This window comes from Pseudomonas sp. OE 28.3, assembly GCF_014268205.2.
In the GTDB taxonomy this organism is placed as follows: domain Bacteria; phylum Pseudomonadota; class Gammaproteobacteria; order Pseudomonadales; family Pseudomonadaceae; genus Aquipseudomonas; species Aquipseudomonas edaphica.
Genome location: NZ_CP077082.1, coordinates 4,749,638 through 5,672,383 on the forward strand (window position 1 = coordinate 4,749,638; position 922,746 = coordinate 5,672,383).

At 59.8% G+C, this 922,746-nt stretch carries 833 protein-coding genes, 9 tRNA genes, 3 rRNA genes, 1 other RNA gene, 3 pseudogenes and 2 riboswitches (1 of these 851 running past the window's edge); of the genes and pseudogenes, 355 read left to right on the top strand and 494 right to left on the bottom strand.

The features are described from left to right. Positions 1–988: the 5' portion of a PLP-dependent aminotransferase family protein gene (locus HU759_RS21245; RefSeq protein ID WP_099548915.1), read on the bottom strand. The gene continues 179 nt to the left of window position 1, outside the view; only the first 988 of its 1,167 coding nucleotides appear in the window; it begins with the start codon at positions 986–988; the stop codon falls past the left edge of the window. Positions 989–1,069: 81 nt separating this feature from the next. Here HU759_RS21245 and HU759_RS21250 point away from each other — a divergent pair, with 81 nt between their 5' ends. From HU759_RS21250 to HU759_RS21260, 3 genes are all read left to right on the top strand, one after another. Continuing rightward, entirely contained in the window at positions 1,070–1,504 is a 435-nt protein-coding gene (locus tag HU759_RS21250; protein WP_170037784.1) for a MarR family transcriptional regulator, read from the top strand. Between the two features lie 385 nt (positions 1,505–1,889). Continuing rightward, positions 1,890–3,236, top strand: a complete 1,347-nt coding sequence (locus HU759_RS21255; protein WP_017137842.1) for an NCS2 family permease — start codon at positions 1,890–1,892, stop codon at positions 3,234–3,236. A gap of 65 nt (positions 3,237–3,301) precedes the next feature. Next, a complete protein-coding gene (locus HU759_RS21260; protein WP_170037782.1) occupies positions 3,302–3,928 on the top strand; it encodes a LysE family translocator in 627 nt (208 codons plus the stop codon). Here the strand turns inward: HU759_RS21260 and HU759_RS21265 are convergent. Together HU759_RS21265 and uraH are read right to left on the bottom strand one after the other, a co-directional pair. Beyond that, complete coding sequence (locus HU759_RS21265) at positions 3,918–9,152, bottom strand: DUF6543 domain-containing protein (RefSeq protein WP_186617762.1); 5,235 nt, start codon at positions 9,150–9,152, stop codon at positions 3,918–3,920. The genes HU759_RS21260 and HU759_RS21265 overlap by 11 nt on opposite strands. A 163-nt stretch (positions 9,153–9,315) precedes the next feature. Further along, positions 9,316–9,669, bottom strand: a complete 354-nt coding sequence (gene uraH / locus HU759_RS21270; protein ID WP_169984794.1) for a hydroxyisourate hydrolase — start codon at positions 9,667–9,669, stop codon at positions 9,316–9,318. Positions 9,670–10,059: 390 nt separating this feature from the next. On the opposite strand from uraH, the gene puuE reads away from it, so the two are divergent. The 8 genes from puuE to HU759_RS21310 all read left to right on the top strand — a co-directional run bounded on the left by puuE (position 10,060) and on the right by HU759_RS21310 (position 17,276). Continuing rightward, positions 10,060–10,986, top strand: a complete 927-nt coding sequence (gene puuE / locus HU759_RS21275; protein ID WP_186617760.1) for an allantoinase PuuE — start codon at positions 10,060–10,062, stop codon at positions 10,984–10,986. Then, positions 10,983–11,498 (top strand): 2-oxo-4-hydroxy-4-carboxy-5-ureidoimidazoline decarboxylase, encoded by a 516-nt coding sequence (gene uraD / locus HU759_RS21280; RefSeq protein WP_017137847.1) that lies wholly within the window; start codon positions 10,983–10,985, stop codon positions 11,496–11,498. The genes puuE and uraD overlap by 4 nt, the downstream gene beginning before the upstream one ends. A 41-nt stretch (positions 11,499–11,539) precedes the next feature. Then, the gene (alc, locus tag HU759_RS21285; protein WP_017137848.1) at positions 11,540–12,535 is read left to right on the top strand and encodes an allantoicase; all 996 of its coding nucleotides are present in this window, start codon (positions 11,540–11,542) and stop codon (positions 12,533–12,535) included. A gap of 127 nt (positions 12,536–12,662) precedes the next feature. Beyond that, complete coding sequence (locus HU759_RS21290) at positions 12,663–13,166, top strand: ureidoglycolate lyase (RefSeq protein WP_017137849.1); 504 nt, start codon at positions 12,663–12,665, stop codon at positions 13,164–13,166. Positions 13,167–13,217: 51 nt separating this feature from the next. Next, a complete protein-coding gene (locus tag HU759_RS21295) occupies positions 13,218–14,516 on the top strand; it encodes a urate hydroxylase PuuD (protein WP_017137850.1) in 1,299 nt (432 codons plus the stop codon). A 181-nt stretch (positions 14,517–14,697) separates the two neighbouring features. Continuing rightward, a complete protein-coding gene (locus tag HU759_RS21300) occupies positions 14,698–16,044 on the top strand; it encodes a nucleobase:cation symporter-2 family protein (RefSeq protein ID WP_186617758.1) in 1,347 nt (448 codons plus the stop codon). 53 nt (positions 16,045–16,097) lie between these two features. Then, positions 16,098–16,475, top strand: coding sequence for a hypothetical protein (locus tag HU759_RS21305; protein WP_157786505.1), 378 nt, complete (start codon positions 16,098–16,100; stop codon positions 16,473–16,475). 15 nt (positions 16,476–16,490) lie between these two features. Continuing rightward, positions 16,491–17,276: an outer membrane protein OmpK gene (locus HU759_RS21310; protein WP_017137852.1), complete on the top strand. Its 786-nt coding sequence runs from the start codon at positions 16,491–16,493 to the stop codon at positions 17,274–17,276. Between the two features lie 109 nt (positions 17,277–17,385). Here HU759_RS21310 and HU759_RS21315 read toward each other — a convergent pair whose 3' ends face one another. Together HU759_RS21315 and HU759_RS21320 are read right to left on the bottom strand one after the other, a co-directional pair. After that, positions 17,386–18,516, bottom strand: coding sequence for a patatin-like phospholipase family protein (locus tag HU759_RS21315; RefSeq protein ID WP_017137853.1), 1,131 nt, complete (start codon positions 18,514–18,516; stop codon positions 17,386–17,388). A gap of 30 nt (positions 18,517–18,546) precedes the next feature. After that, the gene (locus HU759_RS21320) at positions 18,547–19,482 is read right to left on the bottom strand and encodes a lipid A biosynthesis lauroyl acyltransferase (RefSeq protein ID WP_017137854.1); all 936 of its coding nucleotides are present in this window, start codon (positions 19,480–19,482) and stop codon (positions 18,547–18,549) included. Positions 19,483–19,600: 118 nt separating this feature from the next. Between HU759_RS21320 and minC the strand changes: the two genes are divergently transcribed. The 8 genes from minC (at position 19,601) to HU759_RS21360 (ending at position 27,813) form a co-directional block, all read left to right on the top strand. Next, positions 19,601–20,338: a septum site-determining protein MinC gene (gene minC / locus HU759_RS21325; RefSeq protein ID WP_017137855.1), complete on the top strand. Its 738-nt coding sequence runs from the start codon at positions 19,601–19,603 to the stop codon at positions 20,336–20,338. Positions 20,339–20,538: 200 nt separating this feature from the next. Next, positions 20,539–21,351, top strand: coding sequence for a septum site-determining protein MinD (gene minD / locus HU759_RS21330; protein ID WP_003209098.1), 813 nt, complete (start codon positions 20,539–20,541; stop codon positions 21,349–21,351). 3 nt (positions 21,352–21,354) lie between these two features. Continuing rightward, on the top strand, positions 21,355–21,609 hold the full coding sequence (gene minE / locus HU759_RS21335) for a cell division topological specificity factor MinE (RefSeq protein ID WP_003175252.1): 255 nt from the start codon (positions 21,355–21,357) through the stop codon (positions 21,607–21,609). A 95-nt stretch (positions 21,610–21,704) separates the two neighbouring features. Continuing rightward, entirely contained in the window at positions 21,705–22,340 is a 636-nt protein-coding gene (locus HU759_RS21340; protein ID WP_099487231.1) for an RluA family pseudouridine synthase, read from the top strand. Positions 22,341–22,536: 196 nt separating this feature from the next. Beyond that, a complete protein-coding gene (locus tag HU759_RS21345; protein ID WP_017137857.1) occupies positions 22,537–23,826 on the top strand; it encodes a M18 family aminopeptidase in 1,290 nt (429 codons plus the stop codon). 209 nt (positions 23,827–24,035) lie between these two features. Continuing rightward, positions 24,036–24,212, top strand: coding sequence for a hypothetical protein (locus HU759_RS21350; RefSeq protein ID WP_017137858.1), 177 nt, complete (start codon positions 24,036–24,038; stop codon positions 24,210–24,212). A gap of 72 nt (positions 24,213–24,284) precedes the next feature. Then, positions 24,285–26,450: a mechanosensitive ion channel domain-containing protein gene (locus HU759_RS21355; protein ID WP_017137859.1), complete on the top strand. Its 2,166-nt coding sequence runs from the start codon at positions 24,285–24,287 to the stop codon at positions 26,448–26,450. 16 nt (positions 26,451–26,466) lie between these two features. Further along, entirely contained in the window at positions 26,467–27,813 is a 1,347-nt protein-coding gene (locus tag HU759_RS21360; protein ID WP_170037774.1) for an amidohydrolase, read from the top strand. A 149-nt stretch (positions 27,814–27,962) separates the two neighbouring features. Here HU759_RS21360 and HU759_RS21365 read toward each other — a convergent pair whose 3' ends face one another. The 6 genes from HU759_RS21365 to HU759_RS21390 form a co-directional block, all read right to left on the bottom strand. Further along, positions 27,963–28,187 carry an MbtH family protein gene (locus tag HU759_RS21365; protein ID WP_056861093.1) on the bottom strand — a complete coding sequence of 75 codons (225 nt, stop codon included), beginning with the start codon at positions 28,185–28,187 and terminating at the stop codon, positions 27,963–27,965. 82 nt (positions 28,188–28,269) lie between these two features. Continuing rightward, complete coding sequence (locus tag HU759_RS21370; protein ID WP_186617756.1) at positions 28,270–29,664, bottom strand: aspartate aminotransferase family protein; 1,395 nt, start codon at positions 29,662–29,664, stop codon at positions 28,270–28,272. A 941-nt stretch (positions 29,665–30,605) separates the two neighbouring features. Then, a complete protein-coding gene (locus tag HU759_RS21375; RefSeq protein ID WP_170040993.1) occupies positions 30,606–31,913 on the bottom strand; it encodes an IS4 family transposase in 1,308 nt (435 codons plus the stop codon). 178 nt (positions 31,914–32,091) lie between these two features. Then, the gene (locus HU759_RS21380; RefSeq protein WP_017134989.1) at positions 32,092–32,859 is read right to left on the bottom strand and encodes an N-acetylmuramoyl-L-alanine amidase; all 768 of its coding nucleotides are present in this window, start codon (positions 32,857–32,859) and stop codon (positions 32,092–32,094) included. A gap of 123 nt (positions 32,860–32,982) precedes the next feature. After that, on the bottom strand, positions 32,983–34,305 hold the full coding sequence (locus HU759_RS21385; protein WP_017134988.1) for an ATP-binding protein: 1,323 nt from the start codon (positions 34,303–34,305) through the stop codon (positions 32,983–32,985). Next, a complete protein-coding gene (locus tag HU759_RS21390; protein ID WP_017134987.1) occupies positions 34,305–34,985 on the bottom strand; it encodes a response regulator transcription factor in 681 nt (226 codons plus the stop codon). The genes HU759_RS21385 and HU759_RS21390 overlap by 1 nt, the downstream gene beginning before the upstream one ends. 163 nt (positions 34,986–35,148) lie before the next feature. On the opposite strand from HU759_RS21390, the gene dsbD reads away from it, so the two are divergent. From dsbD to HU759_RS21410, 4 genes and pseudogenes are all read left to right on the top strand, one after another. After that, positions 35,149–36,876, top strand: coding sequence for a protein-disulfide reductase DsbD (gene dsbD / locus HU759_RS21395; protein WP_186617140.1), 1,728 nt, complete (start codon positions 35,149–35,151; stop codon positions 36,874–36,876). After that, the gene (locus tag HU759_RS21400; RefSeq protein ID WP_017134985.1) at positions 36,876–37,727 is read left to right on the top strand and encodes a TlpA disulfide reductase family protein; all 852 of its coding nucleotides are present in this window, start codon (positions 36,876–36,878) and stop codon (positions 37,725–37,727) included. The genes dsbD and HU759_RS21400 overlap by 1 nt, the downstream gene beginning before the upstream one ends. Next, a complete protein-coding gene (dsbG, locus tag HU759_RS21405; RefSeq protein ID WP_017134984.1) occupies positions 37,703–38,464 on the top strand; it encodes a thiol:disulfide interchange protein DsbG in 762 nt (253 codons plus the stop codon). Before HU759_RS21400 ends, dsbG begins: the two co-directional genes overlap by 25 nt. Before the next feature lie 143 nt (positions 38,465–38,607). Continuing rightward, positions 38,608–38,688 (top strand): annotated as a pseudogene (locus tag HU759_RS21410) (thiol:disulfide interchange protein DsbG); the annotation flags it as partial. Positions 38,689–38,805: 117 nt separating this feature from the next. On the opposite strand, the gene HU759_RS21415 reads toward HU759_RS21410, so the two are convergent. Further along, on the bottom strand, positions 38,806–51,696 hold the full coding sequence (locus tag HU759_RS21415) for a non-ribosomal peptide synthetase (protein WP_186617142.1): 12,891 nt from the start codon (positions 51,694–51,696) through the stop codon (positions 38,806–38,808). A 51-nt stretch (positions 51,697–51,747) separates the two neighbouring features. Next, complete coding sequence (locus HU759_RS21420) at positions 51,748–52,500, bottom strand: thioesterase (protein WP_186617145.1); 753 nt, start codon at positions 52,498–52,500, stop codon at positions 51,748–51,750. A gap of 300 nt (positions 52,501–52,800) precedes the next feature. On the opposite strand from HU759_RS21420, the gene HU759_RS21425 reads away from it, so the two are divergent. Further along, the gene (locus tag HU759_RS21425; RefSeq protein WP_005789991.1) at positions 52,801–53,352 is read left to right on the top strand and encodes an RNA polymerase factor sigma-70; all 552 of its coding nucleotides are present in this window, start codon (positions 52,801–52,803) and stop codon (positions 53,350–53,352) included. 224 nt (positions 53,353–53,576) lie between these two features. On the opposite strand, the gene HU759_RS21430 is transcribed toward HU759_RS21425, so the two are convergent. Both HU759_RS21430 and HU759_RS21435 read right to left on the bottom strand, forming a co-directional pair. Then, a complete protein-coding gene (locus tag HU759_RS21430; protein ID WP_017134981.1) occupies positions 53,577–54,365 on the bottom strand; it encodes a transporter substrate-binding domain-containing protein in 789 nt (262 codons plus the stop codon). Between the two features lie 93 nt (positions 54,366–54,458). Beyond that, positions 54,459–55,082, bottom strand: coding sequence for a TetR/AcrR family transcriptional regulator (locus HU759_RS21435; protein WP_186617147.1), 624 nt, complete (start codon positions 55,080–55,082; stop codon positions 54,459–54,461). 153 nt (positions 55,083–55,235) lie between these two features. On the opposite strand from HU759_RS21435, the gene HU759_RS21440 reads away from it, so the two are divergent. The 8 genes from HU759_RS21440 to HU759_RS21475 all read left to right on the top strand — a co-directional run bounded on the left by HU759_RS21440 (position 55,236) and on the right by HU759_RS21475 (position 64,508). After that, positions 55,236–57,014, top strand: coding sequence for an acyclic terpene utilization AtuA family protein (locus tag HU759_RS21440; protein ID WP_186617148.1), 1,779 nt, complete (start codon positions 55,236–55,238; stop codon positions 57,012–57,014). A 12-nt stretch (positions 57,015–57,026) separates the two neighbouring features. Beyond that, the gene (locus HU759_RS21445; protein WP_017134978.1) at positions 57,027–57,899 is read left to right on the top strand and encodes an SDR family oxidoreductase; all 873 of its coding nucleotides are present in this window, start codon (positions 57,027–57,029) and stop codon (positions 57,897–57,899) included. 3 nt (positions 57,900–57,902) lie between these two features. Continuing rightward, complete coding sequence (gene atuC, locus HU759_RS21450) at positions 57,903–59,516, top strand: geranyl-CoA carboxylase subunit beta (protein WP_170040651.1); 1,614 nt, start codon at positions 57,903–57,905, stop codon at positions 59,514–59,516. A 68-nt stretch (positions 59,517–59,584) separates the two neighbouring features. Continuing rightward, positions 59,585–60,742 (top strand): citronellyl-CoA dehydrogenase, encoded by a 1,158-nt coding sequence (atuD, locus tag HU759_RS21455; RefSeq protein WP_017134976.1) that lies wholly within the window; start codon positions 59,585–59,587, stop codon positions 60,740–60,742. Further along, entirely contained in the window at positions 60,739–61,500 is a 762-nt protein-coding gene (locus tag HU759_RS21460; RefSeq protein WP_138448967.1) for an enoyl-CoA hydratase-related protein, read from the top strand. Before atuD ends, HU759_RS21460 begins: the two co-directional genes overlap by 4 nt. Positions 61,501–61,626: 126 nt before the next feature. Beyond that, complete coding sequence (locus HU759_RS21465) at positions 61,627–63,543, top strand: acetyl/propionyl/methylcrotonyl-CoA carboxylase subunit alpha (RefSeq protein WP_170040650.1); 1,917 nt, start codon at positions 61,627–61,629, stop codon at positions 63,541–63,543. A gap of 74 nt (positions 63,544–63,617) precedes the next feature. Next, the gene (locus tag HU759_RS21470) at positions 63,618–64,160 is read left to right on the top strand and encodes an exonuclease domain-containing protein (RefSeq protein WP_017134973.1); all 543 of its coding nucleotides are present in this window, start codon (positions 63,618–63,620) and stop codon (positions 64,158–64,160) included. Positions 64,161–64,223: 63 nt separating this feature from the next. Further along, the gene (locus HU759_RS21475; protein WP_010566373.1) at positions 64,224–64,508 is read left to right on the top strand and encodes a pyrimidine/purine nucleoside phosphorylase; all 285 of its coding nucleotides are present in this window, start codon (positions 64,224–64,226) and stop codon (positions 64,506–64,508) included. 48 nt (positions 64,509–64,556) lie between these two features. Here HU759_RS21475 and HU759_RS21480 read toward each other — a convergent pair whose 3' ends face one another. After that, on the bottom strand, positions 64,557–65,363 hold the full coding sequence (locus HU759_RS21480) for an MOSC domain-containing protein (protein ID WP_170040649.1): 807 nt from the start codon (positions 65,361–65,363) through the stop codon (positions 64,557–64,559). 296 nt (positions 65,364–65,659) lie between these two features. After that, a complete protein-coding gene (locus HU759_RS21485; RefSeq protein WP_017134971.1) occupies positions 65,660–66,595 on the bottom strand; it encodes a chemotaxis protein CheV in 936 nt (311 codons plus the stop codon). 535 nt (positions 66,596–67,130) lie between these two features. Here HU759_RS21485 and HU759_RS21490 point away from each other — a divergent pair. From HU759_RS21490 to HU759_RS21500, 3 genes are all read left to right on the top strand, one after another. Next, on the top strand, positions 67,131–67,580 hold the full coding sequence (locus tag HU759_RS21490; protein WP_169984806.1) for a hypothetical protein: 450 nt from the start codon (positions 67,131–67,133) through the stop codon (positions 67,578–67,580). 380 nt (positions 67,581–67,960) lie between these two features. Next, positions 67,961–68,854: a sensor histidine kinase gene (locus HU759_RS21495; RefSeq protein ID WP_026013517.1), complete on the top strand. Its 894-nt coding sequence runs from the start codon at positions 67,961–67,963 to the stop codon at positions 68,852–68,854. Then, complete coding sequence (locus HU759_RS21500) at positions 68,851–69,510, top strand: response regulator transcription factor (RefSeq protein WP_017134968.1); 660 nt, start codon at positions 68,851–68,853, stop codon at positions 69,508–69,510. The genes HU759_RS21495 and HU759_RS21500 overlap by 4 nt, the downstream gene beginning before the upstream one ends. Here the strand turns inward: HU759_RS21500 and yegS are convergent. After that, positions 69,469–70,389, bottom strand: a complete 921-nt coding sequence (yegS, locus tag HU759_RS21505) for a lipid kinase YegS (protein WP_170040648.1) — start codon at positions 70,387–70,389, stop codon at positions 69,469–69,471. The genes HU759_RS21500 and yegS overlap by 42 nt on opposite strands. Before the next feature lie 199 nt (positions 70,390–70,588). On the opposite strand from yegS, the gene soxC reads away from it, so the two are divergent. Together soxC and HU759_RS21515 are read left to right on the top strand one after the other, a co-directional pair. Beyond that, positions 70,589–71,881, top strand: coding sequence for a sulfite dehydrogenase (soxC, locus tag HU759_RS21510; RefSeq protein WP_170040647.1), 1,293 nt, complete (start codon positions 70,589–70,591; stop codon positions 71,879–71,881). Then, entirely contained in the window at positions 71,868–72,452 is a 585-nt protein-coding gene (locus HU759_RS21515; RefSeq protein ID WP_170040646.1) for a cytochrome c, read from the top strand. Before soxC ends, HU759_RS21515 begins: the two co-directional genes overlap by 14 nt. Before the next feature lie 239 nt (positions 72,453–72,691). Here the strand turns inward: HU759_RS21515 and HU759_RS21520 are convergent, their stop codons facing one another. From HU759_RS21520 to flhA, 14 genes are all read right to left on the bottom strand, one after another. After that, entirely contained in the window at positions 72,692–73,084 is a 393-nt protein-coding gene (locus tag HU759_RS21520) for a DUF2802 domain-containing protein (RefSeq protein WP_017134964.1), read from the bottom strand. After that, a complete protein-coding gene (locus HU759_RS21525) occupies positions 73,085–73,567 on the bottom strand; it encodes a chemotaxis protein CheW (RefSeq protein ID WP_017134963.1) in 483 nt (160 codons plus the stop codon). A 62-nt stretch (positions 73,568–73,629) separates the two neighbouring features. Continuing rightward, positions 73,630–74,415, bottom strand: coding sequence for a CheW domain-containing protein (locus tag HU759_RS21530; protein WP_099548890.1), 786 nt, complete (start codon positions 74,413–74,415; stop codon positions 73,630–73,632). After that, positions 74,415–75,203 carry a ParA family protein gene (locus tag HU759_RS21535; RefSeq protein WP_017134961.1) on the bottom strand — a complete coding sequence of 263 codons (789 nt, stop codon included), beginning with the start codon at positions 75,201–75,203 and terminating at the stop codon, positions 74,415–74,417. Before HU759_RS21535 ends, HU759_RS21530 begins: the two co-directional genes overlap by 1 nt. 51 nt (positions 75,204–75,254) lie before the next feature. Continuing rightward, a complete protein-coding gene (gene motD, locus HU759_RS21540; RefSeq protein WP_017134960.1) occupies positions 75,255–76,142 on the bottom strand; it encodes a flagellar motor protein MotD in 888 nt (295 codons plus the stop codon). Positions 76,143–76,380: 238 nt separating this feature from the next. Further along, positions 76,381–77,121, bottom strand: coding sequence for a flagellar motor protein (locus tag HU759_RS21545; RefSeq protein ID WP_005790033.1), 741 nt, complete (start codon positions 77,119–77,121; stop codon positions 76,381–76,383). After that, on the bottom strand, positions 77,121–78,260 hold the full coding sequence (locus HU759_RS21550) for a chemotaxis response regulator protein-glutamate methylesterase (RefSeq protein WP_186617150.1): 1,140 nt from the start codon (positions 78,258–78,260) through the stop codon (positions 77,121–77,123). Before HU759_RS21550 ends, HU759_RS21545 begins: the two co-directional genes overlap by 1 nt. Before the next feature lie 47 nt (positions 78,261–78,307). Then, a complete protein-coding gene (locus HU759_RS21555) occupies positions 78,308–80,533 on the bottom strand; it encodes a chemotaxis protein CheA (protein WP_170040644.1) in 2,226 nt (741 codons plus the stop codon). A gap of 11 nt (positions 80,534–80,544) precedes the next feature. Further along, positions 80,545–81,333, bottom strand: coding sequence for a protein phosphatase CheZ (locus HU759_RS21560; protein ID WP_170040643.1), 789 nt, complete (start codon positions 81,331–81,333; stop codon positions 80,545–80,547). 18 nt (positions 81,334–81,351) lie between these two features. Further along, positions 81,352–81,726, bottom strand: a complete 375-nt coding sequence (locus tag HU759_RS21565) for a chemotaxis response regulator CheY (protein WP_003192908.1) — start codon at positions 81,724–81,726, stop codon at positions 81,352–81,354. Between the two features lie 168 nt (positions 81,727–81,894). Next, positions 81,895–82,635, bottom strand: coding sequence for an RNA polymerase sigma factor FliA (fliA, locus tag HU759_RS21570; protein ID WP_017134957.1), 741 nt, complete (start codon positions 82,633–82,635; stop codon positions 81,895–81,897). Then, positions 82,632–83,465: a flagellar synthesis regulator FleN gene (gene fleN, locus HU759_RS21575; protein ID WP_003192912.1), complete on the bottom strand. Its 834-nt coding sequence runs from the start codon at positions 83,463–83,465 to the stop codon at positions 82,632–82,634. Before fleN ends, fliA begins: the two co-directional genes overlap by 4 nt. 105 nt (positions 83,466–83,570) lie before the next feature. Beyond that, positions 83,571–84,887 (bottom strand): flagellar biosynthesis protein FlhF, encoded by a 1,317-nt coding sequence (flhF, locus tag HU759_RS21580; protein ID WP_017134956.1) that lies wholly within the window; start codon positions 84,885–84,887, stop codon positions 83,571–83,573. A gap of 11 nt (positions 84,888–84,898) precedes the next feature. Then, entirely contained in the window at positions 84,899–87,013 is a 2,115-nt protein-coding gene (flhA, locus tag HU759_RS21585; RefSeq protein ID WP_032865399.1) for a flagellar biosynthesis protein FlhA, read from the bottom strand. A 958-nt stretch (positions 87,014–87,971) separates the two neighbouring features. On the opposite strand from flhA, the gene HU759_RS21590 reads away from it, so the two are divergent. Further along, positions 87,972–88,229 carry a DUF6124 family protein gene (locus tag HU759_RS21590; protein ID WP_099486872.1) on the top strand — a complete coding sequence of 86 codons (258 nt, stop codon included), beginning with the start codon at positions 87,972–87,974 and terminating at the stop codon, positions 88,227–88,229. A 135-nt stretch (positions 88,230–88,364) separates the two neighbouring features. Here HU759_RS21590 and HU759_RS21595 read toward each other — a convergent pair whose 3' ends face one another. From HU759_RS21595 to HU759_RS21785, 39 genes are all read right to left on the bottom strand, one after another. Continuing rightward, positions 88,365–88,568 carry a cold-shock protein gene (locus HU759_RS21595; protein ID WP_099548885.1) on the bottom strand — a complete coding sequence of 68 codons (204 nt, stop codon included), beginning with the start codon at positions 88,566–88,568 and terminating at the stop codon, positions 88,365–88,367. Between the two features lie 383 nt (positions 88,569–88,951). Then, positions 88,952–89,113 (bottom strand): cold-shock protein, encoded by a 162-nt coding sequence (locus HU759_RS21600; protein ID WP_186617152.1) that lies wholly within the window; start codon positions 89,111–89,113, stop codon positions 88,952–88,954. 272 nt (positions 89,114–89,385) lie between these two features. Continuing rightward, positions 89,386–90,693 (bottom strand): type II toxin-antitoxin system HipA family toxin, encoded by a 1,308-nt coding sequence (locus HU759_RS21605; RefSeq protein WP_186617153.1) that lies wholly within the window; start codon positions 90,691–90,693, stop codon positions 89,386–89,388. After that, positions 90,690–90,986: a helix-turn-helix transcriptional regulator gene (locus HU759_RS21610; RefSeq protein WP_099548883.1), complete on the bottom strand. Its 297-nt coding sequence runs from the start codon at positions 90,984–90,986 to the stop codon at positions 90,690–90,692. The genes HU759_RS21605 and HU759_RS21610 overlap by 4 nt, the downstream gene beginning before the upstream one ends. Before the next feature lie 354 nt (positions 90,987–91,340). Next, positions 91,341–92,477 (bottom strand): flagellar biosynthesis protein FlhB, encoded by a 1,137-nt coding sequence (gene flhB, locus HU759_RS21615; RefSeq protein WP_056859763.1) that lies wholly within the window; start codon positions 92,475–92,477, stop codon positions 91,341–91,343. Positions 92,478–92,480: 3 nt separating this feature from the next. Then, positions 92,481–93,266, bottom strand: coding sequence for a flagellar biosynthetic protein FliR (fliR, locus tag HU759_RS21620; protein WP_099548882.1), 786 nt, complete (start codon positions 93,264–93,266; stop codon positions 92,481–92,483). A 3-nt stretch (positions 93,267–93,269) separates the two neighbouring features. Continuing rightward, a complete protein-coding gene (fliQ, locus tag HU759_RS21625) occupies positions 93,270–93,539 on the bottom strand; it encodes a flagellar biosynthesis protein FliQ (RefSeq protein WP_003214552.1) in 270 nt (89 codons plus the stop codon). A 4-nt stretch (positions 93,540–93,543) separates the two neighbouring features. After that, entirely contained in the window at positions 93,544–94,287 is a 744-nt protein-coding gene (gene fliP, locus HU759_RS21630; RefSeq protein WP_056859761.1) for a flagellar type III secretion system pore protein FliP, read from the bottom strand. Continuing rightward, a complete protein-coding gene (fliO, locus tag HU759_RS21635) occupies positions 94,287–94,727 on the bottom strand; it encodes a flagellar biosynthetic protein FliO (RefSeq protein ID WP_170040638.1) in 441 nt (146 codons plus the stop codon). The genes fliP and fliO overlap by 1 nt, the downstream gene beginning before the upstream one ends. A gap of 1 nt (position 94,728) precedes the next feature. Beyond that, on the bottom strand, positions 94,729–95,196 hold the full coding sequence (fliN, locus tag HU759_RS21640) for a flagellar motor switch protein FliN (protein ID WP_017134946.1): 468 nt from the start codon (positions 95,194–95,196) through the stop codon (positions 94,729–94,731). A gap of 45 nt (positions 95,197–95,241) precedes the next feature. Further along, positions 95,242–96,210, bottom strand: coding sequence for a flagellar motor switch protein FliM (gene fliM / locus HU759_RS21645; RefSeq protein WP_010166091.1), 969 nt, complete (start codon positions 96,208–96,210; stop codon positions 95,242–95,244). Positions 96,211–96,219: 9 nt separating this feature from the next. Further along, complete coding sequence (gene fliL / locus HU759_RS21650; RefSeq protein WP_017134945.1) at positions 96,220–96,723, bottom strand: flagellar basal body-associated protein FliL; 504 nt, start codon at positions 96,721–96,723, stop codon at positions 96,220–96,222. 222 nt (positions 96,724–96,945) lie between these two features. Beyond that, positions 96,946–98,286 (bottom strand): flagellar hook-length control protein FliK, encoded by a 1,341-nt coding sequence (locus HU759_RS21655; RefSeq protein ID WP_170040637.1) that lies wholly within the window; start codon positions 98,284–98,286, stop codon positions 96,946–96,948. Positions 98,287–98,504: 218 nt separating this feature from the next. Continuing rightward, positions 98,505–98,849, bottom strand: a complete 345-nt coding sequence (locus HU759_RS21660) for an Hpt domain-containing protein (protein WP_099548879.1) — start codon at positions 98,847–98,849, stop codon at positions 98,505–98,507. 30 nt (positions 98,850–98,879) lie between these two features. Beyond that, a complete protein-coding gene (locus HU759_RS21665; protein WP_170040636.1) occupies positions 98,880–100,598 on the bottom strand; it encodes a fused response regulator/phosphatase in 1,719 nt (572 codons plus the stop codon). Beyond that, positions 100,595–100,900 carry an STAS domain-containing protein gene (locus tag HU759_RS21670; protein ID WP_017134941.1) on the bottom strand — a complete coding sequence of 102 codons (306 nt, stop codon included), beginning with the start codon at positions 100,898–100,900 and terminating at the stop codon, positions 100,595–100,597. The genes HU759_RS21665 and HU759_RS21670 overlap by 4 nt, the downstream gene beginning before the upstream one ends. Before the next feature lie 215 nt (positions 100,901–101,115). Next, positions 101,116–101,565 (bottom strand): flagellar export protein FliJ, encoded by a 450-nt coding sequence (gene fliJ / locus HU759_RS21675; RefSeq protein ID WP_016972024.1) that lies wholly within the window; start codon positions 101,563–101,565, stop codon positions 101,116–101,118. 3 nt (positions 101,566–101,568) lie between these two features. Next, a complete protein-coding gene (gene fliI, locus HU759_RS21680; protein ID WP_017134940.1) occupies positions 101,569–102,927 on the bottom strand; it encodes a flagellar protein export ATPase FliI in 1,359 nt (452 codons plus the stop codon). Beyond that, positions 102,917–103,681, bottom strand: coding sequence for a flagellar assembly protein FliH (gene fliH, locus HU759_RS21685; protein WP_170040635.1), 765 nt, complete (start codon positions 103,679–103,681; stop codon positions 102,917–102,919). Before fliH ends, fliI begins: the two co-directional genes overlap by 11 nt. 10 nt (positions 103,682–103,691) lie before the next feature. Then, on the bottom strand, positions 103,692–104,711 hold the full coding sequence (gene fliG / locus HU759_RS21690; RefSeq protein ID WP_010208743.1) for a flagellar motor switch protein FliG: 1,020 nt from the start codon (positions 104,709–104,711) through the stop codon (positions 103,692–103,694). Next, positions 104,704–106,479 (bottom strand): flagellar basal-body MS-ring/collar protein FliF, encoded by a 1,776-nt coding sequence (gene fliF, locus HU759_RS21695; protein ID WP_017134938.1) that lies wholly within the window; start codon positions 106,477–106,479, stop codon positions 104,704–104,706. The genes fliG and fliF overlap by 8 nt, the downstream gene beginning before the upstream one ends. A 16-nt stretch (positions 106,480–106,495) precedes the next feature. Further along, a complete protein-coding gene (fliE, locus tag HU759_RS21700) occupies positions 106,496–106,825 on the bottom strand; it encodes a flagellar hook-basal body complex protein FliE (protein ID WP_016972029.1) in 330 nt (109 codons plus the stop codon). 131 nt (positions 106,826–106,956) lie between these two features. Next, positions 106,957–108,336, bottom strand: a complete 1,380-nt coding sequence (locus HU759_RS21705; RefSeq protein WP_170040634.1) for a sigma-54 dependent transcriptional regulator — start codon at positions 108,334–108,336, stop codon at positions 106,957–106,959. A 7-nt stretch (positions 108,337–108,343) separates the two neighbouring features. After that, a complete protein-coding gene (locus HU759_RS21710) occupies positions 108,344–109,555 on the bottom strand; it encodes an ATP-binding protein (RefSeq protein ID WP_099549001.1) in 1,212 nt (403 codons plus the stop codon). Between the two features lie 110 nt (positions 109,556–109,665). After that, on the bottom strand, positions 109,666–111,141 hold the full coding sequence (locus HU759_RS21715; protein ID WP_017134934.1) for a sigma-54 dependent transcriptional regulator: 1,476 nt from the start codon (positions 111,139–111,141) through the stop codon (positions 109,666–109,668). Between the two features lie 169 nt (positions 111,142–111,310). After that, complete coding sequence (gene fliT, locus HU759_RS21720; RefSeq protein ID WP_170040633.1) at positions 111,311–111,607, bottom strand: flagellar protein FliT; 297 nt, start codon at positions 111,605–111,607, stop codon at positions 111,311–111,313. Positions 111,608–111,632: 25 nt separating this feature from the next. Further along, positions 111,633–112,037: a flagellar export chaperone FliS gene (gene fliS / locus HU759_RS21725; RefSeq protein ID WP_138452693.1), complete on the bottom strand. Its 405-nt coding sequence runs from the start codon at positions 112,035–112,037 to the stop codon at positions 111,633–111,635. A 139-nt stretch (positions 112,038–112,176) separates the two neighbouring features. Further along, positions 112,177–113,583 carry a flagellar filament capping protein FliD gene (gene fliD / locus HU759_RS21730; RefSeq protein ID WP_170040632.1) on the bottom strand — a complete coding sequence of 469 codons (1,407 nt, stop codon included), beginning with the start codon at positions 113,581–113,583 and terminating at the stop codon, positions 112,177–112,179. An 81-nt stretch (positions 113,584–113,664) separates the two neighbouring features. Then, complete coding sequence (locus tag HU759_RS21735; RefSeq protein ID WP_170040631.1) at positions 113,665–114,015, bottom strand: flagellar protein FlaG; 351 nt, start codon at positions 114,013–114,015, stop codon at positions 113,665–113,667. Between the two features lie 74 nt (positions 114,016–114,089). Further along, positions 114,090–115,508, bottom strand: coding sequence for a flagellin (locus tag HU759_RS21740; protein ID WP_170040630.1), 1,419 nt, complete (start codon positions 115,506–115,508; stop codon positions 114,090–114,092). A 285-nt stretch (positions 115,509–115,793) separates the two neighbouring features. Next, positions 115,794–116,723 carry a ketoacyl-ACP synthase III gene (locus HU759_RS21745; protein WP_170040629.1) on the bottom strand — a complete coding sequence of 310 codons (930 nt, stop codon included), beginning with the start codon at positions 116,721–116,723 and terminating at the stop codon, positions 115,794–115,796. Between the two features lie 279 nt (positions 116,724–117,002). Further along, positions 117,003–118,604: a flagellar hook-associated protein 3 gene (locus tag HU759_RS21750; RefSeq protein ID WP_170040628.1), complete on the bottom strand. Its 1,602-nt coding sequence runs from the start codon at positions 118,602–118,604 to the stop codon at positions 117,003–117,005. Positions 118,605–118,618: 14 nt separating this feature from the next. Next, complete coding sequence (gene flgK / locus HU759_RS21755; RefSeq protein ID WP_170040627.1) at positions 118,619–120,664, bottom strand: flagellar hook-associated protein FlgK; 2,046 nt, start codon at positions 120,662–120,664, stop codon at positions 118,619–118,621. A 10-nt stretch (positions 120,665–120,674) separates the two neighbouring features. Further along, on the bottom strand, positions 120,675–121,946 hold the full coding sequence (flgJ, locus tag HU759_RS21760) for a flagellar assembly peptidoglycan hydrolase FlgJ (RefSeq protein ID WP_170040626.1): 1,272 nt from the start codon (positions 121,944–121,946) through the stop codon (positions 120,675–120,677). 4 nt (positions 121,947–121,950) lie between these two features. Then, positions 121,951–123,039, bottom strand: a complete 1,089-nt coding sequence (locus HU759_RS21765) for a flagellar basal body P-ring protein FlgI (RefSeq protein WP_225933067.1) — start codon at positions 123,037–123,039, stop codon at positions 121,951–121,953. A gap of 27 nt (positions 123,040–123,066) precedes the next feature. Further along, positions 123,067–123,762 carry a flagellar basal body L-ring protein FlgH gene (flgH, locus tag HU759_RS21770; RefSeq protein WP_017134923.1) on the bottom strand — a complete coding sequence of 232 codons (696 nt, stop codon included), beginning with the start codon at positions 123,760–123,762 and terminating at the stop codon, positions 123,067–123,069. Positions 123,763–123,815: 53 nt separating this feature from the next. Further along, a complete protein-coding gene (gene flgG / locus HU759_RS21775) occupies positions 123,816–124,601 on the bottom strand; it encodes a flagellar basal-body rod protein FlgG (RefSeq protein WP_170040625.1) in 786 nt (261 codons plus the stop codon). Positions 124,602–124,668: 67 nt separating this feature from the next. Continuing rightward, positions 124,669–125,409: a flagellar basal body rod protein FlgF gene (locus HU759_RS21780; RefSeq protein WP_017134921.1), complete on the bottom strand. Its 741-nt coding sequence runs from the start codon at positions 125,407–125,409 to the stop codon at positions 124,669–124,671. Between the two features lie 306 nt (positions 125,410–125,715). Then, a complete protein-coding gene (locus tag HU759_RS21785) occupies positions 125,716–127,281 on the bottom strand; it encodes a sigma-54-dependent phenylalanine hydroxylase transcriptional regulator PhhR (protein WP_017134920.1) in 1,566 nt (521 codons plus the stop codon). A gap of 257 nt (positions 127,282–127,538) precedes the next feature. Here HU759_RS21785 and phhA point away from each other — a divergent pair, with 257 nt between their 5' ends. The 3 genes from phhA to HU759_RS21800 all read left to right on the top strand — a co-directional run bounded on the left by phhA (position 127,539) and on the right by HU759_RS21800 (position 129,992). Further along, positions 127,539–128,345 (top strand): phenylalanine 4-monooxygenase, encoded by an 807-nt coding sequence (gene phhA, locus HU759_RS21790; protein WP_017134919.1) that lies wholly within the window; start codon positions 127,539–127,541, stop codon positions 128,343–128,345. Between the two features lie 97 nt (positions 128,346–128,442). Then, positions 128,443–128,799 (top strand): 4a-hydroxytetrahydrobiopterin dehydratase, encoded by a 357-nt coding sequence (locus HU759_RS21795; protein WP_017134918.1) that lies wholly within the window; start codon positions 128,443–128,445, stop codon positions 128,797–128,799. Then, positions 128,799–129,992: an amino acid aminotransferase gene (locus HU759_RS21800; RefSeq protein ID WP_170040624.1), complete on the top strand. Its 1,194-nt coding sequence runs from the start codon at positions 128,799–128,801 to the stop codon at positions 129,990–129,992. Before HU759_RS21795 ends, HU759_RS21800 begins: the two co-directional genes overlap by 1 nt. Before the next feature lie 130 nt (positions 129,993–130,122). On the opposite strand, the gene HU759_RS21805 is transcribed toward HU759_RS21800, so the two are convergent. Then, on the bottom strand, positions 130,123–130,932 hold the full coding sequence (locus HU759_RS21805; RefSeq protein ID WP_017134916.1) for a UDP-2,3-diacylglucosamine diphosphatase: 810 nt from the start codon (positions 130,930–130,932) through the stop codon (positions 130,123–130,125). Positions 130,933–131,069: 137 nt separating this feature from the next. Between HU759_RS21805 and HU759_RS21810 the strand changes: the two genes are divergently transcribed. Both HU759_RS21810 and HU759_RS21815 read left to right on the top strand, forming a co-directional pair. Beyond that, entirely contained in the window at positions 131,070–131,819 is a 750-nt protein-coding gene (locus tag HU759_RS21810; protein WP_169984830.1) for an AraC family transcriptional regulator, read from the top strand. Between the two features lie 276 nt (positions 131,820–132,095). Then, positions 132,096–132,980 carry a DMT family transporter gene (locus HU759_RS21815; protein WP_170040623.1) on the top strand — a complete coding sequence of 295 codons (885 nt, stop codon included), beginning with the start codon at positions 132,096–132,098 and terminating at the stop codon, positions 132,978–132,980. A 3-nt stretch (positions 132,981–132,983) separates the two neighbouring features. Here HU759_RS21815 and HU759_RS21820 read toward each other — a convergent pair whose 3' ends face one another. Further along, the gene (locus HU759_RS21820) at positions 132,984–133,271 is read right to left on the bottom strand and encodes a SelT/SelW/SelH family protein (RefSeq protein ID WP_099548866.1); all 288 of its coding nucleotides are present in this window, start codon (positions 133,269–133,271) and stop codon (positions 132,984–132,986) included. Between the two features lie 84 nt (positions 133,272–133,355). On the opposite strand from HU759_RS21820, the gene HU759_RS21825 reads away from it, so the two are divergent. After that, positions 133,356–135,545, top strand: coding sequence for a patatin-like phospholipase family protein (locus tag HU759_RS21825; protein ID WP_099548865.1), 2,190 nt, complete (start codon positions 133,356–133,358; stop codon positions 135,543–135,545). 150 nt (positions 135,546–135,695) lie between these two features. On the opposite strand, the gene HU759_RS21830 is transcribed toward HU759_RS21825, so the two are convergent. Together HU759_RS21830 and recQ are read right to left on the bottom strand one after the other, a co-directional pair. Further along, positions 135,696–136,130 (bottom strand): MarR family transcriptional regulator, encoded by a 435-nt coding sequence (locus tag HU759_RS21830; protein ID WP_017134911.1) that lies wholly within the window; start codon positions 136,128–136,130, stop codon positions 135,696–135,698. 121 nt (positions 136,131–136,251) lie between these two features. After that, positions 136,252–138,381, bottom strand: coding sequence for a DNA helicase RecQ (gene recQ, locus HU759_RS21835; protein ID WP_017134910.1), 2,130 nt, complete (start codon positions 138,379–138,381; stop codon positions 136,252–136,254). A 276-nt stretch (positions 138,382–138,657) separates the two neighbouring features. Between recQ and HU759_RS21840 the strand changes: the two genes are divergently transcribed. From HU759_RS21840 to HU759_RS21850, 3 genes are all read left to right on the top strand, one after another. After that, a complete protein-coding gene (locus tag HU759_RS21840; RefSeq protein WP_017134909.1) occupies positions 138,658–139,245 on the top strand; it encodes a YecA family protein in 588 nt (195 codons plus the stop codon). An 11-nt stretch (positions 139,246–139,256) separates the two neighbouring features. After that, a complete protein-coding gene (locus tag HU759_RS21845; RefSeq protein ID WP_169984834.1) occupies positions 139,257–139,649 on the top strand; it encodes a YbaN family protein in 393 nt (130 codons plus the stop codon). 119 nt (positions 139,650–139,768) lie between these two features. Further along, a complete protein-coding gene (locus tag HU759_RS21850; protein WP_017134907.1) occupies positions 139,769–143,239 on the top strand; it encodes a PAS domain-containing hybrid sensor histidine kinase/response regulator in 3,471 nt (1,156 codons plus the stop codon). A gap of 35 nt (positions 143,240–143,274) precedes the next feature. Here HU759_RS21850 and rmuC read toward each other — a convergent pair whose 3' ends face one another. Continuing rightward, positions 143,275–144,639, bottom strand: coding sequence for a DNA recombination protein RmuC (rmuC, locus tag HU759_RS21855; RefSeq protein ID WP_163005473.1), 1,365 nt, complete (start codon positions 144,637–144,639; stop codon positions 143,275–143,277). Positions 144,640–144,814: 175 nt separating this feature from the next. Next, positions 144,815–145,138: a hypothetical protein gene (locus HU759_RS21860; RefSeq protein ID WP_099548863.1), complete on the bottom strand. Its 324-nt coding sequence runs from the start codon at positions 145,136–145,138 to the stop codon at positions 144,815–144,817. 473 nt (positions 145,139–145,611) lie between these two features. On the opposite strand from HU759_RS21860, the gene HU759_RS21865 reads away from it, so the two are divergent. The 4 genes from HU759_RS21865 to HU759_RS21880 all read left to right on the top strand — a co-directional run bounded on the left by HU759_RS21865 (position 145,612) and on the right by HU759_RS21880 (position 148,762). After that, on the top strand, positions 145,612–145,917 hold the full coding sequence (locus HU759_RS21865; RefSeq protein ID WP_170039146.1) for a hypothetical protein: 306 nt from the start codon (positions 145,612–145,614) through the stop codon (positions 145,915–145,917). Positions 145,918–146,357: 440 nt separating this feature from the next. After that, positions 146,358–146,582: a hypothetical protein gene (locus HU759_RS21870; RefSeq protein WP_005790139.1), complete on the top strand. Its 225-nt coding sequence runs from the start codon at positions 146,358–146,360 to the stop codon at positions 146,580–146,582. A 276-nt stretch (positions 146,583–146,858) separates the two neighbouring features. Continuing rightward, on the top strand, positions 146,859–147,341 hold the full coding sequence (locus tag HU759_RS21875; protein WP_017134903.1) for a hypothetical protein: 483 nt from the start codon (positions 146,859–146,861) through the stop codon (positions 147,339–147,341). A 146-nt stretch (positions 147,342–147,487) separates the two neighbouring features. Next, positions 147,488–148,762 carry an outer membrane protein transport protein gene (locus HU759_RS21880; RefSeq protein ID WP_017134902.1) on the top strand — a complete coding sequence of 425 codons (1,275 nt, stop codon included), beginning with the start codon at positions 147,488–147,490 and terminating at the stop codon, positions 148,760–148,762. 88 nt (positions 148,763–148,850) lie between these two features. On the opposite strand, the gene HU759_RS21885 is transcribed toward HU759_RS21880, so the two are convergent. The 13 genes from HU759_RS21885 to cobO form a co-directional block, all read right to left on the bottom strand. Next, a complete protein-coding gene (locus HU759_RS21885; RefSeq protein ID WP_170039148.1) occupies positions 148,851–149,399 on the bottom strand; it encodes a redoxin domain-containing protein in 549 nt (182 codons plus the stop codon). A 149-nt stretch (positions 149,400–149,548) separates the two neighbouring features. Continuing rightward, positions 149,549–150,748 carry an MFS transporter gene (locus tag HU759_RS21890; protein ID WP_169985254.1) on the bottom strand — a complete coding sequence of 400 codons (1,200 nt, stop codon included), beginning with the start codon at positions 150,746–150,748 and terminating at the stop codon, positions 149,549–149,551. A gap of 64 nt (positions 150,749–150,812) precedes the next feature. Further along, positions 150,813–151,217, bottom strand: coding sequence for a MarR family transcriptional regulator (locus tag HU759_RS21895; protein WP_017134898.1), 405 nt, complete (start codon positions 151,215–151,217; stop codon positions 150,813–150,815). A 42-nt stretch (positions 151,218–151,259) separates the two neighbouring features. Then, on the bottom strand, positions 151,260–151,988 hold the full coding sequence (locus HU759_RS21900; RefSeq protein WP_170039150.1) for an adenosylcobinamide-GDP ribazoletransferase: 729 nt from the start codon (positions 151,986–151,988) through the stop codon (positions 151,260–151,262). A 2-nt stretch (positions 151,989–151,990) separates the two neighbouring features. Then, positions 151,991–152,566: an alpha-ribazole phosphatase family protein gene (cobC, locus tag HU759_RS21905; RefSeq protein WP_170039152.1), complete on the bottom strand. Its 576-nt coding sequence runs from the start codon at positions 152,564–152,566 to the stop codon at positions 151,991–151,993. Next, entirely contained in the window at positions 152,563–153,618 is a 1,056-nt protein-coding gene (gene cobT, locus HU759_RS21910; RefSeq protein WP_017134895.1) for a nicotinate-nucleotide--dimethylbenzimidazole phosphoribosyltransferase, read from the bottom strand. The genes cobC and cobT overlap by 4 nt, the downstream gene beginning before the upstream one ends. Continuing rightward, a complete protein-coding gene (gene cobU / locus HU759_RS21915; RefSeq protein ID WP_177034580.1) occupies positions 153,615–154,136 on the bottom strand; it encodes a bifunctional adenosylcobinamide kinase/adenosylcobinamide-phosphate guanylyltransferase in 522 nt (173 codons plus the stop codon). Before cobU ends, cobT begins: the two co-directional genes overlap by 4 nt. Before the next feature lie 394 nt (positions 154,137–154,530). After that, the gene (locus HU759_RS21920) at positions 154,531–155,982 is read right to left on the bottom strand and encodes a cobyric acid synthase (protein WP_177034267.1); all 1,452 of its coding nucleotides are present in this window, start codon (positions 155,980–155,982) and stop codon (positions 154,531–154,533) included. Then, entirely contained in the window at positions 155,979–156,968 is a 990-nt protein-coding gene (cobD, locus tag HU759_RS21925) for a threonine-phosphate decarboxylase CobD (RefSeq protein WP_017134892.1), read from the bottom strand. The genes HU759_RS21920 and cobD overlap by 4 nt, the downstream gene beginning before the upstream one ends. Further along, positions 156,961–157,869 carry an adenosylcobinamide-phosphate synthase CbiB gene (gene cbiB / locus HU759_RS21930; protein ID WP_138449009.1) on the bottom strand — a complete coding sequence of 303 codons (909 nt, stop codon included), beginning with the start codon at positions 157,867–157,869 and terminating at the stop codon, positions 156,961–156,963. Before cbiB ends, cobD begins: the two co-directional genes overlap by 8 nt. Continuing rightward, positions 157,866–158,516, bottom strand: coding sequence for a 5,6-dimethylbenzimidazole synthase (gene bluB, locus HU759_RS21935; protein WP_017134890.1), 651 nt, complete (start codon positions 158,514–158,516; stop codon positions 157,866–157,868). The genes cbiB and bluB overlap by 4 nt, the downstream gene beginning before the upstream one ends. Next, entirely contained in the window at positions 158,513–159,910 is a 1,398-nt protein-coding gene (locus HU759_RS21940; protein WP_186617154.1) for a cobyrinate a,c-diamide synthase, read from the bottom strand. The genes bluB and HU759_RS21940 overlap by 4 nt, the downstream gene beginning before the upstream one ends. Further along, positions 159,907–160,518, bottom strand: a complete 612-nt coding sequence (gene cobO, locus HU759_RS21945) for a cob(I)yrinic acid a,c-diamide adenosyltransferase (RefSeq protein ID WP_010208674.1) — start codon at positions 160,516–160,518, stop codon at positions 159,907–159,909. Before cobO ends, HU759_RS21940 begins: the two co-directional genes overlap by 4 nt. 77 nt (positions 160,519–160,595) lie before the next feature. After that, a riboswitch (cobalamin riboswitch) is annotated at positions 160,596–160,847 on the bottom strand. 99 nt (positions 160,848–160,946) lie between these two features. Here cobO and HU759_RS21950 point away from each other — a divergent pair. Then, complete coding sequence (locus HU759_RS21950; protein ID WP_186617155.1) at positions 160,947–162,260, top strand: sorbosone dehydrogenase family protein; 1,314 nt, start codon at positions 160,947–160,949, stop codon at positions 162,258–162,260. A 138-nt stretch (positions 162,261–162,398) separates the two neighbouring features. On the opposite strand, the gene HU759_RS21955 is transcribed toward HU759_RS21950, so the two are convergent. The 5 genes from HU759_RS21955 to HU759_RS21975 all read right to left on the bottom strand — a co-directional run bounded on the left by HU759_RS21955 (position 162,399) and on the right by HU759_RS21975 (position 167,016). Continuing rightward, positions 162,399–162,938, bottom strand: coding sequence for a C40 family peptidase (locus HU759_RS21955; RefSeq protein WP_017134887.1), 540 nt, complete (start codon positions 162,936–162,938; stop codon positions 162,399–162,401). A 144-nt stretch (positions 162,939–163,082) separates the two neighbouring features. Then, positions 163,083–163,727 (bottom strand): NlpC/P60 family protein, encoded by a 645-nt coding sequence (locus tag HU759_RS21960; RefSeq protein ID WP_017134885.1) that lies wholly within the window; start codon positions 163,725–163,727, stop codon positions 163,083–163,085. A 213-nt stretch (positions 163,728–163,940) separates the two neighbouring features. Continuing rightward, a complete protein-coding gene (gene hda, locus HU759_RS21965; RefSeq protein WP_017134884.1) occupies positions 163,941–164,645 on the bottom strand; it encodes a DnaA regulatory inactivator Hda in 705 nt (234 codons plus the stop codon). Between the two features lie 203 nt (positions 164,646–164,848). Next, the gene (locus HU759_RS21970) at positions 164,849–165,922 is read right to left on the bottom strand and encodes an AI-2E family transporter (protein ID WP_026013513.1); all 1,074 of its coding nucleotides are present in this window, start codon (positions 165,920–165,922) and stop codon (positions 164,849–164,851) included. 53 nt (positions 165,923–165,975) lie between these two features. Beyond that, entirely contained in the window at positions 165,976–167,016 is a 1,041-nt protein-coding gene (locus HU759_RS21975) for a DUF2066 domain-containing protein (RefSeq protein WP_017134882.1), read from the bottom strand. A 355-nt stretch (positions 167,017–167,371) separates the two neighbouring features. Here HU759_RS21975 and purM point away from each other — a divergent pair, with 355 nt between their 5' ends. From purM to HU759_RS22010, 7 genes are all read left to right on the top strand, one after another. After that, positions 167,372–168,430 carry a phosphoribosylformylglycinamidine cyclo-ligase gene (gene purM, locus HU759_RS21980; protein WP_017134881.1) on the top strand — a complete coding sequence of 353 codons (1,059 nt, stop codon included), beginning with the start codon at positions 167,372–167,374 and terminating at the stop codon, positions 168,428–168,430. After that, the gene (gene purN, locus HU759_RS21985; protein ID WP_017134880.1) at positions 168,430–169,080 is read left to right on the top strand and encodes a phosphoribosylglycinamide formyltransferase; all 651 of its coding nucleotides are present in this window, start codon (positions 168,430–168,432) and stop codon (positions 169,078–169,080) included. The genes purM and purN overlap by 1 nt, the downstream gene beginning before the upstream one ends. Before the next feature lie 8 nt (positions 169,081–169,088). Further along, positions 169,089–169,802, top strand: a complete 714-nt coding sequence (locus HU759_RS21990) for a DUF3108 domain-containing protein (RefSeq protein ID WP_138449002.1) — start codon at positions 169,089–169,091, stop codon at positions 169,800–169,802. A 376-nt stretch (positions 169,803–170,178) separates the two neighbouring features. After that, the gene (locus HU759_RS21995) at positions 170,179–170,367 is read left to right on the top strand and encodes a hypothetical protein (RefSeq protein ID WP_017134878.1); all 189 of its coding nucleotides are present in this window, start codon (positions 170,179–170,181) and stop codon (positions 170,365–170,367) included. Positions 170,368–170,751: 384 nt separating this feature from the next. Then, complete coding sequence (locus HU759_RS22000; protein ID WP_186617156.1) at positions 170,752–172,677, top strand: IucA/IucC family protein; 1,926 nt, start codon at positions 170,752–170,754, stop codon at positions 172,675–172,677. Then, positions 172,667–173,893, top strand: coding sequence for an MFS transporter (locus HU759_RS22005; protein WP_099548855.1), 1,227 nt, complete (start codon positions 172,667–172,669; stop codon positions 173,891–173,893). The genes HU759_RS22000 and HU759_RS22005 overlap by 11 nt, the downstream gene beginning before the upstream one ends. Further along, positions 173,890–176,010 carry a TonB-dependent receptor gene (locus tag HU759_RS22010; RefSeq protein WP_138448996.1) on the top strand — a complete coding sequence of 707 codons (2,121 nt, stop codon included), beginning with the start codon at positions 173,890–173,892 and terminating at the stop codon, positions 176,008–176,010. Before HU759_RS22005 ends, HU759_RS22010 begins: the two co-directional genes overlap by 4 nt. A 67-nt stretch (positions 176,011–176,077) precedes the next feature. Here the strand turns inward: HU759_RS22010 and HU759_RS22015 are convergent, their stop codons facing one another. The 8 genes from HU759_RS22015 to HU759_RS22050 form a co-directional block, all read right to left on the bottom strand. Beyond that, positions 176,078–176,623 (bottom strand): DUF2058 domain-containing protein, encoded by a 546-nt coding sequence (locus tag HU759_RS22015; RefSeq protein ID WP_017134874.1) that lies wholly within the window; start codon positions 176,621–176,623, stop codon positions 176,078–176,080. Positions 176,624–176,648: 25 nt separating this feature from the next. Next, on the bottom strand, positions 176,649–177,482 hold the full coding sequence (gene mazG, locus HU759_RS22020) for a nucleoside triphosphate pyrophosphohydrolase (protein ID WP_017134873.1): 834 nt from the start codon (positions 177,480–177,482) through the stop codon (positions 176,649–176,651). A gap of 161 nt (positions 177,483–177,643) precedes the next feature. Then, on the bottom strand, positions 177,644–179,887 hold the full coding sequence (gene relA / locus HU759_RS22025; RefSeq protein WP_017134872.1) for a GTP diphosphokinase: 2,244 nt from the start codon (positions 179,885–179,887) through the stop codon (positions 177,644–177,646). A gap of 152 nt (positions 179,888–180,039) precedes the next feature. After that, positions 180,040–181,392, bottom strand: coding sequence for a 23S rRNA (uracil(1939)-C(5))-methyltransferase RlmD (gene rlmD, locus HU759_RS22030; RefSeq protein ID WP_176991403.1), 1,353 nt, complete (start codon positions 181,390–181,392; stop codon positions 180,040–180,042). Continuing rightward, a complete protein-coding gene (cysM, locus tag HU759_RS22035) occupies positions 181,392–182,294 on the bottom strand; it encodes a cysteine synthase CysM (RefSeq protein WP_017134870.1) in 903 nt (300 codons plus the stop codon). Before cysM ends, rlmD begins: the two co-directional genes overlap by 1 nt. Before the next feature lie 105 nt (positions 182,295–182,399). Continuing rightward, a complete protein-coding gene (locus HU759_RS22040) occupies positions 182,400–188,357 on the bottom strand; it encodes an NEL-type E3 ubiquitin ligase domain-containing protein (protein WP_225933008.1) in 5,958 nt (1,985 codons plus the stop codon). Positions 188,358–188,455: 98 nt separating this feature from the next. Further along, the gene (locus HU759_RS22045) at positions 188,456–189,055 is read right to left on the bottom strand and encodes a DTW domain-containing protein (protein ID WP_017134868.1); all 600 of its coding nucleotides are present in this window, start codon (positions 189,053–189,055) and stop codon (positions 188,456–188,458) included. Between the two features lie 6 nt (positions 189,056–189,061). After that, a complete protein-coding gene (locus tag HU759_RS22050) occupies positions 189,062–189,955 on the bottom strand; it encodes a LysR family transcriptional regulator (protein ID WP_017134867.1) in 894 nt (297 codons plus the stop codon). Positions 189,956–190,184: 229 nt separating this feature from the next. Here HU759_RS22050 and speB point away from each other — a divergent pair, with 229 nt between their 5' ends. The 4 genes from speB to HU759_RS22070 are packed head-to-tail and all read left to right on the top strand — an operon-like array spanning position 190,185 to position 194,571. Next, the gene (gene speB, locus HU759_RS22055) at positions 190,185–191,135 is read left to right on the top strand and encodes an agmatinase (protein ID WP_017134866.1); all 951 of its coding nucleotides are present in this window, start codon (positions 190,185–190,187) and stop codon (positions 191,133–191,135) included. Next, entirely contained in the window at positions 191,135–191,554 is a 420-nt protein-coding gene (locus HU759_RS22060; RefSeq protein WP_170039182.1) for a nuclear transport factor 2 family protein, read from the top strand. Before speB ends, HU759_RS22060 begins: the two co-directional genes overlap by 1 nt. A 21-nt stretch (positions 191,555–191,575) precedes the next feature. Beyond that, positions 191,576–193,159, top strand: coding sequence for a cytosine permease (locus HU759_RS22065; RefSeq protein ID WP_170039184.1), 1,584 nt, complete (start codon positions 191,576–191,578; stop codon positions 193,157–193,159). Positions 193,160–193,188: 29 nt separating this feature from the next. After that, the gene (locus HU759_RS22070; protein ID WP_017134863.1) at positions 193,189–194,571 is read left to right on the top strand and encodes a sodium:solute symporter; all 1,383 of its coding nucleotides are present in this window, start codon (positions 193,189–193,191) and stop codon (positions 194,569–194,571) included. A gap of 196 nt (positions 194,572–194,767) precedes the next feature. Here the strand turns inward: HU759_RS22070 and HU759_RS29995 are convergent, their stop codons facing one another. Together HU759_RS29995 and HU759_RS22075 are read right to left on the bottom strand one after the other, a co-directional pair. Then, a complete protein-coding gene (locus HU759_RS29995) occupies positions 194,768–194,890 on the bottom strand; it encodes a PA1414 family protein (protein ID WP_017134862.1) in 123 nt (40 codons plus the stop codon). A gap of 142 nt (positions 194,891–195,032) precedes the next feature. Further along, positions 195,033–195,926, bottom strand: coding sequence for a LysR family transcriptional regulator (locus HU759_RS22075; protein WP_186617159.1), 894 nt, complete (start codon positions 195,924–195,926; stop codon positions 195,033–195,035). Between the two features lie 104 nt (positions 195,927–196,030). Here HU759_RS22075 and HU759_RS22080 point away from each other — a divergent pair, with 104 nt between their 5' ends. After that, entirely contained in the window at positions 196,031–197,230 is a 1,200-nt protein-coding gene (locus tag HU759_RS22080; RefSeq protein WP_186617161.1) for an MFS transporter, read from the top strand. Here the strand turns inward: HU759_RS22080 and HU759_RS22085 are convergent. The 3 genes from HU759_RS22085 to HU759_RS22095 all read right to left on the bottom strand — a co-directional run bounded on the left by HU759_RS22085 (position 197,142) and on the right by HU759_RS22095 (position 200,070). Beyond that, on the bottom strand, positions 197,142–198,584 hold the full coding sequence (locus HU759_RS22085) for an NCS1 family nucleobase:cation symporter-1 (protein ID WP_017134859.1): 1,443 nt from the start codon (positions 198,582–198,584) through the stop codon (positions 197,142–197,144). The two genes, HU759_RS22080 and HU759_RS22085, sit on opposite strands and share 89 nt — an antisense overlap. Before the next feature lie 198 nt (positions 198,585–198,782). Further along, on the bottom strand, positions 198,783–199,181 hold the full coding sequence (locus tag HU759_RS22090; protein WP_017134858.1) for a DUF2177 family protein: 399 nt from the start codon (positions 199,179–199,181) through the stop codon (positions 198,783–198,785). 52 nt (positions 199,182–199,233) lie between these two features. Next, positions 199,234–200,070 carry a S1-like domain-containing RNA-binding protein gene (locus HU759_RS22095; protein ID WP_017134857.1) on the bottom strand — a complete coding sequence of 279 codons (837 nt, stop codon included), beginning with the start codon at positions 200,068–200,070 and terminating at the stop codon, positions 199,234–199,236. Between the two features lie 324 nt (positions 200,071–200,394). Here HU759_RS22095 and HU759_RS22100 point away from each other — a divergent pair, with 324 nt between their 5' ends. The 3 genes from HU759_RS22100 (at position 200,395) to HU759_RS22110 (ending at position 202,437) form a co-directional block, all read left to right on the top strand. After that, entirely contained in the window at positions 200,395–200,574 is a 180-nt protein-coding gene (locus HU759_RS22100) for a hypothetical protein (RefSeq protein WP_003193095.1), read from the top strand. 207 nt (positions 200,575–200,781) lie between these two features. After that, a complete protein-coding gene (locus HU759_RS22105; protein WP_186617163.1) occupies positions 200,782–201,504 on the top strand; it encodes a TorF family putative porin in 723 nt (240 codons plus the stop codon). A 66-nt stretch (positions 201,505–201,570) separates the two neighbouring features. Further along, positions 201,571–202,437, top strand: a complete 867-nt coding sequence (locus tag HU759_RS22110; RefSeq protein WP_186617165.1) for a DUF6279 family lipoprotein — start codon at positions 201,571–201,573, stop codon at positions 202,435–202,437. Positions 202,438–202,552: 115 nt separating this feature from the next. Here HU759_RS22110 and HU759_RS22115 read toward each other — a convergent pair whose 3' ends face one another. After that, entirely contained in the window at positions 202,553–202,942 is a 390-nt protein-coding gene (locus HU759_RS22115) for a transcriptional regulator (protein WP_186617167.1), read from the bottom strand. A gap of 155 nt (positions 202,943–203,097) precedes the next feature. Between HU759_RS22115 and HU759_RS22120 the strand changes: the two genes are divergently transcribed. After that, a complete protein-coding gene (locus tag HU759_RS22120; protein ID WP_017134853.1) occupies positions 203,098–203,373 on the top strand; it encodes a hypothetical protein in 276 nt (91 codons plus the stop codon). Positions 203,374–203,487: 114 nt separating this feature from the next. On the opposite strand, the gene HU759_RS22125 is transcribed toward HU759_RS22120, so the two are convergent. Then, the gene (locus HU759_RS22125) at positions 203,488–204,834 is read right to left on the bottom strand and encodes a DEAD/DEAH box helicase (protein WP_026013512.1); all 1,347 of its coding nucleotides are present in this window, start codon (positions 204,832–204,834) and stop codon (positions 203,488–203,490) included. Between the two features lie 193 nt (positions 204,835–205,027). Between HU759_RS22125 and HU759_RS22130 the strand changes: the two genes are divergently transcribed. Continuing rightward, a complete protein-coding gene (locus HU759_RS22130; RefSeq protein ID WP_138453987.1) occupies positions 205,028–206,326 on the top strand; it encodes a mechanosensitive ion channel family protein in 1,299 nt (432 codons plus the stop codon). 104 nt (positions 206,327–206,430) lie between these two features. On the opposite strand, the gene HU759_RS22135 is transcribed toward HU759_RS22130, so the two are convergent. The 3 genes from HU759_RS22135 to HU759_RS22145 all read right to left on the bottom strand — a co-directional run bounded on the left by HU759_RS22135 (position 206,431) and on the right by HU759_RS22145 (position 208,566). Further along, positions 206,431–207,297, bottom strand: a complete 867-nt coding sequence (locus HU759_RS22135) for a carboxylate/amino acid/amine transporter (RefSeq protein ID WP_017134850.1) — start codon at positions 207,295–207,297, stop codon at positions 206,431–206,433. A 203-nt stretch (positions 207,298–207,500) separates the two neighbouring features. Next, positions 207,501–208,100 (bottom strand): FMN-dependent NADH-azoreductase, encoded by a 600-nt coding sequence (locus HU759_RS22140; protein ID WP_017134849.1) that lies wholly within the window; start codon positions 208,098–208,100, stop codon positions 207,501–207,503. 151 nt (positions 208,101–208,251) lie between these two features. Then, positions 208,252–208,566 carry a 3-phosphoglycerate kinase gene (locus HU759_RS22145; protein WP_138454187.1) on the bottom strand — a complete coding sequence of 105 codons (315 nt, stop codon included), beginning with the start codon at positions 208,564–208,566 and terminating at the stop codon, positions 208,252–208,254. 49 nt (positions 208,567–208,615) lie between these two features. On the opposite strand from HU759_RS22145, the gene HU759_RS22150 reads away from it, so the two are divergent. From HU759_RS22150 to aqpZ, 5 genes are all read left to right on the top strand, one after another. After that, positions 208,616–209,539 carry a LysR family transcriptional regulator gene (locus HU759_RS22150; RefSeq protein ID WP_017134847.1) on the top strand — a complete coding sequence of 308 codons (924 nt, stop codon included), beginning with the start codon at positions 208,616–208,618 and terminating at the stop codon, positions 209,537–209,539. Positions 209,540–209,553: 14 nt separating this feature from the next. Next, entirely contained in the window at positions 209,554–210,357 is an 804-nt protein-coding gene (locus tag HU759_RS22155; RefSeq protein WP_017134846.1) for an alpha/beta hydrolase, read from the top strand. A gap of 3 nt (positions 210,358–210,360) precedes the next feature. Beyond that, on the top strand, positions 210,361–210,924 hold the full coding sequence (locus HU759_RS22160) for a peptidylprolyl isomerase A (protein WP_016979352.1): 564 nt from the start codon (positions 210,361–210,363) through the stop codon (positions 210,922–210,924). A gap of 82 nt (positions 210,925–211,006) precedes the next feature. Continuing rightward, a complete protein-coding gene (locus tag HU759_RS22165) occupies positions 211,007–212,839 on the top strand; it encodes an ABC transporter ATP-binding protein (RefSeq protein WP_017134845.1) in 1,833 nt (610 codons plus the stop codon). A gap of 281 nt (positions 212,840–213,120) precedes the next feature. After that, positions 213,121–213,822 carry an aquaporin Z gene (gene aqpZ / locus HU759_RS22170; protein ID WP_186617169.1) on the top strand — a complete coding sequence of 234 codons (702 nt, stop codon included), beginning with the start codon at positions 213,121–213,123 and terminating at the stop codon, positions 213,820–213,822. Positions 213,823–213,833: 11 nt separating this feature from the next. On the opposite strand, the gene HU759_RS22175 is transcribed toward aqpZ, so the two are convergent. Further along, complete coding sequence (locus HU759_RS22175; protein ID WP_186617171.1) at positions 213,834–214,958, bottom strand: GNAT family N-acetyltransferase; 1,125 nt, start codon at positions 214,956–214,958, stop codon at positions 213,834–213,836. 282 nt (positions 214,959–215,240) lie between these two features. Here HU759_RS22175 and HU759_RS22180 point away from each other — a divergent pair, with 282 nt between their 5' ends. Then, on the top strand, positions 215,241–216,563 hold the full coding sequence (locus HU759_RS22180) for a putative porin (protein WP_017134842.1): 1,323 nt from the start codon (positions 215,241–215,243) through the stop codon (positions 216,561–216,563). Positions 216,564–216,683: 120 nt separating this feature from the next. On the opposite strand, the gene HU759_RS22185 is transcribed toward HU759_RS22180, so the two are convergent. From HU759_RS22185 to aceK, 5 genes are all read right to left on the bottom strand, one after another. Continuing rightward, complete coding sequence (locus tag HU759_RS22185; protein ID WP_017134841.1) at positions 216,684–216,917, bottom strand: zf-HC2 domain-containing protein; 234 nt, start codon at positions 216,915–216,917, stop codon at positions 216,684–216,686. Next, positions 216,911–217,525: an RNA polymerase sigma factor gene (locus HU759_RS22190; RefSeq protein WP_016973332.1), complete on the bottom strand. Its 615-nt coding sequence runs from the start codon at positions 217,523–217,525 to the stop codon at positions 216,911–216,913. Before HU759_RS22190 ends, HU759_RS22185 begins: the two co-directional genes overlap by 7 nt. Positions 217,526–217,649: 124 nt before the next feature. Then, the gene (locus tag HU759_RS22195) at positions 217,650–218,771 is read right to left on the bottom strand and encodes a beta-ketoacyl-ACP synthase III (RefSeq protein WP_099548843.1); all 1,122 of its coding nucleotides are present in this window, start codon (positions 218,769–218,771) and stop codon (positions 217,650–217,652) included. A gap of 334 nt (positions 218,772–219,105) precedes the next feature. Next, positions 219,106–223,017 carry an ATP-dependent RNA helicase HrpA gene (hrpA, locus tag HU759_RS22200; RefSeq protein ID WP_186617173.1) on the bottom strand — a complete coding sequence of 1,304 codons (3,912 nt, stop codon included), beginning with the start codon at positions 223,015–223,017 and terminating at the stop codon, positions 219,106–219,108. Positions 223,018–223,338: 321 nt separating this feature from the next. Beyond that, entirely contained in the window at positions 223,339–225,048 is a 1,710-nt protein-coding gene (gene aceK, locus HU759_RS22205) for a bifunctional isocitrate dehydrogenase kinase/phosphatase (protein WP_186617175.1), read from the bottom strand. Positions 225,049–225,435: 387 nt separating this feature from the next. On the opposite strand from aceK, the gene HU759_RS22210 reads away from it, so the two are divergent. Then, positions 225,436–227,061, top strand: a complete 1,626-nt coding sequence (locus HU759_RS22210; protein ID WP_186617177.1) for a methyl-accepting chemotaxis protein — start codon at positions 225,436–225,438, stop codon at positions 227,059–227,061. A gap of 64 nt (positions 227,062–227,125) precedes the next feature. After that, complete coding sequence (locus tag HU759_RS22215) at positions 227,126–228,022, top strand: DMT family transporter (RefSeq protein ID WP_186617179.1); 897 nt, start codon at positions 227,126–227,128, stop codon at positions 228,020–228,022. Between the two features lie 60 nt (positions 228,023–228,082). Here HU759_RS22215 and rfbC read toward each other — a convergent pair whose 3' ends face one another. The 4 genes from rfbC to HU759_RS22235 all read right to left on the bottom strand — a co-directional run bounded on the left by rfbC (position 228,083) and on the right by HU759_RS22235 (position 231,936). After that, entirely contained in the window at positions 228,083–228,628 is a 546-nt protein-coding gene (gene rfbC / locus HU759_RS22220; protein ID WP_170039198.1) for a dTDP-4-dehydrorhamnose 3,5-epimerase, read from the bottom strand. 96 nt (positions 228,629–228,724) lie between these two features. Then, complete coding sequence (gene rfbA, locus HU759_RS22225) at positions 228,725–229,609, bottom strand: glucose-1-phosphate thymidylyltransferase RfbA (RefSeq protein WP_099548837.1); 885 nt, start codon at positions 229,607–229,609, stop codon at positions 228,725–228,727. Positions 229,610–229,611: 2 nt separating this feature from the next. Next, positions 229,612–230,508, bottom strand: a complete 897-nt coding sequence (gene rfbD, locus HU759_RS22230; protein WP_099548836.1) for a dTDP-4-dehydrorhamnose reductase — start codon at positions 230,506–230,508, stop codon at positions 229,612–229,614. 567 nt (positions 230,509–231,075) lie between these two features. Continuing rightward, a complete protein-coding gene (locus HU759_RS22235) occupies positions 231,076–231,936 on the bottom strand; it encodes a DMT family transporter (RefSeq protein WP_170039200.1) in 861 nt (286 codons plus the stop codon). A 411-nt stretch (positions 231,937–232,347) separates the two neighbouring features. On the opposite strand from HU759_RS22235, the gene HU759_RS22240 reads away from it, so the two are divergent. Then, positions 232,348–233,136 (top strand): CPBP family intramembrane glutamic endopeptidase, encoded by a 789-nt coding sequence (locus HU759_RS22240; RefSeq protein ID WP_170039202.1) that lies wholly within the window; start codon positions 232,348–232,350, stop codon positions 233,134–233,136. Here the strand turns inward: HU759_RS22240 and HU759_RS22245 are convergent. From HU759_RS22245 to HU759_RS22315, 15 genes are all read right to left on the bottom strand, one after another. Continuing rightward, entirely contained in the window at positions 233,110–234,351 is a 1,242-nt protein-coding gene (locus tag HU759_RS22245; protein WP_170039204.1) for a glycosyltransferase family 4 protein, read from the bottom strand. The two genes, HU759_RS22240 and HU759_RS22245, sit on opposite strands and share 27 nt — an antisense overlap. After that, positions 234,348–235,370, bottom strand: coding sequence for a glycosyltransferase (locus tag HU759_RS22250; RefSeq protein ID WP_170039206.1), 1,023 nt, complete (start codon positions 235,368–235,370; stop codon positions 234,348–234,350). The genes HU759_RS22245 and HU759_RS22250 overlap by 4 nt, the downstream gene beginning before the upstream one ends. After that, complete coding sequence (locus tag HU759_RS22255) at positions 235,367–236,398, bottom strand: glycosyltransferase (RefSeq protein WP_170039208.1); 1,032 nt, start codon at positions 236,396–236,398, stop codon at positions 235,367–235,369. Before HU759_RS22255 ends, HU759_RS22250 begins: the two co-directional genes overlap by 4 nt. A gap of 9 nt (positions 236,399–236,407) precedes the next feature. Then, entirely contained in the window at positions 236,408–237,415 is a 1,008-nt protein-coding gene (locus HU759_RS22260) for a lysylphosphatidylglycerol synthase transmembrane domain-containing protein (protein WP_170039210.1), read from the bottom strand. 193 nt (positions 237,416–237,608) lie between these two features. After that, positions 237,609–240,047: a hypothetical protein gene (locus HU759_RS22265; protein WP_186617181.1), complete on the bottom strand. Its 2,439-nt coding sequence runs from the start codon at positions 240,045–240,047 to the stop codon at positions 237,609–237,611. A gap of 30 nt (positions 240,048–240,077) precedes the next feature. Next, positions 240,078–240,881: a glycosyltransferase family 2 protein gene (locus HU759_RS22270; RefSeq protein WP_170039214.1), complete on the bottom strand. Its 804-nt coding sequence runs from the start codon at positions 240,879–240,881 to the stop codon at positions 240,078–240,080. Positions 240,882–240,932: 51 nt separating this feature from the next. Continuing rightward, positions 240,933–241,976 (bottom strand): acyltransferase family protein, encoded by a 1,044-nt coding sequence (locus tag HU759_RS22275; RefSeq protein ID WP_170039216.1) that lies wholly within the window; start codon positions 241,974–241,976, stop codon positions 240,933–240,935. A 7-nt stretch (positions 241,977–241,983) separates the two neighbouring features. Beyond that, on the bottom strand, positions 241,984–243,363 hold the full coding sequence (locus tag HU759_RS22280; RefSeq protein WP_170039218.1) for an ABC transporter ATP-binding protein: 1,380 nt from the start codon (positions 243,361–243,363) through the stop codon (positions 241,984–241,986). Positions 243,364–243,371: 8 nt separating this feature from the next. Next, positions 243,372–244,169, bottom strand: a complete 798-nt coding sequence (locus tag HU759_RS22285; protein ID WP_170039220.1) for an ABC transporter permease — start codon at positions 244,167–244,169, stop codon at positions 243,372–243,374. After that, positions 244,166–245,389, bottom strand: a complete 1,224-nt coding sequence (locus tag HU759_RS22290; RefSeq protein ID WP_170039222.1) for a glycosyltransferase — start codon at positions 245,387–245,389, stop codon at positions 244,166–244,168. The genes HU759_RS22285 and HU759_RS22290 overlap by 4 nt, the downstream gene beginning before the upstream one ends. After that, the gene (locus HU759_RS22295) at positions 245,386–246,600 is read right to left on the bottom strand and encodes a glycosyltransferase family 4 protein (protein ID WP_170039224.1); all 1,215 of its coding nucleotides are present in this window, start codon (positions 246,598–246,600) and stop codon (positions 245,386–245,388) included. Before HU759_RS22295 ends, HU759_RS22290 begins: the two co-directional genes overlap by 4 nt. Next, positions 246,597–248,222, bottom strand: coding sequence for a class I SAM-dependent methyltransferase (locus tag HU759_RS22300; protein ID WP_170039226.1), 1,626 nt, complete (start codon positions 248,220–248,222; stop codon positions 246,597–246,599). The genes HU759_RS22295 and HU759_RS22300 overlap by 4 nt, the downstream gene beginning before the upstream one ends. Before the next feature lie 40 nt (positions 248,223–248,262). Then, entirely contained in the window at positions 248,263–249,384 is a 1,122-nt protein-coding gene (gene wecB, locus HU759_RS22305) for a UDP-N-acetylglucosamine 2-epimerase (non-hydrolyzing) (protein ID WP_170039228.1), read from the bottom strand. Then, positions 249,377–250,387, bottom strand: coding sequence for a polysaccharide biosynthesis protein (locus tag HU759_RS22310; RefSeq protein WP_170039230.1), 1,011 nt, complete (start codon positions 250,385–250,387; stop codon positions 249,377–249,379). The genes wecB and HU759_RS22310 overlap by 8 nt, the downstream gene beginning before the upstream one ends. A gap of 17 nt (positions 250,388–250,404) precedes the next feature. Then, entirely contained in the window at positions 250,405–251,259 is an 855-nt protein-coding gene (locus tag HU759_RS22315) for an SDR family oxidoreductase (RefSeq protein WP_170039232.1), read from the bottom strand. Between the two features lie 474 nt (positions 251,260–251,733). Between HU759_RS22315 and HU759_RS22320 the strand changes: the two genes are divergently transcribed. Next, a complete protein-coding gene (locus HU759_RS22320) occupies positions 251,734–253,299 on the top strand; it encodes a PAS domain-containing methyl-accepting chemotaxis protein (protein WP_056861515.1) in 1,566 nt (521 codons plus the stop codon). Positions 253,300–253,383: 84 nt separating this feature from the next. Here HU759_RS22320 and HU759_RS22325 read toward each other — a convergent pair whose 3' ends face one another. Further along, positions 253,384–254,076: an alpha/beta family hydrolase gene (locus HU759_RS22325; RefSeq protein ID WP_017134816.1), complete on the bottom strand. Its 693-nt coding sequence runs from the start codon at positions 254,074–254,076 to the stop codon at positions 253,384–253,386. A 79-nt stretch (positions 254,077–254,155) separates the two neighbouring features. Here HU759_RS22325 and ccoN (HU759_RS22330) point away from each other — a divergent pair, with 79 nt between their 5' ends. From ccoN (HU759_RS22330) to hemN, 16 genes are all read left to right on the top strand, one after another. After that, positions 254,156–255,580: a cytochrome-c oxidase, cbb3-type subunit I gene (gene ccoN / locus HU759_RS22330; protein ID WP_099548824.1), complete on the top strand. Its 1,425-nt coding sequence runs from the start codon at positions 254,156–254,158 to the stop codon at positions 255,578–255,580. 10 nt (positions 255,581–255,590) lie between these two features. After that, positions 255,591–256,199, top strand: coding sequence for a cytochrome-c oxidase, cbb3-type subunit II (gene ccoO, locus HU759_RS22335; protein WP_017134815.1), 609 nt, complete (start codon positions 255,591–255,593; stop codon positions 256,197–256,199). 3 nt (positions 256,200–256,202) lie between these two features. After that, positions 256,203–256,403 carry a cbb3-type cytochrome c oxidase subunit 3 gene (locus HU759_RS22340; protein WP_017134814.1) on the top strand — a complete coding sequence of 67 codons (201 nt, stop codon included), beginning with the start codon at positions 256,203–256,205 and terminating at the stop codon, positions 256,401–256,403. After that, on the top strand, positions 256,400–257,347 hold the full coding sequence (ccoP, locus tag HU759_RS22345; protein WP_170039234.1) for a cytochrome-c oxidase, cbb3-type subunit III: 948 nt from the start codon (positions 256,400–256,402) through the stop codon (positions 257,345–257,347). Before HU759_RS22340 ends, ccoP (HU759_RS22345) begins: the two co-directional genes overlap by 4 nt. A gap of 448 nt (positions 257,348–257,795) precedes the next feature. Beyond that, on the top strand, positions 257,796–259,238 hold the full coding sequence (ccoN, locus tag HU759_RS22350; protein ID WP_170039236.1) for a cytochrome-c oxidase, cbb3-type subunit I: 1,443 nt from the start codon (positions 257,796–257,798) through the stop codon (positions 259,236–259,238). Continuing rightward, entirely contained in the window at positions 259,238–259,846 is a 609-nt protein-coding gene (gene ccoO, locus HU759_RS22355; protein WP_053257425.1) for a cytochrome-c oxidase, cbb3-type subunit II, read from the top strand. The genes ccoN (HU759_RS22350) and ccoO (HU759_RS22355) overlap by 1 nt, the downstream gene beginning before the upstream one ends. A gap of 5 nt (positions 259,847–259,851) precedes the next feature. Then, positions 259,852–260,037 (top strand): cbb3-type cytochrome c oxidase subunit 3, encoded by a 186-nt coding sequence (locus tag HU759_RS22360; RefSeq protein ID WP_186617183.1) that lies wholly within the window; start codon positions 259,852–259,854, stop codon positions 260,035–260,037. After that, complete coding sequence (gene ccoP / locus HU759_RS22365) at positions 260,034–261,011, top strand: cytochrome-c oxidase, cbb3-type subunit III (RefSeq protein ID WP_017134812.1); 978 nt, start codon at positions 260,034–260,036, stop codon at positions 261,009–261,011. The genes HU759_RS22360 and ccoP (HU759_RS22365) overlap by 4 nt, the downstream gene beginning before the upstream one ends. A 169-nt stretch (positions 261,012–261,180) precedes the next feature. Then, on the top strand, positions 261,181–261,435 hold the full coding sequence (locus HU759_RS22370) for a type II toxin-antitoxin system Phd/YefM family antitoxin (RefSeq protein WP_017134811.1): 255 nt from the start codon (positions 261,181–261,183) through the stop codon (positions 261,433–261,435). After that, entirely contained in the window at positions 261,435–261,845 is a 411-nt protein-coding gene (locus HU759_RS22375; RefSeq protein WP_169984890.1) for a type II toxin-antitoxin system VapC family toxin, read from the top strand. The genes HU759_RS22370 and HU759_RS22375 overlap by 1 nt, the downstream gene beginning before the upstream one ends. 207 nt (positions 261,846–262,052) lie before the next feature. Further along, on the top strand, positions 262,053–263,468 hold the full coding sequence (ccoG, locus tag HU759_RS22380) for a cytochrome c oxidase accessory protein CcoG (RefSeq protein ID WP_017134809.1): 1,416 nt from the start codon (positions 262,053–262,055) through the stop codon (positions 263,466–263,468). 17 nt (positions 263,469–263,485) lie between these two features. After that, positions 263,486–264,025: a FixH family protein gene (locus HU759_RS22385; RefSeq protein ID WP_017134808.1), complete on the top strand. Its 540-nt coding sequence runs from the start codon at positions 263,486–263,488 to the stop codon at positions 264,023–264,025. 114 nt (positions 264,026–264,139) lie between these two features. Continuing rightward, a complete protein-coding gene (locus HU759_RS22390; protein WP_186617185.1) occupies positions 264,140–266,590 on the top strand; it encodes a heavy metal translocating P-type ATPase in 2,451 nt (816 codons plus the stop codon). Positions 266,591–266,612: 22 nt separating this feature from the next. Then, entirely contained in the window at positions 266,613–266,825 is a 213-nt protein-coding gene (gene ccoS / locus HU759_RS22395) for a cbb3-type cytochrome oxidase assembly protein CcoS (protein WP_017134806.1), read from the top strand. Then, entirely contained in the window at positions 266,818–267,501 is a 684-nt protein-coding gene (locus HU759_RS22400) for a sulfite exporter TauE/SafE family protein (RefSeq protein WP_017134805.1), read from the top strand. The genes ccoS and HU759_RS22400 overlap by 8 nt, the downstream gene beginning before the upstream one ends. Before the next feature lie 103 nt (positions 267,502–267,604). After that, on the top strand, positions 267,605–268,987 hold the full coding sequence (gene hemN, locus HU759_RS22405) for an oxygen-independent coproporphyrinogen III oxidase (protein WP_186617187.1): 1,383 nt from the start codon (positions 267,605–267,607) through the stop codon (positions 268,985–268,987). Between the two features lie 6 nt (positions 268,988–268,993). On the opposite strand, the gene HU759_RS22410 is transcribed toward hemN, so the two are convergent. Next, positions 268,994–269,467 (bottom strand): hypothetical protein, encoded by a 474-nt coding sequence (locus HU759_RS22410; protein WP_170039244.1) that lies wholly within the window; start codon positions 269,465–269,467, stop codon positions 268,994–268,996. A gap of 153 nt (positions 269,468–269,620) precedes the next feature. Here HU759_RS22410 and fnr point away from each other — a divergent pair, with 153 nt between their 5' ends. Both fnr and HU759_RS22420 read left to right on the top strand, forming a co-directional pair. Further along, a complete protein-coding gene (fnr, locus tag HU759_RS22415; RefSeq protein ID WP_056861531.1) occupies positions 269,621–270,355 on the top strand; it encodes a fumarate/nitrate reduction transcriptional regulator Fnr in 735 nt (244 codons plus the stop codon). Between the two features lie 81 nt (positions 270,356–270,436). After that, positions 270,437–270,985, top strand: a complete 549-nt coding sequence (locus HU759_RS22420) for an adenine phosphoribosyltransferase (RefSeq protein ID WP_017134800.1) — start codon at positions 270,437–270,439, stop codon at positions 270,983–270,985. A 110-nt stretch (positions 270,986–271,095) separates the two neighbouring features. Here the strand turns inward: HU759_RS22420 and HU759_RS22425 are convergent, their stop codons facing one another. From HU759_RS22425 to dnaX, 5 genes are all read right to left on the bottom strand, one after another. Next, the gene (locus HU759_RS22425) at positions 271,096–272,244 is read right to left on the bottom strand and encodes an acyl-CoA dehydrogenase family protein (protein WP_170039246.1); all 1,149 of its coding nucleotides are present in this window, start codon (positions 272,242–272,244) and stop codon (positions 271,096–271,098) included. Positions 272,245–272,416: 172 nt separating this feature from the next. Then, complete coding sequence (gene recR / locus HU759_RS22430) at positions 272,417–273,019, bottom strand: recombination mediator RecR (protein ID WP_170039248.1); 603 nt, start codon at positions 273,017–273,019, stop codon at positions 272,417–272,419. 66 nt (positions 273,020–273,085) lie between these two features. Then, entirely contained in the window at positions 273,086–274,120 is a 1,035-nt protein-coding gene (locus HU759_RS22435; protein ID WP_017134797.1) for an NADP-dependent oxidoreductase, read from the bottom strand. Positions 274,121–274,252: 132 nt separating this feature from the next. Then, positions 274,253–274,591 carry a YbaB/EbfC family nucleoid-associated protein gene (locus tag HU759_RS22440; protein ID WP_003175481.1) on the bottom strand — a complete coding sequence of 113 codons (339 nt, stop codon included), beginning with the start codon at positions 274,589–274,591 and terminating at the stop codon, positions 274,253–274,255. Between the two features lie 46 nt (positions 274,592–274,637). Then, complete coding sequence (gene dnaX, locus HU759_RS22445; RefSeq protein WP_017134796.1) at positions 274,638–276,728, bottom strand: DNA polymerase III subunit gamma/tau; 2,091 nt, start codon at positions 276,726–276,728, stop codon at positions 274,638–274,640. A gap of 133 nt (positions 276,729–276,861) precedes the next feature. Here dnaX and HU759_RS22450 point away from each other — a divergent pair, with 133 nt between their 5' ends. Next, positions 276,862–277,638 (top strand): amino acid ABC transporter substrate-binding protein, encoded by a 777-nt coding sequence (locus HU759_RS22450; protein WP_186617190.1) that lies wholly within the window; start codon positions 276,862–276,864, stop codon positions 277,636–277,638. Between the two features lie 54 nt (positions 277,639–277,692). Continuing rightward, positions 277,693–278,064 (top strand): VOC family protein, encoded by a 372-nt coding sequence (locus HU759_RS22455; protein WP_169984917.1) that lies wholly within the window; start codon positions 277,693–277,695, stop codon positions 278,062–278,064. Here the strand turns inward: HU759_RS22455 and HU759_RS22460 are convergent. Next, positions 277,978–278,937: a DMT family transporter gene (locus tag HU759_RS22460; RefSeq protein ID WP_186617192.1), complete on the bottom strand. Its 960-nt coding sequence runs from the start codon at positions 278,935–278,937 to the stop codon at positions 277,978–277,980. The two genes, HU759_RS22455 and HU759_RS22460, sit on opposite strands and share 87 nt — an antisense overlap. A 102-nt stretch (positions 278,938–279,039) precedes the next feature. On the opposite strand from HU759_RS22460, the gene HU759_RS22465 reads away from it, so the two are divergent. Next, positions 279,040–279,903: a LysR substrate-binding domain-containing protein gene (locus HU759_RS22465; protein ID WP_017134792.1), complete on the top strand. Its 864-nt coding sequence runs from the start codon at positions 279,040–279,042 to the stop codon at positions 279,901–279,903. Here the strand turns inward: HU759_RS22465 and HU759_RS22470 are convergent. From HU759_RS22470 to HU759_RS22480, 3 genes are all read right to left on the bottom strand, one after another. Beyond that, positions 279,900–280,493, bottom strand: a complete 594-nt coding sequence (locus tag HU759_RS22470; protein ID WP_017134791.1) for a hypothetical protein — start codon at positions 280,491–280,493, stop codon at positions 279,900–279,902. The genes HU759_RS22465 and HU759_RS22470 overlap by 4 nt on opposite strands. A gap of 1 nt (position 280,494) precedes the next feature. Next, positions 280,495–281,541: an N-acetylmuramidase family protein gene (locus HU759_RS22475; protein WP_186617194.1), complete on the bottom strand. Its 1,047-nt coding sequence runs from the start codon at positions 281,539–281,541 to the stop codon at positions 280,495–280,497. 156 nt (positions 281,542–281,697) lie between these two features. After that, positions 281,698–282,627 carry an N-acetylmuramidase family protein gene (locus tag HU759_RS22480; protein ID WP_186617196.1) on the bottom strand — a complete coding sequence of 310 codons (930 nt, stop codon included), beginning with the start codon at positions 282,625–282,627 and terminating at the stop codon, positions 281,698–281,700. Here HU759_RS22480 and HU759_RS22485 point away from each other — a divergent pair. After that, on the top strand, positions 282,626–282,793 hold the full coding sequence (locus tag HU759_RS22485; RefSeq protein ID WP_017134788.1) for a hypothetical protein: 168 nt from the start codon (positions 282,626–282,628) through the stop codon (positions 282,791–282,793). The two genes, HU759_RS22480 and HU759_RS22485, sit on opposite strands and share 2 nt — an antisense overlap. 41 nt (positions 282,794–282,834) lie before the next feature. Here the strand turns inward: HU759_RS22485 and ffs are convergent. The 6 genes from ffs to HU759_RS22515 form a co-directional block, all read right to left on the bottom strand. After that, positions 282,835–282,931, bottom strand: an RNA gene (gene ffs / locus HU759_RS22490) — signal recognition particle sRNA small type. Between the two features lie 240 nt (positions 282,932–283,171). After that, positions 283,172–284,338: a putative zinc-binding metallopeptidase gene (locus HU759_RS22495; protein WP_186617198.1), complete on the bottom strand. Its 1,167-nt coding sequence runs from the start codon at positions 284,336–284,338 to the stop codon at positions 283,172–283,174. A 161-nt stretch (positions 284,339–284,499) separates the two neighbouring features. Next, complete coding sequence (gene ligA, locus HU759_RS22500; protein WP_099548813.1) at positions 284,500–286,857, bottom strand: NAD-dependent DNA ligase LigA; 2,358 nt, start codon at positions 286,855–286,857, stop codon at positions 284,500–284,502. A gap of 87 nt (positions 286,858–286,944) precedes the next feature. Then, positions 286,945–287,814 (bottom strand): cell division protein ZipA, encoded by an 870-nt coding sequence (gene zipA, locus HU759_RS22505; RefSeq protein WP_017134785.1) that lies wholly within the window; start codon positions 287,812–287,814, stop codon positions 286,945–286,947. A gap of 284 nt (positions 287,815–288,098) precedes the next feature. Then, a complete protein-coding gene (gene smc / locus HU759_RS22510) occupies positions 288,099–291,587 on the bottom strand; it encodes a chromosome segregation protein SMC (protein WP_186617200.1) in 3,489 nt (1,162 codons plus the stop codon). A gap of 2 nt (positions 291,588–291,589) precedes the next feature. Then, a complete protein-coding gene (locus HU759_RS22515; RefSeq protein WP_186617202.1) occupies positions 291,590–292,249 on the bottom strand; it encodes a GntR family transcriptional regulator in 660 nt (219 codons plus the stop codon). A 280-nt stretch (positions 292,250–292,529) separates the two neighbouring features. On the opposite strand from HU759_RS22515, the gene xdhA reads away from it, so the two are divergent. From xdhA to guaD, 4 genes are all read left to right on the top strand, one after another. Beyond that, positions 292,530–293,978, top strand: a complete 1,449-nt coding sequence (gene xdhA, locus HU759_RS22520; RefSeq protein WP_186617203.1) for a xanthine dehydrogenase small subunit — start codon at positions 292,530–292,532, stop codon at positions 293,976–293,978. After that, complete coding sequence (xdhB, locus tag HU759_RS22525) at positions 293,971–296,358, top strand: xanthine dehydrogenase molybdopterin binding subunit (protein ID WP_186617204.1); 2,388 nt, start codon at positions 293,971–293,973, stop codon at positions 296,356–296,358. Before xdhA ends, xdhB begins: the two co-directional genes overlap by 8 nt. Before the next feature lie 120 nt (positions 296,359–296,478). Continuing rightward, positions 296,479–297,318: a xanthine dehydrogenase accessory protein XdhC gene (gene xdhC / locus HU759_RS22530; RefSeq protein ID WP_017134780.1), complete on the top strand. Its 840-nt coding sequence runs from the start codon at positions 296,479–296,481 to the stop codon at positions 297,316–297,318. A 15-nt stretch (positions 297,319–297,333) separates the two neighbouring features. Continuing rightward, entirely contained in the window at positions 297,334–298,638 is a 1,305-nt protein-coding gene (guaD, locus tag HU759_RS22535) for a guanine deaminase (protein WP_169984950.1), read from the top strand. A 171-nt stretch (positions 298,639–298,809) separates the two neighbouring features. Here guaD and HU759_RS22540 read toward each other — a convergent pair whose 3' ends face one another. Next, positions 298,810–299,574: a GntR family transcriptional regulator gene (locus HU759_RS22540; RefSeq protein WP_017134778.1), complete on the bottom strand. Its 765-nt coding sequence runs from the start codon at positions 299,572–299,574 to the stop codon at positions 298,810–298,812. A 215-nt stretch (positions 299,575–299,789) separates the two neighbouring features. Between HU759_RS22540 and HU759_RS22545 the strand changes: the two genes are divergently transcribed. Continuing rightward, positions 299,790–300,980 (top strand): benzoate/H(+) symporter BenE family transporter, encoded by a 1,191-nt coding sequence (locus HU759_RS22545; RefSeq protein ID WP_017134777.1) that lies wholly within the window; start codon positions 299,790–299,792, stop codon positions 300,978–300,980. Between the two features lie 36 nt (positions 300,981–301,016). On the opposite strand, the gene HU759_RS22550 is transcribed toward HU759_RS22545, so the two are convergent. Beyond that, complete coding sequence (locus tag HU759_RS22550) at positions 301,017–301,361, bottom strand: YggL family protein (protein ID WP_017134776.1); 345 nt, start codon at positions 301,359–301,361, stop codon at positions 301,017–301,019. Positions 301,362–301,597: 236 nt separating this feature from the next. On the opposite strand from HU759_RS22550, the gene dacB reads away from it, so the two are divergent. Next, positions 301,598–303,058, top strand: coding sequence for a D-alanyl-D-alanine carboxypeptidase/D-alanyl-D-alanine-endopeptidase (gene dacB, locus HU759_RS22555; RefSeq protein WP_017134775.1), 1,461 nt, complete (start codon positions 301,598–301,600; stop codon positions 303,056–303,058). 119 nt (positions 303,059–303,177) lie between these two features. Next, on the top strand, positions 303,178–304,347 hold the full coding sequence (locus HU759_RS22560) for an IS4 family transposase (RefSeq protein WP_099549335.1): 1,170 nt from the start codon (positions 303,178–303,180) through the stop codon (positions 304,345–304,347). A 118-nt stretch (positions 304,348–304,465) separates the two neighbouring features. Here HU759_RS22560 and HU759_RS22565 read toward each other — a convergent pair whose 3' ends face one another. Together HU759_RS22565 and rlmKL are read right to left on the bottom strand one after the other, a co-directional pair. Further along, on the bottom strand, positions 304,466–306,850 hold the full coding sequence (locus HU759_RS22565; RefSeq protein WP_186617542.1) for a diguanylate cyclase: 2,385 nt from the start codon (positions 306,848–306,850) through the stop codon (positions 304,466–304,468). 151 nt (positions 306,851–307,001) lie between these two features. Beyond that, positions 307,002–309,266 (bottom strand): bifunctional 23S rRNA (guanine(2069)-N(7))-methyltransferase RlmK/23S rRNA (guanine(2445)-N(2))-methyltransferase RlmL, encoded by a 2,265-nt coding sequence (gene rlmKL / locus HU759_RS22570; RefSeq protein ID WP_017134773.1) that lies wholly within the window; start codon positions 309,264–309,266, stop codon positions 307,002–307,004. A gap of 532 nt (positions 309,267–309,798) precedes the next feature. Between rlmKL and HU759_RS22575 the strand changes: the two genes are divergently transcribed. Next, positions 309,799–310,014: a ribosome modulation factor gene (locus HU759_RS22575; protein ID WP_002553055.1), complete on the top strand. Its 216-nt coding sequence runs from the start codon at positions 309,799–309,801 to the stop codon at positions 310,012–310,014. A 266-nt stretch (positions 310,015–310,280) separates the two neighbouring features. Here HU759_RS22575 and HU759_RS22580 read toward each other — a convergent pair whose 3' ends face one another. From HU759_RS22580 to sctC, 4 genes are all read right to left on the bottom strand, one after another. After that, on the bottom strand, positions 310,281–311,300 hold the full coding sequence (locus tag HU759_RS22580; RefSeq protein WP_017134772.1) for a quinone-dependent dihydroorotate dehydrogenase: 1,020 nt from the start codon (positions 311,298–311,300) through the stop codon (positions 310,281–310,283). Between the two features lie 85 nt (positions 311,301–311,385). Further along, complete coding sequence (locus HU759_RS22585; RefSeq protein ID WP_099548806.1) at positions 311,386–311,841, bottom strand: transglycosylase SLT domain-containing protein; 456 nt, start codon at positions 311,839–311,841, stop codon at positions 311,386–311,388. Continuing rightward, positions 311,834–312,235 carry a winged helix-turn-helix domain-containing protein gene (locus HU759_RS22590; protein WP_017134770.1) on the bottom strand — a complete coding sequence of 134 codons (402 nt, stop codon included), beginning with the start codon at positions 312,233–312,235 and terminating at the stop codon, positions 311,834–311,836. Before HU759_RS22590 ends, HU759_RS22585 begins: the two co-directional genes overlap by 8 nt. Before the next feature lie 206 nt (positions 312,236–312,441). Beyond that, positions 312,442–313,899, bottom strand: coding sequence for a type III secretion system outer membrane ring subunit SctC (gene sctC / locus HU759_RS22595; protein WP_099548804.1), 1,458 nt, complete (start codon positions 313,897–313,899; stop codon positions 312,442–312,444). Between the two features lie 288 nt (positions 313,900–314,187). Between sctC and HU759_RS22600 the strand changes: the two genes are divergently transcribed. The 8 genes from HU759_RS22600 to cobA all read left to right on the top strand — a co-directional run bounded on the left by HU759_RS22600 (position 314,188) and on the right by cobA (position 325,529). Next, entirely contained in the window at positions 314,188–315,414 is a 1,227-nt protein-coding gene (locus tag HU759_RS22600) for a CmpA/NrtA family ABC transporter substrate-binding protein (RefSeq protein WP_017134768.1), read from the top strand. A 13-nt stretch (positions 315,415–315,427) separates the two neighbouring features. Next, positions 315,428–316,003 (top strand): ANTAR domain-containing protein, encoded by a 576-nt coding sequence (locus tag HU759_RS22605; RefSeq protein WP_053257467.1) that lies wholly within the window; start codon positions 315,428–315,430, stop codon positions 316,001–316,003. Between the two features lie 183 nt (positions 316,004–316,186). Then, positions 316,187–317,398, top strand: a complete 1,212-nt coding sequence (locus HU759_RS22610) for a nitrate/nitrite transporter (protein ID WP_058422064.1) — start codon at positions 316,187–316,189, stop codon at positions 317,396–317,398. After that, positions 317,398–319,068: a bifunctional protein-serine/threonine kinase/phosphatase gene (locus tag HU759_RS22615; RefSeq protein ID WP_138451665.1), complete on the top strand. Its 1,671-nt coding sequence runs from the start codon at positions 317,398–317,400 to the stop codon at positions 319,066–319,068. The genes HU759_RS22610 and HU759_RS22615 overlap by 1 nt, the downstream gene beginning before the upstream one ends. A 231-nt stretch (positions 319,069–319,299) precedes the next feature. After that, the gene (gene nirB / locus HU759_RS22620) at positions 319,300–321,753 is read left to right on the top strand and encodes a nitrite reductase large subunit NirB (protein ID WP_017134765.1); all 2,454 of its coding nucleotides are present in this window, start codon (positions 319,300–319,302) and stop codon (positions 321,751–321,753) included. Continuing rightward, entirely contained in the window at positions 321,750–322,067 is a 318-nt protein-coding gene (gene nirD / locus HU759_RS22625; protein ID WP_017134764.1) for a nitrite reductase small subunit NirD, read from the top strand. Before nirB ends, nirD begins: the two co-directional genes overlap by 4 nt. Then, the gene (locus HU759_RS22630) at positions 322,067–324,775 is read left to right on the top strand and encodes a nitrate reductase (protein ID WP_186617540.1); all 2,709 of its coding nucleotides are present in this window, start codon (positions 322,067–322,069) and stop codon (positions 324,773–324,775) included. Before nirD ends, HU759_RS22630 begins: the two co-directional genes overlap by 1 nt. A gap of 10 nt (positions 324,776–324,785) precedes the next feature. Then, the gene (gene cobA, locus HU759_RS22635) at positions 324,786–325,529 is read left to right on the top strand and encodes a uroporphyrinogen-III C-methyltransferase (RefSeq protein ID WP_099548799.1); all 744 of its coding nucleotides are present in this window, start codon (positions 324,786–324,788) and stop codon (positions 325,527–325,529) included. 60 nt (positions 325,530–325,589) lie between these two features. On the opposite strand, the gene HU759_RS22640 is transcribed toward cobA, so the two are convergent. From HU759_RS22640 to ppsA, 8 genes are all read right to left on the bottom strand, one after another. Then, entirely contained in the window at positions 325,590–326,570 is a 981-nt protein-coding gene (locus HU759_RS22640; RefSeq protein ID WP_017134761.1) for an OmpA family protein, read from the bottom strand. Between the two features lie 107 nt (positions 326,571–326,677). Further along, the gene (sigX, locus tag HU759_RS22645; protein WP_017134760.1) at positions 326,678–327,268 is read right to left on the bottom strand and encodes an RNA polymerase sigma factor SigX; all 591 of its coding nucleotides are present in this window, start codon (positions 327,266–327,268) and stop codon (positions 326,678–326,680) included. Between the two features lie 87 nt (positions 327,269–327,355). Beyond that, a complete protein-coding gene (locus tag HU759_RS22650) occupies positions 327,356–328,180 on the bottom strand; it encodes a mechanosensitive ion channel domain-containing protein (protein ID WP_003193288.1) in 825 nt (274 codons plus the stop codon). Between the two features lie 2 nt (positions 328,181–328,182). After that, positions 328,183–328,428, bottom strand: coding sequence for a hypothetical protein (locus HU759_RS22655; RefSeq protein ID WP_005790375.1), 246 nt, complete (start codon positions 328,426–328,428; stop codon positions 328,183–328,185). Positions 328,429–328,514: 86 nt separating this feature from the next. Further along, positions 328,515–329,510 carry a zinc transporter ZntB gene (locus tag HU759_RS22660; protein ID WP_186617538.1) on the bottom strand — a complete coding sequence of 332 codons (996 nt, stop codon included), beginning with the start codon at positions 329,508–329,510 and terminating at the stop codon, positions 328,515–328,517. 25 nt (positions 329,511–329,535) lie between these two features. Next, on the bottom strand, positions 329,536–330,024 hold the full coding sequence (gene rraA, locus HU759_RS22665; RefSeq protein ID WP_186617545.1) for a ribonuclease E activity regulator RraA: 489 nt from the start codon (positions 330,022–330,024) through the stop codon (positions 329,536–329,538). Between the two features lie 234 nt (positions 330,025–330,258). Further along, positions 330,259–331,248, bottom strand: coding sequence for an alpha/beta fold hydrolase (locus tag HU759_RS22670; RefSeq protein ID WP_017134757.1), 990 nt, complete (start codon positions 331,246–331,248; stop codon positions 330,259–330,261). Positions 331,249–331,354: 106 nt separating this feature from the next. Next, the gene (gene ppsA, locus HU759_RS22675) at positions 331,355–333,730 is read right to left on the bottom strand and encodes a phosphoenolpyruvate synthase (protein WP_017134756.1); all 2,376 of its coding nucleotides are present in this window, start codon (positions 333,728–333,730) and stop codon (positions 331,355–331,357) included. A 178-nt stretch (positions 333,731–333,908) separates the two neighbouring features. On the opposite strand from ppsA, the gene HU759_RS22680 reads away from it, so the two are divergent. Beyond that, positions 333,909–334,727, top strand: a complete 819-nt coding sequence (locus HU759_RS22680; RefSeq protein WP_003193298.1) for a pyruvate, water dikinase regulatory protein — start codon at positions 333,909–333,911, stop codon at positions 334,725–334,727. 178 nt (positions 334,728–334,905) lie between these two features. On the opposite strand, the gene HU759_RS22685 is transcribed toward HU759_RS22680, so the two are convergent. Further along, complete coding sequence (locus HU759_RS22685; RefSeq protein WP_186617536.1) at positions 334,906–336,330, bottom strand: PLP-dependent aminotransferase family protein; 1,425 nt, start codon at positions 336,328–336,330, stop codon at positions 334,906–334,908. 160 nt (positions 336,331–336,490) lie between these two features. Here HU759_RS22685 and HU759_RS22690 point away from each other — a divergent pair, with 160 nt between their 5' ends. Genes HU759_RS22690 through HU759_RS22710 form a run of 5 tightly spaced genes read left to right on the top strand, consistent with a single transcriptional unit; the run spans position 336,491 to position 341,976 of the window. Continuing rightward, on the top strand, positions 336,491–337,384 hold the full coding sequence (locus tag HU759_RS22690) for an EamA family transporter (protein WP_017134754.1): 894 nt from the start codon (positions 336,491–336,493) through the stop codon (positions 337,382–337,384). A 35-nt stretch (positions 337,385–337,419) separates the two neighbouring features. Further along, positions 337,420–339,282: a molybdopterin-synthase adenylyltransferase MoeB gene (gene moeB, locus HU759_RS22695; RefSeq protein WP_186617534.1), complete on the top strand. Its 1,863-nt coding sequence runs from the start codon at positions 337,420–337,422 to the stop codon at positions 339,280–339,282. Positions 339,283–339,297: 15 nt separating this feature from the next. Continuing rightward, entirely contained in the window at positions 339,298–340,212 is a 915-nt protein-coding gene (locus HU759_RS22700) for a cysteine synthase family protein (protein ID WP_017134752.1), read from the top strand. A gap of 37 nt (positions 340,213–340,249) precedes the next feature. Then, entirely contained in the window at positions 340,250–341,242 is a 993-nt protein-coding gene (locus HU759_RS22705) for a serine O-acetyltransferase (protein WP_017134751.1), read from the top strand. Positions 341,243–341,244: 2 nt separating this feature from the next. Next, positions 341,245–341,976 (top strand): alanyl-tRNA editing protein, encoded by a 732-nt coding sequence (locus HU759_RS22710; protein WP_099548796.1) that lies wholly within the window; start codon positions 341,245–341,247, stop codon positions 341,974–341,976. Positions 341,977–342,038: 62 nt separating this feature from the next. Here the strand turns inward: HU759_RS22710 and HU759_RS22715 are convergent, their stop codons facing one another. Beyond that, the gene (locus HU759_RS22715; protein ID WP_186617532.1) at positions 342,039–342,887 is read right to left on the bottom strand and encodes a hypothetical protein; all 849 of its coding nucleotides are present in this window, start codon (positions 342,885–342,887) and stop codon (positions 342,039–342,041) included. 390 nt (positions 342,888–343,277) lie between these two features. Between HU759_RS22715 and HU759_RS22720 the strand changes: the two genes are divergently transcribed. Beyond that, positions 343,278–345,023, top strand: coding sequence for an ABC transporter permease subunit (locus HU759_RS22720; protein ID WP_099548794.1), 1,746 nt, complete (start codon positions 343,278–343,280; stop codon positions 345,021–345,023). Positions 345,024–345,037: 14 nt separating this feature from the next. Next, positions 345,038–346,360, top strand: coding sequence for a nitrate/sulfonate/bicarbonate ABC transporter ATP-binding protein (locus tag HU759_RS22725; protein ID WP_017134747.1), 1,323 nt, complete (start codon positions 345,038–345,040; stop codon positions 346,358–346,360). Between the two features lie 144 nt (positions 346,361–346,504). On the opposite strand, the gene prpD is transcribed toward HU759_RS22725, so the two are convergent. The 6 genes from prpD to HU759_RS22755 form a co-directional block, all read right to left on the bottom strand. Then, a complete protein-coding gene (prpD, locus tag HU759_RS22730; RefSeq protein WP_186617531.1) occupies positions 346,505–347,989 on the bottom strand; it encodes a 2-methylcitrate dehydratase in 1,485 nt (494 codons plus the stop codon). 200 nt (positions 347,990–348,189) lie between these two features. Continuing rightward, complete coding sequence (gene prpF / locus HU759_RS22735) at positions 348,190–349,380, bottom strand: 2-methylaconitate cis-trans isomerase PrpF (RefSeq protein WP_186617530.1); 1,191 nt, start codon at positions 349,378–349,380, stop codon at positions 348,190–348,192. Between the two features lie 10 nt (positions 349,381–349,390). After that, positions 349,391–351,985, bottom strand: a complete 2,595-nt coding sequence (gene acnD, locus HU759_RS22740; protein WP_186617529.1) for a Fe/S-dependent 2-methylisocitrate dehydratase AcnD — start codon at positions 351,983–351,985, stop codon at positions 349,391–349,393. A 183-nt stretch (positions 351,986–352,168) separates the two neighbouring features. Continuing rightward, the gene (prpC, locus tag HU759_RS22745) at positions 352,169–353,296 is read right to left on the bottom strand and encodes a 2-methylcitrate synthase (RefSeq protein WP_017134743.1); all 1,128 of its coding nucleotides are present in this window, start codon (positions 353,294–353,296) and stop codon (positions 352,169–352,171) included. A gap of 42 nt (positions 353,297–353,338) precedes the next feature. Beyond that, positions 353,339–354,232, bottom strand: coding sequence for a methylisocitrate lyase (prpB, locus tag HU759_RS22750; protein WP_017134742.1), 894 nt, complete (start codon positions 354,230–354,232; stop codon positions 353,339–353,341). Beyond that, complete coding sequence (locus HU759_RS22755) at positions 354,229–354,942, bottom strand: GntR family transcriptional regulator (protein WP_017134741.1); 714 nt, start codon at positions 354,940–354,942, stop codon at positions 354,229–354,231. Before HU759_RS22755 ends, prpB begins: the two co-directional genes overlap by 4 nt. Before the next feature lie 272 nt (positions 354,943–355,214). Here HU759_RS22755 and HU759_RS22760 point away from each other — a divergent pair, with 272 nt between their 5' ends. The 6 genes from HU759_RS22760 to HU759_RS22785 all read left to right on the top strand — a co-directional run bounded on the left by HU759_RS22760 (position 355,215) and on the right by HU759_RS22785 (position 360,680). Further along, positions 355,215–355,748 carry an ATP-dependent zinc protease gene (locus HU759_RS22760; RefSeq protein WP_017134740.1) on the top strand — a complete coding sequence of 178 codons (534 nt, stop codon included), beginning with the start codon at positions 355,215–355,217 and terminating at the stop codon, positions 355,746–355,748. Positions 355,749–355,753: 5 nt separating this feature from the next. Further along, positions 355,754–357,286, top strand: a complete 1,533-nt coding sequence (locus HU759_RS22765; protein WP_017134739.1) for an inactive transglutaminase family protein — start codon at positions 355,754–355,756, stop codon at positions 357,284–357,286. After that, positions 357,286–358,272: an alpha-L-glutamate ligase-like protein gene (locus tag HU759_RS22770; protein WP_017134738.1), complete on the top strand. Its 987-nt coding sequence runs from the start codon at positions 357,286–357,288 to the stop codon at positions 358,270–358,272. The genes HU759_RS22765 and HU759_RS22770 overlap by 1 nt, the downstream gene beginning before the upstream one ends. 179 nt (positions 358,273–358,451) lie before the next feature. After that, positions 358,452–359,795, top strand: coding sequence for an aminodeoxychorismate synthase component I (gene pabB, locus HU759_RS22775; protein WP_017134737.1), 1,344 nt, complete (start codon positions 358,452–358,454; stop codon positions 359,793–359,795). Between the two features lie 226 nt (positions 359,796–360,021). Further along, positions 360,022–360,324: a type II toxin-antitoxin system HigB family toxin gene (locus tag HU759_RS22780; protein WP_017134736.1), complete on the top strand. Its 303-nt coding sequence runs from the start codon at positions 360,022–360,024 to the stop codon at positions 360,322–360,324. After that, positions 360,324–360,680, top strand: a complete 357-nt coding sequence (locus tag HU759_RS22785) for a transcriptional regulator (protein WP_099548788.1) — start codon at positions 360,324–360,326, stop codon at positions 360,678–360,680. Before HU759_RS22780 ends, HU759_RS22785 begins: the two co-directional genes overlap by 1 nt. Positions 360,681–360,789: 109 nt before the next feature. Here the strand turns inward: HU759_RS22785 and thrH are convergent, their stop codons facing one another. Next, positions 360,790–361,407: a bifunctional phosphoserine phosphatase/homoserine phosphotransferase ThrH gene (gene thrH / locus HU759_RS22790; RefSeq protein ID WP_017134734.1), complete on the bottom strand. Its 618-nt coding sequence runs from the start codon at positions 361,405–361,407 to the stop codon at positions 360,790–360,792. 151 nt (positions 361,408–361,558) lie between these two features. Here thrH and HU759_RS22795 point away from each other — a divergent pair, with 151 nt between their 5' ends. The 3 genes from HU759_RS22795 (at position 361,559) to HU759_RS22805 (ending at position 365,026) form a co-directional block, all read left to right on the top strand. Further along, entirely contained in the window at positions 361,559–362,293 is a 735-nt protein-coding gene (locus HU759_RS22795) for a phosphoadenylyl-sulfate reductase (protein WP_017134733.1), read from the top strand. A 467-nt stretch (positions 362,294–362,760) separates the two neighbouring features. Beyond that, the gene (locus tag HU759_RS22800; RefSeq protein ID WP_099548787.1) at positions 362,761–364,290 is read left to right on the top strand and encodes an NCS1 family nucleobase:cation symporter-1; all 1,530 of its coding nucleotides are present in this window, start codon (positions 362,761–362,763) and stop codon (positions 364,288–364,290) included. A 13-nt stretch (positions 364,291–364,303) separates the two neighbouring features. After that, positions 364,304–365,026 (top strand): aspartate/glutamate racemase family protein, encoded by a 723-nt coding sequence (locus tag HU759_RS22805; RefSeq protein WP_099548786.1) that lies wholly within the window; start codon positions 364,304–364,306, stop codon positions 365,024–365,026. Between the two features lie 201 nt (positions 365,027–365,227). On the opposite strand, the gene HU759_RS22810 is transcribed toward HU759_RS22805, so the two are convergent. Further along, the gene (locus HU759_RS22810; RefSeq protein ID WP_186617528.1) at positions 365,228–366,151 is read right to left on the bottom strand and encodes a LysR family transcriptional regulator; all 924 of its coding nucleotides are present in this window, start codon (positions 366,149–366,151) and stop codon (positions 365,228–365,230) included. Between the two features lie 105 nt (positions 366,152–366,256). Between HU759_RS22810 and HU759_RS22815 the strand changes: the two genes are divergently transcribed. Then, entirely contained in the window at positions 366,257–367,003 is a 747-nt protein-coding gene (locus HU759_RS22815; RefSeq protein ID WP_169984990.1) for a 3-oxoacyl-ACP reductase family protein, read from the top strand. A gap of 90 nt (positions 367,004–367,093) precedes the next feature. On the opposite strand, the gene HU759_RS22820 is transcribed toward HU759_RS22815, so the two are convergent. Continuing rightward, entirely contained in the window at positions 367,094–367,783 is a 690-nt protein-coding gene (locus tag HU759_RS22820) for an HAD-IA family hydrolase (RefSeq protein ID WP_169984992.1), read from the bottom strand. 221 nt (positions 367,784–368,004) lie between these two features. On the opposite strand from HU759_RS22820, the gene HU759_RS22825 reads away from it, so the two are divergent. Then, complete coding sequence (locus HU759_RS22825) at positions 368,005–368,388, top strand: DUF2784 domain-containing protein (RefSeq protein ID WP_176991429.1); 384 nt, start codon at positions 368,005–368,007, stop codon at positions 368,386–368,388. Here HU759_RS22825 and HU759_RS22830 read toward each other — a convergent pair. Continuing rightward, a complete protein-coding gene (locus HU759_RS22830; RefSeq protein ID WP_169984996.1) occupies positions 368,348–369,316 on the bottom strand; it encodes an NAD-dependent epimerase/dehydratase family protein in 969 nt (322 codons plus the stop codon). The genes HU759_RS22825 and HU759_RS22830 overlap by 41 nt on opposite strands. 93 nt (positions 369,317–369,409) lie before the next feature. On the opposite strand from HU759_RS22830, the gene HU759_RS22835 reads away from it, so the two are divergent. From HU759_RS22835 to HU759_RS22860, 6 genes are all read left to right on the top strand, one after another. Continuing rightward, positions 369,410–370,294: a LysR family transcriptional regulator gene (locus HU759_RS22835; RefSeq protein ID WP_169984998.1), complete on the top strand. Its 885-nt coding sequence runs from the start codon at positions 369,410–369,412 to the stop codon at positions 370,292–370,294. 54 nt (positions 370,295–370,348) lie between these two features. Beyond that, complete coding sequence (locus HU759_RS22840) at positions 370,349–370,927, top strand: DUF4337 domain-containing protein (RefSeq protein ID WP_017134636.1); 579 nt, start codon at positions 370,349–370,351, stop codon at positions 370,925–370,927. Positions 370,928–371,057: 130 nt separating this feature from the next. Continuing rightward, positions 371,058–371,717 carry a M24 family metallopeptidase gene (locus tag HU759_RS22845; protein WP_099548781.1) on the top strand — a complete coding sequence of 220 codons (660 nt, stop codon included), beginning with the start codon at positions 371,058–371,060 and terminating at the stop codon, positions 371,715–371,717. Between the two features lie 9 nt (positions 371,718–371,726). Then, entirely contained in the window at positions 371,727–372,080 is a 354-nt protein-coding gene (locus HU759_RS22850) for a gamma-glutamylcyclotransferase family protein (protein WP_099548780.1), read from the top strand. A 102-nt stretch (positions 372,081–372,182) separates the two neighbouring features. Next, positions 372,183–372,518: a hypothetical protein gene (locus tag HU759_RS22855; protein WP_017138311.1), complete on the top strand. Its 336-nt coding sequence runs from the start codon at positions 372,183–372,185 to the stop codon at positions 372,516–372,518. A gap of 68 nt (positions 372,519–372,586) precedes the next feature. Then, on the top strand, positions 372,587–373,627 hold the full coding sequence (locus HU759_RS22860; RefSeq protein ID WP_176991431.1) for a DMT family transporter: 1,041 nt from the start codon (positions 372,587–372,589) through the stop codon (positions 373,625–373,627). Between the two features lie 69 nt (positions 373,628–373,696). Here HU759_RS22860 and HU759_RS22865 read toward each other — a convergent pair whose 3' ends face one another. Beyond that, positions 373,697–374,155, bottom strand: a complete 459-nt coding sequence (locus HU759_RS22865; RefSeq protein WP_186617527.1) for a DUF2442 domain-containing protein — start codon at positions 374,153–374,155, stop codon at positions 373,697–373,699. Between the two features lie 563 nt (positions 374,156–374,718). Between HU759_RS22865 and HU759_RS22875 the strand changes: the two genes are divergently transcribed. After that, positions 374,719–374,988 carry a hypothetical protein gene (locus tag HU759_RS22875; protein ID WP_017138315.1) on the top strand — a complete coding sequence of 90 codons (270 nt, stop codon included), beginning with the start codon at positions 374,719–374,721 and terminating at the stop codon, positions 374,986–374,988. 124 nt (positions 374,989–375,112) lie between these two features. Here the strand turns inward: HU759_RS22875 and HU759_RS22880 are convergent, their stop codons facing one another. The 6 genes from HU759_RS22880 to HU759_RS22905 form a co-directional block, all read right to left on the bottom strand. Continuing rightward, a complete protein-coding gene (locus HU759_RS22880) occupies positions 375,113–376,015 on the bottom strand; it encodes a LysR family transcriptional regulator (RefSeq protein WP_026013790.1) in 903 nt (300 codons plus the stop codon). 35 nt (positions 376,016–376,050) lie between these two features. Continuing rightward, positions 376,051–376,785 (bottom strand): isochorismatase family protein, encoded by a 735-nt coding sequence (locus tag HU759_RS22885; RefSeq protein WP_186617526.1) that lies wholly within the window; start codon positions 376,783–376,785, stop codon positions 376,051–376,053. 49 nt (positions 376,786–376,834) lie between these two features. Then, positions 376,835–377,455 (bottom strand): isochorismatase family protein, encoded by a 621-nt coding sequence (locus HU759_RS22890; protein ID WP_169985008.1) that lies wholly within the window; start codon positions 377,453–377,455, stop codon positions 376,835–376,837. A 487-nt stretch (positions 377,456–377,942) separates the two neighbouring features. After that, a complete protein-coding gene (locus HU759_RS22895; protein WP_186617525.1) occupies positions 377,943–378,809 on the bottom strand; it encodes a patatin-like phospholipase family protein in 867 nt (288 codons plus the stop codon). A 76-nt stretch (positions 378,810–378,885) separates the two neighbouring features. Beyond that, a complete protein-coding gene (locus tag HU759_RS22900; protein ID WP_169985012.1) occupies positions 378,886–379,491 on the bottom strand; it encodes an RNA polymerase sigma factor in 606 nt (201 codons plus the stop codon). Positions 379,492–379,933: 442 nt separating this feature from the next. Further along, positions 379,934–380,023, bottom strand: a tRNA-Ser gene (locus tag HU759_RS22905). A 336-nt stretch (positions 380,024–380,359) separates the two neighbouring features. Between HU759_RS22905 and HU759_RS22910 the strand changes: the two genes are divergently transcribed. The 3 genes from HU759_RS22910 to HU759_RS22920 all read left to right on the top strand — a co-directional run bounded on the left by HU759_RS22910 (position 380,360) and on the right by HU759_RS22920 (position 383,327). Next, positions 380,360–381,052, top strand: coding sequence for a crotonase/enoyl-CoA hydratase family protein (locus HU759_RS22910; protein ID WP_017138321.1), 693 nt, complete (start codon positions 380,360–380,362; stop codon positions 381,050–381,052). Positions 381,053–381,480: 428 nt separating this feature from the next. Then, positions 381,481–382,221, top strand: a complete 741-nt coding sequence (locus HU759_RS22915; protein WP_017138322.1) for a 1-acylglycerol-3-phosphate O-acyltransferase — start codon at positions 381,481–381,483, stop codon at positions 382,219–382,221. A 134-nt stretch (positions 382,222–382,355) separates the two neighbouring features. After that, positions 382,356–383,327: a magnesium and cobalt transport protein CorA gene (locus HU759_RS22920; protein ID WP_099548771.1), complete on the top strand. Its 972-nt coding sequence runs from the start codon at positions 382,356–382,358 to the stop codon at positions 383,325–383,327. On the opposite strand, the gene HU759_RS22925 is transcribed toward HU759_RS22920, so the two are convergent. The 3 genes from HU759_RS22925 to HU759_RS22935 form a co-directional block, all read right to left on the bottom strand. Beyond that, positions 383,324–384,049, bottom strand: coding sequence for an amidotransferase (locus HU759_RS22925; RefSeq protein WP_017138323.1), 726 nt, complete (start codon positions 384,047–384,049; stop codon positions 383,324–383,326). The genes HU759_RS22920 and HU759_RS22925 overlap by 4 nt on opposite strands. Positions 384,050–384,264: 215 nt before the next feature. Continuing rightward, positions 384,265–386,412, bottom strand: a complete 2,148-nt coding sequence (locus tag HU759_RS22930; protein ID WP_169985018.1) for a 3-hydroxyacyl-CoA dehydrogenase NAD-binding domain-containing protein — start codon at positions 386,410–386,412, stop codon at positions 384,265–384,267. Positions 386,413–386,428: 16 nt separating this feature from the next. Continuing rightward, positions 386,429–387,634, bottom strand: a complete 1,206-nt coding sequence (locus HU759_RS22935; protein ID WP_017138325.1) for an acetyl-CoA C-acetyltransferase — start codon at positions 387,632–387,634, stop codon at positions 386,429–386,431. Between the two features lie 648 nt (positions 387,635–388,282). On the opposite strand from HU759_RS22935, the gene HU759_RS22940 reads away from it, so the two are divergent. Next, on the top strand, positions 388,283–389,089 hold the full coding sequence (locus tag HU759_RS22940) for a cytochrome c (protein ID WP_017138326.1): 807 nt from the start codon (positions 388,283–388,285) through the stop codon (positions 389,087–389,089). 121 nt (positions 389,090–389,210) lie between these two features. Here HU759_RS22940 and HU759_RS22945 read toward each other — a convergent pair whose 3' ends face one another. From HU759_RS22945 to HU759_RS23010, 14 genes are all read right to left on the bottom strand, one after another. Then, a complete protein-coding gene (locus HU759_RS22945; RefSeq protein ID WP_170040894.1) occupies positions 389,211–390,014 on the bottom strand; it encodes a transglutaminase family protein in 804 nt (267 codons plus the stop codon). Then, positions 390,011–390,961, bottom strand: a complete 951-nt coding sequence (locus HU759_RS22950) for an alpha-E domain-containing protein (RefSeq protein ID WP_017138328.1) — start codon at positions 390,959–390,961, stop codon at positions 390,011–390,013. The genes HU759_RS22945 and HU759_RS22950 overlap by 4 nt, the downstream gene beginning before the upstream one ends. 3 nt (positions 390,962–390,964) lie before the next feature. After that, positions 390,965–392,374 carry a circularly permuted type 2 ATP-grasp protein gene (locus HU759_RS22955; RefSeq protein WP_017138329.1) on the bottom strand — a complete coding sequence of 470 codons (1,410 nt, stop codon included), beginning with the start codon at positions 392,372–392,374 and terminating at the stop codon, positions 390,965–390,967. A gap of 414 nt (positions 392,375–392,788) precedes the next feature. Then, a complete protein-coding gene (locus HU759_RS22960) occupies positions 392,789–393,130 on the bottom strand; it encodes a ribonuclease E inhibitor RraB (protein WP_003193463.1) in 342 nt (113 codons plus the stop codon). A gap of 213 nt (positions 393,131–393,343) precedes the next feature. Then, positions 393,344–393,580 carry a hypothetical protein gene (locus tag HU759_RS22965; protein WP_026013791.1) on the bottom strand — a complete coding sequence of 79 codons (237 nt, stop codon included), beginning with the start codon at positions 393,578–393,580 and terminating at the stop codon, positions 393,344–393,346. A gap of 103 nt (positions 393,581–393,683) precedes the next feature. Further along, the gene (locus HU759_RS22970) at positions 393,684–394,289 is read right to left on the bottom strand and encodes an START domain-containing protein (RefSeq protein WP_099548766.1); all 606 of its coding nucleotides are present in this window, start codon (positions 394,287–394,289) and stop codon (positions 393,684–393,686) included. A 41-nt stretch (positions 394,290–394,330) separates the two neighbouring features. Further along, positions 394,331–394,585, bottom strand: a complete 255-nt coding sequence (locus HU759_RS22975; RefSeq protein WP_017138333.1) for a YkgJ family cysteine cluster protein — start codon at positions 394,583–394,585, stop codon at positions 394,331–394,333. A gap of 161 nt (positions 394,586–394,746) precedes the next feature. Continuing rightward, entirely contained in the window at positions 394,747–395,238 is a 492-nt protein-coding gene (locus HU759_RS22980) for a hypothetical protein (RefSeq protein ID WP_017138334.1), read from the bottom strand. 115 nt (positions 395,239–395,353) lie between these two features. Then, complete coding sequence (locus HU759_RS22985; protein ID WP_017138335.1) at positions 395,354–396,793, bottom strand: PLP-dependent aminotransferase family protein; 1,440 nt, start codon at positions 396,791–396,793, stop codon at positions 395,354–395,356. Between the two features lie 285 nt (positions 396,794–397,078). Beyond that, positions 397,079–397,894 carry an OmpA family protein gene (locus HU759_RS22990; protein ID WP_017138336.1) on the bottom strand — a complete coding sequence of 272 codons (816 nt, stop codon included), beginning with the start codon at positions 397,892–397,894 and terminating at the stop codon, positions 397,079–397,081. Further along, complete coding sequence (locus tag HU759_RS22995; RefSeq protein WP_017138337.1) at positions 397,891–398,253, bottom strand: DUF4398 domain-containing protein; 363 nt, start codon at positions 398,251–398,253, stop codon at positions 397,891–397,893. The genes HU759_RS22990 and HU759_RS22995 overlap by 4 nt, the downstream gene beginning before the upstream one ends. 9 nt (positions 398,254–398,262) lie before the next feature. Next, the gene (locus HU759_RS23000) at positions 398,263–399,084 is read right to left on the bottom strand and encodes a transporter substrate-binding domain-containing protein (RefSeq protein WP_186617523.1); all 822 of its coding nucleotides are present in this window, start codon (positions 399,082–399,084) and stop codon (positions 398,263–398,265) included. A gap of 83 nt (positions 399,085–399,167) precedes the next feature. Next, positions 399,168–400,097, bottom strand: coding sequence for an FAD-binding protein (locus HU759_RS23005; protein WP_138453881.1), 930 nt, complete (start codon positions 400,095–400,097; stop codon positions 399,168–399,170). 2 nt (positions 400,098–400,099) lie between these two features. After that, positions 400,100–400,849, bottom strand: a complete 750-nt coding sequence (locus tag HU759_RS23010; RefSeq protein WP_017138339.1) for an electron transfer flavoprotein subunit beta/FixA family protein — start codon at positions 400,847–400,849, stop codon at positions 400,100–400,102. Positions 400,850–401,356: 507 nt separating this feature from the next. On the opposite strand from HU759_RS23010, the gene HU759_RS23015 reads away from it, so the two are divergent. Further along, the gene (locus HU759_RS23015) at positions 401,357–403,021 is read left to right on the top strand and encodes an electron transfer flavoprotein-ubiquinone oxidoreductase (RefSeq protein ID WP_017138340.1); all 1,665 of its coding nucleotides are present in this window, start codon (positions 401,357–401,359) and stop codon (positions 403,019–403,021) included. A gap of 114 nt (positions 403,022–403,135) precedes the next feature. On the opposite strand, the gene HU759_RS23020 is transcribed toward HU759_RS23015, so the two are convergent. Next, positions 403,136–404,029: an AraC family transcriptional regulator gene (locus HU759_RS23020; protein WP_170040892.1), complete on the bottom strand. Its 894-nt coding sequence runs from the start codon at positions 404,027–404,029 to the stop codon at positions 403,136–403,138. A 181-nt stretch (positions 404,030–404,210) separates the two neighbouring features. Between HU759_RS23020 and HU759_RS23025 the strand changes: the two genes are divergently transcribed. Further along, complete coding sequence (locus HU759_RS23025; protein ID WP_017138342.1) at positions 404,211–405,263, top strand: NAD(P)-dependent alcohol dehydrogenase; 1,053 nt, start codon at positions 404,211–404,213, stop codon at positions 405,261–405,263. Here the strand turns inward: HU759_RS23025 and HU759_RS23030 are convergent, their stop codons facing one another. The 6 genes from HU759_RS23030 to HU759_RS23055 all read right to left on the bottom strand — a co-directional run bounded on the left by HU759_RS23030 (position 405,264) and on the right by HU759_RS23055 (position 411,306). Then, entirely contained in the window at positions 405,264–406,067 is an 804-nt protein-coding gene (locus HU759_RS23030; protein WP_017138343.1) for an IclR family transcriptional regulator, read from the bottom strand. It lies immediately after the preceding gene. Between the two features lie 186 nt (positions 406,068–406,253). After that, on the bottom strand, positions 406,254–407,219 hold the full coding sequence (araH, locus tag HU759_RS23035; protein WP_017138344.1) for an L-arabinose ABC transporter permease AraH: 966 nt from the start codon (positions 407,217–407,219) through the stop codon (positions 406,254–406,256). A gap of 19 nt (positions 407,220–407,238) precedes the next feature. Next, complete coding sequence (gene araG / locus HU759_RS23040) at positions 407,239–408,738, bottom strand: L-arabinose ABC transporter ATP-binding protein AraG (protein WP_032865806.1); 1,500 nt, start codon at positions 408,736–408,738, stop codon at positions 407,239–407,241. Next, the gene (locus tag HU759_RS23045; protein WP_176991441.1) at positions 408,735–409,715 is read right to left on the bottom strand and encodes a substrate-binding domain-containing protein; all 981 of its coding nucleotides are present in this window, start codon (positions 409,713–409,715) and stop codon (positions 408,735–408,737) included. Before HU759_RS23045 ends, araG begins: the two co-directional genes overlap by 4 nt. A 22-nt stretch (positions 409,716–409,737) precedes the next feature. Then, positions 409,738–410,559, bottom strand: a complete 822-nt coding sequence (locus HU759_RS23050; RefSeq protein WP_099548761.1) for an SDR family oxidoreductase — start codon at positions 410,557–410,559, stop codon at positions 409,738–409,740. 267 nt (positions 410,560–410,826) lie between these two features. Continuing rightward, positions 410,827–411,306: a GNAT family N-acetyltransferase gene (locus HU759_RS23055; RefSeq protein WP_026013792.1), complete on the bottom strand. Its 480-nt coding sequence runs from the start codon at positions 411,304–411,306 to the stop codon at positions 410,827–410,829. Between the two features lie 203 nt (positions 411,307–411,509). On the opposite strand from HU759_RS23055, the gene HU759_RS23060 reads away from it, so the two are divergent. From HU759_RS23060 to HU759_RS23070, 3 genes are all read left to right on the top strand, one after another. Further along, positions 411,510–412,706: an MFS transporter gene (locus tag HU759_RS23060; protein ID WP_099548760.1), complete on the top strand. Its 1,197-nt coding sequence runs from the start codon at positions 411,510–411,512 to the stop codon at positions 412,704–412,706. A gap of 86 nt (positions 412,707–412,792) precedes the next feature. After that, complete coding sequence (locus tag HU759_RS23065; protein ID WP_170040891.1) at positions 412,793–413,119, top strand: hypothetical protein; 327 nt, start codon at positions 412,793–412,795, stop codon at positions 413,117–413,119. A gap of 51 nt (positions 413,120–413,170) precedes the next feature. Beyond that, a complete protein-coding gene (locus HU759_RS23070; RefSeq protein WP_017138351.1) occupies positions 413,171–413,437 on the top strand; it encodes a hypothetical protein in 267 nt (88 codons plus the stop codon). A 132-nt stretch (positions 413,438–413,569) separates the two neighbouring features. Here HU759_RS23070 and HU759_RS23075 read toward each other — a convergent pair whose 3' ends face one another. The 21 genes from HU759_RS23075 to HU759_RS23175 all read right to left on the bottom strand — a co-directional run bounded on the left by HU759_RS23075 (position 413,570) and on the right by HU759_RS23175 (position 432,104). Then, the gene (locus HU759_RS23075; protein WP_017138352.1) at positions 413,570–414,298 is read right to left on the bottom strand and encodes a class I SAM-dependent methyltransferase; all 729 of its coding nucleotides are present in this window, start codon (positions 414,296–414,298) and stop codon (positions 413,570–413,572) included. Between the two features lie 25 nt (positions 414,299–414,323). Continuing rightward, a complete protein-coding gene (locus HU759_RS23080; RefSeq protein WP_186617521.1) occupies positions 414,324–415,241 on the bottom strand; it encodes a PfkB family carbohydrate kinase in 918 nt (305 codons plus the stop codon). Further along, positions 415,234–416,700: a cytosine permease gene (locus HU759_RS23085; RefSeq protein WP_017138354.1), complete on the bottom strand. Its 1,467-nt coding sequence runs from the start codon at positions 416,698–416,700 to the stop codon at positions 415,234–415,236. The genes HU759_RS23080 and HU759_RS23085 overlap by 8 nt, the downstream gene beginning before the upstream one ends. Before the next feature lie 193 nt (positions 416,701–416,893). Beyond that, positions 416,894–417,895, bottom strand: coding sequence for an ADP-ribosylglycohydrolase family protein (locus tag HU759_RS23090; RefSeq protein ID WP_099548160.1), 1,002 nt, complete (start codon positions 417,893–417,895; stop codon positions 416,894–416,896). Further along, complete coding sequence (locus HU759_RS23095) at positions 417,892–418,605, bottom strand: GntR family transcriptional regulator (protein ID WP_017138356.1); 714 nt, start codon at positions 418,603–418,605, stop codon at positions 417,892–417,894. The genes HU759_RS23090 and HU759_RS23095 overlap by 4 nt, the downstream gene beginning before the upstream one ends. 70 nt (positions 418,606–418,675) lie before the next feature. After that, positions 418,676–419,236 carry a DUF1285 domain-containing protein gene (locus HU759_RS23100; RefSeq protein WP_186617519.1) on the bottom strand — a complete coding sequence of 187 codons (561 nt, stop codon included), beginning with the start codon at positions 419,234–419,236 and terminating at the stop codon, positions 418,676–418,678. 19 nt (positions 419,237–419,255) lie between these two features. Continuing rightward, positions 419,256–419,861 (bottom strand): DUF4823 domain-containing protein, encoded by a 606-nt coding sequence (locus HU759_RS23105; RefSeq protein WP_017138358.1) that lies wholly within the window; start codon positions 419,859–419,861, stop codon positions 419,256–419,258. Positions 419,862–420,070: 209 nt separating this feature from the next. Then, positions 420,071–421,039 (bottom strand): radical SAM protein, encoded by a 969-nt coding sequence (locus HU759_RS23110; protein ID WP_186617517.1) that lies wholly within the window; start codon positions 421,037–421,039, stop codon positions 420,071–420,073. A gap of 140 nt (positions 421,040–421,179) precedes the next feature. Then, positions 421,180–421,848, bottom strand: coding sequence for a TetR/AcrR family transcriptional regulator (locus HU759_RS23115; RefSeq protein WP_017138360.1), 669 nt, complete (start codon positions 421,846–421,848; stop codon positions 421,180–421,182). 446 nt (positions 421,849–422,294) lie between these two features. Beyond that, the gene (locus tag HU759_RS23120; protein ID WP_138449119.1) at positions 422,295–423,080 is read right to left on the bottom strand and encodes a TatD family hydrolase; all 786 of its coding nucleotides are present in this window, start codon (positions 423,078–423,080) and stop codon (positions 422,295–422,297) included. Between the two features lie 63 nt (positions 423,081–423,143). Beyond that, positions 423,144–424,133, bottom strand: a complete 990-nt coding sequence (locus HU759_RS23125) for a DNA polymerase III subunit delta' (RefSeq protein ID WP_186617516.1) — start codon at positions 424,131–424,133, stop codon at positions 423,144–423,146. Continuing rightward, positions 424,126–424,758, bottom strand: a complete 633-nt coding sequence (gene tmk / locus HU759_RS23130) for a dTMP kinase (protein WP_017138363.1) — start codon at positions 424,756–424,758, stop codon at positions 424,126–424,128. Before tmk ends, HU759_RS23125 begins: the two co-directional genes overlap by 8 nt. A gap of 19 nt (positions 424,759–424,777) precedes the next feature. After that, on the bottom strand, positions 424,778–425,914 hold the full coding sequence (mltG, locus tag HU759_RS23135) for an endolytic transglycosylase MltG (protein ID WP_099548163.1): 1,137 nt from the start codon (positions 425,912–425,914) through the stop codon (positions 424,778–424,780). Position 425,915: 1 nt separating this feature from the next. Beyond that, a complete protein-coding gene (pabC, locus tag HU759_RS23140; protein WP_186617515.1) occupies positions 425,916–426,731 on the bottom strand; it encodes an aminodeoxychorismate lyase in 816 nt (271 codons plus the stop codon). After that, positions 426,731–427,975: a beta-ketoacyl-ACP synthase II gene (gene fabF, locus HU759_RS23145; protein WP_017138365.1), complete on the bottom strand. Its 1,245-nt coding sequence runs from the start codon at positions 427,973–427,975 to the stop codon at positions 426,731–426,733. Before fabF ends, pabC begins: the two co-directional genes overlap by 1 nt. Before the next feature lie 128 nt (positions 427,976–428,103). After that, entirely contained in the window at positions 428,104–428,340 is a 237-nt protein-coding gene (acpP, locus tag HU759_RS23150) for an acyl carrier protein (protein WP_016973676.1), read from the bottom strand. Between the two features lie 192 nt (positions 428,341–428,532). After that, positions 428,533–429,276: a 3-oxoacyl-ACP reductase FabG gene (gene fabG, locus HU759_RS23155; RefSeq protein WP_015885432.1), complete on the bottom strand. Its 744-nt coding sequence runs from the start codon at positions 429,274–429,276 to the stop codon at positions 428,533–428,535. A 21-nt stretch (positions 429,277–429,297) separates the two neighbouring features. Continuing rightward, positions 429,298–430,236: an ACP S-malonyltransferase gene (gene fabD / locus HU759_RS23160; protein ID WP_099548165.1), complete on the bottom strand. Its 939-nt coding sequence runs from the start codon at positions 430,234–430,236 to the stop codon at positions 429,298–429,300. 126 nt (positions 430,237–430,362) lie between these two features. Next, entirely contained in the window at positions 430,363–431,373 is a 1,011-nt protein-coding gene (gene plsX / locus HU759_RS23165) for a phosphate acyltransferase PlsX (RefSeq protein ID WP_186617514.1), read from the bottom strand. 4 nt (positions 431,374–431,377) lie between these two features. Next, positions 431,378–431,560, bottom strand: coding sequence for a 50S ribosomal protein L32 (gene rpmF, locus HU759_RS23170; protein ID WP_004371305.1), 183 nt, complete (start codon positions 431,558–431,560; stop codon positions 431,378–431,380). Positions 431,561–431,573: 13 nt separating this feature from the next. Then, positions 431,574–432,104 carry a YceD family protein gene (locus tag HU759_RS23175; protein ID WP_186617513.1) on the bottom strand — a complete coding sequence of 177 codons (531 nt, stop codon included), beginning with the start codon at positions 432,102–432,104 and terminating at the stop codon, positions 431,574–431,576. Between the two features lie 105 nt (positions 432,105–432,209). Between HU759_RS23175 and HU759_RS23180 the strand changes: the two genes are divergently transcribed. After that, a complete protein-coding gene (locus HU759_RS23180) occupies positions 432,210–432,788 on the top strand; it encodes a nucleoside triphosphate pyrophosphatase (protein ID WP_017138368.1) in 579 nt (192 codons plus the stop codon). A gap of 133 nt (positions 432,789–432,921) precedes the next feature. On the opposite strand, the gene HU759_RS23185 is transcribed toward HU759_RS23180, so the two are convergent. Genes HU759_RS23185 through rluC form a run of 3 tightly spaced genes read right to left on the bottom strand, consistent with a single transcriptional unit; the run spans position 432,922 to position 435,535 of the window. Next, a complete protein-coding gene (locus tag HU759_RS23185; protein ID WP_017138369.1) occupies positions 432,922–433,905 on the bottom strand; it encodes a S49 family peptidase in 984 nt (327 codons plus the stop codon). A gap of 24 nt (positions 433,906–433,929) precedes the next feature. Beyond that, entirely contained in the window at positions 433,930–434,589 is a 660-nt protein-coding gene (locus HU759_RS23190; protein ID WP_017138370.1) for an HAD-IA family hydrolase, read from the bottom strand. Further along, entirely contained in the window at positions 434,576–435,535 is a 960-nt protein-coding gene (rluC, locus tag HU759_RS23195) for a 23S rRNA pseudouridine(955/2504/2580) synthase RluC (protein ID WP_056861649.1), read from the bottom strand. The genes HU759_RS23190 and rluC overlap by 14 nt, the downstream gene beginning before the upstream one ends. A gap of 756 nt (positions 435,536–436,291) precedes the next feature. On the opposite strand from rluC, the gene rne reads away from it, so the two are divergent. After that, the gene (gene rne, locus HU759_RS23200; protein ID WP_186617512.1) at positions 436,292–439,468 is read left to right on the top strand and encodes a ribonuclease E; all 3,177 of its coding nucleotides are present in this window, start codon (positions 436,292–436,294) and stop codon (positions 439,466–439,468) included. Between the two features lie 173 nt (positions 439,469–439,641). Here rne and HU759_RS23205 read toward each other — a convergent pair whose 3' ends face one another. The 3 genes from HU759_RS23205 to HU759_RS23215 form a co-directional block, all read right to left on the bottom strand. Then, entirely contained in the window at positions 439,642–440,229 is a 588-nt protein-coding gene (locus tag HU759_RS23205; RefSeq protein WP_186617511.1) for a nucleotidyltransferase family protein, read from the bottom strand. Further along, entirely contained in the window at positions 440,229–441,215 is a 987-nt protein-coding gene (locus HU759_RS23210; RefSeq protein ID WP_017138373.1) for an XdhC family protein, read from the bottom strand. Before HU759_RS23210 ends, HU759_RS23205 begins: the two co-directional genes overlap by 1 nt. A gap of 138 nt (positions 441,216–441,353) precedes the next feature. Further along, positions 441,354–442,685, bottom strand: a complete 1,332-nt coding sequence (locus tag HU759_RS23215) for a dicarboxylate/amino acid:cation symporter (RefSeq protein WP_017138374.1) — start codon at positions 442,683–442,685, stop codon at positions 441,354–441,356. A gap of 339 nt (positions 442,686–443,024) precedes the next feature. Here HU759_RS23215 and HU759_RS23220 point away from each other — a divergent pair, with 339 nt between their 5' ends. Then, a complete protein-coding gene (locus HU759_RS23220) occupies positions 443,025–444,023 on the top strand; it encodes an AraC family transcriptional regulator (protein WP_017138375.1) in 999 nt (332 codons plus the stop codon). A gap of 361 nt (positions 444,024–444,384) precedes the next feature. Here the strand turns inward: HU759_RS23220 and HU759_RS23225 are convergent, their stop codons facing one another. From HU759_RS23225 to HU759_RS23235, 3 genes are read right to left on the bottom strand one after another with little or no spacing between them, the layout of a single operon-like run. Then, positions 444,385–445,731 carry an ATP-binding protein gene (locus HU759_RS23225; protein ID WP_058420767.1) on the bottom strand — a complete coding sequence of 449 codons (1,347 nt, stop codon included), beginning with the start codon at positions 445,729–445,731 and terminating at the stop codon, positions 444,385–444,387. Beyond that, complete coding sequence (locus HU759_RS23230; RefSeq protein WP_017138377.1) at positions 445,728–446,405, bottom strand: response regulator; 678 nt, start codon at positions 446,403–446,405, stop codon at positions 445,728–445,730. The genes HU759_RS23225 and HU759_RS23230 overlap by 4 nt, the downstream gene beginning before the upstream one ends. Before the next feature lie 18 nt (positions 446,406–446,423). Beyond that, positions 446,424–446,732, bottom strand: a complete 309-nt coding sequence (locus HU759_RS23235) for a hypothetical protein (RefSeq protein ID WP_017138378.1) — start codon at positions 446,730–446,732, stop codon at positions 446,424–446,426. Positions 446,733–446,870: 138 nt separating this feature from the next. Between HU759_RS23235 and HU759_RS23240 the strand changes: the two genes are divergently transcribed. Continuing rightward, positions 446,871–447,587, top strand: a complete 717-nt coding sequence (locus HU759_RS23240) for a 4'-phosphopantetheinyl transferase superfamily protein (RefSeq protein WP_186617509.1) — start codon at positions 446,871–446,873, stop codon at positions 447,585–447,587. Between the two features lie 89 nt (positions 447,588–447,676). Here HU759_RS23240 and HU759_RS23245 read toward each other — a convergent pair whose 3' ends face one another. Then, positions 447,677–449,287 (bottom strand): ATP-binding protein, encoded by a 1,611-nt coding sequence (locus tag HU759_RS23245; protein WP_017138380.1) that lies wholly within the window; start codon positions 449,285–449,287, stop codon positions 447,677–447,679. Next, entirely contained in the window at positions 449,284–450,009 is a 726-nt protein-coding gene (locus HU759_RS23250) for a response regulator (RefSeq protein WP_138451494.1), read from the bottom strand. Before HU759_RS23250 ends, HU759_RS23245 begins: the two co-directional genes overlap by 4 nt. A gap of 716 nt (positions 450,010–450,725) precedes the next feature. Between HU759_RS23250 and HU759_RS23255 the strand changes: the two genes are divergently transcribed. After that, positions 450,726–453,620 (top strand): ribonucleoside-diphosphate reductase subunit alpha, encoded by a 2,895-nt coding sequence (locus HU759_RS23255; RefSeq protein ID WP_099548171.1) that lies wholly within the window; start codon positions 450,726–450,728, stop codon positions 453,618–453,620. An 85-nt stretch (positions 453,621–453,705) separates the two neighbouring features. Here the strand turns inward: HU759_RS23255 and HU759_RS23260 are convergent, their stop codons facing one another. From HU759_RS23260 to flgB, 5 genes are all read right to left on the bottom strand, one after another. Further along, positions 453,706–454,635: a hypothetical protein gene (locus HU759_RS23260; RefSeq protein ID WP_225933069.1), complete on the bottom strand. Its 930-nt coding sequence runs from the start codon at positions 454,633–454,635 to the stop codon at positions 453,706–453,708. Between the two features lie 327 nt (positions 454,636–454,962). Next, positions 454,963–456,273, bottom strand: a complete 1,311-nt coding sequence (gene flgE / locus HU759_RS23265; RefSeq protein WP_017138383.1) for a flagellar hook protein FlgE — start codon at positions 456,271–456,273, stop codon at positions 454,963–454,965. A gap of 31 nt (positions 456,274–456,304) precedes the next feature. Continuing rightward, positions 456,305–457,036 (bottom strand): flagellar hook assembly protein FlgD, encoded by a 732-nt coding sequence (gene flgD, locus HU759_RS23270; protein ID WP_017138384.1) that lies wholly within the window; start codon positions 457,034–457,036, stop codon positions 456,305–456,307. Between the two features lie 16 nt (positions 457,037–457,052). Next, entirely contained in the window at positions 457,053–457,505 is a 453-nt protein-coding gene (gene flgC / locus HU759_RS23275; RefSeq protein ID WP_017138385.1) for a flagellar basal body rod protein FlgC, read from the bottom strand. A 3-nt stretch (positions 457,506–457,508) separates the two neighbouring features. Continuing rightward, positions 457,509–457,916, bottom strand: coding sequence for a flagellar basal body rod protein FlgB (flgB, locus tag HU759_RS23280; RefSeq protein WP_003214246.1), 408 nt, complete (start codon positions 457,914–457,916; stop codon positions 457,509–457,511). 325 nt (positions 457,917–458,241) lie between these two features. Here flgB and HU759_RS23285 point away from each other — a divergent pair, with 325 nt between their 5' ends. After that, positions 458,242–459,021 carry a hypothetical protein gene (locus HU759_RS23285; RefSeq protein WP_170039839.1) on the top strand — a complete coding sequence of 260 codons (780 nt, stop codon included), beginning with the start codon at positions 458,242–458,244 and terminating at the stop codon, positions 459,019–459,021. 89 nt (positions 459,022–459,110) lie between these two features. Here the strand turns inward: HU759_RS23285 and cheR are convergent, their stop codons facing one another. Both cheR and HU759_RS23295 read right to left on the bottom strand, forming a co-directional pair. Next, positions 459,111–459,938 carry a protein-glutamate O-methyltransferase CheR gene (gene cheR / locus HU759_RS23290; RefSeq protein WP_017138387.1) on the bottom strand — a complete coding sequence of 276 codons (828 nt, stop codon included), beginning with the start codon at positions 459,936–459,938 and terminating at the stop codon, positions 459,111–459,113. Between the two features lie 44 nt (positions 459,939–459,982). Beyond that, positions 459,983–460,915, bottom strand: coding sequence for a chemotaxis protein CheV (locus HU759_RS23295; protein ID WP_017138388.1), 933 nt, complete (start codon positions 460,913–460,915; stop codon positions 459,983–459,985). A 95-nt stretch (positions 460,916–461,010) separates the two neighbouring features. Between HU759_RS23295 and flgA the strand changes: the two genes are divergently transcribed. From flgA to HU759_RS23315, 4 genes are all read left to right on the top strand, one after another. Further along, positions 461,011–461,769, top strand: a complete 759-nt coding sequence (flgA, locus tag HU759_RS23300; protein ID WP_026013793.1) for a flagellar basal body P-ring formation chaperone FlgA — start codon at positions 461,011–461,013, stop codon at positions 461,767–461,769. Positions 461,770–461,928: 159 nt separating this feature from the next. After that, complete coding sequence (gene flgM, locus HU759_RS23305) at positions 461,929–462,255, top strand: flagellar biosynthesis anti-sigma factor FlgM (protein ID WP_138452185.1); 327 nt, start codon at positions 461,929–461,931, stop codon at positions 462,253–462,255. Positions 462,256–462,303: 48 nt separating this feature from the next. Continuing rightward, the gene (locus HU759_RS23310; protein WP_170039837.1) at positions 462,304–462,774 is read left to right on the top strand and encodes a flagellar protein FlgN; all 471 of its coding nucleotides are present in this window, start codon (positions 462,304–462,306) and stop codon (positions 462,772–462,774) included. Between the two features lie 96 nt (positions 462,775–462,870). Further along, the gene (locus tag HU759_RS23315) at positions 462,871–463,620 is read left to right on the top strand and encodes a flagellar brake protein (RefSeq protein ID WP_170039835.1); all 750 of its coding nucleotides are present in this window, start codon (positions 462,871–462,873) and stop codon (positions 463,618–463,620) included. Between the two features lie 61 nt (positions 463,621–463,681). Here the strand turns inward: HU759_RS23315 and HU759_RS23320 are convergent, their stop codons facing one another. Continuing rightward, positions 463,682–465,073, bottom strand: a complete 1,392-nt coding sequence (locus tag HU759_RS23320) for an MFS transporter (protein WP_017138393.1) — start codon at positions 465,071–465,073, stop codon at positions 463,682–463,684. A 282-nt stretch (positions 465,074–465,355) separates the two neighbouring features. After that, positions 465,356–465,432 (bottom strand) — tRNA-Arg (locus HU759_RS23325). 325 nt (positions 465,433–465,757) lie between these two features. Here HU759_RS23325 and HU759_RS23330 point away from each other — a divergent pair. From HU759_RS23330 to HU759_RS23340, 3 genes are all read left to right on the top strand, one after another. Then, positions 465,758–465,985 carry a hypothetical protein gene (locus HU759_RS23330; RefSeq protein ID WP_099548206.1) on the top strand — a complete coding sequence of 76 codons (228 nt, stop codon included), beginning with the start codon at positions 465,758–465,760 and terminating at the stop codon, positions 465,983–465,985. Positions 465,986–465,996: 11 nt separating this feature from the next. Continuing rightward, positions 465,997–466,176 carry a PA3371 family protein gene (locus tag HU759_RS23335; protein WP_170039824.1) on the top strand — a complete coding sequence of 60 codons (180 nt, stop codon included), beginning with the start codon at positions 465,997–465,999 and terminating at the stop codon, positions 466,174–466,176. A 392-nt stretch (positions 466,177–466,568) separates the two neighbouring features. Beyond that, complete coding sequence (locus tag HU759_RS23340; RefSeq protein WP_003193592.1) at positions 466,569–466,895, top strand: Arc family DNA-binding protein; 327 nt, start codon at positions 466,569–466,571, stop codon at positions 466,893–466,895. Between the two features lie 123 nt (positions 466,896–467,018). On the opposite strand, the gene mgtE is transcribed toward HU759_RS23340, so the two are convergent. The 8 genes from mgtE to ltaE all read right to left on the bottom strand — a co-directional run bounded on the left by mgtE (position 467,019) and on the right by ltaE (position 474,759). After that, entirely contained in the window at positions 467,019–468,461 is a 1,443-nt protein-coding gene (gene mgtE / locus HU759_RS23345) for a magnesium transporter (protein WP_017138415.1), read from the bottom strand. Between the two features lie 339 nt (positions 468,462–468,800). Then, a tRNA-Arg gene (locus tag HU759_RS23350) sits at positions 468,801–468,877 on the bottom strand. 72 nt (positions 468,878–468,949) lie between these two features. Then, positions 468,950–469,026 (bottom strand) — tRNA-Arg (locus tag HU759_RS23355). Positions 469,027–469,134: 108 nt separating this feature from the next. Continuing rightward, positions 469,135–469,225: transfer RNA gene (locus tag HU759_RS23360), tRNA-Ser, on the bottom strand. 62 nt (positions 469,226–469,287) lie between these two features. Next, positions 469,288–469,476 (bottom strand): carbon storage regulator CsrA, encoded by a 189-nt coding sequence (csrA, locus tag HU759_RS23365; RefSeq protein WP_003175645.1) that lies wholly within the window; start codon positions 469,474–469,476, stop codon positions 469,288–469,290. A gap of 174 nt (positions 469,477–469,650) precedes the next feature. Next, the gene (locus HU759_RS23370; RefSeq protein WP_017138417.1) at positions 469,651–470,892 is read right to left on the bottom strand and encodes an aspartate kinase; all 1,242 of its coding nucleotides are present in this window, start codon (positions 470,890–470,892) and stop codon (positions 469,651–469,653) included. 97 nt (positions 470,893–470,989) lie between these two features. Then, a complete protein-coding gene (gene alaS / locus HU759_RS23375; protein WP_138450939.1) occupies positions 470,990–473,608 on the bottom strand; it encodes an alanine--tRNA ligase in 2,619 nt (872 codons plus the stop codon). 146 nt (positions 473,609–473,754) lie between these two features. Next, the gene (gene ltaE, locus HU759_RS23380) at positions 473,755–474,759 is read right to left on the bottom strand and encodes a low-specificity L-threonine aldolase (protein WP_138450940.1); all 1,005 of its coding nucleotides are present in this window, start codon (positions 474,757–474,759) and stop codon (positions 473,755–473,757) included. Between the two features lie 182 nt (positions 474,760–474,941). After that, positions 474,942–475,111: riboswitch (FMN riboswitch) on the top strand. Between the two features lie 114 nt (positions 475,112–475,225). On the opposite strand from ltaE, the gene HU759_RS23385 reads away from it, so the two are divergent. After that, complete coding sequence (locus HU759_RS23385) at positions 475,226–475,735, top strand: 6,7-dimethyl-8-ribityllumazine synthase (RefSeq protein ID WP_003233516.1); 510 nt, start codon at positions 475,226–475,228, stop codon at positions 475,733–475,735. Positions 475,736–475,901: 166 nt separating this feature from the next. On the opposite strand, the gene astE is transcribed toward HU759_RS23385, so the two are convergent. The 7 genes from astE to HU759_RS23420 all read right to left on the bottom strand — a co-directional run bounded on the left by astE (position 475,902) and on the right by HU759_RS23420 (position 483,773). Next, positions 475,902–476,906: a succinylglutamate desuccinylase gene (astE, locus tag HU759_RS23390; protein WP_170039822.1), complete on the bottom strand. Its 1,005-nt coding sequence runs from the start codon at positions 476,904–476,906 to the stop codon at positions 475,902–475,904. Positions 476,907–476,917: 11 nt separating this feature from the next. Then, positions 476,918–477,208: a hypothetical protein gene (locus HU759_RS23395; protein ID WP_003214319.1), complete on the bottom strand. Its 291-nt coding sequence runs from the start codon at positions 477,206–477,208 to the stop codon at positions 476,918–476,920. 37 nt (positions 477,209–477,245) lie between these two features. Continuing rightward, positions 477,246–478,592, bottom strand: a complete 1,347-nt coding sequence (astB, locus tag HU759_RS23400) for an N-succinylarginine dihydrolase (RefSeq protein ID WP_170039820.1) — start codon at positions 478,590–478,592, stop codon at positions 477,246–477,248. Positions 478,593–478,745: 153 nt separating this feature from the next. After that, a complete protein-coding gene (gene astD, locus HU759_RS23405) occupies positions 478,746–480,215 on the bottom strand; it encodes a succinylglutamate-semialdehyde dehydrogenase (protein ID WP_170039867.1) in 1,470 nt (489 codons plus the stop codon). Then, the gene (gene astA / locus HU759_RS23410) at positions 480,212–481,237 is read right to left on the bottom strand and encodes an arginine N-succinyltransferase (RefSeq protein WP_017138423.1); all 1,026 of its coding nucleotides are present in this window, start codon (positions 481,235–481,237) and stop codon (positions 480,212–480,214) included. The genes astD and astA overlap by 4 nt, the downstream gene beginning before the upstream one ends. Positions 481,238–481,286: 49 nt before the next feature. Then, positions 481,287–482,306 carry an arginine/ornithine succinyltransferase subunit alpha gene (gene aruF, locus HU759_RS23415; protein WP_017138424.1) on the bottom strand — a complete coding sequence of 340 codons (1,020 nt, stop codon included), beginning with the start codon at positions 482,304–482,306 and terminating at the stop codon, positions 481,287–481,289. A 246-nt stretch (positions 482,307–482,552) separates the two neighbouring features. Next, on the bottom strand, positions 482,553–483,773 hold the full coding sequence (locus HU759_RS23420; RefSeq protein ID WP_017138425.1) for an aspartate aminotransferase family protein: 1,221 nt from the start codon (positions 483,771–483,773) through the stop codon (positions 482,553–482,555). A gap of 299 nt (positions 483,774–484,072) precedes the next feature. Between HU759_RS23420 and HU759_RS23425 the strand changes: the two genes are divergently transcribed. Continuing rightward, positions 484,073–489,109 (top strand): leucine-rich repeat domain-containing protein, encoded by a 5,037-nt coding sequence (locus HU759_RS23425; protein WP_170039818.1) that lies wholly within the window; start codon positions 484,073–484,075, stop codon positions 489,107–489,109. A 7-nt stretch (positions 489,110–489,116) separates the two neighbouring features. On the opposite strand, the gene HU759_RS23430 is transcribed toward HU759_RS23425, so the two are convergent. The 7 genes from HU759_RS23430 to acs form a co-directional block, all read right to left on the bottom strand. Beyond that, positions 489,117–490,097, bottom strand: a complete 981-nt coding sequence (locus HU759_RS23430; RefSeq protein ID WP_017138427.1) for a GlxA family transcriptional regulator — start codon at positions 490,095–490,097, stop codon at positions 489,117–489,119. 245 nt (positions 490,098–490,342) lie between these two features. Beyond that, positions 490,343–491,107 (bottom strand): ATP-binding cassette domain-containing protein, encoded by a 765-nt coding sequence (locus HU759_RS23435; RefSeq protein WP_003214336.1) that lies wholly within the window; start codon positions 491,105–491,107, stop codon positions 490,343–490,345. A 27-nt stretch (positions 491,108–491,134) separates the two neighbouring features. Continuing rightward, positions 491,135–492,247, bottom strand: coding sequence for a succinylglutamate desuccinylase/aspartoacylase family protein (locus tag HU759_RS23440; protein ID WP_186617507.1), 1,113 nt, complete (start codon positions 492,245–492,247; stop codon positions 491,135–491,137). A gap of 1 nt (position 492,248) precedes the next feature. Beyond that, the gene (locus HU759_RS23445) at positions 492,249–492,947 is read right to left on the bottom strand and encodes an ABC transporter permease (RefSeq protein ID WP_017138430.1); all 699 of its coding nucleotides are present in this window, start codon (positions 492,945–492,947) and stop codon (positions 492,249–492,251) included. After that, a complete protein-coding gene (locus HU759_RS23450; protein WP_017138431.1) occupies positions 492,944–493,633 on the bottom strand; it encodes an ABC transporter permease in 690 nt (229 codons plus the stop codon). The genes HU759_RS23445 and HU759_RS23450 overlap by 4 nt, the downstream gene beginning before the upstream one ends. A 92-nt stretch (positions 493,634–493,725) precedes the next feature. Next, positions 493,726–494,511 carry an ABC transporter substrate-binding protein gene (locus HU759_RS23455; protein ID WP_065929365.1) on the bottom strand — a complete coding sequence of 262 codons (786 nt, stop codon included), beginning with the start codon at positions 494,509–494,511 and terminating at the stop codon, positions 493,726–493,728. Between the two features lie 769 nt (positions 494,512–495,280). Continuing rightward, positions 495,281–497,236 carry an acetate--CoA ligase gene (acs, locus tag HU759_RS23460; protein WP_056861684.1) on the bottom strand — a complete coding sequence of 652 codons (1,956 nt, stop codon included), beginning with the start codon at positions 497,234–497,236 and terminating at the stop codon, positions 495,281–495,283. A gap of 397 nt (positions 497,237–497,633) precedes the next feature. Here acs and HU759_RS23465 point away from each other — a divergent pair, with 397 nt between their 5' ends. From HU759_RS23465 to HU759_RS23485, 5 genes are all read left to right on the top strand, one after another. Then, a complete protein-coding gene (locus HU759_RS23465) occupies positions 497,634–497,903 on the top strand; it encodes a DUF2790 domain-containing protein (protein ID WP_017138434.1) in 270 nt (89 codons plus the stop codon). Positions 497,904–498,479: 576 nt separating this feature from the next. Then, positions 498,480–499,730, top strand: a complete 1,251-nt coding sequence (locus tag HU759_RS23470) for a ribonucleotide-diphosphate reductase subunit beta (RefSeq protein ID WP_017134657.1) — start codon at positions 498,480–498,482, stop codon at positions 499,728–499,730. Between the two features lie 358 nt (positions 499,731–500,088). Next, on the top strand, positions 500,089–500,625 hold the full coding sequence (locus HU759_RS23475; protein WP_186618151.1) for a Bro-N domain-containing protein: 537 nt from the start codon (positions 500,089–500,091) through the stop codon (positions 500,623–500,625). A 99-nt stretch (positions 500,626–500,724) separates the two neighbouring features. Next, on the top strand, positions 500,725–501,438 hold the full coding sequence (locus tag HU759_RS23480; protein WP_186618118.1) for an HNH endonuclease signature motif containing protein: 714 nt from the start codon (positions 500,725–500,727) through the stop codon (positions 501,436–501,438). Between the two features lie 71 nt (positions 501,439–501,509). Continuing rightward, positions 501,510–502,154 carry an HAD-IB family hydrolase gene (locus tag HU759_RS23485; protein ID WP_099550488.1) on the top strand — a complete coding sequence of 215 codons (645 nt, stop codon included), beginning with the start codon at positions 501,510–501,512 and terminating at the stop codon, positions 502,152–502,154. Between the two features lie 126 nt (positions 502,155–502,280). On the opposite strand, the gene vapC is transcribed toward HU759_RS23485, so the two are convergent. The 3 genes from vapC to HU759_RS23500 all read right to left on the bottom strand — a co-directional run bounded on the left by vapC (position 502,281) and on the right by HU759_RS23500 (position 504,154). Continuing rightward, the gene (vapC, locus tag HU759_RS23490; RefSeq protein WP_186618120.1) at positions 502,281–502,679 is read right to left on the bottom strand and encodes a tRNA(fMet)-specific endonuclease VapC; all 399 of its coding nucleotides are present in this window, start codon (positions 502,677–502,679) and stop codon (positions 502,281–502,283) included. Further along, positions 502,679–502,909, bottom strand: a complete 231-nt coding sequence (gene vapB, locus HU759_RS23495; protein ID WP_017134652.1) for a type II toxin-antitoxin system VapB family antitoxin — start codon at positions 502,907–502,909, stop codon at positions 502,679–502,681. The genes vapC and vapB overlap by 1 nt, the downstream gene beginning before the upstream one ends. A 285-nt stretch (positions 502,910–503,194) precedes the next feature. Then, positions 503,195–504,154, bottom strand: coding sequence for a LysR family transcriptional regulator (locus tag HU759_RS23500; RefSeq protein WP_186618122.1), 960 nt, complete (start codon positions 504,152–504,154; stop codon positions 503,195–503,197). Between the two features lie 193 nt (positions 504,155–504,347). On the opposite strand from HU759_RS23500, the gene argH reads away from it, so the two are divergent. From argH to HU759_RS23530, 6 genes are all read left to right on the top strand, one after another. Further along, positions 504,348–505,775 (top strand): argininosuccinate lyase, encoded by a 1,428-nt coding sequence (gene argH, locus HU759_RS23505; protein WP_186618123.1) that lies wholly within the window; start codon positions 504,348–504,350, stop codon positions 505,773–505,775. A 158-nt stretch (positions 505,776–505,933) separates the two neighbouring features. Beyond that, positions 505,934–506,812 (top strand): amino acid ABC transporter permease, encoded by an 879-nt coding sequence (locus HU759_RS23510; RefSeq protein WP_017134649.1) that lies wholly within the window; start codon positions 505,934–505,936, stop codon positions 506,810–506,812. A gap of 24 nt (positions 506,813–506,836) precedes the next feature. Then, positions 506,837–507,601 carry an amino acid ABC transporter ATP-binding protein gene (locus HU759_RS23515; RefSeq protein ID WP_017134648.1) on the top strand — a complete coding sequence of 255 codons (765 nt, stop codon included), beginning with the start codon at positions 506,837–506,839 and terminating at the stop codon, positions 507,599–507,601. Between the two features lie 25 nt (positions 507,602–507,626). Beyond that, entirely contained in the window at positions 507,627–508,448 is an 822-nt protein-coding gene (locus HU759_RS23520; RefSeq protein WP_017134647.1) for an ABC transporter substrate-binding protein, read from the top strand. 204 nt (positions 508,449–508,652) lie between these two features. After that, entirely contained in the window at positions 508,653–509,828 is a 1,176-nt protein-coding gene (locus tag HU759_RS23525) for an MFS transporter (RefSeq protein WP_058422241.1), read from the top strand. A gap of 94 nt (positions 509,829–509,922) precedes the next feature. Beyond that, positions 509,923–510,876, top strand: coding sequence for a hypothetical protein (locus HU759_RS23530; protein ID WP_186618125.1), 954 nt, complete (start codon positions 509,923–509,925; stop codon positions 510,874–510,876). Here the strand turns inward: HU759_RS23530 and HU759_RS23535 are convergent. Beyond that, the gene (locus HU759_RS23535) at positions 510,873–511,538 is read right to left on the bottom strand and encodes a hypothetical protein (RefSeq protein ID WP_186618127.1); all 666 of its coding nucleotides are present in this window, start codon (positions 511,536–511,538) and stop codon (positions 510,873–510,875) included. The genes HU759_RS23530 and HU759_RS23535 overlap by 4 nt on opposite strands. A 43-nt stretch (positions 511,539–511,581) precedes the next feature. Next, the gene (locus tag HU759_RS23540) at positions 511,582–511,944 is read right to left on the bottom strand and encodes a hypothetical protein (protein WP_017137865.1); all 363 of its coding nucleotides are present in this window, start codon (positions 511,942–511,944) and stop codon (positions 511,582–511,584) included. Positions 511,945–512,133: 189 nt separating this feature from the next. Between HU759_RS23540 and HU759_RS23545 the strand changes: the two genes are divergently transcribed. Then, complete coding sequence (locus tag HU759_RS23545; protein WP_186618129.1) at positions 512,134–512,520, top strand: XRE family transcriptional regulator; 387 nt, start codon at positions 512,134–512,136, stop codon at positions 512,518–512,520. On the opposite strand, the gene HU759_RS23550 is transcribed toward HU759_RS23545, so the two are convergent. From HU759_RS23550 to HU759_RS23565, 4 genes are all read right to left on the bottom strand, one after another. Continuing rightward, complete coding sequence (locus HU759_RS23550) at positions 512,450–513,007, bottom strand: AAA family ATPase (protein ID WP_099550481.1); 558 nt, start codon at positions 513,005–513,007, stop codon at positions 512,450–512,452. The two genes, HU759_RS23545 and HU759_RS23550, sit on opposite strands and share 71 nt — an antisense overlap. Before the next feature lie 58 nt (positions 513,008–513,065). Next, positions 513,066–514,580 (bottom strand): amidase family protein, encoded by a 1,515-nt coding sequence (locus tag HU759_RS23555; RefSeq protein ID WP_186618131.1) that lies wholly within the window; start codon positions 514,578–514,580, stop codon positions 513,066–513,068. 125 nt (positions 514,581–514,705) lie between these two features. Next, positions 514,706–515,164, bottom strand: a complete 459-nt coding sequence (locus HU759_RS29925) for a hypothetical protein (RefSeq protein WP_017137869.1) — start codon at positions 515,162–515,164, stop codon at positions 514,706–514,708. 389 nt (positions 515,165–515,553) lie between these two features. After that, the gene (locus HU759_RS23565; RefSeq protein WP_099550478.1) at positions 515,554–516,612 is read right to left on the bottom strand and encodes an MBL fold metallo-hydrolase; all 1,059 of its coding nucleotides are present in this window, start codon (positions 516,610–516,612) and stop codon (positions 515,554–515,556) included. Between the two features lie 140 nt (positions 516,613–516,752). On the opposite strand from HU759_RS23565, the gene HU759_RS23570 reads away from it, so the two are divergent. The 4 genes from HU759_RS23570 to HU759_RS23585 all read left to right on the top strand — a co-directional run bounded on the left by HU759_RS23570 (position 516,753) and on the right by HU759_RS23585 (position 520,806). Next, entirely contained in the window at positions 516,753–517,379 is a 627-nt protein-coding gene (locus HU759_RS23570; RefSeq protein ID WP_099550477.1) for a TetR/AcrR family transcriptional regulator, read from the top strand. Positions 517,380–517,569: 190 nt separating this feature from the next. After that, on the top strand, positions 517,570–518,628 hold the full coding sequence (locus HU759_RS23575; protein WP_017137872.1) for a diguanylate cyclase: 1,059 nt from the start codon (positions 517,570–517,572) through the stop codon (positions 518,626–518,628). 263 nt (positions 518,629–518,891) lie between these two features. Further along, positions 518,892–520,211: a PAS domain-containing methyl-accepting chemotaxis protein gene (locus HU759_RS23580; protein WP_017137873.1), complete on the top strand. Its 1,320-nt coding sequence runs from the start codon at positions 518,892–518,894 to the stop codon at positions 520,209–520,211. 76 nt (positions 520,212–520,287) lie between these two features. Further along, on the top strand, positions 520,288–520,806 hold the full coding sequence (locus HU759_RS23585) for a DUF1003 domain-containing protein (protein ID WP_099550475.1): 519 nt from the start codon (positions 520,288–520,290) through the stop codon (positions 520,804–520,806). Positions 520,807–521,010: 204 nt separating this feature from the next. Here HU759_RS23585 and HU759_RS23590 read toward each other — a convergent pair whose 3' ends face one another. Then, positions 521,011–521,889, bottom strand: a complete 879-nt coding sequence (locus HU759_RS23590) for a LysR family transcriptional regulator (protein ID WP_017137875.1) — start codon at positions 521,887–521,889, stop codon at positions 521,011–521,013. Between the two features lie 80 nt (positions 521,890–521,969). Between HU759_RS23590 and HU759_RS23595 the strand changes: the two genes are divergently transcribed. After that, complete coding sequence (locus HU759_RS23595; protein WP_099550473.1) at positions 521,970–522,677, top strand: CTP synthase; 708 nt, start codon at positions 521,970–521,972, stop codon at positions 522,675–522,677. Then, positions 522,674–522,994 carry an antibiotic biosynthesis monooxygenase gene (locus HU759_RS23600; RefSeq protein ID WP_186618133.1) on the top strand — a complete coding sequence of 107 codons (321 nt, stop codon included), beginning with the start codon at positions 522,674–522,676 and terminating at the stop codon, positions 522,992–522,994. Before HU759_RS23595 ends, HU759_RS23600 begins: the two co-directional genes overlap by 4 nt. A gap of 206 nt (positions 522,995–523,200) precedes the next feature. Here the strand turns inward: HU759_RS23600 and HU759_RS23605 are convergent, their stop codons facing one another. Further along, positions 523,201–523,524: a DUF2025 family protein gene (locus tag HU759_RS23605; protein ID WP_017137878.1), complete on the bottom strand. Its 324-nt coding sequence runs from the start codon at positions 523,522–523,524 to the stop codon at positions 523,201–523,203. Between the two features lie 232 nt (positions 523,525–523,756). Here HU759_RS23605 and HU759_RS23610 point away from each other — a divergent pair, with 232 nt between their 5' ends. The 4 genes from HU759_RS23610 (at position 523,757) to HU759_RS23625 (ending at position 528,623) form a co-directional block, all read left to right on the top strand. Then, on the top strand, positions 523,757–524,884 hold the full coding sequence (locus HU759_RS23610; protein ID WP_017137879.1) for a glycerophosphodiester phosphodiesterase: 1,128 nt from the start codon (positions 523,757–523,759) through the stop codon (positions 524,882–524,884). 96 nt (positions 524,885–524,980) lie between these two features. Continuing rightward, positions 524,981–525,286 carry a PepSY domain-containing protein gene (locus HU759_RS23615; protein ID WP_017137880.1) on the top strand — a complete coding sequence of 102 codons (306 nt, stop codon included), beginning with the start codon at positions 524,981–524,983 and terminating at the stop codon, positions 525,284–525,286. 228 nt (positions 525,287–525,514) lie between these two features. Next, positions 525,515–526,537, top strand: coding sequence for a transporter (locus HU759_RS23620; protein ID WP_017137881.1), 1,023 nt, complete (start codon positions 525,515–525,517; stop codon positions 526,535–526,537). Between the two features lie 469 nt (positions 526,538–527,006). Further along, entirely contained in the window at positions 527,007–528,623 is a 1,617-nt protein-coding gene (locus tag HU759_RS23625; RefSeq protein ID WP_017137882.1) for an inorganic phosphate transporter, read from the top strand. Between the two features lie 123 nt (positions 528,624–528,746). Here the strand turns inward: HU759_RS23625 and HU759_RS23630 are convergent, their stop codons facing one another. From HU759_RS23630 to HU759_RS23640, 3 genes are all read right to left on the bottom strand, one after another. Continuing rightward, positions 528,747–529,721 carry a biotin-dependent carboxyltransferase family protein gene (locus HU759_RS23630; protein WP_186618135.1) on the bottom strand — a complete coding sequence of 325 codons (975 nt, stop codon included), beginning with the start codon at positions 529,719–529,721 and terminating at the stop codon, positions 528,747–528,749. Then, the gene (locus HU759_RS23635) at positions 529,718–530,596 is read right to left on the bottom strand and encodes an allophanate hydrolase subunit 1 (protein WP_017137884.1); all 879 of its coding nucleotides are present in this window, start codon (positions 530,594–530,596) and stop codon (positions 529,718–529,720) included. Before HU759_RS23635 ends, HU759_RS23630 begins: the two co-directional genes overlap by 4 nt. A gap of 268 nt (positions 530,597–530,864) precedes the next feature. Then, positions 530,865–531,650, bottom strand: coding sequence for a 5-oxoprolinase subunit PxpA (locus tag HU759_RS23640; RefSeq protein WP_170039788.1), 786 nt, complete (start codon positions 531,648–531,650; stop codon positions 530,865–530,867). A 618-nt stretch (positions 531,651–532,268) separates the two neighbouring features. On the opposite strand from HU759_RS23640, the gene HU759_RS23645 reads away from it, so the two are divergent. Continuing rightward, positions 532,269–533,186 (top strand): LysR family transcriptional regulator, encoded by a 918-nt coding sequence (locus HU759_RS23645; protein WP_017137886.1) that lies wholly within the window; start codon positions 532,269–532,271, stop codon positions 533,184–533,186. Here HU759_RS23645 and HU759_RS23650 read toward each other — a convergent pair. Continuing rightward, positions 533,183–534,079, bottom strand: coding sequence for a LysR family transcriptional regulator (locus HU759_RS23650; RefSeq protein WP_017137887.1), 897 nt, complete (start codon positions 534,077–534,079; stop codon positions 533,183–533,185). The two genes, HU759_RS23645 and HU759_RS23650, sit on opposite strands and share 4 nt — an antisense overlap. Positions 534,080–534,185: 106 nt before the next feature. On the opposite strand from HU759_RS23650, the gene HU759_RS23655 reads away from it, so the two are divergent. Together HU759_RS23655 and HU759_RS23660 are read left to right on the top strand one after the other, a co-directional pair. Beyond that, positions 534,186–534,944: an SDR family oxidoreductase gene (locus tag HU759_RS23655; RefSeq protein ID WP_017137888.1), complete on the top strand. Its 759-nt coding sequence runs from the start codon at positions 534,186–534,188 to the stop codon at positions 534,942–534,944. A 50-nt stretch (positions 534,945–534,994) separates the two neighbouring features. Further along, positions 534,995–535,900 carry a LysR family transcriptional regulator gene (locus tag HU759_RS23660; protein ID WP_186618137.1) on the top strand — a complete coding sequence of 302 codons (906 nt, stop codon included), beginning with the start codon at positions 534,995–534,997 and terminating at the stop codon, positions 535,898–535,900. Here the strand turns inward: HU759_RS23660 and HU759_RS23665 are convergent. Beyond that, the gene (locus tag HU759_RS23665) at positions 535,887–536,327 is read right to left on the bottom strand and encodes a multidrug/biocide efflux PACE transporter (protein WP_017137890.1); all 441 of its coding nucleotides are present in this window, start codon (positions 536,325–536,327) and stop codon (positions 535,887–535,889) included. The two genes, HU759_RS23660 and HU759_RS23665, sit on opposite strands and share 14 nt — an antisense overlap. 88 nt (positions 536,328–536,415) lie before the next feature. Between HU759_RS23665 and HU759_RS23670 the strand changes: the two genes are divergently transcribed. Beyond that, positions 536,416–537,270, top strand: coding sequence for a LysR family transcriptional regulator (locus HU759_RS23670; RefSeq protein ID WP_099550467.1), 855 nt, complete (start codon positions 536,416–536,418; stop codon positions 537,268–537,270). A gap of 123 nt (positions 537,271–537,393) precedes the next feature. Here the strand turns inward: HU759_RS23670 and HU759_RS23675 are convergent, their stop codons facing one another. The 4 genes from HU759_RS23675 to HU759_RS23690 are packed head-to-tail and all read right to left on the bottom strand — an operon-like array spanning position 537,394 to position 539,933. Next, entirely contained in the window at positions 537,394–538,617 is a 1,224-nt protein-coding gene (locus HU759_RS23675) for an RNA polymerase sigma factor (protein WP_186618139.1), read from the bottom strand. Beyond that, a complete protein-coding gene (locus tag HU759_RS23680; RefSeq protein ID WP_186618140.1) occupies positions 538,614–539,090 on the bottom strand; it encodes an SRPBCC family protein in 477 nt (158 codons plus the stop codon). The genes HU759_RS23675 and HU759_RS23680 overlap by 4 nt, the downstream gene beginning before the upstream one ends. 36 nt (positions 539,091–539,126) lie before the next feature. Then, the gene (locus tag HU759_RS23685; RefSeq protein ID WP_017135434.1) at positions 539,127–539,471 is read right to left on the bottom strand and encodes a YciI family protein; all 345 of its coding nucleotides are present in this window, start codon (positions 539,469–539,471) and stop codon (positions 539,127–539,129) included. Between the two features lie 42 nt (positions 539,472–539,513). After that, a complete protein-coding gene (locus HU759_RS23690) occupies positions 539,514–539,933 on the bottom strand; it encodes a nuclear transport factor 2 family protein (protein ID WP_169985084.1) in 420 nt (139 codons plus the stop codon). Between the two features lie 148 nt (positions 539,934–540,081). Between HU759_RS23690 and HU759_RS23695 the strand changes: the two genes are divergently transcribed. Genes HU759_RS23695 through HU759_RS23710 form a run of 4 tightly spaced genes read left to right on the top strand, consistent with a single transcriptional unit; the run spans position 540,082 to position 542,740 of the window. After that, on the top strand, positions 540,082–540,600 hold the full coding sequence (locus HU759_RS23695; RefSeq protein ID WP_186618141.1) for a GNAT family N-acetyltransferase: 519 nt from the start codon (positions 540,082–540,084) through the stop codon (positions 540,598–540,600). Between the two features lie 42 nt (positions 540,601–540,642). Continuing rightward, positions 540,643–540,897: a helix-turn-helix domain-containing protein gene (locus HU759_RS23700; RefSeq protein ID WP_017135431.1), complete on the top strand. Its 255-nt coding sequence runs from the start codon at positions 540,643–540,645 to the stop codon at positions 540,895–540,897. Further along, on the top strand, positions 540,890–542,098 hold the full coding sequence (locus HU759_RS23705) for a type II toxin-antitoxin system HipA family toxin (protein ID WP_026013559.1): 1,209 nt from the start codon (positions 540,890–540,892) through the stop codon (positions 542,096–542,098). The genes HU759_RS23700 and HU759_RS23705 overlap by 8 nt, the downstream gene beginning before the upstream one ends. Before the next feature lie 36 nt (positions 542,099–542,134). After that, a complete protein-coding gene (locus tag HU759_RS23710; protein WP_017135429.1) occupies positions 542,135–542,740 on the top strand; it encodes a pyridoxamine 5'-phosphate oxidase family protein in 606 nt (201 codons plus the stop codon). Between the two features lie 43 nt (positions 542,741–542,783). Here HU759_RS23710 and HU759_RS23715 read toward each other — a convergent pair whose 3' ends face one another. Further along, entirely contained in the window at positions 542,784–543,266 is a 483-nt protein-coding gene (locus tag HU759_RS23715) for a GyrI-like domain-containing protein (RefSeq protein WP_017135428.1), read from the bottom strand. 195 nt (positions 543,267–543,461) lie between these two features. Between HU759_RS23715 and alaC the strand changes: the two genes are divergently transcribed. After that, entirely contained in the window at positions 543,462–544,661 is a 1,200-nt protein-coding gene (gene alaC / locus HU759_RS23720) for an alanine transaminase (protein ID WP_017135427.1), read from the top strand. Between the two features lie 139 nt (positions 544,662–544,800). Here alaC and HU759_RS23725 read toward each other — a convergent pair whose 3' ends face one another. Then, on the bottom strand, positions 544,801–546,153 hold the full coding sequence (locus HU759_RS23725) for a GntP family permease (protein ID WP_056859617.1): 1,353 nt from the start codon (positions 546,151–546,153) through the stop codon (positions 544,801–544,803). Positions 546,154–546,237: 84 nt separating this feature from the next. Beyond that, complete coding sequence (locus HU759_RS23730) at positions 546,238–546,771, bottom strand: gluconokinase (protein ID WP_169985094.1); 534 nt, start codon at positions 546,769–546,771, stop codon at positions 546,238–546,240. Positions 546,772–546,982: 211 nt separating this feature from the next. Between HU759_RS23730 and HU759_RS23735 the strand changes: the two genes are divergently transcribed. The 6 genes from HU759_RS23735 (at position 546,983) to HU759_RS23760 (ending at position 552,215) form a co-directional block, all read left to right on the top strand. Further along, positions 546,983–548,014, top strand: a complete 1,032-nt coding sequence (locus tag HU759_RS23735) for a LacI family DNA-binding transcriptional regulator (protein ID WP_186618152.1) — start codon at positions 546,983–546,985, stop codon at positions 548,012–548,014. Positions 548,015–548,338: 324 nt separating this feature from the next. Next, positions 548,339–548,578 (top strand): DUF6124 family protein, encoded by a 240-nt coding sequence (locus HU759_RS23740; RefSeq protein WP_099550463.1) that lies wholly within the window; start codon positions 548,339–548,341, stop codon positions 548,576–548,578. Positions 548,579–548,767: 189 nt separating this feature from the next. Further along, positions 548,768–549,400 carry a glutathione S-transferase gene (locus HU759_RS23745; protein ID WP_138452083.1) on the top strand — a complete coding sequence of 211 codons (633 nt, stop codon included), beginning with the start codon at positions 548,768–548,770 and terminating at the stop codon, positions 549,398–549,400. Positions 549,401–549,414: 14 nt separating this feature from the next. Then, positions 549,415–550,152 carry an NAD(P)-dependent oxidoreductase gene (locus tag HU759_RS23750; protein ID WP_138452085.1) on the top strand — a complete coding sequence of 246 codons (738 nt, stop codon included), beginning with the start codon at positions 549,415–549,417 and terminating at the stop codon, positions 550,150–550,152. 9 nt (positions 550,153–550,161) lie between these two features. Beyond that, entirely contained in the window at positions 550,162–551,571 is a 1,410-nt protein-coding gene (locus HU759_RS23755) for an MFS transporter (RefSeq protein ID WP_017139211.1), read from the top strand. A gap of 134 nt (positions 551,572–551,705) precedes the next feature. Beyond that, positions 551,706–552,215 (top strand): hypothetical protein, encoded by a 510-nt coding sequence (locus HU759_RS23760; protein ID WP_017139210.1) that lies wholly within the window; start codon positions 551,706–551,708, stop codon positions 552,213–552,215. 143 nt (positions 552,216–552,358) lie between these two features. Here HU759_RS23760 and HU759_RS23765 read toward each other — a convergent pair whose 3' ends face one another. Together HU759_RS23765 and HU759_RS23770 are read right to left on the bottom strand one after the other, a co-directional pair. Further along, positions 552,359–553,678 (bottom strand): PAS domain-containing methyl-accepting chemotaxis protein, encoded by a 1,320-nt coding sequence (locus HU759_RS23765; RefSeq protein ID WP_170039776.1) that lies wholly within the window; start codon positions 553,676–553,678, stop codon positions 552,359–552,361. 167 nt (positions 553,679–553,845) lie between these two features. Continuing rightward, complete coding sequence (locus tag HU759_RS23770) at positions 553,846–554,715, bottom strand: LysR family transcriptional regulator (RefSeq protein WP_099550462.1); 870 nt, start codon at positions 554,713–554,715, stop codon at positions 553,846–553,848. A 96-nt stretch (positions 554,716–554,811) separates the two neighbouring features. On the opposite strand from HU759_RS23770, the gene gstA reads away from it, so the two are divergent. Next, positions 554,812–555,414 carry a glutathione transferase GstA gene (gene gstA, locus HU759_RS23775; RefSeq protein ID WP_169985103.1) on the top strand — a complete coding sequence of 201 codons (603 nt, stop codon included), beginning with the start codon at positions 554,812–554,814 and terminating at the stop codon, positions 555,412–555,414. Between the two features lie 114 nt (positions 555,415–555,528). Here the strand turns inward: gstA and HU759_RS23780 are convergent, their stop codons facing one another. The 5 genes from HU759_RS23780 to HU759_RS23800 all read right to left on the bottom strand — a co-directional run bounded on the left by HU759_RS23780 (position 555,529) and on the right by HU759_RS23800 (position 560,177). Then, complete coding sequence (locus HU759_RS23780) at positions 555,529–556,464, bottom strand: aliphatic sulfonate ABC transporter substrate-binding protein (RefSeq protein WP_017139207.1); 936 nt, start codon at positions 556,462–556,464, stop codon at positions 555,529–555,531. A gap of 127 nt (positions 556,465–556,591) precedes the next feature. After that, positions 556,592–557,605 (bottom strand): ABC transporter substrate-binding protein, encoded by a 1,014-nt coding sequence (locus HU759_RS23785; RefSeq protein WP_186618142.1) that lies wholly within the window; start codon positions 557,603–557,605, stop codon positions 556,592–556,594. A 133-nt stretch (positions 557,606–557,738) separates the two neighbouring features. Further along, a complete protein-coding gene (locus HU759_RS23790) occupies positions 557,739–558,284 on the bottom strand; it encodes a sigma-70 family RNA polymerase sigma factor (RefSeq protein WP_186618143.1) in 546 nt (181 codons plus the stop codon). Positions 558,285–558,446: 162 nt separating this feature from the next. Beyond that, positions 558,447–559,238 (bottom strand): PhnD/SsuA/transferrin family substrate-binding protein, encoded by a 792-nt coding sequence (locus HU759_RS23795; RefSeq protein WP_186618144.1) that lies wholly within the window; start codon positions 559,236–559,238, stop codon positions 558,447–558,449. Positions 559,239–559,247: 9 nt separating this feature from the next. Continuing rightward, positions 559,248–560,177 carry a fatty acid desaturase gene (locus HU759_RS23800; RefSeq protein ID WP_017139203.1) on the bottom strand — a complete coding sequence of 310 codons (930 nt, stop codon included), beginning with the start codon at positions 560,175–560,177 and terminating at the stop codon, positions 559,248–559,250. A gap of 301 nt (positions 560,178–560,478) precedes the next feature. Between HU759_RS23800 and HU759_RS23805 the strand changes: the two genes are divergently transcribed. Together HU759_RS23805 and HU759_RS23810 are read left to right on the top strand one after the other, a co-directional pair. Next, positions 560,479–560,916, top strand: coding sequence for a GNAT family N-acetyltransferase (locus HU759_RS23805; RefSeq protein ID WP_017139201.1), 438 nt, complete (start codon positions 560,479–560,481; stop codon positions 560,914–560,916). 59 nt (positions 560,917–560,975) lie between these two features. Then, positions 560,976–561,794, top strand: coding sequence for a class I SAM-dependent methyltransferase (locus HU759_RS23810; protein WP_017139200.1), 819 nt, complete (start codon positions 560,976–560,978; stop codon positions 561,792–561,794). Between the two features lie 167 nt (positions 561,795–561,961). Here HU759_RS23810 and def read toward each other — a convergent pair whose 3' ends face one another. From def to HU759_RS23825, 3 genes are all read right to left on the bottom strand, one after another. Next, entirely contained in the window at positions 561,962–562,501 is a 540-nt protein-coding gene (def, locus tag HU759_RS23815) for a peptide deformylase (RefSeq protein ID WP_017139199.1), read from the bottom strand. A 3-nt stretch (positions 562,502–562,504) separates the two neighbouring features. Next, positions 562,505–563,455, bottom strand: coding sequence for a YihY/virulence factor BrkB family protein (locus HU759_RS23820; RefSeq protein ID WP_017139198.1), 951 nt, complete (start codon positions 563,453–563,455; stop codon positions 562,505–562,507). 179 nt (positions 563,456–563,634) lie between these two features. Continuing rightward, complete coding sequence (locus tag HU759_RS23825; RefSeq protein ID WP_017139197.1) at positions 563,635–563,820, bottom strand: CsbD family protein; 186 nt, start codon at positions 563,818–563,820, stop codon at positions 563,635–563,637. A 199-nt stretch (positions 563,821–564,019) separates the two neighbouring features. Between HU759_RS23825 and HU759_RS23830 the strand changes: the two genes are divergently transcribed. Beyond that, positions 564,020–564,397 carry a hypothetical protein gene (locus HU759_RS23830; protein ID WP_017139196.1) on the top strand — a complete coding sequence of 126 codons (378 nt, stop codon included), beginning with the start codon at positions 564,020–564,022 and terminating at the stop codon, positions 564,395–564,397. Between the two features lie 164 nt (positions 564,398–564,561). Here the strand turns inward: HU759_RS23830 and fadD1 are convergent, their stop codons facing one another. Both fadD1 and fadD2 read right to left on the bottom strand, forming a co-directional pair. After that, a complete protein-coding gene (gene fadD1 / locus HU759_RS23835; RefSeq protein ID WP_176991480.1) occupies positions 564,562–566,253 on the bottom strand; it encodes a long-chain-fatty-acid--CoA ligase FadD1 in 1,692 nt (563 codons plus the stop codon). Between the two features lie 383 nt (positions 566,254–566,636). Then, entirely contained in the window at positions 566,637–568,325 is a 1,689-nt protein-coding gene (fadD2, locus tag HU759_RS23840) for a long-chain-fatty-acid--CoA ligase FadD2 (RefSeq protein ID WP_017139194.1), read from the bottom strand. Between the two features lie 210 nt (positions 568,326–568,535). Between fadD2 and HU759_RS23845 the strand changes: the two genes are divergently transcribed. Both HU759_RS23845 and HU759_RS23850 read left to right on the top strand, forming a co-directional pair. Then, positions 568,536–569,480 (top strand): alpha/beta hydrolase, encoded by a 945-nt coding sequence (locus HU759_RS23845; protein ID WP_099550453.1) that lies wholly within the window; start codon positions 568,536–568,538, stop codon positions 569,478–569,480. 58 nt (positions 569,481–569,538) lie between these two features. After that, positions 569,539–570,009 (top strand): MaoC family dehydratase, encoded by a 471-nt coding sequence (locus HU759_RS23850; RefSeq protein WP_003175719.1) that lies wholly within the window; start codon positions 569,539–569,541, stop codon positions 570,007–570,009. A 148-nt stretch (positions 570,010–570,157) separates the two neighbouring features. On the opposite strand, the gene HU759_RS23855 is transcribed toward HU759_RS23850, so the two are convergent. Further along, the gene (locus HU759_RS23855; protein ID WP_017139192.1) at positions 570,158–570,625 is read right to left on the bottom strand and encodes a PA2169 family four-helix-bundle protein; all 468 of its coding nucleotides are present in this window, start codon (positions 570,623–570,625) and stop codon (positions 570,158–570,160) included. Between the two features lie 204 nt (positions 570,626–570,829). Here HU759_RS23855 and HU759_RS23860 point away from each other — a divergent pair, with 204 nt between their 5' ends. Together HU759_RS23860 and HU759_RS23865 are read left to right on the top strand one after the other, a co-directional pair. Beyond that, positions 570,830–571,066: a DUF3820 family protein gene (locus HU759_RS23860; protein ID WP_186618145.1), complete on the top strand. Its 237-nt coding sequence runs from the start codon at positions 570,830–570,832 to the stop codon at positions 571,064–571,066. Positions 571,067–571,077: 11 nt separating this feature from the next. After that, on the top strand, positions 571,078–572,253 hold the full coding sequence (locus HU759_RS23865; protein WP_177033302.1) for an aminotransferase class V-fold PLP-dependent enzyme: 1,176 nt from the start codon (positions 571,078–571,080) through the stop codon (positions 572,251–572,253). Positions 572,254–572,455: 202 nt separating this feature from the next. Here the strand turns inward: HU759_RS23865 and HU759_RS23870 are convergent, their stop codons facing one another. Genes HU759_RS23870 through zwf form a run of 3 tightly spaced genes read right to left on the bottom strand, consistent with a single transcriptional unit; the run spans position 572,456 to position 575,305 of the window. Beyond that, complete coding sequence (locus tag HU759_RS23870; RefSeq protein WP_026013852.1) at positions 572,456–573,121, bottom strand: bifunctional 4-hydroxy-2-oxoglutarate aldolase/2-dehydro-3-deoxy-phosphogluconate aldolase; 666 nt, start codon at positions 573,119–573,121, stop codon at positions 572,456–572,458. Between the two features lie 17 nt (positions 573,122–573,138). Next, positions 573,139–573,852 (bottom strand): 6-phosphogluconolactonase, encoded by a 714-nt coding sequence (gene pgl, locus HU759_RS23875; protein WP_026013851.1) that lies wholly within the window; start codon positions 573,850–573,852, stop codon positions 573,139–573,141. Beyond that, complete coding sequence (gene zwf, locus HU759_RS23880; protein WP_099550450.1) at positions 573,839–575,305, bottom strand: glucose-6-phosphate dehydrogenase; 1,467 nt, start codon at positions 575,303–575,305, stop codon at positions 573,839–573,841. Before zwf ends, pgl begins: the two co-directional genes overlap by 14 nt. A 219-nt stretch (positions 575,306–575,524) precedes the next feature. Between zwf and HU759_RS23885 the strand changes: the two genes are divergently transcribed. Further along, positions 575,525–576,385, top strand: a complete 861-nt coding sequence (locus HU759_RS23885; protein WP_169985276.1) for a MurR/RpiR family transcriptional regulator — start codon at positions 575,525–575,527, stop codon at positions 576,383–576,385. Between the two features lie 130 nt (positions 576,386–576,515). On the opposite strand, the gene HU759_RS23890 is transcribed toward HU759_RS23885, so the two are convergent. The 10 genes from HU759_RS23890 to HU759_RS23935 form a co-directional block, all read right to left on the bottom strand. Then, the gene (locus HU759_RS23890; RefSeq protein ID WP_017139187.1) at positions 576,516–577,361 is read right to left on the bottom strand and encodes a D-hexose-6-phosphate mutarotase; all 846 of its coding nucleotides are present in this window, start codon (positions 577,359–577,361) and stop codon (positions 576,516–576,518) included. A 218-nt stretch (positions 577,362–577,579) separates the two neighbouring features. Continuing rightward, the gene (locus HU759_RS23895) at positions 577,580–578,926 is read right to left on the bottom strand and encodes a carbohydrate porin (RefSeq protein ID WP_017139186.1); all 1,347 of its coding nucleotides are present in this window, start codon (positions 578,924–578,926) and stop codon (positions 577,580–577,582) included. A gap of 86 nt (positions 578,927–579,012) precedes the next feature. Further along, a complete protein-coding gene (ugpC, locus tag HU759_RS23900) occupies positions 579,013–580,173 on the bottom strand; it encodes a sn-glycerol-3-phosphate ABC transporter ATP-binding protein UgpC (protein ID WP_017139185.1) in 1,161 nt (386 codons plus the stop codon). 2 nt (positions 580,174–580,175) lie between these two features. After that, complete coding sequence (locus HU759_RS23905) at positions 580,176–581,021, bottom strand: carbohydrate ABC transporter permease (RefSeq protein ID WP_017139184.1); 846 nt, start codon at positions 581,019–581,021, stop codon at positions 580,176–580,178. Further along, complete coding sequence (locus HU759_RS23910) at positions 581,014–581,922, bottom strand: sugar ABC transporter permease (RefSeq protein WP_017139183.1); 909 nt, start codon at positions 581,920–581,922, stop codon at positions 581,014–581,016. The genes HU759_RS23905 and HU759_RS23910 overlap by 8 nt, the downstream gene beginning before the upstream one ends. A gap of 92 nt (positions 581,923–582,014) precedes the next feature. After that, positions 582,015–583,301: an ABC transporter substrate-binding protein gene (locus HU759_RS23915; protein ID WP_017139182.1), complete on the bottom strand. Its 1,287-nt coding sequence runs from the start codon at positions 583,299–583,301 to the stop codon at positions 582,015–582,017. Between the two features lie 104 nt (positions 583,302–583,405). After that, positions 583,406–584,665 carry an AGE family epimerase/isomerase gene (locus HU759_RS23920; protein WP_186618146.1) on the bottom strand — a complete coding sequence of 420 codons (1,260 nt, stop codon included), beginning with the start codon at positions 584,663–584,665 and terminating at the stop codon, positions 583,406–583,408. 254 nt (positions 584,666–584,919) lie between these two features. Then, entirely contained in the window at positions 584,920–585,744 is an 825-nt protein-coding gene (locus HU759_RS23925) for an ATPase (protein ID WP_186618148.1), read from the bottom strand. Between the two features lie 127 nt (positions 585,745–585,871). Beyond that, positions 585,872–586,870, bottom strand: coding sequence for an NAD(P)-dependent oxidoreductase (locus tag HU759_RS23930; protein ID WP_099550447.1), 999 nt, complete (start codon positions 586,868–586,870; stop codon positions 585,872–585,874). A gap of 52 nt (positions 586,871–586,922) precedes the next feature. Beyond that, positions 586,923–587,816 (bottom strand): LysR family transcriptional regulator ArgP, encoded by an 894-nt coding sequence (locus HU759_RS23935; RefSeq protein ID WP_017139179.1) that lies wholly within the window; start codon positions 587,814–587,816, stop codon positions 586,923–586,925. A gap of 99 nt (positions 587,817–587,915) precedes the next feature. On the opposite strand from HU759_RS23935, the gene HU759_RS23940 reads away from it, so the two are divergent. The 7 genes from HU759_RS23940 to HU759_RS23970 all read left to right on the top strand — a co-directional run bounded on the left by HU759_RS23940 (position 587,916) and on the right by HU759_RS23970 (position 595,511). After that, positions 587,916–588,317 (top strand): ACT domain-containing protein, encoded by a 402-nt coding sequence (locus HU759_RS23940; protein ID WP_017139178.1) that lies wholly within the window; start codon positions 587,916–587,918, stop codon positions 588,315–588,317. A gap of 5 nt (positions 588,318–588,322) precedes the next feature. Next, positions 588,323–588,925, top strand: a complete 603-nt coding sequence (locus HU759_RS23945) for a LysE/ArgO family amino acid transporter (protein ID WP_099550497.1) — start codon at positions 588,323–588,325, stop codon at positions 588,923–588,925. Between the two features lie 175 nt (positions 588,926–589,100). Continuing rightward, positions 589,101–589,697, top strand: coding sequence for a Fe-Mn family superoxide dismutase (locus HU759_RS23950; protein ID WP_003212997.1), 597 nt, complete (start codon positions 589,101–589,103; stop codon positions 589,695–589,697). Positions 589,698–589,856: 159 nt separating this feature from the next. Continuing rightward, complete coding sequence (locus tag HU759_RS23955; protein ID WP_099550444.1) at positions 589,857–590,084, top strand: hypothetical protein; 228 nt, start codon at positions 589,857–589,859, stop codon at positions 590,082–590,084. 211 nt (positions 590,085–590,295) lie between these two features. After that, complete coding sequence (locus tag HU759_RS23960) at positions 590,296–592,347, top strand: GGDEF domain-containing phosphodiesterase (protein ID WP_017139175.1); 2,052 nt, start codon at positions 590,296–590,298, stop codon at positions 592,345–592,347. Between the two features lie 127 nt (positions 592,348–592,474). Continuing rightward, positions 592,475–593,809, top strand: a complete 1,335-nt coding sequence (locus tag HU759_RS23965; RefSeq protein ID WP_186618149.1) for an imelysin family protein — start codon at positions 592,475–592,477, stop codon at positions 593,807–593,809. Between the two features lie 247 nt (positions 593,810–594,056). Then, positions 594,057–595,511, top strand: coding sequence for a TrkH family potassium uptake protein (locus HU759_RS23970; RefSeq protein ID WP_017139173.1), 1,455 nt, complete (start codon positions 594,057–594,059; stop codon positions 595,509–595,511). On the opposite strand, the gene HU759_RS23975 is transcribed toward HU759_RS23970, so the two are convergent. Continuing rightward, entirely contained in the window at positions 595,468–596,526 is a 1,059-nt protein-coding gene (locus tag HU759_RS23975) for an AraC family transcriptional regulator (RefSeq protein ID WP_017139172.1), read from the bottom strand. The genes HU759_RS23970 and HU759_RS23975 overlap by 44 nt on opposite strands. Positions 596,527–596,687: 161 nt before the next feature. On the opposite strand from HU759_RS23975, the gene HU759_RS23980 reads away from it, so the two are divergent. Continuing rightward, complete coding sequence (locus tag HU759_RS23980) at positions 596,688–596,999, top strand: DUF962 domain-containing protein (RefSeq protein ID WP_186618154.1); 312 nt, start codon at positions 596,688–596,690, stop codon at positions 596,997–596,999. Between the two features lie 44 nt (positions 597,000–597,043). Here the strand turns inward: HU759_RS23980 and HU759_RS23985 are convergent, their stop codons facing one another. Then, positions 597,044–597,388, bottom strand: coding sequence for a hypothetical protein (locus HU759_RS23985; RefSeq protein ID WP_217858167.1), 345 nt, complete (start codon positions 597,386–597,388; stop codon positions 597,044–597,046). 195 nt (positions 597,389–597,583) lie between these two features. On the opposite strand from HU759_RS23985, the gene HU759_RS23990 reads away from it, so the two are divergent. Together HU759_RS23990 and HU759_RS23995 are read left to right on the top strand one after the other, a co-directional pair. Beyond that, the gene (locus HU759_RS23990) at positions 597,584–597,766 is read left to right on the top strand and encodes a hypothetical protein (RefSeq protein ID WP_017139170.1); all 183 of its coding nucleotides are present in this window, start codon (positions 597,584–597,586) and stop codon (positions 597,764–597,766) included. A 103-nt stretch (positions 597,767–597,869) separates the two neighbouring features. Next, positions 597,870–599,066 (top strand): MFS transporter, encoded by a 1,197-nt coding sequence (locus HU759_RS23995; RefSeq protein WP_099549416.1) that lies wholly within the window; start codon positions 597,870–597,872, stop codon positions 599,064–599,066. Here HU759_RS23995 and arfB read toward each other — a convergent pair. Continuing rightward, a complete protein-coding gene (arfB, locus tag HU759_RS24000) occupies positions 599,063–599,476 on the bottom strand; it encodes an alternative ribosome rescue aminoacyl-tRNA hydrolase ArfB (RefSeq protein ID WP_017139168.1) in 414 nt (137 codons plus the stop codon). The two genes, HU759_RS23995 and arfB, sit on opposite strands and share 4 nt — an antisense overlap. A gap of 57 nt (positions 599,477–599,533) precedes the next feature. Between arfB and HU759_RS24005 the strand changes: the two genes are divergently transcribed. After that, positions 599,534–599,911 (top strand): cytochrome c, encoded by a 378-nt coding sequence (locus tag HU759_RS24005; protein WP_138453797.1) that lies wholly within the window; start codon positions 599,534–599,536, stop codon positions 599,909–599,911. Positions 599,912–599,970: 59 nt separating this feature from the next. On the opposite strand, the gene HU759_RS24010 is transcribed toward HU759_RS24005, so the two are convergent. After that, positions 599,971–601,392, bottom strand: coding sequence for an amino acid permease (locus tag HU759_RS24010; RefSeq protein ID WP_017139166.1), 1,422 nt, complete (start codon positions 601,390–601,392; stop codon positions 599,971–599,973). Between the two features lie 647 nt (positions 601,393–602,039). Between HU759_RS24010 and HU759_RS24015 the strand changes: the two genes are divergently transcribed. Further along, positions 602,040–602,177 (top strand): hypothetical protein, encoded by a 138-nt coding sequence (locus tag HU759_RS24015; protein WP_003175756.1) that lies wholly within the window; start codon positions 602,040–602,042, stop codon positions 602,175–602,177. 73 nt (positions 602,178–602,250) lie between these two features. Then, positions 602,251–603,210 (top strand): hypothetical protein, encoded by a 960-nt coding sequence (locus HU759_RS24020; RefSeq protein WP_017139165.1) that lies wholly within the window; start codon positions 602,251–602,253, stop codon positions 603,208–603,210. Positions 603,211–603,403: 193 nt separating this feature from the next. Here the strand turns inward: HU759_RS24020 and rluB are convergent, their stop codons facing one another. The 6 genes from rluB to HU759_RS24050 form a co-directional block, all read right to left on the bottom strand. Continuing rightward, positions 603,404–604,627 (bottom strand): 23S rRNA pseudouridine(2605) synthase RluB, encoded by a 1,224-nt coding sequence (gene rluB / locus HU759_RS24025; protein WP_017139164.1) that lies wholly within the window; start codon positions 604,625–604,627, stop codon positions 603,404–603,406. Positions 604,628–604,771: 144 nt separating this feature from the next. Then, entirely contained in the window at positions 604,772–604,963 is a 192-nt protein-coding gene (locus tag HU759_RS24030) for a DUF1289 domain-containing protein (protein ID WP_138454185.1), read from the bottom strand. Positions 604,964–605,105: 142 nt separating this feature from the next. Continuing rightward, positions 605,106–606,044 (bottom strand): SMC-Scp complex subunit ScpB, encoded by a 939-nt coding sequence (gene scpB / locus HU759_RS24035; RefSeq protein WP_170039873.1) that lies wholly within the window; start codon positions 606,042–606,044, stop codon positions 605,106–605,108. A gap of 12 nt (positions 606,045–606,056) precedes the next feature. Beyond that, the gene (locus HU759_RS24040; protein ID WP_169875663.1) at positions 606,057–606,755 is read right to left on the bottom strand and encodes a ScpA family protein; all 699 of its coding nucleotides are present in this window, start codon (positions 606,753–606,755) and stop codon (positions 606,057–606,059) included. A gap of 120 nt (positions 606,756–606,875) precedes the next feature. After that, positions 606,876–607,505 (bottom strand): L-threonylcarbamoyladenylate synthase, encoded by a 630-nt coding sequence (locus HU759_RS24045; protein ID WP_017139161.1) that lies wholly within the window; start codon positions 607,503–607,505, stop codon positions 606,876–606,878. A gap of 13 nt (positions 607,506–607,518) precedes the next feature. Further along, entirely contained in the window at positions 607,519–608,382 is an 864-nt protein-coding gene (locus HU759_RS24050; protein WP_017139160.1) for a PHP domain-containing protein, read from the bottom strand. An 87-nt stretch (positions 608,383–608,469) separates the two neighbouring features. Here HU759_RS24050 and HU759_RS24055 point away from each other — a divergent pair, with 87 nt between their 5' ends. The 7 genes from HU759_RS24055 to HU759_RS24085 all read left to right on the top strand — a co-directional run bounded on the left by HU759_RS24055 (position 608,470) and on the right by HU759_RS24085 (position 614,201). Continuing rightward, positions 608,470–609,066: a septation protein A gene (locus HU759_RS24055; protein WP_099549410.1), complete on the top strand. Its 597-nt coding sequence runs from the start codon at positions 608,470–608,472 to the stop codon at positions 609,064–609,066. 1 nt (position 609,067) lies between these two features. Beyond that, positions 609,068–609,367 carry a YciI family protein gene (locus HU759_RS24060; RefSeq protein ID WP_099486469.1) on the top strand — a complete coding sequence of 100 codons (300 nt, stop codon included), beginning with the start codon at positions 609,068–609,070 and terminating at the stop codon, positions 609,365–609,367. A gap of 107 nt (positions 609,368–609,474) precedes the next feature. Further along, positions 609,475–609,882: a translation initiation factor 2 gene (locus HU759_RS24065; protein WP_099549409.1), complete on the top strand. Its 408-nt coding sequence runs from the start codon at positions 609,475–609,477 to the stop codon at positions 609,880–609,882. 7 nt (positions 609,883–609,889) lie between these two features. Beyond that, complete coding sequence (locus HU759_RS24070) at positions 609,890–610,567, top strand: response regulator transcription factor (RefSeq protein ID WP_017139157.1); 678 nt, start codon at positions 609,890–609,892, stop codon at positions 610,565–610,567. Between the two features lie 368 nt (positions 610,568–610,935). Further along, positions 610,936–611,400, top strand: coding sequence for an LTXXQ domain-containing protein (locus HU759_RS24075; RefSeq protein ID WP_017139156.1), 465 nt, complete (start codon positions 610,936–610,938; stop codon positions 611,398–611,400). 67 nt (positions 611,401–611,467) lie between these two features. Beyond that, the gene (locus HU759_RS24080; protein WP_177033312.1) at positions 611,468–612,811 is read left to right on the top strand and encodes a HAMP domain-containing sensor histidine kinase; all 1,344 of its coding nucleotides are present in this window, start codon (positions 611,468–611,470) and stop codon (positions 612,809–612,811) included. A 40-nt stretch (positions 612,812–612,851) separates the two neighbouring features. Continuing rightward, the gene (locus HU759_RS24085; protein WP_170039875.1) at positions 612,852–614,201 is read left to right on the top strand and encodes a CoA transferase; all 1,350 of its coding nucleotides are present in this window, start codon (positions 612,852–612,854) and stop codon (positions 614,199–614,201) included. A gap of 327 nt (positions 614,202–614,528) precedes the next feature. Here HU759_RS24085 and HU759_RS24090 read toward each other — a convergent pair whose 3' ends face one another. Beyond that, positions 614,529–615,392, bottom strand: coding sequence for a DNA-3-methyladenine glycosylase (locus HU759_RS24090; RefSeq protein ID WP_170039877.1), 864 nt, complete (start codon positions 615,390–615,392; stop codon positions 614,529–614,531). Continuing rightward, complete coding sequence (gene arcD / locus HU759_RS24095; protein WP_170039879.1) at positions 615,389–616,816, bottom strand: arginine-ornithine antiporter; 1,428 nt, start codon at positions 616,814–616,816, stop codon at positions 615,389–615,391. The genes HU759_RS24090 and arcD (HU759_RS24095) overlap by 4 nt, the downstream gene beginning before the upstream one ends. 446 nt (positions 616,817–617,262) lie before the next feature. Between arcD (HU759_RS24095) and arcD (HU759_RS24100) the strand changes: the two genes are divergently transcribed. The 12 genes from arcD (HU759_RS24100) to HU759_RS24155 all read left to right on the top strand — a co-directional run bounded on the left by arcD (HU759_RS24100) (position 617,263) and on the right by HU759_RS24155 (position 631,695). Then, on the top strand, positions 617,263–618,690 hold the full coding sequence (gene arcD, locus HU759_RS24100; protein ID WP_017139152.1) for an arginine-ornithine antiporter: 1,428 nt from the start codon (positions 617,263–617,265) through the stop codon (positions 618,688–618,690). A 24-nt stretch (positions 618,691–618,714) separates the two neighbouring features. Beyond that, entirely contained in the window at positions 618,715–619,971 is a 1,257-nt protein-coding gene (gene arcA / locus HU759_RS24105; protein ID WP_058422253.1) for an arginine deiminase, read from the top strand. A 69-nt stretch (positions 619,972–620,040) separates the two neighbouring features. Beyond that, positions 620,041–621,051, top strand: coding sequence for an ornithine carbamoyltransferase (locus tag HU759_RS24110; protein ID WP_170039881.1), 1,011 nt, complete (start codon positions 620,041–620,043; stop codon positions 621,049–621,051). Between the two features lie 135 nt (positions 621,052–621,186). Next, entirely contained in the window at positions 621,187–622,116 is a 930-nt protein-coding gene (gene arcC, locus HU759_RS24115) for a carbamate kinase (RefSeq protein WP_099486455.1), read from the top strand. Between the two features lie 18 nt (positions 622,117–622,134). Then, positions 622,135–622,497, top strand: coding sequence for a DUF5064 family protein (locus tag HU759_RS24120; RefSeq protein WP_138453701.1), 363 nt, complete (start codon positions 622,135–622,137; stop codon positions 622,495–622,497). 183 nt (positions 622,498–622,680) lie between these two features. Then, the gene (locus tag HU759_RS24125; RefSeq protein WP_017139148.1) at positions 622,681–624,189 is read left to right on the top strand and encodes a sigma-54-dependent transcriptional regulator; all 1,509 of its coding nucleotides are present in this window, start codon (positions 622,681–622,683) and stop codon (positions 624,187–624,189) included. Between the two features lie 361 nt (positions 624,190–624,550). Beyond that, a complete protein-coding gene (gene gcvH, locus HU759_RS24130; RefSeq protein WP_099549403.1) occupies positions 624,551–624,934 on the top strand; it encodes a glycine cleavage system protein GcvH in 384 nt (127 codons plus the stop codon). A 10-nt stretch (positions 624,935–624,944) separates the two neighbouring features. Next, the gene (gcvP, locus tag HU759_RS24135) at positions 624,945–627,782 is read left to right on the top strand and encodes an aminomethyl-transferring glycine dehydrogenase (RefSeq protein WP_170039885.1); all 2,838 of its coding nucleotides are present in this window, start codon (positions 624,945–624,947) and stop codon (positions 627,780–627,782) included. A 185-nt stretch (positions 627,783–627,967) separates the two neighbouring features. Further along, positions 627,968–629,344 carry an L-serine ammonia-lyase gene (locus HU759_RS24140; RefSeq protein ID WP_170039887.1) on the top strand — a complete coding sequence of 459 codons (1,377 nt, stop codon included), beginning with the start codon at positions 627,968–627,970 and terminating at the stop codon, positions 629,342–629,344. 39 nt (positions 629,345–629,383) lie between these two features. After that, on the top strand, positions 629,384–630,508 hold the full coding sequence (gene gcvT / locus HU759_RS24145; RefSeq protein WP_170039889.1) for a glycine cleavage system aminomethyltransferase GcvT: 1,125 nt from the start codon (positions 629,384–629,386) through the stop codon (positions 630,506–630,508). 391 nt (positions 630,509–630,899) lie between these two features. Further along, entirely contained in the window at positions 630,900–631,112 is a 213-nt protein-coding gene (locus HU759_RS24150) for a cold-shock protein (RefSeq protein WP_017139143.1), read from the top strand. 94 nt (positions 631,113–631,206) lie between these two features. Further along, the gene (locus HU759_RS24155; RefSeq protein WP_099549400.1) at positions 631,207–631,695 is read left to right on the top strand and encodes an RDD family protein; all 489 of its coding nucleotides are present in this window, start codon (positions 631,207–631,209) and stop codon (positions 631,693–631,695) included. A gap of 136 nt (positions 631,696–631,831) precedes the next feature. On the opposite strand, the gene nadA is transcribed toward HU759_RS24155, so the two are convergent. From nadA to HU759_RS24170, 3 genes and pseudogenes are all read right to left on the bottom strand, one after another. Then, entirely contained in the window at positions 631,832–632,890 is a 1,059-nt protein-coding gene (gene nadA / locus HU759_RS24160; protein WP_017139141.1) for a quinolinate synthase NadA, read from the bottom strand. A 237-nt stretch (positions 632,891–633,127) separates the two neighbouring features. Then, positions 633,128–633,493 (bottom strand): annotated as a pseudogene (locus HU759_RS24165) (lactate dehydrogenase); the annotation flags it as partial. A 12-nt stretch (positions 633,494–633,505) separates the two neighbouring features. Continuing rightward, positions 633,506–634,792 (bottom strand): outer membrane protein transport protein, encoded by a 1,287-nt coding sequence (locus HU759_RS24170; protein ID WP_017139139.1) that lies wholly within the window; start codon positions 634,790–634,792, stop codon positions 633,506–633,508. Between the two features lie 568 nt (positions 634,793–635,360). On the opposite strand from HU759_RS24170, the gene HU759_RS24175 reads away from it, so the two are divergent. From HU759_RS24175 to pstB, 6 genes are all read left to right on the top strand, one after another. Continuing rightward, on the top strand, positions 635,361–637,049 hold the full coding sequence (locus tag HU759_RS24175; RefSeq protein WP_186354765.1) for a ShlB/FhaC/HecB family hemolysin secretion/activation protein: 1,689 nt from the start codon (positions 635,361–635,363) through the stop codon (positions 637,047–637,049). Positions 637,050–637,196: 147 nt separating this feature from the next. Further along, positions 637,197–642,116: a hemagglutinin repeat-containing protein gene (locus HU759_RS24180; RefSeq protein WP_170039893.1), complete on the top strand. Its 4,920-nt coding sequence runs from the start codon at positions 637,197–637,199 to the stop codon at positions 642,114–642,116. A gap of 172 nt (positions 642,117–642,288) precedes the next feature. Further along, positions 642,289–643,305 (top strand): phosphate ABC transporter substrate-binding protein PstS, encoded by a 1,017-nt coding sequence (pstS, locus tag HU759_RS24185; RefSeq protein WP_017139136.1) that lies wholly within the window; start codon positions 642,289–642,291, stop codon positions 643,303–643,305. A gap of 55 nt (positions 643,306–643,360) precedes the next feature. Next, the gene (gene pstC, locus HU759_RS24190; protein ID WP_017139135.1) at positions 643,361–644,356 is read left to right on the top strand and encodes a phosphate ABC transporter permease subunit PstC; all 996 of its coding nucleotides are present in this window, start codon (positions 643,361–643,363) and stop codon (positions 644,354–644,356) included. After that, positions 644,353–645,225 carry a phosphate ABC transporter permease PstA gene (gene pstA / locus HU759_RS24195; protein ID WP_017139134.1) on the top strand — a complete coding sequence of 291 codons (873 nt, stop codon included), beginning with the start codon at positions 644,353–644,355 and terminating at the stop codon, positions 645,223–645,225. The genes pstC and pstA overlap by 4 nt, the downstream gene beginning before the upstream one ends. Beyond that, positions 645,225–646,004 (top strand): phosphate ABC transporter ATP-binding protein PstB, encoded by a 780-nt coding sequence (gene pstB / locus HU759_RS24200; protein WP_017139133.1) that lies wholly within the window; start codon positions 645,225–645,227, stop codon positions 646,002–646,004. Before pstA ends, pstB begins: the two co-directional genes overlap by 1 nt. Positions 646,005–646,122: 118 nt before the next feature. On the opposite strand, the gene HU759_RS24205 is transcribed toward pstB, so the two are convergent. From HU759_RS24205 to HU759_RS24290, 18 genes are all read right to left on the bottom strand, one after another. Next, a tRNA-Lys gene (locus HU759_RS24205) sits at positions 646,123–646,198 on the bottom strand. A gap of 63 nt (positions 646,199–646,261) precedes the next feature. After that, positions 646,262–646,939 (bottom strand): 7-cyano-7-deazaguanine synthase QueC, encoded by a 678-nt coding sequence (gene queC / locus HU759_RS24210; RefSeq protein ID WP_099549396.1) that lies wholly within the window; start codon positions 646,937–646,939, stop codon positions 646,262–646,264. A 1-nt stretch (position 646,940) separates the two neighbouring features. Next, complete coding sequence (gene queE, locus HU759_RS24215; protein WP_017139819.1) at positions 646,941–647,588, bottom strand: 7-carboxy-7-deazaguanine synthase QueE; 648 nt, start codon at positions 647,586–647,588, stop codon at positions 646,941–646,943. A 164-nt stretch (positions 647,589–647,752) separates the two neighbouring features. Then, positions 647,753–648,586, bottom strand: a complete 834-nt coding sequence (ybgF, locus tag HU759_RS24220; RefSeq protein ID WP_017139818.1) for a tol-pal system protein YbgF — start codon at positions 648,584–648,586, stop codon at positions 647,753–647,755. Positions 648,587–648,592: 6 nt separating this feature from the next. Beyond that, a complete protein-coding gene (gene pal / locus HU759_RS24225) occupies positions 648,593–649,093 on the bottom strand; it encodes a peptidoglycan-associated lipoprotein Pal (protein WP_003193861.1) in 501 nt (166 codons plus the stop codon). A gap of 55 nt (positions 649,094–649,148) precedes the next feature. Then, complete coding sequence (gene tolB / locus HU759_RS24230) at positions 649,149–650,429, bottom strand: Tol-Pal system beta propeller repeat protein TolB (RefSeq protein WP_032865998.1); 1,281 nt, start codon at positions 650,427–650,429, stop codon at positions 649,149–649,151. 17 nt (positions 650,430–650,446) lie between these two features. Then, the gene (tolA, locus tag HU759_RS24235; protein WP_017139816.1) at positions 650,447–651,520 is read right to left on the bottom strand and encodes a cell envelope integrity protein TolA; all 1,074 of its coding nucleotides are present in this window, start codon (positions 651,518–651,520) and stop codon (positions 650,447–650,449) included. Continuing rightward, the gene (tolR, locus tag HU759_RS24240; protein WP_161630238.1) at positions 651,520–651,972 is read right to left on the bottom strand and encodes a protein TolR; all 453 of its coding nucleotides are present in this window, start codon (positions 651,970–651,972) and stop codon (positions 651,520–651,522) included. Before tolR ends, tolA begins: the two co-directional genes overlap by 1 nt. Positions 651,973–651,995: 23 nt before the next feature. Continuing rightward, on the bottom strand, positions 651,996–652,691 hold the full coding sequence (tolQ, locus tag HU759_RS24245; protein ID WP_003209819.1) for a protein TolQ: 696 nt from the start codon (positions 652,689–652,691) through the stop codon (positions 651,996–651,998). 1 nt (position 652,692) lies between these two features. Continuing rightward, positions 652,693–653,148, bottom strand: a complete 456-nt coding sequence (gene ybgC / locus HU759_RS24250) for a tol-pal system-associated acyl-CoA thioesterase (protein WP_186617261.1) — start codon at positions 653,146–653,148, stop codon at positions 652,693–652,695. 139 nt (positions 653,149–653,287) lie between these two features. Then, positions 653,288–654,346, bottom strand: coding sequence for a Holliday junction branch migration DNA helicase RuvB (ruvB, locus tag HU759_RS24255; protein WP_017139814.1), 1,059 nt, complete (start codon positions 654,344–654,346; stop codon positions 653,288–653,290). Then, on the bottom strand, positions 654,347–654,958 hold the full coding sequence (gene ruvA, locus HU759_RS24260; RefSeq protein WP_056858571.1) for a Holliday junction branch migration protein RuvA: 612 nt from the start codon (positions 654,956–654,958) through the stop codon (positions 654,347–654,349). 67 nt (positions 654,959–655,025) lie between these two features. Next, positions 655,026–655,550, bottom strand: a complete 525-nt coding sequence (ruvC, locus tag HU759_RS24265) for a crossover junction endodeoxyribonuclease RuvC (RefSeq protein WP_024077147.1) — start codon at positions 655,548–655,550, stop codon at positions 655,026–655,028. 155 nt (positions 655,551–655,705) lie between these two features. Then, positions 655,706–656,452: a YebC/PmpR family DNA-binding transcriptional regulator gene (locus tag HU759_RS24270; RefSeq protein WP_138451547.1), complete on the bottom strand. Its 747-nt coding sequence runs from the start codon at positions 656,450–656,452 to the stop codon at positions 655,706–655,708. Between the two features lie 136 nt (positions 656,453–656,588). Next, positions 656,589–658,364, bottom strand: a complete 1,776-nt coding sequence (gene aspS / locus HU759_RS24275) for an aspartate--tRNA ligase (RefSeq protein WP_017139809.1) — start codon at positions 658,362–658,364, stop codon at positions 656,589–656,591. 107 nt (positions 658,365–658,471) lie between these two features. Continuing rightward, positions 658,472–658,693 carry a zinc ribbon domain-containing protein gene (locus tag HU759_RS24280; RefSeq protein WP_017139808.1) on the bottom strand — a complete coding sequence of 74 codons (222 nt, stop codon included), beginning with the start codon at positions 658,691–658,693 and terminating at the stop codon, positions 658,472–658,474. A 168-nt stretch (positions 658,694–658,861) separates the two neighbouring features. After that, on the bottom strand, positions 658,862–659,203 hold the full coding sequence (locus tag HU759_RS24285; protein WP_017139807.1) for a ribbon-helix-helix domain-containing protein: 342 nt from the start codon (positions 659,201–659,203) through the stop codon (positions 658,862–658,864). A 180-nt stretch (positions 659,204–659,383) separates the two neighbouring features. Continuing rightward, positions 659,384–659,857 (bottom strand): Dps family protein, encoded by a 474-nt coding sequence (locus tag HU759_RS24290; protein WP_003193874.1) that lies wholly within the window; start codon positions 659,855–659,857, stop codon positions 659,384–659,386. Between the two features lie 432 nt (positions 659,858–660,289). On the opposite strand from HU759_RS24290, the gene HU759_RS30025 reads away from it, so the two are divergent. After that, complete coding sequence (locus HU759_RS30025) at positions 660,290–660,892, top strand: cold-shock protein (RefSeq protein ID WP_003193875.1); 603 nt, start codon at positions 660,290–660,292, stop codon at positions 660,890–660,892. A gap of 85 nt (positions 660,893–660,977) precedes the next feature. On the opposite strand, the gene HU759_RS24300 is transcribed toward HU759_RS30025, so the two are convergent. Together HU759_RS24300 and HU759_RS24305 are read right to left on the bottom strand one after the other, a co-directional pair. After that, on the bottom strand, positions 660,978–661,184 hold the full coding sequence (locus tag HU759_RS24300; protein WP_017139805.1) for a SlyX family protein: 207 nt from the start codon (positions 661,182–661,184) through the stop codon (positions 660,978–660,980). 3 nt (positions 661,185–661,187) lie between these two features. Further along, on the bottom strand, positions 661,188–661,613 hold the full coding sequence (locus HU759_RS24305; RefSeq protein WP_138454013.1) for an HIT domain-containing protein: 426 nt from the start codon (positions 661,611–661,613) through the stop codon (positions 661,188–661,190). 741 nt (positions 661,614–662,354) lie between these two features. On the opposite strand from HU759_RS24305, the gene HU759_RS24310 reads away from it, so the two are divergent. Next, complete coding sequence (locus tag HU759_RS24310) at positions 662,355–663,653, top strand: OprD family porin (protein WP_017139803.1); 1,299 nt, start codon at positions 662,355–662,357, stop codon at positions 663,651–663,653. A 190-nt stretch (positions 663,654–663,843) separates the two neighbouring features. Here HU759_RS24310 and HU759_RS24315 read toward each other — a convergent pair whose 3' ends face one another. After that, complete coding sequence (locus HU759_RS24315) at positions 663,844–664,686, bottom strand: mechanosensitive ion channel family protein (RefSeq protein WP_099549392.1); 843 nt, start codon at positions 664,684–664,686, stop codon at positions 663,844–663,846. 136 nt (positions 664,687–664,822) lie between these two features. Continuing rightward, positions 664,823–665,308, bottom strand: a complete 486-nt coding sequence (locus HU759_RS24320) for a YajQ family cyclic di-GMP-binding protein (RefSeq protein WP_003209785.1) — start codon at positions 665,306–665,308, stop codon at positions 664,823–664,825. Between the two features lie 123 nt (positions 665,309–665,431). On the opposite strand from HU759_RS24320, the gene HU759_RS24325 reads away from it, so the two are divergent. From HU759_RS24325 to HU759_RS24335, 3 genes are read left to right on the top strand one after another with little or no spacing between them, the layout of a single operon-like run. After that, the gene (locus HU759_RS24325; RefSeq protein WP_186617263.1) at positions 665,432–666,349 is read left to right on the top strand and encodes a putative 2-dehydropantoate 2-reductase; all 918 of its coding nucleotides are present in this window, start codon (positions 665,432–665,434) and stop codon (positions 666,347–666,349) included. Positions 666,350–666,395: 46 nt separating this feature from the next. After that, positions 666,396–668,432 carry an ATP-binding protein gene (locus HU759_RS24330; protein WP_017139800.1) on the top strand — a complete coding sequence of 679 codons (2,037 nt, stop codon included), beginning with the start codon at positions 666,396–666,398 and terminating at the stop codon, positions 668,430–668,432. Positions 668,433–668,434: 2 nt separating this feature from the next. Further along, positions 668,435–669,013 carry a cob(I)yrinic acid a,c-diamide adenosyltransferase gene (locus HU759_RS24335; protein WP_017139799.1) on the top strand — a complete coding sequence of 193 codons (579 nt, stop codon included), beginning with the start codon at positions 668,435–668,437 and terminating at the stop codon, positions 669,011–669,013. A 108-nt stretch (positions 669,014–669,121) separates the two neighbouring features. Here the strand turns inward: HU759_RS24335 and HU759_RS24340 are convergent, their stop codons facing one another. The 3 genes from HU759_RS24340 to secA form a co-directional block, all read right to left on the bottom strand. Beyond that, entirely contained in the window at positions 669,122–670,066 is a 945-nt protein-coding gene (locus HU759_RS24340; protein ID WP_099549389.1) for a Nudix family hydrolase, read from the bottom strand. Between the two features lie 19 nt (positions 670,067–670,085). Beyond that, entirely contained in the window at positions 670,086–671,303 is a 1,218-nt protein-coding gene (gene argJ, locus HU759_RS24345; protein WP_186617265.1) for a bifunctional glutamate N-acetyltransferase/amino-acid acetyltransferase ArgJ, read from the bottom strand. Between the two features lie 124 nt (positions 671,304–671,427). Continuing rightward, the gene (gene secA, locus HU759_RS24350) at positions 671,428–674,163 is read right to left on the bottom strand and encodes a preprotein translocase subunit SecA (RefSeq protein WP_186617266.1); all 2,736 of its coding nucleotides are present in this window, start codon (positions 674,161–674,163) and stop codon (positions 671,428–671,430) included. A 305-nt stretch (positions 674,164–674,468) separates the two neighbouring features. Between secA and HU759_RS24355 the strand changes: the two genes are divergently transcribed. Further along, positions 674,469–674,924: a DciA family protein gene (locus HU759_RS24355; protein WP_017139795.1), complete on the top strand. Its 456-nt coding sequence runs from the start codon at positions 674,469–674,471 to the stop codon at positions 674,922–674,924. 4 nt (positions 674,925–674,928) lie between these two features. Here the strand turns inward: HU759_RS24355 and HU759_RS24360 are convergent, their stop codons facing one another. Continuing rightward, the gene (locus tag HU759_RS24360; RefSeq protein WP_017139794.1) at positions 674,929–676,407 is read right to left on the bottom strand and encodes a helicase HerA-like domain-containing protein; all 1,479 of its coding nucleotides are present in this window, start codon (positions 676,405–676,407) and stop codon (positions 674,929–674,931) included. A gap of 204 nt (positions 676,408–676,611) precedes the next feature. Between HU759_RS24360 and HU759_RS24365 the strand changes: the two genes are divergently transcribed. Then, positions 676,612–678,501: a methyl-accepting chemotaxis protein gene (locus HU759_RS24365; protein ID WP_017139793.1), complete on the top strand. Its 1,890-nt coding sequence runs from the start codon at positions 676,612–676,614 to the stop codon at positions 678,499–678,501. A gap of 35 nt (positions 678,502–678,536) precedes the next feature. Here the strand turns inward: HU759_RS24365 and HU759_RS24370 are convergent, their stop codons facing one another. Both HU759_RS24370 and purU read right to left on the bottom strand, forming a co-directional pair. After that, on the bottom strand, positions 678,537–678,707 hold the full coding sequence (locus HU759_RS24370; RefSeq protein WP_017139792.1) for a hypothetical protein: 171 nt from the start codon (positions 678,705–678,707) through the stop codon (positions 678,537–678,539). 84 nt (positions 678,708–678,791) lie between these two features. Next, positions 678,792–679,640 carry a formyltetrahydrofolate deformylase gene (gene purU / locus HU759_RS24375; protein ID WP_017139791.1) on the bottom strand — a complete coding sequence of 283 codons (849 nt, stop codon included), beginning with the start codon at positions 679,638–679,640 and terminating at the stop codon, positions 678,792–678,794. 346 nt (positions 679,641–679,986) lie between these two features. Between purU and mvaT the strand changes: the two genes are divergently transcribed. Continuing rightward, the gene (gene mvaT / locus HU759_RS24380) at positions 679,987–680,361 is read left to right on the top strand and encodes a histone-like nucleoid-structuring protein MvaT (protein ID WP_005790963.1); all 375 of its coding nucleotides are present in this window, start codon (positions 679,987–679,989) and stop codon (positions 680,359–680,361) included. Positions 680,362–680,451: 90 nt separating this feature from the next. Here the strand turns inward: mvaT and sbcB are convergent, their stop codons facing one another. Further along, positions 680,452–681,879: an exodeoxyribonuclease I gene (sbcB, locus tag HU759_RS24385; RefSeq protein ID WP_099549385.1), complete on the bottom strand. Its 1,428-nt coding sequence runs from the start codon at positions 681,877–681,879 to the stop codon at positions 680,452–680,454. 165 nt (positions 681,880–682,044) lie between these two features. Between sbcB and HU759_RS24390 the strand changes: the two genes are divergently transcribed. Genes HU759_RS24390 through HU759_RS24415 form a run of 6 tightly spaced genes read left to right on the top strand, consistent with a single transcriptional unit; the run spans position 682,045 to position 688,712 of the window. Continuing rightward, complete coding sequence (locus HU759_RS24390) at positions 682,045–682,737, top strand: RDD family protein (protein WP_017139789.1); 693 nt, start codon at positions 682,045–682,047, stop codon at positions 682,735–682,737. Next, positions 682,734–683,714: a stage II sporulation protein M gene (locus HU759_RS24395; protein ID WP_017139788.1), complete on the top strand. Its 981-nt coding sequence runs from the start codon at positions 682,734–682,736 to the stop codon at positions 683,712–683,714. The genes HU759_RS24390 and HU759_RS24395 overlap by 4 nt, the downstream gene beginning before the upstream one ends. Next, positions 683,701–685,227 (top strand): DUF4129 domain-containing protein, encoded by a 1,527-nt coding sequence (locus HU759_RS24400; RefSeq protein ID WP_169985153.1) that lies wholly within the window; start codon positions 683,701–683,703, stop codon positions 685,225–685,227. Before HU759_RS24395 ends, HU759_RS24400 begins: the two co-directional genes overlap by 14 nt. Next, positions 685,224–686,381: a DUF4350 domain-containing protein gene (locus tag HU759_RS24405; protein WP_099549382.1), complete on the top strand. Its 1,158-nt coding sequence runs from the start codon at positions 685,224–685,226 to the stop codon at positions 686,379–686,381. The genes HU759_RS24400 and HU759_RS24405 overlap by 4 nt, the downstream gene beginning before the upstream one ends. Then, positions 686,378–687,373, top strand: a complete 996-nt coding sequence (locus HU759_RS24410) for a MoxR family ATPase (RefSeq protein WP_186617268.1) — start codon at positions 686,378–686,380, stop codon at positions 687,371–687,373. The genes HU759_RS24405 and HU759_RS24410 overlap by 4 nt, the downstream gene beginning before the upstream one ends. A 7-nt stretch (positions 687,374–687,380) precedes the next feature. Next, positions 687,381–688,712 carry a DUF58 domain-containing protein gene (locus HU759_RS24415; RefSeq protein WP_186617270.1) on the top strand — a complete coding sequence of 444 codons (1,332 nt, stop codon included), beginning with the start codon at positions 687,381–687,383 and terminating at the stop codon, positions 688,710–688,712. Between the two features lie 62 nt (positions 688,713–688,774). Here HU759_RS24415 and HU759_RS24420 read toward each other — a convergent pair whose 3' ends face one another. Then, a complete protein-coding gene (locus HU759_RS24420) occupies positions 688,775–689,134 on the bottom strand; it encodes a PilZ domain-containing protein (protein WP_026013902.1) in 360 nt (119 codons plus the stop codon). Between the two features lie 226 nt (positions 689,135–689,360). After that, positions 689,361–689,735, bottom strand: coding sequence for a hypothetical protein (locus HU759_RS24425; RefSeq protein WP_017139782.1), 375 nt, complete (start codon positions 689,733–689,735; stop codon positions 689,361–689,363). A gap of 175 nt (positions 689,736–689,910) precedes the next feature. On the opposite strand from HU759_RS24425, the gene pyk reads away from it, so the two are divergent. After that, positions 689,911–691,362 (top strand): pyruvate kinase, encoded by a 1,452-nt coding sequence (pyk, locus tag HU759_RS24430; protein WP_017139781.1) that lies wholly within the window; start codon positions 689,911–689,913, stop codon positions 691,360–691,362. Positions 691,363–691,523: 161 nt separating this feature from the next. On the opposite strand, the gene HU759_RS24435 is transcribed toward pyk, so the two are convergent. Next, entirely contained in the window at positions 691,524–692,273 is a 750-nt protein-coding gene (locus tag HU759_RS24435) for an enoyl-CoA hydratase-related protein (protein ID WP_099549379.1), read from the bottom strand. A gap of 30 nt (positions 692,274–692,303) precedes the next feature. Then, positions 692,304–693,236, bottom strand: a complete 933-nt coding sequence (locus tag HU759_RS24440; RefSeq protein WP_099549378.1) for an iron-sulfur-binding ferredoxin reductase — start codon at positions 693,234–693,236, stop codon at positions 692,304–692,306. Positions 693,237–693,453: 217 nt separating this feature from the next. Here HU759_RS24440 and HU759_RS24445 point away from each other — a divergent pair, with 217 nt between their 5' ends. From HU759_RS24445 to HU759_RS24460, 4 genes are all read left to right on the top strand, one after another. After that, a complete protein-coding gene (locus HU759_RS24445; RefSeq protein ID WP_010208051.1) occupies positions 693,454–694,977 on the top strand; it encodes a fumarate hydratase in 1,524 nt (507 codons plus the stop codon). A gap of 175 nt (positions 694,978–695,152) precedes the next feature. After that, a complete protein-coding gene (locus tag HU759_RS24450) occupies positions 695,153–696,919 on the top strand; it encodes an ATP-binding protein (protein WP_017139779.1) in 1,767 nt (588 codons plus the stop codon). Further along, positions 696,913–698,238: a sigma-54 dependent transcriptional regulator gene (locus HU759_RS24455; RefSeq protein ID WP_099549377.1), complete on the top strand. Its 1,326-nt coding sequence runs from the start codon at positions 696,913–696,915 to the stop codon at positions 698,236–698,238. The genes HU759_RS24450 and HU759_RS24455 overlap by 7 nt, the downstream gene beginning before the upstream one ends. A gap of 277 nt (positions 698,239–698,515) precedes the next feature. Continuing rightward, positions 698,516–699,835 (top strand): MFS transporter, encoded by a 1,320-nt coding sequence (locus HU759_RS24460; RefSeq protein WP_017139777.1) that lies wholly within the window; start codon positions 698,516–698,518, stop codon positions 699,833–699,835. Between the two features lie 55 nt (positions 699,836–699,890). Here HU759_RS24460 and HU759_RS24465 read toward each other — a convergent pair whose 3' ends face one another. Further along, the gene (locus HU759_RS24465) at positions 699,891–700,646 is read right to left on the bottom strand and encodes a hypothetical protein (protein WP_099549376.1); all 756 of its coding nucleotides are present in this window, start codon (positions 700,644–700,646) and stop codon (positions 699,891–699,893) included. A gap of 192 nt (positions 700,647–700,838) precedes the next feature. On the opposite strand from HU759_RS24465, the gene HU759_RS24470 reads away from it, so the two are divergent. Beyond that, the gene (locus HU759_RS24470; protein WP_099549418.1) at positions 700,839–701,459 is read left to right on the top strand and encodes a flavin reductase family protein; all 621 of its coding nucleotides are present in this window, start codon (positions 700,839–700,841) and stop codon (positions 701,457–701,459) included. Positions 701,460–701,615: 156 nt separating this feature from the next. On the opposite strand, the gene HU759_RS24475 is transcribed toward HU759_RS24470, so the two are convergent. Both HU759_RS24475 and HU759_RS24480 read right to left on the bottom strand, forming a co-directional pair. Further along, entirely contained in the window at positions 701,616–701,897 is a 282-nt protein-coding gene (locus HU759_RS24475; protein ID WP_017139774.1) for a hypothetical protein, read from the bottom strand. 8 nt (positions 701,898–701,905) lie between these two features. Further along, on the bottom strand, positions 701,906–702,247 hold the full coding sequence (locus tag HU759_RS24480; RefSeq protein ID WP_017139773.1) for an antibiotic biosynthesis monooxygenase family protein: 342 nt from the start codon (positions 702,245–702,247) through the stop codon (positions 701,906–701,908). 328 nt (positions 702,248–702,575) lie between these two features. On the opposite strand from HU759_RS24480, the gene HU759_RS24485 reads away from it, so the two are divergent. Beyond that, a complete protein-coding gene (locus tag HU759_RS24485; RefSeq protein WP_017139772.1) occupies positions 702,576–703,505 on the top strand; it encodes an AraC family transcriptional regulator in 930 nt (309 codons plus the stop codon). Positions 703,506–703,625: 120 nt separating this feature from the next. Here the strand turns inward: HU759_RS24485 and HU759_RS24490 are convergent, their stop codons facing one another. From HU759_RS24490 to edd, 4 genes are all read right to left on the bottom strand, one after another. After that, positions 703,626–705,095, bottom strand: coding sequence for an ATP-binding protein (locus HU759_RS24490; RefSeq protein ID WP_017139771.1), 1,470 nt, complete (start codon positions 705,093–705,095; stop codon positions 703,626–703,628). Beyond that, complete coding sequence (locus HU759_RS24495) at positions 705,085–705,819, bottom strand: response regulator transcription factor (RefSeq protein WP_017139770.1); 735 nt, start codon at positions 705,817–705,819, stop codon at positions 705,085–705,087. The genes HU759_RS24490 and HU759_RS24495 overlap by 11 nt, the downstream gene beginning before the upstream one ends. A gap of 152 nt (positions 705,820–705,971) precedes the next feature. Next, positions 705,972–706,928 (bottom strand): glucokinase, encoded by a 957-nt coding sequence (locus HU759_RS24500; protein ID WP_017139769.1) that lies wholly within the window; start codon positions 706,926–706,928, stop codon positions 705,972–705,974. Next, positions 706,925–708,751 (bottom strand): phosphogluconate dehydratase, encoded by a 1,827-nt coding sequence (gene edd, locus HU759_RS24505; protein ID WP_017139768.1) that lies wholly within the window; start codon positions 708,749–708,751, stop codon positions 706,925–706,927. Before edd ends, HU759_RS24500 begins: the two co-directional genes overlap by 4 nt. Positions 708,752–708,972: 221 nt before the next feature. On the opposite strand from edd, the gene gap reads away from it, so the two are divergent. The 7 genes from gap (at position 708,973) to HU759_RS24540 (ending at position 718,064) form a co-directional block, all read left to right on the top strand. Next, on the top strand, positions 708,973–709,974 hold the full coding sequence (gene gap / locus HU759_RS24510) for a type I glyceraldehyde-3-phosphate dehydrogenase (protein WP_017139767.1): 1,002 nt from the start codon (positions 708,973–708,975) through the stop codon (positions 709,972–709,974). A gap of 225 nt (positions 709,975–710,199) precedes the next feature. Further along, a complete protein-coding gene (locus HU759_RS24515; RefSeq protein WP_056858662.1) occupies positions 710,200–710,718 on the top strand; it encodes a sigma-70 family RNA polymerase sigma factor in 519 nt (172 codons plus the stop codon). 74 nt (positions 710,719–710,792) lie between these two features. After that, positions 710,793–711,761, top strand: a complete 969-nt coding sequence (locus tag HU759_RS24520; RefSeq protein ID WP_186617272.1) for a FecR domain-containing protein — start codon at positions 710,793–710,795, stop codon at positions 711,759–711,761. A gap of 115 nt (positions 711,762–711,876) precedes the next feature. Then, positions 711,877–714,441 carry a TonB-dependent receptor gene (locus HU759_RS24525; RefSeq protein WP_186617274.1) on the top strand — a complete coding sequence of 855 codons (2,565 nt, stop codon included), beginning with the start codon at positions 711,877–711,879 and terminating at the stop codon, positions 714,439–714,441. Positions 714,442–714,576: 135 nt separating this feature from the next. Beyond that, a complete protein-coding gene (locus HU759_RS24530; protein ID WP_176992098.1) occupies positions 714,577–715,185 on the top strand; it encodes a biliverdin-producing heme oxygenase in 609 nt (202 codons plus the stop codon). Positions 715,186–715,384: 199 nt separating this feature from the next. Further along, positions 715,385–715,786, top strand: coding sequence for a YbaN family protein (locus HU759_RS24535; protein ID WP_017139762.1), 402 nt, complete (start codon positions 715,385–715,387; stop codon positions 715,784–715,786). 139 nt (positions 715,787–715,925) lie between these two features. Beyond that, the gene (locus tag HU759_RS24540) at positions 715,926–718,064 is read left to right on the top strand and encodes a methyl-accepting chemotaxis protein (RefSeq protein ID WP_186617276.1); all 2,139 of its coding nucleotides are present in this window, start codon (positions 715,926–715,928) and stop codon (positions 718,062–718,064) included. 119 nt (positions 718,065–718,183) lie between these two features. Here HU759_RS24540 and HU759_RS24545 read toward each other — a convergent pair whose 3' ends face one another. After that, the gene (locus HU759_RS24545) at positions 718,184–718,747 is read right to left on the bottom strand and encodes an NAD(P)H nitroreductase (RefSeq protein ID WP_186617278.1); all 564 of its coding nucleotides are present in this window, start codon (positions 718,745–718,747) and stop codon (positions 718,184–718,186) included. Positions 718,748–718,887: 140 nt separating this feature from the next. Between HU759_RS24545 and HU759_RS24550 the strand changes: the two genes are divergently transcribed. Genes HU759_RS24550 through HU759_RS24560 form a run of 3 tightly spaced genes read left to right on the top strand, consistent with a single transcriptional unit; the run spans position 718,888 to position 722,514 of the window. Further along, positions 718,888–720,315 carry a di-heme oxidoredictase family protein gene (locus tag HU759_RS24550; RefSeq protein ID WP_186617279.1) on the top strand — a complete coding sequence of 476 codons (1,428 nt, stop codon included), beginning with the start codon at positions 718,888–718,890 and terminating at the stop codon, positions 720,313–720,315. A 31-nt stretch (positions 720,316–720,346) separates the two neighbouring features. Further along, on the top strand, positions 720,347–721,411 hold the full coding sequence (locus HU759_RS24555; RefSeq protein WP_017139758.1) for an imelysin family protein: 1,065 nt from the start codon (positions 720,347–720,349) through the stop codon (positions 721,409–721,411). Between the two features lie 2 nt (positions 721,412–721,413). Further along, complete coding sequence (locus tag HU759_RS24560) at positions 721,414–722,514, top strand: DUF1513 domain-containing protein (RefSeq protein WP_026013899.1); 1,101 nt, start codon at positions 721,414–721,416, stop codon at positions 722,512–722,514. 53 nt (positions 722,515–722,567) lie between these two features. Here HU759_RS24560 and HU759_RS24565 read toward each other — a convergent pair whose 3' ends face one another. From HU759_RS24565 to colR, 5 genes are all read right to left on the bottom strand, one after another. Then, on the bottom strand, positions 722,568–722,795 hold the full coding sequence (locus HU759_RS24565; protein ID WP_017139756.1) for a hypothetical protein: 228 nt from the start codon (positions 722,793–722,795) through the stop codon (positions 722,568–722,570). Continuing rightward, the gene (locus HU759_RS24570; protein ID WP_017139755.1) at positions 722,792–723,511 is read right to left on the bottom strand and encodes a lipopolysaccharide kinase InaA family protein; all 720 of its coding nucleotides are present in this window, start codon (positions 723,509–723,511) and stop codon (positions 722,792–722,794) included. The genes HU759_RS24565 and HU759_RS24570 overlap by 4 nt, the downstream gene beginning before the upstream one ends. A 4-nt stretch (positions 723,512–723,515) precedes the next feature. Beyond that, positions 723,516–724,196, bottom strand: coding sequence for a class I SAM-dependent methyltransferase (locus tag HU759_RS24575; RefSeq protein WP_017139754.1), 681 nt, complete (start codon positions 724,194–724,196; stop codon positions 723,516–723,518). A 189-nt stretch (positions 724,197–724,385) separates the two neighbouring features. After that, positions 724,386–725,666 carry a HAMP domain-containing sensor histidine kinase gene (locus HU759_RS24580; protein WP_017139753.1) on the bottom strand — a complete coding sequence of 427 codons (1,281 nt, stop codon included), beginning with the start codon at positions 725,664–725,666 and terminating at the stop codon, positions 724,386–724,388. Next, positions 725,656–726,339 (bottom strand): two-component system response regulator ColR, encoded by a 684-nt coding sequence (gene colR / locus HU759_RS24585; protein WP_003175870.1) that lies wholly within the window; start codon positions 726,337–726,339, stop codon positions 725,656–725,658. Before colR ends, HU759_RS24580 begins: the two co-directional genes overlap by 11 nt. 200 nt (positions 726,340–726,539) lie before the next feature. Here colR and HU759_RS24590 point away from each other — a divergent pair, with 200 nt between their 5' ends. The 4 genes from HU759_RS24590 (at position 726,540) to HU759_RS24605 (ending at position 731,249) form a co-directional block, all read left to right on the top strand. Then, a complete protein-coding gene (locus tag HU759_RS24590) occupies positions 726,540–728,489 on the top strand; it encodes an LTA synthase family protein (RefSeq protein WP_186617281.1) in 1,950 nt (649 codons plus the stop codon). Between the two features lie 77 nt (positions 728,490–728,566). Next, positions 728,567–729,262: a response regulator transcription factor gene (locus HU759_RS24595; RefSeq protein ID WP_017139751.1), complete on the top strand. Its 696-nt coding sequence runs from the start codon at positions 728,567–728,569 to the stop codon at positions 729,260–729,262. After that, complete coding sequence (locus HU759_RS24600; RefSeq protein ID WP_017139750.1) at positions 729,255–730,550, top strand: ATP-binding protein; 1,296 nt, start codon at positions 729,255–729,257, stop codon at positions 730,548–730,550. The genes HU759_RS24595 and HU759_RS24600 overlap by 8 nt, the downstream gene beginning before the upstream one ends. 321 nt (positions 730,551–730,871) lie before the next feature. Further along, entirely contained in the window at positions 730,872–731,249 is a 378-nt protein-coding gene (locus tag HU759_RS24605) for a hypothetical protein (RefSeq protein ID WP_143521861.1), read from the top strand. 194 nt (positions 731,250–731,443) lie between these two features. Here HU759_RS24605 and groL read toward each other — a convergent pair whose 3' ends face one another. The 5 genes from groL to HU759_RS24630 form a co-directional block, all read right to left on the bottom strand. After that, complete coding sequence (gene groL, locus HU759_RS24610) at positions 731,444–733,090, bottom strand: chaperonin GroEL (protein ID WP_017139749.1); 1,647 nt, start codon at positions 733,088–733,090, stop codon at positions 731,444–731,446. A gap of 49 nt (positions 733,091–733,139) precedes the next feature. Then, entirely contained in the window at positions 733,140–733,436 is a 297-nt protein-coding gene (locus HU759_RS24615) for a co-chaperone GroES (protein WP_017139748.1), read from the bottom strand. Between the two features lie 247 nt (positions 733,437–733,683). Next, complete coding sequence (locus HU759_RS24620) at positions 733,684–734,160, bottom strand: FxsA family protein (protein WP_016975517.1); 477 nt, start codon at positions 734,158–734,160, stop codon at positions 733,684–733,686. A gap of 66 nt (positions 734,161–734,226) precedes the next feature. Then, complete coding sequence (locus tag HU759_RS24625; protein ID WP_138813989.1) at positions 734,227–734,958, bottom strand: HugZ family protein; 732 nt, start codon at positions 734,956–734,958, stop codon at positions 734,227–734,229. A 125-nt stretch (positions 734,959–735,083) separates the two neighbouring features. After that, on the bottom strand, positions 735,084–736,091 hold the full coding sequence (locus tag HU759_RS24630; RefSeq protein WP_017139746.1) for a DUF481 domain-containing protein: 1,008 nt from the start codon (positions 736,089–736,091) through the stop codon (positions 735,084–735,086). Positions 736,092–736,239: 148 nt separating this feature from the next. Here HU759_RS24630 and HU759_RS24635 point away from each other — a divergent pair, with 148 nt between their 5' ends. The 4 genes from HU759_RS24635 (at position 736,240) to HU759_RS24650 (ending at position 741,140) form a co-directional block, all read left to right on the top strand. Beyond that, a complete protein-coding gene (locus HU759_RS24635; protein ID WP_099549362.1) occupies positions 736,240–736,602 on the top strand; it encodes an MGMT family protein in 363 nt (120 codons plus the stop codon). A 43-nt stretch (positions 736,603–736,645) separates the two neighbouring features. Further along, on the top strand, positions 736,646–738,178 hold the full coding sequence (locus tag HU759_RS24640; RefSeq protein ID WP_017139744.1) for an AmpG family muropeptide MFS transporter: 1,533 nt from the start codon (positions 736,646–736,648) through the stop codon (positions 738,176–738,178). Between the two features lie 272 nt (positions 738,179–738,450). Next, entirely contained in the window at positions 738,451–740,166 is a 1,716-nt protein-coding gene (locus tag HU759_RS24645) for a proline--tRNA ligase (RefSeq protein ID WP_017139743.1), read from the top strand. Positions 740,167–740,186: 20 nt separating this feature from the next. Further along, positions 740,187–741,140 (top strand): hypothetical protein, encoded by a 954-nt coding sequence (locus HU759_RS24650; RefSeq protein WP_169985188.1) that lies wholly within the window; start codon positions 740,187–740,189, stop codon positions 741,138–741,140. Between the two features lie 132 nt (positions 741,141–741,272). On the opposite strand, the gene dinB is transcribed toward HU759_RS24650, so the two are convergent. Continuing rightward, complete coding sequence (dinB, locus tag HU759_RS24655; protein WP_099549358.1) at positions 741,273–742,331, bottom strand: DNA polymerase IV; 1,059 nt, start codon at positions 742,329–742,331, stop codon at positions 741,273–741,275. Positions 742,332–742,611: 280 nt separating this feature from the next. Here dinB and HU759_RS24660 point away from each other — a divergent pair. The 4 genes from HU759_RS24660 (at position 742,612) to HU759_RS24675 (ending at position 747,180) form a co-directional block, all read left to right on the top strand. Then, a tRNA-Met gene (locus HU759_RS24660) sits at positions 742,612–742,688 on the top strand. Between the two features lie 207 nt (positions 742,689–742,895). Then, positions 742,896–742,972 (top strand) — tRNA-Met (locus HU759_RS24665). Between the two features lie 279 nt (positions 742,973–743,251). Next, positions 743,252–745,894, top strand: coding sequence for a bifunctional lysylphosphatidylglycerol flippase/synthetase MprF (gene mprF, locus HU759_RS24670; RefSeq protein WP_017139740.1), 2,643 nt, complete (start codon positions 743,252–743,254; stop codon positions 745,892–745,894). Continuing rightward, positions 745,894–747,180: a virulence factor family protein gene (locus tag HU759_RS24675; protein ID WP_186617284.1), complete on the top strand. Its 1,287-nt coding sequence runs from the start codon at positions 745,894–745,896 to the stop codon at positions 747,178–747,180. The genes mprF and HU759_RS24675 overlap by 1 nt, the downstream gene beginning before the upstream one ends. Before the next feature lie 163 nt (positions 747,181–747,343). On the opposite strand, the gene recJ is transcribed toward HU759_RS24675, so the two are convergent. Next, a complete protein-coding gene (gene recJ / locus HU759_RS24680) occupies positions 747,344–749,053 on the bottom strand; it encodes a single-stranded-DNA-specific exonuclease RecJ (RefSeq protein WP_017139738.1) in 1,710 nt (569 codons plus the stop codon). A gap of 126 nt (positions 749,054–749,179) precedes the next feature. Then, positions 749,180–749,722 carry a YaeQ family protein gene (locus tag HU759_RS24685; protein WP_099549357.1) on the bottom strand — a complete coding sequence of 181 codons (543 nt, stop codon included), beginning with the start codon at positions 749,720–749,722 and terminating at the stop codon, positions 749,180–749,182. Between the two features lie 148 nt (positions 749,723–749,870). Between HU759_RS24685 and HU759_RS24690 the strand changes: the two genes are divergently transcribed. Together HU759_RS24690 and HU759_RS24695 are read left to right on the top strand one after the other, a co-directional pair. Further along, a complete protein-coding gene (locus HU759_RS24690) occupies positions 749,871–751,070 on the top strand; it encodes a CaiB/BaiF CoA-transferase family protein (protein WP_099549356.1) in 1,200 nt (399 codons plus the stop codon). Next, on the top strand, positions 751,070–751,942 hold the full coding sequence (locus HU759_RS24695) for a TIGR02285 family protein (RefSeq protein WP_017139735.1): 873 nt from the start codon (positions 751,070–751,072) through the stop codon (positions 751,940–751,942). The genes HU759_RS24690 and HU759_RS24695 overlap by 1 nt, the downstream gene beginning before the upstream one ends. 196 nt (positions 751,943–752,138) lie before the next feature. Here the strand turns inward: HU759_RS24695 and HU759_RS24700 are convergent, their stop codons facing one another. Further along, positions 752,139–752,423: a DUF3509 domain-containing protein gene (locus HU759_RS24700; protein WP_026013896.1), complete on the bottom strand. Its 285-nt coding sequence runs from the start codon at positions 752,421–752,423 to the stop codon at positions 752,139–752,141. A gap of 207 nt (positions 752,424–752,630) precedes the next feature. Here HU759_RS24700 and HU759_RS24705 point away from each other — a divergent pair, with 207 nt between their 5' ends. After that, on the top strand, positions 752,631–753,293 hold the full coding sequence (locus HU759_RS24705; protein WP_177033341.1) for a response regulator transcription factor: 663 nt from the start codon (positions 752,631–752,633) through the stop codon (positions 753,291–753,293). On the opposite strand, the gene HU759_RS24710 is transcribed toward HU759_RS24705, so the two are convergent. From HU759_RS24710 to xerD, 6 genes are all read right to left on the bottom strand, one after another. After that, a complete protein-coding gene (locus HU759_RS24710; RefSeq protein ID WP_138449277.1) occupies positions 753,262–754,506 on the bottom strand; it encodes an EAL domain-containing response regulator in 1,245 nt (414 codons plus the stop codon). The genes HU759_RS24705 and HU759_RS24710 overlap by 32 nt on opposite strands. A gap of 335 nt (positions 754,507–754,841) precedes the next feature. Then, entirely contained in the window at positions 754,842–758,420 is a 3,579-nt protein-coding gene (locus HU759_RS24715; protein WP_186617286.1) for a transporter substrate-binding domain-containing protein, read from the bottom strand. A gap of 111 nt (positions 758,421–758,531) precedes the next feature. Next, positions 758,532–759,941, bottom strand: coding sequence for a threonine synthase (gene thrC, locus HU759_RS24720; protein WP_186617287.1), 1,410 nt, complete (start codon positions 759,939–759,941; stop codon positions 758,532–758,534). A 66-nt stretch (positions 759,942–760,007) separates the two neighbouring features. Then, the gene (locus tag HU759_RS24725; protein WP_017139729.1) at positions 760,008–761,312 is read right to left on the bottom strand and encodes a homoserine dehydrogenase; all 1,305 of its coding nucleotides are present in this window, start codon (positions 761,310–761,312) and stop codon (positions 760,008–760,010) included. Between the two features lie 129 nt (positions 761,313–761,441). After that, complete coding sequence (locus tag HU759_RS24730) at positions 761,442–762,173, bottom strand: thioredoxin fold domain-containing protein (RefSeq protein ID WP_017139728.1); 732 nt, start codon at positions 762,171–762,173, stop codon at positions 761,442–761,444. 140 nt (positions 762,174–762,313) lie between these two features. Further along, positions 762,314–763,210, bottom strand: a complete 897-nt coding sequence (xerD, locus tag HU759_RS24735) for a site-specific tyrosine recombinase XerD (protein ID WP_138449283.1) — start codon at positions 763,208–763,210, stop codon at positions 762,314–762,316. Positions 763,211–763,317: 107 nt separating this feature from the next. Here xerD and HU759_RS24740 point away from each other — a divergent pair, with 107 nt between their 5' ends. Continuing rightward, positions 763,318–765,126, top strand: a complete 1,809-nt coding sequence (locus tag HU759_RS24740) for a sodium:proton antiporter (RefSeq protein ID WP_186617289.1) — start codon at positions 763,318–763,320, stop codon at positions 765,124–765,126. Between the two features lies 1 nt (position 765,127). Here the strand turns inward: HU759_RS24740 and HU759_RS24745 are convergent, their stop codons facing one another. The 6 genes from HU759_RS24745 to ffh all read right to left on the bottom strand — a co-directional run bounded on the left by HU759_RS24745 (position 765,128) and on the right by ffh (position 769,197). Further along, positions 765,128–765,541 (bottom strand): acyl-CoA thioesterase, encoded by a 414-nt coding sequence (locus tag HU759_RS24745; RefSeq protein ID WP_003193963.1) that lies wholly within the window; start codon positions 765,539–765,541, stop codon positions 765,128–765,130. Positions 765,542–765,623: 82 nt separating this feature from the next. After that, positions 765,624–765,974: a 50S ribosomal protein L19 gene (gene rplS / locus HU759_RS24750; protein ID WP_003175895.1), complete on the bottom strand. Its 351-nt coding sequence runs from the start codon at positions 765,972–765,974 to the stop codon at positions 765,624–765,626. A gap of 45 nt (positions 765,975–766,019) precedes the next feature. Further along, positions 766,020–766,793 carry a tRNA (guanosine(37)-N1)-methyltransferase TrmD gene (gene trmD, locus HU759_RS24755; RefSeq protein WP_170875847.1) on the bottom strand — a complete coding sequence of 258 codons (774 nt, stop codon included), beginning with the start codon at positions 766,791–766,793 and terminating at the stop codon, positions 766,020–766,022. Beyond that, positions 766,775–767,311, bottom strand: a complete 537-nt coding sequence (rimM, locus tag HU759_RS24760) for a ribosome maturation factor RimM (RefSeq protein ID WP_003175898.1) — start codon at positions 767,309–767,311, stop codon at positions 766,775–766,777. The genes trmD and rimM overlap by 19 nt, the downstream gene beginning before the upstream one ends. Positions 767,312–767,316: 5 nt before the next feature. Beyond that, positions 767,317–767,568, bottom strand: coding sequence for a 30S ribosomal protein S16 (gene rpsP / locus HU759_RS24765; RefSeq protein ID WP_003175899.1), 252 nt, complete (start codon positions 767,566–767,568; stop codon positions 767,317–767,319). A gap of 252 nt (positions 767,569–767,820) precedes the next feature. After that, a complete protein-coding gene (gene ffh, locus HU759_RS24770; protein WP_017139724.1) occupies positions 767,821–769,197 on the bottom strand; it encodes a signal recognition particle protein in 1,377 nt (458 codons plus the stop codon). A 242-nt stretch (positions 769,198–769,439) separates the two neighbouring features. Here ffh and ccsA point away from each other — a divergent pair, with 242 nt between their 5' ends. The 3 genes from ccsA to HU759_RS24785 all read left to right on the top strand — a co-directional run bounded on the left by ccsA (position 769,440) and on the right by HU759_RS24785 (position 773,184). Next, positions 769,440–770,243 (top strand): cytochrome c biogenesis protein CcsA, encoded by an 804-nt coding sequence (gene ccsA / locus HU759_RS24775; RefSeq protein WP_169985211.1) that lies wholly within the window; start codon positions 769,440–769,442, stop codon positions 770,241–770,243. Between the two features lie 12 nt (positions 770,244–770,255). Beyond that, positions 770,256–771,494, top strand: coding sequence for a transporter associated domain-containing protein (locus tag HU759_RS24780; RefSeq protein ID WP_099549349.1), 1,239 nt, complete (start codon positions 770,256–770,258; stop codon positions 771,492–771,494). Between the two features lie 379 nt (positions 771,495–771,873). Next, the gene (locus HU759_RS24785) at positions 771,874–773,184 is read left to right on the top strand and encodes an MFS transporter (RefSeq protein ID WP_017139721.1); all 1,311 of its coding nucleotides are present in this window, start codon (positions 771,874–771,876) and stop codon (positions 773,182–773,184) included. Positions 773,185–773,304: 120 nt separating this feature from the next. On the opposite strand, the gene purT is transcribed toward HU759_RS24785, so the two are convergent. The 5 genes from purT to HU759_RS24810 all read right to left on the bottom strand — a co-directional run bounded on the left by purT (position 773,305) and on the right by HU759_RS24810 (position 776,563). After that, positions 773,305–774,486, bottom strand: coding sequence for a formate-dependent phosphoribosylglycinamide formyltransferase (gene purT, locus HU759_RS24790; RefSeq protein ID WP_138449464.1), 1,182 nt, complete (start codon positions 774,484–774,486; stop codon positions 773,305–773,307). Positions 774,487–774,555: 69 nt separating this feature from the next. Beyond that, positions 774,556–775,023, bottom strand: a complete 468-nt coding sequence (locus HU759_RS24795; protein ID WP_056858699.1) for a VUT family protein — start codon at positions 775,021–775,023, stop codon at positions 774,556–774,558. A 165-nt stretch (positions 775,024–775,188) separates the two neighbouring features. Further along, a complete protein-coding gene (locus HU759_RS24800; protein ID WP_090368760.1) occupies positions 775,189–775,404 on the bottom strand; it encodes a DUF1289 domain-containing protein in 216 nt (71 codons plus the stop codon). After that, positions 775,401–775,925, bottom strand: coding sequence for a gamma carbonic anhydrase family protein (locus tag HU759_RS24805; RefSeq protein ID WP_017139717.1), 525 nt, complete (start codon positions 775,923–775,925; stop codon positions 775,401–775,403). Before HU759_RS24805 ends, HU759_RS24800 begins: the two co-directional genes overlap by 4 nt. 35 nt (positions 775,926–775,960) lie before the next feature. Further along, positions 775,961–776,563, bottom strand: coding sequence for a CoA pyrophosphatase (locus tag HU759_RS24810; protein ID WP_017139716.1), 603 nt, complete (start codon positions 776,561–776,563; stop codon positions 775,961–775,963). 146 nt (positions 776,564–776,709) lie between these two features. Between HU759_RS24810 and HU759_RS24815 the strand changes: the two genes are divergently transcribed. The 7 genes from HU759_RS24815 to nagE all read left to right on the top strand — a co-directional run bounded on the left by HU759_RS24815 (position 776,710) and on the right by nagE (position 785,211). After that, positions 776,710–777,258, top strand: coding sequence for an NUDIX hydrolase (locus tag HU759_RS24815; protein WP_017139715.1), 549 nt, complete (start codon positions 776,710–776,712; stop codon positions 777,256–777,258). A gap of 36 nt (positions 777,259–777,294) precedes the next feature. Then, complete coding sequence (locus tag HU759_RS24820) at positions 777,295–777,798, top strand: L,D-transpeptidase family protein (protein ID WP_099485500.1); 504 nt, start codon at positions 777,295–777,297, stop codon at positions 777,796–777,798. A 270-nt stretch (positions 777,799–778,068) separates the two neighbouring features. Beyond that, positions 778,069–778,827 (top strand): GntR family transcriptional regulator, encoded by a 759-nt coding sequence (locus tag HU759_RS24825; RefSeq protein ID WP_099549346.1) that lies wholly within the window; start codon positions 778,069–778,071, stop codon positions 778,825–778,827. Between the two features lie 10 nt (positions 778,828–778,837). After that, positions 778,838–779,944: an N-acetylglucosamine-6-phosphate deacetylase gene (gene nagA / locus HU759_RS24830; protein WP_176992090.1), complete on the top strand. Its 1,107-nt coding sequence runs from the start codon at positions 778,838–778,840 to the stop codon at positions 779,942–779,944. Further along, positions 779,925–780,947: an SIS domain-containing protein gene (locus tag HU759_RS24835; protein ID WP_138449458.1), complete on the top strand. Its 1,023-nt coding sequence runs from the start codon at positions 779,925–779,927 to the stop codon at positions 780,945–780,947. Before nagA ends, HU759_RS24835 begins: the two co-directional genes overlap by 20 nt. A 29-nt stretch (positions 780,948–780,976) precedes the next feature. Then, the gene (gene ptsP, locus HU759_RS24840) at positions 780,977–783,487 is read left to right on the top strand and encodes a phosphoenolpyruvate--protein phosphotransferase (RefSeq protein ID WP_186617291.1); all 2,511 of its coding nucleotides are present in this window, start codon (positions 780,977–780,979) and stop codon (positions 783,485–783,487) included. A 26-nt stretch (positions 783,488–783,513) separates the two neighbouring features. After that, positions 783,514–785,211, top strand: a complete 1,698-nt coding sequence (nagE, locus tag HU759_RS24845) for an N-acetylglucosamine-specific PTS transporter subunit IIBC (RefSeq protein ID WP_138449454.1) — start codon at positions 783,514–783,516, stop codon at positions 785,209–785,211. A gap of 170 nt (positions 785,212–785,381) precedes the next feature. Here nagE and HU759_RS24850 read toward each other — a convergent pair whose 3' ends face one another. The 3 genes from HU759_RS24850 to purL all read right to left on the bottom strand — a co-directional run bounded on the left by HU759_RS24850 (position 785,382) and on the right by purL (position 790,321). After that, positions 785,382–785,645 carry a DUF6124 family protein gene (locus HU759_RS24850; protein ID WP_170040770.1) on the bottom strand — a complete coding sequence of 88 codons (264 nt, stop codon included), beginning with the start codon at positions 785,643–785,645 and terminating at the stop codon, positions 785,382–785,384. Between the two features lie 463 nt (positions 785,646–786,108). Beyond that, positions 786,109–786,420 carry an NGG1p interacting factor NIF3 gene (locus HU759_RS24855; RefSeq protein ID WP_106578295.1) on the bottom strand — a complete coding sequence of 104 codons (312 nt, stop codon included), beginning with the start codon at positions 786,418–786,420 and terminating at the stop codon, positions 786,109–786,111. Positions 786,421–786,424: 4 nt separating this feature from the next. After that, positions 786,425–790,321, bottom strand: a complete 3,897-nt coding sequence (gene purL / locus HU759_RS24860) for a phosphoribosylformylglycinamidine synthase (RefSeq protein ID WP_138449448.1) — start codon at positions 790,319–790,321, stop codon at positions 786,425–786,427. 287 nt (positions 790,322–790,608) lie between these two features. Between purL and mltF the strand changes: the two genes are divergently transcribed. Then, positions 790,609–792,069: a membrane-bound lytic murein transglycosylase MltF gene (gene mltF / locus HU759_RS24865; protein ID WP_186617293.1), complete on the top strand. Its 1,461-nt coding sequence runs from the start codon at positions 790,609–790,611 to the stop codon at positions 792,067–792,069. Positions 792,070–792,205: 136 nt separating this feature from the next. On the opposite strand, the gene HU759_RS24870 is transcribed toward mltF, so the two are convergent. The 5 genes from HU759_RS24870 to treP form a co-directional block, all read right to left on the bottom strand. Then, positions 792,206–792,484 carry a PTS transporter subunit EIIB gene (locus HU759_RS24870; RefSeq protein WP_186617295.1) on the bottom strand — a complete coding sequence of 93 codons (279 nt, stop codon included), beginning with the start codon at positions 792,482–792,484 and terminating at the stop codon, positions 792,206–792,208. A 2-nt stretch (positions 792,485–792,486) separates the two neighbouring features. Beyond that, positions 792,487–795,018: a phosphoenolpyruvate--protein phosphotransferase gene (ptsP, locus tag HU759_RS24875; RefSeq protein ID WP_186617297.1), complete on the bottom strand. Its 2,532-nt coding sequence runs from the start codon at positions 795,016–795,018 to the stop codon at positions 792,487–792,489. A gap of 165 nt (positions 795,019–795,183) precedes the next feature. Beyond that, complete coding sequence (locus tag HU759_RS24880) at positions 795,184–796,404, bottom strand: carbohydrate porin (protein WP_169985223.1); 1,221 nt, start codon at positions 796,402–796,404, stop codon at positions 795,184–795,186. A gap of 75 nt (positions 796,405–796,479) precedes the next feature. Further along, complete coding sequence (gene treC, locus HU759_RS24885; protein WP_186617299.1) at positions 796,480–798,126, bottom strand: alpha,alpha-phosphotrehalase; 1,647 nt, start codon at positions 798,124–798,126, stop codon at positions 796,480–796,482. 124 nt (positions 798,127–798,250) lie between these two features. Continuing rightward, the gene (treP, locus tag HU759_RS24890) at positions 798,251–799,693 is read right to left on the bottom strand and encodes a PTS system trehalose-specific EIIBC component (RefSeq protein WP_017139698.1); all 1,443 of its coding nucleotides are present in this window, start codon (positions 799,691–799,693) and stop codon (positions 798,251–798,253) included. A gap of 251 nt (positions 799,694–799,944) precedes the next feature. Between treP and treR the strand changes: the two genes are divergently transcribed. Then, positions 799,945–800,649, top strand: coding sequence for a trehalose operon repressor (gene treR / locus HU759_RS24895; protein ID WP_017139697.1), 705 nt, complete (start codon positions 799,945–799,947; stop codon positions 800,647–800,649). 205 nt (positions 800,650–800,854) lie between these two features. On the opposite strand, the gene guaA is transcribed toward treR, so the two are convergent. The 4 genes from guaA to HU759_RS24915 all read right to left on the bottom strand — a co-directional run bounded on the left by guaA (position 800,855) and on the right by HU759_RS24915 (position 805,686). Beyond that, on the bottom strand, positions 800,855–802,432 hold the full coding sequence (gene guaA / locus HU759_RS24900) for a glutamine-hydrolyzing GMP synthase (protein WP_017134673.1): 1,578 nt from the start codon (positions 802,430–802,432) through the stop codon (positions 800,855–800,857). A gap of 81 nt (positions 802,433–802,513) precedes the next feature. After that, a complete protein-coding gene (guaB, locus tag HU759_RS24905; RefSeq protein ID WP_016977684.1) occupies positions 802,514–803,983 on the bottom strand; it encodes an IMP dehydrogenase in 1,470 nt (489 codons plus the stop codon). Between the two features lie 242 nt (positions 803,984–804,225). Further along, complete coding sequence (locus HU759_RS24910) at positions 804,226–804,774, bottom strand: hypothetical protein (RefSeq protein WP_015885727.1); 549 nt, start codon at positions 804,772–804,774, stop codon at positions 804,226–804,228. Positions 804,775–804,918: 144 nt separating this feature from the next. Then, positions 804,919–805,686: a sulfite exporter TauE/SafE family protein gene (locus HU759_RS24915; protein WP_017134676.1), complete on the bottom strand. Its 768-nt coding sequence runs from the start codon at positions 805,684–805,686 to the stop codon at positions 804,919–804,921. Between the two features lie 99 nt (positions 805,687–805,785). On the opposite strand from HU759_RS24915, the gene HU759_RS24920 reads away from it, so the two are divergent. The 4 genes from HU759_RS24920 (at position 805,786) to leuA (ending at position 811,254) form a co-directional block, all read left to right on the top strand. Continuing rightward, a complete protein-coding gene (locus tag HU759_RS24920; RefSeq protein WP_186617301.1) occupies positions 805,786–806,676 on the top strand; it encodes a LysR family transcriptional regulator in 891 nt (296 codons plus the stop codon). A 30-nt stretch (positions 806,677–806,706) separates the two neighbouring features. Continuing rightward, the gene (gene xseA, locus HU759_RS24925) at positions 806,707–808,086 is read left to right on the top strand and encodes an exodeoxyribonuclease VII large subunit (RefSeq protein ID WP_065874534.1); all 1,380 of its coding nucleotides are present in this window, start codon (positions 806,707–806,709) and stop codon (positions 808,084–808,086) included. Between the two features lie 3 nt (positions 808,087–808,089). After that, positions 808,090–808,911 carry a peptidoglycan DD-metalloendopeptidase family protein gene (locus HU759_RS24930; RefSeq protein ID WP_170040763.1) on the top strand — a complete coding sequence of 274 codons (822 nt, stop codon included), beginning with the start codon at positions 808,090–808,092 and terminating at the stop codon, positions 808,909–808,911. 663 nt (positions 808,912–809,574) lie between these two features. Continuing rightward, positions 809,575–811,254: a 2-isopropylmalate synthase gene (gene leuA / locus HU759_RS24935; protein ID WP_017138560.1), complete on the top strand. Its 1,680-nt coding sequence runs from the start codon at positions 809,575–809,577 to the stop codon at positions 811,252–811,254. Positions 811,255–811,502: 248 nt separating this feature from the next. Here the strand turns inward: leuA and HU759_RS24940 are convergent, their stop codons facing one another. The 21 genes from HU759_RS24940 to trmJ all read right to left on the bottom strand — a co-directional run bounded on the left by HU759_RS24940 (position 811,503) and on the right by trmJ (position 830,346). Beyond that, positions 811,503–812,294, bottom strand: coding sequence for an amidohydrolase (locus HU759_RS24940; RefSeq protein ID WP_186617303.1), 792 nt, complete (start codon positions 812,292–812,294; stop codon positions 811,503–811,505). Beyond that, positions 812,282–813,430 (bottom strand): pyridoxal phosphate-dependent aminotransferase, encoded by a 1,149-nt coding sequence (locus HU759_RS24945; RefSeq protein WP_186617305.1) that lies wholly within the window; start codon positions 813,428–813,430, stop codon positions 812,282–812,284. The genes HU759_RS24940 and HU759_RS24945 overlap by 13 nt, the downstream gene beginning before the upstream one ends. Before the next feature lie 133 nt (positions 813,431–813,563). Continuing rightward, complete coding sequence (gene der, locus HU759_RS24950; protein ID WP_053135513.1) at positions 813,564–815,033, bottom strand: ribosome biogenesis GTPase Der; 1,470 nt, start codon at positions 815,031–815,033, stop codon at positions 813,564–813,566. Positions 815,034–815,168: 135 nt separating this feature from the next. Next, positions 815,169–816,320, bottom strand: coding sequence for an outer membrane protein assembly factor BamB (gene bamB, locus HU759_RS24955; protein WP_186617307.1), 1,152 nt, complete (start codon positions 816,318–816,320; stop codon positions 815,169–815,171). Then, the gene (locus HU759_RS24960) at positions 816,313–816,954 is read right to left on the bottom strand and encodes a tetratricopeptide repeat protein (protein ID WP_017135953.1); all 642 of its coding nucleotides are present in this window, start codon (positions 816,952–816,954) and stop codon (positions 816,313–816,315) included. The genes bamB and HU759_RS24960 overlap by 8 nt, the downstream gene beginning before the upstream one ends. Positions 816,955–816,995: 41 nt before the next feature. Next, the gene (gene hisS, locus HU759_RS24965; protein ID WP_017135952.1) at positions 816,996–818,285 is read right to left on the bottom strand and encodes a histidine--tRNA ligase; all 1,290 of its coding nucleotides are present in this window, start codon (positions 818,283–818,285) and stop codon (positions 816,996–816,998) included. A 21-nt stretch (positions 818,286–818,306) separates the two neighbouring features. Beyond that, a complete protein-coding gene (gene ispG / locus HU759_RS24970; protein WP_056858733.1) occupies positions 818,307–819,416 on the bottom strand; it encodes a flavodoxin-dependent (E)-4-hydroxy-3-methylbut-2-enyl-diphosphate synthase in 1,110 nt (369 codons plus the stop codon). Positions 819,417–819,418: 2 nt separating this feature from the next. Beyond that, on the bottom strand, positions 819,419–820,420 hold the full coding sequence (locus HU759_RS24975; protein ID WP_099550105.1) for a RodZ family helix-turn-helix domain-containing protein: 1,002 nt from the start codon (positions 820,418–820,420) through the stop codon (positions 819,419–819,421). Further along, entirely contained in the window at positions 820,420–821,178 is a 759-nt protein-coding gene (pilW, locus tag HU759_RS24980; protein WP_017135949.1) for a type IV pilus biogenesis/stability protein PilW, read from the bottom strand. The genes HU759_RS24975 and pilW overlap by 1 nt, the downstream gene beginning before the upstream one ends. 12 nt (positions 821,179–821,190) lie before the next feature. Continuing rightward, positions 821,191–822,339, bottom strand: coding sequence for a 23S rRNA (adenine(2503)-C(2))-methyltransferase RlmN (rlmN, locus tag HU759_RS24985; RefSeq protein WP_017135948.1), 1,149 nt, complete (start codon positions 822,337–822,339; stop codon positions 821,191–821,193). A gap of 29 nt (positions 822,340–822,368) precedes the next feature. Next, complete coding sequence (ndk, locus tag HU759_RS24990; protein ID WP_003175956.1) at positions 822,369–822,794, bottom strand: nucleoside-diphosphate kinase; 426 nt, start codon at positions 822,792–822,794, stop codon at positions 822,369–822,371. A 92-nt stretch (positions 822,795–822,886) separates the two neighbouring features. Further along, positions 822,887–823,090 carry a Fe-S cluster assembly protein IscX gene (gene iscX, locus HU759_RS24995; protein WP_017135947.1) on the bottom strand — a complete coding sequence of 68 codons (204 nt, stop codon included), beginning with the start codon at positions 823,088–823,090 and terminating at the stop codon, positions 822,887–822,889. A 14-nt stretch (positions 823,091–823,104) separates the two neighbouring features. Further along, positions 823,105–823,446: an ISC system 2Fe-2S type ferredoxin gene (gene fdx / locus HU759_RS25000; RefSeq protein WP_015885743.1), complete on the bottom strand. Its 342-nt coding sequence runs from the start codon at positions 823,444–823,446 to the stop codon at positions 823,105–823,107. Positions 823,447–823,449: 3 nt separating this feature from the next. After that, positions 823,450–825,312: a Fe-S protein assembly chaperone HscA gene (gene hscA, locus HU759_RS25005; protein ID WP_186617309.1), complete on the bottom strand. Its 1,863-nt coding sequence runs from the start codon at positions 825,310–825,312 to the stop codon at positions 823,450–823,452. A gap of 51 nt (positions 825,313–825,363) precedes the next feature. Beyond that, complete coding sequence (hscB, locus tag HU759_RS25010; RefSeq protein ID WP_017135945.1) at positions 825,364–825,885, bottom strand: co-chaperone HscB; 522 nt, start codon at positions 825,883–825,885, stop codon at positions 825,364–825,366. A gap of 8 nt (positions 825,886–825,893) precedes the next feature. Continuing rightward, positions 825,894–826,217, bottom strand: a complete 324-nt coding sequence (gene iscA / locus HU759_RS25015; RefSeq protein ID WP_003209680.1) for an iron-sulfur cluster assembly protein IscA — start codon at positions 826,215–826,217, stop codon at positions 825,894–825,896. Positions 826,218–826,245: 28 nt separating this feature from the next. Beyond that, entirely contained in the window at positions 826,246–826,632 is a 387-nt protein-coding gene (gene iscU / locus HU759_RS25020; protein WP_003175965.1) for a Fe-S cluster assembly scaffold IscU, read from the bottom strand. Between the two features lie 99 nt (positions 826,633–826,731). Further along, a complete protein-coding gene (locus tag HU759_RS25025; RefSeq protein WP_017135944.1) occupies positions 826,732–827,946 on the bottom strand; it encodes an IscS subfamily cysteine desulfurase in 1,215 nt (404 codons plus the stop codon). 50 nt (positions 827,947–827,996) lie between these two features. Next, entirely contained in the window at positions 827,997–828,488 is a 492-nt protein-coding gene (gene iscR / locus HU759_RS25030; protein ID WP_003194020.1) for a Fe-S cluster assembly transcriptional regulator IscR, read from the bottom strand. A gap of 299 nt (positions 828,489–828,787) precedes the next feature. Further along, positions 828,788–829,573 carry a serine O-acetyltransferase gene (cysE, locus tag HU759_RS25035; RefSeq protein ID WP_017135943.1) on the bottom strand — a complete coding sequence of 262 codons (786 nt, stop codon included), beginning with the start codon at positions 829,571–829,573 and terminating at the stop codon, positions 828,788–828,790. 2 nt (positions 829,574–829,575) lie between these two features. Further along, positions 829,576–830,346, bottom strand: a complete 771-nt coding sequence (trmJ, locus tag HU759_RS25040; protein WP_003210307.1) for a tRNA (cytosine(32)/uridine(32)-2'-O)-methyltransferase TrmJ — start codon at positions 830,344–830,346, stop codon at positions 829,576–829,578. Positions 830,347–830,491: 145 nt separating this feature from the next. Here trmJ and suhB point away from each other — a divergent pair, with 145 nt between their 5' ends. Continuing rightward, positions 830,492–831,307: an inositol-phosphate phosphatase gene (gene suhB / locus HU759_RS25045; protein ID WP_003175971.1), complete on the top strand. Its 816-nt coding sequence runs from the start codon at positions 830,492–830,494 to the stop codon at positions 831,305–831,307. 188 nt (positions 831,308–831,495) lie between these two features. On the opposite strand, the gene HU759_RS25050 is transcribed toward suhB, so the two are convergent. The 6 genes from HU759_RS25050 to queA all read right to left on the bottom strand — a co-directional run bounded on the left by HU759_RS25050 (position 831,496) and on the right by queA (position 837,587). Beyond that, the gene (locus HU759_RS25050; protein ID WP_017135941.1) at positions 831,496–832,038 is read right to left on the bottom strand and encodes a glycine zipper 2TM domain-containing protein; all 543 of its coding nucleotides are present in this window, start codon (positions 832,036–832,038) and stop codon (positions 831,496–831,498) included. 123 nt (positions 832,039–832,161) lie between these two features. Further along, entirely contained in the window at positions 832,162–833,076 is a 915-nt protein-coding gene (gene secF, locus HU759_RS25055; RefSeq protein WP_017135940.1) for a protein translocase subunit SecF, read from the bottom strand. A gap of 9 nt (positions 833,077–833,085) precedes the next feature. Beyond that, a complete protein-coding gene (secD, locus tag HU759_RS25060) occupies positions 833,086–834,957 on the bottom strand; it encodes a protein translocase subunit SecD (protein WP_017135939.1) in 1,872 nt (623 codons plus the stop codon). Between the two features lie 62 nt (positions 834,958–835,019). After that, positions 835,020–835,358, bottom strand: a complete 339-nt coding sequence (gene yajC, locus HU759_RS25065; protein ID WP_003175975.1) for a preprotein translocase subunit YajC — start codon at positions 835,356–835,358, stop codon at positions 835,020–835,022. Between the two features lie 43 nt (positions 835,359–835,401). Further along, entirely contained in the window at positions 835,402–836,517 is a 1,116-nt protein-coding gene (tgt, locus tag HU759_RS25070) for a tRNA guanosine(34) transglycosylase Tgt (RefSeq protein WP_003175976.1), read from the bottom strand. 5 nt (positions 836,518–836,522) lie between these two features. Beyond that, positions 836,523–837,587, bottom strand: coding sequence for a tRNA preQ1(34) S-adenosylmethionine ribosyltransferase-isomerase QueA (gene queA / locus HU759_RS25075; protein ID WP_138453875.1), 1,065 nt, complete (start codon positions 837,585–837,587; stop codon positions 836,523–836,525). A 108-nt stretch (positions 837,588–837,695) separates the two neighbouring features. Between queA and HU759_RS25080 the strand changes: the two genes are divergently transcribed. Continuing rightward, positions 837,696–837,780: transfer RNA gene (locus tag HU759_RS25080), tRNA-Leu, on the top strand. A 446-nt stretch (positions 837,781–838,226) separates the two neighbouring features. On the opposite strand, the gene rrf is transcribed toward HU759_RS25080, so the two are convergent. The 3 genes from rrf to HU759_RS25095 all read right to left on the bottom strand — a co-directional run bounded on the left by rrf (position 838,227) and on the right by HU759_RS25095 (position 843,200). Then, a 5S ribosomal RNA gene (rrf, locus tag HU759_RS25085) occupies positions 838,227–838,342 on the bottom strand. A 151-nt stretch (positions 838,343–838,493) separates the two neighbouring features. After that, a 23S ribosomal RNA gene (locus HU759_RS25090) occupies positions 838,494–841,385 on the bottom strand. A gap of 278 nt (positions 841,386–841,663) precedes the next feature. Then, positions 841,664–843,200, bottom strand: a 16S ribosomal RNA gene (locus HU759_RS25095). Together the 16S, 23S and 5S rRNA genes form the textbook arrangement of a ribosomal RNA operon. Positions 843,201–843,850: 650 nt before the next feature. Between HU759_RS25095 and HU759_RS25100 the strand changes: the two genes are divergently transcribed. Further along, complete coding sequence (locus HU759_RS25100) at positions 843,851–844,180, top strand: hypothetical protein (RefSeq protein WP_099489620.1); 330 nt, start codon at positions 843,851–843,853, stop codon at positions 844,178–844,180. A 199-nt stretch (positions 844,181–844,379) separates the two neighbouring features. Here the strand turns inward: HU759_RS25100 and HU759_RS25105 are convergent, their stop codons facing one another. From HU759_RS25105 to HU759_RS25125, 5 genes are all read right to left on the bottom strand, one after another. After that, positions 844,380–845,030, bottom strand: a complete 651-nt coding sequence (locus tag HU759_RS25105) for a glutathione S-transferase (protein WP_099549468.1) — start codon at positions 845,028–845,030, stop codon at positions 844,380–844,382. A 47-nt stretch (positions 845,031–845,077) separates the two neighbouring features. After that, complete coding sequence (locus HU759_RS25110) at positions 845,078–845,713, bottom strand: LysE family translocator (protein ID WP_186618493.1); 636 nt, start codon at positions 845,711–845,713, stop codon at positions 845,078–845,080. 535 nt (positions 845,714–846,248) lie between these two features. After that, the gene (locus tag HU759_RS25115; RefSeq protein WP_017135426.1) at positions 846,249–846,557 is read right to left on the bottom strand and encodes a DUF3077 domain-containing protein; all 309 of its coding nucleotides are present in this window, start codon (positions 846,555–846,557) and stop codon (positions 846,249–846,251) included. A 408-nt stretch (positions 846,558–846,965) separates the two neighbouring features. Further along, the gene (locus HU759_RS25120; protein ID WP_099549466.1) at positions 846,966–847,541 is read right to left on the bottom strand and encodes a PIN domain-containing protein; all 576 of its coding nucleotides are present in this window, start codon (positions 847,539–847,541) and stop codon (positions 846,966–846,968) included. Then, positions 847,538–848,008 (bottom strand): helix-turn-helix domain-containing protein, encoded by a 471-nt coding sequence (locus HU759_RS25125; RefSeq protein WP_017135424.1) that lies wholly within the window; start codon positions 848,006–848,008, stop codon positions 847,538–847,540. Before HU759_RS25125 ends, HU759_RS25120 begins: the two co-directional genes overlap by 4 nt. A 191-nt stretch (positions 848,009–848,199) precedes the next feature. On the opposite strand from HU759_RS25125, the gene HU759_RS25130 reads away from it, so the two are divergent. Together HU759_RS25130 and HU759_RS25135 are read left to right on the top strand one after the other, a co-directional pair. Next, positions 848,200–849,354, top strand: coding sequence for an S-type pyocin domain-containing protein (locus HU759_RS25130; RefSeq protein ID WP_170040551.1), 1,155 nt, complete (start codon positions 848,200–848,202; stop codon positions 849,352–849,354). A gap of 6 nt (positions 849,355–849,360) precedes the next feature. Further along, positions 849,361–849,618, top strand: coding sequence for a colicin E3-like toxin immunity protein (locus HU759_RS25135; RefSeq protein ID WP_169988399.1), 258 nt, complete (start codon positions 849,361–849,363; stop codon positions 849,616–849,618). Positions 849,619–849,815: 197 nt separating this feature from the next. Here HU759_RS25135 and HU759_RS25140 read toward each other — a convergent pair whose 3' ends face one another. Together HU759_RS25140 and HU759_RS25145 are read right to left on the bottom strand one after the other, a co-directional pair. After that, the gene (locus tag HU759_RS25140; protein ID WP_186618081.1) at positions 849,816–851,189 is read right to left on the bottom strand and encodes an ATP-binding protein; all 1,374 of its coding nucleotides are present in this window, start codon (positions 851,187–851,189) and stop codon (positions 849,816–849,818) included. After that, on the bottom strand, positions 851,186–851,848 hold the full coding sequence (locus HU759_RS25145) for a response regulator (protein WP_017135419.1): 663 nt from the start codon (positions 851,846–851,848) through the stop codon (positions 851,186–851,188). Before HU759_RS25145 ends, HU759_RS25140 begins: the two co-directional genes overlap by 4 nt. A gap of 218 nt (positions 851,849–852,066) precedes the next feature. On the opposite strand from HU759_RS25145, the gene HU759_RS25150 reads away from it, so the two are divergent. From HU759_RS25150 to HU759_RS25160, 3 genes are all read left to right on the top strand, one after another. After that, complete coding sequence (locus HU759_RS25150) at positions 852,067–853,335, top strand: sialidase family protein (RefSeq protein ID WP_186618079.1); 1,269 nt, start codon at positions 852,067–852,069, stop codon at positions 853,333–853,335. Next, positions 853,335–853,946, top strand: a complete 612-nt coding sequence (locus HU759_RS25155) for a hypothetical protein (protein WP_186618077.1) — start codon at positions 853,335–853,337, stop codon at positions 853,944–853,946. Before HU759_RS25150 ends, HU759_RS25155 begins: the two co-directional genes overlap by 1 nt. A 72-nt stretch (positions 853,947–854,018) precedes the next feature. Next, the gene (locus tag HU759_RS25160; RefSeq protein ID WP_169988403.1) at positions 854,019–856,040 is read left to right on the top strand and encodes an LTA synthase family protein; all 2,022 of its coding nucleotides are present in this window, start codon (positions 854,019–854,021) and stop codon (positions 856,038–856,040) included. Here the strand turns inward: HU759_RS25160 and HU759_RS25165 are convergent, their stop codons facing one another. Next, positions 856,041–856,415 (bottom strand): cytochrome c family protein, encoded by a 375-nt coding sequence (locus tag HU759_RS25165; RefSeq protein ID WP_169988406.1) that lies wholly within the window; start codon positions 856,413–856,415, stop codon positions 856,041–856,043. Between the two features lie 181 nt (positions 856,416–856,596). Here HU759_RS25165 and HU759_RS25170 point away from each other — a divergent pair, with 181 nt between their 5' ends. The 8 genes from HU759_RS25170 (at position 856,597) to HU759_RS25205 (ending at position 864,414) form a co-directional block, all read left to right on the top strand. After that, the gene (locus tag HU759_RS25170) at positions 856,597–856,977 is read left to right on the top strand and encodes a response regulator (RefSeq protein WP_017135414.1); all 381 of its coding nucleotides are present in this window, start codon (positions 856,597–856,599) and stop codon (positions 856,975–856,977) included. A gap of 194 nt (positions 856,978–857,171) precedes the next feature. Further along, positions 857,172–857,786: a biliverdin-producing heme oxygenase gene (locus HU759_RS25175; RefSeq protein WP_169988409.1), complete on the top strand. Its 615-nt coding sequence runs from the start codon at positions 857,172–857,174 to the stop codon at positions 857,784–857,786. Further along, on the top strand, positions 857,783–860,011 hold the full coding sequence (locus HU759_RS25180; protein WP_169988411.1) for an ATP-binding protein: 2,229 nt from the start codon (positions 857,783–857,785) through the stop codon (positions 860,009–860,011). The genes HU759_RS25175 and HU759_RS25180 overlap by 4 nt, the downstream gene beginning before the upstream one ends. A gap of 142 nt (positions 860,012–860,153) precedes the next feature. Next, on the top strand, positions 860,154–860,351 hold the full coding sequence (locus HU759_RS25185; protein ID WP_017135411.1) for a hypothetical protein: 198 nt from the start codon (positions 860,154–860,156) through the stop codon (positions 860,349–860,351). A 108-nt stretch (positions 860,352–860,459) separates the two neighbouring features. Further along, the gene (locus tag HU759_RS25190) at positions 860,460–862,358 is read left to right on the top strand and encodes an alkaline phosphatase D family protein (RefSeq protein WP_017135410.1); all 1,899 of its coding nucleotides are present in this window, start codon (positions 860,460–860,462) and stop codon (positions 862,356–862,358) included. 191 nt (positions 862,359–862,549) lie between these two features. Further along, a complete protein-coding gene (locus HU759_RS25195) occupies positions 862,550–862,891 on the top strand; it encodes a type II toxin-antitoxin system RelE/ParE family toxin (RefSeq protein WP_017135409.1) in 342 nt (113 codons plus the stop codon). Between the two features lie 10 nt (positions 862,892–862,901). Continuing rightward, a complete protein-coding gene (locus HU759_RS25200) occupies positions 862,902–863,210 on the top strand; it encodes an XRE family transcriptional regulator (protein ID WP_186618076.1) in 309 nt (102 codons plus the stop codon). 190 nt (positions 863,211–863,400) lie between these two features. Next, positions 863,401–864,414 carry a sensor domain-containing diguanylate cyclase gene (locus tag HU759_RS25205; RefSeq protein ID WP_186618075.1) on the top strand — a complete coding sequence of 338 codons (1,014 nt, stop codon included), beginning with the start codon at positions 863,401–863,403 and terminating at the stop codon, positions 864,412–864,414. A gap of 227 nt (positions 864,415–864,641) precedes the next feature. Here the strand turns inward: HU759_RS25205 and HU759_RS25210 are convergent, their stop codons facing one another. After that, the gene (locus HU759_RS25210; protein WP_026013555.1) at positions 864,642–865,658 is read right to left on the bottom strand and encodes an amino acid ABC transporter substrate-binding protein; all 1,017 of its coding nucleotides are present in this window, start codon (positions 865,656–865,658) and stop codon (positions 864,642–864,644) included. Positions 865,659–865,881: 223 nt separating this feature from the next. Here HU759_RS25210 and HU759_RS25215 point away from each other — a divergent pair, with 223 nt between their 5' ends. Further along, positions 865,882–867,132 (top strand): aspartate aminotransferase family protein, encoded by a 1,251-nt coding sequence (locus tag HU759_RS25215; protein WP_186618072.1) that lies wholly within the window; start codon positions 865,882–865,884, stop codon positions 867,130–867,132. Here HU759_RS25215 and HU759_RS25220 read toward each other — a convergent pair. Next, positions 867,129–869,144 (bottom strand): c-type cytochrome, encoded by a 2,016-nt coding sequence (locus HU759_RS25220; protein ID WP_186618071.1) that lies wholly within the window; start codon positions 869,142–869,144, stop codon positions 867,129–867,131. The genes HU759_RS25215 and HU759_RS25220 overlap by 4 nt on opposite strands. A gap of 199 nt (positions 869,145–869,343) precedes the next feature. Between HU759_RS25220 and HU759_RS25225 the strand changes: the two genes are divergently transcribed. Continuing rightward, entirely contained in the window at positions 869,344–869,847 is a 504-nt protein-coding gene (locus tag HU759_RS25225; RefSeq protein WP_170040532.1) for a DUF6622 family protein, read from the top strand. A gap of 70 nt (positions 869,848–869,917) precedes the next feature. Further along, positions 869,918–870,637 carry a hypothetical protein gene (locus tag HU759_RS25230; RefSeq protein ID WP_186618070.1) on the top strand — a complete coding sequence of 240 codons (720 nt, stop codon included), beginning with the start codon at positions 869,918–869,920 and terminating at the stop codon, positions 870,635–870,637. Positions 870,638–870,754: 117 nt separating this feature from the next. Here HU759_RS25230 and HU759_RS25235 read toward each other — a convergent pair whose 3' ends face one another. Together HU759_RS25235 and HU759_RS25240 are read right to left on the bottom strand one after the other, a co-directional pair. Then, positions 870,755–871,834: a pyridoxal phosphate-dependent aminotransferase gene (locus HU759_RS25235; protein WP_170040530.1), complete on the bottom strand. Its 1,080-nt coding sequence runs from the start codon at positions 871,832–871,834 to the stop codon at positions 870,755–870,757. Positions 871,835–871,930: 96 nt separating this feature from the next. After that, positions 871,931–873,286, bottom strand: coding sequence for a serine hydroxymethyltransferase (locus tag HU759_RS25240; protein ID WP_170040528.1), 1,356 nt, complete (start codon positions 873,284–873,286; stop codon positions 871,931–871,933). Between the two features lie 274 nt (positions 873,287–873,560). Between HU759_RS25240 and HU759_RS25245 the strand changes: the two genes are divergently transcribed. Continuing rightward, positions 873,561–874,166: a helix-turn-helix transcriptional regulator gene (locus HU759_RS25245; RefSeq protein ID WP_170040526.1), complete on the top strand. Its 606-nt coding sequence runs from the start codon at positions 873,561–873,563 to the stop codon at positions 874,164–874,166. Further along, positions 874,153–875,031, top strand: a complete 879-nt coding sequence (locus HU759_RS25250; RefSeq protein WP_138450517.1) for a queuosine precursor transporter — start codon at positions 874,153–874,155, stop codon at positions 875,029–875,031. The genes HU759_RS25245 and HU759_RS25250 overlap by 14 nt, the downstream gene beginning before the upstream one ends. A 128-nt stretch (positions 875,032–875,159) precedes the next feature. Here HU759_RS25250 and queC (HU759_RS25255) read toward each other — a convergent pair whose 3' ends face one another. The 6 genes from queC (HU759_RS25255) to cyoA form a co-directional block, all read right to left on the bottom strand. After that, a complete protein-coding gene (gene queC, locus HU759_RS25255; protein ID WP_186618069.1) occupies positions 875,160–875,858 on the bottom strand; it encodes a 7-cyano-7-deazaguanine synthase QueC in 699 nt (232 codons plus the stop codon). Positions 875,859–875,961: 103 nt separating this feature from the next. Beyond that, the gene (gene cyoE, locus HU759_RS25260) at positions 875,962–876,849 is read right to left on the bottom strand and encodes a heme o synthase (protein ID WP_017135069.1); all 888 of its coding nucleotides are present in this window, start codon (positions 876,847–876,849) and stop codon (positions 875,962–875,964) included. Positions 876,850–876,860: 11 nt separating this feature from the next. Beyond that, positions 876,861–877,202 carry a cytochrome o ubiquinol oxidase subunit IV gene (cyoD, locus tag HU759_RS25265; protein WP_010206434.1) on the bottom strand — a complete coding sequence of 114 codons (342 nt, stop codon included), beginning with the start codon at positions 877,200–877,202 and terminating at the stop codon, positions 876,861–876,863. Further along, entirely contained in the window at positions 877,202–877,828 is a 627-nt protein-coding gene (locus HU759_RS25270; RefSeq protein ID WP_010206435.1) for a cytochrome o ubiquinol oxidase subunit III, read from the bottom strand. The genes cyoD and HU759_RS25270 overlap by 1 nt, the downstream gene beginning before the upstream one ends. A gap of 3 nt (positions 877,829–877,831) precedes the next feature. Next, positions 877,832–879,850: a cytochrome o ubiquinol oxidase subunit I gene (gene cyoB, locus HU759_RS25275; RefSeq protein WP_017135070.1), complete on the bottom strand. Its 2,019-nt coding sequence runs from the start codon at positions 879,848–879,850 to the stop codon at positions 877,832–877,834. Between the two features lie 3 nt (positions 879,851–879,853). Further along, entirely contained in the window at positions 879,854–880,795 is a 942-nt protein-coding gene (cyoA, locus tag HU759_RS25280; protein ID WP_026013527.1) for a ubiquinol oxidase subunit II, read from the bottom strand. A gap of 27 nt (positions 880,796–880,822) precedes the next feature. Between cyoA and HU759_RS30050 the strand changes: the two are divergent. Next, positions 880,823–881,114: pseudogene (locus HU759_RS30050) on the top strand (hypothetical protein). Between the two features lie 474 nt (positions 881,115–881,588). On the opposite strand, the gene HU759_RS25285 reads toward HU759_RS30050, so the two are convergent. Further along, positions 881,589–882,095, bottom strand: a complete 507-nt coding sequence (locus HU759_RS25285) for a disulfide bond formation protein B (protein ID WP_017135072.1) — start codon at positions 882,093–882,095, stop codon at positions 881,589–881,591. 300 nt (positions 882,096–882,395) lie between these two features. Continuing rightward, on the bottom strand, positions 882,396–883,577 hold the full coding sequence (hmpA, locus tag HU759_RS25290; protein WP_186618068.1) for an NO-inducible flavohemoprotein: 1,182 nt from the start codon (positions 883,575–883,577) through the stop codon (positions 882,396–882,398). A 147-nt stretch (positions 883,578–883,724) separates the two neighbouring features. Here hmpA and norR point away from each other — a divergent pair, with 147 nt between their 5' ends. After that, positions 883,725–885,269 carry a nitric oxide reductase transcriptional regulator NorR gene (gene norR / locus HU759_RS25295; protein WP_186618067.1) on the top strand — a complete coding sequence of 515 codons (1,545 nt, stop codon included), beginning with the start codon at positions 883,725–883,727 and terminating at the stop codon, positions 885,267–885,269. 95 nt (positions 885,270–885,364) lie between these two features. Here the strand turns inward: norR and HU759_RS25300 are convergent, their stop codons facing one another. Continuing rightward, a complete protein-coding gene (locus HU759_RS25300; protein ID WP_186618066.1) occupies positions 885,365–886,267 on the bottom strand; it encodes a DMT family transporter in 903 nt (300 codons plus the stop codon). Positions 886,268–886,404: 137 nt separating this feature from the next. Between HU759_RS25300 and HU759_RS25305 the strand changes: the two genes are divergently transcribed. Continuing rightward, the gene (locus HU759_RS25305; RefSeq protein ID WP_138453523.1) at positions 886,405–887,280 is read left to right on the top strand and encodes an AraC family transcriptional regulator; all 876 of its coding nucleotides are present in this window, start codon (positions 886,405–886,407) and stop codon (positions 887,278–887,280) included. Here the strand turns inward: HU759_RS25305 and HU759_RS25310 are convergent. The 7 genes from HU759_RS25310 to HU759_RS25340 all read right to left on the bottom strand — a co-directional run bounded on the left by HU759_RS25310 (position 887,277) and on the right by HU759_RS25340 (position 897,173). Continuing rightward, on the bottom strand, positions 887,277–889,772 hold the full coding sequence (locus tag HU759_RS25310) for a LuxR C-terminal-related transcriptional regulator (protein ID WP_186618064.1): 2,496 nt from the start codon (positions 889,770–889,772) through the stop codon (positions 887,277–887,279). The two genes, HU759_RS25305 and HU759_RS25310, sit on opposite strands and share 4 nt — an antisense overlap. 241 nt (positions 889,773–890,013) lie before the next feature. Next, the gene (locus tag HU759_RS25315) at positions 890,014–891,372 is read right to left on the bottom strand and encodes a DUF1329 domain-containing protein (RefSeq protein WP_017135078.1); all 1,359 of its coding nucleotides are present in this window, start codon (positions 891,370–891,372) and stop codon (positions 890,014–890,016) included. 26 nt (positions 891,373–891,398) lie between these two features. Continuing rightward, a complete protein-coding gene (locus HU759_RS25320) occupies positions 891,399–893,189 on the bottom strand; it encodes a DUF1302 domain-containing protein (protein ID WP_099549448.1) in 1,791 nt (596 codons plus the stop codon). Between the two features lie 482 nt (positions 893,190–893,671). Next, positions 893,672–894,583: an SDR family oxidoreductase gene (locus tag HU759_RS25325; RefSeq protein ID WP_017135080.1), complete on the bottom strand. Its 912-nt coding sequence runs from the start codon at positions 894,581–894,583 to the stop codon at positions 893,672–893,674. Between the two features lie 173 nt (positions 894,584–894,756). Further along, complete coding sequence (locus HU759_RS25330) at positions 894,757–895,659, bottom strand: alpha/beta hydrolase (RefSeq protein WP_176992546.1); 903 nt, start codon at positions 895,657–895,659, stop codon at positions 894,757–894,759. Next, positions 895,659–896,441, bottom strand: coding sequence for a class II aldolase/adducin family protein (locus HU759_RS25335; RefSeq protein WP_017135082.1), 783 nt, complete (start codon positions 896,439–896,441; stop codon positions 895,659–895,661). Before HU759_RS25335 ends, HU759_RS25330 begins: the two co-directional genes overlap by 1 nt. Before the next feature lie 276 nt (positions 896,442–896,717). After that, the gene (locus tag HU759_RS25340) at positions 896,718–897,173 is read right to left on the bottom strand and encodes a flavodoxin (protein ID WP_099549446.1); all 456 of its coding nucleotides are present in this window, start codon (positions 897,171–897,173) and stop codon (positions 896,718–896,720) included. Between the two features lie 129 nt (positions 897,174–897,302). Between HU759_RS25340 and HU759_RS25345 the strand changes: the two genes are divergently transcribed. After that, entirely contained in the window at positions 897,303–897,770 is a 468-nt protein-coding gene (locus HU759_RS25345; RefSeq protein ID WP_017135085.1) for a PAS domain-containing protein, read from the top strand. 58 nt (positions 897,771–897,828) lie between these two features. Continuing rightward, a complete protein-coding gene (locus HU759_RS25350; RefSeq protein ID WP_017135086.1) occupies positions 897,829–898,434 on the top strand; it encodes a hypothetical protein in 606 nt (201 codons plus the stop codon). A gap of 2 nt (positions 898,435–898,436) precedes the next feature. Here HU759_RS25350 and HU759_RS25355 read toward each other — a convergent pair whose 3' ends face one another. After that, positions 898,437–899,396, bottom strand: a complete 960-nt coding sequence (locus tag HU759_RS25355) for a MerR family transcriptional regulator (protein ID WP_176992544.1) — start codon at positions 899,394–899,396, stop codon at positions 898,437–898,439. A gap of 211 nt (positions 899,397–899,607) precedes the next feature. Between HU759_RS25355 and HU759_RS25360 the strand changes: the two genes are divergently transcribed. Genes HU759_RS25360 through HU759_RS25385 form a run of 6 tightly spaced genes read left to right on the top strand, consistent with a single transcriptional unit; the run spans position 899,608 to position 902,532 of the window. Beyond that, the gene (locus HU759_RS25360; RefSeq protein ID WP_099549444.1) at positions 899,608–900,165 is read left to right on the top strand and encodes an antibiotic biosynthesis monooxygenase; all 558 of its coding nucleotides are present in this window, start codon (positions 899,608–899,610) and stop codon (positions 900,163–900,165) included. Between the two features lie 57 nt (positions 900,166–900,222). Next, complete coding sequence (folM, locus tag HU759_RS25365) at positions 900,223–900,933, top strand: dihydromonapterin reductase (RefSeq protein WP_099549443.1); 711 nt, start codon at positions 900,223–900,225, stop codon at positions 900,931–900,933. 20 nt (positions 900,934–900,953) lie between these two features. Further along, the gene (gene folE, locus HU759_RS25370; protein WP_017135090.1) at positions 900,954–901,514 is read left to right on the top strand and encodes a GTP cyclohydrolase I FolE; all 561 of its coding nucleotides are present in this window, start codon (positions 900,954–900,956) and stop codon (positions 901,512–901,514) included. Between the two features lie 2 nt (positions 901,515–901,516). Continuing rightward, positions 901,517–901,888: a dihydroneopterin triphosphate 2'-epimerase gene (gene folX / locus HU759_RS25375; protein WP_017135091.1), complete on the top strand. Its 372-nt coding sequence runs from the start codon at positions 901,517–901,519 to the stop codon at positions 901,886–901,888. Positions 901,889–901,904: 16 nt separating this feature from the next. Further along, positions 901,905–902,201: a DUF1244 domain-containing protein gene (locus tag HU759_RS25380; protein ID WP_017135092.1), complete on the top strand. Its 297-nt coding sequence runs from the start codon at positions 901,905–901,907 to the stop codon at positions 902,199–902,201. Further along, the gene (locus HU759_RS25385) at positions 902,194–902,532 is read left to right on the top strand and encodes a HopJ type III effector protein (RefSeq protein WP_017135093.1); all 339 of its coding nucleotides are present in this window, start codon (positions 902,194–902,196) and stop codon (positions 902,530–902,532) included. Before HU759_RS25380 ends, HU759_RS25385 begins: the two co-directional genes overlap by 8 nt. 188 nt (positions 902,533–902,720) lie before the next feature. On the opposite strand, the gene trxB is transcribed toward HU759_RS25385, so the two are convergent. Beyond that, the gene (gene trxB, locus HU759_RS25390) at positions 902,721–903,683 is read right to left on the bottom strand and encodes a thioredoxin-disulfide reductase (protein WP_017137935.1); all 963 of its coding nucleotides are present in this window, start codon (positions 903,681–903,683) and stop codon (positions 902,721–902,723) included. 292 nt (positions 903,684–903,975) lie between these two features. Between trxB and cysZ the strand changes: the two genes are divergently transcribed. Both cysZ and HU759_RS25400 read left to right on the top strand, forming a co-directional pair. Beyond that, positions 903,976–904,740: a sulfate transporter CysZ gene (gene cysZ, locus HU759_RS25395; RefSeq protein WP_017137936.1), complete on the top strand. Its 765-nt coding sequence runs from the start codon at positions 903,976–903,978 to the stop codon at positions 904,738–904,740. 54 nt (positions 904,741–904,794) lie between these two features. After that, entirely contained in the window at positions 904,795–905,973 is a 1,179-nt protein-coding gene (locus tag HU759_RS25400) for a glycosyltransferase family 1 protein (protein ID WP_186618083.1), read from the top strand. A gap of 107 nt (positions 905,974–906,080) precedes the next feature. On the opposite strand, the gene HU759_RS25405 is transcribed toward HU759_RS25400, so the two are convergent. The 7 genes from HU759_RS25405 to rplU all read right to left on the bottom strand — a co-directional run bounded on the left by HU759_RS25405 (position 906,081) and on the right by rplU (position 911,666). After that, positions 906,081–907,184, bottom strand: a complete 1,104-nt coding sequence (locus tag HU759_RS25405) for an NADH:flavin oxidoreductase (protein ID WP_017137938.1) — start codon at positions 907,182–907,184, stop codon at positions 906,081–906,083. A 165-nt stretch (positions 907,185–907,349) separates the two neighbouring features. Further along, positions 907,350–907,832 (bottom strand): glutathione peroxidase, encoded by a 483-nt coding sequence (locus tag HU759_RS25410; RefSeq protein ID WP_017137939.1) that lies wholly within the window; start codon positions 907,830–907,832, stop codon positions 907,350–907,352. Positions 907,833–907,933: 101 nt separating this feature from the next. Then, entirely contained in the window at positions 907,934–908,398 is a 465-nt protein-coding gene (locus HU759_RS25415; protein ID WP_186618062.1) for a CreA family protein, read from the bottom strand. Positions 908,399–908,414: 16 nt separating this feature from the next. Beyond that, on the bottom strand, positions 908,415–909,533 hold the full coding sequence (proB, locus tag HU759_RS25420) for a glutamate 5-kinase (protein WP_026013771.1): 1,119 nt from the start codon (positions 909,531–909,533) through the stop codon (positions 908,415–908,417). 109 nt (positions 909,534–909,642) lie between these two features. Further along, on the bottom strand, positions 909,643–910,866 hold the full coding sequence (cgtA, locus tag HU759_RS25425) for an Obg family GTPase CgtA (protein WP_016976186.1): 1,224 nt from the start codon (positions 910,864–910,866) through the stop codon (positions 909,643–909,645). A gap of 193 nt (positions 910,867–911,059) precedes the next feature. After that, positions 911,060–911,317, bottom strand: coding sequence for a 50S ribosomal protein L27 (gene rpmA, locus HU759_RS25430; RefSeq protein ID WP_003176049.1), 258 nt, complete (start codon positions 911,315–911,317; stop codon positions 911,060–911,062). Positions 911,318–911,351: 34 nt separating this feature from the next. After that, positions 911,352–911,666 (bottom strand): 50S ribosomal protein L21, encoded by a 315-nt coding sequence (rplU, locus tag HU759_RS25435; protein ID WP_007950961.1) that lies wholly within the window; start codon positions 911,664–911,666, stop codon positions 911,352–911,354. Positions 911,667–911,905: 239 nt separating this feature from the next. On the opposite strand from rplU, the gene HU759_RS25440 reads away from it, so the two are divergent. From HU759_RS25440 to HU759_RS25450, 3 genes are all read left to right on the top strand, one after another. Further along, a complete protein-coding gene (locus HU759_RS25440) occupies positions 911,906–912,874 on the top strand; it encodes a polyprenyl synthetase family protein (RefSeq protein WP_099549439.1) in 969 nt (322 codons plus the stop codon). A 227-nt stretch (positions 912,875–913,101) separates the two neighbouring features. Next, positions 913,102–913,443, top strand: a complete 342-nt coding sequence (locus tag HU759_RS25445) for a zinc ribbon domain-containing protein YjdM (protein WP_003230858.1) — start codon at positions 913,102–913,104, stop codon at positions 913,441–913,443. A 159-nt stretch (positions 913,444–913,602) separates the two neighbouring features. Next, a complete protein-coding gene (locus HU759_RS25450; RefSeq protein ID WP_003194088.1) occupies positions 913,603–913,860 on the top strand; it encodes a hypothetical protein in 258 nt (85 codons plus the stop codon). Positions 913,861–914,051: 191 nt separating this feature from the next. On the opposite strand, the gene HU759_RS25455 is transcribed toward HU759_RS25450, so the two are convergent. Both HU759_RS25455 and HU759_RS25460 read right to left on the bottom strand, forming a co-directional pair. Then, on the bottom strand, positions 914,052–914,669 hold the full coding sequence (locus HU759_RS25455) for an FKBP-type peptidyl-prolyl cis-trans isomerase (protein ID WP_017137944.1): 618 nt from the start codon (positions 914,667–914,669) through the stop codon (positions 914,052–914,054). Between the two features lie 104 nt (positions 914,670–914,773). Next, positions 914,774–915,997 (bottom strand): OprD family porin, encoded by a 1,224-nt coding sequence (locus tag HU759_RS25460; RefSeq protein ID WP_186618060.1) that lies wholly within the window; start codon positions 915,995–915,997, stop codon positions 914,774–914,776. A gap of 185 nt (positions 915,998–916,182) precedes the next feature. Here HU759_RS25460 and HU759_RS25465 point away from each other — a divergent pair, with 185 nt between their 5' ends. From HU759_RS25465 to HU759_RS25480, 4 genes are all read left to right on the top strand, one after another. Further along, positions 916,183–917,079, top strand: coding sequence for a LysR family transcriptional regulator (locus HU759_RS25465; RefSeq protein ID WP_170040502.1), 897 nt, complete (start codon positions 916,183–916,185; stop codon positions 917,077–917,079). 109 nt (positions 917,080–917,188) lie between these two features. Continuing rightward, positions 917,189–918,616, top strand: a complete 1,428-nt coding sequence (locus HU759_RS25470; protein WP_138451939.1) for an AbgT family transporter — start codon at positions 917,189–917,191, stop codon at positions 918,614–918,616. 19 nt (positions 918,617–918,635) lie between these two features. Further along, positions 918,636–920,462, top strand: a complete 1,827-nt coding sequence (locus tag HU759_RS25475) for a CocE/NonD family hydrolase (RefSeq protein ID WP_138451941.1) — start codon at positions 918,636–918,638, stop codon at positions 920,460–920,462. A 175-nt stretch (positions 920,463–920,637) separates the two neighbouring features. Further along, positions 920,638–922,557: a methyl-accepting chemotaxis protein gene (locus HU759_RS25480; protein ID WP_170040499.1), complete on the top strand. Its 1,920-nt coding sequence runs from the start codon at positions 920,638–920,640 to the stop codon at positions 922,555–922,557. Positions 922,558–922,746: the final 189 nt, after the last annotated feature.

A 922,746-nucleotide genomic window follows, 5' to 3' on the forward strand; every position in this document is an offset into this window, starting at 1 on the left:
CCAACAAGGTGCGGGTGTCGAGGGGTTGTTTCAAGGTCAGCCAGAAGAATAATCCACCTTGAGGCACTTGCCAGTCGGCCAGGTCGCCAAAGTGGCGCTCCAGAGCCGACTGAAAGGCATCGCGACGCTCGCGGTAAAAGTCGCGTAACTGCGCCAGGTGTTGCTGGTATTTTTGCGTGCCGATCCACTGCATCGCTTGCCACTGGCCGATGCGGTTGGTGTGCAGGTCGGCCGATTGCTTGAGCTTGAGCAGGTGCGGGAACAAATCCTCGCTGGCGATCAGGTAACCGACGCGCAACCCCGGCAACAGGGTCTTGGAGACAGTGCCGGTGTAGATCCAGCTGGCTTTTTTCAACCGCCCGGCGATGGGCTGCGCACTGGCGCCGTCGAATGTCAGCTCGCGGTAGGGCTCGTCTTCGATCAGGGTTACGCCGAATTCATCGAGCAAGGCGGCCACGGCTGCGCGCTTGGCCTCGCTGTAGCGCACGGCCGAGGGGTTCTGGAAGGTCGGGATGAGGTAGATGAACGCCGGGTGATGGCGTTCGAGGCTGGCGCGCAGGGCAGCCAGGTTCGGGCCGTCGGCCTCCAGTTGCACGGTGAGGCAATCGGCGCCGAACAGTTGGAAAATCTGCAAGGCGGCCAGGTAGGTCGGGCCTTCCAGCAAGACTTCAGTGCCCTTGTCGATGTACAGCTTGGCCGCCAGGTCGAGGGTTTGCTGGGAGCCGCTGACCACCAGCACCTGACTGGCCTGGCACGGTAAGCCCAAGGCGCGGGCCTCGGCGGCGAGCAGTTCACGCAATTGCGGCTCGCCTTCGCTCATACCGTATTGGCCGATGTTCAGTGGCAGTTCATCCCAATTCAGTACCGGCAACATGGCTTCGGCGGGCAGGCCACCGGCGAACGACATCACTTGCGGGCGCTGGGCCGCCGCAAGAATTTCACGGATCAAGGAGCTTTTGAGGCGCGTAACACGTTCAGAGAAGGCCATAGGGTCACCGGTAGCGAAGTCGGGGGCAAATACGTCAAACTGGTTGACCGAAATTACGACGACTCGCGTGGATACGTCAATATGCTTGACCTTAAAAACCAGGGCAGCCAACAACAAGCCATGGAAGCCTTTTTCTTCGGCTACCAGGCTTTTACCGCCAAGGCCGACGAAATGCTCGAGCGCCGCGGCCTGAGCCGCGTGCATCAGCGCATCGTATTTTTTATCGCGCGTTACCCCGCCTTGAGCGTGAAGCAGCTGCTGGAGTTGCTTGGGGTGAGCAAGCAGGCGCTGAACATGCCATTGCGCCAATTGCAGGAAATGCACTTGGTCGACAGCGTTGCCTCCGAGGCCGACAAGCGCAAACGCCTGTTGGAACTGACGGAAGAAGGCCAACGTTTTGAGCAGTCACTACGCCGCGAGCAGGTGAAGCTGTTGCAGCGTGCGTTCAGTGAAGCCGGTGAAGACGCCGTGGCAGGCTGGCTAGCCGTGAACCAGGCCCTCGCCGGCCAACTTTAACCCCATGCCGAGCGAGCTTGTTGTGGCGAGCAGGCTTGCCCTGCGTTGGGACGCGAAGCGGCCCTGAGACAGTCATCGCGGGGCTTCAGCGAGAATCCATTGGCAGGTTTGGGGGCCGCTACGCAGCCCAACGCAGGGCAAGCCTGCTCGCCACAACAACTTTGCCCTGCGCAACCCGATAAATCGCGCCGGCATCAGCCTTTCATCCCCTTTCGCAAACAAAATAGAAAACATTATTTGCTTTATTTGTATACAAAAGCATAATTCGCTTCGTGCGAGTTCCTGACCTATTGGTCAACAAAACCCGCCAGTACCTCAAAGCGCTGCTGCCCACCTCTGTGACCGGCGCTGGAAATAACAATAAAACTCTTGAGGAGTACTTGCTGTGGATAGCCAAAAAACCGAAGCCCCTACGCTGGACCTCGCCCCACCGCAAGGCGGCTGGCTGGAACGCCTGTTCAAACTGCGCTTGCATGGCACCACAGTGAGAACCGAACTGATTGCCGGCCTCACCACCTTTATCACCATGGCCTATATCATCTTCGTCAACCCCAACATCATGGCCGACGCCGGTATCGATCACGGTGCGGCGTTCGTCGCTACCTGCATCGCTGCGGCGCTGGGCTGCCTGCTGATGGGGCTGTACGCCAACTGGCCGGTGGGTTTGGCGCCGGGCATGGGCCTGAATGCGTTTTTCACCTACACCGTGGTCGGCACCATGGGCTACCACTGGGAAACCGCGCTGGGCGCAGTGTTTATTTCCGGCGTGCTGTTCATGGGCCTCACGCTGTCACGCGTGCGTGAATGGCTGCTCAACAGCATCCCTGTGAGCTTGCGTCATGCCATGGGCGCAGGCGTCGGTTTGTTCCTTGGGGTGATCGGCCTGAAGACCGCCGGTATCATCGTCGACAGCCCGGCCACCTTGATCAAGCTCGGTTCGCTGCACGAGCCTGCGCCCTTGCTGGCGGCCGTGTGCTTCCTGTTGATTGCGATCCTCAGCTATCACCGGGTATTCGGCGCGATCCTGATCAGCATCATCGCCGTGACCCTCGCCGGGTGGGGCCTGGGCCTGGTGCACTACAACGGTATTCTCTCAACCCCACCGAGCCTGGCGCCGACATGGATGGCCATGGACATAAAAGGTGTATTCAATGTAAGCATGATAAGCGTGGTATTTGCTTTTCTTTTTGTACACATGTTCGACACCGCGGGTACACTGATGGGCGTCGCGCAACGGGCCGGACTGGTCAACGCCGACGGCAAGATCGATAACCTGTCCCGTGCGCTGAAGGCCGACAGTGCCTCCAGCGTATTTGGCGCCATGGTCGGTGTGCCGCCGGTGACCAGCTATGTGGAAAGCGCGGCGGGTGTGGCCGCAGGTGGTCGCACCGGGCTGACCGCCGTAACCGTGGGCATCCTGTTCGTGGCCGCGATGTTTTTTGCGCCACTGGCGGGAATGATTCCGGCGTATGCCACCGCCGGCGCGCTGATTTACGTGGCGATGCTGATGATGGCGAGCATGGCCCATATCAACTGGGATGAGGCCACCGACAGCATTCCGGCGATTGTCACCGCGATCATGATGCCGTTGACCTTCTCGGTCGCCGACGGGATTGCCTTGGGCTTTATCACTTACGTGGCGCTCAAGGCAGGCACCGGCAAGTACCGTGAGATTTCTGTCAGCCTGTGGGTGCTGTGCGCGATCTTTATCGCCAAGTTCATCTTCCTGTAGTTCGGGAACGGCTGAAAAACCGCCTCACCTTCGGGTGGGGCTTTTGCATAGAGGGAGAAATGTAGATGAACCTGGATACCTGGCTGTTGTTCAGTGGTGCGGCACTGGTGGTGATCCTGATCCCCGGGCCGTTGTCGCTGTTGATGATCAGCAACAGCCTCAACTACGGCCTGCGCCGTTCGTACCCGGCGTTCCTGGGCGGAGTGTTTGCCTCGATCTGCCTGTTGAGCGCCTCGGCTCTGGGCCTGGGCGCATTGTTGCTGGCCTCCGAGCAGTTGTTCAGCGCCTTGAAAATCATCGGCGCGCTGTACCTGTTCTATCTGGCCTGGCAGAGCTGGCAGCAATCTCGCCTGCCAACCCATGGCGCCGAGGTACCGCAGGCGCCGGCGGTGCCGCGTTTTCGCGCACTGTTCGGCCGGGCCTTTGTGCTCGGCGCCAGCAACCCCAAGGACATCCTGTTCTTCGCCGCCTTCCTGCCGCAGTTCCTCAGTAGCGAGCAGCCGTTTCTGCCGCAACTGCTGATCATGATCGCGACCTGGACCGTACTCGACTTGCTCTGCAAGCTGGCTTACGGCCTCGGCGCCCACGGTGCCGCGCGCTACCTGCGCAGCGGCGCGGGCCAGAGCTGGTTCAATCGCGTCAGTGCCACGCTATTTGGCGGGGCGGCAACCGCAGCGCTGCTCAAGGGTTAAACGGCGCGACTTTGGCAAAATACACACTGGCGGGCTCTCCATAACGAACTTGCCACTGAATGCCTGCAACGATCCGAACCAGACGGTTTTGTGTCATGGCTTGATCAATGGCGGCAAACTCCGCCGAGAATGGCGACTGCGAACCGATACGCTCGCGAAACCAAGCCTCGGAGAGCTGCGGGGCCACCCTGGAACGCAGGCTGACGTTGCGATTATCGACCCAATTATTCAGCACAAAGTAAACCGAACTCGAATGCGGATGGGTGCAGTAAAAGTCCCTCGTACTGGCCCCGCCATGCCGCCTTGGAATGCTCCTGACGGTGAATCCATATCTTTCGAGTATCTGCCTGACAGCTGTGTGAACAGCTCGCGAACGAAGTACGCCGTTGCCGCGGCTGCGCCTGAGCAACGAGGGATCAAGGTGTAAGGGCGGCGTGAAATCCAGCCGCGTGCCTCCCGGCGCTACCCCATCGATCCCTATGTTAATGGTGAGGGCACCCGGCTCGCCCGCAGGCCGTAGCATTCTCAGCAGATCGGGCAGGCGGTCCGGGTTTCCCGGGGCCGTCCAACGGTCGAGTGTCGCCCTGATATTGAGTAAGTGCGTGGCCGTCACCCTGGGGCCGGTGTCCGCCAACTCAGTGAGCCGGTCGGCGACAAACCGCTTGCTGCCCGGGGTCATAGCAGGAAAAGCCCGCCCCACCGTGACGTCCAGGCGTTCATTAAACAGCACTTGATGGGGCGTCCACAGCCCATTGGCACCCAGGGTCGCCGGTATCGGCTGCTCAGCAGCAGCCACGCCCAGCCAGCGCTCTATATCCACGGATGCCCTGAACGAAACATCCTGGTTTCTCATTATAAAGACGATGCTCGAAGACGACGCGCTTGTACCCTGGGGCAACAACCGATAGTAATCAGGCCCTAGTCGCAAGAGATCAAAGGCCGCCGCACCCGGCGTTGCTGCCACCCGGTATATATTGCGGCCCAGGGGCGGTACTTCGATCAGTGCGTCACTGCGCCGAAACCCCCACGCCTGCCAGGAACTGGTGGGCACAGGCAACGCGCGCAAGTTCGCTTCCAGGCCCGTACGCGAAGGCGGTGACCAATCCGCTGCGCTCCTGGTGGGCGCCCAAGGTTGCCATACGCCTGAACTCGGCCCGGGCACCGGTGCATCGGCCCCTAACTGCCACTCGTGGGGCTGCTCGATGTTTAAAATCAGTTCATCTTGCCCTTCTCCCTGGCTCTTTTTCAGTCGCAGTCCCCATTCGTTCTCACGCTGATATACCGGGTAAATATCTTTACCCTCACGAATAAACTGCCGGCCATCTTTCGCGTACCGCCCTTTAGCGCCCGGCCCCGCCAATTCAATGGCCCCATCCAGTCCATCAGGGGACTGGAAGTGTTCCAGCAGGTGACGTGGCTTGATCGGTGACGGTTTCAGGCCTGCGCGGGTACCGAGCGTGACCCCTTGATGGCGATGCAAGCGGCCTAAAGCGACACGCGACACGCGCGCGCCTTTCGCGGAAGGACCAAAGGATGTCAGCACGTCGAAGAACGCAAGCATCGTCAAGAACGCCACATCCACAGCATCATGGGCAGACCCGCTGTAATGATAGCGCCGCGCTGCAAGCAGCATTTCATACAGGCTGATGCCAACACCCAGTACCGGGACAAAGCCCAGCAGCCCGCGAATCGTCGCGTCGTGCTGCTCCCCCAAACGCTGCTCGCGGTATTGCTCCAGCGCCTGGGAAGACTGGGATTGGGCTTGGGTACGCCGTTGCAGATCGAACACCTTGGCGTGGGCCAACAACGCCATGGCATTGCCACAGGTGGTGGGCGCAGCCGCTAACCAATGTTCAGGCTGCGACTCGATTTGCTCCTTGATCAATGCCTCGATGCTTTCATTGTCCACCGCCGGTTTTTTGTGCGGGGCCAAAAAAAACTCCACAAGCATGGCAACAAAACGATATAGACCGGGTTGACCCGGCTCAAGCGAATGAGGCCTGCGGGGTTGCACCCCTGGGTCTTTATCGGGGTAGCCGGCCAGCGCCTGCGCCTCCCAGCCTGGCGCCACCTGGCGCGCCAACGCCTTCTGGTTTTCGGGGAGTGCGCCGATAAGATTCAACGCCTTTTCTGCTTCGTCCAGGCTGGCATACGCAACAATCACCCGGCTTGCCGCAGCCATGGGCCAATACACCACACAGAGCTTTGATAACTTGTCATGAATGAACAATAAGCCAGCAATGTGCCGATCATGTTCTGGGGTGGCGTCCATCAGGCGCAGAACCGCCAACTCTACGTCGAACCCATCTTTTTTCAGGTCACTTGCCGACCCAGCGGCCATCGCCAGGGTAAACAGACGCTGCGCTTTATCACTCAAACCTTGCTGGACCGCAGAGTACAGCTGCATCTGAGCGCGTTGTCGCAAAGCCCTATAGACCAAAGCCTGTGAGAGCCCAGGAGACGTGGCCGGAGTAGACGTCGGCGGATAAAATGCCTTGAGGATCCGCTTGTCGTACTCGCCCCCAAGATCGAGCGATGACAGGGTGTTGATCAGGTAACGCACGCTCAAGCGCTCTTTCCAGGCGGGGTCCAGCCAGCGTGCGCGATTCAATCGCCAGCGGGTCCAGGGTGCCTTGGGGTCGAGGTTATGCAACGCCAATTGCAGCAGGCTGAAAGTGGTGCGCTGCGAGCTGACGACCTTTTTTGTATCGCGATCGCCTATCGCGCACTGACTCGACCAGCCACACAATTGGGAGCTGACATCATCGGGCAAATCTATCAGGGGTTTGTCGATATCCAGTTGCGGGTAAAACCCGTCCCGAGTCAATCGCGCAATCAAGCCATTGCGGGCGAATGACTCCAAGTCCGGTAAGTCCCGCCACAGTTTGTTCTCCACCGCAAAGGCATTCATCAGGTAACGGCGTGACAATCGTTTGTAGTGTCTTCGACTACCGGTTGAGGCAATGCCCAACCACGAGGGGAGTTTTTTCGCCTGAGTGGCTGCCATCTGCAACAGGTTGATATTGGCCAAGGCCAGTGTGCGAGCATCATTGGCGGGTACTTGCAGGCACTCGAACAACTCCTGGGCCAGTAACATTCGGCTCAACTGCGGATCGCTCACCTCACTGAACAACCGAACACCCCTGCCCACACGTTTGTTCAACGCCGCGTAACGTTGCATTAGCTTAATGAACAAGTCTTTGAGCATCGTGCGCTTGATGGCCTCGTAACTCACTACCAATGGCGCATCCTTGGGCAACGCCTGGACCCAGCCCCGCGCAGCCACACGGTGATCACGCTCGATGCAGCGCCACAACACGGAGCCATCGCGGCTTTTCAGGCTGGCTTGAAGCCCCTTGGCGAACGCGTTCACGTTGTCAAAGGGCACAAGCCCGCCATACAGACCCGTCACGTATAACAATACTGAGTGTGGGCCACTCGGGTGAGCCAGGGCCTGGTGGGTGGTCACGAGCAGAGCCCCCAGCAGCGGGTACAACTGGCCGGACTCACTGCCGACCGTTACTTGCAATACACAGGTATCAGCAGCACTGTCGCCAGGCACCCAAGACTCACTCAATACCGTATTCAATCGCTCCAGATGCACGGAAGGCATCAGGTTCAACTGTTGCTGCATCTGGGCTTCCAGAAGCAAAGCCCGGCGCAGGGCAGTCCCCACCAATGAGCCGCGATTAGACGTGCCCAAAGGCTGTTCAAGCCAGAACGCCTTTTCAAACATGCGCTCGTGCGGGGCACGGGCCAATTGACTCACGGTGCTCACTTGTTCCTGCCATCGCTGATCGAGGTTCAAAAAGTCTTGATAGGGTGCAGTGCTTTTGCCCACATCCGTCGGATCCAGCAGGGCCATCAAGCCTTTTTCGTAACGTTTGAGTTGCGCTTCACGGGTCTTGAGGGCGAGGTCCGGCGTCAAACTTGCACACACAATCTCACCGCTGCGGCGCTGATGATCCCACTCCGGCAAGGCGTCCAGGCTGTTTCCCAGCAGGAGGCTGCATGCCAGCCGGCGACGGCCTTTTTCGATGAATTTGAGGAAGCGTTTCATCTCAGGAGCGTTGAATTGCCCCACACCTTGAACGCCCACAGCCGCAGGGTTGATTGACAATGCACAGGCCACCTCGTTATCCCACTGCGCCTCCAGCAGCTCGGTCGCACTGGCAAGCAACACGTCTTCCTGGTGTACACCAATAAGCTGAAGGGTAAACGCCTGAGGCGTAACACTGGGTGTGTTACACAGCTCATGCCAACGGCGCAGTGGCAAACACTGCCATAGCACCTGGCTCAAAGGGCCGTTGACCAGCGCAGGCAGATCACATTGCATTCGATACCAGGAACTGAACTCGTAAAACTCACGAATCAGACCCGGCAGATAAATCACATGGGGCGTGTCCCCCGCGATGTCATCACGATAAATATGCAAAGCGCCCGGAACAGGAACCAGTGCCCGATTTGTGCCAGGCCACGCCACCCTGCTCACTTGAATATTCGCCCACTCACCTGCGGCGCGACGGCGCGCATCGGCACCGGGGATCTCCATGACTTTACGGACCATGGCATAGCCGCGGTCCGAGAGCTGGTAAACGCGATGGGCCAGCAGTGCATGCTCGGCGAACAAGGATTTTCGTAACTGGACCCAACGCTGCTTGCGCGTCAGCCAGGAGCCATAGGCCAGTTGCTGCCAATAGTCTCGTTCAGCCTTCTCAACCTGACCGAGCAGCGCCAACCCCTTCACACGTACCAACGCATCCCAAGCGGTAAACGGCAACGTCCGTGCCGGTTCGTCCTTGATACGCAATGTAGTGAACTGGTTAATGTCCAGCGGCACATCCGGATCAATGAGAAGTGCCAAGCCTTTTTCGGTCAGGCTGTAGACCTTCTGGGGCAAAGGCGGCGGCCGGAACTCGGTAAACAACAGCGTATCGGGGTCCAGCGCAAAGGCCTTGCGTAATGCGCCCCGGATAATGCCCAAGACTCTCGGCGCACGCCCAATCAAGTCTTTTAGGAGTTTTACCGCCTCTCTGGCCCTGGCTTGGGCTTCGTACAGGCGATTGATTTCAAGACTGGGCTGCGTGACCGCGTTAAGCCGTCGGGTCAGGAGTGTGCGAATCGCCGCATCACGCTGCGCGTCCGAGGTTTGCGGGTCATCAAAATTAAGCGTTTGCGCCGCAGCAGCCTCAGCGGCCAACCAGGCGGTGGTGTCGGTACTCATGGCGGACTGTTCCATACAGAAAAGCCGAGCCTAGGTACCTCGACCGCCCCAGGTGCGTTACATACTTGGGCGGCCCGTGAGCCATTCAGAATAAAAAAAGCCCGCAGTGTGGGCGGGCAAAAAACCAACGAAGAGCTTTGGGGGTGTGAAGCGAGGTGACGACTCAGCTACCGCGATAGGTGGAGTAGCTGTAAGGCGAAATCAGTAAAGGCACATGGTAGTGATCCTGTTCGGCGCTGATGCCAAAACGCAGCACGACGACGTCGAGAAACGCCGGTTCCGGCAATTGCACACCACGAGCGCGGTAGTAGTCGCCGGCGCTGAATTGCAGTTGGTAAACACCACTGCGGTAGTCGTCACCTTGCAGCAGCGGCGCATCGCAACGGCCGTCGCTGTTGGTGGTGGCAGTGGCAACCCGTTCCAGCTGCGCGCCGTCGACGCGGTACAGCTCGACCTTGATATCGCTACCGGGGCAGCCGTGTGCGGCGTCCAAAACGTGTGTGGTCAAACGTCCCATGGCGTCTTCGCGCCTCCTGAAGTCAGTAAAAGAGAAACCTGCACTTTTTCAGGGCATCGAAAAAGCCGGCGATGGCTGATTAAGACACTTTTTAAAAAAATTGTACACAATAAAAATCACAAAGCTTTGGATCTTCCCGTCGGTATTGCTCGATGAGTCAATTCGTGAGTAAACCTTGCTTTTAAACGACCTTTTGTCCATTAACTGACCAGTCAGGCAAGTTTCTTGCTACAGCATCTGAACCCGGCGATGCAGAAAAAATGCAGAAATGTAGGCTTACAAAGTGACAGATAAGTTGTATACAATCACTCATCGCTGTGACGCCACCCAGTCTTTTCACTGCCCGGCCGCCACACACACTTGCTATCACGAACAAGAAGGAAGACTGCAGTGAGCGCTGACTACCCACGCGACCTGATCGGTTACGGCAGTAACCCTCCTCACCCCCACTGGCCGGGCAAGGCACGCATTGCGCTGTCGTTCGTACTCAACTACGAAGAAGGCGGTGAGCGCAACATTTTGCACGGTGATAAAGAGTCCGAAGCCTTCCTCTCGGAAATGGTCTCGGCCCAGCCGCTGCAAGGCGCCCGCAACATGAGCATGGAGTCGCTGTACGAGTACGGCAGCCGTGCGGGTGTGTGGCGCATCCTCAAGCTGTTTAAAGAATTCGATATCCCGCTGACCATCTTCGCCGTCGCCATGGCCGCCCAGCGCCACCCGAATGTGATCCGCGCAATGGTCGACGCCGGCCACGAGATCTGCAGCCACGGCTACCGCTGGATCGACTACCAGTACATGGACGAGGCCCAGGAGCGCGAGCACATGCTCGAAGCCATCCGCATCCTCACCGAACTGACCGGCGAGCGCCCATTGGGTTGGTACACCGGCCGCACTGGCCCCAATACGCGTCGGCTGGTGATGGAGGAAGGCGGTTTCCTGTACGACTGCGACACCTATGACGACGACCTGCCCTACTGGGAGCCGAACAACCCGACCGGCAAGCCGCATTTGGTGATCCCTTATACCCTGGACACCAACGACATGCGCTTCACCCAGGTGCAGGGTTTCAACAAGGGCGATGACTTTTTCGAGTACCTCAAGGACGCGTTCGACGTGTTGTATGCCGAAGGGGCCGAGGCGCCGAAGATGCTTTCCATCGGCCTGCACTGCCGCCTGATCGGCCGCCCTGCACGCCTGGCTTCGTTGAAACGGTTTATCGAATACGCCAAAGGCCATGAACAGGTGTGGTTCACCCGTCGCGTTGACATCGCCCGTCACTGGCACGAAACCCACCCGCACACGGGAGCGGCGAAATGACTGCGTTCCAGACCCTGAAGCCATCGACCCTGAGCCGCGATGAATTTGTCGCCGCTTTCGCCGATATCTACGAACACTCGCCATGGGTGGCCGAAAAGGCCTTCGACCTGGGCCAGGACAGCTCGGTCGACCAGATCGAAACCCTGCACCAGCGCATGAGCGATATCCTGTTAAGCGCCGATCATGCCAGCCAGCTGGCGCTGATCAACGCTCACCCGGACCTGGCCGGCAAAGCTGCCGTCCAGGGCCAACTGACCCAAGCCAGCACCGATGAGCAAGCTGGCGCGGGGATTCACCAATGCACGGCCGAAGAGTTCTCGCGCTTCACCGAGCTGAACGATGCCTACAAGGCCAAGTTCAAGTTTCCCTTCATCATGGCGGTAAAAGGCAGCAACCGGCATCAGATCCTCGCTGCGTTCGAAACGCGCATTCACAATTCGGCAGACGCCGAGTTCAAATGCGCGCTGGCCGAGATCAACAAGATCGCGTTGTTCCGTTTACTGACCCTCTAACAGACCATCCCCAGCCACTCTATCTAAGGCAGACAAGAAGAATGAAAGCTTACGCCGTACCTTTCGAAAAGTTCGTCAACCTGGCCGATGCCCGCCTGGGCACCAAGATCATCTCGGTGACCGATGACTGGTTCGCTGACGCCAACCGCCTGTTCCAGCCGACCCCGGCCGTGTGGAAGGAGGGCGTTTTCGATGACAACGGCAAGTGGATGGACGGCTGGGAGTCACGCCGCAAGCGCTTCGAAGGCTACGACAGCGCGGTGATCCGCCTCGGCGTACCCGGCTCGATCAAGGGCGTGGACATCGACACTTCATTCTTCACCGGCAACTTCCCGCCATCGGCCTCCCTGGAAGCCTGCTTCCTGGCCTCGGGCGAGCCGGACGCCAACACCCAGTGGGTGGAAGTGCTGTCGGCCGTGGAGCTGCAAGGCAACAGCCACCACTACCACGAGATCAACAACGACCAGGCGTTCAGCCACCTGCGTTTCAACATCTACCCGGACGGCGGTGTGGCCCGTCTGCGTGTGTACGGCGTGCCGTTCCGCGACTGGTCCTCGGTGGGCGACAACGAACAGGTCGACCTGGCAGCGGCCCTCAACGGCGGTCGCGCCCTGGCGTGCTCCGACGAACACTTCGGCCGCATGAGCAACATCCTCAACCCGGGCCGTGGCATCAACATGGGCGACGGCTGGGAAACCGCCCGTCGTCGTACGCCAGGCAATGACTGGGTGATCGTCGCCCTGGGCCACCCCGGCGAGATCGAGAAAATCGTGGTCGACACCCTGCACTTCAAGGGCAACTACCCGGACACTTGCTCGATCCAGGGCGCGTTCGTGAAGGGCGGCACCGACAGCCAGATCGAAACCCAATCGCTGTTCTGGCGCGAGCTGCTGCCGGCGCAGAAACTGGAAATGCACGCTGAACACACGTTTGCCGAGCAGATCAAGGCACTGGGGCCGATTACCCACATCCGCCTGAACGTGTTCCCGGATGGTGGTGTGAGCCGCCTGCGGGTCCTCGGTAAAGTCGCTAAATAAGCGGTGAGCCCATCGCAGGCAAGCCAGCTCCCACATTTGAATGTATTCACAGATCAAAATGTGGGAGCCGGGCTTGCCCGCGATAGCAATAGAACAAACAACACAGAATCCGGATAAGAAGACAGCCATGCGCACACTAGTGATCGAACCCCTGACCAAAGAAGCCTTCGCCCCTTTCGGAGACGTTATCGAAACCGATGGCAGCGATCACTTCATGATCAATAACGGGTCGACCATGCGCTTTCATAAACTGGCGACGGTTGAAACCGCCACGCCAGAAGACAACGCAATCATCAGCATCTTCCGCGCCGATGCGCAGGACATGCCGCTGACCGTGTGTATGCTGGAAAGACACCCGCTGGGCAGCCAGGCCTTCATCCCGCTGCTCGGCAACCCCTTTCTGATCGTGGTCGCGCCACTTGGCGATGAACCTGTATCGGGCTTGGTCCGCGCCTTCGTCACCAACGGCAGGCAGGGCATTAATTACCATCGCGGCGTCTGGCACCACCCGGTGCTGACGATCGAAAAGCGGGATGACTTCCTGGTGGTTGATCGCAGTGGCACAGGCAATAACTGCGATGAGCATTTTTTCAAAGAGGATGAGCGGTTGATCCTCGCCCCCCACCAATAAGAGAAGGTCTGATCACCCGACAACAAGGGTGACAGGCGAGAGGTAAAGACTGTGGAAGCACATTTGATGGAATGGCTGAACCTTAGCGTGCGCTGGGTTCACATGATCACTGGCGTCGCGTGGATCGGCGCTTCCTTCTATTTTGTCTGGCTGGAAAACAACCTTAATCGCGTCAACCCCAAAGACGGCCTGGCCGGTGACTTATGGGCGATTCACGGTGGCGGTATCTACCACCTGGAAAAATACAAACTGGCCCCGCCGACCATGCCGGACAACCTGCATTGGTTCAAATGGGAAGCCTATTTCACCTGGATGTCGGGCATCGCGCTGCTGTGCGTAGTGTTCTACGCCAACCCGACCTTGTACCTGCTGGCCCCGGGTAGCAGCCTCAGTGGCCCCGAAGGCGTACTGCTGGGCATTGGCTCACTGTTCGTCGGCTGGTTCATCTATTCCTTTCTGTGCGATTCGGCGCTGGGCAAACGCCCTGCCCTGCTCGGCTTTATCCTGTTTGTACTGTTGATTGCGGCCGCTTACGGCTTCAGCAAGGTCTTCAGCGGTCGCGGTGCTTACCTGCACGTAGGCGCGGTGATCGGCACCATCATGGTCGGTAACGTATTTCGCATCATCATGCCCGCCCAGCGCGCGCTGGTAGCGGCCATCGCCGAGAACCGCACACCTGACCCGGCGCTGCCGGCCAAGGGTCTGCTGCGTTCGCGTCACAACAACTACTTCACCTTGCCGGTGCTGTTCATCATGATCAGCAACCACTTCCCGAGCACCTACGGCAGCCAATACAACTGGCTGATCCTGGCGGGTATCGCGGTGGCAGCGGTGTTGGTGCGTCACTACTTCAACACACGGCATAACAGCCAGAAGTATGCGTGGACGTTGCCGGTGGGCGCATTGGCGATGATTTGCCTGGCGTATGTGACCGGTCCTAAACCTGTTTCGACTGCACCTGACGTGGCCAAGGCACCCGCGGCCATCGAGTACCAGCCATTGCCGGAAACCGCATTGGGCGGTGGCTTGAAACCTGCTGCGCCAGCCGCACCCGCTGCAGAACCTGCTGCGGCACCGGCCCAGGCGACGATTGATTTCGACAAGGTGCATGGCGTGATCCAGGAACGCTGCGCCGTGTGCCATTCGGCCAAGCCCACCAGCCCGCTGTTCAGCACCGCCCCAGCCGGCGTGATGTTCGATACCCCGGCGCAGATCCAGCAGCAGGCGGCGCGTATTCAAGCGCAGGCCGTGGCCAGCCAGATCATGCCGCTGGGCAACATCACCCAGATGACCCAGCAGGAGCGGGATTTGATTGGCACCTGGATCAACCAGGGGGCGCGCACTAACTGACAGCCTGAGTAACACAAATCCAAAATGTGGGAGCTGGCTTGCCTGCGATAGCGGTGCATCAGCCACCAGATGAGTTGCTGAGCCACCGCCATCGCAGGCAAGCCAGCTCCCACAGGGATTTGTGGTGATTTACAGAGTGCGTTCCAAACAACACAACAATAAAAAAGATCCGAGGTGTTGCATGACCGAGTTAGTCGAACCGCAGATTCCCGCCGCACCCGCCATGGTGCGGCTGCCCCTCTTGCAACTGATTCTGGTAGGCCTGCAACACGTCTTGCTGATGTACGGCGGCGCCGTCGCCGTACCCCTGATCATTGGCCAGGCCGCAGGCTTGAGCCGTGAAGAAATCGCCTTTCTGATCAACGCCGATCTGCTCGTGGCGGGCATTGCCACCATGGTGCAGTCATTCGGCATCGGCCCGGTGGGCATTCGCATGCCGGTGATGATGGGCGCCAGTTTCGCCGCCGTCGGCAGCATGGTGGCCATGGCTGGCATGCCTGGCATCGGCCTGCAGGGCATCTTCGGCGCGACCATCGCTGCCGGTTTTTTTGGCATGCTGATCGCGCCGTTCATGTCCAAGGTCGTGCGGTTTTTCCCGCCCTTGGTGACCGGCACCGTGATCACTGCCATCGGCCTGTCGCTGTTCCCCGTGGCCGTGAACTGGGCCGGTGGCGGCAGTGCCGCCGCCACCTTCGGCTCGCCGGTTTACCTGGCGATTGCCGCGCTGGTACTGGCCACCATCTTACTGATCAACCGTTTCATGCGCGGCTTCTGGGTAAATATCTCGGTGCTGATCGGCATGGCGCTCGGCTATGGCTTGTGCGGCCTGCTCGGCATGGTCGACCTCGGCGGCCTGTCCCAGGCACCGTGGGTGCAAGTGGTGACGCCACTGCATTTCGGCATGCCCAAGTTCGAGTTGGCACCGATCCTGTCGATGTGCCTGGTGGCGGTGATCATCTTCGTCGAGTCCACCGGGATGTTTCTTGCGCTGGGCAAAATCACCGGCCAGGAGGTCACGCCAAGGATGCTGCGCCGTGGCCTGTTGTGTGACGCTGGCGCCTCATTTTTCGCCGGTTTCTTCAATACGTTTACTCACTCCTCATTCGCCCAGAATATCGGCCTGGTGCAGATGACCGGCGTGCGTTGCCGCTCGGTGACGATCATGGCCGGGGCGTTCCTGATTGTGCTGAGCCTGCTGCCCAAAGCCGCCTTTTTGGTGGCATCGATTCCACCGGCAGTATTGGGCGGCGCCGCCATTGCCATGTTCGGCATGGTCGCGGCGACGGGCATCAAGATCCTGCAGGAGGCCGACATTGCCGACCGCCGCAACCAGTTGCTGGTGGCAGTCAGCATCGGCATGGGCCTGATCCCGGTGGTGCGCCCGGAATTCTTCGCGCAATTGCCCCTGTGGATGAGTCCGATTACCCACAGTGGAATCGCCATGGCCACCCTCAGCGCCTTGTCGCTGAACATCCTGTTCAACATCCTCGGCGGTTCGGAACGCCCCGCGGTCGCCCACACGCATTGATTTGGCCTGTTAGCAAACAACAACAAAAATAATAACCAACAGGAAATACCCACATGCACCCTATTCACCTGGGGCCGGCCACAAGCCGCGCCCCATTCTCGCCCCCTGCGCTCTCTAACAGCGCACTTGAGCCAAGGCCTGGGAGCCAGTATTCTCCGCGCCCGCTCGAATCGACTCAAAAAAAAACAGCGAATGTAAAAGCTGACTGCAGGGCCAACTTATCCTGGCCCAATGTCTGCGGCCAACGTGCAGAAAAAAACCTCCGGATTCGACTGCATCAAGTGCAGCCGAAGGCCTTTTATTGGCTTTTTAAACACCTTGGCGCAGCTCTTGCTAAAAGCATTAAAGCTGACCAAACAGACGATTTTTGCAGCGAACCAAAAGGCGCCACACCAGAGCGCCTGCGTAGAAAAACAACCATAAAACTTTGACTCGGGAGCAACCGAATGAAACCTATGTTCAAAGGCCTGATGCTGGCAGGATCCCTGCTGGCCGGCGGCCAAGCCGTGGCAGGCGATTTGTTGCAGTGGCAGAACAACAGCCTGACGTACCTGTGGGGCAAGAACTTCACCGTTAACCCGCAGATCCAGCAAACCGTCACCTTCGAGCACGCCGATGCGTGGAAGTACGGCGACAACTTCCTGTTCGTCGACCGCATCTTTTACAACGGCAAGGAAGACGGCAACGTCGGCCCAAGCACCTACTACGGCGAGTTCAGCCCACGGTTGTCGTTCGGCAAGATCTTCGACAAAGACCTCTCGTTCGGCCCGATCAAAGATGTGCTGCTGGCCTTCACTTACGAGTTCGGCGAAGGCGATAACGAGTCGTACCTGCTGGGCCCGGGCTTTGACCTGAACATCCCTGGCTTCGACTACTTCCAGTTGAACTTCTACCAGCGCCAGACCGAAGGCAACCGCCCGGGCGATGGCGTGTGGCAGATCACGCCGGTGTGGTCGTACACCATTCCCGTGGGCAACTCCAACGTGCTGATCGACGGCTTCATGGACTGGGTGGTGGACAACGACAGGAACGCCCGTGGCACTTACCACGCCAACCTGCACTTCAACCCACAGGTCAAGTACGACTTGGGCAAGGCGCTGCATTGGGGCGAGAAGCAGCTGTATGTCGGCTTCGAATATGACTACTGGAAGAACAAGTACGGGATCGAAGATTCCGGCGCGTTCAAGACTAACCAGGACACGGCGAGCTTCCTGGTCAAGTATCACTTCTGATTGAGCAACACCAATCCCCTGTGGGAGCTGGCTTGCCTGCGATAGCGATCTGTCAGCCAACATAGTTGGCACAGGAATACCGCTATCGCAGGCAAGCCAGCTCCCACATTTAGTTCACTGTCAGCCCAAGGAATTTGGACAATTCCTCGCGCTTGGCAAGTGCGTCCTTGCGCCCCAGCTCAATCAACTCGCTGCAATACCCCGCCTCGAACAACAAGTAACTCAACACCCCCGCCCCACTGGTCTTGGTCGCCCCCGGACCGCGCAAGAACAGACGCAACGCCGCCGGCAATTCCTGCCGATGCCGCGCCGCGATTTCATCGATCGGCTGGCTGGGCGCAATCACCAGCACCTCTACCGGCGCCAGCCCCGGCGCAACATGGCTGAATTGGTTCAGACGCTCCAACAGCTCAATATCGCTTTCCAGGCTGTCAATAAACGTGCTGTTAAGCATATGCCCACCAATCTGCGCCAAGGTCGGCTCCTGGCCAGTGTAAGTACGTTGCACCGAAGGTTCATTGCCACGCGGGTTGCCGCTCACGCCCACCACCAGCACCCGGCTGGCACCCAGGTGCAAGGCCGGGCTGATGGGCGCGGATTGGCGCACGGCACCGTCACCAAAATATTCCTGGTCGAGTTTGACCGGCGCAAACAGCAAGGGGATCGCGGAGCTGGCCAGCAAGTGCTCAACTGTCAGTTGGGTCGGCACACCGATGCGCCGATGGCGCAGCCAGGCATCGATCTTACCGCCGCCCTGATAGAAGGTCACCGCTTGCCCGGACTCATAACCAAAGGCCGTGACCGCGACTGCATGCAGATGCTTGTTGCGGATCGCCTCATCAATGCCGTGCAGGTGCAGTTTGTCGTTGAGCAAGTCGCGCAACGGCGCACTGTTGAGCAACGCCACCGGCACCTGGGCACCCAGGCCCAACAGGCTATGGATAAAGAAACGGCTGGCCTGGTGCACCACGCCCGGCCAATCGCTGCGCAGCACCAGATGGCTGCGAAAGCCCTGCCAGAAGGCGGTAAGGCGTTGGATGGCCGCAGTGAAATCCGTGGCGCCACTGGCCAGGCTCACCGCATTGATCGCGCCGGCGGAGGTGCCGACAATCACCGGAAAAGGATTCGGCGCCCCCGGCGGCAGCAACTCGGCAATCGCCGCCAGTACGCCCACCTGATACGCCGCTCGCGCCCCGCCACCGGAAAGAATCAAGCCTGTGACCGGTTCAGCTGGGCGCATTGCGTCACTCCATAGCGGAAAAAGTGCGGGTTACCGGCGGCGCGGTTCGTACAGCTTAGCCTCGCCGGGCGGGCGGCTCTTGAAGCGCCGGTGCGTCCACAGGTACTGCTCGGGGCATTCGCGCACCGAGGCTTCGACCCACTGGTTGATGCGCAGGCAGTCAACCTCGTCGCTCTCACCGGGGAAGTCGGTCAGCGGCGGGTGGATCACCAGGCGATAACCGCTGCCATCGGCCAGGCGCTCCTGGGTGAAGGGCATCACCAGCGCCTTGCCCAGCCGCGCAAACTTGCTGGTGGCGGTCACGGTAGCGGCCTGGATGCCGAACAGCGGAACAAAAATGCTTTGCTTGGCGCCGTAGTCTTGATCCGGCGCATACCAGATGGCGCGGCCCGAACGCAGCAGCTTGAGCATGCCGCGCACGTCGTCGCGCTCTACCGCCAGGGAATCGAGGTTGTGCCGCTCACGGCCACGGCGCTGGATGAAGTCGAACAGCGGGTTGCCGTGCTCGCGGTACATGCCATCAATGGTGTGCTTCTGCCCGAGCAGGGCCGCGCCAATTTCCAGGGTGGTGAAGTGCAACGCCATCAGGATCACACCCTTGCCATCCAGATGCGCCTGCTTCAAATGCTCAAGCCCTTCGACATGGGCCAGGCGTGCCAGGCGCGATTTGGGCCACCACCAGCTCATGGCCATCTCGAAGAAGGCGATGCCGGTGGACGCGAAGTTTTCCTTGAGCAGCCGTTTACGCTCCTTGGCGGATTTTTCCGGGAAGCACAGCTCGAGGTTGCGCGCGGCGATGCGGCGGCGATCAGCAGCCACACGGTACATGCCGGCACCAAGTAATCGACCAATGGTCAGCAATGCACGGTAGGGCAACTGGGTAATCAGCCACAGCAGGCCGAGTCCCAGCCATAACAGCCAAAAGCGCGGGTGAAAAAATACAGCTCGAAAACGCGGGCGATCCATTACAGATTCCGGTAAAGACAAGGGCCGCGCATTCTACAACGTTCGACTCGGCTTGCGGCCCGTGGTTGTTATCGTTATAAGTCTCGACACTTTTCGTGACAAGCCGCTTTTGCCGACCATGAGCCAAACCGAACCGCTAGACCAAGATCCCGTGTTCCAGCTGAAAGGCAGCATGCTCGCCATCACCGTGCTGGAACTGGCCCGCAACGACCTCGACGCCCTGGACCGCCAGCTCGCCGCCAAGGTCGCCCTGGCGCCGAACTTCTTCAACAATGCCCCGCTGGTACTGGCCCTGGACAAACTCCCGGCCGGCCAAGGCGCGATTGATTTGCCCGGCTTGATGCGCGTCTGCCGCTCCCACGGCTTGCGCACCCTGGCCATACGCGCCAGCCGTATCGAAGACATTGCCGCGGCCATCGCAATTGAACTGCCCGTATTGCCACCCTCCGGTGCCCGCGAGCGCCCGCTCGAACCGCTGGAAGGTGAAGTGAAGAAAAAACCGGAAAAACCGCCGGAACCTGCGGTCAAGCCTACAAAGATCATCACCTCCCCCGTACGCGGCGGGCAGCAGATTTACGCCCAGGGTGGCGATCTGGTGGTGATCTCCTCGGTTAGCCCCGGGGCGGAACTTCTGGCCGATGGCAACATCCATGTATACGGCCCTATGCGCGGACGTGCCCTCGCCGGCATCAAGGGCGATACCAAGGCGCGGATTTTTTGCCAGCAGTTGAGCGCTGAGCTAGTGTCCATCGCAGGCCAGTACAAGGTTTCAGAAGATTTGCGCCGTGATCCGCTGTGGGGGGCCGGGGTGCAGGTCAGCCTGTCGGGCGATGTGTTGAACATCATCCGTCTTTAACGGATACTGCCGCATTTTCCAAGCATCTCTAGACTCTGATAGCAAAGCGAAACCGGCAAGACTTGTGTAGGAATAATTGGAAGTTGGCGTTTCCCTGCGGAAATCACATCTTTTTCCTACAAAGGCTGTCCGCCTGCAGCGAGTTCCAAGAGATGTTTTTCAGGGGCTGAAAAGTCCTTTTTCCTTAGGGGTGAAACACCTTGGCCAAGATTCTCGTGGTTACATCCGGCAAGGGTGGTGTGGGTAAGACCACCACCAGCGCCGCTATCGGTACCGGCCTCGCTCTGCGCGGCCACAAAACAGTCATCGTCGACTTCGACGTCGGTTTGCGTAACCTCGACCTGATCATGGGCTGCGAACGCCGCGTGGTGTACGACTTCGTCAACGTGGTGAACGGCGAAGCCAACCTGCAACAGGCCCTGATCAAGGACAAGCGCCTTGAGAACCTGTACGTGCTGGCCGCCAGCCAGACCCGTGACAAAGACGCGCTGACCAAAGAAGGCGTAGGCAAAGTCCTGGCCGAGCTTAAAGAAACCTTCGAATACGTGGTGTGCGACTCGCCGGCCGGTATCGAAACCGGTGCTCACCTGGCGATGTACTTTGCCGATGAAGCCATCGTCGTCACCAACCCGGAAGTCTCCTCGGTACGTGACTCGGACCGCATGCTCGGCCTGTTGGCCAGCAAGTCCCAGCGTGCCGAAAAAGGTGAAGACCCGATCAAGGAGCACTTGCTGCTCACCCGTTACAACCCTGAGCGCGTCAGCAACGGCGAAATGCTCGGCGTTGAAGACGTGAAGGAAATCCTCGCAGTGACCCTGCTGGGCGTGATCCCCGAATCCCAGGCGGTCCTCAAGGCTTCCAACCAAGGTGTTCCGGTGATTCTTGACGACCAGAGCGACGCCGGCCAGGCGTACAGCGATGCAGTTGATCGCTTGCTGGGCAAGACCGTGGAACATCGCTTCCTCGATGTTAAGAAGAAGGGATTCTTCGAGCGTATCTTTGGAGGCAACTAAATAATGAAATTTCTCGACTTCTTTCGCGCCAACAAAAAGCCAAGTACCGCGTCGGTAGCGAAAGAGCGTCTACAGATCATCGTGGCGCACGAACGCGGCCAACGCAGTACCCCGGACTACCTGCCAGCCTTGCAGAAGGAACTGGTCGAGGTGATCCGCAAGTACGTCAATATCGGCAACGATGACGTGCATGTCGCCCTGGAAAACGACGGCAGCTGCTCGATTCTGGAACTCAATATCACCCTGCCTGATCGTTAATCGAAAAGGCGGCCGCCACGGCGGCTCGATCACCTTGATCCCGTTTGGGAACCGGGTGGCCGAGCCGCCGTTGGCGTTTGTTACGAGGCTGTTTAATGCCGCTGTCCACTATTCATATCCTGCATCAGGACGCCGCCGTCCTGGTGGTGAACAAGCCGACCCTGTTGCTCTCGGTGCCTGGCCGCGCCGATGACAACAAAGACTGCCTGATCACCCGCCTGCAGGAAAACGGCTACCCCGAAGCCCGCATCGTGCATCGCCTGGACTGGGAAACCTCGGGGATCATCCTGCTCGCGCGGGACGCCGACAGTCACCGCGAACTGTCGCGGCAGTTTCATGACCGCGAAACCGAAAAAGCCTACACCGCCTTGGCCTGGGGCCAGCCGGAGCTGGACAGCGGCAGCATTGACCTGCCTTTGCGCTACGACCCGCCGACCAAGCCGCGCCACGTAGTCGACTATGAGTTTGGCAAAAACGCACTGACCTTCTGGAAAGTGCTGGAGCGTTGTGGCGATTGGTGCCGCGTGGAACTCACGCCGATCACCGGGCGTTCGCACCAGTTGCGGGTGCATATGCTGTCGATCGGCCATCCGCTGCTCGGTGATGGCTTGTACGCCCATGAACAAGCCCTGGCCGCCTGGCCACGCCTGTGCCTGCATGCGAGCATGTTGAGCTTTACGCACCCGCAAAGCGGCGAGCGGCTGCGCTTTGAGTGCCCCGCCCCCTTCTAAACTGAAAACACAGTCAAATGTGGGAGCTGGCTTGCCTGCGATAGCGATCTGTCTGTGCCAAATATATTGGCTTACACACCGCTATCGCAGGCAAGCCAGCTCCCACATTGGCCTTGCAGGGTTTTCAAGAGAGTAGCTTCACTTCAAATGTGGAGCCAATACGGTAAACTCCGCGCATTGCTGTCTGGAGCTATTTATGCGCGAAGCGTTGAATCAAGGCCTGATCGACTTCCTCAAGGCCTCCCCTACTCCTTTTCATGCCACTGCCGCCCTCGCCCAGCGCCTGGAAGCGGCCGGTTACCAGCGTCTCGACGAGCGTGAAACCTGGGCCACCGAGGCCAACGGGCGCTATTACGTCACCCGTAACGATTCCTCGATCATCGCCTTCAAGCTCGGTAAGCATTCGCCGCTGCAAGACGGTATCCGCATGGTCGGCGCCCACACCGACAGCCCGTGCCTGCGGGTCAAACCCCAGCCGGAGCTGCAACGCCAGGGCTTCTGGCAGTTGGGCGTGGAAGTCTACGGCGGCGCGCTGCTGGCGCCGTGGTTCGACCGCGACCTGTCGCTGGCCGGCCGCGTGACCTTCCGCCGCGACGGCAAGGTCGAGAGCCAACTGATCGACTTCAAGTTGCCGATTGCCATCATCCCCAACCTGGCTATTCACCTGAACCGTGAAGCCAACCAGGGCTGGGCGATCAATGCACAGACCGAGCTGCCGCCGATCCTTGCGCAGTTTGCCGGTGACGAGCGGGTGGACTTCCGCGCCGTGCTCACTGAGCAGCTCGCCCGCGAACACGGCCTCAACGCTGATGTAGTACTCGACTACGAGTTGAGCTTCTACGATACGCAAAGCGCTGCGGTGATCGGCCTCAATGGCGACTTCATCGCCGGTGCGCGCCTCGACAACCTGTTGTCGTGCTACGCCGGCCTGCAAGCCTTGCTCACCAGCGAAAACGACGAAACCTGCGTGCTGGTGTGCAACGACCACGAAGAAGTCGGCTCCTGTTCGGCCTGCGGCGCGGATGGCCCGATGCTGGAACAGACCCTGCGCCGTCTTCTACCGGAAGGTGAGGAATTCGTACGCACCATTCAGAAATCACTGTTGGTCTCGGCAGACAATGCCCACGGCGTGCACCCTAACTACGCCGAGAAACACGACGCCAACCACGGCCCCAAACTCAACGCCGGCCCGGTGATCAAGGTCAACAGCAACCAGCGCTACGCCACCAACAGCGAAACCGCCGGGTTCTTCCGCCACCTGTGCATGGCCCAGGAAGTGCCGGTGCAGAGCTTTGTAGTGCGCAGCGACATGGGCTGCGGCTCGACCATCGGCCCGATCACCGCCAGCCACCTGGGCGTGCGCACCGTGGATATCGGCTTGCCGACGTTTGCCATGCACTCGATTCGTGAGCTGTGTGGCAGCCATGATCTGGCGCACCTGGTGAAGGTGTTGGGTGCGTTTTATGCGAGCCGCGATTTGCCCTGACCTCAGGGGCTGAATGCGGTCAAAACTGTGGGAGCGGGCTTGCTCGCGAAAGCGGAGTGTCAGTCAATTCATCTGTAACTGGCACACCGCATTCGCGAGCAAGCCCGCTCCCACAGTTGGTTTTGCATAAACCTGACCCATATCACTCCAACTTCCCACAATCCGACCTAGACTTGTCAGTATTCCCACTCCGACAAGGCCGTCGCCCCATGATCTCCATGTCTTCGTTCCACGCCATGCTCATTCCCATTATCATCGGCATGATCCTGCTCGCGACCGGTTTCAACTTTCGCGACAAGCCGGTGGGTGTGTTTGGTATGTGGGTCGGTATGCTGTTGATCCTCGGCACTGTGGTTTACAAGATCCTTGCCAAACTGGCGGAATAACAAATGCACTCGCATTGGGCATAGCGGCCTCGTACACTCGGTCAATTCGTCGTTTTCAAGGTTGACCGCCTCGTGCTTTCCCGTCTCTTTGCCCTGCCCTGCTATTTTCTGATCGCCCTGCTCACGCTGCTGCCCCTTGCGCCAGCGCAAGCCGTGAGCCTGCCCGGCCTGCTGGGCAGCACCAACAAGACCCAGCCTCAGGCCGATGTGCCGCTGGGCCAGTCGCTGGACGAGGTGATCAAGACCCTGGAAAACGACCAGCAGCGCACCCAACTGCTGAGCGACCTGAAGAAGCTGCGCGAAGCCACGCAAAAAGCCCAGCCCGCTGCCGAACAAGGCGTGCTCGGCTTGATCGGCAGCACCCTGGCCGAGCTTGAAGCCCAATTTTCCGGGGCCGACAGCCCGTTGGGGCGCTGGTCCAACGAGATCGACCTGGCCCAGGAAGAACTCACGGCACTGATGCTGCCGGCCACCGAATGGCTGCCGATCATTTTTGGTTTTGCCGTGATCCTGGCAGTGTGGAGCCTGCTGGCCGCCGCGCTGATCTGGCTCAGCCACCGTGTGCGTGAACGTTTCGGCCTGCCCGAAGAACTGCCGCAACACCCGCGTACCTGGGACATGGTGCGCTTCGCCCTGCGTAAACTGGGGCCGTGGCTGATTGCGTTGATCATCACGGTTTACCTCAGCTATGCACTGCCTTCGTCCCTGGGCAAATCCCTGGCGATGGTGCTGGCTTATGCGCTGGTGATCGGCACGTGTTTCTCGGCGATCTGCGTGATTGCCTTCTCGGTTCTCGACGGCCCACACCGTCACCGGGCCTTGTATATCCTACGCCACCAGGCCTTCCGTCCGCTGTGGTGGATCGGCAGTTTTGCCGCCTTCGGTGAAGCCTTGAGCGACCCAAGGCTGGTTGCGGCGCTTGGCCAGCATCTGGCCCACACCGCCGCGACCGTCGCCAATGTGATGGCCGCGCTGTCCACCGGCGTGTTTATCCTGCGCTTCCGCCGCCCGATCGCGCACCTGATCCGCAACCAACCGCTGTCGCGCCGCCTTACACGCCGCGCCCTCACCGACACGCTCTCGATCATCGGCTCCTTCTGGTACATCCCGGCGTTGTTGCTGGTGGGCATCTCGCTGTTCGCCACCTTCCTGTCGGCCGGCGACACCAGCACCGCGCTGCGCCAGTCGCTGCTGTGCACGGTATTGCTGGTGTTGTGCATGGTGATCAACGGGCTGGTGCGCCGCCATGCGCTCAAGCCGCAACGTGGGCACAAGCGCCACGCGCTGTACTCCGAGCGCCTGAAAAGCTTCGTCTACACCCTGGCCCATCTGGTGGTGTGGCTGGTATTCATCGAGCTGGGCCTGCGCGTGTGGGGCCTGTCGATGATTCGCTTCACCGAAGGTGACGGCCATGAAGTCAGCGTCAAGCTGTTCGGCCTGGGCGGCACGCTGCTGTTTGCCTGGCTGATCTGGATCCTCAGCGACACCGCGATCCACCATGCCCTCACCCGCTCGCGCAAAGGCCTGGCCAATGCGCGTGCGCAGACCATGATGCCGCTGATCCGCAACGTGCTGTTCGTGACCATTTTTATCATCGCCGCCATCGTCGCCCTGGCGAACATGGGCATGAACGTCACGCCGCTGCTGGCCGGTGCCGGTGTGATCGGTATCGCCATCGGTTTTGGCGCACAGTCGCTGGTCGCGGACTTGATCACCGGCCTGTTCATCATCATCGAAGACTCCCTGGCGATTGATGACTACGTGGATGTCGGCGGCCACCTCGGCACTGTCGAAGGCCTGACCATCCGCACCGTGCGCCTGCGCGACATCGACGGCATCGTGCACACCATCCCGTTCAGTGAAATCAAGAGCATCAAGAACTACTCGCGGGAGTTCGGCTACGCGATCTTCCGGGTGGCGATCCCCTTCAACATGGAGATCGACGACGCCATCAAGCTGATGCGCGATGTCGGCCAGAAAATGCGCAACGACCCGCTGCAACGCCGCAATATCTGGTCGCCGCTGGAGATTCAAGGTGTGGAAAGCTTTGAGTCCGGCAGCGCGATCCTGCGGGCGCGCTTCAAGACCGCGCCGATCAAGCAGTGGGAAGTGTCGCGGGCGTTCAACCTGTCACTCAAGCGTCATCTGGATGAAGCCGGGCTGGACCTGGCAACACCGCGCTTGAGCGTGCAGGTGGTGACCGCCGGTACGGTGCAGGAGAAAGATCAACAACAATAAACAAGGAGAGGTCTGTATGCGTTTAAACGGTCTGACACACCAATGGGTTTTCGGCATGCTGTGCGGGCTCGCCAGCAGCGCGGTGATTGCCGCCAGCAGCGGCCAGGATGCTGCCCGGGAAGAAATCGCCGCCCAGGCCAAAATCCTCGAACCGGCGTTGCTGGAAACCCGCCGCGATATTCACGCCCACCCCGAGTTGGGCAATACCGAAACCCGCACCGCCGAACTGGTCGCCAAACAACTGCGCGACCTGGGCCTTGACGTCAAAACCGGCGTGGCCCGCACCGGCGTGGTCGCCATTTTGAAAGGCGGTCTACCCGGCCCGACCGTGGCCCTGCGTGCCGACATGGATGCGCTGCCGGTCAAGGAAGTCGCCGACCTGCCCTTCGCCTCCAAAGCCAAAGGCACTTACCTGGGCAAGGAAGTCGACGTGATGCACGCCTGCGGCCACGATGCTCACACGGCAATCCTACTGAGCACCGCGAAAATCCTCAGCGGCATGCGTGAGCGCCTGCCCGGCACCGTGGTGTTTTATTTCCAGCCGGCCGAAGAAGGCCCGAGCGACTTTATCCCCGACGGCAAAAACACCTGGGGCGCGAAAATGATGGTGCAGGAAGGTGTGATGAAAACGCCCAAGCCGGACGCGGTGTTCGGCCTGCATGTCTGGGCCGGTGTGCCTGCCGGGCAGATCGCCTATCGGCCTGGCCCGACCCTGGCCAGCTCCGATGACCTGCGCATCAAGATCCTCGGCAAACAGACCCACGCCGGCCGCCCGTGGGACGGCATCGACCCGATCACCGTCGGCGCGCAGACCATTGTCGGTTTGCAGACCGTGGTGAGTCGGCGCACCGACATCTCGTCGTTTCCGTCGGTGGTGAGCATCGGCACCATCAACGGCGGCACCCGCTACAACATCATCCCCGAGTCGGTGGACATGAGTGGCACCATCCGTTCCTACGACTACGGTATTCGCCAGAAACTGCACGCGGACGTGCGCCAGACGGTGGAGAAAATCGCCGAAAGCGGTGGCGCCAAGGCCGAAGTCACGATCATCGAAAAATACGACCCGACCATCAACAACCCGGCACTCACCGAAAAAATGCTGCCAAGCCTGCGTTGGGCGGCCAAGGATGATGTGGTGCAAGGCCCACTGGTGGGCGGCGCCGAGGACTTCTCGTTTTACGCCAAGGAAGCGCCGGGGTTGTTTGTGTTTCTGGGGGTGACGCCGAGGGATCAGGACATGAGCAAAGCGGCGCCGAACCATAATCCGGGGTTCTTTGTGGATGAGTCGGCGTTGGTGGTGGGGGTGCGGACGCTGGCGTCGTTGGCGACGGATTATCTGTATACCAACACAAAGCAGTAGCGAAGCGCTTACTGTGGCGAGCGAGCTTGCTCGCGCTGGACCGGGCTGGCGCTCCAGTGCGAAGCGCTCGCGTTTTTTGGGGCTGCTCCGCAGCCCAGCGGGAGCAAGCTCCCTCGCCACAGAAAGCCCGCTCACAGTGCTCCGACGTGTCAGCCAGCCAGCGCAGCGCCATCCATCTTCTGGCGCAGGCTCAACGGGCGCATGTCGGTCCAGACTTCTTCGATGTAAGCCAGGCACTCTTTCTTCATGCCGCTCTTGCCCACGGTGCGCCAGCCTTCGGGCACCACTTTGTAGTCGGGCCAGATGGAATACTGTTCTTCGTGGTTGACCACTACCTGAAACAGGATGTCGTCGCGGTCAAATACTGAGGTCATTGCTGTTCTCCATCGCAAAAAAACTGGCTGCGCACCACGCGCAGCGCTGATATCTGTAGAAACGTACCAGGCCCGCTAAAAATTAGAGGCTGGCGACGGCTGCCGCCAAGGCGCGCCCGAAGATCTCGGCCACGCGGTCGACTTCGGCGGCGGTGATCACCAGCGGCGGCAGGAAGCGCACCACGCTGCCGTGCCGGCCGCCCAGCTCCAGGATCAGGCCACGCTTGAGGCATTCGCGCTGCACCAGCGGTGCCAGTTGGCGATGCACCGGCGGGTGGCCCTGGATATCGGGCGTGCCGTTGGGGTCTACCAGCTCAACGCCCAGCATCAGCCCACGCCCACGAATATCGCCCAGGTGCGGGAAGTCGCGCTGCAGGATGCGCAGGTGCTCAGCCAGGCGCTCGCCCATGGCCGCCGCGTGGCCGGCCAGGTCGTGTTCCTTGAGGTAGCGCATCACCGCCGAGCCCGCCGCCATCGCCATTTGATTACCCCGGAACGTTCCGGCATGCGCGCCCGGCAACCAGGTGTCGAGCCAGTCGCGATACACCACCACCGCCAGCGGCAAGCTACCGCCAATGGCCTTGGACATCACCACAACATCCGGGATGATGCCGGCGTGTTCAAAGGCAAACATCTTGCCGGTACGACCGAAACCGCTCTGGATTTCATCCACGATCAAGGCCACTCCGGCCTGCTCGGTGATGCGTCGCAGGCCGCGCAACCAGTCGAGATCGGCCGGGATCACACCGCCCTCGCCCTGCACCACCTCGACAATCACCGCCGCCGGCAACAGCACGCCGGCTTCCGGGTCGTTGAGCAGGTTTTCCAGGTAATGCAGGTTGACCCGCACGCCTTCTGCGCCGCCCAGCCCGAATGGGCAGCGGTAGTCATAGGGGTACGGCAAGAATTGCACGCCATTACCCAGCAGAGCGCCCAAGGGTTTTTTCGGCCCCAGGCTGCCCATCAGGCTCAGCGCGCCCTGGCTCATGCCGTGGTAACCGCCCTGGAACGACAGCACCGTGCTGCGACCCGTGGCAGTGCGCACCAGCTTCAGCGCGGCTTCCACCGCGTCAGTGCCGGTGGGGCCGCAAAACTGGATTTTCGCTTCTTGCGCAAGCTTTGCCGGCAGCAGGCCGAACAGGTCCTGGACGAACTGGTCCTTGACCGGCGTAGTGAGGTCGAGCGTATGCAGTGGCAGCTCGTCACTCAGCACCTGCTGGATGGCTGCGATCACCACCGGGTGGTTGTGACCGAGCGCCAAGGTGCCTGCACCGGCGAGGCAGTCGATGAAGCTGCGACCTTCGACGTCTTCCACGTAGATGCCCTTGGCCCGCTTGAGCGCCAGCGGGATACGCCGAGGGTAGCTGCGGGCATTGGATTCCTGCTGACGCTGGCGGGCCAGCAGTGGGGTTTCTTCGAAGTGGTAGAGCGTTTCCACCGGTGGTGCGTCTTCGATACGGCTGGTAGCGACTGACATCTCTCGATCCCTCAATACGCGGGTGGGGTGACCAAACGGGCGATCCGCGTATGTGCGGATTTCATGTTCTGGAGACGCACCAGCGCTGGGGGGATTTAGGGGGGTTGTGGTTTTTTGATGGGGGGCATATCCGTTTTTTAGGTAACGGCGGCCTAGGGTTCCGCCCTTACGGCGGGTCACTTTTGCAAGGACCGGAATGCCGGCCCAGTCAAAAGTAACCAAAAGGTCCTCGCCCCAACACTCGGTGCCTCGCTATGGCTCGGCATGCCCGCAATCCGACAGGGATTTGGGGGGCCGCCGCGATGGGCCATCCTTGGCCCAGCGCGGCTAAACCGGCATCCCTGCCGGTTTACCCCCCAAATCCCTGTCAGATTCCGGCCATCGTGTTTGACGGGGCGATTTCAGATCAAGATCAAAAGCGCAGATCAAAAGACCGCTGACTTCGTCATCGAAAAGGATGTAAGGGCCAGAGCAACAGCAACAGCAAAGCCATGCTCGGTCTAATGTGGGAGCTGGCTTGCCTGCGATGGCATCAACTCGGTGTGCCTGATGTACCGAGGTGTCTGAATCGCAGGCAAGCCAGCTCCCACAGAAAAGCAGCTCTTCAGTGTATGCGGACCCGCTTTTGCTTTTGATTCAACCACTCAGGTCGGCTTTCAGGCCGCCGTGCTGTAGATCTTGATCTTGATCTGAGGCGCCCCGTTAACCACGATGGCCGAACGCAGGCTTGAATCCGTGGGTAACCCGGCAGGACGCCGGGTTACCCACGGATTCAAGCCGGAGTGAGGGCACACCGAGCCCAAGCGAGGTGCCGAGTGGTGGGGCACAGACCTTTTGGTTACTTTTGGCTGGGCCGGCATTCCGGGCGTTTGCCAAAAGTGACCCGCTGTAAGAGCCATGCCTTTCAAGGTCTATGTTTAAGAGTCCGTTTAACGTCATGTTTAGGCCTGTTTATCCGCCTTGGCAGCCTTAAGCACCCGAGCTGTTGAGACATGCGCCCGTGCCGCCTTACCTTCCAGCCACTCCTTGGGTTTAGCGACTTTGGCGCCGCGAGGGCTCTTTGCGACGGACTTGGGTTTGATCAACCTCGCCAGGGCCAGTAATCGCTCTGCCAGCCCTTGCGAGGTCTTTTCAAGGGGGAAATTTTCCGCAGGCAATGCGATCTGCAAACCCTGATAATCACTGCGAACATGCACCGCCAAGTGGAAAATCGAAGCTTCCCAACCCTCTGGCTGTGTTTCCCGGTGCGCCTGCTCAACACTACGTTTGAGAACCGATAAAACGTTGTAAGCCAGCACCGCCGAGGCAAAGCCCAGCAGCGCGGCTTTCGGGCTGCCAAAGCTTGTGATTTCACTCTCCAGTACCGATTCAAGGCGTTGGAACATGCCTTCAATACTCCAGCGACGACGGTACAAATCAGCTATCTGTTGAGCACTGATGGTGTCGGGCAAATTGCTCCAGAACCACATCACCACATCACCTGAGTCATTCGCTGTTTGCAGGCTCAATTCAACGCGTCTCCAGCGGCGGCCACTGGTCACTTCGATGATTTGTTCGCGAACGGTGCCGCTATCGACTGCTCCTGAATCTTGCCACTCACTTTCTTGGACGAGTCGTGGATGTTTGCTGGGTTGGCGAACGATGAACGAAGCCCCCGTGTCCTCGCAGGCTTGCAAGACGGGCAGCGTGCAATAGAGCCGGTCAGCCATCCACAACTGGCCCGCGCATGCGCGGGCCAGTAGCGGTAAAACACTGACTCGCTCACTGGCGTAGGCATCTTCCCACGGCTGAAGATCAACGACTAAATCCAGATCCGGATCGTAGGCAACTACTGAAAATCCTGGGCGTGCTGCGCCGCGCTCATTGCGCAGAGCACCTAGACGTTTTTCAGTGGCCGGCAGATGGTTGCCATCAACAATACGCAACTGCCAACCGGGAAGGATCGATGAATGGCCAAGCGTTTCTACGGTCGGTATCAAACGCTCGGCACTGCCCGAAATGAGGGCGCGCAGAAGCTCGGGTTCGGTTCGCTTGATCTTGTCATAGAGGGCTGCAAGGCTGACCGAAAGGCCCTCCATCTTGCGCGCCGCCGCGTGTAATGACGGCCTCAAGCCCAATGAAACAAGGGACATCAGCTCAACAACGGTTGAAAACAAAAGCTCACGGGAGTACTGACGCTGGCGATGATCATCGAACACCTTGTCTACCCACTTGGCATCTACGGCCTGCTCCAAGACCAGCTTGGTCATGACACTGGCTGGTGCTTGTTTTTCAAACCGTTCTAAAACCTTTTCCCACATAGCTTCGTCGTCCTGACTGAATTGATTAGGGGATTTTAAACCAAGACCTTGAAAGGCATGGCTGTAAGAGCGGAACCATAAGCGGCCGTTACCGCAGCAACGGATATGTACCCCACCAAACAACCACTCAAATCCCTCGATAGCGATCATTCAACGCATACAAAATCGCACACGTCTCCCCATCCAGCACCCCGCAATAATCGCGCGGCCGAAAGTGCATCTGGAACGCCCGCGTCCTCCATTCAAACGCCTGCCGGTTCCAGGCCGGTTTATACCCGCACCGCTGAAATGCCCGCTCCACCTCTACTTCCGGCGGCAACCCAAGACAAAACCGTCGCTGGTACATCCTGCGCGTAGTCTCATCAAACCAGGCGCCGATCCCGGCCTCGAACAAGTACCGCCAAGGCAACCGAGGCCCCGGATCACTCTTGCGCCAATACGCCACATCCGAATGCCCGAGCACATCCAGAGGCCCCACCTGCGGATAACGCCCAAGCATGTCGCGAACCAACGCGATCAACGTATCAACCTGCTCCCGGCCATATTCGGGGAAGGTAAAGACCCCGGCATCATCGCGCGCCAAATTGACGATCTCGATGCCGATCGCACGGCTGTTGAGGTTATCCAGCCCGCCCCAATGGCTAACCCCGGCATGCCAGGCCCGTTTGTCCTCGTCCACCAGGCGAAACACCCGCAGTTCGTCATAACCGGCAGCGCCATAGCTGGGCTCATCAGGGTCAGGAAGCAAATAGTGAGCGCTGACGCCACCTTGTGTCAGGGTACGCAAAGACGACGCAAAGGGCGCCGCGGTGTAATGCAGGATCACCTGCCGCACAGCCTCGCCATTGCGTTGATTAAAATCTTTAGCGGGGAAACTGCTGTCGATCACCAACATAAGAACCGTCCTTTTCAATACAGGCTGAGTCATTCAGCCCGTTCAAACGCAAAAAAATTACCGCCATCCTGAAGGGATCAATGTCAGGCGGGCGGTAATTATTCAGTGCTTGAAGAAAAGTCCTCAGCGTCGCAACGGCATCCCCAGATCGACCCGCAGGCCATCCGGTTGGCTGTCGAATTTCAGCGAGCAGGAGCAGCGCTGCACGATGGCCTGCACGATCGCCAGGCCCAAGCCACAACCCTCGCTGCTGCCATTGCGCCAGAAACGTTGGGTCAGGTATTGCAAGTCTTCGGCAGAAATCTGCTTGCCATGGTCGCGCACGCGAAATACCACGGTGTCGGCGCTGGTGAACACGCTCAGCTCAACGCGAGTGTCACCCGGCGTATGGCGCAGCGCGTTATCCAACAGGTTACGCAAGGCCGCTACCGCCAGGGCCACCGGCATTTCCACCGGCGCTTGCGTGAGGTTGTCCGCCAGGATCAGGTCGATGCGGCGGTTATCGCCGGCATTGGCATCCTGAATCGCCAGCCGCGCCACTTGTTCGGCGCTTGATTGCAAGCCATCGTCAAACGACAAGCTGCCCTCGACCCGCGCCAGCAGCAGCAATTGCTCCAGGGTGCGATGCAAGCGGTCGGCGCCCTCTTCGGCGTGGGCCAGGGACTGGTCGCGGGCGGCGCCGTCGGTCATGCGGGCCACTTGCAGGTGGGTCTTGATCGCCGTCAACGGGCTGCGCAGTTCGTGGGCGGCATCGCCGGTGAGTCGGCGCTCGCGCTCGATGGTCTTGGCAATGCGCTGCAACAGTTGGTTCTGGGTGTCGAGCAGCGGCTTCAACTCGCTGGGCAGTGGGTGAATCTGCAGCGGTTCGAGGGAGTCGGCACTGCGGCGCATCAGGGCATCGCGCATGCGGTTAAGTGGCAACAGGCTTTGCCCGATGCCCAGCCACAACAGGCACAGGCAGCCCAGCAGGGCTACGCCCACCGGCACCGAGGCCGCCAGCAGGATCGACAGGTTCAGCGCCTCACGCTCCACCTGGCGGTCAGCGGTGGTGATCAGCAGGTCACCACGGGACAACGTGAAGCTGCGCCAGCCCACACCGTCGATAATCTGGTCGCGAAAGCCACTTTTGCGCGACTCCAGGCCTTCATCCGGGGTCATGTGGCTGCGCGCCAGGATTTCCCCGCGCAGGGAGCTGACCTGGCAGGCCATGCCGCCTGGCACGTTCAGTTGTTCAGTGCGCAAATGCGTAGGCGCGCCGCTCACACTGGCCAGGCCCGGCATCTGCTCGGTCAGCCCGGCCACCATGCGCGCCGATGCCACCAGACGCTGGTCGAGGGAAAACATCATCTGGTTGCGCAGATCGTTGAGCATCCAGGCGGCTGCCAGAATCCAGATCAGCACAAAAGCGGCGCCCAACTTGAACGTCAGGCGCAGGCGCAAACTCATCACGACGCGTCCTCTCCCCCATCCGCCGTGCCCAGGCGATAACCCAGGCCGCGCACGGTTTCAACGATGCCGTTGCCCAATTTGCGCCGCAGGTGGTGGATGTGCACGTTGAGAGCGTTGCTTTCCAGTTCGTCGTTGAAGCCGTAGACGCTGTCTTTAAGCTGTTCGCTGGACAGCACACGGCCCTTGTTATGCAACAGGGCTTGCAACAAGGCTTGCTCGCGGCGCGACAGGTCGACCGGCTGGCCAGCCAGGAAGGTTTCGCGGCTGCTGGGGTCGTAGGCCAGTTGGCCATGTTCGATCAGGTTGACCCGGCGCCCCGCCACGCGGCGCAACAGGGTTTGCAGGCGTGCGGCAAGTTCACGCAGGTCGAAGGGTTTGAGCAGGTAGTCGTCGGCACCGGCTTGCAGGCCGTCGACACGGTTGGTGACTGAATCGCGCGCGGTAAGGATCAGCACCGGGATTTCCAGGCCCTGGCTGCGCTGTTGTTGCAACAACTTGAGGCCGTCTTCATCGGGCAGGCCAAGGTCGAGCACCATGATGTCGAACGTGGCGGCCTTGAGCATCGCGCGTGCAGCGGCGGCCGAGGCCACGCGCTCGACGGTAAAACCCTGGGCGCCAAGCCCGGCCACGATGCCGCTGGCGATCAGTTCGTCGTCTTCACAGACCAGTACGTGCATGGTTAACCCTTCATGAAAGATGGGGGAATTAAAGGTTGGGCGGATTAAGCGCCGATTATGCCGTGAAAACCGGCAGGCTCAGTTTAGAATAGCGCCCGGTTAATCATCGGTTAATCAACGCCACACATTGTGTGCCTAACTTGCATCAAACTAAGGCTTGACCATGCGGTATCTGTTTACCTTTCTGCTGGTGTTATTCGCAGGGCTCGCCCAGGCCGCGCCGGGCAATCCATTCGAGAGCAAACCCGACTTCCTGCCGGTGGGCAAAGCGTTCACCTTTACCTCCGAGCGTCTTGAAAGCGGCGAAACCCAGCTGTTTTGGCAGATTGCCGATGGTTATTACCTTTATCAGCAACGCATGAAGTTCGACGGGCTGGCGGAAAAACCCGTGCTGCCGCAAGGCGAAGCCCACAGCGATGAATTCTTCGGCGAACAGCAAGTGTACCGCCAGGGCCTGGAAGTGAAGGTCCCGGCGGGCGCCACCGGCCAGCTCAAGCTCGGCTGGCAGGGCTGCGCCGATGCCGGCCTGTGCTACCCGCCGCAATCGATCACTGTAGACCTGGGCGGCAACCCGGCTGTTGCGGCGACCGCACAAGCCCAGGACCAAAGCCTGGCCAGCGGCCTGCAACAGCGCAGCCTGGGTTGGAGCCTGCTGGTGTTCTTCGGCCTGGGCCTGCTGCTGGCATTTGCCCCGTGCTCGCTGCCGATGCTGCCGATCCTCGCGGGTTTGGTGGTCGGCAGCGGCGCCAGCCCCCGCCGTGGCTTTGCCCTGGCCAGCAGCTATGTGGTGTGCATGGCGCTGGTGTATGCGGCGCTCGGCGTACTGGCCGCGCTGCTGGGCGGCAACCTTGCCGCCCTCCTGCAAACGCCGTGGATCCTTGGCAGCTTCGCCGCGCTGTTTGTGATCCTGGCCCTACCGATGTTCGGCTTCTTTGAACTGCAACTGCCGACCTTCCTGCGTGATCGCCTGGACAACGTCAGCCGCCAGCAAAGCGGTGGCAGCCTGGTCGGCGCCGGTATTCTCGGTGCGCTGTCCGGCCTGTTGGTCGGCCCGTGCATGACCGCGCCACTGGCGGGTGCCCTGCTGTATATCGCCCAGAGCGGCAACGCGCTGCACGGCGGCCTGATCCTGTTCGCCATGGGCATCGGCATCGGTATTCCGCTGTTGCTGCTGGTGACCGTAGGCAACCGTTTCCTGCCCAAGCCGGGCACCTGGATGAACGTGCTCAAGGGCATCTTCGGCTTCCTGTTCCTCGGCACTGCCGTGCTGATGATCCGCCCGGTGGTCGGCGAAAGCCTGTGGCTCGGCCTGTGGGGCGCCTTGGCGCTGGTGATGGCCTACTGCGGCTGGACACTTGCCCGCGAATACGGGCTGGCGGCCAAGGTATTCGGCGCCGGCTCGCTGGTGCTGGGCCTGTGGGGCGCGCTGCTGGTAGTGGGCGCGGCCGGTGGCAGTGACGACCTGTGGCAACCGTTGAAGGTTTACAGCGGCTCCAAGGTTGGCGCTGCACCCAGCGCCCACGATGCGTTCATGACCATCAACGACCCAGCCGTGCTGCAAAGCCAGCTCGACAGCGCCAAGGCCCAGGGCCAGTGGGTGCTGGTGGACTACTACGCCGACTGGTGCGTGTCATGCAAGATCATGGAAAAACAAGTTTTCGGCCAACCCCAGGTGATGGACGCGCTTAAAGACGTGCGCCTGTTGCGCCTGGACGTCACCGCCGACAACGCCGCCAGCCGCGAGCTGCTCGGGCGCTACAAGGTGCCGGGGCCACCGAGCTTCGTGTGGATCGGCCCGGACGGTGAAGAACGTCGCGCCCAACGCATCACCGGCGAAGTGGATGCCGCCGCCTTCCTGCAACGCTGGACGCAAACCCGAGACGCGCGCTGATGCTGACCCTGACCATCGGTACGTTCGCCATCGCCCTGAATCACATCCTGCTGATCAGCGCGCTGATTCTCGCCACGCTGGTGGGTTGGCGCGTGGCCAAGCGTGGCGGTGAAAACCCCGAATCGGTGCTGTTCAGCCTGTTTTTGCTGGGCATGCTGGTGGCACGCTTAAGCTTTGTACTGATGTACTGGAGCGACTACAGCCACGACCCATTGCAGATAGTCGACCTGCGCGACGGCGGCTTCCTGCCCTGGCCCGGCGTGATTGCACTGGTGCTGGGCGCCGTGTTCTACGGCTGGCGCCGTCCGGCCATGCGCACACCGCTGAGTGCCGGGGTAGTCACGGGCCTGGTGTTCTGGGGCCTGACCAGTGTGTCCCTGAGCCTCTACGACAAGGGCGCACAATTGCCGGACATTACCTTGCGCAACGCCAATGGCGACGTGGTGCAACTGGCCGACTACAAAGGCGGGCCGCTGGTGATCAACCTCTGGGCCACCTGGTGCCCGCCGTGCCGCCGTGAAATGCCGGTGCTGGAGCGTGCGCAACACCAACGCCCGGACGTGACCTTCCTGTTCGTCAACCAGGCCGAAAGCATGCAAAGCGTCAGCACCTTTCTCGCCACCCAGGGCCTGACCCTCGACAACGTGCTGTTTGATGCGAGTGGCCGCCTTGGCCAGGCCGTGGGTTCGATGGCCTTGCCGACAACCCTGTTCTACCAAGCCGATGGGCGCCTGATCAACAGCCACCTGGGCGAGTTGTCCCAGGCCAGCCTGGCCCGTGCCATGGAACCCTTCGACACTGCCCCTGCTGCCACAAGGAAACCGACATGCCAAGACTCCGCCACCTGCTGACCCTGCTGCCGCTGACGCTTGCGGCCACACTGGCCCAGGCCGAAGACTGGCCGGCGCCGATCAAACAGATCGAAGCCAAGGGTGCCAAGATCCTCGGCAAGTTCGACGCGCCCAGCGGCCTCACCGGCTACGCCGCGCAATACCAGAACCGTGGCATGGCGCTGTACCTGACCGCGGACGGCAAAAGTGTGCTGGCCGGCAACCTGTACGACGCCCAAGGCAATGACCTGAGCAACGCGCCACTGGAGAAACTGGTGTACGCGCCGATGGCCAAGGAAGTCTGGGCCAAGATGGAACACAGCAACTGGATCCAGGACGGCGACAAAAACGCGCCGCGCACCGTCTACCTGTTCAGTGACCCCAACTGCCCGTACTGCAACATGTTCTGGGAACAGGCACGCCCGTGGGTCAAGGCCGGCAAGGTGCAATTGCGCCACATCATGGTCGGCATCATTCGCGAAGACAGCCCAGGCAAATCCGCCGCGCTGCTGGCCGCCAAAGACCCGCAAAAAGCCCTGGAAGAACACGAAGCCGCCGGCAAGGGCAGCAAATTGCAGGCATTGGACAAGATTCCGGCGGATATCGAAGCCAAGCTCGATGCCAACATGAAGTTGATGGAAGAGCTGGAACTGTCGGCAACGCCAGCGATTTTCTATCTGGATGACAAGGGTGGCTTGCAGCAACAGCAAGGCGCGCCGTCGCCGGACAAGCTGGTGAAGATTCTCGGCCCTAAATAGCCCATCAGATCGCTCCCTACGCTCTGCGTGGGAATGCCTCAGGTGACGCTCTGCGTCACGCTTTGGGACGCAGAGCGTCCTGGGCTGCATTCCCACGCAGAGCGTGGGAACGATCAGTGACGCAGAGCGTGGGAACGATCAGTCTGGATGACAAGGGTGGCTTGCAGCAACAGCAAGGCGCGCCGTCGCCGGATAAGCTGGTGAAGATTCTCGGCCCTAAATAGCCCATCAGATCGTTCCCTACGCTCTGCGTGGGAATGCCTCAGGTGACGCTCTGCGTCACGCTTTGGGACGCAGAGCGTCCTGGGCTGCATTCACACGCAGAGCGTGGGAACGATCAGTTACAAACCCTCCAGCTCCGCCATCAGATCACTCAACCGATCGACCTTCTCTGCACTGATCTCATTGGCCGCCAGGCCGTCGATATACTCGGCCAACTCCGCCACCGTGCTGCATTCGAACATCGCCCGCAGCGGCACATCCCGTTGCAGGGTTTTCTGCACCCGCGAAGCAATCTGCGTGGCCAGCAATGAATGCCCCCCCAGCTCGAAGAAGTTGTCCTGCACGCCTACCCTTTCGACCTTCAACACCTCAGCCCAAATCGCTGCCAGGGTAGCTTCCAGTTCGTTGCGTGGCGCCAGGTAATCCTGACTGTGCAACTGGCCAATCTCCAGGGCCGGCAGAGCGTTGCGGTCCAGCTTGCCGTTGGCGTTCAGCGGCAGGCGGTCAAGCCATAACCAGTGCAGCGGCACCATGTATTCCGGCAGCTCCGCGCGCAGGCGTTGCTTGATGCGGTCCAGGCGCTCGCCTGGATTCAGCGCTGCATCCGTCGCCACCAGGTAACCCACCAAATGCTTGCCGTTGACGCCTTCCTGCACACCCACCGCCGCATCCCGCACATCCGGCTGCTCATGCAGGCGCGCTTCGATTTCACCCAGTTCGATGCGGTAACCACGAATCTTCACCTGATGGTCGATACGCCCGACATATTCCAGCACACCATCACTGCGCCGACGCGCCAGGTCGCCGGTGCGGTATAGCCGCTCGCCCGGCGCGCCGAACGGGTTCGGCACAAACACCTGGGCGGTGCGCAATGGGTCGCTGACATAACCACGCCCTACGCCCCTGCCTGCCACACACAACTCGCCCACCGCACCTTGCGGCACCAGCGCCAGCGCACCATCAAGCAGGTACAAGCGGTTGTTGTCGGTTGGCGTGCCAATCGGCAGGTACGTGCCACGGGTCGACGCCAGGTCAACGCGGAAGAACGCCACATCATCCGAGCACTCCGCCGGGCCATAAGCGTTGACCAAGCCGATCTCGGGGTAACGCAGCAACCACTGGTGCGCCAGCTCCGGCGGCATGGCTTCACCCGTCGGCAGCATCCAGCGCAAGTCGTCCAGGCTCATGCGTTCTTGAGCGAGCATGCCCTGGATCAGCGACGGCACGCTCTCCAGCACGGTAATACCTTGGGCCTGCACGTGCGCCAACAAACCCTGCGGGTCATGGGCGATGGTGTTCGGCACAATATCCACCCGCGCGCCAAACAGCGGCGCGGTGAGGAACTGCCACACAGAAATATCGAAACTCTGCGAAGCGGTCTGCGCGATCACATCTGTCTCGCTCAGTTGCAGATACGGCACCTTGCTCAACTGGTTATTGAGCATGCCGCGCTGTTCCACCATCACACCTTTGGGCAAACCCGTGGAGCCGGAGGTGTAGATCACATAGGCGAGGTTATCCGGCGCGCTGTAGATGCCGGGGTTTTCGCCACGGCCGGGCACTTCTTCCCATACCAGCAACTGGCAGTCAGTGCCGTCCAGCAATTCAATCGCCTGCTCGCGGCACGCCTCGGTGCACACCAGCAACGGTGTGCGGCTCAGGTCGATGATGCGGTTCAGCCGCTGGCTTGGCAGGCCTGGGTCCAGCGGCAGGTAACCGGCACCGGCCTTGAAGCTGCCGATGATCATGCCGAGCAAATCCAGGTTACGCTCGGCCAGCAGCGCCACCGGCTGATCCAGCCCGACACCGGCCTCGATCAGCGCGTAGCCCAGGCCGTTGCTGCGGCGGTTCAATTCATCGTAGGTCCATTGCTGGTCGAGGCAACTGGCGGCGATGCGCTGCGGATGTTGCGCCACCTGCACTTCGAACAACTCGACATAGCTGCGTTCCAGCGGGTAGTCATGCTCACTCTGGTTACAGCCGTCGACCAGAAACGCCCGCTCCTGCTCGCCGATCAGCGGCAAGTCCGCCATGTCGCCATGGAAGCCCTGCACCAACGCCAGCAGCAGGCGCTTGAACTCGCCCAGCATGCCTTGCACGGTGGTTTCATCGAAATAGCGCTGGTCGTAGGACAGGTGCAAGCCGAGGTCATCGCCCGGATAACACACGGCCGTCAGCGGGAAGTTGGTGTGGGTGCGGCCGGAGTCCGAGGTGGCATTCAGGCTTTGCGCACGGTCCAGCACCGAGACTTCCACCGGTGCGTTTTCAAACACGAACAGGCTGTCGAACAGCGGCTGGCCTTTAGGCAATTCGCTGTGTTCCTGGATAGTCACCAGCGGCAGGTATTCGTATTCGCGCAGTTGCATATTGCTGTCGAGCAAGCCGCTCAGCCACTGACGCACACTGCAAGTCTGGTCGTCTTCCGGCAGTTTTACCCGCAGCGCGATGCTGTTGATGAACAGGCCGACAGTGCGTTGCATCTCGGGCATCTCCACCGGCCGCCCGGCGACGGTGACGCCAAACAGCACATCACGATCACCGCTCAAACGCCGCAGCACCAAGGCCCACGCCGCTTGAGCGAAGGTGTTGACGGTGAGTTGATGGGCCTGGGCCAATTCGCGCAATTGCGCACCGTCGCGGGCATCCAGGCGGGTGTAGCAATCGCCTACCACCATGCCGCCGCTGTGGCCTGCGTGTTCACGCAGGAATGGCCGGTCGCTCGGGATCGGCGTGGTGCGCTCGAACCCTTGCAGGTTCTGTTGCCACCACTGGCGCGCTTCATTGAGGTTCTGGCGTTGCAGCCAGGCGATGTAATCGCGGTAGCGCGGCGGCGTGGCCAATTGTGTATCGCGGCCCTCGCCCAAGGCCATGTAGATGTCGAAGAAATCATTCATCAGCAACGAGCGGCACCAGGCATCGATCAGGATGTGGTGGTTGCTCATCATGAACCAGTAGCGCGCCTCGCCCACGCGGATCAGCCGCAGGTGGAACGGCGCCTGGTTGAGCAGATCAAAACCGGCCTCGCGCTCGGCCTTGAGCAAGGCTTGCAGGCGCGGCTCCTGCTCGGATTCGGGGTCATGGCTCCAATCCAGATACTCAATCGGCGTGCTGCCCGGCTTGTGGATCACCTGCAGCATGTCCTCGCCGACGTTCCAGCAGAACGACGCACGCAAGGCTTCATGCCGGGCGATCACCGCCTGCCAGGCCTGGGCGAAACGCTCGGGGTAGAGGGCGCTGTTGATGCGGTAGCGGTCCTGCATGTAGTAGAGGCCGGTGCCCGGCTCCAGCAAGGTGTGCAGCAGCAGGCCTTCCTGCATTGGCGTCAGCGGGTAGACGTCTTCGATGACGTTGGCCGGCACCGGCAGGCTGTCGAGCTGCGATTGAGTCAGGTGCGCCAACGGGAAGTCGGACGGCGTAAGGCCACCCGCCTCGTCGTTGAGGCAATGCGCGATCAGGCTTTGCAGCTCGCTCAAGTACCCATCCGCCAGTTCACGGATGGTCTGTGGGTCATGGCGCTCACGGCTGAAGGTCCAGCGCAGCAGCAACTCACCGCCGTACACCTGGCTGTCGACACTCAGCTCGTTGGGCAGCGGCGCATCCGTGTCGTGGGCCAGGCCCGCCGATTCATCCAGCGGGTGGAACAGTGCATCGGCGCCGAAGCTCTGGTCGAACTGGCCGAGGTAGTTGAAGGTGATCTGCGCCGTTGGCAATGCGGCCATGGCCTGTTTGCACTGATCGTCCGCCAGGTAACGCAGCACGCCATAACCCAGGCCTTTGTGCGGCACGCCGCGCAGTTGTTCCTTGATGGCCTTGATCGAGTCGCCCTGCCCGGCTTGCGGTGTCAGGCGCAACGGGTAAGCACTGGTGAACCAGCCGACGCTGCGGGTCAGGTCGATTTCATCGAACAGGGTTTCACGGCCATGGCCTTCCAGTTGAATCAAGGTCGAGGCGTGCCCCGTCCAGCGGCACAGCACGCGGGCCAACGCCGTCAGCAGCAGGTCGTTGACTTGGGTGCGATACGCGCTCGGCGCTTGTTGCAGCAACTGCCGCGTGTGTTCGACACCCAGGCGCACGCTGACGGTTTCAGCCTCGCGGTTGCGCAGTGAACCCTGTGGACGCTCCACCGGCAACGCCACTGCCGGACCGGCCAGTTGCTCTTGCCACAGGCTCAATTCTTCGCGCAGGGACTCGCTACCGGCATAAGCGCGCAAGCGCGCAGCCCAATCGCGCAATGCGCTGGTCTTGGCCGGCAGGCTGACGGACTGGCCGTCGCTCAACTGGCGGTAAACCGTTTGCAGGTCCTCCAGCAGTACGCGCCACGACACGCCGTCTACCACCAGGTGATGAATCACGATCAGCAGGCGTTGCTGGCCTTGCGGGCCGTCCACCAGCAAGGCGCGCAACAGCGGGCCATGCTCAAGGTCGAGGCTGCGTTGGGTGTCAGTGAACAGCTCAGTGCAGGCCTGCATATCGCGCACTTGCGCCTGCATCAGCACACCGCCTTGGGGCACGGCCAGGTGCTCGGCATGCCAGTGTGCGTCGCGCGTGGAGAAGCTCAGGCGCAAGGCGTCGTGATGCTCCAGCACCGCCAGCAGTGCTTGCTCCAGGCGATGGGGCTCCAGCAATTGCAGCGGCTTGAGCAGCAATGCCTGGTTCCAGTGCTGACGGTTGGGGATCTCGGTATCAAAGAACCAATGCTGGATCGGCGTCAGGCCCGAGCTGCCGGTGAGCAGCCCCTGCTCGGCTGTCACTTGCTCGGAGCGCGTAGCCACGGCGGCCAGGGTTTGCACGGTCTGGTGCTGGAACAAATCCCGTGGGCTGAAATGAATCCCGGCCTGCCGCGCACGGCTGACCACCTGGATCGACAGGATCGAGTCACCGCCCAATTCAAAGAAGTTATCGTCCAGGCCGACTTGCTGCACGTTCAATACCGCGCACCAAATGGCCGCCAGGTTTTGCTCCAGCTCATTGCGTGGCGCCACATAGGTTTGGCGATTGGCCGCAGGATCCGGCTGCGGCAAGGCGCGGCGGTCGAGCTTGCCGTTGGCGGTCAGCGGCATGCTGTCGAGCACGATCAGGTGCGCGGGCACCATGTAGTCCGGCAGTTGCGCCTTGAGGTGCGCCTTGAGTGCATCACGCAAGGTGGCAGGGTCGGCGTCGCTGACCAGATACGCCGCCAGCTGTTTACCACTGGGTGAATCCAGCGCCAGCACCACTGCTTCGCGCACGGCTGCGTGCTCCAGCAAGCGCGTTTCGATTTCACCCAGCTCGATGCGGAAACCGCGAATCTTCACTTGATGGTCGATACGGCCCAGGTACTCCACCAACCCATCGGCGCGTTGGCGCACCAGGTCGCCGGTGCGGTACAAACGGCCGCCATCGGCAGCAAACGGATCAGCGACAAACCGCTCGGCCGTCATGCCAGGACGTTCGTGATAACCCTGGGCCAGACCGGCGCCGCCCACATACAACTCACCCGTCGCGCCTTGGGGCACCAGCGCCAGATCGGCGTCGAGAATGTAGGCCACGCGAGCGCCGATGATGCTGCCGATCGGCACGCTGGCGGCGCCTTCTTCCAACACGTGCGGCGCCAGGCTGGCCAGCGGCATCACCACGGTTTCGGTCGGGCCATAGGCGTTGAAAAATAGCTCGGGCTGGAACGCCGCACGAATCCGCTGCAAGTGTTCGCCGGTCAGCGCCTCGCCGCCGGTGATGCACATGCGCACCGGCAAAGTCTGTTGCCGGGTCGCCAGCCATTGCGCCAATTGGCTGCCGTAGCTTGGCGTGAAGCCGAGGATAGTGATGCCATGGGCGCGGATCAGCGCGCAGATTTCTTCGGCATCCCATTGGCCTTGGGCGCGCAACACCACCTGCGCACCGCTGAGCAGCGGCACCAGTAGACGCTCGGTGGCGGCGTCGAAGTTGATGGAGTAGAAGTGCAGCTCGCAATCATCCGCGCGCATGCCAAAGCGCTCGATCACCGCCTGGCAATGCATGGCGATTTCACCGTGGGACACCACCACGCCCTTCGGCTTGCCCGTGGAGCCGGAGGTGTAGATCAGGTACGCCTGATGTTGCGGCAGGCTGATAAAGGGCGGCTCGGCGGCAGGGTAATTGGCCAACACCGGCAAGTCATCTTCCAGGCACCAGCACGCGACCGTCGCCGGCAATTCGCCAAGGGCTTCGAACATCGCCGCATCACTGAGCAGCAGGCCGATGCCACTGTCTTCGATCATGTAGTGCAGGCGGTCGAGCGGGTATTCCGGGTCCAGCGGCACATAAGCGCCGCCGGCCTTGAGGATCGCCAGCAGGCCGATGACCATTTCCAGCGAGCGCGGCAGCGCCAGGCCGACCCGCACCTGCGGGCCAACGCCGCGCTCACGCAGCATCCACGCCAGGCGGTTGGCGCGTTCATCCAGTTCGCGATAACTGAGCGTGACCCCGGCAAAGGTCAACGCCGCTGCATCGGGGCGCGCCAATGCTTGTTGGCTGAACAGCGGGTGAATGCACTGATCCAGTCGGTGTTCACCCGCCTCGATACCCAGGCTGCTCTGTAAGGCGCGCTGCTCAGTGGCGGTCAGCAAGGGCAACTCGCTCAGACGCTGTTGCGGGTTGGCGATCAACGCTTCCAACAGGTTTTGCCAATGTGCGGCCATCCGCGCAATACGCGGCTGGTCGAACAAGTCGGTGCTGTAGGTCAGGCAGCAACCCAGCCGATGGTCGAGGTCGGTGACTTCCAGGTTGAGGTCGAACTTGGTCGCCCGCGCATCGTTGACCAGGTATTCGACGGTCATGCCCGCCAGTTGGCGGCTCTGCTGGAACTCCCAGCGCTGCACGTTGCACATCACCTGGAACAGCGGGTTATACGCCGCGCTGCGCGGTGGCTGCAGGGCTTCCACCAGATGATCGAATGGCAGGTCCTGGTGCGACTGGCCTTCGATCACGGTATGGCGCACCTGCTCGAACAACTCGGCCACATTCATCTGCCCATTGAGCTGGCAACGCAGCACCTGGGTGTTGAGGAATGCGCCGATCAGCCCTTCGCTTTCCGGGCGAATGCGGTTGGCCACTGGCGCGCCGATGCGCAGGTCGGTCTGGCCGCTGTAGCGGTAGAGCAGCACCGCCAGGGTGGCGGTCATGGTCATGAACAACGTCAGGCCACGTTCGGCGTTAAAGGCGCGCACGCGAGCGGCCAAGTCATCGCTCAGGTCAAAGCGGTACAGCTCGCCCTGATGGCTTTGCACCGGCGGCCGTGGGCGGTCGGCGGGCAGTTCGAGCAAAGGATGCTCATGGCCCAGTTGCGCAGTCCAGTAGTCCAGTTGGCGTTGGCGCTCGCCAGCCTCCAGCCACTGGCGCTGCCACACGCTGTAGTCGAGGTATTGCACCGCCAGCGGCGCCAGCGGCGAGTCGCGTTCGTCGATAAACGCCTCGTACAGCGCGCCGAGCTCACGGGCGAAGATGTCCATGGCCCAGCCTTCGGTGACGATATGGTGCAGGGTCAGCACGAAGTAGTGCTCTTGCTCGCCGGCCTTGACCACGCAGGCCCGCAACAGCGGCCCGGTTTCCAGGTTGAACGGCGTGTGAGCTTCCTGATCGGCGAAATCTTGCAGGCGCTGCTGACGCTCGGTTTCATTGAGCGCGGAGAAATCCTGCCAGCCCATGCGCATGCCGGTTTGCGGCGAAACCTTTTGGTACGCCACGCCATCGACGCTCGGGAAGGTGGTGCGCAGGGTTTCGTGACGCATGATCAAGGCTTGCAACGCCGCCTCAAAACGCCCCACATCCAGCACGCCGCGCAGACGCGCCATGCCGCCGACGTTGTAGGCCGGGCTGTTGGGTTCCATCTGCCAGAGGAACCACATGCGCTGCTGGGAATAGGACAGCGGCACCGGCGCGCTGCGGTCGACCCGGGCGATAGCGGTTTGCTGATTGCGTTGGCCCGAAGCCTGGATCGCGCCCACTTGCTCGGCAAACGCACCCAGCTCGCTGGCTTCGAACAAGCTGCGCAACGGCAACTCGACGTCGCAGGCCTGGCGGGTGCGGGAGATGATTTGCGTGGCCAGCAACGAGTGGCCGCCGAGGGCAAAAAAGTCGTCGCGCAGGCCGATACGTGGCAAGCCCAGCACTTCGCGCCAGATCGCGGCAATCTGCTGCTGCAACGGCGTTGCAGGCTCGATGTGCTCGCGGGTTTGCCACACAGGCTCTGGTAATGCGCGGCGGTCGAGTTTGCCGCTGGGGCTCAGGGGCATGGCGTCCAGACGCATCAGCAAGGTGGGCACCATGTACTCCGGCAGCTCGGCGGCCAGGGCGGTTTTTACCTCCTGCTCGGTAAGCTTCGCAGGCGCGGTGTAGTAACCGATCAACTGCGCATCACGCACCAGCACCACGGCTTGGGCGATGCCGTCCAGCGCCAGCATCCGTGCTTCGATTTCTTCCGGCTCCACACGGAACCCACGCAGCTTGACCTGTTGATCAAGGCGGCCGAGGTATTCGAGTACACCCTCGGCGCTCCAACGCACACGGTCACCGGTGCGGTACAGGCGTGTGCCGGGTGCGCCCAACGGGTCAGCCACAAAACGCTCGGCGGTCAGCCCGGCGCGGCCAAGATAGCCGCGCGCCAGGCCGATGCCGCCGATGCACAGTTCGCCCGGCACACCGGCCGGTAATGGGTTGAGTTGCTCATCCAGCACGCGGCAGATCACATTGCCCAGCGGCCGGCCGATGGGCGAGCGTTCGCCATCCGCAACCTGGCAATGCCAGTGGGTCACGTTGATCGCGGTTTCAGTCGGGCCGTACCGGTTGTGCAGTTGCACCGCCGGCAGCTGCGCCAATACGCGGTTACGCAGCTCGGCAGGCAAGGCTTCACCGCCGGAGAACAGACGCCGCAGGCTGGTGCACTCAGTCACCAACGGCTCATCGATAAACAGCTGCAGCAGCGGCGGCACAAAGTGCAGCGTGGTCACGCCGTGTTCCTGTACCAGCTGCGCAATGCGGTGCGGATCGCGATGTTCGCCAGGGCCGGCCAGCACCAGGCGGCAGCCGCTGATCAGTGGCCAGAAGCACTCCCACACCGATACGTCAAAGCTGATCGGCGCCTTTTGCATCAGCACATCGGTGTCGTTGAGTTGATAGGTGGCCTGCATCCACTGCAAGCGCTCGGCCAGGGCCGCATGGGTATTGCCCACGCCTTTGGGCTGGCCGGTGGAGCCGGAGGTGTAGATGACGTAGGCGAGGTTGTCGCCATTCAAGTGCAGGCCCGGCGCCTGGGTCGGCCAGCTGTCCAGGTGCAAGCTGTCCATGGCGATCACGCACACGCCTTCGGTGGCCGGCAGCAGTTCAAGCAGTGAGGTTTGGCTCAGCAGCAGGTGCACGCCGCTGTCCTTGAGCATGTAGGCCAGGCGGTCGGCGGGGTAATCCGGATCGAGCGGCACATAGGCGCCACCGGCCTTGATGATTGCCAGCAGACCGATCAGCAATTGCGGCGAACGCTCGGCGGCGATGGCCACGCACACATCCGGGCCGACGCCCTTGTCACGCAGGTAGTGGGCCAGGCGGTTGGCCTGGGTGTGCAGTTGGGCGAAGGTCAGGCTGCCGCCTTGCCAGACCAGTGCGGTGTTGTCAGAGATCTGTTGGCTGAGCAGCTCGGGCAGCCACTGCCGGGCCGGGGCACACGGGGCTTCGCTCCATGGCTGCTGCTCGTCTGTGTGCATCAGCTTGAGGTCGCCGATGGCGTGCTCCGGCTGCTCGCACACCGCGTGCAGCAGGTTGATGAAGTGCTCGGCGAGGCGCTGGATGGTCGCGCTGTCGAACAGCTCATCGGCGTAGTCGAACGCCAGGCTCAAACGCCCGTTGCGGTCTTCTTCAGTGTGCAGTTGCAGGTCGAACTTGGCTTCGCGACTGTGCCATGGCAGCTCATCGGCAAGCATGCCCGGCAAGCGGCGCAAGGCGCTCAAGTCGCGCTGCTGGTGGTTGAACATAACCTGGAACAGGCCTTGTTCGCGGGCCTGGGGGAAGGCTTCCAGCAATTGTTCGAAGGGCAGGTCCTGGTGAGCCTGGGCGCCCAGCGCAGCCTGGCGCGTGGCAGCCAACAGCTGATTGAATGGCAGGCGCCCGTCCAGCTCAACGCGCAACACCAAGGTGTTGATGAAGAAGCCAATCAGGCCTTGGGTTTCCTGGCGTGGGCGGTTGGCGTTGGGCACGCCGATGCGAATATCGCGCTGGCCGCTGTAGCGGTAGAGCAGGCTCTGGAACGCCGCCAGCAACAGCATGAACGGTGTGGACTCATGGGCTTGAGCGGCCTGGCGAATGGCTTCGCTGAGCGCTGCGTTCAAGCGCACGCTATGGCGCGAGGCACTGTGGGTGTGCTGCGCAGAGCGTGGATGGTCGGTGGCCAGGCTCAGGGCCGGGTGCTCATCACCCAGTTGCGCCTGCCAATAGGCCAATTGCCGCGGGCCTTCGCCTTCGGCCAGCCATTGACGCTGCCAACTGCCGTAGTCGGCGTATTGCAGGGCCAGTGGCGGCAGTTCCAGGGTTCGGCCTTGGGTTGCGGCGGCATACAAACGCGAGAATTCGTCGATCAGAATGTTCAGCGACCAACCGTCGGCGATGATGTGATGCAAGGTCACCAGCAGTTGGTGATCTTCATCGTCCAGGCGCACCAGCGTCACCCACAGCAACGGGCCTTTTTCCAGGTCGAACTGGGTGCGCGCTTCGTCTTCACGGATCTGCTGCGCGCGGGCTTCGCGTTCGGCGCTTGGCAGGTCGCTGAGGTCGATCACTTGCAGCTCGAAACCGGTGTTGGCCTCGACGCGCTGGAAGGCTTGGCCATCGCGTTCATAGAAGCGCGTGCGCAGGGCTTCGTGGCGCTGGATCAACTGCTGGAAGCTCGTGCGCACGGCATCTTCGTCCAGCTCGCCGCGCAACCGCAGGGCGCCGGGGATGGTGTAGGCGCTGCTGTGCGGGTCCAGTTGCCAGGTGATCCACAGGCGGTTCTGTGCCAGTGATTGCGGCAAGTCTGCCTGGCGTGACAAGGCCTGGATCGCGCCTTGGGCAATGCCGCCGTCTTGCTGCAATTGCGCCACATTGGCGGCGAACGCCGAAAGCGTCGGCGCCTCGAACAGCAGGCGCAGGTTCAACTCCAGGCCCAGGCTTTCACGCAGGCGCGCGACCACCTGGGTGGCGGTGATGGAGTTGCCGCCGAGCAGGAAGAAGTGGTCATCGGCCGCCACGGTTGCGACCTGCAACTGCTCGCACCAGATCGCTGCAATCTGTTTTTGCAGCTCGGATTCAAGCAGCGCATCACTGGCCTGGGCTTGCAGACTCGGGAACTGCGCATAGCTGTCGAGGCTGCCATCGGCATAACGAAGCGCGCACGCCGAACGCTGCACCTTGCCGCTGGAGGTCTTGGGCAAGCCACCGGGGTTGAGCAACACCACCACGCTCGGGGCTTCTTGATAGGCCTCGGCCACCGCCTGGCGAATCGCCTTGATCAAGGCCTCCGGCGGCAGGATTTTCTGCACGCTGCGGCTGATTTCTGCGGCGATACCGATGCCTTCCAGGCCTTGGTGATTCACGGCAAACGCCGCTACCCGACCCTTGCGCACCACTTCGACTTCGCGCTCGACGGTCTGCTCGATGTCCTGCGGATACAGGTTGTGGCCGCGCACGATCAGCAGGTCTTTGAGGCGACCGGTGATGTACACCTCGCCGTCGCGGATAAAGCCCAGGTCGCCGGTGCGCAGCCAGGTGCGCCCCGCGTGTTGTACAAAGGTTTTGGCGCTGGCCTCGGGGTTGCGCCAGTAGCCGTGGGCGATGCTGGGGCCGGCGGCCCAGAGTTCGCCGACACGGTTGTCGGGCAATTCGGTGAGGGTGTGCGGATCGGCGATCAGCACCGCGTGTTCCGGCTGGCTCGTGCCGCAACTCATGATCGCGCTGCCCTGCCCCGGTTCAGCGCGGTTGGCGGCCAGCGCCTGTTCATCCACACGCAACGCGGGGATGCCTTGACCACGGGTGCCACCGGCGACAAACAACGTCGCCTCGGCCAGCCCGTAGGAGGCGAAGAAATTATTCGAGGTGAAACCACAAACGGCAAACTTCTCGGCGAAACGTTCCAGGGTGTCGAGGCGGATCGGCTCGGAGCCCGAATACGCCACGCGCCATTTGCTCAAGTCCAGGCGTTCCAGCGCGGTTTCACTGACCCGCTCGCTGCACAGGCGATAGGTGAAATCCGGCCCGCCACTGATGGTGCCTCCGTATTCGCTGATCGCTTCCAGCCAGCGCAATGGGCGGCCGAGGAAGTACGCCGGCGACATCAACACACAGGGCACGCCACTGAAGATCGGTTGCAGCAAGCCGCCGATCAGGCCCATGTCGTGGTACAGCGGCAGCCAGCTGACGATTACATCATCCGGGTGCAGATCAATGCCGAAGCCGCGACGGATCAGCACTTCGTTGGCCACCAGGTTGCCGTGGCTGACTTGCACGCCCTTGGGTAGCGCGGTGGAGCCGGAGGTGTATTGCAGGAAGGCGATGTCGTCCGCTTGCAGTTCGGGTTCAACCCAATTGCCGGCGGTCTGCAGGGTATCGACGCTCAATACCGGCGGCGCGTTCTCGATCTGCGCCAGGCCGTCGGCGAGGCTGGCGATGGTCAGCAGCAGGCGCGGCTCGGCATCGCTGATGATCGACAGCAGCCGCTCCTGATGATGGCGCTTGGTCGACTCCGGCGGATAGGCCGGCACCGCGATGACCCCGGCGTACAGGCAACCAAAGAACGCCGCGACGTAATCCGGGCCGCTGGGGAACAACAGCACCGCACGGTCGCCCAATGCCGCATTGGCCTGCAAGGCGGCGGCGATGGTGCGGGCGCGCTGGTCTAGGTCGCGGTAACTGAGCACAACGCTGTCTGCGGCGGATTCGGCAAGGAAGCGCAGGGCCACCTGGTCCGGGGTCTGCGCGGCGCGGTGTTGAAGGGACTGGACCAGGGTGCGGGGAAGTTCGAAGGCGTCCATCATGGGGTTCCTGCCTGAAATCGGCTTACGGGAAAATCGGGAATTAGGGCCGTGCTAAACGGCAGCCAGTTGGCGCGCCGCATCATTGCGCCAGCGGGCCAGGTGCTCGTCGGCATAGCGACGCAGGCAGCGCAGCACCGCGCTTTCGTGCTGCACGAGGAAGAAGTGGTGGCCGTCGAACATATCCAGGGAGAAGCCGCTGGCGGCATCCAGTTGCCAGTCGAGCAACTGGTCGGCGCGCACACTGTCCTGCTTGCCGCCAAACACATGGATCGGCATGCCCAGTGGCGCGCGCTCGCCATAGATGAAGCTGCCGCACAACAGGAAGTCGGCGCGCAGAATCGGCAGCATCAACTGCATCAATTCCGGGTTGGCCAGCGCCTCTTCGGCGGTGCCCTGCAGTTCGCGCAGGCGGGCGATCAGTTGTTCATCGGTCTTTTCGATGGCGTATTCGCTCACATCGCGGCGCGCCGGGCCGGCGGTACCGGAAGCAAATAACGCCAGCGGCGCAGGCAGATTGCGTGCTTTCAATGCATGCGCCAGTTCAAATGCCAGCAGGCCGCCCAGGCTGTGGCCGAACAAGGCATAGGGGATGCCCAGGTCACGACCGATCTCGTCGGCAAGCTGCGCGGCCAAGGTTTTGATATCGCGCTGCAACGGCTCATTCATGCGCATGCCGCGACCCGGCAATTCCAGCGGGCACACCTGCAACCAGTCAGGCAGAGCCCGGCGCCAGCGTGCATAGACCATCGCGCTGGCCCCCGAATAGGGCAGGCAGAACAGGCGCAATCGCGTGGAAACGCTCATTGATCGCGGTCTCCAAACTGAAAAACGCTGCCTGCACGATAAAAACCCATTTCGCCCTCCTGCGGGTGCTGATCCTTGGCCGTTGGCTAACGGGCCTGTCACCCAGAAGAACGGACGGCCCGGGCAAATAATTAGTCGCCGGGAGCGAGGGAGGCGTAGTTCACAGCGAACAAGAAAGCATAAGATTAGTTCGTCTTCTCATTTGACAATCATTATCATTAAGCATAATTTGTTGCCCGATGTGTAGGAGGCCTCAGCAAGGACGCCCTCCCCTAACTCTTTCGCGACAAGGTGATTTCCATGACGGAACAAGTATCCACAGGCAGGTGCGACTCACCCCTTTTGCAGGCATTCGTCGACAATCGACTTATTTTGGTGAAGATCGCCGCCCGGATTACCGGTTGCCGCTCGCGCGCCGAAGACGTCGTGCAGGACGCCTACTTTCGGCTGCAATCAGCGCCGACCATCACCTCGTCGTTCAAGGCTCAATTGAGTTATCTGTTCCAGATCGTGCGCAACCTGGCGATCGACCACTACCGCAAGCAGGCCCTGGAGCTCAAATATTCGGGGACGGAAGAGGAAGGCTTGAATGTGGTCATTCACGGCGCTTCACCGGAAACTTCGCATATCAACTTCAACACCCTGGAAAACATCGCTGACGCCCTGACGGAGTTGCCCCAGCGCACCCGCTATGCGTTCGAGATGTACCGCCTGCACGGCGTGCCGCAAAAGGACATCGCCAAGGAGCTGGGCGTTTCCCCAACCCTGGTGAACTTCATGATTCGCGATGCGCTGGTGCATTGCCGCAAGGTGTCGGGCAGCCATAGCGATACGTTTGCGCGCAGGGTGTGAAGCTGTAGAGATATGTGGCGAGCAGGCTTGCCCTGCGCTGGGGCGCGAAGCGGCCCTAAAACCGGACACTCGGTCCTAATTGGAAGAGCGCGGTGGCCTTACTGGGGCCGCTTCGCAGCCCAACGCAGGGCAAGCCTGCTCGCCACAACAAGCCTGCTCGCCACAGCAAGCCTGCTTGCCACAACAAGCCAGGTGACCACAACAGGCCTGCTCAACGCAGATAATCAGGGCACCGGCCTCACATCAATGCGATACGGCTCGAAGATCTTCAACATCTCCCCGCTCTCACGCAGGTGCTTGAGCAGCTCGGCGAACGCCGCGCCGGTGATCGGCGCTTTGGGCCGTACCAGCGCGTAGTGGTGATACACCTGGTCAATCCGCTCCGAGACCAGGAACTGCCCGGCCATGTCCGCATTACGCACCATGAAGTCGCTCAGGTACGAACGCGTGACCAGCGCAATATCGGCACGCCCGCGCGCCACCATCAGCAGGTTGCTGTCATGGGAGTAGGTCAATGTGGCGTTGAAGTGTTCGGCCATGTTCTTGGGGTCGGGGTTGAAACCGGCAAAGGCGTAGTGATAACCGCTGAACACTGCAAGGCGCTTACCGGCGAGGTCGGTGAAATAGCTTTGGTCGCGGCCGGGCTTACGTTGGGCGACGAAGATTTCTGCATCTTCCAACCCCATGTCGACACTGGTGTGGGAAATATCCTGCCAACCCCAGTCGGGGTTTTCGAAGATGGCCATGTCGACCCGACCTTGCTCGAAATCACGAAAGCGCCGTGGAATCGACGTCGGCACCAACACAAACTGGTAGTCGGTTTGCGCAGCGTTCAGGGCTTCGACCAGTTGCGGCAACAAACCGGTATCGGCGCCCTGCTCGGGCCGAACGGTGTAGGGCGGGAAGTGCGCGGCGCCGATCCTGACCAATTGCGCGGCCGACGCCGGCAGCCACCACGCGGTGCCCAGTGCCCATATAGTCAGTCCTGCAGCCAGCCGCCATGGCGAAAACATTGAGGCACACACCGTTTAACACTCTGATGGCAATAAGCTAGGCGTTTTTGTCAGGGGAGACAACTTTCCGTCGGCAAATTAATAGCTTGCGCCTCAATCAGCTTTAAGCACCATCAACAGCGCCTCCTCGGCCAACTGCTCGAGGGTCAGGCTGCCTTCGGCGCGAAACCAGGTGGTGGTCCAGGACAAGGCGCCGGTCAGGAAGCGTCGAGTGATAAACACATCGCCCCTGATGTAACCCGCCGTCTTGGCCTCGCCCAGCACCTGCAGCCAGATGTCCTCATACACATCGCGCAGCGCCAGCACCTGAGCCTGGCCTTCAGCCGACAGCGAACGCCATTCATAGACCAGCACTGCCATCGCCTCGCCACTGCCGCCCATGATCGACTGCAACTCGCAGCGGATCAGCGCCAGCACGCGCTCACGCACGTTGCTGGCCTCTTCAAGTGATGCGCGCATCATCGCGGTGTTGTAGTGGATGGTTTCCTCCATCACGGCACGCAGGATCTCGTCCTTGCTCTTGAAGTGATGAAAGATACTGCCGGACTGAATACCCACGGCACTCGCTAGGTCACGCACGGTCGTGCGCTCGAAACCCTTGTTGCGAAACAGGTGAGCCGCGATTTGCAGCAACTTGCCCCGGGCACTGCCGGGGTCGGTCAACTGGCCGCCGTCGACCATGGTGCGCATCACCCGCAGGGCTTTTTGCTCATCCATGCTGCTCTCCTTCATCTCTACTGACGTCTTGGGCGGCAATTTAGGCCGTGGCCGCCAGCCAAGCAAGCGCTTGGGCAAAACTTATATCAACCGTTTACAAACCAAGCGCTTGCTTGGTAGTCTCGACACCAGCCATCGGAGGAAGGATTTCTCATGAGCAAGACGGTTCGTATCGGCTGCGCCAGCGCCTTCTGGGGCGACACCTGCACGGCCGCCGCCCAATTGGTGCACGGCGGCGCCCTGGATTACCTGGTGTTCGACTACCTGGCGGAAGTCACCATGTCGATCCTTGCCGGTGCGCGGATGAAAGATCCCCAGGCCGGTTACGCCACCGATTTCGTCGAGGTGCTCACGCCGTTGCTGGGGGAGATCCAGCGCCAGGGCATCCGTGTGATCAGCAACGCCGGCGGCATCCACCCGCACGCCTGCGCCGCCGCCCTGCAAGCGGCCTGCGACAAGGCCAGTGTGCCGCTGAAAATCGCCGTACTGCTGGGCGACGACCTGCAACCCCAACTCAAGCAATTGCACAACATTACCGATATGTTCAACGACGCGCCCCTGCCGCCAGTGTGCGTCTCGGCCAATGCCTACCTCGGCGCACCCGGCATTGCTCAGGCACTGGCGCTGGGCGCCGATATTGTGATTACCGGGCGCGTGGTCGACAGCGCCGTGGTCAGCGCCGCCTTGGTGCATGAATTCAACTGGTCGTGGCAGGACTACGACCGCCTCGCTCAAGCCGCGCTCGCCGGGCATATCATCGAATGCGGCGCGCAGTGCAGCGGCGGTAACTTCACTGATTGGCGTGATGTACCGGACTACGAGCACATCGGCTTTCCCATCGTCGAAGTCAGCACCGACGGCCAATTTACCGTGAATAAAGTCGCCGGCACCGGTGGGCTGATCAGCGAACTCAGCGTGGCCGAACAGTTGCTGTATGAAATCGGCGACCCGCGCGCGTATTTACTGCCCGAAGTGATCTGCGATTTCAGCCAGGTCAAGCTGCAGCAGCAAGGCCAAAACTGCGTGCGCCTGCACGGCGCCAAGGGTTTACCGCCCACCGACCAGTACAAGGTCAGCGCCACTTACCCCGACGGTTTCCGCTGCACCGCCAGCTGCCTGATCGCCGGGATCGACGCGGTGGCCAAGGCCGAGCGAGTCAGCCAGGCGATCATCAACAAGACCTCGGAACTGTTCAGCCAACGCGGCTGGGCGCCTTACACCGAGGTAAACATTGAACTGCTCGGCAGCGAAGCCACCTACGGTGCCCACGCCCAGCGCCAGGATTGCCGCGAGGTGGTGGTGAAATTGGCGGTACGCCACCCCAGCAAGCAGGCCTTGGTGCTGTTCGCCCGCGAGATCGCCCAGGCGGCGACCGGCATGGCACCCGGCTTGACCGGCATTGTCGGCGGGCGACCGACCGTGTACCCGCTGATCCGGCTGTTTTCATTCCTGATCGACAAATCATCCTGCGCACCGCAGGTCGACTTCCAAGGCGCGCGTCACGCCGTTGCATTGCCTTCATCAGCGCCGATGCGCACACCCGCCGCGCCGATTGATCCACCCAAACCCGAAGGCCGCGCGGACGCCAGTGTGCCCCTGGTGAAACTGGCCGTGGCGCGCTCCGGCGACAAGGGCAACCACAGCAATATCGGCGTAATCGCCCGCCACCCCGACTACCTGCCTTGGATCGCCGAAGCGCTGACCCCGGAGGTGATCGTCGACTGGATGAGCCACGTGCTCGACCCACTTCACGGCCGTGTCGAGCGCTGGTACTTGCCCGGCAGCCACAGCTTGAATTTCCTGCTGGAAAACGCCTTGGGCGGCGGCGGCATCGCCAGCCTGCGCATCGACCCGCAAGGCAAGGCCTTCGCCCAACAGTTGCTGGAAATCCCCATCGCCGTGCCGCAACACATAGCCGATCAACTCTCCTAAAGGACCGTCGCCGTGGCCTTCGACTCGATCTTCAAAGCCGACCTGTTCCAGGGGCAAACCGTGATAGTCACCGGCGGCGGCAGTGGCATTGGCCGCTGCACCGCCCATGAACTGGCGGCCCTTGGTGCCAGTGTGATACTGGTGGGGCGCAAGCCGCAAAAGCTGCAACAGGTGGCCGCCGAAATCGCCGAAGACGGCGGCACCGCGCATTGGCAGGCCTGTGATATTCGCGATGAAGAAGCAGTGACAGCGCTGGTCACGCAGATCATCCGCGAGCATGGGCCGATCCATGGGTTGGTGAACAACGCCGGCGGTCAATACCCGTCGCCACTGGCTTCGATCAATCAAAAAGGCTTTGAAACCGTACTGCGCACCAACCTGGTCGGCGGTTTCCTGATGGCCCGTGAAGTGTTCAACCAGTCGATGAACAAGCACGGCGGCGCCATCGTCAACATGCTCGCCGACATGTGGGGCGGCATGCCCGGCATGGGCCACTCGGGTGCTGCACGCTCAGGCATGGACAACTTTACCAAGACCGCCGCTTTCGAATGGGGTTACGCCGGTGTACGCGTCAACGCCGTGGCGCCGGGCTGGATTGCGTCCAGCGGCATGGACACCTACGAAGGCGCGTTCAAGGCAGTGATCCCCACCCTGCGTGAGCACGTGCCGCTCAAGCGCATCGGCACCGAATCGGAAGTCAGCGCGGCCATCGTGTTTTTGCTCAGCCCCGCCGCCGCGTTTATCAGCGGTAGCACCTTGCGCATCGACGGCGCTGCCAGCCTGGGCAGCCGCGCCTGGCCGCTGCACAAGGCGCAGCCGCCGAGCGAGCCGTTCAACGGTTTCCACCGCGCCTATTTACCCGATGTGCTGAAGACGGAGCACTGAACCATGCCGGTGATTGAAAGCCTGATCGACGCCCACAGCCCACAGTTCGCGCACAACCGTGAAGCCATGCTGGCAAGCATCCAACAGTTGCGCCAACTGGAGCACAACCTGCTCGCCAAAGCACAGGAAGCCAAACCCAAGTTCGACAAACGCGGCCAGTTGTTGCCCCGCGAGCGCCTCAACCTGCTGCTGGACCCCGGCGCGCCGTTTCTGGAATTGGCCAGCCTGGCCGGCTACAAACTCCACGATGACAAAGACGGCAGCGCGGCCGGAGGCGGCTTGATCGCCGGTATCGGCTACGTCAGCGGCGTACGCATGCTGGTGGTGGCCAACAACAGCGCGATCAAGGGCGGCACCATTTCGCCGTCCGGCCTGAAAAAATCCCTGCGTCTGCAACAGATCGCCATGGAAAACAAACTGCCGGTGGTGACCCTGGCGGAAAGCGGCGGTGCCAACCTCAATTACGCCGCCGAGATTTTCGTCGAAGGCGCACGCAGCTTCGCCAACCAGGCGCGCATGTCGGCCATGGGCTTGCCGCAGATCACCGTGGTACACGGCTCGGCCACGGCGGGCGGCGCGTATCAACCGGGGCTGTCGGATTACGTGGTGGTGGTGCGCGGCAAGGCCAAGCTGTTTTTGGCCGGGCCGCCGCTGCTCAAGGCCGCCACCGGCGAAGTCGCGACTGATGAAGAGCTGGGCGGCGCCGAGATGCACGCGCAAACCGCCGGCACGGCCGAGTACCTGGCGGAAAACGATGCCGATGGCGTGCGCATCGTGCGCGAAATCGTCAGCCTGCTGCCGTGGGATGATCGCCTGCCACCCGCTCCACAACGGGCTTACAAGGACCCGCTGTATCCTATCGACGAGTTGCTGGGGTTGATCCCCGATGACCCGAAAAAACCCTACGACGTGCGCGAAATCCTCGCACGCCTGGCCGACGGCTCGCACTTTCTGGAGTTCAAAGGCGAGTTCGACGCCCACACCGTCTGCGGCCACTTGCATATCCAGGGCCGCGCCGTCGGTGTGATCGGCAACAACGGCCCCATTACGCCCAAGGGCGCGAGCAAGGCGGCGCAATTTATCCAACTGTGCGACCAGAGCCGCACGCCGCTGCTGTTCCTGCACAACACCACCGGCTTTATGGTCGGCACCGAATCGGAGCAACAAGGCGTGATCAAGCACGGCGCGAAGATGATTCAGGCGGTGGCCAATGCGCGGGTGCCTAAACTCACGGTGGTGGTCGGCGGCTCTTATGGCGCGGGCAACTATGCAATGTGCGGCCGTGGCCTGGACCCGCGTTTTATCTTCGCCTGGCCCAACAGCCGCACGGCGGTGATGGGCGGCGCGCAAGCGGGCAAGGTGCTGCGCATCGTGACTGAGGCCAAGCAATTGAAGGACGGTCTGGTGCCCGACCCCAAGGTGCTGGACATGCTCGAACAGGTCACCGCGCAGAAACTCGACAGCCAGTCCACCGCCCTCTATGGCAGCGCCAACCTGTGGGACGACGGGCTGATAGATCCACGCGATACCCGCACGCTATTGGGGTTCTTGCTGGATATCTGCCACGAGGCCGAGGTGCGCCAACTGCAGCCCAACAGCTTTGGTGTAGCGCGCTGATCGTGCCCACGCTCCGCGTGGTAACGCAGCCAAGGACGCTCCGCGTCCCAATAAGGAGAACAACAACAATGATCTTCACCCAGGAACACCAGGAACTGCGCCGCACCGTGCGTGCCTTCGTCGACCGCGAGATCAACCCGCACGTGGACGAGTGGGAAAAAGCCGGGCGTTTTCCCATTCACGAAATTTTCCGCAAGGCCGGCGACCTCGGCCTGCTGGGCATTTCCAAGCCGGAACAATTCGGCGGCATGGGCCTGGACTACAGCTACTCCATTGTCGCCGCTGAAGAATTTGGCACCATCCGTTGCGGCGGCATCCCCATGTCCATCGGCGTGCAAACCGACATGTGCACGCCCGCCCTCGCCCGCTTCGGCTCCGATGAACTGCGCGACGAATTCCTGCGCCCGGCCATCAGCGGCGAGCAAGTGGGTTGCATCGGCGTCTCGGAAACCGGCGCCGGCTCCGACGTGGCGGGGCTTAAAACCCACGCGCGCAAGGACGGCGGCGACTACGTGATCAACGGCAGCAAAATGTGGATCACCAACTCGCCCAGCGCCGACTTTATCTGCCTGCTGGCCAACACCTCCGACGACAAGCCGCATATCAACAAATCATTGATCATGGTGCCAATGACCACCCCAGGCATCAGCGTCAGCCCGCCGCTGGAAAAGCTCGGCATGCACAGCTCCGAGACCGCCCAAGTATTTTTCGACGGTGTGCGCGTGCCGCAACGCAACCGCATCGGCCACGAAGGCGCAGGGTTCATGATGCAAATGCTGCAGTTCCAGGAAGAACGCCTGTTCGGCGCAGCCAATATGATCAAGGGCCTGGAGCATTGCATCGACAGCACCATCGAATACTGCAAAGAGCGCCAGACCTTCGGCAAGGCGCTGATCGACAACCAGGTGATCCACTTTCGCCTGGCCGAGCTGTCCACCGAAATCGAATGCCTGCGCGCGCTGGTCTACCAGGCCACCGAGCAATACATCAAAGGCCAGGATGTGACACGCCTGGCCTCCATGGCCAAACTCAAGGCCGGGCGCCTGGGCCGTGAGGTCAGCGACAGCTGCCTGCAATACTGGGGCGGCATGGGCTTTATGTGGGACAACCCGGTGGCCCGCGCCTACCGTGACGTGCGGTTGGTATCGATTGGCGGCGGCGCCGACGAAATCATGCTGGGCATCATCTGCAAATTGATGGGCACCCTGCCCGGGAAAAAATCATGAACACCCTGCTGCTCGAGCCGCACAACGGCGTGCTGCACATCACCCTTAACCGCCCCGCCAGCCGCAATGCGATGAGCCTGGAGATGGTCAACGAACTGCGGTCGGTATTGGCACAATTGGACAGCCAGGTGCGCGCCGTGGTGATCAGCGGCGCCGGTGGGCACTTCTGTGCCGGGGCGGATGTGAAAGACATGGTCATGGCGGGCGGGCAGTTGCCGGCGCTGAACCGCGCCTTCGGCACCCTGCTGCAAGCCGTCGAAGCCGTGCCGCAAGTGGTGATCGTGGTGCTGCAAGGCGCGGTGCTGGGCGGCGGCTTTGGGCTGGCGTGCGTGAGTGATATCGCGATTGCCGACCACCAGGCGCAGTTCGGGTTACCTGAGACCAGCCTGGGCTTGTTGCCGGCGCAGATTGCGCCGTTTGTGGTCAAGCGCATTGGCTTGACCCAGGCACGCCGACTGGCGCTGACGGCGGCGCGCTTTGATGGGGTTGAGGCTGAGCGGTTGGGCGTGGTGCATTACGTCGAGCGCGATGCACAAGCCTTGGCGGAACGATTGGATGAGGTGCTGGGGCAGGTGTTGCGCTGTGCGCCGGGGGCGAATGCGCGGACTAAAGCGCTGTTGCTCGCCAGTGTGGAACAGCCGGTCGGCCCGCTGTTGGATCAGGCCGCAGAATGGTTTGCCGAGGCGGTGACGAGTGAGGAAGGGATTGAGGGGACGCAGGCGTTTGTGCAGAAGCGTAAGCCTGGGTGGTCTCGATGACGCCATCGCAGGCAAGCCAGCTCCCACAAGGGGAATGCATTTCAAACTGTGGGAGCTGGCTTGTCGGGTCGCCGCATCGCTGCGATAGGGGCCGAACATTCACCCAATGTGCCAAGGGATAAACCCATGCCTGCATTCACCAAAATCCTGATCGCCAACCGCGGCGAAATCGCCTGCCGCATACAGCGCACCGCCCAAACCCTGGGCTACCGCACCGTCGCCGTCTTCAGCGACGCCGACGCCCAGGCCCTGCACGTGCAAATGGCCGACGAAGCCGTCCACATCGGCCCCGCGCCGGTTAACCAGTCGTACCTCAACATCCCGGCCATCCTCGACGCCGCCAGACGCACAGGCGCCGACGCCATCCACCCCGGCTACGGCTTCCTCTCCGAAAACGCTGGATTCGCCCAAGCCTGCCTGGACGCCGGCCTCACCTTCATCGGCCCCAGCGTTGCCGCCATCGAGCTGATGGGCAGCAAACGCCAGTCCAAACTCGCCATGCTCGACGCGGGTGTGCCGTGCATCGCCGGTTACCAAGGCAATGCCCAGGATGACGCGACCTTGCAGCAAGAAGCCAACCGTATCGGCTACCCGCTGATGATCAAAGCCAGTGCCGGCGGTGGCGGGCGTGGCATGCGCCTGGTCCACGACGGCAGCCAACTGCTCGATCAACTGCGTACCGCACGCTCCGAAGCCCTCAACGCGTTTGGCAGCGACGAACTGATCCTCGAACAAGCTTTGATCGACCCGCGCCACGTTGAAATCCAACTGTTCGGCGACAGCCACAGCAACCTCATTTACCTGGGCGAACGCGACTGCTCGATCCAGCGCCGCCACCAGAAAGTCATCGAAGAAGCGCCCTGCCCGGTGATGACACCTGCGCTGCGCCAGGCCATGGGCGAAGCTGCGCTGAAGGCTGGGCGTGCGGTCAATTACGTCGGCGCCGGCACCGTCGAATTTTTGCTCGACCGCAACGGCCACTTCTACTTCCTGGAGATGAACACCCGCCTGCAAGTGGAGCACCCGGTCACCGAACTGATCACGGGGTTGGACTTGGTTGAGTTGCAACTGAACATCGCCGCTGGCGAACCGCTGCCCTTGCAACAGGCCGACGTGACCCTGACCGGCCACGCCATGGAAGTGCGCCTGTACGCCGAAGACCCGGCCCAGGGCTTTTTGCCGCAAACCGGCGATGTGCTGCGCTGGGAGCCGGCTGCCCAGGTACGCATCGACCACGGCGTGCTCGAGGGCCAGCGCATCAGCCCGTTCTATGACGCCATGCTGGGCAAAATCATCGCCCACGGCGCCACCCGCGAAGAGGCCCGGCGCAAATTGCTGCGCGCAGTGCAAGACACCGTGTTACTGGGCGTCACCACCAACCAGGGTTTGCTGGTGGACCTGCTCGGGCAAGCGGACTTTATCGCAGGCGAGTTCAGTACCGGGTTTATCGCCAAACACTTCAATGACATCCCACGTCACGCCGCGACAAAGGAGCAGGTCGCGCTGGCCGCCGCACTGTTTTACCAACACAGCGCCAACACCCACCGCCAAGGCTTGTCGGGATGGCGCAACAAGGCCGCCTGGCGCTATCGCCTGGCGGTGAACGACGAGGTGCAGGACCTCGACGTCAACGTATTGGACGGCAACCATCTGCAAGCCAACGGCATCGAGATCCATGACCTGACCACCGACGGCCGCTGGGCCACACTGGTGATCGACGGTATTCGCCGTCGCCTGCCCTACCATCTGGACGACACTCAGCTCTGGCTGCCGGGCGTGAAGATCATCAACCGCACCCAACACGTCGCCAGCCGCCAGGCCGACGCCAGCACCGGCATCGTCAAGGCACCGATGGACGGCGCGATTGTCGATATCCGCGTGAGCGCCGGTGAAAGCGTCAGCAAAGGCCAACTGCTGCTGGTGCTCGAAGCCATGAAAATGGAACATCCGCTGACGGCCGGCATCGACGGTGTGATCAAGGGTGTGCAGGTCGTCGCAGGTGATCAAGTGCGCAATCGCCAGGTTTTGCTGGAGATCGAATAACACCCTAGGCGGAACTACACGGCCCAGCTACGCTCTATCCCCATCAGGAAAGGACGAGTACGGGAACCTGCACGATGCCCCATTGGCTGATTATTGACCTTGAAGCCACAACGGATGAAGGCGGCTGGCCCGTGACGGAGATGGAAGTCATCGAGATCGGCGCCAGCCTCGTGAACCGCCAGGGCCGCGAACTGGATCACTTCCAGCGCTTTGTGCGGCCGCTGCGTCGCCCCTTGCTGACGCCGTTCTGTCGCCAACTCACGCATATCACCCAGGCCAACATCGACGCGGCGGCGCCGATCACCGAGGTGTGGCCCTTGTTTGAGCGTTGGCTGGGCCAACATCAAGCGCGCCTGGAAGGCTGGGCCAGCTGGGGCGACTACGACCGCGCGCAGCTTGAACTTGAATGGCAACGCCATGGCCTGACCAGCGCGCTCGCCCAGACCGCGCATGTGAACCTCAAGCAGCGTTTCGCCAAGGCCCGGCGGCTGGACAAGCCCTTGGGGCTCAACGGTGCGCTGCAATTGGCGGGGATGCAGTTCCATGGCCAGCAACATCGGGCATTGGAAGACGCGCGCAACACCGCACGCCTGCTGCCGTTGATTTTGCCGGTCTAGGCAGCACCCCCGGCCTTGGGCATACTGGCCGACCTTTCCAGACCCTTTTCCGAGGATTCACCCATGTTCAAAGTCAACGAGTACTTCGACGGCACCGTCAAGTCGATCGCTTTCGGCACCGCAGAGGGCCCTGCGACCATCGGCGTGATGGCACCGGGTGAATACGAATTCGGCACCGCCCAGCGTGAAATCATGCACGTGGTGTCCGGCGCCCTGTCCGTCAAGCTGCCAGACGCCAACGCCTGGGAAACCTTCGCCGCCGGCAGCCAGTTCAACGTGCCGGCCAACAGCAAGTTCCAACTGAAGGTTGCCGTAGACACCGCTTACCTGTGCGAATACCGCGGCTAAGGGTTACAGCGCAAAAAAAATGCCCGTCTCGCAGGAGACGGGCATTTTTTATTCCAGGATCGTCACGGGCATTCCGACGGCTAATTCACCGCTGCCATCGTTGACCAGGTTCTGGCCGAACATCACGTCACCGCCCTGCTCACGGTAGGTCTTGAGTGTCGCCAGCGGCTCACGGTCGGCGCTGCGCTCGCCGCTGGCCGGGTCGATGGTGGTGAGGATGCAGCGCGAGCACGACTTGACCACGCGAAACTCCACGTCGCCGATACGCAGGCGTTTCCAACCGTCTTCGGCGAAGGCCTCGCTGCCTTCAATCACTAGATTGGGACGGAAACGCAGCATTTCCATCGGCCGGCCGATGCGCTGGGACAAGTCGTCCAACGAGGCTTGGCCGATCAGCAGCAAGGGGAAACCATCGGCAAAACCGACCTGATCGTCGTCCTTGCCATAACCGGCCTCGGTAGTACGTGCACGTGCCAGCGGCACCTGCACCAGCCGCGTGGGCTTGCCGATAAAGTCGCTGACCCAGGCCGCCGCCGCATCGCCGGCATCCGGCACACGCAGTGTGTCGCGCCATATCGTCACGCCGCGCAACTCGGCATCGCTGCCCGGCAGCGCCACGTCCAGCGTGGCAAAGCCAGGCGAATTCAGGGTCAGGCCACCGGCGCTGTTCCACAACGCCGACAACTGGCTCATCTTCGCCACCGCCCGCTGGGTCAGGAATCGGCCACTGGCTTCGTCCACCAGCATCCAGCGTCGATCCCCATCCAGCCCGAGTTTATCCAGGCCGATGTGCTGCAAGGCTTCGGCCTTGCCGGACTTCAAGGGGTAACGGTACAGCGCGCTGAGACGAAGCATGGGCCTGCATTCCTGAGGGGGACAAAGCGCCACCCTATAGGACGGGACTTCCAGAATCAAAGGTCGCTGGAGCTCTTGTGACCGGTAAGCTTACTGTGGCGAGCAGGCTTGCCCTGCGTTGGGGGGCGAAGCGGCCCTGAAACCAGGCGCTTTGGTTTTGCCTGAGGTTACGCGGTGTGTTTATTGGGGCTGCTTCGCAGCCCAACGCAGGGCAAGCCTGCTCGCCACAACAAGCCTGCTTGCCACAACAAGCCTGCCTGCCATCACGAGACTGCCTGCCACAATAGGCCGCCTGCTCAGGCGGGCACTTCGTCCAACATCAAGCGTTGGCGCACCACATCCACCAGCTTGTCGGGCTGGAATTTGGACAGGAAGTTGTCGCAACCGACCTTTTTGACCATTGAGTCGTTGAAGCTGCCCGACAGCGAGGTGTGCAGCACCACATAAAGGCCACGCAGGCGCGGGTCGTTGCGGATTTCGGTGGTCAGGCGGTAGCCGTCCATCTCGGGCATTTCGGCGTCGGTGAAGATCATCAGCAATTTGTCGGTCATGACCTGGCCGCTGTCGGCCCAGGCCTTGAGCATGTTCAGCGCCTTGAGGCCGTCGCTGGCAATGTGCATCTTCACGCCGAGTTGCCCCAGGGTGTCGCGCAGTTGCGAGAGGGCCACGTTGGAATCGTCCACCAGCAGCACTTCGCGGCCACGGGCGCGTTCCAGCACCGGGTCTTCGAGTTTTTCCCGCGAGACTTTGGCGTTGTACGGCACGATTTCGGCGAGGACTTTTTCCACGTCGATGATTTCCACCAATTGGTCATCGACCTTGCTGATGGCCGTGAGGTAATGCTGGCGCCCGGCGCTGGCCGGTGGCGGCAGGATGGCTTCCCAGTTCATGTTGACGATGCGGTCCACACCGCCCACCAGGAAGGCCTGCACCGAACGGTTGTACTCGGTGACGATAATCGTGCTGTTCGGCCCCGGCACCAGCGGGCGCATGCCGATGGCCTGTGACAGGTCAATGACCGGCAGGGTCTGGCCACGCAGGTTGACCACGCCGCATACAAACGGGTGACGCTGGGGCATCAGGGTCAACTTGGGCAGTTGCAGGACTTCCTGAACCTTGAACACGTTGATCGCAAACAATTGCCGCCCGGCCAGGCGAAACATGAGGATCTCCAGGCGATTCTCACCCACCAGTTGCGTGCGTTGATCTACCGTGTCGAGAATGCCGGCCATTAAAAGCTCCTGATGTGGGATTGTGCAGCTCACTTAAGGGTGGTTATCGGCGGCAAGCGCCAGACCTTGACCCCGGTAAAATGCCATGTAAATACATTGATGTCACACTGACATCATGGTTTACTGCAATCCGCTCTCCAGACGGCAGTACAGCGACCTTGCGCGACATTCAAATCGACGTAGGGTTCCGCTGTGTAAGGGATTCCCCTATGCACAATCAGGCCCGACCTGATATTCGCGATATCTAATAGCCATTAATGTGACGCCATTCTCATTGCATGAATGGAGTCAGGCTTTTGTTTGCCATCCCAAGCCCTCGGCCCACAGGTCTTCCAGACTTATACGTGGCGGCAACCAAAGTTGTGCAAATGACCCGAATGACCAGGGCCTTCCACGGCTACTCTGATCATTCAAGTAACGGTCCTACTGAAATTTCAGAAGCAGGCTACAGATCTCAGTCATATTTCAGCGGTAGTTTTACGCCATTCACCCGGTGCGACATCTCATCACCCGACCTTATGTTGCGGAGACTTGCATGATGAATAGCGCAAACGAATGGCAGACTGCACTTCCCGAGTTTCTGCTGGAAGCCGAAAAGCTTTTGGCCAAGTCAGAAGAGTGCCTGCACCATTTACATCTGATTCGCAACGACAGCGATGCCATCGACTGCATGAAAACCAGCCTGGCCAAGCTGGCGGAAAAAGCCGAAGGCCTGGCCCTGCAGGCGATCAGCGAGTTTTCCCGACATATCCAATACCTGATCGCCAACGCCGCAAGCCCCATGGAGCTGCACGACCAGGCGCTGAGTGCCCTGCATGACTGCCTGACGCTGCTGGCCTGGCAACTGGAGCTGATCGACATCCGCACCGGCGAACTGACGCTGGATGACAGCGAACAAACCACACTGATCGCGACCGTCACTTTGCAGATCCCGCAGAAAGACTTCACGCATAAACCACAACAGCGCGTACATCACGCGTCCTGAGTACTGACAGGTCGTATTTGATCGTCGAGTTATCTAAAAACGACCGTACATTCAACGGTCGACAATGATGCGTGGGCGATATATATCAATTAGCCATCAACGCAATATCGATACAAACAAACCAAATTAATATAACTATGCTGAGTAAACCGCTGGCTCTTTGAACTACGGAGTCAGGTTCCTCGGCGTTTGGCGCAGATTAGGCGGCACCGGGTAAGGCGCCAGGCGACCGACGGTAATAGTGGTGGTACTATGCCCCGTTCGAAGTGACTCAACTTCATCATGTATAAAAAAACGTTCCAGCACCGTATTCCACACAGAGCCCTGTCAGCCGCAGTGACCGGTCTTCCCGCAGCGAACCTTCATTGGCTCCATCCGCTATGTACGCCAGCCTAAAGTCACTCATCGCAAGGTCCGTGTCCCGCAGCAATGCTCGCCGCCTGGCCCTCGCCCTGTGCCTTTGCTCGCTGTTGGTCAGTCTGTGGGCCTACACACGCTCAGCGCCCCTGCCTTTGTTGATAGTGCTGCTCAACCTGGCCACCCTGGTGGTGGTGGGGCTGCAGCAGTGGCGCTCGCGCAAGTCGATAAAATTCCAGCCGCAGGAACTGGCCGACCGCCTGCTACAGGTCCAGGAAAACGAACGCCACCGCCTCAGCCGCGAACTGCATGACGATATCGGCCAACTGCTGACCGCCGCCAAACTGCAAAGCGAATGGCTCAAGCGTCGCCTGCCCGACGACCTGCAAAGCCAATGCACGGTGTTATGCAATACCTTGAACGAAACCCTGGCCAAAGTGCGCGACGTGTCCGCCATCCTCAACCCCCGCCAGTTGGCCAGCCTGGGCCTTGAGGCGAGCCTGCGCGCGCACTTGCTCAAGACCCTGGAAAACACCTCGGTGCACTGGAGCCTGGAATGCCAGCAGCGCCTGACCGGCATCCCGGAAGAAATGGCCGTGGCCGCCTTTCGCATCACCCAGGAAGCGGTGACCAATATGTTGCGCCATGCCCAGGCGCAGAATTTGCTGGTACGCCTGCAACGCCTGCCCGAAGGCCTGTCGCTGATGATCTGCGATGACGGCCTGGGCTTTTCACCGGCGACCAACCCAGGCCTTGAAGGCCAACGAGGCATGGCCGGCATGACCGAGCGCATCGACCAACTGGGCGGTGCATTGTCTGTCAGCAGCCAGCCAGGCAAAGGCACACGCATCGACGCGCTTTTTCCCTGGGCGCCCCGCGCCCTCGAACGGGCCAATTCCCCTAAGGTTCTCGAGTGACTTGCAACTTACTCCTGGTGGATGACCACGCACTGATCCGGGCCGGCGTACGCGCGCTGATCCAGGATATCCAAGGCTACAGCGTGATCGGCGAGGCCAGCGATGGCGCGCAATTGCTGGAGACATTCAGCGCGCTGCAGCCAGATATCGTGCTGCTCGACCTGTCGATGAAATACACCGGCGGCCTCGACGCCCTTCAGCAACTCAAGGCGGCCTACCCCAAAAGCAAGGTGCTGATCCTGTCGATGCACACCGACCCGGAGCTGATCATGCGCGCGCTGGAGTCCGGCGCCCATGGCTACCTGCTCAAGGACACCACCGCCAGCGAGCTGGAACATGCCCTGCTGGCCTTGCGTAACAACGAGCGCTACCTGAGCCCTGCGATTGCCCACACGGTGATCAACCAGGCGCTGATCCGCAGCCAGGGGCCTGTCTCCTCCGCCGCCGACAGCCATAACCTTACGGCGCGCCAGCTGGAGATCCTGCGTTTGATCGTGCGCGGCAAGTCCACCCGGGAAATCGCCCATGGCCTGGGCTTGAGTATCAAGACAGTGGAAGCGCATCGCTCGCAGATCATGAAACGCCTGCAGATCTTCGACGTGGCGGGCCTGGTGTTATTCGCCGTTCGTGAGCAGATCATCAGCCTGGACGACTAACGGCGAGCCCAGCGGCAAGTGCACGCGCAGGGCCTTGGGCAGCGCGGAAAAACGCAGGTCATCGCCTTTCAATGGCTCGCCATCAAGGTTGATATACAGCCCTTCGGCCACTTTGATCTCGACCCATGGCAGGCGCGCGCGCACAAACATATTGTCCAGGCCCCAGCCGTCACTCATCAGGGTCATCAGCGTGCCGACCACTTCCTGGGGCGCCGGCAAAATACTGATATCAAGCAAGCCATCATCGGCCAGCGCGCCAGGGCACAGCACATGCCCACCGCCCGCCTGGCGGCCGTTGCCGATGCCCAGTGCAAGCAAATCGCCCTTCCAGTGAAAGCCCGGCCCTTCCAGCTCGCCATACGCCGCCTTCAACTCGCTGAAACGCGACAGCCCGGTGAACAGATACGCCGCGCCGCCCAGCACTTTTTTCAGGTCTTCAGAGGTATTGGCGGTGACCTGGCTACCAAAGCCGCCGGTGGCCATATTGAGGAACATCTGCCCACCGGCCTGACCGAGGTCGATGGCCCTGGGCGGCACATCCAGCAGCGCCAGCGCGCGTTCAGGCTCCAGCGGCACACCGGCGGCGCGGGCAAAGTCGTTGGCGGTGCCCAGCGGCATCAACACCAGGCTGGCGTCGGTCTTGGCCAAGGCCATGGCCTCGGCTACATCACGCAACGTGCCGTCGCCACCACCGGCGATCAAGTGGGTATAACCGTCGGCCAAGGCTTCATTGACCAGGCGCTGGGCATCGCCGCCCTCCCACGTCACCCGTACCGCCAGCTCCCAACCCTGCTCGCGCCGGGCCTGCACGGCAGCGCGCACGTCCTCATTGAGGGCTTGCTTGCCGTGCAGGATCAACAGTGCTTTGGGGGTGGTCATGGGGGCATTCTCCTGGGTTCAAGGGTTCCTGAAGGATGTGGACCTTTGAGGAGAAGAAAAAAGCCATCTGCTTGAAAATTAATTCGTCGCCGGGTTACATCAATTTCAAAGCCTGCGATTAAAAACCGACTACATTAAAACCAATGGTGCAGCGTTAACCGCTGGCGAGTCGCCAAAATTTTTGCTCAGGAGAGCCAGAATGAAAGACGACTCAACAGACGATAAACCCGCAATCGCCGCGCCCCTGGCTCGCCGGGACTTCCTCGGCAAAACCAGCCTGCTGGTTGGCAGCGCCGCGCTCGGGGTTGCTTTTGGCCCGTTGGCGCGCGCGGCACAGTCTCCCGGATCAGCCGAGGAACAACTGGAAGTGCCGGCCTGGACAAAAACCTTGGGCGGTCCCACCGGTGTGCCTTACGGTAAACCGTCCAGCTTTGAGACGGATGCGGTGCGCAATCTCTACCCCGGGCTTACCGAGCGCATGTCGGCTTACAGTACTTCGCCCCTGCAGGAACTGGACGGCATCATTACGCCCAACGGGCTGTTTTTTGAACGCCATCACGCCGGCGTGCCAGCGATTGACCCGGCCAGGCACTTCCTGGTGATTCATGGGCTGACCGACACAGCCTTGCTGTTCACCCTCGATGAGCTACGCCAGTTTCCCGCCGTCTCGCGCATCCACTTCATCGAATGCTCGGGCAACCCTTCATTCCTGCCGCCCTGGGGCAAAACCGCCGCTGAAGTCGCGGGCCTGGTCAGCTGTGCCGAGTGGATCGGCGTGCCGCTGAAAACCTTGCTGCACGCGGCTGGCCTTAAGCCAGGGGCGAAATGGGTTGTGGCTGAAGGCGCCGATGGCGCCGCCATGACCCGCAGCCTGCCGCTCGAAAAATGCCTGGATGACGTGTTGGTCGCCTACAGCCAAAACGGCGAAAGGCTGCGCCCCGAGCAAGGTTACCCCCTGCGTCTTATCGTTCCGGGTTATGAAGGCAATACCCACATCAAGTGGCTGCGCCGCCTGCATGTCACCGATGCCCCGGCGTACAGCCGTGAAGAAACGGCCAAATACACCGACTTGATGCCAGATGGGCGAGCCAGGAAGTTCTCCTTCGTGATGGAGTGCAAGTCACTCATCACGGCCCCGTCCGGCACCCAGACACTCACCCGCAAAGGCCCGCATGAAATACGCGGGATCGCCTGGAGCGGCAACGGAAAAATCACCCGCGTGGACGTGTCCGTCGACGGCGGGAACAACTGGTATGCGGCCACGCTGCAGGAGCCGGTGCTGAACAAATGCCTGACGGTGTTTCGCGCGCCCTTCCAATGGCTGGGCAAAGAAATGCTCATCATGAGCCGCGCCATCGACGAGACCGGCTACGTGCAACCCAGCCTGGAACAATTGAAAGCCGTGCGCGGGGACTTCTCGTTCTACCACAACAATGCAATCCAGCCCTGGCGCATCAACGCCAATGGGGAGGTGAGCAATGGCCGTGCATAACCTTACCGCCATGGCATTGGGGCTACTGAGCATGGGCGTGGTCGCATGCGCATCGACGGCTGCGCAATCCGGCTTGGGGCAGCCGGTGACAGAGCACTACATCGCCCGCTGGGACATCGACGTCGCTCCCGATGGCAAGAGCCTGCCCGCCGGACAAGGCACGGTCATGGAAGGCGAAAAGGTCTATCAAACCAGCTGCCTTGGCTGCCACGGCGCCAACCTGGAGGGCGGCACTGGCCCGGCACTAATGGGCGGCGCAGGCTCGCTCCCCACATCCAAACCGGTCAAAACTGTCGGCAGTTATTGGCCCTACGCAACCACCCTGTTCGACTATGTCAGGCGCACCATGCCCTTCCAGCAACCACAGTCGTTGAGCAATGATCAGGTGTACGCAGTGGTGGGTTATATCCTCAACAAAAACGAGATAGTGGAAGCGAACGCCACGGTGGATGCTGCCACCCTCACTCATCTGAAAATGCCCAATCGCGACGGCTTCTACGTCGACGACAGGCCGGATGTGCGTGTGGAGCCTTGCTATAAGGAATGTATCGGCAGCCCGAAAGCACATTGATGCGCTTTTGATCCAACCACTCCGGTCGGCTTTCGATCTCAAGCGCAGATCAAAAGACCGCTGATTTCGCCAGCGAAAAGGATGTAATGGCCAGAGCAACAGAACAATACTCGGTCAACTGTGGGAGCTGGCTTGCCTGCGATGCAGGCACTTGGGTACATCAGGTACACCGAGTTGATGCCATCGCAGGCAAGCCAGCTCCCACATTTCGACCGCGGTGTCTCAGAGGATCGCCGCAATCAGCTCTTGTGCAACTTGCTCATCAACTGCGCCTCAGCCTGGGTCAACCCACACGACTGCGTCAGCTCATCCACCGTCGCCCCCATGCCGACCAATTTGGCCGCCTGGGCAAACGACAGGCTTGAAGGATCACGCTGCTCGATCTGCGCCAACTTATCCGGCAACGGCCCAAGAATCGCGCGCAGTTCATGCACTTCATCCCCGACCTTCACCGCACTCTGCTGGAAGTGATCCACACGCTTGACCAAATCCAGAATCCGTCGGTCACGCACAGCATCGCGCTCGGCCTGCTGCACGGCCAGCTCCCGTTGCTGGCGCATATAGCGCAGCAGGAATGCCAACGTCCCGGCCCACAACAGGGCCAGGACAATCACCGCCGCATCAAGGAACAATCAGATGCTCTCCAGTTCCGACCATTCTTCTTCGCTCATCATCTTGTCCAACTCAACCAGAATCAACAGCTCGTTGTTCTTGTTGCACACGCCCTGGATGAACTTGGCCGACTCTTCGTTACCGACGTTCGGCGCGGTTTCCACTTCCGATTGGCGCAGGTAAACCACTTCAGCCACGCTGTCGACCATGATACCGACCACTTGCTTGTCGGCTTCGATGATCACGATACGCGTGTTGTCGTTGACTTCAGTAGGCATCAGGCCAAAACGCTGGCGGGTATCGATCACCGTCACCACGTTGCCACGCAGGTTGATGATGCCCAACACGTAGCTCGGCGCGCCTGGAACCGGGGCGATTTCGGTGTAGCGCAGCACTTCCTGCACGCGCATCACGTTAATGCCGTAGGTTTCATTGTCCAGTTTGAAGGTAACCCATTGCAGGATCGGATCATCCAAACCTTGTGCGGATGCTGACTTGTTCATACCCCTGACCCCTTCAGTGTGTGCTTCTTCGACCGCGCAACCGCACGGCCCTTATTGTTCAATCAACTGCGTTTGTTCTGTGGCATCGTCTTGACCGCCCCACTGGCGATCAACTCGGCCAGTTCGGCGACGTCGAGCAACGCGCACATATGTTCAATCACGGTGCCCGCCAGCCAAGGCCGCTGGCCCCGGTGGCTGCGCCACTTGATTTCATTCGGGTCCAGGCGCAACGAGCGGCTGACTTGATGCACCGCCAGCCCCCACTCGTAGCCCTGCACCGAGATCACGTATTGCAAGCCCTGGCGAAAATCATCGCGGTAGCGGTCGGGCATCACCCAGCGCGCCGTATCCAGCACCTTGAGGTTGCCGGCCTGGCTGGGCAGGATGCCGAGGAACCACTCCGGTTGCCCGAACAGCGGCGTCAGCTCCTGGCCTTCCAGCGAGTAGATCGACCCCAGGCACACCAGCGGCACCGCCAGGGTCAACCCGGCGACGTCGAACAGCAGGCACTCGAACGGCTCGGCCGCCCACGATGGGCGACCGTCACCCGTGACCGGCGGCGGCGTGATGCTCGGCGGCAGGTGCACATCGACCACCGGTTCAACCACCACGGGCGTGACCACCACGGGCGCAGGCACAATCGGCACCACCACGTGGGCATCACGAGCCTGTTCTTCCAGCACCGCTAACTGAAATTCATCCAGGGTGCTTTCGGGTTCGACTACGGCCGGTTCAAGGACCAGAATCGGCTCAGGCAATTCTTCTGCCGTCGCATCCTGCAACAAGGCGTCCAGGTAGGATTCCAGTGCCAGTTGCGGCCGGGTCTTAAGCTCAACGGGACGGTTCATCACGCCACCTGCGCCACAAGTTGCTGGGACAGCAGATGTTTAAGCAACGCACGGTAAGCCAGTACGCCACGGCTTTTGCCGTCGAACTGCGACGGCGTGAGCCCGGCGCGGCTGGCGTCACGCAAGCGCGTGTCCACCGGAATGTAGCCGTTCCAGATCGTTTCCGGGTAAGCATCGCGCAACACCCGCAAGGTGCCCAGCGACGCTTGGGTACGACGGTCGAACAGTGTAGGCACGATGCTGAACGGCAGCGCCTGTTTGCGCGAACGGTTGATCATCGCCAAGGTGCTGACCATACGCTCCAGGCCTTTGACCGCCAGGTGTTCGGTCTGTACCGGGATCACCAACTGCTGGCTGGCCGCCAAGGCATTGACCATCAGCACGCCCAGCAACGGTGGGCTGTCGATGATCGCGTAGTCGAAGTCCTGCCACAGTTGCGCCAGGGTCTTGGCGATCACCAGGCCCAGGCCGCTCTGCCCCGGCGACTGGCGCTCAAGGGTCGCCAGCGCGGTACTCGACGGCAACAGCGAAATGCTCTCGTTGCTGGTGGGCAGCAGCAATTGCCCGGGCAAATCTGCCGGTACGCTGCCCTTGTGCAGGAACAGGTCGTAACAGCTGTGCTCCAGCGCATCCGGGTCATAGCCGAAATAACTGGTCATCGAGCCGTGCGGGTCCAGGTCGACCACGACCACACGCTTGCCCGCCTCGGCCAGCAAGCCGGCCAAGGCGATGGACGTGGTGGTCTTGCCGACTCCACCCTTTTGATTGGCAACTGCCCAGACTCTCATTCAGTTGGTTCCTCCCGGTAGGCTAAGGCGCGACCGAGACATTACATAACATTATTGAGCCGGTGACGGAGAATTGACGGCGCTCTGACGAACCGGCGGCTTAACGGTTGGCGGTGCAGTTTGTGTGCCAGCCCGCTTCAAGGCTGCATCCGGTGTTGCGTTGGCAGTACCGGTGCCGGTCAGGCTGCGGCGCACATCCAGGTTACGTGACACCACCAGCACCACACGGCGGTTGCGCGCGCGGCCTTCGGCAGTGGCGTTATTGGCCACCGGTTGGAACTCACCGTAACCCACCGACGCCAGGCGCCCAGGGTTCACGCCCTGCATCGCGAGCATGCGCACGATGCTTGAGGCCCGTGCCGATGACAGCTCCCAATTGGTCGGGTATTGCGCGGTGCTGATCGGGAAATTATCGGTAAAGCCTTCGACGTGGATCGGGTTCTCAAACGGTTTGAGAATCGCCGCCACCTTGTCGATGATGGTAAACGCCTGATCGCTCGGCAACGCATCGGCGCTGGCGAACAGCAGGCTCGAATTAAGCTCGATCTCCACCCACAACTCATTACCGCGCACGGTCATCTGGTTGGATTTGATCAAGTCGCCAAACGCGGCACTGATGTCATCGGCGATGCTTTTGAGCGGGTCGCTGGTGCCACCGATGCCGGCGGCGGTTTCGTCACTGTCATTGACCAGCGGCTTGGCCGGCGTCACGGTCTTGGGCCGCTCCTCGCCAATCGGGATCGGCTTGAGCGAGCGGTCGGTGTCGTTGAATACGCCCACCAGCGCCTGGGAAATAATCTTGTACTTGCCCTCGTTGATCGACGAGATGGAGTACATCACCACAAAAAACGCGAACAGCAAGGTGATGAAGTCGGCGTAGGACACCAGCCAGCGTTCATGGTTGACGTGCTCTTCAGGCTCGCGGCGACGACGGCTCACAGGCAGATACCTCCCTGACCCCTATTGAGCGCTTCACTGTGGCCCGCTTCACTGTGGCGAGCGAGCTTGCTCGCGCTGGGGCGCGAAGCGGCCCCACTCCAGGCAATGTGTTTGTTCAGGCAGGTTGCGGTGTATGGTTTTGGGGCTGCTTCGCAGCCCAGCGTGAGCAAGCTCACTCGCCACAACAAGTTCGCTCGCCACATAACGCTCACTGGCCACAGGTCGATGTGCATGGGCATTAATCCATGAAGCCCTGGAGCTTCAATTCGATGGAGCGCGGGTTCTCGCCCTCGGCAATCGACAAGATGCCTTCCAGCAGCATTTCGCGGTAACGCGATTGGCGCATGGCGATCGACTTGAGCTTGCTGGCCACCGGCAACAACACCAGGTTGGCACTCGCCACGCCGTAAATGGTGGCGACAAACGCCACGGCAATGCCGCTGCCCAGTTGCGACGGGTCGGCCAGGTTGCCCATCACGTGGATCAGGCCCATCACGGCACCGATGATGCCGATGGTCGGCGCGTAGCCGCCCATGCTTTCAAAGACTTTGGCGGCGTTGATGTCGCGGCTTTCCTGGGTGTAGAAATCCACCTCAAGGATGCTGCGAATCGCCTCGGGTTCGGCGCCGTCGACCAGCAATTGCAGGCCTTTGCGTGCATAGCTGTCGGGCTCGGCATCGGCCACGCCTTCCAGGCCCAGCAGGCCTTCCTTGCGCGCGGTGAGGCTCCAGTTGACCACACGGTCGATGCCGCCGGGCAGGTCCACGCGCGGCGGGAAGATAATCCACACCAGAATCTGCATGGCGCGCTTGAACGAACTCAGCGGCGACTGCAACAGCGCCGCGCCCACAGTACCGCCAATCACGATCAGCGCCGCCGGGCCATTGGCCAAGGCGCCGAGGTGGCCGCCTTCCAGGTAGTTGCCGCCGATAATCGCGACAAACGCCATGGTGATGCCAATCAGGCTCAAGACATCCATCAGAGGCAGGCCTCCACCAGATGTTTGCCAATGTCGTCCAGACTATAAACCGCGTCAGCCAGGTCCGCCTTGACGATGGCCATGGGCATGCCATAAATCACGCAGCTGGCTTCGTCCTGCGCCCAGATCGCGCTGCCACCCTGCTTGAGCAGGCGTGCGCCTTCACGGCCGTCGGCGCCCATGCCGGTGAGTACCACCGCCAGAACTTTGTCGCCGTAGGACTTGGCCGCCGAGCCGAAGGTGATATCCACGCACGGCTTGTAGTTCAAGCGCTCGTCGCCCGGCAGGATTTTGATCGCGCCACGGCCGTCGACCATCATCTGCTTGCCGCCCGGTGCCAGCAGCGCCAGGCCAGGTCGCAGGATGTCACCATCCTCGGCCTCCTTGACGCTGATGCGGCACAGCTTGTCGAGGCGCTCGGCGAAGGCCTTGGTGAAGGCGGCGGGCATGTGCTGGATCAACACGATCGGCGCCGGGAAGTTAGCCGGCAGTTGAGTCAACACGCGTTGCAAGGCCACCGGGCCGCCAGTGGATGTACCAATGGCGACCAGCTTGTAGGCTTTGCGCTTGGGCGCAGGCGAATGCGCGCTCGGTGCCGGGGCCCGCACCGGCGCCACTGCGGGCCGGGCTATCGGGGCCGGGGCCGGGCGAGCAAACGTCGAGGTGCTCGGCGTCGGCGCGGCAACTGGCGCAGGCGCAGGCGCAGGCGCAGGCGCAGGCGCACTGAACAGGCTGCGACGGTTACTGCGCGAAATGCTGTGCACCTTCTCGCACAGCATCTGCTTGACCTTGTCGGGGTTGCGCGAGATGTCTTCGAAATTCTTCGGCAGGAAGTCCACCGCACCCGCGTCCAGCGCGTCGAGGGTCACCCGGGCGCCTTCGTGGGTCAGCGAGGAGAACATCAACACCGGGGTCGGGCAGCGCTGCATGATGTGCCGGACTGCGGTGATGCCATCCATCATCGGCATCTCGTAGTCCATGGTGATCACGTCCGGTTTCAACGCAATGGCTTGATCAATCGCCTCTTTGCCGTTGGTGGCCGTGCCGACCACCTGGATGGTTGGATCGGCGGAAAGAATTTCCGAGACGCGGCGGCGGAAGAAACCCGAATCGTCCACCACCAGGACCTTGACTGCCATAAACACTCCGTTAGGCGGGGCGGGCAAACCGCCCTGCCCCGCCAGAATCAAATACGCCGTGCGGCGTAACGCTTGAGCATGCTCGGAACATCGAGAATCAGCGCGATCCGACCGTCACCGGTGATGGTCGCACCCGACATGCCCGGGGTTCCCTGCAGCATTTTGCCCAAAGGCTTGATGACCACTTCTTCCTGGCCCACCAGTTGATCGACCACAAAGCCAATGCGCTGGGTGCCCACGGACAGAATCACCACATGGCCTTCGCGCTGCTCTTCATGCTTGGCCGAAGCCACCAGCCAGCGCTTGAGGTAGAACAGTGGCAACGCCTTGTCGCGCACGATCACCACTTCCTGGCCGTCCACCACGTTGGTGCGTGACAGGTCGAGGTGGAAGATCTCGTTGACGTTGACCAGCGGGAAGGCGAACGCCTGGTTGCCCAGCATCACCATCAGGGTCGGCATGATCGCCAAGGTCAACGGCACCTTGATCACGATCTTGGAGCCCTGGCCCTTGGTCGAGTAGATGTTGATCGAGCCGTTGAGCTGGCTGATCTTGGTCTTCACCACGTCCATGCCCACGCCACGGCCGGACACATCGGAAATCTCGGTTTTGGTCGAGAAGCCCGGCGCGAAGATCAGGTTGTAGCATTCGGTGTCGGTCAGGCGGTCGGCGGCGTCCTTGTCCATCACGCCGCGCTTGACCGCGATATTACGCAGAATCGCCGGATCCATGCCTTTGCCGTCATCGGTAATCGACAGCAGGATATGGTCGCCTTCCTGCTCGGCCGCCAGAATCACCTTGCCGTTACGCGACTTGCCCGAGGCTTCGCGTTCTTCCGGGGTTTCGACGCCATGGTCGACGGCGTTGCGCACCAAGTGGACCAGCGGGTCGGCCAGGGCCTCGACAAGGTTTTTGTCGAGGTCGGTTTCTTCACCCACCAGTTCCAGGTTGATTTCTTTCTTGAGCTGGCGCGCGAGGTCGCGAACCAGGCGCGGGAAACGGCCGAAGACTTTCTTGATCGGCTGCATGCGCGTTTTCATTACGGCGGTCTGCAAGTCTGCGGTGACCACGTCGAGGTTCGACACGGCCTTTTGCATGGCTTCATCGCCGCTGTTCAGGCCCAGGCGCACCAGGCGGTTACGCACCAGCACCAGTTCGCCGACCATGTTCATGATGTCGTCCAGGCGCGCGGTATCAACCCGCACGGTGGTTTCGGCTTCACTGGCAGGCTTTTCGGCTACCGGCGCCGCTGCGGCACGCGCAGGTGCGGCAGCCGGTGCCGGTGCGGGCTTGGCAGCCACAGGCGCGGCGGCTTTGGCAGGCGCAGGTTTGGCAGCCACAGGCGTTGCAGTCGCTGCTGCAGCCGGGGCCACTTCAGAGAACTTGCCTTTGCCATGCAACTCGTCGAGCAGCGCTTCGAATTCGTGATCGGAGATCAGGCCGTCAGTGGCAGGCTCAACGCTGGCAGGCGCAGCGCTGGCGGCAGGTGCGGCCGCGATGGCGGCGACTTCCGGCAAGGCTTCGGCAGCAAACGTGCCCTTGCCATGCAATTGGTCGAGCAGTGCTTCGAATTCGTCGTCGGTAATGTCGGTGGCGCTTGTAGATGTGGCAGACGCAGCAGGCGCTGCCGACTCAGCAGCAGGTGCCACGGCGTCCGGCGCAAACTGGCCTTTACCGTGCAACTGGTCGAGCAGGGATTCGAACTCTGCGTCGGTAATGTCTTCGCTGGTCGGCACGGCAGGCGCAGCCACCGCTTGCGGTGCTTCAGCTTCGGCTTTCACCGCGCTCAGGGAGTTGAGCAGCTGTTCGAACTCGCTGTCGGTCACATCCGGCTCGGCTTCAACCTCAGGCTCAGGCGCGGCGACCGGCGCAACCGAGGTATCGGCAGGTTCGGCCAGGCGTGCCAGCGCAGCCAGCAACTCCGGCGTGGCAGCCGTGATCGGCGCACGTTCACGCACCTCGCTGAACATGCCGTTGACCGCATCCAATGCTTCGAGAATCACGTCCATCAGTTCCGAGTCGACGTGACGCTCACCCTTGCGCAGGATGTCGAACACGTTCTCGGCGATGTGACAGCACTCCACCAGCTCATGGAGCTGGAGGAAGCCGGCGCCCCCTTTTACAGTGTGAAAACCGCGAAAAATTGCATTGAGCAGGTTCGCATCATCCGGTCGGCTTTCCAGCTCGACCAGTTGTTCGGACAGTTGCTCTAAAATTTCGCCGGCCTCTACAAGGAAATCCTGAAGGATTTCTTCATCGGCGCCGAAGCTCATGTGGGTGCTCCTTAGAAGCCTAAACTGGATAACAGGTCATCTACGTCATCCTGACCTGACACAACGTCTTCACGTTTATCGGCATGAATCTGCGGACCTTCACCCTTGGCGAGATGTTTTTGTGGATCTTTTTCCGAGAGGATCGCTGCGCGGTCATGTTCGATGCCGGCAAAACGGTCGACCTGGCCGGCCATCAGCACCAATTTGAGCAAGTTGCTTTCCACTTCGGTGACCAGTTGGGTCACGCGCTTGATCACTTGACCGGTGAGGTCCTGGTAATCCTGGGCCAGCAGAATGTCATTGAGGTTGCTGGCCACCGTGCGGTTTTCCTTTTCGGTGCGCGACAGAAAGCCCTCGACCCGACGCGCCAACTCACGAAACTCCTCAGCCCCCACTTCCCGGCGCATGAAGCGGCCCCAGTCAACGCTGAGCGCCTGAGCTTCGGTGGCCATGCCATTGACCAAGGGCGTGGCGTTTTCCACCAGGTCCATGGTGCGGTTGGCCGCCGCCTCAGTCAGCCGGACCACATAGGACAGGCGTTCGGTGGCATCGGTGATCTGCGAGATTTCTTCGGCCTGGGGCATGTGCGGGTCAATCTGAAAATTGACGATTGCACTGTGCAGCTCGCGTGTGAGCTTGCCCACTTCCTGATACAGGCCGCGGTCACGGGTCTGGTTAAGCTCATGGATCAACTGCACCGCGTCGCCGAACTGGCCTTTTTCAAGGCTGTCGACCAACTGGTGAGCATGCTTTTTCAGGGTCGATTCAAAATCGCCCTGTGACGTTTCTTTATGCTCCATAGCTCCCCCGTGGTGACATCAGCCGTGGATGCGTTCGAAGATTTTTTCGATCTTCTCTTTCAAGGCCAATGCAGTGAATGGCTTGACCACGTAACCGTTAACCCCGGCCTGGGCGGCTTCGATGATCTGTTCACGCTTGGCTTCGGCGGTCACCATCAACACAGGCAAGCTGCGCAGTTTTTCATCGGCGCGCACGTGACGCAGCAAGTCGATACCGGTCATGCCCGGCATGTTCCAGTCGGTTACCAGAAAGTCGATGCTCCCGCTGTTGAGGATCGGAATCGCCGTCAGGCCGTCATCCGCCTCGACCGTGTTGGTGAACCCAAGGTCACGCAACAGGTTTTTTATGATCCGCCGCATCGTTGAGAAGTCATCAACGATGAGGATTTTCATGTTCTTGTCCAATTCGACCTCCAAGCAGTCTTAAACGCGCCCAGCACCTGGACGCGCCATTTCAATCAACAGGCGTTACACAAAAAGGACTGCCCAGGGCACCACGGCACGAACCCGCAAAAGCGTAGAGCCTTTGCGGTAGCGTCTGCAGTGTCCCCACACTGCCTGTCAGCGCGCGCGCCACTCTCCCAATCGCCCCCGCAAGCGGGCGGCGCACTGGCTATGCAGCTGGCTGACACGCGATTCGCTGACCCCCAGGACCTCACCGATTTCCTTGAGGTTCAGCTCTTCGTCGTAGTACAGCGCCAACACCAGTCGCTCACGCTCCGGCAAATTGGCAATCGCCTCCGCCAACGCGCTCTGGAAACGTTCGTCTTCCAGGTCGCGCGACGGTTCCAGATGTGCACTCGCGCCGTCCTCGTGCAGCCCTTCGTGTTCGCCGTCCTGCAAAAGGTCGTCGAAACTGAACAGGCGGCTGCCCAAGGTATCGTTCAAAATCCCGTAGTAATCGTCGAGACTCAATTGGAGTTCGGCCGCAACTTCATGATCTTTAGCGTCACGACCGGTTTTTGCTTCAATTGCACGAATTGCGTCACTGACCATACGCGTATTGCGGTGTACCGAACGCGGCGCCCAATCCCCTTTACGCACTTCATCGAGCATCGCACCGCGTATGCGAATACCCGCATACGTCTCGAAACTCGCGCCCTTGCTCGCGTCGTATTTTGTCGACACTTCGAGCAGGCCGATCATGCCGGCCTGGATCAAGTCCTCAACCTGCACACTGGCAGGCAGGCGTGCCAGCAAGTGATAGGCAATGCGCTTGACCAAGGGCGCATAGCGCTCGATCAGTTCGCCCTGACTGTCACGTGCCGACTTTTTGTAAAGGTTGTAGCCGCTGGATGTCATAGCACAGGTCCCGCGCTCGTCTGATGCACCAATCGCTCGACGAAAAACTCCAGATGCCCCCGAGGGTTGGCAGGCAACGGCCAAGTATCGACCTTCTGAGCAATAGCCTTGAACGCCAATGCGCACTTCGAACGAGGGAACGCTTCATAGACTGCACGCTGCTTTTGCACAGCCTTGCGCACACACTCGTCATAAGGAACTGCGCCCACGTATTGTAAGGCGACATCGAGGAAGCGATCCGTGACCTTGGTCAACTTGGCAAACAGATTTCGCCCTTCCTGCGGGCTTTGGGCCATGTTGGCCAGCACGCGGAAGCGGTTCATGCCGTAGTCACGGTTAAGCAGTTTGATCAGGGCATAGGCGTCGGTGATCGACGTGGGTTCGTCGCACACCACCAGCAGCACTTCTTGCGCGGCGCGCACGAAGCTGACCACGGACTCGCCGATCCCGGCGGCGGTGTCGATCACCAGCACATCGAGGTTGTCGCCGATGTCGCTGAACGCCTGAATCAGGCCGGCATGCTGCGCCGGGCTCAGGTGCACCATGCTCTGGGTGCCTGAGGCAGCCGGCACGATGCGAATGCCACCGGGGCCTTGCAGCAGCACATCGCGCAGCTCACAACGGCCTTCGATCACATCGGCAAGGGTGTGTTTGGGTGTCAGCCCCAGCAGAACGTCCACGTTCGCCAGGCCCAGGTCAGCATCCAGCAGCATGACGCGACGGCCAAGCTCTGCCAGGGCCAGGGACAAATTCACTGACACGTTAGTTTTCCCGACGCCACCTTTGCCGCCGGTCACCGCGATCACCTGTACGGGATGCATGCTGCCCATTTTATTTCTTTACCTTGTCTTGCTTAGACGCAGGCTACATGGCTTGGCCGCGTGAATCGCTTGCAGACCATCGATGTAGATACATTTCACGGTGTTCATCCTGCCTCACCCCACCCGCTTAGCCGGGTTGTGGTAAAGGTCGGCGAACATATCGGCCATCGCTTCCTCGCTAGGCTCTTCTTGCATTTGCACGCTGACAGCACGGCTGACCAACTGATGACGGCGCGGCAGATGCAAATCATCCGGGATCCGCGGCCCGTCGGTCAGGTAGGCAACCGGTAACTCATGACTGATAGCCAGGCTCAACACCTCGCCCAGGCTCGCAGTTTCGTCGAGCTTGGTGAGAATGCAACCGGCCAGGCCACAGCGTTTGTAGCTGTGGTAGGCAGCGGTAAGAACCTGTTTCTGGCTGGTGGTTGCAAGCACCAGGTAATTTTTCGACTTGATGCCACGCCCGGCCAGGCTTTCAAGCTGCATGCGCAGTGCCGGGTCGCTGGCTTGCAGGCCGGCCGTGTCGATCAACACCACGCGCTTGCGCAGCAGTGGGTCGAGTGCATTGGCCAGCGACTGGCCCGGGTCGACGTGGGTCACCGTCACATTGAGGATGCGGCCCAAGGTCTTGAGCTGCTCCTGGGCGCCGATGCGATAGCTGTCCATGCTCACCAGCGCGATGTTCTGCGCGCCGTACTTGAGCACATAACGCGCGGCCAGCTTGGCCAGGGTGGTGGTCTTGCCCATGCCGGCGGGGCCGACCATGGCAATCACACCGCCCTCTTCCAGCGGTTCGATTTCCGGCGTGGCGATCATGCGCGCCAGGTGCGCCAGCAACATGCGCCAGGCTTGGCGCGGTTCTTCGACTTCAGCCGTCAGTGCAAGCAAATCGCGCGACAACGGGCCGGACAGGCCGATGCGTTGCAGGCGACGCCACAGGTTGGCCTGGTGCGGTTTACTGCCTTGCAGCTGCGTCCACGCCAACGAGCCCAGCTGCACTTCGAGCAGCTCACGCAGGCCATTGAGTTCAAAACGCATCGAGTCGAGCGCGCGCTGGTCGACAGCGGCGGCCGGGGCTGGCGCTGCAGGACGAGGCGGTTCTTTGAAGGTCGGTTCTACCAACGGCTCGGCGGCGGTCAGCGGCAGGCCGGCGAACAATTGGCGATTGGTGCTGGCATCGCTGTCGCCACGCATGCTCAATTCAGCCTGGGCCGAGACAATGCGCGAAGCGGTCTTGCGCAGTTCGTCTTCGAGTTCCATGTTCGGCACGCGCGGCGCCAGCGCCGACGGGGTGTAATCCAGGGCAGCCGTCAGCTCGACACCGCCGGCAATGCGACGGTTTCCAATAATCGCGGCATCGGCGCCCAGCTCATCACGTACCAGTTTCATGGCCTGACGCATATCGGCGGCGAAAAAACGCTTAACTTGCATAACCCACTACCTCAGCCGTTGGGCCCTACTGTCGCGACGATAGTCACTTGCTTATTGTCAGGAATTTCCTGATAAGCCAAAACGTGCAAATTCGGAACTGCCAGGCGACCAAACCGCGACAACATCGCTCGAACCGGGCCTGCCACCAGCAGAATCACCGGGTGGCCCGCCATTTCCTGACGCTGGGCGGCTTCGATCAACGAACGCTGCAGTTTCTCAGCCATGCTTGGCTCCAGCAGAACGCCCTCTTCCTGGCCAAGTCCGGCCTTCTGAATACTATTGAGCAATATTTGTTCCAACCTTGGTTCCAAGGTGATCACAGGCAGCTCAGACTCAATACCTACAATGCTTTGCACGATGGCGCGGGACAACCCGACACGCACCGCGGCCACCAAAGCGGCAGTATCTTGACTCTTGGCGGCATTGTTGGCGATGGCCTCGGCAATGCTGCGAATGTCGCGCACCGGCACCTGTTCGGCGAGCAAGGCTTGCAGCACCTTGAGCAACTGCGACAGCGACAGCACGCCGGGTACCAGTTCTTCGGCCAGTTTCGGCGAGGCTTTGGCCAGCAAACCCATCAATTGCTGGACTTCCTCGTGGCCGATCAGCTCATGGGAGTGCTTGTAGAGGATCTGGTTGAGGTGGGTGGCGACCACGGTGCTGGCGTCGACCACGGTGTAACCGAGCGATTGTGCCTGGCTGCGCTGGCTGACTTCGATCCATACCGCTTCCAGGCCAAAAGCCGGATCTTTGGCGGTAATGCCATTAAGCGTGCCGAACACCTGGCCAGGGTTGATCGCCAACTCACGATCCGGGTAGATCTCGGCTTCGGCCAGGATCACGCCCATCAGGGTCAGGCGGTAGGCGCTGGGGGCCAAATCAAGGTTGTCGCGGATGTGCACGGTGGGCATCAAGAAGCCCAGGTCCTGGGACAGCTTCTTGCGCACACCCTTGATCCGCGCGAGCAGTTGGCCACCCTGGTTGCGGTCCACCAGCGGAATCAGGCGGTAGCCGACTTCCAGGCCGATCATGTCGATCGGGGTCACGTCATCCCAGCCCAGCTCCTTGGTTTCCTGGGCGCGGGCCGGGGATGGCAGCAAGTCTTGCTGGCGGGCGATTTCCTGCTGGGCCTGGACCTTGACCGCATTTTGCTTGCGCCAGAACAGGTAGGCACCACCGGCGGCCATGGCCGCCATGCTCAGGAACGACACGTGCGGCATGCCCGGCACGATGCCCATGATCGCCATGATGCCGGCGGCTACGGCCAGCGCCTTGGGCGAGGCGAACATCTGGCGGCTGATCTGCTTGCCCATGTCTTCGGAGCCCGAAGCACGGGTGACCATGATGGCTGCAGCTGTGGATAACAACAGTGATGGCAATTGCGCCACTAAACCGTCACCAATGGTCAGCAAGGCGTAGACCTTGCCCGCATCGCCGAAGGTCATGCCGTGCTGGAAGATCCCGACCGCGATGCCACCGATCAGGTTGATAAACAGGATCAGCAGACCGGCGATGGCGTCGCCGCGCACGAATTTACTCGCGCCGTCCATGGAGCCATAGAATTCGGCTTCCTGGGCGACTTCCAGGCGGCGGGATTTGGCTTGGTTCTGGTCGATCAGGCCGGCGTTGAGGTCGGCGTCGATCGCCATTTGCTTACCGGGCATGGCGTCGAGGGTAAACCGCGCGCTCACCTCGGAAATCCGCCCGGCGCCCTTGGTCACCACCACGAAGTTGATGATCATCAAAATCGCGAACACCACGATACCAACCACATAGTTACCGCCGATCACCACCTCACCAAAGGCCTGGATCACCTTACCGGCGGCGGCGTGGCCGTCCTGGCCGTGGAGCATCACCACCCGCGTGGATGCCACGTTCAGCGCCAGGCGCAGCAGGGTCGCGATCAGCAAAATGGTCGGGAATACGGCGAAATCCAGCGGCCGCAGGGCATACACGCAGACCAGCAGCACCACCACCGACAGCGCAATGTTGAAGGTGAAAAACACGTCGAGCAGGAACGGCGGCATTGGCAACATCATCATTGCCAGCATCACCAGCAACAACAACGGCACACCCAGGTTGCCCCGCGACAAATCAGTCAGGGTGCCACGGGCCGTGTTGAGCATTTGAGAGCGATCTACCACCGGTATTCCTCGTGTTCCTTGAAGCAAAGTTTTGACGCGGGAGAGCGTCCTGGAGGCGGTATTGCAAGAAGCCTTCCAACTTTGGTTTCAGGGCGACGATCGTCGAGTGGTCACCGGTTCAACTGTGGGAGCTGGATGGGGGGGTGATGATCGTTCCCACGCGCAGCAAAGGAATGCAGCCAGGGACGCTCCGCGTCCCGACTTGAGCCCGGCGCAACGTTGACGCAGAGCGTCACGGGAGGCATTCCCACGCGGGAGCGTGGGAACGATCTTCAGCGGGCTTGCTCGCGAAGGCGGTGGTTCAGTTAGAACAGTTTTGGCTGACACACCGCTTTCGCGAGCAAGCCCGCTCCCACAGCTGAATGGGGGTGTACCTGTTGTAAAGATCGTTCCCACGCTCTGCGTGGGAATGCAGCCAGGGACGCTCCGCGTCCCGACTTGAGCCTTGCGCAACGGTGACGCAGAGCGTCACAGGAGGCATTCCCACGCGGGAGCGTGGGAACGATCTTCAACCGGTTCCAGTGTGGGAGCTGGCTTGCCTGCGATTGCGGTGGGTCAGGCACTGAAGGGCCAGCCATGAGTCAGCCATCGCAGGCAAGCCAGCTCCCACAGTTGGATGGGTGTGTACCTGTTGTTACTGAGGAAATTTCCGACAAGGTTTTCGGGTTGCCCCTAGGAACCGGGCTCCCTAGTCTCCGTACACCGCTGCAAATGCAGTGGTCGGGCGTCGCGGCCCGGTTTACTACGGAGTAAAAGCACCATCTCCCTTTCAGTCGACGCTTTTTTATCGTCTACTGTGCGGCGCTATGGCGGCTGTGCGCGGGATACCTTCGGGTATGCCGGGTTGCTCCTAGACCGGTCCGCGAACCTGCGTACAGCTGCCACCTTCAATCGCGTCGCGGCGATCAGTGGCGGCTCCACTTTCGCAAGGAGCTTCACAATGATCAAACCCACCCCAAATCCCCCACCCAGCGTAATCCTCACCCTTATCGACGGCATCAGCACCGAAGACCTGCTGGTCAACCTCACCGAAAACCTGGCATCCGCCCACGCCCTGACCTGCGACTTCGCCTTTGACCTGGAAGGAACACAGCGAGAAGGTGCGCTGGGTATTGCGCAGTTGATTGAGGTGGGACGGTTGTTGGCTGAGCGACTGCTGGATGACAGAGCGCCGTCACCAGAGGCAGAACCTGCCTGAATGATCGTGATGATCGTTCCCACGCTCTGCGTGGGAATGCAGCCAGGGACGCTCCGCGTCCCGACTTGAGCCTTGCGCAACGGTGACGCAGAGCGTCACAGGAGGCATTCCCACGCGGGAGCGTGGGAACGATCTTCATAAGGGTTGGATGTTGGACGCTTGCTTGCCTTTGGGCCCTGTCGTTACGTCATAGCTGACTTTTTGGTTCTCTTGCAGAGATTTGAACCCAGCACTCTGAATCGCTGAAAAATGCGCAAAAAGATCCTCGCTACCATCATCTGGAGTAATAAAACCGAACCCTTTTGTTTCGTTAAACCACTTCACAGTACCCGTCGCCATAACCCTTCTCCTGACATTGCGCGCAAAAAATCCCGCTAGATAAGCCTGATACAAAACGCAAACACACCCTTTGGCCGGTGAATCCTGGCGAACTGTACCCGCTGACCTTCTCTCCACCGGGTACACGCTGAACTCAAGCGGTCCAAACACACCGGTTCATCATCGCCATCCAACGCAATCAGCCCTTCACCGGTCTTGCGGTTATAAACCTTGATCGTCCCCGTCACCGCTTCCATCACCCTTCCCCTGCATCTCGTTACTACTTGCGTACAGTGCCTGGCACCATCAAACCGCGAGAACGCAGAGCTGACTACTGTCAGAGTTGACAGGTAGACGGGGATTAACGACCAGTGGTAGTGATTGTTTGCTGAGCAGGCGGGGGGTTATTTTCTTCGTTTGCGGGATTTGCGCGCCTTGGGCGGCGCATCGATTTCGCTGCAGGGATTGCCCGTTGCCTGAACGGGTACTGCATTGCCTTCGCGGTCGCGGGCGACAAAACCAATGCCCTTGACGGCGTCAAACCACCTGACCGTAGCCCTGTCCATGACCGCTCTCCCGAGCCGCGCATGACGGCGCACCTCGCCGCTCTATGTAACAGTGAAGGCGGTGCAATGGATACTGTCAAAGTTGACAGGTAACGCTGAACTTTAGACAGATGGCAGCGCTGGTTGTTATGCCGCCAAGGGCTCCGCCCGCCGTGCCTGCTCCGCAGCCAGTCCGGCAAGTTCGGACAAGAGAGCAACCGAAGGGGTTGCCCAAGCAGGGTGCGGAGCTTCAAGGCTGGTGTTCAAACGTTCCGATGCTCATCTACGAGGTGTCAGCGCTTGGTAGGTCGTATCAGTTTGAAGTAGTCATGGTCTTGTTCCAGAACAGCTTTGTAACCGGCGCCTGCTTTGAGGGGAATCCTTACACTTTTGAAAATGTCATCCCATTGGGCAAATGCGGCTAGCGTTTGCTCAATGTAGTCGTTCGGCTTGAGGTACTTGTAGTCTGCGCACAGCTCCTGAATCAGCCTCCGGGTTGCCTTCCCTCGACCGTTATATGCCGTTGTGTGTTCACCCCGAGCCTCCGAGAAAGTCAGGTCGTATGCCGGCGCGAGCGTCCACCTTGCTTCGTCGCCAGGCTTCTCTGGCTCACGCCCGATGAACGCGAAGTTCTTGGTGTGATCGTCGTAGTTGTGAAACAGTGCATTGAAAACCATCACCCTGGCCATTTTTTCGACCTCTGCGGCACTACGCGTCAGCATGTTTGTGAGCTTCAGTAGCCCGCTGTAGTCCATGGATGGCAGTTTGTACGCAGCGTACATAAGCGCAGAAACCGTGATCATGTGAAGCTTTTTATCGCGCTGCCGGTCAAAGCGCTTTGTTGCGAAGAAGCCCTCGCGACTACCGTCATGCATGGTCATGTTCAGGACAGTCGACTCAGCCATTTCGACACCTGCGTCCCTGGCCATCAGGTAGTAAGCATACTCAATTGCGCCGGTTTCAACCGGCTCATCTGGCGCCCTGAATTTGACTATCCAGTGATCATAGCCCGGCAGAATTGGCCCAAAAGCGGACGTTGCATGCTGCCCATCAGGAGACATTGCGACAATCGCTTTAGGGCGGGCACCACCAGGCGATCCCCCTGCAAGCCTGAGCTTGGTAAGCACTGCCGAAGTGTCTCCTGACAGGACTTCCACGGAATTCTCGAAGAGCTCTGCAAGGTTAATTGTCCCCCTCAGCTCTCCTCTTTCCGCTTTTGGATGGTACTCAAACGCTCCCATGGCTCTGTCGCCCATGTAAGCGAGCCGATCCAGGGCAGTAACTGTGTAAGCAGTTCCCTCACCGAATGTGGCATTAAGGAATCTGTCCATCAGCAGCATGCCCCAGCCGTCTGGAAGAGAGTCCGCAAAGGGGCCGTGCAATCCTTCGAACAGTTCAGGAGCACGAGCAAGCTGGGGTTTGTCGTCAAACTTCATCGTGAACGGCGACAGGTTGAAGCCTGTAGCGAGCCATACCGGGTCGTAAGTGAAAAAAATCCCAACCCCCTCCTCCCTGTACAGATCACCGACTTTCACACCGCTTTTGGTGACCTCAAGGGATTCGAAACGCTTCAGCTTCGGATAATCCTGGCGCGGTTTCATTTAGAACCCCGTTTGCGCTTTGAGTTTTTCAGCTCTGTGAGGGAGTTCGGCTGCGAAGGTTTAAACAGAGTCGTTAGCGGAGTCAGCTCATCGAGCGCGGTGGCGAGCAGAATCATCGATTCGAGAGTAATAGAACCTGCAGTCTCGAACCGCTGGATCGACGACTCCGATACCCCTGAAAGCTCTGCCAAGGTCTTCCTCGTGAGGTTTTTCGATAGCCGTAGCTTTTTTGCATTTTTCCCCACATCGCGAGCGATCTCTGCGGGGGAGCTGAGCAAATGCATGAAGGACATGGCAGGCCTCGTTTAATTTTTCCTAATGGCTAAATCTGACTTATTAATGGCATAAAATCAGCATTATTAGTCAGTTTTGACCATTATAGTGCTATTGGCGTGCGCGAGGAAAAATCATATACCTTGCTAACAGTCAGATATGACTATTTATATGGAAAAATTCGCTTTAATAGGTCAGTTATGACTAATTATATCTTCCATGCGCACAACTCAAACTTTGGTTGTCCGTGAGGCTCCGTATCCATTGGGGTTTAGATCATGCGCCGAACGGCGCGCTGCAAGCTCGGCGCACGGGCAGGAAAAAACGCGAGGTCGGAGCCGGGCTTGCCTGCGATGGCGTCGGTGCAGGACGAATCAGGAATCGCGGCGCAGCTCCGGCGGAATCGGCAGGTCCTTGAGCGGGTCGGGCCGCTTGCCCTTGCCCGCGCGGTATTGGCGGATCTGGTACACGTAGGCCAATACCTGCGCCACGGCCAGGTACAGGCCAGCGGGGATCTCCTGGTCGAGGTCGGTAGAGTAGAAGATCGACCGCGCCAGCTCCGGCGATTCCAGCAGCAGAATGTCGTTGGCCACGGCGATTTCGCGAATCTTCAGCGCGGTAAAGTCGCTGCCCTTGGCCAGCAACATCGGCGCGCCGCCCTTCTCCGGGTCGTACTTGAGCGCCACGGCGTAGTGGGTCGGGTTGGTGATGACCACGTCGGCATCCGGCACTGCCGCCATCATCTTGCGCTGGGACATTTCGCGCTGCAGTTGGCGAATCCGCTGTTTGACCTCGGGGCGGCCTTCCTGGTCTTTGTGTTCGTCACGCACTTCCTGCTTGGTCATCAGCAGTTTCTTGTGGCTTTCCCACAGCTGAATCGGCGCGTCCACGGCGGCGATGATGATCAGCCCGCAGGCCATCCACAGCGCACTCCAGCCCACCACCTGCACACTGTGAATAATTGCGGATTCCAGCGGCTCATGGGCAATGCGCAGCAAATCGTCGATGTCGGAGGACAACACCGTCAGCGCCACAAACAGGATCAGGATGAATTTCGCCAGCGCCTTGAGCAGTTCCACCAGCGCCTTGGTGGAAAACATACGCTTAAGCCCAGGCCCAGGGTTCATGCGGCTGAACTTGGGCGCCATGCTGCCGGCGGCAAACAGCCAGCCGCCGAGGGACACCGGCCCGATCAGCGCCGCCAGCAACAGGGTGATAAGCACCGGCTGCACCGCCAGAATCGCGATCTTGCCCGAGTGCAACAGGTACTGGCCCATGGCGCCGGGGCTCAGCAGCACTTCGCGCGGCAGCGAAAAGTTGAGCTTCATCAACTCCATCAGGTCCAGCGCCAGGCCACCGCCGTAGATCAGCAGGCCCCCGGCACCGGCGAGCATCACCGCCAGGGTATTGAGTTCTTTGGAGCGGGCAATCTCGCCCTTTTCCCTGGAGTCCTTTTTACGTTTCTCCGTGGGGTCTTCTGTTTTGTCCTGGCCACTCTCGCTCTCGGCCATGTCTCAACGCGCCCGTGCCAGATCACGTAAAAACTGCAAGGCGTCGGTGGCCAGCGGTTGATACTGATTGAGAATGTCGGCCATGCCGATCCAGAAAATCCCCATGCCCAACACCAGGGTCAGCGGGAAACCAATCGAGAAAATGTTCAGCTGCGGCGCCGCGCGAGTCATCACGCCAAACGCGATGTTGACCACCAGCAGCGCAGTAATCGCCGGCAACACCAGCAACAACGAGGCGCCCAATACCCAACTCATGCGGCCGACCAATTCCCAGAAGTGATTGACCACCAGCCCCGAGCCCACCGGCAAGGTGGTGAAGCTTTCGGTCATGACCTCGAACACCACCAGATGGCCGTTCATCGCCAGGAAAATCAAGGTCACCAGCATGGTCAGGAACTGCCCGATCACTGCCACCGACACGCCGTTGGTAGGGTCGACCATGGACGCGAAGCCCATGCCCATCTGGATCGAGATGATTTGCCCGGCGATTACAAAGGCCTGGAAGAACAACGTCAGCGAGAAGCCCATCAGCGCGCCGATCAATATCTGCTCGGCAATCAGCAACAACGCACTGAGGTCCAGGGCATTCACCGGCGGCATCGGCGGCAAGCCGGGCACGATGACGATGGTAATGGCGAAGGCAAAATACAGGCGGATGCGCCTCGGCACCAAGGTAGTCCCGAACACCGGCATGGTCATCAGCACTGCCGTGACGCGAAACATCGGCAAAATGAAAGACGCCACCCAGGTGCTGATCTGGGTGTCGGTCAAGGCCAGCACAGATTGCATCGGTCAGCCGATCAACTGCGGAATACTGCCGTACAGCTGCAGGATGTATTCCATAAAGGTTTGCACCAGCCACGGGCCGGCGACGATCAGGGTGATCAGCATCACCAGCAAACGCGGGAGGAAGCTCAAGGTTTGTTCGTTGATCTGGGTCGCGGCCTGGAACATCGCCACCAGCAGGCCCACCAACAGGCTCGGCACCACCAGCACGGCGACCATCATGGTGGTCAGCCACAGCGCTTCACGGAACAGGTCGACCGCTACTTCTGGCGTCATGTCACTACACCCCGCCGAAACTGCTGGCCAGGGTGCCGATAATCAGCGCCCAGCCGTCCACCAGCACAAACAGCATGATCTTGAACGGCAACGAAATAATCAGCGGCGACAGCATCATCATCCCCATGGCCATCAGCACGCTCGCCACCACCAGGTCGATGATCAGGAACGGGATAAAGATCATGAAGCCGATCTGGAACGCGGTTTTCAATTCGGAAGTGACGAAGGCCGGCACCAGGATGGTCAACGGCGCCTGATCCGGTGTGGCAATGTCGGTGCGCTTGGACAGGCGCATAAACAGCTCCAGGTCGCTGGAACGGGTTTGCGAGAGCATGAAGTCCTTGATCGGACCCTGGGCCTTGTCTATCGCGTCCTGAGCCGAGAGTTTCTCCGCCAGATAGGGCTGCAAGGCTTGCTGGTTCACCTTGTCGAACACCGGCGCCATGATGAACAAGGTCAAGAACAGCGCCATGCCGGTGAGGATCTGGTTCGACGGTGTCTGCTGCAGGCCCAGGGCCTGACGCAAAATCGAGAACACGATGATGATCCGCGTAAAGCTGGTCATCAGCATGACAAACGCCGGGATAAAACTCAGCGCAGTCATGATCAGCAAAATCTGCAGGCTGACCGAGTATTCCTGGGCGCCGGCCGCGTTGGTGCCCAGGGTGATCGCCGGGATCGACAACGGGTCGGCTGCCAACGCCAGCGGCGCGGCCAGCAACAGCATGAGCGTCAATAAAACGCGCATTACTTCTTATCCTTCTGATCCTTGCCCAGCAACTCCATCAGGCGCTGGGCGAATTCCGGCGTGGCGGTCTCGGTCCTGGTTGCTTCCACCGGCGTCTTGAGTACGTGCAACGGGGTGATGCGGCCGGGCGTGATACCCAGCAGGATTTGCTCTTCGCCCACCTGCACCAGCACCAGCCGATCACGCGGGCCGAGGGCGCGCGAGCCGATCATCTCGATCACCTGGGCATTGCCCGGCCCGATGCGCTGCACGCGGCGCATCAGCCAGGCGAGCACGAAGATCAGACCGACTACCAGCAACAATCCAAGCACCAGCTGGGTCAACTGGCCGCCGATACCACTGCTGACCACAGGTGCCGCAGCCGCCGCTTGGGCGACCGGCTCAGCCGCCAGGGCGCTCAATGGCAGCGCCAGAAACAGTCCCGCCATCGAATACTTCATCTCAGCGCAACTTCTTGATGCGTTCGCTTGGGCTGATCACGTCCGTCAGGCGGATGCCGAACTTCTCGTTGACCACCACCACCTCGCCATGGGCGATCAGGGTGCCGTTGACCAGCACGTCCAGCGGCTCACCGGCCAGGCGGTCGAGCTCGATCACCGAACCCTGGTTGAGTTGCAGCAGGTTGCGGATGTTGATTTCGGTGCTGCCGACTTCCATGGAGATCGACACCGGAATGTCGAGAATCACATCCAGGTTCGGGCCGTCGAGGGTCACCGGGTCGTTGTTTTTCGGCACGCTGCCGAATTCTTCCATCGGCAGGCGTTTGCCGGCCGGCGCCATGGCGGCGTCGGCGGCCAGCAGCGCGTCGATGTCGTCCTGGCCGACATCGCCGGTTTCTTCCAGGGCCGCAGCCCATTCGTCAGCCAGGGCCTGGTCTTCGGCGGAAGTGTTTTCGTGTTCGGTAGCCATTACATGTCCTCGGCGCAGCAAAAATTCATCGATAGAAGGGGCAGATCAGCGACGGTTGATCGGTTCGATCACTTGCAACGCCAGGTTGCCCTTGTGGGAACCGAGCTTGACCTTGAACGACGGCACGCCATTGGCGCGCATGATCAGCTCTTCCGGCAACTCCACGGGGATCACGTCCCCCGGTTGCATGTGCAAAATATCGCGCAAACGCAGCTGGCGACGGGCCACAGTGGCGCTCAAAGGCACGTCGACGTCCAGCAGGTCTTCGCGCAGGGCCTTGACCCAGCGTTCGTCCTGGTCGTCAAGGTCGGACTGGAAACCGGCGTCGAGCATTTCGCGCACCGGCTCGATCATCGAGTACGGCATGGTCACGTGCAGGTCGCCGCCACCACCATCAAGCTCGATGTGGAAGGTGGAGACCACAATGGCTTCGCTGGGGCCGACGATGTTGGCCATGGCTGGGTTCACTTCCGAGTTGATGTACTCGAAATTGACTTCCATGATCGCCTGCCAGGCTTCCTTCAAGTCGATGAAGGCTTGCTCCAGCACCATGCGCACCACACGCAATTCGGTAGGGGTGAATTCACGCCCTTCGATCTTGGCGTGGCGGCCGTCGCCGCCGAAGAAGTTGTCCACCAGCTTGAACACCAGCTTGGCGTCGAGGATGAACAGCGCGGTACCGCGCAACGGTTTGATCTTGACCAGGTTGAGGCTGGTGGGCACATACAGCGAATGCACGTACTCACCGAACTTCATCACCTGCACGCCGCCCACCGCTACGTCTGCCGAGCGGCGCAGCATGTTGAACATGCTGATACGGGTGTAACGGGCGAAACGCTCATTGATCATCTCCAGGGTCGGCATGCGCCCACGGACGATGCGATCCTGGCTGGTGAGGTCATAACTTTTGACGCTGCCGGGTTCGGCAGCCATTTCGGTCTGTACCAGACCATCGTCGACGCCATGCAACAGCGCGTCGATTTCATCCTGGGACAGCAGGTCTTGCACGGCCATGTCGTGATCCTACTGCAATACGAAGTTAGTGAAGAGCGCCTGCTCGACCACGACTTTGCCGAGCTCTTTCTGGGCCACTTCCTGCACGCTGGCAGTGACCTTCTGGCGCAGCATTTCCTGGCCGACCGGGGTGGCCAGGCTGTCGAAGCTCTGCCCGGAGAACAGCATCACCAGGTTGTTGCGGATCACCGGCATATGCACTTTAAGCGCATCCAGGTCCGCCTGGTTACGCGCCAGCAAGGTGATGCTCACCTGCAGGTAGCGTTGGCGACCGTTCTGATTGTAGTTGGCGACAAAGGCCGGCAGCATCGGCTCGAAGATTGCCGGTTGCTTGACGTTAGTGGCGGTTTCGGCGGCGGGAGCCGGTTTGCTCGCGCTGCTGTGCATGATGTACCACGTGCCGCCAATCGAGGCGCCAATGGCCAGGAGCAGGCCCAGCACAATCAGCAGGATCAGCTTGAGCTTGCCTTTGCCTGCGGGTGGGGTTGCTGCTGCGTCGTCACTCTTCGCCATGCCAATAATCCGTCACTATTCGGGGATTCATAGATCTACGGGAAGGCAAGAGCAAGTGTTATGCCAGAGTTGTCTGACTAACCGGGGAACGGCGAACACCCAAAATCAAATGTGGGAGCTGGCTTGCCTGCGATAGCGGTGGATCAGCTCACATCTCTGTGCCTGATACAGCGCCATCGCAGGCAAGCCAGCTCCCACATTGACCGCGTTTTTTGGCTCAAGTCAGGCGTAGTAATCGACGGCGCTGGAGCCGATCACGGTCTGGCTCACCGGCGCGACCGCCGCCGCCACTTCAGCAGCGTCACCCGCATCGCCGCCATCACCACGCCCACCACTGCCGCTTATGCCGCGGGCCTGATTCTGCTGCTGTTGCTCCTGGCCCTGACCCTGCCAGCCACGCGACTGGTCGGAGACGTTGACGTCGACCTGCCCCATGCCTTGCTGGGCAAACATCTCGCGCAAACGGCCGGACTGGCTTTCCAGCGCTTCACGTACCACGGCGTGGCCGCTCATGAAGTTGACCTGGGCTTGCTGGTCGGCGGTCATATTGACCTTGATATCCAGGCGCCCCAGTTCAGCCGGTTGCAACTGAATCTCCGCCGACTTGAGGTTGGCGCTGGACAGGTACATCACGCGGTTGACCACCTCTTCGGTCCAGCCGCTCTGGTGCATGGCCAATGGCGCATTGGCCACGGGCGGCAAGGCGTTCGCGGTTTTCGGCGTGGCAGCCTGGGTCAGCGCGGCCAGGCGGTTGGCGAAATCATCCACCCGCGTGTCGCTGCCGGCGTCTTTCAAATCCTTGAGGCCACCTTCGATCAGCCCACTGAAGGCCTTGTCGCCGCCCTGGTCAGTGCTGTCTTTGGTGGCTTGCTGGTCGACCATACTGGCAAGACCTGCGGCAAAGTTCTGCGCGGCGGTTGGCTGGTCCTGAGTGGAGGTCGGCGCGGCTTTCTGAGGCGTCTGGCTGCTGGCCGACACATGGCCGCCCTGCTCCATGGCCAAGCGCACGGCCGGCATCGAATCCAGCGGATCGGCTTCGGGGTCGAAGGCCGGTTGCTTGGCGTCATCGGTGCCTGCAAGCGGCGCCGCGACCACCGGCTGGGCCGTGTCGTCATGGGTGGCTACCGGCGCGGGCGTTGGCACCGGAACAGGCACTGGCGTAACAACGGCGACCAATGCCGGGTCGACCACCGGATCAGCCGGGGGCTGCTGCGCCAGGGCCGGGTCGGCGGACTTGTCGTCATCACTGCTGGCGCTGTCGTCGGCCTTGGCCGGCTTGGCAGGCAAGGGATTGCCGCTATCGGCAACCGCTGGCGTACTGGCGGCAGGCTTGTCGTTGCTGGCAACCGGCTTGGTATTGGCGTCCGCAGGCTTGTCACGCGAGATTTTGACCGGAGTGTCATTGGTCTTCAGCGTGGGCTTGGGGCTTTGGTTGGCAAACACTTGAGCGAAACCAGGGCCCTTGTCCCGTGGGTCCGCGGCCGCTACAGGCGGTGTGGCGGCCGGCGCTTGAGGCTTGGCCGCGGGGGCAGCCTGAAGGAGCGAATTGGGGGCGACTGGCATAGGTAAAGGTCTCCACTGCACTGGGGGTCGGGGATGCAGTATTGGGAGGTAGAGCAAGAGTTGGGCCAGGTTTGGTTTTTTGACGGTAGATCCATTGTGCTCTGTGGGAGCTGGCTTGCCTGCGATGCAGACACCTCGGTGTATCAGGCAAAACCAGTCGATGCCATCGCAGGCAAGCCAGCTCCCACATTTGGCCGAGACCGGCTTGGCGACTCAATTCAAAGCTGAAAGCGCTGCCTTTCCGACTCATACAGCGGCCGCACCAACGCAAACTCATGATCAATCTGATCAACCAGCGCACCCAAGTCCGCCGACAACTCGACGGACTCCACCTCCAGCCGCTGACACAACTGCGCCAACCGCACCGCCCCAAGGTTGCCACTGCTGCCCTTGAAGCTATGGGCAATCCGGCCCAACGCCTTGGCGTCACCACGCGACTTGCGCAACGCATCGATACGCTTTTGCGAATCGTCCAGAAAGGTATCCAGCAATTTCGGATATTCGCTTTCCATCACTTCCTGCAGGCCCGTCAGCACATCAGGGTCCAGATGAATCTCAAGCACTTGTTCGCTCCTTGATCAAGAATCGGCGGATTATGCCAGAGCCCCCCAGCAAAACTCCACGCACACACTGCGCCCGCCATCGGTCCAGCGTACATCGCTGCTCAGTTGCCGTACCAGGCTCAGCCCCCGGCCAGACAAACGGTCGATATCCAGCGGCCGCGCCAGCACCTGTTCCACGTCAAACCCTGGGCCACTGTCTTCGATGCGCAGCGTCATTTTGCCGCCCGTGGCAGTCGGCAACACCTGCACATGTACCCGCACGTAACCGCTGTTCAACTGCGTCAGGCGCTCGTTGCGCTGGCGGTAATACTCGGAAAATCCTTGGGCATCGCGCTTGAGTCGCGAATCCAGGCCCAGCACGCCATGCTCCAGCGCATTGGAATACAACTCGGCCATCACGCTGTACAGCGCGCCGCTTTGCCCACGCAGGCCATGAATCTCCAGCAGCAATTGCAACAGGTACGGCAACGGGTTGTAGCTTTTGAGCGTTCGCGCACGAAACTCGAAGCTCACCGACCAATCCAACGGGCACGACTGGCCACTGTCGGCATACAGCGGCTCAGCCGCCCGCGACGGCTGGCCAGGCTGCAAGGTGATCTCCACCATGCTGACATCATCGCGCGCCTCACCCCGGAACGCCGCCAGGGCCTGCTCAATCTCCTCAAACAAGCGGTCGGGCTTGCGATTGCTGGCAAATACCTGCTGCAAACGCGCCGCGCCAAATAACTGTTCACTGGCGTTGGCGGTATCCAGCACCCCATCGGACAACAAGAACACCCGGTCGCCCAAGGCCATGGGCCAGACTTCGGTACTGTCATCAAACGCCTGTGCCGAAAGCACACCCAGCGGCAGGTGCCGGGATAACAAAGGCGTACGCTTGCCGGTGGCGATCTCATGCACATAGCCGTCGGGCATGCCGCCGTTCCATACCTCCACCACGCGCCGCTGGGTACTCAGGCACACCAGCGTGGCGCAGCAGAACATGTCCACCGGCAAGATGCGCTTGAGCTTGGCATTCATCTCGCGCAGGGTCTGCGCCAGGCCGTAACCCTTGGCGGTCATGCCGTAGAAGACTTCCGCCAGCGGCATGGCGCCCACTGCGGCCGGCAGGCCATGGCCGGTGAAGTCACCGAGCAGCACATGCATGTCGCCGGACGGCGTGTACGCCGCCAACAACAGGTCGCCGTTGAACAGCGCATAGGGCGATTGCAGGTAACGAATGTTCGGCGCCGCATTGATGCAACCCGAATGCGCTACCTTGTCGAACACCGCCTTGGCCGCGCGTTGCTCATGCAACAGGTAATCGTGGTGCCGGGCGATCTGGTCGCGCTGGCGCAGCACCGTGGCCTGCAGGCGCCGCAGACGGTCCATGGCATTGATCTTGGCGGCCAGGATCAGCGGGTTGTAGGGTTTGGGCAGGAAATCATCGCCACCGGCATCCAGGCATTGGGCCAGGGCTTCGCTTTCGCGCAGCGAGGTGAGGAAGATGATCGGCACCAGCGCCTCACCCGCCAACTGTTTGATCCGCCGCGCCGCTTCAAAACCGTCCATCACCGGCATAAGGGCGTCCATCAACACCAGTTGCGGGCGCTCGCGGGTAAACACCTCGACGGCTTGCGCGCCATTGGTGGCGGTGAGCACCTGGTGGCCCTGACGCCGAATGATGGTCGACAGCAACAATAAATCGGCGGCGCTGTCTTCGGCGATCAGGATCGTCAGTGGTTCAAGGACCGGGGCCAAGGTGCTCAACTGATGTCGAACAGTTTGTCGAAGTTGGAGATGCCGAGGATCTTGCGCACATCGGAGTTGCTGTTGATGACCTGCACTTCGGCCTCATCGCCACCGGCATGGTCCCGCAGCAGCAGGAGCATGCCGAGCGCCGAGCTGTCCAGATAGGTGGCTTCTTTCAGATCTACCACGTAGATGTCGGGCACCTTGTAGAACCGCTCGTAGGCATCGCGAAAGGTCTGGTGGCTTCCGAAATCGAATCGGCCTCTTACTTTAATCGTCAACTTCGTCCCATCCAGGGATACTTCTGACTCGACTGACATGTGACTGCTTCCTTGTCATTGGCAATGTGCAACAAGGTTTAGCAGCTGAACCGGATCTGGGCAACACCGAGCACTCAATGTGGGAGCTGGCTTGCCTGCGATGCAGGCGACGAGGTGTATCAGTGATACAGCGGTGATGCTATCGCAGGCAAGCCAGCTCCCACCTAAGCCAGCACCCACACAGCCCGGCTCCCACAGTAGGCAAGTGGAAACTGTTAGTACTGTGACTGGCGGGGAAGGCGTTGTGACAGCTCATCGAGCAGCTTCTGCTCACGCTTGTCCTCAATCGCCCGCGCTTCGTCGATATAACGCTGCACCAGCTTGCGCAAGCCTTCAACGCGGGCAAACGCCGCCTGCCAACTTTCACGGGCTTTATCAAGATTGTTCTGGTGCCAGGCCAGGCTCTGGCGCTGCTGGCCCACAGCGGTTTCCAACTGGTTAAGAAAGCCCTGGTAGCCCATCAACCACTGTCCGGACACACCCTTGCTGCCACGCTCGATCCACTGCTGCTGGTATTCGCCGCGAAAGCGCTCCAGGTCGCCCAGCTTGCTTTCCGCCAGGCGCACCTGCCCCTGGAAGTAACCCAGGCGTTGCACGGCGGTTTTTTCGGCCTTTTCGGCCATGTCCACCACTGGGGCCAGGCGTGAAGAACGGGTGCTGGCCATGGCTTAACCGCCCGGCGCCGGAGCGAAGATCGAGCCCAGGTGAGCTTCGCTTTCGCCCATGCTGATCTTGTCGTTGAGCCCCTGGCGCAGGTAGCTCACCAGTTGCGGTTGCAGCGCGATGGCCAGGTCGGTTTCGCGATCACCACCGGCCACGTAGGCGCCGACGCTGATCAGGTCGCGGCTCTGCTGGTAGCGCGACCACAGTTGTTTGAAGTGCTGCGCACGCGCCATGTGCTCGGGCGTGACCACCGCCGGCATCACCCGGCTGATCGAAGCTTCGATGTCGATGGCCGGGTAGTGCCCTTCCTCGGCCAGGCGCCGCGACAGCACGATGTGGCCATCGAGCACGCCCCGCGCCGAGTCGGCAATCGGGTCTTGCTGGTCATCGCCTTCGGACAACACGGTGTAGAACGCGGTGATCGAACCACCACCGGCCTCGGCATTACCGGCGCGCTCCACCAGCTTGGGCAGCTTGGCGAACACTGAAGGCGGGTAGCCTTTGGTGGCGGGCGGTTCGCCGATGGCCAAGGCGATTTCCCGCTGGGCCTGGGCGAAACGTGTGAGCGAGTCCATCAGCAACAGGACATTCTTGCCCTTGTCGCGAAAATATTCGGCGATACGCGTGCAGTACATGGCGGCGCGCAGGCGCATCAGCGGCGCATCGTCCGCAGGCGACGCGACTACCACCGAGCGTTTGAGGCCTTCTTCACCGAGGCTGTGCTCGATGAACTCTTTCACTTCACGGCCGCGCTCGCCGATCAGCCCGACCACAATAATGTCGGCCTCGGTAAAACGCGTCATCATGCCCAGCAACACCGACTTACCCACGCCCGTACCGGCAAACAGGCCCAGACGCTGGCCGCGACCGACCGTCAATAAACCGTTGATGCTGCGTATGCCCACGTCCAGCGGCACACTAATGGGGTTGCGGTTGAGCGGGTTGATGGTCGGGCCGTCCATCGGCACCCAGTCTTCGGCCTTCATGCCGCCCTTGCCGTCGAGTGCGCGGCCGGCGCCATCGAGCACGCGGCCGAGCATGCTCATGCCCATCGGCAGGCGGCCGGTGTCGGCCAACGGCACCACGCGGGCGCCAGGGGCGATGCCCGCCAGGCTGCCGACCGGCATGAGGAAAATCTTGCTGCCGGAAAAGCCCATCACCTCGGCTTCGACCTGCACCGGGTGGTAGCTGTCGTCGTTGATCACCAGGCAGCGGCTGCCCATGGCGGCGCGCAGGCCTTCGGCTTCGAGGGTCAGGCCGACCATGCGCAGCAGGCGCCCTTCGAGGATCGGCTGGCCGGGCAACTCCGTGGCCTCGGCGTAGCCACCCAGGCGCTTGGCGAAGCTGGTGCGATCAAGGCGCATCGGTGGCGTCCAGATCAACGCTCAGGTCAGGTTCGGCGGGGTTCAACACCTGCTCATGCACCTGATCCAACAGCTTGGCCATGATCTGGCTGATGCGGGTTTCCACCGTGGCATCGATGCGGCTGTGTTCGGTTTCCACGCGGCAACCACCGGGCAACAACGCCGCGTCCTCGACGATGCGCCAGGTTTCTTCATGGCGCTCGCGCAGGGCTTTGACCTGTTCGAAATCCTGCGGGTTGATGTACAGGCGCACATTGCCCACGCCCAACGGCAGCAGCTTGAGGGCTTCGCGCATGACGCTTTCGATATGGCTGGAATCGAGCACCAGCTCGCGCTGGATGACTTGCCGGGCAATGTGCTCGACCAGGCCGACCATGGCTTTTTCGATCTGCGAGTCCTGCTCGGCAATCGGGTCGAACAGCGTACCCATCAGCCGCTCAAGGCTGGCGAGTTTGACGCCGAGCGCCTCTTCGGCTTCCTGGCGTACTTTGAGGGTAGTGCTGCGAAAGCCGTCTTTTTCGCCGGCCGCAAAGCCTTCGTTGTAGGCTTCCTGGCGGATGGCTTCCAACTCTTCAAGGGTCAGTGGCTGGACTTCATCCAGTGGCACTTCTTCCATCTCTACCGGCGTTTCAACCAACGGCTCGGGCTCAGGTTCCGGCACATGTGGATCGAAGCTGGGCAGCGACCAGATGTCGAACCCGCCGACATCCCGCGCGCGAATCAGATCGCTGGGCGTCTCATCTTTGTTCGACATGGGACGCGCCTTAGATCATTTCTTCGCCGCCCTTCCCACCGAGAACGATTTCTCCGGCTTCGGCCATACGGCGGGCAATGGTGAGGATTTCTTTCTGCGCGGTTTCGACGTCGCTGACGCGCACCGGGCCTTTGGCTTCGAGGTCGTCGCGCAACAGTTCGGACGCACGCTTGGACATGTTCTTGAAAATCTTCTCTTTGACGTTTTCGTCCGAGCCTTTGAGGGCCAGCACCAGCACGTCGGAGGAGACTTCGCGCAGCAACGCCTGGATGCCACGGTCATCGACATCGGAGAGGTTGTTGAACACGAACATGAGGTCTTCGATCTGGCCGGACAGGGTGTCGTCGATCTCGCGGATCGAGTCCATCAACTGGCCTTCGACCGAGCTGTCGAGGAAGTTCATGATGTCGGCCGCACGCTTGATGCCGCCCAAGGTGGTGCGCGAAGCGTTCGAGTTGCCAGAGAACTGCTTCTCCAGAATCGTGTTGAGTTCTTTCAGGGCTGCCGGCTGCACGGTGTTCAGCGACGACACGCGCAGAATGATATCCAGGCGTACTTTATGGTCGAAGTGGCCGAGCACTTCACCGGCCTGGTCCGGGTCGAGGTAAGCGACGACGATGGCCTGGATCTGCGGGTGCTCGTAGCGGATCACGTCGGCCACCGCGCGCGGCTCCATCCACTTGAGGCTGTCCAGGCCACTGGTGTTGCCACCCAGCAGGATGCGGTCGATCAGGCCGTTGGCCTTGTCTTCGCCAAGTGCCGAGGTGAGCATCTTGCGGATATAGCTGTCGGAGCCGACGCCCAGGCTGGTCTGGTCGCCGACGATCTCGACGAACTCACTCATCACCTGCTCGACTTGCTCGCGGTGCACATTGCGCATCTGCGCCATGGCCACGCCCACGCGCTGGACCTCTTTAGGCCCCATGTGGCGCAGCACTTGGGCAGCGTCGGTTTCACCCAGGGACAGCAACAGGACTGCGGCTTTGTCGACCTTGGTGAGCTTGGCAACAGCGGCTCGATTATCACTCATCTGCGTTGATCCACTCTTTCACGACCTGGGCCACACGGCCCGGGTCTTCTGCTACCAGACTCTTGATTGCGTTCAGCTGAGCGTCATAGCCTTCGCTCGGGCTTGGCAACAGGATGCTTTGCGGGCCGCCGAGGCTGACGCGGTCGTTGGCCAGTTCGCCGTCCAGGCCGCCCATGCCACCCAACTCGACGTCGCCACCGGCCAAGGCCAGCTGTTTCTTGCCGTTGCCGGTGATGTTGTTGAGCACCGGACGCAGCACGCCGAACACCAGCACCAGAATGAACAACACACCCAGCACTTGTTTAACGATGTCCCAGAACCACGGCTGCGTGTAGAACGCAGGGTCGGCGATCACTTCGGCGCGCTCGGCGGAGAACGGCATGTTGATCACGCTGACGCTGTCACCCCGGCTGGCGTCGAAGCCGACGGCGTCCTGCACCAGGCGCGTGAAACGGGCCAACTCATCAGTGCTCCAAGGCGCACGGGTGACGGCGCCGTCAGCCGGGTTGACCTTGACCTGATCATCGACCACTACCGACACCGACAGGCGATTGATCTTGCCCTGCTGCTGCTTGGTGTGGCTGATGGAACGGTCGAGTTCGAAGTTCTTGGTCGACTGGTTACGCTTGTCCGCCGGGTACGGCGCGAGCATCGGCTGGCCGGTGGCCGGGTCCATGATCTGCTGGCCGTTGGCGTCCAACAATGGCTGCCCAGGCTGGATCGCGCCAGCCGTAGCGGCCGCGCCACCGGTGGTTTGTGGTGCAGTCGCCGGAGCCGGTGGCTGGTTGCTCAGGGCACCCGGCACACCTTGCGGGCCATTGCTGGCGGTGCGTTGTTCGCTGGTGGACTGCTCGCTGCGCAGCGCCGGTTGGTCGGGGTTGAACTGTTCGGAGGTCGACTCGACCGCGCTGAAATCCACGTCGGCGGACACTTCAGCCTTGTAGCGATCGTTGCCCAACACCGGTTGCAGGATGTTGTGCACGCGTTGGGTCAGCATGCTTTCCATGCGACGGCTGTAGTCGAACTGCTTGCCGGCCTGGGTCAGCGCGGAGTTCTCGGCCTGGTCAGACAGCAGGTTGCCCTTCTGGTCGACCACGGTGATTTGCGACTTGCTCAATTCGGGAACGCTGGTGGCCACCAGGTTGATGATCGCCAGTACCTGGCCAGGCTCCAGGGAGCGGCCGGAAAACAGTTCAACCAATACCGAGGCACTGGGCTTGCGTTCGTCACGCACGAACACCGAGCTTTTCGGGATCGCCAGGTGCACGCGGGCGCCCTTGACGTTGTTCAGGCTGCTGATGGTGCGCGCCAGCTCGCCTTCCAGGCCACGACGGTAGCGGGTGGCCTCCATGAACTGGCTGGTGCCCAGGCCCTGGTCCTTGTCGAGGATTTCAAAACCGATATTGCTGTCGGACGGCGTTACGCCGGCCGCAGCCAGCTTCATGCGCGCACGGGCCACGTCATCAGCCTTGACCAGCAAGGCGCCGGAGTTGGGCTCCACGGTGTAGGCGATGTCGGCGGCGGCCAGGGTTTCCATGATCTGCTTGGAATCCATGCCGGCCAGGCTGCCGTACAGCGGGCGGTAATCAGGTTGTTGCGACCACAACACCACGGCAAAACCAATCGCCACACTGGCGGCCAGGCCGACCATCAGGCCCACCTGACGCAGCATGGTCATTTCCGAGAGGTTTTCCAGGAACGACAGGCCAAACAGCGGCGGCTTGCCGTCTGCCTTGGCGGGTACGTTGTCGGAGACTGCTTCTGCCATGACTTAAATCTCGTCCTTAAACCGGCATCTGCATGATGTCTTGATAAGCCTGAACCAGCTTGTTACGCACTTGGGTCAAGGCTTGAAAGGAAACGCTGGCCTTTTGCGAGGCGACCATCACATCGGTGAGGTCCACGCCGCTCTTGCCGATCTCGAAGGCGGTGGCCAACTGATTGGAGGCTTGCTGGGTGTCGCTGACTTTGTTGATTGCCTGACCGAGCATGTCGGCAAAACTGCTTTGGCCCAATTCCGGCGCTGGCGCGACGGATTTCGGTTGAGCCATGGCATCCATTTGCATGGAGCGCATATCCAACATCAACCGATTGAACTCAATACCCTGGCTCATGACCTTCTCTCTCCGACGACCCGCAATTTTTTGACACTACGCAGCGGTTACTACGGGTGGTAGCAACAAGGGTGCCAGCTCCGTGGCAATTCGTAAGAAAAGGCGACAAACCCTGTCAGCCCAAGAATTTTTCACGTGGCGAAAAGGTAGGCTTCCACGTCCATCCCGGCGTCGCGCATCTGTGCCAGCTTGTAGCGCAGGGTGCGCGGGCTGATGCCCAGGCGCTCAGCGGCCTCTTTGCGGCGGCCGCGCTCGGCACGCAAGGTGTCGATGATCATCTGGAATTCGCGGCGGCGCAGGTCGTCGCCCAGGGCACCGCCGGACTCGGTTTCGGCAGCCGCCACAGGTGCGGGCGCCAGGCTCGGCAACGGCGCGCTGCCATTGCCCATGGCCAGGCAGAAGTCTTGCGGCTGGATCAAGCCGCCCTGCTGCAAAATCAGCGCGCGCTGGATGGCGTTGTCCAATTCGCGCACGTTGCCGGGCCATGGGTAGCTGATCAGGCAAGCCTGGGCCTCAGCCGACAACCGCGCCTGGGCGTGCTTCATTTTTTTGACGTGGTTGTTCAGCAGGCGCTCGGCCAGCGGGATGATATCCGCCGGGCGCTCGCGCAACGGGCGCCAGGCCAGCGGGAATACGGATAGCCGGTAGAACAGGTCTTCACGAAAGCGCCCCGCCGCCACTTCGCCCGCGAGGTCGCGGTTGGTGGTGGCAACCACGCGGATATCCAGCTGGATCGGCTTGCGTGCGCCCACACGCTCAACCTCACGCTCCTGCAACACCCGCAGCAGCTTGGCTTGCAGGCCCAGGGGCATTTCCGAGATTTCGTCGAGCAGGATGGTGCCGCCGTCGGCCTGTTCGAACTTGCCGGCCTGGGCCGCGATGGCGCCGGTGAACGAGCCTTTTTCATGGCCGAACAAGGTGGCTTCAAGCATGTTGTCGGGGATGGCCGCGCAGTTGATCGCGATAAAGGGTTGTTTGGCGCGGCTCGATTGCTGGTGGATATACCGCGCCAGCACTTCTTTACCGGTGCCGGACTCGCCGGAGATCAGCACGGTGGAATCGCTACGCGCCACACGCGCTGCCAGTTCCAGCAACTGTGCGCTGGCCGGCTCAAAGGCAATCGGGCCTTCGCCGTCGGCATTCGAAACAACGCCGAGTGCATGCCGGGCAACCAGTTCGATCAGGGCTTTAGGCTCAAAGGGTTTGACCAGGTAATCCGCCGCGCCCTGGCGCATGGCGTCCACCGCCCGCTCCACGGCGCCATGGGCGGTCATCAGCAGCACCGGCAACTGCGGCTGGCGCGCGCGCAGCAGGCCGAGCAACTGGTGGCCGTCCATGCCGGGCATGTTGACGTCACTGACCACCAGGCTGAAAGATTCCTGCTCAACCGCCTCCAAGGCTTCCTCGGCAGAACCGACCGCCCGGTAGTCATGGCCCGCCAACAGCAGCGTGTCAGCCAATGCTTCACGCAGGGCGCGATCGTCTTCGACCAATAAAACCTTGATAGCCATAGTCCTTTTACTCCGCGCTTGCCGTGCTGGAAAACAGCGGCAAGGTCATCAATGCACAGGTGCCACGCCCCAACCGGGAGTGCAGCTGCAATTCTCCCTGATGCGCGCGTGCCACGGCCTTGACCACGGTCAGGCCGAGGCCAGTGCCGTTGGTCTTGGTGGTAAAAAACGGTTCGCCCAAGCGTTGCAGCACACACGGCTCAATGCCGCTGCCGCTGTCGCTGATACACAGGCGCAGGGTTTGCTCGCGGGTGTACAGGTGCACCTTGAGCCGCGCCCCGGGCAGGCTTGCCTGGGTGGCGTTTTCGATCAGGTTGAGCAAAGCGCCGACCAGGGTGTCGCGGTTGCACAGCAACTCGCCCTGGTGGCTGTCGCACTGCCAACGCACCTGGGCGTCCTGGATATGGGTGGCCGCCGCCGCTTGCAGCGACTGCATCAACATAGCCGGCGTAACGCGGTCGGTCAGCGGCAATTCGCCGCGGGCAAACACCAGCATGTCGCGCACCTGGTGCTCCAACTCATGCAGGCGCTCTTTAAGGCGGCCAGCAAAACGTTGGTGGGTGGCGGCCGGCAATTGCTCATCAGTCAAATGACTGGCGTAGATCAGCGCCGCCGACAACGGCGTGCGGATCTGATGCGCCAAAGAAGCAACCATCCGCCCCAACGACGACAAGCGCTCATGGCGCGCCAGTTGGTCTTGCAGGTGACGGGTTTCCGTCAGGTCGTTGAGCAGCACCAGTTGGCCAGGCTCGGCGTCCAGGGAACGGGTGGCGATGGACAGACGGCGGCCGTCCTTGAGGGAGATTTCGTGGCCGTCGTCTTCACGGGGGGCGAAGCAACGGGCGATGACTTCCCGCCATAACTCGCCTTCCAGCGGCAGGCCGAGCATGTCGACGGCAGCCGGGTTGGCTTCACGCACGCGGCCCTGATCATCAATGACGATCACGCCACCGGGCAGCAGCGACAGCAGGTTTTGCAGACGGTTGGCCAGGCGCTCTTTCTCGGCCAGCTCTTGCATGCGCTGGGCACTGACCACCGCCAGTTCGCCTTTAAGCTCGGAAACCCGCGCCTCCAGCAAGCTGTAAGAGTCAGTCAGTTGGCTCGACATCTGGCTGAACTGCGAGAACGCCTGCTCAAGACCCTGCCGGGTAAGCGGCTCTGCAGACGGAACGAGCCCCGGGATAGCAGGGGCTGTAGAAAGTTGGGCGGCGTGGGGCATCATGCTCTCTCGCTTGGCTGACCGTCAGTTAAACGGAACGTTGCGAGGGCTATAGCAATACCCGTGCCGAAAAAAAACTACTGATATTTCAGTAGCTTAAAAAACAGGCGTCAATCATCCGCCTGTTCATCACCTTCCCGGCGGCTCATACCGTACTTGCGCATCTTCTCAACCAAGGTGGTTCGACGGATACGCAAGCGCTCGGCGGCACGGGCGACAATGCCGTTGGCATCGTCCAGCGCCTGCTGGATCAGGCCTTGTTCGAGGCTACCGAGGTAGTCCTTCAAGTCCAGGCCTTCGGGCGGCAGCATGGCGGTGGAGCCGAAGTCCGGCGTGTGGCCGTTGATGGCCACGCGCTCTTCGAGGTCGGTGCGCAGGCTGTCGACCAGTTGCTCGTCTTCGTCGTCGACGTAGCGAAATTTCTTCGGCAACTCGACCACGCCGATCACACCGTAGGGGTGCATGATCGCCATGCGCTCCACCAGGTTGGCCAGCTCACGCACGTTGCCCGGCCAGCCGTGGCGGCACAGGGACATGATCGCGGCGGAGTTGAAGCGAATCGAACCGCGCTTTTCGTGCTCCATGCGCGAGATCAACTCGTTCATCAGCAACGGGATGTCTTCCACGCGTTCGCGCAGCGGGGCCATCTCGATGGGGAATACGTTGAGGCGGTAGTACAGGTCTTCGCGGAAGCTGCCGACCTCGATCATGCTTTCGAGGTTTTTGTGGGTGGCCGCGATGATGCGCACGTCGACGCTCTGGGTCTTGTTGCTGCCCACGCGCTCGAAGGTGCGTTCCTGCAACACGCGCAACAGCTTGACCTGCATCGGCAGCGGCATGTCGCCGATTTCGTCGAGGAACAAGGTGCCGCCGTTGGCTAGCTCAAAACGCCCGGCACGGCTGGTGATCGCCCCGGTAAAGGCGCCCTTCTCGTGGCCGAACAGTTCGCTTTCGAGCAGCTCTGCCGGGATCGCCCCGCAGTTGACCGGCACGAAAGGCCCGTCGCGGCGCTTGGAGTGGTAGTGCAGGTTGCGGGCGACCACTTCCTTGCCGGTGCCGGATTCGCCAAGGATCAGCACGCTGGCGTCGGTGTCAGCGACTTGCTGCATCATCTGGCGCACGTGCTGGATCGCACGGCTGGTGCCGACGAGGCTGCGGAACAGGTTGGGTTCACGGTGACGGCCGCGCTCGCGGGCCTGGTCGTACATCTCGCGATAGACCTGGGCACGGTGCAGCGAATCGAGCAATTTGCTGTAGCTGGGCGGCATTTCCAGGGTTGAAAGCACGCGGCGGCGCTGGTCTTCCGGCAGGTCCACGGAAGAAATATCGCCCATCAGCAACACCGGAAGGAACTCATCCCAGGTCGACAGTGTCTTTAACAGGCCCAAAATGGCGCCAGGAGCATTTACCGTCCCGATCAGCACACAGATAACTTCACGGCTCGACGACAAAGAGCTGACCGCCTGCTGCCAGTCATGGCTGCCGCAGGGTAAATTTTCTTCACCGAGAAAATTTAAAATCACCGCTAAATCGCGGCGGCGGACGCTATCGTCATCAATCAGCAGAATTTTGGTTTCACGCCACATGCAATAGCAACTTCCCTAGTAAAACTTCCTGCCCCAGAGTGAGGGCAATCGAGACGCCTGTAGGACTTCATACCTTACTGACGCCTGAAATCTGAAAACAGCACTAGTTAAGTCAAAAATACGAGCACAGTCAAATATATGACGCGCTGTTCGGATTAACTGAGCCAGTTCAGCCGAACAGATGGTAAACCTTTGACGCACTTTGCGCGCGGTTGATCTGCGACATCTCTTCGAAAATCGCCTGGCGCTCGCCGGTCGTCACTTCCAGCAACTGCTGATACACCGCCAGCAGGCTTTCCAGCTTTTCCCGCAGTGCATCCTCGTCCACCGGCGCTTCGCTGAGCACTTCATCGATGACGTTGCGGCAGCCCATATCCAGTTCACCAATGGCGTCCCAGTTGCGCTCCGCCAACGCGCCGATCAGCGCTTCACGGGTTTCATCAATGCGTTGCAGTGCGTGGCTCATGACGTATTCCTCAAGGCCGTTGGCCTTATTGTGCAGCACCTTGTGGCTCAGCGATGGCATCCCAGCCTTCTTTTACGGTAATCAGCAAACGGGCGACTTCGTCGATCATGTCGGCGTCGTTATGCAGGTTGGCTTCCATCAAACGGTTTGTCATGTACACATACAAGCCTTCCAATTGCTGGACGTATTCCTTGTTATCGCTTTTTTCCGCATTCAGGCCATCACGAAGGCCGATCAGGATATCGGTGGCCTTGCCCAGCATCAGGCCTTTCTGAGCGACGTCGCCACGCGCCAGCGCGCCTTTGGCTTGGGCCATACGGTCCAGGCCACCTTCCATCAGCATCTGCACCAGGCGATGCGGGCTGGCCTCAGAGATTTGGGCATGGGAATTGACCTTCTGGTATTGGCGAAGGGCTCTCATGGGATTCATGTTTCTACCTCGTGACAGGCAACAGCGAGAAGGTTTTCAGTAACCAATATGTCGACTGGGTCGCAAAAAACTTTAACCCGCCGGTCTCAGAAAGAACAAAGCCCAGGTCAACGGACCCGGGCTTTTTTTATGCGATCAATCAGCTGCTGCTGCTTTTCGAATTACTGATCGCATTGAGCGTGCCGAGAATGCTGTTGCTCTGCTGGCGCAACTGCGCCACCAGGGTATCCATGGCCGTGTACTTGCGGGTCAAGGCGTCTTGCATCGTCGTCAGACGCTCATCCAGATCGGTCTGCTGCTTGGTCAGATCTTTCAGGCTGTCGGCCAACGACGTCGTGCGTGTCGCCAGAATCCCGGTGGTGGGCTTGGCGTAGGAGTCGGTCGCGGCCGTCAAGCGTGCGAGCAGACCGGTCTTGCCGCTGAAGATACTGTTGATATCGGCGGCATTGGTCAGCACCGCCTTGTCCCACTGCTTGCTGTCGATGCTCAGCGCGCCTGTATCCTGGTCGGTGGTGACACCAAATTGCGCCAGGGACTTGATGGTACCGTTGCCGGAGAGTGAGTTGAACTCGTTACGGATCGCCGCCTGCAAGGTGCGCATGGTCGAGTCGCCGGTCAGGGTCGCGGCAATGGAGTTACCGGCAGCATCTTTGGTGACCTTGGTCTCGGCGTTCATGGCCTTGAGCAGGGCGTTATAAGTGTCGACGAAGCCCTTGACCCCGGACTTGAGCGCGGTGGTGCTGGTGGTGACCGAAATGGTCATGGCCGTACGTGGCGCGTCTTTAGTCTGATCGTTGGCCGTGACCGTAGGCGACAGCGACAGCAATTTAATGCTCACCCCACTCACCGCATCCGTGATGCTGTTGGATTTGGACTCCGCCGCAATACCATCAATGGTGTACTTGGCGTTCTGAGGCGGGCTGACTACCGTGTAGCCGGTATCAATCCCAGAGTTGCCCGACATCGTCAGGTCCGAACCAACCCCGCCATTGGTGGAGGTCAGAATAAGACGCGAACCCGTGGAGTCTGTGAGGATGTTGGCACTCAAGCCGGCGGTGCCGAACGTGGTGTTGATCGAATCACGCACCTGTTGCAGCGTCGCGCCCGCCGGCACACTCAGGTCGAAGTTCTTGCCCGACTGCGAGATGGTCAGCGTTGTCGGCGTGGTGCCGGCGTTCACGACTGTCGACTGGCCACCGACAAACGTTTTGGTCGATAGCTTCGACGGTGTGGCCAGCTGGTTGACGATCAACGAAAAGCTACCGTTCGCAGCCCCCGGGTTAGCCGTCATGGTGGCGACCTTTTCATCCGAAGACGTACCGGTCAAGCCACTGAAGCTGTTATCGGTGCCCATGCTGGTCAGCGCACCACGGAAGGCGTCCAGGGCAGCCTGGATCTTGCCGATCGACGACAGCTGGGTAGTTGCCTTTTGCGATTGGGTGTTGATCTGCGCCTGTTTCGGCGCGCGCTCGGCATCCACCAGGGACTTCACAATCGCCTGGGTATCGAAGCCCGATCCCACGCCCGTAATCGTTGTACCCGCCATCATCTTTCTCCTGTTCCGGTGGCTGCCGTTATCTTGACGAACAACACTTCAAGTCGTAGCAGCAACAAATTTCATGCCAGCTTAAGCCTTGTCGTCAAACAACACGTGGCTGGCGCTGGACAAGCTTTGCGCCAGCTTCAAGGCAGTTTCCGAGGGAATCTGGCGGATCACTTCACCGGTGTCGGTGGCAATGACCTTGACCACAACCCTGTGGGTGGAATCATCAATAGAAAAATCCAGATTACGCTGGGCCGCTTGTACGAATTCTTTAATATCAGTGACCGCTTTTTCCAGATCGCCCTTTTGGGACGCGTCTGCGGTTGGCGCGGCCGGCTCAACCTTGCTCTTGTCTTTGTCAGCAACCACAGGTGCCGCACTGCCTTGAGTGGCCAGCGGCGGATAAGACAAGTTCAACTTTACATTCATGTCCATGCCCAATCTCCTCTGATTGGAAAAGACGAAAGGGCACGTAAACGCGCCCTTCCGTCAGTTACCAAGTGCCGTGATTACTGAAGCAGCTTCAGTACAGCGGATGGCAGCTGGTTAGCCTGCGACAGGATCGCAGTGGAAGCGGACTGCAGGGTTTGCTGCTTGGTCAGTTCAGCGGCTTCGGAAGCGAAGTCGACGTCCTGGATGGTGGAGCGAGCAGCGGTGCTGTTTTTCTGGATGTTGGACAGGTTATCCACAGTGCTGGTCAGACGGTTCTGTACCGCACCCAGGCCCGAACGGGAGCTGGAGATGGTAGCGATAGCCTGGTCGATCACGGACACAGCGTTCTGGGCCTTGGTGGCGTCAGTCACGTCGGTCTGCGATACGAGGGTCTTGGTCGAAGCAGCCGAAGTAGCGGCACCGAAGACATCGGTCACACCAGCACCTTCCAAGGAGTAACCCTTCGAGGAGTTCAAGTTCACAGCGCCGGTAGCGATTAGGCCGTCGGCCAGGGCAATACCAGTGCCGTAAGCGCCGGCACCGTTTTTAGTGGCAACAGTGATCGAACCGGCAGCAGTCGAAGAGCTGAAAGTCAGGTTTTCGCCGGTGTCGGATTTAACCGACAGGGTGCCTTTGGATTGGTCAAAGTTAACGCTGATACCCAGTTTGGCCGAGTTGGACTTCAGCTGTTCTGCCAGGCTGGCGGTGTCAGTCACGCCAACGAACGTAGTGGCTTGGCCGCCAACGGTCATGGTGAACGAAGCCGGAGCGGTAGCAGCAGCGCCGCCGACCACGAACTGTGCTTCGGTGCTGGCGGTAGCGCTCAGACCACCGATAGCACCGTTCAGCTGGGCAGCAATTTGTTGAGCAGAAGCTTTAGCACCGATAGTAACGGAGGCAGTCTGGCCGTTACCGGTTACGGCGATTGGGCCACCTGCAACTCCCGTAGTGCTCGGAGCGATGCCCAGGCTGCTGATCTGCTGCGAACCGATGTTGTTGGCTGCAACGTTGTCCAGGGACAGGTTGATGGTTTCGTTAGCGTTGGCGCCAACCTGGATAGCTTTGGTACCGTACGAACCGTCCAGCAGCTTCTGGCCACCGAAAGTAGTGGTTTGAGCGATACGGGTCAGTTCCGAAGTCAGAGCCTGGTATTCGTCGTTGTTCGACTTACGGTCGTCGGTGCTCAGGGAGCCGGTAGCCGAGGACAGAGCCAGGGTACGCATTTTTTGCAGAATGTCGGTCGAAGCCTGCATTGCGCCTTCAGCGGTCTGCGCGATGGAGATACCATCGTTGGCGTTCTTTACAGCTTGACCCAGGCCGTTGATCTGGCTGGTCATGCGGTTAGCGATACCGAGGCCGGCGGCGTCGTCTTTAGCGCTGTTGATACGCAGGCCGGAAGACAGGCGCTGCATGGAAGTGGCCAGGGCGCCGCCAGCTTTGTTCAGGTTGCCCTGAGTAGTGATCGAAGCAATGTTGGTGTTTACTGTTAAAGCCATGACGAAATCCTCGTTGGATGGATACTGCGGCTTCCGGCCCTGGCAACCGCCGGGTGTGGCCTGAGAACCTACGTAATAGTTATCGTCGTGGGAGCCGGTTGCTTGAGGGTTTTTTTGAAATTTTTTACTAGCCCTATGCCATCCCTTGCATTTCAAGGGTTTACGGTAGCTCAAAACCCCGGATTCATTGGCTTTTCTGGCGCCAAATAAAAAACGCCGATGATCGGTCGATCATCGGCGTTTTTTTATGAAGCGCTCGTAGAGCGCGTTCAGGCTATTAAAGCGTCACGGGCGATAGAGAATCGCCGAGCCCCAGGACAGGCCCACACCAAAGCCACTGATCGCCACGCGCTTCCAGGTCGCGCCCATCACGTGCTTCTCCAGCAGCAGTGGAATGCTTGACGACACGGTGTTACCGGTCTCGACCATGTCCTTGATGAACTTGTCCACCGGCGCATCTTCAAAACGCCGCGCCACGGCATCGACAATCGCCGCACTGCCTTGGTGAATGCAGAACGCATCGATGTCGTCAGCCTTGAGGTCGGACTCATTGAGCAACTCGTGCAAATGCGCCGGCACCTTTAGCAAGGCAAAGTTGAATACCTGGCGGCCATTCATAAAGAACACGCCGTCGCTGACCTTCAGGTGCGGTGCGCCGGAACCATCAGTGCCGAACTTGGACTTGCCCAGCAACCATGGCGCGTCTTCGCCCATCCAGGTGGCGGTGGCGGCGTCGCCGAACAACATGGTGGTGTTGCGATCTTCTGGGTCGACGATTTTCGAATACGGGTCGGCGGTGATCAGCAGTCCGTTTTTCAGGCCAGCGGCTTCCATGAAACCCTTCATCGCGTAAATGCCGTAGACATAGCCGGAGCAGCCCAGGGAAATATCGAAGGCGGCCACATGGGTCGGCAGGCCGAGCTTGTCCTGAACGATGGCGGCGGTGTGGGGCAGACCCTCTTCGTCGCCGTTCTGGGTCACGACGATCAGCGCGTCAATCGACTCACGCTTCAAATCCGGGTTGTTGGCAAACAAAGCGTTGACCGCCTCGACACACAGATCGGAGGTTTCCTGCGCGGCTTCCTTGCGCGGCAAGAACGCCGAACCGATCTTGCCAATGATGAATTCTTCATCCTTGGCGAATTTGGCACCCTGGGCGTAGTTATCGATCCCGTCTGCCGGCACGTAACTGGCGATGCTTTTTATGCCAATCATTGTGGCTTCCCAATACTAAATAGCTGGAGAACACCCCGCGAACGGTGTCGGGGGCGCTGACAATAAAGGGGATAACCCCACAAAAATCTCGCTGAAAGCCTGCGCGCAACGACCTGGCGACGACTTATCCTTTTCACACGATACAGTGAAGATGCGCTTTATGACTCACAGGTCACTCAATTTTGTGTGCTTTGTGCAAAACCTTCAAACAATTAAGCCGCACAAACGACAACGGCCCAGCCTGTTTCCAGGCTGGGCCGCTGCGTATTCGCGATGAATTTACATGCGGCTGAACAGGGTCAACTGGGAAATTTTCACGAAAGCCAGCTGCGACGCCTGCAGCATGGTTTGCTGCAACGTCAGGTTGATCGCCGCCTCACCCATGTCGATGTTGGCCAGATCACTCATGGTGCTGGTATTGGCCAAGCCAATACTGGTGTTTTCACCGGCCTGGATATCCAGGGCATTCTGCCGCGCACCGATGGAGCCGCGCACGTTATCGAGCTGGGTACGTGAATTGGCCAGGTTGCTGATCGATGCATCCAGGACATCCTTGAGCTTGATCGCCGCCGCCGGATTGTTGTCGGCAGGTTGCTCCAGTGCCTGACGCAACTGGCTGAGGGTATCCAGCGCGTTCTGGGTTTTCTTGGTACTGGCACCGACTGAGAACTGATCACCCGCCTGCGGTGGCCCGGCATTCACATCAAACGTCACCCCAGCCGCCGTGACCGTTGTACCGCCGCCGGTATCACCGGTGGCAATGGCCTTGCTGTCGGCCGAGTAAGGCTGGGCGTACACCTCGTAGGCGGTGGCGCTGGTGAACTTGATAACCGCGCCACTGTTGGCCGGGAACGTGCTGGCGTAGTCCGCCTGATTGGACACACGGGCACCGGTCAATTGTGCGGTGGAGGCATTGCTTGGCGTGCGCGAGACACTGAAGGTATCCGGCTTGGCTTCCAGGCTGAACGAACGATCCTTGACCAGTGCATCAGAGTTGGCGCCGGGCGCGACATCGCCCAGGTTCAACGTGATGTCGAACTTCACACCGCGCAACGCAACGCTGGTACTGCCTTCCTTGGTGGCATCGAACGTGCCGTTGCCCGGAATCTCGGACGTCACGTCGTTGCCGTCCTTGTCGGCCACTTTGTATTGCGTGCTGCTGGTAAAGGTCAGCTTGTAAGGCTGGCCATCGGCGAATTTCTTGGTGTAGTCGATGCCCGAAGTGACCAACCCGGCCGACAGCGCGACCTTGTTATCGTTGACCGTAGGCGGCACCGTCTGCGGCACCGGTGGCAGCCACGTGGCCTGGGTACGCCCAGAGTTTGCTGCGCCTTCCAGAATGGTCTTGCCGGTATCACCAGCACTGACATTCAGTGTATTGGAAACCTGCAGGCTCAGCGGCGTTTCATCGCCCTGATAGCTGTAGGTGCCATCGCTGTTACGCGAATACGGCGGGGTCTGGGACTTGGAGCCGGAGAACATATAGTTGCCGGACGAGTCTTTGCTGTTGAGCAGCCCCAGTACCTGATTTTCAATCGCGCCGATCTCGCTGGCGATAGACCGGCGATCAGCGTCGCTGATCGAACCACCGGCACGCAAGGCCAACTGGCTGGCGCGCTGCATGGCATCGTCGATCGAACTCAGTACGCTTTCTTCGTTGGTCAGGGAGTTCTTCAGGCTGGTGACGTTGCCGCTGAACTGGCCCAGCATGTCTTTTTGCTGTTGCAGCAACAACAAACGCGCCGCCGCTACCGGATCATCCGCGGCGGTTTGCACACGCACACCGGAGCTGGCCTGCTCCTGGGCCTTGACCACACTGGAGTAGTTATCTGAATACTTGGTGGAGCTGGTTTCAAAATATTGAGCAGTAGAAATACGCATCGTCCCAGGCTCCCTTAAAGACTATTGATCAATGTGCTGAAGGTTTCTTGCGCAGCCTTGATGATCTGCGACGACGCGGTGTAGTACTGCTGGAACTTGATCATGTTGCCCGCCTCTTCATCCAGGTTCACCTGGGACACTGAGTTGCGTGCGTCCTGGTTGGCCTTGAGCAACGCACCGGTAGCCGTGGTGTCGGTAATCGCCGACGCCGCCTTGGCCCCCACGGTCGATACCAGTCGGCTGTTGGCCGCCACCAGGCTCACACCGCCGCCGCTGCCGTCCGACAGACCGACTGTGGCTTTGGTCTGCAAGTCCAGCAGCGCTTGAGCATTGCGGTTGTCCGACTTGCCCGAAGCGTTGAAAGAGAACGTGGTGCTGTCGCCATCGGCCGGCGAGCCGCCCACGGTCGTATCAAACTTGAAGCTCTTGGCTGGCGATACCAACGCGCCGTTGGCATCACGCATCGGTACGTTGATGGTGATTTTGTTGCTTTGACCCGGAACGATAGTGCCGCTGCCGATCGGATTTCCCTGAGAATCGTTGAGCGTGTAGGCCTGCGTGCCATCAGCAGCCGGCTTGCCGAATACCATTTTCACCGGCATCGAATGTTCAATCCCGGTACGCAGTTGAGCGGTGTCCGCACCACCGTGAATGTCGATAGGCAAGGTCAGAGTCGGTGGCGTAAAGGTGCCGGTACCTTGATTGGTCTTGCTGCCCTCGCCCAGCAACGGCCCGGCGAATGCAATTTTATTGGCATCCGTCAGGTCTGTGCCGATATTGGTAGCGCCGTTGGCGGTCGGGCTGACTTTGAAACTGTCGCCAGCGCCCACCGGCCCTTTGCCGTCCAAGGCCAGGGTGAACCCGTCAATGACCGGCGGCGGCGTGGTAGTGGTGTCGAATGCGCCCATGGCTTTACCGTCGGAACGCATCACGGTGTAGTTACTGCCACTGGTGAAGGTGACTTTATAGTCGTATGTCGACAGCTTGCTGCTGTCTTTGATGCTCACATTCAGGTTGCCGGAACCGACGCTGTTGCCCGCCGCACCTTGGCTGCGTTGCGCAATGGCCGCCGCGCTGTTGATGTCCTTAAACAGCGACGTGCCGAAGTCACCGTTCAAATCCAGGCCCTGGCCCAATTGACTGTTGACGGTATCGGCAGTGGCAATCGCAATACGCCCCAGGTCGTTGATGGCGGGCATCAACGCATCGCTGCGATAACGCAGCAAGCCGCCAATGCTTCCGCCGCTGAGCACATTACCCAGGTCAATCGCCGTACCGCCGCCAGCGTTGAGCTGGATGGTGTACTGGCTCGGGTCGCTGGCGCTCGGCACCGCAGAAATGGTGTTGGACTGATCACCCAGCACCAGCGACTGGCCGGTGCCGGTGCTGACGCTGAACACGCCGTTCTTCTCGCTGGCAGTGACGCCCACCAATTCATTGAGCGAGCGCACGGCTTCATTACGAGCGTCCAGCAGGTTGGCCGGGGCACTGTTGCTTGACCCCTGGACCTGAGTGATCTGCTTGTTGAGCGAAGCAATCGAGGCAGTCAATTGGTTGACCTGATCACTCATAGTGCTCAACTGGCCGTTGATCGACTCTTTTTGCTGGTTCAACTGGTTGGAGATCGAGTTGAAACGGTTGCTCAGCGTCTGGGCGCTGGTCAACAGCACTTGTCGGGCAGACACGTCGCTCGGGTTGGCCGACGAGGTCTGTACTGCGGCGAAAAACGCACTCAGCACCGAGGACATGCCGGTGGTCTTGTCCGACAGGGTCTTATCAATCGCACTCGCCTGGCTTGAGTAGGCCTTAGCATCGTTATTGAGCGACGTGCTGTTTTGATAGGCCTGATCAAGGAACTCGTTGTAGACCCGGCGCACATCCGCCAGGGTCGTGCCGCTACCGATGAATACGCCGCCATACGGGTTGTTGGCGTTAGCATTCTGGGTGGTCTGCTGGCGCGAGTATCCCGGGGTATTGACGTTGGCAATGTTGTTACTCAAGACCGACAACGAGCCTTGAGCGGCATTGAGTCCTGACATCCCGATACTGAGCAAACTCATGGTTCAGACCTTATAAATGTGTGGTTGCGCCAGCGGCAGCGAAATTCTGGTAACTGTTCATCGTTTTGGCGATCTGCGAAATCTTGCTGGCGTAGTCCGGGTCGGTTGCATATCCGGCTTTTTGCAACTCGCGTACAAACTGTTCCGGGTTGTCGGCTGATTTCACAACTTCTTTATAGCGATCATTGCTTTGCAGCAATGTCACGAGGTCGTGGAAGCTGTCCTGGTAGGAGTTGTAGGAGCGAAATTGCGCCGTTTCCTTGACCATCGACCCATCACGAAACTCGCTGGTGATTGCACGCGCCTGGCCGCCCTGCCAGCTCTGCCCGGCCTTGATGCCGAACAGATTGTGGCTGCTGCTGCCGTCCTCGGCGCGCATCACCGATTTACCCCAGCCGGTTTCCAGCGCGGCCTGGGCCACCAGGTACTTGGGATCCACGCCGATGCGCGCGGCGGCCGCCTTGGCCATCGGCAGCATGGTGGCGACAAATTCATCCTGCGAGCTGAAGGCTTTTTTCGCCGGCGCCAGCGGTGGCTGGGCAATCGCTCGGCCATAAACCTGCATGCGCCCGCTCGGCACGGCAAAGTTGCGCGCGGTGCTGTTGACCACGTTATCGGTGGCGGCGCTGTTACGCAGTGGCGCACTCGCGGCCTGCGTGGCGGGCTGAGTGCTCGGCACGATGCCGGCCAGCAGGCGGTCGGTCAGCTTGCTCGGCAACGCCATGCGGCGCTGGTTCATCAGTTCCATGTCGTTGGTGTGCGCACTGGCGCCTTGCGGCTCTGCAACGCGGTAAGCCCACAACGGCCGCTGGCCATTGGAGCGCCCCAACGGGCCATTAGCCAGGGTGCCGGCGGCGATTTCAGTCGGCACATCAACCTTCTTGGCCTTGACCGGCTCGGCCGCCGCCGGGCCTTGCAAGGTCGAGGACTGCGCCTCGACCGGCTTGTTCTTCTGCATCTGGCGCATCAGCACGTCAGCCAAACCGATACCACCGCCTTCGCGGGACATCGAGACCGCCAACTGCTGGTCGTACATTTCCTGATACTGCTTGGCAGCCGGGGTGTTCAGCGGGTTGTCCTTGCCCAGCGCCTCGGTGGCCGAACGCATGGACTTGAGCATCTCGCTCAGGAACAGCGACTCGAACTCCTGCGCCACTTTGCGCATGTTGCCTTCGCTGTTCTTGTCGGCGCCGACCTTGAGCTGGTTCAGCCGGTTGAGGTCGGAGTAAGACCCCGAATCCGCCGTGCTGGTGAACCCGCTTTTGTGCATATCCATGGCCATGGCCTTAGATCACGATCAGGTCGGCTTGCAAGGCGCCGGCCTGTTTCAAAGCTTCGAGAATCGCCATCAAGTCGCCGGGCGCTGCGCCCACCTGGTTCACCGCGCGGACAATCTCATCCAGGGTAGTTCCGGGGCCGAACTTGAACATCGGCTTGGCTTCTTGCTGGGCATTGACCCGCGAGCGCGGTACCACTGCCGTCTGGCCATTGGACAGCGGCCCGGGCTGGCTGACGATCGGGTCTTCGGTGATGGTCACGGTCAGGCTGCCGTGGGTGACCGCCGCCGGCGAGACCTTGACGTTCTGGCCGATCACGATGGTGCCGGTGCGCGAGTTGATGATGACTTTGGCCACTGCCTGGCCCGGGTCGACTTCAAGGTTTTCCAGGATCGACAGGTAGTCGACACGCTGGCTTGGGTCGAGCGGCGCCGTCACACGGATCGAGCCGCCGTCGATGGCTTGTGCTACGCCAGGGCCGAGCATGTCGTTGATCTTGTCGACCACACGCTTGGCGGTGGTGAAGTCCGAACGGTTGAGGTTCAGGGTCAGGCTGTTGCCCTGGTTGAAACCGCTGGGCACGGTGCGTTCAACCGTGGCGCCGCCAGGAATGCGGCCGGCGGATGGCACGTTCACAGTGATTTTCGAGCCGTCACGGCCCTCGGCGTCAAAACCGCCGACCACCAGGTTGCCCTGGGCAATGGCGTAGACGTTGCCGTCGATACCTTTGAGCGGCGTCATCAGCAAGGTGCCGCCGCGCAGGCTTTTCGAGTTACCGATGGAGGACACGGTGATATCCACCACCTGGCCCGGCTTGGAGAACGCCGGCAAGTCGGCACTGATCGACACGGCCGCGACGTTCTTGAGCTGCACGTTGCCCGACCCAGGCGGCACCTTGATGCCGAACTGCGAGAGCATGTTGTTGAAGGTCTGCAGGGTGAACGGCGTCTGGGTGGTCTGGTCACCCGTACCGTTAAGCCCCACCACCAGCCCGTAGCCGATCAATTGGTTGGAGCGCACGCCGGAAATACTGGCGATGTCTTTCAACCGCTCGGCGTGTGCTCCTGCGCTCAAGGCCAGCAATAACGCGGCAGCCATCAGCTGTTTGAGGTTCAAAATGGCCACCTAGAAAGGGAACAGCGGGCTAAGGAAGAAACGGTCGAACCAGCCCGGCTGACTCGCATCAGCAAACGAACCCGTACCCGAGTAGGTAATGCGTGCATCGGCAATGCGCGTGGACGGCACGGTGTTGTCGGTGGAAATATCATCGGCACGCACCATGCCCGCGATACGCACCAGCTCGTCGCCGGTGTTGAGGGTCATCCACTTTTCACCGCGTACGGCGATGATGCCGTTGGGCAATACATCCGCCACCGTTACGGTGATCGAACCGGTCAGGCTGTTGCCCTGCCCCGCCGCGCTCTTGCCATTAGTGGCACGGTCGCCGCTGTAACCGGCGTTGAGGCTCAGGTCGCCATCGCCCAAAGGGTTATTGGTGGTCAGGCCGCCACCAAACAGCGAGGTCAGGCCGATGCCGGTCTTGCTGGTCTTGCCGATCTGCGAGTTGGCATTCTTGCTGGCCTGGGTCTTCTCGTTCAACGTGATAGTGATGATGTCACCCACACGGAAGGCCTTGCGGTCGCTGTACAGGTTCTGTTCGAAACCGGCCTGGTAAATCGAGCCATTGTTGGCCGCCGCCGGCAACGGCGTGCGCGGCAACACCGGCGCGTAGTACGGGTCATTGGGTTTTGGCGTCGGGGCGACACAGCCCGCGAGCACGGCGATCCCACTCAATGCCAGAACAGAAACATAGCGATTCATGACCCTTACCTCACGGTGTTGCAGGCGCCGCAAAAGGCGCCCCATAGACTTGATTACAGATTCTGCGTTACGAACGAAAGCATCTGGTCGGCGGTGGAAATCACCTTGGAGTTCATCTCGTAGGCGCGTTGGGTGGTGATCATGTTGACCATCTCCTCAACCGTGCTGACGTTGGAGGTTTCCAGGGTTTGCTGCAGGGTGGTACCGAAGCCGTTGAGACCTGGGGTGCCGATTTGCGGCGCGCCGCTGGAGGCTGTTTCCAGGAACAGGTTGTTACCCATGGCCTGCAGGCCGGCCGGGTTGATGAAGTCGGCGGTTTGCAGGTTGCCGATCACTTGCGACGCCGGGTTGCCGGCCACGGTGATAGACAGGGTGCCGTCGGTGCCGACGGTAAAGGTCTTGGCATCGGCTGGAACCACCACAGCCGGCTCCAGCGCGAAGCCGTTGGCGGTGACGATCTGGCCATTGGAGTCGAGGTGAAAAGTACCGTCACGGGTGTAGGAAGTAGTGCCATCCGGCTGCAGGATCTGGAAGAAACCCCGGCCGTTGATGGCCATGTCCAGCGGCTGGTTGGTTTGCTGCAGGTTACCGGCGCTGAAGTTCTTCTGGGTGCCGACGATCTGCACACCGGTACCCAGTTGCAGGCCCGACGGCAGTTCGCTGTCCTGGGTCGACTGGGCGCCTGGCTGGCGCTTGATCTGATAAAGCAAGTCCTGGAACTCGGCGCGATCACGTTTGAAACCCGTGGTCGACACGTTCGCCAAGTTGTTGGAAATGGTGGTCAGGTTGGTGTCCTGCGCGGCCAAACCTGTTTTGGCAACCCATAGAGCCGGAAGCATAGTGTTCTCCTTCGTGCGCCTGTTTGTTGGCGCTGTGCTGCAAAATTAGTCTTCAGTAAACCGGCAATCAGCTCATCGACAGAACGCGGGTCATGGCCTGGTCGTCTTCTTTAGCGCTGTTCATCATCTTGATGTGCAACTCGAACTGCTTGGAGAGCGACAGCACGGCGGTCATTTCTTCCACCGCATTGACGTTGCTCGCCTGCAGGAAACCCGAGGTCAGCCGCACGTTCGCGTCGGCCTGGGCCGGTTTGCCATCCTTGGTATGGATGGCGCCATCCAGGCCCTTGGTCATGTTCTTGAGGTCGGGCTGGACCAGCTTGATGCGGTCCACTTCAGCCATCACGCGCGGGCCTTCGCCCATGGCGCGGATGCTGATGGTGCCGTCGGCGCCCACTTCGATTTTCTGCTCGGGCGGCACGGCAATCGGGCCACCGTTGCCCATCACCGGCATGCCGTTGCCGGCACGCAACACGCCCAACGCATCCACATTCATGCTGGCGCTGCGCACGTAGGCTTCGCCGCCATCCGGGGTTTGCACGGCCATCCAGCCGTCACCGCTGACCGCCACATCGAGGTCGCGACCGGTTTCAATCATGGCGCCCTGGGAGAAGTCGGTGCCCGGCCGTTCGGTCATGGCAAATGCCCGCGCCGGAAAGCTGTCACCGAACACCGGCATCGAACGCGCCTGCTCCAGGTCCCGTTGGAAACCGTTGGTGGAAATGTTCGCCAGATTGTTGGCATGGGCCTTTTGCGCCAGTGCATTCTGGCTGGCGCCGGTCATTGCCACATAAAGGTACTTGTCCACGCTCTATCCTCTTTCTGACGGACGCTTGCCGCCCACCGTTGCTCTGATGAGGCTTAAGCAATTTGCGAACCAACTTTTGAAAATAGATTGAAGTCCATGTACGGCGGGGGTTTGCGGGCAGGCTTAGAGATTAGGTGGCAGGGATAGAGTCGAAAAAACGGCGGACTACTGCCGCCTGCGGCAAGCACCGGTCTTAAGGACGACAAAGATCAACTGTGGGAGCTGGCTTGCCTGCGATAGCGGTGTATCAGCGACACATGAGCCAACTGACCCACCGTCATCGCAGGCAAGCCAGCTCCCACAGGTTTAACCGCGTTCATTCTTCAGAATTTCGTAATCACGCAACTTATTCGCGATCGTGGTGTGCGACACGCCTAGGCGCTTACCCAACTGCCGACTGCTCGGGTGCTCGGCGTACAAAGCCTCCAGCACCGCCTTTTCAAACCGCCCAACGATGTTCTCCAACCCGCCTTCCAGGGAAAAATCCCCAAGGGGCTGGCGCACCCCATAATCCGGCAGGCGAATATGCTCAGCCTTGACCATGCCGCCGTCGCACAACGACACCGCCTGAAACAACACGTTTTCCAACTGCCGCACATTGCCCGGCCAATGGTAGTGACTGAGCCGGTCCATCGCCGCCGGCGCCAGCTTGGGCAGCGGGCAACCAATCTGTCGGCTGGCCTGGTCAAGAAAGTGCTCAACCAGCGGCGCCAGGCCATCCAGGCATTCACGCAGCGGCGGGATATGCAGCGACAGCACGTTGAGCCGGTGATACAGGTCCTGACGGAATTCGCCACGGGCGCAGAGTTCCGACAGGTCCACCTGGGTGGCACAGATCACCCGCACATCGAGGTACACCTCTTCATCACTGCCCACCCGGCGAAAGCAGCCGTCCTGCAAAAAGCGCAGCAATTTCACCTGCAAGCGTGCGCTCATTTCCCCCACGCCATCGAGAAACAACGTACCGCCCGCCGTCAGCTCCAGCAGGCCCAACTTGCCCTCGGCCCGCGCCCCTTCAAATGCGCCGGGGCCGTAGCCGAACAGCTCGGTCTCGGCCATCGACTCCGGCAGGCCCGCGCAATTGAGCGCCATCAAGGGCGATTGCCCGCGCGGACTGGCCAAGTGGCAAGCGCGTGCCAGCAACTCTTTGCCGGTGCCGGTTTCGCCTTCTATTAATAGCGGCGCATCCAGCGGCGCCATGCGCCGGGCTTCGCGCACCACCGCGGCCATGACCCTGGAGCTTTGGAAAATACTGTCGAAGCCGCGCAGCTCTTGCTTGCGCACATTGTAGATACGCTCGCCCACACGGTCGGCACGGTGCAGGGTCAGCACGGCACCGGCCATGGCCTCGCTGTCGTCGTGTTCGGAAGACTGCAGCGGCGCGATGTCCGCCAAAAACACGTCACCCTTGACCTTGACCCGCAAGCCGTTGATGCGCGATTTGCTCGCACGCACCAACTCCGGCAGGTCGAAATCCTCGGCATAACGCGACAGCGGAATGCCCGGCACCTCGTCCACCCGCACCCCGAGCAACTGCGCCGCCGCGCGGTTGGCGGCGACGATGGAGCCGCCCATATCAATCGACAACACCGGAAACTCCAGAGCGCCGAGCAGCGCATTGAGCTCCATATGCCGACGTTCGCTGGGCATCAGCCCTACCCTTTTAACGCCAAATACCCCGGCAATTGCTTCGAATTGCGGGCGCAGCGCCTGGAACTGCATGTTCACAAGGTTGGGGCAAAACAGGTAAATGGCGTTGCCATGTTCACCGCCTACCTCGCCTTTGGCGACGTTGACGCCGTATTCCACCAGCAGGTTGAGAATGTCCCGCAGGATGCCGATACGGTTCTGGCAGTGCACTTTAATACGCATGAAAAAGCCCAAATGGTGGGAAAGCGCCGGGTCTTTTTGCCGCTGGGCGCAGATAGTCGTCAAGATTATGTGACAGCTTGTGACCTTTTCCCAGCCCAAGACAACGAGAGGCCGGCATACCGTAACGAAAACTTTACGAATAACGGTAACTTTTCCTACGCGCAAGCACCGAAGCCCGATGGAATCCGTCGCCTTCCGCGTTATCAATAGGCTCATCGCAGGACATAACAAGAACGAATGCCTAGCAGGAGAGCCGTATGAAGCAGACGCACTACGTGGCCCGCGAGCCCGATGCGCAAGGTTTTATCCACTACCCGCCGGAAGAACACGCGGTGTGGAACACCCTGATCACGCGCCAATTGAAAGTGATCGAGGGGCGCGCCTGCCAGGAATACCTGGACGGCATCGACAAGCTCGGCCTGCCCCTGGACCGCATCCCGCAACTGGGTGAGATCAACAAGGTGTTGGCCGAAACCACCGGCTGGCAAGTTGCCCGCGTCCCCGCACTGATCCCCTTCCAGACCTTCTTTGAATTGCTCGCCAGCAAGCAATTTCCGGTGGCGACCTTTATTCGCACCCGCGAAGAACTGGACTACCTGCAAGAGCCGGATATTTTCCACGAGATCTTTGGCCACTGCCCGCTGCTGACCAACCCATGGTTTGCCGAGTTCACCCACACTTACGGCAAGCTCGGCCTCGCGGCCACCAAAGAGCAACGCGTGTACCTGGCGCGCCTGTACTGGATGACCATCGAATTCGGTTTGGTGGACACGCCGCAAGGTCGACGCATCTACGGTGGCGGCATCTTGTCGTCGCCTAAAGAAAGCGTGTATTGCCTGTCGGATGAACCCGAACACCAGGCCTTCGACCCGCTGGAAGCAATGCGTACGCCGTATCGCATCGACATCCTGCAACCGCTGTACTTCGTACTGCCCGAGCTTAAGCGCCTGTTTGAAGTGGCGCAGGAAGACATCATGGGCATGGTCGAGCGCGGTATGCAGTTGGGTCTGCATGCGCCGCTCTTCACCCCAAAGGCAGTGCCGCCCAAACCCGAAGCTGCTTGAACCTTACATTTTGAGGCCAGGTGAATCTGTTCCCTGGCCTCGCGTTGCTTTAGGGTAACGCCCACTGATCTCAATCTTTCGAATTCAGGACACCCCCATGACCACCTTGAACCAAGCCCACTGCGAAGCCTGCCGCGCCGATGCCCCACAAGTCAGCGACGAAGAGCTGCCGGTACTGATAAAGCAGATTCCCGACTGGAACATCGAAGTACGCGACGGCGTGATGCAGCTGGAAAAGGTTTTCCTGTTCAAGAACTTCAAGTTCGCCCTGGCCTTTACCAACGCCATGGGTGAAATCTCCGAAGCCGAAGGCCATCACCCGGGCCTGCTCACCGAGTGGGGCAAAGTCACCGTGACCTGGTGGAGCCACTCGATCAAAGGCCTGCACCGCAACGACTTCATCATGGCCGCGCGCACCGACGAAGTGGCCAAGGACGCCGAGGGCCGCAAGTAATGCATTTTGATGCCATTGGCCGCGTGCCCGGGGACCCGATCCTCGGGCTGATGGACCTGTATGCTCAGGACGCCAACCCGAACAAGTTCGACCTGGGCGTGGGTGTGTATAAGGACGACCAGGGCCTGACGCCGATTCCGCACTCGGTAAAACTGGCCGAACAGCGCCTGGTGGACACGCAAACCACCAAGACCTATATCGGCGGCCATGGCAATGCGGCCTTCGGTTCGCTGATCAGTGAGCTGGTGCTGGGCGCCGATTCAGCGCTGATTCGCGAACGTCGCGCCGGTGCTACGCAAACCCCTGGCGGCACCGGCGCACTACGCCTGAGTGCCGACTTTATCGCGCAAAACCTGCCCGACCGCGGCGTGTGGCTGAGCAACCCGACCTGGCCGATCCACGAAACCATCTTCGCCAAGGCCGGGCTCAAGGTCAGCCATTACCCGTATGTGGGCGCGGATAACCGCCTGGACGTGGCCGCGATGCTCGCAACACTGGCCACCGTGCCCACAGGCGACGTGGTGTTGTTGCATGCCTGCTGCCATAACCCGACCGGTTTTGACTTGTCCCAGGACGACTGGCGCCAGGTGTTGCACATCGTGCGCGAACGGCAATTGCTGCCATTGATCGACTTCGCCTACCAGGGCTTTGGCGACGGCCTGGAGCAGGACGCCTGGGCGGTACGGTTGTTTGCCGCCGAGCTGCCGGAAGTGCTGGTCACCAGTTCCTGCTCGAAGAACTTCGGCCTGTACAGCGACCGTGTCGGCGCGCTGATCGTGTGCGCGGCAGACGCCGAGAAGCTCACGGACGTGCGCAGCCAACTGGCGAATATCGCGCGCAACCTGTGGTCGACGCCGCCGGATCATGGCGCCGCAGTGGTAGCGACCATCCTGGGCGACGCCGAGCTGAAAAAGCGCTGGAGCGATGAAGTCGAGGCCATGCGTTCACGCATTGCCCAGCTGCGCTCCGGGCTGGTGGAGGCGCTGGCGCCCCACGGGCTGGCCGAGAAGTTTGCGCATATTGGTGCGCAGCGCGGGATGTTTTCCTATACCGGTTTGAGTGCTGAGCAGGTCAAGCAACTGCGCGAGAAGCACAGCGTGTATATGGTCAGTTCGGGGCGGGCGAATGTGGCGGGTATTGACGCGACACGCCTGGCATTACTGGCCGAGGCCATCGCCGACGTCTCGAAGTAACTGAAGAAATCCAATCAAATTGTGGGAGCTGGCTTGCCTGCGATTACGGTGTGTCAGTCACTGAATAAGTTGACTGAACAACCGCCATCGCAGGCAAGCCAGCTCCCACATTTTTGACCGTGCGAACCTTCTAGCCCGCAACCATCTCAGCTTTGAGCAGCGCCTCTTTAGCCTGCGCATCCGCCAACCGATACAACTCGATACTGCCATCCCAGTGCTCGATCAACGCGGTGCACGACTCCACCCAATCCCCGCAATTAAGGTAGTCCACCTCGCCCACCTTGCGAATCTCGGCATGGTGAATATGCCCGCACACCACACCATGCAACTCGCGCTTGGTCACTTCGTGGGCGATCGCCTCTTCGAAATCACTGATAAAACTCACCGCCGTCTTGACCTTGTGTTTCAGGTACGCCGACAGCGACCAGTAGCCATAGCCATACCGCGCACGCCAGTGATTGAGCCAGCGGTTGAGCGTGAGGGTGAACTCATAGGCCGAATCGCCCAGGAACGCCAGCCAACGGTGGTATCGGGTGATCACATCAAATTGATCACCATGAATCACCAGGAGATGGCGGCCATCGGCAGTGACGTGCACGGCCTCGTCCACCAGCTGGATATTGCCCAGGATCAGCTTGGAGTAGCGGCGCAGGAATTCGTCGTGGTTGCCGGTGACGTAGATCACCTCGGTGCCGCGCTTGGCCATGGTCAGCAGGCGGCGGATCACATTAGTATGAGCCTGAGGCCAGTACATGCCGCCGCGCATTTTCCAGCCGTCGATGATATCGCCGACCAGGTAGACCTTGTCGGCGTGGTAGCCCTTGAGGAACTGTGACAGGTGCTCGGCCTGGCAATCCCGGGTGCCCAAGTGCACGTCGGAGATCCACAGGGTACGAACCCGTTGTTTGCGGCTGGGTTTGGCGAACTCGGCACTGGTCATGGGCATCCCTCGACGGTGTTTTCGCGAGCTTGCGCCCAGGCGGTTAATAGCCCATGACAACTGTGCGTCAGTCTGATGACAGCGATCAAAGCCCTTGAAGCGTTGTAGACTGCAGGCCTGCTGCCCAGGAGACCGCGATGAGACCGACCCTCACGCTGCGCCACTACATTGAAGAGCCGCTCGCCCACAGCCATGACCACGCCCAACTGGTGTTCGGGTTGTCGGGGCATCTGGACCTGGAAGTCGATGGCCTGGGCAGCCAGGTGCACGCCAGCAGCGTGATGGTGCTGCCCTTCTCGGCCCACCATGCCTGCGGCAGTCGCGACGGCAGCCGCTGCCTGGTGCTGGATGTGCCCGACGAACATTGGGTGGCGCAGTCCTTGGGCGAGCACGCCGACACCAGTCGCCGCCTGCTCGATCAACCGGCGCGACTGACACTGGACGCCCGGCAAAGCCAGTTGGTGCAATGGCTGGCACACAGCCCGGTGGATGACCCGCTGATCGCCCAGCAAGGCGCGGTGTTGCTGCTGGCCAGTCTCAATCATCCGCTGGCCCAACCGCTACCGGGCAAGCGTTTGCCGTATGCCGCGTTCAATGCGCACATCGAACGCCATGCTGCGCACCCGTTGCAGGTGGCCGATCTGGCGCGTATTGCCGATCTCTCGGTAGCGCGCCTGCATGCGCGCTTTATGGCCGAGTGCGGGCAAACCCCCATGGACTACCTGCGCGGCCGTCGTCTGCACATGGCGCTGAAGCTCCTGCGCGAGACGCCACTGCCCGTTGGCGAAATTGCCGAGCGCGTCGGCTACGCCTCGCAAAGTGCCTTCTCTGCCGCCATGTTGCGTGAGTTTGGCGCCTCACCGGGCACCTTACGCCGCTCATCGTAATCATCAACGCTGACCGCCCAGGCGGCTGATCCCAACCGCGAACACCGTCACTGTGGCGAGCGGGCTTGCCCCGCGTTGGACTGCGCAGCAGTCCCATTTTTGGGGTCGCTTCGCAACCCAACGCAGGGCAAGCCTGCTCGCCACAGGTTATTCGTTGCCTAATGGGATGATTATGATGAGAGGCTGGCGCTAAGATTCGCGAGGTCCGCGACAGACACCGGCGCCCTCGAACCTCTAGACTGCGATTCTGTCACCCCCGTTGTTTCAAGGATCGCAATGACTCCCCGCTCAGCCCTTGGCGCCCTGCATATCGGCGCACTGATGTTTGGCCTCACTGGTGTTTTCGGCAAGCTGGCAGCCGCCTCGCCGGCCATCATCGTGTTTGGTCGCGCCGCCTTTGCCGTAATCGCCCTGGCGATCTTTGCGCGATTTGCCAGCAACACCACCTGGAAAACCCTGGAGATGCGCGACTGGCGTCGCCTCGTGGTCAGTGGCGTGCTGCTGGCGGCGCATTGGGTGACCTTCTTCATTGCCGTCAAAGTCGCCGGGGTGGCCGTCGCCACCCTTGGCTTCACCGCGTTCCCGGCCTTTACCGTGATGCTTGAAGGGCTGATCTTCCGTGAGCGCATTCGCGCCAACGAAGTGTTGCTGGTTGCGCTGGTCACGGTGGGCCTGGTGTTGGTCACGCCAGACTTCGACCTCGCCAGCCAAGCCACGGGCGGCCTGCTGTGGGGGATTCTCTCGGGCCTGTTGTTCTCGCTGCTGTCGCTGAACAACCGCGCCAGCTCCGGGCGCATTCCGGCGGTGCAGGCTGCGCTGTGCCAGAACGTGGTGGTCGCGGCGTGCCTGCTGCCAGTCGCAGCACCGGGCCTGGCGGATGTACGTGCGATTGACTGGCTGTGGATCGGTCTGCTCGGGGTGTTCTGCACCGGCCTGGCCCATAGCTTGTTTGTCGCCAGCCTCGCGGTGATCAAGGCGCGCACCGCGTCCGTGGTGTTCGCCATGGAGCCGGTCTATGGCATCACCGCGGCCTGGCTGCTGTTTGCCGAAACCCCGACCTTGCGCATGCTGCTGGGCGGCGCGCTGATCATTGTCGCCATCGTGCTCTCAGGCTTGATGGGCAGTGCCAGCCAGGCCAAACAGCCGGCAGCCACCGCGTAGCCTTCAGGCTTGGCGGTCGTTGTGCCCCAGGTCGCGCTGCGGGTCGATCTGGTCGCGCACGCGCTGCTTGAGTACCTTGGCCTCTGGAAAGCCGCCGTCGGCCTTGCGCTCCCAAATTTGCACACCGTCGCAGGTGATGCGAAACGCCCCGCCGGTGGCTGGCTCAAGCGCCACACGGCCCAAGTCATCGGCAAATGTACTCAACAATTCCTGGGCCAGCCACGCCGCGCGCAACAGCCATTGGCATTGGGTGCAATAGGTGATGACGATCTCGGGTTTGCTGGCAGACATAATTAGAGAAGTTCCTGACATATCGGGCACGGACGATCGAGTGACTATAATACCGGCCTTTATCGCCCAGCCTCGAGATTCATGATGCGCCGCCTGTTGTCCTGCCTGTTTCTGTGCCTGCTTCCCCTGATCGCCGATGCCGTCGAAAGCCCACGCCCCAAAATCGGCCTGGTGCTGTCCGGCGGTGCCGCCCGTGGCCTTGCGCATATTGGCGTGCTCAAGGCCCTGGAGGAGCAAGGTATCCATATCGATGCTATCGCCGGCACCAGCATGGGCGCGGTGATTGGCGGCCTGTACGCCTCGGGCTACAAGATCGATGAACTGGAAAAGCTCGCGCTCAATATCGACTGGCAGCAGGCATTGTCCGACGCCCCGCCGCGCGAAGATGTGCCGTTTCGGCGCAAACAGGATGACCGCGATTTCCTCGTCAAACAAAAACTCAGCTTTCGCGATGACGGCAGCCTTGGCCTGCCGCTCGGCGTGATCCAGGGCCAGAACCTGGCGCTGCTGCTGGAAAGCATGTTCGCCCACTCCAGCAATACGCGTAACTTCGACAAGCTGCCAATCCCGTTCCGCGCTGTGGCCACCGACATCACCACCGGCGAAAAAGTGGTGTTCAGCAAGGGTCACTTGCCCCAGGTGATCCGTGCGAGCATGTCGATCCCGGCAGTGTTCGCTCCGGTGGAACTGGACGGACGGCTGTTGGTGGACGGCGGCATGACCGACAACATCCCACTGGATGTGGCGCGCGAAATGGGCGTCGACATCGCTATCGTCGTGGACATCGGCACGCCGCTGCGCTCACGCAAGCAACTGGCGACGGTCGTGGACGTGCTCAACCAGTCCATCACCCTGATGACCCGGCGCAACTCAGAAGAACAACTCAAGGCCCTGCATCCCAAGGATGTGCTGATCCAGCCACCGCTGGCCGCCTACGGCGTGACGGACTTCGGCCGCGCCAAGGACATGATCGACGCCGGCTACCGCGCCACCCGCGCCCTCGACGTGCGCCTGGCGCATTTGCGCCCCGCCGAACCGATCGACCCGCAATTGGTTGAGGCCCGCACCCCGGGCGAACGCACGCCGGTGATCACCGCCATCAAGGTGGAGAACGACTCGAAAGTCAGTGACGACGTAATTCGCTACTACATCCGCCAAACCCTGGGCGAGCCGCTGAACCTGGGCCGCCTGCAAACCGACATGGGCACGTTGTACGGCCTGGATTACTTCGAGCAGGTGCAATACCGCGTGGTGAAAAAGGGCCAGGACAATACCCTGGTCATCAGCGCGCGCGGCAAACGCAGCGGCACCGACTATTTGCGCCTGGGCCTGAACCTGTCGGATGACATGCGCGGCGCCAGCGCTTACAACCTCGGCGCCAGTTACCGCATGAACGGCATCAACCGCCTTGGCGCCGAATGGCTGACGCGCGTGCAGATTGGTGATCGCCAAGAGCTGTACAGCGAGTTCTACCAGCCACTGGATGTGGGCTCGCGCTATTTCGTCGCGCCTTATATCAGTGCCCAGGCGCAGAACGTCGACCTGGTGCTGGACAGCGACCCTATCGCCGAATATCGCCTGGAGCGCTACGGTTTTGGTTTGAACGTGGGGCGCCAGATTGGCAATAGCGGCGAGATCCGCTTCGGCGTCGGTGAAGCCTGGGGCAAGGCAGATGTGCGTGTTGGCGAGCGCGACTTGCCGAGTGTGAGCTTCAATGAGGGTTTCTATGAGCTCAAGTACTCGTTCGATTCGCTGGATAACGTGTACTTCCCCCATACCGGCGAAGACATCGGCCTGGCCTTCCGAGAGTTCGAGCCCGGCCTGGGTTCGGACCAGCGCTACCGACAGTGGGAGTTCAAGCTGGACAAGGCCATGAGCCACGGCCCGGACACCTTGATACTCGGCGGTCGTTATGGGCGCACGCTGGATAAATCCGACGTGGTGGTTTCCAGCTTTCTGCTCGGCGGTGCGCGGCAATTATCAGGCTTTCGCGAAGACTCAATCTCGGGGCAGAACATCGCCCTGATGCGTGCTGTGTACTACCGCCGCCTGACGCCGCGCTCATACCTGCCGCTGGATTTCCCGCTGTACCTCGGCGCATCGGTGGAACGCGGCCGGGCGTGGAACAACGATAACCAGTTTGACAGCGGGTACATCAATGCCGCGAGTATTTTCCTCGGTTTTGATACGCCGTTAGGGCCGCTGAATTTCAGCTATGGGTTCAATGATGACAAGCAGCAGGCGGTGTACCTGAACCTGGGGCAGACGTTCTAGCTGGATGCCAGGCTACTGTGGCGAGGGAGCTTGCTCCCGCTGGGGTGCGAAGCGCCCCCAATGCGGTGAATGCGATCATTCAGGTGCAACGAGGTTGATGGCTTTGGGGCTGCTACGCAGCCCAGCGGGAGCAAGCTCCCTCGCCACACCTCAGGACTTTTCCAGGTTCGCCAGAATGTGCCCATGCACGCGCATGCACACGCGCAAATCTTCTTCATCCACGCCCACGAACAACTCATGGCGCAAGGCCGTGGCGATGGTTTCGATCTGATCAATCAACGGACGGGCGGTGTCGCACAACAGAATGCGTTTGGCGCGACGATCCTCCAGCACCGCCTGGCGCTGCACCAGGCCCTGGCCTTCAAGGCTGTCGAGCAGGCGCGCCAGGGTCGGACCTTCTACGCCGACGCTTTGCGCCAGTTCACGCTGGGTGGGCGCATCTACAAAACGGGCCAGGTGCAACAGCACCAGCCAACGCGCCTGGGACAAGCCCAGCCCCGCCAAACGGCGGTCGAGTTCGGCGCGCCAGCCTCGGGACATTTGCGCCAACTGCATGCCAAAGCGGTGTTGTTCGGTTAACGGCATAAAAAACTCATGATTTAGACTGAAAATAGAATGTGGCTAATTATTAGTCAGCTAAGCATGAGCCATGCCAGGAGGCAAGTGGTGCTATGTACTGATTCGTTACATTGTCGTAATTGGCACATTAAATTTCGAATTCAGACTGCAAAGCGGCACGTACGCAATACAAAACCCCCTCAGGAACACGCCCGGTAAACAGCGGTGCGATCTCCGTGACAGGTGGCAATTCGCCTTCTCCGTCGAGGAAGGCATCCTGGATTTCACCGAGCAAATCTTCCGGTAAATCAAGGGCCTGCTCCAACGACAACTGTTGCTTGCCGATGGATTCAGCCAGCAAGGTGTAGACGTTTTTTTCCGAGCATTGCAGCTGGCCGGCGATCTGGATCGGGGTCATGCCGGCACGTGCCAGGCTGATCAGTTCATGGCGGATGTCGGCGACTTCCTTGGGCGCCTCGGCCTGGCCGCCGAGCACCTCGAGGAAGGCCTGGCCGTAGCGTTCCAGCTTGCGCGCACCCACGCCGCTGACCTTGGCCATCTCGGCCATGCTGGTCGGTTGCTCGCGCAACATCTCCAGCAACGTGGAGTCGGGAAAGATGACGTAAGGCGGCACGCTGTGTTCCTGCGCCAGTTTGCGCCGCAGGGTGCGCAAGGCTTCCCACTGTTCGCGTTCTTCGCCACGCACCAATTGGCTGGCCGGGCTGGTGCTGCTGCTTTTTGCGGTGGTTTGCGGCTTAAGGTCGCGGCGCAGCTCCAGGCTCACCTCGCCCTTGAGCAATGGCCGGCAACTGTCGTTCAGGCGCAAGCCGCCGTAGCCTTCGATGTCGATGTCCACCAGGTTGCGCGCGACCATCTGCCGGAACAACGAACGCCATTCGCCTTCGGCGCGCGCCTTGCCGACGCCGTACACCGAGAGTTTTTCGTGGCCGAAGCTGCGCACTTTCTCGTTGTCCTTGCCCAGCAATACGTCCACCAGATGCCCCACGCCGTAGCGCTGGCCGGTACGGTAGATGGCCGACAACGCCTGGCGCGCCGGCTCGGTAGCGTCCCAGGTCTGTACGCCATCGGTGCAATTGTCACAGTGCCCGCATGGCTCGGGCATGTCCTCGTCGAAATACGCCAGCAGCGTCTGTCGGCGGCAGCGGGTCTCTTCGCACAGCGAGAGCATGGCATCGAGCTTGTGTTGTTCCAGGCGTTTGTGGCGCTCGTCGCCTTCGGAGTTCTGCAACATCTGCTTGAGCATCACCACGTCTTGCAGGCCGTAGACCATCCAGGCATCCGCCGGCAGGCCATCACGGCCGGCGCGACCGGTTTCCTGGTAGTAGGCCTCAAGGGACTTTGGCAGGTCCATGTGTGCAACAAAACGCACGTTGGATTTGTCGATGCCCATGCCGAACGCGATGGTGGCCACCATGATCAGGCCTTCCTCGTTGAGGAAGCGCTTCTGATGGGCAGAGCGCGTGTCATTGGGCAGCCCCGCGTGATACGGCAGCGCCGGGTAGCCTTGCTCGCAGAGAAACGCGGCCACTTCATCGACCTTCTTGCGCGACAGGCAATACACGATGCCTGCGTCGCTGCGCCGCTCGGACAGGAACGCCAGCAACTGCTTGCGCGGTTGTTCCTTGGGCACGATGCGGTAAAAAATATTCGGCCGGTCGAAGCTCGACAGAAAGCGCTCGGCGTTCTGCAGATGCAGGCGCTCGACGATTTCTTCGCGGGTGCGTTTGTCGGCGGTGGCGGTCAGGGCGATGCGCGGCACGTCGGGGAACAATTCCGCCAGTTGGCCCAGTTGCAGGTATTCGCGACGGAAATCGTGGCCCCATTGCGACACGCAGTGGGCTTCGTCGATGGCGAACAGCGCAATTTCCAGACTTTGCAGGAAGGCCAGCATGCGTGGCTGCACCAGCCGTTCTGGCGCCAGGTAGAGCATCTTCACTTCACCGCGCTTGATGCGCGCAGCCAGCTCGCGCTGCTGTTCGGCACTCAAGGTGGAGTTCAAGGCGGCGGCGGCGACACCGAGTTCTTCTAGGGTGGCGACCTGATCGTCCATCAACGCGATCAGCGGCGACACCACCACGGCCAAGCCATTGCGCAACAGCGCCGGCACCTGAAAGCACAGCGACTTGCCGCCGCCGGTAGGCATCAGGACCAGGGCATCACCGCCACTGGCCACGCGCTCAATGATCGCACCCTGGCGGCCACGAAAACTGTCGTAGCCGAAGATGTCCTTGAGGACGCGTTGAGCCTGTTCGAGCATGTAAAACTCCAAAATGGTGCCGAAATCCCTCTGTACAGGCTGGCCGAAAAAACACCGCTTCACGGGAAATAATCCGTAAGCGAAGTTTTCGCGGATTGGCGCTTGGCCTGCAGGGGCATCACAAAACGCGGCAGTATACCCGAGCGTTACCTGGCAAAGGGCGCCACTGACGAATAGTCACCCCGCTCCAGTACCCGGCAAATATGCCTTGCAGCTGGCCTGGACGCTCAAGAAAGCCTAGAATTGCGCATCGTTTATTCCCAAGGTAGCCCTTCAATGTCCTTCGCTGAGCAACTAACCCGCCTGCAAGCCTTCCTCGACGCCGATGAGCTGCATGACGAGGCGCTGGACTACGTGGCCGCTCACGGCTACCTGACCGCCCTGTCGATCTGCGCCGACGTCGTGCCCGACCGTGAATGGATCGACGCGCTGTTCGCCGAAGAACCGCACTACGCCGACGCCGCCCAACGCGAAGAAATCGAATCCACCCTGCTGGCCCTCAAGGCCCACATTGGTCGCCAACTGGCTTCCGATGAGGAATTCGAGCTGCCGTGCGAGCTGGACCTGGGCGAGGAGCCGGATGACTCCGACCTGCGCGGCTGGTGCATCGGCTTCATGGAAGGTGTGTTCCTGCGCGAAGCCGCCTGGTTCGAAACTGCCGAGGAAGAAGTCAGCGAAATGCTGCTGCCGATCATGGTCGGTTCGGGCCTGTTCGACGACCAGCCGGAATTCTCCGACATCGCCGCCGATGCCAACCTGATGGACGACATGATCGTACAGATCCCGGAAGCCCTCACCGCCTTGTACCTGCTGTGCAATGCGCCTGACGAAAAACCGGCGATCCTCAAGCCACGTCACCACTGAGTCGGTTGCCCATGACGCCCATGGGCAAGCGCTCACTGCTCCTGCGCTACGTGCTGCTGGCCATCGGCTGGCTGAGCGTAGCGCTGGGAGTGATCGGTATCTTCCTGCCGGTATTGCCGACCACGCCCTTCCTGCTACTCGCAGCCGCCTGCTTCGCCCGAAGCTCCCCGCGCTTCTACCAATGGCTGGTGGAACACCCGCGCCTGGGGCCGTGGATCAAAGACTATCTGGACGGCAATGGCATTCCGCTCAAGGGCAAGGTCTACGCCATCGGCCTGATGTGGCTGAGCATTGGTTTTTCCTGCTACCTGGTGCCGCTGCCTTGGGCACGTGGGTTTATGCTGACCAGTGCAGTGCTGGTGAGCATTTACATCTTGCGTCAGAAAACCCTGCCACCGCGTTGAACACGCGCTGCGACATTCGATCCCACACGACCTTGGTCGACACTGACTAACCCCCAGCATCATGCGAGACTGTCCCACCGGGCTCGGAATGCCCGGGTGTTCTTATGCTCGGAGTTACCATGACGCTGTCCAGCGGGCTGATCGCCGCCGTTGCCCTGGCCTATATGGCCATTATGTTTGCCATCGCCTTTTACGGTGATCGCCGCCACGCGCCGCTACCGCCACGAATACGTGCCTGGGTATACAGCCTGTCGCTGGCCGTTTACTGCACCAGTTGGACCTTCTTCGGCGCCGTAGGCCAGGCCGCCGAACAACTGTGGGCGTTTTTACCAATCTACCTGGGACCTGTCCTGCTGCTGGTGCTGGCACCTTGGGTGTTGCAGAAGATGATTCTGATCAGCAAACAGGAAAACATCACCTCCATTGCCGACTTTATCGCCGCACGCTACGGCAAATCCCAATCGTTGGCGGTGGTGGTGGCGCTGATCTGCCTGGTCGGCGTGCTGCCCTATATCGCTCTGCAACTCAAAGGCATCGTGCTGGGCGTGAACCTGTTGATCGGTTCCGGCCCCGACACCACCGGCACCCGCGCCCAGGACACCGCGTTGATCGTGTCGCTGGTATTGGCGCTGTTCACCATTGTGTTCGGTACCCGCAACCTCGATGCCACCGAACACCACCGTGGCATGGTGCTGGCGATCGCGTTTGAATCCCTGGTCAAGCTGTTCGCCTTTCTGGCGGTAGGCGCATTCGTGACCTTCGGCCTATACGATGGTTTTGGCGATCTGTTCAGCCAGGCCATGCTCGCCCCGCGCCTTGAAGAATACTGGACAGAAACCATTAACTGGCCATCGATGGTGGTGCAGACTGGCGTAGCGATGATGGCGATTATCTGCCTGCCCCGGCAGTTTCACGTCACCGTGGTAGAGAACATCGACCCGCAGGATTTACGCCTGGCCAAGTGGGTGTTCCCGGCGTACCTGATCCTCGCCGCGCTGTTCGTCATCCCTATCGCCCTCGGCGGCAAAATGCTCTTGCCCGCCTCGGTATTGCCGGACTCCTACGTGATCAGCCTGCCCATGGCCGAAGCGCACCCGGCCCTTGCAGTGCTGGCGTTTATCGGCGGCGCCTCGGCGGCCACCGGCATGGTGATTGTGGCGAGCATTGCCTTGTCGACCATGGTCTCCAACGACATGTTGCTGCCGTGGCTGTTGCGCCGCTCCAGCGCAGAGCGGCCGTTCGAAGTGTTCCGCCACTGGATGCTGTCGGTGCGCCGCGTCAGCATTGTGATCATCCTGTTGCTGGCCTACGTGAGTTACCGCCTGCTCGGCTCCAGCGCGAGCCTGGCAACCATCGGCCAGATCGCGTTCGCCGCCGTTACCCAACTGGCGCCAGCGATGCTTGGCGCGTTGTATTGGAAGCAGGCCAACCGACGAGGCGTATTTGCCGGCTTGGCGGCTGGCACTTTCTTGTGGTTCTACACCTTGGTCCTGCCGGTGACGGCGAAAAGCCTGGGGTGGTCGTTGAGCCTTTTCCCCGGCCTGACGTGGATGCATTCGCACCCCTTTGGTTTCACCGTCACCTCGTTAACCCTGGGTACTGTGTTTTCTCTTGCGGGCAATTTCACGCTGTTTGTGTGGGTCTCGATGCTGTCGCGCACACGGGTATCCGAGCATTGGCAGGCCGGGCGCTTTATCGGCCAGGAAATCAGCCAGCGCGCCAATGCGCGCTCGATGCTGTCGGTGCAAATCAGCGACCTGCTCAGCCTCGCGGCACGTTTTGTCGGCAAGGAACGCGCCGAGCAGAGCTTTATCCGATTTGCCTATCGCCAAGGCAAAGGTTTCAACCCCAACCAGAATGCCGATAACGACTGGATCGCCCACACCGAACGCCTGCTGGCCGGCGTGCTCGGCGCCTCTTCGACACGCGCAGTGGTAAAAGCCGCGATTGAAGGCCGGGAGATGCAGCTGGAGGACGTAGTACGCATCGCCGACGAAGCCTCCGAGGTGTTGCAATTCAACCGCGCATTACTGCAAGGCGCGATCGAAAACATCACCCAAGGCATCAGTGTGGTCGACCAGTCCCTCAAGCTGGTGGCCTGGAACCGCCGCTACCTGGAGCTGTTCAACTACCCTGAAGGCCTGATCAGCGTGGGCCGGCCGATTGCCGACATTATTCGCTACAACGCCGAGCGCGGCCTGTGTGGGCCGGGTGAGGCCCAGGTGCACGTAGCGCGCCGCCTGCATTGGATGCGCCAAGGCCGCGCGCACACCTCCGAACGTTTATTCCCGAATGGCCGCGTGATTGAGCTGATCGGCAACCCGATGCCCGGCGGTGGGTTTGTCATGAGTTTTACCGACATCACTGCGTTCCGGGAGGCCGAGCAGGCGCTGACCGAGGCCAACGAAGGCCTTGAGCAACGGGTGACCGAGCGTACCCATGAGCTTTCCCAGCTCAATGTCGCTTTGACCGACGCCAAGGGCGTGGCCGAATCCGCCAGCCAGTCGAAGACCCGCTTCCTTGCGGCTGTCAGCCACGACCTGATGCAACCCTTGAACGCTGCACGCCTGTTCTCCGCAGCCCTTTCCCACCAGCACGACGGCCTGTCTGCCGACGCGCGGCAATTGGTGCAACATTTGGACAGCTCGCTGCGCTCGGCCGAAGACTTGATCAGCGACTTGTTGGATATTTCACGCCTGGAAAACGGCAAGATCAACCCGCAGCGGCAGCCCTTTGTGCTCAACGAGCTGTTCGACACCCTCGGCGCCGAATTCAAGGCGCTGGCTCAGGAGCAGAACCTGCGCTTCCGCCTGCGCGGCAGCCGGTTGCGGATAGACAGTGACATCAAGTTGCTCAGGCGGATTCTGCAGAATTTTCTCACCAACGCGTTCCGCTATGCCGACGGCCCCGTGCTTTTGGGCGTGCGCAGGCGCAAGGACGAATTGTGCCTGGAAGTGTGGGACCGTGGCCCTGGCATCCCGCTGGATAAACAGAAGGTCATCTTTGAAGAGTTCAAGCGCCTGGACAGCCACCAGACCCGCGCCGAGAAGGGTCTGGGCCTGGGTTTGGCAATCGCTGACGGCCTGTGCCGCGTGCTCGGGCATACGTTGAGCGTGCGCTCGTGGCCGGGCAAAGGCAGCGTGTTCAGCGTGCGCGTGCCGCTGGCGCGTAACCAGGCCAGCCCGCAGGCCAAGATCGCGCCAGACAATGGGCTGCCATTAAGCGGCGCGCAGGTGCTGTGTGTGGATAACGAGGAAAGCATCCTGATCGGCATGCGCAGCCTGCTGACGCGCTGGGGCTGCGAAGTGTGGACGGCCACCGACCAGGCGCAGTGCGCGGCACTGCTGGCCGAGGGCGTGCGCCCGCAACTGGCGTTGGTGGATTACCACCTGGACCACGGCGAGACGGGCACGGAGCTGATGGGCTGGCTGCGGGCGCAGTTGGCAGAACCGATTCCCGGGGTGGTGATCAGTGCCGATGGGCGACCGGAGATGGTGGCCGAGGTGCATGCGGCAGGGTTGGATTACTTGGCCAAGCCGGTGAAGCCGGCGGCGTTGCGGGCGCTGTTGAGTCGGCATTTGCCGCTTTAAACAGAGTTTACTCGGCCCCACATTTTGGATTGCATTTACTCAGGCAGATGCGCCACACCGTCTGAATCGGTCATCGCCCGTTCAAGCAAATCCGCTGGCAGACTTTTACTCGCACGCGCACCCAGCAACCGCAATTGCTCGGTACGGCTGACCAGATTCCCACGCCCATCTGTCAGCTTGTTACGCGCCGCGCTGTAAGCCTTATCCAACTGTTGTAGGCGGTTGCCCACTTCATCCAGGTCCTGGATGAACAGCACGAATTTGTCGTACAGCCAGCCGGCCCGTTCGGCAATTTCCCGCGCATTCTGGCTTTGGCGCTCCTGCTTCCACAGGCTGTCGATCACTCGCAGGGTAGCCAGCAAGGTCGTGGGGCTGACAATCACGATATGGCGGTCAAACGCCTCCTGAAACAGGTTCGGCTCGGCCTGCAGGGCGGCGGAAAATGCGGCCTCGATGGGCACGAACAGCAACACGAAATCCAGGCTGTGCAGCCCTTCCAGACGCTTGTAATCCTTGCCGGCCAAGCCTTTGACGTGGTTACGCAGGGACAGCACATGCTGCTTGAGGGCCGCCTGGCCAATCACCTCATCATCTGCCGCGACGTATTGCTGATAGGCCGTGAGGCTGACCTTGGAGTCGACCACCACCTGCTTGTCGCCCGGCAACATGATCAGCACGTCCGGCTGGAAGCGCTCGCCGTCCGGCCCTTTGAGGCTCACCTGGGTCTGGTACTCGCGGCCCTTCTCCAGCCCGGCATGTTCCAGTACCCGCTCAAGAATCAGCTCGCCCCAGTTGCCCTGGGTCTTCTGGCCCTTGAGGGCACGGGTCAGGTTGGTGGCTTCGTCTGACAGGCGCAGGTTCAATTGCTGCAGACGCTCAAGCTCTTTAGCCAGGGAAAAACGCTCGCGGGCTTCGTTCTGATAGCTTTCTTCCACACGCTTTTCGAAGGACTGGATGCGTTCCTTCAGTGGGTCAAGCAACTGGCCCAGGCGTTCCTGGCTGGTTTCGGCGAAACGCTGCTCACGCTCATCGAAGATCTTCCCGGCCAGCTCGGCAAACTGCGCGCGCAACTCATCGCGCGAGCCTTGCAGGTCGGCGAGGCGTTGTTGATGACTGTCCTGTTGTTCACGCAATTCGGCGCGCAAGGCAGCTGACAGCGCATCGAGGCGGCGCAGCTCGGTTTCCTTGGCGCTGCGGTCGAGGTTCCAGGCATGGGCGGCATCGCGGGCGTTATCGCGGTCGATTTGCAGCAGTTCGACTTCGCGGCGCATGGCGGCCAGGTCGGCCTGTTTCGCGGCATTGGCCTGGCTGAGGTCGCTGATTTCATCGCGGCTGGCGTCCAGTTGCGCGGCTAGCCCTTCCTGGGCCAGTTGCGCGGTTGCCAGGCGCTCTTCGAGCAGCTCCCAACCGGTCATGCGCGCGGTCAGTCGACGTTGAATCTGCCAGCACAGGGCCAATAAAGGCACTGCTGCACCCGCCAGACCCAAGGCAATACTGGTCCAGTCAAAAACCATAGCCATTTCTGCCATCACCGAAAAGGAGCAAGGTTAACCAAGCATGGGGCTCGAGGACAGCTCAGTCTTCGACCTGCCCCAACTCGCGCAGGGCGCGGCGGTCGCCAGCGCGAGCCGCCAGGCGCAGCAGGTCGTGGCCAATGCGGCGGTCGCGGGCGTTGCCGCACTCGCGGCACATCAACTGGCCCAGCCGACTTTGAGCGGCGACCACGCCATCGCGGGCCGGCTGCTTGAGCAAGCGCCCGGCGAAGTGCTTGATGTTGGCGTTATGCCCCAGCCGCGGGCTGTCGAGCAGCCACAAGGCAACCTTCAACGAAAATCGCTTGGGTGTGGTAACAGTTTGAGGGGTATCGGTAACAGAGGGTGATACTGAGCGAAACTTCATAAAGCACTGTGGGACAGATTGGAAGGCGCGCCACTCTACTCTTTTTTTCGCGCAGGTAAAGCTGGATAAATCCTACACGCCCGTTCTAGAGCAAGCGCTCGGGACAATCCACAGAAGCTGTGGATAACTCAGTGGACAACCCACCTTGAACCCGCTCAAAGCCCCATGAAACGGGGGCCGCAGTCAAACTGACGATTTTTTCACCAATAAAAAAAAGCGATGTTTTTCATTGACTTAAATTTTCGTTGCAGGCAAACGACGGCACTTGCGGGCAGTTGACAGAGTGGTTACACACCGCGCAACGAATGTGCACAAGTACCCATCCACTGGTTATATCGCCGACACTTTTTGCTTCAATCTGTCCGAAAATGTTACCGCCACAGAGCAACCAGCCTGCAAAACAGAGCACTTTTCAAAACCGCCCGCGCTCGCCACACTGCTGCACCAACGATGTCACTCTCCTGTAGGCGCAGATGAAAGGAATCCTGTTGTTCGCCGTGTTGCTGCTCGCCATCTGCGCGACATCATTGGGAATCAATGCAGCTTTGCCCTCGCCTGACGGGGCGTTGTTTGCCATCGCCATCCTGTTATCAGCGGCCTTTACTGCGGTAAGCCTGTGCATCGAGCTGGGTGAAGGCCGGATCAATGACATGCGCGACGTGATGACGGTGATCGAAACCGGCCGCTCCTGGCGCCTGACCCTCGCGGCCTACGTGCTGGGCTGCTCGCTGGCGGCCGCCGTAACAGTGCTGGTCTATAGTGGCTTTCTAGGCAGCTGATAAAAGTTTTTTGCTCAGCCGCTTCCCTTCCCGGTTTCGATCCGTTACTATCCGCGGCGTTAGTACCAAGCTGAAAGTCAATTCTGGTCGAACAACTCCCCTGAACAACACGGGACCGACCACCTCGATGGTTTCCAGGTATCACTTGCGACGACACTGCCTTTGAACATGCAAAGGGTGCCGCGAAGTCTCAATACTCTGACCGAACCAACCTGCAAATTGATCAGGATCTTCACCCCGGGCCCAGAACCTTTGCCCCTGTTGTGCTGCCTGCCCTCCTAAGTACCTACCTGCCAGCCCAAGCGCGCCAACTTAATAGCGCTTCAAACTGGCTGCTTTGTTCCAGTCGGTTCTTCGTTTGATCAATGGTGATCAACGTTACTGGAACGTTTTAACGCTGCACGGTTCTTATCCGTGTCATTTGTAGGAACACCAATAATATGAACGCTCAAATCCACACTCAGGATGCCATTCGCACCCTCACCAACGCTTTTGCACCAATGAACTGCCTGATCATGGCCGCTCGCAAAGGCTGCTTCAGCTTCACCCTGGTCAACGAACACGGCATCGCTCGTCACAGCGAACGCCTGTACCCCGATCAATACTCCAGCGCAGAGCCGCTGCAGGCCGTGATCGAGCGTACCCGTCAGGCACTGACTGCCTGATCGACCCGAGTCGCTGAAACACAAAAACCCTGTTTAAAAAGCAGGGTTTTTTATTGCCTGAAATTCGGCATTGAAACATTTTCGCTAAGTTCAAATAGATATAAACGTTATAACTAAATGAAGAAGATGTTTTAAAAACAGTCCTTTACATCGTAAATATGACACTACACTTCAACTCAAGCGGCTTGATCCGCTTGCGACGGGCCTGAGATCCGATTCACAGCTGCCAAGCCCCCTCTCAGGCACCGTCGACCACTTTCATGGACCGAGGCTTGTATGGGTATCGCCGCCAGCGAATTGTGTCGTTATGTGATCCGGCCGACGTTGATTTACCTCGGCCGCCATAATGCGACAGCCGAAGCCCTGCTGCTGGGCATTGCTGCCAGCCAGTCGGAACTCGGCTCGGCCCTGCACGACCGTCGTGGCCACGGCCTGTACAGCATCACCGAACCGCGCCACCGCGCCCTTTGGGACCATTACCTGGCGCGCGACCCCGAGCGCGCCAGCCTGGTACGCGGCCTGGCCAGTCAGCACGCATTCCTCAGTGCGCCCCAGCTTGAGTTAACCGTCAATCTGCGTTACGCCACCGCCATCGCATGGCTGCTGGTGGAGCAGCACAGCCCTGCCCTGCCGCAGCCGGGCGATGTACTGGCAATGGCACGTATCTGGAAAGAAATTTTTCACCCACAAGGTCGGCTGCGGGACTTCACCCAAGCCTGGCAGACCTGTGTTTCACCCATGAATCAGGTCACTTGTTGACCAGGCGTTTTGCAAGATTCGGCTAAAAACCCCGATTTTGGTCGGATTGTCCTACAAAACCGCTCTATCTCCTGCATTACAGCCTATAGCGCTAACCTAAATTTATTGTTACTTTCCGCAGCGGTGATCACCACGGAGTTCTAATAATGAAAAAAGTAATGCTCAAGACCACACTTAGCCTCGCCGTTGCCATGGCCTCCACCCAACTGTTCGCGAGCGGCTTTGCCCTCAACGAGCAAAGCATCAGTGGGATGGGTACAGGTTTCGCCGGGCGCTCTTCATCTGCCGATGATGCAAGCACTGTCGCTGGCAACCCTGCCGGCATGTCACGCCTCAAGCGCGATCAAATCACTGCCGGTGTCGCAGCTATCGACGCCAAGACCGATATCAAAAACACCAGCGGTGGCCCACCCGGCAGCAGCAACGACGGTGACATGGTTCCTTTTACCAAAGTCCCGATGTTGTTTGCCGTGAAAAAAGCGACCGATGACCTGGCGTTCGGCCTGGGCGTGTATGCGCCGTTCGGCCTGATCACCAACTACGAAGACAGCTTCGGCGGCCGTTACTACGGCAAGAAGAGTGACGTTAAAGTCGTCACCCTCCAGCCGACTGTCAGCTACGCCTTCAACGAATACGTGTCCGTGGGTATCGGCCCGACGTTCAACAAGATCAGCGGTAACCTGACCTCGTCGACGCCGCTGGCGCAAACCTTCGGCCGCAATGATGGCCTGGTGGACATCAAGGGCGATGACACCGCATGGGGCTACAAAGTCGGTATCCTGGTGACGCCATGGGCTAGCACCAACATCGGCCTGACGTACACCTCCAAGGTTTCCTACAACCTGTCGGGTCACACCGATATTTCCGGCCGTGGTTTTGGTCCGTTCAACGGCGGGCGTTTTGACGCCAAGTTGAACATCACCACTCCAGAATCCTACGACATGTCCATCACCCACAAGCTGGATGACCAATGGACGTTGTATGCGGGTACCACATGGACCCGTTGGAGCCGCCTGAAAGAAATCACCGTCAACAACTCGGGCGTTTCGCCTGCACTGGGTGGCGCGGCTGGCCCGATCGGTCGCATCAACGAGCCACAGAACTGGCATGACACCTGGGCCTCGGCCATCGGTGCTTCGTTCCAGGTCAACAAACAGTGGGTACTGCGCACCGGTTTCTCTGTTGACCAATCGCCTACCAACAACACCGACCGTTCGGTGCGTATCCCGACTGGCGACCGTAAGGCTGTCAGCTTTGGTGCCGGCTTCAGCCCTACTGAAGACTGGACGATCGACGCTGCCGTCTCCTACCTGTGGGAAGAAGAAGTCAACGTCAACCGTACCGGCAAGGGCAACGCCTACAACGCCGAGTACAAAAACAGCGCTTGGGGTTACGGCCTGGGTGCGACTTACAAGTTCTGATTCACTGCGAGCCTGACCGGCTCGCCAGCTGAATCTAAAAAAGCCCCGCTCTCCTGCACAGGAGGCGGGGCTTTTTAATCGCCGACGATCAGGGTTTGGAAGCCAAGGCTTCTTCCACTGCCTTGATCAAGTCCGGGCTGTCCGGCTTGGTCAAACTGGAGAAGTTGGCAATTACCTTGCCTTGGCGGTCGACCACGTACTTGTAGAAATTCCATTTCGGCGCGCTGGTCTGCTGCGCCAGCACCTTGAACAGGTGTACCGCATCCGGTCCTTTGACTTTTTGCGGTTCGGTCATGGTGAAGGTCACGCCGTAATTCACGTAACAGACCTTGGCGGTCTCTTCACCGGTCTTGGCTTCCTGCTTGAAGTCATCGGACGGCACGCCAATCACTTCCAGCCCCTGGCCCTTGTAGCGCTGGTACAAGGCTTCGAGGCCTTTGAACTGTGGTGCGAACCCGCAGAAGCTGGCGGTGTTGACGATAACCAGGGGTTTGCCGGCAAAGCGATGGCACAAATCGATGGATTCCTTGGCGCGCAGCTTGGGCAATTGGCCCTCAAGCAACGGTGGGCAATCAGCGGCCATGGCAACACTGCCAATGGCCATCAGGACGGGTACTGCAAGCCAGTGCATCTGCATGTCGTGAGTCCTTAACATTTCCAGACCACGAACTTAACAGATCGACATACCCAGTTGCATCAACGCCAGCCCACCACGCTGCCAGCCCCACCAGGCCAGCAGCATCAGCACGACCAGCGCCGCTACCGTCAAACACCGTGCCGTCACACTCATGCCGCCTCCATCTGCGCCTGCAAGCGCGCCACCGGCCGCTCGCGCACCGGCCAGTTCAGCGCGGCGGCGAGCACGCTCAGCAGAATCGCCACCTGCCAGATCAAATCGTAGTTGCCGGTTCGATCATAGACCACCCCGCCCAACCAGCCGCCGAGGAACGACCCGATTTGGTGGAACAGGAACACGATCCCACCGAGCATCGAGAGGTTTCGCACACCAAACAAGGTTGCGACGGTGCCATTAGTCAGCGGCACCGTAGACAGCCACAAAAAGCCCATGGCCATGCCAAACAGGTAGGCCGTGATTTCGGTAACCGGCGCCCACAGGAACAACACAATGACGACCGCACGCAGCAGGTACAGGCCGGTAAGCAAGCGTGGCTTGGACATGCGCCCGCCGAGCCAGCCGGCGGTGTAGGTGCCGAATACATTAAACAGACCGATCAAGGCCAGCACCGTGGTGCCCACCGTGGCCGGCAAATGCTGATCGACCAAGTAGGCCGGCAGGTGCACGCCGATAAACACCACCTGGAAACCGCACACAAAAAAGCCGAATGCCAGCAACCAGAAGCCGGAATGGGAACAGGCTTCCTTCAAGGCTTCACGCAAGGTTTGCTGGCCAGTCACCACCGGCAGCGGCTTGTCCTTGAGCATCGCCACCAGCGGCAGAATCAGCGCCACCATCAGCCCCAGCGCCAACAAGGCGGCCGACCAGCCCAGCCAGCCGATCAAGCCCAATGTGCCGGGCACCATGGCGAACTGACCAAAAGAGCCTGCGGCGCTGGCGATGCCCATGGCCATGCTGCGTTTTTCCGGCGGTACGGTGCGGCCCACCACGCCGAGAATCACCGAAAACGAGGTGCCCGACAGGCCGATACCAATCAGCAAGCCGGCACTTAGTGACAATGACCACGCCGAATCGGACATGCCCATCAACACCAGGCCCACGGCGTACAGTACGCCGCCGACGAACACCGTTTTGGTCGCGCCGAAACGGTCGGCCAGGGCGCCGGTGAACGGCTGCGCAAGGCCCCAAATCAGATTCTGCAGCGCGATGGCGAAGGCAAACGTCTCGCGCCCCCAGCCAAATTCGTTGCTCATCGGCGCCAGGAACAGGCCGAAACCGTGCCGCACGCCCAAGGACAACGCCAGGATCAGCGCACTCCCCACAAGGATCCAACCACTGGTGCGCCACATCGAGGTCATGTTCTTATTCTCCGCTCGCGGGTATATACCCGCTTGTAATCGAACAAACCCGCGCTCAGGCGAGTTCATCCAGCAAGGCCAGCAAGGTTTCGCGCTTTTCGGCGCCTAACTGATCAATCAATTTTTGCTGCGCCGCTTCCCACGCCGGCAACGCCGCAGCCAGCCGTTCTTCGCCGGCTTGCGTCAACAGCACCAGGCGGTTGCGCAAGTCATCACCCTCGACCAACTGCACCAGGCCTTCGCCTTCCAGCACCCGCAAGTTGCGCCCCAAGGTGCTGCGATCCAGGCCCATGGCGTCGGCCAGGCTGGAAATGCTCGGTTGGTCGAGACGCTGCAAGTTGCACAGCAAAGAATACTGGGCGACGTTGATCCCGAAGCCGTCGAGAGCGCCGTCGTAATGCCTGCTGACGCCACGGGCGGCACGTCGCAGGTTGGTGCATAAACATTGGGAGGCAAGCATGGAACGTGTATATACCCGCGATTAAGGAAATGCAAGAAAGTGTTACAGAGCCAAACCGATCAACACCGCGACTTCCAGCAACTCCAGGAGTGCGCCAGCTGTGTCGCCGGTGGTGCCACCCAGCCGGTTGACCATCAATTGGCGCAGGCCGATAAAACACAGCGCCGCCAGCAGAACAGCCATGCCGCCGCTGAAACCGCCGATCAGGATGCAGGCCAGGCCACTGAGGATCAGCACCTGTTGGCCGACAACCCGCGGTAAATGGTCCGACAGCGCCTGACCCAAACCGCCTGCACGCACATAGCGCGTTGTAAGGAACAGCGCCAGCATCGACGCCCGCCCGATCAATGGCGCCAGGATCAATGCCGCGCCATTACGTTGCTCGATCAACGCCACCAGCGCGGTGAACTTGAGCAACAGCACCAAGCCCAGGGTAACCACCGCAATCGGCCCGCTGCGCGGGTCTTTCATGATGGTCAGGGTGCGCTCGCGGTCGCCGAAGCCACCGAGCCAGGCATCGGCGCTGTCCGCCAGGCCGTCCAGGTGCAGGCCACCGCTAAGCAACACCCACGCGGTCAGCAATAAGGCGGCATGCAGCAACAACGGCGCGCCCATCAATACGCTGTTCAGCGCCCATAACAGCACGCCGAACAACAGCCCGACCACAGGATAAAACAGCAGCGAACGCCCCAACTCTTGTGGCTGCGGCATGCCCGGCAAACAAATCGGCAGGCTGCTGAGAAATTGCAGGGCGATCCAGAATGGCAGCATCGTCAGGTTCCTTCTTTCAACACACCATCGGCAGCCACGTGCAGGCTGAACAGCCCACCATGGCCGACCTCGACATTCAACAACTGCTCGCGCGGCAAACCTCGCGCTCGCGCCAATAGCAGACGCATCACGCCACCGTGGCTGATCAGCAACACGCGCTCACCAGCATAAGCCTGGTGCAAGCGCGAGACGGCGCTGAGGACACGGTGTGAAAAGTCGCTGACCGGCTCACCCTCAGGGGGGGTGAAGCTGTAGGGATCGGCCCAGAACAGCCCCAACCCTTCAGCGTCGGTTTCCATCAGCGCCGCTGCGCTATGCCCTTCCCAGGCGCCGAAGTGCAATTCCTGCAGGTCTTTTTCCAGGTTCACCGGCACATCGAGGCGTGCGCCCAACTCTTGGGCGAACAGCGCGCAACGCTGCAGCGGCGAGCTGACCAGGCGGTCCCAAGGGCCCTGCTCTGCTACGGCGGCGCGCATCTGCGCCCAGCCCTTGTCGGTGAGCGCGTCGTCAAGGCTGCCGCGCAGACCGCCACCCAGCTCGGTTTCGCCGTGGCGCAGCAGGTCCAGGTGCAAGGTCATGCCGGGCGGTCTGCCACGGCCGCTTCGGCGAATGTCGCCATTTGCCCGTGCAGCGCACACGCAAGGCGCAGCAACGGCACCGCCAGCGCCGCACCACTGCCCTCGCCCAGGCGCAGGCCGAGTTGCAGCAAGGGTTCGGCGTTGAGGCTTTGCAGTACGTGACGATGGCCCGGCTCGGCGCCACCATGGCCGAATACCAGCCATTCTCGACACGCCGGGTTCAGGCGCGTGGCGACCAGTGCGGCGACGGTGCAGATAAACCCGTCCACCAGCACGACGATGCCTTCTTGTGCGCAGGCCAGATAGGCACCGACCAGCGCGGCAATTTCAAACCCGCCGAGGTTGAACAGGGTGTGCAATGCGTCATCGCGCTGTCCGGCATGCAGCGCCAGTGCGCGCTCGATAACTGCCACTTTGTGGCTGACGCCCTGGGCGTTCAAACCGGTGCCCGGGCCTGTAAGGTCGCTGACCTTGCAATCGAGCAGCGCACAGGCCAAGGCGCTGGCGGCGGTGGTATTACCGATGCCCATTTCACCGCCGATAAACAGCTGGGCGCCACCGGCCAAAGCGCGCCGAGCGCTATCGCGACCGGCTTGCAGCGCCAGGCAGCCCTGAGCTTCAGTCATGGCCGGGCCGTTGACGAAATTCGCCGTGCCCGCGCCGATGTTCAGGTGACGCACTCCGGGCAGGTTCAGCGAGGGCGTCACCGTGCCGAGGTCGACCACTTCCAGCTGCGCATCCAGCTGACGTGCCAACACACTGATGGCTGCGCCGCCAGTGACGAAGTTGTGCAGCATCTGCCCGGTCACTTCCTGGGGAAACGCCGACACGCCTTCTGCGACGACGCCATGGTCACCGGCAAAAATGGCGATCCACACCTGGTCCACCAACGGTTTGACCTGGCCTTGCAGGCCGGCCAGTTGCACCGCTACAGCTTCGAGCTGGCCGAGCGAACCGGCCGGTTTGGTCAGCTGTTGCTGGCGCGCCAGCGCTTGTTCGTACGCTGAGGCGTCGACAGCCTTACAAGGGTTGAGCCACCAGGTGTCAGTCATAACGCAGTACCTTTCAAAGTCAGGGGCAGGCCGGCAACCGTCAGGACAACACGCTGACACCGCTCGGCCAAGGCTTGATGCAGCCAACCGGCTTCATCCACATAGCGGCGAGTCAATTCGCCCAGCGGCACGACACCCATTCCGGTCTCGTTGCTGACAAAAATGATTTCACCCGGCAGTGCAGCCAGGGTTTGCAGCAATTGATCGCGCTCCAGCGCCAGGCGTGCCGGGTCTTCGAGCATCAGCAGGTTGGTGAGCCACAGGGTCAGGCAATCCACCAGCAGGCAGCGACCGGCGGCGGCGTTTTCGCGCAGTACGCGGGCCAGTTCGATGGGTTCTTCAATCAGGCCCCAATGATCGGGACGCCGCTCACGGTGATGCGCGACGCGCGCGCTCATCTCGCCATCCAGCGGCTGGCTGGTGGCGATGTAGATGACGGGCAAGGTGCTGTCGCTGGCGAGTTTTTCGGCCAGGCGGCTTTTGCCGGAGCGGGCACCGCCGAGGATTAATTGATGCATGGGGTGGCACCTTGTTCGGCGGGTGGACAGGTTGAAGTGTGCCGCGGCAAGTGGGGTGAGTCAGGTAGGCATGCAGTGGCTGAGCCATGGCCATCGCAGGCAAGCCAGCTCCCACTGAAAGGCAGATCTGCTTTTGATCTGGCGGTTGATCTGGCTTTTGATTTTGATCTCAGTCGCCCCGTTAAACCACGCTGGCCTGCGTTCGGGTACACCGAGCCCAGGCGAGGTGCCGAGTGGTGGGGCGAAGACTTTTTGGTTACTTTTGTGTCTTTACAAAAGTGACCCGCTGTAAGAGCGGAACCATAAGTGGCCGTTACCCAGCTGAGGGATATGTACACCGACAAACCGCCATCGCAGGCAAGCCAGCTCCCACATTTGGACTGGGTGTACACCGTCAGAGCCCGCATAGCTTGCGCAACAACGTGGTATCCAGGTGGTTCTCCACCAGGTCCGCCAAACGCTCGATATCGCGCTCGCGCAAGGCGTGGTAATCCACCTCCTGCACGTCCTGCAACCCAGCCCAGCGCAACAAGGCGCTGCACGCCGCGGGGCTTTCGAACAGGCCATGCAGGTAGGTGCCGAGAATCTGCCCGTCGGCACTCTGGGCGCCGTCACTGCGGCCGTCATCCAACCGCACGGCGGCGTTCGCCAGCGCTTCACCGCAAGTCACGCCGGCGTGGATCTCATAACCACTGACCTCGGCATCTTCCAGCAACAAGCGCCCACGCACATTGCGCAGCTGCTTCTCTTCCTCCAGCGTCGTACTGAACGCCAACAGCCCCAAGCCTTCACTGGAGCCAGCCGGCCCTTCCAGCCCGAGCGGGTCATGCAGCTGCTCGCCGAGCATCTGCAAGCCGCCGCAAATCCCCAGCACCTTGCCGCCATAACGCAAGTGCCGCGCCACGGCAGTGTCCCAGCCGTTGGCGCGCAAATAGGCCAAGTCACTGCGCACGCTTTTGGAGCCCGGCAGGATAATCAGGTCGGCAGGCGGAATCGGCTGGCCCGGCCCGACAAACTGCAAATCCACCTGCGGGTGCAGGCGCAGCGGGTCGAAATCGGTGTGGTTGCTGATGCGCGGCAATACCGGCACCACCACCTTGAGCACTTGGGCGGCCTTGTCGATCTGGCGCTGGTCGATGCCGTCTTCGGCTTCCAGGTGCAGGTCCATCACGTAGGGCAGTACGCCCACCACGGGCTTGCCGGTGCGCGCTTCCAACCAGTCGAGGCCAGGCTGCAGCAAGGCGATATCGCCGCGAAAACGGTTGATAATGAAGCCCTTGACCCGCGCCTGTTCGGTTGGCGAAAGCAATTCCAGAGTGCCGACCAGATGGGCGAACACGCCGCCGCGATTGATGTCGGCAATCAGTAGCACCGGGCAATCCACAGCCTCGGCAAAACCCATATTGGCAATGTCATTGGCGCGCAGATTGATCTCGGCGGGCGACCCCGCGCCTTCCACCATCACCACCGGGTAAGCCGCGCTCAGGCGTGTGTGAGAGGCCAGCACCGCCTGCATCGCGATAGCTTTATAGTCGTGATAGGCCACGGCGTTCATGCTGGTCACGGCGCGGCCATGGATGATGACTTGGGAGCCGGTGTCGCTGTTGGGTTTGAGCAGCACCGGGTTCATGTCAGTGTGTGGCGCCAGGTTGGCGGCCTGGGCTTGCACCGCCTGGGCGCGGCCGATCTCGCCACCTTCAGCGGTCACGGCACTGTTGAGCGCCATGTTCTGCGGCTTGAACGGCGCCACCGCGATGCCTTGGCGCACCAGCCAGCGACACAGCGCGGTCACCAGGGTACTTTTGCCCGCGTCGGAGGTGGTGCCTTGCACCATCAGCGTACTCATGGTGCTTCCTTGTAGACAGCCAGGGCTTCGTCGAGTCGCAGCCAATCTGCCTCGGTATCGGGCAAGCCAAAGCGCAGGCTGCTGTCGTGGACAAACAGGCGCAGCAGAATGCCGCGCTGGGCCATGAATTCATGCATGCGTTCGGCGTGCGGGGTGATCAGCCACTGGAACAGGGCGCAGCCACCGTGGGGTTGAAAGCCGTGGCGTTCGAGCAGGTCAAACAAGCGCCGGCCCGCTTCGACACAGCGCTCACGCTGACGAACCTGCCCGGCGGTATCACGCAGGCACACTTGCCCGAGCACGCGGGTCGGCCCGCTGACGGCCCACGGCCCAACCTGCTCGGCCAACAGCCGCAGCAACCGGCGCTCAGCCAGCACGAAGCCCAGGCGCACACCGGCCAGGCCGAAAAATTTGCCGAACGAGCGCAATACAATCAGGCCGACATGATGGGTGTGGCTGGCCAGGCTGAGCTCTGGTGTGACGTCCATGAATGCCTCGTCCACCACCAGCCAACCGCCGCGTTGGGCCAGCCGCGCGTGCCAGTCCAGCAGGCGTTGCGGGCTCAGGCTAAGGCCGGTGGGGTTGTTGGGGTTAACCACCACCAGCACGTCAAGGCTGTCGAGAAAGAAGTCGACTTCCTGCTCCTGCACTTCGCGCACCACATACCCGGCGCGGCGCCAGGCTTCGGCGTGCTCGGCGTAACAGGGCGACAACACGCCAACCTTGCCGGAGCGGCGCAGACGCGGCAGCAGCTGGATCGCGGCCTGGGAGCCCGGCACCGGCAGCAGGTGGGCGGCACCGTAATAGTCGCAGGCGGCCTTTTCCAGGCCGTCGTCGGCTTCCGGCAAACGCGCCCAGGCGCGCAGCGGGATGTCCGGGATCGACCAGGGCCAGGGCGCGAGGCCGCTGGACAGGTCAAGCCAATCGGCCTCGGCAATCCCGTATTCAATCACCGCCTTACGCAGGCGCCCACCGTGCTCAAGCATACAATTGCGCCCCCGCGCAGAGGATCAACAGCCATAACCAAACGCCACGCTGCACCAGTTGCCAGCCACGGTCGATGGCGTCGGCATCGGCGGCCGGGCCTTCGCCCAACTGCGGACGCTGATGCAGCTCGCCGTGATAGATCGCCGCGCCACCCAGCTCGACGCCCAGGGCGCCCGCCCCGGCCGCCATCACCGGACCCGCGTTGGGACTGTCCCAGGTGGGGCCTTGGGTGCGCCAGCATTTGAGCGCCAAGCGAGTTTTGCCTAAAACGGCGTAGGTCAGCGCCACCAGCCGTGCAGGAATATAGTTGAGTACATCGTCGATCCTGGCGGCTGCCCAGCCGAAGCGCTCGAAGCGTTCGTTGCGATAGCCCCACATGGCGTCGAGAGTGTTGCTCAGGCGGTACAGCACCACGCCCGGCACACCGGCGACCACAAACCAGAACAACGCGGCAAATACTGCGTCGCTGCCGTTCTCCAGCACTGACTCGGTGGCGGCGCGGGCGACTTCGGTGCTGTCCAGCTCGCTGGTCTGGCGGCTGACCAGATAACTCACGCGCTTGCGCGCTTCATCCAGGTCACCGCTGCGCAACGCCTGCGCAACCGGGATCACATGTTCACCCAGGCTGCGCATGCCCAGCGCCAGGTACAGCGCCAGGATTTCCAGGACCCAGCCGATATAGGGCGCCCACGATAACGCGGTCGCCAGCAGTGTCAGCGGCACCACGGCGATAAACCATGCGGTCACGCCGTGGCTGCGCCAGCCACGGCCACCGGTGTTGAAACGTTGCTCGATGCGCCCGGCGAAATTGCCGAACGCCACCAGCGGATGCCAGCGCCTGGGTTCACCCAGCAGCGCATCCAGCGCCACCGCAGCGACACACAGCAAGGCCACACTCATTGACTCACTCCCCACACATTCTCATACAACATGTCACTCAGCGGCCGTGGTTCGGTCCAGCCTTCGAGTTGCAACATCGGTGCCGGGTAGAACTCGGCCACCGGGCCCAGGCACAACACGGCCAGGGGTTTGGCGCCGGGCGGCAGGCCCAGCAGGTCGGCCAGGGCTTGTGGCTCGAACAGCGAGACCCAGCCCATACCAATGCCCTCGACACGGGCGGCCAGCCAGAGATTCTGGATCGCGCAGGACAGCGACGCCATGTCCATCTCCGGCAAGGTGCGCCGGCCAAAAATATGGCGCTCGCGGTCGTCCATCAACGCGGCCACCAATACTTCGGCGCAGTCGTGGATGCCTTCGACCTTGAGCTTCATGAATTCGTCGGAGCGCTCGCCCAGGGCTTCGGCGGTGCGCACGCGTTCTTCCTCCACCAATTGCTGAATATTCCCACGCAGTTGACGGTCGCTGATGCGGATAAACCGCCAGGGTTGCATCAAGCCCACGCTGGGCGCCTGGTGTGCGGCCTGGAGCAGGCGGTGCAGCAATTCGGGCGCGACCGTGCCGCCGGTGAAGTGGCGCATGTCGCGGCGTTCGGCGATGGCGCGGTAGACGGCTTGGCGGTCGGCTTGGGGATAGGCGTTGTTGGTCATGGCCCTATCGCGGGCAAGCCCGCTCCCACATTTGCAATGCATTCCCCTGTGGGAGCTGGCTTGTCGGGTCGCCGCATCGCTGCGATAGCGGTCTCAATGCTCGGCGCGAAGAGTGCGGCCACCGCCGTTGGATTCGACGGAAAATAAAAGTGCACATATGAAGCCGTCATCCGCCCCTGCCGATACACCGCCTCCGCCCCGCGCCCGCCATTGGGGCTCAGGCCGCGGGCAATCGGCTGCCATTCGGTGCTGGTCAGGGAATGGTGATAGGTATGGCCGCGCAGCACGCCTTCGGGCAACTCGACACTTTGCAGGGCCAGGGCGGCAAGTTTCTTTTGCATCACCGCATCGCCTTGCAGCAGGCCGACCAGTTCGGCACGGGCGCCGTCCACATCGGTGAGCGAATCCAGCAGGTAGAGCATGCCGCCACATTCAGCCAACAGTGGTTTGCCAGCCGCATGATGGGTGCGAATAGCCGCAAGCATCCGGGTGTTTTCAGACAGTGCCTGGTGATGCAATTCGGGATAGCCGCCGGGCAAGTACAGGCTGTCGGCGTCGGGCAATTGGTGATCATGGATCGGCGAGAAAAACTTCAGCTCAGCGCCCATTGCCCGCAACAGATCCAGGCTGGCGCCGTAGGTAAAAGCGAAGGCTTCATCACGGGCTACGGCAATACGCACACCGGCCAACAGCGGCTCAGCCTCAGTCAGTTGCGGCGCGGCGAACGTCACCGGCGGCGGCAGCGCCACTTCGCAGCTGCTGCCCAGCGCCTGGGCTGCGGCGTCCAGGCGCGCATCGAGGTCATTGAGTTCACTGGCTTGCACCAGGCCCAGGTGACGACTCGGTAATTCAATCCCCGTTTCACGGGACAACGCGCCATACCAGCGCAGGCCTTCGGTGAGGCTGCCCTCGAGCAGCTGCGCATGACGCAGGGTGCCAACGCGATTGGCCAGCACACCGGCGAATGGCAAGTCCGGCTGGTAGCGCGCCAGGCCCAAGGCCAAGGCACCAAAGGTCTGGGCCATGGCGGTGCCATCAATGACCCCGAGCACCGGCACACCAAAGTGCCGCGCCAGGTCGGCGCTCGACGGTGTGCCGTCAAACAGCCCCATTACGCCTTCGATGAGAATAAGGTCAGCCTCGCCGGCTGCTTCCCACAGCAAGCGGCGACTTTCTTGCTCGCCCACCATCCACATGTCCAACTGATACACCGGCGCACCGCTGGCGCGCTCGTGGATCATCGGGTCGAGAAAATCCGGCCCGCATTTGAACACGCGCACCTTGCGCCCCAGGTTGCGGTGCAAGCGGGCGAGCGCGGCGGTGACGGTGGTTTTGCCCTGGCCGGACGCCGGTGCGGCGATCAATACGGCTGGGCAATGACGGGGCTGATTCAAAGTTCGACGCCCTTCTGTGCCTTGATACCGGCTTGGAACGCGTGCTTGAGCATGCCCATTTCGGTGACGGTGTCGCCCATTTCGATCAGTTCAGGCTTGGCGCCACGGCCAGTCACCACAACGTGCTGCATGGGTGGGCGGGCCTGCAGGTCGCTGAGCACCTGGTCCAGATCGAGGTAGCCGTGCTTGAGGGCGATGTTCAACTCGTCCAGCACCACCAGGCCGATGGACGGGTCTTGCAGCAATTCGCGGGAAACTGCCCAGGCGGCTTCGGCGGCGGCGATGTCGCGCTGGCGGTCCTGGGTTTCCCAGGTGAAGCCTTCGCCCATTACATGGAAACGCACTTGCTCGGGGAAACGCCGGAAGAACAACTCTTCGCCGGTGCTGTTACGCCCCTTGATGAACTGCACCACGCCGCACTGCATGCCGTGGCCCATGGCGCGGGCGAGCATGCCGAATGCCGAGCTGCTTTTGCCTTTGCCGTTACCGGTCAGCACCAGCAGCAAGCCGCATTCGTTTGGGGAATTGGCGATACGCTCGTCGATCACGGCTTTTTTGCGCAGCATGCGCGCCAGGTGGCGTTCGTCGCGGTCGGGGGAATCAGTCATGGCAGCTCTCCGTTGGGGCTGGACAAAAACGGCGGGCAGGAAAAAGAAAAACAGACAGCCAAGCATCGCCCACCGTGATGCTGTTGGATGATCCAGGCCGGTCTCCGGGCTCATGAGTGGCGCTCTGCTGATAGCGCGAGCAGGCCAACGGCGCGCCTTCCCATATCACGCGGATACAGTGGCAAAAGGCACCGTTTTGACTCATTTACCGTTGCGGGGGCAGCGCCGGAATTGCGGCTGCGCTGTGTACAAACGCGCTCACTCACCGGCTTCCCTGTTTCACTCTGTCGGCACATGGGCCACAGAGCACCTGGAACAAGCCGCGAAGGTTAGTGGGTTGGGGGTGGAGCGTCAATTAAAGCTGGCCTTGCACTTGAACCATCCGACTGCCGCGCTTCTCTACCTTTACAGGTATTAAGGAGAAAACCATGTACAAAACCAGACTCGCCTTACTGATCATGCTGGCAGGCACCCTCGCCGCCTGCGGTGAAAGCTCTACCCTGCAGGTCTCGGACGGCACCGGGCCATCGCCCAACCTGCCGGAGCCGAACAAAACCCTGATCCCCACCGTAAACATCGCCCCGGCGATCGGCTGGCCGGAGGGTGCCAAGCCGACAGCCGCTGCCGGGACTCAAGTAGCGGCATTTGCCGAAGGCCTGGATCACCCGCGCTGGCTCTACGTTTTGCCTAACGGGGATGTGCTGGTAGCCGAAACCAATTCGCCACCCAAACCGGATGACGCCACGGGCATTCGTGGCTGGGTGATGGAGAAGGTCATGGGCCGCGCGGGCGCGGGCGTGCCGAGCCCGAACCGCATCACACTGCTGCGCGATGCCGACCATGATGGCGTGGCCGAGACGCGCACGGTGTTTCTGGAGAACCTCAATTCACCGTTTGGCATGACCCTGGTGGGTAACGACCTGTACGTCGCCGATTCGGACAAGCTGCTGCGCTTCCCTTACCAGCCGGGTGAAACCGCGATCAAGGAGGCCGGCACCAAGGTGGTCGACCTGCCGGGCGGCAGTATCAACCACCACTGGACCAAAAATGTGGTGGCCAGCAAGGACGGCAGCAAGTTGTATGTGAGTGTCGGCTCCAACAGCAATGTCGGTGAGAACGGCCTGGCGGCGGAGGAAGGCCGAGCGGCGATCTGGGAGGTCGACCGCGCCACGGGCCAGCACCGTATCTTTGCCTCCGGTTTGCGCAACCCCAATGGCATGGCCTGGGAACCGCAGAGCGGCAAGCTGTGGACGGCGGTCAACGAGCGCGATGAAATCGGCAGCGACCTGGTGCCGGACTACATCACCTCGGTCAAGGATGGCGCGTTTTATGGCTGGCCCTTCAGCTACTACGGCCAACATGTGGACGTGCGGGTCTCACCGCAAAACCCCGACCTGGTCGCCAAGGCCATCGCCCCGGACTATGCCGTGGGGCCGCATACCGCGTCCCTTGGGTTGACGTTTGCCGAGGGCAGTAAACTCCCGGCACAGTTCAGCAACGGCGCTTTTATTGGCCAGCATGGTTCGTGGAACCGCAAACCGCACAGTGGCTACAAGGTGATCTTCGTGCCGTTCGAGGGTGGGCAACCCAAGGGGCAGCCGGTGGACGTGCTGACCGGGTTTCTCAATAAAGACGAAAAAGCCATGGGCCGGCCGGTGGGCGTGGTGATTGATCAGCAAGGGGATTTGCTGGTGGCCGATGATGTGGGGAATAAGGTGTGGCGGGTGTCGGCGGTTAAGTAACTGCCTTGTATGGGGCCCATGTGGGAGCTGGCTTGCCTGCGATGGAATCGCCTCGGTTTAACTGACAGACCGAGCCGCCTGAATCGCAGGCAAGCCAGCTCCCACACAAGCCGGCTCAGACACTTGGGCCCGAGTGGCTTAAGGATTACGCGCCAGGCTTGCCGGCAACACGCGCTTGGCGCTCAGGTAGGCATTCTGCCAATAGGCCTTGGACAAGGTGTCCAACTTCACCGTACCGCCCGTTTGCGGGGCGTGTACGAATCGCCCTTCACCCACGTAGATACCTGCGTGACTTACTCGCGAGCCGCCGCCGGTGGCGAAGAAGATCAGGTCGCCGGTTTGCAGGTTGTTTTCGCTCACATCCTGAGCGCGCATCACGATCAGTTCGCGGGTGGTGCGCGGCAGGCTGATGCCGGCGGCGTCACGGTACACAAAGCCGATCAGGCCGCTGCAATCGAACCCGGAGTCCGGGGTGTTGCCGCCCCAACGGTAAGGCGTGCCGACCAGGCCCAGCGCACGGAAGAGCACGTCTTCGGCAGCTGGCGAGAAATTTTGGGTCGAATAGTTGAACACCGGCCTGGGCTTGACCGCGACAGGCGCAGGCGGCGGTGGACGGCTTGCGCAGGCGCTGAGGAGCGCGGCGCAAACAAGAAGAATGAGGCGGGCTGAGGTCGACATGGGCAGAACAATCCTGATCTGGATGCGGCTTTCGCTGCCGAACGCTGAAAACCAGAACGCGCAAGCAAAGCTCGCGCGAACGAATTACAACAATGTCCAGGGATTCTAGCGCTTACGCGTCAAACTTCAAGTATCACTTTAACTTTACTTACTAGCGGTAACCGTAGTCGGGGCCATGGCGAGGGCGCGCTTGGCTTCGATGAAGGTTTTGCTCCAGTAGCTGTCACCCAGGTTGTCGACTCGAACACCGCCACTGCGACGGCTGCTGGAGTGGATAAACTGGTTATCGCCCAAGTAGATACCGGCGTGGCTTACACGACCACGGCCTGCCGTACTAAAGAAAAGCAGATCACCGGGCTTGAGGTTGTTGCGTGCGACCAACGGTGCATCCACGTTGATCATTTCGCGTGTCGAGCGTGGCAAATTCATGCCGGCTTCTTCACGGAACAGGTAGCCGATAAAGCCGCTGCAGTCGAAACCGGCTTCAGAGGTACCGCCGAAACGGTAACGGGTACCGATCAGGGACATGCCGCGTTCGAGGATGCTGTCGGCCAGAACGGGAAGCTGGTAAGGCTTGTTGCCGGCGAAGGCAGCCAGTTCTTTCTCAGTAGCCTGCTCTTCTTTATAAAGAGCTTCTTCATAGACAGTAGAAGACTGCGCTGCAACGAACTTTGCCTGATTTTGAACCTGTGGTTTTTGCTGCTCAGCCACGTTTTGAGTGTGGGTGGCGCAACCAAACAACAGGGTAACGAGTGCGAGAGGCACGAGGGGTGCGAAGCGATTTAGCATGGGCACGACCGTGGCTGATGTGTAAAGAAGTCGAGACTATGCCCTCTATCACATCGATTTGCAAATTCAATCGTGATCTATGTGACTTCTGGTTTGGACTATGACATCTAAGCCCTTAACACCCTATTCATGCCTGTTGCGTGGCCAAACCGGCCCAAACGCAGGTTTTCTGGCGCCTGGAAGTTGCCGAAAACCCCACTGGACAAGGGCTGGCTACCAGCCGAGGGTTTCCTTGAGAAACGGAATGGTCAGCTTGCGCTGGGCCTGCAGCGAGGCCTGATCGAGCTGTTCGAGCAAATCGAACAACGCGCTCATGCTGCGGGTGCCACGGGTAAGGATAAAGTGCCCGACCTCATCGGTCAGGTGCAGGCCACGACGCGATGCACGCAATTGCAGGGCACGCAGCTTGTCTTCGTCGGAGAGTGGGCGCATTTGAAAGATGAGCGCCAGGGTCAGGCGTGACTTGAGATCAGCCAGTTTCACCGGCAGCTCACGTGGCGAGGTGGACGCAGCAATCAACAAGCGCCGGCCGCTGTCACGCAAGCGGTTGAACAGGTGAAACAGCGCCTCTTCCCAATCTGCCTTGCCGGCGATGGCCTGCAGGTCATCCAGACACACCAGTTCGTATTGCTCAAGGTGGTCGAAGATGCCGATGCCACGGTCCATCAGCTCAGCCAGCGGCAAGTAAACCGCCGGCTCGCCCATCTGCTCGAAGCGCAGGCACGCGGCCTGCAACAGGTGGGTACGCCCCACGCCGTGTTTGCCCCACAGATAGATCAGGCTTTCAGTCCACCCGGCGTCGGCTTCGCAGAGTCGCTCGACATAGCCGAGTGCAGCGGCATTGGCGCCTGGGTAGTAATTGATAAAGGTGGCGTCGTCACGCAGACGCACACCCAAGGGCAGCTGAATCGGTTTCATGCTGACTGAACGGCTCCAAACGAACCGTTAGTGGCCTCTGTGTAAAGTTTGCAAAGTTTATACCCGTGAAGCCGGGCGCACAATGCAGCAGACCACAAGCAAAATCAAAGGTTTGCGTTAACTTGGGGCGATTTGCGCAATTTGTTTGACACCCCGTCCCAGAAACAACAAACCCGGCTTAGGCCGGGTTTGTTGCGAAACGGTTACAGGTCCGGGTCTTCAACCCCGGTATACGCATCCGAATCCTTATATAGATCATGGACGTGACGCACCAACACCATGATCACCGCCGCCACCGGCAGCGCCAGCAAGATGCCAGTAAAGCCAAACAGCTCACCACCCGCCAGGATCGCAAAGATCACCGCTACCGGGTGCAAGCCAATGCGGTCACCCACCAGCAACGGCGTCAGCACCATGCCTTCCAAAGCCTGGCCGACCATGAATACCGCCACGATCCCAAGCATCGGGTACAGGTCGCCGCCAAACTGGAACAGCCCGGCCACCAGCGCGGCGCCGATGCCAATCACAAAGCCCATGTACGGCACGATGGCGGCCAAGCCGGCGATCAAGCCGATCAACAGTCCCAGCTCCAAACCAATCGCCATCAAGCCGGCGGCATAGATGATCCCCAGCGCCAGCATTACCAGCAACTGACCGCGTACAAACGCGCCGAGCACCTCGTGGCACTCTTGTGCCAGGGAAACGATGCGCTCTTCGTTATTGCGTGGCAGCAGGCTGCGGATCTTGGCCATCATGATGTCCCAGTCACGCAGCAGGTAGAACGCCACCACCGGGATCAGCACCAGGTTGGTCAGCCAGCCGATCAATGCAAGGCTGGAGGCCGTGGCCTGGCTGAGCACCACACCGACAATGTCGGTGGTCTGGCCCATATGCTCACTGATCGCGGCCTTGACCTTGTCGAACTTCCAGAAGCCATCCGCCAGCCCCAGCTTGGCCTGAGCCCACGGCATCGCAGTGTGCTGCAACCAGTCGAGCATTTGCGGCGCCAGCTCATAGAGACGGAACAGCTGCTTGGCCAGCATCGGCACCAACACCAACACCAGCACCGTGATGATCAATGTGAACAGCGCAAACACCGTCACCACACCCCAGGTGCGCGACATGCCGATTTTCTCCAGTCGATCCACCACGGGATCGAACAGGTAGGCGAGCAGCAACGCCACCAGGAACGGCGTCAGGATCGAATGCAGCAAGAACACAAAAACGCACAGCAGGACAACCCCACCAAGCCACACCCAACGACGCGTATCCGCCATAAACCACTCCATCTATCATTTGTTTCCTTCTATCTATATAGAAGGAAGATCACCTACCAACGAAAACGTAACTGCGCCTGGGGCTCCGGGGCAGCCGGCGGCTGCGTACCATCGGCCACCGGCGGTTGAACCGGCGCTTCGCCCGCAGGCACTTCCTGCAACTTGGCCAGGCTCAACTGAGTGCGCAACTGATCGGCACTGCCGTTGACCCGATACACAATGCGATTGCCATCCACCCGCTGTGGCTGAGCGCCAAAGGGTTCGAGCAGATGGCCCAAGGCGGCATAGCGCTCCAGATTCATGCCCTGCACTTCGAGCAGCTGTTCGGTGCTCACACCTGGTTTGACGGCAAAACGCGGTGCCAGTTTTTGACTGACCGCCAACATCACGGCATCGGCCACCGCGCCAGTGTCAGCGCCCTGGGCGGTGCCCTGCTCGCTTTTGTCGCCCAGCCACAGGCGCCATTTGGCCTGCCACTGGCTGCCTTCCTGGCGCGCGTGCACGGCCAGCAACGCGTCGGCGCCGTAGCGTTCGGAGGCGGCGCGCAAGGGCGTGGCATCGGCACTTTCCAGATTCGGTGCAGTGGCGACGACCTGCTCATCCAAGTCACCCAAGGGCAAACGCAACGGCAAGCCGCGGTGTTGCGCGGCACGACGCAGTGCACCGGCTATCGCCTGGCCATCACCGACCAGGCTGCTGCCGTCAGTAGAATCGTTGAGCCACCAGCCGAGGATCGACGGCCGATTGCTGCCCCAGATCGACAAGCCGGCCTCACGCAATGCGCGATCAGTGCTCACAGGGTCGAAGTCAACTTGCAGGCTTTCCGGCGGGCCGGCGTCGTAGCCGTATTGGCTGATGATTTGCTGCGGGTCTTTGCGGATCGCCGCCAGGCCTGGGCCATCGGCAGCCTTGGCATCGCCGGTCAGGCGGATCACCAGGGTTTGCACGGCGCGCTGGGTGGCCTGGTCACGCTCTTGGGGCGACTGGCTGGCAACCGGTTCAAGTACTTGATAAAGGCCATTGAGGGTTTCGGCATGACTCGCCAGGCTGACCAACGACAAGCAGCCTACAAAGAAGAAATTACACAGACGCATGGAAGATTCCCGAACGACAAATTTAGCGGCTGGAACAGACCGCGTGAACTCGGCTTGGCAAGGCTGTGACCACAGCAGCCGGTAAAACATTCACAGGGTCATGGCAGTTTTTGTACTGTCATAACGATAGCGGGTTAAAGGCTATACCTTAATACACGCCATTACCGGCACGTTTAGCATTTTTTTAACCGGCTTTTTTAACCTATATGGCCCTGCCCGTCGGCCCGAGGATGGCCGCTGCCCCTCAAGCCTGATAAAATCGCGCGCCTTCGCAGACCGTCAGCGGCTGGGCCTTTTACCAAAAGCGCCTGCCGGCTCGGTCGTTACCCAGAAATCCCCCCTAAAGGCCTGGATCATGAGCAAGCAACCCTCCCTGAGCTACAAGGACGCCGGTGTAGACATCGACGCCGGTGAAGCATTGGTCGAACGCATCAAGAGCGTCGCCAAGCGCACTGCGCGCCCCGAAGTCATGGGCGGCCTGGGCGGTTTTGGCGCCCTCTGCGAAATCCCGGCCGGCTACAAGCAGCCTGTGCTGGTGTCCGGCACCGACGGCGTGGGCACCAAGCTGCGCCTGGCGCTGAACTTGAACAAGCACGACACCATCGGTATTGACCTGGTTGCCATGTGCGTCAACGACCTGGTGGTGTGTGGCGCAGAGCCGCTGTTCTTCCTCGACTACTACGCCACCGGCAAGCTGAACGTGGACACCGCTGCTCAAGTGGTCACCGGCATCGGCGCCGGCTGCGAGCTGTCGGGTTGCTCTCTGGTCGGCGGCGAAACCGCTGAAATGCCAGGCATGTACGAAGGTGAAGACTACGACCTGGCCGGTTTCTGCGTCGGTGTTGTCGAAAAAGCTGAAATCATCGACGGTTCCAAAGTCGCAGCCGGTGACGCCCTGCTCGCCCTGCCATCGTCCGGCCCGCACTCCAACGGCTACTCGCTGATCCGCAAGATCATCGAAGTGTCCGGCGCCGACATCGAGAATACCCAGCTCGACGGCCAGCCGCTGACCGACCTGCTGATGGCCCCGACCCGCATCTACGTGAAGCCTTTGCTCAAGCTGATCAAGGACACCGGCGCCGTCAAAGCCATGGCCCACATCACCGGTGGTGGCCTGCTGGACAACATCCCGCGCGTGCTGCCTAAAGGCGCACAGGCGATTGTCGACGTGGCAAGCTGGACGCGTCCTGCCGTGTTCGACTGGCTGCAAGCGCAAGGCAATGTCAACGAAACCGAAATGCACCGCGTGCTGAACTGCGGCGTAGGCATGGTTATCTGCGTGGCTCAAGAGCACGTTGAAACCGCGCTGAACGTACTGCGTGAAGCGGGCGAGCAGCCTTGGGTTATCGGCCAGATCGCAACCGCTCCAGAAGGCGCGGCCCAGGTTGAACTGAAGAACCTCAAGGCTCACTGATGCCTGAGACCTGTGATGTCGTGGTGCTGCTCTCCGGCACCGGCAGTAACTTGCAGGCCCTGATCGACAGCACGCGCACCGGCGATAGCCCGGTGCGCATCGCTGCGGTGATCTCCAACCGCAGCGACGCCTACGGCCTGCAACGCGCCAGGGACGCGGGTATCGACACCCGCTCCCTGGATCACAAGGCTTTCGAAGGTCGCGAGGCCTTCGACAGCGCCTTGATCGAACTGATCGACGCCTTCAATCCCAAACTCGTGGTGCTTGCCGGTTTCATGCGCATCCTCAGCGCCGATTTCGTGCGGCACTACCAAGGGCGCCTGCTCAATATTCACCCGTCCCTGCTGCCCAAATACAAAGGGTTACACACACACCAACGCGCCCTTGAGGCCGGCGACACGGAGCATGGCTGCAGCGTGCACTTTGTCACCGAGGAACTCGATGGCGGGCCTCTGGTCGTACAGGCAGTGGTTCCGGTAGAGTCTGCAGATTCGGCGCAGACACTTGCGCAACGGGTTCACACCCAGGAACACAGGATTTACCCGCTGGCTGTTCGCTGGTTTGCCGAGGGACGATTGATTCTCGGCGAACAGGGTGCATTATTGGACGGTCAGTTACTCGCGGCCAGCGGCCACTTGATTCGAACCTAGGAGATTTTATGCGTCGCGCCCTGCTCTTCGCTTTTGCGCTGTTCGCCTTGCCCGCTGTGCAAGCAGCAGACCTTCACCCTTTCTCCGCCAGCTACACCGCCGACTGGAAGCAGTTGCCCATGAGCGGCTCGGCCGAGCGCAGCCTGGTCAAGAATGACAATGGCTCGTGGACCTTGAATTTCAAGGCGTCCATGATGATCGCCAGCCTCACCGAGACCAGCGTTATCCGTCTCGACAAAGATGCCCTGCAGCCCGTGAGCTACAGCTTCGAGCGTGGCGGCCTGGGCAAGTCGAAGAAGATCAACCTGGACTTCGACCAGACGGCCAAGAAAGTCACCGGCTTTGAAAACAAAGACCCGGTCAACGTCGCCCTGCAAAGCGGCATGCTCGACAAGTCGACTTACCAGTTGGCACTGCAACGCGATGTGGCGGCCGGCAAGAAGAGCATGAGCTACATCGTCGTTGAAGGCACCGACACCGACACCTACGACTTCCGCGTGATTGGCCCGGAAAAGGTCCAGACCAAGGTCGGCTCCATCGATGCGATCAAGGTTGAACGTGTACGTGACCCGACTCAAAGCAAGCGCATCACCCAGATGTGGTTTGCCAAGGACCTGGGCGGCATTTTGGTTGCCCTGCGCCAGGTGGAAACCGACGGCAAGGAATACAACATCATGCTGCAGGACGGTACCGTTGATGGCCAGGCTATCAAAGGTAGCTGATACCGTGATGTGATTAAAAAGAGCCTCGCTGAATGCGGGGCTTTTTTTCGCCTGGAGGTTTTGTGTTGAAACCACTACCGCTATCGCAGGCAAGCCAGCTCCCACAGGTGAATGCATTTCAAATGTGGGAGCTGGCTTGCCTGCGATGGCGGCTCAATGATCAACACAAGGCTCCAGCCGGTCGCAAACATGAAACTTTTGTCATAAAACTCAGCACCCTGCGACGCAATGTCGCGATTTGCGTGGCCTGCAGCACTGTTGCATTTCCTGCAATAAATAGTTGCGCGCAAAATCGGTTTACTTAGCAAGCTAACAAAACATATAAAAGAGACCTGCGACGACTTGCCGCAGATCAACCAGAGATTGGAGCAAGCAGATGACTGTAAAAGTAACTGAACGCGACGATGCACACATGTCCCACGAAGCACTGGGCCATGGGATTCACATCTGGGATGTACATCAACAAGACCAACTGGTCGGCATGTTCCACAACGAGAACGAAGCCCACAATTATAAAAACGAGCTCGAATCTCTTGAGATGAAACGCCAGGCTGAAGGCTCCTGAAACTCTGAAATCTGCCAGTCACCCAGCCCCACACAGCAGCTGGTGTGCCTACACACAAAAACCCCGCCTTTGAGCGGGGTTTTTCGTTTCTAACAGCCACCGTTTTCCTGTGTTCTGCCACGACCGCATGAAAGCAGATACACCCTACAGAACCCCAGGCTTCGTACTACAAGTCACCTCAAAGACACTGAACCAGCCTGACTTAGCCCCTTCAACCCTGATTCCAGACCTGCATGGTCGCTCTCTCCGGCTTCGAACCGCCCTCCTTTCGCCCCTGAATAATCGTTTCCGCAAAAAGCGTAACAACAAATAGACATTTGGTAATGATTCTCGATAGTATCCGTTCGCTTTTCACTCAGCCCTACGGATAAGGAGTTCGATTTGATGCACGGACAGGTCGCCACACCGGAAAAACTACTGCTGGAACGCTGGGGTGAAGCACTCTCCACTCGCCAATTCCTGGCTAAGCACGTCACGCTTGATGCCCTGATCGATACCCTCGCACCTGCCGCCGAACGCAGCTTCCAGCGCCTGATCCAAGCCCTGTTCCGTGAAGGCCTGCTCAACCCCACCACACGCACTTATGACGAACACAATCGCTGCTGGCTGGAGCTACCCGACCACACCCGCCTATGTTTTGATCACCTGCGCCCAGGCCGCATGGCCAGCTGGGATTTGCGCGGCACGGTGAGTGTCCTGCGCGCTGGCCAGCCCGAACAGAAAATCCGATTCCCCTCGCAGTTGCTGACATTACTCAACAGCAGCCTCGAATCATCTGCCGCCCCAGACGTCTTGAGCCGCCTCAACCGGGAGATAGACGACAGCTTTATCAACGATACGCTGTGCCTCGCCTTCCACGAGCAGTGGACCCTCGAGCTGCACGCCGCAATGGCCCCCGCGCATCAAAACAATTTGCTCAGCTACCTCAAGAACAACCCAAGCGTTTCCAACCCGACATCAGTACTCGAGCAGTGGGGCACCTTGGGCCATCCATGGCACCCCAACTACAAGACGAAGTTGGGCTTGGGTACAGAGCAGGTGATTGAATTCTCGCCGGAGTTCGAGGCGCGCTTTCCGGTATTACTCTGCGCGCTGCACCGCCAGTTCGCCCATGTCGAAAGCCTGGCCGGTACTGCAGATTACTGGCAGTGGTGGCAAAACCACTTCCCGCAGGCCGCCCGCCAACTGACAGCGCACTTAAGCGCTCAAGGCCTTGAGGCTGGCGACTACCTGCCGATGCCCGCTCACCCTTGGCAAGCTCGCCAAGAGCTGCCGCAACTGTTCGCCAATGAAATCGGTGACAGGCTGCTGGTGCTGACCGACATCGTCGCGTTCACCGCCCACCCCACCATGTCATTCAGGACCGTGTTGCCTGAAGGCCGGTGCGACGCGCCAATGGTTAAACTTCCCGTGTCGCTGCGCTTGACCAGTGTGCAGCGCACAGTGTCGCCACGCTCCGCGCGCATGGGGCCACGGATCAGCCATTTACTGCAAACCATCCTGGCACGCGAGCCACACATTCAAAAAATCCTGAGCATCGTGCCCGAACGACTCGGCGTGCATTTCCAACCACAACCTGCCAATGACGAGCACTCCCGGCACCTGGCCGTCCTGTACCGTGACAACCCGCAGAGCCTGCTCGAACCGGGCGAAATGGCCATTCCGGTAGGCAGCCTGTTTGCCATTGATCAGCATGGGCACCCCTTGCTCAAGCAGTGGGTACGCCTGAGCAAAGGCGCTGATGACGCGCAGGCCATGCAGGCGTTTTTTAAAGACTATGCATCGATTGCAGTGCCGGCACTGCTGGGCATGTACTTGCGTTATGGCGTGGCCTTCGAGGCCCATCAGCAGAACTCCTTTATGGTCATGGGCACAAACGGGCAAGCAAACCGCCTGTTGCTGCGTGATTTCGGTGATATCCGCATCGACCGCAAGACCTTGCATGCCCATGGCCTCGACATCGAACTGCACGACCCGAAGATGACCTTGTACGACGATGCCGGCTTCGTGCGCGACAAGTTGCTGCACACCGTGTTCATGTGCCACTTGGGCGAACTGGTATTGCTCAGTGCGCGCCATTTCGATATTCCGGAGGGGCTGCTGTGGGACGAGCTGTCAGCCCAGGTCCGCGAGTGTTTCGATGATTTGCGCAGCCAGGTCGAACCCCAACGTTGGCAGACCGAACGTGCCGCGCTGCTGGAGCAGGACTGGCCAGCCAAGTCGTTTATGCGCATGCGCCTGATGGAAAGCCACGCCGATATCGTCGGACGCCTGCCGAACCCGCTGAGCACTGCCGCCAATGTCGGCTAACAACACTGCATTGCGCCTGTTGGTGGTGATTCAGTTGGTGTCGATGGGCGCCATGGAGATGAGCGGCCCCTTCTGGCCGTTGCAGATCCAGAAACTGCTGGGCGTTGCCAACGCCCAGTACACCGGCCTGCTGTCGTCGCTGGTGTATGCCGGGCCGATGATGGCGGCGATGATCCTCACGCCAATGTGGGGGCGCCTGGGTGATCGTACCGGCCACAAGCCGATGATCATTCGCGCGCTGCTGGCCCTGGCGGTATGCCAGGCGCTGGCCGCTGTCACCACCGACCCGTGGCTGCTGGTGGTCATCCGCGTGGCGCAAGGTGCGCTGGCAGGTTTTATTGCAGCAGCCCAAGCCTATGCGCTGGCGTACTGCGCCGAAGGTGGGCGCGGGCACATTCTGGCGCGGTTGCAATCGGCCACCGCCGTGGGCTCGCTGGCCGGGCCGGTGCTGGGTGGCTGGCTGATGGATATTTCCGGTTTCGCGTTGCTGTGCTACAGCGCCACGGCGGTCTGCCTGCTGTGCGCGCTGATCAGCCTGTTTCTACCCAGCGATGCGCCGCGCTCAAGACCGGTACGCGCCTCAACGCCTACGGCACTGCCCAAAGGCTGGCTCGGCGCAATGCTCGCCATCATCGTGCTGATCCAGGCCGCCAAGATGATGCCCCAACCGTTTTATGCCCTGTACGTCGCCGATGTTCTACACGCTCCTGCCTGGCTGATCGGCGCCAGCTACGCCGCCAGCGCACTGACGCTCGCGCTGTCCGCGCCGCTGTGGGGCCGCCTGTTTGACCGACACCCCGCGGCGCAAACATTACGCATCATCGAATGGGTCACGTGGTTTTGCGCCTTGACGCTGGCCTTCACGGCGATGGCCGGCGAATGGCTGGGGTTCCTCGCCAGCCGGCTGCTGTGGGGCGTGTGGCAAGGCGCGCTGCTACCGGTCGCCTACACGTTGATCGCCAATACCGTCGCACCCAGCCAGCAGGGGTTTGCCTTGGGCCTGGGCAATAGCGCCGCAAAAGGTGGCGCGTTGTGCGGTGCACTGTTGGGTGGCGTCGGCATGGCAATGGTGGGCTTGGCGCACAGCTTTTGGCTGGTGGCACTGACCTATGCCTTGGCGGCCCTGGGTATCCGCGCCATCCGTTCGTTCACCCGAACACCTGAGACTACCGATTTTTCTGTCAATACTTCTAATAACTCAAAGGCAAGATCATGAACAAATCACAATGGGCCGTCCTGCTGCCCCTGCTCGGTTCGATAAGCGCGCCTGTCTGGGCCGATCAACCTGAAGACGCGCCAGCGGCGGCTACCAACCTGCAATTGCAGGCGACGGTCGTTTCGGCCACTCGCAGTGAAACCAGCATTGCCGCGATCCCAGGCTCGGTGCAGGTCATCGACGAAGCACAGATCCGCCAGCAGACAGCAGCAGGACGCCGGGTTGCCGATATCCTCGGGCAACTGGTCCCGGGCATAGCACCCTCCAGCGGTGGCATGAGCAACTTCGGCCAAACGCTGCGCGGGCGCAACACGCTGATCCTGATTGATGGCGTGTCCCAGAACGCCACGCGTGACAACTTCCGCCAGCTCAACAGCGTGGCACCGGAAAGCATCGAGCGCATCGAAGTGATTTCCGGCGCCAGCAGCGTCTACGGCGCCGGCGCCTCAGGCGGCATCATCAACATCATTACCAAGCGCAACAAAGGCGAAGACCTGGCCTTCAGCAGCAAGATCGGCATGACCGCCGGTAACAATTTCAGCCACAAGGGGTTTTCCTACGAAGCTTTCCAAAGTGCCACCGGCCGCAAAGGCCCGGTGGACTGGTACGTGTCGGGCAATACGGTGCAACGCAACGACCAGTTCGACGGTAACGGCAAACGCATTCCCCAGGACACTTCCCAGGGCAGCAACATGGACACCGACACCTACGACCTGCAAGGTCGCTTCGGCTACGAGCTGGATGACGACAAGAAGATCAGCCTGTCGCTGCAAGACTATAAAGATGAACAGGACACCCGCTACACCAAGAACCCACGCATCACCAGCACTGCCGTCGCGGTAAAAGGCCTGGACCTGGATGACCAACCCTTCACCCACAACCAGGCGGTCAACCTCAATTACGCCGACAAGGACTTCTACGGCCAGGGCTTGCAGGTCGAAAGTTATTGGCGGCGTGCCGACGCACTGTTCTTCCCCGACCTGTCTCGCGGCCGTGCCGGGGTGTCCGACAACAACAGTGTGCAAGACGTCTATGGTGTGCGGGCAGCGATTGATACACAAATGCCGGACATCGGCTCGGCGACCGGTAACCTGGTCTGGGGCGCCGACTATGACCATGAAACCTCGCGCCAACGCGGCGACCAATACCGGGTCAACGGCCTGAGCTATACCAAGACCGGCACCACCTTTGAGATGGGCCCGGACATCGCAACCGCCACCAAAGCCATTTTTGGCCAGCTGTCCTACGATATCGATGACTGGACCTTACGTGGCGGCATCCGTCGTGAGTGGATCGAAAGCGAAGTGTCCGACAGCATTGCCTACGGCGAGATCGTGCAGACCGGCAACCGCGCCACACTGCCGGGCGGCACCCTCAAATACGATGACACGCTCTACAACCTGGGTGCGGTGTACCACCTGAATGAAAACCAGGATGTGTTCGTCAATTTCAGCCAGGGGTTTTCCCTGCCGGATATCCAGCGCTTCCTGCGTGACGTCAACAGCAAGTACGACATCCAGGACCTGAACGCCCAAGCCCTCAAGGTCGACAGTTACGAGCTGGGCTGGCGTGGCAACTGGGACAAGTGGCTGGCCAACGTCACCGCGTATGAGAACACTTCGGACGTCACCCAGTTCTATGATGCCAATGACCGTGTGTTGCGCCTGATCAACCAGAAAGAGCGCGTGCGCGGCATCGAAACCAGCCTGACCTACAACGTCACCGATCAATGGTCGGTAGGCGGCACGTACGCCTACGCCAAAGGCGAGACCCAGCAAAACGGCAAATGGATCGACCTGCCCGCCACACGTATCTCGCCTGCCAAGACCACCGCCTTTGTCGGCTATGACCGTGGCGACTACAGCCTGCGCCTGCAAGGCATGCAACTGGCCGACTATGATGCCGCGGCCAAAGACAACAACGGCCGCGATATCAAAGGTTATACGCTGGTCGATCTGCTCGGTTCGGTCAGGTTGCCAGTCGGTCGCCTGGAAGGCGCGATCTACAACCTCAGTAACCGCAATTACCAGAACATGTTTGCCCAGGCCAACGCCCGTGCGCCGTACCCGAACGCTGAAGGGCGTACCTTCAGCGTGAGTTATGCAGTGGATTGGTGATCGGCTGAAGCTGCAGGTTAAAAACACAAACCCCGCCTTTTGAGCGGGGTTTGTTGTTTTTAACGCCTTACCACATCAGATCATCCGGGATCTGGTAGGCCGCGTATGGATCGTCCTCATCCGGCACCTGGCTTTCGGTGAGGATATTGAGCTGCACGATACGCTCTGGTGCGCGCTCCTGGATCTTCAGCGCCGCTTCACGCGGGATCACCTCGTAGCCGCCACCGTGGTGCACGATCGCCAGGGAGCCGTTGCTCAGTTTGTTGCGCATCAACGTGTTGACCGACAGGCGCTTGACCTTCTTGTCATCCACGAAGTTGTAGTAGTCCTCGGTAGTCAGCTTGGGCAGGCGCGAGGTTTCGATCAGTTGTTTAACCTGAGCCGTGCGGGCCTTGGCCTCGGCTTTTTCCTGCTGCTGGCGGTTCAGTTCCTGGTCGCGCTTGACCTTTTCGGCATGCGCTTCGGCGGCCAGGCGCGCCTGGGTGTCATCAGCCTCGATCTGGCCTTTGTGGACCAGGCGCTGCTGCTTCTGTTTGTCTTTGCCGACCTGCTTGGCCTGCTTTTGGTTGACCAGACCTGCTTTGAGCAACTGGTCGCGAAGGGAAAGGCTCATGGTGCTTACTCACTTAGGCAACTGCTCAACCGCAGCTGGACACATTCTTTTCCTGGCGTTTGGCTTCGCCCCACAGGGCGTCCAACTCTTCGAGGGTGCAATCTTCTATGGGTTTGTGCGTATCGCGCAATGCCTGTTCGATAAATCGGAAACGTCGTTCGAACTTGGCGTTGGCGCCACGCAGCGCGGTTTCCGGGTCGACCTTGAGGTGACGGGCCAGGTTGACCGCCGCAAACAACAGGTCACCGACCTCATCGGCGATCGCCACCGAATCGTTATCAGCCATGGCTTCGAGCACTTCATCCAGCTCTTCACGCACGTTGTCGACCACCGGCAAGGCAGCCGGCCAGTCGAAACCTACCTGGCTGGCGCGCTTTTGCAATTTGGCGGCGCGGGATAACGCGGGCAAGGCCGCAGGTACGTCATCGAGCAGGGACAATTGCTCGGGTGCGTCGGATTTTTCTGCGCGCTCCTCAGCCTTGATCTGCTCCCAGCGTTCTTTAACCTGTTCTTCGCTTAACTGGGGAATATCCAGCGGCGCGTACAAATCACCCGTCGGGAATACGTGCGGATGGCGACGAACCAGCTTGCGCGTAATGCTGTCGATTACCCCGGCAAACTCAAAGCGCCCTTCTTCCCGCGCCAGCTGGCTGTAATACACCACCTGGAACAACAGGTCGCCCAACTCGCCTTGCAGATGATCAAAGTCGCCGCGCTCGATGGCATCGGCAACCTCGTAGGCTTCTTCAAGGGTGTGCGGCACGATGGTCGCGTAGGTTTGCTTGATATCCCACGGGCACCCGTATTGCGGGTCGCGCAGGCGATTCATCAGGTGCAGCAGGTCTTCAAGTGAATACATCGGTCAATCTCTGCCCATTGTCTGGAACCGCTGAAGATCTAATGTGGGAGCTGGCTTGCCTGCGATAGCCTCGACTCGGTCTATCAGACAGACCGAGTCGCCTGCATCGCGGGCAAGCCCGGCTCCCACAGAAAGCAGCCCACAGATATTTTCAGACCGCATCAAGGTGTGCGATTACGCCGCGTCTCGATGATGTTCGGCAACTGGGAAATCCGCCCCAGCAACCGCCCCAACGCGTCCAGCCCCGGGATCTCGATGGTCAGGGACATCAACGCGGTGTTGTCCTCTTTGTTCGAGCGGGTGTTGACCGCCAGCACGTTGATGCGCTCGTTGAGCAGCACTTGCGACACGTCACGCAGCAAACCGGAACGGTCGTAGGCACGGATGATGATGTCCACCGGATACGTGAGCACCGGCACCGGGCCCCAACTGACCTGGATGATGCGCTCGGGCTCGCGCCCTCCCAGTTGCAGCACCGAGGCGCAATCCTGGCGGTGAATGCTCACGCCACGCCCCTGGGTGATGTAGCCGACGATGGCATCGCCCGGCAATGGCTGGCAGCAGCCGGCCATTTGCGTCATCAGGTTGCCCACGCCCTGGATCTGGATATCGCCGCGCTTGCCAGGCTTGTAGCCGGTGGCTTTGCGCGGAATCAGTTCCAACTGCTCGCTGCCGCGCTCCGGCTCGACCAGTTGCTGGGCCAGATTGACCAATTGCGCCAGGCGCAAGTCGCCAGCACCGAGGGCGGCGAACATGTCTTCGGCGATCTTCATGTTGGCTTTTTCGGCCAATTTGTCGAAGTCCACCTGTGGCAGGCCCAGGCGCGCCAATTCGCGTTCAAGCAAGGTCTTGCCGGCCGCGACGTTCTGGTCGCGTGCCTGCAACTTGAACCAGTGAACGATCTTCGCCCGCGCCCGCGATGTGGTGATGTAGCCCAGGTTCGGGTTCAGCCAGTCGCGGCTCGGCGTGCCGTGCTTGCTGGTGATGATCTCGACCTGTTCACCGGTTTGCAGGCTGTAGTTGAGCGGCACGATGCGCCCGTTGATCTTGGCGCCCCGGCAGTTGTGGCCGATTTCGGTGTGTACGCGATAGGCGAAGTCCAGCGGCGTGGCGCCCTTGGGCAAGTCGATGGCGTGGCCGTCGGGGGTGAAGATATAGACCCGGTCCGGCTCGATATCCACCCGCAGCTGCTCGGCCAGGCCGCCGATATCGCCCAGTTCTTCGTGCCATTCCAGCACTTGGCGCAACCAGGAGATCTTCTCTTCGTACTGGTTGGACCCGGCCTTGACGTCCGTGCCCTTGTAACGCCAGTGCGCGCAAACTCCAAGCTCGGCCTCTTCGTGCATGGCGTGGGTGCGGATCTGCACTTCCAGCACCTTGCCCTCAGGGCCGATCACGGCGGTGTGCAGCGAGCGATAGCCGTTTTCCTTGGGGTTGGCGATGTAGTCGTCGAATTCCTTGGGGATGTGCCGCCACAACGTGTGCACGATGCCCAGCGCGGTGTAGCAGTCGCGCATTTCCGGCACCAGTACGCGCACGGCGCGCACGTCGTAGATCTGGCTGAAGGCCAGGCCCTTGCGCTGCATTTTGCGCCAAATGGAATAGATGTGCTTGGCGCGGCCGCTGATGTCGGCGTCGACGCCGGTGGCTTGCAACTCGGAACGCAGCTGGCCCATCACGTCGGTGATAAAGCGCTCACGGTCGAGCCGCCGCTCGTGCAACAGCGTGGCAATTTGTTTGTATTGGTCGGGTTCGAGGTAGCGGAAGGACAAATCCTCCAGCTCCCACTTGATATGGCCGATGCCCAAGCGGTGCGCCAGCGGCGCGTAGATGTCGAACACCTCGCGGGCCACGCGGTTGCGCTTTTCGTCGTCGGCGGTCTTCACCGCACGGATCGCGCAGGTACGTTCGGCCAGCTTGATCAGCGCGACGCGCACGTCGTCGACCATGGCCACCAGCATTTTGCGCAGGTTTTCGACCTGGCCCTGGGTGCCCAGCACCATGGACTGACGCGGGCTGAGGCTGGCGCTGATGGCGGCCATGCGCAGCACGCCGTCGATCAGCTTGGCCACCACCGCGCCGAAACGCTGGCTGACCGTCGGCAACGGGATATGCCCTTCACGCACGCCACGATAAAGCACGGCGGCGATCAGCGAATCCTGGTCCAGCTTGAGATCGGCGAGGATCTCGGCGATTTCCAACCCGGTGCGAAAGCTTGAAGTGCCTTCGGCCCACAGGTTCTTGGCCGCATTGTCTTGCTGTTCAGACTCACGAGCGAACTCGCAGGCTGCTTTCAAGGCTTCACGGTCCAGTGCCGGGTCGACACTGACGGCATGATCCAGCCATGCCTCGAGATTGATACTGCCGTCGGTGTTGATCGGCTGGTGTGCTCTCACCTGTACCATCTTGCTTACCTTCCCTACGACGCACCTTGGATGCGCCAAAAATCATCGCTGACCTGCTGCGTAACCCTAGCGGTGCAACCATTAGGCTAGGTACCACTCCCTGACAGGTCACGGCCCAGGAGACGACAGGCCAGTCGGATTAAACGGGCATCCTAGCCCGCTTCAAATAACGCCATGGCCTCGACATGCGCTGTTTGCGGAAACATGTCGAGGATCCCGGCACGTTTTAGCCGGTAGCCTTGCTTGACCAACTCAACCGTGTCCCGCGCCAGCGTGGCCGGGTTGCAGGACACATACACCAAGCGCTTGGCCCCCAGGGTGGCGAGCTTGCGCACAACCTCCAGGGCACCGTCACGGGGTGGGTCCAAGAGTACCGCAGAAAAGCCCTGTTTGGCCCACTCCGCGTCGGTCAAAGGCTGGGACAGATCGGCCTGAAAAAACTGCACATTATGCAAATTGTTGCTGACGGCGTTCTGCGCCGCCCGCTCGACCATGGCTTGCACGCCCTCTACCGCCACCACTTCGCGCACCTGTTTGGCCAGTGGCAGGGCAAAGTTGCCCAGCCCGCAAAACAGGTCCAGCACCCGTTCTTCGGCCTTTGGCGCCAACCACTCCAGGGCCTGGGCGACCATCGCATCGTTGACTCCGGCGTTGACCTGGACAAAATCTCCCGGACGGTAAGCCAGTTCCAGATCCCACGCCGCCAGTCTAAAACCAAGCGCCTGACCCGGCTCTACCGGCTCCGGCTGGCCCTCGCCATGCAGCCACAATTGGGCGTCATGGAAGGTGCAAAATTCTTTCAATACCTGCAGGTCCGCTTCGGACAGCGGCGCCATGTGCCGCAGCAACACGGCAATCGACGAACCACTGAACAACTCCACATGCCCCAACGCCTGTGGTTTGCTCAGGCGGCGCAGCATGTTCGGCAAACGCTGCATGATCGGTTGCAAGGCTTGTACCAGCACCGGGCAATCATCGACAGCGACGATATCCTGGCTGGCCACGGCGCGAAAACCCACCTCAAGCTGTTTGGCCTTGGCATCCCAGCGCACCGCCACACGGGCGCGGCGACGGTAGCCGAACTCCGGCCCGCTCAACGGTGCCGCCCACTCTTGCGGTTCGACACCGGCCACACGGGTCAGTTGCTCGGCGAGCATGCGCTGTTTCAGGGCAAGTTGTTCGTCATGGGGCAGGTGCTGCACGCTGCAACCGCCACAGCGGCCGAAGTGCGCGCACGGTGCCGGGCGACGCAGCTCGCTGGCCTTGAACACACGCTCGGTACGCGCCTCGACGATTTTGCCGTGGGCGCCCAACACCCGCGCTTCGACTTCTTCGCCGGCCAGCGCGCCATTGACGAACCAGGTGCGGCCTTCAAAGAACACAATGCCGCGGCCATCGTTAGCCAGGCGTTCGATGGTCAGGCGTTGCTTCTTGCCCACCGGAATCTGCGGGGCGCGGCTGCCGCCCGTCGGCTGAAAGCGCAGGCCTCTCTCGTGCTTGGCCATCAGTTGGGTTCGTCGAAGATGCCGGTCGACAGGTAGCGGTCGCCTCGGTCACAGATGATCGCGACGATCACCGCGTTTTCAACTTCTTTGGACAGACGCAACATACCGGCCACAGCGCCACCGGAGGACACGCCACAGAAGATGCCTTCTTCACGCGCCAGACGGCGGGTGGTGTCTTCGGCTTCACGTTGGGCCATGTCGATGATGCGGTCCACGCGCGTCGCGTTGTAGATCTTGGGCAGGTACTCTTCAGGCCAACGACGGATACCGGGAATGGCCGCGCCTTCCATCGGTTGCAGGCCGACGATCTGGATCGCCGGGTTCTGCTCCTTGAGGTAGCGCGAGTTACCCATGATGGTGCCGGTGGTGCCCATGGAACTGACGAAATGGGTGATGCTGCCTTGGGTCTGGCGCCAGATTTCCGGGCCGGTGCTGGTGTAGTGTGCCTCGGGGTTATCGCCGTTGGCGAACTGGTCGAGCACCACGCCACGGCCTTCGGCGGCCATGCGCTCAGCGAGGTCACGCGCGCCTTCCATGCCTTCTTCCTGGGTGACCAGGATGAGTTGGGCGCCATAGGCGGTCATCGCCGCCTTGCGCTCGGCACTGCCGTTGTCGGGCATGATCAAGACCATCTTGTAACCCTTGATCGCCGCGGCCATGGCCAGGGCGATGCCGGTGTTACCCGAGGTGGCTTCGATCAGGGTGTCGCCCGGCTTGATCTGCCCACGCAACTCGGCGCGGGTGATCATCGACAACGCCGGGCGGTCCTTGACGGAACCGGCCGGGTTGTTGCCTTCGAGCTTGAGCAGCAAGGTATTGCTGGTTTCACCCGCCATGCGTTGCAAGCGGACCAGGGGCGTGTTGCCGACGCAATCGGCGATTGTAGGGTACTGCAAGGTCATGGCGTATTCGCAATCCAGACTGCGGGGGCGAACATCATACCGGGAAAGGCCGGCGGGCCATATCACGCAAAGTGTGGTGCTTATTCAATACAGATATAAGCGCAGTCAGTCGCTGCCGACAAATGCCGCCCATTCCTGCGCCGTCAACTGCAGAACGAGGTCATTCTTGGCTGAGAGCATTGCCACAGCAATCTCGCCCCCCTTGATAAAGTAAGCATTTTCGCTCAAATCCCCGACTTGGACTTGCTCTAAAGCCTGCTGATACCGCTCATCGTACGGGCTTCGCGCCGCCTCAAACATTAACGGGTATTTGAGCTCCAGAAACGTCACCCAATATTCTTTATCCTTGAGTAAATCCGGCCAATTGATTCGAGCCTCATCACGAATAATGGCCAGGCGATATTCATTCAACACCTGCGGATCAATTTCCACGACGGGTGTAGAAAAACGCATCGTGAGCGGCAGGGGTAGATTCAGATCCTGCGCCAAGGCGAGCCGACAACCCAGCAAGAACATACTGTGTTCAACGCCTGAATGGGCTGGAAAGTCTAAAGTGGCCCGCTGCTTGATGGACGCGATCCGATTAGATCCTCGGTAATAATTCAAAAAGTCTGCTGCCACGGCTTGACTGCCTGGTGCCAGCATCTGCAACGGCAACACTGCAAGTTCCAGATCATTCAGGCACAGCAGCCAGCCATCAGCCTGGGCCCGGATGTACTCCAAGGGCTGCTCAAACAAAACCCGTTCAATGTGTGTGTCATGGGTGGCGCAGTCAATCAATTGCCAGACTCTGCGGCTGATGTCCTCGCGCAATGCTCGATACTTGGCAGCTAAAAATGGCGGATAGGCGGCAAAAACCCCTAGCAGCACGCGAAAGTTCTGGGAATTACGATTCGCATCGATCAAAGACCAAAGCGCTCGACGTTGCGCTGTCTCGCCGGCGGGAATCGATATCAACCAGGGGTCAACGGAAGACAACACCGTGAGTGGAGCGTCCGACACGCCGAAATGAACATTCTGGTAACCCGGTCTTTGTTGGTATTGGCGGATTACCTCCAATGTGCTCGCAGCCAACTCGTTGCCCTGCAAATCCATTGCACGATGGACATTGAGGTTCAGGCCCAGATCCGTTTCGGTCAGTACATGAAGCTGATTGTCGCGCAGATCGAAGGTACTCAGACGTCGCAGAGTCACCGCGCCCCGGGGCAACTGATGGATGTGTGTATTCTTGAGGTTGAGGACTTCCAACGCCTTCAGACGATACAGGTTCAGCCGGCTGCCTTGCCCCAGAGGGTTATAGGACAGGTCCAGCCAGGTCAGGCGTGTCAACTCTTTCAGACCCAGAACATCCTGCAAATTGGGCCGAATACGATTGTTCGACAAATTCAGTTGCTGCAAATACCGCAGCTCTGACAACCCTTGAGGCACATGATCCAACAGGTTGCCATCAACAGAGAGACTGCGCAGAAACCCAAAGCACCGGAGGAACTCTGTCGGCAGTGTTTGCAACTGATTGTTCCTCAAGCTCAGCAGATCGACGTGGGAAAAGCTCGCAGTCGTCACAGGCAGGTCATTCAGGGCAAGGTCGTCGAGGTAAAGCTCATAGGGCATACCACGTACGGACTCCTGTCGGCTCCAGCAACGTCGAATACGTTCAGAGGCTTGAAGGTGTGCGCTCAAGTTCACACTATCGCCCAGCAAGCACCATCGCTCCAGGCTGGCATTCAAGGCCTCCTGTTCAGAAAAAAGTTGATTGATGGCGGACTGTCGCTCCGCGAAGGATTCCCCCAGGTTGAGGACTCTCTCACTCGCCTCTGCATCGGTCTTGGTCGGAAACAACTTGCGCCACTGCGCCACCTGCGCAGCCGCTACGCCACCTGAACCGCCATCGCCGCTCAGCGGATAACCAATACGCCCATCACTGAGCCGTTGCGGCGGGTTAAACCAGGGGCGTGGCTCCATACCGAGCAGCTTTTCAATATTAAACCGGGAGTCGCCGAGCGCTGGCTGGGTTTCCAGTCGCCGCGCAATCTCCTGTGTCAGTTCTTCAACACCCGTCACATGGGTGTAGCCCAAGGCCTGGCGCTCCGCCGTCGGCAGTGCATTTAACAAAACCACCAGAAACTCACCGTAGCCGCCTATCGGTTGGCGCCCGCCGTTGATTTGCACCGTGTACGCCTGGTACTGACCGTCCTGCACCTCCAACACACGCTTATGCGGCGAGTCAGTGGCGCCGATGCTGTCAATCAGACGCCCTCTTTCCCACACCTCGACCCGCAGGTTCTTTGGCCATCCATTGATGTCCGACAGTGTCCGCAGGATTAATTTCGCGCTGTCTTCATCACCGGTGATAGGCATATGTACCCCCTCCAAGGCGCGCGCCTTGCGCAGAGAATGCAACCACCAACGCACGAGTGGCGTAAGCGTCAACGGCACGCGACCGGCCTCCAGACTACTTCGCTCAGCAGGCGTGGACTGACTCACCAAGTCTTGGGCAATGACCGCAGTCAAACCGGGAAAATCGCGCTGCAGCACTTGCGCCAGAGGGTCGGACGACTGCGCGCTTTTATGACACAACGCCTTGAAAAAAAGCCGCTCCATCCTGGGTTTATTGGTCATAACCTTGGCCTCCAGCACGGACACCTGGTCCGCCCTGCTGACTCCGGCGCGCCCGACCAGTGCATCGGCATTGGCCGGCCCAATCTCTCCCAGCAGTTCATCAAGGAAATCGCGCCCCAACGCGGTGCCCTCAAGCGTCTCCATGCCTTCCAGGTGCGTCTTGAGCCGCTGATGAATCGTGAAGCGCTCGACGGTCTCTCTCAGGATAGCGGGAGGCCGTTCATTACGTGCGTGCATCCGGCGCAGGATGTCCGGCGTCACTCCACTTATCTGCTGGATCTGCACAATGGCATCCGGCGTCAACGCACGAAACGATGGCCCCAGGCGATAAAACGGCTTCTGCCCGTCCCAGGTCAGCGGGTTCTCCCATTCGTGGCGCCAGGCGCCCGCGCCATTGTGGGTCAGCACGGGTGCATAGGCCTGCTCCAGCAATGGGTGTTGAATACGCCAGGGGACCAGCCCTTGCCCCTGGATGACTTTGAAATAATTTCCCTCGATAAACACGAAGCGATCGTTGCCCGGGCTGTAAAGGCCGAGCGCGTCAGGCTCGGGCACCATATTTGGCGTCTCGACAACGCTGGCGTATTGCCCGATCTCACGGCGTGCCGGATAAAACCTGCCATCGGCCGTACGGTTATTGAGCAAGGCCTGGGCGACTGTGTGCCGGAACTGAGAGGCAGCGCCCTGCTCGTCCCACCCCAACCGTAACAGGTCGGTTTCAGAGATTTGGCTCACGACCGTTTGATATAAATCATCGGTTTCGGTCGACCTTGGTTTGGGGGATTGAATGTCAAACAACGAGAACTGTCCGCGCCCGTGATCGATCACGACGATGGTTTTGTCCAGCGGTCCCCGCGAAACATAAGGTATCGCTTGCGCTTCAGGGCTGATGACGAGTACCTGGCCGGTCAGGTCGCGCAGTGCTTGGACGGCAAACTCCGTAGCCCAGTTCTGAATATTCTGACTGAAGCGCCGAGGATGGAGTACGCCGTCAACCATGGTTTCTGCGCGTGCCACCTGACGGGCAGAGCGCAGCGCGGTGTAAAGCGCTTCGGGTTGCAGTTGCGATTGCAGGAGTTGTGCCTGCTGATGTTCCGACAACGGATTTCGGCGCAGCACTTCCAGCAACCGTGCCCGGCTCAATCCGGGGTGCAAGGTATGTAACTGCTCAATCACGGGGTGCGGCGGGGTAGCGCTGGCAACGCTGTCAGGCAGTAATCGAAGCACTGATGCTGGTGCGCCCGTGGCCGCGGATCGACTGGTATCGGCATACACCGTGAGTGCCTCAAACAGATCAATGCGCAACGCGTCGGCTTTATCGGCAAGTTGCTCGACCAACGTCGACCTGCGCGATAAAAAAACGTCGGGTAGCAAATCGACAATAGCCTGGGGCAAATGAGCGCTGATCCGGCGTGGCGTTGAATAAGCGAACAGTCCGCTTTCCAACACGGTGACCGTGACCACTGCCGTGGTCTTGTGATCCGCACGTTTGCTATAGCGCCGTACTTCCACGCCTTGCGGGTTTTGAATGCTCAAGGATGTGCTTTTCGGCCAATCCTTATGCTGGGTGAGTAGCGGAGCGAGAATCTCAACGGCACCGACCGCCTCGGGAAGGTTAGCGTCGGCCCCCTTGGCAGCCCAGTCGATCAGCTTGTCGACGTTAAACCGATTCACCGCCTCAACCAGCGATGCCGAGGGCGGTGCTCCATCCCATACCTGGTCCAGGTCGGCTCGCGAGCTATTACTGAGGCTGACGATCCGCTCTAACGTTTGTGTGGGTACGTCGGTGGCGCCCATCATTTTTTCAACCAGTTGGCCGCCTGTCTGACTCTTGCGCTCAGTGGTCGTCATCAGTCTGCTTTGCTGGGCCAGCCGGCTATACAACGCTTGATGCCGGCGCCTGACCGTCGGGGCCAAACGTCGGTGCAAAAACCTGCTGCTGAGCAAGTCAGCGATATCTATCGCCAATTGCACCAAGTTTGCGCGGCTATCCTCTTGCAGCGCCTGGAAAAATGTCAGCCCTATTGAAGTGAACAGGGCGAACGCTCTCAACCGCCCCAGGCCTTTCAAAGGCCCTGGCACCGGGATCAACAGCAGGTTGATGATTTCACCGAACAGCGTCTGGGAAAACTCAAGCAAGGTGGCCATGGCGCCCGGCGTTTCATGCGCCAATACCTTGAGGTTGGCTCGGCAACGCTCGATGTAAAAACGATAGAGGCTGACTGTCGGCGCGTTGTAAACGCTATCGCGCTTGTAGCCGATGTGGTTGACCTGGGTAAGCCTGCTTGCACGCCCGCACAACCGGTGTAAGAACTGCGCAAATGCATTGAGCTTCTCCGGCCTGCTTTCTTTCGCCGGCCTGGCGTTCAAGCGCGCGTAGTCGGACAGCGACATGGACTGATACAACCACCCCATTTCCTTTCGCGCATGAAACGCCTTGAAGCCGACATAAAATTCGTTGGCAGCCTCCGAAAACTTGTCGTAGTGCTTGAGGGCACCGCCAGGCCGGTCGGGGAAATAGCTGAACGCGCCTTTGCATCCTTTGACCGAGAAAATCACATAAGGAATGCTCAGGTAGTCACCTCTTGGCAGGTCCGTGTATACGCCAAGCAGGCCATAGCGTTCGGTCCCATTGATATTGTTCGGGCCATAGGGAATGAACAGTTTCACTTCTTGAGTGACATCCCAAGGCGACTCGCCTGACAACGCACCCACCACAGCGTGGTATTTTTCCCGGTCAACCCGGCTTCGGTCGGTGGTCCTCAAGGCCTCTATCAACGCGAATTCAAGTTCTGCAGTTGCCAGCGCCAACACCTGCGCCCCCAATAGCGTAGAGCTCTGCAGCGCGCTGTCCAGGCGCGTGCGCAATTGGGTGCCAAGATTGAGTTCGCGCACCAGCTCGATGAAATCCGCCGCGCTGATTCCGACATTCGAATCCAGATAGCTGGCCTCCTTCAGGCTGACATGCCCCGGAAAGCCCCACCCCGACAAACCGCTGTAGTTCATGCAGGCGGCCTCCCACAGGGTGACGCTGGACAGGCCCTCGCTGTCCACGCGGTCATCTATCGCGCGTGGAACTCGCAGGGTTGGGTTGTTTGGCGTCGATGTATCAGCCGGTTTCACATAGCGGGTATGGATACGCGCAACCTTGGGATCAACCTCTTTGCCGGCCAGCGCTTTCAGCCTTGCAGTCAGGCTCGCCAACAAGGTGGTTTCAAGGTCCGCGCCGAGTTGCTTGATAGCCGCTTCGAATGTGGTTTGTGCGCTGACGTAGGCCTTTTGCAAACGTATGTAGTCTTGCTGCTCTTGCTCATCAAGGCCGCCGAAAAAGCGCTCAAGTGTCTTGCGCAAAGGTAACAAGACGCGTGTTATGGACCACTCTGCGCCAGTCATCAACGGCCCTTGGGCTTGTTGTTCCTGGATATACGCAGACAACGTATCCATGGGTCGAAGTGGGAGTGTCTCTTCAGGCTCTGTCATTTTTCCCTCAAAGGGTGTGATAAATGACGAGCCTAATCAGCGGCGCTTACGCCAGGCGGTAGCTATGTAGCCTCTACGTGATTACGCTGGTAGACCGCCTCGCCCATGGCGGCAATCTGGCCTTCGATCAACGCATCGAAAGGCTTGAGCAACGCGTCAAATGAAGCCGGGGCTTCGAGTACCTGCAACGCTTGCACGATTGCTTCCACCGTCGACAAAGCGCCCGGGCCGGGTGCCTTGCGTAACCGATAACGCGACACGCGCTCGCCCGCCAGGGCCACGCGCGGCAAAGCCGCCAACAGCGGGTTGAGGTGCAGCAGCTTGCGCGCCTTGCGCCAAGTGCCATCGGGCACCACCAGCAACAGCGGTTGATCGCTCGGCGTATAGGTTTGCAACGGCTCAGCATCGTCCGCCGGGAACAGCAGGCGTGCCTGATAACCCGGCGGGCTCAACAGCATGGCCAGGTCATCAAACACCTCGCCCACCACCAACTGCGCATTGTTCAAGCCCAGTGCCGCCAAGCGCGCAGTATTGAGCGCGTGATTGACCTCACTCGGGTGCTGCAACAGCAAGATGCGTGTGCGGCTGTCGAGGCTGGGGATCAGCGCGCACAGACAGTGGGTAACGGGCCTGAGGCAGCGAGGGCATTGGGGTCTGGACATGGTTTATCAGGCCTGGTTGAGCTGCGCTTTGAGCAGATCGCGGAAAGTCTGGATCAGCGGTTCGCGACTGCGGCCACGGCGCATGATCATGGAAAACGGCGCCTGGTAGCCGAAGGTTGCCGGCAACAAAACGCGCAAGTCACCCTTGTCGGCCCAGGCCTGGGCGTAGTGCTCGGGCAGGTAGCCGATATAGGCGCCGGACAGCACCAGGATCAACTGGGCTTCCATACTTTCCACGGTGGCCGCGCTGTGTTTGAAACCATGCCGCGCCAGTTCGGCCTGGCTCCAATAGCCACGGCCGACCATGCGTTGCTGGGTGATCACTTGTTCGGGGATACGCCGCTCGTTGAACAGCGGGTGGCGCGTGCTGCAATACAGCCAGTGCTGTTCGCGATACAGCGGCATGTAGATCAGCCCGCTCATGCGGTTGGAGAACGCGCCGATGGCCAGGTCCAGGCGATTGTCCTGCACGCCCAGTTGCAGCTCGTAAGGGCTCATCACCGACAGATGCAGATGCACGGCCGGGTGTTCGAGGCTGTAGGCGCCGATCACTTCGGCGAACGGCAAGGCCTTGTCGCTGACGGTGGAGTCCAGCACGCCCAGCTTGAGGGTGCCGCGCAGCTCGCCTTTGAGGGCGGCGGCGTATTGCTCGAAGCCTTCGAGTTCACCTAAGAGACGCAAGGTTTCCTGATGGAACAGCTCGCCTTTGCTGGTCAGGCTGAATCCGCCCCGGCCGCGATGGCACAGCACCAGGCCCAAGGCCGATTCGAGTTGGCTCATGTAGGTGCTGATGGCCGACGTCGACAGGTTGAGTTCGTGCTGGGCATTGGCAAAACCCTGGTGGCGCACGACGCTGACGAAGATGCGCAGGAGTTTCAGGTCGGGCAAGGCGTTGGCCATTTGTTCTCCGCGGAACACAAAAATCCTGTGGGGGCTGGCTTGCCTGCGATAGCAACAGTGAAATCAACGCCGCCATCGCAGGCAAGCCAGCGCCCACATTTGGACCGAGTTTACCCCAAGCATTAGTTTAGAAAAATCTGAACTAAGTATTTGCCTCTGCCGATTCTTCCCGCCACGGGCTTTTCGCAGAATCGGCCCCTAATAAACAAAACAACGATGAGGCACTCCCGTGGACAAGATTTTCCACCAACCACTGGGCGGCAACGAAATGCCGCGCTTCGCCGGCATCGCCACCATGATGCGACTTCCCCACCTGCAAACGGCCAAAGGCCTGGACGCTGCCTTTATCGGCGTGCCTCTGGATATCGGCACGTCGCTGCGCGCCGGCACCCGCTTCGGGCCACGTGAAATCCGCGCTGAATCAGTGATGATCCGCCCTTACAACATGGCCACCGGCGCCGCACCGTTCGACTCGCTGTCGGTTGCCGACATTGGCGATGTGGCGATCAACACCTTCAACCTGCTCGACGCCGTGCGCATCATCGAAGAAGCCTACGACGAGATCCTTGAGCACGACGTGATCCCGATGACATTGGGCGGTGACCACACCATCACCCTGCCGATCCTGCGTGCTATCCACAAAAAGCACGGCAAGGTCGGGCTGGTGCACATCGATGCCCACGCTGACGTCAACGACCATATGTTCGGCGAGAAAATCGCCCACGGCACCACCTTCCGCCGCGCCGTGGAAGAAGGCCTGCTCGATTGCGATCGTGTTGTACAAATCGGCCTGCGTGCCCAGGGCTACACGGCCGAAGACTTCAACTGGAGCCGCAAACAGGGCTTCCGTGTGGTCCAGGCCGAAGAATGCTGGCACCACTCCCTCGCCCCCTTGATGGCCGAAGTGCGCGAAAAAGTCGGTGGCGGCCCGGTGTACCTGAGCTTTGATATCGACGGCATCGACCCCGCCTGGGCGCCCGGCACCGGCACACCGGAAATCGGCGGGCTGACCACTATTCAGGCGATCGAGATCATCCGTGGTTGCCAGGGCCTCGACCTGGTTGGTTGTGATCTGGTAGAAGTTTCGCCGCCTTACGACACCACCGGCAACACCTCGCTGCTCGGCGCCAACCTGCTGTACGAGATGCTCTGCGTACTGCCCGGCGTGGCGCACCGCTGATGAGCGCCCAAGAGGTGCTGAAAGCCGCCGCCGACCTGGTGGCGGCCTTCGCCGCTAATGACCGCGAGGCTTACTTTGGCGCGTTCACGGCCGATGCCAGCTTCGTGTTTTACACCCTGCCCCAGCCTCTGCTCAGTCGCGATGCCTACCAGGCGTTGTGGGACAGCTGGCGCGCGGACGAGGGGTTTGAAGTGCTGTCCTGCAGCTCAAGCAATGCCGTTGTCAGCCTGCAGGGTGACGCGGCGATTTTTATTCATGACGTGGCCACCGAGCTGCGCATGAACGGGGAGCAATTTTTTAGCCAGGAGCGCGAGACCATTGTCTTCAAACGGCAAGCGTCTCACCTAAAACAACAAGGCCTGTGGCTGGCCTGTCACGAACATTTGTCCGCTATGCCGGAAGGGCTGCCGCCCCCTTAGCCAATGTGATCGGAGCTGATCATGAATAATAAAAACAACGAAAACAGTATTCGCAGAATAGAAACCAACGGGGTCGAACAGATCCCGGACCACGAACGTACCGCCAGGCCCAAGGATCTGTTTCGCCTGATCTTCGGCGGTGCCAACACCTTTGCCACCGCCGTGCTGGGCTCGTTTCCGGTGCTGTTCGGTTTGTCGTTCCAGGCTGGGGTCTGGGCGATTGTGCTGGGCGTGTTGGTGGGCGCGCTGATCCTGGCGCCCATGGGCTTGTTCGGGCCGATCAATGGCACCAACAACGCCGTGTCTTCCGGCGCGCACTTTGGTGTGCATGGGCGGATTGTCGGCTCGTTTCTGTCGCTGCTGACGGCGATTGCCTTCTTCTCACTGTCGGTGTGGAGTTCGGGTGATGCGCTGGTCGGTGGTGCGAAACGCCTGATTGGCCTGCCGGAAACCGACCTGACGCTGGGCTTGGCTTACGGCCTGTTTGCCCTGCTGGTACTGACCGTGTGCATCTACGGCTTTCGCTTCATGCTGTGGGTCAACCGCATTGCGGTGTGGGCGGCGAGCCTGCTGTTTCTGCTGGGCATCTTCGCGTTCGCACCAGCGTTCGACAGCCACTTCGCCGGCACCGTCGCCATGGGCCAGGCTGGTTTCTGGGCTGCCTTCATCGGCTCGGCGCTGGTGGCCATGAGCAACCCGATTTCCTTCGGCGCGTTCCTGGGTGACTGGTCGCGCTACATCCCGCGTGAGACGCCGAAAATGCGCATCATGCTGGCGGTCGTGCTGGCGCAGATCGCCACCTTGATTCCGTTCCTGTTCGGCCTCGCCACCGCGACCATCGTGGCGATCAAGGCGCCGGACTATATCGCGGCCAACAACTATGTCGGCGGTTTGCTGGCCGTATCACCGAGCTGGTTCTTCCTGCCGGTGTGCCTGATCGCGGTGATCGGCGGCATGTCCACCGGCACCACCTCGCTGTATGGCACCGGGCTGGACATGTCCAGCGTGTTCCCGCGCTTGCTGTCGCGGGTCAAGGCCACGTTGCTGATCGGGGTGATGTCGATTGCCTTCATCTTTATCGGACGTTTCGCCGCCAACCTGGTGCAGAGCGTGTCGACCTTCGCCGTGCTGATCATCACCTGCACCACGCCGTGGATGGTGATGATGATCATCGGCCTGATCGTGCGCCGCGGTTTCTACTGCCCGGATGACTTGCAGGTGTTCACTCGCGGTGAGACCGGCGGGCGCTACTGGTTCAGCCACGGCTGGAACTGGCGCGGCCTGGGCGCCTGGGTCCCGAGCGCACTGGTGGGCCTGTGCTTCGTCAACCTGCCGGGGCAGTTTGTCGGGCCGCTGGGCAACCTGGCCGATGGCATCGATATCAGCCTGCCGGTGACGCTGGGGCTGGCGTCGGTGGTGTACCTGACCTTGCTTCGTGCGTTCCCGGAGCCGGCCGAAGTCTATGGCCCGGCCGTTGTGGCGAGGGAGCTTGCTCCCGATGGGGTGCGGAGCGGCCCTAAAAAAGCCGGCTCCAGCTTCGCTGTCGAACGGGAGCAAGCTCCCTCGCCACAGCAAGTGCCCTTCCTGCAGAAAACCTCTCAATAGCCTAAAAAAATAAACGGAGAACCGCCGTCATGGCTTTGGATTTATTCGTCGTACTCATCTACGCCGCCGGCATGCTCGTGCTCGGCTATTACGGCATGCGCCGTGCCAAGACCCACGAAGACTACCTGGTGGCCGGTCGTAACCTGGGCCCGTCGCTGTACATGGGCACCATGGCCGCCACCGTATTGGGCGGTGCATCCACCGTCGGCACCGTGCGCCTGGGTTATGTGCATGGCATTTCCGGCTTCTGGCTGTGCGCCGCACTGGGCGCAGGGATCATTGCGCTGAACCTGTTCCTGGCCAAGCCGCTGCTCAAGTTGAAGATCTTCACCGTCACCCAGGTGCTGGAAAAACGTTACAACCCGATGGCCCGCCAAGCGAGTGCGGTGATCATGCTGGCCTACGCGCTGATGATCGGCGTGACCTCGATCCTGGCCATCGGCACCGTGCTGCAAGTGCTGTTCGGCCTGCCGTTCTGGGTGTCGGTGCTGCTCGGCGGTGGCGTGGTGGTGGTGTATTCGACCATCGGCGGCATGTGGTCACTGACCCTTACCGATATCGTGCAGTTCGTGATCAAGACCGTCGGCCTGATGTTTATTCTGCTGCCGATCTGCCTGTACCGCGTCGGCGGCTGGGATCAACTGGTGGCCAAGCTGCCGGCGTCGAATTTCAGCTTCACCGAAATCGGCTGGGACACGATCATCACCTACTTCATGATCTACTTCTTCGGCATCCTGATCGGCCAGGACATCTGGCAACGCGTGTTCACCGCCCGTGACGAAAAAGTCGCCCAGTACGCAGGCACGTTCGCCGGTTTCTACTGCATCCTCTACGGCCTGGCCTGTGCCCTGATCGGCATGGCCGCGCATGTGCTGCTGCCGAACCTGGACAACGTCAACAACGCCTTCGCCGCCATCGTCAAAGCCTCGCTGCCAGACGGCATCCGTGGCCTGGTGATCGCCGCCGCACTGGCCGCGATGATGTCCACCGCCAGCGCCGGCCTGCTCGCCGCTTCCACCGTACTGACCGAAGACCTGCTGCCACGCCTGCGTGGCGGCAAGCAGTCGAGCCTGAGCATCAACCGTCTGTTTACGATGCTGACCGGTATCGCCGTGCTGGGTATCGCGCTGGTGGTCAACGACGTGATCAGCGCCCTGACCCTGGCCTACAACCTGCTGGTGGGCGGCATGCTGATCCCGCTGATGGGCGCAATTTTCTGGAAGCGCGCCACCACCTCCGGCGCCATTGCATCCATGACATTGGGCTTTGTGACGGCGCTGGTGTTTATGTTCAAAGACGGCTTGGACGCGAATACGCCGATCTACTACAGCCTGGCGGTTGGGCTGGTGAGTTTTGTATTGGTGAGCTTGTTGTCACGTCGGCCAGAGGCTTCGGTGGCCAGGGCCATTTGACAGGTAACAGGATTTAAAGCGGTTTCTTCAGCGGGCGCGACGTCGGATGTCGCGCCCGTTTTTTTGCCTTGCACAAAACGACTGTGGGAGCGGGCTTGCCCGCGATAACTGTGTGTCAGTCAACTTTAAATCGACTGATACACCGCTATCGCGGGCAAGCCCGCTCCCACATTCTAAAACCTGTTGCTAACTGAGCTTAGCGGCGACGCGGACGACGCTGCTCGTCATCCGTGCGAATCGGTATCGGCTGCAGTGGCGGTTCAATCAGGCCCAGCGCAACGCCGAGGTCGTGGAGCCAGTTTTGAATTTTCTCTTTCATGGTTGCCCCCTTTGAGGGTAATGCGGCTAGGCGGGAGTTCTGTCGCCTTTTCCTACAGTGATAGTAGCTCTAAGTCTTACGTAATGCTTGAACGAAACCACAACGAACTATTACAGGATTGATCTGAATCCTGACGGATCGTTCAAGCAATCGCGTGCGCGTCTTGCAGGAAATCGGCCTTGCCCTCTTGTTGCAGATCGATCCATGCATTGAGGTTAGCGCCGAGCATGCCCTTGCGCCACATTAACCAGGTAGTAGCAGTGGCAAAAGGCCCGGTCAACGGATGAACGGACACGCTGTCCTTGCCTGGCAGGCTGTCGAGCATCGATTCTGACATCAATGCCACGCCGGAACCGGCGATCACGCAGGCGAGCATGCCTTGGTAAGACTCGATCTCGATGGCACGCCCCATGGCCACACGCTCGTGGGAAAACCAGGTTTCCAGGCGCGCACGGTAGGCGCAACTGCGTCGGAAGGTGAACACCGAGCGGCCGGCGACGTCCTGGGGGCCACGCACGGGCGGGTGATCCGCCTCGCAAATGATCACCAGGCGCTCTTCGCACAGCGGCACGCCGTCCAGCGTCGCGATCGTTATCGGGCCATCCACAAAGGCCGCGTCCAGACGCCCGGTGATCAAGCCCTCTAGCAACTCGCCGCTGGGCGCCGATTGCACCTGGAGGTTCACCATCGGATACGCCTTGTGATAGCGCGCCAACAGTTTGGGCAAATGCACTGCGGCCGTGCTGTACATGCTGCCCAATACAAAATCGCCCGCCGGCTGCCCTCCTTGCACCGCGCCGTGGGCTTCATCATGCAGCGCCAGCAGTCGGGTGCTGTAGTCCAGCAACACTTTGCCTGCGGGAGAAAGCTGCAAGCGCTGGCGTTCGCGCACGAACAACTCGACGCCCAGTTGCTCCTCCATTTGCTTGAGCCGTGTCGACAGATTCGAGGGCACGCGATGCAGGCGCTCAGCCGCGCGGGTGATGGAGCCCTCTTCCGCCACGGCCTGGAAGATGCGCAATTGACTGAACTCCATACCTTTCTCCAAAACTGAACAAGTTACTCACTATTATTCATTTTTACAGAAAGTCAATCCGCTTTAGCCTACAGGTCATTCGCTTCCCCGTAGGAAACCTGCACATGTCACCGCTGATTCGCTTAACCGCCAGCTTTATCGCCCTGATGATGGCCATGGGCATTGGCCGCTTCGCCCTCACCCCGCAGATGCCGCATTTGCTCAGCGAGGGGCAGATTGACCTGACGGGCGCGGGCCTGATTGCCGCCGCCAACTACCTGGGCTATTTCGTCGGCGCGGTGGACTCGATCTTCGCCCGCAGCCATCACCACATAAAAGCGCGTTTGTATGGCGGGCTGTGGCTGTGCGTGCTGCTGACCCTGGGGTCGTACTGGGCGCATGGCTTCTGGCCGCATTTGCTGCTGCGCTTTGGTACCGGCGTGGCGAGCGCCTGGGCGCTGGTAATGATCACCAGTTTGAGCCAGCCGCTGGCGATTGCCGCCGGGCGTCCGCGTTTGGGGGCATTGGTGTTTGCCGGGCCGGGCTTGGGGATTCTGCTGACCGGGTTGCTGGCACTGGGCTCCAATCTACTGGGCGAAGACTCTGCGACCTTGTGGCTGGTCTATGGCGTAGTGGCATTGGTTATGTTGTTAGGCATTCTGCCCTTTTTACCGAAACCGACCGCCGCGGTGGCACATGCCACCCGCGCGGGCAGCAACGCCAGCATCGCGCACCTGTGCTGGATCTACTTCTTGTATGGCCTGGGCTACATCATCCCCGCAACCTTCTTGTCGCAGATGGCCAGCGCGCAGTTCCACGGCGCGTGGCAAGCCGACCTGTTCTGGCCGTGCTTTGGCCTGGCGGCGGCGCTGGGTGTGGTGGTGGCGAGCCTGCGTCGCAAGGACCCGGACACCACCCGCCGCTGGTTGATGACGACGTTATGGCTGCAAGCGGCCGGGGTATTCGCCTGCCTGCTGGGCAATAGCTGGGGCCTGGCCCTGGGAGTGCTGCTGTGCGGTGCGCCGTTCCTGGCCTGTATGCAGTTGGTGATGGCGCGTTTGCGCGAGGTGGCGCCCCACGGCTACCAGCGCAGCACCGGGTTGCTCACCGCCAGCTTTGCCATTGGCCAATTGTGCGGCCCGTTGCTGGCCTCGGTGAGCAGCCACCTGGGCGGTGGCCTGCAACCGGCCTTGGTCATTGCCGGTTGCGGCTTGGTGGTGGCGGGTGCGGTGTTGGTCAACCGGCAACCAGCGACGTCGGCGCACGAACCTGCTCGCGCCGCGCCAGCACCAGGAAAAACAGCCCTCCCAGGAAGCACCCGGTAAACCAGGCAAAGTTGGCCATGCCCTGCAACGCGGGCGTGAAGGTGATAGCGACGCCCACCAGCGTCGCAGGCACCAAGGCTTTGACGGCGGTCCAGTTCACGCCGCCGTCGTAGTAATAACGGCCGTTGGGGCTGTCGTCGAACAGGGCATCCACGTCGATTTTCTGCTTTTTGATCAGGTAAAAATCCACAATCAAAATCCCGAACAGCGGGCCGATAAACGCAGCGAGAATGTCCAGGGTGTAGTGGATCATCAGCGGGTTGTTGAACAGGTTCCACGGCGTGATAAAGATTGAGGCCACGGCCGCGATCATGCCACCTGCGCGCCAACTGATCTTGCTCGGCGCGACGTTGGCGAAATCAAACGCCGGTGACACGAAGTTGGCGACAATGTTGATGCCGATGGTGGCGGTCACGAAGGCAAAGGCGCCGAGCAGCACGGCCATGCTGTTGTCGATGCGCGAAACCGTAGCGATGGGGTCATGCAACATTTCGCCAAACACCGGCAAGGTGCCCGAAACGATGACGACAGTCACCAGCGAGAACGCCAGGAAATTAACCGGCAACCCCCAGAAATTGCCGCGTCGCACGTCGTGCATGCTGCGGCAGTAGCGGCTGAAATCACCGAAATTGAGCGTAGGCCCGGAGAAGTACGACACCACCAGCGCCGTCGCCACAATCACTTGGCCAAATGCCTGCCAGCCCGACAGGGATTTTTCCGCCAGGGTGAAACTGATGTTCGCCCAACCCGCCTTCCACACGATCCAGCCGGCCAGGGCAAACATTACCGCATAGACCACTGGCCCCGCCCAGTCGATAAAACGGCGGATGGACTCCATGCCGGCCCAGAATACGGCTGCCTGCAGCGTCCATAAGCTGAGGAAGCCAAACCAGCCCAGGTAAGACAGGCCCGCAAAGTGCGGCTCTGCATACACCGCCATCTGTGGGAAAAAGCGCAGCACTACGATAATCAAGGCACTCGACGCCAAGTACGTCTGGATGCCGTACCAGGCCACGGCGATCAAACCGCGAATCACCGCCGGAATATTCGCCCCAAACACGCCAAATGCCAGCCGGCAGATGACCGGGTATGGCACCGCCGCTTGCTGGCTCGGCTTGGCCACCAGGTTGGCAATCAACTGCACGATGCAAATGCCGGTGAGCAAGGCGATCAACACCTGCCAACTGGCCAACCCGAGGGCAAACAGGCTGGCGGCGAACACGTAGCCGCCGACGCTGTGCACGTCGCTCATCCAGAAGGCGAAAATGTTGTACCAGGTCCATTTCTGCGGCAGCGGCCCGAGGTCCTGGTTGTACAGGCGCGGGCTGTAGCCTTTGGGCAATTGTTCGGTCATCGCTTGGCTCCTCGAAATACCGGCCTGCGCTGCCGTAACGGTGTGCATACGGGAGGCGGCCTGGTTTGTATACGAGGTATTCAGCAGAATATGTGCCAATGGCACACAATCCCTCTGAAACGGTGTTCCAAAGAGATTTATGAAGGGTTGTTGGCGGGGGTTATGCTCAGCAACGGTGCACGTCAATCCTGTACACAATCAATGCCGCACCCGATGTGCACACAAATAGCCGACACTGCAACAGACGGCCGTCAGGAAGGTGCCCCAGGCCATGTCCATCAGTGCCAGTCCGGCTGACCAACCTTGCAATGTGGCCCAGTTGCTCAGGTCATACGTGCCGTAGGCCACCAGGCCGAGCAGAGCGCCAAGGCCTGCTGCACGTTGCCAGCTGCCGCTGGGCAAAACCACGAACACCACACAACCGAGGGCATACAGCAGATAAAACAGCACAGCAGGCAGCAAGCGAGGCTGATCAAGCATCAGCGAGCCGAGCAGGGATCTGTAGGTCTGGCCCATGAAAACGCCGAGCCAGAGGCCGTCGAGCACCAGAAACGCGAGTAAAGTGCCGAGGTAAGCGAAGCGTATTTTGCGGGTCATGGTTGCAGCCTCCATAGGCGCCGAGCGGCACCTACAGAAGAGCAAAACGCGATCAGCTTAGTTCAATGCGATCGGCGTGAATCACAATCTGGCCCTGCTTGTAGAGCGCACCAATGGCTTTCTTGAAGTTGCCTTTGCTGACACCGAACAAATTGCTGATCACCGCCGGGTCGCTCTTGTCGCTGACCGGCAGGGTGCCGTTGTTTTCACGCAACTTGGCGAGGATCTTCGAGTTCAGGCTCGAGGCCGCTTCCTGGCCAACCGGTTGCAGGCTCAGGCTGATGTTGCCATCGGCGCGAATCTCTTTAATGAAGCCTTTCTCTTCCTTGCCCGGGCGCAGGAACTTGAACACTTCGTTCTTGTGGATCAGGCCCCAGTGCTTGTTGTTGATGATCGCCTTGAAACCCATGTCGGTGGCTTCGGCCACCAGCAGGTCGACTTCCTGGCCCACCTGGTAGTTGGCAGGTGTCTTATCCAGGTAGCGGTCAAGTCGCGCGGTGGCGGTGATGCGTTTGGTGTGCTTGTCGAGGTAGACGTGCACCACGCAGTATTCACCTGCAGTCAGCTGGCGTTTTTCTTCCGAATACGGCAGCAACAGGTCTTTTGGCAAACCCCAGTCGAGGAATACGCCGATGCTGTTGACTTCGACGACTTTCAAACTGGCGAATTCGCCGACTTGAACTTTCGGCTTTTCAGTCGTCGCGATAAGTTTGTCATCGCTGTCCAGATAAATGAAAACGTTAAGCCAGTCTTCATCTTCACTGGGAATATCTTTGGGGATATACCGATTAGGCAAGAGGATTTCACCATCTTGCGCACCATCCAGGTACAAACCAAAGTTAGTGTGTTTAACCACTTGCAAGCTGTTGTAGCGCCCGACTAAAGCCATTTCCAGATACCTTCGTTACGTGGGCGGCATTCTACCCGAGTTGCGCCCGCCACGCGCGTGCGCCTGAAAAATCGCGGGCTGGCGTGGCCTCGTAATGGCACCGCCCCGCTCGTCTGATCAATCGATCGAATTTTACCCGCGGGCAGCAGCCGAATAAACCCTGTGGTTTCGAGTTAAAACAGTAAGTTAGGGGCTTATTTCAAGGTCAAATTTTGGCCGATTACATCGGCTTTGGTTATTCCCAGAGGATATTTGCCAAGCAATTGTCAAGTATTTCCTGTACGATGCCTGGCCAAGTTAATTTTCTACAGGTTAGTGGCCGCCATGCGCGTAAAAGCATCCAACAGCAAAGCAAAGCCAGCTCCCGCCGTTGAAACCAGCGAATCGATCAACAGCCAAATTGCTGCTTTCCTCAAGTCCGGCGGCGAAATCCAGCAAATTGCCAAGGGCGTGAGCGGCCAGACTTTCGGCCCGTCCAAGCAGATCAGCCTGGGCAAAAAGTAATACCCGCGCGTCGCATCTAGCTCCTAAGCGTCTTGCCTTCCAAGGCGCCAGGACTAGAGTCTGAAACACCCTCCTGCTACTTATCTTGATGTGCTAATCGACGAACGGGGCTCACCGCGAAGCATTCGCCGGTATGCTTGCACCCGTCTAGCACGGGCATCTGTCCGATTTTTTCATTACTGCTCCTCGCTTTTCATGGAGTGAAGCATGCTCAAGCCCTGCTTGTTTCTCATCGCAGCCCTTACAGCAAGCCCCCTCGCATACGCGCAGATTTTTCAGCGTGAACTGGGTGACTTCGACCTCAAATTAGGCACCACGCCCAGCCGCAGCATGGCCCAGGGTTTGGTCAAGCCCACCTCGCCGGGCAGCGATTCCTTCCACGGCGGCCTGGACCTGAGCCACGACAGCGGCCTGTATTTCGGCCAGTTTTCGCCCAATATGGGCCTGTCCTCGGCCAACAACCTTGAAGTCGACTCCTACATGGGCTTCAAGCGCCCCTTCGACCAGACCCTCGGCTACGAAGTCGGTATGATCCACTACAGCTACCCCAAGCTCAGTCCGCTCGACAGCCAGGAGTTCTACGGCGGCTTGAACCTGCTGGGCAATCGCTTCGGCGTGTCGTTCAGCAACGATCCGGATCGCCAGGACAGCACGCTGTTTGCCGACCTCGGCGGTACACAGCCCTTCGGCATCGGCGTCAGCATGAAGTACACCACTCACCAGCTCGGCACTCCAACTGCGGTGGAAGGCGGCACCATCAGCAGCTTCAGCGACTGGTCAGTGCAGTTCTCCCGCGCATGGAAAGGCGTTGACCTGGACCTGATCTATAGCGGCTCCAGCCTCAGCGGTGGAGACTGCTCGGCCTACTCCGGACACAATTCGCAATGCGACGGCCTGTTGACCTTGAAGGCCGCGCGGTCGTTTTATTGATGGGCTGAACTGTCGCGCCTCGCACAGGCTCACATGCATGAACCCTCCCTGCGAAAGGACACGCCCATGCTGCGTCGGCTCAAATTACTGGTGGTATTACTGACGTTGAGCCTGGTGCTCGCCGGCTGCAATCGCGTGGGCCTGGCCTACCGCAACCTTGATGTGATCATCCCCTGGACGCTCAACGACTACCTGGACATGAACGCAGGGCAAAAGAGCTGGTTCAATGACACACTCAAGGAACATCTGGCCTGGCACTGCACCACTCAACTGCCGGGCTACCTGGACTGGCTTGATCGCCTGCAACAAATGGTCGACAACAACCAGATCACCGACGCCGCGCTGCAAGCGCGCACCAGCGAAGCCAAGCAGGCGATCGCTGAAGTGGCCCGTGAGATCACCCCGTCAGCCATCCAGTTGCTGCAGGGCCTGGATGATCAACAAGTCAAAGACATGGGAGATGCGCTGGCCAAAGACCTGCGCAAGCGCCAGGACGAATACCTCAAACCGCCACTGGCTCAGCAGATCAAGGAGCGCGCCGAGCGCATGAGCAAACGCCTGGATGCGTGGATGGGGCCTTTGAGTCCCAGCCAGCAGAACCGAGTGACGGCGTGGTCAATCGCGCTGGGTGAACAGAATCAGGAATGGATCGGTAATCGCGCCCATTGGCAGGCGCAATTTATCGACGCCTTGCAGCAGCGTCACAGCGCTGACTTCCCACAGAAAATCCAACAGCTGCTGGTGGATCGCGAGAGCCTGTGGACCCCGCAATACCGCACCGCCTATGCACAGACCGAAGCCGCTGCCCGCGGCCTGATCATCGACCTGATGGCCGAAAGCACGGCGCAGCAGCGCCAGACACTCACACAAAAAATCGGCAAGGTTCGCAGTGACTTCCAGGCCCTCAAATGCCTCAAGGCAGCCTCGATTTAAAAATGTGGAAGCGGGCTTGCTCGCGAATGCGGTGAATCAGTCGATGAATCTATTGACTGACACACTGTATTCGCGAGCAAGCCCGCTCCCACATTTTGATTTGGGGTGTGCTCTTTCAGGCAATCTGCGCCTTGGAAGCCACCTCGGCGAACGTCGCCGGGTCCAGCGCGTCGGCCTGCTCGTCCAGCACCTGGCGCGGGTGGTCGTTGCCCGGAATTGAGCTGTCGATCAGGGCCAGCAACTGCGCGCCCAGCGCCGTGAGGATGAAGTTCTCACCATTGCCGCCCTCTTCTTCCGGGCGCGATTCAATGAAACCGCGTTTGAACAACAGCGCTTCGTAATCGGCGGCGGTCTTTTTCAACACGTCCAGGTTACCGGTGGATTCGCCCGCCGTGGCCTTCTCGGCGGCTTCCTGCTCGGCGTATTTGCGCGGCGCAAAGCTGCCTTCGCCGTTCTGCACTTCATGCAGTAGACGTTCGATCAGATCCCAGTTGTAAGTCGTCATCCTGATTACTCCCGCGGGCAGATTAAAAAGTGGCCCGTCATAGGTAGTGACATGACCTGACACTGGCCGTTCATCCCAATAGACGAGCGTCATTTCTCTGAACTTTCCAGACGTTCGCGCCCTCAACTGAACACCACTGCCAAGGAGGTCCGACCATGAAAACCCTGATGAACCTGGCCATCGCCGCCGCCCTGCTGAGCGCCCTGCCCGCCTGGGCCTGCACGCCGGAAGAGGCCACGGCCAAACGCGAACAACTGGCCAGGGAAGTGACCAAACTGACCCAGCAAAACCCGGCCAAGGCCAAGGAAATCAACGATGAGTTGCAACACATGAACCTGGAGACTGCCAGCGCGGATCTGCCAGACAAGTGCCAACTGATCGACCAGCGCCTCAAGGAGCTGGACGAGGCGGCCGCCAAAGCAAAGAATTAACCACCACAACGGGACGCGGAGCGCCCTTGGCGGCATTCCCACGCAGAGCGTAGGAACGATCAACTGAGGGCATAAAAAAACCGGACAGCGTCCGGTTTTTTTATATCAGCGGCCTTATTCGGCAGCTGGCGCTTCTGGCTTGCGGCGCTTGAGCGGCGCCATGCCGTCCTTGCTGACGAGCGACAGGTTGTCGGTCTTCGGCCGGTTGGCAATCTTGCGCTTGGTTGGCGACTTGGCGCCGGTTTTCTTCTTGTCACCCTTGGCGTCGGTCTTTTTCTTCTTCACGCCAACGGCTTTGCCCGACGCCTTGACCTTCTTCGGCCCGGTGTAGGTGCCTTTGACTTCCTTGATGGTGCGGCGCTCGAACGACTGCTTGAGGTAGCGTTCGATACTCGACATCAGGTTCCAGTCGCCGTGGCAGATCAGCGAGATCGCCAGACCATCATTGCCGGCACGCCCGGTCCGGCCAATACGGTGTACGTATTCGTCGCCGCTGCGCGGCATGTCGAAGTTGATGACCATGTCCAGGCCATCCACGTCCAGGCCTCGGGCGGCAACATCGGTGGCGACCAGGATCTTCACGCCGCCGGCCTTGAGGCGGTCGATGGCCAGCTTGCGGTCCTTCTGATCTTTTTCGCCGTGCAGCACGAACGCCTTGTATTCCTGAGCCACCAGGCGACCGTAGATACGGTCGGCTGCTGCACGGGTATTGGTGAAGACGATGGCCTTCTGATAGGTCTCGTTGGCCAATAACCAGTTCAGGATCTGTTCTTTGTGTACGTTGTGGTCGGCCATCACGATCTGCTGACGCGTGGTCGCGTTCAGGTCGCTGACGTTATTGACCTGCAAGTGCTCAGGGTTGTTCAGCACCTTGGCAACCATATCGCGCAGGGTCGAACCGCCGGTGGTGGCGGAGAACAGCATGGTCTGCTGGCGATTGACGCACTCGGCAACAAGACGCTGCACGTCATCGGCAAAGCCCATGTCGAGCATGCGGTCGGCTTCGTCGAGCACCAGCACTTCGACTTCCTTGAGGTCGAGGTTGCCGGCGTTGAGTTGCTCGATCATCCGGCCTGGGGTGCCGATCAGGATGTCGGGCACCTTGCGCAGCATGGCGGCCTGGACCTTGAAGTCTTCACCGCCGGTGATGATGCCGGACTTGATGAAGGTGAACTGCGAAAAGCGCTCCACTTCTTTCAAGGTCTGCTGGGCCAGTTCGCGGGTTGGCAGCAGGATCAGGGTCTTGATGCTCACGCGGACTTTGGCCGGGCCGATCAGGCGGTTCAGCACCGGCAGGACGAAAGCGGCGGTTTTACCGCTGCCGGTTTGTGCCGTCACCCGCAGGTCACGCCCTTGGAGCGCGAGCGGGATGGCCGCTGCTTGCACAGGCGTAGGCTCGACAAATTTAAGCTCGGCCACGGCTTTGAGCAGGCGTTCGTGCAGGGCGAATTGGGAAAACACGGGTGCTACCTCGAAGAAATACAAAATATCAGCTGCATAGGGTAACGGTTTCGGGCGCTCAAACCGAGTTTCTTTACGCGAACGAGGCTAATCAGCTGCTTTTTTGTCAGCAGATTTGTCCGCAAAACCAACTTTGTTGCACATAAATGCTCTAATCGACCCGTGTTGTCTTACAGAAGAATCGGTTTTACCCATGGATATCAAACAGCTCTGGCTCAACGTCCAAGACCTTTGGGGCGCCCTCGATGAACACCCGCTGCTGCATGCCAGCCTGGGTTTGCTGATACTGCTGGTAGTCGCCCTATTGGTCGGACGGGTAGCACGCTACCTCATCCTCCACGCCGTCAAACTGCTCGGCCGGCAACCGGCGCTGCACTGGCTCAATGACCTGCGGCATAACAAAGTCTTCCACCGCCTGGCGCAAATGACGCCCTCGCTGGTGATCCAGTTCGGCCTGTACCTGGTACCCGACCTGAGCAAGACCGCCACCCTGTTTATCGGCAATGTGGCGCTGGCGTTCACCATCCTGTTCATGACGCTGGCCGTGAGCGCCCTGCTCAACGCCTTGCTGGATATCTACGCGCGCACCGAACATGCCCGCACCCGCTCGATCAAGGGCTATGTGCAGTTGGCAAAGATGGTGCTGTTCGTGTTCGCCGCGATCATCATCGTCGCTACCTTGATCGACCGTTCGCCGCTGTTGCTGCTCTCGGGTCTGGGTGCAATGTCAGCGGTGATTTTGTTGGTGTACAAGGACACGCTGCTGTCGTTTGTGGCCAGCGTGCAGCTGACCAGCAACGACATGCTGCGGGTCGGCGACTGGATCGAGATGCCTCAGGTCGGCGCCGACGGTGACGTGGTGGATATCACCCTGCACACGGTCAAGGTGCAGAACTTCGACAAAACCATTGTCTCGATCCCCACTTGGCGCCTGATGTCCGAGTCGTTCAAAAACTGGCGCGGCATGCAGGCTTCCGGCGGGCGCCGCATCAAACGCAGCCTGTATATCGACGCCAGCGGCGTGCGCTTTTTGCGCGACGACGAAGAAGTGCGCATGACCCAGGTACACCTGCTCACCGACTACATCAGCCGCAAGCAGGCCGAACTCAAGGCCTGGAACGCAGCTCAGGGCCATAGTGCGCAACTGTCGGCCAACCGCCGCCGCATGACCAACCTCGGCACCTTCCGCGCCTACGCCCTGGCGTACCTGAAAAGCCACCCGGACATCCAGCCGAACATGACCTGCATGGTGCGCCAGATGCAAACCACCGCCCAAGGCGTGCCGCTGGAAATCTACTGCTTCACCCGCACCACGGCGTGGGCCGATTACGAGCGCATCCAGGGCGATATCTTTGATTATTTGCTGGCGGTGTTGCCGGAGTTTGGCTTGAGCCTGTATCAGCAGCCGAGTGGCAATGATTTGCGCGCGGGGATGGTGCCGGCGGTGTTGGGGGCCAGCCATTTGCCAGCCCTGGAAAACGAATCTGCCTGACGCCATCCATTCCCTGTGGGAGCGGGCTTGCCCGCGATAGCGGTGTATCAGTCGAAATATTTGCCGACTGACACCCCCTATCGCGGGCCGCTCCCACATCTGGATCAGCTTATGACCGGCACCTTGCGCACACCCAAGCGACTGATCCACACCGCCCCCAGAATCACCAAACCTCCCAAAGCCAAGCGCCCCAACGGCTCGTGCTGATTCCAGATCAGCAAGTTGAGCAACAACCCCACCGGCACATGCAGGTTGTTCATCACCGCCAATGTACCGCCGTTGACCAGGCAGGCGCCTTTGTTCCACCAGTACATGCCCAGCGCAGTGCTGACCAGCCCAAGGAACACCAGTACGCCCCATTGCAGCGGCGCTTCGGGCAAAAAGTTGCTTTTCCCGAACAGCAGAAATGCCGGCAGCACCACGATCAAGGCGCCCAGGTAGAAGTAGCCGAAGCGCCGGTAGTGCGGCAGGTCGCTCGGATAACGCGCCACCAGGTGCTTGTACATCACCTGCCCGGCGGCGTAGGTGAAGTTGGCCAGTTGCAGCAGCAAGAAGCCCATCAGGAAGTTCGGCGTGATCTGGTCGAAGCGAATCACCGCCGCGCCGCCCACGGCCACCAGCGCAGCAATCAGCGCCCAAGAGTTGAATCGGCGGTTAAGCGCGTCTTCGATCAGGGTCACGTGCAACGGCGTGAGGATGGTGAACAGCAACACTTCCGGCACCGTAAGTACGCGAAAGCTCAAGTAAAGGCATACATAGGTCACGCCGAACTGCAGCGCACCGATCAGCAACATGCCGCGCATGAAGGGTGGCGCCACCGAACGCCAACGGGTCAGCGGGATGAAGATCAACCCGGCCAATACCACGCGCACCAGCACGGCGAAGTAGCTGTCGACGTGACCGGCGAGGTATTCGCCGATCAAGCTGAAGGAAAATGCCTGAATCAGGGTGACAACCAGTAAGTAGCCCATGCGCGCCTCGTTTCGAATGGGCGGGACATTAAAGGTTTTCGCCGTTTACTGAAACTCAAGGCAAAAAAAACCCGACCTCGCTAAAGCGGCAGTCGGGCAGGAGCACTCAGGAGCAACAAGTGCAAAGGGAGGTTCGATACGCGTACTTGAAGGGTTTGCGTGGAGCGATATAAACACCACGCGATTATGTGACGATTAAAACGTCAGGCGACCTGTGCCAGCAGCGCTTTGGCGTGGTTGATGCCCTTCTCCTGGAAGTCACCGCTCAAGTTCACGCCTTCGGCATGAATGAAGGTGACGTCATGAATCCCGATAAAGGCCATGACCTGGCGCAGGTACGGCTCCTGATGGTCGGAGCTGGCGCCGGTGTGGATGCCACCGCGTGCGGTCAGCACAATAGCGCGCTTGCCGGTCAGCAAACCCTGCGGGCCGGTGGCGGTGTACTTGAAGGTCACACCGGCACGCAACACGTGGTCCAGCCAGGCTTTGAGGGTGCTGGGAATGGCGAAGTTGTACATCGGCGCGGCCATCACCAGCACATCGGCGGCGAGCAATTCGTCGGTCAGTTCGTTGGAGCGGTCCAGGGACGCCTGCTCGACGCGGCTGCGCTGGTCGGCGGGTTTCATCCAGCCGCCGAGCAGGTTGGCGTCCAGGTGCGGAACCGGGTTGAGGGCCACATCACGCACAGTGATCTGATCCGCCGGGTGGGCGGCCTGCCATTGGCTGATGAACTGTTGAGTCAGCTGGCGGGAGATCGAATCCTGCTGGCGGGCGCTGCTTTCGATGATCAGAACATTGGACATGGCTGGGTAGGCTCCATCTGTAAATGCTGTAAGACGATGGAGTGAAGATTAAACAGAGCCAATTCGATAAAAAAGCGTAAAAAACTGCTATAACCCATCTATAAATTTGTTTATAAGCGGAGTATTGCTGTGGGCATGCTCCGCTGCCGGTTTATTTTGGGGTGCAGGTCAGTGCGATACGCATTTTGATAATGGCGCGGCTGAAATTCACCGTGGTGTTGGTGGTTTTCCCCGCCGCAACTGTGACCTTGCGAGTACGCGGGGCTTCCGGGCCGTTGGTAAAACGCACCTTGCACTCCGCATCATTTGAGCCGTAATTGGTCAGTCGGATCGAACTAATATTGCTGTCGACATCCGAGGCGCTGTAATCGATCTTCACACCCTGAATGTCTTTCGTCACATCGGTGCTGAATGCAAACGCGCCCATCGGCAGCAGCGCCAGCAACACACAACAGAATTTTCTCATTCGGCAGTCTCCAATAAGGACCGCCAGCTTAGGACAAGAGGAGCTCATCTTGAAAGCGCCCCGCGTTACCCTCGATCAATGGCGCACGCTGCAGGCCGTGGTCGACCACGGCGGCTTCGCCCAGGCGGCTGAAGCACTGCACCGTTCGCAGTCCTCGGTGAGCTACACCGTGGCCCGCATGCAAGACCAGCTCGGCGTGCCATTGCTGCGCATCGATGGGCGCAAGGCCGTGCTCACCGAGGCCGGTGAAGTGCTGTTGCGCCGCTCGCGGCAACTGGTCAAAAACGCCAGCCAACTGGAAGACCTCGCCCATCATATGGAACAGGGCTGGGAAGCCGAAGTACGCCTGGTGGTGGACGCCGCCTACCCGAATGCACGCCTGGTGCGCGCGCTCACCGCCTTTATGCCGCAAAGCCGTGGCTGCCGCGTGCGCCTGCGTGAAGAAGTGCTGTCGGGCGTTGAAGAGCTGTTGATGGATGGCATGGCGGACCTGGCCATCAGCGGCTTCATCATTCCAGGCTACCTGGGCACCGAAATGAGCGACGTGGAATTTATCGCTGTGGCCCACCCCGACCACTCACTGCATCGCCTGAACCGCGAGTTGAGCTTCCAGGACCTGGAAAGCCAGATGCAAGTGGTGATCCGTGACTCTGGCCGCCAGCAGCCGCGCGACGTCGGCTGGCTCGGCGCCGAACAGCGCTGGACCGTCGGCAGCTTGCCCACCGCCGCCACCTTCGTCAGCAGCGGCCTGGGCTTCGCCTGGTTGCCCCGACACCTGATCGAACGCGAACTCAAGGATGGCCTGCTCAAGCAGCTGCCATTGGAAAAGGGCGGCAGCCGCAACCCGACGTTCTACCTGTACTCGAACAAAGACAAACCCCTGGGGCCGGCCACGCAGATTCTTATCGATTTGTTGCGCACCTTCGACACCGCTCCCCTGGACGCACCTTTCGCCGCCCCCCAGCAAGCCTGAAACGGAGTTCACCCATGGCCTGGTTCGACCACGAAGGCTGCAGCCTGCATTACGAGGAATACGGTCACGGCGCTCCGCTGATCCTGATCCACGGCCTGGGCTCCAGCAGCCAGGATTGGGAACTGCAGATTCCGGTCCTGGCCCGGCATTACCGCCTGATCGTGGTGGATATACGCGGTCACGGTCGCTCCGACAAACCCCGCGAACGCTACAGCATCCAGGGTTTTACCTTCGATCTGGTGGCGTTGATCGAACACCTGAACCTGCCGCCCGCCCATGTGGTGGGTTTATCCATGGGCGGCATGATCGCATTCCAGCTGGCCGTGGACGACCCCGCTCAGGTCAAGAGCCTGTGCATCGTCAACAGCGCGCCCGAGGTCAAGGTGCGCAGCGCCGATGATTACTGGCAATGGGCCAAGCGCTGGAGCCTGGCGCGCGTGCTTAGCCTTGCCACCATCGGCAAAGCGCTGGGCGATCGGCTGTTCCCCAAACCCGAGCAAGCCGACCTGCGGCGCAAAATGGCCGAACGCTGGGCAAAAAACGACAAACGTGCTTATCTCGCCAGCTTCGATGCGATTGTCGGCTGGGGCGTGCAGGAACAACTTTCCAGAATTACCTGTCCTACCCTGGTCATCAGCGCCGACCACGACTACACCCCCGTGGCGCAGAAAGAAAACTATGTAAAACTGCTGCCCGATGCGCGGCTGGTGGTAATCGAAGATTCCCGCCATGCCACGCCCTTGGATCAACCCGAAGTCTTTAACGCTACCTTGCTCGATTTTCTAAAGACAGTCGAAACCACTACCCAGGATCACTGACCCATGCTGAAAAAAATCGCCTTCTTTGCCGGCTCCGTATTGTTCGCAGCCAACCTGATGGCTGCTGAGCCTGCCAAGGCCCCTCACGTCCTGATCACCACCACCAATGGCGACATTGAAATCGAACTGGACCCGGTCAAGGCGCCGATCAGTACCAAGAACTTCCTGGCCTATGTCGACAAAGGCTTCTACACCAACACCATTTTCCACCGCGTGATCCCGGGTTTCATGGTCCAGGGCGGCGGTTTCACCGCGCAGATGTCGCAGAAGCCGACCGAAGCACCGATCAAGAACGAAGCCAGCAACGGCCTGCATAACGTTCGCGGCACCTTGTCGATGGCACGTACCAACGATCCAAATTCGGCCACCAGCCAATTCTTCATCAACGTGGCTGACAATGCCTTCCTCGACCCAGGCCGTGATGCGGGCTATGCCGTGTTCGCCAAAGTGGTTAAGGGCATGGACGTTGTCGACGTCATCGTCAACTCGCAAACCACTACCAAGCAAGGCATGCAGAACGTGCCAATCGATCCTGTTGTGATCAAGTCGGCCAAGCGCATCGACTGAGGTCCGCAGCAAGCTCCGCACGCGGCCCACAACGCCGCGTGCGCATTTGAAAGGAGAGCCCGCAACGCGGGCGTCAGACTGAATGCTCTATCGTCGCTTTGAACAACTGATCGACATTTTCCGCGACGCTCCCAGCGCCGCCCCTCCTGATAAAGTCCTGCCCTTCTACCTCTACTACCTGCGCCAGGTGTGGCCAAGTTTTGCCGCCTTGCTGGTGGTCGGCCTGATCGGCGCGTTGATCGAAGTGGCATTGTTCAGCTACCTGAGCCGCATTATCGATTTGGCCCAAGGCACGCCGCCCGCCAACTTCTTCCAGATTCACAGCGCCGAGCTGATCTGGATGGCCGTGGTTGCCCTGCTGCTGCGCCCGATCTTCAATGGCCTGCATGACTTACTGGTGCACCAGACCATCAACCCAGGCATGACCAGCCTGATCCGCTGGCAGAACCATAGCTACGTACTCAAGCAGAGCTTGAACTTCTTCCAGAACGATTTCGCCGGGCGCATTGCCCAGCGCATCATGCAAACCGGCAACTCCTTGCGCGATTCGGCAGTGGCGACCGCGGAAGCCATCTGGCACGTGTCGATCTACGCCATCAGCGCCCTGGTGCTGTTTGCCGAGGCGGACTGGCGCCTGATGATCCCGCTGATCACCTGGATCATTCTTTACAGCCTGGCGTTGCGTTACTTCGTGCCTCGCGTGAAAGAACGCTCGGTGATTTCCTCCGAGGCGCGCTCCAAATTGATGGGCCGCATTGTCGACGGCTACACCAACATCACCACCTTGAAGCTGTTCGCCCATACGCAAAATGAGCAGGAATACGCCAAGGAAGCGATCATCGAGCAGACCGAAAAAACCCAGTTGGCCGCACGCGTGCTCACCAGCATGGACGTGGTGATCTGCACCTTGAACGGCGTGCTGATCGTCACCACCACCGGCCTGGCGTTGTGGCTGTGGACGCAGTCACTGATTTCGGTGGGCGCCATCGCCCTCGCCACAGGCCTGGTGATCCGTATCGTCAACATGTCCGGCTGGATCATGTGGGTGGTCAACGGCATCTTCGAAAACATCGGCATGGTGCAGGACGGCCTGAAAACCATCGCTGCACCACTGGCAGTGACCGACCGCGACAATGCCCCGCGCCTGAACGTGCCGCACGGCGAAGTGCGTTTCGAGCAGGTGGATTTCCACTATGGCAAAAAGAGCGGGATCATTGGCGGCCTGAACCTTCAGATCAAGGCCGGTGAGAAAATCGGCCTGATCGGCCCCTCCGGCGCGGGCAAATCAACCCTGGTCAACTTGTTGCTGCGCCTGTACGACCTGCAAGGCGGGCGCATCCTGATCGACGGCCAGAACATCGCCGAAGTCGCCCAGGAGTCCTTGCGTGCACAGATCGGCATGATCACCCAGGACACCTCGCTGCTGCACCGCTCGATCCGTGACAACTTGCTGTACGGCAAGCCGGATGCCACCGATGAGGAACTCAACGCCGCCATCCACAAAGCCCGCGCCGATGAGTTCATCCCGCTGCTGTCGGATGCCGAAGGGCGCACAGGGCTGGATGCGCACGTGGGCGAGCGCGGGGTGAAACTCTCGGGCGGGCAACGTCAGCGCATTGCCATTGCGCGGGTGCTGCTCAAGGACGCGCCGCTTCTGATCATGGACGAGGCCACCTCGGCACTCGATTCGGAAGTGGAAGCGGCGATTCAGGAAAGCCTGGAGACCTTAATGCAAGGCAAGACGGTGATTGCGATTGCGCACCGGTTGTCGACCATTGCGCGCATGGACCGGCTGGTAGTGCTGGAGAAAGGCCAGATTGCCGAGACCGGCAGCCATGCCGAACTGCTGGCCCATGGCGGCTTGTATGCCAGGTTGTGGCAGCACCAAACGGGTGGGTTCGTCGGCATCGATTAAAAACACACCGCAAAACAGTGTGGGAGCTGGCTTGCCTGCGATAGCGCACTGTCAGTACCGAATTGGTTATCTGGCACACCGCAATCGCAGGCAAGCCAGCTCCCACCTTTAATCAGCGCCAAGCCCCTAATCCACGGGCCCCTGGCGCTTTTTTTATGGCCTGGATTTGTATCAAAAGCGTGCTGTAATCAGTGCAGTGCCTAGAGGGGCGCTGAAGTAAATCTGCAGGGAGCATCACTGATTTGCTGATTCGGTAGAGCTATCTATCAAGGACGTGTCGCATGTCTTTGTTCAAACGTTCAATCACAGAGGGGTTAGGTACGTTTTGGCTGGTGTTGGGCGGTTGCGGGAGTGCGGTGTTGGCCGCAGCGTTTCCCGCCGTCGGGATCGGGTTCCTCGGTGTGGCCCTGGCCTTCGGGCTGACGGTGCTGACCATGGCGTTTGCCATCGGGCATATCAGCGGGTGCCACCTCAACCCGGCAGTGTCAGTGGGGCTGGTTGTGGGCGGGCGGTTTCCGGCCAGGGAGTTACCGGCTTACATCGTCGCGCAGGTAATCGGCGCCACTGTCGCCGCTGCGCTGTTGTACTTCATTGCCAGTGGCAAGCCGGGGTTCGAACTGGCGTCGGGCCTGGCCTCCAACGGCTACGGCGAGCATTCGCCGGGTGACTACTCGATGGCTGCGGGGTTTGTCTGTGAGCTGGTGATGACGGCGATGTTCGTGCTGATCATCCTCGGCGCCACCGACCGTCGTGCTCCGCCGGGTCTTGCACCCATCGCCATCGGCCTGGCCTTGACCTTGATCCACTTGATCTCCATTCCCGTGACCAACACTTCGGTCAACCCGGCCCGCAGTACCGGCCCGGCCCTGATCGTCGGCGGATGGGCGATCCAGCAGTTGTGGATGTTCTGGCTGGCGCCGATCCTCGGTGCTGTAATCGGCGGCGTGACCTATCGATGGCTGGGCAAGGAGCAGCCAGCCTGAGGCAATCGGGTTCAGCCCTGCCGATAAGGCAGGGCTGCCCTTGCCTCTTCGGCATACGCCAGAATCCCAACCCGCTCGCGCTCCAGGAAGTCTTCCACGGCATTCTTCAAACCCGGATGGCGCAGGTAGTGCCATGACCGTGTGATCACCGGTTCAAAGCCGCGAATCAACTTGTGTTCGCCCTGGGCGCCGGCGTCAAAACGTTGCAGGCCGTGGGCGATGGCGTAGTCCATGCCTTGGTAGAAGCAGGTTTCGAAGTGCAGGCGGTCGAACTCCGCCAGGCAGCCCCAGTAGCGGCCATAGAAACTGTCGCCACCGATCAGGCTGAAGGCCATGGCCACCGGGCGTGCGCCTTGTTTGGCCAGCACCACGCGGATCGCCTCGGGCATGCGTTCGGCCAGCAGGCTGAAAAAGGCGCGGGTCAGGTAGGGTGACTGGCGACGCACCGCGTAGGTGTTGGCGTAACAGGCGTAGACAAAATCCCACTGCGCCTCGCTTAACTCGTGGCCTTGCAACCATTCAAAATTGATGCCCTGCCCCGCCACTTGCTCGCGCTCTTTGCGCATTTGTTTGCGCTTGCGTGAACTCAAGGCATCGAGGAAGTCCTGGAAGTCGCGATAGCCGCGGTTTTGCCAGTGGAACTGGCAGCCCAGGCGCTGCAACCAACCCGCCTGCCCAGCCAATGCGGCATCGGCCAACGGGTCGGTGAAGTTGATATGGGCACTGGAGAGCCCTTCGATTTCCAGATACCCGGGCAAGCTACCCAGCAGTTCAACCCCGTCCTCGGCATTCCTGGCCAACAAACGTGGGCCACTCACCGGACTGAACGGCACCGCCGTCAGCAACTTGGGGTAGTACTCGATGCCCGCGCGCGCGCACGCATCCGCCCAGCCGTGATCAAACACGTACTCGCCGTAGGAGTGCCACTTGCGGTAGCTGGGCAAGGCCGCCACCAGCCGCTCGCCTTCCCAATGCAGCAAATGCTCGGGCTGCCAACCGGACTGCGGGCCCAGGCTGGCGCTGTCTTCCAGGGCACTCAGAAAGGCGTGCCGCACAAAGGGTTGGGCCTGCGGCACCAGGGCATCCCAGACTTGCGGGGCGATTGCAGACAGCTTGTCCAGGCGTTGCAGCGGCATCGGCATCCTCACTGTTTCTTGGCGTGAAAGCCTGGCGAGTATCGCCTATCGCGGCGCCAGGCACACCTCGAAACGAGCGCGACAAACCTCGAAACAATTAGTTCCAGATTAAATAATTTGTCATCTAGGTGAAATCACTTAGCCACTACTCCGTCATAAACGATCGCGATACTGACGCCTGTTTTTAGAGCGCCTGGTTCTACCAGGCGGCTATTTTCCGTCCGTCATCGGTCGGTTGTGTCCTGGATGGTTTGCCATCCCTCCTCACTTTCGGAGATTGATATGCGTCTTGCTTCCACTAAAACTGCGGCGGCCCTGTGTGGCGGCCTGTTGCTGGCCCTGAGCGTTCCGGCCAGCGCTGCAGTCGACGCTAAATTGCTCGACATGCTCAAGGCCAACGGCCAGATCACCGCTGCGCAGTACACCGAACTGCAAACGGAATTAGCCAAGGACCAGAAAGAAAAGCAGATCGCACAGCAAGCTCAACAAGAGACCAACGAGCAGATCGCGGCCACCGCGAAAAAAACCAACGACCTCAGCGTCTTCGATCAGAAGCTGGCCTGGGCCGCACGCACTCAGCTCAAGGGTGATGTGCGCTTCCGTCAGGAAACCGTGAAGATCCAGGGCGAATCCAACAACGGCGGCCGCGACAAAGACCGTCAGCGCATCCGTGCCCGCCTGGGTGCCTACACCGAAATCAACTCCCAGGTCGACACCGGCATCCGCGTAGCCACCGGCAGCAGCGACGACGCGCGCTCCACCAACCAGGACCAGGACAACTACTTCGACAAGAAGTCGATCTGGCTGGACCTGGGCTACATCGACTACCACCCGGACCAGATCAAGAACCTGCACGTGATCGGCGGCAAGATGCTGCAGCCGTGGGTAAACATGGGCGACGTGATCTGGGATAGCGACATCAACCCTGAAGGCCTGGCCGTCACCTACAAGTACCCATTGGGCGGCAGCGCCGAGCTGTTCGGCAGCCTGGGTAACTACAACCTCAAGGACAACGTAGACGGCGACGGCGTGCAATTTCGCCACGACCTGCGCCTGACCTCCGGCCAGTTGGGCACGCGCTTCTCGCTCACCGACAACCTGAAAATGACCCTGGGCGGCAGCGTCTACGCCTACCAGAACGACAAGGACAGCCGCTGCACAACCACCACCACGCCATGCGCGCTGGCGGTCAACGGCAACTCGGCCAACAACGAATTCCGCCTGTATGAAGGCTTTGCCCAAGCCGACATCGGCGGCCTGGCCGTGCCTTTGGCGTTCTACGGCCAGTACGTGAAAAACAACGATGCGGTGACCGACCAGGACACCGCCTGGTTGATCGGTGCCAAATCCAAGGTGTTCGGTTTCAACCTGGACTACAACTACCGCGATACGCAACGTGATGCAGTGGTTGGCGCCTTCACCGATTCGGACTTCGCCAACGGCACCACCGGTTCGCGCGGTCACAAGCTCAAAGTCAGCTACGACATCGACAAGAACTTCGCCCTCGGCGCCACGTACTTCCTGACCAAGGCTGACTACGCCAGCCGCACGCAGCGTGATGCCAACACCAACACCTTGCAGTTGGATGCTGAAGCCAAGTTCTAAATGTGCATGCAATAACCCTTGGGCCAGGACGGCCCGAGGGGGTTTCAACAGCCTTGCGTGGGTGGGTCGATCCCCATCATCCGTTCGACTCACCCACGCGAGCCTGCCTCTTTCCCACCGTTACTGATCTTTGAGCCTTTCGGCCACCAGCCGATCAGCCAGTGCATCAGCGTCCTTTACCGGCTCCTCCGGCATGATCTTCAAAGTCGCCTGCATCAGGCGCATCTGACGAATAAATCGCCGGCAGTTGGGGCAGAACATCAAGTGATGACGCACCAGCAAACGCTCTCGAAAGGTCAATTGCCCATCGAGGTAGTCACTGGACCGCGCCACTTGTTCCTTACAGGTCAACATTCGCCCGTTTCCTCAAAATGCTCCACCGTGGCGAAGACTTTAAGCCGTGCTCGATGCAACAGCACACGGACATTGGAGAGCGAGAGGGTCAGAAGATTACAAATCTCCTCCAACTCCAGGCCCTGACGTTCACGCAACACCAATACGCTGCTTTGCAGCTCCGACAAGCTCAGGATTGTATGCTCCAGGCATTTGCGCAGTTCATCCTCGGTCAGCAAGGCTTCCGGGGTGTCCTGGTGCCAGGCGTAAGGCGCAACGGCCCAGTGGCCGTCGTCGGGGACGAAGCGGTCATCGCCAATGGTGCCGTGGGGCGAAGGCAAATCGTCGAGCAATACTTCCCGGCGATTCTGTTTGTAGCGGCCCTTGGCAGAATTGGCGGTGATGGTCAGCAGCCAGGTTTTGAGGCTGGAGCGCCCTTCGAACTTGGCCAGGTTACGCACCACTGACAACCAGGCGTCTTGCACCACTTCATCGGCGTGGCGCTGGCCGACAATGGCATAGGCTACCGCGCGCATTGCACTCTGGTAGGTGGTGACCAGTTCCTTGTAGGCCCGCTGCTCGCCCTTGAGCAGCCGTTCAAGCAGGTGCGCGTCGTCCGCTGCTGCCATTCAAACCTCGATCTTGCCTTGGAAATAGGATCAATGTGGGAGCTGGCTTGTCTGCGATGAAGGCACCTCGGTGGATCAGTCACACCACAGTGATGCCATCGCAGGCAAGCCAGCTCCCACAAGATTAGCGCTTGCGCAGGATCACGCTGCCGATCGAGTAACCCGCACCGAACGAGCTGAGCACTGCAACCGAGCCCTTGGGCAGATCGTCCTGATAGGTGTGAAACGCGATCACCGAGCCCGCCGAGCTGGTATTGGCGTATGTATCAAGGATCACCGGCGCTTCTTCCACCGAGGCTTCGCGGCCCAGCAGCTTCTTCACAATCAGGTGGTTCATGCTCAGGTTGGCCTGGTGCAGCCAGAAGCGCTTCACGTCGGTCACGCTCAGCTGGTTTTCTTGCAGGTGTACACCGATCAACTCGGCAACCATCGGGCAGACATCACGGAAGACTTTGCGGCCTTCCTGCACGAACAGCTTGTCCGGCGCGCCGATGCCTTCTTCGGCGGTACGGTTGAGGAAACCGAAGTTGTTACGGATGTTATTGGAAAACTTGGTCAGCAGCTTGGTGCTGACCACGTCGAACTGGTGCTCGGAGGTCGCCAGATCAGCACGCTCAAGAATCACCGCCGTGGCCGCATCACCGAAGATGAAATGGCTGTCGCGGTCGCGAAAATTCAAGTGGCCGGTGCAGACTTCCGGGTTGACCATCAGGATCGCCCGGGCCTGGCCCAGTTGGATGCTGTTGGCCGCGTTCTGGATGCCGAAGGTGGCCGAGGAACACGCCACGTTCATGTCGAAGCCGAAACCCTGGATGCCCAGGGCTTCCTGGACTTCAATGGCGATGGCCGGGTAGGCGCGCTGCAGGTTGGAGCAGGCGACGATCACGCCATCGATGTCGGCGGCGGTCTTGCCGGCGCGCTGCAGGGCTTGTTCGGCGGCGCCGACGGCCATCTGGCAGAGTACCGACCACTCGTCGTTGCTGCGCTCGGGCAGGCGCGGGGCCATGCGTTGTGGGTCAAGGATGCCGTCCTTGTCCATCACAAAGCGGCTCTTGATGCCCGACGCTTTCTCGATAAAGGCGGCGCTGGACTCGGTCAATGCCTGCACGTCACCGCGCTCAATGGCGGCAGCGTTGTCTGAATTGAACTGTTGCACGTAAGCATTGAAAGACTGCACCAGCTCTTCGTTGGAGATGCTGTTGGCCGGGGTGTACAGGCCAGTGCCGCTGATGACGACGTTATGCACGGTCGTTCCTCTAAATCTGTCAGGCAGAGAAGATATTGGTACCGTCGTACCAAACTTTAATTCGTTCGATACCCTCCAGCGGGCATCAAACTGGCAACGCTTTATCCCATCGCACCACAGTGTTTCGCGGCGTTACCGGTCTTTATGACTGCGAAGTTTGCCACAACCTCGCGCATTTGGCGCCATCCCCAGGATTAACCCCCGCAATCCACAGTGGGAGCTGGCTTGCCTGCGATGCAGACACTGCGGTGTATCAGCCAAACGGTGGTGATGCCATCGCAGGCAAGCCAGCTCCCACAGGGGTTGGGCGTTGACTGGAGGATCGAGGAAGAATTCAGGCCTCGACCAGGCTCCACTGTTTGCTCAAACGCTTATCGGAAATCGGCACCTTGGTGCCCAACTGCTGGGCAAACAGCGACACCCTGTATTCCTCCAACCACCAGCGGTAAAGCTCCAGCTGCGGGTCGCGCTTGCCTTCCTGGGCATGTTTGTTCAAACGGTTCTGGTACTGCGCCCACAGGCCGCCCAACTCCGAGCTCCAGACCCGATCTTTTTGCACCTGGCTTGGCAACTTCTCCAGGCGCAACTCGATGGCCTTGAGAAAGCGCGGCAATTCCTTGAACCACTGCGCCGGGGTTTCGCGCACAAAACCGGGATATACCAGGTTGCTGAGTTGCTGTTTGATGTCGTTCAACGCCACCGCCTGGGCCAGGTCGATCTTGCCTTTGAAGCGTTTCTGCAAGCCATGCCAGAGTTTCAGCACGTCCAGGGTCAAGCGCGCCAGGCGTTCGGCGTGTTCGGTCCAACTGCCGCGCTTGCGTTCGGCCAACGCAGCCAGACCCGCACCGTCACGCGGCAGGCTGGCTTCGCCTTCGAGCACGCAGGTGTCGAGGCTGGCCAACAGAATATCTTCCACCAGCGCATCAATGCGCCCCAGCTCGCGGTACATCAGGCCCAGCTCAGTCAACCCAGGCAATTTGCCGCGCAGGAATTTTGCCGGTTCCGCCAGTTGCTGCATGAGCAGGCGCTGCAAGGCGCGACGGTGCTGAAACTCGGCTTCGGCGGCAGTGGAGAAACGCCCTTCCTTGACCGTGCCGTTTTCTTCGACCAGTGCCGGATACACCGTCATCGACAGGCCAGCAATCTTTTGCTGGGTCTTTTCCGCCACGGCGGCAAACACCTTGGCTTCCACCGGCTGTTGGCTTTTCGCGGTTTGCGGTACAGCCAATGCGGCCTGGCTGGCCTCGGCGAAACGTGCGGTCAGCTCGGCCAGGTCGCGGCCTTCGCCCAGGAACTTGCCCTGGCCGTCAACCACCTCCAGGTTCATCTTCAGGTGGCTTTCCACCTGCTGCGCCGCCTCGGCCCAGGCTTCATCGCTGACCCGCGCGCCGGTCATGCGCAGCAATTCGCGGCCCAGCGCCTGGGGCAACGAGCCCTGGCCAAATTCGATACGTTGCAGGGCGGCCTTGACGAAATCCGGCACCGGCACAAAGTTCTTGCGCAGCGCCTTGGGCAAGTTGCGCACCAGCGCAATGCACTTGGCTTCGATCACACCCGGCACCAACCACTCCAGGCGCTCAGGCGGCAACGCCGGCAACAGCGGCGCCGGTACGCGCAGGGTTACGCCGTCGCGGGGGTGGTTGGGTTCAAAGTGGTAACTCAGGGCCAGTTCCAGGTCGCCCAGTTGCAGGGTGTCGGGGTAATGCGCGGCCGTGACTTCACTGGCCTCGCGGGCCAGCACGTCCTCTTCACGCATGATCAGCAGTTGCGGGTCTTTCTGGCTGTTGACCTTGTACCAACTGTCGAACGTGGCGGTCTGGTGGATCTCTGCCGGCAAGCGCGCGTCATAAAAGGCGTACAGGGTTTCTTCATCCGCCAGAATGTCGCGACGACGGGCCTTGGCCTCCAGTTCATCGAGCTGTTCCAGCAGTTGCTGGTTGGCCGTGAGGCACTTGGCGCGGGATTGAATCTCGCCGCGTACCAACCCTTCACGAATAAACAACTCGCGGGACACCACCGGGTCAATCGGCCCGTAATGTACCGGCCGGCGCCCGACCACAATCAGCCCGAACAGGGTGATCTGCTCAAACGCCACCACTTGGCCGCGCTTCTTTTCCCAGTGCGGTTCGAAGTGGTTTTTCTTGATCAGGTGCCCGGCCAGCGGCTCGATCCAGTCGGCGTCGATCTTGGCGACCATGCGCGCATACAGCTTGGTGGTTTCCACCAGTTCGGCGGTCATCAGCCATTGCGGACGTTTTTTGCCGATGCCCGAGGACGGGTGAATCCAGAAGCGCCGCTGCCGTGCGCCGAGGTAATCGCCGTCTTCGGTTTTTTGCCCGATCTGGCTGAGCAAACCGGACAGCACCGCCTTGTGCAGTTTCGCAAAGTCGGCCGGTTCCTTGTTGAGGGTCAGCTGCATATCGCGGCAGATCAGGCTCAACTGGCGATGGGAGTCACGCCACTCGCGCAGGCGCAGGTAATTCAGGAAGTTCTTGCGGCACCAGTTACGCAACGGGCTGGCGGTCAACGCCTGGCGCTGTTCTTCAAAGCCGCGCCACAGATTGACCAGCCCGGCGAAGTCCGAGTCTGCATCTTTCCACTGTGCGTGGGCCTGGTCGGCGGCTTGCTGGCGCTCCGGCGGACGCTCGCGAGGGTCCTGGATCGACATGGCACTGGCCACAATCAACACTTCCTGCAAACTGCCGAGCTTGGCCGCTTCGAGCAGCATGCGGCCCATGCGCGGGTCCACCGGCAAGCGCGCCAGTTGGCGGCCCAGCGGCGTGAGCTGGCTGTTGCGGTCGACTGCCGAGAGTTCTTGCAGCAGGTTGAAACCGTCGCTGATCGCCTTGCCATCCGGCGGTTCGATAAACGGGAAGTCGGTGATTTCGCCAAGGCGCAGGTGCAGCATCTGCAGGATCACCGCGGCGAGGTTGGTGCGCAGGATCTCCGGGTCGGTAAATTCCGGACGGCCGATAAAATCTTCTTCGCTGTACAAGCGAATGCAAATGCCCGGCTCAACCCGGCCGCAGCGGCCTTTACGCTGGTTGGCACTGGCCTGGGAAATCGCCTCGATCGGCAGGCGCTGCACCTTGGCGCGGTAGCTGTAGCGGCTGATGCGCGCGGTGCCGCTGTCGATCACATAACGGATGCCCGGCACGGTCAGCGAGGTTTCCGCAACGTTGGTCGCCAACACCACGCGGCGGCCTGGGTGGGACTGGAAAATCCGCTGCTGTTCGGCCGGCGACAGGCGCGCGTACAGCGGCAGAATTTCAGTGTGTTTGAGCTGGGCCTTGCGCAGCATGTCGGCGGCGTCGCGAATCTCGCGTTCGCCGGGCAAAAACACCAGCACATCGCCGGGGCTGCGGCGCTCACTGCGCTCATAGGCGGCAATTTCGTCGAGGGTGGCGAGAATCGCCTGGTCGACGGTCAAGTCATCCTCGACGCGGTTGCCCTCCTCGTCCTGCTCAAGCGTCAACGGGCGATACCAGGTGTCGACCGGGAAGGTGCGGCCCGAGACCTCGACAATCGGCGCATCGTCGAAGTGCTTGGAAAAGCGCTCCAGGTCGATGGTCGCCGAGGTGATGATGACTTTAAGGTCCGGGCGGCGCGGCAACAGGGTTTTCAGGTAACCGAGCAGGAAGTCGATGTTCAGGCTGCGTTCGTGGGCTTCGTCGACGATGATGGTGTCGTAGCGTTCCAGATAACGGTCGTTCTGGGTTTCCGCCAGCAAAATGCCGTCGGTCATCAGCTTGATCAGCGTGTTGGAATCGCTCTGGTCTTCGAAACGCACCTGATAGCCGACCAGCGCGCCCAATGGCGTAGCAAGCTCTTCGGCAACCCGGCTGGCGACGCTGCGCGCAGCAATCCGGCGCGGCTGGGTGTGGCCGATCAGGCCGTACTGGCCGCGCCCAATCTCCAGGCAGATCTTCGGCAACTGGGTGGTTTTACCCGAGCCGGTTTCGCCGGCAATGATCAGCACCTGATGCTTGTTTAGCGCCTCTTTGATCTCGTCACGCTTGGCCGCGATCGGCAGGCTGTCGTCATAGCGAATCACCGGCAGGCTGGCACGCCGCGCGGTGACTTGGGCGCAGGACGCCTGCATACGCGTGACCCACTGCGCCAGCTTCTCCTCGTCGGGCTTCTTGCGCAGCTCAAGCAACTGGCGCCGCAAGCGGTGGCGGTCGGCGAGCATGGCGTGGTCGAGGTTTTTGAGCAGTTGGTCGATAGCGGGCGCTTGGTCAGTCATCAGGTACTTTGCAGGTCGTCTATTTATGCACGGCCGGCAAGTGTGGCAGAAAAGCAGCTGATCTGGCAGACGGCTAAGTAAACCGGATCAAATGTGGGAGCAACTGTCTTAACCCACGCTCCTCTGTGGCGAGCAGGCTTGCCCTGCGTTGGGCTGCGCAGCAGCCCCATTGTAAACACCGAGATACTCCTGAAAGAACTCTGAGTCTGTTTTTGGGGCCGCTGCGCAGCCCAACGCAGGGCAAGCCTGCTCGCCACAACAGCCCACTTTGCACAGACGTTGTTAAATTGGAGCAAGCCTCCTCCCAAACGGTATATGCGTTTACAGCGGGTCTTTGCGCCGATACGGAAACACATCAATCACCTTGCCGGCGCGAATCGCTTCCTGCAGGCCTTTCCAGTAGTCGGCGTTGTACAACTCGCCATGCAACTCGTCGAACAGCTTGCGCTGGCCGGCGTCGGCGAACAGGAACGGCGGGAACTCTTCCGGGAACACGTCCAGCGGGCCGATGGAGTACCAGGGCTCCGAGGCCATTTCATCTTCAGGTGTGCGCGGTGCGGGGATGTGGCGGAAGTTGGCTTCGGTGAGAAAGCAGATCTCGTCATAGTCATAGAACACCACACGACCGTGGCGGGTGACGCCGAAGTTCTTCAGCAGCATGTCGCCGGGGAAGATGTTCGCCGCCGCCAGTTGCTTGATTGCCAGGCCATAGTCTTCCAGGGCTTCGCGCACCTGGGCGGGGTTGGCGTTGTCCAGGTAGAGGTTGAGCGGGGTCATGCGCCGCTCGGTCCAGCAGTGGCGAATCAGTACCGTATCGCCCTCCACTTGCACCGTGCCGGCGGCGACTTCCAGCAGTTCGGCCAGGCATTCGGGCTCGAATTTGCTCAAGGGAAAGCGGAAATCGGCGAACTCCTGGGTGTCGGCCATGCGCCCCACACGGTCAACACTTTTGACCAGCCGGTACTTCTCGATCACCGTGGCGCGGTTGACGTTCTTCGACGGCGAAAAACGGTCCTTGATGATCTTGAACACGGTGTTATAACCCGGCAGCGTAAACACACTCATAACCATGCCGCGCACGCCGGGCGCCATGATGAATTGATCATCGGTGGTCGCCAGGTGGTTGATCAACGCGCGGTAGAACTCCGACTTGCCGTGCTTGTAGAAACCGATCGAGGTGTACAGCTCGGCAATATGCTTGCCAGGCAGGATGCGCTTGAGAAAGCCGATAAACTCGGCCGGCACCGGCACATCGACCATGAAGTAGGAGCGCGTGAAGGAGAAGATGATCGACACATCGGCTTCGTCGGTGATCAGCGCATCGATCTGGATGCCGCGCCCTTCGCGGTGCAACAACGGAATCACCAGGGGCCATTGCTCGTCACGGGTAAAAATACGACCAACAAGGTAGGCGCCTTTATTCCGGTAAAGCACTGACGAAAACAGCTCGATGCTCAGCTGCGGGTCTTTGCACACCCAATCCGGCAGGTTTTCGCGCAACTGCGCCTGGAGGCGGCGCAGGTCGCCGTCGAGGTCGGCGTAGGCTTCGCTGAAGCGGTAATCGGCGAAGATCTGCGCCAGCGTCGCCGCCAGGTCGCCCGCAGGCTTATAGGTACGGGTTTGCGCCGCACGTGCCCGGCGCAGGCTGGGCCGCGTGGTGTGGATGAACATGCAACCGTCGCTGATCAGGTCATGGCTGAACAGCCCGCAAAAGATCGAGTTGTACCAGGTCTCGGACAGCTCATCGTCAAAACGCAGGTCGATCAGGCCGATGTACTCGCTTTTGACCAATGGCCACTCGTCCACTGCCAGCAACGCCGCCTCATCGAAGTGGGCACGCAGACGCGCCGTGACTTCAGCGACCTTCTCTTCATACAAATTGATCCGCGCCGCCGACGCCGCCTGCCCTTGTTGCCACTGAGCCTTTTCGAAACGCTCGCGAGCGCCGTCGGTGATCTGGCGAAAGTGCTCACGGTAATCGTCGAAGCCATCGAGGATCATGCGGGCAATGGCAGGGGCGGATGGCGACATGCGGGAAACCTCGAACGGGTATCTGGATGCCTGAGCTTAGCCAGTGAATCGAGGCAGGAGAAGGATGATTTGCACGGCCTGACTGTACAACATCATGCAATTTGTACATTTATTTTCAATTTTCACCAATCGACCGTACGGTCAGCAAAAACACTATAAAGTCGCGCCGCCCACCGCTACAGGCCTCGAGCTGCGGGGCTTGACGCTCGTTGCCAGGAAACCGCGCAAACCTGTGAATTCTCAACGTATGTAACACCCTTGATACCACTTAGGGGAAACCCCGATTACCACCTTGATGGCACTTTGATATATAGCGCGCCCTTCCCAACCTAACAAGGTCTGAAGACCGACAAGGGAACCGGTTCAAACCGCCTAAGGAGCACTAAGATGTCATTGAGGAATATGCCGATCGGTCTGCGCGCCAGCCTGAGTTTTGGGGTGTTGGCCAGCATGCTGGTGATCGTCGGAATGTTTGGCCTGGGGCAGATGGCCAAGCTGCGCGAAAGCGCGTTGGTGATTGAAGAATCGTGGATGCCGAGCATCGAGAACATCCACGACGCTGCCGCCTGCATCGCCAGCATCCGCCTGGAGTCGATGCGCATGGCGACCACTGACGAATCACGGATCCGCGACAACAGCAAAAGCCTGATCGCCAACCAGCGCAGCGAACTCAACACCCTGCTGGAGCACCACGCAGACCTGCTCAGCGGCGACGACGAACGCGCCATGCTCAAGCAGCTCAACATCAATGTGAACACTTACAACAGTATCGTCAGCCAGATGGTGGAGCTGGTCGACAAGGACCAGCAGCAAGACGCCATCGACCTGCTCAGCACGCGCCTCGGCCCGCAGGGCACGCTCCTGAATAAAAGCCTGGAGGACATGATTACCTTCAACCAGAAAGGCGTGGAAACCGCAGCAGACGCGGCGGCGCAGATGTATACCAGCGCACAGTGGGTGGTCGGCCTGATCATTGTGTGTGCGCTGATCGCGACCTTGTTGCTTGCCAGGCTGCTGACCCGCAGCATCACCGCCCCGCTGGGCCAGGCCCTGGCCGTGGCGCGCACCATTGCCGGTGGTGATTTGAGCCAGCCCGTCGTGGTCAAAGGCAGCGACGAACCGGCGCAACTGTTGACGGCCCTGGCCACCATGCAGGACCAGTTGCGCACCACCCTCCATGGCATCAGCGAGTCGGCGCAGCAACTGGCGTCCGCCGCCGAAGAGATGAGTTCGGTGATGGAGCAGAGCACCCGTGGCTTGCAAGCCCAGAACGATGAGATCGAACAGGCCGCCACCGCCGTCAACGAGATGAGCGCGGCGGTGGACGAAGTCGCGGCCAATGCGGTGTCCAGCGCCGAGGCATCCAAGGCCTCCGACGAAGACAGCAAGCACGGTCATTACCAGATCAGCGAAACCATCAGCTCGATCCAGAACCTGGTGGACGAAGTGCTCGGCGCCTCGAACAAGGCCGAAGGGTTGGCCGTGCAAGCCCAGAACATCAGCAAAGTGCTGGAAGTGATCCGCGGCATCGCTGGGCAAACCAACCTGCTGGCGCTTAACGCCGCCATCGAAGCCGCCCGCGCCGGCGAGGCCGGGCGCGGGTTTGCAGTAGTGGCCGACGAGGTGCGCTCGCTGGCGCAACGCACCCAGGACTCCACCGAAGAAATCGAGCAGATGATCAACGGCATCCAGCAAGGCACCCAAGGCACCGTCGAAGCGCTCAACAGCAGCGCCGAGCACGCCGGCCAGACCTTGCAGCGGGCCAACAACGCCGGCAGCGCCCTGGAAAAAATCACCGCCGCCATCTCGCAAATCAGTGAACGCAACCTGGTGATCGCCAGCGCCGCCGAGCAACAGGCGCTGGTGGCCCGCGATGTCGACCGCAGCCTGGTAAACATCCGCGACCTGTCGACCCAGACCGCCGCCGGTGCCACCCAGACCTCGGCGGCCAGCCACGAATTGTCGCGCCTGGCGGTGGACCTCAACGGCATGGTCACGCGGTTTGTCCTGTAATTAGCGATTGTGTCGTGCAGGCCACTGGGCAACACTCCCCGCCTTATTGATGTAGGAGTGTTCCGTGAGACCTGTCGACACCCTGTACCTGTTGGGGCTGGCTGCCATTTGGGGCGCGAGCTTCCTGTTCATGCGCATCATCGCGCCGGAAATCGGCACGGTGCCGACCGCGTTTTTTCGCGTGTCGATTGCGGCAGCCGGCCTGCTGGTAATCCTCACCGTGATGCGCGTGAACTGGGACTTCCAGGGCAAGTTCAAGACCGTGCTGCTGCTCGGCGTGATCAATTCCGGGATTCCCGCCACCATGTACTCCGTTGCGGCCCAGGTGCTGCCAGCGGGTTACTCGGCGATTTTCAACGCTACCACGCCGTTGATGGGCGTGTTGATCGGCGGGTTGTTCTTCAGTGAGCGCCTGACCCCTTCGAAAATCGCCGGTGTGTGTTTGGGCCTGTTCGGCGTAGGAGTCCTGACCCGTGCCGGGCCGGTAGCGTTTGATATGGACTTGTTGATGGGCGCACTGGCCTGCCTGCTGGCCACCACCTGCTACGGCTTTGCCGGTTTCCTCGCGCGACGCTGGCTCGATCAACGTGGCGGCCTGGACAGCCGGCTTGCGGCGTTGGGCAGCATGCTCGGCGCTACCCTTTTCTTACTGCCGTTCTTTGCCTACAGCGCCATCAGCCATCCACCAGCGAGCTGGGGTGGTTGGCAGGTATGGTCTTCGTTGCTGGGGTTGGGGCTGGTGTGTACGGCGTTTGCCTACATCCTGTACTTCCGTTTGCTGTCGTCCATTGGGCCGGTGAAGTCGATGACGGTGACGTTTATGATTCCGCCGTTTGGGGTGTTGTGGGGGGCGTTGTTGCTGGGGGAGCCGTTGTCGATGGCGCATTTGTATGGGGGGGTGTTGATTGGGGGGGCGTTGTGGTTGGTGTTGCGACCCGGAAAATTGGCGAAAGCGTTGTAGGAGATCGTGCCCAGCCCAGGACGGGTGTGGGCACGCTCAAGTGCCTGACAGGAAGGCCAACTAGGCGAAGGTTTCAGCCTCAGCAAAACGGGTGGCATTGGTATCTTTGGCCGACAGCGTAGGCGGCTCGGAAATCGGCCAATCGATAGCCACGTCGGCGTCATTCCAGGCAAGACTGCGCTCATGCTCTGGCGCCCAGAAATCGGTGGTTTTGTACAGAAACTCAGCACTTTCAGACAGCACTACGAAGCCGTGAGCGAAACCCTCGGGTATCCAAAGCTGGGCTCGGTTGTTCTCGCTGAGGTAAGTGCCCGCCCACTGGCCGAATGTGGGCGAGCTTTTACGCAGGTCCACTGCCACGTCAAAGACTTCTCCGCGTATCACACGCACCAGCTTTCCTTGGGCCTGCTTGATCTGATAATGCAGGCCGCGCAGCACGCCTTTTGCAGATTTTGAGTGGTTGTCCTGCACGAAGTGGACAGGTTTTCCGACAGCCTCCTCGAAAACCTTCTGATTGAAACTTTCGTAGAAAAACCCGCGCTCGTCCCCGAATACTTTCGGTTCAAACAGAATAACGTCCGGGATGGCGAGGGAAGTGGCTCTCATTTTTACGGTATCTCCAACATGTTATCGGGCCAGCTTGGCGGTGCCACGGATCGACCTTAAGGCAGCAACTGGGGATGCCGCGTTCCACTCAGGCCATCAAAAAATCTTGTCACTGAGCAATCGCTTGAGATATTGGCCATAGCCATTCTTGGAAAGCGGCACCGCAAGTTTCTCCAACTGTTCGGCGTCAATCCACTTCTGGCGAAACGCAATTTCTTCAGGGCAGGCAACTTTAAGCCCCTGACGATGCTCAAGCGTTGCAATGAAGTGGCTGGCCTGTAGCAGTGAGTCATGCGTGCCTGTATCCAGCCATGCGTAGCCACGACCCATAATCTCAACCGACAGCTTGCCCTTCTCCATATAGAGACGGTTGAGGTCGGTAATCTCGAGTTCGCCACGCGGCGACGGCTTGATGCTTTTAGCCATTTCAACCACGTCCTGGTCGTAGAAATACAGACCGGTAACCGCGTAGTTTGACTTGGGTTGCAGCGGCTTCTCTTCCAGGCTGATCGCTTTGCCCTCAGTATCGAACTCTACGACGCCATAACGCTCCGGATCGGTCACGTGATACGCGAAGACACTGGCGCCGTCCTGACGCAACATTGCGCTCTTGAGCAGCTCATTAAAATCATGACCGTGATAGATGTTGTCACCCAGCACCAGTGCAGACAGATCATTACCGATGAAGTCCTCACCGATGATGAACGCCTGCGCCAGGCCATCCGGAGACGCCTGTACAGCGTAGGAAATATTCAAACCCCAGTTGCTGCCATCGCCCAAAAGTTGCTCGAATCGCGGGGTGTCCTGTGGCGTGGAAATGATCAGAATGTCGCGAATACCCGCCAGCATCAACGTGGTCAGCGGGTAGTAGATCATCGGCTTGTCGTAAACCGGTAGCAACTGTTTGGAAATAGCCAAGGTTGCAGGGTGAAGGCGCGTGCCCGAACCGCCGGCCAAAATAATTCCTTTGCGTTTTAGCATAGTCATTTCTCTAGAATTTCTTTAAGCATCCGTGCCACACCGTCCTGCCATTCAGGCAGGCAAAGGGAGAAGGCATTCTGCAGTTTTTGAGTATTGAGTCGAGAGTTGCCAGGACGCTTGGCAGGCGTAGGATAAGCGGCCGTGGTTATCGCGCCGACGGATGCCGAAGCGACTTTGAGCTCCACACCTGCCGCCTGCGCCTGGTCGAGCACGAAACGGGCATACCGGTGCCAAGTGGTCTCACCGGCTGCCGCAAGATGGTAGATGCCTTGCAATTGAGGGTTCAAACGCACCGCACGGATAGCATGGGCGGTGACGTCCGCCAGCAGGTCCGCCCCGGTAGGGGCGCCAAATTGGTCGTTGATCACATTCAGGCTGTCACGTTCTGCTGCCAGGCGCAGCATGGTCTTGGCGAAGTTATTACCGCGCGCCGCATACACCCAACTGGTGCGCAAGATCAGGTACGTGCAGCCGGAGGCCTGGATCGCCTGCTCACCTTGCAGTTTGGTCGTGCCATAGACGCTCAGCGGGCCCGCTGGGTCGCTTTCCTGCCAAGGCGTATCACCCTGGCCGTCAAACACATAGTCCGTGGAGTAATGTACCAGCAAGGCATTCAGCTTTCGGGCTTCTGTTGCCAGCACCGCGGGGGCTTCAACATTCACGCGCAGCGCTTGGCCCGGCTCACTCTCGGCCTTGTCGACGGCGGTGTAAGCCGCTGCGTTGACGATTACGTCAGGCGCAAACCGCTGCACGGTAGCCGCCAGCCCTTGCAGATCGTTCAAGTCACCGCAGTAGTCCGGGCTTTTGGAGTGCAACGCCAGGACCTGCCCCAAAGGCGCCAAGCTACGTTGGAGTTCCCAGCCTACCTGGCCATTTTTGCCAAGCAGTAAGATTCTCATACAGAACGCTCGGAGTAGCGCTTCACTACCCGGCCCAATGCCACGTTTGCACCGATAAAGCCTGCACCGCCGGTTACTAAGATAGTCATTGAGTTAAATCTTTTCAGTAATGTCGCAAGGATGGGCCCGAAGTTTCCCATCAACGTCTGCCGATTCACACCCGCCAACCGAAACCCTAGCACTCGTCTGATAAAACCGCCTCGACGATTAACAGGCAAGCAACACGCTGAGTGAGCGCTTGAAACACGAAGAGGTCGGCGAAACGGGGAAAATTAGGCGTTGCACCAGCGAAACCGCCACTTTCAATACGACGAGAGTATAGAGACCGATTTTAAACAAATACGGCCTGCAACCACGACTTTGTCACTAGAGAGAAACCCTCGACCGAAGCCGGCAGCGTTGCTCAGCCAGCCGCCACCTGCAGACGCACCGATTACCCCATATAAAAATAACTTACACTCTAAAGGGCGGAATTATTACAGCATCGCCCTACAGGTACAACATGACCCTCTGATGCCCAAGGGGGCGTTTCGGCGTGCGATCTACCGCCCCCTTGGTGCTCACCTTCTAGTGTTTACGGAAGACAAACGCCAAGCCGATGATGATCAAAACCATCCCTAGCACACTCAATACCGCGAGCCGATTGCCAAAGATCAGATAGTCCATCACGGCCGTTACCGCCGGCACCAGGTAAAACAGGCTGGTGACATTTACCAGATTGCCTCGCGCAATCAGGCGGTACAGCAACAGCGTCGCCAGCAATGACACCACCAACCCCATCCACAACACTGGCAGGTAAAAGCCGGCGTTGTGTTCAAAGTGGAAGGGCTGGAATGGCACAAATACCGAGCACAGCAACAGCCCGGCCAGGTACTGCACCGGCAGCGTGCCCAAGGGGTTGTCAGTAATGCGCTTCTGCATGATGGAACCAAAGGTCATGCTCGCCAGCGCCAGCAGCCCGAACAGCATCCCTGCCAGAGACATGCCCGACAGCCCAATGCCCTGGTAGACCACCATGATCAACCCCGCCAACCCCAGCGTCAGGCCGAACATGCGGCTTAACGAACGCTGACGTTCCATCAGCACCACCGTCAGGATCGGCTGCACGCCCATGACGGTTGCCATCACGCCGGGCGTCACTTTGAGGTCTAGGGCCAGCAGATAGAAAATCTGATACGCCCCCAACAGCACCAGCCCGGTTGCCGCCGCATACAACATCGACTTGCCGGTGCGGGGTAGCTTCAGCTTGAGGATCGGCACCAAGATCACCAACCCTGCCAGGGCAATGGCAAAACGGATCAACAGAAAGGCAAAGGGCGAAGCATGGGCCAGGCCCAACTTGGAGAAAATCGCCCCGCTGCTCCACAGCAGGACAAACAGGCTCGTCGTGGCCGCCGCGGCCACGGATTGTTTCGAAAGAACAGACATGGTTACCACCTGTAATCAGGCAAAAAAGCCAATTCAGCTAAGGCTGAAACTCAGTAGGTTTTTCAGGCGGGCACAGGGGAACAGCTATTCGCTGATCAGCCCGAAATGCCAACACCCGGCGGTGATACGACTGCGTACACCGGCGTGCTACTGACAGGTGGGGGGTAGTGACTGATCTGCGCAGGCTGCTTGTTCCTGCACGGCACGACCACAGCGTTGACCGCTGAATCGACTACCGCTATGCGAGGGGAAGCTGGCATGGGCTGATCTTGTGTGAAGGGTTGAAGAGCGCTGACTATAACCAGCCGTCGACAGGTTTTGCAATCAGCTCTATTCGCGTGGAGGAGTTTTCACTTTGAAGCGTAGGCTCGGTCGTTATAATGCCGACCAGTTTTTATCCAAGGATTTCACATGCTCGCTCTGCCCTGGTTGTACCTGGCGCTTCTCTCCATTGGCTATGTACTGGCCTTGACCTATGGGCAACTCGGCGCGCTGGCGGCGGTGTCGGTCGCCCTGCTGCTGATCGCCGGCTACGCCGTGCGCCAGCAACGCACGCCGTGGGCGCGTTACCTCGGCCACGGGCTATTCATCGTATTGGCGCTGGGCCTGGCGATGCACTGGTTGCCGGGTTTCTACAATGGGCGCGGGATTGACCCGCAGCGCTTTACGCCCGACGCCGTACCGTTCTCGATGTACCTGAACCAGGACAAACCACTGATTGGCTTTTGGCTGTTGCTGGCCTGTCCTTGGATTGTGGTGCGACGCTCATTGCGCCTGACCATTTGCGTTGCAGCCTTAGCCTTGACCCTGACGGCCGTTGCAGCGCTAGGTGGAGCGGTGTTACTTGGGATTATCACCTCGGCACCCAAATGGCCGGAACAGATGTGGCTGTGGGTACTGAACAACCTGCTGCTGGTGACACTGGTGGAGGAAGCACTGTTTCGTGGCTACATTCAGGGAGGTCTAAGCCAACGCTTCAAAAACCTGCCATACGGCGAGAATCTCGCACTGCTACTGGCCTCGCTTTTGTTCGGTTTTGTGCACATTGGCGCAGGTTGGCAGTGGGCCCTTCTGGCGAGTATTGCAGGCATAGGCTACGGCCTTGCTTATCGTTTTGGGGGCCTGTGTGCTGCTATTGCTACCCACTTCGGCTTAAATCTGATCCACATTACTCTATTCACCTATCCGATGCTTAGCTGAAGAACGCTTCAAATCTTGAAAATGCTCTATCAGTTCAGCGGTCCTTGCCGGCAGGTGATAATGCTTCAGGAAGAACTCCCGCCCACTCTTCCCCATTGCTGCCAGGCGCGAAGGATCACTGTTGTATAGCTCCAGAACAGCATCCGCAAGACGCCCGGAATCTTCCGCCGGGGAGCTTAAACCCGCCTGTGCATCCAAGATAACCTGCGCCGTTTCCCCATTGCAGCTGGCAATAATAGGCTTGCCAGCTGCCAGATAACCCTGGACCTTACTTGGAATCGTCGCGGAAAGGACAGCATCACCCTTCAGCGTTACCAGCAACACCGAAGAGACCGTATAGATATCAGCGACTTCCTCAGGGGATATACGCCCCAGCAACTCCACATTTGTAACGCCCAAGTCTTGAATTGTTTGAGCAACAGCTTCCTCCGCACTACCACTTCCTACGACAAAGAACTTAATACCTTCGTGCTCACGCAAAAGGTAAGCGGCTTCTACAATAGTGTTACACGACTGAGCAGAACCTACATTACCCGCAAACACTACCGAAAAATGACGAAAAATCTCGTGCAATTTAGAGGATGCAGGGGGCGCGGTCCGGACTAACTCTTTAGACGAATTAGGCAGTAGCCTGATCTTGCTCCACTTCTTCGTGAGTCTTTGTACCGATGAGCGAAACCCCTCCGACTGAATCAAAATTGAATCCGAAAACCTGTAAATATAGCGTACAAAATACTCGACCAGTTTTAAAATCACTTTACTCTTAACAAATCCTGTAGCCAGCAAGGTCTCAGGCCAAATATCTTGCACCCAAACTGCTAGCGCGGCACGCTTGATGAATGAAACGTATACAGCCGGAAGTGCCTGAAGCAGAGGCGATGGGGCGTAGACAAAAACCACATCAAACTTTCTACCGCGTAACACCCAAGGGGCGAACAGGTAACCAGATACAATAAATGACAAATAATTCAGTGCCATGCCCTTTCCCGAGTTCTTACCTCGAGCGCGCAAAGGCAACCTGATTATTTCTACACCCTCATGGTGTTCAGTGTGAATCCCCATCGCGCGATATCCGGGAAAAATTTTTCCTTCAGGGTAGTTTGGCTTACCGGTCAGAACGGTAACGTCCACGCCCTGAGCCTGCAGCTCTTCTACCACATGATTGATATGAAAACTTTCCGGCCAAAAATATTGCGCCCACACTAAAACTTTCATTCTAATACTTCTCTTAAAAACACCTCTGGACCGAATATGGCTTGAGGCAAACTCACAATACCGAGATGACGTTTGACAGCACGCGCGATAGAAGTGGCTGAGTGAGGATCAAAAGTCTCCACAGGGTCAACAATATCTCTGACGTAGTCAAGCTCAGCGGCGATGATGGGCAGGCCCATTCGAGAAGCCTCGATCAGAGGCAACCCCAATGACTCGGTAAAAGAGGGGTAGATCAAGGCCCTTGCTTGAGCGTAAAGACTGCCAACCTCTGTTGATGTTAGTGAACCGAGATTAGTGACGTTTAACCCCCAGCGCTCTTTCAAGTCTGCAACCTGCGCAGCTAAGGGTGAATCCAGGGAAAGGGTAAGCGCCAGACTGGGGCGTATACCCTGCTCCGCCAACTGTGACCACCCGCGCAATAGCGATTCATGATTTTTATGAGGGTCTGCGCTAGCAACATAAACAAAATCAAAGCGCCGCTCTCTATCAGTGACAGCAGCAGACCTACTGGAGTTCGCAATATATGGACAAATCACAATGTTGGTATTAGGACCTAAATACGCGCGGGTTTGTTCCGCCATCGAAGGGCTTTGCACGATAAATTTATTGACCCGGTGCGCCAAGTTTTTTATCAAAAAACGTTCGACAGTTAGGCGTAGCCGGGTTCTCAACGAATAATTATGCAGGCGAGCGGTGGAAATCAGCAGTCTGTTCTGCAGGAATACCGTTATTTCGCCTTGACAGCGAAATAATGGGACCAAGCCGTTGAAACAAAGCACCGCGTCGCCTTTGGCAACATGCTGCTTAAGCCTGAACTCGGCAGCAAGCCTGGAAAAAAACGAGGGCCGTATTAAGTGTCGCTCAGCGGATGACGAGGGTATCAGGTGCGCAGCTCGAGTATCCAATTGCTCGAAATCCACACGACTATCTGCCGCAGAATAAAGCGCTTGCAGAAGCGTCAGTCCACCACCAACATGAATACCAGGTGCGTGTAAAAATAGTTTCCTTGGAGTGTTCAAAGAACCTTAAAACCTCTCTGGATTTCGCACAGACGACTATAGGCGCGGCGCACTCTTTGTTTAGTACGCGAGGACAATAATCTCAGTATGGTTTTCCTTAGAAAATAGGCGCAGCCAGCCTGACTGGTTACTGTAAGTATGCGAATAGAGGAAACGCCGCAACGCCTGGCCACACCAGCACAGTACTGTCCTGCGTCTATAAAGCCACGCCCCCTTAAGCTTGAGGCCAATATCAAATAACTACCACCCACTTCATGTGAAGTGGCTCCAGGCACCTCCAAATATGAAAGTTCCTTCACAAAAGCCAGGTATAATTCACTCGACTCTTTAAAGGCAAGTTCGACTTTGCTACGCGTATCCTGGCCAGCGTGGCTACGAGCACGAATAAGGACGGAGGGCATATGAATAAATGCAAAATGTTCTGCAGCACGAAACCATAAATCATAATCCTGCGTCGTCCGTAAGCCCTCACTAAACATTCCAACTTCCGCAAAAACACCTCGTGGTATCAGCAAACTGCAACCATGCAAGGCGCTACGTGCGGTCAGCCAATAGCGAAAGTACTCAGTCGGCACCCCTGGCATAAAAACGGAAATATCGTCTGCTTTCGCCTCGTCCGTGAAAATTGAATAATCAGAATAGATAACCGTTCGAGCAGTTTCGTATTTGTTCAAAAAACTGATCTGTTGGGCGATTTTTTGGGGGGTATAGAGGTCATCATGGCTTAACCAGGAAAAATACTCTCCTGCCATTTCACGTATCGCACAGTTCAATGCTGACGCGACACCACCATTAATCTTTTTTAAGTAACGGATGCGATCTCCAAACGAAAGGGCGACGCGCTCAGTCGCCCCGTCATCATGACTACCGTCGTTTACAACAATGACCTCTATATTCGAGTATGTTTGCCCCAGCGCACTCTCTATCGCTCCACCTAAAAAAGCCGACCCATTGAAAACCGGAATAACGATTGTCACCAACGGCGAGAAATCATCAACCGGTAATTCCTTCTCAGGAATCGAAAGCATCACAAACTCCTACGCGAGTTTTTCAGCACTCAAACTCTGTGTTTTCTCACGATGTTTCTTTGTGCTGTACAGTAGAGTCGCGACCATTCCAGGAATATTTACCACAAGCATGCCAACTCGAAAACAGAAGTAAATCGTCGCAAAGGGAGCAACCCTGCTAGCTAACTCGACGCACACTTTAGAAAACACAGACTCACCGACACCTAAACCACCTGGCGTTATAGGAATAACCGAGAATAAGTTCCCGAATACACCTGCAATGGCAGTCACTTCCGCATTCGCGGCGAACGGGAACATTGACGCTATTATCACCATTCCAATAATCACAATACCCGTCGCAGCCAACGAGGCGACCCAACAAAGCAACAACGTTGGCCAGGCACGGAAATACATGAGCAGCGTCAAACCGAACGGCTGAAGGTGATGTCGAATTTTTATCGGCAACCGATCAATAAGGGAAAACTTCAACGCAACAAAGACCCCCAAGACCAGCAGTATCAAACCCATGAAAGACAGTAATACCAGAACTCTTAGCAAACCAATATATTGAAGAAACTCTGAATCCGGAGATACGGCAGCAGGTAGAAAAACTGAAACCAGCATTGCGACAGACACCAAGCCTAACATAGCAAACACTCGGTCTGTGACGATTGAAATAAGCGCTGTCGACCGGCCACTTTCCAACAGCCGAAAGATCTGTACGCCCTTAACCGCGTCACCACCCGCCGCCCCTGGTAGCCAGGTGGAGAAAAAGCTCCCCATCAACTGCAGATTAAGCACCGTACTCAGTGGAATTATATTCTGTGTTGCCTTAAGCAATAGCCACCAGCGAAAGCCGCTAATCAAAATCCCTAAAAACAGGCAAATCAAGGCCGGAACAAAAAGATCGATATGATCGAACACTACTGTTATTGAACCAAAGTCCAACTGACCACTGTTCAGAAGCGCCACGACCAGCGCACCAGCAAGCAACAGTTTTATAATCAAAAAAACCTGGCTCTTTTTTATATAACGCATAATCCCCTACTCTTTAGCCTGTTTTTTTCTGAAATGCGCATTGGACTGTGGTTTTAAGCTCATATCATGCGCCGAAGCTATCAATACCGTCCATCCGCGATGCTAATGCCACCTTACCCGCCATCGCGGGCCCCTCACCGGAAACAGAATACACGCATAGGCTGGCCTCCGCTCCAGCCTAATACGCGCTTCGTCAGTGAAAAGCGGCCAAGCGCTCACGGAGTAACTCATCAGTGCGCTTACTGTATAACCCCAGCGAAATTAACAACAATACGATCAACAATGAACACCCCAGCGCCCATGACAAGCTTTTGGGTTGGTACTCCATCGTGATCGTGTAATGGCCAGGAGGAACAATGACGCCACGGAATGTGTTTTCGACCTTGATGATCGGCGCTTTCTTGCCATTCAACAGCGCGCTCCAGTTGGAGTGCCAGTTATCCGAAAGGAATACTAATGACTCTTCAGTCACATCACCACTGAGCACCACTTTGCTATTGCGGTAAGTCTCTATGACCGCTGGCACCAGCGTATTCCTGAAGCCAGGTGGCAGCTTCGCGCTGTTATTATCCGGTCGCTCCGCCATCCTGACCGAAAAAGCTCTCGGCAGCACCTTGGTGTTTTCCATGACAACAGTACGTAGACTTTCGTAAGCCTCGACGAACCCCACACGCTTCAACTCTTCCTTGTACGCCGAGTAAGCAACAGGTAACAGTACATATTTAACTCCCAACACGTCGACAGCCTCCCAATTGATGGAGTTCGCATTCGGCTTGTCCTGAATTAACATGAAGGTTGGAAAAGATCCTCGCGGCGCAAATCTAGCGTCATACCCAATCCGTTGAGTGTTAGCCAAGTTGAAGGTTGAATAGAAAAAATCATTGAATGCCGGCAGGTTTCCTTGGTTCATGGTCGACACTTCTTGAATCTGATAAGCAGAGCCTAGCTCAGGATCTAGACCACCTTGGCCAAAATTTAAGGTCCGGTAGTGACCGATATTATCTTTTACAAACTGTATGGCGACTGGCATTTTGTCAAATACATCGCTTCTTTCAAAGCGACTCATTTTCCCCCAACCCAACAGTTCAACAAATAACGTAATCAGCACCACCAGGAACACTGCACCCGAACACTTTGCCGTGCGCGGCACATACTTTAGAGTAAGTACAACGACACTCATTAACACGACCGTGGCAACGATGAAGTACAAGGAATTTGTTTTATACTCCAACGCAGGCGCGTGGAGTCCAAATAGATTGAACAAGTAGACTAGGGATGCAACGAGAATTGCCATAAACACTATATACGGCAGCAGATAGAAATCGCGCTGCTGTAAGTTATTAACGCCAAAACCCACCAGCACCACCATAGCAAGCATGATCACGGGCCACCAATACTGGCTCCCGATATTCCCAACGATAGGTAAGTATGAAAATAACCAGTGAATCCATACCGGATCAAACAGCCGTACCACGATAAACAAGCCGCCCAGCGCACAGAGCGATACCAGCCACTTGAAGTGCTTCAGGCGTGCCGAAAATGCACAGCTGGCCAAAGCGATGGCCACGACCCCACTGTGAAAAACGCTATTGCCGGTAATGGAGCCGGCGTCGTCCCAAAAAGCCGCTGCTGGCTCCATGGCGTTATACGATTCAAACAGATAGCTCGGGGTATAAAAGGACGCCAATGCGTTGGGAAAACGCAGCCCCCAGAATATCCTTTTCGAGTAATCGTCCAGCGTACCGAGACTTTTCAAGTTCTCTAGGAAGGGAAAGTATAACGGTGCCAGCAATAGGCCTGACGCCAACACGCTTGTCGCCAGAACAGCTAGAACAAAAAAGCCCTGCTTGACCGAATACTTACCCGTCTGGATGGAAGCTATCAGGCAGCCAACAACTATTAGCCCTATCGCCAGCAGCCCGGTAATAGTGGTCGGCATGAACGTGCATGAAAAGAACAACGCAAACGCCAGTACCGCCATACTCCAAGTCAATACCGAGAGACGATCAATTAGGACTAACGCGGTGTATAGACAGACTGGAATATAGAGATAGCTTTGAGTAACGTTTGAACCAAGGTTCGCAGTGATATAACCGTTGAGCAGGTAGAACGTCGCGGCGCTTGCAGCGGCGATAGAGGATAGCCCAAACACTTCCCGGACGGTGCGATAGATGAAGAACACCCCAAAATATAGGGCGATCATAATCGCAATGTTGAAGCTGAGAGAGCTGCCGCCGAATAACGCACTTACGACCGTCAACGCAGAAAACTTCTGATCAACAAGAGCCTCAGGGCCAAGCGCACCGGCAGCAGAATAAGGGTTCCAGTAAGGCGACTCACCGTTTCTCAAGGTATGGGCCATAAACTGGATCATAGGGTCAGACTGATAAGTCGCCCCACCGCTATCGTTATAGCCCCCCCACCAGTCCGTCCCCATTGGAATGGGGTAGACCGATTTTTTCTGCAACCCCATCACGGCACCTGTCACTTGATCCGTAAGACGCAGACTCGCACCATTGAACAAGACATCAGGGAAGGCGGCCAAGATGAGCAGCAAAGCGACCAGACAGGCTTCCAAAAGAGGCCGCTTCGGATACGATCGTGACACTTGATCACAAAATAAGTTAGACACGGCAGTTCCAAAAATACTTGTTAAAGAAAATTAGAACCAATAGACCAACTTAGTTTTGTGTAAAAACGCACGAATCAGGCAATAACCAAAACCCAACCCCTCTTTATGAAAGATAAACTTTGAAACGCCCCGCTCACGGACACCCTGTGCACCCGCGATGTATTTTACTTCGCCTCCCTTCAAGATCGACTTAAAGGTGATTTCCGGGCTGATGCTGAATCTGTTTTGGCTCAGGCCGACACCCAGTGTTTCTCTTCTACGAAACATCTTGAAGGCGTAAGTCGAGTCAGGAATATACTGACCCAGTGCCAGCTTGACGCCGATACGGAAGAAAAACTGGAAAAACTTATATTTAAATGGAATGGTACCGTCATCGCCCGACTGAATATAACGAGAGCACTGGGCCAAAATGGCACCCTTTTCCATCTCTTCATAAAGTGCTGGAATCAGGTGGATAGGATCTACCGCATCGGCTGAGACGAAAATGCAGTAACGGCCAATCCCGTGAGCGGCACCATATCGAACGACTGCCCCGTAGCCGCGACGATGAAGAGAGCGGCTGATAACGCGAACTGGCAAGTGATCTCGGTTTTGTTCGCTCCATGCAGAGGCCAGGCTATAGGTCTCATCATCGCTTTTGTCATCAACGACAATAATTTCGGTGGTGAATTCCTTGCCGCTCACAGCTTCTTTGACGCTGTCAAGAATCCCAACGATATTTTCTGCCTCATTCAGGCAGGGAATAACGATGGTCAAATCGATAGGATCTTCTTTTCGCGTGGGTACGTCGGCCGTCACGTCTTCGTGTGGTGCTGGATTAGTCTCAATGCTCATATATTTCCCCTTCCCCTAAAAGTGGTGCTTCAGTATATTTTTTGTTTTTTGTTAACCAACCAGTCTGGACGAATAAGGAACCAGACGGCTCAACGCGGCGATAATCAAACTAACTATAAATGCACTGAGCGATAAACTGATGATGCTGGCGAAGGCTGACATTGTTGACAGCGATAAGGTAAAGCCAAACATGCCGCCCTTGATAAGTTCAATGACCAGCAGATGCATAAAGTACACAGGGAACACCAGGCCCGACAAAAACGCCACAGGCTTTGCAAGCTCAGGCGAAAGGCGGATTTTCCCAATTAGCATGAAGGCCGCAACCGCCGCAATCATGACATTAGGGCTGAAATATTCCATCGCGGTTTCAACCGGGGTGGGTGATTTGGAGTTCAAGTACCAGCTGACTAAAAATGTCGTGACACTTGCCAGGACAAACACAATGCCGCTGTACCACGAGGACAGCTTCTTAACCGCCTCGGCGTGCGCCAGGTAGTAGCCGAGCAGGAAATAACCTGGCCAATGCAAGAAGTCAGTTAGTACTAGGTGGTTGAGTATCGGCTCATGATCATAAATCCTTACCGCATTCGCCAGAAACCAGATCCCGAAGAAGTAAGCGGCAAAATGCTTACTCGAAAGGATCGCTGCGGAAAGAGGCTGGAGAATAGGCAAAACGATGTAGATCCCTATGATCATATAAACGAACCACAGATGATACATAACCGGGCCGTTGAATGCCTGTAGCAGCGCCGATGGGATACTCAGCGGCAGCCCCTGCCAGTAGCAAATCCAGAAAACGTGCAGAACGCTCCAGAACGCCAGAGGCACTGCGACTTTCATTATACGGGACGCTACGCCTCTAAAAGCACCAGACGTCTCTCTCCCCAAGAGAAGTGCGCCAGAGAGCATCGCAAACAAGGGGACCGCCACTCGCGCAATGGAGTCAAGAGCGTTGGCAGTTAGAAAGTCCCCAAGACTTATGTTTCTATAGTTGTAGAATATCGGTGCTGAAACATGAATGATAACAACCCCCAGCATTGCAATCAGGCGGCATGAGTCTGCCCAAGCCAATCGCCCCATTTGTTGTTGTGTCATAGCCGTGCTAAACCCTTGAAGTAAGTATTATTTTGTCCAACGGTGCCCCAACAATCACACCGTCAATGCTTGAGGCAGCTACTTTAAACAGAACAGCATCGTGCATCCAATGCAACTGTACGTGCTCCTGCAAGGTTCCATTGGCAATAGCCGCGACAATCGAGTAATCCCCGATGGCCAAAATAGGTAACTTGAAGTGAAAGGCAGCTTCAATACGTTTGCCGGCCTCTACTCTTACGGGAGACTTTTTGTACGAGTGATAGGTGTTGCCCCCAATCAACGGTTGACCCAGACGGTCCTTTATCGTGAACCCCAAGATCGGAAGGTCGATGTCATGATTAGCTTTTGCCACGACCTTGACCACCACCTGTGCGCCGCCCTCACTGACGATCAAGGGATGGCCGGACTCATTGGTAAAGCTGACTTTCAGAATCTCCGCGCCCCCGGTTCCAAATGCTGACGACTGTTCATTGAAACCGAAGCACTCGATTTCTTGATCGCCTTTAGCAATTGACCCATCCGCGATGGAAACCACCTGCTGCTCGATAATGTCAAATTCGGGCTCTTGCTCGGTCGCCGCAACGGAATCGTCTGTCGTCACCGCCGCATCTGCAACAGTGGCAATTTCGGCCCCCGTGTGTTGCATGTATTGCTGAGCGAAGTAGTTTTCACACACTTCCTTGGCGCTACCGGCCTCACGAACAGCACCTCCCTCCAGCCATATCGCGTGATCACAGAATGCAGTGACCGCAGCCAAATCATGACTGACGAAGAGTATGGTGCCCTTCTCCTGAAACTGCCGAAGGAACCGCATGCACTTCTGTGCAAAGAAAGCATCCCCCACGGACAAAGCTTCATCGATAATCAGAATATCGGCATCAACGTGCGCAATCACCGAAAAAGCCAGACGTGCCTGCATGCCACTTGAATAGGCTTTGACCGGCTGGTCGATAAAATCCGCCAGCTCCGAAAAATCGACGATTTTCTGGAACCGCTCTTCAATGCATGACTTCTTCAGCTCGAACAGACTGGCATAGAGGTAAATATTTTCCCGGCCACTGAACTCAGGATTGAAGCCTGAACCCAGTTCAAGAACTGCTGCAACTTTCCCATTAACTTTTATTGAACCCTTGGTCGGCGTCAATGTGCCCGTCAACAATTGAAGCAGGGTACTTTTGCCTGCACCGTTACGACCAATAACACCGACAGACTGCCCTTTAAGTACTTCGAAGCTCACTTCCTTCAAGGCAAGAAAATCACGGTAGTAGTTGCGCTTCCACCCAAAAAAAATTTGCTTCAGACGATCGTGCGGTGAGTCATAGATATGGTAAGCCTTCTCAAGGTCTGAAACTTCGATGACGGGGAGGGCTTTGATTTCGCTGTTCATTTCAACACTCATAAAACATCCGAGAAGCCATGTCTGACCGACCTGAAGAAGCGAAGCCCCAGCGAACACACAAACAAGCTCACCGCGGTGTAGATCAACAGACCCCGAAAGTCAGGGATAACCCCATTGATCAATACCAGTCGACTTTGTTCTACGATGAACGTGAGGGGGTTGAGCATGATAATGTTGCTGGCCCACGCCGGCAGCTTGTCCAGCGGATACAGCACAGGAGAGAAAAACATCAATGCTTGCGTGACTACCACGGTCAGTTGGGCGATGTCTCTCAAGAAAACACCCAATGCGCTTAGGAACCAAGTGATACCCAGCAGGCACAGCACCATTGGGGCAATGACAAATGGCAGGAAGACGATGGTCCATTGCAGACTGCCATTTACCGCAAGCGCTATCGCCATCCAGGCAACGATGCTCAGCAACAATTGAAAGACGGCCGAGCCGATAGGCACCCACACTAACAACTCAACCGGAAAGACGACTTTCTTCACAAAGTTGGGGTTCTGCGTGATCAAGTTCGGTGCACGGTTTACGCACTCGGCAAAGAAATTGAATACGATCAACCCCGGAAACAGCATCAGCGCGAATCCGGTTATCCCATCGACACCCGGCCAGCGCGATGGGAGGAAATAACCGAACACCACGGCATACATCGCCAAGGTCAGCAGCGGCGTAATCAAGGGCCATAACACGCCCAGCAGTGCGCCTTTAAAGCGCATATCGATATCACGCTTGATTAACTGCTTAATGAGGTCAAAATGTCGTACATGCGCGGTCAGGATATGTTGATTCATGTAGCTAGCCCCGCCGCTGCCTTCGTATGGTCACCCAAAAACTCGAGCAACGACGTCTTCATTCGCTCTAGGGTGAAATCCCTCATGAAGCATGAATGCCCATTCGCTGCGTATCGCCCATAGGTCTCCTCATCCTGGATAACCTTCTCCAGGCACGCAACGATCGTGGCCGTGTCCAAGGATTGGCAGAGGTAACCTGCGTCGTTAGCCTCAACATATTTGGCAGGGGACGCATAGGCAGGCGCATGGCAGAACACCGGCCGCCCTGCTGCGAAATAGGAAACCAGTTTGGACGGGAAACTGTTACTCGACTCTTCTCGGTATTCCTCGGAAAACCAATAAGGCATGTACAGCAGATCCGAATCCGCCAACAAGCGGATGGTTTCTTCCTGGCTTCTCCATCCAAGATATTCAAAGTTGGATGGGCTCTGAGTAAATGCACTGAATCCCCCGCCCATTACCCGGACACGTATGCGCCGGCCGGCAACCGTCCAGTTGCACCCATTAAGCGCATATTGAAGACATTGCCATTCTGCCTGCGCATAAAACTGTCCGGCCATTGCGATAATGAACTCGTCGCGCACATGAGGACGCGCTGCGGGTTCAGTTGCCAACTCACGGGGTAAGCCCGCAATCACGGGAACGTTGGCGACGTTGTATTTGGCCGTGTAGTTCTCAGACATCGCCCAGGATGCGGTTGCGCAAGACGTACTGTGTTTAAGAACGTCGTCGAACTCCTTTTGAAGTCGGCGACGTGTAAACCCGTCAATGCGGTTCGCCTGCAACCACCAGCCAAACGGATCCCACACTTGGGTCAACAAAGGAACATTCAGCTTTTGCGTCAGCTGACGCGCGAGCCGAACCATGGTCTGCCCCTGAAGCACGACCCAAACCGCGTCTACCCGCTGGGCTTTAGCGAACTCAACGATTTTAGGCAGTAGATCGTTACGCACTCGGCCAGCCTGAAGCAGCTCGTAAGGAAACGCCGACAACACACCGGCTCTACGCGGAAGAACCCTGACCGACGCCTCCCGCGGTTTCGTCAATAGCAACCGCGGGACGTCGTCCAGTTCGGCCGGTATTTCCGGCTGCAGTGCAGGGTTGACCACAGCACAGATCGCAAGCTGGTCCTTGGGCAGAAAACTGACCAGGCGATCAAGCACCAGCCCCGCAGTGAAGTTCCGGCATGGCGGAATATCGGTTAAGAGCAGTAACTTCATTTAGCCGCGACCGTTTTGTAAACATCAGCCAGGCGTTGTGCGTATAGCTCATCACCGTAATGCTTTTCTGCAATTTCGCGACCTTTTCGCCCACGCTCAAGTCGCTCTTGCGGGTTATCGATCAAATGCTGGAGGGCTTCATAGAGCGCCGCCCCATCGTGCATGGGAACGGAAATACCGACGTCGGGAGCGAAGGTAACTTCAGGCAAGGAAGTGCCATCAAACACCACGACCGGTTTACCGCAGGCGAGCGCTTCGATGGCCATAACGCCAAACGCTTCGACGATGGAGGGCATCAGAAAAATATCCGAAGCCACAAACGCGTCGCGCGCCTCTTCCTCGTTATTGGTCCAGCCCAATTCGACCAACTGGAAACGATCAGAAAACCGCTCCATCAACCCTTTGCTATTGAGCGTGAGCAGGCAAATCGGTTGATCCGTTTTGATGCGTTCCAGCGCCTCGATAATATAAGGCAAGCCCTTGAACTGATTGTCGACTGCGCGGAAGCAGATAACCAAAGCGTCGTCAGGAATGCCAAAGCGTTTACGCGCATCCGGAGAGGCCGTCGGTGAAAAAAAGTTCAGATCCAAACCGAAGGGTACATGGTGGATGTCAACGTCCTCGAACAACGGAGACGCTTCGACCATGTCACGCATCCACTGCGAAGCCACAATCACATCAAACTTGGATTTTTTGTAAGAGCGTTTTTTGTAATTGAACAAAAACCGCGTGGTATCTCTGAGTAATGGAAAGTGAATATTCAAGTCTGGGCAACTGCCGCAGCCGGTCTTCCAGCGCTCACATTCAAAGGGATAGATGCAGTGCCCGGTCATCGCCCAAGGATCGTGCAAGGTCCATACAGTGGGCTTGCGCCGGGTGATTTCCGGAAGATGGGAAAGACTCATGTACCCCGAATGAATAATGTGCAAGTGCACGACATCCGCCTCTTTGAAAGCGGGCATCTTCATCATCTGCTTTGCATGCGGGTAGAACATAGACTGCGTTGAGGTAAGACGCTCAAAGCGGTTTACGATCCGATTTATTTTTCGAGTCTTATCGCCCTCGAACGTCAAAACTTCCGGATTCTGACTATCTTTCTCCCAAACGAGGTGCTGGGATTCAATATTATGCGTCTTTAATAAAGGGGTGATGGACAGTCCGTTAAAGCGCCGTCCTGGCGACTCATAGCCATTAACTTGCAGAATTTTCATTTACGGAACGAACCTAGTTTTAGGGCTACTTTCGAAATAAGACTATTAGAAATCAACGTTTCGCGATGAGCCAAAGCGACTTCCATCTCAGCCAGTTCTTTTTCTCGGACTGCAAGCCGCGCGTGCTCTTCTACAGCACCTACTTCACTTTGTCGAACTTGACTTTCCCGAACAGACAAAACGTTGTTCTGGTGAGCAATGTTCGCCTCATGCTCCACTGCACTTAACTCACGGGCCGTAAGCTGAGCCTCCTTCTCGGAAATACCCGCTTCGCGCCGAAGAATGTCTTGCTCACTGCTGGACATCTCCTGATTACGTCGAACTAGGTCCTCATGAATACCATTCAGGTTACTCTCGTGACCCAGCAACTGCGCTTCTTTCTCGGCAACCGCGGCTTCACGCCGCACCAGATCTTCCTGAATAGCATTCAGGTTGTTCTCGTGATTCAGCAACTGCGCTTCTTTCTCGACAACGGCCGCTTCACGTCTAGCGAGGTCTTCCTGAATGCCCTTCAAGTTGGACTCGAGAGCCACCAGCTGCACTTCTTTTTCAAAAACCTGAGCCTCACGGCGCTGAATACCGCCTTCCGCCTCTGCAACGACCACTTGACGGGGGTGCAGACCCGCCTCAATGCCTTCCAGATTGGCACCATGCTCAATCAGTTGCTGTTCTTTTTCTGCAATCGCGAGTTCACGCTCGACGAGGGCTGACTTGATGCCGTTGAGGTTCACCTCATGGTTGGCAAGCTGCGCCTCTTTTTCCGCGACCCATGCTTCACGCCGAAGAATATCTCCTTCTAAGTTTTTCAGGTTCGCGTGGTGATTTTCCAGCTGGGCTTCTTTTTCAACAAGCTGAGTTTGTTTCTGAAGCGACAGTAACTCGGCAGTCTGAATACTTGCCTCAAGTGATTCGATACCCAAATTTTGCAAAAATTCAGGTTTCCACGCTGGAACGGGAAATCCAATAAGCTCTTTTACCGGCTTCAGCTCCGCTGCACTGGAAATGCACACAATGGAGTTAGGCGGTTCTTCTTCATCGCGCGCCACCTTAGTTACACCGTCTAACCCTTCATAAAAAAACTCTTTATTAGGGTAAGCATCAAAATGCTCTTCTTTGATACGGTGTACAAGATGATGAATATTACCTTCCGACTCATTGAAAGGTACATTCACCATCAGCCGACGACGACACGCGATCCCCAGCGCGAAGTTTAAACCATTTTCGACGTGCTCAAGAGCGTGACGAGAAACCACGTAATCAAAGCCTTTGGACTGACTTACAAAGGCTTCAGCGTCGCAATTGATATAGTCGATATTGTTCGAACCATAATTATCTTTTGCGTACTGGATGGACTCAACACTTGGATCAATGCCGACAATCTTGACACCAAGAATAGTATCAAGCATGTAGGTGCCGTGACCGGTACCGCAGCCGATATCGAGCACGGTGATACCCGACTCTATCAGCGCCGGATTTTCCCGAATATCAGATTCAATGATGTCGCGAAAGAGCTGATAACTGCTTTTATGGCGAACAATCTCTGCACGGTCATGAGTCTCTCCTGGTACCAGACGCTCTCCTGCGTTATATATTGCGTCCAGCGTCTCAGTATCTGTACTCATATCAAATATCTCGCTGTTTTTTAGGTATATACGTTTCCAATCACTTGGACCAAACTGTCCTATTAATAAAGTCTACGTAGCTCATTACAACACGCAAAACTTTCTGTGAAACAATGCCACCCTCATAATCCGGAACGATGCGCGGCGCGACGGCGTCTTGGTGTTGGCTGGTGACGATACGAACGGCGTCAAGGACGCGTTCGGCTTTCAAACCGCTCATAATCAGCGTTCCCTGGTCCATACCTTCAGGACGCTCGTGAGCATTACGGATAGTGATGGCGGCCAGGTTCAGTAGAGACGCTTCTTCGGTGATCGTGCCGCTGTCTGACAACACACAAAACGCTTCCATCTGTAAACGGATGTAATCAAAGAATCCGAACGGTTTGAGAAACTGGATTCTCGCGTCCAACCCATCCATGCCCAGAGCCTCGAGACGCTGCCGAGTACGCGGGTGGGTGGAAACGATTACTGGTTTGTCATAGGCTTCAACCAGCGCCTGCAAGGTATTGAGCAGGTCCTGTAGGTTGGCAGGTGTATCAACGTTTTCTTCGCGGTGAGCGCTGACGATGAAGAACTCTTTAGGCTTCAATTCGAGTTTTTGCAAAATCTCGGACTTGGCAATCTTGGGCTTAAAGTACTCAAGCACTTCCTGCATATGGGAACCGGATTTAATAATACGGTCCGGCGGGATTCCCTCGTCCAGCAAGTAACGACGCGCGTGCTCCGTCAGAACAAGGTTGATATCGCTCAGGTGATCCAGGACTTTACGGTTCAGCTCTTCCGGTACACGTTGGTCGAAGCAGCGATTACCGGCTTCCATATGAAATACCGGAATCTTACGACGTTTGGCTGCAATGACCGACAGGCACGAATTAGTGTCACCGTACAACAGTAATGCGTCAGGCTTCTCGGCCTCCATCACTTCATCGGCTTTTTCAATGACGCGGGCAATGGTTTGTGCGGCGTTACTGCCAACCGCACCGAGGAAATAATCAGGCTTGCGAATATCCAGGTCATCAAAAAAAACCTGGTTCAACTCATAGTCAAAATTTTGCCCGGTGTGCACCAGGATGTGTTGAGTATGCTCATCAAACTCCGCAATCACCCGGGACATTTTGATCAACTCAGGACGCGTCCCGACAATGGTCATCACTTTAAGCATTGAGTTGCCCCTGAATGTACGGCAGTTTTAGAAGCAATTGTTTGACACCATCAACATTGAGCTGAACAGTGTTGTGAGACGTGTAGTCTTCGGAACCGGCAATACCCAGTTCACCCTCCACGACGAATTTAGCGTAGTTGAGATCCCGGTTATCGGCCGGAACGCGATAGTACTGGCCCATGTCTTCTGCTTTTGCCAGTTCCTCACGAGACACGAGCGACTCGTAAAGCTTCTCGCCATGACGTGTGCCGATGACGCGAATTTCGTTGGTTTTTTCGAACAGTTCCTTCAACGCTTGGGCAAGCACTTCAATTGTCGATGCCGGCGCCTTTTGAACAAAAATATCACCTTGGCGACCGTGCTCAAATGCGTGTAATACCAGGTCCACGGAATCCTCAAGAGACATCAGGAAACGGGTCATGGTCGGGTCAGTGATGGTAATCGACTTACCTTCTTTCAACTGCTCGATGAAAAGCGGTATCACAGAGCCTCGCGAGGCCATGACGTTGCCGTAGCGAGTGGCGCAGAACACCGTTTCGCCATTGCCCTGCATCCGCGCCTTGGCGACCATGAGTTTTTCCATCATGGCCTTGGAGATACCCATTGCATTGATTGGGTAAACCGCCTTGTCCGTACTCAGTACAATAACTCGGTCGACATTGTTATCAATGGCGGCCTTCATGACGTTTTCCGCACCCAAAACATTGGTGCGTATCGCTTCCATCGGGTAGAACTCGCAAGACGGCACTTGCTTGAGTGCTGCGGCGTGAAAGACATAATCGACGCCTTTCATCGCATCTCGAATGCTGTCGTAATTGCGCACGTCGCCGATATAAAACTTCAGCTTCGGATTATTCAACGCAATTCGCATATCTTCTTGTTTCTTTTCGTCACGACTGAAGATGCGAATTTCCTTCACATCCGTCTTGAGAAAACGATTCAAGACAGCATTACCGAACGAGCCTGTACCACCAGTGATCATCAAAACTTTGTTATCGAACATCGCCAGACACCTGAAATTTAATTGAAATCATGCATATACTTGACCAGCGCCGGCCACTCCGGGGCCACATAGCCTGTCGCCATTCGAAACCTACTCGAGTCCAGCGAGCGATCAATAGACAGCTCATCGGACGGTAGTATTTCGATATCTTTCCCATACACATCAGCAATTAATCCCAACAAGTCATACTTGTTGATCGGCTGAGCAGACACGTGATAGAGGCCGTGCAGCTCAGGATGAGGCAGCACATAGTCATTTATTAGCCTGGCGAGTTCCATCGTGGGCAAGCCGGAAAATATCGCCCGCGTAAAGCCCTTCACTTGACCCTCTTGAGCGAGGAACCACCCAACAAGGCTGCGGTTCCCGGACAACTCTTTACCGATGATCGAGGTGCGCAATGTAATCGCGTGGGGATAATCAACTTCGCCCAACAATTTGGAGCGACCGTACAGGTCATAGGCATCTGGAAAATCTGATTCGAGGTAGCCGCCCTTCGTGCCGGAAAAAACACAGTCAGTGCTCACATGTACCAGACGTGCATCAGTGGCTTTGCACAGGGCGGCCAATCGATGAGGTAGCAGTGTATTGATGGGAACGGCCAAGAGGGGGTCATTGGCATCGGCGAGCTGCTTTACCAAGCCTACACAGTTAACGACAACATCCGGCTGAATACTGCCGAATGCTTTTATAAGTGAATCGTGGCTTTCAACATCAACACCGAATACTAACTTCTCGGCCAACGCGGGCGAAAAGTGATTACGAGCACTTTCGCTACGCGCGGTACCAAAAACATTCAAACCAGGATTATCGGACAGCACGCGGTACACCGCGTTACCCAGCATCCCGGAAACGCCCAAAACCATAACTTTCATTGCTTCAACCTCCACTTCCCTGCTACTACAAAGCCGCTCACTCTCTAACGTGAACAGACACGTCTGTTGAAGCCTTCAAAGGTGTAACAAAAAACATCACTCCTAACGGACAACGCGCGATACACATTGTTCGCGTGACCGCCTGATGTTTTCTGCTCACCCCAAACCGCAAGCTTCGCGAGAGCCGATCCTCAGGCAAGGAGACTCCGAAATCGTCGCTACGACCGCAATCCATAAGGTTTTTTGGCGCTAGGCACCAACCCGCCTATGCTAAAGAAAATCTTACAATAATAAAACTAGAAACAAAAAAGACGAGCACGCCAGCGGCGGCGGAATAGCCTTTAGCCATCACCGCATGCGCCTGACGACTAGATCGGCGGTGCGGTGGGCCTACCTGCTAACTATTACAAAAATAGGCTAAATAAAGCCTCGCCACGGCCGATAACCCCTGAAAGCCTTGCGGATTGAACAACCATGCGTAATAACCAACCCGTTACCCAGCGCGAACGTACCTTCCCCGCTCAGCAACGGTTGATCTCCACCACAGACGCCAAAGGTGTAATCACCTACTGCAACGACGCTTTTGTCGAAATCAGTGGGTTCACCCGCGACGAACTGGTCCGAGCGCCGCACAACCTGGTGCGTCACCCGGATGTTCCGTCGGCTGTGTTCGCGCACATGTGGTCCACGCTCAAACAAGGCTTGCCATGGATGGGCATCGTCAAGAACCGCTGCAAGACCGGCGATCACTACTGGGTTAACGCCTATGTGACGCCGGTCTTCGACGGCAACCAGGTGATCGGCTACGAATCGGTGCGCATCAAGCCCACCGCCGAGCAGATCCGCCGGGCCGAAGCGCTCTATCAACGCATCAACCAGGGCAAGTCCGCCGTGCCGCAGCGCGACAAGTGGCTGCCGGTGTTGCAGGACTGGCTGCCGTTTATCCTGGTCAGCCAGCTGAGCTTTATGATTGGTGCATCGCTCAATTCCCACTGGGGTTTTGCCCTGGCGGCGGGCCTGTCGGTGCCACTGGGCCTGCTGGGCCTGAGCTGGCAGCAGCGCGGCCTCAAGCGTTTGCTGCGTTTGGCCGAGCAGACCACGTCTGACCCGTTGATCGCGCAGATGTACACCGACAGCCGAGGCGCGCAGGCGCGGCTGGAGATGTCGATTCTCAGCCAGGAAGCGCGGCTGAAGACCTGTCTGACACGCTTGCAAGACACGGCTGAACACCTGAACGACCAAGCGGCGCAGTCCAATACCTTGGCGCATAACAGTTCCAGCGGCCTGGAACGCCAGCGTGTAGAGACCGAACAAGTAGCCACGGCGGTCAACCAGATGGCAGCGACCACTCAGGAAGTCGCCAGCCATGTACAGCGCACGGCGGACGCCACCCAGGAAGCCAATCGCCTGACCGGTCGCGGCCGCGACATCGCCGGGGAAACCCGCGAGGCGATCCAGCGTCTGTCGGTGGCCGTGGGCGAGACGGGTGTGACCGTCACCCAACTGGCCAAGGACAGCGATGAAATCGGCGGTGTGGTCGATGTGATCAAAGGCATTGCCGACCAGACCAACCTGCTGGCACTGAACGCGGCCATCGAAGCGGCGCGCGCCGGTGAGATGGGCCGAGGTTTTGCGGTGGTGGCTGACGAAGTTCGCCAACTGGCGCAGCGCACTGCCGAGTCCACCGGGCAGATCCATACGCTGATCGCCAAGCTGCAACACACCGCAGCGGCGGCCGTGCAAACCATGGACGCCGGGCATCGCCAGGCCGAAGAAGGTGTGGCGCGGGTGATGGAGGCGGATCAGGCGCTGGTGGGCATCAGTGAGGCGGTGGCCAATATCACCGACATGACGACGCAAATCGCTGCCGCTACCGAAGAGCAAAGCGCAGTAGCCGAAGAGATCAGCCGTAACATCAGCACGATTGCGCTGTTGGCGGATCAGACCTCGGAACAGGCGATGAACTCGGCGCAGTTGAGTGAGGAGCTGACGCACACCGCCAATACCCAGTATTCGCTGGTAGAACGTTTTAACCGGTAAATCGCTATCGCAGGCAAGCCAGCTCCCACATTTGAAGGTATTCACAATTCAAAATGTGGGAGCTGGCTTGCCTGCGATGGGGCCCTAACAGGCGCCCAAAAACCCAGCCACCTTCACCGCAGCCGCCTCCAAATGCTGCTCATGACCAAACCCCGAAGCCTTCAACGGCTTCAAATCATGATCCCCCGCCACCAGCCACATCACCTCGATGCTCGGTGACAGCGCATACCCTTCCACCGCCGCCCGATTACCCAGCGCATCGCGCTCGCCCTGCACAATCAACGTCGGCGTCTTCAACCCGGCCAGATGTTCGACTCGAGGTTTTTCCGGCTTGCCCACCGCATAAAACGGATAACCCAAACACACCAGCGCGTCAGCCCCCAGCTCATCGGCCAACAAACTGGCCATGCGCCCCCCCATGGACTTGCCGCCAACCGCCAGCGTCCCAGCGACATGACGTCGCACCTCGGCATACACCTCGCGCCAGCATTCGAGCAGTTTCGGCGCCGGGTTCGGCGGGCGTTTACCGCCGTCCACGCGGCGTTGAGCCATGTACGGGAACTCGAAGCGCAACACGTTCACACCATGCCCGGCAAGGCGTGCAGCCATGTCGCCCATGAAGGCTGAGTCCATCGGTGCACCGGCGCCGTGGGCCAGGATCAGTGTCGCCGGCGCACGCGCGATAGACCCCGTCGCGGCATTCCACAACCAGCCATGTTCCCGTACACACTGCGCCCATTGATCCCCGTCAATACTGGCCTTGTGCTCTTTGCCCATGCTTGCCTCGCTTTTTAGTCTGCCTATAACTCCAGCCCAAGTGCCGCATTTGCTTGGGTTGAACCGTGGATGGGGAACCATGAACACTACTTTAAGTACCGCCTATAACTACAAGGTGGTCCGCCAATTCGCCATTATGACGGTGGTGTGGGGCATCGTCGGCATGGGGCTCGGGGTTTTTCTCGCCGCCCAATTGGTATGGCCTGCGCTCAACTTCGATTTACCCTGGACCAGCTTCGGCCGTTTGCGCCCGCTGCACACCAACGCAGTGATCTTTGCCTTTGGTGGCTGCGCACTGTTCGCCAGCTCGTTTTACTCGGTGCAACGCACCTGCCAAACCCAGCTGTTCGCGCCAAAAATCGCCGCGTTCTGCTTCTGGGGCTGGCAGCTTGTGATTGTGCTGGCCGCTATCAGCCTGCCACTGGGCTACACCACATCCAAGGAGTACGCCGAGCTGGAATGGCCGATCGCCATTCTTATCGCCGTGGTCTGGGTCGCCTACGGTGTGGTGTTCTTCGGCACGGTGATGAAGCGCAAGACCAAGCACATCTATGTCGGCAACTGGTTCTTCGGTGCGTTTATCATCACCGTGGCCATTCTGCACATCGTCAACCACGCGTCCCTGCCAGTGAGTTGGACCAAGTCCTACTCGGCCTATGGTGGTGCGACGGATGCGATGGTGCAGTGGTGGTACGGGCATAACGCGGTAGGCTTTTTCCTCACCGCAGGCTTCCTGGGGATGATGTACTACTTCGTACCCAAACAGGCCGAGCGTCCGGTGTATTCCTATCGCTTGTCCATCGTGCACTTCTGGGCGCTGATTACCCTGTACATCTGGGCCGGCCCCCACCACTTGCACTACACCGCGCTGCCGGACTGGGCACAGTCGCTGGGCATGGTGATGTCACTGGTACTGCTGGCACCCAGCTGGGGCGGCATGATCAACGGCATGATGACCCTCTCGGGCGCCTGGCATAAGTTGCGCAGCGACCCGATTCTGCGCTTCCTCGTGGTCTCCCTGGCCTTCTACGGCATGTCGACCTTCGAAGGGCCGATGATGGCCATCAAGACGGTCAACGCCCTCTCCCACTACACCGACTGGACCATCGGCCACGTACACGCCGGGGCGCTGGGTTGGGTAGCGATGATTTCCATCGGCGCGCTGTACCACATGATCCCGAAAGTCTTTGGCCGCGAGCAGATGTACAGCCTCGGCCTGATCAACGCGCACTTCTGGCTGGCCACCATCGGCACCGTGCTCTACATCGCTTCGATGTGGGTCAACGGCATCGCCCAGGGCCTGATGTGGCGTGCGGTCAACGAAGACGGCACCTTGACCTACTCCTTCGTCGAAACCCTGGTGGCCAGCCACCCTGGCTTCATCGTGCGGCTGGTGGGTGGTGCGATCTTCCTCAGCGGCATGTTGCTGATGGCTTACAACACCTGGCGCACCGTGCGTTCGGCGCAACCTGTCGAAGCCACTACCACTGCGCAGCTGGCCTGAGGAGTCGATGATGAAACACGAAACGATTGAAAAGAACGTCGGCCTGTTGATGCTGCTCATGGTGCTTGCCGTGAGCATCGGCGGCCTGACCCAGATCGTCCCGCTGTTCTTCCAGGACGTCACCAACAAACCGGTGGAAGGCATGAAGCCCTACACCGCGCTGCAGCTTGAAGGCCGCGACATCTACATCCGCGAAGGCTGTGTGCAGTGCCACTCGCAGATGATCCGCCCGTTCCGCGCCGAAACCGAGCGCTACGGCCACTACTCGGTAGCCGGTGAAAGCGTGTGGGACCACCCGTTCCTGTGGGGTTCCAAGCGCACCGGGCCGGACCTGGCACGCGTTGGCGCACGTTACTCGGACGACTGGCACCGCGCGCACTTGTACAACCCGCGCAACGTGGTGCCGGAGTCGAAAATGCCAGCCTACCCATGGCTGGTCACGGCCCCGGTCGACAGCAGCCACACCGAGACCAAGTTGAAGGTGATGCGCACCCTCGGCGTGCCGTACACCGACGACGACATCAGTGGCGCCGTCGCCAGCCTCAAGGGCAAGACCGAGATGGACGCGCTGGTTTCGTACCTGCAAGTGCTCGGCACTGCCATCAAGAGCAAGAGGTGAGCCATGGGATTTGAATTCGATGCGGGCACCATCCGCGGCCTTGGCACGCTGGTGGTCGCCATCGCCTTTATCGGCCTGTCGCTGTGGGTGTTCAACAACCGGCGCAATGCGGACTTCGAGCAGGCCCGCCTGCTCCCGTTTGCCGATGAACCTTCTCCATCCGACGCTCAAGAAGAGCCTGCAACAAGGAGCACCCGCCCATGACTACCTTCTGGAGTACATGGATCTGCGTACTGACCCTCGGCAGCCTGATCGGCCTGACCTGGCTACTGATCGGCACCCGCAAGGGCGAGACCAAGGGCAGCGTGGACCAGACCATGGGCCACGCCTTCGACGGTATCGAGGAATACGACAACCCGCTGCCCCAGTGGTGGTTCATGCTGTTCGCCGGAACCCTGGTGTTTGCCGTCGGCTACCTGATCCTCTACCCGGGCCTTGGCAACTGGAAAGGCGTGTTGCCGGGCTATGAAGACGGCTGGACCCAGACCAAGGAATGGGACAAGGAAATGGCCAAGGCTGATGCCAAGTTCGGGCCGATCTTCGCCAAATTCTCGGCCATGCCGGTGGAAGAAGTGGCCAAAGACCCGCAGGCGCTGAAAATGGGTGGGCGCCTGTTCGCCTCCAACTGCGCGGTGTGCCACGGCTCGGATGCCAAGGGCGCGTATGGTTTCCCGAATCTGGCGGACAACCTCTGGCGCTGGGGCGGCTCGGCTGAGGCGATTAAGGCCACGATCATGAGCGGGCGCCATGCGGCAATGCCGGCCTGGGGTGAAATCCTCGGTGAGGACGGCGTTAAGAACGTCGCCGCTTATGTGCGGCATGACCTGGCCAAGCTGCCATTGCCGGCTGACAACACGGCCGACCTGGTAGCCGGCCAAGCCGCGTTCAACACCACCTGCGTGGCGTGCCACGGCCCACAAGGCCACGGCATGGAGCCCATGGGCGCGCCGAACCTGACCGAGCCCGCCGGTTTCATCTACGGCACCAGCCTGGCCCAGTTGCAGCAGACCATCCGCCATGGTCGCCAAGGGCAGATGCCGGCGCAGGATGTATTGCAAGGCAATGACAAGGTGCACCTGCTGGCGGCCTATGTGTACAGCTTGTCCCACACCGCTGATGGCGCAACGCCAGAAAGCCAACCTGAGTAACTGCTGAATGCCTCCCCCTGATCAGGGGAGGCCCGCTTAACTGTGGCGAGGGAGCTTGCTCCCGCTGGGCTGCGAAGCGGCCCCAAAATCCTGGGAGCGCTACGCACTCCAGCGCGAGCAAGCTCCCTCGCCACAGGTTCACCTCGCGACCAAGTGTCGCACCCTTCCCAAGTCCAACTTTCCCCTCCTCACTTTCGGGTCTACGCTTGTTCCCACAGTGGACCAATCCTGGCCTACGCGACGGTATTCGTTGCGCCCCTGAAAATTCCTGTCCACTTGATCAGCTTTCCATTTCCGATTTTGTCCCTACGTAAAACATGGAAAGGGCGCAGAATCTGGCTCGGAACGCATTGATACAGGTCAGTCATTGCGTTGCAATGGCCCCTCGCTTTCTACATACTTGCGGCCGATTTTACCTATAAAAAAACCTAAACCGTGGAACCTTAGAATGAGCACAGCAATCAGTCCGACTGCTTATAACTATAAGGTCGTCCGCCAGTTCGCCATCATGACGGTGGTCTGGGGGATCCTTGGCATGGGGCTCGGGGTGTTTATCGCCTCGCAACTGGTGTGGCCGGAATTGAATTTCGGTTTGCCCTGGACGACCTTCGGCCGCCTGCGCCCGCTGCACACCAACCTGGTGATTTTCGCCTTCGGTGGTTGTGCGTTATTTGCCACTTCCTACTATGTCGTGCAGCGAACCTGCCAGACGCGACTGATCTCCGATGGCCTCGCCGCCTTCACCTTCTGGGGCTGGCAAGCCGTAATCCTCGGCGCCATCATCACCCTGCCGCTGGGCTACACCACCACCAAGGAATACGCCGAGCTGGAATGGCCGATCGCGATTTTGCTCGCCATCGTCTGGGTGACCTACGCCCTGGTGTTCTTCGGCACCATCGTCAAGCGCAAGACCAAGCACATCTATGTCGGTAACTGGTTCTACGGTGCCTTCATCCTGGTGACGGCGATGCTGCACATCGTCAACCACGCTTCCCTGCCGGTGAGCTGGTTCAAGTCCTACTCGGCCTATGCCGGGGCGACCGACGCGATGATTCAGTGGTGGTACGGCCACAACGCCGTGGGGTTCTTCCTCACCACCGGTTTCCTGGGGATGATGTACTACTTCGTGCCCAAGCAGGCCGAACGCCCGATCTACTCGTATCGCCTGTCCATCGTGCACTTCTGGGCGTTGATCACCCTGTACATCTGGGCCGGTCCTCACCACCTGCACTACACCGCGCTGCCGGATTGGGCGCAGTCGCTGGGCATGGCGATGTCGATCATCCTGCTGGCGCCAAGCTGGGGCGGCATGATCAACGGCATGATGACCCTGTCGGGCGCCTGGCATAAGCTGCGCACCGACCCGATCCTGCGTTTTCTGGTGGTGTCGCTGGCGTTCTACGGCATGTCGACCTTCGAAGGGCCGATGATGGCGATCAAGACCGTCAACTCCCTGTCCCACTACACCGACTGGACCATTGGCCATGTACACGCCGGCGCCCTCGGCTGGGTGGCGATGATCTCCATCGGCGCGCTGTACCACATGATCCCCAAACTGTTCGGCCGTGCGCAGATGCACAGTGTCGGGCTGATCAACACCCACTTCTGGCTGGCCACCATCGGCACCGTGCTCTACATCGCCTCGATGTGGGTCAACGGCATCACCCAGGGCCTGATGTGGCGTGCGATCAACGATGACGGCACCCTCACCTACTCCTTCGTCGAAGCGCTGCAAGCCAGCCACCCGGGCTACATCGTCCGCGCCATCGGTGGTGCGTTCTTTGCCAGCGGCATGCTGTTCATGGCCTACAACGTCTGGCGCACCGTGCGTGCTTCCGACCCGGTAGAAGCCGAAGCCGCCACCAAGATCGCCGTTGTGGGAGCTCACTGATGAAGCATGAAGTAGTCGAGAAGAACATCGGCCTGCTGGCCTTCTTCATGGTCATCGCCGTGAGCATCGGCGGCCTGACCCAGATCGTTCCGCTGTTTTTCCAGGACGTGACCAACAAACCCGTAGAAGGCATGAAGCCGCGCCCAGCGCTTGAAGTTGAAGGCCGTGACGTGTTCATCGCCAACGGCTGTGTGGGTTGCCATTCGCAAATGATCCGTCCGTTCCGTGCCGAAACCGAACGCTACGGCCACTACTCGGTTGCCGGGGAAAGCGTCTGGGACCACCCGTTCCTGTGGGGCTCCAAACGGACCGGCCCGGACCTGGCCCGTGTCGGTGGTCGTTACTCCGATGACTGGCAGCGTGCGCACTTGTACAACCCGCGCAACGTGGTGCCTGAGTCGAAAATGCCGGCGTACCCGTTCCTGGTGGAAAACAAGCTCGACGGCAAGGACACCGCCAAGAAACTCGAAGTCTTGCGCACCCTGGGCGTGCCCTACACCGATGAAGACATCGCCGGTGCAGCCGCTGCCGTGAAGGGCAAGACCGAAATGGACGCACTGGTGGCCTACCTGCAAGGCCTTGGCACCATCATCAAAAGCAAACGGTGATCTTCATGGATATCGGGATGATTCGTGGCCTGGGCACCGTTGTGGTGATGGTGGCCTTTGTCGGCCTGGCGCTGTGGGTGTTCAGCCCGCACCGCAAGTCGGAGTTTGACGACGCGACCATGCTGCCCTTTGCAGATGATCCCGAGGCCATCAAGCACGTCGAGCAAGCTTCTAGGAGTAACAAAGAATGACTACGTTCTGGAGTCTGTACGTCACAGTCCTCAGTCTGGGTACCATTTTCGCCCTGACCTGGCTGCTGCTGTCGACCCGCAAGGGCCAGCGCACCGAGCAGACGGACGAGACCGTCGGCCACTCGTTCGACGGCATCGAGGAGTACGACAACCCGCTGCCCAAATGGTGGTTCATGCTGTTTGTCGGCACCATCATCTTCGCCCTCGGCTACCTGGCGCTGTACCCCGGCCTTGGCAACTGGAAAGGCCTGCTGCCGGGCTATAACTACCTCGACAACGACAAGCAAACCCCTTTCGCCAACGGCCAGACCGGCTGGACCGGCGTGCACGAATGGGAAAAGGAAATGGCCAAATCGGACGCCAAGTTCGGCCCGATCTTCGCCAAATTCGCTGCAATGCCGATTGAAGACGTCGCCAAAGACCCGCAAGCCTTGAAGATGGGTGGCCGCCTGTTCGCCTCCAACTGCTCGGTGTGCCACGGCTCCGACGCCAAGGGCGCCTACGGCTTCCCTAACCTGACCGACGCCGACTGGCGCTGGGGCGGCGAACCAGCCACCATCAAGGAAACCATCATGAAAGGCCGCCATGCGGTGATGCCGGCCTGGGCCGATGTCATTGGCGAACAAGGCGTGGCCGACGTGGCGGGCTTTGTGGTGACTAACCTCGATGGCCGCAAACTGCCGGAAGGCGCCAAGGCCGACGTGGCCAACGGCGCGAAACTGTTCGCCGCCAACTGCGTGGCCTGCCACGGCCCGGCCGGTAAAGGCACGCCAGCAATGGGCGCGCCGGACCTGACCCACCCGGGTGCATTCATCTACGGCTCAAGCTTCGCGCAATTGCAGCAGACCATTCGTTATGGCCGTCAGGGCCAGATGCCGGCGCAGGAGTTGCTGCAAGGCAATGACAAGGTGCACTTGCTGGCAGCGTATGTTTACAGCCTGTCCCATGGGGATAAGCAGGCTGAGGAGCAGTAAGCTCTCGGCAAACGACAAAGCCCCGCAGTGCGGGGCTTTTTTATGCGGGGCTGGTTTTCTGCCGGGCTGGGGCGATTGCAGCGCATGACCATTCGGAACCTTGCACTTGCTGCGCGCCGACGCAAAGTAGTAACGTTACTACATTAAATTTGCCGAAGGGGAATACCCCATGACCATCACTACCATTTCCAGCCGTGAATTCAATCAAGACACAAGTGGTGCCAAAAAAGCCGCCAGTAAAGGTCCGGTTTTTATCACCGATCGCGGCAAGCCTGCCCATGTACTGCTAAGCATTGAGGACTACCAGAAACTGACAGGTTTGAACGTCGACATCGTTGACCTCTTGGTGATGCCGGAAGCGGCCGAAATCGACTTCGAAACCGAACGCGCCGTGATCACCCACCGACCTGTGGACCTCTCTTGATGTATCTACTCGACACCAACGTAATCTCCGAACTTCGCAAACCCCAGGCCGACGCTAGAGTAGTAGCCTGGGCAAAAAGTGTTATCGCTCCGCGCATGTTCATCTCGGCAATTACGCTGAAGGAATTGGAAACCAGTGTACTGCGCATGGAACGCCGAGACCCGGTTCAGGGGAAAGTGTTACGAACATGGCTCAAACTCCACGTGATGCCAGCGTTCGATGCCAGGATACTGCCGGTTGATGCCGCCGTTGCGCTGCGTTGTGCCGATCTGCATGTGCCGGACCAGGCCAACGAAAGTGACGCGTTGATTGCCGCAACGGCTCTGGTGCACGGGCTCACCGTGGTGACGCGCAACGTCAGTGACTTCATGTCCAGCGGTGTGCCTCTGATCAATCCATGGGACGAATGACCTGCCTACCGGCAAAAACCGGCCATACTTCACAAGTCAATTGATCCAGATCACGTACACCATCAATTGATTTCCCCCAACGCGACCAAAGGTCGCACCCTTTACACAGCACCGGAGGCGTATCATTACGCCACTGCAACACCCTGTTTTTGACCCCGGTTGGCACGTACTGGCCGAGGCAAATCTCCACCGCCGTGGGATGCAATGATGAGCAACCAGATACCGGTACATGACGTTACCCCGCCTGCCAAAAACGCCAGCAGCACTGTCGACCTCTACGCCTCGCGCGAGAAAATCTACACCCGCGCCTTTACCGGCCTGTTCCGCAACTTGCGCATGGTCGGTGGCGCCGCTCTGTTCTTGTTGTACTTCGGCACCGTGTGGCTGAACTGGGGTGGCCACCAGGCCGTCTGGTGGAACCTGCCGGAACGCAAATTCTTCATTTTTGGCGCCACTTTCTGGCCTCAGGATTTCATCCTGCTCTCGGGCATTCTTATTGTGGCGGCCTTTGGCCTGTTCTTTATCACCGTGTACGCCGGGCGCGTGTGGTGCGGTTATACCTGCCCGCAAAGCGTGTGGACATGGATCTTCATGTGGTGCGAGAAGGTCACCGAAGGCGACCGCAACCAGCGCATCAAGCTCGACAAGGCGCCGATGGGCGCGAACAAATTCCTGCGCAAGTTCAGCAAGCACACGCTGTGGCTGCTGATCGGCTTTGTCACCGGCATGACCTTCGTCGGCTACTTCTCGCCCATCCGCGAGCTGGTGTTCGACTTCTTCACCGGCCAAGCCGATGGCTGGTCGTATTTCTGGGTCGGGTTCTTCACCCTGGCCACCTACGGTAACGCCGGCTGGTTGCGCGAGCAGGTGTGCATCTACATGTGCCCGTATGCGCGTTTCCAGAGCGTGATGTTCGACAAAGACACCCTGATTGTTTCCTACGACCCGCGCCGTGGCGAAGTGCGTGGCCCGCGCAAAAAAGGCATCGACTACAAGGCCCAGGGGTTGGGCGATTGCATTGACTGCACGATGTGCGTGCAGGTGTGCCCCACCGGCATCGACATCCGTGACGGCCTGCAAATCGAGTGCATCGGTTGCGCCGCGTGTATCGACGCCTGCGACAACATCATGGACAAAATGGACTACCCGCGCGGCCTGATCAGCTACACCACCGAGCACAACCTGTCCGGGCAGAAAACCCATAAGTTGCGCCCGCGCCTGATCGGTTATGCCTTGGTGCTGCTGGCGATGATCGGCCTGTTGGCCGGCGCATTTTTCATGCGCTCGCTGGTGGGCTTCGACGTCAGCAAAGACCGCGTACTCTACCGCGAAAACGCCGAAGGGCGCATCGAAAACGTCTACAGCCTGAAAATCATGAACAAGGACCAGCGCGACCACACTTACGTGCTCGATGCCTCGGGCCTGCCGGATCTCAAGCTGCAAGGCCGACGCGAGATCAAGGTCGCCGCCGGGGAGATCTTCACGATGCCGGTAGAGCTGTCCAGCGCCCCTGAGCAACTGCCATCGAGCACCAACGAGGTGAAATTCATCCTCAAGGATGCCGACGACGACAGCGTCCACATTGAAGCCAAGAGCCGATTCATCGGCCCACAAGTCCGCTAATAACAGAGAGCACAACAATGCCCGCAGCTACTGCCGCAAGCCCTTGGTACAAGCACCTCTGGCCCTGGATCATCATTGGGATCCTGGCCTGCTCGGTGACCTTGACCTTGTCCATGGTGACCATTGCGGTGAAGAACCCGGACAACCTGGTCAACGACAACTACTACGAGGCCGGCAAAGGCATCAACCGCTCCCTGGACCGTGAGCGGCTGGCCCAGACCCTGCAACTGCGCGGCAAATTGCACTTGGACGAGTTGACCGGTGAAGTCGAGTTGCAACTGACGGGCTACAGCAACCCGAACACTCTGGAACTGAACCTGATTTCCCCGACCCAGCCGCAGAAGGATCGCAAGATCAACCTGACCCGCAGTGACAGCGAACCCGGCCGCTACATCGGCCAGGTCACCGACAAGGTAGAGGGTCGGCGCTTCGTGGAATTGCTCGGCGTGGAGGGCGACAAGACCTGGCGCCTGTTCGAAGAAGAAGAGGTCAGCCACGACAAGGACTTGCTGCTGGGTGATGAACCGTTGCAGGGTGCCGAAGACCTGAAAAAGTAAACACATGCGCTTCGCGCATCGCGGGCAAGCCCGCTCCCACAGTGGATCGCGGTCTCCTGTGGGAGCCGGGCTTGCCCGCGATGAGGCCCTCCCAGCCGATATAGATTTCACACCATGACCAGCCCAACCCCCTGCTACCACTGCGCCCTGCCCGTCCCGCCCGGCAGCCGGTTCACCGCCGAAATCCTCGGCGAGCGCCGCGAACTCTGCTGCCCGGGCTGTCAGGCAGTGGCCGAGGCGATTGTAGCCGGCGGGTTGCAAAGCTATTACCAGCACCGCAGCGAAGCCTCGGCCAACCCCGAGGCGCTGCCGGTGCAACTGGTCGACGAACTGGCGCTGTACGACCGCGCCGACGTGCAAAAACCCTTTGTGCGCCACGAAGGCGATCTGGCCGAAACCACCCTATTGATGGAAGGCATCAGCTGCGCGGCCTGTGGCTGGCTGATCGAAAAACACTTGCGCAGCCTGCCCGCCGTGGCCGAGGCGCGGCTGAACCTGTCCAACCATCGCCTGCACGTGCGCTGGGCCGATGGGCAATTGCCGTTGAGCCAGGTGCTCAGCGAACTGCGCCATATCGGCTACGCCGCCCACCCTTACCAGGCCGATCGCGCCGCCGAGCAATTGGCCAGCGAAAACCGCCGGGCCTTGCGCCAACTGGGCGTGGCGGGGTTGTTGTGGTTCCAGGCGATGATGGCGACCATGGCGACCTGGCCGGAATTCAATATTGACCTGAGCCCGGAGTTGCACGTGATCCTGCGGTGGGTGGCGATGTTTCTGACTACGCCCATCGTGTTCTACAGCTGTGCGCCGTTCTTCAAAGGCGCCCTGCGCGACCTGCGCACGCGCCACCTGACCATGGATGTGTCGGTGTCCCTGGCGATTGGCGGCGCGTACCTGGCGGGCATCTGGACCGCCATAACTGGCACTGGCGAGTTGTACTTCGACGCGGTGGGCATGTTCGCGCTGTTCCTGCTCGCCGGGCGCTACCTGGAGCGCCGGGCACGTGAGCGTACGGCCGCCGCCACCGCGCAGTTGGTCAACCTGCTGCCGGCGTCATGCTTACGCCTCAAAAGTGATGGTCAGAGCGAGCGCATCCTGCTCAGCGAACTGGCCGTAGGCGATCGCGTACTGGTGCATCCAGGCGCCGTGCTGCCGGCCGACGGCGTGATTCTCGACGGCCAGTCGAGCATTGACGAGTCCCTGCTCACCGGCGAATACCTGCCGCAGCCGCGCAACGTCGGCGACGCGGTTACCGCCGGCACGCTCAACGTCGAAGGCGCGCTGACCGTCGAGGTGCGCGCCTTGGGGCATGACACCCGCCTGTCTGCCATCGTGCGCCTGCTGGAACGTGCCCAGGCCGAGAAACCGCGCCTGGCGCAAATCGCCGACCGTGCTGCTCAATGGTTTCTGCTGTGCTCGCTGATCGCGGCCGCGCTGATCGGCCTGCTGTGGTGGGAACTGGACGCGTCACGCGCATTCTGGATTGTGCTGGCGATGCTGGTGGCAACCTGCCCTTGCGCGTTGTCGCTGGCGACACCGACCGCCCTCACCGCCGCCACCGGCACATTGCACAAACTCGGGCTGTTACTCACTCGTGGGCACGTGCTGGAAGGCTTGAACCAGATCGACACGGTGATTTTCGACAAGACCGGCACCCTGACCGAAGGCCGCCTGGCCCTGCGTGCCATCCGCCCGTTGGGCACGTTGAACAGCGACGACTGCCTGGGCCTCGCCGCCGCGCTGGAAAACCGCTCCGAGCACCCGATTGCCCGCGCCTTCGGGCGTGCGCCGCTGGCCGCTGAGGAAGTCCTGAGTTTCCCAGGCTTAGGCCTGGAAGGTCGTGTGGGCGAGCATCAATTGCGCATCGGCCAGCCGGGCTTTGTGTGCCAATTAAGCGGCTGCGCGATTCCCGCCTCGCCGGACGAAGCAGGCCAATGGTTGCTGCTGGGCGATCGTGAAGGCGCCCTCGCCTGGTTCGTGCTCGATGACCGCCTGCGCAGCGATGCGCCCGCCCTGCTGGCCGCGTGCAAAGCGCGAGGTTGGCGTACGCTGTTGCTGTCGGGTGACAGCTCGCCGATGGTCGCCAGTGTCGCGCTTGAGTTGGGGATTGACGAGGCCAAGGGCGGCTTGCGCCCCGACGACAAACTGCAGGTGCTGCACCAGTTGCACCAGCAAGGCCGCAAGGTGCTGATGCTTGGCGACGGCGTCAACGATGTGCCTGTGCTCGCCGCCGCCGATATCAGCGTGGCGATGGGCTCAGCCACCGACTTGGCAAAAACCAGTGCCGATGCCGTGCTGCTGTCCAACCGTCTCGACGCGCTGGTGCAGGCGTTTACCCTGGCGCGGCGCACGCGGCGGGTAATCATTGAAAACCTGCTGTGGGCCGGGCTGTACAATGGCCTTATGCTGCCGTTTGCCGCCCTCGGTTGGATCACCCCGATCTGGGCCGCGATCGGCATGTCCCTCAGCTCGTTGACCGTGGTGCTCAACGCCTTGCGCCTGACTCGCCTGCCGAGCACGCAGGCAAACAGTGCCACCTTAGTAACCCGCCCGCTGCCGGCTTGAGCCGCGTGGGCATGGAGTACCGATGCCAGCTCTCTACGTGATGATTCCGGCGGCGCTGCTGTTAGTCGGCGTGGCCATTTACATTTTCTTCTGGGCGGTGGACAGCGGCCAGTACGACGACCTCGACGGCCCGGCCCACAGCGTGCTGTTCGACGACCAGGACCCGAACCACCTGGCGGGCGTCGACGAAGCCAACCGGGCCGAGCAACCGCCCAAAGACCCACCCCATGCTTGAGTTGGCGCCATTGCTGGTCTCGGCCTTGATCCTCGGGCTACTGGGCGGCGGCCATTGCCTGGGCATGTGCGGCGGGCTGATGGGCGCGCTGACGCTGGCAATCCCCAAAGAACAACGCAGCCGCCGTTTTCGCCTGCTGCTCGCCTATAACCTGGGGCGCATCCTCAGCTACGCCGCTGCCGGGTTATTGATCGGCCTGGCCGGCTGGGCGGTGGCCAACAGCCCGGCGGCGATGTTCATGCGCGTGCTCGCCGGGTTGTTGCTGATCAGCATGGGTTTGTACCTGGCCGGTTGGTGGAGCGGCCTCACCCGTATCGAAAGCCTGGGGCGCGGCCTGTGGCGCTACGTACAGCCGGTCGCCAACCGTTTGCTGCCGGTATCCAGCCTGCCACGCGCATTGCTGCTGGGCGCGCTGTGGGGCTGGTTGCCGTGCGGGTTGGTCTACAGCACGCTGTTATGGGCGGCGAGCCAGGGTAATGCGCTGGACAGCGCAATGCTGATGCTCGCCTTTGGGCTTGGAACCTGGCCAGTACTGCTGGCGACTGGCTTGGCGGCGGAACGTGTCACGGCGGTGCTGCGCAAACGCAGCGTGCGTGTGGCCGGTGGCGTGCTGGTTATGCTCTTCGGCGTTTGGACGTTGCCAGGCCCGCATCAACACTGGCTAATGGGCCATTAAATCGCCATGTGGCATAGCGCCGCTCCCCGTTGATGCAAATCAAGATGGTACCTGCGGTGCGCCCCTAGACTCGGCTCACTAGCCAATCCCGGGGACCGCCCGCATGCTCGACGCCATTCGTTGGGACACAGATCTGATTCACCGCTACGACTTGGCGGGGCCGCGCTACACGTCCTACCCCACCGCCGTACAATTCGATAGCCAGGTCGGCACCTTCGACCTGCTCCACGCCCTGCGCGACAGCCGCAAGGCCGTACGGCCCTTGTCGCTGTATGTGCATGTGCCGTTCTGCGCAAACATTTGCTACTACTGCGCCTGCAACAAGGTCATCACCAAGGACCGTGGCCGAGCCCAGGCCTACCTGCAACGCCTGGAGCAGGAAATCCAGCTGGTCGCCTGTCACCTCGACCCGAAACAGCCCGTGGAACAGTTGCATTTCGGCGGCGGCACGCCGACTTTTCTCAGCCACGACGAACTGCGCCAGGTGATGACCCGCCTGCGCCAGCACTTCAATTTGCTCAATGATGATTCCGGCGACTACGGCATCGAGATCGACCCGCGTGAAGCCGACTGGGCGACCATGGGGCTGCTGCGCGAACTGGGCTTTAACCGCGTAAGCATCGGCCTGCAAGACCTTGATCCCGAGGTGCAGCGTGCGGTCAACCGCCTGCAAAGCCTGGAAGAAACCCGTGCGGTGATCGATGCGGCGCGCACCCTGCAATTTCGCTCGATCAATATTGATTTGATCTACGGCCTGCCCAAGCAGACGCCGCTGAATTTTGCGCGCACCGTCGAAGAGGTGATCAACCTGCAACCGGATCGCCTGTCGGTCTTCAACTACGCGCACCTGCCCGAGCGCTTTATGCCGCAGCGGCGCATTAATGCCGACGATTTGCCCTCGCCGGAAGAAAAACTGCTGATGCTGCAAACCACCATCGAGCAGTTGACCCGTGCCGGCTACCGCTACATCGGCATGGACCACTTTGCCCTGCCGGATGACGAACTGGCCGTGGCCCAGGAAGAAGGCACGCTGCAGCGTAACTTCCAGGGCTATACCACCCACGGGCATTGCGATTTGATTGGGCTGGGCGTGTCGGCGATCAGCCAGATCGGCGACCTGTATTGCCAGAACAGCAGTGACCTCAATCACTACCAGAACGCACTGGCCGGCGCGCAACTGGCCACCAGCCGTGGTCTGGTCTGCACCACGGATGATCGTTTGCGCCGGGAAGTGATTCAGCAGCTGATCTGCAATTTCAGCCTGGCATTCGAGCGGATCGAACAGGCTTTCAACATCGATTTTCGCGGCTATTTCGACGAACTCTGGCCACAGCTGGAGACAATGGCCGCCGACGGCCTGATCGAACTGGATGCCCACGGCATTCGCGTTTTACCGGCCGGGCGCTTGCTGGTGCGCTCGGTGTGCATGGTGTTCGATGCCTACCTGGAGCACCAGAACAGGCAGCGATTCTCGCGGGTGATCTAAGGGCAGCTACTTCATTGCCAGGGCAGCGGTCTTAGCTGCGTCGCTCGCGCTCATGTCTTTCATCGCCTTAGTCAAAGACGCCTGCATGCCAACCAAGCTGGCTTGTAAGGCGCTCAACGCACTTTGCAGACCGGAGAGGCGGGCTCGCATCTGATCAGGGCTGAGGTTTTTATCTGCCATCAGCGCAGCCATCTCAGCCTGCTTCTCGGCAATCTGCTTTTTGATCTCACGAATCATCTTCAGCAGATTCTTGACGTTATCCGCCAGGCCGCTGTCGTCGATATCGCTGTTGGAGGTTTTCTCATCCGCCGCAGCTTTCATCGCCGCGCCGGAAATTGTAACCGCCACACCTTCGACCGCCGCGGAATCGGCCTGCGGTGTCGAAGCGCTGTTGGTGTTGTCTGCCACCGCGTCCTTTTGGGGTTGTGGCGCAGCAGGAATACGAATACTTGAAGGATTGACACCCATGATGGAAGACATGGCTCTGGTCCACGGTTATTGAGTTGTGATCTTGTATCGACCCCGATACAAAAAGCTTTATATCTTTGCTGCTTTTTTGTACACGCTGGCCTCACAGTCCCCCGGTGCGTTACCCTTACGTCTTATGTGTGTTTTCCCACAAGGATTTAAGAAATGTCCGAGCCAGTTAAACTGCGCGCTCACAGCCAGGCTCACTGCAAGGATTGCAGCCTGGCCCCCCTCTGCCTGCCACTTTCGTTGAATTTGGAAGACATGGAAGCGCTGGACGAAATCGTTAAACGCGGCCGACCGCTGAAAAAAGGCGAGTTTCTGTTTCGCCAGGGCGACAAGTTCGATTCCGTTTATGCAGTACGTTCAGGCGCGTTGAAGACCTTCAGCCTTAGCGACGGCGGCGAAGAGCAGATCACCGGCTTCCACCTGCCCAGCGAACTGGTCGGGCTGTCTGGCATGGACACCGAGATTCACCCGGTGTCGGCCCAGGCCCTGGAGACGACCTCGGTGTGCGAAATCCCTTTCGAACGCCTGGATGAATTGGCCCTGCAGCTGCCGCAACTGCGCCGCCAATTGATGCGGGTGATGAGCCGCGAGATCCGTGACGACCAACAGATGATGTTGCTGCTGTCGAAGAAAACCGCCGACGAGCGCATCGCCACGTTTTTGGTCAACCTGTCGGCACGCTTCCGTGCCCGTGGGTTCTCGGCCAACCAGTTCCGCCTGAGCATGTCGCGCAACGAAATCGGCAATTACCTGGGCCTGGCGGTGGAAACCGTGTCCCGCGTGTTTACCCGTTTCCAGCAAAACGAACTGATTGCCGCCGAAGGCAAGGAAGTGCATATCCTCGACCCGATCCAGCTGTGCGCGCTGGCCGGGGGCTCGCTGGAAGTCTGAGGCAGACACTTGCGGCCGCGCCAATCGGCAGGGCCGCAGGTATACTTCGAGTCCGTTTTCCGCTCCCAGGACTCTTCGACGATGACCTTCGATTCGTTCGACATCAAATCCCTGATCCGCCCCGTCATCGACTTCCCCAAGCCTGGGGTGATCTTTCGTGACATTACCCCGCTGTTCCAATCGCCCCGCGCCCTGCGCCTGGTGGCCGACAGTTTTGCCCAGCGTTACGTCGAGGCCGACTTTACCCACATCGGCGCGATGGATGCCCGTGGCTTCCTGATCGGTTCGATCATCGCCTACCAATTGAACAAACCACTGATCCTGTTCCGCAAACAGGGCAAGCTGCCCGCTGACGTGCTGGCCGAGGGTTACCAGACCGAATACGGCGAAGCCTTTCTCGAAGTACACGCCGACAGCCTGTGTGACGGCGACTCGGTGCTGATGTTCGATGACCTGATCGCCACTGGCGGCACCTTGATTGCCGCGGCGAACCTGGTGCGACGTATGGGCGCGAAGATCTTCGAAGCGGCGGCGATCATTGATCTGCCTGAGCTGGGTGGTTCGCAACGCCTGCAGGATATGGGCATTCCGACGTTTTGCCTGACGCAGTTTGGGTTGACCGAAGTTTAAAAGTTGCCTGGGCCGGCGCTATCGCAGGCAAGCCAGCTCCCACATTTTGATTTGCATTCCAAGTGTGGGAGCGGGCTTGCTCGCGAAGAGGCCCTCAAGGACACCCCGCATCACAACCCCATCTGCTTGCTGATGATCTCGTTCATCACCTCACGCGTGCCCCCGCCGATAGACAGAATGCGGTTATCCCGATACAGCCGTTCCACCAGGCTGCCACGCATATAGCCCTGCCCACCCAGTATCTGCACCGCGTCATAGGTCACCCGATCAGCCGTATCAGTGGCCAGGTTCTTGGCCATGGAAATCTCCTTGATCACACTCTTGCCGGCCGCCATCTTCGCCGCCTGGCGGTAGGTGAACTCGCGGGAGACTTCCACTGCGGTGGCCATTTCCGCCAGCCGATGCTTGAGCACCTGGAATTTGCCGATGGGTTTGCCGAAGGCTTCGCGCTGGCTCGCCCACTTGAGGCTTTCTTCCAGGGCGAGCTGCGCAGTCATGTTCGCCATCAGCGCCAGCGCCAGGCGCTCGCTCTGGAAATTGCCCATGATGCAGGCAAAGCCCATGTTCTCGACGCCGATCAAGTTGCCTGCGGGCACGCGGCAATCGTCGAAGAACAACTCAGCCGTGTCCGACGCCCACCAGCCCATTTTCTTCAACGGTTGGCCGACGGTGAAACCTGGCGTCTGTTTTTCAATCAGCAACAGGCTGATACCGCCAAAGCCCGGCCCGCCGGTGCGTACGGCTACCGTATAGAAGTCGGCGCGGATGCCGCTGGTGATAAAGGTTTTGCTGCCGCTGACGCGATAAAAGTCGCCATCGCGAAGGGCGCGGGTTTGCAGGTTGGCTACATCGGAGCCGCCACCGGGCTCGGTGACGGCCAGGGCGATGATCTTCTCACCGGTCAGCACTTGAGGCGCAACGCGCTCACGCACCTCGGGGCGCGCCCATTTGACTACCGGCGGCAAGCCGATATCCAGCGAACCCAGGCCCGCGACCACGCCACCCGAACCGCAACGCATCAACTCTTCGCTGGCGGCGACCTTGGCGAACAGGTCGCCTTCATGGCTGCCGCCCAGGCTTTCGGGATAGCCGATGCCCAGGATCCCCGCCGCGCCCGCCTTGAGGTACAGCTCACGGGGAAAGCTCTCGCCCTCCTCCCATTGCTCGATGCCCGGCAACATCTCGCGCTCGACGAAACGGCGCACGCTGTCACGGACCAATTGGTGGCTGGGGTCGAAGTAGTCCTGATAGGCAGACATCGGCAAGCTCCACGGTGAGGTGGAGAGAACTTACCAAGCGCTTGCTTGGTTATCAAGATATCCCTGACAACACAAAACCACTGTGGGAGCTGGCTTGCCTGCGATAGCGGAGTGTCAGGCGACATCAATGCCACTGATCCACCGTTATCGCAGGCAAGCCAGCTCCCACATTTTAGAGCGTGATCGGCTTGCGACCGGCAAAAGAGTGCGCCAACGTGCCGCCATCCACCAATTCCAGCTCGCCACCCAACGGCACGCCATGGGCGATACGCGAGGTGATCAAGCCTTTGTTGGTCAGCAATTGGGCGATGTAATGCGCCGTCGCCTCGCCTTCCACCGTCGGGTTGGTTGCCAGGATCACCTCGGTAAACGTGCCCTGCTCTTCAATGCGCGTCACCAGTTGCGGAATGCCAATGGCTTCCGGCCCCAGGCCGTCCAGCGGCGAAAGATGCCCCTTGAGCACAAAGTAGCGCCCGCGATAGCCGGTCTGCTCGACGGCGTACACGTCCATCGGCCCTTCAACGACGCACAGTAAAGTGTCGTCGCGACGTGGGTCGGCGCATTGCGGGCACAGGTCTTCTTCGGTCAGGGTGCGGCACTGGCGGCAGTGGCCCACGCCGGTCATGGCCTGGCTCAAGGCCTGGGCCAACCGCGTGCCGCCGCTGCGATCACGCTCCAGCAGTTGCAGCGCCATACGCTGGGCGGTTTTCTGGCCCACACCCGGCAAAGTGCGCAGGGCGTCGATCAGTTGGCGAATCAGGGGGCTGAAGCTCATGGGCGAAGGGTCCGACAAAACAACGAGACGCGGTTTATACCCGCGCCTCGGATTAGCGTCAAATGCTCAATCCTGTGCGACGCGCACCACCAACTTGCCGAAGTTGCGCCCCTCGAGCAAACCGATAAAGGCTTCGGGTGCCTGTTCCAGGCCATCGACCACGTCTTCGCGGAACTTGATCTTGCCGTCGCGCACCCACGGCGCCATGGCGCTGAGGAATTCGGGCTGGCGATCGCCATAATCGTCGAACACGATAAAACCCTGGATGCGCACGCGCTTGGTCAACAAGGTACGTTGCAGTGCCGGCAGCCGATCAGGACCGCTGGGGGCTTCATGGGCGTTGTAACCGGCGATCAGGCCGCACAGCGGAATGCGTGCCTTGGGGTTGAGCAGCGGCAGCACGGCGTCGAAGACTTTGCCGCCGACGTTTTCAAAGTAGATATCCACGCCTTTGAAACAGGCCAACGCCAGCTCATGGGCAAAATCGGCGCTCTTGTGGTCGATACAGGCGTCAAAGCCCAGCTCATCGACCACGTAGCGGCACTTGTCCGCGCCGCCGGCAATACCCACCACGCGCAAACCCTTGAGCTTGGCCACCTGCCCGACCACCGAACCCACCGCGCCGGAGGCAGCCGCCACCACCAGGGTTTCGCCGGCCTTGGGCTGGCCGATATCCATCAGGCCCATGTACGCGGTCATGCCAGGCATACCCAATACACCCAGCGCCATCGAGGGGCTGGCCAGGCCTTTGGGCAGCGGGATCAGGTTGTTTCCGTCTGAGATGCTATGGCTCTGCCAGCCGGTGGAACCCACCACAAGATCACCCGCCGCGAATTTCGGGTTACGCGATTGCTCGATACGGCTGACAGCACCACCGGTCATCACTTCGTCGATTTCCACCGGAGCTGCGTAGGACGGCGCGTCACTCATGCGCCCACGCATGTAGGGATCGAGGGACAGGTACAGGGTTTTGAGCAGCACCTGGCCATCTGCCAATTCCGGCAGGTTCACGCGTTCCAGGCGAAAGTTTTCAGGTGTCGGCGCGCCTTGCGGGCGCGAGACCAGGACAATGCGCTGGTTAAGAATGGGTTCTTGAGGCATGAGGGGCTCCTTTAACGAATCTTTCGGTATAGGGTGCAGACCCTGCTTGCCATGCCAGGGTTCGATCGGATTAGCACAAACAAAAATGCCAGGCGCGATGCCTGGCATTTGAGTCTAGCTAACGCTGCACGATCAAAACGGCAGTTTCATGCCCGGCGGCAGTTGCATGCCAGCGGTCACGCCACCCATTTTTTCCTGGCTGTTGGCTTCGATCTTGCGCACGGCGTCGTTGACGGCCGCGGCGAACAGCGCTTCGAGCATTTCCAGGTCATCTTCGCCGACGCCAGGCAATACGCTTGGGTCGATGCTCACGCGCTTGATGTCGTGACGACCGGTCATCACCACGCTGACCATATCGCCACCGGCTTTACCGGTGACTTCGGCGTTGGCCAGTTCTTCCTGCATCTTGGCCATCTTTTCCTGCATCTGCTGCGCCTGCTTCATCAGGCCGGCCATGCCACCTTTCATCATGGGAATCACCTCAAAGTACGTGGATCAATCAATTAGTAGCCCGGTTTTATGACGCTTGGGGCACCGGGGCTTCGACAGGTTCAATAGTATCGTGACGCACCACCGCACCGAACTGTTGCATCAACTGTTGGATGAGCGGATCGCCATGGATCGAGTCTTCGGCCTCACGCTGACGGTTGATGCGCTTACGGGTCGCCGCCTGGGCCGGGGTTTCCTGCTCAGGCTTGATCAGTTCGATGGCGATGGTCAACGTGCGTTCATGGTACTGGTTGAGCGCATCGTTGAGTCGGCGTTGCTGAGTGGCGTTGAACAAGGCGCTGTGGGCCGGGTCCAGGTGCAACAGCCAGTGGTCGCCCTCGATGGAGATCAAGGTGCAGTTGGCGGCGATGCTGCCGGTCATGCCGGAGATCGGCAATTTCGGAAACAACTCCAACCATTGCAACGCCAGGCCAGTGGCCGGGGCCGCAGCGGGTTCCGCTTCGGGCTCGGGGGCCGGTTCGGCGGTGTGCTCGCTGGCCAGGTCGTCCAGGTAGCTGTAGGCCGAATCCATGTCCGGCTCGATGTAATCTTCGTCCAGCGGCGGCTCGTCATCGAGGTCGATACCCGGCGTAGCGGCGTCCACCTGCGCAACGGTCGGCTCGGGGACCGGCGCCGACACCCATTCCGGCGCGTCCGGCACCGCACTGTCCGGAGTCGGCGTGGGCATCGGCGTCAGCTCGGGCTGCTCGCCGGTGGTTTCCAGCACGGGCTCCACAGCAGGCACTTGCTCGACTTCAGGTTCAGGCTCAGGTTCAGCTTCTGCGTCGACCGGATCGTTCCAAGGCAGGTCAACCACCGGCGCGGGAGCAGGTTCAGGCTCAACCACGGGCGCAGGTTCGACCACCGGCGCGGCAACCGCAGGCTCGGGTGCTGGCGCAGGTGCAGGCGGCGCAGGTTCAGGTGCAGCAACTACTGGCGCGACTACCGCCGCGCCAGCCACTGGTTTGGCGGAATCAACTGTGGCCTGGCTGATCCCCACTGGCTTTAGCGGCTGTCTCGGTGCGTCCGCCGAGTCGGCGGGCCGGAAGGCCAGCATCCGCAGCAAGACCATTTCAAAGCCGCCACGCGGGTCTGGCGCCAAGGGCAAATCGCGGCGGCCGATCAGGCCCATCTGGTAGTAGAACTGTACATCTTCGGCTGGCAACGCCTGGGCCAGCGCCAATACGCGGTCGCGGTCGCCATGGCCGTTGTCGACACCTTCGGGCAACGCCTGGGCGATGGCCACGCGGTGCAGCACATTGAGGATTTCCGAGAGTACGCCGTTCCAGTCCGGGCCTTGCTCCGACAAGTGGCGCACGGCTTCGAGCAACGCCTTGGCGTCACCTTCGATCAGCGCGTGCAACACGTCGAACACCTGGCCGTGGTCCAGCGTGCCGAGCATGGCGCGTACATCCGCGGCCATGACCTTGCCTTCACCGAAGGCGATGGCCTGGTCGGTGAGGCTCATGGCGTCACGCATCGAACCATCGGCGGCGCGGCCGAGCAGCCACAACGCGTCGTCTTCGAACGGCACGTTCTCGACGCCGAGCACATGGGTCAAATGCTCGACCACGCGCTCGGGCGTCATGTTTTTCAGGGAGAACTGCAGGCACCGCGACAAAATCGTTGCAGGAAGTTTCTGCGGGTCGGTGGTGGCCAGGATGAACTTAACGTAGGGCGGCGGCTCTTCCAGGGTTTTCAACAGGGCGTTGAAGGAATGGCTGGAGAGCATGTGCACTTCGTCGATCAGGTAGACCTTGAAGCGCCCACGGCTCGGCGCGTACTGCACGTTGTCGAGCAGCTCGCGGGTGTCTTCGACCTTGGTGCGGCTCGCGGCATCGATCTCGATCAGGTCGACAAAACGCCCTTCGTCGATCTCGCGGCATACCGAACAGGTGCCACAAGGCGTCGACGTGATGCCGGTTTCACAGTTCAGGCACTTGGCAATAATGCGCGCGATAGTGGTCTTGCCGACCCCGCGAGTACCGGTGAACAGGTAGGCGTGGTGCAGCCGTTGGCTGTCCAAGGCATTGATCAGAGCCTTGAGCACATGGGTCTGGCCGACCATTTCGCGGAACGAGCGCGGGCGCCATTTACGTGCAAGAACCTGATAACTCATCGAAAACCGTCGCAACTGGGAAGCGGAAGCCGGTAATGCTAGCGGAGCAAGGGGGAAATTGCATCCGGCACGCTCGTCTAATCTGACTAAGCTTGCCTGACTGGCCCCACAAAGGCCTGAACCCGGAGAGTGTATGCGTGTAGTCCTGGGCGCTTTATGGATGATTTCCGTTGCTTGCCTGGCGGCGCCCGCACCGTTGCGTTTTTCGGTTTCCGACAGCTGGGCAATGCCCATGGCACAGATAGAGGGTGACCAGCCCACACAGGGCATTCTGTATGACTTGATGTTGAGCCTGGCCACCCAGGTCGGGCGGCCAGCCGAGTTCCACGTGCTGGCCCGGGCGCGACTCGCCGGTGCCATGGCACGCGCAGAGGTCGATGTGCGCTGCTATGTCGCCCAGGATTGGCTCGGCCAATTGTCCGGCGACTACAGCTGGAGCGTACCCTTGATGGTGCAGCGCAATGTGTTGGCCAGTGTCCACGCACCGCCCGTTCAGGTGGCCAGGTTGGCACCGCAGGCCATTGGCACGGTGCTCAACTACCGCTATGTCGTCCTCGAACCGCTGTTCGCCAGTGGCCAATTGACCCGCGACGATTCGCGCAGCGAGGAGTTGGTGCTGCACAAGCTGGTGGCCGCGCGTTTCGAATACGCCGTGATCAACGAATGGACCCTGGACCGTTTCAACCTGAAAGTGCCCCCAAGCCTGCGGCTGCACAACGTCGCGGTGATCGACGAACAAAACCTGGGCTGCATCGTGCGCAATGACCCGAGCGTGCCGGTGCAACGGATCTTGCGCACGCTGCTGCGGATGAAAATGTCGGGCGAGATCGATGACCTGATCAAACTGTACACCGGGGAGAACGCGCGACCGCTGCGCACTCCTGACAAGAACGCTCCTGACAAGAACTGACAGGGCCGTCCCCTAGACTGGGCTCACTTAACCGCCCGTAATCAAGGAGCCTGCATGCACACCGTCGCCCATTACTTCCTGCTCTACGTCGACAGCCCGGCCACCAGCGCCAACTTCTATAGCCGCCTGCTGGGCAAGCCGCCGGTGGAGCTGAACCCGACGTTCGCCCTGTTCATTCTCGACAACGGCGTCAAGCTGGGGCTGTGGTCGCGTCACACCGTAGAGCCTGCGGCTCAGTTTACCGGCGGAGGCGGTGAGGTAGGTTTTTCGCTGAGGGACCCAGCCGCCGTAGACGCCCTTTACGCTCAATGGGTAGAGCGCGGCGCGACCATCATTCAGTCACCGACCCACCTTGACTTCGGCTACACCTTTGTCGCCGAGGACCTCGACGGCCACCGGCTGCGCGCGTTCAGCCTGAGCGATTGAGCGCCAGCGCCCTTCAAGGCTGATGGCGGCGACACTGGCCAGCACGATCACCGCGCCCAATATCACTTGCAGGGCAATGTGCTCGCCCAGCAGCGTCGCCGCCATCAGCATGGCCACCGGCGGAATCAGGTACATCGCCACCGAGGCGCGGCTGACGTCCACGTGCTTGAGCACATAGCCCCAGGCCAGGTAGGCCAGGGCGCTGGGGAAAATCCCCAATACCAGCACCGACAGATTCTCCGGCATTGGCGCCTGGGCCACCGCAGCCGGCAAGCCCGGCAGGTTCACGCACAGCATCAAGGTGCCCGCCCACACCATGTAACACGCCATGGTCAGCGGGCTGTAGCGATGGGCGTAGTGTTTCTGGATGACGAAATACACGCTCCACGACACGGCTGCCAGCAAGATCAGCAAGCCGCGCGGGTCGATATCACCGACGCCATGATCACCCCAGATCACCACCAGCACACCCAGCAACCCGAGCAAGACGCAGCCCCAACGCCAGAGGCTGACCCGTTCCTTCAAACAGAAAAACGCGATCACCACACTGAACAGCGGCACCGACTGCGCCAGTACACTCGATGCCGCCGCCGTCACCCACTGTTGCCCGTAGTTGAGGCTGGTGTGGTGCAGGAACACGCCGAAAAAACCCAACACCAGCAACCACGGCAGATCCCGCACACGCGGGCGGCCGATGCCTACCGCCAGGGCGATGCCGCCCATGAACACCGAGGCGATCAGAAACCTCAGCAACGCCAACTGGCCAGGGCTGTAGCTGTGCAGCCCCATGTGCACGCCAATCGGCGAATAGGCCCAACAGAGAATCACGCCAGCGATGACTAGCGTAAGCTTTACGGGTGACGGGGCATTCATCGACGGCATCCAGATACTGAGAAGGAATACCGTCAGTCTTGAGCCGCGCAAGGCGCAGGACAATTAAGCGTTTCTGACTTCTGAAATCATTGGAACTGAGCAATGGAACTGGCCCAACTGAAAATGGTGCGCGCCGTGGCACAAACCGGCAGCGTGGCCCAGGCCGCGCTGCAACTGCACTGCGTGCCGTCCAACATCACCACGCGCATCAAGCAGCTGGAAAGCGAGTTGGGCACGCCGCTGTTTATTCGCGCAGGCCGTGGGCTGGCCATCAGTGCCGCCGGGGAAATCTTCCTCGATTACTGCGAGCGCATCCTGGCCCTGGTGGATGAGTCCAAACGCGCAGTGGATGCCAACGCCATCCCGCGCGGCACGCTGCGCATCGGTGCGGTGGAATCCAGCGCCAGCGGCCGCCTGCCGCCGCTGCTGGCCGAATACCACCGGCGCTACCCGGACGTCAGCCTGGAACTGGTCACCGGCGCCTGGGCGCAACTGCTCGACGACCTGCAACACCATCGCCTCGATGTGGCGCTGGTGGCCTCGGGCGGCAAGCGCGCCAAGCTCGAACACAGTGTGGTCTACAGCGAACGCCTGGTGCTGATCGCCAGCGCCTCCAGCGCGCCGATCAACAGTGCCGAAGACTTGGCAGGCCGCACCTTGCTGGTGTGGCCGCCCGGTTGTCCGTATCGCGCGGCGCTGGAGAACTGGATCAAACCGCACGCCTTCAAACCAAGCATCGCCAGCTATGCCAGTTGGGGCACCATCATTGGTTGCGTCAGTGCAGGGATTGGCGTGGCGTTGGCGCCGGAAGGCATCCTGGCCCGCTACGAGCAGGCCAATCAACTGGCCTCCTACCGGTTCGAGGAGTTGCAGGCCGTGGACAACCTGCTGTTCTGGCACACGGACACCCAGCGCCACCTGGCGCGGGATGCGTTTGCCGGGCTGCTGCGGGAGACGTTTGGCTAGTTGGCTTGCGGCGCCGCCAAGCGTGCGTACTGGTCCTGGCTGATCCAACCGGTGTAGGTATGGTCTTTGGCATTGGTGAACTCGACCTTGGCCCAGCCGTCCTTGAACGCCAGCACGCCGACCACATCGTCCTTGACGATATACGCGCGTTTGGCCGCTTCAGCGCCTGGTTTTTTCAGCAGGTAAGCCTTGTCGGCCGTCACGGTCACCAGGCCGATCCATTGCTTGCTGGCCGTTTGGGCCAGGTCCAGGCCGGTGGCGATTTCCGGCATCAGCACGCTGATGCAACCGGGATGCTCGCGCCCCTGCTCCACCGTCAAGGTCACGCCGTCGGAGGACGCTGCGACGCTGCCGGGATAGGCCTTGTCTAGCCAGGTGGTGAGCGCTTCGGGCTGGCCTTGCAGGTAAAACGTGCAGCTGCGGGTCACACCCTCGCCCAGTTCTTCTGCGTAGTAGCCTTCGACCTGATGCTCAGGGGTGACCGCCAGCATCAATCCCTCGTATTTGCCAGAATGCAGCTCAGCGGCACCTGCCAACGCGGGCACCAAGGCGCACAACGACAACACACTCATCGCTAGAAAACGGCTCATCTTATTTCTTCCCTTCCAATGCTTCGTAGGCCTTTTTGATACGGCTGTCGTAGTCGCCGTAATCCTTGCCGTTATAGTTACGCGCCATGGCCACGTAGTCTTTATCTTTCATGGCCTTGATCAGGGCCGGGCTCTGGCTGCAAAAACCGATAAACGCTTTTAATTGGTTACCGGCATTGATCTTCAGGGCGGCAGCAAACTCAAACACCGTCTTGTAACCGCAGGAGGTGTAGTTGAACCCCATTATTTGAAACATGCCCCACGACGCCGACATCAATGCCGCCTCCTGGTCCAGCGCAAACGCTGTGGCCATGGTCTCCCAGGCTTTGGTCTGGTCCTTGTTATTGACCTGCCACTGCGGCCCGGCCTTTCTCACGTAGATATAAGACAGCAACGGGTGCGCCTGATCGTAGATGTGCTTGGTGTACTTGCGAAACAAGTGGCCTTCAAAGGCAATCACCGGCAACTTGGCCGGCCCGAACCCGGAACGCCCGCCGGATTCGACCGTGGCGAAAGCCTTGATGATATTCACCGAAATGCCGCTGCCCAACTGGGTGGCAGCGCTTTGAAAGTCGGTATCGGTCAGCGTCATGCCACCATCGCACGTGGCCTGGAGCATCAACTGGCGGTTACGCCGCTCGGCCTCGATGGTCGCGCGCATGCGCTCCAGGTACACATTGACCGTGGCCTGTACCGCATCGCCGCCGTTATTGCCAAACGCGTTGAGAAAGCTCGGAATGCGCATCGTCGGAAACGCCTTCACCGGCACTTTGACCGCCTCTTCTATCAGGCTATTGAAGGTTCGACCGGTAGGGTCGATCACGCCATCAGGATGCGCATACTTGAGGTGCCGGAACTGATACTGGCTGATGCACTGCACCAATTGCCCATCGCACTTACCGTTTTCGGCCAGCGCAAAACCCATCTTGGGAATGATCAGATTAAATAGATACTGGATGCACTGAACATCGACGGGCAAGTTGCGCGCTTTACCCGGCGCGCCCACTGAAGCACTGATAAGACGGGGCAACCCTTGCAGGCTTTTCATCATGGACATCCTTGTTAGTTCAAGAAGTGATAGCACTTCAATATCAGCACCGCACACCTGTCACAACTTGAAACAAGTGGCTGGCGGAAACTAACAAGATGATTTTGGGTTGTCCAGTGGGCCACCTCAACGATGTGAGGCAGCCAGCAGGTGCGGCTATTTTTTCCGTTCCAGCGCCTCGAAGGCTTTTTGGATACGCCTGTCGTAGTCGCCATAGCTTGAGCCATTGTAATTGCGCGCCATGCCGGCAAAGTCCCTGCTTTTCATCGCTCTGAGCAAGGCCGGATTCTTGCGGCAAAAGCCGCAGAACGCCATCAATTGCTGGCCGGCGTTAAGCTTCAGTGCAGCCACAAACTCGAACACGTTCTTGTAGCCACAGGCAGCAAAATTAAAGCCCATGACCTGGAACATACCGTAGGACGCCGACATCAGCGCTGCTGCCTGGTCCAACGTATAAGCATCGACCAGAGTCCGCCACGCAATCGCCTGGGTTTTATTGTTGGCTTTCCATTGCGGGCCAGCATTGACCAAAAAGGGGTAGGACAAAAAGGGGTAGGTCCTGTCGTACTTATGTTGAGTGTACTTGCGAAAGATATGGCCCTCGAAGGCGATAACCGGCATGTTGGCCGGCCCGAACCCGGATCGCCCACCAGACTCAACGGCGGCGAACGCCTTGATCAGGTTCACCGAAATACCGTTGCCCAGCGCTGCAGCCGCGCGCTGAAAATCAGCCTCGGTCAGGGCGATTTGACCGTCACAGGTGGGCCTGGTGACTAACGACTGGTCGGGAAGAACAACGGCATTGGCTTTGCCTGCATCGTCGACCAGGCTATTGAACGTCCGACCGCCCGGGTCAATCACCCCATCAGGTTTGCTGACCTTGAGACGATTCGCCTGATAGTCGCTGATGCGCCGCAACAACAGCGGGCCGCACTTTCCGTCCTCCACAAGGCGCGAAGCGGATTCTGGCGTGATCAGATTAAACAGATGCTGAATAAAGCGAACATCAGCAAGCACATTCTGCGCCTTGCCTGGGGCGCCGACTGAAGCACTGAGCGTTCTGGGTAAAACGGGAAGGCTGGGCATGGCAATCATCCTTGTTGATCAAAGGAGTGCCATCACTTCTTTACTACTCCAGCACAGGGTCGCTTACAAGAATGACGCTAGCAGGCCGCTGAAAGTTTTCCAGCACAACGCCGTCATCGCTGCGCAAAAAATGGCAGATGGGCGATTAAAACAATGTTTGATTTGAAACAGGAAGGGTAGAAACAAAGGAGAGCGTTATGGAGGCAACCCCACCAGCCACACCCCGGCACACAATGTTCCCGCTGTGGCTGCTGCCTTCCGGCTCTGACCAGGTTCACGGGTAATCGTTGCGGGGGGACCGATGGGGTCACCATAACGACGCTGGCCTCTCGGCAAGCCGCGCCATTGTACCGATCTCATCGGAACTTACAACCGTTGTTCCGGATTAAAAATATGAAGGGGCTCAAGCACTTGTCCACAACCTCGATAACCTGCCAGAACCTTGTGGGAGCCGGGCTTGCCCGCGATTACGGTGTATCAGTTGGGGCATTCACTGGATGATGCACCGCAATCGCAGGCAAGCCAGCTCCCACATAGGGGTGGATTACTGTGCTTGTACGACTTCGTCGGCCCTGCCGCCCTCCTCCTGAATCACCAAGTGAATGAAGTGCAGCTTGGCGATCACCGCCGGCGGCAACACAAAGGGGTAGAAATCCGGCTGGCCCATGCTGCGCGACAGTTCGTTGAGCATGCCGGCCAGTTCGATCCAGGCGTTGACGAACGACAGGAAGGCCGGGCCGCCAGGGTGTTCGGGGTCGTAGAGCGTGGTCAACGGGAAGGGCTGGTAATCCAGGTCCATCTCGCGGGCACTCATGCCAAAGCCCAGTGCGGTGTCGACGGCGTCCATCATGTGCAGGTAGTGAGCCCAGGTTTCGGCCCAGTCTTCCCAGGGGTGCATGGTCGCGTAGGCGCTGACACAGGTTTGCTGCCAGTCGGCGCGCGGGCCGTTCTGGTAGTGCTGCTCGAGTGCCTCGGCGTAACTGGCGCGTTCGTCGCCGAACAGGCTACGAAACGATTCAAGCCAATGGCTGTTGGCAATCAGCCGATCCCAATAGTAGTGGCCGACTTCGTGGCGAAAGTGGCCGAGCAACGTGCGATACGGCTCGCGCATTTGCACACGGACTTTCTCGCGATGGGCGTCGTCCGCTTCCTTGATATCGAGGGTGATCAGGCCGTTGGCGTGGCCGGTGGTGGGTGCGTTGCCTTCAAGGTCAATGCCGACGAAATCGAAGGCCAGGCCGCTGTTCTCGTCAACACTTTTGGGCACCACTTGCAGGCCCAGGCTGATCAGTTGCGCCACCAACCGGCGCTTGGCGGTTTCGACTTTGCGCCAGCGTTCGGAGTTTTCCGGCACCGATAAGTCGGGAATAGTGCGGTTCAGGCTGCACGCGACGCACAGCGTTGCGGTGCTGTGGGCAGGAATCAGCCAGTTACAGGCGGCCGGGGTGTCGAGGTTGGCGCAGCGGCGGAAGGTGCCGGCGTCAAGGTTATCGTCCTGTAGCCATGTGCCATCGACTGGGCCGGGCTGTAGCGACGACAGCCGGCTTTGCTGGGGCTGATAGCCCAACAGCGCAGAACAGACCAGGCACTGGCTGTTGCGAAAGAACAGCGACTGGCCGCACCGGCACTGCCACACCTTGCTGCTGCGCGAGGATCCGGCCATGAACGGTGCGGCGATGCGCGTGCTGAGTTGCTCGAAGTAGCGGAACATGGCGATCTCTCCCTGGGTGACCAAGACTAGATCATTTACCGTGAAAGATCGTTCCCACGCTCTGCGTGGGAATGCCTGCGGTGACGCTCTGCGTCACGAGGTTCAAGAGCCGACGCAGAGCGTCCAGGGCTGCATTCCCACGCGGAGCGTGGGAACGATCGTCAGACGCTGATGTTGTGTCTGGCCAGGAAGGCGACGAAGGCCTCCTCGTCCAGCACCTTGAGGCCCAGCTCGGTGGCCTTGGCCAACTTGGAACCCGCGCCCGGCCCGGCAACCACGCAGTGAGTCTTGGCCGAGACGGAACCTGCCACCTTGGCGCCCAGGCTTTCGAGCTTGTCCTTGGCCACATCACGGCTCATCAGCTCAAGAGAGCCGGTCAGCACCCAGGTATGCCCCGCTTCCGGCAAGCCCTCGACGACCTTCTTCTCGCTCTGCCAGTGCATACCGAAGTCCTTGAGCTGCTGCTCGATGGCCAGGGCACGGTGGGCATTGTCCGGGTTATCAAAAAACTCGCGCACCGCCTTGGCCTGCTTCTCGGGCAACGCCTGGCGCATATCCAGCCAGTCGGCCTTGATTACGCCTTCGAGGCTTACGAACTTGTCGGCCAGTTTTTGCGCGGCGCCAGGCCCTACGCTGGGCACGTGCAGCTTGTCGAGCAGGCCGCCGAGGGTGGTGCTGGCGGCAAACTCGGCGCTCAGGTCGCCCTGATCCTGCAACTGCAGGCCGCATTCATCCGGCGACAGCAGCGCGCCAATCACCTCCTGGTTATGGCTGTCTTCAAAGAAGCTGTGAATCTCGTGGGCGACTTCAAGGCCCACGTCCGGCAAGTACGTCAGCACTTCCGGCAAGGCCTGCTGCACGCGCTCCAGGGACGCCAGCGAGCGCGCGAGCACCTTGGCCGTCTCTTCGCCCACGTCCGGAATGCCCAAGGCGTAGATAAACCGCGCCAGGGTTGGAGTCTTGCTGTTTTCGATGGCGGCAATCAGCTTCTTGCTGGAAATATCGGCAAAGCCTTCCAGGTCGATGATCTGCTCGTATTTGAGCTTGTAGAGGTCAGCCGGCGAGCCGATAAGCTTTTCATCCACCAACTGCTCGATGGTTTTGTCGCCCAGGCCGTCAATGTCCATGGCGCGGCGCGACACAAAATGGATGATCGCCTGCTTGAGCTGCGCGCCACAGGCCAGGCGCCCGACGCAGCGGTAAACCGCGCCTTCGCTGACGGTTTCCTTGCCCTTGCTGCGCTTGACCAGTTGCGTGCGCTCCACATGGGAGCCGCACACCGGGCAGCTTTGCGGAATGTGCACGGCGCGGGCGTTTTCCGGGCGGCGTTCGGTGACCACCGAGACGACTTGCGGGATCACATCACCGGCACGGCGAATGATCACAGTGTCGCCGATCATCAAGCCCAGGCGCGCCACTTCATCCATATTGTGCAAGGTTGCGTTGGACACCGTCACACCCGCGACCTTGACCGGCTTCAAGCGCGCCACCGGCGTTACAGCACCGGTGCGGCCGACCTGGAATTCCACATCGAGCAGCTCGGTCAGCTCTTCCATGGCCGGGAATTTATGCGCGATGGCCCAGCGTGGTTCGCGGGCGCGGAAGCCCAGCTCACGTTGGGAAGCAATGTTGTTGACCTTGAACACCACGCCGTCAATCTCGTACGGCAGGCTGTTACGCCGCTCGCCGATATCGCGGTAGTACGCCAGGCAATCCTGAATGCCCTTGGCCAGCTTCAGCTCATGGCTGATGGGCATGCCCCACTTCTGCAATTGCTGCAGGTTACCGATATGGGTGTCGCTGATGTCGGTAGTCACGCCGTAGCAGCAAAACTCCAGCGGGCGGCTGGCGGTGATCTTCGAGTCCAGCTGGCGCAAGCTGCCTGCGGCGGCATTACGCGGGTTGGCGAAGGTCTTGCCGCCCACTTCCAGTTGCGAGGCATTAAGGCGCTCGAAGCCAGCCTTGGACATGAACACTTCGCCGCGCACTTCCAGGGTCGCCGGCCAGCCGCTGCCGTGCAGTTTCAACGGGATATTGCGCACCGTGCGCACGTTGACGCTGATGTCTTCACCGGTGGTGCCATCGCCGCGCGTGGCACCGCGCACCAGCTCGCCGTCCTGATACAACAGGCTGACCGCCAGGCCATCGAGCTTGGGCTCGCAGCTGTATTCCACCGCTGCGCCGCCGCCAAACAGATCGCCCACCGGCAGGTCGAGACCTTCGGTAACCCGGCGATCAAATTCGAGCATGGTGGTTTCATCAAAGGCGTTGCCCAGGCTGAGCATCGGAATCTCGTGCTTGACCTGGGTGAACGCCGACAGCGCCGCACTGCCAACCCGCTGCGTCGGCGAATCACGCGTCACCAAATCCGGGTGCTCGGCTTCCAGAGCCTTTAGCTCATGGAATAACCGGTCGTACTCGGCGTCCGGAATGCTCGGCTCGTCGAGGACGTGGTAGCGGTAATTGTGCTGATCCAGTTCAGCGCGCAGTTCGAGAATGCGGGTGTGGGCGGCGGTCATGGGTGTTCTCTCATAAAGCAAAAGAGCAGCCGAAGCTGCTCAATATGTTAGTGCACGGATTCTACAGGCAACGCTTAAGATCGAACCTCAGCGTTTCTGTGTCAGGGCGCGACGCTCGAACTCGACGATGCGCTGACGGTAATGCTCGATGGTCTGGGCAGTGAGCACGCTGCGTTGGTCGTCCTTGAGCTCGCCGTTGAGCTCTTGGGACAGTTTGCGCGCAGCAGCCACCATCACGTCGAACGCTTGTTTCGGGTGACGCGGGCCTGGCAAACCGAGGAAGAAGCTCACCGCCGGGGTGCTGAACAAGTCGATATCGTCCAGATCGAAAGTGCCCGGCTTGACCGCGTTGGCCATGGAGAACAGCACTTCGCCGTTACCGGCCATGCTTTCGTGGCGGTGGAAAATATCCATCTCGCCAAAACGCAGGCCGCTTTCGAGGATATTCTGCAAGAGTGCCGGGCCTTTGAAGCCGGCGGCGTCGCGGCAGATCACGCTGATCACCAAGACTTCTTCGGCAGCCGGCTGGTCGTTGACCGATTGGCGCGGCGCACTGGATGCCTTGCCGATATTTTCATCCGGGAAATCGTCGTCGCGGCTGCTGAAGCTCGGGCCTTCATCGACGTCGAGGTTCAGGTCGCCCTGATGCGGCTCGGCGACGGCGGCACTGGCGCGCTTGCCACGCTTGGACGACGGTTCGCGGGCTTCACGCACCGGCGCACTCATCGACGGCAAGTCATGCTCGTCCAGTTGTGGTTCTTTATGGTTATCCAGCACACGAGGCGGCCCCAGCAGCTCGGCGCTGCCGTCGTCGTCGGGCAAGTTGGACAGGTTACGGTCCAAACGGAATTTGAGCTTGCCCTTGCCACCGCGCATGCGGCGCCAGCCATCAAAAAGAATACCGGCAATGACAATAATGCCGATGACGATCAGCCACTCGCGCAGACCGATTTCCATGTAATCCCGTGCCTCTAATAAAAAATGCTGAAAAATAAGGGGTTTAGCAACGTCCAAACCGCTTTAAAACGTGGCGCCAACTCTATGTTCTGACTGACGTTTTGCCCACGCATACGAGGAATTGACAATAAACTAGCACGACCTTCGATAACTTTACACAGTTGGCGCGAAATGTATCGGTTTGCCATCTTTCGGCGACATGGGAGATCTCTTACGCAAGCCGCCAACTGTGAGCTACACACTGCAAGCTATAGCCTCACACACTTGCAGCTTGCAACTCGCCGCTAGGCGTCCACCATCGCCATCGCTTCTTCGACATCCACCGCCACCAACCGCGAACAACCCGGCTCATGCATCGTCACGCCCATCAACTGATCGGCCATTTCCATGGCGATCTTGTTGTGGGTGATATAGATGAACTGCACGGTCTGGGACATCTCTTTAACCAATCGAGCGTAGCGTCCAACGTTAGCGTCATCCAGCGGCGCGTCAACTTCGTCGAGCATGCAAAACGGCGCCGGGTTCAACTTGAAGATCGCAAATACCAGGGCCAATGCCGTGAGTGCCTTTTCGCCACCGGACAACAAATGGATGGTGCTGTTCTTCTTGCCCGGGGGCCGCGCCATAATCGTCACCCCTGTATCGAGTAGATCTTCGCCCGTCAGTTCCAAGTAGGCGCTGCCGCCACCGAAAACTTTCGGGAATAACGCCTGTAAACCGCCATTAATCTGATCAAAGGTATCTTTGAAGCGATTACGGGTTTCCTTGTCGATCTTGCGGATCACGTTCTCCAGAGTGTCCAGCGCTTCGACCAGGTCGGCGTCTTGAGCATCCAGATAACGTTTACGCTCGGACTGTTGCTGGTATTCGTCGATGGCCGCCAAGTTGATCGCGCCCAGGCGCTGGATACGCGCGGCGATGCGCTCAAGTTCTTCTTCGGCGTCTTTTTCATTGGCCTGGGCGGTCAATGTATTGAGCACGCCGTGCAAGTCATAGCCGTCTTCGAGTAACTGGTCTTGCAGGGTTTTGCGGCGCACGGTCAGGGCTTGCCATTCCATGCGTTGCTGTTCGAGTTGGCCGCGAATCAGTTGGGATTGCTGCTCGGCCTGGGTCCGGCGTTTCTCGGCGTCTCGCAGTTCGCGGTCGGCGTCTTCCAGGGCGATTTGCGCGGTCTTGAGTTCTTCGTCAACGGTCATGCGCTTGTCGAGCAACTCTTCGAGCTTAAGGCGCAACTCTTCCAGCGGCGCCTCGCCCTCCTCCAGGTTGAGGCTCAGTTGCTCGCGCTTTTCGGTGAGGCGTTCGGACTGCATCTCCAAACGCTCAAGCGCCTGGCGCGTGGAGGTGTGCTGGGCCTGCAACGAGCCCAGGCGCACGGCCAATTGGTGGGCGTGATCCTTGTGCTGACGGGCTTCCTGGCGCACGCGATCGAGGCGCTCACGCAGGCTGTCGCGCTGGGCCAGCAGCAGTTCGCGCTGCTCGGTATCCAGCGCCATGCTGTCGAGGGCTTCCTGCAAGTGCAGGCGCGCTTCGCCGATCTGCTCGTGTTCGAGGGCGCGCTGCTCGCCCATCTCGGCCACTTCTTCGTCGAGGCGGGTGCGGCGCAGGGTCAGTTGCTCGGCCTTGGCCTTGCTCGCCGACAGCTGGGCTTTCAATTCGCCTTGCTGGCGCGCTTCGTCCTGCAAGAGGCGGCGCAGGTGTTCGCGGCCAGTCTCTTGTTGGCGCTGAGTGGCACGCAGGGTTTGCAGTTCGGTTTCCAGGCTTTCGAGGGTGGCCTCGCGTTCTTCGCGTTCGGCGCTCAGGTTGACGATTTCCTGGCCACGGGCCAATACGCCGCTCTCGGCCTCACTGGCGCGACGCACGCGCAGGAAGTGCCGGCCAACCCAGTAACCGTCTCGGCTGATCAGGCTTTCACCGGCGCCCAATTGGCCACGCTGGGACAAGGCTTGCTCCAATGATTCAACCGGTTTGACCTGGCCCAGCCACGGCGCCAGATCGATCGCGGCCTCAACCTTGTCGAGCAAACTGCCCGGCACTCGCGTGCCATCGACGGCGGGGCTGAGCAAACGCAAATCGCCCTGGGCAAAACCGGCCAGGTCGAAACCGCCAAAATCATCCACCAATACGGCTTGCAGGTCGGCACCTAACACGGTCTCGACCGCCAACTCCCAACCCGCTTCGACTTTTAAGCCTTCGGCCAGGCGCGGGCGCTCGGCCAGGTGTTGGTCACGCAGCCATTCGGCGGTGCCGGTGCCTGGGTCCAGCGCTGCCTGCTGCAAGGCTTCAAGCGACGCCAGGCGCCCGTTCAGCCGCTGCAAATCGCCCTGGGCCTGCTGCTGGGCCTGGGTCGCCTGTTGCAGTTGCTGACGCAATTGCTCCAGGCGCTCCACTTGCTGTTCTTCGCTGGCCTCGAGCTCTTCCAGGGTCATTTCGCTTTCGGCCAGTTGTTCGCTCAACGCCATGATCGCCGCGTCTTCCGGGTCGGCGGCGAGCAACGCGCGCTCCTCCTGCATGCGGCGCTGGCGCTCGGCCAGGCGCTCCATGCTGGTTTCCAGTTGCTGGATGCGCGATTGCTGCACCTCAGCCTGGCGGCGCGGCTCGGCGGATTGCAGGTTGAAAGCGTCCCACTGTTCCTGCCAGCCGTGCATGGTGGTTTCGGCTTCTTCCAGGGCGGCCGCGGCCTCTTCGGCGGCGGCGCTGGTGATTTCCTGCTCGGGCGTGAGCATGTCCAGCTCTTCGCCCAACGTCAGCAGCAGGGTGCGGTCGTGGCCCAGGTGCGACTCGGTTTCCAGCCGCGCGCGTTCGGCTTCTTTCAAATCGTCCTGCAACTGGCGCAGGCGCTGCTGGCCGTGCTGGATGCTCTGTTCGACCCGAGCAATATCGCCGCCTACCGAGTAGAACCGCCCCTGCACCAGATTGAAGCGCTCGGACAGGTCATGGTGACCGTCACGCAAGCGCTCGATGCTCGCGTCGGCATTACGCTGCTCGGCCACCAGCGCTTCGAAGCTGATTTCCTGGGTGCCAATGATCGCTTCGCGCTGGCCGACCTGATCATTCAGCGCCTGCCAGCGCAGGGCCGAGAGCTGCGCCTTGAGCTGGCGCTCTTCGCCCTTGTATTCCTGGTACTTCTCGGCGGCCTGGGCCTGACGGTGCAGGCGTTCCAGTTGACGCTCCAGCTCTTCACGCAGGTCGGTGAGGCGGGCAAGGTTTTCGTGGGTGCGGCGGATACGGTTTTCGGTCTCGCGACGGCGCTCCTTGTACTTGGAGATGCCGGCCGCTTCTTCGATAAAGTTACGCAGGTCTTCGGGCTTGGCTTCGATCAGCTTGGAGATCATGCCCTGCTCGATGATCGAGTAGCTGCGCGGGCCTAAGCCGGTGCCGAGGAAAATGTCGGTGATATCGCGTCGACGGCATTTGGTGCCGTTGAGGAAGTAACTGTTCTGGCTGTCGCGCGTCACTTTGCGGCGAATCGAGATTTCCGCGTAAGCGGCGTATTCGCCAACCAGGGTGCCGTCGGAGTTGTCGAACACCAGTTCGATGCTGGCCTGGCTCACCGGCTTGCGGCTGGTGGAGCCGTTGAAGATGACGTCGGTCATCGACTCGCCACGCAGGTTTTTTGCCGAGCTCTCGCCCATCACCCAACGTACGGCGTCGATGATGTTCGACTTGCCGCAGCCATTGGGCCCGACCACCGCCGCCATGTTACTGGGGAAGTTCACCGTGGTCGGGTCGACGAAGGATTTGAACCCCGCCAGTTTGATGCACTTGAGCCGCACGTTTAGGCGCCCGCCAACGCAGCGATGACCAACGAGCTGCTGCGCTCGCAGTAGGCCGACAGTACCTGGCGGATCTGCGGCAGATCACGGGCGAGCACCGCCGCGAGCAGCTGCTCGAACAGCGCCAGGTACTCACTCATCTCCGCCTTGCGCTGGTCCAGGGCCAGGTAATAGGCACGGTTCATCGCCGGCTGCAGGTTTTCGACGGTTTCCTGCAAGTACGGGTTGTTGGCGAAGGGGTACGCGGCGCGCATCACACTGAAGCTTTCTTCGACGAAGGCACGCACGTCCTCACGTTCGAAACTGGTCATCAGGCGTTGCTGGATCTGCAGGAACGGCGCCATGTCAGCCTGGACCTTCCAGCCCTCAGCCACCGAATTGCCGAGCAGGATGTACATCTCGCCCATCAGCGTGCACAGGCTCTGCACCTTGTGCGCGGTGAGTTCGGTGACGTGGGCGCCACGGCGCGGCAGGATCGCGATCAGGTGGCGGCGCTCGAGGATCAGCAAAGCTTCACGCACGGAGCCACGGCTGACATTGAGTGCCAGCGTGACTTTCTGTTCCTGGATCCGCTCCCCAGGCTTGAGATCGCCGCGAATGATACGTTCGGCGAGGTGGTGAGCAATTTGCTCGGCGAGACTGTCCGGCGCCTTGAACGTCATGTTTTCCCTTCAAAATCTTCTATCGGTACAAGCGCGGCAGTGTAGCGCATTGGCTGGCTGATGGCGCTACGCCCACAGGCGCGAATTTGGCATGAAATAAGCAGCGATGAAAAGCCAAAAGCCAGCAAAAACACCGGTTCCAGAAGACTGGACCATAATTAAAAGTGTTGCGATCGCAATTTCTTGACCTTCTGGTCAGAAAATCGTTGACCGAAAAGTCAGACATGACTAGATTCGGCGCAAAGCGGTTAACAACAATAATGAGTCTGCGAGGCCTTCCGTGATCCAGTTTTTACTTAACCAGGAACTCCGTAGCGAGCACGCCCTGGACCCCAACCTGACCGTGCTCAACTATTTGCGCGAGCATTTGGGCAAATCCGGCACCAAGGAAGGCTGCGCCAGCGGCGATTGCGGTGCATGCACCGTGGTGGTCGGCGAATTGCACACCGACACTCAAGGCGCGGAGCAGATCCGCTATCGCAGCCTCAATTCCTGCCTGACGTTTGTGTCGTCATTGCACGGCAAACAGCTGATCAGCGTCGAAGACCTCAAGCATCAAGGCCAACTGCACAGCGTGCAACAGGCCATGGTCGAGTGCCACGGCTCGCAATGCGGCTTTTGCACCCCAGGCTTTGTGATGTCGCTGTTTGCCCTGCAAAAGAACAGCGACGCCCCCGATAGCCAGAAAGCCCATGAAGCCCTGGCCGGTAACCTGTGCCGTTGCACCGGTTATCGACCGATCCTCGCCGCCGCCGAACAGGCCTGCTGCAACAAGCCGGCTGATCAGTTCGACAGCCGCCAGGCCGAGACCATCGCCCGGCTCAAAGCCATCGCGCCCACGCAAACCGGTGAACTCAACAGCGGCGACAAACGCTGCCTGGTGCCGCTCACCGTTGCCGACCTGGCCGACCTCTACGACGCCTACCCGCAGGCGCGTTTGCTGGCGGGCGGCACTGACCTGGCGCTGGAAGTCACGCAGTTTCACCGCGTGCTGCCGGTGATGATCTACGTGGGCAACATCGAAGAGATGAAACGCATCGAGTCGTTCGACGACCGCCTGGAAATCGGCGCGGCTACACCGCTGTCCGACTGCTACAGCGCGCTGCACCACGAATACCCGGACTTCGGCGATTTGCTGCACCGCTTCGCTTCGCTGCAAATCCGCAACCAGGGCACGCTGGGCGGCAATATCGGCAATGCGTCGCCCATCGGCGATTCGCCACCACTGCTGATCGCGCTCGGCGCGCAGATCGTGCTGTGCAAGGGCAACACCCGTCGCACCCTGGCGCTGGAAGATTACTTCATCGATTACCGTGTCACTGCGCGTCAGGACAGTGAGTTTATCGAGAAGATCATCGTGCCCAAGGGCCACGCGCTGTTCCGCGCCTACAAGGTTTCCAAGCGCCTGGACGATGATATTTCCGCCGTGTCCGCCGCCTTCAACCTGAAGCTCGACAACGGTGTGATCAGCGACGCCCGCGTGGCGTTTGGCGGCATGGCCGCCACGCCCAAGCGCGCGAAAAGCTGCGAAACCGTATTGGTGGGCGCCACCTGGAACGCCGCCACGGTGGAGAAAGCCTGCGCCGCCCTCGCCCAGGATTTCACCCCGCTGTCAGACTTCCGCGCCAGCAAGGAATACCGCCTGCTCAGCGCGCAGAACCTGCTGCGCAAATACTTCATCGAACTGCAAACACCGCACATCGAGACTCGGGTGACCGCTTATGTCTAACCATCACGCCGTCGTTAAAACTCAGGCCGAACTCGCCGAGCTGTTTGCCCAGGACCTGACCACCGGGGTCGGCCGCAGCGTCAAGCATGACAGCGCCGCCAAGCATGTCAGCGGTGAAGCGCAGTACATCGATGATCGCCTGGAATTTCCTAACCAGTTGCACCTGTACGCGCGTATGTCCGACCGCGCCCATGCGCGCATCATCAGCATCGACACCGCACCCTGCTACGCCTTTGACGGCGTGCGTATCGTCATCACCCATGAAGATGTGCCGGGCCTCAAAGACATTGGTCCATTGATGCCCGGCGACCCGTTACTGGCCATCGACACCGTGCAGTTTGTCGGCCAAGTGGTGCTGGCCGTGGCCGCCCGCGACCTGGAAACCGCGCGCAAAGCGGCCCTGGCGGCGGTGATCGAATACGAAGACCTGGAGCCGGTGCTGGACGTGGTCGAGGCCTTTCGCAAGAAGCACTTTGTGCTCGACAGCCACACCCACCAACGCGGTGATTCGGCGGGCGCACTGGCCACCGCGAAAAACCGTATCCAGGGCACCCTGCATATCGGCGGCCAGGAACACTTCTACCTGGAAACCCAGATTTCCTCGGTAATGCCCACCGAAGACGGCGGCATGATCGTCTACTGCTCCACGCAAAACCCCACCGAAGTGCAAAAGCTGGTGGCCGAAGTGCTCGACGTGTCGATGAATAAAATCGTCGTGGATATGCGCCGCATGGGCGGGGGTTTTGGCGGCAAGGAAACCCAGGCCGCCAGCCCCGCGTGCCTGTGCGCGGTGGTCGCGCACCTGACCGGCCAGCCGACCAAGATGCGCCTGCCGCGTGTCGAAGACATGCTGATGACCGGCAAGCGCCACCCGTTCTATATCGAATACGACGTGGGCTTTGACGACAACGGCCGCCTGCACGGCATCAATCTGGACCTGGCAGGTAACTGCGGCTGTTCGCCGGACCTGTCCAACTCGATTGTCGACCGCGCCATGTTCCACTCCGACAACTCGTATTACCTGGGCGACGCCACCGTCAACGGCCACCGCTGCAAGACCAACACCGCGTCCAACACAGCGTATCGCGGCTTTGGCGGCCCGCAAGGCATGGTGGCCATCGAAGAAGTCATGGACGCCATTGCGCGTCATCTGGCGCTGGACCCGTTGGCGGTGCGCAAGGCCAATTACTACGGCAAGACCGAGCGCAACGTCACCCACTACTACCAGACCGTCGAGCACAACATGCTCGAAGAAATGACCGCCGAGCTTGAAGCCAGCAGCCAGTACGCCGAGCGTCGCGAGGCGATCCGCCTGTACAACGCCCACAGCCCGATTCTGAAAAAAGGCCTGGCGCTGACGCCGGTGAAATTCGGTATTTCGTTTACCGCCAGTTTCCTCAACCAGGCTGGCGCGTTAATCCACATTTACACCGACGGCAGCATCCACCTGAACCACGGCGGCACCGAGATGGGCCAGGGCTTGAACATCAAGGTCGCGCAGGTGGTGGCTGAAATATTCCAGGTCGAGATCGACCGCGTGCAGATCACCGCCACCAACACCGACAAGGTGCCCAACACCTCGCCGACCGCCGCCTCCAGCGGTGCCGACTTGAACGGCAAGGCCGCGCAGAACGCTGCCGAAACCATCAAGCAGCGCCTGGTGGAATTTGCCGCGCGCAAGTACGACGTGAGTGAAGCGGACGTGGAGTTCCACAACGGCCATGTGCGCGTGCGCGATCAGATCCTGACCTTTGAGGCGTTGATCCAGCAGGCGTATTTCGCTCAGGTTTCGCTGTCGAGCACCGGCTTTTACAAAACCCCAAAAATCTTTTACGACCGCAGCCAGGCACGTGGCCGGCCGTTCTATTACTTCGCGTTCGGCGCGGCCTGCTGCGAAGTGATCGTCGACACCCTGACCGGCGAATACAAGATGTTGCGCACCGACATCCTCCACGATGTGGGCGCCTCGCTGAACCCGGCCATCGACATCGGCCAGGTCGAAGGCGGCTTTATCCAGGGCATGGGCTGGCTGACCATGGAAGAGCTGGTGTGGAACAACAAGGGCAAGCTGATGACCAACGGCCCGGCCAGCTACAAGATCCCGGCCGTGGCGGACATGCCACTGGATTTGCGTGTGAAGCTGGTGGAAAACCGCAAAAACCCGGAAGACACGGTGTTCCACTCCAAGGCCGTGGGCGAGCCGCCGTTTATGCTCGGGATTGCTTCTTGGTGTGCGATCAAGGATGCCGTGGCAAGTTTGGGTGACTATCGCCATCAGCCGAAGATTGATGCGCCGGCGACGCCGGAGCGAGTGTTGTGGGGCTGTGAGCAGATGCGGCAGTTGAGCGCTGCAAAAGCCGTTGAGACTGAACTGGCTTGATCGTTCCCACGCTCTGCGTGGGAATGCCGCCTTGGACGCTCTGCGTCCGCTGTTGTGACGCAGAGCGTCACGGTATGCATTCCCACGCGGAGCGTGGGAACGATCTGACTGGAGGTGACTATGAACAACTGGATCAGCGCCCTCGCCGACCTGCAGAACCAGGGTGAACCCTGCGTGCTGGTGACCATCATCGAAGAGCTCGGCTCCACGCCGCGCAATGCCGGCTCAAAAATGGTCATCAGCGCCGCGCACACCTTCGACACCATCGGCGGCGGGCACCTGGAATACAAGGCGATGCAGATCGCCCGTGACATGCTGGTGCGTGGCCAGCAGAACACCCATCTGGAGCGCTTCAGCCTCGGCGCCAGCCTGGGCCAGTGCTGCGGCGGCGTGACGGTGTTGCTGTTCGAACCCATGGGCCAGGTGCAGGCGCAGATCGCGGTATTTGGCGCCGGCCATGTCGGCCGCGCGCTGGTGCCGTTGTTGGCAAGCCTGCCGTGTCGGGTGCGCTGGATTGATTCGCGTGATCAGGAGTTTCCAGAACACATCCCTCAGGGCGTGCGTAAAATCATCAGCGAAGAGCCGGTCGACGAAATTGCCGACCTGCCGGTGGGCAGTTACTGCATCGTGATGACCCACAACCACGCGCTGGACCTGGAACTGACTGCCGCCCTGCTCAAGCGCAATGACTTTGCCTATTTCGGCCTGATCGGTTCAAAGACCAAGCGGGTCAAGTTCGAACACCGCCTGCGTGATCGCGGCTTCGACACCGCGCAACTGCAACGCATGCGCTGCCCCATGGGCCTCACCGAGGTAAAGGGCAAACTGCCGGTGGAGATCGCCATCTCCATCGCCGGTGAAATCATCGCCACCTATAACGCGAATTTCGGCCAGCACAGTGCGAGCGCCGAACCTATTGCCAAACTGCTGCCGGCCTCGCGTCGCAGCCAAGCTATCTAACACATTGAGATCACCATGCCTTTGACTCGCAAAGCCTACCGCGCCGCCATTTTGCACAGCATCGCCGACCCCGCCGAAGTGGGGATCGAAGCCTCTTATGAGTATTTCGAAGACGGCCTGCTGGTGATCGATAACGGCCAGATCAGCGCCCTGGGCCACGCCAGCGATTTGCTGCCAACCCTGCCCGCCGACATCGACGTGACCCATTATCAGGATGCGCTGATCACGCCCGGCCTGATCGACACCCATATCCACCTGCCGCAAACCGGCATGGTCGGTGCCTATGGCGAGCAGTTGCTGGATTGGCTCAACACCTACACCTTCCCGTGTGAAAGCCAGTTCGCCGACAAGGCCCACGCCGAGGAAGTCGCGGGTATCTTTATCAAGGAACTGCTGCGCAATGGCACCACCACGGCGTTGGTGTTCGGCAGTGTGCACCCGCAGTCGGTGAACGCGTTCTTTGAAGCCGCCGAGAAACTCGACCTGCGCATGATCGCCGGCAAGGTGATGATGGACCGCAACGCGCCGGACTACCTCACCGACACTGCCGAATCCGGCTATCAGGAAAGCAAGGCGCTTATCGAACGCTGGCACGGCAAGGGTCGCTTGCACTATGCCGTCACGCCACGTTTTGCGCCGACCAGCACCCCGGAACAACTGGCGCTGGCCGGGCAACTGCTGGGCGAATACCCGGACCTGTACATGCAGACGCACATCAGCGAGAACAAGCAGGAAGTCGAGTGGGTAAAAGCGCTGTTCCCGGAGCGCAACGGCTACCTGGACGTGTACGACCATTACAAGCTGCTGGGCGAGCGCTCGGTGTTTGCCCACGGCGTGCACCTGTGTGATGACGAGTGCGCACGGCTGGCGGAGACGGGTTCAGCCGTGGCGTTCTGCCCGACCTCGAACCTCTTCCTCGGCAGTGGCTTGTTCAACTTGCCGATGGCCGAGAAGCACAAGCTGAATGTCGGCCTGGGCACTGACGTGGGCGGTGGCACCAGCTTCTCGCTGCTGCAAACCCTGAACGAAGCCTACAAGGTCATGCAACTGCAGGGTGCGCGTTTGAGCCCGTTCAAGTCGCTGTACCTGGCCACCTTGGGCGGTGCGCGGGCACTGCGTCTGGAAGACAAGATCGGCACATTGCAGCCGGGCACGGATGCGGACTTTTTGGTGCTGGACTACAACGCTACGCCGCTGCTCAGCTATCGCTTGAAGCAGGCCAATAACATTGCCGAGACGTTGTTTGTGTTGATGACGTTGGGGGATGACCGGACGGTGTTGCAGACGTATGCAGCGGGTCAGTTGGTGCACCAGCGCTAATTTCAGCAACACCACAAAACAAATGTGGGAGCTGGGCTTGTGTGGGAGCTGGCTTGCCTGCGATAGCATCACCGCGGTGTACCTGATACACCTCGGTGCCTGCATCGCAGGCAAGCCAGCTCCCACACAAGCCCGGTTCCCACATTTTTAGTCCCAGGCGAACCTGGAACATTACAGTTTGACTGAAGAACGCCCTGGCTTCTTGGTCTGCAACAAATGCGAGAACACCGCGTGCAAATCATCCGACGCGCTTTCCTCGTCGAGGTTGAGCTTGCTGTCGATGTGATCCATATGGTGCATCATCAAATTCACTGCCAGCGTCGCGTCGCGTGCTTCGATCGCATCGATCAGTTGGGTGTGCTCATCGTAGGAACAGTGCGAGCGGTTGCCGCTTTCGTACTGGGCGATGATCAACGAGGTCTGCGACACCAGGCTGCGCTGGAAGCTGATCAGCGGTGCATTCTTCGCCGCTTCGGCGAGCTTCAAGTGGAATTCGCCGGAGAGGCGGATACCGGCACCGCGATCACCCCGTGAGAAGCTGTCGCGTTCGTCGTTGACCATCTGGCGCAACTCGGCCAGTTGCTCAGCCGTGGCGTGTTGCACCGCCAATTCAGTGATCGCCCGCTCGACCAGACGCCGGGCCAGAAACACCTGGCGCGCTTCTTCTACACTTGGGCTCGCCACTACCGCGCCACGATTGGGCCGCAGCAGTACCACGCCTTCATGGGCCAGGCGCGAGAGCGCGCGGCGGATGATGGTGCGGCTGACGCCGAAGATTTCGCCCAGTGCTTCTTCACTCAATTTGGTACCGGGCGCCAGGCGTTGTTCGAGGATCGCCTCGAAGATATGCGCGTAGACGATATCGTCCTGGGTTCCGCTGCGACCAGCCTTGCCGGCTCGCGGTTGTTTCTTGAGAGGTTGCAACTGTTCGTTCATGGGCACTCGGGGTTTGGAGAACGGCGGCGAATTAACGGTAATACGTCAACAGCGTGTTGCTGGCAAGTATCACCTAAAAACAGGGCACATTGTACACAACCCAGTGCGCCAACACACTGTACGGCTATTTGCGGCGGCGGCTGTATTGCAATGAGTGGTTACGTTTGAGTTTAGGCTTGAATTCGCTTTTTCCCAGGTAAAAGGAACACCTCTCCATGACCGACGCCACTCAAGCGCCCTTGCGCCCATTGGCCGACACTTCTGCGTCGGCCGTCGTCGCCGGCTTCATTGCCATGATGACCGGCTACACCAGTTCCCTGGTGCTGATGTTCCAGGCCGGCCAGGCAGCCGGTTTGACCACGGCGCAGATTTCTTCGTGGATCTGGGCGATCTCCATCGGCATGGCGGTGTGCAGCATCGGCCTGTCGTTGCGCTATCGCACGCCGATCACCATTGCCTGGTCCACGCCCGGCGCCGCGCTGCTGATCACAAGCCTGGGTGGTGTAAGTTACGGCGAGGCCATCGGCGCCTATATCACCTGCGCGGTGCTGGTCACGCTCTGCGGGCTGACCGGCAGCTTTGAAAAACTGGTCAAGCGCATCCCCGCCTCATTGGCGGCCGCCTTGCTGGCGGGGATTCTGTTCAAGATCGGCAGCGAGATTTTTGTCGCCGCGCAACATCGCACAGGCCTGGTGCTGGGGATGTTTTTCACCTATCTGATCATCAAGCGCCTGTCGCCGCGTTATGCAGTACTGGCCGCGCTGGTAATCGGCACCCTGTTGTCAGGGCTGATGGGTTTGCTGGACTTCAGCGGTTTCCACCTGGAAGTGGCAACACCGGTGTGGACCACGCCGCACTTCTCGCTGGCGGCGACCATCAGCATCGGTATCCCGTTGTTTGTGGTGGCAATGACCTCACAAAACATGCCCGGCGTCGCCGTGCTGCGCGCTGACGGCTATACCGTACCCGCCTCGCCGTTGATCACCGCAACAGGGCTGGCCTCGCTGGTGCTGGCGCCGTTTGGCTCCCACGGCATCAACCTGGCGGCCATCAGCGCGGCGATCTGCACCGGGCCACATGCCCATGAAGACCGCAACAAGCGCTACACCGCGGCCGTCTGGTGCGGGGTGTTCTACGGGATCGCCGGGGTGTTCGGCGCCACCTTGGCGGCGTTATTCGCAGCGTTGCCCAAGGAACTGGTGCTGTCGATTGCGGCCCTGGCGTTGTTTGGCTCGATCATCAATGGTTTGAGTATCGCCATGAATGAGCCCAAGGAGCGGGAAGCGGCGCTGATCACCTTTATGGTCACCGCGTCTGGCTTGACGCTGTTTTCCATCGGCTCGGCGTTCTGGGGGATTGTGGCGGGGGTGTTGACGCTGTTGATTCTGAATTGGCGCAAGGCATAAAAAAACGGCGACCCGAGGGTCGCCGTTTTTTTAGTATCACTTAGCCGCGTTGATCGGCTTTTCCGGATACCACACGTCCAGCAGTGGGCTGACTTCAGCGCTTTTCAGCTCGCTGCGGCCTTTGAGCCAGCTTTCAACAGCTGCGCGTTGCTCTTCGTTGACCGAGCCACGCTTCTGCAGGCAAACCAGACCGAAGTCATCGCCGCCGACATAGCCCAGACCATTGGCTTCCATGGCTTCTTTGATGAATGCTTCGAGGAAAGCATCGGTAGCTTCTTCACTCAGGTCTTCTTTGAAGTCCAGGTTCAGTTCGAAACCCAGCTCTTGAAATTCATCAACGCACAGTTTTTTGCGCAGACGCTGGGAACGGTTAGTCGCCATTGGAACAATCCTCTTAAGTAATAACGGCCGGCACTTTAGCAGTTTAAGCCGACCTTTGCCCGACTCTATGGGACGGGCGGCCATTGGTCTGCAAAAAAACCCGAAATACCCGCTATCGTTCAGCTACAACTGGATCCACCTTGGGGCATAATGCCGACACTTTCGTGACCAATGAGGGATTTTCTTCCATACCCCTCACCTTTTTCACCCTTCTCAGCAGTAGGGTTTTATTCCTTATGATCAACTCTTTTCGTTCAGTACTCTTTGCCGGTTTTCTTCTACCTCTGGCTTTTTCCGTCACCGCCGCGCCGATCAACAACAGCCTGCCGCCAAATGTTCAGCAGGCACTGCAGAAAGCCAAAATACCCAATACTTCGCTGTCGTTGGTGATGCTGCCCCTCACCGGGCCCGGCACGCCGACCGTGTTCAACGCTGATGTTTCGGTTAACCCGGCCTCCACCATGAAGCTGGTCACCACCTACGCAGCCCTGGAAATGCTCGGCCCCAACCACCAGTGGAAGACCGAGTTCTACACCGACGGCACCCTCAGCGGTGGCGTGTTACGCGGCAACCTCTACCTCAAGGGCGGCGGCGACCCCAAGCTGAATATGGAAAAACTCTGGCTGTTGATGCGCGACCTGCGCGCCAATGGCGTACAGCAAGTCACTGGCGACCTGGTGCTGGACCGCAGTTTCTTCAATCAACCGCAATTGCCTGAATTCAATGACGACGGCAACGACGAGAACAAGCCGTTCCTGGTCAAGCCGGACGCCCTGCTGGTCAACCTCAAGGCCCTGCGCTTTGTCACCCGCAATGACTCGGGCCGGGTGATCGTGTCGGTCGAGCCGCCGATTGCGAGCATCCGCATCGACAACCAGGTCAAAGTCTCCAACGCCAAGCAATGCACTGGCGATGTGCGCTACAGCCCGGTGACCGCCGCCGATGGCAGCGTGACCGTGACGGTCAGCGGCCAGTTGGGCGATGGGTGCAGCTCGCAGACCTACCTGTCGCTGCTCGACCACGCCACCTACACCGCCGGCGCCGTGCGTGCGATCTGGCAGGAGTTGGGCGGCACCATCCAGGGCCGTGATATCCAGGCACCAGTGCCCAAGGACGCTAAAGTGCTGGCTCGTGCGTTCTCGCCGGACCTGGCGGAAATCATCCGTGACATCAACAAATACAGTAACAACACCATGGCCCAGCAGTTGTTCCTGAGCCTGGGCGCGCAGTTCCGCAACGACGCCGATGGCGACGACGCCAAGGCCGCGCAACGCGTGGTGCGTCAGTGGCTGGCGAAAAAAGGCATCACCGCGCCGCACCTGGTGATGGAGAACGGCTCCGGCCTGTCCCGCGCCGAACGCGTCAGCGCCCGCGAAATGGCGGCCATGCTGCAAGCGGCGTGGAAAGGCCCGTACTCGGCGGAATACATCAGTTCGCTGCCGATTGCCGGCACCGACGGCACCATGCGCAAACGCCTGAAAACCACGGCTCTGCGCGGTGAGGCTCACGTCAAGACCGGCACCTTGAACACCGTGCGCGCCATTGCCGGGTTCAGCCGCGACAACAATGGCAACACCTGGGTGGTGGTGGCGATACTCAACGATTCGAAGCCATGGGGGGCTTCTTCGGTGCTCGATCAGGTGCTGCTGGACCTGTATCGCCAGCCGAAGCTGACAGCCGCAGCGCCCGTCTTGTAACTGATCGTTCCCATGCTCCGCGTCACTAGTGTCCGGTAAAAACCAAAGGGGGAGCTTGCTCCCCCTTGTTGTTCGCGACTGTCAGTCATAATCGGATTTTTCAGACTCGATTTTGACCCATGTTTACCAGTACCCGTTTAGCCCACCTACTCAGTGCGATCCCGCGCCAGTTCTTTCGGCAATCCACCGAAAAGCACCAGGCTGATCGCTACGTCAAACGCTGCACGAGCTGGCAATTGCTGGTGACACTGGTCAGCGGCCATATAACCCAAGCCTTAAGCCTGCGGTCCTTGGCCACTTTTTCCGAAACGCTAAGTCCGCATAGTTACCATCTTAAAGCGGGGCCCGTCGCCCGATCGACCCTGTCAGATGCCTTGAACAAGCGAAACTACCGGCCATTCCAGGATCTTTGCCAATTACTGTTGAGCGGCATCAGCCGCCAGCAGCGCAAAGAAGTCGGTGCCATGATTAGCCTGCTTGATTCCACGTCAATCACTTTGCGCGGACCTCACTTTGATGACTGGACAGCCTCCACGAAAACCCGCATCACGCAGGGCCTGAAAGTACATGTCGGACTAGATTTGGCGCAGTTGGCCCCGGTGTACGTCAACATCACTCCTGCCAACGTCAACGACCTGAGCGATGCGCTGGAAATGCCGATTCAGGTCGGCATGACGTATGTCTTTGACAAGGGATATTGCGATTACAACTGGTGGCACCAGTTGCAGACCAAAGGAGCCTTTTTCGTCACCCGCCTGAAAAAAAACGCCAATATCAAAGTGCTGCACAAGCACTCGATCGCAGCCGAGCAAAGCCCCGTCATGACCGACGAAGTCATCCTGTTCGGAAAAAAGCATCTAGGCGGCAAGCGTCTTAATGACTACCGAGAAACGCCGGCAAGACGCGTGGTGGTAGAACGCGAGGGACACGCCACGCCGTTAATCCTGGTGACCAATGACTTCGTAAGATCAGCCGAAGAAATCGCGGGATTGTACAAAGATCGCTGGAAGATCGAGCTGTTTTTCAAGTGGGTCAAGCAACATCTGAAACTCAAACGCTTCTACGCATTCTCTGAAAACGCCGTGCGTCTGCAGATTTACAGTGCCTTGATCAGCTACTTGTTATTGCACCTTTACCATCGTCGCTCAGAATTTACCGGTTCGTTGTTTGAGCTGACGGTTCGCATATCTCATGTCCTGCACGAACGGCCCGCGACGCCAGAATTGAGGGATCGACGAAGGCAGGAGCGAGAAAAGCTGAAGGCTGCCCAAGGCAGCCTTCAGCTATGAAACATGTTTACCGGACACTAGTGATGCTCCGCGTGGGAACGCAGCCTGGGACGCTCTGCGTCCCAAAGCGTGACGCAGAGCGTCACAAGAGGCATTCCCACGCAGAGCGTGGGAACGATCAGGCGCGCAAGCGCTCGGCCTCCACCCGGTCGCGGCCCGCCTGCTTGGCCGCATACACCGCCGAGTCCGCGCGCAGCAGCAGCCCGTCAATCCCTTCATCGATCCGCCAACTGGCCACACCGAAGCTGGCGGTCACCACGCCCACCACCTCCATCGGTTCGGTGCGCAGCGACTGCCACAACTCCATCGCCAGGCTATAAGCCTGCTCGGCATCGGTGTGCGGGCACAGCACCACAAACTCTTCGCCGCCCAGGCGACAGAACACATCCGTACGGCGCAGGCGCCGGCCGATGCGTTTGCACACTTCCTGCAACACCCCATCGCCCACCGCATGCCCGTGCTGGTCATTGATACGTTTGAAGTGATCAATATCGAGCATGATCAACGACAATGTGCCCTTGGTTCGGTTGAGCCGCAGCATCTCGGCCTTGAGGCGATCCTGAAAATAACGGCGGTTATGAATGCCCGTCAGCGAGTCGGTAATCGACAGCGCACGCAGCTCCTCTTCGACCCGCTTCAGATCGGAGATATCCGACACGTAGCCATGCCACAACGTGCCACCGCCGGTTAACTCCTCCGGCGTGGCTTCGCCGCGAATCCAGCGCAGGCCGCGTTGCGGCAACACCACCCGGTACTCTTCGCGCCAATGGCTCAACTGCAGCGCTGACAGACGAATCGAAAGGCGCACACGCTCCACGTCTTGCGGATGAATGCGTTCGAACACCTTGTCCGCGTCTTGCTGCAGTACGCCCGTGTCGATTTCATAGATATCGCGCATACCATCGCTGGCATAGATGAAACGCCCCTTCCCCTTGGGTTCGAGGGTGAACTGAAAAATCCCGCCAGGCACGTGGGCACTGAGCTTTTTGAGTAGTCGGTCGCGCGCGGCCAACGCCTCGTAGGCGCGTTTTTGTTCGGTCACATCCATGTAGATCGCCAGGTGCCCGATCCACAGGCCGTAGTCGTCCAGCAATACGGTGGTGAGCATATTCACCGTCAGGTAGCGGCCATCCTCGCGCAGTAATGTCCACTCGCGCGCCTCGTGCAGATTGTCCGGGCTTTCCACCAGCATCGCCTGGCTCGCCGGAATACGCTTGCCCAAGGCCACGCTCAAACTGGCCGCGCGCGCTTCGAGTTCCAGGGCCAGATGCAGGCTTTCCAAGGTCAGTCGCCCCACCACCGCCTCGGATTTGAACCCGAGCATTTTCTCGGCACCGGCATTGAAGGTGTTGATCACACCCCGCAGGTCAGTGGCAATGATCGCAACATGGGTGGCGGCGTTCAGCACACTGCGCAATTGCCCGTGGGCTGCGCGAAGCTCCTGCTCACGCAGGTGCAACTGCTGCGTGCGTTGTTCCACCAGCTTGAGCGCGCGCTGGCGCTGGCTGACCAACACATACAGCAACGCACTGAGCAGCAGGCTGAGGAGCACGCCCATGGCCAGTATGGTGTGCATCGACGAGTGATTGGCCTGGTCGAACACCTGGCTGGCGCGAACGCTCAAGGCATACACATGGTCGCCGAGGGTGAGACGACGCGTGGCAACAAGGCCGCTGTCGCCCACCGCGTTGCTGGACGCGTACAGCACGCGCTGCTGCGTGTCGGAAGTGTCGACGATCTGCATCACCAGGTTGTCGCGGCTGGGCTTGGGCAAACCATCGGCGACCAGTTGGCGCATGCTGATCACTGCCATCACATAACCATGGGGCTCGGTGTCGACGGGTTTGCTCACGGGCGCCACCAACAAGACGCCGGCGGCATAAGCCGGTTCTACGCCCACCAACTGCATGGGCTGGGACACCGCAGGCCGGCCGCTTTTCTGCACCCGCTCAAGCACCGAACGACGCAGTGGCTGGGCCAACAGATCGAACCCCAAGGGCGAACCCAGCAAGCTTTGGGTCTGGCTGTACAGCACCGGCACATACTCGTCGCGCTCGGGCGCCGGCGCCAGTTCACCCGAAGTGTTCAATTCTCTAATGGCGAAAGGTGTACCACGCTGACGCGAGATTTCCTGTTCAAAAGCGTTGCGCTGTTCGCGAAATATACGCGGCGCCCAGGCATAGGCGCGGGCGCGCAGAAGCAAAGGCTTGGCGAAACCATCGAACTCGGCGCGGGACACGTCACTGGAATTGACGAAGAAACGCTGCAGGCTGGCCAGGCGTTGCTCCTGGTCTTCGAACCGCTCCTGAAGGCGGGTGTAGCGCTCGTTGACCAATAACTGGAAACGCTGGCGCACTTGCTGTTTGTAGAGGTCGGCGGCCGCCCAGGCGACGATGACCGTCAGCGCTCCACCTGCCAATAACACCACCAATGCCACCAGCCAAGCCGACGCCTGCTCACTGATAAAGCCTAGTATTTTCGGGCGAACGGCTTGCATCGGCATAGGCAACACTCACAACGCCAGCGTGCGGGGGGTGTCACTTTGGCTAGGCGTTAAGTTATAACCATGAGGCCGGTGTTTGACCAGTGCAAAAAAGCCGCAAGCCCGGAATATTCCGGGCTTGCGGCTTTTTGGTGCAGCTTGAGTGTGGCGATCAGCGAGCGGTGATTTTCCAGGCCCGGTGAATCTTCGCGTTACGTGCGAAATCCGGGTCCAGGGTCTTGTCGCTGATTTCCTCGACCGCATAGCGCTCGCTGAGGTTGTCCTCCAGCACGAACTTGCGGAAGTTGTTCGAGAAGTACAGCACGCCGCCAGGGGCCAGGCGCGCCATGGCCAGGTCGAGCAACTGCACGTGGTCACGCTGTACGTCGAAGATGCCTTCCATGCGCTTGGAGTTGGAGAAGGTCGGCGGGTCGATGAAGATCAGGTCGAACTCATCACGGCTCGCCTCCAGCCAGGCCATCACATCACCTTGCTCCAGGCGGTTCTTGTCAGAGAAACCGTTAAGGGAGAAGTTGCGACGCGCCCAGTCCAGGTAAGTCTTGGACAAGTCGACGCTGGTGGTGCTGCGCGCGCCGCCCTTGGCTGCGTGCACACTCGCGGTGGCGGTGTAGCAATACAGGTTGAGGAAACGCTTGCCGGCCGCTTCCTTCTGGATGCGCATGCGCATCGGGCGATGGTCGAGGAACAGGCCGGTATCCAGATAGTCGGTGAGGTTGACCAGCAGCTTCACGCCGCCTTCGCTGACTTCGGTGAACTTGCCCTGAGCGCTTTGACGTTCGTACTGCTTGGTGCCGCTCTGACGTTCGCGACGCTTGACCACCACGCGGCTCTTGTCGACATTCAGCGCCTGGGGAATCGCGGCCAGCGCATCGAACATACGCGCAGAGGCTTTTTCCGGGTCGATGGATTTAGGCGCGGCATATTCCTGCACATGCACCCAATCGTGGTACAGGTCGATGGCCATGGAGTATTCCGGCATATCGGCGTCGTACACACGGTAGCAGTCAACACCTTCGCGCTTGGCCCATTTGCCCAACTGCTTGAGGTTCTTTTGCAGGCGGTTGGCGAACATCTGCCCGCCTTCGCTCAGGCGCGCCTGCTCAACCACCGGGGCTGGAGCCGGCTTGATCGGGTTGCCGTTCTTGTTGTACTGGCGCTCGACCGGCTCGGTCGGGGCTTGATCGTAAGCGGCTTGCTCACGCTCGGCCTGACGCTGCTCCGGGGTGCGGCGCTCGCCAGTGACGAACTGGTCCGGGTTGACCTTGATCAGCAGCAACTTGCACGGCAACGCGCCGTTCCAGAACGAATACTGTTTGTGGCTGCGGATGCCCATGCGCTTGCCCAGGTCCGGCGCGCCGGTGAACACCGCCGCTTCCCAGCCCATGCAGGCCTGGCGCAAGCGCTCGCCGAGGTTCTGGTAGAGGTACAACAGGCTGGCTTCGTCACCGAGGCGCTCGCCGTAGGGCGGGTTGCAGATCACCAGGCCTTTCTGGTTCTGGTCCGGGCGCGGCTCGAACGTGCCGACTTCGCCCTGGTACACCTTGATCCAGTGGCTTAAGCCTGCGCGTTCGATGTTGTTACGGGCGGGCTGGATCAGACGCGGGTCAGCCTCATAGCCACGCACCCACAATGGCGGCTTGTTCATGCCAATGGCAGCACGCTCGGTGGCCTCGGTGTGCAGCTTCTTCCACAGCGCCGGTACGTGACCGAGCCAGGTGGTGAAGCCCCACAGCTCACGATTGAGGTTGGGCGCCATGTCGGCGGCGATCATTGCGCCTTCCACCAGGAAGGTGCCCACGCCACACATCGGGTCCGTCAGCGCGCCGCCTTCGGCCGCAATACGCGGCCAGCCGGCGCGAATCAGGATCGCGGCTGCCAGGTTTTCCTTCAACGGTGCGGCGCCCTGCTGCAGGCGATAACCGCGCTGGTGCAGGCTGTGACCGGACAGGTCCAGGGAAAGGATGGCTTCGCCACGGTCCAGGCGCAGGTGAATGCGCAGGTCCGGGTTGATCTTGTCGATGGACGGGCGTTCGCCGGTCGGGGTGCGCAGTTTGTCGACAATCGCATCCTTGACCTTCAGCGCGCCGAAGTGGGTGTTGTCGATGCCCGAGCCGTGGCCACTGAATTCAACGGCCAGGGTGCCGTCCGGGACCATGTGGTCGGCCCATTCGATATCCAGCACGCCGTGGTAGAGGTCCTCGGCGTCCTTCATCGGGAAGCGCTTGAGCACCAGCAGCACGCGGTTGGCGAGGCGCGACCAGAGACACAGGCGGTAGGCGGTTTCCATGTCGGCCATGCCGCGCACGGCCGAGGTGTGCTCGCGGGCTTCCTCAAGGCCAAGCCCGACGGCTTCCTCGATCAGCAGGCCTTCGAGGCCCTTGGGGCAGGTGAGGAAGAGTTCAAAACGGTCCGACATGGGGCATTCCAGGCTTTTCAGCAATAAATGAACGGGCGACGCATCGCCGGCTCGGTTTTCAATCAAGCACTTTTCTTGAAGAGTGCTCGCGTGGCACGAATGTGCCGTTCCACCCCGGCTACCGGGCGTTTGAGCCTGAATTGCCGGGGCAGATAAATAAATCATCGCAACAAAAAGAAATATTCCGACCCTTCGTCGAATAATAACCGACTGCAACAGGCGGGCATTCTCACTAAAGGATTAAACCCATCCTCTATGCAGGGCACATCATAGCTGGGTTTGCCTATTAAATGGGGCGAAAAGCCATCCCAGCTTATGGCTATAGCATCGTTATCGTTACGTGCTTATGACAAAACGATCATTGAATCCATGTGACCTATTGGTTAGAACTCAACACAGGTTGGCGCCGTAACGACGCCGACACATAGGCTCGCCACGCCGGCAGCGAGCCCACCAACGGCAGGAAAACCCTGCCCGGCCCCACGCGGGGCCGAAGGATATCTAGACAGTCAACAAGTGAGGGAAACACCCTATGAGAAGACTTAAGCGTGATCCGTTGGAAAGAGCATTTTTACGCGGATATCAATATGGCGTTCATGGTAAATCCCGTGAGCTTTGCCCATTTACTCTACCGTCGGTACGCCAAGCCTGGATCAACGGCTGGCGAGAAGGACGCGGCGACAACTGGGACGGTATGACTGGCACTGCGGGAATCCACAGACTCAACGAACTTCACGCCGTCGGCTGACACGGGGCACTTAATCCGACAACCACCTTGAAGATTTTGTAACGACTTAACCACGCACGTCCTATCCGGGCGGCGGGCTTCGGCCCAGGGGGCTCCTTTTGGAGCCCTTTTTAATGCTCAGGAATTGGCTGATCGTTCCCACGCTCTGCGTGGGAACGCCTCCCAGGACGCTCCGCGTCCAACCTGAGGTCTTGCGCAACGGCGACGCAGAGCGTCACAGGATGCATTCCCACGCAGAGCGTGGGAACGATCTATTGGCTGATCTATCAGCGCAAAGCCGCGATGGCATCCACCGACTCGCGAATCAACGCCGGGCCTTTGTAGATAAAGCCGGAATAGAGTTGCACCAAGCTGGCGCCGGCAGCGATCTTCTCGGCTGCGTGCTTGCCTTCGGTGATGCCGCCCACGGCGATGATCGGCAAGCGCCCCGCCAGTTCAGCGGCCAGTACCTTGACGATATGGGTGCTCTGGTCCCGCACCGGCGCGCCCGACAGGCCGCCCGCTTCGTCACCATGCGCCAGCCCTTCAACGCCGACGCGGCTTAAGGTGGTGTTGGTAGCGATCACCGCATCCATGCCCGAATCCACCAGGGCCTGGGCGACCAGCACGGTTTCTTCATCGCTCATGTCCGGGGCAATCTTGATGGCCAACGGCACGCGCTTGCCATGGCGCACGGCCAGGTCTTCCTGGCGCTGGCGCAAGGCTTCGAGCAATTGCTTGAGGGAATCACCAAACTGCAGGCTGCGCAGGCCTGGCGTGTTGGGCGAACTGACGTTGACCGTGACGTAGCTGGCGTGGGCGTAGACCTTGTCCAGGCAGGTCAGGTAATCATCCACGGCGCGCTCGACCGGCGTGTCGAAGTTCTTGCCGATATTGATGCCGAGAATGCCTTTGTACTTCGCGGCTTGAACCCGCGACAGCAAGTTATCAACGCCCAGGTTGTTGAAGCCCATGCGATTGATGATTGCCTCGGCTTCGGGCAAACGGAAGATACGCGGCTTCGGGTTACCCGGTTGTGGCCGTGGCGTCACGGTGCCGATCTCGACAAAGCCGAAACCCAGTTGCGCAAAACCGTCGATGGCCGCGCCGTTCTTGTCCAGACCCGCAGCCAGCCCGACCGGGTTGGGAAAATCGAGCCCCATCACCGAAACCGGCATTTTTGCCGGTGCCTTGCATACCAGACCATTGAGCCCCAGGCGGCCACCGGCACCGATCAAGTCCAGGGACAGATCGTGGGAGGTTTCCGGGGAGAGTTTGAACAACAGCTGGCGGGCCAGGGTATACATGGGCGGGCTAGACTCGGATGGCGGCGAAAGGTGGCGCGATTATAGCCGGGGTGGCACGCCGGGTGCGAGGCGTGCCGTCCATTCGTCACTGGCGATGTGCAACCAACGCTTCATACTGCGCCCAGATTTTTTCTGCATAACGCAGGCGTAATGCCTCACGCTCGGGTGCCGGCCCGGCATTATAGGACCCCACGGCTGTCCAGTTGTAACCGAAGCGCTGGATGAAGTCGGCCAGGATCGAAGCCCCCACCTCGATCGATAAACACGGCTCAGTCAGCAACCTTTCCTCGGTAATCCCCTGCTTGGCCAGACGAGGCAAGTGCATGCTGTTGATCTGCATCAGGCCAATGTCTCGCGAACCATCGCTATTACCCGGGTTCATCGCGCCCGCGCGTGCGCCCGACTCCACCACAGCAATGGCTTTCAACAGCTCCGGCTCAATGTCATACCGGCCGGCGACTTCCTCCCAACAACTGGCCCAGGCCGGGTAGCTGCCCATCAGCAGGCACAGCAGCAAGCCTTTGCGCAAACGCTTAATCATGGTTCACCTGGCCACAGGCCGAACAGATGCGAGGCACACACGCCTGCCCGGGCAGCCGTTGGGTGTGTTGCCGAACGGTGACAGCACAGGTAAAGCGATACCCCCTGCCATAGATCGTCTTGATAAAGCCTTTGTCTTCTCTCAAGTGCTTGCGCAATTCATAGATACAACGGGTGAGCGACTCTTCCGCAACCTCGCCACGGGACCAGGCCTGCTCGAGTAAACGGTCCTTGGTCATCAGCACACCACCGGATGCCAACAGCAACCGCAGCACCTGCCACTCCTTGGGTGGCAGCTGAATATCCACACCCTCACCCGTTAACCGGCCATCAACATGCAAGGTCCATCCGGCAAAAAACCACGAGGCTGCCAGTTCTTCATTCGCGAGGGTCATATTCACCTCTGTACCTGATCTACTGACATTGATTACCTTGTTTCCAGAAACGGTCGATACGCCAACCCCGCGACTATAGAAAGTCGGCCCCTGAACAACGTTAGGGAAAAACCCATGTAATCGAAGCTTTGTGTGCGTATCGCGTAGGACTTTTCGCCATTACCGGCAAAAAACACTCAGGAAAGCGTTGATAGGCGTTCAGAAAGTTATTGGATGTCAGAGGTTTCGCGGTTTTCGCGCACAAATGCGCGTTGCACACGCTCATATTGACTTTGCGTCAGCGGCGGCGGCCCGATAGCACCCGCCAGCATCCGCGGCTCTGCGCCAACCGCCCGGGCCTGGATCACAAACAGCCGTACCTCGGCGCGCCGACCGGAACCCACGCCGCCCTCACGCTCAAACGCGCCCAGCCACAGTCGCTTGCCCTGAGGCACGCGCACCACCGTGTTGATTCCCACCCGCCCTACTGCCCCTACCGAGCCTGGCTCGAGTTTGCTGTCCAGTTGACGGCCATCCTCAAGGGTCAGCTGCATTTCAATCTGATTCGCTGCCGCAAAGCGTGGTAGCACGCTGGCTTCGGTGCCATACCCAACGGGCTCCCACTTGCCGCTGTCAGCACCAGGCTTGGGCAGGTAAAAAGTATGCTTGTCCTGGAAAACCGCTGGAACATTCTCTTGGGTAAGCAGCACGGGGAACGCGGTGATCCTGGCTTTGCGTCGCCGCTCAAGAACACCGAGCTGTGCCATCAAACGGCTGTCATCCAAGGGCTCCAGCACCCGCGTCACGGAGGCTCCGGTGCCGGTTTCCTGAGCCCAGGCCACGCCCATCTTGTCGAGTTCTCTACGGTCTACATCGATCTGCCACAGCGACACTTCGATTGGTCGCTTGGGCTTGTCCAACTCCGCCACCAGTTCCTCTATCACCTTGACCTGATCAGGCTTGCCCTTGATCAGCAAGCTGTTGGAGTCCGGGTAGGCCATCACCAACAGGCTCTTGTCAGCCAGCAAACCCGGAGGGCGCTGCCTGGCATCCTTCTGCTCGATAGCCAGCAGGTTCTCGATCATCGTGGCCATGCCCGGTACATTGACCTTGTCGTCACCCATGACGTACTGACGGTCTGCCACATGGGTGTTGAATACCTGCACCACACCGAAGGCCTGTTTACCGACACGCACTTCGGTGCGCGGCCTGTCCATCAGTTGGGCCAGGTGCAACACCTGGTTCACATAATTAGGTGGCCCGGACACATAGAACGTGCGCGCGCCGCTCTCTCTGAGCGGATAACGTGATTCATCAAGCCCCGAACGGCGCATGAACCCGCGCAACCTGTCGACCGGAATGTGCCGCAGCGCAACCGCCGAGCTTTTTGCTTCGCTGGCGTCATACAGGTAAAGCACCTGCCCGTCGCTGTACCAGATCAGGCCCTGCTGCTCGGCGACGGTCGCGAGGGTCTGCTGCGCAGCCTCCAGATCGAAGGTGCCGCAAATGCGTTTACGCGCCGCTTCGCGGCTGACAACGACGGGCACCCCCAAAGAATGCGACAACGCACTGAAAAAGGTATGCAGGCTTTCATCCCGGGCTTCGTAGCTTGCGCCCCAGGCGCAGGCATTGGCCCACAGCAACGCACCGCACAGCAGCCAGCGGCATAGCCAGGGAGAGCTCATCGGTGATAGCTCATCAGGGTCGGTGAATCGATAGGCAACTTGGGTGTTCCTGGCAGTCGGGCGCAAAGAAGCGGCCATACTGAAAGGCACTCGAGTTTCAATCTTGATGGAAAGGTGACGGCAGGCTCCATCCGCCTGCCCGTGGCATGTGCCTTGCTACGGACTCTGCATCAGAGCCCGCGCCAACGTCGGAGCAGGCTTACAGACAAAGGCGTCGTTACCCGGCAATGGCTTGTACTGCCATGCGAAGGAGCGATGCTTTTTTTTTGACAGAAAAGGTAGGTGTTGATGAACGACTCGGTCGGCAACAGCCCGGTGAACACCCCACTGGCGTGGGTCAACGGCAGTGACGCCCCGGAAAAGAGCAGCCTGGACCTGGGTTTCATGGCACTCACCGACTGCGCTTCATTGGTGGTCGCCGCCACCCAGGGATTTGCCCAACCCTACGGCCTGACGCTGAACCTCAAGCGCCAATCCTCCTGGGCCAGCCTGCGCGACAAACTGGTCAGCGGTGAACTGGACGCCGCCCACAGCCTGTACGGGTTGATCTATGCCGTACACCTGGGCATTGGCGGCGTGGCGCCCACCGACATGGCGGTACTGATGGGGCTCAACCAGAACGGCCAGAGCATCAACCTGTCCCACGGCCTGCAACAGCAGGGCGTGACCACTCCTGAGGCACTCGACCGCCACGTGCACCAAAGCCGAACAAAGCTGACGTTCGCCCAGACATTTCCCACAGGCACCCACGCCATGTGGCTGTATTACTGGCTGGCGAGCCAAGGCATTCACCCGTTGCAAGATGTAGACAGTGTGGTGGTGCCGCCACCGCAGATGATCGCGCACCTGCAAGCCGGGCGCATCGACGGTTTTTGTGTCGGTGAGCCCTGGTGCGCCAGCGCGGTCAAGCAAAACCAGGGGTTCACCCTGGCCACTACCCAGTCGATCTGGCCAAACCACCCAGAAAAAGTGCTCGGCTGCACCCAGGCGTTCGTCGATCAATACCCAAACACCGCCCGCGTACTGGTTATGGCGATCCTCGAGGCCAGCCGTTTTATCGAACAAAGCCAGGAAAACCGCCGCTCTACCGCACAACTGCTCAGCGCTCGCGAGTACCTCGATGCCCCGCTCGACTGCATCGAACCCCGCTTGCTGGGGGCTTATGACGACGGCCTCGGCAACCAGTGGCAAGACCCGCACGCCCTGCGCTTTTTTGCTGATGGCGAGGTGAACCTGCCGTACCTCTGCGATGGCATGTGGTTCATGACCCAGTTTCGACGTTGGGGCCTGCTGCGCGAAGACCCGGACTACCTGGGCGTGGCTCGCCAGGTGCAGCAACTGGACCTGTATCGCCAGGCCGCGACTGCCGTTGGCGTCCCGGCCAACGCCCAAGACATGCGCAGCAGCCTGTTGATCGACGGCAAGATCTGGGACGGCTCCGACCCCGCCGCCTACGCCCGCAGCTTCCGCCTGCATGCCCTGGCGGACCTTACCAGCCGCCAGGCACTGCGCTGACAGGACCACGACTATGTTACGAATCCTGTTGATCAACGACACCCCGCGCAAGGTCGGGCGCCTCAAAGCCGCTTTGACCGAGGCCGGTTTCGAGGTGATCGATGAGTCCGGCTTGACCATCGACTTGCCGGCGCGCGTCGAAACGGTGCGCCCGGACGTGATCCTGATCGATACTGAGTCACCCGGTCGCGATGTGATGGAGCAAGTGGTGCTGGTCAGCCGCGACCAGCCGCGACCAATCGTGATGTTCACCGATGAGCACGACCCGAACGTGATGCGCCAGGCGATCAAGTCCGGGGTCAGCGCCTACATCGTCGAAGGCATTCAGGCCCAGCGCCTGCAGCCGATTCTCGATGTGGCCATGGCCCGCTTTGAAAGCGACCAGGCCTTGCGCGCCCAGCTCCAGGCCCGTGACCAACAGTTGGCCGAGCGCAAGCGCATCGAGTTGGCCAAGGGCATGCTGATGAAAATGAAGCACTGCAATGAGGAAGAGGCCTACACCCTGATGCGCCGCCAGGCCATGAGCCGCCAGCAGAAATTGATCCAGGTGGCCGAGCAGATCATCGCCATGAGTGAGCTGCTCGGCTGAACTGGCGCAGCTCTTGCTAAGCACTTATTACAGGTAGCCAACGGCGGTTGCCCCTTCTACGACAAAGACGTCGCCCATCCGGTTTGCACTCGCGAACTCGATGGCGGCGTTTTTTTTCGTTTTGGCCCCGGCGATTGGGGCCAACAGGCCTTCTGACAAGACCCCCAACCGTTGAGGTGCGTGATGAAATCAAGCTTCTGGAAATCCGGGCACACCCCGACCCTGTTTGCCGCGTTCCTGTATTTCGACCTGAGCTTCATGGTCTGGTACCTGCTGGGGCCACTGGCGGTGCAGATTGCCGCCGACCTGCACCTGACCACCCAGCAACGCGGCCTGGTGGTGGCCACGCCAATCCTGGCAGGCGCGGTGCTGCGCTTTTTGATGGGCATGCTGGCCGACAAGCTGTCACCCAAGACCGCCGGGCTGATCGGCCAGGTGATTGTGATCGCCGCCCTGTTCGGCGCCTGGAAACTCGGCATCCATAGCTACGAGCAAGCGCTGTTGCTGGGCGTGTTCCTGGGCATGGCCGGTGCATCCTTTGCAGTCGCCCTGCCCTTGGCCTCCCAGTGGTATCCGGCTGAGCACCAAGGCAAGGCCATGGGTATCGCCGGCGCCGGCAACTCCGGCACCGTGTTTGCCGCCTTGCTGGCGCCGGTACTGGCCGCCGCATTTGGCTGGAGCAATGTGTTCGGCTTCGCGCTGATCCCGCTGGTGCTGACACTGATCGTGTTCGCGTGGCTCGCGCGCAATGCGCCCGAGCGCCCGAAAGCCAAGTCCATGGCCGACTATTTCAAAGCCCTGGGCGACCGCGACAGCTGGTGGTTCATGTTCTTCTACAGCGTGACGTTCGGCGGCTTTATCGGCCTGGCCAGCGCCCTGCCCGGCTACTTCAACGACCAGTACGGCCTGAGCCCGGTGACCGCCGGCTACTACACCGCCGCCTGTGTGTTTGGCGGCAGCTTGATGCGCCCATTGGGCGGCGCGCTGGCCGACCGCTTCGGTGGGATTCGCACCCTGCTCGGCATGTACGGCGTGGCAGCGATTTGCATCGCCGCCGTGGGTTTCAACCTGCCAAGTTCCTACGCCGCACTGGCGCTTTTCGTCTGCACCATGCTCGGCCTCGGTGCAGGTAATGGCGCGGTGTTCCAACTGGTGCCCCAGCGTTTTCGCCGCGAAATAGGCGTGATGACCGGCCTGATCGGCATGGCGGGCGGCATTGGCGGCTTTGCCCTGGCGGCAGGCATGGGCGCGATCAAACAGAGCACCGGCAGTTATCAGCTGGCCTTGTGGTTATTTGCCAGCCTTGGCGTGTTGGCCTGGTTCGGCCTGCACGGCGTCAAGCGTCGCTGGAGAACCACGTGGGGCTCGGCCGCCGTGACCGCCGCACGCGTCTGATGAGCCTGCAACTGAGCGTCGCCCAGGCCAGCGCCATCGGCCCGCGGGCAGAAAACCAGGACGCCCTGCGGGTGGTCACGCCCATGCCGGAACTGGCCGCAAGCAAGGGTTACCTGTGCGCCATCGCCGATGGCGTCAGCCAATGCGCCGACGGTGGCCTGGCCGCCCGTTCAACCTTGCAGGCGCTGGCCCTGGACTACTACGCCACGCCGCAAACCTGGGGCGTGGCCCAGGCACTGGAGCGACTGTTACTGGCACAGAACCGCTGGTTGCAGGCCAACGGCGGTGGCCAGCCGCTGCTGACCACCCTCAGCGCCCTGGTATTTCGCGGCCAACGCTTCACCCTGGCGCATGTGGGGGATTGCCGGGTGTATCGCTGGCTGGACGGCGAGTTGCAGCGCATCACGCAAGACCATGTGTGGGAACAACCGGGCATGCAGCATGTGCTCAAGCGCGCCCTCGGCCTGGATCAGCACCTGGTGCTGGACTTTCTCGACGGTGAACTGCGCGAAGGCGAGTGCTTCCTGCTGCTCAGCGATGGCGTGTGGGCCACGTTGGGCGACCACAGCATCAGCGCGATCCTGCGCGAACAAACCAATCTCGATGTGGCGGTGAACACGCTCGTCAGTGCCGCACACCTGGCCGCCAGCCAGGACAATGCCAGCGCGCTGCTGGTGCGTATCGACCAGCTAGGCGCCGCGACCCTGGGCGATGCGCTGGTGCAGTTGCAGCAATGGCCGCTGCCACCGCCCCTGAAGGCCGGGCAACGCTTTGAAGGCTGGCAGGTTGAAAGCCTGCTGGCGCAAAGCCGACAGTCATTGCTGTACCGCGTGCGCGATGCCCAGCAACAAGCTTGGCTGTTGAAAACCTTGCCGCTCAACCGCGACGATGACAACGACGCCGGCCAAGCCTTGCTGTCGGAAGAATGGTTTCTGCGACGAGTGGCCGGGCGCGCGTTTCCTGAAGTGCATGCGGCCAGTGGGCGTCAGCATTTGTACTACGTGATGCGTGAATATTCGGGGCAGACCCTCGCGCAGCTGTTCCAGCAACAAGGCCCGCTGCCCTTGGCGCAATGGCAGTCCATTGCCGAGCGTTTGCTGCGGGCAGTGGGCCTTCTGCATCGACGGCAGATCCTGCACCGTGACATCAAGCCGGAAAACCTGCTGCTGGGCGATGATGGCGAATTACGCGTGCTGGATTTCGGCCTGGCCTACTGCCCGGGGCTTTCCGAGGACCGCGCCCATTTGCTGCCCGGCACCCCAAGTTTTATCGCGCCCGAAGCCTTCAGTGGCGAACGTCCTACGCCGCAACAGGATTTATACAGTATCGGTGTCACGCTCTATTACCTGCTGACCGGGCATTACCCCTACGGTGAAATCGAAGCTTTCCAGCGGCCACGTTTCACCCAGCCCGTCAGCGCCAGTCGTTACCGCCCCGATTTACCGGACTGGTTGCCGTTGAGCCTGGAACGCGCTGTGGCCGCACAGCCCGCAGAACGTTATGAAACCGCCGAGGAATGGTTGCTGGTGCTGGAACAGGCCGACCGCCGTGAATTGAGCGTACGACCCAAACCGTTGCTGGAGCGCGAGCCGCTCAAGGTCTGGCAAACCCTGGCGACCGTCTCGCTGCTGGTCAATTTGGTGCTGCTGTACTGGCTGCTGCACCACTAGGGGGCGAATTTCCACGCAATATCGATGGGAATCCCAATAAAACGGGCGTCCGGCGACTTGGCACAACCGCTGCATTAGCTTCATCAACAACTCACATATAGCCGCCCCTTCAACGCCGAAGGGTTGAGCTTCCCGAGAGAACGGGACCGGACAAAGGTGTCCTCGCCAGGTAACTGGTGGGGGCGCCTTTTTTGTTTGCGCACGATTTGTCGAGCCATTGCGGAGAACGACATGAAAAAACTCAAACTGGTGATGATCGGCAACGGCATGGCCGGGGTTCGCACCCTTGAAGAATTGCTCAAGCTGAGCAGCGACCTGTACGACATCACGGTGTTCGGCGCCGAGCCCCACACCAACTACAACCGCATCCTGCTGTCACCGGTGCTGGCCGGCGAGCAGACCTTCGAAGAGATCGTGCTCAACGACCTCGACTGGTACCTGGACAACCACATCAAGCTGTTGCTCAACCGCAAAGTGGTGCAGATCGACCGTGTAAGACGCATCGTCATCGCTGAGGACGGCAGCGAGGCCGAGTACGATCGTCTGTTGATTGCCACCGGCTCGACGCCTTTTATCCTGCCAATCCCCGGCAATACCTTGCAGGGTGTGATCGGCTACCGCGACATCGCCGACACCCAGGCCATGATCGACACCGCCAGGACCCACAAGCACGCGGTGGTCATCGGCGGCGGCCTACTCGGCCTGGAAGCCGCCAACGGCCTGATGTTGCGCGGCATGCACGTGACCGTGGTGCACATCGGCGAATGGCTGCTGGAACGCCAGCTGGACAAGACCAGCGGCCAGTTGCTGCAAACCGAACTGGAAAGCCGTGGCCTGGTGTTTCGCCTGTGCGAGCAAACCCAGGCCCTGCACGACGCCGGCAATGGTCGTGTCGGCTCGGTGCAGTTCAAGAATGGCGACATCATCCCCGCCGACTTGGTGGTGATGGCCGCCGGCATCCGCCCCAACACCGAACTGGCAGAGAAATCCGGCATCCCCTGCAACCGAGGGATTCTGGTCAATGACACTCTGCAAACCTACGACCCGCGCATCTATGCCATCGGCGAGTGCGCCAGCCACCGTGGGATCGCCTACGGCCTGGTGGCGCCGCTGTTCGAACAGGCCAAGGTCTGCGCCAATCACCTGGCCCAGTTGGGCTTTGCCACTTACAAAGGCTCGGTGACCTCGACCAAGCTGAAGGTCACCGGTATCGACCTGTTTTCCGCCGGGGATTTCATGGGTGGCGAAGGCACTGAGACCATCACCCTCTCCGACCCGATTGGCGGCGTGTACAAGAAGCTGGTGATCAAGGACGACATCCTGGTTGGCGCGTGCCTGTACGGCGATACCGCCGACGGTGGTTGGTATTTCCGCCAGATCCGTGAGAACCACGCGATTGGCGAGATTCGTGATCACCTGATGTTTGGCGAAAATGCTTTAGGCGATGTCGGCCACCAAGGCCAGGACAAAGCCATGAGCATGGCAGACAACGCTGAAGTCTGCGGCTGCAACGGCGTGTGCAAAGGCACCATCGTCAAGGCGATTCAGGAACACGGGCTGTTCAGCGTTGACGATGTGAAGAAGCACACCAAAGCCGCCAGCTCCTGCGGATCCTGCGCCGGGCTGGTGGAACAGATCCTGATCAACACCGTGGGCGGCGCCGCCGACGTCAAACCCAAAAGCGAAAAAGCCATCTGCGGCTGCAGCGACCTCAACCATGGGCAAATCCGCCAGGCGATCCGCGACCAGCACCTGCTGACCATCGCCGGCACCATGAGCTACCTGAACTGGCGCACCCCCAACGGCTGCGCGACCTGCCGCCCGGCCCTGAACTATTACCTGATCTCCACCTGGCCCGGCGAGGCCAAGGACGACCCGCAATCGCGCCTGATCAACGAACGCGCCCACGCCAATATTCAGAAAGACGGCACCTACTCCGTAGTCCCACGGATGTGGGGCGGCGTGACCAATCCGTCGGAGTTGCGGCGCATTGCCGATGTGGCCGACAAGTACAACGTGCCAATGGTCAAGGTCACCGGTGGCCAGCGTATCGACCTGCTGGGCATCAAGAAACAGGATTTGCCCGGTGTGTGGAAGGACCTCGACATGCCCTCCGGCCACGCTTACGGCAAATCCATCCGCACCGTGAAGACTTGCGTGGGCAGCGAGTTCTGCCGCTTCGGCACGCAGAACTCCACGCAGTTGGGTATCGAGTTGGAGCACGACCTGTTCAATATGTGGTCGCCGCACAAGGTCAAGCTGGCGGTGTCCGGTTGCCCACGCAACTGCTCGGAAGCGGGCATCAAGGACGTCGGCATTATCGGCGTCGACTCCGGCTGGGAGATGTACATCGGCGGCAACGGCGGGATCAAGACCGAAGTCGCGGAGTTTTTCGTCAAGCTGAAAACTGCCGAAGAGGTGCGTGAATACAACGGCGCGTTCCTGCAGCTGTATCGCGAAGAGGCTTTCTACCTCGAGCGCACCGTGCATTACCTGCAACGGGTAGGCATGGAGCACATCAAGAAAGCCGTTCTGGAAGACCCGGCCCGGCGCCAGGCCCTCAACGAGCGCCTGCAATTCTCGCTGTCATTCGAACAAGACCCGTGGAAAGAACGCCTGGAACAGCCGCTGCTGAAAAAGGAATTCGAGGTCATCCCCGTCAAACAGCTGGAGGTGTCGGCATGAACTGGCTGGATATCTGCGCCCTCGATGAAATCAACGCCCTGGGCTCGCGCATCATCAATGGGCCAAAAGGCGATATTGCGATTTTTCGTACCAGTGACGATGAGGTTTTCGCTCTTGATGACCGCTGCCCACACAAAGGCGGGCCGCTGTCCCAAGGCTTGATCTACGGCAAGCGCGTGGCCTGCCCGCTGCACAATTGGCAGATCGACCTGGCGTCGGGTGAAGCCCAGGCGCCGGACATCGGCTGCGCCCATCATCACCCCGCCCGCGTAGAAAACGGCCGGGTGATGCTGGCCCTGCGGGACGCCGGTTGATGAACCGCCAGACCACCGCGTCCACCTGCTGTTACTGCGGCGTGGGTTGCGGCGTGCTGATCGAGCATGACGGGGTGCAGATCCTGGGTATGCAAGGCGACCCGAACCACCCGGCCAACTTCGGCAAGTTGTGCAGCAAGGGTTCGAGCCTGCACCTGACCGGCGACCTGACCGCCCGTGCCTTGTACCCGGAACTGCGCCTGGGCAAAGGCCTGTCCCGCGCCCGCACCGACTGGGACACCGCCCTGGACCACGCGGCCAACGTGTTCGCCGACACCCTTGCCGAACATGGACCGGACAGCGTGGCGTTTTACATCTCTGGCCAGTTGCTGACCGAGGACTACTACAGCTTCAACAAGCTGGCCCGCGCGCTGGTGGGCACCAACAATATCGATAGCAATTCGCGGCTGTGCATGTCTTCGGCAGTGGTCGGCTACAAGCGCAGCCTGGGCGCCGATGCGCCGCCGTGCAGCTATGAAGACCTGGAGGCAAGTGATTGCGTGATGATCGTCGGCAGCAACATGGCCTACGCCCATCCGGTATTGTTCCGACGTCTTGAGGAAGCCAAGGCGCGGCGCCCGCAGATGAAAGTGCTGGTGATCGACCCACGGCGCACAGACACTTGCGATTTGGCCGACCTGCACCTGGCGATCCTGCCGGGCACCGATGTGGCGCTGTTCCATGGGATCTTGCACCTGTTGCTGTGGGAAGACTGGATCGACCGCGACTTTATCCAAGCGCATACCGATGGGTTGCTCGAGTTGAAACGACTGGTGCATGACTACACGCCGCAGATGGTCACGCAGTTGTGCGGCATCAGCGTCGAGCAGTTGCGCGTGTGTGCAGAGTGGGTCGGCACCTCCGGCAGTTTTCTCTCGCTGTGGTGCATGGGGCTCAACCAGTCCACCGCCGGCAGCGCCAAAAACAGTGCGCTGATCAACCTGCACCTGGCCACCGGCACTATCGGTCGGCCGGGTTGCGGGCCGTTTTCCCTGACCGGCCAGCCAAATGCCATGGGCGGGCGCGAAACCGGCAGTTTGTCGAACCTGTTGCCGGGGCATCGCGAGGCGGCCAACCCTGAGCACAGGGCTGAAGTCGCGGCCTATTGGGGCGTTGAATCGTTGCCGGCGCCTACCGGGCTGACGGCTATCGAACTGTTCGAACAGATCCAGGCCGGCAAGATCAAGGCCGTGTGGATTGCCTGTACCAACCCCGCGCAATCCTTGCCGGACCAGAACAGCGTGCGTGCGGCATTAGCGGCCTGCCCGTTCGTGGTGTTGCAGGAGGCTTTTCGCACCACCGAAACCGCCGCCTACGCCGACCTGCTGTTACCCGCCGCCAGTTGGGGCGAGAAAGAAGGCACGGTGACCAATTCCGAACGGCGGATTTCCCACGTACGCCGCGCCATCGACCCACCCGGGGAAGCACGGCCGGACTGGGCGATTACCGTGGATTTCGCACAGCGCCTTGAGCAACGCTTGCGTCCGGGGTTGCCGAGTTTGTTCGCCTTCGAGCAACCGGCGCAGATCTTTGATGAGTACAAGATGTTGACCCGTAACCGCGACCTTGACCTGTCGGGAATCAGCCATGCTCTGCTCGATCAGCTCGGCCCGCAGCAATGGCCATTTCCCGTGGGCGCACAAGCGGGCACGCCGCGCCTGTACACCGAGGGTGTGTTCCCGACAGACAGCGGCCGCGCGCACTTTATCGCCGACCCTTACCGCGCCGCCAAAGAACAACGTGACGCGCGCTTCCCACTGACCCTGATCACCGGGCGCCTGCGCGATCAATGGCACGGCATGAGCCGCACCGGCACAGCCGCGCAGTTGTTCGGGCACGTCAATGAAGCACTGCTGAGCCTGCACCCGGATGAGCTGCGTCGGCACCGTTTCAAAGAGGGCGATCTGGTCAGCCTGAAAAGCCGTCGTGGCAGCGTGATTATCGCCGTCAGCAGCGATGACAGCGTGCGCCCGGGCCAGGCATTCCTGCCGATGCATTGGGGTGATCGCTTTCTCAAGGGCGGTGTTAATGCCCTTACCCAGCCGGCGTTCGACCCCTTGTCAAAACAGCCCGAACTCAAACACAGCGGCGTGCGCCTGGAGCCAGTGCAACTGCCGTGGCAGCTGTTCGCGCTGATCGAGGGAAATGTGCAGCAACACTTTGACGCCCTACGCCCGCTGTGTGAGGGCTTTGCCTACGTCAGCTTGAGCCTGACCGGGCGTGAACGGCCGGCTCTTCTGGTGCGCGCAGCCCATACCGAGGCGCCCGACTTGCAACTGTTAACCCGTATCGACGAACTGCTGGGCCTCAATGACGGTCCGGTCATGGCCTATGACGATCCGCGGCGTTCGATTGGCAAGCGGGTAAAAATCGAAAAAGGCCGCATCACCGCGCTGCGCCTGGCCGGCGAAACCCTGGCACGGCATTGGTTGCAGCGTTTGTGGCTGGAAGGCCGTGCCGACGATCAACTACGGCGCTGGCTGCTGGCGCCACTCAGTGCACCACCGGGCGGCGCGGCAGCCAGCAGTAAAATTTTGTGCAACTGCAAGAACGTCAGTGAAAGCGCGGTATGCGCCGGTATCGGCCGTGGCCTGGACCTGGACGGGCTTAAGCAGGAACTGGACTGCGGCACGCAGTGCGGCTCTTGTGTACCGGAAATCAAACGTCTTTTGGCCAGCACGTCGCTGCCAATCGCAATCAGTGTGTGAGGGGATAAACATGAGCGCAAAAGTCTGGCTGGTAGGCGCAGGCCCCGGTGATCCGGAGTTGTTAACCCTCAAGGCGGTACGCGCCCTGCACGCAGCCGATGTGGTGCTGATCGATGATTTGGTCAACCCGAGGGTGCTGGAGCACTGCCCGGACGCTCGGGTGATAACCGTGGGCAAGCGCGGCGGCTGCCGTTCGACACCCCAGGATTTTATCCACCGCCTGATGCTGCGCTATGCGCGCCAAGGCAAATGCGTGGTGCGACTTAAGGGCGGCGACCCGTGTATTTTCGGCCGGGGCGGCGAAGAAGCGCTGTGGTTGCGTGAACGCGGGGTTGAGGTGGAATTGGTCAACGGGATTACCGCGGGCCTGGCAGGTGCAACGAACTGCGATATTCCCCTGACGCTGCGCGGGGTCAGCCGCGGTGTGACGCTGGTCACGGCGCATACCCAGGACGACAGCAGCCTGAACTGGCGTGCCTTGGCCGAGGGCGGTACGACATTGGTGGTGTATATGGGCGTGGCGAAGCTGGAGGAGATTCGTCAGCAATTGCTGGAGGGCGCAATGGCAGCGGATACGCCGGTGGCGATGATCGAGAACGCATCATTGCCTCAGCAACGCGAGTGCCGCAGCACTCTGGCGCACATGCATACCGATGCACAGGTATTTGCTCTGAAAAGCCCTGCAATCCTGGTGATCGGCAGTGTTGCTGGCGCAGGGCAAGCCGCCTCTATTACTGTGTCAGCCAGCGCCTGAGGTAAATTTCAGGCAAAAAAAAGCCCGGCCTAAGCCGGGCTTTTTTCTACCACTCAGTAATTACTGAGCTTGAGCTTCAACCGACGCTTCTACGCGACGGTTAACAGCGCGACCAGCTTCAGTTGCGTTGTCAGCAACTGGGCGGGATTCGCCGTAACCTACCGCGGTGATGCGGCTAGGAGCAACGCCGTCTTTAACCAGGACTTGCTTAACAGCGTCAGCACGACGCTGGGACAGCTTCTGGTTGTAGGCGTCTGGACCGATGGAGTCAGTGTGACCAGCAACTTCTACGTTGGTAGCTGGGTACTGAGCCATGAAGTCGGCCAGGTTTTTCACGTCGCCGTAGCTGTTAGGCTTAACAACCGACTTGTCGAAGTCGAACTTAACGTCCAGCTCAACACGAACAACCTGAGCAACTGGAGCTTCTGGCTCTGGAGTTGGCTCTGGAGCTGGTGCTGGGGTAGGAGCTGGAGCAGCTGCGCCAGCGTTACCGCCGAAGTTCACACCCAGGCCGACCAGTGCGGAGTAGTCCCACTTGCCGTTGTCCAGTGCGTAGTCAGCTTCAACACCGGCACGAGCGTACACGTTGTTGGTGAAGTAGTACTTCACGCCAGCGCCGGCGATAGCCAGGGTGGACTGGTCGCGACCGCTGTGGCCGTCAGCTTTGACGTTGCCACGGCTTTGGTGGCCGAAACCGCCTTCTACGTATGGACGCAGGCTGTCAACGCCAGCCTGGCCGAAGTGGTACTGAGCAGTCAGGCTGCTAGTGTCGCCACCGATCTTCTGGCTGCCAGTACCGTCGTTCGAACGGGTGTGGTTGGTTTTGTCGTAGGACAGGTTCAACGACAGGTCGTCGGTCAGGAAGTAACCAATGCGAGCGCCTGGGTTGAAGCCGTCTTCGATGTGCTTAACGCTATCGTTGTACTGCTTCTTGTAGAACAGCTCGCCTTCAACTGCGCCTTGGCCTTGTGCCAGTGCGCCGAAAGAAGTAGCGGCAATAATAGAACCAATGGCAAAGCCCAAGGTGTTTTTCAGTTTCATCCGTTAAATCCCCATCTGGTGATTGTAAAGCAGTCCCACAAACCGGGGGACAACTCGGCGACAAGTCTAACAGAACTTGCCTACACGTAAGAGATATTTGCCACGCACTAAGTTTCAGTCTCGCCCGCAAATTTCTCACGTAATTTATCAAGAGCACGCTTGTAACGCATTTTTGTAGCACTCAAACCCATGTGCATGATGTCAGCAATTTCCTGAAACTCCAGCTCTGCGACAAATCGTAGCACCAGAATTTCCCGGTCAATCGGATTCACATGCACCAACCAGCGATCAAGTCCGGCCTTTTCCTCGGGTACCGGCGCCTTTTCTTCAGACGCTTCCTCAAGGGGGTCCAGACTTAAAGCGTCCATCAAGCGACGCTTTCGCCGTTCCTTACGATACTGCGTGATGCACTCGTTGTACGTGATGCTATAGAGCCATGTCTTGAACTTCGATTTGCCCTCGAAGTTCTTCAGGCCGTACAGCACCTTGAGCATCACTTCCTGACAGACATCATCCGCATCTCTATCGTTCCCTAAATACCTTGAACAAACGTTGAACAGAGTGCGTTGATACCTGCGCATCAATTCTTCGTACGCGCGTGTTACGTGAAACAGCTCCGTGTGCGAGCGCGCGACCAACTCCTCATCAGAGAGCTCACGGGGGTCATAGCGCGTGGACAGCGTTTGGGCTTTATTCAAAACAAGTCGTGCCGACAGTCAGGTCAATGTCCGCTACAGCCCGGTCTCCCGGGTTTGCGGCGGCGTACATTAGCAGGATTTGCCGGGTTAGCGGCTACTGACCTGCTGCTCGAGGAGAATCCGATTGGACAGCGATACCAGCTCACCGTCATCGGTCAGCACCGTCGTCTTGACCGTGCCGATCTCCTCGATTTGCCCTTCGACCTCGCCCACACGCACCTGTTGCCCAACCTGATACAGCTCACGCACATAGATTCCCGCAAGAATCTGACCGGCAATTTCCCGGCTTCCCAAACCCATGGCCAGCGCAACTGCCAGACCAACGGTAATCAAAACAATCACAATCACGTGGTTTAGAAGGTCAGTTTTGACCTCCAGCTGGCTGATCGCGACGGAAATACTGATGATGATCACCAGCCCCTGGGCAATTCGCCCCAGGCCCGCAGCATAGTCCAACCCCACGCCTTCAGCAGCACCGCGCACCAGCCCGTTGGCCAGTTGCGCCAGTAAAACACCTACCAGCAACACCAGCGCGCCGCCGAAAACCTTCGGCAAATACAGCGCCAGCATGTCGAGCGTAGCTGAAACTCGCTCAAGTCCAAGGGATTGAGCCGCAGAAACCAGAAAAATAAGCAGAACGAACCAATAAACGATCTTACCGATGAGGGTTGAGATCGGCACTTGCAGCCCCGCACGGCCCAGCAGCTTGGTCAGGCCGGTGCCCGCCATCAAGCGATCCAGACCCAATTTTGCGAGCAATTTGGACAGCAGGGTGTCGAGCAACTTGGCCACGACAAAGCCCAGCAACACCAAAACCAGAGCACCAAACAGGTTGGGAATGAAATTCGCCACCTTGGTCCACAATGCGGTCATCGCGGTGACCAGGCTCTGGGTCCAGAGATCAAGTTCCATATTCAATCAGCCTTATCAGCAGTGCGAGCAAGAGGTTTACGACGCGAAACCGGCGATACGTGGGCCGAACCATTGTTCAGGGCCATCATCAACGCCGGCAACCAACGACCCAGCAGACCGAACAGGTCACCCGCCCCTACCTGACGGTTGGCGGTTTTCAACACGCGGCCCAGGCATGCATCGTCATCACGGTTGGATGGCGACGCATTGAGCATGTCACGCAAAGACTGTTCGAACGGATCGTGCATAAAGACCTCTCGCAAGTGAGTTAAAAGACGAGGGTTAAATTCTTTGGGTCACATGTGCCCCTGCCTGTGTTCAGGTCATATTCAGGTCAAACCCAGCGCAATCGTCGAAATAGCCACCATTGACCGAGTGCTACCGAGACCATCAACAAGCAGGCAATCACGAATCCATAGGGGCTGGCAGAGAACGGAATCCCGCCCACATTTATACCCAGCAAACCGGTCAGAAAACTCATCGGCAGGAAGATCCCGGTGATGATCCCGAAGCGGTACATGGTGCGATTCATGCGTACGCTCAAGCGCCGGTCTTCGGCCTCAAGTACCAGCCCCACGCGCTCCCGGGTCAGTTCGAGCTCTTCCAGGTAGCGGGTCAGGCTGTTGTTCAATTCGTTCCAGTAGTCAGCATCGTCATCACAAAACCACGGCAATTTGATCCGCGTCAGCTGCGCAAAAATATCCCGCTGCGGCGCCAGGAAACGCTTCAATCCGGCAGCCCGTCGACGGATCTGCAAGACGTTGCCGTGCTCCGGGGTATACCGTTCGTCGGCATCGAGTTTTTCTTCCTCTAAATCGACGACTTCGGACAGGTCGGTGACCAGATCCTGCACTTTATGGGTCAGGTACTGCGCCATATAAAGGATGAGTTCAGAAGCGGTTTTTGGCCCTTTGCCCTCAGCCAGTTGCACCAGTAGCTCATCGGTAGCCCGCAATGGGCGCAAGCGCAGGGAAATCACGCGACTGGCTGCCGCGAAAATACGCACCGAGACCATGTCTTCCGGCTCGGCGCCAGGGTTGAGGTTGACTCCACGCAGAAACAACAGCAATTCGCTGTCCGGCAGCGGCAACAGGCGCGGTCGGGTGTTTTCCTCCAGCAACAAGTCGCAGGCAAATTCGCTCAAACCGCTGGATTTACGCAACCAGGTCTGGGTCTGTGGATGGCTGCGATCCCAATGCAGCCACAGGCTTTCCTGGGGCTGCAGCTGCAAATCATCGAGCTCAGTCCGGGCAATCGAACGCGCACCGCCTTTACCGTCCAGCACCAGGGCATGCACCAGCCCCCATTGCGCGTTTTCTTCCTCGAACATCCTCACCCCTTTCGGCTACTGCGGTTTATTCAGGCATTTTCAGCGGGCTTGGCGAAACGATCACGCCATTATTGTCGGCGTAGACGTACTCACCAGGGCGGAATGTCACGCTGGCAAACGTCACCACCACGTTCAGGTCGCCAATGCCGCGCTTGTCGGTCTTCATGGGGTGAGGCGCCAGCGCCTGCACCCCCAGGTCTGTCTGGGCGAGGACGTCGACATCACGCACACAACCGTAGATCACCAACCCTTCCCAACCATTTTTTGCAGCTTTCTCGGCGATCATGTCGCCCAGCAGCGCGCGACGCAGGGAACCGCCGCCGTCGACCACCAGCACTTTGCCGGCGCCTGGTTGGTCGGCCTGTTCCTTGACCAGCGAATTGTCTTCGAAGCACTTGATGGTGACGATTTCACCGCCAAAGGAGTCTCGGCCACCGAAATTACTGAACATCGGCTCAACTACCTGCACCAGCTCCGGGTAGGCGTCGCACAGATCGGGCGTCACGTAATGAATCATCGGGAAACTCCTGTCATCAAGGAAGAGGTCGAACATCCCACGGTGTACATCAGAAAAACGCGTCACAACGGTTGAAGTTTAAGCGCTCACCCATCAGCGGCGGCCATGATCAGACCCACGCCATCGCAACGCAATAGCGACTGCGCGACTGAATATGACCAGAAGCGTTTGACGCGTCATATCTTAGCCGCAACCTCTCTGGAGTGAAACGCCCTTGGCAGAGCGGTTATGCTAAACCGTTGCAGCTACCTGGGGCTCTGCTGCGAATAAAGGTGTCAGTGGATCTTTCAACCATTGCGCCATCAACGGCCACACTTCGGCCTGCGCGGCCTTGCTGACCAGCATCTCGACGTGCCCGAAATCCCCGCTGAAGCCTTGCTTGCGCCCCAGGCACAGGTATTGGCGGTGTTCAGAGCCAACTTGTTCGAACAACTTGCGACAAGCCCAGTCCGGGTCCTGTTGATCGCCAGCAGCGCTGACCGCCAGCAGCGGCACGTCGACATCGGCCAGGCCTTTCCACCAGTCCTGCTTGCCATCGCCAAAACGACCGAACAGGCCGTTCCAGCGCATGGCTTCGATCATCACGCCCGCCGGCTCGTCCTCGGGGCCGCGTTTGAGCCGTACACCGGATACTTCACCAAAGCGTTTCAAGAGCAAACGGCCGGTCCACTCCAGCGGCGGAATCTTCAACGGCCAGTGGGTGCGGCTGACCTGGCAGCCAAACAGGGCTACCGACGCCACGGCTGGCGCGCCAAGGTGCTGACCGCCCAAAGCCGCTGCCAAGGCAGTGCCGCCCAGGGAGTGGCCGATCCAGTGCGGGATTTGTGCGCTTTGCTCACGGACAAACGCGCCGATCGCCGGCAAATCGTAACGCGCATAATCGGCGACGCGGTTTCTGGCGTAATCCTGATTGCGCTTGGACAGGCCATGGCCGCGCATTTCCGGGATCCACACATCAAACCCCTGACGCGCCAGGTAAGCGCCCAGGCCGATACCTTTGGGCGAATACCAGAAGCGCCGATTGGAAAAACTGCCGTGCAATAAAATTACCGGCGTGCCCCGGTTTTCCGGGACATCTGCCAGGCCCAAACGGGTCACAGCCAGCTCAACGGTGCCGTCGGGGCTGTTGCCGGGTTTGAGGCGGTACACATCTTCACTCAGGTCGCCACGACGTTCAGCGCTGATCAAGGCGACGGGAAATAGGTTGCTGCTGCTTTGCATAATGCTCTTGCACAAAAAAGGGCGGCGTCCGGATGGAATTCCGCCCTGTACAGATAAGAATGCCGGTCACCCAGGCTGGGTGACCGGCACTTTTGACGTCACGCCCTTAAGCGGACGCTTGGCCTTCCGCCAGGAAGAACCAGGTTTCCAGCACGGAGTCGGGGTTCAGCGAGACGCTTTCGATACCCTGCTCCATCAGCCATTTGGCCAGGTCCGGGTGGTCGGAAGGGCCTTGGCCGCAGATACCGATGTACTTGCCGGCCTTGTTGCAGGCCTGAATGGCGTTGGCCAGCAGCTTCTTGACCGCAGGGTTACGCTCATCAAACAGGTGCGCGATGATCCCCGAGTCACGGTCCAGGCCCAGGGTCAACTGGGTCAGGTCGTTGGACCCGATGGAGAAGCCGTCGAAGAACTCCAGGAACTCCTCGGCCAGGATGGCGTTGGACGGCAGTTCGCACATCATGATCACGCGCAGGCCATTCTCGCCGCGGGACAAGCCGTTTTCAGCCAGCAGGTCGACGACTTGGCTCGCTTCGCCCAGGGTCCGTACAAACGGCACCATGATCTCGACGTTGGTCAGGCCCATCTCGTTGCGCACGCGCTTGAGGGCACGGCATTCGAGTTCGAAGCAGTCACGGAAGGCTTCGCTGATGTAACGCGAAGCACCACGAAAGCCCAGCATCGGGTTTTCTTCTTCGGGCTCGTAGAGCTTGCCGCCGATCAGGTTGGCGTACTCGTTGGACTTGAAGTCCGACAGGCGCACGATGACCTTTTTCGGGTAGAACGCCGCCGCCAGTGTGCTGATGCCTTCCACCAGCTTCTCGACGTAGAAACCCACTGGATCGTTGTAGCCGGCGATGCGCTTGTCGACGCTTTCCTTGATTTCCAGCGGCAGGCCGTCGTAATTCAACAGCGCCTTAGGGTGTACGCCGATCATGCGGTTGATGATGAACTCGAGGCGGGCCAAGCCCACACCGGCGTTCGGCAACTGCGCGAAATCGAACGCACGGTCGGGGTTGCCGACGTTCATCATGATCTTGAACGGCAGGTCCGGCATCGCATCGATGGAGTTTTGCTTGATATCGAAGCCCAGTTCACCTTCAAAGATGAAGCCAGTGTCGCCTTCGGCACAGGACACGGTCACACCCTGGCCGTCTTTCAACAGTTGGGTGGCGTTGCCGCAACCGACGACTGCGGGAATCCCCAACTCACGGGCAATGATCGCCGCGTGGCAGGTACGCCCGCCACGGTTGGTGACGATGGCGCTGGCGCGCTTCATCACTGGTTCCCAGTCCGGGTCGGTCATGTCGGAGACCAGCACGTCACCGGGCTGGACTTTGTCCATTTCAGACACGTCCTTGATGATCCGCACTTTGCCGGCGCCGATGCGCTGGCCGATGGCACGGCCTTCCACCAGCACAGTGCCGGTTTCTTTCAACAGGTAGCGTTCCATCACATTGGCCGAAGTGCGGCTCTTCACGGTTTCCGGACGCGCTTGCACGATGTACAGCTTGCCGTCGTCACCGTCCTTGGCCCACTCGATGTCCATCGGGCACTTGTAGTGCTTTTCGATGATCATCGCTTGTTTGGCCAGTTCGCTGACTTCAGCGTCGGTCAGGCAGAAACGCGCGCGTTCGGCCTTGTCGACTTCAACGGTTTTCACCGAGCGACCGGCCTTGGCCTCGTCGCCGTAGATCATCTTGATGGCCTTGCTGCCCAGGTTGCGGCGCAAGATGGCCGGGCGGCCGGCCTCAAGGGTGTGTTTGTGGACGTAGAACTCGTCCGGGTTAACCGCGCCTTGTACGACGGTTTCGCCCAGGCCGTAGGCGCCGGTGATAAACACCACGTCACGGAAACCGGATTCGGTGTCCAGGGTGAACATCACGCCGGCGGTGCCGGTTTCCGAACGCACCATGCGCTGCACACCGGCAGACAAGGCCACCAGCTTGTGGTCGAAACCCTGGTGTACGCGGTAGGAAATAGCGCGGTCATTGAACAGCGAGGCAAACACTTCCTTGGCGGCGCGGATCACGTTTTCAACGCCGCGGATGTTCAGGAAAGTTTCCTGCTGGCCAGCAAAAGAGGCGTCCGGCAAGTCTTCGGCGGTGGCCGAGGAGCGCACGGCAACTGCCATGTCCGGGTTGCCGGCCGACAGTACTGCGAAGGCGGTACGGATTTCTTCGTTGAGCTTCTCGGGGAACTCGGCGTCCATGATCCATTGGCGGATCTGGCTGCCGGTTTTCGCCAGGGCATTGACGTCATCAACGTCCAGGGCGTCCAGCGCGGCGTGGATCTGGGCGTTGAGGCCGCTCAGCTCGAGGAAATCGCGGTAAGCCTGGGCCGTGGTGGCGAAACCACCGGGCACCGACACACCAGCGCCTGCAAGATTACTGATCATCTCGCCGAGGGATGCGTTCTTGCCTCCCACATGCTCTACATCATGGACGCCGAGCTTATCGAGGGAAACTACGTACTCTACCAAGGTGATCTCTCCACTTTCTGTGTTGGAAAAGCTCAGGACGCCGGCGGCTCAGTAGGAGCAAACGCCAGCGCTTGTGGCCTGGACCTGGAAAATAAGTGAGAATGCGGCCCACTGCGGGACGGCAAAATCGCGCCTATCATATCCAAGATTCGCCATCAGCTTAAGGCCCAGGGCTCAAATGAAACGATCTGCTTTCTTTATCTCCGACGGCACCGGCATCACAGCCGAAACATTGGGTCAGAGCCTGCTCGCGCAGTTCGAAAACATTACCTTCGCCAAATTCACGCGGCCTTACATAGACAGCGTGGATAAAGCGCGGGCCATGGTACAACAAATCAATCTGGCGGCTGAAAAAGACGGTTTTCGCCCGATCATTTTCGACACCATCGTCAATCAAGACATTCGTGAGATCCTGGCAACCTCCAATGGTTTCATGATCGACATCTTCTCTACGTTCCTGGCGCCATTGGAACAGGAGCTGAGTGAACATTCCTCCTACTCCGTGGGCAAGTCCCATTCCATTGGCCACAACTCCAACTATATGGAGCGTATCGAGGCGGTGAACTTCGCCCTCGACAACGATGACGGCGCCCGCACCCACTACTATGACAAGGCTGACCTGATCCTGGTGGGCGTGTCTCGCTGCGGCAAGACCCCGACCTGCCTGTACATGGCCATGCAATTCGGTATCCGCGCAGCCAACTACCCGCTCACCGAAGACGACATGGAGCACCTGACGCTGCCTGCCGCCCTGCGTGCGCATTCGCACAAGCTGTTCGGCCTCACCATCGACCCGGACCGTCTTACCGCCATCCGCAACGAGCGCAAGCCCAACAGCCGCTACTCCAGCTATGCCCAGTGCGAGTTCGAGGTGCGCGAAGTGGAAAATCTATTCCGTCGCGAGAATATTGCGCACATCAATTCCACGCATTTTTCGGTGGAAGAGATTTCGGCGAAGATTCTGGTGGAAAAAGGTGTGGAGCGCCGCTTCAAATAGTGGGTGCCTGCACGGGCGCCATCGCAGGCAAGCCAGCTCCCACAAGGGAATGCATTCCAAATGGGGGAGATTCTGGTGGAGACCTGAACTGGCCCCAGCAAGCCAGCTCCCACAGGGGAATGCATTCCAAATGTGGGAGCTGGCTTGCCTGCGATGAACGATAACGCGGTAAACCTGCCTACAGCTGAAACCTGTCACCGCCCTGCCCCAGCGCGGTGGCCAGCGCATCAAAGCCCTCACGCAGCAACTGATCATCGCCTGACGTATTACAAATACTCGCCCGAATAAACTGCGGCACCGCCGTCTGCCCTACGGCAAATGCCTCAGCGGTGGCGATCAGGTAATTATTCTGCTTGAGCTCCGCCTCGATTTCCGACGCACGCCAGGGCTCCGGCACTTCAATCCAGAAGTGCGGGCTGTTGAGGTGAGTGCGGTATTCCAGCCCCACCAGCAGATCACGCACCAGAGCCTTGCGCCGGCTGATTTCGTTGATTTGCTGGCGCAGCAGGTATTCCGCCGTGCCGTTTTCGATCCATTGCGTCGCCAGCTCCAGCGTCACCGGCGTAGCCATCCAGCAGGTCGAGCGCAAGGCCGCCGAAATCCGGCTGACCAATGCCGGTGGCGCATGCACATACCCCACCCGCAGCCCGGCAGACACCGCCTTGCTCAGGCTGCTGATCAAAATCGTACGCTCGGGCGCGAAAAAGCTCAGCGGTGGCGGGCGATCTTCCACCAACACGCCGTGGGCTTCGTCTTCCAGAATCAACAGATTATGCTCGCGGCACACCTTGGCCAGCGCTTCCCGGCGTGCGACCGACAGCACGGCCGTGGTCGGGTTCTGGATCGTCGGGGTGCAGTACAGCGCCGAAACCCGGTGATTACGACAGACTTCATCCAGCGCACCCGGCAGCACGCCTTCGTCATCCATCTCCAGGCCGATCAGCCGTACACCGAGCATACGTGCGGCGGTGATAAGCCCTGGGTAAGTCAGTTGCTCAGTGACCACCGTATCCCCCGCCCGCAGCAACGCCATCATGGCGCAGAGCAGGCCATGCTGGCCGCCGTTGACGCAGATGACCTGCTCGGGAATCGGATGAAAATCGCTCTGCACCAGCCATTGCGCACCGGCCTCGCGGTAGCGCGGCAAACCGGCATCCGGCGTATAGGCGCTGATGTCCTGGAGGAATTTGGCGTTGGTCGACAAGGTTTGGAAGCTCTGGGCCAGAAACACCGTCTCTTGCCCGGGAATGTGCATATTGCGGCTCATGTCGAAGTACTGGCGCGGCTCTTCGCTGACGTTACGAAAGCCTTCATCACGCTGGCGCTCCATCCCACGCTTGCGCACGAAGGTGCCGTCACCGACACGCGCCACCACTAACCCCAGGCGTTCCAGCTCGCCGTAGGCTCGGCTGATGGTGCCGATGGTCACGCCAAGGTTATCGGAAAGAACCCGATGGGGCGGCAGTTTGCGCCCCGGCTCAATCAAGCCTTCAAGGATGCCCCGCTCCATCACATCGGACAGGCGTTTGTACTTGACGCCCTGACCGCTGGACAACCCCTCACGCATAATTGACACCATGTCAATATTTGTTTTGACAGCCATCATTCGCCCTAATAGTGTGCTTTTACGGGTTCAATCACCGGATGAAACAACTTAATACACAGTCAATATAGAGTTCAATTCCGGCTCAGGGAAGCAATAAACGATGCCAATGTCCGCCGTTCTTGAAAACACTACAAAAACAAAAAATCAGAAACAGTGGTTGGCCGGTCTGGTCACCAGCGTGATGTTTCTCATCGTGTGCCTGAGTTGGGGCACCACCTGGCTGGGCATCAAAATCGCCGTCGAAAGCGTGCCGCCGCTGACGTCCGCCGGGCTGCGCTTTCTGATCGCATTCCCGCTGTTCCTGTGTTTTGCCCTGGTGCGCCGCGAGCCGATCCTGTTCCCGCGCGAAAGCCGCTGGTTCTTCGTATTTGTGACCCTGTCGTACTTCAGCGTTCCCTATTACTTGCTCAACTACGGCGAGATGCATGTGTCGTCCGGCCTCACCGCGCTGCTGTTCAGCTGCATGCCGGTGTTCATCCTGATTTTTTCCGCGCTGTTTTTGCGCGAGCGCATCTACTTTTCCCAGGTGGTCGGCATCGGCATCGGTTTCGGCAGCCTCTACATGATCATCAAGAGCCAGGGCCTGCACCTGGACCACGCCGAATTCTTCGGCGTGCTGGCAATTCTGACCGCCGCGATCATGCATGCCTTGTGCTACGTCATCACCAAGCAAAAAGGCAGCGCCATCAGCGTGATTACCTACAACACATTGCCCATCGGCATCGCCGGGTTGATGCTGTTCGTGGCCGGCCTGTGGTTTGAAACACCGACGTTCGAAAACATCACCCTGCGTTCATGGAGTGCCTTGTTCTACTTGGGATTGGTCGCGTCGGTGGGCGGGTTTATCGTGTACTTCATGTTGCTCAAACGTTTGAGCCCGATCATTTTGTCATTCGTGTTCATCATCTTCCCGGTGTTCGCGGTGATCATCGGCGCCTGGTACGAGGGCGTGGAAATTTCCCGTGACCTGATGCTGTACTCGGCCATCCTGCTGGCCGGCTTTGCGATCACCAAGTTGCCAGTTGAAAAACTCCTGGCCAAGAAAAATTGACCCTTAAACCACAACTACAACAACGCGAGAGAAACATGGAAGTCCTCCGCCCCACCGCTCTGGAACAGATCTATGCCCATGCCAGCCGCAGCTACCCGGAAGAATGCTGCGGTTTTGTCTTCGCCGATGGCAGTGTGTACCTGGGCAACAATATCCAGAATGAGCTGCACCACAAGAACCCCGAGATGTACCCGCGCAGCGCGGCCAATGGCTATACCTTTTCGGTGGCCGACACCCTGCTGATGAACAAGGCGTTTCGCAGCGACAACCCGGTGGTGGTGATCTACCACTCCCACCCGGACGTCGGCGCCTATTTCAGTGATGAAGACCAGGACAAGGCACTGTTCCTGGGTGAGCCGATCCACCCCGTCAGCTACCTGGTGGTGGACGTGCGCCAGGGCCAGGCCCTGGGCTCAAAGCTGTTTGCCTGGGATGGCAAGCAATTCGCCCTTAAACCCTTCAACGACCTGCACACGGAGTTGTCCATGAACGCTGTCTCTTTCCCCGATATTCTGGTTCGCGTGGCCAAGCTGCCGGAATCGACCCTTGAGGGCACTGGATCGACATTGCGCGAAGTCATTGAAAACCTCTGCAGCAGCCACCCACAACTGCGCACGCACCTGTTTCATGAAAAGAACAACCAGCTCAAGGAACACTTCCTGTTCACCGCCGAGGAAGAACTGATCGGCGCCGATGAGCAGTTGCCGAAAAAAGCCAGGATCGAAGTGCTGCTGGCCACCTCCGGTGGCATGGACGTGGAGCAACTGAGCAACGAAGAAGTGCAGCGCTACGTACGCCACATCACCCTGCCCGGCGTCGGCAGGGAAGGCCAGTTGAACCTGAAAAAAGCCAAGGTATTGATCATCGGCACCGGCGGCCTGGGTTCGCCCATCAGCCTGTACCTCGCGGCAGCCGGCATCGGCACCCTGGGCCTGGTGGATTTCGATGTGGTCGAGAGCAGCAACCTGCAACGCCAGATCGTGCATGGCAACAGCACCCTGGGCATGCCCAAGGTCGAGTCGGCCAAGCGGCGGCTGCAAGACCTCAACAGCCATATCCAGATCAATGCCCACGACACTGCACTCAACGCCGACAATGCGTTGGAGCTGGTCGGCGCTTATGACCTGGTGATCGACGGCACTGACAACTTCGACACCCGCTACCTGGTCAACGATGCCTGCGTGCAACTGGGCAAGCCGTTGGTGTACGGCGCCATCTACCGCTTCGATGGGCAGATCAGCGTGCTCAACTACAAAGGCGGGCCGTGCTACCGCTGCCTGTTTCCTTCAGCACCGCCGGCCGAGTTGGCACCCAATTGCAGCGCCGGTGGCGTGATCGGTGTGCTGCCGGGTGTGGTCGGGATGATCCAGGCCACCGAAGCGATTAAATTACTCATCGGCATCGGCGAACCGCTGTCGGGCCGCCTGATGCGCTTCGACGCGCTGGCCATGAAGTTCAGCGAGATCCGCTTCAAACGCCGTGCCGACTGCCCATGCTGCTCAGACCTGCGCCACAGCGAAAGCGTCGCGCCAGCCGTTTGCGCGGACGCCCTCCCGAGCCAGCCCGCGCTGGCCGAGGAGCGCTACATCAAACCACGCGTGCTCAAGCAACTGCTCGAACACCCACGCAGCGCCGACGTGCTGCTGGATGTGCGCGACGCCAGCGAGCTGGAGGTGTGCAAATTGCCGGGCGTGGTGCATATCCCCCTGGCCGAACTGGATGGGCAGTTGGACAGCCTCAGCCGCGACAATACCCATTACCTGATCTGCTACGCCGGAACCCGCGCCGAGCAAGCGGCCGGCACCCTGCTGGCCGCCGGCTTCGCCAATACCAAAGTCCTGCAGGGCGGCATGAAACATTGGGTTCGCGACGTCGAACCCGACATGCCTTTGTACTGATCCGGGGGCTGAGCGATGTTGCATAACTCCATTCTCGACGTGATCGGCCATACGCCGATCGTGCGCCTGGCGCAGTTTTCCGAAGACCTCGGCATCGAGGTCTACGCCAAGCTCGAATCCCTCAACCCTGGCGGCAGCCACAAGGCGCGTATTGCCCTGGGCATGATCCTCGACGCAGAACGCCGAGGCGTGCTGATACGCAACTGCGGGCAAACCATCATCGAGCCCAGCGGCGGCAATACCGGCATTGGCCTGGTGATGGCCGGCAATGTGCTGGGCTACAAAGTGGTGCTGGTGATCCCTGACAACTACAGCCCCGAAAAACAGAAACTGCTGCGTTTATACGGCGCCAAGGTGGTGCTGTCGGACAGCCGTCTGGGCAACAACTCCCACGGCGAAAAGTGCATGGAACTGCAGTTGGAAAACCCCAACTTCGTGATGCTCAACCAGCAGCGTAATGGCGCCAACCCGCAGACTCACCGCGACACCACCGCACCGGAAATCCTCCGCGCGTTCGGCGAGCAGCGGGTGGACTACTTCGTCAGCGGCATCGGCACCGGTGGCCATATCACCGGCATCGGCGAAACCCTCAAGGCAGCCTGGCCCGCGATGCGCATCATGGGTGTGGAACCGGAAGAGTGCGACCTGCTCAAGGACCAGCACGCGCCGCACCATATTCAGGGCCTGTCGATCGGCTTGATCCCGAGCATTCTTAACGTGGGTGTACTGGACGGCATGCTCAAGGTCTCACGCCTGGCGTGCCTCGACATGATGAAACGCATCATGCGCACCGACGCCATCAGCTTGGGTTTGTCTTCGGCCGCCAACATGGTTGCCATTGCCCAACTCGCTCCCGAACTCCCGCCTGAAACGGTGGTGTTGACCATGGTCTACGACAATGCCGATAGCTACCTGCCCAATTTCGAATAATCGGTTTTTCAACCATCCAGACTGTGGGGGTGCCTCCATGGGGGGCTTTATCGACATGCAACAGCTGCACGATGAGTTGCTCACTCACCTCATCCAGACCCTGACGCCTGCGCAGATGAAGCAGTTGGAGCCGCATTTGGCGCCATTGATCCAGAATGCCGCCCAGGCCGTGGCAGAGGACTTGATTGCCTATGCCTATCGCGACCCTGCGTCCCGTGGGCGTGGCGAACTGATCCTGGAATCCTACGCGTCGTTCAAGGCGGTGCTGTTCTACCGGTTGGCACACTTGGTGTGGAATTTTCCCGACCCGGCCAACGGTGTGTTTTCACGCATGGCTCTCAAGCTCAGCAACCAGGGCAAAATCCTCTCCGGCGCCGAAATCCACCCCGCAGCCCGCATTGGCCGGCGCTTTGTGCTGGATCACGGCTTCGGCACCGTGATCGGCGAAACCTGCGAGATCGGTAATGATTGCTACATCCTCTGCGGCGTGACCCTCGGGGCCCGAGGCATTGCCAACAACCCGGACGGCAAACGCCACCCGCGCCTGGGCAATAACGTCGAGGTAGGCTCCGGCGCCCGTGTGCTGGGCTATGTGCTGATTGGCGACAACGTGTTTATCAGCCCTTCGTGTGTGATCACCCAGGATGTGCCGGCGGGCACCAAGGTCAAGGTGGTCAACCAGATCCAATTACAAAAGAATGCCGAATCGGATCACAGCAATTACCTGGGGGCTTTCGCGCTGGATGAGCGTTTGCACGTGGTCGGCGAAGTCAGCGCCAGCCACAAGGTCACGGTGCTGGATGCCGACTTTCACCCTTTGCAGGGGCTGCTGCTGGAGCCCACGGTGAAGGAGCGCCATCATTTGCAGTTTCGTCTGCGTCGCCTGGATACCGGCGACCATCTGCCACGCTTGCCGCTGAACCTGAAAGTCTGTGGCCCCGAATTTGAGATCACCCTGCTCTCCCCGCCTGGCTTGAGCGCAATGGTGCGTCACCTGCTGCAAGCCAGCCCACTGATCGTCGGAGGTTGAACATGTCCGTGCATACCATGGAAACCCTGGCGCTGTTTGACAGCGCGCCCTACCAGAACGCCTTCAGCGCCCGGGTGATTGCCGTCAGTGAACAGGGCATTGCCCTGGAACACACGCTGTTCTACCCCACCGGCGGTGGGCAACCGGGCGACACCGGGCACCTGACCCTGGCCGACGGTACGCGGGTCAATGTGACCGGCACCGTGCGCGACCCGGTGTTGCGCTCGATCATCTGGCACCAGGTTGAACACTGCCCCGAGCAATTGGCGGCGGGCGTGCAGGTGGATGCCGGCCTGGATTGGGAACGGCGCTACCAGCACATGAAGATGCACACCTGCCTGCACCTGCTGTGCTCGATCATTGATGCGCCCGTCACCGGCTGCAGCATCAGCGCAGACAAAGGCCGCCTGGATTTCGATTTACCGGAAATGACCCTCGACAAGGACAGCATCACCCGCGACCTTAATGCCTTGATCGAACAAGCCCATGCCGTGAAGACCCTGTCGATGCCCGCCTCGGAATACTCGACCCTGCTGCAGATCACCCGCACCCAGGCGGTGGCGCCACCGGTCATCCAGGGCTCGGTGCGGGTAATAGAAATCGCCGGGATCGATATCCAGCCGTGCGGTGGCACCCACGTGATCAATACCGAAGAAATCGGCCGGGTGTTCTGCGAAAAAATCGAGAAGAAGAGCAAGCATAACCGCCGGGTGATCCTGCGGTTTGAGGGCTAAAGTACGCGAGTCGGCCAAGCGTGGGCGCTGGAGACCCACGCTTGCCGAAGTGAAGCCAAGCCTTACTGCTTCGCCTCATCAAGGTGCTTTTTCAACACTTGAACCTGTTCCTCAAGCAATGAAATTTGTGTGCTGTAGTAGGACTTCATCTCAGCAATACCCGCTTCGATATTAGCGTTGTCCACCCTGAATTGATCAGCGGTGGGCAGTGCCTGCGTGGGTGACTCGTTGGTCGGATCTGCCGGCTCATCGCTGGTGGTCATAATGGACTTATCCGCTGGCGCCGTTGGCGCCTGGGTTTCAGGTTTGGTCATCGTCTTGACCTGCTCAGTCATACTTTTAAGCTCCTTGCCCAACGCTTCAAAGGCCTCTTTCATCCGCTGCATGAGCTCGCCGATATCATCGCGCAACTGCGTATTTAGCTTGAGCGCCTCCTCAAGCTCTTGATCCTGGGCAACTTCAGTTGTCCGAGCGTCTTGAATAACCTGCTTAACCGACTCTTGAGGTGTTTGAGGCAGTTCTACGGGGGCCTCGTCGGTGTCTTTGCATGGAGCACTCAGTTGCTCACGCAGTTCGACAATATCGTTTTTAAGATTGACGATTTTCTCCTGGCACTCGGTGATAAACGCCTTGAAGTCGATCAGGAGCTGGTTATTTTTACCCAACAACTCCAGGGTCTCAGCCTGTGGGCCGACCTTATGCAATTGCGGCTGGTTAACGAGGGTGTTGTGGCTCGAAAACTGACCGCGTTGCTCTGCCGTCACGGGCGGCCGAGGAGCTGCAGCATCGCCCTGTGTGTCGACACCCGTTGAGGTATCGGCCATGTTTTTCTGACGAAGGGGCTGCGAATATTGCGACGCCTCGTAGCCCGTTGGGTAGTTCGTTTGTGGCCGGGTATTTACGCTATTCATAGGGTGCTTTCTCAAATCCAGACAGTGCTGAGTTGTGGGTTGGCAGAGACTTGCTGCGGCAAGTGATCTGACCCATTGATTGGCATTTATCTGAAAGCGGTTCCCGGGATACAGGATGTGTGGGTAGCTAATTATGTCGGCAGCTCAATCAGTCTTTTCCTGAAGGTTGATCAACGCAGGCAAAACCGGTGCCCAAGCCGCAGTTCGTACAGGAAACTGACAGCAAATTTATGTGCTTGTAACATTCAGAAACGTACAATCCCGCCAGCAATGCATCGTTGCCCCTGACTCACGAAAACAGCGCCCGTCCTCCTCGGTGGGTCATTCGTGCAGCAGCTAAGCTCACTCCCATTACGCCCCTGAACCTGAACGCTGCAGGACTGAATGCCTATGAACAAAGTGTTCCGCGATTACCTGCCGGCATCCACCCTGCGCTTACTGCCCAACCGCTGGGACCTGGTCGCGCTGCCGCTGGTGATCGGCTTTCTGCTGTTTTTCTCCCTTACTGCGCGGGAAACCTGGGCGCCTATCGCCACGTTGCAAAGTGAAGTCATCTCCCTCGACCCGGCCAACCTGCCGGAATACGCGATGCGCACCACGATGCGCATGCTCGCGGCCATGGTCGCGGCGCTGGTTTTTACCCTGCTGTACGGCACCCTGGCCGCCAAAAGCCGACGTGCTGAAAAGCTGCTGGTGCCGGTGCTCGATATCCTGCAATCGGTGCCAGTGCTCGGCTACATCTCATTCACGGTGACGTTCTTCCTGCTGCTGTTCCCTGGACGCGTGCTCGGTGCCGAGCTCGCGGCGATCTTTGCGATCTTCACCAGCCAGGCCTGGAACATGACGTTCAGCTTCTATCAGTCGCTGCGCATGCTGCCCCACGATTTGGTAGAAGTGTCGACCAACCTGCGGCTTTCCGGCTGGCAGAAATTCTGGAAGCTCGATGTGCCGTTCGCCATGCCGGGGCTGGTGTGGAACATGATGATGAGCATGTCCGGCGGCTGGTTCTTCGTGGTCGCCTCCGAAGCCATCACCGTCGGCGACAAGACCATCACCCTGCCGGGCGTAGGTTCGTACCTGGCCTTGGCGATCGCCCAGAAAGACCTGCACGCCGTGGGTTACGTGATTTTGGCGATGATTGTGGTGATCCTGCTGTACGACCAGTTGCTGTTCCGCCCGTTGGTGGCCTGGGCTGACAAGTTCCGCATGGAAACCACCGCGTCCCAGGGCGCTGCGCCACAATCCTGGCTGCTGAACCTGATCCAGCGCACGCGCATCGTGCAACGCAGTCTGCGCCCTATTACCCGCACCTTCAGCCGGATCGGCAACAAACGCTTCAGCCTGGCGGGCGGTGCGCTCAAGGCGTTGCCGGCAGAAACACCGGCGGCGTCAAAAGTGATCGACTGGGTGTGGGGCACGTTGATTGCGTTGCTGGCCGCGTATGCGCTGTACCACATCGTGCAATACGTCGGCACCGAAGTGACCTTCGCCGAAGTCGGCCACGTGTTTGTACTGGGCCTGATCACCTTGCTACGCGTGGCCGGGCTGATTCTGATCGCCTCGCTGATCTGGGTGCCTTTAGGCGTAATGATCGGCTTGCGCCCTGCACTGGCGGAAAAAATCCAGCCGCTGGCACAGTTTCTCGCGGCTTTCCCGGCGAACCTGCTGTTCCCGGTGTTTGTGATCGTGATCCTGCACTACAACCTCAACCCGGATATCTGGCTGAGCCCGCTGATCGTGCTGGGCACCCAGTGGTACATCCTGTTCAACGTGATTGCCGGCGCCAGTGCCTTCCCCAATGACTTCAAGGAAGCCGCCGCCAACTTCCGCATCCGTGGCTGGCTGTGGTGGCGCAAGGTGATGCTGCCGGGGATCTTCCCCTATTACGTCACCGGCGCCATTACCGCCTCGGGCGGTGCCTGGAACGCCAGCATCGTGTCCGAGTACGTGTCCTGGGGCCAGGACAATGTGGTCGCCCATGGGCTGGGCGCCTACATCGCGCAAACCACCGCGGCCGGCGACTTCCCGAAAATTGCCCTGGGCGTGGTGGTGATGTCGATCTTCGTGGTGGCGTTCAACCGCGCAGTCTGGCGGCCGATGTACGCCATCGCTGAAAACAAACTTCGTCTGAATTGATGGGATTCGCCGTGATGACTACCTACACCGAAAACACTGCCGATACCCCGCAAATCTACTCGCTGAAAAACGTCAACCGGGTGTTCGGTAAAGGTAAAGACGAGCTGCAAGTGCTCAGCGGCGTCGACCTGAGCCTGCACGAAGGTGAGATCGTCGGCATGCTTGGCCGTTCCGGCTCGGGTAAATCCACCTTGCTGCGCATTATCGCCGGGCTGATCCAGCCATCCTCCGGCGAAGTCCGCTACAACGGCGCGCCGCTCAACGGCCCGGCCGAAGGTGTGGCCATGGTGTTCCAGACCTTTGCCCTGTTCCCCTGGCTTACCGTGCTGGAAAACGTCGAAGCCGGCCTGCAAGCCTTGCAAGTCGAGCGCAAGGAAACCCGCCGGCGCGCCTTGGCCGCCATCGACTTGATCGGCCTCGACGGGTTTGAAAACGCTTACCCGCGCGAACTCTCCGGCGGCATGCGCCAGCGCGTGGGGTTTGCCCGTGGCCTGGTGGTCAACCCGACGCTGTTGCTGATGGACGAGCCCTTCTCGGCCCTTGACGTGCTCACCGCCGAGACGTTGCGCACTGACTTGCTCGACCTGTGGAGCGGCAAACAGCTGCCGATCAAGTCGATCCTGATCGTGACCCACAACATCGAAGAAGCGGTGCTGATGTGCGACCGTATTCTGGTGCTGTCATCCAACCCCGGCCGCGTGGTCGCCGAGATCAAGGTGCCGTTCGCGCACCCGCGCAACCGCCTGGACCCTACGTTCCGGCAAATGGTCGACGACATCTACGCACTGATGACCGACCGACGCAGCGCCGATGCCAGCCGTGGCATACCCGAGCTGAAAATGGGCAGCCTGCTGCCGGAGGTATCCACCAACCTGATGGCCGGCCTGATCGAAACCCTGGCCGCCGAGCCTTACAACGGCCACGCCGGCTTACCGACCGTGGCCGAACGGCGCTTGCTGGAAGTCGATGACCTGTTCCCGGTGGCCGAGATGCTCGAGCATTTGGGTTTCGCTGAACTCAAGGGCGCGGACATCACCCTCACCGACGCCGGCAAGCTGTTCGCCGACTACGGCACGCAAGAGCGCAAAACCCTGTTCGCCGAGCACTTGATCAAACACGTGCCTCTGGCCGCGCGGATTCATCAGGTATTGCTTGAACGCAGCGGGCACCGTGCGCCACGGGTGCGTTTTGAGCAGGAGCTGGAAGACTCGATGACCGAAGCCTTTGTGGAGAAAACCCTGGAAAGCGTGGTGGCGTGGGGGCGTTATGCGGAGATTTTCTCCTATGACGACCATACCGAGACATTCAGCCTGGATGATGTGGAAGGCAGTATGTAATGGACCTAATGGGAGCTGGCTTTTGTGGGAGCTGGCTTGCCTGCGATGCAGGCGACTCGGTGTTTCTGAAGTACCGAGGTGATGCTATCGCAGGCAAGCCAGCTCCCACACAAGCTAGCTCCCCCGTTAGTTTTTTGGTGTTTGTCAGATCACAAACAGGTCCACAAACCGATTCACCGGCGTAGCCTCAAGCCGCGCCTGATCCTTGCACAACGCAAAAATCTCGCCACTGCGCTGCGCGGTAAACCGCGTGGCCAGGTTGGCTTTGAACTTGTCCTCCAGCAATGGAATGCCATCCACCCGACGGCGGCGATGCCCAATCGGGTATTCCACCGCGACTTGTTCAGTGTGGGTGCCATCCTTGAAAAACACCTGCACGGCATTGGCGATAGAGCGCTTGTCGGCCTCCAGGTATTCGCGGCTGTAGCGCAAGTCCTCAACGACCTCCATCTTTTCGCGCAGCTCATCGATGATCGGGTGCGCCGCGTGGAATTCATCCTCGTACTGCTCGGCCACCAGATTACCGAACGCCAACGGCACCGCAGTCATGTACTGCAGGCAGTGGTCGCGGTCGGCAGCGTTGGCCAGTTTCCCGACCTTGGAAATGATGCGAATCGCCGACTCGTGGGTGGTGATCACGATGCGTTCGATTTCATGCAGACGATCCTTGACCAACGGGTGCAAGGTCACCGCCGCTTCACAGGCTGTTTGCGCGTGAAACTCGGCCGGGAAGCTGATCTTGAACAGCACGTTTTCCATCACATAGGTGCCATAAGGCTGGGACAGGCTGAACGCACGCTTGTCCTCTGGCTTGAGCGCCAGGTCTTTATTGGTGTGGCTGAACAGCACGTCATAAAAACCCCATTGCGGCGCGCTCAGCACACCGGGGATGCCCATCTCGCCGCGCAGCGCGATATCCGCCAGGCGTACGCCACGGCTCGATGCATCCCCGGCCGCCCAGGATTTGCGCGAGCCGGCATTCGGCGCATGGCGATAGGTGCGCAGCGCCTGCCCATCGACAAACGCATGGGACAACGCCGACAGCAGCTGTTCACGGTTGGCGCCCATCAGCTTGGCGGTGACCGCCGTGGAGGCGACTTTCACCAGCAACACATGGTCGAGGCCGACGCGGTTGAAGGAATTTTCCAGGGCAATCACGCCCTGGATTTCGTGGGCCATGATCATCGATTCCAGCACCGCACGCACCGTCAGTGGCGCATCCCCATTCGCCACGCGTTTCTGCGACAGGTGATCGGCCACGGCGAGGATGCCGCCGAGGTTATCCGAAGGGTGGCCCCATTCGGCGGCGAGCCAAGTGTCGTTGTAGTCGAGCCAGCGCACGATGCAGCCGATATCCCAGGCGGCTTTGACCGGGTCCAGACGCAATGAAGTGCCCGGCACACGCGCGCCGAACGGCACGACGGTGCCTTCCACCAGCGGCCCCAGGTGCTTGGTGCACTCGGGGAAGCGCAGGGCCAGCAGGCCGCAACCGAGGGTGTCCATCAGGCAATTGCGTGCAGTGTCCAACGCGTCGCGGGAATCGATGCGGTAATTGAGGACGTAGTCGGCAATGTCCTGCAGGACCTGGTCGTAGTCGGGGCGGTTATTCTGGTCGACGTTGGCGCTCATGGCAGTACTCCAAAGTGGGTTGGGGTTAGTCCTCGGGCTTACGGTTATTGGAAAGCAGATCTTGGGTGTCTGCCTTGAAATAGAGAATCACCTGTGGGAGCCGGGCTTGCCCGCGATGGCATCACCTCGGTTCATCTGAAACACAGAGGTGATGCCATCGCAGGCAAGCCAGCTCCCACACAAGCCAGCTCCCGCAAGGGTTAGAACGCGTCGCCGGGCACGCGCACGAAGCCTTCCATCAACACCCGTGCGCTGCGGCTCATGATGGCTTTTTTTACTACCCATTCGCCGTTCACCTGGGTGGCTTCGGCACCGACGCGCAAGGTGCCGGACGGGTGCCCGAACCGCACCGCGTTGCGCTCGACACCACCGGCCGCGAGGTTGACCAGGGTGCCGGAAATCGCCGCCGCCGTGCCAATCGCCACCGCCGCCGTGCCCATCATCGCGTGGTGCAACTTGCCCATGGACAGTGCGCGCACCAGCAAATCCACATCACCGGCCTTGATTGCCTTGCCACTGGAGGCCACGTAATCCAAAGGTTTGGCCACAAACGCGACCTTCGGCGTGTGCTGGCGCTGGGCGGCTTCGTCCAAGTGTTTGATCAGGCCCATGCGCAACGCGCCATAGGCCCGCACGGTCTCGAACATTGCCAGGGCCTTCGGGTCGCTGTTGATCGCGCCTTGCAGCTCGGTGCCGGTGTAGCCGAGGTCTTGGGCGTTGATGAAAATCGTCGGGATACCGGCGTTGATCAGCGTCGCCTTGAAGGTGCCGACACCCGGTACTTCCAGGTCGTCGATCAGGTTGCCGGTGGGAAACATCGAGCCACCGCCGCCCTCTTCTTCCGCTGCCGGGTCCATGAACTCCAGCTGCACTTCGGCAGCCGGGAAGGTCACGCCGTCGAGCTCAAAGTCGCCGGTTTCCTGCACCGCGCCGTCGGTGATCGGCACGTGAGCGATGATGGTCTTGCCGATATTGGCCTGCCACACCCGCACCACCGCCACACCGTTATGCGGCACGCGGGCCGGGTCAACCAGGCCGGCGCTGATGGCAAACGAACCCACCGCCGCCGACAGGTTGCCGCAGTTGCCGCTCCAGTCGACAAACGGCTTGTCGATGGAGACCTGGCCAAACAGGTAATCCACGTCGTGATCGGCCCGGGTACTTTTGGCCAGGATCACGCTTTTGCTGGTGCTGGAGGTTGCACCGCCCATGCCGTCGATCTGCTTGTCGTAGGGGTCGGGGCTGCCGATGACCCGCAACAGCAAGGCGTCACGGGCGGCACCCGGCACCTGCGCCGACTCGGGCAGGTCCTTGAGGCTGAAAAACACGCCCTTGCTGGTGCCGCCACGCATGTAGGTGGCGGGGATCTTGATTTGCGCTGCGTGTGCCATGGTTATCCCCTTAAGCCGTCGCCGCCGATTCCAGGAAGTCCTGGGCAAACCGTTGCAACACGCCGCCCGCCTCGTAGATCGACACTTCTTCGGCGGTGTCCAGGCGGCACGTCACCGGCACTTCGACACGTTCGCCATTCTTGCGGTTGATCACCAGCGTCAGTTGCGCACGCGGGGTGCGTTGGCCGACCACGTCATAGGTTTCGCTGCCGTCGATCTTCAGTGTGTGGCGGTCGGTGCCCGGCAAAAATTCCAGCGGCAACACGCCCATGCCCACCAGGTTGGTACGGTGGATGCGCTCGAACCCTTCGGCGGCAATCGCCTCCACACCGGCCAGGCGTACGCCCTTGGCCGCCCAGTCGCGGGACGAGCCCTGGCCGTAGTCGGCGCCGGCGATAATGATCAGCGGCTGCTTGCGTTCCATGTAGGTTTCGATGGCTTCCCACATCCGCGTGACCTGGCCTTCGGGCTCGATACGCGCCAGGGAACCCTGCTTGACCTTGCCGTTTTCCACGACCATTTCGTTGAACAGCTTCGGGTTGGCGAAGGTTGCGCGCTGCGCGGTCAAGTGGTCGCCGCGATGGGTCGCGTAAGAGTTGAAGTCGACTTCCGGCAGGCCCATTTTCGCCAGGTATTCGCCGGCGGCGCTGTCGAGCATGATCGCGTTGGACGGCGACAGGTGGTCGGTGGTGATGTTGTCCGGCAGTACCGCCAGCGGGCGCATGCCCTTGAGCGGCCGCGCACCCGCCAACGCACCTTCCCAGTACGGTGGGCGACGGATGTAGGTGCTTTGCGGGCGCCAGTCGTACAGCGGCGCGACTTTGGGGCCAGTGTCTTCGTGGATCGCGAACATCGGGATGTAGACGGCGCGGAACTGCTCCGGTTTGACCGACGCCTTGACCACAGCGTCGATTTCTTCGTCGCTTGGCCAGATGTCTTTCAGGCGGATTTCCTTGCCGTCGGCATCCAGGCCCAGCACATCCTTTTCGATGTCGAAGCGGATGGTACCGGCAATCGCATAGGCCACCACCAACGGCGGCGAAGCCAGGAACGCTTGCTTGGCATACGGGTGAATACGCCCGTCGAAGTTGCGGTTACCCGACAGCACGGCAGTGGCGTACAGGTCGCGGTCGATGATTTCTTGTTGGATCACCGGGTCGAGCGCGCCGGACATGCCGTTGCAGGTGGTGCAGGCAAAGGCCACCACACCGAAGCCGAGTTTTTCCAGCTCATGGCCAAGGCTGGCTTCTTCCAGGTACATGGCCACGGTTTTCGAGCCCGGCGCCAGCGAGGATTTGACCCACGGTTTGCGCGTCAGTCCCAGCTGGTTGGCGTTACGTGCCAGCAAGCCTGCGGCAATCACGTTGCGCGGGTTGCTGGTGTTGGTGCAACTGGTAATGGCGGCGATGATCACCGCGCCGTCGGGCATTTGCCCCGGCACATCATCCCACTGACCGGAGATGCCTTGGGACGCCAGATCGCCGGTGGCAACACGCGCATGCGGGTTGCTCGGGCCGGCCATGTTACGCACGACGCTGGACAGGTCGAAGGTCAAGCCGCGCTCGTATTGCGCGCCCTTGAGGTCATCGGCCCACAGGCCGGTGTGGCGGGCGTATTGCTCGACCAACGTGACTTGTTCGTCTTCGCGGCCAGTGAGTTTCAGGTAGGCGATGGTTTGCTGGTCGATGTAGAACATCGCGGCGGTAGCGCCGTATTCCGGGGCCATGTTGGAGATGGTCGCGCGGTCGCCCAGTGTGAGTGCCGAAGCACCCTCGCCGAAGAACTCCAGCCACGCACCCACGACTTTCTGTTTACGCAGGAACTCGGTCAGCGCCAGCACCATGTCGGTGGCGGTGATGCCCGGTTGCAGCTTGCCCGTCAGCTCCACGCCGACACTTTCCGGCAGGCGCATCCACGAGGCGCGGCCGAGCATCACGCTCTCGGCTTCAAGGCCACCGACGCCGATGGCGATCACGCCCAGGGCATCCACGTGCGGGGTGTGGCTGTCGGTGCCGACGCAGGTATCGGGGAAGGCCACACCGTCACGCACCTGAATCACCGGGGACATTTTCTCCAGGTTGATCTGGTGCATGATGCCGTTGCCCGGCGGGATCACGTCGACGTTCTTGAAGGCCTTTTTGGTCCACTCGATAAAGTGAAAACGGTCTTCGTTGCGACGGTCTTCGATGGCGCGGTTTTTCTCGAATGCGTCCGGGTCAAAACCACCGGCTTCCACGGCCAGGGAGTGGTCGACGATCAGTTGGGTCGGCACCACCGGGTTGACCTGCGCCGGGTCACCGCCTTGCAGGGCGATCGCATCACGCAGGCCGGCAAGGTCGACCAACGCGGTCTGGCCGAGGATGTCATGGCACACCACACGCGCCGGGAACCATGGGAAGTCGAGGTCGCGTTTGCGTTCGATCAGTTGGCTCAGGGAAGCGTTGAGGGTGGCCGGGTCGCAGCGGCGTACCAGGTTTTCGGCGAGCACGCGCGAGGTGTACGGCAAGGTGGCATAGGCGCCGGGCGTGATTGCCTCGACAGCCGCGCGGGCGTCGAAGAAATCCAGGCGGCTGCCGGGCAGCGGTTTGCGAAATTCAGTGTTCATCGTCAGGACTCGGTCACGGTAGGTTCACAAGGCGAACTGTCGACACTGGCCTGGCTCTCTGTGGGAGCTGGCTTGCCTGCGATGGCATCACTGCGGTGTGACAGGTACACCAGGGTGATGCGATCGCAGGCAAGCCAGCTCCCACAGAAAAGCACATAGGCCAATGTGCCTGGTTCATGCCACTCAGCGACGTTCGATTGGCACGAACTTGCGCTGCTCAACGCCGATGTACTCGGCACTTGGACGGATGATGCGGTTGTTGGCGCGCTGCTCGAACACATGCGCAGCCCAGCCGGTCAGCCGCGAGCACACGAAGATCGGCGTGAACAGCTTGGTCGGGATGCCCATGAAGTGGTACGCCGAGGCATGGTAGAAGTCAGCATTGGGGAACAGCTTTTTCTGTTCCCACATGGTCTTGTCGATGGCTTCGGAGACCGGGAACAACACTTTATCGCCGACCTCATCCGCGAGTTTTTTCGCCCAGCCCTTGATCACTTCATTACGCGGGTCGCTGTCTTTGTAGATCGCGTGGCCAAAGCCCATGATCTTGTCTTTGCGCGCCAGCATGCCGAGGGTGCCTTCGACGGCTTCTTCGGCCGAACCGAAACGCTCGATCATCTCCATCGCGGCTTCGTTGGCGCCGCCATGCAACGGACCGCGCAGCGAGCCGATGGCGGCAGTCACGCAGGAATACAGGTCGGACAGGGTTGAAGCACACACGCGGGCGGTGAAGGTCGAGGCGTTGAATTCGTGCTCGGCGTAGAGGATCAGCGACACGTTCATGACTTTTTCATGCAACGCGCTGGGCTTCTTGCCATGCAGCAGGTGCAGGAAGTGGCCGCCGATGCTTGGCTCGTCGGTCACGCAGTCAATCTTCTTGCCGTCGTGGCTGAAGCGATACCAGTAGCACATGATTGCCGGGAAAGCGGCGAGCAGGCGGTCGGTGACATCGTGCTGCGCGCTGAAGTCTTTCTCGGGTTCGATATTGCCCAGGAACGAGCAACCGGTGCGCATCACGTCCATCGGGTGGGCGTCGGCAGGAATGCGTTCCAGCACTTCTTTAAGCGCTTGCGGCAGGTCGCGCAGTTTGCTGAGTTTGGCGCTGTAGGCAGCCAATTCGGTTTTGCTCGGCAACTCGCCGTAGAGCAGCAGGTAGGCGACCTCTTCAAATTGCGCATCGGCGGCCAGTTCACGCACGTCATAACCGCGATAGGTCAAGCCGGCACCGGCCTGGCCGACGGTGGACAGTGCAGTCTGCCCGGCCACCTGGCCACGCAGACCGGCACCACTCAGTACTTTTGCTTCAGCCATGGTTCTTCTCCAATTTTGTAGTTATTCAGGGAGGCGCGTTCGTTACTTTTTCGCGGCGAACAGCGCGTCGAGCTTCTGCTCGAAGGTGTGGTAGTCGATGCGATCGTAAAGCTCCATGCGGGTTTGCATGGTGTCGATGACGTTCTGTTGCGTACCGTCGCGACGAATCGCGGTGTAGACGTTCTCGGCAGCCTTGTTCATGGCGCGGAAAGCCGAGAGCGGGTACAGCACGATGGAAACATCGGCAGATTTCAGTTGATCGACTGTGTAGAGAGGGGTTGCACCGAACTCGGTGATGTTGGCCAGGATCGGGGCCTTTACCTTTGAGGCGAAGAGCTTGTACATCTCCAGCTCAGTGATGGCTTCCGGGAACACCATGTCGGCACCGGCTTCGATGCAGGCGGCGGCACGCTCCAGCGCCGACTCCAAACCTTCAACCGCCAGCGCGTCGGTGCGCGCCATGATCACGAAGCTGTCATCGGTGCGCGCGTCTACGGCGGCCTTGATGCGGTCGACCATTTCCTGCTGGGACACGATTTCTTTGTTCGGGCGATGCCCGCAACGCTTGGCGCCGACCTGGTCTTCGATATGGATGGCGGCGGCGCCGAACTTGATCATCGACTTGACGGTGCGCGCCACGTTAAAGGCCGAGGAGCCAAAACCGGTGTCGACGTCGACCAGCAGCGGCAGGTCGCACACGTCGGTGATGCGGCGTACGTCGGTGAGTACGTCGTCCAGGCCGGTGATGCCCAAGTCCGGCACGCCCAGGGAACCGGCAGCTACGCCGCCGCCTGACAGATAAATCGCCTTGAAACCGGCACGCTTGGCCAGCAGCGCGTGGTTGGCATTGATTGCGCCAACCACCTGCAAGGGCTGTTCGCTGGCAACGGCGTCACGAAAACGCTGGCCTGGAGTGGTTTTATTGTTGGAACTCATGACTCACCTCGTGATGAAGGAGCGCCGTCCGGGAAATGACGGGCAATATTGCGTTTGGAAGCGCCGATATGGCGGCGCATCAACAACTCGGCCAGTTCACCGTCGCGATCGGCAATCGCGTCAAGAATGCGGTGATGCTCGGCAAAAGCCTGGCGTGGACGATTCGGGGTGGCGGAGAACTGGATGCGGTACATACGCACCAATTGGTACAGCTCGCCGCAGAGCATTTGGGTAAGGGTGCGGTTACCGGCGCCTTGAATTATCCGGTAATGAAAATCGAAGTCGCCCTCCTGCTGGTAGTAGCCCAGGCCCGCCTGAAACGCTTCGTCGCGCTCATGGGTGTGCAACACCTGGCGCAGCTCTTCGATTTCGGCGTCGGTCATGCGCTCGGCGGCCAGGCGGCAGGCCATGCCTTCCAGGGACTCGCGGATTTCATACAGTTCGATCAGCTCGGCATGGCTCAAGGACACCACTCTTGCGCCCACATGAGGCACACGCACCAGCAGGCGCTGACCTTCGAGGCGGTGGATAGCCTCACGCAACGGGCCACGGCTGATGCCGTAGGTGCGCGCCAGTTCCGGTTCGGAGATCTTGCTGCCGGGAGCGATTTCACCCTTGACGATGGCGGCCTGGATACGCCGGAAGACGTTCTCTGACATGGTCTGGGAATCGTCTTGCGACACCACCGGAGTTTCCAGCTGATCCAGCATATTGTCGACACCTTTAAAAGCAATGTCGCAAAAACTAGCCAATCAAGCCTTATTAGTCAAAGAATAAATCCATATTGTCGACAATCGTCTAATAACCCTTGCCGCACCTTCGCTGGGCATGGCCGCCTGCCAGCGCTGGCGCCAGAAAAGCATCATGTTAGAATGCCCGCCGCTTTTGCCTGACATCACTTGATGAAACGGCGCACGAGGGAGTTTGCGCAGCAATGCCAGTCGCCTTGAATTGAACATCGCACTGCACCGCGTCAGGATCTATGAGACTCAAGCCCTTCCTTCTTATTTGCCTACTGTGCATACCTGGCCTTGGCGTTGCCGCCGAGAAGACCGTGTATGGCCTGAATGAATACGCCAAATTGGCCGGCATCGACCTGGAAGTCGCCGCCAAACTCGACACCGGCGCCAAGACTGCCTCGTTGAGCGCCCGCGATATCAAGCGTTTCAAGCGCGACGGCGAATCCTGGGTACGCTTTTATCTCGCCATCGACACCGCCCATTCCCACCCCATCGAACGCCCCCTGGCCCGCGTCAGCAAGATCAAGCGCCGCGCCGGTGACTACGACCCCGATGAGGACAAGAACTACACCGCCCGCCCAGTGATCTCCCTGGATATCTGCATGGGCACCGCTTTACGCAGCATCGAAGTGAACTTGACTGACCGCAGCGCCTTCCAATACCCGCTGCTGATCGGCTCCGAAGCGTTGAAACGCTTTGATGCGCTGGTCGACCCCAGTCTTAAATACGCAGCGGGCAAACCCGCCTGCGCCGCCGACGCTCATACCGCCGAGTAAACCGAATGCGCTCTCTGACCCTGCACCTGAGAATCCTGATCACCATCCTGGTGGTGTTGGGTATTTCGGTCACCGCCTATCAGATTTTCGTGCTGGGAATTCCCGTCACCGAAGACGCCACCGACGACCTGTGGAACATCGACGCCAAGGTCGAGTTCGTCGCCAACCCCAAGGACCCGGTGAAGATCTCGATGTTCGTGCCGCCCCTGAGCCGCGACTTCGTCAGTCTCAATGAAAGCTTTATTTCCAATAACTACGGCGTGAGCGTCAACCGCACCGACGGCAACCGCAAGGTCACCTGGTCGGCGCGCCGGGCCAAAGGCAAGCAGACCCTGTATTACCGCCTGGTGCTGACCAAGCGCTACAGCGGTGAAAAGGTCAAGGTCAAAGGCCCGACTTTTCGTGACAGCATCGCTGTGGAAGGCCCGGAAAAAATCGCCGCCGAAGCCCTGCTGGCGCCGATCCGCCAGCATTCGGCCGACGTCGAGACATTTATCACCGAGGCGATCAAGCGCACCAACAACCTCAACGACGACAATGTAAAGCTATTGCTGGCGGGCGACCCGTCCACGCCACACAAAGCCAAGATCGTCGAACTGTTGCTGTCCATCGCCCATGTGCCGGTGGAAAAAGTCCACACCATCCGGCTAGTCGCCGACCAGCCGCAAACTCCGGAACTGTGGCTGCGCAGCTTCAACGGCAATGACTGGCTGTACTTCAACCCGGAAACCGGCGAGCAAGGCCTGCCGTCCGACCGGCTGCTGTGGTGGACCGGCGATGAAAACCTGATCACGGTGGATGGCGGCAAGAAGGCCGCAGTGACCTTCAGCCTCAACAACAGCGAGATGAACGCGATTCGCCTGGCCAAGCTGACGGACGAAAACACCGACGCCAATTTCCTCGAATACTCGTTGTACGGCCTGCCGCTGCAAACCCAGCAAACCTTCATGATCATGGTAATGATCCCCATCGGCGTGCTGGTGATTCTGATCCTGCGCAACCTGATCGGCCTGCAAACCCTGGGCACCTTCACCCCGGTACTGATCGCCCTGGCGTTTCGCGAGACGCAATTGGGCTTCGGCATTGCGCTGTTTACTATCATCACCGCGCTGGGCCTGTCGCTCAGATCGTACCTGGAACACTTGAAGCTGCAGATGCTGCCGAGGCTCTCGGTGGTGCTGACCTTTGTGGTGGTGCTGATTGCGGCCATCAGCCTGTTCAGCCACAAGCTGGGCCTGGAACGCGGGTTGTCGGTAGCACTGTTCCCGATGGTGATTCTGACCATGACCATCGAGCGCCTGTCGATCACCTGGGAAGAACGTGGCGCCAACCATGCGTTGAAAGTGGCCGTGGGCACACTGTTCGCCGCCGCCCTGGCGCACATCATCATGAGCGTGCCGGAGCTGGTCTACTTTGTGTTCACCTTCCCGGCCATCCTGTTGATCCTGGTGGGTTTCATGCTGGCCATGGGTCGCTATCGCGGCTATCGCCTGACCGAGCTGGTGCGTTTCAAGGCCTTCCTCAAGGCTGATTCGTAATGTTCGGCTTCTGGAAAACCTGGAAGGCCCTCGAAGCACGAGGGATCATGGGCATCAACCGGCGTAACGCCGACTACGTGCTCAAGTACAACAAGCGCAGCCTGTACCCGATCGTGGATGACAAGATCATCACCAAGGAACGGGCGATTGCGGCGGGCATCCATGTGCCCGAGATGTACGGGATCATTTCCACCGAGAAGGAAATCGACAAGCTCGACGAGATCATCGGCGGGCGCAGCGACTTCGTGATCAAACCGGCCCAGGGTGCCGGCGGTGATGGCATCCTGGTGGTAGCCGACCGGTTTGAAGGGCGCTACCGCACGGTGTCCGGCAAGATCATCAGCCATGAAGAAATCGAGCACCAGATCTCCAGCATCCTCACCGGTTTGTACTCCCTGGGCGGCCACCGCGACCGCGCACTGATCGAATACCGCGTGGTGCCCGACCAGATCTTCAAGAGCATCAGCTACGAAGGCGTGCCGGATATCCGCATTATCGTGCTGATGGGCTACCCGGTGATGGCCATGCTGCGTCTGCCGACCCGCCAGTCCGGCGGCAAGGCCAACCTGCACCAGGGCGCGATTGGCGTGGGTGTGGACCTCGCCACCGGCCTGACACTGCGCGGCACCTGGCTGAACAACATCATCACCAAACACCCCGACACCACCAACGCGGTGGATGGCGTGCAACTGCCCAACTGGGACGGGTTCATGAAGCTCGCGGCCGGCTGCTATGAGCTGTGCGGGCTGGGCTATATCGGCGTGGACATGGTGCTGGACCAGGAAAAAGGTCCGTTGATCCTGGAGCTGAATGCGCGACCGGGGCTGAATATCCAGATCGCTAACGACTGCGGTTTGACGTTGCGTACCCATGCGGTTGAAGCGCGACTGGACGAACTCAAAGCGGCTGGCGTGACCGAAACTGCGGAAGAACGCGTGAAGTTTGTGCAGGAAATGTTTGGGCATATTCCTGCGGTAGAAGGCTGATGGCCTCATCGCAGGCAAGCCAGCTCCCACACGCGATCAACCAGTGGGCGCTGGCTTGCCTGCGATAGCTTTCTGACAAGCAACACCTCTATCCAGCTATCACCGACATCCCCTCTAGGACCAAACCCTTCAGGGGACTACAATCGCCACCCCCACGCCAACAGCTGATCCACCCTGCAATGTCGACCTGCTCCGTACACCCGATGCCCTACCGGGCCAACCCCGCCGACTACTTTGCGGCGATTCGTCATGCCCCTGGCGCAGTGCTGCTCGACAGTGGCCGCCCGGCTGCCGAACGCGGGCGTTATGACTTGCTCAGCGCCTGGCCGCGAGCGACATTGACGGTTGCGCCTGACGAAAGTGGCGGTGATTTCCTGCAACGCTTGCGGACCAACCTGACGCAGTTGGGCGAAGCGGATCTGCCTGCAGGTTATGCGCTGCCGTTTGCTGGCGGCCTGATTGGCTACTTGAGTTATGACTTTGGCCGGCACTTGGAGCAAATGCCTGATTGGGCTGTGGATGACCTGCACCTGCCGGATGCGCGCTTCGGGCTGTATGCCTGGGCGCTGATCAGCGATCACCAGGCACAGACCAGCCAGTTGGTCTTTCACCCCACGTTGGCCGACAGCGAACGGCTGCGGTTGGTCAACCTGTTCGGGCAACCTGCTGCTGAATCATCTGACACCTTCAAGCTCAACGGTCCCATGGCACCGGAGCTCACGCCCGAGGCCTACCGACAGGCCATCGCGCGTATTCAGGACTACATCCAGGCGGGCGACTGCTACCAGGTCAACTTTGCGCAACGTTTTCGCGCGCCCTGTAGCGGCGATCCCTGGGTGGCGTATTGCGCGTTGCGCGAGGCCTGCCCTACCCCGTTTTCCGGGTTTCAGAGCCTGCCCGATGACGGCGCGGTACTCAGTTTGTCGCCGGAACGATTCGTGCAGATCAGCAAACGCCAGGTCGAAACCCGCCCAATCAAAGGCACCCGCCCGCGGGGTTTGACGCCTGAAGAAGACGCCGCCAACGCCGCCGAACTTCTGGCCAGCGCCAAGGATCGCGCCGAAAACCTGATGATCGTCGACCTGCTGCGCAACGATCTCGGCCGCACTTGCCGCACCGGCTCGGTGAAAGTGCCGGAGTTGTTCAGCCTGGAAAGTTATCCCAATGTGCACCATTTGGTGAGCAGCGTGACGGGGGTGCTGGCCGACGACAAAGACGCCCTCGACCTGATCGCCGGCAGCTTCCCTGGCGGCTCCATCACCGGCGCGCCGAAGATTCGCGCAATGCAGATCATCGATGAGCTGGAGCCGACCCGACGCGGGTTGTACTGCGGCTCGCTGGTGTATCTGGATGTACGCGGCGAGATGGACAGCTCCATCGCCATCCGCAGTTTGCTGGTCAAGGATGGGCACGTGAACTGCTGGGGCGGTGGCGGGATCGTGGCGGATTCGGAGTGGGAGGCGGAGTATCAAGAGTCGCTGACCAAGGTGCGGGTCTTGTTACACACTTTGGAAAACCTGTAGCACCCCGCCTTTCCTGGCGCTCGTACGCGGCGCCCAGCGACAGAAAAAACTGAATCAGAACGGCTGTGGACGCAGTATGAGCGGGCGGATAGCGTCCGGCTCAGACCGTCCACCCGCCACCTGTGAAGGATCACATGAAGCGAATGCCTACTCGTCAGAAATTATTTCCGGGATTGCATCTCACACGAACCCCACCTAATATCTCCCAAATTGGGAGGGCGCAGCGATGCGGATAATCGCCCTCTCTACCTTAAGGACATTCTGGGAAAGCCATCGCGCTCATACCGATGCCAAAACACCGCTGGTCGAACTGTATCGCCATATGGAGAGGACCACTTACACAACGCCACAGGCACTCAAGGCAGAGCTTGGAACGGCGAGCATTCTCAAGGGCGGCAGAGTTGTTTTCAACGTGGGCGGCAACAAGTATCGAGTGATCATGGCGATCGACTATCAACGACAGCTGGGGTTCGTGCGTTTCGTGGGAACCCATATGCAGTACGACCAGATCAACGCGGAGACCGTGTGATGAACATCAAACCTATTCATTCCCAGGAAGACCTGACCGCTGCGCTTGCGCGTGTGGAGCAGCTCTGGGGCGCGGACATTGGCTCGCCAGAGGGTGACGAGCTGGAAATTCTTGCCGTGCTTATTGAGAAATACGAGGCGGAACACTTTCCCATGCCGCCTTCGGACCCAGTGGAGGCGATCAGATTTCGCATGGAGCAATTAGGCATGACTGCCCGTGATCTGGAGCCCTTTATCGGCACCAGTGGGCGGGTGTCAGAGGTGCTGAACCACAAGCGCAAGCTGAGCCTTTCGATGATCAAGCGGCTGCATGAAGGCTTGAGCATTCCATATGAGCGGTTACTGGCCGGGGTTTAAGCAATGGCCGCGCGGGCCTCATCGCGGGCAAGCCAGCTCCCACAGGTTGACCGCATTCAGTGTGGGAGCTGGCTTGCCTGCGATGGGGCCATCAACAGCGCTGAGTCACTTACAGGCTCAACTGCCGATTCGACGCCTTGATGAACGCTTTCTTCAAGTCCTCAAAGGTATGCACCGCCGGGAACTGCGGGAACTCGCGAATCACGTTTTCTGGAGCATGGAACAGAATCCCACGGTCAGCTTCACCCAGCATCGTGGTGTCGTTGTAGGAATCGCCAGCGGCGATCACGCGGTAGTAAAGGGTCTTGAACGCCAGCACGGATTGGCGCTTAGGGTCTTTCTGACGCAGTTGATAGCTCACCACTCGATCATTTTCATCAGTGATCAGGCGGTGGCACAACAAGGTCGGGAAACCCAGCTGGCGCATCAACGGCTGGGAGAATTCGTAGAAGGTGTCCGACAGAATCACCACCTGGAAGCGTTCGCGCAACCAGTTGACGAACTCGATGGCGCCGTCCAGCGGCTTGAGGGTCGCGATTACTTCCTGGATATCGGCGAGTTTGAGGCCATGCTCGTCAAGAATGCGCAGACGCTGCTTCATCAACACGTCGTAATCGGGAATGTCACGGGTGGTTGCCCGCAGGGATTCAATACCGGTTTTTTCGGCGAAGGCGATCCAGATTTCCGGAACCAGCACCCCTTCCAGGTCGAGACAGGCAATTTCCACAAGACACTCCTATTGGATGTTGTTAGTTGAGCGAGCAAAAGGACTGCCGAACTCTAGCGATTCAAGCGCGGCGCCGCAACGCAGAGCGGATTTTGATACCATCACTCCCCTATAGAGCGCTCAGCGCCACTGACCTGTAGGAACCGTCCTGATGAACCAAGCCTTCGACGTCGCTGAACTCGCCGCGACTTATGCCAACAAATCCGCTCAGGACATTCTCAAGCTGGCATTCAGCCAGTTTGGTGATGACCTGTGGATTTCCTTCAGCGGTGCCGAGGATGTGGTGCTGGTCGATATGGCTTGGAAGCTGAACAAGAACGTCAAGGTGTTCAGCCTCGACACCGGCCGTCTGCACCCGGAGACCTACCGGTTTATCGAGCAGGTGCGCGACTTCTACAAAATCGACATCGAGCTGATCTCGCCGGACCAGAGCAAGCTGGAACCCTTCGTCAAGGAAAAGGGCCTGTTCAGCTTCTATAAAGACGGCCATGGTGAATGCTGCGGCGTGCGCAAGATCGAACCGCTGCGGCGCAAACTGTCCGGCGTAAACGCCTGGGCCACCGGCCAACGGCGCGACCAAAGCCCCGGCACCCGCAGCCAGGTGGCGGCGCTGGAGATCGATACAGCGTTCTCCACCCCGGAGCGCACCCTGTACAAATTCAACCCGCTGGCGCAGATGACCAGCGAGGAAGTCTGGGGCTACATCCGCATGCTGGAGCTGCCCTACAACAGCCTGCATGAGCGCGGTTTTATCAGCATCGGCTGCGAGCCCTGCACCCGCCCGGTATTGCCTAACCAGCATGAGCGCGAAGGCCGCTGGTGGTGGGAAGAAGCCACGCAGAAGGAATGCGGGCTGCATGCCGGGAATATCATCAGCAAGGCTTGAGGGCTGACGCTGTAAAAATGTGGGAGCGGGCTTGCCCGCGATTGCGGTGGATCAGTCACTTATAAGTCGACTGAGAGGCCGCCTTCGCGGGCAAGCCCGCTCCCACATTTTGTTTTGGGCAGCCCCTAGAAATGTACACACTAATGTAACCATAAGTGCCATTTATGTGTGCAATCCGTATTCTCCCGCACCAAAACGTAACACTCATTTCCTAACGCTGCTTCCCTCTTAAATAAAGCGCCTCCCCACAAAAAATAAATACCTGTTCAATCGGTCAATTTATATTGCTTTTAATTCAGTAATTTATTCAACAGACCTATAAAAACGAAATTAACCCTGATTTTCATAGACCCAAAACTGGCACGCATGTGGCTTAAGGTGAATTGCTCTTTGTATACAATAAATACAAAACATACATACACTTTGCCATCTGCAGCGTTCCTGCAGATGCGCCGGAGCCTGCCGGAATGCGTACAAGCCTCTCGAATGACATCGCACTGGATCTGCCCTCCTCCGCCCTGAATCTCGAGGCCGCAAGCCCCGGCCCATTGGTGCTCAGCCCGCGCCTGCATAACAAGGACCTGGCTCCCACCAAAGCCGAAGGACGACGCTGGGGGCGCTACAGCATCTTCGCGTTGTGGACCAACGACGTGCACAACATCGCCAACTATTCGTTTGCCATCGGCCTGTATGCGCTGGGCCTCGGCGGCTGGCAGATTCTGCTGTCCCTGGGGATCGGCGCAGCGCTGGTGTATTTCTTCATGAACTTGTCGGGGTTTATGGGCCAGAAAACCGGCGTGCCGTTTCCGGTGATCAGTCGTATCAGTTTCGGCATCCATGGTGCGCAGATCCCGGCGTTGATCCGTGCGGTGATTGCGATTGCCTGGTTTGGTATCCAGACCTACCTGGCCTCGGTGGTTTTCCGTGTGTTGCTGTCGGCAATTCATCCAGGATTTTCCGACTATGACCACAACTCCATTCTCGGCCTGTCGACCTTGGGTTGGGCGTGTTTCATCACGATCTGGTTTGTGCAACTGGCGATCCTGGCGTACGGCATGGAAATGGTGCGCCGCTATGAAGCCTTCGCCGGGCCGGTGATTCTGGTGACCGTGGCTTCGCTGGCCGGTTGGATGTACTTCCAGGTCGGCGGCAATATTGCCTGGTCGATCCGCGAGCCTTTGAGCGGTGGCGAGATGTGGCGCAACATCTTTGCCGGTGGCGCGCTGTGGCTGAGCATCTATGGCACGCTGATCCTCAATTTTTGCGATTTCGCGCGCTCCTCGCCGTGCCGCAAGACCATCCTGGTCGGTAACTTCTGGGGTTTGCCGGTAAATATTCTGGTGTTTGCCGCGATCACCGTGTTGCTCTGCGGCGGGCAGTTCCAGCTCAATGGCCGGGTGATCGAAAGCCCGACCGAAATCATTGCGGCCATCCCCAATACCTTCTTCCTCGTGCTCGGCTGCCTGGCGTTCCTGATCGTTACCGTGGCGGTGAACATCATGGCCAACTTTGTCGCGCCAGCCTTTGTGCTCAGCAACCTGGCGCCCAAGTACCTGAACTTCCGGCGGGCCGGGCTGATCAGCGCCACCGTGGCGGTGCTGATCCTGCCGTGGAACCTCTACAACAGCCCGCTGGTGATCGTGTATTTCCTCTCCGGGCTGGGTGCGCTGCTGGGGCCGTTGTATGGGGTGATCATGGTCGATTATTGGCTGATCCGTAAAAGCCAGGTGGATGTACTGCAGCTGTATAGCGAAGACCCGAATGGCGTTTATTACTACAGCCGTGGGGTCAATTTACGCGCGGTCGCGGCGTTTATTCCTGCGGCAATCATCGCCATTCTGCTGGCACTGTTACCCGGTTTTGCCAGCGTCGCACCGTTTTCCTGGCTGTTTGGCGCCGGTATTGCAGGGCTGTTGTACTTGCTGATCGCCAAGCGCCAAACGTTCTACGCCGATGTCAGCGGCGAAAGCATTGCAGTCGATAACGCCAGTCATTAATCAAGGACATTCCATGCGCATCCTCGTGGTCAACGTCAACACCACCGCGTCAATCACCGACACCATCGCCCAGCAGGCGCGGGCTGTGGCTTCACCAGGCACCGAAATCGTCGGGCTTACCCCGTACTTTGGCGCCGAATCGGTGGAAGGCAACTTTGAAAGCTACCTGGCCGCCATCGCCGTGATGGACCGGGTGATGGCCTACGACCAACCGTTTGATGCGGTGATCCAGGCCGGCTACGGCGAACATGGCCGTGAAGGTTTGCAGGAATTGCTCAACGTGCCGGTGGTGGACATCACAGAAGCGGCGGCCAGCACGGCGATGTTTCTGGGCCATGCCTATTCGGTGGTCACCACCCTGGACCGCACCGTGCCGTTGATCGAAGACCGCCTGAAACTCGCAGGTCTCTATCAACGCTGCGCCTCGGTGCGCGCCAGCGGCATGGCGGTGCTGGAGCTGGAAGAAGACCCGCTGGCCGCCATGGAAGCCATCGTGCGCGAGGCGGAGCTGGCCATTCGCGACGACAAGGCCGAAGTGATCTGCCTGGGCTGCGGCGGCATGGCCGGGCTGGATGAGCAGATTCGCCAGCGTACCGGCGTGCCGGTGGTGGACGGCGTCACGGCGGCGGTCACCATTGCCGAATCGCTGGTGCGCCTGGGGTTGTCGACGTCGAAAATCAGGACTTATGCAACACCACGGCCGAAGAAGGTGATCGGCTGGCCAGGCCACCGCTGAAGGCATCCATATTCTCCTGTGGCGAGCAGGCTTGCCCTGCGTTGGGCTGCGCAGCGGCCCCAGTAAACACACTGAAGTTCCTTCTGAAAGTACTCAGCGCCTGGATTTGGGGCTGCTTCGCAGCCCAACGCAGGGCAAGCCTGCTCGCCACAACGGGCGCCTTACTACAGACGATGGCCGCGACTCGGTAGATGGTAGTGATCAAATCGCGCTGAACGCTTGCCCCAGTTTCTGCTCGGTAAACTGCTCGATGATGAAATCCACAAACGCCCGGGTCTTGCCGGGCAGTAGTTTGTGTTCGGCGTAGTAGATGGAGATGTTGCCGTCGTCGACATACCAATCGGGCAGTACGCGTACCAACTTACCGCTCGCCAGCCAAGGCACGGCAAACGGCATGCTCACCAGCGCAATGCCCAACCCCTGGTCTGCCGCGACGCAGGCCGCCTGGGAATCGCTCATGGTCATGCGCGCCTTGAGGTGCAACGGGCCGTGCTCGCCGTGGCGACCGGTCAGTTGCCAGGAACGCACACGGCCGGTTTGTGGCGAACGAATCAGGATGCCATCGCAGTGCTCAAGGTCTGCCGGCTGCACAACCTCCGCATGTGCCGTCAGGTAATCGGGCGAGGCCACCAGCACTCGATGCGCCGGCGCGAGCTTGCGTGCGACCACCCCCTGAGGCAGCTCAAACCCACCGCCCAGTGCGGCGTCAAAGCCCTGCCCAATCAGATCGACCTGACGGTTATCAAAATGCCAGTCGGGGCTGATACCCGGGAAGCGCTTCAGAAACTCGCCCAGCAACGGCACGATGTACAAACACCCCACCACCGTGCCCATGCTGACTTTCAAGGTGCCCACCGGCCGCCCTTCGGCGCTGGCCAAGTTAGCCACGGCATTCTGGATGGTGGTGAGGCTGGCGCTGACTTCTTCGAGAAACAGCTTGCCGGCTTCCGTCAGCGTCAGCCGCCGGGTGCTACGCTGAAACAGCCGAACACCCAGGCGTGCTTCCAGCTTGGCGACGCTTTTACCGACCGCCGCCGGGGTCAAACTCAGATGCCGGGCGGCTTCGGCAAAGCTGCCACCTTCGGCGCTGCGCACAAAACATTCGATACTGCCAAAGCTCTCCATATCGACCACTCTAAACTTTTGGTTTACACAGACTATAGCAATCACGGTCTACCGGCCTGGGTGGGTGAGGCCGATACTCGGTCCATCAACTACTTGGAGAACGACATGACCACACACAATCTCAGCGGCAAAGTTGCATTGATCCAGGGCGGTTCCCGCGGTATTGGCGCCGCCATCGTCAAACGCCTGGCAGCGCAAGGTGCAGCCGTTGCTTTTACCTACGTCAGCTCTGCCGCCAAGGCCGAGGCACTGCAAAACAGCGTGATCAGCGCAGGCGGCAAAGCCTTGGCCATTCAGGCCGACAGTGCCGATGCCACGGCGATTCGCAACGCCGTCAACGCCACCGTCGAAGCCTTTGGGCGCCTGGATATCCTGGTGAACAACGCCGGTGTGCTGGCCATCGCGCCACTGGAAGATTTCAAGCTGGAAGACTTCGACCAGACCCTGACGATCAATGTGCGCAGTGTATTTATCGCCACTCAGGAAGCGGCCAAACACATGGGTGAAGGCGGCCGCGTGATCAATATCGGCAGCACCAATGCCGAGCGCATGCCGTTTGGCGGTGGCGGGCCGTATGCGATGAGCAAGGCGGCGCTGGTGGGGCTGACCAAGGGCCTGGCACGGGATCTGGGACCGCGTGGCATCACCATTAACAATGTGCAGCCTGGGCCGGTGGATACCGATATGAACCCGGCAGACAGTGAGTTTGCAGCGAGTTTGATTGGCTTGATGGCGGTTGGGCGGTATGGGCAGGTCGAAGAGATTGCCAGCTTCGTGGCGTATCTGGCCGGTCCGGAGGCGGGCTACATCACGGGTGCGAGCTTGACCATTGATGGTGGTTTCAGCGCATAACCAAATGTGGGAGCTGGCTTGCCTGCGATGGCGATCTTGAGGACGCTATCGCAGGCAAGCCAGCTCCCACATTTTTTTGACCGTGTTGGGTCAGGACATTGGTGGCAAGCCGTAGGCCGCCAGGTCGAAGTCCGCCAGCTTGCGGATGATCTGGTCGGCATGCTGGTACTTGCTGTCGGCCATGGCTTCATCGGGCACGGCGATGGCGGTCATGTGGGCAGCCTTGGCGGCGGTCACGCCAAACGGCGAGTCTTCAAACACCAGGCAATCCTCGGGCGCGACACCCAAGCGGCGGGCGGCAGTGAGGAAGATATCCGGCGCGGGCTTGGCGGCACCCACTTCTGGGTCATCGGCGGTGACGATCGTGCCGAACAAGCCAAACCACTCACGGTGCAAGGTGGTCTTGTGGCCAAACGAATTGCGCGACGAACTGGTGCCCACGGCAATCGGGATGTTGTGCGCCTTCAAATGTCGCACCAGCGCTTCGGCACCCGGCATGCCCAAGGCCTTGGGGAAACGCTCGCTCATCAGCGGTTCGCGAATCAGCAGAAACTCTGCCGGGGTGATCGGCAAGTCCAGCGCCTTCACCACATATTCAGCCAGGTCCTGAGCGCCCCGGCCGATGATGTGCTGCTTGATGCCCCAGTCGTAGGTGCGGCCGTAGCGTTCGGCGATAATCTGTGTGACTTCGGTGTAGATACCTTCAGTGTCCAGCAACAACCCGTCCATATCGAAAATCACGGCCTTGATCGGACCGACTGGAGTACGCGGTACATTCATCGCAACAGCACCTTGGGGAAGGACTAAAAGGTTTCAGCACAATAGCGGCCTACAGCGTAGGTAAGCAACCTTGGCGGCCCTCCACCCTGCGGCGCTATTCAAGGTGCCCACAATGCGCTGTACTTGTATGACTTCAACCGCAGCAACACACCGAAAAAGCTGCGCGTGTTTATCGACTACCTGCAAACTCACCTCCAGCCTTGATAAAAGCGAACCTCTTCATGCTCTATCGCATTGCCGCCGACAGCCTGGTGCTGTTCCACCTGTGTTTTATCCTGTTCGTGCTGTTTGGCGGGTTGCTGGCCCTCAAGTGGCGGCCGGTGATGTGGCTGCACCTGCCCGCCGCGGCCTGGGGCGTGGCAGTGGAAGTGTTCCACCTGCCCTGCCCGCTGACCCGCTGGGAGAACCTGCTGCGCCACCTCGCCGGGCAGGACGGTTATGGCGGCGGTTTTATCGAGCATTACATTCTTACGCTGATCTACCCGGACGGGCTGACCCCACAGATTCAACTGGGGCTGGGCGCCGTGGTGTTGCTGATCAACAGTGCGGTGTATGTACGCTTGATCAGACAGCGTCAGGCAAACACCCCAGACCGAGCAACGTAGCTTCCACCGCCTGCTCCAGCGGCGTGTGCGGCTCGCGCCCCAAAGCCGCGACCAAGCGCGTGTTTTCCAGACGCAATGGGGTTTGCCACAGGTAACGCATCTCCTGCATTTCGCGAAGGGTGACGACAAAGGGCGCGGCCACTTTCAGCAACCACCATGGGAAACGACCTACGCGTGGTTGCTGGCCCGTCCTGCGCAACACCTCCTGCTGGATCGCCTGGGTCATCTGCGTGCCATCCGTGTCCATATGCCCGGCCATATGAAAGCGCGCAAAAGCCTCCAGGGTTGACCGGCGTTCAAGCAACTCGACCATGGTGCGCGCCACATCCGGCAAATAAGCCCATTGATGCGCCACACCCGGTGCGCCCGGATAACTGATGGCGTGTACCGGTTTACCGGGTTTGATCAAGCCTTGGGCAAACCAGTTGTTGGCCACCCGAGCGCCGAAAAAATCCCCGGCGCGCACAATCAACACACGGGCGCCACGGCGGGACGCCTGTTCCAGACGCTGCTCGAGTTGTACGCGGATAGCCCCCTTGCGCGTTTGCGGGTGCTGCGGCGAATCTTCATACAGCACCGGAAACACATCCGGCCCGAAGTTGTAGACCGTGCCCGGCAACACAATCGTCGCGCCCTCGGCGATGGCCGCCGCAATGCTGTTGTCGATCATCGGCATGACCAGCTCAGCCCAATTGCGGTAACCCGGTGGGTTGACGGCATGTACGATCACCGCACAACCACGGGCCGCGGCGCGTACCTCATCACGGTTGAGCGCGTCGCCCTCGATCCAGGAAAAGTCGGCATTCGCGCGGCGCGCCTTGCCCACATCCCGCGTCAGTGCACACACCTCCCAGCCTGCCGCGTGCAGTTGCCGCGCCACTTCACCGCCGATCCCGCCGGTTGCCCCCAGTACCAGAACCTTGCTCATGACCTTCTCCTGCATTAGTTGGTGAGGCCATTGTGTGTGCAGCCTTGCTATAGATAAATTGCCCAAGACCATCCAGCCGCTATACATTTATGCATGGCATCGACTATTGGATGGGAGCTTTACCGGTCGTTCCTTGGCGTACTCAAGGAGGGATCGTTATCGGGTGCCGCGCGGCAGCTCGGTATCACACAGCCTACGGTGGGCCGGCACATCGCGGCGCTCGAAGCCGAACTGGGCGTGGTGCTGTTTACCCGTTCGCCTGCCGGGCTGTTGCCGACGGCGGTGGCCCACACCTTGCGCGCCCATGCCGAAACCATGGAACGCACTGCCGCGGCCCTGGAGCGCGCCGCGTCTGCCCACGGCGATGAAGTGCGCGGGGTGGTGCGGGTGTCGGCCAGCGAGGTGGTCGGCGTGGAAGTACTGCCGCCGATCATCACCCAATTGCGCCGCGAGCACCCGCACTTGCGGGTTGAACTGGTGCTGACCAACCGCCTCAGCGACCTGCTGCAATTGGAGGCCGACATCGCCGTGCGGATGGTCCGCCCCAGCCAGGAGCAACTGCTGGCGCAGCGCGTCGGCCTGATCGAAGTGGGACTGCACGCCCGCGACGATTACCTGCAACTGCAGGGCGCCCCTTTGCAGATGCAAGACCTGGCTGGCCATTCAGTGATCGGCTTCGACCAGGAAAACGCGTTTATCCGCAGCCTGGCGATCAAGGGCTTTGAACGCAGCGCCTTCGCCATCAGCAGCGACAGCGACCTGGCGCAATTGGCGCTGATCCGCGCCGGTGCCGGTATCGGCGGCTGCCAGGTGCAACTGGCCAAGCGCGACCCGCGTTTGCGCCGGGTACTGCCCGATGGCTTTGCGCTCAAATTGGACACCTGGGTGACCATGCACGAAGACCTGCGCAACAGCCCGCGCTGCCGGGTGACATTCGACGCGCTGGTGCAAGGTTTGCAGCGTTACGTACAGGATTGAGACAGCTTCACTGGTAAAGAATCAGTCTCCCTCAGTCCCTTCATAGACGCCCCCATGTCCGAAGCCTTCGAAGTCCCCAGCCCCCACGAAAAACACATCGAACACACCACCGAACATGCGCACGGGCGCGGTGACAATTTCGCCAGCCGCATCGCCGTAATGACCGCGTTGATGGCCACCCTGGGTGCCATGCTCAGCTACCAGGCCGGCTCCACCGAAAGCGAAGCGGCCATGGACAAGAACAACGCCGCCATCATCAAGACCGAAGCCGCCAACCAGTGGAACTACTACCAGGCCAAATCCAGCCGCCAGAACCTGGCGGAGCTGGCCACGCATATTCCGGGTGTAGATGCCGCGCATTACAAGGACGAAATCGAGCGCTACAAGGGCCAGAAGGAGGAGGTGCGCAAACAGGCCGAGAAGCTTGAGGCGACATCCAAGGAATGGGACCAGAAATCCGAAGAGGCACTGCACCAGCATCACCGCTGGGCGCAGGCAATGACCGCGATTCAGATCGCGATTTCGTTGGCGGCGATTACGTTGTTGACGCGTAAAGAGTGGCTCAAGCGCCTGTCCTACACCGCAGGTGGAGTGGCGATGGTGCTGGGTAGCCTGGCCTGGCTGCACCTCTGACAGCATGTGGGAGCTGGCTTGCCTGCTCCCACATTTGATCTGTGGTGTTTTAACGGTTGGGTTCCATCTCGGCATCGCTATATAGTAAAACGCATAACGACCAGCACAGCCTGACTGCGAGGGAACACCGGTGACTGCACAACCCAAAGAAGCCGTGGGCGCCGCCTACAGCATCGACGCCATGCGCTACGCCCAAGCCATGACCTGGCAAGCCATCGAACACCTCGCCCAACGCATCCGCCCCGGCATGCTTGAATCCGAGGCTCGCGAGCTGGGCAAACAGGTACTCACTGAGCTCGACATGCAACGCATCTGGCACCCGCTGCTGGTGCGTTTCGGCGCCAACACCCTCAAGGCTTTCAACCAACGCTCCGAAGGCGACCCGGTGCTGGCTGAAAACGATATCTTCCTCATCGACATGGGCGCCGTGTGGCAAGGCCATGAAGGCGACGCCGGAGCCACCTTCACCGTTGGCAACGACGCGGACATGATCGCCTGCGCCAACGCCGCCAAGGCGCTGTTCGACCGCGTACAATCGCGCTGGCAAAACGACCAGGTCGCAGGCCTTGAGCTTTACCGCTACGCCCAAGAGCAAGCCCAAGCCATGGGCTGGCGCTTGAACCTCGACATCAAGGGCCACCGCGTCAGCGACTTCCCCCATGCCATCCATCGCGGCGGCGACCTGGGCGATTTCGAGCATTACCCGAATGCCGGGCTGTGGATCCTGGAAATCCAGATCGCCCACCCGAGCAAGCCCTACGGCGCTTTTTACGAAGACCTACTCGCTTAAGGAACATCCATGGAACGCTCCACCCAATTTCCCGTGCTGCTGTTTTCCTACGGCACCTTGCAGGACAAGGCCGTGCAACTGGCCAACTTCGGCCGGGAACTGGTCGGCCAGCACGACGCCATGCTCGGCTATGCGCAAAGCTGGGTAGAAATTACCGACCCGCAAGTGCTCGCCACCAGCGGCAAGACCCATCACCCGATTGTCGCGCGCACCGAGGAAAAAGCTGCCAGCGTTGAAGGCATGGTCTTTCAGATTAACGAGCAGGAACTGGCGGCAGCGGATGCGTATGAGGTGTCGGACTATAAGCGCGTGTCCGTGGCGTTGGCTTCGGGTCTTACAGCGTGGGTGTACGTGCAGGTGTGAAAATGAAACATCCAGGTAATTGATTTCAATCTGCCAATGCAGGAATTAAAGTAGCGCCCCCTCGAGAATTGAATCCCGAGGGTCAGTCCATGGAGTTTCACAGTGAAGTACGTCAGTAAAGTAGTTGCAGCAGCTGTTCTCGGTTTCACCCTCGCAGGCTGCACCGGCACCGCCATCAAATCCCCGCAGTACGACAGCAGCCAATACACCGTTTTGGGCCACAGTGAAGGCAGTGCCACCGGCATCATGTTGCTCGGCGTCATCCCGATCGGCCAGAACAACCGCTTCGTGCGCGCCCAGGATGCCGCCATCAAGGCCAAAGGCGGCGACGCGCTGATCAACACCCAAGTGCAGGAAAAATGGTTCTGGGCCTGGGTACTGAATGGTTACACCACCAAGATTTCGGGTGATGTGATCAAGCTGAAAACCGCGCAGTAAGTATCAAGTTGTCAGGGCGCAGACCCTGGCAAGCGACGTATCATGGGCCAACCATTCGAGGACGGCCCATGAACCTCAGTATTCTCTACGCACTCGCCGCTGCTGCCCTGTTCGGCGCCAGCACGCCGCTCGCCAAAAGCCTCGGCCTGAACCTTTCGCCCGTACTGCTCGCCGGCCTGCTCTACCTCGGCAGCGGTCTAGGCCTGGCCTGCGTGCGCCTTATCCGTGATCGCGGCTGGAAACCCAGCGGGCTGACCCGTGCTGAATGGCCCTGGCTGCTCGGCGCCATCGCCTTCGGTGGCATCCTCGGCCCGGTTGCCTTGATGTTCGGCCTCACGCGCACCGCCGGCGCGACCGCCTCCCTGATGCTCAACCTTGAATCGGTGCTGACTGCCGTGATCGCCTGGCTGGTGTTCAGAGAAAACGCCGACCGCCGCATCGTCCTCGGCATGCTCGCGATCGTGCTGGGCGGCGTGGTGCTGTCATGGTCCGACGGCGGCGGCGCCAGCCACGACTGGACCGGGCCGTTTGCCGTGGCGCTGGCGTGCGTGTGCTGGGGGATTGATAACAACCTGACGCGCAAAGTCTCGGCCTCGGACGCGCTGTTTATCGCCGGCGCCAAGGGCTTGATAGCCGGGCTGGTGAATGGCAGCCTGGCGCTTTACCTCGGCGCGCAGATTCCAGGGATGGCACAGCTGGCGCCGATCTTGTTGGTTGGTTTTTTGGGGTATGGCATCAGCCTGGTCATGTTCGTGCTGGCGTTGCGGGGGTTGGGCAGCGCACGCACGGGCGCTTACTTCTCGACGGCGCCGTTCCTCGGCGCGGCTGTTGCCCTGCTGGCATTTGGGGAATCGGTAACGGTGGCGTTCTGGATTGCATCCGCGCTGATGGCCGTGGGCGTGTGGCTGCACCTGACGGAGCGGCATGCCCATGAGCATCTGCATGAAGCGACGGAACATGGGCATCGGCATGTGCATGATGAACATCATCAGCATGAGCACGGGTTTGAGTGGGACCCGGCGCAGCCGCATAGCCATGTGCACGTTCATAGTGTGATGCGGCATAGCCATGCGCATTTTCCGGATGTGCATCATCGGCATCGGCATTGAGGGCCGGCAGTTCACAAAATGTATTAGGGCGGCTCGATTGGCCGCCCTTTTAGCGAAATACGGTTACGTTCAGGCGTAGCGCCCCTTGTAACCTTTATGCTCGTACTCCCAGCCCTTGCACGCCAGCCCCACATGCTTGGGAATCAAAGCAGCGCCGCTGCTATAGGCGGTGATGGTCCTGCGAGAGAACCCCAACTCCACAGCCGCTGCGGAAAGGGACAGGTTGTTACTGAGCATCCACTGCCGGAAATCCTGTGTCAGCATCACCTCACCGGATTGCTCCAATGCTAGACGGTGCAGCGTGACAGCTGACAGTTCGAGGTCGTTACCCCACGTCACATCAAACCCCCACTCACCGACTTCTACTTGGCTAAATCGAGCCAAATCCAGAAGAGGTTTGAGGATCGGAAAGGCATTTATATGATCGAGAAGATCAACGGTATGCCGCTTGCCGTTATTCCATTCGATCTGTAAGGCATGCTTGCCGGCAACTGGTTGCACAGCAGAGATGCGAAGCTTGCTGGTCATAAGTCAGTTCCTCCGGTTTTGTTCATCCCATACGCGCTTGAGATCCGCGATATGAGCTTTTGCCCAAAGCAGGGCGGCTTTCAAGGCCTTTGTTTCTGCCCCTGTACCGAGCACAACAAGCCCTTCTATCTGGACCAACGACTCGCCATCCGGCGTTTGCACGTGAAAGTGCGGCGGCGCGTGGTCGTCGGGATAGATTTTTATTTCCAGCTTCGTTCACTGCGAAGGGTCGCCATGGAGACGGACGCTAGAGAAAAAATTTCCCTAGCACAATTGTAATTTCAAACGTTTACTCGATTTGCCACTCCCGAGGTTGCAGGGTTCGTAGGTAGGACTGCCCATGCCCAGCAATCCAGGCAACGTCCTACAAACCGTTCAGAAGCGTCGGCCTCGCACTTCAAAATCGTCGAGCCTATAGTCACTCGGTCGCCCATATGGCGGCCGGGTTTGGCGACTCGATGATAAGACGGAATGTAAACGACGCTATTTCAGGCGACTGCCATTTTTGGCTGTAGACCATGAAAACTCCGTCGTTATTATCTTTGTCTCAATGGATTTAACGCATGAACCAATACATAGCCCTCACCAGCAACGACAGCGCCACCCCCGCCCTTTTTGTCGATACCACCGTCCCCCTGGAAATCCTCCTCGACGCCGCGAGTTTTCGGCTGCGTGCCGTCACCCAAGTCCTTGAGAACCTTGCACTGCGCAGCGAGATCAGTAGTGATGCCGTTGTTCTCAGTGATTTTGCCCTGCTGTGCTCAATCCCGTTACGCGACGGCTGCGATTTGCTGGACGTGATAGGCCGGCGCATGGATATGCCCGGCGCGTGATCTAGAAACGGCAGTTTTCAAACTCCAGAGATCACAAAACCCCTGGTTTCTCCCGAAATCAGGGGTTCGATTGCCTCGCACGGAGTGCGTGACGAGACTCAAATAAATCTGTCCTTTTCCTTTCTCAGACAGCGGCTTTAGCATCCACCTGGTAAAAATCCGCCATGTAATCCACAAACGCCCTGACCTTGGGCGCCAAGTGCCGGGATTGCGGGTACAGCGCGTAATAACGCCACTCGCCCATCGAGTAGTTGGGCAGGATGGGCACCAGTTGCCCTTGAGCCAGGTTGTTGCGCACCGTCGCATGCGTAAAGCAGCCGATGCCGGCGCCGGCCAGTGTGGCGGCGTGCAAGGCAGTGATGGTGTTGGTCTTGAATTGGCCTTTGGGCGTGACGCTCACGGTTGCACCACGGGCCGAGGTGAGTTGCCAGTCTGACGCCTCCCCGACAAACCTCAGCAAGCGGTGCTCGTCGAGTTCCTGGGCGGTGCGCGGTAAACCGTGGGTGTGGATGTAGGCAGGCGACGCCACCAGCACGCGTTTTGAAACGGTGAGGGTGCGAGCGATCAGGGTGGTATCGCCCAAAGCGCTGGCGATGCGGATGGCGACATCGAAGCCCTCGGCCACCAGGTCAACGAATTTGTCGTCGCAGCACAGCTCAAGTTCGATATCGGGATAACGCTTCTGAAACCCCGGCAGCCAGTGCGGCAAATCCAGCGTGCCCACCACCAGCGGCACACTGACCCGCAACAGGCCTTCGGGGCGCTGATGCCCCTGTGCCATGGCCTGGGTAGCTGCATCGAGGCGGTCAAGAATATCGACACAGGCTGCGAAGTACTGCTCCCCAGGGCCGGTCAGGCTGAAACGTCGGGTATTGCGGTTGATCAACTGAACGCCCAGTTCAAGTTCCAGCTGCTGCAACTGCCGAGATATCGTCGAGTGGGTAGTGTCCAGCCGCTCTGCCGCAGCAGAGAAGCCCTTGGCCTCGACAATGCACCGAAAGGCGCGCATGGCAGATAGCTGATTCATGAAGCGGGCGTTACTCCAATGAGTGATCAGGCTGATCAGTGAACCGGCAAGGCGACGATTTGCGCGGTGGTCAGCACTGAACCGAAGGTGTCTTCGATCTCGGCCAGCGCCGAGTCATGCAGTTGGTCTTTGGTCACCGAACGCCCATTGGCGCGAGTGATGGCGCGGGTTGCCGTGGCGTCGGATGCTACCACAACGTCGTAGCCCAACGGCGTGGCGTCGCGGGCTGCAGCGGCGACACAGGCGTGGGTCATCAGGCCGGAAATGATCAGCGTCTTGATCCCGGCTTTCTTCAGCTGGGCATCAATATCGGTGCTGGCGAACACGCTGACGGTGGTTTTCTGAATCACCTTATCTTGTGGGCGCGGCTTCATCAGCGGATGGAAATCCACGGTCTTGCCATCTTTGGCAAATACTGCGGCGCCATTTGGAGCGATGTGCTGCACGTGGATCACCTGGATGTGTTCCTTGTCTGCGAAGGCAATCAGGCGCTGGGTGTTTTCCAGGGCTTTCATGCCATCCGGGATCGGCATGCGGCCGGTGTAGTACTCATTCTGGAAGTCGATCACCAACAGTGCGGTGGTCTTGGCGTCCAGTTTGTCAGTTGGCTTGGCACCGAACATGGCGCGAATGGTTGGGTGTGGGTTAGCCGGTGCCTCGGCGGCGGCAGCAAACTGGCCGAGGCCCATCATCAAGCCCAGGCCGATGACGGCAGATTTGAACAGCTTGGGCAGAAGGCGGCTCGATGGAGTGGCGAATGTGCAAGTCATGATGCAGTCCTGTTTGACGAGTTGAATTAGGGTGCTGAAAGGCCGACCGTTAGCGCACAGACAAGCCGATGACTTGGGACGTGGTCAGCACGTCACCAAAGGTGTCTTCAATTTCAGCGAGTGCCGAGGCATGCAGTTGGTCCTGGGTCACCGACTCACCGTTGGCACGGGTGATTGCCCTGGTTGCCGAGGCATCGCTAGCAACCACAATGGCGTAGCCCAATGCCGCACCATCACGGGCCGCACCCGCGACACAGGCGTGAGTCATCAGGCCGCAGATGATCAGGGTACGGATGCCCTGGTGCTGAAGTTGGTTGTGCAGGTCAGTGCTGGCGAACACGCTGACGCTGGTCTTCTGCACCAGTGTGTCTTGAGCGCGCGGCTGCATCAGTGGGTGGAAATCGACGGTGTTGCCGTCCTGGGCAAACACTGCAGAACCGGCTGGCGCGAGGTGCTGGATGTGAATGACCGGGATCTTCTGCTGGTCGGCGAATTCGATCAGGCACTGGGCGTTATGTAACGCGGTGGCGCCGTCGGGGATCGGCATCTTGCCGTTGAAATATTCGTTCTGGAAATCGATGACCAACAGTGCGGTGGTGGCTGGATCAAGCTGGGTGACGGGTGTTGCGCCAGACATTGCGCGGATGGTCGGTTGAGAGGGGTTGGTCATTTGTGCGTTTCCTTAAACCGTGACGGGGTGAGTGGCGTCGAGTTTAAGGGGGGCTTTCATGTTTGAAATACACACAGGAATGAACAATATCTGTGCAAAAACTGCACATTTATTGCGAAATAAACCGGTCGTGTCCAGCTAATATCAGGCAGTTAAGAGGTCACTTTATTGTGGCGAGCAGGCCACCCCTGTGTTGATCCACGAAGCGGTGTAAGCACTTTCTTACTGGCCCACCAAGAGAAGTGAGCGATTGAATAAATCCGTCCCGTTTTTCAGTGTTAGCCAGTTGAGGTGGGATTGGTATACCAGCCATACCGGATCTGGTATCCACGCTCACAAAAAAGCCCCCCACACTTGGCTTCGATGTGGGGGGCCTGTTTTATATAAGTGGCGTTATTCGAATTTCGCTTTCAATCTAACTTTCGTGAACCGTCGCAATCGGCCAATCGAAACCGACCGATCGCTTCTAGAAACCCGGGCTATTTACCTATATCTGGGTGTGGGTGTGAGCCTGTAACGAATCCGGCACACCAGTGCGAATTAACCCACCTTCCTCAATCCACGTTTGGGTCGACTGGTAAGCGCGCTTTAGGAGCTGATCTGTTTGGCTGAAATCGAATACCGAAGCATTTAATGGGCACAACGGCGCAACAACGTGAATAGACGCCCGCGGAGCGTACAACTCAATATCACGTACCAGTTGACGCATGCTCATTAAATTGAGTGTGTGCAAGGCTAATGCAACGAGCCCGATCGGCGGATTAGGGCAGGCACAACCGAAACCAGTTGGTACAATAACAACACGAGTGGCCCCTAGTGAGATTGCACTGGCAATAGGTGTGTTGCTAGCCACGCCACCGTCAATTAAGAGTTTGTTACTTATTCGGACGGGTGGAAACACCAGCGGGATTGCTGCACTGGCGAGTAAGGCCTGTTCAGCACTGCCACTGGAAAGTAACTCTTCAGCACCGCTGAGCAGATTGGTGGTGACGATATACAAAGGCAACTCAGTATCTTCGATCAATTTCACCGGCAGCGACCGGCGCACCAGGTGTTGTAACGCTGAAGCGCGTAGAAGATATCCACGACGTCGCAATATTGCCGTCAGGGTGTCGATTACAGAAAATGGAAACACATCCGCCTTTCGCAAACCCCGCCAGAAGTCAGCGAGCTCAGCGATCCCCTGCGCATTCGGCCTGGCTGCGAAATACGCACCATTGATGGCCCCGACAGATGCGCCGACCACCAGATCGAATCTAATGCCGTCTTCCACAAGAGCTTGCAACATTCCAACCTGAACCGCACCGAGGCTACCGCCACCTGCGAGAACGAGTGCAGTTTTTACAGTCGCCATGGCAGACCTCCAGTGGAAATCTCAGTACCATTTTTCGAGTGCCAACATCCAGGCAGTTGGGAAATCACCATGATGCTCACATATCAAAAACAGACTGGTACTCCGCAATTGCCGAAAAAACCTTTAAACGCGCTCGGTGCAAAAGCACTCTTACGTTAGTCAGCGATATTCCGAGGAGCGTAGAAATTTCATCCAGCTCCAATCCAGAGCGCTCTCTCAGTATCAACACGCTTCTTTGCAGATCCGGTAGCGCCTCAAGAGCAACGTTAATTCGAGTATATAGCTCGGATTCGCTCAGAAGTGCTTCGGGGCTATCTTCATGCAACGCCCCAGGCGAAGTGTAGGAAAGATCATCTACAAATAAAACGCTTCTTCCTTCAACCCAAGAGGTACATGGGATACAGTTCGATTCACTGCGCCGAGCTTTGTATCTACATTTCGCCGTATTCGACGTGATCCTTAGCATCCAGGTTTTTAAGCTGGATCGTCTCTGAAATTTCCCCATGCCTCTCACAATCGCAAGCCATGCATCTTGCACTACATCGTCCGCATGGCGCGGCCCCACGATTCCATAAGCTATGGCCCTCATTGCGCCCTGATGCGTGCACACCAAATCACGATATGCGTCTTGTTCTCCGCGCAATAGGCGGTCCAAAAAATGAGCGTCATCCGTGGCGTTCATGGCAGTACCTGACTGTGGTCCTATCATGATCGTAGCTGTCCTTGGCAGGAATGATGGTTCGGATCAAGAAATGCCTGAACCGCTCATCGCACTGCATCGCTTGATGATCTCGGATACTCATCGCACTCGAGCCCTCAAGAGGACATACGGATCAATCCCTCCGCTGGATGCACAGCACAGAGAATCAAATAAGGGAGGAGATTAGGTATGGCAATGAATCGCCTTTGCTTTGATTGACACCATTGAGTTGCAGCTACCTGCCAAAGTTAGCCAACCGCATACCCAATCAACGGCGCAGAGATGCAATGCATCTCGCGAACAAAAAACACACCAAAAATGCGCACTAGTCCCATGACGGCCCCATGGGGCTATTTTTTGGACGCCAAAAACCACAAACCCCCGACTTTCACTAGGAAAATCAGGGGTTTGTGTTTGTAGAATGTGGCGGTGAAGGAGAGATTCGAACTCTCGATACAATTTCTTGTATACACACTTTCCAGGCGTGCTCCTTAAGCCACTCGGACACTTCACCGTATCTCGTCAAACCAGTTCAGTCTGTCGAGGCGCGCTAATGTAGTCGAAAGCCTTTCTGATGGCAAAGGTTTTTTTCAGAATTTTCATGCGCTTAGACGGTTATGCCGGGACTCGCTCGGTGAGGGGTGGTGAATCTGCCATTCTTGGGCATCGGTTGCGGGTGTCTGGCGCGGCGGCTGTGCCCTGCTGCGGGCCGTCTACCCTTGGGAATGCGGGAAAAGTCTGACTGTGTAGTCAGTCACGGCGCTTTACCGGGGCGGGCGTGGTGGGTAACGTCTGCGCATGCGCTTCTATTAACAGCCTATCTATAACAATTCCTACAAGGAACCGCGTCATGAGTGAGTTGATTGCCTACCACCTCGAAGACGGTATCGCGACCCTGACCTTGAGCAACGGCAAGGTAAACGCCATTTCTCCGGCAGTGGTTGCTGAGTTCAACGCTGCGCTGGATCAGGCCGAGAAGGATCGGGCGGTGGTGATCATCACCGGCACGCCGGGGATTCTGTCGGGTGGTTATGATTTGAAGGTGATGACCGCTGGGCCTAAAGAAGCCATTGGCCTGGTGACATCGGGTTCGACGTTGGCGCGGCGCCTGTTGTCGCACCCGTTCCCGGTGATTGTGGCGTGCCCTGGGCATGCGGTGGCCAAGGGTGCGTTCCTGCTGTTGTCGGCGGATTACCGGATTGGCGTGGAAGGCCCGTTCAGCATTGGCCTGAACGAAGTGGCGATCGGCATGACCATGCACCACGCCGGTATCGAGTTGGCGCGGGATCGTCTGCGTAAATCGGCGTTTCATCGTTCGGTGATCAATGCCGAGATGTTTGATCCGCAGGGCGCGTTGGGCGCTGGCTTCCTGGATAAGGTGGTGGCGCCGGAGGAGTTGCACGCAGCGGCCCTGGAGGCTGCGCGGCAGCTGAAGAAGATCAATATGAACGCCCACAAACACACCAAGTTGAAGGTGCGTAAGGCACTGTTGGAAGCCTTGGATGATGCAATCATTCAGGATCAGGGCCACAACCTGGGCTAATGCCCTATAGCTGAGTAGCTAAAGGCAACATCTGTTCTGAGCGGGCTGTTGTGGCGAGCGGGCTTGCCCCGCGTTGGGCTGCGCAGCGGCCCCAGTAAAGGCACTGAGGTTTCGCCTGAAAGAACGCGGGGCCTGGTTTTGGGGCTGCTTCGCAGCCCAACGCGGGGCAAGCCCGCTCGCCACAGAATAGGTGGCCACCGTCAATAATTGTCTAGATACCTACAGCTGATGTGCCAAAGCCCGACCTTGAGTCGGGCTTTTTCTTACAAATAAATCCGAAACGTCTTTAGCCGCTCTAGTCGGGCTATGTCGGCATACGTTGAAACATGTGCTTAAACATCGCCCATCTCCTACGTCTGTAGGGGCAATTGCCGAATACAGTGCACATCCGTACACTGCGCCACCTTTTGTCCCGATGGGCTGTGTCGATGCTTTTTCTGTTACGTATGTTGTTGATGGGCCTGCACTTTATGGTCGCCGGGGTATTGGGCGTGCTGTTGGGTGTGTGCCGGCCGTTCAACCCGGACAACAGCCGCCTGTGTGCTCGTCTCTATGCGTTGCCTGCCATGCGTATCCTGGGCTTGCGCCTTAAGGCCGATGTCGACTCGTTGCGTAACAAGCCCGGCACCTGTGTGGTCATCGCCAACCATCAGTCCAACTATGACCTGTTTATATTCGGCAATGTGGTGCCCCATCGCACGGTGTGTATCGCTAAAAAGAGTCTGAAGTGGGTGCCGTTGTTCGGCCAGTTGTTCTGGCTGGCGGGCAATGTGTTGATTGACCGCGGCAATGCGCACAAGGCGCGCCGGGCGATGCTTACGACCACACAGACCTTGCAGCATGAGGACACCTCGATTTGGGTGTTCGCCGAAGGCACACGCAACCTGGGCAAAGGTTTGCTGCCGTTCAAGAAGGGCGCGTTCCATATGGCGATTGCGGCTGGCGTACCGATTGTGCAGGTGTGCGCCAGCACTTACGTCAAGCATATGCAGCTCAATCGCTGGAACAGCGGTGAGGTGCTCATACGCTCGTTGCCGCCGATTCCTACCGTCGGGCTGACTTCGGATGACATCCCGGCGTTGATGCAGACGTGTCAGGCGCAGATGGAGGCATGCATTGCCGAGATGGACCATGAGCTGCAAACCGCTTGGGCACCTGCGCCTTTGTGATTGATGGGGGGCTTCGCCCCCAGCGCAAGCAAGCTTGCTCGCCACAAAAAGCTGACCTCTGCACCGCAACAAGGGAACGCCATTCAGGCTAAGCTGCCCAACACCTGTCCTCCTAATAAGAAGCGATCTGCACCATGGGTAGAGTTGTTGCGGCAGCCGTTTACAGCGCCGGTAAGAAAGTCACGGATATCACCCTCGACGAAGGCGCCGCCTGGGCCGCCAAACCCGACCATTTTGTGTGGATCGGCCTGGAAGAACCCAGCGCCCAGGAGCTGGCCAACCTGCAACGCCAGTTCAACCTGCATGAGCTGGCCATCGAAGACGCCCTGGAAAAACACAGCCGCCCCAAGCTTGAAACCTTCGGCGATGCGCTGTTTATCGTCACCTACTCACCGGTGCGCGAAAACGGCAAGCTGGAGTTTATCGAGACCCATATCTTCGCCGGCAACGGCTACATCATCACCGCCCGCAACGGCCACTCGGCGTCCTACGGTTTTGTGCGCCAGCGCTGTGAGGCGCGGCCGTTGTTGCTGGAGCATGGGGAAGATTTCGTACTCTATGCGCTGCTGGATTTCGTCACCGAAAACTACCAGCCGGTGAGCGAAGCGATCCACGCCGAGATTGATGAGTTGGAGCGCAACGTGCTGTGCAGTTCCCTGAGCGAGCACGATATCCAAAACCTGCACGGCCTGCGCCGCGATGTGCTGCGGCTCAAACGGTATGTGGCGCCGATGGTGGAGATCAGCCAGGAGCTGCAGAAGCTCAGCTTCCCATTTATCGACAAGAATATGCGCCCGTATTTTCGCGATGTGCAGATCCACGTGACGCGGCAGATGGAGGACCTCACTACCCTGCGCGATATCGCCAGCCAGACCATCGAAATCGGTGTGTTACTGGAGGCTTCGCGGCAAAGCGTGGTGCAGCGCAAGTTCGCCGCCTGGGCGGCGATTCTGGCATTCCCCACGGCGGTGGCGGGGATTTATGGGATGAACTTCCAGAACATGCCCGAGCTGCAATGGCACTACGGCTATTTTGCGGTGCTCGGGTTTATTGCGGTGGGCTGCACCAGTTTGTGGGCCAGCTTTAAACGGTCGGGCTGGCTTTAAGCCGCAGCCTCTGGCTTGTGGGCGACAAAGCGCATCATCCATTCCGCCACGGTGGCACCGTGGTGGTCACGCGCAAGGCTGGCCACGCCGTGGGTGTAGACCTTTTCGCCCAGGGTTGTCTGAAGAATCTCCAGTAACTCGCGGGAATAGTCGTGGATAAACTCCGGGTGGCCCTGGAAGCACAGCACCTGGTCTTCGATGTGGTACGCGGCATACGGGCAAAAATCGCTGGAGGCGATCACCGTGGCGTTGTCCGGCAGCGCGGTGACCTGGTCCTGGTGGCTGATCAGCAAGGTCAATTCTTCCACCACCGGGCTCATCCACGGCGCCTTGGCGTTGAGCTTGTAGTCGTGGATGCCCATGCCCCAGCCTTGGCTGGCGCGTTCGGTCTTGCCGCCCAGCAGCAGCGCGAGTAACTGGTGACCGAAACACACGCCCAGCAACTTGTCGCCACGCTCGTAGCGCTCAAGCACGTAGGTTTTGAGGGTTTGGATCCACGGGTCGGTGCCGAAGGAATCGGCCTTGCTGCCGGTGATCAGGTAGGCGTCAAACACCTCGTCAGCAGGCGGGTATTCGCCCTGCACCACGTTGTAGATGACGAATTCGGCGGCAATCGGTTGCTTGGAGAACAGGCGCTTGAACATCTGCCCGTACCCTTGGTATTGATCGATCAAGCCTGGACGCAGGATATCGGTTTCCAGGATACAGACGCGTAGCGACATAAAAAATACCTGACACGGTGATGGGAATAATGCACAGCCCAGAGCCTGCCTTGAAACACCCCAGCAAAGCAAGTCCCGCCGCGTGACGACCTGTGGGAGCGGGCTTGCCCGCGATAGTGGTGTGTCAGCCACTGCAAATATCGGCTGATATGACGCTATCGCGGGCAAGCCCGCTCCCACAGGGGTTCTCCATCATTCAAAACAGGGCGGTTTGATCAGGCAAATAGTTCACCCCGTGCAGCCTTCTCAAGCAACAACGCTGGCGGTGAGAACCGCTCGCCATATTGCTCGGCCAGGTAACGCGCCCGGGCAATGAAGTCGTTCAGGCCATACTGGTTGATAAACTGCAGCGCACCGCCACTCCACGCGGCAAAGCCAATGCCGAAGATAGAGCCCACATTGGCATCCGCCGTGGACATCAACACGCCCTCCTCCACGCACCGCACGGTTTCAATCGCCTGAATAAACAGTAAACGGTCGCGCACATCCTGCGCTGAGATCTGTTTGCCGGGTTGTTCAAAGCGGGTTTTCAGCTCGGGCCACAGATGCTTGTGCCCGCCTGCGGGGTAGTCGTAAAAACCGCCGCCTGCCGCCTTGCCCGTGCGTTTGTATTCATTCACCAACAGATCGATCACAGCCGTCGCCGGGTGAGCCGGCACTTGCTTGCCTTCGGCTTGCAGATCCTTCGCCGTCTGCTGTCGGATATGGCTCATCAAGCTGAGGGACACTTCATCCGACACCGCCAACGGCCCCACCGGCATACCGGCCTTGCGCGCTTCGGTTTCGATCATCGGCGCTGCCACGCCTTCGCCGAGCATGGCGATGCCTTCGTTGGTGAAGGTGCCGAACACCCGCGAGGTGAAGAAGCCGCGGCTGTCGTTGACCACTATCGGGGTTTTCTTGATTTGCAGTACGAAATCAAAACCTCGGGCCAGGGTTTCGTCGCGGGTGTGTGCGCCCTTGATGATTTCTACCAGCGGCATCTTGTCGACGGGGCTGAAGAAATGCAGGCCAATGAATTGGCCTTGATCGGGCACCGCTGTTGCCAGGCCAGTGATGGGCAAGGTGGAGGTGTTGGAAGCGATCACGGCATCGCTGCCGACCACGCTTTGCGCCGCCGCCGTGACTTTGGCTTTGAGTTCACGGTCCTCATACACCGCTTCGATGATCAGGTCGCAGCCGGCCAGGTCGGCATCGGAGGCCGTAGGATGAATCCGCGCCAAGGTGCTTTCCCGCTGTTCGGCGGTCGATTGCCCACGACTTACTTTCTTGTCCAGCAGCGCGGCAGAATGCGCCTTGCCCTTCTCGGCCGCCGCCAGGTTGATGTCCTTGAGCACCACCTCAACGCCCGCACAGGCACTCACATACGCAATGCCCGCGCCCATCATCCCGGCGCCCAGCACGCCCACCTTACGCGTGACATAAGGGGCAAAACCTTTCGGCCGTGAGCTGCCGGCGTTGATCTCATTGAGCTGAAACCAGAAGGTGCCAATCATGTTTTTCGCCACTTGCCCGGTGACCAACTCGGTGAAGTAGCGGGTTTCGATCAGGTGCGCAGTGTCGAAATCCACTTGGGCGCCTTCTACAGCCGCACAGAGAATTTTCTCCGGCGCGGGGAAGCAGCCATTGGTTTTACTGCGCAAAATCGACGGCGCGATGGCCAGCATCTGCGCAACTTTTGGATTTGACGGCGTGCCGCCGGGGATCTGGTAGCCCTTGTTGTCCCACGGTTGTTTGGCCTCGGGATTGGCCAAAATCCAGGCGCGGGACTTGGCCAGCAGCTCATCGCGATCCGCCGCCAGCTCATTGATCAAACCCGCCTGCAACGCCTGCTGCGGCCGCACTTTTTTACCTTCCAGCAAATACGGCAAGGCCTTTTCCAGCCCCAGCATGCGCACCATGCGCACTACCCCGCCGCCGCCCGGTAATAGGCCCAGGGTGACTTCCGGCAGGCCAAGCTGGGTAGATTTGTCATCCAGCGCAACGCGGTAATGACACGCCAGGCAAATCTCCCAACCGCCGCCCAGCGCTGCGCCATTGATCGCGGCCACCACCGGTTTACCGAGAGTTTCCAGGCGCCGCAGTTGCGCCTTCAACACCAGCACGCTGTCGTAGAAAGCCTTGGCGTGGGCTTTGTCGACTTTGATCAGTTCATTGAGGTCGCCACCGGCGAAAAAAGTCTTCTTCGCCGAGGTGATAACCACGCCGGCGATGTTGGCCTTTTCCGCCTCAAGGCGTGTGACGATGGCCGCCATGGCCTCCCGGTACACGCCGTTCATGGTGTTGGCGCTCTGGCCGGGCATGTCGAGGGTCAGCACCACAATCTGGTCCTGGCCTTTTTCGTAACGAATGGCTTCGGTCATGACAAATTCCTTGGGCTCAGAGGCGTTCGATGATGGTGGCGATGCCCATGCCACCGCCGACACACAGGGTGGCCAGGCCGTAGCGCTGCTGACGCACCTCCAGCTCGTCGAGCAGGGTGCCGAGGATCGCGCAGCCGGTGGCGCCCAGCGGGTGGCCCATGGCGATGGAGCCGCCGTTGACGTTGACTCGGGCGGCGTCGATGCCCATGTCTTTGATGAACTTGAGAACCACAGAAGCAAACGCTTCGTTGACTTCGAACAGGTCGATGTCTTCAACGCGCAGACCGGCTTTGGCCAACGCCTTGCGCGTCGCCGGTGCGGGGCCGGTGAGCATGATGGTCGGGTCGGTGCTGGTCACCGCCGTAGCGACGATGCGCGCCCGTGGTTGCAGGCCCAATTCACGGCCCTTGGCCTCGGAGCCGATCAGCATCAACGCAGCGCCGTCGACAATGCCGGAGCTGTTGCCGGGCGTGTGTACATGGTGGATACGCTCCACATGGCTGTAGACCCGCAGCGCGGTGGCGTCGAACCCCATCTGCCCCATCATTTCGAAGCTTGGCTTGAGCTTGCCGAGGCCTTCGAGGGTGGAGTCACCACGGATAAATTCATCATGGTCCAACAGCACGATGCCGTTCTGATCCTGCACCGCAATCAGCGACTTGTTGAAGGAACCGTCTGCACGAGCCCTGGCCGCTTTCTGCTGGGACTGTAGGGCGAAGGTGTCGACGTCCTGGCGGGTGAAGCCTTCGAGTGTAGCGATCAGGTCCGCACCAATGCCTTGTGGCGTGAAGTGGCTGTGCAGATTGGTCTGCGGGTCGAGCACCCAGGCGCCGCCGTCGCTGCCCATAGGCACGCGGGACATGGACTCGACACCGCCGACCACCACCAGGTCTTCGAAGCCCGAGCGCACTTTCATTGCGCCAAGGTTCACCGCTTCGAGGCCCGAGGCGCAGAAGCGGTTGATCTGCACGCCAGCAACGCTGACGTCCCAGTCGGCCACCAGTGCAGCGGTCTTGGCAATGTCGGCGCCCTGGTCACCCACCGGGGTGACGCAGCCAAGGACGATGTCATCTACCTGGCGCGTGTCGAGGTCGCTGCGTTGCGCCAGCGCCGTCAGCAGGCCCGCCACCAGGTTGACCGGTTTGACGCTGTGCAGGGCACCATCGGCCTTGCCTTTGCCACGGGGCGTACGTATCGCATCAAAGATCAAAGCTTGGGTCATGACATCCTCGAGCAGCCAGTGCGTGTGTGCCTACCTTCAGGCCCGATTGACACGGTTTCAATGACCGATGCGCTCATTGCTTTTGACCCCCTCGCTCGGACGAACGGTAGGCAGCTATGGGAAACCGCTGATTAATCGTTTTAGCTGTCTAGCCCTAGGGCTGGCGCCAAGATGGCACTAAGCCTCATGCCGTTTTTAGCGCAAATACTGATTAGCTGATATGAAATGGATCTAAGCCGCGAAGAACGAGGGCTCTAAGGTTGAATCAGTAGGAAGCTGCTGCCGGGTTTTGCTGGGGCAGTTGTAAGAAAAGTGCAACGTCACATCGCGATACTGAAATTTATCGGCACGCATTTGACGCTCAGGAATAACAACAAAAGGCAGTCAGCCATGTTTAAACATTCGAAAGTACGTCAGGCGGGACTTATTCTGTTCGCCACCACACTGATTCTGATCCTGCCCAATTTAACCAAGGTTATCGGGTGACGATTCAGCCTCCAGATTCCGTGCACACACAGCACCAGGACTGCAGCTTTTGGCAGCACCTGCCAGGACATTGCGCATAGCGGTCCTGTTGCAGGGGCTGTCTTTTTGCGCGCAGCTTTCCGGTATTGTGGGCGCCACCGCCACCTAGAACCGGGCTCTCCCTTGAAACCGATCCTTGCCTTCCTCGCTTTGCTGTTGGCCCTGCCGGCAACGGCCGCGCAATTGACCATCGAACTCGACCACACCCGCAAGACCTGGCAGACCGCTGAGCTGCTCAAGCACCCGGATGCGCAGACGGTGCAGATCGTCGATGACGTTTCCTACAAGCGCACTATGACCTATCGCGCCGTGCCGCTGGCCTCTCTGCTACCGGGTCTCACGCCTGCGAACCATCTGCAAGCCGTGGCCCTGGATGGGTTCGCCGCAGAACTGACAGCCGCGCCGCTTCTGGAGAAACACGGTGCCCGCGCCTGGCTGGCAGTGGAAGACCCGGCCCAGCCGTGGCCTGCACTGGCAGACGGTAAACCGAGTGCCGGGCCGTTTTATCTGGTATGGACCGACCCGCAAGCCGGGCATATCAGCCCTGAACAGTGGCCGTTCCAGGTGTCCGAGATCAAGCAATTGAAGACGGTGGCTGAGCGTTTTCCGGCCTTGTTGCCTGACCCGAAGTTGGCGGCGAATGACCCGGTCAACCAGGGCTTTGCGCTGTTTCAGAAGAATTGCCTGGCGTGTCATCGGCTCAATGGCGCCGGCGATGCGCAGGTGGGGCCGGACTTGAATATTCCCTACAACCCCACCGAGTATTTCAGCGGGGATTTCCTCAAGCGTTACATCCGCGACCCGCAGAGCTTGCGGCATTGGCCACAGGCGAAGATGCCGGCGTTTAACGCCAGTGTGCTGCCCGATGGCGAGTTGGATTTGCTGGTGGGGTACTTGAAGCATATGGCGGGGCGTAAGCAACAACCCTAAGCCCATCACAAATCCAATGTGGGAGCTGGCTTGCCTGCGATAGCGGCCTGCCAGCCCGCACAGGTGTAGCTGACCCACTGCTATCGCAGGCAAGCCAGCTCCCACACTTAAAGTGCTGTGCCTATTGCTGCTGCACCGAAATCACCGGCGTCGGCGCCACGAACACCTTGGCATGCATTTGCTCATGCCCACCGCCTCTGCGCATACCGCGCACCGGGCAGGCGTCGAGGTAATCCAAACCTACGGCCAGCTTCAAATGCCGCTCCGGTCGGGCCAGTTGGTTGGTCACATCAAAGCTGTACCAGGCGTCATCCAGCCAGGCTTCGGCCCAGGCGTGGCTCGCCAGGTGCGTGCTGTCTTCGGTGTACAAATACCCCGACACATACCGCGCAGGTATCCCCAGGCTGCGCGCGCAGGCCAGGAACGCGTGGGTGTGGTCCTGACACACGCCTGCACGCCCGGCAAAGGCCTGGGCCGCGCAGGTGTCGACTTCGGTGGCGCCAGGCGTGTAGACCATTGATTGGTTGAGCGCGTGCATCAGGTCGATCAACGCGTTGCGATCGCGACGTTGCTGGCAGTGCTGTTGCGCAAAACCCAGCAATGCTTCATCGGGTTCTGTCAGGCGCGTGCTGCGCAGGAACGGAAACGCTGACTGGTTCTCGTGTTCCGCCTCACGCAACTCGTCGATATCCACCTGGCCTCGGGCGCCAATAATGATCGCATCGTGGGGCTCATCCAGGGTCAACACGTGCAGGATATTGCCGAACGGGTCGACTTGCGCGCGCACCGGGCGCGGCAAATCCAGCTGCCAGCTGATCACATGCTGGCGCTCGCTGTCGTGGGGCGTAAGGCGCAGGTACTGAATGCTGGCGCGCACCTGGTCTTCGTAGTGGTAGGTGGTTTCGTGGCTGATGGAGAGTCTCATGCGGCCTCCAGGTAGGAACTGTAAATGGCGTCGCCCAACTGGCGCACCAAGGGGATGAAGTCGGTCAGCCAGGCGTGCAGGCCTTCCTCGATGATTTCGTCAATGGCGGTAAAGCGCAGGCGCGCGTCCATCTCGGCGGCCAGGCGCTGGGCCGGACGGCCGTTGATGCCGGGCAGGCTGGCGAGGATCTGGTCGATCTCTTCGCTGCACGCCCTTAATGAGCGCGGGACGTCGGCGCGTAGCAACAGTAATTCAGCCACTTGCCGGGCGCCGGGCGCGTCGCGGTAGATCTCGGTGTAGGCCTCGAACGACGACAAGGCGCGCAGCAGGGCGCTCCACTGATAGTAGGCGTGGGCCGTGCCGTCGGTGACGACGGCTGCTTGGTCACCGGCCATTTCGTAGCGAGCGTCAAGCAGCCGCAGGGTGTTGTCGGCGCGTTCGATAAAGGTGCCCAGGCGAATAAAGCGAAACGCATCGTTACGCATGATGGTGCCGTAGGTGGCGCCCCGGAACAGGTGCGAGCGCTCCTTGACCCATTCACAAAAACGGCTCATGCCATAACGGCTAAGCCCTTGCCGGGCGATATCGCGAATATCCAGCCAGGTGGTGTTGATGTTTTCCCACATGTCAGCGGTAATTCGCCCGCGCACCGCATGGGCGCTGGCCCGCGCGGCGCCGAGGCAGCTGTAGATGCTCGCCGGGTTGGCCGCGTCCAGTGCGAAAAAGTGCAGCAGGCGCTCGGCATGCAACTCGCCGTGACGCGCGTGGTAATCATCGAGGGTGCCGGTGATCAGCAGCGGCATGGCCAGTTCGTGCAGGCCATCGCCGCGTCCATCCTGGGGCATCAGCGACAGCGAATAGCTGACATCAAGCATGCGCGCGAGGTTTTCCGCGCGCTCCAGGTAGCGAGACATCCAGTACAAATCCGAGGCAGTTCTACTCAACATGGTTCAATCCTCGACCACCCAGGTGTCTTTGGTGCCGCCGCCCTGGGACGAGTTGACCACCAGCGAACCTTCACGCAGCGCCACGCGGGTCAGGCCGCCGGGGACCACGCGGGTTTCCTTGCCGGACAAGACGAACGGGCGCAGGTCGATATGCCGTGGCGCGATGCCGTTTTCAACAAAGGTCGGGCAGGTGGATAAACACAGGGTCGGCTGGGCGATATAGGCGTGGGGTTTGGCCTTGATACGGGCGCGGAAGGCTTCGATTTCCGCCGCAGTGGAGGCTGGGCCGACCAGCATGCCGTAGCCGCCGGAGCCTTGGGTTTCCTTGACCACCAGATCCGGCAGGTTGGCCAGCACGTGGGACAATTCATCAGGCTTGCGGCATTGAAAGGTCGGCACGTTCTGCAGGATCGGTTCTTCATCCAGGTAAAACCGGATCATCTCAGTAACGAACGGATACACCGATTTGTCATCCGCCACCCCGGTGCCGATCGCATTGGCCAGCACCACATTGCCCGAGCGGTATGCGGCCAGCAGGCCGGGCACGCCGAGCATCGAGTCGGGGTTGAAGGCCAGCGGGTCGAGGAACGCATCGTCGAGGCGACGGTAGATCACGTCCACGGCCTTGGGACCGTCGGTGGTGCGCATGAACACACGGTCATCACGCACGAACAGGTCGGCGCCCTCCACCAGTTCCACGCCCATCTCACGAGCCAAAAAGGCATGCTCGAAAAACGCACTGTTAAAACGCCCCGGTGTCAGCACTACCACGCTTGGGTTATCCAGTGGGCTTGAGCTTTTCAGGGTGTCGAGCAGCAGGTTGGGATAGTGGTCGATGGGCGCAATGCGCTGGGCCGCAAACAGTTCCGGGAACAGGCGCATCATCATCTTGCGGTCTTCGAGCATGTAGCTCACACCGCTCGGCGTGCGCAAATTGTCTTCCAGCACGTAGTACGTGCCGTCACCGTCGCGTACGAGGTCGACGCCGGAGATGTGGGAATACAGATCACGGTGCAGGTTCAAGCCCTGCATGGCCAGTTGGTATTGGTCATTGGCCAGCACTTGTTCGGCGGGGATGATGCCGGCCTTGATGATGCGTTGCCCGTGGTACAGGTCGGCCAGGAACAGGTTCAGCGCCTTGACCCGTTGAATGCAGCCACGCTCGACCATCCGCCATTCACTGGCGGGAATGCTGCGTGGGATGGTGTCAAACGGGATCAGGCGCTCGGTGCCCTGCTCGTCCCCGTAAAGGGTGAAGGTGATGCCGGCACGGTGGAACAGCAAATCGGCTTCACGCCGACGTTGCGCGAGCAGTTCGGCGGGCGTATCAGCCAACCAGCGGGCGAACTCGCGGTAATGGGGCCGGACCTGCCCTGCCCCGTCGTACATTTCATCGTAATAAGTGCGGGTCATGCCGTACTCCTTGTCACTCGGACGCAAGCCGTGTTGCAAGGCCCGCGCCATCGGCATAAACACTTAAAAATCAGTGAGTTGAATAAATAACGGAATTCACTCGCACCTTCCTGGTGCGCAGAATGCCCGCCGTCACGCCCCGCGCTTCATCGTAATGCGGGTTTTGACTATCAACAGCATAGCCAGAGTTGATTTCACTGCCCGCCCACGCTTGCGGATAATCACCCCCATCGGCTGAACAGGACACGTCCTACAGTTTCAGCGAACCGCTCTTCCCTTTGGGCCACCCTGTTGGGGTGGCTTTTTTTTGGTGCAAGAAAAGTGAGGTGGGCGGTTAGGAGATTTCATACAGCACACACAAAAACGGCCGACCCTAAGGTCAGCCGATACGCTGCTTTACTCATACAAATCGCACTACATGGGTAACCCACGCACCTCCTGCTTTACGCCCCATCCCTCGATGATGCCGCCCAGCGGTTCCACCACCGCCTCAAAGTCTTGCTCGAAGTCTCCTATGCCGTCGTAGGTTGCGAACATGATTTTGCTCAATTCCAGGTACCAGGCGCCATCGTCGCGCGCGCTGACCTGGGCATTCAGGGATTCCCCGCGAAAGCGACCCGCAGCCCTGCGCGCACGTTCCTCATCCGGGAAAATGGCGTAGAACTCGATGGGGTGAAAACGCGAGAAGTCGAACCCGCCTTCTTTCATCCGGCGCAGTACGTTGGTGCTGATGTCTTCTTGATAGGCTGTGCTCATGAAACGTCCTCCTCAAACCGATGGATAGACTTTCCGTGCTTCCCGAAGCCCGCGCCCTACTGGCGCGGGAGCTACGACAAATACAACACCGTTGGAAAACAAGCCTGTAGCTGACAAGACCAGACCTTAGCGATTCATTCGCTGATCTCAATTGCAGAGTAGCGCGAAGCTATCACCTCCACCAGAGGGGTTTCGTGGTCCTACAGGAAATGTTCAGGCGGCGGGTGAGATGTCGAGGATTTGAATGCTGTTCTGATCTTTGAGGATCTTGACCGTCGGCTCGGGCTTGCGGCCCTCCAGGTCATTGAGATCAAGTTCGGCGGCCACGGGCACGAGCTTGTTGCGGATCATGTGCGCCGCATCTTCGAGGCTGGGCTTTTGCGCGCAGGCGAACTGCTCCACGGTCTTTACACCGTGATCATCTACGAAGGTAATCTGCCACGTTTGCATCGGTGCCTCCTCGATAAAGCCCATGTGTGGGCTCACATCTATCTGGACCTTGAGCGGTCGGCAAACGTTCCACTCAAGGCCTCGGGCACCGGATCAACTGCGCTTATTTTTCAGCGTGTTCTTTCAAGGCTTTCAAGGTGTTAAACGGTGCGTCCACCACGAACTTGTTGGCCAGCCACGATGGCACGCTGCCGCCTGGCTCGGTGTGCACCTGGTAAGTGACTTCGGTCTGGTTATCGCCCTTTGGCACCAGTTTCCAGTAACCTTCCACTTGGGCTACGCGCACGTAACCTTTGACTTCGGGCTGATAAGTCGGCACTTCCAGCAGTTTGCGGGTCACGGTGCCGTCGGCGGCCTTGGAAGTGGTGATCTCCAGGATCGAGTCGCGGTCGGTCACCGGAAACGGCGCCTTGAACTGGGTGTAGGTCCAGCTCTTGTCACCTTCGGTCTTGAGCAGTTTTTGCGATTTGCATTCGTGGATCCAGGCGCAGGCACCGGCCACGTCTTCCTGCAGGGCCTGGATCTTGGCGACGGGGGCTTTGATCAGGGTGACACCGCGATAAGCCTTGTACTTGGAGCCGGCAATTTCGCTCAAGGACACTTTGATACCGTCTTCGTCCTTGGCGACTTGCCAATCTTCAGCCTGGGCAGTGGCAGCAAACAACACCGTAAAACCGCACAACACAGCCAATCGTTTCAACGAACCCATTGTTGTATTCCTTATTTTTGAAGTTCCGATAGTAAAGCCCATCAAGCCGCCGTCATCTGCTCCCACCAGCCGATCAAACGGATCGCATCGGCCTGATCATTGCCGCACACCTCAAGGTCTGCCTTGAAATCACTGCACACCGCCGGCCGCTCCGGTTGCCCGAACAGCTGGCATAGCTGTTCGACCGACAGGTGCAGGCAACGTTCTCCCGCAGGTTTGCCATTGGGCATTCCCGGTAACGGTGAACTGATGGAGGGGGCAATGCAGCATGCGCCACAGCCTTCACGGCATTTCATGACCGGCAGGTCCTCGACGACTCAATATGGATGGCCGGGCTAGAGTACGCCCTTAAACAGCCGTTTTAAAATGGTCTAACAGGGGTTTTTCGCACAAAACAAAAGTGACCGACCAGTCTGCGACAGATGGTCGAGGGCGTGCGTCACCTAAGCGCGCAATTTTATTGCTTGAATTCGAAATCCAGCGCAGCGCCTTCAATGTCGCGGCGCTCTTCGTTACGCAGCTGCAACTGCATCTGGTTGCTCAGTAGGCGGCCATTGATCTGGAACGCGCTGTTGTCGGTGGGTTTTTCCGCAAACATCGGCGGCAACAGCGGCACGCTCTTGGGTTTAGGCATAGTGCCGAGGGGCTGCAAGTGCCTGACCATTTCGGTTGGCAAGGACAGGTCCAACTGTGCCGGTGGCAGTTTGGTCTGGGCTACTTCGTGGGCAGATTTGGATTTACTCGCCACCGGTGCACGTTTTTTCACGACGCCGGTTTTTTTCTTGGCCGCCGGGGCTTTTTTAACCGGCGCCGGTTTCTTCGCCGAAGTCTTCTGCTGGGTATTGGCTGCGGGCTTGCTTTCAGTCACGGGGGCTGCCGCCAGGACGGTGCCGACGTTACACAGACTCAACAGGCCAATTACCACAACAGCACGAAAAATAGAGGTCATATTGCCTACAGCATTAACGGCAGAGGGCCATATGCTCGCTTGTTGAACGCGGCATGACAAGCCTGCTGATCAGTCGGTCAACATGAGTGTCCCCTTTACGCGCCTCAGCCCTGGTTCAAAACCCGGCCGCAGTTTCCTGGCACAACTGGCTGGCCAACATCCCCAGCGTCATCAGCGCCCGCTCTGCCTCACGGTTCCACGGCGTGCCGCAGTTAAGGCGAATACAGTGGTTAAACTGTTCCGTATTACTGAAGATGACTCCCGGTGCAATGCTGATGCCCTGCTGCAGCGCACGCACGTGCAGTTCCTGGGTATTGACCCTGCCGGGCAAACTGACCCACAGGATAAAGCCGCCGGTCGGCCGAGTCATCTGCGTGCCTTCGGGGAAATACTGCTGCACCGCCAGCTGGAATGCGCTGAGGTTCTTGCGGTATTCCTGGCGGATGTAGCGCAGGTGCCGGTCGTAGCCACCGTTCTCCAGGTACGCCGCCACACCCATCTGGGTGACGCTGCACGCCGAGTGGGTGCTGAACATTTGCAGCCGCTGGATTTCCTGCTGGTACTTGCCGGCAATCATCCAGCCGATGCGCACGCCGGGGGACAGGGTTTTGGAGAAACTCGAGCAATAGATCACCCGATCCAGGCGGTCATAGGCTTTGAGCGCCTTGGTGCGGCCCAGTTCGAACATCAGCTCGCCGTAGATATCGTCCTCGACGATCTGGATATCGAAATCCGAGGCCAGGCGCAGCAACTGTTTCTGCCGTTCCTCGGGCATGGTCGCGCCCAGCGGATTGCTCAGGCGCGTGGTCAGCACCAAGGCCTTGATCGACCATTGGTTGGCCGCCAGTTGCAGCGCCTCAAGGCTCATGCCCGTAGCCGGGTCGCTGGGGATCTCGATGACTTTGAGGCCCAGCAGGTCGGCCAGTTGCAGCAAGCCGTAATAGGTCGGTGATTCAGCCGCGATGAGGTCGCCCGGACGGGTCAGTACGCGCAACGACATCTGCAACGCATCAACGCACCCGTGGGTGATCACCACTTCGGAGGGGTCCACTACCACGCCAGCATCGCGCATGCGAATCGCCACCTGGCGGCGCAATGGTTCAAAACCCGGGCTGAACATGTAGCTGAAGGCCCGCGGGCTTTGGAAGCGCGTGACCTTGGCCAGTTGCTGGTGCAACGCGCGCACCGGCAAATAATCGACACTCGGCACGGCCGCACCCAGCGGAAATACGCCTTCGCGGCGCGACTCGACCAACACCTGCTGGATAATGCTGCTGCGGGTGACCAACCCCGGACGCTCAACCCGGGCGATATCCGGCGTCGGCGCCGTGAGCGCAGGCGTCTGGTGCACGTAATAACCCGACTGCGGCCGCGCGCGGATCAGCCCCTGGTCTTCCAGGTTCGCATACGCCTGCAACACCGTGGCGTGGCTGACGTTGAGCTGTGAGCTCATCTTGCGCACCGAAGGCACGCGCTCGCCGGGTTGATAGACACCGCGCCGGATGTCCTCAGCCAGTTGCTGGGCGATACGTTGGTAAAGCAACAGATTGGTCATGACGCAGCACTCGATTTCACGGGTATTTTATTTTTGTGTGAAACATACCGGCACAGTTTAGAAGTGTACGGGGACAGTTGCCACAATAGTCGAGCGCGGGCGGCAGTGATAGAGAAAACTGTAGAGGCAAGGTGCATAAAAAAACCGATCAATGATCGGTTCTGTGTGTACGCGGCAACCTGTGGGGAGCTGGCTTGCCTGCGATAGTATCGCCTCGGTTTGCCTGACATACCGAGGCGCCTGCATCGCAGGCAAGCCAGCTCCCACACTGATCGATGCAGGTTTTTAGCGAGCGGCGCCCAGCTGGCCTTTTTCGTCGGAGAACACAATTTCCACCCGGCGGTTCTGCGCGCGGCCGCGCTCTGAGGCGTTGGCCTCTACCGGGTACTGGTCACCGTAGCCCTCGACCTGGATACGTTTTTCATCAATCCCCAGGTCCATCAGCACATCAGCCACCGATTGCGCACGGTCGCGCGACAGCTTGAGGTTTTCCTGCTCGCCACCGGTGTTGTCGGTATAACCCTCGATGCGCACCACGCGCTTGGGGTTCAACTGCAAGAACTGCACAATTTTCAGCACGGTGCGGTTGGCCGAGTTTTGCAGCTCGGCGTCACCGGTGTCGAACAACACATCGCCCAACGTCATGACCAGGCCGCGATTGGTCTGGGTGGTGGTCAGGCTGGCGATTTGCTCTTCGAGCCACTTGCCTTGCTGCTGCACGCTCGCCAACTTGCTCTCACGCAGGGCCAATTGCAGGCGCTGGCGTTCCAGCTCCAGCTTGGTGCCGCGCTCGGCGTTGAGCCCCTGCTCGGTGTGTTCGCGGGCGATCTCACTGTAGCGCTGGCTCAGGTAGGCGTAATGCACCACGTCGGGGCCGCTGCCCCAGTAGCTGGACAAGCGATCGGCGCGGGCCAGGGATTCGCCGGCACGAATCACATCCTTGGGCGCAAAACGCAGCACATTCGCGTCTTCCTTGACCTTCTGGAAGTCGCTGCCAGCCTGCTGCAACGCCTGCTCGCTGTTGGGCTGGCTGGCGCAACCGCCCAACGCCGCGCTGCCCAGCAGCAACACACAACTCAAACCACGGATCAGCGGGCTCATTGGGCTTCTCCCAGCTGCAATTGTTTGCGCAGTCGGGCGATGCGAGTGTTGAGCACGTTCAGTTGTTCCTGGCTTTTACGCGTCAATACCCGCGCTTCAGCCAGACGCGCATCCAGCTCGGCCTGTTCGGCCTGCATGCGCGCATCTTTGTAGGATTGGTCGGCCATGTCGGCCCGGGCCTTGGCGAACTTGTCTTCAGCCAGTTTCAGTTCAGGCGATTCATCGGTGCTGGCGCCCACGGCGTTGGCCTGTTCCAAGGCCTGCTGGGTGAGGCGTATTTGTTCGTTCGGCGCAGGATCAGCTGCACATCCCGCCAGAGCGACAACGGCGAGGGCCGCGAAAAGAGGTCGAAGAGTCACTGAAAATCCTTACTTTGCAGGGGTGCCGACGGGTTGCTGCAATTGCGCTTTCCAGCGTTCGAGGTTGCGCTGCAAAGCGGCTTGCGCGACACCAGACGCGGGTAATTCTGTCATCTTTTTCGCCAGCTGTCCGCGCAGCCACGGATCGTTGCAGGCGGAGTTGTGGGAAATCGCCAGGTACAGGCCGGGCTGGTCGACGGGTATTTCACGGGCGACAAGGTCGTTGCTCATGCCCAGCGTCTGGGCCATGGCCATGCCCGAGTAGCGCCCGGCCAGCACGTAGTCGACTTCACCCAGCAGCAGTTTCTGGAACGCCGGGGTCAAGTTGGGCAGGCGTTGCAAGCTGAGCTGCTGGCCAGCGAAGGTGTCGAAACCAGCGCTCAAGCGCGCACGCTCGGAGACCGCGCCTTTATGCCCGTGCAAGTCTTCAGCGCTGGTGTAGACCAGCGGCGAATCCTTGCGCGTCCACACCAGATAGTCGATCTGCACCAGTGCCGGATGGATGTAGTCGAGGGTTTCCAGCTCGCCCAGGTTCAGCGGCGCATCGGCGAGGATGTCCATGCGTCCGCTGCGCACTTCATCCAGGGCCAGGGAGCGTTTGCCGCCGTAAAGCAGGTCGATTTTAAGGCCCAGGTCCTTGCCGACTTGTTGCAGTACATCTGCCGTGGCGCCGATCAGGTGCGTTGGGTCTTGAGGGTCACGCCACAGCAACGGCGGCGCGTCCGGGCTGCCGGTAATCACCAGGCGCTCACATTTGCCGGCAGCCAGCGCGAGGCCGGGCAGTAGCGCCAATCCAAGTGTCAGTGCCAGCAATACGGGACGCAGATCCATGGCGGTTTCTCCGATGTTCAAAAAAGCCGGGCAAAAAAAAGCCCGGTCACAAGACCGGGCTCTTTATAAGTGAAGCAACTGGATTAGACCAGCTTCTCCAACTCGGGTACGGCTTCGAACAAGTCCGCAACCAGGCCGTAATCAGCCACCTGGAAGATTGGCGCTTCTTCGTCCTTGTTGATCGCAACGATCACCTTGGAGTCTTTCATACCGGCCAAGTGCTGGATCGCGCCGGAGATACCGACGGCGATGTACAGCTGTGGCGCAACGATTTTGCCGGTCTGGCCGACCTGCATGTCGTTGGGTACGAAACCTGCGTCGACGGCCGCGCGGGAAGCGCCGACCGCAGCGCCCAGCTTGTCGGCCAGGGCGTACAGGTGTTTGAAGTTGTCACCGTTCTGCATGCCGCGGCCGCCGGAAACGACGATTTTGGCAGCGGTCAGCTCAGGGCGATCCGACTTGGCCAGCTCTTCGCCAACAAAGCTGGAAGTGCCAGCGTCGTGGGCAGCAGCAACAGCTTCAATGGCAGCCGAACCACCTTCAGCGGCAACCGGGTCGAAACCGGTGGCACGCACGGTGATGACTTTGACCGAAGCGTTGGACTGTACGGTGGCAATGGCGTTACCGGCGTAGATCGGGCGCTTGAAGGTGTCAGCGCTTTCTACCGAGATGATCTCGGAGATCTGGTCAACGTCCAGCTGCGCGGCAACGCGTGGCAGGATGTTTTTGCCGTTGGAGGTGGCGGCAGCCAGGATGTGGCTGTAGCCAGCGCCCAGCTCAGCTACCAGCGGAGCAACGTTTTCCGGCAACTGATGCGCGTAGGCGGCGTTGTCAGCGTTCAGGACTTTGCTCACGCCCGCGATTTTCGCAGCGGCTTCAGCCACGGCGCCAGCGCCCTGACCTGCTACCAGCACGTGAATGTCGCCGCCGATTTTAGCGGCAGCGGCCACGGTGTTCAGCGTGGCCGGGGCCAGCACCTTGTTGTCGTGTTCGGCGATTACGAGGATAGCCATGATCAGATCACCTTCGCTTCGTTTTTCAGTTTCTCGACCAATTCAGCCACCGACTTGACCTTGATGCCCGCGCTGCGTGCAGCCGGTGCTTCAACCTTGACGGTCTTGTTGGTAGAGGCGGTGGAAACACCCAAAGCTTCTGGAGTCACCGACTCGAGCGGCTTCTTCTTGGCTTTCATGATGTTTGGCAGGGACGCATAGCGCGGCTCGTTCAAACGCAGGTCGGTGGTGACGATGGCCGGCAGTTTCAACGAAACGGTCTGTGCGCCGCCGTCGATTTCACGGGTCACAGCGACGCTGTCGCCGCTCACTTCGACTTTGGAAGCGAAGGTGCCCTGGCCGTAACCGGTCAGCGCAGCCAGCATCTGGCCAGTCTGGTTGTTGTCGCTGTCGATGGCTTGTTTGCCGAGGATCACCAGCTGAGGCTGTTCCTTGTCGACAACGGCCTTGAGCAACTTGGCCACGGCCAGGGAGGTCAGGTCTTCAGCCGACTCAACCAGAATGGCGCGGTCGGCGCCCAGGGCCAGGGCGGTACGCAGCTGCTCTTGAGCAGTGGTAGGGCCGATGGAAACCACCACGATTTCAGTCGCCACGCCTTTCTCTTTCAGGCGTACAGCTTCTTCCACAGCGATTTCGCAGAAAGGGTTCATCGACATTTTGACGTTAGCAAGGTCGACGCCGGAATTGTCCGCCTTGACGCGAACTTTCACGTTGTAATCGACAACGCGTTTGACAGCTACAAGAACCTTCATGGATTCCTCGTTACTCTCCGGTGAAAAGAAAGTCGCCTAGGCGAACCTGGCGGTTGATGCTCATCGGCACACAAGGGCACCTCCAAAAACTTCGGCGGATGACTTAGCGATGGGGAAATGATGACCGTTCGTCAGGGGTGACTGAGAGGTCATTCTTTATCGCAGTGTGTAAACTGCGCACCATTGTTTAGGCACGCGTCACCTGTCTTGCTTTTGGACGTGCTCTTGAAACCTGCTGTCTGCCTACGGTAAGCGCAAAACCGACCGTATATTGACCGGAACGCCTATTCTGGTCAATACGCCAAAATAGCCAGTCATAAGCCGCGTTGCTTTGATTTACCTAGCCTGCGAGCAATTCAAACAAACGTTTGTATTGGACGCTGCCAGTGGTGTAGATATAATGCGCCACCTAGAGAGAAAGGTGGGTCTTGCCGTTGTTGCAAGACGACACCGAACCTCCATCCATTAGAAAAAAAAGCCTGTTGAGCCTTGAGTAGGAGATAGCCTGTGGAACGCGAATACATGGAATTCGACGTGGTCATCGTCGGCGCTGGCCCGGCAGGCCTGTCTGCCGCCTGCCGACTGAAGCAGAAGGCCGCCGAAGCCGGTAAAGAAATCAGCGTCTGCGTGGTCGAGAAAGGCTCCGAAGTCGGCGCTCACATCCTCTCCGGTGCCGTGTTCGAACCACGCGCCCTGAACGAACTGTTCCCGGACTGGAAGGAACTCGGCGCTCCGCTCAATACCCCGGTTGTGCGCGACGACATCTATGTACTGCGCAGCCCTGAAGCCTCCACCAAGGTGCCTGACTTCTTCGTGCCCAAGACCATGCACAACGAAGGCAACTACATTATCTCCCTGGGCAACCTGTGCCGCTGGCTGGCCCAGCAGGCCGAGAACCTGGGCGTAGAAGTCTACCCAGGCTTCGCCGCCCAGGAAGCGCTGTTCGACGAGAACGGCGTGGTGCGCGGGATCATCACCGGCGACCTCGGCGTCGACCGCGAAGGCCATCCAAAAGAAGGCGTGTACACCCCAGGCATGGAGCTGCGTGGCAAGTACACGCTGTTCGCCGAAGGTTGCCGTGGCCACATCGGCAAGCAACTGATCCAGCGTTTTAACCTGGACAGCGACGCCGACGCCCAGCACTACGGCATCGGCCTCAAGGAAATCTGGGAAATCGACCCGGCCAAGCATCAGCCTGGCCTGGTGGTTCATACCGCCGGCTGGCCGCTGGACATCATGAGCAACGAGAACACCGGCGGCTCGTTCCTTTATCACCTGGAAAACAACCAGGTGGTTGTCGGCCTGATCGTCGACCTGTCCTACAGCAACACCTTCCTGTCGCCGTTCGATGAGTTCCAGCGCCTCAAGCACCACCCGGTGCTGGCGCAATACCTGGAAGGCGGCAAACGCGTCAGCTACGGCGCGCGTGCCCTGGCCAAAGGCGGCATCAACTCGTTGCCGAAGATGGTCTTCAAAGGCGGCGCCTTGATCGGCTGCGACCTGGGCACCATGAACGTGGCCAAGATCAAAGGCAGCCACACCGCAATGAAGTCCGGCATGCTCGCTGCCGACGCCGTGGCCGAGCGCCTGTTCGCGGACTCCGAAGGCGGTGACGAACTGACCAACTACGTCGACGGTTTCAAGGCCAGCTGGCTCTACGAAGAGCTGTTCGCCAGCCGCAACTTCGGCCCGGCGATGCACAAGTTCGGCCCGATCATCGGCGCCGGCTTCAACTGGTTCGACCAGAACATCCTCGGCGGCAAAATGCCGTTTACCTTGCACGACACCAAGCCGGATTACGCCTGCCTGAAGCTCGCCAAGGACAGCAAGAAGATCGACTACCCAAAACCCGACGGCAAACTGAGCTTCGACAAGCTGAGCTCGGTGTTCATCTCCGGTACCAACCACGAAGAAGAGCAGCCGTGCCACTTGAAGCTCAAAGACCCAAGCATCCCGATCGGCACCAACCTGCCGCTCTACGATGAACCGGCGCAGCGCTACTGCCCGGCTGGCGTGTATGAAGTGATCACCAAGGAAGACGGTGAGAAGCGCTTCCAGATCAACGCCCAGAACTGCGTGCACTGCAAGACCTGTGACATCAAGGACCCTTCGCAGAACATCACGTGGGTGACGCCGGAAGGCGCGGGTGGGCCAACTTACCCGAATATGTAAGGCAGTTGCTTGAACAAAAAAGGCTCCCAAACGGGAGCCTTTTTTATGCCCGGCACAGATCCAATGTGGGAGCTGGCTTGCCAGCTCCCACATTTAGAGAGTGTGTTGCCTGACCTACGCCGCCCGTTCTTCACCCGGGTTGCGCAAGAAGTAACGCTTATATTCCCGACTGAACTGCGATGTACTCTGATACCCCACGTTGTGCGCCGCCTGCGCCACGCCCAAGCCTTCCACCAGCAGCAACTGCTGAGCCTTCAACAACCGCAAGCGCTTCAAATACTGCACCGGCGACAGCAGCGTGCAACGCTTGAAGTGCTCATGAAAGGTCGACGCACTCATATGCGCATACCCGGCCAACGTCTCAATGTTCAGCGGCTCGGCGTAATGGGCATGCAGGTGATTCAACGAGGTGGCAATACGTGAGAATTGCCCTTGTTGTTCCACCAAGGCACGCAGCACATCCGCCTGTGGCCCGCGCAATGCGGTAAACAACACTTCCCGGACCCGCGCCGGGCCCATGATCCGGCTTTCCAGCGGATCGTGCAGGCACTGCAATAGCCGTTCGACGCTGCCGCGCATTGCATCATCGAGCATCACCGAGCTCATGGATTCCAATGTCTGCGCCGTCGGCGGCGGCCCGGCCTGCATGCCCATGGCCATGACCAGTTCGCCGAGCACCACGCGATCAATCCCCACGGTAACCCCGTACAGCGGCGCGTCGGGCGCCAGGGCAAAGGTTTCGCATTCGAACGGCACCGGCATCGCCTGGATCAGGTAGTGCCCGGCGCCATACTCCAGTGTGCGTGGGCCCAGATAGGCGACTTTGCTGCCCTGAGCCACAAACATCAGGCTCGGTTCGTAGATCTGCGGGCCGCGTGCCACGTCGCAACTGGCGCGCAATACCTTCACACCGGGCAGGTACGTCGGGGAGAAACCGTCGCAGGGCGTGAGGTCCTCAATCAAGGCAACCAGCGTGGCATTGGCATCGAGATGGCGGGTCAACAACATGGCAAAAAACTTCGTTAAAAAGGGATAAGAGCATCATCGCAGGTCTGAGCGCACATGAATCCAAACACAGGGCACTCCCGGACGAATAGGCATGAGGTTCGGAGCAATCGCCATGGCCGCATCCCGGCCCTGCGCGGAAAATACGCCGCCTCCCTAGTCAATCCTTTTGCGAGGTTTCTGTATGTACACCGCCATCGGTTATGCCGCCCAGTCGGCCACCACTCCCCTCGCCCCCATGTCCTTCGAACGCCGCAGCCCGCGCGCCGACGATGTAGCCATCGAGATTCTGTACTGCGGCGTATGCCACTCCGACATCCACCAGGCACGCAACGAGTGGGGCATCGCCGTGTACCCGCTGATGCCGGGCCACGAGATCGTCGGCAAAGTCACCGCCGTCGGCGCCAGCGTGACCGCGCACAAAGTCGGCGACCTGGTGGGCGTGGGCTGCATGGTTGATTCGTGCCGCCACTGCGACGCTTGCCATGCGGACCTTGAGCAGTACTGCCTCGAAGGCCCGACCATGACCTACGCCACCCCGGACCGGGTGGATGGCAGCAACACCATGGGCGGCTACTCCGACAGCATCGTCGTCAGTGAGCACTTCGTGGTGAAGATCCCGGCCAAGCTCGACCTGGCCAGCGCCGCGCCGATTCTGTGCGCAGGCATCACCACCTACTCGCCACTCAAGCACTACGGCGTGAAGGCTGGCGACAAAGTCGGCGTGCTGGGCATGGGCGGCCTGGGCCACATGGGCATCAAGTTCGCCAAGGCCATGGGCGCAGAAGTTACGCTGTTCACCCGCTCCGCGAGCAAGGCTGAAGAAGGCCGTCGCCAGGGTGCCGACCATGTCATCGTGTCCACCGATGCCGAGCAGATGAAAGCCGCCGCCGGCAGCTTCGATTTCCTGCTGGACACCATTCCGGTGCAACACGACCTGAACCCCTACCTCGACGTGCTGCGCTTTGACGGCGTGCATATCCTGGTTGGCTTGATCGAACCGGTCGACCCACCGGTGAACGCTGCCAAGCTGGTGCTGGGCCGTAAAGTGCTGGCCGGTTCGTTGATCGGCGGCATTGCCGAAACCCAGGAAGTGCTGGATTTCTGCGCCGAGCACAACATCACCTGCGATATCGAAATGCTCGATATCCGCCAGATCAACGAGGCTTACACCCGCATGATCGCCGGCGATGTGAAGTACCGCTTTGTCATCGACATGGCGACCTTGAAGGCCTGATCAGGCCTTAGCGCCCAACTCCGCTGACAGCCGCGCTGCGACCTGTTTGATCACAGGGATCAGCTCGGCCATCTTTTCCAGCGGCATGTAGGGCACGGTACTGGCGATGCTGATGCCGGCGACGATTCGCCGGCTGGCATCGCGCACCGGTGCCGCCACACAACGGATCGACGGTTCGTTGTCTTCCAGGTCGAACGCATACCCACCCTCCACGTATTCGCGCATGCGCTGCTCGAACTGCGCCCAGGATTGCTCCGGGTGCGCTGGCCATTGCTGGCTCTTGCCCTCGGCGGGCAGGCTGGCTTCATACAGGCGCTGCCACTCCTGCACAGAGTCATCCAGCAACATTGCCTTGCCCACACCGGTGCGCGCCAGCGGCATGCGATGGCCGACTCGCGAGCGCATTTCCGGGCCGTAGCGGCCGGGGTTCTTGTGCAGGTAGAGCACATCGTCGTATTCACGAATCGCCAAGTGGATGGTGTCGCCAGTCAACGCCGACAGTTCATCCAGGTACGGCACCGCCAGGGTCACCAGCGGCAGTTCGTCACGGGCCTGAAAACCCAGTTCGATCAGTTTCGGCCCGAGCAAATAACCTACTTGCGGCACCACACGCAGGTAACGCTCCTCAACCAGGCAACTGGCCAGCCGGTGAGTGGTACTGCGGGTGGTGCCGATGCGCCTGGCGATCTCTTTCAAGTCGCGCGCACCCGCCGCCACCGCTTGCACCACGCCCAGGCCACGCAGCAGGGTCTGGGTGCCGGTGGGGGCGGCGTCTTTGACGGGGATGTGGGCGTTTTCCTGCATATCGGGCCTATTGGGAAGTACGAAAACGGCGCCATTATGGCAAATGCAGCCCTGCTGAACAGAGGAGATCCATTGTGGGAGCTGGCTTGCCTGCGATAGCGGTGCATCAGCCTACAAATAATTAGCTGACCCACCGCTATCGCAGGCAAGCCAGCTCCCACATTTGGATCTTCATAGGGCGAGAGTTCAGCGTTGCTTCATGCGGTCGATGATGACCGCCAAGAGCAGGATCGAGCCCCGGATCACATACTGGTAAAACGTGTCGATGTTCTTCAGGTTCATCGCGTTCTCGATGATCGCCAGAATCAACACCCCGGCAATCACATGGCGGATCATGCCGATACCGCCACTCAACGACACACCGCCCAACACACACGCCGAGATTACCGTCAGCTCGAAGCCCTGGCCGATCATTGGCTGGCCCGAGGTCATGCGCGAGGCGAGGATCACCCCGGCCAATGCGCCGATCAAGCCGTGCACGGCAAAGATGATGATTTTGGTGCGGTCGACATTCACCCCGGCCAGCAACGCCGCTTCCTGGTTGCCACCGATGGCCATGGTGTTGCGCCCATAGGTGGTGTAGTTGAGCAGCCAGCCGAAGAACACAAAGCACAACACGGTGATGATAATCGGCACCGGCACGCCCATCAGTTGGCCGTTGCCGAACACAAAGAAGCGTTCGTCCATCACGCCGACCGCCTTGCCGTTGGAAAAGATATAGGCCAGCCCGCGCACGATCTGCATGGTCGCCAAGGTTGCGATCAACGCGTTGATGCGCAGCTTGGCGATCACGATGCCGTTGATCAGCCCCACTACCAGGCCCATGGCCAACGCAGCGGACACGCCGAGTACCACGCTGTCGGTGTCACGAATCACAATCCCCGCGACCACACCGGCACAGGCGATCACCGAGCCGACTGACAAGTCGAAATGCCCCGACGCCAGGCAGAACAGCATGGTGCACGCAGCGATGCCCACCGTCGAAATCGCCAGGCCCAGCCCGCGCATATTCAGCGGCGAGAGGAAGTTGTCGATAAACAGCGCGCTGAGCACAAAGATGCTCAATGCCGCGAGCAGCATCACCCAATCATCGAGAAATTTACGTTGGTTGAAACCCGGCCAAAAGCCCTTTGCAGTTTTTACCTGTGACATACCTATACCCTCGAATTCTTCAAGCCCGCGAACGCGGGAGAGCCAGTTGCAACAGCTTCGCTTCATCCGCCTGGTCGCGGGTCAACTCGCCAGTCAGCGCGCCTTCACTCATCACCAGGATGCGATCAGAGATGCCCATCACTTCCATCAGGTCGCTGGACACCACAATCACCGCAATGCCGCTGGCCGCAAGGTTATGAATGATCTGGTAGATTTCCGACTTGGCGCCGATATCGATGCCGCGTGTGGGCTCATCCAGCAGCAACACTTTCATCGGCATCGACAGCCAGCGGCCAAGAATGGCCTTCTGTTGATTGCCGCCGGACAGGTACATGATTTTCTGCTCGGCGTTCGGCGTTTTGACTTTCATCGCCTTGATCTGCTTGTCGGCGTTGCCCTTCTCCCAGCCTTCACGCAACAGCCAGCCAAAGGTCGAATGCGCGCCACGCGCACTGATGTTGATGTTCTCGGCCACGCTGGACAGCGGGATGATGCCTTCTTTTTTGCGGTCCTCCGGGCACAGCAGCACACCGGCGGCGATGGCATCGCGTGGTGAATGTAATGGCAGGGCTTGCCCAAACAATTCCAACTGCCCGGCCGTTGCGCGTTCCAGGCCACTGAGCAAACGAAACAGCTCGGTACGCCCGGCGCCCACCAGCCCGAAAAGGCCGAGAATCTCGCCCTTGTGCACCTGCAGGCTGACCGCTTCGCGCAGGCCAGGCCCAAGCAAACCGTTGACCTTGAGCGCCACCTCACCGCGTTCGCGCGGGCGGTAATCGTAGATATCCTGGATATCTCGCCCGACCATGCAGGTCACCAACTGGTCGTGAGTCAGTGTGGCCATGTCGTCAAAAGTGCGCACATAACGGCCGTCCTTGAACACCGTCACCGCATCGCAAATACGGAACACTTCTTCCATGCGATGCGACACATACAGCACCACTTTGCCCTCATCGCGCAGGCGCGTGATGATCGCCATCAAGCGGTCGATTTCCCGCGCCGACAGGCTGCTGGTGGGTTCGTCAAAAGCAATCACATGGGCACCACGGGACAACGCCTTGGCGATTTCCACCAGTTGGCGCTGGCCGAGGGACAGGCGCCCAAGCTTCTCTTGCGGATCGATTTCATCGGCCAGGCCTTTAAGGCACGCCAACGCCTGCTTGCGCAGCTGGCCGCCGTTGACCACGCCGAAACGCGACGGCAAATGCCCGAGAAACAGGTTCTCGGCCACGGTCATTTCCGGCACCAGATGCAGCTCCTGGTGAATCACCGCCACGCCGTTGGCGATGCTGTCGGCGGCGTTCTTGAACGCCATGACCTGCTCGCCGATCTGCACCGTGCCGCTGCTGGGCGTGTAGGCACCGCCGAGGATCTTGAGCAGCGTGGACTTGCCCGCGCCGTTCTCGCCCATCAGCGCATGCACCGAGTGCGGCCGCGCTTCAAAGCTGATCTGCGCCAGCGCCTTGACCCCGGGAAACTCCTTGCCGATGCCGTTGAAACGCAAGGCCGCGCCGGTCATTTCCACAGACCGATTTTGCTCAACTCTTCCTTGAAGTTGGCGCGGGTGATGAGGGTTACGTTATCCAGGGCGGTGAACTTGGCAGGCTCGGTGCCTTTGGTGACCCACTCGAACATCGCCGTGGCGGTTTTGTAGCCGGATGCATCGGGGCTGAGCAGCATTGAGCCGTAGAAGCCGGTGTCGGTTTTCTTCAACTCTTCAATCGCATCAGTGCCATTGATGCCCACGCCAATCACATTGGCCGCCTTGAAGCCGGCGCTTTCGGTGGCGCGCACGCCGCCCAGCACGGTGCTGTCGTTCATGCCGCCGATGATCAGGTTTTTCGCGGTGCCCGGCAGCTTTACCAGCGCCGAGTTGGTGGAATCCATGCTGCCTGGCACGTCGAGGGTTTTCTGCGCGCTGAACAGGATGTGGTCAGCAGGCAAGCCGGCGACCTTGAGGCCTTCGACCGAACCGTCGGTGCGTTTTTTGCCGGTTTCCAGCTCGTCAAAGGTGTTGATGACGGCGTAGGTGTCCTTCCAGTCCCAGTTACGATGCTTGGCTTCGGCGGCCATGGCCTCGCCTTGCTTCTGGCCGATCTTGTAGGCATCCAGGCCCACATAAGGCACGTCTTCCATGGGCTTGCCCTTGGCATCGACGAAGCGGTCATCCACCGCCAGCACTTTCAAGCCGTTGAGCTTGGCCTTGGCCATGATCGCAGGGCCGAGGGACACGTCTGGCGGGCAGATCACAAACCCCTTGGCGCCGTTGGCGGCGAGGGTGTCGATGGCGGACAAGGTTTTCTCGCCGTCGGGCACGGCGATCTTGATCACGGTGAAGCCCTGGTCCTTACCGGCCTTTTCGGCAAAGGCCCATTCGGTCTGGAACCAAGGCTCTTCGGCCTGCTTGACCAGGAAGCCGATCTTCACTTCTTCGGCCGCTGCAAAACCGCTGAAGGCCATCGCCAGCGCCACGGCGCCTAACGTCTTCTTGAACATGAACCACCTCTCTTGATTGTTGTTAGTCGTGGTACATCACGGAACGCCCGCCATCGATCATCAGGCAGGTTGCGTTGATAAAGGGCGCCTCGTCGGTGGCCAGAAACAGCGCCGTCATCGCCACCTCGACCGGTTGGCCGATGCGCTTGGGCGGGTGCAAATCGAAGGCGCGCTGGCGCTCGGCATGCGGGTCAGGGAACCCGTTCCAGTAATCGACGTTGAGCTGGGTTTCGATGTAGCCCGGCGCAATGGCATTCACGCGGATGCCTTTGGGCGCGTATTCGATGCCGAGGGCGCGGGTGAGACCGAGCAGGCCATGCTTGGCTACCGGATAGGGAAAACAGCCGGGAATGATGTGGCTGGAATGGGTGGAGGCGATGTTGATGATGTTGCCGATGCCCTGCTCGATCATGTGCGGCAACACGGTGCGGCAGCCGAACCAGGCACCGTCGAGGTCGATGGCGAAGCAGCGGCGCCAGTCTTCGTCGGTCATCTCCAGCGGGTCACGGAACACGTTGACGCCCGCGCAGTTGATCAACACATCCACACGGCCAAAGCGCTCGATGGCCACATTGACTAGCGCCTGCCATTGCTCTTTGGAGGTGATATCGACGGCCTGCGCGACAATCTCAGCGCCGCGTTCGCGCCAGTGGGCGGCGACTTGCTCAACCTTTTCGGCCTGGATATCCGCAATCACCAGCCGTGCCTGCTGGGCCTGGAAGCAGGCGACGATCGCCTCGCCTATCCCTTGAGCGGCACCGGTGATGATCACCACTTTGTTTTTCAGCCGCTCGCCATAGGTGGGTTCGGGCACGGCGGGTAATGACAACGGTTGGGGCTGCATCGCTTCACCTGTTTTATTTTTGGTAGTGAGTGCTGATGCCGCCGACTATAAACCCATCTTTTGAAATATCTCAATATATAAATTTGCATCCCATATAGTGAGACATGGCGCAAAAAAATGTGGGTGCCGATCTCTGTGGGAGCTAGCTTGCCTGCGATACGGGCACCTCGGTATTTCAGTTACACCGAAGTGATGCTTTCGCAGGCAAGCCAGCTCCCACACAAGCCCGCCCCCACAGTGGGCCTTCAGTGTTTTTGAAAAAGGGTTTCAGCCCTGGGCAAAGTCGCGCAGTGCATTACCCTCCATGCGATAGCGCACCCACTCCTCCTGCGGCTGGGCGCCGATGGACTTGTAGAAGGCAATCGCCGGCTCGTTCCAGTCCAGCACGCTCCACTCGAAACGCCCGCAACCGTTGTCGCAGGCGATCTTGGCCAGGTGCCGCAAGAGCTTCTTGCCCGCCCCGCCGCCACGTTGCTCGGGGTTGATGTAGAGGTCTTCGAGGTACAGGCAGTTGCTGCCCAGCCAGGTGGAGTAACTGAAGAAGAACACCGCAAAGCCAATCGGCAGGCCATCCCGCGAACAGATCAGGCCATGGGCGGTGGCGCCCTCGCTGAACAGGCTGCGCTCGATATCCACCACACTGGCGATCACTTCGTGCCGGGCCTTTTCGTACTCGGCAAGTTCAGTGATGAAAGTCAGGATCTGCGCAGCATCGCTGGGCACGGCAGGGCGAATCTCGATGGTCATGGGCGGGCCTTGGGCAATGTCAAAGGCCACATACTAAGGCGCTTTGATGACTGATTGCAGTGCAATTTGTTTACTCCGGCCACGCGTAAAGCAAGTACCACCAACCACGCAACATTCGCCATGCACGGGCATGGTAAACAGTCGGGCATAACGCTAATAACTGCATGCTGATAACTGCATGCTGATAACTGCAAGGTCGCCCGATGCCTTCCACACCCGCCGTGAATACCAAACTGTTCGCCTTTTTCTGCCTCGCCAGCTTCTTGCTGTCACTGTCCTATGGCTCGACGTTTTTGCTGTCGCTGCTGATCCACTCGCGCGGCGGCAATGAACACGACGCCGGCAGCGTGATCTCCATGGCGATGCTCAGTACGTTCGTGGCAGTGCTGTTCTGCGGGCACTTGGCCGATGCGGTCGGTGCGGCGCGCGCGATTGCGGGCATGGGCGTATTGCTGGTGGTGGCGTGCCTGGGGTTTGCCCTGACACCCGGGTTTGGCCAGGGCTTGATGCTGTTCGGTCTGTCGCTTGGGTTGGGCTGGGGCGTGTTCTACACCTTGGGGCCGATCATCGTGACGCTGCTGGTGCAATCGGCGCAGCGGGCCAAATATTTTGCGCTGCTGTCGGGCAGTATGTTGAGCGGGATCGGCTCCGGCCCTTTGCTCGGCCGTGCCGCCGACGCGCTGGGCCTGCCGCTGACAGCAGCCTTCTATATCGCCGGCCTGGCCAGTCTGGTCGGCGTCCTGATGTTCTGGCGAATGGGCGCACAACTCAACCATCACGCGAATGCGCCCACCTCGAAGATTTCCTGGGCGTCCAGCCGCCGCGTGCTGTCATCCAAAGCCGCGTTTGCGATCCTGATGGTCGGCCTGGGCGGCTGTGTGTTTGGTGGGCTTTCATCGTTTCAAACCAGCTACGCGGCTGCGCAGGGGTTGGACTATTCGCTGTTCTTTGGCGGCTTCCTGAGCGCCGCCATTACCAGCCGGCTGTTGATCGCCGGCCACGTGGTCAAGCGCGATGCGTACTGGGCCGCCTGCGTGCTGTCCGGGATCATGCTCGGCTCGATCGCGCTGTTTGCGTTTGGCGTGAGTGGCAACCTCAGTTACCTGTTGGCAGCCGGCACGCTGGGCGTGGGTTACGGCCTGACGTACTCGGTGATCAATGGGCTGGTAGCCAATGAAGCACCGCCTGGAACGACGTCACAAGCCTTGCTGCTGTTCAGCCTGGCGTACTTTGTCGGGGTGTTCGGCTTTCCGCTGCTGGCGGGCAAAATCATTGTCGATTCTGGGCTGCCGACGCTGCTGGCGAGTGTGTTGGCCGTGGCCTTGTTCAACTGGTTGATCACGGTGGCGCGACTGATCTGGCGCCAGCGTTCGGCTAACAAAATCTTACAGGTGAATTAGCACCGTTCGTCGCCATCAAGGCACGAACCGCAAACTGGGGCGGACCAATAAGGGGTAAGGACATTAATCATATGGAGACACCCCTCATGAAGAATTCCAAATTTGCTGCCCTCGCCCTCACCGGCTTGCTGTCCGCCGCCTCGTTGAGTGCCGTTGCCGCCACCTCATCCACCGGCACCACCAACCCTGCTACCAAGGAGTCTCAGGACTCGATGGGCACAGGGATGGAAACCAACGGTGGCGCGATTATCGATAACGGCGCAGACCCTCACACCAAAGGCGCCGATACCCAACGTCAGGCACCGGCTGCAGTCGGTAACGGCAAAATGGGCCCAGGCGTCAATGAAGAACCCAAAATCAACAAAGGCGATGACAGCAACATCCCGGGCGCCCCGAAACAACCTGCGCCTTGATGCATCGATAGCCGCACCGACACCCGATCATTTCCCAGTGAAGAGGTACGCATGAACGTCGATAGAAACCTTGAAAAAGAAGTCCTCACCCGCCTGCTGCACGCCCACCCCAACGGCCTGGGCAAGGAGGTGCTGGATAACTACCGCGGCGAAAAGGTGGTGGCCAGTGTGCTGGCATTTCTGCAAGAACGCGGGTTTATCAAGGATGGGCATGTGACCACCGACGACGCCGGTGAATATTCGTTGAACCTGCCGATCAAGCTGACCGCCTCAGGGGTTGATGAGGCGCGCAAGCTGGAAGGCGAAGGCACCGTTTGAACTAGACGAAGATCAAATGTGGGAGCGGGCTTGCCCGCGATGGCGTCGCATCAGTCACTCTTTTTGTGGCTGATCTACCGTCATCGCGGGCAAGTCCGCTCCCACACTTTGATGTGCAGTGCGCAGCGCACATCAGCACTGAGCCGACACTAGCAGCATCATTGGACGCTCTTGTTCTTCGGCCAGTTCGGGCCTCGCCATCAGGTCCGCTTTGCTCGGCCCCCATTCTTCAATGTGGTTGAGCGTAAACCCCGCCTGTATCAGCAGATTGAGCAACGTGCCCAAGGTGCGGTGCTGCTTGATCACGCCATCGGCCAGCCAATGGGTCACCCGTGGCCCTTCCAATTGATAGCCGTCCACCGGCCAACTTTTGCGCCCCTGGTCATCAACCAGCCACCCCGGATTACGCGGCGCCATGAAGATCGGGTGCTCGATGGAAAACACCAGGCGCCCGCCCGGTACCAGGGCCTGGTGGATGCGCGCAAATAGCCCCTGGAGGTCGACGATGTAATGGAACGCCAGGGAGCTGTAGGCCAGGTCGAATGCGCCCGCCGGCAGGTCGAGCTGTTCCAGGTCGGCGATTGCATAGGTGATGGTCGCCGCCGAAGTCATTTCAGTGGCCCGCGCCAGCATCTTCTGCGACACGTCCAACCCCAGCACCTGCGCAGCGCCCTGTTCCTCGGCCCAGCGGCTGAACCAGCCATAGCCACAGCCCAGGTCCACCACCTGCAAGCCACGCATCGGCGGTAGCAAAGCCTGCAAGGCAGGCCACTCCGGCGCACCGGCCAGGCCTTCGACCGAGCGGCCCATCTTGCTGTAGCCCTCGAAGAAGGCCGGGGTGTCGTAGATATTCTGGGTCATGGGCTTATTCCGTGCGGGTAAGCGCCTATTTTGCCAACAACGCATCCACTTCGTCAGTACCGGGTGAAGTCGCCGGCCCCCAACGCGTTACCGCCAAAGCGGCTGCCGCATTCGCGCGACGCGCTGCTTGCGAGGGTTGCAAGCCCTTGGCCAGCCCCGCCAGAAACACACCGGCATGGGCATCGCCCGCGCCGTTGCTGTCCACGGCCTGCACCTTGAAACCCGGCACATGCTCGGCCTTGCCGTGGCGACTCACCCAGCAGCCATTCGGCCCGTCGCGCACCACCAGCAGCGCTTCGGCGGGCAAGTGACGGTTGAGTTCGCGCAGCGCTTCGGCCAGCGTACTGGCGCCGCTAAACGCCAGGGCTTCCGGCCCATTGCTGGTCCAGATATCGATGCGCGGCAGCAAGGCAACCATCAAGGCCGAGTCCGGCGCCTTGACCAACGGCCCCGGGTCGAACACCACGGTGATTTCACGCGGCAGCGCCAGCAACCAATCGAGCAATGCCTGGGCCTTGCCGTCGAGTAACAGGCTGTAGCCGCTGACGTAGACATAATCGTCTGCGCGCGGCACCACGCCCGCCAGGTCCTCTGCGCTCAAATCCCCTTCAGCGCCGATATGCGAAATGAACGTGCGCTCGGTACTGGCCTCGGTCAGCGACACACACAAACCGGTGTCCTTGCCCTCGCTGGCCGGCTGGGCCATTTCCACGCCCTCGGCCTGCATCGCGGCGCGCGCCAGGTCGCCGAAGCGCCCGTGGCCATGGCGGCCGAGGTAAACCACCGGCAAACCATTGCGCCGGGCGGCAGCCATCACGTTGAAGCCCCCGCCGGCTTCGAAACTGGCCGATTGCGCCAGCACATCTCCGCCGGTTGCAGGCAGTGTGTCGAGGGCCATGACCAGGTCGACGATGACCTGGCCGGTGTGCAGCAATCTAGACATTAGCGCGCTCTACCAAAGCCGGGCGACGGTCAGCTGCGCCGCCCAGTACTGCATAAATCCCACCGGCCACCAGGAAGGTGACGATCCAGCCCAGGCCGTTGTGGCCCAGCCAGGAGTCGGACAAAGGCCCGGCGAACCAGATATTTTCGGCGGTGGTGCCGATGGTGGTGAAGCTGAAACCCAGCACAATCGCCACAGCCCAGGCGCCGAATGCACGCCATTCCACGCCGCCGCGATACCAGTAGGCGCTGCTTGGGCTTACGTCCAGCAGGTCTTTGGGGCTGTAGTAGTGACGGTGAATCAGGTCGACCACAAAGATCCCGACCCAGGCGGTGATGGGCACGGCCAGCAGCGAGATGAAGGTGATGAACGGGCCGTAGAAACTGTCGGCTATCAGCATGAAGTAAATAGAGCCGGCGAAGATCGCCACGATATCGACGATCACCGCGTGCACGCGCTTGACCTTAAGACCCAAGGTCAAGGTGGTGAGACCAGCCGAATACACCGAGAGGTTATTGGAGAGCAACAGCCCGCCGAACGCGGTGATCAAGTACGGCACGGCCATCCAGGTCGGCAGCATGTCGCGGATCGCGATGATCGGGTCGGTGGCCGACGCCAGGTCGTTGTTGCCCACCGACAGCAGGCCGCCGAGGGTGATCAACAGCACCAGCGGAATGCCCGCACCAAATGCGGCAGACGCCACCAGACGCACGGCCTTGACGCTGCGGTGCTGGTAGCGCGACATGTCGGCACCGGCGTTGGCCCAGCCGATACCGGTACCGGCGGCCATAGTGCCGACGCCAATGATCATGGCGCTCAGCGGCGCCGGGGTGGCGTTGAACACCGCGCTCCAGTCGATGGTGGCGCAGAGGAAGCCGCCCACCAGGATATTCAACGCGCCGAACACGTAGGTGGCCCACTTCTGGATCACCAGCAAGGTGGCGTGGCCGAGGCCGGATACCGACAGGGTCAGCAGCACGAAAATCGCGATGAAGATCAGCGTGAGCACCGGCGCGCTTTTGGCTTCGACCGGCGAGCCGAACAGGATCGAACACAACGACAGCAGCACAAAGGCGGCCGTGGTGGTGTTGACGGTTTCCCAACCCAGGCGCGACATCAGCGAGACCAGCGTGGGACCGATATTGCCGCGCACACCGAAGATGGCGCGCGACAGCGTCAGGCTCGGCGCGCGGCCGCGACGGCCGGCAATCGAGATGATGCCTACCACTGCGAAAGAGCCGGCGGCGCCGAGAATCGCCACAATGATCGCCTGCCAGATCGCCAGGCCACGAAACGCCACCAGGGTCGCGCCGAGCGGCAAGCCGAGGATGCTGATGTTAGCCGCGAACCACACCCAGAACAGTTGCAGCGGATGGCCATTGCACTCGCCTTCGGGGACCGGTTCGATTCCGCGTGTTTCCAATTGCCCGGCACTTTGGCCGGAAGAAGTGCTGCTCATGAGGGGTGCTCCTGGTGCCTGTATTGTTGTGGTTGTGGCAGATAGTCAAAGCTTTAAGCGGTCGTCCTGACTCAAACACGATTTAAGGTGGGGGCTGGCTTGCCTGCGATAGCGGTCTTTCAGTGAGTGCATCAGTGGCTGGCACACCGTTATCGCAGGCAAGCCAGCCCCCACATTTTTTGATCGGTGGTGATCAGCGCAATTGCAGCAGCCCCTGCACCAGTGGCTGCAAATCCAGACCATTGACCTGCTTGACCTGCTCAATCATCGCCTCAGGCCAGCACTGCATCCCAAGACACGCGCCCAACATCGCGCCCAACATGGCGGCAATGGTGTCGGTATCGCCGCCAAGGCTGGCCGCCAGGCACAGCGCCTCGACGGCATTCATGTCGCCCACCGCCACTTGCTGGGCGAGGGCAAACGACACCACCACCGATTCCTGAGAAGCGACCGAGGTGCCGATCAGTTCGTAAAGCAGGTCGGCAAACAGGGCTTTGTCGCCACTGCCGACGCTCAAGGTGCGTGCCCAACTGATGCGCGTGGAAATCCGCCCACCGGCGATCCAGTGGCCATGGCCTTCGGCCTGCTGCGCGAGCTGGGTGCCAATGTTCAGGGCTTCACCCAAATCCACACCGTTGATACCTGCCGAAACCACTGCCGCCACCGCCGCCGCGCTGGAAATGCCCAGGTTGGTGTTATGGGTGACCTGGCAGGCCTGGATCACCGCCTGGATAAACTGCGCCGGGTCGCTGACGTCGGCGGCAATGCCGACCGGCGTGATGCGCATCGCGGCGCCATTGGTGGTGCCGTAGCGCCCGGATTCTTCCGGGGTGTGCCCGGCGAGGATCATGTCGATGGCGCGTTTGGTCGATGGCCCCAGCAAGTCCTGGGAGCCTTTGGCGCGCATCGCCGCTTCCCACTCGATCAGGCGCTGGGCGAGTACCGTGGGTTCGATTTTGCCCTGCCCTTGCACCAGCAACTCACCGACCAGGATCGCCTGCTCGGTGTCGTCGGTGATGGAGCCTGCCGGCATGTTCGGCGCGATGGGTTGGTCGGCACCAGCATCTTGCAGAGCGGTGATGGCCCCGAAGCGCTGCTGCACCTGCTCGCGGCTCAACGACTGGGTGGGCATGCCCAATGCATCGCCCAGGGCCAGGCCGTAGAAGGCACCGAGGGCGCGATTTTGCGCGGTCATTTCGAAGCTCCAAACTGCAGGTGCAGGCGAAAGTGCAAAGGGTCGAGCAAGCTTTCGACATACTCCATGAGACGCTCGCGGCGGTCGTAGGTAGTGCGCGAGGCTTTGAGAAACACCGTACCGGCTGGGCGGCCGAGCAACTCGGCGTCTTCATCGCTCAAGGGCTCGGCACCGATCCACTGGTCCCCTTCGGCGCCCACGTAGCCGTAAGCGGCCAGCGTGATGGTGAGGGAGTTGTCGATCAGGCCGACACGGGGCAGGCTTTCCAGGCCACCGGTAGCAGGCATCAACGAACGCTCCAGAGAAACGGCGGTGCCATCGGTGGTGCGCCGACGGCGGTCGAGGGCGATAAATTGGTCGCTGCCAAAACGGCTGAGCAGGTCCGGTCGAGTCACGGCTTCCAGCCGCAGGATGTCGGTGGTGACCAGTGCGCCGGTATCGGCCAGCGCCTGTGCCCAGCCACTGCGTTGGTCGAGCACCATGCCATCAAAGGTGACGATGGAGCCGACGCCGCTTTGCGTGGCGATGTAGTTGCGCCGTTTGAGCTCAGCCAGGGCTTCGCGCAAGGTGCCACGGCTGACCGCAAACTCCTCGGCCAGTTGATGCTCGCCCGGCAGCAGGAAACCGTCGGCCATCACTCCACCTTCGATACGGCGGATGAGTTCGTCGACGACGCGTTTTTTCTTATCAAATCGGACATGTCTAATCATGTACAAATTGATAACCGAAAGCGCCCGACAACAGCAAGCGAATTATTTCAGGGTGATGAAAAAGCCAGTCTCAGGGTTCGAGGCCAATGCGGAAAAATTCCCCGCCGCTCCACACACCAAGCCAGTTCTGACCGTTGATCGGACGGCTGACCGCCAGTTCGACCAACTGGTAAAACACGTTGCGATGCACAAGGGCTTCAAGGTTGGTGCGCACCCGCAGGTAAGGCGCTGGCTCTTGGGTGGTCGGGTCGATCACCACCCGCAAGGGGTGTTCAAGGCCCGCTTCAATGTCCTCGTCGACATTGGTGGTGAAGCGCAGCACCTGGCTTTCGCCCTGCCCTTCGACTTCCAGCGTTACCGCGACAAAGGGCGCATCATCGACGCTGATACCGACCTTTTCCACGGGAGTGACCAGGAAATACTCATCGCCATCGCGGCGAATGATGTTGGAGAACAACTTGACCATCGGCTTACGCCCGATCGGCGTGCCTTGGTAAAACCAAGTGCCGTCACGGGCGATGCGCATGTCGATGTTGCCGCAAAAATCCGGGTTCCACAGGTGTACCGGCGCCGGCCCCTTGCCCTTGGGCAGTTGGGCCAATAGATCATTGGCCTTGGCGGAATCGGTCATAGGGTTCTCCTCTGGATTTTTATTGATCACCCATCCCCAACAGGCCACGGGCGTATTGGGCCAGCGGGCGGGCAATCAAGTCTTCTGGCTTGTTGTCGTGGAACGTCAGTAAACCGCCACGACTGCGAATGCGTGCAGTATCAATCAAATACTGGGTGCTGGTCTCGATCAACATGATCTGGATCACGCCGCTGTCCAGGCCGACACGGTCCAACGCTTGCTGGTCGGTCCACTCATCGGCATTGCCAATACGGTCATCGGCTGCCGCAAAGCGGCAATAGAGCAGGTAGTGAGCGCCTGCCGCACGGGCTTCGGCCATGGCTTGTTCGAGGCCTTCCGGCTTGCGGGCGCGGCGCACCATCGGGAAATATTCGACGAAGCCGTTGAAGGCTTCTTCGGCCACCACGTTAGGTCGCGGATAGGCACTGCCCGGCGGTACAAAGGCGCCTTGGGCAATAAACACAAAGGAGTCCGGCTGTATGCGCACCGACGCGGTACGGCGGGTATCACTGTGGTCCAGCAGCCCGGCGTCGCTCATCTGATAGCGGGTGCCTTCGGCCATATCGCTGACGGTCATGCAGCCACTCAGCGCCACTGACGCCAGCAACAAAACCAGACTACGCATCCTAATCCTCCAGAAGCCGGTGACGGAAAACCGGCGAATGGGCACTTAATGCAGAATCCGCGCCATTCAAGAACGATGCATAACCAAATGTGGGAGCTGGCTTGCCTGCGATGCAGACACCCAGGTACATCAAGTACACCGAGGTGATGCAATCGCAGGCAAGCCAGCTCCCACAAAAAGCCTGCTCCTACATTCGATTGTGTGCGGTGTTAGCCGCCGATGATCTTCATGACCGTGGCGCCGCCAGAGAAGGCCACTTCCTGCTTATCGCCCAGCGCTTTCATCAGCAACCCTTGCAAGGCCGGCAGCGCCTGATGACGCGGCTGGTCCAGCAGGTCGCCCACGTAATGGCGGTTACTCGACGACAAACAGCCATGCAACCAACCGGTAGACGACAAGCGCAGGCGCGAGCAGGTGCGGCAGAACGGCACGCTTTCATTTGCGATCACGCCAAAGAAGCCCTTGCCCGGCACTTCATAGCGCACCGCCGTGGCATCAATCGGCGCGTTGGCTTGCAGGTATTCGTGATGTTCGCCGATCAGGCTGAGCAGTTGCTGCAAGCTGACGAACTGCTGCAGGAACGCATTGGAATCCTTGGCCAGGTGGCCCATGCGCATCAATTCGATAAAGCGCAGCTCGTAGCCGCGCTCCAGGCAGTAGTCGAGCAGCGGCATCACCTGGTCCAGGTTCTGCCCGCGCAGCGGCACCATATTGACTTTGATCTTGATGCCGGCGGCGCGGGCCTGGTCCATGCCATCGAGCACGGTGGCCAGGTCGCCGCCACGAGCGATGCTGCGGAAAGCGTCAGCATCCAGGGTATCGAGGGACACGTTGATGCGCCGAATACCGGCGTCGACCATCAGTGGCAACTTGCGCGCCAGCAGTTGGCCGTTAGTGGTCAGGCTGATATCACTGAGGCCCATGCCGCCCACGGCGCCCATGAAGGCTTCCAGCTTGGGGCTGACCAGCGGTTCACCGCCGGTGATGCGCAAACGCTCGATGCCGGCAGCTTCGATCAGATAGGCAACGCCACGCGCCATGGCCTCGGCCGAGAGTTCGTCCTGGGCAGCCACCAGCCGCTTGCCGTTTGGCACGCAGTAGGTACACGCGTAATTGCAGGCTGAGGTCAGGCTGATCCGCAAATTGCGAAATCGCCTGCCTTGACGATCAACGATCATGGAACACTCCGGCAGAGGATGGTTCAGGCGCGCTAAAAGCTGACTGAAAAATCAGCTTTTAGCAAGCGTCCTTGCCTGAGTATATTCCTGGGGTACTGCAAGCGGCAGCAAATCATTGCGCCATCACTGTCGGGAATAGCTTAAACAGCGGGAGCGTCGCCGCTCTTGGGCTCAGCGCTCGGCAGCTCAGTGCTGTGCTTGCGCTTGTTGCCCATGCGTACGCCAATGTCCATCAGGAACTGGAAGAAACCTTCCTGATCTTCCAGCACATTGCTCCAGAACGGCGAGTGGTACAGCGCAACGGCGCCATGTACCAATGCCCAGGCGGCGCAGTAGTGGAAATACGGCGGTACGTCTTCCAGCTTGCCTTCGCTGATGCGGCCCTTGATCAGCAGGGTGAGGCGCTCGAAGTTCGAGGCGCGGATCTTGTGCAGCTCCTCGACCATTTCCGGCACCTGATGCCCCTTGACCACCTTTTCTTCCAGGCGGTCAAACAGGCGGTAGCGCTGCGGGTCACGCATGCGGAACTCGAAATAGGCGCGTGACAGCGCCTCCTTGTCCTTGTCCACATCAGCCGAATGCAACAGCTCGTTCAAATCGCGCTCGTAGTCGAGCATCAGCCGCAGGTAGATCTCGGCCTTGGATTTGAAGTGTTTGTAGATCGTGCCTTTGCCGATACCCACGGCATCCGCAATCATCTCGACGGTGACGCTGTCTTCACCTTGTTCGAGGAACAACTTGAGCGCGGTGTCGAGAATTTCCTGCTCACGGCGGCGAAACTCACGGACCTTACGGGGTTCTTTGTGCATGAGGAAGAGGTCTGCAGAGGTCGGAATTAGGGAGGGTTACGCAGGGCCACGGATACGTGGCGATACGATTTACCCGATGCGAGGGATTATCCCGACTGAACGGTCGTTGGGCAACGCCTATGTGAACCCACCGCGCACTTTAGTTTCAGCGCGCCAACGAATGGCCGGGTATCAGTCAGAAATAATACGCAACAACTGCAGCCGTGCATCCGCTCAATGAGAACTCAAGCGAAGCGCGCGTATTCCAAATCTGTTTAAAAAACGACCAATCGCGACTGGACTGAATCGGATACTGATCAATACTTGAACTGTCGGCGTGACATCTCCCCCAAGTGACGCGTCGACCTGGGTACCGACGGACTGTGTACCCTTGTTTTACTCCTAATGGTCTTAGCCCGGATTCACCCCCCAGAACCCGGGTTTTTTTTGCCTGCGATTTGGTCGCCTCAACCGGCCACGTGCGCCAGCGGAAACAGACGCTTGAAGTTCTCGGTGGTCTGCTCGGCAAAGCGCTCAACGGATTCGCCGCGCAGCATCGCCAGGTAATCGGCTACATCACGCACGTATTCCGGCAGGTTTGGCTTGCCGCGATGGGGAATCGGCGCAAGATAAGGCGAATCCGTTTCCACCAGCAGGCGGTCGGCCGGCACCTGACGCGCCACGTCACGCAAGGCGTCGGCGTTGCGGAAGGTGACGATGCCCGACAGGGAGATATAGAAACCCAGGTCCAACGCGGCCTTGGCCATGTCCCAGTCTTCGGTAAAGCAATGCAGCACGCCGGCCTGGGGCAAGGCAGCTTCGCGCAACAGCGTGAGGGTGTCAGCGCGAGCGCCTCGGGTGTGGACGATCACGGGTTTGCCAGTCTGCCGGGCCGCTTGCAGGTGCAGGCGGAAGGAGGCTTGCTGCAGCTCGGCGGCTTCAGGCTCGTAGTGGTAATCCAGGCCGGTTTCGCCAATCGCCACCACGCGTGGGTGGTTGAGCTCGTTCAAGAGCCAATCCAGGGCCGGCGCTTCACCCGGCTTGAGGTCCAGCGGGTGGATACCGACCGAACAATCGACATCGGCATATCGATCAGCCAAGGCTTTGACGTCGGCGGCATTCTCCGCGCTCACGCCGATGCACAGGAAGTGCCCTACCCCACGCTGGCGTGCCGCTTCCAGGGCGGCGTCGAGGGAGCCGCCGTGTTGGGCGAGGTCGAGGCGATCAAGGTGGCAGTGGGAATCTACGAGCATAGGAAAGTACGACTTAATTCATGGAAAGTGTCTGGCCAACGATACACCCGTCGGCCACGGAAATTAACGCCGGCCGAGCAAGCCAACCCATTGCACCAGCAGTGCTTCGAGCAACAGCACGCGGTTGAGGTTGGCTTTGCCGAGGACTTTCTGGCGCTGGGCCAAAATCCAGTCCTGGATGTTCAGCACCTTGTCCTGCGCACTTTTTTGCGCCAGGTACTGCACCACTTTGCGCATGTCCGGCAGGCCGAGGCCATTTTCGTCCTGGGTTAACTGGTAGCGCAGGATCAGGCTCGACCAGTCACAGAACCAGTCGAACAGCAGCAGCAACGGGATATCCTTCCAGGCGCCTTCGGCCAGTTGCGTGGCGGACTGTTCCCGCTTGAGCAGCTTCTTGACGCCATCCACCACGAGTGCGCGTTGCTCACGCACGCCTTGGGCCTGCAGCTTAACCGCCGCCAAGGGTGAACCGGCAGCCAGGGTCAGCAACTCGACACGCTCGTCGGCAGAGCATTCCGGCAGCGCCTGCGCCAGCCATTGCAAACTCATGGCCTCGCTCGGCAGCGGGCAGGCCTGCTGCACGCAACGGCTGCGGATGGTTGGCAACAGGCGGCTGGACTGGTGGCTCACCAGCAGCAGCACAGTGTCGCCCGACGGTTCTTCCAGGCTCTTGAGCAAAGCGTTGGCGGCGTTGATGTTCATCGCCTCCACCGGTTCGATCAGTACTACTTTGCGCCCGCCCATTTGTGCGGTCTGCACCACAAAGCTGACAAGGTCACGCACCTGGTCGACCTTGATCGCCTTATCGGCCTCTTCAGGTTCGAGCAGGTAGTTGTCGGGGTGGCTACCGGCCTTGAGCAACAGACAGGATTTGCACTCGCCGCAGGCTTCCAAATTGATCGGTTGCTTGCACAGCAGGCTGGCCATCAGGCGCTCGGCCAGGGCGCGCTTGCCAATACCGATGGGGCCGTGCAGCAAATAGGCATGGGCATGCTGGGCGCGCCCGGCCAATTGCTGCCAGAGGCTGTCCTGCCACGGGTAGGCTTCAGCCACGGGCGCGCTCCAGAAGTTCGGGCAGCAGAGCATCGATGGCCTGCTGTACCTGCGCCAGTGGCTGGGCTGCGTCCAGTAAGGAGTAACGCGCAGGCTCAGCCTTGGCGCGCTGCAGGAACGCGCTACGGACCGCATTGAAGAATGTCGAACCTTCCAGCTCGAACCGATCCAAGCGCCCACGGGCACTGGCGCGAGCCATGCCGACTTCGATCGGCAGGTCGAACAGCAGGGTCAGGTCGGGGCGCAAGTCGCCTTGGACGAAAGCCTCCAGACTGGCGATGCGCTCAAGGGACAAGCCGCGCCCGCCGCCCTGGTAAGCATAAGTGGAGTCGGTAAAACGGTCGCAAATCACCACAGCACCCCGTGCCAGGGCCGGGCGAATCACTTCGGCCAAATGCTGGGCGCGGGCGGCAAACACCAACAGCAGCTCAGTGTCCGGGTTCATCTGTTCTTCACCCGTTGCCAGCAACACTTCACGAATGCGCTCGGCCAGCGGCGTACCGCCGGGCTCACGGGTCAACAGCACCTCGATGCCTTCAGCGCGCAAACGCTCGGCCAGGTAATCGCGGTTGGTGCTTTTGCCGGCGCCTTCCGGGCCTTCCAGGGTAATAAACAAGCCAGTCACAGGCAGTCCTTAGTCAGAGTCATTGCGGGCTTTGCGGCGCAGCGGCGTCCGGCGCTGGCTCGGCGGTTTTTTCAACCGGGGCGGCATCGGCCGGTGGTGTCGCGTCTTCCGGCGGTTTTACCGCCGGTGCCGGGCTGGAGCGATAATCGGCGCGGCGCTTGAGCTGGAACTCACGCACGGCGGCATTATGCGCATCCAGGTCATCGGAGAAAATATGGCTGCCATCGCCCCGGGCGACGAAGTACAGGCTGCTGCCGGCCACCGGGTTCAAGGCGGCATGGATCGCCTCGCGGCCGACCATGGCGATCGGCGTCGGCGGCAGGCCGGCAATCATGTAGGTGTTATAGGGGTTGGCTTCCTTGAGGTGCGCGCGGGTCAGCTTGCCGGTGTAGCGCTCGCCCAGGCCGTAGATCACCGTAGGGTCGGTCTGCAGCAGCATGCCGATTTTCAGGCGGCGCACGAACACCCCGGCGATCTGGCCGCGCTCTTGCGGCACACCGGTTTCCTTTTCTACCAGGGAGGCCATGATCAGCGCCTGGTAAGGGTCGGTATACGGTGCATCTGCGGCGCGTTGGCTCCATTCCTGGGCCAGTACATCATCCAGGCGGTTGTAGGCTTTTTTCAGGAATTCGACATCGGTCATGCCGCGCACGAAGCGGTAGGTGTCAGGAAAGAATCGCCCTTCGGGAAACACGCCAGGGTGGCCGAGCTTGTCCATCACTTCGTTGTCGCTCAGCCCCGACAGGGTCTGCACGATCTTTTCGTGTTTGGCCAGCGCTGAACGCACCTGGCGGAAGTTCCAGCCTTCCACCAATGTCAGGCTGTATTGCACCACTTCACCACGCTGCCACAAGCCGATCAGGCCTTCGGCAGTCAGGCCTGGGGTCATGCGGTATTCGCCGCTGTGCAGCGGCTGGCCTTCGAGGTTGAAGCGCCAGTACAGGCGCAACCAGAAGGCGCCATCCAGCACGCCTTCGGTTTCAAGGCGATTGAAGGTGCCCGTCGGGGTGGCCCCGGCGGGTACATCCAGCAATTGTTCCTGGGTCAGATTCAGGGGCTGCTTCAGCGCAGAGTCGAGCTTCCAGGCCGAGAAGCCCAGCAGCAAGCCTGCCGAGACCAGGCTGATCTGCAGCAGTAAAACCAGTTTTCGTATCAACTCAAATTTCCAATAGCGCGCGAACAATGCCCTGCAGTTTACGGGTGAGCGGCCCAACCGACCAGCTCATCCCGGCGCAACCACGTACGGGCCAAATGCCATAAACGCTGTTGCACACGAAAACTTCGTCGGCCTGTTGCAACTGGTCCATGCTGATGTCGGCCACGGCCACCGGGATGCCCAGGGTTTGCGCCTGGGCCAGAATCTCGGCACGCATGACGCCGGCAACCCCGCAACGATTCAGATCAGCGGTTAGTAACAAGCCATTGCGCACCAGGAACAGGTTGCTGAACACGCCTTCGATGACGCGGCCGGACATATCCAGCATCAAACCCTCGGCATGTTCGGCGTCCTGCCATTCGGCGCGGGCGATCACCTGTTCAAGACGATTAAGGTGCTTGAGACCGGCCAGCAACGGCTGCTCGGCCAAGCGAGTGGCGCACGCAAACAGGCGGATGCCATCGGTTGCATGGGCCAGAGGATAAGCAGCGGGCGGATTGCCCTGCAAGATACGGCGCACGGGGACGCCAGGGTTGATGCCATAGCCGCGCAGGCTGTCGCCACGGGTGAGGATCAATTTGAGTACACCATTGCCCAAGGCTGCAGCATAGGCCAGCACTTCGCTGCGGATCAGCGTGTGGTCCGCAACCAGGGCCAGGCGCCTGCAACCCGCCTCCAGGCGTTGCAGGTGGCGGTCGAGCAGCACCGGCTGCCCGGCCTTGACGGCGATGGTCTCGAACAGGCCATCGCCGTACGCCAGGCCACGATCTTTCAGGGGCACGTTGTCCGCTGGCTGACCGTCGACCCAGCTGTGCATCACTCGGCGAACCGGCGGAACACCAGGGAACCGTTGGTGCCACCGAAACCGAACGAGTTGGAGATCACCACATCGATCGGCATCGGTTGCGCTTCGTGAGGCACGAAGTTGAGGTCGCAGCCTTCGTCCGGCTCATCGAGGTTGATGGTCGGCGGAGCGACCTGATCCTTGATGGCCATGACGCTGAAGATCGCCTCGACCGCGCCCGCCGCACCCAACAGGTGGCCGGTCATGGACTTGGTGGAGCTGACCGCCAGCTTGTAGGCGTGCTCACCGAACACCGACTTGATGGCTTCGGCTTCCGCCAGGTCGCCAGTCGGGGTCGAAGTGCCGTGGGCATTGATGTACTGCACCTGGTTGGCGTTGACCTTCGCGTCGCGCAAAGCGTTGGTGATGCAACGCGCAGCACCGGCACCGTCGGACGGCGGCGAGGTCATGTGGTAGGCGTCACCGCTCATGCCGAAGCCAATCAACTCGGCGTAGATGGTGGCACCGCGCGCCTTGGCGTGTTCCAGCTCTTCGAGTACCAGCGCACCGGCACCGTCGGACAGTACGAAGCCATCACGGCCCTTGTCCCACGGACGGCTGGCGCGAGTCGGCTCGTCATTGCGCGTCGACAGCGCACGGGACGCGCCGAAGCCACCCATGCCGAGGCCGCAGGCAGCCATTTCGGCGCCACCGGCGATCATCACGTCGGCTTCGTCATAGGCAATGTTACGCGCCGCCATGCCGATGCAGTGCGTGCCGGTGGTGCACGCGGTGGCAATGGCGTAGTTAGGTCCCTGGGCACCCAAGTGGATGGACAGGAAACCGGAAATCATATTAATGATCGAGCCCGGCACGAAGAACGGTGAAATTCGACGGGGGCCGGAATCGTGCAGCGTGCGGCTGGTTTCTTCGATATTGGTCAAACCGCCAATACCCGAACCCATGGCCACGCCGATGCGCTCACGGTTGGCGTCGGTGACTTCCAGGCCGGCATTACGCACCGCCTGAAAACCGGCTGCCAGGCCGTATTGAATGAACAGGTCGAGCTTGCGGGATTCTTTGATCGAGAGATATTCCTCGACATTGAAGCCCTTTACCGAGCCGCCAAAACGGGTGGAATAGGCTGAAAGGTCCGTGTGTTCGATCAGACCGATACCACTGTGGCCAGCCAGAATGCCCTGCCAACTGCTCGGCACATCCGTACCCAGTGGCGACAACATACCCATACCGGTGACTACGACGCGTCTACGCGACACAGCACTCTCCTTTTTCTAATGACGACACTTTGCTTCGCAGCTTACTTTTCATCACCGCTTAAAGAAAAAACCGCACGCCGTTACAGCAGTGCGGTTTTTCCCTGACAGCAAGCGACGACTACAAACTATTACGCCTGGTGGGCAGTAACGTAGTCGATAGCAGCTTGAACAGTAGTGATTTTTTCAGCTTCTTCGTCCGGGATTTCGGTCTCGAATTCCTCTTCCAGAGCCATCACCAGCTCAACGGTGTCAAGGGAATCGGCACCCAGGTCTTCAACGAAGGAAGCGGAGTTGGTCACTTCTTCTTCTTTAACGCCCAGTTGCTCGGCAACGATTTTCTTGACGCGCTCTTCGATGGTGCTCATACCTTGTTTAACTCCTAATGGACAAATTCAGGCAGCTGGCCAGTGGGTAAGTGTATAGAAAGCCTTTTCAGCTTTTCAACTGAAAGCTTCACCCTCGTACCCGACCGACCACCTGCCTATAAATTAAGTTGCAGCTTTATAACGGATTTTAGACAGCTCGTATGACATTTTTTTGAAGCGATCCGTCACAATTTAACTCATGTACATCCCGCCGTTCACCGGGATTGTAGCCCCAGTCACGTATGCCGCACCGTCGGATGCCAGGAAAGTGACCACATTTGCGATCTCTTGAGCCTGGCCCAGACGGCCCAGCGGAATCTGGGTCAGCAAAGCTTCACGCTGAGCTTCCGGCAGTTCGCGGGTCATATCGGTGTCGATGAACCCTGGGGCCACCGAGTTGACCGTAATCGAACGCGAACCGACTTCACGGGCCAATGCACGGCTGAAACCTTCCAGACCGGCCTTGGCCGCGGCATAGTTTACTTGGCCTGCGTTGCCCATGGCACCCACTACGGAGCCAATATTGATAATTCGGCCCCAACGCGCCTTGGTCATGCCGCGCAAAACGCCCTTGGACAGGCGAAACAGACTGTTCAAGTTGGTATCGACCACGTCGTACCACTCGTCGTCTTTCATGCGCATCATCAGGTTGTCACGGGTGATACCGGCGTTGTTCACCAGAATAGCCGGTGCGCCGAACTGTGCAGTGATTTCAGCCAGCACAGCAGCAACAGACTCGTCGCTGGTCACATTCAGCTCAAGACCGGTGCCCTGTACGCCGTTTTCCTTCAAGGTGGCAGCAATACGCTCAGCGCCCGAAGCGGAAGTGGCGGTGCCGATCACAACGGCGCCTTGACGGCCCAGTTCCAGGGCGATCGCCTGGCCAATGCCACGGCTTGCGCCAGTAACCAGTGCAACTTTACCTTGCAGACTCATGCAGGCTTCTCCTAAAGGGTTTCAGGCCAGTGCCGCGCGCGCGGCAGCGAAGGCATCCGGGGTATTGAGGTTGGCAGTCGACACGCCATCGGCGCAGCGCTTGTTCAGGCCGGCCAGGACTTTGCCCGGGCCGCACTCGACCAACTCAGTGGCACCATTGGCAGCCAGGGTCTGTACCGACTCAACCCAGCGTACCGGCTTGTAAAGCTGCTCCAGCAGGTCGCGCTTGAGGGTGTCGAGGTCGGCGGCAACGGCCGCACTGACGTTCTGCACCAGCGGGATCTGCGGCGCTTGCCAATTGATGGCGGCGATGGACTCGGCAAAACGCTCGGCAGCCGGGCGCATCAGCTCGCAGTGGGACGGCACGCTCACCGGCAACGGCAAGGCGCGCTTGGCACCACGGGCCTTGCAGCCTTCAATGGCGCGCTCGACAGCGGCCTTGGCGCCAGCGATGACCACCTGGCCAGGGGAGTTGAAGTTCACCGCGCTGACCACTTCGCCCTGGGCCGCTTCGGCACAGGCTTCGATCACCACAGCGTCGTCCAGGCCGAGGATAGCGGCCATGCCGCCCTGCCCGGCCGGAACAGCTTCTTGCATCAGCTGACCACGACGCTCGACCAGCTTGACCGCTTCAGAGAGGGTCAGGCTGCCGGCGGCCACCAAGGCGCTGTACTCGCCCAGGCTGTGACCGGCGACGTAGGCCGGGCGCGCGCCGCCTTCGGCCAGCCACAAGCGCCACAGGGCGATCGAGGCGGTCAGGATCGCAGGCTGGGTTTTATCGGTTTGATTGAGTTGCTCTTCCGGCCCTTGCTGGGTCAGTGCCCACAGGTCGTAACCCAGGGCATCGGAAGCTTCCTTGAAAGTTTCCAGGATCAGTGGATGTTGCGCGCCCAGCTCGGCCAACATACCGAGGGACTGCGAACCCTGCCCTGGAAAGACGAATGCGAGGGATGTAGACATGTAACAAGCCCCTAATGATCTGGTCGTCAAAAATGCTCGCACCGAAGGTGGGCGCGAACGAAACTGACAGATTGGATGGTCAATTGAACTGGCCGGTCACATTTAAGCACTCCCGGGCCGATTCGCCTAAGGCAACAGATCCTCAAGACGCCCTTGCAAGCGTTGCGGCAGGTTTTCCTGGATCTCGATCAATGCCCGCGCAATCGCACTTTGAAAGCCCTGCACACCTGCAGAGCCGTGGCTTTTTACCACAATGCCCTGCAGCCCCAGAAAACTCGCGCCATTATGCCGTGCCGGTGCCAGGTCGGCCTGCAGGCGGCGCATCAACGGTAACGCCAGCGCGCCGACCATGCGTGAGGCCAGGTTCTGCTTGAACAAGGCCTCGATACGCGTGGCAATCATAGTCGCCAGGCCTTCGCTGGACTTAAGCAGGATATTGCCGACAAAACCGTCGCACACCACTACATCCGCCTCGCCTCGGTACAAGCCGTCACCTTCGACAAAACCGATGTAGTTCAAGCCCCGTGCGCCCTGCAACAAAGTCGCAGCCAGCTTGACCTGCTGATTACCCTTGATGTCCTCGGTGCCGATATTGAGTAACGCCACACGTGGCCGGACCACACCCAACGCCTCAGCGGCCACCGAGCCCATCACCGCGAACTGGAGCAGGTGCTCGGCACTGCAATCGACGTTTGCACCCAGGTCCAGCAGCTGGCAATAGCCTTTCTGCGTCGGAATCGCCGCCACCATCGCTGGCCGATCAATCCCCGGCAGCGTCTTGAGCACATGCCGCGACAACGCCATCAACGCCCCGGTATTGCCGGCACTGACACAGGCTTGCACCTTGCCATCACGCAACAACTCAAGGGCCACCCGCATTGAAGAGTCGGGCTTGCCACGCAAGGCCGCCGCGGGCTTTTCATCCATGCTGATGGTTTCGCTGGCCGCAGTAACTGTCAGGCGCGCGCGATCCACCGCCGGATGGCTGGCAATCAGTTCTTCAAGTAGGGAATGTTGACCGACGAGGGTCAGGTGCAGCGAGGGCGTAGCGGACAGGCTGGCAATGCAGGCCTGAACAATGCTGCGGGGACCGAAGTCCCCGCCCATTGCGTCAATCGCGATGACTTGAGCAGACAAGTGATTACTCGTCAGCGCCCTTGTCGATCACTTTACGGCCACGGTATACGCCTTCTGGCGATACGTGGTGACGCAGGTGAACTTCACCGGTGGTTTTTTCTACGGACAGAGTGCTTGCCGTCAGGGCATCGTGCGAACGACGCATGTCACGGGCAGAGCGGGATTTTTTGTTCTGCTGAACAGCCATAATTGATTAACTCCTAAACGTTTGGGTCACGCTTTAACTGCGCCAATACACTGAACGGGTTGGACCGCGTTACCTCGTCCTCGCTCGGCTCGGCCTCGTCATCAAGGCCCTCCGGCTGCTGGCATTCTTCCGGATGATGAGCAGGCACAATGGGCAAGGCGAGCAAAAGCTCCTCCTCGATCAGTGCATGCAGATCCAAAGGATCTTCGCCCAGTTCCAGCACGTCATAACCTTTCGGCAACGACTGGGTATTCGCACCCTCTTTCACCACAGCATAACTGCATTCGCTGTGGATCGGCAGGGTGACCAGCTCAAGACAACGCTGGCAAACCATTTTGACTTCGGTGTCGATAAAGCTGTGGATTACCACAGACTTACGTTCATCTCGTTCAAAAACGAATTTAGCCTGCACCGTACCGACACTGTCGGAAAGCGGGTCGCAGAGTCTCTCCAAATCGGCCAGCAGCACTTCACCTTGAAGGGTGGTGCCACGATCAGCCAATTTGCGCGGGTCAACGTGAGGTGGAATCGGGTCATTCAACATAGGCGCAGCATTATAGGGATGCACCCAGCCATGTCAAAGGAAATTCAGCCCTGTGCGTCAGCTGGTCGCCCCGCTAGAATCGGCGGCTGCCTCGAGGAGACACCCATGCTGCCTTTATTACTCGCTTCCAGCTCGGTTTATCGCCGGGAATTGCTGGCCCGCCTGCACCTACCGTTCATCTGCAGCTCGCCGGATATCGACGAAAGCCATCGCGCAAATGAATCGGCCATTGAGCTGGTCAAGCGCCTGGCGCAAGAGAAAGCCCGCGCCCTCGCCGCCAGTCATCCAGGGCACCTGATTATCGGCTCGGATCAGGTGGCCGCGCTCGATGGCCGCATTATCGGCAAACCTCATACCTTTGAAAACGCCCGCGAGCAATTGCTGGCAGCCAGCGGCAAACGCGTGAGTTTTTTAACTGGCCTGGCGCTGCTCAACAGTGAGACGGGCCACTGCCAGGTAGATTGCGTGCCGTTTACCGTGCAGATGCGCGAACTGGATGTAGAACGCATCGAGCGTTATTTGCGTGTGGAACAGCCTTATGACTGCGCAGGCAGCTTCAAGGCCGAAGGGCTGGGTGTGAGCCTGTTTCAGAGTACCGAAGGGCCGGACGCGACCAGCCTGATCGGCCTGCCACTGATTCGACTGGTGGACATGCTCCTGGCTGAAGGCGTGCAAATCCCCTAGGCCCACCCCAAAACCACTGTGGGAGCTGGCTTGCCTGCGATAGCGGTGGGCCAGTCACTTTCAATGTCGACTGACCCGGCGCTATCGCGGGCAAGCCCGCTCCCACATTTTGAACTACCACAAAGCTGATATTTCAGCGCAGCGTCGGGCCCTGGAAGCCCATGTAGTAGGCCAGCTTCTGCGCCACACTGGCGCCGAGTTTCTTGGAGAAGCGATCAAACGGCGATTCCTGAACAGTGAAGTCCACCAGCTCCTTCTCACCAATCACATCGCGCGCCACCGAACTGGCACTGCCCAAGCCATCGATCAAACCCAATGGCAACGCTTGCTCACCGGACCACACCAGGCCGGAGAACAGCTCCGGATGGTCTTTGTCTTTCAGACGATCGCCGCGCCCCTGCTTCACGCTGGCAATGAACTGACGATGGGTGGTGTCGAGCACGCCCTGCCAGAACTGGGTTTCATCGGCCTTTTGTGGCTGGAACGGATCCAGGAAAGACTTGTGCTCACCCGAGGTGTAGGTGCGACGCTCCACCCCCAACTTCTCCATGGTGCCGACAAAGCCGTAACCGGCCGCTGTCACACCAATGGAACCGACGAGGCTGGCCTTGTCGGCATAGATCTGGTCAGCGGCGCTAGCGATGTAATAGGCACCCGAGGCGCCCAGGTCGGAAATCACCGCGTACAGCTTGATATCCGGGTGCAGCCCGCGCAGGCGGCGAATCTCGTCATACACATAGCCAGACTGCACAGGGCTGCCGCCTGGGCTGTTGATGCGCAGGATCACGCCCTTGACCTTGGGATCTTCGAAGGCTGCACGCAGGCCGCCGACGATATTATCGGCGCTGGCGGACTCCTTATCGGCAATCACCCCGTTCACGTCGATTAAGGCGGTGTAGTTGTTGCCACGGGTGGCGCTTTTTTCCATGTCCATCAGCGGGCTGAACAACGCCAGCATGGCGATAAGCCAGATAAACGTCAGCAGCTTAAAGAAAATCCCCCAACGCCGTGCACGGCGCTGCTCCTGAACACTGGCCAGCAGGGTCTTCTCCAACAACTTCCAGCTTTTATCATCACCGCTTTCGGCCTTTTCGGGCGCTTTCCACTCGTCACTCATGCCATTAACCCCAGCAAAGACTTATCAGGCCCGGCTGAGCCAGGCTTGCAGTTCAGAAAAATGATCAATCGTCAGCCTGGGCTCGTATGCCTGCAAGGCTTCGGCTGCCTGAGCACCGTAGCTGACCGCCACGCTGTCCATGCCAGCATTGCGTGCCATCATCAGGTCGAAGGAAGCGTCACCCACCATCAACGCCTGACGCGGCGCTACGCCGCAATGCGCCAGGATCTGCTCCAGCATCAGAGGGTGAGGTTTGCTGGCGGTTTCATCCGCTGCACGGGTGATACTGAAATAATCTTCAAACCCGTGGGCCTTGAGCACCCGATCCAACCCGCGACGGGCCTTGCCGGTGGCCACGGCCAAGTGATAACCCTCGGCGCGAAACGCTTCCAGGGATTGCCTTACGCCGTCAAACAGCGGCGAAGGCGTGGCCTCCAGCGCGATGTAGTGATCAGCGTAATGATCACGAAAGGTCACCAGTTGCGCATCGCTGATCCGGGGGTACAAGGTACGGATCGCCTCGGGCAGGCCCAGGCCGATAATGCCTTTTACCGCCAGATCAGTGCATAACTCGAAACCCGAACGGGTCGACGCCGCGTGCATTGAGTCGACGATGCGCCCAATGGAATTGCACAGCGTGCCGTCCCAATCAAAAATCAGCAGCTTGTAGTCAGGGTGCGACACTCAAACGCTCCACGGTCTTGGCCCACATCTCATCGACCGGCGCCTGCAACTTCAGCTCGCCGCCATCGGGCAGCGGCACGGTGAGCATGTAGGCGTGCAGGAACAGGCGCTTGCCGCCCAGGTCACGAATTTCCCTGGAGAAATCCTCATCGCCGTACTTGGTGTCACCGGCGATGCAGTGGCCCGCGTGCAGGGTGTGCACGCGAATCTGGTGGGTACGCCCGGTCACCGGCTTGGCCTCGACCATAGTGGCGAAGTCACCGAAGCGGCGCAGCACCTTGAACAGGGTCAGGGCTTCTTTGCCCTCCTCGTCCACTTCGACCATGCGCTCGCCGGAGCGCAGGTTGCTCTTCTGCAGCGGCGCACGCACGCTCTTGATGGAGCTGGCCCAGTTACCACGCACCAATGCCATGTAGCGCTTGTCCACGCCATCGCCACGCAAGGCGGTGTGCAGGTGACGCAACATGCTGCGTTTTTTGGCGATCATCAGCAGGCCGGAGGTGTCGCGGTCCAGGCGGTGGACCAGTTCCAGCTCCTTGGCATCGGGTCGCAACTGACGAAAGGCTTCGATCACCCCGAACGTCAGGCCACTGCCGCCGTGAACCGCAATGCCGCAAGGCTTGTTGATCACGATCAGCTTGTTGTCTTCGAAGACAATCGACGCTTCCAGGCGCTGCAACAGGCCCTGGGCCAATGGCACCGGCTCGTCACGCTCAGGCACGCGCACCGGCGGCACACGGACGATATCGCCCGCCTGCAGCTTGTACTCGGGCTTGATCCGGCCTTTGTTCACGCGCACTTCACCTTTACGCAAGATGCGGTAAATCAAGGTCTTGGGCACGCCTTTGAGCCTGGCCAGGAGAAAATTGTCGATGCGTTGGCCGGCATATTCCGGCGAGACCTCGAGCAGCTGGACGCTGGGGGTCTGGGGGGCGGTAGTCGTCATGGCGGCGATGATAACAATTTTTTATGGAATTGAAGCACTTAATCATTGCTGCTATAGTCGCGAACGCCGCCAAAAGCGGCCTGGACAGAGGACTTGCGGCAAACTGCCGGCCCTGACCATCGCAATTCATCAGGACGCGAGGCCGTCCTACGGGGCTTTTGCCACCCTGGAAGGCTCAGGATTGTAACAAGCGCAGGTGACATGAGGCCTGAAGCGAGTGCAGAAAGCAGAGTGAATACTCGCGTTCTGCGCCGATATTTACGGCCAGTTCACAAAGTGCAGTCAGTCTTGAGCCAGACCACGGCGAATGCTTCGGAAACAACGCCTGTTAAGAGCTGAGTGAGAGCGCAGTCGCCCACACCTAGTCTTGTTTAGCCATGAGCGTGGACTCCCCATTGGAGTACACGGTAAATGCCAACCCGCTGCGGATTCTGCGCGCGGCAGCACCCGAATTATCAGGGATACGTGTAGGGTGGAGATGCACAACCGTCGGACCGTGTAGCATTAGGCTTATAAGACGCTTCATCTCGTCCACAGTCGCCGGTTGATTCCTCCTCCTGACCTTAGCTTTTGTTGAAGTGGTGCCTTTGTCACCACCGCTAACAAGCAGGACGCGTCCGTCGCGATACCGGCCCAATTGGCTCGTTATTGCTGGACACTGGAGTGGCCAACCACTCTTGACGCACCTGACACCGACCGTGAGAAGTCGTGTGTGCCGAACGCCGTTTCCGGCAGCCCGGAAACCGACGGTACAACATGAAAAGAATGCTGATTAACGCAACTCAACCCGAAGAGTTGCGTGTTGCACTGGTAGATGGCCAACGCCTCTATGACCTGGACATCGAATCCGGTGCACGCGAGCAAAAGAAGGCCAACATCTATAAAGGCCGTATTACTCGCATCGAACCAAGCCTTGAGGCTGCCTTTGTCGATTTCGGCTCCGAGCGCCACGGCTTCCTGCCCCTCAAAGAAATCTCCCGCGAATACTTCAAGAAAGCCCCCGAAGGCCGCGTGAACATCAAGGACGTCCTGAGCGAAGGCCAGGAAGTCATCGTTCAGGTCGAAAAAGAAGAACGTGGCAACAAGGGCGCTGCCCTGACCACCTTCATCTCCCTGGCCGGCCGTTACCTGGTGCTGATGCCGAACAACCCACGTGCCGGCGGCATTTCCCGTCGCATCGAAGGCGAAGAACGCAACGAACTGCGTGAAGCGCTGAACGGCTTGATTGCTCCTGCCGACATGGGCCTGATCGTGCGCACTGCAGGCCTGGGCCGCAGCAGCGAAGAAATGCAGTGGGACCTCGACTACCTGCTGCAACTCTGGACCGCCATCAAAGAAGCCTCCCTGGATCGTTCCGCGCCGTTCCTGATCTATCAGGAAAGCAACGTGATCATCCGCGCCATCCGCGATTACCTGCGCCAGGACATCGGCGAAGTGCTGATCGACAGCGTTGAAGCCCAGGACGAAGCCCTGACCTTCATTCGCCAGGTGATGCCGCAGTACGCCAGCAAGATCAAGCTGTACGAAGACAGCGTTCCGCTGTTCAACCGTTTCCAGATCGAAAGCCAGATCGAGACCGCCTTCCAGCGCGTGGTCGAACTGCCTTCCGGCGGCTCCATCGTGATCGACCCGACCGAAGCCCTGGTGTCCATCGACATCAACTCGGCGCGCGCCACCAAAGGCAGCGACATCGAAGAAACCGCCCTGCAGACCAACCTGGAAGCGGCTGAAGAAATCGCCCGCCAGTTGCGCCTGCGTGACATCGGCGGCCTGATCGTGATCGACTTCATCGACATGACCCCAGCCAAGAACCAGCGCGCCGTGGAAGAAAAAGTCCGCGAATGCCTGGAAGCTGACCGTGCCCGCGTACAGGTCGGCCGTATCTCGCGCTTCGGCCTGCTGGAAATGTCCCGTCAGCGCCTGCGTCCCTCCCTGGGCGAGAGCAGCGGCATCGTCTGCCCGCGTTGCAACGGCACCGGCATCATCCGTGACGTTGAATCGCTGTCGCTGGCGATCCTGCGCCTGATCGAAGAAGAAGCCCTGAAAGACCGCACCGCCGAAGTTCGCGCGCAAGTGCCGATCCCGGTGGCCGCTTTCCTGCTTAACGAAAAACGCAACTCGATCACCAAGATCGAACTGCGCACCCGTGCCCGCATCGTCATCCTGCCGAACGATCACCTCGAGACGCCGCACTTCGAAGTGCAACGCCTGCGTGATGACAGCCCGGAAGCCCACAGCGGCCAGTCCAGCTACGAAATCGCTGCTGCCGCTGCCGAAGTGGAAGAAGTCCAGCCAGCCGCCGCGACCCGCACCCTGGTTCGCCAGGAAGCGGCCGTTAAGACCGCACCGGCACGTGCCAACGCTCCGGTACCGACCGAAGTGGCTGCACCGGTTGCCGCGCCGGCCGCCATGCCTGAGCCAAGCCTGTTCAAAGGCCTGGTGAAGTCACTGGTCAGCCTGTTCGCCAGTAAAGAAGAGCCTGCTGCGCCGGTTGTGGTTGAAAAACCGGCCACCGAGCGCCCGGCCCGCAACGAAGAACGTCGCAACGGCCGTCAACAGAGCCGTAACCGCAACGGTCGCCGTGACGAAGAGCGCAAGCCCCGCGAAGAACGTGCACCGCGTGAAGAACGCGCACCACGTGAAGAGCGTGCACCTCGCGAAGCCCGTGAAGAGACCCCGACTGTAGCCCGTGAAGAACGTGCACCGCGCGAAGAGCGCGCGCCACGTACTCCACGCGCCCCACGTGAAGACCGCAAGCCACGTGGCGAGCGTGAAGAACGTGTGCGTGAACTGCGCGAGCCGCTGGACGCCGCACCAGCGGTAGCTGCCGTCGCTGCCGAAGCTGCCAGCGAAGAACGCCCGGCTCGCCAGCCGCGTGAAGAACGCGCCCCACGTGAAGAGCGCCAGCCGCGCCCACCGCGTGAAGAGCGTCAACCACGTGCCGAGCAAGCCGCTGCCACCAGCGAAGAAGAAGTGCTGACCGGTGAAGAGCAACTGCAGGAAGACGGTCAGGACAACGCCGAAGGCGATCGTCCACGCCGCCGCTCCCGTGGCCAGCGTCGCCGCAGCAACCGCCGTGAGCGTCAGCGTGATGCCAACGGCAATGTGATCGAAGGCTCGGAAGAGACCGGCGAGAACGGCGAAGCTGCAACCGCAGAACCGACGGGCGCCGAACTGGCTGCCGGCCTGGCTGTGACCGCCGCAGTTGCCAGCACCGTGATCAGCGCACCGGCTGAAGCCCAGGCGCATGAGCAAGCTGAACGCGCTACCGCTGCTGTTGAAGAAACAGCGGCTGTAGAGGCGCCGGTTGCCGAGACCCCAGTGGTTGAAGCGCCGGTTGTTGAAGCGCCAGTCGTCGAAGCCACCGCCCCGATCGAAGCCCCAGTGGTTCCGGAAGTGGAAGTTGCCTCGCCAGTGCGCGACGCTCAACCAGAAGTCGAAGTGGCTGCTGTCGAGCCTGCACCGGTAGTCGAGCCTCAGCCAGTGGTTGAAGCCGTCGTTGACGCGCCGGTTGTCGAGGAAGCCGCCCCGGCAGTGCGTGAAGTTCGCGAAGAACAGACCGCTTTCCAGTGGACTGCCGAGCCAGCTGCACCGGTTGAAGCGCCAGCACCTGCCCCTGCAGTGGAAGAAGCGCCTGCACCGGTTGCCGAAGTGGTTGCCGAGCCCGCCCCAGTGGTTGAGCCTGCACCCGTGGTTGAAGCGCCAGTGGTTGCCGAAGTCGCAGCGCCCGTGGTTGAAGCCGCGCCTGCCAGCGCCCTGACCGAAAACGGCCGTGCGCCGAACGACCCACGTGAAGTGCGTCGTCGCCGCAAGGAAGCTGAAGCCGCCGCTGCTGCAGCCGCTGCCGCACCGGCTGCCGAAGTGATCGAGGCTCCAGCCCCGGTTGAGCACAAGGCCTTGGAAACAGAGCACGAGCCTAAACCCCTCGTCTGATTCCATCCGCTACTAAAAAGCCCCGCCTGAGTGATCAGGTGGGGCTTTTTTATGGGCGTTCAACTTTTGCCTTGTGGAGATCAAAGGTGGGAGCTGGCTTGCCTGCGATAGCATCACCGCAGCGTGTCTGACACACCGAGGTGCCTGCATCGCGGGCAAGCCCGCTCCCACAGTTAGTCCGCGCTGAAACTCAATGCTTGCGGCAGGTCCACATCCCACAGCACACCGGGATCTTCCACTCGCACCTCCTGCACACTCGCCTGGGCAAATAACGGCTTTGCGCCACGATCACCGCTCAATGCCATCATTCGCGGCCCAAGCGCCCGGCCAAAAGCCACCGGATGCCCGTATTTACCCGCCTGCACCGGCACACTGATGCCATCGTCCTGGACCGCATCAACCACCCGCTCAATGGTCGACGGCTGAATAAACGGCATATCCCCCAACACCACCAACCAGCCATCGGCCTCACCACTGGCTGCGACAGCCGCCGCGATGCTGTCACCCATACCGGCCGATTCGAGCAGCAAGACTTCACAGCCATACGCCTTGGCCAAGCGAATAACGGCCAGGCGGTCCGGCGAAGTGACCAGCCAACGCCTTACAACGCGCCCTGGCAAACTCATCAACACCTGCTCAATCACTGGCCGCGTTACGCCGTCAAGCCCGATGCAATCAGCCAGCAGCTTGTCTTGATCAGCTCCGGCCGCAGCGCGAAAGCGACTGCCCTGCCCCGCCGCCAGCACAATCGCCGTCACCATTACTCAGCCTCCACTGGCAACGGTTTCTTCTGCATCGGTGCCACGCCATTCTTGATCGCGACAATTTCCGCCATCAATGACAGAGCAATTTCGGCCGGCGTATGACTACCGATATGCAGACCGATCGGCCCATGCAGACGCGCGATCGCCTCCGCCGACAACCCCAGCGCCGCCAGCGTTTCCCGGCGCTTCTGCGTATTGACCCGCGAACCGAGGGCGCCAATGTAGAACGCCGATGAGTTCAGCGCCGTCAGCAGCGCCATATCGTCCAATCGAGGGTCGTGCGTCAGGCAGACGATGGCCGTGCGCTCATCCGTCTGGATATTCAGCACCGCCTCATCCGGCATGCCGGGCACAAAGCGGCCATGCTGCTCTTCCCAGCCGTAGACGAATTCTTCGCGCGGGTCGCAGATCAGCACTTCGAAATCCAGCAGGCGCGCCATTTCAGCCACGTAGCGCGACAGCTGCCCGGCGCCGATCAGCAGCAAACGCCAACGCGGGCCGTAGATAGCCCGCAGGCGCTCGCCATCAAAGGTCACGACGTCGGTCTTGGCCGCGCCGCTCAAGGTCACCGTGCCACTGCTCAGGTCCAGTTCACGCGCGACGATCTGATGGTCTTCGCAGCGCGCCAGCAGCTGCGAGACCCAGCCAAATTCATCCACGCGTTCCTCAGTCAGGCGCAACGTGCCGCCGCACGGCAGGCCGAAACGCGCCGCCTCATCGCGGGTGACTCCGTAGGTCACCAACTGCACCGGCGGGCCATCCTCCGGCAAGCGGCCATCCTGCAAGCGCGCGATCAAGTCGTCCTCGATGCAACCACCCGACACGGAGCCGATCACCACGCCATCGCCACGCAAGGCCAACATCGCCCCCGGCGGGCGTGGGGCGCTGCCCCAGGTCTGGACCACGCTGTACAAAACTACTCGGTGCCCGGCACGGCGCCATTCGAGCACGCTGCGCAGGACATTCAGATCCACACTGTCCATCAGGTCTCCTACGGCGAATGAAGTATTCACTTACTGTAAAGCAAGCAAAACCCAAAGCGCCACGCCAGAAACGCAAACGCCCCGAACCAGTCGGGGCGTTTGCAGGCTTTGGGTGTTGTTCACACCTTGGGCAATTTTTTACTTGATAGCAGGAGCAGGGCCTTCAGCCACGCCCAGGTCATCTTCCGGGCGGGTGTCGGAGATACCGGTGCCGCCGGACGCCAGCTCGCTGTGCAGCTTGTCGGTGTCCAGCTCTTTAACCCACTTAGCCACAACGATGGTGGCAACGGCGTTACCGACCAGATTGGTCAGTGCGCGGGCTTCGGACATGAAGCGGTCGATACCCAGGATCAGCGCCAGGCCGGCAACCGGCAGGTGGCCTACGGCCGACAGGGTAGCAGCCAGCACGATGAAGCCCGAACCAGTCACGCCTGCAGCGCCTTTGGAGGACAGCAGCAGCACCAGCAGCAAGGTGATCTGGTGGGTGATGTCCATGTGGGTGTCAGTCGCCTGGGCGATGAACACGGCAGCCATGGTCAGGTAGATCGACGTACCGTCGAGGTTGAAGGAGTAGCCGGTCGGGATCACCAGGCCTACTACGGATTTCTTCGCGCCCAGACGCTCCATCTTGATCAGCATGCGTGGCAGTGCGGATTCGGAGGAGGAAGTACCCAGAACGATCAGAAGCTCTTCACGGATGTAGCGAACCAGCTTCAACACGCTGAAACCGTGCGCACGGCAGATGGCGCCCAGCACCACGACCACGAACAGGATGCAGGTGATGTAGAAGCAGATCATCAGTTGGCCCAACTGCACCAGGGAACCTACGCCGTAGGCACCGATGGTGAACGCCATGGCGCCCAGGGCACCGATTGGCGCGAGCTTCATGATCATGTTGATGATGTTGAACATCACGTGGGCGAAGCGATCGATAAAGTCCAGCACCGGCTTGCCGTAGGCACCCAGGCGATGCAGGGCAAAACCAAAGATCACCGAGAACATCAGCACTTGCAGGATGTCGCCGTTGGCGAAGGCACCGACGATGGTGTTCGGGATCACATTGAGGATAAAGCCAACCACGCTCTGGTCTGCACCAGCGGTCACGTAGGCCGCGACTTTAGAGGCGTCCAGGGTCGCCACGTCGATGTGCATGCCGGCGCCCGGTTGCACAACGTTAACGACGATCAGGCCAATCAGCAGGGCAATGGTGGAAACAACTTCGAAGTACAGCAGCGCGTAGCCGCCGGTTTTGCCCACCGATTTCATGCTTTGCATGCCAGCGATGCCGCTGACAACGGTGCAGAAGATGATCGGGGCAATGACCATTTTGATCAGCTTGATAAAGCCGTCACCCAGTGGCTTGAGGGCCACACCGGTCTGCGGGTAGAAGTGACCGAGCAAAATACCGATAACGATTGCGACGATCACCTGGAAATACAGGGATTTGTAGATTGGCTGACGAGTCGTCATTGCAAAGTTCCTCAATCGCACCGTGTGACAAAGATCCGCCATTGCCCACGACACTTGAATTGCGAACCCTCCTGCACTGGAGGGATTTGTTGTTTGCGAGGTCTGTAGGAATAAACCTGCGCTGTAATCCTTATCGCAAACGCCGTGCCACTTTGCTCAAACTGTCTGAAGGCCTTTAGACATCAGGGCCGAGGTCCATGGCCACGCCATCGACGCCGTCGGTGAGGTGGCGGAATTCCGCCCACTCATCCCCTCTCGTCCTACAATTTGGCGGATATCCGCCTTGTCGCCCCACCCGGTGATGGCTAACATCCGCCACTCCATGGACGAGGCCCTCACATGCGTGAACGTACCATCGCCAGTCACTATGCCCGCGCCGCCCTGGGCGGTGCGCGCCGCGCGGGTTACGACTATTCGGGCCTGCTGCTGCAAGTGGGCATCACCCCGGAACTGCTGAGCGAACCCCGCGCCCGCATCGCCCCCGAGCAATTTACCCGGCTGTTGCAAATGCTGTGGCTGGGGCTGGACGACGAATACCTGGGGTTTGCCGAAGGCCCGAGCAAGCGCGGCACCTTCGCCATGATGTGCCACGCGCTGATTCACTGCCGCACCCTGGAGAAGGCTCTGGAACGCGGCTTATTATTTTATAGCCTATTCCCGCAGGGTCCGCGCTGGCAGCTGACCAGAGAAGGCGATTTGGCCCGCTTGAGCCTGGACGATTCGCAGCTGTGGGACCCGGACCACTTTCTCAGCGAGTGCCTGCTGGTGATCTGGCATCGCCTGGGCAGTTGGCTGATCGGCCAGCGCATCCGGCTACAGCAAGCCACGTTCAGCTATCCGATGCCGGCCCATGCGGGCGAATATGACCTGCTGTTCCCCTGCCCTCAGGTATTTGGCGCGCCGAACAGCAGCCTGGTGTTTCCCGCCCGTTACCTGAGCCTGCCGTTGTTGCAGGACGAGCGCACCCTCAAGCACTTTCTCGAGCGCTCGCCCGCTGACCTGTTGTCGCGACCGGATGAGGGCGACAGTTTAAGCAGCCAGCTGCGCCGCTTGCTCAGCCGCGACCGCACGCCCTGGCCGGACCTGGAGGCCGTCGCCCAGCACCTGCACATCAGCCCGCAAACCCTGCGCCGGCATTTGCGTGAGGAAGGCACCAGTTTTCAGGCGCTCAAGGATGAGTTGCGGCGGGACATCGCCATTTACCACTTGGGGCGGGCGGATTTGTCGTTACAGGAAATTGCCGAGCAGTTGGGGTTTTCTGAGCCGTCGGCGTTTCATCGGGCGTTCAAGAAGTGGACCGGATTGACGCCGGGGGCTTACCGGGCACAGGAGAGTTAGAGGTGCAGTGCTTGGGCGGGCCTCATCGCGGGCAAGCCCGGCTCCCACCTTTGATCGAGTTCACACAATCAAAAAGGTGAGAGCTGGCTTGCCTGCGATCTACGCAACTTTTAAAAGCAGTCACTTTCTCCTGTGGCGAGCAGGCTTGCCCTGCGTTGGGCTGCGAAGCGGCCCCAGTAAAAACACTGCAATTTTCCTGAAAAAACTCAGCGTCTGGATTTGGGTCTGCTTCGCAGCCCAACGCAGGCGGTGCGACGATTCGACAAGCCTGCTCGCCACAACAGCCCACCTGCCACAGACTTCGTGTTAACCGGTTGTGCAGGTACCTATGCTGCGATGAGGCCGGCACGGCCTATAAAGATCACGCCGCCGGAAAGTGAATCTTGAACGCCGCGCCACCCAAAGGCGAATCCCCAAGGGTCAACCGCGCGCTGTAGCTTTCAATGATGTCCTTGACCACCGCCAGGCCAATGCCCTGCCCCGGATGCTGGCGGTCCAGCCGCTCGCCCCTTTGCAGAATCCGCGCACGCTGATCGGGCGGTACGCCAGGGCCGTCATCTTCGATGCACAGCTCAGTGCCTTCAAGGTTCTCCGTCAGGCTGATGCGCACTTCACTCAGGCACAGGCGATAGGCGTTTTCCAGCAGGTTGCCAAGCATTTCCAGCAAGGCGCCCTTCTCGATCGGCACATCGCACTCGGGCGGCAATTCAAAGGTCACGGTCACGCGCTTGTCGCGGTAAACCTTGTCCAACGTGTCGCACAGGCTTTGCAACACCGGTTCCAGGCGCACCTGGTGCCGCACCAGGCCACTTTTACGCAGGCTGGCGCGCTGCAATTGGTAGCCGATCTGCTGGCTCATGCGTTCGATCTGCGATTGCAGCACCCAGGCCTGGCCGCGTTCTTCCGGGCGCTGGGCCATGTCTTCGCTCACGCCCTGCAACACCGCCAGCGGGGTTTTCAGGCTGTGGGCCAGGTCGTCGAGGGAATCGCGGTAGCGCGCCCGTTGCTCGCGTTCGCTGTGGAGCAAACGGTTGAGCGAGCCGGTCAGGCGCAACAGTTCGCGAGGGTGTTCCTCGGTGAGGCTTTCGCGGGTGCCGCCTTCGATCTGGTCTAGCTCCTGGCTCAAGCGCCGCAAGGCTTGCAGGCCCCAGGTCAGGCCCAGCCACAACAGCGTCAACAATACGAGCAAGGCCGCGCCGAAGCCCAGGTAGAGGTTTTCCTGCAGGCCTTCGAGGGTCAGTTGGTATTCACGCACCGGTTGCAGCGCCACGATACTGAACGCCGCGCTCTTGCCGCCCAGCAACTTGACCTCGACGTCGTACACGAAAAACTCCTGGCCATTGGCTTCGCGAATCCGCGCAAATTCATTACCGCGCCCGTCGTAGCGCGGCTTGTAGTTGATGTTTTCTTCCTGGGTCGCCCGCGAGCGCCACACCAGATGCCCCTCACGGTCGTAGATGTAACCGAGCAGGCGACTGTCAGTGAGGTTGAAGCGTTCGTCCGGCAACTGCGCAGGCATCAGCAGGCGGTTGTTTTCGACCCGCGCGGCGGAAATCAGCGTGGTGACATCCGAGGCCAGGCGCTGCTCGATGGAATCCTGCAGCGCCAGGCTGAACGCGCCTTGCATGGCGGGCAACAAGCCCAGCATAAACAGCACGGCCAGGGTGGTGGCCGCGAGCATCAAGCGCACACGTAGCGAGCGAATCAACGGCAGCGCTCATTGAACAGGTAGCCCAGGCCACGCACGGTGTCGATCGGTTTGAACCCGGCCGGGCCTTCCAGCTTGCGGCGCAGGCGACCCACCAACACTTCGATCACGTTCGGATCCCGCTCGTCGTCATCAGGGTAGAGCTGTTCCATCAAGCGGTCTTTGGCGACCACCTGCTGATGGTGACGCATCAGGTATTCGAGAATCCGGTACTCGTAGGCCGTCAGCGCCAACGGTTGCTCATCCAGCGACGCCTGCTTGCGATTGAGGTCGAGCAGCAAAGGCCCGGCGACGATGGTCGACTGGGTGAACCCGCTGGAGCGGCGCAGCAAGGCGTTCATGCGCGCCTCCAGTTCTTCGAACTGGAACGGCTTGACCACGTAATCGTCGGCACCGGCAGCCAGGCCTTCGACCTTGTCTTGCCAGTTGCCGCGCGCGGTGAGGATCAGGATCGGGAAAGTCTTGGCCTGGCTGCGCAGTTGGCGGATCAGGTCCAGGCCGCCCATGCCGGGCAGGCCCAGGTCGATAATCGCCAGGTCATGGTTGAATTGGCCGGTCTGGTAAAGGGCTTCCTCGGCATTGGCCACGGCTTCGACCACGTGGCCGCTGTCGGTCAGGCGGGTGAACAGGTGATGACGCAGCAGCGCCTCATCTTCCACGACCAGCAATTTCATAAGGCTCTCCAAGGCGATTCAACTGTCCGACAGGGGGATATCATAGCGGCCCTGCAAGTCTTGCGGGCGCAGTTTAATGCCATTGTATTGGCCCGTCAGGTGTTCGTAGCCGGTGCGGTAGGCCGGTTGCGGCGTGGTCATGCCCAAAGACTGGCCCCACGGCGCCGCCTGGCCAGCCACCTCTTCGAAGCTCACACGCTGGATCAGGTTGCTGGATTTCCTGGTTTTCTCGCTGCCGAAAGCGGCAAACGCACCGTCCGAAGCCTGAACCCCGGCAGTGGCGCCGAGCATGCTCAAGGCCAGAATCAGCTTTTTGATCGCAGTCATGGGGCTTACCTCTACGCGTTTTGGCTGTTGAAGCCAGACTACGCAGGCGCCCCTGAACTCCCCCTGAACGGGCTCTGAACCAGGCCTGAACCGTTACGGACTATCCACCGGCGCGCCAACTGACGCAAAATACCGCGCATGACGCCTCTACCCGCTTGTTGCACCCCGCTCGATGCCCATTGGCCACTGCCCATCCCTCTGCCGGGCACGGTGTTCTTGAGCACGCGATTCGACCCGGCCTTGTTGCTCGCCGATGACTTCCAGCGCAGCGCCGTGCCGCCTCCGGCCAGCATCCAGCGCTCGGTGGCCAAACGCCAGGCGGAGTTCCTTGCCGGTCGCCTGTGCGCACGGGCGGCGTTGCAACAGCTTGATCAGCTCGATTGCGTACCGGCCATCGGTGACGACCGTGCGCCGGTATGGCCTGGGCATATCAGCGGTTCCATTACCCACAGCACCGGGCACGCGGCGGCCATTGTCGGGCACAAGGCGCGATGGCGCGGTTTGGGGATGGACCTTGAAAATCTACTGTCACTGGAGCGAGCCGAACGTTTGGCTGGAGAGATTCTGACCGCCGACGAATTGCAGCGCATGTCACTGGGGCCGCGCGAGCAGAATGCCCTGCTGGTGACGCTGACGTTTTCGGTCAAGGAGAGCCTGTTCAAAGCGCTGTATCCGATTGTGCACAAGCGTTTCTACTTTGAGCACGCCGAGGTGCTTGAGTGGTCGCAGGCAGGCCATGTGCGGTTGCGGTTGCTGACGGAGCTGTCTGCTGAGTGGTGTTATGGCACTGAGTTGGAGGGGCAGTTTGCGGTGGAGGGGGAGCAGTTGTTGAGTCTGGTGGCTGTCGGCGCCTGATAGATCGCTATCGCGGGCAAGCCCGGCTCCCACCTTTGATGTGCGAATACATTCAAAATGTGGGAGCTGGCTTGCCTGCGATAGCGGTCTTAAGTCTTGTCCTGATCCCTGGGCCAACTCAAGCTGAAACACGCCCCACCCAGGTTGTTGCTCTTGCTGATCAACGCCCGCCCGCCGTGCCAATAGATAATCCGCCGCACAATCGACAAACCCAGGCCATGCCCGCCTGAAGCTCGCGTGCGACTATCGTCCAGACGCAAAAATGGCGTGAAAATCCGCTCCCAGGCGCTTTCCGGCACCCCCGGCCCGTCATCTTCCACATCGATGCGGCAACGCACCTGCCCCACTTGATAGCTGATCAGCACCCGGCCCTGGGCATGGCGCATGGCATTGCCCACCAGATTTTGCAGGGCGCGGTGCAAGTAGCGCGGCTCGGCGTCGACCCAGGCATCGTCCCAGTGTGCCGAAGACAGGCAGATGCCACGGGCAACACTGACCTGCGGGCGCAGTGGCGATAATTCGCCGATCACCTGATCGAGCAAGGCGCTGAGGTCTACCCGCTGGAAATTCAGTTCCGGCGCGCCCTGCTCCAGGCGGGCGTAGGTGAGCATTTCGTCGACCAGGCCGTCGAGGTCCTGGATATCGCTGTCCATGCCGTCCATATATTTACGCCGCGCCTCTGGGGTGGCGGCGTCGCCGATCATCTCCAGGCCGAAACGCAGGCGCGCCACCGGGGTGCGCAATTCGTGGGAGACGGCGCGCACCAGTTCGCGCTGGATCGCCAGCAATTGCTGCAAGTGCTCGGCCATGCCATTAAAGGCGGCGGCCAAACGCCCCACCGAATCGGCGCCCCGGGCCGGTACGCGCACTTCCAGGTTGCCTTTGGCAATGCGCGTGGCCGCCGCCTCCAGGCCTTTGAGGCGGCGCTCAAGCTGGCGCACCAATAAATAGACGATCAAACCGATCAGCGTGAGGCTGATCAACGCGATCAGGATCAGCCACTGCGGCGGGTACGGGTTCATTTGATACAAGGGGCCGATTTCCAGCACCCACGGCGTGCCGACCATGCCGGCGAATACGCGGATGGAGTCGCCGCCCTTGCCCAGGGCCATCACCGTGTCGCCTTCCGCAACCCGGCGGCGCTGGTCATCATCCATATCCGCCTGATCCAGCGTCATCAGGTGCATCTCAAAGCCAAAGCCCTTGGCCTCTTTTATGTCCGCCAGGCGTTGCGGCTGCTCGGCCACCGGGAAACGCACCAGTTCGTCAGCCAACAGGTAAATCGTCGCACGCGCCAGCTGCTCGCTGATCTGCTGCACTTCACCGGTGAGCACAAGCTGCGACTGTTCACTGACCAGGCGCAGCACGCGCGCGGCATGCGGGCCGGTCTGCTCCACCAGCACCTGGCCACGCTGCAGGCGGTTGCGCTGGGTCAGGTCCAACTGCGCGTCCGCCAACGGACGCAGTTCCAGGGGAATGCCGAGCAAGCGCTCCCACACCGCCAGGGCGCGCTGGCGCTCGATCGCGCTCATCGGTTGCAGGTTGTCGCCCATCAGCGCAAAGGTGCCGTGGGCCAGGCGCTCACGGTACTGGCCGCTGCGCACTTCATTGAGCAGGTGCAGGGCCAGCACGCCAAGCAACGCCACCAGGATCAGCGCCGCGCACATGCCGCCGTAGATGCGCAGGAAGATCGAGTTCACAGCGGCATGTCGGCGGCAGCTTCGGGGACGAACAAGTAGCCTTTGCTGCGAATGGTTTTGATCAGGCGCGGGTGAATCGGGTCGTCGCCGATCTTGGGTCGAATACGCGAGATGCGCACATCAATAGAGCGGTCCTGGCCGTCGTAGCCAATCCCGCGCAAGGCAATAAAGATTTCTTCGCGGGACAGGATACGCCCGGCATTCGCCACCAGCAGCCACAGCAGGTCGAACTCGGCACTGGTCAGCTCGATGCCGCCGTCATGCAGCCAGGCTTCGCGCAGGGCGTTGTCCACCACCAGCGGGCCGAATTGCAGGCGCCGCTGGCTTTCCACGGCGGCGGGTAGTGCCGGCTCGCTGCGCCGCAACAATGCCTGAATACGCGCCAGCAACAAGCGCGGGCGCACGGGTTTGCACACATAGTCGTCGGCGCCCATGTCCAGGCCCTGCACCTGGTCCATGTCATCGGTGCGGGCGGTGAGCATCAGGATCACGCCGTCGTAGCGTTCGCGGACTTTGCGGCAGATGCTCAGGCCGTCTTCGCCGGGCAGCATCAGGTCGAGGATCACGAGGTCCGGTTGTTCGGCGACAATGCGCGCCGCCGCCTGGGCGCCGTCGCTCTCCACCGACACCTGCAAGCCGTTGCTCTCCAGGTAATCACGGGTCAACTCGGCCAGTCGCTCGTCGTCCTCGACGATCAATATCTGCCAGGCTTCTTGCTCCATGCGCTACCTCGGTTCTCATTATTGTCATGTGCAGCAAACACACTGCTGCCTCTATATGAAGGCCGATTGTAGCCATGGGCCAACCCTTAAACACAAGCCGGGAAATCCATTCGGTGATCGCGTTTTTTTGTGATAGGGTTCGCGCCCTCAAAAAACCAACAGACGGTTTTTGCCTTGGAATATTCGGTGACAAACGGCGTAATCCAGCAGTACTGCGGCCTACACGGGTGTTCCACGTTTCATACACATTTTACCCACAGCGTTATCCACAGGTAGTGCGTTGCTAAGCCCCCCAAAACGCATTATCTTGTACCTCGGCGCTAAAAAAACCCTACATGTAGGGTTTTAAGCAAAAAACCAAACACAAATCAGACAAGAAACTCAAGCGCTTTCTTGCTCCTGTTTGGTTGAACCAAAGCATTTTTTAAAAGCCCAAACCGCGCACGCGGATGGCAACCGTTTTCCAGCCCGATTGGCAGAAAACGGTACGGGTGTTGCAGTGCTTGCAGCGAGCAACTGTCACCCGGCAGGAATACGGCCAAGGGCTCTTTCAAGCCCCGAACCGAAGACTTCGGCATGGAAGCGGCGCGAATAGCTCCCTTCCTCCTGTCCCGAAGTTGTTATGCCAGGCCCAGGCCTGTTGTAAGTGCTTCAGGACGGAACGGTGGGCACCGTGATGGTGCCCAAATAAATATAGAATGTGGAGACAACCCCCCATGCAAACCGACACAACTCGCGAGAACCCGCAAGGCTCCGTGCCGCAGGCCGCTGATTCGAACCTGGATCTGTCCGCCACTGCACCTGGCCAACTGCGTGTGATCAAGCGTAACGGCACTGTCGTTCCTTATACCGATGACAAAATCACCGTCGCCATCACCAAAGCGTTTCTTGCAGTTGAAGGCGGCACCGCTGCTGCCTCGTCGCGCATCCACGACACCGTTGCCCGCCTGACCGAACAGGTTACCGCGACCTTCAAACGTCGCATGCCGTCGGGCGGCACCATCCACATCGAAGAAATCCAGGACCAGGTCGAACTGGCCCTGATGCGTGCCGGCGAGCAGAAAGTGGCACGCGACTACGTGATCTACCGTGACGCCCGTTCCAAGGAACGTGCCGTGCGCTCCCCGGCTGAAGAATCGGCCGTGCAAGCTCACCCATCGATCCGCATCACCCTGGCCGACGGCAGCTTTGCTCCGCTGGACCTGGGCCGCCTGAACACCATCATCACCGAGGCCTGCGAAGGCCTGGAAGAAGTCGACGGTGACCTGATCCAGCGCGAAACCCTGAAGAACCTGTACGACGGCGTGGCCCTGACCGACGTCAACACCGCCCTGGTGATGACCGCCCGTACCCTGGTTGAACGTGAGCCGAACTACTCGTTCGTGACCGCGCGCCTGCTGATGGACACCCTGCGTGCCGAAGGCCTGGGCTTCCTGGGCGTGGCCGACAGCGCCACCCACCACGAGATGGCTGACCTGTACGCCAAGGCCCTGCCGGCCTACATCGCCAAGGGCATCGAATTCGAATTGCTGAACCCGATCCTGGCCACCTTCGACCTGGAAAAACTCGGCAAGGCGATCAACCACGAGCGCGACCAGCAGTTCACCTACCTGGGCCTGCAAACCCTGTACGACCGTTACTTCATCCACAAGGACGGTATCCGCTTCGAATTGCCGCAAGTGTTCTTCATGCGTGTGGCCATGGGCCTGGCGATTGAAGAGAAGCAAAAAGAAGACCGCGCGATTGAGTTCTACAACCTGTTGTCGTCCTTCGACTACATGTCGTCGACCCCAACCCTGTTCAACGCCGGCACCCTGCGTCCACAGCTGTCGAGCTGCTACCTGACCACCGTGCCGGATGACCTGTCGGGCATCTACCACGCGATCCACGACAACGCCATGCTGTCCAAATTCGCCGGCGGCCTGGGTAACGACTGGACGCCGGTGCGTGCACTGGGTTCTTACATCAAGGGCACCAACGGCAAGTCCCAAGGCGTTGTACCGTTCCTCAAAGTAGTGAACGACACCGCTGTAGCCGTGAACCAGGGTGGCAAGCGCAAAGGCGCTGTATGTGCCTACCTGGAAACCTGGCACATGGACATTGAAGAGTTCATCGAGCTGCGCAAGAACACCGGTGATGACCGTCGTCGTACCCACGACATGAACACCGCCAACTGGATCCCTGACCTGTTCATGAAGCGCGTCTTCGATGACGGCCCGTGGACCCTGTTCTCGCCGTCCGAAGTGCCGGACCTGCACGACCTGACCGGCAAGGCCTTCGAAGAGCGTTACGAGTACTACGAAGCCCTGTCCCAGTACCCAGGCAAGATCAAGCTGTTCAAGACCATCCAGGCCAAAGACCTGTGGCGCAAAATGCTGTCCATGCTGTTTGAAACCGGTCACCCATGGCTGACCTTCAAAGACCCGTGCAACCTGCGCAGCCCGCAGCAGCACGTGGGCGTGGTCCACAGCTCGAACCTGTGCACCGAGATCACCTTGAACACCAACAAGGACGAGATCGCCGTTTGCAACCTGGGCTCGATCAACCTGCCGAACCACATCGTCAACGGCAAGCTGGACACCGCCAAGCTGGAACGCACCGTCAACACCGCCGTTCGCATGCTCGATAACGTTATCGACATCAACTACTACTCGGTGCCACAGGCGCAGAACTCCAACTTCAAGCACCGTCCGGTCGGCCTGGGCATCATGGGCTTCCAGGACGCGCTGTACCTGCAGCACATTCCTTACGGTTCGGACGCTGCCGTCGAGTTCGCCGACAAGTCCATGGAAGCGGTCAGCTACTACGCGATCCAGGCTTCCTGCGACCTGGCCGACGAGCGCGGCGCCTACGAGACGTTCCAGGGCTCGCTGTGGTCCAAAGGCATCCTGCCGCTGGATTCGCAACAGATCCTGATTGAGCAGCGTGGCCAGAAGTACATCGACGTTGACCTGAACGAAACCCTGGACTGGGCGCCGGTACGTGCCCGTGTGCAGAAAGGTATTCGTAACTCCAACATCATGGCCATCGCACCGACCGCAACCATCGCCAACATCACTGGCGTGTCGCAGTCGATCGAACCGACCTACCAGAACCTGTATGTGAAATCGAACCTGTCGGGCGAATTCACCGTGATCAACCCGTACCTGGTTCGTGACCTCAAGGCCCGCGGCCTGTGGGACTCGGTCATGATCAACGACCTGAAGTACTACGACGGTTCGGTGCAGCAGATCGAACGCATCCCGCAAGAACTCAAAGAGCTCTACGCGACCGCCTTCGAAGTGGACACCAAGTGGATCGTTGACGCCGCCAGTCGTCGCCAGAAGTGGATTGACCAGGCTCAGTCGCTGAACCTGTACATCGCCGGTGCATCGGGCAAGAAGCTCGACGTGACCTACCGCATGGCCTGGTACCGTGGCCTGAAAACCACTTACTACCTCCGTGCCCTGGCCGCGACCAGCACCGAGAAGTCGACCATCAACACCGGTAAGCTCAACGCTGTTTCCAGCGGCAACCACGGTGATGATTCGGTGCTGGCTGCTCCAGCCGGCCCGGCACCCGTGCCAAAGGCTTGCGCGATTGATGAGCCGGATTGCGAAGCTTGCCAATAAGCTGAGTGAGTCCCGGGCTTGAACGCCCGGGATGTAAAAAAACCGATAAACCTGAATGCATTTGGGTTTATCGGTTTTTTTTGCGCTACACGAATGCGTAGGCGTTGCCTTCCTGGGGCCCTTCACCGCGCCCACCCCACAATTCAATACGCCCGCCAATCACCGCCATTGAATGGTGGCCATAATCCACAACACCCAGCTTGCCACTTGCCAACTCGGAACTCGAAGACCGCCTGTAGAGGTCTTTCAGGCCAAGCCGGTCCAGCGCTTCCCAACCCATTTCGCCATTGTTCAAACTTTGCATCGCATGAGCGAAACTCTGTTTTGCAGCATTGGGGTTGTCATCGTAGCCATTGCCCTCCATTTGAGCCCGCTTGGCGCTCGCGGCATACATGAAGTTTGCGTCGGTAATCATGCCCGGATTATCGCCCTTGAACTGCGCGTAAGCGGCTGCATGCCTTAACTCACCCTTAGATAAAGTAAGCTCGAAACCGTCTCGCATTTTTACGTAGTAACCCCCTCCCGTCTCCTTCACATCCTTGAAGACGTCGGTAGGTTTTTGACCAAACTTCATCATCGCCCCCTTTATCGCGGAAACGGTGACGCAATTGCCGTCAGGGCCTTGGCTGAAACCACTCCAGATATTGTCCGGCTTTTTACCTGGGTTGCTTGCATCTGGCTTGTAGTTGAAATGCTTGGAACCGTCGGTAATCGGTAGATTACTCATGGGTTCGCTACCGCCGAAATTCTTCGGATTTACCCTGCCACCACCACCACCACCACCTGGTGACGGTCCAGGAGCTGGCGCTGGAGACGGCTCATCCGCAAATAAATCCGGAAACAGCCTCTTCAACAACGCGAGCAAATCGGTGGACGCGTCCTTCTTCAACTGCTCAAGGATCTCCTTGAACTTCTCCTCCCCCAGCGCTTTACGCTTTTCATTGAGCTTGTCCCGCAAGTCCTGGGCAGTTTGGTTCTTGTTGCCCTTTTCGGCGTCATCCAGCTGTTTGAGCATCTGGGCGACGGTTTTTTTATCGGCCTCTACGTCATCCTTTTTTTCCTCTGTAGGGTTAGCGCCCCACAGGTTTTGCCCCGCGCCACTGACGTCATAACGCACACTTCCAGCCCCAGGGCCAGACACCGACAAATTCCACATACCCCGCCCCCTAAGATCCAGCACCTTTAAGTCCGATAAGTGGAAAGAACGGCGAGGTCGGTTCCACAAAGGCCTGTCAGCTCGCAATTGAGCAAAGGGTGGGAATGGTTGCTGATCCAAATAGCAGGCAAAAAAAAGCCCCTCGCTAGAGGGGCTTTCATTCACAGCAGTGTCAGGCCAACCGCATCAGGTCATCTGAATAATGGTCTGCATGATGGTGCTCTGGGTGGAGATGGTCTTGGCGTTCGCCTGGTAGTTGCTCTGGGCCTTGATCAGGTCCACCAGCTCGTTGGTCAGGTTGACGTTGGAGTTTTCCAGGGACTTGGACACGATCGAACCCAAGGTGCCGGATTGCGGGGCGTCATAACCCGGCTGGCCCGAGGCGAAGGTCTCTTTCCAAGTGGTGCCACCCGACGGCTGCAGACCCTGCTCGTTGTTAAAGCTGGCCAGGGAGAGCTGACCGATGGCCTTGCTCTGCTGGTTGCTGAAGGTGGCGAACAGCACGCCGTTACCGTCGATATTCAGACCGGTGATCTGGCCGGTGGCATAGCCATCGGTGACCGGTGGGTTACGGTAGGTGGCCGAGTTGTACTGGGTGATGTTGCCCATGTTGATGGCAATACCGCCAGGGTTGGCATTCGCGCCGTTTTTGGTCCACACGCCATTGGTCACTGTACCCGGCACCCAGCCAGTCAGCTGCAAGGTAGTGCTGGAGGTGCCCCCGGTGACAATCCCGGTGAGTTTGCCAGCACCGTCAAAGCTCAACGTCGATGCCACCGGTGGCGTCGAGCCTGTGCCGGTAGGCGCCGAACCGTCTGGGTTACGGCCGTCGATCAGGGTGTAGGACTTCCAGGTATTGGAATCCGTTTTGACCAGGTACTGCACCATCGGGTGCGCGTTACCCTGGGTGTCGTACAGCGTAGTGTTGTACTGGGTGCTGAACGAGCTGGACTCGGTTGGATCGAACGGGTGCGCCGCCTGATCGATCACCGGCGAGGAAGAGTTCAGGTTACTGGTGGAGTCCACTTTGGTGGACGCCTTGGGCGGCAGGTTCGACAGGTTCAATTGCAGGTCGGTCAGCGCGCCCTTGATGATGTTGCCATCGGCGTCCGCGGCGTAGCCTTGCAGGCGCGAGGTGCCGGTGTTGTTGGTGATGTAGCCGTCTTTGTCCGAACGGAAGGTGCCGCTGCGGGTGTATTCCAGCGAACCGTCACTGCCCTTCTGCACGAAGAAGCCACCGCCCTGGATCGCCATGTCCAGCAAGCCGCCGGTGTTGTTGACGTCACCTTGGGTGAATTGCTGGGACACCGCCGCCAGGTTCACGCCGCTGCCGACACTGTTCTGGCCAGTGCCCAGTTTGGACGCCGCGTAGATGTCGGAAAACTCCGCACGGGACGATTTGAAACCGGTGGTCGCAACGTTGGCAATGTTGTTGCCCGTCACGTCCAGTTGTTTGTTGGCCGCATAGAGGCCGCTAAGGCCGATGTTAAAAGACATGTTTCTCTCCTTCTGCCGTATTTAGCCGGCTCTATGTACCGATAGTCTGAATTTGCGACAGCTTGACGCTGCCCATGCCGCCTGCAAGGTTGAGCAGCATTTCGCCGCCGGTCTTGCTCAACGTCACGCTGGTGACCGTTGCCGGCAGCGACGTCAACAGGGCAACCGAGTCGCCTTTGTCATTCTTGGTGCTGGCCGCGAAGGTATAAGTGCCGGCGGGGGCGACTTCACCTTTGTCGTTCTTGCCATCCCATATAAAGCTTGAATTGCCGGCGCTTTGGGCGCCCATGTCGATAGTGCGCACCACGTTGCCGTCTTTGTCGGTGATTTTTACCGAGACGTTGCCTGTCGCTGCCGTCACCGCCACCGAGCCGGTCATGCTCTTGCTGGTATCAACCATGGCCTTGTCGGTCTGGGTGATGATCGAACGCCCAACCAGTGACGAGGCCTGCAACGCTTGCGAAGAGCTGAAGTTGCTGGAGATCGCATTCACCGAGTCGTTCAGGGTGTTGATGCCTTCCAGGCTGCTGAACTGCGCCAGCTGCGCCACGAACGCGCCGTTGTCCTGAGGCGACAGCGGATTCTGGTTTTTCAGCTGGGTCACCAGCAGTTGCAGGAACGCATCCTTGCCCAGCGCCTGGTTGCCCGTGGCCGCCTTGGCGGCACCATCAAGGCCGCTGTTGTCTGTGGCAGTCTTGACCTTGGAGTTGAACAGGTCCTGAACCGCCGTGTTGGGTGTAGAAGTGGTATCAACAATGGCCATTATTTGGCGCCCCTTATCACTGACCCAGGGTCAGGACCTTCTGCATCATGGTTTTGGCGGTGTTCATCATTTCCGCGTTGGTCTGGAACGAGCGGCTGGCGGAAATCATGTCGGCCATTTCCTCGACCACGTTGACGTTGGGGTAGTACACGTAACCCTTTTCGTTCGCGGCCGGATGGTTAGGCTCGTAGCGGGCTTCCAGGTTGCTCTGGTCTTCGACCACGCCGAGCACCTGCACGCCTTGGCCCGCCGCATCCTGGTTCTGGAACAGTGAATCACCGCTGCCGCTCTGGCCGGCCTGGCCGCCCTGGAACATGGTGGCGAACACCGGGTGACGGGCGCGGTAGGTCTGGTCAATGCTCGAAGACACGGTCTCGGCGTTGGCGATGTTACTGGCGACGGTGTTCAAACGCGTGGTCTGCGCGCTCATGCCACTGCCGGCAATATTGAAAACACTGGCGAGGGACATGGCTTACTCTCCGCGCAGGGCTGACATCAGCCCTTTGAATTTGCTGTTAAGCAGGGTGAAGCTGGCCTGAAAGTTCACCGAGTTCTCGGCGTAGGCCGATTGCTCCAGCTGGGCGTCGACGGTGTTCTGGTCGATCGACGGCTGCATCGGCGTGCGATACAGCAGCGACTCGTCACCATTGCCCAGGCCTTGCGCTTCGATATGACGGCTGTTAGTCATGTTCAAGGCAAAGGTGCCGTTCTTGGTCTTGTCCTGCTGTGCGGCGAGCACGGCGGAGAAGTCCAAATCCCGAGCCTTGTAGTTCGGGGTGTCGGCGTTGGCAATGTTGTTGGCCAGGACTTCGGCACGTTGGGCGCGAAAGCCCAGGGCTTGTTCGTGGATACCGAGCGCTTTATCGAAGCTGATGCTCATGGCGGAAACCTTTAGGCTGACCTGCTTTTCGTATCTGGGTTATAGCAAGGCCCATGCCAATTCGCCGAAGGCCCGTATTACAAGGGTTTGCGCAAGGTTTGCCGGCGGCAATGCCAGAAAAGCGGCAATGGGCTTCCGCGTGGCGCCAGTAAAGCGGCAATGGCGGTTGCCGCTTTTACACCCGGTGGCAATCCTTCAACAGGCTGCCCCAGTGCGCCAGATACCTTGACCGCTCGTCTGCACTGTCATTTCTGACAGTTGTTGCGCCTACGTCTTTGCGTGCCTCATCGGGTGACCCCCTACATGCATAAAGCAGAGGCACACCATGCTGACTATTCCCCCCCTCAGATTCGTCCTGCAGGACAACGCGCTACCCATTCCAAACCTCTCGACCAGACTGCTGATCGGCAATGCGGTTGAATTGTTTTGCCCCTTTGCCGTCAAGCAGGGTGATTTCGTCAACGCAAATTTGATCGGCGAAAGAGGCAGAACGTACAACCTGAGCTTTGAGGTGGAGAAAGACGAGGCCGGGCTCAACTTTTTGACTCACCGTTCAATCATTGTCGGTAAGTCAGGCACCAATGTTGTTTTAATACTACGCGTTCGACGTGGCAGCGACGTGTACTTTGCGCCGAACGCAACCGTGTCCATCGATGCCGGCGGCATCGTTGTGCCTGTTCCTGGCACAGTGTGGGATTTCGCCGATGGCACCTTCCAGGGCTGGGTACCTCAGTCAGTTTATGCAGGCAGGGTGCTGCACATCGTCAACGGCAGCGTGGTCGTTGACCTGCCCAGCAGCCAGGTAACCAAGGCTCACATCATCACCCAACCCGTATCGGTCATCGCTGGGCGCATCTACGATGTCAGCTTTGACGTCCTGGGTGGTACAGCCGCCGGAGATGGCTCGACGCTGTACCTGACGGTTAACGGCAGCCGAATCGGCGCCAACGTACAAAACATAACCAACGCATCAACACAAACCGGAACCGGGACATTTACCGCAAGCAGTACCGGCACCGTGCATTTGGGTATTTTCAACGAGACCATCCCCAGCAGGAACCATCTTCTATTCTTGGGCAATATCCGAATGACACCCAAACCCTGACCACCGCCCGTAAAAAACTGGCGCTTGGCGCGCATAAAAAACGGGAAGCCTTTGCGGGGCTTCCCGTTTTTTTTATGCTCAAGCCACCTTTATTTGGCCTGATAAATGATCCCGGGGCTGCACTGCACCATCTGGTAATGATCCGGCAAGCCGTTGAGCGCTTCGGATGCACCCAGGAACAAATAACCACCACGCTTGAGCGTACCGTGAATGCGCAACAGGATGTCTTTCTTCACCTCTGCCGAGAAGTAGATCAACACATTGCGGCAGAACACCATGTCGAACTTGCCCAGGCTGGCATAGCTGTCGAGCAGGTTGAACGAGCGAAATTCCACCCGGCTCTTGATCGGCGCCTTGACCGCCCAGCGTCCTGCCCCTTTGGGGTCGAAGAAACGTTGCAAGCGTTCCTGGGACAAACCGCGGCCCAGGGCCAGGCTGTCGTACTCGCCGGTCTTGCAGTTGGTGAGCATGGTGCCGGACAAATCGGTGGCGACAATTTGCGCGCCGGCCTTCAATTGGCCCATGTTCGTGCGCTCGAACTCATCGATGGACATCGAGATCGAGTACGGCTCCTGCCCCGACGAACAGGCGGCCGACCAGATGCGCAAGCGCTGGCCGGGACTGGCCTTGATGGCCTCCGGCAGCACTTTGTTCTTGAGCACTTCAAAGGGGTAAGTATCACGAAACCACAAGGTTTCGTTGGTGGTCATGGCATCTACCACCATTTCCTTAAGCCCACTGCGCGGTTGCCCCTGGATGCGCTGGACCAACTCACCCAGGGATTTAATGCCCTGCTGTTCCATCAGTTTGTTGAGACGGCTGGATACCAGGTACTGCTTGTTTTCACCGAGCAATATGCCACAGGCTTTTTCCAGGAAGACCCGGAACTGTTCGAAATCCAAATTACCCGTAGACAATGATACCGCCTCTTAAATCGTGTGACCGCCAGGAGGAAATCCCCCTAGCCGTGATCTGCTGCCTTGATCCGGTCGACTACCCGGGATGCCAGGTCATCAGGGCGGAATTTGGCCAGGAAGTCATCAGCACCGACCTTCTTGACCATCGCCTGATTGAATACGCCCGACAATGAAGTATGCAGGATGATATGCAATTTTTGCATGCGTGGATCGTTACGTATCTCGGCCGTGAGGGTATAGCCGTCCATTTCCGGCATTTCAATGTCGGAGATCATCATCAGGAACTCTTCTTCCGGCTTCTTGCCTTCGTCCACCAGCTTGCGCAGGTAATCCAGGGCCTGGCGACCATCGTTCAAGGCCACCACTTCCACGCCGACCGTTTGCAGGCAGCGGCTGACTTGCTTGCGCGCCACCGAGGAGTCATCCACCGTCAGCACACGCAGCGACACCGCCTTGTGTGCGGTTTCGGCGTCTACCACGCCAACCGAAATGGTTTCCGAGGTGGGTGCGACTTCGGCGAGGATCTTTTCCACGTCGATGATTTCGACCAACTGGTTGTCGACCCGCGTCACCGCCGTGAGGTAGTGATCGCGCCCGGTGCCCTTGGGCGGCGGATGGATCTCCTCCCAGTTCATATTGACGATGCGCTCCACCGAGCGCACCAGGAAACCCTGGGTCTTGGTGTTGTATTCGGTGATGATCACAAAGGGGCTTTCGCGGTCCTGCAACCCCGAGGAACCGGTGGCCATGGCCAGGTCGAGAATCGGGATGGTCGCGCCTCGGATATTCGCTACGCCGCAGACCACCGGGCTGGATTTAGGCAATATGGTCAGCTTGGGGCACTGCAGCACTTCCCGCACTTTAAACACATTGATGCCGTACAGCTGCTTGCCGTCCAGGCGGAAAAGCAACAGTTCCAGGCGATTCTGCCCTACCAGCTGTGTGCGCTGGTTTACTGAGTCCATTACTCCTGCCATGCCTTGACTCCTACGCTAAAACCTTTGGCTATACCTACAAGGGCAACGACGCTCACCCAACACTAAACGGCACGGGCTTTGCTATTTATTGGTCTATGAACCTTAAAACGACAGTTTTCCGACGCATCCCACGGTACCGCAGATTGCTCTGCGCAACGATGGCTTTGCTTGCCTTGGGCTCGGGCACCACGGCTCGCGCAGATAATGTCACCTTGCCTGATCTCCTTATCGGCGTCACCCAAGGCTTTCTTGAGTTCACTGTAGAAGATTATCTGGCGACCACCCAAACGCCGGGGCGTTACGAAATCCAGGTCAACCAACTGGACCCGCGCCTGCGCATGCCTATGTGCGACAAGGAATTGACGGCCAGCCTCGAAAGCCCGGCCCAGCCCATCGGCCGCGTGACGGTAAAAGTGCGCTGCGAGGGCGCCTCACCCTGGACCGTGTTTGTACCGGCACAGGTCAAACTGTTCCGCGATGTGGTTGTGGTCACACGCCCGCTCAAACGCACCGGCATCATTGGTTTTGAAGACGTGGCCCTGCGTGAACGCGACATCAGCCTGATCAACCAGGGTTACCTCACCGCTGTGGACCAAGCCATCGGGCAGAAACTGACCCGACCAATGGTCACCGACCAGGTCATTACGCTGGTGCATCTGGAACAGGCTGAGGTGATTCGCAAGGGCGACCAGGTGGTGATTTCCGCCAGCAGCGGCGGGCTGATGGTAAAAATGCCGGGGGAGGCGCTGTCCAACGGCGGGATGAGCGAGCAGATCCGGGTCAAGAACCTCAATTCCAACCGTGTGATCAAGGCGCAGGTGACCGCGCCGGGCCAGGTTGAGGTGGCGCTATAGAAGATCACCGCTGTGAGATCACTGGTGTGAAACGCCAGGTTTTCCTACACTGTGCGTGGGATGTCGACCTGTACAGGTTTATTGTCAAACGAGCCTAAAGTTTGTCCGGGTATGGCCGAAAACATGGCAAGCGTCCAAATACCCAGAGGTTTTTTTAACATGGTCATTGATTTCAGTCGTTTAAATAACACCCAGGCTTTGCCGGGCAATACGCGCACCAGCGGGGCAAAGGACGGCGTAGAAGCCAAGTCCCAGCCAGCACCTGCGGCCAAGACAGAACAGGCCAGCGCCAGCCAGAGCGGGGAATCGGTACACCTGAGCAATGAGGCTCAACAGTTGCAGAAGGTCACTGACTCGCTGCGCGATCAACCCGTTGTCAATAAAGCCCGCGTGGCCGAATTGAAACAGGCAATCGCTGATGGCAGCTATAAGGTCGACAGCAACCGTGTAGCCAGCAAGCTGCTTAACTTCGAAGCCGAGCGCTAGGCAAAGGCCTGCGCAGGGCTTGTGGACGCTTAAAACCCAAGGCCAGCCATGCACCACGACGAACATCTGCTTGAACTGATCATTGATGATCTGGCGCCGACGCAACTTCTGCTCGAGCTGCTCAAAGAAGAATCCCTGGCCCTCTATGGCCGGGATATGCGCTTGCTGGAGGAAATCCTGGCGCGCAAACAGTCGCTGATCGTGCTGCTGGAGCAGCATGGCAAGAAGCGCAGCGAAATTCTCATCAGCCTGGGCCTGCCGGCTGATCATGACGGCCTGGCACAACTGGCCAGCCACTCCTCGGTAGGCGCACAGTTGCTGGCGCAGAGCACCGCACTCAATCAATTGCTCGCCCAGTGCCAGGAAGCCAACCTGCTCAACGGCCAATCGATCCAGCTACAGCAGGCAACGACCGCCAACCAGTTGCGTATACTCCACGGCGGAGAGCCTCCGGCGCTGTACAACGCCCAAGGGTCGACCTCGCGCCTGGTCAAGCCAAGCACCCGCAGCCAAGCCTGACACCGGTTTACAGCGCGCCCTATCCAAGGCGCGCTACATGCTGGCAAAATGCCGGTTCTTGCGTGTAGTCGTATTTTGCCTGGAGATGGAAGAACCGTGTTCAACGCCCTTAATGCGGAAGATGCTCCGCAGCCACCCAAGGTGCTCACCACGCCTCTGGAAATCGCCAGCACGTTGCGAATGCTGCAAGAAAGCCATGACCCGCTGATTATCACTTTCCATGAACGCAGCCAGCGGTTCCAAAGCTATCTGGTGGATATAGATCGGGACAGCAAAACGCTCGCCCTGGACGAAATGATCCCCCGCGACGGTGAACGCTACCTTGAGAACGGCGAACCGTTCCGCATTGAAGGTTTCCATGACGGTGTGCGTGTCGCCTGGGAAAGCAACGGCACACTGACCATCAGTGAAAAAGGCGGCCACCGCATCTACACCGGCAGCATGCCCGACGAGGTGGTCTACCATCAGCGTCGCAATGCCTTTCGGGCAGCGTTGAAGCTGGCCCAACTGGTAAGCATCGAGCTGGGTGGCGAAAAGCTCAAGGCACCGATCAACGGCAAACTGCTGGACATCTCCGCCACCGGCTGCAAGCTGCGTTTTGAAGGCGACATTTCCGATCGCCTGCAGCTGGGCCAGGTCTATGACCGCTTTATCGCCGCCCTGCCCTTTGGCAGCATGACCACCTCGGTGGAGCTGCGTTACTTGCACGTCGAAGACAAGATCAACACCACCTTCGCCGGCGTGCGCTTCCATAACATGAGCGGCTTGGTTCAGCGCCAGGTTGAACGTTTTGTGTATCAGTTGCAGCGTGAAGCGCGGCGCTTTGACAAAGACGACGACCTTTAAGCCTTAAAGGCCGTATGAATAAAAACGGGCAGATCCTGATGGGATCTGCCCGTTTTTGCTTTCAGGGGCGTGCCCTACTCAAGTCGTGGGGATGCTCGTCCGGCCCCAGAGGCTCCGGCGGCCCTTCAAAAGCCGGTTCATCCGCGGGTTGTTGCGGGTCAGTTTCGATTTCAGGTTCCGGGTCGGGCACCACGCTCTGCATTTGCTCCTGCACCACCGCTTCATCCACCCGCGGGTCAAGGCAGGCCACCAGCGGCGAGCTGGACATGCTGTCGGGCATCGCCACGTGATGCAGCGGCGCATCGTCCACCTGATGCAGGTTAGTCACCGCCTTCGGCCGGATCCGCCATACCAGGACCAATGCACACAGGCTGAAAAAGGCGTACAGCATGTGGCTGCCGAACAGCTTCATCACCACACCCGCCAACAGCGGCCCGACACTCGCGCCGATGCCGTAGGTCACCAGCAACATGGCCGTCAGCGACACGCGGCGATCACCTTCCACATGGTCATTGGAGAACGCCACAGCCAACGGATACAGGCAGAACTGCACCAGCGAACACAGGAAGCCAGCCACAAACAGCACTTCCAGCGGCACTTGGGTCATCACGGCCAATGGCAACGCCGCCACCGCCAGGCACAAGGCAAAGCAGCGAATCAGCAAGGCGCGATCATAGCGGTCCGACAACCAACCCAATGGCCACTGCACCAACAGACCGGCAAAGATGCAGCTACCCATGAACAGACCGACCTGCTCGGTGCTCAAGCCTTGCTGCGAGGCATACAACGGCGCCAGGCCGTAGAACGAGCCAACGATCAGCCCCGCGCCCAGCACCGTACTCAGCGACTGCGGCACACGCTTGATAAAGAAGCGCGGCTCCATAGGCGCAGGGTGCAGCGGCGCCGGGTGAATGCGTCGGGTCATGGCCACCGGCACCAGGCACAAGGCAAAGCACAGCGCCACCAGCATGAGCAATTCGAGGCCAAGCTGCGGGTGCATGACCAGGATCAACTGACCCAATACCAACCCGAGATAGGAGGCGATCATGTAGCCGCTGAACACCACGCCGCGCTGCTTGGCGTCCGCCTGCTCATTGAGCCAGCTTTCGATAACCATGTACTGGCACATCATCCCCAGGCCCACGATCATCCGCAGCACAATCCAGGCCGGCAGCCAGTTGATGAGGCCGTGGCCCAACACCGCCGCGCCGACAATCCCGGCACAGGTGGCATACGCGCGAATATGCCCGACGCGGGCAATCAGGCGATGCCCGATCTTGCCGCCCAGCACCAGGCCGAAGTAGTTGGCCGCCATCAGCGCACCCACCCACAGGCTGTCGACGTGGTCGGCTGCCAGACGCAAGGCAAGGTAAGTGCTGAGCAGGCCGGACCCGATCAACATCATCAAGGAGGCGAAATAAAGGGCTCGAAAAGATTTCCAGATCTGGCGCATCGGCGTTCCGAGCGGCTCCTTGCAGTGAGGGACAGGGCTATCAGCATGATAGTCCGGGGTTGCCGGGAGCGGACAGACGCAGCGGGCCGTTTTCCGGGGAATATTTTGCTTAATCGTTCAGACGCTGCCTGGCCGCATGCAAGGTACATATGCAACGTACAAAAGCGACGAGAAACACACTGCGCACCTGCTGTGAACCCTGATAGGCGGCAAGGTTCGACCGGTGTTGCAGGCACGCACAAAAAAGCCCTGCCAGGACAACCTGTGCAGGGCTTTTGAAGATGGTGTCCCAGGGCCGGTTCGAACGGCCAACCTTCCCCTTAGGAGGGGGATGCTCTATCCAATTGAGCTACTGGGACAAATGACAGCCATCGGGCACGGGGCACAGCGACGGACGGCGTGCATGTTAACGGCCAAGGTGGGTTTTGTCATGTCGTCCGTGGGCTTTTTGAGTGTAGGCCGATCCTTGTTCGACCGAGGCCCGCGTTGCCCCGCAGCCACGGGGCCTGGATGCTGTCGTGCAAAATGCATTACCCCAAAATGCCATCATTGCAAATTGCAACCCGACGCCGCTTTAAAGTAGACTCAAGTCATTGATTTTAATGAAATAATAGATTGGCACGGGACCTGCAATACTTCTCCTACAAACCCATCCAGCCACGGCGTTTAGCGGAGAACATGACCATGAACAGTGCCCTTCTGTTAGCCCTCAACACCATAGCCTTGGCTGCACTGGTGATGTTTCATTTCCAATCCACCGGCAGTAATGATCCTGCGCAACTTAGCCAGGCCGTGCCGCACCATCTGCAACAACGCCCGCAATTGGCGGTGATGACGCCCAACGCGCAATCGCCGGTACGCCTGACCCAAGGCACCCAGACTGCACCGGCATCCGAACATTGGGTTTTCTAAGGACGCCATTCATGAGCAAATCCGCCTGGCTGTTTTTATGCCTGACTGTCGCCACTGGCCTCCTGGGCCTGGGCGCCAGCTCCGAAGATGGACAAACTGCTGCAATGGTCGCAGCCGGCGTATTCACGAGCCTGCTTGTGCTGACGCTTTTCATGGGCCGCAAAATCAAATTCGACCCCGTTTTGCGGTAATCTCTGCGCCACCTCCCTCCCTCGACCTTATGTCGCCCCGCCCTAGCAAATCGGCAAATTGCCACTAGTCTTAAAGATAAGGGCAAAAGGCCACTTTGCTTTAGGATATGCGGCCTCAATCCCTGCGCGAGCCTGGACTTACGGGAAGTTCCCCAGAGGAATGACGCGTTGAAAAGTTTTCCAACCAGTCCGCAAAAATGCAAATGAGTGCTGGCATTAAGCCTTTAGTCAGTTCAATATTTGTCACAGAATTGACGCCAAGGAAATGTCAAATCTGAGGCATGATGCGGCCTCTTTGCAATTCGGGTTGAACTTTGGTCGTGAGCCTTGTCTTAACACTCATCTTGCGGCCAATTCCAAAAACCGCTCCCCTGAACTAACCGGTTAAATATATGCGCCCATTGAAACAGGCAATTTATTCCAGCCGTACGGCTGACAAGTTCGTCGTACGTCTGCCAGACGGAATGCGGGAACGCATTGCCGAGGTGGCTCGCAATCATCACCGCAGCATGAACTCCGAAATCATCGCGCGCCTGGAGCAGAGCCTTATTCAGGAAGGTGCGTTGGGCGAAGAGTTGAGCATGCGCCTGGACAGCCCTGAGCTGTCACTACACGAACGCGAACTGCTGCAGCGTTTTCGTCAGCTCTCCCACCGCCAGCAAAATGCTCTCGTCTCGCTTATCGCGCACGACGTTGAGGCGGCCGCAGAAGCCAATTGATCTGCAACTGAAAGCCGAAGCCAGCGCTATGCTGGCTTTTTTTTGCGTGAAATTTGAGGGCACCGCAGAGGGCTTGTGTGGGAGCGAGCTTGCATTTGCTAGCAAGCCCGCCCCCACAGGGGATCAGAGCAGAAAGATCGTCGCCAGGCCCAGGAAGATGAAGAAGCCACCGCTGTCGGTCATGGCCGTGATCATCACACTGGCACCCATGGCCGGGTCGCGCCCCAGGCGTGCCAGTGTCATGGGGATCAACACGCCCATCAACGCCGCCAACAGCAGGTTGAGGGTCATGGCAGCCGTCATCACCACGCCCAGCGACCAACTGCCATACAGCAAGTAGGCCACCACGCCGATCACCCCGCCCCACACCAAGCCATTGATCAGGCCCACGGCCAATTCTTTGCGCAACAGGCGCGAGGAGTTGGCCGTACTCACCTGGTCCAGTGCCATGGCACGCACAATCATGGTGATGGTCTGGTTACCGGAGTTACCCCCAATACCTGCCACGATCGGCATCAGCGCCGCGAGGGCGACAAGCTTCTCGATGGAACCTTCGAACAACCCGATCACGCGCGAAGCGATGAACGCCGTGATCAGGTTGATCGCAAGCCACGCCCAACGGTTATGCAGGGAGCGCCAGACTGACGCAAAAATATCTTCCTCTTCACGCAGACCCGCCATGTTGAGGACTTCGGTTTCACTCTCTTCACGAATCAGGTCGACCATTTCATCGATGGTCAAACGGCCAATCAGCTTGCCGTTCTTGTCGACCACAGGCGCCGAGATCAAGTCATAACGCTCAAATGCCTGGGCAGCCTCGTAGGCGTCTTCATCCGGGTGAAAACTCACCGTATCGCTGGCCATCAGATCCGCTACTTTCTTTTCCGGATCATTGACCAGCAGGCGCTTGATCGGCAACACGCCCTTGAGAATGCCTTCGTAGTCGACCACGAACAGTTTGTCAGTATGGCCCGGCAGCTCTTTGAGCCGACGCAGGTAACGCAAGACCACTTCCAGGCTGACGTCTTCGCGGATGGTGACCATCTCGAAGTCCATCAATGCGCCGACCTGATCCTCGTCATAAGACAACGCGGAGCGCACACGCTCACGCTGCTGGCTGTCGAGGGCCTCCATCAACTCATGGACAACATCACGCGGCAGCTCAGGCGCCAGGTCAGCCAGTTCGTCGGCGTCCATCTCCTTGGCAGCGGCCAGGAGCTCGTGATCGTCCATGTCGGCGATCAGGGTTTCACGGACCGAGTCGGATACTTCAAGGAGGATGTCGCCGTCGCGGTCAGCCTTGACCAACTGCCACAGGGTCAGTCGATCATCGAGTGGCAAGGCTTCAAGAATATAAGCGACGTCGGCGGAGTGCAGATCATCGAGCTTGCGTTGCAGCTCAACGAGGTTTTGCCGGTGAACCAGGTTTTCGACGCGGTCGTGGTGCGGACCTTCCTGGCGGTGCGTGAGGTCTTCGACCACGCGCTGACGCTGCAGCAGCTCGATGACTTGAGCCAGGCGATCCTGCAGGCTGTCTTGTGTTTTCTTTACTTCTACTTCGGTCATAGGCGAACTCCACTCCCAGCAGCGGGGCACGCCGGAAGGATCAATCAGTCAATTCATGATTGGTAAAACGGGGTACTGAGCAACTACTGGGTAAGTCCATGGAGGTATTCCACAAGCCCCGGCGGGGCTGACGGGCGCAATGATACACGCTGCGCGCGCTTTAAACGTTAAAAAACTGGAAAGAACAAGCGCTTGCGAGCCAAAGCTGAGCATTGGCTGCATCTATGAACTGCGACGACACAGCCCGAAAGGAAAACACATGAGACAGGAGAAAGAGTTGAAATCCTACACAAACCCCAGACGGCAAAAAGCCCGCACTAGGCGGGCTTTTTGTTTGTATGGTGCACTCGACAGGATTCGAACCTGTGACCGCTCGGTTCGTAGCCGAGTACTCTATCCAGCTGAGCTACGAGTGCAGATTGTGTTTTTAGACCAGATCACAACTGGTTGAAGCCAAGTCACCTGCATTGCTGCAACTGACTCTTAAATGGTGCACTCGACAGGATTCGAACCTGTGACCGCTCGGTTCGTAGCCGAGTACTCTATCCAGCTGAGCTACGAGTGCATTTGTTGCCGCGCATTATAGGCCGTTCAATCTCTATGTAAAGCTATTTTTTCGTTTAATTTCAACAACTTAGCGAAAAAACCAGATTGCAACGTACTAAGCAAATAATGGCGGAGAACGGGGGATTCGAACCCCCGACACCCTTTTGAGGTGTACTCCCTTAGCAGGGGAGCGCCTTCGGCCACTCGGCCAGCTCTCCGCAACACGGGGCGTATATTAACCACGTTCATCCCCGTTTGCAAACATAAAAAACGATAAAAATTAAAGGCTTGGTTCTTCGTCCTTCTCTTTCTTGATCCGCAGGTAGATTTCCTCGCGGTGGACAGCTACCTCTTTCGGAGCGTTAACCCCGATACGTACTTGATTGCCTTTGACGCCGAGCACGGTCACGGTGATTTCGCCATCACCGATAATCAGGCTTTCTGCGCACCGACGAGTCAGAATCAGCATAGCTTTCACCTCACGCATTTCAGTTCAGGAACAACAGTCTGCAAAAAAAAGGCGTTCGACCTACAACCTGATGGCCATAGCCCTAACGACCTAAGTATTGTCGAGCGCACGCAAAAGACCATGCGCTCCACAAAAAATGAAAGGCGCGGTATACCGCGCCTTCCTGGTATCGCATCACTCGCCCGGTCGGGCCGGAGCGTCCAGCTCAAAAGCGGTGTGCAGTGCGCGCACTGCCAGCTCCAGGTACTTCTCTTCGATCACCACCGAGACTTTGATTTCCGAGGTGGAGATCATCTGGATGTTGATGCTTTCCTTGGCCAACGCCTCGAACATGCGGCTGGCAACGCCGGCATGGGAACGCATGCCCACGCCCACGATCGACACCTTGGCAATCTTGGTATCCCCGACCACTTCACGGGCGCCAATCTCGCTCGCGGTGTTCTGCAGGATACGCTCGGCAGCATCGTACTCGTTGCGGTGCACAGTGAAGGTGAAATCGGTGGTGTTATCGTGCGAAACGTTCTGCACGATCATGTCGACTTCAATGTTCGCGCCACTGATAGGGCCGAGGATCTTGAACGCCACGCCCGGGGTGTCTGGCACGCCACGGATCGTCAGCTTGGCTTCATCGCGGTTGAAAGCGATGCCGGAAATGATCGGCTGTTCCATGGATTCCTCTTCATCAATAGTAATGAGGGTGCCCGGACCCTCTTTGAAGCTGTGCAATACGCGCAGCGGAACGTTGTACTTGCCGGCGAACTCCACCGCGCGGATCTGCAACACCTTGGAACCGAGACTGGCCATTTCCAGCATCTCTTCAAAGGTGATCTTGTCCAGGCGCTGGGCCACGGACACCACACGTGGGTCGGTGGTGTACACGCCGTCCACGTCAGTATAGATCTGGCATTCATCGGCCTTGAGCGCCGCTGCCAGCGCCACGCCGGTGGTATCCGAACCACCACGCCCGAGGGTGGTGATGTTGCCCTGCTCATCCACACCCTGGAAGCCTGCTACAACTACCACGCGGCCGGCTTTCAGATCTGTGCGGATTTTCTGATCGTCAATCTGCAGGATGCGTGCCTTGGTATGCGCGCTGTCGGTGAGGATGCGCACCTGGCTGCCCGTGTAGGACACTGCCGGCACACCACGCTTGTTCAGTGCCATGGCCAGCAAGGCAATGGTTACCTGCTCGCCGGTGGACACGATCACATCCAGCTCACGCGGCAGCGGCTGTTGGTCACCACTGATTGCCTTGGCCAGATCGATCAGGCGATTGGTTTCGCCGCTCATGGCCGACAGCACCACCACCAGGTCATCGCCGGCGTCGCGGAATTTCTTAACCTTGTCGGCGACCTGCTCGATTCTTTCGACAGAGCCGACCGAGGTGCCTCCAAATTTCTGTACGATCAAAGCCATTTCTAAGCCGCCTCAGCCCGTAAAGGGGCGCCCAATAAACAAATCGTCCAGCACCCAAACGAGCCCATGACTAGACCATGGGCTCATTAACAGTGCCTTAAATGCCGGCCTCGACAAACGGCACGGTCAGGGCCAGGGCCGCGTCCAGGGAGCCTGCGTCTACACCACCGCCTTGCGCCATGTCCGGACGACCACCGCCCTTCCCGCCCACTGCCGCAGCGGCTTGCTTCATCAAATCACCGGCCTTGAGTTGGCCAGTCAGGTCTTTGGTTACACCGGCAACCAGAACGACCTTTTCCTCATGGACACCGCCGAGCAGGATCACTGCGCGGCCGAGCTTGTTCTTCAACTGATCGACCAAGGCCAACAGCGCCTTGCCGTCCTGGCCGTCCAGGCGCACAGCCAGTACTTTCACGCCCTTGACGTCCAGCGCGGAGGCCGACAGATCGTCGCCCGCTGCGCTCGCCGCCTTGGCTTGCAACTGCTCCAGCTGTTTTTCCAGTGCGCGGTTGCGCTCCAGCACGGCCGACAGCTTGTCGATCAGGTTGTCGCGGCTGCCCTTGACCAGGCCGGCCGCTTCCTTGAGTTGTTCTTCAGCCGCATTGAGGTAAGCCAGGGCCGCAGCACCGGTGACCGCTTCAATACGCCGTACACCAGAGGCCACGCCGCCTTCGCTGATGATTTTCAACAGGCCGATATCGCCCGTACGGTTAGCGTGGATACCGCCACACAGTTCCACCGAGAAGCTGCCGCCCATGCTCAGTACGCGCACTTCGTCGCCGTACTTCTCGCCAAACAGCGCCATGGCGCCTTTCTTCTTGGCGGTTTCAATGTCGGTTTCTTCGGTTTCAACCGGGGTATTCTTGCGAATCTCGGCGTTGACGATGTCTTCCAGCGCCTTGATCTGCTCAGGCTTGATCGCTTCAAAGTGGCTGAAGTCGAAACGCAGGCGCTGGCTATCGACCAACGAACCCTTCTGCTGCACATGCTCACCCAGCACTTGGCGCAACGCAGCGTGCAGCAAGTGAGTGGCAGAATGGTTCAAAGCAGTTGCATGCCGCACGTCGGCATCGACTTGAGTGTCGACCGGAGCACCGACCGTCAGGTTGCCCAACACCAGCACACCGTGGTGCAGGAACGCGCCGCCGGTCTTGGTGGTGTCACGCACTTCAAAACGCCCGGAGGTCGAGCTCAGGAAACCACAGTCACCCACCTGGCCACCGGATTCGGCGTAGAACGGCGTCTGGTCGAGGACCACCACCGCTTCGTCGCCTTCGCTCAATACGTCGACCGACTTGCCATCTTTGTAGATGGCCACGATCTTGGCCGCGCCAACGGTCGCCGCGTAACCGGTGAACTCGGTGGGCACGTCAACCTTGACCAGGGTGTTGTAGTCCAGGCCAAAGGAGCTGGCGGAACGGGCACGCACGCGCTGGGCTTCCATCTCACGCTCAAAACCCGCCTCATCGATGGTCAGCTCGCGCTCACGGGCGATGTCGGCGGTCAGGTCCATCGGGAAACCGTAGGTGTCATACAACTTGAACACTACATCGCCCGGCACCACGGTGCCTTTGAGTTCAGCCAGGTCCTGCTCGAGGATCTTCAGGCCGTGCTCCAGGGTCTTGGAGAACTGCTCTTCTTCAGCCTTGAGCACGCGCTCGATGTTGGCCTGCTGCTGCTTGAGTTCCGGGAAGGCATCGCCCATCTCGGCGACCAGCGCGGCAACGATCTTGTAGAAGAAGCTGCCGGTGGCGCCCAGCTTGTTACCGTGGCGGCAGGCGCGACGGATGATGCGGCGCAGCACATAGCCGCGGCCTTCGTTGGACGGCAGCACACCGTCAGCGATCAGGAAACCGCACGAACGGATGTGGTCCGACACCACCTTGAGCGAAGACTGGTTGTCATTGGCGCAGCCAATGGCGGCCGCCGACGCGCTCAGCAGGTTGGTGAACAGGTCGATTTCGTAGTTGGAATGCACGTGCTGCATCACCGCACTGATCCGCTCCAGGCCCATGCCGGTGTCCACCGACGGCGCCGGCAGCGGATGCAACACGCCATCGGCGGTGCGGTTGAACTGCATGAAAACGTTGTTCCAGATCTCGATGTAACGGTCGCCGTCTTCTTCCGGCGAGCCCGGTGGGCCGCCCCAGATGTCGGCGCCGTGATCATAGAAAATCTCGGTGCACGGGCCGCACGGGCCGGTATCGCCCATGGTCCAGAAGTTGTCGGAAGCGTAAGGCGCGCCCTTGTTGTCGCCGATGCGAATCATGCGCTCGACGGGCACACCGATTTGCTGGGTCCAGATGTCATAGGCTTCGTCGTCGGTCGCGTAGACCGTGACCCAGAGCTTTTCCTTGGGCAGCTTCAACACGCCGGTCAGGAAGGTCCAGGCGAAGGTAATCGCATCTTTCTTGAAATAGTCGCCGAAGCTGAAGTTACCCAGCATCTCGAAGAAGGTGTGGTGGCGAGCGGTATAGCCAACGTTTTCCAGGTCGCTGTTCTTGCCGCCGGCGCGTACGCACTTCTGGCTGCTGGTGGCGCGGGTGTAGGCGCGCTTTTCCTGGCCCAGGAAGCAGTCCTTGAACTGGTTCATCCCCGCGTTGGTGAACAGCAGGGTTGGGTCATTGCCTGGGATCAAGGAGCTGGAGGCTACACGGGTGTGGCCTTGCTCTTCGAAGAAGCGAAGGAAGGCTTCACGGATTTCTGCGCTTTTCATTAGGTTCTTCCACGGAGTCTGCGGCCAAAGGCCAGTGCGCAACATCATCAGACGGAGCGACGGCAAAGGGCCGCATTATATCGGCCCTTTGCCGGTGGTACAGCGTGTTTATGCGATAGAAACAGTCAATTAGACGGTCTGCACGATCATTTTCGGGAAAACTCGACAAATGTCTGCACCACCTGCTCCATCTGCACTCGGCTGACATCCAGGTGAGTGACCATGCGCAGACGCGGCGCGGCGCTCAACTTGATCCCGCGTTCGGCGGCAAAGGCCTTCAGCGCCTGGGCCTGATCGCCAATCTGCACGTACACCATGTTAGTTTGCACCGGCTCCACTTCAAAGCCTGCGTCGCGCAGTGCATCGCCCAGCCATTGGGCGTTGGCGTGGTCATCCGCCAAGCGCTGCACCTGATGATCCAGGGCATACAAGCCCGCCGCCGCCAGCGAGCCGGCCTGGCGCATGCCGCCACCGACCATCTTGCGCAGGCGCCGCGCCTTGGCGATCAGCGCGGTGGAGCCGCACAGCACCGAGCCGATCGGCGCGCCGAGGCCTTTGGACAGGCAGACCGACACCGAGTCGAAATGCTGGGCAATCTCCCGCGCATCCACACCGAGCTTCACCGCCGCGTTGTAGAGTCGCGCGCCGTCCAAGTGCAAGGCCAGGCCATGTTCACGGGTAAACGCCCGCGCTTTCGCCAGGTACGCCAGCGGCAGCACTTTGCCCTGCATGGTGTTTTCCAACGCCAACAGGCGGGTGCGGGCGAAGTGGAAATCATCGGGCTTGATCGCCGCCAGTACGTGGTCCAGGTCCAGCGAACCGTCGGCTTGCACCTCCAGCGGCTGCGGCTGGATCGAGCCGAGCACCGCCGCGCCACCGCCTTCGTATTTGTAGGTGTGGGCCTGCTGGCCGACGATGTATTCCTCGCCACGCTCACAGTGGGCCATCAAGGCAAGCAGGTTGCTCATGGTGCCCGTCGGCACAAACAACGCAGCGGCAAAGCCCAGGCGCTTGGCCAGTTCGGCTTCCAGATGGTTGACGCTCGGGTCTTCGCCGTAGACGTCATCACCGCTGACGGCAGTGGCCATCGCGTTGAGCATGCCGGCGGTGGGTTGGGTCACGGTGTCGCTGCGCAGGTCTATGACGGTCATCCGGGGGCCTCTGAATAGGGTTGTCGTATTGACGATTACTGCGGGCAAAGCCACGCAATATCAAGCCCCACGTGCATTCAATCGAATACCAACCAAACAAACCGATATAGGTTATCGATACGGCGATCGTGCAGTTTCTGAAAAAGCATGTTAAAAACTCTCCGCCGCCAGGGTTCTGGCGGCAACGTTCTCAGGGCGGGGTGTAATTCCCCACCGGCGGTAATTGCACGCAATGTGCATAGCCCGCGAGCGCTTGGCGCCTCGAACTGCTCACGCAGGACGGCGACAAGGTCAGCAGACCCGGTGTGATCCCGGGGCCGACGGTCATAGTCCGGATGAAGAGAGAACGGGATTGGCACCCAAGGGCCGCGCGCTGAACTCATGCCTGCATGATGCCGCTGTTCGTACCCTTGAAATCCCATTCGATTCATAACGCCCTGTTTTTTTCTTAAACAGGAGTCAGAACATGCAACCCACCGCAATCGACAGCAAAAGCAAAAACCACCACGGCGAGCGCGTCGCATTTATCCAGGCCTGCTGGCACAAGGATATTGTCGACCAATCGCGCAAAGGCTTCCTCGCCGAAATGATCGCCCAGGGCTACCAGGAATCGGACATCGATTTCTTCGAAGTCGGCGGCGCCTTCGAAATGCCCCTGCACGCCAAGCTGCTGGCCAAGACCGGCCGTTACGCCGGCATCGTCGCCGCGGCATTGGTGGTGGACGGTGGCATCTACCGCCACGAATTCGTCGCCCAATCGGTGGTCAGTGGCCTGATGCAGGTGCAGCTGGAAACCGAAGTGCCAGTGTTCTCCGTATCCCTGACCCCGCATCACTTCCACGCGGGCAGCGAGCACCACACCTTCTTCTACGAGCACTTCGTACACAAGGGCCAGGAAGCCGCGCGCACGTGCGCCGACACGCTGCACAAGGTGCGTGCGATCCGTCGCAGCGAGCCGCGTGCTGTAGCGGTCTAAGCAACACCAAAAAACCCGGCCTCAGAGCCGGGTTTTTTGTGGGCGCTTGCTTGTGTGGGAGCTGGCTTGCCTGCGATAACGGCAGGTCAGTCAACATCACTGTTGCCTGTGCCGCCGCCATCGCAGGCGAGCCAGCTCCCACATTTGATCGCGGCTGTCTTGGGACCTATATCAGGCCAGCATCCGTGGTCGGCACGATCAATATCCCCGCCCGCAAACCATTCTTGACCTTCGGGTTCGGGAAGATGATGCGCGCGCCCTCCTCCTCGATCACCCAGCGGGTCTTGGCCACGTCTTCGGCCAACAGGTAGCCCTTGGCCAATGACGAAAAGTTTTCTACATCCGCCGGCAGGTGCAGCAGGAAGGCATCACTGTGCTTGATCACTTCGCGAGAGACGGCAAACAATTGCAGGCCATCGAGGCTCTCGGTTTCGGGCTCATCACCTTCGATGATCTGCTTCAACCGTGTCTCCAGGCGTGACACATCCACGCCCTGGTTCTGCCCGAACGGTCGGGCCTTGCCCAATTCCAGGGTGAAGGCTTCGGCGTCGAGTTGCTCGTAGGTGAACGCGGTGAACGTGATCGAGGTTTTGTTCTGCAACAACACCGCCCGCATACCGGCAGCGTTCAGGCGCGCCAGCTCGTGGCGCGAATGCTGGCGCCCGTCCTTGAACGGGTACAGCGCGAACTGCTCGATCTTCGAGCCGCGAATGGCCGTGTGCAGGTCGTAATGCAGGCGCGAACGGCCCGGCAGGCTGAAGAAGCTGCGAGCCAGTTGCTCAAGCTCGGCGGCGCGCATGGCCTCCGGGCCGATGTTTTGTTCGTGACGGCCGTTGAACAGCCGGTTGACGTCCAGCTCAAGGTAACGCTCGCCGCGGCGTATGGCCTCGGGGTTGCCGAACAGGAACAGAATACGATTGCGGGGTTTGATCTCCCCACGGGCAATGCCATGCAACAGGCGGTCGAGCAATTCGATCGGCGCGGTTTCGTTGCCATGGATGCCGGACGACAACAGCAGGTCGCCGCCGTTGTCCAAGGCCTGCGGAGGGCGCACTTCAAGCGCGCCTTCGCTGAGCCAGCGCATCTGCACGCCGTCGACAGTCAGTTGAATTTTTTGCGCCGGTTCGCGACCGGCGAGGGTCAGTTCAAGCAGTTTGCCGAGGGCGAGCATAAGCAGCTTCCTTAGTGGTTGCAGCCAGGACCGTGAACGTGATCGTCGTCATCACCTTCAACGTCGGCCGGTTCCATTTCCAATTGCAGGCTCATCAGGTTGGTGGCCAGTGGGCGCATCAGCAGGTTGGCGTATTCAGCGTCACCTTCTTCCACGTCCACGCCGATCAGCAGTTGGCCACGGCCGTCGTGCTGGATCCAGATCTCCTTGCCCTGCCACACCACGGCGACGCGGGTGCAGGAGGTTTCCAGCTGGGTGCCGTCGGTGTCTTCAAGGATCAGTTTGAGGGTGTCGGTGGTCATAAATTGTTCTCAGCATAGGGTGTAAAAAGAGGCAGATTTAATTGATCTGGAAAGGATAAACCGAGCCCAGTTTAAGGATTTGCGTCAGTTCATCCAGTGCCGTCCGGCACTCAAGCAGCAATTGCGGGTCAGCCAGGTCGCTTTCACGCAGGCTGTCGCGGTAGTGCTTGTCGACCCATTGGGTCAGCGTTTCGTACAACGGCGCGGTCATGATAACGCCTGGGTTCACCGCCGCCAGTTCCGATTCATTCAAGGCCACGCGCAAGCGCAGGCACGCCGGGCCACCGCCGTTCTGCATGCTTTGCTTGAGGTCGAAGACCTTGACTTCGCGGATCAGCCCACCGGAGGCCGTCAGGCCTTGCAGGTACTGCCAGACGCGCTCGTTGGCGTGGCATTCTTCCGGCACGATCAGCAGCATCGAGCCGTCGGCGCGGGTCAGCAACTGGCTGTTGAACAGGTAGGAACGCACCGCGTCCTCGACGCTGACCTCGGCGCGTGGCACACACACCGACTGGAAGTTGCCACCCCGCTTGCCCAACTTGCCTTGCAGTTCGGCGAGCATCTGCTCGGTATTGAGAAACGCGTCCTCGTGGTAGAACAACACCTCGCCGTTGCCCACCGCGATCACGTCATTGTGGAACACACCGGCATCGATTACCGCCGGGTTCTGCTGGCCGTACACCACGCCGTCATCTTTCAAGCCGTGCAGGCGTGCAACTGCCTGGGAGGCTTCGAGGGTCTGGCGCGCCGGGTATTTTTGCGGCGCCGGGTAACGGGTGTCGAACGCACTGCGCCCGAACACGAAAAACTCAACCCCGGCCTCGCCGTAGTCACGGCAAAAACGCGTGTGGTTGGCGGCGCCCTCATCGCCGAACTGCGCCACCGCCGGCAACGCGGCGTGGTGGGCAAAGTGCTTGCCATCGGCAAACATCGCCCCCAGCACACGGCTGGTGGTCGGGTGCTCGATGCTGCGGTGGTATTTGCAGTTGAGGTTGGCGGCGGTGAAGTGCACGCGGCCATCCGCCGTATCGGCGCTCGGGCTGACTGTGGCAGCGTTGGCCACCCACATGCTCGACGCCGAGCAACTGGCCACCAGCAATGGCATCGCCTGCTTGGCGGCCTGCTGGATCACTTGGGCGTCAGTGCCGCTGAAACCGAGGCTGCGCAAGGCGGCCACATCCGGGCGCTCTTGCGGCGCCAGCACGCCTTGCACAAAGCCCATGTCCATCAGGGCTTTCATTTTCTGCAGGCCCTGCAACGCCGCAACCTTGGGGTTCGAAGACTGCTGGCTGTTGCTCTGGGACGCGACGTTGCCATAGGACAAACCGCCGTAGTTATGGGTCGGCCCCACTAGACCGTCAAAATTGACTTCACAGGATTTCATCGGCGAGGCTCCACGAACATCTGTTTTTATAGGCATCAAGTTACTTGAACACACCACTGACCTTGTGTGGGAGCTGGCTTGCCTGCGATGGCATCACCTCGGTTTTACTGAAAAACCGAGGCGCCTGCATCGCAGGCAAGCCAGCTCCCACATTTAGATCAGCGTTACCCCTGGCGTCAGTGTCGCTGGCAATACCAAACTCGGGGTCTCCAGCGACGCCACCGGGTACGCGCAATAATCCGCCGCGTAATACGCACTGGCGCGATGGTTGCCCGAAGCACCCACACCACCGAACGGTGCGGTACTGGCAGCGCCGGTCAGCTGTTTGTTCCAGTTGACGATACCGGCGCGGCTTTCCAGCCAGAACTGCTGGTAGCGCGCTTCGGAGTCCGACAACAGACCCGCAGCCAAGCCATATTGAGTGTTGTTGGCCTCGGCAATCGCCCCGGCAAAATCAGCGTAGCGGATCACTTGCAGCAATGGGCCGAACAGCTCTTCATCCTCACGCTCGGTCACGCCGGTTACATCAATGATGCCTGGGGTCAGCAAGGCGGCCTGAGCCTGCGGCTGAGTCATTTCCAACAGCGCCACCGCGCCATTGGCCAGCATCCACTCCTGGGCGTCCATCAAGGCTTTGGCCGCGCCGAGGGAAATCACCGACCCCATGAACGGTGGCGGCTGCTGGTCGAATGCACCGACTTCAATCGTCGCACTGACCGCCACCAGACGCGCCAGCAAGGCATCGCCCCAGGCGCCTTCGGGCACCAGCAAACGCCGGGCGCACGTGCAGCGCTGGCCAGCCGAAATGAATGCCGACTGAATAATGGTGTAGACCGCCGCATCCACATCGGCCACTTCATCGACCACCAATGGGTTGTTGCCACCCATTTCCAGGGCCAGGATCTTGTCCGGGCGCCCGGAGAACTGCTGGTGCAGATGGTTGCCGGTGCGGCTGGAGCCAGTGAAGAACAACCCGTCAATGCCAGGGTTGGCCGCCAGGGCGATACCGGTTTCCCGCGCACCTTGCAGCAGGTTCAACACGCCCGCCGGCAAACCGGCTTCGACCCAGCATTGCACGGTCAGCTCGGCGACTTTGGGGGTCAGTTCGCTCGGCTTGAACAACACCGTGTTACCCGCCAGCAAGGCCGGGACGATATGCCCGTTCGGCAAATGGCCCGGGAAGTTGTAAGGGCCGAACACCGCCACCACACCGTGGGGCTTGTGGCGCAATACGGCCGTGGCGTCGCCCAACGGGCCGCTCTTTTCGCCGGTACGTTCGCGGTAGCTTTGCACCGAGATGGCAATCTTGTTGGCCATGCTGGTGACTTCGGTGGCCGATTCCCACAGCGGCTTGCCGGTTTCCTCGCCGATGCAGCGAGCGATTTCATCGGCGCGCGTTTTCAGCGCGGCGGCAAAGGTTTCCAGCACGCTGATGCGTTCTTCCAGCGGGCGGCGAGCCCAGCCTGGAAATGCCTGACGCGCCGCCTGCACGGCCGACTCGACCTGCTCGGCAGTGGCGCCATTACCAGTCCACAGCACCTGCTGGGTCACCGGGTTGCGCGACTCAAACAGCTCACCCTGGCCGGCCAGCCAGCTACCTGCGATATACAGCGAATTCATTATTTCGACTCCCGAGCAGCAGACAACGCAACAGCGCGCACTTGATCACCCACCACCAGTTGCAGGCGTTTGGCGGTTTGCGGATCGACCACCAACGTGCCTGCCGCCAGCCGGGCCGGAGCGGCAGTAATGCGGCACTCCTCGCGCTTGCGGTTATGGATCAGGAACGGCGTAGCGTCGTCCCCCGGCGTGCCGATGGCCAACACCAGCGACTGGCTGTCGCGCACCGCACGGATTTTGCTGGTTTCACATTCCACCGCCGGGCCGGCGTCGAAGATATCGACATAACCCTGGTAGCTGAAGCCCTCACTCTTGAGCATGCTCAATGCAGGCTCGGTGTCCGGGTGGACCTTGCCGATCACATTACGCGCGTCTTCAGACAAGAAGCAGCTGTACAGCGGAAACTTCGGCATCAGCTCGGCGATAAACGCCTTGTTGCCCACGCCGGTGAGGTAATCGGCCTGGCTGAACTCCATCTTGAAGAAGTGCCGGCCCAGGCTTTCCCAGAACGGTGAGCGCCCGGCGTCGTTGGACACGCCACGCATCTCGGCAATGATCTTGTTGCCGAACAGTTGCGGGAACTCGGCGATAAACAGCAGGCGCGCCTTGGCCAGCATGCGGCCGTTGAGGCCGGTGCGGTAATCGGCGTGCAGGAACAACGAGCACAACTCGGAATTGCCGGTAAGGTCGTTAGCCAGGAACAGCGTCGGAATCTCGCGGTAAATGTTCAGCTCCTGGGAAGCGCTGACCGTGAGGCCGACCCGGAAGTTGTACCAAGGCTCACGCAGGCCGACGGCACCAGCAATGGCAGAAATGCCCACCACACGGCCTTCGTCGTTTTCCAGCACGAACAGGTAGTCGGCATCACCCCGCCCGGCTTCACCGCGAAAGGTTTTTTCCGCCCAGCCAACTCGATGGGTCAGGCGCTCCTCGTTGGCCGGCAAGGTGGTGAGGCCGGTGCCGGTGCTGCGCGCCAGATCAATCAGGGCCGGTAAATCGCTGCTGCGTACGGGACGAACGATCATGCTATCTCCTCAGACGGGCCGCTTTGCAGCCACCCGCGAAACTCTCTTTTTAAACCGCTACCAGACGCACACTTGCGCCTTCGCCAACGCCCAGGGCTTCAGCCGCTTCCAGGTCCAGGGTCACCGGCTTGCCGGGCGCGTAGTCCAGTTCCAGCATCACCGCGCGGTAATCCTGCAACTGCGCGTTGCTCACCAGGTACTGGCGGCCGACACCTTTGACCATCTCGCCGATTTTTACCGGCACCACGCGGCTCTGGGCGATCGAGCGAATGCCCGAAACCCGTGCGTGCAACGTTGGGCCGCCGTCGAAGATGTCGATGTAGTGGTCGGTCTCAAAACCTTCGCGCATGAGGATGTCGAAGGTGATTTGCGCACGCGGGTGCACCTGGCCCATGGCTTCCTGGGCTTCGTCCGGCAACAGCGGCACGTAGATCGGGTAATGCGGCATCAGCTCGGCGAGGAAGGTGCGGCTTTTAAGCCCGCACAGGCGCTCGGCGGCGGCGTAATTGAGGTCGAAGAAGTTGCGACCGATGGCGTCCCAGAACGGCGAATCACCGTTCTCGTCGCTGTAGCCGACAATCTCGGTCACCACCGAGTCGGCAAAGCGCTCGGGGTGGCTGGCGACGAACAGCAAGCGGCCACGGGAATTGAGTTCCGACCACGGCGAACCAACCAGCGCAGGCTGCACGTAGAAACTGGTGAGCAGGCTGTTGCCGGTGAGGTCATGGCACTGGGAAAGCACGTGGATCTTGTTGTGGATCTTCAGCTCGCGGGAAGCGTGCACGAAGGTCTCGTTACGAAAGCTGTAGAACGGTTCGGAGTAACCGGCCGACGCGACGATGGCCGAGCAGCCGGCGAGCTTGCCGGTCTCGGTGTCTTCGAGCACGAAGAAATAGCTTTCTTCACCGTTGAAACTCACCTCGGCCGCGAAAGACGCTTCGCTGGCAGCGATTTTATCGCTCAGGCGTTCCACATCGTCCGGCAAGGAGGTGACACCAATCGGGCTGTCCGCAGCCAGACGCTGTACCTCGCCCAGATCAGCCATTTGCGCGGGGCGCATCACCAGCATGGTGTCACTCCTTAACTCGAAAAACTCATAGGGGAAAAAATGCCGGACAGGTTTTCAATCAGAGAGGGCTTGTGTGGCGAGGGAGCTTGCTCCCGCTGGGCTGCGTAGCGGCCCCAAGATTTTGGGAGCGCTTCGCACTCCAGCGGGAGCAAGCTCCCTCGCCACACAAGCGGCTCCCACATTTGATCCGGTCCGGCCTTTAGAATTTTTGTTCGACGCCCGGATCACCAGGCGCCAAGCGGTCCATCAAGCTTGCGTCAACGTCTTCACAGCACGTTCGAAGCGGTCCAGGCCTTCGTTGATATCCGCCTCTTCCACCACCAGGCTTGGGGCGAAACGCACCACGTCCGGGCCGGCTTGCAGGATCATCAGGTTTTCTTTTTCGGCCGCGTTGAACACGTCCTTGGCACGGCCTTTGAACGCGTCGCTCAGCACGCAACCAATCAGCAGGCCCATGCCGCGCACTTCGGTGAAGATCCCGTATTGCTTGCCGATCTGCGTAAGACGCGCCTTGAACAGGTCGTGCTTGGCGTTCACACCGGCCAGTACTTCTGGGGTGTTGATCACGTCGATCACCGCCTCGGCGACCGCACACGCCAGCGGGTTGCCGCCGTAAGTGGTGCCGTGGGTGCCGACCACCAGGTGCTTGGCCAGGTCTTCACGGGTCAGCATGGCTGCGATCGGGAAACCACCGCCCAGGCTCTTGGCGCTGGTGAGGATGTCCGGCGTCACGCCGTAATGCTGGTAGGCGAACAGGTGGCCGCTGCGGCCCATGCCGGTTTGCACTTCGTCGAACACCAGCAGCGCATTATTGGCGTCGCACAGTTCGCGGGCGCCTTGCAGGTAAGCCAGTTCGGCTGGCAATACGCCGCCTTCGCCCTGGATCGGCTCCAGCACCACGGCGCAAGTTTTATCCGACACGGCCGCTTTGAGCGCGTCCAGGTCGTTATAAGGCACGTGGGTAATGCCGGTGATTTTAGGCCCGAAACCATCGGAGTACTTGGACTGGCCACCGACGTTGACGGTGAACAGAGTACGGCCGTGGAAGCTGTTCAACGCGGCGATGATCTCGTACTTCTCGGTGCCGAAACGGTCGAACGCAACGCGACGGGCCAGCTTGAATGCGGCCTCGTTGGCCTCGGCGCCGGAGTTGCAGAAGAACACGCGTTCGGCAAAGGTGGCGTCGATCAGCTTATGGGCCAGGCGCAGGGCCGGCTCATTGGTGAACACGTTGGAGACGTGCCACAGCTTGTTGGCCTGTTCGGTCAGTGCACCGACCAGCGCCGGGTGGGCATGGCCCAATACGTTAACCGCGATGCCGCCGGCAAAGTCGATCAGCTCGCGACCGGCCTGGTCCCAAACGCGCGAACCTGCGCCACGCACGGGAATGAAGGCGGCAGGTGCGTAGTTGGGCACCATCACCTGGTCGAAATCGGCACGTTGCACCGGGGCTTGCTCAACGGACATCGGAGTCTCCTGAAGAGGAACGCCTGCCTGGAACTGGCGGGCGATGCAGGGATTGTAAGGACAGTTTTCAGCGCGGCCTTGCCGCCAAGCGACAACTTCTTATAGCGCCAACCCGCGTTTTTGGCGGGTTTACGCCAATGCGACAAATAGCGTCGCAATGGCGCAGTTTAAACGTTGCATCGTTTGAGAGGCAGGGGCATCGCCTGCTGATTTCGAAGGTTGTATTAACTATCTGCCCCCTGTACGCCAATCAGACTTGCTGTGATGACGGTGACTCAACCCACTGAAGGATCAGCCACGTGCCTCCCCTGACTCAAACCACGCTCACCCAACACCTGACACTCACCGCCAGCAGGGTGCCCGCCGGGGCTCACACCCGCCTGCCGCAATGGCTGGGCAACGCCTCAAGCGCGCGGCGCGAGACTTTGAAAAACACCCGGCTTGAGTTTGCCGATTGGCAGGCCGACACCCGCCGCCAGCAACAAGCCCCCCTCCAGCAAGCCATGGCCGAGAGCTGGGCCACGCAAAACCAGCTCGATACCGCCCTGGCAGCGCTGCAAGCGCCCCAAGCGTTCGCGGCACCCTTGCTGCAACAGGGTCTTACTTCCCGCTTTGGCATTGAGCTGGATGTCACCGCCACTTACCTGCGCCTCTACGCCCCCGTGACGGTTCCGCTGTTCCCTGTGGACTTGGGAGGCGTCAAGGCCTGGACCGTGTCGCTGGTGGACGCAGCGCTGCACAATTTCGACGCCGCCGAAGGCGAAAAAGCCGCTTACACCACCGACTCCACCTTCATCACCCAACCCTCAGCCGCTGGGCAATTCGACACCCTGCCCGCTGTGACCGAAAAAATCAGCATCGCGCAATTCGTCGGACTGTGCCGCGAGCTGGACATCGGCGCGCAGTACCAACGCTACCTCAAAGGCTTTTTCGGCTTCCAGAACGCCACGCTGCAGGCATCGCTGCGCAGCAAGGTAATCGCCAATCTCAAAGCCGAGGCGCAAACCTGCGTGCACATGGCGCGCCTGAAAAAAGACGCGAGCGAATCGACGCTGCGCACACTCCAGGCGCAGCTCGACGGCCTCAGAGGCTTGACACTCCAGGGCAAGGTACTGCTCAACCACGACCTGAGCCTGATGGGCGCACCGCTGACCGGCATAGTGCTGTTCGCCGCCGACCTGGAGCAGCACCGAAGCGCAGTCCCCATAGTGGCGTACATTCCCGGCGACCCACTGGCGCCCCTCAAGTATTACCCCGACGGCACAGCATTCATGCGCGACCTGGCCGACAAGCTGCGCGACGCCGACTACCAGGCGTTTTTCAGCCGCTTCGTCAACCAAGAATACCGCGGCTACTTCTTTGCAGACCTCAACAGCCGGCTATCCAAAGTCGTCTGGCACTCGCCGCAGCCCGGCGACTCACGCCCCGCCTGGCGCGACGAACCGGTGGTCAACCCGAACCTGCAGTTCTATGCAACGAAAATCACCGGTGATCTTTACGAACACCTGTACGAGACCAAGCTCGACAAGCTGCTCAATGACGCTCGGGTAACCGCCATCTCCACCGCAGACGCCGACAGCAAGGCACGCTGGCAACGCTGGGACATTGTGCAGAAGGTCGCTAACGCCATTCTCGAAGTCGCCGCCTTCATCGTGACCCCTTTCCTTCCACCACTGGGCGCGCTGATGCTGGGCTACACCGCTTACCAACTGCTCGACGACGTATTCGAGGGCATCATCGATTGGGCTGAGGGCCTCAAGCGTGAAGCCTTCGGGCACCTGATGTCGATCCTCGAGCAAATGGTGCAACTGGGTATGTTCGCAGTCGGCGCACCGATTGCCGAAGGTTTGCTGCGACAGGCACTGCCCAACGAACTGTGGCGCTTTTTTGAGCGGCTCACCCCGGTCACAACTGACGGCAAGACCCGCCTGTGGAAGCCCGACCTGGCGCCCTACACCCATGACATTCAACTACCGCCCGAGTCACGCCCCAATCACGAAGGGCTATATGCCCATGCGGATAAACAGATCCTGACACTCAATGGACAACACTTCTCCATCAAGCAGCAATTGGGTAACACTTTCCTTGCCCACCCTACCCGCGCGCACGCTTACCGCCCGCAAATCATCAGCAACGGCAAGGGCTCCTGGCTGACAGCAACAGATCGCCCGCTGACCTGGGATCGCAGCACCTTGCTGCGTCGACTCGGCCCACCGGCTGACACACTCAGTGAGACGCGCCTGGAATGGGCGCATCGCATCAGCGGCGCCGACGATGCCGCCCTGCGCAAGCTGCATATGGACCGCCAACCACCGCCTCCACTATTGGCCGACACCCTCAAGCGCGTCGCCATTGATCAGCAACTGCAAGACTTTATCGACCAGATGAACAGTGACGACCCTGCGCAGTATCAAAAAGCCGACCCGCAAACCCAGCTTTGGCTGTTGAGTCAGACCGGCCTGTGGCCCGAGTCCAAGACCTTGCGCTTTCTCAACGCGAAAGGTGAGACCGTCTGGGAGCATAAAGGCCAGGAAAACTCGGCGGTGGCGCAGATACATGAAGCCCAGATGAAAAATGGTGATTTTCTCAAAACGCTGCTGGAAACCCTGGACGAATCAGAACGCAAAATCCTGCTTGAGGAAGAATTCGGCACCCCCGCCACCCAACTGCACGTGCGCGCGGCCAAACTGCGTAAACAGCTGGCACGCCAAGCCCAGGCCAAGCGCGCTTCATTGTTTGACTCCCGCTACCGAGGGCTGGAAACCACCGATGACCCGCGCCTGCAAAAAATCATCGACAGTGCGCCCGGCCTGCCCACCAGTGCGGCGCACGAGGTGCTGTTCGGCGCCAGCGGCCAAGACCTGCTGGCCATGGATCAAGGTAGTCTGCCACCCCATCTGGTGGAGCGCGCACGCTGGGCTACGCATCAGGTCAGGATCAGTCGAGCGTATGAAGGGTTGTACATGGATGCCCTGGAAAGCAACGACACAGAACAACTCGCGCTGCATTCCCTGGAAAAGCTGCCGGGGTGGTCGCCGCAGGTACGCCTGGAAGTGCGCGACTTCAGCCGCACCGGTACGGTACGGGACACCATCGGCCCGCTGCAGGCACCGATCCAACGCACCTTGGTGCGCGCCATTGATGGCGGTTACGTTCCCGAAGACGGCAAGGGCACCCTGTTCGGCGAAACCGACCTCTATACCGCCGTGCTCCAGGCACTGCCCGACGCGCAACGCGACGCGCTGGGTATCCACATTGGCCAAGGCCCACTGCTGAAACAGACCTTGCGCCAGTACGCGCTGGCCCGTGAGCCGCTGGGGGAGCTGCTGGCAACTGCGCCAGTGCGCAAGCCCTTTTACGACCCCAAGCTGATGCGCTTGCCCGGCGGCATGGAGGGTTACGACGCGAGTGCCCCTGGCAACACAAATAACCTTGAGGCGCTGTTAGTACACGAACTGTATCCCCGCCTCGCCCCAGCAGAAGTGGACTATGTACTGAACGCCATGCGAAGCCACCCTGGCTCGCCCTTACAGACGCTTCATTATTTGAAGGCTGAATTTTCACGACTGGAAACCGACCTCGCGACCTGGCGCTCCAACCTCTCTCAAACCTTCCTCAACACCGAAGTACCGCTTTTCTCCTCAACCGTTGCCGAAGAGAAACTTAATCGCTGGATCTGGACCCACCAATTGCTCCGTGCCTGGCGGCACGAGACCCCGGAGGACAGCGAGTTTTCTCTTGGCCGCCAATTGCACCTCGACGCCCCCTTGCAAAGCGAACTGCCCACCATCAGTGCCAACTTCGACCACATCTGCAACCTGAGATTGAAGGGTTATCCCACCACCCAAGGCGTACCCGCCTTTTTGGCCCACTTTCCCAACCTGCGCACGCTGGATATCAGCGACATAGCACTCAACACACTGCCTCCCGAGGTCATGGCGCGCACCCAGCTCAATCGGCTGACGCTGAGCAATTGCAACCTTAACCTGACCACACAAAGCCGTGCACAGCTTGCCACTTTGAGCCAATTGAGAAGCCTGGACCTTTCCCGCAACTACCAGCTGTCACTTTCTCCCAACCTTGGGCAAATGCCTGAGCTGCAGACGCTGAACCTTAGCCAGACGCATATTTCGCTATTCCCCGAACACCTGATCAATCGCCCTCAGCTCACGAGCGCCGACCTCAGCGGCAACTACCTGAGCAGGCTACCCGACGCGCTGTTCAGCCTGCCCGCCGAACGGGCTAGAGCGTTTGATTTGTCGGGCAACCCCCTTTCACGCGCCACCCTGGAAAAGATCAAACGTTACTGCCAGAGAACCGGCGAACACTTCGGCGCAGACGCCAACCCATTCGAGCGTCGCTTGGTTCATGAGCTTTACCCCACCTTCACTGACGACGAGGCGAATAACTTTATCTTCAGGTTGCCCGGTGAGCTGAATGACTCAATGCCCGCACTCCTGCGCTTGAAAACCGACTACGAGCGACTGCAAACAGACTTGCAGGAGTGGGCATTGGATATACCTGAACGGTACCCGTTCATAGACACGCCCATGGACGAAGGCGTACGAGCGCAACAGCAACTGCTTCGCCACCAGCTCAAGGCCTTGCTGGAAGAAAGCTGGCGACGGGAGACCGGTCTGGATTCAAGCCAGGAGCCGCCGACCACCGATCATGAAATGGCGCTGAAACTGCCTTTACTCGGCGATTTACCGGTGCTGAATATGGACTTTAAACATGTGTCGAAACTGGAGTTGAGCGCAGAGCAAGCCACCTCAATTCCCGAAGGCTTTCTTGTGCGTTTTCCCAACCTGGAAACCCTGCATATTCATCGTTATGCCCTGCCGGACATTCCTGCCGATGTGTTCAAGCTGACCAAACTCAAGACACTGATCCTGTCCCATAGCCGTATGCGGTTGACCGCAACCAGCGCCGACGCCTTGAGCGACCTGCAAAACCTTGAGTACCTGGACCTCAGTGGTAACCCCCTGGGAATCACGCCCGACGTCAGCAAGATGTCCGGGTTATCCACCCTGATCATCGAAAATGCCGGCCTTACCGAGGTACCCAACGGGACGTTCAACCTGCCATCCCTCGATCAACTGGACCTGAGAAACAACCGGATAACCGAACTTCCCACTGACCTGCTTGAGGTGGCGCCGGACAGGGCCGATGGTTTCGTTCTGGGCGGCAATACGTTCTCGCCTGAAACGATCGCCCTGCTGGTGCCGTATTACAACCGCACCGGAGTGGACTTTGGCATCCCGGAGGTCAGGCAGCGCGCGCAACTAAGCCCAACGTCGTCAACAGACGTATCAGAAGAAGAAACCGAACAATAAAAGCCACTCAACCGCGCTCGGACGGCACCGACGACAATTCAAACGGGCTGCTGCTACGCCGCTGGTTACGGTCTTCACGCGGGGTGGCGCCAAAGAAGTTGCGGTAAGCGCTGGAGAAGTGCGGCCCCGAGGAGAAGCCGCACGACAGGCCGATCTGGATGATCGACTTGCTGGTTTGCATCAGCATCTGGCGGGCCTTGTTCAGGCGCAGTTCCAGGTAATACTGGCTGGGAACGCGGTTGAGGTATTGCTTGAAGATGCGCTCGAGTTGTCGTCGTGACACGCACACATGCTGGGCGATTTCGTCGGTGGTCAGCGGCTCTTCGATATTGGCTTCCATCAGCAGCACGGCCTGGGTCAGCTTCGGATGGCTGGAACCCAGGCGGTTTTGCAGTGGGATGCGCTGGCGCTCGCCGCCTTCGCGAATGCGCTCCACCACCAGTTCTTCGGAGACCGCACCGGCCAGTTCGGCGCCGTGATCACGGGCCAACACCGCCAGCAACAGGTCGAGTACCGACATGCCGCCGCAGGCGGTCAGGCGGTCGCGGTCCCAGTCAAACAGATGGCTGGTGGCGATCACCTTGGGGAAGCGCTCGGCGAAGTCGTCCTGCCAGCGCCAGTGCACGGCGGCGCGGTAGCCGTCGAGCAGACCCAACTGAGCCAAGGGATACACACCGGCCGACAACCCGCCGATCACGCACCCGGCGCGCACCAACTGCTTGAGTGCAGTACTGAGTTGGGACGCAATGACGGTAGGTGGTTCGTCCGCCAGCAGGAACAGCTTCTGAAAGCCTTCAAGCTTGCCGGCCCACGGCTCGCCCGGTAATTGCCAGGCACCTTCGGTGCGCGGCTCGGCCTGCAAGAACGACAGTTCGTACACCACGTCCGGATGCACCCGTTGAGCAACGCGCAAAGCCTCCTCAGCCAGCGCAAGCGTGAGTGCTTTTGTGCTGGGCCAAATCAGGAAACCAATTTTATGGGCGGTCATTTAGGGGCTATCCGAAGCGAGTAACAGTAATGAAGACAAGGGCCAATGCTAGCCGGTAAACGAACACAAATCTCAAAACATATGGAGATCCAATGTGGGAGCTGGCTTGCCTGCGATGGCGGTGGGTCAGTTGCCACACTGGTTACTGATATATCGCTATCGCAGGCAAGCCAGCTCCCACAGGGAACGAGGCGACCTCAAGGCTGCGAAATATGCACTATTTGAGTGCACAAAAGCAGTCTTGATTATTTCAAGCTACCGGAAAGAAACTGCTGCAACCGCTCGGACTGCGGGTTCACCAGTACTTCACGCGGGTTGCCACGTTCTTCGACGATGCCTTTGTGCAAAAACACCAACTGGTTCGAGACTTCACGGGCAAAGCCCATTTCGTGGGTCACCACCACCATGGTGCGGCCTTCCTGGGCCAGGTCCTGCATCACCTTGAGCACTTCGCCGACCAGCTCCGGGTCGAGGGCCGAGGTCGGTTCGTCGAACAGCATCACCTCCGGCTCCATCGCCAGGGCACGGGCAATCGCCACGCGCTGCTGCTCGCCGCCGGACATGTGGCCGGGGAACGCATCCTTACGATGGCCCACACCAACTTTGGCCAGGTAGTGCTCGGCCTTTTCACGCGCGTCTTTTTTCGACATGCCCAGCACGTGCACCGGCGCTTCCATCACGTTTTCAAGCGCAGTCATGTGCGACCACAGGTTGAAATGCTGGAACACCATGGACAGGCGCGAACGCATGCGCTGCAGCTGTTTCGGGTCGGCGGCCTTCATGGCGCCATCCTTGTTGGCCACCAGTTTCAGCTCTTCGTTATTGAGCAGAATCTTGCCGGCGTGGGGTTGCTCCAGCAGGTTGATGCAGCGCAAAAAGGTACTTTTGCCCGAACCACTGGAACCGATGATGCTGATCACATCACCGGCCGCGGCGGCCAGGGACACGCCTTTGAGCACTTCATGACTGCCATAGCGTTTATGCAGGTCTTGGACTTCAAGTTTGTACATGCGGTCGGTTCTCACAAAAACAGGTGGTCAGTCGTTGAGCAAGCGCCCGTGGCGCAGCGCTTCGCGCCCCGCCACCTTGGCCAGCCAGAAACCCGCTTGGGCATAACGTAGCCGTTCAACGGCAAACAACACCCCGGACGTCCCCGCGCAAACAATGCTGACGCGGTCGGTCAGAGGGTCAATCACTTCAAAAATCTCATCGCCCGCTTCTACCCGGTCACCGGCTTTACGCAGGTAACTGATCACCCCGGCATGGGGCGCAAACAGCAACTCGGTGCCTTCGAAGGGCAAGCCTTCGCACGCGTCGTATTGCGGCGCCGGCCATTGGCCGGTGATCAAGCCTTGCTCGGCCAGGAACGCGAGGATGCCTTCGGCGTGGAAAATCGCTTCATCACGGCCGGTGTCGGCCTGGCCGCCCAATTCCAGGGTAGTCGCCAGGCACGCCAGGGGAATCTGCGCGTCCGGGAACGCCTGCGACAGACGCAACCACGGCAGCGAGCAGGCTTCATCAAACGAACTGCCGCCGGAGTCTTCCGCCAGCAGGCCGACTTTCACACCCAAGTGCGCCGACAACGAGCGCCACTGCGGCCAGTGCTGGGGCAACGCATACATGTGCAACGCGGCTTCGGCGTCGCAATGCAGGTCCAGGACGATATCGGCGGTGCAGGCGTGGCTCAGCAAGATGCGCTGCATGCCTTGCAGTTGGCTGCTCGGCGCGGGCAATGCATTGAGTGCGTCGGTCATCGCCTGGCGGATCATGCGCACATTTGCGTGCGGGTCATCGCCTAGCTTGCCCTTGAGCAACTCGGCAACCGGCGCGCTCAGCTCGACGAAATCACGGTTGAAATTCTTGCCGCTACCCACCTCGAAACGCCCCTGGTGGCTGCCTTGCAGCAATTGGCCCAAGCCCATCGGGTTGGCCACCGGCACCAGCTCGATCACCCCGTTGAGGGCGCCTTGCTGTTCCAGTTCGGTGAGGCGCTTTTTCAGCTCCCACGCCGCGCGCATGCCCGGCAATTCGTCGGCGTGCAGGCTGGCCTGGATATAGGCCTTGCGCTCGCCACTGCCAAAACGAAACACGCTCAGTTGGCGCTCGCAGCCCAGGTGGCCCCAGGGCAACAGGTGATCGATACGTTCCATATCAATGCTTCCGTGGAGCCAGGTAGCTCAGCCAGCGGCCTTCGGCCAACTTGAACAGGCGCACCAGGATAAAGGTCAGGCACAGGTAGAAAACGCCGGCGGTGATATAAGCTTCGAACGGCAAGTAATACTGGGCGTTCACGGTGCGTGCAGCACCGGTGATGTCGATCAAGGTGACGATGGACGCCAGACTGGTGGTCTGCAGCATCATGATAACTTCGTTGCTGTACTGCGGCAGCGCGCGGCGCAAGGCCGACGGCAGCAGGATGCGGCGGTACAGCTTGTAGCGCGACATGCCCATGGCCTTGGCCGCCTCGATCTCCCCGTTCGGCGTGGCCTTGAGGCTGCCGGCGATGATTTCGGCGGTGTAGGCGCTGGTGTTGATCGCAAACGCCAGGCATGCGCAGAACGTGGCGCTCGACAGCAGCGGCCACAGGAAGCTTTCGCGCACGGCTTCGAATTGCGCCAGGCCGTAGTAGATCAAAAACAGCTGCACCAGCATCGGCGTGCCGCGGATCACGTAGGTGTAGAGCCAGGCCGCACCGTTGATGACCGGCTGCTTGGACACGCGCATCAAGCCCAGCGGCAAGGCGGCGAGCAGGCCAAAGAACAGCGAAATAGCCAACAGTTTCAGGGTGGTTACCAGGCCGCCAAGGTACAGCGGCATGGCTTCCCAGATGACGTTGTAGTCGAAGATCATAGATCAGCCGCCCTTACGCCTACCGAGTAGCGCTTCTCAAGATAACGCAGGGCCAGCAACGACACGCTGGTAATCACCAGGTACATCGCCGCCACTGCGAGGAAGAAGGTAAAAGGCTCACGGGTGGCGTCTGCCGCCTGCTTGGCCTTGAACATCATGTCTTGCAGGCCCACCACCGAGATCAGCGCGGTGGCCTTGGTGAGTACCAGCCAGTTGTTGGTGAAACCAGGGATCGCCAGCCGAATCATCTGCGGCACCATCACCCGGAAAAACACCTGGAAACTGCTCATGCCATACGCAAGGCCGGCCTCGGCCTGGCCCTTGGGAATGGCCATGAAGGCGCCACGGAAGGTTTCCGAGAGGTAGGCGCCAAAGATGAAACCCAGGGTGCCGATACCGGCGGCCAAGGGGTTCAAGTCGATATAGTCGTCATAGCCGAGCATCGGCGCGACGCGGTTTAACAAGTCCTGGCCGCCGTAGAAAATCAGCAGAATCAGCACCAGGTCGGGGATCCCGCGGATCACCGTGGAGTACAAGTCACCCAGCCAAGCCAACCAGCGCACCGGCGACAGGCGTAACGCGACCCCGATCAGACCCAGAACAATGGCCAAGGCCATGGACGACAAGGCGAGCTGAAGCGTCAACCATGCGCCATCGAGGATGACAGCCCCGTAGCCGTTCAACATGATTCAGGTCCTCGAAAAGGGGGATGAAAAAATGGCGCAAACTTCAGAATCTTCTGTTGCTTGCGCCATTTAGGACAGACAGCTGCGACGAGTTACTTAGGGTCAGCGCCGTAAATATCGAAGTCGAAGTACTTGTCCTGGATTTTCTTGTATTCGCCGTTGGCACGGATCGCGGCAATCGCAGCGTTGATCTTGTCCAGGTCGGCCTTGTCGCCTTTACGCACAGCGATACCGATGCCGTCACCGAAGTACTTGGCGTCGGTGAACTGTGGGCCCACGAACGCGTAGCCTTTACCGGCCGGGGTTTTCAGGAAGCCGTCTTGCAGCAGGGTAGCGTCGGCCACGGTGCCATCAAGGCGACCGGCTTCCACGTCCAGGTAGATTTCGTTCTGCGAGCTGTAAGGCACAACCGTGACGCCTTTAGGGGCCAGGACTTCCTTGGCGAAACGATCGTGGATCGAACCGCGTTGCACGCCGATTTTCTTGCCTTTGAGTTCATCCAGGCTGTCGCTGACGGTGGTGCCTTCCTTCATCACCAGCTGCGCTGGGCTCAGGTAGTAGCGGTTGGTGAAATCCACAGACTTCTTGCGGTCTTCAGTGATGGACATGGACGACAGGATCGCATCGATCTTGCGCACTTTGAGCGCAGGGATCAGGCCGTCGAATTCCTGCTCGACCCATACGCACTTGACCTTCATCTCTGCGCACAGCGCGTTACCGATGTCGTAGTCAAAACCAACGATGCTGCCATCCGGCGCCTTCGAGGCAAACGGAGGGTAAGCCGCTTCGATACCAATCTTCAGGGGCTTTTCATCAGCGAAGGCCTGCATGGACAGCACGGACAGCGCCAGGGCGCCCAACAGCACAAGTTTCTTCATCTTGGGACTCCATCGGTATAGGGCAAAAAGCAGAATGAGCCGTGGCCCACGATGCGACTTAAGTGAAACCGAATAGCGGTGCTGCGTCCTACCCTGAATTGATACAGGAGACGACGAGCGAGTGATCGGCATTCTAACGACAGGCCGGAAGCCGATATTTCCTCAATGCGACAACAATTTACAGAAGCACTGAGAAAGCGGTTCCAGCACATTGACAGCCTCTGGATTTTATGCAGAGACAAAAGATATTAAACCTGTTGATGCTGCAAATTGCGGGCCTATTATTCGCAAACCCTTCTAGCACGGCAAGTCTGGCGTTTAATCTTATTTCTGAGGGTGTCTAAAACGCGGGTTTTCGGGGCGCAGGCGTAGCACATTGCCTCAGGATTGGGCGTGGGGTTACACATTTAGGCTGGACGGTAACATTCAGAAACCTCCTACGAAAGAAACCGATATTTATTGGCCTACACACTGATCGTTCCCACGCTCCGCGTGGGGATGCATTCTGTGACGCTCTGCGTCACGCCTCAAGAGCAGACGCGGAGCGTGGGAACGATCAGACTCCGGCCATGAAACACATTCCAAATGTGGGAGCTGGCTTGCCTGCGATAGCGGCCTGTCAGCTAACCCACCTGTGCCTGATACGCCCTCATCGCGGGCAAGCCAGCTCCCACAGTGATCCGGTTTCGCCAGTGCTATCGAAATCAAACCCCACAAAAAAGCCCCACCCGGCTCACGCCGAATGGGGCTTTATCTGACCCGGCCCGCCTTACGCGACGTTCATGGTCTTGTGTGTCTCAATCAAATGCGCCACCACACCTGGGTCGGCCAGGGTAGAGATATCCCCCAACCCGTCATACTCAGCCGTAGCAATCTTGCGCAGAATCCGGCGCATGATTTTCCCCGAACGCGTCTTCGGCAAGCCCGGCGCCCACTGGATCACATCCGGCGAGGCAATCGGTCCGATCTCTTTGCGCACCCAGTTTTTCAGCTCCAGGCGCAGCGCTTCGTTAGGTTCTTCGCCATTCTTGAGCGTGACATACACATAGATGCCCTGCCCCTTGATGTCATGCGGCACACCCACCACCGCCGCTTCAGCGACTTTAGGATGCGCAACCATCGCGCTTTCAATCTCGGCAGTGCCCATGCGGTGGCCGGACACGTTCAACACGTCGTCCACCCGCCCGGTGATCCACCAGTAGCCGTCTTCATCGCGGCGCGCACCGTCGCCGGTGAAGTACATGCCACGGAAGGTCTTGAAGTAAGTGTCGACAAAACGGTCATGGTCGCCATACAGCGTGCGCGCCTGGCCTGGCCACGAATCGAGGATCACCAGGTTGCCTTCGGCAGCGCCCTCGATGATGTTACCGAGGTTGTCCACCAACGCTGGCACCACACCAAAGAATGGGCGTGCCGCCGAACCCGGCTTGAGTGCGTGGGCACCCGGCAGCGGGCTCATCAAGGTGGCGCCGGTTTCGGTCTGCCACCAGGTATCGACAATCGGGCAACGGGATTGGCCGACATTCTTGTAGTACCAATCCCAGGCTTCCGGGTTGATCGGCTCACCCACCGACCCGAGCAGACGCAGGCTGCTGCCATCCACACCTTCGCAGGCAGCGGTGCCCGAAGCCATCATCGCGCGGATCGCGGTGGGCGCGGTGTAGAGGATATTGACCTTGTGCTTGTCAACGATCTTGCCGACCCGCGTGATATCCGGGTAGTTCGGCACGCCTTCAAACAGCAGCGTGGTCGCGCCATTGGCCAACGGGCCGTAGACGATATAGGTGTGGCCGGTGACCCAGCCGACGTCGGCGGTGCACCAATAGATTTCGCCTGGGCGGTAGTCGAACACACGCTCGTGAGTCAGGGCTGCGTACAACAAGTAGCCGCCAGTGGTGTGCTGCACGCCTTTAGGCTTGCCGGTGGAGCCCGAGGTGTAAAGGATGAACAGCGCTTCTTCGGCACCCATCTCCTTAGGCGCACACACAGTGCCCGCCACTTTCATCAGGTCTTCGTACCAGATGTCGCGATGCTGGTTCCACTTGATGTTGCCATTGGTGCGCTTGCACACAATGACTTTCTGGATGCTGCTGGTTTCCGGGTTGGTCAGCGCGTCGTCGACGTTGGCCTTCAGCGGAATTTTCTTACCGGCGCGAATGCCTTCGTCGGCGGTGATCACCACCTTCGACTTACAGTCGATAATGCGACCGGCCAGGGCTTCCGGTGAAAAACCGCCAAACACCACGGAGTGAATCGCACCGATGCGGGTACAGGCCAACATGGCGACCACGGCTTCGGGGATCATCGGCATATAGATAGTCACCACGTCGCCGCGATGCACATCCTGGCCGCGCAGGGCGTTGGCGAACTTGCAGACTTCTTCATGCAGCTCGCGGTAGGTGATGGTGCGGCTTTCGGAAGGGTCATCGCCCTCCCAGATGATCGCAGCCTGATCACCACGCTCGGCGAGGTGGCGGTCCAGGCAGTTGTAGGAAACGTTGAGGGTGCCGTCGGCAAACCATTTGATGTCGACATGGTGGTCGTCGAAAGAGGTCTGCTTGACCGCGGTGAAAGGCTTGACCCAGTCAAGGCGCTTGGCTTGCTCGCGCCAGAAGCCATCGGGGTTGACCACCGACTGCTGGTACATGGCCTTGTAGGTCGCCTCGTCGGTCAGCGTGTTGGCTGCTACTTCGGGGCGAACGGGGTACAGGGAAGCCGCACTCATCTTTCTTACCTCGGTGACAATAGTTGTTTTTGTATGCCCTGTTGTAGCCGGGGCGCCCCCATAGAACCATTCGACGATGGTAGTAACAAGCCCCTACAAAATGCCGTGCTATGCCCTTTCAGGGCTCTGGCCCACGGCCTGCGCGGCTTTGGCGCCTGATGAAAAAACCTTTACCACGGGATTGTTACAAAAACCGCCAATAGTGTTTATCAAAAGCACGGGTATATGAATATAACCCACAGGCCTAAAATCAACTCCGCCAACAAGGCAACGTGATTAACACCGTAACAGCCCCCACGAAGGCAACGTTAATCCGAACTTCCCAACTCTTAAGTTACACACGCGGCCTCATAAGGGCCCCGTGACCCCTTTCGCCCTGAAGAAGGTAAATACAGTAATGAAAGCTCTCGTAGTTATGGCCCTCAGCAGCTTGTGCGCCACCGCCGCCCTGGCCGATGAGGCCCCGACCGAGCTGGCCGGCCAGAACGCCCCGATTGTTGAAGATTACACCTACAGCACACACTTGGATGTGGCCAAAGTATTGTCCATGAGCAACATCCCTGATGTCTGCAACGTTGTACCGGTACAAATGGAATATGAAGACTCGCAAGGTCAGCGTCATATTCTTAATTATCAAGTGATGGGCAATGGTTGCTCTAACGGGTAATAACTTTTTCAGTAAGATTTAAACCCGGATCTTGGTCGCCGCAAGAAATCGTTCTTGCGGCCAAGAACCGCCCTCTGGCCCACCGCCCACCCAATGTGGGAGCTGGCTTGCCTGCGATGGCGATCCCAGCCAAACACACCCCATACAGCCCTCCACCACTCCCCCTCTCTGGCCCTACAAAAACTATCCCACCGCCCGTCAAAAAATTCCTACCCCAGCAAAGCCTTGCAAACACACGCTCTGGCCGAAAACCACAGCATTTTGGCCCTCCATCGTGACCATCGGCCGCAACACAAAGCCGATTTTTTCCCTATAATGCGCGGGTAAATCGGGCCTGCAATATCCCTTTACACTGGGATGAAGAGCCAGACCTGAGGCCTCCGCGCGAGCCTGCATCTGTTGCTGCGCACCTCAAGCCTCAAGCAGAACCCGTAACCCTATTCCGTTTATTTGCCTGCGCGAGCTGTTGCAACAAACGATTCCTTAAGATCCACCGCGGCCTCAGGGCCGTGTGAACACCCAACCATCCGGTTTCACACGGGCACCTTTGAGCCCTCACGCAGGAGACGACACGTCATGCTGAGCTGGGACGAATTCGACAAAGAAGAAGAAGGCGAAGTAGCCGCCAAAGGCGCCAACGCCGGCCACGCCACCGAAGCCAACATGGACCGCCTCGACGGTGCCGGCGCCGCCGCCGCCATCGAAGCCCGCGCCGTCACCGCCAACGACTCCGCCGCCATCGTGCGCGCCAAGGCCGCCCTCGACAAACTCGACGTCGCCGAAGGCCTCGCCGAGCTGGAAGGCTCCGCCGCCCGCGTCGCCGTTGACGAAAAGCGCATGATCAACTGCCGCGCCGACCTCAACCAACTCGTGCCCTTCAAGTACGACTGGGCCTGGCAAAAGTACCTCGACGGCTGCGCCAACCACTGGATGCCGCAAGAGGTCAACATGACCGCCGACATCGCCCTGTGGAAAAACCCCGAAGGCCTCACCGACGACGAACGCCGCATCGTCATGCGCAACCTCGGCTTCTTCTCCACCGCCGACTCCCTGGTTGCCAACAACCTGGTGCTGGCCGTGTACCGCCTGATCACCAACCCGGAGTGCCGCCAGTACATCCTGCGCCAGGCCTTCGAAGAAGCGATCCACACCCACGCCTACCAGTACTGCATCGAATCCCTGGCCATGGATGAAGGCGAGATCTTCAACATGTACCACGAGATCCCATCGGTAGCTAAAAAAGCCGCCTGGGGCCTGAAATACACCCGTTCGATCTCCGATCCGAAGTTCGAAACCGGCACCGTCGAAACCGACAAAGAACTGCTGCGCAACCTGGTCGCCTACTACTGCGTCCTGGAAGGCATCTTCTTCTACTGCGGTTTCACCCAGATCCTGTCCATGGGCCGTCGCAACAAAATGACCGGCGTGGCCGAGCAGTTCCAGTACATCCTGCGCGATGAGTCGATGCACCTGAACTTCGGTATCGATGTGATCAACCAGATCAAAATCGAAAACCCGCATTTGTGGGATGCTGAAATGAAGGAAGAAGCGACCCAGATGATTCTGCAGGGGACGCAGCTGGAGATTGAATACGCGCGGGATACCATGCCGCGTGGGGTGTTGGGGATGAATGCGGCGATGATGGAGGATTACCTCAAGTTTATCGCGAACCGTCGTCTGTCGCAGATTGGCTTGAAAGAAGAGTATCCAGGCACCACCAACCCGTTCCCGTGGATGAGTGAGATCATGGACTTGAAGAAAGAGAAGAATTTCTTCGAAACCCGCGTGATCGAGTATCAAACCGGCGGCGCGTTGAGCTGGGATTGATTCCTAAGCCAAGCAACATTAAGAAGCCCTGAATTATTCAGGGCTTTTTTATGCCCCCTTGATCTGTATAGGAGCCGTCTTACACCAAAATCATCCATAGAAAGGTTGATACGAATTTCGATGCTGAATAGTCTCGTCTACCGGTGCCTAAGAAACGCCCAACGTAGCTGCTAGCCTCACTCACACAGTCAAGAAATCGCATGGCTAATCATGCGGAATGAATACTGTATCGAGGCCAAGCAAGTTGGAGTTTCTTAAAACCCGCTCTCTACGTTGGGTTCCCACCCTTCTGTAAATCACGTAGAGGTCATAGGAAGTGTCTAGCCAATATCTACTCAACTTGCCTAACGCTGAAGGTATGCTCACATCCGAGCTTTCAATCGCCTTAGTTTTTACTCGTCATAATCTTCAATTACATGCCCTCCTTCTAGAAAACCAAGCGTGGTTCTGTGCGCGTGACCTTGGACGTTTGATGGGGTGGTTCTTAGACGAGCGCACGACTCGCAAGCTCGATGAAGACCAACGAAGAACTCTAAAACTGCTGTTCCACGGTCAGCCCGAAGAAATGCTGATGATCAGCGAATCCGGTGCTTACGCGCTGTTGGTTTATCACTACACACCCGGAAACCGCCTGCTGCGTAGTTGGCTCACTCATGAAGTGGTTCCAATGTTGAGGGACGAGCGTCAGCCACGAACGGTGGAACGACCGTTGTTGAGCATGTTGGATTGGCCGGAGATGTCGTTGAACCTGTTGCATTGGCAAGATGAAGGCTGGATACGGCTTCGGGACATGCCGTATTTGCTGGTTAATCGGACCTATCGTAGTAAATCAGCAAAAACTCCATGGTGGCGAAAGCTCACCCAACTTTTCCGAATAAAGCAGCGAATGTACTGAAGCAAACGAACGGCAAGTCCCACCGACTCGTAGGAAATTTCGTAGACGCAATAATGGCTACTCAGTATCGTCCGAGGGTTTTCTACCCTCGGCGGCTGTATGGATACGAAAAAAAGTAATACCGGATGGAGCGATCAGGAGCTTGAAGCGTCCGTCGATGCCTATCTGAAAATGTGGACCCTTGAACGAAGTGGTCAAGCCTTTAAAAAATCAGATGAGAACCGGTTACTGCGAGAGGGGCCACTCAACCTGCGCAGCGCTTCGTCAATTGAATATCGCATGCAGAATATCTCTGCGGTATTTGAACAGCTGGGTTTGCAACGTATCACTGGCTATATGCCTGCGAAAAACATCGGTGCCGGAGTGAGTGAGCGTATTCGCAAGGTGCTAGCAACAAAACCTGGCCTGCACTCTGAGCTTGGTCTGGCAGCCGTAGATAAGCCACTGCCCGGCGAGCGCCCGACTTTTTCGAAGCCTTTCCTTGTAATCGAGCCACAAGGCATTCTGAATCCACGGCAGTTGTTTACTGTCAGTCTTTCTTACGCACGCGCCGAGCATGTGCGTAAGCTAGTTCGACAGTTTGCGAATGGGGTCTGCGAAGGTTGCGATTCGCCAGCGCCTTTCGCTGGGGTCGATGGCCTGCCATTTCTTGAAGTACATCACGTCAAGCACCTGGCCCAGAAGGGTTCGGATCGCACGACCAATGCTGTAGCCTTGTGCCCCAATTGCCATCAGCGTTGTCACCGGTCGAGTGACCGGGAGGCTTTCACCGAGGGGCTTTACTCCAAAGTCGGAAGATTGGCACGGGAGTAAACTCCAGTGGTCACACCTGATGCACGCTTAAAAATACTAGATAGGACCGAGGCCAACCCGTGAACCCAGACATGCTCGAAGCCGGCCCCATCGACGCCAAAGTACTTTCCGTCTTTGACTTCGACGGCACCCTCACCCACCACGACAGTTTCGTGCCCTTCCTCAAATTCGCCTTCGGCCCCGGCGAGTTCTATGGCCGGATGGTCAAACTCGCCGTGCCGGGGCTGCGTTTTTTGCTGCAGCAAATCAGCCGGGATGAGTTGAAGGCGCAGTTGATCCGCACCTTTATGACCGGGGTGGAGAAGGCGTGGGTGCAGCAGCAGGCTGAGGCGTATTGTCAGCGTTATTGGACCAAGTTGATGCGCCCCAAGGGCTTGCAGTCGGTGGAAGATGAGGTGAAGTCCGGGGCGGTGGTGACGCTGTGTTCGGCGTCGCCGGCGTTGGTGTTGCAGCCGTTTGCGAATCGGCTGGGCATCAAGTTGATTGGCACTGAGCTTGAGGTGGTCGACGGCGTGTTGACGGGCAAGCTCACGGGGAATAATTGCCGTTGTGAGAACAAGGTGCTGCGGCTTGAGGCGGTGTATGGGGATTTGGGCGAGTATCGGCTACGGGCCTGGGGCGATACGCGTGGGGATCGGGAGTTGTTGGCGGCGGCGCAGGATGCGCATTTTCGGCATTTTCATTCGAAGAAGAAGCGCGCCAAGTTGCAGCGGTGATGCGGGTGGGTGGGGTCGGCGGGTGGACCGAGGCGATCCTATCGCTGCCTCGCTGGGGCTCGAGAGCTCCCACAGGTTGATCGGCGTCAGGCTGGACGCACTTAGCATGGGTGCCAAGAGGTCAGCTCACACCCAATCTTCTACCCGCAATCCTGGCACGCGGTCGAACTCGCGTCGATTATTCGTGACCAAAATCAGACCCTGCGAACGGGCATGCCCGGCGATCATCTGGTCATAGGGACCTATCGGAGTACCCGCTCTAGCCAGCTCTGCGCGAAGCTGCCCAGTATGTATCGCGGCGTCTTGGTCGTATTTTAAAACCTCCAGGCGCGCAGCAAACCCTTCTACGTCGGCGAGGTTTCGCTCCGGGTTAGCTGATTTTTCAGCAACGTAAATCAACTCCATCAGGGTCACTGTACTAATACCCAGTTGGCCATGGTGCCTTTTGAAGGTTTCACGCACCTGTTGGGGTTTGTTTTTGATGGTGAAGATGCAAATGTTGGTATCTAGCATGAACTTGAGCATTAAAAAGATTCCCGCTCTTGTTCCGCTGGTTGCTCGCGGTCGGTCATGAAGTCAGGCGTGACCCCCTCGCCATCAAACCAGCTGTCCCATGACTCACCGGCTGGGGTGATGATTCTGGCTCTTCCGATAGAGATAACATCTACGCGCTTTACATCGTCCGGCATGGCAGCAGCTTTTGGCAAACGTACCGCTTGGCTGCGGTTGCTTTGGAATACAGAACCTTGGTCCATGATGGCCTACCTCTAGTGATCGTTTAATATCGCAACGCTACACCACAGCCTGGATATGTCAACGGGATATACATTTCGTTACGGGTCGAACCGCTGGTCATACCCTGCATTCACGAAAACACCAAAGAGCATTTGAATTTGATAAAAAATTCACTCTTCGCGCCAAAAACGTTAATGGCTTACTGAGAGGTGATGCAGGTAGGTGGGGTCGGCAGGTTGACCGAGGCGATCCCATCGCTGCCTCGCTGGGGCTCGAGAGCTCCCACATTTGAGCTTTGTTGAGGCTTAGGCCGGCGTCTTCAGGTCCACGCCCAGCGCTGTTGCAAAGGCTTTCACCATCGGGCTTCTCGGCGCGTTGTGGCGCAGGATCAGGTTGAACGCGGTGCTCAGGTGAACCTGTTCCGGGCACAGTGCGCGCAGGCGCCCGTCCCTTACCAGTGGCGCTGCGTAATGTTCCGGCAGGAAGCCCAGGAAGCGGCCGGTGAGGATCAGGATGGCGACGGCTTCCACCTGGGAGGCCGAGGCGGACTGGCTGTCGTAGGTGACGAAGTTGGCTTTGTCGCGGTGGATCGCGTACCGGTGGTTGACCACTTCGTATTGGCGCAGCACGTCTGGGGTGAGGTCGCTCGCGTTGAACAGCGGGTGTCCTACGGCGCAGTAGGCGTGGGCTTTTTCTTCGTAGAGGGGGAAGTAGTCGAATTCTTCGCGGCGTTGGTACACCGGCACGATGCCGACGATCAGCCGCCCTTCCACCACGCCGCGTTCAACTTCATCGAGTTGCGAAGCATGTAGACGCAATCTAATTTTTGGCGATTCGCTGTGTAGTTTCCCCAGCGCGGTAATTAGCGGGGAATTAACGTCGGACACGGTGTTATCAATTACGCCGACACTAAGGTCACCAATAAGCTCGTTTTGCGCCGAACTAAGCTTGTCGCGAAAACTGTCTACCGAGGTAAATAACTCGATGGACGCTTGATACACTAACTTGCCTTCTTCGGTCAGGCCGAACCCTTCGCGGCCCCGTGTGCACAGGCGCATGCCGATGCGAATTTCGAGGTCGGAGATCTGTTTGCTGATGGCCGCCAGGCCCACGTTCAGCTCGTTTTGCGCGGCGCTGAAGCCGCCGGCTTCGACCACGGCCATGAACACGCGCAGCAGTTTGAAGTCCAGCCCGCTCAGTTGCAGGGGCGGTCGTGTGCCGGGTTTTGGCGGTATGTTTCCAGAAGTGGAAAGTGGGGTTTCCATAATACGCGTTGACCTCAAGTGCCATATTCAACAGGCTTCAACCCAGTCCTTGAACATAGCCAGGCGGCGATAATGAACATAAACATCCGCCCTTGGCAACCTTGAATACGGCGCGTCAGACGCTGGTTCAGTCTAGTTGAAATCTTATTTTTACTGCCTCCGACTCTTCTAAAAACAAGCGTGAGGAATACCGATGTCCCAGCCCACCGACCGCCTTTGGGGCGCTCGTTTCAAGACCGGTCCGTCTGCTGCCTTGGCGGCGTTGTCCCGCTGCCCCGAGCGCTATTTCCGCCTGACGCCCTACGACCTGGCTGGTTCGCGTGCCCATGCCCGTGAGTTGCAGCGCGCCGGTTTGCTGGATGAGTCGGAGACCTTGCGTACCCTTGAGGCCCTGGACCGTATCGGTGACGATTTCGCCGCCGGGAGCCTGCATCCAACCCTGGATGACGAGGACGTACACACCTTTATCGAACGCGTATTGACCGAGCGCCTGGGCGCCTTGGGCGGCAAGTTGCGCGCAGGGCGTTCGCGTAACGATCAGACCGCCAATGACCTGCGCCTTTTCCTGCGCGACCATGCGCGCACCATCACCACCGAGGTGTTGAGTTTGCAGCAGGCGTTGGTGGCGCAGGCCGAGCAACACATCGAAAGCATTTGCCCAGGGTTCACCCATTTGCAGCAGGCGCAACCGATTGTGTTTGCCCATCACTTGTTGGCCCACGCCCAGTCGATGTTGCGTGATGTGCAACGGTTGGTGGATTGGGATGCGCGTACGGCGTTGTCGCCGTTGGGTGCGGCGGCGATGGCCGGTTCTGCCATTGCACGCCAGCCGGAGCATTCGGCCAAGGAAATGGGCTACACCGGGCCGTGCGAAAACTCCATTGATGCTGTCGCCAGCCGTGACCATGTGGCGGAGTTTCTGTTTGTGGCGGGCATGCTCGGGGTGAATATTTCGCGGCTGTCGGAGGAGTTTTGCCTGTGGTCGTCGCGCCAGTTTCGCTGGGTGGTGCTGGACGATGCCTACGCCACCGGCAGCTCGATCATGCCGCAGAAAAAGAACCCGGACATTGCCGAACTGGCGCGGGGCAAGGCTGGGCGTTTGATTGGCAACCTGACCGGGTTGATGTCGACGCTTAAATCCTTGCCGCTGTCGTACAACCGCGATTTGAGTGAAGACAAACACAGCGTGTTGGACAGCGTCGACACCTTGCTGCTGGTACTGCCGGCGATGGCCGGGATGGTGGCGACCATGAAGGTGCAGGTCGAGGAGCTGCGACGTCAGGCGCCGATGGGCTTCACCTTGGCGACCGAGGTGGCGGATTGGTTGGCCACCCGTGGCGTGCCGTTTAAAGAGGCGCATGAGATTACCGGCGCGTTGGTGCAGGCCTGTGAGAAGCATGAGATTGAGTTGTGGGAAGCCTCGCCGGCGATGTTGGCAGAGGTGGATGCTCGGTTGCTGCCTGAGGTGCGTGAGTGCCTGACCCTGGAGGCCGCGATTGCGGCGCGCAGTGGCTGGGGTGGCACGGCGCCGGAGCGGGTGCGGGAGCAGATTGGGCGGTTGAAGCTGGCGTTGGCGGCTCAGCAAAAATGGGCTGAGAGTTACACCGGATTCCGAATCTGATCGTTCCCACGCTCTGCGTGGGAATGCCGCCCAGGACGCTCCGCGTCCCGTTGCATGGCTCCAATTCTGCGCAATGGTGACGCGGAGCGTCACGGGATGCATTCCCACGCAGAGCGTGGGAACGATCGTGCAACACCTATATTTTTTGGAGTAGCACCATGAACCAAACCCCGGCGGAGCGCTTGGAAGCCGAGCGCAAGTTGTCCGAGAACCAGTTCGATATTACCCAGTACGAGCATGTGCCGCGGCGGTATTACGGGCGGATGTTTTTTGCCACGTTGATCGTGATCGCCCTGGCCGCGCTGTTGCGCGCATTTGCCAATGGCCAGATCGAATGGTCCTACATCGGCCAGTTCCTCACGTCTGAGGCCATCCTCTGGGGCCTGGTCAACACCATCGTCATGTCGATCCTGGCGATGGCGCTGGGCGTGGTGATCGGGGTGATCACAGCGATCATGCGCATGTCGGCCAACCCGATCCTGCGTTATGTGGCCATCACTTACACCTGGCTGTTCCGCGGTACGCCGCTGATTTTGCAGCTGCTGCTGTGGTTCAACCTGGCGCTGATTTTCCCGGTGATCGCGATTCCCGGCCTGTTCAGCATCGACACCGTCGACCTGATGACGCCGTTCGTGGCCGCCCTGCTCGGCCTCAGCATCAACCAGGGCGCGTACACCGCCGAAGTGGTGCGCGCCGGTTTGCTCTCGGTCGACACCGGCCAGTACGAAGCCGCCAAGTCTATCGGTATGCCGAGCCTGCAAGCATTGCGTAGGGTGATTCTGCCGCAGGCCATGCGGGTGATCATTCCGCCTGTAGGTAACGAGTTCATCAGCATGGTGAAAATGACCAGCCTGGCCAGCGTGATCCAGTACTCGGAGCTGCTGCACAACGCGCAAAACATCTACTACGCCAACGCGCGGGTCATGGAGCTGCTGATTGTGGCCGGTATCTGGTACCTGGCGGTGGTGACTGTTCTTTCATTTGGTCAAAGCCGCCTCGAGCGTCGTTTTGCCCGCGGCGCCGGCAAGCGTTCGTAAGTTTGGGTTGAGGAGATTTGCCCCATGAGAAGCATCGTCAAGGCCGTCAACCTGAACAAGTATTACGACCAGTATCACGCGCTGCGCGACATCAATATCGAGGTCGAGCAAGGCGAAGTGATGTGCATCATCGGCCCGTCCGGCTCGGGTAAAAGTACGCTGCTGCGTTGCGTCAACCAGCTGGAAAAAATCGACAAGGGCGGCCTGTGGGTCGACGGCGAGCTGGTCGGCTACCGGGTGGTAGGCAACAAGCTGCATGAGATGAATGAATCGCAGATTGCCCGCCAGCGCCTGGCCACCGGCATGGTGTTCCAGCGTTTCAATTTGTTCCCGCATATGACCGTGTTGCAGAACATCATCGAAGGCCCGGTGCAGGTGCTCAAGCGCTCACCCAAGGAAGCCATCGAAGATGCGCTGGAGTTGCTGGCCCGCGTGGGTCTGGCGGACAAGCGCAATGCATACCCGGTGGAATTGTCCGGCGGCCAGCAACAACGTGTGGCTATTGCTCGCGCCTTGGCGATGCGCCCCAAGTTGATGTTGTTTGACGAACCCACGTCAGCCCTCGACCCGGAGCTTGTGGGAGAAGTGCTGTCGGTGATGCGTGATTTGGCCACCACCGGCATGACCATGATCGTGGTCACCCATGAGTTGGGCTTCGCCCGCGAAGTCTCCAACCGCATGGTGTTTATGGATGCTGGCCAGATTGTGGAAGCCGGCAGCCCCGAAGAAATTCTAATAAGCCCACAAAACCCGCGTACCCAAAGCTTTATTTCTGCCGTTCGCACTTAACTAAAAAACTAACGAGAACGCCCCCATGAAAAAATTGTTTATCCCCACGTTGCTCGCAGGCCTGATGGCCTCCACCTGTGTATTCGCGGCATTGCCGGCAGCAATCAAGGAAAAAGGCGAGATCAGCGCGGCCATCGTGCCGAACTACCCGCCGATGGATTTCAAGGACACCGCCACCAATAAACTCACCGGCCTGGACTTTGACCTGGGCAATGCCCTGGCTGAGCGCCTGGGTGTGAAGATCAAATGGCAGGAAACCGGCTTCGAGCAGATGCTCAGCGGCCTGACCACCAAGCGCGTCGACATTGTGCTGTCGGGCATGAGCGACACCGCCGAACGCCAAAAGGCCGTGACCTTCATCGACTACTTCACCAGTGGCCCGCAGCTGTACACCCTGGCCAAGCGTGAAGACCTTCAGGCATTGACTGACCTGTGCGGTAAAAAAGTCGGCACCAGCCGCCGTACCACCTGGCCGTCGGAGATTGCCGCATGGAGCAAGGAAAACTGCGAAGCGGCCGGTAAGCCAGCCATTGTGGTGATCGGCACCGAAGGCTCGGCAGATGCGCGCGCGCAGTTGCAGCAGAACCGTCTGGATGCGGCGATGCAGGGCAGCGAGACCATTCCTTATCTGATGGCGCTGGACAAGGGTAAGTACAAGCCGGTGGGCCTGGCGATTTCCAAGCAGTTCACGGGGCTGGGGATTGAGAAGAGCAACACTGAGCTGGTGACGGCGATCAGTGAAGCGCTGCAGGGCATGGTGGATGATGGCACCTACGGCAAGATCCTCAAGAAGTGGGATCTGGAGCAGGGTGCGGTGGAAAAAATCAGCATCAATGCCGGCCAATAAACACAGGATCTAAAAATGTGGGAGCTGGCTTGCCTGCGATAGCGGTGGGCCAGTAAGAAATATTCAAGCTGACCCACCGCTATCGCAGGCAAGCCAGCTCCCACATTAGCTCTGTGTTCACATTGGTTCTGTGTTCACATTGGCTTTGTTTTCACACTTTATCTGTGTTGTCTTGAAGCAATAACAAGGACGCTCGCCCCCACCGTGGCCACCTATTCCCTGGTAATTCGCCGCCTGATGATCTGCTCGGTGACCATCGTGGTCAGCCGCGCCATGACCAGCCCATTGCTGGCCTTGCTCTTGAGTACCCGACTGGGCCTCAACCAGCAGGACATCGGCCTGTTGATGGGCATTGCCGTGTTTATCGCCACGTTGCTGGGCCTGTATGGCGGCTACATCATCGACCGCCTGGAAAAGCGCAAGCTGCTGATCCTGGCCATGCTCTCCAGCTCCATCGGTTTTCTATTGCTGACGTTCGCCAGCAACCTCTATCTCACCACCCTGACCCTGGTCATTACCGAAGCCGCCTCGGCGCTGTTCCTGATCGGCTCCAAAGCCATCATCAGCGAGAACCTGCCGGTGGGTGATCGCGCCAAGGTGTTTTCCCTGCGTTACACCCTGACCAATGTTGGCTACGCCACTGGGCCGATGATCGGTGTAGTGATTGCCGGGCATATGCAACTGGCGCCGTTCTTGATCGCCAGCGCCATTGCGTTTGGCAGCCTGTTCCTGATGATCGGCATCCCACCGACCCAGCGCGATGACAGCCACAAACCCTTGAGCTTCCTCAGCACGCTGCGCACGTTGCGCAGCGACCGCACGCTGATCCTGTTCACCAGTGGCAGCCTGTTGAGCACCATTGTCCACGGGCGCTACACCCTGTATCTGTCGCAGTTTTTGCTGGTGGCCTACAAACCCGCCGAGGCGCTGAAGATTCTGTCGGCAGTGCTGGCCTGCAACGCCATTACGGTGATTGTGATGCAGTACCAGATTGGCCGGTTTCTCAAGCGCGAACAGTTGCGTTACTGGATCGTGCTGGGCACGTTGCTGTTCATAGCCGGGCTGGTCGGTTTCAGCCAGGCTCACAGTCTGCTCACGTGGTGCCTGGCGATGTTCGTGTTTACCCTGGGCGAGATGATCATTTACCCGTCGGAATTCCTGTTTATCGACACCATCGCCCCCGACGCATTGCGCGGCAGTTATTACGGCGCACAAAACCTGGCGGCGTTTGGCGGAGCGATGAGCCCGGTTATTTGCGGCTATTTGCTGATCAACGCTGCGCCGACCAGCATGTTCTATGCGTTGGGTGCACTGACTGCGATGGGCGGCACTTTGTGTTTCTTGAGCGGCCGCCGTGTAGCTGGCACACCGCTTATCTAAGGTGGGAGCTGGCAAGCCAGCTCCCTCATTTTGCTCTCCGTAATCTCTGGTATTTGCGTAGTATCCAGCTATTCATCTCACGGACCCGAGCCCCATGAAATTCGACACGGCCTACAGCCTGAGTCTCGACGACAAGCTGTCGATCTACGACGTTCGAGACCTGAATTTCGACGAAACCGCCGACTTCGACTCCGATAAGGACAGCTTCCTGTGCCCCAACGATGAATGCCGCGCAGCATTCGAAACGGGCAATACGCTGAGCACATTCAACGCGAAAAACGTCAACTATCAGCGCACACCGCATTTCAAGAACAAGACCAGCACCCGGCATATCGACGGCTGCCGCTATGCCAGCACGCACAAGTCTGCAACCGGTGAAAGTGACGACGAGCGCGAAGACAATTTCCCATCGGAATTTGTACTGACCCGGCGTCAGTACCCGCGCAACACTGCGCTTGTCGGCAGCGAGGGAAGCGTCCCACAAGATTCAGCGAAGGCGCCTTCGACAAGTACCCGCTCATCCCGCGTCACCAGTGACACAACCCCAGACAAAACCAGCGTCTTCGCACACCCGGTCGAGTGCTATGTGTCCAATATCGACGACAAGGACAAGCTCAAGTCCATGCCGCTGAAGGTGGGTGAGCACACCGCGACCTACTGGACGTTTTTCAAGAAGATCGAATACCTGCAAGACAACAAAGGCCTGATCTACTGGGGCAAGATCAAAGCGATCAAGGATTACACCAGCAGCTTTCGCATCGACTTCGAAAAAAAGGTGTGGCTCGACAAAAAGCCTTATTCAGTGAATGTCTACCTGAGCAAAAAACTCATCGAGAACTACCGCAAGCGCACGGCGTTCCTGGAGCAGATCAAGGCGGCCGCCAGTAGCGAACGGGCCTTGTATTGCTTCTTTTACGGGGTGACGCCAACGCTCAAACAGGTGCCGAGCAAGAAGAACCCCGAGCAGACATTCGGGGTGTTCAGCGCCAATATCGAGAACCTGGACCACTTGATCATTCGTGAGGCACCGGGAATGCAGGAGCATTAGGCAAGGGCGCGTGATCGCTGAGCTTGCCGGTATTGTTCGCGTGCAGCTCGGGCGGTGGCCGCGTCTATCCCGCCAAATGCTGTCAGCCAGTGAATCAGCATTTCTTCCTCTGGCCAACCATAGCCCTTTATCCCGGGAATGGTTCTGGGTGTACGATTGATGGCTTCGTCATAGCGTCTCGCACTCCACGGCTGCTTCACAAAGTCGAAACCTTCAGCGTCCCATTTAAACACGCGCAGGATTTCATTGATTTGGCCCTGGCTGCTGCGGTCGCTGCGCTGGTACAAGCAATAAGTGCTCCCCAAGCCGCTCAGCAGCGGATCACAAACGGACGGCGAGAGTATGTCCAGCAAGCCACACTTCAGCGCTACATTCATCACGCCATCGATCCAGCGATGGGCAAATGTCTTCACAAAACCCGCGTCATCGGCCTTTTTCATATCGAAGAACAGCATGCTATAGCGCGTCTTCAAATGCGTCGCCACCAGCACATGCTTACGCTTAACTATTGCCGCATGGACCAGCCACTGGTTAGGGTCTGTGTGCAGCGCAAGACCCTCGGCGCTCGGTATCGGTGGTTTTTCAACTGGGGTAATTTTCTTACCCTTGTGAATACGGCTGAAAAAGTCGCTGCCGGCTTGTGAGCAATTAAATGTCAGCACACTGTGTTCCTGCGCAAAGTGATCAACGCCAAGTGTGCCCTATTTACTCGCCGGGCAATTGCTCCTCAACCCACTCAAGTTCATAAGGCTGCCTGACGGCATAGCTGATGGCATCAAGCGTTTCTTCGCTGAGTATTGCCAACTCGGCGTCGGTCAACAGGTCATGGTGCACCATCAATGCCAAGCACGGATAGGTTGATGAGCGACTGTAATAGTCGAACATATCGGCCATATCCTTGTTGCGGGCATGAATCACGCCATACAGCATTCCGTACCGGGCGTGAGCGGACAAGGCACCGTGCTCACTGATAGTCCTGGCATCCGCCAGGACACCGAGGCAAAACCGATCAAGGGCCAATGCCCTCAAGCCTTTGAATTTCTTCCAATCACTTTCGGAAATAGACATAGCGTCGTTCTCTCGTCAGCTCAATCGGTCCGCAGATCTTGCTATCGGCGTGCGAGCTTTGCAACGTCCACTGTCCTTCTGGATAGGGCAAGTGAACCCCCGATAAAAAATCCAGTTGATGAACGGCGCAAACAACTGTACAAAAACACAGTATAGTTTGCCTTCCCCCGTCGAACCTGGAGAAACCCCATGTCCTCTCTGGCAATGAGCTCTTTCGTAGAACAGCAGATCGTCCTGCACCAATTCACCGCCAAACACAGCGCACAGGCCCGTGTGATGCTGGGCTGGAGCCGTGAAGACCTGGCCCGCCAGGCCGGGCTGGCGGTGGAGGTGGAGGTGGTTCAGCGTTTTGAAAGCCTGGGTGAGGTGGAGGATGAAGCTCGGTTAGCCCTCGCGTTCCGGCTGGAGGCTGAAGGCCTGGTGTTTTTTCCAGGGTTTGCCCCGGGCTGGGGGATGAGCGCACGCAAGTTTGCAGCCGCCCCTGCCGAGCTCGCGGCACCTGGCCTCATCTCGCGGTTGATGGGCTCAGCAGCGGCATCAAATGACTCACCAACGCCTCAGCCGAATGGTGCGTAGAGTCCAACCGAAGCACCGGGCAGGTCAGCGGTTTCAACCAGCTTTCATGCCGACGCAGGCTGCGTAGGCTGTGGTTGCCGCCGTCGTAACGGGCGGCCCAGGCCAGGAATGCGATGCTGTTGGCGTGGCGGCTGCCGCCCTCCAGGATCTGTTCGCCGTAGCGTTGCACTTCGCGCAGTTGCAAGCGGTGCAGGCGCACATGTGGGTCCAACCGCAGGAAGACTACATGGGTGAACTGCGGGATCATCGCATCGCCCCAACCGCACAGTGAGCCGGACAGTACCCAGCCCTCAAGGCCGGCACTCTGTTCCTGCAACAGGCGGATGCGTTCATCCTTGGGCCGGGCGACCGTGAAAGGCTCTGACGTTTGTTGCCAGTAGAAATAGTCAGAGTCGAAATAGGCGACGCCCAAGCGTTTGGCCAGAGCCTGGCCCAAGGTCGAGGTACCGGCACCTGCAGCGCCGATAATGTGTATTTTGTAGGCCATGCTTGCTCTCCATGGCTTTGAGTGTAATACGCGAGATTTGCAGCACGCAGCGCGTCATTTAAAGCTCGGGTTTTACACCGGCTTGGGCCGCCTGCTCGTACCCATAAGCCACTGCCAGCAAGGTGGGTTCCGACCAGCGAGTACCGAAGAAGTAGGCACTGGTAGGCAGGCCGTCCTCACTCGTCCCAGAAGGTACGGTGACCCCTGGGTAACCTGCTGCGGCAACCCCGAAGTAACTGTTGGTATCGTAGTCCGACACTATGGCATGCAGGTTTTTCTCCTTGATCGGGTCATCCACGCTGCTGCGAAAATCCTGGATAAGCGCGTCCCACAGCGTTTTGCGTTGCTGCGGTGTGAGAGTGGCTGCGTTGACCTTCTTGAGTACAGATTGGTGATCCGTCTCAGTACCATCACGGGTTTCATTGAATGTTATCAACTCGGCCAATGATGTGACCGGCAGGCCCGGACGCTTGGCCAAGTAGGCATTCAGTTCTTCCCTTACATCCGAGAGCAACAGTTCGTCGTAGCGTGAAGCATCTGCCAGCCGCAGGTTGATCGGTAACAACGTAGCGCCTTGCTCACGAAGTACTTGCAGTGTCTTGCTAAATTGCGGGCTGTTGTCCACCGGCAAACTTTCACCGTTGAACGTAAAGGTCGCGGGATAACCGATACGCTTGCCCTTCAAGGCGCCTGGCACCAGCAGTTTGGTGTAGTCGATGCCTTGAGGGGCGCCCAGGCTTTCGGGATCGCCAGGGTCACTGCCGGACATGGCATTGAGCATCAACGCAACGTCATACACCGAACGAGCCATGGGGCCGGGTGTGTCTTGTCGGCGGCTGGCGGGAATAATCCCGTTGCGATCCAACAAGCCAACGCTGGGTTTGAGCCCCACCACACCATTGAGCGCCGCCGGTACGATGATCGAACCATTGGTTTCTGCACCGACCGCCAGGGGTGCCAGCCCGGCCGCTATCGCTGCGGCAGACCCCGAACTGGAGCCACCGACGTCGGCACCCGCACGGTGAGGGTTAAGGGTTTGCCCTCCCCGGCTACTCCAGCCATCGGGGCCACCGCGAAAGCCAGCCAGTTCGCTCATGTTGGTTTTACCCAGGATCACCACCCCTTGCTGGATGAGGTAATCGACAAGAGCAGCATTCTTGCCGGCAGCCGCCCCCACAAGACCAAACGCACCTGCACTGGTTTGCATGCCAGTCGTTTCGATGGTGTCCTTGAGCAAAATGGGTACGCCATGCAACGGGCCACGTACCTTGCCACTGGCGCGTTCACGGTCCAGTTCGCGCGCGACCTCGAGTGCCTCAGGGTTGAGTTCGATGACGGAGCACAGTTGAGGGTCCAGCGTGCGGATACGCTCTTGCAGGAAGTTCACCAGATCAACCGACGTAAGCCCGTGCGGCCGAGCCATTTGTTCGCCCAGCTCGCGAACGCTTGCGTATGCAGTCTCTGGCGCCACGGGCTTTGCAGCCATTGGTGTTTCTACTACAGGCGAGGTCTGCGCCGGCAAGGTTTGCGCAGCCTGGCGGATCATCGAATAGATGCCGTAAGCAACCGTCATAAAGGTCTCTCCTGAGTTCAGAATTCATGCGGGATCAAGTCCGCCATTCTAAAAACCCCAGGTGTTAAAGACCCTCAGGCAGTCTCTGCTCACATCGTAGGAGGGTTCAGCACTTCCTGTAGTTGTTACGAGTTCTTTGACGCGCAGGCGCTGACCTGGCGATAGGCATGCAACAACAGCGGCAATGCATCACGCGACCATTGTGCGCCGTAAAACCACAGTTTCGCCCCATCTCCCAACGGTTCGCAAAGCGACGGATAGCCGCTGATGCAGGCACGATGAAACGCGACGCTCTCGCTGCCAGAAACCAGCGCATCCAGGCGATGCGCGGTCATGAGGTCGTCGATTTCATTGCTTTGCAGGGAAAATTGCAGGCTGCTGTCTTCACGACGCGCGTCCACTGGCACCAAGTGCGCACCGGCCTGGCGCAGAAGGTCGAAGGCTGCACACAAGGCTTCGCTGTGTTCGACGGCCTCGCGATGACCGCCTTGCACATAGCGGTCAGCGAACCCGATACGCCAACCCGATAGCATCTGTGAAGCGGTGAAGCTGGTGTTGTTCAGTACCAGGGGGACTTCCACCATGACCGGCCCAGTAGGGTCGATACCGCTTAAAGCTGCGAGTGATAACGCGGGATCCCGCGCAGGTCTTGCCGGTAGGGCCGGCGCGTTGTAGCCAGGAATGGGCGCCGCGCCAACCACTTGCGCCGCGCCGAAGACGATACCTGCGCGGCTCAGATTCTCGGGTTTAGCATAAACGGACTCGGCCGCGGGCTCTACGCTGCCCGCCTCCTCCGTCACAGGCAAGGAAAGCCCTGGGCGACACGGCATCCCTGATCGCCAATGCGCCCTACAGTTTTTTTCCATCAAAACCCGACCTCCGACAATTGATTGCGCGGGATCATCGCACTCTCATCTGGCGTTTGTCGCAGTCCTGAAACACCCTGAAAATCCTTTTTCCAGGTGGCAACGTTTCAACCCGCTGCGTGTTCTTTTACACCTTGAGTTTCCACCTCCAGCCACCACGCATGCCCGCGCTCCGGCTGGTTCAGGCTGAACGCCTGCCCCATCGCCGGCGTGGTAATCGCCACGTTGCGCTCCCAGGCCAGGGCCATGATGCGATCGAACGGTTCGTGCCAGGCGTGGAAGGCCAGGTCGAAAGTGCCGTTGTGAATCGGTAGCAGCCAACGGCCTTTGAGGTCGATGTGTGCCTGCAGGGTTTGCTCAGGCTGCATATGCACATGGGGCCAGTCGACGTTGTAAGCACCTGTTTCCATCAGCGTCAGATCAAACGGGCCGTATTGTTCGCCGATGCGTGTGAAGCCGTCGAAATAACCGGTGTCGCCGCTGAAAAAGATCCGCCGCGCGCCGTCGATCATCACCCAGGAACACCACAAGGTCTGGTTGCCATCAAACAGGCCACGCCCGGAAAAATGCTGGGCCGGTGTGGCGATAAACCGGATGCCCTCGACTTCGGTGCCTGCCCACCAATCCAGTTGCCGGACTTTGCTGGCATCCACACCCCACTTGACCAGCGTGTCGCCCACGCCCAGCGGCGCAAGAAAATAGCGGGTCTTGTCGGCCAGTTGGATCACCGCATTGCGGTCAAGATGGTCGTAGTGATTGTGGGAAAGAATCACCGCTTCCAGAGGTGGTAACTCTTCAAGGCTGATCGGCGGCTGATGAAAGCGCTTTGGCCCAGCCCAACTGAAAGGCGAGGCACGTTCGGCAAATACCGGGTCGGTGACCCAGAACTTGCCGCGCATTTTCAGCAGCACAGTGGAATGCCCCAGGCGAAACACACTGTGATCGGGTGCTGCCAACAACTGCTCACGCGTCAGCGGTTGCACCGGGATCTTGCCTACCGGGCGTGTGCTGCGTGGTTTGTTGAACAGCATGTTCCAGAAAATGCGCAAGGTTTTGCCAAAACCACCGTGCTGCACTGGAGCATCGTTGCTGAATTGCCCTGGCGTATGCTCGGCAGCCTTTGGCGCAGCCGGCGCGGGGTCGAGACGGGTTGAAATCGTGGCCATTGCAGAGTGACTCCGGGGTCGGCTCATAAAAGACACTGCGAAGACTAACTACACTGCACAGTGTAGTTTCTAGATTGCAACAAAACCCTGAGCAAGTAAACTACCGAGTGTAATTTCCTTTTAGAGCCTTAGAGCCGACCATGACTGCACCTCTGCGCCTCACCGATCGTAAACGCGAAGCCATTGTGGCTGCCGCTATTACCGAGTTTCGCGCGAATGGATTCGAGGTCACCAGCATGGACAAAATCGCCGCCACCGCCAGCGTTTCCAAGCGCACGGTGTACAACCACTTCCCCAGCAAGGAAGAGTTGTTTGCCGAAATCCTCCACCAGTTGTGGGCCAGCAGCGTTGCCCAACTGGACGTGAGCTACGCCAGCGACCGCCCGCTGCGCGAGCAATTGCGCGGGCTACTGGAGGCCAAGATGCTGATGATGTCGGACGCCAACTTCCTCGACCTGGCCCGTGTCGCGATTGCCGCCACCATCCATTCGCCGGAACGCGCACAAGACATGGTCAACCGCCTGAGCAAGCGCGAAGAAGGCTTCACCCAGTGGGTGCGCGCCGCGCAGGAAGACGGCCGGCTGTCCTGCACCGACCCCGCCTTCGCCGCCCACCAGATACAAAGCCTGCTCAAGGCATTCGCGTTCTGGCCGCAGATCACCCTGGGCCAACCTGTGCTCGACGCCGCCTGCCAGGCCAGCGTGATCGAGTCAGCCATCGACCTGTTCCTGGCCGGTTACGAAGTGCGCACACCAAGGCCGCAGTAAACCCTGTTACAGACGCGACATTCCAGGTCGCTTTTGGCGTATTCCCACGCTGTGCTGCGCAAATGGCCTGGAAGGACACTGATTATTCCCACGCGAATAACTGACAATATTCACCGTTAATATCCGATCAACGGTTCTACCCGCTGACGCACGTTGTCGTACCCGCAAAACAGAGCTGACCCGGAACACTATGGAAAACAGACGAGGCAAAGGGCTTTCATTTGCCAGACGTATCTACAAGCCAAGGATCATCGGCCTGGGTATCGGTTGTATCAGTGTGGCCGGCGCCCTTTACCCCCTGGCGATGCCGGGCTGGGTGTGGGCGTTCCTGCTGTTCAATGGCTATGCCTGGGCGCATGTGGCGTATCAGCTCTCGACCCGTTCGCAGTTTCCCTATCAGGCTGAACAGCGCAACCTGCTCTATGACTCGTTGTTCGGTGGTTTCTGGGCCGCCGCCACCCAGTTCACGCCCCTGACGGCCGTGACCGTGCTGTCGATGATGACCATGAACAATGTCGCGGCCGGCGGCAAACGCCTGTTTCTGCGCGGGCTGCTGGCGCAAGCGGCAGGTACCGCGGTGGCGTGGGGTTTGTTCGGGGTCAAGTTCAACCCCAATGTCAGCCTCAGCCAGGTCTACACCTGCCTGCCGATGCTGACGCTCTACCCGATGGCCATCGGTATGGTCTGCTACCAACTGGCGATCAAGCTCTCGGAACACAAACGCGCCCTCAGCGCCCTGAGCCGTATCGACAGCCTCACCGGCCTGCTCAACCATGGCTCGTGGAAAGACCTGTTGAACCTCAAGTTCCATAAGTGCCAGCAGCAAAGCAGCCACGCCACTATCGCGCTGATCGACATCGACCACTTCAAGCAGATCAATGACACCTACGGCCATATCGTCGGTGATGCGGTGTTGCGCCAACTCAGCCAGGAGTTGCGCCTGCACCTGCGGGAAAACGACTTGGCCGGCCGCTATGGCGGCGATGAGTTCTGTGTGATTTTGCCGCAAATGCCGCTGGAAGAAGCCGCAAAAGTCATGGAACGCATGCGCGAAACATTCGGCAACTATCGTAATGCCCAGATCCCGGAGTTGCGCGTGAGCCTGAGCATTGGCCTGGCCGACTTCCAGCCACTGTTCAGCGATGCCGCGATGTGGCTCAACGCGGCGGACCGTGCGCTGTACACAGCCAAGGAAACCGGGCGTAACCGGGTGAATGTCAGCGATTACGTGGTCGCCCATTCCGCTTGAGTTGTCCGATAACACCTCGTCTGAATCTTCCGCCCGCGCCTCGCAGCGATAGCATAATGCCGCCACTGGTCGCCTGCCCAAAAATGGTCCTGCCCTAACGGCGAACTTCTTGGCAGGCTGATCACTCTGAACCCCTTGTTCCGCCCCCTCTGTCAGCACCAGGAAGCTGACAATGAGCAAGTCAACCGTAAGGCCCAGGGCCATACGGGGTCAGGCGCCTATTCATGGATACCTCTGACGCGTGCTTCCCCGAGCTCTCGAACATGCTATTTAACGCCCATAAAAAAACCATCAGTACCCTGCAATACACCAATGCCCAGCAGGCCAGCCTTCTCGACGCGATTGAGCGCTCCATGGCCGTTATCGAGTTTGACCTGCAAGGCAGCGTGCTGCGTGCCAATGACAACTTCCTCAAGACCATGGGCTACCGCGCCGAGCAGATCCTGGGCCAGTCACACCGGATGTTCTGCACACCCGCGTTCGCCCGCAGCGCCGAGTACAACCAGTTGTGGACGAACTTGCGCAATGGCCACTTCCAGTCCGGCACCTTTGAGCGGCTGGCCGGCAATGGCCAGTCAGTATGGTTGGAAGCGAGCTATAACCCGGTGCGCGATGACACGGGCCAAGTGATCAAAGTGGTGAAGTACGCCATGGATGTCACCCCGCGCCTGCAGGCCGAAAGCGAAGCCAACGCCAAGCTGGGCGCCATCGACCGTGCCATGGCAGTGATCGAATTCAACCTCGACGGCACCATCATCACCGCCAATGACAATTTTCTGCAGCGCATGGGCTACAGCCTGGCGCAGATCCAGGGCAAACATCACCGCATGTTCTGCACACCGGAGCTGGCCAACAGCGCGGCGTATACCGAGTTCTGGAAACGCTTGAACCAGGGCGAACTGTTCAACGGCCAGTTCGAGCGCGTTGATAAACACGGCCAGACCCTGTGGCTCGAAGCCAACTACAACCCGGTGTACGACGCCAGCGGGCGCCTGTGCAAAGTGGTCAAGTTCGCCTCTGACGTCACCGCCAGGGTGCAACAGCACGCAGCCGACGCCGCCAGCGCGGCCCAGGCTTACCATATTTCCCTGAATACCCGGGATGTGGCCGAAAAAGGCGCCGACGTGATTCAGCAAACCGCCAGTGGCATGCGCGAAATCGCTGCAGACATCGACACCTCCTCGCAACTGATCGCCAAGCTGGGTGAGCGTTCGCAGCAGATCACCGCCATCGTCAACACCATTCGCGGGATCGCCGACCAGACCAACCTGCTGGCCCTCAACGCCGCCATCGAGGCGGCACGCGCGGGTGAGCAAGGCCGTGGTTTTGCCGTGGTGGCTGACGAGGTGCGGCAACTGGCAGCCCGCACCAGCGGCTCGACGGCGGAAATCTCCAGCATGATCGCGATGATCCAGGACGAGACCCGCCAAGCCATCGAGAGCATGGACAGCACCCGCGACCGCGCGGCGCTGGGGGTCGACCTGGCCAACCGTGCGGGCACGGTGATCCTGCAGATTCGCGAAGGCACCACCGAGGCGGTGCAAGCGGTGAGCGCGTTCGCCAACGAGCGCGGCAACACCTGACCGGTTCTTCATGTGTGTGTCGGGGGGCGCGGTCTATAGTGCTAGCTTGTCTTAACGCTTAGGATTCGAGCCCGCCATGACCCCCGACAAGCCAGACGCCGTACCTGTCGATCACCTGCGCTTCCACCGCGGCCACGCCCATCTGGCGCCGACCTTTGGCAACGACACCTTTGCCCTCAAGGCCGAAGCCTTCGCACGCTTCTTTGGCACGCCGACCTTTCTCGGCGCGCAAACCGCGATCGTGGTGGTGTGGGTGGTGCTCAACATCACCGGCGTCACGCATTTTGACGTGTACCCGTTCATCCTGCTCAACCTGGCGTTCAGCCTGCAGTCGGCTTACGCCGCGCCGCTGATCCTGCTGGCCCAGACACGCCAGGCCGCCCGCGACAAAGCCCAGTCCGACGCCGATGCGCAACACCGCGAAGCCCTGGCCATTGCCAATACCGAACGCCAGGCCCAGGCCGCGCAAACCACCAAACAGTTACTGGAATTGCTGGAGCAGAACACCCGGCTGACGGAAATGACCAAGCAACTGACCGAGCGTATCGAGACGTTGACGTGCGAGATGCATGAGCAGTTTGTGCGCAAGCCCTGAGACGTTTACCCAGAGGAACTCTCCTGGGGCTGGCAAGCGGGCTTGTTGTGGCGAGCGGGCTTGCCCCGCGTTGGGCTGCGCAGCAGCCCCAGTAAAGTCGATGCGGTACTTAAAGCAAAAACCGCGGCGTCTGGTTTTGGGGCCGCTGCGCGCCCCAACGCGGGGCAAGCCCGCTCGCCACAACAAGCCCGTTCGCCACAATGCTCAAGGCAACCGAATATGCCGCCCCAACTCATCAAACAAGGTCACCACCGAGCGCAGTGCCCGGCAGTCCGGGCGTGTCAGCAGCCATAGCGCCGTATCACGCCCCGCCAGCGCGGGGCCGAGTGGTTGCAAACCGTCCTCCAACAGAAAGTCCGGCAGCGCCGCCACGCCCAACCCTGCCCGCACCAGTTCGGCGACCGACAACATGCTGTTACAGCGATAACTGGGACGCACACCCGGCAGGTGTTCACGCCGCCAGGCTACGGTGGAGTGATCGGGCAAGAAGTCATCCGGCGCGATCCACGCCAGCTCGGCCAACTCACGCCCCTGGTTTTGGCGGGCATAACCCGCGCTCGCGCACACCTGATAGGCCACGGTGCCCAGTCGACGGCCAACCAGATGCTCCGGCGGCGTCTTGGTCAGGCGCAGCGCAATGTCCGCGTCGCGGCGGCTGAGGTTGGCAAAATCATTGGACGTGCTCAACTCCAGGATCAACGCCGGGTAGGCCGGCATGAACTGCGCCAGCGCCGGTAGCAGCAACCCCTGTAGCACCGAGTCGGTGCAGGTCAGGCGCACGGTGCCGCTGATTACTTCACCACCCTGCTCCACCCCGATGCGCGCCGCTTCCAGCGCTTGCTCGGCCTGTTCGGCCTGCTGCGCCAGGTGGCTGGCCAAACTGGTGGGCAGGTAGCCGGCACGGCTTTTTTCGAACAGGGTCTGGCCCAGGGCCGTCTCCAGTCGTCGCACGGCACGGAACACCGTGGACACATCCACCCGCAGCAGCGCCGCCGCCCGCGCCAAGGTGCCGCCACGCACCAGCGCGAGAATCAGCGACAGGTCCGGGTAATCGAGCTGATAGTGCGTGGCTGCATGGAGCATGTGGGCAAACGCCAATTTTGATTGCGTGAGCGCCAATCTATAGTGCGCCTCAGGACACCACAAGCCATGGGAAGTACACAATGAAAACCACCCCTCTGCACCTCGCCCTGATCGGTGATTACAACCCCGACGTAACGGCCCACCAGGCCATCCCCGTGGCGCTGCAACAGGCTGCCGACGCCTTGGGCCTGAACGTGCAGTTGCACTGGCTGGAGACCGACTCGATCACCCCGGCCACCGAACTGCATGCCTTCGACGGCTTCTGGTGCGTGCCCGCCAGCCCCTACCGTGATGCCGACGGCGCACTGCGGGCGATTCGTTTTGCCCGCGAGCAAAAACGCCCATTCCTGGGCACCTGCGGTGGTTTTCAACACGCGGTCATCGAATATGCCCGCAACGTGCTGGGCTGGGCGGATGCGGAGCATGGCGAACTGGCGCCCGAGGCCAGGCGCGCGGTTATCACGCCGCTTGCGTGTTCCCTGGTCGAAGCCACCGGCAGCATCCGCCTGGCGCCCTACACGCGTATCGCCGAGGCTTACGCCAGCCTGGAAACGGAGGAAGGCTACCGTTGCAGCTACGGCATCAACCCCGAGTTCGCCCAGGCATTACTCGAGGGCGACCTGATCCCCAGCGGCCACGATTCGGCGGGCGATCTGCGTGCCGTCGAACTGCTGGGCCATCCGTTTTTCGTCGCCACCCTGTTTCAGCCCGAACGCGCGGCACTTAAAGGAATTACGCCGCCACTGGCGGTTGCCCTGCTCAAAGCCTGCCAGGCGCAATCGGTATGATCGCCACCACACCCGCCCCGCCCTATTACGCCGTGATTTTCAGCTCGTTGCGTACCGAAGGCGATCAAGGTTATAGCCAGGCCGCCAACCGTATGTTGGAACTGGCGCGCGGACAACCGGGGTTTCTGGGTGTTGAGTCGGCGCGGGAAGACGGCTTGGGCATCACCGTTTCCTACTGGGAAAGCGAAGCGGCGATTTTGGCCTGGAAGCAACAAATCGAACACAGCCAAGTGCGCGAGCAAGGCCGCGCCAGTTGGTATTCGGCGTTTCACACCCGCGTGTGCAAGGTCGAGCGGGCTTACACCTTCGAGCGTTGAAACACAGCCTCAAGCCCCCTGCAAAAACCTGTGGGAGCTGGCTTGCCTGCGATAGCATCAACTCTGTGTGCCTGATACACCAAGGTGTCTGCATCGCAGGCAAGCCAGCTCCCACAATTAGACCGAAGTGTCTCAGGACAATGGTGATCGAGCAGGTGGCCGCCTTAGCGAGCAAGCCCCACAGGTTGCTCTCCACTTGACTGGACCTAGCTCACCAAACTGCGCAACGCACTGATCTGCGGGATCTCCACCCGGCGCATATACACGCGCAACGGCTCGGTGATGTTGATACGGTCATCGATATTCTGGTCCAGCAGCAACTGCAGGCGCTCGCGCGACAGGGTCATGGTGTGGTCGGCGGCCGGCAGCCAGACAAATTCGGCAGTGGGGATGATGCCGTCATCGGCCACGTCCATGCCGAAGGCGTCTTCGCTGAAACGCACGATGTAGTAGCCGGTTTTACGGTTCAGGCCGACAAAACCCTGGAGTTGGTCGGCGGCCTGGCAGATAAGCTCGGAAGTGATGCGCATGGTAAACCTCACTGAAAAGTCCCACAGGGACTGGAAAGATGGTTTACACGCGTGGCAGAAATTACTGCCCTCTAACGGGGCAGCTTTGGCCAAGAATACTGCAACACAGCACAAAAAACCCCACAAAAATGCCTCGTGAGTACCTTAATGTCGGTTTGGTGATAGCGCCTTTCGCAATCAATTGTTAAAAAGGACGCCTTCTCAAAGTTACCTCCACGAAAGGACTTCGCATATGCCTGTCACGTTTACCAAGAGCGCCCTGCTGCTCGCTCTGATGCTCGGCCTTGGTCAGGCACAGGCTGCCGACCCGATCAGCCCGGCTGAATTGGCGACAAACGAAGGCATTCCGTACCCGGCTGTCATTGCTCACCGTGGCGCATCCTACGACGCCCCCGAATCCACCGCGGCGTCCTACAAGCTCGCCCGCGACCTGGGTGCCGACTACCTGGAAATGGACCTGCAGCGCAGTAAAGACGGCGTACTGTTCGCCCTGCACGACAACAACCTGCAACGCACCACCGACGTGGCCACCAAGTTCCCCGAGCGCAAAGACGCTCCGGCCAACGAGTTCACCTGGGCCGAACTGCGCACCCTGGACGCCGGCAGCTGGTTCAACGCCGCTTACCCGGACCGTGCCCGCCCGGCGTTTGTTGGCCTGAAAATCCAGAGCCTGGACGAGATCATCAAGATCGCCGAAGGCAACCCGCAGCACAAACCAGGCCTGTACATCGAGACCAAGGAGCCCAAGCAGTTCCCGGGCATCGAAGCCGACCTGAAAAACAAGCTGCTGGATAAAGGCTGGTTGAGCTCCGCCGGTTCCAAGCTGGGCAAGAGCAACACCGGCGTGGGCCAGGGCAAAGGCCGCGTGGTGCTGCAGACGTTTGAAAAAGACAGCTTGAAAGAGCTGCAGAAAGAAATGCCCAACACCCCGAAAATCCTGCTGTTGTGGGTTGGCCCAGGCAGCATCGAGCCTAAATCGGCACAAACCTTCGCTGAGTCCGGCGAAACCACCAAGGCCGCCTACTACGCCAAGCAAGAGCCAAAAGACGCCGCCGAGTTCGAAAAGTGGGTGGACGAAGCCAAGAGCCTCGGCGCCATCGGCACCGGCCCTTCGGCCGAGCTGACCAACCACGGCGACCAGAGCTACACCGACCTGGTGAAGCCTGAGATGAACAAGCTGACCCACGACAAAGGCCTGCTGGTGCACGTCTACACCGTCGATGAGCCCGTGGACTTCGAAAAAGTCATGAAAGCCGGCGTTGACGGCATCTTCACCAACCGCGCCGCCGAACTGCTGAAGTTCTACAAGCGCTGGCCTTCGTCGAGCGTGCAGGACCTGCTCAAGGACAACGGCTACTGAGTAATTGGTGGGTGTCATTGCGCCATTAAGGATGAATTAAGTTGCGCTGGTTAATCTGGCGCCACTTAAACAGCTCACCGAAGAAGGACACACACCATGAAAACCCTGACCGCCCTGTTCGCCGCTACCGCCTTGACCCTGACTGCCGGGTTGGCCCAGGCGGATGTTCGCCCGGACCACATTGAAGGTTTGCTCAAGTCCGGCGCCGTGATGCCGTTCGAAAAACTCAACGCCGCCGCCGTGGCCAAACACGCCGGTGCCAGCATCACTGACACCGAGCTGGACCACAAAAATGGTGTACTGGTCTACGAAGTTGACCTGACCGACACCGCCGGCAAACGGTTTGAAGTGAAGCTCGACGCCAAGACCGGCGCCGTGCTGGAAGACAAACTGGACACCTGAGTCATCGGTTAAAAAAACCGCGCCACGTTTAAAGTGGCGCGGTTTTTTTATGCCTGCTCGCCAGCCATCACGGAGGGTTGATCAAATTACACCGACAAAGCGCAGGCCTGCGCCTGGAAACCCGCTGAGCGAGTTTTCAAACTGTCACAAAATCGTCATCCCGCCTTGCAATGATTCGCCCACGCGAACCTGTGAAACGTCCTACAGGCGCTTTCTCTGCGAGCCTCCATGAACCACAGCATCGACCACAGCCACCAGGATCCCGATCTGTTTGGCTTGCTTTACGGTTTTCGTTTTCGGCCCGGTGAAAAGGGCGAGCAAATTGATTCAGCGACCGCGCTGGCCGCGCTAAAAGCGCCGCAAGACCCGGAAGAATTCCTGTGGCTGCACCTGAACCTGGCCCACGCCGCCTGCGAGCGCTGGATGCAGGCCAACCTGTCATTGCCCGACGAGTTTTTCGAAGCCCTGCACGAAGGCTCGCGCTCCACGCGTATCGAACACGTCGACTCGGCCTTGCTCGCAGTGGTCAACGACGTGGTGTTCAACTTCAGCAGCATGGTTTCGTCGGATATCTCCACGCTGTGGGTCTGCGCCCGCAGCCGTTTGCTGGTGAGTGCACGCCTGCAACCGCTGCACTCGGTGGATAAATTGCGCTCGTCGGTGAAGGCCGGTGAACGCTTTCGTTCGCCCCTGGAACTGCTGGTGCATCTGTTGCGCGACCAGGGTGAGGTGCTCACGCAGATCGTGCGTAAAACCAGTATCAGCGTCGACCATATCGAAGACCAGTTACTGTCCTCGCGCCTGTCCACCAACCGCGCCGAACTGGGTGCCGCACGCCGGGTGCTGGTGCGCCTGCAACGTCTGCTGGCACTGGAGCCGGGCTCGCTCCTGCGCCTGCTCAACCGCCCGCCGCAGTGGCTGCAAAAGGAAGACGTGAAGGAGTTGCGCAAATCCACCGAGGAGTTTGCGCTGATCATCAACGACCTCACGGCCCTGGGCGAACGCATCAAGCTGTTGCAGGAAGAAATCGCCGCGAACCTCAACGAACAAAGCAACCGCACGCTGTTTACCCTCACCGTGGTGACGGTGCTGGCGCTGCCGATCAATATCATCGCCGGTTTTTTTGGCATGAACGTGGGCGGCGTGCCGCTTTCCACCGACCCGGAAGGGTTCTGGATCCTGGTGGCGCTGGTGGCGACGTTTACCTTGATTGCCGGGCGCTGGGCGTTCCGTAAGCGCAAAGACTATTGAATTGCAATACAGTCAAATTGTGGGAGCTGGCTTGCCTGCGATGGCTATCTACCAGCCAACTGTTCATTGCCTGATGCACCGCTATCGCAGCCTTTTGAAGGCCACCACATTCTCCTGTGGCGAGCAGGCTTGTCCTGCGTTGGGCTGCGAAGCGGCCCCAAACCCAAACACTGAGTACTTTCAGGAAAATTGCGCTGCCCTTACTGGGGCCGCTCCGCAGCCCAACGCAGGACAAGCCTGCTCGCCACAACAACCCACCTGCCACAGACTTCGTGTTAACCGGTTGTGTAGATGCCTATGGCTATCGCAGGCAAGCCAGCTCCCACATTGATTGCACTCTGACATTAGCCTTCTGGTGTTTTATAGATCAACGGTAGGCTCAATTCCTTAAACACTGACCTACCGCAGCATCTCTGTAACATTCTGCAATGATCATCAAGACCATCCTCCCCACACTGGATGCTCCGGCATGGCCACCCCTTCCCTGACCGCTTCCAACACCGCCACACACGCAGACCCCAAACCCCGGCTGGATACAAAACCCGGCCTGCTCACCGTGATCATTTTCTTCGCCGTGCTCGCCATGGGCTTGTTGTTTACCGCCTACAGCCTGATGCACGACATGACCGAACTGGGCACCGTGGTCACCACCTGGACGCCGTTCCTGCTGCTGGGCGTGGCGCTGTTGATTGCCCTGGGCTTTGAGTTCGTCAATGGTTTCCACGACACCGCCAACGCCGTGGCGACGGTGATCTACACCAACTCGTTGCCGCCGCACTTTGCGGTGGTATGGTCGGGCTTTTTCAACTTCCTCGGCGTGCTGCTGTCCAGCGGTGCGGTGGCGTTCGGCATCATCGCCTTGCTGCCGGTCGAGCTGATTTTGCAGGTCGGTTCCTCGGCTGGCTTCGCCATGATTTTTGCGCTGCTGATCGCGGCGATCCTGTGGAACCTCGGCACTTGGTGGCTGGGCTTGCCAGCCTCGTCATCGCACACCCTGATCGGCTCGATCATCGGCGTCGGCGTCGCCAACGCCCTGATGCACGGGCGTGATGGCACCAGCGGTGTGGATTGGAGCCAAGCCACCAAGATCGGTTATGCCCTGCTGCTGTCGCCGCTGATCGGTTTTGCGTTTGCCGCCCTGCTGTTGCTGGCGCTGCGCGCCTTTGTCAAAAACCGCTCGCTGTACAAGGCCCCCAAGGGCGACACCCCGCCGCCATGGTGGATTCGCGGTGCGTTGATCGCCACCTGCACTGGTGTGTCGTTCGCCCACGGCTCCAACGACGGGCAAAAAGGCATGGGCCTGATCATGCTGATCCTGGTGGGGACGCTGCCGATGGCGTACGCGCTGAACCGCACCATGCCGGCCGAGCAGTCCTTGCAGTTTGCTGCGGTGGCTGAAGTGACCCAAGTGGCACTGGTGAAAAGCGCACCGCAAGTATTGCCAGGCGACCCACGGCCGATTCTCTCGACCTATGTACGCACCAAGGAAGCCACCCCGGAACTGGTGCCGGCCCTCGCCGCCCTCGCCGGCCAGATTGGTGACGAAGTAAAAGGCTACGGCTCCCTGGCCAAAGTCCCCGCTGAAGCCGTCGGCAACGTGCGCAACGACATGTACCTGACCAGTGAAACCATTCGCTTGATGGACAAGGGCAAGGTCGGCAACTTCGACGCCGACACCCAAGGCAAGCTGAAACTGTTCAAAGACCAGATCGACGCGTCCACACGCTTTATCCCGCTGTGGGTGAAGATCGCCGTGGCCATCGCGCTCGGGCTGGGCACCATGGTCGGCTGGAAACGCATCGTGGTCACGGTGGGCGAAAAAATCGGCAAGACGCACCTGACTTACGCCCAAGGCGCCTCGGCCGAGACGGTGGCCATGCTGACCATCGGTGCGGCGGATATGTTCGGGCTACCGGTGTCGACGACCCATGTGTTGTCGTCGGGTGTGGCAGGCACCATGGTGGCCAATGGCGGTGGCTTGCAGATGAAGACCATCCGCAATCTGCTGATGGCCTGGGTGCTGACCTTGCCGGCGGCGATTTTGCTGTCGGGCAGCCTGTACTGGCTGTTCACCAAACTGTTCTGACCTCGGTGGGAGCTGGCTTGCCTGCGATGGCATCACCTCGGTTCAACTGACAGACCGAGGCGCTTGCATCGCAGGCAAGCCAGCTCCCACACAAACCTGTTCCCACATGGGTTTTAGGGTGTGTCAGTGATTGAACAATCCAGCCATGGCCTTCAAGCGCTTTTTGTAGATCCGCCGCGCCTCCAGTGCTTCCTCCAGTGTCACCGCCACAAACCCCGCCCGCTGGTTGGGCTGCATCTGCCCGATCAAGTCCAGGTCGGCACTGATCACTGTGCCGATCATCGCGTAGCCGCCACCCGACACCGCATCGCGGTGCAGCACAATCGGCTCCAACCCCGCCGGCACCTGGATCGAACCGATCGGGTAGCAACTGTCGACGATATTCGAGGGGTCCGAGCCAGCACCAAACGGTTGTTCGCGTGGTTGAAAACTCAAGGCGCTGCCGCCCTTGAAGCGATAGCCGATGCGATCCGCCTCGGAGCCCACCGTCCACGGCTCAGCAAAAAAACTGCTTTTTGCCGCATCCGTCAGGCGCTCGTAATACAGCCCTGGCACCACGCGCAGGGTCACGTCGCCACCGACCGAACGGCGCAAGGCCATCGGTAAGCTATTGCCCGCGCGGCCTGTTCCGCTGGCCTCGCCGATCGGCAGTTCATCGCCTTCCTGCAAGCGTCGCCCTTCAAACCCACCGAGCGCACCAAGGGTGTACGTCGAGCGGCTGCCGAGCACCCGCGGCACGTCGATGCCACCGGCCACCGCCAGATACGTGCGCGCGCCAGCCTTGGGAAACTCAAAGCGCAACACCTGCCCGGCGCGCACCGGGAAAGCGGTGTCCTGATGCACCACTTCACCATCCAGGCGCGGCGACATCAGCGCACCACTGAGCGCCACCAATGCGTCCTGGCGAAACTCCAGTTCAGGGCCGATCAGTGTGCACTCCAGGCCCGCCGCACCGGCTGGGTTGCCGACCAAGTGGTTGGACGCACTCAATGCGTACTGGTCCAGAGCGCCCGAAGGCGGAATGCCCAAGTGGTAATAACCTTCACGGCCAAGGTCTTGCACAGAAGTGGCGAGGCCGGGTTTGAGGACCTTGATCATGCCAGCGCCTCCTGCAGGGTTTTCGGGTAGCCGATGGGGTCGGCGAGAAACGCATCGAGGGAAAATTCCACCGGGCGGATACGCAAATCAAAACGCCCTGCCTCCACTTCGGCCACCGCCAAATCGTAGGCGTCGCGGTCCATCGGTTTGAACTGCACGATGTCACCCGGGCGGAAGAACACCATGTGTTCCTTGAGGTACGCCAACTGCTGCGCCGGGTCGTAGATTGGCGCCGGGGTTACGCCAAACATCTGGTAACCACCCGCGCCGCGCACTGAGTAAATGCAACCGAAACAGCCGCCATGGCCGAGGGTCAGTTTGGGCGTGTCGGTGCGCGGACGCAGGTACTTGGGCACCTGCAATTGCCGCTCGCGCTCGACCATCTGGAACATGAACGGCAAGCCCGCAACAAACCCGACCATCGACACAAACCACGGCGCGCCACTGTGGGCGGCGATAAACGCGTCCACATCGGCCAGGCCGTTGATGCGTGCGGCGTATTCCAGGTCGGTGCCGCTGGGGTCTTGGTGGCGGTCGCGAAAGCGCATCAGGGTTTCGTGGGTCCAGGGGTCGTTGTAGAGCACCGGGATTTCGATGATGCGCGTGTGCAAGGTGCGCTCGGCCACGGCCTGGGCTTCGGCGCTTTGCACGGCGTCGAGCAGCACATGCGGCGCGATGCGGTCGGGGTCGAAACGAATCTGGAACGATGCATTGGCCAGGCACACATCCAGCACGCCCTCCAACGCCAGGCGCTCCACGGCGCGGGTCACGGCCATGCCTGTGAAAAAGGCCTCCAGGGACATGCTGTCGCTGACCTCGGCAAACAGGTGTTCATCACCGCCGAAGCTGTAGCGGATGGGGGTGGTTTCAGCCATGTCTGTTCCTCTTGGAATCATTGTAGAAAGGCAGGCAAAAAATCAAATGGATCGTCAGCTTATTGTGTTGTGGTTAGCCCGCTTGTTGTGGCGAGCAGGCTTGCCCTGCGCTGGGCTGCGCAGCGGCCCCATCACAGCCAACCGTGCAGTTACGGGTAAACCTCGGCCGTATGGTTTCAGGGCCGCTACGCGCCCCAGCGCAGGGCAAGCCTGCTCGCCACAGAAAGCCCACTCATCAGGACAAGCCTGCCAACCACAGAAAGCCTACTCAACCAACAACATGCCCGTTCAACACGGAGCGCTCGTTGGTCACCACAATCCCGGCCTGATCCAGGGCTTCGCGGGTGGCTTCCACCAGTTCCAGCGCGCCGGGCGTGTCGCTGTGCAGGCAGATGGAGTCGAATTCGATCAACAGGTCTTCGCCTTCTACGGTTCGCACCCGGCCAGTCTGACAAGCACGCAGGACGCGCGCCGCAACGGTTGCAGGGTCCAGTGCACGCACATTGCGGGTAAACACAATGGACCCGCTCAGGTCGTACTCACGGTCGGCGTAAAACTCGCGCACCACCGGTTGCCCCAGTTCCTTGGCCACGCGCCAGATCACCGAGTTGGGCATGCAATACAGCAACAGCGTCGGCTCGATGATTTGCAGGTTCTGCACCAGCAGCCGAGCGGCTTCTTCGTCGCGGGCCAGGTGCATATAAAGCGCGCCGTGGGGCTTGATATGTTGCAATGTCAAACCTTGGGCACGCGCTATTTCGCGCAGCGCGCCGAGTTGGTAGAGGATGTCGTCCACCAGTTCCTGGGCCGGTGCGTTGATGTGCCGACGGCCGAACCCCACCAGGTCACGAAAGCCCGGATGCGCGCCGATGCCCACACCCAGTTGCTTGGCGCGTTCGACGGTGCGGCGCATGGTGCCGGGGTCGCCGGCGTGGAAGCCGGTGGCGATATTGGCCGAGCTGATGTAGGCCATCAGGTCAAAGTCGACGCCATCGCCGATGGTCCAGGGGCCGAAGCCTTCGCCCATGTCCGAATTGAAATCCACTGCCTGCATCGAGGTCGCTCCGCCAAAAGAAGATGACTGAAAGTAGGCTGGGGCTTGACCCCTTGGGAAGATCTATTATCAGATGGCCCATCTTCTGAAAATCAGATACCCAAAGATCGTTCCCACGCTCCGCGTGAGAATGCAGCCCAGGACGCTCCGCGTCCCAAAGCGTGACGCAGAGCGTCACAAGAGGCGTTACCACGCAGAGCGTGGGAACGATCAGTGACCCAAAAATCGTTCCCCAAACATCGTTCCCACGCTCCGCGTGGGAATGCAGCCCAGGACGCTCCGCGTCCCAAAGCGTGACGCAAAGCGTCACAACAGGCGTTACCACGCAGAGCGTGGGAACGATCGGAGACCCAAAAATCGTTCCCCAAACATCGTTCCCACGCTCTGCGTGGGAATGCAGCCCAGGACGCTCCGCGTCCCAAAGCGTGACGCAGAGCGTCACAAGAGGCGTTACCACGCAGAGCGTGGGAACGATCGGGGGCCCAAAGATCGTTCCCCAAACATCGTTCCCACGCTCCGCGTGGGAATGCAGCCCAGGACGCTCCGCGTCCCAAAGCGTGACGCAGAGCGTCACAAGAGGCGTTACCACGCAGAGCGTGGGAACGATCGGAGAAAGCCATGTCCCTGACCTTGCGCCAAGTGCGCTACTTCGTCGCCACCGCCGAAATCGGCCAGATTTCCCAGGCCGCCATTCACCTGAACATCTCCCAGTCGGCGGTGACCACCGCGATCAAGGAACTGGAGGCGATGCTCGGCGTGCAGTTGTTCGTGCGCTCGGCCCAGGGCATGAACCTCACCGACGCCGGGCGGCATTTTCTCAACCGCGCCTATGTGATCGTGCGCAGCGTGGACGACGCCCTCAACAGCCCACTGCCCGACTACCGCGCCAGTGGCGTATTGCGGGTAGCGGCCAGCTACACGGTGTTGGGTTACTTCCTGCCGCATCACTTGCAACGCATGCAACACTGGCACCCGGACGTAACCATCGACGTCTTCGAGCAGGAGCGCCAGGCCATTGAACACGGCCTGCTCGACGGCCAGTTCGACATGGCCGTGGTGCTCACCGCCAACCTGACTCACGCGGATATCGTCTCGGAAATCCTGTTCAACTCCGAACGCCGCCTGTGGCTGCCCAGCCATCACCCGTTGTGCGAGCGCGGCGCCGTGAGCCTGGCGGATGTGGCACAAGAGCCTTACATCCTGCTGACCGTCGACGAAGCCGAGCACAGTGCCATGCGCTACTGGGAACAGGCCGGGCAAACGCCGAACGTGCGGCTGCGCACCAGTTCGGTGGAGGCGGTGCGCAGCATGGTTGCCAATGGCAGCGGCGTGGCGATTTTGTCGGATCTGGTGCATCGGCCATGGTCACTGGAGGGCAAGCGCATCGAAACCCTGACCGTCACCGACCCCGTCACGCCCATGAGCGTCGGCCTGGCCTGGCACCGCGAGCGCGCGTTTACCCCGGCGATGCAAGCGTTCCGCGATTACTTCCACGACGCCTTCCTGGCACCGCAACAGTTGTCGGCGCGGCGTTAAATACGCGCCTGCAAGGTAGCCGCCAGCCACTCCATGAACACCCGCACCCGCAACGGCAAATGCCGCTGGCCGGCGTAGAGCATGGAGACGTCCAGCGGCGGTGCGAGGTAGTCCGGCAACACCGAAACCAACTCGCCACTGGCCAATAAATCGCGAATGCCGAGCAGCGGCACCTGGATAATCCCCAAGCCGCCAAGACACGCCGCCTGGTAGGCATCGGTGCTGCTGACGGTCACGCGCCCGGCCATGGCCACGCGCTGCACCTTGTTACCCAGCAGGTATTCAAACCCGGCCGAGCGCGCACCGAGCGGGCGCACGTAATGCACCAGTTGATGCTGCGCGAGGTCGGCAATGGTTTCGGGCACGCCATAACGTTGCAGGTAGGCTGGGCTTACGCAGTTGACCATCGGCATGCTGCACACCTTGCGCGCAACCACGCTTTGATCGGGTTGCGCGCCCACGCGCACCACGCAATCAAAGCCTTCAGCAATCACGTCGACCTGGCGATCCGAACTGCTGATTTCCATCTCCACCAACGGGTGGCGCGCCATGAACGAGGGCAGCTGCGGCATCACCAGGCCGCGCGCCATGGCGTTGGGCATATCCACCCGAATGCGCCCGGCCAATTGCGCTTCATCCTGGCGAAACAGGCCTTCGAGCTCTTCCATGTGCGCGAGCAAATCCTTGCTGCGCTCATACAACACGCGGCCGTCCTGGGTGGCTTGCACGGTGCGCGTGGTGCGCTGCAACAGGCGCGCACCCAGCAATGCTTCCAGCGCCTGCACGTGCTCGGACACGGTGGAGCGTGGCAGGCCCAGGCTCTCGCCGGCCTGGGTGAAACTCGACAGCTCGGTGACGCGCACGAAGGTGCGCAGTAGCTCAAGTTTGTTCATGGGATTGTTCGCCTTATCCGGCCAGTGATTCCGATATCAGCCTGTTTATCACGTTATAGGCGGACAAATACACTCAGTCCCACTGATCACCCATGAGGACTACCGCATGACTCGTAAAATCGCACTCATCACCGGCGCCAGCCGTGGCCTTGGCAAAAGCGCCGCTTTGCACCTTGCCGCACAAGGCGTGGATATCATCGGCACCTACCACAGCGCCGCCACTGAGGCCCAAGCGGTGGTGGCACAGGTTGAAGCGCTGGGCGGCCGCGCCGCCATGCTGCAACTGGACGTCAGCCAGAGCGGCAGCTTCGATGCTTTTGTCGGGCAAATCGCTACGGTGCTCAAAGACGTTTTCGCCCAGCAACATTTTAATTTCCTGATCAACAACGCGGGCATCGGCGCTCACGCCAGCTTTGCCGAAACCACCGAAGAGCAGTTCGACAAACTGGTGGCCATTCACTTCAAGGCGCCGTTTTTCCTCACCCAAAAACTGCTGCCGCTGATCAGCGATGGCGGGCGCATCATCAACATCTCCAGCGGCCTGGCGCGGTTCAGCCTGCCGGGCTACGCCGCCTACGCGTCGATGAAAGGCGCCGTGGAAGTGCTGTCGCGTTATCAGGCCAAAGAACTCGGCCCGCGTGGCATCACCGTCAACACCCTGGCACCCGGCGCGATTGCCACCGACTTCAGCGGCGGCGCAGTGCGCGATAACCCACAGGTGAATGCGATGGTGGCCGACAACACCGCCCTGGGCCGTGCCGGTTTGCCGGACGATATTGGCGGTGCAATTTCGATTCTGCTGGCCGATGGCAGCAACTGGATCACCGGCCAGCGCATCGAAGCCTCGGGCGGCATGTTTCTGTAAGCATTCTGCGCTAGCATCAATGCCTTCAGATCACTGACGGGCAATCACCGATGAGTTTTGATCCAGGCTTGGCCGGCGGCATGGGCGTATTGGCCGCCGTAGTCGACAGCGGCAGCTTTGCCCGCGCCGCCAACAGCCTGGAGATGACGCCTTCGGGGGTCAGCCGGGCGATTTCCCGCTTGGAAAAACGCCTCGGCATTCGCCTGTTCGACCGCACCACCCGCTCGGTGCAATTGACCGACGAAGGGCGACGTTTCTACCAGCAAATCGCCCCGCTGTTGGCCGGGCTGGAGGAGGCCGCCCATTCGGCGGCCGACAGCGCCCTCACCGTGCGCGGGCGTTTGCGGGTGAACATCGACCCGTATTTTTCGCGGCTGGTACTTGGCCCTGTACTCGGCGACTTCATGCGCCAATACCCGCAACTGCAACTCGACCTGCACACCCGTGACCAACTCGGCGACCTGGTGGCCGACGGCTTTGACTTGGCCATTCGCTTCGGCATCCCACAGTCCTCCTCGCTGATCGCCCGCAAACTGATGGAAGTGCGCGTGCTCACCGTGGCCTCCCCCACTTACCTTGAACAATACGGCCGACCAGCGATTCCGCAAGACCTGGAAACCGGGCACATGTGCCTGGATTTTCGCGACTCGCAAACCGGTCGCCCGTTTGCCTGGGAATTCCACCGGCCCGGCGAGCAAGTGATTGTGCGCACCAACGGCCGTTTGGTGGTCAACGACGCCAGCACCTTATACAGCGTGTGTGAACACGGGCATGCCGTGGCGCAGATGCTCGACCTCGGCCTGGACTCGGCGATCCAGGCCGGCAGCCTGGTGGAGCTGTTCCCCGACTGGCCGGACGAGCGTTTCCCGTTGTACGCCTATTACCCGTCGCGGCACTTGCCCGCCGCCAAGGTGCGGGCATTTCTGGAGTTTGTGGCCTCGCTCAAGCTTGGCTAGGTACACGGGACTGTACGATTTTTTCCCGCAGCACGTCATAACCCCAGTGGTACACATAGGTGTACGGTAGGAAGAACAGCAGCACGCCGATGTCGAGGATGAAGGCTTCCAGCAGGCTGATCTTCATCAACGCGGCAATCAATGGCACCGCCAGGATGATCAGGCCGCCTTCGAACAACAGCGCATGCACCACGCGGGTCCAGCCGCCGCTGGTCAATTGCAGGCGGGCTTTGAGGCGGTCGAACAGGCTGTTGAAAATGACGTTCCAGCTCAGTGCCAACAGGCTGATGCCCAGGGTCACCGCGCCCATTTCCAGGGCCGGCCGGCCGGTGATCCAGACCAGCAGCGGCGTACAGATCAATAAGGCCAGCCCTTCAAAACCAATGGCCTGGCAAACACGTTCAGTAATCGACTTGGTAGGGTTCATGACCCGGCTCCTTGAGTGACGATGGTTGCCATGATTACCCTTTGACTCGATACTTCATAACTAATAACCATCGATATAGGCGATAGTCATGGCCTCCAATGAAGTGCTGCAGGCGTTTGTGCAGGCGGCTACCCAAGGCTCGTTTTCGGCGGCGGCGCGCAAGCTGGGTAAAAGCCAGTCCACCGTCAGCGCGGCGGTGGCGAGCCTGGAGATTGATCTGGATGTGGTGCTGTTTGATCGCAGCAGCCGCAAGCCGACGCTTACGCCAGCCGGCCATGTGCTGTTGCAACGCGCCGAGCAGGTGCTGGAGGCCAGCAGCCGCCTGGAGTTGGCGGCGAGCCAGTTGTCACAGGGTTTGGAACCCAAGCTGACCATCGCCATGTCCGATACTTACCAGTCCGACCGCTTTGAAATCGCCCTCAAGGCCTTTGAGCAGCGCCACCCGGACCTTGAGCTGGAATGCCTGATCGCCGAATGCGAAGACCTGATCGCCCTGGTGCAAAGCGGCCGGGCGCAGATTGCGTTTATCGAAAAACAAGACACTTACCCGCCCGACCTGACCGGCGCGCCGGTCGAAGAACGTACCGAAATTGCCCTGTTCGCGGCGCCCACGCACCCGCTGGCCAAGCTGAAGAACATCCCGGCGCAGACCTTGCAGCAACACCGCGAATTGCGCCTGGCCAGCATCATCAACCCGACTGAAACCCGCCCCAGCGGGCGGGTGTGGTCAGCGCCCAGTTACTTGATGTTGATGGAGATGGCACAGCTGGGGTTTGGCTGGGCACCGATTCCGCGCTGGTTGGTGGAGCGTTTTGGTGGCGACCACTTGGTCGAACTCAAGGCGCGCAGTTGGCCGCGCTCGGTGGCGGTGGATGCGCTCTGGTCAAGGCACCACCCACCGGGGCCGGCGGGGAGTTGGTTGCTGGGCAAGATGCTGGAGTGATTCTGTCCGGACACTGAGGTTCCAGGTGGGAGCTGGCTTGCCTGTGATGGCGGTGAGCCAGTCTAGAATTTGGCGGCTGACACACCGCTATCGCAGGCAAGCCAGCTCCCACAGTTTTGATTTTCATTGTATGGGAAGTTTGAGTTCGGCGAGGCGGCTTTCGAGGAAGCGTTTTTCTGGGGTTTGCTGGGTGAGTGAGAGCGCTTTTTCATAGGCTTCCCGCGCGTCTTCAACCCGCCCCAACTGCCGGCAAAACTCCCCGCGCGCCGAATGCGCCAAGTGATAATCGCGCAACTCCCCGCGCTGCAAGATGCCCTCCACCAACTGCAACCCCGCCAACGGCCCCTGCCCCATCGCCACCGCCACAGCGCGGTTCAGCTCGATCACCGGCGATGGCACTTCGCGCAGCAACACATCGTAAAGGCCGACAATCTGTAGCCAGTCCGTGTCCTCAGCCTCGGGCGCTTCGGCATGCACTGCCGCAATTGCCGCTTGCAGGCAATACGGGCCAAAACGCCGTGTGTTCAACGCCTGCTCCACCAGTGCGCAGCCTTCAGCAATCAAGGACGCGTCCCACACTGCGCGATTCTGTTCATGCAATAACACCAACTCACCGTCGGCCGAGGTGCGCGTTGCTCGGCGCGACTCATGCAGCAGCATCAGCGCCAGCAAGCCCATGACCTCCGGCTCTGGCAGCAACTCCAGCAGCAAACGCCCCAAACGAATGGCTTCGCGGGTCAGGTCTTCACGGGTGAGGTCGGCGCCCATGGACGCCGAATAGCCTTCGTTGAACACCAGGTAAACCACGCGCAGCACGCTGTCCAGACGCTCGGGCAACGCGTCCAGGGTTGGCACCTGGTAGGGGATTTTTGCTTCGCGGATCTTGCCCTTGGCGCGCACGATGCGCTGGGCGATGGTGGTGGGCGTGGCCAGAAAGGCGCGGGCGATTTCTTCGGTGGTGAGGTCGCAGATCTCACGCAAGGTCAGCGCCGCCTGGGCGTCGGGTGCCAACGCCGGGTGGCAGCAGGTGAAGATCAGGCGCAGGCGGTCGTCTTCCACGTCTTCCTCACTCCAGTCAGCCGCTTCCAGCGCGTCGGCCTGCTCCTGCAGTAACGGGGTAAAACGTGCCTGTCGGCGCAGGCGGTCGATGGCTTTGAAGCGGCCGGTGGAGACCAGCCAGGCCCGTGGGTTATCCGGCACGCCGTCTTGCGGCCAGCGCTGCAGCGCAATAAAAAACGCCTCGTGCAGCGCCTCTTCAGCCAAGTCGAAATCACCCAGCAGGCGAATCAGCGTCGCCAGTACGCGGCGTGATTCGCTGCGGTAAATCGCCTCGACCTGCGGGGTCAATCGGGCATGCCCTGGGTCACCAAAGCCACCAGGCGGTCGAGGCTCTGGCCCCAGCCGTCATGGAAACCCATGGCTTCGTGGGCCTGCTTGTCAGCTTCGCTCCAATGCATGGCGCGGGCGGTGTACTGGGTCTTGCCGTCGACGGCTTCGAAGGTCACTTCGGCGGTCATGAACGGCTTGCCCGACGGTACCCAGCCCGGCGCATAGGCATCGGTAAACACCAGCCGGTTCGGCGCCTTGATTTCCAGGAATACGCCGGAGGTCGGGTATTCGGCGCCATCCGGCGCGCGCATCAAGGTACGAAACAGACCACCGACCCACAGGTTCATTTCGCACTCCGGCGTGGTCATGCCGTGTGGCCCCCACCATTGCTGTAACAGCTCGGGCGTGGTCCAGGCGCGAAACACCTTGCTTGGCGGTGCGTCGATCAAACGGCTGATGGACAGTTCAAATTCAGCAGGTTGGGTATTCATGGGGTAAACCTCCTTAAACTCTTGTGGTTGTTGTGTTCAGAGATTCAATTCACGCACGGGGCGCACTTCCACACTGCCGACCCGGGCTGCCGGTATGCCGCCCGCCACCTGGATCGCTTCGTTCAGGTCTTTGGCCTCGATCAGGTAAAACCCGGCGAGCTGTTCCTTGGTTTCGGCAAACGGCCCGTCGGTGATCGACAGCTTGCCATTGCGCATGCGCACGGTGGTGGCGGTGCTCACCGACTCCAACGGCTCGGCGGCGAGCATTCGGCCGCTGGCCTGGATGGCCTCGGCGTAGGCAAAACACTCCGGGTCCGCCGGGCTGTCGGGCGAGGTGTGCAACACCTCTTCGTTGCTGTAGATCAGGCAGAGGTATTTCATGGCACTCTCCGTTTTCGGACTACTGACTATAGTTCGTGGCGGTCAAGGTTTCAGGTCGAACAATGCCGTGCCGCTTTCCATGTCGAAGGGCGCCGACCAGTGCTCATGCACCACCTTCCACTGCCCGTTGATACGCTGGTAGCCGGCAGTCACGCGCATCCAGCACGCCTTCACCACGCCATCCGGCCCGGCGCCGCCGCAGTGGGCCAGCCAGTGGGCAAACGCGCTGTCGGGCGCCTCAACGATATGCAGCTCATGAAATTCGAAAATGCCCGGGCCAGGGCAATGCTTCATGCATTCGTCCCAATGGGCGCGGTAGGCGGCCTTGCCCTTGAATTGCAGCGCAGTGACGGCGTCGAACGAGACGATATCGTCGGCGTAATAGCTGACAATTTTGTCGATATCACGATCAAGTACGGCTTGTTTCCATTGCTCGATCAGGGTGTTGATTGCAGTGCTCATGGCGATACTCCTGGGGGTTGGAAAATCACAAAGGACACTCCTGGTCGAATGGCCTTGAATGAAATCGACACGCCACTGAAAAATAATTTCGCGTGCATCAAACCCGCTAGAATCCACGCCTCTTTGTAGGATTTCGGATGCGCCCCCGATGGAAACCCGCCTCGTCGCCTATGAGACGCTGAGCCTTGTGCAAAAACAGCACCTCGACACCCTGCAAGTGCACCCCGAGCAACTGGCGTATTCCGGCGATATCTACTGCGCGCTCAACAGCCTGCTGGTCAACCCCAAGCCCGGCGCAATCAAAGGCTTTGCACTACTGGCCGACGAAATGCCCGTGGCCTTCCTGCTGCTCAAACGCCCACCCTGCCTGCCCCATTGGGCCGATGAACACAGCGCCACGCTGCATGCGTTGCAGGTGGACCGGCACCAGCAAGGGCACGGGTTTGGCAAAGCGTGTTTACAGGCATTGCCGGCGGCGGCCCTGCAGGCGTGGCCGCAGATCAAGGCGCTGGAGTTGTCGGTGGACACGGACAATGTGGCGGCGATGGGGTTGTATCTGGCGGCCGGGTGGGTGGACAGCGGGGAGGCGTATAAGGGGCGGGTTGGGTATGAGCGCAGGTTGAGTTGGGTGTTTGGTCGGGATGGCATTGACAGCTTAAAAATGTAACGTATATATGACTTAAATAATCAAAAGTAATGAATACGTGACATGGACACTTCTATTATCACCCAACGCTTAGGCCAACAAGTTCGCTCCATGCGCCTCAACCGTGGCTATACACAAGCGGACCTGGCGAAACTTGCGGGCGTTACCCGGCAAAAACTGATCGAAATCGAGAAGGGCAGCCTCTCTGTTTCCATGAATGCCTATGCTCGCGTGATTGCCGCCCTGGGCAGTGAGGTCAAATTAGTGCCAGTGACTCTGCCGACACTTGAAGAGTTAGAGGACTTGTTCAATGAATAGCCCCGCTCTTAGCGTTCATACGCCTCAGGGCGACAGCGGCAGCGTCTTGGTGGGCGCTGATGATTACCTGTTTCGCTACGACGCTAAGGCACAGGCCCAAAGCGCCATCAGCCTTACCATGCCCGTGCGCGCAGAAGAATATCGCCGCCGCGAATTGCATCCAATCTTTCAAATGAATTTGCCCGAAGGCTACGTACTGGAACAATTGCGTAACCGTCTGGCTAAAACGGTAAAAGTGGACCCGATGCTGTTACTGGCCTTATCAGGTAGCAGTGCACCGATTGGCCGGGTTTTCGTGATTTCCGATCAGATAAACGAATTGATCCAACGCAACGGTCCGCCCGCAAACGGAGAGAACCTGGCAGAAATTCTCGCGTGGGATGGAGCAGAAGACCTGTTCGCCGACTTGGTGGACCGTTACATTCTGCGAGCGGGCATTTCTGGCGTACAGCCCAAAGTGCTGGTGCCAGAAAAACCTCAAACTCCCGAGCAAAAATTCACCTCAAAAACCAACGACCTGATTATCAAAAGCGGGCGCGATGAGTTTCCGGGCTTGGCCATCAATGAATACCTGTGCATGTCCATTGCGCGGGATGCAGGCCTGCCCGTGCCGCCGTTTTATCTGTCGCAGAACCATAAGCTATTCATCATGCGGCGCTTTGATCGCGACGCGCAGCTCAACCCGCTGGGTTTCGAAGACATGACCACACTGATGGGCCTGTCTGCCGAACAGAAATACACCAAGAGCTATGCCGCCATCGCCAAGGCTGTACGCGCGTTTTGCTCACCAGAAAACCAACGCAGCTCGTTGGACCAATTGTTCGATAGCGTGGCTTTGAGTTGCATCGTGGGAAATGGCGATGCTCACCTGAAAAACTTCGGTGTGCTCTACAGTGACCCGATTAAATTTGACGCGCGCCTGGCCCCGGCTTACGACATCGTGAATACCACCGCCTATATACCTGAAGACACACTTGCGCTGGATCTGTCCGGCAACAAATCAATGTTTGCCTCACGCTTGGGCATCCTTGAGTTTGCAAGAACCTGCGAAATTGCAGAACCTCAGGCGCGTATTCAGGCGCTGCTTCAAACCCTTGAGGTCGTGCTCAAGCGCGAAGACGAATACTGTCGGTTAGCGCCTGACGTTGCAAAAGCCATTCGACAATCCGCCCAGAGCTACCAGCAGAGCTTCGGTGGCTGAACGCTTCTGTACTCATCCAAGGACAAGGTGGTGAATATGCTGACAACCCTCGAACAACTCGAAACCCTCTACGGCCTCCCCCACGAGCGGGCGGTGCGCAAGGAGATCGCGTTTCTCAACGAGGACTACCAGGCCATGGTGCGGGCGTCGCCCCTGGTGGTGGTGAGTTCATCCGGGCCGGACGGCATTGATGGCTCGCCACGTGGTGATGTGCCGGGGTTTGTGCGGATTGTGGATGAGCGCACCTTGGCGATCCCGGACCGGCCGGGCAATAACCGGCTCGACACCCTGCGCAATCTGCTGCAAGACCCACGCATTGCCTTACTGTTCATCATCCCGGGGGTTGGCGAAACGTTGCGCGTGAATGGCCGGGCGCAGATTTCCATCGAGCCCGAGCTGCTGGAGAGTTTTGCGGTGAATGGCAAACCGGCGCGTTCGGTGATTCTGGTGCAGGTGGAGGCCGCATATTTCCACTGCTCCAAAGCCTTTGTGCGCTCGGATTGCTGGAACCCCGAGAAGCACTTGGACCGCTCGGCACTGCCGTCGGCCGGAGCGTTTCACAAGCGGCTCAATGCTGGGCAGTTTGATGCCGAGGCCTATGACCGAGAGATGCCGGAGCGGGTCAAAAACACGCTGTATTGATACGTCTGTCGGCGCCGGCTTGCCGGCGCTGACAGCACCGCCGTCAGCCCTTTTCGCCAACCGGCAGCCAGATCTCCACCGTCCCCGTACCCTTGCGCGCGTCGAAATCGGCGCTGTAGCGTTCGAAATCCGCGCCCATCACCTTGTAGCCCGAGTGCGGCAACCACTCGAACATGATGCGTTCGTAGGTTTGCTCAAGTGCCTGCACCGGCCCGTAATGTGGGAACACGGCATAGTTGAGCGGTGCAATTTCGATGAACTCGAAGTTGCTCGGCACGTCGCTTTTAGTCGGGACTTCAACCCCGGCCATGTAGTCGAACTCGCCATGGTGGGGGTTATGGCACACACCATAGGTCACGCCACCGACGCGCTTTTTAATGTCTTTGATGCAAGTGTCGAACAATTCCCACAGCTTTGGGATATCACCCACTGTGGCCTTTGAATAACGCCCTTGTACCCCGGCGATTACCAAGGCTTTACCGGCTTCCATGCGTGGCTCTAACGGTTGTTTTGTCTGCTGATCCATACGAACAGTCTCCTTCTTATGAGGGAACAAACCCGCATCGAGTATAGGGGCATATCCAGGCTTCACTCCAAGTAGAAATTTTTCCTACACATCTGGACAACTGGCCATCATCGACCGTATTGTCTGCCCCGCAGGCCACCGCAGTGGCCGACGTCGCTCGGACGGTTCCGGGCGCTTACGTACCTCGAGGCAACAATGGCAGACCAAGGTTCGCCGCGCCGCTTTGCGCGCATAGATCGACTCCCCCCTTACGTTTTTAATATCACTGCCGAGCTGAAGATGGCTGCGCGTCGGCGCGGCGAAGACATCATCGACTTGAGCATGGGTAACCCTGACGGCGCCACGCCTCCCCACATCGTGGAAAAAATGGTCACCGTCGCCCAGCGTGAAGATACCCACGGCTACTCCACTTCCAAAGGCATTCCGCGGCTGCGCCGGGCGATTTCGCGCTGGTATAAAGACCGCTACGAAGTGGATATCGACCCGGAAACCGAAGCCATCGTGACCATCGGTTCCAAGGAAGGCCTGGCGCATTTGATGCTGGCCACCCTCGACCAGGGCGACACCGTGCTGGTGCCCAACCCCAGCTACCCGATTCACATCTACGGTGCCGTGATTGCCGGCGCCCAGGTGCGTTCGGTGCCGCTGGTGCCGGGCGTGGACTTCTTCGCCGAGCTGGAGCGGGCGATTCGTGGCTCGATCCCCAAGCCGAAAATGATGATTCTGGGCTTCCCGTCCAACCCCACCGCGCAGTGCGTGGAACTGGATTTCTTCGAACGTGTGATCGCCCTGGCCAAGCAGTACGACGTGCTTGTTGTCCACGACCTGGCCTACGCCGACATCGTCTACGACGGCTGGAAAGCGCCGTCGATCATGCAAGTGCCGGGCGCCAAGGACATTGCGGTGGAGTTTTTCACCCTGTCCAAGAGTTACAACATGGCCGGCTGGCGCATCGGCTTTATGGTCGGTAACCCGGAACTGGTCAACGCCCTGGCGCGGATCAAGAGCTACCACGACTACGGCACCTTCACCCCGCTGCAAGTGGCAGCGATTGCGGCGCTGGAAGGTGATCAGCAGTGCGTGAAGGACATTGCCGAGCAGTACCGCCAGCGCCGTAACGTGCTGGTCAAAGGCCTGCATGAGCTGGGTTGGATGGTCGAGAATCCCAAGGCGTCGATGTACGTCTGGGCAAAAATCCCCGAGCAGTATGCCGCCATGGGTTCGCTGGAATTTGCCAAGAAGCTGCTGCTGGAAGCCAAAGTGTGTGTGTCGCCAGGGATTGGGTTTGGTGAGTACGGGGATGATCATGTGCGCTTTGCGCTGATCGAGAACCAGGACCGGATTCGCCAGGCGGTACGCGGGATTCGCGGGATGTTCCGGGCGGATAAAGCCTGATCCTGAACGACCTGAAGAAACCGAATCAATGTGGGAGCTGGCTTGCCTGCGATGGCGATGGTAAATCCAACACCGCCATCGCAGGCAAGCCAGCTCCCACATTTGATTGGGTTACCACATAGGTTTTGTGGTGCGCCTGTTACACCACCAACGACAGCAACATGATAAAGATCAGCGCCACCACCGACAGAATGGTCTCCATCGCCGTCCAGGTCTTGAACGTCTCGACCACGGTCATATTGAAGTACTGCTTCACCAGCCAGAACCCCGCATCGTTGACGTGAGACAACACCAACGACCCCGCCCCCGTCGCCAACACCAGCAGCTCACGGTTAACCCCTGGAATCATCCCGACCACCGGCACCACAATGCCTGCGCCGGTAATGGTCGCGACCGTCGCGGAGCCTGTGGCCACACGAATCACCGCCGCCACCAGCCACGCCAGCAGAATCGGGTTGATCTGCGCGTTCACCGCCATGTGGCCGATCACGTCGCCCACACCGCTGGTCACCAGCATCTGCTTGAAACCACCACCGGCGCCGATGATCAGGATGATCGCAGCGGTCGGCGCGAGGCTGGCGTCGAGCAGCTTGAGGATTTGCTTGGAGTGAATGCCCTGGCGATGGCCAAAGGTGTACAGCGACAGCAGCAACGCCAGCAGCAACGCAGTGATCGGGTGACCGATCATGTCCATCCAGTTGCGGATGGCATGGCCGTCCGGCAGCGCGACGTCGGCGAAGGTTTTGAGCAGCATCAGGAACACCGGCAGCAGCACGGTGATCAGGGTGATGCTGAAGCTCGGCAGGCTTTTTGACTCTGGCTCGCGGGCCAGTTGGTCGACCAGTTCCTGGGACGGGTTGCCCGGAATGTACTTGGCGATAAACGTGCCGAAAATCGGCCCGGCAATAATGGCGGTCGGCAGTGCGACGATCAGGCCGTACAGGATGGTCTTGCCGATGTCTGCGCCAAACACGCCAATGGCCAGCAGCGGGCCAGGGTGCGGTGGCACCAGGCCGTGTACCGCCGACAGGCCGGCGAGCAGCGGGATGCCGATCTTGATCAGCGACACGCCGGTGCGGCGCGCGACGATAAATACCAGCGGGATCAGCAGTACAAAACCGATCTCGAAGAACAGCGGGATGCCCACCAGAAACGCAGCGAACATCATCGCCCACTGGACTTTGTCTTTGCCGAAGGCACGGATCAGTGTCTGTGCGATCTGATCGGCGCCGCCGGACTCGGCCATCATCTTGCCGAGCATGGTGCCCAGCGCGAGGATAATGCCGACAAAACCAAGCACACCGCCAAAACCGTCCTGGAATGCCTTGATGATCTTGTCCACAGGCATGCCCGAGGTCAGGCCGAGAAAGCCGGCCGCGATGATCAGTGCAATGAACGGGTGCACCTTGAATTGGGTGATCAGAACGATCAACCCGATGATTGTGACCACTGCGTCTAGCAGCAGGTAGGACTCGTGGGACATGCCAAACATGGGGGGTCTCTCCTGTTTGTTGTTGTTATTAAAGCGGGTATTGAATCTTTCGCCGGGGGTAGCGCTACCTTTTCCGGCAAAAAATTAATGAGTAGGTTCAAAGCCGTGTTGCAGCCACCAGGCATTGGTTTGCTTGGCCAAGTCCTCAACGCTGTCTTCGCTGGCATTGAGCGCCAGGGTCAGCGGCTCGCCCACGGGCGATTCGAGGGTGGCGAACTGGCTGTCTATGAGGCTTGCCGGCATAAAATGGCCGGGGCGATGGGATACGCGGTCAGCGGCCACGGCGCGGGTCAGCTCCAGGAACACAAACCCCAGGCCCGGCGCGGCTTCGCGCAGGTGGTCGCGGTATTTCTTTTTGAGGGCCGAGCAGGTGAGCACCGGATGCTCGCCCGCTTTGAGCGAGCGGCGCAGTTCATCGCAGAGGATATCGAGCCAGCCGGCGCGGTCGTCGTCGTTGAGGGGGTGGCCGGCGCTCATCTTTTCGATATTGGCGGCGGGGTGAAAGCTGTCGCCTTCAATGGCGGTGGCGCCGTTCAGGCGGCACAGGGCTTCGCTGACGCTGGACTTGCCACAGCCGGAAACACCCATGATGACCAGGGCGGTAACAGGTTGACTCATGAAACACCTCAGGACGCAGATAGCGCTACCTTTGCACGCTGTAAGGCTAGTGCAAAAACAGGCTTTTCCCGCGCCGACTTGTCATTTTTATGGAGTGACGCGTGCATCCTCTCCAACTGTTTGAACAGGATCAGGCAACCCAACGTTCAATAATTTGCAGCCATTTGGAGACAGCGCTACCTTAGTGCCTCGATTTTTGTTTGGCAACAGCCTGATGACCTCCAAGAACGATAAAAAATTGCGCACCACCGGTCGCCCGACCCTCAATGAAGTGGCCCGCCTGGCGGGTGTCAGCCCCATTACCGCCTCCCGCGCACTGCGTGGCGTCAGCACGGTTGCTACCGAGCTGGTGGAAAAAGTGCAACGGGCCGCTGCCGAACTGAATTACGTCGTCAACCCCGCCGCTCGCGCCCTGGCCTCGGCGCAAAGCCATTCGGTGGTGGTCATCGTGCCGTCGCTGTCCAACCTGTTGTTTATCGAAACCCTCGAAGCCATCCACGCAGTGCTACGGCCCAAGGGCTTTGAAGTACTGATCGGCAACTCGCACTATTCGCGTGATGAAGAAGAAAACCTGCTGCGCAACTACATGGCCTACCAGCCACGCGGTTTGCTGCTGACCGGGTTTGATCGCACCGAAAGCGCACGACGGATGGTCGAGGCCAGCAATGTGCCCTGTGTGTACATGATGGATCTGGACCCGAACGCGGGCGTGAATTGCGTGGGGTTTTCGCAATTGAGCGCAGGCGAAACAGCCGCAGCGCATTTGCTCTCCCGTGGGCGCAAGCGCCTGGCGTATATCGGCGCGCAGTTGGACCAGCGCACATTGCTGCGCGGTGAAGGGTTCCGCCGTGCCCTGCAGCAGGCGGGTCTGTACGACCCGGCGCTGGAACTGCTGACGCCACGCCCCTCCTCCGTGGGCTTGGGTGGTGAGTTGTTTTTGCAGCTGCTGGCGGCGCATCCGGACGTGGATGCGATTTTCTTCGGTAACGACGACCTGGCCCAGGGTGCACTGCTGGAGGCCATGCGACACGGCATCAACGTCCCGGAGCGCGTGGCGGTGCTGGGCTTCAACGACTTGCCGGCATCGTCTTTTATGGTGCCGCGTTTGAGCAGCATCAGCACGCCACGGGAAGCGATCGGGCGGCGCTCGGCGGAGCATTTGTTGACGATCATGGCAGGCAACAAGATTGCCAAGCCGGTGGTGGACATGGGGTTTGAGTTGCAGGTGCGCGAAAGCACGTAACTTTCAAAGCCCAAACACAATCAAACTGTGGGAGCTGGCTTGCCTGCGATGGCGGTAGACCTGTCGGCACATCGTTGCCTGACACACCGCTATCGCAGGCAAGCCAGCTCCCACATTTTTTTACCGTGCTCGCTTGAGATGTGGGACGCCTGTAGGACGCGGCTGACATTGCCGTAAGCGCCTTGCCCGGTTGCCTACGCTTACGTCAGAATCCGCCGGCTTGTGCGCTTGGGTGGGTGGAAACTAAGGTGGGTCGGTCGCTGAATTTCTCGGCGATCGGGTTTAGTAGCCCACTTTTGGACCTCCTAAACCAGGAGCACTGCAATGATCAAAGAAATTGAAAAACCTGCAACTACGATCTTCACCCTCACACCCGACACACCCCTCGAATCCCTACTGATCAACAGCTACGAAACCGTGTGCTCCGTCAGCACCTTGCTGCTCGACCTGTCCAATGACCTCACCGGCAAACACCGCGACGTGGCCCTCGCCATTCATCAACTGAGCGAGTTGTCAGTGCTGATGGTCGGCAAAGCCATGGACCAGCAAACACCACGCACCTAAAGCCTAACTCGGTTAACCCTGTGGGAGCTGGCTTGCCTGCGATGGCGGTAGACCTGTCGGCACATCATTGCCTGACACACCGCTATCGCAGGCAAGCCAGCTCCCACATGTTGTCCGTGCCCACTTAAGATATCGCCGTAAAGTCCTGCCCCTGCTAGATTGACCGCTCGCCATCGTCAGGGAAGCACCATGGGACACTCACTGAAAATCCTCGGCCGCACGTCCTCCATCAACGTGCGCAAAGTGCTCTGGACCTGCCAGGAACTGGGCATCGACTACGTACGTGAAGACTGGGGCATCGGCTTCAAGCCCACCCAGTCAGCCGAATTCCTGGCCCTGAACCCCAACGCCCAGGTGCCGGTGCTGATCGACGACCACGGTGTGTTGTGGGAATCCAACACCATCTGCCGCTACCTGATCGGCCTCTACCAACGCACCGACCTGCTACCCGCCGAACCCGCGCCACGTGCGCGGGTCGAGCAATGGGTGGACTGGCAAGCCGTGGAACTCAACCGCGCCTGGGGCGATGCCTTCACCGCGCTGGTGCGCAATAACCCCGACAACCTCGACGCGGCGCAGATTGCCGCCGCCGTGCAGCGCTGGAATGACAAGATGGGCCTGCTGGAACAACAGTTGGCTAAAACCTGCGCCTATGTGGCCGGCGATGAATTCACCCTCGCCGATATTCTGATCGGCCTCTCGGTGCACCGCTGGCAGAACACGCCCATGCAGCGCCCGCCCTACCCTGCCATTGCGGCGTATTACCAACGCCTGAGCCAACGCCAGGGCTTCAAGACCTTCGCCCTCGACGGCCATCACTAAAACAAGGACTCACTGTGAAAGGACTCAACGTACTGCTTACCGGCGCCTGCGGCAGAATCGGCAAGACATTTTTCGAAGCCTCAAAAGAGCGCTACCGCTTCACCCTCACGGACCGCATCGCGCCGGCGTTCGACCTGGGCGAGCACCGTTTTGTCCATGCCGACCTCAGCGACAAAGCCAGCCTGGCTGCGCTGCTTGATGGCATCGACGTGGTCGTGCACCTGTCGGGCATCCCCCACGCCAGCGCGTCGTTCGACGAGTTGCTACCGAACAATATCCTTGCTACGACTTACCTGTTCGAAGCCGCCGTGGCCGCCGGCGTGAAGCGTTTGGTATTCGCCAGCAGCGCACAAACCATCGAAGGCTACCCGGTAGACCGGCAGATCACGCCCGGCATGCAGGTAATGCCCGCCAACCTGTATGGCGTGAGCAAATGCTACGGCGAGGCGTTGTGCGGCTACTACGCAGCCAAGACGCCACTGTCGACCATTGCCCTGCGCATCGGCGCTTTTGAGTTCCCCGAAACCCACGACCTCAACAACGCCCGCGACCTCAGCGCCTGGCTCAGCCCACGGGACGCGGTGCAATTGCTGCAACGCTCGGTGGAGGCCGAGGGCGTGAAGCACCTGATCGCCCATGGCATTTCCAATAACCGTTTCAAGCGCCTGGACCTGAGCGAAACCACGCGGGTGTTGGGTTACCATCCGGTCGATGATGCATTCCAAGCATTTGAAATCCCGATTACTTATTGAGTTCTGCCCATGCCTGCACTCTCCACCGCCGACGGCATCGACCCGATCCGTGCTGCCCACATCAGCGCGCGCATTGACCGCCTGCCCGCCGTCGCCACCGTCTGGCGCCTGGTGGCGCTGCTGTCGATCGGTGGTTTTTTTGAGCTGTATGACCTGTTCCAGACCGCCTATATCAGCCCCGGTTTGATCAGCGATGGGATATTCCACACCGGCAGCGAGGGCGTGTTTGGCTTCTCGGACCAGGCCGCGTTCGCCTCGGCGACCTTCCTGGGCCTGTTCCTCGGCGCCAGCCTGCTCAGCCCCATCGCCGACCGTTTCGGGCGCCGGGCGATCTTCACCTTTGCGTTGATCTGGTACACCGTCGCCACGGTGTTGATGGGCATTCAAACCTCGGCGCTGGGCATTATCGGCATGCGCTTTCTGGTGGGCATTGGCCTGGGGATCGAGCTGGTAACCATCGACGCCTACCTGTCGGAACTGGTGCCCAAGCGCATGCGCAGTTCGGCGTTCGCCTTCGCGTTTTTCATCCAGTTTCTGTCGGTGCCGGCGGTGGCGTTGATGTCGTGGTGGTTGGTGCCCCAAGCGCCATTCGGGGTGTCCGGCTGGCGCTGGGTGGTGCTCAGCAGTGCAGTGTTTGCGCTGTTTATCTGGCAACTGCGCAAGCGCCTGCCGGAATCACCGCGCTGGCTGGCGCAAAAAGGTCGCTTTGATGAAGCCGGGCAGATCATGGACAACCTGGAGGCGCGCTGCCAAAAGGATCACGGCAAACCGCTGGATGAACCTGAACCGCAGGCCGTCGGCGTGCAAGGCAGCGGCCGTTTTGCCGATATCTGGCAACCGCCGTACCGGCGTCGCGCACTGATGCTGATTGTGTTTCACGTGTTCCAGGCCATCGGCTTTTTCGGCTTCGGCAATTGGTTGCCGGCGTTGCTGTCGGGTCAGGGCGTGAGCGTGACCCACAGCCTGATGTACGCCTTCATCATCACCCTCGCCTACCCGCTGGGGCCGTTGCTGTTTGTAAAAGTGGCCAATCGCTTTGAAAACAAATGGCAGATTGTCGGCTCAGCCATGGGCGCGATGATCTTCGGCAGCCTGTTTGCCCTGCAAACCACGGCCGTGGGGCTGGTGATCTGCGGGGTGATGATCACCTTCTGCAACGCCTGGCTGAGCTTCAGTTATCACTCGTACCAGAGCGAGTTGTTCCCGACCAATATCCGCGCACGGGCGGTGGGGTTCTGCTATTCGTTCAGCCGCTTGTCCACGGTGTTCAGCAGCTTGTTGATCGGTTTTATTCTGGAGCACCTGGGCACGCCGGGCGTGCTGGCGTTTATTGCCAGCAGCATGTTGATTGTGATGATCACCATCAGTTGGTTCGGGCCGCGCACGCGCAATTTGGCGTTGGAGAATATTGCGCACTGACGGCAACAGTTGGCCGCCTGCGGGACAATGATTGCCGCGACGCCCGCGCCATCCCCAACAAAACCGGGGGGTGGTGCACTCGGCATGCTATTTGCTCCAGCTGTCGCACCGAACATTTCCACAGGTGACCGATCATGCTGGTTAATAACAACGCCCAAGCCGTATCGACCGTGCAACAGCTCAAGCGTCCCGACATGGACCCGGCCAACGCTGCCGCCAGCACGCTTTACAGTGGTGCCCTGCAAGCGGCGCAGCAAAGTGTGACCGTGCCGGCCGCGCAGAAGGACCTGGACAAAGCCAACGACCGCATCGACGAAGCCTTCGCCAAGACCCGAGTGCAGCTGCAAGCCACCACCGCCGCCCCTACCGCATCGACGGATGTGCCGGCAGCCGGTTCGAGCACCAGCACCGCACGCGCCGACTTCACCGACTACATGAACAAATCCCCCGCCGAACGCATCCGCGAGCAGTTGCTCAAGGAACAGGGTTTGACCGAGGCGCAAGTGCAAGCAATGCCGCAGGAAAAACAGGACGCGATTGCCAAGCAAGTGGCTGAACGCGTGAAGCAGCAGCAAGATCAGCAGGTAGCGGCGAAGGCCACTGATCCGGCGCAGGCGGTTAAAGAAACCCTGGCCGCGATCTGACCGACACCACTGATGATCGGATGATCGTTCCCACGCTCCGCGTGGGAATGCAGCCAAGGACGCTCCGCGTCCCAAGAGCGGACGCGGAGCGTCCAGTGAGGCATTCCCACGCGGAGCGTGGGAACGATCTTGAGCCCCCAGCCTTACTGCAGTTGCAACGTTGAGTTGAACTGGCTGATCGCATCCACCACATGCCGCGAGCCTTCCTGAATCTCCAGGATCACCTGCCCCGCTTCATTCGCCAATTCCACACCCAGCCCAGTACGGCTCAGGCTCGACTGCATGCTCGACACCGCGCTCAGCGACAGGTCGTGGTTCTTGCGCACTACATCCACAATCTCCACTGTCGCCTGACTGGTGCGTGCGGCAAGGCTGCGCACTTCATCGGCCACCACCGCAAAACCACGCCCATGCTCACCCGCCCGCGCCGCTTCAATGGCTGCGTTAAGCGCGAGCATATTGGTCTGCTCGGCAATGCTGCGGATGGTCTGCACGATGGAGCCGATGATGTCCGATTGCTTGCTCACCGCATCGATACTCTGGGCCGCCTGATTCAAGTCGCTGGAAATCTCTTCAATGATCTGCACGGTTTGCTGCACCACCTCCGAACCTTTGCGCGCACAGGCATCGTTTTGTACCGAGGTGGCATGCGCCGAATCGGCGGCGGTGCGCAGGGTGGTGACCTGGTCGGTGATGTCACTGGCGAATTTCACCACTTTGTACAGGCGCCCGTTGGTGTCGAAAATCGGGTTGTAGGACGCTTCCAGAAACAGGGTCTTGCCGTATTTGTTCTTACGCTCGAAGCGATGGGAATGATATTCCCCACGGTTGAGCGAGGCCCAGAACGCCTTGTAGGCCGGCGACTCAACCTCGGCACGGTGGCAGAACATGCTGTGGTGCTGGCCGATGATTTCTTCGCGTGAGTACTGCACGGTGCGCAGGAAATTGTCGTTGGCGTTGAGAATCTGGCCCTGGGGCGTGAACTCGATCACCGCCATTGAACGGCTGATGGCGTCGATCAGGCTCTGGTTCTCGTGTTCATGATGGACCCGCGCCGAAATATCCGAAGCCACTTTGATCACGCTCTGCACCTGGTTGTTGCTGTCGAGCACCGGCATATAACTGGCTTCGAGCCACACTTCTTCGCCACGCTTGTTCAGGCGCATAAAGGTGCCGCTGAGGGCTTCGCCCCGCGCCAGGTCACGCCATAGCTTGGTGTAGGCCTCGGTGTGGGTGTAGGCATCCTCGCAAAAAATGCGGTGATGCTTGCCGCGAATTTCCTCCACGTTGTAGCCCATGGCTTGGCAGAAGTTGTCGTTGGCATCGAGGATGATGCCGTTGCGGTCGAACTCGATCATTGCCATGGAACGGCTGATGGCGGCGAGTTTGGCGTTGGCTTCGGTGAGGGCACAGGAGAAACGTTCGATTTCTTGCAGGTCGGATTTGTGATGGCGGTTGAACATGGTCAGATCACCCTTGATTCCCGGCGCCTGAAAGGCGCATTCCATTCATTTTTTGGATAGTGCTGGCTAACCTTCATGGGGAAATAACCATCCGAAACGCTTTATATGCCAAACGTCATCAACGGTTCTGGGTGAGCATAGACAGGGCTTGGCGCTATGCAAGGCCACTAGTCAGCCAGCATTTTTAACAATGCGCTTGCCGCGGCTGAAGGCGGCCGGGTGGGCGAGCCGACCAAGGCAAATTCGCGATACAGCGGGACGGTCAGCGGCATCACGCGCAAGCCATTGCGCTTTACCGGCAAGGCCATTTCAGGTACCAGCGTGACGCCGACGCCTTCGCGTACCAGGCTGTAGGCGCTGTTCCACTCGCGTACTTCCACGCGAATATCGCGCAGGGTAAGCCCCGCAGCGCCCGCCAAGCTGCGGGCACTGGCGGTGCAACCGCCGGTGGCAAGTACAAAGGGTTGCTCCAGCAGTTCCTCAAACGACACGCTGGCGTTGGCCGGGCGCTGCGCCAAGGGATGATCGGTCGGCAACACGGCCATCCAGCAATCTCGCCCCAATACGCTGGCGTTGCGCTCGGGCCTGGGGTTGAGCACCACGCCCAAGTCGATCAGGCCGGCGTCAAGCAAGGTGAGCACTTCACTGTCCGTGACATCCAGCGTGGTCACTTCAATACCGGGGTTCAGCTGACGAAAACGCTGCAGCAGCGGCGTCAGAAAAGTCGCCATCACCATCGGGAAACTGGCGATGCGAATACTCCCACGCAGCAGCGGCCGAGCGTCGTCGACCGTTGTACGAATCGCCTGCAACGCCCCCATCATCACGCGCGCTTGTTCGATCACACTCAACCCGAGCGCGGTGGGCAAGGTCTTGCGCGGCTCGCGCGTGAACAATTGCGCACCCAAAGTCGCCTCCATGTTGGCCATGGCCTGGCTGGCGGCGGACTGGGTCATGCCCACTTGCTCGGCAGCCGCCGTAATGCTGCCTTGATCGGCCACGGCCACCAGCAAGCGCCAGTGCATCAGGTTCATCATGGCAGTAGCTGTCCTTATGGGTGGGGTCTGAAGGTTTAATTTTACCCACGGTGCCATGCCCGTGAGACTGGCGCAAATTCAACCGAGTAGCCCCACATGAAATTGTATTTCTCCCCGAATGCCTGTTCCCTCGCCCCCCATATCGTGCTGCGCGAATTGGCGCTGCCGTTCGACTTGGTAAGGGTCGATAACAAGGCCAAAACCACTGCCGATGGCGCAGACTTCCTGCAAATAAACCCCAAGGGCTATGTGGCGGCGCTGCAACTGGATAACGGCCAGGTGCTGACCGAAGCCAGTGCGATCCTGCAATACCTGGCCGACCTGAAACCCGCCGCCCGGTTGGCCCCGGCCAATGGCAGTTGGGAGCGTGTGCGTTTGCAGGAATGGCTGAATTTCATCGCCAGCGAGATTCACGGCGGGCTGGGGATTTTCTTCAACCCGGCGATCCAAGGCGAAGTGCGAGCCACGTTTGTGGCCAAGTTGTTCAAGCGCTTTGAGTTTCTGGTGCAGACGCTGGAGCGTCAGGATTATTTGCTGGGCGAGCAGTACTCGGTAGCGGATGCGTATTTGTTTGTGCTGCTGCGCTGGGCGGCGGTTCATGACATTGATCTGCAGCCGTGGCCGGCACTGACGGCGTTTCAACAACGCGTTGGCGCACGGCCTGCCGTGACTGCGGCGCTGGCCGCTGAAAATCCATGACCTGAAATGCAATCCACTGTGGGAGCTGGCTTGCCTGCGATGACTGTGTGTCAGGCAATGATGTGCTGTCTGGGCCAGCGCTATCGCAGGCAAGCCAGCTCCCACAGTTGATGTTCATTGGTTTAGAGCCTTGAAGACTATTTGCTGCACATCGACCTTTTTCGGGATCAGGCCGTTGGCGAAGAACAGGTCGGCGGTGCGCTGCTGATTGGCGATGTCGATGGCCTGCAGCGGCCGAATCGGCTCCGGCGAGCGGTGTTCGAAGTAGCTTTTGACCACCGCCGGCTGCAGGCCCAGGGTCTTGGCCATCAAGGCGATGCTTTCTTCGGGCTGGTCCAGGGACAGGCGCTGGGCCTTGCCGAGCGTCTTGATGATGGTGGCGACGGCGTGCGGGTACTGTTTGGCAAATGGGCTGTTGACCACAAAGAAACTGCCGGCCGGGTTAAGGCCCTGGCCGTCGCCCAATACGCGGGCGGAGCCATCGACCACAGCCGCCGAGTAGTACGGGTCCCACACCACCCAGGCGTCGACTTTGCCTTGTTCAAACGCGGCGCGGCCGTCGGACGGCGACAGGTACACCACATTCACATCCTTCCACTGCAAGCCCGCGCGCAGCAGGCTTTTGAGGAACAGGTTGTGTGCGCTGGAGCCCTTGAGCAGCGCCACGCGCTTGCCCTTGAGTTCGGCCACGCTTTGGATGCTGCTGGCTGTGGGCACCAGCACCGCTTCGGTTTTGCCTTCATTGGGCTCGACAGCGAAGTACTGCAAGTCGATGCCGGCGGCCTGGGCGAAGATCGGCGGGATGTCGCCGATATTGCCAATGTCCAGGCTGCCGGCGTTCAGCGCTTCGATCAGTGGCGGGCCGCCGAGGAATTCAGTCCACTGCACCTGGGTGCCGGGCAGCGCCTCTTCGAACAGTTTGTGCTCACGGGCCAGTACCATGCTCACCGAGCTTTTCTGGTAGCCGATGCGCAAGGTGGACGGTTCGGCCGCAGACACCGCTGCCGAAAACACAAGTGAAGCCAGAACCACACTGAAAAACTTAACCATCTCTACCACCTCGATCGTTCCCACGCTCTGCGTGGGTATGCATCCTGTGACGCTCTGCGTCACGGCGTAAAAACAGGACGCAGAGCGTCCTGGGCGGCATTCCCACGCGGAGCGTGGGAACGATCAGCTACAGGCCAGCTTTGACCTTGGCCGCGACATCCGCAGGCACCCATTGCTGCCACACTTGCGGCTGCTCTTTGAGGAACGCCAGCGCGACCTGGCGCGGCTGTTCACGTTTCTCGCTCATTTGCGCAAGGATGCCGTTGAGCAGGTCGATCGGCAGGTCGACTTTTTCAAAGAAGGTGACTAACTGTGGGTACTGCGCCTTGAACGGCGCCGACACACCAATCGCCAAGTGTGCAGGCATCGAACGGGTGCCAATGGGGTGCGGGTTGTTGGCGTCGGCCAGGGTTTTCCAGGCGTCGGCGTTGAACGGCGGTTCTTCGAGCTTGATCAGCTTGAAGCGGCCCAGCAGTGGCGTCGGCGACCAGTAGTAGAACAACACCGGTTTGCCACGGCGGATCGAGGAGGCCACTTCAGCATCCAGCGCCGCGCCGGAACCGGTGCGGAAGTTGACGAAGGTATCGGTCAGGCCATAGGCCTTGAGCTTCTGGCTGTTGACGATTTCCGAGGTCCAGCCGGTGGGGCTGTTGAGGAAGCGGCCTTTGCTCGGGTCTTCAGGGTCGCGAAATACGTCCTTGTAGCGCGCCAGGTCAGCCACTGACTTAAGCTGCGGCGCCAACGGTTTGATGCCGCGTTCGGCATCACCCTTGATCACGTATTCGGGCACCCACCAGCCTTCGGTGGCACCTTTGACCGTGTCGCCCAGGCCGAACACTTTGCCTTCGGCCTCGGCCTTGACCCACGCCGGACTGCGCCCGGCCCATTCTTCGCCGATCACCTGAATGTCGTCCTTGGCCAGGGCGGCTTCCAGGCTCACGGTGCTGCCTGGCAAGGTGTCGGTGGGCAGGCCGTAACCTTTCTCGACGATCAGGCGCAGCACTTCGGTGATAAGGCTGCCGCTTTCCCAGGTGATGTCGCCGAAGTGGATGGGTTTGATGGCCTCGGCGGCCTGGGTTGGCTGCGTCAGGACAGCGAGAGCCAGCAGCGAGCCACCGAGCAGGTTTTTAATTGTTTTCATGCAGAACCTCATTTTCCGGAACACAGGAGATCAACGGTGGGAGCTGGCTTGCCTGCGATGGCGATGGTGGCTTCAACATCGCTATCGCAGGCAAGCCAGCTCCCACACTGGATCGGTGTGCCACTCAAGTTGTTTAAAAGTCATAACTGAGCCGCGTGTAGCTGTATGGCTGGCCGGGCGTCTGGCGCAGGCAACGGTTGAGGGCGCGGGCCATGTAGCCGCTGACCGAGCGTTGGGAAATCCCCAATTTGGCGGCGATCTCGGGATACGTCAGGCCATTGAGCTGCGAAAGCAAAAAGGTCGCCTTGACCTTGGCCGGCAAGCCGTCGAGCAATTGGTCGAGGGCCTGCAGGGCTTCGAGCATTTGCGCGAGGTCTTCAGGCGACGGTGCGTTGCAGGCTTCGTCGTTGTCCAGGGCGCCGAGATAAGCGCGTTCCAGGTCACGGCGACGCCACAGTTGGTACATCAAACGCTGAGCGATGGTGGTGAGCAAGGCGCGGGGCTGACAAATCGGCAGCACGCCGGGCGAACTCAGCAGTTGGACGAAGGTGTCGGCGGCGATGTCTTCGGCGTGTGCGCGGGAATCGAGGTGGCGGTGCAAACGGCTGCACAGCCAGTCGTAATGACTGCGGAACAATCCGCCCACGTAATCGCTGTGAGAAGTGTCGGCGCCGGACATAGTGGCTCCATCTGAGAAGGTTGCGCGTTATGTCCGGTGTTCCGGTGGAGCGATCCTAGCAAGGCCGCTTATTCTTTAATAATATTTAAAATGCATTCTTATATAACCGATTGTTCGCACGCTGATCGTTCCCACGCGGAGCGTGGGAACGATCAGCGTCGATCAGCGTAGGTGCGGGTAGCCGGCAGTGGCGGCGGCTTGTTGATAGTTCAGCAGGACTTGATAGTCGTCTTCGCTGGCAGGCAGAACTGCCTGGATGCGCAGGGTTGCGACCACGTGCGGTAAATCCTGCAACGCCTGATTCATCACCCCACGAATGTGCGCCACTTGCTCATCGCTCAAGTGCAGCGGGCCGATAAAGGGCAAGGTCGGGCTCGGTGCGCTGCGGGTGACGGTGCGCAGCCCCGCCACTTCTTCGGGGGCGAAACGGGCGAGGTAGTCGTAGGTCACGCTGTCGACGGCGGCAAGGTCGGCGCGGCCTTCGCGCAGCCAGCGCAGGCTTTCGCGGTGGGCGCCGCTGATGCCGACGCTGGCGAAGAAACGGCCGTCGCGTTGCAGCGGGGCCAGGCGTTCACGTAGCAGGTTCATGCCGCTGTTGGAGTCGTGGCCGTTGATCACGCCGCGACTGTTGTAGAAGTCCGCCAGTTCGTTAAGCGAGCTGTCCTCGCGGGTCAGCAGCAGGCTGCAATGTTCGCCCTGGCTGCTGTGGGCCAGCTCATAGCGCGGGCGGCCGATCACGCGCACTTTGCCGCGCAGTTGGGTCATCAGCGGGTAGCCACAGGTTTGCGTCACCAGCAGCTCGGGCGCGAGCCACAGGCCGTGCAGGTCGAGGTGGTCGGCGTTGCGGCGCGTCAGGTTCAGGCGCTCAAAAATACGCGTCAGCCACGCTTGGTTGGCCTGTTGCACCGCTGCGGGCGCGACGTACATCCGCAGCTCGGCGTAGTGGTCACTCATGGTCGTCTCTCACGCAAAAGGGTGCCTTGGGCTGTCGATGGCCTTGAGGCCGTGGCGGCTGATCAACTGGCCATAACCCTGCACCAGAAAGCCGCCACTGCGCGCGACCCATTGTTCACGTCGCGCCCGGTAGACCGTGGGCAGCAGATACCAGGGCAACTTGGGCAAGTCGTGGTGCACCAGGTGCAGGTTGTTATTGAGGAACAGCCAGGTCCACGGCCAGGACGCTTCGTTGAGCACCGTACGCTGTTCCGGCTGCGGGTGCGGGCGGTGTTCATAGTAGGAACGGATCGACGCCAGGGACAAGGCTGGCGCGGTCACCAGCAGCAGGTAATGCCATACCGGGATGGCGCTGGAGTGGGCGATAACGCCGAGCATCAGGATTGTCACGCCGCCGTGGGCCAGCCACATTGGCCACACCTGGGGCAGGCATCGGAGTTGATGACGCGCCAATCGGGCGATGGCCAGCGGCGATGCCAGCAGAAAACGCCCCAGTAGGGTTTTGGTCAGCCAGTGAACGCCGCGCTTGAGCAACGAGCTGTTATCCCACTGGTGTTGATTGAGGTAGCGGCTTTCCGGGTCGATGCCCGGCAGGGTCAGGTCTTCGTCGTTATGGTGCAACAGGTGACTGTCGCGGTACAGCGTGTAGGGATACCACACGGCAAACGGCGCGTAGCCGAGCAGTTTGTTGATCAGGGGCGAACGGGTGGGATGGCCATGCAGCAATTCGTGTTGCACCGACAGCCAGAGTGTCACCAACGGGATCAGCAACACCGTGCTCAGCCACAGGCCCAGCCAGTGGCTGGCGAGGATCACGGCGAACCAGCCGGTATATACGCCGATCAGCAACAGCCAGGTCGGCCATTCGGTGACTGCGGTAAAACTGCGTGCCAGGGCTTCGATTTCCCGGCGTTGGGTCAGATCAAGGTAGTTGGCCATCGGTAGCTCAGAGCAGGTGTTTCCTGCTCTGTGCAGTGAGGCGCAAAAATCTTGCAGATCGTTTGGTTCTAAGCTTGTAACTCAGTGACCGAACAGGCCGGTTTCAGTCTTTTTGGCTTTTTTGTCGGCGCGTTTTTCATCGGCGGTCTTTGCCGGCTTTTTCTTCGCGGCTTTCTTTGAATCCATACCTTTGGCCATGATGCATGCTCCACGTGAAGGGGATGTAACACTGGGTATACCACCTATTGCCCGGCAGAAGGCGCTTATAATCGGCGGCCCTTGATTACGTTGCTCAAACACCATGCCCGAACTGCACATCCAACTGCTGGCAGAGCCACTGTGGCCGCTGCTGAACAAGTTTTACCGCCGCCATAATTCGCCGATGAAGGCCCTCAAGGGCGGCCGCTTGTGGGTGGCGCGTGACAGCGAGATTGTCGCCGGGTTGTGCCTTACGCCTGTGGTGGGAGGGCAATGGCTGACCGGCGTGTTTGTTGACCCGGCCTATCGCGGCCACGGGCTGGCGGCGCGGTTGATTGCTGCGGCAGTGGCCGATGTGGAAGGCACGGTGTGGTTGCTGTGTCATCCGCAGCTGGAAGGGCTCTATCAACGTATGGGTTTCACCCAGGAAACCACCCTGCCCCAATCGCTGGGTGAGCGCCTGGCGCGCTACAAACGCAACAAGCCAATGATCGCCATGGGCTTAGACCTTTTAGTGAGGTCCACTGCGGATAATGTGTGATCGGCCCGTGCAAGGCCCGTGCTAGCCTCGACAGCACAGTGGCCCCTTACAGGATGATCATGAAAACCACGCTTGCAGCGCTGTCTCTTACCGCCCTCCTCGCTCCGGCTTTAAGCCAGGCAGCGAATGCGCCGATTACCGCCGAGCAATACGCCAGCGTGCTGGCCGGCAGTTGGCGCGACCCGGCCAATAGCGCGCGTGACGGTTACCGCCACCCGCAGCAAACCCTGGAGTTCTTCGGCCTGAGCGCCACACAGAGCGTGATCGAAATCACCCCGGGTGGCGGTTGGTTCAGCGAAATTCTCGCGCCGCTGCTCAAGGACCACGGGCATTACATCGCCGCCGTGCAAGCTGCCAGCAGCAGTGCTTATGCTGCGACGTCCGAACAGAACCTGAAAAACAAATTCGCCGCCGACCCTGCGCGCTATGCCAAGGCCGAAGTCGTCGAGTTCAACCCCAAGGCCCCGGTGCTCGGCAAACCAGCTTCGGTGGACGCCGTGCTGACCTTTCGCAATGTGCATAACTGGGTAGACGCAGGCACCGCGCCAGCGACCTTCAGCGCGTTCTACACCGTGCTCAAACCAGGCGGTGTGCTGGGCGTGGAAGATCACCGGGCCAAAGACGGCGCGGACCTGGAAGCGATCAAGGACAGCGGCTACCTGACCACGGCGCAAGTGGTGAAGCTGGCGACGGACGCCGGGTTCAAGCTGGCCGGGCAGAGCGAGGTGAATGCCAACCCCAAGGACACCAAGGACTACCCGGGCGGCGTGTGGACATTGCCGCCGTCGTTGCGGTATGGGGAGCAGGATAAGGCCAGGTATCTGGCGATTGGCGAGTCGGATCGGATGACGTTGCGGTTCGTTAAACCCGCCCGATAACTCTGTTTGGAATGCATTCCAAATGTGGGAGCTGGCTTGTGTGGGAGCTGGCTTGCCTGCGATGCAGGCACCTCGGTTTATCAGTGTCACCGAGGCGATGCTATCGCAGGCAAGCCAGCTCCCACACAAGCTCAGCTCCCACATTTTTATCTCAGTGTGCCTGAGGGTTACTCGTCAGCGTTTGGATCCATATCCGGGAACATCACTTCGATAAACCCGAATTTGCTGAAGTCGGTAATCCGCGAGGGGTATAACCGGCCGATCAGGTGATCGCATTCATGCTGCACCACCCGTGCATGGAAGCCGTCGGCAACGCGCACGATCGGCTCGCCCTTGGGATCGAAACCCTCGTAGCGAATCTGCTGGTAACGATCCACCGCGCCACGCAGGCCGGGCACCGACAGGCAACCTTCGTAACCTTCTTCGAGCACCGGGCTGAGCGGCGTGATCAGCGGGTTGATCAGGATGGTCTGCGGCACCGGCGGCGCATCCGGGTAGCGTTCGCTGGCCTCGAAACCAAAGATAACAAGCTGCAGGTCCACACCAATCTGCGGCGCGGCCAGGCCGACACCGCCGACGTGTTCCATGGTCTGGAACATGTCATCAATCAACTGCCACAGCTCAGGGCTGTCGAACATTTCCGGCGGAACCGGTGGCGCGATGCGCAGCAGGCGCTCGTCGCCCATTTTCAGGATTTCACGGATCATCGATCAGACTTCATCGGTAGTGGGCTTGGAGTGGTCCCGGCCCAGGCCTGAGACGTGCTGTTTTTCATTCGTGTGGCTGTCTTCATCGAATTCCTTTTCACCTGGGTCCTTGCCTTCGGCCGACATGTGCTCGATCACGGCATTCATCTCCGCGCCTAGCAACAACACAGCGGCGGAAATATAGAAGTACAGAAGCAGGACGATGATCGCACCGATACTGCCATACATCGCGTTGTAGTCAGCAAAGGTTTTGACGTAATAACCAAAGCCCAGCGAGGCAATGATCCACACCACCACGGCCAGCACTGAGCCTGGGGTGATAAAGCGGAATTTTTGCTCAACATCGGGCATCACGTAGTACATGAGGGCCACGGCGAACATCAGCAGAATCACGATCAAGGGCCAGCGCAGGATGGTCCATAAGGTGACCACGAATTCCTGCATGCCGATCTGCCCGGCGAGCCATTCCATCACTTGCGGGCCGAGCACCATCAGTGCGGCAGCAGCGAGCAACATGCCGGCGATGCCGACGGTGTAGAAAATCGACAGCGGGAAGCGCTTCCAGATCGGCCGGCCTTCGACCACGTCATAGGCGGCGTTCATCGCGCTCATCATCAGGCGCACGCCGGCCGAGGCGGTCCACAGCGCGATCACGATACCCACCGAGAGCAAACCGCCCTTGGACTGCTGCAACTGGTCGATCACCGGGTTGACCTGCTCCAGCGCCTGGGGCGGCAACACCAGTTCCGACTGCATGCGCAGCCAGGTGAAAAAGTCCGGCAGGTGCAGGAAGCCGATCAGGGCAATGAGGAACAGCAGGAAGGGAAACAGCGAGAACAGCATCTGGTAGGCCAGTGCCGAGGCGTAGGTGGGCATTTCGTCATCGACGAATTCCTTGACGGTGCGCAGCAGCACTTTGTGGAGCTTGAGGCCGTCTAGTACCGGAAAAATCATAGCGTCTCCTTTCGCCGCAAAAGGGTGAGGTCGTGGGCGACTCAGGGGCCGTTTTCTACATCAAAGTAGCCCATTTGGCGACTTTGAAACAATTTCCAAACTTTAGTTGCACGCTTCACATAAAAACGGCCATCCGTAGATGGCCGTCGGGCTGCATGAATCCAGCCGGCGATTCAGTGTTACTTGACGGCTTTTTTTACCGCATCTTTGGTGTCGCCGACGGCTTTTTCTACCTGACCTTTCTTCTCCTGCAAAACGCCTTCAGCGTGCAGCTTGTCATTGCCGGTGACTTTGCCGACACCTTGCTTGATGTTGCCGACAAGTTCATCTTTCAAACCTTTTGCCTTATCCGATGTGCTGCTCATGGTATTTCTCCGAAAGAACAATCAAGGGTTTTGGTCATTACCTAAAGATTGACCCGAGGCCGTTCGGCAGAGTTTCAATTATTTTCAGCGCGCATTTCATCGCCGGCGACAGGTTTGGCTTTATGTTTTGCCGCTAACCCATGAGAATGCCCGGCACATTCAGGCTATAACGCTGAATAACAGATCCCGTAGGAAGGTTATGAAACTCAATAAAGCACAGGCTATCGCCCGCAGAAACCAGGAACTGGGCGGTGCCGTACTCGGCGTCAACAACTGCCACTTCACCGACCTGGACAGCAAACGCAACATCTGGTGGTTCGACCTGCCGCTGGTGCGCATTGGTGTGGGCCAGTACGAGTGGGTTCACTTGTTGATGCACAACGCCGAGACTGACCAGTTGCTGCACCTGAAAGTGCCAACGGCGTTCCTGCGCGAACACATCGAAGGGTTGGTGGTGCGCAACGCGGGCAAGCGCAAGCCGGAGATTACCCTGGAGCTGAGCGCGGATAAGGATTCGTTCTTGAAGGATGTGCGCCCGGCAGGTGCTGGCGTGGGCTTCGCGCAGTTCGCCTTGTAACAACTCGATTAAAACATGTGGGAGCTGGCTTGCCTGCGATGGCGGTATACCCGTCACAGTTGGGCTAGCTGATCCACCGCTATCGCAGGCAAGCCAGCTCCCACCTTGGACTGCATTCCAGTTCGGGCCAAAAAAAACCCCGCATCAGCGGGGTTTTTTATCGGTTACTTTTTAAGGCCGAGCTTCTTCAGCTCTTCATCGCGCAACTCACGGCGCAGGATCTTGCCCACGTTGGTGGTCGGCAATGCATCACGGAACTCCACGGCCCTGGGCACCTTATAGCCGGTGACGTTGGCGCGCATGTGTTCCATCACCTGGTCCTTGGTCAGGGTCGCCCCTGGCTTGACCACAATAAAGATCTTGATGTGCTCACCGGATTTTTCATCCGGCACGCCGATGGCCGCACATTGCAGCACGCCCGGCAGGCTTGTCAGCACGTCTTCCAGTTCGTTGGGGTAGACGTTGAAACCGGAGACCAGAATCATGTCTTTCTTGCGGTCGACAATGCGGATGTAGCCGTCTTGCTGGATGATCGCGATGTCACCGGTCTTCAACCAGCCTTCACTGTCGAGCATTTCGGCGGTGGAGTCGTCGCGCAACCAGTAGCCCTTCATCACCTGCGGGCCTTTCACACACAGCTCGCCGGTTTCGCCCAGCGCCAACTCGGTGCCGTCGTCGGCGATGACTTTGCACAGCGTGGAAGGCACCGGAATGCCGATGGTGCCGATCTGGATATGCTGGATCGGGTTGACGGTGGCCACCGGGCTGGTTTCGGTCATGCCGTAACCTTCACAGATGCCACAGCCGGTCACGGCTTTCCAGCGCTCAGCCGCAGCCAGTTGCAGGGCCATGCCGCCCGACAAGGTCACTTTGAGTGCGGAGAAGTCCAGCTTGCGGAACGCCTCGTTATTGCACAGCGCCACGAACAGCGTGTTCAAGCCGACAAAGCCGCTGAACTTCCACTTCGACAGTTCCTTGACCATCGCCGGCAGGTCGCGCGGGTTGCTGATCAGGATGTTGTGGTTGCCGATCAGCATCATCGCCATGCAATGAAAGGTGAACGCATAGATGTGGTACAGCGGCAGCGGTGTGATCAGGATCTCGCAGCCTTCGTTGAGGTTGGAGCCCATCAGCGCCTTGCACTGCAACATGTTGGCGACAAGGTTGCGGTGGGTGAGCATCGCGCCCTTGGCCACGCCGGTGGTGCCACCGGTGTATTGCAGCACAGCCACATCGCCGCTGGCCGGGCTGGCGTCGTTAACCGGTTGGCCGTGCCCCTTGGCCAGTACTTCATTGAACTTGATCGCCTTGGGCAAGTGATAGGCCGGGACCATTTTCTTCACGTACTTGATGACGCTGTTGATCAGCAGGCGCTTGAACGGCGACAGCAAGTCAGCGACTTCGGTGACGATCACGTGCTTGACGGCAGTCTTGGGCACGACTTTTTCAGCCAGGTGCGCCATGTTTGCCAGGCAGACCAGGGCCTTGGCCCCGGAATCATTGAATTGGTGTTCCATTTCCCGCGCGGTGTACAGCGGGTTGGTGTTGACCACGATCAGCCCGGCACGGATGGCACCGAACACGGCCACCGGGTATTGCAGGACGTTGGGCAGTTGCACGGCGATTCGATCGCCGGGCTTCAAATCGGTATGCTGTTGCAGGTAGGCGGCGAAGGCGCCGGACAATTCGTACAGTTCACCGTAGGTGATGGTCTTGCCCAGGTTGCTGAAAGCCGGTTTGTCGGCGAAGCGCTGGCAGGACTGTTTCAGTACCGCCTGAATATTCTGATACTCGTCTGGATTGATGTCTGCAGCAATCCCGGCGGGGTACTTATCCTTCCAAAAGTCTTCGTTCATGGAAGCCCACTCCTCAGCGACGCGAATTCATCATCGCATTTGATGCGATTATTATTGGTGTATGTTTTTTTAGGTGAATCTGGCGCTTTCAAGCAGGCCGAGAAGTCACAAAGCGCGCCGAGAGTAGCAGCTTTGCCAAGGGCCGCCTAGAGCCAAAAGAAGGCCCCACAGTCATAAACATGACTCAAGAATATCTAATGGTCATTTTTAGAGCAAAGATTCTATAAGCCAGTAAATCGCTCTGGAATGGGCTTTACGGAGCGATAAATAGCAATGTGGGAGCTGGCTTGCCTGCGATAGCGGTGAATCAGTCGATAAATCGGGTGACTGATATATCGCTATCGCAGGCAAGCCAGCTCCCACATTTTTTATTGCATTTCACATCAGGCGATGTCGCGCAGCTCCCTGCGCAAAATCTTGCCCACCGGCGTCATCGGCAACGACTCACGCAACACAATGTGCTTGGGCACCTTGTACCCGGTGAAGTTGGTCTTGCAGTACGCCTTCAACTCATCAACGCTCACACCTTGGGCGCGCGCCACCACAAACAGCTTCACCGCCTCGCCGGTGCGTTCGTCCGGTACGCCGATCACCGCGCAGTTGGCCACTGCTGGATGCGCCATCACCACGTCTTCGATCTCGTTGGGGTACACATTGAAGCCCGAGACGATGATCAGGTCTTTCTTGCGATCGACGATGCTGACAAAACCATCGGTGTCGATCACCGCAATATCACCGGTTTTGAGCCAACCTTCGGCGTCCAGGGTCTCGGCGGTGGCCACGGGTTGCTGCCAGTAACCCTTCATCACCTGCGGGCCTTTGATGCACAGCTCGCCGCGCTCGCCCAGGGGCAGCTCGCGGCCTTCATCATCAATCACTTTCATCGCCGTGCCCGGCACCGGAATGCCCACGGTGCCCAGCCGCGACTGGCTGCCGTAGGGGTTGGTACTGGCCACCGGCGAGGTTTCGGTGAGGCCGTAACCTTCGCCGATGGAGCAACCGGTGAGAGCCTTCCAGCGCTCGGCGGTGGCCTTGACCAGCGCAGTGCCACCCGAATTGGTGATCTTGAGATGGGAGAAATCCAGGGTCTTGAAGTCGGGGTGATCCATGAGCGCCACGAACAGCGTGTTCAACCCGAGCAAGCAGGAGAACCGCCACTTTTTCAGCTCCTTGATAAACCCGCCGATGTCACGCGGGTTGGTGATCAGCACGTTGTGGTTGCCGGTCACCATCATGCACATGCAGTTCGCGGTAAAAGCATAGATGTGGTACAGCGGCAGCGGCGCAATCATCACCTCCTGCCCTTCTTTCACCAGCGGCTGGCCGTCATCGGTGACCTGGGACATGCACGCCCGCGCCTGCTGCATATTCGCCACCAGGTTGCCGTGGGTGAGCATCGCGCCCTTGGCCAGGCCGGTGGTGCCGCCGGTGTATTGCAGCACGGCGATATCATCCAGCGTCACCGGGTGGCGAACCACCGCCTGGCCCGCGCCCATGCGCAAGGCGCGCTTGAACGACACCGCACGTGGCAGGCTGTAGGCCGGGACCATTTTCTTGACCTTGTCGACCACGGTGTTGACCAGCCAGCCTTTGGCGGCGGGCATGAAGTCGCCCATCCTGGCTTCGATCAGGTAGTCGATCTCGGTGTCGGTGCACACGTCCTGCACCCGCGAACCGAACAGGTTGAGATAGACCAGCGCGCGCACGCCAGCATCCTTGAACTGGTGGCGCATCTCACGCGGGGTGTACAGCGGGTTGGTGTTGACCACGATCAACCCGGCGCGCAGCGCGCCGAACACCGCAATCGGGTAATGCAGCACGTTGGGCATCTGCACCGCGATGCGCTCGCCAGGCTTGAGGTCGGTGTGGTTTTGCAGGTAGCCGGCGAACGCGGCACTCTGGCGCTCAAGCTCGGCGTAGGTCAGGGTGATGCCCATGTTGCTGAACGCCGGACGGTCGGCAAAGGCCTTGCAGGAGCGTTCAAAGACTTCGATCACCGATTTGTAGGTAGTGAGGTCGATATCATTGGGAACGCCCGCCGCGCGTTTGTCATTCCAGAAATCAGGTTGCATTATTCTTGTCCTCGTACCTGAGTGTGTCCGGCCGCTTTCTCATTGGTATAAAAAGCGGAGCTTTGGGGACGTTAGCAGCTATGGCCAAACAGGCAAATACGCGCAACTGTGTCATTTATTGTATGAATCTTGCCCCTAACGTGTAGGCAGATACACCAGCCCCGGCCAGATGAGCTATACACTGCAACGACCCTGAGCAAAGGAAGCGCTATGAATCACAGCACCTTCTGGCTGACCGCGAATGACCGCAGCCGCCTGTACGTCAATCAATGGCTGCCGGACGGGCCCGCCAAGGCCATGATCATGCTGTCCCACGGCATGGCCGAACACAGCGGGCGCTATGCACGCCTGGCCGAAGCGCTGTGCGCAGCCGGCTACGGCCTGTACGCGCCGGACCAGCGTGGCCATGGCCGCACCGCCGATGAAGGCACGCTGGGCCTGTACGCCGAAAAGGATGGCTGGAATAAAGTGGTGGGCGACCTCGCCAGCCTCAACCAGCACATCGGCCAGCAGCAACCGGGCCTGCCGATCATCTTGCTGGGCCACAGCATGGGCAGCTATATCGCCCAGGCGTACCTGTTGCACCATAGCGCGAGCCTGAATGGGGCGATTCTCAGCGGTTCGAATTACCAGCCGGTGGCGCTGTACCGCGCCGCCGGCGTCATTGCCCGACTGGAGCGCGCACGCCAAGGCCTGCGCGGGCGCAGTGCATTGATCGACTTTTTGTCGTTCGGCTCATTCAACAAGGCATTCAAGCCCAACCGCACCGCGTTTGACTGGCTAAGCCGCGACCCGCTGGAGGTGGACAAGTACATCAATGACCCGCTGTGCGGCTTTCGCTGCACCAACCAGTTGTGGATCGACTTGCTCGGCGGCTTGCAGCAAATCAGCAAAGCGTCCAACCTCGCACAGATCGATCCGGGCCTGCCAATTATGATAATGGGCGGCGAATGTGATCCGGTAAGTGAAGGCAAACGTCTCAAAAGCCTGGCCCATGCCCTGCGTGAGGCTGGTTGCCAGAACCTGCAATTGAATATCTACCCGCAGGCGCGTCATGAAGTGTTCAACGAAACCAACCGCGATGACGTGACAGCGGATGTTCTGAAGTGGCTCGACCAGGCCTTGACGTTACGCAGGCCGGCGCGCTGCGAATAACTTTTTCCTTTAAAATCAATCTATTAAATTACCGATTAGCCACAGGATGCACCTTTAGATGACCCAGGTTACCAACACCCCATACGAAGCCCTCGAAGTCGGCCAGACCGCCAGCTACAGCAAGACCGTCGAAGAGCGCGATATCCAGCTGTTCGCGGCGATGTCCGGCGACCACAACCCGGTGCACCTGGACGCCGAGTACGCCAAGGCGACCATGTTCAAGGAGCGTATCGCCCACGGCATGTTCAGCGGCGCACTGATCAGTGCGGCGGTAGCCTGCGAGCTGCCTGGGCCGGGCACTATCTACATCGGCCAGCAGATGAGCTTCCAGAAGCCGGTGAAAATCGGCGACACCTTGACCGTGCGCCTGGAGATCCTGGAGAAGTTGCCCAAGTTTCGTGTGCGCATCGCCACGCGCGTCTTCAACCAGCGCGATGAGCTGGTGGTGGACGGTGAGGCTGAAATTCTTGCGCCGCGCAAGCAACAGGTTGTTACGTTGACTGAGCTGCCGCCGATCAGCATTGGCTGATAGAAATCTCAAAATCAATACAAAGCAAATGTGGGAGCTGGCTAGCCTGCGATACACACCTCGGTGTATCAGTTACACCGGGGTGATGCTATCGCAGGCAAGCCAGCTCCCACATTCAGTTACAGCATAAGCAATTACAGCAATGTGCTTACGAGTTAGCGCGAGCCTGGTTACGCAGGGCTTTCACCTGGTCGTGGTTACGTTGTGCGCCGTGGAACTGACGCTCAACCAGGTCACGAATACCCAGCAGGTTGTGCTTGTTGATTTTCTCGATCGCTTCCTTGTAAGCCTTCAGGGCGTGGTCTTCACCGCGCTCGGCTTCGTTCAGTACTGCCTCTTCATCTTTACCGGTGACCAGCGACTTCACGTCGACCCAGCCACGGTGCAGAGCGCCGGCAACCGAACCGGATTCTTCCGGATCGCCACCCAGGGCACGCACGGCGGTTTGCAGCTCGGCTGCGGCAGTGGCGCAATCGGCAGAGCGTTTCTGGAACAGCGCCTTGAGCTCCGGATGCTTGATGTCCTCAGCACAAGTCGCGAAGCCTTTCTGGCCGTCTTTGCTGGTTTCGATCAGGTCGTTGAGTACGGAGATCGATTCTTTGTTGATGTCAGTCATTTTTCAATTCCTTGTGCAGGTTAGAAGGTTGTCTTAATGATTGCAGCGCCCGTGCCAGGTTTTGAAAAATTAATTTATTGATGTATATCAGTTACTTACGAAATATTGAACCATCTGTATGTACGTTATTTGCATGATCTGTCATTTGGCCTTCATGCAGAATGCCTGTATTTTCCAAGGACTCGACGCCAACCCTTGAAGCCCATGAACCCCGAAAAACTCGAATTGCTGATCACCCGCGAAATGCCCTTCGGCAAGTACAAGGGACGCATCATCGCCGACCTGCCCGGCCCCTACCTGAACTGGTTTGCCCGTGAGGGTTTTCCTCACGGCGAGCTGGGCGGTTTGCTCGCTTTGATGCAGGAAATCGACCACAACGGCCTGTCCGAACTGCTGAAGCCGCTGCGCGTAAAACACGGCAAACCTGCCCCACGCCATTAAGAGCCCACGCTATGCCAAGGAATGCAGACAACGAATGTCACTGGCACGCCATCGCCCAGCGCTATGAGCTGGAGCCTGGCCCGATCAATCTGGAAAACGGCTACTTCGGGCGCATGAGCCGTGCTGTGCAGGCGCAGTATCTGGAGCATGTGGCCTTTATTAACCGCAGCAACTCGCTGTATGTGCGTCAGCGCTTCGAGCAAGGTGAAAATGTCGAGATCCGTCAGCAACTGGCCGGGCTGATCGATGCCGACCCGGAGGCGATCGCTTTCACCCGCAACGCCACCGAGGCTTTGCAATCGCTGATCCGCAACTACAACAGCCTGCAACCAGGCGATCAGGTGCTGATCAGTGATCTGGAGTACGACACGGTCAAAGGCGCCATGCGCTGGTTGGCCGGTGTTCGCGGCGTGGAAGTCGTCGAACTTGCCCACGCCCACCCAGCCAGTTTCGACAGCCTGGTGCAGACCTATCGCAATGCGTTCGTGCAGTACCCGCGCCTCAAGCTGATGGCGCTGACCCATGTCACCCACCGCACCGGCCTGGTGATGCCGGTCGCAGCCATCGCTAAAGCGGCCCGTGAGCATGGCGTGGACGTGATTCTTGATGGCGCCCATGCGTTGGGCCAGATTGACTTCAACCTCGCCGAAATGGGCATTCAGTTCGCCGGGTTCAACCTGCATAAATGGATCGGCGCGCCGCTGACCCTGGGTTTTCTGTACATCGCCCCGGAGCGCCTGGCCGATATCGACCCGGACATGGGTGAGTTTCACTACCCCGCCAGCGACGTGCGTGCGCGCACCTCATACAGCACGCCGAATTTTCCGGCGTTGATGACCTTGCCGTTGGTGCTGGAGGAACATCGCAACCTCGGCGGCTCGGCGGCCAAGGGTGCGCGCGTCAATTACCTGCGTGATCGCTGGGTCAGCCAGGTGCGCGGGTTGCCGGGGATTGAGGTGCTGACACCGGATGATCCGCGGCTGTATTGCGCGATTACGGCGTTCAAGTTTACTGGGCGGGATCAGACGGCGATGGCGGATCGGTTGCTCAAGGAGTACGACCTGTTTACCACCACGCGCACAGGTGCGGCGTTTGGAACCTGTATTCGGGTGACGCCTGGGCTGGTGACGTCGGCGGCAGACATCGATGTGTTGGTCAACGCAATAACTGAGTTAAGCACGGACTAAAACTGTGGGAGCTGGCTTGCCTGCGATGGCGGTGTATCAGTAGAAACATCCTAACCTGACCCACCGCTATCGCAGGCAAGCCAGCTCCCACAGTTGATCGGAGTTGAATGTGAGTTTTTTGCAGGCAAAAAAAAGCGGTACACCGACCAAGTGCACCGCAAAAATGCCGTTAAGCACAGCAACAACGATTCGGTAAATCAGATCAGTCCAGCAGTGCCAGCGCCTGTGCGGTGACTTCCTGGATACGGGCCCAGTCGCCGTTCTTGACCCATTCAGGGTCCAGCATCCAGCTACCGCCCACGCACATCACGTTTTTCAACGCCATGTAGTTTTTGATGTTGGCCGGGCCAACGCCGCCGGTTGGGCAGAATTTGACTTCGCCGAACGGGCCGCCCAGGGCCTTGATTGCAGCCACGCCGCCGCTGACTTCGGCCGGGAACAGCTTGAAGCGGCGATAACCCAGGCCATAGCCTTCCATGATGCCGGAAGCATTGCTGATGCCAGGCAACAGCGGAATCGGGCTGTGCACCGAGGCTTCCAGCAGGTCACGGGTAATGCCGGGAGTGACGATGAACTGCGAACCGGCAACCTCGGCCGCTTCGAGCATGTGGCGGTCGAGTACGGTGCCGGCACCGGTGCACAGTTCAGGGCGTTGCTCGCGCAGTACCTGAATGGCCTTGAGGCCGAACTCGGAGCGCAGGGTCACTTCCAATGCGGTCAAACCGCCGGCTGCCAGGGCATCGGCCAGCGGCAGGATGTCCTGTTCGCGGGCGATGGTGATCACCGGCAGGATCCGCGCCTTGGCGCAGAGGCTGTCGATCAGGGCAACTTTGTCCGCCATGGACACGGTCGGTTGAGGGCTTTTCATAGCGGCTGATCCTTGGCTCATGGGCACCAGTAAATCTCTAAAGTAGGTTGCAAAAACGCGCGAATCGGCATGGCAGCAACGTCGTCACTGGCCAGCGCGGCGCTCAAGGTGGTCAATTTCGAACTGCCGGAAATCGACAGCACGGTGTAATGGGCCGTGGCCAGCAGCGCGCGACTCATGGTCAGGCGCTGGTGCGGCACAGTCGGCGCCAGCATCGGCCAGCAACGGCGCGTGCCGTCAGGCTTGAGCGCCTCGCCCAGGTTGGGGCTGTTGGGGAACAGCGATGCGGTGTGGCCGTCATCGCCCATGCCGAGTACCAGCACATCGATCGCGGGTAGCTCTGCCAACTGGCGATCGGCCAGTTCGGCGGCGTCTTCCAGGTTCGCGGCAACGTTGTACAGGCTGAGGAACTTGGCCTTGGCCGCCGGGCCCTGGAGCAAATACTTTTTCAACAGGCCGGCATTGCTGTCGGCATGTTCCACCGGCACCCAGCGCTCGTCGGCCAGGGTGATGGTGACCTTGGACCAGTCCAGGCCTTGTTTGGCCAGGTTCTGAAAAAACGCCACGGGGCTTCGGCCACCGGACACGACCAGGGTCGCTTCGCCACGGGCACTGATGGCCGCGCGCAGTTGCTCGGCCACGTCAGTGGCCAGGCCATCGGCCAGCAACACCGGCGTGCGGTACTCATGGGCTGTCACGCCCTGAGGCAGTTTCAATTCAGATATCGCCATACCACGACCTCCCATCCCGCGTGATCAGTGCAATTGAGCTCATCGGCCCCCAGGACCCCGCCGCATACGGCTTGGGTGCATCACCGGATTTTTTCCACCCGGCGATCAACTGGTCACACCACTTCCACGCGGCTTCGATTTCATCTTTGCGAACAAACAGGTTCTGATTGCCGCGCATTACTTCCAGCAACAGCCGCTCGTAGGCATCGGGAATCCGTGCGCTGCGATAGGTGTCGGAAAAATTCAGTTGCAGCGGGCCGCTGCGCAGTTGCATGCCCTTGTCCAGGCCTTGCTCTTTGGTCATCACGCGCAAGGAAATACCTTCGTCCGGCTGCAGGCGGATGATCAGTTTGTTGCTGATCTGCAGGCGCTGCTCGGGGGCGAAGATATAGTGGGACGGTTCCTTGAAGTGAATGACGATCTGCGACAGCTTTTGCGGCATGCGTTTGCCAGTACGCAGGTAGAACGGCACGCCAGCCCAACGCCAGTTGCGGATATCGGCACGCAGGGCGACGAACGTCTCGGTGTCGCTCTGGGTGTTGGAGTTCTCTTCTTCCAGGTAGCCCGGCACCGGCTTGCCGGCGCTGTAGCCGGCGATGTACTGGCCGCGCACCACTTGGGTGGTCAGGCCTTCCGGGCTGATCGGCGCCAGGGCCTTGAGCACCTTGACCTTCTCGTCACGGATGCTGTCGGCGGACAGGTCGGCCGGTGGGTCCATGGCGATCAGGCACAGCAGCTGCAGCAAGTGATTCTGGATCATGTCACGCAGTTGGCCGGCCTTGTCGAAGTAACCCCAACGGCCTTCGATACCGACCTGCTCGGCCACGGTGATTTCCACGTGGGAAATGTAGTGCTGGTTCCACTGGGTTTCGAACAGGCTGTTGGCGAAACGCAGCGCAATCAGGTTCTGTACGGTTTCTTTGCCCAGGTAGTGGTCGATGCGGTAGGTGCGGTTTTCCGGGAAAAACTGCGCCACGGCGTCGTTGACCTTGCGCGAGGATTCCAGGTCCGAACCGATGGGTTTTTCCAGCACCACGCGGGTGTTGTCCGCCAGGCCGACCTTGGCGAGGTTCTCGCAGATCGCGCCATACACCGCCGCCGGGGTGGCGAAATAGGCGATCAGGCGTTGGTCGCTGCCGACTTTTTCGGCCAGAGCGACGTAGTCATCGGCTTTCATGAAGTCGACGTGCACGTAGGCCAGACGCGCCAGGAAGCGCGCGGCCACAGCTTCGTCGAGTTCCTTGCCGACGTAGTTACGCAGTTCTTTTTCGATATGGGCCAGGTGCTCCTGCTCGGAACCGGCTTCACGGGCCAGGCCCAGGATGCGCGTATCGTCGTGCAGCAGCCCGGCGCCATCGAGTTGGTAGAGGGCAGGAAATAACTTGCGCAGCGCCAGATCACCCAAGGCGCCAAACAGGGCAAAGGTGCAGGGTTCTACGGTTATCGAAGGCATGATGTTTGTTCTTTTATCAAGTTAAGCTACAAATACCTTTTTTCAAGGCATCACTCAAGGAAAAATGTAGTAATAACCACAACATTTTCCCGAAATACGCATTCCGAGTGGTGGTGTTCAGCTACCCTCAGTAGGATAGGCCACCGCAAAGGGCCACTCGTCGATGGGTTACCGCCCTTTATTTGCATCGTCGCCCGAAGGAAAGACTGAATGGACCGCGTGCGAAATCTTCTGGAACAGATCCGGAACCGCCTCGAAGAATTGAACAAGGCCGAGAAAAAAGTCGCCGAGGTCATCCTGCAAAACCCACAGCAGGCAACCCGCTTCTCGATCGCCGCCCTCGCCCAAGCCGCTTCGGTCAGTGAACCGACGGTCAACCGTTTCTGCCGTTCGTTCGGCGTCAGCGGTTACCCTGAACTTAAATTGCAGCTGGCGCAAAGTCTGGCCAGTGGTGCGGCCTATGTCAGCCGCGCCGTGGAGGCCGATGATAACCCTGAGGCCTACACCCAGAAGATCTTTGGCAGCGCCATTGCCTCTCTGGACAGCGCCTGCCAGGCCCTCGACCCGGCGCTGATCAGCAAGGCCGTGGATTTGTTGATCCAGGCGCGGCAGATCCACTTCTTTGGCCTGGGCGCTTCGGCACCGGTGGCCATGGATGCGCTGCACAAGTTCTTCCGTTTCAACCTGGCCGTGACCGCCCATGCCGACGTGCTGATGCAACGCATGATCGCGTCTGTGGCGCATACGGGCGAGCTGTTTGTGATCATTTCCTACACCGGGCGCACCCGGGAGCTGGTGGAAGTGGCGCGTATCGCCCGGGAAAACGGCGCGTCGGTGCTGGGCGTAACTGCCGAGAATTCGCCGTTGGCCAAGGCCAGTACCGTGAGCCTGAACATCCCGCTGCCGGAAGACACCGACATCTACATGCCGATGACGTCGCGGATCATTCAGCTAACGGTGCTGGACGTGCTGGCAACCGGCATGACCTTGCGCCGTGGGGTGGATTTCCAGCCGCATCTGCGCAAGATCAAAGAGAGCTTGAATGACAGCCGGTATCCGGTGGGGGATGAGTTTAACTAGCAGCAATCTCCACCAGCAGTACCGACCCTATCGCAGGCAAGCCAGCTCCCACAGTGAACCGAGCTGCCCATTTGGAATGCATTCCCCTGTGGGAGCTGGCTTGCCTGCGATAGCGCCATAAGCTCCACCACTAAACCCCGGCCCGCGCCTGCAAACTCAGGTGCGCCCGCTCCCCCGGCGCCAGACTGGCTGCCGCCATCGCCGACTCCACACACACAAACCCCGACGCCTCGTTAAAGCTCACGCCCAACAACGGCCGGCTGCCTGGATGCCACACCACGGTGTCAGCGCTGTCGCCGGTGTCGATGCACAGCTCACGTTGCCAGGCGTGGTCCTTGAGCTGCAGTTCACCCTCATGCTGGAACACCCGCTGGCATCCACCATCCACCCTTAGCTCGCCTTCCTGCTGGCAAACCTGGCGACTGAGCTGGTCATAACCTTGAGCACCGTCAAGCCCAGACAGCGCTATCTCGTCGACGTGACCAATACGCCAATAAGCGTGCAACGCATGGCTCAGCTGGCACGGCAATTCGTCCTGGTGCTCGGTGCTCAAGCGCAACTCAAGGGTTTCGCCCAGGTGCGCGTGCAGGTCGACCTGCCAGTCGCACAGCTGCAATTGCCAGTGCAGGCGCACGCCGTCGTCGTCGGTGCTGCTGTCGAGCAGTTTCCAGTCGATCAGCCGCGCCCAGCCATGGGACGGCCAGGCGTTTTCGCTCGGATGGCGCCCATACCAGGGCCAGCACACCGGCACGCCACCACGGATGGCGCCGACTTGTGGCCACTTGGCTGCGCACCACAGCCAGGGTTTCTGGCCTGTGGGCTGAAAGTGCAGCAATTGCGCACCCTGGCGGCTGAACACCGCCTGGCACAGCGGATGGTCGATCACCAATACATCGCGCATCTGAAAGCGCTCCCAGGCGAACACCGGTTGTTCACGCAGGGATTTGAAAAAGCGTTGCAGCGGATGCTCATGCATGTGCCACGGTCCTGGAGTTCATGGTTGCTCAAGCTTGGTTACCCTGTGGGAGCTGGCTTGCCTGCGATGGCATCGCCTCGGCCATCCAGGCAGACCGCGTCGTTTGCATCGCAGGCAAGCCAGCTCCCACATGGGTAGTGCAGCGCGCCCCAAAAAAAGCGGGTAGCCATGGCTACCCGCAAAATGCGCACAGAGAGAAGGAGCTTATCGCAACAGCGTTAGAACGTAGACTGAATTTTCAGGCCCGCTACCAACGCGTTGTCGACTTTATCGACGCCACCTGGGTGGGTAACGTATTGCAGGTTAGGACGCACGGTCAGCCAGTTGGTGACGTGGAAGCCGTAGTTGATTTCAGTGTTGTACTCGGTGTCACGCAGCGGCGCGTAGCCCACCTGATCGTAGTCGGTGAAACCACCGGCTGCGTTCAGCAACTCTGCGTTTTTCCTCACGTCCTGGTTGACATGGATGCGGGAGAAACCGATACCGACGTCATCTTTTGGACGCGCATCGAACGGGCCTTTGTAGACCAGCATCAACGACTGATAGTTGTCGACGAGGTTGGTGTCCTTGTCGTGGAAGGTGGCGTTGGCCGCGATGTTCAGGCCGCGCGACGCGTCGCCGTTATGGGTGGTAAGTTGCTGCTGCACAACGCCCCAATAGCCGCTTTTGCTGCTACGGGTACGGTAAGCCAAGCCTGAGGTGGCGGCATCGTTGCCGTTAACGTCTTCACGTACGTCGCTGGCATCCGCGGCGCTCTTGTAGTAACCCACGCGGTATTCGCCCGGCAGGCCATTGACCTTCGGCGACCAGACCAACTCCACCGGAATCACGGTGCCCTTGGTGCCGCTGCCGCTGAGCTTGAAGCCATTGCCGTGCTCAAGCTGCGACGGGTTCTGGTTGTACGCACCGATCTGCGCATACAGCTCAGGCGTGATGTTGTACTTCACGCGGATAGCGGCCTGGGCGACCGGCCAGTTGTACCAGGTGTTTACATAGTTACCCACCTGCGAGCCACAGAACGACAGGTTCTGGAAGTCGCATGGGAAGGTGTTGAAGTCTTCGCCTTCACCGAAGTAACCGAGTTTCACGTCCAGCTTGTTATCGAACATCTGGTGCTGAATCCAGAACTGGGTCAGACGCACCATGTGGCCACGACCATAGACTTCCATCGACGAACTCAGCGTGCCGGCACGCGGGTCACCGATACGGTCGTTGGAGATGTTTTGGCCATTACGGTTGGTCAACTGGATCTTGGCCTGGGTGTTGTCCCAGCCCCACAGCTTTTGCAGATCGAGCGCTACGCCCAACCCGAACTGGTCGGAGTAACGGCCGGTCTTGTCGTCGTTATAGCCGCCGTGCAGGTTGGCGCCCATTTCCCCTACGTAGTCAGCCTTGATGTCGATACCTTGCTCGATCAGCTTGGTACGCTCGCCACCCCAATCGCCGGTCATCCACTTGGAATCGGCGCTGAATGCATCGGCCGCCATCGCATTGGCGGACAATACCAGGGCTGCTGCTGCTGACAGTTGGCAGATCAGCCGAGTGTTGTTGTGTTGCTTTTTCATCCCTACATCCTCGTCTTTATTGTTATTTAACTGTTTTTATCTAACGCGGGTTACTTTTTTTTAACCAAAACAACAAGTTATCTGCTTCAGCGGCCTTTGAATTGGGCCACGTTGTCGGCATGCCCGTGTGCAGGCAATGAGGCAGCAGTGCCCAAGCGTTCGCCGGTTTTGGCGTCGAACAGCAATACCTTGGCCGGGTCGAATTGCAGGGTCAGGGTCTCACCGACCTGCGGTGCAACGTCCGGCGCGAGGCGGCAGCAGACTTTGGTGTCGTTGAGTTGCACAAACACCAACGTGTCCGGACCGGTCGGCTCAGTGACCTGGACTTCGGCACGAATGCTCGACGACCCATTCGCTTCACCCGTGGCCAGAACAATTTGCTCCGGGCGCAGACCCAGGATCACATCGCGATCTTCAAGCCCAGCATCACTCATACCCAGCGGCAGCTCGCAACGGGCCTGGCCGCTGTCGAGCAGTGCCACCAGGCGACCGTCCTTGCGTTGCAGGCGCAAAGGTATGAAGTTCATTGGAGGTGAACCGATAAAGCTTGCCACAAACAGGTTGGCCGGGTCGTTATAGATTTCTTTCGGCGTGCCAAATTGTTGAATGATGCCGTCCTTCATCACCGCCACTTTATCGCCCAGGGTCATTGCTTCGATCTGGTCGTGGGTGACGTATACGGTGGTGGTTTTCAGGCGCTGGTGCATCAGTTTCATTTCGGTGCGCATCTCGACACGCAGCTTGGCGTCGAGGTTGGACAGCGGTTCGTCGAACAGGTAGATCTTCGGCCGACGTGCCAGGGCGCGGCCCATGGCCACACGCTGTTGCTGGCCACCGGACAACTGACCTGGCTTGCGGTTAAGCAGGTGCTCGATCTGCAGCAGCTTGGCCACGCGCGCCACTTCGGCGTCAATATCCGCCTGGGGCATCTTGCGGATCTTGAGACCGAACTCGATGTTCTCGCGCACGCTCATGGTCGGGTACAGCGCGTAGGATTGAAACACCATGGCGATGTCACGGTCCTTGGGGCTCATGCCGCTCACGTCCTGGTCGCCGATCATGATCGCGCCGCCGGTGATGGTCTCAAGGCCGGCGATGCAGTTCATCAGCGTGGATTTACCGCACCCCGAAGGGCCGACCAGAATCAGGAACTCACCCTCTTTGATCGACAGTTCGATGTTCTTCAAGGTGTCGGGCAGGCCGGCGCCATAGGTCTTGTTTACATTGCGAAGTTCGAGCGTAGCCATGATTACCCCTTGACCGCGCCGGCCGTGAGGCCGCGCACGAAATACTTGCCTGCGATCACATAGACCAGCAGGGTCGGCAGCCCGGCGATCATCGCCGCCGCCATATCCACGTTATATTCCTTGGCCCCGGTGCTGGTGTTGACCAGGTTGTTCAGCGCCACCGTAATGGGCTGCGAGTCGCCGCTGGAGAACACCACGCCAAACAGGAAGTCGTTCCAGATCTGGGTGAACTGCCAGATCAGGCAGACCATGATGATCGGCGTCGACATCGGCAGAATGATCAGCCGGAAGATGGTGAAGAAACCTGCACCGTCCAGTCGCGCCGCCTTGATCAGAGCATCCGGAATGCTCACGTAGTAATTACGGAAGAACAGCGTAGTAAACGCCAACCCGTAGACCACGTGCACAAACACCAGGCCCGTGGTGGTACTGGCCAGGCCCATCTTGCCGAGGGTGAACGAGGCCGGCAGCAGCACGGTCTGGAACGGCAGGAAGCAGCCGAACAGCAGCAAGCCGAAGAACAGCTGCGAACCTTTGAAGCGCCAGAACGACAGCACATAGCCGTTCAACGCGCCGATGGCGGTGGAGATCAGTACCGCCGGAACGGTGATCTTGATCGAGTTCCAGAAGTAACCGTCAACGGTGGCCCAGGCCTTGACCCAGCCGATGCCGGTCACGACGGTCGGCCAGCTCAGCAGGTTGCCGGTACTGATGTCTTCGGGGGTTTTGAAGCTGGTCAGCAGCATCACCACCAGCGGCACCAGGTACAGCAGCACGGCGAGGATCAGCACCGCGTAGATCGCGATGCGACTCAGGCTGATGGCAGGTTTGGAGGCGAGACTAGTCATTGCGCTTGGTCCTCAGCTCGGAATACAGGTAAGGCACGATGATCGCGAGGATCGCGCCGAGCATCAGGATTGCACTGGCCGAGCCCATGCCCATCTGGCCACGGCTGAAGGTGAACGAGTACATGAACATCGCAGGCAGGTCGGACGAGTAGCCCGGGCCGCCGGCGGTCATGGCCGCTACCAGGTCGAAGCTCTTGATCGCGATGTGCGCGAGGATCATCACCGCACTGAAGAACACCGGGCGCAGGCTTGGCAGCACCACGCTCCAGTAGATGCGCGGCAGGCTGGCGCCATCGATTTGCGCGGCGCGCACGATCGACTGATCAACGCCACGCAGGCCGGCCAGGAACATCGCCATGATGAAGCCCGAGGCTTGCCACACGGCGGCAATCACCAGGCAGTACACCACGCGGTCGGGGTCGATCAGCCAGTCGAGACGGAAGCCTTCCCAGCCCCAGTCACGCAGAAGTTTGTCCAGGCCCATGCCCGGGTTGAGCAGCCATTTCCAGGCCGTACCGGTCACGATCATCGAGAGCGCCATCGGGTACAGGTAAATGGTGCGGATAAAGCCTTCGCGGCGGATTTTCTGGTCGAGGAAAATCGCCAGTGTCACGCCGATCACCAAGGTGATGCCGATAAACATCCCGCCGAACAGCGCCAGGTTCTTGCTCGCCACCCACCAACGGTCGTTGTCGAACAACCGCGCGTATTGTGCAAGACCAGCCCATTTGTAGCTGGGCAGGAACGTGGACGTGGTGAACGACAGCACGAATGTCCACAGGATGTAGCCGTAGAAGCCCACCAGCACGATGAACATGCTCGGCGCCAGCACCAGCTTAGGGAGCCAGCGCTGCAGCGCATCGAACGGCGAGGCCTTGCTGAACACAGCAACAGAACTCATGGGAAAATCCAGTACAGGGAAAAAGGACTACAGGAGCAAGCCTTGTGAGGGGTCAGGGGGTTTCCCCTCACAAGGACCAGCCGTGCTAACCGTTACTTGGCAGACTTGATCGCAGCGCCGAGTTTCTTGGCGGTGTCGGCCGGGTCGGCTTTCGGGTCGTTGATGTAGTTGGTCACGACATCAAAGAACGCACCTTGTACCGCCAGGGTAGTGGCCATGTTGTGGGCCATACTTGGCTGCAGGCCACCGGTCTTGGCGTCGGCAAGGAAGTCCTTGGCAGCGGTCTGGGCGCAGGAGTCGAAACCGAGCTTGTCCATTTCATTGAGCATGTCGGTACGAACCGGGATCGAGCCTTTGTTGATGCTGAAGACTTTCTGGAAGTTTTCACCCAGTACCACTTTGGCGATGTCCTTCTGACCTTCCTGAGTGCCCTTGTCTTTAACTTTGAACACCGCCAGGGAGTCGATGTTGTAGGTAAAGGCTTTGTCGGTACCTGGGAAAGCTACGCACTCGTAGTCTTTGCCGGCGACTTTCTTGGCGGCAGTCCACTCGGACTTGGCCCAGTCACCCATGATCTGCATGCCGGCCTTGCCGTTGATGACTTTGCCGGCTTCCAGGTTCCAGTCCTGGCCTTTGCCGTCGACGTCCATATAGGTCGCGACCTTTTTAAGCTCAGTCAGGGCCTTGACCATTTGCGGGCCGGTCAGCGCGTCGTTATCCAGGTCAACCAGGGCTTTCTTGTAGCCGTCGGCACCCATCACCGACAGTACGACCGCTTCAAATACGGTGCTGTCCTGCCAAGGCTGGCCACCGTGGGCGAGCGGGATGAAGCCTGCGGCCTTGAGCTTGTCGCCGGCTGCGTAGAATTCTTCGAGGGTGGTCGGGTTCTTGGTGATACCGGCTTTCTTGAAGACTTCCGGGTTGATCCACAGCCAGTTTACGCGGTGAATATTGACCGGCACGGCAACATAGTTACCTTCGTACTTCACGGTATCGGAGACTTTCTTGTCGAGCAGCGAGTCCCACTTTTCTTCTTTGGCGACGTCTTTAAGCACGTCGGTGTCGAGCAAGCCAGTGGACGCCCATTCCTGAATGTCCGGGCCTTTGATCTGGGCAACGCCTGGCGGGTTGCCAGCGACTGCGCGGCTTTTCAGCACAGTCATTGCAGTGGCGCCACCGCCACCGGCTACGGCGCCGTCTTTCCAGACGAAGCCATCTTTCTCAACTTGAGCCTTCAGTACGTCTACTGCTGCTTTTTCACCGCCTGAGGTCCACCAATGCACAACTTCAACCGTCCCTTTCGAGTCGGCGGCAAATGCACTGAGGGGAAACAACGAGGCAATGGAAATAGCAACGGCGAGGCGATTAATCGCGTTCATCTGAATACCTTTTCTTGTTGTTATGCATGCAAGTCTAGAGCTTGCGCTGCACGGAGTTTAAACATGGATTTTTAGCGCGCAGGTAACAAAGGGACGCACAAATGTCACCACTTGGTGACATAACATCCTTGGCCCAATGCGCTGGTCATACTCGGTGACAAGGGTAGTGCAGGCAGTACGACCGCTTGCCAGGCATGGTACAGGTCCGGCTTGCCACCCCAGATCTTGCTGCTGGGCTGGTTGTGCGGGCTGAGTTCGTGGTGCCAGCTGCCGTTGATACGGTCGATAAAGTGGCTTTCGCAGAACTCCCAAAAGCGCCGATACCAGGTTTCGTAATGCAGCTCGCCGGTGCGTTTGAGCAAAGCCTGGGCCGCCGCGCTGGCTTCGGCGTGGGTCCAGTGCAGGCGCTCGCGCACCACTGGCTGGTGCTTCCAGTCCAGGGTGTAGACGATGCCGGGAGCGCCGTCCACGGCCCAGGCGTATTCGCAGGCGCTGGCGAACAGGCCGCGGGCGTCGCTCACCAGCCAGTCCGGCGTGGCCAGCCCGGCTTGCAGGCGTGCGGCTTCCAGGTGCAGCACCAAACGTGCCCATTCGAAACCGTGGCCGGGGGTGATGCCATACGGGCGGAAGCCATCGGCAGGGTTGTCTTCGTTGTAGCCGAGCAAGGGTTGCCAGTGCGTGTCGAAATGCTCGATCACCATGAACTGGTTGCCGGCAGCGTGAGTGTGGATAACTCGCTCGACAATGCGCAGCGCGCGGTCCAGCCAGCGTGTTTCACCGGTGACATCGGCCAGTGCCAGGAAGGCTTCGGTGGCGTGCATGTTGCTGTTGGCGCCGCGATAGGCTTCGACGCCGCTCCAGTCCTGGGTGAAGGACTCGAGCATCACGCCCTCCTCCTCGCTCCAGAAGAACTGGTCGATGATATGCACAGCGTCGTTGAGCAGGTTCTGCGCACCGGGTGCGCCGGCCACTACGGCAGAGCTGGCAGCCAGGGCAACGAACGCGTGCAGGTAAGCGGCTTTGCCACGGTTGCCATCCAAGGCGTTGGGCGCGGCGAACCAGCCGCCGTGTTCGCTATCGCGCAAGGGGCCACTGAGGGCGGCAACGCCATGGGCAACCAGGTCGGCATAACCCGGCACCCCCATGGCATGGGCCATGGCAAAGCTGTGGGTCATGCGCGCCGTGTTCATGGTTTCGGCGTGGGCGTCGGCCGGCAGTTGGCCGTTGCCGTCAAGGTTGCCGAAGCCGTCTGGCAGACGTGAGGCTTTGGCGAACGCCAGCAGGCGTTGGCCTTCGCTGGCGAGCCAGGCGTGATGGGCAGGTGCGTTCAGCCAACTGCTGGCAGGCAGTGGTTGCATGGTCATGGGTAGCCCTTTTTATTTTTTATGGGATGACCGGAGTCTAAACAAGGGCGAGACGAGGGCAAGTAACGAAGGGGATGGGAAATGTCACCACCTGGTGACATTTGATCGTTCCCACGCAGAGCCCGTCGATCGTTCCCACGCTCCGCGTGGGAATGCAGCCCGTGGCGCTCTGCGCCACCCCTGCACAACCCGGCAGCGGGACGCGGAGCGTCCATGGCGGCATTCCCACGCAGAGCGTGGGAACGATCATTGGGTTATTGGCCCAGTGGGGTGACCCGCGCTGGCGCGTTGAGCTGTTGGTTAAGGTTCTGCACCTGGCTCTGCAACGTGGTGATGTTGCGCGTGGTCTGGATGCGGAACACGTCAAACTCTTTATTGGTTGGCGCATCAGTATTGGCGGGCTGGTTCTCCTGCGCGCTTTTGAGCACCACCAGGTCCTGTTCCAGGCGGGCGATGGCCGCGCTTGGGTTGCCTTGCTTTTTAAGGGCTGCCACGTCAGCGGACAGATCCTTGACCTCACCCTGCGCCGCCTTAAGTGTGGCCACGGCATCGGTCAGCGCCTGCACCTGGCCTTGCAGCTTCGCATTCGCGCTCGACAGTTCAGTGGTGCTGGCACTCATCTGTGCCAGGCGCTGGTCGAGTTCAGTTGCCTGCCCGGCCACGCCGACTTGCTGCTTGCCTTGCTCCAGCAATTGGGTTTCCAACTGCTTGATCTGCAACTTGAGGGCTTCGCTGCCGTTGTTGACGTTGGCCTCGCTGGCCACCACCTTGCCGGAAATGTCTTGCAGGCGCCCCGCCGCTTCTTCACTGATGCGTGCAAAGCTTTCCTGGGTGGCGACCAACTGCTGGCCCATCAGGGAAATCTGCTGGAAGCTCCACCAGGCAAGGCCGGCGAAGGCGATCAGCAGCGCGCCGACCAAGGCCCACAGGGGGCCGGTGCTGGCGCTCTTGACCTTGACCACCTTGGTTGTGCGCGAGCGCACGGAGGTGGCGGGAGTCGGCTCGAAATCATCATCGTCCCCGATGTCAGCCCGCAGGCTGGGAACGTTGTCGAAATCGTCTTTGGCATCGTTACGCATGAATCAACCCTGAATCGGTGAGATGGCGACCGGAAAAGCCGAGCGAGCGGAGTATAAACCCCGTTGGCGCCGCATTGATCGACCCGGAAGCCTGAATTCGGTTCCCGATGTGTTGCTGGTTGTGAGCTTATTTCAGCCCCGGCTCCTGAGCTTTCCACCAACTGCAGAACTCATCGAGCGCCGTCCACAGGCTGACCTTGGGCTCGTAGTCGAGATAATGCCTGGCACGGCTGATGTCCAGGGTGAAATCTTTGTTCATGACCTGCATGCCCAGGCGCGACAACGACGGCTCCGGGCGGCCCGGCCACATTGCGCAGAATGCCTCGTTCAACGCCGCCACGCTGTAGGACAAACCGTACGACCGATACCGGGTGACCTGGGGCATGTCCATCTGGCGCATTACATAATTGACCACATCCCACACTGGCACCGGCGCGCCATTACTGATGTTGTAGGCCTTGCCCAACGCCGAGCCGGTGGCGAGCAAGCTGCTGAGCAGTGCCTCATTGAGGTTGTGCACACTGGTGAAGTCGACCTTGTTCAAACCATCACCGACGATAGCCAGGCGGTTCTTGCGCTGCATTTTAAGCAGGCGCGGGAAGATGCTCATGTCGCCGGCCCCGGTGACAAAACGCGGGCGCAGCGCAAGTACTTCGAGGCCGAATTCCTGGGCGCCAAACACCTTCTGCTCCGCCAGGTATTTGGTGGCGGCGTAGGGATGCTTGAAGCGCTTTGGCACTTGCTCCTCGGTCAGCCCCAGGTGGTCGCGGCCATCAAAGTAGATCGACGGCGACGACAAGTGCACCAGGCGCCCGACACGCTCCTTGAGGCAGGCCTCGACGACGTTTTCGGTGACCAGCACATTGCCCTGGTGGAAGTCCTGGTACTTGCCCCACAACCCGACGGCGCCGGCGCAATGCACCACGGCTTCGACATCGCGGCACAGCTCGCGCACCAGGTCGGCATCATTGAGATCACCCTGGATAAACTCGGCGCCGCGCCTTACCAGGTGCTCCACACCTTCGGCGCGCCGCCCGTTGACCCGCACGTCCAGGCCCTGCTCCAGGGCGAAACGCGCAAAACGCCCGCCGATGAAGCCGCTTGCGCCGGTGACCAGAATTTTCATTTGTTACCCCATGCTCTTTCGTTTTTCATCGCTGTTGCCTTGACGCACGCCATCAGTCCAACGGCACCAACCATTGGCCACAGGCCTGGGCCAAGTGATCGGTCAGCAGCCCCAACAATTGCCCACCACTGCGCCAATGATGCCAGTACAACGGCACGTCGATGGGCTTATCTGGCAACAACTCGACTAAAGCGCCGCTTTGCAACTGGTCGCGCACCTGTAATTCCGGCACCAGGCCCCAACCCAGTCCGGCTTCGGTCAGGCGAATAAAACCTTCGGAGGACGGGCACAAATGGTGCTCGAAACCGCCGTCCACGCCCAGCGATGCCAGGTAGCGGTGCTGCAGGAAATCGTCCGGGCCGAACACCAGCGCCGGCGTGCGTGCCAACTGATCGGCACGCACGCCCTCGGGAAAATGCCGCGTTATAAATGCAGGGCTGGCCAACGCACGGTAGCGCATGGCACCGAGCAACAGACTGCGCGCCCCGGCCACCGGGCGTTCGCTGGCGCAGATACAGGCCGCCACTTCACCGGCGCGCATGCGCTTGAGGCCCACGGTCTGGTCTTCCACCACCAGGTCCAGCAACAAATGCTGCTCGGCGCAAAAGTCGCTGACGGCCTCGGCCCACCAGGTGGCGAGGCTGTCGGCGTTCAAGGCGATGCGCAGGCGCTCGGGCATGCCCTCCTCGTCCAGCGCTGGCACCTGGCTTTGCAGGTCGCGCTCGAGCAAGCGCACCTGTTGCACATGGTTGAGCAAACGTCGCCCGATGTCGGTGGGTGTAGGTGGCGTGGCCCGCACCAGCACCGGTTGGCCAATACGCGCCTCCAGTAACTTGATGCGCTGGGAAATCGCTGACTGAGAAAGCCCCAGTACCTGCGCGCCACGCTCGAAGCCGGCCTGCTCCACCACCGCCGCCAGGGCGGAAAGCAATTTATAGTCGAACATCAGTTTCTCTAATGAGCGATCAGCAATATTGGTTTTTCTTATACAGCGTGGGCCGGGAGAATGACCAGCATTGCTTCTCTTTATTAAAGGAATCCACACATGGCTGGCGAAACCGCCCTGGCAACCCTGCTGCGCAGCATGAGCCCTCATCTAAACGAAGGCGACTACGTGTTCTGCACTCTGCCCGACTCACGTATCCCGGCAGGTTGCGAGATCATCGGCAGCTTTCGCGAGCAGGAAGGTTTGACCCTGATTGTGGAGCGTGAGCAGGCGGAACACGCCGGGCTGGCCTTCGACTATGTGGCCGCCTGGATCACCCTGAATGTGCATTCGGCCCTTGAAGCCGTGGGCCTGACGGCGGCGTTCGCCAGTGCGCTGGGCAGCGCCGGTATCAGTTGCAACGTGATTGCCGGGTTTTATCACGACCACTTGTTCGTGGGCCGCGCCGATGCCGAGCGGGCCATGGATGTATTGCGCCAACTGGCAGCAAACGCGGAGTAATGGCTATGTGGCAAAGCTACGTAAACGGGCTGCTGGTGGCTCTCGGTCTGATCATGGCGATCGGCACCCAGAACGCGTTTGTATTGGCGCAAAGCCTGCGCCGTGAACATCACTTGCCGGTGGCGGCGCTGTGCATCGTGTGTGATGCAATTCTGGTCGCACTTGGGGTATTTGGCCTGGCTACCGTGCTGGCGCAAAACCCGCTGCTGCTGGCCATTGCCCGCTGGGGTGGTGCGGCATTCCTGCTGTGGTACGGCACCTTGGCGTTGCGTCGAGCGTGTTCCCGACAAAGCCTGGAACAGGGGGCACACCTCAAGGTGCGTTCATTGCGCGCCGTGTTGCTCAGTGCCTTGGCAGTAACGCTGCTCAATCCCCATGTGTACCTGGACACCGTGCTGCTGATCGGCTCATTGGGCGCGCAACAAACCGAGCCCGGCGCCTATGTGGCCGGCGCTGCCAGCGCCTCGTTCCTGTGGTTCGCCACCCTGGCACTCGGCGCGGCGTGGTTGGCACCTTGGCTGGCGCGCCCGGCGACCTGGCGCCTGCTCGACCTTCTGGTCGCGGTGATGATGTTCAGCGTGGCCTACCAATTGATCAGTGCCGGATGAATATTCCAAAACGCTCTGGAACCTCTATCCCACACAGTTGTTGCGTGGTTTTGCCGCACCCCCGGTGCTATGATCCGGACCCTGCGCCGCAAAGAGTACAAACTCCCCGGCGCTTGTTTGGCCGCCCGTGATCGGCCTTGCGCTCACCGCAACTGACCTGATTAGGAGAATCATCATGGCTTTCGAATTGCCGCCGCTGCCCTACGCACACGATGCCCTGCAGCCGCACATCTCCAAGGAAACCTTGGAGTACCACCACGACAAGCACCACAACACCTATGTCGTGAACCTGAACAACCTGGTGCCTGGCACCGAGTTCGAAGGCAAGACTCTGGAAGAAATCGTCAAGTCTTCTTCGGGCGGCATCTTCAACAACGCCGCTCAGGTCTGGAACCACACTTTCTACTGGAACTGCCTGGCGCCAAACGCCGGTGGCCAACCGACCGGCGCACTGGCTGAAGCCATCAACGCAGCCTTCGGTTCGTTCGACAAGTTCAAGGAAGAGTTCACCAAGACGTCCGTCGGCACCTTCGGTTCCGGTTGGGGCTGGCTGGTGAAAAAAGCTGACGGTTCCCTGGCCCTGGCCAGCACCATCGGCGCCGGCAACCCGCTGACCAGCGGCGACACCCCGCTGCTGACCTGCGACGTGTGGGAACACGCCTACTACATCGACTACCGCAACGTGCGTCCAAAGTATGTGGAAGCGTTCTGGAATCTGGTCAACTGGAAATTCGTGGCTGAGCAGTTCGAAGGCAAAACCTTTACTGCCTAAGCAACGTTTGCAGTAGAAAGAGCCCGGCAATTGCCGGGCTTTTTTGTGGCCGACGAAAACTGGACGTAATGCAGAATGTGTGGAACTCACCGAGAGGAACAGGCCACCCAGCATGCGAGAGAAATAACTCTCTCATTTTATCCTGTAGGAGAGTCCGCAATGGATCCGTTATCGATGGGTATGTCAGCTGTGTCTTCAGTGTTGCCACTCGCAGGCAAAGGCATGGACCTGGTGAGCAAGGGCATGGACTTGCTGGGCACGCTGGTCAATTCAGCCAGTCAGGCCGCCGGCAGGGCGCAAGGTAAAATCGGCGGTGATGCCCACCAGAAGAACGAACATCAGATCACGTTCAACAACGTAAACGAAAACTCGATCAAAGTATCTTAAGCCCGCAACACTCGATGTCGGGATGTCGAAGGCATTCCCTTCCTTTCCTGCGCGGTACCCGAGGGCGATGGATATCATCGCCCTCTTCCTTCCAGACACGCCCTTTACAGCCTCCAGAAGCCTTAGCAGCAATGTCCCTTTGACTGCCATCCCGAGATTGCCAATACTCATGGCATATTGAGGCTACCCGCACGGAACAAGGAATGACCCTTTGAAGCTGGAACTCAAAAACAGCTTGTCGGTGAAGTTGCTACGGGTTGTGCTGCTCTCGGCATTGATCGTGGGCGTGACGCTGAGCGTGGCGCAGATCGTGTTTGATGCCTACAAGACGCGTCAGGCCGTGGCCGGTGACGCGCAGCGGATCCTCGACATGTTTCGCGACCCCTCGACCCAGGCTGTCTACAGCCTGGACCGCGAGATGGGCATGCAGGTGATCGAGGGCCTGTTTCAGGACGACGCCGTGCGCATGGCCTCCATCGGCCACCCCAACGAAACCATGCTGGCGGAAAAAAGCCGCGCCTTGCAGCAATCACCCACCCGCTGGTTGACCGACCTGATTCTTGGCCAGGAACGCACCTTTACGACTGCACTGGTTGGCAAAGGCCCCTATAGCGAGTACTACGGCGACCTGAGCATTACCCTCGACACAGCCACCTACGGCAAAGGTTTTATTGTCAGCTCGGTGATCATCTTTATTTCCGGCGTGCTGCGCGCCCTGGCCATGGGCCTGGTGCTGTACCTGGTGTATCACTGGCTGCTGACCAAGCCGTTGTCGCGGATTATCGAGCACTTGACCTCAATCAACCCCGACCGCCCCAGCGAACACAAGATCCCCCAGCTCAAGGGCCATGAACGCAACGAGCTGGGGCTGTGGATCAACACTGCCAACCAGTTGCTCGAGTCCATCGAGCGCAATACGCACTTGCGGCATGAGGCGGAATCGAGCCTGTTGCGCATGGCCCAGTACGACTTCCTGACCGGGCTGCCGAACCGTCAGAAGCTGCAGGAGCAGTTGGACAAGATCCTCACCGATGCCGGCCGCCGACAGCGCCGGGTGGCGGTGCTGTGCGTGGGGCTGGATGACTTCAAAAGCGTCAACGAACAGTTCACCTACCAGGCCGGCGACAAATTACTGCTGGCCCTGGCCGACCGCCTGCGCGCCCACAGCGGCCGCCTCGGCGCCCTCGCCCGCTTGGGCGGCGACCAGTTTGCACTGGTGCAGGCCGATATCGACCAGCCTTACGAGGCCGCCGAGCTGGCGCAAAGTATCCTCGACGACCTGGAAGCCGAATTCGCCCTCGACCAGGACCAGATTCGCCTGCGCGCCACCATCGGCATCACCCTGTTCCCGGAGGACGGCGACAGCACCGAGAAGCTGCTGCAAAAAGCCGAACAGACCATGACCCTGGCCAAGAGCCGCTCGCGCAACCGCTATCAGTTCTATATCGCCAGTGTCGACAGCGAAATGCGCCGGCGCCGCGAACTGGAAAAAGACCTGCGCGATGCCCTGGGTCGCGAGCAGTTCCACTTGGTCTACCAACCGCAGATCAGCTACCTCGACCACCGCGTGGTGGGCGTAGAGGCATTGCTTCGCTGGCAGCACCCGGAACACGGCCTGGTGCCGCCGGACTTGTTCATCCCGCTGGCGGAGCAGAACGGCACCATTATTCCGATTGGTGAATGGGTGCTGGACCAGGCTTGCCGGCAGTTGCGCGAATGGCATGACCTGGGCTTCACCGAACTGCGCATGGCGGTCAACCTGTCCACCGTGCAGTTGCACCACACCGAGTTGCCACGGGTGGTCAACAACCTGATGCAGATCTATCGCCTGCCGCCACGCAGCCTGGAGCTGGAAGTGACCGAGACCGGCCTGATGGAGGACATCAGCACCGCCGCCCAGCACCTGCTGAGCCTGCGCCGCTCCGGTGCCTTGATCGCGATTGATGACTTCGGCACCGGCTATTCATCCTTGAGCTACCTCAAGAGCCTGCCACTGGACAAGATCAAGATCGACAAGAGCTTCGTCCAGGACCTGCTGGATGACGACGACGATGCAACCATCGTGCGCGCCATTATCCAACTGGGCAAAAGCCTGGGCATGCAGGTGATTGCCGAAGGCGTGGAAACCGCCGAGCAGGAGGCCTATATCATTTCCGAAGGGTGCCATGAGGGCCAGGGCTACCACTACAGCAAACCGCTGCAGGCCCGTGAGCTGGCGGCGTTTTTGAAACAGTCCGAGCGCAACAACGCGGCGATTCTCTGAACCGACAAATCGATACCAAATATTTCCCTCGCATAAACCTTTACACAAAATGCAAATCTTTCGCATTATGTCGCAGTTTTTGCGCTTCCCCGCGCGCCCTATCAACAACCGAAGCAGGATGTTCGCCATGATTCGTATGCCCCTGGCCACCGCCAGTCTGCTGGCCATTGCCATTTCTCTCGCCGGTTGCGGCGAAGGTAAAGACAAGGCCGCCGCGCCGACCCCGGCAGCCAGCACCACCGCTCCAGCGGCTGCCACGCCTGCCGGCCAGGTCGACGAAGCAGCCGCCAAGGCCGTTGTCGCGCATTACGCCGACATGGTGTTCGCGGTGTACAGCGACGCCGAATCCACCGCGAAGACCCTGCAAACCGCAATCGACACCTTCCTCGCCAACCCGAGCGACGACACCCTGAAAGCAGCCCGCAACGCCTGGGTCGCCGCCCGTGTGCCGTACTTGCAAAGTGAAGTGTTCCGCTTCGGCAACACCATCATCGACGACTGGGAAGGCCAAGTGAACGCCTGGCCCCTGGACGAAGGCCTGATCGACTACGTAGACAAATCCTACGAGCACGCGCTGGGTAACCCGGGCGCCAACGCCAACATCATCGCCAACACAGAGATCCAGGTGGGCGAAGACAAGGTCGACGTCAAGGAAATCACCCCGGAAAAACTCGCCAGCCTCAATGAACTGGGCGGTTCCGAAGCCAACGTCGCCACCGGCTACCACGCCATCGAGTTCCTGCTCTGGGGCCAGGACCTCAACGGCACCGGCCCAGGCGCAGGCAACCGCCCGGCATCCGACTACATGACCGGCGACGGTGCCACCGGCGGTAACAATGAGCGCCGTCGCACTTACCTGCGCGCTGTGACCCAACTGCTGGTCAGCGACCTGGAAGAAATGGTCGGCAACTGGAAACCCAAGGTCGACGACAACTACCGCGCCACCCTGGAAGCAGAACCTGCCACCGACGGCCTGCGCAAAATGCTGTTCGGCATGGGCAGCCTGTCCCTGGGCGAACTGGCCGGTGAGCGCATGAAGGTTTCCCTGGAAGCCAACTCGCCGGAAGACGAACAGGATTGCTTCAGCGACAACACCCACAACTCGCACTTCTACGACGCCAAGGGCATCCGCAACGTCTACCTGGGCGAGTACACCCGCACCGACGGCACCAAAATGACCGGCGCAAGCCTCTCGTCGCTGGTGGCCAAGGCCGATCCAGCCGCCGACTCGGCGCTCAAGGCCGACCTGGCGTCGACCGAAGCGAAGATCCAGGTCATGGTTGACCAGGCCAACGCCGGTGAGCACTACGACCAACTGATCGCGGCCGGTAACGACAAGGGCAACCAGATCGTGCGTGACGCGATTGCGGCACTGGTCAAGCAGACCGGCGCGATCGAAACCGCCGCGGGCAAGCTGGGCATCAGTGATTTGAACCCGGATAACGCTGATCACGAGTTCTGATTGATCCTGCGCTGAATAAGGCGACCTTCGGGTCGCCTTTTTTGTGCGCGTTCCCCCCTTCCCATACCCACTGTGGGAGCTGGCTTGCCTGCGATAGCGATGGGTCTGCTACAGATGGGTGGCTGACAGGTCGCCATCGCAGGCAAGCCAGCTCACACAGTCGAACTGCTTCGCCTCGTACACCCCGGTTTACAAGACCCGCACCGCAGGTAGAATGGCGCCACTCTCTCAAACCCGAGCTTTCTTCATGGCGTTGCCGACCCTGCGTATCATCGGTTTCATCATCGGCATCTTCCTGATCACCCTCGCGATCGCCATGGTCATCCCGATGGCCACCCTGGTGATCTTCGAACGCACCAGCGACCTGCCCTCGTTCCTGTGGGCCAGCATGATCACCTTCCTTGCGGGTTTGGCCCTGGTTATCCCCGGCCGCCCCGAACACGTGCACCTGCGCCCCCGGGACATGTACCTGCTGACCGTCACCAGCTGGCTGGTGGTGTGCATCTTCGCCGCGCTGCCGTTTCTGCTGACCCAGCACATCAGCTACACCGATTCGTTCTTTGAAAGCATGTCGGGCATCACCGCCACCGGCTCCACCGTCCTGAGCGGTTTGGACAGCATGTCCCCTGGCATCCTGATGTGGCGTTCAATGTTGCACTGGCTGGGCGGCATCGGCTTTATCGGCATGGCGGTGGCGATCCTGCCGCTGCTGCGCATTGGTGGCATGCGCCTGTTCCAGACCGAATCCTCGGACCGCTCAGAAAAAGTCATGCCGCGCTCGCACATGGTGGCGCGCCTGATCGTGGCAGCGTATGTGGGCATCACCATCCTGGGCAGCCTGGCGTTCTGGTGGGCCGGCATGGGCTTGTTTGATGCGATCAACCACGCGATGTCAGCAATTTCCACCGGCGGGTTTTCCACCTCCGATGAATCCCTGGCCCACTGGAAACAACCGGCGGTGCACTGGGTAGCGGTGGTGGTGATGATCCTCGGCAGCTTGCCGTTCACCCTGTATGTGGCCACATTGCGCGGCAACCGCCGGGCGCTGATCAAGGATCAGCAAGTGCAAGGCTTGCTCGGTTTGCTGATCGTGACGTGGCTGGTACTCGGCACCTGGTACTGGTGGACGACCAACCTGCACTGGCTGGATGCCCTGCGCCATGTTGCCCTGAACGTTACGTCGGTGGTGACCACGACCGGCTTTGCGCTGGGGGACTACAGCCTGTGGGGCAATTTCTCGCTGATGCTGTTCTTCTACCTGGGTTTTATCGGCGGCTGTTCGGGCTCGACGGCGGGCGGGATCAAGATCTTCCGCTTCCAGGTCGCCTACATCCTGCTCAAGGCCAACCTGAACCAACTGATCCACCCACGCGCAGTGATCAAGCAGAAGTACAACGGCCACCGTCTCGACGAAGAGATCGTGCGCTCGATCCTGACCTTTTCGTTTTTCTTCGCTATCACCATCTGCGCCATCGCCCTGGCCCTGTCACTGCTGGGTCTGGACTGGATGACCGCACTGACCGGTGCCGCCAGCACCGTGTCCGGTGTTGGCCCGGGCCTGGGCGAAACCATCGGCCCGGCCGGTAACTTCGCCAGCCTGCCGGATGCGGCCAAGTGGATCTTGTCATTCGGCATGCTGCTGGGAAGGCTGGAGATTATTACCGTGTTTGTTCTGTGCATTCCGGCGTTTTGGCGCCACTGACCGTCGATGCCTGCAGCAGCCGCACCCGGTACTCGCCGGGCGTGACGTCGAACCAGCGGCGGAACGCGCGGAAGAAATTACTCGGGTCGGCAAAGCCCAACAGGTAGGCGATTTCCAGCAAGGTCATACTCGGCTGCGCCAGGTACTGTTCGGCAAGCTCGCGACGCGTATCGTCGAGCAACGTCTGGAAACTGGTGCCCTCCTCCTGCAAACGCCGCTGTAACGTGCGCTGAGACAAGTGCAGGGTCTGTGCCACCACTTCGCGCTTGGGCTCACCCTGGGGCAACAAGCGGCACAGCACCTGGCGCGCCTTGTGGGTCACGCGGCTCTCGGAAAACCGCGCCAGGTATTCACCGGCAAACCGATCATGCAGCAGCGCCATCGCCTCATTGGCGGTGGGCAACGGTGCATCCATGTCGGCCTGTTCGAAAATCAGCGCATCATAGGGCGCATTGAACTCCATAGGCGCATGGAATGCTTGCTTATAGGGCGCCAGATCGGCCGGTTGGTCACCTTGCAACATTACCTTGCGTGGCTGCAGGGTGCGGCCAGTCAGCCAGCCACATAATGCCAGGGCACTGGCCAACGAGGCTTCAGCGCTTTGCCGGGTCGGCGGCAGGTGATCGCCATGCACCGTCAGAATCAGCGCATAGCCTTCAGGTAACAGGCGAAAACTCAAGTCGGCGCTTTCGGCGATGATGCGTTGGTAACGCACCAGGCGCATAAAACCTTCGGCCAGGGTGTTGCTGGACATCAAGGCGTAACCCGCCACATGAAACGACGCCGGGCGCACCACCTTGCCCATGTTCAAGCCGATCGCGGGGTTGCCTGACAGCTCGACAGCGCGCTGCCACAGCCGGGTCATGGAGTCTTGCGCAAAACGTGCATCAGGGTCACTGAGCGCGGCGTAGTCCAGGCCCAGTTGCTTGAACAGGACGCGGCAATCCAGGCCGTCCATTTCCAACGCTTTGACGATGCCCATTGCCCAGCTTGCAGAAGTTGTTCGTTCGCTCATGGCGTCTTCTTGAAAAAAGCAGGCTTAAACGGCAGCCAGGAAGCCAAGGATACTAAAGTGGCATCTATTGTCACTGGCTGTTACCACTGATCACTCTAGACTCAAATAAGCTCCCCGCCGAACATCTGTTGGGCGGCATCACCAGCCCAGGGCCGATCACTGTGGAAAACGTCAAGCAATTCAACAGCTTCGCTGAGTTCTACCCTTATTACCTGAGCGAGCACGCCAACAGCACCTGCCGGCGCCTGCACTTTATTGGCACCACCCTGGTGATTGGGATTCTGGCTTATGCCATTGGCCGTGGCTCGTTGGGGTTACTGCTCGCATTACCGGTCGCCGGCTACACCTTTGCCTGGATCGGGCACTTCGTCTTCGAAAAGAACCGGCCTGCAACGTTTCAACATCCCTTCTACAGTTTGCTGGGGGATTTTGTGATGTATCGCGACATGATTTTGGGGAAGGTGCCTTTTTGAGGTGTCTCTTTACGGCAGCCTAGTAGCCGACCTGAGTGGTTGGATCAAAAGCGAAAAGCGGATTTGCATACACCTGAGATCTGCTTTTCTGTGGGAGCTGGCTTGCCTGCGATGCAGGCACCTCGGTGTGTCAGGTACACCGAGGTGCCTGCATCGCAGGCAAGCCAGCTCCCACCTTTGACCGAGTATGGCTTCGCTGTTGCTGTTGCTCCGGCCCTTACCCAGCCTGCGACCCCATGCCACTTGCGCAAAAAAATAAAAATTCGCACATCCGCCGACATAAAATTCTTTTTGTCATTTTCAGTGCTGTATCCTGCCAAGGCTTTTTGAGAGCGCGGAATCACCTGCGATTGATAAAACAGATCTTGCGAGGAGCGACGACGATGCACGAGATACCTAATCTCCCCTTCCCAAGCCTGCACCCAACTGAGCAGCCAACACCGCAGCAGGCCAGTGACAAACAGCCTGAAGCCAAAGAAGCAAAACCAGTCGACAGCAAACGCCAGGACTGACGCCGTACCAGACCGTGTGGAAAGCGCACTTCAAGCGCTTTCCACACTGCCTGAATCATCGAGACCCCCGCCATGACCGACACCCTCCCCGACACCCCCGACGCCGCAGTACTGGACGCTGCCTTGCAGATGATCGAAGTCTGGAACCGCCTCAGCGCCGACAAACAAGCCCTGCTGCTCAAGCGTTTTGGCACCCAGGAAAACGCCTTGGCCGCCCTGGTGACCACGCAAATGCTGGCCCCGCCTCAAGCCTGATGTCTTTTTGAGCTGACGTTTTGCTTTTTACCGCCCTGCACAAGCCAAAGCATCGGTATCATTAGCAGCCTATCTTTACCTGCTGCGACGGTGGACCTCCCCCATGCCAGATACCCAGCGCCCCATGGCGGTCACGCTGCAAGTCGTTTCCATCGTGCTGTTTACCTTTATCGGCTACCTCAACATCGGTATTCCCCTGGCCGTATTGCCGGGCTATGTGCACAGCCAACTGGGCTACGGCGCAGTTATCGCGGGCTTGGTAATCAGCGTGCAATACCTGGCCACCCTGCTGAGCCGTCCGTATGCAGGCAAAATCATCGATAACCTGGGCAGCAAGCGCGCGGTGCTGATCGGCTTGGTCGGTTGCGGCCTGAGCGGCGTGTTCATGTTGCTGGCGGCGTGGTTTTCCAGCCTGCCGGGCATCAGCCTGATCAGCCTGCTGATTGGCCGACTGGTGCTGGGCAGCGCGGAAAGCCTGGTGGGCTCTGGTGCCATCGGCTGGGGCATCGGCCGAGTCGGCGCCGCCAACACGGCCAAGGTCATCTCGTGGAATGGCATCGCCAGCTACGGCGCGCTGGCCATCGGTGCGCCGCTGGGTGTGCTGCTGGTCAGCCACTTGGGGCTGTGGAGCATGGGCGTCAGCATCATCCTGCTGGCGGTGCTCGGCGTGCTGTTGGCCTGGAACAAGGAAGCCGCGCCAATTGTGGCCGGCGTGCGCCTGCCCTTCATGAATGTGCTGGGCCGCGTACTGCCACACGGCTGTGCCCTGGCGTTGGGTTCGATTGGTTTTGGCACCATCGCCACCTTTATCACCCTGTATTACACCACCCAGCATTGGGACAACGCGGTGTGGGCATTGAGCCTGTTCGGCGCCAGTTTTATCGGCGCGCGCCTGTTGTTCGGCAATTTGATCAACCGGATCGGCGGCTTTCGTGTGGCGATTGCCTGCCTGTCGGTAGAAGCCCTTGGCCTGTTGTTGCTATGGCTGGCACCCGACGCGCAATGGGCGCTGGCCGGTGCGGCGTTGAGCGGGTTTGGCTTTTCGCTGGTGTTTCCAGCACTGGGCGTAGAAGCCGTCAACCTGGTGCCGGCCTCCAGCCGTGGCGCGGCGGTGGGGGCTTATTCGCTGTTTATCGACTTGTCATTGGGTATCACCGGCCCACTGGCCGGGGCGGTGGCGGCAGGCTTCGGCTTTGCGTCGATATTCCTGTTTGCCGCCCTCGCGTCGGTCGGTGGTCTGCTGCTGAGTGTTTACCTGTACCGGCAAGCCCCCAAGGCCCGCGAGGCGAGAGGCGCCTAGAAGTCGACCTTGCCGCGCCCGGCCTTGATGCTGCCGCGCTTGGTCTTGGATTCCAGGCGACGCTTTTTCGAACCCAGGGTGGGTTTGGTCGGGCGGCGCTTTTTTTCGACCTTGGTGGCGCTGAGGATCAACTCCACCAGGCGCTCCAGCGCATCGGCACGGTTCTGTTCCTGAGTGCGGTATTGCTGAGCCTTGAGCACCAACACACCTTCACTGGTGATACGACTGTCACGCAGCGCCAGCAAACGCTCCTTATAGAACGCCGGCAACGATGAAGCCGGGATATCAAACCGCAGGTGCACCGCGCTCGACACCTTGTTGACGTTCTGCCCACCGGCGCCCTGGGCGCGAATGGCGGTCAACTCGATCTCGGCATCGGGCAAGTGCACGTTGTTGGAAATTACCAGCATCAATCAAAAACCTTAGGCAACGGGCCACAACAACATAAACAACAAGGACGCAGCAATATGAAAAGGCTATTCATCACTGTGCTCGGCACTTTATCACTCATTCAAACGCCACTGTCCGTCGCGGACACTGCCAACGGCAAAAACCTGTATTCACAGCGATGCGCCATGTGCCACGGCCCGGACCTCAAGGCCTCCGGGCCATTGGCCAGGAAAAGCAGCCCGCCCACGCCGGACCTCACAACCCCTGCTTTCAAAAAACGGCTGGCGGATTATCCGGGCGTTATTGTGTCTTCGGTGATCCTTCGCCCGAATGGCAACCTGATCCCAAAAACCCTGCAAGACAATGGCGTGAAGGTTGCGCCGCATGCCTGGAGCGTCAAGGATTTTCGCGACTTGAACGCCTACATGAGTGGCGTTATTGCAAACAGCCGATGAATCTCATCGCAAAAAAATACCCCTCAATAGAGGGGTATTAATCGCCGATGGAGCGTCGCTTACTTCAGCGCTGCATTTGCCGTGGTCAATGCGGCTTCAGCACTGCGCTTGTTCTTGATCCAGTAACACACCGCCATGAACGCTACCCACACCGGGATTGCGTATACCGACACCTGAATCCCCGGAATCATCAGCATGATCACCAGGATAAACACCACGAACGCCAGGCAGATGTAATTGCCATACGGATACCACAGCGCCTTGAACAGCGGCACTTGGCCGGTGCGGTTCATGTGTTGGCGGAACTTGAAGTGCGAAAAGCTGATCATCGCCCAGTTGATTACCAGGGTGGCAACCACCAGCGACATCAACAACTCCAGCGCGTGTTGCGGGATGAAGTAGTTCATCAACACCGCCACCAGAGTGACCGCTGCCGAGGCGAGGATCGAGCGCACCGGCACGCCGCGCTTGTCGATTTTGGCCAATGCCTTGGGCGCATCACCCTGTTCAGCCATGCCCAGCAGCATGCGGCTGTTGCAGTAGGTGCCACTGTTGTACACCGACAATGCCGCCGTCAGCACCACAAAGTTGAGGATGTGCGCGGCGGTGTTGCTGCCCAGCATCGAGAACACCTGCACGAATGGGCTGCCGCTGTAGGCATCGCCGGACGCGTTAAGGGTCGCCAGCAGGCTGTCCCACGGCGTCAGCGACAACAGCACCACCAGGGCGCCGATGTAGAAAATCAGGATGCGGTAGATCACCTGATTGATCGCCTTGGGGATCACCGTACGTGGCTGATCGGCCTCAGCAGCGGTAAAACCGAGCATTTCCAGACCACCGAACGAGAACATGATGATCGCCATGGCCATCACCAAACCGCCGACGCCATGGGGGAAGAACCCACCGTGGTCCCACAGGTTGCTCACCGACGCTTGCGGACCGCCGCTGCCGCTGACCAGCAAATAGCTGCCCAGGGCAATCATGCCGACGATAGCCACGACTTTGATGATGGCGAACCAGAATTCGGCCTCACCGAAGACTTTGACGTTGGCCAGGTTGATCAGGTTGATCAATACGAAGAACGCCGCCGCCGAAACCCAGGTCGGGATCTCCGGCCACCAGTAGTGCACATACTTGCCGACCGCAGTCAGCTCCGACATGCCTACCAGGATGTACAAAATCCAGCAGTTCCAGCCCGACAGGAAGCCGGCGAAACCGCCCCAGTACTTATGGGCAAAGTGGCTGAAGGAACCGGCGACCGGCTCTTCGACGATCATTTCGCCGAGCTGGCGCATGATCATGAAGGCGATGAAGCCGCAGATGGCATAACCCAGGATCATCGAAGGGCCGGCGGATTTGAGCACGCCGGCCGAGCCCAGGAACAGGCCGGTGCCGATGGCGCCACCGAGGGCGATCAACTGGATATGCCGATTTTTCAGGCCGCGTTTCAGCTCGCCTGAAGAAGATTGGGGTCCACTCATGAAAAGGGTCTCACGCAAGGTTTGAGAATGTCGAATGCAGGTTGCTGCCTTGAATTACCGACTCAAGCAGCGCCGCTCAAACCCCAGCGCAGGCACCAGGAGTACAGCGTCTTTCTAACGGTCATGCGTCACCTGTTTGTTTTTATCTGTGACGAAATCGAACCCGTCCGACTCGTGGCCGCACGGAGTGATCAGGGTGGGTAAACCCTGAGGTCTTGGCCTTTTGCGTGGATACGCAAGGGGGTCACAGTAAAACGCGGCGCATTGTACACCGCTCGACAGCTTCAGCACGCCCCAACAGAGTGCACACACCAAACTGTAAGCTAATCCTTACAGCTGGACGGCACTCAGTAACACCCGGACAAACTCGTAAATTAAACGTTACACCCCGGAAAATCAGCGTTACAGGCAGACTTTTTCGTCAGCTAACGGAAAACTGTCAGTGGGAAGTTTTTGAAAAATCGGTTCAGCCAATTTGCTGTTTTTTCTGGATAAAAAAACACACTGAAAAAACAGAAGAAAAAATTCAAATGAGACCGTGTCAATAAATATTTTGCATTTCCAAACACTCTCTCCTAGGTTCTTTCACTTGCCAGCGAAGCCCGTTGGCAAGCCGTTCTCAAACAACGTCCTCTAGGAGAAATACCATGCAAGCACTGGAAAACGACCTGGAAACCGAACTGCAACTCGACGATTGGTTTGAAGCGCCGACCCATGAGGCCGCCGTTGAAATGATGCAAGCCGATGCCGTTGTGCCCTTTGGCACTGCGATGTGGCCTTTCTAACACCCGGCAGGCATCCGGCAGGTGCTGTGCACGGCACCTGCCCCCTTACCCAAGGCACAGAAGGATACCCGTCATGGACAAGGCCCGCGCCGTCGAACACTTCCTCTACTACCTCGCACACCACCCGGCACTCAACGGCCTGAGCCGCCCGACGGTGTTGCTGGGCCATACCGAGCGCTACGACGCCATCGCCGAAGCAATCACCCACAGCAGCGCCGCACGCTTCAACTTCCAATGCCAGCGCCTGGACCTCACGCCCAGCGACACCCTGGCCCACGCCATCGAAGCCTGCGACCTGTACCTGTTTCTGTATGACTCTTCGACCCTGCCCAACCCACGTGCCGAAGGCCCGGATTTTATTCGCGCCCTGCAAGGCGTGATGGCCGAACACTGGAAGAAATCCCTGCTGTTCAAGGATTATGGCGACTATTTCTACGACACCTTCAGCGTCGAGCCGCAGCGCATCGCCGACCTCAACGCTACGCTGATCCGGCGCATGTCCCAGGCCAACGTGCTGAGCTTTACCGACAAACACGGCTCCCGCCTTGAGGCGCCGCTGAGCAGCATCAAGAAGTGGACCAATATCAACGGGGTCGGCAACCACGACCTGGCACCAGGCGAAATCGCCACCCACAGCGAAGCCATCAATGGCCAGGTGCGGTTTGTTGGCACCTTCCTCAGCACCATCCCGTTTGCGCGTAAGTACGGCGTGCTGCAATCACCGCTGGAGCTGTGGATCGAGAACTCGACGGTTTGCAGCGTGGCCAGCGAGGTGCCAGGGCTGGCGGACGACTTCAATAAATACCTGAATGCCAACCCGTCCAACCGCCGTGTGGAGGAATTGGGGATTGGCACCAACGAGGGCGTGAAAGACTTGTATGCACGCAATGCCGGCTTCGAGGAGCGCCATTGCGGGTTACACCTGGGCTTGGGCGGCGGGCAAAAAGGCAGCCATCACTTGGATTTGATCTTTGCCAGCGGGGTGTTGGCGCTGGATGACAAGCCGGTGTTTGATGGCAGATTTGCGTTCTAAACACACCTCGTTGAAACAAAGCGGATCCCTGTGGGAGCTGGCTTGCCTGCGATAGCATCACTGCGGTTTGCCTGGTAAACCGAGGTGCCCGCATCGCAGGCAAGCCAGCTCCCACACTTGATTGGGTTACCAACTTTCAGAGCAAAAAAAAACGCCAACCCTAAGGTTGGCGTTTTTTTATACAGCGGTTAAATCACTGCGGCTTCTTGCGACCAAAACCCGGACGCTGACCGGAACCGGCCGGCGCGCCACGGCGCTTGCCCGACGGCTCGTCGGCGACCAGTTTCGGACCAGGGCGCTTGTTCGCCGCGGGCTTGGCTGGGCGCTTGGTGCTGGCGTTGTCCGCTGGGCGGTCCGCTTCACCACGGTTGCTACGGCCGCCGCTTGGCGCTTCACCACGGGCAGGACGCGGGGTGCGTGGCGCACGCTCGCCTTCCTGACGCGATGGCGCGGTTGGGCGACGCTCGCCTTCGATGTGCGGCTCACGGGAGATACGCCCACCGGTCGCCGGTGCATTCAGCGCAGGGCGCAAGGTGCGTGCAACACGCTCGGTACGCGCAACAGGGCGCGAAGATTTACGCTGCATACGCTCAAGCTTGTCTTTGCTCTTGGCGTTCATCTGCGGCATGGCCACCGGCGTCAGGCCGACTTCGGCACTGAGGATGTCGACTTCGTACTGGCTCATTTCGCGCCAGCGGCCCATCGGCAGGTCGGAGTTGAGGAACACCGGGCCGAAACGCACGCGCTTCAGGCGGCTGACCACCAGGCCCTGGGATTCCCACAGGCGACGTACTTCACGGTTACGGCCTTCCATCACCACGCAGTGGTACCAGTGGTTGAAACCTTCGCCACCGGGCGCCTGCTTGATGTCGGTGAACTTGGCCGGGCCGTCTTCCAGCACCACGCCAGCCTTCAGGCGTTCGATCATCTCGTCATCGACTTCGCCGCGTACACGTACAGCGTACTCACGGTCCATCTCGTAGGACGGGTGCATCAAGCGGTTGGCCAGCTCACCGTCGGTGGTGAACATCAGCAAGCCAGTGGTGTTGATGTCCAGGCGGCCGATGTTGATCCAGCGGCCTTCTTTGGGCTTGGGCATCTTGTCGAACACGGTCGGACGGCCTTCCGGGTCGTCACGGGTGCAGATCTCGCCGTCGGGCTTGTTGTACATGATCACGCGGCGCACCGATTCGGCGGCCTCTTCACGCTTGATGACTTTGCCATCAATGGTGATTGCATCGTGCAGGTCGACGCGCTGGCCGAGGGTAGCCTCGACGCCATTGACCTTGATGCGCTTCTGGGTGATCCAGGCTTCGACGTCGCGGCGTGAGCCCACGCCGATACGCGCCAGCACCTTTTGCAGTTTTTCGCCTGCTGGGCCGATTTCCTGGCTGTCGTTCTGGTCTTGGTCGTTCATCTTAAGCACCTCCCGGTGGGTCGATTCAGGCGTGGCCTGAAGAGTATTGAAAGCGGGGCTTTGGCCGAATAGATCGGCAAAGGGTCGCGAATCATACGCGCATGGCGCGGGTTTCGCATCACAGACTAGTCGATAAGGCCCAAGTCATTTGCTTTTCCGCCGACCGGTGGCGCCCAGGGCCAGCAGGCGCAGCTCGGCTTCGGCCAGAACGGTGCGTTTGTCGGTTTTGTCGAGCTTCTTCCAGGCGCGGATTTCGCGCTTGCTGCGGCCACAGCCGACGCAGATGTCATCGGCGAATTTGCAGATGCTGATGCAAGGGTCTTTGGTGGAACTCATTTGAATCCTCCCTGGAAGCTGGCTTTTCTGTGGGAGCTGGCTTGCCTGCGATGGCATCACCTCGGTACAACCGACAGACCGGGGCGCCCGCATCGCAGGCAAGCCAGCTCCCACAGGGTTTCCATGTGTCTGGCAGACCGGGTCAGTCCTCAAACTGGCGCCGTTCGGCTTCGATGGCTTCAGCCAGCGCCCGGGCTTCGTCTTCTTCATCGCTCAAAGGCGGCTGTTCAAGGGCGGCAACAGCGGCCAGGAGCTTTTCACGGGCTTCGGCCACGCCGAGGATGTCTTCTTCGGGTTCAGGCTCAGGTTCCGGTTCGACTTGCGGCTCACCCTCAACGTTCACCTGGGTTTCAGGCTCAGCCGCGCCATCACGCAGCAAGTCATCAAAGTCAGTCTTGATGCCCTGCTCCATATCATCCAGTTCAAGCAGCAAGGTATGGAAACTGGTTTCGTCCTTCGGCTCTTCCGGCTCGGCGGTGGCGTCGGCCAGCTCCTGCAAGCTGGCCGGCACCGGCGCGTCGTCGAAGTCGAGCACCGGCTCGGCTTCCATCTCGCGAAGTTCGGCAAGCGGCGGCAGGTCGTCGAGGTTTTTCAGGTTGAAGTGGTCGAGAAACACCTTGGTGGTGGCAAACATCGCCGGTTTGCCGGGCACGTCGCGGTAGCCGACGATGCGGATCCACTCGCGCTCCAGCAGTGTCTTGACGATATGGCTGTTGACCGCCACACCCCGCACATCCTCAATCTCGCCCCGCGTGATGGGCTGGCGGTAGGCAATCAGTGCCATGGTCTCCAGCATCGCGCGGGAATAACGCTGCGGGCGCTCTTCCCACAAGCGGCCGACCCACGGGGAAAATTTCTCACGGATCTGCAAGCGATAACCTGACGCCACTTCGCGCAGTTCAAAGGCGCGGCCGTCGCACGACTTGCGCAGAATCTCCAGCGCCTTCTTGAACACCGGTGGTTCAGGGCGCTCGGCCTCTTCAAACAACTCGAACAAGCGTTCCAGGGATTGCGGTTTACCCGAGGCCAGGAGAAAGGCTTCCAGCAAGGGCGCCAGTTCGCGGGGTTCAGTCAGATTCATCGATTCAGCTCTTTATTCGGCTCGCGCCCGCACGTGGATAGCCGCAAAAGGCTCATTCTGGACCAGCTCGACCAAGGATTCCTTGACCAGTTCGAGGATGGCCATAAAGGTCACCACCACCCCCAGGCGCCCTTCCTCTTTGGTAAACAGCTCGACAAACGGCACAAAGCCGCCGCCCTTGAGGCGCTCCAGCACATCGCTCATTCGCTCGCGGGTCGACAGCGCTTCGCGGCTGACCTGGTGGCTTTCAAACATGTCACCCCGGCGCAGCACCTCGGCCATGGACATCAGCAATTCTTCCAGGCTCACATCCGGCAACAGCTTGCGCGCCCGGGCTTCCGGGGCATCGAGCTTGGGCACCACCACATCACGGCCCACGCGGCTCAAGCCGTCGATGCCTTCGGCGGCGGCCTTGAAGCGTTCATATTCTTGCAGACGGCGGATCAGCTCGGCCCGCGGGTCGTCTTCTTCGGCCTCAATGGTCTCGGAACGCGGCAACAGCATGCGCGACTTGATCTCGGCGAGCATGGCGGCCATCACCAGGTACTCGGCGGCCAATTCCAGGCGTACCGACTGCATCAACTCGACATACCCCATGTACTGGCGAGTGATTTCTGCCACCGGGATGTCGAGGATATTGATGTTCTGCTTGCGAATCAGGTACAGCAGCAAATCCAGCGGGCCTTCGAAGGCCTCAAGAAAGACCTCCAGCGCATCCGGCGGAATATACAGGTCCAGCGGCATTTCCATGACCGCCTGGCCATACACCATGGCAAATGGCAGTTCCTGCTGGGCGCCCGCCTGGGGATCAGCGGTTTCCACGGCCGACATTCAGGCCTCGACCATAAACGGCGTCGGGTCGCCGCAGCCCACGCGTACCACTTCCGGCTCGCCGTCGGCCAGGTTGATCACAGTGGACGCCTTGTTGCCGCCGTAGCCGCCGTCAATGATCAGATCGACGTGTTTTTCCAGCAGGCGGCGCATCTCGTAAGGGTCGTACAGCGGCTCTTCTTCACCGGGCAAAATCAGCGACACGCTCATCAACGGCTCACCCAGTTCTGCCAGCAACGCCAGGGCAATCGGGTGCTCGGGCACACGCAGGCCGATGGTGCGCTTTTTGGGGTGCAGCAACAGGCGCGGCACTTCGCGGGTGGCATTCAGAATAAAGGTGTACGGCCCCGGCGTGTGCGCCTTGAGCAGGCGGAAGGTGCCGGTGTCGACTTTGGCGAACAGCCCCAGTTGCGACAAGTCGCTGCAGATCAGCGCAAAGTTGTGGTTTTTGTCCAGGTCACGCAGGCGTCTGACCCGTTCAACTGCGCTCTTGTCGCCGATCTGGCAACCAATGGCGTAGGACGAATCCGTTGGGTAGATCACCACGCCACCGGCGCGAATGATCTCCACGGCCTGTTTAATCAGGCGCGCTTGAGGGTTTTCCGGATGAATCTGGAAGAATTGACTCACGTGTTCTACCTGTTCAGACGGTGGCAATAATGGGGTCATGCTTGAATCGCCCCCACAACAGCGGCAAGTCTTCCGGGACCTGGCGGTACTCGCCAATCTCGGACCAGCCGCCTGGGCCATGAAAATCACTGCCGGCGCTGACCAGCAGACCAAATTCGCGAGCAAGAATCGCCAGGCTGCCCACCTGCTCAGCGGGTTGATGCCCGTTGACCACTTCGATTGCGTGGCCGCCCGCTCCAATATAGTCGGCAATCAGCTTGCGGCGCTTGCTGCGGGTGAAATCGTAATGCCAGGGATGCGCCAGGCTCACCCAGGCTCCGGAGGCACGCAATGTGCCGACTGTATCTTCCAGCGTCGGCCAGTGTTGCTTCACATCACCCAACTTGCCGGCGCCCAGCCATTTGCGAAACGCTTCGGCGCGGTCCTTGACGAAACCTTCACGCACCATCCAGTCGGCAAAGTGCGGGCGGGCCGGTGCGTTGCCGCTGTCGCCCAGCTCTTGCTGGATGGCGCGGGCGCCGTCGAGCGCATTGGGCATGCCTTTAAGGCTGAGCTTGCGGCTTATTTCTTCGGACCGCAGCCAACGGCCATCGTGCAATTGGGCGATGGCCGCCACCAAAGGCGCGGCGTTTTGATCGAAGCCGTAGCCAAGCACATGAATGGTGGCGCCGCCCCAGGTACAGGACAATTCCACGCCGTTGACCAGTTGCATGCCCAAGGCATGCGCCGCCGTGCGGGCCTCGTTGAGGCCTTCGAGGGTGTCGTGGTCGGTCAACGACAAGACTCGCACGCCTTTTTCAAACGCACGCGCAACCAGTACCGCGGGCGCCAGGGCGCCATCGGAGGCCGTGCTGTGGCAGTGCAAATCAACATTCACGGGAGTGTGTAACCTCAAGTCAGCTGGCGCTTTCGCTACCAAGGATGTTTGTTATTATGCCGCCACATCCAGCTTCTGGCTCTTACTGTGAAACAATTCATCGACTTCATCCCGCTGTTGCTGTTTTTCATCGTTACCAAACTCGACCCCAGGGTCATCGATATCGCCGGTCATCCGCTCTCGTTCGGGGGCATCTACAGCGCCACCGCCGTACTGATCGTCAGTTCTATCGTAGTCTACGGCGCCATTTTCATTTCCCAGCGCAAACTGGAAAAAAGCCAATGGCTCACCCTGGTTGCCTGCCTGGTGTTCGGCGGCCTGACCCTGGCCTTTCACAGCGAAACCTTCCTTAAATGGAAAGCCCCGGTAGTGAACTGGCTGTTCGCGCTGGTGTTTATCGGCAGCCACTTCATTGGTGACCGCTTGTTGATCAAGCGCATCATGGGCCACGCGCTGACCCTGCCGGAGCCGGTATGGACGCGTTTGAACGTGGCCTGGATCGTGTTTTTCCTGTTCTGCGGCGCCGCCAACCTGTTCGTGGCCTTTACCTTCCAGGATTACTGGGTCGACTTCAAAGTCTTCGGTAGCCTGGGCATGACCGTATTGTTCCTGATCGGCCAAGGTATCTACCTGTCGCGCCATCTGCATGACACCGCCCCTACCACGCCGAAAACCGAGGACTGACATGCTCTACGCCATCATTGCCACCGACGTTGCCGATTCGCTGGAAAAACGCCTGAGCGTACGCCCGGCGCACGTTGAGCGCCTGAAAACCCTGCAAGCCGAAGGTCGCCTGGTGATCGCAGGCCCGCACCCGGCCGTCGACAGCAATGACCCAGGCGCCGCCGGCTTCACCGGCAGCCTGATCATTGCCGAGTTCGCCTCGCTGGCCGACGCCCAGGCCTGGGCCAAAGCCGATCCCTACATTGCTGCGGGCGTCTACGCTGATGTGGTGGTCAAGCCGTTCAAGCAAGTCCTGCCTTAAAGCCCGGCTGCGCTGAACCTGATAGGTTCGGCGCGCTCTTAATTGCTCATTATTCTCGGTAACCTGCCGACAACGTTCTGAATATTCGTGTGGAATCAGGAGTTCCGATGCGCTTACGTCCGTTGTGTCTGTTGGCAGTGTTAATGATCGGGGCGAGCGCCCATGCGGAAGAAACCTCAAACACCGGCAGCTCCACGCCCTTGTCCCTGAGTGTCGGCAGCCAGATCACCGAGTTGCAGCAACGCTTGAAAGAAAGCGAACGGCTGCGTGAAGAACTGAGCAAACAACTGCAAAGTGCAGATACTGCTCGCGAAAGCGCCCAACTGAGTCGCTTGCGCCAGGAGAACCAACGCCTGGTCCAGCAACTCAAAGAGACACAAGGCGGCGCCTTGACCCGCTGGCTGACCGAGCAACAACAGTGGTTTGTCACGGGCGCGGCCGTCGCACTGATCGCCCTGCTGTGCGGGATCTTCGCCAGTGGTGGGCACCGTCGCCGTCGACAATGGCTAAATTGAGTGAGTCATGAGCGAGCTGTTACTGATAGATGATGACCAGGAGCTGTGTGAGCTGCTGACCAGTTGGTTGAGCCAGGAGGGTTTCCAGGTGCGCGCCTGCCACGACGGCGTGAGCGCGCGCAAAGCCCTGGCCGAAGCCGCACCCGCCGCCGTCGTGCTTGACGTGATGCTGCCGGATGGCAGTGGCCTGGAGTTGCTCAAGCAATTGCGCAATGACCACCCGGAATTGCCGGTGGTGATGCTCTCGGCCCGTGGCGAACCGCTGGACCGTATCCTCGGCCTGGAACTGGGTGCCGACGATTACCTGGCCAAGCCCTGTGACCCGCGCGAGCTGACTGCGCGCCTGCGCGCCGTGCTGCGCCGCAGCCACCCGGCCGCCGTGTCGACGCAGATGGAACTGGGCGATTTGTGCTTCAGCCCGGTGCGCGGTGTGGTCAGCATCGACGAGCAGGAATTCACCCTCACCGTGTCCGAAAGCCGCCTGCTCGAAGCCTTGCTGCGCCAGCCCGGCGAGCCGCTGGACAAGCAGGAACTGGCGCAGATCGCCCTGGGCCGCAAGCTCACTCTGTACGACCGCAGCCTGGACATGCACGTGAGCAACCTGCGCAAAAAGATCGGCCCACACCCGGATGGTCGGCCACGGATCGTGGCGCTGCGCAGCCGCGGCTACTACTACAGCCTTTAAAGATCGTTTAAAGATCGTTCCCACGCTCCGCGTGGTAATGCCGCCGGGGACGCTCTGCGTCCCGCTGTGTACGCCGGTGACGCAGAGCGTCACGGTATGCATTCCCACGCAGAGCGTGGGAACGATCAATTGCCCAGTGGGAGCTGGCTTGCCTGCGATAGCGCAGGGTCAGCTTGCATCTATGTAGCTGACCCGCCGCATTCGCAGGCAAGCCAGCTCCCACACTTGATCGCATCAATCCGACAGTTTTGTCAGTTCACATCAAAACCCTCTTTACCCAAGCTTTACCCTCCCCTGACCGCCGCTGACCTTGCGCTGCGTAACCTACTCACATCCGGACTCACCGGAATAGAGACAGGAGAAACACCATGCGCAAGACCCTTATCGCTCTGATGTTCGCCGCTGCCCTGCCGACCGTTGCCATGGCCGCAATGCCAGAAGGCCCAGGCCCGATGGGCGGCCCAGAAGGCCACATGATGGGTGGCCCGGGCCACGGCGGTGAACACGGTCCGCGTGGCAAAGGCGGCCCCTTCAGCCAGCTGGACCTGACCAAGGAACAGCGCCAGCAAATCGGCAAATTGATGGGTGACCAATGGCACGCCCGCAAAGACCTGGTCAAAAAGTACCTGGACAAGCTGCCGGCTGCTGACCAGAAAGCCATGCAGGATGAAATCGCCGCCGGCAAACAGAAAACCCAGGCTGACATCCGTGCTGTGCTCAAACCCGATCAACAGAAGAAATTCGACGAGATCGTCAAGAAGCAAGCCGAGCGCCGCGCCGAGTGGAAGGAATTCCAGGCCTGGAAAGCGCAACAGCCGCAAAAAGCGCAATAATGCTCTAGCGTTACCTCCCCAGCCCAGTGGCTCACGCCGCTGGGCTTTTCCTGCTTGAGGGTTTCCTGTGCGTTCATTGTTCTGGCGCATCCTGGCCAGTTTCTGGCTGGCCATCGCCTTGGTTGCCGGGCTGTCGATCCTGCTTGGGCACATGCTCAACCAGGACGCCTGGATTCTCAGCCGCCATCCCGGCCTCAACAACCTGGCGCAAGAGTGGACGCAACTCTATGAAGCCCAGGGTGAGGACGCCGCCCAGGATTTGCTGCAACAACGCAAACGCCAGTACCACATCGACGTGCAGGTACTCAACGAAAGCGGCGACCCGGTGGTACGCGGCACGTTCCCACGTCGCGCCGCCGCCTTCGAAGCCCGCCAGAATGACAACCAGGACAGCCACTTGCCCTGGCGCCGCCTGACCGCCGAGTACACCAGTGAAAAAACCGGGGACACGTACCTGCTGATCTACCGCATCCCCAACCCGGAACTGGACGCCTGGCACCGCAGCAGCCTGCTGTGGCCGTTTAGCGCGCTGGCGATTGCCCTGGTGGTACTGACGTTGTTCAGCCTGCTGGTGACCTTGTCCATCACCCGCCCACTCAGCCGCCTGCGCGGTGCGGTGCATGACCTGGGCCAGACCACCTATCAGCAAAACAGCCTGGCGCAACTGGCCAACCGCCGCGATGAGTTCGGCGTGCTCGCCACCGACTTCAACCGCATGGGCGCGCGCCTGCAAAGCCTGATCGGCAGCCAGCGCCAGTTGCTGCGCGATGTGTCCCACGAACTGCGCTCACCGCTGGCCCGCCTGCGTATTGCCCTGGCCCTGGCCGAACGCGCCAGCCCGGAAGAACGCGAACGGCTGTGGCCGCGCCTGACCCGCGAGTGCGACCGCCTGGAAGCGCTGATCAGTGAAATCCTCGTACTGGCCCGTGTGGATGCTGACAACGCCAGCGCAGAGGACGTCGACCTCACCCCACTGCTCAGGACCTTGCAAAAGGATGCCCAACTCAGTGCGCCGGAACAGGTGGTGCAACTGAGCGCCGAGCCCGAGTTGCACCTCAAGGGTTGGCCGACCATGATCGAGCGCGCCGTGGACAACCTGCTGCGTAACGCCCAGCGCTTTAACCCCGTGGGCCAGCCGATCGAGCTAAGCGCCCGGCACCAGGGCGAGCGCATCCTGATCAGCGTGCGCGACCACGGCCCCGGCGTTGAAGCCGAACACCTGAGCCAGTTGGGCGAGCCGTTTTATCGCGCGCCTGGCCAGGCCGCACAAGGCCACGGGCTGGGCCTGGCGATTGCCCGTCGCGCCGCCGAACGCCATGGCGGCAGCCTGATCCTGGGCAATCACCCGGACGGCGGTTTTATCGCCAGCATCGACTTGCCGTTGGAGCCGGGAGTGGTCACAGCCGTGTGAGGATCTTCTATAGTGGCCCTTCTCTAACGGAGGGCCTTTGATGACTGACCTGCTGACATCCATCCAAGCCGCACTCGATCTACCGCAAACCCCGCTGACGTTTACCGAGGCCGGCGCCCTGCCCTCGACCTTTGCCGTAACCGAACTGGCCAGCGCCAGCCTCGGCGCTGCCGGCCAGGCGGTTGCTCAACTTATCCAGCAACAGACCGGACGCTTGCCCAGCGTAAGCGTGGACCGGCGCCTCGCTTCCTTCTGGTTCTCCTCCTCGATTCGCCCGGTGGGCTGGCAAGTACCGCCGCTGTGGGACCCGGTAGCCGGCGACTACGCCAGCGCCGACGGCTGGATCCGTTTGCATACCAATGCGCCCCACCACCGTGCCGCTGCCGAGCGCGTGCTGGGCAAGGTCAAGGACCGCGCCGAGATGGCCAGTAAAGTCGCGACCTGGAACGCCGCCGAACTGGAACAGGCGATCGTCGATGCCGGCGGTTGCGCGGCGCAGATGCGTACATGGCAGGCCTGGCAAACCCATCCGCAAGGGTTGGCGGTGAACGCCGAGGCATTGGTGCAGCGCCAGGCCTTCGACACCCCCTGCGACAAACCTTGGCTCGGCTCGGTGGCACGCCCACTGGCCGGCATCAAGGTGCTGGATTTGACCCGCGTGTTGGCCGGCCCCGTGGCCAGCCGTTTTCTCGCAGGTTTGGGCGCAGATGTACTGCGCATAGACTCGCCGACCTGGAACGAGCCCGGCGTAGTACCGGAAATGACCCTGGGCAAACGCTGCGCACGCCTGGACCTTAAAAGTGCTGAAGACCGCCAGGTGTTCGAAAGCTTGCTCAAGGACGCCGACATCCTGTTCCACGGCTACCGCGCCGACGCACTGGAGCAGTTGGGCTACACCGCCACTGAACTGCAAAACCTCGCCCCCGGCCTGATCGACGTGAGCCTCAACGCCTACGGCTGGAGCGGCCCGTGGCGTAACCGTCGCGGCTTCGACAGTTTGGTACAGATGAGCAGCGGGATTGCCGACGCTGGCATGGCGTGGAAACAGGCAGATAAACCGGTGCCGCTGCCGTTGCAGGCGCTGGATCATGCGACCGGGTATTTGATGGCGGCCAGTGCGATTCAAGCGTTGAGTGAGCGGCTGAAAACCGGGCGCGGTGGTTCGGCGCGGTTGTCATTGGCGCGCACGGCGAAGTTGCTGGTGGAGGCCGGGCACGTGCCGGAGCAGCCGGCGTTGCGGGCTGAAGAACCGGGCGATCAGGGCTTGGTGGTGGAGCAGACGGCGTGGGGCCAGGCGCATCGTTTGCTGGCGCCGGTGAGCATCAGTGGCACGCCGTTGCAGTGGGATTTGCCCGCCGGCGAATTGGGCTCACATCGGGCTCAGTGGTGACTTGAGATCGCTATCGCAGGCAAGCCAGCTCCCACATTGGATGTGTGAACACAGTCAAATGTGGGAGCTGGCTCTCACACATTGAAAGTGTGGCCACAGTCAAATGTGGGAGCTGGCTCTCACACATTGAAAGTGTGGCCACAGTCAAATGTGGGAGCTGGCTCTCACACATTGAAAGTGTGGCCACAGTCAAATGTGGAAGCTGGCTCTCACACATTGAGAGTGTGGTCACAGTCAAATGTGGGAGCTGGCTCTCACACATTGAAAGTGTGGCCACAGTCAAATGTGGGAGCTGGCTTGCCTGCGATGAGGCCCTGACAGCCACCCTCAGTCCACCCGGCTCAACGACGTCCACAAATGCTGCGCCGCATACGCCCTTAAAGGCCGCCACGCCTCGGCACGCGCCAACAACTGCCGCGCCGACACCGGCCCGCCTTCCAGTGCCGCCAGCGCATTGATCAAGCCAATATCCCCCGACGCAAACGCATCCGGCTCACGCAACTGACGCATGGCGATGTACTGCGCGGTCCAGTCGCCGATTCCCGGCAAGGCCACCAGCCGCGCCACGCCGTCCTTGAGGTTGGCCTTGGGTGCAAATAACTGCGGATCTTCCAGCAACGCCTGAGCCACACCTGACAAAGTACGGCCCCGCGCCTTGGGCATGCCCAAGGTCGCGAGGTCCGCCGCCGCCAAGACTTCGGCAACAGGAAACACATGGGTAATACCGGCATAGGGCGTTTGCAGCGGCTGGCCATACTGCGCCACCAATTTACCCGCCAGGCGAATGGCCGCGACCACCGTGATCTGCTGGCCCAGCACCGCACGAATCGCCAGTTCCAAACCGTCCCACGTCCCCGGTACACGCAGGCCAGGGCGCGCAGCCACCAGTTGTGCCATCAACGGGTCGGCGGCCAGCTGCGCATTGATCAACCCAGGCCGGGCGTCCAGATCGAACATGGCCCGCAGGCGCCGCTCGATCTCGGGCAGCGCCGCCGCGTCGGGGAACTCAACACCCACTTCCAGCCAATCGCCCGCACCCGGTGCCACGCTGATGCAGCCGTGCTGCCCGTTCACGCTGATGCTGCGCCGATACACGCCGGCCTCAACGGTCTCCAGCCCGGTGATCGCCCGCGCCGATAAAAAACCCAGCATTGCCGCCCAGTCATAGGGCGGCTGATACGCCAATCTCACAACGACAACACCCCGCTATACAGCCCATAAGCCGCCAGCCCCGCGCCCGCGATCACGCAGCTGAAAATGCCCTTTTCCATGTGCGTAAACAAGGGCTGGCCCTGCTCGCGCTTGGCCAGGGCAAACAGGATCACGCCGGGCGCATACAACAGCGCCGAGAGCAGCAGGTACTTCAAGCCGCCGGCGTACAGCAGCCAGACGGCATAGCCAAGAGCGATCAGGCCGACCAGCAAATCCTTATAGCGCTGGCGCTGGGCACCGGCATAGGTTTCACCGCGCCCGCTCAACAGCACCGCGTAGGCCGCCGACCACAGGTAGGGCACCAGGATCATCGACGAGGCCAGGTAAATCAGGGTGGTGTAAGTGCTGTGGGAAAACAGCGTGATCACCAGGAACACCTGGATCATCAGGTTGGTCAGCCACAGCGCGTTGACCGGCACCCGGTTGGGGTTTTCCTTTTTCAGGAAGGCCGGCATGGTCTTGTCATGGGCAGTGGCGTAGAGGATTTCCGCACACAGCAGCGCCCATGAGAGCAAGGCGCCGAGCAGTGACACGGCCAACCCGATGCTGATCGCCATCGCGCCCCACGGCCCGACGATATGTTCCAGCACACCCGCCAGTGAAGGGTTTTGCAATTGCGCCAGCTCCGGCTGGCTCATGATGCCCAGGGACAGCACATTCACCAGCACCAGCAGTGCCAGCACGCCGAGAAAGCCGATCACGGTGGCGCGGCCCACGTCCGAGCGCTTCTCGGCGCGCGCCGAATACACGCTGGCGCCCTCGATGCCGATAAACACGAACACGGTGACCAGCATCATGCTGCGCACCTGATCGACCACGCTGCCAAATTGCGGGTTGCCCAGGCCCCAGATATCACGGGTGAAAATATCCGCCTTGAACGCCACGGCGGCGATCACGATAAACATCAGCAACGGCACGATCTTCGCCACGGTGGTGATCTGGTTGATGAACGCCGCCTCCTTGATGCCGCGCAGCACCAGAAAATGCACGGCCCACAGCAGCAGTGAGGCGCAGCCGATGGCGACCGGCGTATTGCCCTGGCCGAACACCGGAAAAAAGTAGCCGAGGGTGCTGAACAGCAACACGAAATAACCGACGTTGCCCATCCACGCACTGATCCAGTAGCCCCAGGCCGACGAAAACCCCATGTAGTCACCGAACCCGGCCTTGGCGTAGGCGTACACGCCGGAATCCAGTTCGGGTTTGCGATTGGCCAGGGTCTGGAACACAAACGCCAGGGTGAGCATGCCGACGGCGGTGATGGCCCAGCCGATCAGCACGGCGCCCACTTCGGCGCGTGCGGCCATGTTCTGCGGCAAAGAGAAAATCCCGCCGCCGATCATCGACCCCACCACCAGGGCAATCAGCGCGCTGAGACGTAGTTTCTCGGCCGGTTGGGACATGCAAACTCCTGAAATAAAATAGTTTGAGAGAACAAGCGCGCACTCAACTAATTAAATCAGCGAGTGCAGCGTTTATTAAAGACAGCGATAAAACCGTCACGCTCATAACGCAACGGCATGACAGTTTATAAAGTTTAAGCTTATTTAGATTTTAAATAGAGCAGGCACTTGGCCAGTTTTTGCAGACTTAACCCGTTAATTGAGAAAAGTTTGCACATTCGACAAAGCGGGCTAGGGTCAAACGTCCACACCTCGGACTAAATGCTTGATCAAAACGCAGGAGCCGCTCTGGAAAGCGCCTTTTCGGGGGAAACTATTGCCCCGGGATCTTACCCCTAAGTCATTAATTCACAATGGAATGTGCCAATGACGTGATCTAAGTCAGCTGTTTGATCAGCGCACAGAATTATTCTGTGCTCTCTCTTCTCCTGCATTGGAGTCATGCAATGTCTGACACTCCCGGAAAACTTCGACTCGGCGCCCTGGTTGCGCTGGTCGTGGGCTCAATGATTGGCGGCGGGATCTTCTCACTGCCGCAAAACATGGCCGCCAGCGCCGATGTCGGCGCGGTGTTGATCGGCTGGGTCATTACCGCCATCGGCATGCTCACCCTGGCTTTCGTGTTCCAGACCCTGGCCAACCGCAAACCTGACCTCGACGGCGGCGTGTACGCCTACGCCAAGGCCGGCTTCGGCGACTACATGGGCTTCTCATCGGCGTGGGGTTACTGGATCAGCGCCTGGCTGGGTAACGTCGGTTACTTCGTGTTGCTGTTCAGCACCCTCGGTTACTTCTTCCCGATCTTTGGCGAAGGCAACACACCCGCTGCGGTGATTGGCGCCTCGGTGCTGCTGTGGGCCGTGCACTTTCTGGTACTGCGCGGCATCAAGGAAGCGGCGTTCATCAACCTGGTGACCACCGTCGCCAAAGTGGTGCCGCTGGTGCTGTTCGTGTTGATCGCTGTGTTCGCGTTCAAGCTGGACATTTTCACCGCCGACATCTGGGGCGTGAAAAACCCCGACCTGGGCAGCGTGATGAACCAGGTGCGCAACATGATGCTGGTCACCGTGTGGGTGTTTATCGGCATCGAAGGCGCGAGCATCTTCTCGTCCCGTGCAGAAAAACGCAGCGACGTCGGCAAGGCCACCGTAATCGGTTTTATCACCGTGCTGCTGTTTTTGATGCTGGTGAACGTGCTGTCCCTGGGCATCATGACCCAACCGGAACTGGCCAAACTGCAGAACCCTTCGATGGCTGCCGTGCTGGAGCATGTGGTGGGCCACTGGGGCGCGGTGTTGATCAGCGTCGGCTTGATCATCTCGCTGTTGGGTGCGCTGCTGTCGTGGGTGCTGCTGTGTGCGGAGATCATGTTCGCCGCCGCCAAGGACCACACCATGCCGGAGTTCCTGCGTAAGGAAAACGCCAACCACGTGCCGGTCAATGCCCTGTGGCTGACCAATGCGATGGTCCAGGTTTTCCTGGTCATCACGCTGTTTTCGGCCAGCACTTACCTGTCGCTGATCTACCTCGCCACCTCGATGATCCTGGTGCCTTACCTGTGGTCGGCGGCCTATGCACTGCTGCTGGCGGTGCGCGGCGAGACCTACGAAAACGCCCTGCGCGAGCGCAAGAAAGACCTGTTCATCGGCGCCATCGCGTTGATCTACGCGGTGTGGCTGCTCTACGCCGGTGGCACCAAGTACCTGCTGCTCTCCGCCCTGCTGTATGCCCCCGGCGTGATCCTGTTCGCCAAGGCCAAGCATGAACTGGGCAAACCGATTTTCACCAACGTCGAGAAGCTGATTTTCGCCGCGGTAGTCATTGGCGCCCTGGTGGCTGCTTATGGCCTCTACGCCGGCTTCCTGACTCTGTAACTTTTGTTCACTGGAGGATCTGTAATGACCACGGAAAAAGTGAAGTACGGCGTACATTCCGAAGCCGGCAAACTGCGTAAAGTCATGGTGTGCTCCCCAGGTTTGGCCCACCAGCGGCTGACCCCCAACAACTGCGATGAACTGCTGTTCGATGACGTGTTGTGGGTGGCCCAGGCCAAGCGCGACCACTTCGACTTCGTAACCAAGATGCGCGAGCGGGACATTGATGTGCTGGAAATGCACAACCTGCTGACCGATATCGTCGCCATCCCCGAAGCGTTGGACTGGATTCTGGAGCGCAAGATCACCGCCAATACGGTGGGCCTGGGCCTGGTCGATGAAGTCGGCTCATGGCTGCGCAGCCTGGAGCCGCGCAAAATCAGCGAGTTCCTGATTGGCGGCGTGTCGGCCGATGACCTGCCGAGCAGCTTCGGCGGCCGGACCATCGAGATGTTCCGCGACTTCCTCGGCCACTCAAGCTTCATTCTGCCGCCGCTGCCCAACACTCAGTTCACCCGCGACACCACCTGCTGGATCTACGGCGGTGTGACGCTCAACCCGATGTACTGGCCGGCGCGACGTCAGGAAACCCTGTTGGCCAGCGCCATCTATAAATTCCACCCCGAGTTCACCAACGCCGACTTCCAGATCTGGTACGGCGACCCCGACCAGGAACACGGGGCCGCCACACTGGAAGGCGGCGACGTGATGCCGATTGGCAATGGCGTGGTGTTGATCGGCATGGGCGAGCGTTCTTCGCACCAGGCGATTGGCCAACTGGCGCGCAACCTGTTCAAGAACAAAGCCGTGGAACGCGTGATCGTTGCCGGCCTGCCGAAGTCCCGCGCGGCGATGCACCTGGATACGGTGTTCAGCTTCTGCGACCGCGACCTGGTGACCATCTTCCCCGAAGTGGTCAACCAGATCGTGCCCTTCACCCTGCGCCCGGATGAAAGCAAACCACACGGCATCGACATCCAGCGGGAGAAAACCAACTTCCTCGAAACCGTGGCCGCAGCCCTTAACCTCAAGGCGCTGCGAGTGGTCGAGACCGGCGGCAACAGCTTCGCCGCCGAACGCGAGCAATGGGATGACGGCAACAACGTGGTGGCCGTGGAGCCTGGCGTGGTGATCGGCTATGACCGCAACACCTACACCAACACCTTGCTACGCAAGGCCGGTGTGGAAGTCATCACCATCAGCGCCGGTGAACTGGGCCGAGGCCGTGGCGGTGGCCACTGCATGACCTGCCCGATCATCCGCGACCCCATCGACTATTGATTTTTTGGCCTTGGCCGCTGCTTATCCAGCAGCGGCCAGGGGGATAACCGAAACCTAAGGAGATCCATCATGGCTTTTAATATGCGCAACCGCAGCCTGCTCTCGCTGATGCACCACACTACCCGCGAGCTGAACTACCTGCTGGACCTGTCCCGCGACCTCAAACGCGCCAAGTACACCGGCACCGAGCGTCCGCACCTGCAAGGCAAAAACATCGCGCTGATCTTCGAAAAAACCTCGACTCGCACCCGTTGCGCGTTCGAAGTGGCGGCCCATGACCAGGGCGCCCACGTCACCTACATTGACCCGGTGTCGTCGCAGATCGGCCACAAAGAAAGCATGAAAGACACCGCCCGCGTCCTGGGCCGCATGTTCGATGCCATCGAGTACCGTGGCTTTGAACAGGAAATCGTCGAAGAGCTGGCCAAGTTCGCCGGTGTGCCGGTATTCAACGGCCTCACCGCCGAATTCCACCCGACCCAAATGATCGCCGACACCCTGACCATGCGCGAGCACAGCGACAAGCCGCTGCATGACATCAGCTACGCGTACCTGGGCGACGCGCGCTACAACATGGGCAATTCGTTGCTGATGATCGGCGCCAAACTGGGCATGGACGTGCGCATCGGCGCGCCGAAAGCCCTGTGGCCACACGAAGATTTCATCAAGCAGTGCCAGGTGTTTGCCGAGGAAAGCGGCGCACGCATCACCATCACCGAAGACCCGAAAGAAGCCGTCAAAGGCGTCGACTTCATCCACACCGATATCTGGGTGTCGATGGGTGAGCCGGTGGAAGCGTGGGACGAGCGTATCGAGCAACTGCTGCCGTACCAGGTCAACGCCAAGATGATGAAAGCCTCGGGCAACCCGCGCGTGAAGTTCATGCACTGCCTGCCGGCGTTCCATAACAGCGAAACCAAGGTGGGCAAGGACATCGCCGCGCGCTATCCGAACCTGGCCAATGGTGTGGAAGTGACTGAGGAAGTGTTCGAGTCGCCAGCCAACATCGCGTTTGAGCAGGCGGAAAACCGCATGCATACCATCAAGGCGATTCTGGTGTCGGCGCTGGCGGATATCTAACCCCACTCTGATCGTTCCCACGCTCTGCGTGGGAATGCAGCCAGTGACGCTCTGCGTCACAAGAGCGGACGCAGAGCGTCCAGTGAGGCATTCCCACGCAGAGCGTGGGAACGATCCTTCTAAAAGGAATGCATTATGCGCATCGTCGTAGCCCTGGGCGGTAACGCCCTGCTCCGCCGTGGTGAACCCATGACGGCGGACAACCAACGCGCCAATATCCGTATCGCCACCGAACAGATCGCCAAAATCCACCCCGGCAACGAATTGGTGATCGCCCACGGCAATGGCCCGCAAGTCGGCCTGCTGTCGTTGCAGGCAGCGGCTTACACCCAGGTTTCGCCGTACCCACTGGACGTGCTCGGCGCCGAGACCGAAGGCATGATCGGCTACATCATCGAACAGGAACTGGGCAACTTGCTGGACTTCGAGGTGCCGTTCGCCACCTTGCTCACCCAAGTGGAAGTCGACGCCAAAGACCCGGCCTTCCAGAACCCGACCAAGCCCATCGGCCCGGTGTACTCCAAGGCCGAAGCCGAGAAACTTGCCGCCGAAAAAGGCTGGGCCATCGCGCCCGATGGCGATAAATACCGTCGTGTGGTGGCCAGCCCACGCCCGAAACGCATCTTTGAAATCCGCCCGATCAAGTGGCTGCTGGAAAAAAGCGCAATTGTGATTTGCGCCGGTGGCGGCGGCATCCCGACCATGTATGGCGAAGACGGCACGCTGCGCGGCATTGAAGCGGTGATCGACAAAGACCTGTGCTCATCCTTGCTGGCATCACAACTGGACGCGGATTTGCTGGTGATTGCCACCGACGTCAATGCGGCTTTTATCGACTTCGGCAAGCCGACCCAAAAGGCCATCGGCCAGGCCCATCCCGACGACATGGAGAAGCTCGGCTTCGCCGCCGGCTCCATGGGGCCGAAGGTACAAGCGGCCTGCGAGTTCGCCCGCCAGACTGGCAAAACTGCCGTCATCGGTTCACTCTCGGACATCGAAGCCATCGTCCAGGGCAGCGCCGGCACGCGTATCAGCACGGCAAAACCTGGCATCACCTACCTGTGAAGTAGAGGAGAAACGCCTATGGCCACCTTTGAACCCGGTCACCTGCACATCGAACGTCACGCGCTCAACAAGGATGACTACAGCTACAACCTGTGCATCGACTACGAGGTCAGCCAGGATCCAAAGGAAGGCAAGGGAATGATCTTCAAGCTGCACGGCTCGGTGCAGGGCAAGGACCTCAAGGAGGAATTCTTTTTACCCAAGGATCAGGCCTTCGACTTTGCCCGGCATGCGATGAACATCGCGCAGAAATATGGAATGCCGAAGGTTGCGACGCTTAACGGCTCGATGCACAAGCAGTACGACTTGATGTTTGAGGATGTGCGGCATCAGTTGGATGTGAAATCCGGCGATCCGGTCAAACCGGAACACCTGGAGTAACAACACCGTAAGTCCAATGTGGGAGCTGGCTTGTGTGGGAGCTGGCTTGCCTGCGATGCGGTCACCTCGGTGTATCAGGTAGACCAAGGTGATGCTATCGCAGGCAAGCCAGCTCCCACATTTTGATCTCCCTGCGCTCCAAGGCATACTTGCCGCCTCCAGTTCCCCAGAATTGCCAGCCCCATGCGTATCCACGTCAGCTTCATCGACCGCGTCGGCATTACCCAGGAAGTCCTGGCCCTGCTCGGTGGGCGCAATCTCAACCTGGATGCGGTGGAGATGGTGCCGCCCAACGTGTACATCGACGCGCCGACGCTGAGCGCCGAGGTGCTCGAAGAGCTGCGCGACGCGCTGTTCAGCGTGCACGGCGTACAGGCGGTCACCGTGGTGGATATCCTCCCCGGCCAACGTCGCCACCTGCAACTCGACGCGTTGCTCGCGGCCATGACCGACCCGGTGCTGGCCCTGGACAGCGCGGGCAAGATCCTGCTGGCCAACCCGGCGCTGATCGCGCTGTATGGCCGCGAACCGGCGGGTGAAAGCATCAGCGCGTTGTTCAACGACCCGGCGCTGCTGGAGACTTTGCTCGAACAGGGCTTTCGTTTGCCGTTGCGCGAAATCAGCGTCAACGGCCAGACCTTTTTGCTCGACGCCACGCCGATCACTGACGCCGGCGCCCTGCTCACTCTGTACCAACCCAACCGCATCGGCGAACAGCTGTCGGCGCTGCACCATGACCATGCCGAAGGTTTTGATGCGCTGCTGGGCGAGTCGCCGGTGATCCGCACGCTCAAGGCGCGGGCGCAACGGGTGGCGGCGCTGGATGCGCCGCTGTTGATCCAGGGCGAAACCGGCACCGGCAAAGAGCTGGTCGCGCGTGCCTGCCATGCCATCAGCGCGCGGCACAGTGCACCGTTTTTGGCCTTGAACTGTGCGGCGTTGCCGGAGAACCTGGCCGAAAGTGAATTGTTCGGTTATGCCCCTGGCGCCTTTACCGGCGCGCAGCGTGGCGGCAAGCCGGGGCTGATGGAGTTGGCCAATCAGGGCACGGTGTTCCTTGATGAGATCGGTGAGATGTCGCCATATTTGCAGGCCAAGCTGCTGCGGTTTCTCAACGACGGCAGCTTTCGCCGGGTGGGCGGCGACCGTGAAGTGAAGGTCAATGTGCGCATCCTCAGCGCCACCCATCGCGACCTGGAAAAAATGGTCAGCGAGGGCACCTTCCGCGAAGACCTGTTTTACCGCCTTAATGTGCTCAACGTCGAAGTGCCGCCGCTGCGCGAGCGCGGCCAGGACATTCTGCTGCTGGCCCGCTACTTCATGCAGCAGGCCTGTGCGCAGATCCAGCGCCCGGTGTGTCGCTTGGCGCCCGGCACTTACCCGGCGCTGCTCGGCAACCGCTGGCCGGGTAATGTGCGCCAACTGCAAAACGTGATCTTCCGCGCCGCCGCCATCTGCGAAAGCAGCCTGGTGGACATCGGCGACCTCGACATCGCCGGCACCTCGGTGGCGCGCCAGAGCGACGGCGAAGTCGACAGCCTGGAACAAGCGGTGGAAGACTTCGAGCGCAACCTGCTGGAAACGCTCTACACCAGTTATCCCTCGACCCGCCAACTGGCCAGCCGCTTGCAAACATCGCACACGGCAATTGCCCATCGCTTGCGCAAGTACGGCATTCCCAATAAGCCCTGAAAATGTAGAGATCAAAATGTGGGGCTTGTGTGGGAGCCAGCTCCCACACAAGCCCCCTCCCCCATGGAGGGCATCCAAGTTTTGGTCTGAGAACGACATCCGCTGTACTGAAAGCGCTACAGCGTAACGATATCGCTACAACCCTGTTTTTTACGCGCCATGCAAGGCTTTGATCCGCATAGGCTTTTTTTGGCGTGCCCGAGTGTAGCGAAATCGCTACAGCTGAAAATCATATCGTCATAACCAAAATCGTTAAGTAGATGATTTATAACGACTTAATAACATTGGCCGCAATATTGCTAAGCAACTCCCCATTATTCCAATCCCGTCCACCAGACGAATCTGGCCCTGAGGAGTTTCCATGAGCGAGTTGCGTTTCACTGAAGATCACGAATGGCTGCGCGCCGAAGCCGATGGCAGCGTCACCGTGGGTATCACCGCTTTCGCGCAGAATGCGCTGGGTGATGTGGTTTTCGTGCAACTGCCGGAGTTGCAGGCTTACGACAAGGGCGCCGAAGCCTCCACCGTGGAATCGGTCAAGGCAGCCAGCGGCGTGTACATGCCGCTGACCGGTGAAGTGCTCGAAGTGAACGAAGCACTCAGCGACAGCCCGGAACTGGTCAACGAAGACCCGATGGGCGAAGGTTGGTTCTTCCGCTTTAAACCGGCCGACGCCGAGGCGGTAGCTAAACTGCTGGATCAGGATGCGTACGACCGCCTGATCAAAGCCAACGCTGAAGCCTGAGGAGCGCGCCATGACCATCAATCTCAGCACCGCCAACGAATTCATCGCCCGCCACATCGGCCCGCGCCAGGAAGATGAGCAGCACATGCTCGCAAGCCTGGGCTTTGACTCCCTCGAAGCCCTCAGCGCCAGCGTGATCCCGGAAAGCATCAAGGGCACCAGCGTGCTCGGCCTGGAAGACGGCCTGAGCGAAGCCCAGGCCCTGGCCAAGATCAAGGCCATCGCCGGCAAGAACCAACTGTTCAAGACCTACATCGGCCAGGGCTATTACAACTGCCACACGCCGTCGCCGATCCTGCGCAACCTGCTGGAAAACCCGGCCTGGTACACCGCCTACACGCCCTATCAACCCGAGATTTCCCAAGGCCGCCTGGAAGCGCTGCTCAACTTCCAGACCCTGATCAGCGACCTTACCGGCCTGCCGATCGCCAACGCCTCCTTGCTCGACGAAGCCACCGCCGCCGCAGAAGCCATGACCTTCTGCAAGCGCCTGAGCAAGAACAAGGGCAGCAATGCCTTCTTCGCCTCGGTCCACAGCCACCCGCAAACCCTCGACGTGCTGCGCACCCGTGCCGAGCCGCTGGGCATCGACGTGGTGGTGGGCGATGAACGCGAGCTGAGCGACGTCAGCGCATTCTTCGGCGCCCTGCTGCAATACCCGGCCAGCAACGGTGACGTGTTCGACTACCGCGAACTGACCGAGCGCTTCCACGCCGCCAACGCACTGGTGGCCGTGGCCGCAGACCTGCTGGCCCTGACCCTGCTGACCCCGCCGGGTGAGTTCGGCGCCGACGTGGCCATCGGCAGCGCGCAACGCTTCGGCGTACCGCTGGGTTTTGGTGGCCCGCACGCGGCGTACTTCTCCACCAAGGATGCGTTCAAGCGCGACATGCCCGGCCGTCTGGTCGGTGTGTCGGTCGACCGTTTCGGCAAGCCGGCCCTGCGCCTGGCCATGCAGACCCGCGAGCAACATATCCGTCGCGAGAAAGCCACCAGCAACATCTGCACCGCGCAAGTGCTACTGGCTAACATCGCCAGCATGTACGCCGTGTACCACGGCCCTAAAGGCCTGACCCAGATCGCCCAGCGCATTCATCAGCTGACCGCGATCCTGGCCAAAGGCTTGACCGCCCTGGGCCTTAAGGTTGAGCAGGCAAACTTCTTCGACACGATCACCCTCAACACGGGCGCCAACACCGCCGCCCTGCACGACAAGGCTTGCGCCCAGCGCATCAACCTGCGTGTGGTCGATGCTGAACGCGTTGGCCTGTCGGTCGACGAAACCACCACCCAGGCCGATATCGAAGCCCTGTGGGCGATCTTCGCCGACGGCAAGGCACTGCCCGCCTTTGCTGCGACTGAAAGCACCTTGCCCGCCGCGCTGTTGCGCCAGTCGCCGATCCTCAGCCACCCGGTGTTCAACCGTTACCACTCCGAAACCGAGCTGATGCGCTACCTGCGCAAGCTGGCCGACAAGGACCTGGCGCTGGACCGCACCATGATCCCGCTGGGTTCGTGCACCATGAAACTCAACGCCGCCAGCGAAATGATCCCGGTGACCTGGGCCGAATTCGGTGCCCTGCACCCCTTCGCCCCGGCCGCACAAAGCGCCGGCTACCTGGAGCTGACTTCCGACCTGGAAGCCATGCTCTGCGCGGCCACCGGCTACGACGCGATCTCCCTGCAGCCGAACGCCGGTTCCCAAGGTGAATACGCAGGCCTGCTGGCCATTCGTGCTTACCACCAGAGCCGTGGCGAAGAACGCCGCGACATCTGCCTGATCCCGTCTTCGGCCCACGGCACCAACCCTGCGACCGCCAACATGGCCGGTATGCGCGTGGTGGTGACCGCCTGCGACGCACGCGGCAACGTCGACATCGAAGACCTGCGCGCCAAAGCCATCGAGCACCGCGAGCACCTCGCTGCGCTGATGATCACCTACCCGTCCACCCACGGCGTGTTCGAAGAAGGCATCCGCGAAATCTGCGGGATCATTCATGACAACGGCGGCCAGGTGTACATCGACGGCGCCAACATGAACGCAATGGTCGGCCTGTGCGCACCGGGCAAGTTCGGAGGCGACGTGTCCCACCTGAACCTGCACAAAACCTTCTGCATTCCGCACGGCGGTGGCGGCCCGGGCGTTGGCCCGATTGGGGTTAAATCCCACCTCACGCCATTCCTGCCAGGCCACGCGGCCATGGAGCGCAAGGAAGGCGCGGTGTGCGCGGCGCCATTTGGCAGCGCGAGCATTTTGCCGATCACCTGGATGTACATCAGCATGATGGGCGGCGCGGGCCTCAAGCGCGCTTCGCAGCTGGCGATCCTGAACGCCAACTACATTTCCCGTCGCCTCGAAGAGCATTACCCCGTGCTCTACACCGGCAGCAATGGCCTGGTGGCGCACGAATGCATCCTCGACCTGCGCCCCTTGAAAGACAGCAGCGGCATCAGCGTGGATGACGTGGCCAAGCGCCTGATCGACTTTGGCTTCCATGCGCCGACCATGTCGTTCCCGGTAGCGGGCACCTTGATGATCGAGCCGACCGAAAGCGAATCCAGGGAAGAACTGGACCGTTTCTGTGACGCCATGATCGCCATCCGCGAGGAAATTCGCGCAGTCGAAAACGGCACCTTGGACAAGGACGACAACCCACTGAAAAACGCCCCGCACACGGCGGCTGAAATCGTCGGTGAATGGAGCCACCCGTACAGCCGTGAACAGGCGGTGTACCCGGTGGCATCGTTGATCGAAGGCAAATACTGGCCGCCGGTTGGCCGGGTCGACAACGTGTTTGGCGACCGTAACCTGGTGTGTGCGTGCCCGTCGATCGAGAGCTACGCGTGATCTGACTGAACTCGGTCAATGTGGGAGCTGGCTTTTGTGGGAGCTGGCTTGCCTGCGATGCAGGCACCTCGGTCTATCAGGTAGACCAGGGTGATGCTATCGCAGGCAAGCCAGCTCCCACACAAGCCCGGTTTCTGCACTGAGCGAGCAAGTCTTCCAAAATAATAAGAAACCGGAGAACAACCATGTCCCTTAGCGTGTTCGACCTGTTCAAGATTGGCATCGGCCCCTCCAGCTCCCATACCGTCGGCCCGATGCGCGCCGCCGCTCGATTCGTCGAAGGCCTCAAGCGCGACAACCTGCTGAGCGCCACCAGCGGCATCAAGGTGGAGCTCTATGGCTCGCTGGGCGCCACCGGCAAAGGTCACGGCAGCGACAAGGCCGTGTTGCTGGGCCTGGAAGGCGAACACCCAGACACCGTGAATACTGAAACCGTCGCCGCACGCCTTGCGCAAATGCGCAGTGACGGTCGCTTGAACCTGCTCGGAGAACACAGCATTGCGTTCAACGAGAAAGAACACCTGGCGATGATTCGCAAGCCTCTCGCCTACCACCCCAATGGCATGATTTTTCGCGCCTTCGACACCGCCGGGATCCAGATCCGCAGCCGCGAGTATTACTCGGTCGGCGGTGGGTTTGTGGTGGATGAAGACGCTGCCGGCGCTGACCGGATTGTCGAAGACACCACGCCGCTGACCTTCCCTTTCAAGCACGCCAAGGACTTGCTTGGCCATTGCGCCACCTACGGGCTGTCCATCAGCCAGGTGATGCTCACCAATGAAAGTGCCTGGCGCCCGGAGGCGGAGACTCGCGCCGGCTTGCTGAACATCTGGCAGGTGATGCAGGACTGCGTGGATGCCGGGTGTCGCAACGAAGGCATCTTGCCCGGTGGTTTGAAGGTCAAGCGCCGTGCGGCGGCGCTGCATCGGCAGCTGTGCAAGAACCCCGAATCGGCATTGCGCGACCCGTTGTCGGTGCTGGATTGGGTCAACCTGTATGCGCTGGCGGTCAACGAAGAAAACGCCAACGGCGGGCGCGTGGTCACCGCGCCCACCAACGGTGCGGCCGGGATTGTGCCGGCGGTGTTGCATTACTACATGCGCTTTATCCCCGGCGCGAACGAGGACGGCGTGGTGCGCTTTCTGCTCACCGCCGCCGCCATCGGTATTTTGTACAAGGAAAACGCCTCGATTTCCGGCGCCGAAGTCGGCTGCCAGGGCGAAGTCGGCGTGGCCTGTTCCATGGCCGCAGGCGCTTTGTGCGAAGTGTTGGGCGGCAGCGTGTCCCAAGTGGAAAACGCTGCCGAGATCGGCATGGAACACAACCTCGGCCTGACCTGCGACCCGATTGGCGGGCTGGTGCAGGTACCGTGCATCGAGCGCAACGCCATGGGCTCGGTCAAGGCGATCAATGCCGTGCGCATGGCCTTGCGTGGTGACGGGCAGCACTTTGTCTCACTCGACAAGGTCATCCGCACCATGCGCCAGACTGGCGCCGACATGAAAAGCAAATACAAGGAAACCGCCCGTGGCGGTTTGGCCGTCAACATTATCGAGTGCTGACGCCCACCAGCGCGTCCGCACGTTTTTCAGGAGCTGAACATGTCCACCGAAACCCTGTTGAAAACCCCATTGCACGCGCTGCACATCGAGTTGGGCGCGCGCATGGTGCCCTTCGCCGGCTACGACATGCCGGTGCAATACCCGCTGGGCGTGATGAAGGAACACCTGCACACCCGTGATCAAGCCGGGTTGTTCGACGTGTCCCACATGGGCCAGATCCGCCTGACCGGCGCCAACGCCGCCAAGGCCCTGGAAACCCTGGTGCCGGTCGACATCATCGACCTGCCAGTCGGCTTGCAGCGCTACGCCATGTTCACCAACGACCAGGGCGGCATCCTTGATGACCTGATGGTGGCCAACCTGGGCAACGACGAGCTGTTCCTGGTGGTCAACGCAGCCTGCAAGGACCAGGACCTGGCCCACCTGCGCAAACACATTGGCGAGCAGTGCAGCATCGAACCGCTGTTCGAAGAGCGCGCCCTGCTGGCCTTGCAAGGCCCGGAGGCAGTGAAAGTGCTGGCGCGCCTGGCGCCGGAAGTGACCAAGATGACTTTCATGCAGTTCGCCACCCTGCGCCTGCTGGGCGTGGAGTGCTACGTGAGCCGCTCGGGTTACACCGGCGAAGACGGTTTTGAGATCTCCGTACCGGCGGCCAATGCCGAGAGCCTGGCGCGCAGCCTGCTCGCCGAAACCGAAGTTCAAGCCATCGGCCTGGGCGCCCGCGATTCCCTGCGCCTGGAAGCCGGCCTGTGCCTGTATGGCCATGACATGAACACCGAAACCACGCCGATCGAAGCCAGCCTGCTCTGGGCGATCTCCAAGGCCCGTCGTGCCGATGGCGCGCGTGCTGGCGGCTTCCCGGGCGCTGACCGCATCTTCACCCAGCAACAAGCCGGCGTAAGCCGCAAGCGCGTGGGCCTGCTGCCACAGGAACGGACCCCGGTGCGTGAAGGCGCAGAAATCGTCGACGAACACGGCACGGTGATCGGCAGCGTGTGCAGCGGCGGTTTTGGCCCGACACTGGGCGGCCCATTGGCCATGGGTTACCTGGACAGCGCATTTGTCGCACTGGACACCGAAGTGTCTGCGTTGGTACGTGGGAAAAAGGTGCCACTACGTGTAAGTAAAATGCCATTTGTACCGCAACGTTACTACCGTGGCTGATTGACTGTTCCTATAAGTAACGCGGTTGCGTTAACGCGCACTAATTTGTAACGCAACCGCCATAAAAGAGTGCATTGACGATAGTCATTTTAATAGGCGCAAACCTATAACAAGTGAGCAACGCTATCGAATATGTGGGATCCACTTTTAGTCAGCGAAGTGTCATATGGCCGAGCAAAACCTGGGGATTCTCCGGGGCTTGTTTTTTCCATATTAGTTGACGTAGAGTTTAGCCACTGTGTTTGCATGGGTCGCTTTGAACCTGGACCTGGGCAGTAGCCATAAGTTTGCTACAACCCGTTCGACGTCTCTTACTTTCCTGCAACCCAGCCCAGTACTCTTTCATGTGAAAGGGGCTGTCATTAATTTTTAGCGTCAAAGGAAATAAGAAATGTCGAATCGTCAGAGCGGTACCGTCAAGTGGTTTAACGACGAGAAAGGGTTTGGTTTTATCACTCCAGAAAGCGGTCCGGATCTGTTCGTGCATTTCCGCGCTATTCAGGGCAATGGCTTCAAGAGCCTGAAAGAAGGCCAGAAAGTGTCTTTCATCGCCGTGCAAGGCCAGAAAGGCATGCAGGCTGACGAAGTACAAGCAGAAGGCTGATCCTTACTGCGACAAAAAGCCCCTGATGGTGACATCAGGGGCTTTTTTATGTGCGTTTGCTCGTAAAATGGCTTTTTTCTCAAGAGAGACGGCCATGCCCAAACCTTTGTTGAGCCCCCAAGGCGAATTCCCCGCCGTTGGCCTGGGCCGTCGTCTGGCAGCGATGTTCTATGACTTCCTGTTGTGCACCGCCCTGCTGATCGTCACCGCGTTTATCTACAAGCTGGTGTGGATGGCGTTTATCGGCGAAGCCAGGATGCGCACGCTCACCGAGTCCGGCGCGCTGGACGGCGACCCGCTGCTGTCGACGATCCTGTTTTTTGTGCTGTTTGGTTTCTTCGCCAAGTTCTGGACCCATTCGGGGCAGACATTGGGCATGCAGGTGTGGGGCGTGCGCGTGCAGAACGCAGACGGCTCGCGCATCAGCCTATGGCAGGCGCTGCTGCGCTTTGTGGTGGCGATTGCATCGTGGTTGTGCGTGGGGTTGGGGTTTGTCTGGTCGGTGTTTGATAAGCGCAAGCGCAGCTGGCATGACATCTACTCGGATACGCAGCTGGTGCACATTCCAAAGCAGAAAAAGTAACCCAAGAACACTAGAGATCAAGTGTGGGAGCTGGCTTGCCTGCGATGGCGATCGTTCAGTCACAGCAGCATTGACTGATAAACCGCTATCGCAGGCAAGCCAGCTCCCACATTTTGTTTATGTGTTCAACTTCAGGTCAGGCGTTGCCAGCCAGCTTGAGGCGCGCAGCCTGGGTAAAGTCCAACATGCGTTTGAGCGGGCGCACGGCGTGCGGGATCACCGATGGCTCGACGAAGATCTCATTACTGCCCTCACGCAAACACTGCAGCGTGCGCTCCAGCGTATTCATCGCCATCCACGGGCAGTGCGCGCAACTGCGGCAGGCCGCGCCGTTGCCAGCGGTCGGTGCCTCAACGAAGACTTTGTCCGGGCACAACTGCTGCATCTTGTAGAAGATGCCGCGGTCGGTGGCGACGATAAAGGTCTTGTTCGGCAAGCGCTGGGCTGCGGCAATCAGTTGGCTGGTGGAACCCACCGCGTCAGCCAATTCAATCACCGCCGTCGGCGACTCCGGGTGCACCAGGATCGCAGCATCCGGGTACAGCGCCTTCATGTCTTCAAGCTGCTTGGACTTGAACTCTTCATGGACGATGCACGCGCCGTCCCAGAGCAACATGTCTGCGCCAGTCTGGCGCTGAATGTAAGTACCCAGGTGCTTGTCCGGGCCCCAGATAATCGTCTCGCCGTTGTCCATCAGGCTTTCGACGATTTCCAGCGCGCAGCTGGAGGTAACAACCCAGTCGGCACGGGCTTTGACCGCCGCCGAAGTGTTGGCGTAAACCACCACCGTGCGCTCGGGGTGCTGGTCGCAGAACGCTGAAAACTCCTCCACCGGGCAGCCCAGGTCCAGGGAGCAGGTGGCTTCCAGGGTGGGCATGAGGATGCGTTTTTCGGGGGTGAGGATTTTGGCGGTCTCGCCCATGAAACGTACACCGGCCACCAACACAGTCTTGGCCGGGTGGGCAGCGCCAAAGCGGGCCATTTCCAGGGAGTCGGACACGCAGCCACCGGTTTCTTCGGCCAGGGCCTGAATCACCGGGTCGCAATAGAAGTGGGCAACCAGCACCGCGTCCTGAGCCTTGAGCTCGGCGGCGATGGCGCTGCGCAGGCTCGCCTCTTCATCGGCGCTCAGGGCCTTGGGCTGCTTGGCGTCGAGGTGGGCTTGAACCAGTAGGCGTTCGGAAATTTGCGTCATGTTCGCAAGACCTGCAAGCGCGGTAAGCGCGAAAGTCGAGTGTACCACCGGCTCTGGAGCCCTTCGGGCGCCGCCGGACGAAGTGATTGTGTTCATCAAGCACGGGTAAAGCTGCGCAAGGCTACAGAATATCGAATCGATTCAAAAGCCTAATATGGGATTGCGCGGTACGCTGAGCGGGCAAAAAAAAACGGGAAGGCTCATCACTGAGCCTTCCCGTTTTGATCACGTCGAGCATCAGCGCATCAACACATCCGGGTCGTCCTGCAACATGACCGCGTCATGCATCGTCGCCAGGGCATTTTTCAACGTCGACTGCTCCAGCGCATCCTTGGACTTTTTGCTTTCCTTGGCCGCGTGCTCAAGCAGCGCCAGGTAATCACGCTTGGATGAACCTTCCTTGAGCACCACGGTGTCTTCCACCAGGTTAGCCATCACCTACTTCTGCGTGTGGGTGTTCTGGGAGGCCGACTGCGTGACCGAGGCATGGGTCAACTGGCCGTCCTTATAGGCAAAGCTGGCGGTGCTGCTGGCCTTGTCCAGGACTTGCACATACAGGTAATTCTGCGATTCGCGGCTGCCGTCAAAGATCGGCGGTTTGCCGTACTGCCCAGGTCAGAAGCGATAAGTGACCGAACCACCGAACCCATTGGCGCTGTTTTCATATTTGGCGTCGTAGGTGAGCGCCAGCTGTGGGTTGTTGTCGCGCACCTTGATCGGCTCTTCCTTGAGGTAGGAATAGGCCACGTCAAAGGTCAGGTTATCCACAGGCGTCCAGCCGGCACCGAGGCTGAAGACGGTGCGGTCGCCCGTCGGAATACGCACCGAACGGTCGGTGTTGTTGGTTGGCGTCTGGTCCACCGAGAAGCCGGTACGCAGCACCAACTGCTTGTTGAGCTGGTACGACAGGCCTATCGCGTGGGACCAGGTGTCGTGCCAATGCTGCTCTTCGGTGATGGAGCCCAGGCCGGCCAGCTCAGCGGTAATGTCCGACACGCCGGCGTTGTTGACCGTGATCTTCTTCAACTGGCTCCAGCGCGTGTAGGTGCTACCCACGTAGAGGGTCAAGGCGTCGGTCAGTTGGTGCGTGACCGAGAAGTCCACGGACGACGGCGTGGTGACATTCAGCTTGGCGTCATACTTTTGCGCCCCGCCGTCCAGCACATCGGAGAGCACGCCGGAGGCGTTGGTATGGCCGCTCAGGTGATAGACCACTTGCGAGTGGTAGGTGACGCCGACGCGGGTGCTGTCCAGAGCCTGCACCAGGATACCGGCGTTGAAGCCCATCGCGGTGTCGTCACCCTTGATCTTGGCCGTCTCGGTGCCCAAGCCAAACGCCGGGACTTTGGAGTCCAGCTCGCCGCTGATTTTGTTGAAGGTCGGGCCGAAACCTACCGAGACCTTGTCGTTGAACGCATAGCTGACCGTCGGCTGCACGGTGATGACCTGAATCTTGCTTTTGTTACCAAAGCCATTGCCCTGGAACCCGTGTTCATAGTCGGTCACCAGACCGAACGGCGCGTAGACCCCCAGGCCAAAGGCCCAGTGTTCATCGATCGGCGTCACCAGGTAACCCATCGGCACGGCAATGCCGGGGACCATATCGCCTTTGTTGGTGCCAGGATTGTCGACACCGCCTTGAGAGGAACTGGCGTCCTTGATGTTGGATTTGGCATCGAGGTAGGTGGCGCCGATGCTGACTTCATTGTGCTTGATGCGCGACATGCCGGCCGGGTTACCGAACACCGTGCTGGCGTCATCCGCCGAGGAAGAACGCCCGGCGTAGCCTGTACCCATTGAGCTGACACTTTGCTCATTGAGGGCAAAACCACCGGCGAACAGGTGTGTGGAGGCGAGCGAAATGGAGAGCGCCAAGGCGCTTTTAAGAGTTTTGTTATTCATTATTAGGACTCGAATTATTGGGCAGCGCTGGGGAAACTACCAACGTTCGAGCGGGGCGTTTATGAAGAGTTTTTCATGCTTTTGATTGTCGGACAATCTCAGGATTTTCAAAGACTTCGCCTGATTTTCCGTGTCTTTTTATGACTTTTTAACCGGATCGTGACTGCCTGGTTTCATCGTCGTAAAGCTGTCAATTTGAACGCAAATACCCCTCGATAGCCACGTTGACGACATGGGATGCGTGCATCTCTATAAACACGCCGATTAAGTCATCTTGCTGCAACAATCAAAACCCTCCCACATCGCCTGATCCACATACCCACCCCGTAAATTCAGGGACCTGATAGCCCCCACCAGTCAATTTGCACTGATTTTGTGCATTTATTTGCTGAATAACGCGGCATTCCTCACGTTTTATGTAATAAATCCTACAGACGATGTAACAATCCGTTTAATCATGACTCAAGAGCGGCAAGCCCCCCGAGCTCACGGTTTGGCTCCGGGGCATGAATCGTGTGTATTTCTACGTTAAGGATGTCGAGTGCCGAACCTGCCCTCACTCAAACGCTTGTGCCATCTCCACCCATTGGGTATCGCCCTGCTCTGCGTGTGCGCGCTGCCCGCGTCCGCCGCCGACGGCCCGCAGCCAGGCCAGGAAGCCCTGCGTTTGCAGCAACAACAGCAGCGCGACCTGCAGCAATTACAGCTGGAGCAACGCCAGCGCCAGCTCCAGAAAGGCAGCTTCGGCACACCGACGGCCGCCCCCACTGTGCCAGCAGACAATGTCAAAGATGAACGCTGCTGGCCGCTGAGCGGCACACGCCTGGCCGGTGTCACGCTGTTCAGCAGGGCCGAGATGAATAAACACATCGAGCCCTATGTCGCCCCGTGCATGGGCGTCACCCAGATCAACCGCCTGCTGGCCGAGATCACTCGCCTGTACGTCGAGGCCGGTTATATCGCCAGCCGCCCGTACCTGATCAGCACCCCGGCTGCCGGGCAACCGCTGGATATCCATGTCGAAGAAGGCTACCTGGAAGCCATCGAACTGGCCGACCAAAGCTTGCCCGTGTCCCTGGCCGGCGCCTTCCCCGGGCTGCTCGGCAAGCCACTGAACCTGCGCGACCTGGAGCAAGGCCTGGACCAGCTCAACCGCCTGCGCTCGGTGGACCTCACCGCGGATATCGCCCCTGGCCGTGAACCTGGTGCCTCGCGCATCATCCTGCGTTCGCGCAGTAGCGCCTCACGTTGGGGGTTGGGCCTGGGAGTGGATAACCTTGGCAGCGCCGGCACCGGGCGTGATCGCAACGCCATCAGCCTGAGCCTGGACAGCCCGCTGCAGCTCAACGATTCACTCAACCTGAGCTTCAGCGACACGCTCAACCACGGCCCGCGTTACAGCCGCAGCAACAGCCTGTTTTATTCGATCCCCTACGGCTACTGGACCTACAGCCTGTTCGCCAGCCATGCCGAATACCGCTCACCGCTCAAGGTCAGCAACACCACGCTGTACAACAGCGGCCGTACCGATCAGATCAGCCTGCGCACCGACCGCGTGTTGTGGCGCGACCAGGGCCATCAACTCAGCGCCAACCTGCAACTGGCCTACAAGGACGTCGACAGCTACCTGCAAAAGGTCCGCTTGGGCATCCAGAGCCCAACGCTGAGCGTGGCCGAGGCCGGTTTGAACCTGTTCTGGCTCAACAGCGCGGTGTGGAACCTGGACGTCAATTACGCCCAGGGCCTGACCTGGTTCGGCGCTGATCGCGACGCTGACCAAGTGCAGAAAAACCTGCCCCAGGCGCAGTTTCACAAATACCGCGCCAACCTCACTCAATGGCGCAACGGCCAATGGCGCACGCAACCCTGGCAGTGGCAGAGCCAGCTGTCTGCGCAATACAGCCCGGACCGTTTGCCTGCCATTGAGCAACTGCTGGGCACCGACGATTCGGCTGTGCGTGGCTACCGCGAAAACAGTGCCTCGGGCGCCATCGGTGCGGTGTGGCGCAACACCTTGCGCCTGCCGCTCAACAGCGACCTTCCGGTAAAAATCACCCCGCGCCTGGGCCTGGACAACGGTTGGGTCAAGCGCGAACACGGCGCCCCGGGCCAACGCCTGAGCGGCGCGAGTGCCGGGCTCAACCTGAGCTGGAAGAACGTGCAGCTCGACGTCGATTACCAACGCAATTTGCACACGCCAACAGGCTTTGGCCAGGAGCCGGAGGTCTGGCTGACGCGCCTTAGCTTGCAGATATGAGTGTGCAGATATGAGCGTGCAGATATGAGCGTGCAGATTTAAACCAACACCCGATTAGCCTGAAACAACCGCCGTACCTGACCACCCCAGTAGCGTTGCAACGAACAACGCACGAGGCGGCTCAGCCAACATAGAGCGAACTTACTTATGCCGACTGACACCCACACGTTTCACCTTTCACCCCAGGGCAAACTGCGCTGGGCCATCGCCAGCCTGTTCCTGCTGCCGCAACTGGTACTGGCCGCCGGCATCACCGTGGTCGAAGGGCCTGGCGGGATACCGCAACTGCAAAACCAGCAGGGCGTGCCCATCGTCAATATCGTCGCACCGAATGCCGGCGGCCTGTCCCATAACCAGTTCCTGGACTACAACGTCGACCGTCAAGGCGTGGTGCTGAACAACGCCCTGCAGGCCGGCCAGTCGCAACTCGCCGGGCAACTGGCGGCGAACCCGCAGTTCCAGGGCCAGGCGGCGAGCGTGATCCTCAACGAAGTGATCAGCCGCAACGCCTCGACCTTAAACGGCGCCCAAGAGATTTTCGGTAAGGCGGCCGATTATGTGTTGGCCAACCCCAACGGTATTTCGGTGAATGGCGGGAGCTTCATCAACACCCCGAACGCCAACCTGGTGGTGGGCCGCCCCGAACTCAATGACGGCAAGCTGCAAGCCTTGAACACCCGCGACGCAAGCGGCCAACTGACGGTGCACGGCCAAGGCCTGCAAAACCGCGCGGGCTCGATCAACCTGATCGCGCCGCGCATCGACAGCGACGGGCGCTTGAGTGCCCGCGATCAACTGAACCTCACCGCAGGCCGCAACCAGGTCGACTTCGCCAGTGGCCAAGTGCGCCAGGTCGACCCGGCCAGCAAGACCCAGGACCAGCGCATCGACGCCAGCCTGTTTGGGGCGATGCAGGCCGGACGCATCAACATCATCAGCACGGCCGAAGGTGCTGGCGTGCGCGTAGGCGCGGTGCAGGTAGAAGGTCGTGACGGGGTCAACGTCAGCTCGGCCGGCGACCTCGACATCGGCGGCCAGGTCCACGCCAACAGCCTGGACGCCACCCGTGCCGGTGTGCGAAGCCAGCATGGCGATGTGGACTTGCACAGCGCCAAGGATTTGAACCTGGCCGCCACCGACGTCAGTGGGCGCAACGTCAAGCTCGACGCCGGTCGCAACCTGACCCTCAGTAGCCTGGAAAGCCGCAAACTCCAGGAAAAACGTGAACAGTGGGACAACAGCAACTTCCTGTTCACCTACGAAACCTACGACCGCACCACCACTGATAAAGACTCGCGCCAGCACGGTAACAAGGTCGTAGCGCAGCAGGATGCAACGCTGTCTTCCGGCGCCAAGGCCGAGATCAAGGCCAGCCAAGTCGAAGCGGGCAATGCCTTACGTGTCAACAGCGGCGCCGACCTGCTGGTGAACGCCGCGACTGAAACCCATGAAACCCGGGATCAGGGCAACCATCGCAAACATCTGTGGAAAGCCAACTGGGATAAATCTTCCAGCGAGCAACGCAGCGTCACCAGCAGCCTCAAGGCCGGCAAAACGCTGGAGCTGACCAGCCAGCAGAAACTGCAATTGCAAGGCGCCGAACTGAAAACACCCGGCGATATTCAATTGGCCGGCCGCCAAGTGGAGATCAGCAGCGCCAGCCGCACCCAGGTAAGCCGCGACAACGCTTACTCCGGCGACCTGACCGGCGGCAGCTTCTTTGGCAAGAGCGGCGACGGCGACAAGGGCAAAACCTTGAACACCGGCAGCAAGGTCAACGCCGACGGCAAACTGCTCGTCAAGGCCGACGACGTGCGCATCAGCGGCAGCCAGGCGCGTGGCGGCAAGCAGGCCAGCGTGATCAGCGACAAAGGCTCGCTGGTGATCGACGGCGTAAAAGACACCTCCCACGACAATAGCTACAGCAACGACAGCAAGTTCTTCGGCATTTCCAAGGATGAAAGCCGCAAGCAACTCAAGGACAGCACTGTCGTGGCCAGCAACCTGCGCTCGGACAGCAACCTCAAGCTGCAAAGCGCCAAGGACATTCAAGTCAGTGGCTCTCAGGTGTCGGCCGCCGGTAAATTACAGGCGGACGCCAAGGGCGATATCAAGATCGCTTCGGCTGACAACACCACACACGACACCACCACCACTCACACCCGTGGTTTCGATGGCTACGCCAAGGAAAACGCCGAAGGCACCCGCCAGTACCGCGCTGGCGTGAGCTTTGAGGACCAGCAGCAAACCAGCAAGACCGACACCACAAAACAACAAGCTTCCAGCCTCAGCGGCGCCAGCGTGGCGGTCACCGCCGATGGCAATGTGAGCATCAAGGGTTCCGGCGTCCAAGCCACCCAGGGCGATGCAATTTTGAGCGGCAAAAACGTCGAGTTGCTGGCGACCGATAACAGCACGCGCAACACCACCGACAAAACCACCACCGGCGGTGGCGTGTACTACACCGGCGGTCTGGACAAGGCTGGCAACGGCGCACAGTTCAGCCATCAAAGCAGCCACGACAACAGCAGCAACACCACCGCGCAAACCAGCAACGTGGCAGCGGCTGGCAAGTTGACCATCAACGCCGGCAACACCCTCACCAGCCAGGGCGCGCAGGTCAAAGCAGGCTCCGAATTGCAGGTCAACGCCGGCACCGTCGATAACCAGGCGGCGCACAACAGCCAGACCAGTACCCACAAGGAAAACGGTTGGAGCGCCGATGTCGGCGTCAATGTTGAATACAAAGGCATCACCCGACCCATCGAAAAAGCCGTCGAAGGTGTGGCCCAGGCCAAATTCCATCAACCCGGTTTGCTCGATGCTTTCGAGCAGCCGAATGTCGGGCTGGACGTGGAAGTCGGTCACACCAACAAGACCCGCACCCAGCAGGACAGCACGGCGGTGGTCAGCCAGTTCAGTGGCGCCACGGTGCAGGTGGATGTCGCCGGTAAGTTGCAGGATGAAGGCACTCAGTACCGCGCCACCGATGGCGGGCTGAAGATCGATGCCGGCGAGCATATCGCCAGCGCCGCAGCCAACACCCACAGCAGCAGCGAACAAAGCGTGGACGCCAAGGCAGGCGTGCGGGTCTACACCACCACCGGTGAAGACGTGAACGTGCGCGGCAGCGGCGCAGGCGGCAGCAGCGATGTGCGCGAAGCCAGCAGCACGGCGGTGGTCGGCAGCTACGCGGGCACTCAGGGCGTGAACATCACGGCCAAGGGCGATGCGCATTACGCGGGTAGCCAGTTCAACGGTGGCCAGGCGGGTGTCAACCTCAAGGCCGGTGGCGAGTTGGCGCTTGATCAGGCCAGCGACACGCAAAGCACAACCAGCAACAGCCTGCGCGGTAATGGTTCATTGACCGTGGGCACCGCACCGGGCACCAACGGTACCAACGTCAACCTCGGTGCTGGTGTGCAACTGGATAACAAGCAGCTGGCCACCCAAGACAGCCAGGCGCGAGTGGCGACGCTTCAAGGCAGCGGGCCGATCAAGCTCAGCAGCGGCGCCGACATGACCCTGCAAGGCACGCAGATCGCCAGCAACGGTGATATCAGCCTGAATGCCGGCGGCAAGCTGGACCTGCAAGCGGCCACCAATACGCATGTCAGCAATGGCAGCAACCTCGGCGGCGGCCTGAGCGTCGGTGCCGGAAAAACCAGTGGCGCCGACAGCAGCGCCAAGACTGGCAGCCTGAGTGCCAACTTCAATATCGGCAAGGTGGCGGAAAACGATCAGGGCGTGGTTGTCGGGCAGTTGCACAGCAAGGGCAACGTGAGCCTCTCCAGCGCCGATGATCTCCATCTGCAAGGTACGCAGATTGCCGCCAAAACGGTCACCCTCGATGCGCAAAACGGCGGCATCCTGCAAGAGTCGGCGCAATCCACCCAGGCTCACAACAGCTGGGGCGTGACCCTCGGCGCGGGTGGCAGCGGCGGTAAAACAACACGGGTCGACGCCGGTGAACACGACACACCCAAGACCCAGCTGGGCATCAATGCCCGCGCCAAGGTCGATGTGGACCACGTGCAAGGCACCACCCAGCACGACAGCCTGATCAAGGCCGATAGCGTAGCCATCAACAGTGCCGGTGATACCCATCTGGCGGGTGCGCGGATAGAGGCGGATCAGGTCAGCGGCAACGTCGGCGGGGATCTTGTGGTCGAGAGCCGCAAAGATCACGTCAGCAGCACTAAGGTCAACGTCGACGCCAAGCTTGATGTCGAAAAAAACCAACCCGGCGTGGTCAACAAGCTCGCCAAGACCACCGGCCCGCTCAAGGACAAGGTGCAAGCCAAGGCCGAGGGCGCGTTCGACAAGCATCGGGAGAAGTTGGAAAACGCCGTCGACAAAGGCACCGAGCACCTCGCTTCGGCCAAGGACAGCGTGATCAACGCCAAGGAGCGCCTGGGCGAAAAGCTCAGCCGCAGTGGCAGCTACGAGGTGAATCCTGAACCCCGTGGCGCCTTTGGCACCCGCGTGGACCAGGCCAAGACCTACCTCGCGGACAAGAAAGATGCACTGGGCACGCGCCTGTCCAGCTTCAAGGACAAAGTCTGGCCAAAAACCAGCGACAGCTACACCGTCAGCGGCAAGGACACCGCCGGCAGCAAGGTGGCCGATACCGCGCAAAACGTACTGTTCGGTGACAAGAGCGGCAACACCAGCTACACGCCGACGCTGAACCTGGACGTCAGCCACGTGGTGAAAGACAGCGTTAATCAGGCCTCGGGCATTCGCGGTGCTCAGGGCGTAAACCTTGAAGTGGCTGGCGACACACGGCTGACTGGCGCGCGGATCAGCGCCGAAAGCGGCAAGGTTGAGTTGGGCGGTTCCAAAGTGACGGCGACGACGTTGGCAGGCAGCGACTATCGCGCCGATGTCGGGCTGAACCTGTCGAAATCGCCGGTCAACCTGGCGCTGGGCGCCAAGGACGAACTGACCCAGAAACAGGACGACGCCACACGCAAGGATCAGGCTTTCAACCTTGGGCCGCTGCGGGTCGGCGGGCACAGTGACCAGCAGGAATTACAGGCGGGGATTGACCAGAAAGGCAGCTAAGTAGCATCGCCTGGGTGACAGCAGCCATGCTCGCTGCCACCCAGGCAAACATTTCTAAATGTTTCTTCATAAAGCCAAACCGTCATTAAACAGCAACATATCAGGAATTAAATCGTCACGTCTTAGACAGGTGGGCCTACCCACTTACCCCTTACCTTGAGGTGTTGTCGTGATGTTGCCGACTAAAAAAAGTCTGTCTGTATTGTTGAGCGCCCTGTGCCTGAGCGGCATGGCCCACGCCACCGACGTTACCGGTGCCGGCTCCAGCTTCGTCTACCCGGTGCTGTCCAAGTGGTCGCAGGACTACAGCAAGAACTCCAGCAACCGCATCAACTATCAGTCGATCGGCTCCGGCGGCGGCATCGCCCAGATCAAGGCAGCCACCGTTGACTTCGGCGCCTCTGACGCACCACTGTCGGCCGACGATCTCAAAGCCGGCGGCCTGGGTCAGTTTCCCAGCGTGATCGGCGGCATCGTGCCGGTGATGAACGTCGAAGGCGTGGCCGCAGGCCAGCTGAAACTCGACGGCGACACCCTGGCAAAGATCTTCCTCGGTGACATCAAGGCCTGGAACGACCCTGCCATCGCCGCGCTCAACCCTGGTGTGAAGTTGCCAAGCGCAAACATCACCGTGGTGCACCGTTCGGACGGCTCCGGCACCTCGTATAACTTCACCAACTACCTGGCCAAAGTCAGCGACAGCTGGAAAACCAAGATTGGTTTCGGCACCACCGTACCGTGGCCGGTCGGTGTGGGCGGCAAGGGCAACGAAGGCGTTTCGGCCTACGTGAAGCAGATCAAGAACTCGATCGGCTTTGTGGAATACGCCTACGCCCTGCAGAACAAAATGACCTTTGCCTCACTGAAGAACGCGTCCGGCAAGTTCGTCGAGCCTAACGCCAAGGCGTTCCAGGCCGCCGCCGACACCGCCGACTGGGCCAGTGCCAAAGACTTCAACCTGATCATGACCAACGCCCCAGGTGAAGGCGCATGGCCGATCACGGCCACCACCTGGATCATCATGTACAAGCAGCCCAAGAATGCCGAGCAAAGCCAGGCGGCGTTCAACTTCTTCAAGTGGTCGCTGGAAAAAGGCCAGGAACAGGCTGCGGCCCTGGACTACGTCGCATTGCCGGGCTCCCTGGTGTCGCGAATCGAAGATTACTGGAAGTCTGACTTCGCCCACTGATTCGCCCTACGACCGCCTTCCTCGATAACTGAGGAAGGCGCTGAGCACCTCTGATATGAACGACACGGTCCACACCCTGGTTATGACTACTCACGCGAGCGACACCGGGGGCGACCGCCGCGCCGCCCGCGATCAACGCCACGACCTGTGGTTCAAACGCTCGATGTTCGGTGCCGCCATGCTGGTACTGGCGCTGCTGGGCGCCATTGCCGCCTCGACCCTGTGGGGCGGCGGGCTGGCGTTCAAGACGTTTGGTTTCGGTTTCATCACCAGCACCGAGTGGGATGCCGTCAATAACCACTTTGGTGCCGTGGTGCCGATTTACGGCACCTTGGTCACCTCCTTTCTCGCCTTGCTGATTGCCGTTCCGGTGAGTTTCGGCATCGCGATTTTTCTGACTGAAGTTGCACCGCCCTGGCTGAAAATGCCGGTGGCCTCGGCGATTGAGCTGCTGGCCGGTATCCCGTCGATCATCTATGGCATGTGGGGTTTGTTTGTGTTCGGGCCTTTCATGGCCGAACACCTGTCGCCGTTGATCAATGACTACCTGGGCGCCCTGCCCTTTGTTGGCTCGCTGTTCCAGGGGCCGCCACTGGGAATCGGCATGCTCACCGCCGGCATTGTGCTGGCGGTGATGATCATGCCGTTTATCACCTCGGTGATGCATGAGGTGTTTCGCAGCGTGCCCACGCAGTTGAAAGAATCCGCCTACGCCTTGGGCAGCACGACGTGGGAAGTGGTGTGGGACATTGTTCTGCCTTACACCCGCTCGGCGGTGGTCGGCGGTATCTTCCTCGGCCTGGGCCGCGCCCTTGGCGAGACCATGGCGGTGACCTTCGTATTGGGTAACGCACAACAGTTTTCCGCCTCGTTGCTGATGCCCAGCAGTTCCATCGCCTCGGTCATCGCCAACGAATTCAGCGAGGCCTACACCGACCTGCATCGCTCTGCGCTGATTGCCTTGGGTTTCCTGCTGTTTATCGTGACCTTCGTCGTGCTCGCGCTCGCGCGACTGCTGCTGATGCGCCTGTCGCGCAAGGAAGGGTTATGAACGCCAACGAACGCCTGTATCGCAAACGCGCATTTAAAAATGGCGTGGCCATGTTCCTCAGTTGCGGCGCCACCGCCTTTGGCTTGCTGTGGCTGACGTGGATTCTGCTGACCACCATTATCAACGGCTTCCAGGCCCTGAACCTGCGCCTGTTTACCCAGATGACCCCACCGCCCGGCACCGAGGGCGGCCTGGCCAATGCGTTTTATGGCAGCGCGTTGATGTCGGGTATCGCGTTGCTGATCGGTACGCCCATCGGGCTGATGGCCGGCATCTGGCTGGCAGAGTTCGCACGCCACTCGCGCCTGGGGACTACGGTGCGTTTCATCAATGACATCCTGCTGTCCGCCCCCTCGATTGTGCTGGGTTTATTCATCTACACCGGGGTTATCCTGCCGCTGAACCTGCTGACCAATCATCAGGTCGGCTTCTCTGCCATCGCCGGTGCGCTGGCGCTGGCGCTGCTGGTGATTCCGGTGGTGGTGCGCACCACCGATGAAATGCTCCAGTTGCAACCCTCCACCATGCGCGAGGCGGCCCTGGCACTCGGTGTACCGCAGTGGAAGCTGACGCTGCAAATCGTGCTGCGGGCGGCCAAGGCCGGCGTAGTCACCGGCATCCTGCTTGCCCTGGCGCGCATCACCGGGGAAACCGCGCCACTGCTGTTCACCGCCTTTGGCAATCAGTTCTGGAGCAGCAACCTGCTCAAGCCGATCGCCAGCGTACCCGTGGTTATTTTTCAGTACGCCATGAGCCCGTTCGACGACTGGCATGCACTCGCCTGGGCCGGCGCATTGGTCCTGACGTTGTTCGTGCTGGTACTCAGCCTGGCATCCCGCCTGATTCTTTTACGCAATAGGTCTCACTGATGGACGCCACCGGCATTGCTCCCGACAAAACCAAAATCCAGGTGCGTGGGTTGGAGTTCTTCTACAACAACCAACGCTCGCTCAAATCCATCAACATGGATATTCCGGAAAAGCGCATTACCGCCATCATCGGGCCTTCGGGCTGCGGCAAATCCACCATGCTGCGGGTGTTCAACCGCATCTACTCGATGTACCCCAAGCAGGAAGCGCGCGGCGAAGTGCTGCTCAACGGCGAAAACATCCTCGCCCCCGGCTACTCGATGAACCGCCTGCGCAGCCACGTAGGCATGGTGTTCCAGAAGCCGGTGCCGTTTCCGATGTCGATCTACGACAACATCGCCTACGCGGTGCGTCACCACGAAAAACTCTCGCGCCGCGAAATGAACGACCGCGTCGAACAGGCCCTGCGCGGCGGTGCGCTGTGGGATGAAGTCAAAGACAAACTCAACCAGAGCGCCCAGAGCCTCTCCGGCGGCCAGCAACAACGGCTGTGCATCGCCCGCACCATCGCGCTGCGCCCGCAGGTGCTGCTACTGGACGAACCAACCTCCGCCCTCGACCCGATTTCCACCGGACGTATCGAACAGTTGATTACGGAATTGAAGGCGCAGTACACGGTGATCATCGTGACCCACAACATGCAGCAGGCCGCGCGGGTGTCGGACAGCACCGCGTTTATGTTCATGGGGGAATTGATTGAGCATGGCAAGACCGATCAGATCTTTACCACGCCGAAGATGAAGCAGACGGAGGACTATATTACGGGGCGGTTTGGCTAAGGCCGGGCAACGAGCCGTCTCTTGGAGGCGGTTTTTTACCAGCGCCAAATTGCAGGCAAAAAAAAACCCGGAAATCCTCACTTGCGTGGGCCTTCCGGATTTTCTAAACCGCCAAAAATGGTGGGTCGTGTGGGATTCGAACCTACGACCAATTGGTTAAAAGCCAACTGCTCTACCAACTGAGCTAACGACCCGCTGTGTGGTGGCGCGTATAATACTGATTTCTAAGGATTATTCAACACCTTATTTTAAATAAATCAGAAATAACGCGTTGGGTCCGCAATTGCGGCGTTTTTGAAGCCTTCTGCTCGCAGTCTGCAAGCGTCACATTTCCCACAGGCACGACCGGAATCGTCTGCCTGGTAGCAGGAAACTGTCAGCGCGTAATCGACGCCCAGTCCTACGCCAGCCTTCACGATGTCTGCCTTGCTCATGTTCTGCAGCGGCGCCTGAATGCGGAATCCCTGCCCTTCCACTCCGGCCTTGGTCGCCAGGTTGGCCATGCGTTCGAATGCCTCGACGTATTCCGGACGGCAGTCCGGGTAGCCGTTGTAGTCGAGGGCATTAACGCCAATGAAGATGTCGCGGGCTTTCAATACTTCGGCCCAGCCAAGCGCGAGGGACAGGAATACGGTGTTGCGCGCCGGCACGTAGGTCAACGGAATGCCTTCGCTGGGCGCTTCAGGCACATTGATGCTGCTGTCCGTCAGGGCCGAGCCGCCGATGCCGTTGAGGTTGAGGCCGATCACCTTGTGCTCGACCACGCCCAGCTCACGGGCAACACGCTCGGCGGCGTGCAGCTCGGCGCGGTGGCGTTGGCCGTAGTCGAAACTCAGGGTGTAGCAGCTGTAGCCTTGGGCGCGGACCATGGCCACCAGCGTGGCGGAATCCAGACCGCCAGAGAGCAGGATGACCGCGCGCTTTTGCTCGGTCATGTCAGCGCCCCGGCTCGTCGTTCCACAGGTATTTGTGCAACTGCAATTGCAGGCGCACCGGCAGGTTGTCCGCCACGACCCAATCGGCCAGGTCGCGGGCGTTGAGGTCATGGTGGCTCGGCGAGAACAACACCTCGCCGGCACGGCGGTCGAGGTTGTACTGGATCAGCTTGGAGGCCGCCCAGTCATAGTCATCCCGCGAACAAATCACGAACTTGACCTGATCGTTGGCCGTCAGCAAATCCATGTTGTCGTAGAGGTTGCGGTGCGCTTCCTTGGAGCCCGGGGTCTTGAGGTCGACCACCCGGCTCACGCGCGCGTCAACCGCGGAGATATCCAGGGCGCCGCTGGTTTCCAGTGAAACCTCATAGCCAGCGTCACACAGCCGCTTGAGCAACGGGATGGCATTCGGCTGGGCCAGGGGCTCACCACCTGTCACACAGACGTAGCGCGGCTTGAAGCCGGCAACCTGCTCGATGATGTCGTCGAGGGTGCGCACGGTGCCACCGCTGAAGGCGTAGGCGCTGTCACAGTATTGGCAACGCAACGGGCAGCCGGTCAACCGTACAAATACGGTAGGCAGGCCAGCGGTACGCGTTTCACCCTGTAACGAGTAAAAAACTTCGGTAATACGTAATGTGTCTTGCATAGTCGCCACGGGCGTAACAGCTAAACAGGCTGTCCGCCTCCGTCAGGCACTTCAAGGAACCCCGCCAACGCGTAGGCCCCAAAAAGCGTGTTTCATAAAAGGGCGTGGATTCTAACGAAAAAACCCGCGCCAGGCGCGGGTTTCTTCTAAACGGGTTGCATCGCTTACAAGCGCTGCAGATCCCGCTGGGCCAACTGGGCTGCGGAGGTACCCGGATATTGGGCAACCACCTGTTGCAAAATGCCTTTGACCTTGTCGGTGTGACCCAGGCGGCGTTCTACATCAGCCAGTTTATACAGCGAGTCAGGCACCTTGGCATGCTTTGGGTACAGCTGGCTGACCTTGGCAAATGCCTGGCCTGCCGCTTGCAAATCACCCTTTGCCAGGTTCACCTCACCCAGCCAGTACTGGGCATTGCCCGCGTATTGGCTGTTAGGGTATTTGCGCAGGAATGCGGTAAAGGCCTGGCTGGCCTTATCGAAATCCTTGGCTTTGATCAGGTCAAAAGCTGCGTCGTAATACAGCTTTTCCTTGGCCGGATCACCCGGTTCGCTGCTGGCAGCAGGCGCTTGGCTAGCCGCTGCGCCTGCTGCTGCACCACCGGCGGCAGCGCTTGGCGCGCCACCGGCAGAAGAATTATCAGGAGTTGCGGCAGGTGTTACGCCGGCTCCAATGCGTCGATCAAGATCCTGGTAACGCTCCAGGCCTTCTTGCTTCAGCTGGTTCACTTGGTTCTGCAAGATCTCAATGGTGCCTTGTTGCTGCGACAATTGATCCTGCATACGTTGCAGCTGGTTGAACAGTTCGCCCTGTGCCGAGGGAGCGGCAGTTGCCGGTCCCCCAGCATAGGCGCCGTTCGTGCCATAACCCGCTGGCGGATAACTGCTCCCGCTATTGTTATAGCCAGAGTTGCTATCTTCCACAGGAACCGCAGCCCACACCGCAAGCGGTGCGAGGCTGAGAGCCAATACAGTTAGAGCACGACGGCACGTTCGCATGACGAATTACTTACGCAGTTCGACGCGACGGTTTTGAGCCCACGACTGTTCGTCGTTGCCAGTTGCAACTGGACGCTCTTTACCGTAGGAAACCAGTTCCAGTTGGCCTGGAGCAACACCTTGCAGTACCAGGTAGCGTTGAACGGCTTTCGCACGACGCTCGCCCAGTGCCATGTTGTACTCACGAGTACCACGGGCGTCAGTGTTACCTTCCAGAACAACGCGAGCGCCGTTAGCTTTCAGGTCCTTCGCGTGAACGTCCAGAGCGCGCATGGCTTCTGGCTTCAGGTCAGAACTGTCGTATTCGAAGTAGAAAGTGGTGATAGCGCGCAGAGCAGCTTCTTCGCTCAGGGAGCCGTCAACTGCACCAGTGTTAGCGCCGTAACCAGCGTTTGGATCAACAGCTGCGCCTTCACCGGCATTGTCGCCGCCTTTAGACGAGCAACCAACGGCTACGGACAGAGCCAGAGCCAGAGCAGCAAACTTACCAAACTTCAGCATTTCCATCGTGAAACTCCTAATGAACCCCAGTGTGTTAAGCAATTCTTTTTGTAGCGCCGCGTCAGTTCAGGTAAGGGGACCAGGATGGTTCTCTGACTTCGCCTTGTGCGGTAGGAAGCGGGAGCCTTACGCGTCCATTAATGGACACGAGCATCAAGACTCCCCGGCCCTGCTGGCGGGTGGCGTAGATTACCATGGTGCCGTTGGGCGCAACAGTGGCTGACTCATCAAGGTTGGTATCTGTGAGGATTTTTACCGTTCCACGCTGCAAATCCTGGGCCGCAACCCGGAAATTAGTGAAACCATCCTGACGGTGAATCATCACCAACGTCTTTTCATCGGCCGAAAGCTTAGGGTTGGCATTGTAGTTACCAATAAAGGTCACGCGTTCCGCGCCACCGCCACCTACGCTTGTTTTGTAGATTTGAGGCTTGCCGCCACGGTCGGAGGTGAAGTAGATGGTCGAACCATCCTTACCCCAGAAAGGTTCGGTATTGATGCCCGGGCCACTGGTTACACGGCTGATCTGGCGCGAAGCCATGTTCATCACGTAAATGTCCGGGTTGCCGTCCTTGGACAGTACGAACGCCAGGCGCGAACCATCCGGCGACCACGCAGGGGCACCGTTGAGGCCTTCAAAGTTGGTGATCTGCTCACGACGACCCGTATCGATGTGCTGCACGAAAATGCGCGGGCGGCGCTGTTCGAACGACACATAGGCAATACGCTTGCCGTCCGGCGCGAAGCGCGGCGACAGGATTGGCTCACGCGACTGCAGCAAGGTCACGGCGCGGGCGCCGTCGTAGTCCGAACGCTGCAAGGTGTAACGCGTGTTGTCTACGGAGAAACGCTCAGCCGTTACATAAAGCAGACGTGTCGAGAACGCACCCTTGATACCGGTGAGTTTTTCAAACGACTGGTCCGAGATGTAGTGCGCCATGTCCCGCAGTTGTTCGGCGGTGCCCGATACGCTGCCGGTCAAGACCTGCTGCTCGGTGGCCACGTTGAACAACGTGTACTGGATTTGCAGGCGACCGCCGGCCGGCGTAATGCTGCCGACCATCAGGTACTGGGCGCCTACCGCTTTCCAGTCACGGAAAATGACTTCGCTGGCCTGGGTCGGCTGGCTGATCATGTTGCCTTTTGGAATAGGCGCGTAGTAGCCGGAGTTGCGCAGGTCGTCGCTGACGATCTGGGCCATGTCATCCGGCAGCACGCTGCCGCCCTGCCAACCGAACGGCACTACCGCGATCGGGGTGGCCCGATCGCTACCGCTGGTGACCAGAATGTTCTTTTCATCCGCCGCCGCTATCCCTGCCATACAGCAAATAACGACAAGCATTCCTCGAAGAAGGTTTCTCACAAGGCTAGATCCTCAGGTGTGAATGTCATCTTGAATGAACGATAGGGAGCGAAGTCGCTTGGTTTCATTCCCTGCATCTCGGTCAACCGGCCAATGTTCTTGACCGCGGCAACCGCCGAACTGTCGAACGAACCGTCACCACTGGACTTGGACACGCTGACCGAAGTCACCGTACCGTCCGGCAACATGCCGATCTGCAGCACTACTGTCATGCCTTTACGTGCCGAAGGTGGACGTGTCCAACCTTCCGCTGCCCGTGCCCGAATCAGGTCGTCGAAACTGCCCGCGACTTCATCGCCACGTTCATCGGCCAAGGCTTGCTGACGCTGCGGCGTGTCGGAGAGCAAATCTGCCAAGGCCTGGGCCTTTTTCTCTTCGGCGGATTTACGCGCTGCTTCCTGGGCCTTTTTCTTGCTGGCGTCGGCGGCAGCTTTCTTCTTCGCGTCGTCGGCGACTTTCTTCTTCGCCTCGTCTGCTTCAGCTTTTTTCTTGGCGTCTTCGGCGGCTTTCTTCTTCGCGTCTTCGACTATCTTCTTCTTGGCGTCTTCAGCGGCCTTTTTCTTGGCCTCTTCTTCGGCAGCTTTTTTGGCTTCTTCTTCAGACTTCTTCTTGGCTATATCAGCCAATTGTTTCTCTTCAGCCTTTTTAGCTTCGGCAGCTTTATCGGCTTTTTTGGCTTCATCAGCCTTTTTGGCCTCGTCAGCTTTCTTGGCTTCGTCAGCCTTTTTCGATTCCTCGGCCTTTTGAGCCGCCTCTTCTTTCTTTTGTTCCGCAGCAGCCTTCACCGCTTCCTGCTCGACCTTCTTCTGTTCCATCTGCTCGACTTCGGTCTGGCGCGCAGCCGACTTCTGGGCCTCACCCGCAATCTTTTGATTGGTCTGGGTGGTGGCCTGACTTTTCGATTTCAGCTGATACAGGGTCGCCTGCACGATCGGCTTGGCTGGCGGCAGGTCCGGGGTCATGGCAAAGCTGACGAACAGCATGCCAAACACCAGGACGTGCAGGGCAATTGCCCAGACGCTAGGCCAGAAGTAGCTTTCCGAGGCGGACGGCTCTCGCTGTTGCTGCATCAGGGCGCCTCGGTAATCAAGCCAACGTTACCCACGCCGGCCTTCTGCAGCCCGCCCATGGCGCCCATGACGGAACCATAGTCGACCACTTTGTCGCCGCGAATGAACACTTGCGTGTGCTTGCCACCTTCGTTGCCGGACCGGATGATCTTGGTCACGGCGTCCGTCATCTGCGGCAAGGTCATGGCCTTGTCCTGCTGTTTCTGGGTGTCGACTTCGCTGCCAAGGTTCCAGTAATAGGTCTTGTCAGCCTTGATCGAAATGGTCAGGACCTGGGTGTTGTTGTCTTGCGGCAAGGCTTCGCTGGAAACCTTGGGCAGATCAACCTTCACGCCCTGATTGAGCATCGGCGCGGTCACCATGAAGATAACCAGCAGCACCAGCATCACGTCGATGTAAGGCACTACGTTCATCTCGGCGACCGGCTTGCGCTTTTTGCGAGCTCGAGCGATTAAAGCCATTGGAAATTACCTGCTTATTCTTCGCTGGTGTGCACTTTACGGTGCAGGATCGCCTGGAATTCATCGGCGAAGGTGTAGTAACGGCTGATCAAGGTTTCGCCACGAGCGGCAAAACGGTTGTAAGCAATTACTGCGGGAATAGCGGCGAACAGGCCGATCGCGGTGGCGATCAAAGCCTCAGCGATACCCGGGGCCACGGTGGCCAGGGTCGCTTGTTGCGCCTGGGCCAGGCCACGGAAGGAGTTCATGATGCCCCACACGGTACCGAACAGGCCGATGTACGGGCTCACGGAACCGACGGTGGCGAGGAACGGCAAGCTTTGTTCAAGCTTTTCTTCTTCGCGGGAGATGGCAACGCGCATGGCACGGGCCACGCCTTCCATGACCGCTTCCGGGTCAACACCCGGTTGCTGGCGCAGGCGCGAGAATTCCTTGAAACCGGCGCGGAAGATCTGCTCTACGCCCGAATCCGGGTCCGGGTTGCTACCGGCCTGACGGTACAGCTTGGACAGGTCGATACCCGACCAGAAGCGCTCCTCGAAGCTCTCCAGGGCACGTCGACCGGCACGCAGCAGGTTGCTGCGCTGAAAAATCATGACCCAAGAGGTAACCGATGCGGCTACCAGGACCAGCATCACCAGTTGAACCACAACACTGGCATTGCTGACCAGGCTCCACATGGAGGAATGGTCGACGACGGTAGGTTCCACGCTAAATCTCCTGCTTTGAGTGTTTACCCGCGCCGCTTACGCCGGCAAAGGCCGCACGTAGAGCTTCGGGAATGGCCCGGGGTTTCAAACTATTGGTGCGCACACAGGCCACCAGGAACTGCCCCTCACAGAGCAGCGTTGCATCCGTTGCCCGCCTGACCTGCTGTTTAAAGCGCAGGCTGACACGGTTCAATTCGATAACTTCAGCGCTGACCAGCAATTCGTCGTCCAGTCGCGCCGGTGCGTGGTAGCGCGCCTCGCTGGAATGCACGACGAATAACAGGTCCTCCCCTGCCAGCTGGGATTGGGCAAAGCCCAGCTCCCGTAGCCGCTCGGTTCGAGCCCGCTCCATGAACTTGAGGTAGTTAACGTAATAAACGATGCCGCCGGCATCGGTGTCCTCGTAATAAACGCGACAGCGATGTGCGAACGACTGATCCCCGTTTTGCGCGCGCATACTCTAGTGCTTACTCCTCAGGTTGCCAATCCGGCTGGGCAACTGTTTTTGCATTCTATTCAGCATTTCTAACGACTGAATGACGACACCAGCCACTAGGACAGCACAAACTTCAGATAAATCGTCTGGCGTGGTGTTTTTAATCGTCCACTGCATCGAGGAATTCGTCTACTACAGGCATCTCGCCCAATCGTGACGGAATGTTTAACCCGAAGTGCAAATAGGCGTGGCGCGTGACCACGCGCCCCCTTGGCGTACGCATGATGTAACCCTGTTGGATCAGGTACGGCTCCAGCACATCCTCAATGGTATGGCGCTCCTCACTGATCGCCGCTGCCAGGCTGTCCACACCGACCGGGCCGCCGTCGAACTTCTCGATCATGGTCAAGAGTAGACGTCGATCCTGATGGTCGAAGCCGTGCTCGTCCACATCCAGCAGGTTCAAGGCCAAATCCGCCACGGCCTTGGTGATATGCCCCTTGGCCCGCACTTCGGCAAAATCGCGCACACGACGCAGCAAGCGATTGGCGATACGCGGCGTACCACGGGCGCGGCGGGCGATTTCGAACGCGCCTTCCGGGTCCAGTGGCAACCCCAGGATGCCCGCCGAACGGCTGACAATCGTCGCAAGATCGGCAGTGCTATAGAACTCTAGACGTTGAACAATGCCGAAACGGTCTCGCAGCGGATTGGTCAGCATCCCGGCGCGCGTGGTGGCGCCGACCAACGTGAACGGCGGCAGGTCGAGCTTGATCGAGCGGGCTGCCGGGCCTTCACCGATCATGATGTCGAGCTGGAAGTCTTCCATGGCCGGGTACAGCACTTCCTCGACGATCGGCGACAGCCGGTGAATCTCGTCGATAAACAGCACGTCGTGCGGTTCAAGGTTGGTCAACAGCGCGGCCAGGTCACCCGGACGCTCCAGCACCGGGCCGGAGGTGGACTTGATCGACACGCCCATCTCCTGGGCGATGATCATGGCCAGGGTGGTCTTGCCCAGGCCTGGCGGGCCGAAGATCAACGTGTGATCGAGGGACTCATTACGCCCACGCGCAGCCTGGATAAACAGCTCCATCTGCTCGCGCACGGTCGGCTGGCCGATATAGTCGGCAAGGCTGACGGGGCGGATGGCGCGGTCCTGGACTTCTTCACGGTCGCGCGGGCCGGTGGCCGCGATCAGACGATCAGCTTCAATCACTTAAATCATTCCCTTCAGGGCTCGGCGGATCATGTCTTCGCTGCTCAGGTTCTTGTCCTTGATGGCCGACACGGCTTTGCTCGCCTCCTGGGGCTTGTAGCCCAGGGAGATCAGCGCGCTCACGGCATCGCTTTCGGCACTGGCGACCTGGCCGGCCGGCATGTCCGGCTGATTCGGTACCAGCGCGAACATGTTCGGCACCACTTCCCAGGCCTTGAAACGGTCCTTGAGTTCGACCAGCAGACGCTCGGCGGTTTTCTTGCCGACACCAGGCACCTTGGTTAACGCTGACGTGTCCTGGGCCGAAACTGCGCGTACCAACTCGTCCACTTCCAGGCTCGACATCAACGCCAGCGCCAGCTTTGGCCCCACGCCATTGAGGCGAATCAGCTCACGGAAGAAGTCGCGGTCGCGCTTGCCAATGAAACCATAGAGCAATTGCGCGTCTTCGCGCACCACCAAATGCGTGTGCAATGTTATCGGCTCACCGATCGACGGCAAACGGTACAAGGTGGTCATGGGCACTTCCAGCTCATACCCCAACCCATTTACATCCAGAATCAGGTGCGGCGGCTGTTTCTCAGCCAGGGTGCCGCGCAAGCGTCCAATCACGGTTCAGATCCTTAAAGCTTGGGGTCAGAGCACGGCCTGACCGGAAATAACGATTGCGCTGATGCTATCAGAGACGCAGCCGCCCGCCACGACTGCGTGCGGTGCCCAGGCCATGCGGCAAGAGGCTGGAACGCGTGTGTGCATGGCAAATGGCAATGGCCAGGGCGTCGGAGGCGTCGATTTGCGGCTTTGAGGTGAGCTTGAGCATGTGCATGACCATCATCTGCACCTGCTCTTTATTCGCCGCGCCGGTGCCGACCACGGCCTGTTTGACCTGGGTCGCGGTGTATTCGGCGATTTCCATGCCCTCCTCCGCACCGGCCACAATAGCAGCGCCACGGGCCTGGCCGAGCTTTAAGGCAGAATCGGCGTTTTTGGCCATGAAGACCTTTTCGATGCCCATGGTGACCGGCCCGTAGGTCTGGATCACTTCACGCACGCCGCGGTACACAATCTGCAGGCGCTCAGCCAACTCGCCCGCGCCGGTACGGATGCAGCCCGAAGCGACATAGACGCAGCCACGCGGGGTGTGTTGCACCACGCCAAAACCGGTGATGCGCGAACCGGGGTCGATACCAAGGATTAAAGTCATAACGCCTGCGGGTTGGGAAAAACATGATTCTTGCGGCCAACAACAATCAAATGTGGGAGCTGGCTTGCCTGCGATGCAGACACTTCGGTATTTCCGTCAAACCGAGGTGATGCTATCGCAGGCAAGCCAGCTCCCACAGGCGATTTTCATGGTGCTCAGGTGAGTTGTTCGGCTACGGATTCCGGGATGTCGGCATTCGAGTAGACGTTCTGCACATCATCCAGGTCTTCGAGCATATCCAGCATCTTCAGCACTTTCTGCGCGCCGTCCAGGTCCAGCTCGGCGCTGGTGGTCGGCAACATCACGATTTCTGCGTCGGTGCCTTTGAAACCCGCCGCTTCCAGCGCGTTACGCACGGAGTAGAAGCCGGCAAACGAGGTGAATACGTCGATGGAGCCGTCTTCGTTGGTCACCACATCGTCGGCGTCTGCCTCCATGGCCGCCTCCATCAGGGCGTCTTCATCGGTGCCGGGGGCGAACGTGATCTGCCCCTTGCGCTCGAACAGGTAAGCCACCGAGCCATCAGTACCCAGGTTGCCGCCGCACTTGCTGAAGGCATGGCGCACAGCAGCCGCGGTGCGGTTGCGGTTGTCGGTCATGCACTCAACCATCACCGCCACGCCGCCTGGGCCGTAGCCTTCGTAGCTCAGCTCGACCATGTCGTCGGTATCGGCAGCGCCGGCACCACGGGCCACCGCGCGATCAATGATGTCGCGGCTCATGTTCGCGCCCAAGGCCTTGTCCAGCGCCAGGCGCAGACGCGGGTTGGAACCTGGGTCACCACCGCCTTGACGGGCGGCGACGGTCAGTTCGCGAATCCACTTGGTGAAGATCTTGCCTTTCTTGGCATCCTGACGCTCTTTGCGGTGCTTGATGTTCGCCCACTTGGAATGGCCAGCCATAACACAACTCCGAAATTCTCTAGAAACCTTATCAATCCCGCCCCAGGCAGGAATTCCCTCTTTTAAACGCAAAGGCGCATCCGAAGATGCGCCTTTTTGACTGCGTAAAACCTTATTGCGCTTTCACGCCGCAGCCTTACTCAGCCTTCGGCGCCTCGCGCAGACGGATGTGCAGTTCGCGCAGCGCCTTGGCATCCACCACGCCCGGAGCCTGGGTCATGACGTCCGCAGCACTCTGGGTTTTCGGGAAGGCGATCACTTCGCGGATCGACTGGGCGCCGGTCATCAGCATCACCAGACGGTCCAGGCCAAACGCCAAGCCACCGTGCGGCGGTGCGCCGTACTTAAGGGCGTCGAGCAGGAAGCCGAACTTCTCTTCCTGTTCCGCTTCGTTGATGCCCAACAGGCGGAACACCGCTTGTTGCATCTCTTTGCGGTGGATACGGATCGAACCGCCACCCAGCTCGGTGCCGTTGAGCACCATGTCGTAGGCGCGCGACAGAGCACCCGCCGGGTTGGCTTCCAGCTCTTCAGGCGAGCACTTCGGCGCGGTGAACGGGTGGTGCAAGGCGCTGAAGCTGCCGTCTTCGTTTTCTTCGAACATCGGGAAGTCGACGACCCACATCGGCGCCCACTTGCAGGTCAGCAGGTCCAGGTCGTGACCGAGCTTGATGCGCAGCGCGCCCAAGGCTTCGCTGACGATCTTGGCCTTGTCGGCACCGAAGAACACGATGTCGCCATCGACTGCACCGACGCGGTCGAGGATCGCGTTCAGGTTGTCCAGCGGGATGTTTTTCACGATCGGCGATTGCAGGCCGTCAACGCCATTGGCGCGCTCGTTAACCTTGATGTACGCCAGGCCTTTGGCACCGTAGATGCCGACGAACTTGGTGTAGTCGTCGATCTGCTTGCGCGGCATGCTCGCGCCGCCAGGCACGCGCAGGGCGGCGATACGGCATTTCGGGTCGTTGGCCGGGCCGCTGAACACCTTGAAGTCGACTTCCTTGAGCTGGTCGGCCACGTCCACCAGTTCCAGCGGGTTACGCAGGTCTGGCTTGTCGGAACCGTAGCGGCGCATGGCTTCTTCGAAGGTCATGTGCGGGAATTCGCCGAATTCCAGGTCCAGCACTTCCTTAAACAGGTTGCGGATCATTTGCTCGGTCAGGCCCATGATCTCTTTTTCATCGAGGAAGCTGGTCTCGATGTCGATCTGGGTGAATTCCGGCTGACGGTCAGCGCGCAGGTCTTCGTCGCGGAAGCACTTGGCGATCTGGTAGTAGCGGTCAAAGCCGGCGACCATCAGCAGTTGCTTGAACAGCTGCGGCGATTGCGGCAATGCGAAGAAGGAACCGGCGTGGGTACGGCTCGGCACCAGGTAGTCACGCGCACCTTCCGGGGTGGCCCGGGTCAGGATCGGCGTTTCGACGTCGAGGAAGCCGTTTTCGTCGAGGAAGCGGCGGATGCTGGTGGTCATGCGCGAACGCAGGCGCAGCTTCTCGGCCATTTCCGGACGACGCAGGTCCAGGAAACGGTAGCGCAGGCGGGTTTCTTCGCCCACGTCGGAGTATTCGTTGAGTGGGAACGGCGGGGTTTCCGACTCGTTCAGCACTTCCAGCTCATAGCCCAGCACTTCGATGGCGCCGGAGGCCATGTTGGCGTTTACAGCACCGGCCGGGCGTAGACGCACCTTGCCGGTGATCTTCACGACGTATTCGCTGCGCACGCGGTCGGCGGCGGCGAAGCTCTCGGCGCGGTCCGGGTCGAACACCACTTGGGCCAGACCATCACGATCACGGATATCGAGGAAGATCACCCCGCCGTGGTCGCGGCGACGGTGAACCCATCCGCAAAGGGTGATTTCCTGACCATCCAGGGTCTCGTTCAGTTGGCCGCAATAGTGGCTGCGCATCATGGTAGTGGTTTCACTTCTCGTAATTCGAAATTCGGTGGAGGCTCGCCTTGTCACCGTACAGTTAAGCAGGGGACGGATAATGCAGGAGCCTGCGCGTAGAGTTCAACTCAGTCTGCTTTGTCGCCGCCCGCCAGATTCTTCTTGGCGCCGGTCTTGAAGTCGGTCTCATACCAGCCGCCGCCGCTCAGGCGGAAGCCCGGCATGGACAACATCTTCTTCAGCTCAGGTGCCTGGCAGGCAGGGCAATCGACCAGCGGCGCGGCGCTGATCTTCTGAATGGCTTCCAACTGATGACCACAGGAAGCACATTGATAATCGTACATGGGCATGGAGATGTCTCGGCGATCAGATCGTAACTGCGCCACGCCCACCCTGTGGATAAGCCAGGGGCGCGCAGCAAAGCGCGAGATTATATCTGGTAAATCGACACAGCGCAGCCGGCTTTCTGCCCGAAGCCTGGCCCGCCTTGACGGTGGGCCTGCTTCGCAACCGGCGGTTTAATCCAGGCCCGTGGCGCTGGCACGATCTTTTAATACGTGGACCACGCACACCACCCGCACCAACCCGCTGAAGTTCTTCACTCCCCCGTAACGCAAATGCACTTCCCGATCGACATACGACAGCAACGCGCTGACTGAACAGGCATTGATCCTGGCTATCTCCGTGAGGATATTCCAGTAGATCTGCTCAAGACGCAGGCAGGTGGAAAACCCATTGAGCCTGACCGACCGGGACAATGGCTTGGCCAGTCCCATGTCGAACCCTTTGGCAAAGGGGTCGACCTTTATCTTGTGAAAACCGGCGGTTTCCATCACTCCATTACCCACTCCGCGTGACATACACCTGACACTCCATTGCCAAACAGCAGCCCATGGGTTTCTCCCATTGGGCAGTGGGCCTATAAAACAGCAGGGCGAGAGGGGCAGCCAGAAGACGCGGATTGGAAAGTTGTAGGACAACGGCAGGAAATGCGGAGAAACAAGCGAGCGGCGCCGGGAAGGCGCCGCTCAGGGAGGGCTTTACTGGTTTTCAAGCAACGAACGCAGCATCCACGCGGTTTTCTCGTGAACCTGCATGCGCTGGGTCAACAGGTCGGCGGTCGGCTCGTCGCTGACCTTGTCGAGCAGTGGGAAAATACCGCGCGCGGTGCGGGTGACGGCTTCCTGGCCGGCCACCAGTTGCTTGATCATCTCTTCGGCGCTGGGCACGCCCTCCTCTTCCTTGATCGAAGACAGCCGGGCATAGATCGAATAGGCACCCGGCGCCGGGAAGCCCAGGGCGCGGATACGCTCGGCAATGGAGTCCACCGCCAGCGCGAGTTCGTTGTACTGCTCCTCGAACATCAAGTGCAGCGTACGAAACATGGGACCCGTGACGTTCCAGTGGAAGTTGTGGGTTTTCAAATACAGTACATAGGTATCGGACAGCAGCCGTGAAAGCCCATCGACGATGGATTTACGATCTTCTTCACTGATACCAATATCGATTGCCATGTTTTTCCCCTTCAATTGACGAACATTCATTGATCAGGTGCAGGACCACTCTAGCAAGAGTGCCGGCGGTGTGCAGCCCGACACAGGCAGAGAGCGTGCGACATATCGCCCCTCTCCACGGCTGTGCCTATGAGCGACGGGCCAACCTTTGTGACGAGTCGGAAAACTTTAAAATTACCGCTCGCAAACCCTGCCACTGTCTAGGACAAGGGTTTGACGCAGAAATGCCTTTGCCCTTGCAACGCCCCGAAATGCTTGATTTGAGTAGGCACAGCCTTTGCTGTTAAATAGGCGGCGTGTGGTTACCGTTCATTTCTGCGGTACGCCACATAGGCTGATACCCGCGCACGTGCTCAACGCCTCCCATTGTTCAGAAGCGAACCGTGCCAGTCAGCTCTTCCTTGTGATCCGTCTTAACGTGAGTTAATCAAAATGTTGAAAATCGTCCACCTCCTGACGGGCGTTGCAGCGTTGCTGCTGTCCTTTATTCCGAGTCTGCAGCCTGAAAGCCTGCCGTACCTGGAACAACACGACGCCCTGTACCTGGCCTTGTTCGGCCTTCTTAACCTGACGCTCGCACCGGTAATCCCTTACTGGAACAAAGGCACGCGTCATCAACTGCAAAACCTGGTCAGCGCGCTGTTGGTACTGACCGTTGTCGTGCAAACCCTCACCCTCCTGGCACCTATGCCTGAAGTGGGCGGCCACCCGGCCATCCTGCTCAGCCTGGTGATTGCTGTGGTCGCCATCGTTCTTCACCTGGCCATCAGCTTCTACCGTTCGTCGCCTGCCGCGGCGTCGCAAAACTACGACATGACCAACCGGGATACCGGGACCGTCAAGTGGTTCAACACCTCCAAAGGCTTCGGCTTTATTTCCCGCGATTCGGGCGACGATATCTTCGTCCACTTCCGGGCCATCCGTGGCGAAGGCCATCGCGTCCTGGTCGAAGGCCAGCGCGTGGAGTTCTCCGTCATGAACCGCGACAAAGGCCTGCAAGCCGAAGACGTGATTGCGGCCTTGCCGCGTCGCTGATTCCTACCCGCAGCGCATAAAAAAACCGCGATCCGGCTGAGCTGGATCGCGGTTTTTTATGCGCGGCTGTTTAACGAAGGACCGATTAATAATGTGGCGGCGGTGCTTCTTCTTCGGAGGTCTCGAACTGCCCGCCCATTTCCTCCTGGCGCTTGAGCAGCGCCGTCATCTGCATTTGCAGGCGTTCAACCGCACGCTGCTGAGTGACCAGGATGTCATTGAGGGTCTCGATGGTGTCGTCCTGGAAGGCCAGGCGGCTTTCCAGATCGGTAACGCGGTCTTGCAGGTCCATGATTCAGTCCTGGCTAAAGATGAAGTCGGCAGGCAATAGCCCGCGCAATTGGCTGCGAATCGCCGCCACTTGCTCTTCGGTATAAGGCCGGGCCGGGTGTTTGCCCCAGACCGGTGCCGGCCAGGCCGCATCGTCACGTTTGCGCACGATCACATGCACGTGCAACTGACTGACGACATTCCCCAGCGCGCCGATGTTCATTTTGTCGGCGGCAAAGCTCGTGTTGAGCTGTTGCGCCAAGACTGTCGTTTCTTGCCACAGTATCTGTTGATCTGCGACATCCAGTTGAAACACTTCGCTGATACCGTTGATGCGCGGCACCAGGATGAACCAGGGGTAATTGGCGTCGTTGGACAGCAGCAGGCGGCAGAGCGGGAAGTCCCCAATGGCCAGTGTGTCTTGTTGCAGGCGTTGGTCTAAGGCGAACACGCGGCACTCCGTTCGGCAGGTCAATTTCAGGTGCCCAGCATACCTTCGAATGCCCGAGGCTTCACGGCGAATGCGGGAGCGTTCAGGCAACCGGGCAAAAAAGCACGCACCCTTTCGAGGCAGGCAAATATTTGAGCTACGCTAAATCGGGCCTCAGCGGGATGCACCAAAATGACCCACCCGTGCCTCAAAGGGATCCGCCAATTACCCACTCAAGGGGTGAACCGGTAACGCTTTGCCCTGGCACAGGATTTTTGTACCTCCCAACAGGTGTTTCAGCGGGGCGTCAAGCCCAAACCAAACGACGTAAAAAGCCCGTGCTTATGCGGTTTTTACACGGCCGTAACGTTTTTCACGAAAAAATGACATTCGGTTACCGCTTTGTGCACGCTTGTTGCATTCACACCCGTATCGTCGGCAACGGCACCCGTATGGATACAGGTGTTACGCGATAAGAAACAGTAGCGTTCAGGTGCCTTTCAAGGATGAGTTCAAACTTCGCAAGGGGTATGAATACTGCACTTTAGTTGTCAGCCTGGTCACACTCGGGCTGTGAATTTGCGACAGGGAAATAGCAATTTACGACAGCCTCGTAAAGAAGCTGAAAGGATAGATGAGTAAGTATCGTCAATAGGGTCTGCGTGATATAACTTTGCGCCGACACAAAAAAGAAAGAGCCGCCCAGATAAAAATACAGGTGGGACGGCAGTACTCTTCCTAAAACCAAAGGAGCAAATCACGATGCGCGTGATGAAGTGGAGCATGATCGCCCTGGCTGTTTCAGCCGGCGTTTCGCAGTACGCAATGGCGTCCGCCCAGGACGATTCCAAAGGCTTTGTTGAAGACAGCACTTTCGGCATCAATACTCGTATGTTGTATTTCAGCCGTGATTTCCGTAATGAGCCGGCTGGCGGCTACAAAATCATCAATGGCAAGGCTCAAAGCCGTGTCGAAGAAACTGGCCTGGGCTTCAACGCACTGTACCAATCGGGTTTCACCCAGGGCACTATCGGTGTCGGCGTTGACGTGATCGGCCTGCTGGGCGTGAAACTGGACAGCGGCAAGGGTCGCTCGGGCACTGGCCTGTTCCCTACCGGTGCCGACGGTCGCTCGCAAGACGACTACTCCAAAGGCGGCGGCGCCGTTAAGTTCCGCATCTCCGACACCGTGCTTAAAGTCGGCGACCAGTACACCACCGCGCCTGTGTTCGCTTCCGACGACAGCCGCTTGCTGCCAGAGCTGCCGCAAGGTATCTCGATCACCAGCAACGAGATCAAGGGCCTGAAACTCGAAGGCGGTCACTTCACCTCGAGCGTGGCACAAGCACAGACATACCGTGACAGCCTGGGTCTGACCAAAACCGACTTTATCGGTGGTGTCTATGCCCTGACGCCGGAAGTCAGCGCCAGCCTCTACTACGCGAAGACCGAAGACTACTGGAAGAAGACCTACGCCAACCTGAACTGGACTCACGCGCTGAGCAACGATCAGTCCCTGGCCGTTGACTTCAACATCTACAGCACCAAAAGCGATGGCGCCGGCCTGCAGCGCGCAGAAAAAGACAACACCACCAAACTGGATAACCGTGCGTACAGCTTGCAAGGCGCGTACACCATCCAGGCTCACACGTTCACCCTGGCCTACCAGAAAGTCAGCGGTGACGGTGACTACGGCTACGGCGTAGACGGCGGCGGCACGATTTTCCTGGCCAACTCCATCGCCCGTTCCGACTTCAACGCTGAAGACGAAAAATCCTGGCAAGCTCGCTACGACCTGAACATGGCCACTTTCGGCGTGCCAGGCCTGAGCTTCATGACTCGTTATGTCAGCGGTAGCGGCGCCAACACTGGCACCACTTCGAACGGCAAAGAGTGGGAACGCGACATCGAAGCCAAGTACGTGGTTCAGAGCGGCCCGGCAAAAGACCTGAGCCTTCGCGTTCGTCAAGCGACCTATCGTTCGTCTGATGGCGTGTACTACGGTTCGGCGTCGATCGACGAACTGCGTCTGATCGCGCAATACCCGCTGAACATCTTGTAATTAGCTGTTTAATTACAATGATGACTTAAGGCGTAAGCCTTAACTAAAAAGCCGCTCCCCTGCTTTGCAAGGGAGCGGCTTTTTTATTTCAGTTTTATTACACAAGAAAAATAACTAGCAAGCTAAGTAACTACATTGGCCTTACGCATCAAACTTGACCTATCGGCCAAGTTCGACAACCCGCGCTTAGTTATTTGGCAAGCGGTTCTTGCATCACGCGAATAACTCGCTGTGGAAACGGAATATCAATACCCGCCCCTTTCAAACGATCACGCGCCAGTTCATTGAGCATAAACACCACATCCCAATAATCCGGGGTATTGGTCCAGCAACGCAGGGAGACAGTGATCGAACTGTCTCCCAAGGTCGACACCACTGCCACAGGCGCAGGGTCAGCCAGCACGCGTGGGTCTTTGGCCAGCTCCAACAGCACTTCACGGGCTTTCTGCAAATCGGCTTCGTAGTCGACCCCCACATCAAACACCACCTTGCGGGTCGGCTGACGGTTGGTGTTGGTGATGAGGCCGTTGGACAGGCTACCGTTAGGGATGATCACGGTTTTGTTGTCGCCGGTGCGCAACACGGTGTGGAAGATCTGGATGCTGTCGACGGTACCGGAAGTGCCTTGTGCTTCGATCCAGTCACCAATGCGAAACGGACGGAACAACAGGATCAGTACGCCACCGGCGAAGTTCGCCAGGCTGCCTTGCAATGCCAGGCCGATGGCCAGAGTAGCGGCACCAATCGCGGCCACGAACGAGGTCGTGGCCACGCCGATCATCGAGGCCACGTTGACCACCAGCATGACTTTGAGCGCGATGTTGGCAAGGTTAGTGATGAAATGTTGCAGCGCCAGGTCGGCATTACGCAGCGCCAGCAAACGCCCCACGCGGTGGGTCAACACGTTAATCAGCCACCAACCGATGGCCAGGGTGACCACGGCCAGCAAAAACCGGCTGCCGTATTCCATAATCATCGGGAGCCAAGACTCAGAGGTCTTGATCAGGTGATCCATTTCAACGTTTAAATCCATCTATCTTCTCCTGTTGCGCGGATGTGCGGCTTAATTGACTGCCTTAAAACGCAAATGAGCCCCGAAGGGCTCAAGTGTAGGCACTGTTTCTGGGGCGTGGGACGTCAAAAACGCTCACAGGTTCCCCAATGTGCCATCAGTCGCGGAAGTTATTGAACTGCAGCGGCATGTCGAAGGTCTTGGCGCGCAGGGCAGCAATGGCTTCCTGCAGGTCGTCACGCTTCTTGCCGGTGATACGTACCTGCTCGCCCTGGATGGCGGCCTGGACCTTTAGCTTGGCATCTTTGACGTGAGCGACGATCTTCTTCGCCAGCTCCTTGTCGATGCCTTCCTTCAGCACGGCTTCCTGCTTCATCAGCTTGCCGGAGGCGTAGGCGTCCTTGATTTCTAGGCATTGCGCGTCGATCTTGCGCTTGACCAACGACAGCTTGAGGATCTCGATCATCGCTTCCAGCTGGAAATCGGCTTCAGCGGTCAGGTTGACGGTCAATTCCTTTTCCTTGAACTCGAAGCTGCCCTTGCCCTTCAAGTCGTAGCGACGGTCCAGCTCCTTGACGGCGTTTTCGACGGCGTTGGTGACTTCGTGTTTGTCCAGTTCGGATACCACGTCGAACGAAGGCATGTCATTTCTCCAATATAAGGGGCGGGCTCAGTAGAGATGGAGCGCGCCCAAGCTAAAATGCCGAGGCATTATAGCGGTTCTTTCGCACCATTCATCGCAGGCGACCCTACGGAGCACAAACTGATGTCGACCACCTGGCATATTCTCGGCGCCGGCAGCCTGGGTACCCTCTGGGCCACGCGATTGTCGCGCGCGGGCCTGCCCGTGCGGCTGATAGTGCGCGATGCAGCACGCCTGACCAGCTATGAGAAGGCGAGCGGCCTGACCCTGGTGGAACACGGCATAGAAAATACTTACCCGGTGATCGGCGAAACACCCGACAGCCCCGAGCCGATTCATCGCCTGCTGGTGGCGTGCAAAGCCTACGACGCCCAAAGAGCCATCGCACAGCTGCAACACCGATTGGCACCCGACGCTGAGCTGATCCTGCTGCAAAACGGCCTTGGCAGCCAGGATGCGGTGGCCGCGCAACTGCCCCAGGCCCGCTGTATCTTTGCCTCCAGCACCGAAGGCGCGTTTCGCGACGGCGATTGGCGCGTGGTCTTCGCCGGCCACGGCTACACCTGGCTGGGAGACGCGCGGCACCCCACTCCCCCGCTGTGGCTGGACGACCTGCACGCCGCCGGCATTCCCCATGAGTGGAGCACCGACATCCTGACGCGTTTATGGCGCAAGCTGGCGCTCAATTGCGCCATTAACCCATTGACCGTGCTTTACCAGTGCCGCAACGGCGGCCTGCAAGCCCACCAATGCGAAGTCGCGACCTTGTGCGCCGAACTCAGCGAGTTGCTCGAATGCTGCGGCCAACCCGCCGCCGCCCAGGACCTGCACAGCGAAGTGCAACGGGTGATCCAGGCCACCGCGGCCAATTATTCGTCCATGTATCAGGACGTGGCCTCCAGCCGTCGCACCGAAATCAGCTACCTGCTCGGTTATGCGTGCCAGGCGGCAGAGCGCCATCAATTGGTGCTGCCGCATCTGCAACAGTTGCGGGCGCGCCTGGTCGACTACTTGCACACACGCGGATTGGCCAGCGACTGAGGCACGCGCTACCCTGCCTACCTGTCTATCACCTGGAAAAAACCTGATGCCACTGCGCCAGCGTCTAGAAAATCTACCGGTAGGGCAGAAACTGCTGGCCGCCCTGCTGGTGCTGTTGACCACGGTATTACTGGTGGCCAACCTGACGTTTATCAGTGCCGCCTATTGGATCTCCCAGGAAAGCATGGCGCCCCAGGCGTTGCAGGCCATCGGTCGATTGGTGTCCAACCCGTCGCTGGCCGCCGAAGCCCTTGAATCCCCGGCGAAGGCCGACGCCCTGCTCAATGAGCTGACTAGCTATTCGCCATTACGCGCCGCCGCGCTGTACGACGGCGACGGCACCTTGCTGGCGCAGATGCAGCACGGCAACCGCCTGCACCTGCCGGAAAACTACCGGCATATCGAAGCCTGGCGCCTCACTGAGTTTCGCAGCAACCAGGTCATCACCCTGCCCCGCGCTGGCCAGCCGTCCGGGCATTTGCTGTTGGTGGCCAGCAGTGAGCTGCCTATGGCGTTCTATACCGGCACATTGACCGCCAGCCTCGGCATCCTGATTTTCAGCGTATTGCTGTGGCTGATCATCGCCCGCCAGATCAAACGCCTGATCACCCGCCCGATCCATGAGCTGGAAGAACTCTCACGCCAGGTGACGCGCGAAGAGAACTACGCCCTGCGCGCCGGGCGCGGCAACCATGATGAAATCGGCAGCCTGGCCGAAGCCTTCAACACCATGTTGTCGCGCATCGAAGCCCGCGAGCAGCAGCTCAAACGTGCGCGAGACGACTCTCAGGCCGCCTACGACCAAGCCCAGGGCCTGGCCGAAGAAACACGCCACACCAACCGCAAGCTCGAACTGGAAGTGCAGGTGCGCAGCAAGATCGAGAAAAAGCTCACCGGCTTCCAGAACTACCTCAACAGCATCATCGACTCGATGCCGTCGGCGCTGATCGCCCTGGATGAACAGCTTTACGTCACCCAATGGAACCAGGAAGCCACGGCGCTTTCCGGCACGCGCCTGGATGAAGCGCTGAACCAGCCGATCTTCCTCGCCTTCCAGCCGCTCAAACCGTACCTGCCGCAGATAAAAGCCACGGTGGAGCAGCACACGGTGGAGCGCATTGAGCGTGTCACCTGGATCAAGGATGACGAACCCAAGCATTACGCCCTGACCTTCTACCCGTTGATGGGCGGTGCCGGGCGCGGCGTGGTGATCCGTATCGACGACATCACCCAGCGTTTGTCCCTGGAAGAAATGATGGTGCAGTCGGAAAAAATGCTCTCCGTGGGCGGCCTGGCTGCGGGCATGGCCCATGAAATCAACAACCCGCTGGGGGCGATCCTGCATAACGTGCAGAACATCCGCCGGCGCCTGTCCCCCGACCTGCCGAAGAACCTGGAACACGCCGAACAGGCGGGTATCGAGCTGGAGACGGTCAACCACTACCTGCAAAGCCGCGAAGTCCCGCAATTGCTCGATGGCATCCAGCAAGCCGGCGCGCGGGCGGCGAAAATCGTCACCCATATGCTCAGCTTCAGCCGCCGCAGTAACCGCCAGATGGCGCCGTGCGACTTACCGGCACTGATCGACCAGGCCGTGGAAATTGCCGGTAACGACTTCGACCTGACCATCGGCTTCGACTTCAAGGGCCAGGCGATCATCCGCCAGTTCGACCCGCAACTGGGCCCGGTGCCCGGTACCGCCAACGAGCTGGAACAGGTGCTGCTCAATCTGCTGAAAAACGCTGCGCAAGCCATTCACCTGCGTGAAGACGACAGCGAGCCGGGGCGCATCATCTTGCGCACCCGCCTCAACCCGCCGTGGGCGGAGATCCAGGTGGAAGACAATGGCATCGGCATGAGCGAAAACGTGCGCAAACGCACGTTCGAGCCGTTCTTTACCACCAAGGAAATCGGCCAAGGCACCGGGCTTGGGCTGTCGGTGTCGTACTTCATCATCACCAACAACCATAAAGGCCAGATGGAAGTGCATTCCACCCTCGGCCAAGGCACCTGTTTTACCCTGCGCCTGCCGTTGGCCGGCAGCCAGATGCCACCCTATGAACTGACTCAACTGGAGCAATGACCATGGGCTTTCGCCTGTCGAAGATCTACACCCGCACCGGCGACAAGGGCGAGACGGGCCTGGGTGATGGCCGTCGCGTGCCCAAGGACCACCCTCGCGTGGAAGCCATTGGCGAGGTGGATACGCTGAACAGCCAGTTGGGTTTGCTGCTGGCCAACCTTGAAGAACAGAGCGGCCAGCACCCGCAACTCAAGGAGGTGATCGAGGTGCTTACGCCGTGCCAGCACCGCTTGTTCGACTTGGGCGGTGAGTTGGCGATGCCCGTGTACAAAGCGTTGAATGCCGCAGAAGTCGACCGGCTGGAAGCGGCGATTGACCGTTGGAATGAGGAAGTCGGGCCGCTGGAAAACTTCATCTTGCCCGGCGGTTCAGCGCTGATTGCCCAGGCCCATGTGTGCCGCAGCCTGGCGCGCAGTGCGGAGCGGCGGTGTCAGCAGTTGAATGCGATTGAGCCGTTGGAAGGCGTGGGGCTTGCGTATATCAATCGGTTGTCGGATGTGCTGTTTGTGGCGGCGCGGGTGATTGCCAAGCGTCAGGGTGTAGTGGAAGTGTTGTGGCAGGCGGCGGCCAAGCCTCACTAAGATCGTTCCCACGCTCTGCGTGGGAATGCAGCCCTGGACGCTCCGCGTCCCAAAGCGTGACGCGGAGCGTCACAAGAGGCATTCCCACGCAGAGCGTGGGAACGATCATCATGCCTCAGGCCAGAACGCGCGAATGCCTGCCACACCCTGAGCCCCGGCTTCCCAAGCCTGTTCCCGCTCAGCCGGCCCAAGCCCGCCCAGCAGAAACACCGGTTTACTGAACCCACGGATCAACTCTACCGCCTGCTCCCAACCCAAAGGCTGGGCATCGGGATGAGTCTGGGTCCGCTGCACCGGCGACAGCGTGACAAAATCCACGTCCATCATCTCTGCCAGTGCCAGCTCTTCGGCGTTGTGGCAAGAAGCCGCCAACCAGCGATCCTTCGGCAGCGGGCGGCCTTTGCTCGCGTATTTACGCAACTGCGCCGAGGTCATGTGCCAGCCGGCGGCAGGGAAATCCCCCAGCCATTCGAACGGCCCTTTAAGCATCAGTTGCGCCTTGCCGGCACACAGGCCCACCGCGTCCACCGCCAGGTCACGGTATTTAGGGTCGTAACCGTTGGGCGCGCGCAGTTGAACCAGCTTGATGCCACCGGCAATGGCTTTCTGGACACCTCGCAACAAGGTGGGGGCTTCCAGTTCGCCTGGTGTGATCAAGTATTCAGCGGGCAAACGGGCAGCCGCAACAATCGGTGCATTCGCCGCCGGGAACTCATAGTTGAGCAAGTCCCGCGGCGTCACCCATTCCAACGGCTGCCCTTCGGCACCATGGGGCTCGCCGGTAAAGGCCGAGACTTCCCAGACATCCAGCAACACCTGCTTGTCCGGGTAGTCATGCTGCACCTTGATCAGCGGGCGCGCCGTGGTGACCTGGATGCCCAGTTCTTCCTGCAACTCGCGGGACAAAGCGCTTGCGACCGACTCATCAGCCTCCACCTTGCCGCCGGGAAACTCCCAGAGGCCGCCTTGGTGCTGGGTATCGGCACGGCGTGCCAGCAGGATCCTGCCGTCGACGCCACGGATCACCGCTGCTGCTACATGCACTCGTTTCACCAGGTTTTCCTCTTGGCTGTCAGGTGCGGTATTCCGCGTTGATCTTTACGTACTCGTGGGACAGGTCGGTGGTCCAGATGGTTTCGCTGCAGTCGCCGCGCCCCAACTCGATGCGGATGGTGATTTCTTCTTGCTGCATCACCGCCGAGCCCTGGGCTTCGGTGTAGGTTTCAGCGCGAGCGCCACGGCTGGCAATGCACACGTCGCCAAGGAACACGTCGATCTTGCTGACGTCCAGGTCCGGCACACCGGCACGGCCGACGGCAGCGAGGATGCGGCCCCAGTTCGGGTCGGAAGCAAACAGTGCAGTCTTGATCAGGGGCGAGTGGGCCACGGTGTAACCGACATCCAGGCATTCCTGGTGGTTAGCGCCGCCGTTCACTTCAACAGTGACGAACTTGGTTGCGCCCTCACCGTCACGCACGATGGCCTGGGCCACGTCCATGCACACCTCGAACACCGCCTGCTTCAATGCGGCGAACAGCGCGCCCTCGGTGGAGGTGACTTCCGGCAGGTTGGCCTGGCCGGTGGCGATCAGCATGCAGCAGTCGTTGGTCGAGGTGTCGCCATCGATGGTGATGCGGTTGAACGACTTGTTGGCGCCGTCGAGCATCAGGCGCTGCAGCACGTCGCGGGAGACTTTGGCGTCGGTGGCAATGTAGCCGAGCATGGTGGCCATGTTCGGGCGGATCATGCCCGCGCCCTTGCTGATGCCGGTCACGGTAACGGTCACGCCATCGTGTACAAACTGGCGGCTAGCGCCTTTGGGCAGGGTGTCGGTGGTCATGATGCCGGTGGCCGCAGCCGCCCAGTTATCCACAGACAGGTCATCCAGTGCGGCTTGCAGCGCGCCTTCGATTTTTTCCACCGGCAGCGGCTCACCGATCACGCCGGTGGAGTACGGCAGCACTTGGCTGGCATCCACGCCGGTCAACTGGGCCAGCTTGGCGCAGGTGCGCGCAGCGGCAACCAGGCCTGGCTCGCCGGTACCGGCGTTGGCATTGCCGGTGTTGGTCAGCAGGTAACGGATCGAACCTGCCACGCGTTGCTTGGCCAGGATGACCGGTGCGGCGCAAAACGCGTTGAGCGTGAACACGCCCGCAACCGTCGAGCCTTCGGCACAGCGCATCACCACTACATCTTTGCGCCCCGGGCGCTTGATGCCGGCCGAAGCGATACCGAGTTCAAAACCGGCGACCGGGTGCAAAGTGGGCAAAGGACCAAGACCAACAGCCATGAATGCGCTCCTTAAAGAATAGGTGATGTCTGTACCGTCGCGATCAACGGTGAAATTAATGGCAAAACGCCGCGACGGCAAAGGCCGGTCGCGGCGCAGGGTGTTGCAGCGTCAGGCAAAAATCTTAGTTGATTTCGCCGTGGCAGTGTTTGAACTTCTTGCCCGAACCGCACCAGCACAGCTCGTTGCGGCCCAGCTTCTGGTCATTGCGGACCGGGGCTTGAGCCAAGGCCACATCGACCTCTTCGCCCAAGGCTTCCGGCGCTTCCAGACCCGGTGCGTCGTCATGCTGGAACTGCATGCGCGCAGCGAGTGCCTCGGCTTCCTGACGCAGGCGGGCTTCTTCCTCGATCGGGTCTTCGCGACGCACCTGAACGTGGGACAGCACACGGATCGAATCGCGCTTGATCGAATCCAGCAGCTCGGAGAACAGCGTGAACGACTCGCGCTTGTACTCCTGCTTCGGGTTCTTCTGGGCGTAGCCACGCAGGTGGATACCGTGACGCAGGTGGTCCATGGTCGACAGGTGGTCTTTCCACAGGTCGTCCAGCACGCGCAGTACGATTTGTTTCTCGAAGGTGCGCAGTGCTTCGGCACTCGCCTGCTCTTCTTTCTCGTTGTATGCGGCCAAAAGCTCGGTCATCAGCTTCTCGCGCAGGGTTTCTTCGTACAGGTGGTCGTCTTCGTCCAGCCACTGCTGAACCGGCAAGTCCACACCGAAGTCGCTCTTCAACGCGGCTTCCAGGCCGGCAACATCCCACTGCTCAGGCAGGGACTGTGGCGGGATGTGTGCGCTGACGGTAGCGTTGAGCACGTCCTGACGGAAATCGGCAATCGTCTCGCCAATGTTGTCGGCGGCCAGCAACGTGTTACGCATGTGATAAATCACTTTACGCTGTTCGTTGTTGACGTCATCGAACTCGAGCAGTTGCTTACGAATGTCGAAGTTACGGCCTTCTACCTTGCGTTGGGCCTTCTCGATGGCGTTGGTCACCATGCGGTGCTCGATCGCTTCACCGGACTGCATGCCCAGGGCTTTCATGAAGTTCTTCACCCGGTCCGAGGCGAAGATACGCATCAGGCTGTCTTCCAGCGACAGGTAGAAGCGGCTGGAACCGGCGTCACCCTGACGGCCGGCACGACCACGCAGCTGGTTGTCGATACGACGCGATTCATGACGCTCGGAGGCGATTACCTGCAAACCACCGGATTCCAGCACAGCCTGGTGGCGTTTCTGCCAGTCGGCCTTGATCTGGGCGATTTGCTCAGGGCTTGGGTTTTCCAGTGCCGCAACTTCCACTTCCCAGTTGCCGCCCAACAGGATGTCGGTACCACGACCGGCCATGTTGGTAGCGATGGTCAGCGCGCCTGGGCGACCGGCCTGGGCAATGATCTCGGCTTCTTTTTCGTGGAACTTGGCGTTTAGAACCTTGTGCTCGATGCCTTCCTTGTTGAGCAGGTTGGACACGTGCTCGGAAGTCTCGATGGTGGCAGTACCCACCAGGATCGGACGCCCCTGGGCCATGCCGTCCTTGATGTCGTTGATGATTGCCGCGTACTTCTCTTCGGCCGTCAGGAACACCAGGTCGTTGAAGTCTTTACGCGCCAGCGGCTTGTTCGGTGGAATCACCATCACAGCCAGGTTGTAGATCTGATGGAATTCGAACGCTTCGGTGTCAGCTGTACCGGTCATGCCGGACAGTTTGTTGTACAGACGGAAGTAGTTCTGGAAGGTAGTCGACGCCAACGTCTGGCTTTCGGCCTGGATGTTGAGCATTTCCTTGGCTTCGATGGCCTGGTGCAGGCCTTCGGACAGACGGCGACCCGGCATGGTACGGCCGGTGTGTTCGTCAACCAGTACGACCTGGCCGTCCTGGACAATGTATTCGACGTTGCGATGGAACAGCTTGTGGGCGCGCAGGCCGGCGTACACGTGGGTCAACAGGCCCAGGTTGTGCGCCGAGTAGAGGCTTTCGCCCTCGGCCAGCTCGCCGATCTGGGTCAGCATCTCTTCGACAAACTGGTGACCGGCTTCGTTGAGTTCAACCTGGCGGGTCTTCTCGTCGATGGTGAAGTGACCTTCTTTGGTCACCACGCCTTCCACTTCCTCAACGTGCTGCACCAGGCGCGGGATCAACTTGTTGATCTCGGTGTACAGGCGCGAGCTGTCTTCGGCCTGGCCGGAGATGATCAGCGGGGTACGCGCTTCGTCGATGAGGATGGAGTCGACTTCGTCGATCACGGCAAAGTTGAGTTCGCGCTGGAATTTTTCTTCCATGCTGAACGCCATGTTGTCGCGCAGGTAATCGAAACCGAATTCGTTGTTGGTGCCGTAGGTAATGTCACACGCGTAGGCGGCGCGCTTTTCTTCCGGCGGCTGGAACGGCGTGACTACGCCGACGGTCAGGCCGAGGTATTCATACAGCGGGCGCATCCAGTTGGCGTCCCGGCGGGCCAGGTAGTCGTTCACCGTCACAACGTGCACGCCCTTGCCGGACAGTGCGTTGAGGTAAACGCCCAGGGTTGCCACCAGGGTCTTGCCTTCACCGGTACGCATCTCGGCAATCATGCCTTCATGCAAGGTCATGCCGCCGATCAACTGCACGTCGAAGTGGCGCATGCCCATGACACGCTTACCGGCTTCACGGGCGACCGCAAAGGCTTCAGGCAACAGCTTGTCGAGGGTTTCACCTTTGGCTATGCGGGCCTTGAACTCTTGGGTCTTGGCGCGCAATTGCTCGTCCGACAGGGCAACCATCTGCTCTTCGAAGGCATTGACCAGCTGCACCGTCTTGAGCATGCGTTTGACTTCGCGCTCATTCTTGCTTCCAAAAAGTTTCTTTAACAAAGGCGCAAACATATCGGCAGGTTCTTCCACACATAGGGATGGAGGGCGCACCGTGAGTGGCCCGAGCAGCCCTCACGGCCGCATGCGAACGCGCATTCTACCCGGAATCGTGGGTGAGGAAAGTGGCGTTATTCCCCGATGCTGGCATGGCGCTGTGAGAGGGCCTGTTTAAAATAAGGGCTTTTGCTGGAACTTCAACCCATCAAGCGCAGAAGTTACCTATTGATTTCACTCGCATTGCCCTGCTATCGCTTTGCCTGGGGCCGCACAGGCGCTTTCTGCTAAGATGGCGGCTCTGTTACTTAAGGTGTCTAAACATGGCGTTTCGCCCACTTACAGCCCGCGCGCCCAGCGTGTTGCTCCGCGAAGCCAAACCGTTGAAAGCCATCTTCGGCCACGCGCAACGCTTGGGCCATTTGCAACGCCTTGTAGAAAGCCAACTGCAACCTGCCGCCCGCGAACATTGTCATGTGGCGTCGTGGCGCGAAGGCAATTTACTGTTAATTGTCACCGACGGGCATTGGGCCACCCGCCTGCGCTACCAGCAAAAACGCTTGCAGCGGCAATTAATGGCATTTGAAGAGTTTGCCAGCCTGACCCGCATCCAGTTCAAGGTGCAGCCGCCCACCGTGCAGCAAGGTGCAGTGGGCCACACCATGGACCTGTCGCAGAACGCGGCCGAAACCATTCAAGCCACGGCCGACGGCATCAGCGATCCGGGCCTGCGCGCAGCGTTGGAGCGGTTGGCCGCCCACGCCAGGCCCAAGCCCTGAACCGCTACTTGCGTTTACTGCCGCCCAGCAACGAGCCCAACAACCCGCGCACCAACTGCCGTCCCATTTGATTGGCCGCCTGTTGCATGGCGGATTTGAGCGCCTTACCTGCTGTAGTCCCCAGGAACGCTCCGGCCTTGTCGGTAAAGCTCGGCTCTTCGGCGGCCGGTTTGGCCTCCTCGGTCGGGCCAAGCTCCTTGCGCGCCATCAGCACTTCATAGGCCGACTCACGGTCAATTGGCTTGTCGTAGCGCCCCAATAAAGGCGAACTGGCGATGATCGCAGCACGCTCGGCTTCGCTGAGCGGCCCGATCCGCGATTGCGGCGGCGCCACCAGCACGCGCTGGACCACTTCCGGCGTGCCCTTTTCCTGCAACGCCCCCACCAATGCCTCACCGGTGCCCAACTCAGTCAGTACCGACAAGGTATCGAACGCCGGGTTGGGGCGAAAACCGTCCGCCACCGCACGCAGGGATTTCTGCTCTTTGGTGGTGAACGCCCGCAAGCCATGCTGGATACGCAAGCCCAGTTGCGCCAATACCGTGTCAGGCAAATCCCCTGGGGATTGAGTGACAAAGTACACACCCACGCCCTTGGAACGGATCAAACGCACCACTTGCTCCAGGCGATCCTGCAATGCCTTGGGCGTATCGGCGAACAGTAAATGCGCCTCATCGAAAAACAACGCCAGCAACGGTTTATCGGCATCGCCACGCTCCGGCAGTTGTTCGAACAACTCGGCCAACAGCCACAGCAGGAAGGTCGCATAGACCTTGGGCGCCTCGTGCACCAAGCGGCTCGCGTCCAGCAGGTGAATGCGCCCACGACCATCGCCGGCAGGCTGCAAGATATCTTCAAGCTGCAGGGCAGGCTCGCCAAACAAGGCTTCGGCGCCCTGCTGCTCCAGCACCGCCAAACGCCGCAACAGCGCCTGGCTGGAACCGGTGGTCATCAGCGCCGCGTCGTCGCCCAGCAGTTCCGGGTGATAACGCAAGTGGTTGAGCAAGGCCTTGAGGTCTTTGAGGTCCAGCAGCAACAGGCCTTCGCGGTCGGCCACCTTAAAAGTCGCATAGAGCGCCGATTGCTGGCTGTCAGTGAGTTCCAGCAGGCTGCCAAGCAGCAACGGCCCCATTTCGCTGATGGTGGTGCGAAGCGGATGACCGGACTGCCCGTGGATATCCCACAGTGTTACCGGATACGCCTTCGCGCTGTAATTGAGGAAGGGCATGCCCGCAATGCGCTCGGCCACCTTGCCTTGAGGGTTGGCCGCAGCGCCAAGGCCGCACAAGTCACCCTTGATATCAGCGGCAAACACGGCCACACCCGCATCGCTGAAGGCTTCCGCCAAGCGCTGCAACGTGACGGTTTTACCTGTGCCGGTCGCGCCGGCAATCAACCCGTGACGGTTGGCCAAGCGCATGGCCTGGGCGATGGGCTGGCCGTCCAGGCCGGCGCCGATAAGGAGTTGCGAGGAATCAGGCATTTCGTCACCTTTGGTTAATCTTTAGTGCCGTCAGGTCGATACAGACAGAGGTAAGACCCACAAAGTCTAAAAATAGGTCAGATAGTTCTCACAGGGACCACCGGAATTATCACAAGCAGTATCACACCTTTTTTGACGCTGTCATTTTGCGCATCCTACAAGGACGCGCTTCGGATATTAAGACCTTAGCGGACCCTACAAGCCATGAATAAAAACCTGCGCTTCAGCCACAAAATCCTGCTTGCAGCCTCCCTTATCGTCATCGCCGCTTTTGCACTGTTTACCCTCTACAACGACTACCTGCAACGCAACGCGATTCGCGACGACCTCAATAATTACCTGCATGAAATGGGCGATGTCACCGCCAGCAACATTCAAACCTGGCTCACCGGGCGTATTGCCCTGGTCGAAAACGCTGCACAGAACATCGCGATCAACCCTGAACCCGCCGTAGTTGCTGGCCTGCTCGAGCAGAAAACCCTGACATCCTCGTTCATGGCCACCTACGTGGGCGACAGCAAAGGCGCCTTCACCATCCGCCCCGACACCAAGATGCCGGACGGTTTCGACCCACGGGTGCGCCCTTGGTACAAAGGCGCCCAAAGCAGTAACGGCTCAACCCTGACCGAACCTTACATCGACGCAGCGACCGGCCAGTTGATCATTTCCGTCGCTACCCCCAGCGCCAAGGCGGGGCAAAGCATCGGCGTGGTCGGCGGCGACCTGAGCCTGCAAACGCTGGTGGATAACATCGGCGCGCTGAACTTCGGCGGCATGGGCTACGCGTTCCTGGTCAGCGCTGACGGCAAAGTGCTGGTGCACCCGGACAAGAACCTGGTGATGAAGACGCTGGCCGACATGTACCCAAAAAACACCCCGAAGATCAGTGGTGATTTCAGCGAAGTCGAAGCCAATGGCAAAGACAACATCGTGACCTTCACCCCCATCAAAGGCCTGCCGTCGGTGAACTGGTACCTGGGTATTTCGGTGGATAAAGATAAATCCTTCGCCATGCTCAGCAAATTTCGCACCTCGGCCGTTATCGCCACGATCATTGCGGTTGTGATCATCATCGCGCTGCTCGGCATGCTGATCCGAGTGCTGCTGCAACCCCTGCACGTGATGACCCGCGCCATGCAGGACATCGCCGATGGCGAAGGTGACCTGACCCGCCGCCTGAACATCCAGAATCACGACGAGTTCGGCACGCTGGGTAATGCTTTCAATCGCTTCGTGGAGCGCATTCACACCTCGATTCGCGAAGTGTCCTCGGCCACCGAGCAGGTCAATGAAGTGGCCCTGCGAGTGGTCAGCGCTTCCAACTCGTCGATGGTCAACTCTGACGAGCAGGCCAACCGCACCAACAGCGTGGCCGCCGCCATCAACGAACTGGGCGCTGCTGCGCAAGAAATTGCACGTAACGCCGCGCAGGCTTCCCATCAGGCCAGCGATGCCCGGCACTTGGCCGAGGACGGCCAGCAAGTGGTCGAGCGTAATATCAAGGCAATGAACCAACTGTCCGAGATGATCAGCGCCTCCAGCAGCAATATCGAAGCGCTCAACAGCAAGACCGTGAACATCGGGCAGATTCTGGAGGTGATCACCAGCATCTCCCAGCAAACCAACCTGCTGGCGCTGAACGCAGCCATCGAAGCCGCGCGAGCCGGGGAAGCCGGGCGCGGGTTTGCGGTGGTGGCCGATGAGGTGCGCAACCTGGCACATCGCACTCAGGAATCGGCGCAACAAGTGCAAAAGATGATTGAAGAGTTGCAGGTCGGCGCCCGGGATTCGGTCAGCACCATGAGTGAAAGCCAACGCCATAGCCTGGAGAGCGTCGAGATCGCCAACCTGGCTGGCGAGCGTCTCAACAGCGTGACCCAACGCATTGGCGAGATCGACGGGATGAACCAGTCCGTGGCCACCGCCACCGAGGAACAGACTTCGGTGGTGGAGTCGATCAACATGGACATCACCGAGATCAACACCCTCAACCAGGAAGGTGTGGAAAACCTGCAATCAACCCTGCGCGCCTGTACCGACCTGGAACAACAGGCCGCACGCTTGAAACAGCTGGTGGGCAGCTTCCGGATCTGATCCCTGCGCCCGCCGAGCGTTAAGGCGGCGGACCGCTAGGCTTGCTCGGGATCGGTTTTAGTGTGCTCCTGCCGCCACAGCTCGGCGGCACCGGGAAACTCGGTGCCGTCCTCCGCGTCCAGGTCATCCGGGTCAAAACGGCTCAAACACCCTTCGCCCAGCGTCGCTGGGGCCTTGGAGGTGGCTTTATCGAGTGGATCGCTCATCGCTTAATCCTTCATGGCGGACAAAAAAAGGGCCTGGGACGATTTAACGCCCAGGCCCTTTTTTCTTCAACTTAAACGCGGCTGTCAGAACACCACAGTCTTGTTGCCGTGTACCAGCACGCGATCTTCCAAGTGGTAACGCAGGCCACGGGCCAGCACCATCTTCTCGACGTCACGGCCGAAACGCACCATGTCTTCAATGCTGTCGCTGTGGCTGACGCGCACTACGTCCTGCTCGATGATCGGGCCGGCGTCGAGCTCCTCGGTGACATAGTGGCACGTTGCGCCAATCAACTTCACACCGCGCAGGGAGGCCTGGTGATACGGCTTGGCACCCACAAACGATGGCAGGAAGCTGTGGTGAATGTTGATCACTCGACCGGCATATTCGCTGCACAGTTCCGGCGGCAGGATTTGCATGTAGCGCGCCAGCACGACTACATCGGCTTCGTGCTGCTTGACCAGGCGGGAGACTTCGGCGAATGCCGGTTCCTTGTCCTGTGGGTTGACCGGCACGTGGTAGTACGGGATGCCATGCCATTCGACCATGCTGCGCAGGTCATCATGGTTGGAAATCACACAGGCGATCTCACAGTCCAGCTCATCGCTGTGCCAACGGTGCAGCAAGTCGGCCAGGCAGTGGGATTCACGGCTGGCCATCAGCACGACACGTTTTTTCTGCTCGGTGTCGGTGATATGCCAGGTCATCGAAAACTCTTCAGCGATCGGCGCAAACGCCTCGCGAAACGCTTCGAGGCCGAAGGGCAGCGTGTCGGCACGTATCTCATGACGCATGAAAAACCAACCACTGAGATCGTCCGAGTGATGGCTCGCCTCGGTGATCCAGCCGTTGTGGGAGGCCAGAAAGTTACTGACTTTGGCAACGATACCAACCCGGTCCGGGCAAGCAATCACCAGCCGAAAAGTGCGCATTAGGGGGAAACTCCAGAACTTCGCAAAGGCCGCCATTCTAGCGATTACGCAGAAAAACTGCAGTACTCCTTGCACCTTATTCTGTCGCCCGGTCCTGGCGACACCCCTTAATAGCGTAAGGTTTTACCGCCGCTATATGAACGCCCTTCCGAGGCTCAGACAGTTATGCAAAATAAACAGAATTATTTTTACACCTACCACCTATTAATTAACTCGATTGCATAGCATTGCCACAAACATTCAACGTAATTCACATAAATGCCTTCTTAAATGTTTACTTGGGGAAATTGCCTGACTATTATTAGGCCACTCACTGTCAATCAGCGCTCTACATAAGGTAGTCCACATGTCCTTGATCAACGAATACCGCGCCACCGAAGAAGCTATCAAAGAACTGCAAGCCCGTTTGAAGAACCTGTCACAAGACGACAAGCTGCAAACCGAGCTGGAATTCGAAGGCAAACTGCGCACCCTGATGGGTGAGTACTCCAAATCCCTGCGTGACATCATCGCGCTGCTGGATCCGGAATCCAAAGTTAAAGCACCACGTGGCGCTGTGAAAACTACCGGCACCAAGCGTGCTCGCAAGGTCAAGCAGTACAAAAACCCGCACAACGGCGAAGTGATTGAAACCAAAGGTGGCAACCACAAGACTCTGAAAGAGTGGAAAGCCAAGTGGGGCGGCGACGTGGTAGAAGGTTGGGCTACCCTGCTGGGCTAAGCCTGATCGGGCTTCTGCCTGATATGCAACACAATAAAAACGCCAGCTTGCTGGCGTTTTTTATTGTCCGAATATTTTGCAAGTGCCTGACTACAGGCCCAGGCGAGCGGCTAAAGAGTCGGCATACTCTTGCCATTCATCGAGCACCTGGCGCTGAAACGCTGTAGCACTAACAGCCAACTCCTCACGTGCCTGCTTAAATGCCAACAGGGTATTGGGTGCGCCCCACTCCGGGCTCGACAAACGTTGCTGACAGAAAAGTTTCCAGCGTTGTTGCTCATCGTTGTCCAAGGTGTCAGGAAAGTTACGCGCACGGTAACGGAATAATAATTCCGGCAATCGATGATCATCGAAAGGCCACTGCTGACGTGCCAACTGTGACGGTTCAGCCACACGGACTTGTTCGCATAACCGTCGGTCGCGGTCACCGATAAAACCGTCATAGAGCTGCTGCTCCGGGTCTGTGCTCGGTGCAAAGTCTTCCTCGGCATAAATGGCTGCCAACTTGTCGCGCCAAACTTCCTGTGCGTCAGTTAGTCGCAGCGCCCGCGCCTGGCACACGTCCATATCGAAGTTCAGGCGTTCGCGATCCTGTGCGCGCAGCACATTCAATGGCGCGACCACCGGGCAGCGGTTGATATGCAACAACTTGAGCGGCACTGGCAACTCACCTTGCGCCAACTCATCACGGCGCGTGTAAAGCCGCTGGCGTAAGGTTTCGGCGTCCAGGTCGAGCAAACCCTGCGGGTCGAGACCAAGGTCACAGACAATCAACGCATTGCGATTGCGCGGGTGCCAGGCCAGGGGCAGTACCACACCCAGGTAATGACGCTCGGCGGAGAAACGCCCGGAAATATGCACCATGGGCTGCAACAGGCGGATCTGATCCATCACCCGCTGCTTGCTGCGCAGTTGAAACAGCCAGTCATACAACTTTGGCTGCTTGTCGCGGATCAGCCGCGCCAGGGCTATGGTGGCTCGCACGTCCGACAGGGCATCGTGAGCATGGCCATGGTCGATGCCATTGGCTTGGGTCAAACGCTCCAGCTTGAGGGTGACACGCCCGTCCTGCTGCGGCCACTCAATGCCTTCGGGGCGCAGTGCGTAAGCCGTACGAACCACATCGATCAAGTCCCAACGACTATTGCCCCCCTGCCACTCACGGGCATACGGATCAAAAAAGTTGCGGTACAGGCTGTAGCGCGTCATTTCATCGTCAAAGCGCAACGTGTTGTAACCGGCACCACAGGTTCCAGGCGCAGCCAGCTCGGCGTGCACGCGGGTCATGAAGTCGGCTTCGGCCAGGCCTTTTTCCGCCAGAATGCCAGGGGTGATACCGGTTATGGCGCAGGCAGCCGGGTGCGGCAGGATATCGTCGCTTGGCTGGCAATAAAGGTTGACCGGCGGGCCGACCTCGTTGAGCTCGAGGTCGGTACGAATACCGGCAACCTGCAACGGGCGATCGCTGCGGGGGTTGATGCCGGTAGTTTCATAGTCGTACCAGAAAATGGTAGTCACGGGCTGTTCCTGTGCTGAAGATCGACAAAGTCTAGGCGCTGCAAGGCACTCGGGGCCAGCGATAGATTACTGTACAAACATCCAGCAAAACCTTGAAAGGTTGCTTCCACCGTCGACACTGCTAGCATCCGTGTCTTCAAGCCGCCCGCACTGCCAAGGATCGCGATGCCATCAGTTCCATTGGATACCCACTACCCGATCGAGACCCCCGAGGGCATAGACTTGCCCTTGCGCCCGGCCGGCCTGATGCCACGCGCACTGGCTTTTGCTTTCGACCTGGGACTGCGCGGCCTGATCATGGGTATCCTGCTCGTGCCGCTGGCGTTGCTTGGCAATATCGGTATTGGCTTGGGCTCGCTGCTGCTGTTCCTGATCAGTTGGTGGTACATGGTGCTGTTCGAAGTCCTTAACCAGGGCTGCTCTCCGGGCAAGCAGGTCATGGGCTTGCGCGTCATTCAGGACGACGGCACACCCATTGGCTGGCCAGCTTCACTCATCCGCAACCTGCTGCGCTTTGTCGACATGCTGCCTTTGGGCTACTTCCTCGGCGCCATCAGTTGCCTGCAACACCCTCACTTCAAACGGCTCGGCGACCTCGCTGCGGGCACCCTGGTGGTCTACCGCGAACAGCCACTGGCGCGCCCCAAGGTGCCTCAAGCCGCCGCCCTGCGCCTGCCCTTCACGCTGGAGCTGAGCGAACAACGCGCCATACTGGGTTTCGCTGAACGCCAAAGTGAGTTGTCCGCCGATCGGGTGCACGAACTGGCGTCCATCCTGGCAACGCCGTTACACGTATCGCCGGCTCGCGCGGTAGAACAACTCAATGGCGTGGCGCGCGGCTTAGTGGGGCCAGCATGAAGCAGAGCCTGTTCGAGAGCCGCCATCAGCCGCAGTGGCAAGCCTTCACCGCACAACTCATACAGTTGGAGCAAGGCAAGGCCAAGGCCAGCGATATGTCTGACTTCCCCCACCATTATCGACGCCTGTGCCAGCACCTCGCCCTGGCCCAGGAGCGTGGCTACAGCAGCTATCTGATAGATCCCCTGCAACAACTGGCGCTGCGGGGCCACCAGCAGTTGTATCGCCACCGCAGCCAATTGGGCGCGAATGTACTGGGTTTCATCCTGGCGGGCTTCCCGCGCCTGGTGCGCGAACAATGGCGTTTCGTGTTAATCGCCGGCGTGCTGTTCTTCGGCAGCCTGGTGGGCGTTGCGTTGCTGGTCTACCTGTTTCCAGACCTTATCTACAGCATCGTGAGCCCCGCGCAGGTCGCCGAAATGCACAGCATGTATGACCCGGATGCTGGCCACCTGGGGCGTGCCGCCGACCGCGCTTCCAGTGAAGACTGGATGATGTTCGGCTACTACGTGATGCACAACATCGGGATTGCCTTCCAGACCTTTGCCGCCGGTTTGCTATTTGGTTTGGGCAGCGTGTTCTTTCTGATTTTCAACGGCCTGATCATCGGCGCCATCTCCGGCCACCTCACCGAGATCGGCTATGGCCAGACCTTCTGGTCGTTTGTCATCGGCCACGGTGCTTTCGAACTCACGGCCATCGCCCTGGCCGGGGCGGCAGGCTTGCAATTGGGCTGGGCGGTGATTGCTCCCGGGCACCTGACTCGCGGCGAATCCCTGCGGCTGGCGGCACGCACAAGCGTGCGGATGCTTTGCGGCGTCATGCTATTGCTGCTGATCGCGGCGTTTATTGAAGCCTATTGGTCTTCCTCCACCACGATCACGCCCTGGATCAAATACTCAACGGGCGCCGGGCTGTGGCTGCTGGTTGCCGCCTACCTCACGCTTGCCGGACGCACTCACCATGCGCCTGAGTGAGGCCAGCGTGGTAATTCGGCCCCGCACCTCCTGGGAAGCCATGGACCTGGGCGTACTGATGGCCCAGGAACATCGACTGCTGTTAATGAGCAGTTGGGCAATGGTGACGTTGCCGATATTCATTTTGCTGACCGTGCTGCTGTGGCGATACCCGTCCATGGCCATGTTTGTGTTCTGGTGGTTAAAACCGGCCTTTGACCGCTTGCCACTGTACATCCTCTCCAAGGCCTTGTTTGGCGAGACACCCAGCCTCAAGCAGGCTGTGCGCCAGTGGCCGCGCCTGCTCAAAGGCCAACTGCTGGCCAGCCTGACCTGGAGGCGACTGAGCCTGAGCCGCAGCTTTGTGATGCCGGTGAGCCAGCTTGAAGGCCTGGATGGCAATGCCCGTCAAATACGCCTGGGGGTGCTGCTGCAACGCAACGCCGGCGCCGCACGCTGGCTGACCACCATTGGCGTGCATATGGAAATCGGCCTGTGGTTCGGTTGCATGGCACTGTTTTACCTGTTCATCCCGCAGCAACTGGAACTCGATTGGGACTGGCAACGGCTGGCACTGGCAAGCGGCTCGGAAGGGTTGTGGCTGGAGCATTTGAGTAACGCCTTCTACGCACTGATTCTGGTGTTCTGGGAGCCCATTTATGTCGCTTGCGGCTTCAGCCTGTACCTCAACCGCCGCACCGTGCTGGAAGCCTGGGACCTTGAACTGGTGTTCCGCCGATTACGCCAACGCCTGAGCAGCGTCGCAACGTTGCTGCTGGTGGCTGGGCTGATGCTCGTGCCATTCAGCCGCCCCGTCATGGCGGACGAGCCCGGACCGGCCAAACAAGTCACCACCCAGGCCGCCAGCCAATCGATCAAGGCGCTGCTGGACAGCCCCCCGTTCAAGCACCCGGAAACCGTCACTCGCTACCGTTTTGGCGACGAAAAAAACGCCGCGCAACACAAGGTAAAGGGTGACGGTAAACTTCCGGCCTGGCTTCAGGCGCTACTGGACGGATTCAACAGCAATACCTTCAAAAACGCCGCCCTCGGCCTGGAGGTACTGCTCTGGGGCCTGCTGGCGACTGGCCTCGCGCTAGTTGTCTGGCGCTATCGGGAGTGGCTGCACACCTTCGTCAGTCGACGCGGGCCAGCCAAAGCCAAAACCGCCAAAGCGGCCCCTGCACAATTGTTCGGCCTGGCGTTGGGCAGCGAGACCTTGCCTGACGACATTGCCAGCACCGCCGAACAGCTGTGGTCCACCCACCCCAGGGAAGCTCTCGGCCTGCTGTATCGCGGCCTGCTCAACCGACTGCTGCACGACTTCAACCTGCCCCTGAAAAGCGCCGATACCGAAGGCCAGGTCCTGGAGCGCATCCACCAACTGCAACAGCCACAACTGCTGGCCTTCAGTGATGCACTGACACACCACTGGCAAAACCTCGCCTATGGCCACCGCCTGCCGCCGGCTTTGGTACAACAGCAACTGTGCCGCGATTGGCGCGCCCTGTTCAGTACGGGAGCCGCCCAATGAACCGCCCCATGCTGTGGGTCGGCCTGCTGCTGGCCTGTGTGCTTGGAGCAGGTGGGCTTTATGTTTGGCACAAGGCGATCCCCTACGACGAAATAGTCGATCGCGGCCCATCGCCACAAGCCATCGCCAACCCCTACCTGGCGGCTGAATACTTCCTGCGCCAGCAGGGCCTGGCCGTGGAACACGCCAACAGCCTTGAGCACCTGGCCGATCAGCCAGCCAAGGGGCATAGCCTGGTATTGCTGGGCGAGCGCAGCAACATGACCCCGCGCCAGGCTGAGCAACTGCTGGACTGGGCAAAATCCGGTGGCCATTTGCTGCTGGTTGCCGAAGCGCTTTGGGATGAGGAAACCGGTAAAAGCGGCGACCTGCTGCTGGATCAGCTGGGCTTCCACCAGACACTCAGCGAGGGCCTTGACGAGCCTGCTTCCCCACGCAAAAAGAAAGTACCGGACCTGACCAAGCTCTACGTCGACAATGAGACCGCCCCGGCCTATTTCAGCTTCGATACCGACTTCAACCTCACCGACCCCAGACACCTGGCGCAGTTCTCCGCCAACAGCGGCAAGTCCAGCCATTTGATGCAACGCAACTTCGGCCAAGGCACCGTAACGGTTGTAACCGACAGCGACTTGTGGAAAACCCCAGGCATCGGCAAACACGATAACGCCTGGCTGTTGTGGTATCTCAACCGGGGGACGGATGTAACACTGCTGTTCAACAGCGACGTAGACGATCTGCTCACCCTGCTAATGCGCAACTTCCCCCAGGCGTTAGTGGCGCTCTGCGCACTGATTGCCCTGGCACTCTGGCACGCCGGCATGCGCCAGGGGCCGACCCAGGCGCCCGCGCCAAAGGCACGTCGCCAGTTACAGGAACATTTGAAGGCCAGTGCCGACTTCCTGCTGCGCCGCAGTGGCCAAGGCACGCTGCTGCACGCCTTGCAGCGTGATATCCAGCGGGCTGCACGACGACGCCACCCAGGCTTTGAACACCTCGACAGCGACGAACAATGGCAGGTCCTCGAACGCCTGACGCGCCAACCCTCCCACGTCATCCGCCAGGCCCTCGACCCACTCCCGGCAAAACGGCTCACCAGCGCCGATTTCAGCCGTCAGGTGGCGAGCCTGCAAACCCTCAGGAATGCCCTATGAGCGAATTTCAATCAGCCACCGCCCCAACTGCCGAAAGCCTTCAAAAGGCCAGCCAGCAGGCACAGGCTCTGCGTGTTGAACTGCGTAAGGCGGTGATTGGCCAGGACCAGGTGATCGACGACGTGCTGACCGCATTGATTGCAGGTGGCCACATACTGCTCGAAGGTGTACCGGGCCTAGGCAAAACCCTGTTGGTTCGCGCGTTGGCACGCTGTTTTGGTGGCGACTTTGCACGTATTCAGTTCACCCCGGACCTGATGCCCAGCGATGTCACCGGCCACGCGGTGTACGACCTGCACAGTGAGCAGTTCAAGCTGCGCAAGGGGCCGCTGTTCACCCACCTGTTGCTGGCCGATGAAATCAACCGCGCCCCCGCCAAGACCCAGGCCGCCCTGCTTGAGGCCATGCAGGAACGCCAAGTCACCCTCGAGGGTGAAGCGCTGCCCATTGGCCAACCGTTCATGGTGCTCGCGACCCAGAACCCCATCGAACAGGAAGGCACGTACCCCCTGCCCGAGGCCGAGCTGGACCGGTTCATGCTCAAAGTACGCATGGACTACCCCGATGCGCAGCAGGAGCTGGAGATGGTCCGCGAAGTCACCCGCTCCTCCAGGGCCGACATGCTGGATGTGCAGCCATTGCGCACGGTGCTGCAGGCAGAGGACGTGTTGCAGTTGCAGCAAATTGCCAGCGAACTGCCGCTGGATGAGCAAGTACTCGACTACGCCGTGCGCCTGGCCCGCGCCACTCGCAGTTGGCCGGGGCTGACCATCGGTGCAGGCCCGCGTGCCTCCATCGCCCTGGTTCGCGGCGCCCGCGCCCGGGCCTTGCTACGCGGCGGCGAGTTTGTTACCCCGGACGATATCAAGGGCTGCGCCTTGGCGGTGCTGCGCCATCGCGTGCGTATTGCCCCCGAATTGGACATTGACGGGCTGGAAGTGGATCAGGTGCTCAAGCAACTGCTGGACCAGATTTCGGCACCTCGGCAATGACCCGACCATGAAGCCAACTCGTCTGCTGCTGATCTGGCTCGGCGTCCTCTCGGGTTTGAACATCCTCTTGGGCGCGGCTACGGCGCTCCAGCTCAAAGTGCCCGACACGCTGCATTCAGTGGCGTGGGGCCTGCTGCTGGCGCTGTTTCTATTGGCACTGCTGGACGCCCTGCGCCTGCGGCGCCTTCCCTGCCCACGGGTGCAACGGCAGATGCCCGGCAGCCTGGCCCTGGGCCGCTGGGGTGAGGTACGCCTGACCCTTGAACATGACTACCCGCAGCCGCTGACCGTGCAAGTATTTGACCACGCACCTGACGGCCTGAGCGTGGAGAATATGCCGCAGTCCGTCGAGCTTCTCCCGGGCCAGCGAAGCGAACTGGGCTATCGAGTGCGGCCCTTGCGGCGCGGCCACTTCAGTTTCAGTCGCAGTGAGATTCACCTGCCCAGCCCTTTCGGGTTGTGGTCTGCGAGGCGTTTTGTTGCAGCCCGGGATACAACGCGGGTCTACCCTGACTTTGCCCGTTTGTACGGCGCACAACTGCTGGGCGTGGACAGTTGGTTGAGCCAATTAGGGGTTCGCCAGCACCCACGACGCGGGTTGGGGCTGGAGTTTCATCAGTTGCGCGAGTTTCGCGAAGGCGACAGCCTGCGACAGATCGACTGGAAGGCCACCGCGCGCCAGCGCACGCCCATCGCCCGGGAATATCAGGACGAACGCGACCAGCAGATAGTGCTCATGCTCGATTGCGGCCGGCGCATGCGCAGCCAGGACGCGGAGCTCGCTCACTTCGACCACGCCCTCAATGCCTGCCTTTTACTCAGTTACGTCGCCTTGCGCCAAGGCGATGCGGTGGGTCTGTGCACCTTTGCCTGTGACCAGCCACGCTACCTGGCACCCGTCAAAGGCAGCGGCCAACTGAACGTATTACTCAATGCCGTTTACGACCTCGACACCACCCGACGCACTGCCGATTATGCAGCCGCCGCCAGCCAATTACTGGCCCGACAGAAACGTCGGGCATTAGTGATCGTGGTGACCAATCTTCGCGATGAAGATGATGAGGAGTTACTCGCAGCCGTTAAGCGCATCAGCCGGCAACATCGGGTGCTGGTCGCCAGCCTGCGCGAAGACATACTCGACCAACTGCGCCAGGCCCCGGTTCAAACCTTGCCTGAAGCGCTGGCCTACAGCGGGACTGTCGACTATCTCAACAAGAGAAACGATCTGCATGAGCGCTTGAGTGCCCACGGTTTGTCGGTGCTGGATACGCCACCTTCGGGGCTGGGGGCTGCACTGGTGACGCGCTATCTGGGCTGGAAAAAGGCCGGTGTTTTATGACTCAAGCACACGACCACAAGCTCGGCTAACCACGTCCGAGCCGGGTCGACAGCGCGCAACGTCTAGGCGGAAGCCTGCAGAGGATCAAAGGTGAAGTAATGATACAAGGCACTTATCAAGTGCCCGTATGCCTCAGGCGCTTCGACCACGCGAAACCCTGAGTCATAGTGCTGCGGGTTAACATCTTCGTGGCTCCACAAGCACATCGCTGTGAGGTCAATTGCCTGGAAATCACCGTCTGCCAGAGGGATTTTCAAACGCAGTTCAAACGCCACGTCAACCATCATGGGTAATTGGCTGATTAACATCAGCCCATCTTCGGACACGTTCCCCAAGTAGCCAATAGGCTTATCCGTCAGCCGGTTGAACACTTTCAAGAAACCAGACAGCTGATGCCGCTCAATCCTTCGGTCGGTAAACATGATGAAATCGCCATCCATTGGCCAGATCAGTGGCCGCGCCAGTTATTCGGAACGAACACTGAATGTTCGCTCTCCCTGGAAATTGGTGCGAATCCAGCGTGCGCTTGATCGCCTTACAACTGCCAATCCCAAGCAATCCATCCGATTGAACATAAACTTGTACAAACAGACATTCAAAGAATAGCTTAAGACTGGCGACGGGCCAGCTATGGAATGACAAATATCATCAAAGTGATGCGGGCCGTGGCTGCGCGACACTCGCGCCGGAGTAATGGCCCAGTTGCTGCAGGGTGTCGAGCCGAGCACGGGCACGATAGGCGTACTCGCTGGACGGGTACTGATTGATGATGAACTGGTAGGTTTGCACCGCATCGACGAACAGCTTCTGGCGCTCCAGGCATTGCCCGCGCAGCATCGAAACTTCCGGTTGCACATACCGACGGGTACGGCTCTCGCGGTCTACCTGGGACAACTCCAGGGTGACACGCTCGCAGTCACCCACCCCATAGGCGCGGTAAGCGTTGTTCAAATGATGGTCCATCGACCAGCGGGTACAGCCGACAACACTGACGGCCAGGGCAGCAATGAGCAAAATTCGCATGGGGGTTCTCCTGTCTTGAGCAGTGTATCGACCCCGCGTCGAAAATCTTCAAGGATGTTCATCTATTCAATTGGAGCGAAAACAAGCGAATCTTCGATAAGTAGTGCAAACGAACAATGACTACAACCAAAGAGCATAGTAGCCTTCCCCAGCGCTTGAACTCAGGAGTCTGTGCATGTCCGTCCGTCGTACCAAAATCGTCGCCACCCTTGGCCCGGCCAGTAACTCGCCGGAAGTCCTCGAACAGCTGATTCTGGCTGGTTTGGACGTTGCCCGTCTGAACTTCTCCCACGGCACCCCGGACGAGCACAAGGCTCGCGCCAAGCTGGTGCGTGACCTGGCCGCCAAGCACGGCCGCTTTGTGGCACTGCTGGGTGACCTGCAAGGCCCGAAAATTCGTATCGCCAAATTCGCCAACAAGCGCATTGAGCTGAAGATCGGTGACAAGTTCACCTTCTCCACCAGCCATTCGCTGACCGAAGGCAACCAGGAAGTCGTCGGTATCGACTACCCGGACCTGGTCAAGGACTGCGGCGTCGGCGACGAACTGCTGCTGGACGACGGCCGCGTGGTGATGCGCGTCGACACGGCCACCTCGACGGAGCTGAACTGCACCGTGATCATCGGTGGCCCGTTGTCCGATCACAAAGGCATCAACCGTCGCGGCGGTGGCCTGACGGCGCCGGCCCTGACTGAGAAAGACAAGGCCGACATCAAGCTCGCCGCCGAAATGGAAGTGGACTACCTCGCCGTGTCCTTCCCACGCGACGCTGCCGACATGGAATATGCCCGTAAGCTGCGCGACGAAGCCGGCGGTACTGCCTGGCTGGTGGCGAAGATCGAACGTGCCGAAGCCGTGGCCGATGACGAAACCCTCGATGCCCTGATCAATGCATCCGACGCTGTGATGGTTGCCCGTGGCGACCTGGGCGTGGAAATCGGTGACGCCGAGCTGATCGGTATCCAGAAGAAGATCATCCTGCACGCACGCCGTCACAACAAGGCCGTGATCGTAGCGACCCAGATGATGGAGTCGATGATCCAGAACCCGATGCCAACCCGTGCCGAAGTGTCCGACGTGGCCAACGCCGTGCTCGACTACACCGACGCCGTGATGCTCTCGGCTGAAAGTGCTGCCGGCCCTTACCCGCTGGAAGCCGTACAGGCCATGGCGCGTATCTGCGTCGGTGCCGAAAAGCACCCGACCAGCAAGACCTCCAGCCACCGCATCGGCAAAGTGTTCGAAAGCTGCGACCAGAGCATCGCCCTGGCGGCCATGTACACCGCCAACCACTTCCCGGGCGTCAAGGCGATCATTGCCCTGACCGAAAGTGGCTACACCCCGCTGATCATGTCGCGCATCCGTTCGTCGGTACCGATCTACGCGTTCACCCCGCACCGCGAAGCCCAGGCCCGCGCAGCGTTGTTCCGTGGCGTGTACACCATTCCGTTCGATCCAGCTTCGTTGGCCCCTAACGAAGTGAGCCAGAAGGCAATCGACGAACTGGTCAAGCGTGGCGTCGTAGAGAAAGGCGACTGGGTCATCCTGACCAAGGGCGACAGCTACCACACCACCGGTGGCACCAATGGCATGAAGATCCTGCACGTGGGCGACCCGCAGTTCTGAGTGACACGCTGAAAAACAAAAGCCCTGCCATGTGAATGGCGGGGCTTTTTGTATTTAAAGGCCTGGAGATCTGTTGAATTAAAGGGCCTCATCGCAGGCAAGCCAGCTCCCACAGTTGACCGCATTCCAATGTGGGAGCTGGCTTGCCTGCGATGGCGTCATCAACGCCGGGCAATAAACCCCGACAACGCCGCAATCGCCTCCGGTGACTTCAAACGCTGCACAAACAACGCCCCCTCGACCTCAATCACCTGCCGCAACTGTTCACGGTCGACACTTTTCATCAACTGTTTGCTGACCTGCACCGCTCCCGGCGCCAGGGTTTCAAAGCGCTGCGCAACTTCCCGCGCCTTGACCAGCGCCGCTTCACCGCTACCCATCGCCTCAGTAGCAATGCCCCACGCCGCCGCCTGCTCGCCGGTAAAGCCTTCGCCCAACAGCAACAGTTCAGCCGCTTTCGCATGCCCCAGCAGCCGAGGCAGGATCAGGCTGGAGCCAAACTCCGGGCACAGCCCCAGGTTGACGAAAGGCATGCGCAAGCGCGCATCGCGACTGATATAGACGAGATCGCAATGCAGCAACAGGGTCGTACCGATGCCGACCGCCGCACCCGCCACCGCCGCGATCACCGGCTTGCGGCAGTTGAGCAGGCTTTTCATGAAGTGAAACGGCGGGCTGTCCAGATCACTGGGCGGCTGTTCGAGGAAGTCGGCTATGTCGTTGCCGGCGGTAAAACACTCATTGCTGCCCTGGATCAGCACCGCACGGATACCTGAGTCCGCATCAGCCTGCTCCAACGCCTCGGCCAGTTGGGTGTACATGGCGCGGGTCAGGGCGTTTTTCTTGTCGGGGCGATTGAGCTGCAGGGTCAGCAGCCCGCCTTCGCGTTGCAGCAGGATGGCGTCGGTCATGGCGAATCTCGCGGCTGGAAAAGTCAGCGCTCAACCACGCGGCAGGAACATATCAGCCAGCAGTTGATTGCGCGGCAACCCCGCCAGGAACAGGCGTTTGGAAAACGCTTCGACATTGGCGGGGTGCCCGCAGAGTAAGGCCAGAGTTTGCCGCGAAACAAGCCGCAGTTGCGCCAATGCCTGGGCCGACTCAGCCGCCGTCCACAGCTCCACAGTCAGGTTCGCGTACAGCGCGGCCAATTGCGCCAAGGGTTCGGCCAGATAATGCCCATCGGCATCATGGGCCAGGTGAATCAGGCGGATGGCGCCTTGGTGATCCTGGCGCAGTGCCTCGCGCAGCACGCCCCATAACGGCCCAAGCCCCGTGCCGGATGCCAGCAGCCACAGCGGCCGCGATTGCCAGTCAGGATCGTATTGCAGTGCCCCGCCACGTAATTCGCCGAGGCGCAGGCTGTCGCCCACCTGTAATTGCCGAGCAATATCGCTGAATTCGCCGGGCAGGCGGCAATCGAGGTGAAACTCCAAAAACGGGTCTTCCTGCGGCAAGCTGGCCAACGAATACGGGCGCGCTACCTGACCTGCCCACAGCACCAGATGTTGCCCGGCCCGATAACGCAAGCCACGTTCGGGTTGCAGGCGCAGGCGCAGTACCTCGGGGCTCAACCAGTCGACGCCCACCACTTGCGCGGGCAAACCATCGTGCAGTGGGTCAAATGCTTCAACCTGTAAATCTGCGACAACTTCACACTGGCAAGCCAAACGCCAACCGTCCTGGCGCTGCGCCGGGCTCAGGGCATCGGGTTGCTTATCATCGACCTCACCCCGGCAACGCACCAGGCACGCATGGCAACTGCCCGCCCGGCAACTGTAGGGCACAGCCACACCCGCCAGATTCAAGGCATCCAGCAGGTTGCTGCCGGTGGCTACCGACCAGTGGCGTTCGCCGACGTGCAGTTCAGGCATATAAAGGCTCAATCAGAAGGGACCGGCACAGGGAATCATGCCTGCGACAGTTTGACCATAGTCGGGTGTATCGGCCACCGCGTCGGGTTATACTGCCGCGCCTTTTTAGCGTCGCGCCTTGCACCACTGTGGCGTGCCTTGGAAAGGTGGTTTCAGCCGACCGATGCAACACTGAAGCCACCTTTATTGAATGTTCCCTTATAGAGGAGCGCGACTCATGACCGTGATCAAGCAAGACGACCTGATTCAGAGCGTTGCCGACGCCCTGCAATTCATTTCCTACTACCACCCCGTTGACTTCATCCAGGCCATGCACGAAGCCTACCTGCGTGAAGAATCGCCGGCAGCCCGTGACTCCATCGCCCAGATCCTGATCAACTCGCGCATGTGCGCCACCGGCCATCGCCCGATCTGCCAGGACACCGGTATTGTTACCGTGTTCGTGCGCGTGGGCATGGACGTGCGTTGGGACGGCGCCACCATGGGCCTGGACGACATGATCAACGAAGGCGTGCGTCGCGCCTACAACCTGCCGGAGAACGTCCTGCGTGCTTCCATCCTGGCCGACCCGGCCGGTGCGCGTAAAAACACCAAGGACAACACTCCGGCCGTAATCCACTACTCCATCGTCCCGGGTAACACCGTGGAAGTGGACGTGGCAGCCAAGGGCGGCGGTTCCGAGAACAAGTCGAAAATGGCCATGCTCAACCCGTCCGACTCGATCGTCGACTGGGTGCTCAAGACCGTTCCGACCATGGGCGCCGGCTGGTGCCCACCGGGCATGCTCGGCATCGGCATCGGCGGCACCGCCGAGAAAGCTGCGGTAATGGCCAAGGAAGTGTTGATGGAGTCCATCGACATTCACGAGCTGAAAAAGCGCGGCCCGCAGAACCGTATCGAAGAGATGCGCCTGGAGTTGTTCGAGAAGGTCAACCAACTGGGCATCGGCGCCCAGGGCCTGGGTGGCCTGACCACCGTGCTCGACGTGAAAATCATGGACTACCCGACCCACGCAGCCTCGCTGCCGGTGTGCATGATCCCCAACTGCGCCGCCACCCGTCATGCACACTTTGTGCTCGATGGTTCAGGCCCGGCATCGCTGGAAGCACCACCGCTGGACGCCTACCCGGAAATCGTCTGGGAAGCCGGCCCGTCGGCCCGCCGCGTCAACCTCGACACCCTGACCCCGGAAGAAGTACAAAGCTGGAAGCCGGGCGAAACCGTGTTGCTCAACGGCAAGATGCTCACCGGCCGCGACGCTGCTCACAAGCGTATGGTCGAGATGCTCAACAAGGGCGAAACCCTGCCGGTGGACCTCAAGGGTCGCTTCATCTACTACGTCGGCCCAGTTGATCCGGTGCGCGAAGAAGTGGTTGGCCCGGCTGGCCCGACCACGGCCACGCGGATGGACAAGTTCACCCGTCAGATCCTCGAGCAAACCGGCCTGTTGGGCATGATCGGCAAATCCGAGCGCGGCCCGACTGCGATCGAAGCGATCAAGGACCACAAGGCCGTGTACCTGATGGCCGTGGGCGGCGCAGCTTACCTGGTGGCGCAAGCCATCAAGAAGTCGCGCGTTGTCGCATTTGCCGAACTGGGCATGGAAGCGATCTACGAGTTCGACGTCAAAGACATGCCGGTCACCGTTGCGGTGGACAGCAAGGGCGAATCCGTACACATCACCGGTCCTGCCATCTGGCAGAAGAAGATCAGTGAAAGCCTGGCGGTCGAAGTGCAGTAAGCACTTCCCCGCAAGGAAAAAGGCGACTGCGGCCCCACGGCCCAGTCGCCTTTTTTATGGCGAACTCGGTCATGTGGGAGCTGGCTTGCCTGCTCCCACAGAAATTCCACGTGCCACAAGTTTGCGGCGGCTCATGCTATGGTGCTTGCCCCTTACCGCGCCTGTTCATCACCGTATGATCGTGATCCCTCGCCCCCTGCGACTGACTTTCTACTCGCTGTTGATCATCGCCGGCGCCGTGCTGGCCGCCGCCTTGGCCACCCGCCATGCCGAACGCCAGGCCTTGGTGGATGACGCCGCTCGCGCCAATCAACAACTGGCGCTCTATGCCAACTCACTGCATACCCTGATTGAACGTTACCGTGCCCTGCCCGCCGTACTGGCGCTGGATTCGGAAATGATCAGCGCCCTTAAAGCCCCGCTGGACACCGCCACCCAGGACTTGCTCAACCGCAAGCTGGAACGCATCAACGGTGCCGCGCAGTCTTCCACTCTGGAATTGATGGACCGTAACGGTCTGGCCGTGGCCGCCAGCAACTGGAACCTGCCCAGCAGTTATGTCGGGCACAACTACGCGTTTCGCCCGTATTTCAGCCAGACCTTGAGCCAGGGAACCGGGCGTTTTTATGCGGTGGGGGTGACCACCGGCATTCCGGGTTATTTCCTCTCCAGCGCCGTGGTCGATGAGCACGAACAGTTCCTCGGCGCCATGGTGGTGAAGCTGGAGTTCCCCGAACTTGAGCGCGAATGGGCCCAAGGTAATGACCTGCTGCTGGTCAGCGATGCGCGTGGCATCGTGTTTATCGCCAATCAGCCGGGCTGGCGTTTCCGCAACTTGCGTCCGTTGTCGGCGAGCGACCTTGCCGAACTCAAGGCAACTCGCCAATACGACAAAAAACAGCTGCAGCCGCTGGACACCCAGACATTGCAGCGTTTTGACGAAAACAGCCATCTGATGCGTGTCAACGGCCCCGACGGCAACGCCAATTACATCTGGGAATCCCTGCCGCTGAAAGCCGAAGGCTGGACCTTGCACTTGCTGCGCAAACCGCAATTCGCCTTTGAAGACCAACGCAACGCTGGCCTTGCCGCCGCCGGTTCATGGCTGGCGCTGGTGTTCCTGCTGCTGTTCCTGAACCAACGCTGGCGCCTGGCCCGTTTGCGCCAACGCAGCCGCGAGGAGCTTGAACAGCTTGTCGAAGAACGCACCCAGGCGTTGCGCACCGCGCAGGATGGCCTGGTGCAGTCGGCCAAGCTGGCGGCCTTGGGGCAAATGTCCGCTGCCCTCGCCCATGAGATCAATCAGCCGCTGACCACCCAGCGCATGCAATTGGCGACCTTGCGCCTGCTGCTCGATCACGGCCGCGTGGACGATGCCTATAAGGCGCTCACCCCGCTGGACGACATGCTCACGCGCATGGCGGCGCTCACCAGCCACCTTAAGACCTTCGCCCGCAAGAGCCCCAGCGGCCTGCGCGAACGGCTGGATTTGGCCACGGTGGTCGACCAATCCTTGCACCTGCTCGACGCCCGCCTGCGCGATGAAAGCATTGGTGTGGTGCTGGACCTGAGCCGCCCCGCCTGGGTGCGCGGTGACGCGATCCGCCTGGAGCAAGTGCTGATCAACCTGCTACGCAATGCGCTGGACGCCATGGCCGACAAACCGCGCAAACGCCTGGAAATCCGCCTGCACGCCGACCAACAGCTGTGGCAACTGAGCGTCAGCGACAGCGGCGGCGGGATTGCCGAAGCCCATTTGAACAGCGTGTTCGATCCATTTTTCACCACCAAACCCGTGGGCGACGGCCTTGGCTTGGGGTTGGCCGTGTCCTATGCCATCGTGCATGAACTGGGTGGGCGCCTGCTCGCCGGTAACCGTGGCGACGGCGCGGTATTTACCCTGACCTTGCCCATCGCGCTGGAGACACCCGACCTATGTTGAACGCAGTGATTGTGGTGGATGACGAGGCGAGTATTCGCACCGCCGTCGAGCAGTGGTTGAGCCTGTCGGGATTCGAAGTGCAGTTGTTCAGTCGCGCCGAAGAATGCCTGGCACAGCTGCCCAAAGACTTTCCTGGCGTCATTTTGAGCGACGTGCGCATGCCCGGCCTCAGCGGCCTGGAGCTGCTGGCCGAAGTGCAGCGGCGTGACGCCGACTTACCGGTGATCTTGCTCACCGGCCATGGCGATGTACCGATGGCCGTGGAAGCCATGCGCGACGGTGCCTACGACTTTCTGGAAAAACCCTTCAGCCCGGACGCACTGCTCAACAGCCTGCGCCGCGCCTTGGATAAACGCGGGTTGATCCTGGAGAACCGTCGCCTGCATCAACAGGCCGACCATCGGGCGCAGCTGGAATCGAGCCTGCTCGGCGTGTCTCGCGGTTTGCAGACCCTGCGCCGGCAAGTGCTGGACCTGGCCAGCTTGCCGGTCAATGTGCTGATTCGTGGCGAAACCGGCAGCGGCAAGGAACTGGTCGCCCGTTGCCTGCATGATTTTGGCCCACGGGCAAAAAAGCCGTTTGTCGCGCTCAACTGCGCGGCCATCCCCGAGCAGCTGTTTGAAGCAGAGCTGTTCGGCCACGAAAGCGGCGCGTTCACCGGCGCCCAGGGCAAGCGCATCGGCAAGCTGGAATATGCCCACGGCGGCACGCTGTTCCTGGATGAAATCGAAAGCATGCCGCTGGCCCAGCAGGTCAAATTGTTGCGGGTGCTGCAAGAGCAAAAACTGGAGCGGCTGGGCTCCAACCAAAGTATCCATGTGGACTTGCGCATCATTGCCGCCACCAAGCCCGACTTGCTCGAAGAGGCCCGCGCCGGGCGGTTTCGCGAAGACCTGGCGTACCGTTTGAACGTCGCACAACTGCGCCTGCCGCCGTTGCGCGAGCGCCGCGAAGATATCCCGCTGTTGTTCGACCACTTCGCCCAAAGCGCCGCCGAGCGCCTGGGCCGCAACGTCGAGCCGTTGAGCGGCGCGCAACTGGGGCGCCTGCTCAGCCACGACTGGCCGGGCAATGTGCGCGAGCTGGCCAACGTCGCCGAACGCCAAGTGCTGGGCCTGGGTGAACCTGAGCCGGAAGGCGTCGAGGCCGGGCAATCCCTGGCGGCGCAACAGGAAGCGTTCGAAGCGCATTGCCTCAAGGCTGCGTTGACGCGGCACAAAGGCGATATCAAGGCGGTGTTGGCCGAGCTGCAACTGCCGCGCCGTACCTTGAATGAAAAGATGCAGCGGCATGGGTTGGTGCGGGAGATGTTTCTTTAGCTATTTTCGATGGCGTTTTCGAAGACGCTATCGCAGGCAAGCCAGCTCCCACAGTTGGAATGCGCATTCCTGTGGGAGCTGGCTTGCCTGCGATGAGGCCAGCAGCCATAAGCGGATTTCCGCTCACCACCCAATAATCATCAGCGACTTTCCGCTCAAAAAAATCTTGTAACCCTTCTATTCCGGGCCTTCATCTGTTTGGCACAGCTCCTGCTATAGCCCAAACCAGGCTGCGTTCGTGCGGCTCCATAAAAACAACTAGATGAAGGATCCTTCAATGGATAACTCCAACGCCCTGCCTCTGGGGTCGGCGGCTGCGCCGGCTAAAGAGCGCACCACTACCAGCCGTATCAAATCGATCTTCAGTGGCTCCGTCGGCAATATGGTCGAATGGTACGACTGGTACGTCTACGCCGCTTTCTCGCTGTACTTCGCCAAGACCTTCTTCCCCGCCGGTGACTCCACCGCTCAGTTGATGAACACCGCTGCCATCTTTGCCGTGGGCTTTATCATGCGCCCGATCGGTGGCTGGCTGATGGGCCTGTATGCCGACTACAAAGGGCGCAAGGCTGCGCTGATGTTCTCGGTATTGCTGATGTGCTTCGGCTCGCTGCTGATCGCGCTGACGCCGGGCTACGACACCATCGGTATCGGCGCGCCGATCCTGCTGGTATTTGCACGTTTGCTTCAGGGCCTGTCGGTCGGTGGCGAGTACGGCACCTCGGCCACTTACCTGAGTGAGATGGCGACCAAGGAGCGTCGCGGTTTCTTCTCCAGCTTCCAGTACGTGACCCTGATCTCCGGCCAGCTCATCGCCCTTGCCGTGTTGATCGTGTTGCAACAAACCCTGACCACCGAGCAGCTGTATGCCTGGGGCTGGCGCATCCCGTTCGCCATCGGCGCGCTGTGCGCAGTGGTCGCGTTGTTCCTGCGTCGTGGCATGGAAGAAACCGAGTCGTTCACCAAAAAGGAAAAAGCCAAGGAAAGCGCAATGCGCACCTTGATGCGTCACCCCAAGGAAGTGATGACCGTGGTCGGCCTGACCATGGGCGGCACCCTGGCCTTCTACACCTACACCACCTACATGCAGAAATACCTGGTGAACACGGTGGGCATGAGCATCTCCGACTCCACCACCATTTCGGCCGCCACACTGTTCCTGTTCATGTGCCTGCAACCGCTGGTTGGCGGGCTGTCGGACAAGGTTGGCCGCCGGCCGATCCTGATCGCCTTCGGCATCCTCGGCACGCTGTTCACCGTGCCAATCCTTACCACCCTGCACACCATCCAAAGCTGGTGGGGTGCGTTCTTCCTGATCATGGCGGCGCTGATCATCGTCAGCGGCTATACCTCGATCAACGCGGTGGTGAAAGCTGAACTGTTCCCAACCGAGATCCGTGCGCTGGGCGTGGGCCTGCCGTATGCGCTGACCGTTTCGATCTTCGGCGGTACGGCTGAAGTGATTGCGCTGTGGTTCAAGAACATCGGCATGGAGACGGGTTACTACTGGTATGTGACCGCGTGTATCGCGGTGTCGCTGGTGGTTTACGTGACCATGAAAGACACCCGTAAACACTCGCGCATCACCACCGACTAAGGGTTTAGCGCGGTAAAAAATGTGGGAGCTGGCTTGCCCGCTCCCACATTTGGTTTCAGGAAACGTCCGCTATTGCGCTACGCCCATACCGACGCTGCGCATATGCCGCCCCGGCAATCATCACCACCAGCACTGCCGCCAGCACCGCCGATGAGCCAACGGTGCCGAAATCCAGCCCGCCCTTTTCAGAGGGTTTGGTCAGAAAATCGCCCAGGGTCGCACCAAACGGGCGGGTCAGCACAAATGCCACCCAGAACAGCAGCACTGACGATATCTGTGTGAAGTATTTGAGTGCGACCACCAGCGCAATCGCCGAGCCGATCAGCAAGGCGCCACCGGCAAAGCCCAACCCCGAATCGTCCGCCAGGAAGTCGCCCAACGCGGTGCCCAAGGTGTTGGAAAACAGAATCGCCATCCAGTAAAACAGCTCGCCGCGAAAGGTCTGGACCTTGTTCACGTTCAGCGAGTCGCCGCTCAAGCGCCACAGTGCAAAGATGATCATCAGGATCACGATCAGGATCATCGACCCTGCCGCATAGCCCAGGCCCAACGTGCGGTCCATAAAGTCCGACATGGTGGTGCCGGCCGTGCTGGTGGACAGGATCACGATCCAGTACAGCACCGGGTTGTAGGTTTTCGACCAGAGCTGTGTCAGCAGCGTGACGAGAAACACGCTGATCAGGATCATCGAGCTGATGGCGTAGCCGACGTTAAGGGTCATCGAGAGCAAATCCCCGGCGGTTTCGCCCAGGGTCGTTGCGCAGATTTTCATGACCCAGAACGCCAGGGTGATCTGAGGAAGTTTGTTCATGTGCGAGAAGGCTCCGAAGCTCAGTCTTTCAATCAGCCGACTTAAAGGGGTGCCGACCTGGCGCGCAGACTGAACGCGGGGCTGTGAAAAATAGGTGGGCAATCAATGAAAATTCCATACGCGCGATGGAAATTCATCGCTCTGGATTGCACTATGACGGCCTCCTCCAACGCGCAGCAGGAACCCTGGCCCATGTCCGACGATATCCATTTCTACGAACCCGCCAACGGCCACGGCCTGCCCCATGATCCGTTCAATGCCATAGTCGGGCCACGGCCGATTGGCTGGATCTCGTCACACGATGGCGAGGGCCGCCTGAACCTGGCGCCCTACAGTTTCTTCAACGCGTTCAACTACATCCCGCCGATCATTGGGTTTTCCAGTGTCGGGCGCAAAGACAGCCTGAACAACATCGAACAGACCGGCGAATTTGTCTGGAACCTGGCCACCCGCCCGCTGGCCGAGCAGATGAACCAGAGTTGCGCGGCCGTATCACCGGACGTGAATGAATTCGAGTTATCCGGCCTGACGCCGGTGGCCTCGAAAATCGTCGCGGTGCCACGGGTGGGCGAAAGCCCGGTGTCGTTTGAATGCAAGGTGACGCAGATCATTCAACTGCAGCGTGCCGACAAGGGGTTGGTGCCTAGCTGGCTGGTGCTCGGTGAGGTGGTTGCCGTGCACATTGCCAAGTGGCTGCTCAAGGATGGGGTTTACGACACGGCGGCCGCTGAGCCGATTTTGCGCGGCGGTGGCCCGGCGGATTATTTCCAGTTGGGACCGGAGGCGTTGTTCAAGATGTATCGCCCGCGCTGATTCACTGCCCAACACACACAACAGAACCCTGTGGGAGCCGGGCTTGCCTGCGATAGCGGTTTGTCAGCCACCTGATGAGTTGGCTGGCAAACCGCTATCGCGGGCAAGCCCGGCTCCCACATTTGATTTCTGTTGAGCGATATAAAGTGTTCGGCTTCAGCTTGCGGCCGTTGCCCAAGTCAACTGACCGTCTTCGTCCACATCAACCAGACATTCAAGTTGCAGCGTCGCTGCATCGTCGGCGTCGGAGGCGGTCTTGAAGGTCTGGCCAGCCAGGATCTTGTGAAACTGCGGGGCGCCCATGCCATCGAGTGCCTTGACGGCGACGGCGGCGCTGTAGCCACCCTCTTCTTCACGCACTAATGCAGAAACGGCTTCGTGATGGGCAAATTGTTTACGTGCCATGTTGCAGGTCCTGGCCAATGAAAAGTCGGCCATTCTAACCGCTAACCGGCCAATTGCAGGTACTCACCGTAAGCATGGGCGGCGGATGCGTCGGTGAAGGTCTGGAAGTCCATGCTGCGCACTACCATGTCGTTCAACAGCTCAGTAAAGAGCATCAAGGCAGGGGAACTGAAGTAGGCACTCATCGCCTGCTCGCTGCTCCAGAAGCCCGAGACCAGCCATACATCGGGATCGACCTGGGAATGCTGCAACGAGAATTGCAGGCAACCCTGAGCCTGACGGCCCGGTTCGATCAAACTGCTCAAGCGTGCACCGAGTTCGGTGCTGCACCCGGTACGGGCACGGATAAAGGCCATATGGCTCGCGGGAATGGGGGTGGACATGTTCGACTCTCCCGTTGAGAAGTGATGCTCGGCAAGCACTGTGAGGGCGTGTTGCCACAGGATCAAAGATAGCGGCGCGAAGATGGGCGCAGTTAGTCGATTCCTGCAGGCTTATTGCACAATCCTGCGAGAAGCGTAGATAAGACGTCTGGCCCCAGGGATTTATTCCAACCGCATACTCAGTGTTTCAGGCACATGACAGGCCCTGCACTTGCCTGATTCACGCCTTATCGCAGGATCAGGCAAGGATTGTGCAGAATCGAAGTAACACCTTTTGAAAAGCCGCCGCTAAGCTGGGCCCATCAAAGCAGTCAGTAGAGGACGCCCCATGTCGTCGCCCGAAACCAAGCCAATGCCCCTCGATGCCGAGATGGAAAAACAACGCGCCGAGCTGGCCAGCATTGTTCACCGTCATACCTGGGAAGATGGCTCCTACGGCACGGCAATTACCTCGCTGTATCTGAACCGCCACAACACCCCGCGCGATTTCATGCCGGTGCTGGTGGAACCCGCCCTGTGCATTCTGGCCAGCGGCAGCAAGGAAGTGCGCCTGGCCGACGAGATCTTTGCCTACGACCCGCTCAATTATCTGGTGTTTTCGGTGGCGATGCCCGTCGCCGGGCGGATCATCGACGCCACACCGCAAGACCCCAACCTGTCGGTGCGCATCAATATCGACCCGGCCCAGCTCACCGCATTGATCGCCGAGGCAGGCCCGATGGGCGTGCCCTCCAGGCCGACATCGCGTGGCATGTACGTTGACCGCATCGACAACCAACTGCTCGACGCCGTGTTGCGCCTGGCGCGCCTGCTGGACACACCGAAAGACATCGCCATGCTCGCGCCACTCATCAACCGCGAGATTCTCTATCGGTTGTTACGTGGCCCGCAGGGTTATCGACTGTATGAAATCGCCGTGGCCAACAGTCAGAGCCATCGCGTGAGTCAGGCCATCAAATGGTTGAACGGTAACTTCGAACAACCGCTGCGCATTGATGACCTGGCCAGGGAAGTGAACCTCAGTGTTTCGACCTTGCACCATCGCTTCAAGGCGATTACGGCGATGAGTCCGCTGCAATACCAGAAGCAGTTACGGTTGCAGGAGGCGCGGCGATTGATGATTGCCGAAGGGCTGGAGGCGTCGGCAGCGGGGTATCGGGTAGGGTATGAGAGCCCGTCGCAGTTCAGCCGGGAATACAGCCGGTTGTTCGGGGCACCGCCGCTGCGGGATTTGGCCCGGCTGCGCCAAAGTATCTGACTCAACCGGGATCAAAATGTGGGAGCGGGCTTGTGTGGGAGCTGGCTTGCCTGCGATAGCATCACCGCGGTCTGACTGAAAGAACAGGGTGCCTGCATCGCAGGCAAGCCAGCTCCCACATTAGTCCAGGGTTCGCGGCAGTTGTAAGGTCACCCGCAACCCGCCTTCGCGCAAATTCTGCAAACTCACTTCCCCACCATGGCTGTGGGCAATGTTGCGCGCGATGCCCAGGCCCAAGCCATACCCCTGCTGTTGGCCGGCCAGGCGAAAGTGCGGTTCGAAGACCTGTTCCAAACGCTGCTCCGGCACGCCCGGGCCTTCGTCATCCACATGCAGGATGAACTCCACGCCATCGTCCTCGATATGCAAATGCGCGTTCTGCCCGTACTTCAAGGCATTGTCGATCAGGTTGCCGATGCAGCGCTTGAGCGCCAGCGGTTTGCCCGGATAAGGGGTCAGCGCCCGTCCGTGCTGGGTGATACGGCCGTTACCGTTCGGCGCCAGGTACGGTTCCACCAGGCAATCAAGCACGTGGTTAAGGTCGACCGGCTCGATGTTCTCGTGGATGTCGGTGTCTTTGACGCATTGCAGTGCCCCCTTGACCAGCAACTCCAACTCATCCAGGTCACGACCGAATTTGGCTTGCAGGTTTTCGTCTTCCAACAACTCCACGCGCAAGCGCAGACGCGTGATTGGCGTGCGCAAATCGTGGGAAATTGCGCTGAACAGTTGGCTGCGCTCGGTGAGGTAACGGCTGATGCGCTCGCGCATGGCGTTAAACGCACGGCCCACTTCCACCACTTCGCTGCCACCGCCTTCGGCCACCGGTTCCACATCGGCGCCCAGGGACATGTCCCGCGCTGCACGGGCCAGGCGCTTGAGCGGCCGGCTTTGCCAGTGCACCAGCAGGCCGATAAACAGCAACAGGAAACCGCTGGTCAGCACGATAAACCACACTTGCTGCGACGGCAGGCCTTGTTCTTCCAAACTGGTGTAGGGCTCGGGCAGCAGCGAGGCGATGTACAGCCATTCGCCGGGTGCCAGCTGGATTTGCGTGACCAGCACCGGCGGGTTCACCGGCTCCAGGGTCAGCGCGTAATGCGCCCAGGAACGCGGCAGTTCATCGAGTTTGAGGCCCGCATTGAAAATACGCAGGTCCTCGGCGCTGACGAACTCCACCGAGATATGCACGTCGCTGCCCAGGGTCTGGCGCAGCACCTCGTCCACGGCTTGCAGCACCGCCTGCTTGCGCGGGGTCTGCGGCAGAATCTGCATGTCCAATGGGCGGTCGTTGAGGGTCACCACAAACCGCGTGCCGCCCATGCTGCGCAGTTGGTCGAGCACCAACGGGCGGTAGGCAACCGGCAGCGAGCGGAAGTAACTCACGCTGGCCGTCATCGAATGCGCCAGGCTGCGCGCGCTGGTCACCAGGCCTTCGAGCTGGGTGGCGCGCAGTTGCGAAACCCAGATCACGCTGGACAGCGCCTGGGCAAACAGCACCACAAGCAAGGTCAGCAGCAACATGCGCCCAAGCAGCGAACGCGGCACCGGAAAACGCCGGCGGCGCTCGGTCAGCGGCTCAGTGGGCATTGCCGGCAACCACGCTGGCTGCCAGTTGATAACCGCTGCCACGCACGGTGCGGATCAGCCTTGGAGGTTTTTCGGTATCGCGCAGGCGTTGGCGCAGGCGGCTGACGGCCATGTCGACGATACGGTCCAACGGCATCAGGTCGCGGCCACGGGTGGCGTTGCCAATGGTGTCGCGGTCGAGAATCTGTTGGGGGTGATCAAGAAACAACTTGAGCAAGGCAAAGTCGGCGCCGGAGAGGATTACCTCTTCGCCGTCCACGTGAAACAGGCGATGGCTGATCATGTCCAGGCGCCACTCATCGAACACCAGAACGTCGCCGCCACCCGTGCGCTCCTGGCCAAACTGGGCGCGACGCAACAAGGCTTTGATCCGCGCTTGCAGCTCGCGCGGGCTGAAGGGTTTGCCGATGTAGTCGTCGGCGCCCAGCTCCAGGCCGATCACACGGTCGGCTTCGTCGGAACTGGCGGTCAGCATGATGATCGGCACCTGCGCCTGGCGCGGGTGCTGGCGAATCCAGCGGCAAAGGCTGAAACCGTCTTCGTCCGGCAACATCACATCGAGGATGACCAGGTCGCACGGCGCCTCGTTCATCGCCTGGCGGAACCCCGCGCCATCCGGTACGCCACGTACCTGGAAGCCGGCGCGACTGAGGTAGGTCTGCAGCAATTCGCGGATTTCCTGGTCGTCGTCGACGAGGAGAATCGATTTACTGATTACGCTCACGGGGTCCTCCTTGTTGTTATGGCCAAGCTTAAATCATTTGTTGCGTTTGAGGCCCTATCGCAGGCAAGCCAGCTCCCACAGTTGACTGCATTCCAAGGTTGGAACCCGGTCAACTGTGGGAGCTGGCTTGCCTGCGATGAGGCCATCAGCCCCTACGCAAAAGCCTGCTCAAGCGCAACACCGGCCCCGGTCAACCCGGAATACGGCGCCGTCACCAACCACACAGGAATGCCTTTGAAGTAGTCGCTCATGCAGCCCTTGTCGCTGAAACTCTTGGCAAAACCGCTGTTGATAAAGAAGTCGGCAAACCTCGGAATCACCCCGCCCACGATGTACACACCACCACGCCCACCGGTGGTCAGCACGTTGTTACCGGCCACACGGCCCAGCCAGATACTGAACTGGTTCAACACTTCCATGGCCACCGCGTCGCCAGCCAGGCCCGCTGCCGTAATGGCTTCGGGCGTGTCCAGCACCGGCGTGTGCCCGTCGACCGCACAAATGGCGCGGTACACACGGGGCAGGCCGCCACCGCTCAGCGCGGTCTCGGCGCTCACATGCCCAATTTCGCTGTGAATGTGCTGCCACAACTGGGTTTCGCGCGGGCTGCTCAGCGGCAGGTCGACATGGCCACCCTCCCCTGGCAACGCCGCGTAACGGCCTTCGCCCAAATCCAGCAAGGTGCCCACACCCAGGCCAGTGCCCGGGCCGATCACCACGGCTGGGCGCAACGGCTCCGGCGTGCCTTGGCAGACCACACGGAATTCATCGGGTTTGAGCCGCGTCATGCCCAGGGCCATGGCCGTGAAGTCATTGACCAGCAGCAGCTCATCGACCTGCAGGGTTTTGCAAAACGCAGTTTTGCTCAGCCGCCAGTGATTGTTGGTGAATTTAAATTCATCGCCACTCACCGGCCCCGCGACTGACAGGCACACCGCGCCGATGTCCCCGATTTCCAGGCCTTCCTCCTTGAGGTAAACCTTGATGGCTTCCTCAGGGCTGTGGTGGTCCGCCGTGGCATGCACGCGGATCGAATGCAGCTCCTGATCCCGCCACAACGCAAAACGGGCGTTGGTACCACCAATGTCACCGACCAGCGCAAGCTTCACTTAAGCGTCTCCAAGGCAGAGGTAAAGGCGCTGGCGCCCTGCTCTGCGGAGCTTGCGGCCAAGCGCATAAATGCAAACAGCTCGCGACCGGCCCCCACGTTGTTGCCCAACAGGCCCGTGGCAGGCGTGCGCGCTGCAAATTCTTCGGCGTTCACCTTAAGCTCCAGGGTGCCCTTTACGCCATCGACGCGAATGATATCGCCATCCTTGACCCGCGCCAGCGGCCCGCCGCTCTGGGCTTCGGGGTTGACGTGAATCGCGGCGGGGATCTTACCCGACGCGCCAGACATACGCCCGTCTGTTACCAACGCAACTTTGAAGCCACGGTCCTGCAACACACCGAGGAACGGTGTCATCTTGTGCAGTTCCGGCATACCGTTGGAGCGCGGCCCCTGGAAGCGCATCACCGCGACAAAGTCTTTTTCCAGCTGGCCGGCCTTGAATGCATCGGCCAGATCCTGCTGATCCTGGAACACCACGGCCGGTGCTTCGACGATCTGATGCTCCGGCGCCACGGCCGAAACCTTCATCACACCACGCCCGAGATTGCCTTCCATCACGCGCAAGCCGCCTTCCGGCGAGAACGCACGGGCTACGGGGCGCAGGATGGTTTCGTCGAGGCTTTCGATCGGGCCGTCGCGCCAGATCAGCTCGCCGTCGACCAGGAACGGTTCCTGGGTGTAACGGCTCAAGCCCTTGCCCGCCACGGTGTTCACATCCTCATGGAGCAAGCCGGCTTCGAGCAGTTCGCGGATCAGGAACGACATGCCGCCCGCTGCCTGGAAGTGGTTGATGTCGGCCTTGCCGTTTGGATACACGTGGGACAGGGTCGGCACCACCTCGGAGAGGTCGGCCATGTCCTGCCAGGTGAGGATGATGCCCGCCGACATGGCGATGGCCGGCATGTGCAGGGTGTGGTTGGTAGAACCGCCCGTAGCGTTTAGGGCGACGATGGAGTTGACGATGGATTTTTCGTCGACGATCTCGCCAATCGGCGTGAAGTCGCCACTGGCTTTGGTCAGGCGCGTGACCTGGTGCGCGGCTTCGCGGGTCAGCGCGTCACGCAGCGGCGTGTACGGGTTGACGAACGAAGCGCCCGGCAGGTGCAGGCCCATCACTTCCATCAGCAACTGGTTGGTGTTGGCGGTGCCGTAGAAGGTGCAGGTGCCGGGGCTGTGGTAGGACTTCATCTCCGATTCCAGCAGTTCCTCACGGGTAGCCTTGCCTTCGGCATAACGCTGGCGCACGTCGGCTTTCTGCTTGTTGGAGATGCCCGACGGCATAGGGCCGCCCGGCACGAAGATCATCGGCAGGTGGCCGTAGCGCAGCGCACCCATCATCAGCCCCGGCACAATCTTGTCGCAGATGCCCAGCATCAGCGCGGCATCGAACATGTTGTGGGACAGCGCTACCGCCGTCGACATGGCGATGACTTCGCGGCTGAGCAAGCTTAGCTCCATGCCAGGCTCGCCTTGGGTCACGCCGTCGCACATGGCGGGCGTGCCACCGGCGAACTGGCCGACCGAGCCGACTTCGCGCAGGGCTTTCTTGATCTGTTCCGGGAAATGTTCGTACGGCTGGTGCGCCGAGAGCATGTCGTTATATGACGAAACAATTGCCACGTTGGCGGCATTCATCATACGCAGACTATTTTTATCTTCAGTGCCGCAGCCGGCCACGCCGTGGGCAAAGTTGGCGCATTGCAGCTTGCCGCGCATCGGGCCGTCGCTGGCCGCGCCACGAATGAGCGCAAGGTAAGCCTCGCGGGTTGCACGACTGCGGGCGATAAGCCGTTCGGTGACCTCAAGAACGCGGGGATGCATGTATAGAACTCCAGGCTAACGGATGTGGCGACCTGAGAGTCTATGCTGATCAAACGCCCGCAGCTCATGGGATGGCAGGGTGTCGTTTGAATCATCGGACCAGTTGATTCAGGTCACTCGTTGTAGATTGAACAAAATATTGCCACTAAAAAGGCTTGTTTTCTATTTTTATGCGAATAATCTTGTAATTCTTACAACAAATCGACGACAGGCACTTTCCAATGACTCTTCGTATCGCAATCAATGGTTTTGGCCGTATCGGCCGTAATGTCCTGCGCGCACTGTATACCCAAGGCTACCGCCAGGATTTGCAGATCGTCGCCATCAATGATCTGGGCGACAGCTCGATCAATGCCCACCTGCTCAAATACGACACCGTGCACGGCACTTTCGACGCAGAGGTCGCCCACGATCAGGAAAGCCTGACCGTCAATGGTGACCGGATTGCCGTCAGTGCCATTCGCAACCCGGCCGACCTGCCATGGGCTGCGCACAAGATCGACGTAGTGTTCGAATGCACCGGTCTGTTCACCGACCGCGACAAGGCTGCCGCTCATATTACCGCCGGCGCCCGCAAGGTGATCATCTCGGCCCCGGCCAAAGGCGCGGACGCCACCGTGGTTTACGGGGTAAACCATGACATTTTGCGTCAATCGCACCAGATCATCTCCAACGCTTCGTGCACCACCAACTGCCTGGCGCCTGTGGCTCAGGTGCTGCACCGCGAGCTGGGCATCGAAAGCGGCCTGATGACCACCATTCACGCTTACACCAATGACCAGAACCTGACCGACGTGTACCACACCGACCCGTACCGCGCGCGTTCGGCCACCCAGAACATGATCCCGAGCAAGACCGGCGCCGCTGAAGCGGTCGGCCTGGTACTGCCGGAACTGGCAGGCAAGCTGACCGGCATGGCCGTGCGTGTGCCGGTGATCAACGTGTCGCTGGTGGACCTCACCGTGACGCTGAAAAAAGAAGCCACCGCCGAGCAAGTCAACGCACTGCTGAAAGAAGCCAGCCAGCATTCGAAGATCCTCGGCTACAACACCCTGCCGCTGGTTTCCAGTGACTTCAACCATAACCCGCTGTCGTCGATTTTCGATGCCAATCACACCAAGGTCAGTGGCAAGTTGCTCAAAGTGCTGGCGTGGTATGACAACGAATGGGGCTTCTCCAACCGTATGCTGGATAACTGCCTGGCGCTCTGCAACGCCGAGTAAACCGACCCGGTTGTTCCATTGTGTGGACTGGCTTGTGTGGGAGCTGGCTTGCCTGCGATAGCATCACCGCGGTCTGTCTGAAAGACCAGGGCGCCTGCATCGCAGGCAAGCCAGCTCCCACACAAGCCAGCTCCCACAGGAGTCGACGCAGCATCTCAAAGTGCCACTTGCCATTTTAGTTGATGATAAGCATTATCATTAACTGCAAACCGGTCTGGTATCACTGTGAGCCAATCTCGCTTCAACCAAGTCTTTCTCACCCAACGGGTGATTCTGCTACGCACTCTGCAGCGGATGGTGAATAACCACAGCACCGCCGAAGACCTGTTGCAGGAAACCTACCTGCGCGTCACGCGGGCGCTCAGCGAGCGGCCGATCGATCACCTTGAACCCTTCGTCTATCAAACCGCGCGCAACCTGGCGCTGGACCATCTGCGCTCGCGCCGCATCCAGGCCCGCACACTGCAAGAAGATGTGCCGCTGGACGTACTGCAGAGCGTCGCCGCGCCGATCAGCACGCCCGAGGACGCCACCCAGGCCGAGCAATTGCTCGAACACCTGAGCGTCAGCCTCGGCCAGTTGAGTGCCCGCCAACAGCAGATTTTCATCCTCAGCCGCCTGCACGGCTGCAGCTACCAGGAGATTGCCGATCAGTTGCAAGTGTCCTTGAGCACGGTGCAAAAGGAACTGAAATTGATCATGGCTATCTGTGTAGGAGTGGCCGAACGGCTGGATCAGCCTTAAGCTTCACCCGACAGAGGTGTCGACCCAGGCTGTAGGAACGATGAATAGAACGTGGCGAAGACCCGAGGAACACCGTGACGGACCCGAATAAGCTGCGCCCCCATGAGCTGGCTCATGAGGTGCTGCAAGACACGGCCATGGACCAAGCCCTCGATTGGCTGATTGCCTTGCAATGCCCGCAACCCGGGCAGCAAGCCGAGTTTGATGCCTGGCTGGCCAGCGACCCGGCGCACCTGCTCGCCTTCAGCAAGGCCCAGGCCGCCTGGGGCGGCGCGCCGGTTCACAGCGCCGCCGTGGCCTTGGCAGTGCCGCGCAAACCCAGCGCGTGGCGGCGTATCAAGCCGCATTGGAAACCCCTGGCCACCGCCGCTGTGCTGCTGATCGGTCTGTTCAGCTTCAGCAACCTGCCCGTGCGACTGCAGGCCGACCACCTCACCGTCGTCGGTGAACGCCAGCGCCTGCAATTGGAGGACGGCTCCAAAGTGTTGCTCAACACCAACTCGGCGTTTTCCAGCAGCATCAAGGATCACCAGCGCGTCGCCCGACTGTTTCAGGGCGAAGCTTTTTTTGAGGTGGCGCCCAGCCGTGGCCTGCCGCTGGAGATTGACGCCGGCCCCGTGCGCGCCAGCGTGCGCGACACCGACTTCGCCGTGCGCTACCTCAATGGCGAAGCCCAAGTGCAGGTGCAGCGCGGCGACGTAGACTTGAGCAATACCTTCGACGATGCCCGCGTGCGCCTGAGCGCCGGTGAGAGCATCCGCATCGGCCCCAAAGGCTTCGGCCAACCGGCCAAACTGGATGCCGGTAAAGACTTGGCGTGGGTCCAGGGCCGCCTGGTGTTCGAAAACTGCCCGATGAGCGAAGTGCTCGCCGAGTTGCGCCGCTATTACCCCGGCTGGATCGTCAACACCAACGACAAGCTCGCAAGCGTGGCCGTCACCGGCAATTACCGCCTCGACCAACCGCTGGATGTGGTGCGCTCCCTGGCGCACATCACCTCGGCTAAGCTCTCGGAGTACCCGGCGCTGGTCATCTTGAACTAAATGAGAATTATTTTTACTCGATAGTAACCGGCGGTTCGTCTCGTTATAGCCAATGCAACTGATTCCTATTTGATCAGCTCGCAACTATAAGATTCGTATCCCCGGAGCGCTCTCGATGTCCCCTCGTTTCAACCGCCGGTCCTCTTCGCCCGTCCTGTCCTTGCTCACCGCCGCCATCCTGCTGGCCAGCGCGCCGGTGATGGCCGCCACTGCCGCCGAACCGGCCGCGCGCAGCCACGGCAATTACAGTTTCAGTATCGAACAGCAGCCCTTGGTGTCGGCGTTGAATGCCTTTACCAGCGTGACCGGCTGGCAAGTCGGCCTGCCGGCAGAGCTTGGCCAGGGTGTGTCGTCCCCCGGCGTGCGCGGCGCACTCTCGCCGGAAAAAGCCCTGGACCGGCTGTTGCTGGGCACCAACCTGAGCTACCGCAAACTGGGCAATAACAACATCGTGCTGGAAAAGCGCCCAGCGGGCAGCACGCTCAATCTGCAGCAGGTGACCATCAGCGCCACCCGCAGTGAGCAGGACGTCAACAGCGTGCCAAGCACCGTTACTGTGCATGCGCGTGAGGAGCTGGACCGCCAGAACGTGAACACCATCCGTGAACTGGTGCGTTACGAGCCCAACGTGTCGGTCGGCGGCGCAGGCACCCGCGCCAGCAACGCTGGCTACAACATTCGCGGCATCGACGGCGACCGTATCCTCACTCAAGTGGACGGCGTGGAAGTGCCGGACAACTTCTTCAACGGCCCGTACGCCAAAACCCGCCGTAACTACGTCGACCCGGAAATCGTCAAGCGCGTCGAGATCCTGCGCGGCCCAGCCTCGGCACTGTACGGCAGCAGCGCCATCGGCGGCGCGGTGAGCTACTTCACCCTCGACCCGGACGACATCATCAAGCCCGGCCAGGACGTCGGCGCCCGCCTCAAAACCGGCTACAGCTCCGCCGACGACAGCTGGCTGACCTCCGGCACCGTCGCCGGCCGCGTGCAGGACTTCGACGGTTTGCTGCACCTGAGCCAGCGCAATGGCCATGAAATGGAGTCCTACGACGGCAACAACGCCACCGGCCTGGCCCGCACCGGCGCTAACCCGGAAGATGCACGTACCACCAATATCCTGGCGAAAATGGGCTGGAATTATGGCGATGACAATCGGCTGGGATTGACCTACGAGAAGTTCAAGGATGATCGCGATGTCAATCTGAAGAACGCCGTGGGCGGCCCCTTCGTCGGCGGGCGTGGCTTCAATTTCTACCGTGGGCGTTCGGGTAACGACACCATCACCCGTGAACGCTTCGGCATCGAAAACCGCTTTGCCCTCGACTCGCCGATAGCCGATCAGATCAAGACCAGCCTCAACTACCAGATCGCCAAGACTGACCAGAGCACCGCTGAAATCTACCAGCCATCGCGCCGCGTCATGCGCGCCCGCGACACCCTGTACGAAGAAAAACAGTGGGTCTTCGACGCACAGCTGGACAAGGCGTTCAACCTCGGTGAAACCGATCACCAAGTGACTTACGGCACCACCCTCAAGCAGCAGAAAGTCAGCGGCTCGCGCGAAGGCTCGGCCTACTGCCTCGCCGTCGGCTCAGGTTGCACGGCGATCGGCGCGCCCAGCCCGTCTGCCGGCGACAGCGTGAAAAAGTCCAGCGACTTCCCGGACCCGACCATCAACACTTACTCGCTGTTCGCCCAGGACCAGATCACCTGGGACAAATGGACCTTCCTGCCCGCCGTACGTTACGACTACACCCGGCTCAAGCCCAAGCTGACCCAGGAATTCCTCAACACCGTCAACCCGACCGGCGCCTACCCGGTCAGCGACAAAGAAAAAACCTGGCACCGCGTCACGCCAAAATTCGGCCTGACCTACGCGCTGACCGATCAATACACCTGGTTCGGCCAGTACGCCGAGGGCTTCCGCACCCCGTCGGCCAAAGCGCTGTATGGCCGTTTTGAAAACCTCAACCTGGGCTACACCGTCGAGCCAAACCCGAACCTCAAGCCGGAAACCAGCAAGGGCATCGAGACCGGGATTCGTGGCCAGTTCGATGAGGGCTCCTTCGACATCGCGGTGTTCTACAACAAGTACCGCGACTTTATCGACGAAGACGCCTCGGTCGCCGGCGGCGACATCCAAACTTTCGAAGCCAACAACATCAAGCACGCCACCATCAAGGGGGTTGAGGCCAAAGGCCGCCTGAACCTCGATGCGTTCGGAGCGCCACAAGGCCTCTACACCCAAGGTTCGGTGGGCTACACCTACGGCCGCAACGACGACAACGGCGAGCCGCTCAACAGCGTCAACCCGCTTAAAGGCGTATTCGGCCTGGGCTACGAGCAAGAGCAATACGGCGCGCTGGTCAGCTGGACGCTGGTGAAAAAACAGAACCGTGTCGACAGCACCACCTTCCACGCGCCGGATGGCAGCACCAGCGCTCCGTTCAAGACCCCAGGCTTTGGCATCGTCGACCTCACCGGTTTCTACAAAGTCACCAACGACGTGACCATCAACGGCGGCCTCTACAACCTCACCGACAAGAAGTACTGGAACTGGGATGACGTGCGCAGCTACGACGGCGTCGGCGAAGCCGGCGTGACCGCGCCGGCCAACCTCGACCGCCTGACTCAGCCGGGTCGCAACTTCGCGATCAACCTGATCTGGGACATCTGACAGCCGCCCTCACCTTGCCGCCCTTTATCAGCGGCGAGGTGAGGTTTTTTTACTGTGCCGCGTCTTCTTGTTCGTCTAGTTGATAACAGCTCTCTTTAGAGCACCCAGGCGCGCCCCTTCTCAAGGATTTTTTCGATGACCGCTTCTCCTACCGCAGAACGCCCAAACCTGCGCTCCCAGCGCCTGAACCAGATCACCCACGCGCCACACACCAAGCTCGACGCGCTGGTCAAAGCCCACGCGCCGTTTGAAACTCCAGCCAACTTCGCCCGTTTTGTAGTGGCGCAGTACCTGTTCCAGTCGGAACTGGTGGCGCTGTACAACGACCCCGAGTTGATCAAGATCGTCCCGGACCTGGCTGAGCGCTGCCGCGCCGACGCCGCCAAACTCGACCTGGCCGACCTGGAAACCGACGTGCCAGCACCGGTTGCCGGCGCCGTGAAAAACCCGAGCAAAGCCGAAGCCCTGGGCTGGTTGTTCGTGTCCGAAGGCTCCAAGCTGGGCGCTGCATTCTTGATCAAGCGCGCCGTGGGCCTGGGCCTGAGCGAAACCTTCGGTGCCCGTCACTTGGGCGAGCCGGCCGGTGGCCGCGCTGAAGGCTGGAAGCGCTTCACCCGCACCCTCGACGGCCTGGAGTTCAGCGCCGAAGAAGAAGCGGCGGCAGAAAAAGGTGCCATCGACGCGTTTGTGCGCTTCACCGTGCTGCTGGAACAGGCGTACGCTAGCGCCCCTGAACTGGCGTAACAGGCCACGATGGGCGCTGGCTTGTGTGGGAGCTGGCTTGTTGTGGGAGCTGGCTTGCCTGCGATGCGCTCACCTCGGTCTACCTGTCAGACCGAGTCGATGCTATCGCAGGCAAGCCAGCTCCCACACAAGCCAGCTCCCACATTTGAGCGGATTTCAGTTCGAATAATGTGTAACCCCTCAACAGATAAACTTCAGCATGACCGGCAAAACCCAATCCACCTCAAAAATCGCCCAGCTGCTCTTCGGCCTGCTGGCCTACGTCAGCCTGGGCATTGGGTTGGTGGCGATTGTCATACCGGGTTTGCCCACCACCGAATTCATCCTGCTGGCCGCCTGGGCGGCGACTAAAAGCTCGCCGCGCCTGAGCGCCTGGCTGGAAAACCACCGGCTGTTCGGACCGATTCTGTTCAACTGGCGCAATGGCAAGATCATCGCGCGCCGCGCCAAAGTCAGCGCCACCGTGAGCATGCTGCTGTGCGCCGTGTTGATGTTGGTGATGCTCGATCACGGCTGGCCGATCTACCTGGCGATTGCCGGCATGAGCCTGGGCAACCTGTGGATCTGGTCACGCCCGGAACGGCTTGCAGCCCCCGTATAACGCGGCGCGTAGTGCTTTTCCTACCGCTCATCGCCTTTCCCTCATGAAACATCCCGTTACGCCGATGTTCCGGACATAGCGCCGAATGGACTTGGCTCGCCCTGCTTGCCTTTCAACGAGTCCAATCGCGAGTGAACCTATGTTCGACACCCTCTCCATCCGCTTGAAAATCGTGCTGTTGTCGGGCCTTTGCCTCTTGGGGGTAATCGCGCTGATCGTCGGCATCAACCTCTACGAGGCCGATCAGAACAACCGCCTGGTAAGTGATTCAAGCTCGCGAATGCTCACTAACAGCGTGCAGAACCTGTTGCAGGCCAAGGCCGGCGAACAAGCCGTGCAACTGCAGAAAACCTTTGGCGAAAGCCTGGTAGTGATAACCGCGCTGGCCGATCACGTCAAAGACCTGCGTGCCCTCGCCAACAAACGAGCGCTGGAGCCCGGCGCATTGCGAGAAGAGCTCAACCAGAGTGTCAAAACCGCCTTTGAGCGCAACAGCAAGGTACTGGGCATCTGGCTGTCATTCGAACCCAATGGCCTGGATGGCAAAGACAGCGACTTCGTCAACGACAAAACCCGCGTCTCCAATGAAAAAGGCCGTTTCTCCAGCTACTGGAGCCGCGCTGGCGGCGAAGGCCTGAACACCGTGATGGTCGAGGATGACCTGACCAAAACCACCCTCAACCTCAGCGGCACGCCCTACAACATCTGGTACACCTGCCCACGAGACACGCGTACGGTGTGCCTGCTCGACCCGTATTCCGATGAAGTGGCCGGCAAGCAGGTGCTGATGACCACTATTTCGCTGCCGCTGATTGTTGATGGCAAAGTCATTGGTGTGGTCGGTATCGACCTGGCGCTCAATACGCTGCAGGCGATGACGGACGCGGCGCAAAAAGAACTGTTCGACGGCGCGGCGCACCTGGAAATTCTGTCCAGCACCGGTTTGATTGCGGCCTACAGCGGCCAGCCGGACAAAGTCGGCAAAAACCTGGTCGACACCATCGGCGGGGAAGGCAAGGAAATCGTGCAACTGCTGGCCAACGATACACGCACGATCCGTGAGCAAGATGACACGATCCGCGCCGTGTACCCGGTCAAGCCGATTGCCGACGCCAAGGCCTGGGGCGTTGTGATCAAACTGCCCAAGAACGTGATGCTGGCCGACACCTTGAAACTGCAAGACGTGCTCGACAAAGCCCAAGCCTCGGGCACGCTCAAAGCCTTGCTGGTCGGCGCCGCCGCGGCCCTGCTCGGCCTGCTGCTGATCTGGCTGACCGCCACCGGCGTGACCCGCCCGATCAACACCGTTGCGGCCATGCTCAAGAACATCGCCAGCGGCGAAGGCGACCTCACGCAGCGCCTGACCTACGCCAAGAAGGACGAACTGGGCGAGTTGGCAAACTGGTTCAACCGCTTCCTCGACAAGCTGCAACCGACCATTGCGCAGATCAAGCAGAGCATCACTGAAGCGCGTGGCACGGCGGACCAGTCCTCAGCCATTGCCCGCCAGACCAGCGAAGGCATGCAGGTGCAGTTCCGCGAAATCGATCAGGTGGCCACTGCCTCCAATGAAATGAGCGCCACCGCCCATGATGTGGCCAACAGCGCCTCCAACGCTGCCAGCGCCGCCCGTGGCGCAGACCAGTCGGCGCGCGACGGCATGTCGATCATTGAGCAGAGCACCCGCGACATCACCACCTTGGCCGAAGAAGTCAGCAAGGCCGTGACCGAAGTGGAAGCGCTGGCGGTCAACAGCGAACAGATCGGCTCGGTGCTCGAAGTGATCCGCAGCATTGCCGAGCAGACCAACCTGCTGGCGCTGAACGCCGCCATCGAAGCCGCACGCGCCGGGGAAAGCGGGCGTGGGTTTGCGGTAGTGGCCGACGAGGTGCGCAACCTGGCCAAACGTACCCAGGACTCAGTAGAGGAAATTCGCCTGGTGATCGAACGCATCCAGAGCGGCACCCGTGGCGTGGTGGCGACCATGCATTCCAGCCAACACCAGGCCCAGAGCAATGCCGGGCAGATCCATCAAGCGGTGCAGGCGCTGGGCAAGATCAGTGACGCGGTAACAGTGATCAGCGACATGAACCTGCAGATCGCCAGCGCCGCCGAACAACAGAGCGCCGTGGCCGAAGAGGTCAACCGCAACGTTTCGGCGATCCGCACCGTGACCGAAACCCTCACCGGCCAGGCCACCGAGTCAGCGGCCATCAGCAGCCAACTGAATGCGCTGGCGACCCAGCAGATGAAGTTGATGGATCAGTTCAAGGTATAAACCCGATCCTCAAAACAATGAAGCTCCCCTGTGGGAGCTGGCTTGCCTGCGATGGCGGTGGGTCAGTCAGTACATCCATGACTGACAGGCCATTATCGCAGGCAAGCCAGCTCCCACAATTAGACGCCAGTCCAGGCCTGAACAAACGCCGCTAAATCTTCTTTAGCCGCTGTACGCGGCGGGTTCTGCGGCGTGCCCAAATAGAGGAAGCCAATCACTTCCTCATCCGCCGTCAGCCCCAAGCCGTTAGCCACATGGGCCGAGTACGACAACTCACCGGTGCGCCACACCGCCCCGATCCCCTGCGCATAAGCCGCCAGCAAAATACCGTGTGCCGCACACGCAGCCGCCAGCAGTTGCTCGGATTTAGGCACTTTAAAGTGCTCTTGCAGACGCGCAATCACCACCACCACCAACGGCGCACGCAGCGGGCCGTTCTGGGCCTTGTCGATAGCGGCTTGCGGCGCGTCGGCGTCCTGCAGGCGTGCGGCTTCGGCCAGCAGCGTGCCCATCTGCTCACGGGCGGCACCTTCTACGGTGAGAAAGCGCCATGGGCGCAGTTGACCATGGTCGGGCGCGCGCATGGCGGCGGCGAACAGCACATCGCGCTGCTCCTGGGTCGGCGCCGGCTCCAGCAAACGCGGCACGGAAACACGGTTGAGCAAAGCGTCGAGAGCCTGCATTGGCCACCTCCAGAAAAAAATGTGCGGTCATTCTAGCGGGAATGAATCGGATTCCACCAAACGATAATTGCTCTTATTCAATCCGCCCTGCCCTGTTAGACTTTGCGACCCTCTTTTTCGCCTTAGTCGCAGGAAACCCGATGGTCCGTTCGCCTCTTCGTCTGTGCGCAGCATTGATGGCCTTGAGCCTGACCGCCTGCGACGACGCCCCCAGGTTTACCAAGGCAGAGCCGGGTGAATCACGAGCGGGCGGCGCGACGACGGTGAACAAGCGCGACCAGAACGCGTTTTCCCTGCCTTCGGCCAACCTGGCGCCCACCCGTCGCCTGGATTTCAGCGTCGGCAACAGCTTCTTTCGCAGCCCCTGGGTGATTGCGCCGTCCACCACCACCGCGCGTGACGGTCTGGGCCCGTTGTTCAACACCAATGCTTGCCAGAACTGCCATATCAAGGACGGCCGTGGCCATCCGCCGCTGCCCGACGCACCGAATGCGGTGTCGATGCTGGTGCGCCTGTCGATCCCGCCTGCGCCCGCCGATGCCAGGCTTATCGAGCAGATCGGCGTGGTGCCCGAGCCGGTCTACGGTGGGCAACTGCAGGACATGGCCGTGCCAGGCGTGGCGCCTGAAGGCAAAGTGCGGGTCGACTACACGCCCGTCAACGTGACCTTCAAGGACGGCAGCGTGGTCGAGTTGCGCAAGCCAAATCTGCAAATCACCCAGCTGGGCTACGGCCCGATGCACGCCGAAACACTTTTCTCGGCGCGGATTGCGCCACCGATGATCGGCCTGGGCCTGCTCGAAGCCATCAGCGATGCCGACATCTTGCGCAACACCGACGCAAAAACCGCCGACAAGGAAGCCCTCATTGGTCGCGCCAATTGGGTCTGGGATGACGCGCAGCACCAAACCGTACTCGGGCGCTTTGGCTGGAAAGCCGGGCAACCCAACCTCAATCAACAAAATGTTCACGCGTTTTCTGGTGATATGGGCCTCACCACGTCCCTGAGACCCTTTGATGACTGCACCGCCGCCCAAGTCGCCTGCAAACAGGCGCCCAATGGCAATGGCCCCGAGGGCGAGCCGGAAGTCAGCGATAACATCCTGCGCCTGGTGCTGTTCTACACCCGCAACCTCGCCGTGCCGGCGCGCCGTGACGTCAACACACCGCAGGTACTCGCCGGCAAAAACCTGTTCTACCAGGCCGGTTGCCAGGGTTGCCATAAGCCGACGTTCACCACGGCGGCCACGGCCGCCGAGCCTGAGCTGGCCAACCAGGTGATTCGCCCTTACAGCGACCTGTTGTTACACGACATGGGCGAAGGCCTGGCCGACCACCGCAGCGAGTTCAAGGCCGGCGGCCGCGACTGGCGCACGCCGCCGTTGTGGGGCATTGGCCTGACGCAGGCCGTAAGTGGTCATACCCAGTTTTTGCATGACGGCCGCGCCCGCAATCTGCTCGAAGCCGTGCTTTGGCATGGCGGCGAAGCGCAAGCGGCGCAGCAACATGTGTTGTCCTTTAATGCCGAGCAGCGTGCTGCGTTGCTGGCGTTCCTGAACTCTTTATAAGCATTGCCACAATTACAGTAGGGAGCTCGACATGTTCCGTCCCAAGTTGCTATTCACCAGCCTTGCCGCCCTCGCCCTCGGCGCCTGCTCGCCCCAGGACCCGCAGGCGGTGACCTCGGCGGCCATCGCCAAGCAAGTGATCCTGCCCACCTACAGCCGCTGGGTTGAAGCCGACCGCCAACTGGCCGTCAGCGCCCTCGCCTACTGCCAGGGCAAGGAAAGCCTGGAGACCGCCCGCGCCGACTTCCTGCACGCGCAAAAAGCCTGGGCTGAGCTGCAGCCGCTGCTGATCGGCCCGCTGGCCGAGGGCAACCGTTCGTGGCAAGTGCAGTTCTGGCCGGACAAGAAAAACCTGGTGGGCCGACAAGTCGAACAACTGGTCAGCGCCCAGCCGCAGATCGACGGCGCGGCCCTGGCCAAGTCCAGCGTGGTGGTGCAAGGCCTGTCGGCCTACGAATACATCCTCTACGACGCCAAGACCGACGTCGCCGACGAAGCCCAGAAAGCCCGTTACTGCCCACTGCTGGTGGCCATTGGTGAGCGTCAGAAAACCCTGGCCGAAGAGATCCTGGCAAGCTGGAACAGCACCGATGGCATGCTCGCGCAGATGACCAAGTTCCCGAACCAGCGCTACGCCGATTCCCACGAAGCCATCGCTGACCTGCTGCGCGTGCAAGTCACCGCACTGGATACCTTGAAGAAAAAACTCGGCACGCCGATGGGCCGCCAGACCAAGGGCATCCCGCAACCCTTCCAGGCCGATGCCTGGCGCAGCCAGTCGTCCCTGCAAAGCCTGCAAGCCAGCCTGGCGGCGGCGCAGACCGTGTGGGTCGGCGTCGACAACAAGGGCCTGCGCGGCCTGCTGCCGTCCGAGCAGAAGCCATTGGCCGACAAGATCGACGCCGCTTATGCAGCCTCGCTCAAGCTGTTCGCCAGCAACCAGCGCACGCTCAACGAATTGCTGGCCGACGATGCCGGGCGCCAACAGCTCAATGACATCTATGACAGCCTCAACGTGGTCCACCGCCTGCACGAAGGTGATTTGGCCAAGGCGCTGGGCATTCAACTGGGCTTTAACGCCAACGACGGTGACTGATGATGCTCAGGCGACAGGCTTTGGCGGTTGGCAGTGTGCTGCTCAGTGCACTCACTTTGGGTGGCTGGACGCTGTTCAAACAAAAGAAGCAGGCACCGCTGCTGCTGTCGGCACGCGATGATGCGGACGGCAAGCACTATGCCGTGGGTTTTCGCCTGGACGGCACGCAAGTGTTTGCCACCCAGGTCGGCCAGCGCTGCCATGACATCATCAACCACCCGATACTGCCGATTGCGCTGTTCGTCGCCCGTCGCCCGGGCACCGAGAGTTACCTGATCGACCTGCGTACTGGCACGCTGCTGCAAACCATCACCTCCAATGCCAATCGCCATTTCTATGGCCACGCGGTGATCCACAACAGCGGCGACTGGCTGTACGCCACCGAGAACGACACCTCCGACCCCGGCCGTGGCCTGCTCGGTGTGTACAGGTTCGAGGGCGAGCGGCTGGTGCACAGTGGCGAAATCTCCACCCATGGCATCGGCCCGCATCAAGTGTCATGGATGCCCGACGGCGAAACCCTGGTGGTGGCCAACGGCGGCATTCGCACCGAAGCCGAAAGTCGTGTGGAGATGAACCTCAACGCCATGGAACCGAGCCTGGTGCTGATGCACCGCGACGGCAGCCTGATCAGCAAGGAAACCCTGGACCAACAGATGAACAGCGTGCGGCATATGGGGATTGCCAGCGATGGCACAATCCTCACCGGGCAGCAGTTCATGGGGCCGTCCCAGGAGCGCTCCGAGTTGCTCGCGATCAAGCGCCCAGGGCAGCCGTTCGTGGCGTTCCCGGTGGCCGATGAGCAACTGCAAGCCATGGGGCATTACACCGCCAGCGTCGCCGTGCACAGCGAACTGCGTCTGGTCGCACTCACAGCGCCGCGGGGTAACAGGTTTTTTATCTGGGACATGGACAGCGGTGCGCTGCGCCTGGACGGACCGTTGCCCGACTGCGCCGGTGTAGGCGCTGTGGCGGATGGCTTTGTCGTCACCTCAGGCCAGGGCCGTTGCCGCTTCTACGATTGCCGCCAGCCGCAGTTGGTGGCCAAGCCGCTGGAGCTGCCCTCGGGGCTTTGGGACAACCACTTGCACCTGATAATTTGAGAAAAAAAAGGGCCTCGCATCGCAAGGCCCTTTTGTCGGGGGTGTGGAATCTTTCAACTCTGCGGCCTCATCCCTTGGGACATCCCGAACATGAACAACAGCAAGTCATGATCCGGCTTGGCCGCCACACTCGTCTTGGCAACACGTGGCAGCAGGCATTGCCCGCTACCCTGCGCCGCACTGAGCACCTGTGTGCGAGGTTGTTCCCACACAGCCAGCGCCAGGGCTGCAATGCCCAACGCGCCGACCAGGAACACACCTCGTGCTATTTCTAGCTTCATCTAGTTAAGCCCTTGATAGCGCTGCCAAACGCCGTCTCGTAAAAGTAGCTGAGTTTTTCCCAGTCGGTACTGTTCCACGACGAATGGCGACGCAGTTGCAGCATGTCATGGGAAGCGGCCCGATAAGCGGTCAACCGCTGGCGGCACTTTTCAAAATCCAGCAGCGCCACTTCCACGTTGGCCGAGTCGCCTTCGCCGGTCACTCGTACAAAAATGTGCTTGATGTACAGGCAACCATGTTGCCAGCGGCCCTTGTGCATGCGCGCCAGGGTGCCCGCCAATTCCTTGAGCATGCGCTCATGGAGCAACTCGCCGTACTGCTCACGGCCGCCGGCGGCGTACCAGTTTTCGATCTCGTCGAAACCGTCCAGGGACGCCGTGACCAACAAGGCTTTCCATTGGTGCTCGGGGTCACGGCGTGCGCCGCAGAACACCAGTTCCGGTACGCGTACATCCAGCGAACGCAGGCCTTTGAGGGCGTCACGTTCGCGCAACACGGTCGGTCGTCCGAACGGGTGAAGCCAACTGCGGTAGATATGACCGGTCTGACGCTTGCTGTAGAGCAAGCGGCCATTTGGGCTGACCACCCGCTGCACACCGCTTTCACCACCGCGTCGGCGGTTGGGTTCCTCGACCCACTCGCCCTGCTGACGCCAGAAAAAATCAAATCGTTCTTCGGGAGCTACGTGACTGCCTGATACGCACTCAACTGCCATCCTGTTACCTCTTACGCAATACATAGACTCGCCACATGGCGTAGAGCGGCATGAAGTCCAGGGATTCCTGGACCCGGAAACCGGCCTGCTCAAATTCTGCCTCGACAGTAGCAGCCGGTAACACAAACCGGTTTTGGTAACCTTCCTGCTCACCTTTCTTGCGACGCTTGGCTTCGGCGCGCTTGCGTTTCCACGCCTTGAAATTGCCATCCACCCACAACGAAATAATCACGCTGTCGCGGGTAACCCGCTGAAATTCTTTCAGTATTGCCAGCCTGTGCGCCGGATCACCAATGTGGTGCATCAAGCGCATGCAAAAAATACTGTCGACCGAGTTATCGGGCAAATCGATATCAAAGGCAGACGTTTGCAAAGGCCGTACCCGCTTCACCACCTCCGCCGGCTGGGCGACGGTGGCAACTTTCAACATCGACTCCGAATTGTCAGCGCCGATAATCACACGGTTGGGCTTCTCCGCCAACAATGGCCAGAACCGCCCGGCACCGCAAGGCAGGTCCAGCACCAGGCCCGGCTCACCCGCCAGGGCCAACGCACCGCGCGCCAATTGCTCGTCGCGTTTGTGGGACAGCCGGCGAGCCAGATTGTCCTGATGCTTGAGCAAATAATTCTGCGCGTGCTGATCGTCGTACTTTTCGGAAAAATCGAGCTTGATTGGGGTAGACATCAACGGATCTCCAGTAGCTGATGCTTACAACCTTAAGCAGCAAACTGTGATCAACAGGTCAACCCGTTGTGAAAAACTTGTCCTGTCCAACCCCATACATTTCAAGACTTTACAGATACAAGCAGTGGCATGGGGCCATCTTCGCCGAAAAGCGGGGTATCTGCCGCAGGATAGCGGCAGGGAAAGTACTCAGGGTTTGACCTGGCTCAACTCGACATGGAAACGGCAGCCATTGGGCTCCATAGTACTCAGGCTGACGCTCCAGCCCTGGCTCTCGCAGATGCGTTGCACCAGCGACAAGCCCAGGCCGAGGCCTTCTCCGCGCTTCTCGCTGCCGCGCACAAAGGGCTCGAACATCGCTTCACGCTTGTCCTCGGGAATGCCCACCCCAGAGTCTTCGACGATAAAGCCGCTCGGTTCCAGCGTGAGGCGGATAAAGCCCTGCTCGGTGTAGTGCAACGCGTTGCGCAGCAAGTTGCCCATCACCGCGTGCAAGAAGGTGGTGTTGTAGCGGGTATCCAGGGGATTGCCCGGGTTATAGATCAACTCAAGGCCCTTTTGCTCGATAGGCCCTCGCCAGATGCCGAGTAAGTCCTCCGCCACCTGCGTGACGTTGACCTGCGGCGACATGGCGGCATCATCGTGTTTGGCACGCGCCAGCATGAGGAAGGTTTGCACCAGCTCGCGCATTTCTTCGCACGCACGGGCGATTCGCAGCACTTGGTTGCGGCCACGCGGGTCAATAGCCGGGTTTTCCAACAGCAACTCGCAGGAACTGGCCAGTACCATCAACGGCGTGCGCAGTTCGTGGCTGACATCGCTGGTGAACAGCTGCTCACGGGACAAGGCCGCGCGCAGGCGGCCCAGGGTGGCGTCGAAAGCCACGGCCAACTCGCCGACTTCATCGGCGGCGTAGTCCGGAGCCAGCGGCGGCGCCAAGCCAAGCAATTGGTCACGATGGCGCACCTGGCGGGCCAGACGCACCACCGGCGCCATCACCTTGCGGGCCAGCACCCAACCAAGGAAAACCGCCAGTGCGAGGCTGAGCACAAAGCCCACCAGCACCACGGCAAACAGCACGCGCTCGCGCTCTTCGAAATCGCTTTGGTCTTGCAGCAACACATACCGTCGGCCATCCACCACTTCAACCATGGCGTGGTACGACAGCGATTCGCGGAATACTTCGTGAAAGCCCGGCTCCAGGTGCCGAAGGTCTTTGGGCAGCTCGAAATCCCCAGGGCCGCCGCTGAAGTAAAACAGCTGGTCGGGCTCGGGCCGGTGGCTCCAGTCCTCGACACTGTCCATCAGCAACAGGCGCTGCAGGTCGCCGCCCAGGCCGGCCGAAATCAGTTTTTCTTCCACCAGGTGCACGGTCGCAATGATGCCCATGGCGAAGGCCCCCGCCACCAACGCACTCATCAAGGCAAAGGCGATGATGATCCGCTGGGCAAGGCTTTGCTTAAACTCCATCACGGCCCTCGGCCAGGCGATAACCCACACCGTGTACCGTTTGCAGCAACGGCTTGGCGAACGGCTTATCGATCACCTGACGCAATTGGTGAACGTGGCTGCGCAGGCTGTCGCTGTCCGGGCAATCATCGCCCCACAGGGCTTCTTCGAGGATTTCGCGGCGCAGTACGTGCGGGCTTTTTTGCATCAACACGGCGAGCAGTTTCAGGCCCACCGGGTTGAGCTTGAGCAGGCGCCCTTCGCGGGTGACTTCCAGGGTATCAAGGTCGTAGCTCAAGTCACCGACTTGCAGGGCACGGCGCCCGCCGCCCTGGGCACGGCGCAAAACGGCTTCGATGCGCGCGGCCAGCTCAGACAAGGCAAAGGGTTTGAGCAGGTAGTCATCGGCGCCGGACTTGAAGCCCTGCAGCCGGTCATCCAATTGGTCGCGGGCGGTGAGCATGATCACCGGCGTATCGCGGCGGGCGTCTTCACGCAGACGTTTGCACAGCGTGTAGCCATCGATACCGGGCAGCATGATGTCGAGCACGATCAGGTCGTAATGCTCGGTGGCGGCCAGGTGCAGGCCCGACAAACCGTCCTGCGCGCAGTCCACGGTGTAGCCTTTTAGCCCCAGGTAATCGGCCAGGTTGGCCAGAATATCGCGGTTGTCTTCAACCAATAGAATTCGCATGGGCAGTGTCTCCGTACGCGGTAACGGCCTTGTTGGCTCGCGCAGCTTAAGGCCAAGTGTGGCTCAGGGATAGACCTTGAGGTCACGTCGATAAAGGTTTTCAACCAATTACATATTCCAACAAGTTTTTCACTATAGCTTCACAAACTGATTACAGTGTCAGGTCGAACATCGCGCCCATCGATATAAGGAATATGGACATGGGTTTTTTCAAAACAGCGCCTATGCGCTTTCTGCTGCTCGTCACCGCCACCTGGCTGGTGATTTTCCTGCTGACCCGCAGCGTGCTGCTGATCACCCATCTGGATGAAGTCGGTGGCAATTTGCTGCCGGTGTTTGGCGTGGGTTTGCTCTATGACCTGAGCTTCCTGGTGTATGCCGCCTTGCCGCTGGGCCTGTACCTGCTGCTGTGCCCGCCCGCGTTGTGGCGCCGCCGCGGCCATCGCTGGTTCCTGCAAGCGGTGCTCACCGTCAGCGTGTTCGCCATGCTGTTCACTGCGGTCGCTGAATGGTTGTTCTGGGATGAATTCGGTGTGCGCTTCAACTTCATTGCCGTCGACTACCTGGTGTATTCCAAGGAGGTGTTGAACAACCTGCTGGAGTCCTACCCGATCGGCAAGCTGCTCAGTTTGTTGGCGATGCTGGCGATAGTCGTGAGCCTTGCCCTGCGCAAGCCGTTCAATGCGGCGATGAACGCCCCGCTCCCAGCCATGCGCGGCCGCTTGCTGAATGCCCTGTGCCTGTTGGTAGCTGCCGGTCTGAGTGTGCAATTGATCAGCCAGAACAGCCCGCGTGCCCAAGGCGGCAATGCCTACATGAACGAATTGGCGAGCAACGGCCCGTACCAATTTTTTGCCGCCTTTCGCAATAACGAACTCGATTACACGCAGTTCTACAAAAGCCTGCCAACCGATGTTGTCGCCAAACAGTTGCGCGCAGAACTCAGTGAACCCAATGCGCACTTTATCGGCACAGACCCGCTGGATATCCGCCGCACTATCGACAACCCAGGCACATTGCGTAAACCCAACATCGTGCTGGTGACCATCGAAAGCTTCAGCGCCAAATACATGGGCAGCAATGGCGATGAGAACAACCTGACGCCCAACCTCGATGCGCTGCGTAAACAAAGCCTGTACTTCAATAACTTCTATGCCACCGGCACCCGCACTGACCGTGGGCTGGAAGCGATCACCTTGGCGATTCCACCCACGCCCGGCCGCTCGATCGTCAAGCGCATTGGCCGTGAAAGCGGTTTCGCAAGCCTTGGCCAACAACTCGGTGCCGTCGGTTACGACAGCGTGTTCGTCTACGGCGGGCGCGGTTACTTCGACAATATGAACGCGTTTTTCAGCGGCAACGGTTATCGGGTCGTCGACCAGAGCAGTGTGCCTGAAGCGGAAATTTCGTTTAAGAACGCGTGGGGCATGGCTGATGAAGATCTCTACCGGCAAACCCTGAAACTCGCGGATGCCGACTACGCCAAGCAGCAGCCCTTCCTGCTGCAACTGATGACCACGTCCAACCACCGTCCCTACACCTACCCGGACGGGCGCATTGATATCAAGTCCGGTAAAGGCCGTGACGGCGCCGTCAAATACACCGACCACGCTATTGGCGAGTTCCTCGACGCGGCACGCCAGAAACCCTGGTTCGATAACACGATTTTCGTGTTCGTCGCCGACCACACCGCCGGCAGTGCAGGCAAGGAAGACTTGCCGATCACCAACTACCAGATCCCGCTGTTCATCTATGCCCCCAAGCTGATCGAAGCCCGGGAAAGCGCACAACTGGCCAGCCAGATCGACCTTGCGCCGACCTTGCTGGGCCTGATCAACCTGAGCTACGAGTCGACCTTCTTCGGCCGCAACCTGTTGCAGGACAACCCGTTGCCACCGCGCGTGGTGGTCGGCAACTACCAGTATCTGGGGCTGTTTGACGGCAAGGACCTGGCCATTCTAAGCCCACGCCAGGGCCTGCGTCGCCACGATCAAGCCCTGGGTGAAAGCCAGGAGCTGCGTGTAGGCAGTGATGATCCGTTGATCCAACGCGCAATCACCTACTACCAAGCGGCCAGCTATGGCTACACCCAACAATTGCTGAGCTGGAAGGGGCCGAAGGAAGTGCCCCCCGCAATCAGCGTACGCTGACAGCTGCGCTCTGGCCCTTGCCTACCACAGGGCAAGGGCGTGACACTTGCGCCATCCTCCGGCGATGGCGCCTTTGCATGTCCGACTCCCTGTTGCTGATTGAAGATGACCGCCCATTGGCCGCGCTGACGGCCGAGTTCCTGCGCGCGGAGGGTTTTACCGTCGCCGTGGAGCACCGTGGTGATCGCGCCGCACAGCGCATTCTTGATGAAAAACCGGCACTGTTGATCCTCGATGTCATGTTGCCGGGCATCGACGGTTTTACCCTGTGCCGCCAGATTCGCGACAGCTACCCCGGGCTGATCCTGATGATGACCGCGCTGGATGAAAACGCCGAGCAATTAACCGGATTCGACGTGGGCGCCGACGACTACGTGGTCAAACCCGTCGACCCGCTGCTGTTGCTGGCCAGGGTGCGCTCGTTGCTGCGTCGTCACCGCCAGGCGCCCAATGCGTCTTATCAGTGGGGTGCGTTTCGGTTGGACCTTAATAGCCATTTCGCCTGGCTCGACGGTACGCCATTGCAATTCTCGGTGGCCGAGTTCGAACTGCTGGCGATTTTCGCCCGCCATAGCGGCGTGTTACTGACCCGCGAGAAACTCCTGCAAAGCTTACGCGGCCTGGAATACGACGGGCTTAACCGCTCCATTGATATGCGTGTGTCGCGCCTGCGCAAAAAGCTGATGACCCTGGCCTGCCCGGTGACCATCCAGACCATCACGGCCCAAGGCTACCTGTTTGTCGAAATCCCCCAGGCGGCCCAGCATGTTTAAACTGCGCCCCTGGATGGTGGCCGTGGCGGGCGCGGGCTGGACGAGCTTGACCCTTTATCTGTTGTGGCTGTGCACCAACGCCTCGGTGTTTGTCGGCGAGGACAGTTTTTTGCGTTTGATGGCCGGCCCAGGCTATTTGGTGGCCGAGCAGCTCAAAGGCTTGCCTGCCGAGAAACGTGAAGCGCGCATGGACATCCTGCGCGCGCACTTCCAGTACCCGGTAGAGCTGATCCCCTATGACGACGTCGAACTGCCGCCCGAAGCCATGGTCATGCTCGAACACCAGCAGCCGGCACTGAACAGCGACGAAGACATCAGCTACTTCCCGCTGGACGACGAAACCGTGATCCGATTCGGCCCTATGTGGGGCAGTGCCGAGGTAAAGGACCTGCTGAAATTTCCGATTTTCTGGATGACCGCCTGCGTCGCCGGCTTGCCGGTTTTGCTGTTGCTCGGCCTCGGTTTGCGTGCGTACCGACGGCATAACAAAGACCTGGCCACACTCAACACGTGCCTGGGCACGCTGGCACGCACGCCAAACGTGATGCTGCCCGCCCTGGGCAAGGAATGGACGCCGTTGCTGCTGACTTTGCAACAGCATGCGCGGGACATCAGCGCCATGAGCGAACGCCATCGCGAAGTCTCTCAAGCCGTCTCCCACGAACTGCGCACACCGCTGGCGCGCATGCGTTTCGCCCTTACGTTGCTGAGCAAGAGCGAAGACCCGCCGACCCGCGCACGCCTTCAGGAGCGCTTGCAAACCGATGTCGAAGAACTCGAAGCCCTGGTTCGCGCCAGCTTGGCCTTTGCGCGAATGGCCGGCGCGCCGACCGATTTGCAGCACGAACCCATCAACCTGCGTGATTGGCTGCACCAGGAGTTCGCCTTACTGGATGGGCACCACCGTCAATTAAGCCTGGAAACCGAGCCTGCACAGCTTGAACTGATCGGCGACCGTGCCCTGCTGCACTTGATCGTGCGCAACCTCTTGAGCAACGCCATCACCTATGCACGTGATCGAGTGTGCGTGAGCGCCACCTATCAGGGTGAGCAGCACTTGGTGCTGCATGTCGACGATGATGGCCCCGGTATATTGGCGGAGAACCGTGAAAAGATTTTCGAGCCTTTTGTGCGGCTTGCCATGGGCGGCGACGAACCTAGTGGCTTCGGCCTCGGCCTGGCGCTGGCCAAGCGCGCAACCCAGTGGCACCACGGTGAGTTGTCGGTAACCCGCAGCCCGCTGGGCGGCGCACGCATGAGCCTGATACTGCCGTTGCGCCCTCTTTAGAGCCATGCCTTTCAAGGTCTTTGGGCTGATGCGTTCAAGTAAGTCGAGTCAGAAATCGCACTGGAGAAAAGTAACCCGTGGCGAGCAGGCTTGCCCTGCGTTGGGCTGCGCAGCAGCCCCAGTCCGTTATAACTGGCTCACCGAGTCGCCTGATTTGGGGCGGCTTCGCCACCCAACGCAGGGCAAGCCTGCTCGCCACAGTGACAGTGTTCGTCCTTATTGAAGGGTATCGCCGGTTGTAGCGCTGTTACAGCCTGTGACAGCGCAGCCATCCCATCGCCCGTAACCTCGCCAACTGAATCCCGGTTGGAGAGCCCTGTCATGCATCCCCGTAAGAAGCATTTGCCCACCTTGATGCTGTCGCTGTGCATCGTTGCCGGCGTGTTCGTGCCCGGTAATGCCTCGGCCTCGCGCCTGGCGGTTACGGACAAGCCATCACCACGGATGGAAGACAAACACGCTGGCGATCACACCGCCAATACGGCACGTCGGCCAACGGCGCAGGATGCGCTCCTCACCCCGCCACCTCGGAGGTGGCCCCGAGCCGCCAGCGTTGAGAAACTCACGCACCTGCCTGTCCCTGGCCCACTCAACCAAGCTGCTGCACCGCAACCCGTGGCACTTATGCCGGCTGCCCAAGTAACCCTGGCAAGGGGCATGACCTTCAGGAAGCTGTTGCGACGTCGTACATTGGGTTGAGATCAACACAGGCGGCCATGTGGGAGCCGGGCTTGCCCGCGATGCAGGCGACTCGGTATGTCTGGTGCACCGAGGTGATGCCATCGCAGGCAAGCCAGTTCCCACATGGGTTCTCCTGCATTTTGAATACCGCACAAAAAAGCCCCGCCTGCATCACTGCAGGCGGGGCTTTTTAATAGCTGGGTAAGGCTGGCTTACATCATGCCGCCCATGCCACCCATGCCGCCCATGTCTGGCATACCGCCGCCAGCTGCGCCTTCAGCCTTTGGCTTGTCAGCGATTGCAGCTTCGGTAGTCAGGATCAGGCTACCGATCGAGGCTGCTGCTTGCAGCGCGGAACGAGTCACCTTGGTAGGGTCCAGGATGCCCATTTCGATCATGTCGCCGTATTCGCCAGTCGCAGCGTTGTAACCGTAGTTACCTTTGCCGTTCTTGACTTCGTTGACCACAACGCTTGGCTCGTCGCCGGAGTTGGCAGCGATCTGACGCAGTGGCGCTTCAACGGCGCGACGCAGAACAGCGATACCGACGTTCTGGTCAGCGTTGTCGCCGGTCAGATCAGCCAGTGCTTCCAGAGCGCGGATCAGCGCAACGCCACCGCCAGGTACCACGCCTTCTTCAACGGCTGCACGGGTTGCGTGCAGGGCGTCTTCAACGCGGGCTTTCTTCTCTTTCATTTCAACTTCGGAACCGGCGCCAACCTTGATCACTGCAACGCCGCCGGACAGCTTGGCCAGACGCTCTTGCAGTTTTTCACGGTCGTAGTCGGACGAAGTCTCGGCAACCTGGGCACGGATCTGAGTGATGCGAGCCTGGATGTCCTGCTCAACGCCAGCACCGTCAACGATGATGGTGTTTTCTTTGGAGATGGTCACGCGCTTGGCGCTACCCAGGTTTTCCAGGGTGGCGCTTTCCAGGCTCAGGCCGATCTCTTCGGAGATAACGGTACCGCCGGTCAGAACGGCGATGTCCTGCAGCATGGCCTTGCGACGGTCGCCGAAGCCTGGCGCCTTGACGGCGGCGACTTTAACGATGCCACGCATGTTGTTCACAACCAGAGTCGCCAGGGCTTCGCCTTCAACGTCTTCGGAAACGATCAGCAGTGGGCGGCCGGCTTTGGCAACGGCTTCCAGCACTGGCAGCATTTCGCGGATGTTCGAGATCTTTTTGTCGACCAGCAGGATCAGCGGGCTGTCCAGCTCGGCAACCATGGTCTCAGGCTTGTTGACGAAGTACGGGGACAGGTAGCCACGGTCGAACTGCATGCCTTCTACAACCGACAGTTCGTTTTCCAGGCCAGTGCCTTCTTCAACGGTGATCACGCCTTCTTTACCGACTTTTTCCATGGCTTCGGCAATGATGTCGCCGATGGAGTTGTCGGAGTTGGCGGAGATGGTGCCTACCTGAGCGATAGCCTTGGTGTCGGCGCATGGCTTGGACAGCTTTTTCAGCTCAGCAACGATGGCGATGGTCGCCTTGTCGATGCCGCGCTTGAGGTCCATCGGGTTCATGCCGGCAGCGACGGCCTTGTAGCCTTCGTTGACGATGGCCTGAGCCAGTACGGTAGCGGTGGTGGTGCCGTCGCCTGCGTCATCGTTGGCACGGGAGGCAACGTCTTTGACCAGCTGCGCGCCCATGTTTTCGAAACGGTCTTCCAGTTCGATTTCTTTGGCTACCGAAACGCCGTCCTTGGTGATGGTCGGAGCGCCGAAGCTCTTCTCGATAACCACGTTACGGCCTTTAGGACCCAGGGTCGCTTTTACCGCGTCGGCCAGGATGTTGATACCGGTGAGCATTTTCTTGCGGGCGGAATCGCCGAATTTAACTTCTTTAGCAGCCATGATCGATATTCCTTAAATACTTTGTAGTAACGGGAAAATGAGCGGGGAATCAGTCTTCCAGAACGGCGAGAATCTCGTTCTCAGCCATGACCAGCAGGTCTTCGCCGTCGACTTTCACAGTGTTGCTGCCGGAGTAAGGGCCGAAAACAACCTTGTCACCCACTTTTACGGCCAGCTCACGTACTTGACCGTTTTCCAGCGTCTTGCCCGGGCCTGCAGCGAGAATCACACCGTGGTTGGCTTTTTCAGCAGCCGAACCTGGCAGAACGATACCGCCAGCGGTTTTCTTTTCTTCTTCGCTGCGACGGATTACGACGCGGTCGTGCAGAGGACGAAGCTTGCTCATTGTCGATCTCTCCTAATTGTGTTTTTCATCGGCCGGTATCGATACCGGCAAGTTGTATTCCGGCGGTGCCGGTCGCGCCTCGCCAAGCAAGACGCGGAAGTCTGTCTGGTGTCGCCACCAGAAACCTTGCGGTGACCGTTACATAAGGGCGCATAAGCTTATTACAAGAGGCCGCGACGGAAATTTTTTACGAATGCCGGGCGGCAAAAGCAGCACGGCCCCCAAAGGCGCCGTGCAGGTCATGCGGTTATTTGCTGTCGCGGTGTTCGAACTCGCCTTCGATCACATCCCCTTCACGCCCCAGCGGCTGGCGTGGCGCCGGGCCGCCACGGGGTTGCAGGTCATCGGCGAAGGCGCGCTGGCGGATCGCCGCTTCTTCAGCTCGCTGGCGCATCTTGCCGGCCAGCAGCTTGCGGGTGAACGGCAGCAGCATGACCAGGCCGACCACGTCGCTGATAAAGCCCGGCAGGATCAACAGGCCACCGGCCAAGGCCATCATCAGGCCTTCAAGCATGGTCTGAGCAGGCAGTTCGCCGCGGTTCAGGCTTTCACGCGCACGCAGCGCCGTGGCCAGGCCGGCGACGCGCAGCACCAGGACGCCGAGCATCGAGCCGAGAATAATCAGCAACAGTGCCGGGAAAAACCCGATGGCACTGCTGACTTGAACAAATACGAACAGCTCCAACACCGGGAACAGCAGAAAGAGCAATAAAAAAGGGCGCATCAAATGGTTCCTCAACGCAAGAATGCCTTGCCAGTCCACCTTAAATGACGTCGCCGTTTCGTGAATTCAAGCGCTGACGGCTTCTTTTTTCGGCCAGACCTCAGCGTGAGCCAATGAAACCAGGGCTTCGCGCACTTGTGTCGGCGTGTTGCAAGGCTCGGCAAACGGCAGCCAATACAAGGACTGGCCGATACGCAGGTGCATGCCTTCGCTGTCGATACCGGCCAGTTGCGCAGGTTCGGTGGTCGGCAGGCCGGTCAGCTCGACATAGTGGGCGATGGCCTTGGTGTGGTCGCTGTTCATGTGCTCGATCATGCTGCGCTCGGCTTTGCCCGCAAACGGGTTGGCCAGGGTGAGCTGGTCGACCCAGTGAATCGCGCCAAAGCCGCCGATGTAACGGTGACGCACCGGTTTGAGCACCCAGAAGTCGAAATCGTGGGCCTTGTGGTAGTTGGCCGAATCCGGGAAGTAGCGGTAATAGCGCTCGGCGGCGGCTTCAATCGCAGCCTCATCCTCAAGCTTTTCGGCTTCGGCCAGGTAGGTCAGGCGCCCTACCGCTTGCACGTCATCCGCTTCGCGCTCACCCACCAGCAGCGAGCACTTGGGGTCTTTCTGCAGGTTGTGGGTGTGCTGGGCGATGCGGCTGATCAGGATGATCGGCTGGCCCTGCGCGTCGAGGCAGTACGGCACCACTGAGCCGAAGGGAAAACCCGGCATGGCTTTGGACAATGTGGAGAGCGCTCCGCGGTATTCCTTGAGCAACAGCTCTCGGGCGTTCTTGGCAACCTGCGTGCTCACGGTATGACTCCTCGGGTGTTCAGCCGCCCACAGCCTATGGCGTCTATGGGAATGAATCTCAACACAAGGTAATCAATATCGGCGCGGGTTGCCAGAGTGTCCGTTGCTGGTTTTACCGGGTTGCTTTACCAGGCGACGCCGAAGCCTGCGGTGTAACGGGTCTTGTCCAAGCTGCTTTGCGATTCGCCATTAATGATGTCGCGCTCGGCCTTAAGGTTGAGCGACGCCCACTCGGTGACTTTGTAGCGCAAGCCCATTTCCGCATCCAGGGAGTAATCGGACGGCCCGGCCAGCGGCTTGCCCACTTCACCGTTGGTGAAGAATTCCACGGTCTTGCCCACCAGGTAGCGGTTGTAGCTCCACTTCATGGCCAGGGAATAGAAGTTGCTCTTGCGATCGTCCGAATACTGGTAATCGGTGCGGTTGACCAGCGAGCCGAGGGAGAACGCGCCCAGCTCATCGTCCCAGAACTGGTAGCCAGGGCCAGTACCGACGGTGCGCTGGCGGGACAGGTCTTCAACCTTGTCACGCTTGTAGGTCAGGCGGCCCTGCCAGTACCAATGCTCGGTGATGAAGCGGTCCAGGTCATATTCGAGCGACCAGTTATCAGTGGTGGTCACGTCATCCTGGAACTCGCGGTTGTATTCGCCCTGGGCGGTATGCCGCCACTGGCCGTGACGGGCGGTGGTCTTGAAGTCGATGTCGTAGTCGTTGGTGTCCTTGTCGGCGCGTTTGTAGTCCAACGCCAGGTCGACATTGCCCTTCCACACCAGGTCTTCGATCACAGGCTTTGGCTTGATGATCTGCTGGATGCTGGCCAAGTCCACGGTTTTCGGCGCTTCGCCATTGGTCAGGGTGACCTTGCCATCCTCCGCCGCTTTCAGGGATTTGGCCTTTTCACCGGTGTAAGCGTCCTGCTTGACCAGCAGTTCCTGGTCGCTTTCCAGGGTCTTGACCTGCTTCCAATCCACCGGGATGGCCCCTGCGTAGTTGGTCTGAATCAGCAATTTGCCACCGTCGAAGACTTTGATCTTGCCGGTCAGGCGGTCACCGTTCTTCAACCAGATGGTGTCGGCGAGCAGGGGCGTGGAGGCGCTGAGAACAGCAAGGCAGAGCAGGGTTCTGGACAACATAAGCGAATTCGAGGCTCGAAAATGGCGAAAAAGGGGCGTTATCGTGTTAGATAGCTTGGACTGACTCAAGGATTTATATTGAGTTCAATTCTCAACGGCATGATTACAGACGTTTCTTACAAAAACACCTCTTTATAAAGACGCGGCGATGCCCACACCTCACTCACCCGAAGACGCCCCCCAAAGCCCCGCAGACATGCGCCGAACGGCCCTGTACCTGACCCTGGCGCAAGTGCCCGAAGGTTGCGTGGTGAGTTACGGCGAGTTGGCGCACCTGGCCGGCCTGGGCCGCGCTGCACGCTGGGTCGGGCGCACGCTCAGCCAACTGCCGGAGGACACCCGTCTGCCCTGGCATCGGGTATTGGGTGCCGGTGGTCGGATAAGTCTGCCGGTGGGCAGCGCTTCAGGCGACGAACAACGTGCGCGTTTGCGCAGTGAAGGCGTCAGTATCCTGAACAATCGCGTTGATATTCAGCGTCATGGCTGGCGCCCGGTAGAGCACAGCGGTTAGAGTGCGCGCTTTGTTTCCGCAAATCTGAGGCAGACTCCAGCCCATGCCCCGTAAAACCTGGCGCGCCGCGCTCGCCGCCTATGCCAGCCCTTCGACGTTAGTCCTGTTGTTGCTCGGCTTCGCCGCCGGCTTGCCTTACATGTTGGTGTTTTCGACGCTATCTGTGTGGTTGCGCGAGGCCGGTGTGGCCCGCGAGACCATCGGCTATGCGAGCCTGATCGGCCTGGCCTATGCGTTTAAATGGGTCTGGTCGCCGCTGCTCGACCAATGGCGCCTGCCGCTGCTCGGCAAACTGGGACGACGTCGCTCCTGGCTGGTACTTGCCCAGACGCTGGTGATCCTCGGGTTGATCGGCATGGGTTTCTGCGACCCGCAAAAGCACTTGTCCTGGCTGATCGCCATTGCCGTTATCGTAGCCTTTGCCTCCGCCACCCAAGACATTGCGGTAGACGCCTATCGCCTGGAAATAGCCGACGACAGCCGCCAGGCCGCGCTGGCTGCCAGCTATATGTCCGGCTATCGCATCGCCGCACTGCTGGCCACCGCCGGCGCGCTGTTCTTTGCCGAAGGTTTCGGTTCCACCGGCTTCAACTATAAACACTCGGCCTGGACCGGTACTTACGTGCTGTTCGGCGTGCTGATGATCCCGGCACTGCTGACCACCTTCTTCATGCGTGAACCCGATGTGCCACTGCGCACCCAATTGCAGGCCGGGCGCTACAGCTTTGCGCATCAGCTTGTCTCGGTCTTTGTGCTGATCGTGCTGTTGGTGTCGGTCCCGGCGATGTTCACCCAGTTGTACAACACCGATTTCGCCAGCGTGCTGTTCCACGGCGTGAGCCTGTGGGAGCTGCTGATGGAAGATCGCGCGTTCCTGCGCGCCATCCTGTACATCATCCTCACTACCCTGTGCCTCTCGGCCATGGGCCGCCGGGGTTTGGCACCGGTGCTGACGCCGGTCAACGACTTTATCCTGCGGTATCGCTGGCAGGCGCTGCTGCTGCTCGGGCTGATTGCGACCTATCGCATGTCCGACACGGTAATGGGCGTGATGGCCAACGTGTTCTACATCGACCAGGGCTTTACCAAGGACCAGATCGCCGGGGTCAGCAAGATCTTCGGCCTGATCATGACCCTGCTCGGCGCCGGTATGGGCGGCCTGTTGATTGTGCGCTTCGGCATCTTGCCGATCCTGTTTATCGGCGGCATTGCCTCGGCGGCCACCAACCTGCTGTTCGTGATGCTTGCCGACATGGGCCCGGACCTGCAGATGCTGATCTTCACCATCTCCCTGGATAACTTCAGTTCGGGCCTGGCCACTTCGGCGTTTGTCGCCTACCTGTCGAGCCTGACCAACCTCAAGTTCTCCGCCACCCAATACGCGCTGCTCAGCTCGATCATGCTGTTGCTGCCGCGCCTGATTGGTGGCTACTCGGGCGTGATGGTAGAGAAGTTCGGTTATCACAACTTCTTCATCATCACTTGCCTGCTGGGTGTGCCGACGCTGTTCCTGATTGCGCTGCACTGGTTTCAGGAAAGCCGACGGGCGCGGTTGAATCCTCCCGCAGAAGACTGACCCACCTCAGCCAATGTGGGAGCTGGCTTGTTGTGGCGAGCAAGCTTGCTTGCGCTGGGGTGCGAAGCGCCCCCAAAAAGCCGGTGACTGCTGCGCAGTCAAACGGGAGCAAGCTCCCTCGCCACAGCAAGCGCCCTCTCCATAGCACGCCAGCTCCCACACACGCTCTACTCCACCAGAAACACCGCCACGACCTCACGCCTGTACTCCAGCGACAACCGCCCGTACAATCCCAAGTCATTTCAAGTCCAAGCAACCGACAACGGCCTACCATGCGTACCAGTCAATATTTGCTCGCCACACAGAAAGAAACGCCTTCCGACGCGGTTGTGATCAGCCATCAGCTGATGCTGCGCGCCGGCATGATCCGCAAACTGGCCTCCGGCCTGTACACCTGGCTGCCCATGGGCTTGAAGGTGATGCGCAAGGTCGAAGCCATCGTTCGCGAAGAAATGAACGCCGCCGGCTCTCTGGAAGTGTTGATGCCGAGCACCCAACCGGCTGAGCTGTGGCAGGAATCCGGGCGCTGGGAAGAGTACGGCCCTGAGTTGCTGCGCTTCAAGGATCGTCATGGCCGCGATTTCTGCGCCGGCCCGACCCATGAAGAAGTGATCACTGACCTGATGCGCAACGAGTTGAGCAGCTACAAGCAGCTGCCGTTGAACCTGTATCAGATCCAGACCAAGTTCCGTGACGAAATTCGCCCACGCTTCGGTTTGATGCGCGGCCGCGAATTCATCATGAAGGATGCCTACTCGTTCCACGCCGACCAGGCGTCCCTGCAGGCCACCTACGACCGCATGCACACCGCCTACTGCAACGTGTTCACGCGCCTGGGCCTGAAGTTCCGTCCGGTTGAAGCGGACAACGGCTCCATCGGCGGCGCCGGCTCCCACGAGTTCCACGTGCTGGCCGAGTCCGGCGAAGACGATATCGTGTTCAGCAACGGTTCCGACTACGCGGCGAACATCGAGAAAGCCGAAGCCGTGCCACGGGAAACGTCCCGCGCCGCACCGGCTGAAGAACTGCGCCTGGTGGACACGCCAGAGACCAAGACCATCGCGGCCCTGGTGGAAAAATTCAATCTGCCGATTGAAAAGACCATCAAGACCCTGATCGTGCGCGCCGAAGAAGAAGGCAAGCTGATCGCCCTGGTGATCCGTGGCGACCACGAACTCAACGAAATCAAGGCTGCCCAGCAACCTGGCGTGGCCAGCCCGCTGGTCATGGCCACCGATGCCGAACTGCGCGACGCCATTGGCGCCGGTGCTGGTTCGCTGGGCCCGCTGAACCTGCCGTTGCCGATCATCATCGACCGTTCGGTCGAGCTGATGAGCGACTTCGGTATCGGCGCCAACATTGATGACAAGCACTACTTCGGCGTGAACTGGGAGCGTGACTTGCCGGTTCCGACCGTGGCCGACCTGCGTAACGTGGTGGCCGGTGACCCAAGCCCGGATGGCAAGGGCACCCTGGAAATCAAGCGCGGCATCGAAGTCGGGCACATCTTCCAGCTGGGCAACAAGTACAGCAAGGCGATGAAGTGCGAAGTGCTGGGCGAGAACGGCAAGCCGATCACCCTGGACATGGGCTGCTACGGCATTGGCGTATCACGCGTGGTTGCCGCTGCCATCGAGCAGAACAACGACGAGAAAGGCATCATCTGGAGCGACGCCCTGGCACCGTTCCAGATCGCCCTGGTACCGCTGCGCTACGACAACGAGCAAGTACGCGAAGCCACCGACAAACTGTATGCCGAACTGACGGCTGCCGGTTTTGAAGTGCTGCTCGATGACCGGGACAAGAAAACCAGCCCGGGCATCAAGTTCGCCGACATGGAACTGATTGGCATCCCGCACCGTATCGTGGTCAGTGACCGCGGCCTGGCGGATGGCAATCTGGAATACAAGAGCCGGACCGAAGCCGAAGCCCAACCGTTGCCGGTGGCTGACGTGCTGTCTTTCCTTCAGGCGCGTATTCGTCGCTGAAAACCAGATCAAGAGAAGTCATGTTCAAGCGAAACACCAGAGCCCTGGGGGGCGCCGCCTTGTGCGGCGCCCTGCTGGTCAGCGGCTGCGCCAATCAAATGTCGCAACGCAGCGAGCACGAGGAGCGGGTCGAGCGAAAGTTGCTCGATCACAGCCTGCAAATCGATGTAGGCGAACCCAAAGTGCTGGAACTGCCGCAACGCCGGGTTCGCATTCACGAGCAGAAGACCTTTGAGGTCACCGAGTTCGAAGTCACCCGCCGTTACGATCGCTACACCCCCTACCAGCCCTGGCGCAAACTCTATGAGATGCCTTTGGGTGCTGTTGCACTGGTAGCGGGCGCGGGCGCCAACGTGGTGAATATCTTCGCCCTCGGCAACCTGCCCACCAGCATGACGCATGACTGGCTGAGCTACGGCGTGGACGGCATCAACCCGTTCATGAACGTGCAATCCCACGGCCGTGCGCAACAGAACCTGGCGGGTATCGATGAAGTGCAGCGCGACAAGCGCACGGAGTATTCGAGCCTGCCCTGGAGCGAGCGCCCGGTGCAAGTTACCGCCGGCAAGCAGACCCATGAGCTGACCACCGACCGCGATGGCGTACTGCGCCTGAACCTGTTGGACAGCCCATTTGCCGAGCAGGACCTGAACCGCGTCAGCACCTTGAAGATCAGCGTGGAAGATGGCCAGGACGATGTGCATTCCGACTCGACCCTGGCGATCAGCAACACCCTGCGCGGCAAGTTGCTCGAAGCCCATGGCCTGATCTACGACGACCTGGAAGATGACGAAGTGAACCAATGGGTGCACCGGGTCAAGCGCCTGTCGGAGCTGGGCCTGGAGGAAGAAGCCAGCGAGCTGGAACAAAGCCTGATCGAATTGACGCGCAATGATCCGGAGTTGCAGCAGGAGTTTCTGCAGGCGCTGACCAAGGATGCGGGAAGACTCGTCGCAGATCCTGGGGCACGCTGAGACTTCAGGCTGGATAAAAATCCAAATGTGGGAGCTGGCTTGCCTGCGATAGCGGTGTATTAGTCACAACATCAGTGACTGACACTGCGCTATCGCAGGCAAGCCAGCTCCCACATTTTTTTGATCCGGTTTCTACCAGGGAAATTGAAGCTGCTCGTTACCGCTGCTCAGGTCCAGCAACCGCACCCCAATCCCCAACAACCGCACCGGCTTCCCGCCCCGGTTAAACGCCTGGGTCAACAGCTGTTGATAACTCTCCAGATCCCGCCCTGCCCCGGCCTGCTCCAGCGTCGTCTGGGTAAAGTCATGAAACTTCACCTTAACGAACGGCTTGCCCGCGCGGTAGCTACTGTCTATACGCGCCATGCGCCCTGCCAGGGTTTCCATCAGCTCAGGCAGCTTCGCCAGGCAACTTGAGAGATCCGGCAGGTCCACGTCGTAGGTATTTTCCACACTGATCGATTGTCGGCGGCTGTCGTTCTGCACCACACGGTCATCAATCCCACGAGCCAGGCCCCAGAGCCGCTCGCCAAAACTGCCGAATTCACGCACCAGCGCCAGCTTGTTCCACTCGCGCAGTTGCAGGCAGTCTTCGATGCCCAGGCGCGCCAGCTTGTCGGCGGTGACCTTGCCGACACCGTGCAGCTTTTTCACTGGCAACTGCGACACAAAGTCTTCGACCTGATCCGGGGTGATCACAAACAGGCCGTTGGGTTTTTTCCAGTCGCTGGCGATCTTGGCCAGAAACTTGTTCGGCGCCACGCCGGCCGACACGGTGATGTGCAACTGGTTGGAGACTCGGCGGCGTATGTCCTGGGCGATACGCGTGGCACTGCCGCCAAAATGCGGGCTGTCGGAGACATCCAGGTAAGCTTCGTCCAGCGACAACGGCTCGATCAGGTCGGTGTAGTCGCGAAAGATCGTCTGGATTTCCTTCGACGCTTCTTTATAAGCATCCATGCGCGGCTTGACGATGGTCAGGTCCGGGCACAGCTTCAAGGCGTGGCGCGATGACATGGCCGAGCGCACGCCATAGGCCCGCGCCTCATAGTTACAGGTTGCAATCACCCCTCGCCTGTCTGCCGAGCCGCCGACCGCCAGTGGCTTTTGCGCCAGGCTCGGGTCGTCGCGCATCTCGATGGCGGCGTAGAAGCAATCACAGTCGACGTGGATGATTTTGCGCTGCGTCATATAAACAGAGGGTGTAATCCAACGGGCGGCCAGTATCGCACTCACTCCTGTATATAGCACCAGTAGTTTGAATCTGCCGTTAGAGCGGTAGGAAATTTCCCAGATGAATTTATTTTCTCAATCGAAATCTACCCACCAATAGAGCCAAAACCCTTGGCCAGACTGGCCCCGAGGCCGTTTGAAGCCCACCTTGGAGAGCTAACCGCTTGAACCACAAGCGCTTTTCTTCAATTCACAGGTTGACACACCTGCGTTCCTCTGTAGAATGCCGACACACAGACGCGGGATGGAGCAGTCTGGTAGCTCGTCGGGCTCATAACCCGAAGGTCGTCGGTTCAAATCCGGCTCCCGCAACCAAACATCAAAAAAGGCTACTCGAAAGAGTGGCCTTTTTTGTGCGTGCCTGTTTTAGCCCTGTATGAAAATTGTAAGACAGAAAAAACGTTGCCCACCCAGCACTTACCGCACAAGGTGGCTGTGGAGTGACTAATTTCCACTTATTTGACCCATCAGACTATTAACGGTTGACACCTCGCCGTTGGGCTGTAGAATGCCGCCCACAGACGCGGGATGGAGCAGTCTGGTAGCTCGTCGGGCTCATAACCCGAAGGTCGTCGGTTCAAATCCGGCTCCCGCAACCAAACATCAAAAAAGGCTACTCGAAAGAGTGGCCTTTTTTGTATCCGGTGAAAAAGTTCTTCTGAAACAATGGTATGGCATCTTTCATGAAACCGTATTCGGTTTGCAGAGTCCATGTCATTGCAAGCTATGCTCAGTGCTCAAGCTCGACCCTCTACGACCAATGGCCGCTGTCGCCGCCCCCGACGATAAGCGTTAATATTTGTAATTATTTTGTCCATAGGGATTGGTAACTTGGCTGGATACCTCCATCCTGTCGCGCACAATCCACGAGGTGATTGATGCGCGCCAACTCGTCTGAACCACAAGACACCGTCACAGCGGAACAACCGATCACTCCCACCCGTTTGCGATGGCTGGATCTGTTGAGCAAATACCGTCAACCCATTGGGCTGGCCGTCACCCTGTTGCTGTTCGCTATCGCCCTGATCGCCTGCCGACACTTGCTGCTGGAGCTGGACCTTTACGCGCTCCACGACTCGATCCTGGAAGTGCCCAAGCCTGCCTTGCTCGGCGCATTTGCCGCCGCGGTCGCAGGTTTCATCATTCTATTGGGCTACGAATTCTCCGGCGCACGTTATGCCGGCGTGAAGCTGCCGGCCAAGACCCTGGCCATGGGTGGCTTCACCGCATTTGCCATCGGCAATGCCATTGGGTTGTCGATGCTTTCGGGCGGTTCAGTACGCTACCGTTTATATGCACGCCATGGCATCGGTGCCTCGGAAGTGGCGCACATGACCGTGTTTGCCAGCCTGGCCTTGGGCACCGCCCTGCCGCCGTTGGCCGCACTGGCCACCTTGAGCAACTTGCCCGCGGCCTCGACCTACCTGCATTTGTCCCAAGGTTTGCTCGGTGGCATCGCCGGCGCGGTATTGCTGCTGTCAGTCGCACTGTGCATCGGTATTTATCGCCGGCGCCTGCCGGAACAACCTTACCCGGACAACCTGCTGGTCAAGGCCGGGCGTCGCACGCTGCGCCTGCCGGGCCGCCGCCTGACCTTCCTGCAACTGATCATCACCGCGCTGGATGTGGCCGCTGCCGCCACCGTCCTTTATATGTTGCTGCCGGAAGCGCCGCCGTTCGGCCCGTTCCTGCTGGTGTATTTGCTGGCCCTGGCTGCCGGTGTACTCAGCCATGTGCCGGGTGGCGTGGGCGTGTTCGAGGCAATTCTGCTGGCCGCGTTTGCCGACAAACTCGGCGCCGCGCCATTGGCCGCCGCCCTGCTGTTGTACCGGATGATCTACGTGGTTCTGCCGCTGCTGATCGCCTGTATCTTCCTGTTGGTCAACGAAGCCCAGCGCCTGTTCCAGACCCAGCAAAGCCTGCGGGTTGCTTCGGGCCTGGCGGCGCCGGTGCTGGCCGTACTGGTTTTTTTGTCCGGCGTGGTCCTGCTGTTTTCCGGCGCCACGCCGGAAATCGACTCACGCCTGGAAAACATCGGCTTCCTGATTCCCCACCGCCTGATTGATGCCTCGCACTTCGGTGCCAGCCTGATCGGCGTGTTGTGCCTGCTGCTCGCCCAAGGCCTGCGTCGACGTTTGTCGGCGGCCTGGATGCTGACCATGGTGCTGCTGCTGACCGGCGCCCTGCTCTCGCTGCTCAAAGGCTTCGACTGGGAAGAAGCCAGCCTGATGATCATGACGGCTGTGCTGCTGGCGATCTTCCGTCGCTCGTTTTACCGCGCCAGCCGCCTGACTGAGCTGCCGTTCTCGCCGCTGTACCTGGTGGCCAGTGTCTGTGTGCTGGGCGCCTCGATCTGGCTGCTGCTGTTTGCCTATCAAGACGTGCCGTACAGCCATCAGCTATGGTGGCAGTTCACCCTGGACGCCAACGCCCCACGGGGCCTGCGTTCATTGCTGGGTGCGGCGGTGTTGCTGGTGATCGTGTCGTTGACCTGGCTGTTGCGCACTGCGCGCCCGGTCATTCACTTGCCGACACCGGATGAGCTGGAGCGCGCCACCAAGATCCTGATGGCCTCCTCGCAACCCGACGGCGGCCTGGCGCTGACCGGCGACAAGGCGTTGCTGTTCCACCCCAACGATGAAGCCTTCCTGATGTACGCCCGTCGCGGGCGCAGCCTGGTGGCCCTGTACGACCCGATCGGCCCGACTCAGCCCCGCGCGGAGATGATCTGGCAGTTCCGCGACCTGTGCGATATCCATCACGCGCGCCCAGTGTTCTATCAAGTACGCGCCGAGAACCTGCCGTACTACATGGACATTGGCCTCACCGCGATCAAGCTGGGCGAAGAAGCCCGCGTCGACCTCAAACGCTTTGACCTGGAAGCCAAGGGCAAAGAGATGAAGGACCTGCGCTACACCTGGAACCGTGGCACCCGGGACGGCCTGTCCCTGGAGATCTGCGACCCGGGCCAGGCGCCGATGGATGAGCTCAAAGTCATTTCCGATGCGTGGCTGACCGGCAAGAACGTGCGGGAAAAGGGCTTCTCCCTCGGACGTTTCAGTGACGACTACCTCAAGCACTTTCGCATCGCGATCATTCGCTTCGAAGGGCGCCCGGTAGCCTTCGCCAACCTGCTCGAGACCTACAACCATGACCTGGCCAGTCTCGACCTGATGCGTGCGCACCCGGACGCGCCGAAGCTGACCATGGAATTCATGATGGTTGGCCTGATTCAACATTATAAGAACCATGACTACGCCCGCTTCAGCCTCGGCATGGTGCCGTTGTCGGGCCTGCAACCGCGCCGTGGTGCGCCGCTGACCCAACGCCTGGGCTCGATGGTGTTCCGCCGCGGCGAGCAACTGTATAACTTCCAAGGTTTGCGCCGCTTCAAAGACAAGTTCCAGCCTGACTGGGAACCCCGTTATATGGCCGTGCCCGCAGGACTTGATCCGCTGGTGGCACTGGCCGATACCGCCGCCCTGATTGCGGGCGGCTTGACTGGATTGGTGAAACGCTGATGATTCGACGCTCCTGGCGGTATGTATTGGCCTTAGTAGTGCTGCTCGCGCTGATCGCGGCGGGTGGCTTTTGGTACTGGAACCGCCCTGCCCCGCAACCGATCCTGGAACAACTGCCCCAGGCCGACGGTTCGGTGATGACCCGTGTGACGCCTAACGGCTCGTCCAAGGCCCGCGTGGCCGTGGCTGTAATGGCCGATGAGACCTTGAGCGACAGCCAACTGATTGCCCTGAGCCAGGGCGGCTCGGCGCAAATCGTTCAAGTGATCCTGCCAAAAGATGACTGCAAGTTGCAGGAACAAGCCCTGCAAAGCGCCCTGGCCCAGCTTAAAGGCCCGGCGACGCTGGTCAGCGGCATCGGCCCTGGCGCCGCGCTCGCCTGGCGCTGGCTGGCCACACAGAACGACGACAAGGCCAACGCCATCTCCGTCGGCTTCGCCCTGGTTCAGAAAGGTTGCAAGGACCCACTGCCGAAGACCTCTGCCCATGGCAATTGGCTGGTGGCGTGGAACGATAACCCTGACGATGAAAGCGCCAGTTTCGTACGCGATACACCGCGCGCGACTACCAGCATCAGCGACTACGACATTCACTACCCACAAGTACTGAACAACGAACTGCGCAAGCAATTGGTCGGTTCGGACAACGGCGGCTTGGCGATTCCGGTGGTCGAAGTACCGGCTGGCCAAGCCAAGGACACCGTTACCTTGTTCCTCTCCGGTGATGGCGGCTGGCGTGACCTGGACCGCGATGTGGCCGGTGAAATGGCCAAGATCGGCTACCCGGTGGTCGGCATCGACACCCTGCGCTACTACTGGCAGCACAAGACCCCGGAACAAAGCGCCAAAGACCTCACCGAGCTGATGCAGCACTACCGCCAGAAGTGGGGCACCAAGCGCTTCGTACTGACCGGCTATTCGTTCGGCGCCGACGTACTGCCAGCGATCTACAACCGCATGCCGGAAAGCGAACAGCAGCGTGTCGACGCCATTATCCTGCTCGCATTCGCACGCACTGGCAGCTTTGAAATCGAAGTGGAAGGCTGGCTGGGCAATGCCGGCAAAGAGGCCGCCACTGGCCCGGAAATGGCCAAGCTGCCAGCCGATAAAGTGGTGTGCATCTACGGTGCTGAAGAAGTCAACGAGAGTGGTTGCACCGACACCACTGCCGTAGGCGAGGCTGTGAAGCTGCCGGGCGGGCATCACTTTGATGAGAACTACCCGGCGCTGGCTCAGCGTTTGGTGGATATCATTGTGAAGCATCAGGCCAAAGACAAAACTGAGTAATCCAAGGCTGCCCACAAAGCTGAACGTGGGCACCTCTGTGGGAGCTGGCTTGCCTGCGATAGCATCACCTCGGTCTGTCTGATAGACCGAGGCGTCCGCATCGCAGGCAAGCCAGCTCCCACACAAGCCCGCTCCCGCAGTTGTTTTGTGGTGTGGCTCAGACTCAGCGCGGTTCGATATGCGCAATCATCAGTTGCACAGTTTCATTGCCACGAAACTCGTTCACATCCAGCTTGTAGGCCAATTCCACCCAACGCACCGTCGGGTTCGGCCACACCTCACGGTCCACACCAAACGCAATGCCATCGAGCTTCACTGACCCGCATTCGCTCTTGAGCACCACCTTCAGGTGCCGCTCGCCAACCACACGTTGCTCCACCAACTGAAACACACCGTGAAACAACGGCTCGGGAAAGTGCTGGCCCCATGGCCCGGCATGTCGCAGTGCACGCGCCAGTTCCAGGTGAAACTCTTCCACCGCCAACGTACCGTCGGTCAACAGGCGACCGGTGAGGTCTTCTTCACACAGTTGCCGGCGCACTTCGGCATCAAAGGCTTCGGCAAACAGCGGGAAGTTTTCCTCGGGCAAGGTCAGGCCGGCGGCCATGGCGTGGCCGCCGTATTTGGCGATCAGGTTGGGATGCTGGCTGGCGACCACCGCCAGGGCATCACGGATGTGAAAACCCTGCACAGAACGCCCTGAGCCCTTGAGCAGGCCATCACCAGCGTCGGCGAAGGCGATGGTCGGACGGAAATACCGCTCTTTCATGCGTGACGCCAGAATACCGATCACACCTTGGTGCCATTCAGGGTCGAACAGGCACAAGCCGTAAGGCATCGACTCCACCGGCAAGTCCTTGAGCTGGGCCAGGGCCTCGCGCTGCATGCCTTGCTCGATGGATTTGCGGTCCTGGTTCATGCCGTCCAGTTGCGCGGCCATTTCCCGTGCCGCCGCCACGTCGCTGGTGAGCAGGCATTCGATGCCCAGGCTCATGTCATCCAGGCGCCCCGCGGCATTGAGGCGTGGCCCGAGGATAAAACCGAGGTCGGTGGAGGTGATACGCGCCGCATCACGCTTGGCCACTTCGAGGATCGCCTTGATCCCCGGCCGCGCACGCCCGGCACGAATACGCTCCAGGCCCTGATGCACCAGAATGCGGTTGTTGGCATCCAGCGGGACCACGTCAGCCACGCTGCCCAAGGCGACCAGATCAAGCAGTTCGCCGATATTTGGCTGGGGTTTGTTGTCGTACCAGCCCAGGCTGCGCAACCGCGCGCGCAGGGCCATCAGCACGTAGAAGATCACACCGACGCCGGCCAACGCCTTGCTCGGAAACTCGCAGCCAGGCTGGTTCGGGTTGACGATGGCATCCGCCGCCGGCAATTCATCGCCGGGCAAGTGGTGGTCGGTGACCAAAACCTGCAACCCGGCGGCCTTCGCCGCTGCCACGCCTTCAACGCTGGAGATGCCGTTATCCACGGTGATCAGCAGCTGCGGCTCGCGCTGCAGCGCCACAGCGACGATTTCCGGGGTAAGCCCGTAGCCGTATTCGAAGCGGTTGGGCACCAGGTAATCGACATGCGCCGCGCCGAGCAAACGCAGGCCCAACGTGCCCACGGTACTGGCCGTGGCGCCATCGGCGTCGAAGTCACCGACGATGAGGATGCGCTGGCGCTGCTCCAGGGCCGTCACCAGCAGGTCTACCGCCGCGTCGATGCCCTTGAGTTGCTGGTAGGGAATCAACCGCGCCAGGCTCTTGTCCAGCTCAGCCTCCGACTGCACCCCGCGTGCGGCGTAGAGACGGGTCAACAGCGGTGGCAATTCACCGAGAAACGGCAGGACAGCGGGCAACGGGCGAGGATCGATACGCATGGGGTAACGGAAGCTTCTCTTCAGATACAACGGTTAAACGACAATTGAGCAATCAACACAGATCAACGCTGGAACCTGTTTGTGTAGCTGGCTTGTGTGGGAGCTGGCTTTTCACAGTTTTACTTTTTAGCCGCGTTCGCCGACCAGCCACTCCAGCTGCACTTCATGCTGGCCACGGTCGTCAGTCACGAAAATAGTGCCTTCGCTGATCATCACGTCCCACTTGATCACGCGCGGCATGTCCTTGGCCAGGGTCTCGAGGACTTCCTGCGGCACGGCGGCGATGTGGACGTTCTTGAGGTTCTTGGCCACCGGCACCACTTTGCCTTCCCATACGCGCAGGCTGCCATAGGCCAGCAGGCTGGTGCGCTCGGTACGGCGTGAGCACCAGGTCAAGCGGTCGGCGTCGGGCTGGCCGACTTCAATCCAGTGCAGAACCCGATCATCCAGGCTTTTTTCCCACAGGGCTGGCTCGTCTACATCTGACAGGCCACGCCCGAACGCCAACTGCTCGTTGTACCAAAGGGCGTAGGCCAGCAGCCGCACGGTCATACGTTCTTCGGTTTCCGAAGGGTGGCGGGCGATGGTCTGCTTGACGCTCTCGTACACCGAACGATCGAGGTCGGTGAGGTTCAGTTCAAATTTGTAGGTCGTGGACGGCTGGGCCATGAACGGGCTTCTAAAGACAGGGAAAGGTCGCCAGTCTAACCGATGGGGCAGCCATTGAACGAATACTGCGCTGCATCATGCTTATCCCTGGGCCGCTCGCCTATGTTAAAAGGCATGACACCACCGCCCCTGCTTGCTAAGGATCCTCATGTCGTTTAATGCCAAACCGCTCGCCGGCCTGAAAGTCATCGAACTGGGCACCCTGATCGCCGGACCGTTTGCCTCACGTATCTGCGCCGAATTCGGTGCCGAGGTGATCAAGGTCGAATCCCCCGATGGCGGCGACCCGCTACGCAAGTGGCGCAAGCTGTACGAAGGCACGTCGCTGTGGTGGTTTGTGCAGGCGCGCAATAAAAAGTCGCTGACCCTGAACCTCAAGCACCCGGATGGCCTGGCGATTCTTAAACAGCTGCTGGCGGACGCCGACATCCTGATCGAAAACTTCCGCCCCGGCGTGCTGGAAAAACTCGGTTTGAGCTGGGAAACCCTGCACGCGCTGAACCCCAAGCTGGTGATGGTGCGCCTCTCCGGTTTCGGCCAGACCGGCCCGATGAAAGACCAGCCGGGCTTTGGCGCGGTGGGCGAGTCCATGGGCGGTCTGCGCTACATCACAGGCTTTGAAGATCGCCCGCCGGTGCGCACCGGGATTTCCATCGGCGACTCCATCGCGGCTCTGTGGGCGGTGATCGGCGCGCTGATGGCGTTGCGTCACCGTGAGGTCAACGGCGGGCTCGGCCAAGTGGTGGATGTGGCGCTGTACGAAGCCATCTTCGCGATGATGGAAAGCATGATCCCGGAGTTCGACGTGTTCGGGTTTATCCGCGAGCGCACCGGCAACATCATGCCCGGCATCACGCCGTCCTCGATTCATACCAGTGCTGACGGCAAGCATGTGCAGATCGGCGCCAATGGCGATGCCATCTTCAAGCGCTTCATGAGCGCCATCGGCCGCGACGATTTGGCCAATGACCCGGCCCTGGCCAGCAATGACGGGCGCGACAGCCGCCGTGACGAGCTTTACGGGGTGATTGATCGGTGGGTCAACTCGCTGCCGCTGGAGCAAGTGGTCGAGCAACTGAACAAGGCCGAAGTACCCGCCAGCCGTATCTACAGCGCCGAAGACATGCTCGGCGACCCGCAGTTCCTGGCCCGGGAAATGTTCCTCAAGGCGCAACTGCCAGGTGGCAAGGACTTCAAGATGCCAGGCATCGTGCCCAAGCTCTCCGAGACGCCGGGCAGTTGCGAATGGGTTGGGCCGCAGTTAGGGGAGCACAACAGCACGGTGCTCAATGAGCTGGGTTACGACGCCGCCGCCATCACCCGTTTGCGTGAGGATGGCGCGATCTGATGGTTCGCCCGTACGTCCGCCTGCTCCTTGTAAGCACGCTGCTCGGCGGCTGGTCGCTCTCGGCTCAGGCCGAGGACACACTGACCTGGCTGCTGCGCGACCTGCCGCCAATGACCATCTTCGAAGGCCCGCAAAAAAACCAGGGCGCACTCGACCAACTGTTGCCGATGCTCAGGGAGCACCTGCCGGAGTATCGTCATCAAGTGATGCACGTCAACCGCGCGCGCGGCATTCAAATGTTGCGTGCTCAATCCCTGACCTGTGACCCATCGCTGCTGTGGACGCCGGAGCGCGCCCAGTACGTGGTGTTTTCCGCCCAGGCATTCGTGACGGTCAGCAATGGGGTGACGATCCAGCGCAGCCACCAGGCGGCCATGGCGCCCTATATCGTCGAGGGTCAGTTTGACCTGCAAGCCTTTCTCAAATCCCATACGGCGCGCATTGGCGCCACGGCCGAACGCAGTTACGGCCCCGCCGTCGATGAACAGCTAAAGCACGCCGACCCGCACACCCTGGCCCTGCATTACGGCAATGACGCCCTTGGCAGCCTGTTGCAGATGCAGCGCCTGGGGCGGCTGGAGGCGGTGCTGGGTTACCCGCCGGAAATCCGCTATCACGCCCAGCAACAGGGAATTGCGGCCCACGACCTGCTGTTCTTTCCCATCAAGGGCTCAGCGCCTTACCAACGCACGCATATCGCTTGCTCCAACACGCCGCAAGGTCGCCAGGCCATGCAGCGAATCGATCAGGCATTGGGCGAGATTCCACTGGAGCAGGTGCAACAGTCCTACGCCTCGTGGCTGGACCCAGTGATGCGTGAACAGTATTTGTCGCACAACCCGAGTTTCTTCCTCGACTCTCCCGAGCCCTGAGCACCGAGACCTGACCCCCTGCGAGGCAAATCCCAGGCAAAAAGAAACCCCGAAGAGTGGGGAGACACTTCGGGGTTAAACGTGGCCTACAAAGACCAGTACAACAAGCCACAAACACCGGAGCACAATGTTTGCTCTTGCCGTTAAAAAATCTGACCGGGCATGGCGTAGGAAGTTTCGCCAATTAAACAATTCTTCATGCGATCACGCTGCCGCGAGTCTGTGCGGCGTTGCGCAAGGCGGCGATAACCGAGGGTTCCAGGCGCCCTTCGGCGATTTTAAGGTCGCGCAGCAGGCAATCGACCACATCCACCAGCACGCGCTTATCGGTCAATTGCGCGCGATCGACTTCCCGCTCGACGACAATAGCGCCAGCCGGGTTCTTCACGGTCACCAGGCACTCGCCCTGCACACCCGAGGTGGTCAACGTAACCTGATAAGGGCTCAGTGCTTCTTCGAGCAATAGGCTGATACTTTCCATCTCGATCACCACTCAATCATTCGAATAAAGTTCGAAAAACAAAAATGTCACCAAGGTGCTGACATTCAAGTGACCCGTGCCCGCAGCAGAAAGTTCGACCTTTTGTATCGTCGTCTGCCCGAGTCAACCGAGCATGCACGGCAAAGATGACAGAGAGAAAACAACCTCCAACAGGCTAGAATCCCTGGATTATCCTGGGAGCCTGCCTTGAAAGCCGCGTCTGAAGCGCCACTGCGCATCGTCCTCGCCGACGACCACCCGATTTTTCTGATTGGTTTGCGCGCCGTGTTGGAGCGTGACGAACGGGTACGCATCGTCGCCGAGGCCAATTCGCCCCAAGCCCTGATTGAACAGCTGAACACCTGTGCCTGTGATGTGCTGGTGACCGACTTCATGATGCCCGCCGAGCCTCAGGCCGACGGGCTGCGCCTGATAGAACAGCTGCGTCGGCACCATCCCGAACTGCCGATTGTGGTGGTGACCATGCTCAATAACGCCGGCTTGTTTCATTCCATTCTGAAACTGGGGGTCATGGGCCTGCTGAGCAAGGCCAGCTTGGCCGATGAGCTGCCGCAAGCAATTCACCACGTGCGGCAAGGGCGTCCTTATGTGGCCCACGCCATTCGCCAGGCACTGAGCCTTGCCGGCGAAGTCGGCACCGACCACCTGCAGTCGCAGCAACAGCTGTCACCTCGGGAACTGGAGGTGATCCGCCTGTTGGCTGCCGGGTTGGCGGTGGGCGAGATCGCCGCGCAACTGCATCGCAGCAAGCAGACGGTCAGCGCGCACAAGGTCAGCGCCATGCGCAAGCTGGGCCTGGGCAACGATGCCGCGCTGTTTATCTATGTGCAGGAACACGGACTGGCATAGCCTGAAACGCGATCCATTGCTTGAGCGCCTCGACCTCCATTGGCCGCGCGATAAAACAGCCTTGCAGCCAGGCCGCGCCCAATTCTCCGACGGCATGGTAATCGGCGGCGCTTTCCACCCCGGTCACCACCACGCCAATGCCCAAGTGCGCAGCCATGCTCATGGCACCCGCCACCACGGCAGCCTTGCGATCATCCTCGGCCATGCCACTGGCAAACACCGGAGGGATCTTCAGCTCAGTGAAGGGCAACGCCAGCAGGCTCTGCAGGCTGGTGCCGCCGACGCCGAAATCACCAATGGACAACTTGCACCCCATCATCCGCAAGCGCAGCAGCCCGGTGAGGTGGGCACTGTCGGTTTTTAACCGTGAGGTCTCCACCAACTCCAGGGTCAGCCCATGGGCCGGCACGCCGTGCAGTTGCAGCAGGCCTTGCAGTACTTGGGGAAAGTGCGGTCGCTCCAGCATGCGCCCGGGAATATTCACCGCTACAGGCAGCAGTTGCCCGGTCTGGCCCATGACCTGGCCAGCCAGGCCCAGTGCCTGCTCCAGTACGTGCCAAGTGAAGGCCTCTTCCATGCCGGCAAACTCCAGCACCGGCAAAAAGTCGTCAGGCAACAGCAGCTCATTTTCATTAGATTGCCAACGGGCCAGGGCCTCGACCCGTTGCAGCACGCCGGCCTGGCTGACGATAGGCTGATACCAAACCCGGCCACAGCGCGCGATGCTGGCCTGGCTGACGTCCGCCGAGGGTGGCAACGGCTCGCGCTCGCTCAGGTCGAGCAGATGACGCACCCGCGCCCATGAGGTCACCGGCGGCCCCGCACGCAAGCGCGCCTGGCAGTCCATCAACACTTGCCCGACCAGCTTGGCCGACGCGGGCTTGGGCAAGCACGCCAGCACATTCAGCCCCTGTTGCCGCGCCATATTGGCCACGCCTTCGAGCACGTCCGGTTCGGCATTGCTGAGCAGGATCAGCACCTGGGCCAGGCTGCGCTCGGCCAGTTCGCGGATCAACTCCAGGCCATCGCCCTGCTCCAGGTACAGATCGCAAATGGCAATGTCCACCGGGCCGGCACTGTCCAGGGACTGGCGGGCGGCGTCGACCGTTTCGGCGGTGAGTACGTTGAACACGCCGTTGGCATTGAGCATCTGGTGCAGTGCCATCAGTTGAAACGGGTTGTCTTCAAGGATCAGCACTTTGAGGGAACGCATGGGCAACTCTGTCGGCAGCGGGCAAAGACCGGCACAGTAACCAAAAGCTGCAGGGCGCCCCATAGGACGTGTCCTAAACGTTATGCCGTTCAAGGTCTTTGGGCTGACGCAGTCAAGTAAGGCAATTGAGAAATGGAACCGGCAAAAGGCAACCTGTGGCGAGCAGGCTTGCCCTGCGTTGGGTGGCGAAGCCGCCCCCATTCAGGCTATCCGGTGCGTCAGTCGTAGCGGGCTGGGGCTGCTGCGCAGCCCAACGCAGGGCAAGCCTGCTCGCCACAGTGAAAGGGTTCGTCCTCGAATGAAGGGGATTAGCCAAACAGCTGAAAGCCATGACCCTAAATACGAGCGTCCAGGTAGGGTTGCAGGTCGCGACGGAACACCATCAACGCCTGGGACAACCTTGACCACGGCGCCTCAAGTTCGCTGCCGCGCGCCTCACGTGCACAGCTCTCCAGAGCCATGCACGCCTTGGCCAGCGGCAGCGCATCGACCAGCGAGCAAATACCCTTGAGCCGATGCAACGACGCATTCAAGCGCGCCATGTCTTGCTCGACCAAGGCCATCTCCATCACTTCATGCTCACGGTCCAGGCTCCTGGCCAACTCTTGCAGCATGCTGTGCAGCACCGGCCCTTCAGCCTGGGTCATGGTGCGCAGGGTCTGGATATCAAAAGAGCGTGGCGCCGCCCGTTCTGCCAGCACCTGAGCCCAGCGCTGCAACGTGATCGGCTTGACCAACAGCTCATCCATGCCGACTTCGTTGCCACGCTGTTGTTCATCCTGCATGGCATTCGCGGTGCAACCGATCACTGCGCAACGCGGTAACTGCTCAGTGGCTTCAATCCGTCGGATCGCCTGGCTCAGCTCATAGCCGGACATGCCCGGCATCTGGCAATCGGTGACCAGCACGTCAAAGCGTTGCTGCGACCATGCCTGCAACGCGCCCTGCGCTGAATCGACGGCGACCACTTGATGGCCGAGGAACTCCAACTGCTGCACCAGTACCAGACGGTTGGCCGCCAGATCATCGACCACCAGCACCGACAGGCTGCGACCGGCAGGCGGCAATGAAGCACCGACGGGTGCCGGTACGTCGTCAGTGCTGATCCGCGCCAGGTGCAGGTCGATGCACACCACCGTACCTGCGCCCACGACACTGTTGAGGTGAATGCTACCGCCCATCAACTCCACCAACTGCTGGCAGATACTCAAACCCAGGCCGGTGCCGCCATGCTCGGCCGCGGTCGAAGCGCTCATCTGCACAAACGGCTTGAACATCCTCGCTTGCTGATCGGCCCCAATCCCCGGACCGCTGTCTTCCACGCACAGGTGCAGGTATTCGGCGCCGGCCTCATCGTGCCGGCAATCGACACTGATACGCACCCCGCCGTGCTGAGTAAACTTGAGCGCATTGCCCAAAAGGTTGTGCATCACTTGGCGCAAGCGCAGCGGGTCAAACCAGTAATAACCCTGGGCTGCCGGGTCAAACGCCAGGGTCAGGTGCAGGCCCTTTTTTTGCGCCGTGGCCTCGAACAAGCGCTGGATACCTTCGAAAAAGCCCTTCAGCTCAGTCGATTGCGGTGCCAGTTGCATATGGCCCGACTCAATCTTGGCAAGGTCCAGGCTGTCGCCCATCAACGCAATCAGCTCACGTGCCGAGCGATGGGCTACCTGCAAGGCGTCGGACACAGGCTGGCCGGCTGCCAGGCAGCGTTCCTGCTCCAGTTCGAGCAAGCCGATGATGGCGTTCATCGGTGTACGAATCTCGTGGCTCAGGGTTGAGAGAAACGCACTTTTGGCGTAGTTCGCTTCGTCGGCGGCCTGACGCGCGTCCATTAATTGATGCTCCAGGACTTTGCGCTCGTTGATGTCGATCCAGCCACCCAGCAACCCCTGCAAACGGTTCTCGGCGTCAAAGAACGGCACAGTCCATTGGTACACGTGAACGCTGCCGCCGTTGAGTTCCAGCTCCCGGTCGACAAACAGCGGTTGTTGCGTGGCCAGTTGCACCATATGGCCTGCATGCAGGCGCGCGGCGGTGAGTTCGGGCATCACCGCGCTTTCCATCAAGGTCAGGCCCTGGATCTTTTCAAGGCGAGTTGCCAATTGCTGTTCATAACTTTTGTTGCAGGTCACCAGGCGCCCGGCCAGGTCGCGCACGAATAGCGGGTTGGGCATGCCGTCGAGCAAGGCGCGCTTGAAGGCCAATTGGTCATTGAGCCGACGTTCAGCCTCCAGCCGCTGGTGGATCTGGCGCTTGAGCCGGCTGTTCCACACCAACGACACCAGCACAAACAGGATCGCCATGGCCACCGTCCAGTAAGCCCAGGCAGGGACACGCTGCCAGGCCGGCACCGGAATCGCCACCGCGCCGATCCAGCGCAGGCGCAAGGCGCTCAGCTCGGCGACCGGCAAGGCTTCCAGCGCCTTGTTCAGAATGCTCAACAGTTCAGGCTGGTCCTTGCGCACCGACAGGCTGTTGGCCGACCACTTGCCATCGACGCTGCGGCCAATGCGCAGGCCATCCTGTGGGTAACTCTGCACTTCCACTTCTGTTTGCAGCGTGGCAGCCGCTTCGCCGCGTCTTACCCAGTCACGGGCCTGGGTGTAATCAGTGACCAAGCGCAGGTTGATCTGCGGGTACGCCTGGCGAATGTAGGGCTCAAGTACATGCCGTGCCGGCAGCACCAGCACCTTGCCGGCCAACTGATCCAGGCCGGTCAGCGGCGCCGCATCAGCAGGCTCGACAAACACCCAGCCAGAGCCACCGAAACTGTGGCTGAAGTTGAGCAGCGCCTGGCGCTCCTGATTCTCGGCCAAGGTGGTGTTCATGTCCGCCCTGCCCGTTTCCAGCCAGCTCAGGGTTTGCGCAGTGGAATGCGCCTCCTCGAAGACAAACTGTAAACCGGTCATGCGCGAAATCCGGTTGAGCAGGTCAACGTTCAAGCCCACCCAGCGGTCGTCCTTGTCTCTGAACACGTAAGGCGACATTTGCTGGGCCGCCACCACCACATGCGGGTGCTGCAACACCCACGCCCGCTCCGAGGCCGACAGCGCAATGCGCTCAACACCAAAACCGACACCCAGTCCGGTGGTCCAGCGCGCGAGAATTTCGCGCTGCACCGACTCATCGATGCTCGCCAGCGCGCTGTCCATCATGGCACCGAGCAACGGGTCGGCCTGGCGAGTGGCAAACGCGAAGCCGATCGGGGGCAAGCGACTTTCTTCTTTGATCTGCAACCTCAGGTAAGGCCGCAGCGACTTGTAGGCGCGCACGATGACTTCGTTGCCGATAAACGCATCGGCGTCGCCCTGATTGAGCGCCTCCAGCCCACTGTAGAGGTTGGGCGCAAGCATGATGTGGCTGCCGGGGTAGGCGGCATGCACGTTCTTGACGTTGGCATAGCCATCGAGCAACACCAGCTTCTTGCCCGTCAGATCGTCGCCCTGGCTATCGTCGCGACACAGTACTACTACCGACCGGTCGGGCATGTAGTCGCGGGTAAACTGCAAACCGGGTACATCACGCTCATAGCCATTGGCGCTGGTGAGAATGTCAATGGCACCGTTGCGCAACGCCTCGACCGCCTGGGCGCGTTCGGCAAAACCGAGCACCTGCATCGACACACCCAGGCGCGCACCGACCAGGCTCAGGTAATCGGCACTGATGCCCTGGTAGCGATTGCGGTCGCGGGTGATATCAATCGGCTGATAGTCATCAATGGAAATCCCCACCTTCAAGGTCCGATGGGCTGCCAGCCACTGCTGCTGCGCCGGCGCCAGCGGCAACGGCTCCAGCGGGATAAACGCCGGCACCAGTTTGAAAGGCAGGCTGACGGCGGCCAGGCCCACTGGCACTTGGCCAAGCAAGAGCACACACGCCAAACGCACCGTCCATTGGATTACTGCATGCACCGATTGGGTTTCCTTGAGTGTTCGGGTTAAGCGCCTGCGCAAGTATGGCCCGCCAGAATGAAAAAGCCCGTCACGAAGACGGGCTTGATCTGCCGCGCAGCCACTGATGAATCAGAGTGGCTTGCCGCGATTGCCATGCTGGCTGACAAACGCCTGCACAGCTTTCAGGTCATTGGCCAGCACGGTGCAGCGCTCTTCGCGCTCGAACAGGTCAGCCAGGTGCTGCGGTAACTCCAGCGCCTTGCCAACGCCGGCCTTCTCCACCGCTTCCGGGAATTTTACCGGGTGGGCGGTGCCCAGAATCACCATCGGGATGTCCAGGCTGCGACGGCATTCGCGTGCGGCCTTCACACCGATAGCGGTGTGCGGGTCGAGCAGCTCGCCGGTCTGCGCATAGACTTCGGCGATGGTTTCGCAGGTTTGCGCATCGTCCACGGCCAGGGAGTCGAACAGCTTGCGGGTTTCGGTCCAGCGCTCTTCATCAACGCTGAAACCACCGCCGCTCTTGAAGGTGTCCATCAAACCGGCAATGGCTGCGCCGTTGCGACCATGCATGTCGAACAGCAGGCGTTCGAAGTTCGACGAGACCATGATGTCCATCGATGGCGACAGCGTGGCGTGCAGGGTTTCCTTGACATACTGGTTGCCGCTCATGAAGCGGTGCAGGATGTCGTTGCGGTTGGTGGCGACGATCAACTGGTTGATCGGCAGGCCCATGTTGCGCGCCAGGTAACCGGCGAAGATGTCGCCAAAGTTGCCGGTCGGCACCGAGAACGACACCGAACGCGCCGGGCCGCCCAACTGCAGGGAGGCGTGGAAGTAGTAGACGATCTGGGCCATGATCCGCGCCCAGTTGATCGAGTTCACCGCCACCAAACGCGTACCTTTGAGGAAGCTCTGGTCAGCGAAGCTGTTCTTGACCATTTCCTGGCAGTCATCGAAGTTGCCTTCGATGGCGATGTTGTGGATGTTCTCACCGAAGATGGTGGTCATCTGGCGACGCTGCACCTCCGACACGCGCTTGTGCGGGTGCAGGATGAAGATGTCGACGTTCTCGCAGTGCTTGCAACCTTCGATGGCCGCCGAGCCGGTATCACCGGAGGTGGCACCGATGATCACCACACGCTCGCCGCGTTTTTCCAGCACGTAGTCGAGCAGGCGACCGAGCAGTTGCAGGGCGAAGTCCTTGAACGCCAGGGTCGGGCCGTGGAACAGCTCCAGCACCCACTCATTGCCGTTCAGTTGACGCAGGGGTGCGATGGCGTTGTGGGAAAACACGCCATACGTTTCTTCCAGAATCTTTTTAAAGTCCGCATCAGGAATGCTGCCGGTAACAAACGGGCGCATCACCCGGAACGCCAGTTCGTGGTACGGCAGGCCGGCCCACGAGGCGATCTCTTCCTGAGTGAAACGTGGCAGGTTTTCCGGCACGTACAGGCCGCCGTCAGTGGCAAGGCCGGCGAGCAAAACGTCTTCGAAGTTCAGGGCCGGTGCCTGGCCGCGGGTGCTGATATAACGCATGACTGGCTCCTCTAGAGCATTCTGAACAAGGGCCGCCGAACGTGTGGGGCCCTTGCCGCTAAACGATTAGTTCAGGTGTTCAACACGGATGCGCACCACCGGCCCAACCACGCCCTGCAACGCTTCAAGCGCGGCAATGGCATCGTTGATGTGCTGCTCGAGCACGCGGTGGGTCAGCAGGATCATCGGCACCAGGCCGTCTTGTTCCTCGACTTCCTTCTGCATGATCGACTCGATGTTGATGCCACGCTCCGAGAGGATGCTGGCCACTTGGGCCAACACGCCTGGGTGATCCTTGGCCTGGATGCGCAGGTAGTAAGCGCTTTCACAGGCTTCGATCGGCAGGATCGGGTGGGCCGACAGCGAATCCGGCTGGAAGGCCAGGTGCGGCACGCGGTTTTCCGGGTCGCTGGTCATGGCGCGAACCACGTCTACCAGGTCGGCGATCACCGACGAAGCGGTCGGCTCCATGCCGGCGCCCGCGCCGTAGAACAGGGTGGAGCCGGCGGCGTCACCGTTGACCATCACGGCGTTCATCACGCCATTGACGTTAGCGATCAGGCGGTCAGCCGGGATCAGCGTCGGGTGTACACGCAATTCGATACCGGCCGGGGTGCTGCGCGCCACACCGAGGTGCTTGATGCGGTAGCCCAGGGCTTCGGCGTAGTTCACGTCGGCGGTGGTGAGCTTGGTGATGCCTTCGGTGTAGGCCTTGTCGAACTGTAGCGGAATGCCAAAGGCGATGGACGCCAAAATGGTCAGCTTGTGCGCTGCGTCGATGCCTTCCACGTCGAAGGTCGGGTCGGCTTCGGCGTAACCCAAGGCTTGAGCTTCGGCCAGCACGTCTTCGAAGGTGCGGCCCTTCTCGCGCATTTCGGTGAGGATGAAGTTACCGGTGCCGTTGATGATACCGGCCACCCAGTTGATACGGTTGGCAGACAGGCCTTCACGGATCGCCTTGATCACCGGGATGCCACCGGCCACGGCGGCTTCGAACGCGACAATCACACCCTTTTCACGCGCCTTGGCGAAGATCTCGTTGCCGTGTACGGCGATCAGCGCCTTGTTGGCGGTGACCACGTGCTTGCCGTTTTCGATGGCCAGCAGCACCAGCTCGCGGGCCACGGTATAACCGCCAACCAGCTCGATGACGATATCGATTTCAGGGTTGGTGGCCACGGCGAAGACATCGTTGGTAATCGCAATACCGGTCGTTTGGAACTGAGGCTTTGGCGTACGCGTGGCAATTTGCGCCACTTCAATCCCACGCCCTGCACGGCGGGAAATTTCTTCAGCATTACGCTGAAGTACGTTCAAGGTGCCGCCACCGACGGTCCCTAACCCACAGATGCCTACTTTGACCGGTTTCACTGAAGAACTCCCCATGAAACGGCCGACTCAAGGTCGGCCGTGGTAAACAGCCGCACAACTGCGGCTCTCAATTAATGCCCCGTCGACTGTTCGACGGGGCATGATCGTCAAAGGCTCGACGATGACTGCTTACTTCGCACCCAGTGCCAGTTTGGCAACTTGTGGCGCCGGCTGGTAGCCCGGAATCACTTGGCCGTCAGCCAAAACGATGGCCGGTGTACCGTTCACGCCAATCGACTGGCCGAGGGCGAACTGCTTGGAAACCGGGTTGGCACATTTGGCCGCCTTGATTTCCTTGCCATCGACCATTTTGTCCATGGCCGATTTCTTGTCGGCCGAACACCATACGGCTTGCAGTTGCTCGTCACCCGGCGAACCCAGGCCCTGGCGCGGGAACGCGACGTAGCGCACTTCGATACCGGCCTTGTTCAGCGCAGGCACTTCGGCGTGCAGCTTGTGGCAGTACGGGCACGTGGTGTCGGTGAACACGGTAATGTGGGTCTTGGTCTCGCCAATGGCTGGGTAAACCACGGTCTCAGCCACCGGAATGCCGTTGATCAGCTTGGACACGCCCAGGCGCTCGGCCTTCTCGGTCAGGTTGACCGGCTTGCCGTCTTTAAGCTGGAACAGGTAGCCCTGGACGATGTACTGGCCATCGGCACTGGCGTACAGCACACGGCTGCCCTTGAGCTTGACTTCATACAGGCCGGCCATGGGGCTGGCGCTGATGCTTTCGATCGGGGTGTCGAGCTTCAGGTCCGCCAAACTCTTGCGAATGGTTTGTTCGGCGGCGTCATCGGCGACAACAAAGGTGGAAACCAACGCAATCGCTGCGGCGGCAATAATCTGGGTCAAGCGCATGGGAACTCCTGAAGGCAGATGCAGGGACGGCAGTGGAACACCGCTTGGAAACGCGGGCAGTGGCCGTCCCCTTTGCTAACCGGCAAAGCCTACCACAGTTGGGCGCCAGGGCAGCCCGTGGCGGCATAAATTGGCGGCTTTCAACCGCGTGGGTGGTGCTTGGCGTGCATCTCCTGCAAGCGTGCGCGTGCCACATGGGTGTAGATCTGAGTTGTGGACAAGTCGCTGTGGCCCAGCAGCATTTGCACCACGCGCAAATCCGCGCCGTGGTTGAGCAAATGCGTGGCGAATGCATGGCGCAAGGTATGCGGCGACAGCGCCTTGCCGATCCCGGCGACCTTGGCCTGGTGCTTGATACGGTGCCAGAAGGTCTGGCGAGTCATCTGCTCGCCGCGCAGGCTGGGGAACAGCACATCGCTGGGTCGCCCACCAAGCAGCTCATTGCGGGCGTCACGCATATAGCGCTCCACCCACACAATCGCCTCCTCGCCCATCGGCACCAACCGCTCCTTGCTGCCTTTGCCCATCACGCGCAACACGCCCTGGCGCAGGTTGACTTGCTCCAGGGTCAGGCTGATCAGCTCGGTCACGCGCAAACCGCAGGCATACAAGACCTCAAGCATGGCGCGGTCGCGCTGGCCGATGGCTTCGCTCAGATCGGGGGCGGCGAGCAAGGCATCGACGTCAGCTTCCGACAAGGATTTAGGCAATGGCCTACCGAGCTGGGGCATGTCGATTTGTAGGGTCGGGTCGACGGCAATCAGCTTTTCCCGCAGCAAATAACGATAAAACCCACGTACGCCCGAGAGAAATCGCGCCGTGGAACGCGGCTTGTAATTCTGCTCCAGGCGCCAGGCCAGGTGATCGAGGATCAACTCACGACCGGCATTGATCAGTTCAAGGTTTTTGTCCTGCAACCAGCCATTGAACAAAGCCAAGTCGCTGCGATAAGCCTGGCGGGTGTTGTCCGACAGGCCCTTTTCCAGCCACAGGGCGTCGAGGAAGCGGTCGATCAGGGGATGGTCAATGGCGGACATGGGCACTCAAGCAGCGCAGCACAGGGCTTTGCGCAAATTATTTAGTGAACTGTTACAACGGGCACTAGTCTTTCATAGCCCGCTATTTCAAGGAACAGGAAGCTTCAATGAGCGAACAACAGATTCTGCTGGCATTTGGTGGTATTGGCGTGGCCGCGTTGGCCTGCCAATGGCTGGCATGGCGCCTGAAACTTCCCGCCATTCTGTTTCTGCTGGTCAGCGGAATCCTGGCAGGGCCGGTGCTGGGCTGGCTGAACCCTCAGGAAATGTTCGGTCCGTTGCTGATGCCATTGGTATCCCTGGCCGTGGCACTGATCCTGTTTGAAGGCAGCCTCACGCTGCACCTTTCGGAATGGAAGGAGATCGGCAGCGTCGTGCATCGCCTCGTCACGGTCGGCGCCCTGTCGACATGGGCCGTCATTACCCTGGCTACCCACTGGCTGCTGGGTTTTGACTGGATGCTCGCCCTGCTTTTCGGCACCTTGACGCTGGTGACCGGGCCTACCGTGATTGTGCCCATGTTACGTGTCGTGCGGCCAAAAGCCTCGATCGCCAATATCTTACGCTGGGAAGGCATTGTCATTGACCCGATTGGTGCGCTGCTCGCCGTGGTGGTCTACAGCTTTATTATCGCTCGCGCGTCAGGCGACGGCTTGAGTCACAGCCTGCTGACCTTTGGCGGCGTGATCCTGTGCGGCAGCCTGTTCGGAGTCGCCGGTGGTTGGGTGTTGGGGCAGATCATGCGCCGGCAATGGCTGCCGGAATACCTGCATAACCTGGCTACGCTGGCTGGCGTTCTGGGAATCTTCATCGCCTCCAACGCGGTGATGCATGAGTCCGGCCTGCTGGCCGTGACGTTGATGGGCATGTGGATGGCCAATATGAAGGGCGTTGACGTACGCCACATCCTGCATTTCAAGGAAAACCTCAGCGTCCTGCTGATTTCCGGGTTATTCATTCTGCTGGCCGCGCGCCTGGACCTGAACGCCCTGATTGCCTTGGGGCCGTTCGTACTGATCCTGTTACTGATCATTCAATTTATTGCACGACCTTTGAACGTCGCGCTTTCGACCTTTGGTTCCGGCCTGAACTGGCGTGAACGTGCCCTGCTGTCCTGGATTGCACCACGCGGGATCGTGGCCGCAGCCGTGTCGGCGATTTTCGCCATTCGCCTGGATGAGGCCGGTCATGAAGGCGCACTGTTATTGGTGCCACTGACATTCGCGGTGATTATCGGCACCGTTGTCCTGCAAAGCGCCACGGCCCGCCCGCTGGCACGCCTGCTGAAAGTCGCCGAGCCTGCGCCCAGCGGCTTCCTGATCGTCGGCGCGAACGGCCCGGCGCGCATCCTGGGCAAAGCCTTGCAACAACTGGGCAGCCGAGTGCTGCTGACCGACTCCAGTTGGGAAAACATCCGCGCCAGCCGAATGGAAGGGCTACCCACTTACTTCGGCAACCCGGCATCACAGCATGCCGAATCGCATCTGGATCTGGTCGGCCTCGGGCATTTGCTGGCGCTCTCACCTTCGGGCGAGCTGAACACTTTGGCCGCCATGCGCTTTCGCCACGATTTTGGGCATCGTCTGTTCGCCCTGGCCAGCAGCCAGGAAGGCCGTCGCACCGATAAGCACCGGGCCAGCCACGAGCACCGTGGCCATTTGCTGGGCAGCCAACCCCTGAGCTACACCAAACTTGCGAGCCTGCTGGGCCAAGGTGCAGAGCTGTATAGCACCAACCTGACCGAAGGCTTCAGCTGGGAACAGTACCAGGCGCTGCATGGTGACCGCGCGACGCTGCTGTTTGCCCGCGATACCGCAGGCTGGGTACACGTGGTAACCCCGGACAGCAGCTTGAAACCCGTAGCTGGCTGGACCTTGCTGGCCGTGATTCAACCAGAAAACAACACAGCCGAATAAGTCAGTCGACAAAACCAGGCAATACCGGCACAGGGCGTTTGTCAGCATCAATCGCGACAAAACTGAACACGCCCTGGATCGCCTTTTCACGGCCATCGGCACTCATGCTCTCGACGAATACTTCAACCTCGACCTTGAGGCTGGTGTTACCCACTTTGATTACGCGGCCGATCAACTCGACGATGGAGCCGGCCGGGATCGCGTGGTTGAAGTCGATACGGTCGGTGGACACGGTCACCAGTGGCAAGCGGCAAAAGCGCGTGGCGGTGATGAACGACACTTCATCCATCCACGCCAGCGCAGTGCCGCCGAACAGGGTGTTGTGGTGGTTGGTGGTCGGCGGGAACACGGCTTTGGTCACGTGGGTGACGGACAGGTCGGTACGACGCTGGATTTCTTCGAGGCGGGTGGTCATGGGCAAATACCGGTAAACAGACAAATTTCAGGCACAAAAAAGCAGCCCGTAGGCTGCTTTTTTCTGCATCGGGAAGCTGGACTTAAGCCAGTTTTTCCTTGATGCGAGCTGCTTTACCGGACAGGTCACGCAGGTAGTACAGCTTGGCTTTACGTACGTCACCGCGACGCTTAACGGCCATGCTGTCGATTTGCGGGCTGTAGGTCTGGAAAGTACGCTCTACGCCAACACCGTTGGAGATTTTACGAACAGTGAAAGCACTGTTCACACCACGGTTACGCTTGGCGATTACCACGCCTTCGAACGCTTGCAGACGCGAACGGTCGCCTTCCTTCACTTTCACCTGAACGACAATAGTGTCGCCCGGGGCAAAGGTAGGGATCTCTTTGGTCATCTGCTCTGCTTCGAGTGCAAGGATGATTTTGTTAGTCATGCTGTGCTCCTAAGGTAAGTCAATGGACCTACCATCGATACGTTGTTAACTATCGTCCCGCGCGAGGATGTATTCCTCGAGCAGCTTCTTCTCTTCTCCAGAAAGCGAGCGGCTTTCCAGAAGATCGGCGCGTCGTTCATAGGTCCGACCAAGGGACTGCTGTAAACGCCAACGCCGGATGTGTGCGTGATTGCCACTTAGCAATACGTCGGGAACACGCTGATCCGCATACACCTCCGGTCGGGTGTAGTGCGGGCAATCCAGCAAACCATCCGTGAAGGAATCTTCCTCCGCGGAGTCCGCATGCCCTAAAGCTCCAGGCAGCAGTCGTGTAACCGCATCTATCAGGACCATCGCCGGCAGCTCGCCGCCAGACAGGACATAGTCCCCAATCGACCACTCTTCATCGACATGCGCTTCAATAAAACGCTCGTCAATGCCTTCATAGCGACCGGCAATCAGGATTAAGGCCTCCTCATTCGCCAGTTCGCGCACGCCAGCCTGTTTCAGCTGACGGCCTTGAGGGGACAGGTAAATTACCTTCGCCTTCTCCCCGGCTGCTGCCTTGGCCTCGACCAACGCATCTTCCAGGGGCTTGATCTTCATCACCATGCCCGGGCCACCGCCAAATGGGCGATCGTCCACAGTGTGATGTCGATCCGTCGTGTAGTCTCGCGGGTTCCAACAGGTGAGCTGCAACAGCCCCTGTTTCACCGCCCGACTGGTGATGCCGTACTCGCTGATGGCGGAAAACATCTCGGGAAACAAACTGATCACTTCAATGCGCAAATTAGCCACGCTTAGAAGTCCGCGTCCCATTCCACCTTCATCTCGCCCGCGGCCAGGTCGACGGCCAACACGCATTGCTCGGTATAGGGCAACAGGCGTTCGCGATCATCCAGGCTGCCAGCGCAAGGCTTGACCACCATTACATCATTGGCGCCGGTTTCCAGAAGATGATCGATTTTCCCGAGCAATTGCCCCAGTTGATCAATAACCTTCAGACCTTCCAGCTGGTACCAGTAGTACTCGCCGTCGGTCAATTCAGGGAACAGGTTGCGCGGCACGCAGATCTCATAACCGGCCAGAAGACGAGCTTCTTCACGGTCATCAAGACCCTTGAGCTTTGCGACCAGGAACTTATCGCTCCCGCGTCCACTGACCAGCTCGACCTGTTTCACACTACCTTCGCGCTTGAGCGTCCAGGTTTTGTACTGCAACAGGTTTTCAGTCGGATCAGTAAAGGAATACACCTTCACTTCGCCGCGAACGCCATGAACAGAGTAAATCTTGCCGATAACGATCAAATCATCAGCAACAGCTGGCGTCGCGTTCATATTGCTCAGGCTGCGGCCTTAGCCGAGTCCTTCAACAGTTTTGCAACGCGCTCGGATGGCTGTGCGCCAACGCTCAGCCAGTAGGCTACGCGCTCTTGGTTCACGGACAGACGAACTTCTTGACCACGAGCAACAGGGTTGAAGAAACCAACCTGTTCCTTGTGCGAACCGTCGCGCGGGTTGCGGCTGTCGGTTACGGTCAAGTGGTAAAACGGGCGCTTTTTGGAGCCGCCAAGGGCAAGACGGATTGTTAGCATGTGAACATCGTTCCTGTAGTCGGTGCTGCAAATCTAAATGCACAGCGGGCATAGGTGCCCGAAAGGCCGCATATTCTAAGGAATATCCGGACTTTTGCAAATGTCTTTTTCTGGCGCCTATCAGCGTGCCACTCAGATCTGCTATAGAGCCGTCGGTTAAAACGGCGAGTCAGCTCCCGCTAACCGCGGGTTTGCTGGAGATCCCACGTCCCTGTGGGTCGGAGCGCAAGCAAGCTTGCGCTCGAATACTTTTTACATTTTCGGCATGCCGCCGCCGGGCAACATACCGCCCATGCCGCGCATCATCTTGGCCATCCCGCCTTTGGCGGAGAATTTCTTCATCATCTTCTGCATCTGCTTGTGCTGCTTGATCAAGCGACCGATGTCCTGCACCTGGGTGCCGGAGCCCATGGCGATCCGACGTTTGCGCGAACCACTGATCAGCTCAGGGTCGCGGCGCTCGGCCGGGGTCATGGAGTTGATGATGGCTTCCATCTGCTTGAACTGCTTCTCTGCCGCGCCCTGGGCATTGCCCATTTGCGCCAGGTTCACACCGCCGATGTTCGGCAGCTTGTCCATCAGGCCGCCAAGGCCGCCCATGTTCTTCATTTGTTGCAGCTGGTCACGGAAGTCTTCGAGGTCGAAGCCCTTGCCCTTCTTCAGCTTTTTAGCAAGCTTGTCGGCTTTGTCTTTGTCGAGCGTGGCTTCGGCCTGCTCGATCAGGCTGAGCACGTCGCCCATGCCAAGGATGCGCGAGGCGATACGTTCAGGGTGGAACGGCTCGAGCGCATCGCTCTTCTCGCCCATACCGATGAATTTGATCGGCTTGCCGGTGATGGCGCGTACCGACAGCGCGGCACCGCCACGGGCGTCACCGTCGACCTTGGTCAGGATCACGCCGGTGAGCGGCAGTGCATCGCCGAAAGCCTTGGCGGTGTTGGCCGCATCCTGGCCGGTCATGGCGTCGACCACGAACAGCGTCTCGACCGGGTTGATCGCGGCATGCAACGCCTTGATCTCGCCCATCATCTCTTCGTCGATGTGCAGGCGACCGGCGGTATCGACGATGACCACGTCGATGAATTTGAGCTTGGCTTCTTTAATAGCCGCGTTGGCAATGTCGACCGGCTTCTGGCTCAGGTCGGACGGGAAGAAGGTCACACCGACTTCGCCTGCGAGCATTTCCAGCTGCTTGATCGCGGCCGGACGGTAGACGTCAGCCGATACCACCATGACCGACTTCTTCTTGCGCTCTTTAAGGAAGCGCGCCAGCTTGCCGGCGGTGGTGGTTTTACCCGCGCCCTGCAGACCGGCCATCAGCACAACGGCCGGTGGCACGGCGCTGAGGTTCAAGTCTTCGTTGGCTGCGCCCATCAGGCTTTCGAGTTCGGCCTGGACGACCTTCACAAATGCCTGGCCCGGCGTCAGGCTGCGGGACACTTCGGTGCCCACTGCGCGCTCTTTGACCGAGTTGACGAAGTCCTTGACCACAGGCAAGGCCACGTCGGCTTCCAGCAACGCCATGCGCACTTCACGCAGGGTGTCTTTAATATTGTCCTCGGTCAGCTTGGCCTTGCCGGTGACATGGCGCAGCGTCTGCGAGAGACGGTCAGTCAAGTTTTCAAACATGCGCGATCCTTTCAGGCCCTATTCATCGAAATGCAGTGGTGACCGAGGTAATGGCGGCCCAGGCTGTGGTAAATCGCTATTAAAAACAGCGCTCAGCAAGCCTGCGGCGTGGGCAGGTCGCGGATTATAGCGAAGACTGCGCCGCTGCACACGCGCTGTCTGGCCCGGGAGTCTTTCGTGCAGCGCAGGTGTGTGCCAAACTCAGCGCCTTTCGGGCTTGTCTATCAGGATTTATGGTCCCCTTGTCACCCAGTTTGCTACCCAGCCTCGCCGCCGCCCTTTTATATGCCGCTGCGACTCTCTATCAGGGCACTCGTCTGGCCCAAGGCACTAAAGCGGACAAACGTCTGCTGGTGGGCCTGGGCGTCGTCGCCCTGCTGGCTCACGCCGCGAGCCTGTTCACCCACCTAATGACGCCGGTCGGCTTGGGCCTGGACTTTTTCAGCGCCGCCAGCCTGATCGCCGCTGCCGTTATCGCGCTGACCTTGCTGGCCTGCTACCGCATCCCGGTCGAAAACCTGTTGGTGCTGCTATTCCCGCTGGGAATGCTGACCGTGCTGCTGGCGCAATTCACGCCAACAGGCACCGTGCAGGTCATCGACGAAGAGCCGGGCATCCTGGCGCACATCCTGTTGTCGATCCTGGCCTACGGCATGTTCACCATCGCGGTGTTCCAGGCCTTGCTCCTGCTGCTGCAAGATCACCAACTTAAAAACAAGCACCCGTCCGGGCTGATCAAGAACTTCCCGCCGCTGCAAACCATGGAAAGCCTGCTGTTTGGTTTCCTCTGGGCCGGCTGGACGCTGCTGTCGCTGTCGCTGATCTCCGGCTGGCTGTTCGTCGAGAACCTGTTCGCCCAGCACCTGGTGCACAAGACCCTGCTGGCGTGCCTGGCCTGGGTGGTGTTCAGCGTACTGTTGTGGGGGCGTAACCGTCTCGGCTGGCGCGGGCACAAGGCGATCCGCTGGACCCTGGCCGGTTTCTGCCTGCTGATGCTGGCCTACTTCGGCAGCAAGCTGGTTCGCGAATACATCCTGCATATCTGACGGGCAGCAATAATGGACAACTTGCCCCTTGGGCCGATGCTCGCGGTAATCGCCCTGCTGATCTTATGGGCGGCGCTGTTTACCGCCATCGAAGCCGCACAACAACACCTGCTGGCCATACGCCCTGGCACACGCCAAGGCGACAAGGCCGCCGCCCGCCTGAACTTCCCACGTAACAGCCTGATCCTGTGCAACAGCCTGTGCCGGGCGGCCGTGGTGATCCTGTGCACGTTGCTGGCGATTTATGCCTGGGCGCAAAACGGCCCGTGGCTCGGCTGGCTGATCTCCTGCGCCATCCTGCTGATACTTGCCGACTATCTGCCCCGTGCGCTGGCCGTTCGTCACCCCCAAGCCGTGCTGGGCTTCGGTAACACGCTGCTGGGCGTCCCGCTGAAAATCCTTTATCCACTGGCCTGGCTGCTCAACGGCATCAGCCTGTTGCTGTTGCGCCCCTTCGCGCGCAAATCCGGCGTGGTAAAAAAGAGCGACGAGCCGCTGCCCGAGCATGACGACGAACCGGAGCCCGAGGCCAACGACAATCGCACGCCCGGCCTGCCAGGCATCCACGCCCTGGACAACATCACGGTCAACGACATCCTGGTGCCGCGCAGTGAAGTGGATGGCATCAACCTGGATGACTCGGTCGAAGCCATCATCGAGCAACTGCGCACGTCCCAGCGCACGCGCCTGCCGGTGTTTCACAGCGACATCAACCAGGTCCAAGCAGTGCTCAACACTCGCCAGATCCAGCATTTGCTGCCCGACGCCAGCCTGACCAAAGAAGCCTTGCTCGCCGCCTGCCACGAACCCTACTTCGTGCCGGAAAGCACGCCACTGCAATTGCAACTGCTGAACTTCCATAAACAGCAACGGCGCCTGGGCATGGTGGTGGACGAATACGGCGAAGTGCTGGGCATCGTCACCCTGGAAGATATCCTCGAAGAAATCGTCGGCGAATTCGAAAGCGACCAGGCGGTGGATAACCCGCACATCGAAGCCCAAGCCGATGGCCGCTACATCATCGACGGCGCCGCCTCGATCCGCGAACTGAACAAAAGCCTGGGCTGGCACTTGCCCAGTGACGGCCCCAAGACCCTCAATGGCCTGGTTACCGAGGCGCTGGAGACTATTCCGGACTGCGCGGTGTGCCTGAAAATCGGCCGCTACCGCCTGGAAATCCTCGAGACCGAGGACAACCGCGTGAGCAAGGTGCTGATCTGGCATACCAGCCGCGTGCCGGTAGCTGCATAACTTCCCCTGACACCACTCGATCCAATGTGGGAGCTGGCTTGCCTGCGATGCAGGCACCTCGGTCATTCAGTTGAACCGAGGTGATGCCATCGCAGGCAAGCCAGCTCCCACACAAGCCAGCCCACACCAAAGCCAGCATTATCAGCGTGCCAACGCCCCCCTTGTTGGATCTACAAACCCCTTTCTATAATCGGCTCGGCTTACCCAAGCCCCGCCCGACCGCGTGCTACCCGCACTCAGCGCGTCCAGGCACCGCCTTTTCCGTGTCTGACCGGTGTTTGCTCCCATCCCGAGCCGCTCCGCCTACGCCCCAGATCCACGGGTGTTCGACCAATAATAATCCGCGTCCAAACGCGCAATGACCGTCAGGGATACCGCCATGAGCACCACCTACAACGAGGCCGCACCCGCCGCCCCGCTCAACTCGACCGCACGGGTTGCCACTGCAAGCATCGTCGGCACTGCCATCGAGTTCTACGATTTCTATATCTACGCCACCGCTGCGGCACTGGTGATTGGCCCGGTGTTCTTCCCACAGACCTCCGGCACCGCGCAGATGCTGGCGTCGTTCCTGACCTTCGGTATCGCCTTTATTGCCCGCCCGCTGGGCTCGGCGCTGTTCGGCCACTTCGGCGACCGTATCGGGCGCAAATCCACCCTCGTCGCCTCGCTGCTGCTGATGGGCGTGTGTACCACGCTGATTGGCTTGCTGCCGGGCTATGACAGCATTGGCGCCTGGGCACCGATTCTTCTCTGTGTGTTGCGCTTTGGCCAAGGCCTGGGCCTTGGCGGCGAATGGGGCGGCGCGGCGCTGCTGGCCACCGAGAACGCCCCCAAGGGCAAGCGCGCCTGGTTCGGCATGTTCCCGCAACTGGGTCCGTCAATTGGTTTTCTGGCAGCCAATGGCCTGTTCCTGATCCTGGCCATGAGCCTCAACGACGAGCAGTTCCGCAGCTGGGGCTGGCGCATCCCGTTCATCCTCAGCGCAGCGCTGGTGATGGTCGGCCTGTATGCGCGGCTCAAGCTGCACGAAACGCCGGTATTCGCCAATGCCGTGGCCAAAGAGGCGCCGGTGAAAGTGCCGCTGGTAGAGCTGTTCAGCCAGCATTGGCTGCCGGTGCTGCTGGGCGCCGCGTCGATGGTGGTGTGCTATGCGCTGTTTTACATCACCACCGCATTTTCTTTGAGCTACGGGGTTTCGACCCTGGGCTACAGCCGTGAGATGTTCCTCGGTTTACTGTGCTTTGCGGTGCTGTTCATGGGGTTGGCCACGCCGCTGGCAGCCTTGGCCAGCGACCGCTACGGGCGCAAGCCGGTGCTGATCGTCGGCGCGGTGCTGGCGATTTTGTCGGGTTTCACCATGGAGCCGCTGCTGACCCACGGTTCAACCTGGGCGGTTGCGTTGTTCCTGGCGCTGGAACTGTTCCTGATGGGCATCACGTTTGCCCCGATGGGCGCGATGCTGCCGGAACTGTTCCCGACCCGCGTGCGTTATACCGGCGCTTCGGCGGCGTATAACCTCGGTGGGATTGTCGGCGCGTCGGCCGCACCGTTTTTTGCAACCAAGCTGGTGGCGATGGGTGGGCTGAGTTATGTCGGCGGGTATGTGTCGGCGGCAGCGTTGCTCAGCTTGATTGCTGTGCTGTGCCTGAAAGAGACGCGGGATAATGATTTGAACAAGGTCGCCTGAAGCCGATCGTTCCCACGCTCCGCGTGGGAATGCCTCTTGTGACGCTCCGCGTCACGCTTTGGGACGCAGAGCGTCCCGGGCTGCATTCCCACGCAGAGCGTGGGAACGATCGGGTTGGGTTTACAGCTCTACAACAACAGCCTTCGAAGCACGGGTCGCTTTAGCTCGGGCAGCCTCAATCGACTCATCCCGCGCCAACGCCACACCCATGCGGCGCTGGCCATTCACTTCCGGCTTGCCAAACAGACGCAACGCCGTGTCCGGTTCGCTCAAGGCAGCACCGAGGTTGGCGAACGCTGTCTGAGTCGACTGCCCTTCCACCAGGATCACCGCCGAAGCCGAAGGCCCGAACTGGCGGATCAACGGAATCGGCAAGCCCAGGATGGCGCGCGCGTGCAGCGCAAACTGCGACAGGTCCTGGGAAATCAGGGTCACCAGACCGGTGTCATGCGGGCGTGGCGACACTTCGCTGAACCACACCTGATCGCCCTTGATGAACAACTCCACGCCAAACAGACCGCGGCCACCCAGCGCCTCGGTCACGGCTTTGGCTACACGCTCGGATTCAGCCAGGGCAATCGGGCTCATGGCTTGCGGCTGCCAGGATTCCTGATAATCGCCCTTCTCCTGACGGTGCCCCACTGGCGCACAGAAGGTGGTGCCACCGATGTGACGCACGGTCAGCAGGGTGATTTCGTAGTCGAAGTCGATAAAACCTTCGATGATCACGCGGCCTTTGCCGGCACGCCCGCCTTCCTGGGCGTAATCCCAGGCTTTTTGTACATCATCGGCGCCGCGCAGCAGGCTCTGGCCCTTGCCCGACGAACTCATCACCGGTTTGACCACACACGGGAAGCCCAGGTCTTGCACGGCCTTGCTGTAGTCTTCGAAGGTGTCGGCGAAGTGGTACGGCGAAGTCGGCAGGTCCAGCTCTTCAGCGGCCAGACGACGGATGCCTTCACGGTTCATAGTCAGCGACGTGGCACGCGCGGTCGGGATCACGGTAAAGCCTTCGGCTTCCAGTTCCACCAGCGTTGCAGTGGCGATGGCTTCGATTTCCGGCACGATGAAGTGCGGCTTTTCGGCCTCGATCACGGCGCGCAGGGCGGCGCCGTCGAGCATGTTGATCACGTGGCTGCGGTGCGCCACTTGCATGGCCGGCGCGTTGGCGTAGCGATCCACGGCAATCACTTCAACGCCCAGGCGTTGCAGTTCGATTACCACTTCCTTGCCCAGCTCACCGCAGCCACACAGCAAAACGCGGGTCGCGGTTGGCGACAATGGAGTTCCGATTCGGGTCATCTCAGGTCCTCAGGGGAGCGGATCATGGGGAGAAAGGCCGGCATTTTACATGAACTGTAAAAATTGGCCTCAGTTGGCGACAGCCCGTTTGCGCATACGCCAGGCCATGATCAGCCACACCACCGTGACCCCGGCAAATTTGGACACCAGCGCGGTGCCGGCCACTGCCGGTGTGAGCGCGCCGATCAAGCCGAAGAAGATAAAGGTATCGAGGGGAATGCTCAGCGCCGAACTTATCCACAGGCGGTCGTGCAGCGGGCGCTTGGTGATGCTGAACACCAGCCAGTCGATGCACTCGGACACCGCAAACGCCGTGGCGCTGGCCAGCGCGATGGACGGGTCAGAGGTGATATACGACAGCACCAGCGCTGCCAGCATGGCGATGATTGCGCCATGGCCGAAGCGGGTTTGCACCATGTCACGCAGGATAAACACCAGGCCACCCCAGGCGGACCAGATGACATCCAGGTGCGGGGCGGTGGAGAAAGCGAAGTTGATCAGCACGACGCTGCTGATGTAGGCGATCAGGAAGAGCATGGGGCGAGGACCTGTGGGCAAGGGGCACAGGGTACTTCACATTTTGAAATATGTCGTCTGGGCGGGCCTCATCGCAGGCAAGCCAGCTCCCACATTTGAATTGTGAATACCTTCAAATGTGGGAGCTGGCTTGTCGGGCCGCCGCATCGCTGCGATAGCGGTCGCTCAGGCCCCAGATTTACCCGGCATCATCCACACCAACCCACTCGCCTTCGCCCGCTCATGGCACAACCCCAGCACCACCCGGCGCTCGGCATTGTCCATGCGGCTCCAGCGCGTAATCTCATCCACGGTGCGCTGGCAGCCGGTACAAATATCGTCATCGTCCAGCGCACAAATACTCACGCACGGCGAGGCGACGGGGCGTTCAACCGGGTTCATTCTTCCTGCTCAACCAGGTCACGCGCATACCGCTGCGCGTTATGCACATAGTGCGCGGCGCTGGCTTCGAGCATGCGCTTTTGCGCCTCGGTCAGCTCACGTACCACCTTGCCCGGCGACCCCATCACCAGCGAGCCATCGGGGATTTCCTTGCCTTCGCCAATCAGCGAGTTGGCGCCGATGATGCAATGCTTGCCGATCCTGGCACCGTTGAGGATCACCGCGTTGATGCCGATCAGGCTGTAGTCGTCGACGGTGCAGCCGTGCAGCATGGCGTTATGGCCGATGGTCACGCCGGTGCCCAGGGTCAGCGGGTAGCCCATGTCGGTGTGCATCACGCTGCCGTCCTGCACATTGCTATTCTTGCCGATCAGGATCAGCTCGTTATCGCCACGCAACACCGCGTTGAACCAGACGTTGGCGCCCTCTTCCAGCTTGACCTTGCCGACCAGCGTGGCATTCGGCGCCACCCAGCTGTGCGGGTGCGTCTCGACGCGGGCGTCGCCCAGGCGGTATTTCATGGTGTGTCCTCACGGCTGGCCATTCAAGCGATGGCTTAGATATTGATAAAGCTTTTAGGCGGCTGGTGCAGGCTGATCTGAGCGTCGTCATAGAGCAGGTTGATCAGCTCGACGATCATGATTGCCGTCAACCCCCAAATCTTGTATTCGCCAAATCGGTAGCTGGGCACATACCAACTGCGGCCCTGGTAATCGATGCGGTGGGTGTGTTCGCGCGGGTCCTGGCGGAAAAACTCCAGCGGTACGCTGAACACGGCGGCGATCTCGGCATCGTTGGCCAGGTATTCGACGTAATCGGGGATCACACCGACGTAGGGCGTTACACGAATGCCATGCAGGGAAATCAACGGGCTTAACGGGCCGACCACTTCCACCAGACCGGGCGGCAGACCGATTTCCTCTTCGGCTTCGCGCAGTGCGGTAAAAATCAGGTCCGGGTCTTCGGGGTCGCGCCGCCCGCCAGGAAACGCCACTTCGCCACCGTGGGTCGACAGACCGCTGGCGCGCAGGGTCAGGATCAGCTCGGGTTCGTCGCTGCGGGTGATCGGCACCAACACGGCGGCCTCGGGGAAACGCCCGTCAGTTTCCAAGGTGTGGGGGGTGTGATTGGTTACCCGGCGAAGTAGCTCGTCCAGCATGAGTCATCTCGGTCTGTTGGCTACCTTGTATCATGCACCAAAGCAGGCAGGCGCCCAACCCCAAAACCACCGGCGTGTCGCTAAACGACAACTTGCAGCGCCCTGCCCGCCACGCCAAGATAGACGCACTTTCCAGGAACCCCAGCATGAATTTCTGCAGCCAGTGCGGTAAACCGGTTACCCAACGCATTCCCGAAGGCGACGGCCGCCTGCGCTACGTGTGTGATCACTGCTCGACCATTCATTACCAGAACCCCAATATCGTCGCCGGCACCGTGCCGGTGTGGGGCGACAAAGTGCTGCTGTGCCGTCGCGCCATCGAACCGCGCCTGGGTTACTGGACCCTGCCCGCAGGCTTTATGGAAAACGGCGAAACCGTCGAACAGGCCGCCGCCCGCGAAACCCTGGAAGAAGCCTGCGCCCGCGTGCGCAACCTGAGCATCTATACCCTGATCGATGTACCGCACATCAGCCAGGTGCATATCTTCTACCGCGCCGAACTGGTCGACCTGGACTTCGCCGCAGGCCCCGAGAGCCTTGAAGTGAAGCTGTTTGATGAGGCCGACATCCCTTGGTCCGAGCTGGCTTTCCGCACGGTCGGGCGTACCTTAGAATGCTTCTTCGCTGACCGCAGGCAACAGCTGTTCCCGGTGCGCAGCGAGTCGGTGCCGCCGATGACGCGGCCGGCCAAATAACTCCAGGCAGCACCTTTTACAAGGGAAACCGTTTTAATGCGTTGGTTGCTCGCTCTGATCTGCCTGTCGTTCGCTAGCCTGTCTTCGGCCTCCACGGTGGAAACCCTCGGCGGCAAACCGGTCGAGAAAATCCTGGTGCTCAAGTCCGCCCATCAGTTGCAATTGATCAACGACGGCAAACCGCTCAAGACCTACCGCATCTCGCTCGGTAAAAACCCCAAGGGCACCAAACTGATGGAAGGCGACCGCCGCACGCCAGAGGGCTTCTACTGGATCGACTGGCGCAAGACCAGCGACCGCTTCAACCTGGCCATGCACATCTCCTACCCCAATATCAGTGACTCGGCCCGCGCACGCCGCGAAGGCGTGAAACCGGGCAGCATGATCATGATCCACGGCACGCCCGACACCGAGGAATACCCGGAACAGTGGTTTCACACCCTGGACTGGACCGACGGTTGCATCGGCATGCGCAACGTGGACATGCGCGAAGTCTGGAACCTGGTCAAAGACGGCACCCTGATCGAGATTCGTCCGTAATCGCCTACCGTTTGTAAAATAACTCAAAAATAATTAAAAAAATCCCTGCCCATGGCAGCGCCTGCCGGTGAATACCAGTTCACTGCGCGGGCTGCGCAATTCTGCGCGCACTCAAGACCTCTCTAATACCACTTGATATCAGGCACCCTTAATGTGCGCTGAAACAGGCTACCGCACTGTTTTCGCTGCATTGACATGGTATTTAAGTGGTATTAATTTCCGGCCAATACCGGGCGACAACATTCCAATAACGCATCGGAAACCTGACAGATGAATCCCATACTGGCGCTGCGCCCCGACGACAAACAGTCCACGCCGCTGTACCTGCAATTGGCCCGCAAGCTCGAAGCGGCGATCCATGCCGGCGAGTGGAAATCCGAACAGGCGTTGCCGTCGGAACGGGTCCTGAGTGAGCAACTGAGCATTTCCCGCGTCACCGCGCGCAAAGCCCTGGAAGTGCTGTTTGCCCAAGGCTTGATTCGCCGTAGCCAAGGCTCGGGGACCTTTATCACCCCGCGTCTGGAGCAGCCGCTGTCGCGCCTGTCGGGGTTCAGCGAGATGTTGCGCCTCAAGGGCTTTGTGCCAACGTCCCAGTGGCTTGAGCGCGACATCACCCCGCCGACCCACGAAGAACTGATCCGCCTGGGCCTGTCGCCGACCGACAAAGTGGCGCGGCTCAAACGCCTGCGTAAGGCCGATGACACCGTAATGGCAATTGAAATGACCGCCATGCCCGCCTCCGTGCTGCCAAACCCGCAAGCCATCGGCAATTCGCTGTACGAATACCTGGAAAGCATCGGCAAACCGGTGGTGCGCGCACTGCAACATATCCAGGCGATCAATGCCTCCGATGAGTTCGCCAAGCTGGTCGGCATCGCCCCCGGCACCGCCATGCTGCTGATGACCCGAGTCGGCTACACCGCCGACAACACGCCGATTGAAATCACCGACACCTACTGCCGCAACGACTACTACGACTTCGTCGCAGAGCTGCGCCGCAATGACTACTCCGCTGAACTGCGGGTTTAGAGAACTGCCCATGTCCGAAGACAACATCCTCACGCCCGGCGGCTGGATTCGCGGCCGCCTGGTGCACGAACACGGCAAGGTGGTCGCCATCGACGGCACGCCGTGCGACCCGAACGACAATGACCTGCCCTACGTGCTGCCAGGCTTTATTGACCTGCACGTTCACGGCGGTGGCGGCAAAGACATCATGGAAGGCACCGACGCCTTCGAGACCATCACCCGCACCCACGTGCGCTTTGGTACGACCTCGCTGCTGGCTACCACCATGACCGCACCGGTGGATGAAATTTCCCGCGTGCTCGGCGAACTCGGCACGTTCTGCGAGCAGCGCCCTACAGGCAGCGCACGGGTTCTTGGCGTACACCTGGAAGGCCCCTACATCAATCCGGGAAAACTCGGCGCGCAGCCCAACTTTGCCCACACCGCGTTGATGGCCGAAGTGGAAGCCTACCTGCGCCTGGCGCCGATCCGGGTGATCACCATTGCCCCGGAAATCGCCGGCCACGATGCCTTGATCCGCGCCCTCAGCGAACGCGGCGTGCGCATGCAAATCGGCCACACCCTGGGCAGCTACGAAGAAGGCGTCGCTGCCCTCGCCGCCGGCGCCACCAGCTTCACGCATTTGTATAACGCCATGAGCCCGCTGCATCACCGCGAACCCGGCATCGTCGGCGCCGCGTTGGCCCACGCCAAGTACGCCGAATTGATCCCGGATTTGCTGCATGTACACCCCGGCGCCATGCGCGTGGCGCTGCGCTCGATCCCGTGCCTGTACTGCGTCACCGACTCCACCGCCGCCGCCGGCATGCCCGACGGCGAATACAAGCTGGGCAGCCACACCGTCACCAAATGCCTGGGCGGCGTGCGCCTGGCCGACGGCACCCTGGCCGGCAGCACCCTGACCATGGACCAGGCGCTGCGCAACCTGGTGAAAATCGGCCTGCCGATCAGCGAAGCCTCACAACGCCTGTCGCAGTTTCCTGCGGACTATCTGGGCCTCGAAGAACGCGGGCGCCTGCAACCGGGCAGCTTTGCCGACTGCGTGCGTTTGGACCGCTCCCTGACACTCACCGACGTAATGGTCGAAGGAGAAACCATTGACTTCAAAAATGCTTGAAGAGGCCCTGGCCTCCTGTCACGCCGTGGAGGCACAACTGCAGCGCCTCAACCCGATGCTGGAGGAAGTGGCCGGGCGCCTGCGCCGTCAGCCGCCGCAAGTGGCGATGACCATCGCCCGTGGCAGTTCGGACCATGCCGCCAGCTACTTTGCCTATCTGGCCATGCAGCATGTGGGCATTCCAGTGGCGTCGTTGCCAATGTCGGTGGTGACCCTGCTGCAAGCACCATTAAAGGTCAGCGGCCAAGTGGCGTTCGGTTTCTCCCAGTCGGGGCAAAGCCCGGATTTGGTCAACAGCCTGCGCCTGCTGCGCAAACGCGGGGTTTTGAGCATTTCGATGGTCAACGCCGAAGACTCACCACTGGAAGCCGCGTGTGAATTCCATGTGCCACTGTGTGCCGGGCCGGAGCAGAGTGTCGCCGCGACCAAAAGCTTTATCGCCACTTTAAGCGCCAGCGCGCAGTTGATCGGCCACTGGAACCAGGACCTGTTGCTGCTGCAAGCCTGCCAGGCCTTGCCCGACGGCTTGCGCGAAGCCGCCACCCAGGACTGGACGCCCGCCATCGAAGCCCTGCGCAGCAGCCAACGCCTGATTGTAATTGGCCGTGGCGCCGGTTTTGCCATCGCCCAGGAAGCCGCGCTCAAGCTCAAGGAAACCTCGGCGATCCAGGCCGAAGCCTTCAGCAGCGCCGAAGTGCGCCACGGGCCGATGGCCTTGATCGATGAAAACTACCCACTGCTGGTGTTCGCCCCACGCGGCGCCGAGCAAGCCGGGCTGTTGAGCCTGGCCGCCGATATGCGTCAACGCGGCGCCCGCGTCTTGTTGGCCGCGCCGGACGATATCGTTGAACGCGACCTGACCCTGAGCCGCGCCGAACACCCGAGCCTGGACCCTATCCTGGCGATCCAAAGCTTCTACGTGATGGCCGCAGGCCTGGCGGAGGCCCGGGGCATGGACCCGGACCAGCCGCGCCACCTGAGCAAAGTTACCCGCACTCACTGAGTCGCGTTTTCCTGATGAGTACCGTGCCCATGTCCTACAACAATAATGAATTGACCCTAAGCGCCCCACTCAGTGGCCCGGTGCTGACCCTGGGCAACGTTCCCGATGAAGTGTTCGCCAGTGGCGCCATGGGCGACGGTATTGCCATCGACCCACTGAACGATTGCCTGCACGCCCCCTGTGATGGCGTGATCATCCACGTCGCCCGCACCGGGCATGCACTGACGATTCGTGCCGACAACGGCGCCGAAGTGTTGATGCATGTGGGCATCGACACCGTGGAATTGAACGGCGAAGGCTTTGCCCTGCTGGTGAAGGAAGGCGCACGGGTGAGCCAGGGCCAGGCACTGGTGCAGTTTGATCTGGATCGCATTGCGCGCCAGTGCAAAAGCCTGGTCAGCCTGATTATCCTGACTAATGGCGAGGGTTTTGAGCTACGGCCGGTTGCAGGAAAAACCGTTAAGGTGGGTGAGCCGTTGCTGCACATTGCCGCGCGTTCGGTAGCGCCGTTGCAGGCGGCTGTGGATAACTCTGTCACCGAAGTGCGCGCCAGCGTGCGCATTACCCACCGTGGCGGTTTGCATGCACGCCCCGCCGCGCTGGTGCGTAAGACCGCGCAAGGTTTCAGCAGCCATGCAGAGTTGCACTTCGCCGGTAAGTCGGCGCCGTGCGATAGCCTGATTGGCTTGATGGGGTTGGGCATTGGTGAAGGTGATGAAGTGCGCATCACCTGTCGCGGCAAGGATTGCGAGGCGGCGTTGCAGGCGCTGGTGGCCGCACTGTCGGTTGCTGTGAGTGAAGAACACCACGCGCCGGTAGTCGTGACACCGCGTCGGGCGAACACCGAAGCCGGTGTGTTGCAAGGCGTGTGCGCCGCGCCCGGTCTGGTCTGCGGGCCGCTGTTTCGCCTCACCGGTATCGAACTGCCGCAAGACACGGGCAACCACATCGCCGACGAACAACTGCAACGCCTGGACACCGCGCTGGAGCACGTGCGCGGAGAAATCCGCAGCACCCTGGCACAGGCACGCCAACGCAAGAACGTCGAAGAAGAAGACATCTTCGCCGCCCACCTTGCGCTGTTGGAAGACCCCACGCTGCTGGATGCCGCCACCCGTGCCATCGAGCAAGGCAGCGCCGCTACCCACGCCTGGCGCGACGCGATCCAGGCGCAATGCGCGGTGTTGCTGGCCTTGGGCAAACCGCTGTTTGCCGAGCGCGCCAACGACCTGCGCGACCTGCAACAACGCGTACTGCGTGCACTGTTGGGCGAAACCTGGCACTTCGAATTGCCGGCCGGTTCGATTGTCAGCGCCCATGAACTGACCCCCTCCGACCTGCTGCAACTGAGCGCACAAAACGCCGTGGGTATCTGCATGGCCGAAGGCGGCGCTACGTCTCACGTCGCGATTTTGGCCCGAGGCAAAGGCTTGCCGTGCGTGGTCGCGCTGGGCGCCGAAGTGCTCGACGTGCCCCAAGGCCAACGCGTGGTGCTGGACGCAGCCAACGGTCGCCTGGAACTGGCCCCCAGCGAGGCGCGCCACGCCGAAGTGCACCAGATTCGTGATGCGCAAAAATTGCGCCGTCAGCAACAACAGGCCCAAGCCCAACAAGCGGCACAAACCCGCGATGGCGTGAGCATTGAAGTGGCGGCCAATGTCGCCTCCAGTGCCGAGGCCCAAGTGGCGTTTGAAAACGGCGCCGATGGTGTAGGCCTGCTGCGCACCGAATTCCTGTTTGTCGACCGCCGCACCGCGCCGGATGAGCAAGAGCAACGCCAGGCCTACCAGGCCGTGCTGGATGCCATGGGCGACAAGTCGGTGATCATCCGCACCATCGACGTGGGCGGCGACAAACAGCTCGACTACCTGCCGTTGCCGGTTGAGGCCAACCCGGTGCTGGGCCTGCGCGGCATTCGCCTGGCGCAGGTGCGCCCGGACGTGCTCGACCAGCAACTGCGCGCGCTGCTGCAAGTGTCTCCGCTGGCGCGTTGCCGCATCCTGCTGCCGATGGTCAGCGAGGTGGATGAACTGCTGCAGATCCGCCAGCGCCTGGATGAACTCTGCGCGGAGCTGGAGCTGACCCAGCGTCCGGAACTGGGCGTGATGATCGAAGTGCCCGCCGCCGCGCTGATGGCTGAGCAACTCGCCAAACACGCGGACTTTTTATCCATCGGCACCAATGACCTGTCCCAGTACACCCTGGCCATGGACCGCGACCACGCGGGCCTCGCCGCACGGGTGGATGCCTTGCACCCGGCGCTGCTGCGCTTGATCGCGCAAACCTGCGCCGGTGCCGCCAAGCATGGGCGTTGGGTGGGTGTGTGCGGTGCCCTGGCGTCCGACCCGCTGGCCACGCCGGTGCTGGTTGGCCTGGGTGTGAGTGAACTGTCGGTAAGCCCGCCGCAAATCGGAGAAATCAAGGACCGCGTTCGCCACCTGGACGCGGCGCAATGCCGGCAATTGAGCCAAGGCCTGCTCGACCTGAGCAGCGCCAAGGCCGTTCGCCAAGCCTGTCAACACCACTGGCCGCTGAGCTGAAAACAACAAGAATAGGGAGACACGCCATGTACCAACATTTCATCGAAGGCCTGCAACGCCTCGGCCGCGCACTGATGCTGCCGATCGCGATTCTGCCGATCGCTGGTCTCTTGCTGCGTCTGGGCGACACCGACCTTTTGAACATCGCGGTGATGCACGATGCCGGGCAAGCAATCTTCGCCAACCTGGCGCTGATCTTCGCCATCGGTATTGCCGTGGGTTTTGCCCGCGACAATAACGGCACGGCGGGTTTGGCCGGGGCGATTGGTTACCTGGTGATGATTTCCACGCTCAAGGTGATGGACACCACCATCAACATGGGCATGCTCGCCGGTATTGCCAGCGGCTTGATGGCCGGTGGGCTGTATAACCGCTTCAAGGACATCAAGCTGCCGGAGTACCTGGCCTTCTTTGGTGGGCGACGGTTTGTGCCGATTGTCACCGGGTTTTCGGCGGTCGCCCTGGGCGTGATCTTTGGCCTGATCTGGCCACCGATCCAGCACGGCATCAACAGCTTCGGTGTGCTGCTGATGGAAAGCGGCAGCTTTGGCGCATTCGTGTTTGGCGTGTTCAACCGCCTGCTGATCGTCACCGGCTTGCACCATATCCTCAACAACATGGCGTGGTTTGTGTTTGGCAGCTTTACCGACCCAACCACCGGCGCCATCGTCACCGGCGACCTGACCCGGTATTTTGCCGGCGACCCGAAAGGCGGCCAGTTCATGACCGGCATGTTCCCGGTGATGTTGTTCGGCCTGCCCGCCGCGTGTTTGGCGATGTACCGCAATGCACTGCCGGAACGCCGCAAGGTCATGGGCGGGATTTTCCTGTCGATGGCGCTGACCTCGTTTTTGACCGGTGTGACTGAGCCGATCGAATTCGCGTTTATGTTCCTCGCACCATTTTTGTACCTGATCCACGCGGTGCTCACCGGCCTGTCGATGGCCGTGACCAATATGCTGAATATCCACCTGGGCTTTACCTTCTCCGGTGGCTTTATCGACATGGTGCTTGGTTGGGGCAAATCCACCAACGGCTGGCTGGTATTCCCGGTCGGGTTGGCTTACGCGGTGATCTACTACAGCGTGTTCAACTATTGCATTCGTCGGTTCAACCTGAAGACACCGGGGCGTGAAGACATCCAGGTGGTGCAGGCTGAGGTGATGACCGATAACCAGCGGGCCAGTGCCTACATCCGTGCACTCGGCGGTGCAGAGAATTTGCTGAGTGTCGGCGCGTGCACGACTCGTCTGCGCCTGGACATGGTGGATCGTAACAAGGCGGTGGATGCGCAGTTGAAAGCACTGGGCGCGATGGCCGTGGTTCGGCCGGGTAACGGCGGGAGCTTGCAGGTGGTCGTAGGGCCGATGGCCGACAGCATTGCGGATGAGATCCGCCTGGCGATGCCGTCGTTTGTTGCCAGTGCGCCGGTGGCCGCCCAGCCTGTGGATAAACCGGTCGCGGTGAATGTGCAAGAGGCCGAGAAGTGGCTGAATGCTTTAGGCGGCCGCACGAATGTGCGCCAGCTGGAAGCGGTGGCGATGACCCGATTGCGGGTGGAACTGGGGGATGATTCGGTGCTGTCTGAAGCGGACCTGACTGCGCTGGGTTGCCAGGGTGTGAGCCAGCTGGACAGCGGGGTTTGGCATTTGTTGATTGGTGACAAGGCCACTGGATTGGGCGAAGCGCTGGAGCGGCTGGTTACCCGCCCAATCAACGCCTGACCGATCGTTCCCACGCTCTGCGTGGGAATGCCGCCCCGGACGCTCCGCGTCCAAGCCGTCGCCCTGCACAAGGGTGACGCGGAGCGTCACAGGATGCATTCCCACGCGGAGCGTGGGAACGATCAATGTGGGAGCTGGCTTGCCTGCGATTGGCCCTTACAGGCGCCTGATTACTTCTGATCAGGCACCTCAAATAGATCCAACACCCGGTCCACCATCAACTGAATACCTTCCAGCATCCGATGAATCCCCAGCACTGCATCACGCTGTGGGCCGTCGATATCAAAAGCCAGATTGCCTGCAAGTGCTTGTACTGATGCCAGGTCTTGGGAGGCATTGGCGAGCAGGGTTTCGCTGTTCAGGTTAGGAAGTACGGTGAAGATTTGATCGGTGGGCTGAGAATCAGATGGGGGATTTGGACTGTCTTTGATCATGGTGTGTTTCCTAGTGAGAATTTAGGAACTACCAGCATCACTTGCAGATGATGGGTGGCAGCTGTGCGCGGGCCTGCAAGACCGAGTCCCACCAGCACCTCGGTAGACCCGAAGGTCTCCCGCACACAGCCGCCATAAATGACGACCATGAAAAAGCGCCGCAATTATAAAGGCGCTTAGGAGTAACTGGTGAGGTTTCGGCGGGCTTGCAGTCCCGATCGCTGAATTGGCAGCGACTGGCAAAGGTTAATAAGGCGAGTTCCTAGGGACAACCTGAAAAGCCTGTGGGAAAGATCTGGGGCGCCTGTCCCGGCGCCATCGCAGGCAAGCCAGCTCCCACATTTTGAACGTATTCACAGATCAAACTGTGGGAGCTGGCTTGCCTGCGATTGGCCCTTACAACCAACAAAAAACCCGCTGACCAAACTGGCCCAGCGGGTTTCTCGTTTCTGCAACCTGCGAATCAAAAATCCGCCAACTGCCACACCTCATACGCCGGTGTCTCATAGGGATGGCTGAGTTTCAACGCGGCTACAACCGCCACGATCAACTCATCCGCCACCACCAGCTCAACCTTCCATTCCTCAACCACTTCAACCTGGCCCACTTGCCCGATAAACGGCTGGCTGCCGTCCAACGCGCGGAATTGGCCCTGGCCCAGCACTTGCCAGGCACAGCTGTCGTAGTTGCCGATGCGCCCGCCGCCGGCTGCGAAGACGGCGGTTTTCACCGTCTCCACATGGCTGGCGGGCACAAAGAAGGCAAGCTTGTACATTGCCTTAGTTCACCCACACGCGAGCGTTGCGGAACATGCGCATCCACGCGCCGTCTTCGTTCCACTCTTCAGGGCGCCACGAGTTTTGCACGGCGCGGAACACACGCTCCGGGTGCGGCATCATGATGGTCACGCGACCGTCGCGGCTGGTAAGGCCGGTGATCCCGCGCGGCGAGCCGTTCGGGTTGGCCGGGTAGCTCTCTGTGACCTTGCCGTGGTTGTCGACGAAACGCATCGCCACACAACCGGACAGGTCGGCTTCGAGCAGGGCTTCTTCGCTGGAGAATTCAGCGTGGCCTTCACCGTGGGCGATGGCGATTGGCATGCGCGAACCGGCCATGCCTTGCAGGAAGATCGAGTTGGATTCCTGCACCTGCACCATGGCGACACGGGCTTCGAACTGCTCGGAACGGTTACGCACAAAGTGCGGCCAGAACTCGCTGCCCGGGATCAACTCGTGCAGGTTGGACATCATCTGGCAACCGTTGCACACACCCAGGGTGAAGCTGTCGTTACGCTCGAAGAAGCCCTGGAACGCATCGCGCGCACGGCTGTTGAACAGGGCCGATTTGGCCCAGCCTTCACCGGCACCCAACACGTCACCGTAGGAGAAACCACCGCAAGCGACCAGGCCTTTGAACTCGTTGAGGTCAACGCGACCGGCGAGGATGTCGCTCATGTGCACGTCGATCGCATTAAAGCCGGCGCGGTCGAACGCGGCCGCCATTTCCACCTGGCCGTTGACGCCCTGCTCTCGCAGTACGGCAACTTGTGGGCGAATGCCTTTCTTGATGTAAGGCGCGGCGATGTCCTGGTTGACGTCGAAGCTGAGCTTGGTGCTCAGGCCCGGGTTGTCTTCTTCCAGGATCACGTCGAATTCCTGCTCGGCGCAGTCGGCGTTATCACGCAGGCGTTGGATCTGGTAGCTGGTCTCGGCCCACTGGCGTTGCAGCAAGCGGCGCTGGCCGGCAAACACGGTATCGCCATTGAAGGAGATATTGATTTCACCGTTATTGATCGGTTGACCGATCACCGCCACACAGTCGTCCAGGCCAGCGGCGCTGAATTGTGCGAGTACGTCCGGAGTGGCGTCCTGGCGAACCTGGATCACGGCGCCCAACTCTTCATTGAACAGGATGCCGTTGATTTCGGCAGCATCCTCGGCAACGCTGTCGAGCACAATGTTCAGGCCGCAGTGACCGGCAAATGCCATTTCGACAACGCTGGTCAGCAAACCGCCGTCGGAACGGTCGTGGTACGCCAGCAGGTGGCCGTCGGCGTTCAGGCCCTGGATCACGGCGAAGAAGGCTTTGAGGTCTTCGGCGTCATCCACGTCCGGCGCGTGCTTGCCGAGTTTGCCGTGGGTTTGCGCGAGGATCGAGGCGCCCATGCGGTTCTGGCCACGGCCCAGGTCGATCAGGATCAGATCGGTGGTGCCCTTGTCCATGCGCAGTTGCGGGGTCAGGGTCTGACGGATGTCGGTGACCGGGGCAAAACCGGTCACGATCAGCGACAGCGGCGAGGTCACGCTCTTGTCGGTGCCGTCTTCGTTCCAACGGGTGGCCATGGACATGGAGTCCTTGCCCACCGGAATGGTGATACCCAGTTCCGGGCACAGCTCCATGCCGACAGCCTTGACGGTGTCGTACAGGCGCGCATCTTCACCCGGGTGACCGGCAGCGGACATCCAGTTGGCCGACAGTTTGATGTCGGACAGCTTGCCAATGCGCGAAGCGGCGATGTTGGTGAGGGTTTCACCAATCGCCATACGGCCCGACGCCGGGGCGTCCAGCAGGGCCAGCGGCGTGCGCTCGCCCATGGCCATGGCTTCACCGGTGTACACGTCAAAGCTGGTGGCGGTGACGGCAACATCGGCCACCGGCACTTGCCATGGGCCAACCATTTGGTCACGGGCAACCAGGCCGGTGATGGTGCGGTCGCCAATGGTGATCAGGAAGCTTTTGCTCGCCACGGCCGGGTGGTGCAGCACGCGTTCGATGCTGTCGGCCAGTTCCAGCGTACTTGGGTCGAAGTCATCGCCCAGCTCGGTTTCACGCACGGCGGAGCGGTGCATGCGCGGGGCTTTGCCCAGCAGTACTTCCAGCGGCATGTCGACCGGGCTGTTGCCGAAGTGGCTGTCGGTGACCGTCAGCTGTGGTTCGGCAGTGGCTTCGCCGACCACGGCAAACGGGCAACGCTCACGTTCGCAGATGGCCTGGAAGCGCGCGAAGTCTTCAGGGCCAACGGCCAGTACGTAGCGTTCCTGGGATTCGTTACTCCAGATTTCGTGCGGGGCCATGCCCGGCTCGTCGTTTGGAATGTTGCGCAGTTCGAAACGGCCACCACGGTCGCCATCGTTGACCAGTTCCGGGAAGGCGTTGGACAAACCACCGGCGCCGACGTCGTGGATGAAGCTGATCGGGTTCTTGTCACCCAACTGCCAGCAACGGTCGATGACTTCCTGGCAGCGGCGTTCCATTTCCGGGTTTTCGCGCTGTACGGAAGCGAAGTCCAGGTCTGCCGAGCTGGTGCCGGTGGCCATGGAGGAAGCTGCGCCGCCGCCCAGGCCGATCAACATCGCCGGGCCGCCGAGGACGATCAGCTTGGAGCCGACCAGAATCTCGCCTTTCTTGACGTGTTCTTCGCGGATGTTGCCCATGCCGCCAGCCAACATGATTGGCTTGTGGTAGCCGCGCACTTCATCGCCACGCGGGGTGGTGATGGATTGTTCAAACGTACGGAAGTAGCCGGTGAGTGCCGGGCGCCCGAATTCGTTGTTGAACGCGGCGCCACCGAGCGGACCTTCGATCATGATGTCGAGTGCGGTGACGATGCGCTCAGGCTTGCCGTACGGCACTTCCCACGGCTGTTCGAAGCCCGGGATCTGCAGGTTGGACACGGTGAAACCGGTAAGGCCAGCCTTTGGCTTGGCGCCACGGCCGGTGGCGCCTTCGTCACGGATTTCGCCGCCCGAACCTGTCGCTGCGCCCGGGAACGGGGCAATCGCGGTCGGGTGGTTGTGGGTTTCAACCTTCATCAGGATGTGCACCGGCTCCTGCACCGCGCCGTACTGGCGGGTTTCAGGGTCCGGGAAGAAACGGCCGGCGACGGAGCCGACGATCACCGAAGCGTTGTCCTTATAAGCCGACAGAACGCCTTCGCTGTGCATCACGTAGGTGTTCTTGATCATGCCGAACAGGCTTTTTTCCTGGCTTTCGCCGTCAATGTCCCAACTGGCGTTGAAGATCTTGTGACGGCAGTGCTCGGAGTTGGCCTGCGCAAACATCATCAGCTCGATGTCGTGCGGGTTGCGCTTCAAGCCGTTGAAGGCGTCGACCAGGTAGTCGATCTCGTCTTCGGCGAGCGCCAGGCCCAGTTCGGTGTTGGCCTTCTCGAGGGCGGCGCGGCCACCGCCGAGCACGTCAATCGCAGTGAGCGGCTTGGGCTCGGCGTGGCTGAACAGGCCGGCAGCCTGTTCCAGCTGGCTGACGATGATCTGGGTCATGCGGTCGTGCAGGCTGCTGGCAATCAGCTCGGCTTCGGCATCGCTGAACTGGCCGGCGACGTAGAAAGCGATACCGCGTTCCAGGCGCTGGATTTTTTCCAGGCCGCAATTACGCGCGATATCACTGGCCTTGCTCGACCAGGGCGAGATGGTGCCGAACCGCGGCAGAACCAGGAACAAGCGGCCGGTCGGCTCTTGAACGGGAACGCTAGGGCCGTACTTCAGAAGGCGTGCGAGCACTTGCTGTTCGTCGGCGGTCAAGACGCCGGTTACGTCGGCGAAGTGAGCAAATTCAGCATACAAGCCTGTAACAGCTGGAACCTTTTGGCTCAGTTGCTCAAGGAGTTTGCTGTGGCGAAAGGCAGAAAGGGCAGGAGCGCCGCGCAGGATCAACATCTTCGGGACAGCCTCGGGAAGGGGGTGTGCTTTGAGGCCGTGCATTCTAGCGTAAACCTGCGCCAACGGCACCCGAAACGGCACGGCTGGCCGCTGCCGAACGTCAGTTGGCAGCGATTGCACGCTTTCGGGGCGAAATCCTGGGGTTGGCGCGCAGTTATTTTAACCGTCACAAACCCTCGCCAACCCACGTTTCTGCGGGCTGCAGCCCGGTTTTGCGGGTGCTAGCAGACAAGTCCGCTGCTGTCGAGATATGGCGCCGAGGGCCGTTTGCGTATACTGCGCAGATGTTCTCCCCTACTGCTTTACGCCCGCGATGCGCCAAATGGCTGATCGCAACCGGACTCTTCCTGATGCTCAGCGCCTGTGTTGATAAGCCCAGCACGCTCGAGCGAATCAAGGAGGATGGCGTATTGCGGGTGATTACCCGGAACAGCCCGGCGACGTATTTCCAGGACCGCAACGGTGAAACCGGTTTCGAGTACGAACTGGTCAAGCGCTTTGCCGATGACCTGGGCGTGAAGCTGGAGATCGAGACCGCGGATAATCTCGATGACCTGTTCGGCCAGCTGGGCAAACCCAACGGTCCGGTTCTTGCGGCCGCCGGCCTGGTCAGCAGCGAGCAGCGCGCGCAACAGGTGCGTTTCTCCCATCCGTACCTGGAAGTCACGCCGCAGATCATCTACCGCAATGGCCAGTCGCGCCCCACCGGCCCGGCAGACCTGGTGGGCAAGAAGATCATGGTGCTCAAAGGCAGCACCCACGCCGAGCAATTGGTGGCACTTAAAAAGCAGAACCCAGCGATTGAATACGAAGAGTCCGACGCCGTGGAGGTGGTGGACCTGCTGCGCATGGTGGACGAGGGCCAGATCGACCTGACCCTGGTGGACTCCAACGAAGTGGCGATGAACCAGGTGTACTTCCCCAACGTGCGCGTGGCCTTCGACCTCGGCAATGCCAGCAACCAGAGCTGGGCCGTGGCGCCGGGTGAAGACAATAGCCTGCTCAACGAGATCAACAGCTACCTGGACAAGGTTGAGAAAAACGGCACCCTGCAGCGACTGAAAGACCGTTACTACGGGCATGTCGATGTACTCGGCTATGTCGGCGCCTACACCTTCGCCCAGCATTTGCAGCAACGCCTGCCCAAGTACGAGAAACACTTTCGCGCCTACGCCAAGGAAGAAAAGGTCGACTGGCGCCTACTGGCGGCCATCGGCTATCAGGAATCGCTGTGGCAACCGGCCGTCACCTCCAAGACCGGCGTGCGCGGCCTGATGATGCTGACCCAGAACACCGCCCAGGCCATGGGCGTGTCCAACCGCCTGGACGCCAAGCAAAGCATCATGGGCGGTGCCAAGTACCTGGCCAAGATCAAGGATGAGCTGGACGACAGCATTGCCGAGCCGGACCGCACCTGGTTCGCCCTCGCCGCCTATAACGTCGGCACCGGCCACCTGGAAGATGCGCGCACGCTGGCCAAGAAAGACGGCCTGAACCCGAACAAGTGGCTGGACGTGAAGAAGATGCTGCCGCGCCTGTCGCAGAAGCAGTGGTACAGCAAGACCCGCTACGGTTATGCCCGCGGTGGCGAGCCGGTGCATTTTGTCGCGAACATCCGGCGGTATTACGACATTCTCACCTGGGTGACCCAGCCGCAGTTGGAAGGCAACCAAGTGGTGGAAGGCAACTTGCACGTGCCGGGTATCGACAAGACCAAGCCGCCGGAAGATAACCCGCAGCTGTAAACCCAATCGCCCAAACGACCCATACCCCTGTGGGAGCCGGGCTTGCCCGCGATGGCGGCTAGCCAGTCAACATATTCGTTTCCTGACACACCGCTATCGCGGGCAAGCCCGGCTTCCACAGTTGATCCTCGTCGTTTTATAGGCCAGTGAGCAGATGCACGACCCCGCCCGTTAACACCATCACACCCGCAACACCCGCCGCCTTCAGCGCCTGCGCATCCAGCCGCCCTGCATCCTGCAACTGCACCCGCACCCGCGTCAGTGCCACGCGCTGTTGCGACTTGAGGTTATCCACACCGCCCAATGCGCTCAGTACCTCGGCCGACAACAGACCCTGCGCAGGCGCCACCACGGTTTCGGCAATCAAGTCCGGGGTGAGGGCCTTCCAGAATGCGTGCTGTAATTTCTCGAACATGCTCAGTGCTCCACGACAGGTGAGGTTTCAACAGTGGCCGCGTGGTACAGGCGCAGGGCCTCGCGTACTTGGGCGGCTTCTTCCAGGCCAAGCACCTGGCGGGCGATGATCTGGCAGTCGGCCATGTCCAGCTCGCGCACGGTGGCCTTGATGGTCGGGATCAGCGGTACGCTGACCGACAGTTCATCCACCCCCAGCCCGATCAACACCGGCACCGCCAGTGCTTCAGACGCCAACGCGCCGCACACGCCGACCCACTTGCCATGGGCGTGGGCGGCCTTGACCGTGGTGGCAATCAGGCGCAATACCGACGGATGGAAGCTGTCGGCCTGGCTTGCCAGGCGCGGGTGGTCGCGGTCCATGGCCAGGGTGTATTGGGTGAGGTCATTGGTGCCGATGGAGAAGAAATCCACATGCGGCGCGAAGACATCTGCCATCAAGGCCGCAGACGGCACCTCGATCATGATGCCCAGCTTTGGCAGCTCGGTCAGGCTCAGCGCCAGCGCTTCCTCTTCAAGGATCTTGCGCGCCAGATGCAGCTCCGACAGCAGGCTGACCATCGGTAGCATGATATGCAGCCGCGCAAATCCGGCACTCGCCAGGATCGCGCGGAACTGCTCGCGCAGCAATTCAGGGCGTTCCAGGCACAGGCGAATACCACGCAGGCCGAGGAACGGGTTGGTCTCGCGCTCCATCGGCACATAGGCCAAAGGTTTATCGCCGCCCACATCCAAAGTGCGCACCACCAGATTGCGTTCGCTGCCCAGGGCTCGGGCGATGGCGCTGTAGGTGCCGGCTTGTTCCTCGGGGCTGGGCGCACGATTGCGGTCCAGGTAGAGAAACTCCGAACGCAACAGGCCAACGCCTTCACCGCCCAAGGCCAGGGATTGCTCGACCTCCTGCAACGAGGCGACATTGGCCGTGATCTCGACATGATGACCATCGCGCGTGATACCGGGCAAGGCGGCCCGCGCCACTTCACGCTCACGTCGCAGTATGTGTTGCTTGCGCGTAGCGGCCAGTTGCTCGACAGCGGCCAGGTCAGGCTCCAGGTGCAGCTCGCCTTTGTCGGCATCGAGCAGCACCTGCTTGCCGTTGGCCAGCGCCAGTGCCTGTGCCGGAACGCCGCACAACGACGGCAAACCAAGGGCACGCGCCAGGATCGCCACATGGCTGGTGGCGCCGCCGCCGACGGTGACGAACCCCAACACTTTGCGCGTATCGAGGCCAGCGGTTTGCGAGGGGGTCAGTTGCTCGGCAATCACGATCGCACGATCCGGCAACGCCCAGGCGCTGTCCTCAATACCGAGGATCAACTTCAGCACACGCTGGCCAACATCGGCCAAATCCGCTGCGCGCTCAGCCAGCAACGCACTGCCCAGGCCGAGAAATAGCTTGGCGGTTGCGGCCGTGGCGCTGTTCCAGGCAAAGGCAGCACTCTTGCCTTCGGTGAGCAGGCGATGGGCTTGCTCCAACAGGGTCGGGTCTTCAAGCAGTTCCTGATGGGCGCGGAAGATTTCCGCCTGGGCGCTGCCAACCGCTTTGTCTTGCAACACTTGCAGCGCTTCGGTGGCTACCAGTAAGGCGCGGCTCAGCGCAGCGTGTTCAACGGATTCACCCGCGCCCTGTTCCTCGATGTGCAACTCGGGTTCCGCCACTTGAAACACCTGGCCAAACGCGGAGCCGGGCGAAGCACACACGCCGCGCAACAAGGTCGCCGATGACTCGGGTGACTGCGTTTCAACAGGCGCAACAGACTCTTCGACTGCCTCCCCGCAACCTTGCGCCAGCAGGGTTACCAATGCCTTGATGGCCGCATCGGCATCCTCTCCCGCCGCACTCACTTGCAAGGTATCGCCCTGCACGGTTTGCAGCGCCATGATCGCCACCAATGACTTGGCGTTGGCGCTCTGGGTTTGCTTGTGCAGGTAAATGCTGGCGTTGAAACCTTTGGCCGTCTGGGCCAGCACGGCGGCCGGGCGTGCGTGCAAACCGTTGGCATTGGGCAACGTCAGCGGTTTGGAGAACAGTGCATCGCCTTCCTCCTCGCCCACGGTTTCAGCGGCCTGGCCGGGTGAGACGTGCAACAGCGGCTGGCCCACCTCCACCGCGCCACTGCCCGATGCCAGCCACACAAACGGCTCGCCGCTGACCACCAGCATCAAGGTCAGCAAACTGCGCGCATTGAGCGCCACGTAGTCGGCATCAAACTCGATCAACGGCTGCCCGACCTCGACCCGCTGGCCTTCCTCGACCAGACGGGTGAAGCCCTTGCCAGCCAGGTGCACCGTGTCCAGGCCAATATGCATCAGCACCTGCACGCCGTTGTCGCCGGTGACGCTGACCGCATGCCCGGTGTCCTGGATATTGCTGATCACCCCGGCCAACGGCGCGCACAGGGTCTGCGAGGTGGGATCGATGCACAGGCCGTCGCCGATCATGCGGCTGGCGAACACCGGGTCAGGCACCTGGTCCAGCGCCAGCAGCACCCCGGACAAGGGCGCCAGCAGTTCCAGGGGTTGAGTTGTGGTCATGACTTCACCTGCTGTTTTGTTCTGTAAAAATCATAGGGCGAACGACGATCCACTGTGGGAGCTGGCTTGCCTGCGATGCCGGCGACTCGGTGTCTCAGTAAGACCGAGGGGTTGCTATCGCAGGCAAGCCAGCTCCCACCTAAAAAGCGTTCACTTAAAACCGAGCTATTTCCACCAATATTCGACTTGCACACCCACATTCGAGCCATGCCGCGCCGTGCCGTAGGCGCCGGTGTCGGACAACGCCGAGCCCGCCGCCAGTTCGTTCGCCGCGCGCTTGGCCGCTTCGTTCCAGGTTGCATAGGTGTAGTACAACCGCACTTCCGGCCGTGCCCAGAAATCCGGGCCGTTGGGCGACCAGGTCGGGGCGAAGGTAAATTTGCTCAGCTTGCGCGTACCACCGGCGGCCTCGACTTGATCATGCCCAAGCTCGGTGACCAGTTTGAACTGTTCGCTGATGGCATATGCCGGGCGCACACCGATGGACATCCAGGTCTGGTCCTGGCTGCCCGGGCGGATATCCTTTTGATACACTGCCTCGACCTGCCCGCCGAAACGCGGCGTCACCTGCCAGTCGAAAAACTCCACGGCGCGGTAGCTTTTGCTGCTCTTGTCCAAGGCGGTATCGCCGGTATAGCCCAAACCCGTGCCGGGGCCTTCGCCGTACTGCAAGGCGAATTTGTTCTTGCCGCCCAGAAACGGTTTTTGCACATGCTGCGCGGTGATCGCCCAACCGCTGTTGGCCTCACGCCCGCCGGCTTTTTCTATATAGCTCAAGCCAAACTCCAGCTCACCGCCGGGGTTGGTCTTGAAGCCTGCCACGTTGAAGTCGTGACGGGTGGCGTATTCTTTCTGGTAGAGGTTGTCCTTGCGCGACAGCGCGTAGCTGTATTTGAGGTCGCCGATTTTGACGTCCTCGACACCGCCGCCCGTGGCGCTCTGGTTCCAGTAGTAGAAGTCGGAGATATGGATGTCGTTACGCTTGTAGTAACGGCGCCCCGCCCACACCGAGCCGCCATTGAGGCTGGGCAGGTTGGACCACTGCGCGTACATCTGCGGCATGCGCGCCGAGCCGTTGTCCTCACCCTGGAACTTCAGGGCTCGGTCGTATTTGTTGTACAGCGATGCCATGGCATCGACGCTCAGCACCGAGCCGTCGTCGAGGGTCAACAGGTCCTGGCGCAACTCGAGTTCGGCGTACTGCTCGCATTCGTTGCCCAGGCGGTATTTGGATTGCGCCCCCGGCAGTTGGAAACACTGTTGCTTGCCACTGCCTGTTGAAGTCCCCGCGCCGCTGCGCAAGTAGCCGGCAAACTCCAGGGCTTGAACGGCAAAAGGTGCGGTAAGACATGAAGCAATGAGGCCCAGCTTTATTGTTGTTTTCATGAAGCACTCCGATATTTTTATTATGTTTTTTTGGTGAAGCGCCCCCGCACTCCCATACGGGGGATGCAGCGGGTCTCAGTCCTTGAGGTGCAGCACAAACGATTCATACGGGCGCAACACCACCGTGCTCGAACGCAACGGGCAGTCGGGGTAATTGCTGATCAGCAGGCGTTGCTCGTTCGCCGCACTGATGACGCCTTCCGGCAGTTGGATTTCGCAGGCTGTGCCGTAGAAGTTGTTGAGTACCAACAAGCGCTCGCCATCGCCTTCGCGCAGATACGCCCAGACCTGGAGGTGGTCTTGCAGCAGTTGGCGATAAACGCCCTCCTGGATCAGCGGCTCGTGACGACGCAACGCAATCAGCGCGCGGTAGTGATGCAGCACCGAATCGGGGTCATCCAGCTGGCTTTCGACGTTGATCTGCGCCGCGTTGGCCGGGATGCCGATCCACGGTTCACCGCTGCTGAAACCGGCATTGGCCTGGGTGTTCCATTGCATTGGCGTGCGGCTGTTGTCGCGCGACTTCTGCATGATCGCCGCCATGCTCGACGCCTCGGACTCACCGGCATCACGCTTGAGGCGGAAGATGTTCAGGGTCTCGACATCGCGGTACTGCTCAATCTTGTCGAAACCCGGGTTGGTCATGCCCAGCTCTTCGCCCTGGTACACATACGGCGTGCCCTGGAGGAAGTGCAGCGCAGTGGCGAGCATCTTGGCCGAGACCACGCGGTACTCGCCGTCGTTACCAAAACGCGAGACCACTCGCGGCTGATCGTGGTTACACCAGAACAGCGCGTTCCAGCCGCCACCGGCCTGCATGCCCAGTTGCCAGTCGGAAAAAATCTGCTTGAGCTGCAGGAAGTCGAAGTCGGCCTTCACCCACTTTTGCAGGTTCGGGTAATCGACTTTCAAGTGATGAAAGTTGAAGGTCATCGACAGCTCTTTGGACGCCGGATTCGAATAACGAATGCAGTGCTCAAGGCTGGTGGACGACATCTCGCCGACGTTGATCAGGTCGTGCCCTTCGAAGACTTCACGGTGCATTTCCTGCAGGTACTCATGCACGTTCGGGCCGTCGGTGTAGAAGCGGCGGCCATCGGTGTTGTCTTCGGGGAAATCGGCAGGCTTGGAGATCAGGTTGATCACGTCCAGGCGGAAGCCACCCACGCCTTTGTCACGCCAGAAGCGCATCAACTGGTACACCTCGGCGCGCACGTTGGGGTTGTCCCAATTGAGGTCGGCCTGGGTATGGTCGAACAGGTGCAGGAAGTACTGGCCGGTTTGCGCCTCGTATTCCCAGGCCGAACCGCCGAACTTGGATTGCCAGTTGTTCGGCTGGTCGCGCCAGATATAGAAGTCGCGGTACGGGTTGTTGAGGCTGCTGCGCGCCTGCTGGAACCACTCATGCTCGATGGAGGTGTGGTTGACCACAATGTCGAGCATCAGCTTGATGCCGCGCTTGGCCGCTTCGCTGATCAGCAGGTCGCAATCGGCCATGGTCCCGTAGCTGGGGTCGATGGCGTAGTAGTCGCTGATGTCGTAGCCGTTGTCGCGTTGCGGCGAGCGCAGGAACGGGGTGATCCACAGGCAATCCACGCCCAGCCACTTGAGGTAATCGAGTTTGTCCACGATGCCCAGCAGGTCACCGGTGGCGTTACCCGCGTGGCTGTGGAAGCTTTTGGGGTAGATCTGGTAGATCACCGAGTCTTGCCAGTCTTGCATGGTGGGTTCCTTCAATTGAGTTGTGTGCTGGCTTTGAGGGCCTCATCGCGGGCAAGCCCGGCTCCAACTTTGATGTGTGAACACATTCAAATGTGGGAGCTGGCTTGCCTGCGATAGCGATCGATCAAGCGACGCGATACCCCGGCCGCACAATCTTCATGCTCAACGCACAGGTCAGAACAAACGGCACGACCATGGCGATGACCATCCCGATCACAAAACTGGGGATGAACTGCGGAATGATCGAAATAAACCCAGGCAAGCCACCCACGCCGATGGCCGAGGCCGTCACCTTGTTCAGCGACAGGAAAATGCTGCCCAGCGCCGAGCCGAGCAGTGCGGCATAGAACGGAAATTTGAAGCGCAGGTTCACGCCGAACATCGCCGGTTCCGTGATACCGAAGTAAGCGGAAATCGCCGAGGTCGAGGCCATGCTTTTGTCCCGCGCGTTGCGGGTCATGTAGAACACGCCCAGTGCGGCGCTGCCCTGGGCCAGGTTGGACATCACGATCATCGGCCAGATAAAGGTGCCGCCCTGGGTGGAGATAAGTTGCAGGTCCACGGCGAGAAACATGTGGTGCATGCCGGTGATCACCAGCGGCGCGTACAACAGGCCGAAAATCGCCCCGCCAACCATCGGCGCCAGGTCAAACAGGGTGACCACGCCTTCGGTAATCAGGATGCCGAGGTGACGGGTCACCGGGCCGATGATGGCCAGCGCCAGCACGCCGGTGACGACGATGGTGGTGATCGGCACCACGAGCAGTTGGATGGCGTTTGGCACGCGTGCCCGCAGCCACTTTTCAATCACGCTCATCACATAGGCCGCCATCAGGATCGGCAGGATCTGGCCCTGATAACCCACCTTCTCAATCTTGAACCAACCGAAAATATCGAAGTACGGCAGGCTCTGACCATCGAGCCCGGCCACCGCCTTGCCGTAGTTCCAGGCGTTGAGCAAGTCCGGGTGCACCAGCATCAGGCCGAGCACGATGCCGAGGATTTCGCTGCCGCCGAAGCGCTTGGCCGCCGACCAGCCCACCAGCGCCGGCAGGAACACAAACGAGGTGTTGGCCATAAGGTTGATCAGGCTCCACAGGCCATCCAGGTTCGGATACGCCTCCAGCAGCGTCTGGCCCTCGATGAACATGCCCTTGGCGCCCATCAGGTTGTTCACGCCCATCAGCAGGCCGGCGATGATCAGCGCGGGCAGGATCGGCATGAACACGTCGGAGAACACCCGCACCAGACGCTGCATGGCGTTGGTCTTGTCGGCGCCCTTCTGCTTGACGTCAGCGATGGTCGAAGCCGCAAGACCCGTCTGCTCACGCAGGGCGGCATAGACCTTTTCCACTTCGCCGGGGCCGATCACCACTTGGAACAGGCCGCCGGTGAAGAACGAGCCCTTGACCAGATCGACCTGGTTCAACGCGCTGCTGTTGACCAGGCTCGGGTCCTTGAGCGCCAGGCGCAGGCGGGTCACGCAGTGGGCGGCTTGCTCAAGGTTGTCGCTGCCCCCGAGGTTCTCGAGAATCTCGCGGGCAATATTGGAATAGTCGTGGCTCATGCTTGGTTTCCACTTTGGTTTTTTTATTTGGGGGCAGTCATTGGCAGCACGCCGTGGGCAAAAGTACTCGTATGTACGAGTTAAATCAATAACTCGTCTGTACGAGTTACATAAAGTTTATTTTTCTGAATTTGAAGTCAGACATTTCCCTAATTCCACGCAGGTCCAATGGACAAAGCCCACCTCTGCCACTAAGGTTCCTGCCTTGAACCCGCCGTTCACTTTCATCAAGCCGGCACAGAGCCATCCCCATGAGCAAATACAACCAGATCTATACGGATCTGCTTGCCAGCATCACCACTGAACGCCTGCAACGCGGTACGCGCCTTCCCTCTGAAACCGAACTGATGGACGCCTACCAGGCCAGCCGTGGCACGGTGCGCCGCGCCATCGAGCAGTTGCAGGAGCGTGGTTTTGCGCAAAAAATCCACGGCAAGGGCACGTTTGTGTTGTCGCCCAACCCCATTGAGTTCCAACTGGGCGGCATCGTCAGCTTCCACGAAACCCACGCTGACCTGGGCGATGACGTACGCACCGAAGTAGTCGAATTCAGCCAGTTCCCGCTCGAAGGCTCGCTGCTGCAACACATCGAAGCCGCGCCCGGCGCTCTGATTACCCGCATCAAACGGGTACGGCGCATCGGCGGCAAACGCGTGATCCTGGACATCAACCACTTTGTGGCTGACCTGATCCCCGGCCTGGACCGCGACATCGCCGAGCAGTCGATCTATGCGTTTATCGAACAGACGCTGGAGCTGCAGATCAGTTATGCGCAGCGCACCATCGAAGCCCTGCCGCGCAGCAAGGACGACCAGGCGCATCTGGATCTGGATGGGCAAAGCCATGTGATTGTGGTGAGCAACCAGACGTTTTTGCAGGATGGCAGGCAGTTCGAGTACACCGAGTCGCGGCATACGCTGGATAAGTTTTACTTTTCGGATATTGCGCGGCGCTAAAGCCGAAAGAAGATCAAATGTGGGAGCGGGCTTGCCCGCGATGGCGTCCTGTCAGTTATCGATGTGTTGCCTGATAGGCCCTCATCGCGGGCAAGCCCGCTCCCACACTTCGATCAGTGTTGTTTGATCTGGCGTATTCCAGAAACACAAAACCCCGGCACATGGCCGGGGTTTTGTTATTCAGCATTCACCTGCTAGCGCAGGATCACTCCCACTCAATCGTCGCCGGCGGCTTGCTCGACACGTCATACGTCACGCGCGAAATACCTTCGATTTCATTGATGATACGGCCGCTGACAGTCTCCAGCAGCTCGTACGGCAGGTGTGCCCAACGCGCGGTCATGAAGTCGATAGTCTCGACGGCACGCAGTGCAACAACCCACGCATAACGACGGCCATCGCCCACAACGCCCACCGATTTCACCGGTTGGAACACCACGAAGGCCTGGCTGACTTTGTGGTACCAGTCGGCTTTACGCAGTTCTTCGATGAAGATGTGGTCGGCGCGACGCAGCAGGTCGGCGTATTCCTTCTTCACTTCACCCAGGATGCGCACGCCCAGGCCCGGGCCTGGGAATGGGTGACGGTAGACCATGTCGTAGGGCAGGCCGAGTTCCAGGCCCAGGCGGCGGACTTCGTCCTTGAACAGTTCGCGCAGTGGTTCTACCAGCTTGAGGTTCATCTCCTCCGGCAGGCCACCCACGTTGTGGTGGGACTTGATCACGTGGGCCTTGCCGCTCTTGGCGCCAGCCGACTCGATCACGTCAGGGTAGATGGTGCCCTGGGCGAGGTACTTGATGTTGTCCAGTTTGTTGGACTGGGCATCAAACACGTCGATGAAGGTGCGGCCGATGATCTTGCGCTTCTTCTCTGGGTCGCTTTCGCCCGCCAGGTTGTTGAGGAACTGGTCCTCGGCGTTGGCGCGGATCACCTTGACGCCCATGTTCTCAGCGAACATGGCCATCACTTGCTCGCCTTCGTGCAGGCGCAGCAGGCCATTGTCGACGAACACGCACGTCAGCTGGTCGCCGATGGCTTTGTGCAGCAGCGCGGCAACCACGGAGGAGTCAACGCCGCCGGACAGGCCGAGCAATACGTTGTCGGTACCGACCTGGGCACGCACGTTGGCGATGGCGTCTTCAGCGATTTTCGACGGAGTCCACAGGGCTTCGCACTGGCAGATGTCGAGGATGAAGCGCGACAGGATACGGCCGCCTTGCTTGGTGTGGGTCACTTCCGGGTGGAACTGCACGCCGTAATAGCCGCGCTCGTCGTTGAACATGCCGGCAATCGGGCAGCTCGGGGTGCTGGCCAGGATGTGGAAGTCTTCCGGCATCTTGGTGACCTTGTCACCGTGGCTCATCCACACGTCGAGGCCGAACAGGCCGTCGGCGTCGATGTGGTCTTCGATGCCGTCCAGCAGGCGGCTCTTGCCGACCACGTCGACACGGGCATAACCGAATTCACGCAGTTCGGAACCTTCAACCTTGCCGCCCAGTTGCTCGGCCATGGTCTGCATGCCGTAGCAGATACCGAAGACGGGCACGCCCAGGTCGAATACGGCTTGCGGGCAACGCGGGCTGTTGGCTTCGTGCACGGACTCGGGGCCACCGGCAAGGATGACGCCTTTCGGTGCGAATTCGCGGATCGCTTCGTCGTCCATGTCGAACGGGTGCAGTTCGCAGTACACGCCGATTTCACGCACGCGGCGGGCGATCAGTTGGGTGTACTGGGAACCGAAGTCGAGGATCAGGATGCGGTGGGCGTGAATGTCGAGGGCCATGAAGTCAGTCTCGTCTAATGAATCAGAAACAACTCGGGGCTGAAAGAACAGCCCCGGTTACTTAACGTTTTGCTGGAAGCCTCAACCTACGCGGTAGTTCGGCGCTTCCTTGGTGATCTGCACGTCGTGGACATGGGATTCAGCCATGCCGGCGCCGGTGATCCGTACGAACTCTGGCTTGGTGCGCATTTCTTCGATGTCGGCGCTGCCGGTGTAGCCCATCGAGGAACGCAGGCCGCCCATCAATTGATGGATGATCGCGCTCAGGGTGCCTTTGTACGGCACACGGCCTTCGATGCCTTCCGGTACGAGCTTCTCGGCGCCTGCCGAGGAGTCCTGGAAGTAACGGTCGGAAGAGCCCTGCGCCTGGGACATGGCGCCCAGCGAACCCATGCCGCGATAAGCCTTGTACGAACGGCCCTGGAACAGTTCGATTTCGCCTGGTGCTTCTTCGGTACCGGCGAACATCGAGCCCATCATCACGCAGGAAGCACCGGCAACGATGGCCTTGGACAGGTCACCGGAGAAACGGATGCCGCCGTCGGCGATCAACGGAACGCCCGTGCCTTCAAGGGCAGCAGCAACGTTGGCGATGGCGCTGATTTGCGGCACGCCTACACCGGCGACGATACGCGTGGTGCAGATGGAGCCAGGGCCGATACCGACCTTGACCGCATCGGCGCCGGCTTCGGCCAGGGCCTTGGCGGCTGCGCCGGTGGCGATGTTGCCGCCGATAACCTGTACGTCAGGGAAATTCTGTTTGACCCAGCGAACGCGGTCGATCACGCCTTTGGAGTGGCCGTGGGCAGTGTCGACCACCACCACGTCAACACCGGCAGCCACGAGGGCCGAAACGCGATCACCGGTGTCTTTACCGGTGCCGACCGCAGCGCCGACGCGCAGACGACCTTGGTCATCCTTGCTGGCCAGCGGGTAAGCCTTGGCTTTTTCGATGTCGTTGACGGTCATCATGCCTTTGAGGGCGAATTTGTCGTCGACGATCAGCACGCGCTCGATGCGGTGCTTGTGCAGCAATTCGCGCACATCGTTCTTGTCGGCGCCTTCCTTGACAGTAACGAGGCGCTCTTTAGGCGTCATCACTTCACGGACGGTGACTTCAAGACGGTTCTCGAAACGCACGTCACGGGAAGTGACGATGCCGACCAGGTCGCCATCGTGCAGTACTGGAACGCCGGAGATGTTGTGCAGGCGGGTCAGGTCGAACAGATCACGCACGGTGGCGTCGGCTTCGATGGTGATTGGATCTTTCACCACACCGGCTTCGTAACGCTTGACCTTGCGCACTTCGGCAGCTTGCTGCTCGATGGTCATGTTCTTGTGGATGATGCCAATGCCGCCTTCCTGAGCCATGGCGATTGCCAAACGGGCTTCAGTGACGGTGTCCATGGCAGCGGAAACCAGAGGAATATTCAGCTCGATGCCACGGGTTAGGCGGGTCTTGAGACTGACTTCGTTAGGAAGCACCTCGGAATAACCGGGCACGAGGAGAATGTCGTCGAATGTCAGAGCTTCTTGGCTGATACGCAGCATCGCGGGGGCTCCCGAGCGGGAAAATGGAAGCGCGCCATTATATACATGCACCCTGTCGGGCTCAATGTAAAACTCTGACAAACTTGGTAATACTGATAGATGGATAAAACCTGCAGCGCTAGATCGTTCCCACGCTCCGCGTGGGAATGCCGCCAGGGACGCTCCGCGTCCGGGGTCTTGCGCTATGGTGACGCGGAGCGTCACGGGATACATTCCCACGCAGGAGCGTGGGAACGATCAGGTTAAAGCTCGACTTTGACCCAACTCATCTTCTGGTCCAACCAGTCGGCAAATTCGTCGATAAAGCTCTGCTTGAACCCTGCCTCCGCCCAGTTGTTGAAGATAAACCCCAGGTTGGAAAACCCGCATTCCTGCAGGAATAGAAACCCATTGATGTCATCTTCATGCCCACACAACGGGCAAGTGAAGTTATCGGTGTGGCCGGGCATCCAGTCTTCCAGGCTTTCGAACAGCGCCTCGCCGACTTCTTTAAGGCACTCCGGGCAGCCGGCCTCTTCGAGAAAGCCCTTGGCCGGCGTGTAGATGCAGCGCTTGTAGATGATCTCCAGGCCATTGATCGGCTCGTTGAACGGCAGCGCTTCGGGGTGCAGCACCACGGCGCGGGCGCCGTCGGCCAGGGCGTAGGCCATGCGGTTGCCGGTGCGCCCGCAGGTGGTCAGCTCTTCCTTGATGATGTTCTTGCGCACCAGCCAACGCACGATGGCCCGGGCGCGGGGTTCGTGGACGGGCAAGGTGGAGATTTTGGGGACAAGGATGCTTTGGGAGTTCATGGTGCTTGGGAGCCCTGCGGTGTGGCGACTGCCGACATCGCGGGCAAGCCCGGCTCCCACATTTGGAATGCATTCACCTGTGGGAGCTGGCTTGCCTGCGATGAGGCCTTGAAGCCTGGCAGCTTAATCCCTACCCCACACAGGTCAAGTGCTCAAATACCGCCCAATCAATGCAATCCCACTGGCCAACACCAACCATGTCACCAAGCGCACAAAGGCTTCGCGGGACATCCGCATCGTCAACCTGCGCCCACACCACAGCCCCAGGGCCATCGCCGGCAACAGGCACAGCGCCAACAACAGCAACGGCAAGTCCGCATACACCCCGGCAATCAGGAACAGACTCAAGCGCACCACCGTGCTGCAACTGATCAACGCACTTTGCGTGGCCCGCGCCGCATCCTTGGGCAAACGGCTGTTGAGGTAGATCGCATATAAAAAGCCGCCGCTGCCGAACAGCGCACCAAACAGGCCGCCGACGGTGCCCATTGGAATCGACCAACCTTTGGAAAGCTGAGTGGGCCGCGCCTTCACCGACAAGCTGTAGATCGCATAGGCGCTGATAAACACCCCCATCAGCAGCAACAGCAGATCCGAGTGCAGGTTGAGCAGAAAGATCACGCCCAGCGTACAACCGATGGCCATGCATGGCAGCAACCGCAGCAGCTCGGGCTTGTTCACGTCTCGCCGCGATTGCAGCAGATTGCCAAAGGCCGCGACAAAATCCAGCAGCACCAGCAGCGGGATGATCTTCGACAGCGGCATAAACACAATCAGGATCGGCCCCGCCACCAGCGCCGTGCCAAAGCCTGCAATACCGAAGACGATATAGGCCAGCACCACACCCAGGCCGATGACCAGCCAATCGACACCACTGAACGACCACTGGCTCATCAGCTCAACCGGGCTCATGTCGTATTCCTTGAAAGAGATAACCAACACTTTAGCCATCGCCGAGTGTTGCGACTAATATCTTCAAAGCCCTCCACTTATCTTGAAAAGGCATGACAAGTGATCTCGACCCGCCAACTGCGCTACTTCGTAGAGATCGCCGACAGCGGCAGCTTCAGCGCCGCCGCCGAGCGTTTGTTCGTGGCGCAATCGGCCCTGAGCCGCCAGATCAAGGCGCTGGAAACCCAGCTGCAAACTTCACTGTTCGAACGCACCGCGCGCCAGCCCCGGCTGACGGCGGCGGGCGAAGCCTTTTACCCGAGGGCGCGCAACCTGCTGAGCGAGCTGCTCAAGGCCAGCGAGATGGCCACCCTGGTTGGCAAGGGTCAGCTTGGCACCCTGCGCCTGAGCCATTCGAGCACCGTGCCGATGAGCGGGCCATTGCTGCACGGCATCAGCACCTGGCTGCAGCGTTGCCCCGGCGTATCGATGGATATCGTCAAACTGTCTTCCGAGGCGCAACTTGAAGAAATTGCCGACGGGCGCCTGGAAGTCGGCCTTTTACGGTTACCGGTGCTGCGACAGCGCGAAGGCGTGCGCGTGGTGCCTTTATATAGCGAACAACTGGTGTTGGCGGTGCCGCCCAATCACCCGCTGGCAGGCAGTGATACACCTGTCGAACTGGCACAGCTCAAGGACGAAGCGTTTATTTCAGTTCCGCACCCCCAACGTGGCGGCTTGAGTTATCTGTCAGCCGAACTGTGCATGCGCGCAGGATTTTTCCCCAAGGCAGCGCGGGTGATGTCGCGCAAAACCACGCAATTGCAGCTGATCCAGGCCGGCTTCGGAATTGCCTTGTTACCAAAATCCATGCAGGACATAGCGCCGGCCAACCTGCACTTTTTGTCCCTGGCGGACCCGGACTGCTTGAGTACCGTGGCCCTTGCCTGCGCGCAGGCGCCGAGCGCACTGGTGGAGCAATTCTGCCAAACCTTGCACGAATCCCTATAAACTGCCGCCCATGATTAAAGATCGCTCCTCATGATTAAAGATCCGTTTGCCCGCTTGGGCCTGGACCGCGAAGTCCTGACTGTCAGCCAGCTCAACGGCCGCGCGCGGGTGTTGCTGGAAGACGTGTTCACCAATATCTGGGTCGAAGGCGAGATCTCCAACCTCGCCCGCCCGGCTTCCGGCCATGTGTATTTCACCCTCAAGGACAGCGGCGCCCAAGTGCGTTGCGCGCTGTTTCGCAACAATGCCGCTCGAGTACGCCAGGCGTTGAAAGACGGTTTGGCGGTGAAAGTGCGCGGCAAGGTCTCGCTGTTTGAGGGCCGTGGCGACTACCAACTGATCCTCGACACCGTGGAACCTGCCGGCGATGGCGCGCTGCGTTTGGCCTTTGATGCGCTGAAGGAAAAGCTCAGCGCCGAAGGCCTGTTCAGTGCCGAACGGAAAGTGCCGCTGCCGGCGCACCCTCGGCGCATTGGCATTATTAGTTCGCCAACCGGCGCGGTGATTCGCGACATCATCAGCGTGTTCCGTCGTCGTGCGCCGAACGTTGAACTGACACTGATCCCCACCGCCGTACAGGGCCGCGAAGCCATCCCGCAGATTGTGCGCGCGCTGAAACTGGCGGATGCGCGCGGTTTCGACGCGTTGATCCTGGCCCGAGGCGGCGGTTCGCTCGAAGACCTGTGGTGCTTCAACGAAGAAGCCGTGGCCCGCGCGGTGGATGCCTGCGTGACGCCCATCGTCAGCGCAGTTGGCCATGAAACCGATGTGTCCATCAGTGACTTTGTGGCCGACGTGCGCGCCCCCACGCCCTCCGCCGCCGCCGAATTGCTCGCGCCAGATGCCAGCCACCTGGTGCGCCAAGTCGAAAACCTGCACCGCCGCCTGGTGATGCTGATGCGCAACCGCCTGAGCCATGATCGCCTGCGCCTGGAAGGCATGGCCCGCCGCCTGCGTCACCCTGGCGAACGTCTGCGCCAGCAAGCCCAGCGTTTGGACGACCTGGACATGCGCCTGCGCCGCGCCTTCGAGCGCAGCCTCAATACCCGTCGCGAACGCCTGATCCGCCTGGAAACCCGCCTCGCAGGCCAACACCCCGGCCGTCAACTGGCGTTGCTGCGCCAGCGCCTCGATAGCCTCGCAGAACGCCTGCCCCGCGCCATGCGCGAAGGCCTTAAGGCACGCCGCCTGCAACTGCAAAGCCAGGTGCAGACGTTGCAGGTGGTCAGCCCGCTGGCCACCCTGGGCCGTGGCTACAGCATCTTGCTGGACGAGCGCGGCCAGGCGATCCGCAACGCCGCGCAAACCCACACCGGCCAGCGCCTCACTGCGCGCCTCGGTGAAGGCCAATTGCAGGTGCGGGTGGAAGATAACCACCTGACGCCCGTCACCCTTTCGTTACTGGATTGATTGATGCCACGTTTATTTAGCCTGCTGATGCTCTTGTGCCTGACCTTCAACGCCCACGCCGACAGCTACATCACGCGGTTGCTGAACAAGCCGGTGCCGGGTGGCGTCGCGGTGATTGACCTGGGCACTTCAACGGCCGCGCCTAAAGCCACCTACCAGAACCGGCCGGTGCTGGTGGTCAAGGAGCAGAACAACTGGCTGGCGATTGTCGGGATCCCGCTGACCGTCAAACCCGGTACCGAGCGCATCACCAGCGGCGGGCAGAACTTGCCGTTTGTGGTGGGCTTCAAGAAATACCCCGAACAGCACATCACCTTGAAGAACAAAAGCCAGGTGAACCCGGCCCCGGCGCAACTCAAGCGCATCGAGGGCGAACTGGCCGTGCAGCTCAAGGCTTACCGCAGCTTCAGCCCGAACACACCGAGCAACCTGCTGCTGGACAAACCGGTCAACGGGCCACTGTCGAGCAAATTCGGCGTGCGCCGCTTCTTTAATGGCGAGGAACGCAACCCGCATTCGGGCCTGGACTTTGCCGTGGGCGCGGGCACGCCGATCAAGACGCCGGCGGCGGGCAAGGTGATCCTCACCGGCAATTACTTCTTCAACGGCAACACCGTGTTCGTCGACCATGGCCAGGGCTTTATCAGCATGTTCTGCCATATGTCGAAGATCGACGTCAAAGTCGGCGACCAACTGGCACGCGGCGCAGTGGTGGGCAAGGTCGGTTCCACTGGCCGTGCAACCGGGCCGCATATGCATTGGAACATCAGCCTTAACGATGCGCGGGTTGACCCGGCGATCTTTATTGGCGCGTTCCAGCCCTGATAAAAATATTCAACCTACCGGCCTCATCGTGGCATAGGTATCTACACAACTTTTAAAAGCAGCCTATTTCTCCTGTGGCGAGCAGGCTTGTCCTGCGTTGGGCTGCGAAGCAGCCCCAAAAACAGACGCTGAGTACTTTCAGCAAAATTGCCGTGCCTTTACTGGGGCCGCTTCGCAGCCCAACGCAGGACAAGCCTGCTAGCCACAACAGCCCACCTGCCACAGACTTCGTGTTAACCGGTTGTGTAGATACCTATGCTCATCGCGGGCAAGCCTGGCTCCCACAGGTGAACGCGATTCCCTGTGGGAGCCGGGCTTGCCCGCGATGACGCCAGGCCTGCCAGCCCAATTGCGCGCCCGATAAGTACCGCGCAATAAAAAGAAACCCCACACTCAATAACCGACACAAAATATCGAATCCCAGCCAAATATCAGAACTTATCTCAATTTTTCCCGACTGCTTGCCATCTTTCACCCCTGCGGTTAGGGTTGAGCTTATGAAAACCTCTCACACCCTCATTCAGCTCCGCCAGCACCGCAGCCTGTGCCTCGTCAGCGCACGACTGCCAGGCTGAATCGATCTGCCTCGTCCCAAGCTTCGCCCCCAATAACAGTTTTACGGCAGGCCGCCTTTTCTCGGCCCCTACTACAAAGGATTTCCCGATGAGCATGCTCAAAGACCCGTCTTCGAAGTACCGCGCGTTCCCGACCATCGATATCCCGGACCGCACGTGGCCGTCGAAGACCATCACCGAAGCGCCGATCTGGTGCAGCTCCGACCTGCGTGATGGCAACCAGTCGCTGATCGAGCCGATGGACGCCGCGAAAAAGCTGCGTTTCTGGAAGACCCTGGTGTCTGTAGGCGTGAAGGAAATCGAAGCCTCGTTCCCGGCCGCGTCGCAAACCGACTTCGACTTCGTGCGCACCTTGATCGAAGACAACCACATCCCCGCGGACACCACCATCCAGGTGCTGACCCAGGGCCGTGAAGACCTGATCGCACGTACTTTCGAATCCCTGCGCGGCGCTAAAAAGGCCATCGTGCACTTGTACAACGCCACATCGCCGTCGTTCCGCCGCATCGTGTTCAACCAGGACAAAGATGGCATCAAGGCCATCGCGGTCAACGCGGCAAAGCTGTTCGTCAAATACGCCGCCCAGCAGCCGGAAACCCAGTGGACTTTCGAGTACTCCCCAGAGACCTTCAGCGCCACGGAGCTGGAGTTCGCCAAGGAAGTGTGTGATGCGGTGATCGAGGTATGGAACCCGACGCCAGAGCACAAGATGATCCTCAACCTGCCGGCCACGGTTGAATGCGCGACACCCAACATCTATGCCGACCAGATCGAGTGGTTCGGCCGCCATATCAACCGTCGTGACAGCGTGATCATCAGCCTGCACACCCACAACGACCGTGGCACTGGCGTGGCCGCCACCGAGCTGGGCCTGATGGCCGGCGCCGACCGTGTCGAAGGCTGCCTGTTCGGCAACGGCGAGCGTACCGGTAACGTCGATCTTGTGACCGTAGCCTTGAACATGTACACCCAAGGCCTCGACCCGCAGTTGGACTTTTCCGATATCGATGGCGTGCGCAAAGTCGTCGAGGAGTGCAACCAGATTCAGGTGCACCCACGTCACCCGTACGTCGGCGACCTGGTGCACACCGCATTCTCCGGCTCCCACCAGGACGCAATCCGCAAGGGCTTTACCCAGCAGAAAGCCGACGCACTGTGGGAAGTGCCGTACTTGCCGATCGACCCGGCGGATATCGGCCGCAGCTACGAGGCGGTGATCCGCGTAAACAGCCAGTCGGGCAAAGGCGGCATCGCCTACCTGCTGGAGCAGGAGTACGACATCAGCTTGCCACGCCGCATGCAAATCGAGTTCAGCCAAGTGGTACAGGCCGAGACCGACCGCGTGGGCCTGGAGATGACTGCACCACAGATCTACGCCTTGTTGCAGCGTGAATACCTGCAAGCCAACACCCCGTACGCGCTGGTCAGCCATCGCCTGCAGGAAGAAAACGGCAATAGCACCGTGGAAGTGGAAGTCTCGGGCAAGGGCCAGGGCGAAACCAACCTGCGCTGGAACGGCAAGGGCTACGGCACTTTGGAAGCGCTAGTTGCGGCGCTGCCGATCAAGGTTGAGATCATGGACTACAACGAACACGCGATCGGCGCCGGTACCCATGCCAAGGCGGCGGCTTACATCGAGCTGCGCGTGAACGGCGAGCGTCCGGTGCATGGTGTGGGGATTGATGAAAATATCACCACGGCGAGCTTCAAGGCGGTGTTCAGTGCGCTGAACCGCTCGTTGAGCCAGCTGGAAGCGAAGGCGGCGTAAGCGCTGTCGCGGTAATGCAAAAGGCCCCTGGGTGAGAATCCAGGGGCCTGATCGTTCCCACGCTCTGCGTGGGAATGCCTGCGGTGACGCTCTGCGTCACAACTCTGAAAGCGGACGCAGAGCGTCCGGGGCTGCATTCCCACGCGGAGCGTGGGAACGATCTGTAGGGCCTCATCGCGGGCAAGCCCGGCTCCCACATTTGGAATGCATTCACCTGTGGGAGCGGGCTTGCCCGCGATAGCGGTCTGTCAGACAAACTGAAAGTCATCGGCATCCAGATTTGCCGGAAACCTGGTGCGATACGCTGCCAACTCTGCCGCATTCAGGCACACCTGAAACACCCCGTCCGCCTCCCCCGCACTCAGCAAGGTCTCACCCTGGAAGTCCAGCACCTGGCTGTCCCCGGTGTAGGCAAAGCCTTTGCCATCGGTACCCACCCGATTGACTGCCGCCACGTAACACAGGTTCTCGATAGCACGCGCCGGCAGCAAGCGGTTCCAGTGCTGACGCCGCGCACCTGGCCAGTTCGCGGTGTACAGCAGCAGGTCAGTGTCCTGGGCATCACGGCTCCACACCGGGAAGCGCAAGTCGTAGCAAATCAACGGGCGTATACGCCAACCCTTCAACTCGAACTGTACCTGGCGCTCGCCGGGCGTGTAATGGTCGTGCTCGCCAGCCATACGGAACAGGTGACGCTTGTCATAGTGCAACACTTCCCCGTCCGGGCGTGCCCATAGCAGACGGTTACGGTGGCTGCCGTCGGCTGCCTGGATGATCACGCTGCCGGTGATCACCGCGTTGTACTTCGCCGCCTGGGCTTGCAGCCAATGATGAGTCGGGCCATGTTCCGGCTCGGCAAGGGTTTGCGACTCCATGGAGAAACCGGTGGTGAACATCTCCGGCAGTACAATCAGGTCGGCGCCTTTGGCCTGCTCCAGCAACAACTCGAAATGTTCGAGGTTGGCCTGACGGTCATGCCATACCAGGCTGGTCTGGACCAAGGCAATATTCAGGTCGGGTAATGCAGTCAAATCACGCATAGTTTCTCCGCCGCGTGTTGCAGCGTCTCCTCGCGTTTGGCAAAGCACAGGCGCACCAGGCGCTGGCCTTGCGGCGGGCTCTGATAGAACACCGAGACGGGGATGGTCGCCACGCCGTGTTCGCGGGTCATCCACAGTGACATGGCGACGTCATCCAGGTCGGGGCGAATCTGCGAGTAATCCACCAGTTGGAAGTAAGTGCCGGCCACCCGGGTAAAGCTGAAACGCGACGGCGCCAGCAGGTCGCAGAACAGGTCGCGCTTGGCCTGATAAAAGGCCGGCAATTGCTCGACGTGTTCCGGGTGTTCGGCCATGAAGTCAGCCAAAGCGTACTGCAAAGGGGTCACGCCGCAAAAGTTGACATATTGATGCACCTTGCGCAGCTCGGCGGTCAGGGCCGGGGGTGCGACCACGTAGCCGGTTTTCCAGCCAGTGACGTGGTAGGTCTTGCCGAAGGAGCTGACCACAAACGCCCGCTGATACAACTCTTCGTGGGCCAGCACGCTGACATGGGGCACGCCGTCGAACACCAAATGCTCATACACCTCATCACTGACCAGGTAGATATCGCGGTCGCGGATCAGCTCGGCCAACTGCTCCAGCTCGGCCTGGCTGATCAACGCGCCGGTGGGGTTGTGCGGCGAGTTGAGGATGATCATGCGCGTGCGCGGTGAGAGCGCAGCCTTGATCTTGTCAAAGTCGAGCGCGAAGCCTTGCAGGCTCAATTGCACATGCACGCAACGGCCACCGGCCAGCTCGACCGACGGCTCGTAGCTGTCGTAGCTGGGGTCGAACACGATGACTTCATCGCCGTTGCGGATGACCGCCTGGATCGCGCAAAAGATCGCCTCGGTCGCGCCTGGGGTGATGGTCACTTCGCTGTCGACATCCACTGTGGCGCCATAACTACGGGCGATCTTGGCCGCCACTTGTTGGCGCAACACGGGCAGGCCGGTCATCGGTGCGTATTGGTTATGGCCGAGGGCGATATGCTTGCCCACGGCATCGAGCAACCCTTGAGGGCCATTAAAATCGGGAAAGCCCTGGGACAGGTTAAGCGCGCCGGTTTCGGCAGCCAATTGCGACATTGTAGTAAAAATGGTGGTGCCGACATTCGGCAGCTTGCTGGTGATCATCGGAGGCCCCTGCAGGTGAGCCCCAAGTTTTAAGCTGCCCTAAGCATCGGGTCAAGGCACAAACCACCGCGCACAAAAAAGGGCTCCAAAGGAGCCCTTTTTGCAGCGTGTCGCTCACAACTCAAAGCGGCGCTTATTTCTTGTCGCGGCGCTTCTTGTCGGCCTTTTTGTGGTGAGTCATCAAACGACGCTTCTTGTTCACCTGACGGTCAGTCAGTGTGTTCTTGTTGCCTTCGTATGGGTTCTCGCCACCCTTGAACTCGATACGGATCGGCGTACCGACCAGTTTCAAGACACGGCGGTAGGTGTTTTCCAGGTAACGCACGTAGGACTTGGGCACCTTCTCGATCTGGTTACCGTGGATCACGATAATCGGCGGGTTGGCACCACCCAAGTGGGCGTAACGCAGTTTGATCCGACGGTTGTTGACCATCGGTGGCGCGTGCTCACCGACCGCATCTTCCAGGATCTGGGTCAGGCGGTTGGTCGGCCAGCGGGTAACCGCAGACTTGAACGAGTTCTGCACGGACGCGTAGAGGTTGCCCACGCCGGTGCCGTGCAGTGCCGAGATAAAGTGGATATCGGCGAACTCGACGAAGAACAGCCGACGTTGCAGCTCGATCTTGACGAAATCGCGCTCGCTCGGCGTCATGCCGTCCCACTTGTTGATCGCGATGACCAGGGCACGACCGGCTTCCAGGGCAAAGCCCAGCAAGTTGAGGTCGTGGTCCACCACGCCTTCGCGGGCGTCCATCACGAAGATCACCACGTTGGCGTCTTTGATCGCCTGCAGGGTTTTGACCACCGAGAACTTTTCAACTTCCTCGTGGATCTTGCCGCGCTTGCGCACACCGGCGGTGTCGATCAGCGTGTACTTCTCGTCGTTACGTTCGAACGGGATGTAGATACTGTCGCGGGTAGTACCCGGCTGGTCATACACGATGACCCGGTCTTCACCGAGCATGCGGTTAACCAGGGTCGACTTGCCGACGTTCGGACGGCCGATGATGGCGATCTTGATACCGTCTTTTTCGCTCGGGCCAGGAATGCGCTTGGCTTCCTCACCTTCGGCAACGATCTCTTCCTCGCCCTCTTCTTCCTCAGCGTCATCCTTGGGGAAGTCGCGCAGGGCGATTTCCAGCATCTGGGTGATGCCGCGACCGTGGGCACCGGCGACCGGGATCGCATCGCCCAGGCCCATTGGGCTGAATTCGGCACGGGCCGCTTCAGGATCGATGTTATCGATCTTGTTGGCGACCAGATAGGAACGCTTGTTGCGCTTGCGCAGGTGCTCGCCAATCATCTGGTCGGCAGCGGTGTAGCCCGCACGGGCGTCCACCAGGAACAACACGACATCGGCTTCTTCGATAGCGAGCAGCGACTGCTCGGCCATCTTTTCGTCCATGCCATGCTCGTCACCGGAGATACCACCGGTGTCGACAATAATGTAGGAGCGCCCTTGCCACTTTGCCTCACCGTATTGGCGATCACGGGTCAGACCGGACAAGTCGCCAACGATGGCGTCACGAGTCCTGGTCAGGCGGTTGAACAAGGTGGACTTGCCGACGTTAGGTCGGCCCACCAGGGCGATTACGGGAACCATGCGGCTCTCCACTTCGTTATTTCAGAAAATACAAAAGCCGCTGCAAGGCAGCGGCTGGTGCTCGGGGCAGCATAGTCAAATGCCGCATGCCCCGCCGAAGCGGGGCCGCCTGGGTTTTACCCCAAGCATAGTTGCTTACTTGATGGTCAGGGCTTCCAGCTTGCCGCTGTTGCCAAACACGTAAAGCATGTTACCCACAACCAGCGGACGTGCACGCAGACCGTCGCTGTCGATACGCTCGCGGCCGACAAAACGACCGTCTACCTGGCTCAGCAGGTGCAGGTAACCTTCGAAGTCACCTACCGCTACGTAGCTGGAGAACACTTCCGGTGCCGACAGTTGACGGCGAGCCAGGGAGTCGTTGCTCCACAGCGCAGTGGTGGAACGCTCGTCGACACTTTCAACGGTGCCGGAAGCGAGGCTTACGTAGACGCTGCCGAACCCTTGGGCGACACCGGCGTAGCTGGAAGCATCACGCTGCCAGTTGATGCGGCCGCTTTGCAGGTCCAGCGCCGCAACACGGCCCTGGTAAGTGGCCACGTAAATGGTTTCACCCGACAGCAGCAGGCCGCCGTCGATGTCCACTACGCGGTCCAGCTCGGAGCGACCTTGCGGAATGGCCACACGGGTTTCCCAGGCCGGCACGCCGTTCTGGGTATCCAGGGCGACCACTTTACCGGTCGACAGGCCAGCAACGGCCAGGTTGTTCGTCACAATCGGACCACTGGTACCGCGCAGGGTCAACACCGCCGGGGTGCTGTCATACAACCAGCGCTGGTTACCGGTGGCGGCATCCAGGCCGATCACACGGTCATCCTGGGTTTGCACCACGACGATATCGCCGTTGGTGGCAGGCGCGGAGAGCACTTCACTGGTCACGCGAGCACGCCATTTCTCTTCACCCGTTGCCGAGTCCAGAGCCACCACGTCGCCTTTAAGCGTACCGATCAGCACCATGCCGTAGCCGACGCCCACACCACCGGAAACCGGCAGCTCGAGGTCTTTCTTCCACTTCACGTCGCCATTCATACGATCCATGGCCATGACAACGCCAGTGGAGTCAGTGGCCACGATGTTGTCGCCGTCGATTGCCGGCTGCAACAAGTTGTACAGGTCGCCCTGGCCGTCACCGACGGAGCGGCTCCACTGCTTTTGCAGGACCACTTCTTCCTTGAAGCTGGTCAGCTCGGCAGGAGGCAGTTCTTTTTTACTGTTGCTGCTGCAACCCGCGGCCAGAACGGCCAGAGCCAGCAATGCTGCATGTTTCCAACGGATCACGTCACGCATCCCCTTTGGCCAAGTCGTCCAGCTTGATTTGTAAGCCACCGACCGCTGCTTCATCAGACAGCGCCGCCTTGGCTTTTTGGTACGCAGCATGGGCTTCGTCGGTACGACCCAATTGGACCAACAGGTCGCCCTTGAGCTCTTCACGAGTGGCCACAAATGCCTTGTCAGCATCGCCGTCGAGCAGTTTGAGTGCTTCGTCAGCCTTGTTCTGTGCCGCCAATACCTGCGCCAGGCGCTGACGTGCGATTTCACCCAGGGTCGGGTTGGTCGGTTTGTCGGCGATGGCCTTCAGCTCGGTGGCTGCGTCATCCAGCTTGCCGGTGTCGACCGCAACTTTCGCGACGAACAGGCTGCCGTACTGGGCGTAGGTGCTACCGCCAAATTCGTTTTTCAGCTTGCCGGCAAGGTCCGCCACTTGGGCTGGATCTGGCTTGCCGTCCGGCGTCAGCGTGGTTTCCAGCAATTGCTGATAGAGGATCGAGGCGCCTTGGGACTGGTTGGCCTGATACTTGTGCCAGGCTTGCCAGCCGAACACCACCACTAAAGCCAGCAGACCGCCAGTAACCAGGGGCTTGCCGTTACGCTGCCACCAGTCCTTGAACTCGGCCAGTTGCTCATCATCAGTACTCGACACCCCAATACTCCTTAATCGCTAAATTCGGCTGTTCGACAGCTTCAACCCTGCACGACGCAGGTGGCCAAGTGCGCGGCGAGCGCATCAAAGGCAATGTTCTGTTGCTCGCCCTGGCCACGCAGGGGTTTGAAACCTATCACTTGCTGGGCCAGTTCGTCATCGCCGAGGATCAGCGCATACAGCGCGCCGCTCTTGTCGGCCTTCTTGAACTGGCTCTTGAAGCTGCCGGCGCCGGCATTGATCTGCAGGCGCAGGTTCGGCAGTTGGTCACGCACTTTTTCGCTCAGGGCCAGGGCTGCCAGTTCGGCGGCCTCGCCAAAGGCGCATAGGTACACGTCCACCTGACGGGAGATTTCTTCCGGGACCTGCTCCAGGGTTTCCAGCAGCAGGATCAGCCGCTCGATGCCCATGGCGAAACCTACGCCGGTGGTCGGCTTGCCGCCCATTTGCTCAACCAGGCCGTCGTAGCGACCACCGGCACACACGGTGCCCTGGGCGCCGAGTTTGTCGGTGACCCACTCGAACACGGTCTTGCTGTAGTAATCGAGGCCACGCACCAGTTTAGGGTTGATCACGTAGGGAATACCGGCCGCATCCAGGCGAGCCTTGAGGCCCTCGAAGTGCACGCGGGATTCGTCGTCCAGGTAGTCGGCCATTTTCGGCGCGTCGACCAGTACGGCTTGGGTGTCGGCGTTCTTGGTATCGAGGACGCGCAACGGGTTGGTTTTCAGACGGCGCTGGCTGTCTTCATCCAATTTGTCCAAGTGAGCAGACAGATACTCGACCAGGGCAACGCGATAGCGACCCCGGGATTCGCTGGTGCCCAGGCTGTTGAGCTCAAGCTTGACCGCGTCGCGGATGCCGAGCAGGCCCCACAGGCGCCAGGTCAGCACGATCAGCTCGGCGTCGATGTCCGGACCATCGAGGTTGAACACCTCGAGGCCGATCTGGTGGAACTGGCGATAACGGCCTTTCTGCGGGCGCTCGTGGCGGAACATCGGGCCGATGTACCACAACTTCTGCGGCTGGCCACCACCGGTGAGACCATGCTCGAGCACGGCACGCACGCAGGCGGCTGTACCTTCCGGACGCAGGGTCAAGGAGTCACCGTTGCGATCTTCAAAGGTGTACATCTCTTTTTCGACGATGTCGGTCACTTCACCGATGGAGCGCTTGAACAGCTCGGTGAACTCGACGATCGGCATGCGGATCTGTTTGTAACCGTAGTTATCCAACAGGCGCGCGACCGTGCTCTCGAAGTAGCGCCACAGTGGCGTCTGCTCCGGCAGGATGTCGTTCATGCCACGAATGGCTTGCAGAGACTTGCTCACATCTAATCCTTAAATTCGTTCTTAGCCGCGCGCGATCAGCGCTGCGTCAGCCGCAACCTTTTCAGCTGCTTTCTCGCGGATCAGCTTTTCCAGATGATCCACGAGATTCTCATTCGTCAGTTTCTGCGACGGCTTGCCGTCGATGTAAATCAGGTTCGGTGTACCGCCAGTCAGGCCCACATGGGCTTCCTTGGCTTCACCCGGCCCATTGACCACACACCCGATCACCGCCACATCCAGCGGCACCAGCAGGTCTTCGAGGCGCAGCTCCAGGTCGTTCATGGTTTTCACCACGTCGAAGTTCTGCCGCGAGCAGCTCGGGCAGGCAATGAAGTTGATGCCACGGGAACGCAAACGCAGGGATTTGAGAATGTCGTAGCCGACTTTCACTTCCTCTACGGGGTCTGCCGCCAGGGAGATGCGGATAGTATCGCCAATCCCTTCGGCGAGCAGCATACCGAGACCCACCGCAGATTTCACTGTGCCTGAGCGCAAACCGCCCGCTTCAGTGATACCCAGGTGCAGCGGCTGCACGATTTCCTTGGCCAACAGGCGGTAGGCTTCTACCGCCATGAACACGTCGGAGGCCTTTACGCTGACCTTGAAGTCCTGGAAATTCAGGCGTTCAAGGTGCTCGACGTGGCGCAATGCCGACTCAACCAGCGCGGCTGGGGTTGGTTCGCCGTACTTTTTCTGCAGGTCTTTTTCCAGCGAACCGGCGTTGACGCCGATACGGATGGGAATGCCACGGTCACGTGCCGCGTCCACCACGGCGCGCACACGGTCTTCGCGACCGATGTTGCCCGGGTTGATGCGCAGGCAGTCCACACCCAGCTCGGCCACACGCAGAGCGATTTTGTAGTCGAAGTGAATGTCGGCGACCAGCGGAACCTTGACCAGTTGCTTGATGCGGCCAAAGGCCTCGGCAGCGTCCATGTCCGGTACGGATACGCGCACGATGTCCACACCGGCGGCTTCCAGACGGTTGATCTGGGCGACTGTGGCGGCCACATCATTGGTGTCGCTGTTGGTCATGCTCTGCACTGCGATAGGGGCATCGCCACCTACCGGTACGGAGCCGACCCAGATCTTGCGCGATACGCGACGTTTGATTGGAGATTCGCCGTGCATGACTATTGTCCCAACTTGAGGCGAGCAGTCTCGCCACTGGTGAACGGCGCCACGTCCACAGGCTGGCCGTTGTAGGCCACTTGCGCGCCACGGGCAAAGCCCAGACGCAGCGTCAAAGGAGGCTTGCCGCCTTGGTCAAGCGTATCTCCCTTACGCTTCAGACCGCTAAACAGCACTTTGCCATTGCCATCGGTGACTTGCGTCCAGCAGTCAGCGATGAAGGTAATCTGGATATGCCCGTCGCCGGCGATCAATGCCGGGGTGGTGGGAGGCGAAATCGCGGCCGGGGCCGGGGCCACTGGTGCGTTAGTCGCTGGGGCCTGCGCCGGAGCAGCCGGAGCAGCTGGCGTATGCGCCTGGGCAACCGGGGCAGCCGGTACGGTTGGAGCCGGCACAGCAGCGGTGGCTGCAGGTGCAGTGCCCGCTTCCGGAGTCGGTTGCTCGGTGGTAGCCGGCGCTTCCGAGGCGGCCTGCCCTTGGGCAACCGCCTGGTCTTCCGGCTCATCCAGCGGGTGAATCTGGGTGGTGCCGTCGGCGCTTTCGACTTCGACGTGCTCCATGGCGTTGCTGGTAAGGTCTTTGGTGCGTTGGGAGGCCTGGTCTTGCCACCAGACGAAACCGCCACCCACTACGGCAATCAGCAGCAACAGGCTGACAATCCGCAAAATAGTGTGGGAAACCCGTACCGGCTCCTCGATGCGGCCCAGGCCATGCACATTGCTGCCCTGGGAATCGGTGCCGGTGAACTGGTCAAATTCCTGGACCAGTACCGCCTGGTCGATGCCCAGCAACTTTGCATAGGCGCGGATATAGCCGCGGGCAAAAGTATGCCCAGGCAGCTTGTCGAACGCGCCGGCTTCCAGGTTGCCCAGGGATGTGGCGGTCAAATTGAGCTTGAGGGCCACTTCTGCCAGCGACCAACCATTGCTTTCGCGGGCCTGACGCAAGGTCTCGCCTGGGTTTACGCGATTAGCTGCTACAACTTCCGGGTGCGCCGCTTTCATCATTGCTCCGACAGGTATTGCTGATATTCCGGCGTACCGGGATAGAGTCGTTCGAGTTGCTGGCCAAACTGTGCGGCCGTGTCGCGTTCTTCATGAACCGTCGCCAGGCGCACACCGAGCAATAGACTACGTGCATTTTGCCCGCTGAGCAGGCTAAAACGCTCGTAAAAGTCACGTGCCGGCACATAATGCCTGTCTTCGTAAGACAACTCAGCCATTTCGAGTAAAGCCCGTGGCTGGCGATTGTTCAGGTGCAGGGCTTTTTCCAGTTGCTGACGACCGCTGTCGCGCAGGCCAAGGCGTATCGAGGTCACCCCAAGGTTTTCGAATACTCGCGAACGCTCAGGATAAAGGGTATCGGTACTGGCTTGCTGGAAATAGCGGGACGCCTGGTCGTAACGTTGCTGCGCAAACAGAAAACTGCCGTAGTTGTTCAGCAGCCGCGGGTCGGCAGGACGTGCGGCCAGGGCCTTGTGAAAATACGCGTCGGCCAGTTCAGGCTCGGCCTGGGCCTGGAATACCAGCGCCAGTGCGGCATTGGCATCGGCGTCGTCGCCGTCCAGCTCAAGGGCTTTTTTCAACGGCACCTTGGCCTGTTCGCTCATGCCCTGGCGCAGATAACCCAAGCCCAATTGCACATAGGCAATTCGCGCCTCGTCACGGCCTTTGCCGGTTTGCATGGGGCTGTCATGGCCCGATGAAACACAACCGGCCGCGAGACCGGTAAAAAGCAACAGCAGCGCAAGGCGCAAGGGCATAGAGGTCCTCTCTCAGATTCGATTCACAGCAATTTGCGGCAAATCTTCGGCGGCGTTAAGTTCGCGCACGGCGATATAACGCTCACTGCGGCGGGTGCGATCCATCACTTGCCCGACCAGTTGGCCACAGGCGGCGTCGATGTCTTCACCACGGGTGGTGCGCACAGTAACGTTGTATCCGGCCTGGTGCAGTTGATCCTGGAAACGACGGATGGCGTTGTTGCTCGGCCGCTCGTAGCCAGAATGGGGAAACGGGTTAAACGGAATCAGGTTGATCTTGCACGGGGTGTTCTTGAGCAGTTCGATCATTTCGACCGCGTGCTCAACTTTGTCGTTGATGTCCTTGAGCATGGTGTACTCAATGGTCAACACACGCTTTTCGCCCAGGGTCGCCATGTAACGCTGGCAAGATTCGAGCAGCATCTTAAGCGGATACTTCTTGTTGATCGGCACCAATTGGTTACGCAATGCGTCATTCGGTGCGTGCAACGACAGCGCCAGGGAGACGTCGATGTGCTTGGCCAGCTCATCGATCATCGGCACCACGCCGGAAGTCGACAGGGTCACACGGCGCTTGGAGATGCCGTAGCCGAGGTCGTCCATCATCAAATGCATGGCGGCAACGACGTTGTCGAAGTTCAGCAGCGGCTCACCCATGCCCATCATCACCACGTTGGTGATGGCACGGTCGACGGTTGCCGGGACGCTGCCAAAGGATTTGTTGGCAATCCACACCTGGCCGATGACTTCGGCGGCGGTGAGGTTGCTATTGAAGCCTTGCTTGCCGGTGGAGCAGAAACTGCAGTCCAGGGCACAGCCTGCCTGGGACGAAACGCACAAAGTGCCGCGCTTGCCCTGGGGAATGTAGACGGTCTCGACGCAGCTGCCGGACGCCACGCGCACCACCCACTTACGGGTGCCGTCGGTGGAGATGTCCTCGCTGACAACCTCGGGACCACGGACCTCAGCAATGGCCTTGAGCTTGTCGCGCAGGGCCTTGCTGACGTTCGTCATGGCGTCGAAATCGTCGACACCAAAGTGGTGAATCCACTTCATTACCTGACCGGCACGGAAACGCTTCTCCCCGATTGAGTCGAAGAATTTTTCCATTTCCTGTTGAGTCAGACCCAGCAGGTTGGTTTTAACAGTCGATGTAGTCATGGATTCACCCTCACTCTTTAAGCCGATGCTTAGCGAGCGGTTACTTCAGTAGCAGCGAAAAAGTACGAGATTTCGCGAGCAGCAGCGGCTTCGGAGTCCGAACCGTGAACAGCGTTGGCGTCGATGGACTCAGCGAAGTCAGCACGGATAGTGCCGGCAGCGGCTTCTTTAGGGTTGGTAGCGCCCATCAGCTCGCGGTTCAGAGCGATAGCGTTTTCGCCTTCCAGAACCTGAACAACAACAGGGCCGGAGATCATGAAGGCAACCAGGTCGCCGAAGAAGCCACGAGCGCTGTGCTCAGCGTAGAAGCCTTCAGCTTCAGCTTTGGACAGTTGCTTGAGTTTCGAAGCTACAACCTTCAGGCCGGCTTTTTCGAAACGAGTGGTGATCTCGCCGATGACGTTTTTTGCAACAGCGTCAGGCTTGATGATGGAGAAAGTACGTTGAACAGCCATGGTGTAACTCCAGAAACGGTAATTTACGAAAAATTAAACCCGCGAATTATACGCGGGTTATTAGGTATTGCCTAACTGCGTAAAAAGTCGGCTCAGTCGTCTGCTTCTTCGATCCACAGACCCTGAATCGCCTCCAGGACTTTTTCGCCACCCCGGTCAGGAATGTCGTCGAATTCCGGCAGCGCCATTACGAGGTCGCGCAATTTGACGAAGTTCACGGTAAGAGGATTGACCTCAGGATGAGCTTCAGCAAGTTGTATAGCGATTTCTTGTACATCAACCCATTTCAGGCTCATGACATTTCCTTGAATCAATGCGGCGCTTCGGCTGCATGGTTGAGGGAATATTTCGGAATTTCGACGGTAATGTCTTCCGTGCCGACCTTTGCCTGACAGCTTAGGCGAGAAGTCGCCTCAAGGCCCCAGGCGCGATCCAGAAAGTCCTCTTCCAGCTCGTCCGCTTCTTCGAGAGAGTTGAAACCTTCGCGAATCACGCAGTGGCAGGTCGTGCAGGCGCAGACACCGCCGCAGGCGCTTTCGATCTCGATGTGGTTGTCATGGGCAACCTCGAGGATGGACTTGCCGGTCTCAGCCTCCACAACCATACCGTCCGGGCAATGCTCGGCGTGTGGCAGAAAAATGACCTGCGGCATTAATTATTCCTCGATTTCATTCAGGTTGCGCCCGGCCAGTGCGGCTTTCACCGTCTGATCCATGCGGCGGGCGGCAAAAGCATCAGTCACTTGCGACAGGCGCTTGGTCTGCTGCTCGATGGCGTAACCATCGTTGCCTTTCATCAGTTCGGCCAGTTCCTGCATTTGCAGGTCGATAACCATGCGCTCTTCAGCATCCAGCAGACGCTCGCCGTCGGCTTCCAGGGCGCCCTGCACAGCTTCGAGCAGGCGCTGGGCATCGACTTGCTGCTCGCGCAGCACGCGGGCGACCTTGTCGTCACCGGCATATTGGAACGAATCCTTGAGCATCTTGGCGATTTCGCCGTCGGTGAGGCCGTAGGACGGCTTGACCTGAATGCTGGCTTCAACGCCCGAGGCCAATTCACGCGCTGCTACGCTGAGCAGGCCATCGGCGTCGACCTGAAAGGTCACGCGAATTTTCGCCGCACCGGCCACCATCGCCGGGATGCCGCGCAATTCAAAGCGCGCCAGGGAGCGGCAGTCGCTGATCAGTTCGCGCTCGCCTTGCAGCACATGAATCATCATGGCCGTCTGGCCATCTTTGTACGTGGTGAAATCCTGGGCGCGTGCGACGGGGATGGTGGTGTTGCGTGGAATCACCTTCTCCATCAGGCCGCCCATGGTTTCCAACCCCAAAGAAAGCGGGATCACGTCGAGCAGCAGCAGTTCGCCACCCTCGCGCTTGTTACCGGCAAGCGTGTCGGCCTGGATAGCAGCGCCGATGGCGACTACTTGGTCCGGGTCGATTTCTGTCAGTGGCTGGCGACCGAAAGCTTCGGCAACCGCTTCGCGAACGCGTGGGACGCGCGTCGAACCGCCGACCATGACCACTGCGGCCACGTCTTCCAGCTCGATACCGGAATCACGTACAGCCCTACGGCACGCCTTGAGGCTGCGAGCGACCATCGGTTCGATCAGCACATCAAAGGCTTCGCGAGTCAGTTGAGCCGACCAGCTGCCGTAGGAAACTTCAACAGAATCAGCGTCAGTCAGTGCTTCCTTGGCCGCACAGGCAGTTTGCAGCAGATTACGCTGCGCGCCCGGGTCCAGATCAGCCGACAAGCCAGCGCTGGTGATGATCCAGCCTGCAATGGCATGGTCAAAGTCATCGCCGCCCAAGGCGCTGTCGCCCCCGGTGGCCAGTACTTCAAACACACCGCCGGTCAGGCGCAGAATCGAAATATCAAAAGTACCACCGCCCAGGTCATAAATAGCCACCAGGCCTTCAGCGTGCTGATCCAGGCCATAGGCCACCGCCGCTGCGGTCGGCTCGTTGAGCAAGCGCAACACGTTCAGGCCCGCAAGCTTCGCGGCGTCCTTGGTGGCTTGACGCTGTGCGTCATCGAAATAGGCAGGAACGGTGATCACTGCGCCGACCAGTTCGCCGCCCAAGGTATTTTCTGCGCGCTGACGCAGCACCTTGAGGATATCGGCCGACACTTCAACCGGGCTTTTCGGGCCTTGGACGGTGTCGATGAACGGCATATGGGATTCGCCGCCAACAAAGCGGTACGGCAGCTGGTCGCCCAATTGCTTGACGTCGGAAAGACCGCGACCCATCAAGCGTTTAACCGACAGCACGGTATTCAACGGGTCACTGGACGCTGCCAGCTTGGCCGACTCACCGACTTCAGTGCGATCAGCGTGATAACGCACAGCGGAGGGCAGGATCACCTGGCCATTAGCGTCGGGCAATGGCTCGGACAGGCCGCTGCGCAAGGCAGCAACCAGGGAATTGGTGGTGCCCAGGTCAATCCCGACCGCCAGGCGACGCTGGTGTGGTTGAGGGCTTTGGCCGGGTTCGGCGATTTGCAGTAGGGCCATGGTAATCAGGTCTTATCTGTCTATCAGGCGTGCATCACGGGCAGCACTGGGTTAATCGTCGAGGCGCTCTTCTAGCTGGCGCACTTCGTAGGTGAGCTTGTCGAGGAACTGCATGCGCCGCATCAGGCGTTCGGCCTGTTCACGTTGCGCTGCATCATCCCAACAGGCTGCGAAGCTTTCATTGAGCTCATCCTGGGCCGTTTTCAGACGACGCTTGAAGACCGCGACACCGGCTATATCAGCCTCGTCCTGCAAGTCTTCGAGTTCTTCGCGCCACTGCATCTGCTGCATCAGGAAGTCCGGGTCGTGCACCGTCACTTCGATAGGCAACTCACCACCGTTCAACGCGAGCAGGTAGCGCGCGCGTTTGGGCGGGTTTTTCAGCGTCTGATAGGCTTCGTTGAGGCTGGCCGATTGCTCCAGCGCCAAGCGCTGCTCACGCTCGGAAGCGTCAGCAAAGCGGTCCGGATGCACCCCACGCGCCAACTCTCGGTAGCGCGTGGCAAGCTGCTCAAGGTCCAGCCGAAAGCTCGGCTGCAGCTCGAATAAAGCGAAATGACAAGGAGTACCCACGAATAGCCTCAGATGTTGAAGCTTTCGCCGCAGCCACATTCACCGCGCACGTTGGGGTTGTTGAACTTGAAGCCTTCGTTCAACCCTTCCTTGACGAAATCGAGTTCGGTGCCGTCCAGGTAGGTCAGGCTTTTAGGGTCGATGATCACTTTCTCGCCGTGACTTTCGAACACCTGGTCCTCTTCAACCACCTCGTCGACAAACTCCAGCACGTAGGCAAGGCCGGAACAGCCCGTGGTGCGAACACCCAGACGAATCCCCTCACCTTTACCGCGCCCATTCAGGGAGCGGCGAATGTGCTGCGCAGCCGCTTCTGTCATGCTGATAGCCATCGTTGACTCCTTACTCGTCGCCAAATGCTTAGATCAAGCCTTTCTTCTGCTTGTAGTCGCGAACGGCCGCCTTGATGGCGTCTTCGGCGAGTACGGAGCAGTGAATTTTCACTGGCGGCAGGGCCAGTTCTTCAGCCAGCTGGGTGTTGCTGATGGTGACAGCCTCATCCAGGGTCTTGCCTTTCATCCACTCGGTAGCGAGGGAGCTTGAGGCAATGGCGGAACCGCAGCCGTAAGTCTTGAACTTGGCGTCTTCGATAACGCCAGCGTCGTTGACCTTGATCTGCAGGCGCATCACATCGCCGCACGCCGGAGCGCCGACCATGCCAGTGCCGACATCAGGGTCTTCCGCGTTCATCTTGCCGACGTTGCGCGGGTTTTCGTAGTGGTCGATGACCTTTTCGCTGTAAGCCATGGTACTGAATCCTCACTCATCAGGGCCGCTCTGGAACCCTGTAAAAACGCCTGCGTTTTCCGCCACGTTCTTACAGAGCTTGGGTGGCGGCTTCTATAGTTAGTGTGCCGCCCACTCGATCTTGGAGATATCGACACCGTCTTTGTACATGTCCCACAGCGGCGACAGAACGCGCAGCTTGTTGACGGCTTCGCAGACTTTCTGCGCGGCGTAGTCGACTTGCTCTTCGGTGGTGAAACGGCCGAACGTAAAGCGGATCGAGCTGTGTGCCAGTTCGTCGTTGCGGCCCAGGGCGCGCAGAACGTACGAAGGCTCAAGGGAAGCCGAGGTGCAGGCCGAACCGGACGAAACCGCCAGGTCCTTGAGCGCCATGATCAGCGACTCGCCTTCGACGTAGTTGAAGCTCAAATTCAGGTTGTGCGGTACACGGGCGGTCATGCTGCCATTGATGTACAGCTCTTCAAGGTTCTCGACCTGCTTGTAGAAGCGATCGCTCAGCGCCTTGATACGGATGTTTTCGGCAGCCATGTCTTCTTTGGCTACACGGAAGGCTTCGCCCATGCCGACGATCTGGTGAGTCGCCAGGGTGCCGGAACGCATGCCGCGCTCGTGACCGCCGCCGTGCATGGTGGCTTCGATGCGCACCCGAGGCTTGCGGCTCACGTATAGCGCGCCGATGCCTTTAGGGCCGTAAGTCTTGTGGGCAGAGAACGACATCAGGTCGACTTTCAGCTTGGACAGGTCGATATCAACCTTGCCGGTGGACTGAGCAGCGTCGACGTGCAGCAGAATGCCTTTGGAGCGCGTCAGCTCGCCAATGGCTGCGATGTCGTTGATGGTGCCGATTTCGTTGTTCACGTGAATCACGGAAACCAGGATGGTGTCTTCACGCAGGGCCGCTTCGATCATGGCCGGCGTGACGATACCGTCGGTGGTTGGTTCAAGGTAGGTAACCTCGAAACCTTCACGCTCCAGTTGGCGCATGGTGTCGAGGACAGCCTTGTGCTCAATCTTGGTGGTGATCAGGTGCTTGCCCTTGGTCGCGTAGAAATGCGCCGCGCCCTTGATTGCCAGGTTGTCGGATTCGGTAGCACCGGAAGTCCAGACGATTTCCCGCGGATCGGCGCCTACTAGGTCGGCGACTTGGCGACGAGCGTTCTCGACCGCTTCCTCGGCTTTCCAGCCGAATACGTGGGAACGGGAGGCTGGGTTGCCGAAGTTTCCGTCAACCAGCAGGCATTCGCTCATCTTTTGCGCGACACGCGGATCAACCGGGGTGGTCGCTGAGTAATCAAGGTAAATCGGCAATTTCATGGACTTTCTCCTAAATCAGGCTGGCTGGCGTGCCGTTAGCTCTTCGGCTGTCACTCGACGGCGGACGCTTCAATCTTGTCCAGACGCGGCGCCTTGGTGTTGCAACGGCGCTGGTCCTGACGCTGGGCTACTTCTTGCACCTCACGGCGAGTCACAAGATCAGCCAAGCTGATACCACTCAAAAACTCATGGATCTGCAGGCTCAAGTCACACCACAAGTGGTGGGTCAGGCAGGTGTCGCCGGCATGGCAGTCTCCCAAACCCTGGCATTTGGTGGCATCGACGGATTCGTTCACCGCGTCGATCACCTGAGCTACCTGAATGCCCTGCATATCGCGGGACAATTGATAACCGCCGCCCGGCCCACGCACGCTGGAAACCAAGTTGCTACGGCGCAATTTGGCGAACAACTGCTCGAGATAGGACAGGGAAATGCCTTGGCGCTCGGAGATATCGGCCAGGGACACCGGCCCAGTTTGCGCGTGCAAGGCCAGGTCAAGCATGGCGGTCACCGCGTATCGGCCTTTTGTAGTCAGTCTCATGGACAAGTACCAAGGTGTTTCAGAATGGGAGCAAGTATGCGATTCCCGAGTATTTAAGTCAACTATAAGACCTAGTACTTTAGTCAGGATTACCCGTAAAAAGGGCGCGCGAATAATAGCAGGGTGGGGTGGGGACGAACAGCGGGAACCGGGCCACGACTCAATCTCAAGACCAATGGAAGCCAAATGTGGGAGCTGGCTTGCCTGCGATAGCGGTGGGTCAGCACCCCCTAAATGAGCTGGCAGACCGCTATCGCAGGCAAGCCAGCTCCCACAGAAGGTTTTATCGCGCTTAAGATTTAGCCAGCCTTGGTGGTGGCAGCTTCAACCTTGATCTCGGCGAAGTCTTCTTCGCGCAGCTCAGGCAGATCTTTTGCGCAGTAGCTACTGCCCAACTCCTTCAATGCGCCGCACATACCGTCCAGCTTGCCATCCACGGCCTGCAGGTGGTCGAGCAACTGGCCAATGGCACGCGCCACCGGGTCGGGCATGTCTTCGCTGACACCGTAGGCATCGAAACCGATCTTCTCAGCCATCGCTTTGCGCTTGGCTTCCTGCTCGTCGCCGAGCTCCGGCTTGACGATGATGCGGCCGGGAATGCCCACCACCGTCGCGCCAGGCGGCACAGCCTTGGTCACCACAGCATTGGAGCCCACTTTGGCACCCGCGCCGACAGTGAACGGGCCAAGCACCTTGGCACCCGCCCCCACCACTACGCCATCGCCCAATGTCGGGTGGCGCTTGCCTTTATTCCACGTTGTGCCACCCAGGGTCACGCCCTGATACAGCGTCACGTCATCACCGATTTCGGCGGTTTCGCCAATCACGATGCCCATGCCATGGTCGATAAAGAAGCGACGACCCACCTTGGCGCCTGGATGAATCTCGATTCCGGTCAACCAGCGCCCAAAGTTCGACACCAGCCGTGCCAGCCATTTCCAGCCCATGCCCCATAAGACTGCGGACAGGCGGTGAATCCAGATCGCGTGCATGCCTGGGTAGCAGGTCAGCACTTCAAAGGCGTTGCGCGCCGCCGGGTCACGGTGGAAAACACTCTGGATATCTTCTCGCAAACGCTCGAACATTTTTAATCCTTCCGTTTAAGAAGCTCACCACGGGCCGCTTTCTGGGTTTCCGTGAGGATGCCACGCAATATGTTCATTTCTGCCCGGCTTACCGAGCTACGGCCGTACAAGCGACGCAGGCGTGCCATCAAGTGCCGTGGTTTTTCCGGATCGAGAAACTCGATGGCCACCAGGGTTTGCTCCAGGTGCTCATAGAATCGCTCCAACTCGTCCATGGTGGCCAACTCGCCACTCTTGGTCGATGCGACCTCATCCTTCTCGACCTTGCTCGGCTGGCCTTCTGCAGCCAGCCAGGCCATGCGCACTTCGTAACTCAACACCTGCACCGCTGCCCCGAGGTTCAGCGAACTGAACTCAGGGTCTGATGGGATGTGCACGTGGTAATGACATCGCTGCAGCTCTTCATTGGTCAGGCCGGAGTCTTCACGGCCAAACACCAAAGCGATTTCAGCGCCACCTGCTGCCTCTTCCACCACCTTGGTGCCGCATTCGCGCGGATCCAGCAGTGGCCAGGGGATTCGACGGTCGCGAGCACTGGTGCCAAGCACCAGGTTGCAGCCGACCAAAGCGTCTTCCAAAGTGGCGACGACCTGGGCTTTTTCAAGGATGTCATTGGCGCCGGATGCACGGGCATCGGCCTCGTGGTGCGGGAACACACGCGGCTCGACCAGCACCAGGCGCGTCAGCCCCATGTTTTTCATGGCTCGCGCCACCCCGCCGATGTTGCCGGGATGACTGGTATTGACGAGGACGACACGGATGTTTTGCAGCAAGGGAGGCGCTCTCGGACACAGGAAAGGGGAGCAAATCTTACAGAACAGCCTAAGGTTATGCCATGAAAGCTAACGTCGTCCTTCACCTGAAGAAAGTTTCTGCTAGAATGCCCGGCTTTCTTTAACAACCTTAGGTGACACATCCATGCAGCCCATGCTGAATATCGCGCTGCGCGCCGCCCGCAGCGCCAGTGAATTGATCTTCCGCTCCATCGAGCGCCTGGATACCATCAAGGTCGACGAAAAAGACGCCAAGGATTATGTATCCGAGGTGGATCGCGCCGCTGAGCAAAAAATCATCGACGCGCTGCGCAAGGCCTACCCTACCCACGGCATCCTCGGTGAAGAAACCGGCTTGCACAAAGGCAGCGGCGAAGGCGAAGACTACCTGTGGATCATCGACCCACTGGATGGCACCACCAACTTCCTGCGCGGCATCCCACACTTTGCAGTCAGCATCGCCTGCAAATACCGTGGCCGCCTTGAACACGCCGTCGTACTCGACCCGGTTCGCCAGGAAGAATTCACCGCCAGCCGTGGCCGTGGCGCCCAACTGAACGGTCGTCGCCTGCGCGTCAGCGGCCGTACCAGCCTGGACGGCGCCCTGCTGGGCACTGGCTTCCCGTTCCGTGACGACCAGATGGACAACCTGGAAAACTACCTGGGCATGTTCCGCGCCCTGGTTGGCCAGACCGCCGGCATCCGCCGCGCCGGTGCTGCCAGCCTGGACCTGGCGTATGTTGCCGCCGGTCGTTTTGATGCGTTCTGGGAGTCGGGCCTGTCCGAATGGGACATGGCTGCAGGCGCCCTGCTGATCCAGGAAGCTGGTGGCCTGGTGAGCGACTTTACCGGTGGTCACGATTTCCTTGAGAAAGGCCATGTGGTCGCCGGCAACACCAAATGCTTCAAGGCAGTACTGACGGCGATCCAGCCGCACCTGCCGGCTTCGCTGAAGCGCTAAGCGAGCGAGCACAAAAAAGCACCCCAAGGGGTGCTTTTTTTATGCCTGGGATTTGCTATCCCAGCAGCCAACACAATCCAATGTAGGAGCTGGCTTGCCTGCGATAGCGGTCTGCCAGCTAGCTAATGGGTTACTGACCCACCGCTATCGCAGGCAAGCCAGCTCCCACACTTGGATTGATGTCAGCCTTACTGCTGGTTTTGGCCCAGGATCAGACGACCTTCCTTATCCACTGGAATCTGGCCGCCCGGATCACGGTCCATACGTACCGAACCTTCCTTACCGTCCAGGTTGTAGCGCACGTCATAACCAACAACCTTGTCACTGATATCGTTGACCGTGCTGCAACGCTGCTGCGTGGTGGTGTAGGTATCGCGGTTCTGCATACCTTCCTGCACCTTGTTACCGGCGTAACCGCCACCGACAGCACCGGCTACAGTAGCCAGCTTCTTGCCATTACCGCCACCGACCTGGTTGCCCAACAAGCCACCGGCCAGCGCGCCAACCACGGTGCCGACGATTTGGTGTTGATCCTGCACCGGCTTCTGCCGGGTCACGGTGACGTCCTTGCAGACCTCACGAGGGGTTTTGATCTGGGTTTTCACCGGCTGCACTGCCAGCACTTGCGCATACTCAGGGCCGCTTTTTACCAGGCTGTAGGTGGCAACAGCACCCCCGGCAGTCACACCGACAGCACCCAATACCGCACCAACCAGTAACGACTTGTTCACGTGAACCTCCTGACCATCACAAGCGGACCGAAACGTCCGCGCTATACCCAGCCTTGGAGCAAAAAAAAAGGCACGAGTTCAATACTCGTGCCTTCTTTGTAACAGCGTATCAACGAACGCCCATCAAGGACGGTCGTCGACCTCCTTGCCGGTAGCGGCAGGTGGGATCAAATCTTCGCTGTTGAGGTTCAGCCAAATCAGCACCACGTTAGCGATGTAGATCGACGAGTAGGTACCCGCCAGAACGCCGATGAACAGTGCCAGGGAGAAGCCCCACAGATTGTCGCCACCGAAGATCATCAGTGCAGCAATCGCCAGCAAGGTGGAGATCGACGTCGCCATGGTCCGCAGCAAGGTCTGGGTGGTGGAGATGTTGATGTTCTCGACCAGAGTAGCCTTGCGCAGTACACGGAAGTTCTCACGAACCCGGTCGAATACCACGATGGTGTCGTTGAGCGAGTAACCAATGATCGCCAACACCGCCGCCAGCACCGTCAGGTCGAAGGTGATCTGGAAGTACGCCAGGATACCCACGGTGACGATTACGTCGTGGATCAGCGACACAATGGCGCCGACGCCGAATTTCCACTGAAAGCGGAACGCCAGGTAGACCATGATGCCGGCCAGCGCCATCAGCATGCCGAGACCGCCCTGGTCGCGCAGCTCTTCACCCACTTGCGGGCCTACGAACTCGACGCGCTTGACCGACGCCGGGTTGTCACCGCCGACCTTCTGCAAGGCTTCGGCTACCTGATGACCCAACTGCGGATCTTCGCCCGGCATACGTACCAGCAGGTCGGTGGTAGCACCAAAGCTCTGCACGATGGCTTCGTGATAGCCGGCCTTGACCAGCTCGCTGCGCACCAGGGTGACGTCGGCCGGCTTCTCGTAGGTCAGCTCGATGAGCGTACCGCCGGTAAAGTCCAGACCGTAGTTCAGGCCCTTATGGAACCAGCTGAACAACGCCAGAACGGTAAGGAGCACTGTGGCGCCGAACGCAATGTTGCGAACGCCCATGAAGTTGATTGTACGTAACATGGCAGCCCCTTAAATCCACAACTTCTTGAAGTCACGTCCGCCAAAGATCAGGTTGACCATTGCGCGGGTCACCATGATGGCCGTGAACATCGAGGTAAAGATACCGAGGGACATGGTCACCGCAAAACCTTTGACCGGGCCGGTGCCCATGGCAAAGAGAATCCCGCCGACCAGCAGAGTGGTCAGGTTGGAGTCGAGAATCGCGGTAAATGCCCGGCCGAAGCCTTCGTTGATTGCACGTTGTACGGTCATGCCCGCCGCGATCTCTTCACGAATACGCGAGAAGATCAGTACGTTGGCATCTACGGCCATACCCATGGTGAGTACGATACCGGCGATACCTGGCAGGGTCAGTGTTGCGCCCAGCAGCGACATCAGTGCCAGCAGCATCACCATGTTGCCCGCCAGGGCCACGGTGGCGATGACGCCGAAGAAGCGGTAGATGGCGATGATGAACAAGGACACAAACAGCATGCCCCACAAGGCCGCATCGATACCCTTGGTGATGTTGTCGGCACCCAGGCTCGGGCCAATGGTGCGCTCTTCAGCGAAGTACATCGGCGCCGCCAGGCCACCCGCACGCAGCAGCAGTGCCAGCTCGGAAGATTCGCCCTGGCCATTCAGGCCGGTAATGCGGAATTGAGCACCCAGCGGCGACTGGATGGTCGCCAGGCTGATGATTTTCTTCTCTTCCTTGAAGGTCTGCACCGGCACGTCTTTCTCGACACCGTCGACCATTTGTTTGGTGTAGGTGGTGACCGGGCGTTGCTCGATGAAGATCACCGCCATGCTGCGACCGACGTTACTGCGCGTGGCGCGGCTCATCAGGTCACCGCCATGGCCATCCAGACGGATGTTCACTTCCGGAGTACCGTGCTGCGAATCGAAACCCGCCTTGGCGTCAGTCACCTGATCACCGGTGATGATCAAGCCACGCTCGATCAGCGCTGGAGGACGGTTGCCTTCACGGAACTCGAATTCTTCGGCAGTCGCGCGAGTCGCACCCGGCTCAGCCGCCAGACGGAATTCCAGGTTGGCGGTTTTACCCAGGATACGCTTGGCTTCAGCGGTATCTTGTACGCCTGGCAGTTCAACCACGATGCGGTTGGCGCCTTGACGCTGCACGATCGGCTCAGCCACACCCAGCTCGTTGACGCGGTTACGTACCGTGGTCAAGTTCTGCTTGATGGAGTATTCGCGGATTTCCGCGATCTTGGCCGGGGTCATCGCCAGACGCAGCACAGCCTGACCATTCAGGTCAGCCGGTACGATGTCGAAATCATTGAAGTTCTTGCGCACCAGGGCACGGGCCTGTTCGCGGGTCGCTTCATCAGAGAAGCCCAGCTGGATGGCACCGTTGAGCTGCGGCAGGCTGCGATAACGCACCTTCTCTTTGCGCAGCAGGCTCTTCACGTCGCCTTCGTAAACTTTCAGACGCGCGTCGAGGGCTTTGTCCATGTCGACTTCCAGCAGGAAGTGCACACCACCGGACAAGTCCAGACCCAGCTTCATCGGGTGCGCGCCAATGCTGCGCAGCCATTTTGGCGTGGTCTGTGCGAGGTTGAGCGCGACAACGTAGTCATCACCCATGGCCTTGCGCACGACGTCTTTGGCCGGCAACTGGTCTTCGGCCTTGGTCAGGCGCAACAAACCGCCTTTCGCATCAGACGCCAAGGTTGCCGCTTTTACCTGGATACCGGCGTCGGTGAGCGCTTTGCTCGCACGGTCCAGGTCAGCCTGATTGACCTGCAGCGTAGTGCTGGCGCCAGTGATCTGGATCGCAGGGTCATCAGGATAAAGATTGGGAGCGGAATAAATAAAACCGATCGCCAGCACCGCCAGGATCAGTACGTATTTCCACAGAGGGTATTTGTTCAGCATCACGCCGCCCGCTTATAACGCGGGGCGCCTTGCGCGCCCCGTCGATTGGTAAAGGTTGTTACTCAGATCGCTTTGAGCGTGCCTTTTGGCAGCGTGGCGGCGATGGCGCCCTTCTGGAACTTCATTTCTACGGTGTCGGAGACTTCCAGAACCACGAAAGCATCGGAAACCTTGGTGATCTTGCCGGCGATGCCGCCAGTAGTCACAACTTCGTCGCCTTTCTGCAGGCTGCCCAGCAGGTTTTTCTGCTCTTTGGCGCGCTTGGCCTGTGGGCGCCAGATCATCAGGTAGAAGATGACCAGGAAGCCGACCAGGAAAATCCACTCGAAACCACCACCCATAGGGCCGGCGGCGGCAGGCGCAGCGGCGTCAGCCATGGCATTAGAGATAAAAAAGCTCATTTAGCACTCCAGTTGCAAATAGTGAATCTTAGGGTCGGAAAACTCAGTCCAAGGGCGGCACAGGGAGCCCGCGCTTGGCATAGAAGGCATCGACGAAGGCGGCCAATGTACCCTGTTGAATAGCCTCACGCAAACCAGCCATCAGGACTTGGTAGTGACGCAAATTGTGGATGGTATTCAACATGCTACCCAGCATTTCCCCGCACTTGTCCAGATGGTGCAGATAAGCACGCGAGAAGTTCTGGCAGGTGTAGCAGTCACAGGTGGGATCCAGCGGCGAATCATCATGGCGATGGAACGCGTTACGGATCTTCAGCACGCCTGTATCGATGAACAGATGCCCATTGCGGGCATTACGGGTTGGCATCACGCAATCGAACATGTCCACACCGCGGCGCACACCCTCTACGAGATCTTCCGGTTTGCCAACGCCCATAAGGTAACGAGGTTTGTCAGCGGGCATCAGGCCCGGCAGGTAATCCAGCACCTTGATCATCTCGTGCTTGGGCTCACCTACCGACAGACCGCCGATAGCCAGGCCGTCAAAGCCGATTTTGTCGAGGCCTTCGAGCGAGCGCTTGCGCAGGCTTTCGTGCATGCCGCCCTGGACGATACCGAACAGCGCAGCAGTGTTATCGCCGTGGGCGTTTTTCGAGCGCTGAGCCCAACGCAACGACAGTTCCATGGAGATACGCGCGACATCTTCATCCGCGGGATAAGGCGTGCACTCGTCAAAAATCATCACGATGTCGGAGCCCAGGTCGCGCTGCACCTGCATCGACTCTTCAGGGCCCATGAACACTTTGGAACCGTCCACCGGCGAGGCGAAAGTCACGCCCTCTTCCTTGATCTTGCGCATGGCACCCAGGCTGAATACCTGGAAACCACCGGAGTCGGTGAGGATCGGGCCTTGCCACTTCATGAAGTCATGCAGGTCGCCATGCTTCTTGATCACTTCCGTGCCCGGGCGCAGCCACAGGTGGAAGGTGTTGCCCAGGATGATCTCGGCGCCGGTCGCGACGATGTCACGCGGCAGCATGCCTTTTACAGTGCCGTAAGTGCCCACTGGCATGAACGCCGGGGTTTCGACGGTGCCACGCGGGAACGTGAGGCGACCACGACGAGCCTTGCCATCCGTGGCCAACAATTCAAACGACATACGACTCATAGTTGCTCCTCAAGGCCCGCTTCTTTAGGAGCAGTCGGCGCAGGGTTACGGGTGATAAACATCGCATCACCGTAGCTGAAAAAACGGTATCCATTATCGATGGCAGCTTTATACGCCGCCATTGTTTCTGGATAACCCGCGAAGGCCGACACCAGCATCAGCAGCGTGGATTCCGGCAAATGGAAATTGGTCACCAGGCAATCGACCACATGGAACGGCCGGCCCGGGAAAATAAAGATATCGGTGTCGCCACTGAACGGCTTGAGCACACCATCACGCGCGGCACTCTCCAGCGAGCGCACGCTGGTGGTGCCCACTGCAACCACGCGACCACCGCGCGCCTTGCATGCCGCCACCGCATCCACGACTTCCTGGCTGACTTCCAGCCATTCGCTGTGCATATGGTGGTCTTCGATGTTATCCACACGCACCGGCTGAAACGTGCCGGCCCCCACGTGCAGGGTCACATAAGCGCTTTCGACGCCTTTGGCAGCAATCGCATCCAGCAGCGGCTGGTCAAAATGCAGCCCGGCTGTAGGTGCGGCGACAGCACCGAGGCGCTGCGAGTACACCGTCTGGTAGCGCTCGCGGTCCGAGTCTTCGTCGGGGCGGTCGATATAAGGAGGCAGCGGCATATGGCCGACGCGCTCCAGCAGCGGCAACACCTCTTCGGCGAACTTGAGTTCGAACAACGCGTCATGCCGCGCAACCATCTCGGCTTCGCCACCGCCATCAATGAGGATGCTCGAGCCGGGTTTCGGCGACTTGCTGGAGCGCACATGGGCCAGCACGCGATGGCTGTCCAGCACCCGCTCCACCAGAATTTCCAGCTTGCCGCCGGACGCTTTCTGGCCAAACAGCCGTGCCGGAATCACCCGGGTATTGTTAAACACCATCAAATCGCCTGGGCGCAAATGCTCAAGCAAATCAGTGAATTGGCGGTGTGCGAGGGCACCACTCACCCCGTCCAGGGTCAGCAGTCGACTGGCGCGACGCTCGGCCAAAGGGTGGCGAGCGATCAGCGAATCAGGGAGCTCAAAAGTAAAGTCAGCAACGCGCATGATAGGGTTCGTCTAGCAGGGCCGGGGAGTCTAGCGGAAATAGTGAAAATAGACCATGAAACGTGATTGACCAACGGTAATCTCATCTCTATACTTCGCCGCCATTGAGCCCTGATGGCGGAATTGGTAGACGCGGCGGATTCAAAATCCGTTTTCGAAAGGAGTGGGAGTTCGAGTCTCCCTCGGGGCACCATCTTAAAGAAAGACCTTGAATTTCAAGGTCTTTTTTTTCGTCTGTAGAAAAGTGAGATTCCAGCGCTGGCCGCCGCAATGGCGCCCAGAAGGCAAAATCATGAAAGAACAAGCCCTATGACCATAAGCCCTTTCAAAACCTCGTGAGCGCCTTCAGAGGCCGTCGGAGCGTTGCGATTATCCTACCGCCCTCGACCCATATAACGACCTTTCACGATCTGATGAGCCTGGGAGACAGCAGAGTGTCAGCATTCATGTAGAGATAACCAGTGAGCCAGTCTTCTGGAATGGCAAGGAGGCGAGCGCCTGGAGGCGTTTTGACGCGTGCTGTGCACCCGTTAGTGCGCATTGACGGTGGCTTTTTCGCGGGATGGCTTGCGGGATTCTTTTCGACCGCCCAAAACAAAACCCCTGATTGCGTTAGCAATCAGGGGTTTCGGAATTTAATCTTGACGATGACCTACTCTCACATGGGGAAACCCCACACTACCATCGGCGATGCATCGTTTCACTACTGAGTTCGGGATGGGATCAGGTGGTTCCAATGCTCTATGGTCGTCAAGAAATTCGGGTACTGAGTCGTAGCCAGTTGGCTTCGCTTCAGCAAATTGGGTATGTGACAGCTTTCGGTGTTTTGTGAGCGTCGAACTTTCGGTTCATCTCGTCTTCACACACCGCAATCTGGCCTTTCGACTCAAATTGCTTGGGTGTTATATGGTCAAGCCTCACGGGCAATTAGTATTGGTTAGCTCAACGCCTCACAGCGCTTACACACCCAACCTATCAACGTCGTAGTCTTCGACGGCCCTTCAGGGGACTCAAGGTCCCAGTGAGATCTCATCTTGAGGCTAGTTTCCCGCTTAGATGCTTTCAGCGGTTATCTATTCCGAACATAGCTACCCGGCAATGCCACTGGCGTGACAACCGGAACACCAGAGGTTCGTCCACTCCGGTCCTCTCGTACTAGGAGCAGCCCCTCTCAAATCTCAAACGTCCACGGCAGATAGGGACCGAACTGTCTCACGACGTTCTAAACCCAGCTCGCGTACCACTTTAAATGGCGAACAGCCATACCCTTGGGACCGGCTTCAGCCCCAGGATGTGATGAGCCGACATCGAGGTGCCAAACACCGCCGTCGATATGAACTCTTGGGCGGTATCAGCCTGTTATCCCCGGAGTACCTTTTATCCGTTGAGCGATGGCCCTTCCATACAGAACCACCGGATCACTAAGACCTACTTTCGTACCTGCTCGACGTGTCTGTCTCGCAGTCAAGCGCGCTTTTGCCTTTATACTCTACGACCGATTTCCGACCGGTCTGAGCGCACCTTCGTACTCCTCCGTTACTCTTTAGGAGGAGACCGCCCCAGTCAAACTACCCACCATACACTGTCCTCGATCCGGATAACGGACCTGAGTTAGAACCTCAAAGTTGCCAGGGTGGTATTTCAAGGTTGGCTCCACGCAGACTGGCGTCCACGCTTCAAAGCCTCCCACCTATCCTACACAAGCAAATTCAAAGTCCAGTGCAAAGCTATAGTAAAGGTTCACGGGGTCTTTCCGTCTAGCCGCGGATACACTGCATCTTCACAGCGATTTCAATTTCACTGAGTCTCGGGTGGAGACAGCGCCGCCATCGTTACGCCATTCGTGCAGGTCGGAACTTACCCGACAAGGAATTTCGCTACCTTAGGACCGTTATAGTTACGGCCGCCGTTTACCGGGGCTTCGATCAAGAGCTTCGCGTTAGCTAACCCCATCAATTAACCTTCCGGCACCGGGCAGGCGTCACACCCTATACGTCCACTTTCGTGTTTGCAGAGTGCTGTGTTTTTAATAAACAGTCGCAGCGGCCTGGTATCTTCGACCGGCATGAGCTTACGGAGCAAGTCCTTCACCCTCACCGGCGCACCTTCTCCCGAAGTTACGGTGCCATTTTGCCTAGTTCCTTCACCCGAGTTCTCTCAAGCGCCTTGGTATTCTCTACCCAACCACCTGTGTCGGTTTGGGGTACGGTTCCTGGTTACCTGAAGCTTAGAAGCTTTTCTTGGAAGCATGGCATCAACCACTTCGTTAACTAAAAGTTAACTCGTCATCAGCTCTCGGCCTTAGAATCCCGGATTTACCTAAGATTCCAGCCTACCACCTTAAACTTGGACAACCAACGCCAAGCTGGCCTAGCCTTCTCCGTCCCTCCATCGCAATAACCAGAAGTACAGGAATATTAACCTGTTTTCCATCGACTACGCTTTTCAGCCTCGCCTTAGGGACCGACTAACCCTGCGTCGATTAACGTTGCGCAGGAAACCTTGGTCTTTCGGCGTGGGTGTTTTTCACACCCATTGTCGTTACTCATGTCAGCATTCGCACTTCTGATACCTCCAGCAAGCTTCTCAACTCACCTTCACAGGCTTACAGAACGCTCCTCTACCGCATCACTTACGTGATACCCGTAGCTTCGGTGTATGGTTTGAGCCCCGTTACATCTTCCGCGCAGGCCGACTCGACTAGTGAGCTATTACGCTTTCTTTAAAGGGTGGCTGCTTCTAAGCCAACCTCCTAGCTGTCTAAGCCTTCCCACATCGTTTCCCACTTAACCATAACTTTGGGACCTTAGCTGACGGTCTGGGTTGTTTCCCTTTTCACGACGGACGTTAGCACCCGCCGTGTGTCTCCCATGCTCGGCACTTGTAGGTATTCGGAGTTTGCATCGGTTTGGTAAGTCGGGATGACCCCCTAGCCGAAACAGTGCTCTACCCCCTACAGTGATACATGAGGCGCTACCTAAATAGCTTTCGAGGAGAACCAGCTATCTCCGAGCTTGATTAGCCTTTCACTCCGATCCACAGGTCATCCGCTAACTTTTCAACGGTAGTCGGTTCGGTCCTCCAGTTAGTGTTACCCAACCTTCAACCTGCCCATGGATAGATCGCCCGGTTTCGGGTCTATTCCCAGCGACTAGACGCCCTATTAAGACTCGCTTTCGCTACGCCTCCCCTATTCGGTTAAGCTCGCCACTGAAAATAAGTCGCTGACCCATTATACAAAAGGTACGCAGTCACAGAACAAAGTCTGCTCCCACTGCTTGTACGCATACGGTTTCAGGATCTATTTCACTCCCCTCTCCGGGGTTCTTTTCGCCTTTCCCTCACGGTACTAGTTCACTATCGGTCAGTCAGTAGTATTTAGCCTTGGAGGATGGTCCCCCCATATTCAGACAAAGTTTCTCGTGCTCCGTCCTACTCGATTTCATGACTAAGAGATTTTCGCGTACAGGGCTATCACCCACTATGGCCGCACTTTCCAGAGCGTTCCGCTAATCTCAAAGCCACTTAAGGGCTAGTCCCCGTTCGCTCGCCACTACTAAGGGAATCTCGGTTGATTTCTTTTCCTCAGGGTACTTAGATGTTTCAGTTCCCCTGGTTCGCCTCTTACGCCTATGTATTCAGCGTAAGATAACCATCTTATGATGGCTGGGTTCCCCCATTCAGACATCTCCGGATCAAAGTCTGTTTGCCGACTCCCCGAAGCTTTTCGCAGGCTACCACGTCTTTCATCGCCTCTGACTGCCAAGGCATCCACCGTATGCGCTTCTTCACTTGACCATATAACCCCAAGCAATCTGGTTATACTGTGAAGACAACATTCGCCGAAAATTCGAATTTCTCAATTAAGAGAACTCACAAATTTTACCTTAGCCTGATCCGTTACCAGTGAAAGTAACGATCAGTCTATCTTTCTATCACATACCCAAATTTTTAAAGAACGGTTCTGAAAAAGATCAGAGCTAATTATTCGATTCGAATAGTTAGCTCTGCACTTTTACAAACGCATGAATCAAGCAATTCGTGTGGGAACTTATGGAGCAGCTGATGTCGTCGATTAAGGAGGTGATCCAGCCGCAGGTTCCCCTACGGCTACCTTGTTACGACTTCACCCCAGTCATGAATCACACCGTGGTAACCGTCCTCCCGAAGGTTAGACTAGCTACTTCTGGTGCAACCCACTCCCATGGTGTGACGGGCGGTGTGTACAAGGCCCGGGAACGTATTCACCGCGACATTCTGATTCGCGATTACTAGCGATTCCGACTTCACGCAGTCGAGTTGCAGACTGCGATCCGGACTACGATCGGTTTTGTGGGATTAGCTCCACCTCGCGGCTTGGCAACCCTCTGTACCGACCATTGTAGCACGTGTGTAGCCCAGGCCGTAAGGGCCATGATGACTTGACGTCATCCCCACCTTCCTCCGGTTTGTCACCGGCAGTCTCCTTAGAGTGCCCACCATGACGTGCTGGTAACTAAGGACAAGGGTTGCGCTCGTTACGGGACTTAACCCAACATCTCACGACACGAGCTGACGACAGCCATGCAGCACCTGTCTCAATGTTCCCGAAGGCACCAATCTATCTCTAGAAAGTTCATTGGATGTCAAGGCCTGGTAAGGTTCTTCGCGTTGCTTCGAATTAAACCACATGCTCCACCGCTTGTGCGGGCCCCCGTCAATTCATTTGAGTTTTAACCTTGCGGCCGTACTCCCCAGGCGGTCAACTTAATGCGTTAGCTGCGCCACTAAAAGCTCAAGGCTTCCAACGGCTAGTTGACATCGTTTACGGCGTGGACTACCAGGGTATCTAATCCTGTTTGCTCCCCACGCTTTCGCACCTCAGTGTCAGTATTAGTCCAGGTGGTCGCCTTCGCCACTGGTGTTCCTTCCTATATCTACGCATTTCACCGCTACACAGGAAATTCCACCACCCTCTACCATACTCTAGTCAGTCAGTTTTGAATGCAGTTCCCAGGTTGAGCCCGGGGATTTCACATCCAACTTAACAAACCACCTACGCGCGCTTTACGCCCAGTAATTCCGATTAACGCTTGCACCCTCTGTATTACCGCGGCTGCTGGCACAGAGTTAGCCGGTGCTTATTCTGTCGGTAACGTCAAAACAGCAAAGTATTAATTTACTGCCCTTCCTCCCAACTTAAAGTGCTTTACAATCCGAAGACCTTCTTCACACACGCGGCATGGCTGGATCAGGCTTTCGCCCATTGTCCAATATTCCCCACTGCTGCCTCCCGTAGGAGTCTGGACCGTGTCTCAGTTCCAGTGTGACTGATCATCCTCTCAGACCAGTTACGGATCGTCGCCTTGGTGAGCCATTACCTCACCAACTAGCTAATCCGACCTAGGCTCATCTGATAGCGCAAGGCCCGAAGGTCCCCTGCTTTCTCCCGTAGGACGTATGCGGTATTAGCGTCCGTTTCCGAACGTTATCCCCCACTACCAGGCAGATTCCTAGGCATTACTCACCCGTCCGCCGCTCTCAAGAAAAGCAAGCTTCTCTCTACCGCTCGACTTGCATGTGTTAGGCCTGCCGCCAGCGTTCAATCTGAGCCATGATCAAACTCTTCAGTTCAAACATCTTTGGGTTTTTAAGAAACCCTAAACTTGGCTCAGCAATCGCTGGTTACATCTTTGATTTCTCGCGGAGTAACTTGTGATGCTGATAATCTTGTTGACTATCAGTCTGACTCCACAAGCACCCACACGAATTGCTTGATTCAGTTGTTAAAGAGCGGTTGGTTAAGACCTTTCGCCTCAACCGAGGCGCGCATTCTACAGCAGCCTCATTTACTGTCAAGTGATTTCTTTATCAAAATCAACTACTTGAACCAGAACCGGCTTCAAGCTGCTCGTCAGCGGGAGGCGAATAGTACAGTATTCAAATATGTGGTCAACCCCCTTCCTGAAATTCTTTTCGATTAATCCACAGTGCCACGGTTGCAGCTATATAGAGTGTTCGATCGCCTGACAGCGCGGCTCATGGCAAACGCGCGACCTCGCCCAGGCGTTACGGTTTGCAATCGGCGGCGAGGAAAAGCCGGCGAATCAGCAGACCTGGCATTTGCGTAGGCGCGCAATGCCCCTTCAGCCCCTGACTATCAAACCGACTCTCACCCGCTTTTACACAGGTCCGAAAGAAAGCCATTGAAATTCAAGGGCTTTTTTTTCGCCCGCAGAAACGTGAGTATGTGCGGGCGAACGCAGACATGAGGAATCGGAACCATGGAATTGACGCTGGAAGCTGTTGCGCTTTTTGCTCTCAAGCTGGTGCATGAGACGGACGGCGCGAGCCCGTTGCTGCGCGATGACCTGGTGATGGATGGGTATGAGCGCGAAGTGTTTGGGTTGTTGGTGCGCCAGGGGGATTTGGCGACGATTCAACACAAGCTTAATGAGTGCATTGCCCAGGCCTTGAATGCACTAGGCGGCGCCGACACGGTGCTGGGCCGTGAACTGCTCAAACTGTTTACAGATGTGCAACAGGCCAGCAGCCTTGATGAGCTAAGTACCCCGCTGATTACCCTCAAAGACTATCTGAAAGATATCCAGTGAGTCGGTGATCAACATACCGGCCAGGTACACCATCAATACGGCTACGCCAGCGTCCAGGCATCGCCAGACCACGGGCGTGCGAAACAGCTAGGTCAATCGCTGGCATCCCAGCGCCAACCAGATTAACGGCGCCGGCAGGACTCGCTGAGCAACAGCTTTTCAAGACCAGAAGTTTCAACGCCCCTTCTGATCCCCTCGGCTAATAATCCAACCGACCGAAAAGCTCTTCGAAAGGGATCATGACGTGCTCGCGATAAGCTTCACGCTCCCGGAGTCTTTGATACCACGCCTCAACGTGAGGAATGAGTGGGCGGGAAATAGCTAAAGAGAAGTAACGGTACAGATGTGTGCCAACAGTAATGTCTGCCAACGACAAACGTTCCCCACCCAGAAAGGGCTGCTCGCTCAAGACCTGGTCAAGTAACTCAAAATATTGATCGCAGAGGCTGATGCTTTTTTCGATAGCTTGCGGATCCCGCAACGCCTCAGGGGTTCGGTAAAAGCCCCAAAACACACCATTTAAAAACGTCGGCTGCAAGCTGGTTTGAGACCAATCCATCCAACGGTCAACTTGAGAGCGCTGAGCTGGGTCCTCACTCCAGAAACCAGATGCCCCATGACGCGCGGCAAGGTATCTGAGAATACTGTGCGACTCCCACACCACTGTCCCGTCGTCATCTTTTATGACAGGCACGCGCCCATGGGGGTTCATGCGCAGAAACGCTGGCGAATCCTTGAGGCCGTATTGGCCGCCCGCGGGAATATGGCGGTGGGCCAGACCTAACTCACCTATAAGCCACATGACCTTCTGAACATTGAATGACGAACGTCGCCCCCACACTTCAAGCATGCAACCTCCTGTTAACCACCCCTAACTACAACGTTGCAACCACCCTCTTACCGCCGCCCTTCAACCGCCATCCGCACAGCCAAGCCCATCAGCACCGAACCCATCACCCAACGCTGAACCGCCTGCCAGCCTGGACGGGTGACGAAGAACACGGCGATGGAACCCGCCATCATTGCAATCACCGCATTGACGCTCACGCTGATGGCAATCTGCGTAAAACCCAGGATCAGTGATTGCATCAGCACACTGCCATGCCCATTCGGGTCAATAAAATGCGGCAACAACGACAAATACATCACCGCCACTTTGGGGTTCAGCAGGTTGGTCACCAAGCCCATCATGAACAACTTGCGTGGGCTGTCCTGGGGCAAGTCCCGCACTTGAAACGGCGACCGGCCACCCGGCTTCACCGCCTGCCAGGCCAGGTACACCAGGTACAACGCGCCACCGAGCCGCAGCGCGTCGTAGGCAAAAGGCACGGCCATCACCAATGCGGTAATCCCCAGCGCCGCGCAGAACATATAAACGAGGAAACCCAAGGCAACGCCACCGAGGGAAATCAACCCGGCCGTGCGCCCCTGGCAGATCGAGCGGGAAATGAGGTAAATCATATTCGGCCCGGGCGTCAGCACCATGCCGAGGGAGATCAGACCATAAGCAAGCCAGCTGGACAGTTCGGGCATGGTGTCGCTCCTGCAGTATTGTGCTGGGTGCCATGGTAGAGCGTTGAAAAGCAGGGCGTTAGATACAGATCCGCGAGCAAAACGTCATACACCGCTCACGGTAAGGCACATGATCGACTTCGCCTCGCTGCCGTACACAAACATCGCGCACGTTTGATCTGGATTCTGCAGGCAAAAAAATACCCTGGCGTCCCAAGGTCTTTTTTACTGCTAACGCTGCTTCACCAGATGTACACCGACCGATGTGGGAGCTGGCTTGCCTGCGATGACCATAGGTATCTACACAACCGGTTAACACAAAGTCTGTGGTAGGTGGGCTGTTGTGGCGAGCAGGCTTGTCCTGCGTTCGGCTGCGAAGCGGCCCCAGTAAAGGCACTGCAATTTTCCTGAAAGTACTCAGTGTCAGGGTTTGGGGCCGCTTCGCGGCCCAACGCAGGACAAGCCTGCTCGCCACAGGAGAAAGTGGCGGCCTTCAAAAGTTGTGTAGATACCTATGCTGCGATGACGCCAGCCGCCACACCCTCAAACCACCCGCTTACACCGAAACAGCGTCCCCCTCCTCCATCACCCCATTGGGCAACATCCCATTCGCCAAATCATCCACCACCGCCTTCGCCATCTCCCCCAAATAATGCGCCGCCCAGGCATAACGGTCCGCGCCTTTGTCCATGGCCGCATCCAATGCGAGCATTTTGGAACAGTGCAGCAACTCGGAAGCATGCTCCAGGGCGTCACGAATGGGCACGCCAGCATTGACGCGGAATAGACGGTGCAGGTTGGGCTGTTTGCCGCAGGTGGAGAAGGTGATGATGCCGAGGGTTTTGTTGAGAGGTGGATTGATCATTGGGCACCTCCGGGCTGGGCGGTGGTGTGGGTTGCAGTATTACGAGGATATGGCCTGTCAGAAATGCTCATGGATTTAGCTCCTAATGTCGAGAAGCTGCCACATTCGTTATCAGGCGAAAGGGTGGCAGCTGTGCGCAGGCTGATAAACCGGGACAATAGGAACCCGGCAGGCCCGAAGGCCTCCCGCGCACAGCCGCCATAACACGGATGTGCGGACGCAAAAAAAGCGCCGGCATGGTGCTGGAGACGCTTGAGCGCCTATTGTTCCACGGGTTATCAGGCCCGGTCACTGAATTTGCAGTGACAGTGCGGAAAGTAGCGCAGAAAGCGGCATGGCTAATAGGCGTTATCTGTGGCGAAAAATTTCGGTGGGAGCGTTCGAGCAAATATTCCCGCTCATTCGAACCTACAACATCACCCCATATGGCCCAAGCACCTTACTCGTCTGCACCAACCCCTGGCGCATCAACATCTCAAGATAACTCCCAGCCTCCATCGGCGGCCGCTTCAACGTCCGCCTTTGCTTCTGCGCCGCCCCCAACACCGCCGCCTGATCCAAATCCCACAGATCCGAAATAAAGTCATCCGGATGCATAGGCTCAATGTCATAGGCAGCCAGGATATGCGCCGGGAAATCTTTCAAATTGAAGGTCACGATAACTTCAGCCTTGCTTCGAATCGCCGCCGCCAGCACATGACGGTCATCAGGATCAGGCAAATCCAAACTCGAACACAGATCCTCGTACCCCGTCACCAATGCATCGGGTATCGCCTTATCCATCAGCGCCGACGTGCAATTGACTTGCTCAGCCGTAAGATCCGGTCGGTTTTTGAGAACGTTGCGCTTCCACTCCTCATGGATCTGGCTCGTCCATCGAGCTCGATACAGTCCCGACAAACCAAGCCACATCAGCAAATCCCGGAGTGCCGCCGGGTAGAGAACACACGCATCGTATACCGCAGTAAACGGCGAACACCTCATCCGTCATACCCCATTCCCAACGCCTGAGCTTGTTGCGCCAGCGCTTCCATTGCCTCTTGGCTTTCTTCATCACGGCGCTGCTTGAACGCCATCAGATCCGAAAACCGGATTCGCCGATGCCGGCCCGTTTTTGTAAAAGGAATGGCGCCCTCCTCCAGCATCTTGACCAGGTGCGGGCGCGAAACGTTGAGCAGGTCGGCGGCCTCCTGAGAGGTCAATTCGGCATGCACCGGCACGACCTTGACGGCGTTACCGATAGCCAATTCGCCCAGGATGTCGACCAACAGGCGCAGGGCTGAGGTCGGGAGTACAAGTGTGTGGGGTTTGTCTTCTTTGTCGAAGATGTCGATGCGCTGGGTTTCAAATTTGGTCGAAAGCAAAGATGCCAGTTCTCGCTGGCCTTGCACGGCGGCTTCGACTTCCTTTTCCAGCGGCAGGATCGTTTTGGGGAGTTGATTGGTGATCATGATGCAGCTCCGGTGTTACGCAATTCGGTTGAATCAAAGATAAACGAAACAAACGAAAATCGCAATAATCGAAACAGTCCTGGCTAACCAAACGCTAGTCTCCTTTTCCCACACCAACCATCGAACGAAGCCGACATAAGCCTCCGCTCCCACCTCATAGGCTCACTCCCACACAAGGAAGTGAGCCAGTCATGTCAGAACGCTCGTACCCCATTACCGAAGAAGAACAACTCAAACGGCGGATCCTGACGCCGCAGCCGAAGCGCGCGCCTTATTCACCGCCGATTGATTTATTTGAGCCGCCTCCCACCCCAGCGCCAACACCCGCCAAACCGCCAGGCTGCGTCTTCACAAAACCCTGCCAACTGCCCAACGGCATCATTCGCTACAACGACCCCACCGGTTACGTACCGCTGGAGTTGATCAAGGACTACGGCCATTTCAGCCTGTTGGGTGGCCACGAGGTAGACAGCCGTGGCGCGGTTGCCTTGCGCAAGATCAGCGGCAGTGCCCTGCCTGTCGGCTTGGGGCAATTGGCGTTGCGATCGGCGGCAGTGGAGTCGGCAGCGACTGCTGTTGGCACTGTCGCCGGTGGGCTGTTGAGTGGGTTGGTCGCGTTGTTATGGCCATCTGAGTTGGGCGATAGCGCGCTCTACAGCGAGGAGCAATTACGCTCGCTGCAACGGGCACGGTCGCAGATGCGTTTGCATGTCGAGCAGCGTGAGGACGGCACACTCAAGGGATATGGGTTTTACACGGGCAACAACCCCGATTGGCAGATGATCGATGTGGTGCAGTTCCAAAGCCGTGGCGATCAGTTTGTGGCGGATTTGGGTGAGGGCGTGGAGCTGATCTGGACGCCAGCGGTTGATCCGCGCGACACGCTGGGGATTCCCGCCTTGGAGGCTGCGCCGCAAGCGCCGGTGATCTGGATTTATCCGCCGACGGAGAAGGCGGCGCAGATTCTGGTGAACCCGATTTACCCACCGCAGTATCGGGATTTTATTCTGGTGTTCCCGGTGGAGTCGGGGGTTCGGCCGCTGTATGTAGTGGTGAGTGTTCGGGCTGGGGATCACAAATACCACAAGGCGCCTAAAGAGGAGCAAATAAGCGGCTTTCTAAACCTGATAAAAACAAAGCCTAAAACTCCAAAACAGGGAGGTGGCGGGTTAAGAGAGCGCTGGATTGATGAAAAAGGACGAACGATTTATGAATGGGACTCACAACACGGCGAGCTGGAAGCCTATCTGGCAAGTGACGGAAGCCACCTCGGGGCTTTCAGTCATATAACCGGCGAACAGCTAAAGCCGGCAAAGAAAAAGCGAAACATCAAAAAATACTTGTGAGGCCGCATGGGACTTAAAGTGAGATTGGAATGGTTCGACAAAACCACGGAATACGCGTGTGGCACGGAAGACTCAAAGGACTTGGGCGAGGACTACTCCGTCGTTACAAAGCTTGGGCTCTCGAAGGGAGAGGCCGTGAATAACGGTATGTTTGAACTACGCCGGGATTGGCTAACGCATGTGCAACCATTCTTCGTTCATGAAATCGTTCTTTCGAAAAGCGACTATTTCATTGCTCTCGATTACGAAGCTGCACAAATGTGAGCTCACTCGGAAAAACTAGATCCCATGCGCAGTGGTTCGCTGATAAACAAGAAACTCCGCCCGTCTCTGAATACCTGAGGGTACTCACGGTCGAGATGGACGTGCAGCAGTTCTATCTTTGGGGCTGCTTCGCAGCCCAACGCAGGGCAAGCCTGCTCGCCACAACGAGGCCGTTGGCTCGTAACAGGTGGGGATCATTAATCGGTTATGTTACGCGGCACTTTCTGGTCAAAAACCAACTGCGCGCACAAGCCGCCCTGCTCCAAATTTCGCAGGCTCAACGTACTGCCAATCTTCCCCACAATCACCTCCACAATCGCCAACCCCAACCCGGCGCCATTGGCGTTATCCCGGCTGTAAAACCGCTCAAACAAGCGCCCCATCTGCGCCTCATCAATCCCCGGCCCTTGGTCCTCCACGCGCAAACCATTAACGCCGATCACCACCCGTACCTCGCCACCCACCGGCGAAAAGTTAAGCGCATTGGTCACCAAGTTTTGCAACGCAATCGCCAACGCCACCGGCTCGGTTTGCACCCAACATTCTTCATCGCCTTCCAGCACCAGCTCCACGCCTTTCTCCATGGCCAGGGGCGTCAGCTCGGCGAGTTCTTCACGCACCAGCTCCGTCAGTTGCACGGGCTTGCGCACGGGGTTGCTCAGTTGTGGCTCGATGCGGGCCATGGTCAGCAGTTGGCTGCCAATGCGTGTGGCGCGGTCGACGCCGTTTACCAGAAAGTCCAGGGCTTCGCGCCGTTGTTCTTCGGTGGCAGCGCTTTGCGCGTTTTGCGCGTGGATGCGCAGGATCGCCAACGGTGTGCGCAACTCGTGGGCGGCGTCGGCGATGAAGCGGCGTTCGCGTTCCAGCAGGTCGTCCATCTGCACCAGCAGCCGGTTGAGTGCGGTTTGCATCGGCTCCAGCTCGCTCGGCAGTGGGTTCACGTGCAGCGGTTGCAAGGCGTTGGTGTTACGCCCGCGCAGCTTGCGGGCCATGGTGCGCAAGGGCGTCAGCCCCCAGCCAATGGCCAACCAGATCAGTACGGTCAGCAGCGGCACGCCTATCACGGTAGGCCAGAGGGTGTGGCGCACGATACGCTCGATCACACTCTGGCGAACGTCGTCACGTTCGCCCACCCATATCAGCAGGCCTTGTTGCGGATCGGCGAGGAGGAAGGCGCACCAGTCGTTGCCGCTGTCCATCAGGTCATGGGCGCCGAGCGTAGTGGGCGGTGCAGTGAGGACAGGGGCTTCGGCAGAACGCATGAGCAGTTGCCCGTCGCTGCGCCAGACCTGGAAGGTCAGCCGGGTCTCATAAGGATGGGCCACGCCCTCCTCGCCCACGCGGCTCATGGCCTGGTCGAACGCCTCGTACAAGCGGCCCCAGTCTGCGTCGCCAGGTTCGCGCTGGCGCAGTACGCCTTGCAGCAGGCGGGCACTTTGGGCGAGTTGGGCGTCGTAGACTTCTTCGATTTCGTGGTGGCTGTCGCGCAGCACCAGCCAGCTGATCAGGGCGTCGCCGAGCAGGATCAGGACCAGCACCGGAATAATGATGCGTGCGCGTACCGAACTCATGGTTTGAGCGCCAGCACATAGCCCACGCCGCGCACAGTGCGGATCAGCTCTGTGGATAACTTCTTGCGCAGGTTATGGATCAACACCTCCAACGTATTGCTTTCCACCCGGTCCTGCCAGCCATACAGGGCGCGAGACAGCCGCTCGCGGGTCACAACTTTACCGGGGCGCACCATCAGTTGGTGCAGCAGTTGGTATTCCATCGGGGTGACGATGATCTCATCGCCCTGGTAGCGCACTTGCTGGGTGGCCGGGTCGAGGCTGACGCCGGCGTGTTCGAGCATGGGTTGGGCGCGGCCCTGGCTGCGGCGCAACAGCGCGCGCACGCGGGCTTTGAGTTCCTCGACGTCGAAGGGTTTGATCAGGTAGTCGTCGGCGCCGGCATCCAGGCCGGCGATGCGTTCGGCGGTGCCATCGCGGGCGGTGAGGATCAGCACCGGCAGGTCATGCTGCCCGGCGCGCAGTTGCTGCAACAGGTCGAGACCATCGAGGCGCGGCAGGCCGAGGTCGAGCAGCAGCAGATCGAAACTTTCGGTGCGCAGGGCGTGCAAGGCGCTGAGGCCGTCTTGCAGCCAATCCAGGGTGTAGCCTTCGGCGCCCAATGCCACGCGAATGCCTTGGCCGAGGGCGCGATCATCTTCGACGAGGAGTAGGCGCATAGCGAAATCTCTGTAGGAAACGGCGAAATCATGCCGGTTCTACGCAGGGCTATTCGGGCAAAGATGTTACGGCTCGTTGCCAACTAAGGTTGCGTTAAGGTTGGTTTTGCACTGTGCCGGCAGGTACGGGACCACCTGTCGTTATGCACGCTCACCGGCCGCAGGAAGCGCCTGCCGGGTGAACGTGCGCCGTCATCCTTTCTTCTCACAGGTTCCCTATGCGCTGCGCCCTACTGATCTTCAGCCTGCTAGGCGTCTTTATCGCCGCCTGGCTGAGCCATCCGCCCCACGTGTTGGCACCGTTTGCCCAGGCGAACCCGAGCCCGGCGAAGGTGGCGGCAGCCCCGCAATACAACAGCCGTTTTGTGTCCTCACAGCTCACCGACTTTGTGCACTCCTCCTCCGTGACCGCCCTGCCCGGCGGCGACTTGATGGCTGTGTGGTTTGCCGGCTCCCGCGAAGGCGCCGCCGATGTGCAGGTGCGCACGGCGCGGTTTGATGCACGCAGTGGCGAATGGGGCGGCGAGCAGGTGCTGGCCACGCGGGAAAGCACCCGCGACGGCACCCAGCGTTACATTCGCAAACTGGGCAACCCGGTCATTGCCCTGGGGCCGGATAAACGCCTGTGGATGTTTTACGTGTCAGTGTCAGTCGGCGGCTGGGCCACCAGTGCGATCAACGTGATGGTCTCCGATGACCTCGGCGCGAACTGGTCGGCGCCTCGGCAATTGGTGACGTCGCCGTTTTTTAATATCAGCACCTTGGTGCGCGCCGCACCGGTGTTCCATGCCGATGGCTCCATCGGGTTGCCGGTGTATCACGAGTTCATGGGCAAGTTTGCCGAGTACCTGTACTTGAGTGCCGACGGCGCGGTGATCGACAAATTCCGTATCAGCCGCGGCAAACATTCGCTGCAGCCAACCATCGTGGCACAGGACGGCCAGCGAGCCGTGGCGATGCTGCGCTACGCCGGTGAAACCCATCACCGCGTGCTCGCCAGCCGCACCGAGGATGCCGGGCAAACCTGGAGCGAGCCGTTCCTGCTGGCGCCGGCCAACCCCAATTCATCGCTGGCGGCTGTGGGTACTGAAGACGACGGTCTACTCGTCGCCCTTAACGACCTGCAAGACGGCCGCTTCAAGCTCAGCCTCTACGGCACCGACGCGCAGATGACGCAATGGCGCACGGTAGTGCAATTGGACCAGTCGCCGGACCCGCTCGGTCAACCGTTCTCCCCCCAGGCTTATAAAGAAATCATCGGCGAAGGCTTCCGTACCTCCAGCGGTGCCAAGCGTCTGCCGTTGGAGCAGCGCTTTCTGAGCAACCTGGATTACCGCGTGTGCAAACCCCGTGGCTGTGATTTCGAATACGAATACCCGTACTTCAGTCGCAGCCCGGACGGCATGTACCACTTGGTGTACTCGTGGAATAACACCTTTATCAAACATGTCAGCTTCAACGAAGCCTGGCTGGCGGAGCGCTTGTGATGATGGCGTTGTGGCAAGCCCATTTGAGTTTTGTATTGCTGGGGTTTGTGCTGCTCAGCACGTTCCGATTTACCGCGCCGTGGCGGCCATGGTTGTTGCCGGTGTTGGTGGCGTTGAGCTTTATCCCGGTGAATGAGCTGCCGTTGGCGGCGTATGTGCGCAGCTTTACCGATGACCTGGCGATCAGCACCTTGGTGTTGTTGGCGTGGGTCGCGGTGTGCCGGTTGGGGCTGGTGCAGCCGCTTGGCCGGGCACATCAGGTGCAACTGCTGGTTCTGTTTGGCGGGCTGTGCCTGCTGTTGTACCCGGCGGCGATGGGGCTGACGTATTTCGACCCGTACCGCTGGGGGTTTAACCCTCGGCCGATGATTGTATTGGTAGGTGCGCTGGCACTGTTGATGTTGGCGCTGCGCAACAGGTTGGCCGTGTGGATGCTGGCGGTGGGCACGTTGGCATTTGCGCTGCGGCTCAAGGCATCGGAGAACTATTGGGATTACCTGGTCGACCCGCTGTTGATGGGCTACTGCCTGGTAGCTGGATTAATGCAACTCAAACTGTGGGAGCTGGCTTGCCTGCGAATGCGCCGCCTCAGGCAGCACATCGGGCACTGACACACCGCTATCGCAGGCAAGCCAGCTCCCACATTTGGCCTGCGTCGTTTTTTGAAATTGGGAAGGTTGATGATGACTGCGTTGCAATCACGCCGCCTGCGCTACGGCGTGGGCGCGATCGGGTTGGTGTTTGTGCTGCTGGCGGCGTTGCGGCTGGTGTTTTTAATCAGCTTTTCCGGCCTGGATTTAAATACCGAGGGCTTGCTGGAAACCCTCGGCATCGGTCTGCGTTTCGACCTGCGCCTGGCGGTGTTGCTCCTGCTACCCGTGGCCGTGCTCGCCTGGCTACCGCGCTGGAACCTTATCACCCTGCCCGCCCTGCGCTGGCTGGCACGCGGCTATCTGGTGATTGCACTGGCGGTGGTGGGTCTCATCTACATCATCGACTTCGGCCACTACGCCTACCTCGGTGTGCGCATCAACGCGACGGTGCTGCGCTATCTGCAAGACGCGCAGATTTCTCAACAGATGGTGTGGGAAACCTACCCGGTGCTGTGGATAACTGCCTGTTGGTTGGCGGCGGTGGTTGTGTGGGTGTGGGCACTGGTGTGCCTGGAGCGATTGACTCTGGATCGCGCCCCCAAAAGCATCGGCACACCCACAGCGGCTTTAGTGTCCGTGATTGGCGTGATCGCCGTGCTGCTGGCCTTGCTCGGCCGCGTGGCTAATCTCAACCTGGAAAACCCGGTGCCGTTGCGCTGGAGCGATGCGTTCTTCTCCGGCAACAGCCAGGTCGCCGCCGTGGGCCTGAACCCGGTGCTGTTTTTGTACGACACGCTCAAGGTTGGCCAGTCGCAATTCGATGAAACCCAGGTGCGCACGCATTACCCACAAGTGGCCGAGTACTTGGGCGTTGACCAGCCTGACGCGCAACAGCTGAACTTCATCCGCGAACAAGGCGTGCAGCCCTACAAGCTGGCAGGCCAGCGCCCGCCCAACGTGGTCTTCGTCATGCTCGAATCCCTGGGCACCAGTGCGGTCGGCGCCTATGGCAACCCGCTGAACCCCACGCCAAACCTGGACAAGCTGGCGACGCAAAGCTGGTTCTTCAAACACTTCTATGTGCCCGTCACCGGTACCGCCAAAACCGTGTGGGCGAGCATCACCGGCGTGCCCGACGTGACCCGCCAGGAGACCGCCACGCGCAACCCGCTGATCACGCGGCAACACACGTTGATCAACGCCTTCGAGGGTTACCAGAAGTTCTACATGATCGGCGGCAACGCTGGCTGGGCGAATATCAACGCGCTGATCCGCCAGAGCATCGACGGCGTGCAGCTGTTTGACGAAAGCCACTGGCGTTCGCCCCGCGTGGACGTGTGGGGCATCTCTGACCTGGACCTGTTCAAGGAAGGCGACCAACTGCTGCGCGCCGTGCCCAACGGCCAGCCGTTCTTTGCCTACCTGCAAACTTCCGGCAACCATCGGCCGTTCACCATTCCCAAGCAAAATGATGGTTTCCAACTCAACAACGTAACTCTGGAACAAGTCCAGGCTGCCGGTTCGCGCAGTGTCGAGCAATACAACGCAGTGCGCCTGCTGGATTACAACATCGGCCGCCTGATGGACATCGCCAAGGCCGGTGGCTGGTACGACAACAGCATTTTTGTGTTCTTCGGCGACCACAACACACGCATCAGCCAGATCCCGCACATGGCGCCAGCTTTTGAGCAACTGGGCCTGGAAAGCAACAACGTGCCACTGCTGATCCACGCGCCGGGGCTTGAGCCACGCGTTATTGACGAGGCCGTGGGGTTGGCGGACTTACTGCCAACCGTGGCCGGCATGGCGGGCGTGCCGTTTCGCAACGGCGCGATGGGCCGCGATATCCAGCAGCCGGCGCCGGAAGGCGAACGTGTGGTGCCACTGGTGCTACACGAAGGCACCTTCCCGATTATCGGCGGTGTAACCCAGCACTTCCTGTTGCAAATGCAGCACGACGGCGGCTCACCAACCCTGCACGACCTGGCTTCGCAAACACCGCGCGAAGATGTAGCCGAGCAGCATCCCGAAGAGTTTCAGCGCCTGCAGGGGCTGACCCGTGGGCTGCATGAAAGTGCGCGGTTGATGCTGTTCAGGAACGTACGCGAATGATTACTTGGGTTGGAAGGTTTCCAGGTAGGCCAGGATGTTTTCGATCTTTTCCGGGTCGCTGATACCCCAGAAGATCATGCGCGTACCGCTCACCACCTTCTTCGGCGCTTCGATATAGGCCGCGAGTTTGTCGCGGGTCCAGACCACGCCGGAGTTTTTCATTGCGTCGGAGTACTGATAGTCCGTGGTGGTGCCGGCAGGTCGACCGATGATGCCGTTAAGCTCAGGCCCGAAGCCACCGCGTGCGCCTTCACCGATGCTGTGGCAGCCGCCGCAGGTTTTACTGAACAGTTTGCCGCCCGCCTCGGCATCGCCGGCCGCCAAGGCCGGGGTGGTGTTGAGGACCAGGGCGAGGGTCAGTAAGGTGTACTTCATGCAAGTCTCCACAGCAGGCAACGGTGCGCCAATTATGCCTGTATCCACCTTGCCGTGCCGCTGCGGACAACCCCACGCGACCGCTCTAAAACGACCACCCATCGTTTAAAAAACATCCAATCGAACCTATTCAGCCAGCGCCTACTCCATCCTACTGAACCCTGATGGTGGAGTAAGGATCATGGCTCAGCCATCGATTTTGGTATTGGAAGACGACGAAATCATTCGTGCGTTAATGGTGGATGTATTGGAGGACTTCGGGGCTCATGTGACGTCGTTTCCTTCGGCGGATGAAGGCATGATTTACCTGGAGCGCGGCGATGATCCGGTAGACCTGATCGTCAGTGATATCCAGATGCCGGGGTTACTCAATGGCTATGACTTGAGCAAAGTGGTCGCGCATCGCTGGCCGTCGGTGCCGGTGGTGCTGACCTCGGGCAATACCAAGCTGGCGGCGCAACTCGGCGGCTCTGTACGTTTTTTACCCAAGCCCTGGAGTGCAGAGCACTTGGTTGAGTGCGTGCAAACCGCACTGACCCAGCAAGGCGCCTCCATGCACTAATAGCGTCGCGACATCACTTAAACCGAACTTGCTGCAGTGCCCTGTGGTCATTTATTACGCAAGGAGCGACTTTTCTGATCCGCCGGTCAGGCTTTTCGCCTTGTGCGTACAGTTGACGGCAATGACTTGTGTAGAATCGTCGCCCATTTCACGCGTCATTCATGGCCTTAAGGCCCACAGTTCGAGCTTATTGAATGCATTCACAGGCCCATGACGTTAGTGCGCCCTCATTGCTGGAAGCGTTGCGCACAGGCACGGGTTTGCTGCATGTGGCGTTGGAAAAGCGCTTGCCGTTTTTCTCCGATCAGTTGGATGCTGGCGGGTATCGGCGCTTGCTCCAGGCGTACTACGGGTTTTATGGGCCGATGGAAGCAGCGCTGTACGCCAGTGGCTTGATCCCCGACGGGTATGACGCTGTACTGCGTGTGAAAACCCCCACACTGCTGGGCGATTTGCGCGCCCTTGGCTTGAATGATAACGCCATCAACGCCTTGCCCCGCTGCACCGAACACCCGACCTTCGACACCCCCGCGGCCTGCCTCGGTGCCCTGTATGTACTGGAAGGCGCCACCCTGGGCGGCCAAGTGCTGCGCCGGGAAATGGCCCGGCGCCTGGACATACACGCCGATAACGGCGGAGCGTTCCTTGATGTATACGGCGCCGAAACCGGTCGACGCTGGAAAGACTTTCTCGATTACCTGGGCCGCCTGCCGCTGGATGCTGACGCAAAACAGCGCGCGGTCGATGCGGCCCGCTCCACATTCAGTGGCTTCGAGCATTGGCTCGCCCGCCAGGAGGTACTGCTATGAAACCCGACGATTTTGAAGAGCTGCTTGCCAACTGTGCCGACGAACCGATTCGCTTCCCGGGCGCGATCCAGCCCCACGGTGTGCTGTTGACGTTGTCGGAGCCTGAGCTGCGCATCACTCAGGTCAGCGCCAACGTGGCCAGCCTGTTCGGCCACGCACCCGAAGCGCTGTTGGGCCAACCGCTGCACCAGTTAATTGGCGTTGAACCTGCCCAAGCCGTGCAATCGATCGCCGAAAACAACGCGTTTCTCGACGCGCCGGCGCTGCATGTCACGCTCAATGGTGCGCCATTTGAAGGCTTGCTGCATCGCCATCAAAACGTGCTGGTGCTGGAATTTGAGCCGCGCCTTGAAGATTTCAAACCTCGCGCCCTGAATGGTCGCACCAGTGACCTGGGCAAGATGCTGCAACGCTTGCAGTCGGCGAAAACCCTGCAAGCGCTGTACGAGATCAGCGTGACTGAAATCCAGGCCATGACCGGTTACGACCGGGTGCTGATCTATCGCTTCGAAGAAGAAGGCCACGGCCAGGTAATTGCCGAAGCGTCGGCGCCGTCCATGGAGCTGTTCAACGGGCTGTTCTTCCCCGCGTCCGACATTCCCGAGCAGGCCCGCGAGCTGTACCGCACCAACTGGCTGCGCATCATCCCGAACGCTGCCTACGAGCCGGTGCCGCTGCTGCCCAAGCTGCGTCCGGGCACTGACCAGCCGCTGGACTTGAGCTTTGCCACCTTGCGCAGCGTGTCGCCGATTCACTGCCAATACATGCAGAACATGGGCGTGCTGTCGTCCATGAGCATCTCGTTGATGGCCGGCGACAAGCTATGGGGCTTGATCAGTTGCGGCAACCGCGAGCCCTTGCTGGTGCCCAACGACCTGCGTGTTGCTTGCCAGACCATCGGCCAGGTGCTGTCGCTGCAGATCAGCGCCATGGAAGCCCTGGACTTGAGCCGCCAGCGCGAAGAAAAAGTCGAAGCCCTGGCATTGCTGGACCGCGCGATGAAAGCCTCGGAGCAAAACGTCTTCGATGGCCTGGCCCAGCAGCCGCAGGTGCTGATGGACCTGACCCTGTCGGGCGGCGTGGCGATCATCGAAGACAAACAACTGCACCGTTACGGCAATTGCCCCGAGCCTGCGCAGATCCGTGCGCTGCACAAATGGCTGCAAGAAAGCGACGAGCCGGTGTTTTCCAGTCACAACCTGGCCTCGGTATACCCGCCTGCCGCCGAGTTCCAGCAAGTGGCCAGTGGCGTTCTGGCCATGAGCCTGCCCAAGCCTGTGGATAACGGCGTGTTGTGGTTTCGCCCGGAAGTCAAAGAGAACATCAACTGGAGCGGTGACCCGAACAAGCCGCTGAACCTGGAAACCTCCGACGCCGGTTTGCGCCTGCGCCCACGCACCTCGTTTGAAATCTGGAAAGTCGAGATGGCCGGTATCTCCACCAAGTGGAGCCACGGCGACCGGTTTGCCGCCAACGACCTGCGCCGTTCCGCCCTGGAAAATGACCTGGCCCGCCAAGTGTTGCGCGAGCAGCAAGCCGTGCGCGCCCGTGATGAACTGGTGGCGGTGGTGTCCCACGACCTGCGCAACCCGATGACGGTCATCTCGATGCTCTGCGGCATGATGCAGAAAGCCTTCAGCTCCGACGGCCCACATACCTCACGGCGAATTTCCTCGGCCATCGACACCATGCAACAGGCCGCCGGGCGTATGAATGTGCTGCTGGAAGACCTGCTCGACACCTCGAAAATCGAGGCCGGGCGTTATGTGGTCAAGCCGGTGTCGTTGGACGTCAGCCAGATGTTCGAAGAGGCCTATTCGCTGCTCGCACCGTTGGCGATGGAGAAAGGCATCGACTTGTCGTTCAACGCCGAGCCCGGCCTGCTGATCCATGCCGACCCGGAGCGCCTGTTCCAGGTGCTGTCGAACCTGATCGGCAATGCCATCAAGTTCACCCCGCGCCAGGGCAATATCGGCATCAGCGCCATGAGCAATGGTGAAGATATCGTGTTTTCGGTGCGCGACTCCGGCGAAGGCATTGCGCCTGAGCAGTTGCCCCATGTGTTTGATCGCTACTGGACCCAGACCGAAAACAACCCCACCGGCAGCGGCTTGGGGCTGTATATCACCCAAGGTATCGTGCAGGCCCACGGCGGGCGGATTGAGGCTGAGAGTGAGTTGGGGCGTGGCAGTGAGTTCAGGTTTACGGTACCCAAGTCTGTCTGAAACGCATTCAGTCCTACGGATATTAAACATGCAGAAACCCATGGCCGGGAACGTTAACCCGGCCAGCGCCACTGAGTGGGTGCGCAGTCAAAGGGAGTATTGATGCGAGAACATCCCTCCAATTGAGCAAGAGGTTTTTCCCATGAGTATCGTCCACATGCTGCCCGGCTTTCAGTTCAACATAGCTTTCCAACTGGCCAACCAAATGGCTGAAATCGCCACCCGGTCCGCTGAAAAGCCCTCACGTCCTGACAGTAACCCCATGATGCAAAACGCACCGCCCAAGCCCAAGCCTTATCGAACGTCCCTGGAATCCCTGGGACAAGGCCATCTGCTCTAACACAACAAGGGTAATCGGCTGCAAGGTATCTGCGGCACGCCTTTAACAAAACGCTGACATCCTCTGCGTTACCCTTTTAAGTCCTACCTTGTATGAGCTGCTTGCTTCATGCCGCCATCCGACACACTGCCCGCCGTCATTGCCGGCCCACTGCTCAGGCGCCTGGAACCCCAGCGTCTGGTGATCTGGCTGGTGGGCAGCCGTGTCCTGCCATTGTGCTTAAAGCTGCAAGTGCCTCAAGGCCAAACGCTGACGATCGATCTGGACACCCAGCAGTGCCAAGTCGTGCCCGTTGGGCGCCACGCCTTTATCCACCTGATCGACGTTTCCCTGAGCGAAGCCCTGCCGCTGGACGTGAGCATCGACTACGACCTGCTGGTCGACGGCTGTGGCATTGCGCAATGGGCGCCGCACCTGCTGTATGCCGATGCTCCATCGGCGAATTTCGTAGTGCATAGCCGCATCCACCAGTTGGTGCATGGTTCCTGCCGCAAACCCCATCACCACGCCGATGACGGTTTGCTGTGCGTCGACCGCCTGCTGGCTGACGCGCGCACACCGGCCGAGCGCCCGGCGCTGCTGATGATGAGCGGTGACCAGGTCTACGCCGATGATGTGGCCGGCCCCATGCTGCGCGCGATTCATGCGCTGATCGCACGCCTGGCGTTGTTCGACGAATACCTGGAAGGCGCCGTGGTGGATGACAGCGCCAGCCTCTACGGGCATCGCGCCAGCTATTACCACCGCGCGGATCTGCTGCCCGCACTGGACAGCAACGAGACCCTGCGCGAACGGTTTTTCGGCGGTGTGAAAAAACCGATCTTTACCAGCAGCACCGCCGACAACCACCTGGTGACCTTTGCCGAAGTACTGGCGATGTACCTGTTGGTGTGGTCGCCCACGCCCTGGACGTTGATCACGCCACAGCCGCCATCATTAAGCACGCCGGAACACCTGCGCTACGACCACGAACAAGTCCAGGTCGATCGGTTCCGTGACGGCCTGCCCGGCGTTGCGCGGGTCTTCGCGCACCTGTCGACGCTGATGATTTTTGACGATCACGACATCACCGACGACTGGAACCTCAGCGCGCAATGGGAGGCCACCGCCTACGGCCACCCATTCTCCAAGCGCATCATCGGCAATGCCCTGCTCGCTTATATGCTGTGCCAGGGCTGGGGCAACCAGCCGGATGTGTTTGGCAAACTGTTGGAACACACCCAGGCGCTGACCGCCAACGTTCAAGACAACCACTTGCACGCCAGTGCCCACGATGAATTAGTGCAAACCCTGCTGAAATTCCAGCACTGGCATTACGTACTGCCCACCACGCCCGCACTGGTGGTGCTCGACACTCGCACCCGGCGCTGGCGCAGTGAGTTTGCGCTCAAGCAACCTTCCGGCCTGCTGGACTGGGAAGCGTTGAGCGAACTGCAGCAGGCCCTGCTGGATCACCCGTCGGCCATCATCGTTTCGCCCGCGCCGATCTTCGGCGTCAAGCTGATCGAGACGGTGCAGAAGGTCTTCAGCTGGTGTGGCTACCCACTGCTGGTAGACGCCGAAAACTGGATGGCCCATCGCGGCGCCGCCCAGGTGATCCTGAATATCTTCCGCCACTCGCGCACGCCAGGTAACTACGTGATCCTGTCGGGCGATGTGCACTACTCGTTCGTCTATGAAGTGCTGATTCGCCACCGCAGCGCCGGCCCAAAAATCTGGCAGATCACCAGCAGCGGCATCAAGAACCAATTCCCGGCGCGCTTGCTGGAATGGTTCGACCGCCTCAACCGCTGGCTCTACTCACCGCGCTCGCCCCTCAACGGTTTCACGCGCCGGCGCACCATGCAGGTAGTGCCGCATATCCCGGAACACGCCGAGGCGGGTGAACGGCTGTGGAATTCGGCGGGCATAGGCCAAGTGTTTTTCAATGAGCAGGGCCAGCCGGAGGGGATTTACCAGCACAACGCGGATGGCAAGCCGCGAACGCGCATGGTGGCGCCGAAGTGAGTTTTCTTACGCCTGGCAAACCAATCTCGCACATACCATTCAGAAAACTCACAACTCTTTATTTTTACTGATTTTTTTTGAAACGCTTCAACCTCAGCCACTCACAAAATAAGTGCCAGGCTCTGACCAATCTTCGCGAAAAGACCCTTCAATCGCTGATTGCCTTATGAACCTATTTTGGTGCACTCTCTGTGAACGACCTACCTCTCGTGTTGAACGTCGCATTTTACCGAACCGAGGCTGGCAACGAGCCCGTGCGTGAATGGCTGATGGAACTGCCCAGGGAATCAAAAAAGCTTATAGGCACTGACATAAAATCGGTCCAACTCGGATGGCCGCAAGGGATGCCGTTGGTTAGGAAGCTGGAGCATCGCCTTTGGGAGGTCCGAACCGATCTTGGTGAAAATGCTGCACGCGTCATTTTTACCTTGGTTGCCAGCCAGATGATTTTGCTGCACGGCTTTATTAAAAAGAGTCAGAAAACGCCTTCAGTCGACCTGAACACCGCCAGGCATCGCAAAAACAAGCTCTGAGGAACATTCCATGAATAAGCATATCGGCTCCAACTTTGATGATTTTCTCAGCGATGATGGGCTCATAGAAGAAGTCTCTGCCGGAGCGTTGAAGCGTGTTATTGCCTGGCAATTGGCAGAGGCGATGAAGGTGCAGAAGGTCAGCAAGAAAGCGCTGGCCGAACGTATGCATACCAGCCGCACCGCCGTCGATCGAGCGCTGGACCAAAACGACGCGGGCATGACGCTGTCCACCCTGGCCAGTGCGGCAAGGGCTTTGGATCAACATGTCGAAGTACGCCTGGTACCGAACACGCAAGCAAGGCCCGCCACGGTGTGAAAGACCGTGCCAGGCGAGCACGATGTATCTCTCTACGGCTGCCGGTTAATGGCCTATAGCCACACCACTAAAGCAGCACATCCAGCCTATTCAAAGCGCGCAAGCCGCAATGTAGAGTAGCCTCAGCCACGGTGTACCGGCGTCAATGAAGACTGGCCGTAGGAGCCAGCATCGGCAGGGAAGCGCACAGATGAACGATACATCCGGCAATAAACCGCAGCTCAATAACTTTTCCGAACTCAACGCCGACATGTTGCATACGGTGATGGAACTGGTCAGCGACGGCATCTGGGACTGGAATGCCAACACGGGGTTCGTGTACCGCAGCCCCGGCTGGTACATGATGCTTGGCTACCCCCGCCACTCCCTGGAGAACAGCGTGTTCACCTGGGAGAACGTGATCCACTCCGAAGATTATCCACGCGTCATGGCCGTATTTGATGACTACATCAGCCAACGCGCGCCCCATTACCAGGCCGAGTATCGTTGCCGCAAGGCTGACGGCACTTACTTGTGGATCGAAGACCGTGGCTACGTCATTGCACGTAACCCCGACAATTCAGTGGCACGCATGGTCGGCGCACACCGCGATATCCATACACGCAAAATCTCCATCGAACAGCTGCAAAAGCGCAACCAGTCGCTGGAAGCGCTGGTGGCCGAACGCACCCTTGAGTTGTCACGAGTCAATCAGCAACTGCAAATGCAGTTGGACGAGAACCGCTCCCTGGCCGAACAGGATGCCCTGACACGCATCGCCAACCGTTATCGCCTGGAAAAGGTGTTGCTGGAGGAGTGCGACCGTGCCGAGCGCTTCCGCGTACCGCTGGCCTTGGTGGCCATGGATATCGACGACTTCAAGCCGATCAACGACAAACATGGTCATGGCGTCGGCGACCAGACCCTGGTGAGCGTGGTAGACAGCCTGGAAACCTGTATGCGCCAAGGCGACTTGCTCGCACGATGGGGTGGCGATGAGTTTATGGTGATCCTGCCCAAAAGCAGCTTGGACACCGCCAGGCAATTGGCCGAACGTATCCGTCAGGCCATCGCCGAGATGCCCGCCGTGGGCGACTTCAAAGTCACCCTGAGCCTGGGCGTGGTGGAGCGGCGAATGGGCGAAACGCCCGCCGCCTTGATGGCACGTGCCGATCAAGCACTGTACCGGTCCAAAGCCGCCGGCAAGGATGTGGCCTCGGAGTGATGTGGGAGCTGGCTTGCCTGCGCTAGCCGTGTGTCAGTAACCGATGCACTCACAGGTAGGCCGTCATCGCAGCATAGATATCTACACATACCACGTCTGTGACAAGTGGGCTGTTGTGGCGAGCAGGCTTGCCCGCTCGCCACAGAGGAGTGTGGCGGCCTTAGAAAGTTGTGGAGATACCTGTGGCCATCGCAGGCAAGCCAGCTCCCACCTGAGGCAGTGTTCAGTCAACGCACCGGCGGTGCGTACTGGATGCCGCCATTGCTCCACAACGCATTGAGCCCGCGCTTGATCTTCAGCACGCTGCCCTGGCCGATATTGCGTTCGAACACCTCATCGTAGTTGCCTACTTGCTTGACGATCTGCACCACCCAATCCTTGCGCAGCTTCAGGTCTTTGCCGTAATCGCCGTCGGCCCCGAGCAGCCGCGCAACGTCGGGGTTCTGAGTGGACTTGGCCTGCGCCTCGACATTCTGCGAGGTGATGCCCATTTCTTCGGCATTGAGCATGGCAAACAGGGTCCACTTGACGATGCTGAACCACTCATCGTCGCCCTTGCGCACCAGCGGCCCCAACGGCTCTTTGGAGATCACCTCGGGCAGCACCACGAACTCATCCGGGTGGGCCATCTTGATGCGCTGGGCATACAGGCCCGACTGGTCGGTGGTGAGCACGTCGCAACGCCCGGCTTCCAGGCCCTTGGCGCTCTCGTCGGCGGTGTCGAAGGTGATCGGCGTGTACTTCATGCCGTGGGTACGAAAATAATCGGAAACGTTGAGTTCGGTGGTGGTGCCGGCCTGGATGCAGACGGTCGCGCCATCGAGTTGCTTGGCGGCGGTCACGCCCAACTTGTTGTTGACCAGAAAGCCGATGCCGTCGTAATAGGTCACGCCGGTAAACACCAGGCCCATGCCGGAATCGCGGGAACTGGTCCAGGTGGTGTTGCGCGAAATCAGATCGATTTCGCCCGATTGCAGCGCGGTGAATCGCTCCTTGGCGGTCAACTGGGTGAACTTCACTTTTGACGCATCACCGAACACAGCCGCGGCCACGGCGTGGCACACATCAACATCGATGCCGGTCATCTTGCCCTGGCTGTCGGGCACACCGAAGCCCGGCAGGCCGTCACTGACGCCGCACTGGATAAAGCCTTTTTTCTGGATCGCGTCCAGGGTCACGCCCGCGTGGGCACTGCCGGCAAGCGCCACGGCCGTGGCAGCGATAAGGGTTTTGAGGTGGTTCATGCGAGGCACTCCCTGTGAGTCTTTTATTATTCGGCGCCACACTGCCCGCGCCGGTTTCTGAAGTTGCCCGGCAGTATTGTCAGGTTTGCAGCGTGGCCACAAACGACCTTTAGGCAACAGCTCCTTCCGATTTGGAATGACCCGGCGACTTTATTTCGTTTGCGGCAAGGCCGGCTGCGCAGCTTAGATAAATACACGCCCGCCATTGCCGAGTCCCCGATTCATGAGCCGCCAAAGCATCAGCCAGTCGATTTCCATCGTTCACCCCATCAGCCTCAGTCACGGTAAAAATGCCGAAGTCTGGGACACCACGGGCAAGCGCTATATCGATTTTGTCGGTGGCATTGGCGTGCTCAACCTCGGGCACTGTCACCCAGCCGTGGTGGAAGCGATTCGCGAACAAGCCACCCGGCTCACCCACTATGCCTTCAACGCCGCGCCGCATGCGCCCTACATCGAGCTGATGGATCGCCTTTGTGCGTTTATCCCGGTGGATTACGCGGTAAGCGGCATGCTCACCAACAGCGGCGCGGAAGCGGCGGAAAACGCCTTGAAAATCGTGCGCGGCGCCACCGGCCGCACGGCGGTGATCGCCTTTGACGGCGCCTTCCACGGCCGCACCCTGGCCACCCTCAACCTCAATGGCAAGGTGGCGCCCTACAAGCAAAAGGTCGGCGTGCTACCCGGCCCGGTGTATCACCTGCCCTACCCCAGCGCCGATAACGGTGTGACCTGCGCCGAAGCCCTGAAGGCCATGGACCGTCTGTTCAGCGTGGAAATCGACGTCAACGATGTGGCCTGTTTCATCATCGAGCCGGTGCAGGGCGAAGGCGGCTTTCTGGCCCTGGACATCGAGTTCGCCCAGGCCCTGCGCCGCTTCTGTGATGAGAAGAACATCCTGCTGATTGCCGATGAAATCCAGTCCGGCTTCGGGCGTACCGGCCAGCGTTTTGCCTTCTCGCGCCTGGGCATCGAGCCGGATCTGATCCTGCTCGGCAAAAGCATCGCCGGTGGCGTGCCATTGGGCGCGGTGGTCGGGCGCAAGGCGCTGCTCGACAACTTGCCCAAAGGCGGCCTCGGTGGCACCTATTCCGGAAACCCAATTGCCTGCGCGGCTGCTTTGGCAACATTGGATGCGATGACCGACGCGCAATTGAAAACCTGGGGGTCACAGCAGGAAGCCGCCATCGTTCGCCGTTATGCCGCCTGGCGCGAGCAACAGCTGTCGCCCTATCTGGGCCGCCTGACCGGCGTGGGTGCCATGCGCGGCATCGAGCTGGCCCATGCCGACGGCACGCCCGCTCCCCAGCAACTGACCCAACTGCTCAGCCTGGCACGCGATGCCGGCTTGCTGCTGATGCCCAGCGGCAAGTCGCGGCATATCATCCGCCTGCTGGCACCGCTGACCACCGAGCCTGCGGTGCTGGAGCAAGGCCTGGATATTCTCGAGGCCTGCCTTAAGCAGTTGAACTAGTAGCGCGCATCCACGGGCTTGCCGCCGTTGGGCCAGTCTCTGACCTTGTCCGGAAAATCCGGGCGCGGTTGGCCAGAGAAATACGCCGCCACATCCACCGCTTCCTGGTCCGACAAACCGCCCTGCCCCAGCGGGAATTTTTCGTGGAAGCCGATCGGCATGTTGCGTTTCACAAACGCCGCCGCGGTGTAAGGCCGTGCCATACCGGCGCCGATGTTGAACGACTGCTCGCCCCACAATGGCGGGTACACCAGCTCGCCGTCGGCACGCGCCAGGCCTTGGCCGTTATCGCCATGGCAAACCGCGCATTGCTTGGCATACACCTGCTTGCCGTTGTCCAGGTCCGGCTTGATCGCCGGGTCGATCTTGCCCACGCCACGCCCGGCGACTTTATCTTCAGGGCGGGTGTTGTTTTTCATCCAGTCAAAGTAGGCGACCATCGCCTGCATATCCGCCGACTGCGGCGCCAGCGGCTTGCCGTTCATGGAACGGCGGAAACAGCCATTGATGCGCTCCTCCAGCGTCACCACCTTGCCCGCACGCGGCGCGTAACTGGGGAAGAACGCCGACACACCCACAAACGGCGAACCATCCGCCACGGTGCCGGCGTTGAGATGGCAACTAGCGCAGTTGAGCGAATTGCCGACGTTATCCGGCAGCAGCGCCTTGGTTTGCAGGTGCAGGCGCATGCCGCGAATAACCTGGTCGGCGTTGGGTGCGGCGAGCAAATTCGCCAGCCTTGGGGTTTCGAAGGCTGACGAATCGGTGGTGGCGGGGTTGAGCTGATCGCGCTGGGTTTTCACCTGGGCGGCGCTGATTGGCGTGCCAGCGTTGCCCCAACTGGTGCGCACGAAGGTCAGGATCTCGGCGATTTCCTGATCGGCCAGCCGGCTGAAACCGGGCATGGTGTAGACCCTTGGGTGGGCGGCGGTTTGCGCGGTTTCCCAGCCGGTCAGGGTGATATGCAACAGCGACGTCGGGTTGTTCGAGGCAATGCTCGGGTTACCGGCCAAAGGTGGAAACAGGCCTTTTACGCCAGCGCCGTCACTGCGGTGGCAATCACTGCAAAACTGCATATAGCCCAGGCCGCCACGGCTGGTGAACAGGTCGGCTGGCGGTGCGGCCGGTGCTTGGGCGACCGCTGGCATTGGCAGATCATCTTTACCGGGCGGCAGGGATTTGAGGTAACTGGCGATGGCCGTGAGGTCGTCAACACTGAAGTGCTGGGTGCTGTGGTGGATCACATCGGCCATGTTGCCAGCGACCGTGGCAAAGCGGTTCTGCCCGGTCTTGAGCAGTTGCACGGTGTCTGGCACCGTCCACAGGTTGCGCAGGCTCAGGGCGCGCCAGTGCTCGACGGTTTCACCGGCCAGGTAATGCCGGCCGCTGCGGCCCGCATCGCTCATGGCTTTTTCCTGGAAGGCGATGCCCCGTGGCGTGTGGCACGAGCCGCAATGCCCCAGGCCCTGGACCAGGTAGGCACCACGGTTGAGCACCGCGCTACGCTGCGGGTCGGGTTGGAACGGCTGCTTGTCGAGAAAGGCAACATTCCACAGCGCCAGGCCCCAGCGCTGATTGAACGGGAAGCCCATGTCCGCCTCAAGGTTGGCCTGTCGCACCGGCTCCACGCCTTGCATCAGGTAGGCGTACAGGGCGCGCATGTCCTCTGCGCTCATCTTCGCGTAGGACGGATACGGCATCGCCGGGTAAAGGTTGATGCCCGCCGGCGTCACGCCTTCACGCATCACCTTGTCGAACTGCTCGAAGCTGTAATTACCGATACCAGTGTCGCGGTCCGGCGTGATGTTGCTCGAATAAATCGTGCCCATCGGCGTGCTCAGCTCCAGCCCGCCGGCCATCACCTGACCGTGCCTGGCGGTATGGCAGGCGATGCAGTCGCCCAGTTGGGCCACGTATTGACCCTGCTCGATTTGGGTTGGGGCGGCGTGCAGAGGTAGCGCAAGACACAGCGTCGCCCCCAGCAAGGCCAGGCGGGACAATGAAAAGGCCATTGCATTAATCCTTTAATAACCTGGCGTGGAGTAGCCCCCTCGGCGCAGGCCAGCGGTTGTTTTTATGGGTTCATCAGGCCTTTGTGTTGTAACGGGTTTTGCCGTGGAGGGTGTTGATGTGAGTCAGCGCCAAATCGATGGACAAAACGATGATGGCTCAACGACTATCAGCGCTTCCCGCCCCTGCAAGGAAGCACCCATGCTCGATATCCTCCAAGGCACGCCCGTGTGGGTGTACGCCATCTACCTGTGGATTTGTTATTACGGCATCAAGGCCTGCATGGGCGGGCGTGAGAATCGCCGCTCGCTGCTGATTTTGCCGGTGGTGCTGGTGGTGTGGTCGCTGATGTCGCTGGCGCCCTCGATCCTGTCGAGTGGTGCCTGGGTCGGTGGTGTGCTGGCAGGCTGGCTGATGGGGATGTTGCTGTTCAACGCCGATGGCGCCCGGCTCGATGCCAATGGCGAAACGCTGGTGCTGGCGGGTACCTGGAAAACCCTGTTGATCTCGCAGCTGTTCTTTGCGGTGAAATACTACTTCGGCTATCAGCAGGCCGTGCATCCGTTGCTGTTGAGCACACCTGAGATGTTGCTGGCCGTAGGCGGTGTGTCGGGGTTTACCGTTGGTCTGTTCTGCGGGCGGGCCGATCGATTGCAGCGGGCGCTGAGCGCCTTGCGCCGCGATAAGGGCAGTGTGCTGCCTTGACCTGACCTGCGTGGCCGCCGAAAATGCGCGACGCTTTTTTGTCTCCGTTTACTGAAGTAGTGAAATTTCAATGTCTGATTCTTACACCGAACACGCCGCCGAAGAATCCGTAGTCGCCTTGCACTCGAAGGCTGAATACGAAAACGCCATCAATCTTTCACAGCATGTGCCTGCGGCCAAGATCATCAGCGAGATGGTGCTGGACGCGTTCCACACCTCCAAGGAAAGCGACCAGATTCGCGAACTGCGCATGGCCATCCGTCAGGCCCATGACGCCTTCGACGACGACAAAGCCTACGACCTGATGGGCCAGCTCAAGCAACTCAAGGATGCCGAAGCGGCCGACAACATCGCCCTGGAAGACTTGAGCAGTAAGTTCTCGATCAGCCGCATCCTCTCCAGTTTCAAGGACGATCCCGAGTTTCAGGAGCTGGTCTACGGCCTGGCCCTCAAGGTGCTGAACCAGTCTCACCAGGCCATCAGCAACCCAAGCGCCGGCAAGGGCAAAGCTGCACGGGCCAAGAAAGAAGCCGAAGTGTTTGTGATCAGCAAGGATGGCATCAGCGTCACCCTGCCGCTGCGCACGCCGCGCTCCAAGCTCAACGTTGACCGCGAGGCGTTCGAGTTTTTGGGCTTCAGCTTTGTGGGTGAAGGTGATGAGGCTGAGCTTGAAACCGAGAGCTTTGTGGATAACGCCGGCGCCGAGCAGCCGTTGAGCCGCAAGAGTGTGATTACTGCGCTGCAGCAGCAGACGGCGTTTGATGGGTACAGCATCGCGCAGCAACAGTAACGCATTGCTCAAAAGGTGGGAGCTGGCTTGCCTGCGATAGCATCACCTCGGTTTGCCTGATAGACCGAGGTGCTGCTATCGCAGGCAAGCCAGCTCCCACATGGGTTTTGTGTTGCTTTAAAGACTCGCGAACACCTCGCGAAACCGCGCCATCTCCTGTTTGTTGCCCACCGTCACCCGCACCCACTGCGGCCAATCCTTCCACACCCGCCCGACCAATACGCCCTGTGCAGCCAGCTTCTCGATGATCTGTTCTGCCGGTTGCTTCACGTTAATCATGAAGCAATTACTTTGCGACGCGGTGCAGGCAAAACCACGCCCCTTTAGCCAAGCCACGGTTTCGTCACGCAGTTGGGCGTTGAGCGCCTTGCGTTGCGGCACCAGCTTGAGGTCTTCCAGGCTCGCCCGAGCACCGAGTAACGTGGACGCCGCCGGCACATTGTCGCCACCAAACACCGCCAGCCGTTCCAGCAACACCGGGTGGCCGATCGCCAGGCCCAGGCGCGCACCGGCCATGCCGTAGATTTTCGAGAAGGTGCGCAGCACCAGTAAGTCGTCGTGATCCTTGACCCAACTCACGCAGCTTTGTGCGTCGCAGAAGTCGATGTAGGCCTCGTCCACCACCAGCACGCAGCCTTTGGGTTTGTTCGCCAGCGCCTGGCGGATCGCTTCGGTGGGTGTCAGGGTGCCGGTCGGGTTGTTGGGGTTGCACAGGTACAGCATGCCCGCCTGAGGGTCGGCGGCAAGTATGGCCGGCACGTCATGGGCGTGGTCGGCATTGAGGCTCACTTCGTACACCGGTGCCTTCCATGACTCGGCGGCCTGACGCGGTACTTCATAGGACGGCGTGGCCATCACCAGACCACGGGCCTGACTGGTAAACGCCAGCACCGCGTAGCGCAGGGCGGCCATGGAGCCGGCGAATACAGCGACCTGTTCTTCGACAAGCCCCTGCGATTTGGCGAACTGTTCGGCCAAGCCGTACATGTAACCATAGGGGTACAGCCCGGAGAGGCCGATGCCACGCTGCATCGCCTCGCGGGCGGAGTCTGAGGGACCGTAGGGGCTTTCGTTGTAATTAAGCCGCACCGTGTCCGCCGGAGCCGCTGGCTGGCTGGCGACCGCCCAATCCAGGCGGCCCAGCACCGGCAGGGCCGCGCCAAAGGCGAGAAGAGACCGACGACTTACGCTGAACATGGCGCGACTCCTTGTAGACGGGTGATGGTTTCTCACGGTTCGTACAAAGAAGTATGACGAGAAGGCGCTCAGCTGATTTAGCCACCTGCGCCGTGATCAACCCTCCAGGTAGTCGGCGATCGGGTAATTCATGCACAGGGCCTCTACCGCTGTGCGCACCTGCTCGCGCACCTCAGGCCCAAGCCGATAGTCCTGTTCGCCCAGCGGGGTGGCGTTTTCCAACACCCGGCACACCAGCGCAATCACCTGGCGGCAACCCTCGGCGTCGAGTTCGCGTTGCGCCATGCAGCCGGTGCCAATACACAAACCGCTGGTGACCAACTTCGAGCGTGTCTCGCCTGGTACGCGATGCTTGCTCACCACAATGGCGCAAGACTCCAGGGCCGCCTCGGCGATGGCACCGGTCATGGCGCCCCGCAACCGGATCAGTACCGTATGGTTGTCACTGCGCCCGCCCACCACGTCGTAACCCTGGGCCGCAAACGCACTGGCCACCTCATCGGCAAGCGCACGACCACGCCCCATGCAGGCATCAAACTGCGCTGACTTCGCATACCCGAAGGCAGCCGCTTTTGCCGCGATCATATTGACCGCCGGCGCCCCTTGCATGCGCGGGAACACGGCTTGATCCAGCACACGGCTGAACGTCGACCGCAGGCCGGGCACCTTGGTCTCGGCGTCGCGGCCGCACAAAATCAACCCGCCCCGTGGGCCGCCCAATTGCTTGTGCGTGCAGGTGATGGTGACGTGTGCGGCGTTGATCGGGCTCGGGTGGCGCCCCGTCACCACCAACCCGGCAATAGCGGAAATATCCGCCAGCAGGATGGCGCCCGCCTCGTCGGCAATCGCGCGAAACCGCTCAAAATCCACCACCCTGGAGTAAGCACCCGCACCGCAAATAATGATGCGTGGGCGATGGGCCAGGGCCAGGCTGCGCACTTGCTCATAATCGATAAGGCCTTCGCCGGTGGTGCCGTAGCGGATAGCCTTGTAATAGGCCCCGGTGAACACCGCCGGGCTGCCAAGGGTGAGTTCGCCGCCATGGTCGTGGGCCATGCCCAGTAGCGTATCGCCCGGCTCAAGCAGCGCCGACAGCACTTGGGATATGGCATTGGACGCCGAATGAGGCTGCACGCCGGCGTAATGTGCATCGAACAACTCCCGCGCCCTGCGGATGGCCAGGGATTCCACTAAATCGACATTTTCGCAGCCGGTGCGATAGCGTTTGCCGGGCGTGCCTTCGGCGCTCACGTTGACCAGTGCAGAGGCGCAGGCCACCAGAGTGCGGGGCTTGACCGCGCAGGAAGAAGCCACCATTGAGAGGGTGCGATGCTGGCGAGTGACTTCAGCATCCAGCAGGCTGGCGAGTTCGAAGTCTTCTGCGCGCAGATCCGCCAGGCCACGACGCAGCAGGTCGGCCTGGTCTTTCAGAGGTACGGTATTGAATGCCATCAGTGCGGGTCCCTTCCTGGGCGTTGCGTGCCGGTCCGTCCTGAACCGAGAGGATCAATTAAACAGGAAATTAAACATTTTCCAAATCAAATGTTCATTTTCCAGACTCCAGCCCCATCAAAAGCACGCCCGCAGCGCATCCGGACTTTATTGTTAGGGCCGACGCATGCAACACTCCCGCCGCCGCAAAACCACAAGCGCCCCCGGAACGGGCGCTCCCTGCTGTGGTTGCGCAAACAACGGACGTTAACGACTAAAAGGAAGTGGTGAGCACGTGATACACAGACGCGAAAAAACCGAGCACTTGAAGAGCAACATCAAGTACTTGATCAAAAGCCGCGGCGAGACGCAGCTGTCGCTATCGAATGCCGCCGGCCTGACCAGGACCACCATCTACAACATCCTGGAAGGCAAGGTCGTCAACGTGCAGCAGTCCACTGTCCGCAAGATCTCGGACTTCTTCGGTGTTTCCTACGATGAAATCGAGACCCTCGATTTTGAAGCCAAGGAAATCATCGAGAGCAGTGTTTCCCCACAGGGCAACATGAACCCGGCCGCCGTGCCGGTGCTCAAGGAAAGTCTGGTGATCCAGAACCTGGACAAGCGCATTGGCGAGTTGGCCACCCTGTATCCGCTGACCTACTACTTCGGCTCTTCCTACAACCTGATCGGTGTGCGCCTGGAACGTGGCATTCCCGGTATCAACGAGCCGGGCGATTTGCTCATCGTGCAAAAAGGCACGTCAACGCTGGGCAAAGAAAAGCTGGTGTACGACCGGGCCATCCAAAAGATGTTTATCACCCTTGAAGCCTGCGTTGGCTCAGAGCGCCTGTGTGTAATCGGCGACATCATTGAGGAGCGCTTCAATGACAACGTATGAAGCGGGCATCGAAAACAGCACATACAAGCTGCTGGGCTTTGAGAATGACAAGCGCCTGGCGGTGATCATGGTGATCGCCACCGGCAAGGTCATCAAGATGAAGCTGAGTGAAGTCATCAACAGCGAAATAATGGACAACCTCAATAAAATGGAAGTTAAGAACATGTACAAGAAGTTTTATTCACAGGGAGGGACGCTGACGGCCTACGATATAAACGACCGCAACGAAAATTCCTGGATGATCTACATCATCCTGAACCTGTTGCTGTTCACGTTTTATATCTTCACCAGCATTGCCGCGACCAAGCCTATTTACCTGGAGTCGATGGGCATCATCGTCACGCCAGGCACGTTTCTGTACCCGCTGACGTTTTTGATCGTGGATTTGCTCAACGAGCAATTCGGCCTGCGGCTGGCCAGACGTGCCATTTTGTTTGCGTTCGCCAGTAACGCGATGATCATCATCCTGCTCTACGGCTCGACGTTTCTGCCAGGGCTGCCAGGCTGGAAACTCGATGGCCCTTACAACGATGTGATCATTCAGGTGTCCTCGGTACTGGTCGCGTCCTCGGTCTCGTTCCTGGTGTCGGAGAACATAAACTCCTACTTGCTGTGCAAGATAAAGGAACTGACCAACTCCAAATACCTGTACCTGCGGATTTTCCTCAGTACGTTCTTTGCGGTGATTATCGACAGTTTCCTGTTCTGCTTTATTGCGTTCTATGGCGCGATGCAGACCAGCGACATCTTGAGCATGATCTACGTGCAGATCGCGATCAAAGTCGGCTTTGCGTTTTTTAATATCCTGCCGGCCTATGGCGCGCGTGCGTTGTTCAAACGCTGGATTACCGGTAGCGCTGCCTGATGTAATGCGCTCTAAATGTGGGAGCTGGCTTGCCTGCGATGCAGACAACTCGGTATGTCAGTGACATTCAGTTGATGCTATCGCAGGCAAGCCAGCTCCCACAGTAGACCGAGTACGGTCCCTAACCCCTAGCTCAGTTGCAACTTCTGCTTCAGGCTGCTCATCACACCCGCCTTGTCCTGCAAATACTCATTCAAGCCCCGAGCCCGCAGGTTGCATGCATCGCAATTACCGCAGCCGGTGCCAATGATGCCGTTGTAGCAAGTCAGGGTCTGGTGCTGAATCAGGTCCAGTTGCTGGTGGTAATCTGCCAAAGCCCAGGTCTCAGCCTTGTTCAGCCACATCAACGGCGTGTCCAGGCGCAGCTTGTAATCCATGCCCAGTTCAAGCGCCGTGTTCAGCGCTTTGACAAAGTCATCGCGGCAATCGGGGTAACCCGAGAAGTCGGTCTCGCAGACACCGGTAATCACGCTTTCAGCTTTGACCTGATAGGCGTAGATCGCCGCCAGGGTCAGAAACAGAATATTGCGCCCCGGCACAAACGTGCTCGGCAGGCTTTCGCCCGAGCTGTTCACGGTCGGCACCGGGATGTTGTCGCGGGTCAGGCTGCTGATTGCCAGCTCGTTGAGCAGGGACACGTCCATCACTTTGTGAACGGTGGCGCCCAACTGCTTGGCCAACTTCTGCGCGACTTCAACTTCGGCCACATGGCGCTGGCCATAATCGAAGGTAATGCAGTGCACTTCGTCATACTGCCCCAGCGCCTGGATCAGGCAGGTGGTCGAGTCCTGCCCGCCACTGAATACCATCACGGCTTTTTTAGTCATCACGTTGCTTCCTGCATTTGTAGAATGTGGGAATAGTTTAAAGGCCACTCAATAAAAAGCCCCGCGCTTCTTGCGAAGGCGGGGCTTTTTGTTGCTCGGTGACTCAGTGTGCGTAGGTCAGCAACAGCTCTTTCGGCACTTGGAAATCCAGGGACATCATCACGCTGAGCGCGGTGATGGTGAAGATCGAGAACACGAACAGCTTGCGCGCCCAGACGGTGTCATCCACCGCCTTGTAGCCGGTCCAGGCCATGTACAACCAGTACATGCCCATGGCGGCGGCGACGGCGAGGTAGCTCATGCCGGCATAGCCACTGAAGGTCAACATCAAGGTCGCCACGAGGAAGGCCAGGATGTAGAGCAGGATGTGTTTCTTGGCCACCTGAATGCCACGCTTAACCGGCAGAACCGGAATCGACGCAGCCAGGTAGTCATTGAAGCGGAAGATCGCGATGGCATAGGAGTGCGGCATCTGCCACAGGCTGAACATCACCAGCAGCACCAGCGCAGCCATGTCGAAGCTATTGGTTACAGCCACATAACCAATCACCGGCGGCATCGCCCCCGACAGACTGCCCACCAGCGTGCCGTGAACCGACTTGCGCTTGAGGTACAGGCTGTAAAGGCCGACGTAGATAACAAAACCGATCACGGCAAACAGCGCCGCCAACGGGTTGGCCACCTTGTACAACAGGGCTACACCGGCAACACCCAGGACGGTCGCGTAGATCAGTGCCAGTTTCAGGGAGATAAGGCCCTGCACCAGCACACGATTCTTGGTGCGTTCCATCTTCAAGTCGATGTCACGGTCGATGCAGTTGTTGAACACACAACCGGAAGCTACCACCAGGGACGTGCCGATCATCGCAGCCAAGAAAATGGCCAGATCGACATGCCCCTTGGAGGCCAGGAAGAAACCGCCTGCCACAGAAAGCACGTTACCGAAAATGATCCCCGGTTTGGTGATTTGGATAAAGTGCTTAAGCGACATCGGGTCTTACCTCACTTCGCCATCATGAACGTATGGATGCTGAACATGATCCATATCGACAGGCCAACCAGCAGCAGGATCACAAGACCTGCGAACACGAACGCAATCACGTTATCGCGCTGCTCTTTCGAGCGATCCAGGTGCAGGAAGTACACCAGGTGAACCAGAACCTGAATCACCGCGAACGCCAGGACGATCATCAAGGTGATCGACTTCGGCAAGGTTGGGTACATCACCAGGCCGAACGGGATCAGGGTCAGGATGACCGACAGGATGAAACCGATAGCGTAAGACTTTACGCTGCCGTGGCTCGCATCATGGCTGTCATGGTCATGGGAGTGTGCATTAGCCATTACAGAGTCCCCATCAAGTAAACGACGGTGAATACGCAGATCCAGACCACGTCCAGGAAGTGCCAGAACAGGCTCAGGCAGCTCAGGCGAGTCTTGTTGGTGTTGGTCAGGCCGTGCTTATTGACCTGATACATCATCACCGCCATCCACAGCAGGCCGGCAGTTACGTGCAGACCGTGGGTGCCTACCAGCGTGAAGAACGCGGACAGGAAGCCGGAACGGTGCGGGCCGTAGCCTTCGGAGATCAGCAGGTGGAACTCGTTGATCTCCATGCCGATGAAGCCCAGGCCGAACAGGAAGGTCAGTGCCAACCAGCTCAGTACGCCTTTCTTGTTGCCCTTGTAGAAGGCCAACATGGCGAAGCCGTAGGTGATCGAACTGAACAACAGCAAGGCGGTTTCGCCGAGCACGTAAGGCAGTTCGAAGATGTCGTGGCCCGACGGGCCACCCGCTACGTTGTTTACCAGTACCGCGTACACCGCGAAGATCGACGCAAACAAGATGCAGTCGGTCATCAGGTAGAGCCAGAAACCGAATACGGTCATTGGCCCCGAGTCGTGGTGATGGTCATCGTGCCCATGGTCATCGACATGGGCGTGTCCAGCATTGGTCACTAAGTTCGACATGGTTTAAGCCTGTTCCAACGAGGTTTCTACACGGTTGGCCGGGATTTTCTTCTCGGCTACCAGGCGAGCGTGCTGCTCGGCTTCGATGCGTTCGATCGTCTCGACCGGCACCATGTAGCCTTGATCATCACGGGCAGCGTGAATGATGAAGTAACCGATAGTGCCTACCAGGCCCACGATTGCCAGCCACCAGATGTGCCAGATCATCGCGAAACCGAACACGGTCAACAGCGCGCCCATCACCACGCCAGTGGCGGTGTTGTTCGGCATGTGGATCGGCTCGTAGTGCTTAGGACGCTGGTACGCAGTACCGTCTTCCTTGGCTTCGGTGAACGCATCAATGGTGTTCGCAGTAGGGATCACAGCGAAGTTGTAGAACGGCGGTGGCGACGAAGTCGACCATTCCAGGGTGTGGCCATTCCATGGGTCACCGGAGTCGCAAGCGTTCTGCTTACGGTCACGGATGCTCACGTACAGCTGGATCAGCTGGCAGGCAATACCGGCAGCAATCATCAACGCACCGAACATGGCGACGTACAGGTACGGCACCCACTCAGGGTTGGTAGTGGCGTTCAGACGACGGGTCATGCCCATGAAGCCCAGCGCGTAGAGCGGCATGAACGCGACGAAGAAGCCCGAGATCCAGAACCAGAATGCAGCCTTGCCCCAACCTTCGTGCAGCTTGAAGCCGAACGCTTTCGGGAAGTAGAAGCTGAAACCTGCGATGTAGCCGAATACAGCACCACCGATGATCACGTTGTGGAAGTGCGCGATCACGAACAGGCTGTTATGCAGTACGAAGTCAGCACCCGGGATGGCCAGCAGTACGCCGGTCATGCCGCCGATGGCGAAGGTCACCATGAAGCCCAGGGTCCACAGAACCTGGCTGGTGATACGCAGACGGCCGTGGTAGATGGTGAATAGCCAGTTGAATAGCTTCACCCCCGTCGGGATCGAAATCAACATCGTCGCCAGGCCGAAGAAGGCGTTGACGCTGGCCCCCGAACCCATGGTGAAGAAGTGGTGCAGCCACACCATGAAGCCCAGTACAGAGATTGCGCCCGATGCATAAACCATCGAGTGGTGACCGAACAGGCGCTTGCCGGTAAAGGTCGAGATCACTTCAGAGAAGATACCGAACGCTGGCAGGATCAGGATGTACACCTCAGGGTGACCCCATGCCCAGAACAGGTTCACGTACATCATTGGATTGCCACCAAGTTCATTGGTGAAAATGTGGAAATCCAGGTAACGGTCAAGCGACAGCAGCGCCATGGTAGCGGCCAGGATCGGGAACGAAGCCACGATCAGGACGTTGGCCCAGGTGCAGGTCCAGGTGAAGATCGGCATGTCCATCAGTTTCATGCCAGGGGCGCGCATTTTCAGGACGGTGGCCAGGAAGTTGACCCCCGTTAGCGTCGTCCCGAGTCCTGATAACTGTAGCGCCCAGATGTAGTAGTCCACACCCACGCCCGGACTGTACTGAATACCCGACAACGGCGGATACGCAACCCAGCCGGTCTTGGCGAATTCGCCGACGCCCAGGGACAGGTTGATCAGCACCACGCCGGAAACCAGCAGCCAGAAGCTCAGGGAGTTCAGGAACGGGTAGGCAACGTCACGCGCACCGATCTGCAGCGGCAAGGCCAGGTTCATCAAGCCGGTGAAGAATGGCATCGCCATGAAGATGATCATGATCACACCGTGAGCGGTGAAGATCTGGTCATAGTGTTCAGGCGGCAGGTAGCCAGGCGAACCCTCGGTGGCCATGGCCAACTGGGTACGCATCATGATGGCGTCGGCAAAACCACGCAGCAGCATGACCATGGCAACGATGACGTACATGACACCGATTTTCTTGTGGTCGACAGACGTCAGCCACTCGGTCCACAGGTAGGTCCACTTCTTGAAATACGTGATTGCAGCAAACAGTGCCAGACCACCCAGCGCGATCATGGCGATGGTCACCATCACGATCGGCTCGTGGAACGGGACCGCATCCCAACTTAATTTACCAAACATCGTTTACTCCTCTGCCCCAGCAGTTGAATGCGAGCCCGTGTCAGAACCTTCAACCACGGCCACTTCTTTCTTCTCGTGCTTGACCGGCTTGCCTGGCTTCATACCTTCGTACTTGTCGACGATTTTCTGAAACAGGTCCGGCTCAAACGCGGAGTACAGAGCGACTGGGTTGTTCTGGCTTGGTTTGGTCAGGGCGTCGTATTCAGCTTGATCAAGCTGTTTAGGTGCGGCCTTGACTGCGGCTACCCAGGCGTTGAAGTCTTCCTGGCTCGTCGAGATCGCTTTGAATTTCATGCCGGTGAAGCCAGCGCCGCTGTAGTTCGCGGAGATGCCTTCCATTTCAGCTTTTTCGTTGGCGATCAGGTGCAGGCGAGTCTGCATGCCCGCCATCGCGTAGATCTGGCCGCCCAGTGCAGGGATGAAGAACGAGTTCATCACGGCATCGGAGGTGATCCGGAAATTAAGCGGAGTGTTCTCCGGGAACTGGATCTCGTTGACCGTGGCGATACCCAGGTCCGGGTAGATGAACAGCCACTTCCAGTCCAGCGCGACCACTTCGATATTGATCGGCTTGACGTTGGATTCCAGCGGACGGTACGGGTCCAGCTCGTGGGTCGACTTATAGGTGATGTAACCCAGGGCGATGATGATGAGGACCGGCACCAGCCACACGGCGATTTCGATCTTGGTGGAGTGCGACCACTTAGGCGCGTAGGTAGCGCTGGTGTTCGACGCGCGGTATTTCCAGGCGAAGGCGAAGGTCATGATGATCACAGGGACCACGACCAGCAGCATCAGCAGGGTAGCGGTGATGATCAGGTTTCGTTGATCCAGACCGATCTGTCCTTTTGGGTCCATCAAGGTCCACTTGCAGCCTCCCAGCATTAACAGCATGCCAATCAGCGGCAAAAAGCCTAGTAATCGGGGGTACCTGTTTTTACTCATCTCACGACCTCTAAAGCAGCTTGCGCAATGCAGTTGGGTTTTGATCGCCAACACTTCACCCTGCCAAGGGTTGGCATTTCTCTTCGATTGAATAAGAGCCTGCCCGTCACGCCATAACTGTACGTTTCACGGACCTGCGGTGAGTTCTTATTCGATTTCGTGGTTAAAGGCCTTGTTACAGACCAATTCCATTTGGTGCGGATAGTTGAAAGGCTGCCGGAACCTTGGGGTCGCACAGAGCCGTCCATCTGCCCCTCGACCGCTCCAGTGCTCAAATATTGAACAGCACCGGACATTCAGTGCGGGCGATTGTAGTTAGCTAGCGATGTATAAACCATGTCTTATAAAGAAATAATTTTTATCGATTACAGCAACAATCCTTCACTAATCCTGCAAAGGTTCGCGATCTTATCGTGTTCGATTCCCAACAAAAACCACAAAAATTGCCGTGTTATTGAGCACAACGCCACTTCCCTTACACCTTGTAAGGGCTTGCAAAACGGATCCAAGCCCCCATAAAACAAGGCATTCGGACATCACCCAATGGCTCGCACGGCGTGACATTCGCGGCATCGCCCAAACGATGAACTGACAGCACAATTTAGCCATCGGGTGCAAATTCAGGCGGCGGTTTGATGGGTCAGAAACGTCCTGCGGCAACGTCCGTGTGACAACATGTCGCACGCTGCGCGCACCTATTGTTGCCCCTCGTCACGGCCCTTTCACAAATCCCTACAACCAAAAACGCCCCGGACTTCCTTCAAGGAAGACCGGGGCGTTTTGGCGAGCAGACTCAGGCCTGGCGTTGGCGATTGCGATAGATGCCCAGCGGCACCAGAATCACCGTCAGCACGAACGCCACCAGCGCCCATTGCGCCAGGGACAAGCCAAGGATGGGCGGGTACGGCGTGCTGCAGAAGCCGTCGACTTGGAAGCCCAATGGAAACACCTTGGCCAGTGGCAGTTCATCGACAATCGGCTGCAGCACATCGACGCCGCAACTGACCTCCGGGAAGAACTGGGTGTAGACGTGGTGGCCTGCAACTGCGACGCCGCCCACGGCACTGAGGACTACCAGCCCTTCAAACACAGTGACCGCACCTTTGCGACGCATGGCGGCGCCGATAAAGGCAAAGATCGCAATCAACAGCAAAGCGTAGCGCTGCAGGATACACAGCGGGCACGGCGCCTCGCCCAACACCACTTGCATATACAGCGCACCGCCAATCAGCGCCAGGCAGATGATGCCCAGCAACACCAGAAAGCGCCGCTCCCTGCCTAAACGCAATTCGTCACTCATCCCCGTTTTCCCTTTGTCGTTGTGCCAATGCCGGCAAGTTTACACACAGAGCATGGTTAAAACAGAGAGGGGTTAACTGCGGATTAATCGGGATAAATGTTGTGGCTGAGCGGACGCCATCGCGGGCAAGCCCGGCTCCCACAGGGAATCGCATTCCAATGTGGGAGCCGGGCTTGTTGTGGCGAGGGAGCTTGCTCCCGCTGGGCTGCGAAGCGGCCCCAAAATTCTTGGGAGCGCTGCGCTCTGGAGCGCCAGCCCGATCCAGCGGGAGCAAGCTCCCTCGCCACAGGGTAGATGTACTTATTCCAGCGCCGCCGCCGGGCCGAAGAACTCGTAGCGCGCCTGCTGCTCCGGCACACCCAACGCCTTCAGATGGCGTTTGATCGCCGCCATAAAGCCTTTAGGCCCCAGGAAGTACGCATCCAGGTCACGTTCCTCGGGTAACCACGCCGCCAATTGCTCCTGGCTCAACAGCCCCACCTTGTCCGCCGCAGGGCTCACGCCGTCGTCCTCGGCATAGCAGTAAAAGCGTTTGAGCTGCGGGTGCCTGGCCGCCAGGGCATCGACCCAATCACGGAACGCATGCACGCCGCCGTTGCGGGCGCAGTGGATAAAGTGCACCGGGCGCTCGGTTGCCAGGGCCGCTTCAAGCATGGGCAATGTGGGGGTGATGCCTACCCCGCCGCTGATCAGCACCAGCGGTTTATCGCTGGCCGCCAGCGTGAACTCACCCGATGGCGGGAACAGGTCGATGGTTGCACCGACATGCATCTGGTCATGCAGGTAGTTGGACACCCGCCCACCGGCCTCGCGTTTGACGCTGATGCGGTACAGGCCCGCATCGCTCAGGGCCGACAGGGAATAGTTGCGGCGCACTTCTTCGCCGTCCAGCACCAGCTTCATGCCGATGTACTGGCCCGGCGCGGCTTGCAGGATCGGGCCGTTGTCCACAGGGGCAAAGTAGAAGGAGATGATCTCGTCGCTCTCCTCCACACGCTTGACCAACAGGAATGGCCGCGCACCGCGCCAGCCGCCCGGCGCCTGGGCTTTTTCATCGTAGATGGCCGCTTCGGCGCCAATCAGGATGTCGGCCAACTGGCCGTAGGCCGCGCCCCAGGCATTCATCACCTCAGGTGTGGCGATCTCGCTGCCGAGCACTTCAGAGATGGCGCGCAGCAGGCAGGCGCCCACAATCGGGTAGTGTTCCGGCAGGATCTGCAAGGCCACATGCTTGTTGATGATCCTGGCCACCAGGTCACCCAGTTGGTCCAGCTGATCGATGTGCCGCGCATACATCAGCACGCCATTGGCCAGCGCACGGGGCTGGTCACCGCTGGCCTGGTGGGCCTGGTTGAACAGCGGGCGAACTTCTGGGTATTCGCTGAGCATCATGCGGTAAAAATGCGTGATCAGCGCCTCGCCGCCGCTCTCCAGCAGGGGCACAGTGGATTTGACGATGGCACGGTCTTGGGCACTAAGCATGGCAGACTCCTGGGTCTCTTTACTGATTACCTTTACCTACTCAGCATTCGTGCCAACTAATTAATCGTTATAATTCAATAAGTTAAATATAATGTAGTCAGTATGACTCCCTACACCTTATAGTCACAAGGACTACAAGGAGTCATTATGACTGCACAATCGCTGCTCACCACCCTGCTGCCCCTGGTCGCCGACCTGTCCCGCGAACTGCCCGAGGGCGAGCGCTATCGACGCCTGTTGCAAGCCATGCGCGCACTGTTGCCGTGCGATGCCGCCGCGTTGTTACGCCTGGACGGTGAGTGGCTGGTGCCGCTGGCAGTGGATGGTTTGAGCGCCGATACCCTTGGCCGTCGCTTCAAGGTCAGCGAACACCCGCGCTTTGAAGTGTTGCTGAGCAGCGCTGGCCCTACCCGGTTTGACAGCGACAGCGAACTGCCCGACCCCTACGACGGCTTGGTCGACGGCCTGCACGGGCACCTGGAAGTGCACGACTGCATGGGCTGCCCGCTGTTTATCGACGACCAGCCCTGGGGCCTGCTGACCCTCGACGCGCTGGACACCGAGCGTTTCGAACGCGTTGAGCTGGATGCTTTGCAAGCCTTTGCCAGCCTGGCGGCGGCCACGGTCAATGTCGCCGAACGCATTGAGCGCCTGGCATTACGCGCCGAAGACGAACATCAGCGCGCCGAGATCTACCGCCAGGCCAGCGGCCAACAGCACAAGGAAATGATCGGCCAGAGCAAGGCGCACAAGCGTCTGGTCGAGGAGATCAAGCTGGTGGGCGGCAGCGACCTGACCGTGCTGATTACCGGCGAAACCGGGGTCGGCAAGGAGCTGGTCGCCCAAGCCATCCACGCCGCGTCCCCGCGTGCGGACAAGCCGATGATCAGCCTCAACTGCGCCGCGCTCCCGGAAACCCTGGTGGAAAGCGAACTGTTCGGCCACGTGCGCGGCGCCTTTACCGGCGCGTTGAATGAACGCCGTGGCAAGTTCGAGCTGGCCAATGGCGGCACCCTATTCCTGGATGAAGTGGGCGAGTTGTCGCTGACCGTGCAGGCCAAATTACTGCGCGTCCTGCAAAGCGGCCAGTTGCAGCGCTTGGGTTCGGACAAGGAACACCAGGTGGATGTACGCCTGATTGCCGCCACCAACCGCGACCTCGCCGAAGAAGTGCGCAATGGCCGCTACCGCGCCGACTTCTACCACCGCCTGAGCGTGTACCCGCTGCAAGTGCCGGCGCTGCGCGAGCGCGGGCGGGATGTGTTGCTGCTGGCGGGGTACTTCCTGGAGCAGAACCGTTCGCGCATGGGCCTGGGCAGCCTGCGCCTGACCAGCGACGCCCAGGCCGCGCTGCTGGCCTACAACTGGCCGGGCAATGTGCGGGAGCTGGAACATTTGATCGGGCGCAGCGCGCTCAAAGCCCTGGGTAACTGCCGCGAGCGGCCGAAGATTCTGAGCCTGAGCGCCCAGGACCTGGACCTGCCGGACGTCAGCGCGCCGGCTATCGAAGCACCGCTGCAAGCGCCGCTGGCCGCGACCGGCGACCTGCGCCAGGCTACCGAGCACTACCAGCGCCAGGTCATCAGCGCTTGCCTGGATCGCCACCAGCACAACTGGGCCAGCGCCGCCCGCGAACTCGGCCTGGACCGCGCCAATCTTGGCCGCATGGCCAAGCGCCTGGGCCTCAAATAGCCCAACTGTGGGAGCTGGCTTGCCTGCGATGGCGGTGGGTCAGCTAGCTCAACTTTGACTGACCCACCGCCATCGCAGGCAAGCCAGCTCCCACATTAGATTGCCTTCGCCTTTAAGATTGGGTGAACCGACCGAGGCTTTCTGAACACCAACACATTCCCCAACATCACCAGCACCAGCCCCATCAGCGCCGGGGCCGTCCACTGGTATCCCTCGGCAAACGCCGACACGTTCAAAGCCACCACGGGAAACAGCACCGTGCAATACGCCGCCCGCTCCGGCCCCATGCGCCCAACCAGGGTGAGGTAGGCGGTAAAGCCGATCACCGAACCCGGAATCACCAAATACCAGAGCGCGCCGATATACCGCGCACTCCAGTCCATGTCGAAGGGAATGCCGCGCACCGCACAGTAAGTCGCCAGCATCAAAGCGCCATAGGCCATGCCCCACGCGTTGGTGGTCAGCGGCTTGAGCCCGGCCTTCTGTTGCAGGCTCGAGAGCATATTGCCCGCCGAGAAACACATCGTCCCCAACAATGCCAACCCCAGGCCGAGCAAGGTCTGCGGGCTGGCGGTATGCCCTGCCAGTTCCGGCCAGAATAGAAAGCCCAGCCCCAGCAACCCCAGCGCGCCGCCCATCAACACGTTACGTGCTACGCGCTGGCCAAAAAACACCCGGGCATTGAGGGCGTTCCACAACGTGGCGGTAGAAAACACGACTGCCACCAGACCGCTCGGGATCCATTGGCTGGCGGTCAGGAAGCACATGAAGTTGACGCAGAACAGGCACAGCCCCTGCGCCAGGCAGATCAAATGCCCGCGCCGGTTCATCACCTGCAACTTGCGGCTGAGCAGCAACAGCGCAAACAGCACCAGCGCCGCCAGGCCGAAGCGGTAGACGATCGACACGGGAATCGCCACGACGCCCAATTGCCATTTGAGGGCGATCCAGGTGGTGCCCCAGATCAGCACGGTGAGTAAATACAGGAAAAGGTTCATAGCGGGCTCCGTCGATTGAGGCACAGTGTCCCTTGGCAGCCGGCCGGCGCTCTTGCACATTCTTGCGCTTTTGTCGGGCGCAGGGATCACAGCTATCGCCGGCGGGAGTAGGATGCAAGGCGTCGGAGAGCACAACCATGCCAGATCTGGAATCCCTGCAAGTCTTTCAAGCCCTTAACCGCTCGCCCAACGCACGCCTGGAAGCCTGCGCCGAGCTCGGTGACGGTTTGTCTGCGGCCTTGTGGAGCAACCATCACGACTCGCAGGACTACCAGGCGCCGACCCATCACACCTTGTCCTGCTACATCGGCGGCGGCACCGGCACGTTTCGGCGCGATCAGCCTGGCACCAAGGGCGGCCCGGATAAACTCTGCATACTGCCCGCCGAGCACCAGTCGGCTTGGGTGATCAACGGTGAGATCCGCCTGGCCCACGTGTATTTCAGTCCCGAGCAATTTGCCCTCGGCTGCGTCACGTTGCTCGATCGCGAACCGCGGGAACTGCAACTGCGCGAAAGCACCTTCCTCGAAGACGCCAGCCAGGCCCAACGCTTTCACCAACTGATCGCCCTCAACTGGAAGGAGCCCGCCGAGCGCCTGCTGACCAGCAGTCTGGCCCATGAAATGCTCAGCCACACCTTGCTCAGCCAAGTCGGCGCACGCGATGGCCTGCGTTTGAAGGGCGGGTTGGCGGCGCATCAGCGGCGGCTGTTGGTGGAGTTTATCGACCACCACCTGGAAGACCCGATCAGCCTCGGGCAACTGGCCGGCCTGTGCGCGCTGTCGGAATACCATTTTGCGCGAATGTTCCGCCAAAGCTTCGGCCTGCCGCCCCACCAGTACCTGTTGGCACGTCGCCTGGCGCGTGCGCAAGCCCTGTTGCGTGGCGGCGCCCTGCCCCTTGGCGAGATTGCGTGGCGGTGTGGCTTCTCCAGCGCCAGCCACTTTACCCACCGTTTTCGCCAGGCCATGGGCGCCACGCCCGGGGAATACCGCCAGGCGTTCTGCGCCTAAACCATCAAGCCCAATGTCTTGGCCTTGGCCACCGCTTGGGTGCGTCGCTCAACGCCGAGCTTGCTGTGGATACGCCGCGCGTGAGTCTTGACGGTGTGCAGCGAGATAAACAGCCGGTCGGCGATTTCCAGGTTGGAGTTGCCTTGGGCGATCAGCTGCAGCACTTCCAGTTCGCGTTGGCTCAGCGGGTTTTCCACCACGCCACTGGGCGCCGCCGGGGTTTCCAGGCCCAGCTCAATCAATAGCCCCGGCGCACGCAAACGCAGCTCGCGAATCGCCTGCTGCACCTGGCAGCGTTGCGCCAGCTCCAGCCCGGTTTGCAGGGCGCGCCGGGCCACGGCTGAGTCGCCCAACTGCCAGGCCACTTCGCCCAGCACCAGGTGCAGCTCAGTTTCCAGGCAGAGCATGCCGCGTAGTTGGGTGGTGTCGAGCAAGGCATACAGGCGCTCCATAGGCTGAACGGCCACACCCAGCTTCACCTCGGCCAGCACCAGCAAGTACTCCAGCCGTGGAATCAGTTCCAGCGTAGCCGGCGGTGCTTGCCGGGCCTGTGGCCCACGGAAGTGGCGCAGCACCCGGCGCACTGCTTCCACGGTCAGTTCGGCACGGCCCTGTTGCAACCAGAAGTGCCCACTGACCAACAGCAGCACCGCGCGGTACACCGAGTCCGGCACATGGCGTTGCTGCATCAAGCGCTCCGCTTCGCGCAACTGGGCAAACGCCTGGGCGTAATCGCCATGGTTGGCCGCCAGCAACGCCAGGCCGAGAAACCCATAGAGCACGCGCTTGTCCTGGCTGTGCAGGCACAGGCTCAAACCGCTCTCGAAGCATTCACCGGCGAGCGCGTCCTGGCCTTGGCGCAACGCCAGATGCCCGCGCCGCAGGGCGATACGCCCTACCAGTGGCCCCGCCTTGAGGCGCTGGCGCGCCAGCATCGCCTGCACATTTTCCAGCAGGCTTTGCGCCCGATACGGTGCACCGCGTTGCTCCAGCAATTGCGCATGATCCAGTTCCAGCAGCGCTTCCAGCACCAATGAACCATGGGCACGCGCCAGGCACAGCGCTTCGCGGTTCAAGGCTTGGCCCACGTCCAGCTCGCCGCGCAGCAAGGCTTGCTGGGTCAGGCCCGAAAGGCACATCAGCCGGGAAGTCCAGGCGCTGTCGGGCAACGCTTGCAAAGCCTCCAGAAAATGCTCGCGGGAGCGCTCGGCATCCCCATTGAGGTGCAACAACCAGCCCCATTGCGCCTGCCAGCGCGCCAGTAAATGCCGCTGTTTCGCCGCCGTCGGCTGTGGTGCAAACCGGGCAAGCTGGTCGATGCACACACCGGCTTGCTCAAAGCGCCCGGCGAACAACAATGCGGCCGTCACCAGCCCCATCAGTTGTGCGGAGCCAAGCATCAATTCATCGCCATGTTGCTCATGCAGACGCAGCAACAGCTGCGCATTCTGCTGACGGAACAAGTCTTCAAAACTGAAGTGTTGCAACAGGCTCACCGCCATCTCAAACGCTTCGGCCAGCAAGGCCTGTTCAAACGCGGCTTGCCAATCGCACTCGGCGGTAAACCATTGGCAGGCACGCCGATGCCAGGCGCGCTTGGCCGGCCAGGGCTCATCGCGCAGCAAGCGTGCGAGCGGCGCAAAGACCTGCAGCCAATCGGTGGTGTCTTCCCAGGGCTGGATAAAGGCGCCCAATGCCTGCAACTCCCGCAGGTAGTCGGCGCCGTCGCCAGCGCCGAACAGGTGCTCACACAGGCCCGGGTTGAAGCGCGGCAGGTGCGCCAATACCCGCCAGGCCTCAGCCAACTCGACCGGCAAGGTGCGCAGCAGTTCGTGTTGCAGGTAGTCGAGCAAGGTTTTGTCCGGGTGACCATCACCGAGCAAGGCAATGCGTACACCGGCGCACCAACCGCCGCTGAACTGCATCACGCTGTCGAAGCTTTGCCCGCCGCCGAGCAGTTGCTGGACTTGCGCCGGGCTGAAGTTCAGCTCGCTGCACACCAACAGTTCATCGTCGAGCAACAACCGCGGCCAGTTGCATGCCGGTCGCCGCCGCGCGCCCAGCCACCAGGTCAGCGCCGGGCTGGCGACACTGAGCAGGCGGTCGAGCAAAGCATCCAGCTCGGGCGCGGGCAGGCGGCAGTAATCATCCAGGAACAACCACGCCGTGGGCTGCCAGCGGCTGAGGTCAAGCAACAAGGTAGCTTCATCGACAAACGCCAGCCCCAGGTTGTGCGCCAAGCGTTGGCACAACTCATCGGGGCTCAAAGCCGCACCATTGAGTGGCAGCCAATAGACCTGGCAACCCTTGGGCGCCTGCAAGGCACACTCGGCCAGTAACGCGCTTTTGCCACTGCCACCCGGCGCGCACAGCAACTTCACCCTCACGGTTGCTGCGAGCAACGGCTCGGTCAATTGCGGGCGTAACAGGTGATGGGCGGACAGCCGTGGCATGAATCCAGGACGGTCCAGGCAGCGGGTCATGGCGGTCATTGCTGCATCCTGCGTTTTTATTGTTATGCAACCTGACGCCACCCTAGTCCTGTGGTTGGCGGTTGTTGAAGAAGTATTCAGCAGGGTGATTGAAGGGCATTAATTAAAGGCAGAATGCAGACAACTGTGGGAGCTGGCTTGCCTGCGATGCAGACACCTCGGTCTAACAGGCATACCGAGGTGATGCTATCGCAGGCAAGCCAGCTCCCACACAAGCTCGCTCCCATATTTTATATCTGAGTCAGCGAACGCCCTCGGACCGTAGCGCTGCTGGCGTGTAGTCCGCCGCCTTGGCCGCGAAGCCGAACACGAAACTGCGCTTTTCCTCATTCTTCATGCCGAGCGCGATGTAGCGCCCGGCAATGATGTCGTACAGGGTTTCCACGGTGTAGGCCGGCACTTGGTGGTCGTAATAGAACTGCGCATGGCCTTCAGCAACGCGCCACAGTTGGCCTCGCCCGTCGTAGTGGTCCACCAGCGCGACCTGCCAGCTGTCTTCGTCAATGTACATGTGGCGCTTGGCGTAGATGTGCCGCTCGCTCGGCTTGACCGTGCCGACCACTTCCCACACGCGGTGCAGCTCGTAGCGGGTGAGGTCCTGGTTGATGTGCCCGGCCTTGATGATGTCGTCGTACTTGAGGGTCGGCGAATCGAGCTTGTAGCTGTTGTAGGGGATGTACATCTCTTTTTTGCCGACCAGTTTCCAGTCGTAGCGGTCGGGCGCGCCGGAGAACATGTCGAAGTTGTCGGTGGTGCGCAGGCCATCGGAGGCGGTGCCCGGGCCGTCATACGAGACTTGCGGTGCACGGCGCACGCGGCGTTGGCCGGCATTGTAGATCCAGGCCAGACGCGGCTCCTTCACCTGGTCGAGGGTTTCATGCACCAGCAGCACGTTGCCCGCCAGGCGTGCGGGCGCCGTGACCGATTGCTTGAAGAAGCTCAGCACGTTGGCCGCCTTGGCCTGGTCGATGTCCGGGATGGCTTGCGGCACCGCCACTTCTTCTTCGAAGCGAATCGGCGTGTAGCTGCCATTCGTTTGCGGGGTGGCCTGGGTGATGATGCGCTTGAGGTTACCGCCGTGATAACGGGTGATGTGGTTCCACAACACTTCCACGCCATTTTTCGGGATCGGGAACGCGTAGTAACGGTTGCCGGTGAAGTTTTCCAGGCCATTACCGTCGTTAATCGCGTGCACGTTCAGCGCGCTGCGCTTGATCGACTCGTAGATATCCGGCGGCAGGTTGACCGTGCGATGGGTCGGGTACACCGGGATCTTGTAGGTCTCGGGGTAACGCTTGAACATCGCCACCTGGCCGTCGGAGAGCTTGTCTTTGTACTTGTCGACCGTGGCGGCAGTGATCACGAACAGCGGTTTTTCATTGGCGAACGGGTCGGCCAGAAAGCCTTTGCTGTCCACCGCGCCAGCGTTTTTCGGGATGCCGCCGGTCCAGGCCGGGATCGAACCGTCGGCGTTGCCGGCTTTTTCGGCGCCGACCGGCGTCAGGGTGGTGCCGAGCTTGGCGGCCTCTTCGGGCGAGACGGCGGCCATGACGTGGGCGGCCAGTACACTCAGGGCCATCACTGCAAATAGCTTACGCATAGGTTGTTGTCCTTCCTTAAACCAAGTCAGAAGTTCACGCCGAAGCTGAGGGCGATAAAGTCGCGGTCGGTGAGGGTGTTGTAGTCACCGCCGAAAAAGTCGGTGTAGCTCAGGCTCGCGGTGTAGGTGTTGCGGTAGTCCGCATCCACGCCGACGCTGATCGCCTTGGCGCCTTCGTTGAAAATGCCGTTGGGGCCGTAGCCGCTGACGTCATGGGACCAGGACAGGTTGGGCTTGAGGTTCACCCCGGCGAACACGTTGTTGTAGTCGAGGATCGCGCGGGCGCGGTAACCCCAGGAGTTCGCGGTGACGAAGCCGTCGGTGTCGCCGCCGAAACCATAGGCGCCATACACCGAATCGCGGCCATAACGCAGTTTGGTCTTGGCTTCCAGCCCGCCGACGTGCACATAGGCCGCCTCGCCCACCAGCGTCAGGCGTTCGGCGCCCAACACCTGGTCGAAGAACTGGGTCATGGTGCTCTGGATCTGGGTGATTTCCTTGCGGCGGTAACCTGAGTTGTCCGAGCCGAACGAACTGCGGATCGGCGAGGCGGTTTGGCCGGCAATCGGGTTGACCAGCGCCAGGGTCAGGTCGGTGGTGTTGAGTTGCACCGGCGCATTCGGCCGATAGCTGATTTCGCCGGTCCAGGCCGTGCCGGTGGGCAAGGTGGTGGAGAAACTCGCGCCGTACAGGCGGATGTCTTCCGGGTAATCGAGGTAATACTGGCCACGCCCGAGCATGGTGCTCTGGGCCAGGCCCGAACCACTGCCGGGCGCGATGGCGTTGGCAGTGCTGACGATGCGGCCGATGGTGGCCAGGTTGGTGTTGGCGGTAATCGTGCCCACCGTTGGCGTGCGGCTGTGGTAGTTCATGAAGTAGAGGCCGTACTCGGTGTCATCGCCCAGCCAGCGCAAGGCCGCACCGAACTGGCCGCCATCGCGCGCTTCGCGGTCGTTGGCGCGCTGCACCACCACGCCTTCGCGCGTCACCTGAAAGCCCTGGCCAAATGCTGCGGCCACCGGTTGCAACGGCGCAATCGCCGGGCTGCCGACCGTGTAGTTGCCATTGCAGCCGTGAGCCACTACATCGTTACCGAAGAAGGTGCCGCAGTTATCCACCACGGTGTTTTCCCAGTTGAGTTGGTAAAAACCTTCCACCGACAGCTGGTTAGTCAGGCTTTGGGACGCGAACAGCATGTTGACCGGAATCAGGCCTTCCTTGATCTCGGCGCCTGGGCGGCGGAACGCCGAGACGTCGATGGGGTTGATGCTGTTGATCGAGTTACCGATAAACGTACTTTCACCCCAGCTCACCACCTGTTTGCCGACCCGCACGGCGCCCGGCAAATCGCCGATGGAATAGTTGTGATACACAAAAGCATCCAGCAGCTCGTAGCCGGACGAGCGCGCGCCTTCGTCGCGGTGGTTGTTGCTGATTTGCTTGAACTCGCGGTTTTCGTCCTGCAGTTCGAAGTCGTACCAGTACTTGCCGCGCACAAAGATGCCGCTGTCGCCGTACTTAAGCTCCAGGTCGTGAATGCCCTTGAATATCTTGGAGAAGGTCTCACCCTTCTTGAAGTTCAGCCGCCCGTCATCACCGGTGGACGCCTGCCCCGTGCCGCCGTTGGGAATGCCCACCAGCTTCTTGTCAGCATCGCGCATGCCCCAACTGGCGCCGACCGACAGCGAGGAATCGAATTGCCCTTCGATCTCGCCGATGTTGAATGAAACAGCCTGCGCCTGGGCGCAGAAACCCAGCGCAACCGCCGTGGCCAGCGCCTGTGGCGTGAAGATGGCGCGCATTGTTGTTTTTGTCATGCGTCTTCCCCGGTGAGTGACAGAAGGCCCCACCCTACTGCCGCCCCTCGGGAGCGATAAGCGCACCAAAGGGGTATTCGTGGTGTCGCTCGAAAGGATGAACAGGCGCTCTGGCCGCGGTTTGGGCGCCACCATGGATCAGGCAGATGGCGGATTATCAGGAGGATGGATAGCGCGCCGGCGATAATTACCGAAATTGCAACAGTCCTTGTCCTGAACTGCTATTACTCATTTTGTTACAACCGACTATTCTTAACGCACTTTCAGGGCAGATGGCCCGCTTGGGTAAATCCAGGAAAAGTCTGATTCCAATAGATTGGCCTAATGTTTCAATCTATTACCGCTGTTCACTGACGTTGATTTGTCGCTCCTTGATCCAACGTCTTACTTCGGCCGCTGCGTTTGCAGCGGCCTTTTTTATACCCAAAATAAAACGGGGCGCCTTTAGCGCCCCGTTTTATTCAACTGTGTTCAAGCAACGATCAGAGGCTGAACTTCTGCAAATTGGCCATCATCTCTTTCAACGCTTCGATGTTGTCCTTGGGGTGCGCAGCGCCTTCGAAGTCGCAGATCTGCGCCCAGTGCGCCGCCACATCGTCGGGTGAGAACCCGGCCTCAGGGTCAAACCCCACGCCCAGGCTGCGCTCCCAGCGGGTTTTGCCGATCCAGCCGCCGCCGACTTCAAACAAGCCCGAGGTGTCCTGGCACGCCTCGCTGCCCAGGTACACCACCAACGGGCTGACCAGTTCCGGCTTGAGGCGTTCGAACACCTGCGGCGGGATCAGGCCTTCGGTCATGCGCGTGCCGCCGGTGGGGGCGATGGCATTGACCAGGATGTTGTTCTTGCGCCCTTCCAGCGCCAGGGTGCGGGTCAAACCGTAGAGGCCCAGCTTGGCCATGCCGTAGTTGGACTGGCCGAAGTTGCCATAGATGCCCGAGGTGGACGCGGTAAAGATCACGCGGCCATAACCCTGCTCGCGCATGTGCGGCCAGGCGGCGCGGGTAACTTTGTAGGCACCTTCGACATGCACGCGGTACACCAGGTCCCAGTCACTGTCGTCCATTTTGTGGAAGGTCTTGTCGCGCAGGATGCCGGCGTTGTTGACCACCACGTCGACACGGCCGAACACGTCGAGTGCGTGCTGGACGATCTTGTCCCCCTCGGTTACGGAGTCATGGTTGGCCTCGGCAGTACCGCCCGCCTCGCGAATCTCCGCCACTACACGGTCGGCGGCCGAGGCATTCGCGCCTTCGCCCTGGGTCGAGCCGCCGAGGTCGTTGACCAGCACTTTGGCCCCGTGCCTGGCAAACAGCAGCGCATGGGCACGGCCCAGCCCGCCGCCGGCACCGGTGACGATCACGACCTTATCCTGGAACTGCACTGACTCACTCATACCGAACTCCGTTGGCGACATTGGCAATGGGTTGAGTGTCACGCACGCAGCCTTTGGTCACAATAAACACGGCCGAGGCTGAATGGTGCTCAATAAGACAGCGCGATGATCAACCGGCTGTTGTGGCGAGGGAGCTTGCTCCCGCTGGGCTGCGCAGCAGCCCGGGATTGGCCTCAGGAGTAGGCCACTCGCGGCGCCGGCTGACCGATACGTTCGCGAAACGCCAAATAATGCTTGAGCACCAGCACCGGCGCTTCGATCTGCGGGTAGTGGCCGATATTGGTCAGTAATACCGAGTCGGCATTGGGCACCAACTGGCGATAACGCTCCACCATATGCGCACCGGAAATGGGATCGACTTCGCCGTCGATTACCCGCAGCGGCACTTCATTGCGTTGCATCGCCGCCACCCAGCGTTCACGCAGACGGCGGCGCTGGGGAATGTAGGCAATCAACTTATGCAGGATACGCGGGCCGTCATTGCAGTTGATCAAGCTCCAGAAGTCATCCAGTGCACTTTCACTGGGCCGCGTGTTCGGGCCGAAAATCTGGCTGAAACTGTTCGACAAAGCGTTGCGCCCAAAGGCACGGCCGATCATCCAGCCGAGTGGGCTGAGCAAGAGTTTCTGCACCAATGCCGGGCGATGGGTCTCGGGAAACAGCCCACCATTGAGGAACACGCAGCTGGCCATCAGGAAGCGGCCGTCGTAATGGCGCGCCAGTAATTCCTGGGCCACGCTGTCGCCATAGTCATGGGCCAACACATGCACCGGCCGCTCCACACGCAGGTGTTCGAGCAGCGCCTGTTGCAGGTCCGCCTGCTCCAGCAGGCAATAATCGTGGTTCAGCGGCTTGGCCGAATCGCCAAACCCAAGCATGTCGCAGGCGATCACCAAGTTACGCTGGGCCAGGGGCTGCCACAGGTAGTGCCAGTCCCAACTGGCGGTGGGAAAGCCATGAATCAATAGCAACGGCTCGCCCTGCCCCGCCACCCAGTAACGGATCATGTGGCCACGGAAGAGAAATTCCTGGCCACGTTTGCGCCAGGCTCTGAGCGGTATCTCGGCGAGTGGCATCAGCTTTTATACCCGGGATCTTGCAGGTCCAATTTACGCAACAGCGCCGGCCACGCCAGTGCACCACCCATACCTTGCGCGCTCTTTGTGACAACCGCCACCATCGCCTTGGCACCCGCCAGAATCTGCGGCTCAATGGCAATTAATTCGGCGCCGCCGTTTTGCGCCAGCACCTGGATGTCGCAAGCGCGCTGGAAGGTGAACATCATTAAAAACGTGTCAGCGATCGAACCAGCGCAGGTCAACAGACCGTGGTTGTGCAGCATGAGGAAATTGTTGTCGCCCAGGTCCGCCTGTAAGCGGGCTTTTTCTTCAGGGTTGAGCGCCACGCCTTCATAGGCGTGATAGGCCAGGCTGGACAAGACAAAGGTGGATTGCTGGCTGATCGGCAGCACGCCCTGCTTCTGCGCCGACACCGCAACGCCCGCGGCGGTGTGGGTGTGCAGCACACAGACCACGTCGTGGCGCACTTCATGGATGGCACTGTGGATGGTGTAGCCGGCGGGGTTGATCTCGTAAGGGCTGTCCATCAGCTTGTTGCCGGCCTGATCAACCTTGACCAGGCTCGACGCCGTTATCTCATGAAACATCAAGCCATAGGGGTTGATCAGGAAATCATCGGTACCCGGCACCTTGGCGGAAATATGCGTGAAGATCAGGTCGTCCCAGCCATGCAGCGCCACCAGGCGATAGCAGGCCGCGAGGTCGACGCGGGTCTGCCATTCGGCAGCGCTGACCTGGTCTTTGACATTCTGTGGCGATAGAACAGGGGCTAGGCTCACGGCAACAACCTCCTTGGTTCGCGTTCTTATTATTTTTCTGGATGAGGAGCCAGTCTAGTCAGGCGCGATGACGCAAGGAGTTGCCTTGGCAGCCAGCTTGATGACTGAGCGAGTCAGTCATGAGAATAGTACAAACGGTGTCAGAGAAGTGCCGCCAATAAAGGCACGGCGAACAGGTTGAGCAAGCCCGTCAGCACGAGCCAGAACACCGGCATCAGCTTGCGCTGGGGCATTGCCTTTATCTGGCGTGGCGGGCCTTGCTGCGTGAATTCCCGGTCAAGCGCGCAGTGCCGTGACCAATTCGGCCAGCCAAGGCTCGGCGTCGGCTTCCGGGGTCACGCTTTCGCTGGCGTCCAGGCGCAGCATCGGCAGCACTTCGCGTACGCCCAGTTCGGCGAACAGTTCGCGCATTTGCTCGCCGCCACCGCAGAACGTGTCGCCATAGCTGGCGTCGCCCAGGCCGATCACCGCACCGGGCAGGTCGCGCCAGGCGGCTGGCAGTTGGTCACGAATGGTCGAATACAGCGGTTGCAGGTTGTCGGGAAGTTCACCCATGCCGGTGGTCGATGTGACCGCCAGGAATGCCTCGGGGGCAAAGGCTTGCACGTCGGCCAAGGTGGCGCGTGGGTTATGCCAGGCTTCAAAACCGGCGGCGTTGAGGATACCGGCTGCGTGGCGGGCGACTTCTTCAGCTGTGCCGTAGACCGAGCCGGAAAGGATGGCGACTTTCATCAATCTGATCCTGTAGTTGAGCGAAAGCGTGGGATATTAGCAGCTGACACAAATATTTCAGTGCACACCGTGCAACATTCAAAAGTTGCCATAGAATTCAGGCTTTAAAAACATGCGATGGATTGCTCAATGATCAACGCCAACCTGATGCAACTGGTGATCAACGCTTCTAACGACGGTATCGTCGTCGCCGAACGTGAAGGCCAGGACAAGCCGCTGATCTACGTGAACCCGGCGTTCGAGCGTTTGACCGGTTACACCCTGGACGACATCCTGTATCAGGATTGCCGCTTCCTGCAGGCGGGTGACCGTGACCAACCGGCGCTGATGGCCATTCGTGAAGCCCTCGACAGCGGTGGCGCCTGCCGGGAGATACTGCGCAATTACCGCAAGGACGGCACGCACTTCTGGAATGAGCTGTCGCTTTCCACGGTTTACAACAAGGCCGACAAGCAAACGTATTTTGTCGGTGTGCAAAAAGACGTTACGGTTCAGGTGAAAGCGCAGCAACGCATCGCTCAGTTGGAAGCCCAAGTGGCCGAGCTTAAAGATGAGCTGGCGGCACTCAAGGCGACGAGCGGAATTAACAAAGTGTAAAAAATGCGGTCTTTAGAGCGATAATGGCTTTTTAATGCCTCACCCTTGAGCTACATCAATGCAACGCGACGCGCTATTGACGCAGGACGAGCTGGATTTTATCCAGGACATGCAGCACAACCCGCAACTCAACCTGCGGGATGCCTGGTCGAGCCTGACCGTTAATGGCGGTGCGCAGATTCGCGATTTGCTCACGCGCCTGGCCGCTCACGACCACGTCACCATCCAGGCACAGTTCGACAACCAGCAACTGACCTTCCCGCTGCATTTGGTGGAAGACGAGTTTCATGCGGTGCATCTGCGCTTGGGCGTGCCGAGCATTTTTGAAGATGGGCCAATGATCCGTCCATGGCGCCTGGCGCTTGAAGCCCCCGTGGCGATGGAAAACGTCAGGGGCAACCCTGCCGCGCTATGGGTGCATGAGGTGTCATTCAAGGGCGTACTGGTGGAAATTCGCGGTCGGGTCAAACCGCCGAAAACCTTTTCCCTGTGGTTCAGCCCGTCCGGTTACGAGCGTATTGCCTTGCGCGGCACGCTGGAACGGGAAACCGCGCGGGGTCTGTTCGCTTATCGCCTGAGCCAGAGTGACGCGAATGAGATCGAACGGTTACGCCAGTTCATCCTGCATCAGCACCGGTTGGTCCATCCGCACGTACACGCCTGAAATCAACTATCCAACTGGCCTGCAAGAAACTGCTGCAAGCGGCTCTGCATCTGGCGCCCTTCGCTGCCCAGGCAGCCGATAGACGAACCGGCCAGATCACCCTCGGCCAGGTCCGCAGCGGCACCGGCCAGGAACAGTGGGCAATCCAGGGTCAACGCCAGACGGTTCAGGCGCGCTGCCAGATCATGGTTATGCCAATGGTTGGAGAAAATCACCAGCGCCTTGGGCCGGATCTTTTCACACACCAATGTCAGTTCATCAAAGGGCTGGCCCATGCCCAGCACTTTCACCGGCGTGTCTTCGTGACTGAGCATCAGCGCCGCTACCAGCAGTTCCAATTTACGGCATTCGCCAGGCATGGCCGCCAGCAACACCCGCGGCGCGAGTGGGGCACTGGCAAGCTGCAAGCGCTCAAAGGTACGCATGCGCAGGAAGGTGTCGTAAAAAAGCCATTCACTGGCCTGGCCAAAATGCCCCTGGTGGCGCATCAGATCGCTCCAGAGGGGCATCAGGATGTCCTGGAACGCAACGTTCAGCGGGTAAGTCGCGAAAACCTGACCGTACAGGCTTTCCAATTGGCGATCGTCAAAGGCTTTGACCGCCTGCAGCAACCGCAGCCGCCACTGTGACCACTCACTCTCGTCGACCTTATCGCCCTCGGCACGAATGGTCTCAGCCTGCTGATCGTCACGGGCGAGGATCTTACCGACCTTGCTCACGGCCACGCCGCGTTCAATCCAGTCGAGAATACGATTGACGGTCACAATATCGGCGCTGGAGTAGAGCCGATGCCCGCTTTCGGTGCGCGTTGGCTGGATCAGGCCATACCGCCGCTCCCAGGCTCGCAGTGTGACCGGGTTCACACCTGTCAGTCTTGACACTTCACGGATCGGAAACAGCTCATCTGAGACGGTTGATTCCAGTTGCGAAATGCTATCAATGGGCACATTAATCACGGGCATTTTGAGCCAAAAAGCCAACGTTATTTGGGGTCCCATTTAACGCCTTTCTACCTGTCCTTTTCAAGGCCGTTACTTTTCGGACCACTGCCGCTGGCGTATTTCTTCAAAACAGGAATAATCCTTGCCTGCTTTTTGGTGATGGTCTTACCCGACCGCCACCTTAGTGCGCCACCTACCCGGCTTGGCGCACCTGATTACTTGGAGATACACAATGTCTACCTCTCCCGTCACCTTGATGGTTGCGCGCCGCGTGGCCAAAGGGCGCTATGAAGAATTGATGGCCTGGCTGCGCGAAGGCGAGCAATTGGCCACTGACTTCCCCGGCTACCTGGGTTCCGGCGTGCTTGCGCCGCCGCCCAATGATGATGAGTTTCAGATCATCTTCCGCTTCGCCGATGAAAAAACCCTGCATGCCTGGGAGTTCTCCGCCTCGCGCAGCGCCTGGCTAAGCCGTGGCAGCGAACTGTTTGCCGACCCGTCCGAGCATCGCGTCAGTGGCATCGATGGCTGGTTCGGTGCCGTGGGTGCACGACCACCGCGCTGGAAACAGGCGGTGGCGATCTGGCTGGCATTTTTCCCGGTGTCGCTGCTGTTCAACTTCGGCCTGGGGCCGCTGCTCAGCGAGTTGGACATGTTCCCGCGTGTGCTGGTCAGTACCCTGGCACTCACGCCGCTGATGGTTTACTTCTTTATTCCTCTATCGACCCATCTGCTCGCGAGCTGGTTGCATCCAACACCAACGCCCAAGGCTACCCAAGCCGCTGCTTGAGTACAGGCGTGGCCGGTCGCTGGTATAGTTTCAACCTGCCAGCGACTCGAGCCTCCCATGACGGTAACCAACGCCCCGATCCTGATCACCGGTGCCGGCCAGCGTGTCGGCCTTTATTGTGCCGAGCGCCTGCTCGACGAAGGCCACGCGGTGATTTTCAGCTACCGCAGCGAACGCCCAGGCGTTGAGGCCTTGCGCGCGCGTGGCGCGCTCGGCGTGTTTGCCGACTTCTCCACTGAGGCCGGGATTCTGGCCTTTATCGCCGAACTGAAAACCCATACCGACAGCCTGCGTGCGATCATCCACAACGCGTCGGCGTGGGTTGCCGAAACACCTGGCGACGAAAGCCGCGCCTTTACCGACATGTTCAGTGTGCACATGCTTGCGCCGTATCTGATCAACCTGCATTGTTCACCTTTGCTGCAACGCTCGACACCCGCCGATATCGTGCACATCAGCGATGACGTGGTGCGCAAGGGCAGCCGTCAGCACATCGCCTACTGCGCCACAAAAGCCGGCCTCGACAGCCTTACACTTTCGTTCGCTGCGCAGTTTGCGCCGCTGATCAAGGTCAACGGCATCGCGCCGGCGATGGTGATGTTCAACGCGGGCGATGATGCAGCGTACCGCGCCAAGGTGCTGGCCAAGTCAGCGCTGGGCATCGAGCCTGGGCCTGCGGTGATCTACCAGAGTGTGCGTTACCTGCTGGACAACCCGTATGTCACCGGAACCACCCTGACCGTCAACGGCGGGCGGCATATCAAGTAAGCCGTTTGTGAGGATGTTGTATGACCTTGTCCCTGCCCCAACACTACCGCGAGATCCTCAAAGGCCTGGGCGAAGACCCGGAGCGCGAAGGCTTGCTCGACACCCCCAAGCGCGCCGCCAAGGCCATGCAGTACCTGTGTCATGGCTATGAGCAGGACCTGGAAACCATCGTCAACGGCGCATTGTTCGCCTCCGATAACGACGAGATGGTGATCCTCAAGGACATCGAGTTGTATTCGCTGTGCGAACACCATTTGCTGCCCTTTATCGGCAAGGCCCATGTGGCCTATATACCGACCGGCAAGGTGCTGGGCCTGTCGAAGCTGGCGCGCATTGTCGACATGTACGCGCGGCGCCTGCAGATCCAGGAAAACCTCACGCGGCAGATCGCCGACGCTATCCAGCAGGTCACCCAAGCCGCAGGCGTGGCGGTGGTAATTGAAGCCAAGCACATGTGCATGATGATGCGCGGCGTGGAAAAACAGAATTCAACCATGAACACCTCAGTGATGCTCGGCGCGTTCCGCGAGTCGAACACCACGCGTATGGAGTTCCTGCAACTGATCGGACGGAGCAAGTAGCAATGCCACAACTTCAACCAGGCATGGCGCGCATCCGGGTCAAGGACCTGTGCCTGCGCACCTTTATTGGCATCAATGAAGATGAGATCAACAACAAGCAGGACGTGCTGATCAACCTGACTATCCTGTATGCCGCCCAGGAAGCCGTGCGCGACAATGACATCGACCACGCGCTGAATTACCGCACCATTACCAAGGCGATTATTGCCCACGTCGAAGGCAATCGCTTTGCGCTGCTCGAACGCCTGACGCAAGAGTTGCTGGACCTGGTGATGAGCAATGAGTCCGTGCTGTACGCCGAAGTCGAAGTGGACAAGCCCCATGCGCTGCGCTTTGCCGAGTCGGTGTCGATAACCCTCGCAGCCAGCCGCTGATAGTTAAGTGAGCCTTATGAACGATCAACAACGCCTCGAACTCGAAGCCGCCGCCTTCCGCCGGTTGGTGGCCCACCTGGACAGCCGCAAGGATGTACAGAACATCGACCTGATGAACCTCTCGGGCTTTTGCCGCAACTGCTTATCCAAGTGGTACAAGGCCGAGGCCGACGAGCGCCACATCGAGCTGAGCCTCGATGACGCCCGCGAAGTGGTGTACGGCATGCCGTATGCCGAGTGGAAAGCCCAATACCAGCAAGAAGCCAGCGCCGACCAACAGGCGGCGTTCGCCAAAGGAAAACCCCATGACTGATCTGAACACCCTGCGCGCCAGCCTCAACAGCGGCGAACATGTTTTTGCCGACACCCTGGCTTTTGTAGCTGCCGGTTACGACTACCAGCCGCAGGCTTTTACCAATGGCGGCGTAGAAAATGCTGCTGGTCAGAACGAAGGTTCATGCAAGACCTTGGGCTTGGCGTTGCTGGAAGGCTTGAGCGACCAGGAAGCGTTGCTGGCGTTTGGTGAGCATTACCGTTCGGTGGTGGCAACGCCGGAGGGCAGTGATCACGGCAATATCCGCGCGTTGATTGCGCATGGTTTGGCCGGCGTGAAGTTCACCGCACAGCCCCTGACCCGCCGCTGATCTAATCTGCCACCCCGGTTTAAGGTGGGAGCTGGCTTGCCTGCGATAGCGGTGTGTCAGCCACCACCGCTATCGCAGGCAAGCCAGCTCCCACATTGAATCGGGTTGGCACATCAGCACTGTGGTGCGGCTTGAATCGTGCGCATAAAAAAACCGGCCTCTCAGCCGGTTTTTTCATTTCAACGGGTTTAGAACGCAGCGTCCTTCAAACCGTCGAGGTAACGCTCAGCGTCCAAGGCCGCCATGCAACCGGCGCCGGCCGAGGTGATGGCCTGGCGGTACACGTGGTCAGCCACGTCACCGGCGGCAAAGATGCCTTCGATGTTGGTCGCAGTGGCGTTGCCTTCACGGCCGCCTTGCACAACCAGGTAGCCATCTTTGGCTTCGAGAACGCCTTCGAACAGCGAGGTGTTCGGGGTGTGGCCGATGGCGATGAACACGCCGTCGACTTTCAGCTCGTCGAAGCTGCCGTCGTTGTTTTTCAGGCGAGCACCGGTCACGCCCATGTTGTCGCCCAGGACTTCATCCAGGGTGGCGTTGAGCTTGAGGATGATCTTGCCTTCAGCCACACGGGCGTGCAGTTTGTCGATCAGGATCTTCTCCGCGCGGAAGGTCTCGCGGCGGTGAACCAGGGTCACGGTGCTGGCAATGTTGGCCAGGTACAGCGCTTCTTCCACGGCGGTGTTGCCGCCACCGACCACAGCGACCGGCTTGTTGCGGTAGAAGAAACCGTCGCAGGTCGCGCAGGCGGAGACGCCTTTGCCCATGAACGCTTCTTCCGATGGCAGGCCCAGGTAACGGGCGCTGGCGCCGGTAGCGATGATCAGCGCGTCACAGGTATAGACACCGCTGTCGCCGGTCAGGCTGTAAGGCTTTTTCGAGAAGTCGACTTGGTTGATGTGGTCGAACACGATCTCGGTTTCAAAGCGCTCAGCGTGCTCTTTCATACGCTCCATCAGCACCGGGCCGGTCAGGCCGTGGACGTCGCCCGGCCAGTTGTCGACTTCCGTGGTGGTGGTCAACTGACCACCTGCCTGCATGCCGGTAATCAGCAGCGGCTTGAGGTTGGCCCGGGCAGCGTAGACGGCAGCGCTGTAACCGGCAGGGCCGGAACCGAGAATAATCACTCGCGAATGACGGGTATCAGACATGACTCACTCCTATCGACCGCCCGGACCACAAGGCAGCTGGAATAAAAAAGGACCGCGAAGCACTTGGGGAAGGCTTGAACTCGCAGGCCCTGAAAATAATGGGTGCAGCGTATAGAGGGGGGCAAGATTAAGGAAATACGGAATAACAATCCAGCTCATAGGTGGTCTCTATGCAGTCGCCGCGATTAATCGACACCCTGGTTGCCTAGATGTTACCGCTGATGTCGCCGCTTTCGCCGAAGAAGCAAAGCCGGTAAGGTCGGCGCGTTCGTCTTCTTGCTCGGAGTTCTCCATGCCTGCCCCTGCTCTTTCTGGCCCGCAATACCTGCGTGAAGGCCTCAAACTGGTGTTGAGCCCTGGCCTGCGCCTGTTTGTGCTGCTGCCGTTGGCGATCAACCTGGTGCTGTTCGTCGGCTTGATCTATTTCGCCGGCCATCAGTTCAGCCTGTGGGTCGACACTTTGATGCCGACGCTGCCTGGCTGGCTGAGTTTCCTCAGCTACATCCTGTGGCCCTTGTTTGTGGTGCTGGTGGTGTTGATGGTGTTTTTCACCTTCACCATGCTCGCCAATATCATCGCTGCGCCGTTTAACGGTTTTCTCTCGGAGAAAGTGGAGGTGGTGGTGCGCGGCACCGATGACTTCCCGGCCTTCAGCTGGGGCGAGTTGATGGCCATGGTCCCGCGCACCCTGGCGCGGGAAATGCGCAAACTGGGTTACTTCCTGCCACGGGCCATCGGCCTGTTTATCCTGTCGTTCATTCCGGTGGTCAACCTGATCGCCGCGCCGCTGTGGCTGCTGTTCGGCGTGTGGATGATGGCGATCCAGTACATCGACTACCCGGCGGACAACCACAAGCTGGGCTGGAACGAAATGCTCGCCTGGCTGCGCCAGAAGCGCTGGCAAAGCATGAGTTTTGGCGGCATTGTTTATCTGGTGCTGCTGGTGCCGGTGGTCAACCTGCTGATGATGCCGGCGGCCGTGGCCGGGGCTACGCTGTTCTGGGTGCGTGAGCAAGGGGCCGAGGCGATGGCACGGCAGGCGATAGCCAAGTCATAAATCCATCATCATAGAGTCACAATGACGACATGGCCCACGGTGACACTGTGGGTCATGACGACAGCCTCGCTCCACATCACCCTGATTACCGAAACCTTCCCGCCGGAGATCAATGGGGTGGCCAATACCCTTGGCCGCCTGTGCGAGGGTTTGCGCGCGCGCGGCCATCAGGTCGAGTTGGTGCGCCCCCGCCAGGGCATCGATCAAAGCCGGCCCAGCGACGATGGGTTGCTGCTGTGTCGCGGCTGGCCACTGCCGGGGTACCCGGGGCTGCAATGGGGCCAGTCGTCGATGCACAAGTTGCTGCGGCGCTGGACACGCCAGCGCCCGGACGTGCTGTACATCGCCACTGAGGGGCCGCTGGGGCTGTCGGCGCTACGTGCGGCGCGGCGCCTGGGGATCAGCGTGGTCAGCGGGTTTCACACCAACTTCCAGCAGTACTCCAATCAATATGGCTTGAGCCTGCTCAGCCGCATGGTGACCCATTACTTGCGCTGGTTTCACAACCGCTCGACCCTGACCCTGGTGCCCAGCGCGAGCCAGCGCCTGGAGTTGGAACGTCGCCACTTCGAGCGCCTGGGCATGTTGTCACGCGGCGTCGACAGCCAGTTGTTCCACCCCGCCAAACGCGATAACGCGTTGCGTGAAAGCTGGGCGCTGAATAACGATCAAATCGCCGTACTGCATGTAGGCCGACTGGCACAGGAAAAAAACCTGGGGCTGCTCAAGCGCTGCTTTGAAACCTTGCAGGACACCTACCCACTGCGCCAGATGAAACTGATCATCGTCGGCGACGGCCCGCAACGGGCGACGCTGGAAAAGGAACTGCCCGAGGCGGTGTTCTGCGGCACCTTGCGCGGCGAAGAACTGGCACGGCATTACGCGTCCGGCGATGTGTTCCTGTTCCCCAGCCTGACCGAAACTTTCGGCAATGTGGTGCTGGAAGCCATGGCCTCCGGCCTGGGTGTGGTGGCTTACGACCAGGCGGCCGCCACCCAGCATATTCGCCATGGCTACAACGGCGTGCTGGCGATGCCAGGGGATGAGGGCGCGTTTTGTGACGCTGCCAATTGGCTGCTGGAAGATGCGGAGAGTTTGCGCCGCATGCGCTTGAATGCTCGTCAGCATGCGAGCCGCCAGGGCTGGCCGGCGATTATCGAACAGTTTGAGCGCCAATTGCGCGGGGTGTGCGGCGAGCGGACAGTGATTGCAGGGCAGTCGCGGTTGATCTGATGCCTGTGTTGGCCGTTAGATCGCTATCGCGGGCAAGCCCGGCTCCCACATTGGAACGCATTTTCCTGTGGGAGCCGGGCTTGCCCGCGATGGCGTCGGAGCAGACGCTACACCAGGCTGGTTAACGCCTCACGACTGAACGGCAGAATGTCGCCCTCACGACCTTCGCGCACCTTCACGGCCCAATCCGGGTCCACCAGCAGGGCACGGCCCACCGCGACCAGATCAAACTCGTCGTTGTTCAGACGTTCCAGCAGCTTTTCCAGGCTGGCCGGTTGGGCGACCTTGTCGGTGTTGACCATGAACTGCAGGAACTCGCCGTCCAGACCCACACTACCGACAGTGATGGTCGGCTTGCCGGTGAGCTGGCGGGTCCAGCCGGCCAGGTTGAGGTCGGAGCCTTCGAATTCCGGTTCCCAGAACCGACGCGTGGAGCAGTGGAAAATGTCCACACCGGCGTCGGATAACGGCTTAAGAAACTCACCCAGCGCCTCGGGGGTTTGCACCAGGCGTGCGGTGTAGTCCTGCTGCTTCCATTGAGAGAAGCGCAAGATGATCGGGAAGTCCGGGCCGACGGCGGCGCGGGTGGCCTGGATCAATTCAATGGCAAAACGCGAACGGTTGGCCAGGCTGCCGCCGTATTCGTCAGTGCGCTGGTTGCTGCCCTCCCAGAAGAACTGATCGACCAGATAGCCGTGGGCGCCGTGGATCTCCACGCCATCCATGCCGATGCGCTGGGCATCCTTGGCGGCCTGGGCGAAGGCGTTGATCACGTCCTTGATGTCTTGTTGGGTCATGCCATGGACGACGACGTTGCCGTCCTTGAGTTTCTCCATCGGGCCGTAGGCCGGCACGCTGGCGTCAGGCTCGGTGCCGATACGGCGCACGCTGCCCACGTGCCACAGCTGCGGGACGATCTTGCCGCCTTCGGCGTGTACCGCGTCCACCACTTTCTTCCAGCCGGCCAACGCGGCCTCACCATAAAAGTGCGGGACGTTCGGGTAGCCATTGGAGGCCTGATGGCCGACCACCGTGCCTTCGGTGATGATCAGGCCCACGCCCGCAGCGGCGCGGCGGCGGTAGTACTCGATGACTTTGGAATTGGGTACGCCACCCGGCGAGAACGAACGCGTCATCGGCGCCATGACCACACGGGTGGACAGTTGCAGTGCACCGAGCTGGAAAGGTTTGAACAAAGCCTGGACGGGCATGGGAGCACTCCACATAAGAGGGATTTATGATGTGGATAATATGGGCCGCGCAGCGTGCTGGGTAGCACTATTGATCTGGGTGATTAAGGGGTAAAAGTGATGAGGGTTTAGGGCTGCTGCGCAGCCCAGCGGGAGCAAGCTCCCTCGCCACAGTGCAGGAACGATTCAGCTCAGGGCTTTTTCGATGGCCTGTACGATCGTCGGATCATCCGGCGCCGTGCGCGGCGAGAATCGCGCCAGTACTCGCCCATCCTTGCCGAGCAGGAACTTCTCGAAATTCCAGGTGATATCCCCAGGAAACTCAGCGCCCTCGCCCGCCAACAAGCGATACAGCTGATGGCGATCGTGACCATTGACGTCAAGCTTGCTGCCCAACGGAAAGGTCACGCCGTAGTTCAGGCTGCAGAACGCCTGGATTTCTTCCTCGGAGCCCGGTTCCTGGCCTGCAAACTGGTTGCACGGCAGGCCGAGCACGGTAAATCCTTGGCCCTTATACTGCTGGTAAAGGTTTTCCAGGGCGGCGTATTGCGGGGTCAAACCACATTTGGAGGCCACGTTGACCACCAGCACCACTTGCCCCTTGAAAGGCGCCAGCGGCAGCTCTTGTCCGTCCAAAGCTTTGAGTTTCAGGTCGTGGAAAGCACTCATGACGAACTCCAGATATCCCATGTTCTTCGCGTTGCGGCTGTTCGAGATTACAGACCACAAGCCTGCAATCATAGACGCCGATTGAAAAACTCGCCCGCCGGTTACTGCGCGGTCGGCCAGGGCAAAATCGGAATCGCGGTGACCGCATTCTGCGGGCTGCCTTCGATCAGACGGTCGCTGTAGACCAGGTACACCAAGGTATTGCGCTTCTTGTCGAGGAAGCGCACCACCTGCATGGTCTTGAACACCAGCGAGGTGCGCTCCTTGAACACTTCGTCGCCATCCTTGAGATCGCCCTTGAAGTGAATCGGGCCAACCTGACGGCAGGCAATCGACGCTTCAGCGCGGTCTTCGGCCAGGCCCAGGCCGCCTTTGACGCCGCCGGTCTTGGCACGCGACAGGTAGCAGGTCACGCCGTCGACCTTGGGGTCATCAAACGCCTCGACCACAATACGGTCGTTGGGGCCGACAAACTTGAACACCGTCGACACCTGGCCGATTTCTTCGGCCGAGGCCAGCAACGGCATGGCCAGCAGCAGGCCGAGTAATCCTTTCATGACACGCATCGTGTATTTCCTTTATTCAGACCAGGATCAGGTTATCGCGGTGAACCAGTTCCGGTTCGGCCATGTAACCCAAGAGTCCGACAATCGCGTCGGACGATTGTCCAATAATCTTCTGTGCTTCAAGGGCGCTGTAGTTGGCCAGGCCACGGGCGATCTCGCGACCATCGGGCGCCACACACACCACCATCTCGCCACGGCGGAAGCTGCCCTGCACCAACTTGACGCCGACCGGCAGCAGGCTCTTGTTGCCCTGGGACAAGGCTGACACAGCACCGTCGTCCAGAACCAGCGTGCCACGGGTTTGCAGATGACCGGCCAGCCATTGTTTGCGCGCCGCCAGCATGCCGCGTTCCGGCGACAGCAGCGTACCGATGCGCTCACCGGCCTTGAGGCGATCCAGCACACGCTCCAGGCGCCCACCGACGATGATGGTGTGCGCGCCGGAACGTGCGGCCAGCCGCGCCGCACGCAGTTTGGTCTGCATGCCGCCACGGCCCAATGCACCGCCTACACTGCCGGCCACGGCGTCGAGCGCCGGGTCATCGGCGCGGGCTTCGTAGATAAGCTGGGCGTCGGGGTTGTTACGCGGGTCAGCGTCAAACATGCCGTCGCGGTCGGTGAGGATCACCAGCAGGTCGGCTTCCACCAGGTTGGCGACCAGCGCGGCCAGGGTGTCGTTATCACCGAAGCGGATTTCGTCGGTGACCACCGTGTCGTTCTCGTTGATTACCGGGATGACCTTGAGCTCAACCAGTGCGCGCAGGGTGCTGCGAGCATTGAGGTAACGCTTGCGGTCGGACAGGTCGTCGTGGGTCAGCAGGATCTGCGCCGTGTGGCGGCCGTGCTCGGCAAAGCTGGACTCCCAGGCTTGCACCAGGCCCATCTGGCCGATGGCGGCGGCGGCTTGCAGTTCGTGCATCGCGCTGGGTCGCGCGGTCCAGCCGAGGCGGCTCATCCCGGCGGCAACGGCCCCGGACGAGACCAACACCAACTCGACACCGGCCTCATGCAAGGCCACCATCTGCTCGACCCAGACGCTCATCGCTGCGCGATCCAGACCTTTGCCATCCGCCGTCAGCAGCGCACTTCCGATCTTTACGACCCAGCGCTGCGCACCTGTCACTTTGCTCCGCATCATCTTCAACCTTAGATTGAGGGCCCCGCGACCCAGCGCGGCCCATAACGTTATACCCGGATACCAAAACGCCGCTCCTGGGAGCGGCGTTTGAGTTTATCGCAACCTATCAGTCGCGCACGTAAATGATTTCCGGACCGTCTTCATCATCCACGTCTTCTTCGTCCCAATCGTCGTCGCCGATGTCATGGACCGACTTCACGCCGCTGCGGCGCAGGGCACGCTGGTCGTCCAGAGCTTGCAACTGGGCGCGGGCTTCGTCTTCGATCTGCTGGTCGAGTTCTGCCAGTTCTGCCTTGAATACCGGGTCGGCCGCCAGGCGGTCGGCGCGGTCTTCGAGGTAGCGCATGATGTCGCGGGTCAGGCGCTCGGTGCCTTCTTTGGCGATGGCCGAGATCACGTAGACCGGGCCTTCCCACTCCAGGCGATCAACGATCTCCTTGACGCGTTCTTCGTGCTCTTCTTCGAGGATCTGGTCGCACTTGTTCAGTACCAGCCAGCGGTCACGCTCGGCCAGGGCCGGGCTGAACTTGGTCAGCTCGCTGACGATCACTTCGGCGGCGTCCGGTGCGCTGGTGTCATCCAGCGGCGCCATGTCGACGAGGTGCAGCAGCAAACGGGTGCGCGACAAGTGCTTGAGGAAGCGAATCCCAAGGCCTGCACCGTCGGAAGCACCTTCGATCAAGCCAGGAATGTCGGCGATCACGAAGCTTTTCCAACGGTCTACGCTGACCACGCCCAGGTTTGGCACCAGGGTGGTGAACGGGTAGTCGGCGACTTTCGGCTTGGCGGCCGAGACCGAGCGGATGAAGGTACTTTTACCGGCGTTCGGCAAGCCCAACAGGCCCACGTCCGCCAGTACTTTCATCTCCAGCTTCAGGTCACGCTGCTCGCCCGGCTTGCCCGGCGTGGTCTGGCGTGGCGCGCGGTTGGTACTGGACTTGAATCGGGTGTTACCCAGACCGTGCCAGCCGCCCTGCACAACCATCAGCTTCTGGCCGGCCTTGGTCAGGTCGCCAATCACTTCCTGGGTCGCGGAGTCGATGATCGTGGTGCCGACCGGTACGCGCAGTACCAGGTCTTCGCCTTTTTTACCGGTGCAGTCGGTGCTGCCACCGTTGGAGCCACGCTCGGCATCGAAGTGCCGGGTGTAACGGTAGTCGACCAGGGTGTTGAGGTTTTCGTCGGCCATCATGTAGATGGAACCGCCGTCACCGCCGTCACCGCCGTTTGGACCACCGTTTTCGATGAATTTTTCGCGACGGAAACTCATGCAACCGTTACCGCCGTCGCCTGCTTTTACTCGGATGGAAACTTCATCAACGAACTTCATAACAAAACGCCTCTCGTCGCACGGACGAGCTTAAGAAACCAAGACATAAGACTCTTGCAAAAATGAGCGCAGCGACCTCAGAAAACGACCGCACATCCAGCGCCTGAGCCCATCACAAACAGCTTTGCAAGAGACTCACTCCACAAACGAAAAAGCCCCGTCGCGAGACAGGGCTTTTCCAGCGATCGCGCAATTAAGCGGCGACAACGCTCACGTAACGGCGGTTGAACGCGCCTTTTACTTCAAACTTGATCACGCCTTCGATTTTAGCGAAGAGGGTGTGATCTTTACCCATGCCAACACCGTAACCGGCGTGGAATTGGGTGCCGCGCTGACGCACGATGATGTTGCCCGGAATGATTTTCTGGCCGCCATACATCTTAACGCCAAGGCGTTTGGCTTCTGAGTCGCGACCGTTACGGGTACTACCACCAGCTTTTTTGTGTGCCATGAGTCAATTCTCCTAGTGAGGAATTAGGCTGAAATTAAGCCTGAATACCGGTGATTTTGATCTCGGTGTACCACTGGCGGTGGCCCATACGCTTCATGTGGTGCTTACGACGACGGAACTTGATGATGCGGACTTTATCGTGACGACCTTGGGAGATCACTTCAGCCACAACGGTAGCGCCAGCAACAACTGGAGCGCCGATGTTCACGTCATCGCCATTAGCGACCAACAGAACGCGATCAAAGGTAACGGATTCGCCAGTAGCGACTTCCAGTTTTTCGATCTTCAGGTATTCACCTGGGGCGACCTTGTATTGCTTGCCACCAGTAACAATTACTGCGTACGACATGGTATTTCTCCGATAATCCTGCTCACCCAGCGCTTTATAAGAAAAGGTATTGGCTGGCATGGCTGCATGGGATGGACGTCCCGAATGCAATTGCGTAAGGCAGGTGCTGCCCAGGAAGTTCAGGGTGCGCGATTGTACGCAAGGTAAATGGGTGATGCAAGGGGCCGTCTATCGCGCCTTGACACTGCCGGGTCAGGGTCCTAGCATGCCGCGCAACCCTTCTGGAGCGACTGTCGCTGATGCAACCCCAAGCTTTCTACCGCGCGGTCGCGGACGATTTTAGCGCCGTCGACGGCATCATCAAGCAGCAGCTCACGTCTAAAGTGCCGCTGGTCTCCAAAATTGGCGACTACATTACGTCGGCGGGCGGTAAACGCCTGCGACCTTTATTAGTGTTGCTGTGTGGCAAGGCTCTGGGCCGCGAAGGCGATGACCTGCGCCTGCTGGCCGCGACCATCGAATTCCTGCACACCGCGACCCTGCTGCATGACGACGTGGTCGACATGTCCGGCATGCGCCGTGGCCGCGAGACGGCCAATGCGATGTGGGGCAATGCCCCCAGCGTATTGGTGGGCGACTTCCTGTATTCGCGCTCGTTTGAAATGATGGTCGAACTGGGCTCGATGCCGGTGATGAAGATTCTTTCACAAGCCACGCGCATCATCGCCGAAGGCGAAGTACTGCAGCTGTCCAAGGTCCGCGACGCCAGCACCACTGAAGAAACCTACATGGAAGTGATTCGCGGCAAAACCGCGATGCTCTTCGAAGCCTCGACCCACAGCGCCGCCGTCCTGTGTGGCGCAACGACCGAACAGGCCGAAGCCCTGCGCACCTTTGGTGATCACCTGGGCGTGGCGTTCCAACTGGTGGACGACCTGCTCGACTACCGTGGCGACGCCGAAACCCTGGGCAAGAACGTCGGTGACGACCTGGCCGAGGGCAAGCCGACCTTGCCGTTGATCTACACCATGCGCGAAGGCACGCCGGAACAGGCCGCTCTGGTGCGCAAGGCGATCCAGAAAGGCGGGATTGAAGACCTCGAAGCTATCCGTGCAGCGGTAGAAGCCTCGGGTTCCCTGGAGTACACCGCGCAGTTGGCGCGTGACTATGCGGCCCGTGCCATCCAGTGCCTGGAAGCCCTGCCACCCAGCGAGTACCGGGATGCCCTGGTTGAGCTGAGTGAGTTTGCGGTAGCCCGCACGCACTGAGCAATATCTGCGAGCGCAGGCTTGTGTGGGAGCTGGCTTGCGTGGGAGCTGGCTTGCGTGGGAGCTGGCTTGCCTGCGATAGCATCACCTCGGTATCACTGACACACCGCGGTGCCTGCATCGCGGGCAAGCCCGGCTCCCACAAGGTTCCGAGGCGCCCACCCCAACCTGCAATAAACCCTATATAATGTGCGACTTTTAGCCATCCTGACTTTCAAGGAGCTTTAGTGAGCACGTTGCCACCCTGCCCGAAATGCAATTCCGAGTACACCTACGAAGACGGCGCCCAGCTGATCTGCCCGGAATGCGCCCATGAGTGGTCCGCCAATGGCGAGGCCGAAGTGGCGGGCGACGAAACCGTGAAGAAAGACTCTGTGGGCAATGTCCTGCAAGACGGCGACACCATCACCGTGATCAAGGACCTCAAGGTCAAGGGCACGTCCCTGGTGGTCAAGGTCGGCACCAAGGTCAAGAACATCCGCCTGTGCGACGGCGATCACGATATCGATTGCAAGATCGACGGTATCGGCCCGATGAAACTCAAGTCCGAGTTCGTGCGCAAAGTCTGAACCTGCTGCATCCATCCCGCGCCAGCCGCGGGATGGCGTTTTGCCCTCTGCGCTGACCTGCCTCAACATCCACACAGAAAAACCAGGAAACCGCCAATAGGCACTTGCTATTCCACGAATAAGAATTATTCTCATTGAAACCCATCAAGGAGAACGACCATGACTTATTTGATAGATGCCTGGCTGGACCGCCCACACCCATACCTGCGGATCCTGCATCGGGAAACCGGCGAAGTCTGTGCGGTGCTGGAAGAAGAAGCGCTGAATGAACTGCAGGATCAAGGCGACCTGGACGTCAACGGCCTGAGTTCCAGTGAGCCTGGGGTGCTGAAGGAGGTGGTGCGTAATCTGTTTCTGTTCTGCTATGCCCGAGCGTTGCGCCCGGCGACAGAGCTCAATGGCAAGTTCCATCCATGAACCACCGCGCAAAACCTGAATGCACCGGCTCTATGTGGGAGCCGGATTTGTTGTGGCGAGGGAGCTTGCTCCCGCTCGGCTGCGCAGCAGTCGCAGGCCTTTAGGGGCGCTTCGCACCCCAGCGCAAGCAAGCTTGCTCGCCACATCAATCCCGGCTCCCACATAGGACCCGGCGCAACCATCAACAGGTCTTACAGAACGTCGAGCAACTCAACGTCGAACACCAGAACGCTGTGCGGCGGAATGCTGCCAACGCCTTGAGCGCCGTAAGCCAGTTCGCTCGGCACGTACAGACGCCATTTGCTGCCGGCATTCATCAGTTGCAGGGCTTCGGTCCAGCCGGCGATCACGCCGCCAACCGGGAATTCTGCAGGCTGGCCGCGCTCGTAGGAGCTGTCGAACACAGTGCCGTCGATCAGGGTGCCGTGGTAGTGAGTACGCACTTGGTCTTCACGGGTCGGCTTGGCGCCGTCACCTGCAGTCAGCACTTCAAATTGCAGGCCGGAAGCCAGGGTGGTGATGCCATCACGCTTGGCGTTTTCAGCCAGGAACGCCAGACCAGCACCAGCAGCTGCTTCTGCCTTGGCAGCCGCTTCGGCTTGCATGATTTCACGGATCACTTTGAAGCTCGCCGCCATTTGCTCTTGGTCAACGCGGCTTGCTTTGCCGTCGAACGCGTCGGTCAGGCCGGCCAGGATGGCGTCGATGCTCACGCCCGGTGGCGGGTTGTCGCGCAGTTGGTCGCCCAACTGACGGCCGATACCGTAGCTGACGCGGGTTTCGTCGGTGGACAGATTAACTTCGGACATGAAGAGGCTCCGCTGTAGGACAGCACGGTTTCCCGCGCCATCCAAAACTAAAAGGGCCCGCAGACTAGCACACAAGACCCGCCTCTGATCAGCCCCCTGCCCCACTACCAAAGGGCCAGGTCGTAGGTCAGATAAAGCCGATAGTTATCGCGGTCGCTGGCGTAGGTGGAACGATAGGTCGCTTTGCGCAACTCCACGCCCAAGCCTTTGAAGGTACTGTCCTGGATGACATAGCGCAGGTTAGTGTCCGACTCCCACTCCCGCGCCTCACGCCCTCTGTAATCACCGTTCTGCCCTTTGTAATAGCGGGTCATGAAACTCAGGCCCGGCAGCACGGCTTCAAAATCATAGTCGTAGCGCAGCATCCAGGTTTGCTCACCGGCCTGGATGAACTTGCCTACACCGGCGTTAGTGAAGGAATACACCGTCGATACACTGGCATAAGGCAGCGCAGTGTCGCCGTTGACCTTCTGATAACCGACGCCCAGCGCCTGTGCGCCCAGGCGATAGGTGAACAACCCGCTGAACATGTCGCTGTCCACTTTGCCGTTGCGCGCCTCACCCGCATCGCTGCTGATGAAATAACGCAAATCACTGGTCAGCGTGCCGTTACCCACCGGCTGTTTATGCACAAGGCCAAAAAACTGCTGACGATAGAACTCACGCATTTCGCCGTAATACCAAGTGCCACTGAGCTGCGGCGTGAAGGCATAAGAGGCGCCGGCAAAATCGAAATCACTGCCCTGTTTGCCGCTGTAGCCCTGGGGATAAATAGCCACGCTGTCGGTGGAGTTTCGCTGCTTGAATTTATCCAGGTGCCCGGCATGCAGGTACAGGTTGCGAATTCCACTGTACTCCACCTGAGTGCCTTGAAAAGTCTGCGGCAGCAGGCGTCCATCGTTATGCACCAGCACTGGAATCTTCGGCAGCAAGGTGCCGGTTTTCACCACGGCATCGCCCCAGCGCATCTTTGCGGTGACGCCCAGGCTGGAGAATTCACTGGCGGCATGGCCATCGTCATGCACCGGCAATAAACCCGTGCCGGCGTGAGTAGGGCTGGAGTCGAGCCGCAGCCCCGCCAACCCCAACGCGTCCAGACCAAACCCTAGCGTGCCTTCGGTATAGCCTGACTGCAGGTTGAGTAAAAAACCTTGTGCCCACTCTTTGCGATCCTCGCCGCCGTCGCGGTAATCGTCGTTGAAGTAGAAATTACGCAAGGTCAGGCGAGCCTTTGAATCCTCCCAGAACCCCTGGGCCAGGAGTACAGGCGACACACCTGCCAGCAGGCACGCCGAGGCCAATTTTCCCTGATTGAAAAGTTTATGCATCGCTGTTTCCTCTATGCCTTATTGTCGTTTTTTTATGGGCAGTTCCACCGCGCGACACACTGGACGGCACCTCGCGTTGGAGCGGACACTAACGGCTCGTCGAAAGCCCCACAACGTTATGCGAGATGCGCATCAGGCTATGCGCAAAGCACCGCCAACCCCTCGCAACCGACAGGAAAATCACGGTGAATCTCAAGCAGCTCGAAGCCTTCAAGGCGATCATGTCCACCGGTTCGACCATCGGCGCAGCAACACGCATGGGCCTGTCGCAATCGGCCGTCAGCCGCCTGTTGAGTCAGCTGGAGGAGGCGTTGGGTTTCGTATTGTTTCTGCGCAAAAAAGGTCGCCTGATGGCCACCGCAGAAGCGGAAGAGTTACTGACCGAAGTCGCCGGCCTGGTAGACGGCATGCAGCGTATCCAACGCCTGGCAGACGAAATGCGCGTGGGCCGCTCGCGCAAAAGCCTGCTCAAGGTCGGGGTGCCCACCAGCATGACCCAAGAGCTTTTGCCACGAATCGTCGCGGAGTTTCTCAAGAGCCATGACGACATCGTGGTCGAGTTGCTGACCGGCTCTTACGACATGATCGAGCGCGCCGTACTCGACCGGTCCGCCGACCTTGGTTTTGTGCGCCTGCCAACGGAAATTCCCGACTTCGACATCGAGCCCGTGCTGCAAACCGAAGGCGTGTGCGTGATGCCCGCCGACCACCCACTGACTCGCCACGCCTGTATCGAGGTGCAGCACTTGCGCAATGTGCCGTTGGTGATGCTCGGCCGACAACGGGCTTTACGGGCTGAGTTGAACCAGGTGTTTCGCGCTGCCAACCTCACGCCGCAAGTGCGGGTCGAAGTACATTCGGTAGGCGCGGCATGCAGCTTTGTCGCCGAAGGCCTGGGGGTGTCGATCGTCAACGGTTTGCTCGCCAGCCACTTCCTGCACCTGCCGATCGTGACCCGGCCTTTTCGCCCTGCACTGCCTTACACTTTCGGCCTGGCCTATCGCGCCAATGAGCCACGCCCACAGGTGGTCACAGCGTTTGCCGAGCATCTCAAGCAGCGCTTGAACGCACAAAACGCATAGCCCGACCCACCCTGCGCATAACGTTGTCGCCGCCAAAACTTTGCCCTAGTGTCCGCTCCACACGCGTCACTCCCCCATAACAACAACGGCAAACGCCGGGGCAGCCAGCATGAGCGAATCACAGAATTTCTCCACAGCGGCGGCGGTGGAAAAACCCACGCAACGCAAACAGATCAACCCGGCCATCATCCTGCTGAGCATCGTCTTGCTCGCCGTGGCCTTCACCTATGCGGTGAACTCGGGCAAGTTCGAGCGTCAGAACGGGCTGGTAGTACCCGGCTCTTATCAGGTGCTGGAGAAACACGACAGCCTGGGCCAATTGTTCGCGCTGGAGCCACGCAAGGCCGGCGATACCGTGGCCCGCCCGGTGTCGCTGGTCGAAGGTTTCATGGCCATCCCCCAAGGCATCGAGAAACGTGCAGCGCTGATCTTCATGGTGCTGTTCATCGGCGGCATGTTTGGCGTACTGAACAAGGCCGGGGTGATCGACGCCGGACTGGAGCGTTTACTGGGCCTGACCCGCGGCAACATCTACGTGCTGGTGCCGAGCCTGATGCTGGTGTTCTCGGCGGGCAGCACGTTCATGGGCCTGGCCAAGGAGTTTATTCTGATCGTGCCGCTGATGGTCGCCATGGCCAACCGGCTGGGGCTGTCGAACCTGATCGGGCTGGCTATCGTCACGATCTCGGTGAAGATCGGCTACCTCGCTTCAATCTCCAATCCCGTGGCGCTGTCCGTCGCTCAGCCGATGGTCGGGCTGCCGATATTCAGCGGTTTAAGCATGCGCGTACTGGCTTACTGCAGCTTTCTGCTGGTGGGGATTGCCTTCGTGCTGTGGAGTATCCGCAAGCACGGTTTTGATGCGACAGCGCAGATTACGTTCGAACATAAACCCTTGCCCACGCGCCACTTGATCAACCTGACTGTGCTGCTGAGCGGCATCGGTTTTCTGGTCTACGCCTCCAACCGCTGGGGCTGGAAGTACCATGAGCTGTCGGCGTTTTACCTGTTGCTGACGGTGGCGTTCAGTGTGATTGCCGGGCTAGGTGCGAGTGTCGCCGCCAGTGCCTTTGTCGATGGCATGAAGAAGGTGCTGATTGCCGGCGTGCTGATCGGCCTGGCCACCGCCGTGGAAATCATCCTCAGTACCGGCCAAGTGCTCGACACCATCGTCCACACCCTGGCCAACCTGGTAGGCGACCACGGCCCGATTGTGTCGGCCTACGGCATGTTCTTCGCACAACTGGGGCTGGACGTGTTGATCCCGTCCACCTCGGGCCAGGCGGCGGTGACCATGCCGATCTTCGGCCCGCTGGGCCAACTCTCCGGCGTCAGCCCGCAGACCACTGTATTCGCGTTTCTGATGGGCAATGGCCTGACCAACATGATCACCCCAACCTCCAGTGGCCTGCTGGTGTTGCTGGCCACCGCCAATGTCGGTTGGGGCCAATGGGCGCGCTACATCCTGCCGCTGTTTCTGATCTACGCCGTACTGGCGATGGTGTTGCTGGCTATCGCGGTCACGAGCGGGTACTGAGTCAATGAGTGTTTTCCCCATGCAAACCCTGCACAACCACATGATCCCGATGCGCGACGGCATCCACCTGGCCACCGATATCTATTTGCCGACAGGCAGCTGCGGCCCTTTCCCGGTGGTCATTGAACGCACGCCCTACGACAAGAGCAAACCCTCTCGCTCGGAAAAACAACTCGACGGCCAGCACATCTCTCGAGAACAGATGGCGGCACGCTTTACCGACCAAGGCTTTGTCGCAATCTTTCAGGACTGCCGGGGCCGCTATGCCTCTGAAGGCGTGTTTACCAAATACACCGCTGAGGGCGAGGACGGTTTCGACACGCTTGCCTGGATCGTCCGCCAGCCGTGGTGCAACGGCAAGATCGGCAGCATGGGCCTGTCTTACGCCGCGCATACCCAACTGGCGATGGCCTGTCTGCACCCACCGGGCTTGAGCAGCATGGTGCTCGACAGCGGCGGCTTCGCCAACGCCTATCAGTGCGGGATTCGCCAGGGTGGCGCGTTCGAACTCAAGCAGGCCACCTGGGCCTTTCGCCAGGCCAAGGAAAGCCCAGCAGCCTTGGCCGATCCACAGGTTCGCCAAGCACTGGAGCAGGAAGATATCCATCATTGGTTTACGCGGATGCCCTGGCAACCCGGCCAGTCACCTTTGCGCCATGTGCCGGAATACGAGGCCTACGTGCTGGAGCAGTGGGCCAAGGGCACATTCAGTGAGTATTGGCGCACGTCCGGCATCTATGCCGAGGGCTACTATCGGCAACTGCCCGACATTCCAGTGTTGTTCATGTCCAGTTGGTATGACGCCTATGTCAGCTCCACCCTGGCCAACTACAGCGCCTTCAGGCAAAACACCTCGGCCCACCAGCGGCTGGTGATGGGGCCATGGCTGCACGGTGACCGCAATATCAGCCACAGCGGCGACGTCGAGTTCGGGCCGCAGGCAGCATTCGATGGCCAGGTCGATCAGAACTGGCTGAGCTGTCGCCTGGCGTGGTTCGAACAATCGCTCAAACCCTCGCCTCACGCGCCCAAGGCCAGCGTGCAGGTATTTCTGATGGGGGGCGGCAGCGGCCAACGTGACCCTGACGGCCGACTGCAACACGGCGGACGCTGGTTGCAATCGACGCAATGGCCGCTGCCAGGCAGCCGGGTGCAGACGCTCTACTTGACGGCTCAAGGGCAACTGAGCGGCACTGCACCAGACGCAACCGACGCGTGCTTGAGCTACCTCGCCGACCCGGCCTGTCCGGTCCCGACCCTCGGCGGTGCGCTGACCTCCGGCGCCCCCATCTTCGTGGGCGGCGCTTTCGACCAACGTGAGCGTGCCGACTTCTTCGGCACCCGTGGCGACAACCGCCCTCTGAGCGAGCGCAAAGATGTGCTGAGCTTCCTTACCGAGCCGCTCATTGAAGACTTGATTGTCGCAGGTGATGTACAGATCGAGTTATGGATAGACAGCGATGCACCCGACACCGACTTCACCGCCAAGCTGATCGACCTGTACCCGCCCAGTGCCGACTACCCCGATGGTTTTGCGATGAACATCACCGACGGCATCCGCCGTTGTCGCTATCGAGACTCCTGGGAGCAGCCGACGGCACTGACACCGGGCAAACGGGTAAAGGTCACGATCGAGCCCTTCGCCACCTGCAACCTGTTCAAGCGCGGCCATCGACTGCGCCTGGATATTGCCAGCAGCAACTTCCCCAGGTTTGACGTTAACCCCAACAGTGGTGAGCCTTCTGGCCAGGCCCACCATTCAAGGGTGGCACGCAACACTGTGCACCTGAGCGCGGGTGCCGCGTCGTGCCTCAGACTCACCGTGGTGCCCGCTACCGCACTATAAGCCTGCTGGGAGCCTGCGGGGCCGCCGTTGCTGCCAGGCAACAGCGACCCTTCGTCGCACCCGTAAGAAATGTATTTCAGAATCATCGCCTGCCGCCGATACCCCCGTACAAACTTTGGCTGGCTCAAACAACAACACCGTCCAGCAGACACACATCATTCTTGCGGAGCATTCGATGAATAGCTGGTTCGGCAACATCAGCGTCAACCTCAAACTCGGCCTGGGCTTTGGCCTGGTGCTGGTCCTCACCTCGATCCTGGCCCTGACCGGCTGGACCAGCCTGGGCGGCTTGATTGACCGTAGCAACTGGATGAGCGACATCACCCAGCTCAACGCGTCCCTGACCAAGCTGCGCATCGTGCGCCTGCAATACATGCTCGCCAATGGCGACGAAGCCGTGGCACAGAACGTCCAGACCAGCCTCGACGCCTTCGCCGCCCAGCAACAGAAACTGCTGGACAGCTTCAAGAGCCCGGAAAACCGCAAGCTGCTCACCGAGCAGAAAGCCGTCATCACGGCTTACCAGCAGTCGCTGAACAAAATGCGTGAGGCCTACCGTAACGGCAATGCCGCGCGCCAAGTGATGGGCGACAAGGCCGATATCGCCAACGGGCAGATCGACGCACTGGAAGCCAGCGTGCAGCAAGCGCCCGACAGCCCGGAGCGCTTCACCCAGTACCAGGCCGTGACGCACGCCAAGGAAGAGTTCCACCTGGCGCGCTATGAAGTGCGCGGCTACACCAACTCCCCCAGCGCAGAAACCGAAGCCCGCGCCGCTGCACAAATCGAAAAAGCCATCGCCGGTTTGAAAAGCCTCAGCGCCGCGTTTGGCACCAGCCAACAAAGCGCACTGACGTCGCTGGAAACCGCACTCGGTGCCTATCGCAGCGCCGTACAGAGCTACAAGGCTGCCAACGCCAACATCGTCACTGCGCGCGCCGAAATGACCACCCAGGGTGCCGATATCGTCACCATCAGCGACAAGCTGTACGACATTCAGCTCGATCGCCGCGACGCCGAAAGCACCCAGGCCCGCAGCCTGCAATTGATCAGCACCTTGCTGGCGTTGTTGGTCGGCATCATCGCGGCGCTGGTCATTACCCGCCAGATCACTCGCCCGATCCAGGACACCCTGGCCGTGGTGGAACGCATCGCTTCCGGTGACCTGAGCCACAACATCCAGGTGACCCGCCGCGATGAACTCGGCGTATTGCAGCAAGGTATCCAGCGCATGGGCACTACCCTGCGTGAGCTGATCAGCGGCATTCGTGACGGCGTAACCCAGATCGCCAGCGCCGCCGAAGAACTCTCGGCCGTGACCGAGCAGACCAGTGCCGGCGTGAACAGCCAGAAAATCGAAACCGATCAAGTCGCCACCGCGATGCATGAGATGACTGCCACCGTGCAGGAAGTCGCGCGCAACGCCGAGCAAGCGTCCCTGGCCGCCGCCGATGCCGATGGCCAAGCCCGCGCCGGCGACAAAGTGGTGGCCGAGGCCATCGCCCAGATCGAGCGCCTGGCCGCCGAAGTGGCGCGCTCCACCGACGCCATGACGCACCTGCAACAAGAGAGCAACAAGATCGGCAGCGTGATGGACGTGATCAAGGCCGTGGCCGAACAGACCAACCTGTTGGCGCTCAACGCGGCGATTGAAGCGGCGCGTGCCGGTGAAGCCGGTCGTGGTTTTGCCGTGGTGGCTGACGAAGTGCGCGGCCTGGCCCAGCGCACACAAAAATCCACCGAAGAAATCGAAGGCCTGGTCGCCGGTTTGCAGAACGGCACCCAGCAAGTGGCCACGGTGATGAATAACAGCCGCAGCCTCACCGACAGCAGCGTCGAGCTGACGCGCAAGGCCGGTGTGTCGCTGGAGAACATCACGCGTACCGTGTCGAATATCCAGTCGATGAACCAGCAGATTGCAGCGGCCGCCGAGCAGCAGAGCGCCGTGGCTGAAGAGATCAGCCGCAGCATTGTGAACGTGCGCGATGTGTCGGAGCAAACGGCTACTGCGAGTGACGAGACGGCTAAATCGAGCGTGGAACTGGCGCGTTTGGGCAGCCAGTTGCAGCAGATGGTCAGTCATTTCCGGGTGTAAAAACCCAACGCTGACTACGCACAAACTCTGTGGCGAGGGAGCTTGCTCCCGCTGGGTCGCGCAGCGGCCCCTACTGAAGTTGATCGATATTTTAAGTTGGGAGCGCAGTGAATGCCTTGGGGCTGCTGCGCAGCCCAACGGGAGCAAGCTCCCTCGCCACAGGCAAACTTAGACATACTCGGCTTGCCT

What these genes read in the sequence shown, in the direction of transcription:
- HU759_RS22545 (WP_017134777.1), top strand. Translation starts at nt 299,790, where the DNA reads ATGACCGACGCCACTCAAGCGCCCTTGCGCCCATTGGCCGACACTTCT.
- iscA (WP_003209680.1), bottom strand. Translation starts at nt 826,217, where the DNA reads ATGGCTATCAGCATGACAGAAGCGGCTGCGCAGCACATTCGCCGCTCC.
- norR (WP_186618067.1), top strand. Translation starts at nt 883,725, where the DNA reads ATGACTGCACAATCGCTGCTCACCACCCTGCTGCCCCTGGTCGCCGAC.
- HU759_RS23705 (WP_026013559.1), top strand. Translation starts at nt 540,890, where the DNA reads ATGAATAGCCCCGCTCTTAGCGTTCATACGCCTCAGGGCGACAGCGGC.
- HU759_RS24535 (WP_017139762.1), top strand. Translation starts at nt 715,385, where the DNA reads ATGACCGGCAAAACCCAATCCACCTCAAAAATCGCCCAGCTGCTCTTC.
- HU759_RS24685 (WP_099549357.1), bottom strand. Translation starts at nt 749,722, where the DNA reads ATGGCCCAGCCGTCCACGACCTACAAATTTGAACTGAACCTCACCGAC.
- HU759_RS23295 (WP_017138388.1), bottom strand. Translation starts at nt 460,915, where the DNA reads ATGGCAGGAGTAATGGACTCAGTAAACCAGCGCACACAGCTGGTAGGG.
- HU759_RS23180 (WP_017138368.1), top strand. Translation starts at nt 432,210, where the DNA reads ATGCTGCCTTTATTACTCGCTTCCAGCTCGGTTTATCGCCGGGAATTG.
- flgG (WP_170040625.1), bottom strand. Translation starts at nt 124,601, where the DNA reads ATGCTTCCGGCTCTATGGGTTGCCAAAACAGGTTTGGCCGCGCAGGAC.
- cobT (WP_017134895.1), bottom strand. Translation starts at nt 153,618, where the DNA reads ATGACTGACACCTGGTGGCTCAACCCTTGTAAGGCTGTCGACGCCTCA.
- HU759_RS21900 (WP_170039150.1), bottom strand. Translation starts at nt 151,988, where the DNA reads ATGCTGCCATTCTGGATCGCCCTGCAATTTCTCAGCAGCCTGCCGATT.
- HU759_RS22970 (WP_099548766.1), bottom strand. Translation starts at nt 394,289, where the DNA reads ATGGGTTCGTTGAAACGATTGGCTGTGTTGTGCGGTTTTACGGTGTTG.
- HU759_RS25025 (WP_017135944.1), bottom strand. Translation starts at nt 827,946, where the DNA reads ATGAAATTGCCGATTTACCTTGATTACTCAGCGACCACCCCGGTTGAT.
- arfB (WP_017139168.1), bottom strand. Translation starts at nt 599,476, where the DNA reads ATGCTGGTAATTTCCAACAACGTGCACTTGCCCGATGCCGAGATCGAG.
- HU759_RS23760 (WP_017139210.1), top strand. Translation starts at nt 551,706, where the DNA reads ATGCTGGTTAATAACAACGCCCAAGCCGTATCGACCGTGCAACAGCTC.
- HU759_RS25180 (WP_169988411.1), top strand. Translation starts at nt 857,783, where the DNA reads ATGAAACCCGACGATTTTGAAGAGCTGCTTGCCAACTGTGCCGACGAA.
- HU759_RS21920 (WP_177034267.1), bottom strand. Translation starts at nt 155,982, where the DNA reads ATGAGTACGCTGATGGTGCAAGGCACCACCTCCGACGCGGGCAAAAGT.
- fliO (WP_170040638.1), bottom strand. Translation starts at nt 94,727, where the DNA reads ATGAAGTATTCGATGGCGGGACTGTTTCTGGCGCTGCCATTGAGCGCC.
- cyoB (WP_017135070.1), bottom strand. Translation starts at nt 879,850, where the DNA reads ATGTTTGGTAAATTAAGTTGGGATGCGGTCCCGTTCCACGAGCCGATC.
- HU759_RS23780 (WP_017139207.1), bottom strand. Translation starts at nt 556,464, where the DNA reads ATGGTTAAGTTTTTCAGTGTGGTTCTGGCTTCACTTGTGTTTTCGGCA.
- HU759_RS22260 (WP_170039210.1), bottom strand. Translation starts at nt 237,415, where the DNA reads ATGCGTTATATAAAAAAGAGCCAGGTTTTTTTGATTATAAAACTGTTG.
- HU759_RS24015 (WP_003175756.1), top strand. Translation starts at nt 602,040, where the DNA reads ATGCAAGCACTGGAAAACGACCTGGAAACCGAACTGCAACTCGACGAT.
- HU759_RS21550 (WP_186617150.1), bottom strand. Translation starts at nt 78,260, where the DNA reads ATGGCAGTCAAGGTCCTGGTGGTGGACGATTCGGGTTTCTTCCGCCGC.
- HU759_RS21830 (WP_017134911.1), bottom strand. Translation starts at nt 136,130, where the DNA reads ATGCCGTTAACCGAACAACACCGCTTTGGCATGCAGTTGGCGCAAATG.
- HU759_RS24425 (WP_017139782.1), bottom strand. Translation starts at nt 689,735, where the DNA reads ATGCGAATTTTGCTCATTGCTGCCCTGGCCGTCAGTGTTGTCGGCTGT.
- HU759_RS23975 (WP_017139172.1), bottom strand. Translation starts at nt 596,526, where the DNA reads ATGAGCGAACGAACAACTTCTGCAAGCTGGGCAATGGGCATCGTCAAA.
- HU759_RS25100 (WP_099489620.1), top strand. Translation starts at nt 843,851, where the DNA reads ATGGAATTGACGCTGGAAGCTGTTGCGCTTTTTGCTCTCAAGCTGGTG.
- rpmF (WP_004371305.1), bottom strand. Translation starts at nt 431,560, where the DNA reads ATGGCTGTTCAGCAGAACAAAAAATCCCGCTCTGCCCGTGACATGCGT.
- HU759_RS23715 (WP_017135428.1), bottom strand. Translation starts at nt 543,266, where the DNA reads ATGGATCAGCAGACAAAACAACCGTTAGAGCCACGCATGGAAGCCGGT.
- HU759_RS22470 (WP_017134791.1), bottom strand. Translation starts at nt 280,493, where the DNA reads ATGAGCCGTTTTCTAGCGATGAGTGTGTTGTCGTTGTGCGCCTTGGTG.
- HU759_RS21765 (WP_225933067.1), bottom strand. Translation starts at nt 123,039, where the DNA reads ATGGCTGCCGCGTTATTGCTGGCCTTGAGCGCAGGAGCACACGCCGAG.
- HU759_RS23795 (WP_186618144.1), bottom strand. Translation starts at nt 559,238, where the DNA reads ATGAGTGACCACTACGCCGAGCTGCGGATGTACGTCGCGCCCGCAGCG.
- HU759_RS24605 (WP_143521861.1), top strand. Translation starts at nt 730,872, where the DNA reads ATGCATCCCCGTAAGAAGCATTTGCCCACCTTGATGCTGTCGCTGTGC.
- rpsP (WP_003175899.1), bottom strand. Translation starts at nt 767,568, where the DNA reads ATGCTAACAATCCGTCTTGCCCTTGGCGGCTCCAAAAAGCGCCCGTTT.
- HU759_RS21955 (WP_017134887.1), bottom strand. Translation starts at nt 162,938, where the DNA reads ATGTCGACCTCAGCCCGCCTCATTCTTCTTGTTTGCGCCGCGCTCCTC.
- HU759_RS21375 (WP_170040993.1), bottom strand. Translation starts at nt 31,913, where the DNA reads ATGACCAAGCTGGTCTTGGAGCAGGCCGTAGATGCCAAGTGGGTAGAC.
- HU759_RS21805 (WP_017134916.1), bottom strand. Translation starts at nt 130,932, where the DNA reads ATGACCAGTGCCGAGTTCGCCAAACCCAGCCGCAAACAACGGGTTCGT.
- HU759_RS22805 (WP_099548786.1), top strand. Translation starts at nt 364,304, where the DNA reads ATGCGCATCCTCGTGGTCAACGTCAACACCACCGCGTCAATCACCGAC.
- alc (WP_017137848.1), top strand. Translation starts at nt 11,540, where the DNA reads ATGAAAGCTTACGCCGTACCTTTCGAAAAGTTCGTCAACCTGGCCGAT.
- HU759_RS24730 (WP_017139728.1), bottom strand. Translation starts at nt 762,173, where the DNA reads ATGCGCTTGACCCAGATTATTGCCGCCGCAGCGATTGCGTTGGTTTCC.
- HU759_RS23500 (WP_186618122.1), bottom strand. Translation starts at nt 504,154, where the DNA reads ATGGAAACCCCACTTTCCACTTCTGGAAACATACCGCCAAAACCCGGC.
- HU759_RS23215 (WP_017138374.1), bottom strand. Translation starts at nt 442,685, where the DNA reads ATGACGACTCGTCAGCCAATCTACAAATCCCTGTATTTCCAGGTGATC.
- cobC (WP_170039152.1), bottom strand. Translation starts at nt 152,566, where the DNA reads ATGACCTTGCACCTGGACCTGCTGCGCCACGGCGAAACCGAGCTGGGT.
- tgt (WP_003175976.1), bottom strand. Translation starts at nt 836,517, where the DNA reads ATGTCGTTTGAATTGTTGGCCACGGATGGCAAGGCTCGTCGTGGTCGC.
- HU759_RS22325 (WP_017134816.1), bottom strand. Translation starts at nt 254,076, where the DNA reads ATGGGCAAAGAGCACAAGGCCAGTATTGACGGGGATCAATGGGCGCAG.
- mprF (WP_017139740.1), top strand. Translation starts at nt 743,252, where the DNA reads ATGCGCGCCAACTCGTCTGAACCACAAGACACCGTCACAGCGGAACAA.
- HU759_RS23805 (WP_017139201.1), top strand. Translation starts at nt 560,479, where the DNA reads ATGCCCGAACTGCACATCCAACTGCTGGCAGAGCCACTGTGGCCGCTG.
- rfbA (WP_099548837.1), bottom strand. Translation starts at nt 229,609, where the DNA reads ATGCTAAAACGCAAAGGAATTATTTTGGCCGGCGGTTCGGGCACGCGC.
- HU759_RS22155 (WP_017134846.1), top strand. Translation starts at nt 209,554, where the DNA reads ATGGCCTGGTTCGACCACGAAGGCTGCAGCCTGCATTACGAGGAATAC.
- HU759_RS24170 (WP_017139139.1), bottom strand. Translation starts at nt 634,792, where the DNA reads ATGAATAACAAAACTCTTAAAAGCGCCTTGGCGCTCTCCATTTCGCTC.
- folE (WP_017135090.1), top strand. Translation starts at nt 900,954, where the DNA reads ATGACCTTGTCCCTGCCCCAACACTACCGCGAGATCCTCAAAGGCCTG.
- HU759_RS21840 (WP_017134909.1), top strand. Translation starts at nt 138,658, where the DNA reads ATGTCCTTCGCTGAGCAACTAACCCGCCTGCAAGCCTTCCTCGACGCC.
- HU759_RS21865 (WP_170039146.1), top strand. Translation starts at nt 145,612, where the DNA reads ATGAAAGGAATCCTGTTGTTCGCCGTGTTGCTGCTCGCCATCTGCGCG.
- HU759_RS21440 (WP_186617148.1), top strand. Translation starts at nt 55,236, where the DNA reads ATGAGCAAGACGGTTCGTATCGGCTGCGCCAGCGCCTTCTGGGGCGAC.
- HU759_RS25115 (WP_017135426.1), bottom strand. Translation starts at nt 846,557, where the DNA reads ATGATCAATCCACCTCTCAACAAAACCCTCGGCATCATCACCTTCTCC.
- HU759_RS24850 (WP_170040770.1), bottom strand. Translation starts at nt 785,645, where the DNA reads ATGATCAAAGACAGTCCAAATCCCCCATCTGATTCTCAGCCCACCGAT.
- HU759_RS23910 (WP_017139183.1), bottom strand. Translation starts at nt 581,922, where the DNA reads ATGAGTTCTGTTGCTGTGTTCAGCAAGGCCTCGCCGTTCGATGCGCTG.
- hda (WP_017134884.1), bottom strand. Translation starts at nt 164,645, where the DNA reads ATGAAACCGATTCAGCTGCCCTTGGGTGTGCGTCTGCGTGACGACGCC.
- tolA (WP_017139816.1), bottom strand. Translation starts at nt 651,520, where the DNA reads ATGCAGCAACAGCGAGAGCCGTCCGCCTCGGAAAGCTACTTCTGGCCT.
- HU759_RS22495 (WP_186617198.1), bottom strand. Translation starts at nt 284,338, where the DNA reads ATGTTCCGCTACTTCGAGCAACTCAGCACGCGCATCGCCGCACCGTTC.
- HU759_RS23335 (WP_170039824.1), top strand. Translation starts at nt 465,997, where the DNA reads ATGAGCAAATCCGCCTGGCTGTTTTTATGCCTGACTGTCGCCACTGGC.
- HU759_RS22460 (WP_186617192.1), bottom strand. Translation starts at nt 278,937, where the DNA reads ATGAATGCCCCGTCACCCGTAAAGCTTACGCTAGTCATCGCTGGCGTG.
- fliA (WP_017134957.1), bottom strand. Translation starts at nt 82,635, where the DNA reads ATGACATCCAGCGGCTACAACCTTTACAAAAAGTCGGCACGTGACAGT.
- HU759_RS22130 (WP_138453987.1), top strand. Translation starts at nt 205,028, where the DNA reads ATGGATATCAAACAGCTCTGGCTCAACGTCCAAGACCTTTGGGGCGCC.
- HU759_RS23435 (WP_003214336.1), bottom strand. Translation starts at nt 491,107, where the DNA reads ATGTACAAACTTGAAGTCCAAGACCTGCATAAACGCTATGGCAGTCAT.
- HU759_RS24880 (WP_169985223.1), bottom strand. Translation starts at nt 796,404, where the DNA reads ATGAAAACAACAATAAAGCTGGGCCTCATTGCTTCATGTCTTACCGCA.
- HU759_RS21370 (WP_186617756.1), bottom strand. Translation starts at nt 29,664, where the DNA reads ATGTCAGTCGCTACCAGCCGTATCGAAGACGCACCACCGGTGGAAACG.
- fnr (WP_056861531.1), top strand. Translation starts at nt 269,621, where the DNA reads ATGTCCGAGCCAGTTAAACTGCGCGCTCACAGCCAGGCTCACTGCAAG.
- ltaE (WP_138450940.1), bottom strand. Translation starts at nt 474,759, where the DNA reads ATGACCGTCATAGACCTGCGCAGCGACACCGTGACCCAACCCACCGCC.
- HU759_RS22145 (WP_138454187.1), bottom strand. Translation starts at nt 208,566, where the DNA reads ATGAGAAAATTCTGTTGTGTGTTGCTGGCGCTGCTGCCGATGGGCGCG.
- HU759_RS29995 (WP_017134862.1), bottom strand. Translation starts at nt 194,890, where the DNA reads ATGAAAGAGAAAATTCAAAACTGGCTCCACGACCTCGGCGTTGCGCTG.
- nagE (WP_138449454.1), top strand. Translation starts at nt 783,514, where the DNA reads ATGTACCAACATTTCATCGAAGGCCTGCAACGCCTCGGCCGCGCACTG.
- ccoN (WP_099548824.1), top strand. Translation starts at nt 254,156, where the DNA reads ATGAACACTACTTTAAGTACCGCCTATAACTACAAGGTGGTCCGCCAA.
- HU759_RS24405 (WP_099549382.1), top strand. Translation starts at nt 685,224, where the DNA reads ATGAACCGCCCCATGCTGTGGGTCGGCCTGCTGCTGGCCTGTGTGCTT.
- HU759_RS24805 (WP_017139717.1), bottom strand. Translation starts at nt 775,925, where the DNA reads ATGAAATACCGCCTGGGCGACGCCCGCGTCGAGACGCACCCGCACAGC.
- HU759_RS21465 (WP_170040650.1), top strand. Translation starts at nt 61,627, where the DNA reads ATGCCTGCATTCACCAAAATCCTGATCGCCAACCGCGGCGAAATCGCC.
- ruvC (WP_024077147.1), bottom strand. Translation starts at nt 655,550, where the DNA reads ATGACTTTAATCCTTGGTATCGACCCCGGTTCGCGCATCACCGGTTTT.
- HU759_RS22915 (WP_017138322.1), top strand. Translation starts at nt 381,481, where the DNA reads ATGCTTTTTCTGTTACGTATGTTGTTGATGGGCCTGCACTTTATGGTC.
- treR (WP_017139697.1), top strand. Translation starts at nt 799,945, where the DNA reads ATGAGCAAATACAACCAGATCTATACGGATCTGCTTGCCAGCATCACC.
- HU759_RS21655 (WP_170040637.1), bottom strand. Translation starts at nt 98,286, where the DNA reads ATGCCAGTCGCCCCCAATTCGCTCCTTCAGGCTGCCCCCGCGGCCAAG.
- HU759_RS25240 (WP_170040528.1), bottom strand. Translation starts at nt 873,286, where the DNA reads ATGGCATTCAATACCGTACCTCTGAAAGACCAGGCCGACCTGCTGCGT.
- HU759_RS22075 (WP_186617159.1), bottom strand. Translation starts at nt 195,926, where the DNA reads ATGGAGTTCAGTCAATTGCGCATCTTCCAGGCCGTGGCGGAAGAGGGC.
- HU759_RS23685 (WP_017135434.1), bottom strand. Translation starts at nt 539,471, where the DNA reads ATGAAATACCTCTGCCTGATCTACAGCAACGAAGAGGTGTTGCACACC.
- HU759_RS22705 (WP_017134751.1), top strand. Translation starts at nt 340,250, where the DNA reads ATGGGGGGCTTTATCGACATGCAACAGCTGCACGATGAGTTGCTCACT.
- treP (WP_017139698.1), bottom strand. Translation starts at nt 799,693, where the DNA reads ATGAGCCACGACTATTCCAATATTGCCCGCGAGATTCTCGAGAACCTC.
- HU759_RS24310 (WP_017139803.1), top strand. Translation starts at nt 662,355, where the DNA reads ATGCGCGTGATGAAGTGGAGCATGATCGCCCTGGCTGTTTCAGCCGGC.
- ybgF (WP_017139818.1), bottom strand. Translation starts at nt 648,586, where the DNA reads ATGCGAACGTGCCGTCGTGCTCTAACTGTATTGGCTCTCAGCCTCGCA.
- HU759_RS21340 (WP_099487231.1), top strand. Translation starts at nt 21,705, where the DNA reads ATGCCGCTGTCCACTATTCATATCCTGCATCAGGACGCCGCCGTCCTG.
- flgB (WP_003214246.1), bottom strand. Translation starts at nt 457,916, where the DNA reads ATGAGCATCAGCTTCGATAAAGCGCTCGGTATCCACGAACAAGCCCTG.
- HU759_RS23255 (WP_099548171.1), top strand. Translation starts at nt 450,726, where the DNA reads ATGCAAACCGACACAACTCGCGAGAACCCGCAAGGCTCCGTGCCGCAG.
- HU759_RS24745 (WP_003193963.1), bottom strand. Translation starts at nt 765,541, where the DNA reads ATGACCACCCGCCTCGAAGAAATCCAGCGTCGTACCGACCTGTCCGTC.
- minC (WP_017137855.1), top strand. Translation starts at nt 19,601, where the DNA reads ATGAGCCAAACCGAACCGCTAGACCAAGATCCCGTGTTCCAGCTGAAA.
- purT (WP_138449464.1), bottom strand. Translation starts at nt 774,486, where the DNA reads ATGACCCGAATCGGAACTCCATTGTCGCCAACCGCGACCCGCGTTTTG.
- leuA (WP_017138560.1), top strand. Translation starts at nt 809,575, where the DNA reads ATGAGCATGCTCAAAGACCCGTCTTCGAAGTACCGCGCGTTCCCGACC.
- HU759_RS21895 (WP_017134898.1), bottom strand. Translation starts at nt 151,217, where the DNA reads ATGCTTGCCTCCCAATGTTTATGCACCAACCTGCGACGTGCCGCCCGT.
- HU759_RS24335 (WP_017139799.1), top strand. Translation starts at nt 668,435, where the DNA reads ATGGGCTTTCGCCTGTCGAAGATCTACACCCGCACCGGCGACAAGGGC.
- HU759_RS24480 (WP_017139773.1), bottom strand. Translation starts at nt 702,247, where the DNA reads ATGTCCACCCCCATTCCCGCGAGCCATATGGCCTTTATCCGTGCCCGT.
- HU759_RS24415 (WP_186617270.1), top strand. Translation starts at nt 687,381, where the DNA reads ATGAAGCCAACTCGTCTGCTGCTGATCTGGCTCGGCGTCCTCTCGGGT.
- HU759_RS24565 (WP_017139756.1), bottom strand. Translation starts at nt 722,795, where the DNA reads ATGAAGCTAGAAATAGCACGAGGTGTGTTCCTGGTCGGCGCGTTGGGC.
- HU759_RS24300 (WP_017139805.1), bottom strand. Translation starts at nt 661,184, where the DNA reads ATGGACCTGCAAGACCGCGTTACCGATCTGGAAAGCCGCCTGGCCTTC.
- HU759_RS25215 (WP_186618072.1), top strand. Translation starts at nt 865,882, where the DNA reads ATGAGCCGCCAAAGCATCAGCCAGTCGATTTCCATCGTTCACCCCATC.
- HU759_RS23465 (WP_017138434.1), top strand. Translation starts at nt 497,634, where the DNA reads ATGAAAGCTCTCGTAGTTATGGCCCTCAGCAGCTTGTGCGCCACCGCC.
- HU759_RS24690 (WP_099549356.1), top strand. Translation starts at nt 749,871, where the DNA reads ATGTCGTTTAATGCCAAACCGCTCGCCGGCCTGAAAGTCATCGAACTG.
- HU759_RS22865 (WP_186617527.1), bottom strand. Translation starts at nt 374,155, where the DNA reads ATGACCAGCAAGCTTCGCATCTCTGCTGTGCAACCAGTTGCCGGCAAG.
- fliT (WP_170040633.1), bottom strand. Translation starts at nt 111,607, where the DNA reads ATGAGCCACGCACTGCAACGCATTGATGAAACCCGTGAAGCGCTGATC.
- HU759_RS21350 (WP_017137858.1), top strand. Translation starts at nt 24,036, where the DNA reads ATGATCTCCATGTCTTCGTTCCACGCCATGCTCATTCCCATTATCATC.
- HU759_RS22360 (WP_186617183.1), top strand. Translation starts at nt 259,852, where the DNA reads ATGGATATCGGGATGATTCGTGGCCTGGGCACCGTTGTGGTGATGGTG.
- HU759_RS23660 (WP_186618137.1), top strand. Translation starts at nt 534,995, where the DNA reads ATGAGTTTTGATCCAGGCTTGGCCGGCGGCATGGGCGTATTGGCCGCC.
- HU759_RS24560 (WP_026013899.1), top strand. Translation starts at nt 721,414, where the DNA reads ATGCTCAGGCGACAGGCTTTGGCGGTTGGCAGTGTGCTGCTCAGTGCA.
- HU759_RS23450 (WP_017138431.1), bottom strand. Translation starts at nt 493,633, where the DNA reads ATGTTGAACGGCTACGGGGCTGTCATCCTCGATGGCGCATGGTTGACG.
- HU759_RS23745 (WP_138452083.1), top strand. Translation starts at nt 548,768, where the DNA reads ATGGGACACTCACTGAAAATCCTCGGCCGCACGTCCTCCATCAACGTG.
- HU759_RS24150 (WP_017139143.1), top strand. Translation starts at nt 630,900, where the DNA reads ATGTCGAATCGTCAGAGCGGTACCGTCAAGTGGTTTAACGACGAGAAA.
- HU759_RS22420 (WP_017134800.1), top strand. Translation starts at nt 270,437, where the DNA reads ATGACCTTCGATTCGTTCGACATCAAATCCCTGATCCGCCCCGTCATC.
- HU759_RS24470 (WP_099549418.1), top strand. Translation starts at nt 700,839, where the DNA reads ATGTCCGACGATATCCATTTCTACGAACCCGCCAACGGCCACGGCCTG.
- HU759_RS23920 (WP_186618146.1), bottom strand. Translation starts at nt 584,665, where the DNA reads ATGACCATGCAACCACTGCCTGCCAGCAGTTGGCTGAACGCACCTGCC.
- HU759_RS24455 (WP_099549377.1), top strand. Translation starts at nt 696,913, where the DNA reads ATGTTGAACGCAGTGATTGTGGTGGATGACGAGGCGAGTATTCGCACC.
- HU759_RS23725 (WP_056859617.1), bottom strand. Translation starts at nt 546,153, where the DNA reads ATGTTTGGCATGTCCCACGAGTCCTACCTGCTGCTAGACGCAGTGGTC.
- HU759_RS22105 (WP_186617163.1), top strand. Translation starts at nt 200,782, where the DNA reads ATGCTCAAGCCCTGCTTGTTTCTCATCGCAGCCCTTACAGCAAGCCCC.
- ccoP (WP_017134812.1), top strand. Translation starts at nt 260,034, where the DNA reads ATGACTACGTTCTGGAGTCTGTACGTCACAGTCCTCAGTCTGGGTACC.
- HU759_RS21260 (WP_170037782.1), top strand. Translation starts at nt 3,302, where the DNA reads ATGAACCTGGATACCTGGCTGTTGTTCAGTGGTGCGGCACTGGTGGTG.
- rluB (WP_017139164.1), bottom strand. Translation starts at nt 604,627, where the DNA reads ATGAACGACCAAGACCAGAACGACAGCCAGGAAATCGGCCCAGCAGGC.
- HU759_RS25150 (WP_186618079.1), top strand. Translation starts at nt 852,067, where the DNA reads ATGCGCTGCGCCCTACTGATCTTCAGCCTGCTAGGCGTCTTTATCGCC.
- HU759_RS22965 (WP_026013791.1), bottom strand. Translation starts at nt 393,580, where the DNA reads ATGCAAACGTGGCAGATTACCTTCGTAGATGATCACGGTGTAAAGACC.
- HU759_RS22770 (WP_017134738.1), top strand. Translation starts at nt 357,286, where the DNA reads ATGTTCGGCTTCTGGAAAACCTGGAAGGCCCTCGAAGCACGAGGGATC.
- HU759_RS23930 (WP_099550447.1), bottom strand. Translation starts at nt 586,870, where the DNA reads ATGAAAATTCTGGTCACCGGCGCAAGCGGCTTCATCGGCGGGCGTTTT.
- HU759_RS23695 (WP_186618141.1), top strand. Translation starts at nt 540,082, where the DNA reads ATGGAAACCCGCCTCGTCGCCTATGAGACGCTGAGCCTTGTGCAAAAA.
- HU759_RS24460 (WP_017139777.1), top strand. Translation starts at nt 698,516, where the DNA reads ATGGATAACTCCAACGCCCTGCCTCTGGGGTCGGCGGCTGCGCCGGCT.
- HU759_RS21530 (WP_099548890.1), bottom strand. Translation starts at nt 74,415, where the DNA reads ATGAACCGTCCCGTTGAGCTTAAGACCCGGCCGCAACTGGCACTGGAA.
- HU759_RS22515 (WP_186617202.1), bottom strand. Translation starts at nt 292,249, where the DNA reads ATGACGTTCAAGGCGCCGGACAGTCTCGCCGAGCAAATTGCTCACCAC.
- recJ (WP_017139738.1), bottom strand. Translation starts at nt 749,053, where the DNA reads ATGCGTATCGATCCTCGCCCGTTGCCCGCTGTCCTGCCGTTTCTCGGT.
- HU759_RS21715 (WP_017134934.1), bottom strand. Translation starts at nt 111,141, where the DNA reads ATGTGGCGTGAAACCAAAATTCTGCTGATTGATGACGATAGCGTCCGC.
- scpB (WP_170039873.1), bottom strand. Translation starts at nt 606,044, where the DNA reads ATGAATCTGACTGAACCCCGCGAACTGGCGCCCTTGCTGGAAGCCTTT.
- ccoS (WP_017134806.1), top strand. Translation starts at nt 266,613, where the DNA reads ATGCCAGCTCTCTACGTGATGATTCCGGCGGCGCTGCTGTTAGTCGGC.
- HU759_RS24545 (WP_186617278.1), bottom strand. Translation starts at nt 718,747, where the DNA reads ATGCAGGCTCTCGACGCTTTGCTCAACCGTGTTTCCGTGCCGCGTTTG.
- HU759_RS23850 (WP_003175719.1), top strand. Translation starts at nt 569,539, where the DNA reads ATGACCCAGGTTACCAACACCCCATACGAAGCCCTCGAAGTCGGCCAG.
- HU759_RS24485 (WP_017139772.1), top strand. Translation starts at nt 702,576, where the DNA reads ATGTCGTCGCCCGAAACCAAGCCAATGCCCCTCGATGCCGAGATGGAA.
- HU759_RS22435 (WP_017134797.1), bottom strand. Translation starts at nt 274,120, where the DNA reads ATGCCTCAAGAACCCATTCTTAACCAGCGCATTGTCCTGGTCTCGCGC.
- HU759_RS23075 (WP_017138352.1), bottom strand. Translation starts at nt 414,298, where the DNA reads ATGACCCAGAATATCTACGACACCCCGGCCTTCTTCGAGGGCTACAGC.
- HU759_RS21595 (WP_099548885.1), bottom strand. Translation starts at nt 88,568, where the DNA reads ATGGCGACGGGTACTGTGAAGTGGTTTAACGAAACAAAAGGGTTCGGT.
- HU759_RS25155 (WP_186618077.1), top strand. Translation starts at nt 853,335, where the DNA reads ATGATGGCGTTGTGGCAAGCCCATTTGAGTTTTGTATTGCTGGGGTTT.
- fliP (WP_056859761.1), bottom strand. Translation starts at nt 94,287, where the DNA reads ATGCGCGTTTTATTGACGCTCATGCTGTTGCTGGCCGCGCCGCTGGCG.
- HU759_RS21670 (WP_017134941.1), bottom strand. Translation starts at nt 100,900, where the DNA reads ATGTCAGTCGAGTCAGAAGTATCCCTGGATGGGACGAAGTTGACGATT.
- secF (WP_017135940.1), bottom strand. Translation starts at nt 833,076, where the DNA reads ATGTTACGTACAATCAACTTCATGGGCGTTCGCAACATTGCGTTCGGC.
- HU759_RS23240 (WP_186617509.1), top strand. Translation starts at nt 446,871, where the DNA reads ATGACGCCTCTACCCGCTTGTTGCACCCCGCTCGATGCCCATTGGCCA.
- HU759_RS25110 (WP_186618493.1), bottom strand. Translation starts at nt 845,713, where the DNA reads ATGCCCGAACTGTCCAGCTGGCTTGCTTATGGTCTGATCTCCCTCGGC.
- flgC (WP_017138385.1), bottom strand. Translation starts at nt 457,505, where the DNA reads ATGTCCCTCGCCAGTGTTTTCAATATTGCCGGCAGTGGCATGAGCGCG.
- cobO (WP_010208674.1), bottom strand. Translation starts at nt 160,518, where the DNA reads ATGACTGATTCCCCCGACCGCGACGAACGCCACCTGGCGCGCATGCTG.
- HU759_RS25360 (WP_099549444.1), top strand. Translation starts at nt 899,608, where the DNA reads ATGTCTACCTCTCCCGTCACCTTGATGGTTGCGCGCCGCGTGGCCAAA.
- HU759_RS21950 (WP_186617155.1), top strand. Translation starts at nt 160,947, where the DNA reads ATGTACAAAACCAGACTCGCCTTACTGATCATGCTGGCAGGCACCCTC.
- arcD (WP_017139152.1), top strand. Translation starts at nt 617,263, where the DNA reads ATGTCTGACACTCCCGGAAAACTTCGACTCGGCGCCCTGGTTGCGCTG.
- HU759_RS25470 (WP_138451939.1), top strand. Translation starts at nt 917,189, where the DNA reads ATGAGCGAATCACAGAATTTCTCCACAGCGGCGGCGGTGGAAAAACCC.
- tolB (WP_032865998.1), bottom strand. Translation starts at nt 650,429, where the DNA reads ATGCTTGTCGTTATTTGCTGTATGGCAGGGATAGCGGCGGCGGATGAA.
- bluB (WP_017134890.1), bottom strand. Translation starts at nt 158,516, where the DNA reads ATGACCAACAACGCCTATCCCCAAGCCGACCGCCAAGCCGTCTACCGC.
- HU759_RS25165 (WP_169988406.1), bottom strand. Translation starts at nt 856,415, where the DNA reads ATGAAGTACACCTTACTGACCCTCGCCCTGGTCCTCAACACCACCCCG.
- fliH (WP_170040635.1), bottom strand. Translation starts at nt 103,681, where the DNA reads ATGTCGAACAAAGATGAGACGCCCAGCGATCTGATTCGCGCGCGGGAT.
- HU759_RS21785 (WP_017134920.1), bottom strand. Translation starts at nt 127,281, where the DNA reads ATGCGTATTAAAGTGCACTGCCAGAACCGTATCGGCATCCTGCGGGAC.
- HU759_RS21815 (WP_170040623.1), top strand. Translation starts at nt 132,096, where the DNA reads ATGACTCCCCGCTCAGCCCTTGGCGCCCTGCATATCGGCGCACTGATG.
- HU759_RS23740 (WP_099550463.1), top strand. Translation starts at nt 548,339, where the DNA reads ATGATCAAAGAAATTGAAAAACCTGCAACTACGATCTTCACCCTCACA.
- pilW (WP_017135949.1), bottom strand. Translation starts at nt 821,178, where the DNA reads ATGCCCTTGCGCCTTGCGCTGCTGTTGCTTTTTACCGGTCTCGCGGCC.
- HU759_RS21825 (WP_099548865.1), top strand. Translation starts at nt 133,356, where the DNA reads ATGCGCCGCCTGTTGTCCTGCCTGTTTCTGTGCCTGCTTCCCCTGATC.
- HU759_RS22140 (WP_017134849.1), bottom strand. Translation starts at nt 208,100, where the DNA reads ATGTCCAATGTTCTGATCATCGAAAGCAGCGCCCGCCAGCAGGATTCG.
- HU759_RS22945 (WP_170040894.1), bottom strand. Translation starts at nt 390,014, where the DNA reads ATGAGACTCTCCATCAGCCACGAAACCACCTACCACTACGAAGACCAG.
- HU759_RS21495 (WP_026013517.1), top strand. Translation starts at nt 67,961, where the DNA reads ATGTACGCCAGCCTAAAGTCACTCATCGCAAGGTCCGTGTCCCGCAGC.
- groL (WP_017139749.1), bottom strand. Translation starts at nt 733,090, where the DNA reads ATGGCTGCTAAAGAAGTTAAATTCGGCGATTCCGCCCGCAAGAAAATG.
- HU759_RS24675 (WP_186617284.1), top strand. Translation starts at nt 745,894, where the DNA reads ATGATTCGACGCTCCTGGCGGTATGTATTGGCCTTAGTAGTGCTGCTC.
- HU759_RS24435 (WP_099549379.1), bottom strand. Translation starts at nt 692,273, where the DNA reads ATGACCGACGCCATCCTGCTGCAACGCGAAGGCGGGCTGCTGACCCTG.
- ccoN (WP_170039236.1), top strand. Translation starts at nt 257,796, where the DNA reads ATGAGCACAGCAATCAGTCCGACTGCTTATAACTATAAGGTCGTCCGC.
- HU759_RS22115 (WP_186617167.1), bottom strand. Translation starts at nt 202,942, where the DNA reads ATGACGACTTACAACTGGGATCTGATCGAACGTCTACTGCATGAAGTG.
- HU759_RS24290 (WP_003193874.1), bottom strand. Translation starts at nt 659,857, where the DNA reads ATGGCAATCGATATTGGTATCAGTGAAGAAGATCGTAAATCCATCGTC.
- HU759_RS21960 (WP_017134885.1), bottom strand. Translation starts at nt 163,727, where the DNA reads ATGCTAAATCGCTTCGCACCCCTCGTGCCTCTCGCACTCGTTACCCTG.
- ugpC (WP_017139185.1), bottom strand. Translation starts at nt 580,173, where the DNA reads ATGGCTACGCTCGAACTTCGCAATGTAAACAAGACCTATGGCGCCGGC.
- HU759_RS22040 (WP_225933008.1), bottom strand. Translation starts at nt 188,357, where the DNA reads ATGGATACGTTGTCTGCGTATATCCAGGAACAACAAGCCCAAGGGCCG.
- HU759_RS23025 (WP_017138342.1), top strand. Translation starts at nt 404,211, where the DNA reads ATGTACACCGCCATCGGTTATGCCGCCCAGTCGGCCACCACTCCCCTC.
- HU759_RS23105 (WP_017138358.1), bottom strand. Translation starts at nt 419,861, where the DNA reads ATGCGTAGTCTGGTTTTGTTGCTGGCGTCAGTGGCGCTGAGTGGCTGC.
- HU759_RS22715 (WP_186617532.1), bottom strand. Translation starts at nt 342,887, where the DNA reads ATGAATAGCGTAAATACCCGGCCACAAACGAACTACCCAACGGGCTAC.
- HU759_RS23420 (WP_017138425.1), bottom strand. Translation starts at nt 483,773, where the DNA reads ATGTCCGTTGAGCAAGCCCCGGTGCAACGTGCCGATTTCGACCAGGTG.
- HU759_RS24270 (WP_138451547.1), bottom strand. Translation starts at nt 656,452, where the DNA reads ATGGCTGGCCATTCCAAGTGGGCGAACATCAAGCACCGCAAAGAGCGT.
- HU759_RS24525 (WP_186617274.1), top strand. Translation starts at nt 711,877, where the DNA reads ATGTCCCCTCGTTTCAACCGCCGGTCCTCTTCGCCCGTCCTGTCCTTG.
- HU759_RS21385 (WP_017134988.1), bottom strand. Translation starts at nt 34,305, where the DNA reads ATGAGTTTGCGCCTGCGCCTGACGTTCAAGTTGGGCGCCGCTTTTGTG.
- nirB (WP_017134765.1), top strand. Translation starts at nt 319,300, where the DNA reads ATGAAAAAACTCAAACTGGTGATGATCGGCAACGGCATGGCCGGGGTT.
- HU759_RS22765 (WP_017134739.1), top strand. Translation starts at nt 355,754, where the DNA reads ATGCGCTCTCTGACCCTGCACCTGAGAATCCTGATCACCATCCTGGTG.
- HU759_RS24795 (WP_056858699.1), bottom strand. Translation starts at nt 775,023, where the DNA reads ATGCTCTTCCTGATCGCCTACATCAGCAGCGTCGTGCTGATCAACTTC.
- fdx (WP_015885743.1), bottom strand. Translation starts at nt 823,446, where the DNA reads ATGCCGCAGGTCATTTTTCTGCCACACGCCGAGCATTGCCCGGACGGT.
- HU759_RS24075 (WP_017139156.1), top strand. Translation starts at nt 610,936, where the DNA reads ATGCGCAAGACCCTTATCGCTCTGATGTTCGCCGCTGCCCTGCCGACC.
- HU759_RS22060 (WP_170039182.1), top strand. Translation starts at nt 191,135, where the DNA reads ATGAGCGCCCAAGAGGTGCTGAAAGCCGCCGCCGACCTGGTGGCGGCC.
- HU759_RS21605 (WP_186617153.1), bottom strand. Translation starts at nt 90,693, where the DNA reads ATGAAACCGCGCCAGGATTATCCGAAGCTGAAGCGTTTCGAATCCCTT.
- HU759_RS24580 (WP_017139753.1), bottom strand. Translation starts at nt 725,666, where the DNA reads ATGGAGTTTAAGCAAAGCCTTGCCCAGCGGATCATCATCGCCTTTGCC.
- cyoA (WP_026013527.1), bottom strand. Translation starts at nt 880,795, where the DNA reads ATGAGTAAAAACAGGTACCCCCGATTACTAGGCTTTTTGCCGCTGATT.
- prpC (WP_017134743.1), bottom strand. Translation starts at nt 353,296, where the DNA reads ATGGCTGAAGCAAAAGTACTGAGTGGTGCCGGTCTGCGTGGCCAGGTG.
- HU759_RS22600 (WP_017134768.1), top strand. Translation starts at nt 314,188, where the DNA reads ATGAACGACTCGGTCGGCAACAGCCCGGTGAACACCCCACTGGCGTGG.
- gcvH (WP_099549403.1), top strand. Translation starts at nt 624,551, where the DNA reads ATGAGCGAGTTGCGTTTCACTGAAGATCACGAATGGCTGCGCGCCGAA.
- HU759_RS22560 (WP_099549335.1), top strand. Translation starts at nt 303,178, where the DNA reads ATGTTTACCAGTACCCGTTTAGCCCACCTACTCAGTGCGATCCCGCGC.
- HU759_RS24940 (WP_186617303.1), bottom strand. Translation starts at nt 812,294, where the DNA reads ATGCGTGATTTGACTGCATTACCCGACCTGAATATTGCCTTGGTCCAG.
- HU759_RS23800 (WP_017139203.1), bottom strand. Translation starts at nt 560,177, where the DNA reads ATGGCCAACTACCTTGATCTGACCCAACGCCGGGAAATCGAAGCCCTG.
- phhA (WP_017134919.1), top strand. Translation starts at nt 127,539, where the DNA reads ATGAAGCAGACGCACTACGTGGCCCGCGAGCCCGATGCGCAAGGTTTT.
- cobA (WP_099548799.1), top strand. Translation starts at nt 324,786, where the DNA reads ATGAGCGCAAAAGTCTGGCTGGTAGGCGCAGGCCCCGGTGATCCGGAG.
- acs (WP_056861684.1), bottom strand. Translation starts at nt 497,236, where the DNA reads ATGAGTGCGGCTTCCCTGTACCCCGTTCGCCCCGAAGTAGCAGCCAAC.
- HU759_RS25160 (WP_169988403.1), top strand. Translation starts at nt 854,019, where the DNA reads ATGACTGCGTTGCAATCACGCCGCCTGCGCTACGGCGTGGGCGCGATC.
- prpD (WP_186617531.1), bottom strand. Translation starts at nt 347,989, where the DNA reads ATGAGCGCCAACGTCGACCAGAATAACCGCCCCGACTACGACCAGGTC.
- HU759_RS23115 (WP_017138360.1), bottom strand. Translation starts at nt 421,848, where the DNA reads ATGCACAAAGAACCCCGTAAGGTCCGTGAGTTTCGCCGCCGTGAGCAG.
- HU759_RS23455 (WP_065929365.1), bottom strand. Translation starts at nt 494,511, where the DNA reads ATGAAGAAACTTGTGCTGTTGGGCGCCCTGGCGCTGTCCGTGCTGTCC.
- hmpA (WP_186618068.1), bottom strand. Translation starts at nt 883,577, where the DNA reads ATGCTTAGTGCCCAAGACCGTGCCATCGTCAAATCCACTGTGCCCCTG.
- hscA (WP_186617309.1), bottom strand. Translation starts at nt 825,312, where the DNA reads ATGGCCCTACTGCAAATCGCCGAACCCGGCCAAAGCCCTCAACCACAC.
- HU759_RS21525 (WP_017134963.1), bottom strand. Translation starts at nt 73,567, where the DNA reads ATGAACAAGTCAGCATCCGCACAAGGTTTGGATGATCCGATCCTGCAA.
- alaS (WP_138450939.1), bottom strand. Translation starts at nt 473,608, where the DNA reads ATGAAAAGCGCAGAAATCCGTGAAGCCTTCCTTCGCTTCTTCGAAGAG.
- HU759_RS21460 (WP_138448967.1), top strand. Translation starts at nt 60,739, where the DNA reads ATGAACACCCTGCTGCTCGAGCCGCACAACGGCGTGCTGCACATCACC.
- HU759_RS23990 (WP_017139170.1), top strand. Translation starts at nt 597,584, where the DNA reads ATGACCGACACCCTCCCCGACACCCCCGACGCCGCAGTACTGGACGCT.
- HU759_RS21320 (WP_017137854.1), bottom strand. Translation starts at nt 19,482, where the DNA reads ATGGATCGCCCGCGTTTTCGAGCTGTATTTTTTCACCCGCGCTTTTGG.
- HU759_RS21860 (WP_099548863.1), bottom strand. Translation starts at nt 145,138, where the DNA reads ATGAAGTTTCGCTCAGTATCACCCTCTGTTACCGATACCCCTCAAACT.
- HU759_RS22655 (WP_005790375.1), bottom strand. Translation starts at nt 328,428, where the DNA reads ATGCACGATCCGTTCGAACAGTCTTTGCGTGACATGCTCAATGCGTCG.
- HU759_RS25400 (WP_186618083.1), top strand. Translation starts at nt 904,795, where the DNA reads ATGACGACAGCCTCGCTCCACATCACCCTGATTACCGAAACCTTCCCG.
- HU759_RS24630 (WP_017139746.1), bottom strand. Translation starts at nt 736,091, where the DNA reads ATGTTGTCCAGAACCCTGCTCTGCCTTGCTGTTCTCAGCGCCTCCACG.
- HU759_RS22890 (WP_169985008.1), bottom strand. Translation starts at nt 377,455, where the DNA reads ATGACCAACCCCTCTCAACCGACCATCCGCGCAATGTCTGGCGCAACA.
- HU759_RS25205 (WP_186618075.1), top strand. Translation starts at nt 863,401, where the DNA reads ATGAACGATACATCCGGCAATAAACCGCAGCTCAATAACTTTTCCGAA.
- HU759_RS25475 (WP_138451941.1), top strand. Translation starts at nt 918,636, where the DNA reads ATGCAAACCCTGCACAACCACATGATCCCGATGCGCGACGGCATCCAC.
- HU759_RS21795 (WP_017134918.1), top strand. Translation starts at nt 128,443, where the DNA reads ATGACCACCTTGAACCAAGCCCACTGCGAAGCCTGCCGCGCCGATGCC.
- HU759_RS24395 (WP_017139788.1), top strand. Translation starts at nt 682,734, where the DNA reads ATGAAGCAGAGCCTGTTCGAGAGCCGCCATCAGCCGCAGTGGCAAGCC.
- csrA (WP_003175645.1), bottom strand. Translation starts at nt 469,476, where the DNA reads ATGCTGATTCTGACTCGTCGGTGCGCAGAAAGCCTGATTATCGGTGAT.
- HU759_RS25120 (WP_099549466.1), bottom strand. Translation starts at nt 847,541, where the DNA reads ATGAGGTGTTCGCCGTTTACTGCGGTATACGATGCGTGTGTTCTCTAC.
- HU759_RS22565 (WP_186617542.1), bottom strand. Translation starts at nt 306,850, where the DNA reads ATGCCGATGCAAGCCGTTCGCCCGAAAATACTAGGCTTTATCAGTGAG.
- HU759_RS24930 (WP_170040763.1), top strand. Translation starts at nt 808,090, where the DNA reads ATGCCACGTTTATTTAGCCTGCTGATGCTCTTGTGCCTGACCTTCAAC.
- rluC (WP_056861649.1), bottom strand. Translation starts at nt 435,535, where the DNA reads ATGACGACTACCGCCCCCCAGACCCCCAGCGTCCAGCTGCTCGAGGTC.
- HU759_RS22585 (WP_099548806.1), bottom strand. Translation starts at nt 311,841, where the DNA reads ATGATTAAGCGTTTGCGCAAAGGCTTGCTGCTGTGCCTGCTGATGGGC.
- HU759_RS23870 (WP_026013852.1), bottom strand. Translation starts at nt 573,121, where the DNA reads ATGAAAAGCCCTCAACCGACCGTGTCCATGGCGGACAAAGTTGCCCTG.
- HU759_RS22810 (WP_186617528.1), bottom strand. Translation starts at nt 366,151, where the DNA reads ATGGAGAGCTTTGGCAGTATCGAATGTTTTGTGCGCAGCGCCGAAGGT.
- pstA (WP_017139134.1), top strand. Translation starts at nt 644,353, where the DNA reads ATGAACGCCAACGAACGCCTGTATCGCAAACGCGCATTTAAAAATGGC.
- HU759_RS23185 (WP_017138369.1), bottom strand. Translation starts at nt 433,905, where the DNA reads ATGAGTGACGAGTGGAAAGCGCCCGAAAAGGCCGAAAGCGGTGATGAT.
- HU759_RS22930 (WP_169985018.1), bottom strand. Translation starts at nt 386,412, where the DNA reads ATGACCGAAGCCATTCGTTACGAAAAAGGCCAGGACCAGATTGTGGTG.
- HU759_RS23530 (WP_186618125.1), top strand. Translation starts at nt 509,923, where the DNA reads ATGAAATTCGACACGGCCTACAGCCTGAGTCTCGACGACAAGCTGTCG.
- HU759_RS23665 (WP_017137890.1), bottom strand. Translation starts at nt 536,327, where the DNA reads ATGAACCCTACCAAGTCGATTACTGAACGTGTTTGCCAGGCCATTGGT.
- vapB (WP_017134652.1), bottom strand. Translation starts at nt 502,909, where the DNA reads ATGGACCAAGGTTCTGTATTCCAAAGCAACCGCAGCCAAGCGGTACGT.
- HU759_RS23060 (WP_099548760.1), top strand. Translation starts at nt 411,510, where the DNA reads ATGCCTTCCACACCCGCCGTGAATACCAAACTGTTCGCCTTTTTCTGC.
- HU759_RS23645 (WP_017137886.1), top strand. Translation starts at nt 532,269, where the DNA reads ATGTCCCTGACCTTGCGCCAAGTGCGCTACTTCGTCGCCACCGCCGAA.
- HU759_RS22680 (WP_003193298.1), top strand. Translation starts at nt 333,909, where the DNA reads ATGAAACGATCTGCTTTCTTTATCTCCGACGGCACCGGCATCACAGCC.
- HU759_RS21710 (WP_099549001.1), bottom strand. Translation starts at nt 109,555, where the DNA reads ATGCCCCACGCCGCCCAACTTTCTACAGCCCCTGCTATCCCGGGGCTC.
- HU759_RS22165 (WP_017134845.1), top strand. Translation starts at nt 211,007, where the DNA reads ATGCTCTATCGTCGCTTTGAACAACTGATCGACATTTTCCGCGACGCT.
- HU759_RS22540 (WP_017134778.1), bottom strand. Translation starts at nt 299,574, where the DNA reads ATGAACGAACAGTTGCAACCTCTCAAGAAACAACCGCGAGCCGGCAAG.
- HU759_RS24555 (WP_017139758.1), top strand. Translation starts at nt 720,347, where the DNA reads ATGTTCCGTCCCAAGTTGCTATTCACCAGCCTTGCCGCCCTCGCCCTC.
- HU759_RS22185 (WP_017134841.1), bottom strand. Translation starts at nt 216,917, where the DNA reads ATGTTGACCTGTAAGGAACAAGTGGCGCGGTCCAGTGACTACCTCGAT.
- flgH (WP_017134923.1), bottom strand. Translation starts at nt 123,762, where the DNA reads ATGAATCGCTATGTTTCTGTTCTGGCATTGAGTGGGATCGCCGTGCTC.
- HU759_RS25185 (WP_017135411.1), top strand. Translation starts at nt 860,154, where the DNA reads ATGAGTATCGTCCACATGCTGCCCGGCTTTCAGTTCAACATAGCTTTC.
- HU759_RS23765 (WP_170039776.1), bottom strand. Translation starts at nt 553,678, where the DNA reads ATGTTCAACCGCCATCACAAATCCGACCTGCAAGAAATCGAACGTTTC.
- HU759_RS21590 (WP_099486872.1), top strand. Translation starts at nt 87,972, where the DNA reads ATGATCAAACCCACCCCAAATCCCCCACCCAGCGTAATCCTCACCCTT.
- HU759_RS24315 (WP_099549392.1), bottom strand. Translation starts at nt 664,686, where the DNA reads ATGGATTTAAACGTTGAAATGGATCACCTGATCAAGACCTCTGAGTCT.
- HU759_RS21560 (WP_170040643.1), bottom strand. Translation starts at nt 81,333, where the DNA reads ATGGAGCATAAAGAAACGTCACAGGGCGATTTTGAATCGACCCTGAAA.
- HU759_RS24020 (WP_017139165.1), top strand. Translation starts at nt 602,251, where the DNA reads ATGGACAAGGCCCGCGCCGTCGAACACTTCCTCTACTACCTCGCACAC.
- HU759_RS22935 (WP_017138325.1), bottom strand. Translation starts at nt 387,634, where the DNA reads ATGACCCAAGCTTTGATCTTTGATGCGATACGTACGCCCCGTGGCAAA.
- HU759_RS22920 (WP_099548771.1), top strand. Translation starts at nt 382,356, where the DNA reads ATGGGTAGAGTTGTTGCGGCAGCCGTTTACAGCGCCGGTAAGAAAGTC.
- HU759_RS25355 (WP_176992544.1), bottom strand. Translation starts at nt 899,396, where the DNA reads ATGCCCGTGATTAATGTGCCCATTGATAGCATTTCGCAACTGGAATCA.
- HU759_RS22575 (WP_002553055.1), top strand. Translation starts at nt 309,799, where the DNA reads ATGAGAAGACTTAAGCGTGATCCGTTGGAAAGAGCATTTTTACGCGGA.
- ptsP (WP_186617291.1), top strand. Translation starts at nt 780,977, where the DNA reads ATGTCCTACAACAATAATGAATTGACCCTAAGCGCCCCACTCAGTGGC.
- rfbD (WP_099548836.1), bottom strand. Translation starts at nt 230,508, where the DNA reads ATGAGAATCTTACTGCTTGGCAAAAATGGCCAGGTAGGCTGGGAACTC.
- HU759_RS23700 (WP_017135431.1), top strand. Translation starts at nt 540,643, where the DNA reads ATGGACACTTCTATTATCACCCAACGCTTAGGCCAACAAGTTCGCTCC.
- HU759_RS22210 (WP_186617177.1), top strand. Translation starts at nt 225,436, where the DNA reads ATGTCATTGAGGAATATGCCGATCGGTCTGCGCGCCAGCCTGAGTTTT.
- atuD (WP_017134976.1), top strand. Translation starts at nt 59,585, where the DNA reads ATGATCTTCACCCAGGAACACCAGGAACTGCGCCGCACCGTGCGTGCC.
- HU759_RS25225 (WP_170040532.1), top strand. Translation starts at nt 869,344, where the DNA reads ATGCTCGATATCCTCCAAGGCACGCCCGTGTGGGTGTACGCCATCTAC.
- fliF (WP_017134938.1), bottom strand. Translation starts at nt 106,479, where the DNA reads ATGGCAGAAGCAGTCTCCGACAACGTACCCGCCAAGGCAGACGGCAAG.
- trxB (WP_017137935.1), bottom strand. Translation starts at nt 903,683, where the DNA reads ATGTCTGATACCCGTCATTCGCGAGTGATTATTCTCGGTTCCGGCCCT.
- HU759_RS24010 (WP_017139166.1), bottom strand. Translation starts at nt 601,392, where the DNA reads ATGAGTGGACCCCAATCTTCTTCAGGCGAGCTGAAACGCGGCCTGAAA.
- HU759_RS23595 (WP_099550473.1), top strand. Translation starts at nt 521,970, where the DNA reads ATGAAAACCACCCCTCTGCACCTCGCCCTGATCGGTGATTACAACCCC.
- HU759_RS22895 (WP_186617525.1), bottom strand. Translation starts at nt 378,809, where the DNA reads ATGGCGACTGTAAAAACTGCACTCGTTCTCGCAGGTGGCGGTAGCCTC.
- HU759_RS23995 (WP_099549416.1), top strand. Translation starts at nt 597,870, where the DNA reads ATGCCAGATACCCAGCGCCCCATGGCGGTCACGCTGCAAGTCGTTTCC.
- HU759_RS24810 (WP_017139716.1), bottom strand. Translation starts at nt 776,563, where the DNA reads ATGCTGGACGAGCTACTTCGCCGGGTAACCAATCACACCCCCCACACC.
- HU759_RS22245 (WP_170039204.1), bottom strand. Translation starts at nt 234,351, where the DNA reads ATGAAAGTTTTAGTGTGGGCGCAATATTTTTGGCCGGAAAGTTTTCAT.
- fabD (WP_099548165.1), bottom strand. Translation starts at nt 430,236, where the DNA reads ATGTCTACATCCCTCGCATTCGTCTTTCCAGGGCAGGGTTCGCAGTCC.
- HU759_RS23010 (WP_017138339.1), bottom strand. Translation starts at nt 400,849, where the DNA reads ATGAAGGTTCTTGTAGCTGTCAAACGCGTTGTCGATTACAACGTGAAA.
- HU759_RS23965 (WP_186618149.1), top strand. Translation starts at nt 592,475, where the DNA reads ATGATTCGTATGCCCCTGGCCACCGCCAGTCTGCTGGCCATTGCCATT.
- fadD1 (WP_176991480.1), bottom strand. Translation starts at nt 566,253, where the DNA reads ATGAACGAAGACTTTTGGAAGGATAAGTACCCCGCCGGGATTGCTGCA.
- prpF (WP_186617530.1), bottom strand. Translation starts at nt 349,380, where the DNA reads ATGGCACACGCAGCGCAAATCAAGATCCCCGCCACCTACATGCGTGGC.
- HU759_RS23260 (WP_225933069.1), bottom strand. Translation starts at nt 454,635, where the DNA reads ATGCTCAAACAGCTGGATGACGCCGAAAAGGGCAACAAGAACCAAACT.
- HU759_RS23600 (WP_186618133.1), top strand. Translation starts at nt 522,674, where the DNA reads ATGATCGCCACCACACCCGCCCCGCCCTATTACGCCGTGATTTTCAGC.
- HU759_RS21870 (WP_005790139.1), top strand. Translation starts at nt 146,358, where the DNA reads ATGAACGCTCAAATCCACACTCAGGATGCCATTCGCACCCTCACCAAC.
- fliJ (WP_016972024.1), bottom strand. Translation starts at nt 101,565, where the DNA reads ATGGCCAGCACCCGTTCTTCACGCCTGGCCCCAGTGGTGGACATGGCC.
- HU759_RS22295 (WP_170039224.1), bottom strand. Translation starts at nt 246,600, where the DNA reads ATGAAAATTCTGCAAGTTAATGGCTATGAGTCGCCAGGACGGCGCTTT.
- queC (WP_099549396.1), bottom strand. Translation starts at nt 646,939, where the DNA reads ATGACCGAGCAAAAGCGCGCGGTCATCCTGCTCTCTGGCGGTCTGGAT.
- astE (WP_170039822.1), bottom strand. Translation starts at nt 476,906, where the DNA reads ATGCTCGCCCTCGGCAAACTGCTTGAACTGACCCTCGCCGGTCGCGAA.
- HU759_RS24530 (WP_176992098.1), top strand. Translation starts at nt 714,577, where the DNA reads ATGACCGCTTCTCCTACCGCAGAACGCCCAAACCTGCGCTCCCAGCGC.
- HU759_RS22090 (WP_017134858.1), bottom strand. Translation starts at nt 199,181, where the DNA reads ATGACCCGCAAAATACGCTTCGCTTACCTCGGCACTTTACTCGCGTTT.
- HU759_RS23310 (WP_170039837.1), top strand. Translation starts at nt 462,304, where the DNA reads ATGCACCACGACGAACATCTGCTTGAACTGATCATTGATGATCTGGCG.
- HU759_RS22785 (WP_099548788.1), top strand. Translation starts at nt 360,324, where the DNA reads ATGAACATCAAACCTATTCATTCCCAGGAAGACCTGACCGCTGCGCTT.
- HU759_RS22410 (WP_170039244.1), bottom strand. Translation starts at nt 269,467, where the DNA reads ATGTCTTCCATCATGGGTGTCAATCCTTCAAGTATTCGTATTCCTGCT.
- HU759_RS22820 (WP_169984992.1), bottom strand. Translation starts at nt 367,783, where the DNA reads ATGAATGTACCGCGTACTCCAGTCGGTCCGATCAAGGCCGTGATTTTC.
- aceK (WP_186617175.1), bottom strand. Translation starts at nt 225,048, where the DNA reads ATGTCGCCATCCGCCCCTGCCATTGCCCGCATGATCCTCGATGGCTTC.
- HU759_RS22875 (WP_017138315.1), top strand. Translation starts at nt 374,719, where the DNA reads ATGAACCAATACATAGCCCTCACCAGCAACGACAGCGCCACCCCCGCC.
- HU759_RS23550 (WP_099550481.1), bottom strand. Translation starts at nt 513,007, where the DNA reads ATGGCCTACAAAATACACATTATCGGCGCTGCAGGTGCCGGTACCTCG.
- HU759_RS24180 (WP_170039893.1), top strand. Translation starts at nt 637,197, where the DNA reads ATGCCGACTGACACCCACACGTTTCACCTTTCACCCCAGGGCAAACTG.
- HU759_RS25230 (WP_186618070.1), top strand. Translation starts at nt 869,918, where the DNA reads ATGTCTGATTCTTACACCGAACACGCCGCCGAAGAATCCGTAGTCGCC.
- HU759_RS21515 (WP_170040646.1), top strand. Translation starts at nt 71,868, where the DNA reads ATGGCCGTGCATAACCTTACCGCCATGGCATTGGGGCTACTGAGCATG.
- HU759_RS24410 (WP_186617268.1), top strand. Translation starts at nt 686,378, where the DNA reads ATGAGCGAATTTCAATCAGCCACCGCCCCAACTGCCGAAAGCCTTCAA.
- edd (WP_017139768.1), bottom strand. Translation starts at nt 708,751, where the DNA reads ATGCATCCCCGCGTTCTTGAGGTCACCGAACGGCTTATCGCCCGCAGT.
- HU759_RS22135 (WP_017134850.1), bottom strand. Translation starts at nt 207,297, where the DNA reads ATGGGCTACTTACTGGTTGTCACCCTGATTCAGGCATTTTCCTTCAGC.
- HU759_RS24820 (WP_099485500.1), top strand. Translation starts at nt 777,295, where the DNA reads ATGCGTTGGTTGCTCGCTCTGATCTGCCTGTCGTTCGCTAGCCTGTCT.
- HU759_RS23395 (WP_003214319.1), bottom strand. Translation starts at nt 477,208, where the DNA reads ATGACCACCGACACCCTCAAACTGATCCTTGAAGACACCGACGGCACC.
- cysE (WP_017135943.1), bottom strand. Translation starts at nt 829,573, where the DNA reads ATGTTCGAGCGTTTGCGAGAAGATATCCAGAGTGTTTTCCACCGTGAC.
- HU759_RS22085 (WP_017134859.1), bottom strand. Translation starts at nt 198,584, where the DNA reads ATGACCGAACAATTGCCCAAAGGCTACAGCCCGCGCCTGTACAACCAG.
- flhB (WP_056859763.1), bottom strand. Translation starts at nt 92,477, where the DNA reads ATGGCCGAGAGCGAGAGTGGCCAGGACAAAACAGAAGACCCCACGGAG.
- fliN (WP_017134946.1), bottom strand. Translation starts at nt 95,196, where the DNA reads ATGGCTACCGAACACGAAAACACTTCCGCCGAAGACCAGGCCCTGGCT.
- HU759_RS25380 (WP_017135092.1), top strand. Translation starts at nt 901,905, where the DNA reads ATGAACGATCAACAACGCCTCGAACTCGAAGCCGCCGCCTTCCGCCGG.
- HU759_RS21875 (WP_017134903.1), top strand. Translation starts at nt 146,859, where the DNA reads ATGGGTATCGCCGCCAGCGAATTGTGTCGTTATGTGATCCGGCCGACG.
- HU759_RS22725 (WP_017134747.1), top strand. Translation starts at nt 345,038, where the DNA reads ATGACTACCTACACCGAAAACACTGCCGATACCCCGCAAATCTACTCG.
- HU759_RS22955 (WP_017138329.1), bottom strand. Translation starts at nt 392,374, where the DNA reads ATGACCCGCACTTATTACGATGAAATGTACGACGGGGCAGGGCAGGTC.
- fliI (WP_017134940.1), bottom strand. Translation starts at nt 102,927, where the DNA reads ATGCGCCTTGATCGCACCAGCTTCGCCAAGCGCCTGGGTGGCTACGCC.
- HU759_RS22910 (WP_017138321.1), top strand. Translation starts at nt 380,360, where the DNA reads ATGAGTGAGTTGATTGCCTACCACCTCGAAGACGGTATCGCGACCCTG.
- HU759_RS23590 (WP_017137875.1), bottom strand. Translation starts at nt 521,889, where the DNA reads ATGCTCCATGCAGCCACGCACTATCAGCTCGATTACCCGGACCTGTCG.
- prpB (WP_017134742.1), bottom strand. Translation starts at nt 354,232, where the DNA reads ATGAGTTCCAACAATAAAACCACTCCAGGCCAGCGTTTTCGTGACGCC.
- HU759_RS23090 (WP_099548160.1), bottom strand. Translation starts at nt 417,895, where the DNA reads ATGACCGCGCAAAATCGCGCCCTCGGTGCCTTCTACGGCCTGGCCCTG.
- HU759_RS24475 (WP_017139774.1), bottom strand. Translation starts at nt 701,897, where the DNA reads ATGGCCGACTTTTCATTGGCCAGGACCTGCAACATGGCACGTAAACAA.
- HU759_RS25480 (WP_170040499.1), top strand. Translation starts at nt 920,638, where the DNA reads ATGAATAGCTGGTTCGGCAACATCAGCGTCAACCTCAAACTCGGCCTG.
- HU759_RS21565 (WP_003192908.1), bottom strand. Translation starts at nt 81,726, where the DNA reads ATGAAAATCCTCATCGTTGATGACTTCTCAACGATGCGGCGGATCATA.
- HU759_RS25105 (WP_099549468.1), bottom strand. Translation starts at nt 845,030, where the DNA reads ATGCTTGAAGTGTGGGGGCGACGTTCGTCATTCAATGTTCAGAAGGTC.
- HU759_RS23510 (WP_017134649.1), top strand. Translation starts at nt 505,934, where the DNA reads ATGAACCAAACCCCGGCGGAGCGCTTGGAAGCCGAGCGCAAGTTGTCC.
- HU759_RS23565 (WP_099550478.1), bottom strand. Translation starts at nt 516,612, where the DNA reads ATGGCCACGATTTCAACCCGTCTCGACCCCGCGCCGGCTGCGCCAAAG.
- HU759_RS23610 (WP_017137879.1), top strand. Translation starts at nt 523,757, where the DNA reads ATGCCTGTCACGTTTACCAAGAGCGCCCTGCTGCTCGCTCTGATGCTC.
- HU759_RS24695 (WP_017139735.1), top strand. Translation starts at nt 751,070, where the DNA reads ATGGTTCGCCCGTACGTCCGCCTGCTCCTTGTAAGCACGCTGCTCGGC.
- HU759_RS24870 (WP_186617295.1), bottom strand. Translation starts at nt 792,484, where the DNA reads ATGTTCGAGAAATTACAGCACGCATTCTGGAAGGCCCTCACCCCGGAC.
- fliQ (WP_003214552.1), bottom strand. Translation starts at nt 93,539, where the DNA reads ATGACGCCAGAAGTAGCGGTCGACCTGTTCCGTGAAGCGCTGTGGCTG.
- HU759_RS25330 (WP_176992546.1), bottom strand. Translation starts at nt 895,659, where the DNA reads ATGCCACTCGCCGAGATACCGCTCAGAGCCTGGCGCAAACGTGGCCAG.
- HU759_RS22160 (WP_016979352.1), top strand. Translation starts at nt 210,361, where the DNA reads ATGCTGAAAAAAATCGCCTTCTTTGCCGGCTCCGTATTGTTCGCAGCC.
- nirD (WP_017134764.1), top strand. Translation starts at nt 321,750, where the DNA reads ATGAACTGGCTGGATATCTGCGCCCTCGATGAAATCAACGCCCTGGGC.
- mgtE (WP_017138415.1), bottom strand. Translation starts at nt 468,461, where the DNA reads ATGACCGAAGTAGAAGTAAAGAAAACACAAGACAGCCTGCAGGATCGC.
- HU759_RS25310 (WP_186618064.1), bottom strand. Translation starts at nt 889,772, where the DNA reads ATGACCGCCATGACCCGCTGCCTGGACCGTCCTGGATTCATGCCACGG.
- purM (WP_017134881.1), top strand. Translation starts at nt 167,372, where the DNA reads ATGAGCAAGCAACCCTCCCTGAGCTACAAGGACGCCGGTGTAGACATC.
- HU759_RS23830 (WP_017139196.1), top strand. Translation starts at nt 564,020, where the DNA reads ATGAAACTCAATAAAGCACAGGCTATCGCCCGCAGAAACCAGGAACTG.
- fleN (WP_003192912.1), bottom strand. Translation starts at nt 83,465, where the DNA reads ATGGGCAGCATGCATCCCGTACAGGTGATCGCGGTGACCGGCGGCAAA.
- HU759_RS22660 (WP_186617538.1), bottom strand. Translation starts at nt 329,510, where the DNA reads ATGTTCGAGGAAGAAAACGCGCAATGGGGGCTGGTGCATGCCCTGGTG.
- HU759_RS22235 (WP_170039200.1), bottom strand. Translation starts at nt 231,936, where the DNA reads ATGTCTGTTCTTTCGAAACAATCCGTGGCCGCGGCGGCCACGACGAGC.
- fliS (WP_138452693.1), bottom strand. Translation starts at nt 112,037, where the DNA reads ATGAATCCCATGAGAGCCCTTCGCCAATACCAGAAGGTCAATTCCCAT.
- HU759_RS23950 (WP_003212997.1), top strand. Translation starts at nt 589,101, where the DNA reads ATGGCTTTCGAATTGCCGCCGCTGCCCTACGCACACGATGCCCTGCAG.
- HU759_RS25140 (WP_186618081.1), bottom strand. Translation starts at nt 851,189, where the DNA reads ATGAGTTCGGTACGCGCACGCATCATTATTCCGGTGCTGGTCCTGATC.
- HU759_RS22455 (WP_169984917.1), top strand. Translation starts at nt 277,693, where the DNA reads ATGCACACCGTCGCCCATTACTTCCTGCTCTACGTCGACAGCCCGGCC.
- HU759_RS25320 (WP_099549448.1), bottom strand. Translation starts at nt 893,189, where the DNA reads ATGACAAAAACAACAATGCGCGCCATCTTCACGCCACAGGCGCTGGCC.
- HU759_RS23250 (WP_138451494.1), bottom strand. Translation starts at nt 450,009, where the DNA reads ATGGAGCAAGAAGCCTGGCAGATATTGATCGTCGAGGACGACGAGCGA.
- flgM (WP_138452185.1), top strand. Translation starts at nt 461,929, where the DNA reads ATGGTCATTGATTTCAGTCGTTTAAATAACACCCAGGCTTTGCCGGGC.
- HU759_RS24420 (WP_026013902.1), bottom strand. Translation starts at nt 689,134, where the DNA reads ATGTTTACCGACCGAAGGATTGAGCGGCATCAGCTGTCTGGTTTCTTG.
- HU759_RS24120 (WP_138453701.1), top strand. Translation starts at nt 622,135, where the DNA reads ATGGCCACCTTTGAACCCGGTCACCTGCACATCGAACGTCACGCGCTC.
- HU759_RS23120 (WP_138449119.1), bottom strand. Translation starts at nt 423,080, where the DNA reads ATGCTCGTAGATTCCCACTGCCACCTTGATCGCCTCGACCTCGCCCAA.
- HU759_RS21545 (WP_005790033.1), bottom strand. Translation starts at nt 77,121, where the DNA reads ATGGATGTCTTGAGCCTGATTGGCATCACCATGGCGTTTGTCGCGATT.
- HU759_RS25210 (WP_026013555.1), bottom strand. Translation starts at nt 865,658, where the DNA reads ATGAACCACCTCAAAACCCTTATCGCTGCCACGGCCGTGGCGCTTGCC.
- HU759_RS23285 (WP_170039839.1), top strand. Translation starts at nt 458,242, where the DNA reads ATGCTGACTATTCCCCCCCTCAGATTCGTCCTGCAGGACAACGCGCTA.
- HU759_RS24945 (WP_186617305.1), bottom strand. Translation starts at nt 813,430, where the DNA reads ATGATCACCAGCAAGCTGCCGAATGTCGGCACCACCATTTTTACTACA.
- HU759_RS23570 (WP_099550477.1), top strand. Translation starts at nt 516,753, where the DNA reads ATGACTGCACCTCTGCGCCTCACCGATCGTAAACGCGAAGCCATTGTG.
- HU759_RS22080 (WP_186617161.1), top strand. Translation starts at nt 196,031, where the DNA reads ATGTCACCGCTGATTCGCTTAACCGCCAGCTTTATCGCCCTGATGATG.
- HU759_RS21420 (WP_186617145.1), bottom strand. Translation starts at nt 52,500, where the DNA reads ATGAGCGTTTCCACGCGATTGCGCCTGTTCTGCCTGCCCTATTCGGGG.
- HU759_RS21845 (WP_169984834.1), top strand. Translation starts at nt 139,257, where the DNA reads ATGACGCCCATGGGCAAGCGCTCACTGCTCCTGCGCTACGTGCTGCTG.
- HU759_RS21250 (WP_170037784.1), top strand. Translation starts at nt 1,070, where the DNA reads ATGCTTGACCTTAAAAACCAGGGCAGCCAACAACAAGCCATGGAAGCC.
- vapC (WP_186618120.1), bottom strand. Translation starts at nt 502,679, where the DNA reads ATGCTCAAGTTCATGCTAGATACCAACATTTGCATCTTCACCATCAAA.
- purU (WP_017139791.1), bottom strand. Translation starts at nt 679,640, where the DNA reads ATGCGCACTTTTCGGCTGGTGATTGCTTGCCCGGACCGGGTTGGTATC.
- HU759_RS22760 (WP_017134740.1), top strand. Translation starts at nt 355,215, where the DNA reads ATGAGACTCAAGCCCTTCCTTCTTATTTGCCTACTGTGCATACCTGGC.
- mltF (WP_186617293.1), top strand. Translation starts at nt 790,609, where the DNA reads ATGTTCTCCCCTACTGCTTTACGCCCGCGATGCGCCAAATGGCTGATC.
- HU759_RS24490 (WP_017139771.1), bottom strand. Translation starts at nt 705,095, where the DNA reads ATGCCCACTGAGCCGCTGACCGAGCGCCGCCGGCGTTTTCCGGTGCCG.
- HU759_RS23925 (WP_186618148.1), bottom strand. Translation starts at nt 585,744, where the DNA reads ATGCGTAACGATGCCAAAGACGATTTCGACAACGTTCCCAGCCTGCGG.
- cbiB (WP_138449009.1), bottom strand. Translation starts at nt 157,869, where the DNA reads ATGAGTGTGGCCTTGCTGTGTGTCGCTGCGGTGGCGCTGGATGCGCTG.
- queC (WP_186618069.1), bottom strand. Translation starts at nt 875,858, where the DNA reads ATGACTAAAAAAGCCGTGATGGTATTCAGTGGCGGGCAGGACTCGACC.
- HU759_RS24110 (WP_170039881.1), top strand. Translation starts at nt 620,041, where the DNA reads ATGGCTTTTAATATGCGCAACCGCAGCCTGCTCTCGCTGATGCACCAC.
- HU759_RS24285 (WP_017139807.1), bottom strand. Translation starts at nt 659,203, where the DNA reads ATGTCACGCGGAGTGGGTAATGGAGTGATGGAAACCGCCGGTTTTCAC.
- HU759_RS21600 (WP_186617152.1), bottom strand. Translation starts at nt 89,113, where the DNA reads ATGGACAGGGCTACGGTCAGGTGGTTTGACGCCGTCAAGGGCATTGGT.
- HU759_RS23640 (WP_170039788.1), bottom strand. Translation starts at nt 531,650, where the DNA reads ATGCAGGCAGTGGATTTCAATTCGGACATGGGCGAAGGCTTCGGCCCC.
- rne (WP_186617512.1), top strand. Translation starts at nt 436,292, where the DNA reads ATGAAAAGAATGCTGATTAACGCAACTCAACCCGAAGAGTTGCGTGTT.
- dsbG (WP_017134984.1), top strand. Translation starts at nt 37,703, where the DNA reads ATGCCAAGACTCCGCCACCTGCTGACCCTGCTGCCGCTGACGCTTGCG.
- HU759_RS22700 (WP_017134752.1), top strand. Translation starts at nt 339,298, where the DNA reads ATGTTGCATAACTCCATTCTCGACGTGATCGGCCATACGCCGATCGTG.
- HU759_RS21740 (WP_170040630.1), bottom strand. Translation starts at nt 115,508, where the DNA reads ATGGCTTTAACAGTAAACACCAACATTGCTTCGATCACTACTCAGGGC.
- HU759_RS22835 (WP_169984998.1), top strand. Translation starts at nt 369,410, where the DNA reads ATGGCATCGACTATTGGATGGGAGCTTTACCGGTCGTTCCTTGGCGTA.
- flhF (WP_017134956.1), bottom strand. Translation starts at nt 84,887, where the DNA reads ATGCAAGTTAAGCGTTTTTTCGCCGCCGATATGCGTCAGGCCATGAAA.
- fliR (WP_099548882.1), bottom strand. Translation starts at nt 93,266, where the DNA reads ATGCAATCTGTGCTGGCCTTGACCGACACCCAGATCAGCACCTGGGTG.
- rpmA (WP_003176049.1), bottom strand. Translation starts at nt 911,317, where the DNA reads ATGGCACACAAAAAAGCTGGTGGTAGTACCCGTAACGGTCGCGACTCA.
- HU759_RS22275 (WP_170039216.1), bottom strand. Translation starts at nt 241,976, where the DNA reads ATGACACAACAACAAATGGGGCGATTGGCTTGGGCAGACTCATGCCGC.
- HU759_RS23230 (WP_017138377.1), bottom strand. Translation starts at nt 446,405, where the DNA reads ATGAAATTGCTGGTCGTGGAAGATGAGGCGCTGCTGCGTCATCACCTG.
- HU759_RS22190 (WP_016973332.1), bottom strand. Translation starts at nt 217,525, where the DNA reads ATGGCAGCAGCGGACGACGCGCACCTGCTTGAACGGCTGCTCAAGGGC.
- HU759_RS22880 (WP_026013790.1), bottom strand. Translation starts at nt 376,015, where the DNA reads ATGAATCAGCTATCTGCCATGCGCGCCTTTCGGTGCATTGTCGAGGCC.
- recR (WP_170039248.1), bottom strand. Translation starts at nt 273,019, where the DNA reads ATGAGCTTCAGCCCCCTGATTCGCCAACTGATCGACGCCCTGCGCACT.
- HU759_RS22780 (WP_017134736.1), top strand. Translation starts at nt 360,022, where the DNA reads ATGCGGATAATCGCCCTCTCTACCTTAAGGACATTCTGGGAAAGCCAT.
- HU759_RS25340 (WP_099549446.1), bottom strand. Translation starts at nt 897,173, where the DNA reads ATGAAAGTCGCCATCCTTTCCGGCTCGGTCTACGGCACAGCTGAAGAA.
- flgK (WP_170040627.1), bottom strand. Translation starts at nt 120,664, where the DNA reads ATGAGTTTGCTCAGTATCGGGATGTCAGGACTCAATGCCGCTCAAGGC.
- HU759_RS23785 (WP_186618142.1), bottom strand. Translation starts at nt 557,605, where the DNA reads ATGAAAACAATTAAAAACCTGCTCGGTGGCTCGCTGCTGGCTCTCGCT.
- xdhC (WP_017134780.1), top strand. Translation starts at nt 296,479, where the DNA reads ATGAACAACTGGATCAGCGCCCTCGCCGACCTGCAGAACCAGGGTGAA.
- HU759_RS23080 (WP_186617521.1), bottom strand. Translation starts at nt 415,241, where the DNA reads ATGTCTAGATTGCTGCACACCGGCCAGGTCATCGTCGACCTGGTCATG.
- HU759_RS23205 (WP_186617511.1), bottom strand. Translation starts at nt 440,229, where the DNA reads ATGGTGACGGCGATTGTGCTGGCGGCGGGGCAGGGCAGTCGCTTTCGC.
- nadA (WP_017139141.1), bottom strand. Translation starts at nt 632,890, where the DNA reads ATGACGCAAATTTCCGAACGCCTACTGGTTCAAGCCCACCTCGACGCC.
- HU759_RS23970 (WP_017139173.1), top strand. Translation starts at nt 594,057, where the DNA reads ATGGCGTTGCCGACCCTGCGTATCATCGGTTTCATCATCGGCATCTTC.
- HU759_RS23670 (WP_099550467.1), top strand. Translation starts at nt 536,416, where the DNA reads ATGGCCTCCAATGAAGTGCTGCAGGCGTTTGTGCAGGCGGCTACCCAA.
- acpP (WP_016973676.1), bottom strand. Translation starts at nt 428,340, where the DNA reads ATGAGCACCATCGAAGAGCGCGTCAAGAAAATCGTTGCCGAGCAACTG.
- HU759_RS22285 (WP_170039220.1), bottom strand. Translation starts at nt 244,169, where the DNA reads ATGAATCAACATATCCTGACCGCGCATGTACGACATTTTGACCTCATT.
- argH (WP_186618123.1), top strand. Translation starts at nt 504,348, where the DNA reads ATGTCCCAGCCCACCGACCGCCTTTGGGGCGCTCGTTTCAAGACCGGT.
- pstS (WP_017139136.1), top strand. Translation starts at nt 642,289, where the DNA reads ATGTTGCCGACTAAAAAAAGTCTGTCTGTATTGTTGAGCGCCCTGTGC.
- HU759_RS23770 (WP_099550462.1), bottom strand. Translation starts at nt 554,715, where the DNA reads ATGATGAACCTGATGCACTGGCGCTTGCTGGTGGCCGTGGCCGATCAA.
- HU759_RS21415 (WP_186617142.1), bottom strand. Translation starts at nt 51,696, where the DNA reads ATGATGGACGCCTTCGAACTTCCCCGCACCCTGGTCCAGTCCCTTCAA.
- soxC (WP_170040647.1), top strand. Translation starts at nt 70,589, where the DNA reads ATGAAAGACGACTCAACAGACGATAAACCCGCAATCGCCGCGCCCCTG.
- HU759_RS23095 (WP_017138356.1), bottom strand. Translation starts at nt 418,605, where the DNA reads ATGATTAGACATGTCCGATTTGATAAGAAAAAACGCGTCGTCGACGAA.
- HU759_RS25190 (WP_017135410.1), top strand. Translation starts at nt 860,460, where the DNA reads ATGCCGCCATCCGACACACTGCCCGCCGTCATTGCCGGCCCACTGCTC.
- bamB (WP_186617307.1), bottom strand. Translation starts at nt 816,320, where the DNA reads ATGCGTGACGTGATCCGTTGGAAACATGCAGCATTGCTGGCTCTGGCC.
- gcvT (WP_170039889.1), top strand. Translation starts at nt 629,384, where the DNA reads ATGTCCACCGAAACCCTGTTGAAAACCCCATTGCACGCGCTGCACATC.
- HU759_RS23515 (WP_017134648.1), top strand. Translation starts at nt 506,837, where the DNA reads ATGAGAAGCATCGTCAAGGCCGTCAACCTGAACAAGTATTACGACCAG.
- flgA (WP_026013793.1), top strand. Translation starts at nt 461,011, where the DNA reads ATGAACCTTAAAACGACAGTTTTCCGACGCATCCCACGGTACCGCAGA.
- cyoD (WP_010206434.1), bottom strand. Translation starts at nt 877,202, where the DNA reads ATGGCTAATGCACACTCCCATGACCATGACAGCCATGATGCGAGCCAC.
- ptsP (WP_186617297.1), bottom strand. Translation starts at nt 795,018, where the DNA reads ATGACCACAACTCAACCCCTGGAACTGCTGGCGCCCTTGTCCGGGGTG.
- HU759_RS22315 (WP_170039232.1), bottom strand. Translation starts at nt 251,259, where the DNA reads ATGAAAGTTATGGTTTTGGGCGTTTCCGGGATGCTGGGTAACGCGGTG.
- HU759_RS21735 (WP_170040631.1), bottom strand. Translation starts at nt 114,015, where the DNA reads ATGGACATGAATGTAAAGTTGAACTTGTCTTATCCGCCGCTGGCCACT.
- HU759_RS21310 (WP_017137852.1), top strand. Translation starts at nt 16,491, where the DNA reads ATGAAACCTATGTTCAAAGGCCTGATGCTGGCAGGATCCCTGCTGGCC.
- folM (WP_099549443.1), top strand. Translation starts at nt 900,223, where the DNA reads ATGACGGTAACCAACGCCCCGATCCTGATCACCGGTGCCGGCCAGCGT.
- HU759_RS25170 (WP_017135414.1), top strand. Translation starts at nt 856,597, where the DNA reads ATGGCTCAGCCATCGATTTTGGTATTGGAAGACGACGAAATCATTCGT.
- HU759_RS23710 (WP_017135429.1), top strand. Translation starts at nt 542,135, where the DNA reads ATGCTGACAACCCTCGAACAACTCGAAACCCTCTACGGCCTCCCCCAC.
- folX (WP_017135091.1), top strand. Translation starts at nt 901,517, where the DNA reads ATGCCACAACTTCAACCAGGCATGGCGCGCATCCGGGTCAAGGACCTG.
- HU759_RS24975 (WP_099550105.1), bottom strand. Translation starts at nt 820,420, where the DNA reads ATGAAAGCGGCGCACCCGGAAGTTGTAGCAGCTAATCGCGTAAACCCA.
- HU759_RS22925 (WP_017138323.1), bottom strand. Translation starts at nt 384,049, where the DNA reads ATGTCGCTACGCGTCTGTATCCTGGAAACCGATATCCTGCGTCCAGGC.
- ybgC (WP_186617261.1), bottom strand. Translation starts at nt 653,148, where the DNA reads ATGCGCGCGCAAAACGGGGATCAGTCGTTCGCACATCGCTGTCGCGTT.
- astA (WP_017138423.1), bottom strand. Translation starts at nt 481,237, where the DNA reads ATGATCGTTCGTCCCGTACGCAGCAGCGATTTACCGGCCCTGATTGAT.
- HU759_RS24700 (WP_026013896.1), bottom strand. Translation starts at nt 752,423, where the DNA reads ATGGAAAGTATCAGCCTATTGCTCGAAGAAGCACTGAGCCCTTATCAG.
- mazG (WP_017134873.1), bottom strand. Translation starts at nt 177,482, where the DNA reads ATGTATTCACTTGAAGACCTGCTGCACCTGATGAATCGCCTGCGCGAC.
- HU759_RS29925 (WP_017137869.1), bottom strand. Translation starts at nt 515,164, where the DNA reads ATGGTGGAAGTCCCCCTGGTACTGAACAACACCAGCTTCACCGCTTCA.
- queA (WP_138453875.1), bottom strand. Translation starts at nt 837,587, where the DNA reads ATGCGCGTTGCTGACTTTACTTTTGAGCTCCCTGATTCGCTGATCGCT.
- HU759_RS22630 (WP_186617540.1), top strand. Translation starts at nt 322,067, where the DNA reads ATGAACCGCCAGACCACCGCGTCCACCTGCTGTTACTGCGGCGTGGGT.
- HU759_RS23945 (WP_099550497.1), top strand. Translation starts at nt 588,323, where the DNA reads ATGTGGCAAAGCTACGTAAACGGGCTGCTGGTGGCTCTCGGTCTGATC.
- HU759_RS22400 (WP_017134805.1), top strand. Translation starts at nt 266,818, where the DNA reads ATGCTTGAGTTGGCGCCATTGCTGGTCTCGGCCTTGATCCTCGGGCTA.
- HU759_RS24855 (WP_106578295.1), bottom strand. Translation starts at nt 786,420, where the DNA reads ATGTACAAGCTTGCCTTCTTTGTGCCCGCCAGCCATGTGGAGACGGTG.
- HU759_RS23905 (WP_017139184.1), bottom strand. Translation starts at nt 581,021, where the DNA reads ATGACTAGTCTCGCCTCCAAACCTGCCATCAGCCTGAGTCGCATCGCG.
- HU759_RS21425 (WP_005789991.1), top strand. Translation starts at nt 52,801, where the DNA reads ATGACGGAACAAGTATCCACAGGCAGGTGCGACTCACCCCTTTTGCAG.
- HU759_RS24615 (WP_017139748.1), bottom strand. Translation starts at nt 733,436, where the DNA reads ATGAGCAAGCTTCGTCCTCTGCACGACCGCGTCGTAATCCGTCGCAGC.
- HU759_RS25125 (WP_017135424.1), bottom strand. Translation starts at nt 848,008, where the DNA reads ATGATCACCAATCAACTCCCCAAAACGATCCTGCCGCTGGAAAAGGAA.
- fliL (WP_017134945.1), bottom strand. Translation starts at nt 96,723, where the DNA reads ATGGCGAAGAGTGACGACGCAGCAGCAACCCCACCCGCAGGCAAAGGC.
- HU759_RS24540 (WP_186617276.1), top strand. Translation starts at nt 715,926, where the DNA reads ATGTTCGACACCCTCTCCATCCGCTTGAAAATCGTGCTGTTGTCGGGC.
- HU759_RS22795 (WP_017134733.1), top strand. Translation starts at nt 361,559, where the DNA reads ATGAACCAAGCCTTCGACGTCGCTGAACTCGCCGCGACTTATGCCAAC.
- HU759_RS24800 (WP_090368760.1), bottom strand. Translation starts at nt 775,404, where the DNA reads ATGAACCCGGTTGAACGCCCCGTCGCCTCGCCGTGCGTGAGTATTTGT.
- secD (WP_017135939.1), bottom strand. Translation starts at nt 834,957, where the DNA reads ATGCTGAACAAATACCCTCTGTGGAAATACGTACTGATCCTGGCGGTG.
- HU759_RS21995 (WP_017134878.1), top strand. Translation starts at nt 170,179, where the DNA reads ATGACTGTAAAAGTAACTGAACGCGACGATGCACACATGTCCCACGAA.
- HU759_RS21490 (WP_169984806.1), top strand. Translation starts at nt 67,131, where the DNA reads ATGATGAATAGCGCAAACGAATGGCAGACTGCACTTCCCGAGTTTCTG.
- HU759_RS23085 (WP_017138354.1), bottom strand. Translation starts at nt 416,700, where the DNA reads ATGAGCAGCACTTCTTCCGGCCAAAGTGCCGGGCAATTGGAAACACGC.
- HU759_RS22825 (WP_176991429.1), top strand. Translation starts at nt 368,005, where the DNA reads ATGCTCTATCGCATTGCCGCCGACAGCCTGGTGCTGTTCCACCTGTGT.
- HU759_RS22720 (WP_099548794.1), top strand. Translation starts at nt 343,278, where the DNA reads ATGAACAAAGTGTTCCGCGATTACCTGCCGGCATCCACCCTGCGCTTA.
- HU759_RS23935 (WP_017139179.1), bottom strand. Translation starts at nt 587,816, where the DNA reads ATGTTCGACTATAAATTGCTTTCCGCCCTGGCGGCGGTGGTGGAGCAG.
- dinB (WP_099549358.1), bottom strand. Translation starts at nt 742,331, where the DNA reads ATGACGCAGCGCAAAATCATCCACGTCGACTGTGATTGCTTCTACGCC.
- HU759_RS22475 (WP_186617194.1), bottom strand. Translation starts at nt 281,541, where the DNA reads ATGAAAAGCCTGCAAGGGTTGCCCCGTCTTATCAGTGCTTCAGTGGGC.
- HU759_RS21990 (WP_138449002.1), top strand. Translation starts at nt 169,089, where the DNA reads ATGCGTCGCGCCCTGCTCTTCGCTTTTGCGCTGTTCGCCTTGCCCGCT.
- HU759_RS22005 (WP_099548855.1), top strand. Translation starts at nt 172,667, where the DNA reads ATGTCGGCTAACAACACTGCATTGCGCCTGTTGGTGGTGATTCAGTTG.
- HU759_RS24365 (WP_017139793.1), top strand. Translation starts at nt 676,612, where the DNA reads ATGAATAAAAACCTGCGCTTCAGCCACAAAATCCTGCTTGCAGCCTCC.
- HU759_RS24570 (WP_017139755.1), bottom strand. Translation starts at nt 723,511, where the DNA reads ATGGCAGTTGAGTGCGTATCAGGCAGTCACGTAGCTCCCGAAGAACGA.
- recQ (WP_017134910.1), bottom strand. Translation starts at nt 138,381, where the DNA reads ATGCTCGAACAGGCTCAACGCGTCCTCAAGGACATCTTCGGCTACGAC.
- HU759_RS25235 (WP_170040530.1), bottom strand. Translation starts at nt 871,834, where the DNA reads ATGTTCAGCGTAAGTCGTCGGTCTCTTCTCGCCTTTGGCGCGGCCCTG.
- HU759_RS23865 (WP_177033302.1), top strand. Translation starts at nt 571,078, where the DNA reads ATGCCAAGGAATGCAGACAACGAATGTCACTGGCACGCCATCGCCCAG.
- araH (WP_017138344.1), bottom strand. Translation starts at nt 407,219, where the DNA reads ATGTCACAGGTAAAAACTGCAAAGGGCTTTTGGCCGGGTTTCAACCAA.
- hrpA (WP_186617173.1), bottom strand. Translation starts at nt 223,017, where the DNA reads ATGACTGACCAAGCGCCCGCTATCGACCAACTGCTCAAAAACCTCGAC.
- HU759_RS25385 (WP_017135093.1), top strand. Translation starts at nt 902,194, where the DNA reads ATGACTGATCTGAACACCCTGCGCGCCAGCCTCAACAGCGGCGAACAT.
- HU759_RS21400 (WP_017134985.1), top strand. Translation starts at nt 36,876, where the DNA reads ATGCTGACCCTGACCATCGGTACGTTCGCCATCGCCCTGAATCACATC.
- gap (WP_017139767.1), top strand. Translation starts at nt 708,973, where the DNA reads ATGACTCTTCGTATCGCAATCAATGGTTTTGGCCGTATCGGCCGTAAT.
- HU759_RS24640 (WP_017139744.1), top strand. Translation starts at nt 736,646, where the DNA reads ATGCCCCGTAAAACCTGGCGCGCCGCGCTCGCCGCCTATGCCAGCCCT.
- HU759_RS23440 (WP_186617507.1), bottom strand. Translation starts at nt 492,247, where the DNA reads ATGGAACGTATCGATCACCTGTTGCCCTGGGGCCACCTGGGCTGCGAG.
- HU759_RS23070 (WP_017138351.1), top strand. Translation starts at nt 413,171, where the DNA reads ATGAACGTCGATAGAAACCTTGAAAAAGAAGTCCTCACCCGCCTGCTG.
- HU759_RS22550 (WP_017134776.1), bottom strand. Translation starts at nt 301,361, where the DNA reads ATGGCGACTAACCGTTCCCAGCGTCTGCGCAAAAAACTGTGCGTTGAT.
- HU759_RS23625 (WP_017137882.1), top strand. Translation starts at nt 527,007, where the DNA reads ATGGCCACCCCTTCCCTGACCGCTTCCAACACCGCCACACACGCAGAC.
- HU759_RS24590 (WP_186617281.1), top strand. Translation starts at nt 726,540, where the DNA reads ATGGGTTTTTTCAAAACAGCGCCTATGCGCTTTCTGCTGCTCGTCACC.
- HU759_RS24825 (WP_099549346.1), top strand. Translation starts at nt 778,069, where the DNA reads ATGAATCCCATACTGGCGCTGCGCCCCGACGACAAACAGTCCACGCCG.
- HU759_RS23005 (WP_138453881.1), bottom strand. Translation starts at nt 400,097, where the DNA reads ATGGCTATCCTCGTAATCGCCGAACACGACAACAAGGTGCTGGCCCCG.
- HU759_RS21850 (WP_017134907.1), top strand. Translation starts at nt 139,769, where the DNA reads ATGACGCTGTCCAGCGGGCTGATCGCCGCCGTTGCCCTGGCCTATATG.
- zipA (WP_017134785.1), bottom strand. Translation starts at nt 287,814, where the DNA reads ATGGAAATCGGTCTGCGCGAGTGGCTGATCGTCATCGGCATTATTGTC.
- HU759_RS23825 (WP_017139197.1), bottom strand. Translation starts at nt 563,820, where the DNA reads ATGAGCAGCACATCGGATAAGGCAAAAGGTTTGAAAGATGAACTTGTC.
- HU759_RS22300 (WP_170039226.1), bottom strand. Translation starts at nt 248,222, where the DNA reads ATGAGTACAGATACTGAGACGCTGGACGCAATATATAACGCAGGAGAG.
- iscU (WP_003175965.1), bottom strand. Translation starts at nt 826,632, where the DNA reads ATGGCTTACAGCGAAAAGGTCATCGACCACTACGAAAACCCGCGCAAC.
- HU759_RS23790 (WP_186618143.1), bottom strand. Translation starts at nt 558,284, where the DNA reads ATGTCCGGCGCCGACACTTCTCACAGCGATTACGTGGGCGGATTGTTC.
- HU759_RS24370 (WP_017139792.1), bottom strand. Translation starts at nt 678,707, where the DNA reads ATGAGCGATCCACTCGATAAAGCCACCTCCAAGGCCCCAGCGACGCTG.
- HU759_RS24450 (WP_017139779.1), top strand. Translation starts at nt 695,153, where the DNA reads ATGATCGTGATCCCTCGCCCCCTGCGACTGACTTTCTACTCGCTGTTG.
- purL (WP_138449448.1), bottom strand. Translation starts at nt 790,321, where the DNA reads ATGTTGATCCTGCGCGGCGCTCCTGCCCTTTCTGCCTTTCGCCACAGC.
- HU759_RS24785 (WP_017139721.1), top strand. Translation starts at nt 771,874, where the DNA reads ATGAGCACCACCTACAACGAGGCCGCACCCGCCGCCCCGCTCAACTCG.
- cgtA (WP_016976186.1), bottom strand. Translation starts at nt 910,866, where the DNA reads ATGAAGTTCGTTGATGAAGTTTCCATCCGAGTAAAAGCAGGCGACGGC.
- yajC (WP_003175975.1), bottom strand. Translation starts at nt 835,358, where the DNA reads ATGAGCTTTTTTATCTCTAATGCCATGGCTGACGCCGCTGCGCCTGCC.
- HU759_RS25455 (WP_017137944.1), bottom strand. Translation starts at nt 914,669, where the DNA reads ATGTCCGAAGTTAATCTGTCCACCGACGAAACCCGCGTCAGCTACGGT.
- HU759_RS21880 (WP_017134902.1), top strand. Translation starts at nt 147,488, where the DNA reads ATGAAAAAAGTAATGCTCAAGACCACACTTAGCCTCGCCGTTGCCATG.
- HU759_RS21810 (WP_169984830.1), top strand. Translation starts at nt 131,070, where the DNA reads ATGAGACCGACCCTCACGCTGCGCCACTACATTGAAGAGCCGCTCGCC.
- iscR (WP_003194020.1), bottom strand. Translation starts at nt 828,488, where the DNA reads ATGAGACTGACTACAAAAGGCCGATACGCGGTGACCGCCATGCTTGAC.
- guaA (WP_017134673.1), bottom strand. Translation starts at nt 802,432, where the DNA reads ATGGCCCTCGACATTCACGCCCACCGCATCCTGATCCTCGACTTCGGT.
- HU759_RS24060 (WP_099486469.1), top strand. Translation starts at nt 609,068, where the DNA reads ATGCTCTACGCCATCATTGCCACCGACGTTGCCGATTCGCTGGAAAAA.
- cysM (WP_017134870.1), bottom strand. Translation starts at nt 182,294, where the DNA reads ATGACCTTGCAGTACCCTACAATCGCCGATTGCGTCGGCAACACGCCC.
- ligA (WP_099548813.1), bottom strand. Translation starts at nt 286,857, where the DNA reads ATGACCGCCGCCCACACCCGCATTCTCGAACTGCGCGCTGAACTGGAT.
- HU759_RS22070 (WP_017134863.1), top strand. Translation starts at nt 193,189, where the DNA reads ATGGCTTTGGATTTATTCGTCGTACTCATCTACGCCGCCGGCATGCTC.
- proB (WP_026013771.1), bottom strand. Translation starts at nt 909,533, where the DNA reads ATGCGGAGCAAAGTGACAGGTGCGCAGCGCTGGGTCGTAAAGATCGGA.
- HU759_RS24360 (WP_017139794.1), bottom strand. Translation starts at nt 676,407, where the DNA reads ATGCCTGATTCCTCGCAACTCCTTATCGGCGCCGGCCTGGACGGCCAG.
- HU759_RS24600 (WP_017139750.1), top strand. Translation starts at nt 729,255, where the DNA reads ATGTTTAAACTGCGCCCCTGGATGGTGGCCGTGGCGGGCGCGGGCTGG.
- HU759_RS25200 (WP_186618076.1), top strand. Translation starts at nt 862,902, where the DNA reads ATGAATAAGCATATCGGCTCCAACTTTGATGATTTTCTCAGCGATGAT.
- xerD (WP_138449283.1), bottom strand. Translation starts at nt 763,210, where the DNA reads ATGTCCGCCATTGACCATCCCCTGATCGACCGCTTCCTCGACGCCCTG.
- HU759_RS24155 (WP_099549400.1), top strand. Translation starts at nt 631,207, where the DNA reads ATGCCCAAACCTTTGTTGAGCCCCCAAGGCGAATTCCCCGCCGTTGGC.
- HU759_RS23585 (WP_099550475.1), top strand. Translation starts at nt 520,288, where the DNA reads ATGACCCCCGACAAGCCAGACGCCGTACCTGTCGATCACCTGCGCTTC.
- HU759_RS23520 (WP_017134647.1), top strand. Translation starts at nt 507,627, where the DNA reads ATGAAAAAATTGTTTATCCCCACGTTGCTCGCAGGCCTGATGGCCTCC.
- araG (WP_032865806.1), bottom strand. Translation starts at nt 408,738, where the DNA reads ATGACCGGCGCGGCCTTGCGTTTCAACGGCATCGGCAAGGAGTTTCCC.
- HU759_RS21365 (WP_056861093.1), bottom strand. Translation starts at nt 28,187, where the DNA reads ATGACCTCAGTATTTGACCGCGACGACATCCTGTTTCAGGTAGTGGTC.
- HU759_RS23480 (WP_186618118.1), top strand. Translation starts at nt 500,725, where the DNA reads ATGGATACGAAAAAAAGTAATACCGGATGGAGCGATCAGGAGCTTGAA.
- fliE (WP_016972029.1), bottom strand. Translation starts at nt 106,825, where the DNA reads ATGAGCCAGGGTATTGAGTTCAATCGGTTGATGTTGGATATGCGCTCC.
- HU759_RS23605 (WP_017137878.1), bottom strand. Translation starts at nt 523,524, where the DNA reads ATGCGCATCACTTCCGAGCTTATCTGCCAGGCCGCCGACCAACTCCAG.
- HU759_RS23810 (WP_017139200.1), top strand. Translation starts at nt 560,976, where the DNA reads ATGAAAACCACGCTTGCAGCGCTGTCTCTTACCGCCCTCCTCGCTCCG.
- HU759_RS23575 (WP_017137872.1), top strand. Translation starts at nt 517,570, where the DNA reads ATGGAAAACAGACGAGGCAAAGGGCTTTCATTTGCCAGACGTATCTAC.
- HU759_RS24575 (WP_017139754.1), bottom strand. Translation starts at nt 724,196, where the DNA reads ATGTCTACCCCAATCAAGCTCGATTTTTCCGAAAAGTACGACGATCAG.
- HU759_RS24140 (WP_170039887.1), top strand. Translation starts at nt 627,968, where the DNA reads ATGTCCCTTAGCGTGTTCGACCTGTTCAAGATTGGCATCGGCCCCTCC.
- zwf (WP_099550450.1), bottom strand. Translation starts at nt 575,305, where the DNA reads ATGCCTTCGATAACCGTAGAACCCTGCACCTTTGCCCTGTTTGGCGCC.
- HU759_RS23020 (WP_170040892.1), bottom strand. Translation starts at nt 404,029, where the DNA reads ATGTTGTTGACCCGCCATCTCGATGCCAATGCCACGCTGGTTGCCTTG.
- HU759_RS24355 (WP_017139795.1), top strand. Translation starts at nt 674,469, where the DNA reads ATGGCGTTTCGCCCACTTACAGCCCGCGCGCCCAGCGTGTTGCTCCGC.
- HU759_RS21480 (WP_170040649.1), bottom strand. Translation starts at nt 65,363, where the DNA reads ATGCTTCGTCTCAGCGCGCTGTACCGTTACCCCTTGAAGTCCGGCAAG.
- HU759_RS24065 (WP_099549409.1), top strand. Translation starts at nt 609,475, where the DNA reads ATGCGCTTACGTCCGTTGTGTCTGTTGGCAGTGTTAATGATCGGGGCG.
- HU759_RS21360 (WP_170037774.1), top strand. Translation starts at nt 26,467, where the DNA reads ATGCGTTTAAACGGTCTGACACACCAATGGGTTTTCGGCATGCTGTGC.
- HU759_RS24910 (WP_015885727.1), bottom strand. Translation starts at nt 804,774, where the DNA reads ATGAACTCCCAAAGCATCCTTGTCCCCAAAATCTCCACCTTGCCCGTC.
- fliD (WP_170040632.1), bottom strand. Translation starts at nt 113,583, where the DNA reads ATGGCGGGTACAACGATTACGGGCGTGGGATCGGGCTTCGATACCCAG.
- HU759_RS23445 (WP_017138430.1), bottom strand. Translation starts at nt 492,947, where the DNA reads ATGATCTTCGACTACAACGTCATCTGGGAAGCCATGCCGCTGTACCTT.
- acnD (WP_186617529.1), bottom strand. Translation starts at nt 351,985, where the DNA reads ATGAACACTGAATTTCGCAAACCGCTGCCCGGCAGCCGCCTGGATTTC.
- HU759_RS21470 (WP_017134973.1), top strand. Translation starts at nt 63,618, where the DNA reads ATGCCCCATTGGCTGATTATTGACCTTGAAGCCACAACGGATGAAGGC.
- HU759_RS23845 (WP_099550453.1), top strand. Translation starts at nt 568,536, where the DNA reads ATGAATCACAGCACCTTCTGGCTGACCGCGAATGACCGCAGCCGCCTG.
- guaB (WP_016977684.1), bottom strand. Translation starts at nt 803,983, where the DNA reads ATGCTGCGTATCAGCCAAGAAGCTCTGACATTCGACGACATTCTCCTC.
- trmD (WP_170875847.1), bottom strand. Translation starts at nt 766,793, where the DNA reads ATGGGACGCGGACTTCTAAGCGTGGCTAATTTGCGCATTGAAGTGATC.
- fliG (WP_010208743.1), bottom strand. Translation starts at nt 104,711, where the DNA reads ATGAGTGATAATCGAGCCGCTGTTGCCAAGCTCACCAAGGTCGACAAA.
- HU759_RS22180 (WP_017134842.1), top strand. Translation starts at nt 215,241, where the DNA reads ATGCGTCTTGCTTCCACTAAAACTGCGGCGGCCCTGTGTGGCGGCCTG.
- cyoE (WP_017135069.1), bottom strand. Translation starts at nt 876,849, where the DNA reads ATGTCGCTTAAGCACTTTATCCAAATCACCAAACCGGGGATCATTTTC.
- flgJ (WP_170040626.1), bottom strand. Translation starts at nt 121,946, where the DNA reads ATGGCCATGGATATGCACAAAAGCGGGTTCACCAGCACGGCGGATTCG.
- HU759_RS23955 (WP_099550444.1), top strand. Translation starts at nt 589,857, where the DNA reads ATGGATCCGTTATCGATGGGTATGTCAGCTGTGTCTTCAGTGTTGCCA.
- HU759_RS22110 (WP_186617165.1), top strand. Translation starts at nt 201,571, where the DNA reads ATGCTGCGTCGGCTCAAATTACTGGTGGTATTACTGACGTTGAGCCTG.
- HU759_RS23340 (WP_003193592.1), top strand. Translation starts at nt 466,569, where the DNA reads ATGCGCCCATTGAAACAGGCAATTTATTCCAGCCGTACGGCTGACAAG.
- HU759_RS22270 (WP_170039214.1), bottom strand. Translation starts at nt 240,881, where the DNA reads ATGAGCATTGAGACTAATCCAGCACCACACGAAGACGTGACGGCCGAC.
- secA (WP_186617266.1), bottom strand. Translation starts at nt 674,163, where the DNA reads ATGTTTGCGCCTTTGTTAAAGAAACTTTTTGGAAGCAAGAATGAGCGC.
- HU759_RS23690 (WP_169985084.1), bottom strand. Translation starts at nt 539,933, where the DNA reads ATGAGCACTGCAATCAACACCCTGATCGAGCAATGGAAACAAGCCGTA.
- HU759_RS24325 (WP_186617263.1), top strand. Translation starts at nt 665,432, where the DNA reads ATGTCGACCACCTGGCATATTCTCGGCGCCGGCAGCCTGGGTACCCTC.
- treC (WP_186617299.1), bottom strand. Translation starts at nt 798,126, where the DNA reads ATGCAAGACTGGCAAGACTCGGTGATCTACCAGATCTACCCCAAAAGC.
- HU759_RS21975 (WP_017134882.1), bottom strand. Translation starts at nt 167,016, where the DNA reads ATGCGTCTGTGTAATTTCTTCTTTGTAGGCTGCTTGTCGTTGGTCAGC.
- HU759_RS22975 (WP_017138333.1), bottom strand. Translation starts at nt 394,585, where the DNA reads ATGAAATGCCGTGAAGGCTGTGGCGCATGCTGCATTGCCCCCTCCATC.
- guaD (WP_169984950.1), top strand. Translation starts at nt 297,334, where the DNA reads ATGCCTTTGACTCGCAAAGCCTACCGCGCCGCCATTTTGCACAGCATC.
- HU759_RS23065 (WP_170040891.1), top strand. Translation starts at nt 412,793, where the DNA reads ATGAAGAATTCCAAATTTGCTGCCCTCGCCCTCACCGGCTTGCTGTCC.
- HU759_RS22425 (WP_170039246.1), bottom strand. Translation starts at nt 272,244, where the DNA reads ATGTCTGCCTATCAGGACTACTTCGACCCCAGCCACCAATTGGTCCGT.
- pstC (WP_017139135.1), top strand. Translation starts at nt 643,361, where the DNA reads ATGAACGACACGGTCCACACCCTGGTTATGACTACTCACGCGAGCGAC.
- HU759_RS23210 (WP_017138373.1), bottom strand. Translation starts at nt 441,215, where the DNA reads ATGGACAGTGTGGATCTGAATGTCCTGCGCAGCGTGCTCGAATGGCGC.
- fabG (WP_015885432.1), bottom strand. Translation starts at nt 429,276, where the DNA reads ATGAGTCTGCAAGGTAAAGTTGCACTGGTTACTGGCGCAAGCCGTGGC.
- HU759_RS23555 (WP_186618131.1), bottom strand. Translation starts at nt 514,580, where the DNA reads ATGACGGTTGCTTACGGCATCTATTCGATGATCCGCCAGGCTGCGCAA.
- colR (WP_003175870.1), bottom strand. Translation starts at nt 726,339, where the DNA reads ATGCGAATTCTATTGGTTGAAGACAACCGCGATATTCTGGCCAACCTG.
- HU759_RS22465 (WP_017134792.1), top strand. Translation starts at nt 279,040, where the DNA reads ATGGAACTGGCCCAACTGAAAATGGTGCGCGCCGTGGCACAAACCGGC.
- cobU (WP_177034580.1), bottom strand. Translation starts at nt 154,136, where the DNA reads ATGCATCAATTAATCCTCGGCGGTGCCCGCTCCGGCAAAAGCCGCCTG.
- HU759_RS22990 (WP_017138336.1), bottom strand. Translation starts at nt 397,894, where the DNA reads ATGAGCCCGCTGATCCGTGGTTTGAGTTGTGTGTTGCTGCTGGGCAGC.
- rfbC (WP_170039198.1), bottom strand. Translation starts at nt 228,628, where the DNA reads ATGAGAGCCACTTCCCTCGCCATCCCGGACGTTATTCTGTTTGAACCG.
- rlmKL (WP_017134773.1), bottom strand. Translation starts at nt 309,266, where the DNA reads ATGTCGGACCGTTTTGAACTCTTCCTCACCTGCCCCAAGGGCCTCGAA.
- HU759_RS21535 (WP_017134961.1), bottom strand. Translation starts at nt 75,203, where the DNA reads ATGAGAGTCTGGGCAGTTGCCAATCAAAAGGGTGGAGTCGGCAAGACC.
- HU759_RS23855 (WP_017139192.1), bottom strand. Translation starts at nt 570,625, where the DNA reads ATGACTGACATCAACAAAGAATCGATCTCCGTACTCAACGACCTGATC.
- HU759_RS24070 (WP_017139157.1), top strand. Translation starts at nt 609,890, where the DNA reads ATGAGCGAGCTGTTACTGATAGATGATGACCAGGAGCTGTGTGAGCTG.
- HU759_RS22840 (WP_017134636.1), top strand. Translation starts at nt 370,349, where the DNA reads ATGTCCGAAGCCTTCGAAGTCCCCAGCCCCCACGAAAAACACATCGAA.
- fliM (WP_010166091.1), bottom strand. Translation starts at nt 96,210, where the DNA reads ATGGCCGTGCAAGACCTGCTGTCCCAGGATGAAATCGACGCGCTGTTG.
- astB (WP_170039820.1), bottom strand. Translation starts at nt 478,592, where the DNA reads ATGAAATCCTGTGAAGTCAATTTTGACGGTCTAGTGGGGCCGACCCAT.
- queE (WP_017139819.1), bottom strand. Translation starts at nt 647,588, where the DNA reads ATGCAAGACACATTACGTATTACCGAAGTTTTTTACTCGTTACAGGGT.
- HU759_RS23890 (WP_017139187.1), bottom strand. Translation starts at nt 577,361, where the DNA reads ATGCATGAGCATCCGCTGCAACGCTTTTTCAAATCCCTGCGTGAACAA.
- nagA (WP_176992090.1), top strand. Translation starts at nt 778,838, where the DNA reads ATGTCCGAAGACAACATCCTCACGCCCGGCGGCTGGATTCGCGGCCGC.
- flgD (WP_017138384.1), bottom strand. Translation starts at nt 457,036, where the DNA reads ATGGCCATTGTTGATACCACTTCTACACCCAACACGGCGGTTCAGGAC.
- HU759_RS23630 (WP_186618135.1), bottom strand. Translation starts at nt 529,721, where the DNA reads ATGATCAAGGTCCTCAAACCCGGCCTCGCCACTTCTGTGCAAGACCTT.
- HU759_RS23110 (WP_186617517.1), bottom strand. Translation starts at nt 421,039, where the DNA reads ATGATCGTTGATCGTCAAGGCAGGCGATTTCGCAATTTGCGGATCAGC.
- HU759_RS21485 (WP_017134971.1), bottom strand. Translation starts at nt 66,595, where the DNA reads ATGGCCGGCATTCTCGACACGGTAGATCAACGCACGCAACTGGTGGGT.
- HU759_RS22850 (WP_099548780.1), top strand. Translation starts at nt 371,727, where the DNA reads ATGGAACGCTCCACCCAATTTCCCGTGCTGCTGTTTTCCTACGGCACC.
- HU759_RS21380 (WP_017134989.1), bottom strand. Translation starts at nt 32,859, where the DNA reads ATGTTGGTGATCGACAGCAGTTTCCCCGCTAAAGATTTTAATCAACGC.
- dnaX (WP_017134796.1), bottom strand. Translation starts at nt 276,728, where the DNA reads ATGAGTTATCAGGTTCTTGCACGTAAATGGCGCCCGCGCTCGTTCCGC.
- HU759_RS23620 (WP_017137881.1), top strand. Translation starts at nt 525,515, where the DNA reads ATGAACCACAGCATCGACCACAGCCACCAGGATCCCGATCTGTTTGGC.
- HU759_RS24390 (WP_017139789.1), top strand. Translation starts at nt 682,045, where the DNA reads ATGCCATCAGTTCCATTGGATACCCACTACCCGATCGAGACCCCCGAG.
- HU759_RS23615 (WP_017137880.1), top strand. Translation starts at nt 524,981, where the DNA reads ATGAAAACCCTGACCGCCCTGTTCGCCGCTACCGCCTTGACCCTGACT.
- HU759_RS24085 (WP_170039875.1), top strand. Translation starts at nt 612,852, where the DNA reads ATGACTGACCTGCTGACATCCATCCAAGCCGCACTCGATCTACCGCAA.
- aruF (WP_017138424.1), bottom strand. Translation starts at nt 482,306, where the DNA reads ATGCTGGTGATGCGCCCCGCGCAAATGGCTGATCTGGGCGAGGTACAG.
- HU759_RS22385 (WP_017134808.1), top strand. Translation starts at nt 263,486, where the DNA reads ATGCCCGCAGCTACTGCCGCAAGCCCTTGGTACAAGCACCTCTGGCCC.
- uraD (WP_017137847.1), top strand. Translation starts at nt 10,983, where the DNA reads ATGACTGCGTTCCAGACCCTGAAGCCATCGACCCTGAGCCGCGATGAA.
- ccoO (WP_053257425.1), top strand. Translation starts at nt 259,238, where the DNA reads ATGAAGCATGAAGTAGTCGAGAAGAACATCGGCCTGCTGGCCTTCTTC.
- HU759_RS25130 (WP_170040551.1), top strand. Translation starts at nt 848,200, where the DNA reads ATGTCAGAACGCTCGTACCCCATTACCGAAGAAGAACAACTCAAACGG.
- HU759_RS22310 (WP_170039230.1), bottom strand. Translation starts at nt 250,387, where the DNA reads ATGTTCGATAACAAAGTTTTGATGATCACTGGTGGTACAGGCTCGTTC.
- HU759_RS25270 (WP_010206435.1), bottom strand. Translation starts at nt 877,828, where the DNA reads ATGTCGAACTTAGTGACCAATGCTGGACACGCCCATGTCGATGACCAT.
- HU759_RS23045 (WP_176991441.1), bottom strand. Translation starts at nt 409,715, where the DNA reads ATGTTCAAGAAGACGTTAGGCGCCGTGGCGCTGGCGATGGCCTTCAGC.
- HU759_RS24620 (WP_016975517.1), bottom strand. Translation starts at nt 734,160, where the DNA reads ATGCGCCCTTTTTTATTGCTCTTTCTGCTGTTCCCGGTGTTGGAGCTG.
- HU759_RS23000 (WP_186617523.1), bottom strand. Translation starts at nt 399,084, where the DNA reads ATGGATCTGCGTCCCGTATTGCTGGCACTGACACTTGGATTGGCGCTA.
- HU759_RS24030 (WP_138454185.1), bottom strand. Translation starts at nt 604,963, where the DNA reads ATGAGTTCCACCAAAGACCCTTGCATCAGCATCTGCAAATTCGCCGAT.
- HU759_RS25305 (WP_138453523.1), top strand. Translation starts at nt 886,405, where the DNA reads ATGCCAGATCTGGAATCCCTGCAAGTCTTTCAAGCCCTTAACCGCTCG.
- HU759_RS22045 (WP_017134868.1), bottom strand. Translation starts at nt 189,055, where the DNA reads ATGTCCAGACCCCAATGCCCTCGCTGCCTCAGGCCCGTTACCCACTGT.
- sctC (WP_099548804.1), bottom strand. Translation starts at nt 313,899, where the DNA reads ATGAGCTCTCCCTGGCTATGCCGCTGGCTGCTGTGCGGTGCGTTGCTG.
- HU759_RS24330 (WP_017139800.1), top strand. Translation starts at nt 666,396, where the DNA reads ATGCCACTGCGCCAGCGTCTAGAAAATCTACCGGTAGGGCAGAAACTG.
- HU759_RS25300 (WP_186618066.1), bottom strand. Translation starts at nt 886,267, where the DNA reads ATGAACCTTTTCCTGTATTTACTCACCGTGCTGATCTGGGGCACCACC.
- HU759_RS23235 (WP_017138378.1), bottom strand. Translation starts at nt 446,732, where the DNA reads ATGACTGCGATCAAAAAGCTGATTCTGGCCTTGAGCATGCTCGGCGCC.
- HU759_RS23540 (WP_017137865.1), bottom strand. Translation starts at nt 511,944, where the DNA reads ATGTCTATTTCCGAAAGTGATTGGAAGAAATTCAAAGGCTTGAGGGCA.
- HU759_RS22885 (WP_186617526.1), bottom strand. Translation starts at nt 376,785, where the DNA reads ATGACTTGCACATTCGCCACTCCATCGAGCCGCCTTCTGCCCAAGCTG.
- HU759_RS21315 (WP_017137853.1), bottom strand. Translation starts at nt 18,516, where the DNA reads ATGCGCCCAGCTGAACCGGTCACAGGCTTGATTCTTTCCGGTGGCGGG.
- rplU (WP_007950961.1), bottom strand. Translation starts at nt 911,666, where the DNA reads ATGTCGTACGCAGTAATTGTTACTGGTGGCAAGCAATACAAGGTCGCC.
- arcD (WP_170039879.1), bottom strand. Translation starts at nt 616,816, where the DNA reads ATGTCCCAACCGGCCGAGAAACTACGTCTCAGCGCGCTGATTGCCCTG.
- HU759_RS23030 (WP_017138343.1), bottom strand. Translation starts at nt 406,067, where the DNA reads ATGCAGGAAAACGCCCACATCCCCGTCAAAGACGCCGCCCCCACCGGC.
- HU759_RS24550 (WP_186617279.1), top strand. Translation starts at nt 718,888, where the DNA reads ATGGTCCGTTCGCCTCTTCGTCTGTGCGCAGCATTGATGGCCTTGAGC.
- HU759_RS22960 (WP_003193463.1), bottom strand. Translation starts at nt 393,130, where the DNA reads ATGAGCACAGCCTATCAAGAAGACATCAGCACCAACGTACTGCGCCGG.
- HU759_RS22340 (WP_017134814.1), top strand. Translation starts at nt 256,203, where the DNA reads ATGGGATTTGAATTCGATGCGGGCACCATCCGCGGCCTTGGCACGCTG.
- HU759_RS24400 (WP_169985153.1), top strand. Translation starts at nt 683,701, where the DNA reads ATGCGCCTGAGTGAGGCCAGCGTGGTAATTCGGCCCCGCACCTCCTGG.
- xseA (WP_065874534.1), top strand. Translation starts at nt 806,707, where the DNA reads ATGATTAAAGATCCGTTTGCCCGCTTGGGCCTGGACCGCGAAGTCCTG.
- pal (WP_003193861.1), bottom strand. Translation starts at nt 649,093, where the DNA reads ATGGAAATGCTGAAGTTTGGTAAGTTTGCTGCTCTGGCTCTGGCTCTG.
- rimM (WP_003175898.1), bottom strand. Translation starts at nt 767,311, where the DNA reads ATGAACGCGACGCCAGCTGTTGCTGATGATTTGATCGTTATCGGCAAG.
- HU759_RS21300 (WP_186617758.1), top strand. Translation starts at nt 14,698, where the DNA reads ATGACCGAGTTAGTCGAACCGCAGATTCCCGCCGCACCCGCCATGGTG.
- HU759_RS22175 (WP_186617171.1), bottom strand. Translation starts at nt 214,958, where the DNA reads ATGCCGCTGCAACGCCTGGACAAGCTGTCTGCAATCGCCCCGCAAGTC.
- HU759_RS24710 (WP_138449277.1), bottom strand. Translation starts at nt 754,506, where the DNA reads ATGCGTTCCCTCAAAGTGCTGATCCTTGAAGACAACCCGTTTCAACTG.
- flgE (WP_017138383.1), bottom strand. Translation starts at nt 456,273, where the DNA reads ATGTCTTTTAACATCGGCCTTAGCGGCCTCTATGCGGCCAACAAACAA.
- HU759_RS22320 (WP_056861515.1), top strand. Translation starts at nt 251,734, where the DNA reads ATGCGTAATAACCAACCCGTTACCCAGCGCGAACGTACCTTCCCCGCT.
- HU759_RS23860 (WP_186618145.1), top strand. Translation starts at nt 570,830, where the DNA reads ATGAACCCCGAAAAACTCGAATTGCTGATCACCCGCGAAATGCCCTTC.
- HU759_RS21705 (WP_170040634.1), bottom strand. Translation starts at nt 108,336, where the DNA reads ATGGCTATCAAGGTTTTATTGGTCGAAGACGATCGCGCCCTGCGTGAA.
- HU759_RS22390 (WP_186617185.1), top strand. Translation starts at nt 264,140, where the DNA reads ATGACCAGCCCAACCCCCTGCTACCACTGCGCCCTGCCCGTCCCGCCC.
- HU759_RS22800 (WP_099548787.1), top strand. Translation starts at nt 362,761, where the DNA reads ATGCGTACAAGCCTCTCGAATGACATCGCACTGGATCTGCCCTCCTCC.
- dsbD (WP_186617140.1), top strand. Translation starts at nt 35,149, where the DNA reads ATGCGGTATCTGTTTACCTTTCTGCTGGTGTTATTCGCAGGGCTCGCC.
- cysZ (WP_017137936.1), top strand. Translation starts at nt 903,976, where the DNA reads ATGCCTGCCCCTGCTCTTTCTGGCCCGCAATACCTGCGTGAAGGCCTC.
- HU759_RS25345 (WP_017135085.1), top strand. Translation starts at nt 897,303, where the DNA reads ATGATCAACGCCAACCTGATGCAACTGGTGATCAACGCTTCTAACGAC.
- pabC (WP_186617515.1), bottom strand. Translation starts at nt 426,731, where the DNA reads ATGCACAGCTGGGTCGACGGTCAGCCAGCGGACAACGTGCCCCTGAAA.
- HU759_RS23895 (WP_017139186.1), bottom strand. Translation starts at nt 578,926, where the DNA reads ATGAAAAAGCAACACAACAACACTCGGCTGATCTGCCAACTGTCAGCA.
- HU759_RS25350 (WP_017135086.1), top strand. Translation starts at nt 897,829, where the DNA reads ATGCAACGCGACGCGCTATTGACGCAGGACGAGCTGGATTTTATCCAG.
- HU759_RS24280 (WP_017139808.1), bottom strand. Translation starts at nt 658,693, where the DNA reads ATGCCCATGTACGATTATCAATGTGCTTCCTGTGGTCATCAGTTGGAA.
- HU759_RS23915 (WP_017139182.1), bottom strand. Translation starts at nt 583,301, where the DNA reads ATGAACGCGATTAATCGCCTCGCCGTTGCTATTTCCATTGCCTCGTTG.
- HU759_RS22100 (WP_003193095.1), top strand. Translation starts at nt 200,395, where the DNA reads ATGCGCGTAAAAGCATCCAACAGCAAAGCAAAGCCAGCTCCCGCCGTT.
- def (WP_017139199.1), bottom strand. Translation starts at nt 562,501, where the DNA reads ATGATCCGTGAAATCCTGAAAATGGGCGACGAGCGCCTGCTGCGCATC.
- HU759_RS22685 (WP_186617536.1), bottom strand. Translation starts at nt 336,330, where the DNA reads ATGGCTGTCAAAACAAATATTGACATGGTGTCAATTATGCGTGAGGGG.
- purN (WP_017134880.1), top strand. Translation starts at nt 168,430, where the DNA reads ATGCCTGAGACCTGTGATGTCGTGGTGCTGCTCTCCGGCACCGGCAGT.
- HU759_RS23370 (WP_017138417.1), bottom strand. Translation starts at nt 470,892, where the DNA reads ATGGCTTTGATCGTACAGAAATTTGGAGGCACCTCGGTCGGCTCTGTC.
- HU759_RS22615 (WP_138451665.1), top strand. Translation starts at nt 317,398, where the DNA reads ATGAGCCTGCAACTGAGCGTCGCCCAGGCCAGCGCCATCGGCCCGCGG.
- fadD2 (WP_017139194.1), bottom strand. Translation starts at nt 568,325, where the DNA reads ATGCAACCTGATTTCTGGAATGACAAACGCGCGGCGGGCGTTCCCAAT.
- HU759_RS21890 (WP_169985254.1), bottom strand. Translation starts at nt 150,748, where the DNA reads ATGTGGCGCACCAGTGGTTGGATCCTTGTGGGGAGTGCGCTGATCCTG.
- aspS (WP_017139809.1), bottom strand. Translation starts at nt 658,364, where the DNA reads ATGATGCGCAGCCACTATTGCGGCCAACTGAACGAGACCCTGGATGGT.
- HU759_RS24815 (WP_017139715.1), top strand. Translation starts at nt 776,710, where the DNA reads ATGAATTTCTGCAGCCAGTGCGGTAAACCGGTTACCCAACGCATTCCC.
- HU759_RS24440 (WP_099549378.1), bottom strand. Translation starts at nt 693,236, where the DNA reads ATGCCTGAACTGCACGTCGGCGAACGCCACTGGTCGGTAGCCACCGGC.
- HU759_RS22580 (WP_017134772.1), bottom strand. Translation starts at nt 311,300, where the DNA reads ATGTATACCCTGGCCCGCCAGCTGTTGTTCAAACTCTCCCCGGAAACC.
- HU759_RS22255 (WP_170039208.1), bottom strand. Translation starts at nt 236,398, where the DNA reads ATGCTTTCGATTCCTGAGAAGGAATTACCGGTTGATGATTTCTCGCCG.
- HU759_RS21750 (WP_170040628.1), bottom strand. Translation starts at nt 118,604, where the DNA reads ATGCGTATTTCTACTGCTCAATATTTTGAAACCAGCTCCACCAAGTAT.
- HU759_RS22485 (WP_017134788.1), top strand. Translation starts at nt 282,626, where the DNA reads ATGGCAATCATCCTTGTTGATCAAAGGAGTGCCATCACTTCTTTACTA.
- ndk (WP_003175956.1), bottom strand. Translation starts at nt 822,794, where the DNA reads ATGGCTGTTCAACGTACTTTCTCCATCATCAAGCCTGACGCTGTTGCA.
- HU759_RS24125 (WP_017139148.1), top strand. Translation starts at nt 622,681, where the DNA reads ATGCGTATCCACGTCAGCTTCATCGACCGCGTCGGCATTACCCAGGAA.
- wecB (WP_170039228.1), bottom strand. Translation starts at nt 249,384, where the DNA reads ATGCTTAAAGTGATGACCATTGTCGGGACGCGTCCTGAGTTGATCAAA.
- HU759_RS23100 (WP_186617519.1), bottom strand. Translation starts at nt 419,236, where the DNA reads ATGACCGATTCCGCCAAGGCCAATGATCTATTGGCCCAACTGCCCAAG.
- HU759_RS23475 (WP_186618151.1), top strand. Translation starts at nt 500,089, where the DNA reads ATGCTCACATCCGAGCTTTCAATCGCCTTAGTTTTTACTCGTCATAAT.
- HU759_RS21885 (WP_170039148.1), bottom strand. Translation starts at nt 149,399, where the DNA reads ATGCAGATGCACTGGCTTGCAGTACCCGTCCTGATGGCCATTGGCAGT.
- HU759_RS21305 (WP_157786505.1), top strand. Translation starts at nt 16,098, where the DNA reads ATGCACCCTATTCACCTGGGGCCGGCCACAAGCCGCGCCCCATTCTCG.
- HU759_RS22280 (WP_170039218.1), bottom strand. Translation starts at nt 243,363, where the DNA reads ATGAACAGCGAAATCAAAGCCCTCCCCGTCATCGAAGTTTCAGACCTT.
- ispG (WP_056858733.1), bottom strand. Translation starts at nt 819,416, where the DNA reads ATGCACGGCGAATCTCCAATCAAACGTCGCGTATCGCGCAAGATCTGG.
- HU759_RS22815 (WP_169984990.1), top strand. Translation starts at nt 366,257, where the DNA reads ATGACCACACACAATCTCAGCGGCAAAGTTGCATTGATCCAGGGCGGT.
- HU759_RS22120 (WP_017134853.1), top strand. Translation starts at nt 203,098, where the DNA reads ATGAAAACCCTGATGAACCTGGCCATCGCCGCCGCCCTGCTGAGCGCC.
- arcC (WP_099486455.1), top strand. Translation starts at nt 621,187, where the DNA reads ATGCGCATCGTCGTAGCCCTGGGCGGTAACGCCCTGCTCCGCCGTGGT.
- HU759_RS23755 (WP_017139211.1), top strand. Translation starts at nt 550,162, where the DNA reads ATGCCTGCACTCTCCACCGCCGACGGCATCGACCCGATCCGTGCTGCC.
- gstA (WP_169985103.1), top strand. Translation starts at nt 554,812, where the DNA reads ATGAAATTGTATTTCTCCCCGAATGCCTGTTCCCTCGCCCCCCATATC.
- HU759_RS24635 (WP_099549362.1), top strand. Translation starts at nt 736,240, where the DNA reads ATGCCCACACCTCACTCACCCGAAGACGCCCCCCAAAGCCCCGCAGAC.
- mvaT (WP_005790963.1), top strand. Translation starts at nt 679,987, where the DNA reads ATGTCCTTGATCAACGAATACCGCGCCACCGAAGAAGCTATCAAAGAA.
- HU759_RS23940 (WP_017139178.1), top strand. Translation starts at nt 587,916, where the DNA reads ATGGCTGGCGAAACCGCCCTGGCAACCCTGCTGCGCAGCATGAGCCCT.
- HU759_RS22290 (WP_170039222.1), bottom strand. Translation starts at nt 245,389, where the DNA reads ATGAAGTTACTGCTCTTAACCGATATTCCGCCATGCCGGAACTTCACT.
- HU759_RS25145 (WP_017135419.1), bottom strand. Translation starts at nt 851,848, where the DNA reads ATGCGCCTACTCCTCGTCGAAGATGATCGCGCCCTCGGCCAAGGCATT.
- ccoG (WP_017134809.1), top strand. Translation starts at nt 262,053, where the DNA reads ATGAGCAACCAGATACCGGTACATGACGTTACCCCGCCTGCCAAAAAC.
- pabB (WP_017134737.1), top strand. Translation starts at nt 358,452, where the DNA reads ATGTCGACCTGCTCCGTACACCCGATGCCCTACCGGGCCAACCCCGCC.
- HU759_RS23820 (WP_017139198.1), bottom strand. Translation starts at nt 563,455, where the DNA reads ATGATTTTTCCGGTACTAGACGGCCTCAAGCTCCACAAAGTGCTGCTG.
- HU759_RS22590 (WP_017134770.1), bottom strand. Translation starts at nt 312,235, where the DNA reads ATGACCCTCGCGAATGAAGAACTGGCAGCCTCGTGGTTTTTTGCCGGA.
- HU759_RS23680 (WP_186618140.1), bottom strand. Translation starts at nt 539,090, where the DNA reads ATGAATACCCAACCTGCTGAATTTGAACTGTCCATCAGCCGTTTGATC.
- HU759_RS23220 (WP_017138375.1), top strand. Translation starts at nt 443,025, where the DNA reads ATGCGTGAACGTACCATCGCCAGTCACTATGCCCGCGCCGCCCTGGGC.
- HU759_RS21745 (WP_170040629.1), bottom strand. Translation starts at nt 116,723, where the DNA reads ATGATTGGCATAAAAAGCATCGCCAGTTACGTGCCGGCAGACGGGATC.
- HU759_RS21970 (WP_026013513.1), bottom strand. Translation starts at nt 165,922, where the DNA reads ATGGCGGATACGCGTCGTTGGGTGTGGCTTGGTGGGGTTGTCCTGCTG.
- HU759_RS21555 (WP_170040644.1), bottom strand. Translation starts at nt 80,533, where the DNA reads ATGAGCTTCGGCGCCGATGAAGAAATCCTTCAGGATTTCCTTGTAGAG.
- HU759_RS24465 (WP_099549376.1), bottom strand. Translation starts at nt 700,646, where the DNA reads ATGAACAAACTTCCTCAGATCACCCTGGCGTTCTGGGTCATGAAAATC.
- suhB (WP_003175971.1), top strand. Translation starts at nt 830,492, where the DNA reads ATGCAGCCCATGCTGAATATCGCGCTGCGCGCCGCCCGCAGCGCCAGT.
- HU759_RS22015 (WP_017134874.1), bottom strand. Translation starts at nt 176,623, where the DNA reads ATGAGCCTTTCCCTTCGCGACCAGTTGCTCAAAGCAGGTCTGGTCAAC.
- HU759_RS24445 (WP_010208051.1), top strand. Translation starts at nt 693,454, where the DNA reads ATGACCGTGATCAAGCAAGACGACCTGATTCAGAGCGTTGCCGACGCC.
- HU759_RS23485 (WP_099550488.1), top strand. Translation starts at nt 501,510, where the DNA reads ATGCTCGAAGCCGGCCCCATCGACGCCAAAGTACTTTCCGTCTTTGAC.
- HU759_RS25315 (WP_017135078.1), bottom strand. Translation starts at nt 891,372, where the DNA reads ATGCGTAAGCTATTTGCAGTGATGGCCCTGAGTGTACTGGCCGCCCAC.
- HU759_RS22830 (WP_169984996.1), bottom strand. Translation starts at nt 369,316, where the DNA reads ATGAGCAAGGTTCTGGTACTGGGGGCAACCGGCGGGATCGGCGGTGAA.
- gcvP (WP_170039885.1), top strand. Translation starts at nt 624,945, where the DNA reads ATGACCATCAATCTCAGCACCGCCAACGAATTCATCGCCCGCCACATC.
- pyk (WP_017139781.1), top strand. Translation starts at nt 689,911, where the DNA reads ATGTCCGTCCGTCGTACCAAAATCGTCGCCACCCTTGGCCCGGCCAGT.
- HU759_RS25405 (WP_017137938.1), bottom strand. Translation starts at nt 907,184, where the DNA reads ATGCCCGTCCAGGCTTTGTTCAAACCTTTCCAGCTCGGTGCACTGCAA.
- arcA (WP_058422253.1), top strand. Translation starts at nt 618,715, where the DNA reads ATGACCACGGAAAAAGTGAAGTACGGCGTACATTCCGAAGCCGGCAAA.
- relA (WP_017134872.1), bottom strand. Translation starts at nt 179,887, where the DNA reads ATGGTACAGGTGAGAGCACACCAGCCGATCAACACCGACGGCAGTATC.
- dacB (WP_017134775.1), top strand. Translation starts at nt 301,598, where the DNA reads ATGATCAACTCTTTTCGTTCAGTACTCTTTGCCGGTTTTCTTCTACCT.
- HU759_RS23655 (WP_017137888.1), top strand. Translation starts at nt 534,186, where the DNA reads ATGACTCGTAAAATCGCACTCATCACCGGCGCCAGCCGTGGCCTTGGC.
- HU759_RS22050 (WP_017134867.1), bottom strand. Translation starts at nt 189,955, where the DNA reads ATGGCCAACGCCTTGCCCGACCTGAAACTCCTGCGCATCTTCGTCAGC.
- HU759_RS30025 (WP_003193875.1), top strand. Translation starts at nt 660,290, where the DNA reads ATGTTGAAAATCGTCCACCTCCTGACGGGCGTTGCAGCGTTGCTGCTG.
- HU759_RS23055 (WP_026013792.1), bottom strand. Translation starts at nt 411,306, where the DNA reads ATGACCATCGAGATTCGCCCTGCCGTGCCCAGCGATGCTGCGCAGATC.
- HU759_RS24595 (WP_017139751.1), top strand. Translation starts at nt 728,567, where the DNA reads ATGTCCGACTCCCTGTTGCTGATTGAAGATGACCGCCCATTGGCCGCG.
- HU759_RS22095 (WP_017134857.1), bottom strand. Translation starts at nt 200,070, where the DNA reads ATGGCTTTAGTCGGGCGCTACAACAGCTTGCAAGTGGTTAAACACACT.
- HU759_RS23470 (WP_017134657.1), top strand. Translation starts at nt 498,480, where the DNA reads ATGCTGAGCTGGGACGAATTCGACAAAGAAGAAGAAGGCGAAGTAGCC.
- HU759_RS22950 (WP_017138328.1), bottom strand. Translation starts at nt 390,961, where the DNA reads ATGTTGAGTAGAACTGCCTCGGATTTGTACTGGATGTCTCGCTACCTG.
- cobD (WP_017134892.1), bottom strand. Translation starts at nt 156,968, where the DNA reads ATGCTTGAGCACGGTGGGCGCCTGCGTAAGGCGGTGATTGAATACGGG.
- HU759_RS21290 (WP_017137849.1), top strand. Translation starts at nt 12,663, where the DNA reads ATGCGCACACTAGTGATCGAACCCCTGACCAAAGAAGCCTTCGCCCCT.
- HU759_RS23650 (WP_017137887.1), bottom strand. Translation starts at nt 534,079, where the DNA reads ATGAACAAACTTGAGCTACTGCGCACCTTCGTGCGCGTCACCGAGCTG.
- HU759_RS22860 (WP_176991431.1), top strand. Translation starts at nt 372,587, where the DNA reads ATGAACCTCAGTATTCTCTACGCACTCGCCGCTGCTGCCCTGTTCGGC.
- alaC (WP_017135427.1), top strand. Translation starts at nt 543,462, where the DNA reads ATGGCAGACCAAGGTTCGCCGCGCCGCTTTGCGCGCATAGATCGACTC.
- HU759_RS22240 (WP_170039202.1), top strand. Translation starts at nt 232,348, where the DNA reads ATGCTCGCTCTGCCCTGGTTGTACCTGGCGCTTCTCTCCATTGGCTAT.
- uraH (WP_169984794.1), bottom strand. Translation starts at nt 9,669, where the DNA reads ATGGGACGTTTGACCACACACGTTTTGGACGCCGCACACGGCTGCCCC.
- HU759_RS25250 (WP_138450517.1), top strand. Translation starts at nt 874,153, where the DNA reads ATGACAACGTATGAAGCGGGCATCGAAAACAGCACATACAAGCTGCTG.
- HU759_RS25325 (WP_017135080.1), bottom strand. Translation starts at nt 894,583, where the DNA reads ATGAGTGAGTCAGTGCAGTTCCAGGATAAGGTCGTGATCGTCACCGGT.
- HU759_RS23635 (WP_017137884.1), bottom strand. Translation starts at nt 530,596, where the DNA reads ATGGCTGAAACCACCCCCATCCGCTACAGCTTCGGCGGTGATGAACAC.
- HU759_RS25285 (WP_017135072.1), bottom strand. Translation starts at nt 882,095, where the DNA reads ATGAGTGACGAATTGCGTTTAGGCAGGGAGCGGCGCTTTCTGGTGTTG.
- HU759_RS22480 (WP_186617196.1), bottom strand. Translation starts at nt 282,627, where the DNA reads ATGCCCAGCCTTCCCGTTTTACCCAGAACGCTCAGTGCTTCAGTCGGC.
- HU759_RS23320 (WP_017138393.1), bottom strand. Translation starts at nt 465,073, where the DNA reads ATGCGCCAGATCTGGAAATCTTTTCGAGCCCTTTATTTCGCCTCCTTG.
- HU759_RS25220 (WP_186618071.1), bottom strand. Translation starts at nt 869,144, where the DNA reads ATGGCCTTTTCATTGTCCCGCCTGGCCTTGCTGGGGGCGACGCTGTGT.
- moeB (WP_186617534.1), top strand. Translation starts at nt 337,420, where the DNA reads ATGGAAGTCCTCCGCCCCACCGCTCTGGAACAGATCTATGCCCATGCC.
- HU759_RS22370 (WP_017134811.1), top strand. Translation starts at nt 261,181, where the DNA reads ATGACCATCACTACCATTTCCAGCCGTGAATTCAATCAAGACACAAGT.
- HU759_RS22440 (WP_003175481.1), bottom strand. Translation starts at nt 274,591, where the DNA reads ATGATGAAAGGTGGCATGGCCGGCCTGATGAAGCAGGCGCAGCAGATG.
- rplS (WP_003175895.1), bottom strand. Translation starts at nt 765,974, where the DNA reads ATGACTAACAAAATCATCCTTGCACTCGAAGCAGAGCAGATGACCAAA.
- HU759_RS21435 (WP_186617147.1), bottom strand. Translation starts at nt 55,082, where the DNA reads ATGGATGAGCAAAAAGCCCTGCGGGTGATGCGCACCATGGTCGACGGC.
- aqpZ (WP_186617169.1), top strand. Translation starts at nt 213,121, where the DNA reads ATGTCTTTGTTCAAACGTTCAATCACAGAGGGGTTAGGTACGTTTTGG.
- HU759_RS22640 (WP_017134761.1), bottom strand. Translation starts at nt 326,570, where the DNA reads ATGAAACTGAAAAACACCTTGGGCTTTGCCATTGGTTCTATTATTGCC.
- HU759_RS22065 (WP_170039184.1), top strand. Translation starts at nt 191,576, where the DNA reads ATGAATAATAAAAACAACGAAAACAGTATTCGCAGAATAGAAACCAAC.
- HU759_RS25175 (WP_169988409.1), top strand. Translation starts at nt 857,172, where the DNA reads ATGCATTCACAGGCCCATGACGTTAGTGCGCCCTCATTGCTGGAAGCG.
- thrC (WP_186617287.1), bottom strand. Translation starts at nt 759,941, where the DNA reads ATGCGTTATATCAGCACCCGCGGCCAGGCACCGGCCCTGAACTTCGAA.
- HU759_RS23430 (WP_017138427.1), bottom strand. Translation starts at nt 490,097, where the DNA reads ATGACCGCCCATAAAATTGGTTTCCTGATTTGGCCCAGCACAAAAGCA.
- HU759_RS22000 (WP_186617156.1), top strand. Translation starts at nt 170,752, where the DNA reads ATGCACGGACAGGTCGCCACACCGGAAAAACTACTGCTGGAACGCTGG.
- HU759_RS23730 (WP_169985094.1), bottom strand. Translation starts at nt 546,771, where the DNA reads ATGAGTCAACCTGTTACCGCCCTGGTCATCATGGGTGTTTCCGGCTGT.
- HU759_RS24645 (WP_017139743.1), top strand. Translation starts at nt 738,451, where the DNA reads ATGCGTACCAGTCAATATTTGCTCGCCACACAGAAAGAAACGCCTTCC.
- HU759_RS22650 (WP_003193288.1), bottom strand. Translation starts at nt 328,180, where the DNA reads ATGGAACTTGATCTCTGGACCCAGAGCCTGGTCACCGCGATGACCGCA.
- der (WP_053135513.1), bottom strand. Translation starts at nt 815,033, where the DNA reads ATGGTTCCCGTAATCGCCCTGGTGGGCCGACCTAACGTCGGCAAGTCC.
- HU759_RS22670 (WP_017134757.1), bottom strand. Translation starts at nt 331,248, where the DNA reads ATGCAAAGCAGCAGCAACCTATTTCCCGTCGCCTTGATCAGCGCTGAA.
- HU759_RS21820 (WP_099548866.1), bottom strand. Translation starts at nt 133,271, where the DNA reads ATGTCTGCCAGCAAACCCGAGATCGTCATCACCTATTGCACCCAATGC.
- HU759_RS22985 (WP_017138335.1), bottom strand. Translation starts at nt 396,793, where the DNA reads ATGACCAATCTGTTGCTTTACCAACGTATCGCCCAGCAACTGGCTGAG.
- HU759_RS22010 (WP_138448996.1), top strand. Translation starts at nt 173,890, where the DNA reads ATGAACAAATCACAATGGGCCGTCCTGCTGCCCCTGCTCGGTTCGATA.
- HU759_RS21345 (WP_017137857.1), top strand. Translation starts at nt 22,537, where the DNA reads ATGCGCGAAGCGTTGAATCAAGGCCTGATCGACTTCCTCAAGGCCTCC.
- HU759_RS25460 (WP_186618060.1), bottom strand. Translation starts at nt 915,997, where the DNA reads ATGCATAAACTTTTCAATCAGGGAAAATTGGCCTCGGCGTGCCTGCTG.
- HU759_RS25440 (WP_099549439.1), top strand. Translation starts at nt 911,906, where the DNA reads ATGCAACCCCAAGCTTTCTACCGCGCGGTCGCGGACGATTTTAGCGCC.
- HU759_RS22900 (WP_169985012.1), bottom strand. Translation starts at nt 379,491, where the DNA reads ATGAACGCCACGGATGACGCTCATTTTTTGGACCGCCTATTGCGCGGA.
- HU759_RS23175 (WP_186617513.1), bottom strand. Translation starts at nt 432,104, where the DNA reads ATGTTGAATGACCCGATTCCACCTCACGTTGACCCGCGCAAATTGGCT.
- HU759_RS23545 (WP_186618129.1), top strand. Translation starts at nt 512,134, where the DNA reads ATGTCCTCTCTGGCAATGAGCTCTTTCGTAGAACAGCAGATCGTCCTG.
- HU759_RS23050 (WP_099548761.1), bottom strand. Translation starts at nt 410,559, where the DNA reads ATGCAGCCCCAACCGTTGTCATTACCCGCCGTGCCCGAACCCACCTAT.
- rlmD (WP_176991403.1), bottom strand. Translation starts at nt 181,392, where the DNA reads ATGGCCAAGCACGAGAGAGGCCTGCGCTTTCAGCCGACGGGCGGCAGC.
- ccoO (WP_017134815.1), top strand. Translation starts at nt 255,591, where the DNA reads ATGAAACACGAAACGATTGAAAAGAACGTCGGCCTGTTGATGCTGCTC.
- minE (WP_003175252.1), top strand. Translation starts at nt 21,355, where the DNA reads ATGAAATTTCTCGACTTCTTTCGCGCCAACAAAAAGCCAAGTACCGCG.
- HU759_RS21610 (WP_099548883.1), bottom strand. Translation starts at nt 90,986, where the DNA reads ATGTCCTTCATGCATTTGCTCAGCTCCCCCGCAGAGATCGCTCGCGAT.
- HU759_RS22980 (WP_017138334.1), bottom strand. Translation starts at nt 395,238, where the DNA reads ATGACCTCTATTTTTCGTGCTGTTGTGGTAATTGGCCTGTTGAGTCTG.
- HU759_RS21430 (WP_017134981.1), bottom strand. Translation starts at nt 54,365, where the DNA reads ATGTTTTCGCCATGGCGGCTGGCTGCAGGACTGACTATATGGGCACTG.
- ccoP (WP_170039234.1), top strand. Translation starts at nt 256,400, where the DNA reads ATGACTACCTTCTGGAGTACATGGATCTGCGTACTGACCCTCGGCAGC.
- HU759_RS23385 (WP_003233516.1), top strand. Translation starts at nt 475,226, where the DNA reads ATGCAACCCACCGCAATCGACAGCAAAAGCAAAAACCACCACGGCGAG.
- HU759_RS22605 (WP_053257467.1), top strand. Translation starts at nt 315,428, where the DNA reads ATGTTACGAATCCTGTTGATCAACGACACCCCGCGCAAGGTCGGGCGC.
- ffh (WP_017139724.1), bottom strand. Translation starts at nt 769,197, where the DNA reads ATGTTTGAAAACTTGACTGACCGTCTCTCGCAGACGCTGCGCCATGTC.
- HU759_RS21390 (WP_017134987.1), bottom strand. Translation starts at nt 34,985, where the DNA reads ATGCACGTACTGGTCTGTGAAGACGACGAACTGATCGCCAGCGGCATC.
- HU759_RS23330 (WP_099548206.1), top strand. Translation starts at nt 465,758, where the DNA reads ATGAACAGTGCCCTTCTGTTAGCCCTCAACACCATAGCCTTGGCTGCA.
- rlmN (WP_017135948.1), bottom strand. Translation starts at nt 822,339, where the DNA reads ATGACTACATCGACTGTTAAAACCAACCTGCTGGGTCTGACTCAACAG.
- HU759_RS25410 (WP_017137939.1), bottom strand. Translation starts at nt 907,832, where the DNA reads ATGAGTGCTTTCCACGACCTGAAACTCAAAGCTTTGGACGGACAAGAG.
- HU759_RS23580 (WP_017137873.1), top strand. Translation starts at nt 518,892, where the DNA reads ATGCTATTTAACGCCCATAAAAAAACCATCAGTACCCTGCAATACACC.
- argJ (WP_186617265.1), bottom strand. Translation starts at nt 671,303, where the DNA reads ATGGCTGTTGGTCTTGGTCCTTTGCCCACTTTGCACCCGGTCGCCGGT.
- yegS (WP_170040648.1), bottom strand. Translation starts at nt 70,389, where the DNA reads ATGACCACCCCCAAAGCACTGTTGATCCTGCACGGCAAGCAAGCCCTC.
- HU759_RS24650 (WP_169985188.1), top strand. Translation starts at nt 740,187, where the DNA reads ATGTTCAAGCGAAACACCAGAGCCCTGGGGGGCGCCGCCTTGTGCGGC.
- HU759_RS22610 (WP_058422064.1), top strand. Translation starts at nt 316,187, where the DNA reads ATGAAATCAAGCTTCTGGAAATCCGGGCACACCCCGACCCTGTTTGCC.
- HU759_RS25135 (WP_169988399.1), top strand. Translation starts at nt 849,361, where the DNA reads ATGGGACTTAAAGTGAGATTGGAATGGTTCGACAAAACCACGGAATAC.
- HU759_RS25415 (WP_186618062.1), bottom strand. Translation starts at nt 908,398, where the DNA reads ATGCGTGTCATGAAAGGATTACTCGGCCTGCTGCTGGCCATGCCGTTG.
- pstB (WP_017139133.1), top strand. Translation starts at nt 645,225, where the DNA reads ATGGACGCCACCGGCATTGCTCCCGACAAAACCAAAATCCAGGTGCGT.
- HU759_RS24780 (WP_099549349.1), top strand. Translation starts at nt 770,256, where the DNA reads ATGGACAACTTGCCCCTTGGGCCGATGCTCGCGGTAATCGCCCTGCTG.
- pgl (WP_026013851.1), bottom strand. Translation starts at nt 573,852, where the DNA reads ATGGCGATATCTGAATTGAAACTGCCTCAGGGCGTGACAGCCCATGAG.
- HU759_RS25450 (WP_003194088.1), top strand. Translation starts at nt 913,603, where the DNA reads ATGACTTATTTGATAGATGCCTGGCTGGACCGCCCACACCCATACCTG.
- flhA (WP_032865399.1), bottom strand. Translation starts at nt 87,013, where the DNA reads ATGCTCAACACGGCCCGTGGCACCCTGACTGATTTGTCGCGGGGCAAC.
- xdhB (WP_186617204.1), top strand. Translation starts at nt 293,971, where the DNA reads ATGTCTAACCATCACGCCGTCGTTAAAACTCAGGCCGAACTCGCCGAG.
- HU759_RS21800 (WP_170040624.1), top strand. Translation starts at nt 128,799, where the DNA reads ATGCATTTTGATGCCATTGGCCGCGTGCCCGGGGACCCGATCCTCGGG.
- HU759_RS21475 (WP_010566373.1), top strand. Translation starts at nt 64,224, where the DNA reads ATGTTCAAAGTCAACGAGTACTTCGACGGCACCGTCAAGTCGATCGCT.
- HU759_RS24915 (WP_017134676.1), bottom strand. Translation starts at nt 805,686, where the DNA reads ATGAGCCCGGTTGAGCTGATGAGCCAGTGGTCGTTCAGTGGTGTCGAT.
- HU759_RS22710 (WP_099548796.1), top strand. Translation starts at nt 341,245, where the DNA reads ATGTCCGTGCATACCATGGAAACCCTGGCGCTGTTTGACAGCGCGCCC.
- HU759_RS22755 (WP_017134741.1), bottom strand. Translation starts at nt 354,942, where the DNA reads ATGCTGGATCAGCTGGAAACTCCGGTGGTGTCGCAAGACGATTCCCAG.
- HU759_RS22450 (WP_186617190.1), top strand. Translation starts at nt 276,862, where the DNA reads ATGCGTGTAGTCCTGGGCGCTTTATGGATGATTTCCGTTGCTTGCCTG.
- HU759_RS21265 (WP_186617762.1), bottom strand. Translation starts at nt 9,152, where the DNA reads ATGAGTACCGACACCACCGCCTGGTTGGCCGCTGAGGCTGCTGCGGCG.
- iscX (WP_017135947.1), bottom strand. Translation starts at nt 823,090, where the DNA reads ATGAGCCTGAAATGGGTTGATGTACAAGAAATCGCTATACAACTTGCT.
- HU759_RS24320 (WP_003209785.1), bottom strand. Translation starts at nt 665,308, where the DNA reads ATGCCTTCGTTCGACGTGGTATCCGAACTGGACAAACACGAAGTCACC.
- HU759_RS22375 (WP_169984890.1), top strand. Translation starts at nt 261,435, where the DNA reads ATGTATCTACTCGACACCAACGTAATCTCCGAACTTCGCAAACCCCAG.
- hemN (WP_186617187.1), top strand. Translation starts at nt 267,605, where the DNA reads ATGCTCGACGCCATTCGTTGGGACACAGATCTGATTCACCGCTACGAC.
- HU759_RS24005 (WP_138453797.1), top strand. Translation starts at nt 599,534, where the DNA reads ATGAAAAGGCTATTCATCACTGTGCTCGGCACTTTATCACTCATTCAA.
- atuC (WP_170040651.1), top strand. Translation starts at nt 57,903, where the DNA reads ATGCCGGTGATTGAAAGCCTGATCGACGCCCACAGCCCACAGTTCGCG.
- HU759_RS24740 (WP_186617289.1), top strand. Translation starts at nt 763,318, where the DNA reads ATGAGCGAACAACAGATTCTGCTGGCATTTGGTGGTATTGGCGTGGCC.